A 900,928-nucleotide genomic window follows, 5' to 3' on the forward strand; every position below is an offset into this window, starting at 1 on the left:
AGGGGCAGGGCGCCGGCAATGCCGTCCTGCACCAGCACGCCATCCACGGCTTTGGCCAAGCCTGCCTGCAGCACCGCATGCGCCGTGCCGACGCTGGGGTGCCCGGCGAACGGCACTTCCTTCTGCGGGCTGAACATGCGCAGCCGGTAGCTGGCACCGGCGGCCTGCGGCGGGAAAACGAAGGTGGTTTCGGGCAGGCGCGTCCAGCGCGCGATGGCCTGCATGCTGGCGTCGTCCAGGCCCTCGGCATCGAGTACCACGGCCAGCGGGTTGCCGGCACCGGCGCGCGGGGAGAACACATCCAGCTGCAGGAAACGGCGGGTGGTCATCGGGGAGGAACTCCAGTAAACAGGTGGCATAGCGTAGCGCGGGGCACCAAATAGGGGACGGAGGGAATTAAGTCGCTTTTGCCCCATCTGCCATAAGCGACTTAATTCCCTCCGTCCCCTTTTTTTCGTGCGCTACCAGCGGACGCGGCCGTCGATGACCGGCTGCACCTGGCCGCCGATCCAGACCGTGCCCTGCGCATCCACCTCGACGTGTACGCGGCCATCGCGGCCGACTTCGCGGCCCTGGCTGGCAATGTAGCGGCCCTCGACGCCGGGCAGGGCATTGCGCTGCCGCAGCCAGGCGCCTATCAGCGCGTTGGCGCTGCCGGTGACCGGATCTTCCGGCACGCTGGCGGCATCGGCCGGGCAGAATGCGCGCACCACGCGGGCGTGGCCGCTGCCGGCCTCGTCGGCGAACACCGCCACGCCGGTGGCGTCGGTGGCCAGGCTCCAGTCGCGCAGGGCAGCCATGTCCGGTGCCAGCCCGCGCACGGCAGCGGCGTCGCGCAGCGGCAGCAGCCACCAGCGTGCGCCGTTGTCCCAGAGTTCGGGGACGTGCCCGCGGGCGGCCAGTGCCAGCAGTGCCTCAGGTGCCCCCTCTGCGGCCGTCGGCAGCTGCCGCGCCGGCGGGCTGGCCAGCTGGATCTCCAGTGCCCTGGCCGGGCCGCTCACCCGCACCGGCAACAGTCCCGCCGCGCATTGCTGCAGCAGGGCGCCATCACGCGGCCGGGCCAGCTCGCAGGTCACCGCCGCCCAGGCCGCGCCGACGCTCGGGTGGCCGGCGAACGCCAGCTCGCGGGTCGGGGTGAAGATGCGGATGTGGTAGTCGGCGCCGGGCACGCTGGGGCGCAGGAAGAACACGGTCTCGGACAGGTTCAGCCAAGCGGCCAGGGCCTGCATCTGGCTGCTGGAGAGCGCGTCGGCGTCCAGGATCGCGCCCAGCGGATTGCCGGTGCCGGGGCGGGGGGCGAAGACATCGAGCTGCAGGTAACGAAGGACGGCCATCTACGGAGGTATTGCGCTTAGAATCAAAGGTTCCGCCCCCAAGGGCGGCTTCCCCACATTCTACATAGCCAATCCATGTCAGCTTCCCCCCTTGTCGATCGTTGGATCGTACTGAAGTTCGGCGGCACCTCGGTGTCGCGTCGTCACCGCTGGGACACGATCGGGAAGCTGGCGAAAAAACGCGCGGAAGAGACCGGCTCGCGCGTGCTGGTGGTGGTGTCGGCGCTGTCCGGTGTCACCAACGAACTGACCGCGATTGCCGATGGTGCGCCCGACAGCCGGGACCGGGTGGCAGCGCTGGTCGAACGCCATGAAGGCTTCCTGGCCGAGCTGGGCCTGGGCCGCGAGGTGCTGGCCGAGCGCCTGGCGGCGCTGCAGGGCCTGCTCGACGATGCGCGCGCGGCCACCCGTCCGCTCGCCTGGCAGGCCGAAGTGCTGGGCCAGGGTGAGCTGCTGTCGTCGACCCTGGGCGCGGCCTACCTGCACGCCTCGGGCCTGGACATGGGCTGGATGGACGCGCGCCAGTGGCTGGACGCAATGCCGCCGCAGCCGAACCAGAGCGAGTGGTCGCAGCGCCTGTCGGTGAACTGCCAGTGGCGCGCCGACGCGGAGTGGATGCAGCGCTTCCGCGCGCAGCCGACCCGCCTGCTGATCACCCAGGGCTTCATTTCGCGGCATGCCGACGGCGGTACCGCCATTCTCGGCCGCGGTGGCTCGGATACCTCGGCGGCGTATTTCGGCGCGCTGCTCGGCGCCAGCCGCGTGGAGATCTGGACCGATGTGCCGGGCATGTTCAGTGCGAATCCGCGCGACGTGCCCGACGCGCGCCTGCTGACCCGGCTGGACTATTACGAGGCGCAGGAAATCGCCACGACTGGTGCGAAGGTGCTGCACCCGCGCTCGATCAAGCCGTGCCGCGACGCCGGCGTGCCGATGGCCATCCTCGATACCGAGCGCCCGGAACTGCCGGGTACCAGCATCGATGGCAGCGCCGCACCGGTACCTGGCGTAAAGGCGATCAGCCGCCGCAACGGCATCGTGCTGGTGTCGATGGAAGGCATCGGCATGTGGCAGCAGGTCGGCTTCCTGGCCGATGTGTTCAACCTGTTCAAGAAGCACGGCCTGTCGGTGGACCTGATCGGTTCGGCCGAAACCAACGTCACCGTGTCGCTGGACCCGTCCGAGAACCTGGTCAACACCGATGTGCTGGCCGCCTTGTCGGCCGACCTGTCGCAGATCTGCAAGGTGAAGGTGATCGTGCCGTGCGCGGCGATCACCCTGGTCGGCCGTGGCATGCGTTCGCTGCTGCACAAGCTGTCGGACGTGTGGGCCACGTTCGGCCGCGAACGCGTGCACATGATTTCTCAATCGTCCAACGACCTGAACCTGACCTTCGTCATCGACGAGGCCGATGCCGATGGCCTGCTGCCGATCCTGCATGCCGAGCTGATCGACAGCGGTGCGATGCCGGTGGAAGAAACCGAAGTGTTCGGCCCGCGCTGGCGCGAGATTGCCGGCACCGTGCGCCCGCGCGGCACGCCGTGGTGGCGCGGCCAGCGTGCGCACCTGCTGCAGCTGGCCGATGCCGGTACGCCGCGCTACGTCTACCACCTGCCGACGGTGCGCGCCCGCGCCCGCGCGCTGGCCGCGATCAAGCCGATCGACCAGCGCTACTACGCGATCAAGGCCAACAGCCACCCGGCCATCCTGCAGCTGCTGGAAGCGGAGGGCTTCGGCCTGGAGTGCGTGTCGCACGGCGAGCTCAAGCATGTGTTCCAGCACCTGCCGGAGCTGTCGCCGCGGCGCGTGCTGTTCACTCCCAGCTTCTGCCCGCGCAGCGAGTACGAGGCGGCGTTCGCCCTGGGCGTGACCGTGACCGTCGACAACGTGGAAGCGCTGCAGCGCTGGCCGGACCTGTTCCGCAACCGCGAGCTGTGGCTGCGCGTCGACCTGGGCCGGGGCGAAGGCCACCATGCCAAGGTCCGCACCGGCGGCAAGGATTCCAAGTTCGGCCTGCCGATCGCCCGCGTGGACGAGTTCGTGCGCGCGGCCACCGAGCTGGGCAGCCGCGTGGTCGGCCTGCATGCACACTTGGGCAGCGGCGTGGAAACCGCGCAGCACTGGCGCCTGATGTGCGATGAGCTGGCCGGTTTCGCCCGCCGCATCGGCAGCGTGCAGACCATCGACATCGGTGGCGGCCTGCCGATTCCGTACAGCGACGAAGACGAGCCGTTCGACCTGGACGCCTGGGCCGAGGGCCTGGCCGAGGTCAAGGCGCTGCACCCGGCATTCCGCCTGGCGATCGAGCCGGGTCGCTACCTGGTGGCCGAATCGGGCGTGCTGCTGACCCATGCCACCCAGGTGGTGGAGAAGGACGGCGTGCGCCGCGTGGGCCTGGATGCCGGCATGAACACGTTGATGCGCCCGGCGCTGTACGACGCCTGGCATGACATCGAGAACCTCAGCCGGCAGGGGGGGTATGCCGAAGCGGCGTTCGATGTGGTCGGGCCGATCTGCGAATCCAGCGATGTGTTCGGCAAGCGCCGCAAGCTGCCGGTGTCCACTGCGCCGGACGACGTGATGCTGATCGCCGATGCCGGTGCCTACGGCTATGTGATGGCCAACACCTACAACCAGCGGGCGATGCCGCGCGAAGACGTGATCGAGTGATTGCCTTCCGCACCCTGCACCCGCCCACCGACACGTCCCGCGCGCATGCGCGGGCCTGTGCCTGACCGGATACACCATGACTGCTTTCGACAAACACCAGGTTTCCCGCTTCCGCTTCGTCCGCTGCGACTTCGCTGCGGATACCGGCGTGGCCCGGCTGGTCTACGCCTTCGATGACGGCCCGGAGATGGTGGAGACCATCACCGTGCCCGGCGCCCCGTTCGTGCTGGACCCGGCGCGTGCGGCAGCGGTGCAGCGCGCGCTGCAGCTGCTGCACCTGATCGCCGGCGTCAGCTACTACAAGGCCGGCGTACCGGATACGGTCAGCATCGACAGCTACAGCATCGATGCCGATACCGCCGCGTTGGTGGAGACCATTTACCTCAACGGCCTGGGCGAATTCGCCTACCGCAACGGCCTGAACCTGCGCGGCCGCTTCCGGTTGCCGGTGCAGGGCGAGGCCGTGCACGCGCCGGCGCTGGGCCTGCAGCCGCACGCGCTGGTGGCCATCGGCGGCGGCAAGGATTCGCTGGTCAGCATCGAAGCGCTGCGCCGTGCCGGCGTGGACGAGACGGTGACCTGGATCGGTGGCTCGCAGCTGATCCGTGCGTGCGCCGAGCGCACCGGCCTGCCGACATTGAACCTGGGCCGTACGCTGGCACCGGAGCTGTTCGAGCTGAACCGCCAGGGCGCCTGGAACGGCCATATCCCGGTGACGGTGGTGAACTCGGCGATCATGGTGCTGGCCGCGTTGCTGCACGGCGTGGACCAGGTCGTGTTCTCCAACGAGCGCTCGGCCAGCTACGGCAGCCAGATTCCAGGCACCGGCGAAGTGAATCACCAGTGGTCCAAGGGCTGGGCCTGCGAGCAGGCGTTCGGCAGCCATGTGCAGAAGTACGTGGCGGCCGACCTGCAGTACTACTCGCTGCTGCGCCCGATGTCCGAGCTGGCGGTGGCCCGCCAGTTCGCCAAGAGTGACTTCTACGACGCGCACTTCTCCAGCTGCAACCGCAACTTCCACATCCTCGGCGAGCGCCCGGTGAACCGCTGGTGCGGCGTCTGCCCGAAGTGCCATTTCGTGTTCCTGGCGCTGGCCCCGTTCATGCCCAAGACGCGCCTGGTGCGCATCTTTGGCCGCAACCTGCTGGACGATGCCGAGCAGGCCGGTGGCTTCGATGCGCTGCTGGAATTCCAGGACCACAAGCCGTTCGAGTGCGTGGGCGAAGGCCGCGAATCGCGTGCGGCGATGGCGACGCTGGCGCAGCGCCCGGAGTGGAAGGAAGACGTGCTGGTGAAGCGCTTCTGCAATGAGATCCAGCCGCAGCTGGACGCCGCCGAACTGGAACTGGCACCGCTGCTGCAACTGCAGGGCGAGCACCGCGTTCCGGCCGCGCTGTGGGAACGGGTGCGTGAAGATTTCGAAGCTTGAGGGAAAGCGCGTTGCGCTGTGGGGATGGGGCCGTGAGGGCCGCGCCGCGTTTGCGGTGCTGCGCACGCGCCTGCCCACGCTGGCATTGAGCCTGTTCTGCCCGGCGTCCGAGGTCGAAGCGGCGCGTGCGGAAACGCAGGGTGCGCTGGACGTTCGCGGTGAGCCGTCGGCCGAGGCGCTGGCGGCGTTCGACGTGGTGATCAAATCGCCCGGCATCAGTCCCTACCAGCCGATCGCGCTGCAAGCAGTGGAGCAGGGCACCACCTTCATCGGTGGCACCGCGCTGTGGTTTGCCGAGCATGCAGGTGCTGATGGCATCGTGCGCGACACCGTGTGCGTGACCGGTACCAAGGGCAAGAGCACCACTACCGCGCTGGTCGCGCACCTGCTGCGCGCGGCCGGCCACCGCACCGGCCTGGTCGGCAACATCGGCCTGCCGCTGCTGGAAGTGCTGGATCCACAGCCCGCGCCCGAGTACTGGGCGGTGGAGTTGTCCAGCTACCAGACCGGTGAGGTGGCACGCAGTGGCGCCCATCCGCAGGTGGCGGTGGTGCTGAACCTGTTCCCGGAACACCTGGACTGGCACGGCAGCGAACAGCGTTACATCGAGGACAAGCTGCGGCTGGTGACGGAAGCCGCACCGCGCATCGCCGTGCTCAATGCCGCCGATCCGCACCTGGCTGCGCTGTCGCTGCCCGAGAGTGAGGTGGTCTGGTTCAACCAGCCGCAGGGCTGGCACATGCGCGGCGACGTCGTGCATCGCGGCGAACACGCCGTGTTCGATACCCGCAACACACCGCTGCCGGGCCGCCACAACCGCGGCAACCTGTGCGCGGTGCTGGCCGCGCTGGAGGCACTGGGCCTGGACGCGGTGGCGCTGGCACCGGCGGTGCAGGATTTCCGCCCGCTGCCGAACCGCCTGCAGCGCATCGGCGTGGCGAAGGGCCTGACCTACGTCAACGATTCGATCAGCACCACGCCGCATGCCAGCCTGGCTGCGCTGGAGTGCTTCGCCGGCCAGCGCATCGCGCTGCTGGTGGGCGGGCATGACCGTGGCCTGGACTGGACCGATTTCATGCAGCACATGGCGCACGATGTGCCGCCGGTGGAGATCGTGACCATGGGCAGCAACGGCCCGCGCATCCACGCGATGCTGCAGCCGCTGGCCGATGCCGGTCGCTTCGGCCTGCATGCGGCGGGCGATCTTGCCGAGGCGATGGCGCTGGCGCGTGCCGCGCTGGGCGAGCAGGGCGGGGTCGTGCTGCTGTCACCGGGCGCGCCGAGCTTCGGGGCCTACCGCGACTACGTGGCGCGCGGACGTCATTTCGCCGCGCTGGCTGGATTCGATCCGGACAGCATCAGTGCGATCCCGGGGTTGGGCATCGCCTGATCCGCCGGATCGGGGGCGGATCCCTTTCCGCAGGAAAGGGCTCTGCCCCCCCATCCACGCACGGCGTGGATCTACCATGGGCCCTTCCAGGACGGATCGAGAAGCCCGCATGTGTACCTTCATCACCCTGTTCCTGCCCGCATTGTTCTCGCACGCTGAAGCCGCCGCGATCATGGAGCGCAGCGGACGGCGCCTGTTTGCGCAGGATTCGCCCAGCCTGCTGGCGGCCACCGGTCCCGGCTGGCAGCCCTGGCTGAGCGCGGGCCACTGCGATTGCGGTACGGCGCTGGCCTCGTCGCATGGCGAGCGGGAGTGGAAGGGCGATGCCGAACGCTGGCGGAAGAAGGGCTGGAGCGCGGCGAAGATCGCCCGTGCGCTGGCCGAGCAGCGGGCACGACAGGAACGGGATCAGCAGGAACGTCGCGATGACGCCCTGGCCGACGCCGGCCACTGGCTGCAGCGTATCGACGCGCTGTTGCAGGCTGGGGCCGCGCGCATCGGCCTGCTGGTACGCGACTACGACGGTTCCGTGGGAGCCCGGCAGCCGAAGCCGCCGGAACGCCACTGGCCGCGCGCGCACCTGGCGGCGTCGGATCTGCTGGCATTCGAGCCGGGCGCGTTGCACTGGATCGAACGCGGGTAGTGCCGGCCGCTGGCCGGCAACCTGCGGAGAAATTCATCCGCGCATAGCGTGGCTCCACTGTAGCGCCGAGCCCACGCTCGGCTGCCTTCATTCGTCTTCGTCGATGAACGCGTAATCGCCGTCAATCAGCTGCTGCAGGTAGGCATCGAAGCTGGGCGCGATCACCGCGTAGCTGTCCGGATCGTGCAGGTAGCGCACCACCTGGCCGACCGTACCGCCCGGTGCGGGATCGAAATCCAGGTACAGCATCGAGGTGCCGCCATTGTTCATGCAGTGCGAGAAGCACAGCCGGCGGCTCATCGGCAGATCGGCGTCGATGCCCTTGCCTAGGATCTCCGGCTCGTCATCCAGCCATTCTTCATAGATGGAACGGATGCTGTCGTCCCACTGCCGCTGGTCCTCGAAGATCTGTGCGACCGAGCGCAGGTAGTACGGATAGCCGCCGTCCTCAACGTCCGAGCCGAGCATCAGCACGCAGACCTCGCCGCCGGGGTACTCGCGGAAGTGGGTGCCATCCACGCGCGACAGCAGTTCCACCAGGCTGTCCGGCACCTGCGGCCACTGCACGCGCAGGCGCTGCAGGTCTTCGGCGCTGGCGCCCTGCACATGGGCCCACTGCGGGGCATCGTCGGCAGACAGGCGCGGGATCAGGCCAGACAGAAAGCGGTCAACAACGTTCATGCGGAAAAAAGGGGACGGAGGGGATTAAGTCGTATCCAACCACACCTGCGTCACGTCGCCAATGCAGAATGCGACGCGGGAGGGGCAAATGCGGCTTAATCCCCTCCGTCCCCTTTTTCTTGCGGAGCAGGCGCATGAATCGTTGGCGATGCGGTGTTGCGGTGATGCTGGGGCTGGCGGCGATGCCGGCGTGGGCGGCAATGAAGACCCAGCCGGTGGAGTGGAAACACCAGGGCACGACCTTCAGTGGCGTGCTGGTCTATGACGATGGCGAGCACGGGAAGCGTCCGGGCCTGGTGATGGTGCCGAACTGGAAGGGTGTGAACGAGTCGGCCATCGAGAAGGCCAAGCAGCTGGCCGGCGACGACTACGTGGTGCTGGTGGCCGATGTCTACGGCAAGGGCGTGCGGCCGAAGACCGATGCCGAGGCCGGGCCGGTGGCGACCAAGCTGCGCAACGACCGGCCGCTGCTGCGCGCACGTGCGCTGGAAGCGGTGAACGTGCTCAAGGCCCAGGCCGGCAAGGTGCCGCTGGATGCCAGCCGGATCGGTGCGGTGGGCTTCTGTTTCGGTGGCACCACGGTGCTGGAACTGGCTCGCGCCGGTGCGCCATTGGCCGGTGTGGTCAGCCTGCACGGCGGGCTGGGTTCGCCGCTGCCGGCGCAGGCCGGTGGCAGCCACCCGTCGGTGCTGGTGCTCAACGGCGCCGACGACAAGAGCGTGACCGCCGAGGACATCGCTGGTTTCCAGAAGGAAATGGATGCGGCCAAGGTCGATTGGGAGTTCACCAACTACAGCGGTGCGGTGCACTGCTTCGCCGAGCGCGATGCCAACAGCCCGCCGGGGTGCCAGTACAACGAGCGGGCGGCGAAGCGCGCGTGGAAGGCGCTGGATGAATTCTTCGAGGAACGTTTCGAGAAACGCTGATCGGTGCAGCGGTAGTGCCGGCCGCTGGCCGGCATTCCCGTGGCATCGGCAGCCTCAGGAGGTTGTACCAGCGGCCGGCACTACAATGCGGTCGATGCGAGGGGGCGGCACGGAAACATCAATGCGAGCGCTGCACCGCGTAGCGTGCCAGGCCACGCAGGGCGGCCACGGCATCGTTGTCGCCCAGGCCATCGAGCGCGCGCTCGGCGGCCTCGGCATATTCCTCGGCACGCGCGCGGCTGTACTCCAGGCCGCCGGTAGCACGGATCGCGGCCAGCACTTCCGGCATCGCCGAGGCGTCGCCGTCCTGCACGATGGTGCGCAGGCGTTCGCGGGTAGCGTCGTCGGAGTGGGCCATCGCGTGGATCAGCGGCAGCGTGGCCTTGCCCTCGGCGAGGTCGTCGCCCAGGTTCTTGCCCAGCTCCTCGGCGTTGGCCGAGTAGTCCAGCACGTCGTCGGCAATCTGGAACGCATAGCCCAGGTGCATGCCGTAGTCGAACAGGGCCTGCTGGGTCGCCTCATCCACGCCGCTGGCCAGCGCGCCCAGGCGGGTGCCGGCGGCGAACAGCACCGCGGTCTTGCGCTCGATCACGCGCAGGTAGGCGGCTTCGTCGGTATCCGGGTTGTGCACGTGCAGCAGCTGCAGCACTTCACCCTCGGCGATGCGGTTGGTGGCATCGGCCAGGATCTGCATCACCGGCATGCGCTCCAGCTCGACCATCAACTGGAAGCTGCGCGAGTACAGGAAGTCGCCGACCAGCACGCTGGGCGCGTTGCCCCACAGCGCGTTGGCGGTGCTGCGGCCGCGGCGCAGGCTGGATTCGTCCACCACGTCGTCGTGCAGCAGGGTCGAGGTATGGATGAACTCGATGATCGCCGCCAGCTGGTGGTGTTCCGGGCCGGCCTGGCCGACCGCATGGCCGGCCAGCATCACCAGCATCGGGCGCAGGCGTTTGCCGCCGGCGGAAATGATGTGGTCGGCGATCTGGTTGATCAGCACGACGTCCGAGGACAGCCGGCGCCGGATCAGGGTGTCGACGGCGGCCATGTCGGCCGCGGCAAGCGACTGGATCTGGGGCAGGCCCAGGGCGGGACGGGTGTCTTCGGTGATGGTCATGCGATCAGGCTTTCAGGCTCACCACTGATTATAGGCGCTGGCCGTGAATTCGGGCGCAAACCGGCCCGCGCGGCAATTCCAGCCCGGCCTGCGCGGCCCTCCGCGTGAATACGTATGCAGGTTGCGCCATGCCCGGGAGCCCGCCGCTAAGCTTGCCGGATCAGGATTTCGGCCCGCTGCCGGCGGGTCCCGCATGCCCGGAGGGGGGCTGTCGATGTCGCACTATCCATGGTGGCGCGGAGCCGTCATCTATCAGATCTACCCGCGCAGTTACCTCGATGCCAACGGCGATGGCGTGGGCGATCTGCCCGGCATCATCCAGCGCCTGGACCACATTGCCGCGCTGGGCGTGGATGCAATCTGGATCTCGCCGTTCTTCAGGTCGCCGATGGCCGACTTCGGCTACGACATCGCCGATTACCGCGACGTTGATCCGCTGTTCGGCAGCCTGGACGACTTCGACCGCCTGTTGGCCAAGGCCCACGGCCTGGGCCTGAAGGTGATGATCGACCAGGTGCTGAGCCACACCTCGATCGAGCATGCCTGGTTCCGCGAGAGCCGCCAGGACCGCAGCAACCCGAAGGCCGACTGGTACGTCTGGGCCGACCCGCGCGAGGACGGCACGCCCCCCAACAACTGGCTGTCGCTGTTCGGCGGCTGCGCCTGGCAGTGGGAGCCGCGCCGCGAGCAGTACTACCTGCACAACTTCCTGGTCGACCAGCCGGACCTGAACTTCCATCACCCGGACGTGCAGCAGGCCACCCTGGACAACGTGCGCTTCTGGCTCGACCGCGGTGTGGATGGCTTCCGCCTGGATGCGATCAACTTCTGCTTCCATGACGCGCAGTTGCGCGACAACCCGGCCAAGCCTGCCGACAAGCGGGTGGGCCGCGGCTTCAGCCCGGACAACCCGTACGCCTACCAGTACCACTACTACAACAACACCCAGCCGGAGAACCTGCCGTTCCTGGAGCGCCTGCGCGCGCTGCTCGACCAGTATCCGGGGGCGGTCAGTCTGGGCGAGATCTCCTCGGAGGATTCACTGGCGACCACGGCCGAGTACACCCGCGATGGCCGCCTGCACATGGGCTACAGCTTCGAGCTGCTGGTGGACGACTACAGCGCCGCTTACATCCGCGATACGGTCTCGCGCCTGGAAGCGGCAATGACCGAAGGCTGGCCGTGCTGGGCGGTGTCCAACCACGATGTGGAGCGCGCGGTCAGCCGCTGGGGCGGCCACCCCGCCGACCCGCGCCTGGCGCGGATGCTGGTGGCGATGCTGTGCTCGCTGCGCGGTTCGGTCTGCCTGTACCAGGGCGAGGAGCTGGGCCTGGCCGAGGCCGAGGTGCCGTTCGAGGCCCTGCAGGACCCCTATGGCATCACCTTCTGGCCGAATTTCAAGGGCCGTGACGGCTGCCGTACCCCGCTGCCGTGGACCGATGCACCGCTGGCCGGCTTCACCACCGGCCAGCCCTGGCTGCCGATCCCGGCCGAACACCGGGCCGCGGCGGTCGCCGTGCAGGAGCGCGACCCGCATTCGGTGCTGGCGGCGTTCCGCGCGTTTCTGGCCTGGCGGCATACCCAGCCGGCCCTCCTGCACGGCAGCATCAGATTTCTTGAAAGCGCCGAGCCTGTGCTGCTGTTCGAGCGTATGCTTGCAGATGAAACCCTCCTGCTGGCCTTCAACCTGTCGGCCGAGGCGGTGAGTCATCCGCTGCCGCCGGGTAACTGGCAGCAGGTGGCGGTGCCGGGCCCGGATGCGGGCACGGTGCAGGGCAATGAACTCCAGCTGCCGCCGCGCGCGGTGTATTGCGCCCGACGCAGCTGACCGTTTTCTCCGGTGGCGGTACTTGCGGGGACGGGGCCGAAGTGCCCCGTCCCTTTTTTGTGGGTAGGTTCCGGCGAAAGGCATCCACGGAAAAGAAAACCCGCTGCCTGCGCAGCGGGTTTCCGGTCCTGCTCCCTTTGTGTTGCCGGCCAGCGGCCGGCGCTACCGTGTCCATGTTGCCGGCCAGCGGCCGGCACTACCGGGTCCGGGGTGCCGGGCAGGGCCCGGCGCTACCTCAGAACTTGTAGTTCACGCCCAGCATGTAGGTGCGGCCCCACTCGATGTACTCCAGCGGGCGGTCCTTGCTGCCGGCGTAGGTGCGGTACGGCTCGTTGGTCAGGTTGCTGCCCTGCAGCAGCAGGGTGAGACCGCGCAGGGTGCTGCTGTCGCTGAAGGTGTAGCTGATCTGCGCGTCGGTCACGTTCTCGCCGACCACGTAGCGCAGGCTGCGGTTGCCGTTGAAGTTGCCGATCTCGCCGATGAAGTCCGAACGGCGGCGCTGGCTGACGCGTGCTTCAAAGCCACTGCGCTCGTAGTAGGCGGTGAAGTTGTACACGCGCTTGGACAGCCCCGGCAGGCTGATCGGATCGCTGCCGACGCTGGACGCGCTTTCCGGGTCCAGGATGGTGATGTCGCTCTTGTTGAAGGTCGCGCTGGCCTGCAGGCCGAAGCCACGCAGGTTGTCGGTCAGCATGTCCAGCGGGAACGATGCGGTCAGCTCCAGGCCCTTCAGCGTGCCGCCCTTGCCGTTCTGCGGCGCGGAGAAGGTGCCGGTGGTCAGCACCGGCACGGTCATGCCCGGCGGTGGTACGTAGCTGCCGAGCAGCGCGGTGAAGTCGTAGTTGTCGACCGACTGGGTGTAGACGTAGCTCTTCAGGTCCTTGTAGAAGATCGCGGCGGCGACGTAGGCCTTCTCGCCGAAGTACTTCTCGTAGGACAGGTCCAGCGCGGTGGCGCGCCACGGGTCCAGCAACGGGTTGCCGCCACTGCCGCCGGGGCGGCCGGTGGCGGTATCCACGCCGAACTCCAGGCCGGCACGCATCTGGTCCACGCGCGGCCGCGCAACCTGCTTGGCGGCGGCGAAACGCAGGGTCTGCTGGTGCGGGAACATGAAGGCCAGGTTCAGGCTCGGCAGCCAGTCATTGTAGGTGCGGCCGTTCGAGTACGGCTGCACGTTGTTGCCGGCCGACTGCGAGCTGTCCCAGTAGCGCGAATCCGAGCTCTGGTCGGTGTGCTGCATCTGCACGCCGATGTTGCCGCGCACGCCGACTTCGCCGATGTCGGTGTTGATGTTCAGGCGCGCCCAGGCGGTGGTGATCTTCTCCTGCACCGTCCACGACTTGGGAATCAGGTAGTCCAGGTTGTCGACCGGGTTGAAGGTCATGTAGCGGCCGACCGCGGCCGGCACGTTCCAGGCCGGGATGGTGCCGAGGCCGGCGAAGCCGAGGTTGACCGGGCGGTACTGCAGGTCCGAGGCGATGTTGGCATCGCCCTGCGCACCGAGCAGGATGTTGCCTTCGGACTGGGTCTTCACCTTGCGGCGGTCGGCGTAGTTCACGCCGATGTCGATGTCCGGCGCCCAGGAGGCGATGGCATCGGGCAGGGCGATGGTGGCGGCCAGCTTGCCGCCCTTCAGGCGGTCTTCCACCTGCGGCACCTTGCCATAGCCGGAACCGTAGATGGTGTTGGTCAGGAACAACGCATCGGGATTGGAGTAGTTCAGGCCCGGGCGGATCTGCGAGAAGCCGTCCTGGCGGATCGTCACGCCGATCGTGTCCAGCTGCGGCATCGGGGTCAGCTGCAGGTTGTTTTCCAGGTTCAGCTCATCGCGCGTGGCCTTGGAGTAGTTCAGGTCGGCGACCAGCTTGACGCCACCGAAGTTGAACTCGTTGTTCCAGCCGAACGCATCGATCTTGTCCTTGCGCTTGTTGTACATGCCACGCACCAGCGGATACACGCCGCTGGCGGTGCCGCCGGTGAACGAGCCGTTGGCGTTGATCTGCGGGTTGCTGATCAACAGGCCCGGCGTATAGCCGCCGTTGTAGTTGCTCAGGTTGAGCTCGAACTGGTTGGCGGTGTCGATCTGCTCGGCTTCGGTGTGGAACGCATCGAAGGTGCTGGTCCAGCTGTTGTTCGGGCGGAACTGGATGGTGGCCATCACGCCGTCACGCTTGTTGTTGCCGGTGCGGCGCAGCGCCTTGATGCCATCGGAGAAGTAGGTGCCGGCACCCACGCCCGGGCGGTCGCCCTTGTCGGTGTGCTCGGTGGTCCACGGCTCGTACAGGCCGACCTGGTTCTCCTGGATCGGCATGTCGCTGTGCGCGTAGCCGATGGCGATGCCCAGCGTCTTGTCCAGGAACTGGTCGATGTAGCTGGCGCTGAAGCGGTTGCCGTACGGATCGGTGTTGGCGGCGCGGCCCAGCGAGCTCTTCTGGTAGCGGCCACTGACCGCGATCACGCGCTCGCCGAAGCTGAGCGGGCGCGCCGTCTGCATGTCGATGGTGCCCGACAGGCCTTGGCCGACCAGCGCCGCATCCGGGGTCTTGTACACGGTCACGCCGTTGACCAGTTCGGACGGGTACTGGTCGAACTCGACGCCGCGGTTGTCGCCGGTGCTGACCACTTCGCGGCCATTGAGCAGGGTGGTGGCGAAGTCCGGCGACAGGCCGCGCACGCTGATCACCTGCGCACGTCCGGCGACGCGCTGTGCGGCCAGGCCGGGCAGGCGCGAGATGGACTCGGCGATGCTGACGTCGGGCAGCTTGCCGATGTCTTCGGCGGAGATCGCCTCGACCACCGAGGTGGCGTCCTGCTTGACCGCGATCGCGCTCTCGATGCCGCGGCGGATGCCGGTGACCTGCACCGTATCGAGGTTGGTGGCGGCGGTGCCGGCCGGCGTGGTGGTGTTTTGCGTGGACTGTGCCGACGCCAGTGTCGGCGCCAGGACAACGGCCAGCGCGATGCTCAGCGCGCTGCGCTTGTGGTTCAACATTTTCCCCTCCCAGGCAATGTTGCAGATCGATTTGTGAGCGTTCCGGCGGGGCCGTGAACGTGCGACGCGGTGGCCGCTGTCGTCGCCGCTATGGTAGGCAGCGCATTCTTCGCGGGAATCACCCTGCATACGTATTCAATGGCGTCTGCAGGGATGTAATCGCTTTCAGGTGCTGCTTGCGGTAGTGCCGGCCGCCGGCCGGCAATCGCACTCACCGGGTTGTCAGCCGGCGGCCGGCACTACCCGGGCGTTCAGAGCGGTGTGAAGCGAATGGCCTGCCCGCCACCCGGTGCCAGTACCACCGTCAGCAGGTCGGCGCTGGTCACCTCGCGGGTTTCGCGGGTGAATGCGAATGGGTTGCTGCGGAAATCCGCGCCCTCGCCATCGAGGTATATCTCGGCGCGATAGCGCACGCCCGGCTCCAGGAAGCCCAGCGAGACCGGCAGCACGCGGCCGTGTTCATCCGTGATGCTGCCGAGGAACCAGTCGCGGCTGTTGCGGTCGCGGCGCACGATCGTCACGTAGTCGCCCACTTCGCCATCGAGCACGCGGCTCTGCTCCCAGTCCACCGCCACGTCCTCGATGAAACGGAACGCCTCGCGGTGCTGCAGGTAGTGTTCGGGCAGGTCGGCGGCCATCTGGATCGGGCTGTACAGCACCACGTACAGCGCCAGCTGCCGCGCCAGCGTGCTGGGGATGGCCTGGCCGTGGCGGCCCTTCAGGCTGAGGATGCCGGGGGTGTAGTCCATCGGCCCGGCCAGCATGCGGGTGAACACCAGGTTGACCTCGTGCTCGGGCGGGTTCGGCGGCTGGCCCCAGGCGTTGTACTCCATGCCGCGCGCGCCTTCGCGCGAGATCCAGTTCGGGTAGGTGCGGCGCAGGCCGGTGTCCTTGATCGGTTCATGCGGGTTCACCGACAGGTGCCGGCGCGCCGCCTCCTGCACCACCTTCAGGTGATGGCGGGCCATGAACTGACCGTCGTGCCACTCGCGCCACAGCGGTCCCCCCGCAGGATTGCGACGATCGACCTGGCCGTCGTCGCACACATAGCCGGTCTTGAACTGGTCCACGCCCAGCCGTGCATACAGGTCCAGCGCGGCACCCAGCTGGTCCTCGTAGTGCTCGATGGCGCAGCCGGTTTCATGGTGGCCGATCAGGTGCACGCCCTTCTTCAGGCCATACGCCGACAGCGCTTCAATGTCGAAATCAGGCGTGGCGCGGGTGAAATCGAAGTCGTAGCCATTGCCCACCCACATGCCATCCCAGCCCGGATTCCAGCCTTCCACCAGCACGCCGCGGAAGCGGTGCGCGGCCGCGAAGTCGATCACCTTCTTCGTCTTGGCGGTGGTGGCCGCGTGTTTCGGCCCGGTCGCCCAGCTCTCGTTGTCCAGGTGCATCGACCACCACACGCCCAGGTACTTGGCCGGCTTCACCCAGCTCACATCCCCCAGCGCATTGGGTTCGTTGAGATTGAGGATCAGGTCCGATTCGACCAGGCCACCGGCGCGGTCGGCGATCTGCAGCGTGCGCCAGGGCGTGGCGAAGGGCAGGGTGCGGCGTACCTTCCAGCCTTCGGCCGAGGGCGAAAGCTGCGCGCGCAGGCGTTGTCCCTCGGTCCGGCGCAGCCACATGCCGGCATAGTCCACCAGCGCCGCTTCGTGGATCGCCACGTGCAGGCCGTCGCGGCTGCGCAGGGTCATCGGCGTATGCACCAGCGGCACTTCGCGCAGCGGCGTGCGCTGGTACAGGTATTCGTAGTGGATCGGCTCGCCGGCGGGAATCCACCAGGCGGTTGATTCGGGCGCGATGGCGAACTCGGTCAGTTCGTCATCGATGATGGCCTCGCGCAGGTTCGGTTGTTCGGGGAACACATAGCGGAAGCCAAGGCCATCATCGTAGACGCGGAACACCACATCCAGCCGCCGCTTGCTGCCGGTGGTTTCGGCGAGCTGTACGGTCAGCTCGTTGAAGTGGTTGCGGGTGAGCCGGCGTTCGCCCCATGGCTGTTCCCAGGTGTCATCGACGCTGCGCCGCTGCTGGCCCAGCAGGGCGAAATCGCGGTCCAGGCGGCCGTCGTGCAGGGCAAAGCCGAGCTTCGAATCCTCCACCACGGTGTCGCCCAGGCGCTCGACACGGTAGCGGGCGGTGCCGCCATCCAGCAGCAGACTGACCTTCAGTACCTTGCCCGGCGATTCGACGCTGGCCACCTGTGGCGCGGCCTGTGCCAGCGTGGCCCACCCGATCAGGGCCAGGCCGAGCATGTGCGCGAACACCGCGCGTACAGCAGTGGATGACATCGGCAGTTCCCCTCCCAAGGCGCCGTTGGCAGACCCGGACCATAAGCCAGCGCGGCGGGTGCGCCACCGCGCGATGCCATGAATACGTATGCAACTGGACGCAGCTGACAGCCCCGCGTCTACCATGGGGCCAGGGCACCTTGAGGGAGGGGCCGCGCCCGCCCGCCGGCAACGACGGTGCGGACCTACAACGCGTGCAGAGAGGGAGGGAGGCCGACGGGCGCAAGCCGGTCCGCCGCTTCGATGCTGAAGATCATTTGCCTGACCGCTGCCCTGGGGGCAGCGCTGGGTTCGACCGCGCAGGCGGCCGACCTGCAATTCGACGGCCGCAACGCGCGCGCCGAAGCGGCTGCCAAGGGTGGCTTCGTGCTGCATGCGCCGAAGGGAGAGGTGCGCATCGCGCCCATGCCGATGCGCAGCCACACCGACAGCGTCATGTTCGATGCGTTGTTCGCGCTGGCCCAACAGGAGATGGACCAGGACCGGGTGGACGCGATCCGCGATCCGGCGTTCGACGAGGGCCGGCCGGTCCCGTGCGACTGCTTCCAGACCGGTGCGCGCTGGCCCTATGTGTGGACCCGCGATGTCAGCTTCGCCGCCGATCTGGCGCTGGCGCGGCTGGAACCGCAGCGCACCCGGCAGTCGCTGCAGTTCAAGCTGTCGGCCGCCCGTGACGGGCGTACGCCCGGTCTGTTCGTGGCACAGGACACCGGTTCCGGCGGCAGCTGGCCGATCAGCAGTGATCGCGTGGTGTGGTTCCTGGCCGCGCGCCATCTGCTGGCGGATCGCGCGTTTGCCGACCAGGTCTGGCAGGCGCTGCAGGGCACGCTGGCGCAGGACCGCGCGATGGTGTTCGACGCGCAGATGGGCCTGTACCGTGGCGAGACCTCGTTCCTGGACTGGCGCGAGCAGACCTATCCGGACTGGACCCGTGAGGACGTGCGCTTCATCGGTGATTCCTACGCGCTGTCCACCAACGTGCTGCACTACCAGGCACTGCGCCTGGCCGAACGCTTGGCCGGTCAGCGCGGCGACGCCCGTGCGGCCGACTACAGGGCGTCGGCCGATGCGTTGGCGCAGCAGATCGATACACGCTTCTGGCGCGAGGACATGGGCCAGTACATGAGCTACATCGGCGAAGCCGCGCACCCGGTGCCGTACGCCAAGGTGGATCTGCTCGGCCTGTCGCTGGGCATCCTGGCCGGGGTGCTGCCGCCCGAGCGCGCGCACCGCGCGCTGGCCGCGTACCCGAGGGCACCGGCTGGCAGCCCGGTGGTGTGGCCGCAGGAGGCGCAGCAGCCGATCTACCACAACCGCGCGATCTGGCCGTTTGTCAGCGCCTACGCGCTGCGCGCGGCGCGGCAGCTGGACGATGCGCCGCGCATCGCCGCCGAAATCCGCTCGCTGATGCGCGGCGCCGCCCTGGCCGGTTCGAACATGGAAAACTACGAACTGGTCAGCCAGGCCGTGCATGTCGAGGAAGGCGCGCTGAGCGGCCCGGTGGTCAATTCCGAACGCCAGTTGTGGTCGGTGGCGGGGTACCTGTCGATGGTGGTCGAAGGCGTGTTCGGCGTGCAGGACGATGGCCGCGTGCAGCCCAAGCTGCCGGCCGCGCTGGTGCCCGAACTGTTCGGCAAGCAGCGCCGCATCTCCCTGGAGGCCGATGGCAAGCGTTATGTGCTGGAGCGTCCAAAGCAGGTGAGTGACGGCCTGCTGGTGGCGGGCACGGTGAAGACGCGGGGCACCACGACCACCGTACAGCTGGTGGCCGCGCCGTCGCGTGCGTTGCCCGTCAGCACGGCCGATGCCAATGCGCGCGCGCCGGCGACCCCGGCCGTACCGCAGGTACGACGCAGCGGCAAGGGTTGGTCGGTGCCGGTGGCCGAAGGCCAGGTGCTGTGGCGGGACGGCCGGGCGGTGACTGCAATCACGCAGGGTGTGGCACGCATCGTCGATGATGGCCTGCAGCATTGCCTCAGCCTGACCATGCGCGACGGGGCGTTGGAGTCGCTGCACAGCCCGATGCGCTGCGTCGGTCCGCAGCAGCTGCTGAAGGGCGCAACGCGCTGGCAGTTCACCCCGGCCAAAGCCGGGCAGGTACGCCTGCGCCTGCAGTACAGCAACCCCAGCGGGCCGATCAACACCGGGGTGACGGCTGCAGTGAAACAGCTGGCGCTGCAATGCCCGGGCCAGCCGCTGCAGCGGCGTACGGTCACCCTGCCGCACAGCGTAGCCGTGCAGGATTCGACCTCGGCGACGTTCCCGGTGACCAGGGGCCGCTGCACGATCACGCTTGAAGAGGGGTTCAACATGAGCGCGCTGCAGCACTTCGCGCATTACACCGGCGGCAAGGGCGGGCGCGATGGCGTGGTGAACCAGGCCCAGGTGCGGGCACTGACGGTGGCGCCGGTTGCGGCCGCAGAGGGCGCACCATGAATCGTCCGGCCAAGCCGCAGCTGTCGTTCTGGCAGATCTGGAACATGTGCTTCGGGTTCCTCGGCATCCAGTTCGGCTTCGCCCTGCAGAATGCCAACGCCAGCCGTATTTTCGAGACGCTGGGCGCGGACATGGATGCAGTGCCCGGGCTGTGGATCGCGGCGCCGCTGACCGGCCTGCTGGTCCAGCCGGTGATCGGCTACCTGTCCGATCGCACCTGGACACGATGGGGGCGCCGCCGTCCGTTCTTCATGATCGGGGCGGTGCTCACCACGCTGGCGCTGCTGGTGATGCCGAACTCACCGACGCTGTGGATCGCCGCCGGCACGCTGTGGGTGCTGGACGCGTCGATCAACGTATCGATGGAGCCGTTCCGTGCCTTCGTCGGCGACCAGCTGGCGCCGCGCCAGCGCCCCGCCGGCTACGCGATGCAGAGCTTCTTCATCGGCGTGGGTGCGATCGTCGCCAGCTTCCTGCCCTTCATCTTGGCCCATTTCGGTGTCGCCAACACCGCAGCCGCCGGGGAAGTGCCCGACACCGTGCGCTATGCGTTCTATTTCGGCGCGGTGGTACTGCTGGCGGCGATCACCTGGACAGTAGTCAGCACCCGCGAATACTCGCCGGCAGAGCTGGCCGGTTTCGATGATGCCGAACCTCCGGCACATCACGCAGCAGCGGTGATCAGCGGTCCTGCACCGTGGACGCAGGTGGCGTTGTGGCTCGGGCTGGGTGTGTTGCTGGCCCTGCTGATCACCTGGCGGCAAGGCGACAGGATGCTGTACGTGCTGGCGGGCCTGTGCGCCGGCTATGGCCTGTTGCTGGCGGCCGCGCGCGCGTTGCCGGCCACCCACATGCTGGCCGCCATCGTGGGTGACCTGCGCGCGATGCCGATCACCATGCGTCGCCTGGCGTGGGTGCAGTTCTTCTCGTGGTTCGCTCTGTTCGCGATGTGGATCTACACCACCGCCGCAGTGGCGGGCACCCATTTCGGTTCGACCGATCCACAGTCGGCGGCCTACAACGAGGGCGCCAACTGGGTGGGTGTTCTGTTCGGTGCCTACAACGGTTTTGCCGCGCTGGCCGCAGTGCTGATTCCACCGTTGGTGCGTGCGATCGGCCTGCGCTGGAGCCACCTGGTCAACCTGTGGCTGGGCGGTGCCGGCCTGGTGTCATTGATGTTCATCCGCGATCCGCACTGGCTGCTGCTGTCGATGGTGGGCGTTGGCTTCGCCTGGGCATCCATCCTTTCGCTGCCGTATGCACTGCTGTCCGACAGCGTGCCGGCATCGAAGATGGGCGTGTACATGGGCATCTTCAATTTCTTCATCGTGATCCCGCAGCTGGTCGCTGCCAGTGCGCTTGGCTTTGCCCTGCGTGCCTGGCTGGGCGGCCAGCCGATGCAGGTGCTGGTGCTGGGCGGCTGCAGCCTGTTCGTCGCCGGCCTATGCGTGCTGCGGGTTCCGTCCCGTCCGGAGGTGGTGTGATGCGTGGTGCGCTGTCTGTTGCTGTTTCCCTTGTACTGCTGGCCGGCCAGGCGGCGGCCGCGCCGCGCCCGGACTACGTCGGTACCACCGAGCCGTTCGCCAGCGATGCGGTGTACTTCGTGGTCACCGACCGCTTCGTCAACGGTGATCCGGCCAACGACCATCGCGAGCAGGGCGGCGCGCACCGCACCTTCGATATTCCGGTGCCGTGCCCGGACAAGGTGGACGGCAATATCGGCTACCTCGGCGGTGACTTCCGTGGCGTGCTCGACAATGCGCAGTACATCCGCGACCTCGGCTTCGGCGCGGTGTGGATCACGCCGATCGTCGACAATCCGGACGAGGCGTTTACCGGCAGCAAGCCGATCAGCTGCACCAGTACGCTGACCGACCGCGGCAAGACCGGCTACCACGGCTACTGGGGCATCAACTTCTACAAGCTCGACGAGCACCTGCCCAGCAAGGACCTGGACTTCGCCGGGCTGACCAAAGGGCTGCATGGCGCGGGCCTGAAGGTGGTGCTGGACATTGTCGGCAACCACGGCTCGCCGGCCTGGACCATGCCAACGCGGCAGCCGCAGTTCGGGCAGATCTTCGACAAGGAGGGCAGGCTAATCGCCGACCACCAGAACCTGCCGCCCCAGAAGCTGGATCCGAAGCACAACCCGCTGCACGCGTTCTACAACAACATCGGACCGGTCGACAGCAAGGACGGTTCGATCTTCGACGGCAATCTGGCCGAGCTGTCCGACTTCAACCAGGACAACCCGGCGGTGATGGATTACCTGGTGGGCGCCTACCTGCAATGGACCGCGCAGGGCGTGGATGCACTGCGCATCGACACCATCGGTTGGCTGCCGCACCCGTGGTGGCACGCCTTCGTCAAGCGCATCCGTGCCGAGCATCCGGGCATGTTCATGTTCGGCGAGGCGTTCGACTACGATGCCGCGCGCATTGCCGAGCACACCTGGCCGGCCAACGCCAACGTCAGCGTGCTCGACTTCCCGTTGCGGGGAGCGCTGGAGCAGGCTTTCGGCACCGCCGGCAAGGGTTTTGAAGTCCTGGCCGAGCCGCTGCACCTGAGTGGCGGTCCCTACGCCAACCCGTACGAGCTGATGAGCTTCTACGACAACCATGACATGCCTCGCCTGCAGGCGAGCGACAACGGCTTCATCGATGCGCACAACTGGCTGTTCACCGCGCGCGGCATTCCGGTGGTCTACTACGGCTCGGAAACCGGCTTCATGCGCGGTCGCGCCGAGCACGCCGGCAACCGAGCCTACTTTGGCCAGGAGCGTGTCGACGCCGCGCCGCAGAGCCCGATCTTTGCACCGCTGCAGCGCATCGCCAGGCTGCGTGAGGCCACTCCGGCGCTGCAGCGTGGCCTGCAGGTGAACGAGCGGCTGCAGGGCGACGATGCGGTGTTCTTCCGCGTACTGCAGCACGGCGACGTGGCGCAGACCGCGCTGGTGCTGTTGAACAAGGGCGACCAGGCCCGGACCTTCACCGTGGCGCGTTACCTCCAGGCGGGCCGCTGGCGCGATGCGCTGGGCGGCGGCGAGGTGAAAGTGAAGAGCCGCCTGCAGACTGAAGTGCCCGCGCACGGGGTGAAGGTCTACGTGCTGGATGCGCCGGTACAGCAGCCCGCGCTGCAGGCCGAGCTGGACAAGGCGATGGCCGACCAGAAGGCGCGGGACGTGCGCCTGGGGCGGTAGTGCCGGCCGCTGGCCGGCAACCCATGAATCCATGGTCCCTTCAGATGCCGGCCAGCGGCCGGCACTACCGGGGCGACCCTATGCGGCACAATAGGCCCCCCTCACGCCGTGCCGCACCGCCATGACCGACCTCGCCCCGCAGACCCCGATCGAAACCCTGCTGAAGGCGGCGATGGACGGCGCGGTGCCGATCCGCGCCTTCATGGAGGCCTTCGTCGCCTCCGAGGTGGTGCTGCTGACCGGCAGCCTGGTGACCCCCGACGGCAGCGGCTTCGACCCGCTGCTGTTTGACAAGCAGGGCATCCTGCACGTGGCCGTGTTCACCGATCCGTCGCGCGTGGGCATCTACAGCCAGCAGGCCGAACACCAGATCCGCTGGCGGATGCTGGACGTGCTGCGCCGCGTGCCGGGTGGCTACGGCGTGGTGATCAATCCGGGCACTCCGCTGGGCTTCGAGATCTCGCCCAGCGGCGTCGGCGAGATCCTGAAGGACTTCGCCCAAGGCTGAGTTGCCGTCGCGCCATTTGTAGCGTCGAGCCATGCTCGAATGCCTTTCGCGCATGGCCTGATGTGTCGAGCATGGCTCGACTCTACAGAAGGCTTCCCTTCGGGCGCCGTCCATGATCCCCTTGGGTGACTTGGGGATCGAGGCATTGCCATGGAATTCAGGGGACTACCCGCCGACGCACCGGAACGGCAGCAATTAGCCCAGTGGTACCACGCGGAATGGGGTCAGGACGCCGGCCTGATACTGGAACAGGAACTGCAGCGGCTCAATCCGCCACAGGATGCCGAAGGTTTCCCTCACCTGATCGCCGCATTCGATGACGGTCAAGTGGTTGGCGCAGTCCAGCTCAAGCGGCGGGAAATGCAGGCGTTCCCACAGTACGAACATTGGCTGGGCAGCGTGTTCGTGGCGGACAGCCATCGCGGGCGTGGGCTGGCTGGTGCGCTGGTGGAGCAGGCAGCGGCGCAGGCGGTGCGGATGGGGGTTTCCGATCTCTTCCTGCAGACCGAGGCCCTGGACGGTGGGCTGTATGCGCGGCTGGGCTGGAAGCCGCTGCAGGAAGCCGACAACCGCAGCTATCGCGTGCTAGTGATGGTGCGCAGGTTAGCCGCATGAGCGTGTCCACGGCACGCCATTCCCGCTCGGCCCTGATCTTCCTGATCGCGGCGATCGCTGCCGCGCTGGTGTCCATGCCCGTGCTGCGCGCGGTGGGCATGGTGCTGTGGCCGGTGTTCGTCATTGCCTGGCTGATCAACCTGGGCGCGGCCTGGCATCTGGCCCAGTGGGCGCACCAGCAGGGTCGTTCGGCCTGGGCATTCGGGTTGCCGGCGGCGCTCGGCACCGTCGCCTCGATCGTGGTCTTCGTGCTGCTGGCGTTGCTGGGGCCAAAATCCCCGGTGCGCTGAACCTTCGCGGCTGTCGTGGACAATGTGCCGAGCATGGCTCGGCACTACAGTAGGGCGAGCCAAGTCAAGCCACTCCAAGCCCCGCATGTGTTGCGCGGAGCGCCGGCGCATCGGCCGGCGCCCCGTTCCTCACATCGTCACCTTGCGCCGGTTGTCATCGCTCACCCGGTCGATCAGCTTGTTGTACGGGTCAAAGCCCGCTTCATCCGGCTTTTCATCCACCGTCACCGTGATCTTCGGCGCGGCGCTGGTGATGTGGTGGCGCTGCAGGTACAGCACCTTCTGGTCGCGCTCCTTGCCCGACGGCCCGTTGGCGAACACGCCGACCTCGACCCAGTCATCCATCGTTCCGGCGCTTTCCTTGCCCTTGCCGTCGGCATACTGCTTGGCCGCGTGCAGGTCCAGTGTCACGTCGTAGCGGCCGTCATCGCGCTTGCGGGCGCTGGCGGCCATCACCCGGTTGTCGTAGAAGCTGATCTTCTCGAACAGGTCGGTGACCAGCTGCTGGCGGTCGGCCGGGGTCTCGGCGCGGATGTAGCCCAGCAGCTCGCGTGAGGTGGTGTACGGCGGTTGCTGGTAGCCCTTGTCCTGCAGGAAGCGCTTCAACGCACGGTTCAGCGCCTGCTCGCCGATCTCCTCGCGCAGGCGGTAGAAGGCCAGCGAACCTTTCTGGTAGTGGATGTACTGCTGGTTTTCCACGCGTTCCAGCGGCTGTTCCTCGATGGCTTCGCCACCGCGGCCGGACAGGTAGCCGTCCAGTTCGCGCTTGAGGAACTGGCGCATGTGCTGGCGGCCGTACTCCTGCTCCATCACCATCAAGGCCGAGTACTGCGACAGCGATTCGGACAGCACGGTCGCGCCCTGCACGTTGGCGCCGATCACCTGGTGCGCCCACCACTGGTGCGCGATCTCGTGCGCGGTCACGTAGAACACGTAGTCCACCTTGTCCGGGTCGCGCAGGTCGGCGATGAAACCGATGGCCTCGGAATAGGGGATGGTGTTGGCGAACGACTGCGCGAAGCGGGCATAGCCCGGGAACTCGATGATGCGTACCTGGCGGTGCTGGTACGGGGTGAAGTTCGCCTCGTAATAGGCCAGCGACTTCTGCACCGCCTCGATCATCCGGTCCACGTTGTAGCCGTGCGCCGGATCGAAGTAGACCTCGATCGGGATGTCCTTGTACTTCGCCTTGCGCACCTCCCAGCGTGCCGAGAGATAGGCATAGAAGTTCAGCATCGGCCGGTCCATGGCATAGCTGAAGCAGCGCCGGCCGTTGACCGTGGTCTCGTGCTGCAGGTAGCCCGGGGCCAGCGCCACCTGGTCTGGTGCGGTGCAGACCGTGGTGCGGAAGTCGAGCCAGTCGGCATCGTTGGCAATGTAGGTGTTGGCGCGCGCCGCTTCGTCCTCCAGCCTGGGCATGCGCCGGGGTTCACCCAGGCCGCGCTTGCGCCGCTCGTTGCGATCGGTGATTTCGGCGCCCTCGTTGTAGCCGAACGAGGGCAGCACGCGGCTGTTGAAGAAGGTGCCGTTGTCCACGATGTTGCTCGGCGCCTGACCGGCGGTGATGCCGTTGGGTTTCTGCACCACCCGGAAATGCACGTTGCGGGTTTCGCCCGGCTGCAGCGGCTTCTGCAGGCGGTAGATGCGGTAGCCGAGATCGGCATCGCGCAACGACAGCGTCTGCCCACCCAGGTCGACGTCGACCAGCTGCTTGTCATCGCCCATCGAAACATGCACGTCCTGGATCGGCGTGGCATGGGTATTGCGCACCGTCCAGTTCGCATCGATCACCATCGACTGCGATTCCGGGAACAGGTCCACGCGGTTGTCCACTGCCACGATGCGCGGCTGCGGCAGGGTGCGGTACTTCGACAGCTCGCGCTCGTAGCGGGCCTGGAGGTCCAGCTGCTGGTCGGGCGAGATGAACTCGTTGCGGATATTGGTGCTCCAGTACAGCCAGCCGCCCACGCCGGCGAAGGCCAATGCCGCAAGTCCGGCAAAGACGCCGGTCGGGCCGCGCAGGCGGCGGCCGGCCAGGGCCAGGCGCTGGCGCAGGCCCTGGCTGACACCGCGCACCCAGAATGCCGACGCCAGGCACATCAGGGTCAGCAGGAACAGTGCCCAGTAGCCCTGGAATGCCAGCTGCCCCGGCAGGAAGTGGCCGTAGCCGTTCATGTCCGAATAGGGAGCGTTGGGCCAGCCACCGAAGTTGTACAGGTTCTGCGTGTAGTCCAGCATGCCGAGCACGCCCTGGCCGATCATCACCACGATCAGCAGCGCGTAGCCGAGGAACTTGTTGTTGGTGAGCACCTGCAGCACCAGGGCCAGGCCTCCCATCAGGAGGTAGATCACCGAATCCATCGCCAGGCTGCGCAGGTACAGCAGCGGCTCCAGGTGGGTGTAGCCCTTGACCAGCTGCACGCCCATCGCCGCCAGCGCGCCGGCGGCCTGGAAGCAGATGATCACTGCCAGCAGCGCGGTGAACTTGGCCAGCAGCGGTACCCAGTTCGGCACCGGCATGGCATCGGTCACTTCGTTGATGCGCGCGCTGCGTTCCTTCCACACCAGCTCACCGGCGAAGAACAGCACGATGATCACCAGCAGCCAGCTGAAAGCGCCCTGCAGGCCCATGATCATCTGCGAGGTGACCGGCCAGATCGAGGTGCCGTACAGGGTCTGCCGGAACAGCGCGTTGGGCAGGAAATTGGCCATGCCCAGCACCAGCAGCACGATGAACGGCACGCTGCGCAGTACACCGCGTGTATCGAAGCGCACCTGGCGCAGGAACTGTTGCCACGCGGTGGTCGCGCTGAACGCCGGAACCACGCGCGGCAACGGGGTGCGGGTGGGCCGAAGCGCTGCGGCGTCGGCAACCGGCGGCGTCTGCCGGCGGCCCCAGCGACGACGGCCGCTGCCGCTGCGCTCGGTGCGGAACAGGGCGAACGTGGCGGCGAACAGCAGCGCCGTCACGCCCAGCCACAGCGCGCGGTTGGCCAGCAGGTAGCCTGCCAGGCCGGGAACGCCGCTGTTGTGCTCGGCGGTGGACCAGTAGCGGATGGTGCGCGACAGGGCGCGCATGCCCAAAGGCTCGCTGAGCACCGCCAGCCAGGTGTTGTCGATGTCGCGCAGCACCGCCGCGCTGGCGCCGAACAGCACCAGGTAGGCCACCAGCCCGATGTAGACCCACAGGATCGAACGCGTGACCGCCGCCAGCAGTGACAGCAGCGCGGTGGTGAACAACAGGTTGGGAATGACGATGACCGCAAAACTCCAGACATAGCCCTGCCAGCTGATCGGCCCCATGCGCTCGGCGTCCACCCAGGGCATGAACGGTGCCAGCCAGAGCCCGAAAGCGACCAGCAGGTAGAACAGCAGGCCGGTGGCCAGGGCGGCGGCGATGCGCCCGGCCAGGTAGTCGCGGCGTTTCACCGGGCTGGCGAAGATCAATTCGGCGGTGCCCAGTTCGAAGTCACGCAGCAGCGCATTGCTGACGAACAGCGCAGTCACCAGCATGCCGAGCAGGGTGAAGATCCCCAGCATCTGTGCGATCACGGTCGGCGCGTTGCTGTGCACGTTGCCGCTGCCGCCACCGATCTGTACGGCGTCACTGGACGCGGCGGCGAAGGCGAGCAGGGCGAACAGCCCGGCCAGCAGCCACAGCAGGGGCGAGCGCAGCTGCTCGCGCAGCTCGAAACGGAAGAAATTAAGGATCATGGCGTGCTCCGCTCAGGCTGCCGCGCGGGCACGGGCCTGCAGGCGCAGGCGCTGGAAGTACACGTCCTCGAGGTCGGGGGCCACGGCCGCGAAGCCGTCGCCGGGGTCGTTGGCGCTGTGCACATGGATCACCGGGCGGCCACCGACCAGTCGGGTCGACAGCACCACATGGCGCGCTTCATGCTCGGCCAGCTCCGAAGGATCGACCTGCTTGCGCCAGACTTGGTGCTGCAGGGCGTCGATCGCCTCGCTGGGGCGGCCGCTCAGCAGTACCTGGCCCTTGTTCATGATCGCCATCGTCGGGCACAGGTCAGTCACGTCCTCGACGATATGGGTGGACAGGATCACCGCCACGTTCTCGCCGATCGCGGCCAGCAGGTTGAGGAAGCGGTTGCGTTCCTCCGGGTCGAGGCCGGCAGTGGGCTCGTCGACGATCACCAGCCGTGGGTCACCCAGCAATGCTTGGGCAATGCCGAAGCGCTGGCGCATGCCGCCGGAGTAGGTGCCGAGCTTGCGCTTGCGCGCGTCCCACAGGTTCACCTGCTGCAGCAGCCCATCGACCACTTCGCGGCGCTGCGCGCGCTGGGTCAGTCCCTTGAGCACCGCGAAGTGTTCCAGCAGGTCCAGCGCGCTGACTTTCGGGTACACGCCGAAATCCTGCGGCAGGTAGCCCAGGCGGCGACGCACCGCGTCCTTGTCGCGCAGCACGTCGATCGGTGCCTCGCCCGGAATGCTGAGGACGGCCGTACCGCTGTCGGCTTCCTGCAGGGTGGACAGCGTGCGCATCAGCGAGGACTTGCCAGCGCCGTTGGGCCCAAGCAGGCCGAACATGCCGCGCGGGATGTCCAGGCTGACGTTGTTGAGAGCGTGCACGCCGTTGGCGTAGGTCTTGGACAGCGAATCGATCTTCAGCATGCGACGTACACCTTTCCCTGGACGTTGTCTGCGCGTTATCCGCGCAATCGCCCCGGTCCGCATCCGCCGTTGGTCATGGGGGGGGAATCCCGCCGTCGCGCGTTGGCAGGGACAGCGCTTACCCGCGCAGGGACGATTCGCGTACCACCAGCTTCACCGGAATGCTCTGGCTGTCCACCGGCTGCCGGCCGATCAGCGCCAGCAGGCGTTCCACCAGCAGCTGCCCGGCCTGCTTGGTGTCCTGCTGTACGGTGGTCAGCGCCGGGGACACCGAAGCCGCCAGCGGGATGTCGTCGAAGCCGGTGACCGCCACGTCCTGCGGTACGCGCAGCCCGGCGTCGCGCAGGGCGCGGATCGCGCCGATGGCGATCAGGTCGCTGGCCGCGCAGATCGCATCGACCGGTTCAGCGCGCGCCAGCAGCGCCTGGCAGGCCTGCTGGCCAGAGGCTTCGGTGGTGATGGCGTCGTGCTGCAGCGCCGGTTCGGCGGCCAGGCCATGTTCCTGCAGGGCCGCGACGTGGCCGCGGTAGCGCTCCTGGAATTCGGGGTAATGGCTGGAGGCATGGCCGAGGAAGGCGATGCGGCGGCAGCCCTGCTGCAACAGGTGGGTGGTGATGTCATGCCCGCCCTGGAAGTTGTCGCTGCCGATCGAGACACCGGGCTGGCCGGGCAGGGCGGCGCCCCAGCGCACGAAATGCGTGCCCTGTTCGACCAGCCGCTGCAGGCGGTCGCGCGATTCGTGGTAGTCGCCGTAGCCGAGCAGGATGATGCCGTCGGCCTTGTTGCTGTCCTCGTAATCGGCCTGCCAGTCGGTGGACAGCTGCTGGAACGAGACCAGCAGGTCCTGCCCATGCAGCGCGCAGGCGCGGGTGATCGAGCCCAGCATCGAATGGAAGAACGGGTTGATCAGCGAGTCGTCGTTGGTCGGGTCCTCGAAGAACAGCAGGGCCAGCGTGCCGGCATTGCGCAGGCGCAGGCTGGAGGCATTCTTGTCGACCTTGTAGTTCAGCTCGCGGGCAATGCGCAGGATGCGCTCACGGGTCTCGGCGTTGACCATCGGGCTGCCACGCAGGGCCCGCGACACGGTCGGCTGGGAGACCCCGGCCAGGTGGGCGATGTCCAGGGAGGTGGCTTTGCCTTTGATCGTCATGTGCGGGCGGAGCGGGCAGGTGGAAGGTGCCCGGGCATGATGCCATGCGCAGACGCGAATGCCCCTCTCAATGTCGGCCTGGGCGCAGGTAAGTCATTGCCGGACAAGGAAATCAGCCTGATCCTTCGGTGCGGTCGGGGTGTCCTGACCGGGCGGATGGCGGCGGCAATGGTAAGATGCGTCGTTCTCGCATTCCCCCAAATTTCACCAGGGGCGGCCCAGCGTACTGCACCCCGCCCGGGGCTGTGCTATCACTGGCGGTCTGCCCCTGGACAACGGACGAAGGTACCTATGGCGCGCGGCATCAACAAAGTCATCCTGGTCGGCAATCTCGGCAACGACCCGGACGTGAAGTACACCCAGGGCGGCATGGCGATCACCCGCATCAGCCTGGCCACCACCAGCGTCCGCAAGGACAAGGATGGCAACCAGCAGGAGCGCACCGAATGGCACCGCGTGGTGTTCTTCGGCAAGCTCGGCGAGATCGCCGGCGAGTACCTGCGCAAGGGCAGCTCGGTCTACGTCGAAGGCAGCCTGCGCTACGACAAGTACACCGGCCAGGACGGCGTGGAGAAGTACTCCACGGACATCATCGCCGATGAAATGCAGATGCTGGGCGGCCGCGGTGAAGGCGGCGGTGGCGGCGGTGGCGGCAACTACGGCGGCGATCGCCCGCAGCGCCAGCAGGCGCCGCGCCAGGAGTACGGTGGCGGTGGCCAGCGTGGCGGCCAGGGCGGCGGCTATGGCAACCAGGGCGGCGGTTACGGCAACCAGGGTGGCAACCAGCGCCCGCAGCCGCAGCAGGCGCCGCCGATGGACGACTTCGCTGACGACGATATTCCGTTCTAAGCCATGGCCCGTTCCGGGGCTGCATCCAGCCGATGGCAGGGAACTCCGGTTCCCTGCCTTTTTTGTGCCCGCACCGCGTTGCCGGGTCCCTATTCGGCGCCCGGGCGCAGCACATGACGGCTTTCAGCGGAATGCCTGATTTCGCTTCAACCGCCCCCTCAGCGACGGCGGGATTACGCCCTCCGGCCGACCCTTGACAAGGGAGTTGGCCCCCCCCAATCTCCCGCCCCGGGGATGCGCTCAACGGAAGCAGCGCACGGGAATGTTATGCCACAGGGAGACGCGGTACCGTCGGTGCCGGGGGACGAAGGGGCGCACGAACACCAGGACCTGGCACTGCGGGGGCTGGTGCTGCTTGCTCAATTCCATGGCATCGCCGCTGACGCGGGTCAGCTGGCGCATGATGCTGGAGTGGGCAGTGCGGCAATGGACGAGACGACGCTGGTCCTCGCCGCGCGCAAGCTTGGCCTGAAGGCCAGAGTGAGTTCGACAGCGCTGGCTCGCTTGGCGATGACCAGCCTTCCGGCGCTGGCACTGGGTGACAACGGCGACGCCTTCATCATTGCCCGCATCACCGGCGACCAGGTACTGATCCACGACCTCACCCAGCGGCGTCCCCGCATCATCGACATGCCCGCGCTGCAGCAACGCTATCGTGGGCGACTTCTTCAGGTGTCTTCGCGGGCATCCGTGCTTGGCGAGCTGGCGCGCTTTGATTTCAGCTGGTTCATTCCTGCGGTAATCAAGTATCGGAAGATGCTGCTGGAGGTCTTTGTCGTCTCCTTCTTCATCCAGCTGTTTGCCCTGGTAACGCCCCTGTTCTACCAGGTGGTGATGGACAAAGTGCTGGTGCATCAAGGCCTGACCACGCTGGACGTGATCGCGATCGGCCTGGTGTCGATCGCCGTATTCGAAGTCGTCCTGAGCGGACTGCGTACCTATGTATTCGCCCATACTACCAGCAAGATCGATGTTGAGCTCGGTGCGCGCCTGTTCCGCCATGTCCTGGCATTGCCACTGGCCTACTTCGAGTCCCGCCGCGTGGGCGACACCATCGCCCGCGTGCGCGAGTTGGAGAACATACGGAATTTTCTGACCGGGCAGGCCCTGACGTCGGTGCTAGACCTGTTCTTCACCGCGGTCTTCCTCACCGTGATGTTCTACTACAGTGGCTGGCTGACGCTGATCGTGGTGATCTCGCTGCCGGTCTACGCGCTCATTTCGGCCGGCATCACCCCGGTACTGCGCAAGCGGCTGGATGAGAAGTTCGCGCGCGGTGCCGACAACCAGTCCTTCCTCGTCGAGACGATCAGCGGCATCGGAACGGTCAAGGCCAGCGCGGTCGATCCGCGGGTGACGCGTACCTGGGACAACCAGCTGGCCGGTTATGTGAATGCCGGCTTCGGGGTCACCAAAGTAGCCACCGTCGGCCAACAGAGCGTGCAGCTGGTGCAGAATCTGGTCAGCGTCGCCATACTGTTCTGGGGCGCGAAACTGGTGATCGACGGGGGGCTGTCGCTGGGCCAGCTGATCGCGTTCAACATGCTGTCCGGCCAAGTGGCTGCACCGATCATCAGGCTGGCGCAGCTGTGGCAGGAGTTCCAGCAGGTCGGCATCTCGGTCCAGCGCCTGGGCGACATTCTCAACACGCGTACCGAACTGCCGGGCAGCCGCATGGCACTGCCGCCGATCCGCGGTGACATCACGTTTGAACAGGTCGGATTCCGCTATCGAACGGATACGCCCGAGATCCTGGCCGGCATCGACCTGCACATCCCGGCCGGGCAGGTCATCGGCATCGTCGGGCGTTCCGGCTCAGGCAAGAGCACATTGACCAAGCTGGTCCAGCGCCTGTACACGCCTGAGCGCGGCCGTGTGCTGGTGGATGGGCATGACCTGGCCCTGGTCGACCCTGCCTGGCTGCGGCGGCAGCTGGGCGTGGTGCTGCAGGAGAATTTCCTGTTCAACCGCAGCGTGCGCGACAACATCGCGCTGAGCGATCCCGGCGTGCCGCTGGATCGGGTGATCCAGGCGGCAACCCTGGCCGGCGCGCACGAGTTCATCTCGGCCCTGCCCGAAGGCTATGACACCCGGGTGGGTGAGCACGGCGCCGGCCTGTCGGGCGGACAGCGGCAGCGGGTGGCGATCGCGCGTGCGCTCATCACCGATCCGCGCATCCTGATCCTGGACGAAGCGACCAGCGCGCTCGACTACGAGTCCGAACATGCGGTGATGGCCAACATGCGCGAGATCTGCAAGGCGCGAACCGTCATCATCATCGCTCATCGCCTGTCTACCGTGCGCAGGGCCAACCGCATCGTCGTGGTCGATCGCGGCCGTATCGTGGAGAGTGGAACCCACGATGAGCTTCTGGCCCAGTCCGATGGCCACTATGCCCAGCTGCACCGCCTGCAGCAGGGGGCCGCATGAAGCACATCCGCGAAGGTCTGGGTGATTTCGCTGCACGCTATATCTCCGTGTTCAAGGCGGCCTGGCGCAATCGCCACGCACTGGACTCGCTGCAGCGCGATGCCGACGAGCGTGCTTTTCTGCCTGCGCACCTGGAGCTGGTCGAAACGCCGACCTCGCCGGCTGCGCGCTGGACCCTGCGCATCATCATGGCGATGTTCTGCGCGGCGTTGCTCTGGGCCACCCTCGGCAAGCTCGATATCGTCGCGGTAGCGCCCGGCAGGACCGTCATCGACTCGCGTACCAAGGTGGTGCAGCCGGTGGAAACCGGCGTAGTGCGGCGCATCCTGGTGCGCGACGGGCAGGTGGTGAAGGCAGGGCAGGTGCTGATCGAGCTTGACCCGACCGCAACGGCGGCCGATGTGGTCAAATCCGGCGACGCCTTGCTGAATGCACGGATGACCGCGATGCGCCTGCGGGCACTGGACATCGCCGTGCAGGCGGGTGAAGTGCCAGTGATCCGTGCGGAGCCGGACCTGCCGGCCGACCGCGTCTTGGCCGAGCAGATGCTGGCGCGTAGCCAGTACGAGGCACTGCAGGCCAGGCGGCATAATCTGCATGCTGTGATCTCACAGCGTCGCGCCGAATGGGAAACCACCCAGGCCGCAGTCAAGCCATTGGCGGAGTCGGCACGGATCTCCACGTTGCGGGCGGACGATTATCGCCGCCTGCTGGAAGGCAACTACGTCGGCCGCCATGACTATCTGCTTCGCGAGCAGGAGCGCATCGCGGGGGAGCGTGACCTGATGGCGCAACGCAACCGCCTGCGGGAGATCCGTTCCGCCCAGCAAGCTGCCGAGGAAGAACTGCGCGTACTGATGGCGGATTTCCACCAACAGACCCTGGACGGCCTGCGCGCCGCGCAGGAGCAGGTCGGCCAGATGACACCCGAAGTCGCGCGCACGGTCCAGCGTGACCAGCAGAAGATCCTGCGCGCCCCGGTCGATGGCACCGTGCAACAGTTGGCCGTGCATACCGTAGGCGGCGTTGTCACTCCGGCGCAGCCCCTGTTGGCCGTGGTGCCCAGCGAGGAAGCGCTGGAAGTGGAGGCCAGCATCCTCAACAAGGATGTCGGTTTTGTCCGCAATGGCCAGCCAGTGACTGTGAAAGTCGAGAGCTTCCCGTACACCCGCTATGGATACCTGACGGGCAGGGTGGTGAGCGTGTCGCATGACGCCTTGCAGGACGAAAAGCTGGGCCTGGTGTTTCCGGTGCGGATACGCCTGGACAGCGCAACGCTGGAGATTGATGGCATCCGCGTGCGGATGACCGCTGGCATGAATCTGAATGCCGAGATCAAGACCGGCAGGCGACGGGTGATCGACTACCTGCTGAGCCCGTTGCGCCAGCATGCGGGCGAAGCGATGCGTGAGCGCTAGTCTCGTTCATATAGCTGCACCGATGAGGTAAAGGTCGGCGGCAGGCAACCCTGTACCCGCTCCGATTGGCAGGCCTGGCTCGGTCAGGGCACAAGCGCGAGGGCGGCCGAGGCCGGGCCGAGGCAAGGGCTAAACCTTCCGGCGCTCGCCGGGATACCGGTAGTGGGAGCCCTGACGTTGGAGCAGGGGCCCGGACCCTATGTGCCGCCGGGATGATCCTGGTCGCTCCCCCTTCTGTATGCCCAGCTAGGAATCGCGTCATGAGCGAACCGAACTACATCGTCGGAACCAATGGTTACGACAATATCAACGGAACGGATGGCGATGACATCATCGACGGACGTGACGGAACCGACTATCTGCACGGGAATGGCGGAAACGACATTCTGATCGGTGGCTACGCGGCCGACACACTCTGGGGCGGCGATGGCAATGACCTGCTGATCGGAGGGCCCGGTGATGACGTCCTTTATGGCGGCGCCGGAGATGACGTCTATCGCTTTGACAATGGATTTGGCCACGACGTAATCGAGACGGAATGGAATCTGGAGCTGCCCGGCTTCGATACTGTCGAGTTCACCGGCTTGCTTGTCTCATCCGTCTTCACGTTCGCGTTCAGGAACGGAAGTCTGGTGATGAATGCCTTGGGGAATCAACTGGAAATAAGGAGCTTCCTGGGCGGTACTGACTATCCGGTTCAGCAGTTCCGGTTCGCTGATGGTGTGGTGATGTCGGCGAGCCAGGTGCACGAATGGGCGATGTTGCCGACGGCAGCCGATCAGGAGCTTCAAGGCACTGAAGGTGACGATGTGATACATGGCGGCGGCGGCAATGATTGGTTGGTCGGAGATGGAGGCAATGACATCCTCTGGGGGGATGATGGCAAAGATTCGCTCCAGGGACGCGACGGCAATGACGTCCTTCATGGCGGCTCTGGCGACGACCATCTCTATGGGGACAGCGGAGACGATGTTCTCATCGGTGGTAGTGGCGCCGACTATCTTTCCGGTGGCGAGGGCAGCGATACATATCGCTTCGAAATCGGCTTCGGTGCCGACGAGATCGATGAGCCTGCATCGGGCAACGCGGCCGATCTTGATTTCATCGAGTTCGGCAATGGAATCCTGGCCGCCAGCGTTCTGCTGTTCCGCGAAGCTGACGACCTTCTGCTGAAGCTGGCGGGCAATACAACGGACAGCATCCGCGTCCGGAATTTCTACGTCGCATCCGAGCCGGGCGTGGAAGGCATCGACGGTGTGAAGTTTGCCGATGGCACCTTCTGGAGCGCGGTCGAGCTTCGCCAGCGTGTGCTGACACCCAATGATACGGCCCAGCTGATGATCGGCAGCGATCTCGCCGATGTGCTGGATGGTGGCGGTGGGAATGACACGTTGGAGGGAGGCGGTGGCGATGACGAACTCATTGGCGGGTCCGGCCACGATGTCCTGCGCGGCGGGACAGGCAACGACCTCCTGAAGGGGGGCAGCGGCAACGACGAACTTGACGGTGGTGACGGTGATGACCGGCTGATGGGTGGTACAGGCAATGATCGCCTGTCAGGCGGGGCGGGCACCAATACCTATGTCTTTGCGCGTGGAGACGGGGCAGACACCATCAGCGCTGCCGGCTCGGAGGGGTTGGATGTGCTCGAGCTGGGCGTGGGACTGGGGCGCGCCGAACTTGCCTTCGTGCGGCAGGACGACGGGCTGCGAATCGATGTGATCGGCAGCGCGGACAGCATCTTCGTCGAGAATGCGTTCAATGGCGGGGCCCTGTCGCGTTTGCGCTTCGCTGATGGCAGCGTGCTGGAAGCCGCGCAGATGCGCGAGCTGGCCCTGCTCGAGCATCGCGGCGGTGGCCTTGCGGACACGCTGGCTGGAGGCCTTGCGAATGACTATCTGCTTGGCCTGGATGGCAATGACATCTTGAACGGCGGCGCCGGCGATGACCTCCTGGAAGGCGGCCGTGGCAACGATACCCTTGACGGTGGGACCGGCAACGACACCTACGTGTTCGCGCCCGGATGGGGGCAGGATGTCATCCTCAACCTGGACGTGCATGCCGATGGACTGGATACGGATCGTATCGTGTTCGTTGGCGGTATACGCGCGGAAGACGTGGAGGTATCCAGTTCCGGGCATGACCTGGTGCTCCGGCACAAGGGCACGGCGGACCGGGTGACGGTGAGTGGGTTCTTCGTCGATGCGGTGGGACAGGATCGCCAGATCGATGAAGTGCAGTTCAGTGATGGCAGCATCTGGACACTGGCCGATCTCTACCAGGCTCAGCAGATTGGGACATCTGCAGCCCAGACGATGCATGGCGGAGCGCTCGCCGACCTGCTCGATGCCGGCGGCGGGAACGACTGGCTGTACGGGCACGATGGCGACGATACGCTGGTCGGCGGAGCCGGTCATGATGTGCTGATCGGTGGCCGCGGCAGCGATACCTACCGCTTCGACCTCGGCTGGGGCACCGACATCATCGATAACAGTGCGGCAGGCGATATCGCGTCGGATATCGATCGGGTTGTCTTCGGCACCAGTGTGGCGGTCCAGGATATCCGCGTGTCGAGCCGCCTGGATGATCTGGTGCTCCAGCATGCCAACGGCGACTCGGTAACATTGCAGAACTTCTTCGGCGCAGGCAATCAGGTCCAGGAGGTGGTGTTTGCCGATGGGACGCGCTGGATGCAGTCTGATCTGCTGCAGATGCAGCTGCCCGGCGACGCCAGCGATCAGTATCTGTACGGCACCGCACTCAATGATCTGATCCAGGGACTGGACGGCAACGACCAGTTGTACGGCAATGCCGGTGCAGACACCCTGGAGGGCGGTGCCGGAGATGACGTGCTGGATGGCGGTACCGGCAACGACATCCTGGATGGCGGCGAAGGCAACGACATCTTTGTATTCGCGCGTGGCAGCGGGCATGACCGCATCATCAGCCAGGATCCGGACGGTGCCTTCTGGGATGTCCTGCAGATGGGGACAGGCATTGCCGCAAGCGACGTCACGCTCAGCAGGAGTGGCAGGGATGTGGTGCTCACCCTCGACGGTGGCAACGACAGCGTAACCCTGGTTGACTTCCTGCCTGCCGTGGAAGGTGATTGGCCCACCGCACTGGATGAAATCTGGTTTGCCGACGGCACCGTATGGGATGCTCCTGGCATCGTTTCGGCATTGCCGGTGCAGGCTTCTGCCCAGAGCGCCGAGGTCGGCCAGCTGGTCGCTGCGATGGCAACGTCGGCTGCCGACAGCAGCCGTTTCCTCCAGCCACATGCGGACCGCTCGGAGGCGGGTACGCAGCTGTTCGCCGTGCACACGCTGTTGCGATGAGCTCGCCGCCCGTGTCGGCGATTCCGGAGTCGGTGGTATTCCCGTTGGGAGGACTGCACCTCGGTGACCTGCTGATGGCGCTGCCGGCGATTGCCGCAGCGCGGCGTTTCGCCACGCCGGTTGTATCGGGGCTGCAGCCGCGGCACTTTGCCGCGGTGTCGGCGCTACCCCTGCTATTCCGGCAGAACGGTCCGCCGGCGGCACGGACGCTGTTGCCGGTGTGGCGGACCGGCCAGCACCGAACCGATGGCTGGCTGGCCACGCTCGGTGCCGGCGTGGAGCCTGAGCGGATGGCGATCCCGGTGCGTGGCCTGGCGCAGGCACACGGCGCCTTGCCGGGACCGGGCTGGGCATTGCTCAGCCCTTGGGCGGACCATCCGCCCAAGCGCTGGCACGCGCAGGGCTGGCGGCAGGTGGCTGGGCATCTGCGCGGGCGTGGATACCGCATCGCCCTGATTGGCCCCAGGCCCTCGGCGGCGCTCGTCTCACAGATTTGCGCAGCCGAAGATCGCGTGCTGGTCGGCATGGATTCGCCGACAACCTGGCCGGCATTGCTGACCCGTGCCGACATCGTGGTCAGTCCGGATACGGGCTGCGTGCATATGGCCGATGCCCTGGGCGTGCCGGTGGTGGGGTTGTATGGCCCGACCTCTGCTGCCGAGTATGGTCCGTACTGGCAACGCGATTTCTGTGCGAGTGCACCGGACATGGCGTCGCTGCGGGCAGATACGGTCTGCGAGAGGATTGATGGCCTGCTGTCCGGGCTTGGGCGGCAGAGGCAGAATCGCGCCGCGCCCTAAACTGTTCTGCGCACCCTTGGATAACTGGAGAAGGAGCCGACGGAGAGCCGCGGCTGTTCACCAATTCGAGGGCGAGTGATGGCCGCAGTGATTTCAGGGAATGGTCTGGGTCTGTTCAACAGTTCTTTGCAGGCCGGCCTGGGGCTGGGCAGCGACGCACGCCTCGGCGCGCAGGGCAGCACTCGCCAGTATGTGAACATCGCCAACGGCAATCTCGTGCTGCAGGGCCAGGATGAACAGCTCCTGTTCCGCGGCATGTCGATCGGGCAGCTGCGTACCTACAACAGCCAGGGACTGCCCAGCCAGGTGGGCGCGGACGGATGGCTGACCGGCTTCGAGCGCCGGGTCGAGCTCCTTGCCGGAACGGTGAACAGCGCAGGCAGCATCATGCGCCTGCACACAGGGGACGGCGCCTTCCAGGACTTTGCCTACGCCGGGAATGGCAGCTACCAGTCCACCTCCGGCGATGGCGCGCATGATTCGCTGACATACGCCTCCGCAACACGTTCGTGGACGTATGTGGAAGGCAGTACGCGGCGCGAGGAAACCTACGCGGACCACGCCAACGCGACCTTGAAGGGGCGGTTGACACGCCTGCGCGATCTGCGCGGTGACGCAGCCAATCCGACCACCTGGGACGTTCTCTACGATGGCGCAGGGCGCATAACGCAGATCCGCAGCAAGGACATCGCGGCTGGCGCAACGCCGGACGGAATGGTGTTCAGCTATGACGCCGCGGGACGGCTCTCGGGCATATCGACCCGCGAGAACGGCGTGCTGCTCGGCCAGGTCGGCTACGGGTATGACAGCGTTGGCCGCCTCACGTCCGTACTGGTGGACCTGACGCCGCGCGACGGGGTGAACGACCGCGACAGCTGGGATGCGGGAAGCGCTGCCGCGAATGATGGCTACCTGTTCCGTACCACCTACAGCTATGTCGATGCGACCAGCCTGCAGATCAGCCAGGTGCGCCGGAGTGATGGCTTGCTGGTCAGCTATACCTACGATACTGCCGGCCGGATTCGCTCGGTAACCAGTGGCGATGCCAACGCCGACGACAGCGACGGCGTGGGGCAGACCCTGTTCTACAGCTATGACACCAACAACCGCCGCACCGACATCAGCGATGCCGGCGGCCGGACCTGGACCTACGGCTACGACGCGGCCGGCCAGCTGATCGAAGTGCAGGGGCCGGCCAGCGACGGCCTGCGCGACGTCAGCCAGTACGCCTACGACGCCGATGGTAACCTGGTGCAGAGCGTGACCCGTCGTGCGGGACAGGTACTGGCCCAGGCCGACTTCGAGTACGACGCGCAGGGCAACCTCACCTGGCAGTGGAACCGGGTCGAGGGCGGTGCATCCGCCGCCTCGGCGATCCACCGAACCTACACGGCAGGCAATCAGCTGGCATCGGAAACCGTGTTTGCCGGGCTGGATGCGGATGGCGCAGGCAGTGCCGCGGCTCCCAGCGGCGGTGCCACCATCCACTATCTGTATGATGCGCAGAATCGCCTGCGCTTCACCATCAACCCCGCTGGCGAGGTAAGCGAGTCCCGCTATGCCGGTGCAGGCAATGGGATCGGGCAGCTGGCGTCCACGCGTCGCTACCTCGGCGCTACCTTCAGCGGTACGTTCACCACCACGGATCTGGAGACCTGGGCGGCCGGGCAGCTCGCGCAGAGTGGTCTCACCGAATACGCCTATGACCTCCGGGGTCGCTTGAGCCAGACCCGCGCGTATGCACAGGTGGATGGCGCCGGCAATGGCGTGCAGGACGATGGCCTCGAGATCATCGACTACGTGCACGACGCGCAGGGCCTGCTGCGTGAGAAGGCGGTGACCCGCTATGCCGGTGGCAGGAATGGCGGCGTTGCCAGCCAGCGTGAGGTGGCAAGCTACACCTACGATGGCATGGGCCGGCTGTTAAGCGAGATCGTCCAGCAGCACGCACTGGACGGGGCATCGGATGTACTGATCCTGCGCACCAGTACCTGGATCTACCAGGACTCCGGAAGCACCGTGCGCACGGTGCTGCAAGGCGGCGGCGATGCCGGCGATCTGCTGCGCACCGAAGTGCGTGATGCGGCCGGACGCCTGCTGTTGGTGACCGATTCGGCAGTGGCCGGGAACGGCGGCGTGCGCAGCACGCAGAACATCTACGATGCACTGGGTCAGCTGCGTGCAGTCCAGGACGCCAACGGCGGACGGACCTATTTCTTCTACGATGCCGAAGGACTGCTGGTAGGCCAGGTCGACGCGACCGGTGCGGTCGTGGAGTACGTGCGCGACCCGCTGGGGCGCGCCATCAGTACCATCGCCTACGCCACCCGCGTGGATACCGGCAACTGGTTGGCCGGCGGTGCCGTGGTCCCGGGTGAACTGGCCAATGTACGGCCGCCCACAGGCAGTGATGATCGCCGCACGTATGTCACGTACGACGCGCTCGGGCACAAGCTCAGCGAGACCGATGCCGAAGGCGGCATCGTCACTTACCTGTACGACGGCGCTGGACGCCTGCTGCGGACCACAGCAACCGATGCCGCTGGCACTGCCGAAACGGCGCGGGTGCAGCGCTATTTCTACGACGCGACGGGCCGTGAACGCGCCAGGCTCGACGCCAATGGCTACCTGACCGAGTTCCAGCGTGACGCGGGTGGCCGCCTGGTTCGAACCTCCGCCTATGCCACGATGGTTCCGGTGGCACTGCGTGGCGCTGGCGATCTGGACGCGATGCGACCGGGACCGGCTGCGGCTGATGCGGTCACCCGGTACTTCCACGATGGGCGCGGCAATCTGGTTGGCCAGCTCGATGCGGAGGGCTACCTAACCGAGTATGTCTACGACGAAGCGCGCAACCAGCGCGCGGTGAAGGTCTACGCCCTGCGCCTTGATGCGGCCGACCCGGCCCTGGGGTTCAATGGCTTGCGCACGTTGGCGCAGGCCGGCGCCGCGCGGACCACCCAGCGCAGCTACGACGCGGCTGGGCGACTGGTGGTGGAGGTCACCCCGGAAGGCAGGGTGACCCGTTTCAGCTACGACGCACAGGGCCGGTTGCTGGGTACCACCTCGGCCGCCGGGACCGATGAGCAGCGGCAGAGCCTGCGCCGCTACGATGCGTTCGGCAACCTGATCGGTGAACTGAACGCGGAAGGTTCGGCGCTGTACACCTCGTCGATGAGCGCCTCCGAGCTGGACGCGCTGTACGCGCAGTATGGAGTACGGCACAGCTATGACCTGCTGGGCCGGCGGATCCAGAGCACCGATGCGGCGGGATATCAGACCTGGTACTTCCATGATGCTGCTGGTCGGGTCACCCACACCGTGTACGGCACGCAGGATGCCAGCGGGCGGCTCAATGCGGAAGGTGAAGTCGAGGAAACCCGGTACGACGCCTTCGGCCAGGCCCGGGAGACAATCCGCTATACCGGGCGCCTCCAGATCGACGTGCCATTCGGTTGGGAGCAGGCCTCGGCAGCGGTAAGGGTGCTGCAGTACGTTGCCGCCATCGACAGCAGGCAACAGTATCGCTATGACCGCCGGGGGCTTCTTGCAGAACTGACCCGTGCGGAGGGATACAGGACGCTGTACACGCACAACGCCTTTGGTGACCTGGTCGAGCAACGGGACCAGATTGACGGCAGCCAGTGGCGGGTCACGCGCAGCAGCTACGACAGGCTAGGCCAGCGCACCGAATTGCTGGAAGACGCCGATGGGCTACAGCGTGCAACCTCAAGCGCGTTCGATGCCTTCGGTCGCATCATCCGAAGCAGCGACGGCCGTGGCAACACCACCGGCTACGAGTATGACCGGCTGGGGCGGCAGGTCGCCGTCACCCGGATGGTCGGCGGTCAGCTGGAGAGCATGCAGACGACCTACGACGCCTACGGTCGTACACTCAGCCAGACCGATGCCATCGGACGTACCACGCAGTTCCTGCACGATGACGCCGACAGGACGCTGACGATGATCACGCCGGAGGGCGTGCAGGTGATCACGCGGTACAACCTGCACGGGCAGACCGTAGAGATCCTGCGTGGCGATGGCTCATCACAGGTCTTCGCCTATGACGCCGACGGGCGCCTTGTCGAGGAGTCCATTGGCGCAGGCTACGCGGTCTCACAGACCACTTACCGCTATGACATCCGTGGCAAGCTAGCCGGGCAGTCGGACGGTACAGGACGCGAAGTAACCTTCCAGTACGACGCAAGGGGCCGGATCCTGGAGCGTCGCCAGGAACTGCAGTACGCCCTGCAGGATGCGGTGGTCACCCGCTACACCTACGACGGACAGGGACGGCAGCTCAGCATCACTGACGCCAGTGGACGCCGTACGGTCATGGAATACGACCGCGAGGGGCGCCTGCTTGCGTCCATCGTGGATCCCGATGGACTGTCGTTGCGCACGACCTTCAGCTGGGATGCGCTGGGTCGACGGCTTTCGGTAACGGAGGGCGCAGGCACCGCTGATGCGCGGAGCACCACATACAGCTACGACGGATTGGGGCGTCGTACGGCCCAGGTCGTGGCGGCGGGTGCGCTCAATCTGCTGACCCGCTTCAGCTACGACGCCAACGACAACCTGGTGGCCAGCCAGGACCCCGAAAACCGCATCACCCGCTACGTGTACGACGACTCCAATCGCCTTCGCTTCACCGTCAACCCGCAAGGCGGCGTGACCGAGCAGCGTTACGATCCGGCTGGCCAGCGTGTATCCGTGCGGCAGTATGCCGGCCAGATCAACCTGGCAGGGTTGCCGGAGCAGGCCACCCTCGTCGAGGTGCAGCAGCGCCTGCAAGCCGACGACGGCAAGGACCTGCAGACCTATCTGCTGTATGACCGCGATGGACGGCAGACGCTCAGCATTGATGCCGCAGGTGCGGTGACCCAGCAATTGTTTGATCGGGCTGGCAATGTCGTGCAGACGCGTCGGTATGCGACCGCCTATCCGCTGGATGCGGGCCGGCGCGGTCTTCTGGCCGCGGGGCAGGGCCAGCAGGACGTCGTGCTCGCAGAGCTTGTGGTCAGCGATGCCGACCGTGTCGACTCCTATGTACATGACGCCGCAGGACGCGTGCGCTTCCATCTGAACAGTGACCGCGCCGTGGTCGAGACGAACTACGACCTTGCCGGCAGGGTGGTCAATCGGTACGAATACGCCGACTTCCTCCCGACGATCACGCATGCGGCCATTGCTGCCGGGACGGTGAGCGCGGACGACATCACGTCAGACCTGAGCGAGACATACTGGGAGCTCATGCGTGGCGTGAGCTTTATCTACGATGGTGCTGGCAGGCTTTCGTTCACGCTTACCCGAGTGCATGACGCAACACGGTGGGGGTACGGGGATGAGGTGAACTCCATCCTGGTCCAGCGCAATATCTACGATGGCTCTGGCAACATCGTATCCGACGTTACCTACACATATGCATTGGATCCGACCCGGGAGACGGGTGCCTACGACAGCGAGGCTGCTGTCATTGCCGCGCTGTTTGGTGAGTACGGCGAACCGCAGGGCCTGCAGACGGCTCCGGAGCGGACCAACCAGCACGTCTACGATCAGGCAGGGCGTGAGCGCTTCTCCGTTGGACCGGACGGGGCGGTGACCGAGTATCGCTATGACGCTATGGGTCAGCGCATCGAAACGCGGCACTATGGCGAGGCGGTCGAGCCCCGTCGTTGGGGCGAGGCGGAACTGGCCGCGGCGGTAGCCGGAATCGGCTCCGTGCGGATCAGCCGCCAGGAATACGATGCCGCTGGCCGCGTTATCTCCAGGACCGATCCGTTGACGGCGGTGGAGCGCTACCAGTATGACGGTGCGGGGCAGCTGCTTGCCTATACCGACAAGAACCAGGCGGTCTGGACCTATCAGTACGATGCTGCCGGTCGCAGGACACTGGAGACCAGCCCGGTGGTCATCGTCTCGATCGCCGCCGCCGACGGCACCCTGTCCACGGTGGCCCGCTCGATCTCGACGCTGACCGAGTACGATGCGTTGGGCAACGTGACCCGCCGTATCGAGGACGCGGGCACGCCGACGGCGCGGGCGACCGAGTACGAGTACGACAGCCGCGGACTGCAGATCCGCACGCGCTTCCCAGACGCGGGGCGCATGAACGTCGATGGGCAACTGGTTGCCACCGGCGAGCGCCCAACGGTCGAAGTGACCTACAACGCGCTTGGTCAGGCCGTGATGCAGAAGGACGTGCTGGGCTACTACAGCTACAACACCTACGACGCGGCCGGCAGGCTTCAGTTCGAGGTCGATGCGGAGGGCTACGTCAGCGCGTACGGATACGATGCATTTGGCAAGCAGACCCGGTTTCAGCGCTACGCCAATCCCATCGCGCTGCCTTCGGGCCAAGTGGCAAAGGGCTCCGACGTTGCTGCACTGTTAGTGCCTGCCACATTCCAGGACCGTATCCAGCGCAAAGAGTACGACGTAGCCGGCAGGCTGCTGAGAACCTACGAAACCCGATTCGTGAAGAACGAGTGGGATGCTGAACCGCATGAAGAGCTGGGTGGCGGGACCAAGGCGGAGTACGACCTGCTTGGCAACATGATCAGCGAGGGCCGGATGGTCAGCGCGAACGAGTGGGTTCCCGCCGGCTCGGAGTACGTCAAGTGGAGTGAGGTCAACTATCGGTACGACATCGCCGGGCGTCGAATCGCCAGTGTTGATGATCTGGGCTTCTTCACTGCCTGGACTTACAACGCCAATGGTGAAGTGATGCAGGAATGGCAGGTGGCGCGCCCGGTGTGGGAGCCGGTGCAACCGACGTTGATGAGATCAATCTGGAATGACGGGATTCCTTTCCCAGAAGTGTCGCTTGATGGTGGCACGGCAGAGCTGGGCTTCGATCGTGTCACCGAGTGGCAGTACGATGCCCTGGGACGGAAGATCTCCGAGCGCGTCAGTCGCGGCAATCCCTACGATGGGAACTTCGTCGAGTCACTGACGGCCTATGATGCATCTGGACGCGTGATCCAGACCACCGTCGATGGCCAGGCCAGCAAGACCTTCTACGATGCTCTCGGCAGGGTCACGGCGATTCGCGAGAGCGAGCGCGATGTGGTCAATGGCAACGCGGACATCCAGCTGGCCTCGACCGGGGTTGGCCTGGGTTCGGGGTCACTGTATCGGCGTGCATCGCCCTACAGCAGCATGGCCTACGACGCTTTCGGGAACGTCGTGCAGGTGCGGCGCTATGCCGAAGGGGCCGAGCCGGGCCAGGCGCCGTCGGCGTCTTCGCAGGACCAGGTACAGAGCACTGTCTACGACTGGCAGGGCCGTGGCGTACTCGAGCGCGATGCGCTGGGTTCCGTCACTGCCCGCACCTACGATGCTGCCGACCGGTTGCTTGCCACGCGGTCGCGTCTTGACGGCAACGCAGGGCGATGGTCCCTGGTGGTCAACCAGGCCACCTACGACAAGGTGGGGCGCCAACTGACCAGCGTGGTGTCCCGCGAGCTGTACCAGACCGGCAGCTCCGCGGCCTTGCGTACCGAGGTAGATAGCACCTCCCAGGTCCGCTACAACGCATTCGGGGAGATCATCGCCAAGGACAGCCGGCTCGATGCGTCGCTGGTCACCGACAGCTTCGCGGTGCGCTACGTCTACGACCAGAACGGGCGGGTGAGTTCCACCAATGCCGAAGGTGGTGTCTGGCGCAACTTCGCCTATGACCTGTCCGGGCATGTGATTGCCGAATGGCATTCGGTTCGTGACTCCGCCGGCAACTTGATCAATGTCGAAACCCGGATGGAGCTGGACACCCGGGGCAACGTTCTGGAGCAGCACCTGCCAACCAGTAACGACGATCCGTTTGATCAGGCAAGGATCATCCGGACCTATGACCGCTGGGGCAATGTCCTGTCGATGACAGACCCGCGAGGCGGCACCACCACCTACGAGTACAACCAGCGCAATCAGCTGGTGCGCGAGATCAAGCCCGAAGTCCGGGTTCTGGATGCCAATGGCACGGCGCGGTCGGTTCGCCCGGAAACGCTGTGGGAATACGACGTGATGGGGCGCAACACCGGGGTGCGCGACGCCAATGGCAACTGGCAGCGCACCGGCTACGACGGAGCCGGCCGGCAGATCTACACCGAGACCGCCACCGGCAACCGCACGTTCATCGCCTACGACGCGTTCGGCCAGAAGCGCTACACCCAGGATCCACTGGGTTACGTGACCTTCCTGGAGTATGACCGGGGCGGACGCGTGGTTGCGCAGGGTGACTTCCTTCGCGAAGCCGATGGGGCGACCCGGCAGCGTGCCACCCGCGAGCGCTACACCCTCAACCAGAATGGCAACCGTATCCGGGTCAATGACGCGCTCGGCTACGCCAGCACCTACGACTATGACAGTCGTGGGCTGGTCATACGCAGCCACACTGCGGCCGGAGTTGGCATGTCCTATGCCTATGACGCGCAGGGCAACAAGATTCGCGAGACCAATGCACTGTCCGATCCCAGCCTCGCGGCGGATGGCCAGCCGGTCTTCAATGGTGGCCTGGTCGAGAGCCAGTATGGTGTGGTGGGCCAGGCCTTCAGCCACACCCTCGGCGCCGGCGCCTTCAGCATCGTGGGTGGCGAAATTCCCAGCCTGTCGGTGCGGGTGGAGTACTGGGATGCCACCTTGAACGTGTACCGGGACGCCCCGGGCTTCAGCTATGACCCGCAGACCCGCGTACTGAGCGGCACGCCGGCACAGACCGGGCCGTATCGCATTACCTACACCGCTACCAGCAGCAACGGAAAATCCGCCAGCATCACCGCCAGCCTGTACTCGGTCACCCAGGCGGCGTATGACAGCTACTACGCAGGAGCGCCGAAGGCCAATACGGGACTGTTCAATCGCTCGGTCGGGGTGAACCAGGCCTTCAGCTACCAGGTTCCACCCGGTACGTTCACTGCCGCGGCGGGGCAGGGTATCTCCTATTCGGCGCAGGTCTACGCGCTGGTCGAAACCTTCGACTACGAAACACGCCAGCACGTGCGTGAGTACCAGTGGGTGACCCTGGGATCGGCCGAGGATGATTCCGGATTCAGCTTCGACGCTGCCACCGCAACCCTGTCGGGAACACCGGCAACGCGTGGGACGTGGCAGGTGCAGATCGTAGCCACCGGGGCCAATGGCCGCAGTTCCGCGCTTGGATTGACCGTCGAGGCGCGGCAGGCAGACGGCCGTCGTACCGTGACCGATGCCGAGGGCGATGTCCTGTATCTGGACGAGAACACCTGGAAATATGACTACTTTGGTCGATTGATCGACCACAACGACCTCAGTGGCGCCGACTACAACTACAGCTACGATGCCGTGACCGGTCAGCTGCTCGGCGAGAACAGCAAGTGGACCGAGCAGGGTCGCCAGTACTCGACGCCGGCCACCGATTACTGGTACGACCGGGACTGGCGGCAGTACGGCCTGGATTCGGAGCTGGTCGGCCTGGACCTGCCTGATCCGGTTCTGCTGAACGACCCCGCGCGCAGCTACAGCTACTACAAGTCCGGCGCGCTCAAGGAACTGCGCGAGGGTAACAACTGGTTCCGCTACCAGTACGATGCAGCCGGAAACCGCACCTCCGAGGAGGCGTATACCTACGATGCAGACGGTCAGCTGCTGCACGTGCTGACCAAGGTCACCTACGATGCACATGGCCGGATCACCAAGGTCATCCAGCAGGACGTGAGCGCGGGTCGCCGCCTGCTCGAGCTCAACTACGACTATGACGCGGTGGGCAACCGCCGTCGCGTGCTGGCCCGCTCTGCGTACGATGCGGACTCGCCGGGCATCGATATCAACGGCATCACCAATCCCGATTTCGAAGATGGTGACTTTGGCTGGAAGCGGGGGGATGGCTGGACCATCGTGCCAGGCGGAGAGAATGGCAGCACGCAGCGCGCCCAGTTCCACATGGACGGCACGTCGAAGCTGATGAACATCCAGCGCGTGCAGGTAACTCCTGGCGAGAGAATCACCGCGGCGGTCCGGGTCGATCAAGGTGCATCGAGTGCGGGCAAGGCAGGTGCGGCGGTCATCATCGAGTGGTACGACGCCTCCGGTGCGCTGATCTCGACCTCCGAGGGCAACATGGTCGATTCGGCCTCCGGTGGCGCCATCTACGAATCACGTGTGATCGCTGACGCGCCCTGGGAGGCAGTGTTCATGTCCATCGGCGCACGTGCCTTCCGCGACGGCGACAATGACGAGCTGTTCGTCGACAACTTCAGCTGGGGGGCCATGCCGTACAACGGTGGCCTTGACAACAACTATTCCTGGAATTTCGGGGATTACTGGTCGCCAACAGGCTGGTCATGGAGCAGCGAGTACGGCGGATCGGCACAGTTCAACCGGACCGGCGAAGGGCGCATGGTCAGCCACGGCCGCCTGGATGTGCGCCCTGGCAGCCAGGTCAGCGCTCGCGTCAATGTGCAGCAGGGTGCGTCCAGTGCGGGGGAGGCGTGGGGCGCGGTGTTCCTGCGCTTCTTTGATGCCAATGGCAGCATCATCGCGGATGTCGAGGGAAATCGCGTTGACAGCGGGTCAGGCGGCGAATGGCATGAGTCGGTGCTCAGCACGAAGGTGCCGCCGGGCGCGGTGAGCATGAGCATCGGTGCTGTCGCCGGGCGCAATGGAGGAACGGATCCGCTTTGGGTGGACGACTTCAGCTGGAACTACGAGCGCGATGGCGAACTCGATTCGACCGGGAACTATGTCGATCCCGATCCCAGCGATCCGTACAACATGGCCGAGCCTTTCAAGGTCTACTGGTACGACTACGACGCGCAGAATCGGGTCAAGGTGGCCAATGGCCGCCTGGTCAACAACCAGATCGTGCTGGGCAACGCCGACGTCAGCTATGCGCTGGACTACGACGAGGCCGGCCGTGCCGTACGCCGCCGTTACCTGTCCGGGCTTACCGAGGTTTCCGAAACCACCCAGTACGATGACCGCGGCCAGCGCCTGAAGGTGTTCCAGGCCGTTGGCCTGGACAGCACCGCACCGGTATCGCTGAAGGACAGCTACAGCTACGACGCGATGGGCCGGGTGATCGAACAGCGTACCTACTTCGATGCCGGCAGCACCCGCAATGGCATCGACATCGGTGGTTGGCTCAAGCATGCCGAGACCTTCAGCTACGATGCCGACGGCCGCATTCTGCGGCAGAGCATCCAGGGGCGGGAGCTGGGCTGGACCGCGACTGCCCAGAACGATGGCGGCGCCGCACAGGTAACCCAGCTGGGTGTACTGCAGAACCTGGCGTGGATCGATTATTCCGCCTATGGCTATGACGCCGCGGGGCGCCTGCGTGGTTATACGTACCAGTACTCCCTGCATGAAGAGAGCAGTGGTGCGCTGCCAGGCGATCCCAAGGGCTATACCCACCGTTACACCTATTCCTACGAGGCGCGTGACAGCTACCTGGAGTCGCGCATCTACGGACAGAGCAGCAACCAGAACTTCCGCGCCTCCACCAGCTACAGCAGCTACGATGCCTGGGGGCGTCGTGTCGCAGTACGCGAACAGACGCCGCTGAGCAGCGACCTGGGCAAGCTGGACGACCGTATCCGCTATTTCAGCTATGACGGTACCGGCAGCATCCTGCGTCGCCGCGAGGGGTCGTTGGCCGGCGGTGTGTTCACCCAGAGCGCCGCGCAGAAGACCCAGACCCAGCTGTACGCCTATGTTGGTGGCCAACTTGTGGCCTCGGGCAAACGCAACGGCGAGGTCGATGTGGTTGGCCGGCTGACGGCTTACCAAAGCAACAACGCTGCCGGCAGTTCGCGGACCACGGTGCAGGCGGGCGAGACCCTGCGGGGTATCGCGCAGCGCGTCTACGGCAATGCCAATCTCTGGTACGTGTTGGCAGAGGCCAACGCCATCGCCGATGACAGTGGCCTGACCGCCGGCACCACCCTGGTGGTGCCGGAAGTGAAGGTCACCGCCAACGACGCGAGCACGTTCAAGCCGTTCAACCCGCAGGAAGCGATCGGCAATACATCGCCGTCGCTGCCCTACATCGAACCGCCGCCGAAGGAGCATTGCAACGGCATCGCCATGGTGCTGATGGTCATTGTGGCCGTCGTCGCAACCGTGTTCACCGCGGGTGCCGCCGCGTTGGCATTCGGCGCGGTTGCGGCGGGTACCGGCGCCTTCGCAGCGGGTACCGCGGTATTGACCGGAACGGCCATGGCCGCGGCAACCGGCTTTGCCGCGACCGCTGCGGTCGCCGGCGCGGCCTTCGTCGGAGGAATGGCGGGCAGTATTGCCAGCCAGGCGGTCGGCAAGGCGATGGGCGTGGTCGACAGCTTCAGCCTGAGAAGTGCGGTGGGCAGCGGCCTGGGCGCTGCGGCCGGCGCCGGTATCGCCGGTGCCATCGGTGGTGGTGCGCAGGTGAGTGAGCTGATCCAGGCCGGAAGCTACGGCCGGGTTGCCGCGATAGGCGCAGCAAATGCAGCTGCCGGCTATGCAGCGGGCAAGATCGCCGGCGTTGCAGACACCCACTTCAGCTGGCGCGCCATCGCAGCGAATGCGGTGAGTTCGGTGGTGGGCGGAAAGATCAACCAGAAGCTTGGCACCTCGGTCTCGCCGTACGTGGGCAATGGCATCGTCAATGACACCATCGGCGGCATGGTGGGTGGTGTGGTGAGCCTGCACGCACGCCGGACCTTTGGCGTGGCTGATGACATCAACTATGGTGCGATTGCGGCTGATGCGTTTGGGAATGCGCTTGGCTCCTCGATGGCCAGTGCCTTCAGCGTGGCAGCCATGCGGAACAAACAAGCAGTGCCTAACGCATCCGGCAATGCAACATACGATCCAACATTGATGAACCGGTGGCATGAAGAAGACATGTCGAACCTTCGTCGAGGCCTCGCCTCGGAGCGCCTGCCTGTTCGCGCGATCGGTTCATTCTACAGTCCGGAGAATACGATCCTTCTGGGTGAAACTCAGATGGCTGGATCTGGCGACGGATTGAGTGCAGATGAGAGGTCGCGGTGGGTATCGACTGAAAAGTACCGGACCAGGAACGTTGATCCGTACGTACTGGGCCGGAACGGAAACCAGCGTTGGAGCACCAATGAGGTAATGGCGTTCCGCGCCAGCAGTGCGCCGGCTGTATCCGTCGAGCTTTTGAGCACCCCCCCCGCAGTGACTGACTGGGTCTGGACCAACGATGGAGGTCGGAGGGTCATGCCGGCTGTCGTTTCGTGGACCGAGATCCGTACGGCCTCCTTGGAGAGAGATAAGGCCGAATCCTTGCAGTACTGGAAGGGCGCAATGCCGATGAGGGCCGCATCTACCGCAGGCTACAGTCTGCTGCAGACCAGCAACAAGTTGTTTGGTGTCATGACCGACGCGGAGTACGGCAGGACGATCGAAAGGACGATCGGGATTGTTGCCCAGAATCCTGGGGCGGTAGCGAGAGGCCTGGGCAAGGAGCTCGGTGATTGGTGGCATTCTCCTGTTAGCCAGAAAGCAGAAGGTGTAATGGCATTTGGCTTCGAAACTGCTGCCACCATGGGCTTCAGCACCCTGAGCAAAGCATCTTATGGCGGGCGTGCGGCTGCAGACGTGGCTGAGCTGGCAACACGAAGTGCGGTGCGATCTGGTGATGTTGCTGGGGCCGAATTGCTGGGTGGCCTCCGGAATGCCGATGTTGTCTTGAATGACACAGTGTCATCTATTGGAGAATTCTCGGGAAGTGAGGCGCTCGCGATCCGAGTGTACAGAGGTACGGATAACTACAATGAAATCTGGATCAATGACGAGACTGGGCACCTCCTCAGCGATGCGGCTCGAAGAGAATACTTGGAGACCGGTTCAATGGATGTTGCCTACGAGTCAACGCGTCTTACCCATCAGAAGTGGATAGACATTTGGGGGTCAGAGGCTCGGTTTATTGAGGAGCATTCACTGAGAGGCACGGAGTTCCCTCGAGAATTTGGGATGGATCGGACATTCATGTCGGTTACGACTGACCTAAGTGTTGCTCAGCATTACGCGGGCAGCGGCAGGGTCTACTCTGCCCTGGTTCCTGCATCCCAGCTCCTGAAGCAAACATTGGCAACATCCACAGAGAGTGAGTATCTTATTAGGATAGGTAGTGATCTGTTCAGGCCGCTGCCTCAGGGATTGTAGAGAGGTCACCGTGCCGCGCGAATTGATGGTCGATGGTCAGCAGATGCATGTTCTGAATGACCTTGAGTGGGAGAGTGTCGTTGCGACCGGCACTTGGGAGGGCAGGAGCCTTGGCGGGCCGGAAACGATGCGCTTGCGTGCTGCGTCTTTTCGATTCACGAAGGAACATGGCAATCTGTTTGCATTCGCACTCTGCAAAGTCGGGCCGAAATTTGTGAACTCTGTGACCCTGATGGCAATGTCGGATGGTTGGACAAGGGTGAAGATCGAGAAGATTGGTTGTAGTTTCTGCGGTACAAAGCAGCTAATTGCTAACCCACTCTTTGCCGATCTCTACTTTGGGGTTGAAGATAGTGTCTCGAAGAAGGTGCTTGGTCGATTTTCTGATGCAGGGCGCCTGGGTTGCATTAAGTGCGAGTCGGCTTTACCTCGATTTGCGATCTGGTCAGAGGCTTGTCATGACTAATGGGGTGTCTTTGTGAGTAGAGCTATTGCGCGTCCGTCATGGCGGCCCGACATTGTGTCGACGGCTGAGTGGATCGTCGAGCACATGCGTAAGTATCTGGCCGGCAGCGCATTTACCCTGTACTCCCATGGCAGTTGCGTGGTTTGGATGGGAGCGGAGTTGAGTGTCGCTGAGGCAAACGATCGACTGAGGGCTGTTACGCTCCAAGACCCCGATTTCAAGGTCCGTCGCCACATTGATGGAAACTTTCTTGTTACATTCAAAGGTGGGGTTGGGGGGCTTTTGTCGGGGAAATTGCTGGCAGACAATTATGAGTCCCTGAGGCGTGATGCGTTGAGGTTTGGTATGCTTCCCTCGGAAGAACTGGTTTCTAGTCGTCATGGCGACTCGGAGGAGTCCGATATGATTGCGGGCTTGTATGTTCGCGCTCAGCTGTACCGGGATGTTGATGACCTGGGGGTTGTGGCGGTTTCCAGGTAGAGATTCTTGGTTTCTCGTCGTCATTGTTGTTTGGAAGTAATGGCAGGGTTGGCGGGATTTAGAGCGGAAGGGTTTTCGTTCGTGCGATTCGTCGTTGCTTCGATTGCCAAAGCCTCCCCGGGCGCGGGTTCATGTTGGATTTGCCGCCGCCGACGCTCCAGTGCGCATCGGTGACCTGTTTGTTTTAATGTATGAAGTGCCAAGAGCACTGGACGATGCCCGGCTTGAACGTACCCGCGTCGCGCCAGTCAACGTCCGCATCATTCGTGTTCATGTGGATGCAATTGACGTAGGGGCGAGTGGAGAAGCTCCCGGATGGCGTAGCAGGTGCGTTGATTACTCTGTACCCGGAGGCAATGTGTGAGGTCGTATAACATTGCTGTTTCTGCAGTCGTGTCCTTCTATTCCATTGAGACCGGTGATTGGCCAGGGATGGTTGAGCTGTTCCAGGAGCGCCTCGAGCAGATTCCGGTATACAGGGAAGGGGTGAGGCGGGAACTTTACGAGAGCCTTCATGATCCCGAATTTTCCTGGAAATTGGCTCTCTGGAATGAGGACTTTCATGTCGAAGAGTTTGAGACAGAGGGAGATGCGCGCGCCTTTATTGAGAATGTTGTGTTGCCGTTGGTAGAGCGCGTCTTCGCAAAGGTGCAGTCTTAGTCGGCTGATTCCAGGGGCGAGCCGCAGGTCAAAGGTGTATTGACGACTCACGGGCGATGCGCATGTCCGTGAGCCATGATCACGTTCAGGGGGTACGCGATGGAATACACGAGGCTGGACATGGAAGAGCTACTCCGCCTGTCGATCGATGCGATCGCGGGCAACTGCCTGGCCGACGCGCTGGTGCTGCTCAAGACCGCGCTTGAGCGCGAACCGGAGCACGTCCACGCGACCTACCTGCTGGCGGCCCAGCACGCCCAGCTGGGCCTGGTGGACCGGGCCGAGGTGGGTTTCCGCAAGGTGGTCGCGGCCGCCCCTAACCTGGCCATCGCGCGCTTCCAGTACGCGCAGTTGCTGATGGGGCAGGGCAGGGCCGAAGAGGCGCGACAGATGCTGGCGCCGGTGCTGGCCCAGTTCGACGCGCTGGGGGCGTATGCCCGGGCCCTCGATGCCGCGGCTGACCAGCGCATGGACGACGCCCTGCGTGAACTGGATGAGGGCCTGGCCCAGCCACAGGCACTGCCGGCGCTGGCCATCGACATGCGCCGTCTGCGTGACCAGCTGGCGGGTTCGGCGCCTGCGTCGTTGACCGAGGTGGCAACGCGCATCGACACGCCTGCACCGATCTTCCTGACCGGGTATGGTCGCACCAACTAGCTGCTGGCCGCGGGTGCTGCATGCCGATTGATCGGACCTCCCTACCAACGCCGTTGATCGCCGTGATGCGCGCCGAGCTCAGCCGGCGCGGCGAGCGGGCGCGTGCGGGGAACGCCGGTGCCCCTGCTTCGGCTCCGCCGCCGTCGTCGCCCCGCTCGCTGCGTGCCGAAGTGGCCGGCCTGGTGCGCGGCGTGGATACCCAGGACCCGGTGGCGATGCGCGCCGCACGCCGCCGGGTGATACGTGCGGTCCTGCTCGCCGAACTGGGTTCGGAGCTGCGTGAGTACAGCCAATGGCAGCCGATGCTGGACACCCTGGTGGACAGCCTTGAGGCGAACGAGGAACACCGCGAAGCGTTCCAGGCGCTCATCCGTTCTGTGACCTGATCTCAGGATTTCAACAATCCCTTGACGCCCTATTGACACCCGCGATTGCAGAGCTGTAGTTTCACCCAGCGCTCACGGCTCGGGGGAAACGACCGGGGTGCAGAAGGGAATATCGAGCATAGGGGCTGGCGTACGTTCGTGCGCTGGAGATGCAATCAGTCACGTCAGGAATCGTGCCACTCATGGAAGGCAACGGTGTGCGTGTGGCGCGCCTGCGAGGGTATCTCGCAGCGGATTCAGGTAACTCGGAACTTGCGTGTGAACTGCTGGATCTGCTGCTGGCCGAAGGCGCGGTCGGCGAAGCTGATCGCGTGCTTTCAGAGCTGCCCGCCAGCACGCTCGGGCACCCCGCGGTAGCTTTCCGGCAGGCACGCTGCGCACTGGCCAGTGGCCGTTACGCACAGGCTGCGCAGCAGTTGCAGGGCCTGATCGAAGCCGGGACGGATGCGCCGGGTATCGCCCACGATCTCGCCTTCTGCCAGCTGTGCCTGCGCCAACCTGAGCGCGCCCAGGCGACCGTGTCGCAGGCGATCACCACGCATGGCGCGTCGGCATCGTTGCTGATTCTTGCGGCCCGGATCGCCTTGATGCAGGCCGACCATGACCAGGCATTGGCTCACGCTGACGGCGCCTTGATCCTTGATCCCGAGGACGCGCAGGCGTTGGGGGTGCGGGCACTGGCACTGTTCGATGGCAACCATCTGGAGCAGGCCGCAGTGGCTGCCGATGCAGGCCTTCGCCGCGATCCGGACCAGCATGAGTCGCTGCTGGTGGCGGCCACGCTTGCGCTGTGGCGCCGCGATGCGGCTGCTGCCGAGCGGATGTATGAGCGCGCACTGCAGCGCCACCCAAACTCCGGGCGTGCCCTGTCCGGTCAAGGCCAGTGCGCGATGATGGCCAACGACCTGCCGCGTGCCCGTAGCATCCTGGAGCATGCTGTGCAGGCCATGCCGGGGCATATCGGTACGTGGCACGCATTGGCCTGGACCCAGTTGCTGCAGGGCCAGCGCGAGGCCGCGCGGGGCAGCTACCAGCAAGCCTATGCGATCGACCGCAATTTCGGCGATACCCACGGTGGGCTGGCACTGGTCGCGGTGCTAGCGGGCGAGCACGACGAGGCGGAGCAGTCGATCCAGAAGGCATTGCGGCTTGCGCCTGGCTCGATCACCGCGCGCTACGCGCGCAGCCTCTTGCTGGAGGCGCAGGGCGATGCCCAGGGCGCGCAGGCATTGCTGTCTGAGCTGCTCGAAGGCTCAGGCGTGACAACGCTGCCCGTCGCCGAGTTCTCCCGGCGCCTGCACCGCACACTCGTTCCCCACTGACCAGGGCGAAGCATTCAGATGGATTCTGATTTCGCCATGCGCCTGCTGATCGACACCCTTATCGCCGCACTGAAAATGTCGGCGCCCGTGCTGCTGTCCACGCTGGTCATCGGCTTGTTGATCTCGATCGTGCAGGTGGTCACCCAGGTGCAGGAAATGACCCTCACCTTCGTCCCCAAGATCATCGTCGTCGGCGTGGTCTGCGTGGCCATGGGCGGCTGGATGCTGTCGATCGCGGTCGAACTTGCCAAGCGCATGTTCGAAGCGGCGGCGGGAATGTAGCCCATGGATGCCCTGCACCAGTTTGCCGGCAGCTTCCTGCTGGCAATGATCCGCTACCTGCCTGCCACAGCGATGACATCGTTGACGCCGCTGCGCTGGGCGCCGCCGATGGTGCGCATCGTGCTGGCGATGGTGCTGGCGTGGCTGACCGTGCAGGCGCAGCCGTTGCAGGCAACCCTGCCGCAGGGCGGAGCGTTCGGCTGGGTGGTGGCGGCGGTGGGTGAGCTGATGCTGGGCCTGGCGTTCGGCCTGGCGGTGATGTTGCCGCAGGCCGCGTTGCACATGGGCGGCTGGTTGATCGACATCCAGGCCGGTGCCAGCGCAGCGGTGCTGTTCAATCCGGCCGCACAGGGCGAGACCCAGTCACTGCTGGGCACGTTGCTGATGCTGGTCGGTACGGTGCTGTTCTTCACTTTGGATCTGCACCTGGACCTGTACCGCATGCTGGTATCCAGTGCGCAGGTACTTCCGCTCGGGCAGGGCGGCCGCCTGCATGCCGACGGGCTGTTCGGCATGCTGGGCAGCAGCTTCCTGCTGGGCCTGGTGATGGTGGCGCCGGTGGTGCTGGCATTGCTTGCCGTGGACATCGGTGCTGCATATGCCACGCGCTCGATGCCGCAGGCCAACGTGTACTTTCTGGTGCTGCCGGTGAAGATGATCGTGGCGCTGCTGATGCTGATGGCAACGCTGCCGTTCGTGCCGGCGTTGTTCGAGCGCCTGTATCGCGATGCCTTCCAGCGCATCCCTTCGTTGCTGGGGGGCGCATGAGCCAGCCCGATCAGGACAAGACCGAGCAGCCGACCCCGCACCACCTTGAGCAGGCGCGACAGCGCGGCGAGGTCGCCAAGAGCGCGGACGTGTCGGGCAGCCTGGTGCTGGTCGTGTTCGCGGCGGCGCTGGCCATGACCGTGGCAGGCATCGCGATTGCGTTGGCCGACGCGACCCGGCGCCTGCTGGCCCTGGCAGGCAACGCGCCGGAGCTCAATGCGGCGTTTGTGCACTGGACTGTGCGTGCCTATGGCCCGGTCGGGCAGGCCGTGCTGCCGCTGGTGCTGGCGCTGCTGGTCACCGGCTTGCTTGGCAACCTGCTGCAGACCGGCCCGATGTTCACTGCCCAGCCGTTGAAGCCCGACTTCAAGCGGATGAACCCAGCCAATGCGCTGCGCCGCATCTTTTCGATGCGGACCCTGTGGGAGCTCGGCAAGATGACCGCCAAGTTCCTGTTGCTGGGCGCCGTGTGCGCGGTATTCGCCTGGAAGGCGCGGGGCCTGGCGGAAGCCGTGATCCAGGTGCTGCCGCAGCGCGTGGGCGCGTTGTTCCGCGACATGTTCGTGCAGACATCGCTGTACGTGCTGCTGGTGCTGGGCCTGGTGGCGGTTGCCGACTTGCTGTTCACCCGGCGCGAGTACATGCGCAAGATGCGCATGAGCCGGCGCGAGGTGCGCGACGAAGTGCGCCGCCGCGACGGCGATCCCGCCATCAAGTCCAAGCGCCGCCAGCAATCGCGCGAGCTGCTGCGCAAGACCCGTGCACTGGCGCGCGTGCACGAGGCCGACGTGGTACTGACCAACCCGACCCATGTGGCGGTGGCACTCCGCTATCGCCCGGGCAAGATGCTGGGGCCGGTGGTCATTGCCAAGGGCGCTGGTTCGCTGGCGGCCATCATCCGCCGCTTGGCCGGCCGCCATCAGGTCCCGGTGATGCGCCTGCCCGTGTTGGCACGCGCACTCTACAAGGAGTGCGAGATCGACCACACCGTGCCCGAGGCACTGTACGGCGAGCTGGCGCCGGTGTACCGAACGCTGTGGAAGCGAAAGGGAGCGTCGGCATGAAGCTGCTGCTCAGCCAGATGTGGGGCGGGCGACGTGACCTGGCGCTGGTGGCGCTGGTGATCGGTGTGCTGGTGGTGCTGTTCGTGCCGATTCCGCCGGTGCTGCTGGACTTCCTGCTGGTGGTGAACATCAGCATGGCCATGCTGATCCTGCTGGTGACATTCTTCACCGACACGCCGCTGAAATTTTCCACGTTCCCGACCATCCTGCTGTTGTCCACGCTGTTCCGGTTGTCGCTGAACGTCTCGGCCACGCGCCTGATCCTGGAAGGTGGCGATGCGGGCCGGGTGATCAACGCGATCGGCGAGTTCGTGATCGGCGGCAATTACATCGTCGGCATCGTGGTGTTCCTGATCCTGGTGGTCGTGCAGTACGTGGTGGTCACCTCCGGTGCGCAGCGGGTGGCGGAAGTCGCCGCCCGTTTTACCCTAGATTCGATGCCCGGCAAGCAGATGAGCATCGATGCCGACATGAACATGGGGCTGATCGATGAGCACGAGGCACGTCAGCGCCGCGCACAGATCGAGAAGGAAGCCAACTTCTACGGCGCGATGGACGGCGCCACCAAGTTCGTCAAGGGCGATGCGATCGCCGGCATCATCATCATCCTGACCAACATCATCGGCGGCCTCGCCATCGGCATCGCGCAGCTGGGCCTGCCCTGGGGCGAGGCGGTGCAGCACTTCACGTTGATGACCATCGGCGACGGTATCGTCACCCAGATTCCGTCGCTGGTCATCGCGGTGGCCACCGGCATCATCATCACCCGCGCTGCCGCCGACGCGCAGCTGGGCACCGAGATTCCCAGGCAGGTGATGGCCAACCCGAAGGCGTTGGCGATCGTGGCCATGGTCCTTCTGCTGGTGCTGTTGTTGCCGGGTTTCCCGAAACTACCGGTAATCGCGGTCCTGCTGGTACTCGGTGGCCTGGGCTGGGCGGCGATGCGTGCCCGTGCTGATGATGTGGCCGAGCTGGCGCAGGACATCGCCGTAGCCAAGGCAGATGCCAAGGCTGGGGAAGGTGCCAGTGACTGGATGCGCATCGAGCCGATCGAGATCCAGTTGGGCGCCGAGCTCGCCGATGCCTTCCTTGGCGCCGATGGCGACCTGGCCGATCGCATCGCGCATGTGCGCCGGCAGTTTGCGCAGGACATGGGCTTCCTGGTGCCGCGCGTACACACCAGCCGGCGATCGGAGCTGCGCGGCAACGCCTATGAGATCCACTTCCAGGGCACGCGGGCGGGGCAGGGTGAGCTGACGATCGACCGCGTGCTGGCCATCAACCCGGGCGGCAGCCGTGCGCGCTTGGAGGGACCGGAGACCCGGGATCCGGCGTATGGGCTGCCCGCGCAGTGGATCAGCAAGGAGCAGCGCCAGCACGCGCGCAGCGCCGGCTATACCCTGGTGGATGCCGATACGGTGGTGATCACCCATCTGAGTGAGCTGATCAAGCGCCATTGCGCAGATCTGTTGACCCGCGCTGAGGCCGAACGCATGGTCAACCGCTTGCGCGAGCAGCAGGGCTCGCTGGTCGAGGAGTTGGTGCCCGGCGTCCTGACCTATTCGGAGATCCAGAAGGTACTGCAGCACCTGCTGCGCGAGCAGGTCAGCATCCGCCATCTGGAAGCTATCCTGGAAGTGCTGGTTGATGCCGGCCGCACCACCAAGCAACCCGATGAGCTGGCCGAGCGGGTGCGAGAGCGGCTGGGTGCGGCGATCTGCCAGAGCCTGCGCGACGCGCAGGGCGATCTGCATGTGATGACCCTGTCGCCGGAACTCGAGCGAACCCTGCTGGCCAACCTGCGCCCGGTTGACGGTCGCGCCGGCTCGCTGTTCGGTGACATGGCCCAGCTGGACGGCTTCATGAAGAACCTGGCCAGCCAGGCCGAATCGATGATGGGCCGCAGCCTGGTGCCGGTGCTGTTGTGCCCCTCGCCGGCGCGACGCTCGCTACGGGCGTTGCTGGTGCGTTCGATGCCGTATCTGGCGGTGCTGGGCCTGAACGAAGTGCCGGCCACGCTGCCGGTCCGCTCCTTCGCCGCGATCCAGTCCCACTGAGGCCTGCATGACCGACACCCTCGAAGCGATCAGCCGCAGCCTTGCTGCCGAAGTCAGGACCCTGGCCACCATCAGCCAGAACGTGGCCAACGCGCATACACCCGGCTACCGCGCCTTGCGCACCGCTCCGGATTTCGCCGCCCAGGCCGGGCTGCGCACCGTGGCCGACCAGCGTGATGGTGGGCTTGCACAGACCGGCCGGGCGCTTGACTTTGCCTTGCGCGGCGAGGGCTTTTTCGTAGTGGAGCGCGAGGGGCGGGCCATGCTGGCGCGCTCGGGCGCCCTGCGCATCGGCGAGGCCGGGCAGCTGATGACAACGAACGGGGAAGCTGTGGTCGGCAGCGCGGGACCGATCGTGATTCCGGGGGGCCAGACCGCCAGCGTTCGCGTGGACGGTGACGGGCGCCTGTGGGTGGAAGAGCAGGAAGTGGACCAGCTGCGCCTGGTGGCAACAGCCGATCCGGCCGCGGTGTCGCCGCTGGGCGCAGGAACCTATGACTACAGCGGCGAACTGCATCCGTGGGAAGGCAAGGTGGTGCAGGGGGCTCTTGAGCGCGCCAATGTCGAGGCGGCCGACGAAATGCTGCGCTTGATGGAAACCACCCGCCACATCGATTCGGTTCGCCGCGCCATCAGCACCTACGACCAGATGCTGGATCGGGGCATCAACAACCTTGGCAACAACTGAGTACGGAGCGACCCAGATGATCGATGCCCTCTACATCGCCGCCAGCGGCTTGCGCAGCGAGCAGAAACAGATCGACGTGATCTCCAACAACGTCGCCAACATGCAGACTCCTGGCTTCAAGCGCAGCCGGGTCAACTTCGCCGACGTGGCCGGTGCCGCGATGCCACCGGCCCTCGATGCCACGTTGCCGGCAGCACCCGCGCAGGCGATGCCGGGTGGCACCCGGATCAGTGCCACCCTGGCCGAGTTCGAGACCGGTGATATCCGCGCGACCGGTAATCCGCTGGATCTGGCGATCAACGGCTCCGGGCTGTTCGAGCTGGAGCTTGACGACGGCAGCGTTGCCTACACCCGCGACGGCCAGTTCAGGCTTGACGCCGAAGGCAGCCTGCGCACCCTGCAGGGCGCCCGCCTGGCAAACGCCCCGCAGATCCCGCTCGATGCGACCAAGCTGGAGGTATCCAGCGCTGGCGAGGTTTCGGTGCTGATGCCGGGCGAGACCCAGCGCACCGTGCTGGGCGCGATCGAGCTGGCAGTGTTCGGTGCCACCTATGCCCTGCAGTCGGTGGGCGACAACCGCTTTACCGCCACCGTTGCCGCCGGCTCGCCCAGCTACGCGGTACCCGGTGAAGCCGGCAGCGGCAAGCTGCAGCAGGGCTACGTGGAAATGGCCAACGTCCAGATGATCGAAGAGATGTCCAGCCTGGTGATGGCACAGCGCGCCTATCAGCTCAATGCGCGTGTGCTGCAGGCTGCAGACCAGGTCCTGGAAACCATCAACAACCTGCGCCGCTGATCATGCACTCCTTGATCCTGATGCTTGCCCTGGCGTCGCCGACCGCCGCCCACTCCACGCCTGCGCCATTGTCAGGCCAGTACCTGGCTGCCCGCGTGGTGGAGACAGTGCAGGCACGCCTGCAGGCACAGGGCAGTAGCGCGATCGTGTCGGTGCTGGGCCGCGTGGCGGACGTTGCCGGTGTTGGTGCCGATCCCGAGGTCGAGGTCGGTACGGTTGCCGGGCGCTGGCCACGTGCGCGCGCCTCGGTCCCGGTGCGCCTTACCGATTCGAGGGGCACGCGCCGCCTTGTCACGGTATGGCTTGCAGCGAGCGACCTGCGCGAAGTGCTGGCCTACAGCAACGACTATCCGGCGATGGTTCCGGCGGAGAAGCTGCAGGCAACGCCCGTCCGCATCGATATGGCCTGTTGCGAAGGGCCCGCGATTGCCACGCTGGCCGACGTGCGGGGCAAGCGACTGCGGCGCGCGGTGCATGCCGGTCGTCCGGTGCTGGCCGAGGATCTTGCGGCTGCACCCGAGGTTGCGGCACAGCAGCAGGTGACCTTGGCAGTGGAGCGGGGTGCCGTCCGCATCGTAATGGCGGGAACGGCACTGGCCAGTGGACGGCTGGGTGAGCGCATCCAGGTGCGTCCGCAGGGATCGCAGCGGGCAGTGCAGGCACGGGTCAGCGCTCCGGCAGAGGTGGTGATCGATGAATAGACAGGCTGTTGCCGCCCTGTTGGGCGCTTTGCTGGTGACCCAGGCCGCACAGGCACAGAGTCTGGTTGAACCCGAACGGTACCGCGCGCTGGCGGCAGACCATCGGGCCTATCGCCTGGGTGATGTCATTACCGTGTACGTCGCCGAAGCGACCCGGGCCAAATCGCAAGCGGCCACCGACGCGTCCAGCAGGCTTGAGCTCAGTGCGGGATTGCGTTCGCCCAGCACCGACTTCAACGCCGATGCCGGCGTGGGCGGAAGCAATTCCGGTGGCGCACAAACCACGCGGGTGGGGGAGCTGCGGACCCAGGTTTCGGTGCAGGTGGTTGCGTTGGAGCCCGATGGCAGCCTGCGCATCGAGGGTATGCAGACATTGACCGTCAACGGCGAGAACCAGCGCATCCGGCTGAAAGGCCTGGTGCGCCCGCAGGACGTGTCAGCGCAGAACACGGTGTGGTCCAACCGCATCGCCAATGCCGAACTGGAACTGGATGGCGTGGGCATCGTCAGCGAATCCCAGCGCCAGAGCGCGATCTACCGACTCTTCAAGTGGCTGAGGTTGATGTGAGGATCACAATCGCAGCAGTACTGGTGGCCGCCTTGTGCCAGGCCGGCTGGGCCCACGCCGGCGCAGTGAAGGTGAAGGATATCGCCCGCGTGGCCGGCGTTCGCGAGAACCAGCTGACCGGCTACGGCCTGGTGTTTGGCCTGTCGGGATCCGGTGACTCCCAGCGCAACCGCGCCACCGTGCAGTCGGTGGCCAATACTCTGCGCAACTTCGGCGTCAACGTGACCGAGGACGATATCGCCAGCCGCAATGTGGCTGCGGTGATCGTCACCGCCAAACTGCCGCCGTTTGCCGAACCTGGTCAGATGGTGGATGTGCAGGTCGCCTCGTCCGGCGATGCGCGCAGCTTGACCGGCGGCACGCTGATGCTGACGCCGTTGATGGCCGCCGATGGCCGACTGTATGCAATGGCGCAGGGAGCGATTTCGGTGGGCGGCTACCAGTTCCAGGGGGTTACCGCATCGCTGCAGAAGAACCACCCGACTGTAGGCTGGATTCCATCCGGAGCCAGCATCGAACGGGCATCGCCATTGCCGGTGGCCGGAGAAGGACGTGAGCTGAGCATTCTGCTCAATGAACCCGACTTCACCAACGCCAGCCGCATCGCCAGTGTGATCCGCAGTGCCGAACCGTCATCGACGGTACGTGCGGCGCATGCGGGCAAGGTCACGGTGTCATTCGCCTCGCCGCCGGCCGATCTGGTGGAGCGCATCGCGCATCTGGAGAACCTCTCCGTGGTCCAGGACAGGCCGGCGCGGGTGGTGGTCAACGAGCGCACCGGCACCGTTGTCGCCGGTGGCGACGTGCGCCTGGGCCAGGTCGGCATCTCGCATGCCGGCCTGCGCGTGGAGATCCGTACCGAGTACCAGGTGTCCCAGCCGGACGGCATCTACTACCGCCCTGGGCACAGCATTGCCACGGCGGTGGTGCCCAGCACCACGATCAAGGCCGAGGATCCTGAGGCACCGCTGGTAGGCATCCCTGAAGGTGCCACCGTCGCCGACCTGATCTCGGCGCTGCGCGCGGTGCATCTGAGCACGCGCGACGTCATTGCCGTACTTCAATCGATCAAGGCCGCCGGTTCGCTCGACGGCGAGCTTGTCATCCAGTAAGTGCACACAGGAGCGCTGATGATGTCCAGCAGTGAGACCACCATCGACGCGATCCGGCTGGCGCTGGGCATGTACCAGAGCCGGGCCGAGATCGCCAATTCCAACATCGCCAATGCTTCGATGCCTGGTGCATTGGCGCTGCGTGCGGACTTCTCGCAGTACCAGGTGATGCTTGATGCAGCCGTGGAGGGCCGAAGTGATGGCCTGCGGCAGGCGATTGCGCAGGTGCGTGAGCCGGACATCCGTCCGTTGGAAACACCGCTGAACCTGGATGCGCAGGTTGGCGAGCTGGTAGGGGTAGGGGTGGGCTTCCAGTCGCTGACTGAAGCGCTGAACCGACAGTTCGGCTTGATGCGCCTGGCTGTGGTCGGGAGGAACTGAGCATGCCGATCGATTCAGTACTGGATGTGGCCCGCGACGGCCTGAACTACGAGCGGCTGCGCCTCGATGCGGCCAGCCGCAATATCGCGGCCGCCAACGTTGCAGTACCTGCTGGACAGGAGGTGACGCTATGGCAGGTCGGGAACAGCGGCTCGTTCGGCCAATGGTTGGGGCAGGGCGGCACGCTGCAGCAGGCGCCGGCGGCCACCCGGGTGGTCCATGACCCCGGTAATCCGTTGGCCGACAGCAACGGCCAGGTACGTTTTCCGCAGGTCGACCTGGTACAGGAAATGACCACCCTGATGACTGCCAGCCGTGGCTATGAGGCCAACGTACGTTCGTTCAACCTGCTGCGCAGCATGATGCTGCGCTCGCTTGAAATCGGGGCCAAGTGATGAGCATCGAGGCAATCGGCCCAATCGGGCTGGAACAGGGACAGAGTCTGGCCATATCGGCGCCGGCCACACCTGCGGCGGACTTCTCCGGATGGCTTGCCAGTGGCGTTGGGCATGTCGAGCACAGCCTGGATGTTGCCGAGACCGGGGTCCGCGCACTCGCCGCCGGACGTGACGTGCCGGTGCACGAAGTGATGATCGCACTGGAACAGGCACGCCTGGATCTCAGCCTGGCCACCGAAGTGCGCAACCGTCTGGTAGAGGCCTACCAGGAACTGGCGCGGATCCAGCTGTAAGCCACTGCTCACTCTCATCTATCAAGCCGAGTCCATGGATCCCAGGAATTTCTATCTTTCGTTGCAGCGCCCGGCGCGGATTGGCCTGATCATCGGCATGGTCGCGCTGCTGGCGCTGACCATTGCGACCCTGTGGTGGGTGATGACGCCCCGGCAGCAGCTGCTGTTCGGCAACATGAATGAACGCGATGCTGCCGAGGTGGTGGCGTCGCTCAACGAATGGAAGGTGCCACACACCATCACGGACGGCGGCGCCGGCATCACCGTAGCGGCCGATCAGGTGTATGACACCCGCATGCGGTTGGTTTCGGCCGGGGTGCCGCGTGGGGGGCATGTCGGCTTCGAGCTGTTCGACGATTCGGACTTCGGTGTCACCGAGTTCGCGCAGCGGGTCAATTACCAACGCGCCCTGCAGGGCGAGATCGAACGTACCATCGCCGCGCTTCCCGGTGTCACCAGTGCGCGCGTGCACCTCACCATCCGCCGTCCTGGCCTGTTCGCCAATCAGCATGATGACTCGAAGGCATCTGTCGCACTGGCACTGGAGCCGGGCCAGCGCCTGACCCGCAAGCAGATCAATGGTGTACGCAGCCTGGTGGCCGCATCGGTGGAGGGCCTGGCGCCGACCCAGGTCTCGGTGCTGGATTCCGATGGTGGTCTGCTTGCAGCCGCAAGCGCGGATGGCGCCAACGATGCCGATCTGCAGGGGCATGCCGAAGAAGACCAGCGGCTGGAGAACCGCCTGCAGGCGCGCATCGTGGATCTGCTGGGGCAGGTCCTGCATGACGAAGAATTCCGTGTGTCGGTGGAGGCCACCCTCAACTTCGACGCGGTTCGTGAAGTGAGCGAACGGCCGCTGGCGCAGGGGGGCGATGGCAACGGCCTGCTTGCCAACAAGCGGGTCAGCCACTCGGGCGGCAGCGAGGGCGGGCAGAACCAGAACGAGGAGGAGTCCACCTTCGTGCACGGTACCGCGCGCCAGGAGATCGCCCGCGCGCCGGGCCGGATCGAGACGCTGTCCGTGGCGGTCATCCTGCCGCCGAACCTGGACGACAGCGAGGTCGAGCGGATCCGTGCGCTGGTCGCCGCCGCAGCCGGCATCAACGAGGTGCGGGGAGATCGCCTGGCGGTATCGCGGCTTGGCCGCGGCCAGCGCTGGGATGCCTCACCCGGCGCGGCCCGTGCCGTCACTGCGCTGGGTGCAACGCAGACCCCACCACCCTCCCAGCCGGCATCGCCGGTGAAGAAGACGGTGGCATCGCCCCCCTGGATCCGTTGGGCCCTGATCGCCGTTGCCGGTGCCTTGCTGGGCGGGATTGTGATCCTGGCTACGCAACGACGCCCAAAGCGATTGAGCCGCACCGAACGGGACGCCGTTCTGGCCAGGATGCGTGGCTGGTTGGCCGAGGGGGGCGCGCCATGAACAGTTCGCGCGGCGAACGCAAGTGCGCCCTGATGCTGGCCACGCTGGCGGCGTCTGACCGGCGCCAGCTGCTTGCCCAGTTGCCACCGGCCGCAGCATCCCGAATCAAGCGACTGGTGGGTGAGCTGCAGGCGTTGCGCCTGCCCATCGCCGAGCTTGCCCAGGCGCTGCTGGCCGACGAAGTGGTTGGACTCACCAGCGAAACGTCGCTGGATGTAGAGCAGTTGATGGGACTGGCGGCGCACCTGCCGGATGCCTGGTACGCACGCGTACTGGCGGCCTGGGGGGAGCTGGATCGATCGTTCTGCGTGTCGCTGCTGGAGCCGTCGCGTGGTGCGGCGGTGGCGCGCGAGCTGGGCAGGGTGCCCGCGCTGCCGCCGCGCCTGGCCCATGCACTCAAGGCAGAGGCGATGCAGTTGGCCGCGGTGGGGCGCGCCGCATGATCCAGCGACTGCCTGCTGATGAGCCGAGGGTGGTAGGGCTGGGGACGTTGTTCGCGCCCGCCGAAGCGATGGCGTCGCCTGTGATCGGTATCGATCCGGAGCAGGAGCGCCTGCAGCGGTTGCAGGAAGCACGCGAAGCCGGCCATGCCGAAGGCATGCGCCAGGCCGATGCGCAGATCCGTGATGCGGTGGCTGCTGCGGAACTGGCTTGCCAGCAGCGTCACGCCCAGGCCCTGGCGGAACTGCAGGATGAGCGTGCACGACTGGCGCAGTGGTCGCTGCAGCTGCCCACGCAGCTCGCTGAACTGGAACGCGCCACTCTGGCAACGGCGGCACAACTGGCTTATGTCGCCATGCTTCGCGTGCTGGATACGCTGCCTGCCGAAGAGCGTATTGCGCAGGCCTGCCGGCAGGCGCTGGCCGAGCAGAAGCAGCGCCCGTTGCGGCTGCGACTGCCTCCGCTGGACGTGCCGTTCGCGCAGGCCCTGGCAAGCGCGGAGATCCTCATCGAAGCAGACGCGCGCCTGCAGCCGGGCCAGTGCCGGATCGAAAGTCCACTGGGGATCGACGATGCGGGGCTGGATGTGCGTCTGGATGCGTTGCGTACCGCCTTCCTGCAGGGACTGGCCAGCGCAGGGGCTGCGCAATGACGGCTGCCTGCGCCCCCCTGCTTGAAGCCATTGCCGCGGCGCCGATGGTGCGTCGCCTCGGCCAGGTGGCGTCCTATAACGGCTTGGTGATCGAGGCGCTTGGCCCCGAGGTCGGTGTAGGCGAGTTGTGCCGTATCGACCGCGACGGGCGTGCACCAATCCTGGCCGAGGTGGTCGGGTTTCGCCAGGGGCGCACCCAGCTGATGCCGTTCGGCGAGATCGACGGCCTGGCTCCGGGGCAGGAGATCCGTGCCTGCGAGCGTACCTTGGAAGTGCCGGTCGGCGACGCCCTGCTTGGCCGCGTGGTGAATGCACTCTGCGAGCCGATCGACGGTCGTCCACTACAGTGCACGCAACGCTACGCGCTGCGCCGGGCGCCGATCAATCCCCTGCACCGAGCGCCGATCGATACGCCGTTGGCCACGGGCATCCGTGCGGTCGACACCCTGTTGACCCTGGGTGAAGGCCAGCGGATCGGCGTCTTCGCCGGCAGCGGTGTTGGCAAAAGCACATTGCTGGGGGCACTTGCACGGGAGGTACAAGCTGACGTGACCGTGCTTGCCCTGATCGGCGAGCGCGGGCGCGAGGTGGGCGACTTCCTGCGCCACTCCCTGGGCGATACCGGACTGCGCCGGTCGGTGGTGATGGTGGCGACCGCCGATGAGACGGCCGTGACCCGCGTGCATGCGGCGCACGCTGCCCACGCCGTCGCCGAGTACTTCCGCGACAGCGGCCGTTCGGTGCTGCTGGTGGTCGATTCGATGACCCGCTTTGCGATGGCGCAGCGTGAGATCGGCCTGGCGGTCGGCGAGCCCCCCACGTTCCGTGGCTACACGCCATCGGTGTTCGCGCAGCTGCCACGGATGCTCGAGCGCTGCGGAAAACTGCAGGCGGGTGGCTCGATCACAGGCATCTACAGCGTGCTGGTGGAAGGCGATGACATGAATGAGCCAGTGACCGACCATATGCGCGCCATCCTCGACGGCCACGTCGTGCTGTCGCGGGACCTGGCCGCGCGAGGACACCATCCGGCCATCGATGTGCTGCACAGTGCCAGCCGGGTGATGGATGCGGTGGCCAGCAGCGATGAGCTGGCACTGGCACGTGAAGCGCGACGCCATCTGGCGCTGTATGAAGCGTCGCGCGACCTGATCGAGCTGGGGGCACACCAGAAGGGCGCCAATCCGGCACTGGACCGGGTCATCGAGCAGCGGCCGCATCTTGAAGCCGTGCTGCAACAGCCGCCCAGCGAGGCGACCCCGCGCGAAGCGGCCTATCGCCGCCTGGCAGCCGCATTGCAGGGGACGGCATGAGCATTCCGCGCAGCAAGGGCCTGCATGCGTTGCAGCGCTGGCGCAGTTTCGCTGAAGACCGCGCTGCGCTGGCCCGCCAGCTGGCATTGCGCGCGGTTGCGGAGGCGACCGCTGAGGTCGCGGTCGTGCAGGATCGTGCGCAGGCGGCCAGCGAGCAGCGCCTGAGGCTGCTGCAGAGTCCGCTGCTGGATCTGGCGCGCTTGACCGCGAGTGCGGGCATGGGGGAAGCCGCATGGCGGGATGTGCAGGTGTGTCAACAGCGCTTGCAGCACGCCGAGGATGATGCCCTGCTCGCGCGCGAGCGGCACGAAACAGCGCACCGCATGGCCCGCGCGGTGGCGCACCGTGCAACGCGTGTGGCTGCGATCGAACGCGATGCGGCCGAGAAGCATGTCTTTGATTCGTTGGTGGAACTGCGTGGCCGCTTGCCCGGAGGTTCGCATGATTGAACGCATGCCAGCGAGCATGGGGGCGCACGAGCCCGATGCGGGGCCGCGCCCCGTCCGCCCATCCGCGGCCGGCCCTGCGCGTGATTTTCGCGAGTCCGTGGACGGCAGTCCATTGCGTCCAGATCCTGAATCCACTGGGGACGCTAGGCCCATTGCTAGCGATATCGCGGCTTCCGCTGAGCATGGCGCTGGCCAGGCCATGCTGCTGGCATGGCAGTTGCTGCCCAACAACGGCTTGTCGCAGATGCTCGCTGGCACACGAGCGGCTGCAGAAGCGATGCAGCCTTCGCGTATTCCTCTCGCGGGATACCACGGTTCCTCTGTAGGCTGCCCGGGCATGGCGGCTGCCAACTCCGTGCCGGCGGTGGCTGCCATGTCCGGCAGGAGCGCGGCCACTGCCGTCGCCCTCGCCGCTCCGAACGCGCGAGTCACCGCAGCCTCTACCGCTGCCGATGCAGTGGGCGCCAGCGCTGCACTGTCTGAACTGGGCGAGCGATGGCAGGCGCGCCTGCTGCGCTGGGGCAGGACCGCAGGCGAGGGGCTGAGCATTCGCATCCGCGATTACCGCCTGGATGCGCAGGATGCGCAGGCGCTTGCAGAGCGGTTGCTGGCGTTCGCCGGACGACACGGTCTGCAGCTGCAGCGGATCGTCATCAATGCGCGCGAGCTTTGGCGTGCAACCCACACCTATCCTCAACCGACCGGAGATATGCATGGCCGTTGATGCAATCGGAAGCTCACTGGGCACCCAGCAGAACTCCGCACTGGCACAGAGCAGTACGATCGACCAGGAAGATTTCATCCGCCTGTTCCTTGCTCAGCTGCAGTTCCAGGACCCGCTGGAGCCGGTCGACAACCGCGAGTTCCTGGCCCAGCTGGCGCAGTTCTCCGCACTGGAACAATCCCGTCAACTCAGCGAGAACACCGCGTCGATGCTGGCGATGAGTGCCTCCGACCAGGCCGTGGGCCTGCTCAATCGCCAGGTGGACCTGACCAATCTGGGCGTGACCCGCTCGGGCACGGTGGTGGCGGTGCAGTTTGGCAGCGCCGGTCCGGAGCTGAGCGTGCGCGACGCCACCGGATCAGTCAGCACAGGCATCCGCCTGTCGCAGATCTCCCTCGTCAAACCCTGACCCAGGCGGACCTCCATGTTCCAAGCCCTGTTCAACAGTCTTTCCGGCATGTTCAGCTTCTCGCGAAGCCTGGATACGGTGTCCAACAACGTATCCAACATGAATACACCTGGGTTTCGTGGCAGTGATGCGTTCTTCACCAACGTGGAAGGTGGCTATGGCTCGCGCATCACCGGTGACGACATGCGAACCAACCCCGGCGACATCCGCCAGACGGAGAACGCCACCGACCTGGCGGTGAACGGCAACGGCTACTTCGTGCTGCGCGACCCCGCTGGCGACCTGCATTACACCCGCGCCGGCCAGTTCCGCTTCGACGAGCACAGCCTTCTGGTGGACAGCGTCAATGGCTACCAGGTGATGGGCCTGGATGGCAGCGGCAACATGGTCGCGATCGACCTGGACAGCTATCGCAACATTCCAGCTGTGGGGACCAGCCAGGTGCGCGTCACCGGCAACATCGCGCCGTCCTCGACCACCACCAACATCAATGCGGTGACTGTGTTCGACGCCTCCGGTGCATCACGCGTGCTTTCGGTCAAGTTCACCAACAACACCGCCAACACGCCGGGCAGCTTCCTGGTGACCGTGACCGATTCCTCAGGAAAGGCCCTGGGCAGCGGCGAAGTGCGCTTCCGTACCGACGGCACGCCATTGACCGGGTACGCAGGGATGGACGTGGTACTGCAGGGGCCGGGCGGCGCGCAGGCGATCCGGCTGGATTTCGGTACCCCCGGAACATTGACCGGCATGACCTCGCTGAGCGGAACCACCAGCAGCCTGTCGGCCAAGGTGACCGATGGCCACGGCATTCTGGCCGTCAACGGCATCACCTTCGATGACAAGGGCGTGATGCAGTTGACCTACTCCGAAACGGAAAAGCGCAGTGGTCCGCAGGTCGCACTGGCCTTGTTCCCGAATGAAAGCGCATTGCACCTGGAGGGCGGGCGCCTGATCGCAGGCGCCAGCGTGCAGGAACGCGATATCGGCCGCCCGGGCGATACTGGCTTTGGTCGCATCCGCGGCTTCAGCCTGGAGATGTCCAATGTGGACCTGACCCGGGAGTTCGCCGACATGATCGTGATCCAACGCGGCTACCAGGCCAGCTCACGCGTGATGACGGTCAGCAACGAAATGATTGAGCAGCTGTACAACAGCACGCGGGGCGGGTGATGACGGTCCTTCCGTTCCGGCGGCATGGCGTGAGGCGCGTTGCGCAGATCGAAGCAGCATTGCAGCAGCGGCTGGACCATTGGCGCACCCAGTGGGCCGCCGAGCCCGGCCATTGCGAAGTGGAGGTGGCGGACGTTGCGTTGCCATCATCACCGGGCCAGTGGTGGCACTGCACGGGAACCGGCGCCTTCGCGCACCTTGGCAACAATGGCCTGGAGCGGATTGCAGCCGCTCTGGCCGCAGTTCCTGGCGGGAAGTCCAGCCCCATTGCGGCAGGAATAGGCCGCCGCGCCTTTGCCGATCTGTTGCGTGAACTGGTGCCATCGGCTGCAGAGGTAATCGCCGGCGCTGCGCCGATGGCGGCCTTGTGCGACGCGCGTCATGGCGTGCTGTGCTTCAGCGTGTCGCTGCCAGGTGCCGAGGCCCTGCTGTATCTGCCACTGGCTGCCTGCGACGCACTCGTGCCGATCCCGGTCGGTGCCTCCGGGCCCGTGCTGACGTCGCGTCGCAGCGCGTTGCTGGCATCCACCGTGAGCCTGTACGCCACCCTGGAGCTGGGCAGTGCTGACCTGGATGCTGCCAGCACCCTCAGGCCCGGCGAAACCCTGCGCACCTCGCGTATCGCCGATGCCGTGGTCAAGCTGCAGTCGGCCGACGGCCACACCGTGTTCAGCGCGAGCCTGCATTCGTCCGAGGGCCGCAAGGCACTTCGCTGTATCAATGACACAACCCAGCCAGGAATGAAGTAATGGAACGTACATCGGTGTTGGAAGCGGTGCGCGCCGAGCCGGCGCAGGCGGAACAGGGCGATGCGGCCGAGCGCAGCATCGCGCTGGTCCGGCATGTGCAGGTAGCGCTGAGCGCGCAGATCGGCACGGTTGATATGAGCGTGGACCGGCTGTTCGGCCTGAAGGCAGGGGACGAGGTGGTGTTGAACGAGCAGCTGGAAGCACCGGTGACGCTGCTGCTCAATGGCAAGGCGGTGGCACGCGCGGAGCTGGTGGCGATTGATGACCACTTCGGCGTGCGGATCCTGGAGATCGCATGACCGCTGCGTCGTTCGTTCTGGCCGCGGCACCCATCCGCTTCAAGAGTGAAGCGGGCAGCGTTGGCACGACGCTGGTGGGGCCGCTGATCATCGCAAGCCTGCTGCTTGCGCTTGCCGTCGCTGCTCTTTACGTCGCGCGCCGGAAAGGCTGGTTGCGGCGTTGGAGCGTGGCGCCGGCCGCAGCGGCGGACATGCCACTGGGCCTGAGGGTGGAGCAGGTGCTGCGGCTCAGTCAGCGCACGCGGCTTTACCGGGTCAGCGACGGTGTAGCGGTCTTCACGGTGGTGGAGTCCACCGCGCATGCACAGATTGTGCCCGGCACCGGACGCGGGGAGCCGGAGGCCACCGATGCAGGCTGACCGCCGCTGGCGCGTACTACCGCTGGTCGCTGCCCTGATGCTGGTGGCCGGGCAGGCGTGGGCGGGCCCGACCGAGGACGCGGTGGCCGAGGCGCTGAAGCAGGACTACTCACCCGCGCTGCGTAACTTCGTGATCCTCACGATGTTGTCGCTGATTCCGGTGCTGATGATCGGCATGACTGCCTTCACCAGGATCATCATCGTGCTGTCCCTGCTGCGGCATGCGCTGGGCATTCCACAGACGCCGCCCAACAGCGTGGTGATCACCTTGGCGATCTGTATGACCTACTTCACCATGTCGCCGGTCCTCGATCGCATGAACCATGATGCGATCGCACCCTACATGAGTGAGCAGATCACCGCCCAGCAGGCCATCGAACTGGGCAGCCGGCCGCTGCGTGAGTTCATGGTCTCCCAGACACGCGAATCGGACCTGCGCACGGTGATCGAGATGGCCAAGGCGCCGGCGCCCAAGACTATGGACGACATCCGCTTTGGCCATCTGGTCACTGCGTTCTTGCTGAGCGAGCTGAAGACCGCCTTCCAGATCGGCTTCGTGATCTTCCTGCCTTTCGTGCTCATCGACCTGGTGGTCGCTGCGGCACTGATGGCGCTGGGCATGATCATGCTGCCACCGACCACCATCAGCCTGCCCTTGAAGATACTGCTGTTTGTACTGATCGATGGCTGGGTGTTGCTGTCCAAGGCGTTGCTGGGCAGCTACTGGAACTGACATGGACACGCATGCCACGGATGGCGAGGCGGTACTGTGGTCCCAGCTCAGGGAGCAACGCTGCTCGCAGGCGCGTGATGCCCTCTACCTGCGCTACAGGCCGTGGGCGACAGCGATCGCGCGGCGGGTACACCGCCGCTTCCCACGGCTGGGTGCGGACCGGGACGACTTCATCCAGAACGCCAGCATTGGACTGCTGGAGGCGATTGATCGTTTTGATCCGGCACGCGGCATTGCGTTCCAGGCCTATGCAATGAACCGGGTACGCGGCTCTGTTTTCAATGGCCTTCGCGTGATCCTTGGGGGCGCATCGAACGAGCGCAATCAGGAGCGGCTGGGCACCCTGCAGGGTGGGTCCGATGACCCCTTCAATGAGCTGGTCGCTTCGATCGTCGGGTTGGGCCTGGGCTACATGCTGGACGATGCGGCCAATCCGCTGGTCATCGACAGTCACGATGCGCTTCGCTTCGCCGAGGATCAGCAGGTCATCGGACAGTTGCTTGCCGGAGTGGAGCAACTACCGCCAAGGTTGAAGGCGATCATCGTCCGCCACTACTTCGAGTTCACGCCCTTCATTGAGCTTGCCCAGGAGTGGGGGCTGAGTAAGGGGCGCATTTCGCAGCTACACCGTGCGGCGCTCGACGCACTGCGACTCAGCGTGCAGGCAACTGATTGAGTCCCGCTTGCTGTAGGGAACGCAGCCGGGCCTTGGTGACATGACTCCGAGCTGCCCGCGGCCTCCCCGCACCGAAAACAGAAAGCCCCGTCCGTGCGGGGCTTTCGTTCTTGTCCCATGGCCCCCGGGTTGTGCTGCGCAGCATGGTCTTTCGTGCACCGCGACTTGCAAACAGACAAATTCCTCCCCTATGGTGCAATCGATTGCATTGCTGTGAATCGTTGCGTTTGATACCGGTTGGGAGGCCGGCAGGTGGATGTCCATCCATTCGATCAGACCGGCTCCGGCGACGGGCCTCACGCGGCGCGATGCGTTGCGCATGGCGGTTGCTGGAGGCGTAGCGCTGGGTACTGCGGGAGCGTTGCCTGCATTCGCCGCCACCGCAGCGCTCAAGGGCAACCTGAAGCACTCCGTGGCGCGCTGGACCTTCCCGCAGCTGTCGGTCGCCCAGCTCTGCGCGACGGTGAAGGACATCGGCTTCGCCGCCATCGACCTGGTTGGCCCGGAAGACTGGCCCACGCTGAAGGCCCATGGCGTGTACAGCTCGATGTGCAACGGCGCGGAGCTGGGTCTTACCAAGGGCTTTGCCGGCCGTGAGTTCCACGACCCGCTGGTAGAGCGCTACACGCGGCACATCGATCTGGTGGCCGATGCCGGTTACCGGAATCTCATCTGCTTCTCCGGCAACCGCAACGGCATGGACCCGCATGACGGCATGGCCAATGCCGAGGCCGGCCTCAAGCGCATCCTCGGGCATGCCGAGAAGCGTGGCGTCGTGCTGGTGATGGAGCTGCTCAACTCCAAGGTCGATCACCGCGACTACCTGTGCGACCACTCGGCCTGGGGCGTGGAGCTGTGCCAGCGGCTCGGCTCGGACAACTTCGGCCTGCTGTACGACATCTACCACATGCAGATCATGGAGGGCGACATCATCGCCACCATCGGCAAGCATCACGCCTGCTTCAAGCACTACCACACCGCTGGCGTGCCTGGCCGGCATGAGATCGGAGATCAGCAGGAGCTGAACTATGCAGCGATCTGCCGCGCGATCCGCGACACCGGTTTCGAGGGGTATGTGGCGCAGGAGTTCATGCCTGCCGCGCCCGATCCTGTTGGTTCATTGCGCGAGGCGATCCGCCTCTGCGACGTCTGAAACGATATCCACCCAGGTGAGAGACCCATGGCAGATAATCACTACGACGCCATTGTTGTTGGCTCGGGAATCAGTGGCGGCTGGGCAGCGAAGGAGCTGACCGAGAAGGGCCTGAAGGTCCTGATGCTGGAACGCGGGCGCAACATCGAGCACGTCAAGGACTACGTCAACGCGATGAAGGAAGCGTGGGATTTCCCGCATCGCAATCGGCCGACGCAGGCGATGAAGGCCGCGTTCCCGGTGCTGATGCGCGACTACGGCCTGGCCGAGAACCTGGAAGGAATGTGGGCCAACGAGCAGGACTCGCCCTACATCGAGACCAAGCGCTTCGACTGGTTCCGTGGCTACCACGTGGGTGGGCGCTCGCTGATGTGGGGCCGGCAGAGCTATCGGTTTTCCGACCTGGACTTCGAAGCCAACCTCAAGGATGGCATTGCCACCGACTGGCCGATCCGCTATGCCGACATCGCGCCGTGGTACGACCATGTGGAGAAGTTCGCCGGCATCGCCGGCACGCGCGAAGGACTGGACGTGCTCCCGGACGGCGAGTTCCTGCCGCCGATCCCGTTGAACATCGTCGAGAAGGACGTGGCCGCTCGGATCAAGAAGGCCTTTGGCGGAACGCGGCACATGATCCACTCGCGCACGGCCAACATCACCCAGCCGATGCCCGAGCAGGGGCGCGTGAACTGCCAGTACCGCAACAAGTGCATCCTGGGCTGCCCCTTCGGTGCCTACTTCTCGACCCAGTCGGCGACGCTGCCGGCGGCGATGAAGACCGGCAACCTGACGCTGCGGCCGTTCTCGATCGTCAAGGAAGTGCTCTACGACAAGGACCGCAAGCGTGCGCGTGGCGTGGAGGTGATCGACGCCGAAACCGGGCAGACCTACCAGTACACCGCCAAGGTCATCTTCCTCAACGCGTCGTCGTTCAACTCCACCTGGCTGCTGATGAATTCGGCGACCGACGTCTGGGACGGGGGACTGGGTTCTTCGTCGGGCGAGCTGGGGCACAACGTGATGGACCATCATTTCGGTGCGGGCGCCTCGGGCCGGGTCGAGGGCTACGAAGACAAGTACTACTTCGGCCGCCGTCCCTGCGGCTTCTACATTCCGCGCTTCCGCAACGTCGCGTCCGACAAGCGGGGTTACCTGCGCGGGTTCGGCTACCAGGGCGGTGCCAGCCGCACCGGCTGGTCGCGCGAGATCGCCGAGCTGAACATCGGTGCCGATCTGAAGGAGGCGCTGACCGTACCGGGCGACTGGCGCATCGGCATGACCGGGTTCGGTGAAATGCTGCCGCACCACGACAATGCGATCCGCCTGGACCGCGACCGCAAGGACAAGTGGGGGCTGCCGGTGCTGGCGATGGATGTGTCCATGCGTGCCAACGAACTGGCGATGCGCAAGGACATGGCCGCCGATGCCGCCGAGATGCTGGAGGCGGCCGGGGTCAAGGACGTGAAGATGCACGACAACGACTACGCCCCGGGCAAGGGCATCCATGAGATGGGGACCGCGCGCATGGGACGTGATCGGAAGAGTTCGGTATTGAACGCGCACAACCAGGTCTGGGATGCGCCCAACGTCTACGTCACCGACGGTGCCTGCATGACCTCCAGCGCCTGCGTGAATCCCTCGTTGACCTACATGGCGCTGACCGCGCGCGCGGCCGACCATGCGGTGCGCGAACTGAAAGCGGGGAACCTGTGATGGACCGCCGCGAACTGCTGAAGATGATCGTTGCCGCCACCGGTACGGCCATGGTCGGCCTGCCGGCCCTGGTGCATGGCAAGGTTCCGGCAGCCGGGGCGATGCCCGCGTTCTCCGACGCCGATATCGGCATGCTCGACGAGATCGCCGAGACCATCCTGCCACGGACCCGGACACCGGGTGCAAAGGATGCCGGCGCCGGCCTGTTCATGGCGACGTTCGTCAGCGACTGCTACACCGCCCGCCAGCAGGCAGCGTTCCGCACCGGCCTGGCCGACATCAACACGCGCGCAGGCGGTCGTTTCATGTCGCTCACGCCGGACGCCCGCACCGAACTGCTGCGCCGCCTGGACGCGGAAGCCAGGGCACGCCCTGCCGAGGTGACCGAAACCGGGACGCCCGAACAGGGCGAGGCCATGCCGCATTACTTCACGATGATCAAGCAGCTGGCCATTTTCGGCTTCTTCACCTCCAAGGTCGGCGCGACCGGAGTGCTGCAGTACGTCGCCGTGCCGGGACGCTACGATGGCGACCTCGCCTATGTCCCCGGTACGCCGGCGTGGGGGACCAGCTGATGGACAACACCAGGATGATCCGCACAGTGCTGGCCACCGCCGGCCTGCTGGCCACGGCATCGGCATCGGCAGCGGCGCAGGACAGTGCCGACGCTGCACGTGACCCGAAGAAGACCGAAGTGTGGACCCCCGTACCCGCTCTCGTGGCCACGCCGCCAGGCAAGGCCCCCTCCGATGCGATCGTGCTGTTCGATGGCAAGGATGTGTCCGCGTGGGAATCGGAGCAGGGCGGACGCGTGCCCTGGAAGGTTGCCGGGGGCGCCATGACGGTCGTTCCGGGCAGCAAGGGCATCCGTACCCGGCAACGCTTCTGCGATGTCCAGCTGCATGTCGAATGGCGCACGCCCACTGACACGAAGGGCTTCGACGGCCAGAACCGCGGCAACAGCGGGATCTTCCTGCAGGAACGGTATGAACTGCAGGTGCTCGACAGCTACAACAACCCGACCTATGCCAATGGCCAGGCCGGCTCCATCTACAAGCAGGCCATGCCGCGGGTGAATGCCTCGCGCGCGCCGGGCCAGTGGCAGGCCTACGACATCCTCTGGAAGGCACCGCGCTTCTCGGCGGGAGGCGGGCTGATTTCGCCTGCGCGCATCACGGTGCTGCACAACGGCGTGCTGGTGCAGGATGACACCGTGCTGGCAGGCAAGACCGAGTACATCGGGGCGCCCTCGTATTCGCCCCATGCCTGTGCGCCGCTCTATCTGCAGGAGCATGACTCCAGGGTCAGCTACCGCAACATCTGGGTGCGCGAGCTGTAGCCCGGTCCGTTACTTCGCCAGGTAGCTGGCGATGTCATCGATCTCCTGCTGCGACAGCTGGGGGAAGGGCGGCATCAGGCCGCCGCCCTTCCTGATCTTGTCCTTGATCTGCGCGGCATCCAGGCGCTTGCTGACATCGGTGAGCGCCGGGAACGCACCCGGCATGCCAGCGCGGTCCGCGCCATGGCAGGCGGTGCAGTTGGCGGAGTAGAGCTTCGCCCCGGCGGCAGGGTCGTCCTTGCACCACGCGGCGGTTGCCAGTGTCGTGCCGCACAGGAGCACGGCCAGGGTCAGGATCGGTTTCAGGCGGATATCCAAGCAAGGCTCCTTTGCGGGTCAGCGCCGCGCACGAGCGGGCTGGCTGAGGGTCAGGTGTTTACGCAGGTAATCCGCGCCGGTCTGGATGACCTTGCCCGGATCGCGTGGCTGGTCGTGCTCGACGATGTACCACTTCACGTTGGCCGCCGCTGCGGCAGGCAGGATCGCGTTCCAGTCCAGCACGCCCTGGCCCACCGCGGCGAATCCGCCTTCGTCTTCGGCCTGGCCCTTGGGCGCATTGTCCTTGGCATGCACGGCGAACAGGCGGCCGCTGAACTTGCCCAGCATCGCCGCCGGGTCCAGACCCGCACGCGCGACCCAGGCCAGGTCCAGCTCGGTCTGCAGCTCGGGCCCGGCCGCTGCGAACAGCAGCTCCAGTCCGGTCCTGCCTTCGAAGTCGGCCAGCTCGAAGTCGTGGTTGTGATAGGCCAGCTGCATGCCCTTGCCGCGCAGTTGCCTGGCGATCCGGCCCAGGTCCTGGCCCAGCGCGGTCCAGCCTGCGGCATCGGCCGGCCGGTCCTTCTGATCCAGGTAGGGCACCACCAGCGTGGTGTTGCCGATCGCGCGGTTGAACGCCACCACGCCATCAAGGTTGTTGCGCAGTTCGGTCAACGGGACATGCGACGAAACCGCCTTGATCGCGTAGCGGTCCAGCAACTGCTTCAACGCCTGCGCGCTGACGTTCTGGGTACCGACCGTTTCCACCGCGCGCACGCCCGCGTCGTGGACGATCTTCAGCTGCTGGTCCAGTGAGCCGGCGTTGCGCAGCGTGTACATCTGCACGGCGATGGGTTGCTGCGGGGCTGCTGCGTTCCGCGCGAAGGCGGGCAGGGCAGCGAGCAACAGCACGACAAGGCTTGCAGTTCTACGCACACGGATGTTCATCATGGGGTCCTCCCGGGATTCAACCGATGGCGGTCCAGGTGCGTGACCTGGCCGATGCAATGACACGATCGACGATCTGCGCCGAGCGCAGGCCGTCTTCGAAGGTGGGCAGGCCCTGCGGCCGCTCACCTTCAATGGCGCGGTAGGTGTCGGCGACGAACGCCTCGAAGCACTGGGCGTAGCCCTGCGCGTGCCCGGCCGGCAGCACCGACAGCCGGCGCTGTTCGGCAGTGCCCGCGCCGGGCCCGCGCACGAAGATCTCCTCGCGCTGGTCGGGCAGGCCGATCCACAGCCGCTCGGCATCCTCCTGGTCGAAGGCGACGCTGGCGTTGGCGCCGTCGATCTCGAACCAGAGGCGGTTGCGGCGTCCGGCCGACACCTGGCTGACGGTCAACGACGCCAGCGTACCGGCCCGGGTCCTGAACATCGCGGCCGCCACGTCCTCGCTTGCGACCGCCTGCATTGCGCCTCCCGCGGCCGGTGTGCTGAAACTCTGCGCGCTGACCGCGCCGCGTTCGGCGATCACGGTGGCGAACGCCGCGCTGACCTCGGCGAAGCGTTCGCCGCTGACCCATTCGACCAGATCGCACCAGTGTGAACCGATGTCGGCGAACACGCGCGACGTGCCTCCCAGCGCAGGGTCCACGCGCCAGTTGTTGCTGGCCGGGTCCAGCAGCCAATCCTGCAGGTAGCTGCCATGGATCAGGTGCAACGGCCCCAGCTCACCCTGCGCGATGCGCGCGCGGGCCTCACGCACCACCGGGTGGTAGCGGTAGACGAACGGCACCGTGGCAACCAATCCGGTCGAGGCCGCCAACGCGGCCAGCTCCCGCGCATCCTCCAGCGTGGTCGCCAGCGGCTTCTCGCAGATCACGTGCTTGCCGGCCTCCAGTGCGGCCTGGGCCATGGCACGGTGCAGGTGGTTCGGCGTGCAGACGTGCACGACCTGCACCTGCGGGTCGGCCACCACCTGTTCGATGTCCCGATAGGCGAGCGGAACATTCCACGCCTCCGCCGTGTCGCGTGCACGCTGCAGGGAGGACGCGGCCACGCCACGGATCTGCGCGCCGGCCAGCAGCGCCGCGCGACGATGCACAGCGCCGATCATGCCGGTGCCGATGATGGCGATTCCAAGCTGGGGCATCGGCCGGTCTCCTCAGTGTGTGGATGGTGCGGCCGCAGCCACCGGCCGGTCGCGGAACAGCAGCAGGAAGGCGACCAACACCACCAGCGCGACGCCGGCCGGGAACAACCAGATCTGTTGCCAGTCCGGGCCTGCGGCGGTGGTGAAGTGCTCGACCACGGCACCGGACAGGAAGGTGCCGATCAACATGCCAACCCCGTAGGTGGCCAGGGTGATGAAGCCCTGCGCGCTGCTGCGCGCGGCAGCGCCGGCGTGCGCATCGGTGTAGATCTGGCCGGTAACGAAGAAGAAGTCGTAGCAGATGCCGTGCAGCACGATGCCGATCACCAGCAGCGAGAAACCGCCCCCGGCATCGCCAAAGGCGAACAGGACGTAGCGCACCACCCAGGCCGCCATGCCCACCGCCAGCATGGTCTTCACCCCCAGCCGCACGAACAGGAAGGGCATGGCCAGCATCAGCAGCACCTCGGAGACCTGGCCCAGCGACTGCAGGCCGGCGGCACCGCGCACGCCCAGGTCGTTGAGATAGGGGTTGGTGAAGTTGTAATAGAACGACAGCGGGATGCAGATGGCGATGGAGGCCAGGAAGAACACCAGGTAGGCGCGCGACTTCAGCAGCCGCAGCGAGTCCAGCCCCAGGATCTGCCCCAGCCCGGCGTCGCGCTGCTGTGCCAGTGGCGGTGTGTGTGGCAGGGTGAACGCATACAGCCCGAGCAAAAGCGACGCCAATGCGGCCATGCGGAACGTCAGCTCAAGCCGATGCGCCTGCTCCCACCCCAGCCAGCCGATCAGCACGCCTGCGATGATCCAGCCGATGCTGCCGGCCACGCGTACCAGCGGGAACTGCTTCTCGGGCGACTGCATGTGCCGCATGGCCACGCTGTTGGCCAGTGCCAGGGTCGGCATGAACAGCAGCATGTAGCCCATCACGCAGGCCGAGAACACACTGAAGCTGGTGGCGGTGGACGCCAGCCACATCAGCACCGCGCCGGCCAGGTGCAGCACCGCGAGGATGCGCTGCGCCGCGAAGTAGCGATCCGCGATCAGGCCGACCAGGAACGGCGCCACGATGGCGCCGATGGACTGGCTGAGGAAGGCGGTCGCCACCTGGCTCGCGCTGGCCTGCAGCGGGCCCTGCACCAGGTAGGTGCCGAGGGTGACGAACCACGCCCCCCAGATGAAGAACTGTAGAAACATCATCGCGCCCAGGCGCGACATGGCGTGCGTCATGGCTTGCCCTCCCGGGGCGGTCTTGGCTCAGATTCCCAGCATGCGGTGCAGTGACGCGGCGTCGGTGCCGCTGTCGGCAAAGTCGTCGAAGGCGCGTTCGGTCACGCGGATGAGGTGGTCGCGGATGAAGGCGGCGCCCTCGCGCGCGCCGTCTTCGGGGTGCTTCAGGCAGCACTCCCATTCCAGTACCGCCCAGCCGGGGAAATCGTACTGGGCGAACTTCGAGAAGATCGCCCTGAAGTCGATCTGGCCGTCGCCCAGTGAACGGAAACGGCCCGGACGATCGATCCAGTCCTGGTAGCCGCCATACACGCCGCTGCTCGCGCTGGGACGATACTCCGCGTCCTTGACGTGGAAGATGCCGATGCGCGCGTGGTAGCGGTCGATGAAGCCCAGGTAGTCCATCTGCTGCAGCAGCAGGTGGCTGGGGTCGTACAGGATCTTCGCGCGCGGGTGGTGGTCCACCACGTCGAGGAAGCGTTCAAAGGTCGCGCCGTCGTGCAGGTCCTCGCCGGGGTGGATCTCGAAGCACAGGTCCACGCCGCAGGCGTCGAAGGCATCCAGGATCGGGCGCCAACGGCGGCCGAGTTCGGCGAAGGCTTCATCCACCAGCCCGGGGGGGCGCTGCGGCCAGGGGTAGAAGTAGGGCCAGGCCAGTGCGCCGGAGAACGTGGCGTGTGCGGTCAGTCCCAGCCGCTGGCTGGCTTTGGCGGCCAACAGCAGCTGCTCCACCGCCCAGGCCTGGCGGGCGGCCGGATCGCCGCGCTTTTCCGGCGGCGCGAACCCGTCGAACAGCGCGTCATAGGCGGGATGGACGGCCACCAGCTGCCCCTGCAGGTGGGTCGACAGCTCGGTGATCTGTACGCCATGCCCGGCCAGCATGCCGGCAATGTCGTCGCAGTACGCCTGGCTGCGGGCGGCCTCGGCCAGGTCGAACAGGTGGGGCGCGGAGGTGGGGACTTGTACGCCAGAATAGCCCAGACCCGCGGCCCATCCGGCCAGCGTGTCCAGCCGATCAAAAGGAGCTGTGTCGCCGATGAACTGCGCCAGGAACAGCGCTGGACCCTTGAGCGTCTTCAACGTGATTCGCCCTCGATGCAATCGATTGCATTATCCTAGCAGGGGCTTACGCAGGACCTGTTGTGCAGTGCACAGCGGGCAGGAGAACTAACGCCATGGCCACCATCTACGACATCGCAAGACACGTCGGCGTGTCCGCCGGTACGGTGTCGCGCGCGCTTTCGCGGCCGGACAAAGTGCTGCCGGCCACCCGCGCGCGGATCGAACAGGCGGCCGCCTCGTTGGGCTATGTGCCCAACACGGTGGCGCGCACGCTCAAGACCCAGCGCAGTGGCAAGATCCTGGTCACCGTCCCGGACATCGCCAATCCGTTCTTCGCGCAGATCCTGCAGGGGGCGGAGGAGGCCGCGCAGGCGGTCGGCTATGCGGTCCTGCTGGGCGATACCCAGCATCAACCCGACCGCGAGGAGCGCTACGCGCAGATGCTCAGGCGCAACGAGGCCGACGGCATGATCGTGCTCGGTCATCGCCTGCCGCCCACCGCGCGCGAGATCGTCGAGCAGCGTGGCGCCGCCGCGCCGGTGGTCAACGGGTGCGAGTTCGACCCCGCACTGGGCATCCCCAGCGTCCACATCGACAATGCGGCCGCCGCACGCACCGTGATGGAGCATCTGTACGCGCTGGGACATGAGCGGATCGCCGTGGTCGGCGGGCCGCCCGACAACCCCCTGCACCAGCAACGGCTGGAAGGGGTCCGCGCGGCCGGTAGGGCGCGTGGCCGCCTGCGCCAGCTCAGCATCGTGCCGGGTGACTTTTCCGTGGAGTCCGGGCATGCGGCGGCAATGGCGCTGCTGCACGCCACGCCTGTTCCGACCGCGGTGTTCTGCTTCAGCGACCAGATGGCGCTGGGCACCCTCGCGGCCTGCCGGGACCTGGGCATCCGCGTGCCGGAGGACCTGTCCGTCGTCGGCTTCGACGATCTGGCGTCGTCGCGTTACCTCACGCCGCCGTTGACGACCGTCCGCCAGCCCATGCGCGAGATCGGCGAGCGCGCGGTCAACCTGCTGCTCGCGATCATCGATCAGGCCGATGTGCCGCTTCAGCAGACGCTGGAGTTCAGTTTCATGCTGCGCGGTTCGACGGCGGTGCCCAGGCCCGGGTGAGCGCGGATCGGGGCGGCTGGCAGCTATCCGGCGGTCGCGGCAGCGTGCAACCTTGATCCCGAATTGACGCCGGGCTGTCAGACTCATCGCAGGCAGCCCGGCAAGGGCCGTAGCAGCAGGTGCGATCGTCCAAGGGGGGCGGCAATGCCGTTCTTCACCGATTCGACGGAAGGCGCGGTCGAAGGTATTGGCGCGGCACGGCGCATTGGCTGGATGCGCTTCGTTGGCAATGGACTGGGGGCGATCCCCATCGCCTCGATCATGCTCGAACGCGGGGACGGCGGACCGGCATGGAGCCTGCTGCTGCTCAACGCACTGGCGTGGCCAGCACTGGCCTTGTTGCTGACCCGGCGCTCCCGCCAGCCGGCAGTCGTCCAGTTCCGCTGCATGGTGGCCGATTCCTTCTTCGGCGGTGGCTGGATCGCGTTCATGGCGCTGAGCGCCGTGCCCAGCGCGCTGTTCGCTGCACTGCTGGTGGCCGACAAGATCGCCGCCGGTGGCGTGCGCCTGGCGATGCGCGCCACGCTGGCGCTGCTGCTGGGCTTCGCGCTCGCCTGGTGGGCGCTCGGGTTTCCGTACCAGCCGGTGACGTCGCAGCGCACGATCGTGCTCAGTGTGCCGTTCCTGTTCGTCTATGGCATCGGCCTCAGCATCCTCAGCTGGCAGCTGGCGCGCCGGGTCAAATCGCAGAACCGCCAGCTGCAGCGGCTCAGCCGGATGGATCCGCTGGTCGAGCTGGCCAACCGTGGTTTCCTGATCCTGCGCGCGCAGCAGGCACTGGACCGGGCGCAGGGCCAGGGCGGCTTTGCCTGCCTGCTGATGCTCGATGTGGACGACTTCAAGCGCATCAACGATTCGCATGGCCACCGCGCCGGCGACGAGGTGCTGCGCCATGTCGCGGCGACGTTGCGCACGTTCGCGCGACCGGGGGATACCCCGGCGCGGCTCGGCGGCGACGAGTTCGTGGTGCTGCTGCACGACTGCGCGCCCGCCGATGCGATGCACGTGGCCGAGCGCGTGCGCCTGCACCTGCTCGAAGCCGCGCGCCAGGCCACGCCGGGCGTGGAATTCAGCGTGAGCATCGGCATTGCCGCCACGCCGCGCGGGGGCAGTGTCGAGGACTGGCTGGCACTGGCCGACCGCGCGCTCTACCACGCCAAGCGGCAGGGCAAGAACACGGCCAGCTACGGCGAATGAGTGCAGCGGGCGGCGGCAGGGCGGCCACCGGATGAACGCGCAATACCCGTTCAGCCTGCACGCCGAATCGGTGGGTCAATCCTCTACCATGGGCCACCCCGCCCGGACGCGCTCCCATGCAAGATGCTCTTGTTGCCCCGCCCAAGCCCCCGATTGCCAGGATCGCGGCCTGGTTGATGATGCTGCTGGGCATGTGGCTGGCGCTGAAACTGGGCCTGGTGGTGACCCTGCTGTCCGGCCTGCTGGTGTTCCAGCTGACCCACGTTCTGGCGTCCACCGTGGAAGGCAGGCTGCCGCCGGGACGGGCACGGGCGATCGCGGTGATCGTGCTGTCGGCGATCATCATCAGCGCGCTGGTGCTGGCCGGGATCGGCGTGGCCTCGTTCTTCCGCAACGAGACCGGCGGCCCGGACGCACTGCTGGCGCGGCTGATGGAGATCCTCAACACCTCGCGGCACCAGGTGCCGGCGCTGCTGCAACCCTACATTCCCGAAGACATGCCAGCGCTGCGCGCGGCGCTGAACGACTGGGCCGCCGAGCATCAGCGCCAGCTGGGCGTGGCCGGTACCTCGGTGGTCCAGGTGGGTGTGCGCGTACTGATCGGCATGGTGCTCGGCGCCATGATCGCGCTGTATGACGAACTGCCGCTGCCGAAGATGGGCCCGCTGGCGCAGGAGCTGATCGGGCGCACCAGCCGCCTGGCCACCGCCTTCCGCCAGGTGGTGTTCGCGCAGGTGAAGATCTCGCTGCTCAACACCGTGTTCACCGCCATCTTCCTGCTGGGCGTGCTGCCGTTGTTCGGCATGCACCTGCCGCTGTCCAAGACCCTGGTGCTGATCACTTTCCTGGCCGGCCTGCTGCCGGTGGTGGGCAACATCATCTCCAATACCATCATCACCATCGTCGCGCTGTCGGTCTCGTTCTACGTGGCGGTGGCGGCGCTGCTGTACCTGATCGTGATCCACAAGCTGGAGTACTTCCTCAACGCGCGCATCGTCGGTGGCGAGATCCAGGCCCGCGCGTGGGAACTGCTGCTGGCCATGCTGGTGATGGAAGCGGCCTTCGGCCTGCCGGGCCTGGTCGCCGCGCCGGTGTTCTATGCCTACGTGAAGCGCGAACTGGTCGACCAGCGCTGGATCTGACGCGGCTGGGCAGGACGCCATTGCCACGATCCGAGTGCCGGCGAGGCCTTGCCGTTGGGTTCGCGGCGGGTGCGCCATACCCACGGGCACGGTTGGCCCGGTAGCGGCTTGGCGCCCGCGTGGCCGGCCGCTACAGTGAGCGCACTTCAGGGGAATATTGCATGGCCCGCAAGGCGTCGCCCATTGGATTGCGGACCTGGGTCTGGATCCTGGCCGGGCTGTTCGTGGTCTGTACGCTGCCCTTGATGGCCATCGCGCTGGTGCAGGGCACGCTGCGCTTCACTGCCGCCGAGGACAATCTGGTCAGCCTGCGCCAGCTGCGGCAGACCTTTGACCTGGCCAACCAGGTGTCGGCCGAACGCGGCCCGGCCAACAGCCTGCTGGGGGCAGACCCGGCCGATGCGGACGAACAGGCACGGCTGGCAGCACAGCTGGCGGTCGCGCGCCGGCGGGTCGACGCCGCCCTGCTGCAGCTGGACACCGCGTCGAGGGCCGATCCGGACGTGGTCGGCGCGCACGGGCTGCTGGCCGACGCGCGACGTCGCCTGCACTCGGCGCGGGCCGCGGTGGACCGGGTGGCGGCACAGCCGCAGGGTGCACGCCGGGTGGAGGACGTGGAGCGCGCGATCAGCAGCATGTTCGCCGTGGTGGACCGCCTGCACGTGCTGACCTCGGCGCAGATCAACGCACTGGTCAGTGCCGACCGCGAAGCAGCGATTCCCGCGATGCAGGGCCAGGTGCTGATCGACCTGCGCGAACATGGGGGCCGCTTGGCTTCGAACGTGATGGCGCCGGTGGCGGTCCCGGGGGCATGGCGTGATGAACAGGTCCGTGCCGCATTGCAGACCGAAGGCCGCCTGCTGGAGCTGTGGCGGCTGGCCGGCAGCCATGAAGCGGTGTACCGCAGTGATCCGGGGCTGTCCTGGCATTGGGACATGGCGCGCCGGCAGTTCTTCGGCGAATCGCTGCCGATGATCGAACGGCTGATCGACGATGGCCGGCGCGGCGTGCGCCCGCCGTGGACCGCCGCCGAGTTCACCGCACGCTACGTGCCGACCCTGCAGTCGCTGGAAGCGCTGCGCGACGGTTACTTGACCGTCGCCATCGCCCGTTTCGAGCACGCCCGCAACCGTGAAGCCATGCGCCTGGTGGTGCTGGTGGCAACGGCACTCGGTACGCTGGTGGTGCTCGGCGTGGCCCTGCGCATTGCCCACCTGCAGATCCTGCGGCCACTGCTGCAGGCGCAGAAGCAGGTGGTCCAGATCGCCTCGGACGCGCCCGGTCCGGCGCAGCACGTGACCCACCCGCTGGCCGAGATGCAGCGCCTGTTTGATGCCATCGAAGTGCTGCGCGAAAAGTCGCGGGAGCGCTCGGCCCTGACCAGCGAGCTGCGCCAGCTGGCCGGCACCGATGAACTGACCGGGTTGTTGAACCGGCGCGCGCTGGACGAGAGGGTGCAGCAGCGCCACGCTGATGGCGGCAACAGCGCGGTGGTGATCCTGCTCGACGTGGACCGTTTCAAGGCGATCAACGACGGCCATGGCCATGATGCGGGCGACCAGGTGCTGGTGCAGGTGGCGCGCCTGCTGCAACGGCACCTGCGGCGCAGCGACAGCGTTGCCCGCTACGGTGGCGAGGAGTTCCTGGTGCTGCTGGCCGATGGCGATCTGGCCGGCGGGCGCCAGCTGGCCGAATCGCTGCGCGTGGCACTACAGCAACTGGACATCGCACTGGCCGGTGGCAACGTACTGCGCGTTACCGCCAGCTTCGGTGTGGCCGAGGGCGGGACCGATGCACTGGGCTGGCGCACGCTGCTGCGCGCTGCGGACGCGGCCATGTACCAGGCCAAGGCACAGGGGCGCGACCGCGTGCGCGTGGCTGGCGGTGGCCGCAACCTGCGCTGAGCAGTGCATCAGCCGATGCGTGCATGCACGCGCCGAAGCGTCCGCGCGATCATGCGGCGCGCAATGGGCCGTGGCACCGACAGCCCGCGCCAGCGCAACGCGCCCACCCGGAAGGTAGCGCTGGCGGTGGCCAGCACCTTGCCGGTCGGATCGGTCAGCCAGCCGCGGGTGAAGGCGATGCTGCCCTTGCTGTGCTCGACTTCGCCCCAGCCGATGATCCGCCCGGGCCGCGCCGGGCTGACGAAGCTGGTCTTGGACTCCACCGTGACCGCGATGCGATTGGCCGGCAGTGTGGCGTAGATTGCCGGCCCCATGCAGTCATCGAGCATCGCAGACAGGAATCCCCCCTGCACGTTGCCCATCGGGTTGGTCAGCAGCGGGCGGGCCTCGAATTCGACCTGGATGCGGCGCCGTGCATCGTCGTAGTCGACGAAGCGCCAGCCAAGCAGGGTGCCGGCCTGGGAACGCGGCAGATCACCGTTGACCACGCGGTAGAAGATCGATTCGGGATTCATCGTGGAGCCTCGTGGGGAGGGGGGAGGGGAACTCACCGGGACAGTGACAGCACGGCCAGCACGAAGCCGAGGAGCGACAGCAGCACCACGGCCGCGCCAGTGGATACCGGGGTACGCGCACCGGTGCGTCGCCGCACGCCGGAGGCGACCAGCACCGGCGGGACGGTGGCGACCAGGCAGAACAACTGGAACGCCAGCAGCTGTGGCAGCGCGAAGTGACCGCCGAAGAAAATCAGCCAGGCCAGCATCACGCCGGCGCCGGCCAGCGCGATCCAGCCTGCCCCCACCACGCGGATGAGGGCCATCACCAGCACCTGCATGCGGGGTTCAACCGCAGCCCACGGCAGGCCGACCGCCTGGCCGTGGTAGGGCATGAAATCGGAACGCCTCAGGTAGGCCGCGGCGAACAGCGCGACAATGACGAACGCCAGCAGGTAGCAGCCGAACGCGAGCCAAGCGAACAAGTCCATGTGGAGGCCATGCGGTTGCGGAGGAGTCGCCGCCCGCACGCCGGCGGCCATGCCGGTCGTGCGACGGGGTAGCGCGATTCTGGGGCAGCACGCCGTTAGGGACGCGTCGCGGCTTGCAGGGCCGTTCCTCCATCTGCCGTTAACGCCAGTGTGGTGTTGAGGCATGCGTCACGCACGCGCCATGGGCTCTATCTCGTTTCCTGTGAAGAGGCCGCAACTGGCCATCCACGCTTCGGTCACCGCGCTGCGCAGAGGCTGGAATTCCATCCGATGAAGGACGACGCCATGACCCAGCTCACCCTGCCCGAACTGGCCAAGAAAATGGCCGGCATTGATTTCACCCTGCTTCAGACCCACGCCGGTGGAGAGATTGCCGGCCGTCCGATGAGCAACAACGGCGACGTGGACTATGACGGTGACAGCTGGTTCTTCACTACCGAAGACACCGACATGGTGAAAGAGATTGAAGCTGACCCGGCCGTTGCCCTGGGGTTTTCCGGCAGCAAATCGTTGCTGGGCAAGCCGCCGCTGTTCGTGCACGTGCAGGGCAGGGCTGCGCTGGTGCGCGACCGGGCCACGATGAGCCAGCACTGGGTGAAGGACCTGGAGCGCTGGTTCGAACAGGGCGTGGATACACCGGGGCTGGTACTGATCCATGTGCGCGCCAGCCGCATCCACTACTGGGATGGCGAGGACGAGGGCGAGCTCACAGTCTGACCCGGCGGTGGTAGGGCAACGCAGCCGTTGCGCGCCGCGCCCGGGCTTTGCCATCCTCCCCGCTGCGTTCCGCACCGTGGAGTTCCAATGCGCCCTGCCATCTGGCTGATCCTGGCCCTGCTGCCTGCCCTGGCGGCAGCGCCGCCTGCACGCGCAGCCAAGGCCAACGCACAGCCGCAGGACTCCTTCAGCGAGTTGTTCGATACCGCCTGCATGCAGCACATCGGCGCGCCGGCGCGGTTGCAGTCGTTGATGGAATCCAACGGGCTGTCGCCGCTGCCGCCGGCCGAGGCCGCGACCCTGCTGCAGGGGCAGCCGGGCGTGGCCTGGATGGTGCCGCTGGCCAGCGGCCGTTATGCGGTCAGCTGGGCCGATGATGGCACCTGCTCGGTGTATGCGGAAAAGGCCGATGCGGCTGTGGTGCAGAAGGGTTTTGCACGACTGGTGCAGGCCGCACCGAAGCCCTTGCAGGCACGCTCGCTGCCGGGCCGTGGGCCGTTGTCGGCCGACCAGGTCGCGATCCAGTACGGCTGGGCTGCGCCGGGACAGGCCAAGCTGCATGCGCGCTTCCGGCTGGTGACGCGGCAGGCGCCGGAGGTAGGCGTGCAGGCGATGGCCTCGGTGACGCCCGGTGAGGCGATGCGGGAGCAGAGCACGCCGGGGCCCTGATCGGAACCCCCGAGCACGGTTCAGCCTTTCACGCTGGTTGTGGTATATCGTTTATCGATAAATCCACCCGGGGCGGCGAGGCCGCTCCAATGCCGGAGGCCGCTTGACCGCTCGTCCCGCCCGCGTCAGACCGGCGCGAGGCCTGTTTACCCTGGCCCAGGCCGCCGTCCAGGCGGTGCGCGCGATGTGCTGGCTGGGCATCCTGGCCGCACTGCTGGCCGTGCCGCTGGTCGCCCACGACCGCCGCTGGCTGCTCGACAGCGTCCATGACGCCGGTGCCGCCGCCGCGCACGGCAATGACCTGTTCCTGCATTTCTGCCTGGGCCTGGGCGCAATCGTCGCGCTGCTGGTGCTGTGCCTGCTGTTCCTGCGCCATCTGCTGCGGCTGCTGAAATCGGCGGCGCGCGAGCGGCCGTTCACCCACGCCAACGCACAGCGCCTGCAGCGCATGGCCTGGCTGATGCTGGCGATGGAGCTGCTGTCGATCCTGATCGGCGCCTACGCGGCCTGGATGGGCCCCGACTTCACCTGGATGGAGGTGGGCGGCGGCATGTCGATCACCGGCCTGGTGGCGGTGCTGATGCTGTTCGTGCTGGCACGCGTATTCGCTGTGGGCGCGGCGATGCGCGATGACCTCGATGGTGTCATCTGATGGCGATTGTCATCACCCTGGACCGCATGCTGCAGGAACGGGGCATGACCTTGTCCGAGCTGGCCGGGCGCATCGACATCACCCTGGCCAACCTGTCGATCCTGAAGACCGGCAAGGCGCGCGCCATCCGCTTTTCAACCCTTGATGCGATCTGCCGCGAGCTGCAGTGCACGCCCGGCGACCTGCTCGGGCATGACCCGGCGCAGGCGCAGGACGCGGACTGAGTGGACACCCTTTTCCCCTACCTACTGAAGAAACGGACCTGAAATGGAATGGTTGGCTGACCCCTCGATCTGGATGGGCCTTGCAACCCTGGTCGTGCTGGAGATCGTTCTCGGCATCGACAACCTGGTGTTCATCGCGATCCTGGCCGACAAGCTCCCACCGCACCAGCGCGACCGCGCGCGGGTGATCGGCCTGGCGCTGGCGCTGCTGATGCGGCTGGTGCTGCTGGCTGCACTGGCCTGGATCATGAAGCTGACCGCGCCGCTGCTCACGCTGTTCGACCACAGTTTTTCCGGGCGTGACCTGATCCTGCTGGGCGGTGGCCTGTTCCTGCTGTTCAAGGGCACCATGGAGCTGCACGAACGGCTGGAAGGCCGCGAACACCACGAGGATGGCAAGAAGGTCTACGCCAGCTTCGCAATGGTGGTGGCGCAGATCGTGGTGCTCGATGCGGTGTTCTCGCTGGACTCGGTGATCACTGCCGTCGGCATGGTCGACAACCTGGGCGTGATGTATGCGGCCGTGACCATCGCCATGGCGCTGATGCTGCTGGCCAGCAAGCCGCTGACCCGATTCGTCAACAAGCATCCCACGGTGGTGGTGCTGTGCCTGGGCTTCCTGCTGATGATCGGCTTCAGCCTGGTGGCCGAAGGGCTGGGCTACAAGATCCCGAAGGGCTACCTGTACGCAGCGATCGCCTTCTCGATCCTGGTCGAGGCGTTCAACCAGTGGGTGCGTTTCAACCGCGAGCGCAACGAGCGCCGCCTGCCGTTCCGCCAGCGCACCGCCGATGCCGTGCTGCGCATGCTCGGCGCGCGCCCGGCCAATGGCCAGGACGATGAAGGCGTGGACGCGCAGGTGGACGCTGAAGAGCGCCTGCAGCCGGCCGAACACGAGATGATCCGCAGCGTGCTGGGCCTGGCCGATCGCCCGGTGTCGAGCGTGATGACCGTGCGCGCCGACGTGCAGTGGATCGACCTGGCGCGTGGGCAGGAGGACGTCGTGGCGCGCCTGGTGGCGTCGCCGCATACCCGCCTGCTGGTGGGTGAGGGTGACCTGGACAGCCTGCGTGGCGTGGTGCAGAGCCGCGATCTGCTGGCCGACCTGCTGCAGGGCAGGCGCCTGCACCTGGAAGGCAACCTGCGCGAGCCGCAGTACGTGCTGTCCAGCGCCAGCGCGCTGCAGGCGCTGGAACTGATCCGTCAGCACCCGGTGCCGTTGGCGGTTGCGGTGGACGAGTACGGCAGCGTGGAAGGACTGGTGACCGCCAACGACCTGCTGGCGGCGATTGCCGGTGACCTGGTCGATACCCAGGACGAGCGCTATGGCGTGGTCGCGCAGGGCGAGGGCCAGTGGGAGGCCGACGGTGCACTGACCCTGGACGACCTGCAGCGCCTGGCCGGCGTGTCGCTGCCGCGCAGTGCCGACTACATGACCATCTCCGGGCTGGTGCTGGAGCAGCTGGGCCGGCTGCCGGACATCGGCGATGCGGTGGAGGTGGCGGGCGTGCGCATCACCGTGCTGGCGATGGAGAAGCGCCGTATCGCCCGCCTGCGGGTGGAACGCCTCGACGGAATGGCCTGACCCACCTGTTGTTGTAGAGCCGAGCCCAGGCTCGGCTGCATGCTGAGACGCTGAGCCTGGGCGCGGCTCTACACAACACGACCCGCAGCCGTCACCATGGCGGCCCGCTTTCTTTCCAGGATGGTTGCAGTGCTGAGTACGATCGGTTTGTTGATGGGCCTGTATGTGGCCTGGCGCCTGTTCTGGCCACTGCGCATGCCCACTTGGCTGAAGGTCGTGCTGTCGCTGCTGCTGGTGGGCGTAGCCGTGCAGCTGCGTATCGTCGCCACCTTCTGGGGCACGATGGCGTCGCCGGAAATCCCGAAGCTGGCCATCGCCACGCTGGCCACCGGCTCCACGGCGGTGCTGCTGCTGGCGTTGCTGATGCTGGCGATGGATGTGGGCCTGCTCGCGTCCCGCCTGCTGCGCTGGCCTCGTGCGGTCGCCGCATTGCGCACGCGGCGCTTGCGGCCGGCGGCTGGCGTGCTGGCCCTGCTGGTCAGTGGTTATGGTGTCAGCCAGGGCATGGCAGTGCCCCAGCCCCGGCAGATCGAGGTGAGCATTGCCGGGCTGCCCGCTGCGTTCGACGGCTATCGCGTGCTGCAGCTGACCGACATCCATGCCAGCCGTCTGCTGACCGGCGACTGGGTGCGCAGGGTGGTGGATGAGAGCAACGCATTGACGCCGGACCTGATCGTGATCACCGGCGATCTGATCGACGGCAGTGTCGAGGCCCGCCGTGACGACGCGCGCCCACTGGCGGATCTGCGGGCGCCGGACGGTGTTGTCGCCATCACCGGCAACCACGAGTATTACGCGCAGTACCAGGCATGGATGCAGGCGTTCCGCGCGCTGCACATGCAGGTGCTGGAGAACAGCCACCTGCAGGTGCGCCGTGGTGACGCGGCGCTGACCATTGCCGGGGTCACCGATCCGGTGGCCGCACGCTACGGCCTGCCGCTGCCGGATCTGGACGCCGCCTTGGCCGGTGCCGATCCCGCCGCGCCGGTGATCCTGCTCGATCACCGCCCGCGCAATGCGGGCGAGGCAGCGGCGCGCGGCGTCAAACTGCAGCTGTCCGGCCATACCCACGGCGGGCAGATCATCGGCATGGACCAACTGGTGAAGCGGGCCAATGGTGGCTTCGTCTCCGGCCGCTACGACGTGGATGGGATGACGCTGTACGTGAGCAATGGTGCGGGCCTCTGGGCCGGTTTCCCGGCACGCATCGGCGTGCCGTCGGAGATCACCCTGGTGACACTGCGCCGCGCACCGAGACCTGAAGTGGGTCAGATCCCTTTTCCTGGGGAAAGGGATCTGGCCCCGGGTCGTCAGGCCGTCCGCAGCGGTGGCCGCGCATGCGCGCTTCGGCGCAGCGCCTGCGCCCGCTTGGCGATCCAGCGCACCACGAAGGCGGTGAACAGCAGTGCCGACGGCACCGCATACCAGACGTTGCCCGGCACGCGCTTGAAGTACGAGTAGGTGAACACCGCCGCGATGATCCACATGCCGGTGACGTGCAGGCGACGCCAGGCGGTGGGCCCCATGCGCCGGGCGAGCCCCCGGTGCGAGGTGATGGCCAGCGCCAGGATGGCGAGGTAGCCCACCGTGCCCGGAAGGTTGGCCAGCGCGGATCGTGCAGGCCAGAACGCCGGATTGAGGATGCCGAAACTGGTGATGGCGACTGCGTGCAGCAGGTGCGAGAACGCGAAGGACAGGCCGACAGTGCGCCGTTCGCGCAGCAGGAACCGGGTGAATGGGCCCGGTAGCAGGCTGGCGAATGACGATGCCGTGAACGCCGCCAGGAACAGCAGGAACGACGTGCGTGCAGTGACCCGGATCGCCGCACGGCTGCCTTCGGCTGCATCGGGATGCAGGGCGAAGGCCACCAGCGCGAACGCGATCAGGACCACGGCGATGGCCACGAACAGGCGCCAGCCGTGCAGGAAGGGAGTATTGGATGCAGCCATGGTGAGACCTCGAAGTAGGGGGCGGGTCGTGCCGGCCGCCGGCCGGTCAAGGAACGGGTAGTGCCGGCCGCTGGCCGGCAACCTCAGGAAGAAGGCAATGCAACCAGCACGCCTGCCGCGCACAGTTCGTCCAGAACGGGCGCGCAGGCCACGCGCAATGCATCCGTTGCCACGCCATGTGCCTGGGACAGCGCCCGCAGTGCCGCTTCCACAGCGGCGCCGTCGTCACCAAAGACCGATAGCAGCGCGTAGGCCAGCGGCGACAGTTGCTCGACCTGCAGGCTGAAATCGGCGAGGCGCCGGATCAGCAGCAGCATGGGCGCAGTGCTCAGCACCGACCCCGGCCCCTCGTCCTCGTGCACCGGCCACTGGTAGCCAAGCACTCTTGCCAACGGCGACACCGCCAGCACATCACTGTCCTCGGGTACGCGCTGCAGCAAACGCCCGGCGTCACGCGCTTCGATGTACAGCGACTGCCGTGTGCTCTCGTAGTGCGCCAGTTCCGCCGCCCAGCCCGGCAGTGCCAGCGTGTCCTGCACCGCCAGCCAGGCCGCGAACTCGTCGGCGATCCGTGGGAACAACGCGGTCTGGCAGGTGTGGCGGGCGTAGTAGTGCTCCACCGTGTCGCGCCAGCGCGGCGTGCCCAACTGCTGTCGCAGGTGCGGCAGGCTGCCGGCCAGCAGACTGTCCAGGCTGTCGATGCACAGGCGGCGGTATACCGCCAGCCTGCGTGCTTCGATGCCATCGGGTGCGGCCACTGATGGGTCGCGCACATGGTCGGCCCAACGCCGTTGCAGGGTGGCCAACGACTCAGCCATGGACCACCTCCGGCCAACGTGCCTCAACCTGCACCTGGCGGATCTGCGCAACCTCGGCCAGCAGCTCGGCCAGTGGCGGGAAGTTGAAGTCGCGTTCGAGCAGTGTGGGACGCACGCCCACCCGCATGTAGGCCTCGCGCAACAGCGCCCAGACCACGCCTTTCACCGGCGCACCATGGGTATCGATCTTGAAGCCATCGTCTTCATCGAAGTGGCCCGCCACGTGCAGCGAGGCGACACGCTGGGCCGGCACGCGGGCCAGGAATTCGAAGGCGTCGTAACCGTTGTTGCAGGCGTTGACGAAGACGTTGTTGACGTCCAGCAGCAGGTCGCAGTCGGCCTCGGTGAGCACGGCGTTGATGAAGTCGATCTCGCTCATGTCCGCGCCGGGAACGGCGTAGTAGGAGATGTTCTCCACGGCGATGCGCCGCGCCAGCACGTCCTGCACCTGGGCGATGCGGCCGGCGACATGGTGAACGGCCTCGGCAGTGAATGGCAGTGGCAGCAGATCGTAGACGTGGCCACCGGCGGCGCAGTAGCTCAGGTGTTCGCTGTACAGCTGTACCTGGTGCAGGTCGAGGAAGGCACGGGTCTGCGCCAGCAGGGTACGGTCCAGCGGATCAGGACCGCCCAGCGACAGCGACAGGCCGTGGCAGGTCAAGGGGTGCCGCTCGCTCAGCTGGCGCAGCGCGGCGCCATGAGCACCGCCGACGCCGATCCAGTTGTCGGGGGAGACCTCGAGGAAGTCGATGCTGCCGGCCGGTGTTGCCAGCAGTTCGTCGATCAGTCCGCGGCGCAGGCCAAGGCCGGCAGCAGTGGGGGGCAGGGGCAGGGACATGGCGGATGCTCCAGCGAGAGGGCGCCGCCCTGATGGCGGCGCCGGTTGGACGTCGATCAGTCGGCAACGCGGGCGAACAGGCCCTTGGGCATCGGCTTGCCGTTGGCGGTGTAGACGCTGCGCAGGTAGTCGTGCGCCTCCTGTTCGCTGATGTAACCGTCGTGGTCGGTGTCGATGCGGTCGAATTCGGCGGCACGCGTGGCAGCCACAGCGTTGAACTCGGCACGCGAGACCCGGCCGTCGTGGTCGCGGTCGGTGCGGGCAAACGAGGCGTCGCCGCACTTGCCTTCGCCACACTGGCCCTCGGCCACCTTGGCCTTGCCAGCGGGCTTGCCGGTGGTGGCCTTGTTGGCCCCACACTTGCCTTCACCGCACTTGCCTTCGGCGGCGGCGCTCATGGCCACCGCGCTGATCGCCAGCGGTTGGATCGCGGCGGCCTGGCCGGCCAGCAGCAGGCCACCGGCCAGGGCGATGCCGATGGCACCGATGCGCGGCAGGCGGGAGGAAGAAGTGTTCTTGGTCGAGACGGACATGGTGGTGACTCCTTGGGAAAGCACGCGGGGCGTGCGGGATGGACGCCGCCGAAGAGGCGACGGAAAGCGAAGCGCGCGGGAACAGGGGAGTCGGCTCAGGCGGCGCGGCGACGGCGCAGCAGATGGTCCAGCAGCAGCACACCGCCGAGCAGGGCACCGCCGAAGCCGATGCCGGGCAGCAGCGCGGCAACCGGCAGCAGCAGGGCGATCAGGCTGACGCCCCAACCCAGGCCGTCATTGCCTGCCGTGGCGCGGCCGGGGCCGGCCAGCAGCCGGTCCACGCTGAGTGCGCCACCGCCGTTGAGGATCAACGGCAGCAGCATGGCCAGGAACAGCAGCGGCAGCTTGAAGTTGCCATAGCCCTGGTCGGTGATCGCATAGCCCTGCCAGAGTTCACCCAGGCCGTTCCATTGGTCGGGCCAGTGCACGGCGGCGATGGCAACGATGGTGAGTACCCAGAAGACGTAGGCCACCGAGCGCGTGGCTAGGCCGAGCAGCAGCATCACTGCACCCACCAGTTCCAGCCACGTGGCCAACTGCCAGTTCAGCGACGCGGGCAGGGTGGAGAACGGGAACGGGAAGCGGCCTTCCAGGTCGGCGAACCAGTTCTGGCCGCCCAGCTTCTCGCGGCCGGATTCAAAGAACTCCCAGGCCAGCAGCGTGCGCAGCGCCAGCGGTGACAGCCAGCGGCCGACGGCGTCCAGTCGGGGGGTATATACGGAAGAGGCGGTGCTGATCATGGTGGTGTCCTGCGGGCCAGTGGTCGATGGAGGCCATTTCAGGCGGCGCAGGTATCGGCAACGTGTGCCGTTGCCCGGGGTTTTGTCAGCGACTGTGGCCGCGCCCGGGTTTCGTACAGTCAGTTACAAAGACGATGCGTTGAGCCACATCGGGACGTTGCGCGCCCGCGTGCGGGGGGCGATATCCACCCGGCAGTGCCCGGCCAGGACCGGCGCCGGAATGTATCCCACTGTAGAAACCCGCCTGCGCCCTACAGTCCGGTACAACTCCGCGCCACGGAGAAACAGCGCCGATACACCGGCAGGCGGAAATGGCCACTCCCAACACCGGAGTGCTTCCCCATGATCCGTACCTCTTTGCTCGCCGCCGCTCTCGCCCTTGCTGGCACCGCCGCCCCCGCCTTCGCTGGCCAGGCCGATACCGCTGCACCGCCCACCGTCATCCTGGTGCACGGCGCGTTCGCCGATGGCTCCAGCTGGAGCAAGGTCATCAGCACGCTGCAGGACTGGAAGCTGCCAGTGGTGGCCGTGCAGAATCCGCTCACCTCGTTGGCCGACGACGTCGCCGCCACCCGCCGCGCGATTGCCGCCGCGCCCGGCAAGGTGGTGCTGGTCGGCCACAGCTGGGGTGGCACGGTCATCACCGAAGCGGGCAATGACCCGAAGGTGCAGTCGCTGGTGTACGTGGCGGCCTTCGCACCGGATGCAGGGCAATCTTCGGCGCAACAGGGCGAAGGTTTTCCGGTCGGTCCGGGCCTTGCCCGACTGCAGGAAAGGGACGGCTACCTGACGTTGCCGGCCGATGCCATCGCCCAGGACTTCGCGCCGGATGTGATGAAGAAGTCCGCCACGCTGCTGTACAGCACGCAGGTCCCGTTGAAGGCCAGCGCGCTGGGCGAAGTGGTGAGCGTTGCGGCATGGCGCAGCAAGCCGAGCTGGTACGTGCTCAGCCGCGATGACCGCATGCTGTCGCCGCAGCTGCAGGCCGCGACCGCACGTCGCATCGGTGCACAGCTGCAATCGATCGGCAGCAGCCATGTGTCGCTGCTTTCGCATCCGGCGCAGGTGGCTGACAGCATCCTGGAAGCGGCGGGAGTGAAGCCGGCAGAGCTGCCGCTGGCCGAGCAGGGGGGCTGAGCGATGACCGCGCTGCGTGCGTACGCGCTGCCGTTGCTGATGGGACTGCTGGGTGGGGCTGCGCTGTTGATGGCCTGGCCCAGCCCGGAGGCCGATGCGCAGCCGGCCCAGGCCGTTCCCGCTGCCGGGTTCGATGGTGGCGGGCCCTGGCACAACAGCCCACCGCTCACACTGGAGCAGTTGCGGGGGCAGGTGGTGCTGGTCGAGTTCTGGACCTACACCTGCAGCAACTGCCTCAACGTGGCGCCGTATGTACACCAGTGGCATGCACGCTACGCGCCGCAGGGGCTGCGGGTGATCGGCGTGCATACCCCGGAGTTCGCCTATGAAGGGCTGCCTGGTAACGTGCGCAAGGCCATCACGCGGCTGGATATCACCTGGCCGGTGGTGCAGGACAACCAGTACCGGATCTGGAACACCTGGGGCAACCGCTTCTGGCCCGCGCTGTACCTGCTCGACCGGCAGGGGCGGGTGGTCTACCGCCATTACGGCGAGGGCGACTACGCACGCACCGAAACCGAGATCCAGCGCCTGCTGGCCAGCCCCTGAGCCGCGCTACCATGGCCGCGCAGCGCGGCCCTGACCTCCGTCTTCATCGAGAACGCAATGAACCACGTACCGCATATCCTGGTCGTCGACGATGACAGCGAGATCCGCCAGATGCTGGCCGATTACCTGCAACGCAACGGCCTGCGCGTGAGCCAGGCCGACGGTGGCCGGGCCATGCGCGCGCTGATGGATACCCATGCCGTGGATCTGGTGGTGCTGGACGTGATGATGCCGGGCGAGGACGGCCTGAGCCTGTGCCGCAACCTGCGCGCCGGCAAGCATCGCGCCGTGCCGGTGGTGCTGCTGACCGCCCGCGACGACGAAACCGACCGCATCGTCGGGCTGGAAATGGGCGCTGACGACTACGTGACCAAACCGTTCTCTTCGCGCGAACTGCTGGCACGCATCACTGCGGTGATCCGCCGCACCCGGATGTTGCCGCCGAATCTGCAGGTGAGCGAAGCCGGCCGCCAGCTGGCCTTCGGCGAGTGGCGCCTGGATACCACCGCACGCCATCTGCTGGATGCGCAGGACACCGCATACCCACTCAGTGGCGCCGAGTTCCGCCTGTTGCGCGTGTTCCTCGATCACGCCAATCGGGTGCTCAGCCGCGACCAGCTGCTCAGCCTCACCCAGGGCCGCGATGCCGAACTGTTCGATCGCTCGATCGACCTGCTGGTCAGCCGCGTGCGCCAGCGCCTGGGGGATGACGCGCGCGAGCCGACCTACATCAAGACCGTGCGCAGCGAAGGCTATGTGTTCAGCGTGCCGGTGCAGTTGCTGGGGCCGGACGAATGAACACCGCCGCACGCCGTCCACGCTGGCCGCGCACGCTGTCGGCGCGGCTGCTGCTGGTGCTGCTGGGCGGACTGGCGCTGGCCCACGCACTGTCGTTCGGCCTGCTGTTCTTCGAACGCGACCAGTCCACCCGCAGCATGATGCTGCGCAACCTCGACGAGGATGTGGCCGTGAGCGTCGCGTTGCTGGAACACCTGCCCGCAGACCAGCGCGCGGCCTGGGTGCCGCGGCTGGAGCGGCGCACCTACCGTTACCTGCTGCGCCCGGCTGCGGCCGGACCCGGGCTGCAGACCGATCGCGCACGCCAGGTCACCGCGGTCATCGATGACAGCCTGCAGCACCGTTATCCGTTGCAGGCGCGCCAGGTGGCTCGCCTGCCGGAGCGGTTCGAGGTGGAACTGCGCCTGCACGACGGCACCCCCGTGACCATTGAAGTCACGCCGTCGGGGCTGCCGCTGGCGCGTTGGTTGCCCGCCGTGCTGCTGGTGCAGCTGGCGCTGCTGCTGGTGTGCGCGTGGCTGGCGGTGCGCCTGGCCATGCGGCCGCTGCAGCAGCTTTCGCATGCGGTGGAGCATCTGCAGCCGGGCAAGGACGGGCCGGCACTGCCTGAAGATGGCCCTGCGGAAGTGGGCGGCGCGGCGGCCGCGCTCAACGCACTGCAGGCACGCATTCGTGGCCATGTCAGTGAGCGCCTGCAGATCCTGGCCGCGATCTCGCATGACCTGCAGACCCCCATCACGCGCATGAAGCTGCGGGTGGAGGCCCTGCCTGAAGACAGCACCCAGCAGCGGCTGCTGGCCGACCTCGACCACCTGGGGCAACTGGTGCGTGAGGGCGTGGCCTATGCGCGCAGCAGCCACGTCGCCAGTGGCGCGCCAGTGGCGATGGACCTGGGCGCATTCCTGGCCAGTGTGGTCGGCGACTACGAGGACATGGGCAAGCCGGTCAGTGGTGGTGCGCCCGCTGGACTGGTCGTGCAGACCTGGCCGCAGCCGCTGCGCCGGGTGGTCGGCAATCTGGTCGACAACGCGTTGCGTTACGCCGGTGCCGTCGAGATCGAGGCGGGCCGTGATGACGCCGGCAGAGTGTGGATCAGCATTTCCGACCGTGGCCCTGGCATTCCCGAGGACCAGCTGCAGGCAGTGCTGGCGCCGTTCCATCGGCTGGAAAGCTCGCGCAACCGCGATACCGGTGGCACTGGCCTGGGACTGGCCATCGCGGTGCAGCTGGCGCAGTCGCTGGGTGGCTCGCTGCAGCTGTACAACCGGGAGGGCGGCGGGCTGCGGGCGGAATTGCAGTTGCCGGGCTGAGTTGCTCGGTCCTTGGGTTCGCGGGCAGGCGCACGCCTGCTTCCGCTTCGACGACGGGGGCGTCACCGGCCATGAAATCCAGTACATGCCGGCAATGGATGGCCGATGACCGGTATTTCACCCCGTTCGTGCCACGCTGCATGCAACGTGCCCAACCAGGATCGAAGCTGTTGAAGGCGAAGAGGCAATGACCGCGGCGCGGCAGCGCTCGATGTGGGTGGCGGGCCTGTCCACGGTGGTGGAGTGGTACGACTTCACCCTGTACCTGTATTTCGCCACGGTGTTGTCGCGGGTGTTCTTCGGTGGCGGCGAACAGGCCCTGCTGGTCACCCTGGCCGGCTTTGCCGTGTCCTACCTGATGCGCCCCTTGGGCGCGCTGTGTTTTGGCCACCTGGGTGACCGGCTTGGCCGGCGCTGGATGCTGCTGGCCTCGATGGCGTTGATGGCTGCGGCGATGCTGGCCACCGCGCTGCTGCCGACCGCGGCCACCGCAGGCACCCTGGCGGGCGTGCTGCTGCTGGTACTGCGCTGCGTAATGGCGTTCTCAGTGGGCGGTGAATACACCGGTGTCGTGGCGTACCTGCTGGAAAGCGCACCGGCGCGACGGCGGGGCCTGGTGACCTCGCTGGCCTCGGCGGCCAGTGAGGTGGGCGCGCTGCTGGCGGTAGCGATCTCCGCGCTGACCGTGGCGCTGCTGCCCACCGCGCAGCTGGACAGCTGGGGCTGGCGCATTCCGTTCTTCGTCGGCGCGGCGCTGGCCCTGGTGATCCTGGTTGCGCGCTCGGGCATGCACGAATCGCCCGAGTTCGAACGCCAGCGGCGCGAGGGCAGCATCCCGGCCACGCCGCTTCGGCACGTGCTGCGCAACCACCCGCTGGCGGTGGCGCGCACCTTTGCGATCTCCGCCTTGGGATCGATCACCTACTACGTGGGCATCACCTACGTACCGGCCTTCCTGCATGCGCGCGGCCACGATGAGGGCGATGCCCTGTGGCTGTCGACGATCGCGGCGGTCGCGGTCATCGCCATCACACCGTTGTGTGGCGCGTTGTCCGACCGGGTCGGACGACGGCCGATGTTGTTGGGCCTGACCGTGCTGGCGGCGCTGCTGCCGCTGTCCCTGTTCGCGTGGATGGCACAGGCGCCGCCGCTGGGCATCGCGTTGGCTGCGGTGCTGCTGGCCTGCGTGGCCGGCGGCGTAAGCGCGGTGGCGGCACCGGCCACGGCCGAGCAGTTTCCCGGCGAAGGCCGGGTCAGCGGTCTGGCGCTGGGCGTAACCATGGCCACGGCGGTGTTCGGCGGTGCGACGCCGTGGCTGGCGCAATGGTGGGTGGAACGCAGCGGCTGGGCAGCAGCGCCAGGCGCGATGATCGCGCTGGTGGCGGTGCTGGTGCTGCCGGTGCTGTGGACCCTGCCCGAGACGGTCCCGGGCAGGGCCAAGCGCTAGCGGGTCAGACCTTGAGGGTCTGCTCGATGTCGGCCAGTACCGCGGCCGCATCCACGCCGATGGCGATCGACTGCACCACGTGGCCGTCCCACACGCTGGGACCGAATGCCAGGCCTTCCGGCTTGGGAATGGTCATGCCGCGGGCAACGCCGTCGGTGGCCACGCGCACGCTGGCGCGTTCGAACTGGAACAGCTCCGGTCGGGTCAGCGCGATGCAGGCGCAGCAGTCGTGCACGACCATGCCCTTGTGGCCGGCCTGCAGGTAGAAGTCCACGTAGTCCTGCGACAGCGCGCGCACCAGTTCGGCATCGGCACCGCCGATCGCAGCCAGCGTGTCCAGGCCGTCACGGTCCATTTCCACGCGGGTGGTCACGTCCAGGCCGATCGCGGTGACCGGCCAGCTGGCGGTGAACACCACGTCGGCCGCTTCGGCGTCACCCCAGATGTTGGCCTCGGCGGCCGGGGTGATGTTGCCGTTGACATGGAAGGCGCCGCCCATGATCACCACCCCGCGCACCAGGCCGGCGATGTCCGGGGCCTGCTGCAGCGCCAGCGCCAGGTTGGTCATGCGGCCGACCGCGACCAGGGTCACTTCGCCCGGATGGGCGCGGACCAGATCGATGATCAGCTGATGGGCCGGGCGCGCATCGGCGGCCACGTCCAGATGGGCCGGCACCGGATGGTTGCCCAGGCCATTGTGGCCATGGATGTGCACCGGCCAGGCTTCCGGGGTGGCCTCCGGCTGCAGCGGGCCTTCGGCGCCACGTGCGACCGGAGCGGCAAAGCCCCAGGCCTGCTTCAGGTACAGCGCATTGTGCGTGGTCGACTCCACCGAGGCATTGCCGAAGGTGGTGGTGACGCCGATCAGGTCAATCTGGGCGTGCTTGTGCAGGTACAGCAGGGCCAGGGCGTCGTCGACGCCCGGGTCGGTATCGAAAATGACTTTCAGCATGTTGTTGTTCTTCTTCTTCCGTGTGGTGCGGGGGGCGCCGGCGGCCCGCAGGCAGGCCGGCGCGCCCTGCATTGTCCCATCTTCATGACGGGCAGGGCCATTGCCGGGGGGCAGGCCATAATGCACGCAGTCCAGGCACGGAGTCGCCGAATGCTGATCGTTGTCCTTCTGCTGGTGCTGCTGGTGCTGGGCCTGAACGTGGTGGCCACCGTGGTGATCGCCAGGCGCGATGGCCTGTCGGCGGGTGGCCGGACCGTGCAGCTGCTGCTGGTCTGGCTGCTGCCGGCAGTCGGCGCGATCCTGTGCATGGCGGTGGCCACGGCCGACGGCTCCGGGATCCGGGGCGACACCAGTCTCGGCGGTGGCTACGATCACGCGGGCGGCTACTCCGGCGACGGCGCCAGCCAGCACAGCCCCGGCAGCCCGGATTGCGGCAGCGACGGCGGCGGCGACGGCGGCAGCTGCGGTGGTGGCGATTGACGAGACGTTACGGGATGCCGGCCAGCGGCCGGCACTACCCAACCAAGGCCCCGTCCCGGTAGTGCCGGCCGCTGGCCGGCAACCACATCCCCTCAGCCGCCACCTTCGGCGGGCAAGCGCCCACGGCACGTTCGACAGCCCAACCAAGCTCACGTCCGGTAGTGCCGGCCGCTGGCCGGCAACCACATCCCCTCAGCCGCCACCTCCGGCGGGCAAGCGCCCCCGGCACGTTCAACAGCCCAACCAAAGGCCCCGTCCCGGTAGTACCGGCCGCTGGCCGGCAACCACATCCGCTCAGCCGCCACCTTCGGCGGGCAAGCGCCCACGGCACGTTCAACAGCCCAACCAAGCTCACGTCCGGTAGTGCCGGCCGCTGGCCGGCAACCTCTTCCGCTCAGCCGCCACCTTCGGCGGGCAAGCGCCCCCGGCACGTTCAACAGCCCAACCAAGCTCACGTCCGGTAGTGCCGGCCGCTGGTCGGCAACCACATCCCCTCAGCCGCCACCTTCGGCGGGCAAGCGCCCCCGGCACGCTCGACAGCCCAACCAAGCTCACGTCCCGGTAGTGCCGGCCGCTGGCCGGCAACCACATCCCCTCAGCCGCCGCCTTCGGTGGGCAAGCGCCCCCGGCACGTTCAACAGCCCAACCAAGGTCACGTCCGGTAGTGCCGGCCGCTGGCCGGCAACCACATCCGCTCAGCCGCCGCCTTCGGTGGGCAAGGGCGCCGGTACGTTCAGCAGCCCGCCTGCCGCCACATAGGCGGCCAAGGCCTGGCCCTGGCTGAGCAGGTGGCGTTCCATGGTGCGTTCGGCGGCCTGCGCGTCGCGGCGACGGAAGCAGTCCATCAGCTCGCGGTGCTCGGCGAGCGATTGCGCGGTGCGCCCCGGGGTCAGCAGCTGGCGGCCGCGATGCATCTTCAGGATGCGGTGCAGGTCGTGGGTGATGCGGATCAGCCACGGGTTGCCGGCGTAATGCTGCACGGTTTCGTGGATCAGGTAGTTGTTGCGGTAGTACTCGGCGATGTTGCCCTCGGCCGCCGCCGCTTCCATCGCCGCATGCAGGGCCTCCAGCTGTTGCACGCCGGCATCGTCGATGTGCCTGACCGCCTCGTGGGCGCAACGGCCTTCCAGCATGGCCATCACCGGGAACAGCTGGTTGAGGTCTTCCAGCGTCAGCCGGGTGACCCGGCTGCCGCGACCGGCATCGATCTGCACCAGGCCTTCGGCTGCCAGCAGCTTCAACGCCTCGCGCAGGGGCGTACGGCTGATGCCCAGTTCTTCGCACAGCGCGGGCTCGTCGATCCACTCGCCCGGCGGCAACCGGTAGTCATAGATGCGCTCGCGCACGTGTTCGGCCACTTCTTCGTACAGAGGCGCGCGCTTCTTCGGTGACCGCGGGGCAGGGGCAATGGCCATGCGCAGAGTGTAACGCCAGGCCGCACCGGCCAGCGGCCGGCACGACCCGATGGCGGTTACATCCAGCCCGGCACCACGAACACCAGCCAGGCCAGCAACGGCCCCAGGGCCACCACCAGGCCGCTGTACACCAGGAAGCGACGGAACAGGCTCTCGCGCTCTTCCTTGGCTGCCGAAGCCACCACCAGTGCGCCATTGGTGGAGAACGGGCTGACATCGACGATGGTGGACGACACCGCCAGCGCGCAGATCACGCCAGCGGCGCTGAGGTGACCCTGCATCAGGAACGGCACGGCCAAAGGAATCGTTGCGCCGAGCACCGCGGCCGACGAGGCGAATGCGGAGACGATGCCGCCGACGTAGCAGACCAGAAGTGCACCGAGCAGCGGGATGCCGATGTCGGACACACCGTTGCCGATGAAGTCCACCGCGCCGGCATGTTCCAGCACGCCGATGTAGGTCACCACGCCGCAGATCAGCAGCACGGTGGACCAGCTGATGCCGTCGACCGCGCCCTTCTGGCTCTGCGGCGACAGCAGCGCCAGCGCCACCGCCACGGTGATCGAGACCAGGCCGACGTTGAGGTTGTAGATCAGCGCGGCCACGCCCAGGCCGAGCAGGCCGATCAGGGTGAACAACCGCTCGCGGGTCAGGCTGACTGCATCCAGTGCCGCCGGATCGTTGGACAGGGTGCCGCCGCCCGCCGCGACCAGCGCGCCATGGCCTTCGATCGCGAACTGGCGCGATGACGCCTGCGGGCCACCGGCCATCGCCAGTTCCGCACTGCCGATCGTTCCTGCTGCGGTGATCGAGCCACGACGCAGCAGGGCGATGCCACCGAAAGCGAAGAAGCAGATCGTCGCCATCATGAAGTTGAAGCCCAGGCTGGTCAGGAACACCGCCATTTCGGTCACTTCCAGCCCGGCTTTCTGCACCACGCCATTGGTGATGCTGCCGTACACGCTGATGGGCGAGAAGCCGCCGGCCTGCGCACCATGGATGACCAGCAGGCCCATCATCAGTGGATTGATGTTGTACTGCTTGGCAAAGCGCAGGGCGACCGGGCCGATGATCGCGACCGCCGCCGGGCCCAGCGCGCCGAACGCGGTGAGGACCGCGGTGATCACGAACATCACCCACGGAATGGCCACGATATGGCCACGCACCGCTTTCACTGCCCAGTGCACCAGCAGGTCGATGGTGCCGTTCTTCTGCGCGATGGCGAACAGGTAGGTGATGCCGACCAGGGTCAGGAACAGATCGCCGGGAAAGCCGGCCAGGACCTCCTTGCCGCCCATGTCGACCCACAGCCCGCCGATGATGAAAGCCAGTGCGAAGGCGACGGCCCCCATGTTGATCGGCATCGCCGTGGCGACGATGAACATGATCACCAGACCGATGATCGTTGCGATTTGTGGACTCATGCGCCCTCCCAGACACGTGACTCACGTACAGCGCGGATGGAGACCCGCCATCCCCGGGGTAAGGCGACGTACAGCGTGTTGCGTGATACGTACTGCTCGAACCCGTTACTGCCGCCGTTGCAGCGCACTGCGCACCCAGGCCGCAGCGCCTTCAAGGCTCTGGAACTCTTCCACCGCGCGTACCTCGCAGCACGGATAGGCCGGCGCGACCATGCGCGCCAATGCGTTGCCCGGGCCCAGCTGCAGGAACACCCGCGCGCCACGCTCGAAGGCCTGGCGCATCACCTGCGCCCATTCGATGGTCTGCGCCAGCTGCGCCGACAGCGTGTGGACCGCCGTTGTGCGATCCCGCACCGGTCGCGCGTCGATGCCGGCCAGCAGGGGCAGGCGTGGTGCCTGCATCTGCGCTGCTTCGAGCACGGCGGCAAACGATGCCACTGCGCCGGCCAGCAGTGGCGTGTGCGCGGGCACATGGACCGGCAACGGACGGATTTCGGCGCCGAAGGCCTGCGCGTCTGCCGCCAACGCGAGTAGCGACGGCCGTGCACCCCCCAGGATGAAGTGGTCATCACCATTGGCAATCGCGATGAACGCGCCGTGCGCATCGCACAGGCGCTGTGTGGCAATGCGGCCCAGCCCCAGGACTGCCAGGAGCCCGGCACCATCCGGACTGGCGGCATCCATCAGCCGCGCGCGCTGCGCGGCCAGGGCAAGGCAGGTCGGGGTGTCGAAGCTGCCGGCGATGGCATGTGCGGCCAACTCCCCGATGCTGTAGCCCGCGATCACAGTCGGCGTTGGCAACGCCTCGCGCAGGCCCTGCCAGTGCGCCAGGCTGGCCGCGCACAGCAGCGGCTGCGCCTTCGCATTGTCAAAGCGGTCGGCGGCCGCCGCGGCGGCGAATGCATCGCGGCCCAGCAGTTCATCCGTGGCATCGAGCACCGGCTGCGCGGCAGCAACGTCGCGCACGCGATCGAACATCGCCGCATGTTGCGCACCCTGTCCAGGGCAGAGCAGGGCAAGGCTCATGTGCGCTCCTGCTGCAGCAGGAAGAGGCTGCAGGCAAGCAGGTCGGCGCTGCCACCGGGGCTGAGGTGGCGTGCAACGAAGGCGTCGGCGATGACGTGCAGGCGCGGCCGCCAATCGTGTGCGAAGGCACCACCTTCGGCCAGGAAACGACGGGCCTGCTGCTGCGCCCAGCGCAGGCCTTCAGTACCACCGCGATGCAGCAGGTTGAGGTCGTCGGTGTGTGCGACCAGCTGCATCAGCGTGTGGCACATCGCGGCCTCGCGCGCCAGCCCATTGGCCAGTGCATCGCGCAGGACCGGCAGCGCCACCTCGCGCAACAGCGGGTAGCCGGCGGCGGCCTGTTCGCGCACGCCTGGCACCTTGTGCAGGGCGCGCGCACGTTGGCCCGGGCTGCCTGCATCCAGCGGTGCCCGTGCGAAGTCCGCAGCCCAGCGACGGACCTCCAGGCAGACCTGCTCACCGGTGGCCGCATGGCCCAAGCGGGAGCGGCAGGCCGCGGCGGCGGCCACCAACAGGCCGAGACTGAAGACCGCGCCACGATGGGTGTTGATGCCGCCGGTCGCGCGCAGCATCGCGGCTTCGGCGGCAATGCCACACCGGCGCATCGCCTCGAAGTCCGCCCCGGCTGCACCGAGGCGGGCCACCGCGGTGAAATAGTGGCGCAGCGCGAACAGGCTGCGCAGGAAGGTGCGCGCATCCATGTCGTGATGGCTGCCGCGGTCGAACGGCGTGACCAATCCCGGTTTTGGTGCCAGGGCCAGTTCTGCATGCAGGCTGGCAACGGCGAGGCGCCCCAGGCGCGCGCAGTCCACGGCGGCGGCCGGCCTGGCAGTCGGCTGCGCGACGGCGTTCATGCGTTCACCCCGGCGGGGGCGAATACGGACTCTCGCAGTTCCAGCGCGGCGCCGGCCGGGCGCTTGACCAGGACCTCGCGACTGCGCCCCGCGTATTCCCGCCAGTTCACGGCGGCGCCGTCGGCCAGGCACAGTTCGCCATCGACCCGTCGGCCGTATCGCGTTTCCCATGCCTGCAGCCTTGCAGCCAGGGCATCGGCCTGCGCGGTGGTGTCGATCCGCCACAGCAGATCGATGTCCGAGCGCGCGTGCACATAGTGCAGTCCAGTGAGGTGCTGCCAGGCGAACGCTCCGAATACGCGCGCCGCGGCGATGTCCTGCAGTGCCTGCAGGGGGCGCTGCCAGTCCTGCACCAGGTCGCCTTCCAGCACCGCCTGAAGCGCCGGTGGTGGCGCGGTGCGCAGCACATCGTGTGCCGGCACGCGCAGGGCCAGGCGCAGTTTGCCCTCGGCGGGGGGCAGCGGTACGCCCAGGCGCAGGCGGGGATCGGCATCGTCGGCGGCACGCCGGGCGACGATGGCCGGCAGGCCCTGCGCAAACCAGGCGGCCAAGCGCGGTTCATGCGCGGCGATGTCTGCCTGCCAGCCGGCGTACGCTGACAGCCAGACCAGCGTATGGCGGGGCAGCCGCTCAGGCATCGCCCTGGCTCACGGCTGTGGCCACGCGTGCGGCCAGCATGCGACCGCCGCGCTGAGCGCCGCGTGCGGCACGCAGGTCGCCTTCGAACGGCGCGCGCAGGGCCCGCAGCAGGTGCTGGGCAAGGTCGCCTTCCCACACCGATTCCACCGCGCCCATCGCCACGTAGTTGGCCACGCCCGGGGCGAACACCGGCGAGCTCTGGCTGAGCGCCTGCAGTTTCTCCAGCGGCTGCTTGGTCACCCGTGCCATCGCGCGCAGGTCCATTACCCGCACCTGCGCATCGGGCAGGGCGTGGATGTGGTCGGCCATCAGGCCGAAGGACAGGAAGCCACCGCTGACCGATTCGCCGTAGACCAGCGTGACCAGGCGCGCGCCACGCCGGCGCGCCAGGTCGAGCGTCTGCGCCAGATGTGCAAAGTAGCCATTGATGCCCAGCAGCTCATCGCGCCGCGCCAGGCGCTGGCCGGCGGTATCGGCCAGCATCACGATCGGCCGCTGCGGGTGCGCGGCGGTGCTGGCCAGCACGGCTTCGGCCAGGATGAGCGCATGGTCGACGCCGACCTCGATGCGGTCGGTGGTGCCGATCACGGTCACCTCGCCATCGTCGGTGGCTGCGCTGCCGGTCAGTACCGAATCGTCCACCGCAATGGCGTGCCCACGAGGGAACAGCGCATCGAACAGGGTCTGCAGCGGTGCAGTCATGGCAGGCTCCGGCCATCGGTGGCGGCGAGGAAGGCATCGGTGTCCAGCACTGGCAGCCGCTCGGGTTCGGCGATGCCCTGGCGGGCCCAGATCTCCAGACCGTCGCGGCAATCGCCCCAGGCCTGCACGCGTGCCTTCAACGCGGCGTGGCGGGCCTGCAGGGCGCTCAGCGCCGTGTCGGTATCGTTGCTGCTGGTGTCGGGCTGCAGCGCATTGGCTGCGGCCTGCGCGAACGCTGCGATGGTGTCGGGCACCAGCACCTGCGCCTGGTCGATCAGGTACCGGTGCTTGCCACCGGTCACGCGCCAGACCAGCGCGCGATCGCGTGAGTCGAACTCTTCCACGCCACGTACGGTCTCGATCACTTCCGGGCCGGACAGCGACAGGCGCCCCTCTTCGGACATGATGACCGTGGTGCAGCAGCGGGCGACGATGCCCATGCCGCCGAAGGCGCCGTTGCCGCTGCCGATCAGTGCGACCACCGGCACGCCGGCAGCGCGTGCACCCAGGGTGGCGCGCATGATTTCGGAAATGGCGATCAGCCCGGCGTTGGCTTCGTGCAGGCGCACGCCGCCGGTATCCAGCAGCAGCAGCACGCCGTCAGGCCGGGTGTCGGCGGCGCGGCGCAGCAGCCCGGTCAGCTTGGCGCCGTGCACCTCGCCCACGCCGCCGCCCATGAATGCACCCTGCTGTGCGGCCAGCAGCACGCGCTTGCCCTGCAGCGTGGCTTCGCCGACCACGATGCCGTCGTCGAACGCCGCGGGCTGGTCGAGCTGGGCCAGGTGCGGACTCGTCATCCGCCGCGCCGGGCCGAGGAACTCGCGGAACGAACCCGCGTCGACCAGCCCGGCAATGCGTTCGCGTGCATCGGCTTCGTAATAGCTGTGGCGTTGTACGTGGCTCATGGCTTGCCTCCGGCCAGCAGGGTTTCCACGGCCTGGTCCAGGCGCAGGCTGACCACCGCCGGGGTGGCACCGGCGTCATTGATCGACACGCGCACGTCGCGCAGCGGATGGCGTTGCGCAAAGTCGGCGATCACCGCCTGCCAGATGCTGCCGAAGCCCTGCGCAGCGGTGATGATGCGCACGGTCATCGCACCCTCCTGTGCCACAGGCTCCAGCAGGATCTCCAGGTTGCCCGAAGCCAGCACGCCCACCAGCACCGCATCGTGCGGGAACTGCACGCGGGTGCGGCCGTCGAATCGATAGTCGAGGGTTTCCATGCTCAGCCCCTTACCAGTTGCGGAAGCGCTTGGGCGGGTCGTACAGGCCGCCGGACCAGCGCACCAGGTCCTTCACCGACCGCGCCGCCAGCAGGTCACGGCTGGCATCGCGCACCGAGATACCGAGGTCGTCGGGACGACGGATCACGCCGCGGTCGCGCAGGTTCTCCACCATCGCGCGGTCGCGGCCCATGCCCACTGCGGTGTAGCTGGCCACGCCCCGGATCGCCTGTTCGCGTTCTTCCGGGGTGCGGCACAGCAGCAGGTTGGCGATGCCTTCCTCGGTCAGCACATGGCTGACGTCGTCGCCATAGATCATCACGGGCGGCAGCGGCATCTGCGCGCGCTCGGCCAGTTCCCAGGCATCGAGCCGTTCGACGAAGGCCGGTGCCATGTGCTCGCGGAAGGTCTCCACCATCTGCACCACCAGCTTGCGCCCGCGCGGCATCTCGCCCGGGCGCGCGGCCTGCTGGCCGGCCTTGATCCAGGCGTCGCTGGCATGGCGGCGACCACGTGCATCCGAGCCCATGTTCGGCGCGCCGCCAAACCCGGCGATGCGGTCGCGGGTGGCGGTGGAGCTGTTGCCCTGCAGGTCGACCTGCAACGTCGAGCCGATGAACATGTCACAGGCATACAGGCCGGCGGTCTGCGAGAACGCGCGGTTGGAGCGCATCGAGCCATCGGCACCGGTGAAGAACACATCGCTGCGTGCGGCGATGTACTTCTCCATGCCCAGTTCGGAACCAAAGGAATGCACCGACTTCACGAAGCCCGATTCGATCGCCGGAATCAGCGCCGGATGTGGATTGAGCGCCCAGTGCTGACAGATCTTTCCCTTCAGCCCGAGTGATTCGGCGTAGGTGGGCAGCAGTAGTTCGATGGCGGCCGTGTCGAAGCCGATGCCATGGTTGAGGCGGTTGACGCCGTACTCGGCGTAGATGCCTTTGATCGCCATCATTGCCATCAACACCTGGATCTCGGAGATCTGCGCCGGGTCGCGGGTGAACAGCGGTTCGATGTGGTTGGGACGCGGCGCCTGCACCACGAAGTTGACCCAGTCGGCGGGGATATCGACGCGGGGGAGGGTGTCGACGATCTCGTTGACCTGGGCAATGACGATGCCGCCACCAAACGCCGTGGCCTCGACGATCACCGGGGTGTCTTCGGTATTCGGCCCGGTGTACAGGTTGCCGTGGCGATCCGCGGCCTGTGCTGCGACCAGCGCTACGCGCGGGGTCAGGTCGATGAAGTAGCGGCCGAACAGCTCCAGGTAGGTGTGGATGGCGCCGATCTGGATGCGCCCCTCGGCCACCAGGTTGGCCAGCCGCACGGACTGCGGGCCGGAGAACGAGAAGTCCAGTTTCGAGGCGATGCCACGCTCGAATACATCCAGGTGCGAGGCCAGGGACAACACCGACTGCACCATGTGCAGGTCATGGACCCGCGCCGGGTCGAGGTCGGCCAGCGCCTGGGCGAGGAAATCGGCCTGCTTCTGGTTGTTGCCTTCCAGGCAGACCTTGTCGCCGGGTTCCAGCAGCGCATGCAGCAGGTCGCCGATGTCGCTGGCGGCAACGCTGCGTCCCCGGGCCCATGGCGCGGCCCGTTCCAGGCGCGTCTGGCGACTGCGTTCCAACGTATCCCAGCTCGGGTTCATCGACCGGCTTCCGATGGGTGGTGAAATAATTACGCCATAATTATGATGGCGGGCGCAACCTGCAGTGCAGCAAAAAGGAAGGGCCCGCGCGAGGCGGGCCCATTCAGGGATCCGGGTAGTGCCGGCCGCTGGCCGGCTCCACGCGATGCGGGAGGACGGGGAGCCGGCCAGCGGCCGGCACGGCCCTTTCCAGTCGCTCAGAACTTCCAGCGCAGGCTGGCCGACACGAAGCGCGGCTCGCCGTAGTTGTTGTAGTCCAGGTTGGCCCAGTAGGTCTTGTCCAGCGCGTTGCGCACGCTCAGCGTCGCGGTCCAGTTGTCGCTGATGCGGTAGTTGGCGTTGAACTGCACCAGGGTGTACGCCGGCTGGTTCACCGTCACCGTGCCGCCGAGCGGGTAGGCGATGTTGTAGCCCTGCACTCTGCTCTGCCACTGCAGGCCACCGCCGATGCTCAGGCGCTCGAGCGCGCCGCGCAGCTGCAACTGGGTGTTGAGCTGCAGCAGGTCCTTGGGCGGATTGGCGTACAGCAGGTCGGTGGCCGCGCGGGTCACCTTGACGTGGGTGTAGCCGGCATTGACCGTCCAGCCCGGCAGGATCTCGCCGTTGACGTCCATCTCCCAGCCGCGCGCCTTGGTGCCGTTGACGCCGATGTAGGCCGAGCTGCCGTCGCTCAGCGTGCCTTCCGGCACCCCCATGTCACGCACCGCGTAGTTGTCCTGCTTGGCTTCGAACACCGCCGCATTGGCGGTCAGGCGGCCCTCGAACCACTGCGTCTTGATGCCCGCTTCCAAGTTCGAACCCTGCACCGGCGCCAGCAGGTTCTCGTTGCGGTCCTTGTAGTTCTGCGGATTGAAGATCTCGGTGTAGCTGGCATAGGCCGACACGTTCGGGGTGATCTCATAGACCAGGCCCACGTACGGGGTGACCTCATCGCTCACCTTGTAGGCACCACTGGTGCCGGTGTAGGCGCCCGCCGCGTTGTAGGACCGGCTGAGGGTTTCCCATCGGCTCAGGCGCGCACCGGCAATCAGCGACAGCGGATCGGCCAGGTGCAGGCGGGTGGCCAGATAGACGCCGCTCTGCGTGGTCTTGGCCACGCGGCGTGCGCCGGTACGGGTGTAGGTCACCTCGGAGATGTCGCCGTTCCAGCTGTGCACGTTGGGAATGTAGTAGCAGCGTTCGCTGCCGCAGCGGGCCCAGTCGGTCGGGAAGTTCAGCGCCACGGTGTTCGTGGTGCCTTCCAGGTCCGACCATTGCGCGCCGACCGTGAGGTCGTGGTCGCGGCCGAACAGCGGGAAGCTGCCGGTCAGGTAGGCATCGACATTGCGGCGGGTGTCCTTGGAATCACCGGCGGCCGCGCGCAGGTAGATGCCTGCGCCGGTCACCGGGTCCGGGTTGCCGGTGCCGTACAGGCGCACGTTCTGCACGTTGCCGCGGGTGTAGGCGGTGTTGACCTTCAACAGCCAGTTGTCGCCGAAGCGCTGTTCCAGGTTGGCGAAGGCGGTGTTGCTCTCGCGCTTCCAGTAGCTCCACTTCGGCGACAGGTTGGTCGAGCGCGGCAGGTGCGCGAAGTTGCCCTGGTTGTCGAAGAACGGCACCGTGCCCCAGGTCGAGCCGGTCGGGTTGTTGTCCTGGGTCTGGTAGCCAAGGGTGACCGTGGTGCTGTCGGTGACATCGCCTTCCAGCACCGCCATGCCGGCCATCTTGTTCTCGTCGTAGCGGTCGTAGTACAGCCCGCGATCGGTATAGGCGGCGACCACGCGGCTGCGGAAGCGGCCGTCATCGGTCAGTGGTGCGGTCACGTCGGCTTCCATGCGGCGGTAGTCCCAACTGCCGGCACTGACCGAGAATGACGCGTCGAATTCCTTGCCGGGGCGCTTGCGCAGCAGGTTGACCGTGGCCGATGGCACGCCGGCGCCGCTGAGCAGGCCGTTGGCACCGCGGATCACTTCGATGCGGTCGTAGAAGGCGGTGTCGTATTCCTGATTGGTCGAGCCGCTGTAGGTGGGAATGCCGTCGACCTGGAAGTCGGTGATGGCAAAGCCGCGTGCGTAGTACAGCGGGCGCTGGGTGTCATAGAAGGACACGCTGACGCCGGTCACGTTGCGCATCACGTCGTTGATGCTGAACAGCGATTCGTCCTGCAGGCGCTGCAGGCTGATCGCGGTGGCCGACTGCGGGGTTTCCTGCAGGGTGATCGGCAGGCGCGTGGTGCTGGCCGGCGGAGCGGACTGCTCGGCACGCACGCTGACCCGGTCCAGGGTCTTGGCGTCGGCCGTGCCGTCGGCGGCGGCGAACGCGCTGGGCGTGGCCAGCAGGGCCATCGACGCAAGCAAAGCGGCCGGCAGCAGCGCACGGCGGGGCAGGCGGTTACGGAAGGTCAGGGACATGATGGGCTCGAAGCATTGAGGCGGGGAAGGGCGGCAACAGTCGTCCAGCACCCGGGGCGGCGGCTTCGGGCACGGTCAGGTTCATCCGGGAGACGCGCGGTTACCGCGCAGGATGCAAATGTAAATAATTCCCAACAACATTACAATTCGCTTCATTGCGGGGCGCTGCCACGCTCAGCGCCGCTGGCAGGGTCGGACTCCGTTGCCGCACAAACGCAAACGGCCACCCGAAGGTGGCCGCCTGCCTGCATCACGGGGAACGCGCCGGCTTACAGCGCCTGCAGTTCCTCGTTGGCGTTGCGCTTTTCCTTGGCCGGCGCCGGGGCCACTGGCGGTGCCGCGGCGGCCGGGCTGGGCGATGCTGCGTTCGCATCCACCGGCACCTCCAGGTACGGCAGGTGCAGGGTCTGGCTGGTCAGGGTACGGATCTCGTTCACCAGCGCGGCGCTGTCGTTGAGCTTGCGCCCGTACGACGGCACGATCTCGCGCAGGCGGGCTTCCCAGCCGGCCTTCATCTGCTCCGGGAAGGCCTTGGCCATCAGGTCCAGCATGATCGGCGGCGAGGTCGACGCACCCGGCGAGGCACCGAGCAGGGCCGCAAGGGTGTGGTCCTTGTCGGTCACGATCTCGGTACCGAACTGCAGCACCGGGCCCTTCAGCGGATCACGCTTGATGATCTGCACGCGCTGGCCGGCGGTGACCAGCTTCCAGTCGCCCGGCTTGGCATTGGGGAAGTACTTGACCAGCTCGGCCTGGCGGTCGGCATCGTTCAACCGCGCCTGGCCCATCAGGTACTGCACCAGGTCCAGGTTGTCCTTGCCCACTTCCAGCATCGGGCCGACGTTGTTGTGGTTCACCGACGAGTACAGGTCCCACCACGAGCCATGCTTGAGGAACTTGGTGCTGTACAGCGCGAACGGCCCGAACAGGACCACCGGCTTGCCGTCCAGCTTGCGTGCATCCAGGTGCGGCACCGACATCGGCGGTGAACCGGTTTCGGCCATGCCGTAGGCCTTCACGCCATGGCGCGAGGTCACGTCCTGGCCCTGGAAGGCAAGGAACTGGCCACCGACCGGGAAGCCGGCGTAGTCCTTCGACTCCGGAATGCCGGACATCTGCAGCAGCTTCAGCGCGGCGCCACCGGCACCGATGAACACGAAGCGGGCGTGGGTGGTGGACTCGGTGCCGGCCTTGAGGTCCTTCACCGTCACGTTCCAGCTCTTGTCGGCGTTCTGCCGCAGCGCGGTCACTTCATGGTTCAGGTGCAGGCTGAAGTTCGGGCTGCGCTGCAGGCCGCTGGTCAGCTGGCGGGTGATCACGCCGAAGTTGACGTCGGTGCCCAGCGGCATCCAGGTTGCGGCAACCTTCTGCTTCGGATCGCGGCCTTCCATCAGCAGCGGGGCCCACTGCCTGATCTGCGCCGGATCCTCGGAGTACTGCATGCCGTAGAACAGCGGGTTCTTCACCAGCGCCTGCTGGCGCTTGTGCAGGTAGGCGATGTTGTCATCACCCCAGACGAAGCTCATGTGCGGGGTCGGGTTGATGAAGTCGCTGGGCTGGCTCAGCCGCCCCTGCTTGACCTGGTGCGACCAGAACTGGCGCGAGACCTCGAACGATTCGGCGATGCCGACCGCGCGCTTGGTCTCGATGCTGCCGTCGGGCAGTTCCGGGGTGTAGTTCAGTTCGGCGAACGCCGAGTGGCCGGTGCCGGCGTTGTTCCAGCCATCGGAGCTTTCACCGGCGACGCCGTCGAGGCGTTCGTAGACCTGGATGTTCCAGTCCGGCTGCAGTTCCTGCAGGTAGGTGGCCAGAGTGATGCTCATGATGCCGGCGCCGACCAGCACAACATCGACGGGCTTGTCGTTGCTGGCGGCGGGCACCGAACGCTGGGTCAGCGGCCAGTACAGGAACAGCGCGGCGGCCAGCAACAGCAGCACGAGCAGGGCGAGAAGAGCCTTGCCAAATTTCTTCATGGGGGCGGGATCGTTGGCGGAGGGGAAGGGGTCAGGATGCGCGTGGGGCAGGGAAAGGGCGTGAAGAAACAACGCCTTGCAGCATCCAGCGGTGATTCTAACCGGAACCGGTCTGTTTTTGATGCAACGCAGCATCCGACCTTTCGCGGCCCGTCGCCGACAGTGTCGGGCAAGGCCAGGCAGCGCCCGAGTCAGACCCGTTCGAGGATCGGCCGATCAGTATCCGCATGACCCATGGACCCGGTGTGGAAAAAGGGGACGGAGGGGATTAAGTCGCATTTGCCTTGGATGTCGTATCGGCCTAAAGCGACTTAATCCCCTCCGTCCCCTTTTTGCGCTGTGCGTCAGCGCTTGCGCCGGATCAGTGCCGAGGAGGCATCCAGCACGGCGCGGGTCAGCAGCGCCATGGTCTGCACGTCGCCCTTCCAGTGCTGCCAGTACAGCGGCACGTCTTCCCACGCGCGCTGGCGCACGTAGACCAGTCGCCCGGCGTCCAGGTGCCGCTTGACCAGCGGCAATGGATTCATCGTCCAGCCCATGCCGCCCAGGTTGGCCTGCACGAAGGCGCGCGTGGACGGAATCCACCAGGTCGGTGCGGTGCTGGGCAGGTCGTCGCCGGCCATGCGCCGGGCGAAGCGCGACTGCATTTCGTCCTTGCGGTTGAACACCAGTACCGGCGCCTGTGCCAGCGCCTGCGCGGTCACGCCCTTGGCGAAGTGGCGTTCGCGGAATTCGGGGGTGCAGGTCGCTGCATAGCGGATGCTGCCCAGCGCATGGATCTGGCAGCCCTGCACCGGCTCGTCCAGCGTGGTCACCGCGCCCAGCACCGTGCCCTGGCGTAGCAGCTCCACCGTGTGGTCCTGGTCTTCCACCCGCAGGTCCAGGGTGGTGCCGGTGGTCTGTGCGAACTGGTAGGCGGCCTGCGGAAACCAGGTTTCCAGGCTGTCGTGGTTCACCGCCACCGGGATGCTGGCCTGGGGCAGGTCCTCATCGGCCAGGCCCATGCGGTGCAGCGCATCGTGTTCCAGCAGGGCGGTCTGCTCGGCCAGCTGCACCAGCAACTGGCCCTCGGCGGTCGCGGTGGCCGGGGTGCCACGCTTGACCAGCAGGCGGCCGATCCGGTCCTCCAGCGCCTTGACCCGCTGCGAGATGGCCGAAGGCGTGACATTCAGTGACTGCGCGGCGCGGTCGAAGCTGCCTTCGCGGATGACCGCGGCCAGGGCGCGCAGCTGGGCATGATCGATGCGCATCGAATTAAGCTCCGCTAATGTTGGTTTAGGAAGTTTAGCTCGTCTTTTTCATGTTGCGGCGCGACAATGGCGCCCGTTCCGGTGCTGTCCGCCTTCGCGAGGCACTGTCCCCCCAAGCAATACAAGGCAGTGAATCCCATGTTCTCGGTCATCTCCGCCAGCACCGGCCTCGGTGCCTGGTTCTCTGGTGCAGCTACCGGCATCGGCCTGTTCGCCGTGGTCGGCGCCCAGAGCGCCTTCATTCTGCGCCAGGGCATCCTGCGCAAGCACATCGTGCCGGTGGTCGCCACCTGCGCGGCCATCGATGCCATCTTCATCTTCGCCAGCGTGGCCGGCCTGCGCACGCTCACCTCGGCGCTGCCGTGGCTGACCAGCGCCGTGCTGTGGACCGGCGTGGCCTTCCTGGCCTGGTATGCGATGAAGTCGGCACGCCGTGCGATCGCCGGTGGCGGTGGCATGGGCGACGCCGACAGCGACGACGGCAGCCGCCGCGCGGTGCTGATCGCCGCGGTCGGCTTCTCGCTGATCAATCCGCACTTCTGGCTGGACATGATGGTGATCGGCTCGATCGCCGAGAACTTCGGCAACGCCCGCATGGCCTTCGCCGCCGGCGTGGTCACCGCCAGCTGCCTGTGGCTGACCGCGCAGGGACTCGGCGCGCGCCTGCTGGCGCCGCTGTTCACCAAGCCCAGCACCTGGCGCGTGCTCGACGGCACCATCGCGGTGATCCTCAGCATCCTGGCCCTCATGTTGGCGGTGCGCGGGGTCCACTGACCCGGCGCACGTCCCCCCGAACCCACGTCCTGACTCTCTCTCCAAGGTAGTGGCAACGACGGCACCGGCAACGGTGCCGTCGTCTTTTCCGGCTCTGGCGGGAAACCCATGGCCCTGCCTAGAATCGGCCACCAGGACAAGGTGTCCACAGGAGCAGGGGAAGGATGCACAAGACGATTCTGGCGGCCGCACTGGCCGTCATCGGGGGCGTTGCCGCAGGCAGCGTGGGGGCGGTGGACCTGACGCAGTACCTGCGTCGGGAGAGCTTCACCGATATCAAGATTTCGCCGGGGGGCGAGTATGTGGCGGCGACGGTGCCGATGGAGGACGCCACCGCGATCGCCGTGCTGCGGTTGAAGGACAAGCAGATGGTCGGCAGTTTCCGGCCACCCAGCCGCAACCACGCGCAGGAATTCGACTGGGTCAGCAACGAGCGCCTGCTGATCGGCCTGGCCCAGAAGTGGGGCTCGCTCGACCAGCCCAATCCCACCGGCGAACTCTACGCCATCGATGCCAACGGCAATCGCGGCGAACTGCTGGTCGGCTACCGCGTGGAGAGCAACGGCCCGGGAACCCGCATCCAGCCGAAGAAGGTCGAAGCGGTGGCCGCCTTCCTGGCCGACGACCTGCCGGGCGATGAGCGCAACGTGCTGGTGACCGTATGGCCGCTGGCCGAGGATCCGTTCACCCGCGTCGACCGCATGGATGTGACCACGGGGCGTCGCTCGCGGGTGGCGTCTTCGCCGGTACGGCGCGGCGAATTCACCACCGATGGCGCCGGCGAAGTGCGCTTCGTGCACGGCTCGGGCAGCGACAACGTCAACAAGCTGTATTTCCGCGAACGCAGCGGCGACACCTGGAAGCTGATCAACGACGAGGCCGTCAGCAAGCGCATCGAAACCGCCCTCGGCTTCTCGGCCGATGACAGCGTGGCCTACCTCAACGTCGAGCAGACCCAGGGCCCGGATGCGATCGTCAGCTGGAACCCGCAGACCGGCGAGCGCGCCACGCTGCTGCGCGACGAGGTGGTCAATCCGTACCGCATCATCCATCGCCCTGGCACCCATGTGCCGGTCGGCGCGCTCTACCTGGGCGATACGCCACGTACCCGGTTCTTCGACGAGAAGTCGCCGGAGGCACGCCTGTATCGCAGCCTGGAAGCCGCCCTCGGGGGCGCCGTCTACATCACCTCCAGCACCCGCGACGGCCGCGTCGTGCTGGTGGAAACGTGGTCGGGCTCGAACCCGGGCGATTTCTACGTGTACGACACCGTCGCGCGCAAGGCCGACCATCTGATCAGCCGCAGCGACTGGATCGACGTCGAGAGCAGCGCCAGCGTGAAGCCGATTGCATTGAAGGCCCGCGACGGTCTGCCGCTGCACGGCTTCCTGACCCTGCCGGCCGGCAGCAACGGCCGCAACCTGCCGATGGTGGTTATGCCGCATGGTGGCCCGTTCGACGTCTTCGATTCCGGCCAGTACGACCGCGAAACCCAGATGCTGGCCGCCGCCGGTTATGCCGTGCTGCAGGTCAATTTCCGCGGGTCGGGCAACTACGGCCGGGCCCACACCCAGGCCGGTGCACAGCAGTGGGGCGCGGCGATGCAGGATGATGTCACCGATGCCACCCGCTGGGCGATCAGCGAAGGCATCGCCGACGGCCGTCGCATCTGTATCTACGGCGCCAGCTACGGGGCCTACTCGGCGATGATGGGGGCCGCGCGCGAGCCCGGGTTGTACCAGTGCGCGGCCGGCTATGTGGGTGTCTACGATCTGCCGATGATGTACACCCGCGGCGACATCCAGGACCGCGGCTCAGGCGTGACCTACCTGCGCGAATGGCTGGGTGACCCGGCCAAGCTGGGCGCGGTGTCTCCGGTGAACCTGGCCGAACGGATCAAGGTGCCGGTGTTCCTGGCCGCCGGTGGCGAAGACAAGCGCGCGCCGATCCAGCATACCGAGCGCATGGAAGCGGCGCTCAAGCGCGCCGGCACGCCGGTGGAAAGCCTGTACTACAAGACCGAAGGCCACGGCTTCTACACCGAGGCGCATCGCAGCGAGTACTACGACAAGCTGCTGGCGTTCCTGGCGCGCAGCCTGGGGGGCAAGACCGCGACGACCGCGCCCGCGGCCGGCAAGGACAAGGCGCCCTGAGCTGACAGGGCGGCGGATGATCGTTCCGCCGCCCTGGTTTTCCACATGTGCGCGGTTTACTTCACCCCGTGCATCATCTTCTTCAGCAGCGGCGCGGCGAGGAAGGCGGCCAGCGCGCAGCCCAGGCCGATCCACATCAGCAGCCAGAACAGGTGCGCATAGGCGCCTGCGGCAGCCACCATGTCCAGCGATTCGCCTTCCGGCACCTCGATCGCGGCCAGCTTGCCGAACAGGGCCGCCAGCGTTTCCGAGAACGCGGTAGCCAGGAACCAGGTGCCCATCATCAGGCTCATCACCCGCGGCACGGCCAGCTGGGTCACTGCCGACAGGCCGACCGGCGACAGGCACATCTCGCCGCTGGCCAGCAGGAAGTAGGCCAGCACCAGCCACCACACGCTGGCCATCTCGCCGGTCGCGCCGACCTGCTGAGCAGCCAGCGCCAGCGGCACGAACGACAGCGCGGCGATCACCAGGCCCCAGGCGGACTTGACCGGCTTGCCCGGTTCCCAGCCGCGGCGGTCCATCCAGGTCCACAGCGCGGCGAAGGCCGGTGCCAGCAGCACCAGGAACAGGCCACCGAGATAGGTGAGCGAACCGGCGGTCTGCGGAATCACCAGGCAGTCGCGCACCAGCAGCACCAGCATCAGCACGACAATGGCGGCAAAGAACGCGCGCGGTGCGGCCGAACCCGGGCGCCGTTCCGACAGGCGCGCGCTGACCACGAAGCCCAGCGGTGCCAGCAGCAGCGAGAGGATCGACCACGGCAGCGGCGTGCCGCCGGTGATCACCAGCGCGGGCACGATGTCCTTGGTCAGCAGGCGGTCGGTGAAGGTCACCCACGAGCCGTAGGACTGCTCGTACATCGTGAAGAACACCAGCGCCAGGAAGATCAGCACCATCAGCGCGATCATCTGCTGGCGCTGCACCGGCGTGCATTTCGTGCCGGTGAACCAGGCGAACCAGACCAGCACGCCGCCCAGCACCACCAGCATCAGCATCAGCGCCAGGCTGATTTCACCGCCCAGCGCGAACGCGCCGTTGCCCGCGGCCCACATCAGCCACGCCACCGGCAGCACAGCGAGCACCGCGCACAGATAGATGAGCCATTCGCGCGGCAGGCCCAGCACCTTCTGCTTCAGCGCCGCCGGTTGCGGTGGTTCGGCATGGCCCTGCAGGTACTTCTGGCCCCACAGGAACATCGCCAGGCCGGCCAGCATGCCGATACCGGCCGCACCAAAACCGTACTTCCAGCCGTAAGCCTCACCGAGGAAGCCACACACCAGCGAAGAGAACAGCGCGCCCAGGTTGATGCCGGCGTAGAACAGGGAGAAGCCCGAATCACGACGCGGGTCGTCCTTGGCGTACAGCTTGCCGACGATGGTGGAGATGTTCGGCTTCAGGAAGCCGACGCCCATGATGATCAGCGCCAGCGACAGGTAGGTCACCGCCAGCGCCGAGGTGTCGCGCACCACTTCGCCGTTCACCCGGTACGCCGCATGGCCTTCGAAGGCCATGCCGAGGTGGCCGAGCACCAGCAGGATGCCGCCGAACAGCACCGCCCGGCGCATGCCCAGCCAGCGGTCGGCCAGCATGCCGCCGAACACCGGGATGCAGTACACCAGGCCACCGTAGGCACCGAGCAGGTCCAGGCCGGCCTTGTCGCCGAACAGGTGGTACTTGGTCAGGTACAGCAGCAGCAGCGCCTTCATGCCGTAGAAGGAGAAGCGCTCCCACATCTCGGTGAAGAAACAGACGTAGACGCCCTTGGGATGACCCAGGAAGTCGTCGGAAGCGGAGGCGGCAACGGTCATCGACGGTGGGGACAGCGGAAAGGGCGCGATTATAGGCCTCTGCGCCTGGGCAGGCAGCCGCCGGTGGATCCACGCCATGCAGGGATCGCGCTTCCCCGGCGGCCGCCGCTCACAGGTATCGCAACCATGGCAGATCGCGCCTTCGCGCTTTGAACCGCGCAAACGCCCGCGTCGGCGGGTACAGCCCCACGGCCAGCGCACAGGCCACCAGCAGCAGGCCGCTGATCGAATCCAGCGCATACAGCGTGTCCTGGGTCGGGCCCCACGCAGCCAACGCGGCCAGGTACAGCCCCTTCAACACGTACAGGTGCAGCAGGTAGAAGAACATCGGCGCGGCGCCGATATCGGCCAGCGGCTGCAGTGCCCGCGCCAGCGGCGGCCATTCGTACAGCCGCAGCAGCAACAGTCCCACCCCCAGGGTCAGCAGCAGGAACTGCAAGGACGGCGGGTACTTGGTGACGTTGAAGATGCTCAGCCAGGTACGCAGCGTGGTGGCCTGGTACTGCCAGGGCGCATCGCCGTAGTCGTTGGCGAAGCGCAGCAGCACGAACAGGGCCAGCGCGCCGACGCCCGCCCACAGCAGCCAGCGCTGGCGCTGCTCCGGCGCGTGCTCGCGGCCGAACCACGGCCCCATCAGGTAGCCCAGCGCAATCACCCCGATCCAGGGCAGCAGCGGATAGGACGTGCGCAGGCGCAGCGTGCCGGCCTCGATCCAGTCACGCTGATGCAGCACCTTCCATACCACGGCGAGCAGGCCGTTGCCCTGCACCCGCACACCATCCAGCAGGTTGTGCCCGGCCACCACCGCGACCGCAACCGCCAGCAGGACGGGGCGGGGCAGCCACAGCAGGCCGGCCAGCGCGATCATGCTCAGCCCGATGGCCCAGATCACCTGCAGGTACAGCGTTTGCGGCGGCAGCTGGAAGGTCCAGGCGAAATTCACCAGGGTCAGCTCCAGCACCACCAGGAACAGCCCGCGCTTGAGCAGGAACGCGGCGGTGGCCCCGCGCGGATCCGCCTGGCGCTGGCCGTACAGCCAGGCCGACAGCCCCGTCAGCAGCACGAACACGGGGGCGCACAGGTGGGCCAGCAGGCGGCAGGCGAACAGCGCAGGAGAGACCGTGGCTGCGTCCATCGGGTCGCTCACCTGGTGCTGCAGGAAGAAGGTCTCGCGCACATGGTCGAGCAGCATCAACAACATGACGGTGCCGCGCAGCTGGTCGATGGAGGCCAGGCGGGAAGGGGAGGAAGGGGGCATGCGATGCGGCAACGACAGGGCAGCATTAAGATATAACATATCAATTGCGGCGATCCCAGCCGGACTTTGCCGGGTCTGCCGATTCCGGGGCCACGCACCGCGCTGTTGCGCTGCGGCGGCCGCCCCATCCTTTGGCACGCTGGACTTGATCTGCCCTGAACGCTAGCGTGGCAGGGATTTTTTGCCAGCAGGGGCTTCCATGAACCACGACGCTGCGCCCAAGCAGCTCACCTTCCGCGCAGTGGCCCTGGCCATCGTGCTGGCGGTGGTGCTGTCGGCCGCAAACGCCTACCTCGGTCTGTTCGCAGGCCTGACCATCGCCACCGCCATTCCCGCCGCGGTGATTTCCATGGGCGTGCTGCGCCTGCTGGGCGGTGGCTCCATCCTCGAGAACAACATCGTGCAGACCGGCGCCTCGGCCGGTTCGTCGATCGCCGCCGGTGTGATCTTCACCATCCCGGCGCTGGTGATCATGGGCTACTGGCCGGACTTCAAGTACTGGTGGGTGCTGGGCATCGCCGGCCTCGGCGGCCTGCTGGGCGTGCTGTTCTCGGTGCCGCTGCGCCGTTCGATGATCGTCGAAGACCCGCTGCCGTTCCCGGAAGGCAAGGCGGCAGCCGAAGTGCTCAAGGCCGGTGAGAACCCGGGGCCGGGCCTGAAGATCCTCGGCCTGTCGGCGGTGATCGGTGCCTTCGTCAAGCTGGCCGCGGAAAGCGGCATGCGCCTGATTCCCGATGCCTGGGCCACCTCGGCCTACGTCGGCAGCTCCAAGGTCACCGCCTTCATCGGCACCAACCTGTCGCCGGCACTGCTGGGCGTGGGCTACATCGTCGGCCTCAACGTCGGCATCGTGGTGGTGTCCGGCTCGATCCTGACCTGGCACATCGCCATTCCGATCTACCAGGCGTTCTTCATGAACACCGATCCGGCACTGGCCGCGTCGGTCGCCGCCGCCTCGTCCACCGAGGCCGCGTTCGCCATCTGGGGCGCGAAGATGCGCTACCTGGGTGTCGGCGCGATGCTGATCGGTGGCATCTGGACGTTGATCTCGCTGCGCAAGTCGCTGCTCAACGGCGTCAAGAGCGGCTTTGCCGCCGCCCGCAAGAGCGGTGGCCCGGTGCTGGCGCACACCGAGCGCGACCTGCCGATGAAGTGGATGCTGGTCGCCCTGGTGGTCTTCGTGCTGCCGCTGCTGGCCCTGTACCAGGCCATCGTCGGTCAGTGGCACGTGTCCATCCCGATGACCCTCATCATGATCGTTGCCGGCTTCCTGTTCGTTTCGGTCTCGGCCTACCTGGCTGGCCTGATCGGCTCGTCCAACAACCCGGTTTCGGGCATCACCATCTCCACCATCCTGTTCGCTTCGGCCGTGCTGGTGGTGCTGCTGGGCGCCGATGGCCTCAAGCCGGTCGGTGCCGGCGGGGCGCCGCTGGGTGCGGTGGCCGCGATCATGATCGGCGCGGTGGTGTGCTGTGCCGCCGCCGTCGGTGGTGACAACCTGCAGGACCTCAAGGCCGGCTACATCGTTGGCGCCACCCCGTGGAAGCAGCAGCTGATGCTGGGCATCGGCGCGTTCTCGTGCGCGCTGATCATGGCCCCGGTGCTGAACCTGCTGGCCACCGCCTACGGCATCGGCGTGAAGTCCGAGCTGCACCCCAACGCGCTGGCTGCGCCGCAGGCCAACCTGATGGCCTCGGTGGCCAAGGGCCTGTTCGGTGGTGAACTGCCGTGGACGTTCATCGGCATCGGTGCCGTGGTCGGTGCCGTCATCATCGCCTTCGACAGCTGGCTGAAGGCGCGCAACGCCCGCTTCCGCGTGCCGGTGCTGGCCGCCGCCATCGGCATCTACCTGCCGCTGGAGCTGATGGTGCCGATCTTCCTCGGCGGCCTGATCGCCCACCTGGTCGAGCGCTTCCACAAGGTGCGTGCCGATGACGAAGAAGGCCGCGACCGCGTGCACAAGCCGGGCGTGCTGTTCGCCGCTGGCCTGATCACCGGCGAAGCGCTGATGGGCATCGCCATCGCGATTCCGATCGTGGTCAGCAGCCGCGCCGACGTGCTGGCCGTGCCGTTCCACCTGCCGGGCGCACAGTGGATCGGCCTGGCCGTGCTGTTCCTGGTCGGCTGGCTGATCTACCGCACCGGCAAGTACGCCAAGGCGTAAGGGAAGGGTAGTGCCGGCCGCTGGCCGGCAACGCCAACGCAATGCCGGCCAGCGGCCGGCACTACCGCAGACCCCGCTTCGGCGGGGTTTGCCTTTTCTGGCGGCTGCTCGATCACGGCCATGACCGATGGCCTTGGCAGCCCCGGCCGCACGGGCCTACCATCGGTTTTTTGCCGTCCTGCGGAGACCCCGATGAAACTGCGTCATGCCCTGCTGCCACTGAGCCTGCTGGCCGCCCTGCCCAGCGTCGCCGCTGCCCGCGGCCTGGACGTCCGCGACATGGTGGCCATGGACCGCGTCTCGGCGCCGGTGCTGACCGCTGACGGCGGCACCGTAGTGTTCGCCAAGCGCAGCGTGGACGCCAACCTGAAGGCCTCCACCGCACTGTTCGCACGCAACCTGCGCACCCGCGACGCAGCGCCGCCGAAGCAGATCACCCCGGCCGGCTGGAACGTCAATTCCGCTTCGCTGTCGGCCGATGGCCAGACCGTCTATTTCCTCAGCGCCAAGAACGGCAGCCAGCAGTTGTATGCACAGCCGATCGGCGGCGGCACCCCGCGCCAGCTGACCGACTTCCCGGTCGACGTGGACAGCTATCACGTGTCGCCGCAGGACGACCGCGTGCTGTTCAGCGCCGGCGTGTTCCAGGCCTGTGCCTCGGACCTGGCCTGCACCGAAAAGAAGCTGAAGGACGTGGCCGGCGCCAAGGCCAGTGGCAAGGTCTTCGATTCGCTGTTCGTGCGCCACTGGGACACCTGGAACGACGGCCGCCGCAACACCCTGTTCGTCGCGCCGCTGCCGACGGCCAAGGCCGGCGCGGTCAAGGGCGCTTCGGCGCTGAGCGCGACCATCGACGGCGACGCCCCGTCCAAGCCGTTCGGTGGCAATGATGACTTCGCGTGGTCGCCGGATGGCGCCAGCGTGGTGGCCAGCATCCGCGTGGCCGGCAAGCAGGAGCCGTGGTCGACCAACTTCGACCTGTACCGCTTCGACGCCGCCGGCAAGCAGGCGCCGGTCAACCTGACGGCTTCCAACCCGGCCTGGGATGCCGGTCCGGTGTTCAGCGCCGACGGCAAGACCCTGTTCTACCGTGCGATGAAGCGCCCGGGGTTCGAGGCCGACCGCTTCGGCCTGATGGCGATGGACCTGGCCAGCGGCAAGACCCGCGAGATCGCGCCGCAGTGGGATCGTTCGGCCGGTGGCATCACCCTGTCCGCTGACGGCGCCAGCATCTACACCACCGCCGATGACCTCGGCGAACACCCGCTGTTCCAGATCGACGTGGCCAGCGGCAAGGCCACCAAGCTGATCGGCGATGGCCGCGTGACCGCGGTCGACGTGGCCGGCAACAGCGTGGCGATCACCCGCAACAGCCTGAAGAGCAACGACCAGGTGCTGGTCGGCCTGCTGCCGGCCGCGGGCGAAGCCATCGGCGAACTGCGCGCGCTGACTCCGGCCGCCGGTGAGGTGCTCAAGGACGTCAGCTTCGGCGACTACGAACAGTTCGAGTTCAAGGGCTGGAACAACGACACCGTGCATGGCTACGTGGTCAAGCCGCACAACTACCAGGAAGGCAAGTCGTACCCGGTCGCGTTCCTGATCCATGGCGGCCCGCAGGGCAGCTTCGGCAATGGCTGGAGCTACCGCTGGAACCCGCAGACCTATGCGGGCCAGGGCTACGCGGTGGTGATGATCGACTTCCACGGCTCCACCGGCTACGGCCAGGCGTTCACCGATGCGATCAGCCAGCACTGGGGCGACCGCCCGCTGGAAGACCTGCAGAAGGGCTGGGATGCGGCGCTGAAGAAGTACTCCTTCCTCAACGGTGACAAGGCCTGTGCGCTGGGCGCCAGCTACGGCGGCTTCATGGTCAACTGGATCGCCGGCAACTGGAACAGCCCGTTCAAGTGCCTGGTCAACCACGACGGCGTGTTCGACCAGCGCATGATGGGCTACGCCACCGAAGAACTGTGGTTCACCGAGTGGGAGCAGGGCGGCACGCCGTACCAGAAGGCCGCGAACTACGAGAAGTTCAACCCGGTCAACCACGTGGCGGACTGGAAGAAGCCGATCCTGGTCATCCACGGCCAGCAGGACTTCCGCATCCCGGTCGAGCAGGGCCTGGCCGCGTTCACCGCCGCCCAGCGCCAGGGCATCGAATCGAAGTTCCTGTACTTCCCGGATGAAAACCACTGGGTGCTGAAGCCGAACAACAGCATCCTGTGGCATGACACCGTCAATGCCTGGCTGAAGCAGCACATCGGCAACTGAGGGTTGCGGCGCCGCCCTCCGGGGCGGCGCTTCTGTTTTCTGGTAGTGCCGGCCGCCGCTGGTACAACCGCTTGCCGCTTCCCACCTGTACGAGATTGCCTACCAGCGGCCGGCACTACCCAGAGCGCCTGCATGCCCTCGAACGCCCTGATCCAGAATGACATCGTCGTCTTCGGTTTGATCGCCGCCACGCTCGGTGCCGTGTTCTGGACCGCCTCGCGCGAGCAGGGCCTGTGGAAGCGCTTCTACACCTTCGTGCCGGCACTGCTGCTGTGCTACCTGATTCCCGGCATCTACAACACCGTGGGCCTGATCGACGGCCAGAACACCCGGCTCTACAACCCGATCGCGCGCGACATCCTGTTGCCGGCGGCGCTGATCCTGCTGACCCTGGCAGTGGACATCAAGGGCATCCTGCGGCTCGGCCCGAAGCTGGTGCTGATGTACCTGGGCGCCTCGGCCAGCATCATGCTGGGCGCAGTGGTGGCGTTCCTGGTGATGCGCGCGATCCATCCCGACACCGTCGCCGGCGACACCTGGGCCGGCATGGCCGCGCTGGCCGGCAGCTGGATCGGTGGCGGCGCCAACATGCTGGCGATGCGCGAAGTGTTCGACGTCAATGCGACCACCTTCGGCCAGTTCGCGGTGGTCGATGTCGGTGTCGGCTACGTGTGGATGGCGGCGCTGATCTTCCTGGCCGGGCGCGCGGCGAAGATCGACGCACGCAGTGGTGCCGATACCTCGGCCATCGATGAACTGAAGGAGCGCATCGCGCGCTTCCAGGCCGAGCACGAACGCATTCCCAGCCTGACCGACCTGATGCTCATCGTGGCCGTGGCCTTCGGTGGCGTCGGACTGTCACATGCGATCGGTGCGCCGCTGGCGGCCTGGTTCAAGGCCAACGTCAGCTGGGCCTCGCAGTTCAGCCTGGACGCGCCGTTCGTGTGGGTGGTGGTGCTGTCGACCACGCTGGGCCTGAGCCTGAGTTTCACCCGCGCACGCAACCTGGAAGGGGCGGGGGCATCGCGCCTGGGTTCGTTGCTGCTGTATTTCCTGATCGCCTGCATCGGCATGCAGATGGATCTGCTGGCGCTGCTGGATCGCCCGTGGCTGTTCCTGCTTGGCCTGATCTGGATCGCCGTGCACATCGTGCTGCTGTGGTGCCTGGGCAAGCTGCTGAAGGTGCCGTTCTTCTATTTCGCCATCGGTTCGCAGTCGAACATCGGTGGCCCGGCCTCGGCGCCGGTGGTGGCGGCCGCGTTCCATCCGGCGCTGGCACCGGTGGGCGTGCTGCTGGGTACGATGGGCTATGCCACCGGCACCTACCTGGCCTACATCGTCGGCATCACTCTGCGCGCACTGGCCGGGCAGGGCTGATGGGGTAGTGCCGGCCGCTGGCCGGCAACCCGGTGATGCCTCACGGGTTCATGAGGTTGCCGGCCAGCGGCCGGCACTACCGATGCGCTATGCCACCGGCAAGCCGCGTTCGACCAGCCACGCCTTCGCGTCTTCGGCGTCCTGCTCGAACCGCGCCGAGTGAAAAGAGGGGCGCCGCAAGGTCCGGCGCGTCGCCACGCGCCCGTGGCCAACCGCGCCCGCGGCTTTACGCCACCGGCAACCCGCGTTCGACCAGCCACGCCTTCGCGTCTTCGGCGTCCGTTTCGAACCATGCCTGGGTAGACCCCAGCCGATACGTATACCCCCAGGCATCCATGTCGGCCATCAGCCGCTGGCTGCCGACGCCGGGCAGCTGCCCGGCCAGTACGATCTGCAGGTAGCAGGTGGCGTCTTCCTCGGCCACCGAGTCGGTGGCATCGGTATGCACCTGCGCCCGCCGCTCCGGCGGCAGCACGATCAGGTGGCAGGCCTCGTGCAGCATCGAGTGCACGGGCGTGTCGTCGCGCACGTACACGTTGCTGGCGATGATGCCGGCCTCGGGTTCGCCCCAGTAGCTGCCGGGAATCGGCTCGCCGTCGGCCACGTGGTGCAGCCGCAGGCCATGCGCGGCGAGCAGGCACTGCGCATCGGCGAAGGCGATGTCGCCCACGCAGGTGATGTCCACGGCGGTTGTCGTATCGGTCATGCGGGTCGGGCAGCCCCGCCCATGCAGGCACGGGCGGGGCAGGGGATCAGGGTTTGTCCGGGCCTTCCGGCAGCGCCACGGAGATGTCCAGCACATCGTGCTGGCCATCCTTCACCAGGTCGACCTTCACCGCATCGACGTCGATGTTCACGTACTTCTTGATCACTTCCAGCAGCTCGCGCTGCAGCAGCGGCAGGTAGTCCGGGCCACCACGGTGGCTGCGTTCCTGCGCGATGATGATCTGCAGGCGGTTCTTGGCGGTTTCGGCGGTGGTCTTCTTCGCTTTGAGGAAATCAAACAGGCCCATGCTTACCCTCCGAACAGCTTGCTGAAGAAGCCCTTCTTCTCGACGTTGGTGAAGCGCATCGGGCGTTCTTCGCCGAGGATGCGCGCGACGGCGTCTTCATAGGCCTGGCCGGCAGCGGATTCGACATCCAGGATGACCGGCTCGCCCTTGTTGGAGGCGTTGAGCACATCGCCCGATTCGGGGATCACGCCGATCGCCTTCAGGCCGAGCACTTCCTCGACGTCGGCGATGCTCAGCATCTCGCCGCTTTCCACGCGCACCGGGGTGTAGCGGGTCAGCAGCAGGAAGGCCGGCACGTCCTGGCCGGATTCGGCCTTGTGGGTCTTCGAATCGAGCAAGCCGATGATGCGGTCGGAGTCGCGCACCGACGACACTTCCGGGTTCACCACCACCACCGCGCGGTCGGCGAAGTACATCGCCAGGAAGGCGCCCTTCTCGATGCCGGCCGGCGAGTCGCAGATGATGTAGTCGAAGCCATCGGCGGCCAGGTCCTTCAGCACCTTGCCCACGCCTTCCTGGGTCAGTGCGTCCTTGTCGCGGGTCTGCGAGGCAGCCAGCACGTACAGGTTGTCGAAGCGCTTGTCCTTGATCAGGGCCTGCTTGAGGGTCGCTTCGCCGTGCACGACGTTGACGAAGTCGTACACCACGCGGCGTTCGCAGCCCATGATCAGGTCGAGGTTGCGCAGGCCGACGTCGAAGTCGATCACGGCCACCTTCTTGCCGCGCCGCGCCAGGCCGCAGGCCAGGCTCGCGCTGGAAGTGGTCTTGCCGACGCCGCCCTTGCCGGAGGTGACTACGATGATTTCAGCCAAAGGACTTCTCCTGATGATTCTGTTTGGGTGCTGCGTCAGTCCAGCGCAGCGATCTTGATCTGGTCCTGTTCCAGCCACACCTGCACGGCCTTGCCGCGCAGGTTGTCCGGGACATCGTCCAGTACCTTGTAATGGCCTGCAATGGCGACCAGTTCCGCATGGAAATCACGGCAGAAAATACGTGCCGCGGTGTTGCCCTGGGCCCCTGCCAGCGCGCGGCCGCGCAGGGTCCCGTAGATATGGATGCTGCCATCGGCGATGACCTCGGCGCCGGCGCCGACGGTGGCCATCACGGTCAGGTCGCAGTTTTCCGCGTACAGCTGCTGGCCCGAACGCACGTTGCCCAGCTGCATGCGGCCCGGTTGCGGCGCGGCGGCGTCGGCCACCTTGGCCACCGGCGCTGCCGGGGCCGGCTTCGGCTCGGCACGGGCTGCCCGGCGCGGTTCCGGTGCGGGCGGCGGCGGGGCCTGCTCGGCGTCGGCACGCTCGTATTGCGCGCGGAACTTGGCGAGCAACGGCAGGCCGAGCTGCTGCGAGAGCAGGTCGATCGCGCTGGTGCCATAGGCCAGCGCCACCGGCAGCACGCCGGCGCTGCGCAGGCCGTCGACCAGCGCCTGCGCGGTGGCCACGTCCGGCACCTGGCTCAGGCCGCCGAAGTCGAGGATCACTGCGGCGCGGCCGAACAGCTTCGGGGCGCGGGTCACGCGCTCGCGCATTTCCTGCACGAGGCGCTCGACGTCAAGGGTACGGATGCGCAGGTTGGCGATGCCCACCTGGCCGATCTTCAGTTCACCGGCCTGTTCGTAATCGAAATTCACCGCCACGCTCAGGTCCCCGTCGGCCGCTGTGCCTGCGCCGGCAGTTGCCGGGCGCGTGTCCATGCCACATCCGGCAGCTTGCCGCCGTAGGTCTCCTTGACCCAGGGGTAGCTGCACAGTTCCTTGGCCAGCATGCTGGCGCGCACATCGACCTGCGGCATGGTGTTCTGGCCCAGCTCGCGGAAGCCGAAGCTGCCGTGGAAGAGCAGGGCGGCATCGGCGCCATGGTCGAGGAAGACTTCGCAGGTCATCTGCGGGTAGCGCAGCTCGGCGAAGCTCTGCGCGTCGGCGTAGAACGCACGGCCGACACCACCGCCACGGCGGCGGCTGGCGACCACGATGCGGTCGATGTAGAAGAACGGGGTGTCCAGCTGCTGCTTGAACCAGGCGAAATTGCTGCTGTCGTGCTGGCTGTCGCTGCCGAAGCCGATCAGGAAACCGGCCAGGTTGCCGTCGCGCTCGGCGACGCGGAAATACTCAGCGGTCTCATAGAACAGGCGCAGGCGTGCCGCATCCAGGGGAAGGATGGCCAGGCCAGCGTTGTTGTTCAAAGCCAGGACGGAATCGAGCTCGTGCTCGCGCACGTCGCGGATGACAATCGACATTGTGACTCCGTGGGGTAACGCGGTTGGTCCATCAAGGGACCCTGCGCACGATTATTGCATGCCCGGGGTGGGCTGCGGCATGAACAGGCGACCGGGCAGGCATGACTTCCGTGGGAGTGCGCGAGGCAGCCCGGGCCCGTAGAGTGCTGGCATGTTGGGAGTCCTCAGCCATACCCGCGTCCTCCGTCTGGCCGGCCTGTTCACCTGGGTCATGGTCGGCCTGCCGCTGGCCTACTCGCAGTTCGAGAACCTGCACAGCCGCAGCGACATGGGCGGCTGGGCGATCCTGCTGTTCGTCGCCTACCTGTCTTTCGGCACCGCCTATTACTGGCTCACCCGCATCCTGCGCAGCGACAGCCATACCAGCTGGCTGGACCGTGGCCTGCTGCTGCTGCTGACGATCTCGGCGCTGGGGGTCAGCTTCCTCAGCGGCTCGGGCCTGGGCAGCATCCTGATGATGGTGGCCGCCGGGGTCATCCCGTGGATGCTGTCGGTGCGGTTGGGAGTGCTGTGGCTGCTGGTCAGCCAGCTGGCGGTCGCGCCGGTCTACTACATGCTGCTGCGCTTCCCGCTGTTCGAAGCAGTGATGCAGTCGCTGCTGTATGGCGGCTTTTCCATGTTCATCTTCGTGACCAGCCTGGTCGCGCGACAGCAGACCGAGGCCCGCGACGAGCAGCGCCGGCTCAATTCGGAGCTGCGCGCCACCCGGGCCCTGCTGGCCGAGAGTGCGCGGGTCAACGAGCGCACCCGCATTTCGCGCGAGCTGCATGACCTGCTCGGCCACCAGCTGACCGCGCTGACCCTGAACCTGGAAGTGGCCGGCCACCTGGCCGAGGGCCAGGCGCTGGACCACGTCAAGCGCTCGCATGCACTGGCCAAGCTGCTGCTGGGCAACGTGCGCGAAGTGGTCAGCCAGCTGCGCGAGACCGGCGCCATCGACCTGGCGGCGGCGCTGCGCCCGCTGACCGAGAACGTGCCCTCGCTGGACATCCAGCTGGACATCGAGGATCCGCTGAACGTGGAGGACCCGCAGCGGGCCCACGTGCTGCTGCGCTGCACCCAGGAGATCATCACCAACGCGGTGCGCCATGCCAGTGCCCGCCATCTGTGGATCAAGGTGTACCGTGAAGCCCCCGACCGGGTGGTGGTGGAGGCCCGCGACGACGGCGTCGGCGCGGATATGGTCAACGTGGGCAATGGCTTGCGCGGCATGCGCGAGCGCCTGCAACAATGTGGCGGCCAGCTGCAGATCGAGACCCGCCCCGGTGAAGGCTTCCGGCTGCGGGCAACGGTGCCGGCAACGGTGCTGGTGGCCGCCCTTACCAAGGTTCCTGAAGGAGTGCGTTGATGATTCGCGTCTGCCTGGTCGACGACCAAACCCTGGTGCGGCAGGGAATCCGCTCCCTGCTGGCGCTCGACGACGGCATCGAGGTGGTGGCCGAGGCCGGCGACGGCCGGCAGGCGGTCGAGCTGATACCGCAGGTGCGCCCCGACGTGGTGCTGATGGACATGCGCATGCCGGTGATGTCGGGCCTGGAGGCCCTGCAGGTGCTGTCGCGGCAGGAACAGCTGCCGCCGACCATCATCCTCACCACGTTCGACGATGACCAGCTGGTGCTGGCCGGGCTCAAGGCCGGTGCCAAGGGCTACCTGCTCAAGGATGTCACCCTGGCGCAGCTGGTCGGTGCCATCCGCACCGTGGCCGATGGCGGTTCGCTGGTGCAGCCGGCGGTGACCCAGCGGCTGCTCTCCGGCCTGGAGCACATGCGCAACGAGTTCGTCAGCCTGGACCGCCCGGACCCGCTGACCGACCGTGAGACCGAGATCCTGCGGCTGATGGCCAGTGGCTTCTCCAACAAGGAGATCGCCAACTCGCTGGGCGTGGCCGAGGGCACCATCAAGAACCACGTCTCCAACATCCTCTCCAAGCTGGGCGTGCGCGACCGTACGCGGGCCGTGCTGAAGGCGTTTGAACTCCAGCTGGTCTGAGAAAAATCCTTTTAGTACAAGGGCTTGGGTCGCGCCCGGGGGTTCCCGCCAAGGTTGCCCCCTACTTGCCGGGCAGCGGTATGCGTTACCCTTCGAATTCTTTGTCCATACAAATACGCAGCCGGCACGGAAACCGGTGCGCCAATCCCGATAAACAATGCCCGCGAAGCCTGCTAGGATTGGCGCTTCGCTTCAATCAACCCGGCCGTGGGATCGGCCCCGGAGACTCTCTGAATGACCCGTATTATCGAGTTCCTGATCGCCTTGGGGATCGTGGCTGGCCTGTTCGTCATCATTGGCGTATGTCTGCCGGGCGAGCGTCACATCACCGAAAGCATCGAGACCAACCGCAAGATGACGATCGTGTACGACACGGTCAGCAGCCTGCGCCGCTTCAAGGACTGGAACCCGCTGGTACTGCGCGATCCCGCCGTTGAACTGAAGCTGTCCGGCCCGGCGTCCGGTACCGGTGCCACCCTCGACTTCAACTCCAAGGACCTGGGTACCGGTTCCTGGAAGATCACCGAAGCCGAAGAGAACAAGCGTGTTGTGATCGCCATCGAAGACGCCACCAAGGGTCACGACAAGGTCACCACCTTCAACCTGGAGCCGACCGGCAAGGGTGGTCGCAACGTCAAGATCACCCAGGACTACTCGGTGAAGTACGGCTTCGACCTGTTCGGCCGTTACGCCGGCCTGTATGTCAGCCGCCAGATCGGCGATGACATCAAGCTGGGCCTGTCGCGCATCGCCAACATGCTCGCCAGCGTTCCGAACGTCGACTACCGCACTCCGGAAGCCCCGCTGACCGACCTGGCCATCGTGGAAGTGCCGGCCGAGAACCTGCTGGTGGTCAACGCTGGTAACGTGGACCGCGGCCAGGATTCCATCACCAAGTCGATCAAGGACAACCAGGAGTGGATCAAGCGCGTGATGGAGGCCAATGGCCTTGAAGCCGCCGGTCCGTTCCGCATCATCACCACCGACTTCGGCCAGGAGAAGTACGCCTTCGACATCGCCCAGCCGGTGAAGAAGAAGGGTGCTGAAGGTGCTGCAGCCGACGAGCTGACCGTCAAGATCGACGGCGGCGCACCGGTCAAGTACGTGCACGTTGCTCCGCACCGTTCGGCGCATGCGGCCTACACCGGCCACATGGCAGGCCTGGACGTTGCCCGCAACGGCCTGCGTGCCTGGGCCGTGACTTCGGGCAACGAAGTCATCGACCGCCCGTACGAAACCTGGAAGGACGGCATCGACAAGTCGTTCACCCCGGAAGGTACCTACGACATCTACTGGGCCGTCAAGTAAGCCTCGGCTGTCCCATGTAGTGTTGGACACGAAAACGCGCCGCTGACTGCGGCGCGTTTTTTTTATTCCGCACCCGGTGATGGGTGCTGCGCAAGGAGCCTTCATGTTCAACCTTGAACGTCGCGCGCGTAAGCCGTCCCTGCTGGCCTGCGTGGGTGCACTGCTGGCCGCTGCCTCGATCGGCCTGTCTGCCTACGCATCGCACGGCGTAGCCGACCCGCTGGCGCAGCAGCACCTGAACCTGGCAGCGCTGTATGCGTTCGCGCATGGCGCGGTGCTGGTGGCGCTGGGGCCGCGCGCGCAGGGAGCGATCGCGCACCTGGCGCTGTACGTGCTGCTGCTGGGCGTGCTGCTGTTTTCCGGCAGTCTGGTGGGCGGGGCGTTGTGGCAGTGGCCGACGCGGATGGCGCCGATCGGCGGCACCAGCATGATGGCCGGCTGGGTGGTGCTGGCGATCAATGCGTTGAGGCGGTGAGGGCAATCCGGGGTACAGCCGAGCATGGCCCGGCATTACATGGGGGCGTTGCGCGGCAGCGGCTGTAGAGCCGAGCCATGCTCGGCTTCGAGCGAAGCGGTCCGCTTTTGTCTCTGCTCTCTCGTTCCATTCCGCGTGCGGGCGCCACGCGGGGCTCAGCCGTTGGCCCGTCTCCAGCACCAGTGCCAGGGTTCGTAGACGATGCCGTGCGGGTTGTCACGCGGGTAGCTCAGATGGAAGCCATGCCTGCCGGCATGGGCCTGCAGCCAGGCGAACGCGTCGGTGGCTTCAAATGATTCTTCGGCCGGTGCATCGCCCGGTGTGCCGATGTCCAGCGCGTGGCCGCTGTGGTGTTCGCTGAACCCCGGTGCGGCATTGACCTTCAGGATCTCCGCCACGCTCAGCCCGCGTGCCAGCTTCCGCTCGAAGATGCCCAACTGGTAGGCATGGCTGCGGAAGCCGGAGATTGCGTCGAGCGCGATGCCCTCCCGTGCCGCGTGCAGGCGCATCCGCCGCCATCCCTGCGCGGCGCCGCGGCGCAGCCACAGCGGGCGGCCGAACCGGTCACGGCCGGCGAAGTGCAGCAGGCACGGTTCGGGCTCCAATGGCAGGCCGCTGTCGTCGGCATAGCGCTGGGCATCCAGGCCCAGCTGCTGCAGGCGCTGCTGCAGGCCCGCCAGTGGCAACCACTGATCCTGCAGCGCAGCGCCGAACGGCCGCGCCGTCGCTGCATCGAGCAGCGCCAGAGCCTCCTCGACCCCGGGTTCGCGCGGCAGGCGCGGCACCAGCGAATGCACGCCATGCGTCGTCACCGCCGCCAGGTAGCGGCCATCGCGCTTGCGCCGCAGCACCCACTGTGCCTGCGACAGCAGGCGGGCATCCAGGGTGCTGCGTGCGCGCAGCAGGTGGGCGGGCCACAGCTCGATGGCCTCGGTATTGATCAGCAGGGGCGCGCGTCGTTGCATCACCGCAGCTTACTGCCGCGGCGCCGGTGCGGCCACCTTGCGCAGTGCGTCCAGCAGTACCTGCGGCCGATCCAGGCTGAGCAGCAGCGCGCTGCCGTCGCGTACCGGCAGCACCAGAACGCGGCTGCGGTCGGTGACCAGGGCAAAGCCCTTGCCGCCGCCCTGCAGGCGGAAGTGCCCGGAGTAGAAGCCCGGCATCGCATAGCCGTTGGTCTTGAAACGGATGCCATAGCGGCGGTCGCGGGCAAGATCGACCACCTCGGCCTGGTCCAGCCGCAGCTGCGTCACCGGGATACGGCGGCGGTACATCGTCGAGCGCACGTCCAGCACGTCATCGGCCAGTTCCACCCGGCGGCGGAAGAACGCTGCGCCCAGCCCGACGCCGAGCGCTGCAATGACCAGCAGGCTCCAGGCGGCGCTGCCGCCCATCCGGAACCAGGGCGGCGACAGCGTCACTTCAATCCAGGGTGCCGTCGCCGGTGCCTTGTACAGCTGCGCATACAGGCAGGCCACGAAGGCGGCGAGCAGGGGCAGCACGATCCACAGCACGCGCAACGGCGAGCTTTCGGCCACCTCGTACTGCTTCGGATCGCTGGCGCCCATGGTTCAGGCCTGCTTCTTGAACACCAGCATCGCCGGGCGCATCGGTGCCGGGATGATGATGTTGACCAGTTCCCAGCCCAGCTGGCCCTGGCGGGTCAGCTCGGCCTGGACGTCCTCGGCCTTGAGGACGCCCATCATGGATGTCTTGACCTCGATGGTCTGGTAGCTCCAGCGCGTGCTCATTCCTTGTCCTCCGGCGATGGCGTGGGTTTTGGCAGGCGTCCTGCCTTGCGCAGGGCGTCGCGCAGCACGTATTCGATCTGCGCGTTGAGGCTGCGCAGCTCGTCGTCAGCCCAGCGCTGCGCGGCGGCCAGGACCTCGGCGTTGATGCGCAGCGGATAGGCTTTCTTCTCACTCATGAAAACTCCTGGCGGGGCGGTGGGGCGCCCCGTTGCGAGGGTGGTTCAGTACAGCGAACCGGCGTTGACGATCGGTTGGGTGCCGCGGTCCGAGCACAGCACGGTCAGCAGGTTGCTGACCATGTGCGCCTTGCGTTCCTCGTCCAGCTCAACCACGCCGTTCTTCTGCAGTTCGGCCAGGGCCATTTCGACCATGCCCACCGCACCGGCCACGATGCGCGTGCGCGCGGCGATCACCGCGTTGGCCTGTTGCCGCTGCAGCATCGCCTGGGCGATTTCGGCGGCGTAGGCCAGGTGGCTGATGCGCGCATCGATCACCTGCACGCCCGCATCGGCCAGACGCTCGGCCAGTTCGTTCTTCAGGTGCTGGGAGATCTCGCTGGCGTGGCTGCGCAGCGCCAGCTGGCCGTCCTCGTGCTGGTCGTAGGGGTAACTGGTGGCCATCGCGCGCAACGCCGATTCGGACTGGATATGCACGAAGCTCTCGTAGTCGTCCACGTTGTAGACGGCCTCGGAGGCGTCGACCACCTGCCAGACGATCACCGCGGCGATCTCGATCGGGCTGCCATCGAGCTCGTTGACCTTCAGCTTGCCGCTCTCGAAGTTGCGCACGCGCTGGCTGACCCGGCGCTTGGCATAGAAGGGGTTGTTCCAGCGCAGGCCGTTGTCCTTCACGGTGCCCACGTACTTGCCGAACAGGCTCAGCACCGCGGCCTGGTTGGGCTGGACGGTGTACAGGCCGGCCAGGATGAATACGCCCAGGACCCCCAGCAGCGCACCCAGCAGCATCAGCAGCAGGTTGGGCGAGCCGGTGCTGGCCTTGGCGGCCACGCCCAGTACGAACAGGGCAGCGCCGGCGAGGGCGACGAGCAGGGCACCGGCCAGCGTGCCGAGGCCGTTGAGGGAGGCAAGCGACTTCTCTTTCATGGCGGTACGTCCTTGAGGATTCGATTCAAGATATCAAAGTGATATCACATTTGGGCAACCGTTCGTCGGACGCCCTGCCCGGGGTGCCCGGCCAGCTAGAATGCCCCTCCGCCTTCACACCGTTGCTGGAACCGCCATGGCCAAGCTTGGAACTCCGTTGTCCCCCTCCGCCACCCGCGTGCTGCTGCTGGGCTCGGGCGAACTCGGCAAGGAGGTGGCCATCGAGCTGCAGCGGCTGGGCGTGGAGGTGATCGCCGCCGATCGCTATGCCGATGCCCCGGCCATGCAGGTCGCGCACCGTTCGCACGTGATCGACATGCTCGATGCCATGGCGCTGCGTGCGCTGATCGCCCAGGAGCAGCCGCACCTGGTGGTGCCGGAGATCGAGGCCATCCATACCGAGACCCTGGTCCAGCTGGAGCAGGAGCAGGGCCTGCGGGTGATCCCGACTGCGCGCGCCGCACGCCTGACCATGGATCGCGAAGGCATCCGCCGCCTGGCCGCCGAAACCCTGGGCCTGCCGACCTCGCCGTACCGCTTCGTCGATACCGAGGCCGAGTACCGTGCTGCCGTGGCCGCCATCGGCCTGCCGTGCGTGGTCAAGCCGGTCATGTCGTCCTCGGGCAAGGGCCAGAGCACCCTGCGCAGCGAAGCGGACATCGCCCCGGCGTGGGAGTACGCACAGACCGGTGGCCGCGCCGGCGCCGGCCGCTGCATCGTCGAGGGTTTCATCGACTTCGATTACGAGATCACCCTGCTGACCGTGCGCCATGCCGGTGGCACCTCGTTCTGCGCGCCGATCGGCCATCTGCAGAAGGACGGCGACTACCGCGAAAGCTGGCAGCCGCAGCCGATGTCGAGCGCGGCACTGGCGCGTGCCGAAGAGATTTCGCGCGCGATCACCGACGACCTCGGCGGCTGGGGCCTGTTCGGTGTCGAGCTGTTCGTGAAGGGTGATGAGGTGTGGTTCAGTGAAGTGTCGCCGCGCCCGCACGACACCGGCCTGGTGACGCTGGTATCGCAGGAGCTGAGCGAGTTCGCGCTGCACGCGCGCGCCATCCTTGGCCTGCCGATTCCGGTGATCCGCCAGAGCGGCCCGTCGGCCTCGTGCGCGCTGTTGGCACACGGCGAGGGCGTGCCGTACTTCAACAACGTCGCCGCCGCACTGCAGGTGCCGGACACCGCCGTGCGGCTGTTCGGCAAGCCGAGCGTGCATGGCCACCGCCGCGTCGGCGTGACCCTGGCGCGCGCGGCAACCATCGACGAAGCACGCGCCATCGCGCGTGACGCCGCCGACGCCATCGGCGTCGAACTTCACCCGTAAACAAAAAAAGGGGACGGAGGGGATTAAGTCGTTTGTGCCACAAACGACTTAATCCCCTCCGTCCCCTTTTTCCACCGTGCAGTCGACCAACAGTCGACTCTACCCAGTCGACGCTACCGCACGTCCACCCACACTAGGTGGTGGTCGCTGCCGTCGGCGATCTTCGCTTCCGGGCTCTCATTGGCCGGCCAGAAGATGCCGCTGCCCACGTACTCGAAACCGGTCGAGGGCAGCACGTAGTCCAGGCGCATCGTGCCGGACTTCGGACCGAAATCGCCGGTGGCGTGGAACGGCGCGCCCTTGCGCTCGATGCCCTTGGCCGCATAGGCCAGGCTGGTCTGCTCGCCGCCGACGCTGCGCGGGGTGGGGTAGCGCAGCACGCGGGCGTTCTCGATCAGCTCGACGATCGCCTCATGGCGGCCATCGCCATCGGCCGGGTCATTGTTGAGGTCGCCGAGGATCACAAAGCGCGCATCCTGCGCCAGGCCGCCGCACTGGCCCTTGTCGTCGCACAGCCAGGGCTTGTCACCCTTGGACAGGTATTCCTGCCACAGGCGCAGTTCGTCATGGTTGCGCGCCGCGTTGCGCTTTTCCGGGCCATCGAACACCGGCGGGGTCGGGTGCGAAACCAGCGCGTGCACCACGCCGGCCGGGGTCTTCACCGGCACGTCCCAATGCGACTTCGACGACAGCCGCAGCTGCGACCACACATGATCGTTGTAGAAGCTCTGGCCGGTACGCGGGTCAACCGGGCGGATCGCACCGGGCATCGCGCTCCACTTCAGCAGCTGGAAGCTGCGCACCTTGGCTTCATCAATCGGATAGCGCGACAGTACCAGCATGCCGTACTGGCCCGGGTGCAGGCCGTAGCCCCACGCGTCATTGCCACGGCTGCGGCCTTCGCCGCCGACCACGCCGTTGTTGTCCAGGTCCAGGCCGCTGGGCACGCCGGTGTTGACCGGGGCCAGGTAGCGGTAGGCGAAATGCAGCGGCTTGCCGCCACCGGGCTGGGCCACTTCCAGGTAGCGCTTCTGGAACAGGTCGGCGGCGCGATGGGCATCGTCGAAGTCGAACTCGTTCAGCAGCACCAGGTCCGGGCGCACCTGCTGCAGCACCGCGGCGATCTTGCGCGCGTGCTCGCTCTCGCCTTCCAGCTCCTTGATCAGGCCGCCGGCGTCATCGGAGTACAGCGAGGTGTTGTAGGTGGCCAGGCGCAGCGCAGCGGACGGCTTTTCGGTCATCGCAGGGGACGTGGCGAAGGCAGGGGCCGTGGCGCCGCAGAGCAGGGCCAGGGCGAGGATCAGGGGATGGCGGCGGGTCATGTTCATGGGCCGTATTGTGCACCCGGCCCGGTGTCAGCGGTTTGTCAGCGCCCGTCCAGATCATTGTCGAAATCGTGCCAGCGGCGGCCGTCATACGCCTCCAGCGGATGAAAGCGGCGCTTGTAGTCCATCTTCTGGTGGCCGCGGATCCAGTAGCCCAGATACACGTGCGGCAGCCCCTCGCGGCGTGCCCATTCGATCTGCTGCAGGATCGCGAAGGTGCCCAGCCCGCGCGCGGCGTGGTCCGGGTCGAAGAAGGTGTAGACCGCCGACAGCCCGTGCTCGGTGACGTCGGTCACCGCCACCCCCAGCAGCTGGCTGGGCTGGCCGTCGTGGCCGGGCAGGCGCATCTCCATGAAGCGGGTGTGCGACCAGCTGCCGATCAGGAACTGCTCGAACTCGTGCGGGCCGTGGTCGTCCATGCCGCCGTTGGCGTGGCGGTGGGTGAGGTAGCGGTGATACAGCGCGAACAGGTCGTCGCGGGCGGTGGCGGCGGTGATCCGCACCTCCAGGTCGGCATTGCGGGTGGCGCAGCGGCGCTGGCTGCGGTCCGGAGCGAAGCGTGCCACCGGGATCCGCACTGCGACACAGGCCTGGCAGTGCGCGCAGTGCGGCCGGTACACCAGGTCGCCACTGCGGCGGAAGCCCCAGCTCAGTGCCAGTGGATAGAGCGCGCCGAGGCGGCGGTCGTTCGGGTCCAGCACCAGGTCGCGTGCCACCCGGTCCGACCAGTACCCGCAAGGGTGCTCGCCGGTCTGGAAAAGTCGCAGTTCGTCGTCTCTGTCGCCATGGATCGCCATGGACACAGCATAGCCCCAGCCCGTCGCAGTGGCGGCGACTGTCCGCCGGATGAACGGAACCGGCAGCGGCGTCAACCGATGTCGCGTCCGGGCGTTGTTGTCCCTCGAGGGTGAAGTGATCACCCCGACGCTGTTCCCATCCCCAGGAGTGACCTCATGATCCGTACCCCCCTGCTGCTGGCCCTGCTGCTGGGCACCTCTGCTTCCGGAATCGCGCTGGCCGCCGACACCCCGGCCACGCCGGCACTGCGCCCGGCCAAGCTGGACACCAACGGTGACGGCGTCATCGACCGCAGCGAGGCGGCCGCCAACCCGCGCCTGGCTGCGAAATTCGACGAGCTGGACAAGAACAAGGACGGCAAGCTCTCGCGCGACGAACTGCCGCGCTGGCAGCATGGCCGCCGCGGCCATGGCGGTGAGCGCTGGGCCACGCTGGACGTCAACAAGGACGGCCGCATCAGCCGCGAGGAAGCCAAGGCCGATCCGCGCCTGGCCGCGCGTTTTGACCAGCTTGATCTGAACAAGGATGGCTACCTGGACAAGGCCGACCGCGAGCTGCGCATGAAGCAGCATCGTGATGCCTGGTTCGCTGCCGCCGACACCAACAAGGACGGCCAGCTGAGCAAGGCCGAGTTCGATGCGGCCAAGGGCCCGATGCATGGCGGCCCCCGCCATGGTGGTCCGCGTGACGGTGGCGCACCGGCGCCGCAGCGCTGAGGCTCAACGCAGTGAATGACGACAACGCCGGCAGAGTGCCGGCGTTGTCCGTCATACGTTTCCGCTGCGCATCAGCGCATACACCACCAGACCGATCACGAAGACGTTCGCCCCGATGATGCCGGTGCGCCCATAGACGGATTCGTATTGCCAGTTGGTTCCGCTGCGGCCGCGCCGCGCCGAATCGCGCGCGATCATGGGGGCCATCAGGCGCTGCAGCGGCACCAGGCACTGGTAGTTCACCGTACCCAGGCCGATGACGAGAATGGCAAGTTGCAGCCACAGCGGCACCTGCAGCATCAGCGAGACCAGCAGGCTGGTGCAGACGACCATCGCAGTGAACGTATTGAGGTGCACGAACCGTCGCACGGCCGCCCGCTCCTGCGGGGTGTCTGCGAAGCGCAGCAGGAAGCGGCCCCCCAGATAGCTGCCGATGATGCCACCGAGGACGCCCCCGGCAACGGCGGCCCAGTTGCTGGCGGGTATCAGGTGCAGCTGGCTGGCGGCGGCCGTCAGTGAACCCATGGCTGCGCCGCCTGCGGCACTGACGCCGCCCAGGCCCAGCTTGCTGCCGCCCACGCCGACGCCGGTGCCGAGCAGGATCGCGGCGCTGGCGGTGCCGGGCGCGGCCACCAGGACCATCGACACCACCGCGGTGGCGAATGCAGCGCTCGGCGCGCTGCTGCGTGCGAACTCACCGAAGCGCTGCAGCAGGCCGTCGCGGACCAGGGCGCGGGCGCGCGACAGGCGCTTGCGCACGGCTGCGTCGCTGAGCCCGAGCAGGTCGGCCACCTGCTGCGAACGCTGGCCTTCGCGGTAATACAGGAGCAGCACTTCGCGGCTGTCGGCGGGCAGCGCCGAGATGATGTCCTCGGCGGCGATCTCTTCCTCCACCCGCTGCAGGCGGTCGGCGGCACCCGGGGCCGGGTCGGCAGCCATGCCCATCGCCAGCTCGGCCGCCTCGCCGGTCAGCGGTCGGCCACGCTGGGCACGCAGCCAGTCGCGGGCCAGGTTGCGGGTGATCTGCCGCAGCCAGGGCAGGAAGCTGGTCGAGCTGCGCAGCTGGTGCAGCTGCTGCCAGCCCTTGACGAAGGCTTCCTGTGCGATGTCTTCGCTGGCCTGGCGGTCGCGGGTGATGGCCAGCGCGATGGCGGTGACCGTGTTCTGGCAGGCCAGCACGATGCGGCCGTAGGCATGCTGGCAACCGCTGGCGGCGGCGGGCAGTTCGCGTTCCAGGGTCTGGTCGATCGATGCGGCGAACGTCGTCATGGCGGCGGCTCTCCTGCTGGCATTGTGTCCCATGACGGAGCCGCGCGCGAAGTGTGACCGGCTTTCTGCACGGTCGTGCCGGCCCCCGGCCGGCAACCTCATGACAAAAAAAGGGGACGGAGGGGATTAAGTCGTTTGTGCCATAAACGACTTAATCCCCTCCGTCCCCTTTTTGCAGTTGCCGGCCAGCGACGGGTACGACCCATGGGTTACTTCGAGGGCTGGATGCGGACCCGGACTTCTTCCTCTTCCGGCGCTGCCTGCGGGGCCGGCTGGGCCGGCTGCGTCTGGGGAGCGGGCGCCGGCGCCACCGGGGCCGGGGCGCTGCGGTGGCGCAGGCCGATCACCAGCGCCACACCGGCGATCACCACCAGCAGGGCGATGCGGATGCGCCAGGCCCAGCTGCGGCCGCCGCCGCCCTGTTCCGGGGCATCGCGGAAGGCGAACTCGGCGGTCGGGTGGTCGCGGCGGGTGGTGTCGAGCAGGCGTGCCTCGCGCAGGATCTCGCGCGCGCGCGGCTGGTCGTCGGCGCGCACGATCCACACCGCCGGGTAGGCGTTGGCGTTGCCCAGGTCGGTATAGCTGAACTGCCCACGGCGGCGGGTCTTGTAAGAGCGCCCGTTGGTCACCTTGACGTCGATGCCATGCCCGCGCAGGAGCTCGGCCACGCCTTCGACGGTTTCCACACGCTGGCTGCTGAAGATCTGGCGCATCGGATCACTCCTTGGCCGGCACGGCGGCCGCCGCTGCCTGGTCGGGTACGACGCGGATCAGGCCTTCCTGCGCGGTGCTGGCCACCAGCACGCCGTTGCGGGTGAAGAACTGGCCGCGGGCCAGGCCCCGCGAATCCTGTGCGCTGGGGCTGTCCAGCGAGTACAGCAGCCAGTCGTCGGCGCGGAACGGGCGGTGGAACCAGATCGCGTGGTCGAGTGAGGCCATCTGCACGTGCGGGTGGTAGTAGCTGATGCCGTGCGGGAAGGTCGCCGTGCCCAGCAGGTGGAAGTCCGAGGCGTAGGCCAGCAGGGCCTGATGCAGCTCCGGGGCATCGCCGACCGGCTCGCTCAGGCGCAGCCACACCTGGTGGTAGGGCGGACGCTTGGGCGGGTTCAGTTCGTCGCGCGGATAGACATGGCGGAACTCGAACGGACCTCCACGCGACAGCCAGCGCTGCACCTTGATCGGCAGGCGTTCCAGCACCTCGGCCGGCAGCGGCCGGTTCGGTTCGATGTCCTCCGGCTGCGGCACTTCGGGCATCTTGTGCTGGTGCTCGGCGCCGGTCTCGGCCTGCTGGAACGAGGCCGCGCAGAAGAAGATCACCTTGCCGTGCTGGATCGCGGTGACCCGGCGTACCGAGAAGCTGCCGCCGTCGCGGGTACGGTCCACGTCGTAGACGATCGGGTGGTCGATGTTGCCGGCGCGCAGGAAGTAGGCGTGCAGCGAGTGCACGTGACGGCCGTTGTCGACCGTGGCCTGCGCGGCGGCCAGCGCCTGTCCCAGCACCTGCCCGCCGAACACGTACTTGGTGCCGATGTCGCGGCTCTGCCCGCGGAACAGGTTGTCCTCCAGCCGCTCCAGCGTGAGCAGGTCGATCAGCTCGGAGACGACGGGTTCGGGCATGTCGTTCAAGGGGGCGGCCACAGCAGTGAAAGAGGGCCTGATTATACCGGTCAGGGCGGCTGCCCCATCTTCGGTAGTGCCGGCCGCTGGCCCGCAACCTCATGATCCTCTTGGGGGGGGCTGCGGATGCCGGCCAGCGGCCGGCATTACCGTTTACTTGCCCAGCCGGGCGACCAGCGCCTGCAGGGCGTTCTGCGCATCCGGGGCGAACCAGGCTTCGACGAAGCGGTCGAGCTGGATCAGGTCCGGGTGCAGCGCTTCGTGCAGGTCAGCGCGGGCAATCGCGCGCGTCAGCAGCATCGGCTGGCGCGGCTGCCTGAGCAGGTTCTGCAGCCAGGCCACGGCACGTGCCACCACCAGGTCACCTTCGGCCAGCTCATCGACCAGGCCGATCTGCAGCGCCTGTTCGGCCGGCACCAACGCGCCGGTGGTCAGCAGCGCGCCGGCGCGGTGCACGCCCACCGCACGGCGCAGCAGGCGCTGGATGCCTTCCGGTGCAATCAGGCCGACCTGCACTTCGTTCAGGCCGATGGCATACGGGCGCGACGGATCGGCGCTGCGCGCCATCACCCGGTAGTCGCAGCACAACGCCAGCACGCAGCCACCCGCCGGGGCGTGGCCGGTGATCGCCGCGACCACCGGAATACGGCTCTCGGCCAGCGTGCGCACGGCGCCAAAGAAGGCGTTCCAGGTGTCCAGCAGCTTGTGCTTGTCATCGCCATGCGAGAGCAGGTGCGGCACGTCCATGCCACCGGTGAAGATGCGCTCGCTGCCCGACAGCACGATGCCGTGCGCGTCTTCGGCCATGGCCAGCTCGATGGCATGGATCAACTGCCGGCACAGGTCGGTGTCCAGTGCATTGACCGGCGGCCGCGCCAGGCGCAGTTCGCGGATGGGGCCATGGTTGATCACCTCGATGAGCGTCGTCATGCTGCGGTCTCGTTGCGAAGAAGGAACCTGGGCGATGATAACCAAACCATTCGTTGGCGTACTGTTGGTCCTGTGTGCGGCCGCAGCATCGGCTTCCGCTGCAGAGCCGGCCTGCGTCACGATGGAGGGGGGCTGGGCGCGGCTGCCACCGAATCCAGCGATGCCGATGACCGCCGGCTATGGCGTGATCCACAACGGCTGCAGCAGCGCGGTGGCAATCACCGGCGCGACCAGCAGTGGATTCGGAGATGTGTCTCTGCACGAGACCACGATCGTCGACGGGGTCAGCCGGATGCGGGCCGTTGAGCGCCTGCCCTTGGCGCCGGGCGCGCGTGCCGAGCTCAAGCCCGGTGGCCTGCACCTGATGTTGATGCAGGGCAAGGGCGCGCTGAAGGAAGGCCAGGCGCTGCCGCTGCAGCTGCAGCTGGAGGGCGGTGGTGAAGCGAACGCGACGTTGACCGTACGCAAGGTCGCGCCGTAGCCGCTGGCCGGCAGCACGGGCAATGCCGGCCAGCGGCCGGCACTACCAAGGGGCTTACGATCAGTCGCACGAGAACAGCACGATGCGGCTTTCCGGCTCGTACAACATCACGATCGCATCGGCGAAGGTCGCGTCGTAGCGGGATGGTAGTGCCGGCCGCTGGCCGGCAGCACGGGAAATGCCGGCCAGCGGCCGGCACTGCCAAAGAGGCTTACGACCAGTCGTACGAGAACAGCACGGTGCGGCTTTCCGGCTCGTACAACATCACGATCGCATCGGCGCCGGTGGCGCACCAGTTGTACCCGGCCACGCCGGCCACGGCGAAGAACGCGTTGCCGTTGCGGGTGATGACCACCGTTTCGGCATCGTCCGCAGCGTTGGGGTCATCGGCCGCGTCGGTAAAGCCCAGCTCGAATGCCGCGGGAATCTCTGCGGTCTCGGTCCAGTTGCCGAAACCGATCGGTCCCCCCAGCGTATCCAGGTAATCGCGCTCGCTGGGCTCGCCCTTGCCGAAGCGCGAGTAGCAGGCGAGGCGACCGTGGGCGGCATGGTAGTCACGCGCCTTGGCATAGCTCTCGCGCATCTGCGCGATGTGTTCCTGCGCGTGCCTGTCCTGCACCTGGTCGCCGATGAAATAGCCCTCGTTGCCAAGGAAGCGCATCTCGTTGCCGGCGGTCAGTTCGAAGGCAATCCAGTTGGTGCCGGTGAACTCGTTGTGGTGTTCTTCGGTGGTCTCGCCGATGCAGCCGTCATACGGCTCGATCGGGCACAGCATCGTTGCCACCTGGCCGGCCAGTTCCGGCCGCAGCACGCCCAGGTCGATCTTCAGCAGCGGCAGCAGGTGCTGGCCAAGCCAGGCCTGGTCGGCGGGGAACACGTCGGTGGGAAAGGGGACCATGCCGGGCAGCAGGTCGCGCAGTTCGGTCTGGTGGATCATGTCAGTCCTTTGATCAGTGTCGGTAGTGCCGGCCGCTGGCCGGCAACCTCATTGCCGCCGAAGCGTGCCGACCAAGGTCGGCACCTACCAGGGTGTGTCAGGTAGAGGCGCTGCGGATCGCCTCGGGCAGCGGCGCGCTCTTGCCGGTCTGGGTATCCATCCAGACCACCACCACGTTGCCGTCGGAATACAGCTTCGACGCGTCCTGCTGGTCGACGATGCGGTGGCCGATGGTCACGCTGCTGTTGCCCAGGCGCTCGACGAACAGCTCGACCAGGATGTCGTTGGGCCACACGATCGGCAGCCGGTAATTGACGTTGGTCGCGGCCACCACCGGTGCGATGCGGTCGGTCATCGACACGCCGTCCACGCCGAGCATCCAGCGCACGCGCGCCTCCTCCAGGTAGGAAATGTACTTGGCGTTGTTGACGTGGCCCATGCTGTCCATGTCGCGCCAGCGCACGCTGATCGGGATGCGGGCCAGGATCTTGTGTTCGCTGCTCATCAGGCGTCCTTCTTCTTGCTGGCAGTTGCGGTCTTGCTGGTCTTGCCGGTGCTCTTGGCGGCCACCGCCTTCTTCGCCACCTTGGCGGGCTTTTCAGGCTTCACCTTGCGCGGCGGGCGGGCGTCGGGCTTGTTGGCCACGGCGGCCGGCTGTTCCGGGCGCGCGCTGGTGGAAGGCAGCATGCGGGCCAGGAACTGGCCGGTGTAGGACTGCGGGCAGGCCGCCACGTCTTCCGGCGTGCCGGTGACCAGGATGGTGCCACCGCGATGGCCGCCTTCCGGGCCCAGGTCGACGATCCAGTCGGCGGTCTTGATCACGTCCAGGTTGTGCTCGATCACCACCACCGTGTTGCCCTCGTCGCGCAGCTTGTGCAGCACGCCCAGCAGCGCTTCGATGTCGTGGAAGTGCAGGCCGGTGGTCGGCTCGTCGAGGATGTACAGGGTGCGGCCGGTATCGCGGCGCGACAGCTCCTTGGACAGCTTCACGCGCTGTGCTTCACCACCGGACAGCGTGGTCGCGCTCTGGCCCAGCTTGATGTAGCTCAGGCCGACGTCGACCAGCGTTTCCAGCTTGCGTGCGATCGACGGCACCGGTTCGAACAGCTTCAGCGCATCCTCGACGGTCATTTCCAGCACGTCGTTGATGTTGAAGCCCTTGTACAGGATCTCCAGTGTCTCGCGGTTGTAGCGCTTGCCATGGCAGACGTCGCAGGGCACGTACACGTCCGGCAGGAAGTGCATCTCCACCTTGATCAGGCCGTCGCCCTGGCAGGCCTCGCAGCGGCCACCGCGCACGTTGAAGCTGAAGCGGCCCGGCGAGTAGCCACGTGCACGGGCTTCGGGCACCTGTGCGAACAGTTCGCGCAGGGGCGTGAACAGGCCGGTGTAGGTGGCCGGGTTCGAACGCGGGGTGCGTCCGATCGGCGACTGGTCGATGTCCACCACCTTGTCGAACAGGTCCAGGCCATCGATCTCCTTGTACGGGGCGACCGGGTGCGAGGAGCCATTGATCTCGTTGGCGGCCAACGAGAACAGGGTGTCGTTGATCAGGGTCGACTTGCCGGAGCCGGACACGCCGGTCACGCAGGTCAGCAGGCCCGACGGAATCGCCAGGTCCACGCCCTTGAGGTTGTTGCCGCTGGCCCCGCGCAGGTGCAGGGTCATCTTCGGGTTCGGCTTGTGCCGGCGCGCCGGGATCTCGATCGCGCGCTTGCCCGACAGGTACTGGCCGGTCAGCGAGCGCGGTGCCTCCAGGATGTCCTGCAGCGTGCCCTGGCCGACGATCTCGCCGCCATGCACGCCCGCGCCCGGGCCGATGTCCAGCACGTAGTCGGCCAGGCGGATCGCGTCCTCGTCATGCTCGACCACGATCACCGTGTTGCCCAGGTCGCGCAGGCGGGTGAGGGTGCCGAGCAGGCGTTCGTTGTCGCGCTGGTGCAGGCCGATCGATGGTTCGTCGAGCACGTACATCACGCCGACCAGGCCGGCGCCGATCTGGCTGGCCAGGCGGATGCGCTGCGCCTCGCCACCGGACAGGGTGTCGGCCTTGCGCTCCAGGGTCAGGTAATCCAGGCCGACATCGACCAGGAAGCCGAGGCGTTCGCCGATTTCCTTGACGATCTTCGCGGCGATCTCGCCACGCCAGCCGGGCAGGCTCAGTTCGCTGAAGAATTTCAGCGCCTCGTCGATCGGCAGCACCACCAGCTCCGGCAGCGGGCGGTCGGCCACGAACACGTTGCGTGCCGCCTTGTTCAGGCGCGCGCCATGGCATTCCGGGCACGGCTGTTCGCTGATGTACTTGGACAGCTCTTCGCGCACCGCCGGCGATTCGGTTTCCTTGTAGCGGCGCTCGAGGTTGGGAATGATGCCCTCGAAGCGGTGCTTGCGTTGGGTGCGGCCACCGGCTTCGGTGAAGTAGGTGAAAGTGATCGCCTCATCGCCGCTGCCGTACAGCACGGCCTGCTGCACGTTCTGCGGCAGCGAGTTCCATGCCGCGTCGACGTCGAACCGGTAGTGCTTGGCCAGCGAGGCGATCAGCTGGAAGTAATAGGCGTTGCGACGATCCCAGCCGCGCACCGCACCGGCGGCCAGCGACAATTCGGGATGCACCACGACGCGCGAAGGATCGAAGAACTCGGCCATGCCCAGGCCGTCGCAGCCGGGGCAGGCGCCCATCGGTGCGTTGAACGAGAACAGGCGCGGTTCCAGCTCCGGCAGCGAGTAATCGCAGACCGGGCAGGAGTACTTGGAGGAGAACAGCGTCGGCGAAGCGTCGGCACTGTCCAGGCTCTGCACCGAAGCCATGCCATCGCCCAGCTTCAGCGCGGTCTCGAAGCTCTCGGCCAGGCGCTGCTTGATGTCCTCGCGCGGGCGGAAGCGGTCGATCACCGCCTCGATGGTGTGCTTCTGGCGCAGCGCCAGCGGCGGTACCGCGTCGATTTCATGCAGTTCGCCATCCACGCGTACACGCACGAAACCCTGCGCGCGCAGCTGGTCGAACACCTGGGCATGCTCGCCCTTGCGGTCGCGGATGACCGGCGCCAGCAGCATGTAGCGCTGTTCCGGGTCCAGGGTCAGCACCTGGTCGACCATCTGGCTGACCGTCTGCGCCTCCAGCGGATAGCCGTGGTCCGGGCAGCGCGGGGTGCCGACGCGGGCGTACAGCAGGCGCAGGTAGTCGTAGATCTCGGTGATCGTGCCGACCGTGGAACGCGGGTTGTGCGAGGTCGACTTCTGCTCGATCGAGATCGCCGGGGACAGGCCCTCGATGTGGTCCAGGTCCGGTTTTTCCATCACGCTCAGGAACTGGCGCGCATAGGCCGACAGCGACTCGACGTAGCGGCGCTGGCCTTCTGCATAGATGGTGTCGAACGCCAGCGAGGACTTGCCCGAGCCGGACAGGCCGGTGATCACGATCAGCTTGTCGCGGGGCAGGTCGAGGTCGAGGTTCTTCAGATTGTGCGTCCGCGCGCCGCGGATGCGGATGAAATCCATCGCCATGGGGGATCCGGTTGTGGGGGCGTTGGCTGGGTGCCGGGCCAGCAGGGAACGGCAATCGGTCAGCCTACCGAGGTGACCAGATGGGGGCAATGGGCCACAATGCCAGCCCGGTGTCTCATCGGGTGAGACAGGCCGTCAGGCAGGGGTCAGATCCCTTTTCACGGCGTGACAGGGGTTCCGGCGCCGTTCCGGTGCCGTCTCCTTCGGCGTTCAGGGGTTGACTTGACCCGCGCCCGCTGATCTGCGTACAATCCCGCTCCTGTCCGCCCTCGATGGCGGCAGCTCAGACCACAATAACTACAGAGGAAGGCCTGGTCATGTACGCAGTACTGGTCACCGGCGGTAAGCAATACCGCGTGGCGCAGGGCGAAAAGCTCCGCATTGAAAAGCTCGAAGTCGAAGTCGGCAGCGAGATCAAGTTTGACAACATCCTGATGCTGGGTGACAGCGACGGCGTGAAGCTGGGCGATGCGCTGAAGGGCGCTGCCGTCACCGCCAAGGTCCTGTCCCAGGGTCGTGCTGACAAGGTCCGGATCATCAAGTTCCGTCGCCGCAAGCACCACATGAAGCGTCAGGGTCACCGTCAGTACTACACCGAAATCGAGATCACCGGCATCGCCGGCTAAGCATCAGGAGAAGCAGTCATGGCACATAAAAAGGGCGTAGGCTCCTCGCGCAACGGTCGCGACTCCAACCCGAAGTACCTGGGCGTCAAGATCTTCGGCGGCCAGGCCATCGAAGCCGGCAACATCATCGTGCGTCAGCGCGGCACCCAGTTCCACCCGGGCACCGGCGTTGGCCTGGGCCGTGACCACACCCTGTTCGCCCTCGTGGACGGCAAGGTGGAGTTCTCGGTCAAGGGCGCCAAGAAGCGTCGCACCGTCAGCATCGTCTCGGCCGACGCCTGATCCAGGCATCGCCGGCACCCGTGCCCCGGCATGGGAGTGCTGCATGAAGAGCCCCGCTTCGGCGGGGCTTTTCGTTAGAGTTGAAGCAAGACCGGCTGGGCCGGGTTGCCGGCCCGCGGCCGGCATGACATTCAAGGCGGCGGCCAGCAGGCCGCGCCCATCGCAGGCATCGAAACAATGAAACTGGTAGACGAAGCAGAAATCGAAGTGTTCGCCGGCAACGGCGGCAACGGCTGCATTGGCTTCCGTCGCGAGAAGTTCATTCCGCTCGGCGGCCCGGACGGCGGCGACGGCGGTGCAGGCGGCAGCGTGTACATCCGCGCCGACGAAAACCTGAACACCCTGGTCGACTTCCGCCATGACCGCATCTTCAAGGCGCAGCGCGGCGAGAACGGCATGGGCCGCCAGGCCTATGGCAAGGGGGGCGAAGACCTGACCATCACCGTGCCGGTCGGCACCGTGATCATCAACGTTGCCACCGATGAGGTCATCGGCGACCTGACCCGGCACGGCGACCGCCTGCTGGTGGCCAAGGGCGGGCGTGGTGGCCTGGGCAACATGCACTTCAAGAGCTCGACCAACCGCTCGCCGCGCCAGGCGCTGCCGGGCGAGCCGGGCGAAGAGCGTACGCTGAAGCTGGAGCTGAAACTGCTGGCCGATGTCGGCCTGCTGGGCTTCCCCAATGCCGGCAAGAGCACCCTGATCCGTGCCGTTTCGGCAGCGACGCCGAAGGTGGCCGATTACCCGTTCACCACGCTGTATCCGAACCTGGGCGTGGTGAAGGTGGAGAACCATCGCAGCTTCGTGATTGCCGACATTCCCGGCCTGATCGAAGGCGCGGCCGATGGCGCCGGCCTGGGTGCGCAGTTCCTGCGCCACCTGCAGCGCACCCGCCTGCTGCTGCACCTGGTCGACATCTCACCGATGGAAGGCGGCGTGGAAGGCATTTCGCCGGTGGAGCAGGTGCGTGCGATCGAGCGCGAGCTGGAAAAGCACGACCCGGAGCTGCTCAACAAGCCGCGCTGGCTGGTGCTGAACAAGGCCGACCTGATGTTCGAAGACGAGGCGCAGGCCGCGGCCGAGCAGATCGTCGCCGAGCTGGGCTGGAAGGAGCCGTGGTTCCTGGTTTCCGCGCTGGGGCGCGAAGGCACCTTCCCGATCATGAGCCGGATCATGGCCTTCTTCGATCGCCAGAAGGAAGAAGAACAGGAAGCCCGCGACGCGCAGTAACGTCGACGGCTGGCCGACTGGCGTTGGCAGAAACCCGGCTCCGGCCGGGTTTTTTGTTGGGTAGTGCCGGCCGCTGGTAAGCAATCCCGGTCGCGCGGGCCCCGTAAGATCGCCCGGATCGCAGGCAACAAAAAACCCGGCCGAGGCCGGGTTCTTGTCTGCTGCCGCGCCCCGAAGGGCAGGGCGGCAACGCCGGATCAGGCGGCCTTGAGGGCCTTGATGCGGTCGTTCAGGCGGCTCTTGTGGCGAGCAGCCTTGTTCTTGTGGATCAGGCCACGCGCGCTGAAGCGATCCAGGATCGGCTGGGCAACGGCGAAGGCGGCTTCAGCGCCGGCGGCATCGTTGGCGTCCAGCGCCTTGATCACTTTCTTGACAGCGGTGCGCAGCATCGAGCGCTGAGCCACGTTGCGCGCGTTGCGCACGACGGTCTGCTTGGCGCGCTTCTTGGCGGACTTGATATTGGCCACGGTGGTGGTTTCCTGAAAAAATCGGTGTTATGGGAACAGCAAGCTGGCTAGTATGATGGCCCGAGAAATGCACGTCAAGTCGATTGTCAAGAGGGACGCTGAGTGAGTTCACCGAAGATGTTGCGGGGCCTGCTGTCGTTCAGCAGCATGACCATGGTCTCGCGGGTGCTCGGACTTGTCCGTGACCAGGTGATCACCACCACGTTCGGCACCAATGCGGTTACCGATGCGTTCTGGGTTGCCTTCAGGATACCCAATTTCCTGCGCCGGCTGTTCGCCGAGGGGTCCTTCTCCACCGCCTTCGTGCCGGTGTTCACCGAAGTGAAGGAAACCCGCAGCCACGCCGAACTGCGCGAACTGATGGCACGTACCGCCGGCACTCTGGGTGGGGTGCTGATGCTGGTGACCGCCCTGGCGCTGATCTTCGCACCGCAGCTGGCGGTGGCATTCTCAAGTGGCGCTGATACCGACCCGGTCAAGCAGACCCTGCTGGTCGACCTGTTCCGGCTGACCTTCCCGTTCCTGCTGTTCGTGTCGCTGACCGCGCTGGCCGGTGGTGCGCTGAACAGTTTCCAGCGCTTTGCGATGCCGGCGCTGACCCCGGTCATCCTCAACCTGTGCATGATCGCCGGCGCGCTGTGGCTGGCGCCACGCCTGGGCGGCACGCCGGAAAAGCAGATCCTGGCGCTGGGCTGGGCGGTACTGGCCGCCGGCATCCTGCAGCTGCTGTTCCAGCTGCCCTCGCTGAAGGGCATCAACCTGCTGACCCTGCCGCGCTGGGGCTGGAACCATCCGGGGGTGCGCAAGGTGCTGACGCTGATGGTGCCGACGCTGTTCGGTTCGTCGGTGGCGCAGATCAATCTGCTGCTGGATACCCTCATTGCCGCCAAGCTGACCGACGGCTCGCAGTCCTGGCTGTCGCTGGCTGACCGCTTCCTGGAGCTGCCGCTGGGCGTGTTCGGCGTGGCCCTGGGCACGGTGATCCTGCCGGCGCTGGCCCGCCACCACGTCAGCACCGACCGCGAGGGCTTCTCGCGCTCGCTGGACTGGGGCCTGCGCATGACCCTGCTGATTTCCGTGCCGGCCATGCTGGGCCTGGTGCTGCTGGCCGAGCCCCTGATCGCCACGCTGTTCCAGTATCGCCAGTTCACCGCCTTCGATACCCGCATGACCGCCCTGTCGGTATACGGCCTGAGCTTCGGCCTGCCGGCGTTCGCGCTGCTGAAAGTGGTGCTGCCGGCGTTCTATGCGCGGCAGGACACCAAGACCCCGGTGCGTGCCGGCGTGGCCGCGCTGGTGGCCAACATGGTGTTCAACTTCGCGCTGCTGGCGGTGCTGTACCAGGTGATGGTGCCGGACGCGCTGAAGGCGCAGGGCGTGATGACGGCGATCGGCAAGCAGCCGGGCCTGCACCTGGCGCTGGGCATTGCCAGTGCGCTGTCCAGTTACCTGAACCTGGGCCTGCTCTGGTACTGGCTGGGCAAGACCGATGTCTACCAGCGCCGGCCGGGCTGGGGCAGCTATCTGGTGCGGCTGCTGGTGGCCTGCCTGGCCATGGTCGGCGTGCTGCTGGCCCTGCTGTACTGGGTCCCCGACTTCACCGGCATGGACAAATGGCACCGGATCGGCGGCCTGATGCTGCTGGTCGGCGGCGGCGGCCTGACCTACCTGCTGGCCATGCTGGCGATGGGCTTCCGCCCGCGCGACCTGCGCGGTCATTGATCGCGGCGTGTGGCGGCTATACTTCAGGGTTACACCATTGAAGCGGCGGCCCCGACCGGGCCGGAACGAGAGTTGATGAGCAGGCTGTTCAGAAGCGTCGAGGGCGGGGAGCTGTTCCCCAACGGAAGCGTGGTCTGTATCGGTGCATTCGACGGCCTCCACCTGGGCCATCGCGCACTGGTCCGCCACGCCGTTGCCCGCGCGCGCGCCTTGGGCGTGGCCGCAGTGGCCGTGGCATTCGAGCCGCTGCCGCGTGAGTTCTTTGCGCAGGGCACGCCACCGCCGCGGCTGACCCTGGCCCGCAGCAAGGTCGAGATCCTGCACGAGCTTGGCGTCGATGCGGTCGGCCTGCTGCGTTTCGACGCGGCGATGGCGGCGATGCCGGCCGAGGCCTTTGTGCGCCAGCTGCTGGTGCACCGGCTGGGGGCCCGTGAAGTGTGGATCGGGCCGGAGTTCTGCTTCGGCAACCGTCGGCGCGGCGACCTCGCCCTGCTGCAGCGGCTCGGCGCAGAGCTGGGTTTCAGTGCCGGCGAGATCGAAGCGGTCGACCTGCACGGCGAGCGCATTTCCAGTACGCGCATCCGCCAGCTGCTGAAGGACGGCGATTTCGCCCGCGCCAACGACCTGCTCGGCCGTCCGTACACGATCAGTGGGCGGGTGGTGCGCGGGCGCCAGCTCGGCCGTACGCTGGGTTTCCCCACCGCCAACCTGCGCTTCCCGAAGACCCCAGCGCTGTCGGGCATCTACGCGACCTGGGTGCACGGCGTGTTCGACCAGCCGTGGCCCTCGGTGTCCAGCTTCGGCACCCGGCCGACCGTGGACGGCGTGGAGCCGCTGCTGGAAGCCCACCTGTTCGATTTCCAGGGCGACCTGTACGGGCGTCACATCGACGTGGAGTTTGTCGCCAAGCTGCGCGACGAAGAGAAATTCAATGATCTGGCGGCACTGACCGACCAGATGCACCGCGACGCCGAACAGGCGCGCGCCCTCCTTTCCGAACATAGATTGCGAGCCACTGCGTGAGCCAGGACTACAAGACCACCCTGAACCTGCCAGCCACCGAATTCCCGATGCGCGGCGACCTGCCCAAGCGCGAGCCGGGCATTCTGGCGCGGTGGGAAGCGCAGGGGCTCTACCAGCAGCTGCGTGACAACGCCGCCGGCCGCCCGCTGTTCGTGCTGCACGACGGCCCGCCGTACGCCAACGGCCGCATCCACCTGGGCCATGCGGTCAACAAGATCCTGAAGGACATCATCGTCAAGTCGCGCTACCTGGCCGGCTTCGATGCGCCCTATGTGCCGGGCTGGGACTGCCATGGCCTGCCGATCGAGATCGCGGTCGAAAAGAAGTGGGGCAAGGTCGGCACCAAGCTCGACGCGGTTGAATTCCGGCAGAAGTGCCGTGAGTTCGCCGAAGAGCAGATCAACATCCAGCGCGTCGACTTCAAGCGCCTGGGCGTGACCGGCGATTGGGACAACCCGTACAAGACCCTGAGCTTCGACTTCGAAGCCAATGAGATCCGTGCGCTGGCCAAGGTCGTCGCCAACGGTCACCTGGTGCGCGGCGCCAAGCCGGTCTACTGGTGCTTCGACTGCGGTTCGGCACTGGCCGAGGCGGAAATCGAGTACCAGGAAAAGGAATCGCCGGCGATCGACGTGGCCTACGCCGCGCGCGATGCGCAGGCCATCGGCCAGGCGTTCGGCGTGAGCGTGCCGGCCGACGTCGAAGTGGCCGTGCCGATCTGGACCACCACCCCGTGGACGCTGCCGGCCTCGCTGGCGGTGTCGCTGGGCGCGGAGATCAACTATGTGCTGGCCGAAGGCCCGGCGCACAACGGCAAGCGCCGTTGGCTGGTGCTGGCCGCCGCGCTGGCCGAGCGTGCGCTGCAGCGCTACGGCGTCGAGAGCGTGGTGCTGCACGGTGAAACCACCGGTGCGGCGCTGGAGAACCAGCTGCTGGCGCACCCGTTCTATCCGGAGCGCGACATCCCGCTGCTCAATGGCGACCACGTCTCCGACGAGGACGGTACCGGTGCGGTGCACACCGCCCCCGGCCATGGCCAGGAAGACTTCGTGGTCAGCCAGAAGTACGGCCTGCTGGACAAGTACAACGCCGGCCAGGTGACCCCGATCGACGGCCGTGGCGTGTACCTGGAATCGACCCCGCCGGCCGGTGACCTGGTGCTGGCTGGGCAGCACCTGTGGAAGGCGCAGGAAGCCATCGTCGGCGTGCTGCGCGACAACGGTTCGCTGCTGGCCTTCCACCCGATCCGCCACAGCTATCCGCACTGCTGGCGCCACAAGACGCCGGTGGTGTTCCGCGCCACCCCGCAGTGGTTCATCTCGATGGACAAGGCCAACCTGCGCAGCGATGCGCTGGCCGCGATCGACACCGTCGGCTGGTTCCCGACCTGGGGCAAGGCGCGCATCCAGAGCATGGTCGACGGTCGCCCGGACTGGACCATCTCGCGCCAGCGTACCTGGGGCGTGCCGATCGCACTGTTCACCCATCGCCAGACCGGCGAGATCCATCCGCGCTCGGTGGAGCTGATGCAGCAGGTTGCCGACCGCGTCGAAGCCGAGGGCATCGACGTGTGGTACTCGCTGGACGCCGCCGAACTGCTCGGCACCGACGCGGCCGACTACGAGAAGGTCACCGACATCCTCGACGTCTGGTTCGATTCGGGCGTGACCCATGAAGGCGTGCTCGCCGCGCGTGGCTTCGGCAAGCCGGCCGACCTGTACCTGGAAGGGTCCGACCAGCACCGTGGCTGGTTCCAGTCCTCGCTGCTGACCGGCGTGGCGATCGACAAGCGCGCCCCGTACAAGCAGTGCCTGACGCACGGCTTCACCGTGGACGAGCACGGCCGCAAGATGTCCAAGTCGCTGGGCAACGGCATCGAGCCGCAGGACATCATGAACAAGCTGGGCGCAGACATCCTGCGCCTGTGGATCGCCTCGGCCGACTACAGCAACGAGATGTCGCTGTCGCAGGAGATCCTCAAGCGCAACGCCGACGCCTACCGTCGCCTGCGCAATACCGCACGCTTCCTGCTCGGCAACCTGGACGGTTTCGATCCGGCCCAGCACCTGCAACCGCTCGAGCAGATGGTCGCGCTGGACCGCTGGATCGTGCATCGCGCGTGGGAGCTGCAGGAGAAGATCAAGGCGGCCTACGACGGCTACAACATGGCCGAGATCGTGCAGCTGCTGCTGAACTTCTGCAGCGTGGACCTGGGCTCGCTGTACCTGGACGTGACCAAGGACCGCCTGTACACGATGCCGACCGATTCGCACGGTCGCCGTTCGGCCCAGAGCGCGATGTACCACATCGCCGAAGCGTTCACCCGCTGGGTGGCGCCGATCCTGACCTTCACCGCCGACGAGCTGTGGGGCTACCTGCCGGGTGAACGCGCCGGCCACGTGCTGTTCACCACCTGGTACGACGGCCTGGCGCCGCTGCCGGCCGATGCCCAGCTCAATGCCGCCGACTTCGACCAGCTGCTGGCCGTGCGCGAGCAGGTGGCCAAGGTGCTCGAGCCGATGCGCGCCAACGGTGCGATCGGTGCGGCGCTGGAAGCGGAGATCACCATCGCCGCCAGCGAAGAGCAGGCCGCGCGCTGGCAGCCGCTGGCCGATGAACTGCGTTTCCTGTTCATCAGTGGCGACGTGCAGGTGCGCCCGGCGACCACCGACGAGGTGTTCGTCAGCGCCCAGCCGACCACCAAGGCCAAGTGCGTGCGCTGCTGGCACCACCGCGCCGACGTCGGCAGCAACGCCGACCATCCCGAGCTGTGCGGCCGTTGCGTGAGCAACGTGACCGGCGCCGGCGAAGTGCGGAGCTGGTTCTGATGGCCGCGCCCCGTCCGCATCCGAACGCCCTGATCTGGCTGCTGCTGTCGGTGGCCATCATCGGCCTGGACCAGTGGTCCAAGGCCTGGGTGCTGTCCAGCCTGCCGGAGTTCCAGCCGGTGGTGGTCATCGACGGCTTCTGGAACTGGTACCGCACCTACAACACCGGCGCGGCATTCAGTTTCCTGAGCGACGCCGGTGGTTGGCAGAAGTACTTCTTCACCGCGCTGGCCATCGCCATCAGCGGGCTGATGGCCTGGTGGCTGCGCGGCACCGCCCGCGGCAACTGGAAGGCCGCGGTGCCGTATGCGCTGATCATCGGCGGCGCCATCGGCAACGTGATCGACCGCCAGGTGCACGGCCACGTGGTCGACTTCATCCAGTGGTACGTGGGCAGCTACACCTGGCCCTCGTTCAACATCGCCGACTCGGCCATCGTGGTGGGTGCCATCGGCATCGCCCTGTTTGGCCTGTTCGACGGCAAGTCCGCCAAAAAGGCGGATAATGCCAACCCGAAACCGTAAGCCGGCTGCCGCCGGGAGACTGAACTGATGGATGTGCTGCTCGCCAACCCGCGTGGTTTCTGTGCCGGTGTCGATCGTGCGATCGAGATCGTCAAGCGCGCGATCGAAACGCTGGGCGCGCCCATCTACGTCCGCCATGAAGTGGTGCACAACCGCTTCGTGGTCGACGACCTGAAGCAGCGCGGCGCGATCTTCGTCGAAGAGCTCGACGAGGTTCCGGACAACAACACGGTGATCTTCAGCGCGCATGGCGTGTCCCAGGCCGTGCGCCAGGAAGCCGAACGCCGTGGCCTGAAGGTGTTCGACGCCACCTGCCCGCTGGTGACCAAGGTCCACTTCGAGGTTGCCCGCCACTGCCGTGCCGGCCGTGACGTGGTGCTGATCGGCCACGCCGGTCATCCGGAAGTGGAGGGCACCATGGGCCAATGGAACCGCGAGGCCGGGACCGGCCAGATCTACCTGGTCGAGGATGTCGAGCAGGTCGCCACGCTGCAGATCAACCAGCCGGACAACTTCGCCTACACCACCCAGACCACGTTGTCGGTGGATGACACGCGCGGCATCATCGACGCGCTGCGCGAGCGCTTCCCGGCGATGCAGGGCCCGAAGAACGACGACATCTGCTACGCCACGCAGAACCGCCAGGACGCCGTGCGCGACCTGGCCAAGCGCTGCGACCTGGTGCTGGTGGTCGGTTCGCCGAACAGCTCCAACTCCAACCGTCTGAGCGAGCTGGCCCGCCGTGAGGGCGTGGAGTCGTACCTGATCGACGGCGCGCACGAGATCGACCCGCGCTGGGTGGAAGGCAAGCAGCACATCGGCGTCACTGCCGGCGCCTCGGCGCCGCAGGTGCTGGTCGACGGCGTGCTGGCGCGCCTGGCCGAGCTGGGGGCCAGTGGCGTGTCCGAGCTGGATGGCGAACCGGAATCGATGGTGTTCGCGCTGCCGAAGGAACTGCGGCTGCGGTTGGTCGACTGACCGCGGAAGCGCCTCATCCACGCATGGCGTGGATCTACTGAAACTGCTCTGGTGGGTGCGAACCTGGGTTCGCACGCTTTTTCGCAGGCAAGGATGGGCGGCCTGCCCATGACCTTTGGCCATGGGGCAGGGCACGCTACAGGCCTAGCATCGGAGGATTCCCCGCTGTTGGAAGCTGCCTGATGAAGACCCGAGCCCTGGCACTGTCGTTGCTGTTTGCGCTGGCGGCCACGCCCGCGCTGGCGCAGGCCTCGCCGCCGGGGAATGCCGCAGCCGCCGGCCTGCTGCGCATCGATGTCGACGCGCGTGACCTGGCCCGGCGCATCTTCAAGGTGACCGCCACCGTACCGGCCAAGCCCGGGCCGATGACCCTGCTGTACCCGCAGTGGATTCCCGGCAACCATTCGCCCACCGGCCCGATCGACAAGCTGGCCGGCCTGCGCGTGACCGCCAACGGCAAGCCGCTGGCCTGGCAGCGCGACCAGTACAACGTCTATGCCTTCAAGGTGAACGTACCGGAGGGCGTCAGCGAGATCGTCGCCCACTTCGATTTCCTGTCCTCGCAGGGCGGCAGCCAGGGCCGGGTGGTGATGACCCCGGAAATGCTCAACCTGCAGTGGAACGCCAACTCGCTGTATCCGGCCGGCGTCGATGCGCGCCAGCTGCAGGCGCAGGCCAGCGTGACCCTGCCCAAGGGCTGGTCGTTCGCCACCGCTCTGGAGACCGCACGCCGCGACGGCGACACCGTGGTGTTCAAGCCGATCTCCTATGACCACCTGGTCGATTCGCCGCTGTTTGCCGGCGAGCACTATCAGCGCATTGATCTCGATCCGGACGCGAAGGTACCAGTGCACCTCAACGTGTTCGCCGACGACGCCAAGTCGCTGAAGCCGAGCGAGGCGCAGATCACGATGCACCGCGCGCTGGTGCAGCAGGCCGACAAGCTCTATGGCGCGCGCCACTACAACCACTATGAGTTCCTGCTGGCATTGACCGACCGCCTCGGTGGCATCGGCCTGGAGCATCACCGCTCCAGCGAGAACAGCGCCGACCCGGGTTACTTCACCGAGTGGGACAGCAACGCCTGGATGCGCGACCTGCTGCCGCACGAGTACACCCATTCCTGGAACGGCAAGTACCGTCGCGGCGCCGACCTGGCCACTGCCAACTTCAACGTGCCCATGGGCGACAGCCTGCTGTGGGTGTACGAAGGGCAGACCCAGTTCTGGGGGCAGGTGCTGGCGGCACGCTCGGGGTTGTGGTCGGCTGCGCAGGCGCGCGACATGCTGGCCAATGTGGCCGCGACCTATGACCGTGGCCGCCCGGGCCTGGCCTGGCGTCCGCTGCAGGACACCACCAACGACCCGACCATCGCCCAGCGCCGCACGCTGCCGTATCGCAACTACCAGATGAGCGAAGACTACTACTCCGGCGGCCAGATGCTGTGGCTGGAAGTGGAAGGCAAGCTGCGCGAACTGAGTGGCAACCGCCGCAGCCTGGATGACTTCGCGCGCGCCTTCTTCGGCGTCGGCAATGGCGACTGGGACGTCAACCCGTACACCTTCGACGACGTGGTCGCGACCTTGAACGGCATCGCGCCGTACGACTGGGCGACGTTCCTGCGCGGGCGCCTGGACGGCCACGGCGCGTTGACCGGCGGCCTGGAGCTGGCGGGCTGGAAGCTGGTCTACCGCGATACGCCGAACGATGCCTACAAGGCGCAGGAGAAGCGCGCCAAGGCCGCATTGCTGGCGTACTCGCTGGGTGCGACGGTGCTCGACAACGGTACGGTCGGCGACGTGATCTGGGACAGCCCGGCCTTCAACGCCGGCCTGGCGCCTGGCATGAAGGTGATTGCCGTTGGCGGACGCGAGTACAGCAGCCAGCGCTTGAAGGATGCGGTAGCTGCGGCGGCGAAGGACAAGGCGCCGATCGTGCTGTTGGTGAAGCAGTTCGACCGCATCGACGCGATGAACATCGACTACCACGGTGGCCTGCAGTACCCGGTGCTGGAGCGTATCGCCGGCAGGCCTGACCGCCTTGCGGAGCTGTGGAAGGCGCGATGACGCCGCGCGCCCGCGATGGCGTGATCCTGCTGATGGCGATCCTCGCCATCCTCGGCGCGTTCCTGGACGGTGACGGGCGCTGGCTGCACTGGCTGGCCAAGCCCGCGACCACGCTGCTGATCGCGGCCATCGCCTGGCGGGTGCGTGATCCCGCGCAGCCGTTCTACCGGCGCGCGGTCCTGGCTGGCATGCTGCTGTCGTGCGTGGGGGATATCGCGCTGATGTTGCCGATGGATGCGTTCGCGCCCGGACTGATTGCCTTCCTGCTGGCGCACCTCTGCTACATCGCCGCCTTCCGCGGTGGCCTGGGGGCGGGGCGTGGGCTGCTCGCCGCCACCCTGTTGCTGGGTGCATCCGCGGCGCTCAACGTAATGGGCCTGTGGCCGTACCTGCCCGCACCGATGCGCATTCCGGTGCTGGCATACGTGGTGGTGCTGGCCTCGATGGCGGTCCTGGCGCTCGCACGCCAGTGGCGGCGACCGCACACCGATGCAATGGAAGCCAGCAGCGCCCGCTGGGCGGCCTCCGGTGCGCTGCTGTTCGTCGCCAGCGATTCACTACTGGCCTGGGACCGCTTCGCCGGCGGCCTGCCACTGGCCAGCCTGCTGGTGCTCTCCACCTACTACGGCGCGCAGTACGCCATCGCCCGCTCGGTGAAATAGAAAAAGGGGACGGAGGGGATTAAGTCGTTTACAGCACCGTGGCGTAAACGACTTAATCCCCTCCGTCCCCTTTTTTTTGGGGGGGCTATCGGTGGCTTACGTTGCCGGGCCGGCCTTGCGCATCGAACGACAGTCGTGCGGACTGGCGATCACCGGCGACCTCGTCCGGCAGCCAGGCCAGGGTGCCGCCCTTGCGCACGATCACATAGACGTGGCCGACGTCACCCGGTGTGCCCATCAATGCGTTGCGCTGTGCCTGCAGCGCCTGCGCCACGCGGGGTACGGCCTCGAAATCGATGTTGGCCAGCGCCGTGCTGCTGCGGCGCAGGGTGATGGTGGGCGCGAAGCGTTGCGGATCGACCGGGTCGCCCTTGCGCCATTGACCACGCTCGAAGTGGTAGCTGTCGACGCGGGTCGGCTGCTGCGGATCGACCAGGTCCAGGTTGATGCGGCCGTCGTCGTAGAAGTGGATGCTGTGGAACACCGTCAGCCGGTGCCCAGCCAGCGCAGGCATCTGTTCCAGTGCCTGGCGGGCGGCCAGCAGGTAGTCCGCATCGAACAACCGGTTGTTGCGTTCGGGCACCAGCGGCGGCCGCGGCTCGGTCATCGGCGCGAGCGACGCGGGCCTCTCACGCGCGGGCGGCATGGCGATCGGCGCGCTCGCGCTGTCGGCCTGCACCGAATGGCCCAGTGTTTCGCCGATCGTCTGCAGCGCACCACTGGCAACGGCGGCGCCGGCCAGTACCAGCACAACGATGGAAAACACCACGGGTGCGGAAGGCGGCTGCTTCATACACCCTCCAGGCGCACGTTGCTGCGGTCATCCGGGTCGTACAGCAGCGTGACCCGCTCGCGCGGGAGGCTGGCCAGCTCGATCAGCGGGATGAAGCGGCGCACGCGGGCCTGCTGTACCTCGCCTTGGCGGTCGATGTACTCCAGCTGGAACTCCACCTGCGGCTGCTCGTTGAGATAGGTGCCGGTCTGGCGCAGCTTCAGCACCCGGGCCTCCACGCCGATGCCGCGATACTTCAGCGCGTCACCGCGGGCATCGGCCTGTAGCAGCCGGCCGAGCAGGCGCAGGCCCAGCGCGTAGCCGCACAACACCAGTGGGCACACCAGCAGGGGATGGCCGAAAGACAGGAAGGTCCAGCCCAGGCCCTCGCTCTGCAGCCGATAGGCGACCACGTAGGCACTGGCCACCGCCACGATGCCGATCACCGCACCGACACCACGGCGCCAGAGGCTGCCGACATCCAGCTCCGGTTGCGCCCCCTCCAGCACCACATTGGGAAACGCGCCCGGCGCGCGGCTCAGGCGGGCCTCGATGCGCTTGCCGGCCACGAAACGCTGCAACTGCGGCTTGCTGTCCACCACCAGCAGTTGTTCGCTGATCGGGGTGCCGGACAGGTTCTCGAAGGCCAGCTGCAGTTTCCATTGCGCCAGGCCACGCACATGCACGCCGGTCTGCTCGGCCTGTTCGATCAATGCGTCGCGCGCTTCACCGTCGGCCAGGATCGAGCGCACGCGATGCAGGGCACGCGGTGGGCCCAGCAGCAGGTAGTGCAGGAAGGCGAGCAGCAGGGCCAGCCACAGGATCACCGACAGCGCGAGCAGCAGCAGGGCCAGCCAGGGCGCGCTGCGGTCGGCCAGTTGCACCGGCCACGACGTGCCGACGTAGAGGATGCAGGGGAAGGGCAACGCGAAGAACAGCAGGAACGCGCCCCAGAACCAGAGATAGGCCTTCATGGGGTGGTGGGACCGATGGAACAGGTCGCGTAGGGTACTACGCTCAGCGGATCTGCAGCGTCAGCAGGAAATAGCGGCCGAGTGGATCATCCAGCCCCGGCATCTGGCCACCATTGCCGACCAGATAGTTCACCGGTTGCGTGTCGAGCACGTTGTGCACGTCCAGCGCGGCGACCACGCGCGGCCCCAGCCGTCGTGCGAGATGCAGGTTCCAGCGCAGCTGCCGGGGGTTCATGCAGTGGTTCTGCCCGCGCTGTTCCTCCGGGCATTCCGCACCGGGCAGCCAGGCGCGCGTGCGCCCGACCTGGTTGCCGCGCAGGGCAATGTCCCAGCTGCTGTTCTGCCACTGCACATTGAGCACCGCGGCCATCGTCGGCGTGACATGGCCGCGCAGGTCCACCGTAGCGTCCTGGCCACGCTCTCGGCGCAGCGCCTGCTGCTTCAGTGCATCGAGCGAGAACAGCCACTGGCCGGTGCTGCCGGTGTCGATGTGGTATTCCCCACGCAGTACGAAGTTGCGCGACGTGGTGCGGCCGATGTTGTCGAAGGACAGGCGCAGGTTGTACAGGCGTCCCTCCTCGTCCAGCTCCCAGGTGCTGCGGTTCCACACCGCATCGGCCGGTTGCAGGGCCAGGATTTCATTGCGCAGCTCGACGATGTTGTGGGTCAGCGACAGCGAGAACGTGTCGGTCGGCGTCCAGGTCGCGCCGAGCGAATGGCTGCGCGACCGCTCGGCCTTCAACGCATCGTTCTCCACCACGTCCACGGTGACGCTGCAGCGCCCGTTGCCGCTGCTCTGCGCGCAGTCGGGCAGTGCGCTGGAGGCCGGCAGCTCGATCGCACCGAAGTAGCCCGGGGGCCGCCGTTGTTCGAACAGGCTGGGGGCCCGGTAGCCGCGCCCGCTGGCAAGCAGGAAGGACCACCGGGGCGTGGGGCTCCAGCGCACCCCCACGCGGGGGGAGAAGGCCTGGTAGTCGCCGTCGCGGTCCCAGCGTGCGGCCAGGTCCATGCGCAGCGTGTGCGCCAGGGGCAGGCCGAGCTCGGCATAGGCACCGCCGCTGCGACGCGACAGGTGGCGCTGTTCCTGCGGCAGGCCCAGCGCCAGGTCGCCCTGGCTCAGCAGGGCGTCGGGATGCGAGGTCCAGCGCTCCTGGCGCAGGTCGATGCCGGTGGCCAGTTGTGCAGCACCGCCGGCCAACGGCACCAACTCGCGCTGCATGCCCCACCAGCCCTGCCACTGCTCGGTACGCCCGCGATTGCGGATCGAGGGGAACAACTGCGCGGCGGTCTCCGCCGGCAGCGAGGTGAAGCCGGGCAGGAAATCCAGCGTCTCCGCCGCGCGCAGCAGCGGTTCGGCACGCACCGTACCCGACGTGGTAAGGGTGACATCGCTGCGCTGTGCGCTGATCCCGGCCTCCCAGCTGCGCCGGCCCTGGTCGCGGCCGATGCCGACGGTGACGTCGGCGTCGGTGGCGCGTACATGCGGGCGCACGTTGCCGGCTTCGCGCAGCACGCTGTTGAAGGTGAAGCCATACAGGCCGATGGCAACGGCGGTCGGGCCCAGGTCGAAGCGTTGCCGGTTGTGGCTGGCCCGCGCCTCGGCGTAGGCATAGCGACCTTCACCACGCTCATGGCGATAGCGCAGGTAGGCCGCGGCGGTATCCGAAGCCGGTTGCAGCGAGCGCGGGCGCGCGCTGTCGAACCAGCAGGCACCGTCGCGTCGCTTCAATGGTCCTTCGCAGCGCTTTGCCGGCCAATAGCGTCCATCGCGGAACGCGCCGATCAGGTACTGCGAGGTTTCCGCATGCCACTCGCGACGATCACCGGCCACGTGCTCGATGCGGTGCAGGTCAATGCCGGCGAACCAGCGGTCCCCCCCTTCGCGCACGCCACCGGTCGCCGCCTGCACGCGATACTGGCCGGCGTCGCCGCGTCCGCTCAGGCCGGTCTGCAGCATGGCCTCAGGGCCGTCGGCCTGGTCGCGCAGGATGATGTTGACCACGCCGGACATCGCGTCGGCGCCATAGATGGCCGAGGCGCCGCCGCGCACCAGTTCGATGCGTTCGACGAAGCTGAGCGGGATGCCGCCCAGGTCGGTGAGGCCGCCCTGTTCCAGCGACACCATGGGATAGCGTGGCAGGCGACGGCCATTGACCAGGAACAGGGTCGCACGCGGGCCCATGCCGTCCAGGCTGGTGGTGGTGGCCGCACCGACCGGCAGGTACTGCGAATCGCCACCCCGCGAGGTGCTCATCGCCGGGTGCCCGTTCATGCCCGGCAAGTGCCGCAGCAGGTCGAACAGGCTGCCGTAGCCGCTGCGCAGGATGTCATCGCGGTCGATGATGGTCACCGGCAGCGTGGTCTGCACGGAGGTGCGTGGCAGCCGGCTGCCGGTGACATGGATCGGCGCCAGTTCCACCTGTGGTGGCGCCTCGGCCGCCCTGCGCGGTGCAGGGACGGCGGGCACGGCGCGCACTGCGGCCGGCGGTGGCGACGGTGGCGCGGAGTGGATGCGGCGTATGACGAATCCGCCTGAGGGTGTGCGCAGGATGTTCACCGGCATGCCCGCGACCAGTTGCTTCAGGGCTGCGGCCGCATCGCTGTGGCCGCGGGTGCCGGAGGTGCGCAGGCCGTCCAGCTCGCGGGCGTCGAACAGCAGCGCGATGCCGCTCTGCCGTGCCCATTGCTGCAACGCCGGCGCCAATGGCCCGGCACCCACGTGCAGCTCCAGCGTGCCGGCCTGTTCGGCCGCATCGGCAGGCGGCAGGGCGGCCAGGCTCAGCGAGATGCAGAACAGGCTGCGGAGCAGCCCCGCCTGCAGCGCGCCCGGTACTGCCATCACTGCAAGTCTCCTCAGTACGTGCGGCGCAGTTCCAGCGCGCCATCCGGTCGCGTCTGGCCAGCCACCGACCAACCCAGTTGCAGTGCCGACAGCAGTTCCTGCGCGTCGCCGGCACGGAAGGTGCCACTCACCGCCAGGTTGGCGATCTCGGGATCGGCGATCACCAGCGGCGCGTGGCCGTAGCGGTTCATGCGCTCGACCACGATCGACAGGGGCGTGGCATCGAACACCAGCTGTCCCTGCAGCCAGGCTTCGGCAGCCGCATTGGACGACAATGCCGGGCCGGGCTGGATGCGGCCCGATGGCAGCACCTGCAGCTGCTGGCCGGGTGACAGGGTGTGCTGGGCGCTTCCCGTGCTGACTTCCACCGCGCCTTCCAGCAGCGCGACTTCGACCAGGCCGCTGCGCAGGCGTTCCACCTGGAAGGTGGTGCCGATGTCGCGGATGGTGCTGTCGCCGACGCGCAGCTCCAGCGCCTTGCGCGACGGCGCGACCTGCAGCTGCATCCGGCCCTGTTCCAGCACCAGCTTGCGATGGCGCCAACCGAATCGCGCGTGCAGGGTGGTGCCGGCATCGAGGGTGACGGTGCTGCCATCGGCCAGCGTCTGCTGCCGGGGCTGGTGCGAATCATTGGCGTAGCGCAGCGGCGTGGGGTTGCCGTCGACGGCGACCATCCAGCCGATCCCGATGGCCAGGCAGATGCCTGCGGCAGCGGCCAGCGCTGGCAGCCAGCGACGTCGCGCCGGCCGCGCCGCTCGTGCCGCGGCGGTGCGCAGCCACGGATCGGCGGCCAGTCCTTCGCCCTGCTGGAACAGGGTCTCGGCCTGGATCCAGGCGCTGACATGGGCCGGGTCTTCGGCCAACCAGTCCTCGAACGACTCGCGCTCGCCCGGCGTACAGTCCGGCGCTTCCAGCCGCGCCACCCAGGCGCTGGCGCGTTCAAACAACAGGGTGTCTTCCCTTGGCCTGGCGTGGCTCATCCGTTGTCCCTGTCGTTGTGCAGCGGATCCGATCCGAGTTCCTGGCGCAGCCCCTGCAGGGCACGGGCGATATGCTTTTCCACGGTCTTGGCAGTAATTCCACAGTGCCTCGCGATCTGCGTGTAGCTCATGCCGGTGATCCGGTTGAGCAGGTACACCTCGCGTGCGCGCTCGGGCAGCTTGAACAGGGCCTGCCGAAGCAGGGACAACATCTGCCCGGACTCGGCCTGGCGCAGTGGATCAGGCGACGTGCTGGAAGGCTCGTTGCCGCCATCGTGCTCGGTGAGGGACAGATGCGGCCGCGACTGCGACGAACGGCCGCGATCTGCCAGGCGGTTGCGGGCGATACGATACAGCAGCAACCGTAGCTCGTCGGCGCTGTGCGCGCGATAGCGGATCAGCCGCTCCATGCAGTCCTGCGCGATGTCCTCGGCATCCTCCGGCCCGACACCGCGCGTGCGCAGGAACGCGCACAACGGCGCGCGCTCTTCCCGTACGAACGCAATGAACGCGTCCGCAGGCACGGACAGGTCCGGCGCGCGATGGATCAGAGGAGAGGGGGCGGACAGGGCTGGCCTCGGACGTCGGTGGCGGGTGCGTCTTCGAGTTTTACGCGACGATGACCGGATGGGGAAGAGTGTGCGTGGCCCCTGATTCCATTGTGAATGCATTCATGTTTCGACGTCCGCGCCGCTGGGGGAGATCGCACGGTCCGGACGTTGAACTCCTGACCCGTGTGTTGCGGGTGGAGAGAGACCACATGAAGCACTCGAAGTTGAGCCTGGCCCTTGCGGGCCTGATCGGCATCACCGCCATCACGGCGGTTGATGACGTCATGGCAATGAATTATCACGTGCAGGACGACCGCGTCTTCCTCAGCGGCGGGGTCACCGTCGCCGACGTGGTGGCGCTGCCCGCGCTGCTGGCCAAGGCGCAGGCCGAAGGGCGCCCGATCCGCGAGGTCGTGCTGCGCACATCCAATGGCGGCGCGCTGATCGCCGGCGAGTGGCTGCAGGCGGTGATCCGCACCCAGGGGCTGGACACCATCGTGTCCGGCCACTGCATTTCGTCCTGCTCGATCATGCAGTCCGGCGGCGTCAACCGTTACCTCGGCGGCGATCTGCCGCTGGTCGACTCGGTGCAGATCCATGCCGCCAGCAGCGGCGGCAGGATCACCTACGCACCGTCTGCGCGCATGACCCAGATCTACACCGGCAACTACGGTGGCGGCATGGATGCGGGCCTGCTGCACAAGGCCATGTATGAGGTGGTGCAGCCCAATGGCCTGCTGGTGTTCCGCGACCCGGCGCGCACCACGGGTACCTCGGTCACCTTCGATCCGGATGGCAGCGGCAGCAAGCTGCAGTCGTTCCCGGGCCAGGACATCCGCAGCAACACCATCATCAACACGGCGGGCTACCGCGATCCGGGCGACACCCTGCGTGTCACCAGCAACGTCAGTGGTGACATCAACCCGGGCTACCTGCGCACCGCGCGCCAGCTGCAGGCCTTCGTCGACGACGATTTCGCGCGCTGGAACACCGATTGGGCCAGTACCTACATCAACTATGCGGTGAGCCTGTACAACGTCTCCACGCGGGGGCCGAACGGCATCGGTACGCAGTCGCTGCAGCAGCTGCTTGCCGATCCCGACCTCCAGGACGCGTTGCGCGGACAGCTGCGGCTGGCTGATCTGGATGCCTCGACCCTGGCCGGTTCCGCCGGCGTGATCCGTGTCAGCAATGGCGCCACCTGGCGCACTGCGGAAACCACCGGCGCTGATTTCATGCTGGTCGACAACGGCACCCTCGCACTGGGGGCGGCGCACTGCGCACTCCCGAGCTGCGGGTGATGCCGGGCAGCATCGTGGTCGGCCATGGTGACATTGCGTCGGTGGGCGTGGACACCGACGCGCTGCTGGACGGCACCGGCCCGTCCTACCGCGAAGACGGCTTCAACCGCCTGCGCGTGTTCGGCACACTGATGCCGCGCGGTGGCGATCTGGTGACCCACGGCTACGTCAACATCATGCCCGGCGGCCAGGTGCTGTTCGACGTCACCGACGCCGGTGGCGCCGGCAGTGGCCGGTTGCGCGTCGGCAGCTTCCACGATGGCGGTGCCGAAGCGGGGGCGCTGGTGATCGCACAGGGCGCACACTTGGCCTTGAACGTCGCCCAGGGCTTCTATCCCGGTGCCTACCGCCGCGACCTGGTGGAGGGGCCGATCTACCAGGGTGGTTTCCAGGATGTCGTGCGGCTCGGCGATGCCGGCTACAGCGCCAGCATCACTGCGGGCGACGTGTTCCGCCCGCGCCACAATTCGCTGCTCAGCTTCAACGTCAACCAGACGGCCGACGGCCTGTGGCTGACCGCCAACCCGGGCTTCGATCAGCTGGGCCTGTTCGCCAATGGCACTTCCGGCGACGGCCTGGGGCACGCGCTGGCAGCCGCATCGGACCGCCAGGACAGCGGCCTGAAGTCGCTGCTCGGCGCGCTTCAGTTCACCGACCGCGATGTGATCGCACAGCAGGCTGGCGCCGTGCGCGGTGATGCACATGCCAGCCTGCGCCTGGCCGACAACGCACTGCTGGGCAGCATCGGCAACGTGGTGCAGCAGCACCAGGCGGCGATGCGCAGTGGCGGCGACGCCGATGGCCTGGCCTCGCAGGCGGCGCAGTCGGTCTCGGCGCAGCCGGGCATGCGCCATGGCAGCCTGTTCAACCAGTTGGCCATGCATCTGGTCGAGCCAGCGGGCGAGGCTGCTGGCGACAGCGGCGTAGCGGGTCGCAGCCGTGGCCTGTGGGCGCGCGGTTTCGCCAGCCATGGCCGCATCGACGCCGAGGGTGGCGTGGCCGGCCTGAGCCATACCGTCGGCGGCATCGTGGTCGGTGCCGACACCCGCGTGGCCGATGACCGCGTGACCCTGGGTGTCAGCGTGGCCGCGGCCGACATGTCAACCAAGGCCAGCGATGGCTCCGGTTTCAGTGGCGACGTGCGCGCGCTGGATGTGGGCGGCTACCTGGATGCGACCTATTCGCGTGGCTACCTGTCGGCGGCCGTGCGCTACACCGACCTGCGCCACGACACCCGCCGCAGCCTGTCGGCCATCGAGGGCCTGCAGCAGCCGTTGCGCGCCCGATACAGCAGCGATGCGATCTCGGCGGGGGTGGAGCATGCGTTCTCCTTCACCACCGGCAAGGGACTGGTGATCCAGCCGCTGCTGCCGGTGGTGGACTACGCGCGGACCTCGGCCACCCGCTTCAACGAAGGGCAGGGCACCGGTGCGCTGGTGGGGCGCAGCGGCAGCCTGGAGAGCATCCGCGTGGGCGCCGGCCTGCAGGTGTTCAGGACCTTCGAGGGCAACAACGGCGAGCGCATCACCCCGCGTGCCCGCGTGGCCTGGCAGAAGGAACTGGGCGATTCGCAGGCGCGCTACAGCACCGGCTTTGCTGCGGCCCCGGACCTGGTGTTTGGTGCCAGCAGCCAGGCCGTGGGCGAGCAGGTGCTGGCCTGGAACCTGGGCGTGACCAGTCGTGCCAGCGAGCGCCTGTCGATCATGGCCGACTACGTGGGTGAGCGCCGCGACGGGCAGATCCAGAACGGCGTGATGCTGGGCCTGGGCTACAGGTTCTAAGGGGGACTCGGCCCCGGCGACATCCGTATCGCCGGGGCCACCCCATCAGGGCAGGTGCTGCGGTATGGTCGGCAGGGAACTCCCGCCAGGCCCCTCCATGCAGATCGCCGTTTTCAGTGCCCGCCCCTACGATCGTCGTTTCCTCGACGAGGCCAACCAGCGCGATGCGGCCGGGCAGGGCTTTGCCTTCGTGTACTTCGATGCCGCGCTGGACGTGCATACCGCAGCGCTGGCGCAGGATTGCGTTGCCGTCTGCGTGTTCGTCAACGACCGCCTGGACGCGCCGGTTCTGCACGCGCTGCATGCCTTGGGCGTGCGCGCCGTGCTGCTGCGCTGCGCCGGCTTCAACAATGTGGACCTGGCCGCCGCGAAAGCGCTGGACCTGTTCGTCGCGCGGGTACCGGCCTATTCCCCCGAAGCCGTGGCCGAGCACGCGCTGGCGCTGGTGATGACGCTCAACCGGCAGACCCATCGCGCCTACAACCGCGTGCGCGAGGGCAACTTCATGCTGGATGGCCTGCTCGGGCGCACCCTGCACGGGCGCACGGTCGGCATCGTCGGCACCGGCAAGATCGGCCTGGCTACCGCGCGCATCTTCCACGGCATGGGCTGCACCGTGCTGGGGTACGACCCGTATCCATCGCCGGCCTTTGCTGCCGTGGGCGAAGGGGTTGGACTGGAGGAGCTGCTGGCGCGCGCCGATATCGTGTCGCTGCATTGCCCGCTGACACCCGATACCCAGCATCTGATCAACGACGCCTCGCTGGCGCGGATGAAGACCGGCGCGATGCTGGTCAACACCTCGCGCGGCGGGCTGGTGGATACCCATGCGGTGATCCGCGCGCTGAAGTCACGGCGGCTGGGCCACCTGGCCATCGACGTCTACGAGCAGGAAAGCGCGCTGTTCTTCCAGGACCTGTCCGGCGAGATCATCGACGACGAGGCCTTCCAGCGCCTGATGACCTTCCCCAACGTGCTGGTGACCGGCCACCAGGGCTTCTTCACCGTGGAGGCACTGCAGGAGATCTCGGCGATCACGCTGGGGAACCTGCGAGATTTTGCCGGGGGGCGGGCGTGTGCGAACCGGGTGGAGGCGAGCTGAGCGGGGTGGATTGACCGCCGGGGCGCGCAGCCCGTAAAATCGCGGGCTACGCCGGAATAGCTCAGTTGGTAGAGCGGCGCATTCGTAATGCGTAGGTCGCAGGTTCGACTCCTGTTTCCGGCACCAGTTGCATGAAAAGCCCCGGCTCAGGTCGGGGCTTTTTGTTTGGGCGGATGTTGGAACTATTTGATGCGAAAGGGATTCGCTGCAAGCCGATCATTGGTCGACGCTCATGGTCTCTATCGAGGATCGTTCACGTCCACGCGAATAGAGCGGGTTGGTCCTGATCACTTGGCTTCATTCCAACTTACATGGAAGCGCCTAACTGCCTCACTGATCGAGCGTCCCCCCGGTAGCTCGGCGAATTCGCATGATAGTAGCAAGGTAGTCCTTGATGAGGTACGTTCCGCTTTGGCAGTGAAGCCAGCACAGGGGGGATAGGATGCGCGTATCTCAGCAGTACAAGTTAAAACGAAAGCAGGCAGAGCTCGATTTCGTTGACGTTCCTTTGGATACAGATCTTCCAGTTTTTGTGGAGCCCACGGCAATTCGGGCAATGGACACTCCGTGGTCTAGTGAGTGCGTGGCACTCCTTCAGAACTTCTTTAGCAATGTTCTTACTGCGGTGCAAAAGGGCGACAAGACTAGGGCTGTCTCGCTACTTGGGTCGTTGAACGAAAGAAATGATTTTCATCTTGGGTATTCATCTGGTAAGTCGCGTGGCCACGCATTCGGCAAGGGATCTGCAGGGTCAGTGTGGGAGTCACTTCTGACAAGCAAAGCCGCGAAGTCTGGGGTGCTATCTGACTTGGAAGATACTGCCCTTCTCATCGAAGGCGTGGGTGCTGACATGATCTCTGATGCGGTCTGCAACATAATCCGAGCGCCGCTAATTGAGTACACTCAAGACATGTGCCGATACTACGGCATTCCTATGGTCGCAAATGTTTCATCAGGCCCATGCTGGGACATGCAAGCGCAAAACTGGGTGGCTAGGCATGTAGAGCTTCCCATGCCGAAGGGCGAGAGTCTCGTGTTGGTCCCCAAGTCGATTGTTCGACTCGCGGGTGCTTACGACGCTGGGACCTACTATCGGCACTACTTGTTGCCGGAACTACAGAAACAACACTTGGCCAGTGGATCTGGCCTGGTAGAAGTGCTGAAGAGTAAGAAGCGAAGGGTTACGAAGACCGCTTTGATGAAACACTATGGTAAAGACAAAAATGCTGTAGCAAAATTGACGGAGGACAATCCTGATGTCCTCGCCAAGTATAAAAAGGCGAAATCGGCAGATCCTTCGCCTCCGATCAGTAATAGTACGTTTGCAGAGATTGAGAACGTCGCGAACGTTCAATTGTACGATCTCTATAAGAAGGTGGTAGCTGTCCCTCCTGGAAGAGCCCACGCCCACGATTATGAGCGAGCTGTCGAAGGCCTCCTTTCGGCCTTGCTTTACCCGTCTCTCATACACCCCGTGCGTCAAGCCCCAATCAATCAGGGGCGGAAGATTGTCGATCTCCGGTTTTCTAACTCAGCCACGGCTGGCTTCTTCAGTTGGCTTTCAAAGCACTATACCGCGCCTTACGTCTTCGTTGAATTCAAAAATTATACGGAGGATGTTAAGAATCCGGAGCTCGACCAATTGTCCGGACGCTTTTCAAAGTCTGGTGGCCAAGTTGGAATTTTAATATGCCGGGGAGTTAGTGACCGTAAGAAGATTGATGCAATGTGCAGAGACACCGCAAAGGATGGGCGCGGCTACATGATCGTGCTGGATGACGTGGATTTGGAAATGTTGGTTAAGTCAACTTCCGCGATTCACTACGATGCCTCTAGAACCATACTGAATGATCGGTTTGATCAACTGGTTCTCTGACGTATGCGGTGCTGATTGACTTAGTTGCAGCTTCGGGTATCATATTGAGCCGTCAGATGCCGGGTTTTGGGTCTGGCGGAAGTATTCCCTTGGGGATGCGGGGCGGTAGCTGTTCGCTTCTTCCTGTGCAACGCGTTCGATAGTCTATTTCCTGGGCTCAGTTTTGTTCTGCAGTTCATTGCAAGTGAAATTATCGCGCGAGTAGTAACAGGAGGTTTTATGAAGAGAATTGTTAGCCATTCAGTACGTGTAATTCGCAAGGCTGCTGGTCTTGCAAGTGGTGCCATCAAGTCTTTCTTGAGGTATGGAAAGAGTTTGACTAGTGCAGTTTTTGGCGCGGTCACGGGTGGATTGCGAACTGAACTCCGTAACGCCTGAGAACGGGTGGCTATTGCAGCCGCCCGTTTTTTTTGGGGGGAGCTGAATGATAGTCGGAAGGTTGCGGACGATCCTCATCCAAGCACCGCCTCGCATCCTGTCCTAAGTTGGCCTTATCGCCACTTACGGACGCTCCGCCCAATGTCATCACCCCTCACCAAGCGCATCGTTCTCACAGCTGAGCCCCGAGAGCGCCCCTATGAGCTCAGGGACGCTCAGGTTCGCGGCCTGATCTTGCGAGTGCAGCCCTCAGGGCACAAAGCTTGGATCGTGACCTGGGCGCATGGTAAGCGTCGTACCTTAGGCTCGGTCGAACATCTGTCGCTTGATCAGGCCCGCGACCAAGCTCGGCAGGCTGTCGCTGAGTACGTTCAGTCCGGGTTGCCCGCGCTTGCGAAGACCAAGCCCACCAGTTGCACGCTCGAGACGCTACTCAATGATCACTTCGAGCCTTGGGCTGTGGCTGAGCTCAAGGGTGGTCGTCAGTATCCGGATCGCATCCGATCCGTGTTCCCGTGGCTGTTGTGCCGTCAGATCGTAGAGATTGACGTGCCGACCATGGAGCGCTGGTGGCGCGGACGTGTCACTGGTCCTGATGCCGTCACCAAGGCTACCGCAGCGCGCGACTTTGCTTGCCTGCGTTCTGCCTTGTCGCGGGCTGTGGAGTGGAAGCTGATCGAGACTAACCCCCTCATGGGCATGCGTCAGCGATCAGCAGCTAGCCGCAAGGTCGTGCGTTTCTTGTCCCTTGATGAAGAGGCAATGCTCCGGGCCGCGCTGGCAGCGCGCGATCTTGCTGGTGTAGAGGGCAGGGCGAACGCCAATGCGACCCGACGTAAGTACCGGCAGGCGGTTCTGCCTGATTTGCCGATGGATGGGTATGTCGATCACCTAACGCCCGTGGTTCTTACAGCCATGAACACCGGTATGAGACGGGGTGAGCTACTGTCGATGACATGGGCCGATATCAACTGGGAAGCAAAGATGCTCACCATCCAGGCGGAGAACGCCAAGTCCGGCAGGCAGCGTCACATCCCTCTGAACGTCGAAGCCTCGAAAGTCCTGCAGCGTTGGGCTGGGCAAGCGGGCGAGCGCCTTGCGGGCAAGGTCTTCGACGTGACCGACATCAAGAAGGGGTGGGGCAAACTCATAGCCGATGCCCGCATTGAAGAGTTCCGCTTCCATGATCTGCGCCATCATTTCGCATCACGCTTGGTGCGGGCAGGGGTGGACCTGAACACTGTGCGAGAGCTCTTGGGTCATGCTGACATCACCATGACTCTTCGTTACGCCCACTTGGCCCCGGACACACTGGCGGCCGCTGTCGCCAAGTTGGCGGCGTGAGAGGGCTAGTCCCGCTGCTCCCCAGCCAAACGCTCGAGCTCTTCCCGCATCCTTTGGCGCTCCGCAGTGGGAAGCTTGGCGAACGCCAAGATCGCTGCAGCTAGGTCATCGTCCTCAGCGAACAGGTAGGCGACCGGTACATCCAATGCCTTGGCCAACTCCGCAGCCTTGGTCATGTCGGCTTGGTTTCGTTCGCGCTCGTACCTGTTGATCAGCACGGCACCCCGGTTCTTGTCCTGGTCCTTATCCACCAGCGCCCCCAGCGCGCGCTGGGAGAGCCCGCGCAGTGCTCGAGCTTCGGAGAGCCGCTTGGAAAACGTTGCAGTAATGACAGTGGGCGAGGGCACGCGGAGGTAACGGTCTGTGAACCTGCAGCAGCATGGGCCATATACCTGATCAGTAGAAGTCATTACCATATCAGTATATGGCGCTGTGCGAGGTGTGACTGGCTGCAAGGGGTGGCCGGGCCCGTCAGCGCTCAGTCGGGGACGTTGGGATGAAGAACCGGATTACGCATGTTGCCGTCATGTCGTTGGTGCTGACGGCTGTTGTTCCCGGGGAGGTAGTGGCTCAACAACAGCGGTCATACGACCGTTTCAAGGATCGAACCTCCTACGAGGGCAAAGTGGAGCTATCGGAGCTGTCGAAGACCAGCAGGGGCATTTCTCTGAGCCTGTACAGCGTAGAAGACGGAGACCGCGCTGTAACGAAGTCGGACTCTTTCACCGTCTCGGCCATCCTCACCTTCAACATGTCCTATGACGTTCGCTGCGCCGGTACAGGCTTTGACATGCTTGTGGACGGAAGGGCTGTTTCGCTTCCCAGCGACATGCCCGCCTTCAATCGATACGAGTACGCAATCCTTTCGTTCGGCAAGAAGATGACCTTGGCAGAAGCAGGGGCCTTCACCGGTGCCAACAGGATCGAGGTCCGGGTCTGCGATACCGAATACAGCCTGGACGATGAGCAACGCGCTGCATTGCGTGATCTGGTCAAGGACGCTCAGGTGGGTAGTCCAGCGGGTGGCTGACGTCGGAAACCCCAGTGCATCCAATCATGGAGGAGAGAACATGCAAACCAGCGATCCAGCAACTAACCTTTATCAATGCCCGGCTTGCCGTGCTGCCATCCCCTCGGGTAGATCATCCGCGAAGTGTCCTAAGTGCTATGCGGACCTGCCCAAGGAAATTGTTGAATCGAATCGCGCTACCGCGAGCGCAGGGCAGGAGCTTGGGTCTGCGACGTTGTGCGTGGTGTTGGGTCTAGCTGGGCTTGGGATCGGGCTCTACTTCCTGATCAACCCATCAGCAAGCGGCTACAGCAACATAGCGAACATGCACGCGCTTGCTGTAGGGCAAGCGTTGACCGTCGCTGGAACCGTGCTACTTGGCTTTGGCATTCGTCCTCGCTGAGCAACCAGATACGTCGCAACCTGGCCCACTGATGGCAACGTCAGTGGGCCTTTTTATGCTAGCTGATGTGTCACCTGGTTGCTGTCACAGCCACCGGGCTAGCTGCGCAGAATAGACGCTCTAGAATCGCGCTACCGATCAATGTGGGGCTGTCCGAGGACTGTCGATGCAGGGGTGTAGCTGCTTCACCAGGCGAGCCTTGTGCAGCGATTGGTGCGTATTGGCAGACATTGGGCTTTTACTGCGGGTGCGGACGAGTTGCGTCCAAAACACGAAGTCCTAGGTGGTGCGCAAAAGTCGCAGTGCATAAGCGGCGAAGTGGCGTCGTCGGCAGAATCACTCCATACATAGCATGACGCACCGTGCTGACTGTCGTGCGATCGCCTGCTACGTGTATGCCTGTGACATCAGGGAGCCCGCATGTACTTTGCCCTCTCCTCAATCCGCCTTTTCTCCCGTGCAGTGTTGAGCTTTTTGATCGTCTCGAACAATTGTTGCCACTCTAGCGGCGACAGATCGCATTTGGCCCTCTCGAAGCAATCCTCCCAGTCAACGGATGCCTTGGCAAGCAGGGTTCGGCCCTTCAGCTTTATCTGAAGTGCCCAAGACCGGTCATCAAGTGGCTTCTCTTCAAGCAAATCTGCTTTGATCAGTCGGGCGACAAGAGAGGACATTGATGAGGGGCTTACCTTCACGAGTCGGGCTAAGCTGGCGCGGGTCGGTGGCCTGGCCATAGAGGAGCACGTCCGAGCGACCGCATCCAGCACCATCAATGCGGAAGCGGAGAGCTTGATGGGCTTGTAGATCAATAACTTGGCGTCTAACTCGCCGGTTAGGTCATTGGCAGGGATGAAAAGATCCTTGAACTCAGCGTGCGTTAGGGGAGTGTAGGGCGCCGTTGTCATGCCACATCTTAGGTTGGCGGACTATTCGACTTCAATGAGTCCCCCAAATTATTCGCCCTCAATATTGCTTTCGACGGATGCCCCCGGCAACCGCGACAAAAGAAGGGAAAATTCAATGAAGAAGAATAGCTGCATCGAGCGCTCGACTCGCCTGTTTGCTGCGCGGCGCGAAGGTAACGAGGCATCTCGCGTCGCCCAGTACAGCATTGCCGAGGAAATCATGGGCCCGGAATCGCTTTCTGCGGAAGATTGCTGCAAGGCGCGACGGGATTCTGCGTGTCGCGACATGACTGCTTTTGAGGCAACGATGGAGTTCGCCAAGGTGATCCAGCTCAACACGGGTGCCGCTGACCGTCGCTACGACCTGCGTGTCTGCGACGAACCGATGTTTCGCGCAATCTGGAGGGCCCGTCAGCTGGTTGACATGACGGGCATCAACTACCGCGCCTACGTTCAGCGTGCTGTGACCTACCTGCGCCACTGCGGCAAGAAGCGCATCACTCCCGCAATGCTTGTCTCTGCTGAAGTACAGCTGCACGTGATGGAGCTCGACGCCGTCAGTCGCTGAGGTCAGAGCCGGTAGCGGCCCTTGGCGACCATGTTGGGTGCGGAGGGGCCCCTCTGCGCCTAACGTCACTAAGGAGCATGATGGCTAGGAATGGCCTGGGACCAGGTGAAGTTCAGGCTGTCACATTTGGCGATAGCGCGATCCAACCGCTTGGGGGCCGTTCCTTCATCTGACTCGCGTCATCCATTGCGCGCCCGCAGTGGAAGCGTCCGGGCGCGCCGCGCTAGTGAACATAAGAAGACCGGCGATTTCATCGGCCCGGTCGGTATAACACTGTCTTTATCGAGGAGGGCAGGAGAATGGCTAGGAACAAGAAGTCAGGCGCGACGGGCGGGAAGGCAAAGGCAAAACGGCCTAACCCGGCCCGAAAGAAGGCGTCTGCGAAGAACATGGTGGGGGCGCAGAGCAGGGATGCCTCGTATCAACGCGCGCTTAAGTCGGCTGATCCCGTGAAGCGACAGGTGGGAGAGCTGGTCTTCCAGCGCACGTACATCGATAAATGCTTGCTTGCCAAAGAAGCATTGTTGCTGCGTACCCGTTGGATCGGGAACCGCTACATGTCCCCGGTGCAGGCCACGCAGGCGTTCACGGAGGCGTACATCGCTGCGTACCGTGCTGCTTGGGCGCGTCACTTTGACCATTCCGAAGCGCCGCGCAAGCAGCCCTGTGCGCCAAGTCTCGCATTGAACGACAGGTCGGTTATTACCAGCTTGTGGCGGGCCCGTCAGAAGGCTGACGAACTGGGAATGCCGTACGATCTGTTCTGCGAGATCATCATGGAACGATGGATCGTGGGCCGAAAGGCGAAGCGTCCACCATTGCCAAACCAGCTGATTTCCGGGAAGTTGTTCGGCGCATGGATGCGAGGACACCCCACCTGGGCTGAGACTGGTGAACGGTTGTTCTTGCCCGCTTGGGATCGGCGCTTCTTTATGGAGCCGTCTGGAGAAGATCCCGTGCATGCTGCGGCAATGCGGGCATTGAATGCCGATGTGCTGCATGCAAGGGACCGCCCCGCCCGATTGGCGCGGTATCTTGGGGCTGGTGGACCGCTGACAGAGGCGCGTGCCAAGGCGATGTTTGAAGAAGACATGGTCCGGGATGCGCTGGCGATGGTCGCCGAGCCTGCTGAGGTCAACGAAGCGCCTGAAGGATACGCTCCGGCGTGCATCGGCAATCGTAGCGACGTGCGGGATATGCCGTGTCACAACTGCCCATTCGCTGTGCAGTGCTCGAGCGTAAAGCGGAAGGTGACACGCGCGCTGAACGCGGCAGGCGTCTCAGGCGATCCCCGTGCGGACAGGAGGCGTGAGCAGAACCGGAACAGCCAGCGCAAGCATCGCGAGGAGCAACGGCGAAAACTGGCTGCATAGCGAGCGCCAATAGGATCATACGCGCTCAAACGAGCTTGCTTGTCAGCAGCCCCATAAGAGCTATAAATCAAGAGCAACTACCTTCTCTTTGAGAAGGTAGATCTTTACTGGGATGGCAACGTTGATGTCCCGTGACTGGTCCCACAGGTGCTCGGGCCTTCGGCCCTCCCACCTTGGGCCCAGATGCGCGCCCCTTCGGGGACGCGCAGAAAACTATAGCCGGGATTGTGTGGAGAGCGTGCACCGGAGCTACCTAGGATGACCTGTAAGCCGCTGTGTTCAATCCTACCGGTGTTTGTGTAGGGGTGTTGCTGGCCGGTCCTGCGGCGCGCTCAGTGAGCTTCTGGTGAACCCTGGCGATCATCCTGCAGGCCGCTTATGAGCGCAACCTCCCGGCAATCGCTGTGATGTATAGATTGCTCGCCATGTATGCAGTGTTTATGGCGATCCACATGACACATGGTCGATTCAATGGCTACTCGGATGGTCATGTGGCTTGCTGTAAACCGCAGTCCTCATTGATCGACGGCGTAATTGGCCGCGAGGTTGCATGGGGGCTTGGCCGTGTAAGCGCGTTTTGGAAATCTTGGAGGTTGGTGTATAGCCCATACAAAGCGCTATCAAAGCGCATGTGCCCTGAGCTTGACGTGCAACATGCGGGCGGCGGTGCACGAGCCTGTGCCTGCAATCGTAAGGCATGGCTTCTTTGTATGAAGCGCACGATGGTGTTCGGCCTTATGCGGGCGGCAAAGAAAGTTCGCCATTCAAGTCTCATCCCGTGCGACCGATATGCTCAAGGATGCATAAAACAATCACCGGGACGGCTACATGGATCGTTGGACGTGGATGATGGTAAGGATGTATGCGCCCTCACTTGGGGCTTTGGCGCTGGGGTTGCTGCTGATGCTGCCGTTGGGAATGCTCCGGCAGAGTCCGATGCTTGCAGGGGTCTATGCGATGGCGCGATGGCTCCCGACGTTGGCTATCGCGGTATCAGTCACCCTTGCACTTGTCGCTACTCTAAGGCTTTGGCGCTGGGATCAAGGGCGCAGCGCTTTGGTTTGTGAATGCGGTGGCCTGCTGGGACGGGAGCGTCCTGGGCGTTTTGGCGCATATCGAAAGTGTCTTGCCTGCAACCGCAACGTCAATGAGAGGTACTACACGTAGGTTCGGTTCCGGGGCGCATACACCGCAAGCCGCTGTCCGCCTTGAAAGCAGGCGTGGGCACCACCTGGCTTTCCCTGGCGCTTCACGGATCCGAATCGGCTCAATGTGGCGGCTCCCTGGCTTACAAGGCACTTATCGGCACCCTGGCTGCCAGTTGGGGTTGGCTAAGTTGTTGTTCCAAGAGGAGTCCGGTCATCTGTGGTGCCTTGGGTAACTGCATCAGTACTGCGAAGCCGCCTGGCGTTAGGCACCTCCGTGCTGGTCAGTACTTAGGTTGCACAGTCTCCAGCGGGAGAGGCAGAGTCAGCACGAGAGCTAGTCGCTCCTCATAGACGATGGGGAAGAGAGGGCCCTGTTGGCGTTACTGGGCATGGAGGTTGTCCTATGACTTTTAATGCGACCTTCGACCGATACATTGAAGTGAAGTACCGCAGTGTGATAATTTTCCTGTGCGTTCCCCGACCCAGTTGCCCTTGAAGAGTAATGGCGTATCACCTTCTTGCGTGATTTTTCGCTCGGTCTTTTCCGGTAGCTGACGTCGGGGAGCGTACCTCCATTTTTTTAGACGTTCTCTCGGCCTCGTCGCGTTTCGTATATGGAGTAAAACCAAATTTTCTGCCGTTCTGAATTTTCGTTGTTTGGGCGGATAAGGCGTGTTCTCTTTAGCACGACTTGGCAGATGGATTGATGTCTGTAGGTGAATGTTACCTTTGCGCGTAGCCCTAGGTAATCCGTCACTAGAATGTTTCCATCTTCATACTGTTCTTCAGATGCGTGACCAAGTGTATAAACTTGTGTGCAACGCATAATCATAGCTTTCGCTGCGCCAAGCAGCATCCAAGATTGAACAATCCGTTCTGGTAATCTTCCACGGCGGGTGATGTGCTTCCACCCAACACGATTAACAAGAATGGGGCCAAGGATAGGATTTATCTGACTGGCCTTATCTTGCTGCCAATGCCTGTAGAAATACCTGGCATCTCTGCGGATGGACTCATTTCTTCCTAGGGTTGGTATGAGTGACTCACGTCGCTCCAGGTTGATTCGATCCAAGAGGCGGTCTACCGTTCCAGATCCGCACAGCCTGTGGAAATCTCCCTTGCTGTGCTCGCCGAATCGCTGGGCTCTGGGAATTAATACAATTCCTTTGTTCGTCGGTGAAATGCAGTCCTGTCTCAAGTCGACCCACCATGACTCCGGCGACCTTCGGCCAGTTGTGTCGTCAACAAAGATCAGAACGCATGGTCCCGGCGCTCTGATCCATCGAGGCATGTGGGTGGCGATGTAATCTGGTCCTAGCGCGACGCCGATGTGCGCTGGATATTGGGCCTGGTCTTTGCGATAGCCGTTCCCGCCGCACTTGACTTGGGTAAAAACGATGCCGCCGGTGTCGGAGGGGCGCTTCGTACCCCTTCTCATAATTATGACCCCGTCAATTGCATCGTCATTCTGTGCGCCATACTCCTGCCAGCCGCATTCCCAAAGATTTTCTACAGTGCTGCGAACCTCATTGATGCCAATCCTTTCCTTGACTCGATTGCTAATCACGCGCCCTCCTTGCGATTACGTATCATTCTATTCTTCGATGATTGCATGGTTTCTGGTGTGTGCGAATGCCGCTTTGATGTCGGGGAGCAGCAGGAGGCCAATTCTCTGACGGCTTTCCATCTTTTCACTGTGTTCCGCTAACGGGCGTGCGCGAGGATATCTCTTGCAGAGACGAGCACATAACCCGGCCTGGTCTTCGCTTCGAATGAATGTCTGTTATCCATGGAGTGCAATAAACCGAGTGTTCCCAGTAGCCCGCCGAGTGCAGAAATGGGGCCGTCGCCGATAAGGCACGCTGCGCTTACTGCTAAGCCCAGGACTCCCGCAGAGTTTCGACTAAGAGAGGGGGATCGGGTCGTTGCAGCCTCTAATTCTGAACGAACTTCCGCCGCTTGTTCCCTTAGCTCTTCCACGATTTCCCGCCACTGTCGATTCGGTTCGTCCGATTCACCTAAGCCGGACAGCCTGCGTGCCATGAATTCGCGGAGTTGGGGAAGGGCGAGGCTGGCGGCGTCACGCAGTGCAAGCGTTTGTTCAATCGTGAGGCTTGCAACCCAAGGGAGCTCAGCAGTCCTATCCGCTGCGAAGGCCTGTAGCTCAGGTGATGTGAAATGCGCTCCGTCCGAGGATAGAAGAGCAGATATTCCAACTGAAGAGTTCGAGAAGACGCTTCCAGAAGTCCATGCAGCAGTGCGTGCGTCCCAAACTGTAGACCGTACCGCCTCATGCAAAAATATCGATCGGATCTCTTCATCGCTAGCTGAGTTAGCGAATTTAGTTGAAAAGTGCATGAATATCGGCGGATCATAGACGGCTTTCAGATCAACGTACCCACCGCGGTCAGTGCGCCCTATGACCATATCAGCGCCTATCCGCGCAACAGCCTCTTCAGTGAGGGTCTCAATTCTTCGCTCAAATTCGACTATGCAAGAATTGCAGGTTGGCATGAAGGGAGATGTGAAGCGTAGGATTCCCGCTTCAATCAGAGGCTGTACACGCTTGAGCACAAGGGTATCTATTGCCAAGCCATATAACTCGGCGTTCGTCGGGCGAGATCTAAGGGCCGAAATGCGTTCGTAGAAGAAGTCGTGAGCGGTGACCCGATCAGACATGAGGGCTACGGTTCGAGCAATTTGGTCCGCGTATCTGATTCTGCACGGTACCTCTTGGCAGGCGCCCGTCTTGCCGAATAGGTCCAATCCTCCGCTCAATACTGCTCTGAATTCTGGATTGCCAATGGGTACCTTAGGTAAGGGCTCGATCTCACTGATGTTCGCTTGGTTCTTAAGGTCGCGAAGCATTGATCGCAGCCTACGGACAACCAGCGTGGGGTCCGTGAAATCGAAGTCCTCATTCAGTAGGAGCGCTACATGAGGTGGCAGACCAGGGCCCGGATCGATCACGCAAGCAACTCCGCCTTGGGAAGTATCTCGATTCTAGTGTATTAATTTGGTCCTGCACAGTCGCGATGCCTTCTCATCGCTTGTAAGCGTCGGATCTCATACTAACCTCTTTGTAGCCAAGTAGAGCGGATGGCCAAGAAGCGACTGCCAATGTTCCGGCAGCCGCAAGGTGGCAGTTAGATTAATGGTTTGATCTTCTTGGAATAGTCTTTTAGGAGTGATGGAATAGACAGGCCGTGCGCGTCCAAGTTCTTCTGGATGTGGTTGACGGACAAGTCAGCGAAGTCAAGTGGCTGCAGTGACTTGAAGAATGCTCTTATGTTCTTGAGCAGCTTTTTGAGCTCAGTCACCCGCATCACTTCTACCTCATGTAGGAATGATGCCGCGCTAGCTTCTTTGCTCGCTGGATGTACGATAATTCGCTTGGCACTCAGTCCGGGGTAGTGCTTTAGAAACCAGGCGGAGGATCTGTTCATCTGTTCGGCCTCGCGCTTATTGATATCGGCACGATCTACGTCTACCTCATTCTTGCATTCCCAGATAATGTACTGCTTTGAGTCTAATGCCCATAGATTATCGGGACCTTCCTTCCATTCCTTGTCTGGGCGCTCCCCTGCAAAGCCAAGTGCCCTGCTAAGTTCGTCCAGAGCATGCTCAAAGCGGTCCGCTTTTGCGCCAAAAGTCAGTCGGCTCAATATTTCGCTGAGCGCTATTTCCATATCCGAATAATTGCCATAATTCTGCAGCCATTCGATAATTCGCTCCGAGCGGCCCTGGCTGATAATCGACAGCTTGGTGACTGTCACGCCTTGATCGGGCTTCAATACAAGGCGATTTGATTTGTGAGCTGTCACCTGAAGCGCCTGAGACCGCAGCCGATCACTGTTGAATAGGAAGCGTGCCATGGATTGAAGATGCCACCCTCTCTCGGAGTCGGGCAATTTGCCGGAATCAAGCAGTGCTTGTATTGCTGCAGCAGCTTTCTCGTTCTCGCCGTTCGAGTGGAGAAGCTCAGCTTCTAGTTCCTTCGTATAGAGAAGAAGTGCTTCTGCGTTGGCGCCTTTAGGTCGAACTTCTTCCATTCTTTCTGAGTAGAAAGTCTTCCAGCCTGCATCTCGTCCAAGGCACTGGCGAATCAGTTGGCTCAGCGCGTCTATAGGTTTCGTGCCTTGCTCGATCTCGTCTCGCGCAAACCCTGATATCTCGAGGCCTATTTCAACTTGGGTTGACATCTGAGATGAAAGGAAGGTTCTGGACTCTCTGTCTCTTATTAGGCGCGTGATGTCCGATCCCGTGATAATTATTACTGAGTAGTCCTTCTCTCCGCGCACACTACGTCCCATGCCCTGTTCGACAGTCCGGACCGTTCGCATGAGTGTGGTGACACTCTTCGGTCTGCATGACTCTTCGTACAGGTCGATCAAGTTCTCAGAGTAGGGTTTGCTGTCGAATACAAGAATTCGACAGGAGTCGTCAGGCAGATCGATGCCGTTATATCGATTTGCGAGGACTACGGCATTGCCATAGTTGCCGGCCTTGAGGTTTTCTATTGTCTTCGAAACCGTGTCGGGTGAGGCAACAATTCCGCCGTATCGCGCCCAATCTTTCGTCCATGCAAACCCTGGTGTCAAGCCGACCAATCCAGATGTCCGCTTCTGGCTCGCGCCGAATGTGCTCACTATAAGTTCGCGATCAAGATCTTCGTCGATTAATGAAGGGATTATGATCATCTTCTCGCCAGACCACTTCTCGCCTGAGTAGGTGAGTGGTCTGGTGATTGTTTCAGGCTTTAGCCGTAGTCCCTTAACCAAGAATGCATCGTCGGTGACGGTCGCGGACATGAAAATTCGGTGGGAAGCTGAAGCATAGCTGCCGAACGCCTCAATAGAGGGAAGGTAAGGCTCGATCTCTATCGCAGCTCCGGATATCACGCATTGGCAGTGATGCAAGGAATTCTTGATTAGCGGCCAAGCGAACTTAATTGGCTTCCGATCTGTCCCGGCCGATAGAATGTTGGCGACGTTCTCCACATGTCGCTGCCAAGACCAGTAGGGTACTGGAAGTAATGCATCGCGCTTCTCGTTTGTAATATCTGCAAAAGTTCCGATCCCTTGCTGTTCAAGATCGGATGCAAAGAGAGTCAGTAGCGCTTTATAAGCAGGGTCTTCATGCGGCACTCGAATCCTGCAAGCGTCTCTGATCGTGTCCGCGCATGCATGGGCGTCGTCCATTAGGAACGTGCCGATTGTGATTGACTTATGATTCAGTCCGAACTTGGTAAGTCCGTTGAATACCTTCTGTACGGACGTAACCAGAATCTTGTCTCCGCTAAGAAAGTCGTCTGGGAGTTCCGGGTCCGCTCCGCACGTAGCAATGCCAAATTGTCTCGCTTGCTCTCTAGTTTGGTCGATTAAAAAGTTGTCGGGACACAGATAGAGGGCGGGCCCCTTCTTGTCATTCAATTGGCTCTGAAGAGCAAGCAGTCCAATTAGGGTCTTCCCCTGTCCGGTGTGTAGCTTTATCAGCACGTCACGGTCATGCTTTCGCTTCGAATGCCATTCCTCTAAGACCGAAAGCTGGGCAGGCCGTAATGGGCCTTTGTCGTGAAGTCTGTCCAGCGTTTCGTACAAGTCAATTGGATTCGTGGGGCGCTGGGTTCTTGTGCTTGAGACGCGCTTTGTAAAGTCGACCATGTTCTCACTCCTTCCTTGTGATTGCTCCGCCGATATTGCCGGTACTCTTGGCTCGTTGTCCATTCGTCTGCTTGTGCCATGACTGGACGAAAAAGTGTCCCTCGCGCGGGTCCGCGCCTTTTCTTGTTGAGTGGCTTCGTTGGCATTTATAGGTGAGGCCATTCGCTAACCTCATGTCTCTTATATGAAATTCTTGAGCAGGTGGCGCATTGGCCTTGCCGCGCTCGTCCGTCTGGCCTTCAGCGATGGGTTGCAGCCATAGATGCCATAGATAGGGAGTGTCCCCGTCCACAGGGGATCGGTTGGAAGGAGTTGTTCGTACCCCCGAGGCTTAGTTGGCGCTTACCGTCATTCGGGTCACTTCCTGGTAGAGGAAGCGGCAGCCGCCCTGAGCACTTGCCAGCAGAGTTATGTTCAGCGTACAGGTGGCAACGGTCCACCCCGGTCCGCTCGGCCAGAGTGGGCCTTACCCGATCAGTTGCTAGGCGCTCGGTTGCTAGTAGGGTCCGCGCGGCGCATTCGTAATGCGTAGGTCGCAGGTTCGACTCCTGTTTCCGGCACCAGCTGTAGAAAAGCCCCGGCCTTTGGTCGGGGCTTTTTGTTTGGCCGGTTAGCGGCGCGACGCCATCAACGCCGCGCCATCCCCGCATCCTTCGCCAGCCACCACGCGAGCTGCCGGAGATAACCACCTGCAGCTCCCGCCAATGCGCCAATCAGCAGGCGTGCAAGCGCCTTGGTCCCACGCGAGGCCCGCTCACGCACCCCTGGCAGTGCCGCCACCAGCTGCGCACCCAGCAACAGCACCAGCACGTCCAGCCCCAGCGCGTCCACCACCGACAGCAACGGCAGCAGATCCGGATTGCAGGCGAGCACGATGACCAGCGCGGCACCCAGCACGGCCATCATGCGGCGCCCGGCGGGCAGGGTGGTCCAGTGCAGCAGTCGGTTGATCAGGTGCATGGCATTCCTTGTGTCATGTGCCGGAATCCTCATCAGGCTCAATCGGCCGCACCGGCTGCCGCAGCACGGTTTTCAAACGTGCCGCCTCGGTCCTGCGCGGGTCGCTCAGGTAGATCTCGTGATGGGGGCCGGCAAAGGTGTAACCCAGTGCGGGCATTACTTCGTCATGCAGGTGCGCCAGGACGGCCCCTTCGTCGTCGTAGGCGCCCACGTGCAAGGTCTGGAGGCTGGGGCCTTCGGCAAGGCGTTCATGGCGGAGGCTTGGCGGGGCATCTCCCAGCTTCGCGCGCGCCTTGCTGATCGCCGCTTGCCACTGCGCAGGCCGGATGTCCTCAGGCGTGCGGATCATCACGGTCCAGGCCCACTCATCCTTGCGCCGCGCGACGAAGCTGGCCGGGTCCTCGGCGCTCCACAGCGCCTCCAGCGGTGGCACCACGTAGTCGCGCCCTTCGGCCTTCAGCGCGAACTTCAATGCATAGCTCACCGAATACAGCCACTGCACGGCCTGTGCGTAGGCGGGAGCGATGTTCGGGTCGCCGCGACCATCGATCATCACGTAGGGCAGGGGGGGTACATCGACCGGTACGAACCTGCCGGCGGGCGGTTGATAGAGCGACCGGTCGCGCTTCCTGAAGTCGATCTTGTCCATTGGGGGCTTCCTCCTGTGCCGAGCATCCCATGCCGGTCACCCGGCAGCACGCTGAACCGGTTCAGGTGACTTTGCCGAACGAGGGCGAACGGCCCCGCGAACGCCCGGGGCCGGGATGCCGCCCTGGGTCATGCGCCCGTCACACCTGCGCGGTGCGACAACGTGTCGCAGCCAGAATCGGGCCTTTCCTGCGCTCGATCAATGTCAATGCCTTTCTTAAATGGTGGGTGACGGCCTAAAATTGAAAGGCTGACTCGACCCCACCTCCCTGCCTGTCTTCCGGACCGGTGGGACCGGCTTTGGCCGGAACAGGCAGGGACGGGGAACGGCATTCCCTCGCAATTGGATCGACCGATGATTCCGTTGAAAACCCTTGGGCGCTGGTTGCGCCCGGGCCTGCTGCTTTCGTTGCTGGTGATGCTCACCGGCTGCGATGCCGTGGCCATCCTCAGTCCGAAGGGCCAGATCGGCCAGGATGAGAAGACCCTGCTGATCACGGCCACCGTGCTCATGCTGCTGGTCGTCATCCCGGTCATCATCATGACCCTGACGTTCGCGTGGAAGTATCGCGCCTCCAACACCAAGGCCCGCTACGAGCCGAAGTGGTCCCACTCGACGGCGATCGAGGTGGTGGTGTGGTCGATCCCGTGCATGATCGTGCTGGTCCTGGCGGTCCTGACCTGGCGCTCGTCGCACGCACTGGACCCGTACCGTCCGCTGGATTCGGACGTCAAGCCGGTCACCATCGAGGCGATCTCGCTGGACTGGAAGTGGCTGTTCATCTATCCGGAAGAGAAGGTGGCGGTCGTCAACGAAATCAAGTTCCCGGTCAACACGCCGCTGAACTTCAAGATCACGTCCGATTCGGTGATGAATGCGTTCTTCATCCCGCACCTGGGCAGCATGATCTACTCGATGGCTGCGATGGAGACCAAGCTCCACCTGATCGCCAACGAGACCGGTGAATTCCCGGGCATGTCCTCGCACTACAGCGGCGCGGGCTTCGCCAAGATGCACTTCACCGCCTACTCGGTCACCGATGCCGAATACCGCCAGTGGCTGGACCAGGTCCGCGCCGGCGAGCAGACCCTGGACAAGGCCTCGTTCAAGGCGCTGGGTGAAGCACGCAACGCCGAGTGGTATCCGGTCACCTACTTCGGCAAGACCGAAGAAGGCCTGTTCGACTGGGTCATCGCCAAGCACATGGGCGACAACAAGCATTACGGCATGAAGCACTCGCATGCCGGCGCCGCCGCTGCCGATGCCGCCACCCATGAAGCGCACGAGGGCCATGCCCCCAGTGACGCGCATGATTCCAAGGAATCGGGTGAAAACCTGGATGCCAACGAACACGAACACGCAGGCCATGCCGGCCACGCGGGTTCGGGAGAATGAACATGTTGGGAAAACTCTCTCTTGAGTCGATCCCCCACGATCCGATCGTGCTGACCACCCTGGTCGGCGCGATTCTTGGTGGCCTGGGCGTCGTCGCCCTGATCACCAAGTTCAAGCTGTGGGGCTATCTGTGGAAGGAGTGGTTCACTTCGGTGGATCACAAGAAGATCGGCGTGATGTACCTCATCGTCGCCTTCGTCATGCTGCTGCGCGGTTTCTCCGACGCCATCATGATGCGTACCCAGCAGGCCATCGCCGTCGGTGGCTCGGAGGGTTACCTGCCGCCGCACCACTACGACCAGATCTTCACCGCCCACGGCGTGATCATGATCTTCTTCGTGGCGATGCCGCTGATCACCGGCCTGATGAACCTGGCCGTGCCGCTGCAGATCGGTGCGCGCGACGTCGCGTTCCCGTTCGTCAACTCGCTCAGCTTCTGGCTGTTCGTGTCCGGTGCGGTGCTGATCATGCTGTCGCTGTGGATCGGTGAGTTCGCTGCCACCGGCTGGCTGGCGTTCCCGCCGTTGTCGGGCATCGAATACAGTCCAAGCGTCGGCATGGACTACTACATCTGGGGTCTACAGGTCGCTGGCCTGGGTACCACGCTGAGCGGTATCAACTTCTTCATCACCATCCTGAAGATGCGTACCCCCAGCATGAAGCTGATGCAGATGCCGGTGTTCACCTGGACTGCGCTGGTGACCAACGTGCTGATCGTCGCCGCGTTCCCGGTGCTGACCATCACCCTGGTGCTGCTGACCCTGGACCGTTACCTGGGTACGCACTTCTTCACCAATGACGGCGGCGGCAACGCCATGCTGTACATCAACCTGATCTGGATCTGGGGTCACCCGGAGGTGTACATCCTGGTCCTGCCGGCGTTCGGTGTGTTCTCCGAAGTCATCGCGACCTTCTCGCGCAAGGCGCTGTTCGGTTACAAGGGCATGGTCTACGCCACCGCCTGCATCGGCGTGCTGTCGTTCATCGTGTGGCTGCACCACTTCTTCACCATGGGCTCGGGTGCCAACGTCAATGCCTTCTTCGGCATCACGACGATGATCATCTCGATCCCGACCGGCGTGAAGATCTTCAACTGGCTGTTCACCATGTTCCGCGGTCGCGTGCACTTCACCACCCCGGTGCTGTGGACGATCGGCTTCATGGTCACCTTCGTCATCGGCGGCATGACCGGCGTGATGCTGGCGATCCCGGCCATCGACTTCGTGCTGCACAACAGCCTGTTCCTGATCGCCCACTTCCATAACGTCATCATCGGCGGCGTGGTGTTCGGCATGTTCGCCGGCATCACCTACTGGTGGCCGAAGATGTTCGGCTTCCGCCTCAACGAGTTCTGGGGCAAGTGCGCGTTCTGGTGCTGGTTCATCGGCTTCTACGTGACCTTCATGCCGATGTACGTGCTGGGCTTCATGGGCATGACCCGTCGCCTGCAGAGCACCGTCAACCCGGCCTACGAGCCGCTGCTGCTGGTTGCCGCCTGCGGTGCGTTCATCGTCGGCGCCGGCATCCTGTGCCAGATCATCCAGGTGGCCGTGTCGATCCGCGACCGCAAGAAGACCGTCGACCTGACCGGCGACCCGTGGGATGCCCGTACGCTGGAGTGGGAAACCTCTTCGCCGCCGGCCTTCTACAACTTCGCGACCCTGCCGGACGTCACCGAGCTGGACGATTTTTGGGAGCGCAAGCAGCGTGGTGAAGCCTGGCCGAAGCCGGCCAAGTACACCGACATCCACATGCCGCGCAACACCGGCACGGGCGTTGTCATCGGTGCCTTCAGCCTGGTGTTCGGCTTCGCGATGATCTGGCACATCTGGTGGCTGGCCATCGTCGGCTTCGTCGGCATGATCGCCACGTTCATCTACCGCACCTTCGACCAGGACGTGGACTACTGGGTCCCGGCCGCCGAGGTGGAACGCATCGAGAACGCACACCGCAAGCACCTGGAAGCCCAGGGCCTGGTGAAGTCGGAGCTGAAGGCATGAGCACCAATACCTCGACCCTGAGCCACGGGCACGCCGCGCAAGCGGCGGCCCATGGCCATGACGACCACGAGCACCACGACACCGGCGGCAACACCGTCTTCGGTTTCTGGGTGTACCTGATGAGCGACTGCCTCATCTTCGCCTCGCTGTTCGCCACCTACGTGGTGCTGTCCGGCGGTACCGACGGCGGCCCCGGCGCGAAGGACCTGTTCGAGCTGCCGTTCGTGGCGTGGGAAACCGCGCTGCTGCTGACCTCGTCGCTGACCTTCGGCCTGGGCATGATCGCCATGCACCGCAAGCAGGTCGGCCAGATGTTCCTGTGGCTGGCGGTCACCTGGCTGCTGGGCTTCGGCTTCATGTGCATGGAAGTCTATGAGTTCCAGCACCTGATCCATCAGGGCTACGGTCCGGACCGCAGTGCCTTCCTGTCGGCGTTCTTCGCCCTGGTCGGTACCCACGGCCTGCACGTCAGCGCCGGCCTGCTGTGGCTGCTGGTGATGTTCGTGCAGCTGAAGAAGTACGGCCTGACCCCGACCAACAAGACCCGCATGGCGTGCCTGAGCCTGTTCTGGCACTTCCTGGACCTGATCTGGATCGGCGTGTTCTCCGTCGTCTACCTCAATGGAGCGCTGTAATGGCACATGACAACCACGCACACGACCACGGCACCGGCGGCGAAAGCCACGGCAGCGTGAAGTCGTACCTGATCGGCTTCGTGCTGGCGGTGGTGCTGACCGTCATCCCGTTCTGGATGGTGATGTCGGGCGACTTCTCCCGCACCGTCAACGGTGTGGTGATCGCGGTTACCGCGGTGCTGCAGATGCTGGTCCACCTGGTGTTCTTCCTGCACCTGGACCGCTCGTCGGAAAGCCGCTGGAACGTCAACGCTGCGGCCTTCACCATCGTGGTGATCGGCATCATCGTGGTCGGCACCCTGTGGGTCATGCACAACATGAACGTGCACATGATGCACTGACGTCCTGGCGACGTTGCCACGCAGAAAGGCCGCCCTCGGGCGGCCTTTTTGTTGGCAGGTGGAGGGCAGCACGTGCAACGCATGCCAGGGGGTAACGCCCGCAGCAAGGGATCCGACCCGGCAGTGCTTAAGCACAGGGGGGTAGTGCCGGCCGCTGGTAGTGCAGGACGGCCAGCGGTGGGGGATCCACCATGCGGGCATAGGGTCAGGGCCCTTGCCCGCGGCAAGGGATCCGACCCGGCAGTGCCGGCGCAGGGGGGGGTAGTGCTACCGCCGCTGGTAAATTACGCGAAGCCGGCCAGCGGCCGGCTCCACCGAGGGATCCACCCCATACGGGCATGGGGTCAGGGCCCTTGCCTGCGGCAAGGGATCCGACCCGGCAGTGCCGGCACAGGGTGGTAGTGCCGGCCGCTGGCCGGCAATTGCGGGACGCCGGCCAGCGGCCGGCTCTACCAGGGGGTCCTTGCCCGCGGCAAGGGATCCGACCCGGCAGTGCCGGCGCTACCAGAAGATCCACAGCACAGGTGCATGGGTCTCACCCCACCCGGCGCAGGAACTCGTCGGCGTCCATCGGCCGGCCCAGGTGGTAGCCCTGCAGCTGGTCGCAACCCAGCTCGCTCAGGTACTCGCGCTGCGCCTGCGTCTCCACGCCCTCGGCCACCACCTGCAGCTGCAGGGTGCGACCGAGCGCGATGATCGACGAGACGATGGCGGCATCTTCGGCGTTGCATTCCAGATCGTGCACAAAGGCGCGGTCGATCTTCAGTTCAGTGGCGGGCATGCGCTTGAGGTACAGCAGGCTGGAATAGCCGGTGCCGAAGTCGTCGATGGCGATATGCACGCCCATCGCGGTCAGGTCGTTGAGGATCGCCAGGCTGGCATCAACGTCCTTCATCGCCGTGGTCTCGGTGATCTCCAGGGTCAGCCGCGCCGGTTCGATCCGATGCCGCTGCAGCACCTCGCGCACGCTGTCCAGCAGTGCCGGCGAGGCGAACTGCAACGGCGAGAGATTCACTGCCATGGTCCATTCCGCATGCCCCGACTCGTGCCATGCCCGCAGCTGCGCGCAGGCGCGGTCCAGCACCCAGTCACCGATCGGCAGGATCAGGCCGCTGCGCTCGGCAATGGGAATGAACACATCCGGTGCCAGCAGGCCCAGCTCCGGATGCTGCCAGCGCAGCAGCGCCTCGGCGCCGGTGGCCGGTGCGCCGGCGGCAGGGAACTTGGGCTGGTAATGCAGGATCAGTTCGTCGCGTGCGATGGCCTTGCGCAGGTCCTGCAGCAGGCGCAGCTGGCGGTTGGCGCTGAGCTGCATCGACGGGGTGAAGAAGGTGTAGCCGTTCCGCCCGGTTTCCTTGGTGTGGTACATCGCCGCATCGGCGTGGGCCATCAGCTCGCGCTCGTTGCTGGCGTCGTCCGGATACAGGGCGATGCCCAGGCTGGCACTGACCTGCAGTTCAGCCGCATCCAGCGTGAACGGTTCGCCGGCGGCGGCGATGATGCGCTCGGCCACCACCACCGCATCGTCGGGAGTATCGATGGCCAGCACGATCACGAACTCGTCGCCGCCGAGGCGGGCGAAGGTATCCTGCGGCCGCAGCTGGCCGCCGATGCGCTGTGCCACCGCCACCAGCAGGCGGTCGCCGAGCTGGTGGCCGTAGGCATCGTTGACCGCCTTGAAGCCGTCCAGGTCGCAGAACATCACCGCCACTGCATGGTTGCGCCGCCGCGCCTTCTCGATGGCCTGCTCGATGCGGTCCTGCAGCAGCATGCGGTTGGGCAGCTGGGTCAAGGGATCGTGCAGCGCGGCCTGGATCAGCTTGTCGTTGGCGTGCGCGAGCGAATCGGCCAGCAGCCCGGTGCGCACGCGCATCTGCCGGTCGAACAGCGAGGCGACCAGGGCGATGCCCAGCGTTGCCACCGTAGTGACGATCACCAGCACGGCCAGCCAGCGTGTATCGATGCCACCGCTGCCGACCGCGCCACAGACGCTGCCTTCGGGGAAGCGCGCCGCCGCCATGCCGGTGTAATGCATGCCGACGATGGCCAGCCCCATCACCAGCGAAGCGAGCGCGCGCAGCAACAGGGTGTTGCGCTGCTCGGCGCGCAGGCGGAAGGCGATCCACAGCGCCGCGCCGGCCGCGCCGATGGCCACCGCGATCGAGGCAGCGAACCAGCCGGGGTGATAGTCGATGCCGGGCTGCATGCGCATCGCGGCCATGCCCAGGTAGTGCATGGCCGCGATGCCCAGGCCCATCAGCACGGCACCGGCCAGCAGGCGGCGCCACGGCAGGCTGGGGCGCGACACCAGCCACAGGGCATAGGCCGAAGCGCCGATCGAGACCGCCAGCGAGTACAGGGTGATGCCGAGGTCATAGCCCACCGGGATCGGCAGGTCGAAGGCCAGCATGCCGATGAAGTGCATCGACCAGATGCCCAGCCCCATGGCCGCCGCGCCGCCGGCCAGCCACCAGCGCGCCACGCGCCCCTCGGCCGTGGCCAGGCGCCCGGCCATGTCCAGCGCCGTGTACGAAGCAAGAATGGCCACCAGCAGGGAGATGGTGACCAGGCTCTGACTGTAACTGCCAGTCATGTTGAATCCAGTGGGGGAGGGAGGGGGCGCCCGCAAGGCGCACGCCCGCGACCCCTATCGGCGCGGGTGGGCAGGACTTGAGCGGTCGCAGCAGCTGCGACCCGGCTCGGCTATCCTGCCACGCCCGTTCCCGTTGCAGGAAATCACCCCGATGGCAAAAGGCCGTACCGCCTACGTCTGCAATGAATGCGGCGCCGAATTCAGCAAGTGGCAGGGCCAGTGCACCGAGTGCAATGCCTGGAACTCGCTGTCGGAAATCGTGCTGGAAAGTGCGGCGGCAACCAAGGCGCCGGCGTCGCGCCGGGCGGGCTGGGCCGGCAAGGTCGATCCACCGAAGATCACCGCCCTGAAGGACGTGGAGCAGACCGAGCATCGCCGGGTCACGACCGGCATCGGCGAGTTCGACCGCGTGCTGGGCGGCGGTCTGGTCGAAGGCGCGGTGGTGCTGGTGGGCGGTGACCCGGGCATCGGCAAGTCGACCCTGCTGCTGCAGGCGGTGGCGAAGATGGCGGCCGAACTGCCGGTGCTGTACGTGACCGGCGAGGAATCGCTGGCCCAGGTGGCCGGCCGTGCGCATCGGCTGGAGCTGCCGCTGGACGGGGTCAACGCACTGGCCGAGACCGGGGTCGAATCGATCCTGCAGCATGCCTCCCGGGCCGGCCCGCGACTGATCGTGGCCGACTCCGTGCAGACCCTGTGGACCGAGAGCCTGACCGCCGCGCCCGGTTCGGTCAGCCAGGTGCGCGAGAGCGCGGCGCGGCTGGTCCGGTTTGCCAAGGAAACCGGCACGGCCGTGTTCCTGGTCGGCCATGTGACCAAGGAAGGCGGCATCGCCGGCCCGCGCGTGCTCGAGCACATGGTCGATGCAGTGCTGTATTTCGAGGGCGAGAGCGGCAGCCGCTTCCGCCTGCTGCGCGCGTTCAAGAACCGCTTCGGTGCGGTCAACGAACTGGGCGTGTTCGCGATGGGCGACAAGGGCCTGAAGGAGGTCTCCAACCCATCGGCGATCTTCCTGTCCGGCGGCAGCACCCATCAGCCGGGCAGCAGCGTGATGGTCACCCGCGAGGGCACCCGGCCACTGCTGGTGGAGGTGCAGGCGCTGGTCGATGCGTCGCCGCTGTCGAATCCGCGCCGTGTCGCGGTCGGCCTGGAGCAGAACCGCCTGGCCATGCTGCTGGCGGTACTGCATCGCCACGGCGGCGTGCTGGTCGGCGACCAGGACGTGTTCGTCAACGTGGTCGGTGGCATCCGCGTGCAGGAGACCGCCGCCGACCTGCCGGTGCTGCTGGCCGTGCTGTCCTCGCTGCAGGACCGGCCGCTGGCGGAAAAGACGATTGCGTTCGGCGAGGTGGGGCTGTCCGGCGAGATCCGCCCGGTGCCCAATGGTGAAGACCGGCTGCGCGAGGCCGCCACCCATGGCTTCAAGCGCGCCATCGTGCCCAAGGCCAATGCGCCCAAGGGCGGTTCGGTGAAGGGGATGGAAGTGATCGCGGTGGAGCGCCTGTCCGAGGCCATCGACGCGGCGTGATGCACGCGGGCCTGCCTGCGGGGCCTGCCTCTACAAACGACATATACGGCAACGGTCAGGCTGGCTGTGCTAGTTTTTCCCGCTCGACGAAGGCGCCCTCTGGCGCCTTTCCGTGCCCAGGAGTAAACGATTACATGCAGGACACCGCGCTCACCGCCCCCGACGCCGAGATCCGTCGTGCCGGGGTCGATCTCAATGGACTGATGACGGTGCTGGGCAAGCACCTGTATTCCACCCCGGTGGTGGCGCTGCGCGAACTGGTGCAGAACGCGCACGACTCGATCATCCGCCGCCGCATCGAACAGCCCGGCATCGAAGTGCCGTCGCGCATCTCGGTGCAGGTCGATGCCGGTGCCGGCGTGCTGCGCATCATCGATACCGGTGCCGGCCTGACCCGCCAGGAGATCCACGATTACCTGGCCACCGTCGGCGTCGGCTATACCCGTGGCCTGCGCCAGGGCGGTGAGGATGACGAAGGCCTGATCGGCATGTTCGGCCTGGGTTTCCTGTCGGCCTTCGTGCTGGCGCGCCGGGTCAGCGTGCGTACCACCTCGTACCAGACGCCGGATTTGGGGCACCTGTACGTGTCCAGCAATGCCGAGCAGTACACCGTCAGCGAAGTGCCGGCACGCGCGGTCGGCACCGAAGTGGAACTGGAACTGCATCCGGATTTCCTGCCGCTGGCCAACGAGGCGCGCCTGCACGAGGTGCTGGGCCGCTACTGCGCGCTGCTGTCCGAACCGATCTTCATCGGTGCTGCGACCGAAGCGCTCAACCCCGAGCCGCCGCCGTGGCGGGGGCAGGGCGACGTGGCCGTGCACCCGGTGCAGGCACGCCGCCAGGCACTGCAGTTCGCTGCGCGCTTCGAGCACGATTTCGAGCCGATCGTCACCGTGCCGCTGCGTGCCGACGGCAGCAGCGATGCCACCGGCCTGCTGTGGGTGCAGGACGGCGCGACCTATGGCACCAGTGACAACCGCAACCTGTCGGTGTTCGTGCGCGGCATGCTGCTGGATGACGATGCCCGCGACCTGCTGCCGCCGTGGGCCGGCTTCATCGGCGGGGTGATCGAATCCTCGCGGCTGACGCCGACCGCCAGCCGCGAAGACCTGCAGCGCGATGACCACTACCGTGCCGTGCAGCATGCCTTGCTGGAGGCGCTGGTCGACGGCCTGGCCGACGTCGCGCGGCAGCAACCGGAAGCCTGGCGGCGGGTCCTGGCCCGCCACAACGAGGCCCTGCTGGGCGCAGCGCTGTGCGATGACCGCCTGTTCGAACTGCTGATGGAGCATGTGCGCGTGCCGACCTCGCAGGGCGACCTGCCGGCCAGTGCCCTGCCGGCGCGCGGTGCCGTGCATGTCATCCTCGACAACGGCGGTGGCTTCGAAGAGATGCTGTTCCGCGCGATGGGGGTGCCGGTCGCGCATGGCCACCGCTACGCAGTGGTGCCGTTCCTGCGGCGCTGGGCCCAGGCCAAGGGCCTGCGCCTGGTTGAACTCGGCACCGAGCAGGGCAACCGCGCACTGTTCCGCAGCGATCACAGCCTCGACGAGGCGCAGCTGGCCTGGCTGCGCGAACAGCTGGGCGATGGCGAGCAGCTGCTGCCGGCGCGCTTCAGCCCGGAGGCACTGCCGGTGGTGGTGGTGCCCGACCGCGAGGCCGAACTGAAGCAGCGCCTGGAGGACGACGAGAACGACAAGCGCGTCTCGATGGCCGCGCTGCGCCTGGCGCGCCAGTTCACCGCGCGCATCGAATCACGCGCGCCGTCGCGGTTGTACCTCAATCTCGACAACCCGGCCGTGCAGGCGCTGTTGCGTGCCCAGCGCGAGGGCCATCCCCAGGCCGACGCCGCCGCACGCCTGCTGCGCTCGCTGAAGATCATCGTCGCCGCGCAGGGGCGCCCACTGGCGCGCGCGGCGACCACCGCAGGCCCTGACCTCAATGGCGCCTTTACAGATATCGCCGGTGCCCTGCAGCAGATGCTGCGCTGAGCACCGCACCTTCTCATCCAGCCTTCGCTAGACAGGAGCATTCATCCCCATGGACATCTGGAACTGGGTCGAAAAACTGCAGGGTGACCTGCGCCAGGCCGGCCAGGCGCAGAACGCGCACCTGCTGAACCGTCTCGCCGACGAGGTCAGTGAACTGCAGATCGACCGCGTCGATGCGCTGCTGCCCGAGGCGCGTGCGCTGGGCAAGGCGCTGGACAACCCGTGGGTCGACGTCTATGTCGGCCACTGGGCCCTGCGCAACCGCGTCGGCAACCGCGTGGAAGGCGAGAGCGCACTCGGCGAAGCCGTAGCGCTGTTTGAACGGGCACATCGCGAGGACACGCTGGAGTGCCCGCAGTCGATCTGCGTGACCCAGGACCTGGCGGCCTGCTACGGCAACATCGATGGCCCGGGCTGGGTGCCCGAGCGCATCGAGGTGTGCGACGAAACGCTGGGCCGCATCGATCCGAGCTGGGCCTGTTTCCAGTGCCTGAGCTGCGAGAAGGCCGATGCACTGCTCGATGATGGCCGTGGCCAGGAGGCGCTGGATTACCTGCAGGTGCAGGCCGATGCCGTGGAAGCCTGTGGCAAGGAAGTGTTCGACAGCTTCCCGGAGATGCAGATCAAGATCCTGCTCGCTGTCGGCCGCGCTGACGAGGCACTGGCGCTGATCGAGAAGCGCGAGGCTGAAGTGGCAGCCTCCGGGGAGTACGAGCCGGCCAACTGCACGGTGCCGCGTCGCCTGTCCAAGGCCTGGACGCTGGCCCAGCTGGGCCGCGACGAAGAGGCGCTGCAGCAGCTGGTGCCGTGGAGCGAGCTGACCCCGAACTACTGGCGGTTGTGGGCGAACACCGCCGCCGCGCTGTGCCAGCGTGACCCGGCACGCAATACCTGGGATCTCGGTACGCGCTTCAATACGATCATCGAGCACTTCGCGCGCGTCGGATCGCATCGCCTGCTGATCGAAGTGGCAGCGTTGAGCCTGGAGCTGGCGCTGCAGCGCGGTGCGCGCTGGGTCGCGCTGCGCCAGCTGGAACTGGCCCGCACCCATCTGGCGCAGCTGCGCCAGGACCGTGGTGCCGCGGCCCTGGTGGCCGGCCTGGCCGCGCGCATCGAGGCATTGCCGGACGTCGCGCCGCTGCCGGTGCCGGCCGGCGAGCTGCTGGCATGGCTGGACGCGCAGGGCGAACAGAACCAGGCGCGCGACCCCGAGCGCGAGGCGCAGTGGTTGCTGCAGGCGCATGCCGAGCTGCCCGATGACGAGGCGCTGGCCGAGATGGCGGCCTCGGCGCTGAACGCCTGCGGCGCGCAGGTCGAGGCGCGAGCGCTGCTGTGGCGGTTCGTACGCAGCCATGCGCACAACGATGGTCCCGCGGCCTACACGCTGATGCGCTGGCTGGCCGAGCAGGGGGACGACGACGGCCTGCGCCAGCTGGCCGAGGTCTACCGCAGCAGCGTGCCCGTGTTCGCGCACTGGTGCGAGGTGCAGCGCGCACGCCGCGTGTCCGACTGGCCGGCGCTGGAGCAGGCGGCCCGATCGCTGCTGGAACTGTCTCCGGGCTCGCACGGCGCGCGCGGCACGCTGGCGCGCATGTACATGGAAACCGGTCGCTTCAGCGAAGCGCAGGCGTGCTATGCACAGCTGGTCGAGATGCTGGACGAGCCCAATGCCGCGCACTGGGACCACATGAGTGCGGCAAGCGCGGCACGCGACTGGGATGCGGTGCGCCGCTCGGCTGCGGCGCTTGGCATGGAGCTGTCCAGCCACGAGGGCGTGGTCGAGGAACCGTGGGGCTGGGTGATCATCCGCAGCGAAGAGAACGGCGAACCGATGGAGTACTACGCCCGCCGCAGCGGACCGGTGACCGCGCGCATCGTCGAGAATGCGCCGTCCAACCGCGCCCAGCAGGTGGGCGACTGGGTGGTGTTCGATGCCGCGCTGGTGCATCCGGCCCCCGAGGAGGAGGAAGCGCGCGAGCAGTTCATCCCGACCTATGCGCAGGTGCACGTGCTGGAGCGCGGCGGCTTCGCCCGCAGCTGGATGATCGATGGCGCGCACCCGGGCGAAGAGGCCTGGAATGCCTTCGTCGAGGCGGCCGAAGCACAGGGTTGGAAGGTGTGGTCGCACAGCCGCCCGGACTACACCGTCACCGACCCCGATGTGGAAGAGGGCACGCTGCCCGGCCTGCTGTTCACCGTCGCCCAGCCGCAGGACCATGCGCCGCTGGCGCTGCACCGCTTCCTGCAGCAGCACACCGCGACGTGGCCGCATCCGCATTGCTGGCTGCGCCTGGCTGAAGCCTGTGACCAGGATCGCCAGCCGCATCTGGACGTGATCGAGCGTTACGGCCTGTAAGCCGGGTATCGGGTAGTGCCGGCCGCCGCTGGTAGCGCAGCACCGGGATATCCTGTGTAGCCGGCCAGCGGCCGGCACTACCTCAAGGAGGAATACATGCGGAAGACAGGGATGTTCGTGCTTGCCGGGCTGTTGCTGGCCCCCACCGTGCAGGCCGCGCTGGCCTGCCAGGAACCCGTGGCCGTTGCCCGTGCCTTCTTCGAGGCGACGACCGGCGATGGCGACCTGCTGGAACCGCCACCGGCGCTGGTCAGCCCGGCGTTCGGCAAGGCACTGCGCGGCGAGCGCGCCTGCCAGCAGCGCGAAGAAGGCATCTGCACGATCGATTCCGATCCGTGGCTGGATGCGCAGGACGGCGACATTGAAACCCCGGTGCGTTACCGCTGGAAAGAGGCGTCGGCCACCGCGGGCGAGGTCGAATTGCGCTATGCGGTATGGAAGAAGGCCTACCTGACCCGCCTGCCGATGGTGCGCCAGGGCCAGGGCTGCTGGCAGGTCGATGACATTCTCACCAACAGTGGACGCTCGGTACGGAAGATCCTGGCGCAGCCGCTGCCTTGATCGTCTGCGGCATCCACGCAGGGCGTGGTTCAGTTGCCGGCCCGGCCCGCGGCCGGTATTACCGGGCCATTACGCCTTAACGCGTATGCCCGAACACCAGTTCGATCACGAACTGGCTGCCGAAGAACGCCAGCAGCAGCAACAGCATCGCCGCCAGCGTCCAGTGCACGGCCTTCATGCCGCGCCAGCCGTAACGACGGCGTCCGACCAGCAGCACGCCGAACACGATCCACGACAGCACGCTCAGCACGGTCTTGTGCACCAGCTTCTGCGCCAGCAGGTCATCGACGAACAGCACGCCGGTGACCAGGGTCAGGGTCAGCAGCGCGAAGCCGACCGTGATCACCCGGAACAGCAGCGATTCCAGGTCGGCCAGCGGTGGCAGCGCGCGCAGCCACGGCCGGAACTCACGGCGGCGCAGCGCGCGTTCCTGCAGCCACAGCATGATCGCCAGCAGCGCGGCGATGCTCAGCGTGGCGTAGGCCAGCAGCGCCAGCCATGCGTGGCTGGCCAGGCGCCAGCCCAGCACCTTGCTCGGCTCGTGGCCATAGCCGTGATAGGCCAGCAGCAGTACCGCGGCCAGTGGGAACACCACCACGCCCAGCGCCGACATGCGGCCGCGCGCGCCCACCAGCGAGGTCAGCCAGGCCATGCCCAGGCCGACCAGCGACAGCGCGGCGAAGAAGTGCATGTCCGGCCCGCCCGTGGTACGCATCGCCACCATCACGTGGTAACCGCCATGCAGCAGCATCGCCGGCAGGGCCGGCCACAGCCAGGTGGGCGAGCCGGAGGTTTCATCGCGGCCGAGCGCGCGCACCAGCAGGGCACTGGCAGCCAGGTAGAGCAGGACGGCGATGAGAACGATTGTCATCGTTGCAGTTTCGCATACCCCTGCGGTGGTGGCGACGGCCCCGTCGTCGCAGCCCGGGCAGACAGCCGGACCCGTTATACTGTCGGCCTTATTGTCCCCCGCTTTCAGACAGGTTGCGCCGCATGTTCGAGTCCCTGACCCAGCGCCTTTCCGGCACCATCGAGCGCCTGCGTGGCCGCGGCCGCCTGACCGAGGAGAACATCCGCGAGGCGACCCGCGAAGTACGCATCGCGCTGCTCGAGGCCGACGTTGCGTTGCCGGTGGTGCAGGCCCTGATCGAGCGCATCAAGGTGCGTGCGGTCGGCCAGGAAGTGCTGAAGTCGCTGACCCCGGGCCAGGCCCTGATCAAGGTGGTGCGCGACGAACTGACCGCGGTCATGGGCGCCGAAGCCAGCGACCTGAACCTCAACGTGCCCGCCCCGGCCATCATCCTGATGGCGGGCCTGCAGGGCGCCGGCAAGACCACCACGGTCGGCAAGCTGGCCAAGCACCTGAAGGAAAAGCGCAAGAAGAAGGTGATGGTGGTCTCGGCCGACGTCTACCGTCCGGCCGCGATCGAGCAGCTGAAGACCCTGGCCGAGCAGGTGGGCGTGCTGTTCTTCCCGTCCAGCGCCGACCAGAAGCCGGAAGCCATCGTCCGCGCCGCCATCGACGATGCCCGCAAGTCGTTCGTCGACGTACTGCTGGTCGATACCGCCGGCCGCCTGGCCATCGACGAAGCGATGATGGCCGAGATCAAGGCCCTGCACGCGGCGGTGAATCCGGCCGAAACCCTGTTCGTGGTCGACGCCATGACCGGCCAGGACGCGGCCAACACCGCCAAGGCCTTCGGCGACGCGCTGCCGCTGACCGGCGTGGTGCTGACCAAGACCGACGGTGACGCCCGTGGCGGCGCCGCACTGAGCGTCCGCTACATCACCGGCAAGCCGATCAAGTTCGTCGGTGTCAGCGAAAAGCCGGAAGGCCTGGACGTGTTCCATCCGGACCGTATCGCCAGCCGCATCCTCGACATGGGCGACGTGCTGTCGCTGGTCGAGCAGGTGGAGCAGCAGGTCGACAAGGACAAGGCGGCCAAGCTGGCTGAGAAGGTCGCCAAAGGCAAGAAGTTCGACCTGAACGACATGCGCGACCAGCTTGAGCAGATGCAGAACATGGGCGGCATCGGCGGCCTGATGGACAAGCTGCCAGGCCTGGGCAACATCCCCGACCATCTGAAGCAGCAGGTCAGCCAGGGCAAGGAAGTGCCGCGCATGATCGCCATCATCAGCTCGATGACCAAGAAGGAACGGCGCAACCCGAACCTGCTCAATGGCTCGCGCCGCGCGCGCATCGCCAAGGGCTCGGGCGTGACCCCGGCCGACGTCAACAAGCTGATGAAGCAGTACATGCAGATGGAAAAGATGATGAGCAAGATGGCCGGCGGCGGCATGAAGGGCATGCTGCGCAGCATGAAGGGCATGATGGGTGCCATGGGCGGCCGTGGCATGCCGTTCCGTTGATGACGGCCCCGGTCGCAGTGTGATGTAGCGCCCGAGCCCACGCTCGGGCGGCGGCGCAAGCGCCGCAGCAGGCGGTCGGGCAACGGGCTCGACGCCACCCCTGTCCCGCGCGCACCATGGTGGCCTGTCCGAAACGATGGGCCGTCATGCAGAGTTCCGCTGTAACTTCCCGCGTCGAGGCGTTCTGCCGGCGCTTTGGCGTATCCGTTCCGATCCTGCTGGCACCGATGGCCGGTGCCTGTCCGGTGCCGTTGTCGGCCGCGCTGGCCAACGCCGGCAGCATGGGCGCGATGGGCGCGGTGTTGTCCTCTTCGGCCGATATCGGTCGCTGGATGGACGAATTCCGCGCCGCTTCGACCGGCCCGGCCCAGGTGAACCTGTGGGTGCCCGATCCCGCACCGACCCGTGATGTGGCCGCCGAGGCCGCCAGCCGCGCTTTCCTCGCGCAGTGGGGCCCGGACGTCCCAGCCAGCGCCGCCGACGCCACGCCTGCCGATTTCGAAGAACAGTTCGCCGCGCTGCTGGCGGCGCGTCCAGCGGTGGCCTCGACCATCATGGGCGTGCTGCTGCCGCGCCACGTGCAGCAGCTGAAGGATGCCGGCATTGCCTGGATCGCCTGCGCGACCACCTTGTCCGAAGCGCGTGCGGCACAGGACGCCGGTGCCGATGCGGTGGTGGCACAGGGCGCCGAGGCCGGTGGCCACCGCGGCGCGTTCGATCCGGCGCTGGCCGAGCGCCAGCTGGTCGGGTTGTTCGCACTGCTGCCGCGCTTGGCCGATCACCTGCAGATCCCGGTCATTGCCGCGGGCGGTATTGCCGACGGCCGTGGCATCGCTGCCGCACTCACCCTGGGCGCCAGCGCCGTGCAGATCGGCACCGCCTTCCTGCGCACGCCGGAAGCAGCGATTGCGTCGGCGTGGGCCGATGGGCTGGCCGCCAGCGAACCGGAAGATACCTGGCCGACGCGTGCGTTCAGTGGCCGCCTCGGCCGCGGCCTGGCGACCCCGTATGTGCGCGCTGCTGCTGCCGAAGGCGCCCCCGCGCCGCGCCCCTACCCGGTGCAGCGTGGCCTGACCGCGCCGATGCGCAGGCAGGCCGTGCAGGAAAATCGCCTGGCGGCGATGCAGGCCTGGGCCGGGCAGTCAGCATGGATGGCGCCGGCACAGCCGGCCGCCGGCGTGCTGCGCGGCATGTGGGAACAGGCGCAGGCGCTGCTGCGATGAGGGCCACCTGCAATGGCCAGCCGGCGCAGGTGGAGGACCTGCTGCCGGCGCTGGTGAACTACGGCCACTTCACCTCGCTGCAGGTGCGCGGCCATGCGGTGCAGGGACTGGACCTGCATCTGGCGCGGCTGTCACAGGCCACGCGTGCACTGTTCGGCAGCGAGCTGGATACGGGGCAGGTACGGGGCTGGATGGCACAGGCGCTGCAGCAGGCCGGCCTGGCCGATGCCTCGCTGCGGGTGACGGTGTACTCGCGCCGGTTCGATTTCCGCAGCCCGCTGGCGGCGGTGCCGGTGGACGTGCTGGTCGCGGTGTCCTCACCGGTGGCCCTGGTCGCGCCCAAGCGCGTGCGCAGCGTGGCCTGGCAGCGCGAAATGCCGCAGATCAAGCATGTGGGCACGTTTGGCCTGTTCGCTGAGCGGCGCGCGGCGATGGCGGACGGATTCGACGACGTGCTGTTCGTGACCGCCGATGGCGAAGTGAGTGAAGGCAGTACCTGGAACCTGGCCGTGCACGATGGTGAACGGCTGCTCTGGCCGCAGGCGCCGGCCCTGCGCGGTACCGCCGAGGCGCTGTTGAAGCAGCATTGGCCGGGGGCACAGGCGACGCAGCCGTTGCAGCTGGCGGCCCTGGCCGGTGTGAAGGGCGCTTTTGCCTGCAACGCCAGCGGCCTGTGGCCGCTGGACGCCATCGACGGGCATGCCCTGCCCGGCTCGCAGGCGCTGGCTGAACAGGGCAGGGCGGTGCTGGCGGCGGTGCCTTGGGACAGGCTGGGGTCAGATCCCTTTTGCGGCGCAAAAGGGATCTGACCCCGGGCGAGCTCCCGGGGTTGGCTCGGCCGGGCTCTGCCGCTATAATCGCCCGCTTACCTCGCCATCCTGGCGACTGGGCAATAGGAAAAACACCATGGTCAAGATTCGACTGACCCGCGGCGGCGCCAAGAAGCGTCCGTTCTACCACATCATCGTCACCGACGTGCGCAGCGCGCGCGACGGCCGCAACATCGAGCGCGTTGGCTTCTACAACCCGGTCGCCCAGGGCGCCGAGAAGCGCATCGAGCTGGACCTGGCCCGCGTTGACCATTGGGTCAAGAACGGCGCCCAGCCGACCGACAAGGTCCGCAACCTGATCAAGGAAGCGACCAAGTCCCAGGCCGCTGCGGCCTGATCCTGACGGGCCACGCTTCGGCGTGGCCCTCTTGGTTGAAGCAGATGAAAGATATCGAGCGCCGCATCCTGCTGGGCAGGGTAGTCGGCGCTTTTGGTGTGCGCGGCGAGATCAAGCTCGAGTCCTGGACCGAGCCACGTTCCGCCATTTTCCGTTACCAGCCGTGGATCGTGCGCAGCCCGTCCGGCGTGGAAACCACGCTGGAAGGCGTGCGTGGCCGTGACAGCGGCAAGCACCTGGTCGCCCGTTTCCCCGGCGTCGAGGACCGCGATACCGTCGAAGCGATGCGCGGCACCGAGATCTACGTGGCCCGCAGCGCGTTGCCGCCGCCGAAGCCCGATGAGTACTACTGGGTCGACCTGGAAGGCCTGGACGTGAAGACCACCGAGGGCGTTGCCCTGGGCCAGGTCTCGCACCTGTTCAGCACCGGTGCCAACGACGTGGTGGTGGTCCGTGGCGACCGCGAGCGGATGATTCCGTTCGTGCAGCCGGATTTCGTCAAATCGGTCGATTTCGAGGCCAACCTGGTCGTGGTCGACTGGGATCCCGAGTTCTGAGCCTGAGCATGCGTTTCGACGTCATCACCCTGTTCCCCGAATTCCTCGCCCAGTCCGCTGGGTTGGGCGTGGTCGGGCGTGCGCAGGAGAAGGGGCTGTTCAGCCTGCATGGCTGGAATCCCCGTGATTACGCCGGAGGCAACTACCGCCGCGTGGACGACCGTCCGTTCGGCGGCGGTCCGGGCATGGTGATGCTGATCGAGCCGTTGCAGGCCTGCCTGCAGGCGATCCGTGAGGCTGATCCGACACCGGCTCCGGTGATCTACCTCAGCCCGCAGGGTGCGCCGTTGACCCAGGCCAAGGTGCGGGAACTGGCGGCGCTGCCGCGCATGGTCCTGCTCTGCGGCCGTTACGAGGGCATCGACGAGCGTTTCCTGGAGGCCAATGTCGACCAGGAGATCTCCCTCGGCGACTACGTGCTGTCCGGCGGCGAGCTGGGCGCGGCGGTGATCATCGACGCCGTGGCCCGCCTGCAGGACGGTGCCCTGAACGATGCGGAATCGGCGGCGCAGGACAGCTTCGAGGGCGACCTCGGCCTGCTCGACTGCCCGCATTACAGCCAGCCGGCCCAGCACCCGCTGGGGGACGTGCCGGAGGTGCTGCGCTCGGGCAACCACGCGGCCATCGCCGCCTGGCGCCGCCAGCAGTCGCTGCTCCGGACCGCCCAGCGGCGCCCGGACCTGCTGGATGAACAGGCACTGGGCAAGGCCGACCGCAAACTGCTGGAGCAGGGCCGCCAGGCCCGGAACCAGAAGGCCAGCCCCTAGCGCAGGGCTGGCTTTATCGGCTATCATGGCCAATTCCCGCCAGCCCCGGTTGGCGCGCGCAGTACCCAAAACAAACGTGCAGCACAGTCCGGTGACTGCATGAGCCTACGTTGTCGATACGACACGCCCACCCGAACAAGAATCGGTGTAACCCATGAGCAAGCTGAACAAGTCCATCGTCGCGGAATTCGAATCCGCCCAGATCACCCGTGAACTGCCGAAGTTCAGCCAGGGCGACACCGTTGTCGTCAACGTGAAGGTGAAGGAAGGCAGCCGCGAGCGCGTGCAGGCCTACGAAGGCGTCGTCATCGCCACCAAGAACGCCGGCCTGAACTCCTCGTTCACCGTCCGCAAGATCTCGCACGGCTACGGCGTCGAGCGCGTTTTCCAGACCCACAGCGCCATCATCGACTCGGTCGAAGTGAAGCGTCGTGGTAAGGTCCGCGCCGGCAAGCTGTACTACCTGCGTGGCCTGGAAGGCAAGGCTGCCCGCATCAAGGAAGACCTGGCTGCCGCTGCTGCCGCCAAGGCTGCCCGTCTGGCCGACAAGGCCTGATAAACAACTTCGGTTGTTGCCGCGACGGCCACCTTCGGGTGGCCGTTTGCGTTTCCGGCATCGCATCGGCCACGATAAATTGATGAATGACATCAACCGGCATTACCCCGCCGTGATCCAGTCGGCGCTGCGCTTCCTGGACGGCAAGGGGCTGGCACGCGGGCAATCGGCGCCGCTGTTGCATCGGCTGCTGTGGCGCGCCGGCATCGCACTGCCGCCGCCGATCCTGGCTGGCTTCGGTACCAACGCGCTGGTGCAGGGCCTGCTGTTCGGGCTGTTCTGGACCGCGCTGATGTGGCTGATGCTGTGGCAGGGCAGCGAACGTCCGCTGGTGCTGTTGCTGGTGGCCGGCCTGTTGGCCGGAGCGCTGTTCGGCATGGTGATGGCGGCGCTGATGCGCTCGCTGCGCCGCCACCGCAAGCTGCCGGACTGGCGCCAGTTCCGGGCGCGGCAGGCCGACTGAGCCGATGGCGCACTGCGCCGTGACCGACGGCTACGGGCCGCGCTAGGCTGCCGCATCATCCCGATGCCCGTACCGTGCGATGCCTGCCAAGCGAACCGCACCCACCGCTGCGCCCACCCTGCTGTCCGGTGGCAACCCGCAGATCGCCAAGGGCGAGGGCGATGCCCCGGTGCAGGCGTATATCGCCGCCATGCCGGACTGGAAACGCCCGATTGGCGCGCGACTGGATGCCCTGATCGAACGGGCCGTACCCGGCGTGCACAAGGCGGTGAAGTGGAACTCGCCGATGTATGCGGTGGCCGCCGGCGCGGGCTGGTTTCTCAGCTTCCATTGCTTCACCCGCTACATCAAGGTGGCCTTTTTCCGCGGCGCTGCACTGACGCCGCCGCCACCGGAGCCGTCCAGGAGCGGCGACACGCGCTACCTGCACATCCACGAATCCGGCCTGTTGGATGAAGCGCAGTTCCTGGACTGGGTGCGCCAGGCCGCCGCGTTGCCCGGCGAGCGCATGTAAGCCCGGCATTCCGATTCCCTTCCCGACGAGAGCCCCTGATGGCCACGCATGTTCCGAACCCTGCCGATGCTGGAACCCCGGCGACCGAACTGATCGATGCACGCATCGCCGAGCTGGGTGACTGGCGCGGCGAAACGCTGGCACGCGTGCGTGCATTGATCCATGAAGCACTGCCGGACGTGCAGGAAACCTGGAAATGGCGCGGTACGCCGGTGTGGGAGCACGACGGCATCCTGTGCACCGGTGAGGCCTACAGGAAGGCGGTGAAGCTGACCTTCGCCCACGGGGCGGCGCTGGCGGACCCGAAAGGTCTATTCAACGCCAGCCTGGAAGGCAACACGCGGCGTGCGATCGACATTCATGAAGGCGTGATGCCCGATGCCGCGGCGTTCAAGGCGCTGCTGCGCGCGGCGGCGGCGTTCAACGCGGCGAAGAAGAAGCGGTAGAGCCGGCCGCTGGCCGGCTGTTCCGCGATGCTGCTGGAGAGGTGTGAGGTTGCCGGCCAGCGGCCGGCACTACCGTGTCATTCAACAGATGCGTGCGGCGGCGGCGTTCAACGCGGCGAAGAAGAAACGGTAGAGCCGGCCGCTGGCCGGCTGTTCCGAGATGCTGCTGGAGAGGTGTGAGGTTGCCGGCCGGCGACTACCGTGTCATTCAACAGATGCGCGCGGCGGCGGCGTTCAACGCGGCGAAGAAGAAGCGGTAGAGCCGGCCGCTGGCCGGCTGTTGCGCGATGCTTCCGGAGAGGTTTGAAGTTGCCGGCCAGCGGCCGGCACTACCGTGTCATTGGTTGGTCCATGAAGTTGCCGGCCAGCGGCCGGCACTACCGTGGCGGCGCGGCATCCGGGTCGGCCACCGGCGATGGCGGGCAGGCCGGAATTTCCGACGGCGTGGCCAGCGCTTCGGCGTGTGACGGCTTGCCCAGCATCCTTGCCTTGCGCCAGCCGCCCCAGCGGTAATACGCCAGCGACAGCAGCATCGAGACCAGCGAGCTGACCGGGAAGCTCCACCAGATCGCATCGGCGCCCCAGTACGGCTGCAGCAGCTCGGCGAACGGCACGCGCACGCCCCACAGCGAGCCGGCCAGGATCAGCAGCGGCGGAATCACCGCGCCGGTGGAGCGCACCACGCCGGAGATCACGAAGCTGACGCCGAAGAACAGGAACGAGCCGATCACCACATGGTTGAGGTGACGGGCGATGTCCAGCGCCTGGCTGGCCGGCGGCAGGAACAGGGCCAGCAGCTGGCGATCGAACAGCACCAGCGGCAGGATCAGCGCACCGGTCAACAGGAAATTGAACAGCACGCCCTGGCGTGCAGTGCCGCGCACGCGGTCCCAGCGCTGCGCACCGACGTTCTGTGCGGCCATCGAAGAGCACGCCGCACCGATCGCCATCGCCGGCATCTGCAGGTAGTTCCACAGTTGCAGGGAAGCGCCGTAGCCGGCGGCGGTGTCGGTGCCGTACTGGTTGACCATGGTCATCAGCAGGATCACCGACAGCGAGATCAGCACCATCTGCAGGCCCATCGGCACGCCCTTGACCACCAGCGCCTTGAGGATGGCCATGTCGAGCTTGAACAGGCGCATGTCGGCGCGGCCCAGCCACAGGGTGTGGCGCTTGTGCCGCATGTACAGCAGCAGGCCGGCCAGCGACAGCGTCTGCGCGACCAGCGTGGCCCAGGCCGAGCCGGCGATGCCCAGCGCGGGGAGCGGCCCCATGCCGAAGATCAGCACCGGGTTCAGCACGATGTCCAGCGCCACCGACACCAGCAGGAAACGGAACGGCGTGCGCGAATCACCGGCACCGCGCAGCGCAGCGGTGAGGAAGGCGAACGCGTACAGCGTCGGCATCGCCAGGAAGATGATCTGCAGGTAGGCCTCGGCCAGCGGCAGCGAGGCGGCCGGCGTGCCCATCGCCGCCAGCAGCGGGTGGGCCATGAACCAGCCAGCGATGGCGATGATCACCGACAGGCCGATGAAGAACGTGGCGCTGGTGCCGACCACGCGGCGTGCCTGCGCGATGTCGCGCGCGCCGATCGCCTGGCCGATCAGGATCGTCGAGGCCATGCCGAAGCCGAACACCGAGCCGATCAGGAAGAACATGATGTTGTTGGCGTTCGCGGTGGCCGTCAGCGCCGCCTCGCCGAGGAAGCGCCCGACCCAGACCGCGTTCACCGAACCGTTCAGCGACTGCGCGATGTTGCCCGCCAGGATCGGCAGGGAAAACAACAGGAGATTGCGGCCGATCGGGCCGGAGGTCAGGTCAAGCGGCGCTTTGGCCATGGAGTGGTGATCGAATCCCGGGAGGCGCACACTAGCACCAAGCCGGTTTGCGGGATGTGGCAATGCATCAACGACTGCAGGTGAAGCGGAGGCTGGCGCTGGCCTTGATCGGCGCCACGCTGGCCGCGTGTTCGACAGGTGACCGGCTGGGCGATGCCCAGGTGCGGCCGACCGACCGTCCCGAGTGCCTGGTCGGCAGCCAGCGCCAGGATCTGTCTGCTGGCGTACCCACGTTGATCGGGGGCAGCGGCTGCCGCACCGACCCTGACAACCCGCGTCCCCTGAACAAGCGAACGGAGTAGTCCCTGCCGATGACCGAGCTTTCCCCGTTGTCGCCCAGCGTCCGCCTGGACATCTGGCTGTGGGCGGCCCGTTTCTTCAAGACCCGCAGCCTGGCCAAGCAGGCGATCGAGACCGGCAAGGTCAGCGTCGCCGGGCAGCGCCCGAAATCCTCACGCGCGGTGCGCGTGGGCGAGCAGCTGCAGGTCGACCGCGGTGAGGAGCATTTCGAGATCCAGGTGCTCGGCCTGAGCGACCAGCGCGGTCCCGCCCCCGCGGCGCAGCAGCTGTATGCCGAGAGTGAGGCCTCCAAGGCACGCCGTGCCGAACAGCGCGCGCTGCGCATCGCGGCGCGCGATGGTTTCCAGCCGCCGGAGCACAAGCCGGACAAGCGCGCGCGGCGGTTGATCCGCGCACTCGGCGATATCGACGCTTTGTAAGCTGCAGGGCGCCAGACCGGGTCCGGCGCCCCCCTTGGCTCAGCGCTTGCCGCCCAGCAGGCTGCCGCCGATCTTCAGCAGATCGCCCACCCCGAACTGGCCGTCACCGTCCTGGTCCAGCACGCTGCCAAGCAGGCCGCCGGCGATGCCGCCCTGCTGCTGCACCTGCTGCTTTTCCTGGCCAAGCGCCTGGCTGAGCGAGCCGGCATCGGCCTGGCCGCCACCGAGGCGCTGGGCAAGGAAGGCCATCACGATCGGGGCGAGGATCTGCAGCAGCTGGCTGGTGCGGCCGCTGTCGAGCTGGGTGGCCTGGGCCAGGCCGGTTTCCACCTTCTGCTGGCTGCCACCGAAGATGTGGCCGAGGATGCCGGCGCCGTCGCTGGCGGCACCACCGCCACCGCCGCCCAGCACCGAACCGAGCACGCTGCCCAGGTCGAGCCCACTGTGGTTGTTCTGCAGGGCGCCGAGCAGCGCCTGCGCGCCCTGCGGCTGCGAGGCGTTGTTGCCCAGCGCGCCCATCAGCACCGGCAGTGCGGCACTGATCGCGCCGGAGGCCTGGGTATCGCTGATGCCAAGCTGCTGCGACACCTGCTGCAGCGGGGCGCCCTGCAGTTTGGCGAGAAGTTCATCGGTCAGGCTCATCTGCGGAATCCTTGGTTGGGGTGGGGCGTGCCGAAGGTACGATGCGGACCGTTAAAACGGCGACGCCGCCCCACGGGGGGGCGGCGTGCCGTACGCGGGGTGGGCGATCAGAGCTCGATGTCTTCCGCGCCCGGGGTGGCGGCGGGGAACTCCGCTTCCGGCTGCGCCGGCTTGAACGGATCCGACGGCTGGCTGGCCAGTGCCTTCAGGGCCGCAGCGACGCCGGCACCGTAGGCCGGGTCGGCCTTGCTGCAGTTGTCGATGTGGCGCTGCTTGATGAAGTCCGGCGCATCGCCCAGGGCGCGGGCGGTGTTGGCGAACAGGCGGTCCTTCTGTGCCTGGTTGTAGCTGCGGAACAGGGCGCCGGGCTGGCTGAAGTAGTCGGCGTCGTCCTCACGGAAGTTCCAGAAGTCGGCGTCGCCGCGGATCTTCATCGGCGGTTCGCGGTACTGCGGCTGTTCCTGCCACTGGCCGTAGCTGTTCGGTTCGTAATGCGGCAGGCCGCCGTAGTTGCCATCCACGCGCATCGCACCGTCGCGGTGGTTGCTGTGCACCGGGCAGCGCGCGGCGTTCACCGGAATCTGGTGGTGGTTCACGCCCAGCCGGTAGCGCTGCGCATCGGAATAGGCGAACAGGCGTGCCTGCAGCATCTTGTCCGGCGACGGGCCGATGCCCGGCACCAGGTTGCTCGGGGCGAACGCCGACTGCTCCACGTCCTGGTACCAGTTGACCGGGTTGCGGTTCAGTTCGAACTGGCCGACTTCGATCAGCGGGTAGTCGCTCTTCGGCCACACCTTGGTCAGGTCGAACGGATGGATGCGGTAGGTTTCCGCCTCCAGTTCCGGCATGACCTGGATGAACAGTTTCCATTTCGGGAAGTCGCCCTTCTCGATCGCGGCGAACAGGTCGCGGCCATGGCTTTCGCGGTCATGGCCGACCAGGATCTGCGCCTGCGCGTCGGTCAGCGATTCGATGCCCTGCTGGCTGACGAAGTGGAACTTCACCCAGAAGCGTTCGCTGTCGGCGTTGGTGAAGCTGTAGGTGTGTGAGCCGAAACCATGCATGTGGCGGAAGCTGCGCGGAATGCCGCGGTCGCTCATCACCACGGTCACCTGCAGCAGGGCTTCGGGCAGCAGCGTCCAGAAATCCCAGTTGTTGCGCGCGCTGCGCAGGTTGGTGTGCGGGTCGCGCTTGACCGCCTTGTTGAGGTCGGCGAACTTGCGCGGATCGCGCAGGAAGAACACCGGCGTGTTGTTGCCGACCAGGTCCCAGTTGCCTTCCTCGGTGTAGAACTTCAGTGCGAAGCCACGGATGTCACGCTCGGCGTCGGCGGCGCCACGCTCGCCGGCCACCGTGGTGAAGCGGGCGAACATCTCGGTCTGCTTGCCGACCTTCTCGAACAGCTTGGCGCGCGTGTACCGGGTGATGTCGTGGGTGACGGTGAAGGTGCCGAACGCGCCCGAGCCCTTGGCGTGCATGCGGCGCTCGGGAATGATCTCGCGGTTGAGGTTGGCCAGCTTTTCCAGCAGCCAGACGTCTTCCATCAGCAGCGGCCCGCGCGGGCCGGCGGTCCTGCTGTTCTGGTTGTCCACCACCGGCGCGCCGAAGGCCGTGGTCATCGGCGTGACCGGATCGTCGCCCTGCTTCTGTTTCGGCGTGGTGCTGAGCTCACGCTGCTGCTGGGCGGCGTCTGCAGGCAACGGCGCGGTGTGATACGGGCACTTGGGACTGTTGTTATCGGACTGGCTCATGGCTGGCTCCTGCGGGTGAAGACGTAGGGGAAACATCTTCACTCGACTTTAGCTAGCGCCAGATGAAATGAATAATCGAATGATCCGTTCAGTCTGATAGTTTCTGTCAATTGAAACGAAGAATCGGATTTGCAGAGTATTTCGGACGGCCGCCCGCGCCGTGGCGGGAGGCCGAGGCCATGCGCGGCAGGGCTAGAGCAGTGCCTTCAGTCGGTACAGCGCTTCCAGTGCCTGCTTCGGGGTCAGCTCGTCCGGGTCGATGGCGGCCAGCGCTTCCTGGGCCTTGTTCGACGGCGCGGCGAACAGGCCGAACTGCTGCGGCGCATCCAGTGCCTGTGGCGCCACTTCGGCGGCATGGCTTTCACCACCGCGCTGCTCCAGCTCGGCCAGGCGACGCCGTGCCTGTGCCACGGTGGCACGCGGCAGGCCGGCCAGTGCCGCCACCTGCAGGCCGAAGCTGCGGTTGGCCGGGCCATCTTTCACCGCGTGCATGAACACCAGCGCCTCGCCGTGCTCGACGGCATCCAGGTGCACGTTGGCGATGCCGCTGCGGCCGCCTTCGTGCTGCTCGTCGGCCAGCGCGGTCAGTTCGAAGTAGTGGGTGGCGAACAGTGTGTAGCAGCGGTTCTGGTAGGCGAGGTGGCGAGCCACCGCGTCGGCCAGCGCCAGGCCATCGTAGGTGGAGGTGCCGCGGCCGATCTCGTCCATCAGCACCAGCGAATGGGCAGTGGCGTGGTGCAGGATGTAGCTGGTCTCGGCCATCTCGACCATGAAGGTCGACTGCCCGCGGGCCAGGTCATCACCCGCGCCGATGCGGGTCAGGATGCGGTCGATCGGACCGATCACCGCACGGCTGGCCGGCACGAAGCTGCCGATGTGGGCCAGCAGCACGATCAGCGCGTTCTGCCGCATGTAGGTCGATTTACCGCCCATGTTCGGGCCGGTGATGACCAGCATGCGACGGTCCGGATGCAGGTCCAGGTCGTTCGGTTCGAACGGCTGCTCGCGCACCGCCTCGACCACCGGATGGCGGCCACGCTCGATCTTCAGGCACGGTGCCGTTTCCAGTTCCGGCCGCGACCAGTCCAGTGCCTGCGCGCGCTCGGCGAAGGCGGCCAGCACGTCCAGCTCGCTCAGCGCAGCGGCGCACTGCTTCAACGGTTCCAGCTGTTCGCCGAGGGTATCCAGCAGCTGCTCGTACAGGTACTTCTCGCGCGACAGCGAACGGTCGCGCGCCGACAGCACCTTGTCTTCGAACGCCTTCAGTTCTTCGGTGATGTAGCGCTCGGCATTGGTCAGCGTCTGCCGGCGGGTGTAGTGCACCGGCGCACGATCGGACTGGCCCTTGCTGATCTCGATGTAGTAGCCGTGCACACGGTTGTAGCCCACCTTCAGGGTGGGAATGCCGCTGCTCTCGCGCTCGCGCAGTTCCAGATCGACCAGGAACTGGTCGGCATGGGTGGACAGGCGGCGCAGCTCGTCCAGCTCTTCATCGAAGCCATCGGCCAGCACGCCGCCGTCGCTCAGTTTCAGCGGTGGCATCTCGGCGATGGCACTGGCCAGCAGCTGTGCGCATCCGTCATGTTCACCCAGCGCGGCATGCAGGGCCTGCAGACGCGGCGAGTCCAGCGGCGCCAGCACTTCGCGCACCGCCGGCAACAGGCCCAGGCCATCGCGCAGGGTGGAGAAATCGCGCGGGCGCGCCGAACGCAGCGCGACGCGGGTCAGGATGCGCTCAAGATCGCCTAGGCGGCGGAACTGCTCGCGGATGTCGGCGTCCGCACCGCGATCGATCAGGATATCCACCGCGTGGTGGCGCTGCACCAGCACCTCGCGCAGGCGCAGCGGGCGGTGCAGCCACCGGCGCAGCAGGCGCCCGCCCATCGGTGTCACCGTGCTGTCGAGCACGCCCAGCAGGGTATTGCGGGTATCGCCGTCGACGCGCGTATCCAGTTCCAGGTGGCGGCGGGTGGCGGCGTTCATCGCAATCGCCTCGCCGGCGGTTTCCATCGCGATCGAGGTCAGGTGCGGCAGGCGCTGCTTCTGGGTTTCCTCGACATAGCCGAGCAGGGCGCCTGCGGCGGCGGTCGCGCGCGGCTTGTCGTCGATGCCGAAGCCGCTCAGGTCATGCAGCTTGAAGAAGGCCAGCAGCTGGCGGCGGCCACTGTCGGCGTCGAACAGCCAGGGCGCACGGCGACGCACGCCGGTGCGCTGGCGCAGGAACTCCGGCCAGTTTTCTTCATCGGGCACCAGCAGCTCGGCCGGCTCCAGTCGGGCCAGTTCGGCTTCCAGGGCGTCGTCGGTCTCCACTTCGTTGACCAGGAAGCGGCCACCAGCGAGGTCGGCCCAGGCCAGGCCGTAGCCCTGCTTGGTGCGCGACAGCGCCATCAGCAGGGTGTCACGGCGCTCGTCCAGCAGCGCCTCGTCGGTCACGGTGCCGGGGGTGACGATGCGCACCACCTTGCGTTCGACCAGGCCCTTGGCCAGCGCCGGGTCGCCGATCTGCTCGCAGATCGCCACCGACTCGCCCAGCGCCACCAGCCTTGCCAGGTAGCCTTCGTAGGCATGCACCGGCACGCCGGCCATCGGGATCGGCGCGCCGCCGGAGCTGCCACGCTGGGTCAGGGTGATGTCGAGCAGCCGTGCGGCCTTGCGCGCGTCGTCGTAGAACAGCTCGTAGAAGTCGCCCATGCGGAAGAACAGCAGCAGGTCCGGATACTCGGACTTGGCTGCGAAGAACTGCTTCATGAGGGGCGTGTGCTCTGCACTGGCCTTCGATGCAGACGGTTTCGCTTTTGAATCAGTGGTTTGCAAGAGAACTTCCTACAGGTTGTAGCGATCAATCCAGGCCACTTGCGGCAAGTAACGGGGTTCTTCGTTGCGCCGCGGTTGCGCTAGTCACTCAAAGAGGATCAAATCGATGTTGCGACGGACAGACGGCGGATCGACCATGGATACGGTTGTTGCGGCGCAGGCAGAGGCCCCGCGCCGCCGAGGCACCAAGTTTAAGCTGACCTACCGGCAAATCTGCGAGTTGAGCGTGGCCAAGGGCCCGGTCGAAGGCAAGCAGGGCAGGGTGGTCATTGCCCCACGCCCGTCGGCAGACGCCGGCAAGCCTTACCGCGTCTTGGACGGCAACCAAGGTGCTCCGACGGGGTTCGGGTTTTACGTGGGCACCACCCGCACCACATATGAAGTCGTGGTCCGCGGCCCAGCCGGGGTTCGTCGGTTCTCCCTGGGCAGCGTCACCGACATCGGACCGGAGCAAGCCTACGAGCTGGCGCGGCGGAAGTTGGCCGTGGTTCGAGAAACGGGCGAGCATCCTTCGAAGGAAGAGGCCCGAGCCGAGCAGCTGGTGGAGCTGAAGGGGCTCACGCTGGCGGATTGCTTTGCGGCCTACGTTGAGGACCTGCAGAAGCGCGTGCGCAACAAGAAGGCCAAGCCCGCAAGCATCCGAGCGATCCAAGACAGCTTGGCGCGGTTCGCTCGCCCGGAAGTCGGGCTGGCGGACAAGCCGATCCTTCAGCTTTTGGACAAGGACATCCACCGCGCGTTCGACGGCCTGCGGCGATCGTCCATGGTGCGCTCCAACCGGATCCCCACCCCGATGCGCCAAGCACTGGCCGACCAGTCGGATTGGGCCGCGCTCTCCACGCAACAGCTCGAAGCGTTGGGCGTGACCGGGAAGTACATCCAGCGAGTCAAAGCGGCCGGTTTGGCGTCGACCGAGCACGCGTTCACAGACGCGAAGAGGGCGGTCGACCTGGTGCTGAAGCGGGAACGCAAAGCGGCGGCTCAGCAGCAGCGGGAACCGGTGCTGCGCTACAACCCGTTCCAGGTCATCCACGACGACGACATGTTGCGGGACTCGCAAGCGCTGCGCCGGCACTACGAGCGTGCCGAGGTGCGCAACCCGTTGGGGGACGAGACGCTTCCCACGGTCCTCAAGGTGATCTTGGCCAGGCGGGACGAGCAGGGCGGCTTGAACGCCACCGGCGCGGACTACTTGCTGCTGACCCTGCTCTGGGGCACCCGCCGCGGCGAGGCCGCTCCCCTGCGCTGGTTTGACCGGTGCTCCCCGGGCGAGCTGCGCCAGTCGGAAGTGTCCTGGGTCTGGTTGGCCGGGCCGAATGAGGTCAACCCTTACACGAGGCGAGCGGGCTCTCAGGTTTACTTGTTTGACACCAAGAACGGCGAGGAGCGCTACCTGCCGGTGGCTTACTTTGCTGAAAAGATCCTGCAGCGGCGGTTCGACGAGCGCGCGGACGAAACCAAGCTCAAGCAAGACTTGGCGGACGCGCAAGAAGTGTTGGACGCCGCTCGAGCCAGGCGTGCACGCCGGGATCTGCTGGACCGGCTGGAAAAAGAGGTGGAGAGGGCGCGCCGCGCGCTGGCCAAAACCATGTTCGTGTTCCCCGCCCGATCGGACCGAAGCACCACGGGGCACTACTCGGACAGCAAGAGCATCGTGGCAAACGTGCGCCGGGACGCGGGGTTGCTCGATCTGCGGGCAGAGGTGGACATTGGTCTGACCCTCCACGATCTGCGCCGGACGCTCGGCCGTTACGCCGCCCTCCTATTCGGCGAAAGTCGAATCGTGTCCCAACTGCTCCACCACAGAACGTTGGGCCGCGGCGAAGATCGCATGGCCGCTGTCTCCGAACGCTACACCGAGCAGGAGTGGTCCAAGCTCCGCGAGGCCATGGGCCGCGTAGAAGAGCACATGGTTGCGACCAGTCCTCGGGTCTGGAATCGCTTGAAGGGGACAGACAAGCCTCGGCTGGACGAGTCCGGCGATGCCCCAGTCCCCATTTTCTCAGCAAGAAACCGACGCGACGCCCAGTAAGGAGCGACCCAATGGAATGCCAGCGTAAAGAAGAGGACTACCTGGAGCAGCGCTCTGCGGCACTGGATGCTGAACTAAATAAGGCAGCGGCAGGCCTGCCGCCCCCCACGATCAGCACCAAGGCGGCAGCCCGCTACCTCGGGGTCCACTTCGACACGCTTGGAGAATGGCGCCGCCGAACCCCGCCCGCTGGGCCGCCCTTCGTCAAAGGGGCCAGCGGCGCTGCTGGAAGGGCCAACGAGCACGTCCGTTACCCTTACGCCGAACTCGTTGCTTGGCAGGCCTCGCGCGTGGGGCGAAGTGTCAAAGAGCGTCGCCTGATCGATGAGTTGGACGCAGCCCAGCAACGGGTCCGTGAGCTGGAAATCGAATTGGCCTTGCGGCAGGCGCGCGACGATGCAAGCCGACTTCAGAAGAAGTTGGGGCGTATCGCAACGCTGACCACGCTCGATGACATTGCCGTGGTTCCCCATGAGTGGGCATTGGTGGATGGCCTGGTGGCGGGGCATGTCCTGGTGGTGAACGACCAAGTGCTGAGCGGTGCGCTTGAACGGGGTGACGTTTGGGATGCCACAGTCGAGGTGGCCTTGCAGGCGCCTTGGGGCGACGGGGAGACGCGTGAGCCCTACCACGCCGCTTACGAAAAGGTGTTGCAGAAGGCGATGCATGAACTCAGCGAAGCCCAAGCCGCTCAGCGAGCCAATGATCTGGAGGCGCGTTGGGCGCCAGGGGAGGCGATGGGTGTGCCACTGCGGCCTTTTGCCCGAGACAAGGAAGTGTCGTGACGCGGCAGACGAGCCCAGGGGAGGCGGCTACGGGCATGTTTTACACACAGCGCGCAATTGGCCAAGGCCGATGCCGTAGCGCGTGGCACCCACTTGTATAGGTGATGGTCCCTCAACTTCAGAGAGGAAAAGATATGAACGCAAGCATTGCAGCCGCCATGGGCTTCGACGACCTCTACGGGGGCAGTGAGGCTTTCCGCGAACGCTTCGATGAGATGCTGGACGCAGTGAAGGCGCTGCCAGAGGCTTTCCAAGAGCGCGGGGGGTCACTGATGTATCCCCAGCTTCACAGCGCTTGCGTGAAGGGGGATGTGGAGCTTGTGAGGGCGCTTTTGGCTACCGGGCTGGACCCCGATGCGTATACCTACACAGAGGACGATGAGGATCAGCCGCCATTGGTTTGGCTGGCCCGTGACGTGGAGCTCGATTTCGAGGTTAAGTGTCAGGTCGCCGAGACACTGCTCGCGGCGGGGGCGAGCGTGGAAGAGGGAGAGCCCGAGGAGGAAGCCAGGAGCACTGGGAACCACGACTTCGCCAGTTTCATGCATGCCAAGAGTATGTCTGACGTGGGCTAACACGTCGCGGTCAGCCCTTCCGCCCGCCGTCATCGCTCAGACTCACTCAGCCATGCCGGCGGCTGAAGGTGGCGGATCGGATCGACCCGGATCCAAGCCCTTGAATCCACAGCAGATCGCAAACCGCATACTTATCCTGTGTTGTGTCCAGATACAGTAGTCGAAGACGCGGCTGGATGGCTGGCTTGTGAAGAATGGACAATCGTTGTTAACGCAGTTCCAAGATTATCCGAAGCGCATCTTCAGTTAGTGAGTTGGCATCGCAACCTAAGTAAGATTCCGCACTATCAAGGCTAATCAGGCCGAGTTGCTGAGCTTTGGCGACATTCCATGCGAATTTCCCCCTCCTTGAAGATGGAACTGACTTAACGGGGAAATAATCTAGCGTAAGATTCTCCATTGCAATCAAATGGGGCTCAGGTGTTGGGAGATCGGAATTTCGAACGCTCGCCGTATTAAGCCCCGTCACATTGCGGACGTGGTGCTTAGCGGCGGTGGCGCTGATGCCGAATTTGCTCATTACAGCTGAGACCACACTGGTTGGGTCGTTGCATCTCTCATAAATGCGTTCAACGGCTAGTGCCGGCGCAAGAAAGGCGACTGCAAATGCATTTGCGCGGATCTCTGCAATATCTCTGTCCTGCTCTCTATCGCTCTGCTCCAAGTCCGCATAAGTATCCACAGTGACTTTCTTAAGCTTGTCATCGGGATCCCAGAGTAAGTGACCAAGTTCATGGCAAAGGGTCATTCGGCGGACCCACACATTCGTGTTGGAGCCTGCCTCATTAACCATTATTCCCCGAATTGCACCATTTGCAAGCGTTGCTCCGGCCAGCTTCCGGGTCATAGACTCTTGAACTAACGGCAGCCCGAATTGATCTTCAATAACTTTGCGGACACTTTCGACGGGCTCTTCGTCATCGAGGTCTAACAGCTGACGGGTTTTGCGCGCAAGCCTATAGCCTTGCTTATAGGTTGGGTAAGAATAGTCCGGGTCTGGGTAAGGCAGGCTTGTCAAGCAACTTGGAGCAATTTCTGACAGCCTTTTTTGAATAGACACCTGTCGATCTACTATCCATGCGGCCTCTGCAAACTGAAGGACGGTATGTGCCGTAAATCCTTGGTTTGAGTTGCTATCTCCCATTTCCCTCAATCTAACACCAAGACTCGCGTCGCGACCCGCGTCGGGGACCATTCCCAAGACTTGTTCGTCTAAGGCCATCGCTTGCGCAAGCTTCTCTAGTATGCGTATTGGAGTGCGAGCCCCTGGGGTCTCAGCAGCCTTAATCGTATTTACTGGAACCTTGGTTTTGCGCTTAAGGTTTTCATAAGAAAGGCCAAGCTCCTCCCTTCGCCTCTTTAACGTGTGGGCGGGTTCTTGCGCAGAGGAAATCAATGGCATCGAGCCATCTTCTCCAACCTTCAGGAGCGCAGACCAGCCAAAGAGTTCAAGCGCTTCTGTCGCTTCGAGCACCCGGCCAGTAGCATTGCCGCTGTAACGCGCTAACTGCAACTGGCCCCGAACGAAGCGAAGTTTTGATGTTTTGGCGCGTTCTTCTGGGCTGTCGCCAGATGATTCCGGCCCGAAAGCTAAAGAAAGATTTCTTTCCTCTATCCTGTCATTCATGCCGGAATCCATTCTGGATACGAGCCAATAAAAGGTGCCGGCAAGTCGGCTTCATGATCAAATCCCATCGACCAAACTTTGTATCCAGATTTTGCAAATGCTTGGGCTACGAGGCGCATCTCGTCTGAACCCCTGGGTCCATATCTACCTGAATTTCCATTCACAACAATAGTAGATTCGTCGATGAAAATTAACTCGCCGCCGCAGAACGCAGGAAGGCCGCCTGTAAGATTGGTGTGTTTTATTACTCCGCTCTCTAGGCTCTTTCCGAAGGCACATCGTTCTTCTGCATATGCGACGTCTTCAGTGCGAACCGCCCACAGTTGTGCCGTGTCTGCCTGGTCTTTAGTGACCAGCGGCGCGACGGGAGGCTTTTGCTTAGTCGTAACAGGGCCATCCCGCCAAAGGAGTAGCCCATCACTCGGGTTCATCTGTTTCACTTGATCTCGGTTGGCTATCAGTGCTGCTGTTGGCATTCTGGGATTGCTCAAGTAAGACCGGAAGTCATCAAAGGCCTCCTTCGTACGGCCTGTTGCTTCTGGGTTGCTTTCCATTCTTAAAGAAGATCCTTTGTTTACCAGAAATCTAGCCAGCGGCAAGCACCATTTCCAATCCAAATTGCGGTTGGGTGGCTAAGCCATGGCTCAGGCGCCCGTCTTTGGTGATGCACCCGGCGATAGCTTAGTACAGCCTCGCAGTGAGCGCCATCGTAGGCACCTAGCCAAGACAACTTGGTGGATATCCCGGCAGGGCGCGTCAACCTGCTCCCATCAACCTTAAGCAGCGTGGCGAGCGTGGCCGCCGTTGTTTGACGGGCCTCTCGGTGGAAGTTCACAAAGATAACAAAGACGAGCATCGGCACCCGACTCAGGAGTGCGAACGCTTCGAACGCAACCATTAAGATGAGCCTGGTTTCTCACGACTGCTACCAAGCGAAGCCCTCGTCTCGCGCTTGGGCGACAGGGGCTTCGGCCGGATTGAACTGAGCTGCTTTCGGGTTTCCGCGTTGGGTCCTCAATGGGCCAACGACGAACCTGAACGGTCCGAGGAAGAACTGGAGCAGGTTGAGAGGAGCTGCCTCAATACCGTTCAGCGGACCAGGCTGCAGGCCCTGCCCCTCAAGATAGGTATCGCCACGTGCGCCGGCACAAGCGCCACGACGAGCAGGCTGAAGATTGCTCGGCTTTGCTCAGGACGGGGCAGCAGGTTAGCAAAGCCCATCCCGAGGAAAGCGGTCAGGTGGGCAGCCGCCACGATCGCCCAGGTCACGAGGAAGCCTTTTCCAGAACCCGCCGCGGTTGGGCGTGGGGGGCGTACGGTTGCCCTTGGCCCTCCTCTTGGCATCAGTGGGCCCGTGCGTTGATTGTTTAGGGAAACCCCGACACGGTCCAGGTGGTCAAGCCTCCCGCGATCACGCGCCAGCCCAGCGGGGCGCGCTGCTGCAGGTCGTCGAGGCCGTCGGCTAAGAACAACAGGCCGGGTGACCGAAATTTCAAGTAGATCGCTGGCAGCCGGGCGACGAGCTGTATCCAATTCGCCACAGCCGCGGTGCCCCCTGCACCCGGGAGAACTATTGCGAATGCCTATTCGGGACTCGCCAACAGGCGCTCAATGGCTTGCTTCCGCTTCAGCGGGGGGAGAGCGATCAGCCGTTCGAGGGCTTGAGAAACCTTGGCTTGCTGGGCCTCGCTTTGAACACCCAACGCCAAGATGGCGTCTGCCATCGCCGGCGTTGTCGCCAGCAGATAGGCCGGCGGCACGTCCAATGCCTGCGCCAGTTCAAACAATGCCTCCAGGCTCACCGTCATCGATTCGCTCTCGTAGCGACTGATGCGAGCCGATGCGGTGTCTTTGTCCAGGCCCATCCTGACCCCCACTTCGCGCTGGCTGAAGCCTCGAAGGATCCTGGCTTGGCGCAGTCGCGCCGCCACGATCGCTCGCGGAGTTGTCGGCGTAGTCACAGGCTGAACGGATGCAGTGCAGGCATGCACCGATGATGACCCAAGGCCTACGTCACGGGTAGACTCTACGCACCACGTAAGTTCGTGGCAAGTCCATCCAACGGAACGAGGGGCTGTATGAAGAACGGTGCAGTTCTGGCCGGCGCGCTCGCGCTGGTCGTATCGACGGGCGCCAGCGCCCAATCCATGACCCCATCGGGCCTGCTTCGTCAGATTGGAGGGGCCCTTTCAGGAAAGTCCGGATCACAGGCCAAGGTGTCCCACCCCCTGTACGCCGAGCCGGCCGGCATGTACTGGGACCTGGACGGGGACACCCTTGAGGGTGCTCAGCACCTGCGCGAAGGGCTGTCCTCCACCGGTGCGCAAGGGATCGACATGTGCGACATGGGCCTGTTGGCCATGGCACATTCCGCCTACCAGTTGAGGCCTGACAAACGGCAGTGGTGCTTGCGGCAGGCGTGGGTGGCCGCAAAGAGGACGACGGGCAGCCAAGAGGCGGAGCCGTCAGCGGCGGTGATCGAGCAGCGCTTCGGGCCGGCCTTCGACGCGAGGCTCGAGCGGTTCAAAAGCGTTCGGCGGTATGCCGTTCGCCCGAACTTCAAAGCGCTGGGCGGAGTCAGCTACAACGCAGATCGGGGCGTGATGGAAGTGTTCGTGCCGATGCCGCAGATCTCGCTTGCTGGGTTGAGTGTCACGGGAAAGAACTTCGTCCCCTGGATTCGCAAGACGCCCACGGGCGTGTCCAGCCCGCCGAACGCGGGGCGCTACCGGTTGCTGATCCGGATGGACCCGGCCGAAGCGGCTAACCTCGCGCGTCAAGGCCGCTCGTTTCAAGACGACCGCGTGGTCTTCTCGGTCAATCGGGTTTGGATCGACGGCACGGAGCCCAAGATGGACGTGACCGTCGAGAAGGTGAGCCTGGGCTATCGGAACGAAACGATCGAAGTGGACGTCACTAAGAACCTAGGAGAAGGTGCATGAAGCGTGGAATGGTGGCCGCTGCAGTAGCCATTGTCGGCTTGGCCGCATGCAGCAAGGCGGACCAAGGGCCGTCGATGGAGCAGGTGGCGAAGGGTTATGAGCAGTATTTGAACGAAAACCTGGTGGCCGAGCTAGGGCAGCGCGTGGAAGTGCGTGGCTGGGAGGACTTGAACGCCGACTGCCATCCGAGCGGGCCCGAACGAACGACGTGCGTCACGGGCGGCACCCTCGATGTGATCGGTTTCCAGGGCGGTCGCCAGCTCAAGGAGAGTCCTGCACCCGTGCCGGCGCGAGCGGATCTGGTGTTTGAAAAGCGGGCAGGGCAGTGGCTGCTTGTTGATGCGCAGAAGAAGCCCTGATCGGCCCCTGTAACCCGCCCTCGGTTTCGCTCATTTGGAGGTTCCATGAATGTCCACGTTCGCTCTCACTCGACCGCGTCCAATATGCAGTGGGCCCTGCTCGCACCCGCAACGGTCCTTCTTGGAGGCGCTGGCCTGCTCGCCTTCGTAGGCGGTGCAGAAATTTCTGGAGAGCTTGGGCTTGCCTGGCAGGCTGTGGCGGCGTTCTCGGCTGGAGTCGGCGTGTTGGCGCTCCTCCTGCTGCTTTACGTGCTGAACTGGCGGGCGGCGCGCGTTCGGGCAGCCAGGGCGGTCAATCCCTTCTTGGAACCGAGGCGCGGGGGCTTTTGGAAGGGGGCACTGATGGGCACGCTGGTCGTGGTGGTCGTCCAGCTGGCGAGCATCGGTGTAGGGATCTTCTACCCTGGCCTGATCGAGTCGGAACGCAACTTCTTCGTGTCTGTCCCGCCGCTGGCGTTGGCTGCCCTCTACACCGTCTTCCCGATTGCGCCACTCATGGGCGGGCTGATCGGGCGCGTGTGGCGGGCCACCAGTCTGTAAGGCGTGCCGGCAGCTTCTGACAACCATCAAAGGGGGCAAATGCCCCTTTTCAGCGGTTCGCGAAAGATGCCGGCGGCGATGGCCACCTACTCCCTTCGATGCTCGATCAAAGCCGTCCGGCAGTTCTCGCAGGCGTCCCTGAGCCCCGATTGGGCCGCCGCGATCAATGCATCGGTGCCCATGACGGAAGCTTCGTTCCGTTCGACGATCAAGATTGGTATGGCCTCGGTGGCCTGCCGCCAATCGCTAGCTAAGCGTGGTTCTTTCTTGTTACCGCGAACGTTGCCCATCGTTGCTGCCTCCGTTGAAGATGGAAGCATCTAACCATGCGTCTGAAGCTTGGCAAGGTATACGGAGTAGCGGATCTGAAAATGTGTCAAGCCATTTGCGATCTGAGGCTTAACTGCTATCGAGCTCTCACTATCCCGTAAACTGATTCATCTCCCACTGCTAGTTTCCTTCTTCAAGCCGGTCTGTCATCCACGTTGAGTGTCGCAATGATCTCCCCGGCAACCTCAGCAGTTGCGCAGAGGAAGAAGACAGCATCCTTCTCCGCCGCCTGGGACAGGAAATGGTGGACGGTGATCAATGCGGCAGTCGTGTTCCTGACGAACACCTCGTGGCACTGCGAGAGCCGAACATGCGCAAGCTGGGCTGCGAGCGCCTGCCTGGTTGCGTGGACTTCGGCACGGTGATCGCTGTCACTTCGCCCGGGAAGACCCACTCCGCATCCGGTATAGACACATTTGTCCTTGAACCTGGTTTTCCAGACGAATTGAGGTGAGTTTAGTTCGAAGGGCGGAGCGTGGAGGGGATTGCTCTTGATCATGCAGTGGCGATGACTCTGGGCTGATCGCTTCCTGCGAGTTGCGCAAGAAGAGTCCGATGCCGTTCTTGACCGCTCAGCATTGAGCGGCGTCGGCGAGAATAGTTGCGCGAGCGTGAAGGTCCCGCGACTGAGTGACCTCTCGCTTTCGCCTTTGCTTCCTGCACACCCAGAGCACAAAGCGCGGCGTAGGCTGACGCCTTAACTCGAGGTTGTTAGGCATGCTCAATTGCTCGGTTGTCTTTGTAAGCTCAGCAGTAGAGGAGCTGACTGAAGTGCGGATTGCCGAGCTGATGGCAGCCGGCGCTGAGTTCAATGAGGCATGTGGTTCGCGCGCAGTTGTGTGCTTCGATGGAAGCCGCTTTTTCACCTACCTTGAGGGGACCGCCAGCGCGGTAGGTGCGACGATGGTCTATGTGGAGTCGCTGGACATCCACTCAGAGCTTGTGCAGCTCGCTAGAGGTGCTGTCCAAAAGCTTCGCTTCTCCGATCAGCCTCTGCTGTTCATGCGGGTGTCCACTCCCTGTTTGAAGACCTTGGTTCGAGCGGACTGGACCAACTTCTCACAGCGTTTGAAGGGCAGGTTTGAGCCCGTGACGGGCATGGAGCAGCTCGCCGAGCTCGTTGCCCGACACCGAGAGCCAGCCGAGGCCTAGTGCGCGCCGTGGGCACGTAGGAGGGCGCAACTGGGGTTCGTTTCAGGATGAGGGTTTGCTTTCAATGCGGGAGCGCTTGATGGCACCTGCGGCGAAGATCCCCGCGATAACGAGGGTGCGGTGCGGGATCTTGAGACGCGAGCAAGGACGACAACGCCGCGATTGGGCGCATAACAGGGGGCGGCTTGTCGAGCCGGGTGGCCCTAGAGCCGGTTGGTGCAGGTTATTCTGCACAACCCAGCTTCGAGCATAGAAATGCACGCCTTCCAGGATTGGACGTTCAGCGCCAATGGCAGAATCATAACCGCCAGAGTGGAGGTGGATGGAAACGGGGGTGGAACCATCACTCGGTTTGAGACTCGTCCTGGTCCCGCTCAAAGCGGCCTTTCGATCAAGGTCAGCTCTCAGCGGGAGGCGGCCATCAAGCTGGAGCAGATCCTTACTGATCTATTGGGCGCTGGCTGGTAGGGCCTGGGTCCATCAGGGATATCTGTTCGGTGAGCATCCGAAGAGACTGCTGAAAGGCAGCGGTGAAGATCGGGCCATCGAGGCCGGCATGAGTGTCCGCCGCTTCCACCAACATCAGGTCCCAGATCCGGCGCAATGATGGCGGATCACTGTGGGTGGCGATGGTCGCGCCGAGTGCGTACTCCATCGCTTTGAGGTATCCCCGATGCGCTTCTAAGTCGACCTCGCATGCGTGCAGGCGTTCAGCAAGTTGCTCCAGGGTGTATGTCATAGCGGACTCGACTTGAGGATGAATACGAGAGATAGTCCATCTAGGTCATTAGGCAGACACAATGAGCATTCTCAACGTCTTGCTGAGCCCTAGCCAGCTCCTCGTTGCTGTTGACACCCTGGCAGAGGATGCCCGTACCGGCGCCCACTCCTCGGGCGCCAAAATGCTCCTGATTCCGCAGCACAATCTCGTGATGGCCGCACGCGGGTCTACGCAGTTTTTTCTTCGTGTCTACGAGCTGGCGCTTCAGGCGAGCTTCCGCGCAGATTTCACGATGGAACAGCTTTCTGCGGAGATGGGCTTGGTGCTGGACCAACTGTGGCCGAACTACGTAAGGGCAGCTGCCGAAGCGCGCCTACCGATTGACCATCTCGGGACTGAGCTGGTTCTTGGGGGCTGGTCGCCCAGGAATGGTCGGATGATGGCAACTGCGTACGCCAAGAACGACAGCACCAGACCTACCATTGTTCAGTGCCTTGATGGCGGCTTGGCCTCGCCGGGAGAACCCTTGGCCGGCAGGCCTGAGAGCTTTGCCCCAGCCGATGTCCTCGCAGCCGGCAAAATCCAGGCCACTTGGCTTAACGCGCGGGTAGGGCGGCAGGTGGCTGGTGGTCGGCTTCTGGCGACGTTGCTGCGCGATGGGCAGGCGGTGATGCAAGATCTAGGTGCGATCTAGATCTTCGGGCACCAGCCCCGCTAGCGCCAGGATCCTGTCCTTTCTCATCTGCTCTCCCCAGAGAACCCACGCTTGGTCTACGGTCAAAATCCCCGTCACCGCGCATGCGGGACAGGTGAGCTCCACCCCCCCCACAGCATCGGTAAGGCCTTGGCCACGCGACATACGCGATTCGTCCCCACACGAGCCACACTTGGCCTGTAGGGATTCCACTCGCTCGATCGTTCCATTCAGGCGCAGCAAAGGGCGAATCCGAAGGATCCGGAAAGCGGTCGAGGGTGTCATGTGTCATACCTGAGAGGGGCTAGACACAGGGGCGAAGGATTTCGCGCCAGAGAGGAGCCAGTTGGGTCAACCTTACACCATGAACCGTTAAGAGTTTCATTCCGGCCGAAGCTCTGCGCCCCAGAGGAAGGCTCTAGAGCCTGCTCACCGGATCGATGCGCGCGGATGCCATGAGAGTGTGCCCCCAAGCGAAGCGCTCCACCGTGTGCCTTTACGCCATGGCCTGGGTAATGCGCAATCCAATCCTGGTCTCGACCTCACGGGGTGTCAGGCAAGGCTCCCTGGGGAAGGGGGGGGGGCTTCACGAACGCTGGTGTGTGGTCAGCTTTTGGCATTAGGCGGAAGCCACGGCATGGTGCCGGCGTGCTGATTAGAGCCGCACCCCGAGTGCGTCGAGCGTCGGAGTTGTCATCGTTCCTGTCGCTCGAATGCCGTGGGCCAATTGGAACATGCGCAGCGCCGATTGGGTTTCAGGGGTAAGCGCACCGTCGATGGCGCCCGGATCGTAGCCCTTGGAATAGAGCGCTGCTTGGACGCGCATGATGAGCAGCTTGAGCGCATCGGCGTCCCGTCCCTCCGTGACTGGCTTTTCGTAAGTGCCAGGTTCCAAGGTCAGGTTGTTCGTAGACCTCGAGTTTGCTCGGGTGGCTGGATCCAGATTCTGGGTCGGGTAGCTGTTCAAATGGCCGCCGCCACTCCCCGTGGTTCGGGAAGTTGCGGGCGCCGCCGGTTTCGCTGGCGTGGTGTAGCGGGTGGGCGGTGGGGTATAGGTCGCCGGTGGCGGGGTGTAGGAGCGATACGAGCTTCCCGACCCAGACGAATGGGAGCGATGGGAACTGTGTGATCGATGGGAGCTGTGGCTGCGGTGCCCTGCATACAGGTTGTGCCGGCCTGCATTCAACGAGGTGCTCAGGACGGTCGCGTATTTCCCGTCCAACTCGGAGAGCCTGGAAAGTTCGGACTGGCCCTTGGGCGGCTCCGTGCCCAGGGTTCCCAAGGTGGCGGCGCCGACGATCATCAGTGCGTTGGACATGATCAGGTTTCCAGGACAGGAGAGATGGACCGGCTGGTCCAAGCCGGTGTGACCCACGAGAAGAAGCCGCCGCACCGCTGTCGAACCGAGCAGGTTTCGCAGGCGGGTAGGTAGTCGTTCTTCCAAGGCGAAATGCTCTGCACGGCGTAGGGCCAAAGCGATCGGTCCAACGCGCACAAGGGCAGGTTGTAGAGCGAGACCGGGATTCCGCCCTCGGCCAGCAGCCCTACCGCTTCGGACAGGACGTCACCGTAGTCCGCTGGATCGGCCCAAAGCTCACGCTGATGGGCTTTGGCAAAGCCGATGGGCTCGATGCCCATCAGTGCGACGTGTTCGACGAAGGGCAGGTTGCGCCAGATGTAGCGGGCCAGCTGTATCAGCCGCTCGACCGTGGGTTTAACCAACACGACCCGTATCTCCACCCGCTGCTGGGCAGCTTCCAATGCGTAAAGCCCACGAAGGGTCTGAGCGAACGCCCCCTCGCTTTGCACGACGTAGTCGTGCAAGGCATAGCGGTCTCCGTAGAGCGGAATGCCCCAGCTCAGGTTGGGATGGAGGCCCGCAAATTTCGCGTGCAGGCCGGGCTCACGCATTCGGCCGTTGGACAGGATGTGCAGGTGGGTGTTGGGCAGCACGTGCGCGCATTTGGCCACTACGTCGACCAGCCCGTCACCTAGCAGGGTCGGTTCCCCGCCGCTGATCGCCAGCGAAGGTTCCTCCGGATCGATGAGGTCGATCAGGTCCAGGAGGTGCCTCACCCGCCAATCGTCTTGAACGTCTCGGGGCGGCTGAGAGCACATCAGGCAGTAGCTGTTGCAGCGCTCGGTGGCGAACAACACATTGCCGGTGTCTCCGCGCCGATATCGGATCGCCACCTTCTTCTGCAGGGGATTGAGCTCCACCACGTCCCCAGGCTTGCAAACACCCGGCGGACCTTCCAAGTGAACGAGAGGGGCCTTACCGGGTGAGCGCAACCCGCTCGAGGGCAAGACTGCACCCCAAGGCAGGTTTAGCAGCTCATTGCTGGCGTGGTCCGCTGGGACGTCCCGCAGGTCCAGAGCCAAGCGCTCGAAGGGAAGTGCTGATTGGGCAAACTCTGCCAGCGACACGACCTTGAGCAGGCTGGCCTTCGCCGACGGCGCCAGCTCGGCTCTGGTTTCAAGCGGCAGCATGGACGGCGTCCTCTACCGATGGCTTCGGATTGGCCCAAGAGCGCATCAACGCTTGGATGTTCCGGTCAGCCTTCTCGTATCGTTCCAGCAGAAAATCAAAGAGCCCCATGTTCCGTTGGCAGAAGTCGCTGCTGGGCCGATGGCCGATGGGATCCCCCTGGCGGGCGTAGTGCTCGATCGGATCGGCGCCGCACATCGGCACAAACGCGCAGTCGGAGCACGTGGGTAGGGCCTCGGCGACCCCGGCGTCCAGCAAGCGGGCCATGGCGGGCGAGAACAGCCATTGGCTGACCGGTTGGCTGACGTGGCCCAAGGCAAAGGCATCGTCCCCCATTGCGGCCAGCATGCGTGCCTCGTCCGACGGATAGACCCGCCCGTCGTGGTCGTAGATGACGGCGCCCAACCCGGCTCCGGAGGGCGATCGGAGATCGACGTAGCCGTGCCCGAAGGACGTGAAGAGCTGGGAGAGGAGGAGAGACGCGTAGGACTCTTCCATGGCGTAGCCGGCCAGGTTCACCGACAGCAAGTGGTCGAATGCGCGTCGGTAGAAGGCCAGGAAGTCTTCCGTGGGGTAGCCGGTGCGGCGGGCCGTCTTGGTGGCGAACCCGTAGGGGCTTAATGGACGCAAGGAGATGCTGTGGAAACCCAGCTTCCGGTATTCGTCGATGATGGCCTCAGGAACCTCGAGGCTCTGGCGGGTCAGCGTCGTCAGCGCCGAGACGCCATCGTCTCCGAGCCAACGGCGTGCGCGTTCAATCCCCTCCACAGTCCGCCGATAGCTGTCGCGGCCGGGCCGGGGGCGGTTGGCGTTGTGGAGCCATTCGGGACCGTCCAGCGAGGTGGAGAGCTTGAAGCGATGTTCGGTCAGAAACGCCAGCTGGTCGTCGGTGAGGTCATGCAGGGTGGATGCCAGCACGAAGCGCAGGGTGCGTCGGGCGCTCTGATTTCGCTCGACGATCCGCCGGGTGATGGCCTTCACTTGCTCAAAATTGAGCAGGGGCTCACCTCCTTGGAATTCGATCGTCAGTTCTTGGCTCGGCCATTCGAACAACCGTTCCACCGCCTGTTCGGCGTGCGTACCTTCCATGTCGAACGCAGTGGCGCTCGTCTCCTGCCGGGACACCTGGCAGTAATTGCATGTGTGGTGGCAGCGCAGCGACACCACGAAGATGTGGAGAGCGGGTCCACCCATCAGGTAGGACTTTCGGCTGCGAATTTGACTGAGCAGGGGCGCCAAGCTGCTTCGGTCGATCCCGGCGACGGCCAGGTGCCGGGCTTCCAAATCTGCAAAGAGGGCTGAGTTGGTCGGCAACTGGTGGGTCACCAGGCACTGAACGTCCTCCATCTTCATCAGGAGCCAGTCGCCTGCCATGGACGAGACAAAAGCACGGTGTTCGTCCCAGGGAAGGCGTCTGAACCGTAGAGGCAACAGTTCGTAGGCCGATGGGCCGGCGAAAGCCTCAGCGAGCCTAAACCTCGACATGGGGCACCGCCGGCTGTGCCTGGTTCAGTGCTGCACGAAGCAGCTCCTGCTGAAGTCCGCTCGTCTCCGCTCGCACGGCCGCTCGCAGGCGCTCGTCCAGCAAGTCTCGGGAAAACCGGGCCCAGAGGTCCTCTGGCAAATTAGAGCCGTCCAGAGACCACAAGAAAACGGTGAGGTTGGCGCCTTGCCCGCGTATCTCCACCCCAAACTTGTCGGTATAGCGATGCGCCGCGCGAGCGGTCACCTCGTCCGAATACAGTGTGCGATCAATAGTGAATTGCGAGCGTTCCATTGCCCATCCCCCTTTGATGCACGAACTGTGCTCCTGACCGGGCGCTGTTGCAAGTTCGGCAGTCGGAAGTCCCACTTGCTGCAGATTCCCTGTCTCCACAAAGAGCAGCGGTAGCTTGGGGCCTTCTTTCAAGCGCTGGACGCCCGCAGCCTATGCTCCGGAATGAAGCCAAACAAGCTTCTTTGCAGAGGATGGGCGGCCATGAGAGACATTGTCTTTCGGTCTTAATGGCGCCGATCGTGGAAGCGCGATATGCGGGCTTGACCGAGCCGATAGTGCTTACTCGCAACTACTTGGGGCAGCGACCTGCTCCTTGATGCGCAGGCAGTGATCTTTCAACGTTGGATTGAGCGCAAGTGCCGGCATTGCCGTCGCATCAGCGTGGAGTGCGAGCAGCTGGCTTTATCGGGCGAATCTGACACCCAAGTGCGGAGCCTGGTCGATATTAATCAACAATCTCCATGCCAGCCCAGCTGAGCGAATAGCCCGGGGCAGGAATGCCGCAGCGGCACAAAAGAAGGCGCCGCGCTCGTGACAGATAATCAAGAGCTCTCCAGCAATCGTGCTGAAGCGATAACTGAGCTTAGTTAGGTCGTTCTGTTCAGGCCTCGTCGCGTGGCAGCTTTCTATCGAACCTTTCTCGTGCGGATCGAAAGCTGCTGACGTTCTCTACAATCCAAGTCCAAAGAGGGACCATTCGAACCAGGAGCTCATATCCAGAGTCGGAGAGTGCATATTCGACATGGGGCACCACTTCATCGAACTCGCGACGCACTACCAGCCCATCGCGCTCCAAATGGCGAAGCGTACGGGTCAGCATGCGTTGCGTGATTCCGTGCATCCGACGGCCGATCTCTGCATGTCGAAGCTGACCATAAACGCCTAGTGTATGAATGACACCTAGCGACCAACGGCTGCCTGCATGGGCAAGGACCTCTCGACGAAGCCCATCGTCATCATCTCGAAGTCCATCGCAGACCGTCTGGGAGTACTGAAGGATGTCTTCTCTACGGAGATTGTCTGACGGCAGTATCACGCGTGTGCCCATCTTTCGCGCCAGTTCACGGGCTGGCAGTATACCGGAAAGACAAGCTGAAGTGAGTGCAGTGATGAATAATGTGAATTATGACGTTAAGTCGAGAAATATTCTTGTATTGGGAGCGGGTGAGCTCGGTATGCCGGTGCTGCGCAGTCTGGCGCGTCGTGCGAAGGAAGTTGATGGAGCAAAAATAAGTGTCCTGCTTCGCGAAAGTGCCGTCAAATCGGGCGATCCGTCCAAGCAGAAGGATATTTCAGATATTCGTAATGCGGGTATCGAAATTGTGCTGGGGGATTTGGTGGATGACTCGATCGATGAGTTGGCTTCTCTCTTCTCCCGCTACGATACTGTGATCGGCTGTGCTGGCTACGCTGCGGGCATCAACACGCCTATGAAGCTTGCCAAGGCCGCGCTCCAGTCTGGCATTCCGCGCTACTTCCCATGGCAGTTCGGGGTGGACTTCGAGGCGATCGGTCGTGGTGGTCCGCAGGATATCTTCGATGCGCAGCTGGACGTTCGCGAGTTGCTGCGGTCGCAAGACAGGACCGATTGGGTCATCATCTCGACAGGTATGTTCATGAGCTACTTGTTTGAGCCCGAGTTTGGCGTGGTTGATCTCGAGAACAGTGAGGTCCACGCGCTGGGTAGTCTTGATAATGCTGTTACGCTAACAACACCCGATGATATTGGCCGCCTAACTGCGGAGATCGTGTTCTTTGATCCAACGATTCGTAATGAGATTGTCTTCTTGGCTGGCGACACCGTCACCTATGGTGAAGTTGCGGATAAATTGGAGGCTGGTCTTGGTCGATCCTTCAAGCGTTCCGTCTGGACGGTGCCTTTCCTCTTGGAAGAGCTGAAGAACGATCCCAAGAACATGATGCGCAAATACCGGGCTGCATTCGCCATCGGCCGCGGCATGTCTTGGTCGAAGGCCGGGACATTTAATGAGCGCGAAGGCATTCCGGTCACGGACGTGTCAGCGCTGATCGCCGCTGAGCTGGGAGGTGTTAAATAGCTTGCCTGGGCTAGTCGTCGTCCTCGCTGGGCAACTGGCGGTAGAGAGGTAGTCCTTGCTAGATCTGCGGCGAGTTACTTGAGGTGCTGATCGCAGCGTCTGTTTAGTAATGCCAAGTGGTTCCACAGATTAGGTGGGAGTCATGTGTGTCCCTGAGGTCCGCTACTTGCGCTGATTCAGGAGCCGCTCAGCGCCGGATAGCCCACCTGCGATGAGCGAGCGATGCCGCTTGGCGGTTGATTTTGATAGGCGGTCGGCCTGAAGTTCACTTCATGTTGCCTCCAACACCGAGGTATCACGCCAACGCGGCCGCCCTCCGGGGCGGACCGCGGCTTTGATGACACCAGGAGAGAGCTTGTGCGTACCGAGCTCCAGTTGTAGACGGAGCTAGATTCTCCGCCACGGGCATCGAGGAGGCCGTCAAGTAGCTGGGAGTGCCGAAGGGCTCGTTCTGCTACTACTTCGACAGCAAGGAAGCCTACGACCTTGTCCATCTGAGCGATCAGCCCAAGGGGGCTAGACTGCCCCAGCGGCACTCAAAGGCGCTCTGGTCGAGCCAGGCATCCATGAACTCTCCAGCAAGCACGCTCAGTCAATAGTTGAGCCCAGAGAGATCGCTCTGTTCAAACCTCTTCGCGTGACAGCTTGCTGGCGAACGGCTCTCGTACGAATCGAAGGCTGTTGAGGATTCTCTCCAATCCAAGTCCAAAGAGGAAATAATTGAGCCAAGATTTCGTCTCTCGGGTCAGCAAGTGCATATTCGACTCGGGGTGCCAGCTCATCTAAGTAGTGACGCACTTACCAGCCCATCGCGCTCCAAATGGCGAAACCTACGGGTCAGCATGCGTTGTGTAATCCCGTGCATCCGACGTCCGATCTCTGCAGGACGAAGCCAACCATTGAAGCCGAGTTGGTTATGCGTGTGTATCCCTGCCTCCGTCCGGGAATATCCATTCAATGGGAGATGGTCAGGGGCAATGTGGACCTCTCCCCTGACAGGAGGCGCCGCCTGCCTCGAGGGGGGCATGTCCTTGCCTTCGCTGGCAACTATGGACAAGTCATGGACAAACGAAAGATACATGTTCCTGCTGATTTCGATGGCGCGCAGCTGTAAACGGGCAGGACCGACTCTTTGGATACGCAGCGCCTGTCAAGAAAGGTGGTGAACGTCGCGCAATGTCGCTTATATGGTGGTCATTGCGAAAAGTCCAGGTGGGGTGCTACTCCGCTGTGGGAGGGCTAAGGTTGTGCCGGATGGGGCCGATCACTGGCCCGCTGACGTTGTCGGCCAGGAGCCAACTCCTCCCCCATGAAAGGTGTGAATGTGAAGAATTTCTTGATGCGGTTCAGGGTCGGTACCCGCTTGAGTGCCGCCTTCGCTATCTTGATCGCGGTTGCGATGTCCATCGTTGCGTCCGGTCTTTGGACGCTGTCCCGTGCTGAGCGAAGCATGGACTCGATAGTCAAAGAGAGCATGGAGCGCATTCGACTCTCCAAATCCATGGCAAGCGCGAACATGCAGATCAGTATCTCGTTGCGTGAACTGATCATGCTGCAGGACAAGGATGTCCAGGCATCCTTGATGCGAAAGATCGCCGAGCAGCGGAAGGTGTACGACGAGGCTCGTGATGCCCTCTACGCAACCCCTGCCGACGAGGAAGGGAAGAGGATTCGTGCCGTCATCACCGAAAAGCGACTCGCAGCGCGTCGGGTCAATGACTCAGTTGTCGAGGCGGCCTCGCAGGGTGACGTAGTTCAGGCTACTAAGCTTCTCGCAGAAGGAGATGTGCTCCTCAATGAGTGGCAAGCTGCCATCTTTGCCAACGCGGAGCTTCAGGAGCGCTTGGCGGACGCAAGCTATCGTGAGGCACAAGCCGCGAGCGCCAGCGGTCGCACGATGCTTATCACAGCCGGGCTTCTCGCGATCGTGCTCAGCATCGCGTTGGCAATTGCGATCACGCGCAGTTTGACCGTTCCTTTGGAGCAAGCCACAAGAACTGCCAATGCCATTGCATTGGGGGGCATCGAGAACTTAATCAAGGTGGAGGGACGAGACGAGACAGCAGCACTGTTGAGAAGCATGAGCGCGATGCAGGATCGCATCAAGGCTCTCATCGCTGATCAGGAGGAAATGGCCTCTGCTCAGGCCGAAGGGCGGACGTCCCATCGTATTGATAGCTCCCGTCATCCGGGTGCCTTTGGCCAGCTCGCAATTGACACCAACGCCATGGTTGAGCGCTCCAACATGCTGATCGAACAGATCGTCGACATCGCTCAGCATTACGCGATAGGGGACATGAGCGTACGGATGGAGGCTCTGCCCGGAGATCAGACCGCTATCACAGAAGCTATGGAGACCACACGAAGCAATTTGTTGGCGATCAACGAGGAGATTCGTCGTCTTGTTCAAGCCGCGGCATTGGGGGACTTTTCACAACGCGGAACTTCAGATGGCTTTAGTCACAGCTTCCGAGAGATGATTGATAACCTTAACCAGATGTTCGACGTCAGCGACCGAAGCCTTTCGAGTATCGCGAGTCTGCTGGGGGCGGTGGCTCAAGGCGATCTGACCTACCGTGTAGCCGGCCAGTTCAGTGGCGTTTTCGCCAAAATGCGTGATGCCGCGAACTCCTCCTCGGAGCAGCTTGGCAGCATCGTACGAGGCATCCAGGACGGAGCCGGAGTCATTCGGGTGTCCGCCGCGGAAGTGAGCAAGGGAAGCTCGGACCTGTCACGTCGCACGGAGCAGCAGGCGGCGAACCTGGAGGAGACGGCTGCGTCGATGGAGGAGTTGACTTCCACGGTGCGCCAGAACGCGGATCATGCCTTGCAGGCTAGCAAACTCGCTTCGGACGCTGGTGAACTTGCCCTTCAGGGGGGCCGCGCCGTTGATCGGGCAATGGAAAGGATGGAAAAGGTTGAGGGGTCGTCTCAGCGCATCGCAGACATCACCACGGTGATCGATGGGATTGCCTTCCAAACCAACATACTAGCGCTGAACGCGGCCGTGGAGGCTGCTAGGGCAGGGGACCAAGGTCGGGGGTTTGCAGTGGTTGCAAGCGAGGTCCGGACGCTGGCCCAGCGCAGCGCTGAGGCAGCGAAGGAGATCAAGCAACTCATTGATCGCTCGGTCCAGGATGTGGTCGACAGCTCGAACGAGGTCCGGCAGACGGGGGCCACCATCCATCAGGTCGTTGAGAGCGTCCAGCGCGTACGCGACATGATCACGGAGATATCCGCAGCCTCCCAAGAACAGACTGCGGGCATTGAACAGGTTAACCAGGCGGTGATGCAGATGGACGAGGTGACACAGCAGAATGCTGCATTGGTGGAAGAGGCCTCAGCAGCAGCCGGTGCCGTCGAAGACCAGGCCGATGGGCTTGCTCAGGCAGTCGCATTCTTTAAGGTAAATACTGAGTTCCGCCTCCGTTTGGTTCACGCCAGTTGAGTCCGATCCCGCCGGATAGCAATCTGTCCGGCGGGTCCTAACCCCGGAGTCAGGAATGCGCAAGTCATCCGCTAAGCGGCGATCTTTGCGATGGGCACTTCTCCGTTCAGCGCCTTTTCTTCTGGGGATAGCCGTGGTCGCGAGCACTCTGGCGGCGGCCCAGTTGGCAGTCACGCAGCGGGCTAAAGTTGAACTTGCCGACTATACGGTCGTTCTCTTGGAACACGCTCAAGATGTTGCCCGTGCCGGCGTTGATGGGTTGAACAAGGCGCTGTTGATAGATGCCGCGCCCTGTGGAGATGAGGACTTAGCCGAGCTGCGTCTCATAGCGTTTCACTCCCGCTACATTAAGGATGTTGGGAGATTGAGCAACGGGCGATTGATATGTACAGCAATATGGGGGCGCCTTCCTACGCCTGTAAAGCTTGTCGCTCCGAATCGCCTCGTTCGAGGCTATTCGCTCTGGCGGAGCGTGGCCGCCCCTGGCGATGGGCGCATCAAAGTGGACCTCGCGTCGTACGGAAACGCCATTGTGACCACGGCTCCAACGGCGTTTGAGCGAGTGGCAGTGCCCATGGAGGGGGGCGGAGCGTTGGTGGTCACGCGAGACGGCAGACACCGGTTTCAATCCTTTGGCGCAGTGCAGGAAATGTCGCTGGGCACGAACGGGGCGTTGACTCCATCTGCCGGGCACGTCGCCACACGCGCCTGCAGCAGTGAGTTCGATATCTGCGTCGTTGCCCAAGCCGCATCCGGCAGCCTATGGAACGAACCTTCTTGGACAGTTACGTCCATCCTTGCGCTGGCTCTGGCTGGAGGAGCAGGGTCAGGGGCTCTACTGAAGGTCTTCCAAGGGCGGCGGGAAGCTCTGGACCTAATGCTGACTCGCGCAATCAGGCACGGAGACATCGACTTGGTCTACCAACCACTGCGACGCTTGTCTGACCGTCAGATGATCGGTGTCGAGGTCTTGGCTCGTTGGCGGACACTGACTGGATCCGATGTTTCGCCCGACACCTTCGTACCCATGGCGGAACACCTGAAACTCGGCACTGAGCTGGCGAAGGTGGTGGTCGCGAAAAGCCTAGATGAGATTGGATGGCGCCTACGATGTGGGGACGGCTTCTACGCAAGCATCAACCTGTCTGCCCAGGACATTCTGAGCATCGGACTAAGACAGTTTCTGCTTGCGCAGACAAAGATTTATGGAGTTTCGGCATCCGCCATAGTCCTAGAGCTGACAGAGCGATCCACTGCCTCTCAGCAGCTGCTGATAGAGGCGCTGCGCGAGCTGGAGCAGGCGGGCTTCAGGGTGTACCTGGACGATTTTGGAACTGGCTACTCGAACTTCGCCTATCTGGCTGACCTTCCTCTCGCAGGGCTGAAGATGGACCGCCGGCTCACCAGAGCTGCAGGCACTCATTCTCCGGCGAGCCATGCCGTTGAAGCCATCTGCGCAATGGCTAAGGCGCTGAAGCTGCCGCTTGTAGCCGAAGGCGTTGAAACCGAGCAGCAGGCGATTGCAATGTGCCGGCTCGTTCCCGACGCCGTTGGTCAAGGCTGGCTCTTAGGAAAGCCATGCAAGGCCGGCGCATTGCCCGCAGGTGAGAAGTTTGAAGGGCGACATCTGTGAAAGTTGGGCCCAGGACAACACAGAGCGGCGCTCCTCAGAAGGCCAGCGCGCAATGGAAAGGAAAGAGTAACGAAGTGACAATGTCCGATCGACGCCAGCCCTACAAAGGCCAACCGAAGCCTCTCTATCATGCGCTCGCGCAGTCAATCACCATTGACATTGAGCGCGGGGCTCATCCAGTGGGGAGTACTTTGCCGTCCGAGAAGAATCTCATGTCAGTTCACGGCGTGAGCCGCCAAACCGTGCGCCGGGCGTTGGCATTGCTCAGGTTCCAAGGCTTGATCGCGTCTCGCCCAGGGGTTGGCTCGATGGTGCTTCCGGCGCCACAGGAGGTGGAGGCATTTCCCCCGATCATTTCTGTAGATGGCCTTCGCGAGCTTCTCCGAAGGACAGAGCTTCACCACGTATCTTTGGGCTTGATCACCGTCAATGAGCGCCTCTCGGACGTTCTGGAGTGCCGGCGTGGTATCCAGTTGTCTGAGGCTTGTTTTCTAAGAAGGCGGTCAGCTGCTTCACTGCCGGCGGGCGTTGTGCGAGTTTACCTCCATCCGGAGTATGCGGCGGCCCAGATCACCTCGCGGATAGCACGTGGGCCGATCTATCAGAATCTGGAGCGGATGTACGGCATAGCCGTGACGGAAGTTCGGCAGGACATGACGGCTACGGTTCTCGACAAGGAGACCGCCGATCTGCTTCAAGTGGCGCCAGGTGATCCCGCACTTCAAGTTGTTCGCTTCTACTACTCCACAGCCGGCAACCCTGTCGAAGTGGCTGTCAGTCACTACCCAAGCTCACGCTTTCGACAGAGTATTAGGTATCCGCTGCCCCCGGCAAGTTGGCAGGCAGGGTGAATCAAGTGTGGCGTTACGCTGCGGCCGCGGGGCGCGAGAGCGGCTCGGCCTGGAGGTCCATCCTAAGCCGCTGTCGCGATCCATGACTACTTCGTCTGATGTCGATGAGCCGGCTCAAATCCTTCTCTCGCTGGCATCTGTCCGCGGATCCTCACGAGGGCGCGGTGGTGCCTGCAAGTACTGCTCTTTTCGGTCTGACGGCAGGGCAATTTGCGGCTTCATCCATAAGTGGATGGCGCTGCTTCGAGCAACCCGCAAAGGTGGGGGAAAATTCTCCATGCGACGTCTGGAGCACTCCCTGCATGTGCGGACATGCGGCGCAGGCTGACCGTCGTCATCGGCCAGTTGGCGACGCCCCGGCGTGGTGATAAGAAGGGCTCGCCGCCTCGACGGCTCCTGGACAAACATCAATAGTTGATCAATGACTCTTTCGAACTCTGTGTACTCGGTGTCGTCTCCTTACAGCGTGAGAAGAGTGCTGTTGGTTGAGGGTGACATTGAAAGCGCCGGCATACTTGAGGCTCAACTTCGAAAGGAGGGGTTCCTCGTAGCGGTTGCTGATGACGGAGAGCATGCCTTGGAGTTGTTCGCCCATTGGCACCCTCACATAGTGCTTCTAGAGACGATGTCTTCCAGGATGGCTGGTACCGATGTGCTCGCTATGATCCGCGGAAGGGCGAGCACACCTGTGATCATGATTTCTGCGATCGACGATGAGCGGGATAGGCTCGGTGCGCTGCATTGCGGCGCAGATGATTACATCGTCAAGCCATACAGTCCGCGGGAACTCGTCGCTCGTGTTCATGTGGTGTTGCGTCGCGTTTCGCTTGGATGGGGAATGGATAGCATCCTCCGGCAGGGAAGGCTGATTGCAGATGGAGTGGCGATGAGGGCACTGGTTGAATCAGAGGCGTCTGGACCGCCGGCTGTCGTCGACTTGACCCTGACCGAGTTCAACATCGTTTATGCGCTACTGCGGTCCCCTTCCAGAGCATTCACGCGTGGAGAGCTGCTCCAAGGCGTCGCTGCCGATGATTCGTCCAGTCGGGTTGTCGACACGCATGTCCACAATATCAGGAGGAAGCTCAAGCATCATGGCATCACCGGAGTGCTGGTGACGGTTAGAGGTGTGGGATACCGCTTCAAATGACGGCCGAACAGTCGCATGGCTAGTAGAGACTCTTGTAGATATGAGTTCGCCTCTGACCGAGTGGGCCGGTCGTTGGCCTAAGCAATGCATGATGCTCAGCATGTTGCGCCAATGTCGCTCGGCCAGGCGGTGGGTTAGCCTGAGTGAAGAAGGTCCAGCGAAGACTTTGAAGCTGCTGTGCTAGAGGTGGATTCGCAATGACGCGAATCCACGGAATTTCGATTTCTGGCGAGGGCCACAAGATGGTGGTTGGTAAGCGTTACAGCGTGAAGTCACGTGGAATCATGACGTGCGGACTCATTTGATCAAGAAGTCGCTCGGCGACTTCCCGTTCTGAACCAAAGCAGCGAGCCACTTCGGTTGGCGCCCACGGCCGGACCAAGTCTCACCAGGGTTGGCCGGATTGCGGTACTTAGGGGCGACCTTGCTGCCGGCCGTCTTCTTCGGATTCCGGACTACTCGCTTGCCGGCCTTTTCCGTGGATGGACTTGAAAGCGCCCCATAGAGCTCCTCAATCGTGTAACCGTGGTCTTTAACATACTTGTTGATCTTGGCTCGCATGGCGGCAGCCTTGGGGCGAGTCAGTACTCTGGTTTGCTGTTTCTCTGCTTGAGCGATCAGCGTCTTGAGTTCTTTTGCCGAGAGGTGGCTGACATCGATTGTCATCTGTTCTATCCGAGGTGCAGAAGGGATAGCGTAGTTCGAAATCCGCCTCGATGCGAATGACGACAGCCTATGGCAACGGCACCGCGTCATTCCGCAGCGGCTTGGCCATTGGCAATAGCTTACGGGTAGAACTTTCCCGGGTCGCTCAGCTGTTTCGCGAACTGCCCCCTCTGGTAGGGCGGCAGCTCCACCGGCGGCGCGTAGCGGCTCAGAAGGTCGATTTGCTTCCTTCGGGCGAGTTCCGGCTTCTTATGGAAGTAGGCCTCATGCAGCACCGGCACTCTCTTGCTGATGCTGTGGCCCGTCAGCAAGGCAATGTCCTCGTCGGGAATTCCCTTGTGATGGAGCTCCGTGGCGATGGTGTGCCGAAAGGCGTGCAGCCCAATCCCCTTCCCGAAACCCAAGCTCTTCAGGTAGGTGCTGAACTGGTTGAGCGCCGCTTGGCTGTAGCGCTGGTTCGACTCACCCGTTTTGCGGTTCACGCCGGCGGTCAGGTGGGGGAACAATCGAGGATGGCCACACGCGCGGATATCCTCCACGAAGTCCAGAAAGCCCGCATCAAGCACTTGGGGAGGGATGGGGAGGGTTCGAATGGCAGACTTTCCTTTCAGGCGCTGACGGCTTCGGTTGCGGGTCTTGTGCGCCAAGTCGGGATCGACGGTCTTCTGGATCCGTATGCACCAGACGCCAGCCTCTTGCACTACGTCCGCTAGTTTCAGCTGAGCGATTTCGTTGATGCGCGCCCCTGTGCACAGGCCAAGGATTGGAAGCCACCAGCGGTGGGGGTACTTGCTAGCCCATGGGACATATGTCTCCAGGTCGAAGATGCGCTTGAGTTCTGCATCGTCAAAAAGGCGCTCGGGCTTGTTCGGATCCACGACCAAGTCTTTCTTGATTTCGTCGAAGGCGACCATCGGCGAGGCACCAATGGCCTTGGATTTCTCTAGCTTTTTGAAGAAGGTCGATAGGAAGCGCCGGTGTTTCTCGAGCGTGGCGGGGGCGGGCGGAGCAACGTTGAGTTGCTTTCCACGCGCGACCGCCTGGTCGTAGGTAAACCTTCGGTACTCGGGGTCGGACAGCAGACGGTCTGGGGCCCAGCGAATGAGGTCCCACAGCTTGTAGATGTGAGCGTGGTCGATGCGGGTGACTGGTATGTCCCCGCAGGTCATTAGAAGCAGCCGTAGGGTGCGAGAGGTCGCCTCGACGGTCTCTCTGGCCAGGCAGCTGTAGTCGCCGCGATTGCGGATGTAGTCGTCAATTTCTACGGAGAGCGAGCGCCCGGGTGTGCCCGCCGGCAGCGGCTCGGGATACCGGGTGCCGTTCTTCGTTGAGCGTGCGCGGCGGGTGCGCTCATAGGCGGCATTGAGAATCTCTTGGGCCTGGATCGCGGCCTCTCGGCTGGTGACGACCAGCTTTCCGATCCGAAACCTGCCGATGCGGATGTCGGACATCTCCAGCGAGCCGTTGGGGTCGTCCAGGTAGATTTGGAGGGGGCTTGGTGGGGGAGTCAACGGCATTGCGGGCTTCCATCGTTTCGATGGAGGTACAGATAAACCAGCTTCAGCAATCGTCAATGGAAATGGGTCGTTCGCGTACCGACCGTAGGCATCTATTGTGAGCGCCCATTACTGCTTCTTCAGGAAAAGAAAATTACGCAGGAACTGGATGAATTTAATGTATTAAAATCAAAGACTTGACTGGATAAAAATTATGTCGAATCGCAGTCATTACGGTACTGTTTAATTTCTACAAGCTAACAACTCCCTCTGAGATGCTAGTTTAGTTCTGTACGGCTGCTAAACGGTGCGGCCAGTTGATGGCTGAGAGATCACTTGGGAGGTGGAGCTGTGGCGCAACGACTCGGTCCATTGTTAGTGATCGCGATCCTCTTCGCGCCGCTGGGAGTCAGCGGTGGGACGCCCACTGACCCCGAGCTGCGCGGTGAGCTCCTGCGGATGAAGAATGCCGATCAGGCGGTGCGGGACCTCCCGCTGACCACCGAGGGCGAGGAGAGGGTGCTCAGTGCCGTCGATGCGGTGCACACCGCTCGGCTGAAGGCGATCGTTGCGGCCCATGGCTGGCCGACCGTGGCGCAGGTGGGCCAGGACGGGGCGGACGCGGCTTGGTTGCTTGCCCAGCATGCCGACAAGGACCCGGCGTTCCAGCGCTCTGTTGCGGAAGCCATGGAGCCCTTGGTAGCCACGGGGCGGGTCAGAGCGTTCAGTTACGTCTATCTGTGATGCATACACGATCCTGGGCGGCACCATTGGATGTTGGCTCCACGATGCGCGAGTGGCATACCTGACAATGCTGCCAGTTCCATCGCCCGCATGATCTCTTATCGGTTCCGATAGCGGCCAGATAGAACTAATGGGCAAGTTGACCCGTGTTTGTGGTCTGATAGCCTAGAGTCGCAATGCGTGCTTGAACAAGGAACTCATTTTTGGAGGGCGTGATATGAAAGAAAGTGATCAGGATTGGCTGGCGCGGGTTGCTGAAGTGCGGGAACGACTACGTGATGGAACGGAGCCTGTGATCCTATTGGAAGAGTATGAAGAGCTCCGGGCTGCGAGGAAGAAGAAGCGAGAGCTGGGAAGGCAGATTGGTGCCCCCCCGAAGCCCCTCTATTAGGTGGCCTAAATCCTTCTGGCTTTAACTGAATGATTCATGATTTCGCCTATGGAGTGGGTGTGAAAATTTATCAGGTCAGGATTACTGCGAGTGCCCAGGGGCAGCTGGATGCATGGGAGTTTGAGCATTCCCAAAAATTTGATTGGTCCGCAGCTGACGCTTACATCGATGATTTCGTCGAGGATGCTCGCACGCTATCGGACAACCCCCTGCGTGGGACGCTTGTGACGGTTGGGGGAAATGTTTTTCGACAAATTACTGGTTCGAGGACTCTGTGCCGCATCTCATATGATGTGGATGAAGATTGTGCGTATGTGGATGTTCTTGATTTTCGCCGTGCCAGTAAGTAGAAAGTATCAGTCAGTTTGAGGGTCTATTGCTGGAGTGATCTTAAGGCTGGCATTTGTCTCGTACGGATCGCCGTAGTTCCAGTCCCGGCATGTACGGATTGGTCTGATTCCTGCTTGCCCACCATTCGGTGCGAATCCATCCTTCCAGTGTTCCCTGACAGAAGCAGCGACCCCCTTAATGACCTCGAGGCAGAATGCCGCGTCAAATTGGGTCTGAGATTCAATAGCATGCACAATTCTCCAGCGCTATGGAACGCAGGGGCGTTGTGCAGACCCGGGGCGTTGGGAACCGCGCGCGGTTGAAGCCCCTGGGACGCTTGACGAGCGTCGCGCTCGAATGGGCCTGGCGCCCATGGCGGAGTATCAAGCGATGGTCTCCAGGCATTGCGAGCAGTTTGGGCGTTAAGATCGGATCAGCAGCTGCGGCGCTGCACGGGAACAGGCTGGGGTGAGGCCGGTTCTCCGGCATGGGGAGTTGAGAGCCCCGAGCAGTTCCGGTGCCCCGTCGCGGTGTTGCAGGGCGTGCGGGTCGGCAACTACGTAGCGAGGGAGATGCATGGGGGCTTTCGTGGGTCGCGCGAAGAGGTGGCTTGGGACGGCGCTCGCACTTGGCGCTTTCAGCCTGCCCGTGGGGGCGAGCAACCCGGAAGCGGCGTCGCACGCCTCGGCTGCAGCTCCGCAAGCGGTGGACATCCCCTTCGAGCGCTTCACGCTGCCCAATGGGCTGCGTGTCATTGTGCACACCGACCGGAAGGCGCCCATCGTGGCGGTCCACCTGTGGTATCAGGTGGGCTCCGGAGATGAGCCTGCCGGCCGCACCGGTTTTGCGCACCTCTTCGAGCATTTGATGTTCCGCGGCACCGAGCATTACCGCGACGCCTACTACGGGCCGCTGCAACGCGTCGGCGCCACCGACGTCAATGCCACGGTTACGCCGGAGCGCACCAACTACATGCAGGTGGTTCCATCCACGGCGCTGGACCTGGCGCTCTGGATGGAGTCCGATCGCATGGGTCATCTGCTGGGTGCCATCGATCAGAAGGCGCTGGATACCGAACGGGGCATTGTCGAGAACGAGAAGCTGCAGCGGCGTGGCGTGCCTTACGGACTCGTATGGGAGCAGCTCTCCCGGTCAAGCTACCCGCCGGGGCACCCGTACCATCATTCGACCTTCGGATCCGCACGCGATCTGCAGGCGGCCACGCTTGCCGACGTCCAGGATTGGTTCCGGACCTGGTACGGCCCAAACAACGCGGTGCTGGTGCTGTCAGGCGATGTTGGCGTTGAAGAGGCCAGGAAGAAGGTTGAGTCCTACTTCGGGCACATCCCATCTGCGCCCGACGTAGCCAGGTCTTCCGTGGACGTCGCCAACCGGGCTTCCACCACCCGGGAAACCTTGTCCGATCAGGTCCCTCAAGCGCGTGTTCACCGGACATGGAACATCGCAGCTCGTGGGACGCCGGACTTTGATCAGCTGCGGGTGTTGGCTTACATCCTGGGAGGAGGCAATGCCTCCCGGCTGGGCAAGCGCCTGGTGCACTCCGATCAACTTGCCACTGACGTGACGGCAGAGGCAGGGGGGCAGCTCGGATCTCGACTCATGATCGTCGCCAACGTGCGCGATGGTGTCGACCCGTCGGCCGTGGAAACCGCCATCGAGGTGGAGCTTCAGCGTCTGCTGAACGATGGTCCCACCCTCGATGAGGTGCAACGTGCGCGGGCCGCGATGCGGGCCGAGTTCGTGAAGAGCATCGAGCGTAACGGTGGGATGGACGGCAAGGCAGAAGTGCTCGCCGCCTGTGAGGCATTTGAAGGCGATGCAGGCTGTTACCGGAGGTCCGCCGACGTGGTGGCATCGGCCACGCCCGACCAGCTGGTCCGCGTCGCTCGCCGCTGGCTGGGGCAGGGGGATCACATCCTGACGGTCATTCCGGGCGCCCGCGCTGCGTTCGCTGAGGAGGCCGAGCCGGCTGACGCGGTGTCCCACGCGCAAAGCCCAGGCAAAACCCATCGCGCTGCGGCACCGGGCGTGGATCGCAGCGCAGGGCCACCGTTTCCTGAAAGCTATCCGGAGTTGAGATTCCCTGCGATCGAGCGGGCGGCGCTGTCGAACGGCACCCACGTGATCCTGGCTCGACGGGAGGACGTCCCGCTTGTTCGCATGTCGTATCAATTCCCGGTGGATCCCGCGGCAACTGCGGGTCTGGCAGACATGGCGTTCAGCATGCTGGCGGAGGGGGCAGGGGATTACGATGCCTTGACGTTCGCGGCGCGCGCTGAATCGCTGGGGGCGGAGCTGGGTTCAAGTGTCGACGTGGGCAGCGGCGCGGTGACCCTGGTCGGTCTCAGAGACACGCTTGACGATTCGGTTGCGCTGTACGCGGACATGCTGCGCCGACCGCGCTTTGAGCCGGCAGCGATGGATCGCATGCGTGCCGCCAAGGTGGGGGCGCTTCGGGAGGAGGCGGCTAACCCACAGCGCTTGGCCACGAGCCTGTTTCCTGCGCTGCTGTACGGGCTCGATCATCCGTACGCCCAGGCCTTCAATGCACCGGGCACAGTGGCCTCCGTTGAGGCTTTGCGCCGCGATGACCTGGTGGAGTTCCACCGTGCCTGGATCCGGCCGGAGCGGGGCACGCTTGTCGTGGTCGGGGATACGACGCTCCACGAACTGATCCCGGTCCTTGAGAGGCATCTGGGCGACTGGCGCGGGTCGGGTGGGATCCCTGAGGTGCGCATCGACGACCGCCTGCCCGCGCAGGCGAGGCCACGGGTGTATCTGGTCGACAGCCCTGGCGCCCTGCAGGCTACCCTGGTGGCCGGGCAACTGGTCGCGCCGAGTTCAGACCCCCGGACGTTGGCCTTCGAGGTCGCCAATTCCGTCCTGGGAGGATCGCCAAGCGCGCGCCTCAACATGAATCTGCGAGAGGCCAAGGGCTGGTCCTACGGCGTGATCTCCAGTGCTGCCAATGCCCCGATAGCGCGACCCTGGCGAGTGGTGGCGCCGGTGCAGTCCGACCGCGTGGCGGAGGCCATGGCGGAGATTCACCGCGAGATTGCGGAGTACGCGTCCGGACCGGCGCCTGCCAGGCAGGACGAGGTTGCACGCTTCCGGGACAGCCAGGTGCGGCGTCTGGCGGGTGGTTTCGAGACGCGGGAGGCCGTCGCGTCGGAGATCGCAGACATCGTGCGGTTCGACCGGCCAGAGGATTGGACCACACAGCGCAGCAGCGCCCTCCGACAACTCGATCTCAACGAGGTCCGGGCCGCTGCCGCCGCGCTGGACGCCAGCAAGTTGACTTGGGTCGTGGTGGGTGACTTGTCCCGTGTCGAGGCACCCGTGCGTGCCATGGGGCTGGGCGAGGTGATCGTGATTGATTCGCAAGGCGCGCCGCTGCAACCCGGGAAAGCCCGGTCGGGCGGGAGTGGAGTGAACTAGGCTCGGCAATCGGGTCTAGATTGCTTTCAAGGACCTCAGGTAAGAAGATTTGTGTGCAATGCGTCTTAGGCGTTCCGGCAGGCGAATGGGCAGCTCTGAGGAATCAGTGGCATAGGACGCCCGGCCGGGGTGGTAGCACCACAGTTGAATTGTTTGTCCAAGGGAGGGGTATGAACAATTACTCGGTCTACTTGCTGCGTGAGGACATCAAGACGGACTACGACGCGATCGCCGTCCAAGTTGCTGGCATTCCCGTAGTCGATGGTGCGTCGCATTACGGGACACTGTTCGTGAAGCCGACGGCACCACGGGAGCCGAAGTGGTCTCCCTTGTTTACGCCCTTTGTGGATAAGAAAAAGCTTGGAAATGTCCAGTCCTCCGCAGCCGTCCTCATCGTTCCTGTGGACAAGCGCCTTTTCGCCGTTACGTTTGGCCAAGGAAGGCATCTACTAAAGCCCGAGGCTTTTGAGGAGCGGTTTGGGCTGCTCGTAACACTGAACTCCGTGCGGCAGGATGCTCTACGTAGTGTGGATAAGCGCGCCTTCGTGGATGACCAGAACAGCCGTGTGCAAACCAGTCAGGCATCTGCTGCCTTGGAATTCGGCATCGATATCGAGCGCGACCTTATTCGGGGCATCGTTGGCTATCCCGATGCGCCTGAGATGGGGCGCCGGTTGTCCGGATCGGATGCCCTCAACTTCACCAGCAAAGCGGATATACCGGAGCTGAGAAGGCAGCTGCGCCGCTATCTTCGGGCCTACTCTTCCACCGATTACAAGGAGAAGTTTCCTTGGGTTGATCAGGTTCGCCAGCTAAGGCCCAAGGGTCAACGTGCAGTCGAGCTAGATGCCCTGATGGTGGAGAAGCTAAAGATCGCCTGGAAGCAAGGTGGGCGGGTAGAGGGTTGTTGGCTTGCTATTCCGGATGTGGTGGACTGGGCCCGCATCGCAGGCTTCAAGTTCACCCGCAAGAAGAACGAAGGCATGTCTTCGGATCTCCACCTGCCTGGCCTCGTACAAGCATATCCGGATGCAGAGCCGAACATTGAGTTCTTGCGATCCCGGCAGGCATTCGCAGTGGATGAGGAGCAGTGGACCGTAGAGGACTGGCAAGTCTACCGCTGCATCCACTGTGAGCTGGAGGATGGTGGGAAATCTTACGTGCTCTCCGCAGGGAACTGGTTTGAGGTCCATGATGATTTTGCCGCAAGCATCGAAGAATTCTATGCGAACATCGCCAAGTTCCCTTTAGAGCTACCGATCTACAACCACGACGATGAGGCGGCTTACAACCAGGCCCTTGTGGACGAGAGCAATGGGGCGTGGTGTTTGATGGATCGCAAGCTTCTCAACGTGGGCGGTGTGCACGACAAAGTTGAGTTCTGCGATGTCTATGGGGCTAAGACTCTCTTGCACATAAAGCACTACGGCAGTTCCAGCGTGCTCGGTCACCTGTTCAATCAGGGATTGGTGTCAGCCGAGCTGCTTAAGTCAGACAAGAGCTTCGTGCAACTCGCCAACGAGAAGATCGATCCGGCTCATGCGCTTGATCTTCCCGTTGACGTCCCGCGTGATGTCAAGGATTACAAGGTGGTGTTCGGTGTGATAAGCCAGTCTGAAGCGCCAGGACTACATCTGCCATTTTTCGCCAAGGTTGTGCTCAAGTCTGTATGCGCGCGCATCCTCGAGCGTGGCTTTGGAGAGGTCATGCTTGCCAAGATCTCTGTCGATCAAGACAAAGTTAAGGTGAAGAAACTGCCGCCAGGTAAGAAGCCAGCGAAGCGCGGGCAAAGGATGGCACGGGGCGGCCACTGAGTCGTTTCAGCTGACAGTGTTGTCCTGTTCGGGTCTATTCGGAGTGCATTGTTGGAGGAGTGAGTATGACCAAGGGAAATCAAGCTGTGCGGAAGTCTGCCATCCCACCTGAAACGGATCTGGAGGGCCATCAATGGCCCAATGAAGTTCGTTTCACCCCGTATTGGGGTGACCTCTACTGGGGCGGGACGGAGGGGCGGCGGGTGCTCTTGCTTGGCGAGTCGCACTATCGGAGGGAGGGGACGAGCGATTCGCTAGAAGTGACCCGTCCTTTCACTCAAGACCATTTCCGAGAGATGGCCTTGCCGGTCCGGAACGGCCGTGACGGACCCTTCTTCAAGGCGCTCGATCTGATCCTCACCGGGCGGCAGGACTACCAACTCCAAGACGCCGCCGCGGCTTGGAGACGCGTGGCATTCCTGAACCTATCGCAGGCGTTCGCAGGTTCCCAAGCAAATCACCGGCCGCGAAATCAGGCGCTGCGCGACGGCGGGGACGTATTGGTTCGAGACATTCTGCCGGTGCTTCGGCCGGATGTGGTGCTGGTGCTCGGTCGCACAGCTTGGCGGTTCTTTAGTCATGGTGAACCGCGACCGGGCTTGGAGCCCTTCATCGCCCAGCAGGTGAATCGAGGGGCTGGCAAGCGACGCTACATTGAATCTCGGGAAGTCTGGTCGCTGGACTACACGGGAGGGTCCGCCCTGATGACGTGGGTCTACCATCCATCGTGGAACGTAGACACATGGCAGGATCGGGCGGGAGCGCTCCGGCACCTCATCTCATTTGCGAAACAGTGCTGATACTGTCAAGCCTCCCTGGGCAGAATGGAGGGAGGGCGGGCAACGGCAATGTCGAACGAATTAGTTTATATCGTTAGGGTATATTGACAGTCGTGGCGCGATGTTGCAGCTTTGTATGGCCGTTCCCTCTCAATGAAGGAGTCAAGTTATGTCGATTAAGCCTGGCCCGAAGCCGATAGCTCCCTCCACCGGGCAGCCGGATAAGCGTCGGCGGGATAACAAGGATACCCCCGGGAATACCCCTGGCTTGAAGCCTCACAAGCATAAGCCCGGCAAGTGACTTAAAGCGGATTGGTTGTCGGCGGCAGGGATCAAAAGAGCAGAAGTGCGACACTGGCCGACACCACTATGGCGCCGGCCTTCGTAGCTGTTGCCTGTTGTTGAAGTAATCGGTTTGGATATGCGCGGAAGCAATTGGCACTCTTGTCGTGTGGCGGCAAGCGGAGGGGCGATGTCTTCACCTGCCCTGAGAGTGCACAGCCGAGTGTTATGGTGAGGATGAAATCGCCGAAGTCCTGACAAAAGACTGCTGGTTTCTAGTTGGAATGCTCGGCGTATTGGATAGCCAAGACGATCCTGGAGTTCCAGACACCAGGGCGGCGTGCCCTGGAGTGTGGGGCATTCTGTTGGAAAGTGAAGAGCGGCATACTGCGCGCTCAGCTAACGCTCAACCCCATTGGCGGAAAAGAGGTCTTGCCGACGGGGTTGAGCAGCCTGCGTAAACGACTACTTACATCCTGCGCAGACCAGATGGCGCCATAGGCTTGAGTCCTTCAACCCACCTGTCGAAAATGAGCGCAGCAAGAACTTTATGGTTAAGCCTCTCGGATTCGCTGGGGGCGCGAACCTTGACGCTGATGTCTAGGTTGGCGCTGAGTTGCTGTTCCAGCTCAGGCAGCCGTGACGCATGCTTGCTGAGCTGCTTTTGATGAGTAGCGAGCAACACTGCTATATCAAGGTATAGCTGTTGCAGATAGATCAATCGGTCTTGCGTCGCTGCTGCCTTAATGGCGGACTTCGGCGTGGTCGCCTCGCCCCAGAAGAGGCCGCCGCCATTGATGACTTTGCTGATGTGGTCAATGAGCCATCCGCCTCCAGCGACTGCGCCCGTCGCCAGAAGGCCTCCGACAACGTCGATTATAGCTTTCTCCAGAACTTTCTTTGCCCAGGCTTTCCGTGTCTGAGCTGCATTGGCCGGGGACCCGCTGCCGGTTGCTTCGGTTGGCTTCTTAGTCTGCTTCTTCGCGGAGGTCTTGTTACTCGAAGATCTATTTTGGCCTTCTTCCGTCATTTTGCTCGTCCTTTTAATGGAAACTCTATATCGGTGGGTGGGGTTCAATAAATAATATACGAAGCAAGGCGCGATAGCCGATGCCGGCCATCTTCAGTAATCCGGTTAATTTGAATGAGACAACGAGGCTATAGCCTCATTCTGAGATGGCATCAGCCCTGGACTGGTCACAACGTGGTGGACTACCCGAACGCGCGCGCGAGCCAATCGGTAGCCCCTTCCAAGTCTAGCTTCATTGACGCGTAGGAGCGTCTCAAAAGGCGTGGAGGGAGGAGGCCGTCCCACTTCTGCGTGACCAGGTTGTTCGCAGAGTGAAGAAGCGCCTCTGGCGATGGCAATGGCATCTTTGCAACCCGCCCGAGCACCTTGATCACATCATCGAGACTCCTTGCTCCCATGGAAATTTCCACGCCCAGCCTACCTGCCTGAGAAGTGAATCCCTGAGCGTTCAAAAGGCAGGCGATGGCTTCATTTGCGGAGTCTCCCAGCCACGTCAGCAGCAAGGCGTCGCTGCCCTGGTCGAGAAGAATCTTCCCGTCGAGCCCCAATTGACGGTAGGCGTTCTGCGCCTCCTGCAGGAAGCGAGCGGCAGTTGGGTCCAGGAAGTCTGGTTTGATCTCTTGCTGATACAGCCCGCGCATCTTCTGGCGAACCTGCGTGTGGACCTGACCGCCCGTTCCATTGAAAAGAGGCGGGGTCCCGCCCTTCGCAGCGGTCACGTAGATCGTCTTTTGGGCTTCGTCGATCTGCTCTACTAGCCAAGTGCGACCGCCAAATAGAATTCGTTGGCCGACGGTCACCAGTTGGGATACGGGGAGCGTGCCCAGTGCCTTGCCGGCGGCCACGATCCGGAACTCTTCGTCGACGCTGAAAGCGGCGTAGAAGGTGTAGTGGTTGACCAACTTGTCGCCGACCGGGCCGTGGAGCAGCAAGCCGGAGCCGTCTTGAATCAGGACCTGTTCTTGGCCAAGGTGGCGAAGCAACTCTGCGAACGCGTCTTGGGACAGCCCGTGGAACGGTCCCTGATCTGCGCAGAGCAGCTGATAGGCTTGGGCTGCCTTGAGTCCGCCGTACTGGGCAATGGAGGAGAGCAACTGCTGAACCAGCGTCGATAGGTGTAGCCCGTTGACCGAAGGCGGTTCAAACCACCTCTCCAGCAGTAGCAGTACGCAAGCAGTGGACTGAACTGTGTCCAGTCGAAGCCTTGTTTTCAACGTCGACTCAGCATCGATTGCATCCTCGATAACGTAGCCTCGCAACACCGCTGGCTCTCCAGGGCGGCGTCCGGAGCGACCAAGGCGCTGGCGAAGGCTGGCCACGGAAGGTGGTGGGCCAATTTGCGCGATGCTTTTCACCGCTCCGATATCGATGCCTAGTTCCAGGGTGTTCGTGCAAATTGCGCTTGCTGGACGACCCCTTTGCTTCAGAGCCGCTTCCGTGTCCGTGCGTATCTCTTTGGACAGACTCCCATGGTGTGGCCAGAACTCTCTCGGCCGGCCGTCCCGTTCGCTCAGCAGGTTGAGGAGGTGGGTGTAGCGTTCAACCTCCCTTCGGCTATTGGGGAAGATCAGGTTGTTCGTCCCTGAAAGGACCCGGTAGAGGTGCTCGGCCAGTGCAGCGGGAGCCGCCGGATTCTCGTCGGACCCGGCGTCAGGTGCGGGTTGTTCGTAGCCCTTGATGATCAGTTGGAGATCATTTCCGGTTGATGAGGCGTTGACCAGCGCGGGGGCAGCCCCAACACCCGGGCGTAGGAAAGCCCCAGCGCTCGAAAAGTCACCCAAGGTTGCCGACAGGCCCAGGCGGGGAGTCTGCCGCCGTAACAGCACGTCGATCCGGTGCATCAACGATTGGAGCTGCTTCCCGCGCTCGCTTCCAATGAACGCATGGAGTTCGTCCACGACAACGTAGAGGAGCTTGGAGAACGCGGCGCCTACGGAGGTTCCGCGGTTGCAGAGCATCGCCTCCAAGGACTCCGGCGTGATCAGGAGCACGCCACGGGGGTGCTTAAAGAACCGCTGCTTGGTGGAGCCCGATACGTCCCCGTGCCAAGGCCACACGGGGACTTCAAGGTCCTCGCAAAGCCGCTGCAGCCGTTCAAACTGGTCGTTGATGAGCGCCTTTAGAGGGCTGATGTAGACAATCAGGCCCTCCTCGTCGGTGTTCAGAAGGTGCGTGAGCGCAGGAAGAAAAGCGGCCTCGGTTTTTCCCGAGGCGGTGCTGGCGGCGATGATCACGTCCCGGTCGGCGCTCAGGACGAGAGGAATCGCCAATTCCTGGACCTCACGCAGCGCCTCCCATTGTTCGGTCCAGAGGTAGCGCTGGATTCGAGGGTGCAGCGATTGGAAGGCGCTGGAGGCAGTCATCGTTAGAGCCTGAACGACGCCAGCTCGTCGTCCTCTTGCACGACCAATTCGCCGTCGCCCCCGTGGTCAGCTGCCACCTCGACCGATCCGATCAGGTCCTGCCAGTCCACGCCCGGGTTCTGCTCCAAGACGGCCAAGAGGTTGATAAAGGCGGTGATCGTTGTGCGCGGGGTGCGGAAGAAGTTATCGCCGATTCGATTGGCGCAATGGGTCATGAACTGGTGAATGGCTTCATCGGGCAAGAGATACTTGCCCGCGTCGCCGGCAGCGTAGACATGGCGAATCTTGGTGAGCAGGACGTAGAAGTCTTCGGCTGTCAGGCTCGACAGTCGAACGACAGGGCCGCTGAAATCCACCAACCCGTTGGTGGCAAAGGTATTCTGGGCCAGGCGGCTCTGAAGAGCTTCATAGCTGTAGACGCCGCGGCGGGTATCCATCAGGAAATCCGGGGTGCCGCCCAGAACAAAACCAAGGCCAACCGCAGTGCCCTGCAGGGAGTCGTTGAGCATGCGCAGGAGCTGTTCGTAGTTTGCATTCCGAGCCTGGGCGTTGGCCAACTTGTAGAGGTTGACCAGTTCGTCCAGGCACACCAGCAGGCCGCTATAGCCCGCCAGCCGAACAAAGCGGCCCATGAGCTTGAGCTGGTCGTAGACCGATGCGTCGTCCACGATGGTTCGGACGCCCAGCGCTGCACGCGCGTCCGTCCGGGTGGCAAATTCGCCACGCAACCAACGAATGGCATCGGACTTGAGCTGCTCGTTGCCTTGTTCGAAACCTCTCCAATAAGCGGCGATCACGTCGGCAAAGTCATAGCCGTTCACCAGTTCGCTCAGCTGCTCGAGCTTCGCGCGAATGACCTGCTCGGTGGATACGCCTTGCGACTTGGATTCGGCCACTGCGGTCGAAATGAACTTCTCTACCACCCCGGGCAGGGCGCCTCCGTCGGGCTTGGTCCGAGTGGCCAAGTTCCGCATGAGCTCCGCGTAGAGCGACCGGGCCTGCCCCCCTGAAGCATGCAACCGCCTGTCGGGATTCAGATCCGCGCTGGCCACGACGAGCTTCCGCTCCATTGCAATGGCGCGAACGAGGTTCAAGAAAAAGGTCTTGCCTGCGCCGTACTCACCCACCACCAGGCGGAAGGACGAGCCGCCATCGGCGAGCCGATCGATGTCACTGACCAGGGTTTGCACTTCACGGGCGCGCCCGACCTGGATCAAATGCTGACCGGCGCGTGGAACGACGCCGGCGCGCAGCGACTGGATCACCGCGTCGCGGTCCCTGGAACGGATTGGGCTGCTCATTGCTCGATCTTCTCAATGAATTCGGGGTTGATCTCCAACGGGTCGTCGCCGTCGGAAAATGGAATGTCGTAAGCGTCGAACGACGCATCGTTGATTTGTTCAAGCGCGCCGTCGAGCATCAGCTCCATGTCTGCCGCGCCATCTTCCAGTTCTGCACGGGTCCAGACGGGGCGCGACAGCATTAGCCTCAGCAATGCGCTGTGTGCCTGATCAAGCCCGAGCAACTGACCAGCACTCTCCACCTCGGCACTCACCGCTTCCGCCGGCGCAAGATCAGGGGGAGTCGCTTCCTCGTCGGTGAAAATGTTGGCGAGCAATGCGGAGACTTGGGCTGTGTCCCGCTGAAGAGCAGCGATCCGGTCGGGATCGAGTTGGAATGCGCCAGACGCAGCCTTGGGCAATGCGCTGGGGGCTTTGGGCGGGCGTGGGGCATGGACGTCGCTGAACACACGAGCGGGATCCACGCCCAACGCTTTGTAGACGCGCTCCAAGAACCGGACCTCCTCTGGGGAGACCATCCCGTCGACTTGGGCGAGCGTGGCCATGGACCCGGCGATGGCGTCCTTTATGTCCCCGCTGAGCGGATCCAGCTTCTTGCGCAGCGTAGGCAAGGAAAGCGGTGCCATCGCCAAGAGATCAAGGTGCGCGCGCAGACGCCGTCGGTCACCCTCGCTCAGATGCGTCCAGCTTTCGATTTCGCGTGAAAGGTGCTCAAGTTCGTGGGTGCTGAACGTGCCATCAGACTGAGCGACCGTCGAGGCGAGTTGCAGGGTCAACTGGGCCGTTTGATAGGCCTGAGCGTCGGTTCGATGGGTTTGGTCGGGAAGCAGGGGGAAGAGAACGATAGGGTCGTTCTCGCCAGGCACCCGCGCGCCTTCGAGCACATTGGGTTCCATGCCGACCTTGGACTGCTCTAGTGCTCGTGCGAGTTCCCGAATTTTGTCCTTGCCCAGGGTGGTTCCGACTGCCCCAAGCCTTTCCAATAGGTCGGTCAGCTTGATCGACAAATTGGCGGTTTGAACATCCGAAGCGACTTCGGCCAATGCGGTCCGCGTGGCCAGCGGCCAGATCTCTGACGGAAGCAGCAAGGTGCCCTCAATGGATTGGCGGGCCTCGGGGTTCTTGCCCACGAGCCGGCTGAAGGCTCCGAGGTCCTCCGTGCACTGAGAAACAAGTTCCTGCAGCGCCTTTAGGGGCGCTCGCAATGCGGTGACATCGGGAATGTCACCGAAAGTCTTGGTGCCGGCATCAGTCCGGTCCAAGGCCGGGTTAAAGGGGCGGCGTGTGAACTTCAGCTTGGTGCGGTTTTTTGGCAGCACCATTCCAGGGCCGAACGTCTCTTGATACCGCAGAGCGAAAAGGCGATCGAACTCTTCCGCACAACGCGTTGCGGCGGTTCGCAGCGGAATCTCTGGATTGAGCCGCACCCAGGCCGTGGCCAGCGCGGCGGGCACGGGGACTCGATCCAAGGAGCATTGCCCCAGGGCCAAGCGGATGTAGAAAGGCAGTTCGTAAGTTCGTTCGAACGCGGGAAGCGGCGCGTTGTAAAGCTGTTCGCCTGCTTCGGTCAGAGCCATCCAGTCGAGCAGGCTGTTGACATGACCGTGGACATTCGGAAGCACGGCGGCATAAGCAGACGACAAACGGCGGAGCATCGCCTTGATAGCGGGCCAGTCTTGCTTGGAATCCGGATCGTTCCCCGAATCCAGCAAGATGCGACGCTCCAATCCAAACAGGAACAATCGAACATACTGGATTGCGCAGCCGGGATCGGTACGGTCCGAAGCGAGCCACTTCAGATAGGCGTGGCGTTCAGCGGGTTCAAAATCTGCGTAGCCTCCCCAGTAGCGCGTCGTGGACCGGTAATCCCCGTATCGCCCAACGGCAAGAACGCCATTGACCAAGCTGGGCTCGTTCTCACGCGTGCCAGGGGTGGTCAGCCGCGGACCTGTGTAGAACAGGCCGCCCCGGATAACAATGCCCGCGATCTCGATCTCGTCCTGGGCGCCGAGCCAGCGGGTCTTGTCCCAGCCCTCGGGGGGGCGGGGTACCGTGAATTGCTTTGCCGGCGTTCCGGCGTCGATGGCCACCCGCCGGAGCTCATCGGGCAGGGAGGGAGGCGAAGCCCGCGATGGAAGCGGGGGCGGCGGCGTCATTGCACCTGCGTCGCGGGTTCCGTTCGTGTGGGGAGGGTTAGTCTGCTCCGCGGCTCTTGAGTCCGAGTGCGCTCGCCCATCTATGGTGCCCGTCAAGGTTTCTCCCGAGGCTGTGTCCGCGTTTGTGGCGAACTGGATCAGCGGCTCGACCAGCTCATCTTGCGAAGTCGCGGCCAAGCGCTGGGTCACGGCAAGTTTCGCCGCAGCGAGGTTGCCCGGGCGCGCGCGCTCAATGCGTTCCTCGTCAGGTTGGTAGGGGTAGGGGGTAGAAGGGTTTGCGGAGCCCACGGCCGTCAGCACCCGTGCGGCGGACTCGATGGCAAGGCGCATGCTCACCGCGGCTTTGGCCTCTTCCAAATTGCCAGGACGGGGCGGCGAAAGAGTCTCCGGGGGCGCTTTGCTCGGGGCCTGCGCCGCAGGCAGCGCCGAGCGCCCCTCAGAGCCGAGCGGGCGCGCATCTTCTGGCACCGCAGCGCCGACCGATCCCGAGGACGTGCCCGATTCAATATTCGCGGGTCTCGCCGGTTGGGCAGCTTCTGCGCGGGGCTGTCTCTGTGCCGCCTGCCCAGATGGAAGAGCGGATGCCTTGATCAACTCCGCCAAGGTCGGCTCTGGAGCGGGGACCGGCTTGGCGGGAGAGGGTGTCTTTTTCGGGCGCATCGCCTGCCACTTGGCCCAGAGCCAAACGGCGGCGGCCACCGCAAGGACGATCCCCAAACCGATCCAGACTTCCTTTGGCACCAATGCTATGACGACCAGGATTGCGACGATCCAGCCGCCTGCGGTTTGCTTCCTTCTCGCCATGTGGCCCCCTGCCTTTGGCGCTTCCTTTTGGGGCATTGTAGCTCGCCAACCCCACGTGAGACGCGCATAGCCAGGACGGGGCGAGGCTCTGGGATGGCCAGGATTCGCCCATTCAGTATTGGCGTCCAGGGCACTGGCGTGCCTGCCCCAAGCCTTGACGTTGATGGCCGTACGAGTGAGCTGGGATGATCAGTGGGGTGGTGAGAGCCGTGTTTCGTTCACCGCAAGCATGTGCCGCTGCAGGGCTGCGACGATCTCGTTGTCTGGCAGGTTCTGGGCCCCGGCCAGGAAAACGAGTTCGGCCACTTGTCGTCTGCGCTTGGCGTCGTCGCGGCGCTTGATGGCCTTCTCCCGGGCATCCTGCCGCTGATGCGCCAGAAGCTCCCTGGCTTGAAGCTGGGCCAGCCGATGGGTGGCCCGTTGGATCTGATCGCGGTAGTGATTGGTGGATGACATGATCTTCTCCTAGTGAAGTCTCCCTCAGTGAAGCAATGATTTCTCATCCGTCAACCTATTTATGGCGCATCGCTTTCGCACTTGATGCAATTCAGAAAATCAGAAAAGAAAGATGCAAATGCAAAGAGCGAAAAGCGCACTTAGGCATCACAAGTGATGCGTGCGCAATGGGCTTCGCCCCTTGAACCCCAAGCCGCTTTGCGACTTGCCAACTGCAAATTCAAAGGCATAAAGAGCTCAAAGAACTGGAGCTCTCTGCATGGCGATATACCACACCCGTGTCAAAACCTTCTCCCGTGCCAAAGGCCATTCGGCCGTTGCCGCCGCCGCCTACCGCGCGGGCTTATCGCTCGTAGATGAGCGCACGGGAGCGCGGCACGACTACTCTCGCAGAGGCGGAGTGGTCGAGAGCCGCTGGGTGGTGCCTTTGAAGGCGCCAGACTGGTCGCTCGACGCCGCAAAGCTATGGCAAGCGGCCGAGGCGGCCGAGAGGCGAAAGGACGCAACCGTGGCCCGCGAGTTTGAGATCGCACTTCCGCACGAGCTCAACGGGCCGCAGCGCTCGGCCCTGACGGCGGACATAGCCCGCGCATTGGTTGATCGCTACGGCTTTGCAGTTCAAGCCAGCATCCACTCGCCGGGCAGTAACGACGGACTTAATTGGCACGTACACATCCTCGCCACGACGCGCCGCTTGGACGCCGAAGGGCTTGCGGACAAAACGCGCGAGCTCGACGGTGGACCCTCTGGGCGCAGCGAAGTGGAGTGGCTCCGAGCGATGGTGGCCCAGCTGACAAACCAGCACCTGGCCGCGGCCGAGATCGAAGTGTCGGTAGACCATCGAAGCTTGGAAGCGCAGGCGGAGGACGCGCTTGACCGGGGAGACATCGTCGCAGCAGCAATTCTGGGACGGCGCCCAACCTTCCACCTAGGCCAGCAGGCCTCAGCGTTGGAACGACGAGGCGTGGAGACCGATGTCGGAAAAGTCTTGGGCAACATCGTTGCGGACAATCAGAGATCCGCGCATCAGGCAGCAATACGGTTTGAGAAAGCAGCCACGGATACGGACCCAGCTCACGGACATGCAACGCCGCCATCGAACCGTATTGCGCTGGGGCCGAAATCGGGTACAAGCTACATCGAGGACGTAAAGGGATTCAGTCGGCGAGGAGTTTTGGCCATCCGCACTCTTCCCAATGCACCTGAACCCTCGCTGCAGTCACTGATGGAAAGGGCATGGGGACTTTGGCGTGACGTGGTGGCTGCGGGCCTTGAGGGGGCGCTTCGCTCCACACTCGTGCTTCTACGTCGCTTGGACTCGGCCATTGGCAACGGGAGCGTGGGAACAAGGGTGCGCAAGGATGTCCAGCGAGCGCTGAGAGGCTTGGCCGCGGTGAGACGACGAGCTACAGAGTGGGTGCGGCGGGTAGAGGCTGAACGACGGGCGGCATCGCTTCTGACGCGCGCCGAGAGGTCGTTGGAGGACTTCGTCGAGCAGCAGCCCCGACCAACAGGCGCTGGACTGGTGGCCTGGGCCCGGCGTCGCGGACGTCGTTTGGCAGCAATCGAGCAGCGTTTGGATGCCCTGAGAAAAGCTCGTGCCAAGATCGAGGACGGTCAGGAGGAGGCCTGTGCGAATCAGCTGTCAGCCGCCGTGGCAGAGTTGGAAACCGGCAGCAGGGTAGCCTTGGATCAGTTGGAGGATCCGGTTCACGAAACGGGAGACCCCGCAAAGCTGACTGTATCCATGCCGCAGGCCACGCCTCGGCCAGGGCTTCACTGACAGCAATGAAGAGCCCCCGCTGTGGCGGGGGCTCTGGACGTTCAATGAAGCGTTGGCCGCTTGGTCGTTGGCCGCTTGGCCGGGGGCCTGATTCCCCGCCGATCAGCGAGCAGTTGGTCCAACGGAGCCAGATCCTCTTTTACCTCGACGCGTTCCTTGGTTGTAGGAGCGGGCCGTGGCTGAAGGTGAGGCCTGTCATGAATGAGGTCGACTGGGTTTCCGCCTGCGCGCTGGCGCAAAACCTCGGCGGCGATCTCCAAGGCCACTCGAACATCTTCTGAGCGCTCTTGCTGTGTACGGCGGGCCGCTCGTTCGATGGTGCCGCTTAAAACCAGCGCGGCGATTCTGGTTTGTGGATCAGTCATGGTTCCTCCGTCGTTGGTGTGTGCCCGTCGTCGGTCAACTGAGCATCGATGGGTTGGATCGGACTTTTTCCTGAAGAGCTGCCCAGGACGCGCTCCGCGAGCTCCAGAGCGGCTTGAATGTCTCCCAAGCGCTCTTCGCGAGGGCGATGGACGGTGGGATTGAAGCTGCCGCTCAGAAGTAGCGCGGCGATTTGGGTTCGTGGATCTAGCAATGTGCGTCCTCGGTTGGTGTGTGCTCGTAGCCAACCAGTTAAGTGAAAATTAGCAAGGGCACTCAGCAGGGAATTGCGCACACAATTGCTACTTAGTCGAAGAGAACTTGCTGGTTCGGGACCGCCCCTTGAAAGCCCGGCCGCCGTCGCACAGTCGGTCCCTCAGCACGGGCTGACTTGGCCGGCGCTAGGTGACGGTAGGCCCAACATGGCTCGCTAAAGAACTCCGCATCCGACGAGCTTTGACGGCAAGATCAGCCGCTACAGTTGCGAAGCCGATCTGACCGTCCCCTTTAACAATCCCAGACAGGACGTCTACAAGCTGCGGCTTGAATACACCTCCCAGGCAGTCAATGGACAGCACTTGGTCGAGGTCCAGGTACTTCCTGGAGATCTCATCGGCATTGGAGCGGCAATCAGCTCCAATGTTCGGACCCGAACACAAGCCATGGCTCCCGCAGCTGCGGCTCCAGTCGAAGAGTCACAGGCAATGGACGTTGATCCTGCTTATGATTCAGCGATCTCGACGAAGGTGGACGATTACCAACAGTCCAACTCGGACGAGCCGCTGGCCTATGCGGCGTCGACTGGGCCCAGCTTTGACTGTGGGAATCGCACGGCAACCCCCAGCAGCTAACGAGCGTGTATGGCCGTTGTCGGAACCTGATCGCAGCGCGTCCTACGGGGTGATCGGCATCAAGGGCGACACCGACTATCCGGTTTACGAGGAAACGCTGAGCGGCTAAGCAGTCGGCTGACCCTGCCACTGAGTCAACGATCTCTTCTAAGGGGGCTTCTAGCGATCGTTTACGGCGGAAAACGCACTCCACCAAGCCATCGCACGGTGCTTATTAGCGGAGTCTGGAAGGGTCTCTAGGAGCCTTTCGACCTCCGACAGTCTGGGATGCCCAATGGCAGCCATGCCTTTGACAAAATCGATGTCCTTGTCGCGGCCAGCACAGAGCTTGGAGATCAGCAGGTCCTCATACGAAAGCGCCATAAAGGTATCCCGTGCGACATCGCCTGATTGGTATGGGATGAGCCTATCGCGCCAACCAGGAGCTAGGATCGCTGTGGCGACTTCCACGCCATCTGCATGGTAGCCATAAGTCCGGTCAAAAATTGAGGCATCGCCGAAGTTCTTGTCGATGATGTCCGCAACGGCTTCTGACTCTCGTTGCGGTTCATTCAACAGGGCGATGTCGATTTCCCTGGAGAAGAACAAAACATCGGACGAAAAATATCTAGGATCGAGATGAGCCAAAATGGCTTGGCTGCCGATCAGTAGGAATCGGTGCTCATGCCCGGTTGCCTCATCGACTGCGCGCAGGACGTGGTCAAGCTGCTCTGGCTTCATTGTGCCTCAGCGCTCGAACTTCCCACTTGACCAAGTCAAACAATCGATTCCGCTCTTGCTCGGAAATCAAGGACAGGAAGGGGGCAGGGGAGCACGAGCGCAACACCTGGCCCTCATTGTCGTCTACAGAGGTGAGCACCTCCACGACTGCTGCTATACCTTGCTCAATGAGTTCTCGCCAGCGATGCAGGTATTGGGGCGAGCAGGCATGTTCGCCTGTTTCAAGAGCAATCTCCAAATACGTCCTGGCCGTGGCCAAAACTTCCGGGTGGTGAGGCAAGCGGCGGCCCACCTCGCGCCAAAGCACGCGAGATTGGTACCAAGACACTGGCGGGAGCCAGGTGCCCGTGGAACAATCGGCAGGGGTCAGTAGGGGGCGCATATTCATACGATAAGCCAACTGTCTTGGAGGTCAAGCTAGGTCGGAGGGTGTCTCATTTAGTGCTGAGACTGAAGGCCCTAAAACGTTGCAGCCAAAAGGTATCAGGAACACAACGGTCTGTAGGTCCTGCTTCGAAGGCGCGCCCACACTGTGTTTGAGGACGAGACGTGGATGTCCCTCTCAGTGACGCTGGATGGGCGACTAAGTCGGTTGAGCAGACGCGAAGCCGGACAGTGCTTGTCAGCTGTGAAGGCTGCGATAGAAACGCATCTTAGGTCCGTCGACGATCTCGCTCTCGGATATTCTTCACATACTTGGCATCCTTGGCGGACTCCGCGGGAAGGTTCAACAGCACGTTCGCCAAGGTTGCGATCGATTCATCGGACAAGCGGAACGACGCAGGAAGCCCACCCAAGCCTGCGTGTTGATTCTCCGCGATCCCTTCTTCAATGGCTCGAACAAAGTCAGCCACGGACGGGCGTGAGGTCTGGGACATGGCCGCCGAGCGGGGGTCATGGGAGTGCACATTGGCATTCTCTGCGTCAGTCCCAATGGCCCGAATCATTTCCGAGAGGCTTGGCCAATACTTCAGGTCGAACTGACAGAGGTTTTCCAGCCTTTCCTTCAGGAAAGACTTGTAATGCCCATTACATTCGCTGGCCCGGTCGATGACTTCGACAGGGTGATACAAGGTGTCACTGCTGAACGGTCCGCGGTTGTTTATCTGTTCCCTTTCTTCCAGTAGTTCCGCCATGTGATCCGCCAGGCCAGCAATGGCCTCATTGACTTTGTCCAAGCGCTTGCGGGCTGAACGATCGGCGATGTTCTTCTCGGGCGTCCAATGCGCTCCAGTGGCGAGCACGCAGAACTCAAGAAATACCTTCCACTCAATGCCGTCAAAACCCAGGGACCGCTCAAGTTCCTGGTAGACCGAGCGAAGTTCCAGTCCTCGGCTGAGCATATTCCGAGCCACCTCACTTTCCGAAGGAACGATGTCTTCGGCCTCGTTTCGGCGGATCTGCTCCTGTAGAAAATCTTCACATTTGAGTTGGGCGTTGTTCAAAGACACTGCGGTGCTTCCTGGCTTCAAGTGGCTCCAACGATAGGGGGCATGTCGAAACCCGTCGACATCTGAAACGCGATTTCCGATCTGGCTTTGGGATCCTGACTCTGACTGCTGCCCGCGCGGGAGGGATGAACAGGTAGTCCAGCAGCCCCGCGAGCCACCAATGTAGGGTTCGCCTTGCCCCGCCGCTGGGGGTTCCGCCCGTTCTCATGGACAGTTAAAAGAAGGCCGACTCCGGCCATGAGGAGTGTTCATGTCAATACGTAGGAAGTTCAGTGCCGAGCTCAAGCGCGGTGCGGTGGAGGAGATGAGCCAACCGGGCATCAGCTACGCCTAGGTGGCCCGGGAGTTGGAACCCGCGACAGTCTGCTGACCCGCTGGAAGCGCGAGGCGTAGAACTCGGAATCGGCCGCCTTCGATGGCAGCGGAACGCCACGTGACGAAGAGTTGACTCGAATCAAGCGCGAGTTGGCGTGGGTAAAGCAGGAACGGGGTCTTTTGCGAGAAGCGGCGGCGTTCTTTGCAAAGGGATCATCCTGAGGTATCAGGTGATCGAACGTTGCCTCAACGAGTTCCCAGTCTGACTGATGGGCCGCTGCCTTAAGGTAACGACCAGCGGCTACTACGAGTGGAGTATGCGTACCTCGAGTGCCCGGAAGGTCATAAGTGAACGGATCTAATGAGTTGGCGCCGCTCGCTGTGGTTGTTCGCAGGAAGTCCGATGCTGTTCTCGTTTGCGACGGCTTCAAGTAGCCTGTCTACTTCACAAGAAAGGGTCAACAAGGAGCTCCACTTGGCTGGACTGTCAAAGATGACTCGCGTCCCATCCGGTACGAGTAAAAGCTTTGCGTAATCGGGACGATGATACAGGTCGTCAAGATGGCGCTGAGTCTCCGCTAAGACGGCGAGCTCATACGAATGTCCGGTCCGCAGAGCTGCCATGTCGGCGTGGAACATGATGGCAGCAAGGTCGAAGCTCGTGAGCATGATGTCCTGATCCGCGTCTGCCTTGATATTCTTGATGAGTCGAATGGCTTTCTTCAAAGAACCCATGGCAACAAGGTCTCGATCTGAAACTTCCTTGATGTGCTTAAATGGGTAGTTAGTCATCGTGGCATTGTTCTTCTTGTCCAAGATGATGACCCCCCGATCATGGAATGCTCCACTACGTTGGTAATCGGCAGAGTCATACCAATGGGAAGGCACAACATCAATTGAGCGGGGAAGAGAGCCGCCTGAGATCTTGATCGCTTTGCTCCCGCGCTTATCTACTGTCGCGGCTGGAAAGGCGCTTTCGAGCTCGGATTCTTCTTGTGCGCGCAGGTCTTTAAGTTGCTGCAATGAAGTTAGGGTTGTGGGGTAGTAGGCGCCTGATGTTCCTCGCGGACCGCTGGGGTCGTAGCTCAAAAATTGCGATGAGATAAGAGTAAGAAGATCTACATCGCTGACGCCACGAATGTGCACATTGAGTGGTACGGAGCCTTGTAGGTGAAACTCAAGCGTGAACCGTTCGATGCGGTTTCCTAGCTGCTTCGCTACACGCAGGGCGGTCTCTATGCTGATGCGCGTGTAGTCTGCGTCGACTTCCTGCATCGCACCCAAAACATAGCGAGTGTTGGGCTTGCTGGTTGCTTTTGTCTCCCAGGCCTCCTGCTTCCAAATCTTCTCTATGTACTTGGCCAGCGCAGCGCTATCCTGCGCCATGAGGTTAACTCGATCTTCGCCACTGCGTCGCGCTTTCAGTGCGGCAATACGCTGATCAACGGTTCTTGCCATTACTGCCTCCGAAGTTTGAGGGTGCCCGACGAGTGGCGGCCGTCACCGTTGAAATAGTCGCCCTTGCCAGTTTTAAGATCTTTAGCAAAGACCAGTTTTGCAAACCCCCGATGCGCATTGAGCTCTGTTCGGCCGGGCTTGGGGTCGTTGCGATAGCTGTAAAGCAGAACAAATCCTTCGATGGGGTCGGAAACGAGTCCGGCAACGTCACTGTTGGACTTGGACAACCCAGCGTCGAGGTGGATGCGCACCTTGTCCCAATCTTGGGTGATCGTCATGGTTCCCTGCCAATCAACGGCCAGTGAGTCAGGACGTGGAAATGGATGGCCCTCACAGATCCAAGTTCCCGAGAGATCCGCAACCTTCAGCCACCCTGCGACGAGCGGCACACGCCACATCCAGCGGCGGAAGATCAGGTATAGAACGGTATAAACCGTGCCCGCACCAGCTAGAGAGAGGATAACGGGCGGCAGGTTTGCGCCAAGCCCAAGCCCCTTTGCGAGGTCTACGGCTTCGAGGAGCGCCCAGACCAAGATCCCTGAAACCACTGACGCGGTCCTGGCGAGATATTTTCCGATCTGCGCCCGATTGACACCGCCAAGCACCACATACTCGTGATCCATTTTGAGTCCCCTGTGTTCCATATGCGCACGATATCGGGAAATCGTCGCAAAAGGCGCGACTGGGTGCGTTTTAATTGAGGCCGATAAGAGGGGTGAGGGCGTGACCTGCGAATGAGCGGAGGTCACTTCCTTCCAGCTGTCACTGCACCTTAGCCGCTTTCCTCTGCAGTAGTAGGCGGAGGGCGAAGCTCCCCGCCTGGGATCGCCTCATCCAGGGTAATGCGGCGACAACCGATTCCAGTTGTCCACCACCCATGTGGTAACGGTTTGGCGTCCGGGTGCAGTGGACTTGAAGTGCTCTTTCAGCATCCACTCAACAATGAGACGGGTCTTGACAGGGAGGTCGACGCCATCTTTGCCGGTCAGGCTGTTGAGATAGAGCAGCATCTCATAGCCCTCATTGCGGCTGAGGTGATGGGCGTCGTCCGCTATCAGCTTAGGATTGTCGCCCTCAGAGACTCTCCAGCTGTATTCATAACGAAGTTCGGAACGCTTGATTGCAGGCATAGCATCGAGCTCCAAAAGATCCGGTTTGGATCAGGGGGGACTTGAGGCCGCCTGCAGCGGCAATCAAGGGGATGCGTCTGATGGTGTTGTCCTGGACGGCAAGCCGTCCAAGCCATCAGTGGAGAGGGAGCCTGGCCTGGATTCATTTGCCTGTTGCGGAATTGTTGCGACAGCCCTTCCTGCAACTCAACAACATTCGATTCCGTTGCTGCACAAAGGAATTTTCCCATAAGATCTCTCTGCACCCGTTCTGCTTCATCAGCGGGGTATGTTCGGCGGACTTGTCTTTGGACATGGGACTCGTGGATCAGGGCATCCGGCCGCGCCGGGCGGCAGCAGCAGCGGAGCGGGTACAGGGCCGTCCATGGTAACTGCTGGGGCCGGCGGGCGCCGCTGCGGTTGGCGGCCATTGGCCGTGAGGAGGCACGCAGTCAGGCCGGAACCAGGGTGATCTGCCGATGGCTGGCGATGATCTGCACGACGATCTCGAAACAGGTGGGGCCTTCGCCCCTGTTGCAGGGCCTGCAGCTGGTGGGCAATGGCCTGGGTATTGAAGCTGCCCGGTGTGTCCAGCTTTGCCTGCAGCCATTGGCGGGTGGTCTCCATGCCCAGCGCCGTGCGGCTGTGGGCGATATCGGCGGCCGGACGTCACACCGCCATCGCGATACACGTCCGTGGATGCCCGGCTTCGCCGTAAATCATCTGCATCAGCCCTATGGATATCAGAGGAACACTCCCGAGTAACACCGATTCGGAATTGCAGTGCAAGGGGCTACCGTCCGTAGTGGCGAAAAATCCATTTTTCATACATGAGGCGGAAGATGGGGCGGCGCGTGCCTCTGGTGGCTTTTTCGTTGCGGAAGTTTCTGCTGGATACCCGGTTGCCGTGCGCCGTCTCCGACCCGCAAAAATAAATCTCAGGGTGGCGTGAACCTCTGCTGGAAAAGGGGTGTCATAAAGGGCTGGGCTGTAGGGTCTATTTGTGCGCTACCTTCACAACGGTCTGCACAGTTTCATATTATTGGATCGAAATAAAAATATCGACCCATAAAGTTTCCCCTGGCTGCGCCGCCATCGATCGTACGGCCATGATCAAGGGAATTGAGATGCTCGCCTTACGCAACCTCCGAGTAGGATCCCGGCTGGGTGCCGGGTTTGGATTGCTGCTGCTGTTCATCGTGGCCATCGTTGGCCTGGCGCTGTACGGAAATCATCTGAAGTCCGCCCAGTTCGAGAAAGTGGTGGACGTCAACATGGTGAAGATGCGGCTGTTGAACGACATGCTGGATACCAACAACGCGGTGTTGATGCACCGCCGGCTGATGGTGATCAAGCGCGGCGAGGATTTCGACAGGGATTATCAAAAGGCGCAGGAGCTGTCGCAGACCTACGACGGTATCTGGGCCCGGTACATCAAGATCCCGCGCGATGCCACCGGCGATACCCTGGTGGCGAAAATCGACGCGGCACGCAAGGCCACCGATGCTTCGACCCAGCATCTGCATGAGCGCATGAAGGCCGGTGATTTCGACGGTGCGGCCAAGGAACTGCTGGCCGAGCAAGGGCTGGCAACAGCGTGGAACGAGGCCATCTCGTCCCTGCTGCGGCATCAGGAGGCACTCACCGAGCGCAGCCGCGAGGAATACCGTTCAACCGAATCCTGGACCGGCACGTTGTCGATCGTGTTCGGTGTGCTGAGCCTGATACTGGGTTCGCTGGCCGCATGGGCCATCACCCGCAGCCTGACCCGCCCGTTGGAAGGTGCGGTGAAGCTGGCCGACGGCATCGCCAACGGGCGGCTCGACAACAGCATCGACGCGTCCGGCAACGATGAGGTGACGCAGCTGCTCAGGTCCATGCAGCGCATGCAGGCGCAGTTGCAGTCGGTGATGGCGGCGCAGGGCGAGCTGGCCCGCCAGCACGATGCAGGAAGCCTCAGCTATCGCATGGACGAGAGTGCCTTCCCCGGCGACTACGGGCGCATGGTGCATGAGACCAATGCGCTGGTTGGTTCGCACGTGCAGGTGCAGAACCGGCTGATCGAGGTGATGAAGCACTACGCCCGTGGCGACCTGTCGGTGGACATGGATGTGCTGCCGGGCGAGAAGGCGGCGATCACCCAGGCCATGGACGAGACAAAGACCAGCCTGTCGGCGATCAACGGTGAGATCCGCCGGCTGGCGACGGCAGCGGCGGCGGGTGACTTCAGCCTGCGCGGCGATGAAGATCGCTTCGCCCATGACTTCCGCGACATGGTGGCCGGGCTCAATCGCCTGATGAAGACCACCGACGAGAACCTGGTGCAGGTGTCGACCCTGCTGCAGGCGATCTCGCGCGGTGACCTGACCGTGCGCATGCAAGGCGACTTCCACGGTGTGTTCGCCCGCATGCGCGATGACTGCAACGCCACCGTCGATCAGCTCACGCAGATTGTAGGCCGCATCCAGGCCAGCGCATCCAGCATCAACCTGGCAGCAGGCGAGATTGCCTCGGGCAACACCGATCTGTCGCGGCGCACCGAGCAGCAGGCGGCGAACCTGGAAGAGACAGCCGCGTCGATGGAGGAACTGACCTCCACCGTGAAGCAGAACGCCGAGCACGCACGCCAGGCCAACCAGCTCGCGATCGGCGCGCACGGTGTCGCCTCGCAGGGCGGCGAAGTGGTCGGGCAGGTGGTCACCACGATGTCGGCCATCGAAGCCTCGTCGAAGAAGATCGCTGAGATCATCTCGGTCATCGATGGCATTGCATTCCAGACCAACATCCTGGCCTTGAATGCGGCGGTGGAGGCTGCGCGTGCTGGCGAGCAGGGCAGGGGCTTTGCGGTGGTGGCCAGTGAGGTGCGCACGCTGGCACAGCGCTCGGCCGGCGCGGCCAAGGAAATCAAGGGCCTGATCGAGGAGTCGGTCGGCAAGGTCGCCGATGGATCGGCGCTGGTCCGCCAGGCCGGCATCACCATGGGCGAGATCGTGGCCTCGGTGCAGCGCGTGACCGACATCATGGCCGAGATCTCTGCCGCATCGCAGGAGCAGAGCTCGGGCATCGAACAGGTCAACCAGGCGGTGGTGCAGATGGACGAGACCACGCAGCAGAACGCGGCGCTGGTGGAAGAAGCCAGCGCGGCGGCACGTTCCATGGAGGAGCAGGCCAACCTGCTGGCCGAGGCGGTTTCGGTGTTCCGCACCGGTGCGGCGACGGCGGCCGCTGCGGCGCGCCCGGTTCTGGCCGCGGTCACCGCGAAGGTGACGCCGGTACGTAGGCCGGCGGTGCTGGCGCCACGCATCGAGCCGACGCTGGCGGCCAACGCAGGGGGTTGGGAAGAGTTCTAGCAGGGGAGCATGCCATCAGGGAGACGGCGCCCATCACGATGGCTGATCGTGATGGGCGCGGATTTTTTCCTGAACGCGCGATGGCCGGTGAGCTGCCCGGCACGCGCATTTCACCTCCGGTTGCCAGGCCCGGGAGGACACTTGCGCCATACCGGAACTCAGGAGATGGCGATGAAGACCTCGACCCGATTGCTTGTGCTGGGCACCCTGCTGGCGGCATCGTCGGTGGCCGGCGCACAGACCTATGGGCCGCGCGACGAAGGACGCCGCTTCAACGACGGCAGCCGCGTGGTCTGCAAGAACGTGGAAGTGCAGCGCAACTCACGCGATCCCAACCGTATCGCCGGTACGGCCACCGGCGCGGTGATCGGCGGCCTGCTGGGCAACCAGGTGGGCGGCGGCAATGGCAAGAAGCTCGCCACCGTGGCAGGCGCCGTGGCCGGTGGTGCGGCGGGCCGGCAGATCCAGGGCAACCAGCAGCAGAAGAACGGCGATCGCGTGGTCGAACGCCGCTGCGAACGCGTCTATCGCTGATCGGTTGCTGTCACACCATTTAGCCCTTCCACATCGCAGTATTCGAACGCCGGCCCTGCGCCGGCGTTCGTCGTTTCGGACCGGTATCGCTGGCTCCAGTGTCGTGCCTATACTGCGCCGACTCAACGGATGAACGCCCAGTGAACGAATCGGCTCCAGCTCCCCAACCGGCACCGATAGCCGGGCATGACCCGATACCGGAAGCGACTGCCCATCCCCATCGCGTGCGTGATCGCACTGATGAACTGGAGCTCTTCATTTCGGGCCTGCTGGCGTTCGCGCTGCTGGCCGTGCCCGGTTATCTGTTCGACGCCTGGGCGCGCAGCAGCCTGCACACCGAAGGCATGTACTTCCAGATGCTCTGGTTCGGTTTCAGCATCAGTGTTGGCATGTGCTATGTGCTGGCAGTGGCGTTGATCATCCACCTGACGGTGCGCGGCTACTGGATCGGGCTGATCGGCCTCAGGTCGCACTTCCCCGATGGCATTGACTGGGCGCGCCTGCCAAGAATGGGGGCGGTCACGCGCGCCTTCCTGCAGGCCCGGGACGGAGGCCTCGATGGCAGCATCGAACGTGCCGATCGGCTGGCGACGATGCTGTTCTCGACCACTCTGCTTGCGGTGCAGACATTGGCGGGCACGCTGGTGGTGGCCGTTCTGACGCTCGGTGTGTCGATGGTGATCGGCGCGCTGTCCGGTGGCGCCGATCATGTCGCCATGCTTGCCCTGTGCAGCGTGCTGGCCGCAATGCTGGCACTGGCCGTGGCCCCCGGTATCCTGGAAAAGATCGTGGCGCGGCGGCGCGCGCGCGGGCAGCCCCATGAACGACCGCAGCGACTGCTGGAGGGCATGCTGGCGGCACTGCAACGGGTTCCGCTGTTGCGCTTGATGCAGGCAATGCAGCTGACCATGCAGAGCAACCTGCGCTCGCGTTCGTTCATGGCCGCCTACCTGTTCGCGGTGCTGGTAGCGATGCTTCTGGCGGCCGTGCAGGTGATGGCGTCGTTGAAGTTCTCGCTGTTCAACCGCTATCAGATCGTCACGGAAGCGGCGGTTGAGCACGGCATGCTGAGTGCGCATTACGAATCGATGCGTTCGGCGCATGACCAGCTGCTGCCGTATCCGATGATCCCGTCGGACACGATCAGCGGCGCGCAGCTTCGCGTGTTCATTCCGCATCGCCCGCAACGCGACAATCCGCTGGCGCGCCAGCATTGCACCGCACTTCCGGACGCGCGCAATGAGGCGGCGGGGCAACAGGCCGCCAATGCCGCAGTGGAGTGCCTTTCCCGGCTCTGGCAGGTCAAGCTGGACGGCACCCCGGTCGACCTGCAGGGCTTCGTGCCCATGGAGCGGCGAGACCTCGATATGCGGGGCCTGGTGGGGTACCTGCCTACCCGGGGGCTCGCGCCCGGGCGCCATGACCTGGAACTGGTGTGGAATGCCACAGGCGGCGAGCGCGGGGGCGGACGGCGTCGCACGTTCCGCATCCCGTTCTGGTACGCCCCGGACCCCTGAACGTTGGCTCGAAGCGGCCATGCCGCGCCGCTTGAACAGGCCGCTTACGACTTAATCCCCTCCGTCCCTTTTTTTGCGAGGAGGCGCCAGGTGGCGAGGCTGCCGTAGAGCAGCAGCAGGACGGTGAGGGTGATCAGTTCGTGGCTGACGTCGGCCAGGCGGGCGTCCATCTGGTTCAGGCGCACCATCAGGTTGATGCCCGAGGTGGTCGGCAGCAGCTGTGCCAGCCAGACCAGCGGTTGCGGCGTCATCACCGCCGGCCATGACAGGTTGGCCAGGAAGAACAGCGGGATCGAGGTGGCGATGATGTACTGGAAGGCGCGCTCGCGGGTGCGGAAGAAGCTGCCCACGAACAGGCCGAAGGCCACGGTGGCAGCGATGAACAGCGTGCCCCCCAGCAGCTGGCCCGGCGGGTTGCCACCGCGTGGATAGTCCTGCACCCAGGCAGTGAAACCGGCATACCAGAACAGGCCGAACAGGCCGATCAGGCCGAAGCCCAGTGCCATGCCGGCCAGCGTCGGCAGGTCGAAGCGCAGGCGCCGGCCGAGTGCAAGGCGGCGGCCGCCGAGCAGGACGCCGATGCCCATCAGCAGCGTCTGGTGCACGATCAGTTCGGCCACGCCGGGTACGATGGCGCTGCCATAGCCTTCCTGCGTGTTGTACAGCGGGCGCTGCACAAGCGTGACCGGCGGTGCCTGCGGTGCACCCATGAAGGCGGCCTGGCCGACCACGGCATCACGCCCGAACGCACCCAGCGCATCAGCCACGCTGCCCAGCACCCAGCTGGCGCGGCCCAGGTAGGCACCGTTGCCAAGCAATACCAGCTTGGCCGGATGGCCGCGCAGGATGTCGCGTTCCAGATTGGCCGGGATCACGACGATCCCCTCGGCATGGCCGGCTTCGAGCTGCCGGCGTGCGCTGTCGACGTCCGCCGGTTGCCCGACCACGCGCGCGACGCGCAGTGCGTCCAGCTTGCGCAGCAGCTCGCGGCTGGTCGCGCTGTGGTCTTCGTCCACCACCAGCACCGGCAGGTTGCCGGCCACCTGATGCCGGTAGGCGGCTGGATAGAAGAACGAGTACAGGATCACCGCACCGACCATCACCACGATCGCGTAGCGGTCGCAGAGCACCGCCATCAAGGTCTGCCGCAGGCTGCGCCAGAGTGCGCTCATGCGTCGGCCCCTGCGGGTCGTGCGGCGGCAGGTGTGCGCGCAAAGGCGATCAGGCGCAGGCCGCCAATGCCACCTGCGACCCCCGCCATCAGCAGCAATGTGGCCAACGGCCCCAGCGAAACCTGCAGCGGCGAACCGATGAACTGCTGCTGGGTCTGCAGCTTGATGTAGGCGCTGAGGGGCAGCAGCTGATGCCAGACGCGGGTGAACAAGGGACCGTCGAGCACCGGGAAGGTGGCGCTGGAGAATGCCAGCGCGGTGCCGATGCTGAGGCCGACCGCCGACAGCGCGGTACCCATGTCGCGGGTCACGCCGACGAAGAACAATGCGTAGGCGGCCGTGGCCAGGTAGAACAGCGGCTGTGCGAGCAGCAGCAGGAATACGCTGCCCGCCACGCCATCGCCACGCAGCCAGGCCAGGTAGCCGATGCCGAGCGCGCCATACACCGAGAACAGCAGGATGTACGGCGCGACCTTGCCGGCAATCGCCGCCCACGGCGCGCGGCCCAGCCAGGCGGGCAGGGTGCCGTCGCGGATCTCGCGTCCAAGGCTGCCGGCCACCGCAAGTGCCAGTACCAGCGACAATACCGCCGGGAAGATCAATGGCAGCAGGAACAGCTCGTAGCTGCGCGCCGGGTTGTACAGAATGTCCGACTGCACCGCGATGGGTGCCGCGCGCAGCTTGCCCGGGCCGACCTGCAGGCCGATGCGCTCGCGCAGCAGGCGTGCGTTCCATGCGGAAACCGCGTCGCCGATGTCGCGCGACGCCGACTGGCCGGTGGTCATGTAGGTGGCGTTGTAATAGGCAAACACCGTGCCCTGGCGCCCACGCAGCGCCTGCCGGGTGACATCGCGCGGCACCAGCACGATCGCGAACACGTCCAGCCTGCGCAGCTGCGAACGTGCTTCTTCCAGATCGATCGGCTGGCTGGCGACGCGCACGCCGGGACTGGCGTCGAGCATGCGCAGCAGCAGGCGGCTGTCACTGCTGTGGTCGAGGTCGACCACGGCGATCGGGATATCGCGCATCACCGAGGGCGTGAACATCCAGGCCATCACCGCCAGCATCAGCAGCGGCAGCAGGGTGACCAGCATCAGGTCGGCGCGGTTGCCGCGCAGCGACCGCAGCTCGCGCCGCCAGGAAGCGGAGAAGCCAGCCTGGCCGGGGCTCAGTGCTGGGGCCATGCGAACAGCACGCTCATGCCAGGGCGGAAGCCCTCGATGCGGCGTACCGGGCGCACCCGCACCTCGAAGCTGCGGACATCGTAGCCGGACGACTGGCGGGTGGTACGCCAGGTCGCATAGTCGCCCGCCGGGTTGATGAAATAGACCTCGAACTCGCCGTCCTCGCCGAGCGCGGGCACGCTGCCTTTCAGCTTGCTGCCGACCTTCAGGCCCTGCATCTGCGATTCGCGCAGGTTCATCGCCACCCACATGCGGTCGATGTCGACCAGGGTGAACACCGGGTAGCCGGCCGGCACCAGTTCGCCCGGGTCGGCCATGCGCTTGTTGATCTCGCCCGCCACCGGCGCGCGTCCTTCCACCTCGACACGCGCGGCGTTGACTTCGGCCACCGCGCCCTCGGCCTGCTGCACCTGGCCCTGCGCGGCGCGCTTGTCCTGCTCACGCGCGCCGGCCAGGGCCATGTCGTACTGCGCGCGTGCGGCACGGGCCAGCTCACGCGAACTGGTGGCCTGGGCCTGCGCTTCATCACGCTTCTGCCGGGTCATCACCCCTTCGTTGAACAGGTTCTGCACGCGCTGGTAGGTCGCTTCGGCCAGCGTCGCGCCTGCTTCGGCGCGCCTCCAGTTCGCTTCGGCGGCGCGGATGTCTTCGCTGCGCGCGCCTTCGTCGGCCTTGTCGGCCACTGCCTGCGCAGCGGCCAATGCGCCATGCGCCTGCTGTTCCTTGGCGGCCACTTCGGGGCTGTCGAGCAGGAACAGCACCTGCCCGGCCTGCACGCGGTCGCCCTCGCGCACCTTCAGTTCGGCCACGCGCGCGGTGATCTTGGCGGCCACGTTGATCGTGTCCGCATCGGCCATGCCCTGGATCTGGTCGCCAGGGCTGCGCCAGGCCAGCCACAGGCCGAGCACCACCACGACCAGCAGCACCACCACCAGGATTGGTCCCAACCGGCGCTTGCCCGGGGGCGTCGTCGCATCGTCGTGCAGCACATCACTCATGGTCGATCACCTCGTCCGCACGCCGCCGGAACTCTTCGAAACGGTCCATCTGTCCACTGACCTCCAGCAACTGTGCCAGCGCAATATCGTATTGGTAGGCGGCCTGTGCGCGCTCGACACGGGCGCCGCCCAGGCCGAGCCGCGCGTCGATCACATCCAGCGAGGTGGCCTGGCCTTCGCGGAACGCCAGCTCCTGCAGGCGCAGGTTTTCCTGCGCCTGGGCGATGCTGCTGTCGAGCAGCACGTACTGCTGGCGTGCGGTTTCCAGCTCGTTCCAGGCCTTGCGCACGCCCAGTGCGACCTGGTTCTCGGCCTCGCGCAGGCCTGCTTCGGCCTGGTCCTGCTGCGCACGCGCGGCGCTGATCTGCGCCGGCCGCGAGTTCGGCGACAGGAAGGTGTACTTCAGGCCGATGCCGAATGCCCAGTCCGGATCGGTCAGCATCTCGTCGCGGCGGCGGAAGTCGTACTGGCCGAAGGCGAAGATCTGTGGCTTCAGCTTGGCCTGCTGCACGCGCACGCCCTGTTCGGCCTGCGCCACCATCGCCCGCAGGCGCGCGATCTGTGGCTGCCGTGCCTGCGCGGTGCGCTCGAAGCTGGCAACCGGTTCCAGCGGCGCACGCTGCACGAACAGCGGCGACACCGGCTGCACCTCGCCGCCACTGCGCAGCAGCGTGGCCAGTGCGGCCTTGAGCGTGGCCAGGTCGTTCACTGTCTTCTGGTACTCACGCTCGGCCTTGTCGCGGGCCACGGTGGCCTGCAGGCGCTGGGCGCGGGTGGCGAAACCCTCGCGTTCCAGCTTCTCTGCGTCGGACAGGTGGCGGTTGAGGCCATCGCGCACATCGCGGCGCACGTCCACCGCCTGCTCCGCCAGGCGCTGCCCGAAGTAGGCCTGGGCCAGCTGCACGGTCAGCGATTGGCGTTGTGCTTCGCGCTCGGCGCTGGCCTGCTCGTGGGCGGCACTGGCCGCACGCTGCGCGGCCGGGATCACGCCGCCGGTGTACAGCGGCAACACTGCGGTGACCACTGGACGGGTGCGCCAGTCGCGCTCGGTGAACGACAGCGGCGAATCGATGCCGAAGGCTTCAGCCACCGGCGCCAGTGAGCCCAGCGGCAGGGTGAGCGTCTTCTGGAACTGCAGGCGGCGCACTTCGCCGGTGATCTCCGGCAGGCGCAGCAGCCGGGTGGCGTCCTGCAGGTCCTGCTTGTTGCGCACGGCGGCATCGGCAGCGGCCAACGCATCGGAGACCTGCTCCAGGCGTTGCCGTGCCTGTTCCCAGTCCAATGCCGGTGCGTCGCTGGTGGTCTGCGCGGGTGCGGCGAATGGCAGGCAGGCTGCCAGCGCCAGCACGGCCTTCGCGCGGTGCGTCCCTGTACGTCGGCCGATCACGCCCATGCCGTCCCAGTGGTAAAGAAGTGCGCAAAAGGTAGTGCGCCTGGTGTGAAGCCGGGGTCTGCGGTCATCGTCTCGTCCTCAACGAAGGGTGCCGCTGGCCGCTGGCCGCAGTGCGCAGCGCCTGGGTGATGTGCTGCAGCGTGCTTGAGCGCACGGCGGCATGCTGCCAGTACAGTAGCACATCGAGCCAGCGGCGGGGTTCCAGTACCACCACGCGGCCGGCGCGCACGGCGGGCGCGGCCAGAGTTTCCGGGGCCATGCCCCAGCCGAGTCCGCACGCAGCGGCTTCGACGAAGCCGGTGGAGGAGGGCAGGTAGTGTAGCGGCGGCTGCAGGCGGGCGCGGGTCAGCCGTCGCACGAAGCGCCATTGCAGTTCATCTTTGCGGTTGAACACCAGCATCGGTGCGTGCGCCAGGGTTGCGGCCTGCATGCCATCGCTGAAGTACCGGCGGGCGAAGGCGGGCGAAGCAATTGCCTGGTAGCGCATGGCGCCCAGCGGGTGCACGTTGCAGCCCTTCACCGGCCGGCCTTCGGCAGTGACCGCACCCAGCACGCTGCCATCGCGCAGCAGTTGCAGGGTGTGGTCCTGGTCGTCCATGCGCAGGTCGAACAGGTAGCCATGGCGCTGGTGGAGGTCGGCGACGGCCGGCACGAACCATGTATCGAGCGAGTCATCGTTGACCGCCAGCGGGATCGGCGTGCGCGCAGCGTCGCTGCCGCGTTCGGGCAGCAGCTCGGCCAGGGCCTCGGCTTCCAGCGCCTGCATCGGCCGCACGCGGCGCAGCAGCGCCTCACCGGCGGCGGTGGGCCGGCACGGGGCCTGGCGAACCAGCAGCACTTGGCCGAGCCGGTCTTCCAGTGCCCTGATCCGTTGCGACAGTGCCGACGGGCTGATCGACAGGCGGCGTGCCGCAGCCTCGAAGCTGCCTTCTTCCAGCACGGCAGCGAATGCGGACAGTTGCGGATGTACCAGGTCCACGCCGGCGCCTCTTCAGTTTTTCTGTACAGGATAAAGAAAAACAAGATTGCCTGAAGGTGGCCATCGGCCGCACCCTGCGCGTCCTCCTGCTGCCTGGCCCGTTCCTGATGTGGATCACCGCTTTCGCTGCCGGCCTGTTCGCAGGCGCCGGCCTCATCATCGCCATCGGTGCGCAGAACGCCTTCGTGCTGCGCCAGGGCCTGCAGCAGCGGCATGTGGGCAGGGTGGTGCTGGCCTGCGCCGGCGCGGATATCGCGTTGATCCTGGCCGGCGTGGGCGGCCTGGGCGCACTGGTGCTGCAGTGGCCGCTGCTGCTGCAGGTGCTGCGCTTCGGTGGCGCGGCGTTCCTGCTCTGGTATGGCGTGCAGGCCGGGCTGCGCGCGTGGCGCGGTGGCAGCGTACTGGCCGCGGCCGAGGCGCAGGCCGGCAGTGCGCGCCAGGTGCTGCTGACCTGCCTGGCCTTCACCCTGCTCAATCCGCACGTCTACCTGGATACCGTGGTGCTGCTGGGCAGCCTGTCCACGCGCTATCCGGGTGACCTGCGCTGGGCCTTCGGCGCCGGGGCGTGCCTGGCCAGCGTGGCCTGGTTCTGCACGCTGGGCTATGGCGCGCGACTGTTGCAGCCGGTGTTCCGCAGGCCAGGTGCCTGGCGGGTGCTGGATGCCGCCGTGGCGGTCTTCATGTTCTGCCTGGCGACACTGTTGCTGGTGCGCCCGCTCTAGGCCGCGTCCACCGCGCACAGTGGCGCTTCGCCGGGGCGCAGGGTCAGCACGCGCACGCCGTTGCGGGTTACCGCCACCGTGTGTTCGAACTGCGCCGACAGCTTGCCGTCGCGGGTGTAGACCGGCCATTGGTCCGGCTGCTGGCGGATGGCCGGCTTGCCCTGGTTGAGCATCGGCTCGATGGTGAACACCATGCCTTCTTCCAGCACCAGGCCGGTGTTTGGATGGCCGTAGTGCAGGACCTGCGGTTCCTCGTGCATCTCCTGGCCAATGCCATGGCCGCAGTACTCTTTCACCACGCTGTAGCCGTGGCTGCGCGCGTGGCGGGCAATGGCGTGGCCGATATCGCCCAGGCGCGCTCCCGGGCGCACTGCGGCGATGCCTTTCCACATCGCCTGGTAGGTAGCCTGCACCAGCCTGCGCGCGGCGTAGTCGACCTCACCGACCAGGTAGGTGGTGCTGGAGTCGGCGATGTAGCCGTTCTTCTTCAGGGTGATGTCGAGGTTGACGATCTGGCCGTTGCGCAGCACGTCGGTGGTGCTGGGAACGCCGTGGCAGACCACGTTGTCGATCGAGGTGTTGAGCACATACGGGAAGCCGTACTGGCCCTTGCTGGCCGGCCGCGCCTGCAGCTCGTCAACGATCATGCGCTCGACGAAGTCGTTGATCTCCATCGTGCTGCGTCCTTGCAGCGGCAACCGGTCGAGCGCGGCGAACACCTGCGCCAGCAGGCGCCCGGATTCGGCCATCAGCTCAACTTCTTCCGGCCGTTTGATGATGCCCATGGACTCAGGCCTGACCTGGCGCCGGCAGCGGCGGCTGCACCCCGGCCGCGCGCAGTTCACTGGCGACGATGTCCTGGAAACTCAGCGTCGGGTTCATTTCGCACAGCATGCCGACCCGGATCCAGAAGTTGGCCTGGGCGTTGATCGAGCGGCTGGAAACGGTGCAGGCACGGCGCAGCTGGTCGTGCAGGGTGTCATCGATGTTGACGATGCCCATGGGCGGTCCTGGAGGGGTGGATATACGAAGCGTATATGTTTCGTATATCCAGCTCAAGGCCGCATCGTTCAGTCCACGTCGGTGGCAAAGCGCAGGCGGTTGCCGTCGGGGTCGCGCAGCCGCATCTCGCGGCTGCCCCATTCGGTGTCATGCGGTGGCTGTTCGATCGGCACGTTGGCAGCGCTGAAGGCGCGGTGCAGGGCGTCTACGTCCTCGACGATGAAGTACACCGCGCCGCCGACCTCGCAGTCGCCGCTGTGCTCGGTGAGGAAGATCGTCTGGCCGTCGCGGGTGAGCTGGGCGAACAGTGGGAAGCCTGGTTCGAAGCGGTGTTCCCAGTCGACCACGAAACCCAGTCCCTGCACGTAGAACGGCAGGGTGGTATCGGCGTGGCGCATGCGCAGTTGCGGGGTGACGGTCTGGGGCATCGCGGCGGCTCCGGGGCGGGAGTCCAGTGTAGTGCCGGCCGCTGGCCGGCATCCGCATGCGCCCGGGAACAACGAGGTTGCCGGCCAGCGGCCGGCACTACCGGAGCTACGCCGGCCAGCGGCCGGTACGACCGGACGCGGTCAGCAGGCGGTTGGCACCGAGGCCATCGCCGCCAGCAGCTCGCGGTTTACCTGCTGGTGCCGCGCCTGCCACGCGGGCAGGTCATCGGCACGGATGTCGGGCTGGCCATCCAGCGAGGACAGCCTGCGCTTGAAGCGGCTGCGGTAGTGGGCAAGCGACACTTCGCCGGTGATGTCACTGCCGACCAGGCCACCGGCGCGCAGTGCTTCGATCACCACCAGCGCGTGTTCCAGCTGGAAGCGGCCCTGGTCCCAGTTGCTGCGGGCAACGTCCTCGGCGAACACATCCTTGTCGATCGACAGGTAGGTCGGCTGCGGTGACTTGGCCTGCTCGGCGGCGAACGCGGCGACCAGGGCCTCGGGATGCTCGAAACGACGGAAGGCGTGGCCCATGCCGAGGCGATGGCCCCAGCCCACGTCCACATCCATGCACCAGTAGGTCAGGCGCCCGCCCATCAGCGGGCGCCAGTGGTTCTCCCAGGCGTGGCCGAGGCCGATGTCACCGGAGGTGATGCCCAGCACATGGACGTGCGAGATCTGCGGCAGCTTGCTGGCCGCGTTCACCCAGGAACCGCAGTGCATGCCGAACGGGAAACGCATGTTGTCCGGATGGTTGTCCAGCACCACCAGCTGGAACGGCGCCTGCGCGCGCATGCGGCGCAGCAGCGGCAGGCTGAGATGATGGAAATCACCACTGCCAAGCATCACCGTGCCGAGCTGGGCCGGCAGCGGTGCCAGCACTTCAGCGGCGAAACGATCGAGGGTGGCGTTGCTGCACGCGAAGCGCAGTGGATCGTGCCATTGCGGCAGCGCCAGGGTCTGCGCTTGGGGCAGCGGCAGCACGCCACCGTCCAGGTCCAGGATCAGCGGGGAACGCAACGGCATCGTTCAGCCGCCTCCATCCGGTTCGCCCTGCAGATAGGGCGCCAGCCTGCGCAGCGCAACGCGCAGCAGCGGGGAGCGTGCGTGGATCGCGTGCCGGGTAGAAGTGAAGCGGGCGCCCAGCTCGGCCTTGATCCGCGAGTCGGTCCAGCCGGCCACGTAGTGGCTCAGGCCGTGCTGCAGCGCGTACTCCAGGTTGTGCATCCAGCTGACCGCGTACAGGTTGTGCTCGCGCGACTGCGGATAGGCCAGGCCGATGTACTTGTCCACCAGTTTGCCGGCATGCACGTAGCACAGGTTCCAGCCGATCAGCCGGCCCTGGTGGCGGTACAGGAACATCCGTCCCTGGCCCTGGCTGTCGGCCAGCAGGTACTGGAAATAGGGCAGGTCGAGCTGGTCGAAATGCACCGCGCTCTGCGCGTATACGCCCAGGTACAGCGCGTACAGCTCGGCCTGCAGCTTCGGGTCGGCCAGCGCCGGATCACCGGTGGCGATGCAGTCGACCTGCAGGTCGTCACGCGAACGCAGCTTGCGGCGGATGTTCTTGCGGCGCGAGGACGACAGGCGGCCAAGATAGCCATCGAGCGAATCGAAATCGATCGCCACCCAGGCCAGTGGCATGCCTTCCAGCTCGACGAAGCCGCGTGCCAGCAGCGCCTGCAGGAAGGCGCTGCTGTGGGCGTTGGCGGCGTCGTCCAGCAGCGGCGAATCGACCGCCAGGTCCTTGACCACCAGCAGGCGCGCATCGCCGATCGCGTGACGCGTCACGTCTTCGGCCAATGCCTCCGGCGCCACGTGCGCCGGCAACGGGGTGTACTCGGTGCTGGTGGCACCGACGAAACGGGTCTTCCAGGTGATCCATGGCCGCCACAGGCGCGACAGCGGCAGGCCGAGCAGCCTGCCGCGCAGCCCGTCGTCCATCGTGGTGGTCAGGTCCAGCGGCGCACGGAAGGTCGGCAGGCCGCTGGGAAGGCGGCCTGCCTCGAATCCGAGCGGCGGATGGGCCAGGAAGCCCTCCAGCAGCGCGGCCGGTTCCAGCGCGGTGCTGGATGCGCGTGACGTCATCTCCATCGGCACGGGAACCGGCGGCGCACCGGCCTCAGCCCTTGGCCTTGGTCAGCGCCTGGTCGAGCAGGGTGATGGCCAGGTCGATCTCTTCGTAGCTGATGTCCAGCGACGGCGCGAAGGTGATCACGTTCTTGTACCAGCCACCCACGTCGAGCACGAGGCCCATGCGCTTGCCGTCGTGCAGCAGGTCACCGGCCAGGCCGATGTCGACCATGCGGTCCAGCAGCTCCTTGTTCGGGGTGTAGCCGTCGGCCTGGCAGATCTCGGCGCGCAGCGCCAGGCCCAGGCCGTCGACATCGCCGATTTCCGGGTGGCGCTTCTGCAGGCCACGCAGGCCGTCGAGGAAGTAGGCGCCCTTTTCCGGCACGGTGCGCTCGTAATCCATTTCCTTGCCCAGCTTCAGCACTTCCAGGCCCAGGCGGGTGCCCAGCGGGTTGGAGTTGAAGGTGGAGTGGGTGGAGCCCGGCGGGAACACGGTCGGGTTGATCAGCTCCTCGCGCGCCCACAGGCCCGACAGCGGGTTCAGGCCGTTGGTCAGCGCCTTGCCGAACACCAGCACGTCCGGGGTCACGCCGAAATGCTCGATCGACCACAGCTTGCCGGTGCGCCAGAAGCCCATCTGGATCTCATCGACCACCATCAGGATGCCGTACTTGTCCAGCACGCGCTTGAGGCCGGTGAAGAAGTTGCGCGGCGGGATGACGTAGCCGCCGGTGCCCTGGATCGGCTCGACGTAGAACGCGGCGTACTCGGCCTGGCCGACCTTGGGATCCCACACGCCGTTGTACTCGCTTTCGAACAGGCGCTCGAACTGCCACACGCAGTGGTCGGAGTACTCGTCCGGGGTCATGCCCTTCGGGCGACGGAAGGGGTACGGGAACGGGATGAACATCGCACGCTCGCCGAAGTGGCCGTAGCGGCGGCGGTAGCGGTAGCTGGAGGTGATCGACGAGGCACCCAGGGTACGCCCGTGGTAGCCGCCCTCGAAGGCGAACATCAGGCTCTTGCCGCCGCGCGCGTTGCGCACGATCTTCAGCGAGTCCTCAATGGCCTGCGCGCCGCCGACGTTGAAGTGCACGCGGCCGTCGAGGCCGAACTTCTCGTGCATGTCCACGGCAATGGTCTTGGCCAGCTGCACGCGGGTCGGGTGCAGGTACTGGCTGGCGACCTGCGGCAGGGTGTCGATCTGGTCCTTCAGGGCGTCGTTCAGTCGCTTGTTGCTGTAGCCGAAGTTGCAGGCCGAGTACCACATCTGCAGGTCGAGGTAGGGCACGCCCGCGCCGTCGAACATGTAGCTGCCTTCGCCGCGCTGGAAGATCTTCGGCGGGTCGACGTAGTGGACGGTATCGCCGAAGGAGCTGTAGCGGGCTTCGTCGGCCAGCAGCTGCGCATCGGAGGCAGCCGCGTCGGCGTTCTTGTCAAAAATGTTCATGCAGTTCAGTTCCGTGGAGGACGTTCGGAAGGGCGCAACAGGGGAGCGTGCGTGGAGGAGAGGGCTCAGGCGGTGGCCAGCAGCAGGGGCAGTGCGGCGGGCTGCGGGCTGGCGTCGAGGCGACGTGGCTGCAGCAGGCTGCCATCGAGCAGGCGCGGCAACAGCGCGATGGCATCGTGGAAGGTATCGATGGCGGCATGCGCGATGCCGGCATTCGTGCAATGGGTGATCAGGCGGCGCTTGGCGAACACGAAGTCGGCGTCTTCAGAGACGCAGAAGTCCGAGCTGCCGTCGCCGATCATCAGCACGCGGGGGGCTTCGTTGGCGCGCGCCTGCGCAGCGCAGGTGCACTTGCAGGTCCCGCTGCGGCACCCTTCGGCCTGGTAGGGCGACTCCAGTTCCCAATGGTCTTCGCACCAGCGCAGGTGATTGGCCACCACCGGCAGCGGTGGCAGGCCATGGTTGGCAAGGATGCGATGGATCGCGTAGTCCAGGCCGTCGCTGACGATGCGCAGCGGCAGGCCCAGCTGTTCGGCGCGGCTGACGAAGGCGGCGAAGCCCGGATCGATCTGCACCTGGTCCAGGTGTGCGTCGAGCGTGGCCGGGTCCAGCTTCAGCAGCCGCACCTGGCCTTGCATGCATTCACGCGAGCCGATCTTTCCCGCCTTCCACTGGTCTTCCAGTTGCTGCCAGCCCGGCTGGCCGTACTTCTCCAGCAGCGAGTCGATGACATCTTCGAGGCTGATGGTGCCATCGAAGTCACACAGGATGCTCCAGTGCATGGGCAGGTCCGTCGATGAAAGAAACGTCCGGCACGATGCCGGGGCAGGCTCAATGTAGGCAGGCCGCCTTTCGTGTTCCTTTCCTGTTGAAAGCCTGCACCGCAGGCTGGGGAAAGTGTTCAGGAATCGCGCTTGCTGAACGGGCGTAATGCCCTGGAAACCGCGGTTTCAGGGCTGCGCAGCGGCCAGCGCCCGCAGGATCTCCGCGGTTTCCTAAGGGGTCTGCCAGGCACTGTTGCCGACGGTCAGCATGCGTGCGGCGAAGTCACGTGCGTTGGGCATGTCGTCCTGCGGCACCACGCCGCGCAGGTAGGCGTAGTCGGGCAGGGCATGGATGAACATGCGGCTGGCGCCAAGGCCGCGCGGCCACAATGCGTCCAGTGCGGCATCACGGGCGCGTTGGCTGGGCATCAACAGCATCAGCATCGGCCAGGTGCCGCCGGTACCGGCCAGGCCGTCGACCACCTCCACCGCCGGCAGCTGTGCCAACTGCACGCGCAGCTGCAATGCGCGCAGTCGTCCAGCCTGCAGGAACGCAGGCAGCCGCCGCGCCGCGTTGGCACCGATGTTCTGCCGCCAGTGGCTGACCCGGTGCTGCGGGATGTCCAGCGGGAAAATGTCACCGACCGCTTCTTCCAGGTCGCCGCGCTGCAGCGCGTTGCGCAGGGGATTGCCGTACACCAGCGACAGCAGCGAGGGCCGGTAGCAGGCGGCAAGGCCGAGCAGCTGCACGCTGCGAAGCAGCTCCCAGCGCAGGCTGGAACGCACCTGTTCTGCGGCATGCTCGGCCAGCGCGGCGCGCAGCTCGTCATCGCGGCTGACCAGCAGGCCGCCTTCGTGCAGGCTCAGCCCCTTGCCGGCGGCCAGGCTGAAGAATCCGATGTCGCCACGCAGGCCGACGCTGCTGTTGCCGATCCGGGCGCCCAGCGCCTGTGCGGCATCTTCGATGACCCAGGCCCCGGCGCGGCGGGCGATGTCGCAGGCCCGTTCGACATCGGCGATGCGACCGCCGAGGTGGGTCGGCAGGATGGCCAAGGTGCGCGCATCGGCCAGGCGCGAGAGCTGTGCCGGATCAAAGTCGAAATGGCCGCGGCGGGTATCGCACAGCTGCACGCGCAGGCCGAGGCTGTGCACGGCGATCGGCACCAGCGGGCAGGTGTAGGCCGGCAGGATCACGGTATCGCGCTTGGGCGCACGCTTGCGCAGGGTGCGCAGCGCGATCAGCAGGGCATGGGTGCCGGAGCAGGTCAGCTGCAGGGGAGGCGTGCCGAGCTGGCGGGCCAGGATCTCGCGCAGGTCGCCGCCACCGGGCAGGAAGTCACTGGCCTGCATCGGCAGGCCGGCCGTCGGCGGCAGTTCGCGCGCGAACAGGCTCATCGCCGCGCGCTCATGGCGTGCTTGCGGCGGGGCTGTGTGGATCGTCTGCTTCGGCGCGACCGAGGCAGACGATGCCGGCCACGATCAGGACCGCACCGACCAGGTGGTGCAGGGTCAGTGGCTCGTTCAACAGCCACGCCGACAGCAGCAGCACACTGATCACTTCCAGGTGCGAGGCCGCGAACGCCGGGCCGATCGGCGCATGGCGCAGCAGGCTCATCCAGGTGAAGAACGCGCCGACGTAGCCGAGGATGGCGCCGTACACCCACGGCTGCGACAGCACGCGCAGCAGCCAGGCGGTGTTGGCCTCGACCGGCAGGGCCGCCTCGCCGGCGTACTTGAAGCACAGCTGGGCCAGCGTGTCGAAGGCCATCAGCAGCGGGAAGCCGATCACATACAGGCGCCTCATGAGCCGGCCCCCACCACCGCCACGCCTGCCGTGACCAGCAGCATGCCGGTCACCCGCAATGGCGTGAGCTTCTCGCGGAACAGGATGCGGCCAGCGATCATCAGCGCAACGATGTTGATCGAGCCCAGCAGCACGCCCTTGGACAGCGGCACAAGTGACAGGAACGCGATCCAGGCGACGAACTCAAGCACGTAGCAGGCGATACCGATCCACAGCCAGGGTCGGCTGAGCATGTGTTTCCAGCGTTGCAGTCCTTCGCCATCCTGCGGGTCGCTGGCGGCGGCCTTGAAGGCGAGCTGGCCACCGGTATCGAGCACGACATTGGCCAGCCACAGCAGCGTGGCGAGTGCCCCCATCTCAGGCCACCGCCTTGAGGACGCCGCTGCGCTCACCGATTTCGGTGAAGAAGCGCGCGCTGCGGCGGATCACGTCGCGGCGTTCGCGGTCGATGGTGATCATGTGGTAGCTGTCTTCCAGTACCACCAGTTCCTTCGGGCCGCTGACCCGCGACATCACCAGTTCGGCATTGCCCATGCTGGCCACGTCGTCTTCGCGGGCGTGCATCACCAGGCAGGGGGCGGTGACCTGGTGCAGGTGGCGGCGGGTCCAGATGCTCAGGGCGCGCATCTCGGCCAGTGCATGCCAGGGGTTGCCCGGGAGGCCGGCGGCCGCGCTGTCGCCGGACAGCATGGCGGCACTGACCTGCGCACGCAGGCGCTCGTCACGCAGGCCGTAGGGCGGTTCTTCCATGAACATTCGGTCGCGGCCGATGTTGAAGCGCTTGAACCACGGCAGCAGGAACGACAGGCGGGCCACGGCGGGAATGTTCCAGCCGTCGTAGCGGAACGTGGCGCCATACACACCGACCCCGGACACCCACTCGGGGCGGCGCGCGGCCAGCGCCAGCGACAGCACCGCACCCATCGACAGGCCCCCGACGAACAACTGGTCGACCTTGCCACGCAGGCTTGCCGCCGCGTCTTCCACGCCCTGGTACCACTGTTCCCAGGTGGTCGCCAGCAGGTCGTCCACGCTGCCGCAATGACCGGGCAGCTGCACGCCGTGTACGGTGAAGCCCGCGTTGTTCAGGCCCTTGCCCAGCATGCGCATTTCCGCCGGGGTGCCGGTCAGGCCGTGGACCAGCAGCACGCCCTGCGGGCCACCAGGGAGGAAGAAGTCATGCGATTGGGTCACCTGGCGGCTCCGGGGGCGGCAGTGGGGAAGGTCAGGATCGCAAGCGCGATTTTCACCAGCCTTTCAGCCCCCGGTCCGGGTCAGGGGGCCTTCAGCAGCGGCAGCGTGATGGCAACTTTCAGGCCACCACCGGCACGGTTGAGGAAGGTCAGGCGGCCGCCGAGGTGCTCCACCGCTTCATGGGCGATGGCCAGGCCCAGGCCGGTGCCGCTGGCGGTGGTGCCGGGGGCGCGGAAGAAGCGCTCACCCAGCCGCGGCATCACATCCTCGGGCACCCCCGGCCCATCGTCCTCCACGTACAGTTCGACGTCATTGTCGTCCAGCGCGTGCACGCCGACGGTGACGGTCGCATCGCGGCCGGCATAGCGCAGTGCGTTGTCGATCAGGTTGTCCAGTGCCTCCTGCAGCTGGGCACCGTTGCCCAGGATGCGCAGCGGCTGGGGACTGCCGCGGTACCCCAGATCAATGCCATCGCGGATGGCTTCGGGCACGCGCATCCCGACCCAGTGCGGCACCCGTTCGCTCAGGTCCAGCGCTTCCACGGTTTCCGGAACGGTCTGCGCCCGGCTCAGCGCCAGCAGCTGGGTGCTGACCCGCGCGGTACGCTGGTTGAGGCGGCGGATGTGCTGCAGGGCCTCGCGTACCGTGTCCGGGTCACCATGGGCCAGCGCCTGGTCCACGTGCAGGGCCATGCCGGCCAGCGGCGAGCGCAGCTGGTGCGCGGCGTCGGCGATGAAGCGGTTCTGCAGCGTGATCATTTCCGCCTGGCGGGCAAACAGGTCGTCGATGGTGCTGATCAGCGGCTGGATCTCCTCGGGTACATCGGCGTCGGAGATCGGTGCCAATTCGCCGCGGCGCTGCGCCAGGCGGGTCCTCAACGGGGTCAGGATGCGCAGGCCGTAGGTCACGCCGAACCAGACCAGCGCGGCGGTGCCCAGCGCCAGCATGGTCATCAGCGGGATGATGATCATCAGGATCTCGCGCGCACGCTGCCGGCGGTCGGCCATGCTTTCGGCCACCGTCACCGCCAGCTCGTCCTGCGGGTCGTTCATCGCCCGCGTGCAGACAGTGGCCATGCGTACCTGCTGGCCGTTGAGCGTGCCGTCGTACAGCGCCGGATGCACCCCGGTGCAGTCCTGCGAAGGCGCATACGGGCTGAAGTCCGCATTGCCGCTGAGCGTGCCCTTGCGGCTGCTGTCGACGTTGAAATAGCGGTGGCCGTCGGGGTCGTATTCGATCAGGAAGCGCGCCTGCGGTGACAGATCGCTGGTCACCGGCATGGTGCTCAGCATCTGCGCGAACGAGTGCGTGTCGTCGATCAGGTTGCGGTCGTGGATGCGGTTGGAATAGTCCAGCGCAACGTAATAGGCCAGGATCGTGTTGAAGATGAGCAGGCCCAGCATCGGCAACGCCAGGAAGGCGAGCAGGCGCCGGCGCAGGCTCGGGGGGCCGCTGATCACGGGGCGCTGTCGTCCTGTGCGTCTTCCAGCATGTAGCCCAGCCCACGCACGGTGCGGATGCCCATGCCGCCCGGCTGCAGCTTGCGGCGCAGGCGGTGCAGGGCGATGTCCAGGCCGTTGTCGGTCAGGTCCTGTCCCCAGTCGCACAGGGCTTCCACCAGCTGCGCGCGCGACACAATGCGCTCGGCGCGTACCGCCAGCGCCGACAGCAGCCCGAACTCGCGTGCGGTCAGTTCCAGTGACTGGTCGTCGATCCACACCCGGTGCCCGGCCAGGTCCAGGCGCAGGCGGCCGATGCGCAGGTCCGGGGTGCCGTTGCTGGTGACCCGGCGCAGCTGTGCGCGCACGCGTGCTTCGAATTCGTCCAGTGCAAACGGCTTGACCAGGTAGTCGTCGGCGCCGAGGTCGAGCACGCGCACGCGCTCGGCCAGGCCGTCGCGGGCGGTCACCACCAGCACTGCCAGGCCATCGCCGCGCTGGCGCAGGCGTTGCAGCACGTCGCGGCCATCCAGTTGCGGCAGGCCCAGGTCCAGCACCAGCAGTGCGTACTGGGTCGAGCCCAGCGCGGCGTCGGCGTGCGCGCCATTGTCGACGTGGTCGACCACGTGCCCCTGCCGGCGCAGCGAGGCGCACAGGCCGGAGGCGATGTCCGGGTCGTCTTCAGCAATCAGTACGCGCATGCGCGGAGGCTCCTGTAACGGTCAGGCCCACCGGCTGGACGGGGCAGGCCTCTCGGCTGCCGAGGGTAGCCGCAAACCGGGGGAAGGTGGAGCGGGCCGGCACCTGCCGGCGCCGTCACGCTGTCCTGCCATTCAGTCCTGCAGGCCCGGTTGACCGAGCGCCAGCGGCACCCGCGAGCCATCCAGCAGCCCACGACTGAGCACACCGTTGTCGATGAACAGCAGCTCGCCGTTCTCGCCGTTCTTGATGCTGCTGTCGATGGCGATCACGCGGTCACCGTGGAAGCTGCTGACGTGTGGCATCGAGGTATGGCCGACCACGATCCGCTTGAGCTGCAGCCGGTCGAGCACGGCCTGCACCCCCGCGGTGTCGAGGCGGCCGTCGAAGTAACCGCGGTACCAGATCGGGCTGGTCTTGCCGTCGTACAGCGGTGCGGTGGCCGGGTCGGCCTTCACTTCGGCCTTGGGCAGCCCCAGCGAGGCCTGGTAGGCCGCGTTGGTGCGCGCCGGGTCCAGCGCCAGCTGCACCGCTTCGGGCGAGATGCCGCCGTGCAGGAACAGGGTGTCGCCGATCTTCAGCAGCACCGGGCGGGTGCGCAGCCACTGGCCGATCACCGAGTCCTTGCCGTACAGCTGCGGGTAGCTGCGGCCCAGCAGCTGGGCGCTGCGCAGGTACTTCGGGTTGACGTAGCGCAGGTCGTCGTACAGCACCATGGTCTCGTGGTTGCCGAGCACGAAGTGCACCGCACCGCCGGCGGCAGCGGCCTGCTGCTGCAGGCCATACAGCAGCCAGAAGGCTTCGGTGACCTGCGGGCCGCGGTCGAACACATCGCCGGCGACGACCAGCGTGTCCTTGCCCAGTGCCCAGCGGTCCTGGGCGTCGATGACCTGGTGGGCACGCAGCAGGCGCACCAGCAGCCCGTACTGGCCATGGATGTCGGACAGCGCGACGATGCGCGGCGCGGCCGGCAGTACGGAAATCGAAGGCGCATTCGGCGCGGCCACATGCACGGTGTGCTCGTAGCCGCAGCGTGGGGCGATGTCGGTGCCTGCGGTCTGCGTGGCCAGCGTGCGCGATTCGACCCTGTCGGCGCAGATCCATTGGGCCTGCAGCTGGTCGCCCTGGCGGAACACATACGGGCCATCGGCCTGCACGTGGTCGGCGGGCGCGGCGACCTCGCGCGCCTGCGTGGCTGTCGCGCAGGCCAGCAGCGGCAGCAGCAGGGCGGTCAGCAGGGAAGGGCGAAAGCGCGGCATCGGCGGCATCCAGCGGCGGAAAGACCCGATGCTAACCGGCGCCGCCGCATCGCGGTGTGCGCGAATGGGCGGGTCAGGCGCCGCGCCCGTCGCCCTTGAGTTTGCGCACACGCGTGGCGGCGGCCTGCAGGGCCTGACCGTCGCGCCCGCGCGGCTGCATGTACGGCAGCGGCCGCCGCGTCGCCGATTCGATCAGCTGCGAGTGGGCTTCGCCCGCCCCGAAGCGATGGCGCTCGCCCCATTGGCGCAGCGCCACCAGCAGCGGGAACAGTTCCTGGCCGGCGTGGGTGAGCACGTATTCCTGGTAGGCCGAGCCATCGGAGGCCGGTTGCAGTTGCAGGATGCCGGCCTCGACCAGTTTGCGCAGGCGATCACTGAGGATGTTGCGTGCCGCGCCGAGGCTCCGCTGGAAATCGCCGAAGCGGGTGATGCCGTCGAACGCGTCGCGGATCACCAGCAATGCCCAGCGGTCACCGAGCAGGTCGGCGCTACGGGCGACGGGGCAGGGGCTGTCGGCGTGCATGGCGGTCTCCGTTCTATGTGGTTGCAGTTTAAAACCAATGGAGCTAGCCTGCATATGGTTTCAATATGCAACCAGTCCATGAATGCCATGCCGATTCCACGCTCCCTGCTGGTCTTGCTCGCGGTGGCCGCCGGTGCCAGCGTCGCCAATGTCTATTACGCGCAGCCACTGCTGGATCGGCTGGCACAGGCGTTCGCGCTGGAGCGGGCGGCAGCCGGTACCGTGCTGGCGGCCACCCAGGCCGGCAGTGTGCTGGCACTGCTGGGCGTGTTGCCGCTGGCTGATCGAGGGGACCGGCGGCGCCTGTTGCGCGTGCAGCTGGCGGCACTGGTGGCCGCGCTGCTGTGGCTGGCGGCGGCACGCACGGCCAGTTGGCTGTTGTCGGGCATGCTGCTGGTCGGGTTGTTGGGGACCGCGCTGACCCAGGGCTTGATCGCCTGCACGGCGGCGATGGCAGCGCCCGCGCAGCGCGGGCGCGTGGTGGGCACGGTGCAGGGTGGGGTGTTCATCGGGCTGCTGCTGGCGCGGGTGCTGTCCGGCAGCGTGGCGGCCATTGCCGGCTGGCAAGCGGTCTATCTGCTGTCGGCTGCGGTGATGGCGGCGCTGGCCGTGCTGCTGTGGCGGCGCCTGCCGGCCGTGCCGGCACCGGCGGTGCCGCCGCGTTGGGGCGAGCTGCTGGGCTCGATGCTGGGCATGCTGCGCGAGGACCGGACGCTGCGCGAGCGCGGTCCACTGGCCCTGCTGCTGTTTGCCGGCCTCAATGTGTTCTGGGCGGCGGCACCCTTGCCGCTGTCGGCACCGCCGCTGCACTGGTCGACGGCGGCCATCGGTGCGCTCGGTTTGGCCGGGGTGGCCGGTGCGTTGATGGCGGCGAGGGTCGGGCACTGGATGGACCGCGGCTTCGTGCATCGGGTCAGCGTTGGCGCGTTGCTGTTGATGCTGGTCGCGTGGTGGCCGCTGCTGGAGTTGCCGCAGTCGCTGCCGTGGCTGCTGCTGGGCGTGATCGTGCTCGACCTCGGCGGCCAGGCGTTGCATGTATCGAACCAGGCGCTGCTGCTGCGTGCACCGGGTGAGCAGCACGGACGCCTGGTGGCGCTGTACATGCTGTTCTACGCAGTGGGCAGCGGCGCAGGCGCGGCGGCCGGGCCCTGGATGCAGGCCCGGCATGGCTGGCCTGCGGTGTGCCTGCTGGGTGCCGGCATCGCGGCGCTCGCCCTGCTGTGGTGGGCCGCGTGGCAAGTGGGGGCGGTGAAAGCAGCGGCTGGCGCGCGAACCGGTAGAGTCGACTGTTAGTCGACTGCTCTTCGTTCCGACGGCGAAAAGCTCCGCGCTGCGCGCGATAGTCGACTGGCAGTCGACTCTACACCTGGGTTGCCGTCCGCGTCGGGCTACCGCTGCAATGCCCGCCGTCCCGGTGCTTCCTGTAGTGCCTCGCTGGCTACCACCACGCGGTTGCGGCCGCTGCGCTTGGCCTCGTACATCGCTGCGTCGGCCCGTGCCATCAGCCGCTCGTAGTCCGGATGGCCGTCATGGCCAGCCACGCCGATGCTGGCGGTCAGTGCCAGCACCTGGCCATTGGCCAGCGCAACAGGCGATTGTGCGATCTGCCGGCGCAGGCTCTCGGCGATCACGGTCGCCTGCGATTCGCTGGCCGCCACCAGCACCACCACGAACTCCTCGCCGCCATAGCGGAACAGGTAGTCGCTGCCGCGTGTCAGCTGGCCGAGCAGGCCGGCCACGTGCTGCAATGCGCGGTCGCCGGCATCGTGGCCGTGGCCATCGTTGATCGCCTTGAAATGATCCAGGTCGAGCAGCAGCAGCGAGAACGGCGTGCGATTGCGCGTGGCCAGCTCGATCTCCCTGCGCAGGACCGTGGGCAGGAAGCGGCGGTTGAGCAGGTTGGTCAGTGCGTCGCTGCCGGCGTCCAGTTCGCCGATGCGCTCGAACAGCAGCGTCATCAGGGTGCGGATGGCCGCCAGGTCCTCGCGGATGGCAGGCAGCACCGCCAGGCGCTGCGCCGGCTCATCGCTGCGTGCGCGCTGGAGATGGCTGTCGATGCGGGACATCAACTGGCCGACCTGCTGGGTCTCGCTGCTCTCACCGAAACTGGGAATCCCCTTGTGGGTGAACCACAGGCCGAATTCCGAGGTGGCGAGGCGGGCGCTGTCACTGGCCTGCACATGGCCGGCCAGCGCGTAGAGCAGGGCGTTCTCCCAGTCCAGCAGCAATGCACGCTGGCGCTCGCGTTCGGCGCCGACGTTCTGCACCAGAGAGAACAGGCGGTATGCCGCATCGGCACGGGTCGAGCGCTCGCGTGCATGGGTGTAGGCCAGGGTCATGCCTTCCATGGCGATGTCCATGATCGCGCTGAGGCAGTCGATGGCGGCGAACGCGGTGGCACTGTCGGGCGCGTCGTCGCGCAGGCGCACGAACAGGTCGTGCTTGAGCACGCGCGCGCCGCGGGTGACCAGGTCGACCGGAATGCCGACCCGGGCATGCACATCGCCGATCACCCGTTGCGAGGCAACCGCGCTGGCAATGCCGTCGGCACCCGTGGTCAGCAGCTGCACCAGCCAGCGCTGCATGGCCGGCTGCAGGCGCTGCTTGACCTGGTCGTGGGACAGGAAGCGGCGCGCGCGCGGGTCCTGCAACAGGACGTCATAGAAGCGCTGGGCCAGCGCAGGTGGCGCATCGGCAGCGGCGGCGTGCAGCAGCGCGGTGGCGGTGGGGCCGGCCTGCAGCAGGCACTGCTGCCAGGCGTCGGCCAGCGGCTGGCTGGCGTCGTCCAGTTGGGGTGTTTCCACGTCGTTCTCTGACTGCGTACGGCAAACCACCGATATCGGCCGGGCTGGCGTGCGGTTGATGGCGGGTTGGCCCGCCAGTTTAAGCGTGATGCAGGCGCGTGCCGTGCGCGCAGCACATCGGCATCACCGCTGCAATGAGTGAACGCATTTGAGAATCACTCGCATTGGTGGGAGAATGCGCGCACGGATCGGGCCGCAGGCGACTGCAGCGACGCTCCGCCTCCCTCCTCGTCGTTGCCTCAAGCCCTTTGCCAGAGGCCCCGTTGCCCTGCCAGAAGGTCCAGATCATGTCCCCTGCCGTTGCCCTTTCGCCGCGCCCGCTGGCGCTTGCCGTTGCCGCCCTGCTGGCGGGCAGCGCCCTGACCGCCCAGGCTGAAACCGACGCTACCGATATCGATACCGTGCATGTCACCGCTTCGCAGATTGCCCGCCAGGCGTTGGGCACCTCGACCATTACCGCCGAGGACATCGCCCGGCGCCCGCCGGCCAACGACATCGCCGAACTGCTGCGGACCATGCCGGGCGTCAACCTCACCGGCAACAGCGCCTCGGGCCAGTACGGCAACAACCGCCAGATCGACCTGCGCGGCATGGGTCCGGAAAACACCCTGATCCTAGTCGATGGCAAGCGCATCGGCGCGCGCGATGCTGTGCGCATGGGCCGCAGTGGCGAACGCAATACGCGCGGCGATACCAACTGGGTGCCGGCGGAAATGATCGAGCGCATCGAGGTGCTGCGCGGCCCGGCGGCGGCACGCTATGGTTCCGGCGCGTCCGGCGGCGTGGTCAACATCATCACCAAGCGCCCGACCGGCGACCTGACCGGCGCGGTCGACCTGTATGGCCTGGTGCCCGAGCACAGCACCGAAGGCGGCAGCGAGCGCGTCGGCCTGCAGCTGAGCGGGCCGATGACCGACACCCTGTCGTTCCGCCTGTACGGCAACCTCAACAGGACCGACGCCGACTCACTGGACCTCAACCGCCAGTACGCGACCAACCCGAACGCGGTGCCGCCGGCTGGCCGCGAGGGCGTCAAGAACCGCGACGTCAACGCGTTGCTGCGCTGGGACGTGACCGCCGACCAGGTGGTGGAGTTCGAAGCCGGCACCAGCCGCCAGGGCAACATCTATGCCGGTGACCGCGCGGTCAGCACCACCGGTACCTCGACCGGCGTTGACCTGGCGGCGCTGGCCGAAGGCGAAGCGGAGACCAACCGCATGTACCGCACCACCGGCGCGATCACCCATCGTGGGCGCTGGGGCGATGTGACCTCGCGAGTGACGGCTGCGGTGGAGGCGGTCAACAACTCGCGCATCAACGAAGGCCTGGCCGGTGGCCCGGAGGGCAGCTTCAACGGCACCGACTGGTCGACCTCGCGCCTGCGCAACTACCAGCTGGATGGCGAAGTGAGTTTCCCGACCACGCTGGGCGGCGCCGAGAACGTCTGGACGCTCGGCTTCGAGTACCTGGACAGCCGCTTGACCGATCCCTATTCGATGAGCCAGTCCAGCAGCAGCGGCGGCGGCATCCCGGGGCTGTCGGCCGATCGTGCGCGTGGCAAGGCCGACGCGCAGACCACTGCGGTATTCGTGGAAGACAACATCTACCTGGGCGAGCGCTGGATCGTCACCCCGGGCCTGCGCTTCGACCACCACAGCCAGTTCGGCAACAACACCAGCCCCAGCCTCAATGCGCAGTTTCGCATCAGCGGCGACTGGGTGGTGAAGGGCGGTATCGCCCGGGCATTCAAGGCGCCGAACCTGTACCAGTCCAATCCGGACTATCTGTACTACACCCGTGGCAATGGCTGCCCGAATGCACTGCCGAGCCTGGGCGCCGGCTGCTACATGCGCGGCAATGCGGACCTGAAGGCGGAAACCAGCCTGAACAAGGAACTGGGCGTCGAGTGGGCACCGCAGAGCGGCTGGCAGGCGTCGTTGACCTACTTCCACAACGACTACAAGGACAAGATCCAGGCCGGTTACACCCAGATTGGCCTGACCGCCGACACCAAGGGCCGCATCTTCCGCTGGGAGAACGCCCCGAAGGCGATCGTGCAGGGGCTGGAAGGCAACCTGGTGATCCCGTTGCTGGGCGAGCAGGGCAGCCGCCTGAAGTGGAGCAACAACTTCACCTACATGGTGGAGAACGAGAACAAGACCACGCGCCAGCCGCTGTCGGTGATTCCGAAGTACACGATCAACACCATGCTGGACTGGCAGGCCACCGACAGGCTGTCGCTGCTGCTGACCGGCACGTTCTACGGCAAGCAGGAACCGGCCACCGCCAACATCAACAATGATCCGCGCTGCACCGGCAGCTGCGATCCCTCGATCGCGCTGCAGGACCGGGGTGCCTACAACATCTGGGGCGTGAGCGCCCGCTACAGGGTGACCGAGACCGTCAGCTTCGGCTTCGGCGTCAACAACCTGGCCGACAAGCGCCTGTTCCGCGAGGCCAACAGCAGCGATGCCGGCGCGGCGACCTACAACGAGCCCGGCCGCGCCTACTGGGCCAGCCTGCGCTTCGGGTTCTGAGCATACGCAAGTGCAGATCCGCCGTGGCCGCCGGGTCCTGCCCGGCGGCACCGGTGCTGCACGCCTGCAATGTTATAAACACCGTAATAGTCTCCCCCGCCAGCACGGCGTAGCCTGCACCGCATCGCAAAGGAGCTGTTGCCATGGGCCACGACCACGATCACCTGCCGTCCCAGATCCGCCATGAGAAACCCTTGTGGTGGGCGCTCGGCCTGACCTCCACCTTCCTCGTCGTCGAGGTGGTGGGCGCGTTCTGGACCAACAGCCTGGCGCTGCTGTCCGACGCGGCACACATGGCCACCGACGCGCTGGCGCTGATGATCGCGCTGGTCGCGGTGCGGCTGAGCCGGCGCCCACCCGATGCGCGCCGCACCTACGGCTATGCACGGCTGGAGGCGCTGGGCGCGATGATCAACGGTGCCATGCTGTTCGTGGTCGCCGCCTACATCCTGTGGGAGGCGGTCGGCCGTTTCCGCCAGCCACAGGAGATCGCGTCCTCCGGCATGCTGGTGATCGCGGCCGTCGGTCTGGTCATCAACCTGATCTCGATGCGCCTGCTGCAGGCCGGCAGTGGCGAGAGCCTCAACGTGAAGGGCGCCTACCTGGAAGTGTGGGCGGACATGCTCGGTTCGGTGGCGGTGATTGCCGGCGCATTGTTGATCAAGTGGACGGGCTGGAAGCCGATCGATCCGATCCTGGCGGTACTGATCGGGCTATGGGTACTGCCGCGCACCTACGTGCTGATGCGCGAGGCGATCAACGTGCTGCTGGAAGGCGTGCCCAAGGGCATGGACGTGGCCAAGGTGCGCGACAGCCTGTCCGGTCATGCCGCGGTGATGGACGTGCATGACCTCCATGTGTGGGCGCTGGCCTCGAGCACGCCGGCGCTGACCGCACACATCGTGATGCGCGACGGCACCGATGCCGATGTGCTGCGCCGCGAGCTGGGCGGGCGCCTGCACGATGACTTCGGCATCGAACACGTGACGCTGCAGATCGAAGCGGACCACTGTGGTGAAGCCTGCGCTGGACCGGCGTCGGCCAACGGCGGCGCGCAGCAGGGCCATGAAGGCCACGACCACGGTGAGGATGCGCAGGGCCATCGCGGCCACGTGCATCGTTGAATGAAAATGAAGGCCGCACCGGGCAATGCCCGGTGCGGTCATGCGTCGCGTCGCGAGGCCAGCCGATCCGCCAGCCGGGTCGGTTCCGGCAGCCGGTAACCGCGCAGCGTGCGCTGCACCCAGTCCAGCGCGGTATCCGCACTGATCCGATGGCCGCCGGCCACGAACAGCGGCTTGCAGCGCACCTTGCTGCGCAGCACCCAGCCCAGTTGTTCGTCGCCATCCTGCAGCGGCGCATGTGCACCGGCCTCGGCGCCCGGTTCGACGAACCGCCCCACCAGCTTCGACTTCGCTACCCCGATGCTCGGCAGGTCGGTGACCACGCCCAGATGCGCAGCCACGCCCAGCCTGCGCGGATGGCTGATGCCGTGGCCATCGACGAACACCAGGTCCGGCACGCGTGGCAGCAGCGCCAGTGCGGCCAGCAGTGCCGGCAGCTCGCGGAAGCTGAGCAGGCCGGGGATGTAGGGCATCACCGTGGGGATGCGCGCGATCTCCTGTGCCACGGGCTTCAGCGTCTCCGCGTCCAGCAGTACCGCCGCGGCGCGGGTGATGGCGCCGTTGTCCTCGAAGCCGACATCCATCCCTGCCAGCCAGCGCACGTTGCGTGGCAGGCGGTCCTGGCGCTCCACGCGGCCCGCCAGTTGCAGCTGCTGCGCACGGGCGGCAGCGACGCTGCCTTCCCAGCGTCCGGGGTCGATCACCGTATTCATGGGTCACAGCATCGCACGGGCGGCGCCACGGCCCGGTGAGCGGCGGCCGGGCTACAATGGCGGCCTGCCTTTCCTCGCGTTGGAGACCCTGCAGTGACCCGTAGACTCGTACTGTTGCGCCATGGCCAGAGCCAGTGGAACCTGGACAACCGCTTCACCGGCTGGGTCGATGTCGACCTGACCGAGCAGGGGCGGCGCGAAGCGGCCGCCGCCGGCCGCCTGATGCGCGAGGAAGGCCTGCAGTTCGACGTTGCCCACACCTCCGTGCTCAAGCGCGCCATCCACACCCTGCAGGGTGCGCTGGCCGAGCTGGAGCAGGACTGGCTGCCGGTGAACAAGTCCTGGCGCCTCAACGAGCGGCACTACGGCGGCCTGCAGGGGCTGGACAAGGCCGAGACCGCGGCCAAGCACGGCGAAGAGCAGGTCAAGGTCTGGCGTCGTTCGTACGACATCCCGCCGCCGCCGATGGACCTGGAAGATCCGGGCCACCCGATCCATGACCGCCGCTACGCCGGCCTGGACCGCAACGCGCTGCCGGGCACCGAGTCGCTGGCCACCACCCTGGACCGCGTGCTGCCGTACTGGCATGACGCCATCGCACCGCACCTGAAGGACGGCAAGACCGTACTGGTCACCGCGCACGGCAACTCGCTGCGCGCGCTGTACAAGTACCTCAACAATGTCTCGCGCGAGGAGATCCTCGAGCTGAACATCCCGACCGGCATCCCGCTGCTGTTCGAACTGAACGACGACCTGACCGTGCAGTCGTTCCGCTACCTGGGCGCCCCGGAAGCAGCACGCAAGGCTGCCGAAGCCGTGGCCAACCAGGGCAAGGCGAAGTAAGAAGCAGAAGGCCGGCGCAAGCCGGCCTTTCTTTTTGTAGAGCCGAGCCCACGCTCGGCCGCTTTGGGCTTTTGCCGCAGGAAGCATGAACCCGGAACGGAGAGCAGTCGAGCATGGCGCGACTCTACAGAAGCCGCGTGCTGTGACCTTTGGCCGGTCCCCGGCGTCGCTCCCCCGGCTACCCTGTGAAATTACCCGCAGGAGAGCCTCATGAACGTCCGCAACCTGGTCCCGCTGGGCCTGACCATCGCCATCGCTGCCTCACTGGCGGCCTGTGGCAAGAACGAAACCGCCCCGGCGGCCAGTGCCGACGCCAAGCCGGCCTTCGACCTGTCGCAGATCAAGACGCCGCTGATCTCGCTCAACAGCGCCGACCTCGATCCGGCCATTTCGGCCTGTACCGACCTCAATGGCTTCGTCAACAGCAAGTGGCTGAAGGCCAACCCGGTGCCGGGCGACCAGACCACCTGGGGCAGCTTCGAGATCCTGCGCGAGCGCTCGCTGGAAGTGCAGCACGCGCTGGTGCAGCAGGCCGCCGCCAGCCAGGCCAAGGCCGGCTCGGTGGAAGCCAAGATCGGTGACATCTGGAAGACCGGCAACGACGAAGCGAAGATCGAAGCTGCCGGCCTGGCGCCGCTGCAGCCGCAGCTGGACAAGATCGCCGCGCTGAACGACACCGCCGCCATCACCCGGTACCTGCGCGACAGCCAGGCCGAGGGCAAGGGCGTGCTGTTCTCGCTGTTCGCCAATGCCGACTACAAGGATTCGGCCAACGTCATCGCCTACGTCGGCCAGGGTGGCCTGGGCCTGCCGGAGAAGGGCTACTACTTCGACGATGCGCAGGCCAAGATCCGCGATGCCTACGTGGCCTACATCGCACAGGTGCTGACCCTGTCCGGCGTGGACGCGGCGCAGGCCGCCGAGCAGGCCAAGGCCGTGATGGCCTTCGAAACCCGCCTGGCGAAGGCCTCGATGTCGCGCATCGAAATGCGTGATCCGGCCAAGCGCTACAACCCGCTCAGCGCCGCCGACGCCGACAGGCTGACCCCGAACTTCAGCTGGACCGCGCTGTTCGACACCCTGAAGGTGCCGGCCGCGCAGAAGTTCTCGCTGGCCCAGCCCGGCTTCTTCAGTGAAATGGACAAGATGCTCGCCGACGTGCCGGCCAGCACCTGGCAGGCCTATCTGCGCTTCCACACCATCGACGACGCCTCGCCGTACCTGAGCAGCCAGTTCGAGAAGGCCAACTTCGATTTCTACGGCACCACCCTGCGCGGCCAGAAGGAAATGCAGCCGCGCTGGAAGCGCGTGCTGGAGTCGGTCAACGGTGGCATGGGTGAAGCGCTGGGCCAGCTGTACGTCGACGCCGTGTTTCCGGCCGAGTCGAAGGTCGCCATGCAGCACCTGGTGGAGAACCTGTCGCAGGCGCTGAAGGCGCGCCTGGAGCAGCTGCCGTGGATGGGCGAAGAAACCAAGAAGAAGGCGCTGGAAAAGTGGGCCAGCTTCACCCCGAAGATCGGTTACCCGGACAAGTGGCGTGACTGGGCGGGCCTGCAGACCAACGGCGACAGCTACCTGGGCAACATGCAGGCGGCGCGGGCGTTCAACTACCGCTACATGCTGGACAAGATCGGCAAGCCGGTGGACAAGACCGAGTGGGGCATGACCCCGCAGACCGTCAACGCGTACTACAACGCCACCAAGAACGAGATCGTGTTCCCGGCGGCGATCCTGCAGGCGCCGTTCTTCGACGCCAAGGCCGATCCGGCGCTGAACTACGGCGGCATCGGTGCGGTCATCGGCCACGAGATGATGCATGGCTACGACGACTCGGGCAGCCAGTTCGCCGCCAACGGCAACTTCGACAACTGGTGGACCGACGCCGACCGCAAGGCCTTCACCGAGCGTACCGACCAGCTGGTCGCGCAGTTCGACGGCTATGAAGCGGTGCCGGGGGTGAACGTGAAGGGCAAGCTGACCCTGGGCGAGAACATCGGCGACCTGGGCGGCCTGACCGTGGCCTATGACGCGCTGCAGATGGCGCTGAAGGAAGACCCGAAGGCGAATGTCGAGGTCGATGGCCACAGCCAGGACCAGCGCTTCTTCATGAACTGGGCCACGGTGTGGCGCCGCAATTTCACCGATGGTGAGCTGCGCGTCCGCCTCAACACCGATCCGCATGCGCCGGCCAACTTCCGTGCCAACGGTGCACCGTCGAACATGCCTTCGTTCGCGGCCGCCTTCCAGTGCAAGGCCGGCGATGCAATGGTGCGTGCCGACGACAAGCGCGTGGTGATCTGGTAATCGATCATCCGTGAACGCGTGATGCGAAAGGCCCGGCGAATGCCGGGCCTTTTGTCTTCCAGGCCGGCAGCACAGCGCCGACTGGTAGAGTCGACTGTTAGTCGACTATCGCGCGCAGCGCGGGATTTTCGCGATCTGGACGAAGAGCAGTCGACTAACAGTCGACTCTACCGGCGGGTCGTTTCACCGTCGGGAAGATCTCAGGCCAGCGCCGGCGCGCGCGCCAGCATGCGATGGAAGCGCTGCAGCACGTAGGGGTCCACCAGCCCGCCGGACTGCGCTTCGATGATCCGCAACGCGGTTTCGTGCTCCATCGCGTCGCGATACGGGCGTACGCTGGTCAGCGCATCGTAGGCATCGACGATGGTGACGATGCGCGCGCCCAGCGGGATGGCCTCGCCGCGCAATCCGTCGGGGTAGCCGCTGCCATCGAAGGCTTCGTGATGGGCGCGGATCAGCCGTGCCACCGGTGCGGCATCGCTGCGGCCGGTGGCCAGGAAGATATGCTCGCCGCGCACCGGATGCTCGCGCATGATCGCGCGTTCTTCTTCGGTATGCTGGCGCGGCGCCAGCAGAACATCGTCGGGTATGCCGATCTTGCCGATGTCGTGGAAGCGTGCGGCCAGGCCGATCTGCGCACAGGCCGGGGGGGCGAGATCGCAGTGCGTGGCCAGGCAGCGGGCCAGCAGGCCCACGCGGTCGCAGTGGTGACGGGTGTAGGCGTCGCGCATCTGCAGCGACATCGAGAGGGCATCGATCAGGCAGGCCTGCGCGTGCAGCAGGTCGGGGGCGGGTACGGCGTCAGGAAACATGGTCATCCGCCCGCACCGGCTGCGCGCCGATGCGGGTGTGCGGGGGGGCGATCAACCCGGGGCGAGGGTGGTCAGAAGGGCGCGGGCCGCGTTGAAGCGGTCTTCCGGCAACGGCAGCGGATGCTTGATGCGCAGCTTGTCAGGCCCTTCCATGGCGTAGAGGTTCGGTTGCTTCTGGATCAGCTGGATCACCGCCATCGGGTCGATGTTGGGCTTGGACTCGAACACGATGCGGCCACCGTTCTCGCCCAGGTCCAGCTTGCGGATGCCCAGCGTGTTGGCCTTCAACTTCAGCTCGGCGATGGCGAACAGGTGCTTGGCCGCATCCGGCAGCAGGCCGAAGCGGTCGATCATCTCCACCTGCAGCTCACGCAGCGCGTCGCTGTCGCGTGCGCTGGAAATGCGCTTGTACAGCGTCAGGCGGGTGTGCACGTCGGGCAGGTAGTCTTCCGGGATCAGCGCCGGCACATGCAGCTCGACCTCGGCGCCGCGTACTTCCTCGCCGGCATCCAGGTCGGGCAGCTTGCCCAGCCTGATGCTGCGCACCGCGCGCTCCAGCAGCTCGGTGTACAGGCTGAAGCCGACTTCGGCCATCTGCCCGCTCTGGTCCTCGCCGAGCAGTTCACCGGCGCCACGGATCTCCAGATCGTGCGTGGCCAGGGTGAAACCGGCACCCAGTTCGTCCATCGATGCGATCGCTTCCAGGCGCTTTTCGGCATCGGGCGTGATCGCGCGGCGGTCAGGGGTGATCAGGTAGGCGTAGGCGCGGTGGTGTGAACGCCCGACGCGGCCGCGCAGCTGATGCAGCTGGGCCAGGCCGAAGCGGTCGGCGCGGTTGATGATGATGGTGTTGGCGTTGGGGATGTCGATGCCGGACTCGATGATCGTGGTCGACAGCAGCACGTTGAAGCGCTGCTTCTGGAAATCCAGCATCACCTTTTCCAGCTCGCGCTCGGGCATCTGCCCGTGCGCGATGCCGATACGGGCTTCGGGCACCAGCTCGGACAGCTCGCGCTGCATGCGGCCGATGCTCTCCACGTCGTTGTGCAGGAAGTACAGCTGGCCACCACGCGCCAGCTCGCGCTGGAACGCCTCGCGCAGCAGCGCGTTGTCCCACTGGGTGATGAAGGTCTGCACCGCCAGCCGGTTCGGCGGCGGCGTGGCGATGATCGACAGGTCGCGCAGGCCGGCCATGGCCATGTTCAACGTGCGCGGGATCGGCGTGGCGGTCAGGGTCAGCAGGTGCACGTTGGCGCGCAGCGCCTTCAGCGCTTCCTTCTGGCGCACGCCGAAACGCTGCTCTTCGTCGACGATGACCATGCCCAGGTCCTTGAACTTCACGTCCGGCTGCAGCAGGCGGTGGGTGCCGACGATCACGTCGATGGTGCCGGCGGCGACCTTCTCCAGTTCGGCCTTGATTTCCTTGCTGGTCTTGAAGCGCGACAGCACCTCGACCTTCAGCGGGTAATCGGCGAAACGGTCGCGGAAATTGCGGTAGTGCTGCTCGGCCAGCAGCGTGGTTGGCACCAGCACCGCCACCTGCTTGCCGGCGCTGGCCGCGGCGAAGGCAGCCCGCACCGCAACCTCGGTCTTGCCGAAGCCCACGTCGCCGCAGACCACGCGGTCCATCGGCTGGCTGCTGGCCAGGTCACGCAGCGTGGCATCGATCGCCGCCAGCTGGTCCGGGGTTTCCTCGAACGGGAAACCGGCCGCGAACGGCTCGTACATCGCGCGGTCCACCTGCAATGCCAGGCCGGCACGCGCCTGGCGGCGGGCCTGGATCTCCAGCAGTTCGGCGGCAACGTCGCGCACCTTCTCGGCGGCCTTGCGCTTGGCCTTGCTCCACTGCTCGCCACCGAGCGAGTGCAGCGGCGCGGTTTCCGGCGACGCACCGGAGTAGCGGCTGATCAGGTGCAGCTGCGCGACCGGCACATACAGCCGGTCGCCCTTGGCGTACTCGATTTCCAGGAACTCGCCGGGCATGCCGCCGACATCCATTGCGATCAGGCCACGGTAGCGGCCGACGCCATGGTCCTCGTGCACGATCGGCGCGCCTTCGGTCAGTTCGCCGAGGTCGCGGATGATCGCTTCCGGCTCGCGCCCGGCACGGCGCGTGCGGCGGGTGCTGCCGGCGCGCTCGGGGAACAGCTGGCGCTCGGTCAGTACCGCGATGCGCGGGTCGTCCAGCGCGAAGCCATCTTCCAGCGGCGCCACCGCGATCGCGAAGCGCGCATCGTCGGCGAGGAAGCCGGGCAGGTCGGCCACCACCGGCGGCTTCAGTTCAGCGGCCTGCAACACTTCCAGCAGGGCCTCGCGGCGGCCGGGCGAATCGGCCGCGATCAGCACCCGGCCCGGGTAATGGCCGAGGAAGGATTTCAGCGCCTCGCCGGCCGGCGCATCGCGCGCCGCCACCGGCAGCGGTGGCAGCGGCTGGTCGCCCAGCGCGTGCGCGTCGGCGATGCGTGCGTGGTCCGCCGACCACACCTCGATGCGCGGGGCATCATTGAGGCGCTCGCGCAGCAGCTCCGGTGACAGGTACAGCGCAGACGGCGGCAGCAGCGGGCGCTCCACATCATGGCGGCGCTGCTCATAGCGGTCAGCGGTCTGCGCCCAGAACGCGACGGACGCTTCATACGCACCGGTGCAGACCACCGGCAGGCTGCCGTCGGGCAGATAGTCGAACAGCGTCGCGGTGCGCTCGAAGAACAGCGGCAGGTAGTACTCGACGCCGGCCGGGGCCAGCCCGGACTTCAGATCCTGGTACAGCGAACTGCGCCGGGTGTCCACGTCGAAGCGCTCGCGCAGGGTGGCCAGCACGCGGGCGATGCTGGCCTCGTCCATCGGCACTTCGCGGCCGGGCAGCATGTGCACGGCGTCGACCTTGTCCAGCGAGCGCTGGCTTTCCGGGTCGAAGGCGCGGATCGAGTCGATGTCCTCGTCCAGCAGCTCGATCCGCAGCGGCTCGTCGGCACCCATCGGGAACACGTCGAGCAGGCCACCGCGCACGGCGAAGTCACCCGGGTCCATCACCTGCGGCACGTTGCGGTAGCCGGCGCTTTCCAGGCGCCGCCTCTCGGCGTCCAGGTCCAGGCGCTGGCCGACCTTCAGGTCGAAGCTGCCACCGATCACGTAGCTGCGCGGGGCCAGCTGCTGCAGCAGGGTCTGCACCGGCACGATCACCAGGCCGCGCTTCAGCGCGGGCAGGCGGTGCAGGGCGGCCAGGCGCTGCGAGATGATGTCCGGGTGCGGGCTGAAGCGGTCGTAGGGCAGGGTTTCCCAGTCCGGGAAGGCGACCACCGGCACGGCCGGGTCGCCGCCGAGCAGGGTCTGCAGGTCGGCTTCGAGCTGGTTGGCCCCGTGGTTGTCACGGGCGATCACCAACAGCGGGGCATCGTGCGCGCGCGCGGCCTGGGCCAGGTACCAGGCCAGGGCGGTCGGCGATGCGGGGGCGCGCCACCAGGCGCGGAGCTGGCCGGCGCGCGGCAGCGGCGGGGCGGGGTATGAGGTACGCGACATGGACCGCCGATTTTAGCAGAAGCCCGGTCAACGCCCGTCCGGTCGTGCCGGCCGCTGGCTGGCCGCCTCATGTACCGTTGGGGTTTGGCAATGCCGGCCAGCGGCCGGCATTACCGGAATGCGTCGGCGGGCAAGGCCCGGCGCCTCCGTCAGTTGTCCAGCTCCAGCACCATGCGCACCAGCCCCTCGGCACCGGCCGGGTGCGGCACCGGCTTGAAGCCCAGCGAGGCGGCCAGCTGCTTCATCGGCTCGTTTTCGGCGGCAACATCGCCGTACAGGCGGTCCAGGTACTTGCCCCGGCCCCACTTCACCAGCTTGCGCATCAACTGCCGGCCCAGGCCCTGGCCGATCAGGAAGCGGCTGATCAGGATCGCGTACTCGGCCTCGCGGGTACCGGGGATGATCGAGGCCCGGGCAACCGCGCCGACCACTGCTTCGCCCGCGGGCAGCGATTCGGCTGCGACCAGGGTGATCTCGGTCTTGGGATTGGGATGGGTCAGGCGCTGGGTGGTTTCCGGCGACAGCTCGGTCACCGCCTGCAGGAAACGATCGCGGATTTCTTCCGGCCCGAACAGGCTGAACGCCGCTTGCAGCGGTGCGCCATCTTCCGGGCGGATGGGGCGGATCAGCAGCTCGTGGCCGCTGGGAGCCTTGAAGATCTCATGCCAGGGCGGCATGCGGTTGCGAGTGGCCATACCGGGTGATTCCTTGGTGGTCCATCGATTGTGGCATCACCGGGGATGCATTCCGTGAACGAAAGGCTCACGGCGGTACAGCCTCGTGAAGGCCGCTATTCGGGGGCTTTGAGCCAGTCCAGGCGGGTGCTGGCGCCGGGTTCGCCGAGGTGCTGGCGCAACGCCGGCAGGGCCGGGCCGACCACCCGGTCGAACTGCCATGGCGGGTTTAGCAGCAGCATGCCACTGCCATTGAGGCGCAGCGGCGAGTCGTCCGGACGCACCAGGAACTCGATCGTCATCGCCGATTTCACCGGCAGGGCGGAGGCCTTGCGCAGGAAATGCAGGATGGTGCGGCGCTGCTTGATCGGGAACCAGACCGCACAGGTGGCCTGCGGCCAGCGCGCCAGGGTCTCGGCCAGGGCGGCCAGGATGTTCTGGTATTCGGCGTCCTGCGCCTCGTACGGCGGGTCGATCAGCACCAGGCCCCGACCGATCTTGCTGCCGTTGAATTTCGGCGGCAGCAGCGAACGCAGCAGGGCGTAGCCGTCGCCGGCGCGCACGTCGACGCGGCTGTCGTGGGCGAACAGTGCCTTCAGCGTGGCCGTTTCAGCTTCCTGCAGTTCGCACACCGCCATCCGGTCCTGCGCACGCATCGCCTGGGCGCTCAGCAGCGGCGAACCGGGGTAATTGGTCAGTGCCCCCACCGGATTGTCGGCCTGCACGGCCTTCAGATAGCGCTCGACCACTTCCGGCAGCCTGGGCTGTGCCATCAGCCGCATGATCCCCGATTCGGCCTCCAGGGTCTTGCGGCTCTCTTCGCTGGCCAGCAGGTAGCGGCCGGCACCGCCGTGGGTGTCCAGCACGAAGAACGGGCTGTCCTTGCGCTTGAAGCTGTCGATCAGGGCCAGCTGCACGATGTGTTTGAGCACGTCGGCGTGGTTGCCGGCATGGAAGGCGTGGCGATAGTTCATGGGCGGCAGTGTACGGGGCGGCGGCCGCAGCGGCTATGCTGCGCGCCATGACAGCTCCCGTTGCCCATGTCCTGGTGGTCGAGGACGAAGCCGCCATCGCCGAAACCGTGCTGTACGCGCTGCGCAGCGAAGGCTATGCCGCCAGCCACTGCCTGCTGGGCGGGGAGGCCCTGCAGCGGCTGCAGGCCGGTGATATCGACGTGGTGGTGCTGGACGTGGGCCTGCCCGACCTCGGCGGTTTCGAGGTCTGCCGGCGGCTGCGCGCGCAGCCCGGGCCGGCGGCGCAGCTGCCGGTGATCTTCCTGACCGCCCGCAATGATGAAGTGGACCGCGTGCTCGGCCTGGAGCTGGGCGCCGACGACTACATGACCAAGCCGTTCTCGCCGCGCGAACTGGTGGCGCGGGTGCGCGCGCGGCTGCGTCGTGCGGCACCGGCGGTGGCAGCAACCAGCGCCGAGGCGGGCTGGCAGGAACATGGCGCCTTCGCCATCGACCGCGAAGGCCGGCGCATCCGCTTCCGTGGCCACGCGCTGGACCTGACCCGTTACGAGTACGCGCTGCTGGAGGCCCTGCTGCAGCGGCCGGGGGCGATCCTCAGCCGTGCCCAGCTGATGGATCGCGGATGGGACAGCAGTGCCGACAGCGCCGACCGAACGGTCGACACCCACGTAAAGACCCTGCGCGCCAAGCTGCGCGCGGCCGGTGCCAGCGACGACCCGATCCGCACCCACCGTGGCCTTGGCTACGCGCTGGAGGTCTAGCCGATGCGCCTGGTATTGAAGCTGTTCCTCGGCTTCTTCCTGATCACCGGTATCGCCGCGTTCTTCGTGATGCGCGTGTTCGTCAACGAGGTGAAGCCCGGCGTGCGCCAGGCGATGGAGTCGACCTTGGTCGATGCTGCCAACGTGCTGGCCGAGATGGCGGCCGCCGACGTCAAGGCGGGCACGCTCCGCAGCGGCAGTTTCACCCGCAACCTGGCCAAGGCGCGGCAGCGCGACCTGAAGGCGATGGTCTGGCGCTTCCCGAAGCGCTCGCTGGACTATCGGGTGACCATCACCGACGCCAAGGGTATCGTCATCTATGACTCGCTGGGCCGCGACCTGGGGCGCGACAACTCGCGCTGGAACGACGTGTACCGCACCCTGCGAGGCGAGTACGGTGCCCGTTCCAGCCCCGAGATCCCGGGTCAGGAAGGCGATACGGTCATGCATGTGGCCGCGCCGGTATACGACCCGGCCGATGGGCGGACCCTGATCGGCGTGCTCAGCCTGGCCCAGCCCAATCGGAGCATCGATCCGTTCATCGCCGCCAGCCAGCGCGCCATCATCGAGCGCGGTGCCTGGCTGATCGGATTGTCGGCACTGGTCGGCGTGCTGGTGACGATGTGGCTCACCACCGGCCTGGGCCAGCTGAGCCGCTATGCGCGCGCGGTCACTGCCGGCGAACCGGTGCCGCCGCCGCGGCGGCGCCGCGACGAGATCGGCGACCTGGGCCAGGCACTGGAAACGATGCGCCGCAAGCTGGAAGGCAAGGCCTACGTCGAGCAGTACGTGCAGTCACTGACGCATGAAATGAAGAGCCCGCTGGCGGCGATCCGCGGTGCTGCCGAGCTGCTGCAGGAACCGTTGCCGGAGGCTGACCGCGTGCATTTCGCGCGCAGCATCGTCGACCAGCAGGAGCGGCTGACCGAGACCATCGACAAGCTGCTGGCCCTGGCCGAGGTGGAACAGCATGGCTGGTTGCAGACCCGCGACCCCATCGCGCTGCCGTCGCTGCTGGCCGATGCGGCAGCGTCCGCGCAGGTGCGCGCGCAGGCGGCCGGCGTGCAGGTCAGCATCGGCAGCGCGCCCGACCTGCGCGTGCAGGGTGACGCCTATCTGCTGCGGCAGGCGCTGCACAACCTGATCGACAACGCGATCGCCTTCTCGCCGGCCGGCGCGGACATCGCGCTGCAGGCCGAGGTGGATGGGCAGGGCGTGCGCCTGCAGGTGGCCGACCGCGGTACCGGCATTCCCGACTATGCGCGCGAACGCGTGTTCGAGCGCTTCTATTCGCTGGCGCGACCGGGCAGCGGCCGGCGCAGTTCCGGCCTGGGCCTGCCGTTCGTGCAGGAGGTCGCGCGCCTGCATGACGGCCGCGCCAGCGTCGACACCCGCGACGGCGGTGGCACCGTGGCCAGCCTGTGGCTGCCGTTGGCGAACCCGGGCCAGCGCCCGCGCCGCTGACTTCACACTCGCTTCAAATTCGCCACAAACCCTGCTCACCGCGGCAGTCCATCCTGCAGCCCTCTCCAACGAGGATGGACCATGAAATCCCTGAAAATGCTGCTGCGCTTCGCCATTGTCGGCGGGCTGATCCTGTTGCTGCTGGTGCCGCTGATGATGATCCGCGGCGTCATCAACGAGCGCAGCCAGTACCGTGACGAAGCCTTTACCCGGGTGGCCGACAGCCGCGCCGGGGCGCAGCAGCTGGTGGGGCCGGTACGGGTGGTGCCGTGGGTGGAACGCAAGCAGGTTGAACTGGTTGACCCGCTGGGCGTCAAGAAGACCGAGATCCAGGTGACCGAGGGCCACTGGCTGCAAATGCCGGCGTCGCTGGAGGTGGGAGGCGAGATGCTGCCGAGCCAGCGCGAGGTCGGCCTGTTCAAGGTGCCGGTGTACAGCTGGAACGGCCAGCTGAAGGCGAGCTTCGCCGCCGACGACTATCCAGTGAAGGCGGGACGCACGTATGGGCAGCCGTACGTTGCGCTCGGGGTTTCCGATGTGCGTGGCCTGGTGGGAACGCCGAACCTGCGGGTGGACGGCAAGCCGCTGCGACTGTTGCCGGGCGTCGGCGCGGCCAGCGAGATCGGGCGTGGCCTGCATGCGCCGGTAAGTGGCTTCGCGGTGGATCAGGGCGGCACCCTCGCGGCCAGTACCGTTGAGCTGGACCTGCGCCTGGATGGCAGCCGCATGCTGTCGGTGGTGCCGGTGGGTGACGACACCCGCATCGCGCTGCGGTCGAGCTGGCCGCATCCGTCGTTCAGCGGTGCGTTCCTGCCCAACGAGCGCCGCGTCGATGCCGGCGGCTTCGATGCACAGTGGGCGGTGTCTTCGCTGGCCTCCGACGCACAGCGCCAGCTGCGTAGCGACGGCGCCATCGATTCGCAGGCAGTGACGGTGTCGCTGGTCGATCCGGTCGATGCCTACACGCAGGCCGACCGGGCCTCCAAGTACGGCGTGCTGTTCGTGGTGCTGACCTTCGTCGGCTTCATCCTGTTCGAGCTGATCAAGTCGCTGCGCATCCATCCGCTGCAGTACCTGATGGTCGGACTGGCGCTGGCGATCTTCTTCCTGCTGCTGATCAGCCTGTCCGAGCACATCGCGTTCTGGAAGGCCTACCTGGTTTCGGCGGTGGCCTGTATCGGCCTGCAGGCGGTGTACCTGGCCAACGTGCTGGGCCACTGGAAGCGCGGCCTGGGCTTCGCTGCGCTGCTGACCGTGCTGTACGGCGCGCTGTATGGCCTGCTGGTGTCGGAGAACAACGCTCTGCTGATGGGGTCGCTGCTGTTGTTCGTGATCCTGGCGCTGGCGATGTGGGTGACCCGCCGGGTCGACTGGTACGCGCTCGGCGCGGACCTGAAGTAAGGAGCGCGCCATGGGCTGGCGCCAGAGTTTCCGGCAACGCGCGCGGCAGGGCATTCCGGCCCTGCTGGAAGTGGATGCACTGCTGCAGGCACATGGCGTGCTGGCGGCCCTGCCGGGGGCACGGATCGCCCCCGGCCTGGTCCGCTTCCAGCTGGCGGCGGTGACCTGCGAGGGACTGCGGGGCCAGGGACTGGCCTGGTTGCAGGGCGCGCGGCAGGGACGCGGCGCGCTGGCGGGGAAGGTGCCGCGCTACCGGCCATGGAAGGCCGGGGCGGACGCGCTGGCCGAGATCGGCATCGGCGGCCTGCCCGATGCAGCGGTGTACGGTTGCAGCAGCTTCGACCGGCGGCACTGGTTGCTGCTGCTCCCGGAGCGGGCGCAGCTGTGGCTGGGCTGGAGTGGGTGAAGCGGCTTGGCAGGTGCGAACCAAGCACTCTTCTGTGGGTGCGAACCGTGGTTCGCACGCTTCTACCGCTGTCCATGACCGATGGGACGGTATCCGCCCGTCCGCGCTGGCTAGACTCGGTGGGTTGATGATCGAGCCGAAGGGCAGGGGTGCGATGTGTTGAAGTGGGGTGTGCTGGCCGTAGCGCTGGCGATCGGGGGCAATGCCGTGGCGCAGCAGCGCGAGGCGGTGGACCTGGACATGGTCAGCCGCATCCGGCAGGAGGCGTTCCACCGTTCGCAGGTGATGGACACCTTCAGCTATCTCACCGAGCGCATCGGCCCACGCCTGACCAACTCGCCGGCGATGGGCCGCGCCAACGCATGGACCCGCGGCAAGTTCACCGAATGGAAGCTGGACAACGTCCACGATGAAGCCTTTGATGACTTCGGCCGTGGCTGGGAGTTCACCTCGGCCAGCGTGGAGATGCTGGGTGACCGCATCCAGCCGCTGCATGCGCTGCCGAAGGCCTGGACGCCGGGCACGAACGGGCCGGTCGAAGGCGAACTGGTGCAGGTCGACATCAAGAAGCCCGAAGACATCGAGAAGTACCGCGGCAAGCTGCGCGGCAAAATCCTGCTGCTGGGCGAGGCGCGCGAGTACAAGCGCGGCACCGAACCGGATTCGCACCGGCACGACGCGACCTCGCTGGAAGGCCTGCAGGCGTTCACCGTGCCCAAGGACCAGGACGCCACCGCCGAGCGCGCCAAGCGGGTCAAGGAATACCAGGAGCGCCAGCTGCTGGCGGGCAAGGTCAACGCCTTCTTCGTCGAAGAGGGCGCGCTGGCCTCGATCAGCGTCAGCAGCTGGGACAACGGCATCATCCGCGTCGCCGGTGGCGGTTCGCGCAAGGCCGGCGAGGCGGTCGGCATTCCCGAGCTGGCGATGATCAGCGAGCACTTCAACCCGCTGGTGCGCGCGCTGAAGGCCAAGCAGCCCGTGCGCCTGCGCGTGGACGTGGCCGCGCGCTTCACTGACGAGGCCGACCAGCCCGGCTACAACACGCTGGCCGAGATCCGTGGCAGCAGCCGGCCCGATGAAGTGGTGATGATCGGTGCGCACCTGGATTCCTGGCACAGCGGCACGGGCGCAGCCGACAACGCCGCCGGCGTGGCGGTGATGATGGAGGCGATGCGCATCCTCAAGGCCACTGGCGCCAAGCCCAAGCGCACGATCCGCGTGGCGCTGTGGAGCGGCGAAGAGCAGGGGCTGATCGGCTCGCAGGCATATGTGGCCAAGCATTTCGGCCGGTTCCCGGAGCCCACCGACCCGGCCCAGAAGGCGCTGCCGGCGTCGCTGCGCGAGCCAACCGGTGCGCTGCAGAAGACCCGCGATTACAGCAGGTTCCAGGTCTACTTCAACATGGACAACGGCTCGGGCCGGTTCCGTGGCATCTACGCGCAGGAAAACCTGGCGGCGATGCCGATCTTCGAAGCCTGGCTGGCCCCGTTCCATGACGTGGGCGCCACCACCGTGGCCACCCGCAACACCGGCAGCACCGACCACATCAGCTTCGACCGCATCGGCCTGCCGGGCTTCCAGTTCATCCAGGACCGGCTGGACTACTTCACCAATGTCCACCACAGCCACCTGGACACCTGGGACCACGCCGAGCCGGAAGACCTGAAGCAGGCCGCAGCCATCGTCGCTTCGTTCGCCTACAACGCCGCGATGCGCGAGCAGCCGTTCCCGCGCAAGGCCGAACCGTAAAAGGGGACGGAGGGGATTAAGTCGTATCTCCCCCCCTCCGTTGCCGTAGACCCTGTCAGTCGGGTATCGAGACGATCTGGTTGATGGCCGGATCGATCGCGAACACTGCCCGCAGCGATGGCCTGACGTCGAGGGTCTTCACCTGATCTGACACACTCGCCGCCTGAAAGTAGGTCGCTCCGTCATGCTGCATCAGGGGCCGGAGATCCAACGGCGCGCTCGCAGGGTCTGACAGCTGTGCCAGACACAGCCGTCGCCCGCAGCTGAAGTCCAGCACTGTCCGGGCGTGGCCTTCCGCCGAAAGGCCACTCTGGAGGTGGCTGGCAAACAGAGCGGTCGATTCCGACAGTTCCCTGTCTGTCGAAGCTGCCGCGTGCATGGCGTTGGTCATGGCAGCGAAGGCGCCGGCGCTTGCAAGCAGCCGGTCGATTCGGTTTTCATCCAGTGCATTGTCGTAGATCAGATCGGCCTCCTTGGGCGCGTCACCCGGGAGACGAGTCGCTGGGCGGCGATTTGCACCCGAACGACCCGCTACGCTGGCGGGCTCTCGCTCAGTGGCGGTGGGCGCGTTTGTGGAAGAGCGGTGTGAGTTCTGCGCAGCAGAACGATGTGCAGGGTCGTTTATCGAAAAGTGCCATGCCAGTGCACCGGCCAATGCCGAGGTCACCAGGAGCCAGAGAGCTGTTGCTTTCGCCTTCATATGGAGCGCTCAGGTTACTGGCCCAGTTTCCACAAGCGCTTCGCCCTTCTCGGCCGTCTTGGTTACCCAGCCACCCCTGCTGTCCCAGACGGAAAAGCCTCCTCCTGGCCGCGTGGAAACGACGCACGAATTCTGGCACGTGTAGTAATGGCTGTTGATTTTGACTGTTGTTGAAGCCTTCGATTCAGCCAGTCCAAAGAGGCCAACTGCAGACAGGCTCGCCATCACGCAGACCGCTTTCACCGCGCTGGATTTCAGACATCCTCGATCGATGAGGCCCTGCTTGCGCTGGGCTGCGGTACCGCCCGATCCGGGGGCGTTATCTGATCCGATGGTTGGAGGGGTCATTGAAACGTCCTTGCCTCATTCCAGAATGTTCAGGTTCCGTTGGGGCACGAATGGCGGCTATGGGGAAAGTTGCAATTGCAGGGGCAGTGAATCCGGTAAAATCGAGGGGATTCCCGTTCCTCGAGCCCTCCATGACCTGCCGCACCCGCTTCGCCCCCAGTCCCACCGGTTACCTGCATATCGGTGGTGCCCGCACCGCGCTGTACTGCTGGCTGGAGGCCCGCCACCGCGGCGGCGAGTTCGTGCTGCGCATCGAGGACACTGACCGTGAACGCAGCACCCAGGGCGCGATCGACGCCATCCTGGAGGCGATGGACTGGCTGGGCCTGGATTACGATGAAGGCCCGATCTACCAGACCGACCGCGTTGCCCGCTACCGGGAAGTGGCCGAGCAGCTGATCGCTGAAGGCAAGGCGTACTACGCCTATGAAACCCGTGAGGAACTGGACGCCATGCGCGAGGCCGCCATGGCCAGGCAGGAGAAGCCGCGCTACAACGGCGCCGCGCGCGAACTCGGCCTGCCGTACCGGGACGACCCGAACCGTGTCATCCGCTTCAAGAACCCGCTGGAAGGCACGGTGGTGTTCGATGACCTGATCAAGGGCCGCATCGAGATCGCCAACAGCGAGCTGGATGACATGGTGATCTTCCGCCCGGATGGCTACCCGACCTACAACTTCGCGGTGGTGGTGGACGACTGGGACATGGGCATCACCGAGGTCATCCGCGGCGACGACCACATCAACAACACCCCGCGCCAGATCAACCTGTACGAAGGCATCGGGGCCCCGGTGCCGAAGTTCGGCCACATGCCGATGATCCTGGACGAGCAGGGCGCCAAGCTGTCCAAGCGCACCGGTGCGGCCGACGTGATGCAGTACAAGGACGCCGGCTACCTGCCCGACGCGCTGCTGAGCTATTTGGCCCGCCTGGGCTGGTCGCACGGTGACCAGGAGCTGTTCAGCCGCCAGGAGCTGATCGACCTGTTCGACGTGAAAGACTGCAATTCCAAGGCCTCGCGCCTGGACATGGCCAAGCTGGGCTGGGTCAACCAGCACTTCCTGAAGACCGAGGACGTGGCCAGCATCGTGCCGCACCTGGTCTACCAGCTGCAGAAGCTGGGCCTGGACGTGGCCGCCGGCCCGGCCCCGGAGGACGTGGTGATCGCCCTGCGTGAACGCGTGCAGACCCTGAAGGAAATGGCCGAGAAGGCCGTGGTCTGGTACCAGCCGTTGACCGAGTACGACGAAGCGGCGGTGGCCAAGCACCTCAAGGCCGGTGCCGAGGTGGCGCTGGGCAAGGCCCGCGAGCTGCTGGCGGCGTTGCCGGAGTGGACCGCCGAGGCGGTGGGCGTGGCCCTGCATGACGCGGCGGCGGCGCTGGAAATCGGCATGGGCAAGGTCGCCCAGCCGCTGCGCGTGGCCATCACCGGCACCCAGGTCAGTCCTGACATTTCCCACACCGTGTACCTGGCCGGCCGCGAGCAGGCCTTGAAACGCATCGATGTGGCCATCACCAAGGTAGCAACGGCCTGACGCATCCCCGCCAGGCCCGAACCGGAGAACACGCATGCCCGCCAAGACCGCCACTGCCTGTACCGCCCCGCACCACCACGTCCACGACGCATCGGATTTCGTGGCGGTGGTCGAGCGTGTCTCGCGCGAACGCGGGCTGCGCCTGACCCCGATCCGCGCCAATGTGCTGAAGCTGATCGCCGAGGCCGGCAAGCCGGTCAAGGCCTACGAGCTGCTGGAATGGGTGCGCAACGGCAAGGGCGTGGGCGCGGATGCCCCGCCCACCGTGTACCGCGCGCTGGACTTTCTGATGGCCAACGGGTTCGTGCACAAGCTGGAATCGGTGAATGCCTTCGTGGCCTGCCACCATCCCAGCAGTGCCGCGCATTCGGTGCCGTTCCTGATCTGCAACAGCTGCCACAGCGCAGTGGAGCTGGAAGACCGCGAGATCGTCACCCAGCTGGAGAAGCGCGCCAAGGAGCTGGGCTTCCAGCCACAGGCGCAGACGCTGGAAGTGCACGGCCTCTGCGCGCGCTGCGCCGGGTAACGGATCGGTAGTGCCGGCTGCTGGCCGGCATTTTGGAAACGGGGTCAGATCCCTTTGCCAGTGGCAAAGGGATCTGACCCCGTTTCATATCGGTGCGACAGGGCCTGCGTCCTAGTCCATCGGCTTGGACCGGGTATCCACCCGCACGATCACCGACATGCCCGGGCGCAGCCGTGCCGCCAGTTCCTGGCCCGGCTCGATCGATATCCGCACCGGCAGCCGCTGCACCACCTTGGTGAAGTTGCCGCTGGCATTGTCCGGGCGCAGCACGCTGAATTCCGACCCGGTGGCCGGCGCGATCTCCTGCACGCGGCCCCGCAGCACCTGGCCCTGGAACGCATCCACTGAGAACGTGGCCGGCTGGCCGATCGCCATTCCCCAGGTCTGGCCCTCCTTGTAGTTGGCCACCACCCACAGCGTATCGGGCACCAGGAACAGCAGCTGCGAACCGGCCGCGACGTACTGGCCCACGCGTACGCTGGCCTCACTGATCTGGCCGTCGCGCGGCGCGTGGATCACCGTGTTGGCCAGGTCGATGCGTGCCAGCTCCAGCTGCGCCTGCGCGCTCTCCACCTGGGCTTCCAGGCTCTTGCGCGCCACCTGGGTCGATACCAGGGTCTCCTCGGCGATGCGGATCTGCGCCTGCGCCTGTTGCACGCTGGCCTGTGCCGACGCCTGGGTGGTTCGGAACTTGTCGCGGTCGTTGATGGACACCAGCTGCTGCGCCGCCAGTTCCTCGTAGCGTTTCAGCTCATTGCGCGAGCGCTGCAGTTCCGCCTGGCCGGCCGAGAGCGTGGCGCGGGCGGACGCAATCTGTGCGCGGTTCTGCGCCTGTGACTGGTCCGAATTGGCCAGCGCCGCGCGCGCGCTGTCCAGCGTCGCCTGCGCCTGGGCCACGCGCTGCGCATAGATGCGGTCATCGATGCGCAGCAGCGGCTCGCCCTGCCGCACATGCTGGAAATCCTTCACCAGCACTTCGGTGACATAGCCGTTCACCTGGGGTGCCATCACCGTGATCTGCCCGCGCACGTAGGCGTTGTCGGTCACCATCACGCTGCTGGTGAACGGCCACAGGTGCCACGCACGCAGGATCAGCGCGATGCCCAGCAGGGCCACCACCACCATCACTACCACGCTGCGCGCGCTGGGCTTGAGGTATTTCGGCGCGACCGCCGGTTCAACCGGCGTGGGCGCAGGCGCCGCGTCGGTCGGCGGCGGTGGGGTCACGTTGTCGGCGTCGTCGGGTCGGGGCGGGACGGGGGGCATGGTCGAGAACTCAGCGGGGCGCGGCTGGCGTGGCCGCAATGGGAGGAGTGGGGTGGCGCTTGCGCCATTGCTTGCGTACGGCAGTGCGCAGCGAGAGCAGCAGCAGCCAGCACAGGAAGCCGATCGCCAGCCAGCCGCTCAGCGTGAACACGTCATTGAAGCCACGCACGTTGGCTTCGCGGCGCGTGGTCTGTGCCAGCTGCGCGCTGCCCTGCGCACTGCGCAGCACCGGGTCGGTGATCTGCGCAGCGTACAGCTGCTGCTGGATGCGCAGGCGTTGCGCGACCACCGGATCGGCCGGGTCGAGCTGGCTGGTCAACGCGCTGGAGTAGAGTTGCTCCCGATGCAGCTGGAAGGTGCCCAGCACTGCCGAGCCGGCCAGGCCGCCGAGCGTCTGCGTGATCGACAGCGTCACCAGGAAGGTGATCATGTGGTCCACGCCCTGCTTCAATGCGGCGGAAATGCCGAGCATGATCAGCGGGCCCATGAACATGCCGGCGCCCACCGACGCCAGGAACTGGCTGACATAGAAGTCGTGCGGCCGATCGAGGCTGGTGCGGTGCTGGTCGAAGAACGCGGCGGCTCCCAGCAGCAGGATCGCCATCAGCAACTGGGCGATCAACCGCTTGGGCCCGAAGGTCAACGCGGCGCCGGCGATGCCGGTGACCACGCCGGCCAGGATCACCACGAACAGCGGGCGCATCTGGTCCGGCCCCATGCCCAGCGTACGCATCAGGTTGACCACCCCGTAGGACTGCTCGGTGGTCAGGAAGCGGATCAGGAAGGCGCCGACGATGAAATGCAGGACCGGCAGCGTCGACAGCCAGCGGATCTGCAGCAGCGGATTGCGCCGGTAGTGCTCGATGATCAGGGCGGTGGTGGACAGCACGATCGAGGCGATCAGCGCCCAGCCCAGCCACGCTGTATTGAGCCACCAGCGCGTGTAGCCCTGCGCCAGTACGATCACCAGCAGGGCAACGGCCGGGGCAAGCAGGGCGAAGGTGAGGAAATCCAGCGGTTCGAAGGCCTTGACCTGGATGCCCGGCGGCAGCTTCAGCAGCACCACCGCCGCGAACGCACACAGGGCCAGGCCGGCCTCGAACGAGTACAGCTGGTGCCACTGGCCGGTATCGACCAGGCCCGGCGAGACGATCCAGGCAATCGGCACCGCCAGCTGCGAAAGGCCGACACCGATCACCAGCAGGTTGCCGGTGAACCGTCGCGGCAGTGCCTGCAGCATGTACAGCGTGCCCAGCGTTGAACACGCCGCGCCGGCGAAGCCGCTGGCGGCACGGGTCAGCATCGTGGTCTCGAAGCTGCCGACGAACAGGTGCAGCACCGCCAGCGCCGCATACAGGCCCAGCCCGATCTCGGCGAACAGGCGGATGCCGTACTGCTGGCGGAACTTGAAGGGAAGCAGGTTGGCGGTGACGTTGACCATGGCATAGGCCGCTACCAGCCAGCTGCCCTGGGTCGGTGTCAGTGCCAGCTGGCCCTGCAGGAACGGCAGGTTGGCGGTGACCAGCGCATTGCCGAGGCCGCCGGTGATCGCCACCAGCAGCGATACCAGCGCATAGGCCGCGCGCCGGTACGGCGGGTGCCAGGGCATCGACGCCGAGCCGGGCATGGTCGGCTTCTCATGCTCCTCCCAATCCGGAACCGGCTTCAGATACGGCTGGACCATCAACGGGCCTCGCTGGCAGCTCCCTGGAGACCCCCACGCAGCAGCTGCAGGGCGCGCCCGGCCAACTGGGCGCGCTCGTCGCGGGTCTTGCCGCGCAGGGCCGCACCCAGCATGCCCGAGATCAGTGAAATATCCGTCTTTTCCAGGTCGGCACGGCACAGCCCGGCGGCCTTGGCGCGGGCGATCGGTTCCTCCAGCAGGTCGCGCACGGTCTCGCGCGCGGCGCGCATGGACGGCACGTCCGAATCAACCGCACGCCAGTAGTCGGCCAGTGCCGGCGAATCGATGATGCGCTGGGCCATGCCTTCGAACACCTCGAACAGGGCGTCGTCGCGGTCGCCGAGCTGTTCGACCTGGCGCCGGATGCGGTCGACCGTGCGCTGCAGCAGCGCCTGGATCAGTGCTGTGCGGTCGGGGAAGTTGCGGTACAGGGTGGCGCGGCCCACCTGGGCACGTTCGACCACCAGGTCCAGCGGGGCGGTGACGCCATGTTGGCCGAAGACATGATCGGCGGCGTCGAGGATGAGGGCACGGCGGGCGGCAGCATCGGCACGTTGAGCGGTCATGGATTGATTTTCGGACAAAATTGTCCGTTTGGCGAGACAGTGAGTGACGGGATTGTCCGGTTGTTGTCGTACGCACATCTTTGTGACGGATGCGTGATGGCACGGGGTGAAAAGAAAACGGGGGCCCGAAGGCCCCCGTGGAATGGCGCGGAGGTCAGAGCCCTTTCCTTCGGAAAGGGATCCGGCCCCGCCGTGCGCGGTCAGAAGAACGCGCGGATGCCGAATGCGACACCACGGCCCGGCAGCGGCGAGTAGTCGCGCAGCAGCGAGGTATGCGGACGCACTTCGCGGTTGGTCAGGTTGCTGCCATCCAGGAACACCTCGTAGCTGTTGCTCGCGTTGCGATCCCAGCGGTAGGCCAGGTGTGCATCGACCAGGGTGTAGCCGTCGCTCGGTGCTTCGTTCTGGGCGACATCCTTCTGGCGGCTGTAGCGCACTGCACCGACCGAGGCACGCCAGCCATCCTTCGACCAGCGCAGGTCGGCGCCGACGCGGGCCGGGGCGATGCGCGGCAGGTAGCCGGTGTTGGCCAGCTCCACCGTGTAGTTGTGGTTGTGGTCGCCGTGTGGCACGGCGATGTCGAGGTTGCGGCTGCCGCTGCCATCCAGCTCGGCCTTGACGTAGTCGCCGAACAGGCGCAGGTCCCAGTCACCGGCGCCGCCCTCGAACAGGTGCACCAGCGCTTCGGCCTCGGCGCCGCGGAACACCGCGTCCTGCTGGGTCCAGGCGCGCACCGGCAGCCCTTCGGTAACGCCGGTGTCGGCCAGGTAGATGAAGTCCTTGAACTTCGTCTGGTAAACCGACGCGGAGAAGTCCAGGCGATCGCTGTGGGTGTGGATGCCCAGTTCCACGCGCTGGCCGCGCTCGGTCTTCAGGTTGGCGTCGCCGATCTCCAGCGAGCGGGTGGCAATGTGCGCGCCGGCGGCATACAGCTCTTCGTTGGTCGGTGCACGCTCGGAGCTGTCCACGCCGATGCGCAGGTCAACCGCATCGTTGAGCTTCCAGATGCCAGCGGCAGACAGGTTGGTGGCGCCGAACGTGCGGCGGCGGTAGTCACCGCTCGGGTCCAGCTTGACCTGGTCGTGGCGGCCGCCCAGTTCCAGCTTGAACGGGCCGAACTGCTTTTCCTGCAGCACGAACAGGCCGATGTTCTTCGTGCCGGTATCCGGTACGAACGCTTCTTCACCCTTGGCGCCGAAATCACTGTTGCCGAACTGCAGGCCGAAGGCACCGTCCCAGCCGCCGATCTGCTGCTGCACGGCTTCCAGGCGTGCCTCGATGCCGCGGTTGGTGAAGCGGGTCGACGGCGTGCCGGCCTCCAGCTCCACGTGCTCGTAGTCGGTGTAGGCCACGCGCGCGTTGATGTTCTTCAGGAACGAGACCGGGTCGTAGATGCCGGCCTTGGTCTCGAAGCGGTTCTGCACCATGTCGATGCGCACGTCGTGCTCGTCACCGCCTTCCTCTTCATCGCCATGATCGTGGCCGTGGTCGTGGTCATCGCCGTCGGCATGCACGTGCGCGCCATTGGGAATGCCGTAGTTGGTGCGGTAGGTGCTGGCCGATACGCCGAAATAGCCGCCGTCGCCCAGCCAGGTCGCACCGACGCCACCGGCGCGGGTACGGATGGAGCTGTTGTCGAGGCGGCCGCGACGCGGTTCTTCGCCTTCGGCCGCTTCATGGTCGTGATCGTGGTCATGGTGGTCTTCCAGGCTGTCGATCACTGCGTAGCCGGGAATACGGTAGTCATCGCCGTTGCGGACCAGGCCATCCACGTGCAGCACGACGTTGCCGCTGACGCCATCGAGGCGGAACATGCCACTGCGCTCGTTGTTCACCGAGTTGCCGCGCAGTTCGGCGCGGCCGCTCAGCGGGCGCTCCGGCAGTTCGCGCGCGATGCGGCCATCGACCACGTTGACCGCGCCGCCGATCGCACCGCTGCCGAACAGCAGGGTGGCCGGGCCTTTCAGGACCTCGATCTGGTCGGCCAGGAACGGCTCGATGCTGGTGGCATGGTCGGCGCTGACGGTGGAGGCATCCATGTTGCCCATGCCATTGGAGAGCACCGCCACGCGCGGGCCCTCCTGGCCGCGGATGATGGGGCGACCGACACCCGGCCCGAAGAAGGTGCTCTGCACGCCGGGCAGCTTGGCCACGGTATCACCGAGGGTGCCGGCCTTCTGCTCGTCCAGGCGTTCACCGGCCAGAACCTCCACCGGGCGTGCCAGCGATTCGGCGTCGCCCTGCAGCGGCGAAGCGGTGACCTGCACCGACGACAGTTCAGTCAGGTGGCGGTCACGGTGGGAATCGTCTTCGCCGGCGGCGAAGGCAACGGTCGGGAGCAGGGCGGTCAGGGCCAGGGCGAGGGAATGCGGCTTCAACCGCGGGGTACGGGCGGGCATGGGCAGGTCCTTTGTTACACTATATCAATCACGGGGCGCACGAATCCCGTCGATGGGACAGGGGGGAGGGAACGCCGTGCGGGTCGGGAAGGGATGTTATATTATTCCATAACGATTCGCCGACCCTGCTGGAAGTCATGTCCCTGTCCTCACGAATGCGCCATCTGCTTGACCGTTTCGGTGCCACGGGTTCGATGCTGTGCGCGGTGCACTGCGCGGTGATCCCGGTGCTGCTGGCGGCGGCGCCCTCGCTGGGCCTGTCGTTCTGGCTGAGCGATGGGGTGGAGCAGGGCCTGGTGGTGTTTGTGACCCTGCTCGGGCTGTTCAGCCTGGTCTGGGGCTACCGCCGCCACGGTGCGCTGCGTGCGCTCGGCTTCCTGATCCCCGGCCTGGTCGCGCTGTGGGCCGGCGTGCTGTACGACCCGCTGCACCACAACGCGGTACCGCATGCGGTGGTGATGACCATCGGCGGCCTGCTGGTGGGGGTGGCCCACCTGGTCAACCTGCGCCTCAACCACGGCCACGTGCACGACGCCAGCTGCGCGCACTAGGCGCTCCGTGATAGGATTTTCGATCGTGCGCGGGGGCGCCCAGCAAGGCGGCCCCGCCGAACCCGTGTCAGTACGGGGTAACCAGATTTCACACTTGAGGAGTTGAAGACATGGGTAAGGGTGACCGCAAGACCGCCAAGGGCAAGCGCTACAACGCCAGCTACGGCAACGCCCGTTCGCACACTGCGAGCAAGGTCGCCGTAGGCGCCGCCGCCCCGGTTGCCAAGAAGACCGTGGCCAAGGCTCCGGCGAAGAAGGCCGTTGCGAAGAAGGCCGTCGCCAAGGCCTGATCCGGCCGACCGACCGGTCCACGAAGAACGCGGCGCCTGGCGCCGCGTTTTTTTTTGCACGTTCTTGTAGCGCCGAGCCCATGCCCGGCTGGCCGGAAATGCAGCCGAGCGCGGGCTCGGCGCTACAACCGCATCAGCGCAGGGTCTGCTTCAGCGTGCCCGGGTTGCCATCGTTCGGTGCGGCCGGCACCTGCAGCAGATGGGCCAGCAGCGGATAGACGTCCACGTTGTCGAAGCCGTCGATCACCAGGCCCTGGCGGAACGAGGGACCCTTGGCCACGAACACCGCGCGCATGGAAGGCAGGGCATTGTCGTATCCGTGCGAGCCCCGATCCCGTCTTGCGCGCTTGGCGATCTTCTCCAGGTGCAGCGCGTCCCAGCCCTCATCCATCGCACAGACGATGGCCGGCACACGCGGATGCGTGCCGTAGTGCCAGCGTGCCGGCAGGTTTTCCTTCTTCCAGCACGCGTAGTGTGCGTGGCGGCCGAGCAGTGCGCGTTCGGCCTCCTTCTCGCGACCGGCCACCGGTACGAAGCTGACCGACTGGCCCTGGCTGACGTTGCGCGCAATCGACGGGTCGGCCATCGATTCGGTGGAAATCACCTGGTCCTCAGGCACGGATGCCATGCCATGGTCGGAGACCACGATCACGTTGGTGGTCGCCGCCAGCCCGCGCTGCTGCAGTCCATCGAGGACCTGGCCGACGATCAGATCGGCGCGTGCGATCGCATCGGCGTACTGCGTCGACTCAGGGCCGTAGTTGTGGCCGGCCTTGTCCACATGCTCCATGTACAGCGTGGTCAGTCGCGGCGCGTCGGCGTCGGTCTGTGCCAGCCAGTCCAGCACGATGCCGGCGCGCTGTTCCAGGGGCTCCGTGGCGTCGTAGACGCGCCACTGGCTCGGGCGCACGCCACGGATCGCCGATTCACTGCCCGGCCACGAGGTCGTTGCAGTGCGCACGCCGACATTCTCGGCACCGACCCAGATCGGTTCGCCGCCCCACCACGCACTGGTGGTGACTGCCTCGCGGTTGCTCAGCTCGAACCGGCCCAGCGCCTCATCGTCCATGCTGTTGTTGACGATGCCGTGGTGGTCAGGGCGCAGGCCGGTGACGATCGTGTAGTGATTGGGGAAGGTCAGTGAAGGGTAGGACGGCGTCATCCAGCGGGCGCGCACGCCGCCGTCGATCATCCGCTGCAGGTTCGGGGTCAGCCCGCGGTCCAGCGCGTCGGCGCGCAGGCCATCGATGGAGATCAGCAGCAGCTTCGGCGGGGTGGCCGCAGCAACGGACGCAGGGGGAACGGCGGCGGAAGGGGCGGGCGCGGTGCTGCAGGCGGCCAATGGCAGCAGCAGTGCCAGCGAAAAGGTCAGGCGTACGGAAGTCATCCGTGCATGATAAATCGGTGCAATTACCGGCCCAAGACACGGCGCGCCAGGACCGTCCGGGGTCAGATCCCTTTTCCACCGGAAAAGGGATCTGACCCCGATGCTCAAGCGAACAGCGGGGCCTGGCGTTGTTCCAGTCGCAGCAGCGCGGCCTTGGTTTCCAGGCCGCCGCCGAAGCCGGTCAGCGCACCGTTGCTGCCGATCACGCGATGGCAGGGCAGGATGATCGGCAGTGGATTGCGGCCGTTGGCCGCGCCCACCGCGCGGGTCGCGCTGGGCTGGCCCAGGTGCTGTGCCAGCTGCAGGTAGCTCCAGGTCTGGCCGAACGGAATCAACGCCAGTGCCTGCCAGACACGCAGCTGGAACGGAGTGCCGCGCGGTGCCAGTCGCAGGTCGAACCGGCGGCGTTCACCGTGCAGGAACTGCAGCAGCTGTTCGCGCGCTTCGGGCAACGCGTCCGGTGCGTAGTGCCAATCATCGCGCCCGCGTGCGGGGTGGCGGTTCTCCGGGAACAGCACATGCGAAAGACCGCGCTCGTCGCCGGCAATGGTCAACACGCCGATCGGGCTGTCGAAACGATCGAACAACAGGGTCATGTCGGTTCTCCAACAAAGGTGCCGGACAGGTGCCACAGGTGCAGCACGGCGTAGGCGCGCCAAGGGCGCCACGGTTGCGAGCGCGCTTCGGTCGCACGTTCGCTCAGGCGCTGGCCCTGCGCGTGGCCGAGGACCTGCTGCAGTACAAGATCGCCGGCCGGGAACGCATCGGGCTGGCCGAGCCCGCGCAGGGCGATGTAATGCGCGGTCCACGGGCCGATGCCGGGCAGTGCAACGCAGCGCGCAACGAACTCCTCCACGGCCTGGCCAGGCCCGAAGTCGAGCTGGCCGCTGGCGCAGGCCGCGGCCAGTGCGCGCACGGTGGCCGCGCGGCTGCGGGGCAGGCCGATCGATTCCAGCGGCGCTTCGGCCAGCATCGCAGGTGCCGGGAACTGGCGATCGAATGCAGGGGGCATGCCCGGCAGGTGCGCGCCGTAGGCATCGACCAGGCGCCGCGCGAAGGTGGTGGCCGCGGCCACGCTGACCTGCTGGCCGAGCACGGCACGCACACCCACCTCGAAGCCATCCCAGCCGCCGGGCACGCGCAGCCCGGGGCGTTTGGCGATGCCACGCGCCAGCAGCGGTTCTTCGGCCAGCGCGGCATGGACCTGCTGCAGGTCGGCATCCAGATCGAATACGCGACGCACGCGGCGCACGATGTCCGGGATCAGGCGTGGATCGACTGCTCCAAGCTGCAGGCGCAGCTCCGGGCGCTTCGGGTCGGCAGTGACGCGCAGCAGGGTGGGGCGCTCGGGCGTGCCGAGCACGCGCTGGTAGCTGTCCTCGCCGATCAGCTCGATGCCGGGCAGGCTGCGCTTCCGCAGGAAGGCCAGCATGCGCGCAAAATCCAGGGGGGGGCGATAGGCCAGACGCAGAACCAGGCCGTCATCTTCTGCGGCCAACGGCGGGTGCTGGCGACGCAGTGCGCTCGGCGCCATCCCGCAGCCCTGCAGGAAGGCGGTATTGAAACGGCGCAGGCTGTTGTAGCCGGCGGCCAGTGCGACGTCGGTCACCGGCAGCGTGGTTTCGGTCAGCAGCTGCTTGGCCAGCAGCAAGCGGTGGGTGGCATGAAGCTGTCCGGGCGTCGCGCCCAGGTGCTCGACAAACAGGCGCTGCAGCTGGCGCGCGCTGAGTCCGATTTTCCGCGCGAGGTCAGCGACGGCGTGTTCCTGCAGGAATCCACCGTGGATCAGCGCCAGGGCGCGCTGCACGGCCTGCCCGGCCAACGCCTGCTGCGCCTGTGGTGCCAGTTCGGGGCGACAGCGCAGGCACGGCCGGTAGCCGGCGGCGGCGGCCGCAGCGGCGGTCGGAAAATAGCTGATGTTGCGCGGCTTCGGTGGCGGGGCCGGGCACACCGGGCGGCAGTAGATGCCGGTGCTGCGCACTGCGGTGAAGAACACGCCGTCGAAGCGTGCGTCGCGGGCCAGGCGGGCCCGCTCACAGGCGGCAGTGTCGAGGGCGAGAGCGGTGTCCATGGCGCCAGTCTAGGCGGGTGCGGGCGGTGATACTCGCCACATTCGGACATGGATGCTGACGCGAGTCAGGCCGGGTTGCACCCGGTATCCGCGGTAGTGCCGGCCGCTGGCCGTGGTGGTGCTGGACGTTGGCCGTGGTAGTGCCGGCCGCTGGCGGTGGTAGTGCCGGCCGCTGGCCGGCAGCAATAACACGGCGTCCCGCCCGGCCGCGCGTGCGTGTCGGCCTCGGTCCACACGCTTTCCCAAGGGTCAGAGGGGGTTCAGTGCCACGCGCTGAATGCGCGCCCCGGGCGGGTAGACTGTGGCTCTTGCCCACGTGAAGACCGGTTGCCCGATGTCCGCCAAACTCCGCTGGTTGCCCCTGTTGTGCCTGGCCCTGGCGGGCTGCAGTCAGCTGGAGAATCCGGGCAACGTAACCGCAGCCGACAAGGCGGCGCGGGCACCGGCCAGCGATGGCGAGAACATGGTGTCGATCAATGCCGCCGACGCACCGCCGCCGCCGGCACCACCGCGCAGCCAGGGTGATCGGCCGTGGCCGCAGGCGCAGCTGGAGAACGGCCGCGCGTGGGTCAGTTGCAGCACCGAGTACGCCGGCGAGGCTGGCGATGGTGCCGAGCTGGAAGGCCTGCAGCGCGAGCAGATCACCCAGGCCCTGGCACCCTGCGCCGCGCGTGGCCTGGTGCGGGTGCGCTACGCCGGCAAGATCAATCCTGGCTTCGCCGAGATGATGTGGCGGCTGGCGGTGGTCGCCGACCAGCAGAAGATCCACAAGCGCATCCTCGACCTGGACTCCAGTGGCGGCCAGGTGGAATCGGCGATCGTCGCCGGCGACAGCATTGGTGAATCGGGCTGGACCATCTGGGTGCGCGAAGGCTCGATCTGCCACAGCGCCTGCGTGTTCGTGCTGGCCGCAGGTGACAACCGCCTGCTGTCCGGCAAGGTCGGCATCCACCGCATGATGCGCATCAGTTCCAAGGCTACCTCGCGCGCGGAACTCAACCGCGAGCTGCACGAGGTCTACGACAACGTGAAGGATTACCTGCAGCGCAATGGCGTGGCCGTGGGCGTGGCCGACCTGATGATGACCGTGCCCAACCGCAGCCTGCGCCTGCTGACGCCGGAGGAGCTGCGCCAGTTCGGCCTGGACGGCACCAATGCGGTGCAGGACGATCTGGAAAGGATCAAGCAGATGCGTGCCTGCGGCGATGACTTCGTGCAGCGCAAGGATGCCTTCCTGATCGCCTTCGACCAGCAGTGCAAGCGCGACGGCGCCGACATGGAGTCGATCAACAGCTGCGGCCAGGCCCTGAAGGAGCGCTTCGGCTTCCCGGACGCGGTGTGCCCGGAAGAAAGCCCGCTGTCGGAGATCGACGTGGCGACGCTGCCGCCGGCACCGCCGGAGCCGCCGCCGGTGGCCGAACAGGCGCCAGTGAACACCGCCGCGCCCGCCGCGCAGGCTGATGCGGCAGCGGTGGAGGGCAACGCCCCAGCACGCTGACAGCATAGTCACCACGCTGGCGTAGACTGCGGTTCTCTCCCGAAAACCGGCGGTGTCCATGAAGCGCGCGTTCCTGCTGCTGTCCCTGCTGCCCTTGACTGCCTTGGCGCAGGCACCTGCGCCGGCCACGCCCGCCCCGGCTCCGGCACGCCCGGCCCCGGCCTCGCCAGCGGCCGCGAAACCGGCCACCGCCGGCGCACCGGCGCTGACCGCCGCGCAGCAGGCACAGGTGCAGAAACAGGACGCGGAAATGGGCGCGGCTGCATTGAGGGCGGCGCAGCTGGTCGATGCCAATCGCGCCGGCGAATTGTGGGATGGCGCCTCCGCCGTCGCGCGTCGTGCAGTGCCCAAGGCGGCCTTCGTCAGCCAGCTGAGCGCTGAGCGCACGCGCCTGGGGGCGCTGGCCGGTCGTGGCCAGCCGACCATTACCCGGGTCAAGTACAGCGCCGGCGCTGCGGTGCCCGAAGGCCTCTACATCAACGTCAGCTTCCCGACCCGTTTCGCCAACAGCGCGCAGCCGGTGCGCGAGCTGGTTTCGTTCCGCTTCGACGAAGACCAGGTGTGGCGCCTGGCCGGTTACAGCCTGCGTGCGTCGGCGCCCTGAGGATCGGTAGCAGGTAATTCATTGGTGGAGCCATTTGCAGAGATGCTTGGAAAGACAACGACGCAATATCATATGACCCAAGGGCAGCTCAATGGCCCGGCTGCAGCTTCGGCGGTCGACGGTCTGTCAAGGCGCGTGGGATTTGCGCTCCCTGAAAGTTACATTGAATTCTTCAAGGCCCACGATGGCGGTGAGGGATTCATTGGTGACAACTACATTATTTTCTGGAAAGTCGAAGAGGTGGTCGATTTCAATCGTGAGTATGAGGTCGAGACATATGCTCCGGGAATATTCCTGTTCGCTTCCAATGGCGGAGGTGAGGGGTATGGGTTTGACACATTGGATGTGGCAATGCCGGTGGTTCGGGTTCCCTTCATAGGTATGGATCGTCAGTATGCGATCTCGGTAGCGCGGGACATTCCCGATCTGTTTGCTCAACTGGCAGAACAGGATGGTTGACTTGAACAAGCTTTCGCGCCCCAGGGGCATGGAATTGTTTGAGATCAAGCCCGTTATCGTTGGCGGTGATCCGGTCTGTCCTGAGAATAAAACGTGGTTGACTAGACAGCAGCATTTTGAGGCTGTGCGGTACTGGAATCGAATTATCAGCAGTCTGCGCAATGAATCGAAGTAATTGAGGATCCTCCGATCAACCTGACGCCCTGTGGATGAGCAAATGGCAACTGAACTGACAATGCTGGCCTGGTCGACCGTGCTCGGCTTCGTCTACATCTTCGCCACCTCCACCGTGGTCACCCGCGAACGGGGAATGAAGTGGAATGCCTCGGCACGGGATGGCGACGCAAGGCCGCTCAGTCCGCTGGCCGGTCGCCTGCAGCGGGCCCAGGCCAACTTCCTGGAGACGTTCCCGTTCTTCGCCGCCGCGGCGATCGCGGTCGTGCTGGCCGGGCGCGGCAACGACACCACCGCGCTGGCCGCGCAGGCCTACTTCTGGGCGCGCGTGGTCTACCTGCCGCTGTACGCCGCAGGCGTGCCCTACGTGCGCAGCCTGGTGTGGCTGGTGTCGCTGCTGTCGATCCTGGCGCTGGTGTTCGCACTGCTGTGATCCGGGCCTGATCCAGATCAAGGCCGCTTAGCTGTGCGGCGCTATGCTGGCGCGGACGGGATCAACGGCAGGAGGCGCGCATGCGCAGGATGGACGTGGTGGTGGTCGGCGCCGGACCGGCGGGCCTGTGTTTCGCGCGTGCGCTGGCGGGCAATGGCCTGCAGGTCGGGCTGGTCGAAGTGCAACCGCGCCAGGCGCTGGCCGAAGCCGCCTTCGATGGCCGCGAGATCGCGTTGACCCATGCCTCGCGGCAGAGCATGGAGCAGCTGGGGCTGTGGCAGCGCCTGCCGCAGGCCGAAGTCGCTGAACTGCGCGATGCCAAGGTGATGAACGGCAGCTCGCCGTTCGCGCTGACCTTCGCCAGCAGCCAGGTCGACGGCCAGCCGCTGGGCTGGCTGGTACCCAACCATCTGATCCGCCGTGCTGCCTGGGACGCCGTGCAGGGCCAGGATGGCCTGCACCTGTTCGACGGGCGCAGGGTGCTGGGCGCGCAGGCCGATGCGCAGGGCCACGTGGTCACGCTGGACGACGGCAGTACGCTGCACGCGCGGCTGCTGGTCGCGGCCGACAGCCGCTTCTCCGCCACGCGTCGCATGCTCGGCATCGGTGCGCAGATGCGCGACTTCGGCAAGTCCATGCTGGTATGCCGAATGCAGGTCGAGCGCGACCATCACCACACTGCCTGGGAATGGTTCGGCTACGGCCGCACGATGGCGCTGCTGCCGCTCAACGCGGGCCAGGCATCGGCGGTGATCACGCTGCCGCCGCGGCAGATCGAAGAACTGCTGGCGATGGACGAGGTGGCTTTCGGTGAGGCCATCAGCGCCTGCTTCGAACACCGCCTGGGCCGGATGCAGCCGGTGGCCACGGCGCAGGCGTATCCGCTCGTGGGGATGTACGCGCACCGCTTCGTCGGCGAGCGTTCGGCGCTGATCGGCGATGCCGCCGTGGGCATGCACCCGGTCACCGCGCATGGCTTCAACCTGGGCCTGGCCAGCGCACAACGACTGGCGCAGGGCATCGTCGAACAGCAGCGCCGCGGTGCCGACATTGCCGCCGCCGGCATGCTGGCCCGCTACCAGCGCGGTCATCGGCTGGCATCGCGTCCGTTGTACGAAGCCACCAATGCGATCGCCAGCCTGTACACCGACGATCGCCGGCCGGCACGGCTGCTGCGGGCGGCCGGCCTGCGCGTGGCGCAGGGCGTGGCACCGTTCAGGCAGTTGATCGCCACGCACCTGACCCAGCGCGTGGCCTGAACCGCTTCAGCTCAGCCGGCGGCCAGCACGCGGATCTGGCTGTCGGCGAATTCGACCACCTGGCCCGCGCGGATCTTGCAGGCCTTGCGCAGTTCGACTTCGCCGTCGACCCGTACCTGGCCTTCGCTGATGACCATCTTGGCCTCGCCGCCACTGGTGACCAGGTCGGCCAGCTTGAGCAGCTGCTTGAGTTCGACGTAGTCGCCGTCGAGGTCGAATTCGAGAATCTGCATGGAGCGCGTTCCTGGGAGGAGGGCACAGGCCAGCGGCCGGGCCGGGAAGAGGGCGCGTATTGTGCGCCAGCACGGTCCCGACGGCACGTGTGAGGAAAGCTGTATGCCTCGTTCAGCATCAATGCGGTATCATTCCGCTCTGAGCGAGTGAAATCTCCTCCGACCGAGCAGCGCCAGGGCACGCGATAAGAAGGGCGCCCAAAGCGCGGACCATCACCTTTTTTATCGCACTGCCAGGAAGACGGCAGTGCCTTCGGAGTTCCCCATGTCCCAAGATTCCCAAGCGCCGCTGCAGTTCGCGCAGCTCGGCCTGTCCGAGCCCGTGATGCAGGCGGTCACCGCCATCGGCTATGAAACCCCGTCGCCGATCCAGGCCGCTACCATCCCGGCGATGCTGGAAGGCCGCGACGTGCTGGGCCAGGCCCAGACCGGTACCGGCAAGACCGCCGCCTTTGCACTGCCGGTACTGTCCAACATCGACCTGCAGCAGATCAAGCCCCAGGCCCTGATCCTGGCGCCGACCCGCGAACTGGCCATCCAGGTTGCCGAGGCGTTCCAGTCCTATTCGTCGAAGATTCCCGGCTTCCGCGTGCTGCCGGTGTACGGCGGCCAGCCCTACGGCCAGCAGCTGTCGGCCCTGCGCCGCGGCGTGCACATCGTGGTCGGTACCCCGGGCCGCGTGATCGATCACCTGGACCGCAGCACCCTGGACCTGTCCGAGCTGAAGACGCTGGTGCTGGACGAAGCCGATGAAATGCTGCGCATGGGCTTCATCGACGACGTCGAAGCCGTGCTGAAGAAGCTGCCGGAGCAGCGCCAGGTGGCCCTGTTCTCGGCCACCATGCCGCCGCAGATCCGTCGCATCGCGCAGACCTACCTGCAGGACCCGGTGGAAGTGACCATCGCGGCCAAGACCACCACCTCGGCCAACATCCGCCAGCGTTACTGGTGGGTGAGTGGCATGCACAAGCTGGACGCGCTGACCCGCATCCTGGAAGTCGAGCCGTTCGACGCGATGATCATCTTCGCGCGGACCAAGGCCGGCACCGAAGAACTGGCCAGCAAGCTGCAGGCCCGTGGCCTGGCCGCTGCCGCCATCAACGGTGACATGCAGCAGGCCCAGCGTGAGCGCACCATCGCCATGCTGAAGGAAGGCAAGCTGGACATCCTGGTCGCCACCGACGTGGCCGCCCGCGGCCTGGACGTGGAGCGCATCAGCCACGTGCTGAATTACGACATCCCGTACGACACCGAAAGCTACGTGCACCGCATCGGCCGTACCGGCCGTGCCGGCCGCAGCGGCGAGGCGATCCTGTTCGCGACCCCGCGCGAGAAGGGCATGCTGCGCCAGATCGAGCGCGCCACCCGCCAGCCGATCGAAGAGATGCAGCTGCCGAGCGTGGAAGCGGTCAACGACACCCGCATCAACAAGTTCACCTCGCGCATCAGCGAAACCCTGGGTGCCGGCGGCCTGGACTTCTACCGCCAGCTGCTGGAGCGCTTCGAGAACGAGCAGAACGTGCCGGCCATCGAGATCGCCGCCGCGCTGGCCAAGCTGCTGCAGGGTGACACCCCGTTCCTGCTGCAGCCGCCGGTGCGTGCCCCGCGCGAAGAGCGCGCACCGCGCGAGCGCTTCGACCGTGGCGACCGTCCGGAACGTGGCGATCGCTTCGAGCGCAACGATCGGGGTCCGCGCTTCGAGCGCGGCCCGCGTCGCGACGACGCCGAAGGTGGTTTCGAGCCGCGTCCGCGCCGCGAGGTTCCGCCGCGTGGCGCACCGGAGCAGGGCATGGAGACCTACCGCATTTCGGTCGGCCACCAGCATGGCGTGAAGCCGGCCAACATCGTCGGCGCCATCGCCAACGAAGCCGGCCTGGAAAGCCGCTTCATCGGCCGCATCGACATCCACGACGACTTCTCGCTGCTGGACCTGCCGGCACAGATGCCGCCGGACGTGCTGTCGCACCTGCAGAAGGTCTGGGTGTCCGGCCAGCAGCTGCAGATGCGTGCGCTGGCCCCGGGTGAAGACACCAACCCGGCACCGCGTCCGTTCAAGCCGCGCTTCGACAAGCGTGGCCCGGGCGGCCCGGGCGGCCCGGGTGGCCCCCGTCGCAGCGGGCCGGGTGGCCCGGGTGGCCATGGTGGCGACCGCGGCGGTGACCGCGACAGCCGCCCGCCGCGTCGTGACGGCTTCAAGCCGCGCGGCCCGCGCAGCTTCTAAGCCGCAGCCGTCCACACCACCGCCAGCCCCCGGGCTGGCGGACAGAAAAAGGGGACGGAGGGGATTAAGTCGTTCTTGGCACAGGCGCATGGCCAGCCAGATACGACTTAATCCCCTCCGTCCCCTTTTTCGCATGGCCCACACATTGCCGGTCCTAGGCTGAGCCGGTTCCTAAGGAGGTTGTGACCGCAGCACATTCAGGGGGATCCGGGATGGGTAGGAGTGGCACGGACCAACACAGCCGGCGGGTGCCGATGACCCGGGGGCTGGGACTGCGATTTGCGTTGTTGACGGGCATGGCGATCGGACTGGTCGCTCTGTCCGCCCTGATCCAGGAACTGCAGGCGGCCTCCACTGCCTGGATCGCCGGCCAGGGCTACTGGTCGCGTGGCCAGCAGGATGCCACTGCCGCACTCAGTCGCTACCTGGCGCGCGGTGATGCCCAGGACCTGGACGACGCACGCCAGGCCCTGCAGGTGCCGTTGGGCGACCTGCAGGCGCGACTGGCGCTGGAACAGGCCGAACCGGACGAGGAAAAAGCCAGGCAGGGCTTCCTGCAGGGCGGCAACGCGCGTGCCGACATCCCACGCCTGGTGTTCTCGTTCCGCTACGCGCGCGACATCGGTGCCTTCCGCGAAGCGAGCGCGTTGTGGCGGCAGACCGATGGCGACCTGATGGCGCTGCAGCGACTGATCGATGAACTGCAGTTGCGGCACGACGGCAGCCTGGTGCCCGTTGCCGCACGCGACCACTACCTGCAGCAGCTGCGTGACCTGGACCAGCGGATGAAGGTGCAGAGCCAGGCGTTCTCGCAGGCACTGCTGCGGATGGCCACGCTGGTGCGGCTGGCGACCCTGATGGTCGCGGGCCTGTCGGTGCTGGCGATCAGCTTGATGGCGGTCGCCCTGGCGCGCCGCGTCGGCAAGGACCTGACCGAGCACGAGAGCCGTTTCCGCGCAGCGTTCTACCAGGCCAACGTCGGCATGCTCAAGCTCGACACCGAAGGCAAGGTGATCGAGGCCAACCAGGCGATGGCCGATATCCTCGACCATCGCCGCGACGTGCTGCTGCAGCTGTCGCTGGGTGACCTGCTGATGGACGGTGAGCTGGTCATCGACGGAGTGGGGCGCATCGACTGGGACCGCCAGCTGCGGCCGAGCGAACTGCGCTTCCGCCGTCGCGACGGCAGCCTGGTCTGGGGCCGCTGGAGCGGCACCGGGGTGCGCAGCGCCGGGGGCGGCTTGTCGGTGTTTGCCATCATCGAAGACGTCAGCCAGAACCACGCCCTGGCGCGCGAGATCGAACACCACGCCAGCCATGATCCGCTGACCGGCCTGATCAACCGCCGCGAGATCGAGCGGCTGCTGGAACGCGCGCTGCTGCAGGTGCGCAGCGAGGGCGGCACGCATGCGCTGTGCTACATCAACCTGGACCACTTCAAGTTGGTCAACGACAGCTTCGGCCACGCCGCCGGCGACCAGATGCTGCGCAGCTTCGCCGACTACCTGGTGGCGGCGGTGCGCGATGGCGACTGGGTGGGCCGGCTGGGTGCGGACGAATTCGCGGTGTTCCTTGCCCATGCCGGGCAGGACGAGGCCAAGCGCGTGCTGCAGCGGGTGATCCGCAATCTGGGGCAGGCGACGTTCCCGATCAGCGAGGGCAGCCCGCAGCTGAGCTGCAGCATCGGCGTGGTCGAGGTCAGCGCCGAGGCACCGGATGTGAACTGGTTGATGAGCGCCGCCGACAGCGCCTGCTACGCGGCCAAGCAGGTCGGCCGCAACCGCGTGCACTGCTTCAACGAAGACCGCATGGCACTGGAGGAGCGGCGCCAGGAAGCCGAGCGCCTGCAGGGCGTCAGCCTGGCCATGGCCGAGAACCGCATGGTGCTGTACGCGCAGCGCATCGCCCGCGTCGGCGATCCCAGCTACCTGCACTATGAGGTCCTGGTGCGCATGCGCGGCAGCGATGGCAGCCTGCACCTGCCAGGCCAGTTCATGCCGGCGGTGGAGCGCTACGGAATGGCCGTGGCGCTGGACCGGCACGTGCTCGGCCTGCTGTTCCGGCATCTGCAGGTATGCCCGGCGCACGTGCGGCAGCTGGGGCTGTGCAACGTCAACGTGTCGGCGCAGTCGATCGCCGAGCCCGGCTTCCTTGCCTTTGTCTGCGACCTGCTGGAGCGCAACCGCGCGCTGGCCGCCAAGCTGTGCTTCGAGATCACCGAAACGGCGGCGATCAGCAACCTCAGCCAGGCGCGCGCCTTCATCGACGCGGTGAAGGCACGGGGGTGCCGGATGGCCCTGGATGATTTCGGCTCCGGCCTGTCCTCGTTCGGTTACCTGCGCCAGTTGCCGGCCGATATCCTGAAGATCGACGGGGCATTCGTGCGCGACATGGATACTGATCCGGTCAGCCATGCCACGGTGCGCGCGATCAGTGAGCTGGGGCGCGAGCTGCAGATGGAGGTGGTGGCCGAATGGGTGGAGACCGCCGAAGTGGCCGCCGCACTGACCCGGCTCGGGGTGCAGGGCCTGCAGGGCTATGCGATCGAACGGCCGCAGCCGCTGGAGCGGATGACCCTGGCCGACCTGCGGCCGGTGCGCCTGGTGGCGGTGAAGGGGCCGCCCGCCGCTGGCTGAACCTGACAGCGACCTTGGTCTACACGTGGGCGGTGGCCGTGGCTGCGATAATGCCCGCCAGGGGCGACGTGCAGTGGGCGCGGGCGTAAGCAGGAAACGGGACTGGCGTGGGCGGCAGGCAGTGGCAGTACGGAACAGGAGCGGTGCTGGTCGTGCTGCTGGTATGGTTGGCAACGCCGTGGCCGTTGTGGGCCGCCACAGCCGAAGCCGGGCGCGACTATCTGCTGGTCGGTGCAGGCACCGATGAGCCGACCCCGCATCGCGCATGCACGGCGGCCATGCTGGCCGGTTCGCGGCAGCAGGTGCTGGTGCCCGCGCCGCCGGAAGGCTGGTCCGGCCAGCCGCAGGCACTGGACGTGTTCAATGTGTTCGCCGGCGAAGTCCGCGTGCAGCACGGTGATCGCGAAATCTGCGGCAACATGCACGATGCCCGTACCCGAGACTCACGCTTCCGCGCCGGCATCGGGCTGGTGGCGGTGCCGCCGGCGGGCAGCCACGAACCGTTCCGGGTTTCGTGGCAGACACCGCTGAAGGCGCGCTGGGTACCGACCCTGCGGTTGGGGGCGCCCAGCCCGGTGCAGCAGAACGATACCGCCCGCCTGCTGGTGCGCGCGGCCTGCATCGCCGTGGCAATCGCGCTGGCATTGTCGGCACTGATGGCGTTCCTCACCACCCGCGACCGCAGTTTCCTGGTCTACATCGCCGGTACCACCGTGCTGGTGCTGTGGCAGGCCATCCTCGGAGGGCTGAGCGGCTACCCCGAGCCCTGGCTGCCGGTAGGTGAGCGCAGCGCGTGGTGGCTGCTGGCATTGACCGCGGCGTCCCAGGCGCTGGTGCTGCCGGCGTTGTGGCGCCTGAACGGCGGTGACCGCCTGCTGCCGGCTTCGCGTCCATTGCAGCGGCTGGCGCTGTGGGGACTGCTGCTGCTGGCCGTACTGGTGCCCTGGCTGCCGTGGCGCAGCCTGGCCTGGGTGGCGCAGGGCCTGCAGCTGTCCTACCTGCTCGGCTGTGGCCTGGCGCTGGCAGTCGGAGTGTGGGCGCGGCTGCGCGGCGATCGCTGGGCGCAGGCAGGGCTGGCCGCGCTGGCACCGATGCTGGTACTGATCCTGGCCGATGCCTGCCGCGCCGGGTGGTTGCTGGAATACCGCGTGGAAGCCCTGCAGCTGGCGGTGACCTGGCTGCTGATGATGGCCGCCTATGCGCTGAACCAGCGGCTGGGGCGCTTGCGCCAGCAGCGCGATGAACTGCGCCAGCTGGCCGAAACCGATGGCCTGACCGGCCTGCCCAACCGCCGCGCCGGGCTGCAGCAGCTGGCCCAGCACCTGGAGCGGGTGGATCGCGAGCGCGGCCCGCTGGTGATCGGTTTTCTCGATATCGACCTGTTCAAGGACATCAATGACCGCCACGGCCACGCCGTGGGCGACCAGGTGCTGGTGGCGGTGGCGCGTGCGTTGCGGTCCGCGGTCCGCAGCCAGGACCAGGTGGTGCGGATGGGCGGCGAGGAATTCCTGCTGCTGATGCCGGGGATGCCCCGCGAGGCCGCGTCGGCCCGCCTGGATCGCCTGCGCCAGCACATCACCGAGGCTGGTCGGGCGTTGCAGGTGCCCGGGCTGGAGGTGACCGCCAGCATCGGCCTGGCGCAATGGCGGCCGGGCGAGGACGACCTGGCCGCGCTGCTGCGCCGCGCCGACCACGCCATGTACGTGGCCAAGCGCGCCGGCCGCAACCGCGTATTCGACGGCGAAGCGCTCGATCCGCCCGGGCTCGCATGAAGCGCCGCGCGCGGCAATGCCGGATAATGGCCCGATGACCACCCGACTCAACAAACATATCGCCGACACCGGCTTCTGCTCCCGCCGCGAGGCCGATCGCCTGATCGCCGCCCGCCGGGTCACCGTCAACGGCCATCCGGCCGGTACCGGCGCGGTGGTGGGCGAGGACGACCAGGTGCTGGTCGACGGCCAGCCGCTGCGCGCGCGCGTGGCCCGCAAGCCCGGCGCCCGCCGCCACGTCTACATCGCGCTGAACAAGCCGGTCGGCGTCACCTGCACCACCGAAACGTCGGTCAAGGGCAACATCGTCGACTTCGTCGGCCATGAACAGCGCATCTTCCCGATCGGCCGCCTCGACAAGGACTCCGAAGGCCTGATCCTGATGACCAGCAACGGCGACATCGTCAACCAGATCCTGCGTGCCGAGAACGGCCACCAGAAGGAGTACCTGGTGGCGGTGAACAAGCCGGTCACCGATGAGTTCCTGCGCGGCATGGCCCGTGGCGTTCGCATCCACGACCAGATGACGCTGCCGTGCAAGACCTCGCGCATCGCCAAGTTCGGTTTCCGCATCACCCTGCAGCAGGGCCTGAACCGGCAGATCCGCCTGATGGCCGCCGAGTTCGGCTATCGGGTGACCCAGCTGCGCCGCGTCCGCATCGACAACATCAAGATCGGTGCCCTGAAGCCGGGCCAGTGGCGCAACCTGACCGAGCAGGAGCTGCAGGGCCTGCTGCCGAAGCAGCTGGACTGGTAACGCGCGGGAGTGCCGGCCGCTGGCCGGCTGCATCCGGCATCGAATGAGCGCGGGATGCCGGCCAACGGCCGGCACCACCCAGGGTGCAGATTGGGGACCGGCATCCGCTAGACTTTGCGGTGACCTGCCGGAACGTGACGCTGCATGATCAAGCCCGACAAGCCTGCCAACGAAGCTCTGAGGCTCGAGGCGCTGTACCGCTACCGCATCCTTGATTCGGAACGTGAAAAATCCTTCGACGACCTGGTGGTGATCGCCAAGGCGGTCTGTGGCACCTCGATGGCGGCGGTGACCCTGATCGATGTCGAGCGGCAATGGTTCAAGTCGATCCAGGGCATCGATGCGGCAGAAAACCTGCGCAGCGAATCGATGTGCGGCCACGCCATCCTGCAGCCGCAGCAGATCATGGTGGTCGAGGATGCACTGCAGGACATCCGCTTCCACGACAACCCGGTGGTGGTGGGTGATCCGCACATCCGTTTCTATGCCGGTGCGCCGCTGATCAGTTCCGATGGCCTGCCGCTGGGCACGCTGTGCGTGTTCGATGCGCAGCCGCAGCACCTGGCCAGCGACAAGGCCGAGGCGCTGGCTGCGCTGTCGCGGCAGGTGATGCTGGTGATGGAGCTGCGCCGCTTCGCGCTCGACATCCAGAAGCACATGCTGGAACGCGATGACTACGAGCGCCTGCTGTCGGAGTACCAGGACGTGCTGTTGGCGCAGAATGCCGACCTGGCCGCGCAGAGCCGCACCGATGCGTTGACCGGCCTGCCGAACCGCCGCGCGATGGCGGCGGCGCTGGAAGAGGCCGTTGCGCCAAGCGGAGACCTGCCCGGTGTGGCGTGCGTGGCGCTGCTGGACGTCGACCATTTCAAGCACATCAATGACTTCCAGGGCCACGCCACCGGCGACCGCGTGCTGGCCGAGCTGGGCGTGCTGCTGCGCTCGCACTTCGCCGGTCGTGGCATGGCCGCGCGCTACGGCGGCGAGGAGTTCGTGGTGGTGATGCCGACGACCGACCTGCGCACCGCCGAACTGCAATGCGAATTCCTGCGCCTGGCGGTGGCCGACCTGCCACTTGGCTTCCCGGTCACGATCAGCATCGGCGTTGCCCAGCACCAGCCAGGGGAGACCGTGGATGAAATGCTGGCACGCGCCGACAAGGCGCTGTACCGGGCCAAGGGCAATGGCCGCAACCGGGTGGAACGGGCGGACTGAATCAGCACCGGCCCACTACCAGCGCCTGCGTGGCTGCGCTCAATCGGCGATGTTGCGCGCCTCGGCCGTGCCAAGGATTTCAGGGTGCTGCACCGGCTTGCGGCGGTTCAGCAGTGGATGCAGGAACACTGCGCCGACGATGATCGCCACGCCCAGGTAGAACCACGGGGTCACCTCGTGCTGTTCGCGCAGCAGCACCACCGCCAGCACCACCGCATAGACCGGCTCCAGGTTGGTCACCAGCTGCACCGTGTAGGCGCTCAGGTGGCGCAGCGCGACCAGGGCCAGGGCAAACGGCAGCAGCGTGCAGAACCCGGCCAGCACCAGCAGCAGGATGCCGTCGTGCAGATTCGGGACCACCCATAGCGGGCTGGCCAGCGCGGGCAGCAGGAACGGCATCAGCGGTGCCAGCAGGGTCAGGGTCAGGGTGCCGGCACCCAGTTCCAGCGCGGTGACCGTAAGTGGATCGGCGTGGCTGACCATGCGCTTGTTGAGCGAGCCGAACACGGCCACCAGCAGCGCCGACAGCGCACCGATCAACACGCCCAGGCGCATGCCATCGGGCACGCCGCCGACCACCAGCGCAACGCCCGGCAGCACCGCCAGGCCGAACGCCAGTTCACGCAGCTGGAACGGCCGCTTGGCGACCCAGGGTTCGATGATGGAGGTGAACACCGGCGCCAGCGCGATGCAGGTGGCCGCCACCGAGGCATTGGCCAGCTTCACCGCGCCGTAGAACGTCAGCCAGTGCAGGGCCACCAGCGCACCGATGCCGGCGTAGCCGGCCACCAGCCGCAGTGGCAGCGTGCGCAATCCTCGCCAGACCCGCGGCAGCAACGCCAGCATCGCCGTCACCAGCAGCATGCGCCACCACACCAGCGGCAGTGCGGGCAGGGTGATCAGCTTGCCGAGGATGGCGGTGACGCCCCACAGCAGGACACAGAAGTGGATCTGCCACAGCGCTTTGCGGGTGTCGGGTGTGCTCATCCGCCTATTGTGAGGCAATCGCGCGGCAGCCGGCGATGCCTGTGGCATGCTCGCGGAAACCTGCCCAGGGACCCCGCCATGGCTGCCGACCGCTCCGTCCTGCGCACCTGGGCCGCGCTGACCGCACTGATCGCCGCCGCGTCGTTGCTGCTGCAGTACCTGCTGCTGGTGCGCGGGGCAGGCGCAGGGGCCGGGATCGGCACGGTGACGCTGCGCTTCTTCGGTTACTTCACCATCCTCAGCAACCTGGCGGTGTGCGTGGGATGCGTCAGGCTGGTGCGTGCGGGCGTGCTGGGCACGACGGTCGCCGCAGTGCTCGCGTTGTGCATCGGGGTGACGGCCTGCGTCTACGTGCTGGCGCTGCAGGGCCTGTGGCAGCCCAGCGGATTGCAGTGGTGGGTCGATGCCGGCCTGCACTACGCGGTACCGGCGCTGTACCTGCTGGGGTGGTGCTGGCTGCTGCCGCATGGGGCGCTGCGCTGGCGCGCGCTGGGCACGGTGCTGTGGGTGCCGCTGATCTACCTGGGGTGGGCGATGTGCGTGGCCGCGGTGACAGGGCAGGCGCCGTATCCGTTCCTGGAACTGCAACGGCTGGGGCTGGCCGCGTTCCTGCTCAACGTGCTGCGCGTGGCGGGCGTGTTCGTGACGGGGTGGACGCTGCTGTGGGGGCTGGATCGCTGGCGTCGTCGATGAGGCGCTGAAGGGCCATCGCCGCGGCCGGATTGCGTGCCTTGCCCGCACCGATGCACAGCAGGTAGACCTCGCGTGGTGCGAGCGCGGCTGGCTTGGCCAGGCAGGGCAGGTCGTCCACCGGCTCGCCGCGTGACCAGCGCTGCGCACGCTCGGCCCAGCGCCGCTGCACCGGGGCGGGCAGCCCCTCCTTCAAGCGGGCCTGGCTGCGCTTGATCCGTGCGTAGACGAAGCCGGCACTGACATCGCCGTGCAACGGCGCCTCGTCGCTGTCTTCGATCACCAGCGCCACGCCGTGGCGGCGCGCGGCGGCGACCAGTGCCGGACCATGTGCCGCGGCGTTGCGCACCTCCAGCGCGTGCTGCAGCGGCACACCCTGCAGCTGCTTGGGAAGCTCAGCCATCAGCCGATCCAGCGCTTCGGCATCGGCCGGATGGCGTGGATCGAACTGCCACAGCAACGGGCCGAGCCGGTCACCCAGCGCCAGCGCCGCCTCCAGGAAGGGCGCGGCCGCGTCCACGGTGCTGGACAGGTCGCGACGCTGGACCAGGTAGCGTGGCGCCTTCATCGAGAAACGGAAGCCCTGCGGCGTCTGTGCTGCCCACTGCGCGCACTGGCCAGGGGTGGGCGTGCGGTAGAAGGTGCCATTGATCTCGATGCAGCGCAGGGCGCGACTGGCGTGGGCCAGTTCCTCGCGCTGTGGCAGCCCTGCCGGATAGAACACGCCGCCGCGCCACGCGGGAAACACCCAGCCACCGATGCCACAGCGGATCTCCGCCGGGTGCGACGACGCGATCACTGGCCGTGGTCCTCGCGCCACGGGTCGTAGCTGCCAAACCACCACAGGTAGCCTTCCGGATCGGCGCAGGCGTAGCCACGACCGCCGTAGTCCTGGTCGGCGATGTCGATGACGATGCGCGCGCCGGCAGCCTTGGCCCGGGCATAGTGCGCGTCGGCATCGCTGACGATCACGCAGGCGCTCTGGGTCTGGCGCCCGCCGACTTCGCCGGGCAGTACCGCGTGTTCGCTCCATGCGCTCTGGTTACCTGCCGAGCCCAGCATGATCATGCCGGTGCGGAAGGTCATCTGGGCGTGGAACACGGTATCGCCGTCGGCGTATACGGCCTGGGCATGGAAACCGAAGGCGCGCTGCAGCCAGTCGATGGCGGCCAGCGCATCGCGGTAGCGCAGGCATGGAATGATGGTGGAGCCCTTGCCGGACTGCCCGTTCTGTCCCATGACACCCCTCCTATGGCACAGGGCAGGGTGCATCGGCGACCGTTACCATCCCGCGAAACCCCGGTGACGGCCTGCACACTGCCGCCACCCCTGTTCGGAGATCGTGCTGCATGAACACCTGGATTGGAGGAGCCGTGCTGCTGGCGTGCACGACCATGGCGAGCGCGGCGACCCCCCCGCCGCTGCAGGATCTGGATGCGACCGTCGAGCGCGTGCGCGCGCAGTTCGACGTGCCCGGCATCGCGGTGGCCGTGGTCAAGGACGGCGAGGTGGTGCTGGAGCGCGGCTGGGGCGTGCGCGAGCAGGGCAAGCCGGAGCCGGTGCAGGCCGACACGCTGTTCGCCATCGCCTCCAATACCAAGGCGTTCACCGCCACTTCGCTGAACCTGCTGGCTGAGGACGGCAAGCTGAAGATGGACGACAAGGTGATCGAGCACCTGCCATCGTTCCGCATGTCCGATCCGTTCGTGACCGGGCAGATGACGATCCGCGACCTGCTCTCGCACCGCAGCGGACTGAGCCTGGGCGCCGGCGACCTGCTGTTCTGGCCGACCACCTCCTACAGCAACGCCGAAGTGGTGGAGCGGCTGGGCAGGGTGCCGCTGAAGGGCGGTTTCCGCGAAAACTACGCCTACGACAACATCCTGTACGCGGTGGCCCAGCAGGTGATCGAACATGTCTCCGACATGAGCTACCAGCAGTTCCTGCAGACCCGCATCTTCGACAAGGTGGGCATGGCCGGCACGCGCTACAACGCCGACCACCTGAAGCCGGGCGACAAGGCCGCGGTCGGCCACGCCAAGTACGATTTCAAGGACCTGCGCACCGTCGCGCCGCTGACCTGGTCGAACAACGCCGGTGCCGGTGGCATCTATTCCAGCGCGCACGACATGGCGCGCTGGATGCAGGTGCAGCTGGCCGAGGGCAAGCTTGCCGATGGCACGGTGCTGTTCAGTGAAAAAAGCCAGCAGCAGATGTGGCGGATGATCACCCCGCAGTCGATCCCGGCGCCGAGCGTGCCGGAGCTGGCACCGGCACGGGCCAATTTTGCCGGCTATGGCGAGGGCTGGAGCCTGAGCGATTACCGTGGACGCAAGCTGGTCTGGCACACCGGCGGCTGGCCGGGCATGGTCTCGCGGCTGACCCTGGTGCCGGGCGAAAAGCTGGGCGTGGTGGTGCTGACCAACCAGGAAGTGGGCGCGGCGTTCAACGCGATCACCCTGAGCGTGCTTGATGCCTATCTGGGCGGCGACAAGCACGACTGGGTGGACGCCTATGCCAAGGCCGTGGCCAAGGGCCAGGACAAGGCCGACGAGGCCTGGGCCAAGCACCAGCGTGCGCGCGACGCCGGCAGCAAGCCGTCGCTGGCGCTGGCCGGCTACACCGGCACGTTCCGCGACCGCTGGTACGGCGACATGCAGATCAGTGCCGAAGGCAAGGGCCTGCGCCTGCGCTTCATGAAGACCGCGCAGCTGAGCGGCCGCCTGGAGCACTGGCAGCACGACACCTTCATCGTGCGCTGGGACGACCGTTCGCTCAACGCCGACGCGTTCGTGAACTTCAGCCTGGATCCGGATGGCAAGGTGCGCGAGGTACGGATGCAGTCGATTTCCGACCTGACCGACTTCAGCTTCGATTTCCAGGACCTGCTGTTCACCCCGGTCAGGGAGTGAGGCTGGTGCCGGCCGCTGGTAAGCAACCCGATGATCCGCGGATGTCGCGAGGCTGCGCCCAGCGGCCGGCACTACCGGAGCCGCGGGCGACCGTCGGCTGGCGTACACATCCGTCGTGGGATACTCCGCCGCTTGCAAGAGGCGAGGGAATGCGATGTTCCGTTGGTTTGAATCCCTGATTCCAGTGTTCCCGCCCGTGGATGGGCGCATGCCACCGCGCAAGGTGCTGCCGTTCTACCTGCATTACCTGCGCCCGGTGTGGCCGGTGCTGCTGGCGACGCTGATCGCCGGCCTGCTGCTGGCGCTGGTGGAAGTGGCGATGTTCGATTACCTGGGCCGCATCGTCGACATGGTCGCCGAGCAGCCCGGTGCCGATTTCTTCAGGCGCCACGCCAATGAACTGGGCTGGATGCTGTTCATCACGGTCATCGCGCGGCCGATCCTGGTCGGCCTGCACAACCTGCTGGTCAACCAGGCCATCGTGCCCGGCCTGAGCAACCGCTCGCGCTGGCTGATGCACAACTACGTGGTGCGGCAGAGCCTGAGCTTCTTCCAGAACGACTTTGCCGGCAGCGTTGCCAACCGGGTGATGCAGACCGGTACCTCGCTGCGCGAGTCGGCGGTGCAGATGGTCGACTCGCTCTGGTACATCGTGGTCTATACCGGCACCGCGCTGTACCTGTTCGCGCAGGCCGACTGGCGGCTGATGGTGCCACTGATCGTGTGGCTGCTGGCCTACGCGGTGATCCTGGTCTACTTTGTCCCGCGTGCGAAGGAACGGGCCTGGATTGCGTCCGAAGCGCGTTCCAAGGCGATGGGCCGCATCGTCGATGGCTACACCAACATCCCCACACTCAAGCTGTTCGCCCACGGCGGACGCGAGCAGGCCTACGTGGCCGAGTCGATCCAGGAGCTGGCAGTCAAGCACCGCGCGCAGACCCGGGTGACCACCGGCATGGACCTGACCATCGCCATCGTCAACGGTTTCCTGATTGCCGGTACCTGTGGCCTGGCCCTGTGGCTGTGGAATGGCGGCCACATCACCGTCGGCGCGATCACGCTCGCGACCGGCCTGGTGATCCGCATCCACAACATGTCCGGCTGGATCATGTGGACCATCAACGGCATCTTCGAGGACATCGGCACGGTACAGGATGGCATCACCACCATCGCCCAGCCGCTGACCGTGCAGGACCGCGAGGATGCGGTACCGTTGCAGGTGACCCGCGGTGGCGTGCACTTCCAGGACATCCACTTCCACTATGGCAAGAAGGGCGGCGTGATCGCCGGCCTCGACCTGGTGGTGAAGCCGGGTGAGAAGATCGGCCTGGTCGGTCCCTCCGGCGCCGGCAAGTCGACCCTGGTCAACGTGCTGCTGCGCCTGTACGACCTGGAAAGCGGCCGCATCCTGATCGATGGTCAGGACATTGCCCACGTTACCCAGGAAAGCCTGCGGCAGCAGATCGGCGTGGTCACCCAGGACACCTCGCTGCTGCATCGCTCGATCCGCGACAACCTGTTGTATGGCCGTCCAGACGCAACCGAAGAGCAGTTGCGCGCTGCCGTGGCCAAGGCGCGTGCCGAAGCCTTCATCGACACGCTGGTGGACGGGCAGGGGCGTCGCGGCTACGACGCGCATGTCGGCGAGCGTGGCGTGAAGCTCTCCGGAGGCCAGCGCCAGCGCATCGCCATTGCCCGCGTGCTGCTGAAGGACGCCCCGATCCTGGTGCTGGACGAAGCCACCTCGGCGCTGGACTCGGAAGTGGAAGCGGCGATCCAGGACAGCCTGGATGAGCTGATGGGCGGCAAGACGGTGATCGCGATCGCGCACCGGCTGTCGACCATCGCGCGCATGGACCGGCTGGTGGTGATGGACCAGGGCCGCATCGTCGAGACCGGCAGCCATGCCGAGCTGATTGCCGCCGGTGGCCTGTACGCACGGTTGTGGGCGCGGCAGACCGGTGGTTTCGTGGCGGCCGATCAGTAACGGTTTCGGGGTCGGATCCCTTTCAGGAGGAAAGGGCTCTGACCCCGGCGTGTCTCAGGAGACCTGCATGATCCGATGCCTGCGCCCACTGCTGCTGGCACTTGGTTTGGCCACAACGGCCGCAGCCGCGGCGACGGCACCCGTGCAAGGCGAACAGCTCGAGCAGGTCGTCCTGCTCAGCCGCCACAACCTGCGCGCGCCGGTGGTCGCGTCGGGCGCCCTGGCCCATGCCACGCCAGAGCACTGGACACGCTGGGACGTAAGCCCCGGCGAGCTGACCACCAAGGGCGGCGTGCTGGAGGTCTACATGGGCCGCTACATCGGCCAGTGGCTGCGCCAGGCGCAGCTGCTGCCGGGGTCGGGTTGCCCGCAGCGGGCTGACTTCCACGCCCATGCCAACAGCCTGCAGCGCACCCAGGCCACCGCGCAGTTCTTCGTTGCCGGCGCATTCCCGGGTTGTCATGTGGAGGTCGAGCAGCGCATGGCGCTGGGCACGATGGATCCGTTGTTCAATCCGGTGATCCACCGTGACGACGCGGCCTTCCGCAAGCGCGCGCTGGCGGCAATGCAGCAGGCGCTGGCCGCAGCAGATCTGGCACCGGCACTGTCCGTGGTGGAGGCGATCACCCTCTACCCGCAGTCGGCGGCCTGTGCAGGGCGCAGCGACTGCCATCTGACGCTGGCCGACACGACCTTCAGTGCGGAGCCGGGCAAGGAGCCACGCGCTTCGGGTTCACTGGCACTGGCCAGCGGTCTGGTCGATGCCCTGCTGATGGAGCATTACCAGGGAAGTGGCGTTCCGCGCGAAGGTTGGGGCCGCTTGAACGCGGAACGCCAATGGCAGGCGTTGGCGCAGATCCGTAACGGTTACCAGGACATCCTGTTTGGCACCCCTGACGTGGCACGGGACGTGGCCGCGCCGCTGCTGGCGGAGCTCGATGCCTTGTTCGACGATCCGGCGTCGCCCAGGGTGAGCCTGCTGGTCGGCCACGATTCGAACATCGGTTCGGTGCTGGCGGCAATGGGAATCGGCGACTACCGGCTGCCAGGGCAGTACGAGAAGACGCCCATTGGTGGCCTGCTGCAGTTCGAGCGTTGGCGTGACCGCCGGAGCGGTGGCGAGCGGTTCCGCTTGGCCTACGTCTATCCGACCTCCGCGCAGCTACGCGATGCCGTGCCGCTGACCGAGGCGCAGCCGCCGGGGCGCGTCGTGCTGTCCTTGCCAGGCTGCAATCGGCAGGGCTGCAGCCCTGCGCAGTTCAAGCACCTGCTGCAGCGGGGCCGTCGCTGGAACTGAAACAGAGGGCTATCGCAGCGGTGTGCGCACGATGCCATGCGTGGCCATCAGCGTGAGGTCGCCGCCCAGCCGTGGCGAGTGGAACGGTCCGCGCGCATGCGCGGCGTCGAACACGCCGCCATCCGGTGAGCGCAGGCGGTAGAACTCGACCCAGCCGCTGGCCTGCAGGGGCAACTGGGCAACGCCGGTGTGCTGGTTGAACCATGCAGGGTCCCTGCTGCCTTCGATGACCCGTCGCGCCAGGCGGTCGATCGCGTGATCCCTGCTCGCATACCAGTCCTGGCCGCGCAGACGCGCCAGCTCGGCCATCATCACCAGTGGCGCCAATGCGTAGTCGTGGTAGTGCAGGGCCCGTTGCCCGCGGGCCATCTCCAGCGGCAGGCTGCCATCGTCCTGGATGTCATCGATGCCCTTCTGGAACGCGGCGTGGCCGGCCTGCCACAGCGCATCGTCGTCGGTGGCCAGTCCGGTGGCCAGCACGCCCAGGCCACCCCAGTAGTAGTGGTTGTTGCGGCGCCGTTTCGGGTTGTCCCAGTACGCCAGGTTGGCCCGTGCCAGCTTCTGCAGCCAGGGATCGATGCGCGCACGCTGGTGGCCATCGGCCTGGTCGTGCACTTTCAGGTAGGCCATCGCCACTGCATCGAGCATCCATTGCCGCATGTAGAACGACTGATCGTTGTTGACCCGGATCATCTGCCCGAGCATGGCGCCATCGTCGGCCCACGCCCCCAGCCAGTTCAGCGTGCACTGTGCGGCTGCCGGGTCACCGTCGCGCAGGTAGTCATCGCTCATGCGCGCCACGTCGGCGGCATAGCGGTCCAGCGGTGCAGTGGCGTCCTTGTTCTGCTGCTGCAGTGCCGGGTCGATCACCGAGCCGACCTTGTCGGTGTAGTAGCCAAGCGCGCGGATGTCCGGCTGGCCGGGCGGCGGCGCGGGGCAGGCGGCGAAGGCACCCGCACTGGCCAGCAGCGTGGGCAGCAGGGCGAGGCGAAGCAAGGGGAGAGACATTGGAAACCGGCGGAAGGAGGAATCCGGCGAACGATGCGCCTGGCCATGTTGCCGGCACGTGATGCGGAGATGGCCTGGCGATCCCCCACAAACAGATCGGCCCGGGTTTCCCCGGGCCGCTCCGCTTCATCTCACACCGTCCCGATCACTCGATCGGCTGGTCCAGCATCAGCTGGCGTGCGAAACGCACCGGCGGTGCGCCGTAGGACAGCATCTGGTCGTGGTAGGCCTTGAGGTTGAACTTGTCGCCCAGCTTCTCCTGCACCGCCTTGCGGGTGTCGAAGTGTTCCTGCGCGCCGACGAAGTAGGTCGGCAGCTGCGCCGAGGTCAGCTGCGCACGCACCCACTTGCCGGCCGCTTCGCTTTCCTGCTGGAACGCGTCGTGGGTCATCAGGTGCATCGCCTTCTCGCGATCCCAGTTGTCCACGTGCACGCCCTGGTCGAGGATCGCGTTGGAGATCGTGCGCAGGTAGAACTTCAGCTGCACCAGGTGGAACAGCGGGTCGTTGTTGAGGTAGCCCTGCTCCTGCATCATGCGCTCGGTGTAGACCGCCCAGCCCTCGGCGAACAGGCCCGAACGCAGCACCGCACGCAGGGTGGAGGGGAACTTGGCCGAGTGCCAGCCTTCCAGGTAGTGGCCCGGAGTGCCTTCGTGGATGCTCAGCAGGTGGATCATGCGCGAGTTGTACTCACGCAGGAACGAGTCGACCTGCTTCTCGTTCCAGTCGTCCGGAATCGGCGACACGGCGTAGAAGGTCTTCAGGTTCTTGTCCAGCGGGCCCGGCGAATCGCAGTAGGCCACGGCCACGCCGCGCTGGAATTCCGGCATCAGGATGATGTCCACCGGCGCGTCGGGCAGGGTCATCAGGTCGTGTTCGCGCACGAATGCAGTGGACTGCGCCAGCGCAGCCTTGGCGTCGTCGACCACCTTGTCGCGTGCCGGCTTGTCGGCGTAGGCCAGTTCCAGCGCGGCCTCGATCGCCTTCTGCTGCTGCTCGTCGGTCGGCTGGGCCGGCATCTCCGGCGCCCCCGGCTTGTCCTTCAGCACGGTCTGCGCGATGCCGTACATGTCCTGGCGAACGCGCGTCAGTTCGGCGCGCGCACGCTCACCGATCTGCTGGCGCGACAGCGAGGAGTTCAGCGCGAACTTCAGCTTCTGGTCGTACTTTTCCGCACCGATGCGGAAGTCGCCCTTCGCATTGGGTACCAGCGTCTTGTCCAGCCAGGTCTGCTGCTCGTCCACCGCCTTCTTCAGGCCCTCGATGGCCGCCTGCAGACGCTGCTGGTCGGCCTGCGGCAGTTCGCCGATGTGCGGGGTGATGAAGGTATCGACGATGCTGAGGATGCCCTTGTTCTGCTTGGCCACGGTCTCGGCGTGGATCTTCGGCACGCGGGCCGGATCCAGGTTCTCGCGCGCCTGGGCGAAGATCGCCGGCAGCTTTTCCATGCGCGCGGTGGCCGACTTCAGGCGTTCCGGTAGCGGCGCGAACTCACGCGCCATCAGGCCATAGATCGCACTGCCGGCGATGCCGTTGTACAGCTGCGGGTCCCACTTGCCGGACTGCAGCACTTCGGCGTTCCAGATTTCCGACTGCAGCTGGTTGCGCAGGATCGCCGCGTCCACCTGGTTCTCGCGGCCCAGCTTGGCCACATCGATCTTGTCCAGCTCGCCCAGCAACGCCTTGTAGGCGTCCACGGTCTTCTGCTGGCCGGCGGCGCTCAGGTCGTCCAGTTCGCTGTCGTAGCGGTGGTCACCGATCTGGGTGGCGCTGACCGGCGACAGCTGCATCCAGGTGTCCAGCGCGCGCTTGGACAGATCGGCGAAGGCGGCGTCGACCGCCGCGTCAGCGGCCTGCTGGCCGGCGGCCGGGGCGGCAGCGGTGGTCGGGGCGTCGGCTGGCTGGCAACCGGCCAGCGCAGCGACCAGGGCGAGGGCAAGAAGATGCGGGCGCATCGGCGTTCCTGTACAGGGGCAAACCCCGAGCATAGGGCCCTCGGGCTGCTTTGTCCCCGTGCCATAGGATTACCATGGACACAGACAAGGACCCTCCAGCGGAGCGCAGGACATGCAATACCAGGGAAGCTGCCATTGCGGCAGGATCGCATTCACCGTACAGGCCGAGGCGCCGATCAGCGACGTCCTCGACTGCAACTGCTCGCTGTGCCGCCGCCGCGGCGGCCTGCTGTGGTTTGCCCCGCGTGAGGCGTTCGAGCTGGTCACCGATCCGGCGGACGTAGCCACCTACCATTTCAACAAGGCCCACATCGACCATCACCACTGCCGCACGTGCGGCATCGCACCCTACAGCGAGGCGGTCGACCCGCGTACCGGCACGCCGATGGTGGCGGTGAACGTGCGCTGTGTACCGCAGGTGGATCTGGCCGGTCTTTCGGTCACCTCTTACAACGGAGCCGCACTGTGACGGGCGCGCGCGCCTGGACGCGCAGCCTGACGATGCCGGTAGTGCTGCTGGCATTGGCGGGCTGCGCCAAGCAGGGCGACATGGCCGCCGATGCGGGCGCCCCGGCCGCCGAGGCGGCGGTCGCGTCGCCGGAAGGTGCGTTCCTCGCCTATGAACATGACGTGCAGGTGCAGCTGGAGGCGGCGAAGATCGCACCGCGCATCCAGCAGATCGCCCAGGCCTGCCAGAGCGCGAAGTTCGGCGACTGCGCGGTATTGCAGGTCGACCAGCGCAGTGGCGAACAACCCAGCGGGGAGGTCAAGGTGCGCATTGCGCCGAAGGGCGCCGAGCCGCTGATTGCGATGGCCGGTGAGGGCGGCACGCTGCAGTCGCGCACCACCCGCGCCGAGGATCTGGCACAGGCCGTGGCGGACACGGCGCTGACCAAGGCGCGGCTGGAGAAGGAACACGCCCGTCTGCTGTCCTACCAGGACCGCAAGGACCTGAAGATCGAAGACCTGATGGCGATCACCACGCGCCTGTCGGAAATCGAGGCCGGCGTCGAGCAGGCCAACAAGGACGCCGCGCAGCAGCGTCGTCGCATCGATACCCAGCTGGTGACGCTGCACTTCGAGACCACCTCTGGCCAGCGCAGCCGCAGCGAGATCGGCGAGGCGCTGAGCGAATCGGGCGGCATCCTCGGCAGCAGCATCGCGTTCCTGATCCGCGCGGTGGCGGCCCTGCTGCCGGTGGGCGTGCTGGCCCTGGTCGTGGCCTGGGGGGCCCGCGCGTGGTGGCGTCGCCGCCGCCGCACGCTGCCGCCCAACGTCTGAGGTCAAGGCTGATGCCGGCCGCCGGCCGGCATCAGCCCTCGTCGGTCTCGTACTCGACGAACACATCCAGCTCCAGCGCCAGCTCCTGCACGGCGTCGCGTACCTTCTGCGCGGTGCTTTCATTGCCGACTTCCACTTCCAGCTCATGGATGCCGGGGCCGATGTCGTCGGACAGCCCGGCCGAACTGGAATCGTCGTCGTCCATGTGTGGCATCAGGTCGTCGGTTTCCTCGACATGTTCGATGCCGTCCAGGCCGAGCAGCAGGTCGCTGATGGCACGGGCGTCGTCTTCGGTTCCGGTGATGCGCAGTCGCAGCATGGCCATGGCGTAGGTACGTTGTGGAGGTGCACGCAGCCTAGCCAGCATCGGGCAAAGAACGGGTGAGGGCGAAGTCAGGCAAGCGTGGCCGGGCGGCCGAGCAGGCTTTCCGGCAACGCCGGAACCGGCGTGCGCTCGTCCTGCGCCTGTTCCAGCAACCAGTCGATGAACAGGCGTGCGGCGGGGCTGGGAGGCTGTCCCTCGGCGTGCACCACGTGATACGCGTAGCGCGCCTTCAGTGCGGGGCCGGGCAGGCGCACCACCTCGTAACGCTGCAGGTAGGGCTGGGCGATATGGGTGCGCGCCAGCACCGCGCCCATGCCATACACCGCCGCACGCATCGCATCGGTGCTGTCGGCGAAGGTGTGCATCGGTGGCAGCGGCGACGGGGGGCGCACGCCGGCGTGGCGGAACCAGTCGCGCCAGCCCTGCGGTGACAGGTCGGTGAGCAGCGGCAGGTCGGCGATGCGCGCCGGATCGAGCAGCGTTTCGACCCCGGCCAGCGCCGGTGAGGCCACCGGGAACAGGTAGTCATCCATCAGGTGCTGCGCACGCAGGCCCGGCCATTGGCCCAGCCCGTAGCGGATGCCGACTTCCGGTCCGTTGTCGTCGTAGCGATCCAGGCCGCTGCTGGTGTGCAGCTCGATGCGGATATGCGGATAGGCCTGCGTGAAGCGCGGCAGCCGGGGCAGCAACCAGCAGTAGGAGAGCGAGCGCAGCGTGGTGATCCGCAGCGGCACGCTGTCGGCATCCGGATGCAGGTGGTGGGCCACCGCCGCAACGTCGGTGAAGGCCGCGCTGGCGGCATCGGCCAGCTGCCGGCCCTCGGCGGTCAGGCGCACGCCGCGGGCGTGGCGCAGGAACAACCGGGTCTCCAGCACCTCCTCCAGGCGGCGCACGTGATGGCTGACCGCGCTGGCGGTCAGGTGCAGCTCCTGCGCGGCCTGGGCGAAGTTCTGGTGGCGCGCGGCGACCGCGAACACGGCCAGTGCGGGGAGCAGGGAAGGGCGTAGCTGCATGTCCAGCCTCAAACCATACTTGTGGCTGGCAGCGATACTACGCGCTTGTGCGGCGGGCGTCTGCGCCTGATCCTGTACGCCTTGACCAGGAACAGACGATGGACGGAGGCAGGGCATGAATGCGGTCCCACAGGCGGCCGAGCGCGACTGGCGCACGCCGCTGGAATTGACCCTGCTGGGCGCCATCTGGGGTTGCTCGTTCCTGTTCATGCGGGTGGCGGTGCCCTCGTTCGGCCCGTTCGCGCTGGTCGAGCTTCGGCTGGTGCTGGGTGCGCTGGTGCTGCTGCCGTTCCTGTGGCGCGCCCGCGCACAGTTCCCGCCACGGCGCTGGCTGTGGCTGGCACCGATCGGCCTGATCAACTCGGCGCTGCCGTTCGTGCTGTTCGCCTACGCGGCCGAGCAGGCACCGGCCGCGATCGGTGCGATCTGCAATGCGATGACCGTGCTGTTCGCCGCGCTGATCGCGTTCCTGTTCTTCGGTGAAAAGATCGGCATGCGCCGTGCGGGCGCGCTGCTGGTCGGCTTCGCCGGCGTGGTGGTACTGGCCACGGCCAAGGTCTCGGGCCTGAGCATCGGCACTGCAGTGCTGGCCGGTGCGGCGGCCTCGCTGCTGTACGGCCTCGGCGTGAACCTGGTGAAGCGGCACATGACCGGCCTGCCCTCGGCCGCGGCCGCTGCGGCAACGCTGTCGTGTGCCTCGCTGTGGATGCTGCCGATGGCGGTGACCCACTGGCCGCAGGCGGCGATTCCACTGAAGGCCTGGGGCGCAGCGATCGCGCTGGGCGTCGCCTGTACCGGCCTGGCGTTCCTGATGTTCTACCGTCTGATCGGCCGCATCGGCCCGTCGCGTGCGTCGACGGTGACCTACCTGATTCCGCTGTTCGGCGCGGCGTTTGCGTGGTTGTTCCTGGGTGAGCCGGTGACGCTGCAGATGCTGATTGCGGGCGCGTTGATTCTGGGTAGCGTGGCGGTGAGTCAGAAGGGCTGAGGTGTTGGCGTTTTGCGCGTTGCGCGTGCTGAAGGTGCTTCACTGTTCATGGGCGTCACTTTTCTTTTCGCGCGAAAAGAAAAGTAACCAAAAGAAACGCGCCGCCAGGTCGCGAGCCGCCGTGCTTCGCACGTCGGTCCCCTGCGCTTCTCGGTGAATCCGGGGACGGTGCCGAACTCGCTGCGCTCAGACATCGGCACCTCTTCGCCCCTGATTCCCCTGCGATGCTCGGCTCACTCAAGGCGGACCCAAGGTCAAGAGCCACAGCTGCACGACGATGCTTGGTAGTGCCGGGCTGGGCCCGGCGAGCGAAGCGACCGCTTCTGCCTTTGATCTTGGATCCGCCTTGAGCGAGCCGAGCACCGCAGGTCCGGCGAGGGCGAAGAGGCGCGGGTGTCTGAGCGCAGCGAGTTCCCGCGCCGTCCCTCGACGGGCCGAGGAGCACAGGGCACCGATGCGCAGCATCGGCTCGCGGCTGGCGGAACGTTTCTTTTGGTTACTTTTCTTTTCGCGCGAAAAGAAAAGTGACGCCCATGAACAGGGAAGCACCTTCAGCACGCGTCACGCGCAGGAAACCATCACCGCACCGGCACCGGAATATTGCACAGATCGATATGCCCGGCCGGACGCTTGTAGAAATCATCCACGCGATTGCGCCGCGCCTCCACCGTATCGGCGAAGGTCTTCGAGTCGGTACGCAGTACCTGGATCGGCGTGCGCTCGGCCGCCGGCACGTCGCTGGCGCGGCGGATCGATACGATCGGGGTACGCAGTTTCGGGTCGGTGTAGAAGCCCATCGGCGCCGGCCCACGCGGCGTCGCGCTGAGCAGCTCCATGCCCTTCAGCACGCGACCGACCAGGGTGATGTTGCGGTCCAGCTGGCGCGGCGACTGCCCGGTCACCACGTACAGTTCGGCGCCGATGCTGCTGTCCTCTTCGTTGCTGCGGCCCGCGCCTAGCATGCCGTAGCAGTGCGCCAGCCAGGCCTTGCCGGCCTGCGGGTCCTGGCCGACCGGGAAGCCGTCGACGAAACCGGTCTGCGCGGCCCAGCCATCACGGTCCGGCAGCACGCTGACCTTCAGGCCGGCGCTGGCCCGCTCGAACTCGGCCGGCAGCGTGCGTGCGGCACTGCCGAACGGCTTGGCCTTGGCTGCGTCATCGGCGTCGGCATCGCCGAACTGCACCACGAAGTTGTCCTGCGAGCGGTAGATGCTGGTGCCGTCCCAGAAATGCTCGTGGGCGAAGGTCTGGATGTTGGCGACATGGCGCGGTGCGAACTGCGGTGCCAGCTCGATGATGACCCGACCGGCCGGCAGGTCCATGTACAGCAGGTTGGCCGGTTCCGGGGTGCGCCAGTCGCTGGCCGCCGAGGCGTCGAGGATCTGCTGCGGGCTGCGGTAGGGCGTGGCCGCGCTGGCGAGGGCGGGCAGCAGGCAGGACAGGGCGAGGGCGGTCAGGGCAAGGCAACGGCGGTGCGGCATGGGAACCCCGGAACATGAACGAGGCTTCGATTCTGCGCGAGCCGCGCAGTCGCGCCAACCGGCAGAGTGACTAACGACACATTCGCTATACCGAACTTCGCACTACTGTGGACTTCAACGTAGTGGAGGGCCGGTCATGTCCGAGGACGATGTCCACCTGAAGAAGTTCCAGAAGGAGCTCAGCGCCGGAACGGTATCGCTGGCCCTGCTGGCGGTGCTGGCCCGGGCCGGGGAGCCGCTGTACGGCTACCTCATTGCCAAGGAGCTGGAGCGGGTGGGCGAGGGCGTGCTGAGCGGCAAGCAGAGTGCGCTGTACCCGGTGCTGCGCAACCTGGAGGGCGCCGGCCTGCTGGAAAGCCACGTGGAGCCGTCCAGCAGCGGTCCGCCGCGCCGCTACTACCGCATCAATGAACGCGGCCGCGAAGTGCTGGCGCAGTGGCGCCAGGCCTGGCAGGCCACCCGCGATTCCGTCGATTCCGTGTTGGAGGGGGTACCGCAATGAACGACCCGAGCCTGGCAGGCCGCGCCCTGCCCACGACCATCCCGCAGTACCTGGCGCAGCTGCGGGCGGCGCTGGAAGGCGCCGACCCGGCGATGGTGCAGGACGCGCTGTATGACGCCGAGGAATACCTGCGCTCGGAGCTGGCGGCGCAGCCCGGCCGCAGCGAAGCCGAGGTCATCGCCGACGTGGCCGGCAGCTATGGCGCCCCGGATGAAGTGGCCGAGATCTACCGCGAGACCGAAGTGACGGTGAATCGCGCGCTGCGCACGCCGCGTGCGGACACCGCGCCGGTGCTGCGTGCGGCGGCCGAAGCCAGTGGCGTCGAGCCGGCCGCACCGCCGCCGGCACCGGTGCCGCGTTCGCTGCTGGCGCGCTTCTTCGGCGTGGTGGCCGATCCGCACACCTACGGCGCGCTGTTCTACATGCTGCTGTCGCTGGCCACGGGCATCTTCTTCTTCACCTGGGTGGTGACCGGCCTGTCGCTGTCGCTCGGCCTGCTGATCCTGATCGTCGGCATTCCGCTGACCGTGCTGTTCTTCGGCTCGGTGCGCGGGCTGGCGCTGCTGGAAGGTCGGCTGGTGGAAGCGTTGCTGGGCGAGCGCATGCCGCGCCGCCCGCGCTACACCGACCGCAGCCGCACCTGGCTGCAGCGCATCGGCGACATGTTCACCGACGGGCGCACCTGGCTGACCCTGCTGTACTTCGTGCTGATGCTGCCGCTGGGCATCATCTACTTCACCATCGCGGTGACGTTGCTCTCGCTGTCGCTGAGCCTGATCTGGGCGCCGGTCGCGGCGATCTTCAGTGGTGACATCCCGGGCGTGTACATCAACGACGTGAATGTACTGCCGATGGCGGCCTCGCCGCTGGTGGCGATCACGTTGGCCGCGGCCGGCGCGCTGCTGCTGGTGCTGACCCTGCACATGGCCCGTGGCATCGGCAAGCTGCACGGGCTGATCGCCAAGAACCTGCTGGTGCGGTTGTAACAGGCCAAGGGTCGGATCCCTTTCCGTTGGAAAGGGCTCCGACCCCTGCCGGGAATCAACCCGCTTTCCGGCGCAACGGGGTGACGTTGCTCTTCTTCTTCGTAGCCTTCGCCGCCGGTGCTTCGGCATGCGCGGCGAAGAAATCACGCACCTTCGGGTACACCACTTCGCGCCAGCGACGGCCACTGAAGATGCCGTAGTGCCCCGCACCTTCGACGATGAAATGCTCGCGGCGATCGGCCGCGATGCCGGTGCACAGCGCCTGCGCCGCCTCGGTCTGGCCAAGGCCGGCGATGTCGTCCAGCTCGCCTTCGATGCTCAGCAGCGCGGTATCGCGGATCGCCGACGGATCGACCTTCTCGCCGTTCACCACCCACTCGCCACGCGGCAGCAGGAAGTCCTGGAACACCACGCGGATGGTGTCCAGGTAGTACTTGGCCGGCATGTCCAGCACCGCGTTGTACTCGTCGTAGAAACGACGGTGCGCGTCGGCGTCTTCCAGGTCGCCCTTGACCAGGTCGGTGTAGAAATCCCAGTGCGAGCTGAAGTGGCGGCTCGGGTTCATCGACAGGAAGCCGGCGTGCTGCAGGAAGCCCGGGTACACGCGACGACCGACACCCGGATAGCTGGCCGGCACGGTGTGGATGACGTTGTTCTCGAACCACGACAGCGGGTTCTGCGTGGCCAGGTTGTTCACTGCGGTCGGGCTGCAGCGCGCATCGATCGGGCCACCCATCATCACCAGCGTGCGCGGCGTCGGTTCGCCACGGCTGGCCATCAGTGAAACCGCGGCCAGCACCGGTACGGTCGGCTGGCACACGCTCACCACGTGCAGGCGTTCGACGCCGAGGTGGCGGATGAACTCCTGGATGTAGGCGATGTAGTCATCCAACCCGAACTCGCCTTCGCTGGACGGCACCATGCGCGCGTCGACCCAGTCGGTGACGTACACGCGGTGGTCGCGCAGCAGCGTACGCACGGTGTCGCGCAGCAGCGTGGCGTGGTGGCCCGACAGCGGCGCCACCACCAGCACGAACGGCTGGTTGAGCATGGTGTGCAGCTGGTCGGCTTCATTGCTGTGGCGCTTGAAGCGCAGCAGCTTGCAGAACGGCTTGCTCACTTCCTCGTGCACGACGATCGGCACGCGCTCGCCTTCGACCTCGATTTCGTTGATGCCCCACTCGGGCTTCTCGTAATCCTTGCCGATGCGATGGAAGAGTTCATTGACCGCCGCCAGGCGATCGGCACCGGGCATCTGCGACCACCAGTGGCCCGGGTTGGCGAAGAACTTGGCGTTGGCCTGGGCCTGGTGCACCCACGGGGCGAGCAGGTTGCGGGTCAGTTCGTGCAGTTGATAGAGCATGACGACCGAATATGTATGGTCATATGTTGCCGCGCAGCATATCCCATCCGGGTGTCCCGCAGGTTAAGTCGGCTGAAAATAATGAATCCGGATTCACATCCGTTCCAGCGCGGCGGCATCGCCTGCCAGGGCGGGGCCGAGCCAGCAGTGCGACCCTACCGGCTGCAGGCCCTGGCGGGTCAGTTCACGCCGGTACCAGCGCGCCGGGCGCGCCTGGAAGCCGTCGTGGTCGCCCTCGAACGCGTCCTCGGCGGCGAAGGTCTCCAGGAAGGCCACCCCGCCGGTCAGCTCGGCCAGGCCGGCCAGGCCGGCGCGCAGTTCACGGTTGGGCACGTAATGCATCACGTCCGAGCAGACCAGCAGGTCGACCGGGGCGCAGGGCCGCAGCCAGGCGAAATCGCCGAAGCGCGCCAGGTGCAGGTTGCGGGTCCTGCCGTAGCGGCGCACAGCGTACTCGCTGCTGTCGAAGCCAAGGTATTCGACCTTCGGACGCAGCTTCAGCAGCGGCGCGCGCCAGGCGCCTTCACCGCAGCCGATGTCCAGCACGCTGCGGATCGGCCGCTCCAGGTAGTACTCGGCGCTGGCCACGGCCAATGCGACCTTCCGCGCCAGGCGGGCGCTGCCGCCGATGTCGGCACGGCGGTACCAGCGTTGGAAGTAGGCGGCATCGTAGGTCTTGTCCATGGGGCGGTGCGCGATCGGGGGAAAACGGCGCCTATCGTACGGTGTTGCGACGCGCCATGCGTCGATGTGTCGCGGCATGCGTGGCTGCGGCGGCTTCGCCACGGCATGCGAGAATGGCCGCCAACCTACGCCAGCCGCCGGAGCGAGCGCATGCAGAGCTACTACTGGGTCAAGACCTTCCACATCGTGTTCGTGGTGGCGTGGATGGCCACGGTGTTCTACCTGCCGCGCATCCTGGTCAACCTGGCTGAAACCGCGGGCCAGCCAGCGGTGACCGAGCGCCTGCAGCTGATGGGCCTGCGTCTGTACCGCTTCGGCCACTCGATGTTCGGGCTGGCGTTCCTGCTCGGCCTGGTGCTGTGGCTGGGCTACAAGGTCATCCCCGATTTCCCGACCATGGTCGCTCCGGGCGGCGCCGGTTGGCTGCACGCCAAGCTGGGCCTGGTGGTGCTGCTGCTGGTGTATTTCGGCTGGACCGGTCGCCTGCTCAAGGGCGTGGCCAAGGGCCGGGCGCTGCCGTCGTCGCGCGCGCTGCGCTGGATCAACGAGATCCCGCTGCTGGCGTTCATTCCCATCGTGTGGCTGGTGCTGGCCAAGCCGTTCTGAGGCGGGGTCACCTGCGCCCGGTAGATCCACGCCATGCGTGGATGCTGTCAGGGCGCAAACGAAGGAGCCGGGCAAATGCCCGGCTCTTTCATTTCTGCAATCACCTCGTGTTGCCGGCCAGCGCCCGGCACTACCGGGCTTAGGCTGCTTCGTACGTGCCGTAGCTGCGCAGGCGCGTGTAGCGCTGTTCCAGCAGCTGTTCGGTGGACAGCGTGTCCAGCGCATCCAGTTCGTTCAGCAGCACCGCCTTCAGGCGCTTGGCCATCTGGGTCGGATTGCGGTGGGCGCCACCGGTCGGCTCGCGCACGACCTTGTCGACCAGGCCCAGGCTCTTCAGGCGCGGCGCGGTCAGGCCCAGCTGCTCGGCCGCCTCCTTGGCCTTGCCGGCGTCCTTCCACAGGATCGAGGCGCAGCCTTCCGGGGTGATGGTCGAGTACACCGCATATTCCAGCATGACGGTGCGGTCGCCCACGCCCAACGCCAGTGCGCCGCCGGAGCCGCCTTCACCGATCACGGTGCAGATGATCGGCACCTTCAGCTCGGCCATCTCGATCAGGTTGCGCGCGATTGCTTCGGACTGGCCGCGCGATTCGGCGTCGATGCCCGGCCAGGCGCCCGCGGTGTCGATCAGGGTCAGCACCGGCAGGCCGAAGCGCTCGGCCATCTTCATCAGGCGCAGCGCCTTGCGGTAACCCTCCGGCTTGGGCATGCCGAAGTTGCGCTTGATCTTTTCCTTGGTGTCGCGGCCCTTCTGGTGGCCGATCACCATCACTGCGCGGCCATTGATGCGGGCCAGGCCGCCCATGATGGCCTTGTCGTCGGCGAAGGCGCGGTCACCGGCCAGCTCCTGGAACTCATCGCAGATGATGCGGATGTAGTCGGCGGTGTATGGCCGCGACGGGTGGCGGGCCAGCTGCAGCACCTGCCACGAGGTCAGGTTGCGGAAGATCTGCGCGGTGCGCACGCGCAGCTTGTCCTGCAGCGCATGCACTTCCGCCTCGACATTGACCGCCGGCCCGGCGCTGGCGTTGCGCAGCTCCTGGATCTTGGCTTCCAGGTCGGCGATGGGTTGCTCGAAGTCGAGGTAGTTCGGATTCATCGGAAGCCGTCGTGTAAAGAAGGGGGCAATTCTAGCCGAATGCGTGCAAACCACCCGTACGCCTTCGTCTGGAAGGCGACGGTAGCGCAGGCGGGCAGGGCGCGCCAGTCAGTTCAGGGCACCACCAGGGCGCTGCGGCCCATCAGCTGCCCGCGCTGGGAGACGAAGTCGTTGTAGGCCTCGTTGGCCTCGCGGCCGAGGTTGGCGCCGAGGGTAGCGGTGGCCGAGGTGAAGGCCATCTGCGCGTCGAAGTCCTGCTTGCGCAGGGCCTTCTGTTCATCGGCGGTGGTGGCCTTCAGCCAGCGCGCATAGACCTCGCGCAGCGGCGCGGCATGCGCCTCGAAGGCGGGGTCAAGGGCCGGCAGGCTGGCCGGGGCCGGCTCCAGGCTGAATGCCGGCGCGACGTAGCCGGCCGGCTGTTCGCGCTTGAACGCGCCGGGCTGGCCCATGCCTTCCTCGACGTAGGTGATGAAGTCCGGGGCGGTGAACACCTTTGCCACGATCTGGCCGCCGCTGGAATCGACATGGGCCACCACCTTTTCCTTCGGGAACGGCTCGCGCACGCCGTAGGTCCAGGTCTTGTCGATGAACAGGTCGTGGCGCTTCTCGAAGGGACCTTCGAAGTCGACGCCGCCCAGTTCGATGCCGGCCTTGCCGGTGCCGAAGTTCTTCAGCTTGCTCTCGTCGGTGACATAGACCTCGCGGGCGATCACGTACTCGCTCAGGGTCGGGTTGATCAGGCCGCCACGGCCGTCGACGTAGACGATGAAGCGCACATCACCGAGCTTTTCGGTATGCAGGCGATGCTCGCCGACAGCGAGCGAGACCGGGCGCGAACCGTGTGCGGCCACCGGCAGGTCCTGGCCGTCGATGCTCAGCGCCAGCGGCGTGTCGGTCGGGTTGTCGATCTGGAACTCGATCTTCGACGGGGAGCAGGCGGCCAGGGCCAGTGCGGCGGCGAACGGGAACAGCAGGGTCTTCATCGGCAATCGTCCTTGATACATGGAACGCGGAAACGGGAAAGCCACGGAGCCAGCCTCAGCTGGCCCAGGGGGGGCTGTAACGCACCTTCAGCGTGCGCACGGCAGGATCGGCGCGCAGCGCCTCCATCAGCTTGGAATCGATGCGCACCGCGCTCTGCCCGGACACATCAAGCATGCCGGCGACGCCGCCGTGCGGCCCCTTCAGCAGCAGGTCCAGTCGCAGTGGCGTCCGCCCCGGGCGATGGCGGTCGAGCAGCGCATCGATGCGCTCCCAGACCGGGCGCTGCTGGCGCAGGTCCAGCCGCAGCGACAACCGTGTGGCGTAGTTGGCGCAGACTTCGTCGAAGTCCCAGCACTGGCGGATGCGCAGCGCGAAGCCGCCGTTGAACTCGTCCTCGCGCAGGCCGCCCTTGACCACCAGGATGCGGTCCTTGGTCATCAGGTGGCCGAACTCGGCCATCGCGTCGGAGAACGCGCTGCACTCGACGCGGCCGCGGCCATCTTCCAGCTGGATGAAGATCTGGCTCTCGCCCTTGCGGCGCACGCCGACCACCTGGCCGGCCAGCACGGTCTGCACTTCCGGCCGCCAGCGCTTTTCGCCGCCGCCGCCGCCGCTGTTGGCGCTCCAGATCTTCTCCACCGAACCCAGGTCGTTGCCGACCAGGTCGCGCACATCGTCGCGCCAGGGATCGAACGGGTGGCCGCTCAGGTAGAAGCCCAGCGTGTCGCGCTCGCCGTTCAGGCGCTGCAGCAGCGGCCATTCTTCGGCCTCGGGCAGGTCCAGCTGGATCGACACGGCGCTCGGGTCGGGACCGCCGAACAGCGAGTTCTGCCCGGAGGCACGTTCGCGCGCCATCTGGTCGGTGGCCTTGATCACTTCCGGCAGCTGCAGCATCAGCGAGGCCCGGTTGCGGCCGAGCTCGTCCAGCGCACCGCAGTTGATCATCGCTTCCAGGGTACGGCGATTGAGCTTGGCCGAACCAACGCGCGTGCAGAAGTCGAGCAGGTCCTTGAACGGGCCGCCCTTGAGTCGTTCCTCGACCACCGCTTCGCAGGCGCCCTGGCCGACGCCCTTGATCGCACCGAGGCCGTACTGGATGGTGTCCGGCGTCACCGCTTCGAACATGAAGGCCGACTGGTTCACCTTGGGCGGCAGTACGGTCAGGCCGAGGTTGCGCACTTCGTCGAGGAAGCCGACCACCTTGTCGGTGTTGTCCAGATCGGACGACAGCGTGGCCGCCATGAACTCGGCCGGGTAGTGGCGCTTCAGCCATGCGGTCTGGTAGCTGACCAGCGCGTAGGCGGCGGCGTGCGACTTGTTGAAGCCGTAGCCGGCGAACTTCTCCATCAGGTCGAAGATTTCGTCGGCCTTGGGGCCATCGACGCCGCCCTTGGCTGCACCTTCGCGGAAGATCTCGCGGTGCTTGGCCATTTCCGCCGGCACCTTCTTGCCCATCGCGCGGCGCAGCAGGTCGGCGCCGCCCAGCGAGTAGCCGCCGACGATCTGCGCCATCTGCATCACCTGCTCCTGGTACACCATGATGCCGTAGGTGTCCTTCAGGATGGCTTCGGTGCGCGGATCGGGATAGATGATCTCTTCCTGCCCGTGCTTGCGCGCGTTGAACGAAGGAATCAGGTCCATCGGGCCGGGGCGGTACAGCGACACCAGCGCGATCAGGTCTTCGAAGCGGTCGGGGCGCGCATCCTTCAGCAGGCGGCGCATGCCGGAGGATTCGAACTGGAACACCGCGCCGGTGTTGCCGTTGGCGAAGATGTCCTTGTAGGTAGGCGCATCGTCGAGCGGGATCGCGGCGATGTCGACCGGCGGGATGCCCGCGCGTTCGTGGCGCTTGTTGATCGCCTTCACTGCCCAGTCGATGATGGTCAGCGTGCGCAGGCCGAGGAAGTCGAACTTCACCAGGCCCACTTCTTCCACGTCGTTCTTGTCGAACTGGGTGACCGGGTTCTTGCCGAGCCCGTTCTCGTCATGTTCGGCGTACAGCGGGCAGAACTCGCTCAGTGGCTCGGGCCCGATCACCACGCCACCGGCATGCTTGCCGGCGTTGCGGGTCAGGTCCTCCAGCTGCAGCGCCAGGTCGATCAGGTCGCGGACATCGTCCTCGGTCTCGTAACGCTGGATCAGTTCGGCCGAGGCCATTTCCGAGCTGGGGCCTTCCTTGCCCTTGCCCAGCGCATCCTTGAGGTGGATGCCCAGGATGTTCGGAATCAGCTTGGAGACGCCGTCCACCAGGCCGTACGGGAAACCGAGCACGCGGCCGGAGTCGCGCACCACCGCCTTGGCGGCCATGGTGCCGTAGGTGATGATCTGGCTGACGCGTTCGCGCCCGTACTTGCGCGCAACGTAGTCGATCACCTCGTCGCGGCGGTCCATGCAGAAGTCGATGTCGAAGTCGGGCATCGACACGCGTTCGGGGTTCAGGAAGCGCTCGAACAGCAGGTTGTACGGCAGCGGATCCAGGTCGGTGATCTTCAGCGCCCATGCCACCAGCGAGCCGGCACCCGAACCACGGCCGGGGCCGATCGGAATGCCCTGGTTCTTGCCCCACTGGATGAAGTCGGCCACGATCAGGAAGTAGCCGGGGAAGCCCATCTTGATGATGGTGTCGAGCTCGAACTCCAGGCGCTCGAAGTAGTCTTCGCGGGTCTTGCCCGGCGCCAGCGGATTCTTCTCCAGGCGCTCTTCCAGGCCATCACGCGACATCTTCTGGATCCAGGTGTCCAGGGTCTCGTCGTCGGGCACCGGGTAGTTGGGCAGGAAGTAGGTACCCAGCCGCATCTCGATGTTGCAGCGCTCGGCCAGCGCCAGCGTGTTGTCGATGGCATCGGGAATGTCGGCGAACAGCGCGCACATTTCTTCGGCCGACTTCAGGTACTGCTGGTCGCTGTACTCGCGCGGGCGCTTGGGATCGTCCAGCACGCGGCCGGTGGAAATGCACACGCGCGCTTCGTGCGCGCTGAAGTCGGACGGCGACAGGAAGCGCACGTCATTGCTGGCCACCACCGGCAGGCCACGCTGGCCGGCGGCCATCAGCGCGAACTGGTTGAAGGTCTCCTCGCCCTCGCGGCCGGTGCGGGTCAGCTCCAGGTGCAGGCCATCGCCGAACACGCGCTGCCAGTCGGCCAGCTGCTGCTCGGCCAGCTCATGCTTGCCGTCCAGCGCCAGGCGCCCGGCCAGGCTCTGGCGCCCGGCCAGCGCGAACAGGTTGGCGTTGCCGGCCTTCAGCCAGTCCGGGTGGATGGCCACGCCGCCTTCGGGGCGATGACCTTCCATCCAGGCGCGGGTCAGCAGCCGCGACAGGCTCAGGTAACCCTCGCGATCCCGGCACAGCAGGGTCATCCGCCATGGGTCCTGGCCTTCCTCGGCGATCAGCACGTCGGCACCGGCGATCGGCTTGATGCCGACGCCTTCGGCGGCCTTGTAGAACTTGACCAGGGCGAACAGGTTGTTGAGGTCGGTCACCGCCAGCGCAGGCAGGCCGAGTTCGACCGAGCGCGACAGCAGGTTGGCCTGCTTGGCCTTCTTCGGGTCCGCCTGGTCCGGCTTGGCCGGCACGCGGATGGTCGAGTCCGCCAGCGAGAACTCGGTGTGGACGTGGAGATGTACGAAGCGGGAGTTGGACATGCCGGACCAGGTTGGAGCGCGCGGGCCCCGGGTGCTGACGGAGGTTCGTCGCCGGGGTCGGAAGCGCTGGAGTGCCCGGTCAGGGTAGCGAGGGCAGGGGGCGGCGACAAGCTCTTGACGGCACGCGATATCGCATTCGCGCTATCGCTTGCCACGGTTCGCAGGCGAGCCGCGGGCCCTGTCCTGCCGTGCTTCCACACCCCCGGGTCGCTGGCGCGTCCCCCCGGCTCGGGGGCACTCCTCACCGCACGGCTTGTCGCTGTCGGCGGCCGTTCAGGCGATCGCGGGGGCGCGGGTGGTGTCCAGGCACTCACGTACCGGGGCGAAGCTGCGTCGATGCTCCGTGCAGGGGCCGTGTTCACGCAGGGCGGCCAGGTGGGCCGGCGTGCCATAGCCCTTGTGCTGCTCGAAGCCGTACTGCGGGTGGCGGGCGTGGACGTCCTGCATGTAACGGTCGCGCGAGACCTTGGCCAGGATCGACGCCGCCATGATCGCGCGGTCGATGCCATCGCCACCGATCAGCGCCTGGGCCGGCAGCACCAGGCCCTTGGGCACCACGTTGCCGTCGATGCGGGCGAAGCCGGCCACGTGGGCGACCGCTGCCACCACCTCGCGCATGCCCTGCAGGGTGGCCTGGTAGATGTTCAGGCGGTCGATGGTGTCCACGTCCACCAGCACCACGTGCCAGGCCAGCGCACGCTCGATGATGCGGTCATGCAGCTGTTCACGGCGTGCCGCCGTCAGCTGCTTGGAGTCGTCGAGGCCGTTGATGCGTGGCCGCGACGGGTCGAACACCACCGCCGCCACTGCCACCGGCCCGGCCAGCGGGCCACGGCCGGCCTCGTCGACGCCGGCCACCAGACGCTCCGGCTCGACCACGGCCACACCGTCGAACAGGGTCAGGCTGCCTGCGGCGGCATGACGGCGGCTCATGGCTGTGCCTGGTCGCGCATCAGCAGTTCGCCGACGGCGTCGGCGGCACGCGCCGAGGCGTTGCGGCGCAGGCGTTCGTGCAGGCGCACGTAGGTATCCTGCAGATCGGTCACCCGCTGCGGGTGGTCAAACCACTGCTGGATGGCCGCGGCCAGCCGGTCCGGCGTGCAGTCGTGCTGCATCAGTTCCGGCGCCAGGTCCTGGCCGGCCAGGATGTTGGGCAGGGCAAAGCGGTCGACCTTGATCAGCCCAAGCGCCTTCACCAGGCGATAGGTCAGCTCGTTGACGCGGTACCCGACCACCATCGGCCGCTTCACCAGCATCGCTTCCAGGGTCGCGGTGCCCGACGCCAGCACCACCACGTCAGCGGCGATCATCGCGTTGCGTGCCTGGCCATCCAGTACATGCGAGTAGGCCACCGGCAACGCCGAGCGCGACAGCTGTTCTTCAATCAGTTGCCTGCAGGCCGGATTGGCGGCAGGCACCACCACGTGCAGGCCGGGAATGCGCTCGGAAACCTGCCAGGCCGCTTCGAAGAACGGCTCGCCCAGGCGCGAGATCTCGCCCAGGCGGCTGCCCGGCAGCACGGCGAGCACCTTGGCCGAGGTCGGCAAGCCGAGCGCGGCACGCGCTTCCTCGCGGTTGCCCTGCAGCGGAATGTCATCGGCCATCGGGTGGCCGACGAAGCGCGCGTCGATGCCGTGCCTGGCATAGATCGGCGGCTCCATCGGGAACAGGCACAGCACCAGGTCGGCGCTGCTGCCGATCTTCTCGGCGCGCTTCTCGCGCCAGGCCCAGACCGAGGGGCTGACGTAATGCACGGTGCGCACGCCGCGCTGCTTCAGCCAGCGCTCGATGCCCAGGTTGAAGTCGGGTGCGTCGATGCCGATGAACACGTCCGGCTGCCAGTCCAGCGCACGCTGGCGGAACGCCGAGCGCAGCTTCAGCAGGCGCGGCAGGTGGCGCAGCACTTCGGTCAGCCCCATCACCGCCAGCTCGCTGGCATCGTGCCAGGTCTGGCAGCCAGCGCTGCGCATGGCGTCGCCGCCGATGCCGGCGAACTCGGCATTCGGGAAGCGCGCCTTCAATTCGCGCACCAGGCCTGCACCGAGCAGGTCGCCGGAGGCTTCACCGGCAACCAGCGCGATCCGCAACGGGCGCTCGCTGAGCACCCGCTGCGCAGGAACGCTGCCGGCCATCGAGGCCAGCGGGATCACCGCGGCGCCGGCCGGCGCCTGGCCGGTCGCGCTGCTCATCGCAGCAGGGGCCTCTCGGCGTGCTCGATGAAGTCCAGCATCGCCTTCACGTCGTCGCTGTCACGCGCCTGTTCGGTCAGCTGCACCTTGGCCTCGGCCAGCGGCAGGCCTGCCACGTACAGCGTGCGGTAGGCACGCTTGATGGCCGAAATGCGCTCGGCGTCGAAGCCGCGGCGCTTCAGGCCTTCGCTGTTGATGCCGCGCGGGCGGCCCAGCGAATCGGTGCCGACCATGGTGAACGGCGGAACGTCGCCATTGGTCAGTGCGCCCATGCCCAGGAAAGCGTGCGCGCCGATGCGGCAGAACTGGTGAGCACCGGCGAAGCCGCTGATGATCACGTAGTCGCCCACGGTCACGTGGCCGGCCAGGGTGGTGTTGTTGGAGAATACGCAGAAATTGCCGACATGGCAGTCGTGTGCCACGTGCGTGTAGGCCAGCATCCAGTTGTCGTTGCCGATGGTGGTGATGCCACCGCCGCCGCCGGTGCCGCGGTTGAGCGTGACGAACTCGCGGAACACGTTGCGGTCGCCGATCACCAGTTCGGTGCGCTCGCCGCCGAACTTCTTGTCCTGCGGCTCGCCACCGATCGCGGCGTGGCCGACGAAGCGGTTGTCGCGGCCGATCCGGGTCGGGCCGTGGATGCTGCAATGGGGGCCCACCACCGTGCCGGCACCGATTTCAACGTCGGGGCCGATCAGGGTGAAGGCGCCCACCTGGACATCGTCGGCCAGGCGTGCGGCCGGGTCGATGACGGCGGTGGGGTGGATCCGCGGTGCGTTGTCAGTCATTGCTGCCTCCAGTGGATCAGCCCTTGGCGCCGGCGCACATGACCTCGGCCGAGGCAACGACTTCACCGTTGACCTTGGCTTCGCCGTAGTACCAGCCCATGTTGCGGATCAGGCGCTTCATCTGCACGTCCAGCATCAGCACGTCGCCGGGCACGACCTGCTTGTTGAAGCGGGCGTTTTCCACCTTGACCATGTAGAACAGCTTGGACTGCGCATCGCGGCCGAGCGTGAGCTGGGTCATGACGCCGCCGGCCTGCGCCAGCGCTTCGATGATCAGCACGCCGGGCATGATCGGGCGGCCCGGGAAGTGCCCCTGGAAGAACGGCTCGTTGATGCTGACGTTCTTCTGCGCCAGGATCCGCTTGGCCTCGACGTCGAGTTCAAGCACCCGGTCCACCAGCAGGAACGGATAGCGGTGCGGAAGCAGTTCCTGGATCTGGCAGACGTCGATCGGAAGCTGCAGCGAATCGTTCATTCTTTCTCCTTGCCAGCAGCCAGGACGCGGCGAGCCAGTGCGTCGAGCTGCTTGAAGCGCGCGGCGTTCTTGCGCCACGTGCGGTTGTCGGTCAGTGGGGTGCCGGACGAGTACTCGCCCGGCTCGGTGATGGAGTTGCGGACCACCGACTTGCCGGTGATCACGACCTTGTCGCAGATCTCGAGGTGGCCGACCACGCCCACGGCGCCACCGAGGAGGCAGTAGCGGCCGATCTTGGCGCTGCCGGCGATGCCGGTGCAGCCGGCGATGGCCGAGTGCGCACCGATCTGCACGTTGTGGGCGATCTGCACCAGATTGTCCAGGCGCACATCCTCGGCGAGCACGGTGTCTTCCAGCGCGCCGCGGTCAACGCAGGTATTGGCGCCGATCTCGCAATCATCGCCGATGCGCACGCCGCCCAGCTGCGGCACCTTGATCCATTTGCCGGCATCCATGGCCAGGCCGAAGCCATCGGCGCCGAGCACGGCGCCGGGATGGATGCGCACGCGCTTGCCCAGCCTGACCCGGGTGACAAGGGTGACGCGGGCGATCAGTTCGCAGCCGGTATCGAGGCTGCAGTCCTCGCCGATCACGCTGCCGGCACCGATGATGCAGTTCTCGCCGATGACGCTGCGCGCGCCGATGGTCACGAACGGGCCGATGTGGGCACTGGCAGCCACCCGTGCGTCCGGATCGATGACCGCACTGGGGTGGATGCCCGGCGGGCGGGTCGGCGCGATGTCGAACAGCGCGGCGATCTTGGCGAATGCGGTGTAGGGGTCCTTGGCCACGAGCGCGGCGCCGGGGGCGGCCTCGACATCGTCGGCACGCAGCACCACCAGCGAAGCCTGGCTGTCGGCCAGCTGGGCGCGGTAGCGCGGATTGGCGAGGAAGGTCAGCTGGCCAGGACCGGCGTGGGCGAGGGTGGCCACGCCATGGATGGCAGTGGCGGGGTCGCCATGGACCTGCAGGCCGAACTGCTCGGCGAGTTGCTGGGCGGTGTAGGTGGGAGTATTCACGGCGGGAGTTTAACGTGTGGCGCCATTTCGGTCATGCGGGGGGGGGGCTTCGAGATGGTCTTTGTGCTGCCAGGGACTTGGGGGCTACCGGGCTACAACGGCCGCGGCTCCCTGATAACCTGCCGGGAAGCGCCGGTCGCGAAGACAGGCGCTCTGACAACCATGTCCCATGGTTCTGCGCCTGTACTGCCCACGCTTCCTCCCATCGGCCCGCTACGGGTTGCCGGAGTGATCTCCCACGCCGAAGCGGGCCCCAACAGCCACTTCATTGACGACCGTACGGTGCCTTCGGCGACTCAACGAAGGTCCGGCAGTTCAAGATGGCTAGCCCAGAGTGCATCGTTGTCGGGCGACGCAAGCCGAAGTTTCGGGTTGGCGACGTACGCAAGCAACGAGCAGTTGCGTGCAGGACGCAACGCGCGCGGTGTTACAAGCTGAGCGCGGTCTCTCTGCCCCGGCTTTCCTCTTCAGGCGAAGCTGGATGCACTGATGGCCGGATCATTGAGTCCGCTACGCTTTGCACTGTTGAAAATGCACTGAGAACAGGAAAGGTCAATAGGGTAATCCAATTCCGGAATATCCATTGGCCTTCGGGATCCTGTGCAATTCACTTGAGGGGGAGTCGCCGTTGGCCACAATTGCCCGGCTGGGTTGATTATTGAGTTAAATGCGTCATTGGTATTTCTGATAGTACAAACGCTGTCATGTTTTTCTGCGTATTTGCTTAAATAGCATGGATTGGGCGGGCGATGGGCTCGCAGAATGCATGAGGTGAAAGATGAGGCGTTTCGTAGCAGGTATTTTTTCCATGATTGTTGCGGGTTCAGTGACGGCCCTGGATGCGAATGTGCCATTGAAGGTGAGTAACCCGATTGCAACGGAGCAGTCCAGTCAGATGCCACCGGGCTTCAATCCGCGACTCATATTTAGAATGAAGCGTGATAAGACGGCGACTCATGTTACGCATCACTACTGGCCAGAAAACTGGGAGGATATTGGCTGGGAGCTTGAGGATGCGTTTGGGTATGTTTCTTCTACGCCGTTCGAAGGCGGTGTTCTCATTCGGAGTTGCGTTGGCCCGCATCCATGGAATTATTTCACGTCCGCCGATCCCGGGTGCGAGCCGGGGATTGGAGGTGTGATAATTCCCGGCGACTGGAACATCGGATATATCTCGGGAATTCAATATCCCGGCAGTGTTCCACTCTATCGTTGCTCGTTTTGGTGGGGCAAGAAAATGCGCCACTTCGATACCCTGAGGGCTGATTGTGAAGGAACCGGCGCTTTCCTGGATGGAACTCTAGGCTACGTGTTCAAGTGAAAGGGCGGCGCTCAGCTTTCTGGGCGCGGATTACGGGCTGGAACATCAGGCCCGGATTCTGAGTCATAGGGTGTTGGGCGCGTGGCAGCGGGAGGCGCCGCGAAATGGGAATGCCTGAGTACCAAAGCGGCGTGATAAGCAGCTGATGACGATCGCCAACAGCGATGTTGTTGCATGCTGTGGCCTCGATGACCAGTCGTGCCCTCAACAACGTGGCTTCGGGTGGCCCCCGTCGAGAAGTTGAGCACGGGCCAAGCATGGGCTCGGTTCTGCTGACGCGAAAACGCCGGGCAGAGCCCGGCGCTTCGCACCCCGTCTGGTGGAGAGCCCCCCTTTGTTAAGGGGGGACGCGCCAACGGCGCGGGGGATAGGTGAAATGCGCGGGCAATTCACCGGAGGTGGATCAGTTCTGAGGAACGACGTTCCTCAGAACTGGCCACCAAACGTGAATTGCAGCCGCTCGATCTTGTCATCGTCTTCCTTCTTCAGCGGGAAGGCGTAGCTGATCGAGATCGGGCCGACCGGGGCGCGCCACAGTAGCGCCACACCGGTGGATACGCGCAGTTCGTTGGCCTTGAAGTTGTCCACGCCGGTATACACGTTGCCGAAGTCGACGAAGGCCGACACGCGTGCCGACGGGCTGTCGAACAGGCGCGGGAAGTAGGCTTCCACCGAACCCACGGTCTTCAGCGAACCACCCAGTGGCTGGCCTTCGGGGTAGCCGCGGGTAACTTCGCGCGGGCCCAGGGTGTTGTCCTCGAAGCCGCGCACCGAGTTGGTGCCACCGGCGTAGAAGTTCTCGAAGAACGGCAGGCCGCTGGCGGTGACGGTACGGGTGGTGCCATCGGCATTGGTCAGCGTACGGGTGTAGTCCTTGCCGTAGGCATCGCCGTAGCCGATTTCGGCCCGGGTGTTGATCACCAGCGACGGCATGATCGGCCAGTACTTGCTGATCTGGTAGTTCAGCTTGTAGTACTCGATGGTCGAGCCCGGCAGCGTGGTTTCCAGGCCCACACGCTGGTAGGTGCCGCGGGTCGGCATGAAGTAGTCGTTGCGGGAGTCCCGCGCCCAGCCCAGTTCGGTGCGCCAGGCATGGAAGGTACGCTTACCGACCGCATTGATGTAGTCGATGATCGACTGCGGAGTCGAGCCTTCGTACGTGGTGATCTGGTTGCTGTCGATGCCGAACATCAGCGAGACGGTGTCGGTCTCGGTCAGCGGCACGCCGAACACCACCTGCGCGGCACCGTTGGTGCTGTTGTACTGCGCGGTGTTGAAGTCGGAGTAGTCCAGTTCGCGCCAGGACAGGTTGTAGCCCAGCGACACGCCGTCATCGGTGAAGTACGGGTTGGTGTAGCTGAAACCGTAGCGCTGCAGGTAGCTGCTGCGCGAGGCTTCGACCGACACGCGGTTGCCGCCGCCGAGGAAGTTGTTCTGCGACAGCTGCACCGAGGTGGTCATGCCGTAGGACTGCGAGTAGCCCAGGCCGAACACGAAGCTGCCCGAGGTGGTTTCCTTGACGTTGTAGACGACGTCGACCTGGTCGTTGCTGCCGCTGACGGCCGGGGTTTCCACTTCCACCGATTCGAAGTAGCCCAGGCGCTGCAGGCGGATCTTGGAGCGGTCGATCGCGGCCTGCGAGTACCAGCTGTTCTCGAACTGGCGCATTTCGCGGCGCATCACCTCATCGGAGGTGCGGGTATTGCCACGGAACAGGATGCGGCGCACCGACACGCGCGGGCCGGGCACGACCTGCATGTTGATGGCGACGGTCTGCTCGGCGCGGTTGGTGGTCGGGATCGGGTTCACCTTGGCGAACGCGTAGCCGATGTTGGACAGCGAGTTGGTGATGGTGTCCGAACTGAATTCCAGCAGCGCACGCGAGAACGTGTCACCGGACTTCTGGACCACCATGCGCTCGACATCCTCCTGGGGAAGGATGGTGTCGCCGCTGACCTTGATCTCGGAGATCTTGTACTGCGCGCCCTCGGTAACGCCCGCAGTCAGGAACATGTCGCGCTTGTCGGGGCTGATCGAAACCTGGGTGGAATCGATGCTGAAGTCGACGTAGCCGCGGTCGAGGTACCAGGAGTTGAGCTTTTCCAGATCGCCGGACAGCTTCTCCTTCGAGTACTGGTCGTCACGGCGGTACCACGACGCCCAGTTGTGCTCCTTCGACTCCCAGGTGTCGAGGATGTCCTTGCTGTCGTACTTCTCGGTGCCGACCAGGTTGACGTGGCGGATCTTGGCCGCCTTGCCTTCCTTGATGGCAATGGCGATGTCCACGCGGTTGCGGTCCAGCGGGCTCACCGTCGGGGTGATGTCGACGTTGTACTTGCCGCGGTCGTTGTACTGCCGGCGAAGTTCCTGGGTCACGCGGTCCAGGCTCAGGCGATCGAAGGTGCCACCCTCGGTCAGGCCGATGTCGGACAGGCCCTTGAGCAGCTGGTCGGACTTGATGTCCTTGTTGCCGGTCACGGTCAGCTTGTTGATCGCCGGGCGTTCCTTGACGGTCACCACCAGGATCGTGCCCTGGCGGTCCAGCTGCACGTCTTCGAAGAAGCCGGTCTTGTACAGGGCGCGGATCGTCTCGCCGACCTTGTTGTCGGTGACCGTCTCGCCACGCTCCACCGGCAGGTAGGTGAATACCGTGCCCGAGCTGATGCGCTGCAGGCCGTCGACGCGGATGTCGCTGACAGTGAAGGGCTCGGCTGCCTGGGCCAGGGCGGGAGCGCCGGTGACGGCGGCGAGGGCGAGGGCCAGCAGGCGGCGATTGGGGAGTCGCGTCATGTCACGTCCGGTAGGAAGGTCGATTTCATTGGTGCGGGATGCCGACGCTGTAGACGGCAACAACGTGGAAAAGTTCATCGCGGGACCAGGCCGAGGATGTCGTTGTAGAACGCCAACCCCATCAGCCCGGCCAGCAACGCCAGGCCGATGTACTGGCCGGCGGCGATGGCACGCTCGCTCAGCGGGCTGCCCTTGACCAACTCGATAAGGTAATACAGCAGGTGCCCGCCGTCCAAGATCGGAATCGGCAGCAGGTTGATGATGCACAGGCTCAGCGACAGCAGGGCCAGGAACTGCAGGAACCAGTCGAGGCCGCGCTGGGCCGAGACATTGGCCACGCGGGCGATGGTGACCGGCCCGGAAACGTTCTGCAGCGAGGCCTTGCCGGTCACGATGCGGGCCATCATGCCCAGTGAGTCGGCGGCCAGGCGGCCGGTCTCGCGCACCGCCACGGTCACCGCATCGAGCGGGCCATAGCGCAGCAGGGTGTCATAGGCCGGGCTGTAGCGGGTGGGGAAGCCGACGCCGATCTGCCAGACCGGGTTGCCCTTGCCATCCTTGCCCTGGCGCGGGGTGACTTCCAGCGCCAGGCGCTCGCCGCCGCGCAGGACCTCGATCATGCCCGGGCCGCCGGCGCGGCCCAGGGCCTGGATCTCGCCGATCACCTGGTCGACGCTGTCGATGCGCTGGCCGTCGATGGCCACGATCAGGTCGCCCGGCTGCAGTTGCCCGGCCACCACGGAATCGGCGGTGAGCGAATCGACCAGGGCCGGTTGCAGCCAGGACTGCCAGTACAGGCCGGCCAGGATCGGGACCCGCCGTTCATCGAAACCGGCTGGCAGCTGCGACAGCGGCAGCGTGCGCACGCGCACCTGGTCGGCCGGGTCCAGCACTTCCAGCTTCACGTCGCGCCGGTCCATCGCCGCGGCAGTCAGCGCCATGCTGGCCTCGCCGAGAGTGGCCACCGGGCGCTCGTCCACGCGCAGCACGCGGTCGCCACTGGCCAGGCCGGCGCTGGCGGCGATGCCGCTGACACGCCCGATGGTGGGCGAGTAGTCCTGCTTGCCGATCACGAACATCGCCCACAGCAGCAGGATGCACAGCAGCAGGTTGGCGATCGGGCCGGCAGCGACAATGGCGATGCGCTGCCAGACGGTCTTGTGGTTGAAGGCCTGGCCGCGCTCGTGCGGGTGGACCTCGACCTCGCGTTCGTCGAGGAACTTCACATAACCGCCGAGCGGAATGGCGGCGATCGCGAACTCGGTACCGTGCCGGTCGCGGCGCGACCACAGCGGCCGGCCGAAGCCCACCGAGAAGCGCAGGATCTTGACCCCGCACAGGCGCCCGACCCAGTAATGCCCGAACTCGTGGAACGTGACCAGCAGCCCGAGGCTGACAATCATCCACCAGACCGATCCGATGAAGTCAGTCATGCAGGCTCACAGTGGCGGGCAGGGGCGGCGGCGTCATGCGGGGCGAGGCGGTCGTTCAGGCGGCGTCGATGGCGTTCAGGGTGAGCTGGCGTGCCCGCTGGTCGGCGGACAACAGGACCTCCAGTGTATCGGCTGGCTCGGTCGGCAGTGTTGAAAGCGCGTTAGCAACCAGCGCCGGGATGGTCAGGAAACCGATCCGGCCCTGAAGAAACGCTGAAACCGCCTCTTCATTGGCGGCGTTCAGCACCGCCGGCGCGGTGCCGCCGGCCTGCATCGCCTGCCAGGCCAGCGCCAGGCAGGGGAAGGCGTCGGTATCCGGAGCCTCGAAATCGAGCCGGCCCTGGGCCAGCAGGTCCAGCCCGGCCACGCCCGATTCGATGCGCTGCGGCCAGCCCAGGCCAACGGCGAGGGTGGTGCGCATGTCCGGCAGGCCCATCTGGGCCAGAGTCGAGCCGTCGACGAATTCGACCAGCGAATGGACCAGGCTCTGCGGGTGCACCAGTACCTCGATGCGCTCGCCGGGCACGCCGAACAGGTGATGGGCCTCGATGACTTCCAGGCCCTTGTTCATCAACGTCGCCGAATCGACCGAGATCTTCGGCCCCATCGACCACTTGGGGTGGGCAACGGCCTGTGCCGGGGTGACCTGGGCCAGTTCGGCGCGGCTGCGGCCGCGGAACGGGCCGCCGGAGGCGGTCAGCAGGATCCGGCGCACGCCGGCGCCGTCGACGCTGGCATCGCGCGAGCGCAGGCACTGGAAGATCGCGCTGTGTTCGCTGTCGATCGGGATGATTTCGGCGCCGGCACGCTCGGCAGTGCGGGTCAGCAGTTCGCCGGCCAGCACCAGTGATTCCTTGTTGGCCAGCAGGATGCGCTTGCCGGCGGCCGCCGCGGCCAGGGTCGAGGACAGGCCGGCCGCACCGACGATGGCCGCAACCACGGTATCGCAGGCGTCGCTGGCGGCCAGCTGGTCCAGCGCGGCCTGGCCGGCATGGGCCTCGGTGGCCAGGCCGGCGTCGCGCAGGCCGTCGCGCAGCTCGGCATACAGCGATTCATCGGCGATGACCGCATGGGCCGGCGCATGCTGGCGGCACAACGCCAGCAGCGCCTGCACCTGGCGCCCGGCAGCCAGCACGGTGGCCCGGTAGCGCTGCGGGTGGCGGGCGATCACGTCCAGCGTGGAGGCACCGATCGAACCGGTGGCGCCGAACACGGCGACCCGGCGCAGGTCTGCAGCTGCATTCATGGTCAGAACCCGAAGATTTCCTTGCCCAGCGCGAACACCGGGACCGCGGCCAGGACGCCGTCGACACGGTCGAGCACGCCGCCATGGCCCGGGATCAGGTGGCCCGAGTCCTTGGCCCCGGCGTGTCGCTTGATCAGGCTCTCGAACAGGTCGCCCAGCACCGAGGCGAACACGGCCACCACCGAGGTGATCAGCAGGCCCGGCAGGTGCGCGGCATCGATGCCGGCCAGCCAGCCCAGGCCGACGGCCACGGCGACACCGGCCAGCAGGCCGCCGAACAGGCCTTCCCAGGTCTTGTTGGGGCTGATCCGCGGCGCCAGCTTGTGCCTGCCGAAATGGCGGCCGGCGAAATAGGCGCCCGAGTCGGCCGCCCACACCAGCGCCAGCGCGGCCAGCAGCCACAGGTGGCCCTGTTTGCCCGGCGGGTCGCCGCCGGCATGGATCAGCACCAGGGCGGCCCAGGCCGGGACGATGGCCAGGGTGCCGGCCGCCATCTTCAGGATCCGCGAGGGCGCCGACGGCTGTGCGCCGAAGTTGAAGAAGCGCAGCCAGACCAGCGCGGCCAGCCACCAGCCAACACCGGCCAGGGTGGTTATCTGGAACAGCACCAGCGTGCTGCCGTCGGCCCAGACCAGCAGCACCATCAGCAGCAGGTTCAGCACTAGCAGCACGGTCCGCGCCAGGGTGTCTTCGATGCCGGCCAGCTTCAGCCATTCCCACAGGCCGATCAGCAGCACGGCGGCGGCAGCGGCAGCCAGCCACTGCGTGGGCAGCAGCAGGATCGCCGCGATGGCAACCGGTGCCATGATCAGCGCGGCAAGGACTCGGGTCTTGGTCATGGGCTGGAAGTCTCGGTGGCCAGTGCGGCGATCTGGGCGCTGGTCAGGCCGAAACGACGCTCGCGGCCGGCGTAGGCGTCCAGCGCCTGCTGCAGCTGATCGGCATCGAAGTCCGGCCACAGGGCCTCGGTGAACCACAGCTCGGTATACGCCAGCTGCCACAGCAGGAAGTTGCTGATGCGGGTGTCGCCACCGGTGCGGATGAACAGGTCCGGCGGCGGCAGGTCGGCCAGGGCCACCTGGCTGCCCAGCAGCGCTTCGTCGATCTGCTCGGGCAGCAGGCGACCGGCCGCCACTTCGACGGCCAGGGCGCGCGCGGCGCGGGCGATGTCCTGGCGGCCGCCATAGCTGGCGGCGATCGACAGGGTCAGGGTGGTGTTGTCGGCGGTGCGCTGCTCGGCCAGCTGCATGCGGCTGACCAGCCCGGCACCGAAGCGCTCGCGTTCGCCGATGAAGCGCACGCGCACGCCACGCCGGTGCAGCTCGTCCACTTCGCGGTCGAGCGCGCCGAGGAACAGCTTCATCAGCGCATCCACTTCCTCCTGCGGCCGGCCCCAGTTCTCGCTGGAGAAGGCAAACAGGGTCAGCGCGGGAATGCCCAGTTCAAGGCAGCGCTCGATGGTGCGGTTGACCGCGCGCGCGCCGGCACGGTGGCCGATCACGCGCGGGCGACGGCGCTGCTGCGCCCAGCGCCCATTGCCATCCATGATGATGGCAAGGTGACGGGGCAGGGCGGACGGCAACGGAGGCGGGACTGAAGGCATCGACTTCAGACCGACAGCAGTTCTTTTTCCTTGTCGGCAACGACCTTGTCGACGTCCTTGATGTTGGCGTCGGTCAGCTTCTGGATGTCGTCTTCGCCGCGCTTCTTCTCGTCTTCGCTGATCGCCTTGTCCTTGACCAGCTTGGCGATTTCCTTGTTCGCGTCCTGACGGATGTTGCGGATCGCGATCTTGGCGCCTTCGCCTTCCTTCTGCACCTGCTTGACCAGCTCCTTGCGGCGCTCTTCGGTCGGCGGCGGCATGTTGATGCGGATCGCGGTGCCCAGCGTGTTCGGAGTGAACTCGGCGTTGTAGAGACCCTTTTCGATCTCCTTGATCATGCCTTTGTCGAACGGGGTGACCAGCAGCGAGTGCGCGTCGGCGTTGGAGATCGACGCGACCTGGTTCAGCGGGGTGCTGGCGTTGCCATAGGCGCTGACCGTCACGCGGTCCAGCAGGGCCGGGGTGGCGCGGCCGGTCCGGATGGAGGTGAGGGTGTGCTTCAGAGCGTCAATGCTCTTGGCCATGCGCGTCTGCGCGTTGTTCTTGATGTCGTTGAGCATCGCCCGGTCCTGGGTGTCACTGGAATCGGGCGATTATAGGCGAATACGGGACGCTGCCGGGCCTGAATCGGCCCGGTTCTCGCTTTGCGCTCAGGCTCAGGCCGGGTCGCGGCCCTGGACCAGGGTGCCGATGTTCGCGCCGCTGAGGATCTTCAGCAGCTCGCCCGGCTGGCCCATGTCGAACACGCGCATCGGCAGGTCGCTGTCGCGGGCCAGTGCAAAGGCGGCGGTGTCCATCACTTCCAGGCCGCGGCGGATCACTTCGTCGTAGCTCAGGCTGTCGAAGCGGACCGCGTCGCTGTGCTTGTTCGGATCCTTGTCGTACACGCCATCGACCTTGGTGGCCTTCAGCAGCAGGTCCGCACCGATTTCGATGGCACGCAGGGCGGCGCCGGAATCGGTGGTGAAGAACGGGCTGCCGACGCCGGCGGCGAAGATGACCAGGCGGCCCTTCTCGAGGTGGCGGATGGCGCGGCGGCGGATGTAGTCCTCGCACACGTCGTTGATCTTGATCGCGCTCATCACCCGGGCCTTGGCGCCCAGCTTCTCCAGCGCGTCCTGCATGGCCAGGGCGTTGATGACCGTGGCCAGCATGCCCATCTGGTCGCCGGTGACCCGGTCCATGCCGCCGGCGGCCAGGCCGGCGCCGCGGAAGATGTTGCCGCCGCCGATCACCAGCGCCACTTCGGCGCCGGCCTGCTGGGCTTCGATGACCTCGCGGGCCAGCCGGTTGATGACCTTCGGGTCGATGCCGTAGTCCTCGTCTCCCATCAGCGCCTCCCCGGACAGTTTCAGAAGGATGCGGCGATAGGCGAGCTTGGACATGGGGACCTCGGGTGCGTGGAAATCGCGGGCGATTCTACGCGCATGCGGCGTCGGGCCAAAGTGTTTTGTGCACTGCGGCGCAGAACCCGGGGGGTGGCCCCGGTCCGTGGGGCGTCCCGTTCAGCCGAGTTCGGCGCTGGCCGTGGCCGACAGCTCGTCGTGGCCAAGGGCCCCCGGCGAGCGCGCGATCACCCGGTTGCGGCCCAGGTTCTTGGAGCGGTACAGCACGTCATCGGCGGCGCGCAGCAGGTCCTGCACGTCAGCGAAGCGCTCGTAACCGCCCTGGGTTGCCACGCCGGCGGAGAAGGTGACGAACAGCGGCCCGCCCTCCAGCTCGGCCATCGGCGTGGCGACGATGTTGGCCAGCACCCGGCGGATCACGTCCAGGGCCACGCTTTCGCTGGTATTGGGCAGCAGTGCGACGAACTCCTCGCCGCCGAAGCGCGCCACGGTGTCGCTGTTGCGCAGCTGGCCCTGCAGCTTGCCGGCGAAGGCGCGCAGCACCTCGTCGCCGGTGAGGTGGCCGTGGGCGTCGTTGATCTTCTTGAAATCATCCAGGTCGATGAAGGCGACCGACAGCGGCCAGCCCTGGCGCCCGGCGCGCAGGAATTCCTGCTCCAGCACCGCTTCCAGCTGGCGGCGGTTGAGCACGCCGGTCAATGCATCACGATGGGCCTGGTCGGCCAGGCGCTTGGCCCGCGCTTCGAATTCGTCGGCGCGACGGCGTGCCTGGTCGGCATCCTGCAGTTCGCGCAGGTTGCGCAGGGTGGCCAGCTCCTGCGCGTGATCGATCAGCTCGCGCACCCGCAGCGGTGAATTGAGGCCGGCATCGAACAGGCTGGCGATGTCGGGCAGGGCCTCGCTGATGCGGGTCAGCACCTGGTCGAAGCGCGCGCTGTCCAGTTCCAGGCGGTCGTGCACCTGGTGCAGGGCGCGCTCGCGCGCCGCATCGGCGTCGGCGTCCAGCCAGATGTCGGCTACCGCGCCGGACAGCTGCACGCACGCCTGGAACGGCGATCCGGCGGCGTCCTCGTCCTCGCTGAGGCGGATGCTCTCCACCAGGTAGCGCGGCAGGCCCCATTGCTCGGCCACCCAGGCGCCGACGTCGGCATGGCTGCAGCCCAGTTCGTCGCGCTCGCGGGCGACCAGGTCGGTGTTGTCGCGCGCTTCGCGCAGCAGGGGCAGGTAGCGCTCCGACTCGGCCTGGGCCAGGCACAGCACGCCCAGGTCCTGCAGCAGGCCGGCCAGCATCAGCTCTTCCAGCCTGCGCAGACCGCGCGCCTGGCCCAGCTGGCTGGCGGCCAGCGCGCTGAGGATGCTGCGCTTCCACGCGCGCTGGCGCAGGTCGTGGTCGGCGCCGCTGCCGCCGGTCAGGCCCTGGGTGACAGTGAAGCCCAGGGCGAGGCTGATCGTGGCGTTCAGGCCCAGCATGGTCAGCGCCTGGCCGAGGTTCTCGATGCGGCGGCGGCTGGCATACAGCGGCGAATTGGCGATGCGCAGCATGCGAGCACTCAGCGCCATGTCGATGGCGATGATGTCGGCGGCGGTGGCGATGTCCGCTTCCGGGTCCTGCGCCAGTTCGATGATGCGCAGGGCAATACCGGGGGGCGAAGGCAGGTTGCGGCAGAGCGCCAGGGCAGCTGTCAGCTCGGGAGGCATGTCGGGTCGTTCAATTCCATTGGGACAAGAATACCTAGGAACGCATCACAGTCCGCGATTTTCCTTCCTGCTATGTGACTGCGGTTTCCCTGCGCCGAGTATCGGCTTGATTCGCGCGCAACGCAAAGATCCCTGGTGCCGGGCTGTGCCCGGCGCCGGTGTGCGCTCCCACGGTGCGCAGCCACCGGTGCAGTGGGCACAAAAAAAGAGCCGCGGTTTCCCGCGGCTCCTTCTGGTCGCATCACAGCCGGAAGGCTGGAATCAGACCTGCATCGCCTTGGCAACTTCGGCGGCGTAGTCTTCCACCACCTTCTCGATGCCTTCGCCGACGATCAGCAGCTTGAAGCCTGCCACGTCCGCGCCAGCGGCCTTGACCACCTGCTCGACGGTGGTGTCGCCCAGCACGTAGGTCTGGCCGTACAGGGTCACGTCGCTGACGATCTTGTTGATCTTGCCGCTGATGATCTTTTCCAGGATGTCGGCCGGCTTGGCCTTGTCCTTCTCGGTCATCTTGGCCAGCTCGATTTCCTTTTCCTTCTCGACGAACTCGGCCGGGACGTCCGCAGCCTTGTTGTGCGGCGGCTTCAGCGCGGCCACGTGCATGGCCAGGCCACGGGCCAGCTCGACGTCGCCGCCGATCAGGTCGACCAGCACGCCGACCTTGCCGTTGGTGTGGACGTAGGCACCGATGTTGCCGGTGGTGTCGACCTTGACCATGCGGCGGATCTGGATGTTCTCACCCAGGGTCTGCACGGCGGTGGCGCGGGCTTCCTCGACGGTGCGGCCGTCGGCCAGCGTGGCGGCCTTCACGGCTTCGACGTCGTTGGCGCCCGATGCCAGGGCAGCAGCGGCGACGGCGTTGACGAAGGACTTGAAGTTGTCATCGTTGGCGACGAAGTCGGTTTCCGAGTTGACTTCGACCAGCACGGCCTTGCCGCCGTCCTGGGCCAGGCCCAGGCGGCCTTCGGCGGCCACGCGGTCAGCCTTCTTGTCGGCCTTGGCAGCGCCGGACTTGCGCATGGCTTCAGCAGCGGCGTTGATGTCGCCGTTGGCTTCGGTAAGCGCCTTCTTGCATTCCATCATGCCGGCGCCGGTGCGCTCGCGCAGTTCCTTGACCAGGGAAGCAGTGATTTCCACGGGATTACCTCACGAAAGAAAGGGGTTGGGCCGGCATGGTGGCCGGCCCGTGTGACACGGTCCTGTCACGCGCCGATGGCTGCGTGCAGGGAGGGTGGACGCCGGGCGTCCACCCGGGGCCTGGATCAGGCCTGGGCGTCGTCGCCCTTCTTGGCAGCCTTCTTGGCCGGAGCGCGGCGGGCCGGCTTCTCTTCGCCTTCAGCAGCGGCTTCAGCGAACTCTTCCTCGCGCACCGAAGCGGCGTGCGGGGCAGCCGCCTTGCCTTCCAGCACGGCGTCGGCCGCAGCGCGGGCGTACAGCTGCACAGCGCGGATGGCGTCGTCGTTGCCCGGGATGGCGTAATCAACCAGTTCCGGGTTGTAGTTGGTGTCGACCACGGCGATGACCGGGATGCCCAGCTTCTTGGCTTCCTTGATCGCGATGTCTTCGTGGCCGATGTCGATCACGAAGATGGCGTCCGGCAGGCGGTTCATGTCCTTGATGCCGCCCAGCGAAGCTTCCAGCTTGTCGCGCTCGCGGCGCAGGCCCAGCACTTCGTGCTTGACCAGCTTCTCGAAGGTGCCGTCGGTTTCACCGGCTTCCAGTTCCTTCAGGCGGGCAACCGACTGCTTGACGGTACGGAAGTTGGTCAGGGTGCCGCCCAGCCAACGCTGGTTCATGAACGGCATGCCGCAACGCTCGGCTTCTTCCTTGATGGTTTCGCGGGCGCTGCGCTTGGTGCCCAGGAACAGGACGGTGCCACGCTTCTGGGCAACCGACGAGATGAAGTTCATCGCATCGTTGAACAGCGGGACGGTCTTTTCCAGGTTGATGATGTGGATCTTGCCGCGGGCGCCGAAGATGTACGGAGCCATCTTCGGGTTCCAGTAGCGGGTCTGGTGGCCGAAGTGGACGCCGGCTTCCAGCATCTGACGCATGGTGACCTGGGGCATTGCAATACTCCTGATATGGAACCAGCGATTCCGCCCGCGGGGATAGGTATGCGGGACGCGTGGAAGCGCGATCGGTTCCGGGGTTGGGCTTCCCTGTTGCCTCCGTGGCCGAACTCCTTGCGGAGCACCCCGGCACGGATGGGGGCAGCAGGTGTGGATTCACCGGTGACGTCCGGTGTGGACGGGTTCCCGCGCACGCAGGCGGCAGGAATCCGGTCGATTATAGCCCGTCGCGGGCACGTGCTGCAATCGCAGGGGCGGGCGTGACCAGATCAATGTCGCGGCCGTCCTGCAGGCGGGCCTGGAAGCGGCCACCTGCGTAGCCATCGGCGCGGGCGGGCAGGGGCCATCGGCGGTCATGCCCGGCCAGGATGTAGCCGGCCAGCCCGGGCAGCAACAGCGATGATCGGCCGTCCGCGGTGACGAAGCGCAGATCATGCAGGCGAGCGTGCAGATTACCGGAATTGCCGAGTCGCAGAGTGGTTTGCGACGCGTACGCCTCAAGGCGGCCCTGTACCAGGGCCTGCCGGGGCGGCGTCGCCGGGCCGCGGAACAGCGGCAGGGAATAGCGCGGCAGGCCTGCCAGCGCGGGCGCCAGGACGATCCGATAGGCCTGTTCGGCGGTTGCCGGCACGGGGTCGCCGGGCAGCAGCCAGACGCGCTGGGTGCCGCCAGGTGCCAGGTCCAGCTGCGCAGGGCTGACCCGGATCTGGTCGCTCGGGTGCAGTCGTTCGGCGTCCAGCTGCTGATCCCAGGTCAGCACCTGCACCCGGCCTTGCCAGCGGCCGGGGCCGGGATTGTGCAGCCACAGTTCGGCACGGCCGCCTTCGGCTGGCAGCTGCAGGGTGGTTGGCAGCAGTTCCAGCGCTGCGGCGGGCAGGGCCAGCAGCAGGGCCAGCAGGAGCAGCAGCGCGCGCATCAGTAAATGAGCGTCACGGCCGGCCTTTCATCGTCGTCTGCCGCAGGCGGCGCGAGGTCGCGGACCTGGGGCGGCAGCTGCGGTGCGTCGCTGCGCTGGTGCGGCGCCGGGCAGCCGGTGCCACCGGCGTCATCACTGCAGGCGTCGACCACGGTCAGCCGGATCTGCAGGGGGCTGCTGGGTTCGGCCCATGCCGGCGTGCTGGCGACCAGCATCGCCCCGATCAGAAATGCGCGAACCACCTGCCAACCACCGTGCTGAAAGATATCGCTGCGCGGTATCGGCCGGAGGCGCCGGAACTGTAGCGCCGAGCCCGTGCCCGGCGTGCCGGGTGCCAGAAAATGCAGCCGAGCATGGGCGTGGCGCTAGCGGGGGCTCAATAGGTGATCGTTACCTGCACCAGATCGTTGTAGGTGCCCGCGGGCGGCTGGCCGCTGACCGGCGGCACCCGGCCATAAATGGTCAGCTGCTGTGCGCTGCCCGTGCCGGTGCCGCTGGCCGTGTCGACGGTCAAGGTATTGCCCCAGCGCAGGCTCCGCGCCGAGTCCCGGTACAGTTCGTAGGGAAGGTAATAGGTGCTGCCGCCGACGGTGGTGGCCATGCGCCGGATCGGAGTGGCGGCAGGATTGTTCTGGCCATTGTTGAGGCCGACCTGGAAGGCGGTGTTCTTCAGGCAGGTCAGGGTGAGGGTGGCGGTCCGGTCGATGTTGGCCGGAATGCCGCCGGTGACGTTGCCGAAGTTCATGGTGGTGGTGACGTAGCTGCCACATTGCGGCAGCACATTGGCGGTGGCGGTGAAGCTGAAGGCTGCACTCGCGCTGTTGGTGCCGGTGGCGCCGCCATTGCAGGTGGCGGGCACGGTAGCGGTACCGAGCAGGACTTCGTTCCAGGCCCAGGTCAGGACCACGTTGGCCCCGCTGAAGGTACTGCTGTACGCGCCGGAGGCCAGGATCTGGTTGGCCGGGATCTGCCCGAACAGCTGCACCGACTGCGCACCGCTGCCGCCCGTCACCAGCGGCACGTTGTAGGTCATGGTCAGTTCCTGCGCCGGTGGCGTGCCGCGCGGCACCAGTCCGGTGACCTGGCCGAAGCTGGCGTTGTTGTACAGCTGGAAATTCAGGGTGTCACTGCTGGTGGTGGTCATCGTGCGGAAGGTGGAACTGCTGCCGCCACCACTGCCGGCGCCCACGCCCACGCAGACGCGCACGCCGGTCGTGGCCAGCAGGCTCAGCGCGGCGGTGGTACAGGTCACCGTGATGTTGAGGTTTGCCGTGCTGGGGCCGGGCGCATTGCTGTTGATGTTGCCGAACGGCAGGGTCGGGTCGGCGACTGCCGTGCAGACCGCGGTGGCACGCGCGGGCGCCGGCGCCAGCAGGCTGCCCAGCAGGATGACGGCCAGCAGCAGGGCCCACCGGGCGTGCCTCATGGCGCCACCTCCGGGATGCACTGCTGCGGCGCCGGCTTCGGCCGCGCGCCGGACGCCACCACCTTGGGCAGGTCCGGCACTTTCACCCGGCAGGGGCCGCGGCTGGTGGTGACGTACAGCACGCTGCCGGCGGCAACGTCTTCCAGATAGAGCAGGCCGTCGTAGCCGACCGTGGCCTGGCGGCCATCGGGCAACCGCACCTCGCTGCCGACCTCCAGCGGCTGACCGTCCATTGCCAGCAGGGTCAGGCTCAGTGACGGCCGCGAGCGCAGCTGGAAGGTGACGCGGGTGCCGGCGCGCTGGCGCGGGGTCACCCATTCCTCGATGCGATCGGCGCGCATGTCCTCGGGCAGGTCCAGGGTATCGATCGAGACACGATTACGCTGCCAGGACAGCAACGGGCTGACCAGCAGCAGGCCGCGATCATCGGTGACGCCGATCAGGCGGTTCTCCAACCGCACCGGCACGCCGCCGACGCCATTGGTGCTGATCACCGCGAACGCGTCCGACACCTCGCGCGTGGCGAAGGTGTGGCCGCCCATCCACACCACGCTGCCACTGGCGCTGGCGTAGGCATAGTTCAGCCCGCCCTGGCGCGAGGCGCCGAACGAATAGCGGCCGACATCGTTGAGGATGCCGACCTCGGCCAGGCCGCCGTTGCCGTCCTCGCCGTGGCGCAGCTGCGCGCGCCAGCCGACGCCGCCCGCGCTGCCGTCGCCCGGGACCGGCTGAGTCACGTCCGCCACCCAGCTCTGGCTATCGCCGTTGCGTTGGCTCGAGAGGCTGGCCTGGCGGTTGTTGCCCAGGCTGGCGGTCACCGACAGGTAGATGCTGCGGTCGTCGCTGCGGTCCAGGTTCTGGTTCAGCGACAGGTAGGCCGACCAGCGCTGGCTCCAGCTGCGTGACCAGAACAGGCTGGCGTAGCGGTTGTCGTCGCCGTCGGGGTAGCGCAGGCGCAGGTAGCTTGCGCTGAGCGTGCCCAGCCGCAGCAGGTCTAGGCCCAGCGTGGCCTGTTCACTGATGCTCGGCGGCAGGTTGCCCTGCAGCGCACCCAGGTCGCGGTAGTCGCCGTGGCTGCGCACGCTGCGCAGGTTGACGTTGAAGCGGCGGTTGTTCCAGCTGTAGCCCAGCGCCCATTGCCCGCCCTGCAGGCCGTGGTAATCACTGCGTGCATAGGCCGCATTGAACACGCCGGCCGCGCCGAGCAGCCACCAGCCGCCGACGCCGGCCTGGGCCAGGCCGCCGCCGCCTTCGGCATGCGCCTCGCCAGTGAAGGTATCGCTGATGCCTCCGCGCCAGCTGGCACTGGCCACGGTGCGATCGTCGTAGGCGAAGGAGCGCTGTCCAAAGTCCTCGCGCAGGTGGCCGACGCCGGCCGACCAGTCCGAAAGGCCCCTGGCCAGGAGCTGCTGGGTGCCATAGAAACTGAAATCCAGCGTCTGCATGCGGCCGAAGGCATCGGTTACCACCACCTGCGCATTACCGGTGCCGCTGATCCCGGGCTGTGCCGCCAGCTGGAACGGGCCGACCGGTACCTGCCCGCTGTACTGGCGCAGGCCGTCCACGTACAGCTCGACCGTGGAGGGCACCACGGCCTGGCCGAGGAAGCTCGGCGTGGGCGTCAGTACGCGGTAGGGCTGCAGCCCGTAGTTGCGGCCGATCTGCAGCCCGCCCAGGCGCACCGGGCGGGTCCAGTCGACGAAACCACTGTAGAAGTCACCGACCTCCAGGGTCGTTGCGCTGTCGGGGAAGTCCAGGCTCCAGCGGGTGTCCAGCCGCACGCTTTCGCCGCGCCAATGGCGATCACCGGGTTGCTGGTAGCGACGGCTGATGGCGGTGTTCTCAAAAGTCCCGTTGCCGATGCCGAACACGCGCAGCTCCGAGCTCAGGCTGAGATTGCCCAGTGTGTCCACCCGGCTGCCGTAGACGTCGTAGTTGAGCAGCACGCCGGGCGAGGCAGTGCCGGCCGGCGCACGCGCCTGCGGCCGGCTGAGCACCGTGGTCGGCAGGGTCAGCTGGTCCAGTGGTACATCCAGCGCCAGGGTCTGCATGTGCGCGTCGTAGCGCACCACCGCGCCGCTGATCTGATCCAGGTAGACCGGTGCATCGCCGCTGGCATTGAAGCCGAGCTGGCGCAACACCTCGGGGCTGGCCTGCAGCCGGCCGCGGTTCTCGATGAACGGCAGCAGGCCGCGTGGCGTGCTGTTGAGCGACACATCCAGGTACAGCGTCTGGCTGGCGGTCAGCGGGGTCGGGGGCGGCAGCACGGCGTCGGCCGACACGCCGGAGACATCGGCGGCGACGCCGGACACATCGGCGGCTGCGGTCGCCGCGGGAGCCAGGGCCGCCAGCACTGCGCCCATCAACGCCTCAGCGAGCCGGTGGGGGCGACAGTGGCGTCTGTTCCGACTCGCCATTGAGCTTGGCCGTGATCTGGTCGTTGTCGCGGTCGATCGCCGTGCGTTCGATCGGCCAGCGCATCACCTGGCCCGGCAGCACGTAGCCCAGCAGTCCGGGGTGGACAATGCGCGGGCGCGCGGCGCTGCCCAGCGCAAGATCGGCGATCTGCGCGTAGCTGTCGCCCGTATTGGCGACCTCCACGCCATTGCGGCCGTCCGCCAGTGTCATCAGGCGGGCCTGCAGCCGTGGGGCCAGGCGGCCGGTGGAAGGCTGCACGAACACCGGTATCGAATAGCGCAGTACGAACTGCATGCCCTCGGCACGGGTGGCCAGGTCGGGCACCTCGTCCACGATCAGCCGGTAGTGCCGCTGTGCAGGCGGGGGCTCGTTGTCCGGACGCATCACCCGCACCAGCTGCTGCTGTCCAGCGGCCAGCTCCTGCATCGGGGGCGTGGCGATCAGCTCGTCGGTCGGCAGCAGCTGTTCCTGGCCGTCCTGTTGCACCCAGCGGAACAGGCGCACCTGCAGCGTCACCGGCGAGGTGCCGCTGTTGGTCAGCCACAGCTCACCGGCACGCTGGCGCGCCTCCAGCTGCAGGCTGGTGGGCGCGACCTGCAGGCTGGTGGCGCCGGCAGGGGCGGCGCCCAGCAGGCACAGGGCGAGCAGCGCCACGCCGGTGGCGCGCCACGGGCGGGGTCCGGCCATGCGGGCGTGCTCCATCAATAGGTGATCGTGGCGGTAACCGTATCCAGGTAGTTACCCGTGGCCGGATTGTTGGTGCTCAGGTTCAGGATCTGGCCGTAGACGATGTACGGCACGGCCAGGCCGGTGCCGATGCCGGCCTGGGTATTGGTGCCGGTTGTGGCGCCCCAGACCAGGGTATGCGCGGCATCCTGGTAGAGCTGGTAGCCGACATAGTTGTTGGCGGTCACCGCGGCATTGGTGTTCTTCATGCGCCGGGTGGTGACGTCGTTGGCGGTACCGGCGTTGGCGCCCGCATTCAGCGCAATCGTGTAGGGCGTCAGTGCCGAGCACTGCGCGGTCACCGTGCCCTGGCCCAGGGTAGGCGTGGCGGTGGTCGAGGCGGCGGTGCCGAAGTCGACGTTGGTGGCCGCCGCCGCCGTGATGGTGCAGGCCTTGGTGACCACCAGGGTGACATTGAAAGTGGTGGTGTCGGCGGCCAGCGCCTGGCCGGAAAGCAGCAGCCCGGCCAGGGCCCAGCCCAGCGGGGATCGAACTGGGAATCGCATGGACAACCTCCCTGACCCGAAGGTCCGTTGAACAAGGCGAAGACGGCACGTTCGGCGCCGCGGTGACGACTGCGAGGCCAGCTTAGGAAGCGTAAGTGTCTGTAATACGTGATAAATAAGAGAGTGAAAGAGCGGACGCCATCACGCTTTCACTTTCTTTGCCGGAACTGTGCATGGCTTGGAACGCCAGTTGGGTGGCGTTCGTTCAGATTGCGGCCGGATCGGCGATAATGGGTGCCATGAGCGTGAATCTGAAAACCCCGCAGGAAATCGAGATGATGCGCATCGCCGGCCGCCTGGCCAGCGAAGTGCTCGACATCGTCGCCCCCCACGTCAAGCCCGGTGTCACCACCGAGGAACTGGACCGCATCTGCCACGATCACATCGTGAACGTGCAGGGCGCCATTCCGGCCAACGTCGGCTACCGCGGCTTCCCCAAGACCGTGTGCACCTCGGTCAACAACGTCATCTGCCACGGCATCCCCAGCGAAGGGAAGGTGCTCAAGGATGGCGACATCATCAACATCGACGTCACCGTCATCAAGGACGGCTGGCACGGCGACACCAGCCGCATGTATTTCGTCGGCACCCCGTCGGTGATGGCCCGCCGCCTGGTGGAGACCACTTACGAAGCCATGTGGCGCGGCATCCGCGCAGTGCGTCCGGGCGCCACCCTGGGCGACATCGGCCATGCCATCCAGAGCTATGCCGAAGGCGAGCGGTTCAGTGTGGTGCGCGAGTACTGCGGCCACGGCATCGGCAAGGTCTACCACGACGAGCCGCAGGTGGTGCATTACGGCCGTCCGGGCCAGGGCCTGGTGCTGCAGCCGGGCATGACCTTCACCATCGAGCCGATGATCAACGAGGGCACCCGCTACAACAAGGTGCTGCCGGATGGCTGGACCGTGGTGACCAAGGACCGCAAGCTGTCGGCGCAGTGGGAGCACATGGTCGCGGTCACCGAGACCGGCGTCGACGTGCTGACCCTGTCGCCGGGCGAGTCGCAGGTCTCCTGACGATGTTGCCGGCGAGTTCGCTGCTGGACACGCCGGCCGCGTCGCTCAACGACCCGGACTGGGCGGCTGCCGCGCGCCAGGCGCTGCAGCAGGCCGACGCGCGCCTGTACCGCCGCTTCGACCAGGGCGACAACATCGAGCGCCTGCTGGCGCTGCGCGCACGTGCCGCCGACCACCTGATCCGCCTGGCCTGGCAGCGTTGCCTGCCGGCCGGCAGCGGCCTGTCGCTGTTCGCGGTGGGCGGTTATGGCCGCGGCGAACTGTTCCCGCGTTCGGACATCGACCTGCTGGTGTTCGGTGATCCGCCGGCGCAACTGGCGCACGAAGCGGCCCTGGCGCGGCTGTTCGCGCTGCTGTGGGACTGCGGGTTGGCGGTCAGCCATGCGGTGCGCTCTGCATTGCAGTGCCGCGAGGCGGCGGCTGACCAGACCGTGCTGACCGCGCTGATCGAGGCGCGTCCGATCCTGGCCGATGACGCCGCCCGCCGCGCGCTGCGCGAGGCCATCGACGACCGCGAGCTGTGGCCGGCGCGTGCCTTCTTCCTGGCCAAGCTGGACGAGCTGCGCATCCGCCACCAGCGCTTCGGCGATACCGCCGACAACCTGGAGCCGGACCTGAAGGACGGTCCCGGTGGCCTGCGTGATCTCAATACGCTGGGCTGGATGGCGCTGCGCGCCTTCGGCGTGCGCGACCTGGAGGCCTTGGTCGGACTCGGCCATCTGGGCGCCGACGAAGCTGCGGCGTTGAAGCGCGAGCGTGCAGTGCTGGCGCGGTTGCGCTTCGGCCTGCATCTGGTGGCGCGCCGCCCGGAAGAGCGCCTGCGTTTCGATTACCAGAAGACCCTGGCCGCGCGCCTGGGCTTCGAAGACGATGCCGAGAACCTCGGCGTCGAGAAGATGATGCAGGGCTTCTACCGCGCCGCGCTGGTGGTGCGCCGGATCAGCGACCGCCTGCTGCAGCGCTTCGAGGAACAGTTCGACGGCGAGGCGCAGCCGGAGCCGCTGACCGTGGGCTTTTCCCTGCGTCGTGGCTACCTGGCCGCCAATGAGGCCGACTGGCCGCAGGGCGACATCGGCCAGGTGTTCGCGCTGTTTTCCAGCTGGGCCAACAACCCGCAGGTGCGCGGCCTGCATTCGCTGACCGCGCGTGCTCTGGCCGAGTCGCTGCCGCTGCTGCCGGCCTATGACCAGGCCGACGCCGACGCACGCGAGCACTTCCTTGCCCTGCTGCGGGGCCAGCGCCCGGTCGACACGCTTTCGCGCATGGCGCGGCTGGGCGTGCTTGGCCAGTGGATTCCCGCGTTCGCCCAGGTCAGCGGGCGCATGCAGTTCGACCTGTTCCATGTCTATACGGTCGACCAGCACACGCTGATGGTCCTGCGCAACATCGGCCAGTTCGCCAGCAGCCGTGCCGACGAACGCTTCTCGATCGCGCACGAAGTGTGGCCACGCCTGCGCAAGCCGGAACTGCTGCTGCTGGCCGGCCTGTTCCATGACATCGCCAAGGGCCGCGGCGGCGACCACTCCGAGCTGGGTGCGGTGGACGCGCGTGCGTTCTGCCAGGCACATGCACTGAGTGGCACCGATACCGAGCTGGTCGCCTGGCTGGTCGAACAGCACCTGCGCATGTCGGTGACCGCGCAGAAGCAGGACATCGCCGATCCGGTGGTGATCCATCGCTTCGCCACCCTGGTCGGCAGCCGCGACCGCCTGGACTACCTGTACCTGCTGACCTGTGCCGATATCGCCGGCACCAGCCCGAAACTGTGGAACGCCTGGAAGGATCGCCTGCTGGCCGACCTGTACTTCGCCACCCGGCGCGCGCTGCGCGAAGGACTGGAGCATCCGGTGCCGGCTGCCGAGCGCGTGGCCGAGGCGCGTGACAGCGTGCGCGCACTGGTGCGCGAGCAGGGCTATGACGACGCCACCATCGACCGCCAGTTCGCGGTGATGCCCGATGAGGGCTTCATCCGCCTGCGGCCCGAGCAGCTGGCCTGGCAGGCCGCCGCACTGGTGCCAGTGAAGCAGGGCCAGACCCTGGTCAAGGTGCGCCGGATCAGTGTCGACGACCCCGCGCTGGAAGTGTTCGTGCACTCGCCCGACCGCGATGGCCTGTTCGCCGCGATCGTAATGACCCTGGACCGCAAGGGCTACGGGATCCACCGTGCACGCGTGCTGGACGGCCCGGCCGACACCATCTTCGACACCTTCGAAGTCAACCCGGCCGACACCTTTGCCGATGGCAGCAGTGCCAACCTGGAGGCGGCGCTGCGTGAGGCCCTGAGCGGCGACCTGACGCGGCTGCGGCCGTCACGCCGGGTGGTGCCGCGACAGCTGCGTCATTTCCGTTTTGCGCCGCGCATCGAATTCCGCGATGAACCGGGCGCAACCCGTTTTGCCCTGGTCGCCCCCGACCGTCCCGGCCTGCTGGCCGATGTGGCGTTCGTGCTGCGCAACCAGGGCCTGCGCGTGCATGATGCGCGCATTGCCACGTTCGGCGAACGCGCCGAAGACACCTTCGTGATCAGTGACGAACACGACCTCCCCCTGACTGAACCTGCCCGGCAGCAGCTGCATGACGCGATGCTGGCCTGCCTGGACCCTGATCGAAACGCCGGAGACCCCGCCTGATGGCCACCAAGCCCGCCAAGAAGACCGCCGCGACCCCCAAGAGCGCAGCGGCCCGGAAACCTGCTGCCGCCGCACCGGCCGCGAAGAAGACCCCTGCGCCGAAGAAGGCCGCTGCGGTGAAGGCCCCGGCGAAGAAAACGACGGCGGTGAAGCGTGCTGTGAAGAAGCCGGCGCCGGCCAAGAGCGCCGAAGCCGTCCGCGCCGAAACCATTGCCCGCAAGTCGCTGCGCAAGCCGTCGGCACCGGGCGTTGAAGAGCTGAAGTTCGGCATCGAGAGCGCCTTCGAGCGCCGCGCGACGCTGACCCTGCACGAGCTGGAAGGCTCGACCAGGCCGCTGGTCAACCGCGTGATCGACGGCCTGGAGAGCGGTGAATTCCGCGTCGCCGAGCCGGACGGCCAGGGTGGCTGGAAGGTCAACGAATGGCTGAAGAAGGCGGTGCTGCTGTATTTCCGCGTCAACGACATGGCGGTGGTCGATGCACGCCCGGCACCGTTCTGGGACAAGGTCGAATCGCGCTTCGCCGGCTATGACGAAGCGAAGTTCCGCCGTGGCGGCGTGCGCGTGGTGCCGGGTGCGATTGCCCGCCGCGGCACGTACTTCGGCAAGGACGTGGTGCTGATGCCGAGCTTCACCAACATCGGTGCCTACGTCGGCGAAGGCACCATGGTCGACACCTGGGCCACCGTCGGTTCCTGCGCGCAGATCGGCCAGCACTGCCACCTGTCCGGCGGCGCCGGCATCGGCGGCGTGCTGGAGCCGCTGCAGGCCAGCCCGACCATCATTGAGGACCACTGCTTCATCGGTGCCCGCTCGGAAGTGGTGGAAGGCGTGGTGGTCGGCCACCACAGCGTGATCGGCATGGGCGTGTTCCTCAGCCAGAGCACCCGCATCTACAACCGCGCCACCGGTGAGATCAGCTACGGCTACATTCCGCCGTACAGCGTGGTGGTGTCCGGCTCGCTGCCGAGCAAGGACGGTACCCATTCGCTGTACTGCGCGGTGATCGTCAAGCAGGTTGATGCCAGGACCCGCAGCAAGACCAGCGTCAACGACCTGCTGCGCGGCCTGGCCGACTGAAGATGACTGCGCCGGAGGATCTGGCGCCGTCCGCGATCTACCGGCATCCGTCCGGCACCCTGTTCGGGCGGATGCTGCCGCGCCTGCTGCACGCCCCGCGCTGGACCCGGCTGCGCCGCGCGCTGTCGCGGCGCTGGCCGATGCCGGCGCTGGCCAGCGATGTGCGCGACGTGGTCTACGTCAGCTGGTGGGTCGACGTGCGCCACGCGCCGATGCCACCACCCGGCCATCACTACGTGGTCCATGCCGGACGCACGCCCTACACCATCCTCAGCTACCGGCACGGCCATTTCGGGCCGGCGCTGGCCGGGCCGCTGCGCTCGCTGATGCCGTCGCCCAGGCAGAGCAACTGGCGCTGGTACCTGCGCCGTGACGATGATCCGGACGGGACGCCGGTGGTGTTGTTCGATCGCAACGTGATGGACCAGCTGGCCTTCGTCGCCGGCGCGCGCGCCTTCAGCGATGCCATGCAGCCGCATCTGTCCACGCGCTTCGCGCATGTGGTGCGCACCGATGGTGGTGGGCACACCGTGGTCGAAGGCGGGCAGGGCAGCGCGCCAGCGCTGCACCTGCAGTGGCAGGCGGCTGCGGGCTGGGACGATGCCGGGTGGGCGGCGGCCTTCGGCGGCCATCAGGCCCTGCTGCGCTTCCTGACCTGCCAGGACCAGGCCATCGCCCGGACCTGTGATCACCGCTGGGCCAGCACCCGCATCGCGCTGCCGGTGGAAATCGCCCACCTGCAACCGTTGCGGCTGGACGGCGAGCCGCAGTGCCCGCGGCTGCAGGCCATGGGCGTGGCGTTGCAGGAGGGGCTGGCCTTCCGGTTGCCGCAGGTGCCGTTCCGGGTCGTGTCCGAGCGCCTGTTGTGAGATTCTGGCCCTCTGTTTTCCAGCATCACAGATGGCCATGAGCACCACTGTCTACGGTTTGAAGAACTGCGATACCTGCAAGAAGGCGACCAAGTGGCTGGACCGCTTCGGCGTGCCGTACACCTTCATCGACTACCGCGACAACAAACCCAGCCCGGAAATGCTGCTGGCGTGGGCCGCGCAGCTGGGTGGGCTGGCCGCGATGGTCAACAGGTCCTCCACTACCTGGCGGCAGCTGCCGGACAACCGCAAGGCCGCGGACTCCGAGGCCGAATGGAAGCTGCTGCTGCGCGAGTACCCGCAGTTGATCAAGCGCCCGCTGGTGGTCACTACCGACGGCGCGGTCAGCCAGGGCTTCAGTGACAACGGCTTCAAGGCCCGCTTCGGCGTCGGTGACGCATGAGCGCGGTCCTCGACCTGACCTGCGAGCTGATCGCACGGCCCTCGGTGACGCCGGACGATGCTGGCTGCCAGGCACTGCTGGCGGCGCGCCTGGAGCAGGCCGGGTTCCAGTGCGACCACCTGCGGCTGGGCGAGGTCGACAACCTGTGGGCGACCCATGGCCAGGGCGCGCCGGTACTGGTGCTGCTGGGCCATACCGACGTGGTGCCGACGGGCCCGCGCGAGGCCTGGACCAGCGACCCGTTCACGCCGCAGGTCCGTGACGGCGTGCTGTATGGCCGTGGTACCGCCGACATGAAGGGCAGCGTGGCGGCATTCGTGGTGGCCGCCGAGCAGTTCGTCGCCGCGCACCCCGATCACCCCGGCACGCTGGCGGTGCTGCTGACCAGTGACGAGGAGGGCGATGCCATTGATGGCGTGCGCCACGTCGCGCGGCTGTTCGCCGAACGCGGCCAACGCATCGACTGGTGCATCACCGGCGAGCCGTCGTCGACCGCGACGCTCGGTGACCTGCTGCGCGTGGGGCGTCGTGGCAGCCTCTCGGCCAAGCTGCGCGTGCAGGGCGTGCAAGGCCATGTGGCGTATCCGGAAAAGGCGCGCAACCCGATTCACCAGGCGGCGCCGGCTCTGGCCGAATTGAGTGCGCGGCGCTGGGATGACGGCTACGAGAGTTTCCCGCCGACCAGCCTGCAGATCTCCAACATCCACGCCGGTACCGGTGCCAACAACGTGATTCCCGGCGAGCTCGAAGTGGATTTCAACATCCGCTACAACCCGCACTGGGATGCGTCGAAGCTGGAAGCGGAGATCACCGCACTGCTGGACCGGCACGGCCTGCAGTACGCGCTGAAGTGGCATCGCAGCGGCGAGCCGTTCTACACCCCGGAGGGCACGCTGCGCGCCACCGCGCGGGCGGTGCTGGCCGAGCACATCGGCCGTGCGCCGGAAGAAAGTACCGGCGGCGGCACGTCCGATGCACGCTTCATTGCGCCGCTGGGTGCGCAGTGCATCGAAGTGGGGCCGGTCAACGCCAGCATCCACCAGGTGGACGAGAACGTGCGCGTGGACGATCTGGAAGCACTGCCGGGGCTGTACCAGCGGCTGGTGGAACGGCTGCTGGCGTGAGGCATGGCGCCGGGCACGGCCCGGCGCTACCCCTGTGGGCGCCGACTGCTGGGTACCGACCGTTGGTCGGCACACCTTCACCTGGTTGCCAATGCAACGGTTGCGCTGCGCCGGAAACCGGGGTAGGGTCGATGCCATGTCGATCCGCCTGGCCACCGCCGTCAACAACAACCGCAATAATCTGCGCGCGAATAATCGTGCGCGGCCGATGCGGGACTGCGCCCTGGGTAGATAGACAGCAACACACGCCCGGACACCAGAAAACCCGCATCGGTCGATGCGGGTTTTTTTGTGCCCGGGCGCAGCCTGCCCGGGCCTGGATGGCCGGTCGAACACCTCCCACCCGTGAAATTCCCCCAACAGGAGCTCCCCCATGTGTTCGATCTTCGGAATCTTCGGCCTGCAGGCCGGTGACGATCTTCCGGCCCTGCGCCGCCATGCGCTGGAACTGTCGCAGCGCCAGCGCCACCGCGGCCCGGACTGGAGCGGCGTGTATCTCGACGAAGGCGCGCTGCTGGTCCACGAACGGCTGGCCATTGTCGACCCGGCCGGTGGTTCGCAGCCGCTGCTGTCGGCCGACGGCCAGCTGGCACTGGCGGTGAACGGTGAGATCTACAACCACCAGGCATTGAAGGCGGCGCTGACCGCCGCCTACGACTTCCAGACCGGGTCGGATTGCGAGGTGATCAACGCGCTGTATCGCCAGGGCGCTTCGCCGGCGCAGTGGCTGGAACAGCTCAATGGCATCTTCGCGTTCGCGCTGTGGGACCGCGACAGTGGGCGTGTACTGGTGGCGCGCGACCCGGTCGGCGTGGTGCCGTTGTACTGGGGCCATGATGCCCAGGGCCGCCTGCGCGTGGCCTCGGAAATGAAGGCGCTGGTCGATACCTGTGCCGATGTCGCGCAGTTCCCGCCGGGCCACTACTTCGACAGTGCCAGTGGAGAGCTGGTGCGCTACTACCAGCAACCGTGGCGCGACTATGCCGACGTGCAGGGCCGCCAGGCCGACCTGGCCGAACTGCGCCAGGCGTTCGAGCATGCGGTGGAACGCCAGCTGATGAGCGATGTGCCGTACGGCGTGCTGCTGTCCGGTGGCCTGGACTCGTCGCTGGTGGCGGCGGTGGCTGCACGCTATGCGCGTCGCCGCATCGAGGATGGCGGGCAGACCGAAGCCTGGTGGCCGCGGCTGCACTCGTTCGCGATCGGATTGAAGGGCTCGCCCGACCTGGCTGCCGCCGCGATCGCCGCCGAAGCACTGGGCACCGTGCATCACGGCTTCGAGTACACATTCGAGGAAGGCCTCGATGCGCTGCCGGAAGTGATCCGCCACATCGAGACCTACGACGTCACCACCATCCGTGCATCGACGCCGATGTTCCTGCTGGCGCGACGGATCAAGGCGATGGGAGTGAAGATGGTGCTGTCCGGCGAGGGCAGCGACGAGATCTTCGGTGGCTACCTGTACTTCCACAAGGCGCCGGACGCGCGTGAGTTCCACGATGAGCTGGTACGCAAGCTCGACGCCCTGCACAACTACGATTGCCTGCGTGCCAACAAGTCGATGATGGCCTGGGGCGTGGAACCGCGCGTGCCGTTCCTCGACCGCGAGTTCCTTGACGTGGCGATGCGCTTCGATGCCGCGCACAAGATGGTCGGTGCCGGTTTTGGCGGCCGTCGCATCGAGAAGGCCGTGCTGCGCGAGGCGTTCGATGGCTACCTGCCGGACAGCATCCTGTGGCGGCAGAAGGAACAGTTCAGCGATGGCGTGGGCTATGGCTGGATCGATGGGCTGAAGGCCTATGCCGAGGCGCAGGTGAGCGACCGTGTACTGGCGGCCGCCGACAAGCGCTTCCCGCACAACCCGCCGCAGACCAAGGAGGCGTACTACTACCGCCACCTGTTCGAGCAGTTCTTCCCGAGCCGGGCAGCGGCCGAGACCGTGCCGGGGGGCAAGTCGATCGCCTGTTCGTCGCCCGCGGCCATCGCCTGGGACGCCAGTTTTGCCGCGGCGGCGGATCCGTCGGGCCGGGCGATCGCCGGAGTGCACGAGCAGGCGCTGGCCTAGGCGCGAGAAAGGGGAGGGAGGAGGGCACGTTGTATGTGCCACAAACGTCTTAATCCCCTCCGTCCCCTTTTTTGTATGATCGCCCCCCGTACATTGGGGAATGTTCATGGACGTACAGAACGGGGGCCAGGTGCCGCAGATGAAGTGGGGATGGCGCTACCTGGGCTGGGCCGTGGTACCTCTGCTGGCCGGCGTGCTGTTGGCCCGCTATGCCGGGCCGGCTGCGCCCGAAGCGGTTGCGCGTGCCACGGCCGCCACCGAAGGCAGCTGGGCGCAGCACCTGGCGTCACCGCTGGGCCTGTTCCTGCTGCAGCTGCTGGTGCTGCTGCTGGTGGCCAAGGGCGCGGGGGCGCTGCTCAAGCGTCTGGGGCAGCCGGCGGTGATCGGCGAGATGGCGGCCGGCCTGATGATGGGGCCGCTGGTGCTCGGCAGCCTGCTGCCGCAGCTGCAGGGTGCGCTGTTCCCGGCCAGTTCGCTGGGCCCGCTGGGCATGCTCAGCCAGCTGGGCGTGCTGATGTTCCTGCTGGTGGCCGGTGCCGAGCTGGACCTGGCAGCACTGCGTGGACGCCGGCGTTTTGCCTTTACCGTCAGCCATGCCGGCATCGCGGTGCCGTTCGTGCTCGGCGTCGCCCTGGCCATCTGGCTGTATCCGCAGCATGGCCCACAGGGGGTGGGCTTCACGGCATTCGCACTGTTCGTCGGCATTTCGATGAGCATCACCGCCTTCCCCGTGCTGCTGCGCATCCTTGCCGATCGCGGCATCACGCAGACGCCGCTGGGTCAGACCGCCATCGCCTGCGCAGCATTGGGCGATGCCACCGCGTGGTGCCTGCTGGCATTGATCGTGGCCGCTGCCCAGGCCGGCGGCTGGTTGCCGGCCAGCCTCAACCTGCTGTGCGTGGTCGCGTTCGTGGCACTGATGCTGGGGCTGGTGAAGCCGTGGTTCGCCCGCCAGCAGGTCGCGCTGGGGCGCGAGGGACGCTGGCTGCTCGGCATCCTGCTGCTGTCGCTGGGCAGTGCGCTGGTCACCGAGATGCTGGGCATCCACGCGCTGTTCGGTGCGTTTGCCGCAGGCGTGGCGGTGTCGTCCAACGCGCAGCTGCGTGACCTGTTGATGGCCCGCGTCGAACCGTTCGCGGTGACGCTGCTGCTGCCGTTATTCTTCGCCATGACCGGGTTGCGCATGCGCGCCGATGCGCTGCAGGCCAGCGACATCGTGCTGTGCGTAGTGGTGATCGCCGTGGCCACGACCGGCAAGCTGCTGGGCACCTTCAGTGCCGCGCGCAGTGCCGGCATGCCCACGCGCGAGGCGTGGCGGTTGGGCGCGCTGATGAACACCCGCGGCCTGATGGAGCTGATCGTGCTCAACCTGGGTTACGAACTGGGCCTGCTCGGCGACCGCCTGTTCGCGGTGCTGGTGATCATGGCGCTGGTGACCACGGCGATGACCGGACCACTGCTGAACCTGATCGAGCGGCGCAGGGGCTGACCGTTGAACGGTAGTGCCGGCCGCTGGTAAGGCAACCTGACGATGCTGGATACACCTGCATGGATGCCGGCCAGCGGCCTACACTACCGCGTTGGCACCAGCGTCATGGTGTGCTGCGCCTTGCCGGGCAAGAACGGTGTCGGGCGCCCGTGCACCCAGTCCTCGTGGCCGGCGCCCCAGTACGGTGACAGCGGGTGGCCGCTCTGGCCACCGGGCATGTGCACGATGCCGTCGGCCTCGTGGCCCGGCGAGACCACCATGCGTTCGGAGGCGCCGAAGTTCGGCGTCTGCACGCGCGGCATGTCGCGGTCGCCGGGCAGGCGGTCGGCCGGCATGCACAGCCAGCGCTTGGCGATGTCCGGCAGCGCCCGTGCGATGGGGTGGCAGATCGCCGCCGTGTTGCGTTCGCCCCAGCTGCGCTTGGCCAGCGGTCCCTGCTTGGCCAGCTCACTTTCGGTACGGCGTGCCGCGTCGATCAGCAGCGCATCCCAGCTGTCGAAGGCAGGGGGCAGCAGGTTGGCCGGACGCTGTTGCAGCATCGGCCAGGCCACGCCTTCCAGCTGTGCCAGGCGCGGCTCCAGGTAGGCATCGCCCAGCTGCGCGTTGGCGGGTGCCAACAGTGCATCGGACAACGTCTGCATCACCTGCGTACGGAACTCCCGCACCACCCGGTAGCTGACCGAGCTGGCCGAGGCACGGCCACCCCATTGATGGCTGGCCTCCTTCAAACGCTTCAGGGCAGGGTCGTCACTGCGTTCGATGACGTCGTGCAGCAGGGCCCACCAGCGCTGCAGGAACACGGCGCGGTCGTCGAGCTGGATCGCCAGCAGGTCGTGCTCGTCGAAGCGGTCCTGGATGTCGAGCAGATCGCGGATCTGCCGCGCGCGGGCGCCCAGGTCATAACCACCGTTGCCGACATTGGCCAGTGCCTCGCCGTCGAGGACGCGGCCGTTGGCGGTCCACAGGCGATGGTTGGGTGGGTCGATCAATGCCGGCGAGGCGTCGCTGCGGATCGGCCAGGGGGCGCAGTCCTGGTTGCTGGCGGCGGTGAAGCCCGCAGGCGCACAGCCGGGACCGCGATCCGGGCGGGCGCCGATCAGGCGCCAGGCGATGCGTCCGCTGCGGTCGCCGACCACCAGGTTCTGTGCGGGAATGCCGGCGTGGTCGGCGAAGCGCAGGGCAGCGTCCAGGTCACCGGCGCGGGCCAGGTCACCGAAGTCCAGCCGCACCGCGCCGGGCAGGTGGGCGACCCAGCGCAGCGCATCGCCACTGCCATCGGCGTGGGTATGCAGGATCGGCCCCCAGGCGGTTTCGCGTACCGGGAACCGCACATCGGCCTGGCCGGCCACGGCGATGCGTTCTTCATGCACGGTCACCGCGGCGTTGGCCGGTTCAGTGCGGTAGTCCGCGGTGTCGATGTAGCTGTTGGTGAAACCCCAGGCGACGTGCCCGTTGCTGCCGACGATCACCGCCGGCAGGCCAGGCAGCGAGAAACCGGTGACGTCGACCTGGCCGCCAGCGGCCTGTGGGTCGGGGTAGCGCAGGCGCACGCGGAACCACAGGCCGGGGGCACGCAGGCCCAGGTGCATGTCGTCGGCGACGATCGCGCGGCCGTCGGCGGTAAGCGCCCCGGCCACCGCGAAGTTGTTGCTGCCGACGGCGTCCACCTCTTCCTGCGCGGTGCCGGATTTTCCCTTCAATGTGCGCAGGTCGAGCTGGCTGGCATCGGGCAGGGCGGCGTTGCCGGTGGGGTCGCCGAACAACGGCGCGTCCCATTCGGTGCCGTCGTGGGCGATCAGCGCGTACAGTGCCGGCGGCACCACCGTGCGGATGCGGCTGAGCGCAAGTTCGGTCTGGTTGCCGGGATCCTGCAGGTCGGCGTACATGGCCAGCCCGGTCAACACGCTGTCGCTGGCCTGCCACGGTTGCGGCGGCTGCCGCAGCAGCAGATAGGCCCACGGGCGCACGGAGAGACCGGCCAGGCCCTCGTTGACGCCATCCACGTAGGCGCGCACGGCCGCGCCGTTGTCGCCCAGTGCGGCCTGCAGATTCGCCTCGGTGCGTGCACGCAGCCGGTGCACGCGCATGCGCTTGTCGGCGTCGATGGCCTTCGGCCCGAACAGCGCCGACAGCTCGCCAGCGGCACTGCGGCGCATCAGGTCCATCTCGAAATAGCGCTCCTGCGCATGCACGCGGCCCAGCGCGCGCATCGCATCGGTCTGGCTGCCGGCCGTGATGGTGACCACGCCCAGCCCATCGCGCTCGATGGTGACCGGCTTGGCCAGGCCCGGCAGTGGATGCTCGCCGTCCAGGTCGGCCAGGCTGCCGCCCAGCAGCAGCCACAGGACCAGTGCGGTGACCAGCACGATGGCGATCACTACGCCCAGCATCCAACGCCATGCACGTCGCATCGCACGTCCTTTCCGAACTCGTGGGCCGATTGTAGCCGCAGGCGCAACTGCGACTGATTCCGATTAGATCACCGTCGCCGGAAATGCGTCACCCTATGCCGCATCGATTCACAGGAGCCCCCCCATGAAAGGCAACCCGGACGTCATCGCCTGCCTGAAGGAACTGCTGCGCGGCGAGCTTGCTGCGCGCGACCAGTACTTCATCCATTCCCGCCGCTATGAGGACCAGGGCCTGTTCGCGCTGTACGAGCGCCTGAACCACGAGATGGAAGAGGAAACCCAGCATGCCGATGCGCTGCTGCGCCGGATCCTGTTCCTGGGCGGCGACCCGGACATGCGCCCGCATGCCACCGAGCCCGGCAAGACCGTGGAGGAGATGCTGCAGAAGGATCTCGATACTGAATACGCCGTTCGGAACAATCTCGCCGCCGGCATGAAGCTGTGCGAGGAGAAGGGTGACTACGTGAGCCGCGACATCCTGCTGGCGCAGCTGAAGGACACCGAAGAAGACCACGCCTGGTGGCTGGAACAGCAGCTGGGCCTGATCAAGCGCATCGGCCTGGAGCTGTACCAGCTGAGCAAGATCGACGGCAGCGGCGCCCCGGCGCACTGAGCCGGCACCGCTCTTTTCGGTAGAGCGGAACCAATGCCGGGCTGCCTTCCGGTAGAGCCGACCGCTGGTCGGCTGGTTTGCAGAAAGCAGCCGACCAGCGGTCGGCTCTACCAGAAGCGGGAAACAGCCGACCAGCGGTCGGCTCTACCAGGAGCCAAAGGCAGCCGACCAGCGGTCGGCTCTACCAGAAGCACAGCGTTCTGTCGCCCGCCAGCACCGGAGCACCGCGAGCCCGCTTTCGCCCGCCAGCCGCTCCACCGCCCGCCAGTCGACAACGAAAAAGCCGGGGAATGCCCCGGCTTTTTCGTGCCTGACGTCCGTCACAGCGTGCCAACCAAGGCTGACACCTGCCAGGAGCGATAGTCCGGGGTCAGAGCCCGTTCCGTTGGAACGGGATCCGACCCCAAGCCCTCACTCCACCGACAGCCCTTCCACCTTCTGCCAGCCGCGCGGCAGCAGGTGGCCGCGGGTGGCGCGGGCGCCGAGATAGGCGTCGAGCTCGTTGAACTTCAGGCCCATCGTGCGCTGGCCGCTGCGCACCTGCAGGGTCTGCCCCGGGCTGATCGCCACGATGGCGACCACGCGTTCAGTGGCGAGCTTGGCCTTCGGGATCTCGATGATCTTGTTGCCCTTGCCCTTGTCCAGTTCCGGCAGGTCGTTGGCGGCGATCGCCAGCAGGTTGCCCGAACTGGTCACCGCCACGATGCGGTCGGTGGCGACGTTGGCGACCACCGACGGGGTCAGCACCGACGAGCCCGCCGACAGGTTCAGCATCGCCTTGCCGGCCTTGTTGCGGCCGATCAGGTTCTCGAAGCGGGTGACGAAACCGTAACCATGGCTGGAGGCCAGCACGAAGCGGGTGTCCGGCTCGGCGCTGGCCAGGGTCACGAAGCTGGTGCCCGGCGCCGGCGAGAAGCGGCCGGTCAGCGGTTCGCCATTGCCTCGTGCGGAGGGCAGGGTGTGCACCGGCGTCGAGTAGGCGCGGCCCTCGCTGTCGAGGAACGCGACCTGCTGGGTGCTGCGCGCGCGCACCGCGCCCTGCAGTCCGTCGCCTTCGCGGTAGGACAGGGCCGATGCATCGACGTCGTGGCCCTTGGCGGCGCGGATCCAGCCCTTCTCCGACAGCACCACGGTCATCGGCTCGCTCGGCACCAGCTCGGTCTCGTCGATCGCCTGCGCGGCCTGGCGCTGCACCAGCGGCGAACGGCGTGCGTCGCCGAACTTCTTGGCGTCGGCGGTCAGTTCGTCGCGGATCAGTTTCTTCAGCTTGGCCTTGCTGTCCAGGATGCCGAGGATCTTCTCGCGCTCCTTGGCGAGTTCGTCCTGCTCGCCGCGGATCTTCATCTCCTCCAGGCGGGCCAGCTGCTTCAGCTTGGTTTCCAGGATGTACTCGGCCTGTTCCTCGGACAGGCCGAAGCGCGCGATCAGTGCGGCCTTCGGTTCGTCCTCGGTACGGATGATGTGGATCACCTCGTCCAGGTTGAGGAAGGCGACCAGCAGGCCTTCCAGCAGGTGCAGGCGGCGCTCGACCTTCTGCAGGCGGTGCTGCAGGCGGCGGGTCACGGTGTTGCTGCGGAAGACCAGCCATTCGCTGAGCAGCATCTTCAGGTTCTTCACCTGCGGACGCCCATCCAGCCCGATCACGTTGAGGTTGACGCGGTAGCTGCGCTCCAGGTCCGTGGTCGCGAACAGGTGGCCCATCAGCTGGTCGGCGTCGACGCGGTTGGAACGCGGCACCAGCACCACGCGCACCGGGTTGGCGTGGTCGGACTCATCGCGGATGTCCTCCAGCCACGGCAGCTTCTTGGCGCGCATCTGTGCCGCGATCTGCTCGATCACCTTGGACGGCGACACCTGGAACGGCAGGGCGGTGACCACGATGTTGCTGGCTTCCTTGGTGAAGGTCGCACGCGCACGCACGCTGCCGTTGCCGGTCTCGTAGATGGTCCGCAGGTCGTTGGCCGAGGTGATGATCTCGGCGCTGGACGGGTAGTCCGGGCCCTGCACGTGTTCGCACAGGTCGCGCACGCTGGCATCGGGGTTGTCCAGCAGGTGCAGCAGTGCGCTGACGATCTCGTTGAGATTGTGCGGCGGCACGTCGGTGGCCATGCCCACGGCGATGCCGGTGGTGCCGTTGAGCAGCAGGTGCGGCAGCCGTGCCGGCATCCAGGTCGGCTCCTGCAGGGTACCGTCGAAATTCGGTGCCCAGTCGGTGGTGCCCTGGCCCAGCTCGCCCAGCAGCACTTCGGCGATCGGGGTCAGCTTGGATTCGGTGTAACGCATCGCCGCGAACGACTTCGGGTCGTCGCTGGAGCCGAAGTTGCCCTGGCCTTCGATCAGCGGGTAGCGGTACGAGAACGGCTGCGCCATCAGCACCAGCGCCTCGTAGCACGCGCTGTCGCCGTGCGGGTGGTATTTACCGATGACGTCACCGACGGTGCGCGCGGACTTCTTCGGCTTGGACGCGGCATTCAGGCCCAGCTCGCTCATCGAATAGATGATGCGGCGCTGCACCGGCTTCAGGCCGTCGCCGATGAACGGCAGGGCGCGGTCCAGGACCACATACATCGAGTAGTCGAGGTAGGCGCGCTCGGCGTACTCGCGCAGCGGCAGTTGTTCGAATCCGTGGAACACGGGGCGGGCAAGTTCGGTCATGCGGCGTTGTTACCTGTTGTCGGGAGGCGGCGACGGCGGTCGCCGCTCGCAATCCTGTGATTATCCGGATGCGGCGGGGGATGCCAAGCCGCGTGCAGGGTCCAGCCCGGTTTCCAGGCCGTGCCCGGCCCGCGCCAGGTAGCGCCCGGGGGGCAGCCCGAAGTGGCGGCGGAACACGGTGACGAAGGCGCTGGCGCTGCTGAAGCCCAGCGCGTGGGCGATGTCGGCCACGCTGCGGCCGTCGGTCAGCTGGCGCAGGGCCTCGGCCAGGCGTGCCTGCTGCCGCCATTGGGCGAAGCTGAGCGTGGTCTCATCGCGGAAGTGGCGGGTCAGGCTGCGCGGCGACAGGCCGGCCCAATGCGCCCATTCGGCCAGGCTGCGTTCGTCGGACGGATCGGCCAGCAGCTGCGAGGCGATCTTCAGCAGGCGCCGGTCGTGCGGCATCGGCAGGTGCATGCGCTGGCGCGGCGCGGCGCGGATCTCGTCCAGCAGCACGTCGATGATGTGCTGGCGCTCGGGCGTGGTGGCATCGCCCAGCGGCCATTCGCAGATGCGGTCGGCCAGCGCCTGCGCCAGTTTGGACAGTCCCAGCACGCACGGATCGGCAGGCAGGGTGGCGCAGGCGGGCGCGGCCAATGCCATGCCCCAGCCGCGCAGCGGGCCGTCGAGCGTGACCGTATGGGGCTCCAGCGGCGGCATCCAGCCAGCCGAGCCCGGCGCCAGCGACCAGGTGCCATGCGAGGTGCGGGTGGTCAGCAGGCCGCGTTCGACGCAGATCAGCTGGGCGCGCTCGTGGTGGTGCCAGTCGACCTCACGGGCCAGGCCCTGCTGGCTGTCGAAGCGGAAGGCGATGACCGGCGGGCCGTCGTTGCGCTCGAACCAGTCCAGTGCCTCATCCCTGAGCAGGCGCTTGGGAACCTGAATTTCTGCCTTGTTCATCATGTCCGCTGGCTGAAATGTGACATCCATTGGCTGGATTGTACTACCGGGCCACCTGAGCAGATCATTAAGGTAGGCGCCTTCACTGATCGAGCCCGCTGCTGCAACACAGCATTCGATGCCAGATCGAATATTTCCATTGAGAAATATTTTTTTTGGAAGAGAATGCTCCCCCATGATCTGTCCTGCAACCACTCCCCCCAGCTTCGGCCTGCTGCTGCGCCAGGTGCGCGACGGCCTGGTGCGCCAGCTCGACGCGTCCATGGCGGAAGAAGACCTGGGAATCGGCTTCACCCATTACATCGGGTTGAAGGTGCTTTCCCACATGGCGCCCTGCACCGCCAACGAACTGGCCCAGGCCATCGACCAGGTGCCCAGCGCGGTGACCCGCCTGCTGGACAAGCTGGAGGCGCTGGGCTGCGTCCGCCGCGAGGCGCATGCGCAGGACCGGCGGGCGCTGCAGATCGTACTGACCGACGAAGGCCGTGCGTTGTGGGCGCGGCTGAAGCTGCGCGGCGACGCGGTGATGGATTACGCGCTGCGTGATCTTTCCGCCGACGAGCGCACGCTGCTGCTGTCCCTCCTTACCCGAATCCGCGATTCACTGACGACCCCATGAACCCGATCCCGCATTCCACTTTCCGCCGGTCCGGGCGCGCGCTGCTGGTGTCAGCGCTGGCGCTGGCCCTGGCCGCCTGCGCAAGCAGTCGCGGCCTCAACCCGCAGGGCCACGTGCTTGACGTGGACAGCCTGCACAGCGAACGCACCCTGGCCGACACCGACCTGAGCGCCACCGGCTTCCCGGCGCAGGACTGGTGGAAGGCACTGGGCGATGCGCAGCTGGACGCACTGGTCGCCGAAGGCCTGGCCGGTCATCCGAGCCTGGACGCCGCCGACGCGCGCCTGCGCCAGGCCCAGGCCCAGGTCGGTACCGCGCGCGCCGACGAGCTGCCCAGCCTGTCGGTATCCGGCGGCTACACCGGCCTGCGCCTGCCCGAGTCGATGGTCGGCAGCGAGATGGGCGGCCGCTATGGCGGCAGCAGCCAGGTCGCCTTCGACTTCAGCTACGGCGTGGACCTGTGGGGCGGCAAGCGTGCCGCCTGGGAAGCAGCGGTGGACGGCGCGCACGCCGCCACCGTTGAAGCGCAGGCCGCGCGCCTTAACCTGTCCACCGGCATCACCCAGGCCTATGCCGACCTGGCCTACGCGTGGCAGCTCAACGACGTGGCCGAGGAAGAGCTGAGCCGCTCGCAGAAGTCACTGGAACTGACCCGCCAGCGCCGCCGCGCCGGCATCGACAGTGACCTGCAGGTGCGCCAGGCCGAGGCCCGCGTGCCGGCCGCCCAGCAGCAGGTGCAGGCGGCGCAGCAGCGCATCGATGCGGCGCGCACCGCGCTGGCCGCGCTGGTCGGCAAGGGGCCGGACCGCGGCCTGTCGATCCAGCGCCCGCAGCCGCTGAACCCGCTGGCGCTGCAGCTGCCGGGCGTGCTGCCCAGCGAACTGCTGGGCCGTCGACCCGACATCGTGGCCGCACGCTGGCGCGTTGAAGCGGCCGACAAGCAGATCAAGGTCGCCAAGACCAAGTTCTACCCAAGCTTCAACCTGACCGCGCTGGCTGGCGTGGTCGCCCCGAACGTGGGCGACCTGCTGAAGAGCAGCTCCACCTTCGCCTACATCGGCCCGGCGCTGAGCCTGCCGATCTTCGAAGGTGGCAAGCTGCGCGCCAACCTGGCCAACACCGACGCGCAGTACGACCTGGCGGTGGCCAACTACAACCAGACCGTGCTCGATGCGCTGCGCGATGTGGCCGACCAGGTCAACGCGGTGCGCTCGCTGGCACAGCAGGCGCAGTCGCAGCAGCAGGCGGTGGACACCGCACGCGCTGCCTTCGACCTGGCCCAGCAGCGCTACCGTGCCGGCATCGGCAGCTACCTGGACGTTCTGAGCGCGCAGTCCACCCTGCTGCAGTCGCAACAGCAGCTGGCCGGCCTGCAGTCGCAGCAGGTACAGACGTCGGTGCGCCTGAGCAAGGCGCTGGGCGGTGGTTTCGTGCCCACTGACGCCGACCGCGCCCCGATCGCCTCCCGTTCCGAATCCTCGCATTCCTGAAGACTTCCGCCATGAGCCAGACCCAAGACACTGCGGCCCCGGCCGCCCCCAACCGCCGCGGCAACCTGCTGCGCGGCCTGTTCGTGATCGTCGTGCTGCTGCTTGCCGCACTGGCGCTGTGGTACTTCATGTTCGGCCGTTGGTTCGAAGAAACCGACGATGCCTACGTGCAGGGCAACCTGGTGCAGATCACCCCGCTGGTGGCCGGTACCGTGGTCGCCATCAACGCCGATGACGGCATGCGCGTGGAGCGCGGCCAGCTGCTGGTGCAGCTGGACCCGTCCGACACCTCGGTGGCGCTGCAGCAGGCCGAGGCCAACCTGGCCAAGACCGTGCGCCAGACCCGTGGCCTGTACCGCAGCGTGGAAGGCGCGCAGGCGGACTTGAATGCCCGCCAGGTGACCCTGAAGCGCGTGCGCGAAGACTTCGCCCGCCGCAAGGATCTGGCCGCCACCGGCGCCATCTCCAACGAAGAACTGGCCCACGCCCGCGATGAGCTGGCCGCTGCCGAAGCGGCCGTGGCCGGTTCGCGCGAGACCGTCGAGCGCAACCGCGCGCTGGTCGACGACACCGTGATCGCCACCCAGCCGGATGTGCAGGCGGCCGCCGCGCAGCTGCGCCAGGCCTTCCTCAACAACGCCCGCGCCGGCATCGTCGCGCCGGTCACCGGCTACGTTGCCCGTCGTTCGGTGCAGGTCGGCCAGCGCGTGCAGCCGGGCAATGCGCTGATGGCGGTGGTGCCGACCGAGCAGATGTGGGTCGAGGCCAACTTCAAGGAAACCCAGCTGCGCCACATGCGCCTGGGCCAGGAAGTGGAGCTGAAGTCGGACCTGTACGCGGGTGACGTGAAGTACAAGGGCCGCATCCAGAGCCTGGGCCTGGGTACCGGCTCGGCGTTCTCGCTGCTGCCGGCGCAGAACGCCAGCGGCAACTGGATCAAGATCGTGCAGCGCGTGCCGGTGCGCATCGCCATCGATGCCAAGCAGCTGGCCGAGCACCCGCTGCGCATCGGCCTGTCGATGAAGGCCGAAGTGAGCCTGCGCGACCAGAAGGGCGAAGTGCTGCCCAGCGCCCCGGCCAAGGGCACCGTGTTCGATACCGACGTGTACGCCAAGCAGCTGCATGATGCCGACGAGGTGATCCACACGATCATCCAGGGCAACCTGCCGCAGCAACAGGCAAAGGTGGGCTGAGGTCGCCATGTCCGCACAAGCTCCAGCCGCACCCGGCGCTCCGGGTGCACCGGCGGCGCCGGGTGCGGCCTCCGGGTTCCTGCCGCCCAGCGTGGCCCTGTGCACCGTGGGCCTGGCGATGGCGTCGTTCATGCAGGTGCTCGACACCACCATCGCCAACGTTTCGCTGCCGACCATCGCCGGCAACCTGGGGGCCAGCTCGCAGCAGGCGACCTGGGTGATCACCTCGTTCGCGGTCAGCACGGCCATCGCGCTGCCGCTGACCGGCTGGCTCAGCCGCCGCTTCGGCGAACGCAAGCTGTTCGTCTGGGCCACGCTGGCCTTCGTCATCACCTCGCTGCTGTGCGGCCTGGCGCAGAGCATGGGCATGCTGGTGCTGTCGCGTGCGCTGCAGGGTTTCGTCGCTGGCCCGATGTACCCGATCACGCAGTCGCTGCTGGTCTCGATCTATCCCCGCGAGAAGCGAGGGCAGGCGCTGGCGCTGTTGGCGATGATCACGGTGGTGGCGCCGATCTGCGGCCCGATCCTCGGTGGCTGGATCACCGATAACTACAGTTGGGAATGGATCTTCCTGATCAACGTGCCATTGGGCATCTTCGCTGCGCTGGTGGTGGGCAACCAGCTGAAGGGGCGCCCGGAGCAGATCGAGAAGCCGAAGATGGACTACGTCGGCCTGGTCACCCTGGTGATCGGTGTCGGTGCCTTGCAGCTGGTGCTCGACCTGGGCAACGACGAGGACTGGTTCTCGTCGATGAAGATCGTGGTGCTGGCCTGCGTGGCCGTGGTGACGCTGACGGTGTTCCTGATCTGGGAGCTGACCGACAAGGATCCGATTGTCGACCTGAAGCTGTTCCGGCACCGCAACTTCCGCGCCGGCACGCTGGCGATGGTGGTGGCCTACGCGGCGTTCTTCAGCGTGGCGCTGCTGATCCCGCAGTGGCTGCAGCGTGACATGGGCTACACCGCGATCTGGGCGGGCCTGGCAACGGCGCCGATCGGCATCCTGCCGGTGATCATGACCCCGTTCGTAGGCAAGTATGCGTCGCGCTTCGACATGCGCATGCTGGCCACGATCGCCTTCATCGTGCTGTCGATGACCAGTTTCCTGCGCTCGAACTTCAACCTGCAGGTGGACTACATGCACGTGGCCGGCGTGCAGCTGATCATGGGCATCGGCGTGGCACTGTTCTTCATGCCGGTGCTGCAGATCCTGCTGTCGGACCTGGATGGGCGCGAGATCGCCGCGGGCTCGGGCCTGGCCACGTTCCTGCGTACGCTGGGCGGCAGCTTCGCGGCCTCGCTGACGACGTGGCTGTGGGCGCGGCGTACCCAGGTGCACCATGCCGACCTGACCGAACACATCTCGGCCTATCAGCCCGGTATGCAGGACCAGGTCACCGCGATGGGGCAGGGCGACCTGCAGCACGGTGCGGCGGTACTGAACAACATGATCAACCACCAGGCGTCGCAGATGGGCTTCAACGACATCTTCTTCCTGCTCGGCTGGATCTTCCTGGCGATCATCACCTTCCTGTGGCTGGCCAAGCCGCCGTTTGGTGCGGGTGCCGGTGCCGCTTCGGCCGGTGGGCATTGATCGATCCGTGCCGTTGAAACGCAGAAACCCCGCCGCAAGGCGGGGTTTTTCTTTTGGGGGATGCACGCCATGCGTGGATCGATCTCGGGGCGTGTGGATTCCCTGGCCCCGGAAACGAAAAAACCCGCTTTCGCGGGTTTGATCATCTTGAGTCGTGGTGCCCAGGAGAGGACTCGAACCTCCACGGTTTTACCCGCTAGTACCTGAAACTAGTGCGTCTACCAATTCCGCCACCTGGGCGACTCAGGAGGTGAATTGTGCGGGACCACAGCAGATGTGTCAACAACATTTCACGCTTTTTTCTGCGGCTGCACGCCCAGGTGCAGCAGCAGGCTGCGCATCGCCGGTGACAGCTGCGCCCACTCGGCAAAACAGGCGCACAGGCGGCGTTGTGCCCATGCATCGGAGAGCGCTACGCCGACGGCGCGCGTGCTGCGCCGATGCTGTCGGGCGATGGTCCGCGGCACGATACCGACACCGATGCCGTGGCCGACCATGATGCACACGCCTTCGAAGGTCTTCATGCCGATGCGCACGTCCAGCCGGCGCCCGATGTCGAGCGCCCGGTCTTCGATGTAGGTCTGCAGTGCATTGCCATCGGCCAGGGCAACGAAGGTCTCTCCGGCAACCTCGGCAAAAGCCAGGCTGCGCCGGGTCGCGAAGCGGTGGTCGGCAGGCAGCAGCATCACCAGGGGATCATCGGCGACCACGTGTTGCTGCAGGCCGGCAGCGTCGACCGCATCGCTGATGATGCCGGCCTCGGCCTGGCCCGCGTTGATCGCACGCACGACCTCGGGGCTGGTGCGCTCCAGCAGTTCCACGTGCAGGCGTGGGCGCTCGGCCAGCCACGGCGCGAGCCGCGAGGGCAGGTAGTTGGTCAGCGCAGCGGTGTTGGCGTACAGATGCAGGGTGCCGCGCGCACCCTGCGCGAACGCCTGCAGTTCACCGCGCAGCTGTGCCTGCTGCTGCAGGATCAGGCGTGCATGGTGGGCGAGGGCGGCACCGGCTTCGGTGAGGCTGACGCCGCGCGGATGCCGGTTCAACAGCGCGGTGCCGGCATCGGCTTCGATCGTGCGCAGGCGCTCGCTGGCCGAAGCCAGTGCCAGGTTCGCCTGCGCTGCGCCGGCCGTGATGCTGCCGGCCTCGGCGATCGCAAGGAACAGGCGCAGGTCGGCGATATCCATCCGCATGGGGTGCCCTCATCGCAACGGCTGAGCCTTCGGATCAGCCGAAGGCGAGGCCGGGAAGACCGCATTGTGCGCCTGGCGACGGCCCGATCCAATGACGGCATGAATGAATCGACGTACTTCTATCTGTTGCTGGTGGTGGTGTTCGTGCTGGCCGGCGTGGTCAAGGGCGTGACAGGCATGGGGTTGCCGACGGTGGCGATGGGCCTGCTGGGCAGCACCCTGTCACCGGTGGCGGCGGCGTCGATGCTGTTCATTCCGACCTTCGTCACCAATGCATGGCAGCTGTTGTCCGGACCGTCGCTGGGTCGCATCGTGCGCCGACTGTGGCCGATGATGCTGGCGGTGGTGGGGGTGACGCTGGGTTCAGCGGCGCTGCTGGTGCGGGTCGATCGCACCGCATCGCGCATTGCACTCGGCGTGGCGCTGGTGGTCTATGCCGCCTATGCGCTGCTTGCGCCGGTGTTCCGCGTGCCGCAGCGTCGCGAGCGCTGGCTGGGGCCGCTGGTGGGGGCACTGTCGGGCGTGGTGACCGGGGCCACCGGCGTGTTCGTGATGCCGGCAGTGCCGTACCTGCAGTCGCTCGGGCTGCAGCGCGACGAACTGGTGCAGGCGCTGGGGCTGGCGTTCACCGTGTCGACGATATCGCTGACCGCCGGACTGGTGCTGCACGGTGCATTCGGTATCCAGCAACTGGGCCTGAGTGCACTGGCCGTGCTGCCGGCGTTGCTGGGCATGTGGCTGGGGCAACTGATCCGGCAGAGGATCAGCGCACGGGTATTCCGCGCCTGCTTCCTGGGGTTCCTGCTGCTGCTCGGGCTGGAGCTGGTGCTGCGGCCGTTGTTCTGATGCCGGATTCCGGGCATGAAAAAACCCGCTTTCGCGGGTTTTTCTCATTCTCGACGTGGTGCCCAGGAGAGGACTCGAACCTCCACGGTTTTACCCGCTAGTACCTGAAACTAGTGCGTCTACCAATTCCGCCACCTGGGCGCCGAGGAGCGAGATTATGGGGTGCCGTGACGGGGGTGTCAACACTTTTCGTGGGCCTGGGGGTGGACCCCGTTTCGCCTGCGGGATGGGCTATGACCCCATCCCACTCGCTTGGGGTCAGAGCCCTTTCCTTCGGAAAGGGATCCGACCCCGCTGCCGGATCACAGGCAAAAAAAATCCCCGCCGAAGCGAGGAGTTTTTTCGTTGGTGCCCAGGAGAGGACTCGAACCTCCACGGTTTTACCCGCTAGTACCTGAAACTAGTGCGTCTACCAATTCCGCCACCTGGGCGTTCCAGAGGCGCAATTGTGAAGATGAATCCGCAGGCTGTCAACGACTTCCTGAATATTTTTGACGCGATCGCCTGAAGGCGACCGCTGACCCGTTCTGCACGCCACCAGCGGCTACCATGTAGGGCGATGACTACCAAAAAACCAAGCAAGGGCGGGAAGCCATCCCGCGGCCAGGCCCCGAACAAAGGCGCCAAGGCGGGCGCAGCCCGCACCACCAAGCCGGGCAAGCCATTGCCGGGCTGGTTTCCCGAATTGAATGAAGGCAGCGCACCGCCGCGCGGCCGCAAGGCCCGAGGCGCCGACGCCGCAGCACCCGGCCCGGCCCCGGGCCGCAAGCTGCCGCCGGCCGGCAAGGTGATCGACGATCCCTATGCCGCACGCGAAGCCGAGAAGTACGAACAGCCCATCGCCAGCCGCGAGGCCATCCTGGCCCTGCTGGAGCGTTGCGAGGGGCCGCAGACGGCAGAGGAACTCGGCGCACGCCTGGGCCTGACCGCCCCGGACCGTGCCGAAGCACTGTCGCGCCGGCTCGGCGCCATGGTCCGCGATGGCCAGCTGGTGCAGAACCGCCGGGGCGGCTTCGCCCCGATCCAGACCCTGAACCTGGTCACCGGCGTGGTGATCGCCAACCCGGAAGGATTCGGTTTCCTGCGTCCGGTCGAGGGCGGCGACGACCTGTTCCTGCCGCCGTATGAAATGCGCAAGGTCATGCACGGTGACAAGGTGCTGGCCCGCGTGACCGGCATCGACCACCGTGGCCGCCGCGAAGGCAGCATCGCCCGCGTGCTGGAGCGCGGCATGACCCGCCTGATCGGCCGTTTCAGTGTCGAGATGGGCATCAATTACGTGGTGCCTGACGACAAGCGCGTGCAGCGCAACGTGCAGGTGCCGCCGGACCAGACCGGCGGTGCGCGCGATGGCCAGCTGGTGGTCTGCGAACTGACCCAGGCACCGGACAGCCGCCGTCCGCCGATCGGCCGCATCATTGCCGTGCTCGGCGACAAGCTGACCGCTTCGCTGGTAGTGGAAACCGCCATCCACGGCCATGAGCTGCCGTTCGAGTTCCCGCAGGAGGTGCTGGACGAAGCCGCCTCGGTGCCGCTGGTGGTCGAGCCGGCGATGATCGGCGACCGCGTCGACCTGCGCAGCACGCCGCTGGTCACCATCGACGGTGAAGATGCCAAGGACTTCGACGACGCGGTGTACTGCGAGCCGAATGCCGATGGCTTCCGCCTGGTGGTGGCGATTGCCGATGTCTCCAATTACGTCCGCCCCGGCACGCCGCTGGACGAAGAGGCGCAGAAGCGTGCCACCTCGGTGTACTTCCCGGGCTTCGTGGTGCCGATGCTGCCGGAGACGCTGTCCAACGGCATCTGCTCGCTGATGCCGAAGGTGGACCGCATGTGTTTCGTCTGTGACATGCAGATCGACCGCGATGGCCTGGTCACGCATTCGCGCTTCTACGAAGCCGTGATGAACTCGCACGCGCGCCTGACCTACACCCAGGTGTGGAAGGCGGTGGGCGAGGACGATGCCGAGACCCAGGCCTGGATGGGGGATCTGTTGCCGCACGTGCAGCGCCTGCACCAGCTGTACAAGGTGCTGTCGAAGGCGCGCGCCAAGCGCGGCGCCATCGAGTTCGAAAGCAGCGAAGTGCGCTTCGTGCTGGACAATCGCGGTGAAGTCACCCAGGCAGGCATGCTGGTGCGCAACGACGCGCACAAGCTGATCGAGGAATGCATGATCGCGGCCAACGTCGAGGCGGCGAAATACCTGCTGTCGCGCCACGTGCCGGCGCCGTACCGCATCCACGAGAAACCACCGGAAACCAAGTACGCCGACCTGCTCGAATTCCTCAAGGAGTTCAAGCTGAGCCTGCCGCCGTGGTCGAAGGTGCGCCCGGGCGATTACACCAAGCTGCTGAAGAAGATCCGTGACCGCCCCGATGCCACGCTGCTGGAGTCGGTGCTGCTGCGCAGCCAGAGCCTGGCCATCTACAGCCCGGAGAACCACGGCCACTTCGGCCTGGCGCTGGAGGCGTACGCGCACTTCACTTCGCCGATCCGCCGCTACCCCGACCTGCTGGTGCACCGCGCGATCAAGCATGCGCTGTCCGGCAAGCCACTGGACAAGTTCACCTACAACGCCCGCGAGATGGCCGCGCTGGCGCTGCAGTGCTCCGAGCGCGAGCGCCGTGCCGACGAAGCCGAGCGCGAGGTCGACGAGCGTTACCGCGCGGCGTGGATGGAAAAGCACGTCGGCGGCCAGTTCGACGGCGTGATCAGCGGCGTGACCAGCTTCGGCCTGTTCGTGGAGCTGGACGAGTCGAAGGTGCAGGGCCTGGTGCATGTCACCCAGCTGCCGCAGGACTATTACAAGTTCGACGCGACCCGCAAGACGCTGACCGGCGAGCGCCGCGGCAGCAGCTACCGGCTGGGCGACCGCGTACGCATCCTGGTGCTGAAGGCCAGCATGGAAGAGCGCAAGATCGACTTCCGCCTGGTCGAACACAAGGGTGAGGACGAGGGCGAAAGCCTGCCGCCGCTGCCCGAGCGTGGCAAGCCGGCCAAGCGGAAGAAAGAGAAGTATTGATGGCCGTGGTAGTGCCGGCCGCTGGCTACATCCATGGCACCCTCGGCACCGACGGGTTGTAGGCCAGCGGCCGGCACCACCAGGAGACATCGCATGCAGGGCCAACCCGAATACAGCGGTGGCTGCCAGTGCGGCGCGATCCGCTTCCACGTGCGTGGCGCGCTGACCGACAGCTCGATCTGCCACTGCCGCATGTGCCAGAAGGCCTTCGGCGCCTACTACGCGCCGCTGGTGTCGGTGCGCGGCGTGCAGTTCAGCTGGACCCGCGGCCAGCCGCGCCATTTCCAGTCATCCAACGTGGTCCGCCGTGGCTTCTGCGGCGACTGCGGCACGCCGTTGACCTACGAGGCGCCTGATGGCGTGGCCGTGGCTGCCGGCGCATTTGACGAACCCGAGCGCCTGCCGCCGAGGATCCAGTACGGGATCGAGCGCAAGCTGCCGTTCCTCGACAGCCTGGCCAGCCTGCCGGCACGGCGTACCGAGGAGGACCTCGCTGCGCTGGATTTCCTGGCCACCCTCGAGTCCCACCAGCATCCCGACCACGACACCCCGCACTGGCCGCCGCGCAGCCGATGATCCACCTGCAGGCCGAGCCCACGCTCGGCTGCTCTGGGTCCAGGCTTCGTCGGCCCCCGCCAGCCGAGCAGGGGCTCGGCGCTACAGCGGGGCGGCCGGTCGCAGCGCCCGGCCTGCCGATGCTCTACCATAGCCACCCCCTTTCCGGTCCCCGCCCGCATGAGCAAGAACAGCCAGTGGATCGTCGGCGTCAACGCCGTCGCCTCCTCCATCGAGAACGACGCCGAGAACGTCCGCGAAGTGCTGGTCGAGGCCGGTGCGAAGAATCCGCGCCTGACCGAGATCGAGGAGAACGCCCGCCGCAAGGGCATCGACGTGCGCAAGGTGAACGCCCAGGCACTGGACGGTGTCGGCGGTTCGGTGCGGCATCAGGGCGTGGCCGCGCGCTATGCCGCCGCCCGCACCTACAGTGAGAACGAGCTGGAAGGCCTGGTCAGCGCGGCCGAGGGCAAGGCCCTGCTGCTGGTGCTGGACGAGGTGCAGGACCCGCACAACCTCGGCGCCTGCCTGCGCTCGGCCGCGGCCGCCGGTGCCACCGCGGTGATCATCCCGAAGGACAAGTCGGCCACGGTCAATGCCACTGTGCGCAAGACTTCGGCCGGCGCCGCCGACCTCATCCCGGTGGTGGCAGTGACCAACCTGTCGCGCTGCCTGAAGGACCTGCAGAAGCAGGGCGTGTGGATCTACGGCCTGGCCGGTGAGGCCACCGCCTCGCTGTACCAGCTGGACCTGAAGGGCAACATCGCCCTGGTGCTGGGCGGCGAAGCCGACGGCCTGCGCCGGCTGACCCGCGAGAACTGCGATGGCCTGGTCAAGATCCCGATGCCGGGCGAAATCGAGAGCCTGAACGTTTCGGTCGCCGCCGGCGTCAGCCTGTTCGAGGCCGTGCGCCAGCGCGGTTGACCGGCCAGCGCGATGTGATCGGGGTCAGATTGCTTTTCCAATGGGAAAAGGAATCTGACCCCTTTTTCATGTCCCGCGTCGACCCGCGCTGCCGCCCAGTGCCTTGAACAGGGTCACGTCGTTGTTCAGCTGGCCCTGGCGCGCACGCGCCAGCGACAGCTCTGCGTCGCGCCGGGTCTGCTGCGCTTCCAGCCAGGTGCGCAGGTCGGTGGCGCCCACGCGGTAACGCACTTCCTGCGCGCGCTCCACTTCCACCGCTTCGTCGTACGAAGCCTGCGAGGCCGCCACCTGGCGCGCCAGCTGCTCGCGGGCCGACAGTGCGTTGTCCACTTCCGAGAGCGCGGTGTACAGCGTCTTGCGGAAATTGGTCGCGGCGATCTGGTAGGCGGTGCCGGCGATATCGGTATCCAGCTGCGCACGCTGCAGGTTGAGGAAGGGAAGCGACAGTCCGGCCCCGAGCGTGGCGACCGGGTTGCGCAGCACATCACCCAGCGACGTCGCGCTGGAGCCCAGGCTGCCGGTCAGGCTCAGCGCCGGATAGTACTGGGTGGCAGTGACCTTGATCGTCTTCAGGCTGTTGCGCAGGCGCAGTTCTGCCGCACGCAGGTCGGGCCGGCGGCCGAGCAGGTCGGTCGGCAGGCCTTCGGCGATGGGCGGACTGCGTGCGCCCAGCAGGTCCTGCGGCTCGTCCTGCTGCGGCCACGGCGTGCCGTCCAGCAGCACGGTCAGCGCATTGCGTACCTCCACCCGCTGCTGTTCCAGCGCACTCTGCGCCGAGCGCTGCGACTGCAGGTTCTGCAGCGCCTGGCGCACTTCCAGGCGCGATACCGCGCCGGCGTCGAAGCGGGCCTGCACCAGTTCCCGGGTGCGTTCCAGGCGCTCCAGGTTGGCCTGGCCGGTGGCGATCGACTGGTTGAGGTAAGCCAGGTTCCAGTACTGGGTGATGGTGTCGCCGATCACCAGCAGGGCGGTGTTCTGCCGGTCTTCCTCGCTGGCTTCGGCCTCCCAGCGGGCGATGTCGCGCTGGGTCCGCAGGCGCCCCCACAGGTCCACTTCCCAGCCCAGCGAGACGCCGGTGGAATAGCTGCGGCGCCAGTCATCGGGCTGGTCGGTGGCGCGGCTGGCGCTGCCGCTCACGCCGGAGGACGAAGGCTGCGGCCACAACGCGTTGCTGGCCAGGCCGGCCTGCAGGCGCGAGCGCTGCACGGCCAGGCCGGCGGCGGCCAGATCGCTGTTGGCGGCCAGCGCCTGCGCCACCAGGCGGTCCAGGCGTTCATCGCCGAAGCCGGTCCACCAGGTGTCCTGGCGGATGTCGCGGCCCGGTGTATCCAGGCTGCTGCGCGGGTCGTCGGCCGGCGCGTTGAGGGTGGCATCGCCACGCCCATACTGCGCCGCCACGGCCGGGTCATGCACCGGGTAGCGGCCGACCGACGCGCAGCCGGACAGGGCAAGTACAACGGCACCGGCCAGCAGCAGGTGCCGGGGAGCGGGGAAGGGCAGTCGGATCATCTTCTTCATTCGCGGGCCAGGGCCTCCACCGGATCGAGTTGCGCAGCGTTGCGTGCGGGCAGGAAGCCGAACGCCACGCCGATCAGGGTCGAGCAGGCGAACGCCGCAACGATCGAGGCCGTGGAGAACAGCACCTGGAAATCGCTGGCGAAGCGGCCGATCATCGAGCCCAGCAGCAGCGCCAGGCCGATGCCGAGCACGCCGCCGAGCAGGCACACCAGCACCGCCTCGATCAGGAACTGCTGGCGGATATCACTCTGACGCGCACCCACCGCCATGCGCACCCCGATCTCGCGGGTGCGCTCGGTGACTGACACCAGCATGATGTTCATCACGCCGATGCCACCGACCAGCAGTGCGATGGCGGCGATGGCACCGATCAGCAGGGTCATCGTGCGCGTGGTCTGCTCGATGGTTTCGCGGATTTCGGCGCTGTTGCTGAGGAAGAAGTCCTCGGTGCCATGGCGCAGGGTCAGCAGGCGGGTAATTGCCTCCTGCGCCGCATCCATCGGCGTGTCGTCGTCCACGCGCACGGTGATGCTGGACACGTGGCTCTGGCCGAGCATGCGCGACATCACCGTGGTGTACGGCACCCACACACTGAGGCTGGTGCTGCCACCGAAACCGAAGCTCTGCCGCTTGGCCACGCCCACCACGCGCGCCGGCACGTTGCCGAGCAGGATCACCTGGCCGACCGGATCGACATCCGGGAAGAACTGGGCCTGGGTGTTCTCGTCGATCACCGCCACCTGGCCCAGGCCCTTCACCGCGTCGGCATCGAAGAAGCTGCCGCTGAGCAGGGTCACGCCCTTGACCCGGAAGAACTGCTCGCCCACGCCGCTGACCTGCGCGGTGGACGACTGGTTGCGGTAGCGCGCGGTGACCGAGGTCGACACGCTGGGCGTGGCGCTGTCCACGTAGCTCTGCCTTGCCAGCGCATCGGCATCGCTGGCCTTCAGTGTCTGCACCCGTGCCGAACGCATGTCGCCGAAACCACGACCGGGGTAGACGTCGATGGTGTTGGTGCCGAGCGCGCTGATGTTCTGCAGGATCTGCTGCTGCGAGCCGTTGCCCAGCGCCACCACCGACACCACCGAGGCGATGCCGATGATGATGCCGAGCATGGTCAGGAAGGTGCGCAGCCGATGTGCGTTCATCGCCAGCAGGGCCATGCGGAACGCTTCGGTGAAGCGGTCGCGTGCCGCCCGCCAGCTGTTGCCGTGGGCGACGCCGGTGCTGGCCTCGCGCTGTGCGCGGTAGCTCGGTGCGTTCGGATTGGCGCGGTCGGCGATGATCTCGCCGTCGCGGATCTCGATGATGCGCTGCGCGTGTTCGGCCACGTTCATGTCGTGGGTGACGATGATGATGGTGTGGCCTTCGGCATGCAGCTCGCCGAGGATGGCCATCACTTCCTCGCCGGATTTCGTGTCGAGCGCGCCGGTCGGCTCGTCGGCCAGGATCACCTCGCCACCGTTCATCAGGGCACGCGCGATCGACACGCGCTGCTGCTGGCCACCGGACAGCTGGCCCGGCTTGTGATGCATGCGATCACCCAGGCCCAGGCGCTGCAGCAGTTGCTCGGCACGCGCGTTGCGCACGGCACCGGGGCTGCCGGCATACACCGCCGGCACTTCCACGTTGCCGCGCGCATCCAGGTCGCCGAGCAGGTGGTAGCGCTGGAAGATGAAGCCGAAATGCTCGCGGCGCAGTTCGGCCAGTTCGTCCGGCTGCATCCGTCCGGTTTCGCGGCCGGCCACCTGGTAGCTGCCGCGGGTGGGGCGGTCGAGGCAGCCGAGGATGTTCATCAGCGTCGACTTGCCCGAGCCGGACTGGCCGACGATGGCCACCATCTCACCGGCGTGGATGTCCAGATTGACGTCGCGCAGTACGGCGATCACCTCGTCGCCGGCCGGGAATTCACGTCGCAGGTCGCGCAGGCGCAGCAGCGGCGCCGTCGTGCTCATCGGCGCCCCATGCCCGGGCCACCGACCCGCATCGGCATGCCGCCGCGGTTGCCGCCGCTGGCACCGGCACCGGCGGCGCTGGCTTCGCCGACCACCACGCGCTCGCCTTCCTTCAACCCCGACAGGATCTCGGCGGAGGCGCCATTGTTGATGCCCACCGTAACCTTGCGCGGCTGCGGCTGGCCCTTGTCGTCCAGCACCCGCACCATGCGCTCGTTTCCACGGCGCTTCGGCCCCAGCGCCACCGCCGGCACCGTCAGCACGCCCTTGGCCTGCTTGAGCAGTACCGAGACCTGCGCGGTCATGTCGATGCGCAGCGTGCCGTCGGGATTCTCCACGTCGAACAGCGCGTTGTAGTAGACCGCGCTGCTGGAACTGGAACTGGACGAACTGCTGGAGCTGGAGGAGCTTTCGTTGGCGATCGAGGCCGGCGCCGGATTGATCTGGCGCAGCGTGGCGTGATACTTGCGATCCGGATCGCCCAGGGTGGTGAAGTACACCGGCATGCCGGGCTTGATCTTGACCACGTCGGCTTCGGAGATCTCGGCATTGACGGTCACCACGTCCAGCCGCGCCAGCATCACGATGGTCGGTGCGGTCTGGTTGGCGTTCACGGTGCGGCCTTCTTCGGCCACCACCGCCACCACGGTGCCATCCATCGGCGCGGTGATGCGGGTGTAGGCCAGGTTGGCGCGGGCGGTGCCCAGCTCGGTTTCGCGGCCCTTGATCTGTGCCTCATAGGACTGCAGCTGGGCCCGGGCGGTCTTCAGCTGCGCCTCGGCGGCATCGTACTCCTGGCGCGAGGTGGCCTCGGCGGCCAGCATCTGCTGCTGCCGCGCGAATTCCAGTTCGGCCTGGCGCAGGGTGGCCTGCTGCACGGCGCGCTGCGCGGTGACCTGGTCCAGCGAGGCCTGCGCGTTGAGCACCTGATTCTGCTGGGTGGTGGCGTCGATCTCGGCGATCAGGTCGCCTTCCTTCACCGTATCGCCCAGCTGCACCTTCAGCGACTTGATCTGGCCCGAGGCCTGCGCGCCGACGCTGACCAGCTTGTAGGCATCGATCACGCCGGTCGCGTCCACGGTCTGCTCGATGTCACCGCGGCTGACCGGCGAGGTGGCCACGGCCGGGGCGGTGGGCTTGCGCAGCAGCCACCAGGCGGTGGCGGCGACGATCAGGGCAAGCAGGGCGATCAGCATCAGGCGACCCCGGCGGGTCGCGGGCAACAGGCGGAACGTCACGTGGTGGCTTCACTCTCTGGACCGCGCGGGCGGCGTTGGCAGGCATTGTGAAGACCGGACGATGGACCGCTCAATCCTCGGGGTATGTCTGTGTGTAACACTGTCGGTGAATACGCGTAACCACAGGTATCCCGTCCCCGGGTGGATACACTGGTACGCATTGCCCCGGATGCGGTTCAGCTGCCGACACGGGATGATCGCGACATGGAGACTGAAAACACGATGCATCGACTGCTGATCGTCGACGACGACAACGACATCCGCACGCTGCTGGCCGAGCAGCTCGGCCGCGCCGGCTACCAGGTGAGCACTGCCGCCGATGGCACCGCCATGCGCCAGCTGCTGGACCGCGAGCACGTGGACCTGATCGTGCTCGACCTCAACCTGCCGCGCGAGGATGGCCTGACCCTGTGCCGCGACCTGCGTGCGCGCTCGAACACGCCGGTGATCATGCTCACCGCCCGCGCCGAGCCGATCGACCGCGTGCTGGGCCTGGAAATGGGCGCCGACGACTACCTCGCCAAGCCGTTCGAGCCGCGTGAACTGCTGGCGCGCATCCGCAACGTGCTGCGCCGGACCGAGGCGCTGCCGGCCAACCTGGAACCGCTGGCGGTGCGCCGCGCGCGTTTCTCGCGCTGGGTGTTCGACCTGGAGCATCGCCACCTGGTCGACCCGGATGACCGCGTGGTGGTCCTGTCCGGTGCCGAGTTCCGCCTGCTGCGGGTGTTCATCGCCCACGCCAACAAGGTGCTGTCGCGCGAGCAGCTGGTCGCGCTCAGCAGTGGCCGCAACTATGAGGCACAGGATCGTGCGATCGACCTGCAGGTCAGCCGCCTGCGCAACAAGCTGGGCGATGACGGCGGCCCGGACGGGCTGATCAAGACCGTACGCAACGAAGGCTACGTGCTGGCCTCGTCGGTCAACCTGGAATAAGCGGCGATGAAACGCCTGCGCCATTTCCTGTCCTCGATGGTCGGGCGGTTGTTCGTGATCCTGCTGCTGGGCATGGCGGTGGCGGCGATCGGCGCGACCATGCTGGCCACGTCAAAGCGCCAGCAGGAATTCGAGCGGCAGAACCTGAACCGGATCGCCGACCGCCTGCAGGGCTACGTCAACCTGCTGGACGGCAATCCGGAGCTGCGTGAGCGCCTGCTGGCGATCGGCGGGCCAAGCGTGCGCGCGCTGCAGCCGGGCGCCCGGCTGGGACGCGCTGACACGGCGCTGATGGAAGTGCTGGAAGACCGGCCGGGGCCGGTGTCGCGCGCACATGTGCACTTCACTTCATTCCGCTCCTGCATTCCCAAGCTGCAGGACCTGCTGCCGCCACCGCCGCCGGGCCATCGGCGGCCACCGCGCGAACGCGATCCGGCCTTCATCCCGCCCAAGTGCCGCGCGGTGGACGTGACCCTCAACGACGGCACGCTGCTGAAGCTGGCGCTGGACTCGCCGGCAGTGGCGCACAACGGCATCCTGGCCGTGGACCCGTGGTTCCTGACCCTGCTGGTGCTGGCGATCGCGGTGCTGGCCTACATCGTTGCGCGCATGGCCAGCGCGCCACTGCAGGAACTGGCCGCCGCCGCCGAAGACCTCGGCGATGACCTGCAGCGCGACCCGTTGCCCCTGCGCGGGCCGCGCGAAGTGCAGCGCGCCGCCGAAGCCTTCAACGCCATGCAGCACCGCCTGCAGCGGCACCTGGCCGAACGCACGCAGATGCTGGCGGCGATCACCCATGACCTGCAGACGCCGTTGACGCGGCTGCGCCTGCGCCTGGAGAACGTCAGCGACGAGACCCTGCGCGAGCGCCTGATCGGTGACCTGGCCGCGATGCAGGCGCTGGTGCGCGAGGGCCTGGAACTGGCCCGCAGTGCCGAGAGTGCCGAGCAGCGCGCCGCACTGGACCTGGATTCGCTGCTGGAGAGCATTGTCGAGGACACCGCCGAAGGCGGCGCCGATGTGGTCTTCGAAGGCGGCAGCGGTGCGGTGCTGATGCTGCGGCCGCTGGCCATGCACCGCCTGTTCTCCAACCTGGTGGACAACGCGGTGATGTATGCGCAGCGGACACGGGTGCGGGTCGAGCGCAGCGGCGGTGCGATCACCGTGGTGGTGGCCGACGATGGCCCCGGCCTGGCCGAGGAGCAGTTGGAGGCGGTGTTCGATCCGTTCGTGCGGGTGGAAACCTCGCGTTCGCGCGAGACCGGCGGTGCCGGCCTGGGCCTGACCATTGCCCGCGCCCTGGCCGAAAAGGACGGGGCCCGGCTGTGGCTGCGCAACCGGGCCGAAGGGGGCCTGGAGGCGGTGGTGCAGTGGCCGGCCAGTGCCCAGGTGGTGGCGCCCGGCCGCGCCGGCTGAGCCGGGGCGCCGCACGCGGTGACGCCCGGGCCGGGGTTTGGCCTATCATCTGCGCATCTCCCCAGCCTCTCCCCGATGAGCCAGCCCGTTCCTGCCGGCATGCCAGTGCGCGCTGCCCGGTTGTTCCTGCACGCTGCCGCGTCCTGCAGCCGCACCTGGCCGCCGCCGCCGCGCTGATGGGCGGGCAGGGGGATCAGGGGCGCTGGGTGGAGCGCCGCGCATCAGCCATCCAGCGGGCACTGCGACAGGGCCTGCTATGGCTGCTGCTGGCCCTGGCGCTGCCACTGGCTGCGCAGGAGGGCGCACCGCCGCTGCGCGACTACGCCATCGACGTATGGACCTCGCGCAATGGCCTGCCGCACAACTCGCTGCGCGACATCGCACAGACGCCGGAGGGCCATCTGTGGTTCGCCACCTGGGAAGGGCTGGTGCGCTACAACGGCCTGGATTTCACCGTGTTCGACCGCAGCACGCGCCCGGGCCTGCGCGACAACGGCATCGGCGCGCTGTTCGTCGACCGCCAGGGCGGGCTGTGGATCAGCGACTCGCGCGGCAATGTCAGCCACCGCGGCAGTGATGGCCAGTGGCGGGTCTGGGAGCACCAGGCGGATACGCCGCAGGTGCTGATCCAGTCCATGCAGATGGACAGCCAGGGCCGGCTGTGGCTGTTGTACGAAGGCAAGGGCATCGGCTATCTGACGCCGGACTCGGGCATCGTCTACCGGGCGCCGGCGGCCGACCTGCCGATGGCGATGAGCTTCACCAGGCTGGTGGTTGATGCGCAGGACCGGGTCTGGGTCGGCACGCTCGACGGGCTGGTGCTGCGCGACAACGACGGTGTACTCAAGCGGGCGCCTGCGGCGTGGGGGCTGGGCGCCGGCACTGGCCTGTCGTGGCCGTACCGCGCGCCGGACGGCGCGTTGTGGATCGTCGCCGGTGAGCGCCTGTACCGGGTGGAGGACGATCGGCTGGTGCTGGTGCACCGCCTGCCCGGCCAGCTGCACATGACCTCGATGCTGCAGGACCGGCACGGCGACCTGTGGCTGGGCACCGAGAACCAGGGGCTGCTGCGCATCTCCGGGCACGGCCTGGAGCGGCTGCCGGCCGGCCTGAACCTGCCGGGCGGACGCGTGGTCAGCCTGCGCGAGGATGCCGAAGGCAGCATCTGGGTGGGTGCCAATGGCGGCCTGTACCGCCTGCGCGAGACACTGTTCAGCAGCTACACCGAGCGCGACGGGCTCAGTGGCGACTACGTGCGCACGGTGTTGGAGGACCGCGACCGCCAGCTGTGGGTCGGCAGTGCCAGCGGGCTTGACCTGCAGACCGCCGATGGCCGTTTCCGGGCGATGCCGCTGCACAACCGCGGCGGCAAGGCACCGTCGGTGCTGAGCCTGGCGCAGGGGCCCGATGGTGACCTGTGGGTGGGAACATTCGGCGATGGTGTCTACCGGCTCGGCCGCGACGGCCAGCTGCGCCACAACTACGCGGCCGCCGATGGCATGCCGGGCGGCAACATCCGCGCGATCAGCGTTGATCCGCAGGGCGTGGTCTGGGCCGGCACGCAGAAGGGCGTGGTACGCATCGACGGCGACCGCGTGCAGGTCTCGGACGTGCCCGGCATGCCCGGCGGCCTGATCACCGCGCTCGAGCATGACCATCAGGGCAACCTGTGGATCGGCACCATCGAAGGCATCCGCGTGCTGCGCGGCGACCACGTGCAGTCGATCGACCTGGCGCCGCTGGGCGGCGGCCGCAGCGTGTTCGGCTTCCACCAGCTGGGCGACGCGATGTGGATCAGCAGTGATCGCGGCCTGTACCGCTGGCGCAATGGCAGGCTGGCACGGGTTGGCCTGGAGCAGGGCATGCCAGTGGATGCGGTGTTCCAGCTGGTGCCCGATCGCCTTGGCAATGTGTGGATCAGCAGCAATCGCGGTGTGCTGCGCACCGACATGGCTACCCTCAACGCGGTCGCCGACGGCCGTACGCCGCGGGTGGTGGTGGAGCGCTACAACGAGATCGACGGCATGGCCAATGCACAGGCCAACGGCAGTTCCGGTCCATCGGCGATCCTGCGCCAGGATGGCACGTTCTGGGTGGTCACCGCCGGCGGCCTGAGCACGGTCGACCCGCAGCGCCTGCAGCGCTTCCGCGAGCGTCCGTCACCGCCTGCGGCGATCGAAAGCGTGCAGGTGGATGGCGCGCCGGTGCATTGGGAAGGACCGGAGCGCAACGCCATTCCCGGCGGTCGCCGGCTGGCGGTGAGCTACGTCGGCCTGAGCTACCTGATGTCCGACCGGATCCGCTACCGCACGCGGCTGGACGGGCTCGATGCCGGCTGGGTCGAGCGCGGCCCGCAGCGCAGCGTCGAGTTCGTCGGCCTGCCGCCGGGCGACTACACCCTGCACGTGGCGGCGGCGCACCCGGGAGGCACCTGGGGCCAGCAGGAGGCAGTGTGGAGCTTCAGTGTCGAGCCGTTCTGGTGGCAGCGCCGCAGCGTGCAGGTACTGGCGGGGCTGTTGCTGCTGGGCGGCCTGGTGGCGCTGTACCGGCTGCTGCTGCAGCAGCTGCAGGCCAGCAACCTGCGCCTGGCGCGGCGAGTGGACGAAGCGACCTTCGACCTGCAGGCCAAGACCGTGCACCTGCAGGCGCTGAACCAGGAAAAGACCGAACTGGCCGAGCGCCTGGCGCGGCAGGCCGAGGCGTTCGAGCGGCAGGCCCGCGAAGACGCCCTGACCGGCCTGGCCAACCGCCGTGGCTTCGACGAGACGCTGGCGCGTGATTTCGCCCGCTCGCAGCGCAGTGGCCATCCACTGTGCCTGGTGGTGCTGGACATCGACCACTTCAAGGCCGTCAACGATCGCCACAGCCACAGCATCGGCGATGCCGTGCTGGTGCAGGTGGCGACGTTGATCGCTGCGGCCTGCCGCGACTCCGACCTGCCGGCGCGCACCGGCGGCGAAGAGTTCGCGCTGCTGCTCAACGACACCCGCCTGGAAGAGGCCGCACAGCTGTGTGCACGGCTGCGTGGCCTGTTCCATGACCACCCGGACTGGGCCGGGGTGGCAGGACTGCGCGTGACCTTCAGCGCCGGCCTGGTGGAGCTGGACGCCGACGACCGCACCCCGGCGCTGCTGTACCAGCGCGCCGACCGCGCGCTGTACCGCGCCAAGAGTGACGGCCGGGATCGGACGAGCATTGGGTGAGTTCATCCACGCATGGCTTGGCGCTACGGGTGTTGCCGTACCAACGGTCGGCATCCACCAGAGACGTGACCCACCACAGCAGTGATCGTCAGTCCCCGACGAGCGCCGCGACACGCTGCTGCTCCCGCTTTTTCTGATCTTTCCTTGGCGGCCAGCAACCTGTCGAAGGCTGGGCAGGGTGGGTTCGCGGGGGCATCCGCGCCATGGATGGCGCGGCTAGGCCCGCAGGGACGGGTTCACGGCATCCCACGCGAGCCCACCCTGCTCGGCCCAACCGATGATTCGCTTCACGCCACGAGCGGCTCCGCCGCTGGCCGCTTCACCGCGGCCAGGCGTTGGCGATGGTGCAGAACAGCCGCGCGGTCTGTTCGGTGTCATACACCGCGCTGTGGGCCTCGTTGGCATCCCAGCCCAGCCCGGCCGCGGTGGCCGCGCGTGCCAGCACCGTCTGCCCGTAGGCGATCCCGGCCAGGGTCACCGTGTCGAAGACGCTGAACGGATGGAACGGATTGCGCTTGTGGCCGGTCCGCGCTACGGCCGCGTTGACGAAGCCAAGGTCGAAATGCGCGTTGTGGCCGACCAGGATCGCGCGCTGGCAGCCGTACTTCTTCATCGCCGCACGCACCGGAGTGAAGATGTGGTCCAGCGCCGCTTTTTCTTCCTTGGCCAGCCGGAACGGGTGGTCAAGGATGATGCCGGTCACTTCCAGCGACTTGGGGTCGATTTCCAGGCCTTCGGCCGGTACCACATGGGCGCTGGCAGTCTGGCCGGGGTACAGCAGGCCGTTCTCGTCCATCTCGATCGGCACGGCTGCGATTTCCAGCAGCGCATTGCGCTGGCTGTCGAAGCCGCCGGTTTCCACATCCACGACCACCGGCAGGAAGCCGCGGAAGCGTTGGGACATCGCGCGCTGCGCCTGGGGTACTGCGGAATCGGGAGCGGCGGCAGGTGCGGGGGTGGGGTCAGTCATGCGTGAATTCTAGCAGAGCGCCCCTGAGCGCCCGGCTGGCCCGTGGAGCCCGGGTTTCCTGCGTGGGCGTGTGTTGACCAAGGTCGACAGCTGCCGGTGCAGCGCACGCCCAGGATCCCGGGAGGTGCCAACCTGGGTTGGCATTTACCGGACCGCAGGCCGTGTCGTGGTACCTGATGGCTGCCACCGAGCCAACCATGCATCCACGCTCAGCCTGCCGGCGCCGGTGAAGACCAGCGGCAGCAGCATGGCCATGAACAGCACCGGCAGCTTGTAGTTGCCAAAGCCCTGGTCACTGATCACATAGCCCATGGCGAGGTCGCCCAGTGACTGCCAGTCCATCGGCCAATGCACTGCGTAGGTGGCCACGATGGTCAGCACCAGCAGGCTGGCGGCGGCAAAGCGGGTGCCGAAGCCCATCAGCAGGCAGGCCGCACCGATCAGTTCGAACCACGTGGCAAGCTGCCAGTTCAGCGCGGCGGGCAGCTGGTTGAACGGGAACGGGAAGGCGTCCTGCAGATCGGCAAACCAGTTCTGCCCATGCAGTTTCTCGCGGCCGGATTCGAAGTACTCCCAGGCCAGCAGCAGGCGCAGGCCGAGCGGGGCCAACCAGGGGGCGAGACGGTCCAGCTGGCCGCGTGCGGCGGCCAGGAGCGGTAGCTTCATCGGTGGATCTCCGTGGACGGGGTGTCAGGGTGGGGAGGCGAGCGGACCGATCACGCCGGCCTGCACGAACTGCTGCAGCAGCGCAGCACCTGGTTCGGCCAGGGCGTCCTCGGCCAGCCCGTGCGCGCGGGCCAGCTGCCGCAGGTGGGCCTGGCCTTCCAGCCCGGGCTGTTCGCCAATGCTGGACAGCAGGTACACCGCCAACGGGCTGAGTTCGGCGAATCGCACTTCGCCGCCGGCGTCGCGGCGGACCAGCAGGCCGGTCGGTTCGGTTGGAGGCCGGGTCGGTGCATCGTCGGCACCCAGGCGGTGCACCGGCCACTGGTACAGCAGCGGCCAGGCCAGCGGCGAGCGCTGCAGCGGCACGCGCAGCGGATCGACAGCGCCGGGTGCGGGAAGGGGATCGGCCTGCAGCTGGTACAGCGCGGTTTCCACCCACTCGTAATGGGCCAGTTCGGCCAGTGCCGGGTGCGGCAGCTGCGGCTGCACCTGCAGCCACTGCACGAATTCGGCGGCCAGTTCGGTGAACAGCGGCGTCTGGCAGCGATGGCTGGCGAAGTAGTGGCGCACCAGTGCGCTCCAGGCCGGTTCGCCGAGCAGGCGCACGCAGACCGGGAAGCCATTGCTCAGCAGGCCCAGCAGGTTGTTGAACAGCAGGTGCTGGTAGACCGCCACGCGGCGGGGATCCAGTCCGGCCGGCGCGGGGACTGCCTGCGGGTCGCGCAGGTGCGCGGTGAACGCGTGCTGCTGCGCGCGCAGGGTGTCGGTGGCGTCAGCCATGTGCAGCCCCGGCGTGGGTGGCCTGCAGACGGCGGATGGTCTGCAGTTCGCCCCGCAGTTCCGCATAGGGCGGGAAATTGAAATCGCGTTCGAGCAGGGTGGGGCGCGGGCCGATGCGTGCATAGGTACGCGCCAGCAGCTCCCAGACCGGATCGATCACCGCGCTGCCATGGGTGTCGATCTTCAGGTCCGGTGCCTCGTCCAGGTGCCCGGCCACGTGCAGGCAGACGATGCGCTGCGCGGGCAGGCCGGCGATGAAGGCATCGGCATCGTAGCCGTGGTTGCAGGCGTTGACGTAGACATTGTTGACGTCCAGCAGCAGGTCGCAGTCGGCTTCGGCGAGCACCGCATTGGTGAACGCCAGTTCGTCCATCGCCGGTTCCGGCGCCAGGTAGTAGGACACGTTCTCCACCGCGATACGGCGGCCGAGCAGCTCCTGCACCCTGCGGATGCGCGCGGCGGTGTGGCGTACGGCTTCATCGGTGAACGGAATCGGCAGCAGGTCGTACAGGTGGCCGTCGTCGCTGCAGTAGCTCAGGTGCTCGCTGTACAGCGGTACCTGGTGTGTTTCCAGGAACTGCCCGACCTGTTCCAGCAGTTGGGTGTCCAGCGGCGCACTGCCGCCCAGCGACAGCGACAGGCCGTGGCAGCTCAGTGGATGGCGCTGCGCCAGTTCGGCCAGCGCATCACCGGCAGGTCCGCCGACATGGATCCAGTTCTCAGGCGCGCATTCGAGGAAGTCGAAGTCGCCTGCCGGGGCATCACGCAGATCCTGCAGCAGCGCCCGGCGCAGGCCCAGCCCCGCAGCCGCCGCACGAAGCGGCGACTGCGGGTGGACGAGGCGGGCGCCGACGTCAGTGCTTGCCACCGCACTTGCCTTCGCCACACTTGCCTTCGGCCGACTTCGTGTCGCCGGTCTTGGCCTTGGCACCGGCTGCACCTGCGGCCTTGCCCTTGTCGGCACCACACTTGCCTTCGCCGCTCTTGCCGTCGGCGCCACACTTGCCTTCGGCATGCTTGGTTGCGTCGGCGGCCATCTTGGTATCGGCGGCCTTGGCGTCGGTGCTGGCCTTGGCTGCCTGGCCGGCCACCAGGTAACCCTGGGCGAGGTCGCTCATGCTCAGGGCCGAGGCACTGGCGGTCATGCCCAGGCCGGCGGCCAGGGCGGTCGCGGTCAGCAGGGACAGGGTCTTGTTCGAACTGCTCATCGGTATTACTCCTGGGTGGTGGGCGGGTGCCCGGGGTGATTCGATGCTGCAGCGATCCTACTCAACGAATCCTCGCCGAGACCTCAAATTTTCGTGAGATCTGTTACAGAAGCCTCCGGCAGGTCCGCACCGGGCAAGCCCGGCGCCCACAATCCTGGGGAACACCGCAAAGAAAAAGGCCGCTGTCACCAGGACAGCGGCCACCTTGGAGTCGACTCCGGTGTTGCAGTGCAGCGTCAGGGCTGGCCGGTGCTGGAGGTCTCGTCGCGCTTCTCGCGCGGCGGCAGCGGCTGCTCACCGTGCACCAGGAACCACACGTTCTCGGCGATGTTGGTGGCGTGGTCGCCCACGCGCTCCAGGTTCTTGGCCATGAACAACAGGTGCGTGCACGGGGTGATGTTGCGCGGGTCTTCCATCATGTAGGTCAGCAGCTCGCGGAACAGCGCGGTGTACTGCGCGTCCAGGCGGGCGTCGTCCTCGCGCAGTTCCAGCGCGGCGTCGGCGTCATTGTCGCGGTAGGCGGCGATGGCGCGGCGCACCTGCTGCGCGGCCAGGCGGCCCAGCGCACGCAGGCCCTGGATCTGCGGCAGCGGCGGCACCTTGCCCAGCGCGATCGAACGCTTGGCAACATTGGCCGCGTAGTCGCCGATGCGCTCGATGTCGGCCGGAATGCGCAGGCCGGCGAGGATCTCGCGCAGGTCGCGCGCCATCGGGCCGCGCAGGGCCAGGCGCATCACGTCATGGCTGATCTGCTGCTCCAGCGCATCGATGGCTTCGTCGTTGGCGATGATGCGATGGGCGGCGTTCTCGTCGCGCTTCTCGATCACGTCCATCGACGCTTCGAGCTGGGCGACCGCCATCTCGCCCATGCGCACGATTTCGGCCACCAGCCGCTGCTGCTCTTCGTCGTAGCTCTTGACGATGTGGTCGTTGGGAAGGTTCATGGTCTGCAATCCGGGTAGAGCCAGGCCGTGCCTGGCTGGGACATGTGGCGAAGGATCAGCGTCGATCAGCCGAAGCGACCGGTGATGTAGTCCTCGGTCTGCCGCTGCGACGGCTGCGAGAAGATCACTTCGGTGCGGTCGTGCTCGATCAGGTCGCCCAGGTACATGAAGGCGGTGTAGTCGGACACGCGCGCGGCCTGCTGCATGTTGTGGGTGACGATCACGATCGTGTACTCGTGCTTGAGCTCTTCCACCAGCTGCTCGATGCGGCTGGTCGAGATCGGGTCCAGCGCCGAGGTCGGCTCGTCCAGCAGCAGCACCGACGGGCGCAGCGCCACGGCACGGGCGATGCACAGGCGCTGCTGCTGGCCGCCGGACAGGCCCAGTGCGCTCTGCCCCAGCTTGTCCTTCACCTCGTCCCAAAGCGCGCCCTGGCGCAGCGCCTGCTCGACGCGGTCGGCCATGTCGGCCTTGCTCAGCTTCTCGTGGTGGCGGATGCCGTAGGCCACGTTCTCGAAGATGGTCATCGGGAACGGCACCGGCTTCTGGAAGACCATGCCGACCTTGCTGCGCAGGCGGTTCATCGGGTACTTCGGCGACAGGATGTTCTCGCCGTCCAGCAGCACTTCGCCGCGCGCCTCCAGCTTCGGGTACAGCGCGTAGATGCGGTTGAAGATGCGCAGCAGCGTCGACTTGCCGCAACCAGAGGGACCGATCAGCGCGGTGACGCGCTTTTCCGGGATCTCCAGGTTGATGCCCTTCAGGGCGTGGAACTTGTCGTAGTAGAAGTCCAGTCCACGCGCAGCCAGCTTCACCGGCGACGGCGTGTGCAGGCTCTCGTGCGAGGACGGCACGGCGATGCGCTGCATCGGCACGGCGTTGGAAAGGTCGTTCATGGCGTTATCCACGGAAAGGTCAGTCATGGGAGATACGGTTGCGCAGCAGGATGCCGCGGGCGGCAAGGCTGACCAGCAACACGAAGACAGTCAGCACCAGGGCACCGGCCCAGGCCAGCACCTGCCAGGATTCATACGGGCTGCCGGCGAACTGGTTCATCACCACCGGCACCGAGGCCATCGGCTGGAAGATGTTGTTGTTCCAGTACTGGTTGCCGAAGGCGGTGAACAGCAGCGGTGCGGTTTCGCCGGAGATGCGGGCCAGCGCCAGCAGGATGCCGGTGATGATGCCGGCCGAGGCACTGCGGTACAGCACCTGCACGATCACCTTCCACTGCGGGATGCCCAGCGACAGGGCCGCTTCGCGCATCTGCGAGGGCACCAGCCGCAGCATCTCGTCGGTGGTGCGCACCACCACCGGCAGCACGATGAAGGCCAGCGACAGGGCACCGGCGAACGCCGAGAAGTTGCCACCGGTCTGCATCACGTACAGGGTATAGACGAACAGGCCGAGCACGATCGACGGCGCCGACAACAGGATGTCGTTGACGAAGCGGACCACGGTGCCGGCCTTGCGGGCGTTGCCGTACTCGGCCAGCCAGGTGCCGGCCAGCACGCCCAGCGGGGTACCGATGCCGATCGCCAGCGCACACATCACCGCGCTGCCGAAGAAGGCGTTGGCGAGGCCGCCTTCCTGCATCGGCGGCGGCGTCATCTTGGTGAACAGATCAAGATTGATGCCGGCCAAGCCCTTGGAGGCCAGGGTGAACAGGATCCAGCCCAGGAAGAACAGGCCGAACAGGGCGGTGGCGCAGGAGGCGGTGATGGCGATGACATTGCCGATGCGGCGGCGCAGGTACAGCGAATCAGCGGTGGTGGACATCAGTTGCCCTCCTTGCGGGACAGGCGCATCAGCATCAGGCGGGCGATGGCCAGCACCACGAAGGTGACGATGAAGAGGACGAAGCCGAGCAGCAGCAGGGCCGAGCGGTAGGTTTCGGTGGCCTCGCCGAAATCATTGGCGATCAGCGCGGCGATGGTGGTGCCCGGTTCCAGCAGCGACGGCGACAGGCGCACGCTGTTGCCGATCACGAAGGCCACCGCCATCGTCTCGCCCAGGGCACGGCCGAGGCCGAGGAAGATGCCGCCGATCACCGCCGAGCGGGTGTAGGGCAGCACGATGTCCCAGCTCACTTCCCACTTGGTGGAACCCAGCGCATAGGCCGATTCCTTCAGGCGGGTCGGCACGGTCAGGAACACTTCGCGCATCACCGAGGAAATGAACGGAATGACCATGATGGCCAGCACGAAACCGGCGGTGAGCATGCCGATGCCCAGCGGCGGGCCCTGGAACAGCGGACCGATGACCGGCCATTCGCCCAGGGTTTCGTTGAGGAACGGGGTGACGTACTCGGTCATCACCGGCACCAGCACGAACAGGCCCCACATGCCGTAGATGATGGAGGGAATGCCCGCCAGCAGCTCGATGGCGGTACCGACCGGGCCACGCAGCCAGCGCGGCGCGACTTCGGTGAGGAAGAACGCGATGCCGAAGCTGACCGGCACGGCAATGACCATCGCGATGACGGCGGTGACCAGGGTGCCGTAGATCGGCGCGAGCGCGCCGAACTTGTTTTCGACCGGGTTCCAGTCGGCCGAGAAGAAGAAGCTCAGGCCCTGCATCTGCAGGGCGTGGCGACCGCCCCACAGCATCGACAGCGCGGCGCAGGCCAGGGCGATCAGGACGAAGATGACGGTGCCGACCAGCACCCATCGGAACAGTTTGTCGTTGCGGGCATCACGCGCATCGCGCGTGGACGGGGCGGCTACAGGCTGGGCGATGGCATTCATGGGGACGGCAGGGCCAGGAAGGGGCGGGGCGGCATGGCGTGGAAGAAGCGGTGCCCGCGCGGGGCGGGCACCGTCGGGTCCATCACTTCAGGTCGGTCGCCCAGTAGGCCTCGATCTGCTTGACCAGTTCGGCCGGCAGCGGCACGTAGTGCAGCTCGTTGGCCTGGGCCTGGCCGTTCTCGAAGGCCCACTTGAAGAAGGCCAGGGTGTCCTGGTTGCGCTTGGCGTCCTTCGGCTTCTTCTGCATCAGCATGAAGTTGGTGGCGGTGATCGGCCACGCCTGCTCGCCCGGTGCGTTGGTGATGACCAGGTTGAAGTCCTTGGCGCTGGCCCAGTCGGCGCTGGCGGCCGCTGCGGCAAAGGTTTCCGCGCTCGGCTCGACCCAGTTGCCGGCGGCGTTCTGCAAGGCGGTGTACGGCATGCCGTTCTGCAGTGCGTAGGCCAGCTCGACATAGCCGATCGAGCCCTTGATCTGCTTCACGTAGGACGCGACGCCTTCATTGCCCTTGCCACCGACGCCGTCCGGCCACTGCACCGAGGTGCCTTCGCCGACCTTGCTCTTCCACTCCGGGCTGATCTTGGACAGGTAGTTGGAGAAGTTGAAGGTGGTGCCCGAACCGTCCGAACGGTGGACCAGGGTGATCTTGCCATCCGGCAGCTTCACGCCCGGGTTGGCAGCGACGATGGCCGGGTCGTTCCAGGTCTTGACCTTGCCCAGGAAGATGTCGGCCAGCAGGGCGCCGCTCAGGCGCAGCTTGCCGCCTTCCAGGCCGTCGATGTTGACCACCGGCACCACGCCGCCGATGGCCGACGGGAACTGCGCCAGGCCGGCCTGGGCCAGCTCTTCGCTGCTCAGCGGCTTGTCGGAGGAACCGAAGTCGACGGTGCCGGCCTTGATCTGGGCGATGCCGCCGCCGGAGCCGATCGACTGGTAGTTGATCTTGGCGCCGGTGCTGGCGTTGTAGTCGGCCGACCACTTGGAGACCAGCGGGAAGATGAAGGAGGCGCCCGCACCGGACACTTCGGCGGTCACCTTGGCACCGGCGGTGGCCGGGGCAGCGGCACCGTCGGCCGCCGGCTGCTGCGCGGCCTGCTTGTCGCCACCGCAGGCCGACAGGCCCAGGGCGATGGCCAGGGAAAGGGCGGCAAGGCCGGCCGAGTGCAGTTTCATGGTCACTCCATAGCGGGGTAGAGCCGACGGCGTCGGCGGATGCGGCTATGAAATGATGTTTTTGTTACAGCCGTATTACGCGCATGACAGAGGTGTCCTGGATCACGTTCCGACAAGGGTTTCACAGGGTGGGCGCCGATCCGGCAGGGGCCCGGTGACCCCGGATCTGCGCACCGATAGCACCGGCCGGTGCAAGGTAGCGCCGAGCGTGGGTTCGGCGCTACAGAGGCAGACACCCCCGGAAACAAGAAGAGCGCGAGATCTCGAGGATCTCGCGCCCGGTTGGGGCCGGCGGGGGAGAGAGGACCCGCCGGCCCCGTTCCTGCGGGGGGAACGCGCTTACTTCAGGTTCTGCGACCAGTAGGTCTCGATCTGGCGGACCAGGCTGTCCGGCAGCGGCACGTAGTCCAGCTGGCGGGCCTGGGCGTCGCCGCTCTTGTAGACCCAGCGGAAGAACTCCTGGGTGGCCTTGCCGTTGGCAGCATTCTTCGGCTTCTTGTGCACCAGGATGAAGTTGGTGGCGGTGATCGGCCAGGACTCGGCGCCCGGGGCGTTGGTCATCACCAGGTAGAAGTCCTTGGCGTTGGCCCAGTCGGCGCTGGCGGCGGCGGCAGCGAACGACGCGTCGCTCGGCTGCACGAACCTGCCAGCGGCGTTCTTCATCGCGGTGTACGACAGCTTGTTCTGCAGCGCGTAGGACAGTTCGACGTAGCCGATGCCGCCCTTGATCTGCTTCACGTAGGCAGCAACGCCTTCGTTGCCCTTGCCACCGATGCCGGCCGGCCACTGGACCGAGGTGCCTTCACCGACCGAGGTCTTCCATTCCGGGCTGACCTTGGACAGGTAGTTGACGAAGTTGAAGGTGGTGCCCGAACCATCCGAGCGGTGCACGACGGTGATCTTCGCGCTCGGCAGGGTCACGCCCGGGTTCAGCGCGGCGATGGCCGGGTCGTTCCAGGTCTTGATCTTGCCCAGGAAGATGTTGGCCAGCACGGTGCCGTCCAGCTTCAGTGCGCCCGGGGCGATGCCGGCCACGTTGACCACCGGCACCACGCCGCCGATCACCGACGGGAACTGTGCCAGGCCCGAAGCGGCCAGCTCTTCCGGCTTCAGCGGCGCGTCGGAGGAGCCGAAATCAACGGTCTTGGCCTTGATCTGCGCAATGCCGCCGCCGGAACCGATCGACTGGTAGTTGACCTTGTTGCTGGTGGCGGCGTTGTAGTCGGCCGACCACTTCGACATCACCGGGTAGATGAACGAGGCGCCCGCGCCGGTGATTTCAGCGGCGTTGGCGGCGAACACGGACGACGCTGCGAAGACGGCAACGGCAACGCGCGACTTGAAGGCGTGGATCACGGGGTGGCTCCTGGGTTGATTGGGATGCGGGGTTACCCGCCCGGCGCACATTCCATAACGGTTCGATGACAGCGCCGGGACCGTTGTATGACGCATCCGTTACAGCGCGTCCCGGCAGCCCTGCACCGCCCGGCGAGCGCGTGGGCGGACGGTGCCGCTGCGCAGCGTGCAGCGGTTCAACCTCGTTCCCTGGCTCCAGGGAACACGTGCCGGGGGGCCTGGCCGGGCCGGCGCGTGCACTGCCATGGAATCATCACGCCCGCGGCCGCAACCGATCGGCCCGCAGGGGAAGGCAAATGAGTCGTACGCATGACCGCAGGAAGAAATCTGTGGTTGGTGCGCACTCTGTCATTCGGTTGTCATGGTTTTAACGGAACGTTCGCAAAACGCTTGACCGGCCTGCCGGCGTGGCGTTCTGCCCAAGCCATTCCAACCCTCTGGAGAAATCCAAAATGCGTTCCCATTTGCTCGCCGCCGCGGTCGTTGCAAGCCTCGGTCTGGTTTCCGCCGACGCCTTCGCAGCCCCTGCCAGCACGGGCGTATCCCAGGCACAGCTGCAGCAGCTGCAGGCACAGATCGCCGCGCTGCAGGCCCAGGTCCAGCAGTTGCAGAACGATTCGCAGGCGCTGCAGGCGCAGTCCGACGCGCAGTCTGAAGTGAACATCACCCAGGCACAGGCCCTGGAAGGTGCGCAGAAGACCCAGACCAGCGTCGACAAGCTGGCCAAGCTGGTCAATGACAACAAGATCGGCGGTCGCATGTTCTTCGACCTGACCAACATCGACAAGACCAGCAACGGCAAGGACACCGCCGCCAGCGGCACCGGCCTGGACGTCAAGCGCTTCTACCTGACCGTCGACCACAAGTTCAACGACATCTGGTCGGCCAACCTGACCACCGACTTCCAGTACAGCTCGGCCATCGGCAACACCGAACTGTTCGTCAAGAAGGCCTACGTGCAGGGCAGCTTCGACCCGGCCTTCAACCTGCGCGTCGGTGCCGCCGACATGCCGTGGATCCCGTACGTCGAGAAGTTCTACGGCATGCGTTATGTCGAGAACACGCTGACCGACCGCCTGAAGTACGGCAACTCGTCCGACTGGGGCCTGCATGGCTTCGGCAACCTGGGCAACAACTTCAACTACGCCGTGTCGGTCGTGTCCGGCGCCGGCTACAAGAACCCGACCCGCAGCAAGGGCATGGACGTGGAAGGCCGCGTGGCCTACACCCCGAACGAGAACTTCGTGGTGGCCGTGGGTGGCTACAGCGGCAAGCTGGGCAAGGAAACCGACATCCAGAGCGCCGAGAACACCTACACCCGCGCCAACGCGATGGTGGCCTACGCCGACAGCGACTTCCGCGTCGGCGGCGAGTACTTCCAGGCCAAGAACCTCAACAACGTGATGACCGTTGCCACCGACAAGTCCAGCGGCTGGTCGGTGTGGGGCAGCGTGCGCGTCACCGACGGCGGTATCAACGTGTTCGGTCGTTACGATGACACCGACGTCAGCAAGACCCTGGACCCGACCCTGAGCGACAAATACTGGAACGTGGGCGTCGAGTTCCCGGTTATGAAGAACCTGAAGCTGTCGACCGTGTACAAGTACACGCACCTGGCCAACGCCGGCGACAAGAAGAACGACAAGACCAAGGAATTCGGCGTGTGGGGCGATCTGTCGTTCTGATCTCCTGAAGCACCCTTGTCCATGTATGCGGACGGCGGGCCTTGTGCCCGCCGTCTTCGTTTCGTCACAACACAATCCGGGTCACGCTTCGGCCGGCGTCTTTTCCTTGAACCGGCACAGGTCGGCGATCACGCAGCCCGGGCAATCCGGCTTGCGCGCCTTGCACACGTAGCGGCCGTGCAGGATCAGCCAGTGATGCGCGTCGAGCAGGAACTCGGCCGGAATCACCTTCACCAGCGTATCTTCCACCTCGCGCACGTTCTTGCCGGGGGCCAGGCCGGTACGGTTGGAGACGCGGAAGATATGCGTATCCACTGCCATCACCGGCTCGCCGAACGCGGTGTTGAGGACCACGTTGGCGGTCTTGCGGCCCACACCGGGCAGCGCTTCCAGCGCTTCGCGGTCGCGCGGCACTTCGCCGCCGTACTTCTGCAGCAGGATCGCGCAGGTGGCGATCACGTTCTTCGCCTTGGCGTTGAACAAGCCGATGGTGGAGATGTACGGCTTCAGGCCATCCTCGCCGAGCGCCAGGATCGTCGCCGGGGTGTTGGCGACCGGGAACAGGCGACGCGTGGCCTTGTTGACGCCGACGTCGGTCGCCTGCGCCGACAGCGCCACCGCCACCAGCAGCTCGAACGGCGAGCTGTACTCCAGTTCGGTTTTGGGGTGCGGGTTGAGCTCGCGCAGGCGGGTGAACATTTCCACCACGTCGGCGCGCGGCATGCGGCCGCCGCGCCGCGCCGGTGCGCGGGCCGTCTTCTTCACGGTGGCCATTACGGCTCCTTGCCGGTGGCGCGGGCCTTGGCCCGGGCGAGGATCGCGGCGGCCGCAGCGGGCAGGGCGGGCTTCACGTCCGGCGCCGGGGCCGGGGTGCGACGCGCATCGCGCTCGGCCTCGCGCCGGGCCAGGCGCACCGCGCGGGCGCGGTAGCGTTCGCGTGCGGCCCAGGCCGCCTGCAGCTGCTGCTGGGCCTGGCACAGGCGCTGCGGAAGGTCCGGATGACCGGGGAGCAGTTGCTCGTCGCCGGCACGGGCGACATAGTCCATCAGCCCGGCCTGCAGGGCGCCGTCGAGATCGTCTGCCTGGACCCGGGCGAACAGCTGCGCGGGGTTGGGTCGGGATGCCATGGCGTCAGCGGTTCTGGAACGCCGGCGGACGGCGCTGCAGGAACGCGCTGGTGCCTTCGCGCATGTCCTCGGTGGCAAACAGCAGGCCGAACTGCGCGCTTTCATACTCCAACCCGGCTTCCAGGCTGCATTCGCCGCCCACGTGCACCGCATCGAGCAGCCCACGCAGGGCCAGCGGCGCCGAGCGTGCCAGCTGTCGGGCAATGTCCTGCACGCGGTTGTCCAGCGCGTCGGCGGGCACGACTTCGTTGACGATGCCCAGTTCCAGCGCACGCGCGGCGTCGATCGGCGCCCCCAGCAGGCACAGCTCCAGGGTGGCGGCGCGGCCGCACAGGCGCAGCAGGCGCTGGCTGCCGCCGAAGCCGGGGATCAGGCCGAGGTTGATTTCCGGCTGGCCGACCTTGGCGGTATCGGCGGCGATGCGCAGGTGGCAGGCCATCGCCAGTTCCAGGCCGCCGCCCAGCGCAAACCCGTTCACGCGCGCGATGACCGGCTTGGGCATCCGCTCGATCTGGCGCATCAGGGCCTGGCCCAGCAGTGAGAAATCACGTCCCTGAACGGCGCTGAGGGTGTTCATCTCGGCGATGTCCGCCCCGGCCACGAAGGCCTTCGGGCCGGCTCCGGTCAACACCACCACGCGCACCTGTGGATCGGCAGCGGCCTCGCCGAAGGCGTCGGCCAGGGCCTGCAGGGTGGCGGCGTTGAGGGCGTTGAGCTTGTCCGGGCGCTGGACGGTCACGGTGCGGATGGCGCCGTCGTCGGTGACAGCGATCAGGGCATCGGCCACGGGGAAACTCCTGGAACGTTAAAAAAAAGTGATATTGAACTCTGCAAACGCAGACGGGTCATAGCCTGCATCGTGAGTGGCGGTTACACGTTGCGCCCGTTATCCTAACCCGTCGCCTCAGGGCGGCGCAGAACGTCCCTGAGTTACCACCCCTGGAGAACTGTTTGATGAAGTTGCGTTCTATCGCGGTCGCCGTCGCGGCCCTGGCCCTGACGGGCAATGCCTTCGCCCAGGACGTCTCGTCCGAAAAGGGCAAGCTGAGCTACTACTTCGGTTACGACTACGGCAACAACCTGGCGGAGCTGACCGGTCGTGGTGAGCAGCTGGACATCAACTCGGTGGTGAAGGGCCTGCAGGATGCCTACGCCAAGAAGCAGCCGGCGATCACCGCCGAGCAGCTGAAGCCGGCCGTTGAAGCGTTCCAGAAGCGCGAGCAGGGCCGTGCCCAGGCTGCCAAGGCCGAGTACGAAAAGGCGGCTGCCGAAAACAAGACCAAGAGCGATCAGTTCATCGCGGCGAACAAGGCCAAGGCCGGCGTGCAGTCCCTGCCGAGCGGCGTCCAGTACCGCGTGATCGAAGCCGGCAAGGGTGCCAAGCCGACCCAGGCCAGCACCGTGCAGCTGGAAGTGGCCGGTCCGTTCCCGTACGGCCAGCGCCCGACCGAAGCCCGCCCGGCCCAGCAGATCCCGTCGATCAAGGTCAGCGAAGTCGAAATGAAGGCCATGCGCGAGACCCTGCTGCAGATGCCGGCCGGCTCGAAGTGGGAAGTCACCCTGCCGCCGGACCAGGCCTACGGTGCCGACCCGCGCACCCCGTTCCCGCCGAACGTGGCTGTGCAGTTCGAGATCAAGCTGGTCAGCGTCAAGTAAATCAAAGCAGCAGACGAAACGCGCCGGTGGTTCCACCGGCGCGTTTCTGTTTGCGCAGTGCGCTGCGTGCCGCATCATCGCGCGCAAATTCAGCCCGATCGCGCTACTGTTGCCGGGTGCAAACAATGGAAGAATCGGCGCGTGTTGTCGCAAGTCCCTGCATCGGAGTGTGCACGCTGGATCCGCACCGGCAATGCACCGGCTGCGCGCGGCATATCGATGAGATCGCGCGGTGGTCGTCGATGAGCAACGAGGAACGCAGTCGCATCCTGCATCGCGTGCAGCCCCTGCGCCAGCAACTGCAGCAGTCGCTGCGCGGTTCGCTGGCCGACCACGAACGGCTGATGCGCGCGCTGCACCCGCTGGCCGAACCGCCGGTCGGCGACGGCTGGAACCGCAGCGAGCTGATCGACCTGCTGCCGCCCGGGCCGCCAGTGGAAGCGGCAGTGCTGGCCGGCATCGTGCCGCGTGCCAACGGCGCGCAGGTGATCCTCACCCGTCGCACCGAAACCCTGCGCACGCACGGGGGCCAGGTCGGATTCCCCGGCGGCCGCACCGAGCCTGACGACCGCGACGCGCTGGCGGCCGCACTGCGCGAGAGCCAGGAAGAAATCGCATTGGCGCCCGGCCAGGTGCAGGCGCTGGGGTATCTCGATCCTTTCGTGACGATCACCGGCTACCGGGTCACGCCGGTGGTGGCGGTGGTCGATCCGGATTTCGTGCCGGTGCCGCAGCCCAGTGAGGTGGCCGAGGTGTTCGAGGTGCCACTGGATTATCTGATGGCGGCCGACAGCCTGCGCCAGGTCGAAATCACGCATCGCGGCCGGGTTCGACACGTCCTGGAGTATGGCTGGCCGGGCCAGCGCATCTGGGGCGCGACCGCCGCCATTCTCTACAACCTGCGTCGCCGCCTGGAGCAAGTGCAATGAAGCCGATCGATCCGCCGTGGACCACCCTGGTCGATGTCGCCACCCTGGCCGCCACGCTGGGTGACGGCGTGCGCGTGGTCGATGCGCGCGCCACCGCCAGCACTGCCGTGCGCGTGGTGGATGCGCGTGCTTCGCTGGCCGACCCGCAGGCGGGAAGCAGCCAGTATCTGGCCGGCCATATCCCGGGTGCGGTGCATGCCGATCTCAATCGTGACCTGTCCGATCTGTCGCGCGTCGGCCACGGTCGCCATCCGCTGCCGGACAGCGATGCCTTCGCCGCGAAGCTCGGCCAGTGGGGTATCGGTCCTGACACCCAGGTGGTGGTCTACGACGGCAGCGATGGCAGCATGGCCGCCGCGCGCCTGTGGTGGCTGCTGCGCCTGATCGGGCACACCCGGGTGGCCGTGCTCGATGGCGGCATCGCCGCCTGGCAGGCCGCCGGTCACGCGCTGGCGAGCGGGCCGGCTGAAGTGACGGCGTTACCTGCCTACCCGGGCCGTTTCGACACCACGCAGATCGCCAACGCCGATGAAATCAGTGCACGGCTGAAGCACGCGCCGGGCTGGCTGGTCGACGCCCGCGCGGGCGAACGCTTCTGCGGCGAAGTCGAGCCGCTGGACCCGGTGGCAGGGCATGTGCCGGGCGCAGTCAATCGCCCGTTTGCGCTGAACGTGCTCGACGGCCGCCTGCGCGACCCACAGGCGCTGCGCGCCGAGCTGCAGGGCGTGATCGGCAATCGCGATCCGCAGCAGGTGGTGCTGATGTGCGGCTCGGGCGTGACCGCCTGCCACCTGCTACTGGCGATGGAAACGGCCGGCCTGTCCGGCGCACGCATCTATGCCGATTCCTGGAGCGGCTGGGTGAGCGACAGCAGCCGCCCGGTGGCGACCGGCGCCTGAGCCGCGCGGGGTCGGATCCGTTTTCCAACGGAGAACGGTTCTGACCCCATCAACCGAAAATCGGGTCAGAGCCCGTTGCGTAGCGACGGGATCCGACCCCGTGTCGATTCGAAGGGATCGCGGAGCCACCCCGCCATCCCTCGGAATGCCAGCTCTTGACGTTGACGTTGCTTCTGCGGGTGCAGGGCGCAGCCCTGCCACTTACCCAACCGGCTGCAGCGGCACCTTCGCCAGCACCCGCGCCCACGGGAACAGCGGCCCCGGGTCGCGCTTGCGCGCCACCGTCAGTGCCGCATCATCGCTGGCCGGCACCTGCTCCAGGTCCAGCTGGTCATGCCCGGCAATCCGCTGCAGCGACGGATAGCGCACCACCAGCGCCTGCAGCAGCCGCTCCAGCGCTTCCAGCTGCGCCTCGGTGTAGGCCTCGTCCATCGCCTGGTGACGGCTGTCGAACCAGTGCGGGTAGCGCCCGGTATTGACCAGCTCGATGCCCAGCGTATGCGCGTTCATGCCGCGCACGTGGTGGGCCACGCGTTCGGGCGCAACGTACTGCACCACGCTGCCATCGCGGTCGATGTAGAAGTGCCCGCTGTTGCCGGCACCGCTGTCGTACAGCACGCGCTCGCCGTACTCGCGGGCCGTCGCCAGATCGGGCAGCTCGGTGCAGTGGATCACCACCATCTCCAGCGTGGCCGGATCGCGCAGCGGCAGTCGGTCGTGGTAGGGCAGGGGCTGCAGCTGCAGGCCGGGCAGGAGCGGGTTGGGCATCCGGCGATGCTAGCATTGCGGCATGAACCTGCCTTCTCTTTCCTGGTTGGCCCGCGCCCACGGAGCGCGCGCATGAGCCGCGGTCACTGCATCCTGTCCCATGGCTTCGAGAGCGGTCCGGAGGCAACCAAGGTCACCGCGCTGGCTGAGGTGGCGCAACGCCTGGGCTGGACCCACGAGCGCCCCGACTACACCGACCTGGACGCGATGAGCGAGGTCAGCCGGGTGGGCGACGTGCCGACCCGCCTGCGCCGCCTGGTTGAACGCGCCGCCATCGCTGCCCGGCAGGGGCCGGTGGTGCTGGCCGGCTCCAGCCTGGGCGCCTACATCTCCGCCATCGCCTCGTTGCAGGTACCGGTCGCCGGCCTGTTCCTGATGGTGCCGCCGACCACGATGGGCCCGATGCCGGCGCTGGACGCTGCCGCCGTGCCGACCACCGTGGTCCAGGCCTGGCATGACGATGTGGTCCCGGCCGCCGGAGTGATCGCCTGGGCGCAGGCGCGTTCGGCGCAGCTGCTGCTGGTCGACGATGGGCACCGCCTCGAGCGCCACGTGGAGGCTTCCGCGCAGGCCTTCGAGCGCCTGCTGCGGCAACTGTGAAACCCGGGCGCACGGCGCGCCCGCCCGCTTTGACTACAATGGCAGCCCCGCCGCCCCCGGCGCGGGCCTGCCGGCCGTGCCTACGGCCCTCCTTTCCGACCGGCCCGGCCCCTGTGCCGCGCCCGACCACCTGCGAACCGATCCCGTGAAATTCTTCGTCTCCTGCGCCAAGGGCCTGGAATACCTGCTTGCCGATGAACTGTCGGCCCTGGGCCTTGGCAAGGCCACCGCCACCATTGCCGGCGTCAACGCCGAGGGCGAACTGGCGCAGGCGCTGCGGATCGTGATGTGGTCGCGCCTGGCCAGCCGCGTGCTGTGGCCGATCGACGAGTTCGAGTGCCCGGACGAGCAGGCCCTGTATGACGGGGTGCGCGCGCTGCCGTGGCACGAGCACATCACGCCGGAGATGACCCTGGCGGTGGACGCGCATGTGTCCGGCGACAAGATCACCCACGCGCGCTTTGCCGCGCAGCGGATCAAGGATGCCATCGTCGACCGCATGCGCGATGAAGGCCTGGAACGGCCCTCGGTCAACACCGACCTGCCCGACGTGCGCGTCAACCTCTCGCTGCGCAAGGGCCGCGCCTCGCTGTCGATCGACCTCGGTGGCGGCCCGCTGCATCGCCGGGGCTGGCGCGGTGCCGCCCACGAGGCGCCGCTGAAGGAAAACCTGGCCGCTGCGCTGCTGCTGCGCGCGCAATGGCCGCGCCTGCATGCCGCCGGTGGTGGCCTGCTGGACCCGATGTGTGGCAGCGGCACGCTGCTGATCGAAGGCGCACTGATGGCCGCCGATGTTGCCCCTGGCCTGATGCGCCATGGCAGCTTGCCGCCCAGCCGCTGGCTGGGCTTCGACAAGGCGGCCTGGAAGTCCATCCAGAGCGAAGCACGTGAGCGTGAAGCGGCCGGCCTGGCCGCGCTGAAGCCGGTCATCCACGGCAGCGACATCGACCCGGCCGCGATCCAGGCGGCCCGTGAGAATGCAGAGGTCGCCGGCGTCGCCCACGCGATCCGCTTCACCCGCGCCGATGTCGCCGACCTGGCCGCGCCGGAACAGGAGATCGGTGCGGTGGTCTGCAACCCACCGTACGACGAGCGCCTGGCCGCCGATCCGGCGTTGTACCGCGCACTGGGCAATGCCTTGCAGAAGGCGGTGCCGCAGTGGCGCGCCAGCCTGCTGTGTGGCAACGACGAACTGGCCTTTGCGACCGGCCTGCGCGCCAGCAAGAAGTACCAGATGTTCAACGGTGCGCTGGAATGCGCGCTGATCGTCTGCGATCCGATTGCCGTGCCGGGCCGTGATCCGGCCCAGCCGCGCGAGCTGAGCGAAGGCGCGCAGATGGTGGCCAACCGGCTGCGCAAGAACCTGAAGAAGTTCAAGAGCTGGCGTGCCCGCGAGGACATCACCTGCTTCCGCGCCTACGACGCCGACCTGCCGGAGTACGCGGCGGCCATCGATGTCTACGAGGAAGACGGGGGCAGGCGGCGCACCTTCCTGCATGTGCAGGAATACGCGGCACCGGCAGCGATTCCCGAGAACGACGTGCGCCGCCGCCGCAACGAGTTGCTGGCCGCCGCGCGCGAAGTATTCGGCGTGCCACCGGAACAGGTGTCGATGAAGTCGCGCGAGCGCGGCAAGGGCGGCAGCAAGTACGGCCGCTTCGAGCAGCGTGACGAGTTCATCGTGGTGCGCGAGAACCATGCACTGCTGCAGGTGAACCTGTTCGACTACCTGGACACCGGCCTGTTCCTCGACCACCGTCCGCTGCGCCGGATGATGGCCGAGCAGGTGCGCGGCAAGCGTTTCCTCAACCTGTTCTGCTATACCGGCGTGGCCAGCGTGCAGGCCGCCGTGGCCGGTGCCGCCAGCACCACCAGCGTCGACCTGTCGGCGACCTACCTGCAGTGGTGCTACGACAACCTGGCGTTGAACGGGCAGGGCGGCAACCAGCACCTGCTGGTGCAGGCCGATGCGATGGCCTGGCTGGAGGGCGACCGTGGCCAGTACGACGTGATCTTCTGTGATCCGCCGACCTTCTCCAACTCCGCCCGCGCCGACGATTTCGACGTGCAGCGCGAACAGGTGAAGCTGCTGCGGGCGGCCGTGGCGCGGCTGGCACCGGGTGGCGTGCTGTACTTCTCCAACAACTTCCGCCGCTTCAAGCTGGAAGAAAATGCGATCGCCGAATTCGCCCAGTGCCGCGAGATCACCGCACGCACCCTTGGCCCGGATTTCGAACGCAACGCGCGCATCCACCGCGCGTGGGAACTGAAGCGGTTGGGGTGAGGCGACGCCCGGGGCCCGAGCCCTTGCGCTGCACGCAAGGGCTCCGACCCCGGTGGCTCTGTTACAGCACCGCCACCAGCAGCCCGGCCACCGGCAGCACGATCGCCAGCGGCGCGATCCAGTTCGGCCGGTACGGGTACAGCCCGAACGACAGCGCCACGCCGCTCAGTGTCATCGTGCCCAGCCACAGCACCGGCCCCATCGCCCAGCCGTGGTCGGCCACGCACACCGCGAACGCCGCCGTCAGCAGCGTCCAGCCCAGCAGCCGCCATTGCGTGCGCCGTGCCAGCGTGGCCGCGGCCTTGCCGTGCAGGTCGTGCTGGTGTCTTTCCATCGCCAGCGACAGGGCGGTGAACGCAGAGAACGACAGGGCCAGCGCCAGCAGCATCATGCGCGGGCTCCCGCTTCCGTCGCGTCCACGGGTGCCTTCGACACAGCGGCGGTGGCCGCGCGCTTCTTCTTCTCGGCCGCACTCAACGGTGGCGTCCAGCGCTGCATGCGCCAGCCACACAGGGCCAGCATCGCGCCGAACGCGAGCATCGACAGATCAACGCCGGCCAGTGCCCAGTCGCCGTTGCGCAGGGTCACGCCGAGGTGGGCGTGCGTGGTCATTGCATTGATGACCGGCACCAGCGCGAATGCGGCCGCACCCAGATACAGCTGCCAGGCCCACATCATCCGCTTCGGCCAGAGGAAGGCGGCCAGCAGCGCGCCGCCCCAGGCGCAGAAGAACACGTTGGCCTCCGCGCTGGAGCGTTCGGCAATGTCCAGCGGCAGCAGGCGATTGCCCCAGAAATAGGCCGCGAACGCGATCGGCAGGCCCGCCACGGTGCCGATGTTCAGCGCATCGACCAGGCGCAGGCCAAAGCCGGTGCGTCCACTCTTGGCGTGCTTCGGCCGTTCCTTCACCGCCCACAGCACCACGCCACTGGCCACCATCAGGCAGCCGACCAGGCCGGACAGGAAGAACAGGGCACGCAGGCCCCAATCGGCGAAGCGCGCCAGGTGCAGGCCGTACAGCACGCCGCGGGTCGCCGTGGCACCGCCGGAAGGCGGCGTTTCCGCCAGCAGCGTGCCGTTGACCATGTCGTAGCGCACGGCCGGGGTATCGGTGGACAGGCGCTTGCCGTCGCGTTGGCGGATGTCGATCACCGCATTGGCCGCCCCCGGGTTGGACACGGTGAAGCCGGCCACTTCCACGCCGCGCCAGTGCGCACGTGCGCTGTCCAGCAACTGTGCGATCGGCAGCGGCGCGGCGCGTCCTTCGGCCGGTGCAGTCACCTCCGGCATGCCACCGAAGGCCTCGCTGAAGAACGCGTCCTCGTCCTGCGGGTAGGCCACCTTCACCCCCCACGGCAGGTACATGACCATCAGGGTGACGATGCCGGTATAGGTGATCATGGCGTGGTAAGGCAGCGCCATCACCGCACTGACGTTGTGGAAATCCAGCCAGGAACGCAGGCCCTTGTCCTTGCGGAAGGTGAAGAAATCCTTGAAGATTTTCTTGTGGGTGATGACGCCGGTGATGATCGCCACCAGCATGAACATCGCGCAGAAGCCGACCAGGTAGCGCGCCCACAGCACGGGGATGTAGTGCAGGTCGAAGTGCAGGCGGTAGAAGAAGTCACCGCCGCGGGTTTCGCGGGCTTTCAGCGCCTGGCCACTGTTCGGGTCCAGCGTGGCTTCGCCGAAACCACCGCGACGGCCACGACTGGGGTCGGCCTGCTCCGGCGGCAGCCGCCAGAACATCTGCATGGCCGGGTTGCGCGGCTGCGGCAGGGTAACGAACCAGTTCCCGGCCTGGGCCGCGTTGACCTGCAGGTAGTCGACGGCGCGCTGCGCGGCGACGTCGATGCTGACGTTGCTGGAGGGCAGCTCCGGGCGCATCCAGCGGCTGATTTCCTCGCGGTAGTAACTGGCGGTGCCGGCCATGAAGATCAGCAGCAGCAACCAGCCGACCAGCAGGCCGGTCCAGGTGTGCAGCCAGGCCATCGATTGGCGGAATCCGTTCTTCATGCCCAGGCCCCCAGCAGCCGGGCGACGGCCGCCATCAGCAACGCCGGCGCCAGGATGCCGGCCCAGGCGCGCAGCGCGCTGCGGGTGGCAAACGCCCACAACGCCGCGCAGGCGGCCACCAGGATGGCCAGCAGCATGCCGGTCAGCACGGCCTGGCCGCGGGGGCCGGGCAGTGCCACCGCGCAGAACACGCTGGTGGCCGAAGCCAGTGCGTAGCCGCCGAAGATCGCGGCCAGCGAGCGTGACAGCACGCCCCAGCGGGGATTGGAGAACAAGGGGCGGGCGGTTGCGGGCGAGCGGTCCACGGCGTTCCTGAAGATGGAAGGGAGGAGGGAACGCGCCGCGGCCTCCTTGCGCCCTGCGCATGTGGCCGAGCGAGGTCCCGTCAACGGAGCACTGCCCGCGCCGGCGCGCAGTCCTGGGTGGGAGGCAGGCGGGCAAGGGATGCGTCTTCCGCACCCGTCCGCCCAAGTGCACGACCCATCAGCAAATGATAGGCATTCGCATTTCTTGAATCAAGCATGACGCCGCCAGCGGGCGGTGGTGGCTAGAACCTGAAGACGACGGTTGCCGCATGCAGCAGCAGGCCGATCAGACCGCCGACCAGCGTGCCATTGAAGCGGATGAACTGCAGGTCGCGACCCACGCTCAGTTCCAGCTGCTCGACCAGATGGCGCTCGTCCCAGCCCTTCACGGTCTGCGCGATATGCGTGGTCACTCCTTCGCGTAGGCGGCCGGTCAAGCGCTGCGCCCCTTCCAGCAGGTGCTGGTTCAGCGCCTCGCGCAGCGCCGGGTCGGCCTGCAGGCTGCTGCCCAGCGACGCCAGGCTGCGCTGCAGGTGACCGACCAGCGCCGAGTCTTCGCGCTGCAGGTCGGCGCGCAGGCTGGCGTGGATCCGTGCCCACAACCCCTGCACGTAGTCCTGCAGGGCGGGGTGGTCGATCATGTCCTGCTTGAGCTGTTCGATGCGTTCGGCCAGCGCCGGGTCCGCGCGCAGGCGCTGTACGTAATTCTGCAGCCAGGCCTCGTAGTCCTGGCGCAGCGGATGCTGCGGCTCGGCCAGCACCTGCTGCAGTTCCTCCAGCACCGCGCGTGCCAGGCGCTCGGCCAGGCTGTCGCCGATCTCGTCGATCGGCTTGACCCAGTTCACCGTGCTCGACAGGGTCGGCCATTCGCGCTGGATGTAGCCCACGATCAGCTGCGAAGCGCGCTCTTTCACCTGCGGCTGTTCCAGCCAACGGCCGAGCCGCTGCAGGCCCTCGTCCAGCACCCGCTGGTGGCGTCCGTCGGCGGTCAGCAGCGCCAGCAGTTCACCGGCGGTGGCGGCGGCATTCCACTGCCGCAGCTGCTGCACCACGAAGGCGTGCAGCTGCCGGCGCACCGCGGTTTCGTCGAAGAAATCCAGCGCCTGCAACGCCCAGCCGCGGGCCATGTCGGCCAGCATCCGTGAGCGCGCCGGATCGGCCAGCCAACTGCCGAGGCGGCTGGCCGGGTCGAACACCTGCAGCTTGGCCAGCAGCACGCCCGGCTCCAGGAACTGGTCGCGCACGAACAGCGCCAGGCTGTCGCCGATGCGCTCCTTGCTGCGCGGGATGATCGCGGTGTGCGGAATCGGCAGGCCCATCGGCCGCCGGAACAGCGCGACGACCGCGAACCAGTCGGCCAATGCGCCCACGGCTGCCGCTTCGCAGAAGGCCGAGACCCAGGCCCAGATGCCGCGCTCGCCCTGCCAGTGGCTGACCGCGAAACCCGCCAGCATCAACAGCAGCAGGCCCAGTGCGAGGGCTTTCAGGCGCCGCAGCTGGGCGCGGCGCGGATCGTGGACAGGCGTCATGCCGGAAGTCTAACCGGCACGGCATGAGCATCTGGTAGTGCCGGCCGCTGGCCGGCATCTTCAGTTCACCCGATACCTTCATGGGGTTGCCGGCCAGCGGCCGGCACTACCTGCTTGCGCAGCGCGGCCAGCTGCGCGCGCAGGGTATCGTTCTCGCGGGTCAGCGCGACCACGCGACGGCGCAGTGCCGCTGCATCCTCGCCCAGCAGCTCCAGCGCCGACAGGACCTCGGCGTCGCGGCTGGCGATCTCGTCCTCGCTGGGCTCTTCGACATCCATCTCGGCCGCGTCCGGCTTCGGTGCGCGCGGCTTGCGCTTGGATTCACGCACGCGCTTGGCAGCCTGCTTCAACTCGTCCTTGCCACCGGCCGCGGCCGCGCGCTGCTCATCCTCCGGCAGGTCGGCCACGGCGGCGGCAGCGCTGATCGAGATCACGCCGGCCTTCACCGCTTCGACCACTTCGGGCGCGGCCTGGGCGTGGATGCGCTCGATCATGCCGACCTGGCTGGTGCTCAGCTTGGCCTCGCGGGCCAGCTCGGCGCGGCTGATCTTCGGTGCCGGCTCCCACGGCGGGCTGTCTTCGCCCTCGTCGGCAACGTCAGCGGTGCCATCGCTCTCGCGCTGCAGCTGCGCCTGCTCGACCTGCTTGCGGGCGGCCAGGATGTCGCGCTTGCGCAGCGCCAGCACGCCGCGCTGGAAGTCGGACACGCTGCGCCGGCCCAGGTGCTGCTCGATCATCCACAGATGCACGTCTTCCATGCTCTGGAAGCGGGTGTTCTGCACGGTGTTGAAGGGTAGGCCATGCTTCTGGCAGATGCCGAAACGGTTGTGGCCGTCGACCAGTACGTTGCCCCACAGCACCAGTGCGTCACGGCAGCCTTCGGCCAGGATGCTGCGCTCCAGCGCGTCATGTTCGTCCGCGGTCAGCGGGTCGATGTAGGCCTTGAGTTCTTCTTTGACGACGATATCCATGGGCACGGCAGCGAGCAGGAGCGGAACCGCCCATTGTACCTGCTCGCCACCGCCGGCCCGGCTCAGGCGGTGGCCCGGATCATCTCGCCCAGGGTGCCGGTGATCTGGTCGATCTGCGCCTTGTCCACGATCAGCGGCGGCGACAGCGCGATGATGTCGCCGGTGCAGCGCACCAGCAGCCGGCCGTCGTGGAAGCAACGCCGGTAGACCTCGTAGCCCCGGCTGCCGGGCGCATCGCGGCGCGGCGCCAGCTCGACCGCGCCGACCAGGCCGAAGTTGCGGATGTCGATCACGTTGGGCAGGCCCTGCAGCGCATGCAGCCGTTGCTGCCAGTACTCGCCCAGCTCGATGGCGCGCTCGAACAGGCGTTCCTCGGCGTAGACGTCCAGTGTCGCCAGCGCCGCGGCGCAGGCCAGCGGGTGCCCGGACCAGGTGTAGCCGTGGAACAGCTCGATGGCTTGCGGCGGCGCCTGCATCAGCCCGGCATGCACCGCATCGGCCACCAGTACGCCGCCCAGTGGCACCGCGCCATTGCTGACCGCCTTGGCGAACGTCAGCAGGTCCGGGGTGACCCCGAAACGCTGCGCGGCGAAGGGCATGCCGACACGGCCGAAACCGGTGATGACCTCGTCGAACACCAGCAGGATGCGGTGCTGGTCGCACAGCTCGCGCAGGCGTTGCAGGTAGCCGGGCGCGGGCAGGATCACCCCGGCCGAACCGGCAATGGGTTCGACGAACACTGCGGCGATGGTGGAGGCGTCATGCAGTGCGATCAGTCGTTCCAGGTCGTCGGCCAGCTCCGCGCCCTGGCGTGGCAGGCCCTTGCTGAAGGCATTGCGCTGCAGATCCAGGGTGTGCCGCAGGTAGTCCACACCGCCCAGTTGCAGGGCGAACGACTTGCGGTTGTTGGGCAGCCCGCCCAGCGCCATGCCGCCGAAGCCGACGCCGTGGTAGGCCTTCTCGCGGCTGATGAAACGGGTGCGCTGGCCTTCGCCACGCTGGCGGTGGTAAGCCAGCACGATCTTCATCGCGGTATCCACCGCCTCGGAGCCGGAGCTGGTGAAGAACACATGGTTGAGCGGCCCCGGTGCCAGCGCGGCCAACCGCTGCGCCAGTGCGAACGCCGGCGGCGAGCCCATCTGGAAGGCGGGTGAGTAGTCCAGCGTGCGCGCCTGCTCGACGATGGCCTCGACGATGCGCGGGCGGGCATGGCCGGCATTGCAGCACCACAGGCCGGCGGTGCCGTCGAGGATCTGGCGGCCGTCGACATCCTCGTAGTGCATGCCCTCGGCACGTACCAGCACACGCGGGGCGGCCTTGTACTGGCGGTTGGCGGTGAACGGCATCCAGTACGCCTCCAGTGATTCCGGGCGCTGGGTAGCCAGGTCGTGCAGGTCGCTCGCGGGATGCTTCATGCCGGCTCCGTCGGGTCCGATGGGGTGAATGTAGCGCAGCCACGTCACGGTGGAGTCGCGGCCACGCCGGTATAACCGGGGCGACTGTTCCGAGGAGCCCGACATGGCCGACTTTCCCGACCGCAGCCACTGGCAGGTGCTGTCGCAGCAGCTTTCGATGCCTGGACAGGCCTTCATCGATGGCCGCTACACCGACGCCGCCAGCGGCGCCCGCTTCGACTGCATCAGCCCGATCGATGGCCGCGTACTGGGAGCGGTTGCCGACTGCGATGCGCAGGACGTGGAGCGTGCGGTGCTGGCGGCGCGGCGTGCCTTCGAGGCCGGCCACTGGTCGCAGGCCAGCCCGGCCCACCGCAAGCGGGTGCTGCTGGCCTTGGCGGCCCTGGTGGAGAAACACGCGGACGCGCTGGCGCTGCTGGAAACCCTGGACATGGGCAAGCCGGTGCGCGACGCGCGCCGCATCGATCTGCCCGCTGTGGTGCGCTGCCTGGGCTGGACCGCCGAAGCGGTGGACAAGCTGTACGGCGAAATCGCACCCACCGGCCTGCATGTGCTGGGGCTGGTCACGCGCGAGCCTGCCGGCGTGGTGGCGGCGATCGTGCCGTGGAATTTCCCGCTGCTGATGGCCTGCTGGAAGATCGCACCGGCGCTGGCCATGGGCAATTCGGTGGTGCTCAAGCCTTCGGAGCGGTCGCCCCTGACAGCGCTGCGGTTGGCTGCGCTGGCCGCCGAGGCGGGCCTGCCGGACGGGGTGCTGAACGTGCTGCCCGGCCAGGGCGCGCGGGTCGGCGAGCCGCTGGCCCTGCACATGGACGTGGACGTGCTGGCCTTCACCGGTTCCACGGCCACGGGCGCGAAGCTGCTGCAGTATTCAGGGCGATCCAACCTCAAGCGGGTCTGGCTGGAGTGCGGTGGCAAGAGCCCGCACGTGGTGTTCGCCGACGCTCCCGATCTGGACGCCGCCGCCAGGTCGGTGGCCCAGGGCATCTTCTTCAACCAGGGCGAAGTCTGCACCGCCGGCTCGCGGCTGCTGGTACAGCGCTCGATCCGCGAGGATTTCGTGCACCAGGTGGTTGCCTACGGCCAGCGCATGCAGCCCCGCCATCCACTGGACGCCGATGCACCGATGGGTGCGCTGGTCGACGCCGCGCACGTGGACAAGGTGCTGGCCGATATCACGCGCGCCGAAGGCGAGGGCGCTCGCCTGCTGCTGGGCGGCCGTCGGGCCGACGTGGAAGCCGGAGGCTGCTATGTGCAGCCCACGGTGTTCGACCAGGTGCGTCCAGACCACGCGTTGGCGCGCGAGGAGGTGTTCGGGCCGGTGCTGGCCGTACTGGGCTTCGAGGATGAGGCTGAAGCCGTGCGCGTGGCCAACGACAGCCGCTACGGCCTGGCGGCGGGCCTGTGGACGCGGGACCTGGGCCGTGCCCACCGCGTCGCGCGCCAGCTGCGTGCAGGCAGCGTGTGGGTGAACGGCTGGGATGGCGGTGACATGACCGCCCCGTTCGGTGGCTACAAACAGTCCGGCAATGGACGCGACAAATCACTGCATGCGTTCGACAAGTACAGCGAGATCAAGGCCACCTGGATCCAGTTGTAACGACGTGGCTGCTTGACCGCTGTTCGCCCTTTGTAGAGTCGAGCCTTGCTCGACTGCCGTTCGTTCTTTTGTGGAGCCGAGCCATGCTCGGCTGCATCCCGCGAAGCGCAGTCGAGCATGGCTCGACTCTACAAAGGCGTGCCGCTACCGGCAGCGGGCACTCACCTGCAGCACTGCCGCACGCAGCACGTCGCGGTCGGCTTCTTCGACGGCGTTCTGGAAATAGTCCATGTCCTGCTTGCCCAGCTCGCACGGGTCGACGGTGTAGCCGGGTGGCCACAAGCCCAGCAGCTGCGCCACGCCATGCACGATCTGCTCGGGGCTCATCTGCCGACGGATCCGGAAGTAATTGCGGCGCGGCCCGAACGCGGGATGGACCTCGCGCCGACCGATCAGGCGCGGCGCCACGCCCGCTGCGCTGATGCCGTCACCGCCATCGATGCTGCCCGCAGGCAGGCCCAGCAACAGTGGCGCCGTTGCAGGCGGTTCCTCGGACGCGGGCGCGATGGCATCCGTGGGTGCGGCCGGGGCCGGACGGGACGCTGTCGATGCGGCGGGTCGCGCCGCCGATGCGGAGGGCAGCGCCGGGTGTGGTTGTACCGCCGCGGGTTGCTCCGGCGGTAACCAGCGCAATGAAATCCTGGCAGCTTCGTCGCTGGGCAGCGTCATCCTGCCACTGCCCAGCAGCCACACTGCCATCAACCCATGCACCAGCAGCACCATCAGCCATGCCACCATGCGCGGCAGCTTCGGCGAATCGGACCACGACAGCGCGACTGCAGTCATCGGCAAAGCATCCATGCAGGGACCGGTGGCGCAGCCTAGCGGGCGGCCCGAAAAATTTCGTTGGCATCGGTGTCGGCTGAAACCATCGTCCCGTGCGGCCGCCAGCCCGTGGCAGAATCGGGCGATCCGCCGTTACCCGTGTTGCCGATGTCGACGATCACCGCTGCCGCACCGCCCGTGAATTCTCCCAGTCGTGTCCTGCTGGCCAGCCTGATCGGCACCACCATCGAGTTCTTCGATTTCTACATCTACGCCACGGCGGCCGTGCTGGTGTTCCCGCACCTGTTCTTCCCGGACAGCAGCGAGCAGGCGGCCCTGCTGCAGTCACTGGCGACCTTCGCCGTGGCGCTCATCGCGCGCCCGGTCGGCTCTGCGGTGTTCGGCCATTTCGGTGACCGCATCGGCCGCAAGGCGACGCTGGTCGCGGCGTTGCTGACCATGGGCCTGTCCACGGTGCTGATCGGCCTGCTGCCGACGCACGCACAGATCGGCCTGGGGGCGCCGGCGCTGCTGGCGCTGTGCCGCTTCGGCCAGGGCCTGGGGCTGGGCGGCGAGTGGGGTGGGGCGGTGCTGCTGGCCACCGAGAACGCGCCGCCGGGCAAGCGTGCCTGGTACGGCATGTTCCCGCAGCTGGGCGCGCCGATCGGCTTCCTGTTGTCGGCGGGCATTTTCCTGGTGCTTGGCCGCTGCCTGAGCCAGGATGATTTCCTGCAGTGGGGCTGGCGTATCCCGTTCGTGGCCAGCGCGCTGCTGGTCGGCCTGGGCCTGTGGGTGCGCCTGAACATCCATGAGACGCCCGACTTCAAGCAGGCACTGGAGCGCAAGGCGCCAGTGCGGCTGCCGATGTGGACCGTGCTGCGTGACCATCCGGTGCCGATGCTGCTGGGCACGCTGGGGGCGTTCGCCACCTTCGTGCTGTTCTACCTGATGACGGTGTTCAGCCTTGGCCACGGCACTGCGGTGCTGGGCTACAGCCGCGAGCAGTTCCTGCTGATGCAGATGGCCGGCATGGTGTTCTTCGCACTGGGCATCCCATTGTCGGCACGCTATGGCGACCGCTGGGGCACGCGTCGCACCATGATCGTCGCCAGCGTGCTGATCATCGGCTTCGGCGTACTGTTCGCGCCGTTGTTCCAGCCGCACAGCCCGTGGCTGGTCACCGCGTTCCTGTGCCTGGGCCTGTTCCTGATGGGGCTGACCTACGGCCCCTGCGGCACCTTCCTGGCCGAGATCTACCCGGTGGAAGTGCGTTACACCGGCGCGTCGCTGTCATTCAACCTGGCCGGCATCCTCGGCGCGGCGCCGGCGCCGTACCTGGCCACCTGGCTGGCCGAGCGTTTCGGCCTGGTCGCGGTCGGCTACTACCTGTGCCTCACCGCGGTGGCCACGCTGTGCGCGCTGGTGGCCCTGCACCGGCGCGCGCTGCGGCTCAGCCAAAGAAGCGCTTGAGCGTGCGCCCCAGCCAGCCACCGCCCTGGTGTTCGCGGGCGAACTGGTTCAGGTGTGCCTTGACCTGTTCGGCATACGCCTGGTCGTCGCCACGGATGTGGTTGAACAGCCAGCGCGAGAGCATGGTGCGCAGCTCGTCGCTGATGTCCTCGCCGGCCTGGAAGCGCATGCGGTACTCCGATACCCGCTTGATGAAGACCTCGTGCACGCGCTTGTGCGCGGCACAGAACGGATAGCCCGCTTCCTCCATCAGTTCTTCCTCGAACGCGAAGTGCGACATGGTGTAGTCCACCACTTCGTCGATCACTTCGCCCACTGCCGCACGCTGCATGCTGGCCTGGGCCACGTGCAGGTGGTTGAGCATCTCGATGATGCGGCGGTGTTGTTGGTCGATCACATCGATGCCGATGTTCAGATCGTCCTGCCAGACCAGTAGTGCCATCCCCGGCTCCCCTTCATGCGTATGTCGGGGCTGACTGTAGAGCTGCCGCGGCGGCGCGGCGTTGATCTGGATCAAGGCTGCCCGGTCAGGTCAGCGCGGGCTCGCGCGGGCGCAGCGGGCTGGCCACCGTGGTGCAGCTGACCCGGTTGCGGCCGCCGGCCTTGGCCAGGTACAGCTGGCGGTCGGCTTCGGAGATCAGCCGGTGCAGTGCATCGCGCTGCGGGCGCAGGCAGCACAGGCCGATGCTCACCGTCATGCGCAGGCTGGCGGTGCCGATGTCCACTTCCAGCGCGGCGATGCGCTGGCGCAGTTCCTCGAAGTACAGCAGGGCCTCGTCCTGCTCCATGTCCGGCACCAGCAGGCAGAACTCCTCGCCGCCGAACCGGGCGGTCAGGTCGTGGCTGCGGGCATGCGCGGCCACCGCTCCGGCCACCGCACGCAGCGCGTCATCGCCGGCTTCGTGACCGTAAGTGTCGTTGATGTGCTTGAAGTGGTCGATGTCGATCATTGCCACCGCCACGCACTGGCCATGCAGCTGCAGCTGCGGCAGCTGGCGCTGGCTCTGTTCCAGGAAGCAGCGGCGGTTCGGCAGGCCGGTGAGGAAGTCGCGGGTGGCCAGGTCCTGCAGGGTGCCGATCAGCTCCAGCTGATCCACGTTCTGCGAGACCCGGCAGAAGAATTCCTCGCGCGAGAACGGCTTGCGCAGGAAGTCGTTGGCGCCGTTCTTCAGGAAGCGCGGAATCAGCGAGGCATCGGTATTGCCGGAAATGCCGATCACTGCCACCTTGTCGCGCGAGCGCAGGGTGCGCAGGCGGCGGGTGAACTCCACGCCTTGCATGCCAGGCATTTCCTGGTCGACCACGGCGAGGCGGATCGCAGGATGCGCTTCGATCGCAGCCAGCCCCTCATTGCCATCGGCTGCTTCGTGCACCTCATGGCCATACATGCGCAGCAGGGCGGCGGCATAGCCGCGGGCCGAAGGCGAATCGTCCACCACCAGCGCCGCAATGCGCCGGTTGCGCTCCAGGCGCTGCACCAGCCACACCAGATAGTCGATGCTGCCCGGCGTGTTCTTCAGCACGTAGTCGATGATCTGCTGCTGCAGTACGCGCTTGCGCAGGTCCTCGTCGTAGACGCTGCTGACCACCACGGTGGGCAGGCCGCGCCTGAGGAAGAACTCGACCACCGCGTCGCGGTCGCCGTCGGCCAGCACCAGCCCGGTCAGTACCAGGAACCAGCCGCCCTCTTCACTGAGCAGGCGGTCGGCCTCGGCCAGGGTGGAAGCGATCACCACCGGCAGCTCCAGGCGCTGCTCGATCGCCTCGCGCAGCATGCCGGTGAAGGCACGGGAGTTTTCGACCAGCAGGATCCGCTGCGGCAGCGGATCGGCCAGGTCGCCATCGACGGCGGCCTGCGGCAGGACGGGCATGATGCGGTGGCTCACGAGGGAGGGACTCGGCACGGATAGCGGCAGTTTCGGGTGCAACTTTAGCGGGAGCCATCGCTTGCGGACAGATCTGCCCTGCACGGTTCTGGTGCGGGCACAGGGCATCCCTGGCAGAACAGGGACAGGTTTGGAGGCATTCCCTTCATGGCGCTTGCAGTGCGGCGTGGTTATGCTGGGTCGCGCCATCCTTACTGGTGTCTTGGGCACGACGGCGTCGAACGAAGAGTCCCTTCAAGCGAGGTCGAGATCCATCCAGTCGCGGTGTGGCGAAACGGAATTGCCTGGAGTTGTCTTTCCAACCATCCATGGGGGTGAGCGTGAGATTTTCTGAATTGCGAGTGTTGCTACCGGCCGCTGTCCTGCTTTCCATGTCGGCTTTCAGTGCATCGGCGTGTTGCCCAAGTGGTGACAACGGAATCCATATGGCTCAGACCGGTCTGGGGGAGGCTCTGCCGGTAGCCACGAATCTGAGTTCGAACCCCAACTGGCTTGTTTATGGATTTGAACGTGATGGGATCAGTTACTACCAGGTGAACGATCTCTCGGGACAGGTCGTCCTGATCGTGGGAAATGTCGATGCGACGTTCTGGACGCTTCCAGCGGGCAATAGCGCTGCAAAGGTATCTCTGCCTTCGCATCGACTGCGTCTGCCCGAAAAGAGCGTCCGACGCGTGGTGTTCCAGAACGCCGAGTTCTCGTTGGTAGTCTATGGGGAAGGCGCGAGCGCTGTATGGGTCGTCGAATCCGTGGATGCTGCAGGCTGAGGACACTCTGCGTGGCCGCCACGACGGGGCACACCGACGAAGCAGGAGCCGGGAGCCGGCTCCTGCGATGATCTGATCGTCCGGGCCTTGCGTTCAAGTGACTGGGGACCGTCAGGCGATGTCCACTCGGCTTGTCCAGGCAGCTTGCATGCTGCTTTGCGCGCTGCTGGTCGCAGTTTCCAGCAGCAGCACACGCACGCGGTTCCTTTCGCAGTGCACTTTTCCCCCATAGGCTTGTGCACGCGAACTCAGGCGTTCAATAGCCAACCTTGTGGTGTCGACGAGCAGCTCACGATCACGGTCCAGTAGAGCAATTCTGAGCAGAATTCCTTGTTGCCCTTTCAGTCGTCCACAACGAGCATGTATCTGGATCTGTCCTTGTTCCTGTTTGAGCAGCAATGAAACGGCCTCGGTGAGCGTGCGGTAGGCCGCCAGCTGCAATGCAATGCTCAATCTGCAGGGATCCCCGGTCAGGATGGGAGATGTGACCCTGTGTGTCTGATCCCAGCTTTCGCGAATGCCGCTGACCTGCAGGGCCAGGTAGAGCCCGACGTGCTCGACTTCGGTCGGATATACCATGCTGGTCAATTCGCGGAACTGGCGGGAATGCGCGGTGGACGTGAGAAGAAGATCCAGCGCCGGCGAGTGATGGCCGTGTGTCTTCAACAAGTCGACTGTCTTGTTCAAGGAAACTTCAATGCCATCCGCAATTCTCCTGAGATCCAGGGCGCGCTCCCGCAGATCCATCTCGCTCGCCATATGAGCCGACCTTGATAGCCGAGCGGTCTGGTGTCCGTCTGCGTCACTACGCCCCCGTTGATGATAGTGCCGGGTGATCCGGGAGCCGAGTGCCAGCAACCCCGTTCCTGCAATGGCAATCAGCTGCTGCGTCGTGAACGTTCGATCATCGTATGAGCCAAGGAGGCCGGATGTAGGGGTGACCACCGCAATGAGAATATTCAACAGGGGAACACCAATGGCTGCTCCCTGCCAGCCATGAATGCATGTCAACACGATCACGGGCAGTGCCATGGTCAACTGCAGACTCGTTTTGCTCGCATCCGACAGGCCGGGGGCCAGTGCGGTAACCAGGCCGAGCCCCAGCATCACTGCGAGAGCAGCGATTGTGGGAGGGGAGCGCCAGAGCCTCCATTCGTACATTGCATGGCGTCTGCTCCAGAGAACTGCGAGCGGTGCGACGGTCAGAATGGCAATGTAGTCACCGAGGACAAAGCGCACGGCCCTTGTCGCAATCGGCACGCTTGAAGGGTTCTCTGAAAGCAGGTGAGACAGCCCAAGCTTTAAGGCAGTAGCAATCACGGCGGCTGAAACTGCGACTGAAAGCAGCCACGCATCTGCCTTTGCGGTCATGAATTTTCGATGCGCATGTACAACCAGAGCCACGGCTGGCAGCAGGAACGCCGAACCCAGGATGACCCACGCGAGTCCATAGTCATCTATCAGCGGGTAGCGCAGTTGTGCGAAGAACGCATATTCGCCAATAAGCAGGTAGGACCAGAGGCGAGGCGGACACACAAGCAAAGCCGCTACACGAATGCCGGCAGGCAGGTAAAACTGGTCCAAAGAGACCCGCCAGGCGGCCCAACACGTGATCGCGTACATCGCGGCAATCGCGAGCCCCAAGGGCCGTACGCGGAACGTCAGCTCAATTCCCCTTTTCCACCAATTCAACCCAAGCCTCCCTTGCTCGTGACATGGCGGCGGCCCCAGTGCTGTTTGAACCCGCCATTGGGTGACAGTATCGATAGAAGCACGGGGGCGCAATCACGCGGTGGTGCGCGGTCCTGGCGGGGTAAGGGGGCGTGCGCCGAACAAAGATCACTTTTGAGTAGTGATCTGCATCTCGTTTCCGCAGGGAGTCAGGTCGCGGCCCGTGGGGCGCCTGGATCGATGAAGCGCGTACTTCCACGCATGGATTCGTTGGCGTCCGTCTGGCGGGAATCTCCCTGTGCTTCCGTCAACACGATCCTGAGCCTGTTGCCCGTGATGTCCATGTGGCCACCATGCACCAGGATTCGGCCCAGCAAATGCTCATTTGCTTGTTCCGAGGTCCGGGTTCCCAATGATTCGTTTCGGCCCACGAGGGCTATGCAGATGAATACGCCGGGCTTCTGGATGAAGTTCCCGCAGCGGATACTGACAGAAATCTGTCCGGATTCGCATTTCAGGAGCAGTGACACCGCGTCAACCACGAGTCGGTAGGCCGCAAGCTGCAGGCCGACCCCGAGCGAGCAGGGATCACCCATCAACCTGGGCCGCCCGATCCGATGTGTGGCGTCCCAAGCCTCGCGCACTCCACCGGCCTGCAGTGCCACATACAGGCCCAGTCGTTCCAGGGCGGCGGGATAGATCATGCTGGCCTGGGCCCTGAACAGGCGCGAGTGCACCTCCGAGGTATGCCGCAGGCTGTCGGCCACGGCGTGATGACCCTGGGCATGCAGCCAGTTCACCATCTCATTCAGGGACAGGTCCATGCCATCACCGAGCTGGCGCAGGTGCGCCGCCCGTTCGCGCAATTCCATCTCGCTGGCCAAGTGCGAGTTGCGGGCAAGCTGCAGGGCTGCCCGGCCATCTTCCTCGCGTAACCGGTGTTGGTTCTGGAAGTGGGTGATGCGCGCACCCAGCAGCAACAGGGCGACGCTGGCGATGGCCATGGCCTGCTGGGTGGCGAAGGTTGCGGCATCGAACGCGTCTGGGCGATCGGCCGGTGTACTCATGCCCAGGATCATGTTCACGGCTGCAACACCAATGGCTGCTCCACGCCACCCCAGCAGGCAGGTCAGGGCGATTGCTGGAATCGGCAGGATAAGCAGCAGCTGCAGCGAGCCCGGGCTGGTGATCGATGCAGGTACTGGCGTCGCCTGCAGGCCGATGACCAGCATGGCCCCGAGTGCACCTGCCACGGCCGCAACGGACCGGGCCGTCCATTGTTCCTCGGCGCGACGGATCCACAGCAGTGCCAGCGGTGCCAGGATAAGGATGCCGGTGAAGTCGCCCAGCGCGTAGCGCAACACGTGGGTGAGAAATGGCGTTTCCCGCAACGGTGGCCAAAGCAGGGAGGAGATGCCCAGGTTGAGCAGGCTGATCGCCGCAGCCGCGCAGACCGCGATGGAAATTACACCCACGACGGTGGTGCGTGCGAGCAGTTTCCGGTGCAGCTGCACGATCAGCATAACGGTAGGCATCAGGAAGACTGATGCGCAGATCACCCAGGTGAGGCCGTACTTGCCCAGCAGGGGGACGCGCAGATGCGCGAAGTAGGCGTACTCGCCGATCAGCAGATAGGGCCAGAGACGGGGCGGGCACAGTAGGAGGGCGGCCACCCGCACACCGGCGGGCAGGAAAAACTGGTCCAGGGACAGCTTGCGCGCCGCCCAGCAGGCGAGCGCATAGACGAACGCCAGCGCCAGCCCCTCGGGGCTGACCCGGATCCTCACCAGCAGGCCGTCCTTCCACCACTGCATCCACGTGCTCCCCCAGCTCCTGCGTCGATTATGCAAACAAAGGGCGGCAGTGGATCAAGTCATGTGGCAGGCAAGGGATCCACTACCACAGCGCATCCCGCAGCTTGTACCAGGACATCGCCGCCACCAGCAGCGGCGTGCGCAGCAGCCGGCCGCCGGGGAAGGGCGCATGCCGCAGGCGCTGGAACACGTCCAGGCGCTCGCTCTGGCCGGCAATGGCGGCCGCGATGACCTCGCCGGCCAGCCCGGCGGCGGCCACCCCATGGCCGGAGAAGCCCTGCGCAAAATACAGGTTGCCGTCCAGCCGGCCCCAGTGCGGGGCGCGGTTGCGGGTAATGTCCACATAACCGCCCCAGACCTGGTCCAGGGCCACGTCGGCCAGCTGCGGGAACACCTGGTGCATGCGCCGCTGCATCACCCTGCGCAGACCGGGCGGTGGCAGCGCCGAATAACTGGCACGGCCACCGAACAGCAGCCGGTGGTCGTGGCTGAGGCGGAAGTAGTCCAGTGCCCAGGCGGTGTCGGCTACCGCCATGTTGTTGCCGATCAGCGCCCGGGCACGCTCGGCTCCGATCGGCTCACTGGCGCCGATGTAGGTGCCGACCGGCATGATCCGGCGCTCCAGCTCGGGCAGCAGGCCCTGCAGCCACGCATTGCCGGCAATCACCAGGTGTGCAGCGTGCACGCTGCCCAGTGCGGTGTGCAGGACAGGCTGCGGCCCACGCTGCACGCGGGTTACCGCTGAATGCTCGTGGATCACCACGCCGGCCGCGCGCGCGGCGTCGGCCAGGCCACGCGCATAGGCCAGCGGATGCAGGTGCGCGCTGAGCGGATCGAACATCGCGGCACGGTAGCGCGGGCTGTCCAGCTGCGCGCGCAGGGCGTTGCGGTCCCACCACTGCATCGGGTAGTCGTAGTGGCGCTGAAGATGCTCGCAGTTGGCGTGCAGGTCGCGCTCATGGCGTTCGCGTATGGCAACGCTGGCGTGGCCTTCGACCCAGTGGCAGTCGATGCCGTGGCGATCGATGCGCGTGCGCATGGCCTGCACTGCATCGCGTGACCAGTCGAACAGGTGGCGCGCATCGTCACGACCGAGCTGCCGCTCCAGTTCGTCCACCTCGCAGCCGTAGCCGACCAGCGCCTGGCCGCCGTTGCGGCCGGACGCGCCCCAGCCGATCCGCTGCGCTTCCAGCACCACCACGCGCTGGCCACGCGCGGCCAGTTCCAGTGCGGCGGTCAGGCCGGTATAGCCGGCGCCCAGCACCGCAACGTCGGCCTGCACCCGCCCCTGCAACGAGGGCAGTGCGGGCGGTTCGGGCAGGCTGGCGGCATACCAGCTGGGCGGAAAGGCGGCGCTCACTGCAGGCCTCGCGGCTGCAGTGGGACAGGGAAGAGCGGGGAAGGACGATCAGCATTCACCCGCCTAGTTTCGCCGATGCATGACGGCGTGGCGTGATGGCACCGGCTTGCCGCGTGCGGTGAGCGACGGGTAACGTGTCGGCACGCCAAGGAGTGTCCCCATGCGCCGCCTGCCCTGGGTGGGCCTGCCCACCGACAGCACCGTGCTCGGCCATCACCGTTTCGCGGTGGCTGGCGAGAAGTACGTGCGCGCGCTGGCCGAGGCGGCCGAGGTGACCCCGGTGGTGTTGCCCAGCCTGCAGCCACCGTTGCCGGCCAGCGACTGGCTGCTGGGGCTCGATGGCCTGCTGTTGACCGGCGCGGTCAGCAATATCGAACCGCAGCACTACGAGGGCGGCCGCAGCTGGCCGGGCAATCCGCATGATCCGGCCCGGGATGCCAATGCCTTCGCGCTGCTGCGCGAGGCGCTGTCGTTGGACCTGCCTGTCCTGGCGATCTGCCGCGGCTTCCAGGAACTGAACGTCGCACTGGGCGGCAGCCTGCATCCGCAGGTGCACGCGGTGCCTGGGCTGGCCGACCATCGCGAAGACCCACAGGCACCGGTGGAGGTGCAGTATGGAGCGGCGCATGCGGTCACCCTGGCGGCCGATGGCTGGCTGGCGCAGTGGCACGGCAGCGACCGGGTGCAGGTCAATTCGGTGCACGGGCAGGGCATCGCCCGCCTGGCGCGGGGCCTGCAGGTCGAGGCCCGTGCCGATGACGGACTGGTCGAAGCGGCGCGCAGCCTGCACCATGGATTCGTGCTCGGCGTACAGTGGCACCCGGAGTGGCGCGTCATGCAGGCGCCGTTCTATCACGCTATTTTCCGTGCATTCGGCCAAGCTTGCCGGCAGCACCAACAGAACCGACTGGATTCCCGATGAGTTCCCGAACGCGCCCGCGCAAGACGGCCACGCCGCCCGCACCGCAGGAAAGCACCCTGCTGCGCTGGCTGAAGGAGCGGCGCATCACCGAAGTTGAATGCCTGGTGCCGGACATCACCGGCAACGCCCGCGGCAAGATCATTCCCGCCGACAAGTTTTCGCACGACTACGGCACGCGCCTGCCCGAGGGCATCTTCGCCACCACCGTCACCGGCGAGTTCCCCGACGACTACTACGAGCTGACCTCGCCGTCGGACTCGGACATGATGCTGCGGCCCGATCCGGACACCGTCCGCATGGTGCCATGGGCGGCCGATGCCACTGCGCAGGTCATCCACGATTGCTACACCAAGAACGGCGAGCCGCATGAGCTGGCGCCGCGCAACGTGCTGCGCCGCGTGCTGGCGGCCTACGCCGAACTGGGCCTGCGCCCGGTGGTGGCACCGGAGCTGGAGTTCTTCCTGGTGCAGAAGAACACCGACCCGGACTTCCCGCTGCTGCCCCCGGCCGGCCGTTCCGGGCGCCCGGAAACCGCGCGGCAGTCTTACTCGATCGATGCGGTCAACGAGTTCGACCCGATCCTCGACCTGATGTACGACTACGCCGATGCGATGAAGCTGGACGTGGACACGCTGATCCACGAATCGGGCGCGGCGCAGCTGGAAGTCAACTTCACCCACGCCGATGCGATGGACCTGGCCGACCAGGTGTTCCTGTTCAAGCGCACCATGCGCGAGGCGGCGATGCGCCACGGCGTCTATGCCACGTTCCTGGCCAAGCCGATGGAAAACGAGCCGGGCAGTGCCATGCACATCCACCAGAGCCTGGTGCGGGTGAGCGATGGCAGCAACGTGTTCGCCGGCGATACCGACGCCGAGGGCGAGTTCAGCCCGGTGTTCGGCCACTACCTGGGCGGCCTGCAGAAGTACGCGCCGCAGGCGATGGCGTTCTTCGCGCCGAACGTGAACTCCTACCGCCGGCTGGTGTTTGGCGAAGTCTCGCCCAGCAACGTGCACTGGGGTTTCGACAACCGCACCTGCGGCCTGCGCGTGCCGCTGGATACGCCGGAAAACATGCGGGTGGAGAGCCGGTTCGCCGGGTCCGATGCCAACCCCTACCTGGCGATGGCCGCGACCCTGGCCTGCGGCCTGCTCGGCATCCGCGAGCGGCTGGCACCGGATGCACCGGTGACCGGCAGCGCCAAGGAACTGGGCTACAACCTGCCGCGTTCACTCGGCGAGGCGCTGGACGGGCTGGAGCGGTGCAGCGAGCTGCAGGCGCTGCTGGGCGAGCGCTTCTGCCGGGCCTACATCTCGGTCAAACGCAAGGAATACGAGACCTTTTTCCGCGTCATCAGCTCGTGGGAGCGCGAGTTCCTGCTGCTGAACGTCTGAGCCTGCGGAATAGAAAAATCCGCCGCCGGGGGGTAGGCTGGCAGCCGTCGCCGGCCCCGCCGGCCCCCCTTCCCGCATTCTGGAGCACCCGATGAAGCTGCGTATCCTCACGCTCGGCCTGGCCTCCGCCATGCTCGCCGCCTGTGGCGGTGGCAACGGCGGCGCGCAGGACAGCCAGGTCCTGAACGTCTACAACTACAGCGATTACATCGCCGAGGACACCATTCCGACCTTCGAGAAGGAGAGCGGCATCAAGGTGACCTACGATGTGTTTGACAGTGACGAGATGGTCGAGACCAAGCTGCTGGCCGGCAACAGCGGCTACGACGTGGTGGTGCCGACCCTGAACTTCTTCGGTCGCCAGATCCAGGCCGGCGTGTTCCTGCCGCTGGACAAGAGCAAGATTCCGAACCTGGCCAATCTCGATCCGGCGGTGATGAAGCGCATCGCCACCCAGGATCCGGACAACCAGTACGGCGTGCCGTACATGATCGGCACCACCGGCATCGGCTACAACGTGGACATGCTGAAGCATCGCTTCGGTGGCAGCACCGACATCGCCAACAGCTGGGACCTGGTGTTCAAGCCGGAGAACATCAGCAAGATGAAGGACTGCGGCGTGACCATCCTGGACACGCCGGCCGACATGATCCCGATCGCGCTGCATTACCTCGGCCTGGACCCCCACAGCGGCGACCCGGCCGAGCTGCAGAAGGCGGCCGACCTGCTGAAGTCGATCCGCCCGTACGTGCAGAATTTCCACTCCTCGCAGTACGTCGGCTCGCTGGCCAACGGCGGCACCTGCCTGGTGGTCGGCTGGTCCGGTGACATCATCCAGGCACGCGACCGCGCCGAGGAAGCCAGCAATGGCGTGCACGTGGCCTATTCGATCCCGAAGGAAGGTGCGCCGCAGTGGTTCGACATGCTGGCGATCCCGAAGGACGCCAAGCACCCGGAAGCGGCGTACCGGTTCATCAACTACCTGCTGGAACCGAAGGTCGCCGCGGCCAACACCAACTTCATTCACTACGCCAACCCGGTGCCGACCGCCACCCCGCTGGTGGACGAGGCGATCCGTACCGACCCGACCATCTATCCGCCGGCCGACGTGGCCGCGAAGATGTTCACCTACTCGATCAACACGCCGGAGACCGACAAGCTCTACACCCGGCTGTGGACCGAGGTGAAGACCGGGCGTTGAATCCGCCTGCGCGGCGCCGGGCATGACCGGCGCCCACCGCCAGGCGCATGTCGAAGGAGGCCGCAGGGCCTCCTTCGGCATATGTGCAGTCCGCGTCGCGGCGGCTTTCACTTTCCCTCGGCGCTGCATCCCCTACCGTCCCGTATGGCACTGACCACCGCCACGAGACGATGACCGAACAGCCCGCGCGCAACGACAGCGCCCACGACGACGACCGGCAGCAGAAGGAACAGGACACGCCCTCTCCGCTGAAGAATCCCAGGGTGCGCTGGACGCTGGCGATCATCGGGCTGCTGGTCGCGGTGGCCCTGGTTGCCTGGCTGGTCTATCACCTCCTGGTCGGGCGCTACCTGCAGGAGACCAACAACGCCTACCTGCAGGCCGACGCTGTTGCCGTGGCGCCGCGCATAAACGGCTACGTCACCGAGGTGCTGGTCAAGGACAACCAATGGGTAAAGGTGGGCGAGCCGCTGCTGCGCATCGACCCGCGCACCTACCGTGCCACCCTGGACCAGGCCGAAGCAGTGATCGCCGTCCGCGAAGCAGATATCGCGGCGGCAACCGCCGGCGTGCAGGGCCAGCAGTCCAGCCTGCTGCAGGCGCGCACCCAACTCACGGCCGCGACCGCCTCACTGCGCTTCGCAAGATCCGAGCTGGCCCGTTTCACCCCCCTGGCCGCCAGCGGCGCAGACACCCACGAGCATGTGGAGAGCCTGCGCCACGACGTAGAGCGGGCGCAGGCCCAGTACGACGCCGCCAGGGCGCAGATCCAGGGCGTGCAGAGCCAGATCGACGCCAGCCAGGCGCAGCTGGAACAGGCACAGGCCGGCCTCAAGCAGGCACAGGCCGATGCCGCGCAGGCCCGGGTCGCATTCGAGGACACTGAACTGCGCGCGCGCATCGATGGCCGCATCGGCAACAAGACCGTGCAGGTCGGCCAGTTCGTCGCCGCGGGTACCCGCACGATGACCGTTGTCCCGGTCGCCTCGCTGTACCTGAGCGCCAACTTCAAGGAAACCCAGGTAGGCCTGATGCGGGCCGGGCAGCCGGCGGAGATCAAGGTCGATGCCCTGCCGGGTACCACCCTGCACGGTACGGTCGAGAGCATTTCGCCAGGCACCGGATCGCAGTTCGCGCTGCTGCCGCCGCAGAATGCCACCGGCAACTTCACCAAGGTGGTGCAGCGGGTGCCGGTGCGCATCCGGGTCGATGCCGGTGCCGAAGCGCGCAAGGTGCTGGTGCCGGGCATGTCGGTGGAAGTGACCGTGGACACCCGCAGCGCCAAGGACGCGCGCAGGCGCACCCGCGATGAGGCCGAGGCCACGGCCGCACCCGTGCGATGAACGCCGCCGCCGCCCCTGCCGCCGCCGCCGAAGGCAAGGCCGACGCTGGCGCGTGGTTGGCCGTTGCCGCGGGCACGATCGGTTCGTTCATGGCCACGCTGGACATCTCCATCGTCAACGCGGCCCTGCCCACCATCCAGGGCGAGGTCGGCGCCAGCGGCACCGAAGGCACCTGGATTTCCACCGCCTTCCTGGTGTCGGAGATCGTGATGATCCCGCTCACCGGCTGGTTCGTGCGCACCCTGGGCCTGCGCACCTTCCTGCTGATCTGCGCGACGCTGTTCACCGCCTTCTCGGTGATGTGCGGGTTGGCCGACTCGCTGCCGATGATGATTGCCGGGCGGGTGGGGCAGGGATTCGCCGGTGGGGCCCTGATCCCCACGGCGTTGACCATCGTCGGCACGCGCCTGCCACCGAAGCAGCAGCCGCTGGGCACCGCGCTGTTCGGCATGACCGTCATCCTCGGGCCGGTGATCGGCCCGCTGCTGGGCGGCTGGCTGACCGAGAACGTGAGCTGGCATTACGCCTTCTTCATCAACGTGCCGATCTGCGCCGGGCTGGTGGCGCTGCTGCTGCTGGGACTCCCGCATGAAAGATCGGACTGGGGAGGCCTGCTGCGCGCTGACTGGCTGGGCATCCTCGGCATGACCGCCGGCCTGTCCGCGCTTACCGTGGTGCTGGAAGACGGGCAGCGCGAGCGCTGGTTCGAATCCACGCTGATCGTGGTGCTCACCGTGGTCTCGGTGGTGGGGTTCGCCCTGCTGGCGCTTTCGCAGTTCACCAGCAAGACCCCGGTGATCCGTCTCAACATCCTGTTCCAGCGCAGTTTCGGCGCGGTGTTCGTGATGGTGATGGCGGTGGGCATGATCCTGTTCGGGGTCATGTACATGATCCCGCAGTTCCTGGCGATCATCGCTGGCTACAACACCGAGCAGGCCGGCTACGTGCTGCTGCTGGCCGGCCTTCCAACCATCCTGCTGATGCCGTTGATGCCAAAGATGCTGGAAACGGTGGACGTACGCATCATGGTGTTCGGCGGCATGCTGTGCTTTGCAGCGGCCTGCTTCGTCAACCTCGGTCTCACGCCGGACAGTGTCGGCCCGCATTTCATCGTCGGCCAGCTGCTGCAGGGCTGCGGGTTGGCGCTGGCAATGATGGCGCTGAACCAGGCGGCCATCACGTCGGTACCGCGCGAGTACACCAGTGATGCCTCGGGCCTGTTCAATGCCGCGCGCAACCTCGGCGGCTCGATCGGCCTGGCGATCATCTCGACCTTCCAGGAACGTCGCACGATCCTGCATGTCGATGCGATCGGCAGCAGTGTCACCGCGAATTCGCCGCTGGCCCAGGATGCGCTGCACGCCTATGGCCAGCAGCTGGGTGACGCGACCCAGGCGGCGGCGGTGCTGGCGCAGACGGTCCAGATGCAGGCGATGGTGATGGCCTACAACGACCTGTTCTGGATCTTCGGCCTGATCGTGGTACTGACCTTCCCGCTGGTTTTCCTGCTCAAGCCCCTGCCCAAGGGCGTTCCATTGGCGATGCACTGATGACTTCGACGACTCCGCCCCCGTTCGTTCGCGCGTGCCGGATGTGGCCGGCCGTGGTACCGCTGCTGCTGGCCGGCTGCACGCTCGGGCCGGATTACGTGCGGCCCGACCTTGCCGGCGGCGCTACCGCGCAGGCGGCGTTGCCACGTGCAGCGCAGGCCGGCGTGCAGCCTGCGGCGCCACCGAGCCAATGGTGGCGCGCGCTGAACGATCCGTTGCTGGACCAGCTGGTGGACGAGGCCCTGCGCAACAGCCCCAACCTGCGCGCCGCCCAGGCCAAGCTGCTGGCCTCGCGCTCACTGCAGCGCCAGCGCCGTGCCGAACAGCTGCCCAGCGTGGGCGCTGCGGCCGGCTACGCCAACATCAAGGCGCCGGATTCGATCGGGAACCGTGTGCGCAGCATCGGCGAGAACGTCGCCGGCGTTGCCGAGGCCAACGGTCGCCCGCAGGAAGCGGCGCAGCTGCGCCAGCAGTTCGCCGATACCGATCTGGATACCGAGTTGTACGTGGCCGGCTTCGATGCCAGCTGGGAGCTGGACCTGTTCGGCCGACGCCGCCGCGCAGTGGAGCAGGCCAGTGCCGAGGCCGAGGCCAACGCTGCGGCGCTGGCCGACGCACAGGTGCAGCTGGCCGCCGAGCTGGCCCAGGTCTACCTGGGGTATCGCAGCAGCCGTGAGCGCATCGCGCTGGCCGAGGACAACCTGCGGACGGCCCAGGAGAGCCTGCAGCTGACGCGCCAGCGCCGCCAGCGTGGCGCCGACTCGGACCTGCAGGTGGAACGCGCGCAGGCCGAGCTTGAGCAGCAGCAGGCGGCGCTGCCCACGCTGCAGGCCCAGGCCGACGAGGCGCGCGACCTGCTGGCGCTGATGGTGGGGCGCGAGCCGGGTGCGCTGGACGCGCGGCTGGCGGCGGATCAGCCGCTGCCGCAGCTGCCGGCCAGGGTGCCGGTGGATGATGCGCGCGCCCTGATCCAGCGCAGGCCCGATGTGCGCAAGGCCGAGCGCGAACTGGCCGCGTCGTCGGCACAGATCGGGCAGGCCCTCTCCGCCTACTTTCCGCAGGTGACGCTGCTGGGCAGCATCGGCGCCGGCGCCACCTCGGTATCCGATCTGGGACGGGATTCGGCGGCTACCGTCATCGCTCCGTTCCTGCGCTGGTCGCTGTTCGACTTCGGCGTGAACAAGGCACGGGTGGCGCAGGCCCGGGCGGGCAACCAGGCGCGCCTGGCCGCCTACGAGGGCACGGTACTGGCAGCGCTGCAGGATGCCAATACCGCGCTGGCGCGGTTTGGCGCCGCGCGGCAGCAGCTGCAGGCCAGCGGCCGTGCCGAGGCCTCTGCAGAGCGCGCGCTGGCCCTGATGCGGCAGCGACGCCAGGCCGGGGCCACCTCGCAGATCGACCTGCTGGACGTGCAGCGCCAGCGCCTGCAGGCCCAGGATGCCGCCGCCCAGGCCCGCCTGCAGGTGCTGGTGCGCTACGTGGCGCTGCAGAAGAGCCTGGGCCTGGGCTGGCAGGACGCGCCACCGGTGGCCGTGCGCTGAGACCCTTCGCCGGGGTCACCCTGGCAGCGGCGGGCCCGACCCGGTGGGCGCCGCGGCACGGTGCGCGCCGCCACAGCCCGTCATATCCCCTTCGGCCCCCGGCCGTTAGAATGACCGCCGCTGTCCACCGCCCGCTCCCGGAGCCCCCATGCCCGTTGAAGCCCAGCCGGTAGCCACCGTCGTCGACACGACCGGTGCGCCCGGCTATCTCTCCATTCGCGACCTGCGCAAGGAATTCGACGGTTTCGTCGCCGTCGACGACGTCAATCTGGACGTGCGCAAGGGCGAGATCTTCGCCCTGCTCGGTGGCTCCGGCAGTGGCAAGTCGACCCTGCTGCGCTGCCTGGGCGGCTTCGAGACGCCCACCAAGGGCAGCATCACCCTCGATGGCCAGCGTCTGGACGCACTACCGCCGTACCAGCGGCCGGTCAACATGATGTTCCAGTCCTATGCCCTGTTCCCGCACATGACGGTGGAGCAGAACATTGCCTTTGGCCTGAAGCAGGACGGCCTGGGCAAGGACGCGATCAGCAAGCGCGTGGGCGAGATGCTGGACCTGGTGCAGATGGGCCACCTGGGCAAGCGCAAGCCGCACCAGCTGTCCGGCGGCCAGCAGCAGCGCGTGGCGCTGGCGCGGTCGCTGGCCAAGGGGCCGAAGCTGCTGCTGCTGGACGAGCCGATGGGCGCACTGGACAAGAAGCTGCGCTCGCAGATGCAGCTGGAACTGGTCAGCATCATCGAATCGTCGGGCGTGACCTGCGTGATGGTCACCCACGACCAGGAAGAAGCGATGACCATGGCCACCCGCATCGCGGTGATGGATGCCGGCTGGATCCAGCAGGTCGGCAAGCCGGACGAGGTCTACGAGCAGCCGGCAAACCGCTTCGTTGCCGAGTTCATCGGTTCGGTCAATCTGTTCGATGGAGTGATCGACGAGGACCTGCCCGAGTATGTGACCGTGCGCTCGCCGCTGTTCCCGGCGCCGATCTACATCGCCCATGGCATCACCTGTTACGAAGGGCAGCCGGTCGCATTCGCGCTGCGCCCGGAAAAGGTGATGATCGGCAAGGACGAGCCGGAAGGGCATACCAACAAGGCCCAGGGCGTGATCGAGGACATCGCCTATTTCGGCAGCCATTCGGTCTACCACGTGCGCCTGCCCAGCGGTGCCAAGGTGCTGGCCAATTTCGCCAACTCGCAGCGCTGGGCCAGCGATGGCCTGACCTGGGGGGACAGCGTGTGGGTGCACTGGCGCGACAACGACGGCGTGGTGCTGACCTCATGAGCGTCGCCGGCCTGAAGCGCTGGCTGCCGGGGCTGCGTGCCACGGTGATCGGCATTCCGTACCTGTGGCTGCTGCTGTTCTTCGCAGTGCCGTTCCTGATCGTGCTGATGATCAGCTTCTCGCTCAGCCGGGTCGGCTCGCCGCCGTACACCTGGCTGCTCCAGTACGCGGACGGCGGCTTCTCGCTGAAGCTGAACCTGGAAAACTACCTGGCGCTGTTCCGCGATTCGATCTATGCGCAGGCCTTCCTCAGCTCGATCAGGATCGCGGCGATCTCCACCTTCCTGACCCTGCTGATCGGCTACCCGATGGCCTATGCCATCGCGCGCCTGTCGCCGGCCGCGCGCAACGTGGCGATGATGCTGGTGGTGCTGCCGTCGTGGACCTCGTTCCTGATCCGCGTGTACGCGTGGAAGGCGATCCTGGACCGCAATGGCCTGCTCGACCAGTTCCTGCAGTTCACTGGCCTGCAGACGCTGATGACGTCGATGGGGCTGCCGAAACTGCAGCTGATCGATACGCCGACGGCCGCCTACATCGGCATCGTCTACTGCTACCTGCCGTTCATGGTACTGCCGCTGTACGCCAACCTGGTCAAGCATGACCACCGCCTGCTGGAAGCGGCCTACGACCTCGGCGCCAAGCCGTGGCAGGCGTTCCTGCGCATCACCTTGCCGCTGTCCAGGGCCGGCATCATCGCCGGCTGCATGCTGGTGATGATCCCGGCGGTGGGTGAGTTCGTGATCCCGGAAATGCTCGGTGGTTCGGAGACGCTGATGGTCGGCCGCCAGCTGTGGAACGAGTTCTTCAACAACCGCAACTGGCCAGGCGCCTCGGCGATGGCGGTGGCGATGATCCTGTTGCTGCTGGTGCCGATCCTGCTGTTCAACCGTTCCCAGCAGCGCCTGCTGGAAGGGAAGCAGGCATGAGCCCGCGTACCGCCAAGGGCCTGGGCCTGGGCGTGCTGCTGCTCGGCTTCGCCTTCCTGTACCTGCCGATCCTGCTGTTGATGTTCTATTCGTTCAACAGTTCGCGGCTGGCGATGGTCTGGGCCGGGTTCTCCACCCGTGCCTACAGCGACCTGTTCGCCGACCGTGCGCTGATGGATGCGATGTGGACCAGCCTGGTGGTGGCGTTCTGGACCGCCTGCACCGCCACCGTGCTGGGCACGCTGGCGGCGATGGTGATGACCCGTTTCAAGCGTTTCCGGGGCAAGCCGCTGTTCGGTGCGCTGGTCACCGCGCCGCTGGTGATGCCGGATGTGATCCTGGGCTTCTCGCTGATGGCGCTGCTGGCCTCGATGGGCGCGATTCCCGGCTTCCCCGCGCGTGGCCTGGCCACCATCTGGATCGCACACGTGACCTTCACCCTATGCTTCGTCACCGTGGTGGTGTCCTCGCGCCTGCAGGAAATGGACCTGTCGCTGGAAGAAGCGGCGATGGACCTCGGTGCCAGCCGGTTGACCGTATTCACCCGCATCACCCTGCCGATCATCGCGCCGGCTCTGGTGGCGGGTTGGCTGCTGGCCTTCACGCTGTCGCTGGATGACGTGGTGGTGGCCAGTTTCGTGGCCACGCCGGGCTCGACCACGCTGCCGATGAAAGTGTTCGCCTCGGTGCGCATGGGCATCAGCCCGAAGATCAACGCGTTGGCCACGCTGCTGGTGTCGGCCGTGTCGATCGCTGCAGTGATCGGCTGGTACATCAACGCCCGCGCCGAGAAGCGGCGCCAGCGTGACCTGCAGCTGGCACGGCAGGACAACGGCTGAGCACACGGTCTGTCGACAGCGCCCGCAACATCCGGCTCACGGCCGGCGGCGCACAATGGGGGTCACTTTGATGGAGACCCCCCATGACCGTCGAGATCATCGACCCGGCCACCGGCCAGGTGACCTACCGCCATGAACTGATGGGCGCTGCTGACATCGAGCAGCGCCTGCAGGCCGCCGCCGATGCGTTCCCCGGTTGGGCCGAGCGTTCGCTGCAGGAACGCGGCGCGATCCTGCGCCAGATCGCGGCGCAGTTGCGCACGCGCCGCGACGACCTGCAGCAGGCGATGACCCATGAGATGGGCAAGCTCAAGGCCGAAGCGCTGGCCGAAGTCGACAAATGTGCGGCCGCCTGCGAGTACTACGCGGACCACGCGGCCGACTATCTGAAGCCGCAGCTGATCGACACCGAAGCCCAGCGCAGCTACGTGCGCTACGAGCCGATCGGCTGCGTGTTCGCGGTGATGCCATGGAATTTCCCGATCTGGCAGGTATTCCGATTCCTTGCACCGGCCTTGATGGCCGGCAACGTGGCGCTGCTCAAGCACGCCAGCAATGTGCCGCAGTGCGCTGATCTGATCCTGGCCGTGTGCCGTGATGGAGGATTGCCGGAGGGCGTATTCGACGTGCTGCACATCGACAACGACCAGGCGGCCGAGGTGCTGCGCGACGCGCGGGTGAAGGCGGTGACGCTGACCGGCAGCGAGCGGGCAGGGCGCTCGATCGCGGCCAATGCCGGTGGCCAGCTGAAGAAGTCGGTGATGGAGCTGGGCGGCAGCGATGCCTTCGTGGTGCTCGATGACGCCGACCTGGACAGGACCGTGGCCGCGGCGGTGAAGTCGCGCTTCGACAACAGCGGGCAGACCTGCATTGCCGCCAAGCGTTTCATCGTGGTCGAAGCGGTCGCCGATGAGTTCACCCGGCGCTTTGTCGAAGCGGCCGGCCAGCGCCAGTACGGCGACCCGGACGAGCGTGGTACCACGCTGGCGCCGATGGCCCGTGCCGACCTGCGCGATGAACTGCACAAGCAGGTGCAGGCCAGCGTGGCCAAGGGCGCGCGGGTGCGGGTCGGTGGCGAGCCGATCGCCGGCACGCATGCAGGCTATCCGGCCACCGTGCTCGACCAGGTCGGCCCGGGCATGCCGGCCTACGACGAGGAACTGTTCGGGCCGGTGGCTGCGGTGATCCGGGTTGCCGACGAGGCCGAGGCACTGCGCGTGGCCAACGACACCCGCTTCGGCCTGGGCGGCAGCGTGTGGACGCGCGACCCGGTGCGCGGCGAAGCGTTCGCGCAGCGCATGGAGTGCGGCGCCGCGTTCGTCAACGCCATCGTCAAGAGCGACGCCCGGCTGCCGTTCGGCGGCAGCAAACAGTCCGGCTTCGGTCGGGAACTGGCCGACCACGGCATCCACGAGTTCATGAACATCAAGACCGTCTACGTGGCTTGATGCCGAAGGGTAGTGCCGGCCGCTGGCCGGCATTGCCCCGATTGCCGCCCAGCGGCCGGCGCTACCAGCAGCGGGTCACAGCCACTTCGCGCGCTTGAACAACCGGTACAGGCCCACGCACACGCCGCCCACGCCGACAATCATCAGCGGATAGGACCACGGCTGGCTCAGCTCCGGCATGTGGCTGAAGTTCATGCCATACCAGCTGGTGATCAGCGTCGGCGCCGCCAGCAGCGCGGCCCAGGCGCCGAGGCGCTTGACCGTCTCGCCCTGCGCCAGCGTCACCAGCGACAGGTTGACGCTGAGCGCGGTGCCGAGCATCTCGCGCAGGGTGTCGATCACATCGCTGATGCGCACCGCGTGGTCGTGCACGTCACGGATGTACAGCTTCACTTCGTCGGGGATCAGTTCGCCCTGGTAGCGGCGCAGCTGCGCCAGTACGTCCTGCAGCGGTGCCACCGCCATCCGCATCTTGTTCAGTTCGCGCTTGAGCTCGTACAGCCGCACCACGGTGCTGCGCTTGTAGTTCTCGGCGAAGATGTCCTTTTCCAGCAGGTCCAGGGTGTCGCGGAAGCGGTGCACGATCGGCAGGTAGTTGTCGACCACGAAGTCGGTCACTGCGTAGAGGCAGTACGACGGGCCCATCTTCAGCAGCTGCGGCTCACGCTCGACCCGCGCCCGCACCGGCGCGTACGACAGTGAGGCGCCGTGGCGCACCGTCACCAGGAAGCGCGGGCCGAGGAAGGCATGGGTTTCGCCATACTGGATGCGCTCGTCGACCATCTGCGCGGTGGTCACCACCACGAACATCGAATTGCCGTAGGTCTCGACCTTGGGCCGCTGGTGCGCGTTGCGCGCGTCCTCGATGGCCAGGTCGTGCAGGCAGAATTCTTCCTGCAGCTTCAGCAGTACATCGTCGTTGGGATCGTACAGGCCGACCCAGACAAAGCCGTTGCCACTGGCAATGACGTCGCTGATGGCATCCAGGCCGATGTCGTGGCGCTTGCCCTCGTCATCGTAGTGGACGCAGTTGATGACGCAGGCGGGGTTGGCCGAAGCCGGGGCGGAAGCGGAGGCGGGCAATGACATGCCCGCCATCGTGCGTCAGCGCCGTGTTTCGGACAAGTGAGGACGGCGCCCCAGCACCCAGGCCAGCGCCGCGTGCACCGGCAGCAGCAGGACGATCCACTGTACGTTGTACTGCGCCTGCAGGCTCAGCCAGTGCAGTACCAGCGCCGCCACGGCCTGCACCGCCAGCAGCCACAGCACGACCCTGAACATGCGGCCCGGCACGCGCCGGCGCAGCAGTGCGATCGCGCCCGGAAGCAGCAGCACGGCCAGCGGCGAAAGCAGCAGCAGGTTGCGGTTGGCCCAGGCGGCGTAGTGGGTGCTGAAGCCCCACAGGAACACCAGCAGGCTGCCAGCGATGGCACACAGCAGCCAGAACGGCAGGGCCAGCCCGGCCAGCAGGCGCGGGCGGTTGCGCAGCGCCAGCACGCCGCCGGCCACGACCAGCCCCAGCAGCAGCCACGGCCACCAGCGGCGCGCGAATTCCTTCGGCTCCGGATCGATGCGGTGCGGCAGCAGTTCCTGTTCGGACTGTACCAACGGCCGGCCGTCGCTGTTGCGTGCCTGGCGCAGCGCGTCGGCCAGGCGCATCGGCACGAAGGCTTCCTGCCAGCGCGACAGCGGCTGGTCTGCGAACGGCCCAAGGCCGACATCGAAGCCCAGCCACATCCACGGTGCCGGCGACGCCAGGCGCACCGATTCACTGCGGTAGGTATTGCCGCGCGAGCGCCCCGACAGCTGCGACTGCAGGCCGCCGCCCAGCGCCTTGTCCACCGTGTCGCGCACCATCGTGGCGCAGTTGGCGGTGTAGTAGTCGTAGTGGTAGCGCGCGTTTTCCGGCTTGGCCCGTTCGGCCAGGTCGGCGGCCAACGCACGCGCCTGGTCCGGGCGCAGGTCCAGCCACTGCACGCTGGCACCGCGGCCGGTCTCGTCGTAGTACGAGAGGTCCTGCTGCAGCGGCAGCGCCACCAGGTAATACATCATGTCGCCGCGCACGAAGCGGCTGATGAAATCGTCCTCGGACGGATCGAAGTAGCCGAAGTTGTATGAGGTCGCTTGGCCGCTGAGCGGATCGATCACCACGATGGCATCGTGGCCGAAGCGCTCGAAGAACACCGTGCCCGGCTGCATGGTCACCACGCCGATGCGCGGGGCCGCAGCCTCGGCGCCGGCGGCGGCAGGCGCGGGCGTGCTCGCCGCCGGCTGCGCGAAGGCAGCCAGCGGCAGGACCATGGCCAGCACGCACAGTGCCAGCCACATCGTCAGGCGCAGTGCCAGGACGGGGCCGCCGCGCTTCAAGCGTCGTCCTGCGCGTCCGGCGGCAGCACGGTCACGTGGAAGGCCTGCACCCGGCGCGCATCGGCGCGGGCCACGCGGAACATGAAGCGGTCCAGGGCCAGCTCATCGCCGACTTCCGGCAGATGGCCCACGGCCTCGGTGACCAGGCCGCCGATGGTGTCGTAGTCCTCGTCGGAGAACGTGGCGCCGAAACGCTCGTTGAAGTCGCCGATCGGGGTCAGTGCGTCGACCACGTACTGGCCGTCGGACTGGATGGCGATCTGCGCCGACGGATCCTCGGCCTCGTCATGCTCGTCGTCGATCTCGCCGACGATCTGTTCCAGCACGTCCTCGATGGTGACCAGGCCGGCGACACCGCCGTACTCGTCGACCACGATGGCCATGTGGTTGCGTGACAGGCGGAACTCCTTCAGCAGCACGTTGAGCTTCTTCGCCTCCGGGATCAGCACCGCCGGGCGCAGCAGCTCGCGCACGTTGGCCGGGCCGTTGTCGGCGACCACGCCGCGCAGCAGGTCCTTGGCCAGCAGGATGCCAAGGATGTCGTCCTTGTTCTCGCCATGCACCGGGAAGCGCGAATGGCCGGATTCGACCACCTGCTTCATCAGTTCCAGGAACGGCGCTTCGACCGGCAGCGAAACCATCTGCGAGCGCGAGATCATCACGTCGCCCACGGTCAGCTCGGCCACCGCAATGGCGCCTTCCATCATCTTCAGGGTATCGGCGGCGATCAGACCCTCTTCCTGCGCGGTGTGCAGGACAGCGACCAGCTCGTCGCGGGTATGGGGTTCGCCGGAGAAAGCGGAGGTCAGGCGTTCAAGCCAGCCGCGCTTCTTTTCACTGGGCTCCTGTGCGGAGCTACTACTGTCGTCTTCTGACATCTCTGGAAAAAGGGCACCCGGCAAGCCGGGCGATGGCCCAAGTCTAGCAGGATGTGGCGCCCTGTCAGCGACCGTCGCTGCCCGGCCCGGTGATCGGTGGCGGGGCCAGTTCAGGCCGGGCGGGGGCCTCTTCCTCGGGCAGGTCCAGGCTGTAGGTACAGCCAGCCAGGGTCTTGCCCGGATGGGAGGCCACGGTAGAGACGCTGAGGATGATCGATTCGATCTGGGCCTCGCCGGTCTTCGGGTCGGTCACGTCCCGGCTGACCAGCTCGCGGCCGGCCATGAACTTGCCGTCCTGGTCGTAGCCGGTCTCCAGCCCCAGCTGCCTGGCCAGTGGCCGCGGATCGGCCTGGTCGAGGATGGCCATGACGCTGGACCCGGCCACGGCGACCCGTTCGGTGCGGGCGCCGAACACGCTGATCGGCTGGGCCAGGCGGTACTCGCTCATGAACTGGTTGCCCTGCGGCAGCGGCTGCAGGCCCTGGGCCACGGCCTTCAGCGGATCAGCCAGCAGGGGCGCCAGCGCGGCCTGCTCGGCCACGCCCTGGCGGCACTCGATCAGGGCGGGCAGGTCCAGGCTGGAGGCGAAAGCGGATGGGGCCGCAAGGACATACAGCAGAGGCAGGCAGCAGCGCAGCGACACGGGCGGATTCCGTAGACGGAGGTCTGCCATCATAGCCCCGGCGAGCGCCTGAACGGCCCGGTGAGAAGGCGCAGGAAACCGGTCACCGCCCGCCGCACGACCATCAGTGAGAGGGTCAGCACGACCGCAAGCATGGTGATCTGCATCGATTGCCCCGCGATGCGCGCCACCGCCGGCCACAGGCCCGGGCTGGTCAGCCAGGGCATCAGTTCCGACGCTGTTGTCCTCGCTACTTTCATGTAGATCACGGCCAGCGCGAACAGCACCAGCAGCGAGGTGCGGCTCGCATGGAAGAACGGAAGCGTGTTGACCGGACGGCCAAGCCGCTGCTGCAGCACCGTCCGCCACAGCACCGGCAGGGTCGCAGCGCCGACCAGTATCAGCATCATCGACGTTTCCCAGAGCCCGGGCGGGTGGGCGGGTTTCGGTCTATCCGTGAGGTGGGGGCCGATCAAGCCGACCGCCAGCCCGACCAGCAGACACGAGGGCGAGAGCAGGGCCAGGCTGCGCAGCAGCCAGTGCCTACCGCCGGGGGCCCGAGCAATGATGCGGCGCACGGCATAAGTGCCAAGCAGCAGCAAAACGGCGAATAGGCCCAGGCCGATCGTAAACGCCATCAAGTCATTTTCCGAGGTCATCCATGGTTCCCTGCGCCCCATGCCGGGGGCAAACAATAGCGCGCCGCGCGGACCGGCGCCTACGGGCCGGCTGGATCAGGGCGACCGCTGCTGCGATGTCGCAGGGTACCAGCGCAGCCTGACCGGGTAGCCCAGTCGCATCTGCAGGCGGTCGCGCACGGCGATTGTCGTCGCGCGGTTCGCTGGTTCCCGCAGCTCCACCTCCAGCTCCCCGGTCATGACATCCAGGCGGTAGCCGAACAGGTCCGGCAGCTGGGCCCGCAGCCAGTCCTGCTGTGCGTGCAGGCGGCGCCTCATCTCCACTTCGGTCATCGCGGCGCCAGTGACGTAGTGCACGTGTTGCGGGCCAGCCGCCCCTGGATGTGTCTCATCGGCCGCGGGTACGGCGCCGGTCAGTCGCACCACGACGTTCCAGCCCGTTGCGTTGTCCACCCGGATACCGGCCAGGCGTGCCGCGTGTCGCGCTTCCAGGCGCTCGATCAGCGCCCGTTGTTGGGCAGTGGCGACGATATTGCGAGTGTCGCGCTCGCTGCTGCCGAAGAACGCCCTTAGTTCGGCGATCTTTGCGGCGATGTCAGCCTCGCTGTCGCTGGCGGGGAACGGTGAGGGACGGTCAGGATCGGGCATCAGGCCTGCCCCGGACTGCAGCAGCGCGGCAAGCACAAGTGCGGGCAGGGTCATGCTGCGCTCCTCTTCCGTGAGTGCGTGGGCTCGGAACAGAGCCCGACGTCAGCGCTCGCCGGCGTAGGGATCGGCGATGCCGAGCTCGGCCAGGATCTCACGCTCCAGCTGCTCCATCGCGTCGGCTTCCTTGTCGTCCTCGTGGTCCCAGCCGAGCAGGTGCAGTACGCCGTGTACGGTCAGGTGCGCGTAGTGGGCGTTGAGCGCCTTGCCCTGTTCTTCGGCCTCGCGGGCGACCACCGGTGCGCAGATCACCAGGTCACCCAGCAGCGGAAACTTGACACCCTTGGGCAGGCCTTCGGGCACTTCGGCCGGGAAGCTGAGCACGTTGGTCGCGTAGTCCTTGCCGCGGTAATGGCGGTTCAGTGACTGCCCTTCCTTGGCATCGACCACGCGGATGGCCAGGTCGGCTTCGCGGATGCGGCCTTTCAGCGCAGCGGCCACCCACTTGCGGAAGCTGACTGCCGCCGGCAGGCCGGTACGCGGCAGGGCATAACTGACGGCGACGTCCAGTCGCACGGGACCACGGGTCATGGAGTTGCTCCAGGTTGGATCTGATGCAGGTCGCGGCGGTCATAGGCGCTGACGATACGCGCCACCAGCGGGTGGCGGACCACGTCGCGCGATTCGAAGAAGGTGAAGCTGACACCTTCGACGTCGCGCAGCACATCGATGGCGTCGCGCAGGCCGGACTTCACGTGCTTGGGCAGGTCGGTCTGGGTCAGGTCGCCGGTGGCCACGGCGGTGGAGCCGTAGCCCAGGCGGGTCAGGAACATCTTCATCTGCTCGATGGTGGTGTTCTGCGCTTCGTCCAGGATCACGAAGGCATCGTTGAGCGTGCGGCCGCGCATGTAGGCCAGCGGCGCGATCTCGATGACGTTCTTTTCCAGCAGCTTGACCACCTTCTCCACGCCCATCATCTCGTACAGGGCGTCGTACAGCGGTCGCAGGTAGGGGTCGACCTTCTGGCTCAGGTCGCCGGGCAGGAAGCCCAGCTTCTCGCCGGCTTCCACCGCCGGGCGCACCAGGATCAAGCGCTGTACCCGTGATTCGTTCAGCGCTTCGACCGCGCTGGCCACGGCCAGGAAGGTCTTGCCGGTGCCGGCCGGGCCGATGCCGAAGTTGATGTCATGGGTGGCGATCTGGTGCAGGTAGCGGGCCTGGTTGGCGCCACGGCCACGCACGGTACCGCGCTTGACCTTGATCGCCACCTCCTGTGCCTCGTACGAGCGTTCGGCGATCTGTTCGACATTGGCCTGCGCCAGGCGCAGGTGGATGGCATGGTTGTCGAAGACAGTCTCGCCGGCTTCGGCGTACAGCGCCTCGACCAGCTTCTGCGCCTCGACGATTGCCTCGCCGGGCCCGCTGATACGGAACACGAAGCCACGATTGGCGATCTCCACACCGAGCTTCAGCTCGATCTGGCGCAGATGGCCATCGAAGGGGCCGCACAGGTTGGCCAGCCGCTCGTTGTCTTCCGGCGACAGGCTGAAGTCTCGATGCTCGATGCTTTTCATTGCTTGGGGTGGGGCGGGTTCGCCGTCCACCGCGATGGACTCGGGATGACAAGGTTACGCGCGTGCAGGGCAAGCGGCCAGCGTGCGCATCGGAACAGTGTGGCACCACGCGGTTTTCCACACCCGGTGTGGACCGCGGCTGCGGAAAGCTGTGGATAGTCCTTCGCAGCGCTTGTGCCACAAGGGAGATGATGTCGTGGTGAAAATATGGCCAGGCGCCAGCGGGTTTTCCACATGCGATGTGGACGGCGGTGCAACGAACCTGTGGATAGATGGGGCCGAGCCTTGTGGCACGAGGCCTGGCGCTGCGTGGTGAAAAAACCGTCAGGGCTGATCGGGATCATTGCGGGTGCACGGGCGGCATGGCACCGTGGCGCTGTCGCGGGAGGGGATGGCATGGGCATCGGCAAGCGGATGCGTGGCGCCGGACTGGCGGGCCTCGGCCTGCTGGCCGGGTGCGGCCAGGCGCCGCCGGTTGCACTGGGTACGCTGGAATGGGACCGGATCACGGTGCCTGCGCCGGCGGCCGAGGTGATCTCCTCGGTGGAGGTGCGCGAGGGCCAGCAGGTCAAGGCCGGGGCCGTGCTGATGCAGCTCGATTCCGCCCGCGGCGATGCGCAGTTCGCCGCAGCACAGGCCGACACGGCGCGCGCGCAGGCGCAGCTGGAAGAACTGAGGATCGGCCCGCGCCAGGAACAGATCGCGCAGGCCCAGGCGCAGCTGGCCGCGCTGCGAGCGCAGTCCGCCGAGGCCAGCGCGTACTACCGTCGGGTGAAGCCGCTGGCACGCCAGCGCCTGATCGCCGCTGCCGAACTGGACCGCGCACGCGCCGCCGCCGGCAATGCCGAGGCCAGCGTACGGGCTGCCGAGCAGGCATGGCTGGAGCGGGTGCACGGCAGCCGCGCGCAGGACATCGCCCAGGGCCAGGCGACCGCCGATGCTGCGCAGGCGCAGCAGGTGCTGCAGGGGGTCAACCTGCAGAAGCTGCAGCTGCGCGCGCCGCGTGATGGCGTGGTCGATGCCTTGCCCTACCGGCAGGGGGACCAGGCGCCGGTCGGTGCCCCGCTGGTGGTGATGCTGGTGGGCGAACGCCCCCATGCGCGCGTCTACCTGCCGCAGCCGCTGCGGCTGCAGGTCAAGGTCGGGCAGGCCGCGCAGATACAGCTGGAGGGGGGCAGTACCGTACTGCAGGGGCACGTGCGCGCGATCCGCAGCGAGCCTTCATTCACCCCCTACTACGCATTGACTGGCGATGACGTCGAGCGCCTGAGCTACCTCGCCGAGATCGAGGTGGATGCAGCCGCCGACATGCAGGCGCTTCCGGCCGGGGTGCCGGTCCAGGTGCGCTTCTGAACACCGGCGGCGACATCGCGGTGCACGCGCGGGGCCTGACCCGCCGCTTCGGTGACCTGCTGGCCGTGGACAACGTCGACCTGAGCGTGCCGCGCGGGCAGGTGTACGGCTTCCTGGGGCCGAACGGATCCGGAAAGTCGACCACCATCCGCATGCTGTGCGGGCTGCTGGAGCCGAGTGCTGGGCGGATCGAGGTGCTGGGCCTGTCCGTGCCGGAGCAGGCGGAAGCACTGCGCCGCCGGATCGGCTACATGACCCAGCGCTTCTCGTTGTACGAAGACCTGTCGGTGCGCGAAAACCTGGAGTTCCTCGCTGCGATCCAGGACCTGCCGCGCGTGCAGGCCCGGCAGCGGGTGGAGGCGCTGCTGCAGCAGTACCGGTTGCACGACCGTCAGCCCCAGCTGGCCGGTACCCTCAGCGGTGGCCAGAAGCAGCGCCTGGCCTTGGCCGGTGCGGTGGTGCATTCGCCCGAGCTGCTGTTCCTGGACGAGCCGACCAGCGCGGTCGACCCGGAATCGCGCCGCGATTTCTGGGAGGCCCTGTTCGAACTGGCCGACGCCGGCACCACGGTGCTGGTGTCGACCCATTACATGGACGAAGCCGAGCGCTGCCACCGGCTGGCGATCCTGGATCGCGGCGCGCTGGTGGCCGATGGCACGCCGGCTGAGCTGTGCGCGCGGTTGCAAGGGCGCACGCTGCAGGTCACCGCGTCGCAGCCGCGCCTGGCCAGCCGCGCACTGGCCGATCTGCCCGGTGTGCTCAGCGTGGCGCAGATCGGTACCCATCTGCGCGTGCTGTGCAATGAGGGAGCGGCGGACATCGCGGTGCTGGGCCGTGCGCTGGCCAACGCTGACCCGCAGGCCCGCATCGAGACGGTGGCGCCGAACCTGGAAGACGTGTTCGTGGCCGCCACCCGTGGCCGCGGTCGGGAGCCGGCGGCATGAACCTGCGCCGGCTGTGGGCGATCATGCTCAAGGAGCTGCGGCAACTGCGCCGCGACCGCATCACGCTGGCGATGATCGTCGGCATCCCGGTGATGCAGCTGCTGCTGTTCGGGTATGCGATCAACCTCAACCTGCGCCACCTGGATGCGGGTGTCGCCGACCAGGCCAACAGCGCCGCTTCGCGCGCGCTGGTGCAGGACATGGTGGCTACCGGCGTAATCACGCCGCGCAGCGAGGCCTACACACCGGACCAGCTGATGCAGGCGCTGCGCCGCGGCGAGATCAGTGTCGGCATCGTGGTGCCGGCCGACTTCGAGCGTCGCCGCTTCGACGGTCGCGAAGCACTGCAGGTGCTGGTCGATGGCAGCGACACCGTGGTGCAGAGTGCGGCGATCCAGCTGGCGCAGGTGCCGCTGGACACGCGCCCGACCAGCAACACGCGGCCACTGCGCGAAGGCAGCATCGCCAGTGGTCCAATCAGCGTGACCAGCTTCTACAACCCGCAGCGGCGTTCGGCGGTGAACATCGTGCCGGGCCTGATCGGGGTGATCCTGACCATGACCCTGGTGATGTTCACCGCGGTGGCGGTGGTGCGTGAACGCGAGCGCGGCAACATGGAACTGCTGATCGCCACGCCGGTGTCACGCAGCGAACTGATGGTCGGCAAGGTGCTGCCCTATGCAGCCATCGGCCTGCTGCAGACCACGCTGGTGCTGGTGCTGGGCACCTGGCTGTTCCAGGTGCCCATTCGCGGCAGCCTGCTGGACATCTATCTGGCCGCGGTACTGCTGGTGCTGGCCAACCTGGCGCTGGGGCTGTTGATCTCCACGCGCGCGCGCTCGCAGTTCCAGGCCATGCAGATGACCTTGTTCCTGTTCCTGCCGTCGATCCTGCTGTCGGGCTTCATGTTCCCGTTCGCGGGCATGCCGCGGCCGGTGCAGTGGCTGGCCGAAGTGCTGCCGCTGACCCACTTCCTGCGCCTGGTGCGCGGCATCATGCTGCGCGGCGCCCCGTTGTGGGAGCTGTGGCCGGATGCACTGGCGCTGCTGGCCTTCATCGGGGTGATGATGATCCTGGCGATCCTGCGTTTCCGCAAGCGCCTGGATTGAAGGCAGGGGGTCGGATCCCCGCAGGGGCTCCGACCCCCTTCACCGGGGCCTTATTCGGCCACCACGCGCCCGCGCAGCGAGTTGGTCAGCGCCTCGGTGATCAGCACATCCACGAACTGGCCGATCAACCGCGCAGGCGCCGGGAAATTCACCGACCGCATGTTCTCGGTCTTGCCGGTCAGCTCGTTCGGATTCTTGCGCGACGGCCCCTCCACCAGCACGGCCTGCACGGTGCCGACCATCTTCTCGGAGATGCCGGCGGCATGGGCGTTGATGCGCTCCTGCAGGCGCGACAGGCGCGCGTGCTTTTCGGCATCGCTGATCGTGTCCTCCAGGTCCGCGGCCGGCGTGCCCGGGCGCCGTGAATAGATGAACGAGAAGCTGTGGTCGAAGCCGATGTCCTCGATCAGCTTCATGGTCTTCTCGAAATCGGCGTCGGTCTCGCCGGGGAAGCCGACGATGAAGTCCGAGCTGATCGAGATGTCCGGGCGCACCGCGCGCAGCTTGCGGATCTTCGACTTGAATTCCAGTGCGGTGTACCCGCGCTTCATCGCCGACAGCACGCGGTCGCTGCCGGCCTGCACCGGCAGGTGCAGGAAGTTGGCCAGCTGCGGGACGTCGCGGAACGCGTCGATCAGCGAGTCGCTGAACTCCAGCGGGTGCGAGGTGGTGAAGCGGATGCGGCCGACCCCATCGATCTCGGCGATGGTACGGATCAGCAGGCCGAGGTCGGCGAACTCACCGTCACCATAGGGCCCGCGATATGCGTTGACGTTCTGGCCGAGCAGGTTGATCTCGCGCACGCCCTGTGCGGCCAGCTGCGCCACTTCCACCACCACGTCCTCGAACGGGCGGCTGACTTCGGTGCCGCGGGTGTAGGGCACCACGCAGAACGAACAGTACTTGGAACAGCCTTCCATGATCGACACGAATGCCGAGGGACCTTCGGCGCGCGGCTCGGGCAGGCGATCGAACTTCTCGATCTCGGGGAAACTGATGTCGACCTGCGGGCGCTTCTGCTCGCGACGTGCACGGATCAGCTCCGGCAGGCGATGCAGGGTCTGCGGGCCGAACACCAGGTCCACGAACGGCGCGCGCTTGATGATCGCTTCGCCTTCCTGCGAGGCGACGCAGCCGCCGACGCCGATGATGACTTCGCGGCCCTTGTTCTTCAGGCCCTTCCACACGCCCAGCTGGCTGAACACCTTCTCCTGCGCCTTCTCGCGGATGGAGCAGGTGTTGACCAGGATGACGTCGGCGTCGTCCGGGCTGTCGGTCAGTTCCAGGCCATCGCTGGCGGCAAGCACATCGGCCATCTTGGCCGAGTCGTACTCGTTCATCTGGCAACCGTGGGTCTTGATGTACAGCTTGCCCTTGACCTGGTCGGGCTTGCGCGGACCAGCGGGCAGGGCAACGAGCGGGGTACCGCCCGGCGTGGCGGGCGGAAAGACGTCTGGCGTCCCGGTCATGGCGCTTAATCCATTCGGGTGGCGGGAAAGCGGGCCATTCTACCCGCATCCCGGCGCGTGCGCCGGCCCGGTAGAGCCAGGCCATGCCTGGCTGCATTCCGTACCGCAGGCGCCGCGAACGGGTTCATCCACGCATGGCGCGGATCTACTGCAACCGCGCTTACGCCGCCGCCAGCTCCGCATCGATCTGCCGCGAACGGTCGAAGGCGGTCATCGCGCTCATCCGTGCAATGTAATCGGCCGTGGCCGGCGCCGGCTGTACCAGGCCGAAGGCCGTGGTCCAGGCCAGCGCATTGCCCCACAGCACGTCGGCGGCGCTCATCGTCTCGCCGAGCAGGTACGGGCCCTGCGCCAGCTGGGCCTCGACCACCTGCAGCACGGTCTCCGCATCGTTGTACGGCGACATCAGGCGCGGAGGCGGCTCACGGTGCATCGCCTTGTCGATCATCGCCGGTTCGAAGCAGGCGCCGTAGAAGGCCATCCAGCGCAGGTAGGGCCCGCGCCGGGCGTCGCCGATCGGCGGCGCCAGCCCGGCTTCCGGATACAGGTCGGCCAGGTACAGATAAATGGCCACCTGTTCGGTCACCAGCGCGCCGTTGTGGACGATGGCCGGCACCTTGCCCATCGGGTTGATGGCCAGATAGGCCGGGGCCAGGTTGGCGCCAGCCTTCAGGTCCAGCACCTGCATGCGGTAGTCGGCACCCAGCGCTTCGAGCAGGGCCACGGCGCCGCTCGAGCGGGAACGGGCGGCGTGGTACAGGGTGATCTGGCGTGAGGACATGGCATTGCTCCTTGCGGTGGGTGGTGAACTGGAGGCCATCCTGGGGCACTATTGCGGACGAATTCTGTCCTCGATCCTTCATGCGCCATACCGCCCATCGACTGCTGCGCCTGATCGCCCTGCTGCAGGCCCGCCGCCAGTGGTCAGGGGCCGAGCTGGCCGAGCGCATGGGCGTGGACCGGCGCAGCATCCGGCGTGACATCGAGCGGCTGCGCGAACTGGGCTATCCGGTCCGGGCCTCGTCGGGGGTCGGTGGCGGCTACCAGCTGGGGGCAGGGGCACCGGTACTGCCGATGCTGCTGGACGAGGAGGAGGCGACCACCCTGGCGATCGCGCTGCGGGCCGCGTCCGCGACCGTCGCCGGCATCGACGACACCGCCCGTGGCCTATTGTCCAAGCTCGACCCGCTGGTGCCGACCCGTCGCCGCCAGCAGGCCGGCGAGGTGCATGCCGCCACCGCCACCCTGTCCGATCTTCCGTCCACCGATGCACGCCTGCTCGGGCGGCTGGCCCAGCACTGCCGGCAGGCGTCACGGCTGGCCTTCGAATACCGCAGCGCGCAGGAGGCGGTGACCCAGCGCGAGGTCGAGGCGCAGCACCTGGTCAACTACGGGCGGCGCTGGTACCTGCTGGCCTGGGACCTGGGCCGGCAGGACTGGCGCACCCTGCGCGTGGACCGGATGGGCGCGGTGCGCGAATGCTCCGCGCCGGGCATGCATCGCCGCACGCCCGCACCGCCGGATGTGATGGTGCGGCAGGCGGTCAGCCAGGCGCCCTTCGCGCTGCAGGCCATCGTGCGCCTGGCCGGCAGCCACGCCGAGCTGGAAGGCCGCATCCCGCCCTGGTGTGGCGTGCTGGAGGCCGACGGTCCCGACCATTGCCTGCTGCGCATGGGCGCCGAGAGCCGCGGCATGATGCTGGCGCAGATCCTCAGCCTGGACCGGGTGCCGGTAGCGTTGTGGACCACGCCGCCGGGCCTGCGCGATGAACTGGCGCAGCGCCTGGCCGGATTGGGGCAGGTGCTGGCTGTGCCGCCGGTCACAGGCTGAGCGGCGTCGCTTGGCAAGCCCCGGCGAAGCTGGGACACTCGCCGCCATGAAGGGGATACTGGGGACAACGGCGATCATCATCGCTGCGCTGACCGCTGCGCCGGCCAGTGCGGGCACCCTGTTCAAGTGCCAGGGCGCCGATGGGGTCACCAGCTATGTCAGCAAGCGTGTGGCCGGTGCCCGCTGCAGCACCATCAGCTACAGCCGCGACACCCGACCGGCACCGCGCCCGGTGGTGGCCGCGCCGAAACCGGCGCCGACCACCGTGGCCAGCATCGAGCGCAATCCGGTGGCCGTGGCCGCCAGTGCGGTGGCCCCGGTCGTGGCGCCCGCGGCCTCGCCTGCACCGGCGCCTGCGGCCGTGCCAGCGCCCCCGGTCGCCTCGCGCAGCGGGCGCATGGTCAGCGGCCAGGTCTATTCCTTCATGAAGGATGGCGTGCGCCACTACACCAGCGCACGGCCTACCCAGGTGGCCAACCTCGGTCCGGTGCGCACCATCCGCTACAGTTTCATCGAGCGCTGCTACGCCTGCGGCGTCAACCCGCGCGTGGACTTCGGTTCGGTGCGCCTGAACACCACCGCGTTCCAGACCGAGATCACCTCGGCCGCACGCGAGTTCGGCGTCGAGGAGGCGGTGGTGCGCGCCATCATCCACGCCGAATCGGCCTACAACCCGACCGCGCTCAGCCGCGCCGGCGCGCAGGGGCTGATGCAGCTGATGCCGCCGACCGCCGCGCGCTTCGGGGTCCGCGATGCCTACGACGCCGGACAGAACATCCGCGGCGGCGTGCAGTATCTTGCGTGGTTGCTGAAGCGCTTCAATGGCGACCTGACCCTGGCCGCAGCCGGCTACAACGCTGGCGAAGGCGCGGTCGATCGCCACGGCGGCGTGCCGCCCTACAGCGAAACCCAGTACTACGTACGCCGGGTCGGGCAACTGGCCGAGCGTTACCGCACCGCATTGACGCACCAGTAGTGCCGGCCGCTGGCCGGCAACCCCTGGGCAATGGCCGGTACCGACCGGCCGCTGGCCGGCAACCCCCGCAATCAATGTTGTTGCAATGCGTTGTGTGGCGCGCGACGGTTCCGCTACACTCGACCGCGATTCAATGCGGCTCTGGCCCCCACCGGATCCGCTGGCAGCCTTAAAGCTACCTAATCAATATCGGAGTGCCGGATGGCCAACGATGGGGTACACGATCCAGTCAACACCGGACGTCGGCGTTTTCTTTCTGCCACCACAGCCGTGGTGGGCGCCGTCGGCGTCGGCTTCACCGCCGTTCCTTTCATCAAATCCTGGAACCCCAGTGCCCGCGCCAAGCTTGCCGGCGCACCGGTGGTAGCCGACATCAGCGCCCTGCAGGAAGGCCAACGCCTGATCGTGGAATGGCGTGGACAGCCGATCTGGATCGTCAAGCGGTCCAAGGCGATCCTGGATGCGCTGCACGGGCTGGACGGCCGCCTCAAGGACCCCGAGTCCGGCGAAAAGGACCAGCAGCCGGACTACGTGCTGAAGCAGAACCCCGAGCTGCGCTCGATCAAGCCGGACATCTCCGTGCTGGTCGGCCTGTGCACGCACCTGGGCTGCTCGCCGGAAATGGTCGCCGAGATCCGGCCCGAGCCCTATGACCCGCAGTGGAAGGGCGGCTACTTCTGCCCTTGCCACAAGTCGCGCTTCGACATGTCCGGCCGCGTCTTCAAGGACGTGCCGGCGCCGATCAACCTGAACGTGCCCGCGCACCACTACCAGGACGACAACACCATCATCATCGGTGTCGATCCGCAGGGGGCTGCCTGATGGCCAATATCCTCAGCCGTACCGCCAGCGGCGTGGCCGACTGGGTCAATGCACGCGCGCCGGGCCTGATGCCGGTCTACCGCAAGCACGTCAGCGAGTACTACGCGCCGAAGAACTTCAACCTCTGGTATTACTTCGGTTCGCTGGCGCTGCTGGTGCTGGTCAACCAGATCGTCACCGGTATCTTCCTGACGATGCACTACAAGACCAACGCCGCCGAGGCGTTCGGCTCCATCGAATACATCATGCGTGATGTGGAGTGGGGCTGGCTGATCCGCTACATGCATTCCACCGGTGCCTCGCTGTTCTTCATCGTGGTCTACCTGCACATGTTCCGCGGCCTGCTGTACGGCAGTTACCAGAAGCCGCGCGAGCTGGTGTGGATCCTCGGCATGCTGATCTACCTGGTGCTGATGGCCGAAGCCTTCATGGGCTACGTGCTGCCGTGGGGACAGATGTCGTTCTGGGGCGCCAAGGTGATCATCTCGCTGTTCGGCGCGATACCGGTGATCGGCAACGGCCTGACCGAATGGATCATGGGCGACTACCTGCCCAGTGACGCTACGCTCAACCGCTTCTTCGCGCTGCACGTCATCGCGTTGCCGCTGGTGCTGCTGTTGCTGGTGGTGCTGCACCTGGGCGCGCTGCACGAAGTGGGGTCGAACAACCCCGATGGCGTTGAGATCAAGAAGGGGCCCAAGGGCAACCGCTGGTCGCCGAATGCACCGGCCGATGGCATCCCGTTCCATCCCTACTACACGCTCAAGGATGGCGTCGGCGCCGGCTTCCTGCTGATCATCGCTGCCTTCATCATCTTCTTCGCCCCCGGTTTCGGCGGCCTGTTCCTGGAGCACGACAACTTCACCGAGGCCAACCGCCTGGTGACCCCGGAACACATCAAGCCGGTCTGGTACTACACGCCGTACTACGCGATGTTGCGCGTGGTGCCGAACAAGCTGGGCGGCGTGCTGGTGATGTTCTCGGCCATCGCGATCCTGTTCCTGGTGCCGTGGCTGGACAAGGCGAAGGTGAAATCGGTGCGCTACCGCGGCTGGATCTCGAAGGTGATGCTGGGCGTGCTGGCGGTGTGCTTCGTGTGGCTGGGCGTGATTGGTTCCGGCCCGGGTACCGACGTGCACGAGACCTACATCGGGCGGGTGCTGACCTTCCTGTACTTCGCGTTCTTCATCACCATGCCGCTATGGACAAGGCTGGACAAGACCAAGCCGGTACCGGAGAGGGTGACCACGCATGACTGAGCGCTGGATGGTCCGGCTGGCCCTGGCGGCCACCCTGATGCTGGGCAGTTTCCTGGCCTCCGCCGCCGAGGGCGGCACCCCGCTGCTGCAGGCCGGCAACGACCTGGGTGACCGCGCCTCGCTGCAGCGCGGCGCGCAGCTGTACATGAACTACTGCTCCGGCTGCCACGCGCTGAAGTACCTGCGCTATTCGCGGATGGCGCAGGACCTGGGCCTGACCGAGGAAGAGGTGATGAACAACCTCAACTTCACCGGCTCGGCGATCGGCGACCCGATCCCGGTGGCGATGCCGAAGGAGAACGCGGAGAAGTGGTTCGGCAAGATGCCGCCCGATCTCAGCCTGATCTCGCGCGTGCGGGGCAGTGACTGGGTCTACACCTATCTCAAGTCGTTCTACCTGGACAGCAGCCGCCCGCTGGGCTGGAACAACGCGCTGTTCGCCAATGCCTCCATGCCCAACCCGCTGTGGGAGATGCAGGGCCTGCAGCATGCGGTGCACGGCAAGGCGGAAGCGCCCGGCATGGACCCGCCGGTGACCGGCCTGAAAATCGAAACGCCCGGGTCGGTCGATGCCGGCCAGTACGATCAGGCCGTGCGGGACATCACTAACTTCCTCGAATACGCCGGTGAACCGGCCGCGCTCAAGCGCCAGCAGCTGGGCGTGTGGGTGATCCTGTTCCTGGCCCTGCTGACTTTCCTGCTGTACCTGCTGAAGAAGGAATACTGGAAGGACGTCCACTGATTCTGCCGCCGGCCATCGCACGGGCCTATTGGCTTTTGTGATGGTCGGTTGCACACTCGGGGAGGAGTCGACCGTCGGCACGGTGCCGGCGGCGCCGATGCGGCAGGCGGTCTCCTGTCGTGGGAGAGCCTTTGATGGCGGCGAGCGTACGCATGCGCAATACACTGACGCTGTTTTCCTCGAACGACGACGTACTGTGCCACCGTGTACGCCTGGTTCTGGCGGCGAAGGGGGTCACCTTCGACTTTGTCCCGGTCGATCCGCAGAACCCGCCTGAAGACCTGATCGATCTCAATCCGTACCATTCGGTGCCGACCCTGGTCGAGCGCGAACTGGTGCTGTACGCCGCCTCGGTGGTCAGCGAATACCTGGACGAGCGCTATCCGCATCCGCCGCTGATGCCTGTCGATCCGCTGTCCCGTGCGCGCATCCGCCTGGCGATGCTGCGCATCGAGCACGACTGGGTGCCGCAGGTGCAGGCCATCCAGCTGGGCAACAAGACCCAGGCCGAGGCCGGGCGCAAGCGCCTGAAGGAACTGCTGACGGCCTCGCTGCCGCTGTTCAAGGCCAGCAAGTTCTTCCTCAACCCGGAAATGAGCCTGGCCGACTGCGCCATGGCCCCGATCATCTGGCGCCTGCAGTCGCTGGATGTTCCGCTGCCGAAGGATGGCAAGGCGATCGAGGACTACGGCAACCGCATCTTCCGCCACCCCGGTTTCGTCCGCAGCCTGACCGAGCAGGAAAAGAAACTGCGCGACCTGCCGGCCTGACCGGCCCATGCAGTACCCGTCTGCACGCCGACCGGCGTGCAGGCGATCCGCCCCGGCAGGCCGCCGGGCGCGTACACTTCACGCATGACCGAAGACTTCTTCCACATGACCAGCCACCGCCCGTACCTGCTGCGGGCGCTGGTGGAATGGATCAACGACAACCAGCTGACCCCGCACATCCTGGTCGACGCCGGCGTTCCCGGCGTGCAGGTCCCGCCTTCGGCGGTCAAGGATGGCCGGGTCGTGCTCAACATCGCCGAACGTGCTGTCATGCGGCTGATGATCGACAACGAGATGGTCAGCTTCTCGGCGCGCTTCTCCGGTACCAGCTACCCGGTGCAGGTGCCGATCAGCGCCGTACTGGCCGTCTACGCCCGCGAGACCGGGCAGGGCATGGCGCTGCCGGATGACATCCCGGGCAGCGAAACCGCGCCGACCAGCGACGAGCTGCTGCATGAGGACGGCACGCCACCGGACGATACGCCGCCGGCCAGCCCGCCGCCGAAGGGCCGCCCGAACCTGCGCGTGGTCAAGTAACCCTTCCGACGCCGCCCCGATGGGCGGCGTTTTTCTTTGCCCGTTTGCGGTGGGTGCCTGCCGTTGGTCGGCACACCTTCAAACCCTAGACATCCTCGGCATCCTCCACATCCGGCCGGATCTGGCTGATCCGCGCGGCACCGGGGCCAGTGAACGAGATCAACTGGTCGCCACGCAGCACCATGCGGCCCACGTGGCGGTCGATGCCATCGTAGGAATACTCGAACTTGAAGGTGCGCTCGAAGCCGAGCCGGCCATCCTCGCCGCGCGACAGACGCAATCCGGTGGCGTGCACCGCCTGGTCCAGCCACTGCACGTCGGCGGCGCGGCAGGCATTGCGTCCCAGTTCCACCGCGCGCTCGGCGGCCGAGCGCGCGGCGTTCCAGAAGAAGTAGATGATTCCGCCGGCAATCAGCAACAGCAGCAGGGTGGGCATGGCGTCAGCCGTCAGAGGTGGATCCGGCAAAGATGGCGGCGAATGCGTGCTGGATCAAGCGCCTGTGTCACCGCCTTGGCGGCTGCGGGTCGGTCATCGGTGATGGGGGTGCGGTGGCCGGCACCGTGGCCGGCACTGCCTGCATCGGTGCTGTGCTGGGCGAAGGCATCGCCAAGGGCGTGGTCGCGGTCAGCTGCAGCAGGGCCGCCCAGTCCTGGCGGTTGAAACTGCATTCGTCCTCACGCCCCGGGGTGCAGCTGGGGTCAATGCCGGTGCTGTTGCGTTCGCGCGCCGGCGGCAGCTTGATCAGCCCGGTACGATCCAGCGGCAGCAGCCGCATCGCCACGGTGTTCATCACGTTGCCACCGACCAGGTACAGGGTCTGGTCGCCGCCCAGGTTGGCGGCCACCACCACTTCGCAATGTGATTTCCAGTGGCCCACCGAACCGTTGCCCAGCGCCTGCACCAATCCGCTGTAACTGAGCGTGCTGCTGCGGTCGCGCAGGAAGCACAGCAGGTCACCGGGCGCGGGTTTGGCCGTGGCCGGGTCGACCAGCCTGTACGGCACGCCCGAGGGGCCGCCCTGGTACGCGGCGCGGATGTAGTCGATATGGCGTGGCGAGGTATTGAAGCCGGGCACACCGGCACGCACCATCACCCACGAAATGAAGGCAGCCGACCACGGGTTGTCGACCAGGAACGCGCGGCAGTCACTGTCGGTATAGCGCGCGCCCAGCGGTGCCAGGCAGCTGCTGGCGCCGGCGATGCTGCCCATGGCGTTGAGCGTGCCGCTGTTGCGCCAGTAGCCGGCCACGCGCTGCCAGGCGATCAGTCCGTTGTCGGCCAGGTGTTCGTTCTCGGCCTCGGTGACACTGAGACTCGCCGCACGGCCATCACGATCGATGAAAGGCCGGAACCAGAGCCGGTGTTCATTGCAGGCAGTATTGCGGATGGCCACCGCCAACGGACTCAGGCCGAAGCGGGGCGGCACATCGCAGGCTTCGGCGGCCGCTGCGGACAGGGGCGCCGCAGCCAGCAGCAGACAGGCAGGCAAGAGCATCCGGCGCATGCGCGGCTCCTGTGGGGGATGCCCGCAGCGTCGCAGTGCTGTCGTGAACGCCGGGTGTGAGAACGGGGTCCGATCCCTTTTCCCATGTAAAAGGGATCGGACCCCACGCCGGGCCTCAGCCCGGTGGCGGGCCCAGCTTCAACGACAGGTCGATCGCCTGCACGTGCTTGGTCAGGCCGCCGATGGAGATGCAGTCGACGCCATCCTCGGCGATCGAGCGCAGGCCGCCCAGGCCGACGCTGCCGGAGACTTCCAGTGGAATGCGGCCGGCAGTGATGCGTACGGCTTCGCGGCGCAGGTCGGGGCTGAAGTCGTCCAGCAGGATGCGTTCGCACCCGGCTTCAAGCGCCTGGCGCAGCTGCGCCAGGTCTTCGACCTCGACCACCAGCGGCAGCGCAGGCCACTCACGGCGTGCGGCGGCCACCGCCGCGGCCAGCGAACCGGCGGCACGGATGTGGTTCTCCTTCAGCATCACCGTGTCGTACAGGCCGAAGCGATGATTCTCGCCACCGCCGCAGCGCACCGCGTACTTCTGCGCCAGGCGCAGGCCGGGCAGGGTCTTGCGGGTGTCGAGGATGCGCGTGCCGGTACCGGCCACCGCCGCCACGTAACGGGCGGTGGTCGTGGCGGTGCCGGACAACGTCTGCAGGAAATTGAGCGAGGTGCGCTCAGCGCTGACCAGGCTGCGGCTGCGCCCGTGCAGCAGCGCCAGCACGGTCCCGGCGGTGACGGCATCGCCTTCGGCGATGTGCCATTCAATGCGCACCTCGGGGTCGAGCGCGCGATGGGTGGCATCGAACCAGGGTCGCCCGGCGATCACCGCGTCCTGCTTGCACAGCAGGTAGGCGCTGTCAGCCTGGTCGGGCAGCAGGGCAGCGGTGACGTCGCCGCTGCCCAGGTCCTCGGCCAGTGCACGCGCGACATCGGCGGCGACCAGGGCCGCATCCGGCGTCGGCAGCGTGCTCATGCGGCCGGGAAGTCGGCGATCTGGGCCGTCGGGATGGCTTCCTCGGGCAGCAGCACCGGGATGCCGTCGTCGACGCGGAACACCTGCTTGCGGTCACGGGTGACCAGCGCTTCGCGCAGCGGCTGCGCCAGCGGGTTGCCATCGGCCTTGTTCACCGCGCCGGCGGAGATGGCCTTGTTGAGGGCTTCCAGGCCCTTGCCATCCAGCAGGGACAGGGGCTGGCGGGTGTCCGGCGACACCAGCAGGTCGAGCAGCTTGCGATCCATGGTTCTTCGTCTTGCGTGGAAGATGGCTAGAATACGTCTTTAAGGCAGGTGACGGCCAATGACCCCCAACCCGATCGCGCCGCTTGTCGGCATCGTCATGGGTTCCCGTTCCGACTGGGAAACCATGCAGCACGCCGCCCAGAAGCTTGAAGCCCTGGGTGTTCCGTTCGAAGTGAAGGTGGTGTCCGCGCATCGGACCCCGGATGTGTTGTTCAGTTACGCCGAGCAGGCGGGCCCGCGTGGCCTGCGCGCGATCATCGCCGGTGCCGGCGGGGCCGCGCACCTGCCGGGCATGATCGCGGCCAAGACCGCCGTGCCGGTGCTGGGCGTGCCGGTGCAGTCCAAGGCCCTCAACGGCATGGACTCGCTGCTGTCGATCGTGCAGATGCCGGCCGGCATTCCGGTCGCCACCTTCGCCATCGGCAATGCCGGCGCCTCCAACGCGGCGCTGTTCGCGGCGGCGATGCTGGCCAGCGACCAGCCGGCGATCGGTCAGGCGCTGGACGCCTTCCGTGCACGCCAGACCGAAGACGTGATGGCCCACGACGATCCGCGCCAATGAGCCTGACCGTCGGCATCCTGGGCGGCGGCCAGCTCGCCCGCATGATGGTCCTGGCCGGTGCGCCGCTGGGGCTGCGTTTTGAACTGTACGACCCGGCAGCCGACGCCTGCAGCGGCCCGCTGGCGCCGCTCACCGTCGGTGCCTTCGATGACCGCCAGGCGCTGGCGGACTTCGCCGCCAAGGTCGACGTGGTCACCTTCGATTTCGAGAACGTGCCCGCCGACAGTGCGCAGTTCCTGGCCGGCCGCGTGCCGGTCTACCCGCCGCCGGCTGCGCTGGCGGTGGCCCAGGACCGGTTGAGCGAGAAGACCCTGTTCCAGCAGCTAGGCATTCCGCTGCCGGCCTTCGCCGACATCCGCAGCCGCGACGAGCTGGCGGCGAAGGCCGCTGAATTTGGCCTGCCGTGCATCCTCAAGACCCGCCGTCTGGGTTACGACGGCAAGGGCCAGTTCCGCCTGCGCAGCGAGGCCGACGTCGACGCCGCCTGGGAGGCGCTGGGCGCGCAGGTCGAGCGCACCGGGCTGATCCTGGAGGGCTTCGTCGCCTTCCAGCGCGAGGTCAGCGTGGTGGCCGTGCGTGGCCGCGATGGCGGCTTCGAGGCCTGGCCGATCACCGGCAACTGGCATGTCGATGGCGTGCTGTCGGCCAGCGTGGCGCCGGCGGTGCTGTCCGACGCCGAGCAGCAGGCGGCCATCGGCTACGCGCGCCGTGTCGCCGAGCACCTGCAGTACGTCGGCGTGTTCGCGCTCGAGCTGTTCTGCCGCGATGGCGAGCTGTTGGCCAACGAGATGGCGCCGCGCGTGCACAACTCCGGCCACTGGACCATCGAAGGTAGCGAGACCTCGCAGTTCGAGAACCACCTGCGTGCCGTGCTGGGCCTGCCGCTGGGCAGCACCCGCATGCTCGGCCACGCCTGCATGCTGAACTGGCTGGGCGAGATGCCCGACCCGGCACCGGTGCTGGCCCAGGCCAGCGGCCATTGGCACGATTACGGCAAGCAGCCGCGTGAGGGCCGCAAGGTCGGCCACGCCACCCTGCGCGACGATGATGCGGTGGCCTTGGCCGATGCGCTGGACCAGATTGGCCTGGAGCTGGACCGTCAGGCCCAGGTCGCACCTGCGGTGCACGCGCTGCGCAACCGCTGAGCCGGTAGTGCCGGCCGCTGGCCGGCAATGCAACGATGTGGCGCGCCGGTGCAGGCATTGGCGCAACATTTCCGGTGGTAGCGTGGAGCTCCTTTACAGGAGTCACGACCATGCTCGACTGGAATGCCTACCGCAAGGAACTGAAGGGTCGTATCGGCGAGATCGGCAAGCTCTCGCCCGACACGATCAAGGGCTACGCCACCCTGGCCAACGCCGGCGCCCAGACCAATCACCTTGATGCCAAGACCCGCGAGCTGATCGCGCTGGCGGTGGCGGTGACCACCCGCTGCGACGGCTGCATCACCGTGCATGTGGACGCAGCGCTGAAGCAGGGCGCCAGCCGCGAGGAAATCGCCGAAGCACTGGGCGTGGCGGTGTCGCTCAACGCCGGCGCCGCGCTGGTGTACTCGGCGCGGGTGATGGATGCGGTGGCCGCGCACGAGAGCGCGTGACGCTCCGCTCTGCATTTCGGTAGTGCTTACGCTGGTAAGCGCGCAACTCCGGCATCCTTGTACGTCCAGTGGGTTGTAGGCCAGCGGCCGGCACTACCCGGTGACCGAGCCGCTGCCTCAGCGCAGCCGGCTTTCGGCGAATTCCCAGTTGACCAGCTGCCAGAAGGCGTCCAGGTAGCGCGCGCGATCATTCTGGTAATCGGTGTAGTAGGCGTGTTCCCAGACGTCGCAGCACAGCAGCGGGGTGCTTTCGCCGGTCAGTGGCGTGCCGGCATTGCGCGTGGCCTGGATGCCCAGCTGGCCACCGGGGTGCTGTACCAGCCACACCCAGCCCGAGCCGAACAGGCCCAGCGCCGTGCGGTTGAACTCCTCGCGCAGGCGCTGTGCGTCGCCGAACTGGCGCTTGACCAGCTCGCCCAGCCGGCCCTGCGGCTCGCCGCCGCCGCGCGGGCGCAGGCACTGCCAGTAGAAGCCATGGTTCCAGGCCTGGGCGGCCGCATCGAACAGAGCGCCCTGGGCATGGCGCACGATCTCTTCCAGTGACGCCTCCTCCCACTCGGTGCCGAGGGTGCCGGCATTGACCGCGTCGACATAGGCGCGGTGGTGGCGGCCGTGATGCAGCTCCACGGTCTGCGCGGACAGGTGCGGCTGCAGGGAGCCGGAGAGGTAGGGCAGGGCAGGCAATTCGACGGGCATGGACAGGTTCGTGGCCAGGGGGACGGCGGCAGCCTGTTCCATCCGCTTACAATGGCGGCTACCGTGGGCAGTCTAGCCGACCATCACGGTCGGGTTGTCCGGCGAAGCAAGGAGTGTGGTTGTGGCGGTGATGCAGCAAATCCAGGCCGAGGTCGATCGTTACCCGCTCGTGCTGTTCATGAAAGGCACCCCGCAGTACCCGATGTGCGGCTTTTCCAGTCGCGCCGTGCAGGCGCTGATGGCGGCCGGCGCTGTCGCCCTGCGCACCGTCAACGTGCTCGAGGAACCGGAGATCCGTGCCAACCTGCCGCGCTTCTCCAACCTGCCGACCTTCCCGCAGCTGTTCATCAACGGTGAGCTGATCGGCGGCTGCGACATCGTCATGGAACTGTTTGAATCCGGCGAGCTCAAGCGCATCGTCGAAGAGGCGACCCAGGGATGAGTGCCTGGCCGTCGACGTCACCGACTGACGGGGCGTTCGATGGCCGCCCGTTGCAGGACCGCGTGGTGCTGGTCGCCGGGGCCGGCGGCGGGCTGGGCAGTGCCGCGGCGGTTGCTGCCGCAGCCGCCGGGGCCACCGTGGTCCTGCTGGGGCGCAAGCCGCGCCGGTTGGACCGGGTCTATGCCCAGGTCCAGGCGGTCGGCCCGGAACCCCTGCTGTACCCGCTGGACCTGGAAGGTGCCGGCCCCGACGACTACGCCGAACTGGCCCAGGCCCTGCAGCGCGAGCTGGGGCGGCTGGACGGCCTGCTGGTCTGCGCCGCGCATTTCCCGGGGCTGACCCCGTTCGAGCTGGCCGACCCGGCCAGCTTCGCCCGCGCGGTCCATGTCACCCTGACGGCCCCGGCCTGGCTGGCCCAGGCCTGCCTGCCGCTGCTGCGACAGCGCGAGGATGCCGCCCTGGTGTTCGCGGTCGATGCCCCTGAAAGGGTGGGGCAGGCCTACTGGGGAGGGTACGGCGTGGCCCAGCACGGCCTGCGTGGCCTGATCGCCAGCCTGCACGATGAACTGGGCCGCAGTCCCGTCCGGGTCAGCGGCCTGTACCCCGGCCCCCTGCGCACGGCGCTGCGCGCACGTGCCTATTCCGTTGACCAGGACCCGGCTGCGCAAGGCCCGGAAGCCGCAGCGGCAGCGGCGGTGACCCTGTTGTCCGGGGCCGGGAGCGCCTGGCGCGGGCAGATTCTTGATGCCAGTGGGATGCCCCGGGAAAAGTGAGTCCCGTGGAAAGGCGGAGTGAAGAACCCGTCACGATTGCGTTGCGAACCGGTGCCGTTTGTCGCACAACCGTCACATTGATGGCGTAGCGTGTTAATCTAGTGTTAACCGTTAGGGCTGCCTTCAGCCGAGCGGTAGGGAACCCCAGATAACTCTCCGATCAGCCACCCGCAGGGCTGCTTGGATGCGCTTTTTTTCCGCCATCGCCAACTCGCATCGAGGCTACCGAAAAATGACCCACCCACTCCGGATGTCCAAGCTCACCCTTGGTCTCGTGGCTGCACTTGCCGCCGCCCCCGCCTTCGCCCAGACCACCACTGCCGGTGTCGGCGGCCAGGTCGTGACCAGCGGCGGCCAGCCCGTCGCCGGTGCTGAAGTCACCATCACCCACACCGAGTCGGGCACGGTTTCGCGCGCTACCACCGACGCGGCGGGTCGCTACAACGCGCGCGGCCTGCGCGTGGGTGGTCCCTATACCATCACCATCACCAAGCCGGGTGAAGGCACCAAGACCGAAGATGGTGTCTACCTGGGCGTGAACCAGACCGGCACCATCAATGCCATCCTGACCGGTGACGTGGCCAAGGCCACCAACCTGGACACCGTGCAGGTCACCGCTGTCGGCGGTGGTTCGGAAGTGTTCAGCGCCACCAAGATGGGCTCGGGCACCAACATCAGCCAGGAGCAGATCGAAATTGCGCCGTCCATCGGCGGCAACATCCAGGATCTGATGCGCCTGGATCCGCGCGTGACCTTCATCGACCGCGCCTCCGGCTCGATCTCGGCCGGTGGCCAGAACCCGCGCTACAACTCGATCAACATCGACGGCGTCTCGGCCAGCGACACCTTCGGCCTGGAAGGCAACAACATGCCGACCCGCCGCCAGCCGGTCGCGATGGAGGCCATCGAAGCGCTGGACATCAACCTGTCCAACTACGACGTCAGCATCGCTGGCGCTGCCGGTGCCACCGTCAATGCGGTGACCAAGTCCGGTACCAATGAATTCCACGGTTCGGTGTACGGCACCTACCGTGACGGTGACTGGTTCGGCAAGAACCCGGAAGGCAAGAAGTTCAATGGCTTCAACGACGAAAAGACCTACGGCATGACCCTGGGCGGCCCGATCGTCAAGGACAAGCTGTTCTTCTTCGCCAACTACGAGAAGTTCAAGCAGTCCGCGCCGGGCGCCGACCTGTCCAGCACCGCGCTGGGCAAGGCCAATGCCGACTACAGCATGGCTGACGTGACCCGTGCGCAGGAAATCGCCAAGGGTTATGGCTTCGATGCCGGCGGTATCGAAAGCAACGGCAACACGGATCTGGAAGAGTACGCGCTGAAGCTCGACTGGAACATCAACGAGAACCACCGCGCCAACATCCGTTACAGCAAACTCGAGCAGAGCAAGCTGCGCATCAACGGCATGGGCTCGACCTCGCAGGCTTCGCTGAGCTCGTACTGGTACCAGCACGTCAAGACCAACGAGAGCTACGTCGCCCAGGTCTTCAGCGACTGGACCGACACCTTCTCGACCGAGTTGAAGGCTTCGTACCGCGAGTACTCGGCCGTCCGCGAGGTGCCGACCAATGCCCCGAGCATCCGCATCTACTTCCCGCGCGGTGGCGATGTGACCACGCCGGAAGGCGACTCGCTGTTCCTGGGTACCGAGACCAACTCGCAGAACAACGTGCTGGAAACCAAGGCGTGGAACTACTACGCCGCCGGTACGCTGACCTTGGGTGACCACGACCTGAAGTTCGGTGGTTCGTACGACACCAACGATGTCTACAACTACTATGGCGCTGGTTCGTGGGGTGCTTACACCTTCTACGGCCTGGACAATTTCGCGAAGGGCCAGTGGCAGACCTACCAGCTGAACAAGGAAAAGAGCGCGAACTCGATCGCGGCTGACTACAAGTACAGCAACCTGGCCCTGTTCGTGCAGGACACCTGGTATGTCAACAGCAACCTGACCCTGACCATGGGTCTGCGTGGCGACCGTCCGAAGGTGAGCCCGGCGCCGGCGTACAACCAGAAGGCGCAGACTGTCTTCGGTTATGACAACAGTTCGGTGTTCCCGAGCAAGTTCCTGATCCAGCCGCGCTTCGGCTTCAACTACACCTTCGACACCGAGCGCCCGACCCAGCTGCGCGGCGGCATCGGCCTGTTCCAGGGTGATGCACCGCAGGTGTGGATCAGCAACAGCTACTCCACCACCGGCTTCAACTACGACTCGTACAACATCAGCCGCTACAACGGCCAGAAGTTCAATCCGGACAAGGACAATCAGCCGGTCCCGACCACCCCGGGCAGCGCGCTGCAGAACGTCAACTTTGTCGGCCGCGACTTCAAGCTGCCGTCGCTGTACAAGGCCAACCTGGCCTTCGATCACGAGCTGCCGTGGTACGGCATGGTCGCCTCGGCCGAGCTGCTGGTCACCAAGGTCAAGGATGGCCTGTACTACCAGCACCTGAACCTGGGCAAGGGCCGTCAGGTCGGTGCCGATGGTCGCGTGAACTACTACGTGCCTTCGGCTGACGGCAGGGCGTGGGGCACCAACGATGCGCGCAATGGTTATGCCGCACAGGGCTTCAACAACGTCTACCTGATCGACAACACCGATCAGGGCCGCACCTCGCAGTTCACCGTCTCGCTGAGCAAGCCGTGGAGTGCGAGCAGCGACTGGTCCTGGAACCTGGGCTATACCTACACCGATGCCAAGGAAGTGGGCAGCCTGACCAGCTCCACCGCCAGCTCGGGCTGGGGCTACCAGTACGCCTTCAATGCCAACGAGGAAATGCTGAACACCTCGCGCTACCAGATCCGCGACCGCCTGTCGGGCTCGCTGAACTGGAAGCACAAGTTCTTCGGCGACTACGAGACCAAGGTGGGTCTCGTGTACGAAGGCCGCAGCGGCCGCCCGTACAGCTACATCTATGTGAACGACGCCAACGGCGACGGCCGTTCGGGCAACGACCTGTTCTACGTGCCGCGTCGCGGCGAGGTCCTGTTCGGTACCCTGTCCAGCACCGGCAAGTTCACCGCCGATGCGGCGATGGAGAAGTCGTTCTTCGACTGGCTGGCGGCCAACCCGCAGCTCGCCAAGTACGAAGGCCAGGTGGCTCCGGCCAACCAGTTCCGTACCGGCTGGATCAACACCTTCGACATCCGTATCAGCCAGCAGCTGCCGGGCTTCATGAAGGGCCACAAGTCGGAGGTCTGGCTGGACATCCAGAACGTCGGCAACATGCTCAACAAGAAGTGGGGCAACATCTACGACTACGGCTTCTACGCCAACGCTCGTGTGGCCAGCCTGCAGGGCCTGTACAACGGTAAGTACGTCTACAACTACCGTGGCGCGGACCTGCCGAGCGTCGCCAACTCCGATGCTGACGGCTTCGACGTCGGTGTCTCTCAGTGGTCGATGCAGCTGGGCTTCCGCTACCAGTTCTGATGCACTGACGTAGCGCAGCTGAAAACGGAAACGGCCGGGGAAACCCGGCCGTTTTCCGTTCAGGCGAAAGTCCTTGCAGGGTGTCGGGCAACGGCGTAGCATGTGGAAATGTGCGCGGCGTCAACGCCGCCCAGGCGGTCCCGGACAGGCGAACGCGGGCAGCACACATCCAACGGTCGGGCTTCCCGGCCGTTTTGCTTTTTAAGGGGGCGGCAGTACAGTCGGAAACCTTGAAGGAAGCGAAAAATTGGATATGACCACGAACGAAAAATCAGCCCGTGCGCTGCCGGTGCAGGATGCGCGGATCTATCCGCGCGGTGGGCTGGACGTGCTGTCGCGGGCCGAAGTGGCACGCCTGCGCGATGCCTCCGCCGGCGGCATGCATGAGCTGCTGCGCCGCTGCGCGCTGGCCGTGCTGACCAGCGGCAGCGCCTCGGACGATCCGCGCGCGGCGCGCGACCTCTACCCTGATTTCGACATCCAGGTGGCGCAGCAGGATCGCGGCGTGCGCATCGACCTGGTCAACGCACCGGCGATGGCCTTCGTCGACGGTGAGATCATCCGCGGTGTCGCCGAACTGCTGTTCGCCGTCGTGCGCGACCTGGCCTACATGGCCATCGAGATGGGCCCGGCCTACGCGGCCGAGCTGGAGTCGTCCGAGGGCATCACCAACGCGGTGTTCGGCCTGCTGCGCAACGCGCGCATCCTCAACCCGGGCGATCCGAACCTGGTGGTGTGCTGGGGCGGCCACTCGATCTCGCGCGACGAGTACCTGTACACCAAGCAGGTGGGTTACGAGCTGGGCCTGCGCGGCCTGGACATCTGCACCGGCTGCGGCCCGGGCGCGATGAAGGGGCCGATGAAGGGCGCGACCATCGCACACGCCAAGCAGCGCCGCACCGTCACGCGCTACATCGGCCTGACCGAGCCGGGCATCATCGCGGCCGAGTCGCCGAACCCGATCGTCAACCATCTGGTGATCATGCCGGACATCGAGAAGCGCCTGGAGGCCTTCGTCCGCATCGGCCACGGCATCATCGTGTTCGCCGGTGGCGTCGGCACGGCCGAAGAGATCCTGTACCTGCTCGGCATCCTGCTGCGCGAGGAGAACAAGGACCTGCCGTTCCCGCTGATCCTGACCGGCCCGACCGTGGCAGCGCCATACTTCGAGCAGATCGACCGCTTCATCCGCCTGACCCTGGGCGACGAGGCTGCCGAGCGCTACGAGATCATCATCGGCGACCCGGTGGCCGTGGCCAGGAAGATGGCCAGTGGCATCAAGCGCGTGCGCGAACACCGCCTGGCGCAGAAGGACTCGTTCTTCTTCAACTGGTCGATCGAGATTCCGTGGGAGTACCAGCAGCCGTTCGTGCCGACCCACGAGGCGATGGCGGCGCTGGACCTGCATCACGGGCGTGCGCCGCACGCGCTGGCGGCCGACCTGCGCCGGGCGTTCTCGGGAATCGTGGCCGGCAACGTGAAGGAGGACGGCATGCGCCGCATCGAGCAGTTCGGGCCGTTCCAGATCCACGGTGACCCGGACATGATGCAGGCGCTGGACGCGCTGCTGCGCGCCTTCGTCGAGCAGCGCCGGATGAAGATCTCCGGCGAATACCAGCCCTGCTACCAGGTGCTGGCCTGAACCCGGGCCGGCGCGACGGGGATCGCGCCGGCACCGGTCGGGGAGGGTGGACGTCAAGCCTTTGACGCCCGTCGCCCCGGATTGACCGTTCATCCTGCCGCCGCTTGCCGGTGGCGGGGCGATGGCCCATCGTGGCCACCAACACGCTGGGGAGCGTCCAATGTCTTTGCGCCGGGAAATCGGCTTCACCTTGATCGAGCTGATGGTCACCATCGCCGTGGTGGCGGTCCTGGCTGCGATCGCCTTTCCAAGTTTCCAGAGCACGATCCGTTCGAGTCGGGTGAGCTCGACCAACAACGAGGTCCTGGGCCTGCTCAGTCTTGCCCGCAGCGAGGCGATCCGCAGCAACCGCGGTGGCGGCGTCTGTGGAAGCAGCGACGGTGCCAGCTGTGATGGTGGCTGGTCGGGCGGCATGCTGGCCTTTGCCGATGCCAATGGCGACGGTGCGCTGTCGGCAGGTGAAACCGTCCTGCGCTTCGTCAGTGGCAATCCCAAGCTGAAGATCACTGGGCCGGCCACGGAGATCGCCTTCGACGGGCGCGGCCGTCGCCGCGCCAGCGCCGAGCAGGATGTACGGCTGGAGCCGGATGTCTGCAGCAAGGGCGCAGTGCACAAGCGCACACTGACGGTGAACGCCTCCGGGCAGATCCGCAGCACCAAGGAAGCCTGTCCATGACCATCCGTACCTTCCGCGCGCGCCAAGCCGGGGGCTTCACCCTGCTGGAAGTACTGATCGCCATCATCGTGTTGGCGTTCGGCCTGCTGGGTTTTGCTCTCTTGCAGACCATGAACGTCCGCTTCGTGCAGAGCGCCAATTATCGAACTCAGGCCACCAACCTTGCGTACGACCTGACCGAGCAGATGCGCAGCAACCGCTTTCAGGCGGCCTGGTACACCGGCGCGTCGTTCGCAGCAGGCAGCAAGACCGCCGCCACCGCGTGCACCAGCGATACCGGCGACGTCTCCATTGAAAAGAAGATCGCGCGCTGGCAATGCCAGGTGGTGAAGGCGCTGGGCGACGACGCAGGCGCCGATGTCACCTTCAATGGCGGCGTGGTCAATGTGGCCATCACCTGGGGCGATCAGCGCTGGGATCCGGATGACCCGGACAAGGCCACCACCTTTGCATTGGCTACGGAGCTGTGAGCATGCGCCTGAACCGACGTGCCACCATGGCCGGCCTGTCGCTGGTGGAACTGATGATCGCCCTGGTAATCAGCCTGGTGCTGATGCTGGGAGTGGTGCAGGTCTTCATGGCCTCGCAGGCTGCCTCACGCCTGTCCGAAGGGGCCTCGCGCGTGCAGGAGAACGCCCGTTTCGCGCTGGATTTCCTTGAGCGCGACATCCGCATGGCCGGGCACATGGGCTGCGTGAACGACCAGGCCCACGTGGTGAAGAACCAGGGCGATCCGGTATCGCATCTGGGTGCATCCTCGGGCGATGGCAGCCCGCTTGATTTCAGCGTTTCCATCCAGGGCTTCGATGCACCGGGAACCGCGCCGGGCGGGAGGCTCGCACTCGGAGCGACATGGTCCGCACCGTCAGCGCTGCCGGCAGCGATCACCCGGCTCAGCCCTGCGCCGGCAGGCGGAAGCGATGTGCTGGTGCTGCGCTACCTGGCCCCTGAAGGGGTGCCGGTGACCGGCATTTCGTCCAGCGGCGGCAATGCGCTGCTGGACATGGACAGCACCCGGGTGGCCCGGCTCACCTCGGGGGGCGTGGCGGCACCGACCTTGTTCGGCATCGCCGACTGTGCCCATGCGGACATCTTCGCCGGTACGTTGAGTGCGGCCCGTGTGACCGCGCCCTCGCTGGACCTGTCGCGCTATGCCGCGCAGCCGACCGGGCAGACGATGCTCTATCGCGCCGAGTCGATGGTCTATTACGTCGGCATCAATCCGGAGACCGGTCAGCCGGGCCTGCGCCGTGCGCGCGCCAACAGTGCTGGCGCCTATGCGGTCAATGAAGAACTCGTGGAAGGCATCGAAAGCCTGCAGCTGCTGTATGGTCTGGACAGTACCGCCAACATCAGCCTGGGCACGCCACCGGCCGGCAACATCACCAACCTGGCCGCCGCAACTGGCGTCAGCAGTAACGCTAACGCGGCCGGTGCCGCGCAGTGGCTGCGGGTGGGGCAGGTGCAGGTGGGGCTGCTGGCACGCAGCCCGACGCCGTCGTCTTCGAGCACGCCGGCCAACCCGCTGTCGGTACTCGGCGTGGGCTTTGCCAGCAGTGACAGGCCTGACGGCCGCTACCGCTCCAGCTATGAAGTCTCGATTGCACTGCGCAATCGCCTGTTCGGGAACTGATCATGACGACCTTCTCACGTTCGTTCAGGCCCGCTTCCGCTCGCACCCAGCGCGGCGCCGTGCTCTATGTCGCGTTGATCATGCTCATCCTGCTGGCGCTGCTCGGCATTGCGGGCATGCAGGTGGCCGGCATGCAGGAGAAGATGGCAGCGAACTACCGCGCCGCCAACCGGGCCTTCCAGAACTCGGAGGGCGTGGTGCGTGCGGCTGAACGCTCGGTGGAGAAAATCGCCAACCGTCAGGATGTGGGGAGCGACAGCCTGGTGCAGTCCAGCACTCTGTCGCGGGTCTGCGATGACGGCTTCGATCCGACCATCTGGGCGGAAAGCCACCGCAACCAGGCGCGTCCTGCGGTCAATGTCCGCCAGATTGACAGCTGTGTGATGGGCGAATCGTCGCTCGACATGGGCCGTCCGCTGGAAGACGTCACGCCGATCTACCAGATCACCGGCTTCGCGACCGACGATGCCGATGCGAGCTCGTCGTCGGTGGTCATCGATACCGTATTCAAACTCTGAGGACGCAGGCCATGGCTTCGCGCAAATTCCGTTTCATGGTCGCAGGCGGCGCCGCACTGGTGCTCGGGGGAGGCTATGTCATCTACAGCCTGATGGCGGCCCAGGCCCAGGGCACGCTGGCGCAGGCACCGCTGAACATCCAGGTGCAGACGCCACCGGCCTTCCTGATGGCGCTGGATGATTCCGGCTCGATGCTGTGGGAAACATTGAACAACACGCGCGATGGCGTGTACCGCTGGGATGGCAGTGGCTTCTACAACCAGGGTACCGTCAACGGCTACGATGGGTCTGGGCAGCGCTACCTGTACGTCTTCCCCAGCTATGGACGCGACGACCAAGTAGCCATCCCGCCGCTCGACAGCTTCGGTTTCGCCCGATCGCCGGACGTCAACCCGTCCTACTACGATCCGCGTGAGATCTATCCTGGCTGGAAGACCGGCTTGTCCGATACAGCCCTTGCCAACTATCTGGACATCAGGGCGTCCAGCGCGCCGCTGGACCCGCGTCCGGGCAATGCACCGAACAAGATCGCCGGCGCGCTGGACCTGACTGTGGACTCGCTGTTGACCAGCATCGACACCGGCGGCCGGACCGGCGCGAACTGGCGCTTCCGCTTTCGTTCCGGCATGACGCTGCCGGTCGGAACCCGTATTGAGCGTGGGCGATGCAACCTGAGCGGGGGGGCTGTCCGGCAGGAAGGCTCATTCGACAACGTGACGCGCCAGACTACCATCAGCAGCTCAAGCTGCGATGCTGCAGTCGCCTTCTATCCGGCTACGTTCTTCCTGGCAGATCCGTCTACACTGCCGGCGGAATATGGGTACACCGCGGCACCTGTTGCCGTTGCAAATCCTCCGGGCGGCCGTCCGGGTACGTTGTACAAGTACGAAATCAAGATTGCGAACTTCGGCAACAATCAAGCGAAGTACAACGCTGCCATGCAGAGCTTCGCCAACTGGTTCAGCCTGTACCGAACGCGACGCGAAGCGCTGATCGGTGCGGCCACGAATGCGCTGTACGACACTACCAATCTGCGCGTGGGCTGGTTCCGTATCAATGGCCGTCGCGCGGTGACCATGTTCAACATGACCAACGAGCCGGAGAAGCAGCAGCTGCTCAGCCAGATCATCGGCGAAATGCGGGCCAGCAGCAGTACGCCCAATCGTTCCGCCGCACAGTACCTTGGCGAACAATTCCAGCGCACGGATCAGAACGCGCCGGTACTCCTGTCATGCCAGAAGAACGCGGGCATGCTGTTCACCGATGGCTATATCAATGAGTCCGGCAACACGACGCTGATGAAGGATCTCGTAGCGCCGTACTACAACAGTTCTCTCGTGCCGGACAAGGAGACCAATTCCGTGCCGGTGCCGGCCGAGTGCAAGGGGCCGAATCCAAATCCGTCGCTGGATTGCAAGACCCACCTGCACATGAATTTCTACGGCGTGACGCTGGGCACGCAGGGCAAGGAGTTCGGCGTCCGGTACCTGCCGGATCCGCTGCGCCCGTGGGTGCTCAGCCCCGACCCGTATGTCGTCAAGCCCAACTTCCCGACGACGACGCAGGACCTCAAGCCCGAAGCCGTTGATGAGCTGTGGAACGCGGTCTATGACACCCGCGGTGAAATGGTCAACGCTACGCGCCCGGCCGAAATCACTGCAGCCATGCGCCGCATCATCAGCAACGTCGCCCAGGGCGCCACGCCGTCCGGCTCGCGTTCGCTGACCGGCGCACGCATCGGCGTCGGCTCGTTGTCGGTGGAGCCGTTCTACGAGGCCACCAACAACGGCACCGACTGGTACAGCAAGTTGCGCGCCTTCAAGCTGAGCGTCGAGCCGTCCACCCGCAAGATCGTTTCGGAAGAGGCCTGGGAAGCATCTGCGAAGATGCCGGCGCCTGCATCACGCCGCATCCGGTTCTGGCGCAACGGCGCGCTGGAAGACTTCACCGGCAGCAATGTCAGCCTGGCCAATCTGTGCACCAAGTCGTCGACGCTGTATCCGGGCATCCTGATCTGCAGCGCGTCCGAGCTGGCCGGCCTGACAACGGATTCCACCACGGCCGTGGCCTACCTGCGTGGTGAAACCTCCGGCGAGAAGCGCAACGGCGGCAAGCTGCGTGATCGCAGCACGGTACTAGGCGACATCATCACCTCCACCCCGGTGCTGAGTTCGCCTCTGGATGACTATGGGTTTGGCCGCCTCCCGGGCACGATGGGCAGCAGTTACGCCGCCTACATGACCACCAAGCGCAATGGTCGCCGCTACATGGTCTACGCCGGCGCCAACGACGGCATGTTGCATGCCTTCGATGGTGGCATGGGCGCCGACGGCCAGATGGACGCCGACGGTGGCAAGGAGCGGTTCGCCTACATTCCCTCGACCGCGTTGGGCCACATGGGCAACCTGTTGCTGCCCAACGACCCGACCAACCAGAACGCCCAGCGTTTCCAGCACCGTTACTACGTCGATGGCCCGGTGACGATCAGCGACACCTACGGCAGCAACGGGTGGACCACGTCACTGGTAGGCACGGCCGGTGCCGGCGGCCGCAGTGTGTTCGCGCTGGATGTGTCCAATCCGGGCAACTTCGGCGCCAGCGGCTCCCTGTTGTGGGAGATCAGTGACCTCGATGCTTCGCTTGACGATGCTGTGCGCGCCAACATCGGCCATGTGCTGGGCAAGCCGGTGATCGTGCCGGTGAAGAACGCCGACGGTTCGGTGGGCTTCAAGGCGATCTTCGGCAACGGCTACGAGAGCAGGAGTGGCAAGGCGGTACTGTTTGTGGTTGACATGGTGGCAGGCCGCACGCCGACCCTTCGCATGATCGAGGCGATCGAGTCGGGTACCAACCTGCCGTCGGGCAGCAACGGGCTGGGCAACATCGTGGTGGTTGATCGCTGGGGCGGAACCGGGCAGAACGCGCGGGTGCGCGATGGCCTGGCCGATACGGTCTATGGCGCCGACAAGCGTGGCGTTATCTGGAAGTTCGACCTGCGCGGGACCACCGCGCCAACCGTACCGTTGTTCACCACCGATACCCATGTCGATCCCGCCGACCGCCGGACCTACCGCCAGCCGATCACCGGTGGCATGACGGTGACCACCGGACCGTCCGGTGGCGTGATGCTGATCTTCGGCACCGGCAGCTTCTCCTACTACGGTGACGAGAGCGATACGGCGGTGCAGGCGTTGTACGGTATCAACGACACCGCAGCGGGCCAGCCGACGACGACGCTGACCTCGGCAAACCTGAGCTCGTATACGGCCGAGATCGGTTCCGGCGTGCGGACGTTGCGTGCCGGGACCGTGCCTACGGTCAGCCGCGGCTGGACCGTGGTGCTGGCCAACAAGGAGCGTGCCGTCGGTAATCCGAGGATCGTGTCCGGCGTGGTCTTCTTCCCGACCTATGTTCCGTCCGACGCTCAGGGTTGCTCGGTGGACGGTGCGAACTGGTTGCTTGGCCTGCAGGCCAGCACCGGGCAGGCAGCGATGTCGCAGGTGCGCTTCGGTGCCCCCGACGGCCGGTCGCCGGGAGCGGGTACTGCCGGCGTTGCTCTCAACACGGGCGGCAACGCGCCGGTGAGGGATGTGACGACGTCGGTGGTGCCGCGCCTGGCGCCGCCGGACAGTACTCCGGGCAACCCGCCGCCGCAGCCGCCAGGTGAGGCGTGCCTGATGCAGATCTCGGTGGCTGGTGCTGATCCGATGTACCTGCCGTACCCCTGTGGCCGCCAATCCTGGAGGCAGATCCAATGACCGGCGTCGATCCTTCTCCGGCAGCAGGAGCCCGTGCAATGCGCCAATCTTTCGCGACGGGTCGCCTGGCCCGCGGTTTCACCCTGATCGAGCTGATGATTGTGGTGGCGGTCGTGGCAATCCTCGCCGCGATCGCCTACCCGAGCTACAGCGAACATGTGCGCAAGTCGCGCCGGGCCCAAGCCAAGGCCGACCTGGTGGAATACGCACAGTTGGCCGAGCGCTTCCACACGGTCAACAACACCTACGTCGGTTTCAAGTTCCCGGGCAATGCCGACTCGATCAATTCCCCGCGCGAGGGCGGCACGGCGGCCTACACTTTTTCCATGCAGACCGCGCAGTCGACATTCACCTTTACCGCCACCGCGGTCAACGCGCAGGCGAAGGACAAGTGTGGAAACTTGACGCTCAACCAGGCCAACGTGAAGACCGCCAAGACCACGCTGTCCGAGTGCTGGTGACACTGCCGCAAACGGAGGACGCAAGCATGTGAACGGGAGTGTTGCACTCACTGTTCGACGTGATTACAATGCGCGTCCCCGCCCGAATAGCTCAGCCGGTTAGAGCACTTGACTGTTAATCAGGGGGTCGTTGGTTCGAGTCCAACTTCGGGCGCCAGACGTTACACATCAAAGACTTGCGGACTTCCGCAGGTCTTTTTTGTTGTCTGCCTGAGAGCGGAAGGGCATCGTTTCAACAGGCTTGTCCAGTCCGCGTGGTGGACGAACGCATCCGCCCACTGTTGCTGACGATGATCCGCGCGTGCTCGCGCCCCCTCACGCAGACGCGCAGCGTCAGGTTGCTGCCGGGGCTGCGGCCATCCGGCTGGAAATAGAGTTGCGGTCGCCCGCTGCTGCTGGCGGCATTGATCGTGACGTCCGGACGGCCGCCCTGATGCAGGACAATGGCATCGGGCGTGGATGGGGGCTGCCACGCGCCTGCGGCCCGGTAGGCAATCCAGCCCTGGCTCCAGTCGTCCCCGCAGCGCTGGCCGTCCGCGCTGGCGCAGAGGCCGATCAGTTCGCGACGCATGATGGCCTGGGTGCGTGCCGTTGCCAGGGCGGCCTGCAGGCTGAACCGGCTGGCTTCCGCGCGTTGGTGCAGCAGCAGCGCCTGCAGCGAGGGCCAGCCGGCGGCCAGCAGCACGGCCAGTACCGCCGTGACGACCAGGATTTCGATCAGGTGCATGCCGCGCGACGCGGCGCGGCTGGAAGTGTGGGCAGGGCACATGCATTCAGCCTCCGCGCCTGGCCGGGCGGCTGCCATCGGGAAGCTCCGCGGCGGGCTGCCCGGAGACCCCTCAGCCAGCCGTCACCCCACGCCTCGTATACTCATCTTCCCCGGGAACTGGCAACACCATGAGCGACAGTTTTGAACTTGTCTCGCCGTACTCGCCGGCGGGCGATCAGCCCGATGCCATCGCCAAGCTGACCAGCAACTTCGAGGCCGGCATCGCCAAGCAGACCCTGCTCGGCGTCACCGGCTCGGGCAAGACCTACACGATCGCCAACGTCATCCAGAACGTGCAGAAGCCGACGCTGATCATGGCGCCGAACAAGACGCTGGCGGCGCAGCTGTATGGCGAGTTCAAGGCCTTCTTCCCGCACAACGCGGTGGAGTACTTCGTCAGCTACTACGACTACTACCAGCCGGAGGCCTACGTGCCCTCGTCGGACACCTTCATCGAGAAGGACAGTTCGATCAACGAGCACATCGAGCAGATGCGCCTGGCCGCGACCAAGACCCTGCTGTCGCGCCCGGATGCGATCGTGGTGGCCACGGTGTCGGCGATCTACGGCCTGGGTGCACCGGAAGACTACCTGTCGCTGCGCCTGATCCTGTCCAAGGGCGAACGCATCGACCAGCGCGACCTGATCAACCACCTGACCCAGCTGCAGTACACGCGCAACGAATACGAGCTGCAGCGCGGTACCTTCCGCGTACGCGGCGAAGTGATCGACGTGTTCCCGGCCGAGTCGGACAGCGAGGCGCTGCGCATCGAGCTGTTCGACGGCGAGGTCGAGAAGATCACGATGTTCGATCCGTTGACCGGCGAGACGTTGCGCAACATGCAGCGCTTCACCGTCTATCCCAAGACCCATTACGCGACCACCCGCGAGCGTGTGCTGGCCGCGGTGGAAACCATCAAGGTCGAGCTGAAGGAACGGCTCGAGCAGTTGTACGCCGAGAACAAGCTGGTCGAGGCGCAGCGCCTGGCGCAGCGCACCCAGTTCGACATCGAGATGATGGCCGAGGTCGGGTTCTGCAACGGCATCGAGAACTACTCCCGGCACCTGACCGGCAAGAAGGCCGGCGAGCCGCCACCGACCCTGTTCGACTACCTGCCGCCGGATGCGCTGCTGGTGATCGACGAGTCGCACGTGACCATTCCGCAGATCGGCGCCATGTTCAAGGGCGATCGCTCGCGCAAGGAAACCCTGGTCGAATTCGGGTTCCGCCTGCCGTCGGCGCTGGACAACCGTCCGTTGCGCTTCGAGGAGTGGGAGGAGCGCTGCCCGCGCAGCATCTACGTGTCGGCCACGCCCGGTCCTTACGAGCTGCGCGAGGCGGGTGACGAGATCACCGAACTGGTGGTGCGCCCGACCGGCCTGATCGATCCGGTGGTGGAGATCCGCCCGGTCGGGACCCAGGTCGATGACCTGATGAGCGAGGCCAACGCGCGCATCAAGGCCGGTGATCGCGTGCTGGTCACCACGCTGACCAAGCGCATGGCCGAGAACCTCACCGAGTACCTCACCGAGCATGGCATCCGCGTGCGCTACCTGCACTCGGACGTGGACACGGTCGAGCGCGTGGAGATCATCCGCGACCTGCGCCTGGGCAAGTTCGATGTGCTGGTCGGCATCAACCTGCTGCGCGAAGGCCTGGACATGCCCGAAGTGTCACTCGTGGCGATCCTGGATGCCGACAAGGAAGGCTTCCTGCGCTCCACCGGCTCGCTGATCCAGACCATCGGCCGTGCGGCCCGCAACGTGCGGGGCAAGGCGATCCTGTACGCCGACAAGATCACCCGTTCGATGCAGGCGGCGATCGATGAAACCGACCGCCGCCGCGCCAAGCAGGTCGAGTACAACGAAGAGCACGGCATCGTGCCGCGTTCGGTGGCGCGCCCGATCGTCGACGTGCTGGAAGGCGCACGTTCGGATGCGGCCGAAAAGGAAGCAAAGAAAGGCCGGGGCAAGGGCCGGCCGGGCGTGGCCGAAGAGGCGGCCGACTACCGTTCGCTGTCGCCGGCACAGCTGGGGGTGCGTCTGAAGGCACTGGAACAGCAGATGTACCAGCACGCCAAGGACCTGGAGTTCGAGGATGCCGCGCGCGTGCGCGACCAGATCCGGCAGCTGAAGGAAGCCAGCCTCGGCTGAACGTGGCAGTGCAGCGTCATCTTCACAAAAGTGTTGCGCTTCCCTGCCGGCATCCGTAATATACGCGGCCTGCACCGACGCAATCGCGGAAATGCAGAAGCAAAAACGGGCGGTTAGCTCAGCGGTAGAGCACTACCTTGACATGGTAGGGGTCACAGGTTCGAACCCTGTACCGCCCACCACGAAGCCCTCGCAAGGGGACTGTCGTGAACTGCAAAGCCCGGCCCTGGCGCCGGGTTTTTACGTAACAAGGCCAGCCCGCGGGCGGCAAGAACATGATGGGCGGTTAGCTCAGCGGTAGAGCACTACCTTGACATGGTAGGGGTCACAGGTTCGAACCCTGTACCGCCCACCACCTGCTCCCGGTCCGCCGGTGAAGCGGTGGAAACGATGAAAGCCGGCCCCTGGGCCGGCTTTTTTCGTTCCGATGAGGTGGCCTGTCCTCCTGTGAAGCGGGCCTCCCGCCGGTTCAGTGGCGTGAATTCAGCGGTGGATGCTGATCGAACGCCGGATCTGCCATCGCCCATCCACGCGCTCCCACAGCTGCGCCACGCGGACCTGGACCGGCCCGGCATCGGGCGCCGCGCTGTGCGGGTCAGGCAGCCGCTGGCAGCCCAGGCGCAGGATACGGTCCGGACGCAGGTGATAGAGCTGCAGCGGCTCGGCCCCGTGCGCATCCTGCGCGGCCTCAACGCGCAGGATCTGGCTGCGCAGGGCGTTCTCGGTGGGACCGCCGCCATCGCCGTCGCCGAACAGGCTGGAGAACAGCAGGATCAGGGCAAGCATCGGCATGGCACGGTGCTCCAGCGGGAAAGTGCGTGCAGGCTGGCATGGCGCGCCGGGTATCGCAGCCGGCCTGCGACGAAGGCCCGGAATGCGTCGCCAAAGGCAGGCAGGCGACGATGAATCCGGGGTGCACAGGCGTAGACTCCGGGCTACCGCGCAACGGCGCTACCACGGAAAGGAACTGCTACATGAGCGATCACGTCCCGGTGTCCAGGCCCAATCCACTGCTGGAGGGCCTGTTTGGCGGCAACATGCTGGAAGGCACGTTCAAGGCCGTGGCCTGGGTCGCGATCCTGTGCGTGCTGCTGGCGTGGAGCACGCTGCGCTGACGTGACGCGGTCGTGCAGTGCTTGCGCGCCGCGCTGATGCGGCGGATGCCGGTGGCACCGCGAAGATGCCGCGTCGCTCTCCAGGCGCGCGCGCCCTCAGGCGCTGAAGGCCTGGCGCAGGCTGTGCAGGGTCGCCTGGCGATGTTGCCTGGCCGTTGTCTCGCCCATCTCCAGCTCCTGCAGGCGCAGTCCGACCAGGGTCATCGACAACGCATAGCCGCGTGCCGCGTCGGCCACGCGTGACAGGCCCACGGCACGACGGGCCAGCGCGTTCACGTGTTCGAGGTCGGGCATCAGCCCCAGATAGGCGCGCTCGGCGCTGTCCAGGTCAGGCGCTCGCAGGATGGCGTGGGCGTCGGCAGTGTGGGAGACGGAGGCCATGGGGGTCCTTGTCAGGGGCAGCGACAGCATCGTTCGGCCACGTTGCGGGGGATGGCTGCGCATGCTGAAGGGGCAACATTGTCAGAACATTGCGCCTGCAGCCGCTGGCATCCATGGGCGCCAAAGCAGGGCGCCAGGCACTATGATCGGCAGCGTTTCCGATAGACGAGTGACTGATGCGCATCCTCCTGGTCGAAGACGATCCCGATCTGTCCCGCGCCCTGCAATCGGGCCTGGAGCGGCAGGGCGTGGTCGCCGATGTGGTCGGCAGCCTGGCCGAGGCCGCGCTCGCGTTGCGCGAACCGGTGCACCAGCTGCTGCTGCTCGACCGCCAGCTGCCCGATGGCGATGGTGCCGGATTTGTCGCAACTGCGCGCGCGCTGCGGCCGAATCTGGCGGTGATCATGCTGACCGCCAAGGGCACGCTGTCCGACAAGGTCGAAGGCCTTGATGTCGGCGCTGATGATTATCTGGTCAAGCCGGTCGCGATCGAGGAGCTGATGGCGCGGATCCGCGCCGTGTCGCGGAGGCCGTCAGCGATGGTGACGCCGAGCCTGCGGTTGGGGCGGCTTGAATTCGATTTCGAATCGCTGCAGGCGCAGGTGGAGGGCCAGCCGTTGGCACTGCCACGGCGTCAGGTGCTGGTACTGCAGGCCCTGGCGATGCGGCAGGGGCGCACGGTCACCCGCAGCGCGCTGGAGGCCGCGGTGTACGGGTTCGACGATGAGATCCAGTCCAATGCGCTCGACGCGCATATCTCCAAGCTGCGCAAGGCACTGCAGCAGGCCGGTGCTGGCGTGGAGATCCATGTGATCCGGGGTGTCGGTTACCTGCTGGCGGAGGCCTGAGGTGGCCCGTCCGATCCGTTCGATCACCCTGGGCCTGGCCTGGCGGCTGTTCCTGGCGCAGGCCTTCACCGTGCTGTTCGCGGTGGTCGCCCTGATCCTGACCTGGGGCGACAAGGACTCCTGGGGCATGGACATGTTCGTTGCCGAGGCGGTGGCCAAGGCGGTGCACAGCGAAGGCGGCCGCCTGGTGCTGGACCAGGCGCGCTGGGACGCGCTCGATACCGACGCCGGTGGCAATCTCTGGTTCGCTGCGGTCGACGACAAGGGCGTCTGGCTTGAGCGCGGCACCATCCCAGCGGTCCACGCGCCGCTGCTTGCGCGGCTGCCGACCGTGGGTGCCAGCGAGCTCGGGTCGCTGGTGCCGCCCTATCTGGACGTGGCGCGGGTGATGATCCGCAACGAGGATGGGCGCCGCATCACCGTGATGGTGGGAGGCGCACCCAAGGGCGGGCTGCTGGACGGCGCACTGATGGTGCTGCGGCTGATCGGCCTGTGGTTCTTCCTGCCGTTGATCGTGGTCACCCTGCTGGTGATGCCGACCGTGATCCACCGTGCGATGCGTGGCGTGCGCCGTTCCGCGCAGCAGGCCAAGGAGCTGGACATCGGCCAGCCGGGTGCCCGGCTGGACGCGCGCCTGGTGTCGACGGAAGTGGCGCCGCTGGTGGAAGCATTCAACGACGCCATCGACAAGGTGCAGCAGGGCTATGCCGCGCGCGACAAGTTCCTCGCCGACGCGGCGCACGAACTGCGCGTGCCGATCGCCGTGGTGCAGGCGCGCCTGTCGCAGCTGCCGCAGGGTGAGTTGAAGTCACAGTTGCTGACCGACGTGGCGCGGCTGGGCAATGTTGCCGAGCACCTGCTTGACCTGCAGCGCCTGGACCGCAACGTGGGCGCATTGCAGCGGCTGGACCTGGCCCAGCTGGTGCGTGAGGCCGCAGCGGACCTGGCGCCGCTGGTGGTGGGAGCCGGCTATGGATTCGAAGTGGACGCGCCGGAGGCACCGGTGTGGATCCATGGCGACAGCCTGGCGCTGGGGCGGGTGATCGCCAACCTGGTGCACAACGCGATCGTGCATGGTGGTGGCCGTGGCACCATCTGCGTGCGGTTGGACACGCGCGGCGTGCTGGAGGTCAGCGACCAGGGCGCGGGCATTCCAGTAGGCGACCGCGAGGCGATCTTCGAGCCGTTCCATCGCCTGCGCGCGGCGGGCAGCGGCAGTGGCCTGGGCCTGCACCTGGTCAAGGAAATCGTGCAGCACCATGGTGGCTCGGTCAGCGTCGGCGAGGCGCTGGGGGGCGGTGCGAGTTTCCGGGTCAATTTCCATCGCGGAAGCGTTCGGCGCTGATGCGACTGCGGGGCAAGTCCCGATAGGCAGCCTGCTGCCGTCGGCGGCACGCTGGCGTCATGGCCGCCGAGCGTTTCCCGTCTCCCTTGCTGGGCAGTGGCTGCGCTGCCGCGCTGACGCTGGGGGCGTTGGCCTGCGTGCAGCTGCCGCAACTGCCGCCGCTGTGGGTCTGCACGGTGATGGTCGTGCTTGGCATGGCGGGGTGGGGCCTGCGCTGGCGCGGGCGCCTGCCGGCGGTCGTGCTGTTCGGTGCCGGCTGGGCAGCGCTGCACGGGCACTGGGCATTGCAGGACCAGCTGCCACCGGGCCAGCCGGCTCGGGACGTGGTGGTCAGTGGCCGGGTCATCGATCTGCCGGATCATGCCGAGGCGCGCACCCGCTTCCTGCTGCAGGTCAGTGAGAGCAGCGAACTGCCATCGCTGCGCGGCAAGCGCCTGCAGGTCACCTGGAACGACGGCTGGCAGGGCAGGTCCAGCGCCGCTGCCGAGGGACGGCGCAGGCAGGTCCTGGCCGGTGCGCAGTGGCGGTTGGCGGTGCGTGTGCGGGCCCCTCGCTCGCGGATCAATCCCGGGGCTTTTGACAGCGAGCGCCATGCGCTGCTGCGTGGCGTGGCTGGCACTGGAACGGTGAGGGCGCCGGCCAGTGCCCACGCGCTGCAGTCTGCGCGCGGCCTGCCGGCATGGCGTGAGCGCACCAGCGCCGCCATCGCCCTGCAGGTGGCCCATCCGGCCGCGCGCTTCGTGCAGGCGCTCGCCCTGGGCGATACGCGCGGCCTGTCCGACACCGATTGGGATCAGTTGCGGGCGCTGGGGCTGACCCACCTGATCGCCATTTCCGGGTTCCATGTCGGGGTGGTGGCGGGGCTGGGGGCGTTGCTGTGCCGAGGGCTGTGGTGGCTGTGCCCCCTGCTGGCCCGGCATTGGCCGCGTCCACAGGCGGCGGCCTGCGCCGCAGCGCTGTCCGCGGCGGGCTATGCAGTGCTGGCCGGCGGTGAATTGCCGACCGTGCGCACGGCGCTGATGATCGGGTTGGTGGCCCTGGCGCGTAGCGGGCGGCGCCCGCTCGGTCTCGTGCAAGGACTCGCGCTGGCGGCGCTGGCGCTGCTGCTGCCGGCGCCCCTGTCGGTGCTGTCAGCGGGCTTCTGGCTCAGCTTCGGCGGCGTGCTGTGGCTGGCGTGGTGCCTGCCACAGGGACGTCCGCGCGGGATGGCCGCCAACCTGCGTGGGTTCCTGGCCGCGCAGGGCGTGGCCAGCGTCGGCCTGTTGCCGTTGGGCATCGCCCTGTTCGGTGGCACCGCCTGGCTGGGGCCGCTGGTGAACCTGCCGGTCATTCCCTGGTGGACCTTGCTGGTAGTGCCGCTGTCGCTGCTGGGTACCGCCCTGCAGGTGCTGCATGACGGGGCCGGGCGCTGGGCCTGGCGTGCGGCGGCGTGGCTGTTCGAGGTCAGCTGGCAGGCCCTGCAGCCCCTGTCGGCGCATCCGCAGGCGATGTGGTGGTTGGCCGAGGCACCGGCCTGGGCAGTTCCGGCGGCGCTGCTGGGGGTGTTCTGGTGGCTGTTGCCACGGGGTGCCGGCGGCGGGCTCGCTGGACTGCTGTTGTGCCTGCCGCTGTTGTGGCCGTTGCGCGAGCGGCCGGCCGAGGGGGAGCTGGAGCTGCTGCTGCACGATGTCGGCCAGGGCACGGCGGTGTTGCTGCGCACCGCGCGGCATGCGCTCTGGTATGACGTCGGGCCGCCGAGCGGCAGCGAAGGGAGCGAGCGGACTCTGGTTCCGGCACTGCGGGCACTCGGCCAGGCGCCGCCTGACCGCGTATTGCTCAGCCACGATGACCTGGATCACGTGGGCAACCTGCCGGGTCTGCGGCTACAGCTGCCGGCACTGCCACTGCTGGCGCCGCCGGGCAGCTCGATCACCGGAGCGGGGCGTTGCCAGCGGGGCCTGAGCTGGCGCTGGGACGGGGTCGATTTCCAGGTGCTGCATCCGGATCCCGGCAGCCGGCGGGCCGAAAACGAGGACAGCTGCGTGCTGCGCGTGGCCAGCGCCCATGGCGTGGTCCTGTTGCCTGGCGACATCGGCCGTCCGGCCGAACAGGCGCTGTTGCGGGCGTCTCCGGCGGCGCTGAAGGCCGACGTGGTGCTGGTGCCGCACCATGGCAGCGGGGGCAGTTCCAGTGCCCCGTGGGTGGCCGCGGTGGCACCACGGTTGGCGCTGGTCTCGGCCGGGCACCAGAACCGCTTCGGCCACCCGCGTCGGGACGTGGTCCGGCGCTGGCAGGCGCAGGGCGCCGAGGTGGTGTCCACCGCGGAGTCCGGGGCGATCCGCGTATGGCTTGGCGCACAAGGGCTGCAGCTGCGTGAACAGCGCATCCATGCATCCCGGTGGTGGGATGCCGCTGGGCGGGCGCGGTCGGCTGCTATCCTATCGTCGATCGAACAAGCGGCCGTTGGGCCGGAGGGTTGAAACGTGTGGGAACTGGTCAAGGCCGGTGGCTGGCCGATGGTGCCGCTGCTGCTGTTGGGCGTACTGGCTTTGGCGATCATCCTGGAGCGTTTCTGGTCCCTGCGGCGAACGGAAGTGCTGCCGCCCGGGCTTGGCCAGGAAGTGCGCAACTGGGCCGCACGCGGCAAGCTGGACCCGGCGCACCTGCAGACCCTGCGCGCCAACTCGCCGCTGGGCGCGCTGCTGGCCGCTGCGCTGGAAGCCCGCAACCGCCCGCGCGACCAGATCCGTGAGCGGATCGAGGACACCGGGCGCCACCTGGTGCACCGCATGGAGCGCTTCCTCAACGCGCTGGGCACCATCGCCTCGGCCGGCCCGCTGCTGGGCCTGCTGGGCACCGTGATCGGCATGATCCAGATGTTCCTGGGCATCCTCGACCATGGCGTGGGCGATGTGAACCAGCTGGCCGGCGGCATCGGCAAGGCGCTGGTGTGCACGGCCACCGGCATGATCGTGGCCATCCCGGCGTTGATGTTCCATCGCTATTTCAAGGGCCGGATCCACGGCTATGTGGTGGAAATGGAACAGGAAGCCAGTGCCCTGCTGGACACGCTCGACGGTCGCCCCGGGGTGATGAACCCGGCCGCGCCGGCGCGACCGGCCCACGCTGCCACGGCGAAGGCCTGATCGATGCGCATCGGCAATGACCGATCCCAGGATGAGCCGCATATCGATCTGGTCCCGCTGATCGACGTCATCCTGGTGCTGATCATCTTCTTCGTGGTCACCACCACCTTCGATGCGCGCTCGACGCTGCAGGTGCAGCTGCCGACCGCCAGCCAGCAGCCCAGCAACGAGCCGCCGCGCTCGCTCAGCGTGCTGATCAACGCCGAAGGCCGCTATTTCATCAATGACCAGGAAGTGCTGCGCAGCGATGTCGAGTCGGTCAAGCAGACCATCGCATCGGTCGCCGGCAGCGACCGCAGCCAGCCGGTGCTGCTGCGCGCCGACGCACGCACCCCCTACCAGGCCGTGGTGACTGCGCAGGACGCGCTCGGTCAGCTCGGTTTCCGTCGTATCGCCATTGCAACTGCGCCAGAGGTGCGTCCATGAGTTCCCATCACGCGCCGGTGTGGCCGATCTACAAACGTCTGCTGGGCTACACCCGCACCTACTGGGTGTTCATGGTGGGCGCGGTCATCGCCATGGTGGTCGAAGCCCTGGCCGGCTATCACTTCACCAAGCTGATGGAGCCGCTGGTCAACGAGGGTTTCGTCGATCCGCAGCCGCGCGCGGCCGTGGTGCTGCCGCTGACCATCCTCGGCCTGTTCCTGATGCGCAGCCTGGCCACCTGGGTCAGCGACTACACGCTGGCCAAGACCGGCCGCAGCGTGGTCCGCGACCTGCGTGAGCAGGTGCTGCAGAAGTACCTGCACCTGCCGTCGTCGCACTTCGACACCGAAGCGACGCCGGTGATGGTCAGCCGCCTCAACTTCGATACCGAACAGGTCACCCAGGCCAGCGCCGACGCGCTGAAGACCGTGGTGGCCGACACCCTCACCATCATCGCGATGCTGGCGGTGATGCTGCAGATGAGCGTCAAGGTAACCCTGGCGATGCTGCTGGTGGTGCCGCTGATCGGTGGCATCGTGTCCTACGTGGGCAAGCGCTACCGTCGCATCAGCCGCGGCATCCAGGACGGCATGGGCACGATGGCACAGACTGCCGAGCAGTCGCTGGCCGCGCAGCAGGAAGTGAAGGTGCACGGCACCCAGCAGCATGAGATCTCGCGCTACTCGCGCCTGGCCAACCGCATGCTGGCGCTGAACATGAAGGTCGAGGTCACCCGCGCCGCCGCGTCCAGCGTGGTGCAGTTCCTGGCCGCACTGGCGCTGGCGGTGATCGTCTGGGTGTCGACTCGCGAAGCCCTGGCCGGCCGCCTCAATGCCGGCCAGTTCATGGGCCTGATGACCTCGATGATGGCCATCATTCCCTCGCTGCGCCGACTGACCAGCGTACAGACCTCGATTTCGCGCGGCGTCTCCGCCGCCGAGCGCCTGTTCGGCATCCTCGACATGCCGGTGGAGCGCGACGACGGCCAGCACCGCGTGCAGCGCGTACGGGGCGAGCTGGCGTTCGACCACGTCATGCTGCGCTACCGCGAAGACAGTGGCATCGCCCTGGACGACATCAGTTTCGTCGCCAGGCCGGGCACGGTGACGGCCATTGTCGGCCGTTCCGGCAGTGGCAAGACCAGCCTGATCCGGCTGGTTCCGCGCTTCTACGAGCCCACTGGCGGCGTCATCACCCTCGATGGCGTGGCCCTGGATGACTATCCGCTGGCCGACCTGCGCCGGCAGGTGGCGATCGTCGGGCAGAAGGTGATGCTGTTCGATGACACCATCGCCGCCAACATTGCCTATGGCATGGAGGCGACCGATGAGCAGATCCGTGCGGCGGCCGAAGCAGCCAATGCCTGGGAGTTCATCGCACGCATGCCGCAGCAGCTGCAGACCCCGGTCGGCGAGAACGGCGCGCTGCTGTCCGGTGGCCAGCGCCAGCGCCTGGCGATTGCCCGCGCGATCCTGCGCGACGCCCCGATCCTGATCCTCGACGAAGCCACTGCGGCACTGGACAACGAGTCCGAGCGCCTGGTGCAGGATGCGCTGCAGCGCCTGATGCCGGAGCGCACCACGCTGGTCATCGCGCACCGCCTGTCGACCATCGAGCACGCCGACCAGGTGCTGGTGATGGACCATGGCCGCATCGTCGAGCGTGGCACCCACAAGGAGCTGCTCGAGCTGGGCGGCCTGTACCAGCACCTGCACAGCATGCAGTTCCGCGAAAGGCAGGACTGATGGCCGGCAAGGGCACCCAGACCCCGCCGTACTGGTATGACGGCACCCCGGTTCCGTGGGCCATGCGCCTGCTGGCGCCCCTGTACGCGGGTGTCACCGCGCTGCGGCGGCGCGCCTATCGGCGTGGCTGGCGCAAGCGTCACGCGCTGCCGGTGCCGGTCATCGTGGTCGGCAACATCACCGCCGGCGGTACCGGCAAGACGCCGCTGACCATTGCCCTGGTCGAACGCCTGCGCGCGGCCGGCTGGAAGCCCGGCGTGGCCAGCCGCGGCTACGGTCGCGAAGACGCCGACAAACCGCTGTGGGTGCAGGCCGATACGCCGACCGCCAAGGGCGGTGACGAGCCGGTGCTGATCGCCTGGAAGACCGGCGTGCCGGTGCGCGTGGACCGTGATCGGGTTGCGGCCGGCAAGGCGCTGGTCGAGGCCGGCTGCGATGTGATCGTCTGCGACGACGGCCTGCAGCACTATCGCCTGGCGCGCGACATCGAGATCGAAGTGGTCGATGCGCAGCGTCGCTACGGCAATGGCCGGATGATTCCGGCCGGGCCGCTGCGCGAGCCGGTCAGCCGCGCCAGCGAGTGCGATTTCCGCGTGGTCAACCTCGGCCAGACCGATGAGGAGACGGCGGCACAGGCCTGTGGCTTCGGCCAGTGGCCGATGGCGCTGCACATCGACAGTGCGCAGCCACTGGCCGGTGGCCGCGCGCGCCCGCTGGCATATTTCAAGGGCCAGCGCGTGCATGCGGTGGCCGGCATCGCGCATCCGCAACGCTTCTTCGACATGCTGCGCGCGCGCGGTATCGGCGTGGTGCCGCATGCGTTCGCCGACCACCAGGCCTATCAGCCGCAGGACCTGTCCTTCGGCAGCCAGCTGCCGGTCCTGATGACCGAGAAGGACGCGGTGAAATGCCGTGCGTTCGGCAACGACTGGCACTACGCGGTTCCGCTGCGCGCCGAGTTGCCCGCCGCGTTCTGGGTAGCGCTGACCGATCGCCTGGACAAGCTGCGACCGAACTGAGCGGCGCAGTGGCGCTTGCATTCACGCGCCGCTGGCCGCATTCCCGTTGTAACGAGCCTGCCGAGTATCGCCCACATGACCGAATTCGTCGTCGCCATCCCGGCCCGCTACGCTGCCTCGCGGCTGCCCGGCAAGCCGTTGCGCCTGCTGGGCGGTGAGCCGCTGGTGCTGCATGTGGCGCGCCGCGCGCTGCAGGCTGGCGCCCGCGAAGTCTGGGTGGCGACCGACGACCCGCGCATCGCCGATGCGCTGTCCGGGCTGGCCGAAGTGAAGGTGGCGATGACCGCGGCCACGCACGCTTCCGGCACCGATCGGCTGGCCGAGTGCGCGCGCATCGCCGGCTGGGCCGATGACACGGTGGTGGTCAACCTGCAGGGCGACGAACCGTTCGCACCGGCGGCCGGCATCCGCGCGGTGGCCGATGCGCTGGTTGCCGGCAATGCGCCGATGTCGACTCTCGCCGCGACCGTCGAGGACGCGCACACCCTGTTCGACCCGAACGTGGTGAAGCTGGTACGCAACGTGCGCAACGAGGCGATGTACTTCAGCCGTGCACCGATCGCCTGGCACCGTGATGGTTTCGCGCGCAGCCGCGACACGCTGCCGGAAGGCCATGCCTGGCTGCGCCACATCGGCATCTACGGTTACCGTGCCGGTTTCCTGCAGCAGTTTGCGGCGATGCCGCCGGGCCAGCTGGAGCAGGTCGAATCGCTGGAGCAGCTGCGCGTGCTTGAAGCGGGCTACCCGATCAGCGTGGCGATCTCGCCCGAGCCGTTCCCGCCGGGCATCGACACGCCCGAGGACCTGGAACGGGCCGAGGCGTTGCTGCAGGCGACGACCGCGCGATGAGGCTGCTGCTCGTCTGCCTGGGCAACATCTGCCGTTCGCCGATGGCCGAAGGGGCGCTGCGCGCACGCCTGGACGCCTCGCCGCTGGCCGGGCGGGTGCAGGTCGATTCGGCTGGCACCGGCGACTGGCACGTGGGCGAGCCGCCGGACCGCCGCGCGATCGCCTGCGCGGCCGGACACGGCGTGGACATCGGCGGCCTGCGCGCACGCCAGCTGCAGGCCGTGGATTTCGACCGTTTCGACTGGGTCCTGTGTGCCGACGAGGCCAACCTGCGTGATGCCGGGCGCCTGGCCTCGGCGGCCCAGCGTGAACGGCTGGCGTTGTACCTGCCTTGGTCCGGCGGGCAGGGGCGGGCAGCGATCCCCGATCCCTATACCGGCGGCAGCGATCATTTCGAACAGGTCTGGTCGCTGGTCGACGATGCTGCAAAACGTGCAGTGGCACGACTGTTGCATGACGCCGACTCCGGCATAATCGGGTCATGAACGTCCAGCCCGTCCCGGACCTGCCCGAGTTCGCCACCTGGCTCAATGCCACCCCCTGCACCCTGACCGAACTGCGCGGTCGGCCGGTCGCGCTGTTGTTCGTCAACGCGGCCTCGGCCTGGAGTGCGCAACGCCTGGCCGAGTTCGGCCAGTGGTTGTCGCGCCACCCCGGCAAGCTGCAGCCGCTGGTGCTGCAGGTGCCGCGCTTCGACTTCGAGCGCGACGCCAGCGCGGCGCTGAAGCTGCTGCGCCGCCAGGGCCTGGCCATGCCGGTGCTGCTCGACGCGGACTGGGATGGCTGGCGCCGCTTCGGCGTGACCGCCTGGCCGACCATGGTGCTGCTGGATGCGCAGGGTCGCGAACAGCAACGGCTGGTCGGGCAGGGCGCACCCGGTGAACTCGAACGCGCCTTGAACGCGCTGTGCCAGGGCGCTCCGTCGGCGCCGCCGCGTGGCGGCAGCGAACTGCACCCGGAACCGCGCCAGGCCCTGCGTTTTCCGCTGGGGCTGGCGGTCAGCACCGAGCGTCTGTACATCGCCGACAGCGGCCATCACCGCATTCTCGAATGCAGCCACGGCGGCCGCATCCTGCGCCAGTTCGGCCTCGGCACCGCCGATTTCATGGACGGCAACCTGGCCGAAGCGGCCTTCCACCGCCCGCAGGCGCTGATGCTGGAGCGCGATTCGCTGTACGTGGCCGATACCGGCAACCATGCCGTGCGCCGCATCAACCTGCTGACCGGCATCGTCGACACGCTGTGTGGCAACGGGCGTCCCGGCGCGCCGTTGGAAGGCCCGGTGGCGCAGGCGCGGCAGGTCTCGCTGGACCATCCGGTCGGCCTGGCCATCGCCGACAACCAGCTGCACATTGCGATGGCTGGCGACAACCGCATCTGGAGCTACCACCTCGGCCAGCGCAGCCTGCAGTGGCGCGCCGGCAGCGGCGCCATCGACGAGCGCGACGGCAGCGGCCATCTGGCGGCCTTCGCCCAGCCGACCGCGCTGGCCGTGGTGCAGCAGGTGCTGTACGTCGCCGATGCGCTGGGATCCTCTATCCGTGCGCTGCAACTGCGCGGCGATCTGGTGCAGACCCTGGTCGGGCAGGGGCCTTGGCGCTTCGGCAGTGAAGACGGGCCGCGCGCGCAGGCCAGCCTGCAGTTCCCGCAGGCCATTGCGCTGAGCCCGGAGGCGCCGCTGCTGTGGATTGCCGATAGCGGCAATGGACGCCTGCGCACGCTGCGCCTGGGCGGCGGTGAGTTGACCACCCAGCCGCTGCCGCGTCGCCTGCATGGCCCGGCCGGGCTGGCGGTGGGCGCCGGGGCGGTGTGGATCGCAGAGACCGACGCCCACGCAGTGCTGCGATTCGACCCCGACAGCGGCGTGCTCAGCGAAGTCCCGATCAGCGAATGACCGACGTTCCCGCCCCGGCCTTCGACGGCAAGGCCTTCGCGTCCCAGCTCAGCACTGCACCCGGCGTGTACCGCATGTACGCCGCCGACGACACGCTGCTGTACGTCGGCAAGGCGCGCGCGCTGCGCAACCGTGTCGGCAGCTATTTCAACGGCAGCCCGAAGAATGCGCGGATCATGTCGATGATCTCGCAGATCACGCGCATGGACGTGACCGTGACGCGCTCGGAAGCCGAGGCGCTGCTGCTGGAAAACCAGCTGATCAAATCGCTGTCGCCGCGCTACAACGTCTCCCTGCGCGACGACAAGACCTATCCGCATGTGCTGCTGACCCGTGAGGACTGGCCGCGCATCGCGCTGCATCGCGGCCCGCGTGCCATTCCGGGCCGCTATTTCGGTCCGTACCCGGGCGTCACTGCGGTGCGCGAAACGCTGAACCTGATGCACAAGCTGTTCAAGCTGCGCAGCTGCGAGGACAGCGTGTTCCGCAACCGTTCGCGGCCGTGCCTGCAGTACCAGATCGGGCGTTGCAGCGCGCCGTGCGTGGAGCTGGTGCCGGCAGCGGAGTACGCCGAGTCGGTGCGCCGTGCCGCCCTGTTCCTTGAAGGCAAGAGCGACGAGCTCACCCGCGAGCTGGGCGAGCAGATGCAGGCCGCCAGCGAAGCGCTGGAGTTCGAGCAGGCCGCGCGGCTGCGCGATCTGATTTCCTCGCTGCGCAGCATGCAGACCCGGCAGTACGTGGACGGTCGCGCCGCGGACCTGGACGTGCTGGCGGTGGCCATGCAGGGGTCGCAGGCCTGCGTGCTGCTGCTGGCGTTCCGCGATGGCCGCAACCTCGGTACCCGCCCGTTCTTCCCCCGCACCAATGGCGAGGAGAGCCCGGAAGAAGTGCTGGCCGCGTTCGTTTCGCAGTACTACATCGAGTTCGAGCCGCCGCGCGAGATCCTGCTGGACCGCGAAATTCCCGACGCCGACCTGCTGGTCGCCGCGCTCTCGGCCTCGGCCGAGCGCAAGGTGCAGCTGAGGTGGAACGTGCGCGGCGAGCGCGCCGGCTACGTGGAGCTGGCCAGCCGTAATGCGCAGCTGACCCTGGCCACCGAGCTCAACAGCCGCAACGCACAGCACGCACGCAGTGATGCACTGCGCGAGATGCTCGGCCTGGCCGAGCCGGTGAAGCGGGTCGAGTGCTTCGATATCAGCCACACGCTGGGCGAGGCCACCGTGGCCTCGTGCGTGGTGTTCGACGCGGCAGGTCCGGTGCGCGCGCAGTACCGCCGTTTCAACATCAGCGGCATCGAGCCGGGCGACGACTATGCGGCCATGCGCCAGGCCATCGATCGCCGTTTCCGCCGCGCCGTGGAAGAGCAGGGCGTGCTGCCGGACGTCCTGCTGATCGACGGTGGCGCCGGCCAGCTGGCGCAGGCCGAGGCCGCACTGGCCGACCTGGGCGTGGAAGGGGTGCTGCTGGTGGGCGTGGCCAAGGGCGTGGAGCGCCGCGCAGGCCATGAAGCGCTGGTGATGCCGGATGGACGCGAGCTGCGCCCGGGCGCGGCCAACCCGGCGCTGCAGTTCATCCAGCAGGTTCGCGATGAAGCCCACCGCTTCGCCATCACCGGTCATCGCGGCCGCCGCCAGAAGGCGCGGATGACCAGCAAGCTGGAGGACATCCCCGGCATCGGGCCGCGCCGCCGGGCCAGCCTGCTCAAGCATTTCGGCGGCCTGGTGGGCCTGAAAGCGGCCGGCGAAGCCGAAATCGCCAAGGTGGAAGGCATCAATGACGCCCTCGCGGCACGCATCTACGCTAACCTGCACGGGTTGGCCACGCCCGATGCGGCCGAGTAGAGAGAGAAGCACGCAAGCATGAAGTTGACCCTGCCCACCTGGCTGACGTTGTTGCGGATCGTGATGATCCCGGTGCTGGTGCTGGTGTTCTACCTGCCCTATACCTGGACCAACTTCGCTTCGGCGGCGATCTTCGGCCTGGCCGCGATCACCGACTGGCTCGACGGTTGGATCGCACGCCGTTACCAGCTGGAGTCGGCCTTCGGCGCCTTCCTCGACCCGGTCGCGGACAAGCTGATGGTGGCAGTGGCGCTGTTCCTGATCGTGCAGGGCCATCCGACGCCGTGGATGGCGTTCTGGGCGGCGGTGATCGTCGGCCGCGAGATCGCGGTGTCGGCGCTGCGCGAATGGATGGCCGAGCTGGGCCAGCGCGCCAAGGTGCGCGTGGCGATGATCGGCAAGATCAAGACCACCGCGCAGATGGTCGCGCTGCTGTGCCTGCTGTACTCGGTGGCGCCGAACGTGCCGGTGCAGGACATCTGGATGGGCTGGCCGGTGTTCCACATCGGCGACTGGACCCTGGCCATCGCCGCGGTGCTGACGCTGTGGTCGGGCCTGCAGTACCTGCACGCCGCCTGGCCGAGCCTGCGCGAGGATGAGCGTGCCGCGCGCGAGCGCTCGCGGCAGAAGAAGCTGGGCAACTGAGCCTGGGGTCGGATCCCTTTCCGCAGGAAAGGGCTCTGACACCACGGTTGCTGCCATCCACGCATGGCGTGGATCCACTGGAAATGCCGCATCCACGAAGGATGCGGATCCATCGGTGTGCGGGGATGCTGTAGTAGCAACTGTCTTGTCAGGGGCAGCCGAGGGCCACCTCGGCGTCCCGCTTACGGGCGTTGAGGATCACCAGCATTTTGCGCATGACCGCCACGAGCGCCACCTTGCTCGCTTTGCCCTTGGCCTTCAGGCCAGCGTAAAACGCGCGCAGTCTTGGCTCGTACCGGATGGCCGTCAGGGCCGCCATGTAAAGGGCTTCGCGTACCACCGCGCGCCCACCACTGATCCGCCGTTGGCCCTGCCAGGTGCCACTTTCGCGGTTCATCGGGGCCAGCCCCACCAGCGACGCTATGGCTTTGCTTCCCAAGCTGCCCAGTTCGGGCAACTCGCAGGCCAGTGTGCTGATCAGGATGGGGCCGACGCCTTTGAGCGCGCCGATGTTCTTCCAGCCAGGCTGTCCCTCAAGCTGCTCGGCAATAGCTTTGTCCAGTTGCTTCAGGTCGTCAGATAGCTGAGCTATATAGCGTTGCTTCATCGCAATCAGATCCGGATCGACCAATCGCCGCAAGCGCTGCATCTCACTGACCCGCATCTGCACCAGATGCCTGCGGCATTGCGCAAATTCAGCCAGACGCTGCTGCCAAGGGGCAGGCGGTACGTAGCGGGTCAGCGGTAACAAATGGGCCATCTGCGCCAGCACTGTCGCATCGAGCCGATCGGTCTTTGCGGCACGGCCCGTGCCTTGGGCAAATCGCCGTGCACGCGCCGGATTGATTCGCACCATCGGCAGGCCGGCGGCGTGCAATGCATCCAGAGCAGCACGCTCGTAACCCCCGCTTGCCTCAAGAACGACCTGCTTGATCGGCCACGTCTTCAGCCACCGAATCAAGCGTACAAAGCCGCGCTTGTCGTTGCTGAATTGGCGAAACTGCTCTCCATGGACGGCCACATCCAGCGTGGCTTTGCTCACATCAATCCCGATCCCAAACATGGCAGAACTCCGCTAGGCTGACAGGGTCGAGAGCTCTCCCCGCTTGCCCAGTCTTATCAGTTCGAGCGCCAACTCAACCAACTGTTCGGGCGGTTCAGGGAGAATCCGGCGTGGGGACCCAAGCTACTTCTCGGTCGCAAGACCTGGATCCACACGGTCGCCCACGCCGGGCTCTCGGCACCCAAGGTGCCAGATCGGCAAGAGATAAGATCCACGCCATGCGTGGATACGCGGTGCAAGGCGCCTCGCAGGCCCCGAAAAAACCGCTTGACGCCATTCCCAGAATAGGTAGAATTTCGCCTCCCAAGCGGGAATAGCTCAGTTGGTAGAGCGCAACCTTGCCAAGGTTGAGGTCGCGAGTTCGAGTCTCGTTTCCCGCTCCAGATTCAAGAAAAACGCTCCCGCAAGGGGGCGTTTTTCGTTTGCGTATTCCGCGCTTCATCCCCACTTCACCGCCACTCCTTCGGCTCGCCACGCGGCAGTTCGAAGCTGCATCTCCGATTCTCCAGGGCGATGCCGCAATGCCTCACACTCCCTCCGCCTACGACCACGACGTCATCATCGTCGGCGCCAGTTTCGCCGGTGCCGCCTGCGCACTGGCTGCCGCCCAGTACGGTCTGCGCGTCTGCGTGCTGGAACGCAAGGCCGACCCCGGCGAGCGCCTGCACACCACCGGCATCGTGGTGAAAGAGGCGATGGAGCAGACCTGGCTGGGGCGCATGCCCGAGCACCTCGTGCAGCGCGTTGCCAACGTGCGCCTGTATGCGCCGAACCTGCGCAGCGTGTTGCTGGCCGCGTCGGGCTATTACTTCCTCACTACTGATACGCCGAACGTGATGCGCTGGCTGGCCAGCGAACTGCGCGCGAACGGTGTCGACCTGCGCCTGCAGCAGTCCTTCACCGACGCTCGTCGCTGTGGTGACGGCTGGCAGGTGGAAGGGGCAGGGCGCTGCGCCTATCTGGTCGGTGCTGATGGCGCACGCTCACGCGTGGCCCAGCGCACCGGCCTTGGCCAGGTGCGCGACACCCTCTACGGCGTCGAGCGCGAGTTCGCCGGCCTGCAGGTGGCGCAGGGCAATGCGCTGCATTGCTTTGTCAGCAAGCGCTACGCGCCGGGTTATATCGGTTGGGTCGCGCAGAATCCAACCGGCCTGCAGGTCGGATTGGCGCTGCGTCATGACCCGCAACAGGTACGGCCGCCGGATATCGATGGCTTCCTCGACCACGTGCGCGATGGGGTCGGCATTCCGTCTTCGGCGCGTCCCTCGGGCACCCGCGCAGGGCTGGTGCCCTGCGGCCGGCCGGATGGGCCGATCACCGGCCAGCGCGTGGTCCTGACCGGCGACGCGGCGGGCGTCGTCTCGCCGCTCTCGGCCGGGGGCATCCATTCCTCATGGCGGCATGGCTGGGCAGTCGGTGAGGCGATTGCCCGGCATCTGCGTGGCCAGGGGCCGGACGCCGAACGGGTGGCGCGGCAGGTGGCGCCGGCCTTCCATGGCAAGCGCCTGCTGCGCTGGGCGATGGACCATCTGCAGGCCGACTGGCCGCTCAACGCGCTGCTGCACACGGCGGCCACGCGTCGCATTGCCGAGCAGGTCTACTTCCACCGCCGTGGCCTGCGTGCCTGAAGCCAAGGCCAAGCGCCTGAACGCTACCCCGTCGCACAGGTGAAAATTCCGGTTGACGCCGTGCAGCAATCCCGACAAAATAGCGCTCCTTCGACGCAGGTCGAACGAAATCTGCGGGAATAGCTCAGTTGGTAGAGCGCAACCTTGCCAAGGTTGAGGTCGCGAGTTCGAGTCTCGTTTCCCGCTCCAGATTCAGAAAAACGCTCCCGCAAGGGGGCGTTTTTCGTTTGTCATGGCGCTGGCCACGCGGGTCGCTACAGTCAGGCCACGACATTTTCATGGGGGGCGTGGTAAGTGTGCCTCTGGGGGCGATTCCGACATTTGCGTCGCAATCGGCATGACGGGGGCGCAGCGATCGTGGGGACGATCGGAAGCCCTGGCGCGAGGTGGGCTGCTGCAAGAGGCAATGACCTGGAATCTGCATCAGTGTTCCGCCTGCTGCAGGCAGTGAAAGGCTGGCGAAAGGCCTGCGCCATCGTTGCCTGAACCGCACGCGTGTTGTGACCGTTTTCGGACCATTTCTCCATGTTCGCTCCACAATCGCACGGTAGCCTTCATGCTCCTTCTACACGTTGGCGGGCTGGTGGTCAGGCGTATCACTCCAGTGGCGGTGCCCAGGACCGGGCGAGCATTCTCCCTGCAGGCGCTGCTGCGGCCCGGCGCATTGTTGGCAAGCCTGGCGCTGGCCGGCTGCATGTCGGTACCGGTTCCGGACCTGCCTGACCGCACACCCACCGCCTGGACCCAGGTGCCGCAGGGGCAGGGCGTGGCGGTGGACGCCAGGCAGTGGTGGAAAGTGTTGTCCGACCCGGCGCTGGACGGCCTGGTCGATCAGGCCATCGCCGACAATCTGGACCTGCAGCGGGCGACGTTGCGGCTGCAGGCCGTACGGATCGTCGCCGGTACCTCCGATTCGCGCTTCCTGCCGGAAATCACCGCCAGCGCCAAGCAGGTGCAGGACGCTGCCGCTGTCGACACCTACTTCCATGCCGGCATCGAAGCGATCTGGGACCTGGGCCTGTTCGGTGCCGCCGAGAGCGCGCAGTTGAGCGCTCAGGCCTCGGCCGGCAACGCCGTGGCCCTGCGCAATGCCGCACAGGTGGCGGTGATCGCCGATGTGGTACGCAGCTATCTCGACCTGACCGTAGCGCAGGCCCAGCAGGATCTGCTGGCCCGACAGCAGGCCGTGGACGACCGCGGCGAACAGCTGGCGCTGGTGCGTCAGCGGCTGCGTCTGGATGAGCCGGGCGAGCTGGAACGGCTGCGCGCGCGGCAGGCGGCCACCCGTGCGGCCATCGCGCAGGCGCGGGAAAACGCCGACAACGCCGCCCGTGCGCTGGCATTGCTGCTGGGCCGCGAGCGTCCGGATCCGGCCTGGCACGCCTACCGCACCCCGCCGACGCTGGGTGCGTTCACGCTGCAGCAGGTCCCGGCTGACCTGCTGCGACATCGACCGCAGATCCTGCTGGCCGAATCGGAAGTGATGCAGGCCGCCGCCAGCAAGGGCGCCGCGCGCGCTGCAATGTATCCGCGGATCAGCCTGGGTGGCTCGATCCTGTATGCCTACAACCTCACCCAGAACGCCCGTTCCAATTCCGACTCCAGCCCGTCGATCGGCCCGTACATCGATATTCCGCTGTGGGACTGGGGGCAGCGCCGAGCGCGCTTCCATGCCGATGAGAAGCAACTGGATGCCGCCTTGCTGGGCTACCGCAAGGCGGTGCTGGAAGGCGTGAGCGAGGTGGAGGGCGCGTTGGGCAGCCTGGCGCGCCAGGACAGCAGCATCCAGTCGCTGCGTGCGGCCAATGATGTTGCCAGCCAGCAGGTCAAGCGCCAGGCGCGGCAGGTGCAGCTGGGCCTGTCCAGCGAGTTCGAGGGTCTGGACACGCAGCGTGCCGCACTGGCCTCGCAGGCCGATCTCATCGGTGCACAGGGCGCACGCGTGCTGGCGTTCGCCTCGCTGTACCGCGCCCTCGGGGGCGCGCCGCTGCCGGCCGGAGCTGGGGAGCCATCACAATGATCGCGCTGGCCCGCAAGACCCTGGCCTATGAGTGGCGCCGGTTCCTGCCGGTGGTGCTGGCGATGTGTTTTGCCGGCGTGCTGCTGATCGTGCAGGCGGCGCTGGTGCTGGGCATCTTTGGTACCGCCGCGATCTACGTGAAGGCATCCTCGGCCGATATCTGGGCAGGTTTCCCGGGTACGCAGAGCGTCAACTACGGCCATGCGATCAGCGCCGACGTGGAAAGCCACCTGCGCATGGACCCGGATGTCACCCGCGTCGAGCCCTACGAGTGGGTCGACGGCGAATGGCGTTCCGGCGCGCAGGGCACCGGCAACGTGTCGGTGTACCTGTCCGGCATCTCCACCCGCGACGACGCAATGATGTTCGCGCGCATCCTGCCTGCCGACCTGCGCGCACAGCTGCGCGAGCCCGGTGCGGTGATCGTCGACAGCGCCGACCTGGATACGCTGGGCGTGGACCTGCAGAACAACCGCGCGTGGATCAACGGCAAGGCCGTGCGCGTGGTCGCCGCGCAACCGGGGCTGCGGGGCCTTGGCGGCGTCAATGTGCTGGCCTCGCTGGATACCGCGCGCGCCATTGCCGGCACGGATCCGCACGAGGGCAGTACCTATTTCGTGGCGGGCCTGCGTTCGCCGGACCTCGCCGGTCACGTGCGCGATCGCCTGTCTGCATCGATGGGCCAGGCGACGCCGGTCGAGTTCTGGACCGCGCCGGAGTTCGCCAGCCGCTCGCAGCAATATTGGCTGTTCGATACCGGCGCCGGCATCGCGGTGCTGTTCATGGCGGTCATCGTCTGCTTCGTTGGTGCGGTGATCACCAACCAGTCATTCGCCTCGGTGGTGGCCGGTTCGGTGCGCGAGTACGCCACGCTCAATGCGCTCGGTGCCGGTCGCTACGCGCTGGCACGGGTGGTGTTCGAGCAGGCCTTGCTGATCGGCGGCGTAGGCATGTTGCTGGCAGCGGCCTTCAGCACCGTGGTGCTGCTGATCGCGCAGACCCAGCGCGTACCGGTGCAGCTGACGCCGATGGTGATCCTGGGCTGCGTGGCGCTGGTCGCGGTGATGGCCATGCTGTCGAGCATCATGGCGGTGCGCAGTGTGGTCCGCTCCGATCCATCGTTGCTGCTGCGTTGAGGACCGGCCGATGACCTCCAAACATGCCATCGCCCCCACGTTGCAGGCCGACGCACTGGAAAAGGGCTTCATGTCGGGCGATGTACAGGTGCCGGTGCTGCGTGGCCTGTCGCTGGACATCTACCCCGGCGAGCTGACCCTGGTGTCGGGGCCTTCGGGGTGCGGCAAGAGCACGCTGTTGTCGCTGCTGTCCGGCCTGTCCGCGCCCGATGGCGGGCGGGTGCACGCGCTGGGCCAGGATGTGGGGCACATGACCCGCAGCGAGGTGGAGCGTTTCCGCCTGCACCATGTCGGTTTCGTGTTCCAGGGCTTCAACCTGTTCCCGGCGCTGACCGCGCTGGAGCAGGTGCAGCTGCCGCTGGGCTACCGCGGCATGCGCGATCGCGAAAGCGAACCACTGGCCCGCAGGGCGCTGGAAGAGGTTGGCCTCAGCCACCGCAGCCACATGCGCCCGGCGCAGCTGTCCGGCGGTGAGAAGCAGCGCGTGGCGGTGGCCCGTGCCTTCGCCAAGTCGCCAACGCTGATCTTCGCCGACGAACCCACCAGCGCGCTGGACGCCGAGAACGGTCAGCGCGTGATCGACATCCTGCATCGCTATGCGCGGGCGCACGGCGCCACCGTGCTGTGCGTGAGCCACGATCCGCGCCTGATCCGGCATGCGGATCGGGTGATCGCCATGGAAGACGGCATGGTCCGTGATGACCGCCGCCAGAACGAAACCGTAGAGTCCGCCCCATGACCAAGACGCCGCACCTGCTTCCCCTCAGCCTGGCCCTCTCCGCGGCACTGCTGCTCGGCGCCTGTTCCAGGGACGCGCCCGCGCCTGTACAGCCGCCTTCGGGCAAGGCCGATGCAGCCGCCGCCGGCAAGGTCGCGGTCGCGCGCGGCATCATCGATGTCGAGGGCGGCCTGATCGCGCTTGCACCGCCGGTGGATGGCTCGATCACCGCCGCGCCGGTGAAGGAGGGCGCCACGGTCAAGAAGGGGCAGCTGCTGCTGTCGCTGGATGGCGCGCTGCTGCAGCAGGAAGTGGCGATGGCCACCGCCGATCTGGCCCTGGCCAGTGATCGCCTGAAGGGCAGCCAGGCGCAGCTGCGCGAACTGGAGCGCAACGCCACCCGCCTGTCCACCGGCGCCAGCGAAGGGGTGTCATCCAACCAGCAGGCCGATGCGGCCAGGCAGCAGCTGGCGGTTGTTCGCGCCGACGTCGACGTGGCGGGTGCGCAGGTCGACATGGCCCAGCACAAGCTGGAGCACGCCAGGTTGAAACTGCAGCAGATGTCGTTGAGTGCACCGGAAGCCGGCACCGTGGTCGGCCAGGTGCCGGGCCTGGGCGCCTTCGTGCAGGGCGGCAAGCCGGCGATCTCGCTGCTGCCGGCACGCCCGCTGCAGGTGCGTGCCGAACTCAGTGCCGCCTATGCCGATGCGGTGCAGGTAGGCATGAAAGCGACGGTGGTACCGGACAGCGATGGTGCCGAGAACACCGGCACGCTGCCGACCGCACGCGTGGTACGCATCAGCCCGGTGTTCGCGCAGGCCCGCCTGCCTGAAGACGCGGGGCGTGGCGTGGCCAAGGTGGTGGAGTGCGTGCTGGAGTTCGACGGCGAGGCCAAGGCACGCTTCGGCCAGCATGTGCGGGTGGAGTTCCGGAAGTAGGCCTAGCGTTGTGGCGGCCGCCTGAACGCCCGCCATGCGCTCACCGCCGACACCCCGCACAGCGCCAGCAGCAGGCCCACGTCCAACAGCAGCAGCCACAGCAGGTGCATGCCTTGTACCGGCGGCTGGTGCATCGCCGACAGCATCCACGGCACCGACCACAGCAGCAGCAGGGCGAAGGCGATCAGCAGGCGCAGCCACAGGCGTTTCAGTCTCCACGGCCGCACGATCAAGGCGGCCACCACCAGTTCGACCGTGCCCAGCAACGCGAACACGATGACAGTGCTGGTCGGGTAGGGCGAATCGGTACCTTCCAGGTGGTGCAGCAGCCAGTAGTCCGGGGTGAAACCGGCGTTGACCAAGGCCGCGATCAGCGCCAGCCAGGTCAATGAAACCAGCAGCCAGAACAGGCGGACGTAGCGTCTAGGCATTGGTGGTGTCCGTGGTGGCAAGCAGGCGGTTGTGTGATGCATACCACGCGGAAATGGCGATCGCGGCCAGTGCCAGCAGGCCGGGCCCGAGGGTGAAGTACAGCAGGCGCAGCGGATGGTTGTGCATCAGTGTCCAGCTCGCGAACGCCAGGGGAATCGCCAGCACCAGCAGCTTGGCAAACAGCGGCCGCAGCACCGCGATCAGCGGCTGGGCGCCAATGAACATCCAGAACAGATGGAACTGGGCGATGCCCAAGCCGATGTCACGATGTGAAGCAAAGCCGAAATGGTCGCGATACCAGTTCATTCCCATCGGCATCAGTGCCCAGTACAGCAGGGCCACCAGCAGATGCAGCAGCAGGGCGATCAACAGGGGCGTGCCGCGAAGGAGCATGGGTGAACGGGGCCGGGCGGGGCAGCGTACCCCACTGCGGACGCCCGTGACCGCATGATGTGAAGACTGTTGACGGCGTGAAGGAATTTGGACACAATGGCGCTCCTTCGACGCAGGTCGAAGAATCTGCGGGAATAGCTCAGTTGGTAGAGCGCAACCTTGCCAAGGTTGAGGTCGCGAGTTCGAGTCTCGTTTCCCGCTCCAGATTCTACAGGGCCCCGACAGGGGCCTTGTTTTTCTCCCGCCACGGCAAGGCGGGGCACGTTGGGCCACAAGGCTCTGCGCGCAGTCAGAAAGGTGAAATCGCTGGTGTGTGTCCCGGATTTCCGGTACCATGTCGGCTTACGCGGGAATAGCTCAGTTGGTAGAGCGCAACCTTGCCAAGGTTGAGGTCGCGAGTTCGAGTCTCGTTTCCCGCTCCATGTTCCGACAGGCCCCATCTTGGGGTTTTGTCTTGTCAGGGCAGTGTTCCTGGCGTGCAGTACGTTGGCCTCATGGCAGAGTGGCTATGCACCGGATTGCAAATCCGTTTACAGCGGTTCGATTCCGCTTGAGGCCTCCAATTGAAAAGCCCTGACTCCGGTCAGGGCTTTTTATTTGCCTGGCGTTCGGCAGCGCAGCCAGAATTCCTTGATTCGCGCCTGGATACATTGGCCTTCCACCCGTTTTCAGGTGGCAAGCTCGCGCTGACACGTGCCAAGTGCGTTTACGTGAGTTTGAGAGGGGATGGCAACCAAGCGACGCCGGGGTGACTACGGGTAGTACACGATCAAGCTGGCGCGGCTGCTGCCCCGCCCGGTCTGGCGCTTGGTTCTATGACGGTAGCGCGCCGTCGGATGCTATCGGTGCGCTGGCCGAGGTAAGCGGCGACGACTGCTCCGGCTGCGGCGCGGCCGGCAGTGCCGTAAAGACAGGCCTTCTTCCTTGTAGACGCGATGCACACGCTTGTGGTTATCCCGCCAATCCTCCCGGCGCAGTATCACGTGCACGCGCTCACAGCCCTAGTGAATCCGCGTCTGAGTAATCTCATGCACCCGTCGACCGATAGCACTACCGTCACGCGCCTTGGGCGTGTAGGAAAATGCCGAGCGCGACATCGACACGATCTGCAGCGCACGCCGCTCACTGCTGCCAAATCGCTCCTGCAGCAGCTCCACTCAGGCACGCTTCTGGGCAGGCCTCAGAGCTTTTTTGTGACCACATCCTGCAGCATGCTTTGTTTAGGCTGAGGCTGGCCACCAACTGCTTGAGCTTGCTGTTTTCCTCCTCCAGCAACCGCAGCCACTTGAGTTCGGGCGGACCCAACCCGCCGCACTTCCTGCGCCACACGTAGAACGTCGCCTCCGCAATGCCCAGCTTGCGGCACACCTAACCGACCGCCACCCCGAGCTCGACCTGCATGAGCGCGTAGGCAATCTGCTCCTCGGTAAAACAGGATTTCTTCATCGCCTGATTCCCCGTGATCCAAGGGGCCCGTGCGGGGCGAAGTCTCTACTTCACGCTGGCCCGGTTTTTCGGGGTGGGTCACGCCGCAACACGGTTGATCTCAGCCCCCGGAATTGGCTGTGGCCATGTCGCCCTCGCGATAGCGGCGGGATTAGCGGCCATTTATTCTTTCGGCGCGATTCGGATAGTATCGATTGGGCTTTCGAGGGACCGAAGCCTCGATAGCTGATTGGTCTAACATGGAGAGAGACAATGCTGTTGAAGTACGCTCTTGCTGGGATGCTTGGATTCGCTGGGTTTGGCGTCCTTGTCGCCGATGTGAATGCTGCCGCTGTACGATGCGAAACCTGTCGAATTGATGGTGACTATCGCGCTGAGGCCGTTCGCCTGGGGCCCGGGACTCACCTGATTTTCAATGTCACTGACAATCAGATTCAGCAGTACTACGTTGGTACAAGCTCTGGTGGCGGTGGCGGTGGCGGTATTGAGCCGAGATCCGCCGGACCTGTGGTTATGCGGCAGACGCCACCGGCGGGCGCAGTTGAAGAGGTGAATCGCGCTCATCGCGTGCAGGTCGTTGGTGGTGGCACACTGCGCCCCACGTTCATCGTGCCTATAGCGACCCTTGGCCTCAATCCGAGCGCGAGTGGCATGACGGCCTACGAGTACGTATCGGACTACAACCTCCGTGCAATGGTCGAAACTGCGACGGGGAGCACGGATGTTATTTCCAAAGTGGTCGGAACCGACGTTTTCACGGCAATGGCCGACCTGCTCCAGCACGTTACGAACTACACAGGTCTGCGCGACCAGGCGCGCATCATTATGAAGGTCGTGTTTAAGGACGGCTCCTCGGTTGTTGTTATCGTGAACCTCGAACATCAGAACGGACAGTCTGAAGTCGGTAGCGAGCGAACCGCTGCAGGGCAGCTGATTCCGACCGATATTCAACAGGTCAATGGTACTTGGACCGATTACGGTGGCGAGAATCTCGCGCGTATGGTCACCCATCTCCAAGGCCTCGGTGCAACCATGTCAGCGTCTGGTCCGTCTTCAACGGGGACTGTCAAAGCGATTACCTGTAGCGGCGCCGGCGTCGCTAAGGTTTGCGCTGTTGAATACATGATCCGTTGATGGAGTGGTAGATCACCATCTACAGAAGGAGGGGCCGCAGTCGCGGCCCCTCCTTATTTGTGCTCGTGAATGACGCCTCACTTCTTGCGGCGACGCAGGATGCTGAGCACTACCGCAATGATGCCTACTGGAATCAGGATGACCGCCAGTAGGATGATCCAATGCCAGATGCTGAAACCACCCATGCTTTACATCCCTATGAAGTGACGTCTGGATGGTAGCATTTCGAAGTCCGCGCTTCTAAAGCGCGATTCGCATCGTATAAGGTAGATCAACTTCGAAGCGGTAGTAGGCAGCTCAAACGCAGCGCTTGAGCCGCCCTGCGAAAGAGTTGAGTCGGGCTACGCCCTGTGTCACTCGAGTTGCACCAGCAGGTCCTTGCGGTTGTTCTGCGGGATGTTCAGCGCGCGGCTGGCCCGGTAAGCCTCCCTCGCCGGCGGCTCGCGGGCCAGCAGCATCGCCAAGGCGTCAGCGGGGCTGGCTGCCATCCACTCATCGATCTTGGCTGGCCTGCAGCTCGACGGGCATGCGGTCGTGGATGCCGGCTGAGACGTTGCTGCTGTCACCGGTGATGATGGTGAAGGTGCCCAGCTTGCCGTCGGGCAGCAGCGGAGGCAAGGCCTTGGATGGAAGCGATCAACAGCTGGCAAGTTGGTTTCGAATCCCTAATTTTCGTTATCTACTATCGTTGGATTCGATTGATACGCGATGAAATCGGGTGGCAGATTGGGTATCGCTCAATGTCAAGTAATTGAAAATTTAGAACTGTTCGCGGATTGCAAATCCGTTTACAGCGGTTCGATTCCGCTTGAGGCCTCCAATTGAAAAGCCCTGACTCCGGTCAGGGCTTTTTTGTTGGCTGCGATCGCTTTCCCGCTCGCGCGATCGTTGCGCGGCCTGGCGGCCAGTCATGGCGGAGGCGGCGGCGCTACACTTGCCTGATGAACCAGATTGATCACTTCCGGGGTGCGTTGCTCGGCCTCGCGTGCGGCGATGCCGTCGGTACCACGCTGGAGTTCAAGCCTCGTGGCAGCTTCACCCCGATCACCGACATGGTGGGTGGCGGGCCGTTCCACCTGCAGCCGGGGCAGTGGACCGACGATACCTCCATGGCGATGTGCCTGGCCGAGAGCCTGGTGCGTTGCGAAACTTTCGACGCGCGCGATCAGATGAACCGCTACGCCAACTGGTACCGGCATGGTTACTGGAGTGCGACCGGGGAGTGTTTCGATATCGGCATGGCGACACGGGCTGCCATCGACCGGTTCCTGCAGGATGGCCATCCGCTGGCGGGAAGTGACGACCCGCGCAGCGCTGGCAATGGCTCGATCATGCGTTTGGCGCCGGTCGCGTTGCGCTACGCCGGGACCCCCGATCTGCAGGCCATGGCCGCGTTGAGTTCGCGAACCACGCACGCTGCGCAGGAGTGCCTGGAGGCGTGCCGCCTGCTGGCCGTCGCGCTGGAGCGGGCGCTGGCGGGGAGCGCCCGCGACGGAGTGCTGGATCTCAGCGATGTTCCCGTCGAGAGCGCGCGGCTGCAGCAGATCGCAGCGGGCGGCTATCGTGATGCGACGCGTGAGCAGATCCGTGGCAATGGCTATGTTGTCGACAGTCTGGAAGCTGCGCTCTGGTGCTTTGATCGCCACGATACCTTTGAAGCCGTCGTACTCGAGGCGGCCAATCTTGGCGAGGATGCCGACACCACGGCCGCCATCGCCGGGCAGCTGGCGGGCGCATTCCATGGCGCGCGCGGCATCCCTGAGAGATGGCTGCAGCGGCTGGCCTTGCGCACCGAAATCCAGGCGCTGGCCGATGCACTGCACGCCCTCAACCAAGGCATCGCCCGCACCGCATAAGGCCCATCCAGTGCCTGCGAACTGCGCGGGCACGGCGCTCTTGGCTGCCACCCTTTCCGACGCGACGGGGGTCCCCTGCGGCAGTTGGCCGCGCCGTGGCGGCCAGTCTCAGCCGCCCACGACATGGGAAGGCGCTATGGTCGGGCTCCACGTCTCAGGGAGCTGCAATGGCGAGCAAGGGCACCAGGTATCGCTCCAGCCAGGGAGCGATACGGAAATGAGCAAAGTCACGGCAGATGTGCGCTGGTTGACCTTCCGCTTGAAGAACGGGCAATCCATTGGCCCGGATCGGCTGAAGGACGGATGGGTCATCGCCTCGGAAACCGCCCGCTGCGGGGTGCGCCGCGAGCATATCGAAGGGTCGGGCCTGGTGTATGCCCTGTATGCGCCGGCCAACCTGGCCTCACCGCGGCGCGCGGAAATGCGCATGCGCGAATTCCTGATGAGCTCGGGCTACACCTTCACGATGGGCACGCTGGGCGGCTGATTAGGGCCGTCATCGTTGCGCTCACGCGGTCAGCGCCTGGCCCTGGATGCCGATCGGGCCGCGTGCATCGTGCAGCACCCTGCGGGTCAGGCCGAGGCCCCGGCGGTTGAACGCCCCCTGCCACCAGAGCAGCCCCTTCCGGCAGGTACTTGATGCGATGCGTTGCGGCACGCGCTGGACTCAGCGTTGCACTGCCTTCAAGGCGTCGACCACCTGCGCTCCAGAAAAACCGCAGTGACTTTCGCCCACCGGCGGCAGCACGCGTGGCAGCGGGCGTGCGCCAGCCCGTGCGGCCAATTGCGGATACACCGTCTGCATGTGCGGCACGATGGTCGGGTCGTTGTGGTTGAACTGGATCACCAGCGGTCGCTTCAGTGCGCCGGTCATTGCCAGCGTGCTGCGCACTTGCGCCTGCGCCGCAGGCACGGGATCGATGCGCTGCACGCCGGCATTGAACGCGGCGTCATCACCGAATCCGCTGTAGATCATGCCGATGTTGCCGATCGGCATGCCGCCGCTCCGTGTAGCCAGTTGGTGCAGGACCAGCGCGTGCAGGCTGATCGTGCCGGCCAGTGCATCAGGCGAGACCTGCAGCCGCCGCGCCAGTACTGCGGCGTGCGGCGGATCGCGCTGCAGCGCATTGGCGATGCCCTGGTACAACTCGCCCTGTGGCAGCGCGGCGGCTTCGCGCGATACCAGGCCGGCGGGCGGTAGCCCATCGGCCTTGGGGAAGAAGTAGTCGAATGCGACCAGCGTGGTCAGCAGATCGGACGCGATCTGTTCGCCACTGAGATTGGCGCCGCACAGCGACACACCGCCTGCGTAGTGTTGTGGGAAGCGCTCGAGGCTGCCGATGGTCACGGCACCGCCCATCGAGAATCCCAGCATCCAGGTGTGGCGGACATGCTTGAGTTCACCCACTGCCTGCTGGCGCAGGCGTTCCGTATCGGTGATCGCATCGACCACTGCCCAGCCCTGGCTGGCATAGGCGCTCTGCGCGACGGCGTAACCTGCTGCCAGCAGTGGCGCGGTGCTGTCATTGGCCGCCATGGGTGCGGTGCGCGGCACGCCGACCGGTTCGTAGCCATGGGCCAGCATCACCAGGTCGCCGTTCCAATTGGCCGGTACATCCAGCCGCCACGGTGCGCCCTGCAGCTCGCCGCTGAGCGTGCGTGTTGCTGGCGGTGGTGCAGCCAGCGATGTCATCCAAGGCAGCAGGCAGAGGGCAAGAACACATCGAAGCAAGGCGGGCATCGGGGCCATTCCATGCGGGAATGGCGCCGAGCATAGATCCCCGCACTACCTTGCGCGCGCTGCACTGCCGCAGGGCATTGCCGGTCGGGCGTACTGCGCTCCATGCTGGCGGCATGGCCCTGCACAGCACCGCATCGATTATCCGCATTCCTTTCGGGAAGGCGGGGTAGCGCGCGGTCATCACGGCCAAGCAACCCACCCGGGAAGGCGGGTTGCATACGGCGCTCTCCCGGGTAGTGGAATCCACCAAGGAGGGCATCCATCGCGCCCCGGATGGCGTTGACGTCGGTGGTGTTCTGGCCAGAGGACAGGGCGGTCAGCACCAGGCGGCCGTCGTCATGCTGGCGCAGCTGCATCAATTCGAGACGGATCACTCAGCCGCTGCCGCCCACTCAATCGCCGATTTCGATACGATCTGTCGCATTGAGTTCGCCTCGCTTGACCCGGAGTCCCGTCATGGTCGACCGCCTTGCCATTCTGCTGGAACGTTTCGCGGTCACCGCCTCGGTGTTCCATGCCGGCGCGCTGTGCGGCATCAACACGCTGGACGGCGAGGATGAGGCCTGCCAACTGCATTTGGTAAGGCGAGGCCCGCTCCAGGTCACGCATGGGCCGCATACCGTGCAGGTCGAGGTGCCGAGCCTGCTGCTGTATCCGCGGCCGCTGCCGCACCGCTTCGTTACCGATCCGCAGCACGGCGCCGACATGGCCTGCGCAAGCCTGCATTTCGAGGGCGGCCGGCTCAGCCCGATCAGCGCGGCGTTGCCCGATTTCATCTGCATGCCACTGACGGATCTGCATGGCGGCAATGCCGCGCTGGAGCTGCTGTTCGAAGAAGCCTTCGAGCAGCGCTGCGGGCGTGCGGCGATGGTCAACCGATTGTTCGAGGTGGTGATGATCCAGGTGCTGCGCCAGCTGATGGAAGGGGGCGAGATGCGGGGTGGCCTGTTCGCCGGGCTGGGTCATCCGCGGCTGCGGCTGGCATTGGTGGCAATGCATGAGGCGCCGGCGCAGTCGTGGACCCTGGAAGACCTGGCCGAGGTCGCCGGCATGTCACGCAGCGTGTTCGCCTCCAGCTTCCGCGAAGCCATGGGCACCACGCCGGGCCAGTACCTGCAGGGCTGGCGGGTGGGCCTGGCGCAGCAGGCACTGCGTCAGGGGCGTCCGTTGAAGCGGATTGCCGACGAGGTGGGGTATGGCAGCGAGGCGGCACTGTCGCGCGCGTTCAAGGCGCACACCGGGCAGTCGCCGCGGGAGTGGCGGGGGCAGGCGCGCGCGGGCGCGGCCTGAGCCTCAGCCCAGCACCAGCCGGGCCAGCTTCATGCCAGCGAACAGGCCGACCAGGCCCAGTGCCACCGAGCCGCCGGCATACAGCGCGGCCAGGCCGTGCTGCCCGCGCTGCAGCAGCACGCCGATTTCCAGCGCGTAGGTGGAGAACGTGGTGTAGCCGCCGAGGATGCCGGTGGCCAACAGCAGGCGCAGCTGCGGTGACGCGCCGTTGCGCAGGGCGAAGGCCTCGACCAGCGCGCCCATCAGCAGCGCACCGCTGATGTTGATCAGGAAGGTCGACCAGGGCCACGGACTGCCAGCGGCCACCCGCGCACCCATCAGGTTGCAGGCGTGGCGAACGCAGGCGCCGAGCCCGCCGCCGATGAAAACCAGGAGGTAGTTGTTCAGTGCGTGCATCACGTGCCTCGGGTGCGGGTTCGCTGATTCGATGGCGAACGCCGAGGGCAGGCACCGCCTGCCATCGACGAACGCCGGTTCGTCCTGGCAGGAGCCATCAGCCGTTCAGGCGGTTATCGGGGGAGCCCCATCCCCATCGCCGACCATGCTACCAGCGGCGGTGCATTCACGTCATGGAGGTCGTCAGCACCCGGATGACCTTGCTGCGGCTGAAGCCGTCCATCAGCAGCTCGAAGGCCAGCAGGTCCAGGGCCGCGTGGCGGCGATGGTCGATCTCCAGCCCTTTCTCCTCCACCAGGTGGCTGACCAGTTCGTAGGCGTCCTGCCAGACATCCAGGTGGGCCTGGCTGGGGATATAGGTGTTGCCCCGCTCACCGACGCCAAGCCCGCCCACGCCGTACAGCAGTTCGCGCGCGTCCAGCTTGGCCGCATCGGCGATGCGGAACAGCTGTTCGGCCTTCACGTGGGCGGGGCTGACATGGTCGTTGAGCCAGTTGCTGATGGTTGCCGTCGTCGAAGCGGCGGCGCGGGCCAGATCGGCCGGGCGCGGGTGGCCGGCTTTCTTCATGGCAATGGCGAGTCGTTGGCCGAGAGTATTCATCTATGCAAGCCAGCTTAACGCGTGGATCGCAAAGAACCCTTGTTCCAAGAATAAGTCTGGTTAACAGAAGGACCGACCGTGACCGATTTCTGGAGCAAGCGGCAGGTGCGCACCCGGCTGGGTTTCCGGACCGACGCCGAACTGGCGCGCTTCTTTGGCATAAGCCGATCCGCAGTGTCGCAATGGCCTCGGGATTTCCCGATTCCTGCGCTACGTCAATACATCCTGCATCAGCGATACCCCAACCTGTTCCCTGCAACTCAGGCAACACAGCCCGAACAGGCGTGAGTTACGCCGCCTTTTGTCGCATGCAACACCCCATGGGCCATTTGCAAAGTATGCTTAGCAACATAGGAAAGTTCGATGGGCACGGGATTGACCATCGACGATGCCTAACGGAGCGGCGGATGGAGGATGGAAGGCTGTGTCGGGTCCAGCCCATCCGGGGAACCCGCCTCCCCGTATGTACTTTCGTGAACGATTAATAATTTCAATCACGAAAGTCGCCGTATGTAATTGACCTGTCGTGAAATCTGTGACTAATTGGGATCAACCGGACGTGAAGCCCGGGAGTCTTTCAGTAGCTCGCAAGTGAGTCGGTAGACCGTCAACGATGCAGAACAAGTCCAACGGAGGTCGTATGGAATACGGCATGCATGGCTTGGCTGAACGGGTACGCCGCGAACTGGAAGCCAGTTATCACAAACACGGATGCGGTCCGGCGTTCTGGGATACCTACCAGCAGGTGCTTGACCGCCTGGTTCCGCAGGGGACCGAGCGCACCGAATTCACCAATGAAATGGCGCTCATCATCGAGCAGCTCGGCATCGTACGGCGTGCGCAGCTGGTTCCGCCGCACGCCAGCGGGCCGCGTTGACCGGTTGATTCACAGCAGGCGCCAGGCGCCGCAGGCCAGCAGCGCCAGCAGCATCGACAGCAGTGCCAGGGTCCGCGGTCGCCACCACTGCCGCGGTTGCCCGGCCATTGCCTGCGGACTGCAGTAGCGCACCAGGCCCGGCCCGAAACCGGCCTGGTGCTGTTCCTGCGCACAGGCGTCCAGACAGGCGCCACAGGCCAGGCAGTCGGCCTGCGGTCCCTGGCGGATGTCCAGCTGCATCGGGCAGGCGCGGACACAGGCGGCACAATCGCTGCAATCACCCAGGCGGTCTGCGCTGAAGGTCGGCATGGGTCCGGCCAGCAGCGGATGTGCCGCGCGGAACACGTAGTCCTGGGCGGTCACCGGGTCGAGCAGGCCGCGGCCGCGGCCCAGCACGCCGCCGAGGCCGGACGGGCGTGCGCCGCGCGGTTCGCCCCGGCGTGCGTCGTACAGCATCCGCGGAGTATGCGGATCGGTGAGCAACGGCTGCATGCGTGCAAACGGGCACAGCGACCGGCAGACCTGTTCGCGCAGCACGCCGGCATTGCCCCAGGTGGCTGCGGCATAGAACAGCACCCAGAACGTTTCCCAGCCGCTCCAGCCGACGCGCGGTGCCGCTGCCACCAGCTCGCTGATCGGGCTGAACAGGCCGACGAAGGTGATGCCGGTCCACAGCGAGAGCACCGCCCAGGCGACCTGGGTGGCGGGGCCTACGGCCGGCACCGGCAGCACCCGGGCCATGCAGCGTGCGATCCCGTCGAAGGCACGGCGCCACAGCGTCTGCGGGCAGGCATGGCCACACCAGACGCGTCCGGCCAGGTGGGTCAGCAGTGCAAGCCCCACCGCCATCACGGCCAGCATCCCGATCAGCACGCCGACGTCGCCTGGCCACAGCGTCCAGCCAAACAGGTCGAAGCGCCGTGCGTTGATGTCCAGCAGCACGGCCTGGTGGCCCTCCCATCGCAGCCACGGCAGGGCATAGAACAGGGCCAGCACGAGCACGCTGAGCGTGCCGCGCCAACGCCAGGGGCGGGTGGGCTTCGTGGTCATCCCAGTGGCAGCTCGTCGTCGTCGTCGCCGGGCATGGGCCGTTGCAGGTACCAGGTGACCGCGCTGGACAGTGCCGTCACCGTCCAGAACATGAAGAAGCCTGCCGTGTAGCCCAGTTCGCGGCTGATCGGCGTAGCCGGAAAGCTGATCGCCTGCAGCCGGAGCGGGTCGACGAAGGCGAAGAACACCACGCTGGCCACGCCGGCCGCGATGAAGCTTGGCCAGAGAATGGCACCCCAGTGCTGGATCAGCTGCTGGCGACGGCTGGGAGAGGGTCTGTTCATGCTTTCCCGGATCGGAATGAGGGCGGCGCGTATACTCCGCCGAGGCCGGCGCAGCATCCGCAGGGCATGTTTCCTGCAGGCGTGCCAGCCTAGGTGCAGTGGACCGCGCCGACATTGATCTGGATCAACGGTGGTGCCGGCCTGTCGCGGCACACTGCCGGCAAGCCCTGGGTGCCCCGATGAACGCAACACCGCCGCCTGTCCTTCCCGTCGCTTCGGCCGAGCTTTGCAGCGAGCAGGAAGTGACCCGCCTGGTCCACGATTTCTATGCGCGCGTGCGCGGGGAAGAACGGTTGGGGCCGGTGTTCGACGCGCATGTGCGCGACTGGCCGGAACACCTGGCGCAGCTGGTCGATTTCTGGTCTGCGATGCTGCGCGGTACGCGCCGTTTCAAGGGCTCGCCGATGTCCAAGCACATGGCCATCGAGCTGGACAAGGACCTGTTTGATCGCTGGCTGGCGCTGTTCCGCATCACCACTGCCGAGTGCGGCAATGCGCCGATGCAGGAACTGGCCAACGACGTGGCCGCGCGCATCGGTGACACCTTCTGGAAGCGCTACCAGATGCTGCGCTGGCCACAGGTCGGCCTGCCGGTGCTGGGGATCCCCGCCCGCGATTGATCTGGGTCAAGGCGGTTGCGGCCAGGCCGCGCGATGCTGGTCGCATGGACACGTTCTCTCCCGCCGCCGGTGGCCTGGCCTGGACCTTCGACCCCGACCTGCTGCGCCGGCACGACCGGCCAGGGCCGCGCTACACCTCGTATCCGACCGCACCGCACTTCCACGATGGCTTCGACGCACCGGCGCTGCGCCAGGCAATCGCCGACAGCAACCGGCTGGCCCGCGCGTTGTCGCTGTACGTGCACGTGCCGTTCTGTTCCAGTCCCTGCTTCTACTGCGGCTGCAACCGGGTGATCACCCGCGACCGCGGTCGTGGCCACAGCTATGTATCGCGCGTGCTGGCCGAGGCCGATCTGCTGGCACCGCAGTTCGAGGATGGCCGTGAGGTCATCCAGCTGCATCTGGGCGGCGGTACGCCGAACTTCCTCGATGCCGAGGCGATGACCACGCTGGTGGAAGGCCTGCGCCGGCGCTTCGACTTCAGCGATTCGCCGCAGCGCGATTTTTCGATCGAACTCGATCCGCGCTTCATCGATACCCATGACGTGGCGATGCTGGCACGGCTGGGCTTCAACCGGGCCAGCCTGGGCGTGCAGGATTTCGATCCGCAGGTACAGGAATCGATTAACCGCGTGCAGGGCGTGCAGCAGACGCTGGACATCCTGCGTGCGTGCCGTGACAGCGGCATGCGTTCGGTCAACGTCGACCTGATCTATGGGTTGCCGGGGCAGAGCCTGCAGGGATTCGGCCGCACCCTCGAACAGGTGCTGGCGCTGCGCCCGGATCGCCTGGCGGTGTATGGCTACGCGCATCTGCCGCATCTGTTCCGCGCGCAGAAGCAGATCGATGAACGCCGGTTGCCTTCACCGGAAGACAAGCTGGCGCTGCTGGGCCTGGCGGTGGAGAAGCTCTCGGCCGCAGGCTACCAGTACATCGGCATGGATCATTTTGCGCTGCCGGAAGAAGATCTCTCGCGCGCGCAGCGTGCCGGCCAGCTGCATCGCAACTTCATGGGCTATACCACCCATGCCGACACCGATCTGCTGGGCCTGGGCGTGAGTGCGATCAGCCACATCGGTGCCACCTACAGCCAGAACCCGCGCGACCTGCCGTCGTGGGAGGACGCGGTGGACCAGGGCCAGTTGCCGGTCTGGCGTGGCGTAGCGTTGAGTGCCGACGACCAGCTGCGCGCCGAACTGATCCAGCAGCTGATGTGCCAGGGCGAGGTGGACGGCGCCATGCTGGGGCAGCGCCATGGCATCGCATTCGAGCAGTACTTCGCCGAAGACCTGCGCTCGGTGCAGCGGCTGCAGGAAGACGGGCTGGCCGAATACCGCGACGGTGTGGTGCGCGCCAGCGAGCCGGGGCGGCCGCTGCTGCGGCTGCTGGCGATGTGCTTCGATCCGTACCTGCGTGCGGCGCATGAGCAGCCGCGCTACTCGCGTGCGATCTGACGCTGCGGGGTGCCAAAGGCGTGGTGCCCGGAGCCGGAATCGAACCGGCATGGGGTTGCCCCCGGCGGATTTTAAGTCCGATGCGTCTACCAGTTTCGCCATCCGGGCCTGCAGCGCGGCGCCGATTGTAGCCCAGCTGCGCATTTCCGGCCGGATTGCGGAACGGCGGCGGCATGCTTAACTGTCGCTCCCGTTCATGTCATAGTCCAAGCCATTGTTCCCAGGGGGGGAGCTGCCCGATGTCGCTGCACGCGATTGCCTATGCCAGTGAGGCCCGCGCCGATCTGCGGACAACCGATCTTGACCGCGTGCTGGCCGACGCCACGGCATTCAACCGGGTAGCCGGTGTCACCGGTGTGCTGATGTTCGATGGCAGCCGTTTCCTGCAGTACCTGGAAGGGCCGGAGGATGGCATCGATTCGGTGTACCAGCGCATCGTCAACGCGCGCAGCCATGGCCAGCTGAAGGTGCTGTGCCGGGCACCGGTGGCGCAGCGGGCGTTTCCGCGCTGGTCGATGGGCACCCGCCGCATCGAGGCGGAGCTGCTGGCACAGATCGTCGACGCCGCGTGGCCGGGCTTCCTGCTCGGCAGCGGTGGTTTCGAACGGCTGCTGCAGGCCTGGACCGGCGCCGACGGTGAACTGGAGCCGGCGGCGGTCGCGCTGGGTTCCTGACCCGCCTTGGCGGCGAGGCCCGCGGACCGTTACGCTGGGGCCTTTCTGGTGTGGATCATCCCGGGGTGGTACAGCGAATGAGCAGGTCGGCCGAAGCCATGCCAGCGCGCATGCGATTTCATCGGTTGCGCGGGATGCGCCAGTGAGCGCGCCGCTGTCGGCGGCGGAGTCGCCGCGTTTCGCGGTGATCGGGCTGGGCTACGTCGGGTTGCCGCTGGCCGTGGCCTTCGGCCGGCACTGGCCGACCCTCGGCTTTGACATCGATGCCGATCGCATCGCCGAGCTGCGCGATGGCCGGGACCATACGCTGGAAATGGAGGCCGACGAGCTGGCCAGTGCGCAACTGCTGCAGTACGGCAGCGAGCCGGACCTGCTGGATGCCTGCAACGTCTACATCGTCACCGTGCCGACGCCGATCGATGCGTACGAGCAGCCCGACCTGGAGCCGCTGCGTTCGGCCACGCGCCTGATCGCCAGCCATCTTCGCGCGGGCGACCTGGTGATCTACGAATCCACGGTGTATCCCGGCACCACCGAAGAAGTCTGCGTGCCGCTGCTGGAGCAGGTCTCCGGGCTGCGCTTCAACGTGGACTTCTACTGCGGTTACAGCCCGGAACGGGTCAGTCCCGGCGACCGCCATCGGCGTCTGGCCGACATCCGCAAGATCACTTCCGGTTCGACGCCGGAAGTGGCGGCGGTGATCGATGGCCTGTACCAGCGCATCATCGCCGCCGGGACCTTCCCGGCGCCATCGATGCGCGTGGCCGAAGCGGCCAAGGTGGTCGAGAACATCCAGCGTGACGTCAACATCGCGCTGGTCAATGAGCTGGCGCTGATCTTTGACCGGCTCGGCATCGATACCCAGGATGTACTCGATGCCGCCGGCAGCAAATGGAACTTCCTGCCTTTCCGGCCGGGGCTTGTCGGCGGCCACTGCATCGGCGTGGACCCGTACTACCTGCTGCACAAGTCCGAGAGCGTGGGCTACCACCCCGACCTGATCCACACTGCGCGGCAGGTCAACAACCGCGTCGGTGAACATGTGGCGTCGCGGGTGCTGGCGATGCTGGCCGAACGCGGCCGCGCACCCGCACAGTCGCGCATCCTGGTGCTGGGCGTGACCTTCAAGGAGGATTGCCCGGACCTGCGCAACAGCCGCGCGCTCGAGCTGGCGCAGCGCCTGCGTGATGCCGGCGCCGAGGTCGAGGTCAGCGACCCGTGGGTCGGCCCGGCGGCACTGGCCGATGCAGGCCTGGACTGGCGGCCCGAGCCGCAGGCGGGGCGTTACGACGCGGTGGTGCTGGCGGTGGCCCACGCCCGTTTCAAGGCGATGGGCGAGGCGCAGATCCAGGCGCTGCTGGCACCTGATGGCCTGGTCTACGACGTGAAATCGGCCTGGCCGCGCAATGTGGTTGACGCTCGCCTGTAAACGCCGGTGCTGGCCGGCGCGGTAGACTCGCAGGCAGTTGCAACCAAGGAACGCCATGCACCGGTATATCGTCTACCTGCTCGCCATCCTGATGTTTCCCATCTGCCTGTGGCTGGCCACGATCTGGCCGGCCTGGTACTGGGGCGTCGGCCTGACTGCCGCGATGGTGGCGCTGGGGACCTGGGACCTGCTGCAGAAGCGCAGCACGCTGCGCCGCAACTATCCGGTGATGGCGCATTTCCGCTACGGCCTGGAATCGATCGGCCCGGAGATCCGCCAGTACTTCGTGCAGAGCGACCTGGAGGACGTGCCGTTCTCGCGCCAGCAGCGTGCGCTGATCTACCAGCGCGCCAAGAACGAGATGGACACGGTGCCGTTCGGCACCCTGCGCAGCACCTATGCGGTGGATTATGAGTGGATCAACCACTCGCTGGCGCCGACCGCCATCGCCAAGCACGATTTCCGCGTGCTGATCGGTGCCAACTGTGCAAAGCCGTATTCGGCGAGCGTGTTCAATATTTCAGCGATGAGCTTTGGCTCCCTGTCGGCCAATGCGATCCGCGCATTGAACGAAGGCGCGCGGCGCGGTGGTTTCTACCACGACACCGGCGAAGGTTCGATTTCGCCGTACCACCGCGAGATGGGCGGCGATCTGGTGTGGGAGATCGGCTCGGGCTATTTCGGTTGCCGTGACGAGAAGGGCGGCTTCAGCGAAGAGCGCTTCATCGCCAATGCCACCCACGACCAGGTCAGGATGATCGAGATCAAGCTGTCGCAGGGCGCCAAGCCCGGCCACGGCGGCGTGCTGCCGGCACCGAAGGTGACCGCCGAGATCTCGGCCACCCGTGGCGTGCCAATGGGCGTGGACTGCGTCTCGCCGTCGCGTCACTCGGCCTTCTCCACGCCGGTCGAGCTGCTGCAGTTCGTGGCCCGGCTGCGCGCGCTGTCCGGTGGCAAGCCGGTTGGTTTCAAGCTGGCCATCGGCCACCCGTGGGAATGGTTCGGCATCGCCAAGGCGATGCAGGAAACCGGGCTGCTGCCGGACTTCATCGTGGTCGATGGTGCCGAGGGCGGCACCGGCGCGGCACCGGCCGAATTTGTCGACCATGTCGGCGTACCGATGCACGAAGCACTGCTGCTGGTGCACAACACCCTGGTCGGCCTGGACCTGCGCGAGCGCATCCGCATCGGCGCGGCCGGCAAGATCACCAGTGCATTCGACATCGCGCGCACCATCGCCCTCGGTGCCGACTGGTGCAACGCCGGTCGTGGCTTCATGTTCGCACTGGGGTGCATCCAGTCGCTGAGCTGCCACACCGACAAGTGCCCGACCGGCATCGCCACCCAGGACCCGGCGCGCTGGAAGCACCTGGACGCGCCGGACAAGGCCACCCGTGTGTACAGCTATCACGAGCACACGCTGCATGCGTTGAAGGAGCTGTTGTGTGCCGCGGGCCTGAACGATCCGGCCGAACTGGGGCCCGAGCACATCCTGCGTCGTGTCTCGCCTGTCGAGATCCGCTCGCTGGCCTCGCTCTACCGTTACCTGGAACCGGGCGAGCTGCTGCACAAGGTGCCCGACCATGCGGTGTTCCATGCGTTCTGGGCCGATGCGCGCAGCGACTCGTTCCAACCGCCGCCGAAGATCCAGGCGCTGCGCGCCAGCAAGTCGCGCTAATGTCCCTGTAGCGTCGAGCCATGCTCGACTGCTTGTCTGGAACGAAGAACAGTCGAGCAGGGCTCGACGCTACAAGGAGACGGCATGCAGTTCAGGACCGGCACCATCGATGATGTCGCCACGCTGTGGGCGCTGCGCACGCGTTGTGTGCGTGAAACCTGCAGCAGTCACTACCCTCCCGAGGTCATTGCACCGTGGTCGGCATCGCCGCCACCTTCACAGTACGCGCGGTTGCTGGGGCAGGGCGGTTGCGTGGTGGCCGAGGACGGGCAGGGCGGCCTGCTCGGTTTCGGCGTGTTTGATGCCGAGGCCAATGAGGTCGACGCGTTGTTTGTCGATCCGGATCGTGGCGGAAAAGGGATCGGCCAGGCGCTGATGCAGCGCCTATTGGCGATGGCCGATCGTGAGCGTGAGGTAGTGCTGTCGGCCTCGCTCAACGCGGTACCGTTCTATCAACGTCAGGGCTTTGTCAGCGTGCGCGAAGAGGCTTACCCGCATCCCAGCGGCGTGGCGCTGGCCTCGGTGAGCATGCGCCGGCCGTGGTGATGTAGCGTCGAGCTTGCTCGACGCTACAACGCAGGCATCACCGCCCGGCCAGCCACCCGATCACGCCCTCGGCCGCGCGCAGGCCACTGGCGTAACACGCGGTCAGCAGGTAGCCACCCGTCGGCGCTTCCCAGTCCAGCATCTCGCCGGCGCAGAACACGCCGGGCACTGCCCGCAGCATCAGGCCGTCGTCCATCGCATCCAGGCGCACGCCGCCGGCAGTGCTGATCACTTCGGCCATGGGTCGCGGCCGCAGCAGCCGCAGCGGCAGGCGCTTGAGCGTGGCAGCGACCGACGCTAGGTCGTTGCCCGCGTCCTTGCCGAGCAACTCGAACACCAGCGCGGCCTTCACCGCATCCAGCCCGGCCTGGCGGCGCAGGTGCTCACCGAAGCTGCGGCCCTTGCGCGGGCGCGACAGTTCGGCCACCAGGCGCGCCTCGTCGCGGCCCGGCACCAGGTCCAACCACAGCATGGCGTGGCCATCACGGTTGACGGTCTCGCGCAGATCCGCCGCCAGTGCGTAGACCAGGCTGCCTTCGATGCCGTATCCGCTGACCACGCATTCGCCCTGCAGCGACTGTGGTTGTCCGTCCAGGTCGATCCAGTGCGCGACCACCGGCTTCAACGGCGCGCCGGCGTTGCGCTGGGCGAAGAACGGCGTCCAGTCCACATCGAAACCGCAATTGGCCGACTGCAGCGGCGCGACATCCACGCCACGCGCCTGCAGGGCAGCGACCCAGGCGCCATCACTGCCCAGCTGTGGCCAGCTGCCGCCCCCCATGGCCAGCACGGTGGCATCGGCGTGAACCTCGATTTCGCCCGCTTCAGTGGAGAAGCGAAGCGCGCCGTCGTCACTCCAGCCGATCCAGCGATGGTTGGCATGCAGGCGCACGCCCTGTTCCTTCAGGCGGCGCACCCAGCCGCGCAGCAGCGGCGCGGCCTTGCGGTCGACCGGGAACACGCGGCCCGAGCTGCCCACATAGGTCTCCACGCCCAGGCCGGCGGCCCAGTCGCGCAGTGCCTGCGCGTCGAAGCCGTCCAGCCAGCGGCCCACGGCAGCGGCCTGTTCGCGGTAACGGCGGTCGAACAGCGGACGCGGATCGGAGTGGGTGAGGTTGAGCCCGCCCTTGCCGGCGATCAGGAACTTGCGGCCAGGCGACCCCTTCGCCTCGTACAGGTCGACGTCCAGCCCGGCGGCGCGCAGGCGCTCGGCAGCGAACAGGCCGGCCGGGCCACCGCCGATCACGGCAACCCGACGCGCATCGGCGGAATTACGGTTTGACATCAAGCAGCTCGACGTCGAACACCAGCGACGAACCGGCCGGAATCGGGCCGACCCCGCGGTCGCCGTAACCGTAGTCCGGCGGGATCATCAGCGTGCGCTTGCCGCCGACCTTCATGCCGGCCACGCCCTCATCCCAGCCGCGGATGACCTGGCCGGCACCGAGCGCGAAGGTGAACGGCTGGCCGTGCTTGAAGGAGCTGTCGAAGGTCTTGCCGTGCTTGGTCTCGGTGCGGTTGTCGTAGATCCAGCCGGTGTAGTGCACGGTGACCTTGGTGCCGGGAACGGCTTCGGTGCCGGTGCCGGCGACGGTATCGATGCGCTCGAAGGTGGTCAGGGTGCCCCCCGGCGGCGGGCCGGACGGTTCAGTCGAGCAGCCAGCGGCGGCGAGGGACAGCAGCAGGGGAAGCAGCAGGCGGCGCATCGGGCGTCTCCGGTAGGCGCAGGTCGAGGGCGGCAAGGGTAGCGCATCGGCGCCGGGTATCATGGCGGCATGGCAAAACTCCTGCTCAATCTGCGCAATGTCGGCGACGACGAATATGCCGATGTCTGCACGCTGCTCGACCAGCACGGCATCGCCTGGTATCGCACCGAACCCAGCCCCTGGGGCATTTCCAACGGTGGCCTGTGGCTGCGCGAGGACGCCGATCATCCGCGCGCGAAGGCGCTGATGGCCGAGTACCAGGCGGCGCGCGGCGTGCGCGTGCGGGCCGAGCGCGAGCAGGCGTTGCGGGATGGCACGGCGGAGACCTTCGGCAGCCTGTTCCGGCGGCGGCCGGTCTACGTGGTGCTGGTACTACTGGGGATGGTGGCTGCGGCGGCGCTGGTGCTGCTGCCGTTCGTGCTGTTGCGGGGGTAGAGCGTTCGGCCGGGTTGCACCCGGCACCCGCCGATGCAACGGCAACAGCAACAGCAGGCAATCCCTGGCGGGCAGGGCGGTGTGGACAGGCTGGACACGCCGTAAACCCCGCTCCGCGGTCCGGCCCAGCCGCTGGCGACTGTGCGTTCGGGCGCTTGCGACGCAGTGCTTCGCAAGCAAAGCGCCCTCACCCTTGGGGGCTCGATGGCGCCATCCATGGCGCCAACGGTCCCGCCTGCCCACACCGCCCTGCCTCTGACAGGTTTCGGGTGCCTGCCGGGGCCGGATCCCTCTGCCGTGCAGAGGGCGCTGACCCCCGAATCTGTCTGTGCGAGCGGGAGGCGCTAAAATGGCGGGATGATCGCCAACACCGCTGCCTACCATTTCGCCGTCATCGACCACCCCCAGGCCCTGTGCGACCAGCTGCTGGCGCGTGCCCAGGCGGCCGGGTTGCGGGGCACGATCCTGGTGGCGGGCGAGGGACTGAACCTGTTCCTGGCCGGTGCACCGGACGCGGTCGAGGACTTCTACGCGGCGCTGCGCGCCGATGTGCGTTTCGCCGATATGCGGGTCAAGACCAGCCTGAGTGAGCACCAGCCGTTCGCAAGGCTGAAGGCCAAGGTGAAGGACGAGATCATCAGCTTCCGTCGCGATGACGGCCAACCGCTGGACTATCCGCGCGCACCGGCGGTCGACCCGGCCACCGTGCAGCGCTGGCTGCGGCAGGGGCATGACGACGCCGGCAAGCCGGTGGTGATGCTCGATACCCGCAACCTGCAGGAAGTGGAGTACGGCACGTTCAAGGATGCGCTGGTGCTGCCCATCCACAAGTTCACCGAGCTGCCCGAGGCGCTGGCGCCGCACCGCGAAGCGTTGAAGGACAGCACGGTGGTCAGCTTCTGCACCGGTGGCATCCGCTGCGAGAAAGCGGCGCTGTGGATGGTCAACGACGGCATGGACAACGTCCTGCAGCTCGACGGCGGCATCCTGGGGTACTTCGAGGAGGTGGGCGGCGAGGGTTACGAAGGCCGCTGCTTCGTATTCGACGAGCGCATTGCGCTGGATGCGGAACTGAAGCCGATGGTCGACCAGCCGTTGCCGGAGCCGCGCCCGAGCGCGTTCTGACCGCGCTCCGGTAGAGCCGGCCGCTGGCCGAGCGCGAAGCCCTCTACCTGAATGCCGGCCAGCGGCCGGCACTACCAATCGCGCTTGTCGCGGATCAGGGCACCCGGATCGGCCCGGTCAGCGCCGAACCCGCGCCGCGGGAATCAGCATCCTGCCACCGGCACTGGCCGCTGCGCCCGGCCGACCCCATGCAGGGGGATCCTGTGACGGAAAACCGCTGATGATCCCGTTGTCGATCCTTGACCTGGCCCCGGTCTGCGAGGGCAGTGACACCACCGCCGCCTTCGCCAACATGCTGGAACTGGCCCAGCATGCCGATGCGCTGGGCTACCGCCGCTATTGGCTGGCCGAACACCACAACATGCCGGGCATCGCCAGCGCGGCCACGGCCGTGCTGATCGGCCACGTCGCGGGCGGCACGCGGCGCATCCGCGTCGGTGCCGGCGGCATCATGCTGCCCAACCATGCGCCGCTGCAGGTGGCCGAGCAGTTCGGCACGCTGGCGTCGCTGTATCCGGACCGCATCGATCTCGGCCTCGGCCGTGCGCCGGGCACCGATCAGCCGACTGCGCGTGCACTGCGCCGCTACTTTGACAGCGCCGACCAGTTCCCGCAGGACGTGCGCGAACTGCTGCACTACTTCGAGCCGGTACAGCCCGGGCAGGCGGTGCAGGCGGTTCCGGGCGGTGGCCTGCGGGTGCCGACCTGGATCCTGGGGTCCAGCCTGTTCGGCGCGCGCATGGCCGCCGCGATGGGCCTGCCCTATGCGTTCGCTTCGCACTTCGCGCCCGACGCCATGGACGAGGCGCTGGCGGTGTACCGCCGCGAGTTCCGCCCCTCGGCCACGTTGAAGCAGCCGCACGCGATGCTGGCCCTGAATGTCGTCGCCAGTGACAGCGAGGCCGAATCGCGCCGCCTGTTCACCAGCCAGCAGCAGAGTTTCGTCAACCTGCGCCGCGGCCGGCCGGGCAAGATTCCGGCGCCGATCGACGACATCGAAGCGTTCTGGGAGCCGCACGAAAAGCTCGGCGTGGAGCGGGCCCTGGCCTGCACCGTGCTCGGCGATCCGCAGCAGGTGGCCGATGGCATCGCCGCGTTCGTTGAGCGGCACTCGCCGGACGAGCTGATGCTCACCGCCAACCTGTACGACCACCGCGCGCGCCTGCGTTCGTTCGAACTGGCGATGCAGGCCTGGCACGCCCGCCACGCGGGCTGAACAATGGCGTCACGGCCCGTTGCAGCCGCGACGGGTCTGATGGGGGCTCTACCCATTGGAGCCTCCCATGGCGGATACCCGCGCCGAACACATCGCCCAGCTGGCCGAACTGATCAAGGACGTGGAGGTGGCGATGTTCACCACCACCGGCGTCGACGGGCGGCTCTACAGCCGACCGCTGGCCACCCAGCAGGTCACCTTCGACGGTGACCTGTGGTTCGTCATCACCGCCGACAGCCCGAAGGTTGCCGAGATCGCGCTTGATCCGCACGTCAACGTGGCCTATGCCTCGCCTTCGAAGAACACCTACGTCTCGGTGGCAGGGCGCGCGCGCATCGTTGACGACCGCGCGAAGATCGAGGAACTGTGGTCGCCATCGATGAAGCTGTTCTTCCCCGGCGGCAAGGATGACCCCAACCTGCGCCTGATCCACGTGCGGGCCGATTCGGCCGAGTATTGGGATGGTCCGGGCACGCTGCTGGGCAAGGCGTTGAATTTCGTGCTGTCGGCGGTGCAGGACGAGCCGGCGCACCTGGCCGACAACGGCTTCATCGATCTTCGGTGATGACCGATGTTCGGTACGGGTAGTGCCGGCCGCTGGTAGGCAGACCTGGAAACGTGGCAGCTACCAGCGGTAGCTCTACCGGGTTCCGGCTCAGAACCAGCGCTGGAACAGGTCCACCGTCGCGGCGATCCAGTTGAACAGCCTCAGTCGGTGATGCCCGTCGTCCCGTATTGGTAGTGTGGCCGCTGGTAGCAGACCTGGAAACGTGGCAGTACCAGCGGTCGGCTCTACCGGGTTCCGGCTCGGAACCAACGCGGGAACAGGTCCACCGTCGCGGCGATCCAGTTGAACAGCCTCAGTCGGTGATGCCCGGTGTCCGGGTATTGGTAGTGCCGGCTCAGAACCAGCGCTGGAACAGGTCCACCGTCGCGGCGATCCAGTTGAACAGCCTCAGTCGGTGATGACCGGTGTCCGGGTATTGGTAGTGCCGGCCGCTGGCCGGCAGACCTGGAAACGTGGCAGCCGGCCAGCGGCCGGCTCTACCGGGTTCCGGCTCAGAACCAGCGCTGGAACAGGTCCACCGTCGCGGCGATCCAGTTGAACAGCACCAGTCGGTGATGACCGATGCCCGGGTATTGGTAGTGCCGGCCGCTGGCCGGCAGACCTGGAAAGGTGGCAGCCGGCCAGCGGCCGGCTCTACCGCGTTCCGGTTCAGAACCAACGCAAGAACAGGTCCGCCGTCGCGGCGATCCAGTTGAACAGCCTCAGTAGGTGATGACCGGTGCCCGGTATTGGTAGTGCCGGCCGCTGGCCGGCAAACCTGGAAACGTGGCGGCCGGCCAGCGGCCGGTTCTACCGGGTTCCGGCTCAGAACCAGCGCTGGAACAGGTCCACCGTGTAACCCACCAGCTGCCCCGAACTGAAACCGAAGAAGGCGATCGCCGCCAACGCCGCGATCCAGTTGAACAGCATCAGCGCGCCATCGCGTTCCAGCAGCGCCAGCGAAAACAGCAGCAGCTGGAAGCCGAACAAGAAATTGGTGAAGGGAATCGGCAACGACAGCAGCAGGCCCAGCAGCACCAGCAGCAGGCCGCTGAAGGCGTGGGCGGGGAGGGGCGTCAGCAGCTGCGGCAGGCGTGGCCTCAGCATCCTGTCCAGGCGCCGCAGCGGCCGGTCGATGCGGTCCAGGAAACGGTGCATGGTGCCGCGCTTGGGCCCGCGGCGGGCGATGAAACCGGGCAGCCAGGGCCGTCGCAGGCAGAACAGCATCTGCAGGCCGATCAGGATCACCAGCGGGCCACTGACCGCGCCGCCCATGCCCGGGATCGGGATGAACGACGGCAGGATCGCCACGAACAGGAACACGCCGAACGCGCTCTGCTGCAGGTTGCCGAGAATCTGGCCCAGCGGCATGTGCTCGGCCGGGTCGCCGGAGGCAAACATCTCCAGCAGGGTGCGGATGCCCTCGTTGCGGTAGGCCGGGCGCTCGCCGCCTTGACCCTGGCCGGCCTCAGGCGGTGAGCTCATCGGCCTGCTCGTCGGACAGCGTGCGCAGCAACAGCTTGTCCACCCGCGCACCGTCCAGGTCGACCACTTCGAAGCGCCAGCCAGCCCAGTCGAAGTACTCGCCTGCGTGCGGGATGCGGCCGAAGTAGTGGATGCACATGCCGGCCAGGGTGTAGTAATCGCCGTCCTCGGCATCGGGCAGCTCGTTGCTGCCGATCAGCTCGCGCAGGTCTTCGATCGGCAGCGAGCCATCCACCAGCAGCGAACCGTCCTCGCGGGTCACCACCAGCGCGTCTTCATCGGCATTCTCCACCGCCTGCAGGCGGCCGACGACGGCGCCCATCAGGTCGCTGATGGTCACCAGGCCCTGGATCTCGCCGTACTCGTCCACCACCAGCGCCATCGACTGCTGTTCCTCGCGGAAGATCTCCAGCAGCTTCATCGCGTGGGTCGATTCGGAGACGTACAGCGGTTCGCGCAGGGTCTGGAACAGCGCGTTGTCGCCGCGCGCCATGCGCGTGGCCAGCGACTTCAGTTCAAGCACGCCGACCACGTCCATGTCGTTGTCGCGGTACACCGGGTACCGCGAGAACTCGTGCTCGGCCATGATTTCCAGGTTGCGCTCCAGCCCGGCCTGAGTGTCCAGCCAGGCAATGCGGTTGCGCGGGGTCATCAGGCTGTCGGCGGTGCGGTCACCCAGGCGCATGACACGGTTCATCATGTCGCGCTCGTGGGCGTCGATCACGCCGGCTTCATGGCTCTCGGCCACGAGCATGCGGATCTCTTCTTCAGTCACCGAGGCGACTTCATCCTTGCCCAGGCCGAACAGGCGCAGCACCAGCTGGGTGGTCTTGGACAGCAGCCAGACGAAGGGCAGGGCCAGCTTGGCCAACCAGCTCATCGGCATCGCGACCAGGCCGGCAATCGCCTCTGAGCGGGTCAGCGCCAGGCGCTTGGGCACCAGTTCGCCGAAGATCAGCGTGATGAAGGTGATCAGGCTGACGGCCAGTGCGGTACCGATGTTGCCCGCGTACGCAAACCCCGGCATCAGCCCCTGGATCCAGCCGGCGAAGGCCTCGCCCAGCGCCTCACCGCCGAGGTAGCCGGTCAGCACGCCGATCACGGTGATGCCGATCTGCACGGTGGACAGGAAGCTCTCCGGCTTCTCCGACAGCTCCAGCGCCTTGGCCGCGCGCTTGGAGGTGGCAGCCATCTGCTTCAGGCGGCTCTTGCGCGAGGTCATGACCGACATCTCGGACATGGCGAAGAAGCCGTTCAGCAGAACAAGCGCGAAGACAATCAGGATCATTTCAAACACGGGCGTCGTCCCCGGTTGGTGGCAGGGAGGGCGGGTGCTTGCGATGGCGGCAGGCGCTCAGGAACGGGGTCCGGCGCGGCGCAGGGGGATAAGGGTCGTCGTCCATAAGGTGCGCCCGAAGGCGCGCTGGCATCTTAGCAAAGGGGCGTGGCAGGGTGGCAACCGCCTGTTCAGGTTGGGGGTTCCGGCGCCCCGAAAGGGGGCGGGGATACCCGTGATGGTCATCTAGCCGTCATAATTCCGTCTGGTGCCGTCCTTCCCGCGACGGCTGACAGGTTTCTCAATGTTCTCTCTGCAGACCATTTTCGGTTCCGGCAAACAGTTCTACACCCTGCTCGATGAGGCTGCCGTCGCGGCGTCCGACGCCGCCAAGGCACTGCATTCCATGCTGCGCGAGGCCGATCGCCAGCCCGCGCTGGACGCCTTCAAGCTGGCCCGCCTGCGCGAACGCGCCGCCTCGGACAAGATCAGCCAGGCGCTGGTGGACAGCTTCATGACCCCGATCGAGCGCGAAGACATCGAAGCGCTGGGCTCGGCGCTGTACAAGATTCCGAAGCAGATCGAGAAGTTCGCCGATCGCTATTCGCTGGCCACGACGCACCTGGAGCACATCGACTTCGCGCCGCGCGCGGCGATGCTGGAACAGGCCGCCGGCGTGGTGGTGGAGATGGTGGCCGACCTGCGCCACATGAACCTGGACCGGATGACCGCGCTCAACGAGAAGCTGCGCTCGCTGGAGAACGAGGCCGACCGCCTCATGCTCGAGCTGTACCGCGACATCTATTCGGGCCGCCTGGACAACCTGCAGATGTTCCTGCTGAAGGAATTCTTCGAGATCCTGGAAAAGGCCATCGACCGTTGCCGCGAGGCCGGCGTGGTGGCGTACCAGATCGTGTTGAAGAACAGCTGACGGACGCCGCCGCATGTTGACCCTTGTCCTGGTGGTGATCCTGGCCGCGCTCGTCTTCGAGTTCATCAACGGCTTCCACGACACTGCCAACTCCATTGCCACGGTGGTGGCGACCAAGGTGCTCTCGCCCGGCTGGGCGGTGATGCTGGCCGCCTTCATGAACCTCATCGGTGCGCTGACCGGCACCGCGGTGGCGTTGACCATCGCCTCGGGCCTGCTCAACACCAACGTGGTCGAGGTCACCCCGCAGGTGATCCTGTGCGCCCTGCTGGGCGGCATCATCTGGAACCTGATCACCTGGTGGAAGGGCCTGCCGTCCTCGTCCTCGCACGCGCTGATCGGTGGCCTCTGCGGTGCCGGCCTGGCCGCGGCCCACAACAACTGGGACGCGCTGATCTGGTCCGAGCGCCTGGGCAGCTGGGCGCAGAACAAGGGCCTGCTGTGGAAGGTGTTCGTGCCGATGATCACCTCGCCGATCGCCGGCTTCCTGCTCGGCATCGTGGTGATGGTGCTGCTGTGGGCGCTGATCGCCGGCCTGGCCAAGATCGGTGGTGCCATCGGCCGCCTGGCCCGTCCGCGCATCGTCAACGCGTTCTTCGGCAAGGCGCAGATCGCGTCGGCGGCCTACATGGGCTTTGCCCACGGCCACAATGACGCCCAGAAGACGATGGGCATCATCGCCATGACCCTGATCGGTGCCGAAGCCACCGGCGCACTGGATGACCTGCCGTCCTGGCTGGCCTTCATGCACCCGGATGCGCATGCCGGCGACGGCATCGCGATGTGGATCGTGCTGACCTGTGCGGTGGTGATGGCGGCCGGTACCGCTTCGGGCGGCTGGAAGATCATCAAGACCCTGGGCCACAAGATGGTCAAGCTGCACCCGATCCACGGTTTCGCCGCGGAGACCAGCTCGGCCACCATCCTGACCCTGGCGGCCCACTTCGGCATGCCGGTCTCGACCACGCACAGCATCTCCACCGCGATCATGGGCGTCGGTTTCGCCAAGAACCCGCGTTCGCTCAAGTTCGGCGTGATCGAGCGCATCGTCTGGGCCTGGATCCTGACCATCCCGGCGGCCGGCGGCTGCGCCTACCTGATCCTGAAGCTGTTCGAGCTGTTCGGCTGGACCTGATGCCCGCAGCCCTGGGGTCAGAGCCCTTCCCCTGAGGAAAGGGATCTGACCCCGACAATCGAAAAAAGCCCGCCGGATTCCGGCGGGCTTTTTTCATGGCAGATCATTCTTCGGTATCCAGTGTGTCGACCAAGGTCGACACCCACCAACAGCAGCAGGAACCTCGCCAGCCCTCAGGAAGCCCGCTTTTGCCGTTGATCTTGCCGTTGCAGTCAGCGGGTGCCGGGCCGCAGGCCCGGCCGAACCCCTCAATTCCGTTGGAACAGGGCCTGCACATCCTTGCGGAACGCCGCCTGGCTGTCGGCCCGGCTGTAGAACATGTGCCCGCCCGGATAGCTGCGTACCTGCACCCGGTCCGGATTGCTGCCCATCGTCGGCATCTGGTCCACGGTCAGGATCGATCCCATGAACGGGCACGACAGGTCGTTCCAGCCATGCACGATCAGCACCTGCAGGTGCGGGTCGATCGCCACTGCCTGGCGCAGCTGGGTCACCGCACCCTGGCGCAGCTCGCCATTGCGGTCCCACAACCGGTTCACGTCGTAGTTCAGCGCCTGGTAGCGCGCATCTACTTTCCAGCCGACCACGCGTGTCACGAAGTCGACCATCGCCGTGGTGGTCGGCGCGATGATGCTGTCCAGCAGCGGATCGTTGGCGCGCTGTTCCGGATCATTCGGGAATGGGTCGAACGCGGTCACGTTGGAGTCGTAGCGGCTGCCCAGCGTGCCCTTGTCGCGGAACACTTCGCGCAGGTAGGCCTGGGTTTCCAGGCGGCCACCGGCACGGCGCACGAACTGCGGGTCCAGCCCGGTCAGCTCGGTCACCCGGCGCAGCATCGCCTCGGTCGCCTGCGGATCGCTGCGGCCCTTCATCAATGCGGTGGCGTAGTCGCCACGGGTGTACTCCACCACCTCACGCATCGCCGCATCGGTCAACCTGCCCTGGCGCTCCAGGTGCGCGGCAGCAATCGACGGCAGCGTCTGCATCCACGCCATCGGCGAGACGTCGGCGTTGTCTTCCAGGGTCGGGCTCAGGTAGGGCGAAACCAGCACCAGGCCGTTCATCGCCACGCCCAGCCGGGTCTGCAGGAAGTGGGTGATGCGCGGGCCACGGTAGCCACCGTAGCTCTCGCCGGTCAGGTACTTGCGCGATGCCATGCGCTGGTTGCGCAGCAGCCAGTCGTAGATCGAGCGCGACAGGTATTCGATGTCGGCGGCAGGGTTGTACAGCTGCTTCTTCGCTTCCTCGTCGCCAATGCGCGCGCGGCTGAAGCCGGTGCCGACCGGATCGATGAACACCAGGTCGGTGAAGTCCAGCCAAGTACCCGGGTTGTCGTGCAGGGTCGCCGGCGCCGACGCGCTGTCACCCTCGGAGCCGAAGGTCACCACCTTGGGTCCGATCGCGCCCATGTTGAGGTACACCGACGACGCGCCGGGACCGCCGTTGAGCGCGAAGGTCACCGGCCGGTCCTTGCCCGGCATCGTATAGGCGGTGAACACCACATCGGCGATCACCTTGCCCTTGGCATCGCGCACCGGCAGGGTGCCGACGGTGGCGGTGTAGTCGAGCGTGCGACCTGCCAGGCGCATGCTCTGGCGCGCCGAGGCATCGGCGGGCAGCGCAGGCGCTTCGGTCTTGTCGTCTTTCGGGTCGGGCTTGGGGTCGGCGTCGGGCGCCGCCAGCACGCTGGCAGGGGCGACGAGCAGGCCGACGCAGAGCGCGGCAGTGTGCAGCAGGGACTTCATGGCACCGGATCGGCAGCGGAAGGGGATTCCGATGCTAGGCCGGTGGCAGCCCATGCCGTATGTGTCCAAAGGCATGGCGTGGCGTTGTGGCCACGACTGGCCAGATTGGGTCAAGCCGGCAGGGTGGCGGCCGCTTCGTCATCGGCCAGCAGGCCATAGACGGCCGAGTCGGCCAGTTCCCCCTGGATCCGCCAGCGCTGGCGCAGCACGCCTTCGCGATGAAAGCCGAGGCGTTCGAGCACGTGCGCGGACGGCGCATTGCGCGGATCGATCTCGGCTTCCACCCGATGCAGGTGCAGGGTGCGGAACAGGTAGGCCAGCACCTGTTGCAGGGCCTCGTGCATGTAGCCCTGTCCCTGCCGATCAGGCGACAGCAGGTAGCCGATCTCGGCGCGCGCTGCATCGCGGTCCACCGCGAACACCACGCAGATGCCCAGCAGCGGGCCCTCCAGAGATTCACGCACCGCCAGCTTCAGCTGGCTGCCGATGGCTTGGGCGGCCAGATCATCGTCGATCTGCGCGCGTGCTTCGGCCTGGCGTGTCCAGGCCGGATGGTTCCACCAGCGCATCACATCGGGGTTGGACTGCAGCGTGAACAGCGCGGCGGCGTCGTCACGGCGGATCGGGCTCAGGACCAGCCGTGCACTGTGCAGCGGCAGGCCGGGGAACAGCAGCGAGTGGCTGGCCAATACGATGGTCCACACGGGTGGACGCGCATTATGGCGCTGCCGGGTTTGCCGATGGGGGCGTAATGCCAAGGGCGCATGAACCGGTAGTGCCGGCCGCTGGCCGGCCGTCGAGGTTGCCGGCCAGCGGCCGGCACTACCGGGCAACCGGGTCAGAGCCGTTTCCTGTCAGGAAACGGATCCGACCCCGCGCCGGTATCAGACTTCCAGCGAGGCGAGGTCGCCCTTCGACTCCAGCCAGCCCTTGCGGTCGGAGGCGCGCTTCTTGGCCAGCAGCATGTCCATCAGCGAGCGGGTCTGTTCGCCATCGTCCACGGTCAGCTGCACCAGGCGGCGCGTATCCGGGTGGATGGTCGACTCGCGCAGCTGGTTCGGGTTCATCTCGCCCAGGCCCTTGAAGCGGGTGACGTTGACCGCGCCCTTGATCTTCTCGCGCTCGATCTTGTCCAGCATCGAACGCTTTTCTTCCTCGTCCAGGGCGTAGAACACCTGCTTGCCCACATCGATGCGGAACAGCGGCGGCATCGCCACGAACACGTGGCCGGCATCGACCAGCGCCGGGAAGTGCTTCAGGAACAGCGCGGTCAGCAGGGTTGCGATGTGCAGGCCGTCGGAGTCTGCGTCGGCCAGGATCACCACCTTGCCGTAGCGCAGGCCGGTGATGTCGTCCTTGCCCGGGTCGCAGCCGATGGCCACGGCCAGGTTGTGCACTTCCTCCGAGGCCAGCACGCTGTTGGACGAGACTTCCCAGGTATTGAGGATCTTGCCGCGCAGCGGCAGGATCGCCTGGAAGTCCTTGTCGCGCGCCTGCTTGGCACTGCCACCTGCCGAGTCACCCTCGACCAGGAACAGCTCGGTGCGGGACAGGTCCTGGCTGATGCAGTCAGCCAGCTTGCCGGGCAGGGCCGGGCCCTGTGTGACCTTCTTGCGGACGACCAGCTTCTCGGTCTTCAGGCGTGCACTGGCGCGCTCGATGGCGATCTGCGCGATCTTCTCGCCCAGTTCCACGTTCTGGTTCAGCAGCAGGCTGAAGGCGTCGTGGGCGGCGCCCTCGACAAAGCCGGCCGCCTGGCGCGAGGACAGGCGTTCCTTGGTCTGGCCGCTGAACTGCGGGTCGGTCATCTTCAGCGACAGCACGAACGACACGCGGTCCCACACGTCCTCCGGGGCCAGCTTGACGCCGCGCGGCAGGAGGTTGCGGAAGTCGCAGAACTCGCGCAGCGCCTCGGTCAGGCCGGTACGCAGGCCGTTGACATGGGTGCCGTGCTGGGCGGTGGGGATCAGGTTGACGTAGCTTTCCTGCACCAGCTCGCCTTCCGGCAGCCACGCCACGGCCCAGTCCACCACCTCGGTGTCCTTCTTGAGGTTGCCGACAAACAGGTCGGCCGGCAGCGATTCGCGCTCGCCCAGTTCCAGCTTCAGGTAATCGCGCAGGCCGTCCTCGTAGTACCAGGTATCGACTTCACCGGTGGCTTCGTCGGTCAGCTTCACGGTCAGGCCCGGGCACAGCACGGCCTTGGCGCGCAGCAGGTGCTTCAACGCGCGCACCGCGAACTTCGGCGTATCGAAGTACTTCGGGTCCGGCCAGAAGCGCACGCGGGTACCGGTGTTCTTCTTGCCGACGCTGCCGACCACTTCCAGCGGCGTGGCGCGGTCGCCGTTGCGGAAGGTGATGCGATGCTCGGCACCTTCGCGCTTGATGTGCACCTCCACCAGGGTCGACAGCGCGTTGACCACGCTGACGCCGACGCCGTGCAGGCCGCCGGAGAAGGTGTAGTTGTTGTTGCTGAACTTGCCGCCGGCATGCAGGCGGGTGAGGATCAGTTCGACGCCGGGGATCTTCTCTTCCGGATGGATGTCCACCGGCATGCCGCGGCCGTCATCGCTGACCTCCACGCTGCCGTCCTTGTACAGGGTGATCTCGATCGAGCGGGCGTGGCCGGCGAGGGCCTCGTCCACCGAGTTGTCGATCACTTCCTGCGCCAGGTGGTTCGGGCGCGCGGTGTCGGTGTACATGCCGGGACGGCGCTTGACCGGGTCAAGGCCGGACAGGACTTCAATATCGGCGGCGTTATAGCGGGCGTTCATCTATGTTCTAAAGCGCGGAGCGACGCGCAAGTGTGCGGTCTGGACGGCGATTTTGCACGCCTGCGGTTCAGCCTCGATGGCGGGGAGGGGGTAAAATGACAGCCGCTGGATTCTGAACGCCGGCGCCGCACATCCCAGCCATACCGCGAGGAGGACTCCATGAAGAAGTTGCTGACCATTGCGATCCTGGCCGCTGCCGCCGTTGCAGTGCCGCTGGTGGTGGCGCAGAACGCCGGCCAGCCGGCCCAGCAGCAGGGTGACCAGGCCGACAAGGCGCAGGCCGAGGCCGACGCCAAGGCCAAGCGCCGTGCCCAGGCCAATGCCGAAATGAAGGCGCAGGGCCAGCCGGCCCCGCAGCAGGAAGAGGAAGAGGAAGCGCGCAAGAAGCGCTGATCCCACGGCCTGCCAGACGCCCTTGCGACAAGGGCTGCGCTCCGGAACGCCCCGCCCAGCGGGGCGTTTCTTTTGAGGAACGTGGCGTCTGCCCCTTGGGTTGGCGGCCATCAATCTGTAAACTATGGCTTTCCGGGAGTAAGTGCGTGTCCACCCTTTGCGAATGGGCTGGCACGGCCAAGCGTGGCCGCCAGCAATGCGGGTCGCAGGTGACGGTCGATGTGGCCGGCACGGCCGCCCCGACCTCGCACGGTGGTCCCGGTCCGGCGCCTGCCGCGCGGATCCGCACCTCCCTCGCTGTTGCAGCGAACCGGAAAACCCCCTCTGAGCACCATGCCCGCCCTCCGGGTGCGCGTGGCGCTGCCGTTTTCCATTTCCAGACAGGATGCTTGCAGCCATGACTCCCTTGATTTTCGTAACCGGCGGCGTGGTGTCCTCGCTCGGCAAAGGCATTGCCGCCGCGTCGCTGGCCGCCATTCTCGAAGCCCGTGGCCTGAAGGTCACGATGATGAAGCTCGACCCGTACATCAACGTGGACCCGGGCACGATGAGTCCGTTCCAGCATGGCGAGGTCTATGTCACCGACGACGGTGCCGAGACCGACCTTGACCTGGGCCACTACGAGCGCTTCGTGCGTACCCGCCTGAGCCGCAAGAACTCGGTCACCACCGGTCGCATCTACGAGAACGTGATCCGCAAGGAGCGTCGTGGTGATTACCTCGGCGCGACCGTGCAGGTCATTCCGCACATCACCGACGAGATCCGCCGCTGCATCGATGAGGCCACCGAGGGCTACGACGTCGCGCTGGTCGAGATCGGCGGTACCGTCGGCGACATCGAGTCGCTGCCGTTCCTGGAAGCGATCCGCCAGGTGCGCACCGAGCGCGGCCCGGAGAAGGCGCTGTTCATGCACCTCACCCTGGTGCCGTACATCGGCGCTGCGGGTGAGCTGAAGACCAAGCCGACCCAGCATTCGGTGAAGGAACTGCGCTCGATCGGCATCCAGCCGGACGTGCTGCTGTGCCGCTCCGAACAGACCGTGCCGGATTCGGAGCGCCGCAAGATCGCCCAGTTCACCAACGTCTCCGAGCGCGCGGTGATCAGCGTGCCGGACGTCGACGTGCTGTACCGCATTCCGTCGGGCCTGCACGCGCAGGGCCTGGACGAGATCGTGGTCAACCAGCTGAAGCTGGCTGACAAGGCCGGTCCGGTCGATCTGTCGATGTGGGAGGATGCGGTTGACGCAACCCTGCATCCGCTGGATGAAGTCACGATCGCGGTGGTCGGCAAGTACGTCGATCACCAGGATGCCTACAAGTCGGTGGGCGAGGCGCTGAAGCACGGTGGCCTGCGCCAGCGCACCAAGGTCAACCTGAAGTGGCTGGAAGCGCAGGACCTGGAGGGCACCGACATGGCCGCACTGGCCGATGTCGACGGCATCCTGGTGCCGGGCGGCTTCGGTGACCGTGGTTTCGAAGGCAAGGTGCTGACCTCCAAGTTCGCCCGCGAGCAGCACGTGCCGTACTTCGGCATCTGCTACGGCATGCAGGCGGCCGTGGTCGACTACGCCCGCAACGTGGTTGGCCTGGAAGGCGCCAACAGCACCGAGAACGACCGCCAGTCGCCGAACCCGGTGATCGGCCTGATCACCGAATGGCGCACCGCCAGCGGCGATGTCGAGAAGCGTGACGACAAGAGCGATCTTGGCGGCACCATGCGCCTTGGCCTGCAGGAGCAGCGCCTGAAGCCGGGCACGCTGGCCCGTGAGCTGTACGGCAAGGACGTGGTCGCCGAGCGCCATCGCCACCGCTACGAGTTCAACAACCGCTACCGCACCCAGCTGGAAGATGCGGGGCTGGTGATCGCTGGCAAGTCGATGGATGACACGCTGGTGGAAGTGGTCGAATTGCCGCGCGATACCCATCCGTGGTTCCTGGCCTGCCAGGCGCACCCGGAATTCCTGTCCACGCCGCGTGACGGCCATCCGCTGTTCATCGGTTTCATCCGTGCCGCGCGCGAGCGCAAGGCGGGCGGCAAGCTGCTTTCCGAAGCGCGCGCCTGACTTGTGAATGGGGGCTTCGGCCCCCATCCTGCATGCTTAAACCCCCAGCGCACCGGCCCGGCCGGTGCCGCGGACAACAAGGAAACGCCATGAAACTGTGTGGATTCGAGGTCGGGCTGGACCAGCCCCTGTTCCTGATCGCCGGACCCTGCGTGATCGAGTCGATGCAGCTGCAGCTCGATACCGCCGGCAAGCTGAAGGAAATCACCGACAAGCTCGGCGTCAACTTCATCTTCAAGTCCAGCTTCGACAAGGCCAACCGCACTTCGGGCACCGCGTTCCGCGGCCCGGGCATGGAAGAGGGCCTGAAGGTCCTGGGCGAGGTCAGGAAGCAGATCGGCGTGCCGGTGCTGACCGACGTCCACGAATACACCCCGATGGACGAAGTGGCCTCGGTGGTGGATGTGCTGCAGACCCCGGCGTTCCTGGTCCGCCAGACCGACTTCATCCGCAAGGTGTGCTCGGCCGGCAAGCCGGTCAACATCAAGAAGGGCCAGTTCCTGGCGCCGTGGGACATGAAGCCGGTCGTGGAGAAGGCCAAGGCCACCGGCAACGAGCAGATCATGGTCTGCGAGCGCGGTGCCAGCTTCGGCTACAACAACCTGGTCAGCGACATGCGCTCGCTGGCGGTGATGCGCGATACCGGTTGCCCGGTGGTGTTCGATGCCACCCACTCGGTGCAGCTGCCGGGCGGGCAGGGCACCAGTTCCGGTGGCCAGCGCGAGCACGTGCCGGTGCTGGCGCGCGCTGCAGTGGCAGTGGGCATCTCCGGCCTGTTCGCCGAGACCCATCCGGATCCGTCCAAGGCCCTGTCCGACGGCCCCAATGCGTGGCCGCTGGACCAGATGGAAGCACTGCTCGAGACCCTGATGGAGCTCGACGCGGTGACCAAGAAGCACGGCTTCTCGCGCTTTGCGTGAGCCGTGACCCGTGGCTGGCGCTGGAAAGCCAGCGTCAGCGCCGGCATTGGAGGCAGTGGCCATGGGGCCTGATCGCGCTGGGCCTGGCCGTGCTGTTCACCGCGGGCATGTTCGGGCTGGCGCTGATCGGCGCCGCGTCCGTGCGCCCGCCGGGTGATGGTGGCAGCGGCTTCAACCTGCGCGCCTGCTTCATCGCGCTGCTGATCGGGGAGTTGGTGGCGGCCGTGGGCTGCATCGCTGCCGCCGGACTGGCGTGGCGCCTGAACCGTGGCAAGGTGGCGGCCGGCCTGGCGATCATCCTGCTCTCGCTGTGGCTCGGCGCCCTGTTCTACGGGCTGCTCTGATGAATGCGACCCTGGCAAGGCGTGATCGGCCCGGGGTCTGATCGCGCTGGCGCTGGCGGCGCGTTGCTGGGCCAGTCTGGCTGACGGCGCCCGCGCCATTTGGCAAGTGGCGGGCAGCCGGGGATAATCACGCGGCATTCGTTTTGTCGCCCCCTCTCCAGACAGGTAACCGGCCCGACCATGAGTACGATCCGCAGCATCCACGCCCGTGAAATCCTCGACAGCCGTGGCAACCCCACGCTGGAAGCCGAAGTCATCCTGGAGGACGGTTCGTTCGGTCGCGCCGCGGTTCCCTCCGGCGCCTCGACCGGCACCAAGGAAGCGGTCGAGCTGCGTGACGGCGACAAGACCCGTTACCTGGGCAAGGGCGTGCGCAAGGCCGTCGACAACGTCAACACCACGATTGCCGCCGCGCTCAAGGGCTTCGAAGCCACCGACCAGGCCGGCCTCGACCGTCGCCTGATCGATCTGGACGGCACCGAGAACAAGGGTCGGCTGGGCGCCAACGCACTGCTGGGTGTTTCGATGGCCGCCGCGCACGCCGCTGCCGCGTCGAACAAGCAGGCGCTGTGGCAGTACCTGGCGGCCAAGACCGGGGTGACCCCGTCGCTGCCGGTGCCGATGATGAACATCATCAACGGCGGCGCGCATGCCGACAACAACGTCGACTTCCAGGAGTTCATGGTGCTGCCGGTCGGCTTCACCTCGTTCTCCGAAGCGCTGCGTGCCGGTACCGAAATCTTCCATTCGCTGAAGTCGGTGCTGAAGGGCCACGGCCTGAGCACGGCGGTGGGCGACGAGGGCGGTTTCGCGCCGGACTTCCGCAGCAACGTCGAAGCACTCGACACCATCCTCGAAGCGATCGGCAAGGCCGGCTACACCGCCGGTGAAGACGTGCTGTTGGGCCTGGACGTGGCCTCCAGCGAGTTCTTCGAGAACGGCAAGTACAACCTGGTCGGCGAGAACAAGCGCCTGACCTCCGAGCAGTTCGTCGACTTCCTCGCCGACTGGGCCGCGCAGTACCCGATCATCACGATTGAAGACGGCCTGGCCGAGAACGACTGGGCCGGCTGGAAGCTGCTGACCGAGCGCATCGGCAAGAAGGTGCAGCTGGTCGGTGACGACCTGTTCGTGACCAACCCGAAGATCTTCCAGGAAGGCATCGATTCGGGCACCGCCAACGCGATCCTGATCAAGGTCAACCAGATCGGCACGCTCAGCGAAACCCTGGAAGCGATCGCCATGGCCGACCGCGCCGGCTATGCCGCCGTGGTCTCGCACCGCTCGGGCGAAACCGAAGACACCACCATCGCCGACATCGCCGTGGCCACCACCGCCACCCAGATCAAGACCGGTTCGCTGTGCCGCAGCGATCGCGTGGCCAAGTACAACCAGCTGCTGCGCATCGAGGAAGCCCTCGGCGCCGGCGCGCGTTACGCCGGTCGTGACGCGTTCGTTTCGCTGAAGCGCTGAGCCGATGCGCGACTGGCGCTGGATGCTGCTGGTGCTGGCCCTGTTGCTGGGCTGGCTGCAGTACCGCTTCTGGTTCGGTCCGGGCAATTCGGGCGAAGTGATGATGCTCGAAGCCCAGGTCGCCAACCAGGAGCGGGACAACGAGGGCCTGCAGCAGCGCAACGACGCGCTGGCTGCTGAAGTGAAGGACCTCAAGGAAGGCCAGTCCGCCATCGAGGAGCGCGCGCGCAGCGAGCTGGGCATGATCAAGCCCGGCGAGAAGTTCTACCGCGTGGTCGAGGATGCGCCGGTCGCTCCGGTGCAGCCTGCTGCAGGGGCCAACGCGCCGGCGGGCGAACACCCGGCGGATGTGCCATGAGCGCGGCGATCTGGGTGGTGGTTCCGGCCGCAGGCCGCGGCACCCGCTTCGGCGCGCCGCTGCCCAAGCAGTACCTGCAGGCGGGCGGGCAGATCCTGCTTGCCCATACCCTGGACGCCCTGCTGGCGCACCCGGCCGTCGCCGGGGCGATGGTGGTGATCGGCCAGGACGATGCGGACTGGCCCGGCTGGAATGACTGGGCCGGCAAGCCGGTACGGACCTGCATCGGTGGCGCAACCCGTGCCGCCTCGGTGCTGGCCGGGCTGCAGGCGCTGCCGGATTCGGTGCGCGCCGATGAGTTCGTGCTGGTCCACGATGCGGCCCGGCCCAACCTGTCGCTGGCCGACCTTGGCCGCCTGCTTGAAGTCGGTCGTGCCGACCCGGTCGGGGCGATCCTGGCCGCACCGGTGCGCGACACCCTCAAGCGCGCCGGCGACGACGGTGGCATCGATGGCACCGAGCCGCGCGAGCGCCTGTGGCGTGCATTGACGCCGCAGCTGTTCCGCCGCCACCAGCTCAGCCGCGCGCTGTCCGAAGCCGCTGCCGCCGGTGTCGAAGTCACCGACGAGGCCATGGCCATGGAGCGCCAGGGCCAGCGCCCGCTGCTGGTGGAAGGCAGCGAGGACAACTTCAAGGTCACCACTCCGGCCGATCTCGACCGGTTCGAATTCGTACTTTCCCGCCGCGCCGGCTGACCGCCCGCGCGGCCCTGCTGCAAGGGTTGCATCCATGAGCACCGCACCGTTCCCGCCCGTCCGCATCGGCCAGGGCTACGACGTCCATGCCTTCGGTGAGGGCGATCACATCATGCTCGGTGGGGTGAACGTGCCGCACAGCTGCGGCGTGCTCGCGCACAGCGACGGCGACGTGATCCTGCATGCCCTGTGCGACGCGATGCTCGGTGCGCTGGCGCTGGGTGACATCGGCCAGCACTTCCCGCCGAGTGACGACCGCTGGAAGGGTGCCGACAGCAGTGACTTCGTGCGCCACTGCGACGGCCTGCTGCGCGAGCGGGGCTGGCGCGTCGGCAACACCGACATCACGGTGATCTGCGAGCGTCCGAAGGTCGGCCCGCATGCGCTGGCCATGCGCGAGCGCATCGGCGGCCTGCTGCAGCTGCCGCTGGATGCGGTCAGCGTCAAGGCCACCACGTCGGAGAAGCTCGGTTTCACCGGCCGTGGCGAAGGCATCGCCGCACAGGCGGTCGTGTTGCTGGTGGCGGCATGATCCCGCTGCCGTTGGCATTTGGTGCGCCGTTGCTGTCGGCTCGCATCCGCACCACGCCGGAGGATTTCCAGGTGGACGAGTTGCCGGCGTTCGAAGCGACCGGCGAAGGCGAGCACCTGCTGCTGCACATCCGCAAGCGTGGTGCCAACACCGTGCATGTGGCCAAGCGGCTGGCCACGTGGGGGGGCCTGTCGGAGATGGCAGTGAGCTATGCCGGCATGAAGGATCGCAACGCGGTCACCACTCAGCGTTTCAGCGTGCACCTGCCCAAGCGCATCGCACCGGACCTGGCCGGTTTGGCCAGCGACGAGATCGAGGTGCTCGACGCGACCTGGCACAACCGCAAGCTGCAGCGCGGCGCACTGGCCGGCAACCGCTTCAGGCTGGTGCTGCGCGAAGTGCGGGGTGATGCCGCCGCAATCAGCGAACGCCTGCAGCAGATTGCCGAACGCGGTCTGCCGAACTGGTTCGGCGAACAGCGCTTCGGGCGCGATGGCGGCAACGTGCCAGCGGCACTGGCGATGTTCGGTGGTCGCCGCATGCGCAAGGACCAGCGTTCGCTGTTGCTGTCGGCTGCCCGTTCGGCGCTGTTCAACCGCGTGCTCGCCGCGCGCGTGGAGCAGGGCAACTGGGATCAGCCGCTGCAGGGTGAAGTGTGGATGCTCGACGGCAGCCGCAGCGTGTTCGGTCCCGAGCCGTACACCGACGTGCTGGCCGAGCGCCTGGCGCGTTTCGACATCCATCCCAGCGCGCCGTTGTGGGGCGAAGGCGAGCTGCGCAGCGCCGATGCCGCACGCGCGCTGGAGCTGGCCGCGCTGGACGACGACGAATCGAAGGCGCTGCGGGCCGGCCTGGAAGAGGCGCGATTGAAGCAGGAACGGCGCGCGCTGCGCCTGCGCCCGGCATTGCTGCAGCATCAGTGGCTGGCCAGTGATGTACTGGAACTCTCGTTCGCGCTGCCGCCGGGCTGCTACGCCACCGCCGTGCTGCACGAACTCGGCCCCGTCGAAGACGCCTCGCAGGCCTGAGCAGGGCGCGCGGTAGAGTCGACTGTCAGTCGACTTGCGCGCGCAGCGCGGGGTATTCGCTTGCCGCTGGAAGAGCAGTCGACTGACAGTCGACTCTACCTGGACACACGGCGACCCCTTTTTTCAGCGCCGTGCCAGCAGCACCAGTACCGCGCCGGTCCCGCCTTGGCCGGTCGGCGCCGAATGGAACGCCAGCACGTCATTGCGCAGCCGCAGCAGGCGGTCAACCAGGTTCTTCAGCACCGGCGCGCCGCCGTCGGACTGCAGTCCCTTCCCATGGATGATGCGCACGCACCCATACTCATGGGCATGCGCTTCCAGCAAGAACTGGCGCAGCAGGGCTTCGGCCTGCGCGGCGGTGGCACCGTGCAGGTCCAGCTCGTCCTGCACCGAGTACTGGCCGCGCTTGAGGCGCTGGAACAGGCGCGGCGGCAGGTTGTCGCGGCGATAGCTGGCCACGTCGCCAGCTTCCAGCGGAGTACTGTCGCGCAGCAGCCGGGCGAACTCGCCGGCTGCCTCGGCCTCGTCACGTTCGGCCATCCGCGCGCGTGGTTTCGGCCGGGGCGCGGCAGGCGCCGGCTCGGCATCCTTGCGCAGCGGCGTCACTGCGCCGATGGCCGCACGGAACAGCGCGGCGGGATCTTCGTCTTCAGGGTGCGACATGCGCACAGGGTAAACCGCCGGCGCAGGTCTGCCTATGACGGTTCGATGTCGGTCGTGACCGCCGGCAGGGTAGGACCGGCGGCCCGCATGCGGCACAATAGACGATGCCCTTGCAGGGTCGACGGCTTCCGCAGGGGAGCGCGACGGTCCCGCCCACACTGCACGGTGACGGAATCGAATTCTTGGAAAATCAAGCGGTTAAATCGAAGATGCGAATCCTGGTCAGCAATGACGATGGCGTCGACGCCGCAGGCATCCGGATGCTTGCCTCGGTGCTGCGCGAGGCTGGACACGAAGTCACGGTGGTCGCGCCCGACCGCGACCGCTCCGGTGCCAGCAATTCGCTGACCCTGGACCTGCCGATCCGGCTCAAGCGCATCGACCATTACACCGTTTCGGTGGCAGGTACACCCACCGACTGCGTGCATCTGGCGTTGACCGGCCTGCTTGAGTTCGAGCCCGACATTGTCGTGTCCGGCATCAACAATGTCGCCAATCTCGGCGACGACGTGATCTATTCCGGCACCGTCTCGGCAGCGATGGAAGGTCGCTTCCTTGGACTGCCCGCCGTGGCGGTGTCGCTGGTCAGCCGCAACCACGATCCGAAGCACTACGAAACCGCGGCGCGCGCGGCGGTGGAGATCGTCACCCGGCTCAAGGCCGATCCGCTGCCGGCCGACACCATCCTCAATGTCAACGTGCCGGACCTGCCGTGGAGCGAGGTCAAGGGCTTCGAGGTCACCCGTCTCGGCAACCGGCACCGCGCCGAGGGCTGCATCGCGCAGAAGGATCCGCGCGGCAACGAGGTGTACTGGATCGGCCCGGCCGGCCGCGAGCAGGACTCCGGCCCCGGTACCGACTTCCACGCCGTGCGTACCGGCCATATCTCGATCACGCCGATCCAGGTGGACCTGACCCGCTACCAGGCCCTGGAAAAGGTGGCCAGCTGGGTCGGCGGCCTCAGCGCCGCGCTGGACCAGCCGGCATGAGTCCGCGCCTGCGACTGCAGCCGGAGGCCGTGGGTATCGGCATGACCTCGCAGCGCGTGCGTGACCGCCTGGTCGACCGCCTGCGCGAGGCCGGCATCGCCGACGAGTCCACCTTGAATGCGATCCGCGTGGTGCCGCGCCATCTGTTCATTGATGAAGCGCTGGCGTCGCGTGCCTATGAGGACACCGCGCTGCCGATCGGCCACGGGCAGACGATCTCGCAGCCCTGGGTGGTTGCGCGGATGACCGAGGCGGTCCTCCAGGTCGCGCCGAAGCGGGTGCTGGAAGTCGGCACCGGTTCCGGCTACCAGGCCGCCATCCTCGGCGCGCTGGGCCTGGAGGTCTACACCGTGGAACGGATCGGCGACCTGCTGCGCCAGGCGCGCAAGCGCTTCCGTGCGTTGGGCATGAACATCCGCACCAAGCATGACGACGGCCGCGCTGGCTGGGCCGAGCACGGTCCGTTCGATGCCATCGTGGTCACTGCCGCGGCGCCGGCGCTGGTCGACGAACTGGTCGGGCAGCTGGCCGAAGGCGGGCGTCTGGTCGCACCGGTCGGTGGCCCGGGTGGGCAGTCGCTGGTGCAGCTGGACCGCAGACCCGATGGCAGCATCGAACAACGCGTGCTGGCGCCGGTCACGTTCGTGCCGCTGCTGTCTGGCATGCTCGACTAATCCACGGAGCAGGGTTGCATGAAGATTTTCGGGCCGCTGTACGAGCGGGCGATGAAGTGGGCGGCGCACGAACGCGCGCCGACCTACCTGACGGTGTTGAGTTTCTTCGAAGCCATCATCTTCCCGGTGATGCCGGAGGTGATGCTGGCGCCGATGTGCGTGGCCCAGCCCAAGCGGGGCTGGTGGTTCGCCACCCTCAGCCTGGCGGGCTCGATGGTCGGCGCACTGGTCGGCTACGCGCTGGGGCATTACGCCTTCGAGGCGATCAAGCCACTGTTCGAAGCGCTGGGCATGTTGCCTGCGATCGAACAGGGCATTACCACCGTGCAGGCGAAGATGGCCGAATCGCCGTGGGCGGTGTTCACCTTCCTGGTGCTGGGCGGCTTCATGCCGATCCCGATGAAGGTCTTCACGTGGGCATCGGGTATCGTCGGCGTACCGATGCCGCAGTATCTGTTGAGCATGCTGATCGGTCGCGGCAAGCGCGTGTTCGTGCTGGCTGCGGTGATCCGTATCGGTGGTGCGCGTGCCGAAGCGGCATTGCGTCGCTGGATTGAACCGCTGGGCTGGATCGCCACCGCGCTGGTGGTGGTGCTGATCGCCTGGCTTGTATGGAGGTCGAAGTTCGCATGAGTCCTGATCGTCTGAGCAAGGGAGTGCGCATCGGCGCGCTGGCGTTGCTGGTTTCCACCCTGGCCGCCTGCGGCACCGCCACCGTGGTCCGCCCGGGCGGCGGCAGTGCCGGTGGTGCGGTGACCACGCCGAAGACCTCGGTGCCCAAGCCCGGGCAGACCGTGGTGGTGCGCAAGGGCGACACCATCTATGCGCTGGCCCGCATCCATGACATCACGCCGGCCGACCTGATCGCGTGGAACAGCCTGGACAATCCTTCGACCATCTACCCGGGCCAGGTGATCCGCCTGTATCCGCCGGGTGCGGGTGGTGGTCGTGCGCCGACTACGGTGGTCACTGCGCCGCGCCCGGGTGGCAGCAGCGCTGGCAGTACTGCGCCGACCCCGGCACCGGCCGGTCCGGTGAAGAGCAATATCGCCTGGCGCTGGCCGGCCGATGGCGCCATCGTCGGCCGCTACGTTGCCGGCGATGCGACCAAGCAGGGCGTGGACATCGCCGGTACCAGCGGCCAGCCGGTCAAGGCCACCGCCAACGGTGTGGTGGTGTACTCCGGCGCCGGCCTGGTCGGCTACGGCGAGCTGATCATCATCAAGCACAGCGACCAGTGGCTGTCGGCCTATGGCCACAACCGCAAGCGCCTGGTGAACGAAGGGCAGAGCGTGAAGGCAGGCGAGCAGATCGCCGAGATGGGCCGCACCGGCGCGAACCGCGACATGGTCCACTTCGAGATCCGCTACAACGGCAAGCCGGTCGACCCGCAGCAATACCTCCCGGCGCGTTGATCGCCGGATGCGCAAGCGCCGGGCCGCGCCCGGCGTCCTCGCCTGGTGGCGTCGGGCCGGGCGAGGCGCGCGTTTGAGAGACGTATCTCAACCTTCCCGACGGGCGCGGAACGCGGCATGCTGCTGCGCACCCAGCCAACCCGGTGCCGTATGAGCCGCTTCGCCGTCTTCCTGCCGCTGTTCATCGTCGCGCCGCTGTCCGCCGCCAGCACCGATCCGCGCGAGGTGGTTACCCGCCTGTACGCTGTCGTCCAGGCGCCAGCGTCGGACGACGCGGCCATTGCGCCGCTGCTGGGCGATGCCCTGCGCTCAGCGGTCGAGGCGCAGCGCGCTTACGAGCAGGCGTGTACCGCACTGGCTGCGCCTGACGAGAAGCCGCACATGCTCGACCAGAGTTCCTACCTGATGGCGCCGGATCGACCACAGACGGTGAGCGTGGGAATGCCCGGGTCCACCGGCAACGCCACGTGGGTCCCGGTCGATCTGGCGGTGGGTGACTATCGCTGGACCGACCGGGTCCTGCTGCAGCGGCAGGGCCAGGACTGGCAGGTCATGGAGATCCGCTGGGGGCAGGGCGGCAACCTGATCGGTCGGCTGCAGGCGTTCTCCGCGTTCCGCTGCACGCCTTCGCGCAGCTAGCGCCGGGCGGCACCCGGCGCCTCGAATTCAGCCTTCCAGGATGAAGGCGGCGGCGACCTTGCGGCCTTCGCCGGCCAGGATGTTGAAGGTGCGCGCGGCGGCCGGATTGTTCATCACCTCCAGGCCGATGCCACGCGACAGGCAGGCGGCCATCACCACCGCGGGCGGGAATACCTGACGGTCACCCGTGCCCAGCACGATCAGCGCCGGGTTCAGCGCCAGGATCGGCTCCAGGTCCGCCAGCTGCAGCGCGGCGGCACTTGCCACCGGCCAGTGCGTGACCAGTTGGTCCGGGGTGAGGAAGAAACTGCCGCCCAGCACCTGGTCATTCACCTTGGCCGAGCGGCCATCGGCGGCGCGCAGGCTGTAGGCGTAATCCGGCGGTTCGTGGTTCAGCTGCATGACGGTGGGACGATCAGCCGCGCGGCAGCACGATCTGACGCTGTTCCTTGCTCGGGCGGTACAGCACCGCGACGTGGCCGATGCGCTGCACCAGTGCGCTCCCGGTGGCTTCGACGATCTCGCTGATCATCGCGTCACGGGCGTCGCGATCCTCTGCGGCGACCTTCACCTTGACCAGTTCGTGGCGCTCCAGCACTTCGTTCAGCTCCGCGATGAAGGCCGGGGTCACACCCTTGCCGCCGGTCTGCAGCAGGGCCTTCAGGTCGTGGGCTTGGCCGCGCAGGAAACGGGTCTGGGAGGCGGTCAGGGCGATGGACATGCAGGAAAACACGGTTGAATGGGGCGATCAGGGTATCATGAGGACCCCATCAGCCCCTATTTTCAATGGCTACCCGCAGCAAAAGCAGCCAGCGCTGGCTCAAGGAACACTTCTCCGACCCCTTCGTGAAGAAGGCGCAGGCCGAGGGCATGCGCTCGCGCGCCGCCTACAAGCTCGAGGAGCTGCTCGAACGTGACCGCCTGCTGAAGCCGCACATGGTGGTGGTCGACCTTGGCGCGGCCCCCGGCGGCTGGTCTCAGCAGGTTCGGAGACAGATCGGCGACACCGGTAGAGTGCTGGCGCTGGACATCCTGGACATGCCGCCGCTGGCCGGCGTGGAGTTCCTTCATGGTGACTTCAGGGAAGACGCCGTCCTATCACAGTTTGAAGCCATGCTCGGGGACCAGCCGGTAGACCTTGTGCTGTCGGACATGGCCCCCAATAAGAGTGGTGTGGGCGCGGTCGACCAGCCGCGGATGATGCACCTGGCGGAGCTGGCCCTGGATTTTGCCGACAACCACCTCAAGACCGGTGGGGCATTCCTGATCAAGCTGTTCCAGGGTGAGGGCTTTGACGACTACGTGCGCGACATGCGCCGCCGGTACGACAAGGTCTCCATCCGCAAGCCGGAAGCCTCGCGCAAGCGCTCCCCCGAGGTGTATGCCTTGGGTCAGGGAAAACGCGCCCACATGAAGTAAGCTCGCACTGTACGCAAGTTCGACCCCCACGCAACGCCAGCACTGAGAGGAACACCGGAGCCAATGAGGATGAACGACTTGACCAAGAACCTCCTGCTATGGGTGGTCGTCGCCGTCGTGCTGATGGTGGTCTTCCAGAGCTTCTCGCCCAAGACCTCGGGGGCGGGCGCGCAGGGTGCGTCCTACTCGCAGTTTCTGGACCAGGTGGACAGTGGCAACGTGCAGAAGGTCGCCTTCGGCGGCGACATGCGCGGCGGCACCAGCCAGCTGACCTACACCACCCGTGGTGGGCAGTCGTCCACCATCACCGCGCCGTTCGATCGGGACCTGATCAACGTGCTGCGTACCAAGAACGTGGAAATCGTGCAGGAGGAGCCGTCCAGCGGCATTTCCCTCGGCGCGATCCTGATGAATTTCCTGCCGGTCATCCTGATCATCGGCTTCTGGTTGTTCATCATGCGCCAGATGCAGGGCGGCGGTGGCGGTGCCAAGGGCGCGATGTCCTTCGGCAAGTCGCGCGCCAAGCTGCAGGGCGAGGACCAGATCAAGGTCACCTTCGCCGACGTCGCCGGCTGCGACGAGGCCAAGGAAGAAGTGGGCGAGCTGGTTGACTTCCTGCGCGACCCGTCGAAGTTCACCAAGCTGGGCGGCAAGATTCCGCGCGGCGTGCTGATGGTCGGGCCGCCGGGTACCGGCAAGACGCTGCTGGCCAAGGCCATTGCCGGCGAAGCCAAGGTGCCGTTCTTCTCGATCTCCGGTTCGGACTTCGTGGAAATGTTCGTCGGCGTCGGCGCCAGCCGCGTGCGCGACATGTTCGAGCAGGCCAAGAAGCATGCCCCGTGCATCATCTTCATCGACGAAATCGACGCCGTCGGTCGCCATCGTGGCGCCGGCCTGGGCGGTGGCCATGACGAGCGCGAGCAGACCCTGAACCAGCTGCTGGTCGAAATGGACGGTTTCGAGGGCGGTGAAGGCGTGATCGTGATCGCCGCCACCAACCGTCCGGACGTGCTGGACCCGGCGCTGCTGCGCCCGGGCCGTTTCGACCGCCAGGTCGTGGTCGGCCTGCCGGACGTGAAGGGCCGCGAGCACATCCTGAAGGTCCACATGCGCAAGCTGCCGCTGGCCGACGACGTCGAGCCGATGGTGATCGCGCGGGGTACTCCGGGCTTCTCCGGCGCCGACCTGGCCAACCTCTGCAACGAGGCGGCCCTGTTCGCCGCGCGCGGCAACGAGAAGGAAGTCCGCATGGACCACTTCGACCGTGCCCGCGACAAGATCCTGATGGGTGCCGAGCGCCGCTCGATGGCCATGAGCGAGGACGAGAAGACCCTGACCGCGTACCACGAAGCGGGTCACGCCATCGTCGGCCGCCTGGTGCCCGAGCACGATCCGGTCTACAAGGTCACCATCATTCCGCGCGGCCGTGCGCTGGGCGTGACGATGTACCTGCCGGAAGGCGACAAGTACTCGATGAACCGCGTGGCGATCCAGTCGCAGCTGTGCTCCCTGTACGGCGGCCGTGTCGCCGAAGAGCTGATCTTCGGCGAGGACAAGGTCACCACCGGTGCCTCCAACGACATCGAGCGCGCCACCAAGATGGCCCGCAACATGGTCACCAAGTGGGGCCTGTCGGAGCAGCTCGGCCCGATCGCCTATGGCGAAGAGGACGACGAGGTGTTCCTCGGCCGTTCGGTCACCCAGCACAAGAGCGTGTCCAACGACACGGCGCGCCGGATCGACGAGGAAGTGCGCAACATCCTCGACAAGGCCTATGCCCGCACCACCCAGCTGCTGACCGAGAACATCGACAAGCTGCATGCGATGTCGCAGCTGCTGCTGCAGTACGAGACCATCGACGCACCGCAGATCGACGCCATCATGGAAGGCCGCGATCCGCCGCCGCCGGCGGGCTGGAGCAAGTCGAACAAGGACGGTGGCAACGACAAGGGCGGCGACGCCCGCCCGCTGCCGCCGATCGCAGGCCCGGCCGAATCGCATTGACGGCCCGCTGCACGTAACACCAGACGAGGCCGGGGCAACCCGGCCTTGTCGTTTCCGGGCCTTCGGCCCCTCCCGAACCGAACTGATGCTGGAGCCTGCATGTCCGCCCCGAAGCCCGAACCGATTTCCCACACCGCCGAAATGATCATCGCCACCGTGGTCGGCGTGGGCGTAGGGCTGGGCGCCGACAACCTGCTGCTGGGCTGCGTGGTGGGCATCGCCGTCGGCGTCGTGCTGAGCATCGCCAGGACCCTGTACGTGGATCGTAGGCGCCGGCGGCGTTGACGGCGCCGCGGCAGGGCACGTTCCCATCAGTAGCGTTGCGCGGTGGGCGGTGACTCCCGCCGCGTGCGCATGATCTCCACCGCGCAGCACGACCGCCCCCTGCACGTGTTGGGCCTTGCATGACAGCCCGTTCGCGCGTCACGATGCGCGGCCACGGCCGCCATAGGGGGAGGCCGGGATTACAGGGGAACACCATGAAACTGCTGCTTCCGCTGGCCCTCGCAGGGCTGGCAACCATCGCCGTACCCGCCGCTGCCGCAGATATCCGCACCGCACAGCCGGTTCCTTTCGCGGACTCGGCGATCATCGCCGACGCCATCAGGAACGAGTGCAGCATCGGCACCACGCTGGCGCAGTCGCTGTCCACCCATGCCACTCGTCACGGCAATACCGTCGTGCCCGGCCCGGTGGGTGCCGAGAGCGGCAACGGACGTTCACTGAAGCTTGAGCTGGTTGAAGCGCAGAGCGCAGGCAACGCCTTCGTCGGGCATTTCAAGTCCGCCGCCGTGCGTGGCGTGCTGTTCGAGGATGGCCACCAGGTCGCGACCGTCACCGCACGCCGTGTGTCCCGCGGCGGGGCGTTCGGCGGTTTCAAGGGGTCCTGTGCCGTGCTTGATCGCACCGTCAGCGCCATTGGCGAAGACCTTGCCGGCTGGTTGGCGGCGCCGACGGACAACGCGCGCCTCGGCGATTTCTGAGGGCGCTGTCGTTACCCTCGGATGTCCGTGCCCGCTTCGGTGGCGCGGACATCCCCACCGTATGTCACTGCCCGGACGGGCGCGCCGCAGCGCCTGCGGCCAAGCGGCGATGGGGGGCGGGAACAACGGCGCGCATGCGAGGGTCCGGGCCGCGGCTTAAACTACGCCTCGTTGCCCCAGCAGGATTGCCCATGTTCGATACCTCGCCCCAGCTCGATTGCGCCGGCCGCATCCTGCGCCTGGACCGTGCCCGGGTCATGGGCATCGTCAACGTCACCCCCGATTCGTTCTCCGATGGTGGCGCGCACGACACCACCGAGGCTGCGGTCGCGCATGGACTGAAGCTGGTCGAGGAGGGGGCGGACCTGCTTGATATCGGCGGCGAATCCACCCGCCCGGGCGCCGCGCCGGTCTCGATCGAGGAAGAGCTGCGTCGGGTGATTCCGGTGATCGAGCAGTTGGCTGCGCGCACGCGGGTGCCGATCAGCATCGACACCTTCAAGCCGGAGGTGATGCGCGCGGCCGTGGCCGCTGGCGCCGGCATGATCAACGACATCTTCGCCCTGCGCCAGGACGGCGCGCTGGAGGCGGCCGCCGAAGCCGGTGTGCCGGTGGTGCTGATGCACATGCAGGGCGAGCCGGGCCACATGCAGGCCGATCCGCACTACCACGACGTGGTTGCCGAGGTGCACGGTTTCCTGGTGCAGCGCCTGTTCGCCGCGGAAATGGCTGGCATCGCGAAGAAGAACCTGCTGATCGACCTCGGTTTCGGCTTCGGCAAGACCACCGCCCACAACATGACCCTGCTGGCGCGCTCGGAGCGCTTCCTGGAACTGGGCGTGCCGGTGCTGGCCGGCCTGTCGCGCAAGCGTAGCCTGGGCGAACTCACTGGCCGCGACACGCCCTCCGAGCGGGTGGCGGCGTCGGTGGCCGCGCACCTGATCGCGGTCCAGCGCGGCGCGCGCATCGTGCGCGTGCATGACGTGGCGGCCACCGTGGACGCGCTGAAGATCTGGCAGGCGGTCGAGGCCGTGCCGACGCCGCGTGCCGATGCCGCGCCGACGATCCGCTGGCCGGACGAAGACTGATGGCCATCGACCGGCGTCCGTTGGCGATCGCCGTCATGGGCCCCACCGCCAGCGGCAAGACCGCCACGGCGATCGCCCTGGCGCAGCAGCTGGATGGCGAGATCGTGAGCGTCGATTCGGCGCTCGTGTACCGCCACCTGGACATCGGCTCGGCCAAGCCCGATGCGGCCGAGCGCGCGCAGGCGCCGCACCATCTGCTGGACGTGCGCGACCCCTGGCAGGCGTATTCGGCGGCCGAATTCGCCGCCGATGCCGGCCGGGCCGTGGCCGACATCGTGGCGCGCGGCAAGCTGCCGATCCTGGCCGGTGGCACCGGGCTGTACTTCCGTGCACTGCTGCAGGGCCTGTCACCGATGCCGGAGGCCGATCCTGGGGTGCGAGCGGTGCTGGCCGCCGAAGCCGCCGAGCGCGGCTGGGCGGCACTGCATGCAGAGCTGGCCAGGGTCGATCCCGCCGCGGCCGCGCGCATCCATGCCACCGACCCGCAACGCATCCAGCGCGCGCTGGAGGTCTTTCGCCTGACCGGCGTCCCCATCACTGAATGGCAGCGCCGGCCTGGCGTGGCGCCGCTGCCGGTGCGCACCCTCAAGCTGATCCTGGCCCCGCGTGACCGCGCGGTGCTGCACCAGCGCATCGAGGCGCGCTTCGACGCCATGCTGGCGCAGGGCTTTCTCGACGAGGTGCGGGCGTTGCGCGCCATGCCGGATATGGCCGGAGTGGAGGCGCCGCTGGACCTGCCGGCCGTGCGCGCGGTCGGCTATCGCCAGGCGTGGGAGTACCTGGACGGGGAGGGCGATGCCGCCCGCTTCCGTGACAAGGCGATCTTCGCCACCCGCCAGCTGGCCAAGCGCCAGCTGACCTGGCTGCGCGGGGAGCTTGATGCGCGCTGGTTCGACCCCCATATCGACCACGAGCGCCTGGCTGGCGCGGTGTCGACCTTCGTCGCACGCTGAACCGACGCCAGCCGTGTAACATCGTCGGTCGGCGGGCGGCTCGGGGGCCGTGGCAACCGTCGGCAACCCAATAAGAACAATAATCAGGAGTGTGCAATGTCCAAGGGGCAATCGCTGCAGGATCCTTTCTTGAACGCACTGCGGCGCGAACGCGTGCCGGTTTCGGTGTACCTGGTGAACGGCATCAAGCTGCAGGGCACGATCGAGTCGTTCGACCAGTTCGTGGTCCTGCTGCGCAACACGGTCAGTCAGATGGTCTACAAGCACGCCATTTCCACGGTGGTCCCGGCACGCAATGTGAAGGTCGGCCCGGGTGGTGGTTACGTGCAGTCCGGTGAAGGTGGTCAGGCAGGTGATGAAGCAGACGAGTAATACCGGAGCGGTGAATGTTTGACCGCTCGAAAAAGGGCGAGCACGCCCTGTTGATCCAGCCCCATTTCGGCAAGCTGGAAGACGATGTGCTGGAAGAATTCGGTGATCTGGCCCGCTCCGCTGGGGCCAGCATCGCCGCGACGATCACTGCGCGCCTGGACCGTCCGAATCCGTCAACCCTGATCGGCAGCGGCAAGCTGGACGAGATCAAGGCCGCGGCCGATGCCAGCGGTGCCGACCTGATCCTGGTCAACCACGCGTTGAGCCCGGGCCAGGAGCGCAACCTTGAGCGCTTCCTCGAGCGCCGGGTGATCGACCGTACCGGCCTGATCCTGGACATTTTCGCCCAGCGTGCGCACAGCCACGAAGGCAAGCTGCAGGTCGAGCTGGCGCAGCTGCGCCACCTGGCCACGCGGCTGGTGCGCGGCTGGACGCACCTGGAGCGCCAGCGCGGCGGTTCGATCGGCCTGCGCGGCCCGGGTGAAACCCAGCTGGAAACCGACCGCCGCCTGCTGCAGAAGCGGGTCGAGCAGCTGCAGAAGCGCCTGGAAAAGGTCGAAGTGCAGCGCACCCAGATGCGCCGTGCGCGTGTGCGCAGCGAGCTGCCGCGCGTGGCCCTGGTGGGCTACACCAACGCCGGCAAGTCGACCCTGTTCAACGCCATGACCGGCGCCGAGGCCTATGCGGCCGACCAGCTGTTCGCCACGCTGGATCCGACCGTGCGCCGCATCGCGGTGCCGGGCGGCAACGTAGTGCTGGCCGATACCGTCGGCTTCGTCCGCGACCTGCCGCATGATCTGGTCGCCGCGTTCCGCTCGACGCTGTCCGAGGCACGCGAGGCCGATTTCCTGCTGCACGTGGTCGACGCCGCCGATCCGCACCGCGAGGAGCGCATCGCCCAGGTGGACGAGGTGCTGACCGCGGTCGGTGCCGGCGATCTGCCGCAGCTGCTGGTGTTCAACAAGATCGACCGCATCGAGGGCGCCGATGTCCGCCACGATGGCCAGGACGGAATTCCGGACGAGTCGCGCCGTGAACGGGTGTGGATCTCCGCGCGTGACGGGCAGGGCCTGGAGCTGCTGCAGGCGGTGCTGGGCAAGCGGCTGGGCCTGCAGCATGTCACCGGCGAACTACGCCTGCCGCCGGATGCCGGCCGCCTGCGTGCGCGCCTGCATCAGCTGGAAGTGATCCGCAGCGAGCAGGCCGACGAGGACGGCTGGCTGCTGCAGGTCGACCTGCCGGTCGCCGAAGCCGAAAAGCTGGCCGCCAGTGCCGGTGGCGGCCCGATTCGGGCGCTGCTGCCGGAAAAACTGCCGGAGTGGTGAGGTAGCGGCCGATGCCGGGGAGTGCCGGCCGCTGGCCGGCAACGCGACCGTGCCGGAGGGGCGCGACATCCGCCTGTCATCTGCGGTACAACGGGGTTCTTCACCCCACCGTCATGCCGATGTCCATCCCCACCGACGCCGATCTCAATGCCCAGTCCGCCGCGCTCGGGCAGCGCCTCCAGCAGGCTTCGCTGCAGCTGGTGACCGCCGAGAGCTGCAGTGGCGGCTGGATCGCCAAGTGCATGACCGACATCGCCGGTTCTTCGGCGTTCTTCGACTGCGGCATGGTGGTCTACAGCTACGAGGCCAAGCAGCGCCTGCTGGGCGTCCGCGCGCAGACACTGGAGCAGTTCGGCGCGGTCAGTCGCGAAGCCGTGCTGGAGATGGTGTCCGGCGCACTGGTCAACTCCGGCGCCGGCATCGCCGTCGCGGTGACCGGCATCGCCGGCCCTGGCGGTGGCAGCCCGGACAAGCCGGTCGGCAGCGTCTGGATCGGCTGGAAGCGCCGGGGCGGCTACGCCCGCGCCGAGTTGTTCCAGTTCGACGGCGACCGCGAAGCCGTCCGCCGGCAAACCGTGGCGGCGGCATTGCGCGGTATCGACGCCCAGCTGTGACATGCTGCCCCGGTAACCGTCCGGAGCACGCATGATGTGGGAAACGCTGGGCACGGTCCGTGACCTGGGCCGACTGCAGGAAATCGCCGTTGTCCTGATCCGCTACGGCTTCGGCGACGTGGTGCGGCGCATCGGCCTGGCCACCACGCTGGAGCGGGCAGGGCGCCTGCTGCACTGGAACGAGGACCGCCAGGAACTGCTGCGGATGACCGCACCGGTGCGCGTGCGCAGCGCGATGCAGGATCTTGGCCCGACCTTCGTCAAGCTTGGCCAGGTGCTGGCAACGCGCGTCGACCTGTTGCCGCCGGAGTGGATTGCCGAGCTGTCCGAACTGCAGAACGCGGTGCCGGCCCTGCCGTACGCCGAGATCCGCGGGCAGCTCGAAGCCGACCTGGGCGCGTCGCCGGCGGAGGTATTCGCCTTCCTTGATGAAACCCCGATGGCCGCCGCGTCGCTGGCGCAGGCCCATCGCGCCCGGCTGCATGATGGTCGTGAGGTGGTGCTGAAGGTGCGGCGTCCCGGCATCCGCGACGTGGTCGAGGCCGATCTGCGGCTGCTGGCGCGGCTGGCCGAGATCGTCGAGGCCCGGTTGCCGGACCTGCGTCGCTATCGCCCGGCCGAGGTCGTGCAGCAGTTCACCGTATCGCTGCGCCGCGAGCTGGATTTCGCTGCTGAATGCCGCAATGCCGAACGCATCGCGCGCAACTTCAGCGGCCGTGACGACATACTGATTCCGAAGGTGCACTGGCAGTGGACCTGCGAGAGCCTGAACGTGCAGGACTTCGTCGCGGGCATTCCCGGCCGCGATCTGGCCGGCGTCGATGCGGCGGGCCTGGACCGGCGCGAACTGGCCCGGCGTGGCGCCGGCATCGTGCTGAAGATGGTGCTGGAGGACGGCAGCTTCCACGCCGATCCGCACCCCGGCAACATCATCTACCTGCGCGACGGCCGCATCGGCGTGATCGACTTCGGCATGGTCGGCGCACTGTCCGAAGTGCGCCGCTTCCAGGTCGCGCAACTGCTGCACGGTCTGGTCGAGCAGGACCCGCAGGGCGTGGCGGACGTACTGCTGGACTGGGCCGGCGGCGTGGAAGTGGACGAGAACCGCCTGCAGCATGACATCAGCCAGTTCGTCGACCAGTACCGGGGCGTGCCGCTGAAGGACCTGCGCATCGGCCTGATGCTGGGCGACATCACCCAGTTGCTGCGCAGCTACAGCCTGACCCTGCCGGCGGACCTGGCCCTGATGATCAAGGCCTTCCTGACCCTGGAAGGCATGGGCCGGCAGCTGGATCCGGATTTCGACATGGCCAGCGCCGCGCGTCCGTTCCTGGAGCGGGTCGTGCTGCAGCGTTATGCCCCCAGGGCGCTGCTCAAGCGCGGCCGCCGCAGCCTGTTGGGACTGGTCGACTTCGCCGGTGAACTGCCGCGTGACCTGCGCAAGCTGGTCCAGGCGGCGCGCCGTGGTCGCCTCCAGCTGAAGGTGGAGACCACCGCGCTGCAGGGCTTCGGCGAGCAGGTGAACCGAGCCGCGAACCGACTGGTGGTGGGCGTGATCACGGCCGCCCTGATCATCGGCTCGTCGATCGTGATGCACAGCGTCGGCGGGGTTTCCAGCCGCTGGCTGCTGGCGCTGGGCGTATGCGGATTCATCGGCGCCGGCTTCTGCGGCGTATGGATCCTGTTCTCGATCTGGAGAAGCGGCAAGCACGCCTAGCGTGCTTGCCGCGGAATCGCGCAGCGATTCCGGTAGAGCCGACCGCTGGTCGGCTGCCTTTGCTTTTGCCTTTGCCGCCCGGCCGGGTGTTCGCGCGCTCGCCGAGCATGCTCCGGCACTTGCAGACCCGAGCGTTAGTAGTAATACTACTAACCATGGACCTGACCGACACCCAGCAGGCGATCCTGCAGTTGATCGCCGAGCGTATCGAGAGCGATGGCGCACCGCCGTCGCAGACTGAAATCGCACGTGCATTCGGCTTCAAGGGCGTGCGCGCGGCCCAGTACCACCTGGAAGCCCTGGAGCAGGCCGGTGCGATCCGTCGCATCCCCGGCCAGGCCCGCGGCATCCGCCTGGTGCAGGCACCGCCGGTGGAGACGCTGGCCGAGCCGGGCCTGCCTGACAGTGTGCTGCGCCTGCCGGTGCTGGGCCGGGTCGCGGCCGGCCTGCCGATCGGCGCGGACATCGGTTCGGACGATTTCGTGGTGCTGGACCGGGTGTTCTTCTCGCCGGCGCCGGACTACCTGCTGAAGGTGCAGGGCGATTCGATGATCGACGAGGGCATCTTCGACGGCGACCTGATCGGCGTGCACCGCACCCGCGACGCCCATTCCGGGCAGATCGTGGTGGCCCGCATCGATGACGAGATCACCGTCAAGCTGCTGAAGATCGCCAAGGACCGCATCCGCCTGCTGCCGCGCAACCCCGACTACAAGCCGATCGAGGTGCTCCCCGACCAGGACTTCGCAATCGAGGGCCTCTATTGCGGCCTGCTTCGGCCCAACCGTTGACCTGTTCCATAGCGCATTACCCGCGGTCTTTTGTGGCGATTCTCTGGTTCCACTGAGGTTGGTACGGATGTCCGATAATTCTTTTCAGAGCGCCGGGCAGAATCTCAGCCTGTGCGATACGTCCGACTTAAAGTGAACCCATGGCAAAGAAGACCCCCAAAGACAGCACCCCCAACGACATGACCTCTGCAAGGACCAATACGATGGACGAGAACAAGAAGCGCGCCTTGGCTGCTGCTCTGGGCCAGATCGAGAAGCAGTTCGGCAAAGGCTCGGTGATGCGCATGGGCGACCGCGTGGTCGAGCCCGTCGAGGCCATCCCGACCGGTTCGCTGATGCTCGACATCGCACTGGGCATTGGCGGTCTGCCGAAGGGCCGTGTCGTCGAAATCTACGGGCCGGAATCCTCGGGCAAGACCACCCTGACCCTGCAGGCCATCGCCGAATGCCAGAAGATGGGCGGCACTGCGGCCTTCATCGATGCCGAGCACGCGCTGGACCCGATCTACGCCGCCAAGCTGGGCGTGAACGTGGACGACCTGCTGCTGTCGCAGCCGGATACCGGTGAGCAGGCGCTGGAAATCGCTGACATGCTGGTGCGTTCGGGTTCGGTCGACATCCTGGTGATCGACTCGGTTGCCGCGCTGACGCCGAAGGCCGAAATCGAAGGCGAGATGGGCGACCAGCTGCCGGGCCTTCAGGCCCGTCTGATGAGCCAGGCGCTGCGCAAGCTGACCGGCAACATCAAGCGCTCCAACACGCTGGTGATCTTCATCAACCAGTTGCGCATGAAGATCGGTGTGATGATGCCGGGCCAGAGCCCGGAAACCACCACCGGCGGCAACGCGCTGAAGTTCTACGCCTCGGTCCGCCTGGACATCCGCCGCATCGGCGCGATCAAGAAGGGTGACGAGATCATCGGCAACCAGACCAAGATCAAGGTCGTCAAGAACAAGCTGGCGCCCCCGTTCAAGCAGGTCATCACCGAGATCCTGTATGGCGAAGGCATCAGCCGCGAAGGCGAGCTGATCGACATGGGCGTGGATGCCAAGCTGGTCGAGAAGGCCGGTGCCTGGTACAGCTACGGTGAAGAGCGCATCGGCCAGGGCAAGGATAATGCCCGTGGCTACCTGCGCGACAACCCGACCGTTGCTGCAAAGCTCGAGGCCGAGCTTCGCGAGAAGTTCCAGCCGGCCGAAGCGGCCCGCGAGGAAGGCGACGACGAAGGCGACGACGAGTAAGGCTTGCTGTGGGGCAGGGCGGCGCCGTCAGTGACGTCGCCCTGTCCCGCAGGTTCGAATCGCCCAGGGACGGGCAGGGCGCCACGGACGGCGCCACCCTTGGAGTACCGATGTCCGACGCCGATGACATTCCCACCGGCCGCAAGCGCCGGCCGCGCGAGCAGACGCCCGTGCAACGCGCGCTGGGCCTGCTGGTCCGCCGCGAGCATTCGCGCAAGGAACTCACCCGCAAGCTGACCGCCCGCGGCATTGAAGACGAAGCCGCGCAGGCCGCTGTCGCCAAACTGACCGAAGCCGGTTGGCAGGACGACACCCGTTTCGCCGAGAACCTGGTGAGGATGCGCGCCAACACCGGTTATGGGCCGATCCATATCCGTGCCGAGCTGGGCACCCACGGCCTGGACAGTGGCGCGATTGCCGCAGCGATGGACAGCTATGAGGGCGACTGGCAGGAAAACGCCCGCGACCTGGTGCGTCGGCGCTTCGGCGAGGCGGGTCCGCAGGACCTGGCGCAGCGGCGCAAGGCCGCTGATCTGCTGGCCCGGCGGGGCTTCGACGGCGACAGCATCCGCCGTGCGACCCGCTATGACCCGGATGACTGAGACTGGCGGCGCCGGGCCTGATACCCTTTAGGTTTTCGGCGGTCCCTCGCGACCCTGGCCAACGCGGCCGGTGGTCCGGGCCCGCCGGCCCGCAGACTGCCAGCCCCCAATGAACGCATCCGCCAAATTCACGACCTCCCAGATCCGCAGCGACTTCCTTGAATTCTTCAAGGGCAAAGGCCACACCATCGTGCCGTCGGCGCCGCTGGTGCCGGGCAACGATCCGACCCTGCTGTTCACCAACTCCGGCATGGTGCAGTTCAAGGACGTGTTCCTGGGCGCGGAAAAGCGCAGCTACGTGCGTGCGGCCGACGTCCAGCGCTGCCTGCGCGCGGGCGGCAAGCACAACGACCTCGACCAGGTCGGCTACACCGCCCGCCACCACACCTTCTTCGAGATGCTGGGCAACTGGTCGTTCGGCGACTACTTCAAGAAGGACGCGATCGCCTGGGCCTGGGAGCTGCTGACCCAGGTCTGGAAGCTGCCGGCCGAGCGCCTGCTGGTCACCGTGTACCAGACCGACGACGAAGCCTACGTGCTGTGGCGCGACATGGTCGGTGTGCCGGAAGAGCGCATCGTGCGCATCGGCGACAACAAGGGCGCCCCGTTCGCCTCGGACAACTTCTGGCAGATGGCCGACACCGGCCCGTGCGGCCCGTGCACCGAGATCTTCTACGACCACGGCGACCACATCGCCGGCGGCCCTCCGGGCTCCCCGGATGAAGACGGCGATCGCTTCATCGAGATCTGGAACCTGGTGTTCATGCAGTTCGACCGCCAGCCGGACGGCTCCCTGGTGCCGCTGCCGGCGCCGTGCGTGGACACCGGCATGGGCCTGGAGCGCCTGGCGGCGATCCTGCAGCACGTGCACACCAACTACGAGATCGACCTGTTCCAGGCGCTGATCCGCAAGGCCGCCGAGCTGACCGGCACCGCCGACCTGGAGAACAAGTCGCTGCGCGTGATCGCCGATCACATCCGCGCCTGCTCGTTCCTGATCGTCGACGGCGTGCTGCCGTCCAACGAAGGCCGTGGCTACGTGCTGCGCCGTATCATCCGCCGCGCCCTGCGCCACGGCTGGATGCTGGGCGTGCGCCAGCCGTTCTTCAGCAAGCTGGTGCCGACCCTGGTCGAGCAGATGGGCGAGGCCTATCCGGAACTGCCGGCGGCGGTGGACACCGTCACCCGTGCGCTGCAGGCCGAGGAAGAACGTTTTGCCGAAACCCTCGATGCCGGCATGAAGATCTTCGAGGACGTGGCCGGCAAGGCCAGCAACGGCGTGATCCCGGGCGTTGACGCCTTCCGCCTGTACGACACCTACGGTTTCCCGCTCGACCTGACCCAGGACATCGCCCGCGAGCGCGACCTGACCGTCGACATCGCCGGCTTCGATGCCGCAATGGAGCAGCAGCGCGAAACCGCCCGTGCGGCCGGCAAGTTCGGCGGCGGCGTGACCCTGCCTGCCGAGCTGGTGGCGACGCTCAGCCCGACCCGCTTCCTCGGCTATGACCGCCTGCAGGCCGACGGCCTGACCGTACTGGCCCTGCTCAAGGACGGCCGTCCGGTGCAGTCGGCCGCGGCCGGGGACGCGGTCGTCGTCATCACCGACCAGACGCCTTTCTATGCCGAGTCCGGCGGCCAGGTCGGCGACACGGGCGTGCTTGCCGGCAACGGCGTGCGCCTGGCAGTGGAAGACACCCAGAAGTTCGCCGGCCAGTTCCATGGCCATGTCGGCACCCTGTCCGAAGGCGGCCTGAAGGTCGGCGACGTGCTCGCCGGCCAGGTCGATGGCGAGCGCCGCGGCGCCACCATCCTCAACCACTCGGCAACGCACCTGCTGCATGCCGCCCTGCGCGAAGTGCTGGGCACGCACGTGCAGCAGAAGGGCTCGCTGGTGGCTCCGGACCGCCTGCGTTTCGACTTCTCGCACTTCCAGCCGATCAGCGCGGAAGAACTGGCGCTGATCGAGCGCAAGGTCAACCAGCAGGTGCGCGCCAACAACGCGGCCGAAGTCCACACCATGGGCATGCAGGAAGCGCTGGACTTCGGCGCGATGGCCCTGTTCGGCGAGAAGTATGGCGAGCACGTGCGCGTGCTGAAGATGGGTGACTACTCCACCGAGCTGTGCGGTGGTACCCACGTCAACCGTACCGGCGACATCGGCCTGTTCAAGATCACCTCCGAGGGCGGTGTCTCGGCCGGCGTGCGCCGTATCGAGGCGGTCACCGGCCAGGGCGCCCTGGATTACGTGGACGCCGAGGAGGCCCGCCTGGCCGAAGCCGCCGAACTGCTCGGTGGCAGCGCCGCCGATGTGGTCGAGAAGATCCGTGCCCTCGGCCAGCGCCAGAAGCAGTTGGAGCGGGAACTGGAGGCGGTGAAGGCCAAGGTCGCCGCCGGCGCCACGGCCGACCTGTCCGGCCAGGCGGTCGAGGTTGCCGGTGTGAAGGTGCTGGCCGCCCGCCTGGAAGGCTTTGACGCCAAGGCCCTGCGCGATGCCATGGACCGCCTGAAGCAGCAGCTGGGCGACGCGGTGATCGTGCTGGCCGGCGCCCAGGACGGCAAGGCGGCCCTGGTGGCCGGCGTGAACGGCAGCGCAATGGGCAAGGTCAAGGCCGGGGAACTGTTGTCCCACATTGCCAGTCAGATCGGGGGCAAGGGCGGCGGACGCCCGGACCTCGCCCAGGGTGGTGGTGAGGACGGGCCCGCCCTTGCCACTGCGCTGGCTGCAGTCGTCGAATGGGTCAGCCCCCGCCTGTGATGAACCCGGCCGTCCCCCTCCTTGTAGGAGCGGGACGGCTGACGGTACCATTGCGAATCTTTTCCCTTTGTCGTGGTAGCGCTTCTTGACGGAGCGTCAAGCCGGTGGGGGATACCCTTCCACACGGTTCCATGGAGACTTACAAAAATGTTGATCCTGACTCGCCGCGTCGGCGAAACCCTGATGATCGGTGACTCGGTGAGCGTCACCGTGCTTGGCGTCAAGGGTAACCAGGTGCGTATCGGCATCACTGCACCGAAGGACGTCGCTGTGCACCGCGAAGAGATCTATCAGCGCATCCAGCGCGGTGACGAAGCCGGTGGCACCGGCAGCGAAAATTCTGCCGAATAACGCTTTACCTTCGCACTCGATTAACGTTATGATTCACGCCCCGCTGAGGTGCACCGCACCAGACGCGGAGAAAACCCCGGAGTGATGCCCGAGTGGCCGAAGGGGCTCCCCTGCTAAGGGAGTATAGGGTCAAAAGCTCTATCGAGGGTTCGAATCCCTCTCACTCCGCCAGATACAAAGAAGCGCCTGCAGATCCTCGATCTGCAGGCGTTTTTCTTTATGGCCGGTCTTCAGAGCCGTACCGTCACACCGACCTGGAAACCACGCCCCGGCAACGGCGCGATGTATTTCAGCGGCGAGTTGTGTGGACGCGCTTCCTCATTGAGCAGGTTGCTGCCGTTGACGAACACTTCCATGCCGGCGATGTACCTGTTGCGCACCGGAAGTTCACGGCTGACCTGCAGGTCGACCAGGTTGAATGCATCCAGCGGCACTTCTTCGCTGACGTTGCGGCCGAGGTATTTCTGCGTGCCGTAGTACGTGCTGGACAGCTGCGCCTTCCAGCCCTGGCGCTGCCACTGCAGGCTGGCACCGTAGCGGTTGGTCGGCATGTTCGGCAGGTACTCGCCATCGTTGTGGGCGCGCAGTGAATCAGGGTGGTCGGCCTTGTTCTTCACCAGGTCGGCGAAGGCAGCGATGTTCAACGAGCCATGCCGCCCCAGGTCCAGTGCCTGCGATACGTCGATCTCGAAACCCTTCACCGTGGTGTCGGTCTGCTTCCAGTACTTCAACGGAAGGCGGTTGGCGGTCTGCAGGCCGGAGTAGCCGAGGTAGAGATAGTTCTGGTACTTCATCCGGTACGCGGTGGCCGACAGCTCGAAACCACCGAGGTGGAATAGGCCGGTCAGCTCCAGGTTCTTCGCGCGTTCCGGCTCCAGGTTCTGGTTGCCTTCTTCCTGGGTCATCACCGAATAGTGCGCGTTGCTGGCATACAGTTCGTTGATCTCCGGTGCGCGCTGCGAGGACGCGTAGCGCAGCTTGGCGGCGAACAAGGGGCCCAGCTCCACATAGGAACCCAGGCTGTAGCTGTTGAGCCGGTAGGCGCGATCCTGCAGTTTCGTGTTGGCGGCATTGCGCGCGGTCTTGAAGCGGCTGGGTTGAAGCGTGTGATCGGTCCGCTCCTGGCGTACGCCGGCATCGAACGCGACCCAGCCGAAGTCCAGCGTTTCCTTCATGAACACCGCATTGCTGCGGGTGTCGACGTCGGGCAGGTAGCGTTGCGAGCCGCTGCCGGTGACGTCACGCGACTGGTGGCTGAAGCCGAGCAGGCCGCTGAGCGGGCCGATGCGTTGATGGCTGAGCAGCATTTCGGCCTGGGTGCTCTCGAAATCGTAGTCGTTGGCCCTGGTGGCGCCCAGCCGCTCGCCCGAGGTGTTGTCCAGCCTGGAAACCCGGAGTTCCGCACGCTCGAACCACGGCAGCGGATCGCGCAGCAGGGCTTCCAGCGCGTAGCGCTCCTGCCTGATCACCACGCCCACCGGCAGGCCGTCGGCGTAGTTCGAACCGAATGACAGGTTCTGCATCGAAAAGCCCGGCACGCCGTACTCGCTGTCCTTGGCATCGATGCTGACACCGACGTAGCCGCGATCGAAGAACAGGGTCGAGCCGGCGGCCACCTGCGAACTGCGCGCATAGCTGTTGCCCAGCCGGTGATGGTAATCGGGCGTTACATCGTTGTTGATCTGCTTCTGCACGTACGACGGCGTGCCGGCGACATAGGCCGGGTTGACCGGGTTGATATAGGTGCGGCGCTGCCAGACCGAGGTCGGGCTGTTGGTGTAGAACGAGAAATCGCCATCGGCCCAGTCAGGATTCTCGGTCATGAACTGGTCGATGTAGGGCTGCGAGGCCTTGTTGTAGATCTGCTGGACGCGTGCCTCCTTCTGGCAGCTGTCGGCCAGCGCCGAGTTGACGCCGCCGGTCGGCGGGAACAGGCGGGTGTTGCAGACGGCGGCCTTGCTGTTGCCGGGGATGTCGTAGTGCGAGATGCGCTGGCGCGAGACCTGCAGGTTGGTCGAAAAGTTGCGCTGGTTGTTGAAGTTCATGCGGAAGCCCTGCGCGTCGGCGGCATTGAAGCCCTTGCGCAGGACCAGTTCCATCGACTGGTCCTTGTCTTCCATGCTGCGCGAGATCAGGCCCGAATCGATGTCCACGCTGCCGCCGATCGCATTGCCGCCATAGCGCACGGTGTCCGAGGATTTGTTGACGGTGACGCTGCGCACGAACAGGGGATCGAACGGAATGTTGATGTCGCCGCTGATCGCGTTCATGCCGAGGATGGACTGGCCGTCCTGCAGGATCTGCACGCGATTGCCGCTGAGGCTGCGGATGACCGGGGCACCCGCGTTCGGCCCGAAGGCACTGTTCTGCACGCCGGAGACGTGTTCGAGCAGGCCGCCGAGCGTGCGGTTCTGGCCCTGCGGATGGTCGACCGTGACCCGGCTGTCGATGCGCGAGGGCGGGGCGGCCTGGACCTGGAGGGTGGGGAGGGTGGGCGCGTCCGCAGCGTGGGCGGTGTGGACGGCGAACAGAATGGCTGAGGCAAGCAGGTGGCGATGCATGATGCGATCCGTGAAGGTGAAGTGAAATGTTATAACGTAACTCTTTGGGTGGACAAGAAGGGGGGGGCGTCGCGTGTCGCCCGCGCCTTGCGCGGCCCGCCGATGCCGTGCACGATCCCAGGCGGTGCCCCCGCCACCCGTCAATGCAGTGCCTTCTCCACTGGAACGGAGCAACGTATGAAGCTGTTGTCCGCGGTGTTGTTGTGTGCGTGCTCGCTGCCGATCGCATCGGCACTGGCCGGGGAGGCATCCCCCTCGCCACTGCTGGGGCGCTGGTCGCTGGATACAGCGACCTCGGCATTACCCGAAGCGCAGCGCCCGAAGCGGGTGGTGCTGGAGTTCAGGGATGCCGGGGGTGGCCGCTGGAGCTCGCACGTGGACATCGTCCTGCACGACGGCAAGACCATGAAGTCCGACGGCACGTTGGCGCTGGATGGCACGCCGGGTGCCTTGTCCGGCACCTACGGCGCGGACAGGGCCAACCTGAAACTGCCGGCCCCGAATACGCTGGTGATGCAGCTGGTGGACCACGGCACCCCGGCCTCCACCCGCATCTACACGGTGGCCGATGACCACGCGACGATGACCGAGACCAAGGCGTTCTACGCCCACGACGGTACACCGATCCTGCAGACCAACCTGTTCAAGCGCATGCCGTAGCGTTGCGGTGTTCACCACGCCCGCGACGGGCGTGGTGAACACGGCTGTCTTACACTGCGGCCGGGTCGCGCTTGCCGGTGTCGATGCGGTACCTGTCGATGGCGTCCTGCATCCGCGAGCGCTCGATGCGGCCTTCGTCGGCCAGGGCCTTCAGGGCGGCCAGCACGATGAAGTGGCGATCCACTTCGAAGAACGTGCGCAGCGCTTCCCGTGTATCCGAGCGGCCGAAGCCATCGGTGCCCAGCGCGATGAAGCGCCGGTCGTTGATGAAGGGGCGGATCTGGTCGCCGACGATCTTCATGTAGTCGGTGGCCACCACCACCGGGCCTTCATGGCCCTGCAGGCACTGCTGCACGTAGGGTACGCGCGGTTCTTCGGCCGGATGCAGCAGGTTCCAGCGCTCAGCGGCCAGCCCGTCGCGGCGCAGTTCGGTCAGGCTGGTCGCGCTCCACACATCGCTGGCGATGCCGAAGTCCTGCTGCAGCAGGTCGGCCGCGGCTTCCACCTCGCGCAGGATCGCGCCGCTGCCCATCAGCTGCACGCGCGGCTGCGAGGCGTTGTCGGTGGCTGCTGGATGCAGCAGGTACAGGCCCTTCAGGATGCCGGCCTCGGCGCCTTCGGGCAGTGCCGGCTGCGGGTAGTTCTCGTTGAGTACGGTGATGTAGTAGTAGATGTCTTCCTGCTCGACATACATGCGGCGCAGGCCGTCGTGGATGATCACCGCCAGCTCGTAGGTGTAGGTCGGGTCGTAGGACACGCAGCTCGGAATCACCGACGACAGCACGTGGCTGTGGCCGTCGTCGTGCTGCAGGCCTTCGCCCATCAGCGTGGTACGGCCCGAGGTGGCGCCGAGCAGGAAACCACGCGTACGCGCGTCGGCAGCAGCCCAGGCCAGGTCGCCGACGCGCTGCAGGCCGAACATCGAATAGAAGATGTAGAACGGGATCGTGGCCAGGCCATGGTTGCTGTAGGCGGTGCCGGCGGCAATCCACGAGCAGATCGCGCCGGATTCGTTGATGCCTTCCTGCAGGATCTGGCCGTCCTTGGCTTCCTTGTAATAGCTCAGCTGGCCGGCATCCTGCGGCGTGTACAGCTGGCCCAGATAGGAGTGGATGCCGATCTGGCGGAACAGGCCTTCCATGCCGAAGGTGCGCGACTCATCGGGCACGATCGGAATCACCCGCTTGCCCAGTTCCGGGTCCTTCAGCAGGCTGCTAAGGATGCGCACGAAGCCCATGGTGGTGGACTGGCCGCGATCGCCGCTGCCCTGCAGCTGGGTGTTGAAGATCGACAGCGGCGGCAGCGACAGCGGATCGACCCTGGCCAGGCGCGCCGGCAGCTGGCCGCCCTGGATGCGGCGGCGCCCGGCGAAGTAGGCGGCCTCGGCGCTGCCCGGCTCCGGACGCAGGTACGGCATTTCCTCGAGCTGGTCGTCGCTGACCGGCAGGTTGAAGCGGTCGCGGAAGGCGCGCACCGCGTCGGCGCTCATCTTCTTCAGCTGGTGGTTGATGTTCTGGCCTTCGCCGGCTTCGCCCATGCCGAAACCCTTGACCGTCTTGGCCAGGATCACGGTCGGGCGGCTGCGGGTCTGCACTGCCTGCTGGTAGGCGGCGAACACCTTCTGCGGATCGTGGCCGCCACGTGCCAGCGCCCAGATGTCGTCGTCGCTCATGTGTGCGACCCGCTCCAGCAGCTCAGGATAGCGGCCGAAGAAATGCTCGCGCACGTAGGCGCCATTCTGCGACTTGAAGGTCTGGTAGTCGCCGTCCACGCATTCCATCATGCGCCGGCGCAGCAGGCCGTCGTGGTCACGGGCCAGCAGGTCGTCCCAGCCACTGCCCCAGATCAGTTTGATCACGTTCCAGCCGGCCGCGCGGAAGGTGCCTTCCAGCTCCTGGATGACCTTGGCATTGCCGCGCACCGGCCCGTCCAGCCGCTGCAGGTTGCAGTTGACCACGAACACGATGTTGTCCAGCCGCTCGCGGCCGGCCAGCGAGATCGCCGCAAGCGACTCGGGCTGGTCCATCTCGCCGTCGCCAAGGAAGGCCCAGACCTTGCGCCCCTGGTGTTCTTTCAGGCCGCGGTACTCCAGGTAGCGCATGTAGCGCGCCTGGTAGGCGGCGGTGAGTGGGCCCAGTCCCATCGATACGGTGGGGAACTGCCAGAACTCCGGCATCAGGCGCGGATGTGGGTATGAAGACAGGCCCTCGCGATCGGCTTCGCGGCGGAAATTGTCCATCGTTGCCGCGTCGATACGGCCTTCCACGTAAGCGCGGCCATAGATGCCGGGTGCCGAATGGCCCTGGATGTAGATCAGGTCGCCGTCGAAGGTATCGGTGCGGCCACGGAAGAAGTGGTCGAAGCCCACGTCGTACAGCACCGCTGCCGACTGGTAGGTGGCGATGTGGCCGCCGACGTTCGAGTGCTTGCCGGCACGCAGCACCATCACCATCGCGTTCCAGCGGATCATCGCGTTCAGGCGGCGCTCGATGGCCAGGTCACCGGGGTAGGCCGGCTGGCGCTCGGGCGGGATGGTGTTGACGTAGGCGGTCCAGGCACGGGCATGCAGATCGCCGTGCTGCTGGGTGTCCAGCTCGCTCAGCTGGTCGATGAGGTAGTGCGCGCGCGGCCGTCCGCCGGCCTGCATCACCGCCTCCAGCGATTCACGCCACTCGCGTGTTTCCAGCGGGTCGGTATCGAAGGGGATCGGGGTTGGGTTCATGGCTGTCTCCAGAGGGCGCCGGTCGGACATCCACCGGGGCGACAACACCGGCAGGGCGCACAGCACTGGAGCGGGGTCGCAACGGCGGGGCCGTGACGCGAAGGGCGACCGTGGCGGTCACCGAGAGCGCCAGCCTAGGCCCGCGCAGCCGGCGTCGATAGGCGGCGCGGGCTTGGGTCTCTGCAAAGCCGGGGTTGGCGCCGCGCGCCGTATCATCGGCAGTGCGCCGGTCGTGCCAACCGATCAGCCCGGGAGCAGGCCGGGAAAGAACACCGGAATGATCGCCACGCCGATGGCCAGCAGGCACCAGGCAACGATGGGCAGCCCGCGCGCCAGCCGCTGGGTGGTCTCCGGCGCACGCGGGCCGGCGATCCACAGCAGCAGCGTCAGCAGCCCAAGCGCGTAGGCGAGGGCGACGACGACCGGATGCACGTGGACGACCCGGCTGGGCGGCCACATCTGCTGCTGGTAGGCCGTGGTGTGCGCAACCAGCAGCAGGAACAGCAGGCTGCTGAGGGTATTGATGGCGGTGCGTGCGTTCATTGGAGCACTCCTTGTGCGGGCCGCCGCGGTGGCGGGGGCGGCAGTCTAGCGGTTGCCCGCCGCTCGCTGAAACGCCCCTGTCATCGACGACCGTCACCCTGCGGGGCTTTCCAGCCTGCGGAGGGTTGGCCGGCCGTGAACAGCGTGAGGATCTGGGAGCAGCGCTACGAACTGCGGCGCCGGCTGCTGCGTGGGTTCTTCCTGCGCCGCGGCTCGGCCCGCGAGGATGCCGAAGACCTGGCACAGGAGGTCTACCTGCGCCTGCTGCGCAGCACCGGCGAGCACGCCGATGCGGTCGAGAATCCGGAAGCCTACCTGTTCACCGTGGCCGCCAACCTGGCGCGCGAGCATGCACGCGCACGCTCGTCGCTGCCGCCACTGGAAGACGTCGATCTGCTGGCCGAAGTATTGAAGAGCGAAGAAGACATCGAAGGCGAGTTCGAACGCGCACAGCGCTGGAACGACATCCGCAGCACCATCGAGCAGCTGCCGGCGACCACCCGGCGGGTGATGGAACTGCACTACCGCGACGGGCTGGACTGCCCCGGAATCAGCCAGCAGCTGCAGGTGTCGGTGCACATGGTGCGCAAGCACATCGGCAAGGGGCTGGAAGCCTGCAGGAAGGCGCTGCGCGCCAGGGAGCGCGCATGAACCGGGATCCATCGCGGTGGCTGGACGACGAGGTCGCCCGTGAGGCGGCGCACTGGTTCCTGTGCAATCGCGAGGGAACGCTGGATGCAGCGGGACGCGCTGCGTTGCTGGAATGGATGAAGCGCTCGCCCGAGCATGTGCGCGCCTACCTGCGTGCTCTCGCGTTGCACCGGCAGGTGGGCGAGGCGCTGCAGTCGCGGGTGCCCGGAGCGTTGCCGGTGGCATCGCCGGTGTCGGCGAAGGTCGTGCCCTTGTTCGGCACTGCACCAGCGCCGACGGGCGCCACGCCACGCTACGGCCGCGCGCGCTGGAGGATGGCGGCGGCCTGCATCGGCGTTCTGGCCGCAGGCCTGCTGCCCTGGATGATGCCGAGCGAGCAGATCCATGGCACCGGTCACGCCGAACTGCGCGACCTGGTGCTGCCTGACCAGACCCAGGTGCGACTGAACGCGGACAGCCGCCTGCGGGTGCGCATGGGCTGGTTCGGTCGCCAGGTGGAGCTGCTGCAGGGTGAGGCCACGTTCGACATCGCCCGCGATCGCCGTCCGTTCGAGGTGGAAGTGAACGGCCTGGAGATCCGAGACATCGGCACCGTCTTCGACGTGTCGCGACGGCTGCAGAGCACGCGCATCGGTGTGGTTTCCGGCGAGGTCGAGGTCTGGAGCCAGGGCGCGGGCGCCCGCCGCCTGGCGCAGTTGGGGCAGGGCCGGGTGGTGCAGGTCGATGCGCGCAGCCATGCGGTGGAGTCATTGGACATGCCACTGTCGATGCTGCTGGACTGGCAGCAGCGCAAAGTGTCCTTCCTTGACGAGCGCCTGGACGAAGTGGCTGCTGCCTTCAATCGGCACAACCAGGTGCAGGTGCGCGTGCTGGACGAAGGCGCGGCATCGGCACGGTTGTCCGGCAGTCTCGATGCGCATCGCATCGGTGCGCTGCAGGCCTTCCTCGAGCGCGACCCGCGTTTCGTGGTGCGGCGCGAGGGCGATACGGTGCGGGTCGGCAGCCGCTGAGCCCGGTGTGAGCGCGCGCTGTCAGAAAAAATTCATCGAATCCGCGTTCTCCACTTCGGCGGATGCGGGCTCTTACATGGGAGAAGCCGCTGCCGAGTCACGCAGCGGCGCCTGCTGTCTTCTCTCCTGCAAGGACCCGTGATGCGCAACACGCTCTACCTGTCGATCATCCTCGCCCTGTCTCCCTGTAGCGTGGCACCGGCCGTCGCTGCCGCGCCCGATGGCCTGCAGGCGCGCGTGTCCACGCCGATCGCGGCACAGCCGCTGGCGCGCGCGCTGGAGCAGCTGTCGCGCAGTTCCGGCGTCCAGTTCCTGTACTCGGCCGATGGCGATGCCCGCATGGCCGGTGCGGTGCCGCGCGGTGCCACCGTCAGGCAGGCGCTGGATGCACTGCTGGCGGGGAGCGGACTGGGCTACACCGTGGTGGATGGCAATGTCATCGCCATCGACCCGACCCCCGTGCACGACGCGCCGAAGCCAGCCGTACCGAAGCCGCGCGAAGCCGAGGCGATCGTCGCGCCGACGCTGGGCACGGTGAAGGTGATTGCCGCGCATGAGGTGATCGACCAGAAGAAGACCTCGCCGGTGATCAAGGATTCGGTGGTCTACGATGAGATGGACAGCTACGGCGACGAAACCCTGGCCGAAAGCCTGATGGCCGCGCCCGGCCTGAGTGCGGTGGAAGATGCCGGCGAGCCACGCTACGTGACCGTGCGCGGCGTGCAGGCCAATCTCAACTACACCACCATCGATGGCATCGCCATTGCGAGCGTGGGGGGCAGCGGGTCGGGTGAGCGCATGAACAACCTGCAGCTGATTCCCAGCGACATCGGTACCCGCACCGACATCTACAAGAGCTTCAGTGCGGAGCAGGCACCGGACGCGATCGGCGGTGTGATCGACATCATCAGCCGCAGTGCCTTCGACCGGTCCGGCAAGTACGTGTTTGCCGATGTGGCAGGCATCTATTCCACCGCCGAGACCAACGTCGAGCGCAGCGCTGGCGGCAACCACGAGACGCTCGGTCACTTCGGCAAGAGCGCCAAGATGGTGTTCTCCAGCCCGTTCGGCGCCGACCAGGAATTCGGCATCGTCGCGGTGGCCCGCTACGAGCAACGCTCGCGCAACAGCGTCAAGCGCTGGGTGGAGTCGAACTACTACTACAACGACGCCGGCAAGTACCTCACCGACGGCACCACCGGGCCGGACGAAGCCAAGGGCTGGAACGGGCTGCGCGCGCCTGGCAACTTCAGCACCGGCACCTATACCAACTTCATCACCAACTTCGGTGGCTCCGCCAAGCTTGAGTGGAAGCCCTCGGATGACTCGTTCTACGCATCGCTGCTGCTGTACTCGTACCGGTTCTACGAGAACTCGACGATGAACAAGACCGATCTGTATGGCAATGCCAAGTTCCCGATCCGCAACCAGACCGAGGACAGCGGCACCACCCAGATCAACAGCATCTACATCAAGAACCGCCACGACCGTTGGGACCGCAGCAACCGGGGCGCGATCGCCAGCTTCAACTGGGACATCGGCGAGCGTTCGCGGCTGACCCTGCGTGGCGGCCATACCGAAGAGACCTTCCACAACAACCAGGTCTACTGGGGCGTGCGCGCCTACCCCAGCAATCTGTTCGTCGACTACGAGAACGACAGCCACGGGTTCCCCAACGCGGTGGCGGTATCCGATTCCAGCCTGCTGACCAGCTCCGCGTTCAAGCTCAATCCTGCGCAGGCCTACGTCTCCCCCCGCAACGCCAGGGAGAGCATCGACAACCTGCGCGCCGACGTCAGCTACAACATCGACGCCGATGCGCGGGGCTTCGGCCTGGCCGCCGGCGCCGAATACCGCCACCTGAAGATCTGGCAGGACATCGACTTCGACTACTTCAAGAGCAGTGCCACGCTCAACGATTACCTGTATCCGGGTTCGACGCTGCTGGGCAGCGTGCCGGGCTTCCCGCTGATCGACAACCGCAAGTGGAACGAGCAACTGCTGCCGAAACTGGGCAACAACAATGCGGCGTATCCCAATGCCAACTTCACCAGCGACTACAAGTACGTGGAGGACATCACCAACGCCTATGTGTCCGCGCACTACGCGTGGGACCGGCTGCTGCTGATCGGCGGCCTGCGCTACGACCACACCCGCTTCGATGCGTACAGCCCGTTCAGCGATGACGGTGGCACCACCTACAGTCCGGCGTTCCGCACGACCAGTGGCGGCTACAACAACCTGCTTCCTTCGTTGAACGCGACCTTCAAGCTGAGCGAGGACCAGCGCCTGCGCTTCTCTGCAAGCCGCACGCTGGGCCGGCCGACGCCGAGCAACATCGCCCAGGCCACCAGCACCAGTTGTGGCGACGACGAGGAAGGCAGGGGCTTCTGCACCATCAAGCAGGGCAATGCGGACCTGCAGCCGCGCCGTTCCACCAACCTCGACCTGGCCTGGGATCTGTACTTCAACGGCAACAACGGCCTGGTTTCTGTGGCGCTGTTCGACAAGGTGATCAAGGACGACATCTACACCCTGACCACCTTCGAGAACGTGGGCGACACCCGTTACCGGGTGACCCAGCCGATGAACACCGATGAGTCCACGCTGCATGGCGTCGAGTTCGCGGTGGCCAATCGCAACCTGCGGTGGGGCCGCCAGCGCTTCGACATGTATTTCAACGCCACGCGGCTGGAAGGCCGCACCAACTACCGCATCACCGATGGCACCGAGCGGCGCCTGGACCGCCTGCTGTACCAGCCGGACTGGTCGCTCAATGGCTCGGTGATCTGGCGCATGCCGTGGAAGAGCTCGCAACTGCGCCTGTCCGGAACCTATCGCAGCCGGATGCTGGTCGATTTCGGCGATACCCAGTGGCTGGACTCGTACTACGACCCGTACATGACCTTCAACATGGCCTTCAGCCACAAGGTCAGCAGGCACGTGACGCTGAAGTACGAAGCCAAGAACCTGTTCAACACCCAGCCGACCTACAGCACCGGTCCAAACGGGCGCTTCCGCACCGAGATCGACGACTACGGCCGCTTCTTCTACTTCCACATCATCTACAACTGAGGGCGCAGCCGTGGACACGATCAATCGCAGGCGATTCCTGGCCCTGGCCGGTCTGTCCGCCGCCGGCGCCTGGATGGGCACGGCACGCGCGCTGGCCGCGCAGGTTGATGCCACCGCGCTGAACCCGCGCAACCTGCTGGCTTCGCCACGCTTTGCCAGCACACCGTTCACGCTGGGCGTGGCCTCGGGTGATCCGTCCGCCGATGGCATGGTGCTATGGACGCGGCTGGCGACCGAGCCGCTGGTGTTCGGCGGTGGCATGCCGGCCCGGCCGATGGTGGTCGAATGGCAACTGGCAGCGGATGAAGGCATGCGCAAGGTGGTACGCCAGGGTTCGGCGCTCGCGCATCCCGAACTCGGCCACGCGGTGCACGTGGAACTGGACGGATTGGCGCCCGGACGGCCCTACTGGTACCGCTTCACCGTTGGAGGTCACGCCAGTGCAGTCGGTTGTACCCGCACGCTGCCTGCGGCCACGGCGGCGGTGGATCGCGTGCGCTTTGTGGTGGCCGGCTGCCAGCACTACGAAGAGGGCCACTACACCGCGTGGCGGCGCATCGCCGAGGAACCGCTGGACTTCGTCTTCCACTACGGTGATTACATCTACGAGGGCGAAAGCCAGTCAGGACTGCGGAAGATGAACGGCCAGCCGTTCACCAACCTGCGCAATCATGTCGGGCCGCAGACCTACACGCTCGACGATTACCGTCGACGCTACGCCCAGTACAAGAGCGACGCCGACCTGCAGGCCGCGCACGCGTCGGCCCCCTGGTTCGTCACCTTCGATGACCATGAAGTGGACAACAACTGGGCCGGCGCCGAGGACCAGGACGATACGCCCAGCGAGGTGTTCCTGCTGCGCCGCGCGCAGGCGTTCCAGGCGTATTACGAGAACATGCCGCTGCGCCGTTCGGCCTTCCCGCGCGACGGCCACATGCAGCTGTACCGGCGCGCACGCTACGGCACGCTGATGGACCTGCACCTGCTCGACACCCGCCAGTACCGCAGCAAGCAGGTGAACATGGCGCTGCGTGAGGATGTGGAATCGCCGGGGCGCAGCATCGTCGGTGCGAAGCAGGAGCGCTGGCTGCTCGATGGGCTGGCCGATGCCGCGCCGCGCTGGCACACCATCGCCCACCAGGTGGCGCTGGGCAACTACATGCGCGAGAAGGACGGGGTGGTGCAGTCGTCCGATGACCAGTGGTCGGGCTACCTGGACAGCCGCCGGCGCCTGCTCGACCACATCCAGAAGGTCGGCTTCGGCAACGTGGTGACCGCCTGTGGCGACGCGCACCGGCATTACGCCAGCGACCTGGTGCAGGACCATCGTGATTCGGGCGTGGTCTCCAGCGAGTTCCTTGCCACTTCGATCACGTCCGGTGCCGATGGCCAGGGCGTGGACGCTTACGCCCGCAACCAGCTTGCGCACAGCCCTAATCTGAAGGCGACCACCGACAAGCGTGGCTTTGTGCTGTGCGATGTTACCCGTGATGCGTGGATCGGCGACATGAAGACGCTGGATACGGTGATGCGGCCGAACGGTACCGTGCAGAGCTGGAAGCGCTACGCGGTGGCGCACGGCCGGCCGGGGCTGCAGGAGGCCTGAATCTACCGGTCTGCGCTGTCGAGCCGAGCCCACGCTCGGCTGCTTTCGCCCCGGTCGCATTGCCCCGAAAAAGCAGCCGAGCGTGGGCTCGGCTCTACAGGGGATTCCTCAATCGTGCTCGAACCGCAGCGGTTCGGTGCCCATCGCCGGGTCACTGGTGCCGGGGCGACCATCCTCGGCGCGGCCCGCCAAACGCAGCACACTCTCCCCCGCGCTGACGCGCAGGTCGTACCAGCCTGCCGTGGGTGCCGCGTCCCAGGCCACCGTCGTTTCCGCGCGCGCCGGCAGTGCCAGCATCTGCTCCGGCATGTGCCCGGCATAGGCGCCAGCCTGCATGCGCAGCGGCTGTGCGCTGTCCTCCAGGTTGCGCAGGTGCAGCCGCAGTTGGCCATCCGCGCGATCAATCGAAGCCTGCACGGCAGGCGTCCTTGCCCCACCCTGGAAGTGACGATGGAAGCCGTTCGGCCCAAGCAGCCACAGGTCATAGCGACCCTGGGCGTCCAGCGGCCAGCGCTCGCGCAGCGGCACGCCCGGGACCAGCGTGTAGCGGCGGGGCACCGCCTCCAGCCGCAGCCGGTCGTAGACGTGCAGTACGACCGCCGCACCATCGCAGGACAGCGTCAGATCCACGCCCGAGGCGTCGACCGCCGCCAACGACGCCTGTGGGCGATAGGGCAGAGCACGCGCCGGGCGTACACCACTTTCCTGTTTCGCCGCCACCAACCCCTCCGGCAGTGAGGGCACGGTACGCCCCGGCAAAGCAGCGGCACGCGCGGCCACTGCGCTGACGTCCGGCAGGCCGCGGACGAACGGGCGGGTATCGCGCTGGGCAAAGTCGAAGGCGTTGCTGAGGTCGCCGCAGACAGCGCGGCGCCACGGCGAGATATCCGGTGCCGCCACACCGAAGCGGCGTTCGATCAGTCGAATGACCGAGGTGTGGTCGTAGACCTGCGAATCGACCCAGCCGCCGCGGCTCCAGGGCGAGATCACGTACAGCGGCACGCGCGGACCCAGCCCATACGGGCGGCCGCGCAGCTCGGCGGCATCGTACTTCTCGTCTCCCGGTGCCGGATGGCGGTGGTACTCGCCCTCGGTGCTGACCGAAGACGTACCGGCCCAGCCAGTGCCCACTGGTGAAGGAGGAGCCGGCGGCGGCATGTGGTCGAAGAAGCCGTCGTTCTCGTCGAACATCAGCAGCAGGGCGGTGCGGCTCCACACCTGCGGATCGGCGGTCAGCGCATCCAGCACCCGCGCGGTATAGGCCGCGCCCTGGGCCGGGCTGGAGGGTCCCGGGTGCTCGCTGCCGGCCGCGTCGGCAATGATGAAGCTGACCTGCGGCAGGCGCCCGTCGATGACGTCCTGGCGCAGCTGCGCCAGGCCACGCGTGCTGACCCCGCGTGCGCGCAGCTGCGGGGCATGCCCTGGCGCTGCGCGGTGGGCCCGGCGGAACGCCTCGAAGCCTGCCAGCGGGTTGTCGGTGAAGTTGTCGGCCATGTCCTGGTAGATCTGCCAGGACACGCCGGCGTTCTGCAGACGCTCGACATAGCTGGTCCAGCGGTATGACGCCGGGTGCCCGCCCTGTTCGGGGAAGTTGTCGTGCGAGTTGGCGATCACCGGGCCACCGGCACGCGCGTGCGCGTCGTTGTGGCCGGTCCACAGGAACACCCGGTTCGGGTTGGTCCCGGCCTGCATCGCGCAGTGGTAGGCGTCGCAGATCGTGAAGGCATCGGCCAGCGCGAACTGGAACGGCAGATCGCTGCGCTGGAAGTAGCCCATCGCGTGGTTCTGCTTGGCCTTCGGCCATTGCCCCATGCGCCCGTGGTCCCAGGCACGCTGTGCATCCGGCCAGGTGTGCGGCGTGCCGTCCACCCGCATGTAGCCGAAGTGCGCGGCGGTATCGAGCGGGAACGGTGCGATCGCGCGCGTGCCGCTCGCATCGGGTTGCAGCCACAGGCTGCGGGTGCGGCCGCCGGCCTGCAGTGCCGGCGCCGGGGCCACGAAGCGATCGCCGAAACCACGTACCCCCGGCAGCGTGCCGAAGTAGTGGTCGAACGAACGGTTCTCCTGCATGAACACCACGATGTGCTGCAGGTCTTCCAGACTGCGGGTCTGCGCCGCAGGCGCGATCGCTGCGGCCCGGGCGATGCTGGGCAGCAGCGGGGAAAGGCCAGCGGCAACGCCGGCCTGCAACAACCGGCGTCGGCCGATATCGGTCACGGGCTCACTCACAGGTCCACACGGAAGGAGATGCCGACGGTGCGCGGGGCGCCGATGAAGGCGTTGTCGCGGCCGTCCACCCCAGCAAGATACCGCTTGTCGGTCAGATTGCTCACCACCAGGTTGGCACCCATGCCCTTCAGCCGCGGCGACAGGCCCTGCAGGTCGAAGCCGATGTTGGCGTTGAACACGGTGGCCGAGGGCAGCGTGTTGACGTTGGCGGCGTCGAGATAGCGCGTGCCCAGGTAACGGCCGGACAGGCCGAAGTTCCAGTTCTCGCCCTGCCAGTCCGCCGACAGGACGAGGGTCTGTTCGGGCTGGCCGATCACCTTGGCGCCGTCGACGATGCCCAACTGGGTATCACGCGCGGCATCGCCACTGCCCAGGTACTTGGAGCGGTTGTAGGTATAGGCGGCGTTGAGGCGCCAACCGTTGTCCCAGCCATAGCCGAACGCCGCTTCCAGGCCGTTGCTTTCCACGCCGCCGAAGTTCTCGTAGACGCCGTCGGTCTCGCCCAGGTAGTCGATGCCGCTGACGAAGCCGGCCGGCAGGTAGACGATGCGGTTGTCGAACTTGATGTTGTACAGCGTGACCGAGGCCGTCAGCGGCCAGCGGCTGATGCGCATGCCCACTTCGATGTTGTCGGCGGTTTCCGGCTCGACGTTGCGGAAGCGCTGCGGGTCGGTCTCGCCGAGCACGCCGGAGGGAATGGCGGCGAAGTTCTGCGAGAAGCCCGCGAACAGCTCCATGCCTTCCACGCCCGGCGCCCAGGTGAAGCCGGTGGAGAGCAGCGGATCGGACCTGGAATCGGACGTCACGTGTTCGCTGGCGCCGATCACCCGGCGCCGCGACTGGTCGACGAAGAACTGCTTCACGCCCAGGCGCGCGCTGAACGGCCCGAAGCGGGCGACGTCCTCGACGTAGTACATCTGCTCGTCGACCTTGTACTTGTCTTCGAACTGCACCCAGTACGGCTGGTGGTCGAAGGCGATGTCCTGGCCGACGTTGAGCAGGCGGTGCCAGTCACGGCGTGCCGATCGGTCCAGCTTCTCGACCCACAGGCCACCCCGGACGGTGTTGTCGATCGCACCGAAAGTCTGCCGCCATTCGACGTCGGCGGTCACGCCCATGCGGTCGTTGTCGTAGTGGGTGTGGCGGTAGGACTGCGCGCCCAGCACGTTGCCGGCATAGCAGTCCGGATCGTATTCGGCGGTGAAGCCCAGCCGCGGCGTGCAGTTGGCCAGGCGCTGCGCGGCGCTGCCGTCGGGATTGACGAAGAAGATCTGGCCACGGTTGCTGCCGCCGTACACGGTCTTGCCACCGAGGTACTCCGACTCGGGACGGCCCGCACCGTCATCGCTGACCTGCGCCAGGTACGGTGGCAGCCAGTCGCCACGACCTTGCATGCGGTGTCCGTAAGCCGCCACCGAAGCCTTGAAGCCGTTGCCCGCATCGAAGGCCGCGCGCAGGTAGCCGAAGGTGTTCTCGCGCAGGGCGCGCGAGCCGGAGCGGTAGTTCTGGTCCAGGTAGGGAATGCCGGTGAGGGTGCCGACCAGGTTGTCGCGATCCGGATTGGTGGCGAAGCCGTTCGGCGACACACTGGTGTATTCCGGCTCGTCGGCATCGTTGTAGGACAGGTAGCCGGTCAGCGTCCAACGGTCGAGTTCGGTGATGAACTTGCCGGCAATGTGGTCGTTGCTGGCCTTGCCGCTGCCGTCGATCCAGTCCTGCACGCGCGCCGACGAGGCGCTGACCCAGGCGCGGGTGTGGCCACCGAGCAGGCCGGTGTCGTAGCGCACGTAGTACTTGCGCGCCTCGTTGTCACCGGCACCGACCACGAAGCGCAGGCGGCTGTCCTGCAGCGGGTCGCTGGTGAGGAAGTTGAGCGTGCCGCCGAGGGCCTCGTTCGAGCGCGAGGAGATATCGGCGGTGCCCTGGCTGACCTCCACCGTTTCCAGGTCGAGGGTGTCGATGTAGCGGTTGGCCAGCGAGCCGCCGCCATAGCCCGAGCCGCCGTTGGGCAGGCCGTCGATGGTGGTGCCGATCTGCTGGGTGTCGCGGTTGGTGACGAAGCCACGCATGCTGATCTGCGTGCCCCACACCGACGAGCCGGTGGCGTCGGCTTCGCTGACCACCACGCCAGGCACCTCGTTGAGCGCGTCGTTGACGCTGCTCATCACGGTCTGCCGGTTCAGCGTTTCCGCACGTACCGAAGTCTTTGCGTAGCTGGTGGCCTGGCCGATCACCTGCACCTGGTCGAGGGTGCGGGCCTCACTGCTGCGCGCGTCAGCGGCATCGCCCTGCGGTGCTTCGGCCAGGGCGTCCAGTGCGGGGGCGATCAGCAGGGCAAGCAGCGAGACACGGGGAAAGCGCGCAGACGTTCGCATCGAGACCGGACCTTCAGGGGAGGGAAGCCCCGGAGTGTCGGCAGCGCCAATGACATCGGCATGACGTGACGATGCAGGAATCGTGTTGTGCGACGGCCGGCACCTGTGGCCTGCTTCAGTACCGCGCATCCTTGGGTTTCGGGTCGCGTGGCCAATCCTTGCCCTTGTTGGCGAAGTCCGGCCGCGGCTGGTTGATGAAATAGCCGGCGATGTCCACCGCATCCTGGTCGGGCATCACCTGCTGGCCCAGTGGCGGCTCGCGGGTCACCGCCGGTGGCATGTTGTGCTTGATGAAGCCGGCGGCCTTGTACAGGCGCGCCATGCCGGCGCCGATGTTGAAGCTGTGGTCGCCCCATAGTGGCGGGAAGGCGATGTCACCGCTGGCGTCGCGCCGTCCTTCGCCGTTGTCGCCATGGCAGGCGGCGCACTGCACGGCGTACAGCGCCTGGCCACGGATCGGGTCCTGGGTCAGCGTGCTGTCGATGGGGCCCTCGCTGGGCGCGGCCACCGTTGCACCCTCTGGCACCGTGCTGCTCAGCCACGCCATGTAGTCGAGCATCGCGCGCATCTGCGGCGCGTCCTTCGGCAGCGGCTTGCCGTTCATCGAACGCTGCAGGCAGCCGTTGATGCGCTCGGCCAGCCCGATCACCTTGCCCGGGCGCGGCATGTAGCGCGGATAGGCGCCGCCGCCGGTATTGAAGTAGTGATTACCGAAAGGCCGCTTGCCCTCGGCCATGTGGCACGAGTTGCAGTTCAGATCGTTGCCGACGTTGTCCGGCAGCAGCCGCGCGGTCTCGTTGAGGATGCGCCGGCCGAGCATCACCGATCCGGCATTGTCCAGGCCGGCAATCTCGTCGGCGCTGGGCGCGGCGTAGTGGCCGACCCGCCTGCCTTGCGCATCGAGGATATCGATCGTGGCGGCCACGGCAGCATCCAGGTCCGGATACAGATGACGGTAGGCGAGGGTACCGGCGCCGGCCAGCATCACCAGGGTGATCGCAGTGCCGGCCAGCAGGCGGGAACGCGTGCGCGAACGCTTCATTGTGCGGCCTCCTGCGGAACGTAGTGCACCGGCTTGTCGCGCACCACCCGGCGCATGCGCGCCACGTCGACCTCGCTCACAGCGCTGGCGTGGTTGCCCCAGCTGCTGCGGATGAAGGTCAGGATCTGCGCCAACTGCGCGTTCGGCAGGTGCTCGAAGCCCGGCATGCTGAAGGCCATGCGATCGTGCGGGGTGCGCGGCGTGCGTCCGCCGGTCAGGGTCACCTGCACCAGCGAGCTGGGATCATCGGCGAACACGATCGAGTTGCCAGCCAGCGCCGGATAGACGCGGGGCATGCCGCGACCATCGGCGCGGTGGCAGGCCTGGCAGTGCTCGGCGTAGGCCAGCGAACCGGCAGCACGGTAGTCGCCACTGCGCAGCGCGGCGGTGGTGGTGTCGGTACCGGGCGACCACTGCGCACTGCGTCCCTCACGCGCCGGCAGCTGCTTGAGGTAGCGTGCCATCGCCAGCAGGTCGGCATCGGACAGATACTGCGTGCTGTGCTCGACTACGTCGGCCATGCCACCGAAAGCCGCAGCGCGATCAGTGCGGCCGGTGCGCAGGAACTCGACGATCTCGCCCTCGCTCCAGCTGGCCAGGCCGGTCGATTCGTTACGCAGGTTCTTCGCGTACCAGCCTTCCAGCACCGAACCGGACAGGAACTGGCGGCTGCCATCATCGGCCATTGCCTTTTCCTGGAAGGCCAGGCCGCGTGGCGTGTGGCAGGCGCCGCAATGGGCCAGGCCTTCCACCAGTTCGGCACCACGCTGCTGGCCGGCATCCAGCGCCGGATCCGGGCTGAAGCTGCGCGGGCGTGCGAAGAACAGCTGCCACCAGGCCAGCGGCCAGCGCATGTTGGCCGGCCACGGAATCGTGCTGGCGGCGTTGTCCTGGCTCACGGGCTGCACCTCGGCCATGAAATAGGCATAGAGCGCCTCGATTTCGGTATCGCGGGCGATCACGTATGAGGCGTACGGCATCGCCGGATACAGCGGCTGGCCGTCGTGGCGGACGCCGCGGCGAACCGCACGCTCGAAGTCGGCGTAGTCGTAGGCACCGATGCCGGTATCCGGATCGGGGGTGATGTTGGTCGAGTAGATCGTGCCCATCGGCGTCTGCATGCCGAGGCCACCGGCGAACGGCCTGCCCCCCGGCGCGGTGTGGCACGCCGCGCAGTCGGCGGCGCGCGACAGATACCGCCCCTGCGCGATCAGCGCCGGATCGTGGATGTCGACCTGCGCGGTCTGCCGCGGTGCGAACCAGTGCGGCATGCTGCGGGCGATGCCATAGGCGGCGGCCAATGTCGCGGCCAGAGCGAGGGCAAGCTTGATCGAGGTGCGCATGGGTGCACTCTGGGCAAGCACGTGCGCGCGCTCATTGATTCCGATCAATGACTGAACGTGTACAGCTTGCGCGCGAAGCTGAATCATTGCTGCGCTGTCATCAAGCCGTCATCCGCGTGCGATAGATCGGGGGCGTATTGGGGCGTTACTGTCCGAGTCTGTCGGATTCCCCCCTATGACGTGCCATGAAGCGCCTGCTGCTGCTGTTGCTGGCGTGCGCCGGCCTGTGGCTGGCTGCATGCTCCTCCTCGATCAATGCCTCGTCCACCTCGCTCGCCGATCGGCTGATTGCGCCAGGTGGTGTCTCGACCCTGCTTGATCGCCCGCGCATCGCTGCGGCCATCGCCGCATTGCCCAACCGCCACGGATTCGCAGCGGGCCGCGATGGCGTGCCGATCTTCTGGCGCGTGTTCGATCCCGGCGATTACGGCGCGCGCTACCACTACCTGCCGCAGCGCCACGAGAACGGCCTGCCATTGGATACCGGGCTGAGCCTGGCCGTGCCGAAGCCCTTCCGCGCGCAGGCGCCGCGTGGCACCGTAGTGCTGCTGCACGGGTGGATGATGAACGGCGATTCGATGCTCCCATGGTCGCTGCAGCTGGCGGAATCCGGCTATCGCGTGGTCACCCTCGACCTGCGCAACCACGGCCAGTCCGGTGCGGGACCGTCCGGCTATGGCACCTACGAATCGGATGACGTCGTCGATGTGATCGGCGCGCTGCGTAGGCGCGGCGAAGTGATCGGGCCGCTGTACCTGTTCGGCGTGTCCTACGGCGCCGCCACGGCCGTGTTCACCGCCGACAAGCTCGGCGACCAGGTGGCCGGCGTGGTGGCGATGGAGTCATTCGCCAATGCCGGCGTGGCGATCCGCACGATGATCCCGCACCTGATGGGGTTGCAGCCGGACGGACTGAAAGCGCAGGCGATGGCGTCGTACGCGCGCTGGCGCTATGGCGGTCAGGACATCAACCAGGTGATTGCTGCGGCCAGCCGCCGCATCGACGTCGATCTGGACCGCGTGGACGTCGCGCGTGCGCTGGCCGATACCCGCGCCTGCGTGCTGCTGCTGCATGGACAGGGCGACCAGCACATTCCGGTCAGCCAGGGCCGCGCGCTCGCCCAGGCCAACCCGCGCGCGCACTACATCGAGATGCGCGGCGAGGACCACATCACCCTGCCGCTGCGGCTGGACCTGCTGGCCGGAGTGGTCGATGACTGGATGGCGCGCGACGCGCACCCTCCGCACAGTGCCTGCCCGGCCCCACAGCTGCCGGCCCAGGCCGAGTGGCTGACGCGAAGCTGAAAAAAGGGGACGGAGGGGATTAAGTCGCATCTGCCACAGGTGTGCTGCAAACGACTTAATCCCCTCCGTCCCCTTTTTCTGTCAGGGCAGTCGGTGTGCCAGGGAACGCGCGGAGGCGGCTACGCCGAGCAGGAGTGCTGCTACGCACAGGAAGGCGAAGCCCAGGCTGGTCGCATGTGCCAGGGCACCGATTGCCGCCGGGCCGGCGAGGATGCCGGCGTAACCCAGTGTGGTGACTGCGGTGATGGCAATGCTCTCCGGCATCACCCGCTGCTGGCCCGCCATCGAGAACAGGGCCGGCACGATGTTGGCACAGCCCAGGCCGACCAGCACGTAGCCCCCCAGCGCCACCGCGTACGACGGGACCAGCGTCGCCAGCGTGAACCCCGCCGCCGCCGTGATGCCGCCGAAGACCATCGTGCGGGTCCGGCCAAGGCGTTCGACGATGCCGTCGCCGAACAGGCGCATCGCCGTCATCGCCAGGGTGAACAGTGCGAAGCCAGCGCCGGCCTGATCGCGCGGCACCTGGCGTACCTCGGCCAGGAACACCGCGCTCCAGTCCAGCATCGAGCCCTCGGCAAGGAACACCACGAAGGCCAGCACGCCGATGAACAGCACCACGCCGTGCGGCAGCGCCAGCAGGGGGCCTTCGTGCAGGATGCGTTGCGGACGCCAGTGCGGCGCCGACAGCACCGCGACCAGCAACAGCGCCGCCACCGAAAGCAGCGCGGCCAGCCACAGCGGCGTGCCCAGGATCAGCAGGCCGGTCATGCACCCGGCGCCGACGAATCCGCCGATGCTGTAGAAGGCGTGGAAACCGGACATCATCGCGCGCCCTGCATCGCGCTCGACCGCCACGGCCTGCATGTTCACCGTGCAGTCCATCGCGCCCACACCGGCGCCGAACAGGAACAGTGCGGCGCCCAGCGCAAGCGGCGAGGGCGCCAGTGCCAGCAATGGCAGTGCCAGCAGCACCGCTGCGCAGCTGGCCACCAGCAGGCGCCGGCAGCCCAGTCGCCCGGTCAGCGCACCGGCCAGCGGCATTGCCAGCAACGAGCCCAGGCCGAGGCAGAGCAGCACCGCGCCCAGGCTGGCATCGCTCAGCCCGGCCTTGGCCTTGGCATAGGGCACCATCGGCGCCCAGGCAGCGGTGGCGAATCCGGGAATGAAGAAGGCGGCGCGGGTGGCGTGCTGCTGGGCACGTGGGGATGAAGGCGTCATGCGCGGTGCGAAGCTCCAGGGAGTCTCAATGAAAACGTTTTCATATGGCCTCGGCAAGTGCCATGGGTGACATCCGGCGACGCATACGATTGCAGTGGGCCGGCAGCGTCACTGGTGATTAACCTCGCGCACGCACAGTTGCCGCACGGCCGGCATCCCGCCGGCCGCTGCCGGAGACCTGTACATGAGCACGACACCGACCATCCTCCTCGTCCATGGATTCTGGGGCGGGGCGGCACACTGGGCCAAAGTGATCCTGGAACTGCATCGCAACGGCCACGACCGCGTGCAGGCGGTGGAACTGCCGCTTACCTCGCTGGCCGACGACGCGGGGCGCACGCAGAAGATGATCCGGCAGGTCGATGGACCGGTGCTGCTGGTCGGCCACTCCTATGGTGGCGCGGTGATCAGCCAGGCCGGCAACGAGGACAACGTCAAGGGATTGGTCTACATCGCGGCCTTCGCGCCTGATGCCGGCGAGAGCCCGGGTGGCATCACCCAGCAACACCTGCCGGAGGCGGCACAGAACCTGGCGCCGGACAGCGATGGCTATCTGTGGCTGCGTGCAGACAGGTTCCACGAGAGCTTCTGCCAGGACCTGAATGACGACGAAGGCCGGGTGATGGCGGTGACTCAGAAGGCGCCGCTGGCCAGCACGTTCGGCGATGCGGTCAGCAATCCGGCCTGGAAGCACAAGCCCAGCTGGTACCAGCTGTCCCGCCAGGACCGCATGATCGCACCGCAGAACCAGAAGGCGATGGCCACGCGGATGCAGCCCAGGCGCCTGCTCGAGCTGGATGCCAGCCATGCCTCGCTGGCCTCGCAGCCGAAGGAAGTGACCGCGCTGATCCTGGAAGCCAGCGCTGCCATCGCTGGCTGAGGCTGCTTCTGCACAGCGCCAAGCGAGCGCCGGCGCAGCACGAAAGCGCCCGCGATGCTCGGGGGCACCGCGGGCGTTGTGGTTACAGTGGCAGGTCGAACACCAGCACTTCGGCGTCGTTGCCGTTTTCCAGGGTCAGCTGGGCTTCGTCGCTGACCTGCAGCGCATCACCGGCTTCCAGGGTGATGCCGTTGACCTGCAGCTGGCCACGCGCCACCTGCACATAGGCGCCACGCCCGTTGCCGAGCGCATGGTGCAGCTTCTGGCCGCCATCGAGGATGGTGGCGAAGATGCGGGCATCCTGGTGGATGCGCAGCGAACCGTCGGCACCGTCCGGCGAAGCGATCAGTCGCAGTTGTCCACGCTTGCTATCCGGCGGGAAGTGGGTCTCCTCGTACGACGGGGTGATGTTCTCGCTGTCCGGGAAGATCCAGATCTGCAGGAAGTGCACCGTCTCGTCGGCCGAGTGGTTGAACTCGCTGTGGGTGACACCGCTGCCGGCGCTCATGCGCTGCACGTCGCCGTAGCGCAGCACCGAGCCGGTGCCCATCGAGTCCTTGTGTTCCAGCGCACCGCCCAGCACGTAGGAAATGATCTCCATGTTGCTGTGACCGTGGGTACCGAAGCCCTGGCCGCCGATCACCTTGTCTTCGTTGATGACACGCAGCGGGCCGAAGCTGACGTAGCGGGGGTCGTAGTAGTTCGCGAAGGAGAAGGTATGGCGCGACGACAGCCAGCCATGCTCGGCCAGGCCACGGGTAGCGCTCTTGCGGATCTGCAGCATGATGGAATCTCCTTGTTCGATGGTTTCGATGGGGCGGGGTGGGCCGAAAGCCTGCGTGTTTCCCCGTTGGAGAGAAGTATCCGCTTGCGCCCCGGGTTTGAAAAACGGATAGTTTTGACAGCCATCATCGAAAAATTCGAATGCTCAAGCTCAGCCTCGATGCCCTGCAGATACTGGATGCCATCGACCGCCGCGGATCGTTTGCCGGTGCCGGCAAGGCGTTGCACAAGGTGCCTTCGACCATCTCCTATACCGTGGCCAAGCTGGAGGAAGACCTGGGTGTCCAGCTGTTCGACCGCGTTGGCCCGCGCGCCGAGCCGACCGAGGCCGGCCGCGCGCTGCTGGACGAAGGCCGGCACCTGCTGCGTGCGGCCCGCGAGCTGGAGCTGCGGGTGCGCCGGGTGGCGTCGGGCTGGGAGACCGAGCTTACCCTGGCGGTGGATTCGGTGTTCCCGACCTGGCTGCTCGGCCCGGATATCGCCGCATTTCGACAGGCCGAGGCGCCGACCCGGTTGCGACTGATCGGCGAGGCGCTGTCCGGCACCTGGGAGGCCCTGCTGGACCGGCGTGCCGACCTGCTGGTCGGCGCGCCGGGCGAGGGACCCAGTGGCGGCGGTTACGTGGTGGAACCCCTGGGCACGGTGGCGTTCGTGTTCGCCGTCGCACCCGAGCATCCCTTGGCCGCGGTGCCCGGCGTGCTCGGTCGCGAACAGCTGGCCGAGCACTGTGCGATCGCCGTTTCCGATTCCGCGCGCAGGTTGCTGCCGCGCACCGTTGGACTGTTGATGGGGCAGGAGATGCTGACGGTGCCGGACATGGCCAGCAAGCTGAAGCTGCAGTGCGAAGGCGTGGGCTTCGGTTTCCTGCCCGAGCCCTGTGCACGCGCCGCAGTGGCGCGCGGCCAGTTGGTGATCCGTGAAGTGGAGGAACACAAGCCGGAGGAGACGTTCTGGCTGGCCTGGCGCACCGGTGAGGAGGGCGCTGCCCTGCGCTGGTGGCGGGAGCGCCTGCGCAGGCCGGCGCTGCTGTCGGAGTGGTGGCAGGCGATGGCCAGGGGGTAGGGGGTTGGCAGGGGCTGCGCCCTGCACCCGCCGTAGTGCCGGCCGCTGGCCGGCAACATTCGAAGCAACAGCAACAGCAGAAGCTGGTTTCCTGAGGGATGGCGGGGTGGGGCCGGGTGCGGGAGACGCCGTAAACCCCCAGACCGGCCCAGCCGCTGGCGGCTGTGCGTTCGGGCGCTTGCGAAGCAGTGCTTCGCAAGCAAAGCGCCCTCACCCCTGGGGGCTTGGCCGCGGCTTGCTCGTGTGCGCTTTCCTGCGCACACGGCAAGACCGGGGTTGGGCGTCCTGCCCAACCCGCCCGAGGCATGCCTCGGGCCCATGCCGCGGACACTCCCGCAACCGGACCCACCCCGCCTTCGACAGTTTTCCGCGATCTGTCGGAACGGCGTACTGCTCGGGTAGGTGTCGACCTTGGTCGGCACGGTAGATCCACGCCATGCGTGGATGCTTTTCGATCTCGATTCGAAATATTCGATTCCGATGGAGATTCATCCACGCATGGCGTGGATCCATCAGATCGCGGAAATCTGTCAGAGGTGGGGCGGCATGGACAGGCAGGACCGTTGGCGGCATGGATGCCGCCATCGAGCCCCCATGGATGGGTTTACGGCGTGTCCTGCCTGTCCATGCCGCCCTGCCAACCCACGGAATGCCAGCTTTTGCTGTTGAGGTTGCCGGCCAGCGGCCGGCACTACCAGGGGTGCAGGGCGCAGCCCTGCCGAAGAACACACATAAAAAAACAGCAGGCCGAGGCCTGCTGTTTCGGTGTAATGGTGCGCCCGGAGAGATTCGAACTCCCGACCGCCTGGTTCGTAGCCAGGTACTCTATCCAACTGAGCTACGGGCGCCAATTACATAAACTTGTTGTGTTGACTGTGTATGGTGCGCCCGGAGAGATTCGAACTCCCGACCGCCTGGTTCGTAGCCAGGTACTCTATCCAACTGAGCTACGGGCGCGCGGTACACAATCAAATTTTAAAGCATTTCCAGCGGCGGATGCTGAAAACCTGTCGAGTGGTGCGCCCGGAGAGATTCGAACTCCCGACCGCCTGGTTCGTAGCCAGGTACTCTATCCAACTGAGCTACGGGCGCCCTGCGACAGGAGCGGAATTATGCGGATGTCGGCGCGGACCGTCAACAGTTTTGTGAAAATTTTCATCCAACTGAATGAAAAAGCGGTCAGCCACAGCGTCCGGGGCTTTCAGCCACGCGAAATGATCGGCGCGCGTGCCCAGCTCCTGCGCCGACAGCACGCACAGTTGTGCGTCCACGTTCGGCAGCTTCGCCAGCAACGCCTGCATCGATCCGGTCGGCGCCAGCCAGTCGTGTTCCATCAACACCGCCTGCGCGCTGCCGTGCACGCGCGCCATCTGCGCATCGAGATCCTCATCCATGCCGACCGCGGCGTAATGGTTGTTCAGGCCCACGCGCGCCCAGTCGGCGATCAGTCCGCGTGCTTCGGTGCCACCAAAGCCAAGTCGGCGCCCGTGCAGCACGCCCTGGCGCTGTGCGATCCACGGCAGGAAGCGGTAGACCAGCGGCAGCAGCCAGCCGCGTGGTGGCGGAAAACCGCGCCAGAACGGCGAGCCGCTGGCCGCCAGCCACAGCCGGTGGAAGTGCTTCGGATTGCGCCCGGCGTGCACGCAGGCCAGCTGACCGCCGAGGCTGTGGCCGCCGATGATCCAGGGCAGGGCGCCGCCCTCGTGATCGGCGGCGGCCAGGATCGCCTGGCTGCCCGGCAGATCCTGTTCAAGTACTTCGCGGTATCCCCAGTCCTGCGTGCGCGATGGGCGCAGCGAACTGCTGCCATTGCCGCGCCACTCATGCAGGTATACCGCCACGCCCCTGGCTGCCAGCGCCAATGCCAGCGGCAGGTAATGGCGTGCAGCCACGCCTAGCGCCGGCAGCCACAGCAGGCGCGCGAGCGGCTGCGCAGGCACGCAGGCAATCACCTCGTAGCGGTGGCCGTCGTCGCACTGCACGGCGAGGTTGCGCGGCGCCAGGTTCATGCGTGCGGCGCCGCGCCGAAGTGATCGAGGACCAGGACCTCGCTGCGGCCGGGGGCATGGCCCTGCTGCAGGCCGCGCGCAACATAGTCGATGCCGGCTTCGCAGGCGTTGGTCAGGCTCAGGCCGTTGCACAGCTGCGCGGCGATGGCCGAGGCCAGTGTGCAGCCGGTGCCATGTGCATCCAGCGGCAGGCGGGCGTGGATGAATTCTTCGCTGCTGACGCCGTCGAAGTAACGGTCGATCACACGATGGCCTTCCAGCAGGTGTCCGCCCTTGAGCAGTACGGCACCGGCACCGAGGTCGAGCAGGTCGGAGGCCGCCCGTTCGGCATCATCGCCATTGCTGATCTTCCGGCCCACCAGCAGTTCCGCCTCCGGTATGTTCGGGGTCACCAGCGTGGCCAAGGGAATCAGGCGTTCGCGCATCGCCTGCAGGGCATTGTCTTCCAGCAGGCGTGCGCCGCTGGTGGCGACCATCACCGGGTCCAGCACCACGTGCGGCGGTCGATGCTGCTCCAGTGCATCGGCGACGGTGTGGATCACTTCGGCGTTGGCCAGCATGCCCAGCTTCACCGCGTGGATGTCGAAGTCGTCGAAGCAGGCCTCCAGCTGCGCGCGCAGGAAACCGACCGGTGGCACATGCACGGCGATGACGCCGCGGGTGTTCTGCGCGGTCAGCGCGGCGATCGCGGAAAGACCGTGCACGCGATGGGCAGCGAAGGTCTTCAGGTCGGCCTGGATGCCCGCGCCGCCGCCGGAGTCGGAACCGGCGATGGTCAGGGCGGAAACGGGCGTGGTCGGGCTCATCCAGCGATTGTGCCGTGGTCCAGCTGGGGAAAGTAGATCCGCGCCATGCGTGGATGCCTTGGTAGAAGGGGTCAGAGCCCTTTTTCGCAGGAAAAGGGACCTGACCCCCAGAGCGCGGCCCTCAGTGCCGCCAACGCGCCCACTGCTGGTACAGCACATAACCCAGCCCGGTCAGGCCGGTCAGCAGGGCGGGGGCGAGCAGGGCGTGGTACTGCCAGCGCATGAACAGCCAGGCGCCGAGGATGCCGCCGCCGAGGAAACCGCTGATGATCAGGCCGCTGAGGGTCAGTCGCCGCACCTGCAGCGGCAGGCCACGCAGCAGGTGGCCCAGGCCGATGCCGAGGTCGGTGAACATGCCGCTGAGATGGGTGGTGCGCACCACCGCGCCGCTGAAGGTCGTGGCCATCGCGTTCTGCAGTCCGCAGGCCATCGCGGCGGCCAGTGCAACCCAGATCTGGTGGCGTTCGAACAGCGGAATGGCCACCAGCAGCAGCGCTGACTCCAGCGCCAGCGCCACGCCGTAGCGTCGGCCCAGTTGCAGGGTACTGTCCTGGATCAGCAGGCCGCTGAGCATCGCGCCCAGCGAGAACGCGATCAGCAGCCCCCACAGATGGCCGACCGCGCGCCAGTCGCCCTGCGCCAGCGCCATGCCGAGCTGGCTGGTGCTGCCGGTCATGTGGCTGACCGCCTGGTGCTCGAAGCCGAGGAAGCCGACCACGTTGACCATGCCGGCCACGCACGAGAGCGCGACCGCGCCGATCCAGACCCAGGTGGGCAGGCGGATTCCCATCGGCGGGGCCCCTCAGGGCCCGCCGAGGCCGCCGTTGAACTGCAGCTCGCTGAAGGTGTTGCTGGCCGGGTCGAACACCGCGCCCCAGAACTGCGCGCCGCCGTCGCAGACGCGGATCGCTTCCCGCGCCGGGTTGATGCCGCTGTCGTCGGGCAGATGGAAGGCGTTGATGTAGATCAACCGCTTGCCAGCGCTTTCGATGCCGACGTACTGGCGGTCGAAGTCCAGCACCTTCGGCACCTGGGCCTCCAGCGACGACAGCTTCGCTTCCAGCTGGTCGACCTGCTGGCGGCTGGGTGCCCAGTAGCCGCTGACCCGCCCGGGCTCGCGGCCCGGGCTGGGCCGCGAGCAGGTATCGAGCACCTGCGCGGCGATGATCGGGCGAGTGACCACCCAGGACTGGCCGGTGCGCGCGGCAGTCGGCACGCTGGCCGGGCCGCGCGTGGTGGTGCAGGCACCCAGGACGGCGGCGAGGGCGATCGCCGCCGTGGGCAGCAGCAGGCGGGTGCAGCGGTTCACAACACCTCCGAAGCGTAATCGGCCAGGCGCGAACGCTCGCCACGGCGCAGCGTGATGTGCGCGCTGTGCGGCCAGTTCTTGAAGCGATCCACCGCGTAGGTCAGGCCCGAGGTGGTTTCGGTCAGGTACGGCGTGTCGATCTGCTCGACGTTGCCCAGGCAGACGATCTTGGTACCGGGGCCGGCACGGGTGATCAGCGTCTTCATCTGCTTCGGGGTGAGGTTCTGCGCCTCGTCCAGGATCAGGTAGCGTGACAGGAAGGTGCGGCCGCGCATGAAGTTCATCGAGCGGATCTTGATGCGGCTGGCCAGCAGGTCGTTGGTGGCCTGGCGGCCCCAGGTGCCGCCTTCCTGGTTGTGCGTGAGCACTTCCAGGTTGTCGGTCAACGCGCCCATCCACGGCGTCATCTTCTCTTCCTCGGTACCGGGCAGGAAGCCGATGTCTTCGCCGACGCTGACCGTGGCGCGGGTCATGATGATCTCGCGATAGCGCTGCTGGTCCATCGTCTGCGCCAGGCCGGCGGCCAGCGCCAGCAGGGTCTTGCCGGTGCCGGCGGTACCCAGCAGCGTGACGAAGTCGATCTCCGGGTCCATCAGTGCGTTGAGGGCGAAGTTCTGCTCGCGGTTGCGTGCGCTGATGCCCCACACGGCGTGGCTGCCGTGGCGGAAATCATCGACCAGCGACAGCACCACCTTGCCGTCGCCGACCACGCGGCTGACGCGCAGCTCGACTTCATCCTCGCCCGGCAGGTAGACATACTGGTTCGGATACCACTCCTCGCCGTCCTGCGCCTGGATTTCGTAATGGGTACGGCCCTTGTCGCTCCAGCTGCGCAGGTCGTCGCCGTGGCGCTTCCAGAAGTCTTCCGGCAGTTCGGTGGCGCCGGTGTAGAGCAGGCTGAAATCGTCCAGCGCACGGTCGTTCTCGTAGTCCTCGGACACGATGCCGGCGATGGCGGCCTTGATCCGCAGGTTGATGTCCTTGGAGACGAACACCACCGGCAGGTCCGGGGTTTCTTCCTTCAGGGCCAGGATCGCGCCGAGGATGGCGTTGTCCGGAATGACCTGGCCGAAGCTCTTGCCTGCATCGAAATGGCTGGTCTGGAAGCGCAGCTTGCCGGCGCTCTGCTTGCCGCGCAGCTGCAGCCCATTGGGGCGCTGCAGCGGAATGCCGTCGGCCAGGTTGTCCAGGCCCGATTCCTGCACCAGCTCGTTGAGGAAGCGGCTCACCTGGCGGGCGTTGCGGCTCGCCTCGGAGGTGCCCTTCTTGCCGTTGTCCAGCTCTTCGATCACCTGCATGGGCAGGTAGACGTCGTGCTCCTCGAATTTGAACAGCGCGGTGGGATCGTGCATCAGCACGTTGGTATCCAGCACGTAGATGCGCTTGCCTCGGGTCATCGTCGATTCCTGGTTACGGACAGGGAAAAACCACCACGGCCTGCTGCGGGGCAGGGTGATGGCAGACACAGTAGGCAGTGGGACTCACTTGGACTGGGAGGCCTTCAGTTCGGCGAGAACCGCATCGGCATGGCCGGCAACCTTGACCTTGCGCCAGGACTGCACGATGCGGCTGTCGGGGGAAATCAGGAAGGTGCTGCGTTCGATGCCACGTACCTGCTTGCCGTACATGTTCTTCATCTTGATCACGTCGAAGGCGTTGCACAGCGCTTCGTCGCCATCGCTGACCAGCGGGAAGCCGAAGCCCTGCCTGGTGCAGAAATTGTCGTGGGACTTCACCGAATCACGCGAGACGCCCAGCACGACCGCACCGGCCTTCTTGAATTCCGGCAGCAGCGCGTTGAAGTCGAGGCCTTCGGTGGTACAGCCCGGGGTGCTGTCCTTGGGATAGAAGTACAGCACCAGCCAGTGGCCGGCGTAGTCGCCGAGGGTGGCCTGGGTGCCACCGGACAGCGCCAGTGGCAGGGAGAGGGTGGTGCGGTCCAGGGTGTCGCCGTTGTTCATGAGGTCCTTCTGTCGAGCCTGGGTTCTTTCTACGACAATTGCATGAAACGCCACGCGCCCGTGAGGGATGCGCGAAAAATCAGGAATTCAATCAGAACTTCATCGGGTCCATGATCGCGTCCAGGTTCAGGTGGTCGCAGAACTCGAGGAAATCGTCGCGCAGCGCGGCGATGTGCATGTTGGCCGGCACGCCGATGGTGACCTGCGCGCTGAACATCTCCGCACCGGTCTGCATGGCGCGGTAGCGCGTGCTCTGCAGGTTCTCGATGGTGATGCCCTGGCGGTCGAAGAAGTCGGCCAGCTGGAACAGGATGCCCGGCTTGTCGGCGGCGATCACTTCGACGATGTAAGGCAGCAGGTTGGACTGCGCCTGCTTGGCGGCGGTGCGGTACCAGACCAGCTTCAGGCCTTCCTCGCGCTCGAGCCGGGTCAGCATCGCCTCGAGCTTGGCCACCGAGTCCCAGGAGCCGGTGGCCAGGGCGGTGACCGAGACATCGCGGCCGACCGTGGCCAGGCGTGCGTCCACCAGATTGCAGCCGCTGTCGGCGATGCGGCGGGTGACGGACAGCAGGGGGGACTCCGGATGCGTCGTATAGGCGTTGATCAGGAGGTGGTTTTCGCTCGGCGCGGGGCGCGGGGTGGTGTCGGTCAAGGCGATTCCGGGTAATGCATGCGTGAGTCTGAATGCCCGCCAGAGGCGGGGATCCACCGGTGTCCAGCATACTTGCCCGTGCTTTCGCGCCGCAAGTAACATTCAGGTCGCCCCCGGCCTGTCGTGGCGGGCGTTTTCCCTTCCCAGCCAAGAGCAGCACGTCCTTGTCCCTTTCCGGCCTCATCACCGCGCTGGCGACCCCGTTCCGGGCCGACGGTGCCCTCGATCCCGATGGTTGGCAGCGCCTGCTGCACCTGCAACTGGAGGGTGGCGTCCATGGCGTTGTCGTGGCCGGCTCGACCGGCGAGGCGGCCACCCTGACCGACGCCGAGTACGACCAGCTGCTGGCCAGTGCGGTGGAACGCATCGGCGGCCGCATTCCCGTCATGGCCGGCACCGGCTTGTCCGGCACCGCCAAGACCATCGAACAGACCCGTCGTGCCGCCGCACTGGGCGCCAGCCATGCGCTGGTGGTCACCCCGCCCTACGTGCGGCCGACCCAGGCCGGCCTGATCGCGCACTACCGCGCGGTTGCCGACCAGGGCGGGCTGCCCGTCGTCCTGTACAACGTGCCTGGCCGCACCGGCTGCGACATGCAGCCGGAGACCGTCGCCGAGCTGGCCAGCCATCCCAACATCGTCGGCATCAAGGAAGCGGTCGGTGACACTGGCCGGGTCCACGCGCTGCTGGCACTGCGCAGCCCGCAGTTCGCGGTGCTTAGTGGTGACGATGGCACCGCGGCCCGTTCCATCCGCGCCGGTATCGATGGCCTGATCTCGGTGGGTTCCAACGTGCTTCCCGGCGCCTACCGCCGGATGTGCGAGCTGGCCGCCGCGCACGACCATGAAGCCACCGAGTCGTGGGATGCGCGCCTGCAGCCGTTCCATGATTTCTGTGGTGTCGAACCGAACCCGATCCCGGTCAAGGCGCTGCTGCGCCGCATCGGCATCGGCCACGACCTGCGCCTGCCACTGCTGCCGCTGTCGGCAGCGCATCACCCGGCCGCCGATCATCTTGCGGGCGACATCGCCGCCCTCGAAGCCCTTTCCAGCCACTGACCTTCCGTCTTGGTCTGACCCAGGAGATTCACATGCGTCAATCCGTTTCCACCGTCCGCGTGCTGTCCTATGCCCTGCTTGCTGTGGCGGTCGCTGCCGGCACCACCGGCTGCTTCAAGCGCGGCGTCAAGGGCGACTACGCCCTGGCCCCGGAAATGCGTCCGCTGGAAGTGCCGCCGGACCTGAACCTGCCGGCCACCACCGGTGACAACAAGGTGCCGACGCTGGCCTCGGCGACCAAGCCGGCGGCACCTGCCGCGGCTGCCCCGGCCGTGGGCACCACGGGCTTCACCATTGCCGGCGGCAAGGAAGAAGCCTTCGCCAAGGTCGGCACGGCGCTGGAAGGCGTGGAGGGCGTGACCATCGCCAGCCGCGCGCAGCTGCTGGGTTCGTACGACGTGGCCTATGAAGGCAGCAACTTCCTGGTCCGCGTGGTCGCCGTCGATGCTGGCGCCTACATCTCCGCGGTCGATCCGCGTGGCCTGCCGGCCACGGCCGCAGCACCGGTGAAGCTGATCGCTGCGCTGAAGGCGAAGCTGGCGCCGTAAGGGCCGGTCGAGCGGGTGCGGGCCCAGGTCCGCAGCTGCCCGGGTAGAGGCCGACCCGAGTCGGCGCTTCTGTGCCAACCAAGGTTGGCACCTACCGGATCCTGCGGTTGGCGTATGCCGGAAAACGCAAAAGGGCGCCTTGGGGCGCCCTTTTCGTTGCTGCAACGGGCGCTTCTCAGCGCTCCAGCAGTTTCAGCTTGTCCGGCTTGCCATCCCACTCGCCGGCGTCGGCAGGCGGATCCTTGCGCACGGTCAGCACCGGCCACGCCTTCGCCAGCTCGGCATTGAGGGCGACAAAGCCCTCCTGGCCGGCGGGGACATCGTCCTCCGGGAAGATCGCGTTGACCGGGCACTCCGGCTCGCAGAGGGTGCAGTCGATGCACTCATCCGGGTCGATCACCAGGAAGTTCGGGCCTTCGTGGAAGCAATCCACGGGGCACACTTCCACGCAATCGGTGTGTTTGCACTTGATGCAGTTTTCGGTGACGACAAAGGGCATGGGCTGGGGGTGGATCGATTCCTGAACCCGCCAATTCTAGAACAGGTTGGCCCCCGGTGTCGGCGCGGAGCCGAAAACGGGCGTCTGGCAGGCGCGGCCGTGGCCGCCGTTGGCGGCATGGCAGGGCCTGTGCGACGCTGCGCGGCAACCGGCCGTGGTGGCCGGGCTCCCTTTCCAACAGGATCTTCCATGTCTCACGCCCAGCCCGGCGTCGCCTCCCGCGGCGGTGAAAACACGGCCTTCATCGTCCTGATCAGCTGCGTGGCCACCCTCGGTGGGTTCCTGTTCGGCTTCGACAGTGGTGTCATCAATGGCACGGTCGATGGCCTGCGGCAGGCCTTCAATTCCAGCGAGGCCGCGCTGGGCTTCGAGGTCGCCTCGATGTTGCTGGGCTGCGCGATCGGGGCCTTCCTGGCCGGCTGGCTGGGCGATCGGCTGGGGCGCCGCGGCGTCCTGATCGTGTCGGCGCTGATGTTCCTGGTTTCGGCGCTGGGCGCCGGCGCGGCCCATGCGTCCTGGCTGTTTGTCGCGGCCCGCGTGCTGGGCGGTTTCGCGGTGGGCGCGGCCAGCGTGATGTCGCCGGCCTACATCGCCGAGGTCGCTTCGGCGCGGTATCGCGGCCGACTGGCCACGGTGCAGCAGATGGCCATCATCTGCGGATTGTTTGCGGCGTTCCTCAGCAATTATCTGCTGGCCCGCGCTGCCGGCGCCTCGACCGAGCCGCTGTGGCTGGGCCATGAGGCGTGGCGCTGGATGTTCTGGATGCAGGCGCTGCCCTCCGCGCTGTTCCTGGTGCTGCTGCTGGTGATTCCGGAAAGCCCGCGCTTCCTGGCGCTGAAGGGCCGCCAGGGGCAGGCGAGGGCGGTGTTGTCGCGACTGTACGGCGAGGCCGCTGCCCGGGCCAAGCAGGCCGAGATCGAGGCCAGCCTGGCACAGGACCAGCACAAGCCGCGCTTCGGCGACCTGCGCAGCAGGGCTACCGGCAGGCTGCGCCCGATCCTCTGGGTGGGCATCGGCCTGGCCATGTTCCAGCAGCTGGTCGGCATCAACGTGGTGTTCTACTACGGCGCGGTGCTGTGGCAGGCGGTGGGCTTCTCTGAAAGCGACGCACTGCTGATCAATGTGCTGTCCGGCGCGCTGAGCATCGGCGCCTGCCTGCTCACCGTGCTGCTGATCGACCGCATCGGGCGCAAGCCGCTGCTGTGGGTCGGCTCGGTCGGCATGTCGGTGGCACTGGTGCTGATGGTGGTGGCCTTTGCCAGCGGCAGCCTGGCCGGCGGGCGCCTGCAGCTGTCCGATGGCATGGGCCGGCTGGCGCTGGTCGCAGCCAATGTCTACGTGGTGTTCTTCAACATGTCCTGGGGCCCGGTGATGTGGGTGATGCTGGGCGAAATGTTCCCCAACCAGATCCGTGGCCCGGCGCTGGCGGTGGCGGGGGCCGCGCAATGGACCTCGAACTTCGCGATCACCGTGACCTTCCCGATGCTGCTGGCCGGCATCGGCCTGGCCGGCGCCTATGGTATCTACGCGGTCGCGGCGATCCTTTCGATCTTCTTTGTGGTCCGCTACGTGCGCGAGACCAAGGGCAAGGAGCTGGAGCAGATGGAAGGCTGACGGCCGGCCTGTGTTTCAGCGCCTCCCTGTTCTGCGGGGAGACGGCAGGTCCGCCGATCCAGGACACGCCGTAAACCCATCCATGGGGGCTCGATGGCGCCATCCATGGCGCCAACGGTCCTGGATCGGCGGGCCTGCCGCCTCTCGACACATTGCGGGTGGCGGACGCAGGTCTGCACGTCGGGATTGAATTGGCTGCGGATGAGCGAGGCTGTTCGTACCGCCGTCGCGGGAGATTGTCTGGAGGGGGCGGGCCACCCTTTTCTGGACCGTTGGCGCCATGGATGGCGCCATCGAGCACCATGGATGGGCTTTTGCGTGTCCAGAAAAGGGTGGCCCGCCCCCTCCCGCGCAGGAACAGGGAGGCGCACAAGCGGCCAATCCGACCGCAATCATTGCAACCCCGGAAAACAGAAAAGCCCGCACAAGGCGGGCTTTTTCGGTTCCTGCTGCGGCGACTGGCGCTCCCTAGGGGACTCGAACCCCTGTTTTAGCCTTGAGAGGGCCACGTCCTAACCACTAGACGAAGGGAGCGTAACTGTGTCGCTGCCGAGGCAGGAGCGCTAGTATATGCACCTCGATGCCATTGGGCAATCCCGAAACTTCAACCGGAAGCGCCAACATCATTTCCCCTGCTACATCACCGTTCAGCCTGCGCGTCATCCCGCGCGACCAGCACACGATCTCCCGCAAGGACATCAGCCCGAACGCCCTGCGCGTGCTTTATCGCCTGCGCGATGCCGGCTTCGGCGCCTACCTTGTCGGCGGCGCGGTGCGCGATCTGCTGGTCAATGGCCAACCCAAGGATTTCGACGTGGCCACCGACGCCACGCCCGAACAGGTCAAGCAGCTGTTCCGCAACTGCCGCCTGATCGGCCGCCGGTTCCGCCTCGCCCACGTAGTGTTCGGCCGCGAGATCATCGAAGTCGCCACCTTCCGTGCCAACAGCGATGACGGCAGCGGCGACCGCGAGATGGAAAACGGCATGCTCGTGCGCGACAACGTGTACGGCACCATCGAAGACGACGCCGTCCGCCGCGACTTCACCTGCAACGCGCTGTACTACGCCATCGAGGACTTCTCGGTGCGTGACTACACCGGTGGTTTCGAGGACGTGCAGGCACGTCTGATGAAGCTGATCGGCGATCCGGTGCAGCGCTACCAGGAAGACCCGGTGCGCATGCTGCGTGCGGTGCGCCTGGCGGCCAAGCTCGGCTTCCAGATCGAAGAGGGCACCGCCGCTCCGATCCCGCAGCTGGCCGGCCTGCTCAACGAAGCCGCACCGGCGCGCCTGTTCGAGGAAGTGCTCAAGCTGTTCCTGTCCGGGCACGGCGTGGCCAGCTTCGAAGGCCTGGAGCGTTACGGCCTGCTCGACGTGCTGTTCCCGGAAAGCGCCAAGGCGTTGAAGTCCAACCGCACCGGCGCGCTGCGCCGCATGCTGGTCGAGGGCCTGGCCAACACCGATGCGCGCGTGGCCAACGACGAGCCGGTCTCGCCGGCGTTCCTGTTCGCACTGCTGCTGTGGCCGGCGTTCTGCCGCGCGCAGGCGACCCTGCTCAAGCAGGGCGTGGCACCGGAAGAGGCACAGCGCCGTGCCGCCGACCGCGTCACCGTGCAGCAGCTGAGCACCATTGCGCTGCCGCGGCGTTTTTCGCTGCCGATGCAGGAGATCTGGCTGCTGCAGTCGCGCTTCGGTTCGCGCCAGCGCAAGCGCGTGTTCCGCACCCTGACCCACCCGCGTTTCCGTGCGGCGTTCGACTTCCTCAGCCTGCGCCAGGTGGCATCGTCCGAGCATGCTGCAGATGTCGAGTTCTGGCGCGACGCGCAGGCGCAGTCCGGACGCGAGCTGGAATCGTCGCTGGATGCGATACACAGCGAAGAGACCGAGGACGAGAGTGGGGCGCCGCGCAAGCGCCGCCGTCGTCGGCGTCGTCCGGGCGCCACGGCCGGTGCAGCGGGCGAGTAAGCAATGACCCTTGCCTGGATCGGTCTCGGCGCCAACCTTGGCGACGCGGCCGCCACCGTGGGCGCGGCGATTGCCGCGCTGGACGGCCTGCCCGGGACCCGCCTGCGCCAGGCCTCGCGGCTTTACGCGACGCCGGCCTGGGGCAAGGAAGACCAGCCGCCGTTCGTCAATGCGGCGGCCTCGGTCGAAACCACGTTGCCGGCCGATGAGTTGTTGCAGGCGATGCTGGCGCTGGAGCAGCGCTTCGGCCGCGTGCGCGATCCGGCGGTGCACTGGGGGCCGCGTGCGCTGGACCTGGACCTGCTGCTGTATGGCGCGCAGGTGCTCGATCAGCCGGGCCTGCAGGTGCCACACCCTTACCTGCACGCGCGTGCCTTCGTGCTGGTGCCACTGGCCGAAATCGCACCGGATCTGGCCATTCCCGGCCATGGCCGCGTGCGGGATGCAGTGATGCGGGTAGATGCCTGCGGGATCGCGCCGATAGGGTGATAATGCCCGGGTTATCTCCCCCGGTTATCAGCACATGAGCACCCACGCAGACAGCAAGCCCTGGACCGTTCCCGCCCTGGCCGAGGCCAAGCGCAATGGCCAGAAGCTGGTCATGTTGACCGCCTACGACGCCGGCTTCGCCCGCACCTTCGACGCAAATGGCGTTGACCTGATCCTGATCGGCGATTCGCTGGGCATGGTCGTGCAGGGCCATGATTCGACCCTGCCGGTGACCGTGGCCGACATGGTCTACCACACCCGCGCCGTGGCCCGCGTGCTGCAGCGTGCGCTGCTGGTGGCCGACCTGCCGTTCGGCGCCGATGCCACCCCGGAGCGCGCGCTGGATGCTTCGCTGCAGCTGCTGCAGGCCGGTGCCGAGATGGTCAAGATCGAAGGGGCCGGCTTCAAGGTCGACATCATCCGCTACCTGGTCGAGCGCGAGATTCCGGTCTGCGCGCACCTGGGCCTGACCCCGCAATCGGTGCTGCGCCTGGGCGGCTTCAAGATCCAGGGCCGCGGCGATGCCGCCCGCCAGCTGGTCGAGGATGCCAAGGCCGTGGCCGCGGCCGGTGCCAGCATCATGGTGCTCGAATGCGTGCCGACCCCGGTCGCCGCAGAAGTGACCGCCGCGGTGGATGTGCCGACCATCGGCATCGGTGCCGGCCCGCAGTGCGACGGCCAGGTGCTGGTGCTGCACGACTTCCTGGGCCTGGACAGCGGCCATCGCCGTCCCAAGTTCGTCAAGGACTTCCTTGCCGAAGGCGGTTCGGTGGCCGGTGCCACCCGCGCCTACGCCGACGCCGTGCGCGACGGCAGCTTCCCCGACGAACAGCACGCCTACGCCCAATGATCCAGACCTTCAACGAACTCGGCGCACTGCGCGCGCAGATCGCCCAGTGGAAGCAGGACGGCCTGCGCGTGGCGCTGGTGCCGACCATGGGCAACCTGCATGGCGGCCACCATTCGCTGGTGGCACTGGCCCGCCAGTACGCCGACAAGGTGGTGGCGAGCATTTTCGTCAATCCGACCCAGTTCGGCCCGAACGAGGATTTCAACCGCTACCCGCGCACGCCCGAGGCCGACGTGGCCGGACTGGAGCAGGCCGGCTGCGACGCGGTGTGGCTGCCCAGCGTCGAGGTGATGTACCCGCTGGGCGTGGACAAGACCACGCAGATGCATGCGCCGGGTGTCAGTGAAGTGCTGGAAGGCGCCAGCCGGCCGGGCCACTTCGATGGCGTCTGCACCGTGGTGGCGCGCCTGTTCCTGCAGGTCCAGCCGGATGTGGCCGTGTTCGGCCGCAAGGATTACCAGCAGTTGGCGGTCATCAGGCAGATGGTGACCGAGCTGTCGTTCCCGATCCAGATCGTCGGTGCTGAGATCGTGCGCGACGAGGATGGTCTGGCCAAGAGTTCGCGCAACCAGTACCTGAGCGCGGAACAACGCCCGGTTGCGACCACCCTCCACCGCACCCTGCTGGGCATGCGCGAGGGCTATGTGGCCGGTCACCCGCGCGAACGCATCGAGGCGGATGCCACCGCCGCGCTGCAGGCGGCCGGGTTCCAGGTCGACTACGCGGTGCTGCGCACCCCGGAACTGGCCGAGCCGACCTTCGACGGCGGTGGCCGCGTGGCGCTGATTGCCGCGCGCCTGGGCACCACCCGGTTGATCGACAACCTGGAATTCTGAGCCGCATGCGACCGTGGGGCGCCCGCACCGGGCGCCTCTCGCCTTCCCACGGACGGGAGACCGGAGCCATGAAGACCCCTGCCATTGACGCCGGCCGCCTTGCCCGGGCGACGTTCCTCGCCGTGCTGGCGGCCGGCATGCTGCCGGCGCAGCTGTTTGGCGGCCTCTTGTTCGCGCTCGAATTCAGGCGCACGCCGATGCCCGCGCTCACCGGCGGTGGGCTGATGTTCGGGCTGGGCGTCTGCAGCGCCATCGCGGTGTTCCTGCCGATGGCGCTGATCCTGCAGTCCCGGCGGCCCTTGCGCCGGATCAGCTTCGCGCTTGTGGGGGCTGCGCTGGGCGCGCTGGCCATGGCGGTCCATGAATGGCCGGGTGCGGTCCAGGGGCCGCTGCTGCAGCGCCTGCGCTATGTGGATACCTTCGATGTGATCCGCTATGGGCTGACGGTGTCGTTGGCCGGGGGGCTGGGCCTGGCCGCCGGGCTGGCCTTCCATGCGGTATTCCGGCTGTCACTGCAGGGCGGTGCCGTCCCTGCCGCGCCAGCGCCGCGGGGCGAGGGCGCCTGAACGGCCTTCAGCGTCCTGCGGCAGCCCCCTGACGACGGCCAAGCGGGTGCTAGAATCCGCTCTTTCCTTTGCCGTTGCAGCGCCCCCATGCACCTGTCCCTGCTCAAGACCAAGATCCACCGCGCCACCGTCACCCATTCCGAGCTGAACTACGAAGGCTCGATCGCCATCGACGACAACCTGCTGGCGGCCACCGGCATCCGCGAGTTCGAGCAGGTGCACATCTGGGACGTGACCAACGGTGCGCGTTTCTCGACCTATGCCATCCGCGCCGAAGCCGGCAGCGGCGTTGTCTCGCTCAACGGTGGCGCCGCGCGCCACGTGCAGGTCGGTGACATCATCATCATTGCCGCGTTCGCCAGCATGACCGAGCAGGAAGCCGACAGCTTCAAGCCGAAGCTGGTGTACGTTGATGGCAAGAACCAGATCACCCACACCAACGACACGATCCCGACCCAGGCCGCATGACAACGAACAACGGATTCGACTCGCTGCATTCCCACGCCCAGCGCCTGAAGGGCGCAAGCATTCCCGGCCTGCTCGCCGCCGAACCCGGCCGCGTACAGGACCTGGCACTGCGGGTCGGTCCGTTGTACGTCAACTTTGCGCGGCAGAAATACGATGCCGCGGCGCTGCAGGCGTTGCTGGCGCTGGCGGCCGACCGTAACGTCGGCGGTGCCATCACCCGCCTGTTCCGCGGCGAGCAGGTCAACCTGACCGAAGGTCGCGCGGCGCTGCACACCGCGCTGCGCGGCGACGTGGTCGATGCGCCGGTGGCGGCCGAGGCCTATGCCATCGCGCGCGCGATCCGCCAGCGCATGGGCGTGCTGGTGCGCGCGCTGGAAGACAGTGGCGTGACCGATGTGGTCAGTGTCGGCATCGGTGGTTCCGACCTTGGCCCGCGCCTGGTTGCCGACGCGCTGCGCCCGGTCACCGGCGCGCGCCTGCGCGTGCATTTCGTGTCGAACGTGGACGGCGCCGCCATGCAGCGCACGCTGGCCACGCTGGATCCGGCCAAGACCGCCGGCATCCTGATTTCCAAGACCTTCGGTACGCAGGAAACCCTGCTCAACGGCCAGATCCTGCACGACTGGCTGGGCGGCAGCGAGCGCCTGTACGCAGTCAGCGCCAATCCCGAACGTGCCGCCAAGGCCTTCGCGATCGCCGCCGATCGCGTGCTGCCGATGTGGGACTGGGTGGGGGGCCGTTATTCGCTGTGGTCGGCGGTCGGTTTCCCGATCGCGCTGGCGATCGGTTTCGAGCGCTTTGAACAGCTGCTGGAAGGCGCGGCGCAGATGGATGCGCACGCGCTGGATGCGCCGCTGGAGCGCAACCTGCCGGTGTTGCACGGTCTGACCGACATCTGGAACCGCAACCTGCTGGGCCATGCCACGCATGCGGTGATGACCTACGACCAGCGCCTGGCGCTGCTGCCGGCCTACCTGCAGCAGCTGGTGATGGAAAGCCTGGGCAAGCGCGTGCAGCGTGACGGCCAGCCGGTCACCACCGACACCGTGCCGGTGTGGTGGGGCGGGGCGGGCACCGATGTGCAGCACAGCTTCTTCCAGGCGCTGCACCAGGGCACCAGCATCGTGCCGGCCGATTTCATCGGCTGCGTGCACAACGATGATCCGTACACGGTCAATCACCAGGCCCTGCTGGCCAACCTGCTGGCGCAGACCGAGGCGCTGGCCAATGGCCAGGGCAGCGAAGATCCGCACCGGGATTACCCGGGCGGCCGCCCGAGCACGTTGATCCTGCTCGACGCGCTGACCCCGCAGGCGCTGGGCGCGCTGATCGCCATGTACGAACACGCCGTGTACGTGCAGTCGGTGATCTGGAACATCAACGCCTTCGACCAGTTCGGTGTCGAGCTGGGCAAGCAGCTGGCCAGTGGCCTGCTGCCGGCGCTGCAGGGCGAGGAGGTGGCAATTGCCGATCCGATGACCCGCGAGATCCTGGCGCAGCTGAAGCGCTGATGCCCTGGTAGTGCCGGCCGTTGGCCGGCATCCAGGTGATGCTTCAATCGTTCATGAGGTTGCCGGCCAGCGGCCGGCACTACCGCGTCACTCGACGCGCTGCCGCGCAGGCGCTGGGTACGCTGACCCGCGAGATCCTGGCGCAGCTGAAGCGCTGATGCCCTGGTAGTGCCGGCCGCTGGCCGGCATCCAGGTGATGCTTCAATCGTTCATGAGGCTGCCGGCCAGCGGCCGGCACTACCGCCTCACCTGCTCGGGTCGCGTTCCGGACTGGGCCGCTTGGCCAGCTTGCGCTGCAGCGAACGCCGGTGCATGCCGAGCAGGCGCGCGGCGGCCGAGACATTGCCGCCGGTTTCGTGCATCGCCTGCTGGATGTGTTCCCACTGCAGGCGGCTGATCGGCGTCATCGCGTCCGGCACTTCCATTTCGCCATCGTCGGCCGGGCCGTCGTCCTCTTCGCCCAGCGCGCGCAGGATCATCGGCACCGTGGCCGGTTTCGGCAGGTAATCATCCGCACCCAGCTTGATCGCCTCCACCGCGGTGGCGATGCTGGCGTAACCGGTCACCAGCAGGATGCGCATGTCGGCTCGCAGGGCGCGCAGCGGCTGGATCAGCGCCAGGCCCGAGTCGCTGCCCAGTTTCAGGTCGATCAGCGCGAACGCCGGCGGATGCTGGCGCGCGAGCGCCAGCGCGCTGGCCGCATCCTGTGCGGTCTGCGTTTCAAGCCCCTTGCGGGCCAGGCTGCGTTGCAGGGTGCGCAGGTACAGCTCGTCGTCGTCGACCAGCAGGCCCTGGGGGGAGGGATGAAGGCTCATGGGGTGTCCTCGCGTGGGGCCAGCGGCAGGCGGAAGCCGACGCGGCTGCCGGCCCCCTGGGCCGGGCGCATCCACATCTCGCCGTCGAGGCGTTCGATGGTGGCATGGGACAGGGCCAGGCCGACGCCCATGCCCTCACTCTTGCTACTGCCGAACAGCCTGCCCGGCAGCACGGCGGCACGGGCGTCGAAGCCATGGCCGTAATCGCGCACTTCGCCGATCAGGTCGTCGCCTTCGATGCGCAGGTCCAGGTCCACGCGCGGCCGGCCGGCCTGTTCGCCGGCATCGGCGGCATTGTTGAGCAGGACCATCAGCAGGTGGCCCACGCCCGGGTCGAGTGGCAGCCGCAGCGGCGCATCGTCATTGCGATGCAGGTCGATGGTGGGCCGCACCAGGCGCCATTGCTCCAGCACTTGCTGGGCGCTGGAGTGGCTGCGACCCGGTGCATCGGCCGACGCCGGCGCAGCCAGTGCCAGCACGCGCTCGCGGCACTGCACCAGCAGCTCGCGCAGGGTTTCCATGTCCTCGCGCACTTCCGGCTCTTCGCTGCGCTCGGCGACGTCATCGGCGAGCAGGGTCATGGTCGCCAGTGGCGTGTTCAGTTCATGTGCCACCGAGGCGGCATGGGTGGCCAGGGCGACGATGCCTTCGTTGCGGGCGAAGCGCTCGCGCAGCGCCGACAGTTCCAGTTCGCGCTGGCGCAGCGCCAGCGCCAGCCGGGTGGAGAAGGTCAGCACCACCGCAGCGGAGATCAGGAAGTTGGCGACCACGCCCCAGCGGTTGAGGTCCTGCGCGCGGAAATAGCCGTCCGGCAGCGGCTGGCCGAAGATGCCGCTGGCGGCGTAACCGAGCAGGCAGGCCAGGGCGACCGCCAGTGCCCAGCGCAGGGGCAGGGCGAACGCCGCCAGCGCGATCAGGATCAGGAACAGCGAACTGAACGGGTTCGCCATGCCGCCACTCCAGCCCACCATCCAGGTCAGGATGATCACGTCCACCAGGATGTGGCCGAATGCGGTCAGCGGCGCGGTGTCGGCCGCTTCCGGGCGCAGCTGGGTGTAGATGTTGAACAGGGCAAGCACGGCCACACCCGCCCACAACGGCTGCTGCGGCAACGGCAGGCCCAGCACCCAGGTGGCGACCAGGATGGTGGCGGCCTGGCCACCTACGGCAAGCCAGCGCAGGCTGCACAGGGTGCGGAGAAACGGGGCGTCGGGACCGGTCATGCATGCCCATCGTATGCGTTCAGGCGTGCACGTGCCTGCGACAATCGGCCGCAGCCGTGCCGCCGGCTGAATGCGAGTCACCCGGAATGCAGGGCCGGGCGCTAGAATGCCCGCATGCACGACGCCGTCACCCGCCCGACTCCCCCTTCCGATGCCACCGCCTGGCCCCGTCGCCAGACCCATGCCGTCCAGATCGGCGGGGTCACTGTAGGCGGAGGCAAGCCGGTGGTGGTGCAGTCGATGACCAACACCGATACCTCCGACGTGGCCTCCAGCGTGAAGCAGGTGGCCGAGTTGTGGCGTGCCGGCTCGGAGATGGTGCGGCTGACCGTTAATACCGTGGAAGCGGCTGCGGCGATCCCGCGCATCGTCGACAAGCTGGCGATGATGGGCATCGATGTGCCGCTGATCGGTGACTTCCATTACAACGGCCACCAGCTGCTGACCGCCGAACCGGCGTGTGCCGAAGCGCTGGCCAAGTACCGCATCAACCCGGGCAACGTCGGCTTCGGCAAGAAGAAGGACCTGCAGTTCGCCCAGTTGATCGAGTTCGCGATCCGCTACAACAAGCCGGTACGCATCGGCGCCAACTGGGGGTCGCTGGACCAGGCCCTGGCAGCGAAGCTGATGGACGAGAACAACCTGCGCGCGCAGCCCTGGGATGCCGGTCGCGTGCTGCGCGAGGCGCTGATCCGTTCGGCGCTGGATTCGGCCGAGCAGGCGGTGGAGCTGGGCCTGCCGCGCGACCGCATCGTGCTGTCGGCCAAGGTCAGCGGCGTGCAGGAACTGATCGCGGTGTACCGCGACCTGGCCCAGCGCTCCGACTTCGCCCTGCACCTGGGCCTGACCGAAGCCGGTATCGGCAGCAAGGGCATCGTCGCCTCGTCGGCGGCGCTGGGCGTGCTGCTGCAGGAAGGCATCGGCGACACCATCCGCATCTCGCTGACCCCGGAGCCGGGCCAGTCGCGCACGCAGGAGGTGATCGTCGCCCAGGAACTGCTGCAGACCACGGGCCAGCGCGCCTTCACGCCGTTGGTCACCGCCTGCCCCGGTTGCGGCCGCACCACTTCCGAGTTCTTCCAGGAACTGGCCAAGGTGGTGCAGAACCACGTGCGCGAGAAGATGCCGCTGTGGAAGGTCCATCATCCGGGGGCGGAGAACATGACCCTGGCGGTGATGGGCTGCATCGTCAACGGGCCGGGCGAGTCGCGCCATGCCAACATCGGCATCTCGCTGCCGGGCACGGGTGAAACGCCGGCGGCGCCGGTGTTCGTCGATGGCGAGAAGAAGGTGACCCTGCGCGGCGACAACATCGCCCAGGAGTTCGTCGCCCTGATCGACGATTACGTCGAACGCACGTATGTCCGAAGCGCCGGATAAGCCTGCGATCCTTGCCGCGCCGGAGTCCGCCTCCGGCTTCCGCCACTGGATGGCGCGCAATGCGTGGCGCCTGGTGCTGCTGTTCGGTGGCGTGCTGCTGCCGCTGGCCGGCTTCGTCGCCCTGGCCGACGAAGTCCACGAGTTTGAATCGTTCCATTTCGATGCGCCGCTGCTGTGGCAGATGCATGGCCTGCATTCGCCGCTGCTGGACCGCTTTTTCGTGCTCATTTCCAGGCTGGGCTACGAATGGTTCCTGATTCCGGCCGACGTGCTGATCATCGGCGTGCTGCTGGCCTGCCGGCGGTGGCGGGAGGCCACGTTCGTGGCGGTCAGCTTCGTGGGCTCGGCGCTGCTGAACATGGGCAGCAAGCAGTTCTTCCAGCGCGAACGGCCCAGCCTGTGGGAATCGATCGCGCCCGAATCGACGTTCAGCTTCCCCAGCGGCCACGCGATGGGCTCGATGACCCTGGCTGCGACCCTGGTGCTGCTGGCCTGGAACACCCGCTGGCGCTGGCCGGTGCTGCTGCTGGCGCCCGCGTTCAGCCTGCTGGTCAGCGTCTCCCGGGTCTATCTGGGGGTGCATTACCCCTCGGACATCCTGGCCGGATGGTGTGCGGCGCTGGTTTGGGTGGTAGGGTGCTATCTGGTCATGTTCAGTCGCCGGCATCCTTGGCGACGTCACGATTCGCCGCCAGCGACGGCCAGCGAAGCATCACCACAGGGGGATTGACGTGGATGACCCCTCCGGGGCGTCTACGTAATAGATCAGTTGTTTCGTTACTGCAGGTTCTGTAAGACAGGGGACAAGCACAACGCGCGGTACTGTGATGCGCAAGGCAGAATGCCCGGTTCGCTTCCCGAACGCGCTTGCAGGGGTATCGGCGCCCTGCCTAGCTTGACCTGCAATGGCCGCATTCGAAGAGGTACGTGGATGACGATTCGAGTCTACCTGGTGGATGACCACGCGCTGGTCCGGACCGGGATGAAGATGATCCTGTCGGGGGAGACCGACATCGAGGTGGTGGGCGAAGCCGAGACCGGCGAAGACGCGCTGCGTGACGTCCGCCAGCTGCTGCCTGACGTGGTGCTGTGCGACCTGCACCTGCCCGGCGTGAGTGGCATGGAGGTGACCGAGCGTATCGTCCGCAGCCATCGCAACACCCGCGTGGTGATCGTGTCGGTGCTGGAAGACGGTCCGCTGCCGAAGCGTCTGCTGGAAGCGGGCGCTGCGGGCTACATCGGCAAGGGCTGCGATGCACAGGAGCTGCTGCGCGCGGTGCGCGATGTGGCCATGGGCCGGCGCTACCTGGGCACCAGCATCGCGCAGAACCTGGCCCTGTCGACCGTGGAGGGCAACGGTTCGCCGTTCGACAACCTGTCGCCGCGCGAACTGGAGGTTGCATTGCTGCTGACCCAGGGCCTGCGCCAGGAAGACATCGCGCGGCGCCTGAGCCTGAGTGCGAAGACGGTGAACACGCACAAGGCGCGACTGTTCGAGAAGATGGGGATCCACGACAACATCGCACTGGCGCGCATGGCCAGCCAGTACGGCCTGGTGGATCCGGCACGGCCGTTGTAAGGGTTTCGGCCAACGGCTGAGCCCCTCGCGGTGGTGGTGCGGTTGGATTTGTGGGGTTGGCCCTGCGGAGGGACCGCGCAGGGGACGCCGTGAATCCATCCCTGGAGGCTCGGGCGCGCCATCCATGGCGCTTACGCCCCTGCGCAATCCCTCCGCAGGGCCACGGACAGGTTCCGTGCGCCGCCACCGCGGAACGAAGAAGGAAGAGCAGGAGCGGGTCGCGCGCTGCGCGCGCTCGCAGCCTGGGGTCGGATCCCTTTCCCGGCGGGAAAGGGCTCAGACCCCGATCTTCATGTCAGTGTCCGCGTACGCGCTTGATGATCTTCGCCGCGTCGGCAGCGCTGGCGCGCACCTTGTCCCACTGGCCGTCGGCGATCCAGTTGCCCGGTACCATCCACGAACCACCGATGCAGACGACGTTCTTCTGCTCGAGGTACTCGGCGGCGGTGTTCTCGGTGATGCCGCCGGTCGGGCACAGCTTGAGGTCCGCCACCGGGCCGGCCAGTCCCTTGATCATCGCCAGCCCGCCCACGGCGGTGGCCGGGAACAGCTTGCACACGCGGAAGCCGCGCGCATACAGCGACAGCAGTTCGGTCGGCGTGGCCGCACCCGGCACCACCGGCAGCGGTGCAGCCGCCAGCGCATCGGCCAAGACCGGCGGCGTACCCGGGGTCACCAGGAAGTCTGCACCTGCATCGATCGACTGCTGCATCTGCTCTACGGTCAGCACCGTACCGGCACCCACCACCACGTCCGGCAGCTCGCGCTTGAGCATCGCCAGCGCGTCCATTGCCACTGGCGTACGCAGCGTCAACTCGATCGCCGGCAGGCCACCTTCCAGCAACGCCGCACTGACCGCACGCGCCTGGTCCAGCGTATGAACCGTCACCACCGGCAGGATGCCCGCCGCATGCAACAGCTCCGCCGCCTTCACCTGATGTTGTTCGATACCCATAGCTCTGCTTCTGCCTTTGCTTCCGAATTTGATTTTCAGTGATCACTTCGCGGCGCGAGGGCGCCATGAAACCGTCCGGAGGCGGCGGCTAGCCCCCGCCAGGACCGTTCGCGCCATGGATGGCGCGACCGAGCCCCCATGGATGGGTTCACGGCGTGTCCTGGTGGGGGCCAGCCGCCGCCTCAACCAGGACACTTGCCGCCCACGCACGCCCGCAACGCTCTCCAACCCTCAGGCGTCTTTTGCCTCATGCGGCGCCGCCGCCGCTGCGGCATCGTGCCCCAGCTCGTACTCCGCGTCGTATTCCCACGGCCCGCCATCGGCCGCCGCCGGACCGCACGAAATCGAAATCGCGCCCTGGTCGGCCGGCCCCACCACGCGCCGGTTGACCGCGAACAGATTGCGGCCCAGGTCATGTGCCGCCGGTGCGGTGTTCGGCGCCAGTGGCCGTGCCGCCCACTCCGCCGCATCCACCAGCACCTCCAGGGTGCCGGCTTCGCCATCGAGGCGGATCATGTCGCCCTCGCGGACCTTGGCCAGCGGACCGCCGCGCGCGGCTTCCGGCGTCACGTGGATGGCCGCCGGGATCTTGCCCGAGGCGCCAGACAGGCGGCCGTCGGTGACCAGCGCCACGCGCCGGCCCTGGTTCTGCAGCAGCCCCAGCAGCGGCGCCAGCGAATGCAGCTCCGGCATGCCGTTGGCGCGCGGCCCCTGGTAGCGCACCACCGCCACGAAGTCCTGCGGCAGCAGGCCACCGGCATGCAGCTTGTTCAGCACCTGCGGCGCATCGACCACCACCGCCGGTGCCTCAATCGTGCGGTACTGCGGCTTCACCGCCGACAGCTTGATCAGCGACTTGCCCAGGTTGCCGCGCAGCAGGCGCAGGCCACCCTGGTGCTCGAACGGGTTGTCGACGCCGCGCACCACCTCGTCATCGGCGCTGCGTTCCAGGCCCGGCAGATAGACCAGCTGGCCGTCGCGCAGCTGCGGCTCGCGCGCATAGTCGGCCATGCCGCCACGCGCGACGCTGACCAGGTCACCGTGCATCAGGCCCGCCTTGATCAGCTCGCCGAACACGAACGCCGGGCCGCCGGCGGCCGCGAAACGGTTCACGTCGGCCTCGCCGTTCGGATAGACGCGGGCCAGCAGCGGGATCAGCTGCGACAGTTCGTCGAAGTCATCCCAGGTCAGTACGATGCCGGCCGCTCGCGCCACCGCGATCCAGTGGATGGTGTGGTTGGTCGAACCACCGGTGGCCATCAGCGCGATGACCGCATTGATGATCGCGCGCTCGTCGATGATCCGGCCCAGCGGGCGGAAGTCGTCGCCCAGCGCGGTGATCTCCAGCGCGCGCTCGGTGGCTTCGCGGGTCAGCGCATCGCGCAGCGGCGTGCCCGGATTGACGAACGACGCCCCCGGCAGCTGCACGCCCATCGCCTCCAGCAGCACCTGGTTCGAGTTGGCCGTGCCATAGAAGGTGCAGGTGCCGGCGCCGTGGTACGACGCGGATTCCGCTTCCAGCAGCTCTTCGCGGGTGGCTTCACCTGCGGCGTAGCGCTCGCGTACCTCGGCCTTCTGCTTGTTGGGGATGCCCGGGGTCATCGGGCCGGCCGGTACGAACACCGCCGGCAGGTGGCCGAAGGCCAGCGCACCGATCAGCAGGCCCGGCACGATCTTGTCGCAGACACCGAGGTAGACGGTGCTGTCGAACATGTCGTGGCTGAGCCCGATCGCGGTGGCCTGCGCGATCACATCGCGCGAGAACAGCGACAGTTCCATGCCGCCGCGGCCCTGGGTAACGCCGTCGCACATCGCCGGCACGCCGCCGGCCACCTGCGCGGTGGCGCCCAGCTCGCGGGCGATCTCACGGATCTGTTCGGGATAGGTCTCGAACGGCTGGTGCGCCGACAGCATGTCGTTGTAGGCGGTGATGATGCCGAGGTTCGGTGTCACCCCGCCGCGCAGGCGGCTCTTGTCGGTGCCGCCACAGGCGGCGAACCCGTGGGCGAGGTTGCCGCAGCTCAGGCGGCTGCGGAACGGGCCGTCACGCAGCGAGGCGTCGATCGCGGCCAGGTAGGCGGCGCGCGAGGCGGCGCTGCGGCGGATGACGCGCTCAGTGATGGCTTGCAGTTGCGGATGGAGGCTCATTGGCTACCGGCGTTCGAGGTGGCGAGAGGCAAGCGGCGGCAGGACACCGCCGCCGACGTCAATCAGCCCAGTGGACGCGCAGGCGCGCGCCGTCCAGGTTGATCGCATTGAGGATCGGGTACTGCTGGGCGTCGTTGCTGTCCAGCGCCTGGCGCAGCACCTGCAGCTTCTGCTTGCCGCGCAGCAGCAGCAGGCGCTGGCGGCACTGGCGCAGGCCATGCGGGGTCAGGGTGATGCGCAGCGGCCACTGGTTCGCCCCGGGGCAGCCGGTGGCGTCCAGCGCGGCATAGGGCAGGGTGCTTTCCAGTGCGCGGGCCAGGTCCTTCGAGCCCGGGAACAGCGAGGCGGTGTGGCCGTCGTTGCCCATGCCCAGTGCCACCAGGCTCGGCGGCTGGCTGTGCTGGGCCTGCAGGTTGGCGGTGTATACGCATTCGGGCAGCGGCTTGCCGATCCGCACCAGCGGATCGAAGTGGGCGCCCTCGGCACGCTTGAGCAGGTTTTCGCGCACCAGCCAGGCGTTGCTGTCGCGATCCTGTGGCGACAGCCAGCGCTCGTCGGCCAGGCTCACTTCCACCCGGTCCCAGTGCACGTCCAGCTCGGCCAGCGCCTGGTAGACCGGCGCCGGCGTGGTGCCGCCGGACAGCAGGATGCGGGCGCGCCCCACCTCGTTGATGTCGTGGTTGAGCGTCTGCGCCATCTCGGCGGCCACCGCCTCGATCCAGCCATCGGCATCGCCGTGCGGGATGAACTCGATGCGGTCGTCGTGGAGGGTAGGGGTCATGCGGCAACTCCTGGTGCGTCACGTTCGGCGTCGGCGGCATAGGCAGCGGCGCCCAGCAACCCGGCATGCGGATGCATCACGGCCAGCGAAGGAACCCGCGCCATGATGGAAGAGAACCGACCCTTGTGCTCGAAGCGCTGGCGGAAGCCGGAGTGCTGCAGCGAATCGAGCATCTTCGGGGTCAGGCCGCCGGTCAGGAACACGCCATCCCACGCACCCTGGGTCAACACCAGGTCGCCGGCGATGGCACCGAACACGGCACAGAACACATCCACGGTGCGCATGGCCTGGGGATCACCGTGCAGGGCGCGGGCGGTTACGTCCACCGGCTGCAGCTGGCCGGGGTCGATGCCGGCCATCTCGCACACCGCGCGATGGATGTTGACCAGGCCGGGGCCACAGATCAGGCGCTCGTTGGAGACGCGGCCGAACTGCTCGGACAGGATCTCCAGGATGCGGATCTCTTCCGGGGTTCCCGGCGGGAAGCTGACATGGCCGCCTTCGGTTTCCAGCGGATAGCAACGGCCGTGGCGCATGATCAGGCCGCCGACGCCGAGCCCGGTACCGGGCCCGATCACCGCGTAGTTGCGTGGCTGGCCGGGCTTGCCCGGTACCCAGGCAGCCCCGCCGACCTGGACCACGTCGTCGGGCTGAAGCAGCGAAATCGCCATCGCCTGCGCGGCGAAATCGTTGATCAGGTGCAGCTCGTCGAAACCGAGCATCGCGGCGGTACGGCTGCGCGAGATCACCCACGGATGGTTGGTGATGCGCGCTTCGTCACCATCGACGCGCCCGGCCACGGCGAACACGCCGCGGCTTGCGCTGGCGCCGATCTGTTCCAGGTGGTGGCGCGCCGCGTCACCGAGCGATGGGAACTCCGCCACCGCGTATTCGCGGATGCTGTCCTTCCGCAGCGGCGCGTCCTGCGAGGTGTCGGCCAGGGCGAAGCGGGCGTTGGTGCCGCCGATGTCGGCAACCAGCACCGGCTGCGAGGTGGCACTCATGCCGACGCTCCACTGTCCGGCGCGTCCACGCCCTGCGGCAGGAACTCGCCCGCATTGCTCGGGCCCCACTGGCCGGCGGGATAGGGTTCCAGCGGCAGCTTGGCCTCCTTCCAGGCGTCGGCGACGCTGTCGATCCACGCCCACGCCGCCCGAACTTCGTCGTCGCGCACGAACAGCGTGTGGTTGCCGTTGAAGGCATCCAGGAACAGGCGTTCGTAGGCGATGCGGCGGTGCAGGCCGGTCGGCACCGACAGTTCCAGTTCCAGCGGATGCAGTTCCAGCGCGCCCCATTCCGGGCCGGCCAGGCTGCTCATCAGGCCCAGTTCGATGTTCTCCTGCGGCTGCAGCTGGAACACCAGGCGGTTCGGTGCGGCCTGCGCGCGCTGCGGGCGCTCGAACAGCCAGTGGGTGACCGGCTTCAGCGTGACCACCACGCGGGTGGTGCGCTCGGGCAGGCGCTTGCCGGTGACCAGGTGGAACGGCACGCCGCTCCAGCGCCAGTTGTCGATGTGCGCGGTGACGCCGGCGAAGGTTTCCACGTCGCTGCCTTCCGGCGGCTGGTAGGCCTGCGCCGGCTGGCCGTTGATGGTGCCGGCGGTGTAGCGGCCGCGGATGCTGTCACGCGCGGCGTGCCTGGCATCGAGCGGGCGCAGGGCGCGCAGCACCTTGACCTTCTCGTCGCGGATGCGGTCGGCTTCCAGCGAGGCGGGTGGTTCCATCGCGACCATGCACAGCAGCTGCAGGATGTGGCTCTGCACCATGTCGCGCAGCGCGCCGGAGCGCGCGTAGTACGCGTCACGGCCGTCCACGCCCTCGCTCTCGGCCACCAGGATGTGCACCGATTCGATGTAGTTGCGGTTCCACACCGCTTCCAGCAGCGTGTTGCCGAAGCGCAGTGCGATCAGGTTCTGCACCGCGGCCTTGCCCAGGTAGTGGTCGAGGCGGAACACGCGGTCCTCGTCGATCCACTGGCCGATGGTGCTGATGATCTCCTCGGCGCTCTCGCTGTCGCTGCCGATCGGCTTCTCCAGCATCAGCCGTGCCGGCGCGGCGAGCGCGCCGCCCTTGGCCAGGCCTTCGCAGGTGGAGATGTACAGGCCCGGCGGAATGGCCAGGTAGCTGACGCACTTGCGGTGCACCAGGTCGGCGACCGCGGCGGCGACCGAGTCGACGTCGCGCAGGTCCACCGAGCGGTAGTCGATGCGGCGCAGCAGGGCGCCGATGTCGTCCTGCGTGGCCATCGGCATGGCCTGCTGCAGTCGCGGCCGCAGGATGTCATGGAAGGCTTCGGTGTCATGCCCGGACAGGGCCAGCGCACGGATGCGGAAGTCCTCCGGCAGCAGGCCGTCGCCAAGCAGGCGAAGCAGCGAAGGGAACAGGTAGCGCTGGGCCAGATCACCTGTGGCACCGAACAGGAAGAGGGTGTCGTGCATCGCTCGAGTTTCAGATCCGGGTGACATCGTTGTCAATCGCTTCATGGCTGGGTTCGGGGGACATCCGCGCAACTGCCTGTCCGAGGTTCGTCGGGCGCGTTCTCCGGTGCACTGGAAGACCGTTCCATTCGAAACCACCACCTCGGCGGAACCTTCGTTCAACCGCCGACGCAGATCGGTGCGCACCGATCATCGGATAGTGCCACGTGAAAACGTTTACATGGCAGAATGGGCAACTGTATTCGATTGCAGTGCTCGCCGTCATGCGGCAAGCGCGCAATCATCACTGCCATCGGGAGGGCCGAGGCAGTCCCAAAAGACAGCCCGGCTTCGGGCGGACCGGATAGGTGATATGGCAAAAGTGCAGTTGCAGGGTGTGCGCAAGGTCTATGACAACGGCCAGGTCGCGGTGAAGGACGCCACCTTCGAGGTCGCCGATGGCGAACTGATGGTGCTGGTCGGTCCGTCCGGCTGTGGCAAGTCGACGCTGCTGCGGATGGTGGCCGGCCTGGAAGAGATCAGCGGTGGCACGCTGACCATCGGCGATCGCGTGGTCAACGACGTGGCGCCGAAGGATCGCGACATCGCCATGGTGTTCCAGAGCTACGCGCTGTACCCGCACATGACCGTGGCCGAGAACCTGGCCTTCGGCCTGAAGCTGCGCGGACATGACAAGGCGACCATCGACAGGCGCATTGCCGAGGCGGCGCAGACGCTGGGCCTGACCGAGATGATGGACAAGCTGCCCAAGGCGATGTCCGGTGGCCAGCGCCAGCGTGTGGCGCTGGGTCGTGCGCTGGTGCGCGAGCCGGCGGTGTTCCTGCTCGACGAGCCGCTGTCCAACCTCGATGCCAAGCTGCGCCACAGCGTGCGCACCGAAATCGCGCAGCTGCACCGCAAGCTGGGCACCACCATGATCTACGTGACCCACGACCAGGTCGAGGCGATGACCCTGGGCCAGCGCATCGTGGTGCTGAAGGACGGCATCATCCAGCAGATCGATACGCCGATGGCGCTGTACGACCGCCCGGCCAACCTGTTCGTGGCCGGTTTCCTTGGCAGCCCGGCGATGAACGTGCTGCGCGGCACGCTGCAGGGCGATGCCGGCGGCGTGACCGTGGTCGACGGCGAATGGCGCGCGCCGCTGGGACAGGCCACGATCGATCCAGCGTGGCTGCAGAAGCCGATCGCGGTGGGTGTGCGCCCGGAGCACCTGCAGCCTGCTGCTGCCGATGACGCGCACGCGTTCATCGCGCGCATTGAAGGCATCGAACCGGTCGGCAACGAGATCTTCGTCAACATGAGCAGTGGCCAGCACGCGCTGACCATGCGCGTGGCGCCGCAGTCGCTGCCGGGCGTGGGCGAAGACATCCGGGTGGCCATCCACCCGCAGGGCCTGCATTTCTTCAACGCGGAAACCGGCGAGCGCCTGTAAGGGGTAGTGCCGGCCGCTGGCCGGCAACCTCAACCCCCATGGTTGCCGGCCAGCGGCCGGCACTACCATTCCTGCACTCACCCGTGCAGGTCCCTGACGACTGCTTCAGCGGGCCAGGCCATCCAGCAACGGTACGCGCTGCGCAATGGCATCACCCACCTGCAGCTCGGCGTCGCCAGCCTCCAGTGGCAGCACCGCCAGGGCCAGTTCGCCGGCTACGCTGGCAATCGTGCCGAGGGCCGCGCCGTCCTGCTGCACGCCATCGCCCGCCTGTGCCGGGGCCGCGGTATGCAGCAGCTGCACTGCACGCTTGGCCTTGCCGAGGAAATGGGTGCGGGCGACGATTTCCTGCCCCGGGTAGCAGCCCTTCTTCACGCTGTAGCCGTTCAGCCGGTCCAGCCCGAGCTGCTGCGGGGTCCACACTTCGCGCTGGCTGTGTTCCAGCCGCGGCAGGCCGTAGCGCAGGTCGGCCTGGCGCCAGGCCAGGGCAAAGGCGGCCTCGTCGGCGTCGCCGCCGGTGGAGAAGGCATCAGCGGCGGCAATGCGCAGCGTGCGCGGCAGGGCGTCGCTGCCCAGGTCCAGTTCCCAGCCATCACCGGCGTGCGCGATCGCAGCGCCGCTGGCGGCCTCGGGCGCGGTGAACGCACCGGCCACTGCCAGGTCGCCGCGCGGCAGCACCTTCAGCTTGCGCCGGAACACGAAGCGCTGCAGTTGCGACGCAATCGCATCGGCATCGCCGTCGGCCAGCACCAGCATCACGTGATCGTCGGCCAGCCGGAGCAGCTGGAACACCGCCAGGGTGCGGCCCTTGGCACTCAGCCAGGCGCTCCACTGCCAGTGCAGCAGGGGCAGGGCAGTCACATCGCTGCTGAACTGGGCGTGGGCGAAGACGGCCGCATCCGGGCCCTGCAGGCTCAGCAGCTGGTGGCCGGGCAGGCGCGGATATCCGACGAAAGCAGGGGGCAGGTTGTCAGGCACGTGAACGAGGTCTAAAATTTGTGCGTTGCGAGACCGAACATGATAGGCCAAACAACCCCCACTCCCGACGACGAATCTGAAGCCCCGCTGGTCCCTGCGGCACCCGTGCCCGTGGAACAGGAAAAGGCGGAGGAATTCGGCGGCCGCGGCGGACTTGATCCGGTGCGGTATGGCGATTGGGAGAAAAACGGACGCTGCATCGATTTCTGATCAGCATTGAGCCAACGCGGCCGAGTGCCGCCCAGCCGAGACAACGAGCCCAGCGAATGGCGACCAGACAACGCCCACTTTCCCCGCACCTTCAGGTGTATCGCTGGCAGATTCAGATGGCCACCTCGATCCTGCATCGAGCCACTGGCATCTTTCTGTCTGTTGGTGCCCTCATCATCGCTGCCGGCCTGCTGGCCCTGATGATGGGGCCCGAGTCCTGGAACTGCTTCACCGGCCATGCCGGGGCCTGGTATGGCCGCGTGTTCCTGTTCGCGTGGACATGGTCGTTCGCCTATCACCTGTGCAATGGCATCCGCCACGTCGTGCAGGACTTCGCCATTGGTTTCAGCATCCCCGCCTTCATCCGCAGCAGCTGGCTGTCGGTCATCGGCAGCCTGGTGATTACCCTGCTGGTGTGGGCCTATGTGATGTTCGGAGGTGCCGCGTGAGCAAGTTCCGTACCCCGTTGAAGAACGTGCGCGGCCTGGGCTCGGCCAAGACCGGCACCGAGCACTTCGTGCACCAGCGCCTGACCGCCGCCGCACTGGTGGTGCTGGGCATCTGGTTCCTGGTCTTCGTGCTGGGCCTGCTCGGCTCGGACTACGCGACCGCCGCCGCCGCCGTGGCCAAGCCGTGGAACGCGGTGCCGCTGATCGGCCTGCTGATCGCCATGTTCTGGCACGCGCAGCTCGGCATGCAGGTCGTGCTGGAAGACTACATCCACGAATCGCTGCTGGCCCTGGTGCTGCAGACCGCAGTGAAGTTCGTCGCCGTGCTCGGCATGATCGTCAGTGTGTTTGCGGTGGGCCGCATCGCCCTCGGCGTTGCCTGAGCCCAGGCACCTACACAGGAATCCAGATTAGATGTCCGCTTACAAGATCACCGAACACAAGTACGACATGGTCGTGGTCGGCGCCGGCGGTGCCGGCCTGCGCGCCACGTTCGGCCTGGCCGCCAAGGGCCTGCAGACCGTGTGCCTGACCAAGGTCTTCCCGACCCGTTCGCACACCGTTGCCGCCCAGGGCGGTATTTCGGCCGCACTCGGCAACATGGGCGAGGACGACTGGCGCTACCACTTCTTCGACACCATCAAGGGGTCGGACTGGCTGGGCGACCAGGACGCCATCGAGTACATGTGCCGTGAGGCCATCCCGGCCATCATCGAACTCGAACACTACGGCGTGCCGTTCTCGCGCACTGCCGAAGGCAAGATCTACCAGCGCCCGTTCGGTGGCATGACCACCAAGTACGGCGAAGGCCCGGCGGCGCAGCGTACCTGCGCGGCGGCCGACCGTACCGGCCACGCGATGCTGCACACGCTGTACCAGCAGTCGCTGAAGCACGACGCGCGCTTCATGATCGAGTACTTCGCGCTCGACCTGATCTTCGACGAGGAAGGCGCCTGCCGCGGCGTGCTGGCCCTGGACATGTCCGACGGCACCCTGCACCTGTTCCGCGCCCAGGGCGTGGTGCTGGCCACCGGTGGTTACGGCCGTGCGTACTTCAGCGCCACCTCCGCGCACACCTGCACCGGCGACGGTGGCGGCCTGGCCATGCGTGCCGGCATCGCCATGCAGGACATGGAGTTCGTGCAGTTCCACCCGACCGGCATCTACGGCGCCGGCTGCCTGATCACCGAGGGTGTCCGCGGTGAAGGCGGCATCCTGCGCAACAGCAGCGGCGAGCGCTTCATGGAGCGCTACGCACCGCATTACAAGGACCTGGCGTCGCGCGACGTGGTCAGCCGTTCGATGACCATCGAGATCCGCGAAGGCCGCGGCGTCGGCGAGCACAAGGACCACATCCTGCTCGACCTGACCCACCTGGGCCCGGGCGTGATCGACGAGAAGCTGCCGGGCATTGCCGAAAGCGCCCGCATCTTCGCCGGCGTCGACGTGCACAAGCAGCCGATCCCGGTCATCCCGACCGTGCACTACAACATGGGCGGCATCCCGACCAACTACCACGGTGAAGTGGTGCAGAAGGTCGGTGACAACGACAACGCGGTCGTGCCGGGCCTGTACGCCATCGGCGAAGCGGCCTGCGTGTCCGTGCACGGTGCCAACCGCCTGGGCTCGAACTCGCTGCTGGACCTGGTGGTGTTCGGTCGTGCGGTGGCCAACCGCTGCGCCGAGACCATCAAGCCGGGCGCATCGCACAAGCCGCTGCCGGCCGATGCCTGCGACAAGGCGCTGGGCCTGCTGGACAAGCTGCGCCACGCCAACGGCGATACCCCGACCTCGGTCATCCGCGATCGCATGCAGCGCACCATGCAGGCCGACGCGGCGGTCTTCCGCACCAGCCAGACGCTGAAGGAAGGCTGCGAGAAGATGGACAAGATCTTCGACTCGTTCCAGGACGTGAAGGTCTCCGACCGTTCGCTGGTGTGGAATTCGGACCTGATCGAGACCTACGAGCTGAACAACCTGCTGCTCAACGCGGTGGCGACGATCAACTCGGCCGAACAGCGCAAGGAAAGCCGTGGTGCGCATGCGCACGAGGACTATCCGGACCGCGACGACGTCAACTGGCAGAAGCACACCCTGGTCAGCGTCGACGAGAAGGGCAAGTGCAGCTTCGACTACCGTCCGGTGCACATGTACACGTTGACCGACGACGTGTCCGTGGTGCCGCCGAAGCCGCGCGTGTACTGATCCGACCCCGCCTACCATGCAATCCGCGCCCACGGGCGCGGGCCGCCTGAGCCAACGAGAGCAGCCATGGCCGAGTTTTCACTTCCCAAGAATTCCAAGATCACGAAGGGCAAGCACTTCCCCGTCAAGAACGGCGGCAAGAACGTGCGCACCTTCAAGATCTACCGCTGGAGTCCGGACGACGACAGCAACCCGCGCACCGATACCTATGAAGTCGATCTGGATGCCTGTGGCCCGATGGTCCTGGACGCCCTGATCAAGATCAAGAACGAGATCGACCCGACCCTGACCTTCCGCCGCTCGTGCCGCGAGGGTATCTGTGGTTCGTGCGCGATGAACATCGACGGCACCAACACCCTGGCCTGCACCCGAGCCATCTCGGACTGTGGCAAGAAGGAAGTGCCGATCTACCCGCTGCCGCACATGAACGTGGTCAAGGACCTGGTTCCGGACCTGACCCATTTCTACGCGCAGTACGCGTCGATCAAGCCGTGGATCCGTACCCAGACCCCGGCACCGCCGGACCGCGAGCGCCTGCAGTCGCCGGAAGACCGCAAGAAGCTGGACGGCCTGTACGAGTGCATCCTGTGCGCCTGCTGCTCGACCAGCTGCCCGAGCTACTGGTGGAACGGCGAGCGTTACCTGGGCCCGGCGATCCTGCTGCAGGCCTACCGCTGGATCATCGACTCGCGTGATGAGGACACCGGTGCGCGCCTGGACGATCTGGAAGACCCGTTCAAGCTGTACCGCTGCCACACCATCATGAACTGCGCCCGGACCTGCCCGAAGGGCCTGAACCCGGCGCTGGCGATCGCCGAGATCAAGAAGCTGATGATGGAACGCCGCGCCTGATCAGGCCCGGCGGTATCTGGTAGAGCCACGCGACGCGTGGCTGTGCCACCCCAGTAGAGCCACGCCATGCGTGGCTTTGCTGTATCTGGAGAAACACGATGGAAGAAGATGTTCTGCTGAAGAAGCTGCGCTGGCGCTGCCGACGCGGCATGCGCGAACTGGACCAGCTGTTCGGCCGCTACCTGGACCGGGAGTGGAGCACTGCGCCCACCGAAGAACGCGAAGTTTTCCTGTTCCTGCTCGACTGCGAGGACGATAAGTTGTGGCGCTGGTTCATGGGCTACGAGGCCTGCCCGCATGCGCACGCGATCCCCCTCATGCAGAAGATCCTCGCCCTCAAGCCTTGAGTGGCGCCCCTCGCGGCTGCAGGCCGCCGCCCAGCTGGCGGTGTTGCTGGCCGCGCCCTGGCTGCTGCGCGCATCGGACCTGCCGCCGCGGCTGCTGATCCCCGCCGTTTTGCTGGCGTGGGGCGTGGGCCTGGCCGAACTGGCCTGGCGCCAGCGCAGGCCGCGCGTGCAGGTGCTTCTTCCGCCGCTTCCCGAGCCACTGCAGGTGGCCGGGCAGGGCATCGATGCGCCGCGGCTGATCGTGCGCGGCCCCTGGCTGTTGTTGCTCTGGCGTGAGGGCGGCAGGCGCCAGCGGCTGTTGTTCTGGCCCGATGTGCTCGATTCCGGGCAGCGACGTGAACTGCGACTGGCCGTGGCCGCACGCAGCGTTTCCCGTCGGGCCCGGTCAATGGCACCATAAGCTGAATTGACCGGCGTGCCTGCATGTTCAAACCCATTCCCGTGGCCATCGGCCTGCGCTACCTGCGCGCCAAGCGCCGCAACGGCTTCATCTCCTTCATCTCGATGGCATCGATCCTGGGCATCGCGCTCGGCGTGACGGTGCTGATCACCACGCTGGCGGTGATGAGCGGATTCCAGAAGGAAATCCGCAGCCGCCTGCTGCAGATGACCGCGCACACCACCATCAGCCGCGACGGCGAGCCGATGCCGGACTGGATGCGCGTGGTCGACGTGGCCCGCAAGGATCCGCGCGTGGCCGGTGCCGCGCCTTACATCGAGATCCAGTCGATGATCAGCGGCCCGCGCGTGCAGGGTGCGATCATCCAGGGCATCGATCCGGCGTTGGAGCCGAAGGTATCGGTGATCGACAAGAAGGTCACCAAGGGCAGCTATGCCAGCCTGACGCCGGGCAGCTTCAACCTGCTGCTGGGCAAGGAACTGGCGATCTGGCTCGGCGTCGATGTCGGTGACCAGGTGCTGGTGACATTTGCCGAAGTGCAGGGCACGCCTGCCGGTGCGGTGCCACGGATGAAACGCTTCACCGTCAGTGGCATCTTCGAGGCCGGCTACAACGAGGTCGACCGGGGCGTCGGCTTCGCCAACATGCAGGACCTGGAGCGCGTGCTGCGCAGCGACGGTGCCACCGGCGTGCGGTTGAAACTGCACGACATGGACCGTTCGCTGGAAGTGGGCGTGGACCTGGCGCAGAGCCTGGGGGGGGCCTACCGCGTGAGTGACTGGACCCAGCAGAACGCCAACCTCTACCACTCGCTGCGCATGGAGAAGGTGGTGATGGGCATCCTGCTGTCGCTGATCATCGCCATGGGGGCCTTCAACCTGGTGTCCTCGCAGGTGATGCTGGTGACCGACAAGCAGGCCGACATCGCCATCCTGCGCACCCTCGGCCTGACCCCGGGCGGGGTGATGCAGGTGTTCATGGTGCAGGGTTCGCTGATCGGCATCTTCGGCACGCTGGCCGGGCTGATCGGCGGCATCACGCTGACTCTCAACCTGGAGCGCATCCTGGGCGCCATCGAGCGCGTGTTCAACGTCAAGCTGTTGCCGGAGGATGTGTACTACATCACCGGCCTGCCGACCGACATGCAGACCGGCGACGTGGTGGCGATCACCGTGGTCGCGCTGCTGATGAGCTTCCTGGCCACCCTGTATCCCGCCTGGCGGGCAGCACGCACCCAGCCGGCGGAGGCCCTGCGTTATGAATAAGGTCTTCAACCGTGGCGATGAAGTGATCCGCGCCGAAGCACTGGGCAAGACCTACGCCGAAGGGCGCATGCAGACCCCGGTGTTCGATGGCCTGGACCTGACCGTGACCGCCGGCGAGACGGTGGCGATCATCGGTGCCTCCGGTGCCGGCAAAAGCACGCTGCTGCACCTGCTGGGCGGGCTGGATGTTCCGACCGCAGGCGAGGTCTACGTGACCGGCCAGCGCATGTCGGCGCTGTCGGATACCGCGCGCGGCCTGCTGCGCAACCAGGCGCTGGGCTTCGTCTACCAGTTCCACCACCTGTTGCCGGAATTCACTGCGCTGGAAAACGTGATGATGCCGGTGCTGCTGGCCGGCACCGCCGTGGCCGAAGCGAGCAGCCGGGCCACCACGCTGCTGGAAGCGGTCGGCCTCGGCCATCGCCTGGACCACAAGCCCGGCGAGCTGTCCGGCGGCGAACGCCAGCGTGCCGCAGTGGCCCGTGCGCTGGTCAATCATCCGGCCTGCGTGCTCGGCGACGAGCCGACCGGCAATCTGGATGACCGCACCGCGGGCACCGTGTTCGAGCTGATGCTGGAACTCAACCGTGCCCGTCACACCAGCCTGGTGCTGGTCACCCACGACCGCAGCCTTGCGCGGCGGCTGGACCGGGTGCTGGAGCTGCGCGAAGGCCGCCTGCACGCGCTCGCCCACGCCGACGTCTGAGCGCCCGGCAACGGCCGCCTCCCGGTGCCTGAACGGGTGTACCTGCCATCGCGCCGGCCGCACGTCGGCCGGCGCATGATCGCGGCAGGTTCCCCGAGGAGATCGCCATGAAGACCCCGCTCCTGATTGCCGGACTCTGTCTGGCGCTGGCCGCCTGTGCGACCACCGGCCGGCTCAGCAGCACCGAAAAGCTCGGCCTGTACCGCGCCCATGCTGGCGCGCCACAGAATGACATGCCGTTCTTCGGCAGCCTCAATGGCTGGACCGAACTGGGTGACAGCGCGCTGGCGGTGTGGACCCGGCCGAGCGAGGCCTACCTGCTGGAACTGAGCGGCCCGTGCCCGGACCTGCCCTACGCCACGGCCATCGGGCTCACCAGCAGCATGGGCCGCGTATCGTCGCGCTTCGACAAGGTCCTGGTGCGTGACCCGACCGGTGGCCCGCGCATGCCGTGCTTCATCCACAGCATCCGCAAGCTGGATGTGAAGGCGCTGCGTGCCTCCGAGCAGGAGCTGCGCCAGGCGCAGGTGCAGGAGCGCGAGGAAAATACGAACTAGCGCGGTAGTGCCGGCCGCTGGCCGGCAACTTGGCATCTGCGCGATGCCGGCCAGCGGCCGGCACTACCTGTGGGTCAGGCTTCCGGAACGAAGCCGGCCGGCTTTTCCGCGTCCTTCTCGAACAGGAACTTGACCAGTTCGCGTTCAAGGAACGCACGATGTTCCGGCGTCCGCGGCGACAGCCGGTTTTCGTTGATCAGCATGGTCTGGTGCGCAAGCCACGCGGCCCACGCCTGCTTGCCGATGTTGTTGAAGATGCGCTGGCCCAGTTCGCCGGGGTAGGGCACGAAGTCCAGGCCCTCGGCATCGCGTTGTTCGTACTGGCAGAAGACGGTTCGGGGCATGGCACTCACTCGTGGTTGCGGGGTTTCTTGGAATTTCGTTTCGGCGTCCTGATCGTGGCACCGTCGAGCAGCTTGCGGATCGGTGCTGGCAGGCCCAGCGAAGGCAGTTCGTCGGCGGCGACCCAGCGCAGCGTGGGTTCTTCCACGCGCAGGCCGTCTACCTGCCGTGACAGTACCTGCAGGTGCAGCCGGTAGTGGCTGAAGGTGTGCTGCAGCACCGGCAGCGCCTCGGCGTCTTCCAGCGAACCTTCCACGTGCGCATCGAACCAGTCCTGCAGCACGCTGCCGGCCTCGGCCTGCGGCAGCGTCCACAGCTGCGCCCAGATGCCGGTGTCCGGTCGCTTCTGCAGCAGTACGCGCTGCTGGGCGTCGCGCAGCAGCAGGGCCACCGCTTCGCGCTCGGGCAGCGTTTTGCCCGGCTTGGGCGTGGGCAGTTCAGCGGTGCGGCCCTCGCGCCGCGCCACGCACGCGTCCTGCAGTGGGCAGATCACGCAGGCCGGCTTGGCGCGGCTGCACACCGTCGCGCCCAGATCCATCTGCGCCTGGGTGTAATCGGCCATGCGCCCGGCCGGCACCTGTGCCACGTGCGCCTCGGCGATTGCCCATAGCTGCTTCTCGATGGCCGGCAGGCCCGGGAAGCCGTCGATGCCGTGGTAGCGGCTGAGCACGCGCTTGACGTTGCCGTCGAGGATCGCGAACGGGTCGTTCCAGGCCTGGCTGAGGATGGCGCCGGCAGTGCTGCGACCGATGCCGGGCAGCGCGTGCAGCGCGTCGAAATCGCGCGGCAGGTCGCCGTCGTGCAGTTCCACGCAGCGCTTGGCGGCGGCATGCAGGTTGCGTGCGCGGGCGTAGTAGCCAAGCCCTGCCCACTGCGCCATCACCGCGTCATTGCTGGCGGCGGCGAGGTCGGGCAAGGCCGGGAAGTGCTGCAGGAACCGCAGGAAGTACGGGATGACCGTGGCCACCTGGGTCTGCTGCAGCATGATCTCCGACAGCCAGACCCGGTAGGGACTGCGCGGATGCTGCCAGGGCAGGTCGTGGCGGCCGTGGTCGTCGAACCAGTGCAGCAGGCGGGCGACGAAGTCGTCGGTGTGCGGGGATCCGGCGCTGGCGTGCGGCTGGCGGGGCATGCGTGTTCCAGAGAGGCAGCCACCCATGGGGTGGCGCTACCAGATATCAGTAGCGCCACGTCATGCGTGGCGGCGCGGTGTATCAGGCGCCCAGCGCTTCGGGCAGCAGGGCATCGACGAACGCTTCCGGGTCGAACACGCGCAGGTCTTCCGGGCGCTCGCCGATGCCGGCAAAGCGGATCGGAATGCCGAACTCGCGGGCCAGCGCGAACACCACGCCGCCCTTGGCGGTGCCGTCCAGCTTGGTCACCACCAGGCCGGTCACGTTCACTGCGGCATTGAACTGGCGCAGCTGCGACAGCGCGTTCTGGCCGGTGGTGCCGTCGATCACCATCAGCACTTCGTGCGGTGCGGTGGGGTCGATCTTGCCGAGCACGCGGCGGATCTTGCCCAGCTCATTCATCAGGCCGGACTGGGTGTGCAGGCGGCCGGCGGTGTCGGCGATCAGCACCGAGGTGCCGCGCGCCTTGCCGGCCTGCAGCGCGTCGAACGCCACCGACGCGGCATCGGCGTTCTGCCCCTGCGCGACCACGGCCACGCCATTGCGCTCGCCCCAGGCCTGCAGCTGGGCCACGGCAGCGGCACGGAAGGTATCGCCGGCGGCCAGCATCAGGCTGTGGCCGTCGTCCTTGAAGCGCTTGGCCAGCTTGCCGATGGTGGTGGTCTTGCCGACGCCATTGACGCCGACGGTCAGCACCACGAAGGGTTTGGCAGCACGGTCGATCACCAGCGGCTTGGCCACCGGCTGCAGGATCGCGATCAGCTCGGCGCGCAGCGCAGCCAGCAGCGCATTGGCGTCGGCGAACTCGCGCGACTTCATGCGCTTGCGCAGCCCTTCCACCAGGTCGGTGGTGGCACCTACGCCGACGTCGGCGGTGATCAGTGCGGTCTCCAGCTCGTCCAGCAGGTCGTCGTCGAGCTTGGGATTGCGCGAGAACAGGCCGCCGAAGCTGCGCGCGATGACGCTGTTGCGCAGGCGTTCGCGCCAGCCGGGCTTGCCGGCTGGGGCGGGCGGGGCATCGACCAGCGCCGGCAGATCGGCGGCCGGGGCGGCCGGCTCCGCGGCCGGAACGACCGGAGCCAGCGGGGCCAGCACGGCGGCGGCGGCCAGCGCTTCGGCCTGGACATCCTCGGCCGCGAGGACCGGTTGCGCAGCCGGCACGGCGGGCACTTCGGTGACCGACGCCTGTACCGCGACGGGGGCCGGTTCCGGCACGGGTACCGGTGCTACGGCTTCGGCCACCGCAGTGGTGGGCGCGTCTTCGGCCGGGGCGGCTGACGGGAACGCCGCCGCCAGCTCTTCAGCCGAGTAGTGCTGGGTCTTGGGCGCGTCCGGTGCGGCGGCGTCCTGGGGCTTCTTGCGGCGGAAAAAACTGAGCATTGGCAAAAGGCGCTGAAATCAGGGGGATATGCTACCACTCGGGCCTGTCGGGCCGATGTGGACTCAAGGTCGCGGCGTGCCGGCCGTTAACCGGTCAGGAGGGCTGCGGCGTGCGGCCCGGAGACCGACATGGACAACGTGATGGGAACCGCTCTGGGTGGCATGCGCGCGGCCCAGCAGGGCATGCAGGTGGCCACGCACAACGTGGCCAACCTGGCCACCCCCGATGCGCAGCGCCTGCAGTTGCAGCGCAATGCGGTGGCGCAGGGCGGGGTGGCGACGGCGGTGACCACCACCGCCCCCGATCCGGGCGCCCCCCTGGGCGATCTGCTGGCGGCCAAGGCCGAAGTAGTGGCCTTCGCCGCCAATGCCGCGGTCATCCGCCGCCAGGACCAGATGCTGGGTTCGCTGCTGGATCGCAAGGTTTGATCAGCCCGTCTCGGTAGGCGCCAACTGCCGCGCCTGGTGGGTGCCAACCTTGGTTGGCACGCTCGACCCACCTCGGTAGGTGCCAACCATGGTTGGCACGCCTTTTGGGCGCCAACCAAGGTTGGCCGCTACCAGAGCATCGCCGGGTAGGCCGGGCCATGCCCGGCGCCACCCTGTCGGTCAGGCCGACAGTTCCAGCAGCAGCTTGTTCAGGCGGGCCACATAGGCACCCGGGTCCTTCAGGCTGTCACCGGCGGCCAGCGCGGCCTGGTCGAACAGCACCCGGCCGAGGTCGTCGAAGCGCGCGCCATCGGCTTCGGCGTCGAGCTTGGCGATCAGCGGGTGGCCCGGGTTGATCTCCAGCACCGGCCTGCTTTCCGGCACCTTCTGCCCGCTGGCTTCGAGGATCTGGCGCATCTGCAGGCCCAGGTCCTGTTCGCCGATGGCCAGCACCGCGGGCGAATCGGTCAGGCGGTGCGAAACCCGCACTTCGGCCACCTCATCGCCGAGCACCGTCTTCAGGCGCTCGACCAGGCCCTGCTTTTCCTTCGCCGCTGCTTCCTGCTGCTGCTTGTCGGCTTCGCTTTCGAGTGCGCCCAGGTCGAGGTCGCCACGTGCGATGTCGACGAAGCCCTTGCCTTCGAAATCGGTCAGGTAGCCCATCAACCATTCGTCGATGCGGTCGGTCAGCAGCAGCACTTCCACGCCCTTCTTGCGGAAGACTTCCAGGTGCGGGCTGTTGCGCACCTGGCTGTAGCTCTCGCCGGTGAGGTAGTAGATCTTGTCCTGGCCTTCGGTCATGCGGCCGAGGTAATCGGCCAGCGACACCGTCTGCGCATCGCCGTCGCCTCGGGTGGAGGCGAAGCGCAGCAGCCCGGCCACCTTCTCGCGGTTGTTGTAGTCCTCGGCCGGGCCTTCCTTCAGCACCTGGCCGAATTCCTTCCAGAACGTGGCGTACTGCTCGGGCTTGTCGGTGGCCAGCTTCTCCAGCATGTCCAGCGAACGCTTGGTCAGCGCCGATTTCATCGAATCGATGACCGGGCCGGACTGCAGGATTTCGCGCGAGACGTTCAGCGACAGGTCGTTGGAATCGACAACGCCCTTGATGAAGCGCAGGTACAGCGGCAGGAACTGTTCGGCCTGGTCCATCACGAACACGCGCTGCACGTACAGTTTCAGGCCCTTGGGGGCATCGCGGTGATAGAGGTCGAACGGCGCACGCCCGGGCACGTACAGCAGCGAGGTGTACTCCAGCTTGCCTTCGACCTTGTTGTGGCTCCACGCCAACGGGTCGCTGTGGTCGTGCGCCACGTGCTTGTAGAACTCGGTGTATTCGGCGTCGCTGATCTCCGTGCGCGGACGGGTCCAGAGTGCGCTGGCGCGGTTGACGGTCTCCCACTCGACGGCGGCGCCCTCTTCGCTTTCCTTCGGCATCTGGATCGGCAGGCCGATGTGGTCCGAGTACTTCTTGAGGATGCTGCGCAGGCGCCAGCCGTCGGCGAAGTCGTGCTCGCCGTCTTTCAGGTGCAGCACGATGCGGGTGCCGCGCTCGGGCTTGTCGACGGTGGCCACCTCGAAATCGCCTTCGCCGCGCGAGGTCCAGCGCACGCCTTCGCCGGCAGGCAGCCCGGCGCGGCGCGAGGTCACTTCCACTTCGTCGGCAACGATGAAGGCGCTGTAGAAGCCGACGCCGAACTGGCCGATCAGCTGCGAATCCTTCTTCTGGTCGCCGGACAGCTGGCGCAGGAAGTCGCCGGTGCCGGACTTGGCGATCGTGCCCAGGTGGGTAATGGCCTCGGCGCGGCTCATGCCGATGCCGTTGTCTTCGATGGTGATGGTGTGGGCGGTGGGATCGAAGCTGACGCGCACGCGCAGCTCGCTGTCGCCTTCCAGCAGGGCCGGCTGGGTCAGGGCCTCGAAGCGCAGCTTGTCGGCGGCGTCGGCGGCATTGGAGACCAGCTCGCGCAGGAAGATCTCCTTGTTGGAGTACAGCGAGTGGATCATCAGCTGCAGCAGCTGCTTGACTTCGGTCTGGAAGCCAAGGGTTTCGGTCTGGGTCGTCTCGGTCATCGATAAGGCTCCGTTTGCAATGCCGCGCCAGCGCGTGCGGCCTCGCCAAGGGGTAGGGGTGATTGTCCCGAAATCAAGGGGTTGGTCGGCAGGGCTTGCAGCCCTGCACCTGCAGAGGCCGATGCAACAGCAACAGCAACAGCGGGCTATCCGTGGGATGGCGGGGCGGTGTGGGTTGGCAGAACACGCCGTGAACCCATCCATGGGGGCTCGATGGCGCCATCCATGGCGCCAACGGTCCTGCCAACCCACACCGCCCCGCCTCTGACAGGTTCACTCGGCTGTTGGTAGGTGTCGACCTTGGTCGACACATCTGTCAGATATCGAAATAAATCTGGGGTCAGATCCGTTTTCCGCAGGAAAACGGATCTGACCCCAAGAGTTGTTCCGACAGATCGCAGGAAACTGTCGAAGGCGGGGTGGGTCAGGTTGTGGGGGTGTCCGCGGCATGGATGCCGCGGCCAAGCCCCCATGGACGGGTTTACGGCGTCCCCCACAACCTGGCCCACCCCGCCTACCCACAGGAAACCAGCTTTTGCCGTTGCTCTGGCTGTTGCTTCGGCCTCTGCGGGTGCCGGGCAAAGCCCGGCCGAACTACAATCCCGCTCATGCTGAATTTCTCGAATACCTCCCGCCGGGGGCGCCGATGAGCGGCCGTGGGGGCAACGACGGCCAGGTCCGCATCATCGGCGGGCGCTGGCGCAACACCCGCCTACCGGTGCCGACCCTGCCAGGCCTTCGGCCCAGCAGCGACCGCGTGCGCGAGACCCTGTTCAACTGGTTGATGCCCAAGCTGGGTGGTGCGCGGGTGCTGGACCTGTTCGCCGGCAGCGGTGCGCTCGGCCTGGAGGCGGTCTCGCGTGGCGCCGCCCACGCCACCCTGGTCGAGCGCGATGCGCAGCTGGGACGCAACCTGGCCGCCGCCGTGGCCAAGCTGCAGGCCGTGGACCAGATCACTGTCGTGCAGGCCGACGCCCTGCGCTGGCTGCAGGGCGCGCCGGCGCAGCAGGCCGACCTGGTGTTCATCGACCCGCCGTTTGCCGATGGCCTGTGGCAGGACGTACTGGCCCAGCTGCCGCGGCACCTGGCCGCCGATGCCTGGCTGTACCTGGAATCGCCGGCCGGCCACGTGCCGGTGCTGCCGCCGGACTGGCTGCTGCACCGGGAGGGCGGCACCCGCGAGGTGCGCTTTGCCCTGTACCGCCGCGCCACTGCTACACTTTGACCTCATCTGAACATCTGCTACCGCCCATGACCGTGGCCAACCGCCGCATCGCCGTCTACCCCGGCACGTTCGACCCGATCACCAACGGCCATATCGACCTGGTGAGCCGGGCTGCGCCGCTGTTTGAAAAGGTCGTGGTCGGCGTGGCGCAAAGCCCGTCGAAGGGCCCGGCGCTGCCGCTGGAACAGCGCGTGCAGCTGGCACGTGGCGCCCTGGCCCATCACGGCAATGTCGAGGTCATCGGCTTCGACACGCTGCTGGCCCATTTCGTACGTTCGGTCCAGGGCGGGGTGCTGCTGCGCGGCCTGCGCGCGGTGTCCGACTTCGAGTACGAGTTCCAGATGGCCAGCATGAACCGCCACCTGATCCCCGAGGTCGAGACCCTGTTCCTGACCCCGGCCGAGCAGCACAGCTTCATTTCGTCCTCGCTGGTCCGCGAGATCGCGCGCCTGGGCGGCGACGTGTCCGGTTTCGTGCCGGCCGCGGTGCTCGAAGCCCTGCGCAAGGTCCGCGAAGCGAAGGCGGCACAGTCGTAAGCCCCGCTGTATCCGCACCCCATTACGTACACCACCACGCACCACTCCGGGAGGAAACCCATGAACACCACCATGCGCGCGATGCTGATCGCTTCGTTGGCCCTGGCCTTCACCGCCTGCAAGAAGGAAGAGGCCGCTCCGGTCGACGAAGCCAAGCAGGCCCTGGTCGCTCCGGCCAAGGATGACGATGCAGGCTGGAAGAAGTACCTGCAGGAAGTGGCGATCCAGAACATGGGCAACATCACCAACAGCCCGTTCCTGTACTACCTGTCGCCGGAATCGGACCCGGACTTCCAGGCCAAGTACGAGCGCCAGACCGAGAGCGCGACCCAGGCCGTGGCCCGTGGCGTGCAGCCGGGCAACATGCTGGCCTTCGGTTCGTCGGCCTCGGGCAAGATGGCTGACATGATCCAGGCCGTGTTCAAGGACGTGTCGCCGGATTCGATGAAGGGCGTGCGCGTCGTCTTCATCGGCCAGTCGGCCGACAACGCCCGCGTGCAGGCGGCGATCCAGCCGACCGGCGCCGAGTACATTTTCGTCGAAGCCAAGTAATACCGAGCCATGGCGGCCATGCCCCGGCATGGCCCGGGCGGCGTCCCGCAAGGGTGCCGCTGATGACCTGACCGGCCCGCGCGCCCGCGCTGGCCGGTCCTTTGTCCCAAGGCGCGGGCGAGGAGTATCGCCATGTCGCTGAAAATCAACGAGCTCTGCGTCAACTGCGACGTCTGCGAGCCGGCCTGCCCGAACCAGGCCATTTCGATGGGTGAAACCATCTACGTGATCGACCCTGCCCGCTGCACCGAGTGCGTGGGCCATTTCGACGAGCCACAGTGCGTGGTCGTCTGCCCGGTCGAGTGCATCGACCCGGATCCGGAGATCGTGGAAACGGAAGACCAGCTGCTGGCCAAGCTGCGCCAACTGCAGCACGATCACCCCGAACTCTACGCGGAGCCCCCATCCGAATGAAGACGCTGATCGTCCGCCGCTTGTTGCTGCTCGGCCTGCTGCTGAGCCCGGTTGCCTGGGCCGACGGCCCGGCCCGTGCCGAACGCCCCGATGGCGCGGCCATTGCCAGCGGCCACGCGCTGGCCACCCAGGCCGGCATCGACATCCTCGCGCAGGGCGGCAACGCCTTCGACGCGGCGGTGGCGGTATCGTCCACGCTGGCGGTGGTCGAGCCGATCAGCTCCGGGCTGGGCGGTGGCGGCTTCTTCCTGCTGCACGACGCGGCCACCGGCAAGGACGTGATGCTGGATGCGCGCGAGACGGCCCCGGCCGCCGCGACCCCGCAGGCCTTCCTCGACAAGCAGGGCAACCTGGACCGGGATCGTTCGGTCAACGGCGCCTGGTCGGCCGGCATCCCGGGCCTGCCCGCAGCGCTGGTCGAACTGTCGGCCAAGCACGGCAAGCTGCCGCTGTCGGCCTCGCTGCAACCGGCCATCCGGATCGCGCGCGAAGGCTTCCCGGTGTACGAGCGCATGGCCAAGGGCTACGCGTCGCGGCGTGAAGTGATGGAGCGCTATCCCGGCACGCGGGAGGTCTACCTGCGCAACGGCAAGCCGATCGCCACCGGTGACCTGTTCAAGCAGCCGGAGCTGGCGCAGACGCTGGAGCGCCTGGCTGCGGGTGGCTTTGATGGCTTCTACAAGGGCCAGACCGGAAAGCTGCTGCTGGCCGGCGTGAAGCAGGCCGGCGGCAAGTGGACCGCTGAAGAGCTGGCCGGCTATCGCGTGAAGCAGCGCGAACCGATCGTGTTCAACTACAACGGCTGGAAGATCACCACCGCGCCGCCGCCGTCGTCCGGTGGCATCGCGCTGGCCAGCATGCTGCAGATCCTGGAAGGCTGGGACATCAGGAAGATGGACCCGGCGCACCGCACCCACCTGGTGGTGGAGTCGATGCGCCGCGCCTACCGTGACCGCACCTTCTTCCTCGGCGATCCGGACTTCGTGCAGATCCCGCAGAAGGTGCTGACCAGCAAGGACTACGCGCAGGGCCTGCGTGCCACCATCCACCCGGAGAAGGCCACGCCCAGCGACCTGCTGTCCGGCAACCCCACGCCGCTGGAAGACGACGAGACCACGCATTTCTCGATCATCGACCGCGATGGCAACCGCGTCGGCGCCACCCAGACCGTCAACCTGCTGTACGGCTCGGGCCTGATTCCCAAGGGCACCGGCGTGCTGCTGAACAACGAGATGGACGACTTCGCGCTGAAGCCGGGCACGCCCAATGCGTTCGGCGTGATGGGTTACGAGGCCAACGCACCGAAGGCGGGCAAGCGCATGCTCAGCTCGATGACCCCGACCTTCATGGAGAACGCCGACAAGGTGGTGGTGCTGGGCACGCCGGGCGGCAGCCGCATCATCACCATGGTGCTGCTGGGCATCCTGGGCTACGACGCCGGGCTGGACGCGCAGCAGGTTGCCGCGCTGCCGCGCTACCACCACCAGTGGCTGCCGGACCTGATCGAAGCCGAGGACGATGCGTTCGACCCGGCAACGGTCAGGCAGCTGCAGGCAATGGGCCACAAGATCGACCTGCCCGGCGACGTTGCCGCAGGCGGTCGTGGGTCCAGCCATGTGTGGGGGAACCTGCAGACCGTGGAATGGGACCGCAAGGCGAACAAGCTGTTCGGCGGCAGCGACCCCCGCAACCCGGTGGGCAGCGCCCAGGTTGTGCCGGCGCGCTGATCCCGCCGTGCCGGCCACTGGCCGGCAATCCGGTTGATACCGAAACCCCGCCTTTGCCGGCGGGGTTTTCTGTTGCCGTCTAGCGATTATTTAACGAGCCGGCGCCGATAATCGACGCATGAAACTCTGGTCTATTCGTGGAAACTCGCAGCGCCTCGATGGCGGCGCGATGTTCGGCAACGCGCCGCGCGCGTTGTGGGAAAAATGGGCGGCACCGGACGAGCTCAATCGTATCGAGCTGGCCTGCCGTGCACTGCTTGCCAGCCCGCTGGAAGGCAAGACGGTGCTGTTTGAAACCGGTATCGGCGCGTTCTTCGACCCGCGCATGCGTGAGCGCTACGGGGTGCAGGAAAGCCAGCACGTACTGATCGATTCCCTGCGCGAAGCCGGTTTCGAGCATGAGGATATCGACGTGGTGGTGCTCAGCCACCTCCACTTCGACCATGCCGGCGGCCTGCTGGCGGCGTGGAGCGAAGGCCGTGATCCCGAGCTGCTGTTCCCGAACGCGACCTATGTGGTCGGCGCGCAGCACTGGCAGCGCGCCGTGCAGCCACACCCGCGCGATCGCGCAAGCTTCATTCCGGAACTGCCGGGCCTGCTGCAGGCCAGTGGCCGCCTGGAAGTGGTCGACGGCGAATACTCGAAGGCGCTCGGCCGCAGCGTACGCTTCAGCTACAGCGACGGGCATACCCCGGGTCTGATGCTGGCCGAGATCGTCGGGCACGCGCATGCTGGCGAAAGCGCGCATGGTGGCGTGGTGTTCTGTGCCGACCTGATCCCGGGGCGCTCATGGGTACACGTGCCGATCACCATGGGCTACGACCGCAACGCCGAGCTGCTGATCGACGAGAAGCGGCAGTTCCTTGAAGACAAGCTGGCGCGCAACGTGCGGTTGTTCTTCACCCACGACCCGCAGGTGGCGCTGGCGCAGCTGGGCCGGGATGACAAGGGACGTTTTGTGACCCTGCACGAGCAGGGCGAGCTGAAGGCGCGCGCCCTGGGGTAATGGAATGGCCGGGCAGTGCCCGGCCATCCGTGGGTGTGTCGATCCACGCCTTGCGGCGTTCCGATCGGACGCGATCGCTACGACGACTTCAGGCAGCTGCTCATGAAGGTCTTGCGCGCATCACCGGCCAGCTTCTTCGCACCCGCGTCGGCATTGCACTTGCGCATGCGTTCCTGCTGCGGATTGACCGCCTTGGTTTCGGCGGCGTGGCCGCTGAGGCAGGAACTCTGCGCGGTCTTGTAGGCATCACCCTTCAGCCCCTTGTTCTTGGCCGAACATTCGGCCATGCGCTGCTGCTGCGGGGTGGTGGCATTGGCAGCCAGGGGCAGGCCAACCAGCAGGACGGCGGCCAGCAGGAAAGAGGCTTTCATCGGAATGCTCCAAGCGGTGGCGGGTGCGCGGAGCATTCGCTTCCGACCGGTAAGGCCACGTGAAGAATCACGCGTCGGCCACGCCCGCGTCCACGGGCGTTCACGTGCCGCGGCGAAGCGCGCCCGCGAGCGGATGGCGGGTCAGAGCCCTCTCCTGCGGAGAGGGATCCGACCCGTTCACCGGGATTATCCGACGCGGGTTCCGAAGATGCGGTCGCCGGCGTCGCCCAGGCCCGGCAGGATGTAGCCCTTGTCGTTGAGCTGGGCATCGATGGCCGCAGTGTAGATCTCCACGTCCGGGTGCACGGCCTTGACCGCCTCGATGCCTTCCGGCGCGGCCACCAAGAAGATGCCCTTGATGCGGCGGGCGCCGGCGCGCTTGAGCATGTCGATGGTGGCGATCAGGGTGCCGCCGGTGGCCAGCATCGGATCCAGGATCAGCGCGTCGCGCTCTTCCAGGCGCCCGGTCAGGCGCTCGAAGTAGGGCACCGGCTGCAGGGTTTCCTCATCGCGCTGCAGGCCCACCACGCTGACACGGGCAGCCGGGATCAGCGACAGCACGCCACTGAGCATGCCCAGGCCGGCGCGCAGGATCGGCACCACGGTGATCTTGGCGCCGGCAATGCGCTGCACCGTGACCGGCCCGGCCCAGCCGGGCAGGGTGTGCGGCTCGGTGTCCAGGTCGGCGGTGGCCTCGTAGGCCAGCAGCGTACCCAGCTCGTTGGCCAGTTCGCGGAAATCCTTGGTGCTGAGCGCGGCGTTGCGCATCAGGCCGATCTTGTGCTGCACCAGCGGGTGGCGCACTTCGACGATCTTCATGGTCGGGAAGGGGGAAATGAGAGAGAGGACGCCATTTTGCCGGATCGGCGTGTCGAATCCCAAACCGGCCCCGCAGCGGCGTGACCCGAAATGTGCAGGCGCATGTCATGGCCATGCAACCTTGCGGACATACCGTGCAGACCCATTCTTAACAGGAATGGGGATTCCCAGTGCATATCAAGACTCCGTTGGCCGTTGCCATCACCCTGACCCTGGCGATGGGGGCCGCGGCACCGCTGCAGGCGGCCGGGCAGCAGGCGGTAGCCGCTACCGGCGCCGTGGCCGCCGACGCGGTCGACCTGGACCGCATCGAAGTACGCGCCCAGCTCGAGTCGCAGATCCGCGCGGTCGACCTCAAGCGCAGCAGCGATGCCATCGAGGATGCCGTTTCCTCGGACGCCCTGGGCCAGTACCCGGACAAGAACGTGGCCGAATCACTGCAGCGCCTGCCGGGTGTCAGCGTGACCCGCGACCAGGGCGAGGGCCGCTTCGTGGTCATCCGCGGCCTGGACGCCAATCTCAACAGCGTCAGCGTGGATGGCATTGCCGTCGGCACCCCGGAAGATTCCAGTCGCGCCGCACCTCTGGACGTGATCCCGTCCGACTCCACCGAGCGCCTGCGCGTGGTCAAATCGCCCACCCCGGACATGCCCGGCGATGCCATCGGTGGCGCCGTGCTGGTGGAATCGGCGTCGGCCTTCGACCGCGATGGTCGCAGCCTGCGTGGCAAGATCGAGGGCAGCCACCAGCCGTTGTCCGGCGAGACCAGCCCCAAGGCGGCGCTCAACTACAGCGAAGTGTTCAACGATACCTTCGGCGTGGCGCTGGGCGTGAACTACCAGAAGCGGAAGTTCGAGTCGGACAACACCGAAGTGGAATATGACGGCGAGGACGATGCCGCCCCCGGTGACGTGACCGCGATCAACCTGCAGCACCGCAAGTATGAGATCGAACGCAAGCGCATCGGCGCCAACCTCAATCTCGACTGGCACCCGAACGAAGACAGCAAGTACTACCTGCGCACGCTTTACAGCCAGTTCGATGATGCGGAGACCCGCCAGCGCGTGATCTTCAACTTCGACGACGCGAAGATGGTCAAGACCGGCACCGACCAGTACCGCCTGGACGGCATGCCGAAGGATTCGATCGACAAGCGCATGCGCTACCGCACCAAGAAGGAAAACACGTTCGCGGCCAGCCTCGGTGGCGAGAACCGGCTGACCCACGCCGTGGTCGATTACCGGATCGGCTATACCCGTACAGAAGAGCGCGTGAACGACGAGATGGAGGCGCGCTTCAAGCTCAACGGCAAGGTCTTCAACGGCACCCTGGACCAGCGCAGCCGCCTGCCCAGCTACAGCTTCGACAACCCGCAGTGGCTGGACAACAGCAACTACGCGTTCGACCGCTTCGTGCTCTCGCCCAAGCAGGTGAACGACAAGGAGCACAGCGCACAGGTCAACGTGCGCTTCGACGGCGACAGCAGCAGCATCAAGTTCGGTCTGCTGGGCCGCTGGCGCGACCGCGACGTCAATGTGGATGAGCGCGAACTGCGTGTCGGCCCGAAGGTGGCGCTGTCGAGCTGGACCACTTCCTCGCCGGAGCACCGCCACGGCAACATGGGGGACGGCATGGACTCGGCCGCGATGCGCGCGTTCTGGGCGGCCAGCGGCAGTCAGTACAGCGCCCGTCCGCAGGATGTCGGCGGCAATGCGATGACGTCGCTGGAAGAGGATTACGTGGCCAGCGAAGACATCTTCGCCAGTTATGCCATGGGTACCTGGGACGTGGGCGCGCTGCGCATCATCGGCGGCGTGCGCGTGGAGAACACCCGCTTCAAGGCGATCGGCAACCAGGTGGACGTGGCCGCCAACGGCCGCAGCTTCACCGTCACCCCGCGCGTGGCCAACAGCAGCTACACCAACGTGCTGCCGGGCCTGCACCTGCGCTATGACGCGGCCGATGACTGGGTGCTGCGCGCCTCGGCCAACAAGACCGTATCGCGCCCGTCCTTCGGCGACGTCTCGCCGCGCGTGGGCTACAGCCGCGGTGACGAGGAAGTGCGCCTGGGCAATCCGGAACTGGACCCGTACGAGTCGAAGAACATCGACCTGTCGGTGGAGAAGTACATCGGCAGCAGCGGCATCGTGTCGCTCGGCCTGTTCCACAAGTCGATCGATGGCTACATCGTGGAAACCGTGCGGACCAATGATCCGGCCTACGGCGGATTCGACGTGACCCAGCCGATCAATGGTCGCAACGCCACCGTGCGGGGTGCGGAATTCAACTGGCAGCAGCAGCTGGCCTTCCTGCCGGACGGCCTGGATGGCCTGCTGGTGGGTGCCAGTGGCACCTGGCTGGACACCACGTTCGATGCCGGTATCAAGGACCGTGCGGGCGAGGACTTCACCCTGCCGCGCGCCTCCAAGCATGTCTACAGCGCACACATCGGCTATGAGAAGTACGGCGTGAGCACGCGCCTGGCGGCGGTATACCGCAGCGAGTACCTGGACAGCATCGGCAAGGGCCGCGCGTTCGACATCTACGTGGCACCCAACACCCAGCTCGATTTCTCGCTGGATTACAAGTTCACCCCGCGGGTGAGCATGTACTTCGAGGCGCAGAACCTGCTGGACAAGCCGCTGGAGCTGTACCAGGGCACGCGGTCGCGCACCCTGCAGATGGAAGAGTATGGGCGCACCTATGCGCTGGGCCTGAAGGTGGCGCTGTGATGGGGCGCAGCCGTGCCGTCCTGGCCGCGGCGCTGGCCGCCACGCTGATCGTCGGCTGCACGCCGGCCAGCGGCAACGATCCGGTTGCGGGAGCGGCCGCGCCGGCCGCAAGTGGCGCGCGCGGGGTGACCACCCTCGCCGAAGCCTTCCTCACGCCGATGACCCCGGCCGACAACATCGACTCGCCGGCGGCCTGGCGCGCCCCGGACGGCACGCTGTGGCTGATCGCCACCGCCAAGGCCACCGACAAGCTGGTGGTCTACGACGGCAGCACCGGCCGGCACCTGCGTGACGTCGGTAGCAGCGGCACCGGACCGGGACAGTTCGACCGCCCAAACGGCATTGCGGTGACCGACGACCTGCTGTGGATCGTGGAGCGCGACAACCACCGCGTGCAGGTGCTGAGCCTGCCGGACCTCGCGCCGCTGGCGACGTTCGCTGCCGGCGATCTGCGCAAGCCGTACGGGCTGTGGGTCGACCGCCGTGCCGATGGCTACAGCGTCTACGTCACCGACTCCTGGGACAACGGCGAGGATGCGCAGGGGCGTGACATCCTGCCGCCGCTGGCCGAGCTGGACAAGCGCGTGCGCCAGTACCACGTGACCCGCAACGGCGCGAAGGTCGAAGCGAAGCTTGTCGCCAGCATCGGTGACACCACCGAGGCCGGTGCGCTGCGCGTGGTCGAGTCGATCTGGGGCGACCCCGAGAACGATCGCCTGCTGATTGCCGAGGAGGACGAGCGCTACGCCAGCGAGTTCAAGGTCTACACCCTGGCGGGCCGCTTCACCGGCACCACCTTCGGCCGCGACGTGTTCAAGGCACAGGCCGAAGGCGTGACCCTGCGCGCCTGTGGCAAGGACGGCTGGTGGATCACCACCGAACAGGGCAAGCAGCGCAGCGTGTTCCACCTGTTCGACCGGCACACGCTGAAACCGGTCGGCGCGTTCCAGGGCAATACCGTGGCCAACACCGATGGCATCTGGATGATGCAGCAGCCCAGCGCGCGCTTCCCGCATGGTGCGCTGTACGCCGTGCACGACGATCAGGGCGTGGTGGCCTTCGACTGGGAGAGCATCGCCAAGCAGTTGGCATTGCCGCTGGAGTGTGGCGCATGAGCGGGCAGTGCGTGATGCGCAGGCTGGCGCTGGGGCTGCTGCTGGCGTTGCCGTCGCTGTCGTGGGCCGCGGCCGAACCGAACACCCAGGTGCCGACCGGCAGCCACCACTACGCAGCGACGCCGGTGCCGGACCGCATCGTCGCCTCGCCGGCGGCCGATCCCAGCCACGGGTTCGCCGTGGCCTGGCGTACCGATGGCAGCGTGCAGGCGCCCCTGCTGGAGATCGCCCTGGCCGGTGATTCGCCCGCCATCGATGGCATCCGACAGGTACGCGCGACGACCCGCGCGCTGCAGACCGAGAACGGTCTGTCGCATCATCACCGCGCCGACGTCAGCGGTCTGCAGCCGGGCACCCTGTATGTCTACCGCGTGCAGGGGCATGGCAGCTGGAGTGCGTGGAACCAGCTGCGCACGCTGGCCGCGGCCGACCAGCCGCTGACCCTGCTGTACTTCGGTGATACCCAGAACAAGAACGTCAGCCATGTCAGCCGGGTGGTGCGTGCCGCGCAGAAGGCTGCACCGCAGGCGCGCATGAGCCTGTTCGCCGGTGATCTGGTCAGCGGCGGCGACAACATGGACGACAGCGAATGGGGCGAGTGGTTTGCCGCCACCGGCTGGCTGGCGCAGGAAACGCTGGTAGCCCCGGCGATCGGCAACCATGAGTACTTCGAGGAATTCGAGGACACCCCGCAGGAGCGCCGCGTGCTGGGCCGGCACTGGCCGGTCACGTTCGCGCTGCCGGGCAATGGCGCCCCCGCCGCGCAGCAGACCAGCTACTGGTTCGATGCGCAGGGCGTGCGTGTGGCCGTGGTCGATGGCACCTCGGCACTCGATCTGGGCACCGCCAGGGCACAGGCACAGTGGCTGGACAAGGTGCTGACCGGCAATTCGCAGCCATGGACCATCGTGTTGCTGCACCAGCCGTTCTACTCGCCGCGCGAAGGGCGCGAGAACGCCGCGCTGCGTGACGTGCTGCTGCCGGTGGTACGCCGCCACAACGTCGATTTGGTGCTGCAGGGCCACGATCACACCTATGGCCGCCGTGGCGAGGGTCAGGCCGCGACGCCACAGTACGTGGTGACCGTGGCCGGGCCGAAGCAGTATCGCCTTTCCGACGAGGCACGGAAGACGATGGATCCGGTAGCCGAGGACACCCAGCTGTTCCAGGTGCTGACTATCGATCCGCAGCACCTGCGCTACGAGGCGCGCACCGTGACCGGGCGTCTCTACGATGCCTTCGAACTGCGCCGCGACGCCAAGGGCGGCAAGCAGCGCACGGAGCTGAGCGAAGGCCGTATCGCACCGCGCGACTGTCCGCGTGCGCAGACTGCCAAGGGTCGTGCCGACCGCTGCTGGGAATGAGGAAACACTGATGACCACACCCCGTCGCATCATTCCATTGGCTGCCATCGGCGCGTCCCTGCTGTTGCTGGCCAGTGCGGTAGCCGCCGCCGATACCGTGCTGCATCCCTTCCTGGTCGCCCAGCCGAAGCAGGCCCCGCAGGAAGTGAATCTGGCGGTGGAGATTCCGGCCGGCAGCTTCACCAAGTACGAGATCAAGGACGATGGCCTGGTGCATGTGGATCGCTTCCAGTCCATGCCGGTCGCCTATCCGGCCAACTACGGCTCGATGCCGCGTACCCTGGCCGGTGACAACGATCCGCTGGACGCGCTGGTGCTGACCCGCGAACCGCTGCATCCGGGCGTAATCGTGCGCTTCCGGCCGATCGGTTACCTGAAGATGATCGACGGCGGCGAGCATGATGAGAAGATCATCGGCGTGCCGACCGACAAGGTCGACCCGAGCTACGCCGGCATCCGCGACCTGGCGGATCTGCCGGAGGTCGAACGGCAGCGCATCGAGGCCTTCTTCCGCGTCTACAAGGACCTGCCGGCCGGGCGCAACCCGGTGCAGCTCAATGGCTGGGGCAATGCTGCTGAAGCGCGTGCGCTGATCAGCGAGGCGATGCAGCGCTTCGGCAAGTAGATCCATGCCATGCGGGGATGGCCTGGCGCGCGCATCTCCTTCACTGCCCCTGGCTATCATGTCCGCCTTCAACAACGGGGGCGGTGTCTGTGTCGGTAGCGTTGGTATGGTTCCGTCGCGATCTGCGGCTGCAGGACAATCCGGCCCTGCAGGCCGCATTGGAGGCGGGGCACGATGTGGTGCCGGTCTACATCCATGCGCCCCACGAAGAAGGTGAATGGGCGCCGGGTGCGGCCTCCGATGCGTGGCGGCACCGTTCCCTGGCTGCATTGGATACCGACCTGCGCGCCCGCGGTTCCGCGCTGGTGCTGCGCAGCGGTGACAGCCTGCCGACCCTGCAGGCCCTGATCGAGCAGGCCGGCGCTGAAGCCGTGTACTGGAACCGCAAGTACGAGCCGGCCACGCAGCCACGCGACGCCACCATCAAGCGCACGCTGCGCGAGCAGGGCATCGACGCGCAGAGCTGCAACGGCAGCCTGCTGTTCGAACCCTGGGACATTGCCACCCAGCAGGGCCAGCCCTACAAGGTATTTACGCCGTATTGGCGCAACGTGCTCAGTCACTGGCGCCTGCCGGCGCTGCAGGCCGCACCGAAGGCAATGGCGGCGCACACGGTGGACAGCCTCGCGCTGGAGGATCTCCAGCTGGCACCGACCCTGGACTGGGATGCCGGCTTCTGGGAGCACTGGCAGCCGGGCGAGGCCGGTGCGCTGGACGCGCTGTCGGTGTTCGAGGACGGCGCCTTGCGTGGCTATCGCGAGCAGCGCGATCTGCCTGATCGCGTGGGCACCTCGCGGCTGTCGCCCCATCTGCACTTTGGCGAGATCGCGCCGTGGCGCATCGCCCATGCGCTGGAGGGGCTGCGCACTGCCGGCACCGATGCCGACATCGATGGTTACCTGCGGCAACTGGGCTGGCGCGACTTCGCATATCACCTCCTGCATCACTTCCCGAAGACACCAACCGACAACCTCAACCCACGGTTTGACCGCTTCCCCTGGGCCACGCCCAGTGCAGCGCAACTGCACCACTGGCAGCGCGGCAACACCGGCGTGCCGATCGTCGACGCCGGCCTGCGCGAGCTGTGGCACACCGGCTACATGCATAACCGGGTGCGGATGATCGTGGCCAGTTACCTGTGCAAGCACCTGCGCGCCTACTGGCTGCATGGTGCGCGCTGGTTCTGGGACACCCTGGTTGATGCCGACCTGGCCAACAACACGATGGGCTGGCAGTGGGTGGCAGGTACCGGCGCCGACGCGGCCCCGTACTTCCGGGTGTTCAACCCGGTCACCCAGGCCGAGAAGTTCGATCCGCAGGCCCGCTACATCAGCCGCTGGGTGCCCGAACTGGCGGCGTTGCCGGTGAAGGCGCGCTTCGCGCCATGGCAGCACCCGCAGCTGCTGGCCACGCACGCGGCGGGCTATCCGCGCACCCCGCTGGTGGATCTGGCCGCTGGCCGCGATGCCGCCCTGGCCGCCTACCGCCAGTCGGGAGCAGGGTAAAGGGCCGCGTGGTTGATCCAGTCAGTTAGCTGAACGCGGCCCTGTCGCCGTGACCGATCATCATCCCGACATCGCATCGGGCTGTTTATTCTCTCTGCGCCCGCAAGCCGCCGGCCCGACCGGAAAACAAGGAGAACTCCATGATCCGCAACACCACCCGCAACGTCGCACTGGCCCTGATGAGTGCGGCCGTCCTGTCGGCCTGCGCCACCGGCGGCTCCTACGTGCAGAGTGACCAGTACGGCAACCCGACCGAGCAGCAGAACCGGACCGGCCGCAACGCGCTGATCGGTACCGCCATCGGCGTGGCTGCCGGCCTGCTGACCGGCGACAGCGCGACCGAACGTCGTCAGCATGCGCTGATCGGCGCCGGTATCGGCGCGCTCAGCGGCGCCGCCGTTGGCCAGTACCAGGATCGCCAGGAACGCGCCCTGCGCGAGCGCACCGCCAATACCGGCATCGATGTCCAGCGCCAGGGCGACAACATCATGCTGAACCTGCCGGACGGCATCACCTTCGACTTCGGCAAGGCCACCCTGAAGCCGCAGTTCTACGGCTCGCTCAACGGTGTGGCCGGTACGCTGCGCGAGTACAACCAGACCATGATCGAAGTAGTGGGCCACACCGACAGCATCGGCAGCGACGCGGTCAACAACCGCCTGTCGAAGGAACGCGCCGACTCGGTGGCGCAATACCTGATCGGCCAGGGCGTGCAGAGCGTGCGTATCGAAACGCTGGGCGCCGGCAAGGCGTACCCGATCGCCGACAACAGCACCGATGCTGGCCGTGCCAAGAACCGCCGCGTCGAGATCCGCGTGATTCCGCTCAAGCAGTAACGCGCAGCGTTACAGTCCCGGCGCAGCCGGAACGAAAATGCCGCCCTTGCAGGCGGCATTTTCTGTAGGTGCCGAGCGCTGCTCGGCACACACTGGAACACTCGGCCGCAGCGTCACATGCTTCTGGCGCCTGCAGAGTCGACCACGGCTCGACTCTGCAAGGGCTACCCGGCCACGCTTCTTTTACACCGTCGCCGTCGGCCGCACCACGATCTCATTCACATCCACATCGTCCGGCTGCTCGATCGCAAACCTCACCGCACGCCCGATCGCATCCGGCTGCAACGCAATGGCGCGGTAGCCGACCATCATCTCGGCGGCAGCCGGATCGGTGATGCTGTCGGCCAGTTCGCTTTCCACCACGCCAGGATGGATGCAGGTCACCCGCAGTTCGCGGTGCTCTTGGCGCAGGCCGTCGGAAATCGCGCGCACCGCATACTTGGTCGCGCAGTAGACCGCTGCGGTCGGCACCACCGACAGTGCGCCGACAGAGGCGATGTTGATGATCTGGCCGCTGCGCTGGGCGATCATGCCGGGCAGCACGGCAGCGATGCCGTACAGCACGCCACGGATGTTCACGTCGATCATCCGGTCCCATTCCTCCACCTTCAGCGAGCCCATCAGGGACAGTGGCATCACGCCGGCGTTGTTGACGATCACGTCGATCGAGCCGAAATGCAGCAACGCGGCTTCGACGAAGGCATCGACCTGCGCGCGCTGGGTCACGTCGAGGGCGTGGACCCGCACCTCGGCGCCCTGTTGGCGCAGTTCGTCGGCAAGCGCCTGCAGGCGATCCACGCGGCGGGCACCGAGGACCAGGCGCGCGCCCGGCTGTGCGAGGGCGCGGGCGATGCCGGCACCGATGCCGCTGGAGGCGCCGGTGATCAGGATGGTTCGGGAAAGGCTCATGGCGGTGTCTCTGAAGGGGATAGGGAGTGCCCGGGCGTGCCCGGTGCAGCCACGGTAGATGGCACACCCTGCCGCGATAAGATGGCGATTCCTGATTACCTTGTTCAGAATTGCTAACCAATGTCCGTCGATCTCAACGCTTTGGCCGTGTTCCAGCGGGTGGCCGACTGTCGCAGCTTCACCGCCGCGGCCCAGCAACTCGGCGTGACTCGATCTGCGGTCAGCCAGACCCTCACCAAGCTGGAGCAGTCGCTGGGCGTTGCCCTGCTGCTGCGCACGACGCGCAGCGTCAGCCTCACCGATGCCGGGCAGGCGCTGTTGGTCTCGGTCAGCCCTGCGCTGGCGGAACTGGGCAATGCGCTGGAGGCCAGCGTGCGCCGCCAGGCCGCCGTGTCCGGGCAGCTGCGGCTTGCCGTGTCCTCCATCGCCGAAGCGTTCCTGGCGGGCCCGCTGTTGGCCACGTTCGCAGCACGCTACCCGGCGCTGCAGCTGGACATCACCGTGACCGACGAGGCGTTCGACATCGTCGGCGCGGGCTTCGACGCCGGCGTGCGTCTAGGGGAGGTCATTGCGCAGGACATGGTCGCGGTCCCGGTGTCGGCGCGGCAGCGCCAGCTGGTGGTGTGCTCGCCGGACTATCGCGATGCGCACGTGCTGCCGACCCACCCGCGTGAACTGGGCGCGCATCGCTGCATCGGCTGGCGCAGCGCGCCCGGCAGAGCGCCTTATCGCTGGGAATTCGAGGAGCGCGGCCGGGAATTCAGTGTTGATGTGCAGCCTGAAATCACCAGCAACGACATGGGCGTGATGCTCAGGCTGGCGCTGGCCGGCGCGGGCCTGGCCATCGGCATGGAAGAGACCTGGCGGCCTTGGCTGCAGCGCGGCGAACTGGTGCCGGTGCTGGAAGCATACTGTCCGCGGTTTGCGGGCTTTTTCCTGTATTACCCCAGCCGCCGGCAGGCCGAGCCGAAGCTGCGCGCGCTGGTGGAGCACGTGCTGTCCGAACGGTAGAGTCGAGTCCTGCTCGACTCTACAAGATCCGGTTACGCCGCCGAAGCGGCCACCTTTTCCAGGATCCGCTTGCCGCTGCTTTCCAGCGCGGCGTCTTCCTGCGCCTTCTGCTGCTGCGCCAGCTTCGCACCCGGGCACTGCGCCAGCATGTAGTTGGCGTCGAAGTTGAGCTTTTCCACCAGGAAGTCGACGAACGCACGCACCTTCGGCGAGACCAGGCGGCCGCCGGCGAACACCGCGTTGAAGTCCACTTCCGGGCCGGTCCAGCCGGCCAGTACACGACGCACCATGCCCGATTCAACGAACGGCTTGGCCATCACGTCGCCGGTCAGCAGCAGGCCCTCGCCGCATACCAATGCGCCGTTCAGTGCGGACATGTCGTTGGCGGTCATCAGCGGGGTGACCGGGAAGTCGCGCAGCTCGCCGCCGTTCTCGCCCAGCTGCCAGGTAAAGCGCGGCGAGTTGCCGGTGTGGTACGGCTTGCGCATTGCCAGGATGCGATGGAACTGCAGTTCTTCCGGATGCAGCGGCTCGCCATAGCGTTCGATGTAGGCCGGGCTGGCGAACACCTGCGTGCGCAGGCTGCCAAGCTTGCGCGCGACCAGGTTGGAATCGGGCAGGGCACCCACGCGCAACGCGAGATCTGCTTCGCCGGCAATCAGGTCCAGCTTCTCGTTGCCCATGTGCATGTCCAGGCGGATCTCCGGATACTGCGCGTGGAACTGGCCCAGCAGCGGCGCGATCCAGGTGATGCCGATCGAATAGGGCACGGTGAAGCGCAGCCAGCCGCGTGGGCCGGACTGCAGCTGGCTCACCGCGCTCTCGGCTTCTTCAAGCTCGCGCGCGATGCGCTGGCAATGCTCGTGGTAGATCGAGCCGGCTTCGGTCAGGCCGAGGCGCCGGGTCGTCCGGTGCAGCAGGCGCGCGCCCAGGCGCGTTTCCAGTTCCTGCACTTTGCGGCTGACCGTGGTCTTGGGCAGGCCGAGCGATTTGGCAGCGGCAATGAAGCTGCCTTGCTCGACCACCTTGACGAAGATCAGTGTCTCGTTGAGATCGTGGGACATGGTCGGGGATCCTGGACGTCGGGGATGGGACAATCGTGACAGAACGATTGGACCGGGTGCGGGATGATTATTCCCCTTAATCAGGACTAATCAAGTAAAGGTTTGACGTCTATCGTGGCGCCATTCGTGAAATGGAGCCCCCTCGCCATGAGCCTGCGCAACATTCTTGCCCGCTTCCGGCACGTCGGCCAGAACGCCCTGGACCTGGCGATGACCGTCGAAGCACGTCCCAGTTCCTTGGTGCACAAGGACTTCCGTGAGTTTACCGCGCCCATGCGTCAGCAGCGTGGCGGTGCCCTCCGCCTGGTCCCGCACAAGGGCGACCGGCTGCGCCGGATTGGGACTATCCCGGATTTGGGAGGAAATGTCCCGTGAATGGGATACTGACGCCCGAAGTCCTGGTCCTCGGCGGCACCGGTGCCGTCGGCCAGGGCGTGGTCGGCGCATTGCTGGAAGCCGGCAGCCCGGTGCTGGTCGTCGGTCGCGATCCGGGCCGGCTGGCCGCACTGCATGAGCAGTTCGCCGATGAGCCGGGCCTGGAGACGATGCTGGGCTCGCTCAGCGACGACGGCTCGGCCCGCGCGCTGGCCGGGCGCATCGTGCAGCGCCCGCGTCACCTGGCTGCCGTGATCGCGGCAATGGGCGGGCCCTACCGCCGCGGCCGGGTGATCGACCGCAACGGCGATGAACTGCTGGGCGCGATGCAGGCCGATCTGATGCCGCACGTGCACGCCGTACGCCACCTGCTGCCGCTGTTGCAGGACAACGTGCATGCGCGGCGCTACGTGATGATCGGCAGCCCGGCCAGCGCCAAGCCATGGGCCGGCTACGGCGAGACCTCGATCACCACTGCGGCGCTGCGCATGTACGCGCAGGTGGTCCACCAGGAAGCACAGGCACTGGGCGTGCGCGCGCAGATGCTGGAAGTCTGCAGCCCGGTGTGTACCCCGGCCAATGCCGCCAACGCCTGCATCGAGTGGCCGAGCTCGCTGCTGGTTGGCCGTCGCGTGGTTTCGCTGCTCGACGGTTGCCGCGACAACCGCGCCATCGTCCGCTGTGACAGCAGCGACGCCGAACTGCCACGCGGGCTGCTGCACCTGGACGTTCCCCCTTCGTGGCGCGATACCGCAGGTGTTGCTTGACCTCGACCATGGTTGAGGTCGCAGGATGCGCCGCTGATTTTTGCAACACGTTCTCATATTGCTGTACCACCCCTCCGTACGGATGCATGCCATGACTTCCCCCAATACCACCCCACATCGTTTCGGCCATCGCATCGCGATGGTCGGCGTGTCGATCCTCGCCGCGGCCGTGCTTGCGGCCTGCAGCGGCGGCCATGCCGAAGAAGCCGGTGCGCCGCCGCCGCCGCAGGTCAGCGCGGCGCCGGTGCTGGTCAAGCAGGTCAGCCAATGGGACGAGTTCAGCGGTCGCGTCGAAGCGGTGCAGAGCGTTGAACTGCGCCCGCGCGTGTCCGGTTACATCGACAAGGTCAACTATGTCGAAGGCCAGGAAGTGAAGAAGGGCGAGGTGCTCTTCACCATCGACGCGCGCAGCTACCAGGCCGAGTACGATCGCGCCGCCGCCGAGCTGGCCCGCGCCCGCACCCAGGCCACGCTGGCGCGCAGCGAGTCCGAGCGCGCCAAGCGGTTGTCTGAGCAGCAGGCGATCTCCACCGAGACCGCTGAGCAGCGTCGTGCCGCGGCCGACCAGTCCGGGGCCGCCGTGCAGGCCGCGCAGGCGGCGCTGGATGCCGCCCGCCTCAACCTGGAGTTCACCAAGGTGCGTGCACCGATCGACGGCCGCGCCGGCCGCGCGATGGTCACCGCCGGCAACCTGGTCACTGCCGGCGACAGCGCCAGCGTGCTGACCACGCTGGTCTCGCTGGATACCGTGTTCGTCTACTTCGATGCCGACGAAAGCACCTTCCTGCGCTATGCACAGATGGCACGCAAGGGCGAGCGCCCGAGTGAGCGTGACAGCGCGCTGCCGGTGAAGGTCGGCCTGTCCGGGGAAGAGGGCTACCCGCATGCGGGCAAGGTCGACTTCCTCGACAACCAGGTGGCCCGCAGCACCGGCACCATCCGCGTCCGTGCGCTGCTGGACAACGCCGACCGCCAGTTCACGCCGGGCCTGTTCGCCCGCGTGCAGCTGCTCGGCAGCGGCCAGTTCCAGGCCATGCTGATCGATGACAAGGCCGTGCTGACCGACCAGGACCGCAAGTACGTCTACGTGGTCGACAAGGATGGCAAGGCCCAGCGCCGCGACATCCAGCTCGGCCGCACCGCCGATGGCCTGCGTATCGTCGAGCACGGCCTTGCCGCCGGTGACAAGGTGATCATCGACGGCGTGCAGAAGGTCTTCATGCCGGGCATGCCGGTGCAGGCCAAGACCGTGGCGATGCAGCCACAGTCGGCGGCGGCACCGGGCCGCGATGCAACCGCTGCGCTGAACCACTGATCCGCCGGCTCCTGATCCGCGTCTCCGCTTAGCTGCCGGCGCCAGCGGCAGCCTTTCCTGCCTTCGTCATCCCGGCGAGGGGCAGGGTGGCTGTTGCCCGCCGGACGCCTTTCCCAGGAATTCCTCCATGGACTTTTCCCGTTTCTTCATCGACAGGCCGATCTTCGCGGCGGTGCTGTCGATCGTGATCTTCGCCGCAGGCCTGATCACGATTCCGATCCTGCCGATCAGCGAGTACCCCGAAGTGGTGCCGCCGTCGGTGGTCGTGCGCACGGTCTATCCGGGCGCCAATCCCAAGGTCATTGCCGAGACCGTCGCCACGCCGCTTGAAGAGGCGATCAACGGCGTCGAAGGCATGATGTACCTGAAGTCGGTTGCCGGCTCGGACGGCGTGCTGCAGATGACCGTCACCTTCCGCCCGGGCACCGACCCGGACGCGGCGGCGGTGAAGGTGCAGAACCGCGTGGCCCAGGCCCAGGCACGCCTGCCCGAGGACGTGCGCCGGCAGGGCGTGACCACGCAGAAGCAGTCGCCCACCTTCCTGATGGTGGTGCACCTGACCTCGCCGCAAGGCAAGTACGACACCCTGTACCTGCGCAACTACGCCCGCCTGCACGTCAAGGATGCGCTGGCGCGCATTCCGGGCGTCGGTGACGCGCAGATCTTCGGTGGCGGCGACTACGCCATGCGTGCCTGGCTGGACCCGGACAAGGTGGCCTCGCGCGGCCTGACCGCCAGCGACGTGGTGCGCGCCATGCGCGAGCAGAACGTGCAGGTCTCGGCCGGCCAGCTTGGCGCCGAACCGCTGCCGGACAGCAAGTTCCTGACCCTGATCAACGCCCAGGGCCGGTTGAAGACCGAAAAGGAGTTCGGCGACATCGTGCTCAAGAGCGGCACCGATGGCGAGATCGTGCGCCTGGCCGACGTGGCCCGCCTTGAACTGGGTGCCGGTGACTACACCCTGCGCTCGCAGCTGGATGGCAAGAACGCGGTCGGTATCGGTATCTTCCAGTCGCCGGGCGCCAACGCGCTGGAAATCCGCGACAAGGTCATCTCGACGATGGACGAGATGCAGAAGACGATGCCGGCCGACGTGAAGTACGAAGCGGTGTATGACACCACCATCTTCGTGCGTGACTCGATCAAGGCCGTGGTCTCCACGCTGCTGGAAGCGATCGCGCTGGTGGTGCTGGTGGTGATCCTGTTCCTGCAGACCTGGCGCGCGTCGATCATCCCGTTGATCGCGGTGCCGGTGTCGGTGGTGGGTACCTTCGCCGCGCTGTACCTGCTGGGCTTCTCGATCAACACGCTGAGCCTGTTCGGCCTGGTGCTGGCGATCGGCATCGTGGTCGACGACGCGATCGTGGTGGTGGAGAACGTCGAGCGCAACATCGAAGAGGGCCTGTCGCCCACCGCTGCGGCCCACCAGGCCATGCGTGAAGTGTCCGGCCCGATCGTGGCGATCGCGCTGGTGCTGTGTGCCGTGTTCGTGCCGATGGCGTTCCTGTCCGGGGTCACCGGCCAGTTCTACAAGCAGTTCGCCGTCACCATCGCCATCTCCACGGTGATCTCGGCGATCAACTCGCTGACCCTGTCGCCGGCCCTGGCCGCACGCCTGCTGAAGGCCCACGGCGCACCGAAGGACGGCCCGAGCCGCCTGATCGACCGCCTGTTCGGCTGGGTGTTCCGTCCGTTCAACCGCTTCTTCAAGTCCAGCTCGGAGAAGTACGAGCGTGGCGTGGCCCGCATCCTCGGCCGTCGTGGCGCGGTATTCGTGGTCTACGCGATCCTGCTGATCGGTACGGGCGTGATCTTCAAGCTGGTGCCGCCGGGCTTCATCCCGACCCAGGACAAGCTGTACCTGATTGCGGGTGTGAAGCTGCCGGAAGGTTCGTCGATCGCGCGCACCGATGAAATGCTGCGCAAGGTCGCCAAGATCGCCCAGGAAACCGATGGCGTCGCCCACACCATCTCGTTCCCCGGTCTGAACGCGCTGCAGTTCACCAACACGCCGAACACCGGTGTGGCGTTCATCCCGCTCAAGCCGTTCGCCGAGCGCCATGGCCGCACCGCCGCGCAGATCAACGCCGAGATCAACCAGAAGATCGCCGGCCTGCAGGAAGGCTTCGCGTTCGCGATGATGCCGCCGCCGATCCTCGGCCTTGGCAACGGCAACGGCTACCAGATGTTCATCGAGGACCGTGGCAACCTGGGTTACGGCGCGCTGCAGAACGCCGTGCAGGCGATGCAGGGCACCGTGGCGCAGACGCCGGGCATGGCCTTCCCGATTTCCAGCTACCAGGCCAACGTGCCGCAGCTGGATGCCGAGGTCGACCGCGTCAAGGCCAAGGCACAGGGCGTGCAGCTCACCGAGCTGTTCGACACCCTGCAGACCTACCTGGGTTCGGCGTACGTCAACGACTTCAACCAGTTCGGCCGTACCTGGCAGGTGATCGCCCAGGCTGACGGTCCGTTCCGCGAGACGGTCGAGGACATCGGCAAGCTGCGTACCCGCAACGACCGCGGCGAGATGGTGCCGATCGGTTCGATGGTCACCATCAAGCAGACCTTCGGCCCGGACCCGGTGCTGCGCTTCAATGGCTATCCGGCCGCTGACCTGGCCGGTGAAGCCGATCCGCGCCTGCTGTCGTCGGCCGAGGCGATGAACAAGCTGACCGAGATCGCCGGCAAGGTACTGCCGGTGGGCATGGCCACCGAATGGACCGACCTGAGCTACCAGCAGGCCACGCAGGGCAAGGCCGCGTTCATCGTGTTCCCGGTGGCGATCATGCTGGCCTTCCTGGTGCTGGCCGCGCTGTACGAAAGCTGGTCGCTGCCGCTGGCGGTGATCCTGATCGTGCCGATGACCCTGCTGTCCGCGCTGTTCGGCGTGTGGTTGACCGGCGGTGACAACAACGTGTTCGTGCAGGTCGGCCTGGTGGTGCTGATGGGCCTGGCGTGCAAGAACGCGATCCTGATCGTCGAATTCGCCAGAGAGCTGGAGATGGGCGGCAAGGGCATCGTTGAAGCCGCGCTGGAAGCCTGCCGCCTGCGCCTGCGCCCGATCGTGATGACCTCCATCGCATTCATCGCCGGCACCGTACCGCTGGTGCTGTCGCACGGTGCAGGCGCCGAGGTGCGCTCGGTGACCGGCATTACCGTGTTCGCCGGCATGCTGGGCGTGACCCTGTTCGGCCTGTTCCTCACCCCGGTGTTCTACGTGGCGCTGCGCAAGCTGGTTACCCGCAACGGTGGCGGCCAGCTGGTGCAGCACGGCGAACCGACCATCCACCACTGATACGGAACTCCGCCGCCGGTCGTTGGCCGGCGGCCACTCTCCCCACAGACAAGGCATGCATCCATGAACACCCATCAGAACAAGATCGCGCTGGTGACCGGCGCCACCCGTGGCATCGGCCTGGAAACCGTGCGCCAGCTGGCAGAGGCCGGCGTGCACACGCTGCTGGCCGGTCGCAAGCGCGATACCGCGGTGGAGCTGGCACTGAAGCTGCAGGCTGAAGGCCTGCCGGTCGAAGCCCTGCAGCTGGACGTGACCGACGCGGCCAGCATCGCCGAAGCGGTCGAGCAGGTGCGCCAGCGCCACGGTCGCCTCGACATCCTGGTCAACAATGCCGGCATCATGATCGAGAACCCGGCGCAGGCGCCGTCGGAGCAGTCGCTGGACACCTGGAAGCGCACCTTCGACACCAACGTCTATGCGCTGGTCGCGGTAACCCAGGCATTCCTGCCGCTGGTCAAGCAGTCCAAGTCCGGACGCATCGTCAATGTGTCCAGCATGCTCGGCTCGCAGACCCTGCACGCGGATCCTTCGTCGGGCATCTACGACTTCAAGATTCCGGCCTACAACGCGTCCAAGGCCGCAGTGAACAGCTGGACCCTGAGCCTGGCCTATGAGCTGCGCAACACGCCGATCAAAGTCAACACCGTGCATCCGGGTTACGTAAAGACCGACATGAACGGCGGCAACGGCGAGATCGAAATCAGCGAAGGCGCGCGTTCCAGCGTGGAAATGGCGCTGATCGGTGAATCCGGTGCCAGCGGCAGCTTCACCTACCTGGGCGAGGTGCTGCCATGGTGATCCGCACGTTGGCGATGGCCGTCTCCAGCCTGGTGCTGGCGGGCTGTGTCAGCGTCGGCCCGAACTACAAGGCCCCGGTGCAGGAACCGGTGGTCCTGCAGGGTGCACAGCAGCCGGTCTTCAGCACGGCCTCGCCGGTCGCCAGCTGGTGGGCGCAGTTCGATGATCCGGTGCTGGAGCAGCTGGTCCATGGTGCCCTGTCGGACAACCTGGACCTGCGCGTGGCCGTGGCCCGCGTCAGCCAGGCCCGCGCGGTGTTCGTCGAAAGCCGCCTTGACCAGGCCCCGCACATCACCGCAGGCGGCAGCTACGACCGCCGCAAGCAGCCCGATCCGCAGCTGGGTGGGCAGCGGGTGTTCAGTGAAAGCTACCAGCTCGGCTTCGATGCCGGCTGGGAGCTGGATCTGTTCGGCCGCAAGCGCCGTGCCGCCGAAGCCGCGCGTGCAGACCTCGGTGCCGAGCAGGCCAACCTGGCCGACGCGCAGGTACTGGTCGCCGCCGAAGTGGCACGCAACTACTTCGAGCTGCGTGGGACGCAGAAGCGCATCGCCGTGGCCCAGCACACGCTGGAGAACCTGCGCGATACGCAGAAGCTGACCGAGGCGCGTTGGGAACTGGGCGCCGGCAGCGAGCTGGACGTGCAGAGCAGCCGCGCGCGCCTGAAGGCGATCGAGGCCGACATCCCGCTGCTGGAAGTGGCCGAGACACAGTCGCGCAACCGGCTGGCCGTGCTGCTGGGACAGCGTCCGGAAGTACTGACCGACATGCTTGCGCCGCACGACGTGCCGGCCTTCGCCAAGGCATTGCCGCTGGGTGATACCCGCGAACTGCTGCGCCAGCGCGCGGACGTGCGCGTGGCCGAGCGGCGCCTGGCGGCCGCCACCGCGCGCGTGGGCGTCGCCACCGCCGATCTGTTCCCGCGGCTGTCGCTGTCCGGTTTCGTCGGCTTCCTGGGGGGCGATGCCAGCGGCCTGGTCAACGGCAACAACAAGGCCTGGTCGCTGACCCCGTCGCTGAGCTGGGCAGCGTTCGACTTCGGTACCGTGCGTGCGCGCCTGCGTGCCAGCAAGGCTGAAGCCGAAGGCGTGGCCGCGCAGTACGAACAGGCGGTACTGCTCGCCCTGGAGGACACCGAGAACGCGCTGACCCGCTATTCCAAGCAGCAGGCACGGTTGGCGATCGTGGTCGAGCAGGCGCAGGCGGCACGGCGTGCCGAATCGCTGGCACAGATCCGCTACCGCGAGGGCTCGGAGGACTTCCTGACCCTGCTCGACGCGCAGCGCACGCAGCTGGCCGCCGACGATGCCCTGGCGGCGGCCGAGGCCGAAGTCAACGTCAGCGTGGTGGGCGTCTACAAGGCACTGGGGGGCTGGGGGCAATCACCGCAGCCGCCCAGCGTGGCGCAACTGCAGTAGACCCGGGGGACGGAAGCGCTGGCTTCCGTCCCTTTCTTCTTTCAGGGCCACTGGTTGGCCGGCACCGCGCGGTCGCGCATGCGCACGACGCAGAATCGATGGCCGCTGGGCGCTTCCATCACCCACCAGCGTTTGACGAAGCCGATGCGACGGGCGCCGAGTCTTTCCAAGCGGTCGGCCTCGGCATCGATGTCGTCGCTCTCGATGTCCAGGTGCACCCGTGACGGGTGATCGACGCGTTGCACCTCCACGTCCAAGCCTGCCGGCGCGCCCAGCAGGTCGGCGTACTCGGCGCCGCCTTCGGCACGTGCCGCCTGCGCCTGCAGGCCCAGCGCGCCGGCCCAGAAGCGGGCAGCCTCGTCGGCGGGCATGTCCTGGCAGTCGATGATGAATCCGGCCAGCCGGCTCTGGTGTGCCATGTCCTGCTCCGCGGTCCAGGGGGATGCGGCAGGGTAGCGCGGTGCCCGGCGTGGACATCTTCACGTCCGTGACGTTTCTGACTCTGCCGAAACGGCGTCCCGCCGTGTAACTAGTGGGTCAGGCACCTGGGAGGACAAGCAATGGCGGACGGATGGCGGGATACCCAACGGATGTTGTTCGGCGATCCGGGCCCACCCGGTGCCGGGTTGTCGGTGGCGGTCGTGGTGCTGCTGGTGCTGGCGACGATGGCCGCTGCGGTCGGTTTCCTGCGCCTGCAGGATTCGATGCTCGGGCTGGGCCTGATCGGTGTGGCCGTGTTCCTGGCGATCGGCGCCCGCATCTGCCAGGCGCGCGACCAGCATCAGGCGCTGTATCGCCTGCTGTCGCGGCAGCCACCGCTGTAACGGCGGCTGCCGTGGCTGCTCAGTGCTTGGGCCAGTCCAGCTCGACCACCAGCGGGAAGTGGTCCGACGGCAGCACGCCATCGACGCGTCGGTCGTCGGTCAGGAAGCTGCGCGCATGGAAGCCGCGCACCAGCACCCAGTCCAGCTGCACGGTGGCCTTGCCGGTGAAATCATGGAAGGTCAGCCGCGGGCCCTGCGGGGCCTTCACCTGGGTACGGGTGTCCTGCAGCACGCGGGTGAACGCCTTGTAGGTGTCGCCGCCGGGTTCGCTGTTGAAGTCACCGGTCAGCACGACGGGCAGATCGGCCGGCAGCTTGGCCACGCGCGTGCCGATCAGTTCGGCACCCTTGACCCGCCGCGGTTCGTCTTCGTCGCGGTAGGGCAGGTGGGTGTTCATGAAGTAGAAGCGGCGGCCGTCGTCGATGCGACGGAACAGCGCCCAGGTCACCATGCGCGGATACAGGTTGCCCCAGGTGATGCTGCCCGGCACGTCCGGTGTGTCGGACAGCCAGAAGTTGCCTGATTGCTCGATTGCCAGCACATTGCTGTCGTAGAACACACCCATGTGCTCGTCACCGCTGCCCCCGCGGCGGCCCTCGCCGAACCAGCGATAGCCGGGCAGGTGCCCGGCCAGGTAGTCGGCCTGCTCCTGCACCAGTTCCTGGGTGCCGATCACTGCGGGGTGTGCATCGAGGATGACCTTCACCATCGCGTCGCGGCGGTCAGGCCAGCGCTTGCCGGGTTCGGTATCGGCCGGGGTGCGCACATTGAACGACATCACCTTCAACGGCGCGGGGGCAGCCGCCCAGGCGCTGGTGAGAGGCAGGGCAAGCGCCAGCAGCGCAGAGAGCGCGGGGCGACGGAAACGCGACAACATCGTGGAATCCCTCCATTCCATGAAAACGGTTTCACGGAGCATCGCACGGATTGCCGGTGGATGGCTGTGCACGCGCTGGCGGCATCCGTCGGGAGTGAGGCGTATTCAGCCTGGCGTTGACGGCGCATTGACCCGTCAGACCGGGCCTGCGTGCTAGAACGGCCGTGCCGGCCATTGAACCCGGCATCGCAGCAGCAAACCCACAACGGAACCACAAGGAGCTGTGCCATGACACGATTGATTCGCGCCCTGCAGGTGTCGCTGAACCTGCGTTCGGACAATTCCACCCAGTGCATCCGTTCCAAGTATCGCTACTGGAACATCTTCTGACCGGAAGGACGCCACATATTCGATGACATCGCCAGGGAAGGTCGATGATCTTCCCTGGCATCGGGGGGCAGGGCATGGATGAGCGTGCAGCGGATGCGGAAGTGGTTTCCATCGACGATCTGCTCGATCGCGTGCGCCGCGAAGGGCCGGTCCTGCGCTTCAACAATGATGTTGTCGGCATCTTTGATCCGGCCCTGGCGGTCAGGGTCGACAAGGCCAACACCGACCGGCACACGGTACCGGATTCGCTGATTGACTATCTTGGCCTGCGCCGTGCCCGCGACCCGGTCGCATGGCGTGAGGTGCGTGGACTGCTGAGCGAACAGGCCGGACGCCTGGCCAGCCCCGGGCACATGCGCGATCTCTACGCGCGCATGCACGGCTTTCTCGCCCAGCGTGCTGATCGTGCGCATGACCTCAGCGAACTGAGCTGGTGGACGATCTCGCAGTCGCTGTTGCCGCTGCTGATCGATGGCCTCAGCCGCGCCGACGTCGAAGCCCTCATCGGCGAACAGAAGACCCGCTACAACGCCATCGTGCTGCAGAACTTCTCGTTCTGGCGGCGGATCATCGACTTCCACCTTTCCCGCCGCGCGGCGCGCACCGTGTCACGGCACATCCGGCGTCGTGCGCGGGAGAGCGCGCCGCGCGAGGACTTCCTGCAATCGCTGCTGCCGCTGGTAGAACGGGTCGGGGTGGACCGGGTGGCCTATCTGGTGTCGATGGTGCTGGCCGGCATGTCGGGCCTGCCCGGTATCACTGCCGCCAGCCTGCTCTACGCGATGCACCGTTTTCCGCACTGGCATGCGCGCATTCGCGAGGAAACCTCGGCGCTGAGCCTGGAGCAGCTGTATGCACTGCCGATCAAGTCCCTGCCGTGCACGTCGCGTTTCGTCAAGGAAACTCTGCGGCTGTGGCCGGGACTGTTCGCCCTGCATCGTCCCGCCTCGCACGATATCGACATCGAGGGTGTCTGCATCCGCAAGGGTGGGGCATACGAGCTGTCGTCCTACTTCCAGCATCATTCGCCGAAGTACTGGCAGAACCCGGACAGCTTCGATCCGGATCGCTGGTTGCCCGAGCGCCGCCAGGCCAACAAGGGCGCCTATGTCCCGTTCGGATTCTCATCGCGTGCCTGCATCGGCAGCGCGGTCGGCCATGCCCAGCTGCTGCTGTTCTGCGCGCTGGTGACCCGCGATTTCGAGTTGTCGGTGCAGGAGGTGCCAGCACCCTGGATGCAGCTGGAGGGCTTTGCCATCCCGGTCGACTTCATCGGTACGTTGACGCCGCGGCGCGCATGACGGTGGCCGCCGCGCGGGGCTCAGTCGTCGATCTCGCCTCGGCGGGCGGCCGCGCGCACCGCCTGCGCAGTGGTGGCCACGCCCAGCCGTTGCCGCGCTCGACGCAGGTGGTTCTCCACCGTGCGCGCAGACAGCCCCAGTGTGGCCGCGATGTCCGCCTGGCGCCGCCCAGCCGCGACCCAGCGCAGCACTTCACGTTCGCGCGCGCTCAAGGTGCCCGCGGGAACCTGCGCAGGCGCTTCGGCCAGACGCCGCGCCGCACGGAAGGCGGAGGTGCCGACCATGTCCAGCAGCACGCGCGCGCTGGCGGACGCATCAATCGAGGTGCCGGCGAAGCTGACCGCGCCTTCCAGACCGGTCGGGCCGAACACCGGAACCTGCAGCCCATGCAGGCCATCGCCGCGCGGCTGCTTCACCACCAGATAGCGTTCGCCGCGCACGCCCTGGCGCTTGCTCCAGAAGAACGGCGCCGTGCTGTCCAGTACATGGCGGTTGACCGGGCAGGCGTGGAGGTAGCGGGCGAGCCCGGTAGCGCTGCCGTCGTCGAACCAGTCACCTTCGATCCAGTACACGCGCTGTGCGCCGCGTTCCAGGCCGGTTCCGGTGGCGAACACCAGCAGGGGGTCGTAGCCCAGGGGTGAGGCGGCGCGGCGCAGCACGCCGCCCACCGCGGCCAGTGAGCGCGCCTGTTCCAGTTCCAGCAACGCGGACACCAGCGTGGGCACTGGCTCAGCGCCCGGCCAACGCGTCCAGCAGCGTACGCGCGGCCAGCTTGCCCAGCGCGTTGCCCGCCAGCGGACTGTCGCCGGTCAGCAGCAGCCGATCCTGCAGCACGCTGCCATCGATGCCCTCATTGACGATCTGCACGCCCTGCTGCGCCAGCCGCTCACCGAAGAACCAACGCAGCTGCCCCGGCATGTAGCCGATCTCCGGCGTCTGCCGGTCCATCGCGTCGGGGAACGCGCAGATGCGGTAGCCACGGAACAGCGAGCCGCCTTCAGCTTCGTTGACGCCCGCCGCCAGCAGCGCCGCCGGTCCATGGCAAAGGGTGATGATGTGGCGCTGCGCGGCCATGGCCCAGTGCAGCGCGGCCTTCACCGCTGCGCTCTCCGGAAGGCCGATCAGTGCGCCATGGCCACCGGGAATGAACACGGCGGCATAGTCCGAATCGGCTCCCAGGCCGGCCACCACCGCGTCCAGCTGCAACGGCTGGCGGAAGCGCGCCTCGTAGCGTTCGTACAGTGCGCCGATCTCGCGGTCCTCGCGCGGGAAGGCCCACCATTCGAACTTGACGGGGTTGCCGGACAGCGTTGCCACGTCGATCCCGAAGCCGGCCTTGTCCAGGTGGTACATCGGCAGCAAGGTTTCCACGGGGCGGTTGCCGGTGGAGAACAGGTGGCCATTGGCGGTCGGCAGATAACGCTCATCGGCAGCGATCATCAGCACCTTCCAGCGGCCGTCGCGGCGTGCATCCGGATACTCGGCCCCGGACAGGTTGCTCTGGGGCGATGTGAACTGCGACAGCGAGTACGGCGACGGGAAGAAGGCATCGCGCTCGGCCGGATCGGGGCTGGGCTGGCGGCTGGGCTCTTGCGTGTGCATGCAGACCTCCGTGGGGGAAAGTGGACCCAGCATAAAAGGCCGCGCGCGCAGCGACGATGAGGGATTCCCCTCAATCGGACCCTGCTACTTCAGCGGCGTCCGGTGCTGCTGCATGTCCTCATGCAGGATCCTGCGCAGTTCAACGATGGCCGGCGTGGCTTCCTGCACGCTGTGCCCGGACACGATCACCTTCTCCGAATCCGCATGCGGCAGGTGCGAGCTCCAGTAGGGCACCAGCCCGTCATCGGTCTTTTCCAGCGGGCCGTCGGCCTTGGCGCGGGCGATGATGGAGTGGTAGTGCACCCTGGGAGACATCGGCAGGTCGGCTACGGCCCGGACGAACGGGTCATCCTTGTCCAGGTTCTGGATGCTGTTCATCTGGTAGCCGTGCTTGCCATCGTTGCGGTCGATCTGGCCGTCGTTGGCCAGTGTCGCGACGTCTTCCAGCACGGTCAGCGGCAGCCGCACCAGGCGGCCGATCCAACGGCCGAGGCGGGTGCCGGCCACGTCGGTGCCGCGATGCGGCGTGGCGATGAACACCACCCGCGAGACCTCCGGTTCCGGCAGGAAGGTCAGCACCGGCGCGCCCTTGGTGCGCAGCAGCTCGCGCTGGGCGGGCGTCATCTGCGCGGTGGCCAGCAGGGTATCGACCAGGTGGTCACCCGAGGACGAGACCATCAACCGTGCGATCACTCCCCCCATGCTGTGCCCGACCAGGACCATGTCATGCGAGGCCTGCGCCTTGCCGCTGGGGTCGAAGTGCCTGAACACCTCGGCCAGCGTGTGGCGCATCGCATCGTGGCTCATCGCGATGGGCATGTTGGTGGGGTAATAGAACTGCCAGACCTGGAACGCCTGGCGGATCTCGTCGTCGCGCAGCAGTTCGTTGGCCACGTTGACCCACGCTTCCGGACTGCTGGCCAGGCCATGGATCATCAGCAGCACGCGACGGTTCGGGTCGTAGGGCTGCATCATGTACAGATGCGGCGTGTCGATGCCGCCCTTGCCACCGAACAGCGTGCGCAACGACTGGCGGCTGAAGTTGGAGCGGGCCAGCCACAGCGCGTAGCCGGCGGTGAAATTGGCTGCCAGCGGCACCTGCTGGCCGTGCAGGGTCACTTCCGAGACCTGGTAGGGATCGTGGATCTCCAGTTCCGGCTCGTCGTCATGCAGCACTTCCCACAGGTTCTTTCCCGAGAAGCGCAGCAGCACCGTCATCGATGGCGAAGGCATCTCGCTCCAGCTCTGCGTGGCAGAACGTCCTGCCTGCGCCGCCTGCGCCGCCTGCGCCGCCGCCGGAGGCGGGGTGGTCGTGCTGCCGGCCGGGTCGTCCATCACCGCCACCAGCTCGGCACCGAAGCCATCACGGCGGTGCACGCTGCGCAGCGTGCCGGTGAACGACAGCGAGGCGGCGGGTACCAGCTCGCTGGGGGTGCGCTGGTCCAGCGCCGATGCTTCGTCTGAAGGGGCCAGCACGAAGGTCCAGCGGCCCAGCCGGAGGTGGTTGGCCGTGTTGTGGACGCGCCCGGTGGCATAGGCATCGTACAGCTGCACCGAAGCCTCCTGCACCGCCAGGTTGTAGTAGTCGCGCACCTGGGTCTGGCGGTCCTCGAACCCCCGCTGGTTGGCGGTGCGCTCGGTGAAGAACAGATAGGCATAGGCCTGCCGCGCGACCTGCATCCACGCGTCCAGGCGCGGCTGGAAGTCGGCATCCAGCTCGGTGATCGCAGTCTTGGCCCGGCCTGACGCGGAGTATTCGCGCTTCGGCGCCGGCAGGGTCATCGCATACTGCAGCCACAGCTCGGCCAGGCTGGAGCGCTTGTCTTCCTCGCGCACCACGATGCTGCCTTCCATCGCCTCGATGCAGGGCAGGCCGGGCTTGGCACAGGCCCCCTCATCGAGCCCGGCCACGCGCAGGGTCTCGGTGGTCGCCGCGCTGAGCTTGCCGGAGGTGAGGATGTCACCGCGCTTGAGCGCGATGTACTGGCCGGGCGTGACCGAAGCGACCTGCACCGACGGCCCGAACTGGCGCAGCGTCGCGCAGCCGCCCAGGGTGAGCAGCACGGTGATGATGAGGGTCGTGCGGCCGATCAAGCCCAAGCCCGTGGTAGCCATGCGATCCTCCTGCGCGGTGGCGCCACTCTAGCGGGCGGTCTGTCAACGTGGAATCTACCGGCTGGGTCGGGGTGGTGCTGGGCTCATTCGCCCTGCGTGCCATCCAGGTATCGCCGTGTGACACTGCGGAGTATCAAGAGACGCAGTGATCGCGATGACCTGGCTGGAAAACCGTATTCCCCCGCCCGTGGTGATGCTGCTGTGGGCTGCTGTCGGATATGCAGCATGCGGCCTGTGGCCGGGTTTTGACTTCCGGGCGCCGGTGCCGGTGCTACTGGCGGGTCTGACGATGACGCTCGGTGTGGTGCTGAACCTGCTGCCCAAGGTGTCCTTCCGGCGAGCAGGCACCACCGTCAATCCGCTGCGACCTTCAGCCTCGAGCATGCTGGTTACCAGCGGCATCTACCGCCGCACACGAAATCCGATGTATCTGGGCCAGGCGCTGGTTCTGCTGGGGGCCATGATGTACCTGCAGAACCTGATCGCGCTGCTGGTGGTACCGCTGTTCCTGGCGTACATCACCCGGTTGCAGATCCTGCCGGAGGAGCGTGCACTGATGGCCCGCTTTCCCGAGGCGTACGTGCAGTACTGTCGCCGGGTGCCGCGCTGGCTGTAGCGTTGGCTACACCATCAGCCGCTGATCTGGCACTTCACCGCGGCCGAATAGCCTTCGTAGTCGTCGCCGGCGGCTACGTGCAGCGTGTGGTGCTTGTCGACGCGCTTCACGTACGACGGTTCTTCGGTATTGGCGTGCTCGTTGACCCCGGTCACCGACCAGGTCCTGGCCAGGCGCTTGGCATCGACGCCGTTCAAGTACACGAAGAGGCTCTTCTCGCCTTCGGCCACGTTCACATCGGCACCGGTGACCGTGCCGCCAAACAGCGCGACCGGCTTGTCCTCCGGCTCGAACGTGCCAGCTGGCTTCTTGGCCAGGCCGGCCGCCTGCAGCGCATCGATGGCGTCGGCCGCACTGAAATTCGAGCCGGGCTTGCAGGCCAGGAGGGCCTCCAGCGTGGCGGTGCCGGGCGGCGCGATGGCCGGGGCAGTGGCGTGCGCGGCTGGGGTGGCGGCGAGGGCGGCGAAGAGCAGGGAAACCGTGAGGGCAGCTTTCATGGCAGATCCTTCTGGCGGTCGCGGGGTGGGGGCTGTTGTGTGTGGGGGCGTCACCCCGATTGTGCGCCACGCCTCCCGCGCGACGCGCAGGCACAAAAAAGCCGGAACCCCAGTTGACGGGAGATCCGGCTTCTTGCGGCCTCGACAGGCCATACAGATGGTGGAGGTGGGCCCTACCGCAATGTGAACGTAAGTTGTTGATGGAGCTAGTGGTTAGTGGCGGTGCGCGATAGCGATACCCCCAGCCATACCCCCATTCTATGCGGCCTTGGCGGGTTCAATTCCATTCCGCTCCGCCACCCGCGCAGCCTGCCAGGCGTCCACCTCAGCCTCGATCCAGCCTACCGCGTTGCCACCGAGCGGCACAGGCGCAGGGAAGGTGCCAGCGCTGATCCGGTCGTAGATCGTGGTCTTGCCCAAACCCGTGCGGCGCTTTACCTCGGGCATCTTGATGAAAACGAGCGGCTCGGTAGCCATGGTTTCCTCCTTCAGATCGACGCCAGCGCCGCGCGCTGAGTCTTGGGTTTGCGCTCGGCCAGGCCGAGCTGGAACTGCAGGACGTTGTCGGCCGCCGCAGCCGCCGCGGCCGGGCGCGCGCTGCGCTCGGGGCGGTTGAGCCGGCGCCACGCCGCGATAGCCTTGTCGGGGTCGGCATGCTTGCTGGTCGACCTGCAGGCGCACTCGACCAGGTGGCCACCGCCGGCGGAGGCGCAGCGCTTGTCGTGGATGTGGCGCGCACGGTGGCCGGCGGCGCAGTTCGGCAACCCTTCCGGGTGGCTGATATGTTCCTGGGTCATGGCTTGTTGCACTCCTCGATGTGGCCCTGGAGCTTTTCCAGGAGGAAGGCGGCTTGCGCTGCACGGTGGCGGCGGTCGTAGGCGTTGAGGTTGGGCGGCGCATCCCTGAGCCACTGCAGTGGCTCGACCAGCCATTTCGGATCGAACGGGAGCAGGGTTCGCGGATCGACCTTCTTGACCAGTGGGGAGCAATCGGGGCCGGCCCAGACCTCGGGATCGCCGCACCTGATGCACACGCCTGCCTTGAACGCGTGGTCGCGCTCCGGCTGGATGACGCGCGGGGTTTCCCACAGGGCGCGCACGACCCAGCCGCGCTTCGCGGCGTGATAGAAGTGCTCAGAGGTGGCAGTTACCCAGCACCCGGGCCCCACGTCGTTCTTGTTGCGGTACTCCCAGCGCACGGGCGGTTGCGAGTACAACTCATGCAGGAGGGTGTCGCCCCACTCGCGAACCTGGTCGGCGGAGATTGGCGCGCCGGCGGCCCCCAGGCGGCGCATGATGGTGACGACCGCGGCGACAGGCGACGATGCCTTGGTGGCCTCGACAACGGTGGCCGGGGAAACGGGCAGTGGTGCGGTCATGCGAACAGGTCCAGTTGGGCCGGCAGTGCCGGTGCGCGCGGCGGTTCCGGCAGTAGGGCGGGAGCGGTCGCGCGCATGCGCGCGCGCTGTGCAGCGTTGAAGGCGAACCAGAAGCCGAGGCCGTGCCGGCGCGCCCGGCATTCGGTCATCAGCACGCGCGCTGTGTGCTTGGCCTGTGCAGCGGCAGGCAGCGAGCCAGCCGCCAGACTGGATGCTGTCGCCTTGCCGTATTCAGCTGTACAGTGCTGCAAGTCCCCTACCGCGCTCGGCCCATGACTATCCGTGGCTTTCATCGAACCCTGCGCGGTTTCCACGATGGCTACCATTTCGTGCTGACCATCACCAGCAGCGTGGATGACGTTTTCGCGTACACAGCCGAAGTCGACGGCATCGCTGTCGACTTGCGATCCGAGGGCGTGATCAGGAGCAAGGGCGACGCTATGCAGCTCGGCATGGCTGCGGTTGAGCGCCACGTGGCGGGCCTTACCCCTAAGCGCTGAAGGCGCGCTGGTAGAAGCCGTGGTGAGCAGCTGGTCAGCCATGGGCGTCTTCCTCGTCGTCCTCTTCCTCCTCCAGCTGGTCGTCGCTGTCCATGCAGGTCGAGCAGCAATGCTGGCCACGGTGCCATTCGCCGCAGTCGTTCCAGCAAAAGCCGTTGCCGCAGGTCTTGCAGACACCGGCATCGGCGAGGTCGAGCGGCTCATCGCAGACGCAGCACAGTCCGATGGGCATGCCGCTCATTTGCCCACCGCCTGGCTGTCGAGCCAGCCCTGAAGGTCCTCGACGCACGCATCCAGCGCTCGCTGTGCGCATTGTCCGTCGTAGGAGAACGGGTAGTCGCTGTTCTTCCAGCTTTCCAGCATCTCGCGGAGCCCGTCCAGGCCCACGACCTGTGCGGTCGGGGTCGCCCACGACGGAGTGGTGGGCTTGAAGGTGTGCGAGTAGAAACACTCGACCTCCCAGCCGTATTCCTGCGCCTGCCGGATTACGCCGATGGACGGAGCGCCCTGAACGACCATCCACTTGCGCTTCGGGTCGCCCGTGACAAGTCGGTGGGCCACCGGTTCCTGTTCCGCCGACTGCCGGGCAACAACGGTGCAGGTACGGTCCTGCCCATCGCGGAACCCTTGCTGATAGGCGTCGGTTTCATGTACCGGCTGGCGGGCGGCGAGTGCTTCGATTGCAGCTCGAACGGTTGCAAGATGGATCGGGTTTGGGTCTACGTCTTCGAAGTAGTCCTCAACGTCACGTAGCTCTGCCAACAGATCGCTGTCATCCTCCTGACCACCCGGCGAGGGCTGGGCGGGAATGATCGCATCGTGCAGCTCCATGGCCTGCTGGCTGTAGCCGATGCCGTGAGTCCCGGCGTTGTATGCGTCATTCATCAGGTCGCGTGCCCGGTCGTACGGCACAGTTGCCAGCCTCACCCTCCCACCGGGCTGCACGTCCGCCAGGGTCTTGTTGTCGTTGCTCATGCCTGCATGTCCTTGCTGTTGGTGGAGCGCGCGCCGCGCGCCCTGGCTTCAAGTTGTTCGGCCACGCCGAGGTAGTAGGCATGCCGTTCCAGACGGATCGATTCGGGGAACTGGAAGTGCTTCAGCGACTCTTCCGCCTGTACGCGCCAAGCGGCTGCCTCGCGCGCTGGGTCGTCGTCGAAAATGTCCATCTGGACCGGCTTGGCCATGGGTCAGTGCTTGTCGACGGCGCGGTGGCGGCTGTAGCCGACGCCTTCGATCGGGATGCCACACCAGGTGAGCGTGGCGCCCGGGATTGGCTCGGGCTTCGCTTCGCGCCATGGCTGCTTCGACCCAGCCTTGCGCGCCCGCATCCATGCTGCCTTGGCTTCATCACGATGAGGCTTCTGCATGCGCGCGAGGATCCGGCGCACACAGTGCTTCAGGTCTGAAGCCTGCACGACGATGCGCGGTGGCCGCTGGCCCTTGGCGGTGGTATAGCCCTCAACGAACCCGGCAACCTGCTCGCGGATCAGTTCAACTCGGGGGAGTTCGCCGTTCTCCTTCTTGGCGAACTCTGGCTCGTGCTGGAAATCGACAACGACTGAATCGGTCATGGCGGATCTCGATGTGGAATGGGTTGCCAGCTGCTGGAACCCGGCCGGCGCGGGCTCCCTGCGCTACAGGGGGAGAGCGCAGGGCAGGGGGTCAGTGGGTGTCGTCGGCGGGCAGCGGTGTGGGCGCTCTCTCTGCCGCGCGCTGCCGCATCTCGCCGCGGAACGCGGGCCAGTTGCGCCGCAGGTCGCGCACGCCGCACCAGGTGAAGAAGACAACGCCAGCACCAAAGGGCGGGAGGAGGGAGCCGGCGCCGGTGTAGATGGCGCGCGCGAGCAGCGCCAGCAGCAGGCCGACGACGATGGCGCAGTAGAAGGGCAGGGCCAGGTGGCGCATTACTCGGCCTCCTGCCGCAGGCCGTAGTCGGCGAAGCGGTGGAACGAGCTGTTGACGATCTTCCAGTAGTTGCTTCCGGCGTCGGCGCGGCCGATCCAGTCGGCCAGGAAGTTGATCAGTTCCTGCTTTTGCTCGGCGGTGATCGAGCCCAGGAAGTCCTCTGACGCCTCGCCCAGTTCGTCGTATATCTGCGTCTGCGCCCAGTCGATGAACGCGTCGGCGTCCAGGTGGCTAGCCGGATAGAACGGCTCGCATTCGCCGATGTGCACGCCCGGCCTCAGTTCGCCGGCGTCGGCGATGCGCAATTCTCGATCAAAGGCGGCTTTCATGGCCTCCTCGATCGATCCGAAGTGGCCGTGGTAGGTCTCTTCATCGAAGGACCAGCTGTAGGTGGGCTTATCCATTGCTCTGTTCCTTCGGGAGGGTGGTCATTGGGGTGATCGTTCCGTCGGCCGCGACCTCGGCCACGACGGTTGTGTCGGTGCCGGCGGCCAGGTCGAGGCCGATACGGGTTGGCGGGGTGATGGGCGGGATGCCGACGGCCATGGCGTCGAAGAAGTCGGGGTCGTTCACGCGGTGCCCTCTTTGGCGCGAGGCGCCGGCTTGCGCTGCACTTCGCTCAGGCTGCGGTGGCAGAACTCGCACTGGCCCTTGCCCCAGCTTCCGCCGTTCCACCGGTGGCGCTCACCGACAGGCTTGCCCGTCTTGGGACTTCTGCCACCGAACACCCGGCAGCTATCGACGACTGGGCGGCTCATGCGACACCGCCTTTGACTCGGAAGAGGGCAACGGCGCGCCGCGCCCAGGCTTCGCGCGCCGCCTGGAACGATTCGTGATCGCTTGGCGAGTTGAGCCACCGGTCACGCGCTTGGTCGTAGCCGTCATCGGCTGCAACCAGCGCATCAATGGCCTCGGCCGCTTCCTGCAGCGCGTCGGCGTAGCGGCGGGTGTCAGCGCCGTCGTCAGCCGCTCCATGGAGCGCGCTCACCGCGTGGCGGATGGCCGGGATCCTGGAGGGGGCGCTCATGCAGCACCTGCCTGTGCGCGCGCTGCGCGGCGAGCTGCGGCGACGGCGCCGGCTGCGCTCTTGCCCTGCCGCAGGACGGCATTGGCGGCGATGCTGGAGGCGATGACGACCTGGTAGGGGAGGAGGCCCCAGCGGCGCCCGGCTCGGGCGACGACGCCGGCGGCGGCAGCCGCGCGCTGAGCGTTGGAGTGGTGGGCGAGGACGGCGCTCATGCGGCCACCGCCTGCTGGAGCGCCAGCGGCTTGGAGCGGGCGATGGTGGCGACTTCGGTCGCGCCTTCGTCGATGGCGTCGGCGCAGACGGCAAGGTGTTCGGCTAGCTCGCGGGCCTCGGCCGAGGTCAGGCTGAGCAGTGCGGAGCCTCCGACCTGGACGACAACGGTGCCGGCGTGGGGCCGGGATTCGACGCGGGCTGCGCCGCGGCTGGTGCTGGTGAAGGCGGCCATTGCTCAGGCCTTCCTGCTGCTCACGCAGCTGCTGAAGGCCTCGCCGAACGCGGCCGCGAAGGCGGCGGCGATGGGGCGGAGGTTGGCCCAAAGGGGCCGGGTTGCGGTGCGCATGCTGGTCTCCAGCGCCCTGCCTCTGCTGGGAGGCTTCATGGGCGACTGGCGACCAAATTAGCGGAAAGCTATTCTTTGAGCAATAGCGTAAGGCTAATTTCCGTTCGAGAATTATGAACAATGTGTATTTTGTTCATAATCAAGTTCGCGTGAACCCGCTGGCGGATACCGTCGGGGCTTGCCAGAATCGACCTTCACGCGCACGTGCGCGTCTGGCCTAACCACTTACACAACCAGGGGACAGGGATGAAGAGGAACATTGCTGCGGCACTGCTGGCCGCAACGCTCGTTGGATGCGCGACCACCGGCCAGAGTTCGGCTGCTCTAAAGCAGGAGTTCCAGAGCGGGATCCAGTCCTGCGAGGGGCAGGCGCAGTGCGACGCAGCCTGGGAAGCGGCTCAAGTGTGGGTAGCTCAGAACAGCCGCCTTAAGATTCAGACTGCCACCAACGTTCTCATCGAAACTTATGGCAGTGGGCAGTACGATCCCACACTTGCAATGCGTGTCCTCAAAGAACCGCAAGGCGCTGGCAAGTATCGAATTGTCTTCAGTGGCGGCTGCAACAACATGTTCGGCTGTCAGCCCAACGTGTTCGACGCAGGGGTCAGGTTCAACGAAGCGATCAAAGCTGCAGTGCAGTCATCGCAGTAAGGAACCAGGCCACGCTTTGCTGATCTGGCGGCATCGGCCAAAGGATCCCCGGCATCGGGGATCCTTCATCCGCTACAGCCCGCCTAGGCGTAGGTATATCCCTGCAAGCTAGAACTTGCGCAGGCCGGCATGGATGAGGGCCTTGCCCAGCACGGACAGGTCGCCAGGGTCAAGCCTGTACGCGGGGAAGTCAGGGTTGATGCTTACCACGTAGAGGCCGTCGCCGCGTTTCTGCAGCATCTTTATCTGCGTTTCTCCACCGATGTTGATCAAATAGTAGTCATCGCCGTCGAAGTAGTCGCAGCTGGTGTCGATCCAGACAATGTCGCCATCTTCGAGCTTGGGCCGCATCGACGGGCCGCGGCCAGTAATGATCTGGATGCGCCCCGGCCGGGGTAGGTATCCCAGCTTCCGCCGAACCTCCCACTCAGCCACTTCGATGGTCTGCACTACTTCTGGGTAGTCCTGATTTACAAGCCCAATGCCCATCCCAGCACCCCCTTCGAACAGTTCGAAGCGAACGTAGCCGGGAGGAGTCTCAGTAGTTGGGACGGCAATTGAGGGATCGGCACTTACTTCATGATCGGTGTCGATCCAGCCATTTGGCAGGCGCAGGGCCGCCTCGATCGCGCGAGCGGTAGCGCCCGACATCACTCTGGGCTTCCCGGTCTTGGAGTTCTTCGATCCGTTCACCCACTGGCTGATCTGGGCAGGATTCTTGACGTTTGCAGCCTCAGCGAACTGGCGTTGGCCGCCATGGCGGGCAATAAGCGTGCGCAGGTTGTCCCTGCGAATTTCATCAACTGGTCGCATAGGTCTATTGGAAAGCCGAAGGCTAATTTCTCCAACTAGCCAAAGGCTATTGCGCTTCGGATAGCTTTAGGCTAATTTGACGCTCATGGACATGAGCGCTCTCGATAAAGCGGTATCTGCGGCTGGCAGCCAGCTCGCCTTGGCCAACCTTTTGGGCATCAAGGCTCCCTCAGTCTCCGGATGGTACGAGCGGAAAAGAGTCCCGGCAGAGCGCTGCATTGCTATAGAGCAAGCCACCGGTGTCTCCCGGCATGAGCTTCGGCCCGACGTGTTCGGCCTTGGCAGCGGAAGTGAGCCTGCCGCCGTAGTGCCACCGACAGTCGCGGAGCAAATCCGCAGCGAAGTCGACAGCCGCATGAGCAAGCGCGCGCTGCGCGCCCGGCTTGGCCTGTCGACGGACAGGCAGCTGGCGAAGGTGCTGCAGCTGCCGACCGAGCAGGTCGAGTCCTGGGCGGAAGAGGGCGCCTTGCCTGCGCTGCCGCAGATCCAGCGCCTGCTGGGCGTGCAGGAACAACCGCAGGCGCAGCCCGCGCCGCACGACCCCGATGAGAACCGTTACGCCCCCCTGGAGGTTGCCTGACATGCGCGCGCTGAAGCGACGACTGGCGATCCATCGCCGGCTGCGGGCCTTCCAGCAATGGGAGGTGTTGGCAATGCGGCTGATTTCCGGCAGCGGGGGGAACGCGCTCCGGGCGCCGTAGGCGCCTGCCATCCATGAGTAGTTGATGTCCATGGCGCACATGTTGCGCCGCACGAATGCCTGAAACCACGTTCACGAGAGCCCCGAATGAACATCATCGACGCAGCCCACAAGACCGTGCATGCCTATCCAGGCGGTAGCGAGTCTCTGGCACCGCGCATTGCCATGTCAGCGGCGGTGCTCCGGAACAAGGTCAATCCGAACAACTCCACGCACCACCTGACGCTGGTCGAAGCCAGCGAGGTGATGGGCGTGACCGGCGACTACCGAATCCTGCACGCCTTGGCCGGCGAGCACGGCTACACGCTGAGCAAGATGGAAGGCAGGACCAGCGGCAGCCTGATCGGCGCGCTGCTTGCTGCCGCCGGCGCCAAGGGCGACCTGGCCGAGGCCATCGCCGAAGCGATGGCTGATCAGCGGATCACGCCGAACGAGTCCAGCACCATCGCGCAGCACTGCTCGCGCTTGCAGGAGATCTTTGCCGAGCTTGCTCGGCATGCGGCGAACGCTGCTGCGAGGGATGCGCAATGAACCATCCGGCACGTTCCAGCGACCTGAGCACCAGCCACGACGCAGCGCACTACGTGGTCGCCAGCGGCCTGCAGGCGCACCAGCACGACCAGAGCGCCAAGGCGGTTACCGACTATCCGGGCATGACCAGCAACGAGCTGGCCCAGGCCACCGGCTTGGACCGATACATGCTGGCCCGCCGTCTGCCTGAGCTGATCAAGGCCGGCCGCGTTTGGCGCGGCCCCAACAAGCCGTGCGCGGTCAGCGGCCGCACCGCATGCACCTGGTGGCCGGTCGCCCCGGGGCAGAACCTGGCGCTGGGGATCTGACGTGAGCGCACGAGTTACAGGCATGGTCTTCGACCGCTACCCGAACGGCGGCGGCGAGATGCTGCTGGCGCTGGCGCTGGCCGACCACGCGCACGACGATGGCACGCACATCTTCCCGTCGATCGCGCGGCTGGCCGAGAAGACCCGGCAGTCGGAGCGCTCGGTGCAGTACCAGCTGCGCCGCATGGAGCAGTCCGGCTGGCTGGTGCTGGTCAACGCCGGCATCGGTGGCCGTCGCAGCGGGTTCGGCGAAGGCGGTCGTACCCGCCAGTACCGGATCAACCCTGAATGGATGAAGGGTGCAGAAATTGCACCCTTTGCAAAGGGTGCAAAACAGGCCTCCGAAGGGTGCAAAACGACGCACGAAAGGGTGCAAAACAGCGTCGAAAAGGGTGCAACAGCTATTGCACCCGAACCAAGAGCAACCAAAAGCAACCAAGAGCAACCCTCACACCGCGAGTGTGAGCGCGAGGCGGATCCGCTGGCGCTGACCACCGAGCAGGTCGACCGCGAGCTGGCCGTGTTCGGCAGCACGCCGACCGGCGTCGACCGCGAGCAGCTGGCCCGGTTCGTCCGCCACCGCGCCGCGATCCGCCGCCCGCTGTCGGTCCAGGGCTGGCTGCAGGTGCGCCAGCAGTTGCTGGACCTGATCACCGCCGGTCACGACCCCAACGAATCCCTGAAGCAGACCATGGCCGCCGGCCTGTCGCTGCCCGTGATCCCTGTCGCCCAGCCATCCGCAGGAGCAACCCATGCAAGCCCTCAACACGGTTCTGCCGACCGCACCGAGCAGCTCGAACAGCAGTTCTACGCCCAACGCCGAGGCGGTGGCCACGGTGGCGGCGCTGGGTTCGAGCCAGGCGATGTCGTCGACGCCGAGTTTGCCGTCGTCGGCTGAGCCGCTGAGCGAGTCGCAGTCGGCCTACCTCTGGGAGTTCTGGAAGCAGATGACGGCCATGTTCCCGGGCAAGTGGGAGCGCGAGAACGGCGCGGCGCCGTTCAAGAAGGACGGCAGCCTGACCATCGCCGCCGGCACGTGGTTCCAGGTGCTGAAGGGCCGCAGCCGGGCCCAGCACGCTCGCGGCATGGCCTGCTGCCTGACCGAGGGCCGCGAATGGCCGCCGAACCCGCCGCGGTTCCTGACGATGTGCCTGGACATTCCGGTCATGGCGGCGGTGGAGCGAGAGATGGCGCCGGGCCGGCCGCAGAGCGGCTTCACGGTGCTGGTGCGGTCGCTGTTGGACCTGCACGTCTATGCCTCGGCCGACCACGGATCACAGCAGCGCCGGATGCTGGAAGAAGCCTACACGCGCGCTGTCCAGCACGTGGTCGACGGCAAGCCGCTGCCGCAGCCGGTGCTGGCGATAGAGCAGGAAAAGCACGGCGTCCGGCCGGTGCGTGACCGGGAGTCGGCGCGCGCTGCGATGGAGCGGGCAGCGGCCGAGCTGAACTTCGATGGTGACTGAAGCGGAGCTTGCCCAGGCCGAGCAGGCCGGGCGCTGGGCGCGGGATGCCTGCCGCAGCCGGGAATCGGCACCGCGGTACGAGATGGGGCAGGAAGGTGTGACGCGGCGACGCCGCTGGCAGGCCGGATGGGACAAGCGGGACCAGGAACTGAGCGCCGCACGGCGCAGCACGACGAGGAACAGACGCTGATGGACTTCACCAACTACAGCACGCGCAGCAGGTTCGCCAAGGAGATCAACGCCGGCTACTCGGCGCGGCTCAACGGCCTGCGCCTGAGCGACAACCCGCACCTGGTCTGGACCGAATGCGAGACCGAAGACGGCGCCAACCGCAGGGCGGGGCCGCTGAGCGAGAAGGCGGAAGCCTGGCAGCACGGCTGGTGGCTGGCCGACCAGGGCGCGCGTTGATGAAAGGGAAAGCGCTCCTGCAGCAGTTCACGACCGATGAGCTTCTTGAGGAGCTTGTGCGCCGACGGACTCAGAAGACCAAGGACCTGGAGGGCGTGCCCAGCTGCGAGGACTGCAAGCACTTCAGGTTCTGGACCAACACGGGGGATGCACCGCGGTCCTACAACCCCTGCGCCAAGAAGATGCGGATGAGCTTCGATATGCCGGAAGAGTGGGAGGGCCCACATGCTGGCATCGGCTACTACCGCCGGGTGTGCCCCCATCGGTCGGCGGTTGAGGCCGCGCGCTGATGTGGTCGAAGGCACCGCCGCCGACCAGGGAGGAAGTCGCCCGGATCGAGCTGGCCAAGACGGGCCCGTGCATGGCCTGCCTGGCGCTGCAAATGCAGGAGCTGCTGGAGCCGGAGCTGGTGGTCTACGGCTGCGACTACAACCACTCCAAGAGCGGGAACGTGCGGCGCGGTCACATGTTCGGCTACGCCCTCTGCAAGTGGCACCACATGCGGCATCCGCTGGAGGGGAACACCTTCGCGACGATGCGCCAGATCTACGGCCCGAGCCTGCTGGATGGCTCGCGGACCTTCCACGAGACGTACGGCTCCGACGACGAGCTGATTGCAAACCAGACCTACATCAACGAACTGAGGGCGGCAGCATGAAGAAGACGAAGGCCATGGCGCCGAAGATCAACCCCCAGGGTGCGCCTCGCGAGCGGCGGATGGACCACAACACGGTGTCCCGGCCCAAGCGAGCCAAGGTGCGTTTGCTCGCCGATGGCCCGGCCGAGACGGTGGAGCAGTTCGAGGCGCGCGGCGGGCAGGTGCAGCGCCTGACGGCCAGCTGGGAGCGTGCAGCGTGACCGCCATCGACCTGAAGCCGTGCCCGTTCTGCGGCTGCCACGACATTGATCCCGAAGGCTGGGCCAGTACCGACAGCTCAGGCCCCGCGTGCGACAACTGCGGCGCTGGCGCGGGAGGTGTCAGCAGCACGCTGCAGGAGAACATCGAGCACTGGAACCGTCGTGCCGCGTCGGGGGCCGACTGGAAGCCCATCGCTGATGCTCCGCAGGACGGCACGCGGCTGATGCTGTGGGACTCGGCGAGTAAGCGGGCGGTGTTCGGCAGCTGGCGCGGTGGCAACCCGGCGATCACGCACTATGCGGCCGAGCCGGCCGGCCCGGAGGTGGCCTGATGGCAACCAAGCCTTTTGTGGCGGGATGGGCGCTGATCCTGATCGGAGCCTGCGGGAATGGACCGTGGTGGGCGAACGCCGCGGTTGGCCTGATCGGTGTGCTTGTTGTCAGGTCGTGTAGCCAGAAGGAGCGCAGTTGATGGACGCCATCGAGAAGCGGGCGCGGGAGCTGCTGGCTCAGGCTTTCGGCTGTGAGCCGGGGGAGCTTTTGCCAGTCGAGGTCAGGGCAGTTCGTGCGGTCCTTGCCTACCATGCCGCCCTCACGCCGCCGGAGGGCTACGTGCTGGTGCCGGCGGAGCTGCCCGACATGGGCGAAGCCCCGGGGTTCGTAGAAGGTCACTACAGCCGCAGCAACTGGCGAGCCGCAATCGCTGATTTGCAATGGCTCGGCGCTCGCCCGGAGGTGCCGTGATGGACGGGCAGGTCCTCACCCATGCCGACCTGGTGAAGATCGCCGGCCGTTGGCTGCGGAACACCGCCGGTTGCTCGGTGGTGTTGGAGGAGCTGTGCGCCGCCACAGGCAACTGCGAGGACCCGGACGCTATCGGCTGGTACACGGGCCGCACGATGCTGGTCGAATGCAAGGCGAGCCGATCCGACTTCGTGGCGGACCGAAAGAAGCCGTTCCGCGCGGATCCGTCGCGCGGGTTGGGGATGTACCGCTACTTCCTGGCGCCCAAGGGGCTGCTGCGACCCGAGGAGATGCCGGATCGCTGGGGGCTGCTGGAGGTGTCCGGCCGGCGCGTGTTCCGGACCAAGGGCCATGAGCCGGGGCAAGGCTACTGGCGCAATGAGGACCCCTGGTGCTTCACCCCGAGGTTTAACGACGGCGAGGTGCAGATGCTCCTGTCGGCCATGTCCCGGATCAAGGTCAGGGTCGGGGCCAGCGATTTCCATTCGATGCTGCACGAGCGGCTGATGCGCCCCGTGATCGACCCGCGGTCAAACGCATCATCCATGGCCGCATGGGCCGAGGTGAAACCATGAGCCAGCAACCCGCCGATCACCACCGCAGCCGCGAGCCCGGGTGGCCGAACTGGGGCCGGCAGAACCTGACGTTGACGACCGCGCTGCGGATTGTCCGCATGTACGGCGACCGTCTCCCATCGGTTGCGCAGCTGCGGGCTGACTTCGGCGTCAGCCGGGCAACGGCATTCCGTTGGCGCGCGGCCTTTCGCGATGCGGTCGAGCAGCACGAGGCCGCCCATGCAGGCTGACCGCGCGCTGGAGCTTGTTCTGCCCTGGCCGAGCAAGGACCTCTCTCCAAACGCCCGTGTGCACTACCGGGTAAAGGCCGCGGCCACGAAGATCGCCCGGCAGACTGCGGTGGTGCTGGCGCACGAGGCGGGTTGGCGCGCGCTGCAGCTGCCGGCGGGGAAACTGCACCTGTGGGTGAGCTTCCACCAGGCGCCGGGGAAGGCGCTGCCGGACGACGACAACATGCTGGGGCGGTTCAAGGCGTACCGGGACGGCATCGCCCAGGTGCTGGGCATCGACGACAAGCGGTTCATCAGCCACCCGGTTGTGAGCAGCGAGCGCCGGCCGGGCGGCCAGGTGGTGGTGCGGATTACGGGCGGGCCGCCGTCGGCCGGCCACTCAACGACAGGGGATCGGGCATGAATCCACGAGAGACTATGGCGCGGCTGGGGCCGAGCACGGTGAAGTTCGACATCGGCCGGGGAGGCGGGAAGCCCGACCTGACGAACCAGGACATTGCCGCGGCGCTGGGCATGGTGCCGGCTGGGTTGGGCCGGGAGCTGCTGGAGGCCTGCTGGTGGCCGGACGGTGCGGCACTGCGCCGACACAAGCTACGGGACGCGGTGATCGCGCTGGTCACGCCGGAGCTGCAGCGCCAGCAGCGCCGGCTGGCTGAGGCCCGGACGGATCTCGGCTTGGCCGAGGTGTGCATCGGCTGGGGCGGCGCGGCGACGGCGGAGCAGCGGGCGAACCGTGACGCAGCCCAGCAGCGGCTGGGCCGGATCAAGGCTCAGTGCTGGCCGATCAGCACCCTGGAGTCGCTGCCGACCCTGGCGGCGGCAGTGATCAGCGAGATCGCCAAGCGGCCGCACTGCGCGGCCTGCGAGGGCAGGGGCCAGGCTATGGTTGGGGAGCTGCTGGTGCCGTGCAAACTGTGCGGCGGGTCGGGGTTGGGCCCGGTCAGCGACCGGCGTCGGGCTGCCGCTATCGGACGGGACCAGTCGACCTACCGGGCGAAGTGGCGCGGGGTCTATGAGTGGCTGCTGCAGAAGATGACCGAGGCGGAGCAGGAGGCCGCCTGGGCGCTTATGATCGCGCTTGGGAAAGGAGAATCAACGGCGGCGTAACCATGGATAGCAAGAAGCGTAGAAGGGTCTGGGCGGCAGTCCTTGTTGTTGGTGCTGTATGGGCATTTCTCCGGCGACCTACAGTAACGTTAGCCATGGTCTATGCGCTGTACTGCTATTCCGAACGAATCTTCGGTGTGGCGCCGCTCAAAATGTATGAGCTGGGCGAGATCGTCGCGTCGAAACCAGAGGCGGCCTTGGCGGCCGCCGGCACTGTCGTGGCGGTGGCCTCGATGCTCGCATTCAAGCGGGTAAAGCGATTGGATCTGGAGCTTGCCGCTGCGGCAGACATATCGCTGGTCTTGAAAGACGGTATGGACATGATGACGAGGTTGCGGGGATTCGCAACCGGCGTGTATGAAGTTCGCCAGTTGCTTCTTCCCTTTGACCCGGAATGCCAAATGGAGCCGGAAGAGGCGCGCCGACGGATGGACGAAATCACGGCGAGGTGGACTGTTCTGCACGCAAAGGTCCCACAGCTGCGAACGGACCAGTCTGAAATGTGGCAGCTCAGCAGTCGGATACTGGATATTGAGCGGCAGCATGGCGTAGTCATCAAGGCAAGGATGTTGGCTCCTTACGCCCTGAGCAAAGCTCAGCCACTGGCCCTCCAAATGGCAGAGAAGGCTGGCTTTCACCTTCCAGCCGAACAGGATAGCGTCGGATTTTACTTGGACTGCCTCGAAGTGTACGGCGGCATTTCAATCCCTGAGTTCTTGGAGGCAGACGAAAAGGTATGGACAAGGTTTCTGGAATGGATGGGCGCGGCATCCGCCATCGGGTCATCGTCGATTGCGTTACCTTCCGCGGTAACTGCCGCGAGGACTGCATGGACGATCGCGACGCTGCGGGATTGATGCTCCCGCACATCTAGGGGTAAATTCACTAGCATCGCGCACGACCCGACCCCGGCCACCCAGCCGGGGTTTTCATTTTCGGACCCGCCATGATCCTGACCGCCTCGACAATCCAGCAGGCGGTCGGCTGCAGTGCCGCCGTCGCCGCCCAGTGGGCCCAGCCCCTGACCGACGCCTGCACTGCGTACGGCATCAGCACCCCGAAGCGGGTGGCAGCGTTCCTGGCGCAGGTTGGCCACGAGTCGGCAAGCCTGACCAGGACCGTGGAGAACCTGAACTACGGTGCGCAGGGCATGGCCGACACATGGCCCAGCCGCTACGCCGTTGACCCCAAGGCCAAGCCGAGGAAGCCGAACGACCTGGCGCGCGCGCTGGAGCGGAGACCGGTTGCGATCGGCAACAACGCGTATGCCAACCGGCTGGGCAATGGCTCGGAGGCGAGTGGCGATGGCTACCGCTATCGCGGCCGTGGTCCTATCCAGAACACCGGTCGGGCCAACTATGCGGCCATCCGCGACGCTCTGCGGGCGAAGGGTATCAAGGGCGTGCCTGACTTCGAGGCTAAGCCCGAGGAACTGGAGCAGCCGAAGTGGGGCGCCCTTGCCGCCGGAGCATTCTGGGATGCCCGATCCCTGAACAAGCTGGCGGATGCCAGCCGTTTCGATGAGATCACCGAGCGAGTCAACGGTGGGCAGACCGGCGCTGCTGACCGAAGGGCGCGCTACGCCCGCGCGCTGAAGGCACTGTCCGCATGACGCCGAAGAAGAAGGGCGCCCGGCTATCGCCGGTAAGTCAGCTGCAGGGCGTGCTGGTGGTGTTGGAGAGTCAGAAGGCCAAGAGCCCCACAGCCGAGCTGCTGCTGGCCATTCGTGAGATGGTCAGCGACGCGCTTGCGGTGTTGCAGGAGCCTGATCCGACCAAGCAGCGCATCGCATTCGTGCTGCTGGCTGTTCAGCAGTCCACCCAGGTGGCCATCAAGGAAGTGCGAGGAAAGCGCCTCACGCGCGTGACCATCATCGACCAGCAGCTCTACCACTGGGCGCTGGAGGAAATTCATTCACTGGCAGGTGCCGCATGACCTTCGCGACCCGCAACATCGGCGCCGCTCGCGTCGGCATCGCCGTGCTGGTGCTGTTCCTGCTTGGGATGGCCATGGCCGCCCTGATCGCAGTGGCCATTCCGCCGGAGAACAAGGACTCGTTCGGCATGCTGATCGGCGGCTTGAACAACGCGACCGGCATGGTCATCGGCTACTTCTTCGGCATGACCCGCAAGGGGCCGGGAGCCTGAAATGAACCGGATCGCCATCTACCTTTCGGTGTTCGTCGCCTGGTCTGCTGGCATGTTCGGTGCAGGCTGGGCCTGGCGCGGTGAACGGGCCGAGACCGTGGACGCCCGGCAGCTTGCCAGCGCCAGCGCCGCGCAGGTCGAGCAGATCACCCAGACCCGTGCCGTAGATCACAGCCAGGCCGAGGCGCTGGCCACCATCGGAGCCAAGCATGAAGAAGACCGCACCGCGGCCACGGCCGTCCCTGCTGCTGTTGCTGCTGGTCTGCGCGATGGCAGCCTCCAGCTGCGCGACGACCTCGCCACCTGCAACACCGCTCGCCTGTCCCAAGCCGTCGCCGGCGCCGTCGAACGTGACCAGGCAGCCCAACTACGAACAGAGGTCGCGGGCGCTCTTGTTCAAATCGGACGCGACGCAGACGACCACGTCCGCGCCTGCCAAGCCGTCATTGCAGCAGACCGTGCCGAGGTGATGCGATGAGCCTGCACGACCGGCTGCGTCGGATAGAACTGCAGCAGGAAGAGCAGCGCCAGGCCACCGCCCGGCTCGAAGAGAAGGTCGACGCCCTCTTGGCGGCACTGGCAGCTGAGGGAGAGGAAGGGCAGGAGGAGCCAGCCCGCAGCCTGGACGGTGAGGCGGTGCCCGGCGAGCGCGACCAGTCGCAGAGTCTCGGCTGATGCCAGGGTTCCCGAATCGCCATCGGCCGATGCCTCAGCTTGCGCCCGTGCACGTTGCTCAGTCGGCCCCTGAGAACTACGGCAAAGGGCGAGGCGGCCGACCCTGGCGCCGCAAGCGCGATGCGGTGATGGCTCGTGACCTGTACCTCTGCCAGCCATGCCGCGCTGCTGGTCGCATCCGCCAGGCAGAAGAGGTTGACCACGTTGTGCCGCAGGCGGAAGGCGGCACGGATGCCCTGGACAACCTGCAGGCGATCTGCTGCGAGTGCCACGGCGCGAAGACCAAGGCAGAGGCAGCGCGAGGCGCGAATCGTTCTCATCCGTACCTCTCGAAACGATGAATGCGATCGATTTGCATCACATGCCACGGGGGGAGGGGAAAAAGTTCGAAGCGTTCCCCTCGGACACCGGCCGCTCAGTCGTTTTTTTGCACCGTCAATTCAGAAAATTCAGTTTTTGAGGCCCGTCTATGCCCCGCCCCCGCAAGCCGACAGCGCTGAAGGTGGTGGCCGGCACTGACCGGCCTGACCGAGAAGCGGCTGTCGCAGCCGAGCTACCCCTGGTGTCCGATGTGCCACCCGCACCGGACTGGATGCCCAACGCACACGCACGTAAGGAATGGGAGCGGTTAGCCCCAATCCTCCACGCAAACAAGCTCCTGACCGAGGCCGGCCTGTCGGCGCTCGGCCAGCTCTGCGCTCTTCATGGAAAGACCGTCCAGCTATACGCCGCAGGCGAGGCGCCGGTTGCATCGATGGTTGCCCAGTTGCGTGGACTGATGAACGACTTCGGCCTGACGCCAGTGGCGCAGGGAAAGGTGAAACCGAATGGCGACACGGAAAAGCCGAGCAACGCGTTCGCCGCGCTCGGAAAGCCCCGCGCCGCTGGAAAATGACTACGTCGATGTCGCGATCGGGTATGCGAAGGCGGCTGCGGCAGATAGGGGAGGCAGGTTCGGCCGGCTGATCAAGCTGGCGGCAAAACGGTTCCTGGACGATCTGAAGCGCGCAAAGAAGAAGGGAGCGCCGTTCTCCTTCTCGCGCGATCACGCCAATCACGCCTGCAGCTGGATCGAACTGCTCCCGCACGTAGAAGGCAAGTGGGAGACGCCGGAGATCCGGCTTCACCCGTCGCACGTCTGGTTCGTGGTTCAGCTGTTCGGGTTCCGCAAGCCCGATGGAACCCGTCGCTTCACGTCCGCACTGTTCGCGGTCGCGCGCAAGAACGCGAAGTCGACGCTGTCGGCCGCGATCTTGCTGTACTGCGAATGCTGTGAAGAGGAAGAGGGTGCGCAGGTCATTTCCGCGGCTACCACTGGCAGCCAGGCGCGCATCATCTTCAACGTGGCCAAGCGGATGGCCGAGAAGAAAGCCGATCTTCGGGAGGCCTACGGGCTGGAGTGCTGGGCCAATGCGATCAGCCGGGTCGAGACCGGCGCGACGTTCAAGCCGATCAACGCGAAGGCATCGACGCAGGACGGTCTGAACCCATCCCACGTCGGTCTCGACGAGATCCATGCGCACAAGACCCCCGATCTGCTGAACGTGTTGCAGTCGGCGGCCGGTGCGCGCCGGAATCCTCTGTGGTTGTTCACGACCACAGAGGGGTACGCGAACCCCGGCCCTTGGTCGGAAATTCGGCAGTTCGCCACGCAGCTGCTGGAAGGGGTGTTCGGCGACGCCGCCGACCACTTCTTGGCGATCTTCTTCGCAGTGGACAAGGACGACGGGGATTTCGACGAGAAGGCTTGGCACAAGGCCAACCCGTTGATGGACGTAAATCCCCACCTGCTGGCGGCAATCAGGAAGGAATCGATCGAGGCGAGGGCGATGCCTTCGAAGCTCGCTGAATTCCAGATCAAGCGGCTGAACCGGCCTGCTGCAGCGGCAAACGGCTTCATCCTGCTGCCAAAGTGGAATGCCTGCCATGGCGTAGTCGATCTGGAGGCGCTGAGGGACGTCCCATGCTGGGGTGGCCTTGACCTGGCCAGTACGCGAGACCTTGCATCGCTGCGGCTGGTCTGGCGCCTAGACGACAAGATCATCACCTGGGGCCGCCGCTGGGTGCCCGAGTTCGCAGTGGCACAGCGCACAGAGCGCGGCACGGTTCCGTATGCAGGTTGGGTGGCAGCCGGCTTGCTGGAGCAAACCGAGGGCGAGGTCACCGACTACGCGGTGATTGAGCAGGCCATTCTGGATGTCCACGCGCGATTCAACCTGCAGTCCCTGGCCTTCGACCGCTGGAACGCGACCGAGATGGTCAGCCGGCTCGTGGCGTCAGAGGTTCCGCTGGTGGAGTTCATCCAAGGCACGAAGTCCTACCACCCTGCGATGGTCGAGCTGGAGCGCGCCTACATCGGCAAGCGGCTTGTGCACGACGGCGACCCTGTTCTGGCCTGGTGCGCGGCCAACCTGGTCGCTCGCAAAGACGTGAACTTGAACATGGCGCCGGACAAGCGCCGGTCCGCCGACAAGATCGACGACATCACCGCGCTGCTGATGGCCATAGGCGTATCTCTCACGAGCGAGGTGACAGGCGGGATGGACGACTGGTTGAGCAACCCAATTTTGGCGGGATCCGCATGAAGATGAAGCATCAGACCGGGTTTCTGGGACGGGTCCGAGCAGCGGTTGATGGGTGGGTTCGTTCGTTCACGACCCGCGACGCAGAACTCTATATCGACCGCGAGATGGCTAATGAGGCCGGCGTAGCCGTCACAGCAAAGGCGGTTCTCCAAGTCGACGCAGCCTGGGCGTGTGTCCGCTTGATCTCTGAGACGATCGCCACATTGCCCCTGTCGATGTATGAGAGGACGAAGACCGGAAAGCGCGTCGCGAGCCAGCACCCGCTGCATTTCGTTGTCCACGACCAGCCGAACATCGACTCGACTGCGGCGGTGTTCTGGGAGGCCATGGTTGTCGCGATGCTGCTTCGTGGCAACGCCTTCGCTGAGAAGCTCTATGCCGGCGAACGCCTGATCGGCCTGCAGTTCCTTGATCCGGCCAGGCTCACCATCAATCGTGACCTGAACGGCAACAAGGTGTATCGCTACCTGCGCGCCAATGGTGCTCCCAGGATCATCGCGCCGGCGAGGATCTGGCGCATTCCCGGGTTCACGCTGGATGGCGAGAACGGCGTGTCCGTGATCGCCTACGGTGCCAAGGTGTTCGGCAACGCCATCGCTGCAGACCGAGCAGCGGCTCGCACATTCCGAAACGGGCTGCTCCAGACGATCTACTACAAGGTCCAGGCGTTCCTGAAGCCTGAGCAGCGGACGGAGTTCAAGAAGAACCTGATGGGTTCCATTGAGCGCGGTGAAACCCCGCTGCTCGAAGGTGGAACGGAGGCCGGTACGCTGGGCATCAAGCCATCCGACGCGCAGCTGTTGGAGTCGCGGGCGTTCTCCGTGGAGTCGATCTGCCGCTGGTTCCGCGTGCCGCCGTGGATGGTTGGCCATACGGAGAAGTCGACGAGCTGGGGAACCGGTATCGAGCAGCAGATGATCGGCTTCCTGACCTTCACGCTGGGGCCGTGGCTGCGGCGCATAGAGCAGGCCATCAGCAAGGACCTGCTGACGCCGGGCGAGCGCCTGCGCTACTACCCTAAGTTCACCGTGGAAGGCCTTCTGCGCGCGGACAGCGCCGGACGCGCTGCGTTCTACGGGGTGATGGTGGACAAGGGCATTCTGACCCGTGATGAAGTGCGCGAGTTGGAAGACAGGGAGCCGATGGGCGGTAATGCCGCCGTGCTCACCGTGCAAACCGCGATGACCACGCTGGATTCCATCGGCGCTGGTTCAGATGCTGACCAGGCCCGGGCCGCTATCCGCGCGTTCCTGGGCTTCTCCGAAGACAAGAAGGACTGACCACATGACGATCAAGACGCTGCCGGGTGTACCGGAGGGACGCCCCTGCGCCGCTGTCAGCAGCCAGATCCAGCCGCGCGCCCTTGACCGCTGGGAGGCTGGCGTCAGGGCGGCTTCCGACACCGATGCGGAGCGGTCCATCAGCATCTATGACGTGATCGGCTACGACTACTGGACGGGCGAAGGCGTGACCGCCAAGCGCATCGCGGCATCCCTGCGTGGGATGGGGAAAGGACCGGTCACGGTCAACATCAACAGCCCCGGCGGCGACATGTTCGAGGGCCTGGCCATCTACAACCTGCTGCGCGAGCACGACGGCGAGGTCACTGTGAAGGTGTTGGGCTTGGCTGCATCGGCTGCGTCCGTCATCGCCATGGCCGGTGACACGGTCCAGATCGCGCGCGCCGGATTCTTGATGATCCACAACGCTTGGGTCGTTGCCGTGGGAAATCGCCACGACCTGGCCGACGTTGCTGCGACGCTCAAGCCATTCGACGACGCGATGGCCAGCATCTACGCCGCGCGCACCGGTGCCGAGCAGAAGGCCATGTCAAAGCTGATGGATGCCGAGACTTGGATCGGCGGTGCCTCCGCAGTTGAGGACGGCTTTGCAGATGAGCTACTGGCCTCCGATCAGGTGGAGAAGGGCGCAAGCAAGGAGAACGCCTCAGCGGTGCGCCGCGTGGAGGCCGGCTTGCGTGCTACAGGCATGCCGAAGTCAGAAGCGATGCGCTTGATCAGCGAAATCAAGTCCAGTCGGGGCGATCCCACTGGCAGCGGTGAGGGCGATCCCACCGATAGCGGCCGAAAGGCCATCCGGGTGCAGGCAGATCCGCTGCCGCGTCTTTCTTTCAATCTCCCGCAATAGGAGCTTTGCACATGAAGTCCATGAAACTCTCCGCGACGTTCTACCTGGTCGTCCTCGCTATCGCAGCGGCGATTCCCCTGGCGGTTGGCGCATTCGCAAAGGTCGGCCCGTCCGTCCTTGCCATGAGCCTGCTCGGCAGTGCAGGCGTAGTCGCCCTGGCGGCGATGTTGATCAAGCCCAGCGACACCCCCCAGTTCCGCCGCCATGCCCAGTTCGGCGACGTGGGCGAGGACGTCGAGAAGCAGTACAAGCAGGTCAGTGCCGACCTGAAGACCGTAGGCGACCAGCTGAAGTCCTACGCCGAGGTGGCCGCAAAGAACACTGAGCTGTCTGCTGAAACCCGGGCAAAAGTCGATGAAGCCCTCATGAAGCAGGGCGAGCTGCAGGCCAACCTCCAGGCTGCCGAGCAGCGGCTGGCCAAGATCGAGGCCAACGGCGCGGGCGGCGACGTGCAGCACCAGTCGTTCGGCCAGCAATTCGTCAACAGCGACGAGTTCCAGGCATTTGCCAGCAAGACCACCCCGCGTGGTCGCGTCGACATGACGTTCAGTGCTGCGATCACCTCGGTCACGACCGACACCGACGGCGCGGCCGGCGACCTGGTCACCCCCACCCGTCTGCCGGGTGTCATCGCGCCGCCGGACCGCCGCCTGACTGTCCGCGACCTGATCACGCCGGGCCGAATGGACGGCAACACGCTGGAGTACGTGAAGGAAACTGGCTTCACCAACAATGCCGCACCGGTGGCCGAGGGTGCGAAGAAGCCCGAGTCCAGCCTGAAGTTCGACCTGGTGAGCACCACTGCCAAGGTGGTCGCGCACTACATGAAGGCATCGCGCCAGATCCTCAGCGATGCCTCGCAGCTCGCCAGCTACATCGATGGCCGCCTGCGCTACGGTCTGGCGTTCAAGGAAGAGCAGCAGCTTCTCAATGGTGACGGCACCGGCCAGAACCTGCTGGGCATCATCCCGCAGGCGACGGCTTACGCTGCACCGTTCGAGCCGGCCGATGCCACGGTAATCGACAAGATCCGCCTGGCCATGCTGCAGGCGCAGCTGGCTGAGTTCCCGGCCAGCGGCATCGTGCTCAACCCGATCGACTGGGCACGTGTCGAGCTCCTGAAGGACACCACGGGCCGCTACATCATCGGCAATCCGCAGGGTGTCATCGGCGCCACGCTGTGGAACCTGCCGGTCGTTGCAACCCAGGCGATCGCCGAGGACAAGTTCCTCACTGGCGCATTCAAGCTGGGGGCGCAGCTGTTCGATCGCTGGCAGGCACGTGTCGAGGTGGCCACCGAGAACGAAGACGACTTCGTCAAGAACCTGGTGACCATCCTGGCCGAAGAGCGCCTGGCGCTGGCGGTCTACCGGCCGCAGGCCTTCATCTACGGCGACCTGGGCAACGTCGCCTAATCCACCGTTCCAGGCTATCCCGGCCTGCCACAGTGCAGGCCGGGTTCGGAGAGGATCATGCTGATCAAGTTCAAAGAGCCGGATCCGCGCGCCGGCACCACCGTTCGAATGGACAGCAGCCGCGGGCAGTACTTCATCGACACCGGAGCCGCCGACGCCGTGAGCGAACAGCCCCCGGCAGAGCTGCCGGAGCCGGTGACGGAAGAAACAACTGTCACTGAAGCCGCTGCGGAGGCCGCCGACGCCGTGAGCGAACAGCCAGCTGGCAAGAAGGCACGGCAAGGCAAGGCCAGGGCCTGACCATGGAGCTGATCACCCTGGAACAGGCCCGAGCACATTGCCGTGTCGATACGGACGATGACGCGCTGTTGGAGCTTTACGGGACCGCGTCAGAAGGGGCTGCTCAGCAGTTTCTCAATCGCCGTGTGTTCAAAGACACTGAATCCATGGCCGCCGCAGTCCTGGATGGTACGGCGGGCGTCGATCCTATGCTGGCCAACGACTCAATCAGGGCGGCAATCCTCCTGATGTTGGGGCACCTGTACCGCACGCGTGAGGACGTGCAGGGCAGCGACGGCGCGACGGTCCAAGTCCCGATGGGCGCCCATAGCCTGCTATGGCCTTATCGAATCGGCCTCGGGGTCTGACATGAGCCTGCCGGCAGGTAAGCTCCGCCACCGCGTGCTGATCCAGCGGCAGGTGACGACCAAGGACGAGGACGGCGTGCAGACCACGACGTGGGTAGACGTGGCCACGGTATGGGCTTCGGTTGAGCCGCTCTCGGCCCGCGAGTTCATCCAATCCGGGCAGACCCAATCGGCGGTCACCGCACGCATCACCATGCGCCACCGCGATGGACTGCTGCCGTCGATGCGCCTGATACACCGCGGCGAGATCTTCAACGTTGCAGGTCTGCTGCCTGACAAGACGTCTGGGCTGGAGTACATCACGATCCCGGTTTCGGCCGGCGTCAACGACGGGCAGTAGTCGACATGAAGGTCGAGTTCAACATCACCGGAATACCCGGGATCATCCGGACGCTGAGCAGCCTACCGGCCGAGGTCGTGAGCAAGAAGGGTGGGCCGGTGAAGCTGGCGCTGGCCAAGGGGACGCGCTTCCTGCGCGACAAGGAGCGCCAGAACCTGCAGGCGGTGCTCGAACCGGGCGATGAGTCCACCGGCCTGTTGGCGCAGAACATCATCGCGACGCGCGGAAAGGCGCCCAGCGACGGCAGCGGCGAGCGCTACCTGGTCCGGATCAAGCGCAGGATGTACCCGGGCCGCAAGGGGGAGCAGGTCAGCACCCTGAAGTCGGCGCAGCTGAAGGAGTACGGGTCTGTGCACCAGCCCGCTCGCTCTTTCATCCGTCGAACGGTGAACGAGCGTGGCGAGGAAACGATCAACCTTGTGGTCGGAGACCTGACCGTGCGGATTGATCGCCTGGTGACCAAGCTGGCCCAGCAGAACCGGGGAGGCCGCTGATGTTCCCGAAGGTGTTCCGGACCATACACACGCCGGCTGTCGAGGCGATCGTCGGTGACCGAATCGGCCGGCACGGGTTCGTCAAACAGACGGAGAAGAGGCCCTACATCACTTGGCAGATCATTTCTGGTCAGCCCTTCGACAATCTCAGCAGCGCGCCAACCGGTGATTTCACAACGGTGCAGATCGACTGCTACTGCGGTGGCGATAACGCCGACGGTCAAGTGGAGGCGTTGGCAACCGCCGTGAGGGCTGCACTGGACGCGGTCCTGATCTGCAATCGACTGGTGGTCAACAACCGCGACCCTGAAACCGGGCTTTTCCGGGTCGGCATGGAGGCCGACTTCATCGACCAGCGCTGAGCCGCTGGCATCACCCCAACGACCGCCGCGAGGCGGTTTTTCTTTGACCAGAGGACTTTGCAATGACCGAGGGCGTCATCAAAACCCAGGGGTCCGAGCTCTTCACCGTGGACAAGCTGAGTTCCAGCGTCGCCTCGGTCCTGAAGTTCGAGTGCCCGACTGGCATCACCGGCCTGGGCGGCGCTGCCGACCAGATCGAATCCACCTGCCTGAGCACTGTCGGTGACAAGGAGTTCGAGGGCGGCCTGGGCAATCCGGGGCAGGTCAGCATCCCGTTCAACTTCATCCCCCGCAGCCAGTCGCACCAGATCCTGTTCGAACTGAAGGAGTCGCGGGAGGTCGTGGATTGGTTGATCGGCCTGAGCGACGGCGTGGCGGTTCCTTCGCTCGACTCCAACGACGACCTGGTCGCGCCGGCGTCGCCCCTCCGGACCTCGATCGGCTTCCGCGGCTACGTCGCTGATCTGAACATCGACATCGCCACCAACGAGATCGTGCGCGGCACGCTGACGATCCAGCGCAGCGGCAGCGTCGTCCCCCACTGGAACGGGCCGTACTCGGCCTGACGGCTCACGCATAGACCTTCGGGGTGTCCGGCTCTGCGCGCCCAGCCGTCGCGTACCCGGCCCCCACCTACTGAGAACGGCTGATGGACAAGAGCAAGATCCTGACGAGCAATGCCCCCGTCGCGCGCGAGGTGAAGTTCAGCGACGGCACGACCGAAACCGTGCACTTCCGCCAGGTCAGCGCCGGCCAGATGCGCCGTTGGCGCGCGGCGGAAGCCTCCGGCAACGAAGACGAAACCTGCTTTGCAATGCAGCGCCTGGTGGCGGCCAGCCTGTGCGACGCCGATGGGAAGCTGGTGCTGAGCGAGGCCGAGTCGCAGAACCTGACCGCAAACGGCCTCACCGACCTGTTCCCGCACGTCATGGCTGTGGCCGGGATCGGTGAAGACGCAAAAAAGTCATCGCCGAGCGTGGACGCGAGTACTTCAGCTGCATCCTAGGCCTCGCGCTCGGCAAAACACTCAGGGAGATCGATGATCTTCCTGAGTGGGAGTTTCAACTATGGCTGGCGTTCTACCAGCTGTATCCCTTCGACGATCTGCATCGCTACCACCGCCCAGCAGCGCTTATCGGCGCCAGTTTCGGCGGGTCGATCCAGAAGAACCTCGACTTCCTGCAGCCGACTCCGGTTGCCCATGAGTTCCCCGATGCCGACCTGCGAACCCTCGCGGCGTTCGGCCTGAAACCCCCGAGAGGCTGATCGCATGGCAACTGCCGGCTCCATCGTCATCGACTTGTTGATGAAAACCGGGTCGTTCGTGACGGACACCCAGCGGGCCGAGAAGTCCATGAAGTCGATGGAGCGGACCGCGGCCGGTGTAAGCAAGGGAATCGTGGCCGGATTCACTGCCATCGGCAGCGTGATCGGTGGAGCCATCGCTGCATTCGCGAGCGTGGACGCAGCGATCACCGGCCTGAGCAATGCGATCAATGCTGCCGATCGCATCGACGAACTGTCGGCCAGGTTCAGCATCTCGACGGAGACGCTGTCGGGGTGGGGCTACGCCGCCAAGATGACTGGATCGGACCTGGAAGGTCTGGTCGGCATCATTCCTAAGTTCAGCAAGAACATCGCGGATGCCTCGAAGGCTGGCAGCGACGCGGACAAGACGTTCAAGGCGCTTGGGATCTCGGTCAAGGACCAGGCCGGTAACCTTCGGAGCTTCGAGGACCTTCTGCCCGAGGTGCAGAATCGGTTCGCTGGCATCAGCAACGAAACCACGAAGACCGCGCTGGCGATGCAGCTTTTCGGCAAGTCGGGCGCGGAATTCCTGGAGTTCCTCAGTCTCGGTGCCGACGGCATGCGGACCATGGAGGAACGTGCGCGTTCGCTCGGCATCGTCATCGACTCGGACACTGCGGGGGCTGCGGCCGAGTTCAACGATCGCCTGGACGACCTGCGCGCCGCAACGCAGGGTTGGTTCACCCAGCTGGCCAGCGAGCTGTTGCCCACGCTGACTGACTTGACCACGCAGCTGGTGGACGTTGCCAAGGAGGGCGGCGGTGTCCGGGATGTCGCTCACGGGATCGCCTCGGCGTTCCGCGAGATCGGCAAGGCGGCTGAGATCTTCGGGGTGGTCGAGGACTGGCTGGATCGCCTGCGGGGCGGTCTGGTGGCGGTGGAGAAGCAGGGCAACGCGGTCATCAAGCTGGCCACCGGCCAGTACAGCGGCCTGTTCGGATCGCAGGGAGGCGGATGGGACGCCTTCGCCAAGGACTACATGGCCGGCACCGCCTATGCCGACAAGGGGTGGGCTGCCATGCAGGGTGGCGGAGCCGGCATCCCCGAGGGGGCAAGGAGCGGCCCCCGGGGGCGACGCACCCAAGCCACGGCGGAAGAGATCCAGGCCACCAAGGACCAGACCGAGCAACTGCGCCGGGCAGCAGAGTGGGAAGCAAAGCTCCAGGCCACTTGGGCGGAGGGTGAGAAGAAGAAGTCGGCGGCTGCGACGCAGCAGGACAAGCAGGCCAAGAAGCTGCAGGACTCCTATCGGTCCACCAACGAACAGTTGGAGCGGCAGATCGCCCTGTTCGGCGACAGCTCGGAGCTGAGCCGGGTCAACTACGAGATCCAGTCCGGCGGCCTGAAGGGTATCGACGCGGCAGCGCAGTCTGCACTCCGTTCCAGTGCCTCGCTGCTGGACATGCTCGGCAACATCGACGAGGCCGAATCGATCATGGGCGAGAGCGCCCAGAAGTTCGCCGACGCCTTCGACGGAATGTTCGGTATCGACGACGACACCAGCTCGTCGGTGGAGCAGACCTTCGGGCAGTGGAGCACCTACGCCGACCAGGCCGCGCGGAATATGCAGGATGCCTTCGCGGACTTCCTGTTCGACCCGTTCTCCGAAGGCTTGGGCGGGATGGTTCAAAGCTTCGCCAAGACGCTGCAGAAGATGGCTGCCCAGGCGGCAGCTTCGCAGATCTTCCAGATGATCGGCAGCTGGGCCAGCAGCTACAGCGGGACGGGGTCGAGCTGGATCAACGCGGTCGGTAGCGCGATCGGTGGGATGGCCGGCGGCCGTGCCGGCGGAGGGCCTGTTGCCGCCGGCAGCATGTACCGCGTGGGCGAGGGCGGCCGGCCTGAACTGTTCGATCAGGGCGGGAAGACCTACCTGATCCCCGGTGACGCCGGTTCGGTTCGTCCGATTACCGCAGGCATGCCCGCATCCGCCATTGGAGGCGGTGGCGGGATCACCAACAACTTCAACACCACGATGAACATCTCGTCCGATGGCACCAGCACCACCCAACAGGGCGATGGCAGCGAGGACGCTCGCCGGCTCAATCAGTTCTTCGCTTCCAAGATGAACGAGTGGGCCACCCAACAGTCGCGGCCAGGCGGCCTCTTCCATCAGATGAGGGTGAGCAATGGCTGAGGTCTTCACCTGGTGCGTGCGCACCGAGATCACCGGCACCGGCGATTTCCTGACCCGTGAGGCGAGGTTCGGCGACGGCTACCGCCAGACCGCTGCCGATGGCCTGAACAACGAGACCCAGCAGTGGCCGATTTCCATCGTAGGTAAGGAATCGAAGGTCGGGCCGGCGCTGGCATTCCTGCGCGCCCGCAAGGGTGCTGTGTCCTTCCTGTGGACACCACCGCTCGGGGTGCAGGGACTGTACCTGTGCAAGACGTACAGCCTCATTCCCCATGGCAACGGCGTGTACACGCTGAATGCCACGTTCGAACAGACGTTCCAGCCGTAAGGAGTGCTCATGGCAAAGCAGATTATCGACACCACAACGGATCACGGGACATACAAGGGCGACCCTGCGGTAACGGCGTTCAATAAGGCGAACGACAACTTCAACGAGCTGTATACACTCATGGGCGGAGCGGTGGTTGGAAACTACAGCCAAAGGCCGGCTGCCGGCGACTCTCACGGCCGTCTGTATTTTTCGTTGGACACGCAGGAGCTCTTCACTCCCGTAGGCGATGTGTGGCTGCTTTTGCCTTGCGGCGGGGTAGAGTTGGGCTATGCACAACGGACAACTCCTTCCCAGTACACGACAAACGTGTATGCGGATATAACTGGCGTGTCGTTCACCTACGTCGCCGGGGAGCGGTCCGGAGAGGCAAAGGTTCGGTTCACCGGCAAAGTGAGTTCCGGCACTGCGGTAGTGGCGCTCTTCTTGGATGATGTGATTTACCAGCAGATTCTGGTTTCCAACACTGGTTATCAGACTATCTACAGCTCCCATCGACTGCCGCCGAGGGAGCCCGGCACATCTGTCAACGTAAAGCTCCGGGCGATGCACTCCGACCCGGGGCAGACGTTCGACATATTCGGTGCTGACGTTGATCCTGTCGCACTCACCGTGGTGAATCGCTGATGACGTGCACCGACTACTCAAAGAACCGAGTCGCCACTGGCGAAAACGATATCTTGCTCAGGCCGAATCAACACCAACCGAACCGCTATGGCACCGTTTATTGCCACGGAGCGGAGGCCGGAACAGGCGGCGCAACGGCTTGGATGAGCATAAAAACGCGATGGCCGGCCATGGCGGCGGCGAGCTACGGCGCCCCAATGATCAGCGGCGACATGGCAGGCAACGCCACGTGGGGCAATGATGCGGTGATTCTGCGGGTGCATGCGGCTGCTGGTTTCATCATGGGATTGCCGGACACGACTGATGGCAAGGTGAATCTCATGGCTCAGAGTATGGGAGCGCTCGGTGCCCTCGCTTGGGCGGCTCAGAACATGGGATTGGTAGCGAAAGTCGTTCTGATCATCCCAGTGATCAACCTGACTGACGTGCGCAACAACAGCGGATATCAGGGTCAAATCGACAGCGCGTATGGCGGTACATATAGCGAGGCGGCGAACGGCGCCGCGCACAACCCGTTGACGATTGCGGCAACAGGTGCCTTCGCCAGTATTCCAATGCAGATCTGGTACGGCACTTCGGACACTCTTTGCAAGCCTGAGTTCGCGGTGCAGTTCGCATCCTTCTGCCCGCTGGCGGAGATGCGGCCGCTCGACGGCGGACATACCGAAGAGATCCAAACGCAGATCGACCCAGCCGAAATTCGTCGCTTCCTTGGGTATCCGGTATGACCATCACTGCAGACGCGCAACAGCTTGAACCTGGCGGCCGGATCACGCTGTACGAGCTGGACGCAAGCAGCTTCGGCGCTGATCAGCTGTTCTTCCACGCACACTTACAATCGGGCGTGATCTGGTGGCAGGGCCAGGAGTACGGACCCTGGCCAATCGAGGCGACTGGCTTTTCCCGGACCAGTGATCAGCCACCGAACCCCCGACTGAAGGTCAGCAACATCGACGGTCGGATTACGGCCTTGTGCCTGCTGTTCGACGACCTGGTCGGCGCGCGCGTAATCCGCCGGCAGACGCTGGCCAAGTACCTCGACGCAGCGAACTTCCCCGATGGGAACCCTACTGCCGACCCGAGTGAGCACTTCCAAGACGAGATCTGGTTCATTGAGCGCAAGGTGTCCGAGACGAAGGAAACGGTCGAGTTCGAGCTGACCACGGCGATCGACCTCAACGGCGAGCAGCTTCCCGGCCGTCAGGTCATCGCCGGCGTCTGCGGCTGGCTGATCCGGGGCGGCTACCGCGGCCCCTACTGCGGCTACAACGGGCCGGCCGTGGCCGACGCCAACGACGTGCCCACCACCGACCCCGCGCGTGACCAGTGCGGCGGCAGGGTAAACAGCTGCAAGCTGCGCTTCGGTGCCGACAAGCCGCTGCCCTACGGCGGATTCCCCGCTGCCGGCCTCCTGCGTACCTGACCTCTCGGCAATGGCCGTGTCCCATAGCCCGCCAGACGCGGGCTTTTCTATGAGCGAACCATGGAATTGAGCACCCTTCAGGCCATCCAGGCGCACGCCGTGGCCGAGTACCCGCGCGAGTGCTGCGGCCTGATCGTGGCCGGCCACGATGGCGAGACCTACATCCCCTGCCGGAACGTGGCCACCACACCCAGCGAGCACTTTCGGCTGCCCGCAGAGGACTTCGCCGACGCCGAGGACATGGGCGAGGTGCTGGCCGTCGTGCACAGTCACCCGAACGCCCCCGCCACAGCTTCGGACGCGGACCGCGTCATGTGCGAGGCCAGCGGCCTTCCGTGGCACATCGTCAGCGTTGGCCAGGTCACCGGTGCCGATCCCGAGTGCGGTGACCTGCAGACGATCGAGCCTTGCGGCTACGAGGCGCCGCTGGTGGGCCGGCAGTTCGCCCACGGCACCCTGGACTGCTACACCCTGGTGCGCGACTTCTACGAGCGCGAGCTTGGCATCCAGCTCAGCCAGTACGAGCGGGACGACGACTGGTGGGACAAGGGACAGGACCTCTACAGTCTGGATCGGCTACGCGCCGAGGGCTTTGACCTGATCGAGGGTGAGCCGCAGCGCGGTGACATGGTGCTGATGCAGATCCGTTCGCCCGTCCCGAACCACGCCGGAGTCTACCTCGGCGACGGCCGGCTGCTCCATCACATGCACGGCCGTCTGTCCGAAGTCATCACCTATGGCGGCATGTGGGCCGAGCGTACCCGCTACATCGTCCGCCACAAGGAGGCAGCCCATGTCTGAGCGCCTGCGCACCATCCGCCTGTACGGTCAGTTGGGCAGCCGCTTCGGCCGTTCCTTCCGGCTGGCCGTGAACAGCCCCGCCGAGGCCGTGCGCGCGCTGTGTGCGGTCCTGCCGGGCTTCGAGCGCTATCTCCATGGCGCCCAGCGGAATGGCACGGCCTTTGCTGTCTTCATCGGCAAGCAGAACCTCTCCAAGGAGCAGCTACAGGACCCACCGGGAAATGAAGACATCCGCATAGCGCCGGTGCTGCTTGGTAGCAAGCGAGGCGGTGTGCTGCAGACCATCCTCGGGGTTGTCCTGATCGTCGTCGGCATCTACGGGAACATTGCTGGTGGCTGGGGACAGCCGTTCATCAATGCCGGCGTGGGCATGGTCATTGGCGGCGTTGCCCAGATGCTGGGGCCTCAGCCTAAAGGCCTTGGCTCCCAAGACAGTGCCGAGAACCGACCGAACTACAGCATGAACGGCACCGTCAATACCCAAGCGCAGTGCAATCCTGTGCCGGTCGCCTACGGCGGCCACGACCAGAAGGGCATGCTGGTGGGCTCGGCAGTGATTAGCGGCGGCATCATGGCGGAGGACCAGCTTTGAACCTGCCAGTCGCAACTCCAATCGCACGCGGGCTGCAGCTGGCCGGCGCCGGCGGCAAAAGCGGCAGCAACGGCCGCACGCCGGTGGAGACCCCGGACAGCCTGCACTCGATGGCCGTGGCCAGGATCATCGACCTTGTCAGCGAGGGCGAGATCCGGGGCTTGGTGGCCGGCAATCAGTCGATCTACCTGAACCAGGTTCCCATCCAGAACCCGGACGGCGGGCTGAACTTCGCTGGTGTTACCGTCGACACCCGATCAGGTACGCAGGACCAGGAATACATCCCCGGGTTCCCCTCGGTCGAAAACGAGATCTCTGTGAACGTGGAGCTGCGCAGCGACCAGCCGGTCGTTCGCACCGTAAGCGGGTCTGATCTCTCGGCCGTGCGCATCCGGCTGGCCGTCCCCGCCCTGCAGAAGGTGGATGAGGAAAACGGCGACCGGAACGGCTACTCGATCAGCTACGCAGTGGATGTGTCGGTCGACGGTGGCGCCTACACCACCGTGCTCAACGATGCGATCACGGGCAAGACCACCACGCAATATGAGCGCAGCCGTCGGATTGACCTGCCGGCCGGCTCGCAGTGGCAGGTGCGCATTCGCAGGCTGACCCCGAACCAGAACAACTCGCTGATCTCGGACGTGGTCAACGTGCTCTCGATGACCGAGATCATCGACGTGAAGCTTCGCTATCCCAACAGCGCGCTGTGTGCGGTGCAGGTCGACGCAAGCCAGTTCCAGAACATCCCGTCGCGGTCCTATCGGGTGTGGGGACGCATCATCCGCGTCCCCAGCAACTACGATCCTATCGGCCGCACCTACAGCGGTGTGTGGGACGGCACCTTTAAGTCCGCTTGGACGAACAACCCGGCCTGGGTGTTCTTTGACATCGTCACCAATGACCGGTTCGGCCTCGGCAACCGCATCCCGCTGGACTGGGTGGACAAGTGGCGGCTATACCAGATCGCCCGGTATTGCGATCAGCTGGTTAGCGACGGCATGGGCGGCCAGGAGCCGCGGTTCACCTGCAGCCTGTACCTGCAGAGCAGGGCAGACGCCTATAAGGTGCTGCAGGACATGGCCGGCATGTTCCGAGGCATCAGCTTCTACGCAGCTGGCCAGGTCATGGCCTCGGCCGACATGCCCAAGGACCCGGGCCCGACATACAGCCAGGCCAACGTGATCGAGGGCCGCTTCCATTACGAAGGTAGCGGCCGGAAGGCACGCCACACCGTTGCGCTGGTGTCGTGGACTGATCCGGACGACTTCGGCCGGCAGAAGGTGGAGGTAGTTCAGCACCTCGACGCCATCGCGCGCTACGGCGTCAACCAGACCGAGGTGACGGCGATCGGCTGCCATTCGCGTGCGCAGGCGCAGCGGGTGGGCAACCACATCCTGTACACGGAGAGCCTGGAGACCGAGACCGTCAGCTTCGCGGTTGGCTTGGATGCCCTCAACTGCATGCCGGGTGACGTCATCCAGGTGGCTGACCCGAACCGGGCAGGGCGCCGCAACGCCGGCCGCATCCGTGCCGCAGGCGCCAGCAGTCTCACCCTGGACCTGGTGCCCGAGACGATGGCGGTGGGCGACACCTTGCGAGCCACGCTGCCCAGTGGGCGCACGGAAGGCCGGACTATCAACGGGATCGATGCCGCCACGGGAGTGGTCACAGTCTCGGCGCCGTGGTCGGCGGTCCCGGTGCCGCAGTCTGTCTGGGCCACCGAATCCAGCGACCTGGTGCTGCAGCTGTTCCGCGTGATCGCCGTCACTGAAGGCGAGGAACTGACCTACAACATCACCGCGCTGAAACACGTCCCGGGCAAGTATGCGGCGATCGACGATGGCACCCGCCTCGAACTGCCGCCGATCAGCATCATCCCGCCCAGCGTCCAGCCGCCGCCGACCAACGTGGCCCTGTCCTCGCACGTGGTGATCGAGCAGGGCATCGCCACCCCGACGCTGACCATCCAGTGGGACCCCGCCGACAAGGCCATCGCGTATGACGTGGAGTGGCGCCGCGACGACCTGAACTGGGTACGCGCTGGGCGCGTGGCCACCAGCAGCATCGAGGTGCCCGGTATCTACGCCGGCCAGTACCTCGCGCGCGTGAGGGCGGTGAACGCGCTCAATGCCGTCTCGCTTCCGGCGATGAGCCCGCTCACGACGATTGCCGGCAAGACCGAGCCGCCGCCGGCGGTGACCTCGCTGACGACAACGTCCATCGTGTTCGGCATCCGCCTGGCTTGGGAGTTTCCGCCGGGGGCGACGGACACGCAGCGCACTGAGATCTGGCGCAGCACAGGTCCCGACCGTCAGACGGCCACTAAGCTCGGTGATTATGCCTATCCACAGAACCGCCTTGAACTTGACGGGCTGGCCGCTGGCGCGAGGTTCTACTTCTGGGCGCGGCTTGTTGACCGCAGCGGCAACATCGGTCCATGGTATCCAGCAGGCACGGGCGTCGTGGGCGAGGCAAGCACGAACCAATCCGAATACGACGCCTATTTCTCAGGACGTATCAGCGAGAGTGCCCTGGGGCAGGAGCTGCTGACCAAGATCGAGGCCATCGACAGCCTCGAGCCGCTGTTGCCGCTCGTGTACGACGCCGACGCGATCTATGAGGTCGGACAGACCGTTGTTTATGGCGGGCGGACCTACGTGTGGCGCGCCACCGAGCCTGGCAACAGCCAGCCGCCAAGCGCGTCCTGGCAGGACGTTGGTGAAGGCATGGCGGGCTACGGTGCGTTGGTGAGCCAGGTGGAGCAGAACACCCAGAACATCAGCGAAGTAGACGGCAAGGTGGTTGCACAGGCTCAGAAGCTCAGCGGCATTGCCGCACAGCTGGACGTGCAGGCCGCCGGCGACACGGACTGGGGCGCTGGTGACACCACAGTATTCGCTGGCACCATCACCCTGCAGAGCGTTATCGCCAGTCAAGACCTGGTGCAGGCGAAGCGTACTGACCAGGTGGAGGTGAAACTGGGCCAGACCAATGCGGCTGTCCGGAGCGAGGCCACTGCACGCAGCACCGGTGACCAGGCGCTGGGGGCGCGGGTGGACACCACCAATGCCAACTTGGCCAACACCAACGCAACTGTGCAGCAGGTTAGTCAGTCCGTGGTGAACTTGGATGGGAAGATTGCGGCTACCTATACTGTGCGTGCGCAGGTCACCAGCGACGGCAATATCTACATGGCCGGCATGGGATTGGGTGTAGAGCAGCAGCCAGATGGCAGCTATCAGAGCCAGATCCTGATGCAGGCTGACCGGTTCGGTGTGATCAACGTGGTGAACGGAAACGTCACCGCGCCCTTCGTGATCCAGGGCGGCCAGACGTTCATCAGCCAGGCGTTGATCGGCACCTCGTGGATCAATACTGCCAACATCGCCGACGCGGCAATCACCAACACGAAGATCAGCGGCACCATCCAGTCCGACGACTACGTGCCAGGTCAGACAGGCTGGCGAATCAACAAGGCCGCTGGCGGTGGGTTCGAGTTCAATGGATCTGTTGCAGGGGGGTATCGCCTCAACATCACCAACCAGGGCATCTATATCCGATATCCAAACGGCAATCTCGCCATTGAACTTGGAGTGCTGCAGTAATGGTCGACATTGGGCTGAGGGTTCGGAGCGAGAGCGGGTACGTGGAGACCTCGGTCACCACAAAGCTGTCGAAGATGATCGGGTCGTACACGTTCCCGCTCTACAACCCGGTCAACTCCAACAACAAGTGGATCGCGCCGCCCGAGGCAAACGGGGGGCTCATCGTCAATGACTTTTCCGGCGGTGAGCCCTTCTACTACTTCACCTGCGAGCGCCAACGATCGGTGTACGGGATGCTAGTCCCATCGGTGACCATCTCGGGGAACAGCATCAACTGGAACTGGGACCCTGACGTGGTGAACTTCCACGTCAGGATGGAAATGTTCCCGAGCAAGCCCACGACGGACACCGTCGGCGGCATCACCCTCCACTACGGGATCTACAGTTGATGGCCGTCGGACTGCGCGTGCGGAACCAGGGAACCGGGCAGATCCAGATCGGCCTCGGCTATCGAAACTTGCAGCTGGCCAAGTCCGGGACGTTGGACACAGGGAGCTTCTCAGGTGGCGCGACAGCTGGTTCACCGCCATTCGCAAGCTGGTCTCCGCGTGGGTTGCTGGCGTCAACTGCAGGAACAACGAACCTGCATGTTATCCGCTACATCAATGACAGTGTCGCGTACATCACCGGGTTCTCTATCGTCCAGTCTGGTGTGACTTGTTCCGTGTTTGCAGCCAGCAATGCTCCGAACAAGACCTTGGAGTTTTACACGTTCGACGCTACCGAGCGCGCCGCGTCAGGGCCGGTTGGGCTCCGCATGTGGGGGGAGGACGGATCGGTGTTCTATGACTCGCGGCGGAAGGGGTTGCGCGTGCTGCAGGTTGTGCCGCTTCCGCCGCCGCCGGTCAACACTCCATTCGTTGAGGTTGGCCAGTTCTTCCCTGGGACCAGGATTGGTATCGCTATTCCCTCCCCAAGATTCTATTACTCGTCGGTGTCCCAAGACCGGTGCACGGCCTCGGCTGACGCTTTCCACATGACGAGCGACAACAGAATCTTCATGTCAAAGCATGAGACGTTTTCGCAGATTCTCATCACGAACACCTTTCCGGTCGGCGGCGTAACGATGGGGCCGCAGAACGCCACGATCTTCATCGTGGACCTGACCGAAGTGCCTTTGGGCTTCGGCTGAGCTTGGTTCCCTCGGCAGAGACTTGGATAGCCCGTTGGGGTATCGTTGCATCATGAAGATCCTGAAATCAGTTGTTGTCATCGTCATGGCTGCAGTCTCTATTGTCAGCTGCAGCGGCGAATCGCCTGCGCGGACGGCGGTCGGTTCCACCGCTTCATATGACTGCATGGCTGAGGTGGTTCGTGATCTGAAAATTACTTGGCCGAAGAACCAGACCATCAATATCGTCGCCTTCGGTCACAGCGTTCCGGCTGGTTATGCAGTGACTCCCGAGGTGCGCAAGAAGGACGCCTACCCTAGGCTGCTCGAAGATGCCCTAGCCGATCGATATCCGCATGCGGTGTTGAATGTCATCACCTCCGGGGTAGGAGGGGAGAATTCAACGCAGGGCCTGGCTCGATTTCAGCGGGATGTACTAGATCACCACCCGCGCGTGGTGCTCATCGATTTCGCGCTGAATGACCGGCCGCTGGGTGTTGAGGTGGCCAAAGGCAATCTGACCAAGATCGTCGATGGCGCGCGCTCTGCTGGGGCATGCCCAGTACTGCTGACGCCGACATGGGATGAGAAGGCATCTCCGAATCGGCCCGGTGACGCGCTGGGCGAGCAGGCCGCCATGATTCGTGGGTTGGCGAACGAGCTGGACGTGCCGTTGGTAGACAGCCTTGCCGCTTTCGATGCCTACAAAGGGGATCGGCACATTTTGATGGCGCAGTTCAACCATCCGAACAGGGAGGGGCACAAGATCGTGCTTTCGCAGATCATGCCCCTGTTTGAGAAGTAATGGCTAAGCGACCTGCTGCAGCAGATCCTCGCGGTTATTCCGAGGCGTGTTCACCGCGCGGCTGACCCGGTAGGCCTCCATCGCCGGCGGCTCGCTGGCCAGCAGCATAGCCATGGCGTCGTCGGGGCTGGCTGCCATCCACTCATCGATCTGGCCGGCCTGCAGCCACACCGGCATGCGGTCGTGAATGTCGGCCGAGACGCCGCTGCTGTCGCCGGTGATGATGGTGAAGGTGCCCAGGTTGCCGTCGGGCAGCAGCGGGCTAGTGTCCTCCCACAGGCCGGCGGCCAGCAGCGGCCCGGTGGCGTGGATGAACCAAGGGTCCTTCTTGCCGTCCTCGGGGCTCACCGACCACTCGTAGTAGCCGGCCATCGGGATGACGCAGCGGCGCTTCTTGAAGGACGACCGGAACGCCGGCTTGGTGGCCACCGTCTCGATCCGGGCGTTGATGGTCGAGCCCTGCAGGCCCTTGGCCTTGGCCCAGAACGGAAGCAGGCCCCACGCCAGCCGAGTTACCTGCCGGCCTTCGCCCCGGTCCAGGATCACCGATGCGCGCTGTGTCGGCGCGAGGTTGTAGCTGGGCTGGATCTCGGCCAGGCCGGGGGCAAGGTCAGCCAGCCCCGGCTGGCCGAAGTCGATCACGGGGAGCTGGACGAATCGGCCGCACATGGCCGGACTCTACTCCACTGTTGCGGCTGAACTCTTCGCGCCGCTTACACCAGGGATGTGCCGTCAGGTGACCTTATACTGCCCGCATGGACGCACAGAACCGCTATCGTGGCGCGCTACTAGGCTTGGCTGCCGGTGACGCCGTTGGCACCACACTGGAGTTCAAGCCGCGCGGTCGATTCGAGCCGCTTACCGACATGGTGGGCGGCGGTCCATTTAACCTCGAGGCAGGGCAGTGGACGGATGACACCTCCATGGCTCTATGCCTAGCTGAGAGCCTAGTCCGCTGCGAGGACTTCGACGCTCGGGACCAGATGAACCGATACGCGAACTGGTATCAGCATGGCTATTGGAGCTCGACGGGCTCCTGCTTCGATATTGGCGTGGCCACGCGCCGGGCTATTGAAAGCTACCTGGTGACAGGGGACCCGCTTTCCGGCAGCCGACACCCGAAAAGCGCCGGCAATGGCTCGATAATGCGCTTGGCGCCCGTGGTGCTTAGGTATGCCGGCATGCCCAAGCTGCAGGCCATGGCGGCACTCAGCTCTCGTACCACACACGCAGCGGTGGAGTGTCTGGACGCCTGTCGCATCCTCGCCGTCGCGATAGAGCGTGCTCTTACAGGGCGCAGCAAATCCGAGATATTGGATCTTGCCTCTATCGACGTCGCCACTGCTCGGCTGCGCGATGTCGCCTGCGGCGGTTATCTGGATGCCACACGGGACCAGATCCACGGCACCGGCTACGTCGTAGAGAGTCTGGAAGCTGCTCTGTGGTGCTTCAACCGGCATGACACCTTCGACGGTGCGGTTCTCGAGGCTGCCAACCTTGGTGACGACGCGGATACTACCGCCGCTATCGTCGGGCAGTTGGCCGGTGCCTTCTACGGGGAAACTGGCATTCCCACCTCATGGCTCGACCGCCTTCACCGTGGCGACGAGATCTCCGCATTGGCCGATAGCCTGATGCAGCGCAACCTCGCCCAGGCATAGATCGCCCCGGACCCCGAACGGTTCAGCCGGTGAACGATCCCTTGTCGCAGCCTTTGCGACCGCCAGCCTTATCCTTCCGGCCATGCGTTCTTCCCACGGCTTCCGCACCGCCCCGATCCCCTCTGGCTGGGTCCAGACCGGCGAGCGCTGGGCGCTTTGGTACAACGGCCGGGAGACGGCCGGCGTCGAACCCGATGGCGAGCCTGGGGTGCGCCTATGGCTGGAAGGCCACAAGTTTTGGGAAGTGAAGGAAGTGCGCGCGGCCAACGTCCGGCAGGCGAAGCGGTACGCCGAGCGCTGGTGTGCGGCTAGGCTCTATCCCGATCTGCCCCTGCGCCAGGCAGTCGCCCGGCTGACCGACAGCACCCCGACCCAACCGCCACCGCCACTGCCCGGCCTGCCGCCAACCCGCGAGCAGCAGCAACAGGCCCGGCGCCTGGCCGAGGCTGGGGCGAAGGAGATCGAGCGCATCAAGGCAGCACTTGAACCGCGCAAGCCGCCGGCAGAGACGAAACCCCGCGCGAGGGACGCCCGCACCAAGGCGTGGGTGAGGGCGGGGCTACAGCAGCTACGGCGCGGGGTGTAGGCGTCAGGCAACCCGCAGCTGTACCACATTCCCATCGCGCAGCCGGTCCAGGTAGTCCGCCCACTCTTGCATCATCCGGATGCGTTCATCCAGGTGCGTCGTGCGGTTGTAGGCGCGTCCGTTCAGATCCTTCACTTCATGGGCCAGCTGGTGCTCGATGATGTCGGGACGAAACTTCAGGACTTCGTCCAGGATTGTGCGCGCAGTCGCGCGGAAGCCGTGCCCAGTCACCGTTCCGGCTTCAAATCCCATCCTTCGCAGAGCTGCAGTCACGGCGTTTTCCGACATCGGGCGTGCTTTGGAGCGGGCCGAAGGGAACACATATTTCCCACGTCCGGTGAGCGGCTTGATTTCTTCCAGGACCGCGAGAGCCTGATCCGATAGCGGAACAATGTGTGGCCGGCGCATCTTCATGCGTCCCTTGGGGATCGTCCATGTGCGCTCGTCGAGATCGAATTCCGCCCACTCGGCCTGCCGCAGCTCACCAGGGCGCAGAAACAGCATGGGAGCGAGGCGGAGGGCCATGCGAACCGTCAGCGTGCCGGAGTAGCCATACATGGCTCGAAGCAGTGGTGCCAGCTCGACGGGCTCGGTGACGGCCGCGTAGTGATTCTCCGGTGCTGGGGTCAATGCGCCGCGCAGGTCGGCAACAGGGTCGCGTTTGGCCCTGCCCGTGGCGATGGAATACCGCATCACCTGGCTGCAATTCTGCATGATCCTATGCGCCGATTCGATCGCGCCGCGCGCCTCGACTCGCCGGGCGACGGACAGAAAGTCGGTTGCCTCCAGCTCGGCAGCCGCCCGGCTCCCGAGCCACGGGAACACGTCATTGTTGAACCATGCTTCGACCTTGATGCGGTACTTCGGCACCCAATCGCGCTTGGCCAGCCATTCCCGTGCGATGACCTCGAACGTGTTGGCGCCCAGCTCCGCCTTAGCCACGGCCGCCGCTTTCTTGTGCTCGGACGGGTCTACCCCGCGCGCCAGCAGCTGCCGCGCGTCGTCTCGCCGCTGCCGGGCGAGAGCCAGGGGCACGTCCGGATAGACGCCCAGGGCGAGCCGCTTTTCCTTTCCGTCGAAGCGGTACTTCAGCCGCCACCAGCGGCTGTCCTTGGGGGAGATCTCCAGGTATAGACCGCCGCCATCGAAGATCTTCTGGGTGCGGTCCGTTGCTTTGGCCTTGCGAATGGCCAGATCGGTCAGTGGGGGCATGTGTCTTTCAGGTCCGGGCGGATGCCCCAAAATATGCCCCCACCGTCTCACGGCCTGCAACGAACTGGCGCGAACTAGGCCGGAAAGTAAAAAAGCCCGGGAACCCTTGTTATGCGGGGGTTCCCGGGCTTCTCCGGTCCTTGACGAACCGTTCGTTGGTGGAGGTGGGCGGAATTGAACCGCCGTCCGAAGGCACTCCATCCCCAGCACTACATGCTTAGCTCACCGTTGGATCTCGTCCCCGAACAGCACGGTGCGCAAAGCGCATCCGGGAACCAGCCTGTTGTGTTCTAGTGCCGGACTGACAGGCAGCCGTCCAGCGCGATTCCATGATAGTGACTCTACACCGCGAGCATGGACACAAGCGGTTTCGAGGCTTAGGCCTTAAGCGGCCAGAGCGTAGTTGTCGTCGTTGGCAACTAGAGTTTTGCAGCTGGATTTACGAGGAAAGCTACCCCCTCGGCATGCGCCAGGCGACTTCACAACCCCCGTCGAAACCAATGCACCCCCGGCTTCTTCAAGTTCTGCAAGGTACAAGGCCTGTTTCGTGTCGCCACGGCCAGTGCCTGCCCAACGCTGCCAATGCTACGCCAAAACAGCTGAACAGTCACCGTGGCAATCCACAACATGTTGTAGAGCCAGCGGCATAGCGGATTGGTAACGTCATTGGCACGAATTTGCGACACACTGGCGGCGACCATCCGGGCCAGGACAGACACGGAGACTGTGGGTGACCGATGCAAGCCAACAACGCAGCCTGCGGCAACTGATCGGGCCGGTCGGTGCCGACTACCAGCGGCGCGCGCTGCCGCCCGGCTGGGTCTGGGCGGTGCTGGCGGTGTTGCTTGCGGCCACCGGGCTGACCGAACTGCCGGCCACCGCGGCCGCGGCACTGGTCGCCAGTGCGGTGGTGGTGCACTGGTCGCAGCGCGGTCGCATCCATTGGCTGGGCTGGCGCCTGCCGGGCCTGGCGGTGTTGGCGGTCCTGCTGTGGGGGCCGGAAGTGCTGTCGCAGTGGTTCGAGCACGGGCTGGCCGTGGTCCTGATGTCGCTGGCCAGCCTCAGCATCGGCGTGCATGTATGGCAGTCGCGGCAGATGGCGCGGCAACTCCAGGGCGCGGCCGATTCGCTGGATGACGCCCAGTTGCTGGCCCTGCTGCCGGCCGACGCGGCCCAGCTGGCGCAGCGGTGGCGCGCCGGCGACGACCGGCATGCGCCGGAACTGGCGGTGGTGATGCATCTGGCCGTGATGCACGCCGCGCTGGCACCGCGCATGCGCGGGCAGGGTGTGCTGGCGGGGTGACCGGCAGGCAACTCCAGCGCCGACACGACTACGACCCCGACAACGTCTTGCGCAGGTAGATCCGCTCGTGACCGGGTGGGCAATCGGGCAGCCGCCCATAGACGGTGTAGCCCTGCCGCAGGTAGAAGGCTTCGGCCTGCCAGTCGAAGGTATCCAGCATCACGTTGCGGGCGCCAAGCTGGCGCGCGGCGGCTTCCGCTTCCGCCAGCAGGCGCTGGCCGATGCCTTGCCCGCGCAGTTCCGGATCCACCCACAGCACATGTACCTGCAGCCAGCCGGCACAGACGTCGGCCAGCACACCACCGCGCAGCGCGCCGTACTCGTCATGCCAGGCCAGGCGGACTGGAGTCTCATCGAGTGAATCGCCGCCGTGGGCCTGGTTGAAGGCCAGCAGGCGCGCGCACAACGTGCGCGTTTCATCGGCGCTGGCAGTCACCAGGGCGCCGATGCGGGCGGTCATGCGTCGCGGTTGCCGCGACGCATCACGCGCTGCTTCTCGATCGCCCAGTCGCGGTCCTTGGCGGCATCGCGCTTGTCGTGGGTCTGCTTGCCCTTGGCCAGCGCGATCTCGAGCTTGATCTTGTTCTTGCTCCAGTACATCGCGGTGGGCACGATCGTGTAGCCATCGCGCTCGACCTTGCCGACCAGCTTGTCGATCTCGCTACGGTGCAGCAGCAGCTTGCGCTCGCGGCGATCTTCGGCCACCACGTGGGTCGAGGCCTGGATCAACGGGGTGATCTGTGCACCGATCAGGTAGATCTCGCCGCGCTTCACGTAGGCGTAGGCGTCGATGATGTTGCCGCGGCCAGCGCGGATCGACTTCACCTCCCAGCCCTGCAGGGCCAGGCCGGCCTCGAACCGTTCTTCGATGTGGTATTCGTGGCGGGCACGCTTGTTCAACGCGATGGTTTTGTTGGCCGTCGCGCTCTTTGCTTTATCCTTGCCGCTGTTCTTGCTCATTTCCGTATTGTCTCCGATTCGGGCCCGCCCGGTCGATTGCCGAAACGTCCTGTATTCATGCCAACTATCCGCCGCAGCGCCCTGGTCGAGCATTCGGCCGCGCGCATGTTCGACCTGGTCAACGATGTCCAGGCCTATCCGAGCCGTTTCCGCTGGTGCTCGGCTGCCCAGATCCTGGAGCAGGGCGAGGACCGCCTGGTGGCGCGCCTTGACCTGGGCCTGGGTTCGTTCAGCACCTGGTTCCAGACGGAAAACACGCTGCGGCGCCCGTACAGCATCGATATGCAGCTGCGCGATGGCCCGTTCAAGCAGCTGCACGGCCGGTGGGAGTTCCATGCGCTGGCCGAGGACGCCTGCAAGGTCACTCTCACCCTGGAGTTCGAACCCAGCTCGCGCCTGCTTGGTCCTGCGTTGGCGCTGGGCTTCCAGAGCCTGGCCGACCGCATGGTCAACGACTTCATCCGCGTCGCCGACGAGGCCTGAGCGATGATCGAGGTCGAGGTGGTACTGGCCTGGCCACAGCGGGTGCTGTCGCGCCGACTGAAACTGGAGGAGGGTGCCACCGTGGCCGACGCCATTGCCGCTGCGGCGCTGGAAGGCAGTGCCGATTGTCCGGCCACTGCCGTGCACGGCGTCCTGGCGCGTCCGCAGCAGCTGCTGCTGGATGGCGACCGCATCGAACTGCTGCGTCCGCTGCTGGCCGATCCAAAGGACAACCGCCGGCGTCGCGCGCTCGGCGGTTGATCCAGGCAACCCGTCGTTGCGGACGGGCAGGGGGCTCAGCGGCCCTTCTTCTTCTTGTCCTTCGGCAGGTTGCGGCCGAACTGGCGCACGGTCTGCTGGGCCAGGGCCTTGTCGTTGCCCGGGAAGTAGTCGCCTTCCCAGCGGGTCACGGTGTCATTCTCGAAGAAGACCACGAAGTTCTTCACTTCGGTGCGGCCCAGGCGGTTCACGCGCTGGCTGGACGTGTAGTCCCAGCGTTGGGCGTGGAACGGGTCGGGAATGGACGGGGTGCCCAGCAGCGCGCTGACCTGCTGCTTGCTCTGCCCGACCTGCAGCTTGGCCACGGCATCTTCCCGGATCAGGTTGCCCTGATAGATGGGTTGCTTGTAGATGATGCCGCACCCGGTGGTGGACAGGGCGACGGCGGCGACCAACAGGAGATTGCGCATCGGGACTGGCGGTTGGGGAAATCAAACCGATGATACACTCCCGGCGTGCCACCGCGACCCAATCCGAGGCAGCTGGCGCTAAATCGCCAATGAACGGAGACCTATGGAAACCCACGACCTGCGTAAAGTCGGCCTGAAGGTGACCCATCCGCGGATGCGGATCCTGGCGCTGCTCGAACAGCGCAATGCCCAGCACCACCAGCACCACATGACCGCCGAGGACATCTACCGCCAGCTGCTCGAGCATGGCGACGAGATCGGCCTGGCGACGGTCTACCGGGTGCTGACCCAGTTCGAGGCCGCCGGCCTCGTGCTCAAGCACAATTTCGAGGGCGGCCAGGCCGTTTACGAGCTGGACCGTGGTGGCCACCACGACCATATGGTCGACGTGGACAGCGGCAAGATCATCGAATTCGAAAGCCATGAGATCGAGGAGCTGCAGCGCAAGATCGCGGCCGATCACGGCTATGAGCTGGAAGAACACTCGCTGGTGCTGTACGTGCGCAAGAAGCGCAAGTAAGCCGTTCCGGCCAGCCGCTAGCGACGAAACCCCGGGCCTGCCCGGGGTTTTTCGTTGATGGGGTCAGAGCCCTTTCCCTTCAGGAGAGGGGGCCGACCCCGGGCGCTCCGCGGGGGCGGACCCCTTGCAACCCAGCAGGATCTCCAGGTCCACCGCCTCGGCCATCGCCCGGTTGCCGGCATCCCCCGGGTGGAGGTGGTCGCCGGAGTCGTAGGGGGCGGCCATCCGCGACGGGTCGGCCGGGTCGCGCAGCGCCGCGTCCAGGTCGATCACCGCGTCGAACGGGCTGTCCGAGCGCAGCCAGGCGTTGAGCTGCTGGCGCAGGGCATCCTTGTCCGGATGGTAGTAATCGTCCAGTGGCGTGCCGGGCAGGGCGCCGGCAAACGGCGGCAACGTGGCGCCGACGATACGCACGCCCCGGTGGCGCGCACGTTCGGCCAGGGTGCGATAGCCCGCCTGCAGTTCGGCCAGCGTCGGTCGGGCCTGGCCCCGGGCGAACGCGGTGCCGGGCCAGCTGATGTCGTTGATGCCGATCAGCACGATGACGCTGGCTACCCCGGGTTGATCCAGTGCATCGCGCTGGAAGCGGGCCAGGGCGGACTCACCCATGCCGTCGCTCAGCAGCCGATTGCCGGAAATGCCCGCATTGACCACCGCCACCCCGCGCGGGGCCAGCCGCGCGGCCAGGTGGTCGGTCCAGCGCTGGTCCTGGTCGAGGCTGGCCGTGGCGCCATCGGTGATCGAGTCGCCGATCACCACCACGCTGCGCGCGCTGGCGTTGGCCTCGACCTCGATACCGGCCAGGAGCAGGCGCGCGGTGGTGCTGCTGGCAGCGCGCAGCGACTGGGCCCGGCTCTGGTCGCCAGCGGCGATCCAGCTCGTCTGGCGACCGTCCCAATGGAACGTCTGGACCGCTGCCGGCCCCGGCACGAAGACACTGACCTGCAGTGCCTGGCGGTCGTCGGTGGCAAGCGCCAGCGGGTCGCTCAGCCGCTCCTGGCCGGGGCCGATCAGCACGCCGGGTTGGCCATCGAAGCTGAGTGGCCGAGGGGCGCCGTCCATGCGTGCGGAGACGCTGGCGGCGCCGATCCGCAGCGGCTGCGTACCGTAGGCATTGCTCAGGCGCACCCGCAGCCGTGCACCGCCCAGGCTGATGCGCGCGGTCTGGCGGAAGGTCTGGTCGTGCAGCGTGGTCGGAACCAGCGTCGGGAACAGGAAATCCGCGCGCCAGACCGGTTGCGGGCTGGCCTGCCAGCTGGCGACCCAGTGCGCAGTGGGCGAGGCGCCGGCCGCGCCGGACAGGGCGAGCAGGACGGTGGCAGTGAGCTGGCGCAAACGGGTCATCGGTCGGTCCGGAGGAAAGGGACGGCCATGGTGATTCCGGGTTCACCTGTGAACTAGACTGCGCATGGACAATCATCTGTGAACTGGATTCATCGCCATGGCGCGACCCGACATCAACCGATCCGGCGAACTGGAAGTGTTCGTGCGGGTGATCGAGACCGGTGGCTTTTCTGCCGCCGCCCGCAGCCTGGACATGACGCCCTCGGCGGTAAGCAAGCTGGTGGCACGGCTGGAGCAGCGGCTCGGCACGCGCCTGCTGCAGCGCTCCACCCGCCAGCTGCAGCTGACCCCGGAAGGCTGCGCGTTCTACGAGCGTGGCCTGCGCGTGCTGGCTGACCTCGAGGAAGCCGAGCGCTGCGCCAGCGCCCATGCCGAGCCGCGCGGGCGGCTGCGGGTCAACTCCAACGTGCCGTTCGGCCAGCATTTCCTGTTGCCGCTGCTGCCGGCGTTCCTGGCGCGCAACCCGCAGGTGGGGGTGGACCTGACTCTCAATGATGAAGTGATCGACCTGCTGGAGCAGCGCACCGACGTGGCGGTAAGGGCCGGTCCGCTGAAAAGCTCCAGCCTGGTCGCGCGTCGGCTGGGCGCGACGCGGATGATGATCGTGGCCGCGCCGGCGTACCTGCAGCGGCATGGGATGCCGCGCAACGCCGAGGAACTGCAGTCCCACAACCGGCTGGACATCGGTCATGCGCGCGCGATGCAGGGCTGGCCGCTGCTGCAGGACGGGCGCGAGCGGATGGTGCTGCCCAGTGGCAATGCCCGTGCCAGCAACGGCGACGCGCTGCGCCAGCTGGTGCTGGGCGGGCTGGGCATGGCCCGCCTGGCCGCGTTCCAGGTGCAGGACGACATCGCCGCCGGGCGCCTGCTGCCGGTGCTGGAAGAGGCCAATCCGGGTGACCTGGAAGAGGTGCACGCGGTGTTCCTGGGGCAGGGGGGCTACCTGCCGCTGCGGGTGCGCGCCTTCCTCGATTTTCTGGTGGAAAACGTCGACCTGACACAGCCACGGGGGTAATGCCGGCCGCTGGCCGGCAACCTCCCGATCTTCGTCACCGTGTGTTGGGTTGCCGGCCAGCGGCCGGCACTACCGCGCGGAAGCCTGGCCTATGCCCGGCTCGGGCGGCGTTACACCTGCAGCAGCTTGCGTGCGGCGGCGCGCGCTTCCTTGCTCACTTCCACGCCACCCAGCATGCGCGCCAGTTCTTCCTCGCGGGCCTTGCTGTCCAGTTTTTCCACTGCGCTCTGGGTCATGCCTTCCACCGGCGCCTTGCTGACCCGGTAGTGGGCGTGGCCCTTGGAGGCGACCTGCGGCAGGTGGGTCACGCACAGGACCTGGCGCTTCTCGCCAAGGGCGCGCAGCTTCTGGCCGACGATGTCCGCCACCGCGCCACCGATGCCGGAGTCCACTTCGTCGAACACCATCGTCGGCACCGCGTCCAGGTCGAGCGCGGCCACTTCGATGGCCAGCGAGATGCGCGACAGTTCGCCACCGGAGGCCACCTTGCGCAGGGCTCGGGGTGGCTGCCCGGCGTTGGCCGCCACCAGGAATTCCACGCGCTCGGCGCCCTGCGGATCGGGTTTGCCGGCATCCTGCGGCTCCAGTTCGATCAGGAACTGGCCGCCGCCCATGCCCAGCTCGGCGATGATGCCGGTGGTGGTGGCCGACAGCTCGGCGGCGGCACTGCGGCGGCTGGCCGTCAGCCGTTCGGCCTGCGCGCGCCAGGCAGCGGCGGCCTTGTCGATCTCGCCGGCCAGGCGCTGCAGGCGCTCGTCGGCGCCGCGCAGCTGCTCCACTTCGGCATGCATGCGCTCGCGCTGCGCGCCCAGCTCGTCCATCGGCACGCGGTGCTTGCGGGCCAGGTCGTGCAGGCGGCCAAGGCGGCGCTCGTTCTCCTCGAACTGCTCCGGGTCGGCGTCGAGATCGTCATGCACGCGGTCCAGCAGCGACAGGGCCTCGTGCAACTGGATCGAGGCGTTCTCGATCAGGCCGTCCACCTCGCCCAGCCGCGGGTCGTGTTCGATCAGGCGCGACAGCTCGTGGCGCACCTGCTGCAGCAGGTCCAGCGCGGAACTGCCGTCATCGCCGTTGAGCTGGTTGCTGGCGGCCTGGCAGGCGCTCAGCAGGGCGCTGGCATGCGCCTGGCGGCGGTGGCTGGCGCCCAGCGCGGCAATCGATTCCGGTTCCAGGTCCTCGCGGTCGAGTTCGCGCAGCTGGTGCTCGAGGAAGCCGATCCGGTCACTGACGTCGCCCTGTTGTGACAGCGCCAGCGATTCATCGACCAGTGCCTGCCAGGCGGCGGCGGCGCGGCGCACCTGGCGGCGTTCTTCCTCGTTGCCGGCGTAGGCGTCGAGCAGGGCCAGCTGCGACGGGCGTGCCAGCAGGGCCTGCTGTTCATGCTGGCCGTGGATCTCCACCAGCCGCGAGGCCAGGTCGGCCAGCTGTGCCAGGGTCACCGGGCGGCCGTTGATCCAGGCCCGCGAGCCACCGTCTGCGCGGATCACGCGGCGCAGCTGGCATTGGTCCTCGTCGTCCAGCTCGTTGTCGGCCAGCCACTGGCGCGCGGCCTGCAGCTGGTCCAGCACGAACTCGGCCGACAGCTCGGCGCGTGCGGCGCCGTGGCGGACCACGCCGCTGTCGGCGCGCAGGCCGGACAGGAAGCCCAGCGCGTCGACCATCAGCGACTTGCCGGCGCCGGTCTCGCCTGAAACCACGGTCATGCCTGGCCCGAACTCCAGTTCGGTGGCGCGGACGACGGCGAAATCCTTGATCGAAAGATGTCTGAGCATGGGTAAGGGGGTATCAGCAGCCGCGCAACGCTAGCACGCGGGCGCGGGAGGTCCAATGACTTGCCAAGGTGATGCGCCGCCATTATCTAGTGTCCGTGTCTCACAGGTTGATTCCATGCACGGTTCTCCCGACCAGCTTGCCCCGCGTGCGCGCCATCTGCTGCGCACGCTGATCGCGCGTTACATCCAGGACGGTGAGCCGGTCGGCTCGCAGACGCTGGCGCGCGTGGCCGGCCTGGAGGTCAGCCCGGCGACCATCCGCAACATCCTCGGCGACCTGGAGGACCTGGGCCTGCTGGCTTCGCCGCACACGTCGGCCGGGCGCGTCCCGACCGCGCATGGCTACCGGGTGTTCGTCGACAGCCTGCTGCAGATGCAGCCGCCGGGCGAGGGCGAACTGGCCCGCCTGCGCCAGGAACTGGCCGGTGGCGGCAGTACCCAGGCCCTGCTCGGCAGCGCTTCGGAACTGTTGTCGGCGATGAGCCACTTCGTCGGCGTGGTCAGCGCGCCGCGGCGGGAGCAGTTCGCCTTCCGCCAGATCGATTTCGTGCCGCTGGACGGACGACGGGTGCTGGCGATCCTGGTGTTCGCCGACAACGAGGTGCAGAACCGGGTCATCGAGACCCGCCAGGAGTTTGCGCCGGGCCAGCTGGAACAGGTCGCCAACTACCTCAATGCGCATTTCGCCGGCCTGCCGATGGCCGAGATCCGCACCCGCCTGCTGCTGGAGCTGCACGACGCCCGTTCCGAACTGGAGCAGCTGCTGGCGCACAGCATCGAACTGGCCGAGCAGGCCCTGCAGCCGGCGGCTGACGACATGCTGGTGGCCGGGCAGACCCGGCTGATGGGGGTGCAGGACCTGTCCGACCTGGAGCGCCTGCGTGAACTGTTCGAGCTGTTCTCCAGCAAGCGCGAGATCCTGCAGTTGCTGGAACGGACCATCCAGGCCCCGGGCGTGCGCATCTTCATCGGCGAGGAGACCGGGATGATGCCGCTCCAAGGCGTCTCGCTGGTGACCGCCCCGTATACCGCCAACGGGCAGGTGCTGGGCGTGCTGGGGGTGATCGGTCCCAAGCGGATGGCCTACGACCGCGTGATCCCGCTGGTCCAGGCCACGGCCGATGTGCTCGGCGCGGCCTTTTCACCGGCCGGGCGCACGCCGGGAACATCCGACGCTTGAAACGCAGCATCCCGCCCACACTAGGGTGGTTGGAGGCGGAGATTGACCGCCAGGGACCCAGACATGAACCACGAACAGCCAGATATCGAATCCCAGCAGAGTGCCGCCGATGCGGCCGCCACCGCCGGCGTCAACGACGAAGTCGAGCGCCTGCGCGCCGAAATCGAACAGGTCAAGGCCGATGCCCTGCGTGAGCGCGCCGACCTGGAGAACCAGCGCAAGCGCGTTGCCCGTGACATCGAACAGGCCCGCAAGTTCGCCAACGAGAAGCTGCTGGGCGATCTGCTCCCCGTGTTCGACAGCCTGGATGCCGGCCTGAAGGCCGCCGGCGACGACCCGCACCCGCTGCGCGAAGGCCTGGAGCTGACCTACAAGCAGCTGCTCAAGGTCGCTGCCGACAACGGCCTGGTCCTGCTGGACCCGATCGGCCAGCCGTTCAACCCGGAACACCACCAGGCGATCAGCCAGGCCCCGACCCCGGGTGCCGCCCCGGGCAGCGTGGTGACCGTGTTCCAGAAGGGCTACCTGCTCAACGAGCGCCTGCTGCGGCCGGCGCTGGTGGTGGTGGCCGCCGAGTGATCCGCGGGGCCGGGCGGCGGACAGACACCGCCACCCGACCCGACGCTGAACGCGCCGGATGACCGGAAACACAGCGTTCGGAGGATGGCTTGAATGTTCCACGAGCCTCCCCCACATCGTATTCATCCACCGGCCGAACGGCCGGACTGACCCCAACTAGCATCCTCAGGAGTCTCCCCCATGGGCAAGATCATTGGTATCGACCTCGGCACCACCAACTCGTGCGTGGCGATCATGGACGGCGGCAAGGCCCGCGTCATCGAGAATTCGGAAGGCGATCGCACCACCCCGTCGATCGTCGCCTACACCAAGGACGGCGAAGTCCTGGTCGGTGCCTCGGCCAAGCGCCAGGCCGTGACCAACCCGAAGAACACCTTCTACGCGGTGAAGCGCCTGATCGGCCGCAAGTTCACCGACGGCGAGGTGCAGAAGGACATCGCCCACGTCCCGTACAGCATCCTGGCCCATGACAACGGCGATGCCTGGGTGGCCACCAGCGACGGCAAGAAGATGGCGCCGCAGGAAATCTCGGCCAAGGTGCTGGAAAAGATGAAGAAGACCGCCGAGGACTTCCTCGGTGAGAAGGTCACCGAAGCGGTCATCACCGTGCCGGCCTACTTCAACGACAGCCAGCGCCAGGCCACCAAGGACGCCGGCCGCATCGCCGGCCTGGACGTCAAGCGCATCATCAACGAGCCGACCGCGGCCGCGCTGGCCTATGGCCTGGACAAGGGCGACAACAAGGATCGCAAGATCGTGGTGTACGACCTGGGCGGCGGCACCTTCGACGTGTCGGTGATCGAGATCGCCAACGTCGACGGCGAGAAGCAGTTCGAAGTGCTGGCCACCAACGGCGACACCTTCCTGGGTGGCGAAGACTTCGACAACCGCGTCATCGAGTACCTGGTTGAAGAGTTCAACAAGGACCAGGGCATCGACCTGCGCAAGGATCCGCTGGCCCTGCAGCGCCTGAAGGACGCTGCCGAGCGCGCCAAGATCGAGCTGTCCAGCGCCCAGCAGACCGAAGTGAACCTGCCGTACGTCACCGCTGACGCCTCGGGTCCGAAGCACCTGAACATCAAGCTGACCCGCGCCAAGCTGGAAGCACTGGTGGACGACCTGATCAAGAAGTCGATCGAGCCGTGCCGCGTCGCCCTGAACGATGCCGGCCTGCGTTCGAGCGACATCAGCGAGGTGATCCTGGTCGGCGGCCAGACCCGCATGCCGAAGGTGCAGCAGGCGGTGACCGAGTTCTTCGGCAAGGAACCGCGCAAGGACGTCAACCCGGACGAAGCCGTGGCACTGGGTGCGGCGATCCAGGGCGGCGTGCTGGGCGGCGACGTCAAGGACGTGCTGCTGCTGGACGTGACCCCGCTGTCGCTGGGCATCGAGACCATGGGCGGCGTGTTCACCAAGATCATCGAGAAGAACACCACCATCCCGACCAAGGCCTCGCAGGTGTTCTCCACCGCCGAGGACAACCAGTCGGCCGTGACCGTGCACGTGCTGCAGGGTGAGCGCGAACAGGCCCGCTACAACAAGTCGCTGGCCAAGTTCGACCTGTCCGGCATCGAGCCGGCCCCGCGCGGCCTGCCGCAGGTGGAAGTGTCCTTCGACATCGACGCCAACGGCATCCTGCACGTGTCGGCCAAGGACAAGAAGACCAACAAGGAACAGAAGGTCGAGATCAAGGCCGGTTCGGGCCTGTCCGAGGAAGAGATCGCGCGCATGGTCGCCGACGCGGAAGCCAACCGCGAGGAAGACAAGAAGTTCCAGGAACTGGTGCAGGCCCGCAACCAGGCCGACGCCCTGATCCACGGCACCCGCAGCGCCATCACCGAGCACGGCAGCAAGGTCGGCGGCGATGTAATCGGCAAGGTCGAGGCGGCCCTGGCCGACCTGGAGACCGCGATGAAGGGTGACGACAAGGCGCAGATCGAAGCCAAGTCGAAGGCGCTGGAAGAAGCCGGCCAGTCGCTGTTCGCTGCGGCTTCGGCCGACCAGGGCGGTGCCCCGGGTGCCGATGCCGGCAATGCCGGCAAGGGCAACGATGACGTGGTCGACGCCGAGTTCACCGAAGTCAAGGACGACAAGAAGTCCTGATCCGGACCGACGCGGGACGCTGCCAGCCAGCGTCCCGTTGTCGCATCAGGGTCCTGACCGCCCACCGGCGTGTCGGGGCGCCCGACGCAAGAGCGGACCTGGTTCCGCTCTTCCGCTTTGACGAATCCCGACGTTCCGGAACCCGATTCACGATATGAGCAAGCGCGATTACTACGAAGTGCTGGGCGTTGCCCGCACCGCCACCGACGAAGAGCTGAAGAAGGCCTACCGTCGCTGCGCGATGAAGTTCCATCCGGACCGCAACCCGGGTGATGCGGCGGCCGAGGCCTCCTTCAAGGAGTGCAAGGAAGCCTACGAAGTGCTGTCCGACGGCAACAAGCGCCGCATGTACGACAGCCACGGCCACGCCGCGTTCGAGCACGGCATGGGCGGCGGCGGTCCGGGTGGCCCGGACATGAACGATATCTTCGGCGATATCTTCGGCAACATCTTTGGCGGTGGCGGCGGTGGTCCACGCCAGGCCCGTCGCGGTGCCGACATCGGCTACGTGATGGAACTGGACCTGGAAGAAGCCGTGCGCGGCGTCGAGCGCCGGATCGAGATTCCGACCCTGGCCGAGTGCGGCGACTGCGATGGCAGTGGCTCCGAGGACGGCAAGGTCGAGACCTGCAACGTGTGCCATGGCCGCGGCCAGGTGCGCATCCAGCGCGGCATCTTCGCCATGCAGCAGGCCTGCCACAACTGCGGCGGCCGTGGCCAGATCATCGCCAAGCCCTGCAAGACCTGCCATGGCAACGGCCGCGTCGAGGAAGACAAGGTGCTGTCGGTGAAGGTGCCGGCCGGCGTCGATACCGGCGACCGCATCCGCCTGCAGGGCGAAGGCGAAGCCGGCCCGGCAGGAACGCCGCCGGGTGACCTGTACGTGGAAGTGCGGGTGCGCGAGCATGCGATCTTCCAGCGCGATGGCGACGACCTGCACTGCGAAGTGCCGATCCGCATCTCGCAGGCGGCACTGGGCGACACCGTGCGCGTGGCTACCCTCGGCGGCGAAGCAGAGATCCGCATCCCGGCCGAGACCCAGACCGGCAAGCTGTTCCGCCTGCGCGGCAAGGGCGTGCGTTCGGTGCGCAGCCGCAGCGAGGGCGACCTGTACTGCCGCGTGGTGGTGGAGACCCCGGTCAACCTCACCAACGAACAGCGCAAGCTGCTGGAGCAGTTCGAAGCCACCTTCGTCGGCGAGGAAGCACGCAAGCATTCGCCGAAGTCGGCGACGTTCATGGATGGTGTGAAGGGCTTCTGGGACCGGATGACGTCCTGAGTTTTTCAACGGAAGCGTTGGGCGGTAGCGCCGGGCCATGCCCGGCGTTTTCGTTTGCGATCATCGGAAAAATGCCGCAGGCGTCTGCCCCAGCTGGCGCTTGAACATGCTGCTGAACGCGCTGGGGCTGTCGTAACCCATCGCCAGCGCCACATCGATGACCTTGTCGCCCACCGCCAATCGTTCCAGGGCAGCCAGCAGCCGCGCCTGCTGCCGCCACTGCCCGAAGGTCATGCCCAGCTCGCTGGCGAAGTGGCGCTGGATGGTTTTCACGTCCACCTCCAGCGCCTGCGCCCAGTCCTGCAGCGTGGCCTCATCGCCGGGGTGCTTCTGCAGGTGTTGGCAGATCCGCAGCAGGCGCGGGTCGCTCGGCGCAGGCAGGTGCAGCGGCAGCACGTCCATGCGGTGCAGTTCGTCCAGCAGCAGGCGCACCACGCGGCCATCGCGGCTGTCCTCGATGTGCTCGCCCTTGACCAGCGTGGCGGCCTGCAGCAGCTCGCGCAGCAGGGGCGACACCTGCACCGCGAACGGCTCGGTCGGCAGGTGCGGGGCGAACGACGGGTCGATGTACAGGCTGCGCATGTGCACGGCGGCGATGCAGTCCACCGCGTGCACCATCCCGGCCGGCATCCAGATCGCGCGGTTCGAGGGCACCACCCAGCGGCCGACTTCCGATCGCACCACCATCAGGCCGGAGATGGCGTAGACCAGCTGGTGGCGCTGGTGCTTGTGCCCGGGAATGTGGGTGCCCACTGGGTACTGGGTGACCCGATAGGTGACCGGACGGTGCAGGGGAACCTCCCGCCAGGGCGCGGCCGGATCGACGTCGCCGGCGATGTCCTTTTTGCGATAGGGCATGACCTGAACGCGGCAGAAGGGAGGGGAGGGCAACCGTAGCATGCGGGGCTCGCCCCCAACCTGACTGCGTCCATGTCGACCCTGGCTTCTCCCGCAACGACCTCGCGCCCGGTAGCTCCCGGCGTGCTGGCCGCCATCTCCACCTCGCATGTCGTCAACGACATGATGCAGTCGCTGATCCTGGCCATCTATCCGGTGATCAAGGGCGGCTTCAACCTCAGCTTCACCCAGATCGGCCTGATCACGCTGACCTATCAGCTCACCGCTTCGATCTTCCAGCCGTTGATCGGCATGGCCACTGATCGCCGCCCGGCACCGTACTCGCTGCCGATCGGTATGGCCTCGACCCTGTGCGGCATGCTGCTGCTTGGTTTCGCACCGAACTACGCGGTGGTGCTGATGGCCGCAGCCATGGTCGGCATCGGCTCGGCGATCTTCCATCCGGAGGCCTCGCGCATCGCCCGGCTGGCCTCGGGTGGCCGGCACGGTTTCGCGCAGTCGGTGTTCCAGGTGGGTGGCAACTTCGGTACCGCACTGGGCCCGCTGATTGCGGCCGCAGTGATCGTGCCGTATGGCCAGCATGCCGCATCGTGGTTTGCCGGCGCCGCGCTGATCGGCATCGCGCTGCTGACCTATGTCGGCCGCTGGTACGCGCTGCACCTGGGCACCCCGCGACCGGCCAGCACCGCCTCGATGGCCCCGCGCCATCCGCCGCGCACCGTGGCCAAGGTGCTGGCGATCCTGCTGGTGCTGATCTTCAGCAAGTACTTCTACATGGCCAGCATCGGCAGCTACTTCACCTTCTACCTGATCCACCATTTCGGCGTTCCGGTGGCGCAGGCGCAGCTGCACCTGTTCGCGTTCCTGGTGGCGTCTGCGGCCGGCGGCTTCCTGGGTGGCCCGCTGGGTGACCGCATCGGACGCAAGCCGATCATCTGGACCTCGATCCTCGGCGTGGCGCCGTTTGCGCTGATGCTGCCGCATGCCGATCTGCTGTGGACCACGGTGCTGGCGGTACTGATCGGCTTCGTGTTGTCCTCGGCATTCTCGGCCATCGTGGTGTACGCGCAGGAAATGATGCCGCACCGCATCGGCATGGTGTCCGGCCTGTTCTTCGGCTTCGCCTTCGGCATGGGCGGGCTGGGCGCGGCCGTGCTCGGCCTGCTGGCGGACAAGACCAGCATCGAGTACGTCTATCAGCTGACCGCGTTCCTGCCGCTGCTGGGCATCGTCGCGGCGTGGCTGCCGCCGTCGCGGCCTGCTGCTCACTGAGGAGTTTGGGTTTTGCAGGGCTTGCAGCCCTGTACCTGCCGAAGCAACGTCAACGTCAACAGCAGAAGCTGGCTATCCGTGGGTTGGCGGGGTGGGTCCGGTTCCGGGGGACGCCGTAAATACGTCCATGTAGGCTCGGTCGCCGCATCCATGCGGCTCACGCCCCCGCAACCGGACCCACCCCGCCTTCGACAGTTTTCCGCGATCTGTCGGAACAGCTCGTGGGGTCAGATCCGTTTTCCGAAGAAAAACGGATCTGACCCCGATTTATTTCGGTATCCCACAGATGTGCCGACCAACGGTCGGCACCCACCAACAGTCGCGGGAATCTGTCAGAGGCGGGGCGGTGTGGGTGGGCAGGACCGTTGGCGCCATGGATGGCGCCATCGAGCCCCCATGGATGGGTTTACGGCGTGTCCTGACCACCCACACCGCCCCGCCACCCCACGGATAGCTCGCTTTTGCCGTTGCCGTTGCTTGCAGCTTCGGCAGGTGCAGGGCTGCAAGCCCTGCCGAAAACCCCCTTGGGCGTAGAATGCGGTCATGAGCGAATCCCTTGATAACCATCTGGTCCACGGCCGCCGCCAGCGGCCGGATGGGCCGTCGCCGATCGATGTCATCTCGGTCCAGTCGCAACTTGTCTACGGGCATGCCGGCAACAGCGCGGCTGTACCGCCGATGCGCGCACTCGGCGTGCGCGTGGCGGAAATCCCGACCGTGCTGCTGAGCAATGCCCCGTTCTACGACACTACGCGGGGCCGCGTGCTGCCGGTCGACTGGTTCGCCGACCTGCTGATCGGGACCCACGAGCGTGGCCTGCCACAGCGCGCCAAGATGCTGGTGTCCGGCTATTTCGGCAGTACCGCCAACGGCGCCGCCTTCGCCGACTGGCTGGACGGGATCCTGCCGGCCTGCCCCCAGTTGCGCTACTGCCTGGATCCGGTGATCGGCGACACCCACACCGGGCCCTATGTGGAACCCGGCCTGGAAGCGGTCTTCGCCGAACGCCTGTTGCCGCACGCCTGGCTGGTGACGCCCAATGCCTTCGAACTGAATCGCCTGACCGGCATGCCGGCGCTGGCCGAAACCGATGCCATCGCCGCCGCGCGCACGCTGCTGGATCGTGGCCCGCACTGGGTGATCGCGCACAGCGTGGGCGGCAACCCGGGTGAACTGGTGACCCTGGCCGTTGGCCGCGAGGAGACCTGGCGCTGGACCTCGCCACTGCTGCCGGTGGACGTGGCCGGTACGGGGGATGTGCTGATGTCGCTGGTGGTGTCCTTCCTGCTGCGCGGCGAATCGATGCAGCTGGCGATCTCGCGGGCGATCGCCGGCACCCACGCGGCGCTGGAGGCGACCCTGGACAACGGCTTCGAGGAATTCGACGTGGTCGCCGCCGCGCCGGCGGCGCTGGCCGAAGGGACGCGCTTCCGCGCCGAACGCGTGGCATGAGCGGCCTGGATCCCCGCACGCCGCGCACGGTCGGCATCATCGGCAGCGCTGGCGCCTACGGGCGCTGGCTGACCCGCTTCTTCCAGCAGCACATGCAGCTGCAGGTGATTGGCCATGATCCCGCGGACCCGGCCTCGCACACGCCGGAACACCTGCTGGCGCAGGCCGATGTGCTGGTGTTCTCGGCACCGATCCGGCACACGCCGGCATTGATCGCCGAGTACGTGCGGCAGTCGGCCGGCCGCGAGCAGGGCAGGCTGTGGCTGGACGTGACCTCGGTGAAGCAAGCACCGGTGCAGGCCATGCTGGACTCGCAGGCCGAAGTGGTCGGCCTGCATCCGATGACCGCGCCGCCGAAAGCACCGACGCTGAAGGGCCGGGTGATGGTGGTCTGCGAAGCCCGGCTTCAGCATTGGCAGCCCTGGGTCGACACGCTGTGCGCGGCGCTGCAGGCCGAGTGCGTGCGGGCCACGCCGCAGCACCACGACCAGATGATGGCGCTGGTGCAGGCGATGGTGCATGCCACCCATCTGGCCCAGGCCGGCGTGCTGCGGCAGTACCAGCCGCAGCTGGGCGACCTGGCCGCGATGATGCCGTACCGGTCGGCGTCGTTCGAACTGGATACCGCGATCATCGCGCGCATCCTGTCGCTCAATCCGGCGATCTACGAAGACATCCAGTTCGGCAACCCCTACGTGGCGCCGATGCTGGAACGGCTGGTCGGCCAGCTGCAGGCGCTGCGGGCGCAGGTTGCGCAGGGCGATGACAGCGCGCGGGCCGGATTCCGCGAGCAGCTGCTGTCGGCCAATCGCAGTGCCTTCGGCGAGCAGGCGCTGGCTGAAGGCAACTACACCTTCGAACGCGTGGGGTATCTGCTGGCTGACCTGACCGAGCGCAACGCGCTGTCGGTGCACCTGCCGGAAGACCGGCCCGGCTCGCTGCGTGCGCTGCTGAACGTGTTCGAGCAGCATGGCGTCAGCCTGGCGTCGATCCATTCCTCGCGCACGCCCGGTGGCGAGGTGCACTTCCGCCTCGGGTTCGTGGCCGGCAGCGATCCGGTGGCGATCACCCGGGCGGCCGCCGAGGTGGATGCCAGCGGCATCGGCCGCGTGTTGGGCTGACCACATTCATCCACAGGCGGTGTGGATGGATGCTGAGCAAACATGTGGATAACCGCGTGCGGCCCTTGGCAGGCAAGGCTGTCAAGATAGTTGGTCAAAAATTGATCACGCTTTTTGCAGGGTCGAGTCATGCTCGACTGCCCTTGGCAAAAAGCGAGTCGACCAGGGGCGACGCCTACCCAGAGCGGGGCAATAAAGCCAGTGCGCACCAAGGTGGGCACCCACCAGGCGGGGTGGCAGTGCTAGATCGTCAACCTCAGCTCACCACCGCTGGTGGTGAACTCGCGGCCGTTTCGCACCAGATGACGGCCATCATCCAGTTCATAGCGCGGCGTGGCTTCGGAATGGTGCCCGCTGCCATTCGCCTCGGGCTTGAACTCGATGATGATGTGGCTTTCGCCATTGCTGTCGACGGCAGGGAACTGACGGAACGACATCGTGGACCTCCTTCAGCGGATGCTGCTGATGCGAGGCCAGCTTGGTCCGGCCGATGTTAGCCGGCCGTCATCAATCGATGAACTGCAGGCGTGCCAGTTCAGCGTACAGTCCGCCTTGGGCGAGCAGCTGCGAATGGGTGCCTTCGGCCACGATGCGGCCCTGGTCCATCACCACGATGCGGTCGGCCTTCAGCACGGTGGCCAGGCGATGGGCGATGACCAGCGTGGTGCGGCCAGCCATCAGGCGCTCCAGTGCCTGTTGCACGCCATGCTCGCTCTGCGCATCCAGTGCACTGGTGGCCTCGTCCAGCAACAGGATCGGCGCATCCTTCAGCAGCGCGCGGGCAATTGCCACGCGTTGCTGCTGGCCGCCGGACAGGCGGGCACCGCGCTCACCCAGCTCACTGTCGTAGCCCTGCGGCAACGCGCGCAGGAAACCATCGGCCTCGGCCGCACGTGCGGCCGCCTCGACCTCGGCGTCGCTGGCCTGCAGGCGGCCATAGCGGATGTTGTCGCGTGCGCTGGCCGCGAACAGCGTCGGCTGCTGCGGCACCAGCGCCAGCTGCGCGCGCAGTTCGGCCGGGTCGACCTGGCGCACGTCGATGCCATCCACGCAGATGCGGCCGCTGGCCGGGTCGTGGAAGCGCAGCAGCATCGACAGCACCGTGCTCTTGCCGGCGCCCGACGGGCCGACCAGGGCCACGGTCTCACCCGGGCGGACATGCAGGTTGAAGTGGTCCAGCGCGGCCTGGTCCGGGCGCTGCGGATAGTGGAACACCACCTCGTCGAAGCGGATTTCACCCCGGAGCGGTTGCGGCAGCGCAAGCGGCTGCGCCGGCGCACGGATCTCGATGTCTTCCTGCAGCAGTTCGCCGATGCGGCCCATGCCACCGGCCGCACGCTGCAGCTCGTTCCACACTTCAGCCAGGGCGCCGACCGAGCCGCCGCCGATCAGCGCGTACAGTACGAACTGGCCCAGCGTACCGGCGCTGAGGCGCCCGTCGATGACATCGTGCGCGCCCAGCCACAGCACGCCGACGATGGCGCCAAACACCAGCAGGATGGCGCTGGCGGTGACCAGCGACTGCGCACCGATGCGGCGGCGCGCGGCACCGATGGCATCGCCCAGCGCCTTGTCGAAGCGGCCGCGCTCGTAGGGCTCGCGTGCGTGCGCCTGCACCGTGCGGACCGCGCCCAGCGTCTCGCTGGCCAGGCTGTTGGCATCGGCGATGCGGTCCTGGCTGCTGCGCGCAACCGCGCGGAGCTTGCGCGCGCCGATGATGATCGGCAGCACCGCCAGCGGGATGCCGAGCAGTGACCACGCGGCCAGCCGCGGGCTGGTGACGAACAGCATCGCCAGGCTGCCGACCACGGTCACGCTGCTGCGCAGGGCCACCGACATGGTCGAGCCGACCACGCTGCGCAGCAGCTCGCTGTCGGCGGTCAGGCGCGAGACCAGCTCGCCGCTGCGGCTGCGGTCATGGAAGCCGGCGCCGAGCTGGATCAGGTGTGCGTACAGGCGGCTGCGCAGGTCGGCGACGACCTTTTCGCCCAGCAGCGATACGAAGTAGAACCGCGCGGCCGTTGCCAGTGCCAGCACGACCGCCACCAGCATCAGCAGGGCGAAGGCACGGTTGATCTGGCCCCCACTGCTGAAGCCATGGTCGATCATCTGCTTCACGGCGGGGGGCAGGCTCAGCGTGGCCGCCGACGATACCGCCAGGGCCAGCAGCCAGGCGGTGAACAGTCCACTGTGGCGGCGCACGAACGGCCACAGCGTGCGCAGGCTGCCGAGGCGGCGCAGCGGCGGGGGCGAGGCGGCGGCGTCGTCCTTGTCAGTCATCCTGGTGGTCGTCCTGTATGCGGATACGGTCACGGGTGGCGTCGCGCAGTCGGATTTTCAATGCGTCGACCTGATCTGCCGGCAATTCAATCCGCAGGCACACGCCATTGGCATCGAACCGTTCATCGCGCTTTTCGGCGCCGAAGGCGGGCAGGGTGGCATGCAGGGTCCCCAGCTCCTCGAACCCGGCCAGCAGCTGCAGCCGGGCCATCGCCACCAGCGGCAGGCGCGGCGCGATGCGCAGGCACTCCGCAGCGGCGCCGCCGTAGGCGCGCACCAGTCCGCCGGCGCCGAGCTTGATACCGCCGAACCAGCGCGTCACCACCACCATCACCCGGTCAAAGCCCTGGCCGTCAATCGCGGCCAGGATCGGACGCCCGGCCGTACCGGCGGGCTCACCATCATCACTGGAGCGGTAGTCCTGGCCGTGGCGGTAGGCCCAGCAGTTGTGGGTCGCATCGGCGACCGCCACCTGCTGCAGGAACGCCAGTGCCGCCGCAGCACCGTCGATCGGCGCGGCGTGTGCAATGAAACGGCTGTGTTTGACTTCCAGCGTGTGGCTGACCGGCTGGGCAAGGGTATCGAGCATTCCCGCCATTCTACGGGGTTGCCACAGGTGCTCGCCCGTTTCAGTCGTCCAGCAGTGGACGCAGGTCGCGCGGCAGGCGGGCCTCCGGATACTGCTGCACATAGCGCTCCAGGCTGGCGCGGGCCAGGTCGCGCTGGCCGTCGTCGCGGCGCGCGCGGATCTTCTGCAGCCACTGCCGCCGGGGCAGCCTGGCATCGGCGTCCACTTCGGCCTGCACGGCATCGGCAGTGAGTCCGGCGTCGCTGCCGCGGCGCATGATGCCCGGTGCGGAGCGGCTCGGGGCCGGCCGCTTCATCGAGGTAACCTCGACCCGATCCAGTGACTGGGCCCGTTCGGCATCGGCAGCGCTGGCCGCAGCCGCTTCGGCGCTGCGAGCTTTCAGCGCGCCCTCCGGCGCTGGGGCCAACACCGGCGCAGGCACCAGGTAAGCCGCCGGTGCGGCAGGTGCGGGCGGTGCCGCTGCCGGCGCAGGCGCGGGAGCCGGTGCGTGAGGCAGCGCGGCAAACGAGGTATCGGCGGCGACGTCCGCCGCCTTGGCTCGCGCTGCTGGTTGCGCGGGCGGTGCTGGAGCGTCGGCGGCCTGGGCCGGTGCAGGTTCTGGCGCGTGCGCGACGGCCGGCGTTGCGGGTGCCGGTGCAGCAGCCGGCGCGGCCATGGGGGCTGCCTGCGCCGGTGCGGGTTCCACAGCGGCAGCGGTGGATTGATCGGCGGCACGGCTGTCCGCGCGCTGCGTCGCGGCCGCGTCATCGGCTGCCACAGGGGGTGCTGCGATCCCGGCTTCAGCCGCAGGAACCGGCGGGGGCTCCGGGCGTAGCTGCCAGGCGATGCCGATGGCAAAGACCATCGAGGCGGCGATGCCGAATACGGCTGGCCAGCGCGGACGCGGGCGCGGCGCGCGTGGCGCCTCCGGTGAGGCAACAGCATCGGCGGGCGGCGCGTCCACGGCAGCGCGTGCGGCGGCCAGGATCGCCGCGTCCAGCGCGGCCGGTGGGCCCTGTTCGGCGCGGCGGCCGAGCAGGCGCGCCAGCTCGCGTTCTTCCGGCGTCAGCGGTTCGTCTCGGTTCATGCGTTCAATCCCGCACGCAGCTTGTCCATCGCATAGCGCAGCCGCGATTTCACGGTTTCCCGGCCCACGCCGGTGATCTGGCCGATCTCCTCCAGGCTCAGTTCCTGATCCAGCCGCAGTTGCAGCACTTCGCGCTGCTCGGGCGGCAATTGCTCCATCGCCCGCTGGATGCGGCGACGTTGTTCGAATTCGGAAAGCTCTGCTTCCGGCGTCTGTCCATCCTCGATCGCGGCCAGGCGCAGGTCGGCGTCGGCCGGTGCGGCAGGGCGATGGCGCGCCGCGCGCCAATGGTCGTTCAGCCGGTTGTGCGCGATGCGGAACAGCCAGGTGCTGAATGCGGCTTCAGGCTGCCAGCCGGCGCGCGCGCTGATCACCCGCTGCCAGACGTCCTGGAAGATCTCCTCGGCCAGCGCGGTGTCGCGCAGCTGCCGCAGCAGGAAGCCGAACAGGCGCTTGCGATGGCGGGCGTACAGGCTTTCGAACGCGCGCAGGTCGCCACCGGCCCAGGCCAGCATCAAGGCTTCATCGGTTGGCAGTGCGCTGGCTTCCACGGCGTACAGGGTAAGGCCTGCGGGCGGTGGCGCATAGCCGGTGACGGGGGCGGGCAGGGCGAGGTTCATGGCGTGGAAGCGGCTGCGGACAGCATGAAAAACGTACGGGCGCACGATTCGGGGTTTACGGGCTTCCATTGCCCCCCGGGTGGCGCGCTATGCTCGGCGGCTCAGGGGAGGCGACGCACAGACGGCGCCAAGAGATTGTCATTTGTCCACGCACGTTGAACCGGCGGAAGAGCCACCACACGAGGCCGTGCTGAGCACGGCGCTGGTGCGCGCATTGCATGCGCTGCTGCCGGATTCGGCCGTGGTCCGCGTTGGCTGGGACGACCCGCAGCTGGGGCGCGGCCAGGGGGGCTGGCCGGCGGTCGTGGCGGCCGGCGCGTTCGCTTCGCCCGGCGTCGGTGACGGCTGCCATGGCTGGGACTATGACGGCGCCCGCCTGCAGTTGTCGGTGGAAGGTGCCGTGCCATCGGCGGCCTGGTGGGGGCTGGCCCGGCAGGCCATTGAACTGGCCCTGCAGCGTGGCCGCCAGGCCGGGCAGATCAAGGCGCTGGAAGAGGCCGAACGTTTGCAGCAGGCGCTGTTCCAGATTGCCGATCTGGCCGGCGCCGACCTGGAAATGTCGGAGATGCTGCGCCACGTGCACGGCGTGCTTGGCACGCTGATGTACGCAGAAAACTGCTACATCGTCGAATACGACGATGTCCGCGACCAGATCCGCTTCCTGTACTTCGCCGACCAGGTCGACGACTTCGTCGCCGATCCGGCGCAGAGCCATGCTGCCGAAGAAATGCCGCGCAGCCTGACCGTGGCCCTGCTGCGTCACGGCAAGCCGCTCAGCGGCCCCTCGCGCGAGCTGCTGGCGCGCGTGGTCGAGCAGGAGCACGATCCGCAGCGCGGCCCGGAGAGCCTGGACTGGCTGGGCGTGCCGATGCTGCGCGATGGCCGGGTATGCGGCGCCATCGTCGTGCAGAGCTATGAGCTTGCGGCCCGCTATGGCGAGGCCGAGCGGGCACTGCTGGGCTTTGTTGCCCAGCACGTGCAGACCGCGATGGATCGGCGCCAGGCGCAGGTCCGGCTGGAACAGCAGGTGGAGCGGCGCACGCTGGAGCTGCAGCGCGCCAACCACAGCCTGCAGGAGGAAGTGGCCGAGCGCCGTCGCGCCGAGCAGCTGCAGACTGCGCTGTACAACATCGCCGAGATGGCGATGTCGGCCGACAGCCTGGCCCAGTTCTACGGGCAGGTACACGGTGTGGTCGGGCGCCTGCTGGATGCGCGCAACTTCTACATCGCGCTGGTGAACGAAGCCGGCAACGGCCTGGACTTCGTCTATTCGGTGGATGAGCACAACGCCAGCCGTGCGCCGCGGTCCTTCAGCCGCGGCCTGACCGAGTACGTCGTGCGCAACCGGCGGCCCCTGCTGGCTTCGCGCGCGCAGATCGATGCGCTGCTGGCCAGCGGCGAGGTGCGCGAGTCCGGTGCACGTTCGCACTGCTGGCTGGGCGTGCCGCTGCTGCGCGATGACGAGGTGGTCGGCGCGATCGTCGTGCAGAGCTACAGCGAGAACAGTGTCTTCAGCGTGCACGACCAGCGCCTGCTGACCTTTGTCGCGCAGAACATCGGAACCGGCCTGGCGCGCCAGCGCGACCAGCAGCGGCTGCGATCGGCGCATGCCGAGCTGGAAAAGCGCGTGGAGGAACGTACCCGCGAGCTGGCCGAGGTCAACGAAAAGCTGCTCGGGCAGATCGGCGAGCGCCTGCGAGCCGAGCAGCGCCTGACCCATCAGGCCATGCACGATGCGCTGACCGGCCTGCCCAACCGCCTGCACCTGCTTGATCGCCTGCAGGATGCGCTGGCGCTGGCCAAGCGTGAGGGAGGGCCGGTGTTCGCCGTGCTGTTCCTCGACCTGGACCGCTTCAAGCTGGTCAACGACAGCATTGGCCACGCTGCGGGTGATCGCATGCTGGTGGAAGTGGCCAAGCGCATCGTATCGATGGCCGGCCCGGAGGACGTGGTCGCGCGGCTGGGGGGTGACGAGTTCGCGGTGCTGCTGCACTGTCCGCAAGGGTTGGCGCAGGCGCTGGATTTCGGCCAGCGCTTGTTGCTGGCATTGCAGGAATCGATATGGATCGCCGGGCGCGAGCTGTTCCCGTCCGGCAGCCTGGGCATCGCGCTGTGGAATCCGCGTTACCGCACCGGCGAGGAACTGCTGCGCGACGCCGATGCGGCGATGTACCGGGCCAAGGCGCAGGGCCATGACCGCTGCGCGATCTTCGACGAGGACATGCGTGAGCAGGCCATGCGCAGCCTCGACCTGGAAGCCGACCTGCGCCGTGCGATCAACAACCGCGATTTCGTGCCGTTCTATCAGCCGATCGTGCGCCTGTCCGATGGCGAAGTGGTGGGCCATGAGGCACTGCTGCGCTGGCAGCATGAGCGCCGCGGCCTGCTGCTGCCGGGCGCATTCCTTGAGCTGGGCGAGGAAAGCGGCCTGATCGAACAGGTTGACTGGCTGATCTACGAGCAGGTCATCGCCGGCCTGGCCGAAGGCGGGCAGAGCTATGTCTCGGTGAACGTGTCGCCCCGCCACTTCCGCTCGGCCGAGTTCAGCGGCCGCTTGTTCGGCCTGCTCGACGCATGTGGTGCCGATCCGCGTCGCCTGCGCCTGGAGATCACCGAGGTGGCGCTGCTGGACGATGGTCCGCACACGCTGCGCATCCTGCAGGGCCTTCGCGAGCGCGGCATCCAGGTGCAGCTGGACGACTTCGGCACCGGCTTCTCGGCGCTGTCCTACCTGCACCGTTTCCCGATCAGCACGCTGAAGATCGACCAGAGTTTCATTGCCGGCCTGCATGGGCCGGAAGTGCAGAGCACGCGTGCGCTGGTCGAAGGCGTGCTGTCGCTGGCACGCACGCTGGGCATTGAAACCATCGGCGAAGGCATCGAAACCGAGGCGCAGCGGCAGACGCTGCGCGAGCTCGGCTGCGACTATGGCCAGGGCTACCTGTTGGGCCGCCCGGCACCGAAGGCGCGCGCGGTGGCCTGAGCCGCCGCGCGAGGTTGCTTCAACCCAGGGCGGAGCGACGCTTCTCGTCGATCCACTTCGAGGCCTGGGCCGGCTGGTAGTTCTGCATCCACGCCAGCATGTCCTCGATGTCCGAGCCGTACCACAGGTCCTGGCGCTGGTCCGGATGCAAGAAGCGCTCTTCCACCATGCGATCGATCATGCCGATCAGCGGGGCGTAGAAGCCCTCCACATCGAGGAATGCGCATGGCTTGTTGCCGATGCCCAGCTGTCGCCAGGTCAGCATCTCGAAGATTTCTTCCATGGTGCCGAAGCCGCCGGGCAGGGCGACGAAACCGTCGGCAAGATCGAACATGCGCGACTTGCGCTCATGCATCGAACCGACAATCTCCAGTTCGGTCAGGCCGCGATGGGCCACTTCCCAATCGGCCAGCTGGCGCGGAATGACGCCGGTCACCTCGCCGCCGGCGGCGAGCACGGCATTGGCCACGGTGCCCATCAGGCCGACGTTGCCCCCGCCATACACCAGGCGCATGCCGTCGCGGGCAATGCGATCGCCCAGGGCAATGGCGCGTTCGGTGTAGGCCGGCTTGCTGCCAGCGTTGGAACCACAGTAGACGCAGATCGACTTCATGGGGGTTCTTGTCTCTTGGTGCGGAAACGAAAACGCCCCGTCGCCGACCGCAGAGCGGCCAGGGACGGGGTGTCCTTGGATTATGAGCCCTTCTGTAGCGCCGAGCCATGCTCGGCTGCGCTTCGTTCAGATCGCGGCAAAGGCTGAGTCGAGCATGGCTATGCCGGTCGTCCTGACCGGCACCCTTCGGGCCGTCGCCAGCGACGTTGGCAGCGGCTCCTGCCGCTGCCTTCGGCTCCACGCAAGTGGGCGCTTACGCCGCCGCAGCCTGCTCGCGGCGCGGGCCTTCACGCAGGGCGCGGCCGACCATGCCCACCAGCAGGTCCAGCTCCTCGCTGTCCATGCCGAAGTGCGGGGTGAAGCGCAGCGAATTCTCGCCACCGTGGATCACGTTGATGCCGTGCTGGCGCAGCCATTCCTCGGTGGAGTTGGCGCCGTAGCACTTGAACTGCGGCGCCAGCTCGCAGGAGAACAGCAGGCCGGTGCCCTGCACCTTGGTGATCAGCCCGCCCAGTTCGGCCTTCAGCTGCTCCAGCTTGCGCACGGCCTCGGCGCCACGTTCGGCGATGTTGGCGCGCACCTGCGGGGTCAGCTGCGCCAGGGTGGCGCAGGCCACGTCCAGCGCACGCGGGTTGCTGGTCATGGTGTTGCCATAGATGCCCTTGCGGTAGAGCTGCGCGGCATGTTCGGTCACCGCCAGTACCGACAGCGGGTACTGCGCGGCGTTGAGCGCCTTGGAGTAGGTCTCCATGTCCGGCGGGTCCAGGCCTTCGAAGCCTGGGTAATCGACCACCGAGAGCACGCCATGCGCACGCAGGCCGGCCTGGATCGAGTCCAGCAGCAGCAGGCTGCCATGCGCACGGGTCAGTTCGCGGGCCACGGCATAGAACGCCGGCGGCACCGAACGGCCCGGGTCGCCTTCGCCCATCACCGGCTCCAGGAACACTGCCTCGATGAACCACTGGTTGCGTGCAGCGTCCTCGAACACCTTGCGCAGGCCGGCCTCATCGTACGGCGCCACGGTGATCACCGAGTCCTCGCCGCGGTAGCTGGCCAGGTGCTGCATGTAGCTCTTGCGGCTGGAATCGGAGTACAGCGCCGGGCGGTCGGTGCGGCCATGGAAGCTGCCCTTGACCACCACGCGCTTGATGGTCGCGCCGGCATGCCGGGCGCCCGGGTCGGTCTGCAGCTTGGCATTGACGTCGGCGATGCGCGCGGCCAGGCCAACTGCTTCGGAACCGGAGTTCAGGCACATGAAGCGGGCGAACGGGCAGCCGCCTCGGCGGTGGCCGATCTCGGCGCGCAGCGCGGTGATGAAGCGCTGCTGCGACAGGCTGGGGGTCATGATGTTGGCCATCACCTGCGGGCGTGCCATCGCCTCCAGCACGGCGTCCGGGGTATGCCCGAAGCCGAGCATGCCGTAGCCGCCGGCGTCGTACAGCACGGCACCCTTCAGGGTGACCACCCACGGGCCGCGCGCGGCCAGCGCCACGTACGGGGTCACCGCATCGTCGGCATAGAAGTTGACGAAGCCGTCCTGCATCGCATCGACCTGCGCCTGTTCGTCCTGTGCCAGCAGCGGCCCCAGGTCGGCCTGCACGCGCGCGAATTCCTCGGCGGCGGCGTCCACTGCGGCGACCAGCTGCGGGTGGCGGGCGGACAAGGCAGTCAGGGTCGCGTCGTCCAGGCCGGTGGTAAGGCGGGTGCCGGGCTGGTCGCGCAGGGGGGCGAGGCGTTCGATGAAGCTCATTGCAGATCTCCTGAAACGATGGGTCGCACGGGTCTTCAAAAGCAAAACGCGCGTCATCACGCGCGCTTGGGGGCAGGCTCGTGCAGCGGACTTCCAACTCGATGCTAGCACTTGTTTTTTTGCGCGATAACCCCGCAGAAACCTGCTGCATAGCAGCATTTTGCGCGACGTTCGCCGTGAAGCACGCCGGCTCGCGGACGCTGCACGTACAATGCGCGCCATTGTCGACCTGTTGCCGCCCACTGCCTTGAAGAAGTCCGATTTCCACTACGACCTGCCGGCCGAGCTGATCGCGCAGGCTCCCCTGGCCGAACGTTCCGCCAGCCGCCTGCTGCTGGTGCCGCCGGCCCCTGCGGCCTTCACCGATCTGCAGGTGCGTGACCTGCCGTCGCTGCTGCAGCCGGGCGACCTGCTGGTGTTCAACGACACCCGGGTGATCCCGGCGCGCCTGTTCGGGCAGAAGGCCAGCGGTGGCCGCGTGGAAATCCTGATCGAACGCCTGCTCGGTGGCCAGCAGGCGCGTGCACAGGTCGGTGCCAGCAAGTCGCCCAAGGCCGGCAGCCGCATCGCGCTCGATGCCGGTGGCGAAGCCGAAGTACTGGGCCGCGACGGCGAGTTCTATGTGCTGCAGTTCCATGTGCCCGAATCCCTGGAGCAGTGGCTGCTGCACGCCGGCCGACTGCCGCTGCCGCCGTACATCCAGCGCGAGCCGGGCGTGGACGACCGCGAGCGCTACCAGACCGTGTTCGCGCGCGAAGTCGGCGCTGTGGCGGCACCGACCGCCGGCCTGCACTTCGATGAACCGCTGTTGGCCGCACTGAAGGACAAGGGCGTGGAGTTCGGGCACGTCACCCTGCACGTCGGCGCGGGCACCTTCCAGCCGGTGCGCGCCGATGACCTGAAAGACCACGTGATGCACCGCGAGTGGCTGAACGTCGGCGCCGAACTGGTCCAGCAGGTGCGGCGCACGCGCGCCGCCGGCGGCCGCGTGATCGGCGTCGGCACCACCGTGGTGCGCGCGCTGGAAAGCGCGATGCGCGATGGCGAGCTGCTGCCGTTCGCGGGTGAAACGCAGATCTTCATCACCCCGGGTTACCGCATCCGCAGCGTCGACGCGATGGTGACCAACTTCCACCTGCCGGAAAGCACGCTGCTGATGATGATTTCCGCGTTCGCCGGCAAGGATCGCGTGTTCGAGGCTTACCGGCACGCGATCGAGCAGCGCTACCGCTTCTTCAGCTACGGCGACGCCATGCTGCTGTTCCCGCAGGCGGGGTAGGGCGCCTGCGGCATCTGCCTGTGGTGGGTGCGCACGGTGGGTGCGGACCTGCCGGAACCCGAGAGGAAAGCCACGTACGGCGTGGCTCCACAGCCGGTCCGTTCAGGCCTGAATGGGCGGCCGCCCCGGTTTTGGGAGACAATGGGCGACTATTTGCCTGAATGACCGCTCCATGTCCCGACTGCAGTTCCAGCTCAAGACCCGCGACGGCCGTGCCCGCCGTGGCCGCCTGACCTTCCCGCGTGGCACGGTGGAAACGCCGGCGTTCATGCCGGTGGGGACCTATGGCTCGGTCAAGGGCATCCTGCCGGACCAGGTGCGCGCGCTGGGCGCCGAGATCATCCTCGGCAACACCTTCCACCTGTACCTGCGCCCGGGCCTGGACATCATCGCCGACCACGGCGGGCTGCACGGCTTCTGCCGCTGGGATGGCCCCATCCTGACCGATTCCGGCGGCTTCCAGGTGTTCTCGCTGGCCCACCGCCGCAAGATCACCGAGCAGGGCGTGACCTTCGCCTCGCCGACCGACGGCGCCCGCGTGTTCCTGGGGCCGGAAGAGAGCATGAAGATCCAGAAGGTGCTCGATTCGGACATCGTGATGATCTTCGACGAGTGCACCCCGTACCCGGCCACCGAGGACGTCGCCCGCCGCTCGATGGAGCTGAGCCTGCGCTGGGCCCAGCGCAGCCGCAACGCGCATGACGAGCTGGGCAACGACGCAGCCCTGTTCGGCATCGTCCAGGGCGGCGTGCACACCGACCTGCGCAGCCGCTCGGCCGATGCCCTGCAGGCGATCGGCTTCGACGGCTACGCCATCGGCGGCCTGGCCGTGGGCGAGCCGGAACACGAGCGCAACGCCATGCTCGACCACCTGGACCCGGAGCTGCCGGGCGACCGCCCGCGCTACCTGATGGGCGTGGGCCGGCCGGAGGACCTGGTGGAAGGCGTGGCCCGCGGCGTGGACATGTTCGACTGCGTGATGCCGACCCGCAACGCCCGCAACGGCCACTATTTCACCTCGTTCGGTACCGTCCGCATCCGCAACTCGCAGTACGCGCGCGACATGGACCCGATCGAGCCGGGCTGCGGCTGCGTGGCCTGCACCGGCGGCTACACCCGGTCCTACCTGCGCCACCTGGACCGTTGCAACGAGATGCTGGCGCCGATGCTGGGCACCCTGCACAACCTGTTCTATTACGAAAAGCTCATGGCCGACATCCGGGCCGCGATCGAGGCGGGAACCTTCCTGGCCTTCCGCGAGTCCTTCTACGCGGCACGCGGGGCAGTGGCCCCGCCGCTGTAACCCGGACGCCCCCTGCCAAACGGCCCAAGGACGAACGCCCGGGGCCGTGGCATACTTCAAGGCTGACCCAGATCCGCGGTCGCGACCGTGGCACCTGATGGTGCCGGGGCGCCGCCCAACCAAAGGACCAACGATGAACCTGCTTGCTTTCCTGATTCCCGCCGCCCACGCCCAGGCCGCCGGCGGCCAACCGCAGGGCATGGGCCTGACCACGCTGCTGTTCCCGATCATCCTGATCGCCATCATGTACTTCCTGATGATCCGCCCGCAGATGAAGCGGCAGAAGGAGCACAAGGCGATGCTGGAAAAGATCAAGCGCGGCGACGAAGTGCTGACCAACGGCGGCATCGCCGGCAAGGTCACCGACATCGGCGACCACTTCATCACCGTCGAAGTGGCCGACAACGTGCGCATCCGCGTGCAGAAGGGCGCTGTCGGCAGCGTGCTGCCGACCGGCACCCTGGATTCGGCCAAGTAAGCCACTCCCTTTCCGAAGCACAACCGCGGCGCCGGGGATGGCGCCGCGCGGGACCCAAGCAATGCTCGAATTTCCACGCTGGAAGTACGTCGTCATCCTGATCGTACTGGCGCTCAGTGCGCTGTACGCGCTGCCCAACATCTACCAGAAGGACCCGGCCATCCAGATCACCGCCAACCGTGGCGGGCAGATCGACGATGCGCTGCGCGACCGTGTGCTGGCCGACCTGAAGAAGGCCGGGGTCACTGCCATCGGTGCCGAGAAGGAAGGGGAAAGCCTGATCGTTCGCCTGCCGGACCTGAAGTCGCAGTCCGCGGCCAGCGATGCCCTGCGCGACACCGTCGGCGAGAAGTACACGGTGGCCCTGAACCTGGCCTCGACCGTGCCGGACTGGCTGGCCCGGCTGGGCGGTCGCCCGATGGTGCTCGGCCTGGACCTTCAGGGTGGCGTGCACTTCGTGCTGCAGGTCGACCAGAAGGCCGCCCTCGACAAGCGCCTGGATGCCTACACCGAAGACGTGCGCAGCACCCTGCGTGACGCCCGCATCGCCTACCAGTCGGTGGAGCGCCGTGCGGACAACAGCATCGTGGCCAACCTGAGCCCGTCCGCCGGTGACGACGCCGCGCAGCGTGCCCGTGCCGCCCTGGTCAAGGCACAGCCGACGCTCGGCTATGACGTCAGCGGCAACCGCATCACGGTCACCGTGCCGGAGACCGAGATCACGCAGATCGCCAACGGCGCCATCGAGCAGAACATCAACACCCTGCGCAACCGCGTGAACCAGCTCGGCGTGGCCGAGCCGATCATCCAGCGCCAGGGTGCCGACCGTGTGGTCGTGCAGCTGCCGGGCGTGCAGGACACCGCCGAAGCCAAGCGCATGATCGGCGCCACCGCCACCCTGGAGTACCGCGCGGTGGTCGAGGGCAATGCGCAGGACGCCATCAATTCCGGCCGCATCCCGCCGGAAGCGAAGGTCTACCAGCAGCGTGACGGCCGCGGCCCGATCCTGCTGAACAAGCGCGTGATCGTCACCGGTGACCAGATGGTCGGCGCGCAGGCGGTGACCGATTCGAACAGTGGCTCCCCGGCCGTCAGCGTGACGCTGAACAATGTCGGTGGCCAGCGCATGTTCGACTTCACCAGCGCCAACGTGAACAAGCCGATGGCGGTGGTCTACACCGAACGCGTGCCGACCGTGACCGTCGTCGACGGCCAGGAAGTGCGTGGCTTCAAGGTCAACGAGGAAGTGATCTCGGTGGCCAACATCAACGGCGTGTTCGGCAAGAATTTCCAGACCACCGGCCTGCAGAAGAAGGAAGCCGAGGACCTGGCCAAGCTGCTGAAGTCCGGCTCGCTGGCCGCGCCGATGGACTTCGTCGAAGAGCGCGTGGTCGGCCCGAGCCTGGGCGCCGAGAACGTCAAGAACGGCATGCGCGCGGTGGTGTTCGCGTTCCTGTTCACCCTGGTGTTCTTCAGCATCTACTACCGCATGTTCGGTGTGATCACCTCGGCGGCGATGCTGTTCAACCTGCTGATCGTGGTGGCGGTGATGTCGCTGTTCGGCGCGACCATGACCCTGCCGGGCTTCGCCGGCCTGGCGTTGTCGGTGGGCCTGTCGGTGGACGCCAACGTGCTGATCAACGAGCGCATCCGTGAAGAACTGCGCGCCGGCGTGCCGGGCAAGACCGCGATCGTGACCGGTTACGAGCGTGCCTCGGGCACCATCCTCGACGCCAACCTGACCGGCCTGATCGTCGGTGTGGCGCTGTTCGCATTCGGTACCGGTCCTCTGAAGGGCTTCGCGCTGACCATGATCATCGGTATTTTCGCCTCCATGTTCACTGCGATCACCGTGTCGCGTGCGCTGGCGACGCTGATCTACGGCCGTCGCAAGAAGCTCCAGAACGTGGCCATCTGACGGGACGACACGCACAATGAAACTGTTTCCGCTGCACATCCTCCCGAACGACACCAAGATCGACTTCATGCGCTGGCGCCATGTCGCCATGGCAGTCACCATCGTGGTGTTCCTGGCCTCGGTCGCCATCATCGGCGTCAAGGGCTTCAACTACGCACTGGACTTCACCGGCGGCACCCTGATCGAAACGCGTTTCGAGAAGGCCGTGGACGTCGAGCAGGTCCGCGCCAAGCTGGAGCAGAACGGCTTCGACGGTGCCCAGGTGCAGAGCGTCGGTGGCAACACCGACCTGCTGATCCGCCTGGCGCCGCACGGCGAGCATGCGCCGGGCACCGGTGATGCCGCTGCCGAGGACAAGGCCACCGCCGCGGCCGTGGTGAAGGTGCTGTCCAGCGCCGACAACCAGGCCACGGTGATGAGTACCGCATTCGTCGGCCCGCAGATCGGCAAGGACCTGGCGAAGAATGGCCTGTACGCCACCATCTTCATGCTGGCCGGCTTCCTGATCTACATCGCGGTGCGCTTCGAATGGAAGTTCGCGGTCACCGCCAGCATCGTGGCGATGTTCGACCTGATCGTGACGGTCGCCTACGTGTCCCTGCTGGGCCGTGAGTTCGACCTGACCGTGCTGGCCGGCCTGCTGTCGGTGATGGGCTTTGCGATCAACGACATCATCGTGGTGTTCGACCGCGTCCGCGAGAACTTCCGCAGCCTGCGCGTGGACTCGATGGAGGTGCTGAACCGTTCGATCAACCAGACGCTGTCGCGTACGGTGATCACTGCGGTGATGTTCTTCCTGTCGGCGCTTGCCCTGTACCTGTACGGCGGTGCGTCGATGGAAGGCCTGGCCGAGACGCACATGATCGGCGCGGTGATCGTGGTGCTGTCCTCGATCCTGGTCGCGGTGCCGATGCTGACGATCGGCTTCCTGCGCGTCAGCAAGCAGGACCTGCTGCCGAAGGCGAAGGACGTCGAGGCCCTGGCCCGTCGCCCGTAAGCATCTGCTGCATGCGGCACACAGAGAACCCCGCGCACGCGGGGTTTTTTGTGTGCAGGGCTTGCAGCCCTGCAAAGCAAACCCCACCCTACGCCAGCGTCGGTTGTGCAATCGTCCCCCGCGCACTACGATCCTGCGGTTCGCGCGCGCAGGCGCGCCCATATTCCTGCTGAGCGCCCCGTGCGCCGCATCTGCCAACCCGAGGTATCCATGGTCATCAAACCGCGCGTCCGCGGCTTCATCTGCGTCACCACCCACCCGACCGGCTGCGAGGCCGCGGTCAAGCAGCAGATCGACTACATCCGCGCGCGTCCGCCGATCCAGAACGGCCCGAAGCGGGTGCTGGTGATCGGTGCCTCCACCGGCTATGGCCTGGCCGCACGGATCACTGCCGCGTTCGGCAGCGGCGCCGCCACGCTGGGTATCTTCTTCGAACGCCCGGGCACCGAAACCAAGCCGGGCACTGCGGGCTGGTACAACTCGGCCGCGTTCCACAAGTACGCTGACGAAGCCGGCCTGTACGCCAAGAGCATCAACGGCGACGCCTTCTCCGATGAGGTCAAGGCCAAGGCCATCGAGATGATCAAGGCCGACCTGGGCCAGGTCGACCAGGTCGTTTACAGCCTCGCCGCACCTCGCCGCAAGCACCCCAAGACCGGCGACATCATCAGTTCCACGCTGAAGCCGATCGGCGAACCGATCACCCTGCGTGGCCTGGATACCGACAAGGAAGTGATCACCGAAACCACCCTGCAGCCGGCGACTCCGGAAGAAATCGCCGGCACCGTCGCAGTGATGGGCGGCGAGGACTGGCAGATGTGGATCGACGCACTCGCCGATGCGGGCGTGCTGGCCAATGGCTGCACCACCACGGCCTTCACCTACGTGGGCGAAGAGATCACCCAGGCGATCTACTGGAACGGCTCGATCGGCGCCGCCAAGAAGGACCTGGATACGAAGGTGCTGGGCCTGCGCGAGAAGCTGGCGAAAATCGGCGGCGATGCGCGCGTGTCGGTCCTGAAGGCCGTGGTGACCCAGGCCAGCTCGGCGATTCCGACGATGCCGCTGTACCTGTCGCTGCTGTTCAAGGTGATGAAGGAGAAGGGCACCCACGAAGGCTGCATCGAGCAGCTCGACGTGCTGTACGACATCCTTTACGGCGGCAAGGCCGATGGCACGGCGGTCGAACGCCTGCGCCACGACCTGGTCGATGGCGACGGCCACACCGTTGCGCTGGTCGATGACGAGGGCCGCCTGCGCGCCGATTACAAGGAAATGGCCGCGGACGTGCAGGGCAAGGTGGTTGCGCTGTGGCCGCAGGTGACCAACGAGAACCTGTACGAGATCAGCGACCTGGCCGGCTACAAGGCCGACTTCCTGCGCCTGTTCGGCTTTGGCGTGGACGGCGTCGACTACGAGGCCGACGTCAATCCGGACGTGAAGATCGACAACCTGGTCGACATGACCTGATCAGCGAAAAGGCCGAACGCCGCACCTTTCTTGGGTAGTGTCGGCCGCTGGTAGCAACCCTGGGTACCAAAGGCTGCTACCAGCGGCTGGCGCTACCTCGGTCACCCGAACTCGAAGCCCATCTCCGGCAGTGCCGGGCCGACGAAGTCGCCCTGCACGTAATCCACGCCGGTACTGAACAATAGGGTCATCGAGTTGGCATCGCTGACGAACTCGGCAATGGTGCGGATGCCCGCTTCCTGTGCGCGCGCGGTGATCTGGCTGACGCGGTCGATGTTCTCGCGGGTCGCGGCCAGATCGCTGGTGAAGCCGCGGTCCAGCTTGAGGAACTGCGGCTGGAAGTGGGCCAGCAGCTGGAACGAGTCCAGGCCCGAACCGAACTGCTCCAGGCCGATGCGGCAGCCCAGTGGCGCCACTTCAGCGAGGAACTGCTGCGCACTGCGCAGGTGGGTGAATACCTTGGCTTCCGGCGCATGCAGCCACAGCCGTTCGCCCGGCACGCCCTGCGCCTGCAGCTCACGGCGCAGGGTGGCGATCATCTGCGGGTCATCGAACGATTCCGGCGTGACCTTCACCAGCACCTGGGTGGCATGGCCCGCGCGTGCGCGCTCACCCAGCACTGCGATCGCCTGCGAGACCACCCAGCGGTTGATGTCGGCCAGCAGCCCGTGTTCCTCGGCGATGCCCAGGAACGCGGTCGGGCTCAGCAGTTCGCCGTTGTTTTCCAGGCGCAGGTAGGCCTCGTACAGCTCCAGCGGCTCGCCCTGCAGATTCAGCACCGGCTGGTAGTGCAGCTGGAAGCCGTCGCCGGCCAGTGCCTCGCGGATGCGGGCGACCCAGCGCAGCACGCGCTCTTCCTCGACCCGGTCGGCAGCGGCCGGATCGAAGATGCGGCAGGTGTTGCCCAGCTCGGCGGCGGCCTGCGTGCATTCGCTGGCGCGCGCCAGCACCTGGCCGATGCTGGCGATCTTCTCGCCGACCTGCACGCCACCGATGCTGACCGTTACCGTGGCCGAACGTGCGCCGATGCTGAAGACATGCGCGGCGTAGGCCTCGCGGATGCGCTCGGCCAGCGCCACGGTCTGCGCGTAGGGCCCGGCCTGCAGCACGGCAAAATTGTGTTCACCGAAGCGGGCCAGCTGCGCGTCCTCGCCGACCACGTCGGCCAGCAGCCCGGCAAGGGCGCCGATCAGGGTGTCGGCCGAGGCCAGGCCGATGTCCGGCAGCAGGCGTGCGTAGTGGTCCGGCTCGATCAGCAGCAGGCCGAACTGGCCTTCGCTGCGCCCGGCCTGGGCCACTGCGCTTTCCAGCTGCAGCATGAAGGTCGGGCGATTGAGCAGGCCGGTGACCTGGTCGCGCTGGCGCAGGTCCTCGACCTCGCGCGCCAGCTCGGGGTCGAACTCCATGCGGCGGCGGAGCACCACCTGCAGGCAGGACTCGCCCTCGTAGGTGGCCGCGGCAAATTCCATCGTCGCCGGGAACGCACTGCCATCCTGGTGGCGCGCGTCGAGCTGGTACTGCGGCGGCGGCGCCTCGCCACGGCTGAGGCCCTTCAGCAGCTGCTTGAAGCCCTCCACGTGCTGGGCCGCGACCATGTCCAGCAGCGAGATGCCCTCGATGTCGTCGAAGTGCTCGTAACCGAACATCTCCAGGTAAGCGTCGTTGGCACGGATGTGCATGCCTTCATGCACGTAGGCGATCGGGTCGCGCGAGGAGGCGATCAGTGCGTCGCAGCGGCGCTCGGTCTCGCGCATCTGCGCCTCGATCCGGCGCAGGCCGCGACGCGCCTGAAGATCGACCCATTGGTCGCGGACCACGGCGAGCAGGTGCTCGGGGCGCTGGCGCAGGGCCAGGGCGCGGATGCCGTGGCTGCTGGCCTGCACCAGCTCGTCCTCGTCGATGCGCTCGGCCAGCAGCACCAGTGGAATGTCCTTGCCGCTGGCGGCGATGTGCTGGGCGGCCAGCTGCAGCGGGATGCCCTGGGAGGGCGAGGCCAGCACCAGGTCGATGGCCTGGCTGGCCAGCACCTGGGCCAGCTCTGCCGCATCCTGCGGGCGCCACGGGCGTACCGCGATGCCGCTGTTGCGCAGGGTGCTGACGATGGCTTCGGCGTTTTCGCCGCTGTCATCGACAATCAGCAGGCGGATGGTGATGTCGTTCGCGTTCTGCATGCACTGCTCCCCAATCTGCAAATCTAGATACACGATGCGCGGCGAACCGTCCATGCGCGCGCCCCAGGCACGCATCGAACGGCGATGTGGTTCACACCACGCTGCCGGCAGCGTGGCCGCTGGCCCAGGCCCACTGGAAGTTGTAGCCGCCCAGCCAGCCGGTCACGTCCAGCACCTCGCCGACGAAGTGCAGGCCGGGCACGCGCTTGGACTCCAGGGTCGAGGATGACACTTCGGCCGTGTCCACGCCGCCCAGGGTGACCTCGGCAGTGCGGTAGCCTTCGGTGCCGCTGGCCACCAGCGGGAACGCGCCCAGCAGCTGCGCGGCCTGGCGCAGCACCGGCTCGTCCAGCTGACGCACCGGGCGGTCCGGCAGCCAGTGCTCGCACAGGCGCTGCGCCAGCCGCTTGGGCATCACGTCGCCCAGCACGGTGCGCAGCTCGGCGGCGGGCCGCTCGCGCTTCATCTGGCGCAGCCACTCGCCCGCATCCTGGCCCGGCAACAGGTCCAGCTCCAGCGCATCGCCGGGCTGCCAGAACGACGAAATCTGCAGGATGGCCGGGCCGCTCACGCCGCGGTGGGTCAGCAGCATGAAGTTCTGGAAACTCTTTCCGTTGCAGCGCGCCTCGACCGGCAGTGCGACGCCGCTGAGGTCGGCCAGCCGCTCCTGGTGCTTGCCGCTCAGCGTCAGCGGGACCAGCCCGGCGCGGGTCGGCAGCACCTGGTGGCCGAACTGGCGGGCCACCTCATAACCAAAGCCGGTGGCGCCCATGCTGGGAATCGACAGGCCGCCGGTGGCAACCACCAGCGAGGCGCAATGGAACAGGCCCTGCGTGGTGTGCACGCGGAAACCATCGCTGCCGTGCTCGATGCGCTGCACGCTGCAGTCGGTCCGGATCTGTACGCCGGCCGCCTGGCATTCGTCGACCAGCATCTTCACGATCTGCTTGGACGAGACATCGCAGAACAGCTGCCCCAGTTCCTTTTCGTGATAGGCAATGCCGTGCTTGTGCACCAGCTCGATGAAGTGCCAGGGCGTGTAGCGTGCCAGCGCCGACTTGCAGAAGTGCGGGTTGGCCGACAGGAAATTGGCCGGTGTGGTGCCGGTGTTGGTGAAGTTGCAGCGACCACCGCCGGACATCAGGATCTTCTTGCCGACCTTGTTGGCATGGTCGATCACCTGCACCTGGCGGCCGCGCTGGCCGGCGGTGATCGCGGTCATCAGCCCGGCGGCGCCGGCACCGATGACCACCACGTCGCAACGGATCGTACTCATGCCTGGGCGCGCTTGCGCCAGTTGGGGATCACGTCGAACTGGTTCTGATCGTTCAGCAGCTGCACCTCGCCGTCCTGGATCAGCACGCTCCAGCGCATGGCGCGCTGGATCTGCTGGCCCCAGCGCTCGACGAAATCACCGTCCAGATCGACCACCGAGAGATTGTCGAAACGTGCCAGGCCCTTGCCCTGCTTGTTCCACCAGATCTCCGAAGCATTGCCGCCGTAGTTGACCACCTGCACCTGGCGGCTGCGGTTGCTGGCCTTGCGGATGCGCGATTCGTCCGGATGGCCCAGGTCGATCCACTGCAGGATGTCGCCGGTGTAGTCGTGTTCCCACAGATCCGGCTCATCGTCGGTGCTCAGGCCGCGACCGAATTCCAGGCGGTCGCCGGCGTTCAGCGCGAAGGCGAGCAGGCGCACCATCAGGCGCTCGTCGGTTTCGGACGGATGCTGGGCCAGGGTCAGGTTGTGGGTCGCGTAATAGCCGCGATCCATGTCGCTGATCTGCAGTTCGGCCTTGCGGATGGTGGCGGTAAGAGCCATGGGGGATCCGTGGACTAAAGACGACAATGATAGAGGTTTGCCGCAGGGGTGTCCGTGGCTGGGCTGTCTGCAGGCCGTCAACGGTGGCACTCTGGTGCTCTTTCCCCGTGGCCGGAGTGGATGCGATGTGCTTGCCCAGCCGGTTGCAGCTGCCGCCTGGCCCCTGGGCCACCCTGCTGGAGGGCCTGTGCGCGCGTTTCCCGCGCATCACGCGCGCGCAATGGCAGGATCGCTTCGCGCGCGGCCGCGTGCTGGACGCGCAGGGCAGGGTGCTTGCGCCGGATACGCCGTGGAAGGTAGGCCTTGAGATCCAGTACTTCCGCGAGGTGGCCGACGAGCCGTCGATTCCCTTCGCCGAGACCATCGTGCATCTGGACGCGCACCTGCTGGTGGCCGACAAGACGCACTTCCTGCCGGTGACGCCGGCCGGCGCGCATGTGCGCGAGACCCTGCTGGCGCGACTGGTGGCCCGCACCGGCAACACCGATCTGGTGCCGCTGCATCGGCTGGATCGGCTGACGGCCGGGCTGGTGCTGTTCTCGACCCAGCGGGCGTCGCGCGATGCCTACCAGCGGCTGTTCCGCGAGCGACGCATCGAAAAGGCCTATGAGGCCCTGGCGCCGGCGCTGCCAGGGGTCGCGTTTCCGTTGCAGCGCGACAGCCGGCTGGTACCGGGCGAGCCCTTCTTCCGCATGGCCGAAGGGCCCGGCGAGCCCAACGCACGCAGCCGGATCGAGCTGATCGAGGCCGACGGCCCGATCTGGCGGTACCGCCTGCTGCCGCAAACCGGCCGCAAGCATCAGTTGCGCGTGCACATGGCGATGCTGGGCGCCCCGATCGTGGGCGACGACCTATACCCTCAGCTTCGTCAACGCCCTGCGGACGCGGCCGAGGCGCCGCTGCAACTGCTGGCGCAGGGCCTGGCCTTCGATGACCCGTTGGACGGGGCGCGGCGGGTCTTCAGCAGCGAGCGCCGCCTGCGCTTGCCGCCCGAGGGCGGCTAGCCGCTCAGCGACCAGGGCGACGCGCCAGCCAGCGGTCCAGTTCGGCGGCGAACAGCTGCCGGTCACGCGGCCCCAACGGCGGCGGCCCGCCGGTCTGTACCCCGGCGCCGCGCAGTTCCTCCATGAAATTGCGCATCGAGAGCCGCTCGGCCATGTTGTTCGGCGTGTAGAGCTGGCCGCGCGGGTTGAGCGCCACGGCCTTCTTTTCCAGCACCAGTGCGGCCAGCGGGATGTCCTGGGTGACCACCAGGTCACCGGCGCCGACCCGCTCGACGATGGCGCTGTCGGCCACATCCAGCCCCTGCGGTACCTGGATCGAGCGCAGCCAGCGCGACGGCGGGGTGCGGATCCACTGGTTGGCGACCAGGGTCAGCTCGATCCCGACCCGTTCGGCGGCCCGGAACAGGATGTCGCGAATGACGGTGGGGCAGGCGTCTGCGTCCACCCAGATGCGGGGAGACGCGTGTTCAGCGGGGATTTCAGCTTCAGTCATTTACCCAGTGTAGGGTAGGAAAAACCTGAATGGGGACTCGGGGTTAGCCGCGAAAGGCTGCCAGCCCTTGCCACGCCTAGCGGGCGAGGTGTTCCGATGAACGCCGGGGCTATCGCTTTTTGCAGAAAACACGCGTATCGTGCGACCCACTGTGTTTGCTAGGGTCACCGTGAATCGTGGCCTGGTGCAGTTGATCTCACGATCCGCTCATCGATCCGCTTTACCAACGCCTGCAACTCAGTCTCGGCCCCGATACCCGGTGGCTGCGATTTTTTTCAACATGTGTTTCAGGAGTTAGTAAAAATGTCTGAACGTCAGACCGGTACCGTCAAGTGGTTCAACGACGCCAAGGGCTTTGGCTTCATCACCCCGGAAAGCGGCCCGGACCTGTTCGTGCACTTCCGCGCGATCCAGGGCACCGGCTTCAAGACCCTGCAGGAAGGCCAGAAGGTTACCTTCATCGCCGTCCAGGGTCAGAAGGGCATGCAGGCTGACCAGGTGCAGGCGGTCTAATCCGTCTGCTACCGTTGGGTAGCCAGAACGCCGGAAGCGAAAGCTTCCGGCGTTTTTTATTGCCCGCTGTCCTTGCGGCGTCGAGCCGCGCCTGAGTGTTCTCAACGCCAGTCGAGCATGGCTCGACTCTACAAAGGGCATGCACTGCGCGCGGTACGATGTGGCCCTTCCCAAGGATCATCCCCATGCGCATCGTCCACCATCTTGAAAACTCCCGCTCACTGCGCGTGCTGTGGATGCTGGAGGAGCTGGGGCTGGACTACGAGCTGCGCCGCTATCCACGCGATCCCAAGACACTGCTGGCACCGCCGGAGCTGCGCAGGGTGCATCCGCTCGGCAAGTCGCCGGTCCTGCAGGATGGCGACCTGGTGCTGGCCGAGTCCGGCGCGATCCTGGACTACCTTGCGGACCGTTACGACACCCAGCGCCAGCTGTCGCCATCGCCGATGCCGGCCGACGGGGCCGAGCGCTTGGCCTATCGCTACTGGCTGCACTACGCCGAAGGCTCGGCAATGCCACCGCTGTTGCTGACCCTGGTGATGGGGCGCATCCGCAACGCGCCGATGCCGTTCTTCGCCCGCCCGATCGCGCGCAGCATCGCCGACAAGGCCGAGCGCGGCTTCATGGGTCCGCAGCGGCGCCTGCACCTGGACTGGATGGAGCGCCGCCTCGCCGAAAGCCCCTGGTTCGCGGGCGAGCGCTTCAGTGCGGCCGACATCCAGATGAGCTTCCCGATCCAGGCCGCTGCCGCGCGAGGCGGTGGCCTCGACGACAAGCCGGGGCTGCGCGGCTTCCTCAAGCGCATCGGTGAGCGCCCGGCCTACCAGCGGGCCGAGGCCCACGGCGGCCACCTGCAGGCGCTCAGCGGCAATTGAGGCGGGCGGCCGTCGCCCCCATCTTCAACGCCATGGATACCGACAGCCTTCGTTTCGACAACCGCCTGCTGCGCACCCTGCCGGGCGACGCCGAATCCGGCCCACGCCGCCGCGAGGTGCTGGGCGCGGCGTGGTCGCCGGTGATGCCGACGCCGGTGGCGGCGCCCACGCTGTTGGCCTGGTCGGCTGACGTGGCCGCGATGCTTGGCCTGCCCGCCGCCGAAGTCCAGAGCGAAGGCTTTGCGCGTGTGTTCGGTGGCAATGCCCTGTACGCCGGCATGCAACCGTGGGCTGCCAACTACGGTGGCCACCAGTTCGGTCACTGGGCCGGCCAGCTGGGCGATGGCCGCGCGATTTCGCTGGGCGAACTGGTTGCACCGGACGGGCGCCACTGGGAGCTGCAGCTGAAGGGGGCAGGCCCCACGCCCTATTCGCGTGGCGCCGACGGGCGGGCCGTGCTGCGCTCATCGATCCGCGAATTCCTGTGCAGCGAGGCGATGCACCACCTGGGCGTGCCGACCACGCGCGCATTGTCACTGGTCGGCACCGGCGAGGACGTGGTGCGCGACATGTTCTATGACGGCCACCCGCGTGCGGAGCCCGGTGCCATCGTTTGCCGGGTGTCGCCGTCGTTCCTGCGCTTCGGTTCGTTCGAACTGCCGGCGTCGCGTGGTGAAACCACGCTGCTGCAGCAGCTGGTCGATGCCTGCATCGCGCGCGACTTCCCCGAGATTGAAGGGCAGGGCGAGGCGCGTTACGGCGCGTGGTTCGCGCAGATCGCAGTGCGGACCGCCGAGATGATCGCGCACTGGATGCGCGTCGGCTTCGTCCATGGCGTGATGAACACCGACAACCTGTCCGTGCTCGGCCTGACGTTGGACTACGGCCCCTACGGCTGGGTCGAGGACTTCGATCCGGACTGGACGCCCAATACCACCGACGCGCAGGGCCGGCGCTACCGCTTCGGCACGCAGCCGCAGGTGGCGTACTGGAACCTGAGCCGACTGGCGCAGGCGCTGTCGCCGCTGTTTGCCGATGTGGCGCCGTTGCAGGCGGGCCTGGCGGCCTATGCGTCCACCTTCTTGGCCTGCACGCGCCGCGATGCCGCAGCGAAGCTGGGGCTGGCCGCCGCCGACGATGACGACCTGCAGCTCTACCAGCGCTGGCAGCAGCTGATGCAGGAGGGCGCCATGGACATGACCCTGGCCTGGCGCGCATTGATGCGGCTCGATCCGGTGGCACCGGAGGCAGCATTGCTCGACGCCGTCTACTACGACCAGGCGCGCCAGCAGGCGGTGCAGGCGCCGTTGCAGCAGTGGCTGCAGGACTACGCGGCGCGCCTGCGCAGCGATCCGCTGTCGGCCAGGGAACGCCTGGCGAAGATGACAGCGGCCAACCCGCTGTACGTGCTGCGCAACTGGCTGGCCCAGGAGGCCATCGATCGCGCCGAGCAGGGCGACCTCGGCGGTGTCCACGCACTGCAGGACGTGCTGCGCGATCCATACACCGAGCGCGCCGGCCTGGAGCACTTTGCCGGCAAGCGGCCGGGGTGGGCCGACCACCGCGCCGGCTGCTCGATGCTGTCCTGCAGTTCCTGAGCGTTCGCCCGGGCGCCGGCCGGCGCCCGCAGAAACAACAACAGGCCTTCGACGGGCGTTCGTGATCTGTTGCGATCGCAGGCAGATTTCATCCGCGCAAGGCGCGCATCTGCTGGCCGGCACCGCAGTCGACGGCGTCGCTGCGCGGCCCGCCTACAACGATGGTCGTATCCGTTAAGTTCGATATTCGCACGCATAGTCGATTATCGCACTTGAATGGTGCAGTGCGATAAACCTAATTTCACTCCACAGTTTCGTAGCAGTCCAAGCGATCCACCCCTGGCGGGGCGAGGGCAGCAGCCGGTCCGGTGCTGAAGCCAGGTGCAGGGGAAGGCCGCCGGATGTCCCTTCACCTGTGCGGAGTGTTCGCATGTCCCGTTGTCTGTCCGTTGTTGCCCTGTCCCTGCTTGCCGTGTTGCCGACGCTGGCGCTGGCCTACCAGGCCGAGCCACCGCGCGCGCCGCTGCAGGTGCTCCGCGTGGATCGCTACGCCGACGACGCCAACGCCGGCTCGCTGCGTTGGGCGATCACCACCGCCAATGCCGATCCGGGCCGCTACCGCATCGAGATCGACGCCGTCGGCGTTGCGCCCTACGTCATCAGGCCGGCCTCGCCGCTGCCGGAGGTCAAGGGTCCGGTGCAGATCATCGGTACGTCCTGGGCGCGCGACGGCCAGTACATCGCCATCGATGGCTCGGCCTACGTCACCGGCAGCGGTACCGATGCCTGCCCCGGCGCCGAGCCAGGGCAGTCCGGCACCAATGTGCGCACAACCACGCTGCCGGGCCTGGTCCTGCGGGATACCCAAGGCGTGGAGCTGGCAGGCCTGGAAATCCGCAATTTCTGCATCGGCGTGCTGGTCAACCGCTCCAGCCTGAACGAGATCCATGACAACCGCATCGTCGCCAACAAGGGCGGTGCCGGCATCATGCTCACCGGCGATGACGGCAAGGGCCAGTCCACCGCGACCACCACGGTGCACAACCGCATCGTGCGCAATGTGTTCCTCGACAATGGCGATGGCCTGGAGCTGACCCGTGGCGCGGCCTGGAACCTGGTGGCCGACAACCTGTTCCAGTCCACCCCGGCCAACCCGGAGCCCTCGCAGGGCATCGAGATCCTGTGGGGCAACGACAACACCGTGGTTCACAACCGCTTCGTGGACTACTCCGACGGCCTGCAGATCAACTGGGGCAACCGCAACTACATCGCGGCCAATACCTTCACCGGGAACTCGCTGGGCCTGAGCATCACCGGCAGCGGCAACGTGGTTGACGGCAACACCATCACCGGCAACGGCATTGGAATCGGCGTGCGCCCACAACCGGTCAGTGCGCCGAACCGCTTCACCGCCAACCGCATCTACGGCAACGGCCTGCCGATCGAGCGCTGCGAAGCGGGCGGTGCCTGCATGAAGGGCCAGCCGCGGGGGGCCATCGTGTTCGGCGTGCCGGGTCTGGAACATGCCAGCTTCGTCGGTTCACGCGGTCGCGGCGTCGACAGCGATCCCGCCCGGCGCGCGCGCATCTGCACGGCTGCCGGCCAGGCCGACTGCCAGCCCTTGCCGAACCTGGGACAGGCCGCGCCGACGTGGGTCGACGTGCGCGGCGAGGGCGCGCAGCGCCAGTTGAGCGGTCGTTTCCACGGCGTGCCCGACACCCGCTACCAGGTGGAAGTGTTCGGCAACCGCGCCGCCGGCGGCAGCGAGGCCGAATGGATGCTGGGCAGCGTGGAAGCGCGTACCGACGCGCAGGGGCAGGGCCGCTTCACCTTCCCGCTCGCTGCAGCCGTGGATGCTGCCCTGGCCGGCAGCGTGACCGCCACGGTCACCTCGGCGCAGGGCGCCACCTCCCCCCTGAGCGCGCCGCTGTCGCTGCGCTGATCCCCTCTACGAGACTGCGATCATGACACGTCCCACATCCGTTGCCCTGGGTATCCTGGCCACTGCGCTGCTGCCGGCGCTGGCCTGCGCGCAATCGAGCAACCGTTACGAAGGCAGCACCCTGACCGGCGATTGGGGCGGCACCCGCACCGACCTGTTCGAGCGTGGCGTCGCCTTCCGCGGCGACTACGTAGGCGAAGCCATGGGCGTGGTCGAAGGCGGCTATGGCGAAACCGGCGCGCGCTACGCGCAGCAGGTGCGCGTGGGCATGGACCTGGACATGGGCAGGTTGGCCGGCTGGAGCGGTGGGGCGTTCCACTTCACCCTCAACGACCGTCGCGGCCGCAGTACGTCGGCCGACCTCGTCGGCAACCGCTTCCCGATCCAGGAAGCCTACGGTGGCCAGTACACCCGGCTGACCGAACTGAGCTACGACCAGACCTTCAACGCCGGCCAGTCGTACTACAAGCTCGGCTACTACGCGATGGGCAACCAGTTCGGCCTGCACAGCCTGCTGACCCATTTCGTCAACGCCGCGTTCTGTGCGCACCCGTTGGCGATGTCCGGCAACAGTGGCTGGTACAACTACCCGGTGGCGCGCTGGGGCGGAGAGTTTGCCCAGCAGATCAGCCCGGCAGTGAACGTTCGCGCCGGCTGGTTCCAGGTCAATCCGAACCTGGGCGGCAACATCGAACGCAATGCCTTCCGTCCGTTCGCCTCGGGCACCACCGGTTCGCTGTTCCCGGTCGAAGTGACCTGGACGCCTGCCAAGGGCAGCCGCTACGCCGGCGTCTACAAGTTCGGCGGATACTACGACACCTCGCGCGTGGCCCAGCGTGGGCTGGACACCTCGCCGACCACCGGTCGCCATGGTGCGTACCTCCTGGCCGAGCAGCGCCTTACGCAGGAGTCGGCCGACCCTTCCCGTGGCCTGACCGCGTTCGCGCAGTACATGGTGTCGGACCGGCAGACGGCGCAGATCAAGCGCTGGTATGCGCTGGGCGGCGTCTACCAGGGCATCGGTCGGCGCGCGCAGGACAGCATCGCCCTGGGCTACGTGGGCGCCGACATCAACAACCGGCTGGTCGATGCGCGACGGGCCGCGTTGGCCGACGGTGGCGTGCCCATCGATTCGCCGCTGTACCACCTCAGCCAGGCCGAGGAGCTGTTCGAACTGTCCTACAGCATCCAGGTGAATCCGTGGCTGATGATCCGCCCGGACGTGCAGTACATCGTCAACCCGGGCACGTTCAACTACAGCGGTACCGACAACGCCTGGGCCGTGGGCGTCCAGGCCAAGGTGACCTTCTGATGGTCGCGCGCTCCATTCCTGCTTGGGTATCTGCCATGAAGATTCCGTTTGCCTCGGTCGTCCTCGCCGGTGCGCTGTGCGCCGGGTCCGTACCGGCCCTGGCCGCGCCCCCGCCGGCGGTACTGCAGGTGGGTTCGCTGCGCATCGGCGAAGGCAGCCCCCGCACCATCGTGCCGATCACCGGTGCCACCGCAGACCTCGCCCTGCAGCAGGCGGCCGCCATCGCCGCCAGCAAGGCCACCGACATCGCCGAATGGCGCATCGACTACCTGGACATCGCCACCGATGGCCAGGCGCTGGTGGCACTGGGCAAGCGGATCCAGCAGACGCTGGCGGGCAAGCCGGTCATCGTGACCTTCCGTACCAAGGCCGAAGGCGGCGCAAGGCCGATCAGCGATGCCGACTACGGCGCGCTGTACGCCACGCTGCTGCGTGCAGGCGTGGCCCAGCTGATCGACGTGGAGATGTTCCGCGACCCGACGGTGGTAAAGGCGCTGGTAGCGCAGGCGCACAAGGCAGGGGTGAAGGTGGTGATGTCCAGCCATGACTTCCACGCCACGCCGCCGCGCGAGGAGATCGTCGCGCGGCTGCAGAAGCAGCAGGCACTGGGTGCGGACGTGCTGAAGATCGCGGTGATGCCGCGCGATGCCGGCGACGTGCTGGCCCTGCTCGACGCCACCTGGCAGGTGCGCCAGCAGAGCGACAGGCCGTTGCTGACCATGTCGATGGGCGGCACCGGGGTGGTCTCGCGGCTGGCCGGCGAGACCTTCGGGCAGGCGCTGACCTTCGGCATGATCGGCACCGCCTCGGCGCCTGGCCAGGTCGAGGTTGATCGCCTGCAGGACGTTCTGCAGGTCATCCACGCCTCCAGCCAGGCCGGTCACTGAGACCTTCCCCGCCAGACGTTCCATCGCACCATGCTGTTGCAGGAAACCCCGCCATGAGCCATGCCCCCACCGCTGCACCCTCGCTCATCCTGGAACGGATGAGTCCTTTCCAGTGGACCGCCATCGCCATCTGCGTGCTGTTGAACATGCTCGATGGCTTCGATGTGATGGTCATGGCCTTCACCGCGCCACATGTGTCGGCGGGCTGGGCGCTGTCGGGCAAGGTGTTGGGGCTGATGCTCAGTGCCGGACTGGTCGGCATGGCGCTGGGATCGTTCCTGTTGGCGCCGCTGGCCGACCGCTGGGGCCGGCGGCCGATGATCATCTGCTGCCTGCTGATCCTGACCAGCGGCATGGTGCTGTCGGCGCTGGCGGCCAATGCGTGGCAGCTGGGCGCGCTGCGCGTGTACACCGGCATCGGCATCGGCGGCATGCTGGCCGGCGTTGGCGTGATCACCGCCGAATATGCCAACGCCAAGTGGCGCAGCACGGCGGTCGCATTGCAGGCCACCGGCTATCCGATCGGGGCCACCGCCGGTGGCCTGCTGGCGGCGTGGATGCTGGAGCACTGGTCCTGGCACAGCGTGTTCCTGATCGGTGCTGCGGCATCGCTGCTGTGCATTCCGCTGGTGCTCACGTGCCTGCCCGAATCGCTGGACTTCCTGGTTGCGCGTCGCCCGCCCAACGCGCTGCCGCGGCTGAATGCACTGCGCGCGCGCATGCGCATGCCGGAACTGCCGGCCCTGCCGCCTGCCGCCGTGCGTACGGGGCAGCGGCAGGGCTATGCGGCGCTGTTCGTGGGTGATCTGCGCCGGGTCGCGCTGCTGATCGCACTGGCCTTCTTCCTGCACATGTTCGCATTCTATTTCGTGCTGAGCTGGACCCCGAAACTGCTGGTCTCGGCCGGGGTGTCGGCACAGCAGGGCATCACCGGTGGCGTGCTGCTGAACCTGGGCGGCATCGTCGGCGGCAGCCTGTTCGGCTGGCTCGCTTCGCGCTGGTCGCTGTCGAAGTTGACCGCAGGCGCGCTGCTGCTGGCCATGGTGTCGATGCTGGGCTTCGCTGCCTTCAACACGCGGCTGGGCGTGGCCTTCCCGTTGGCCTTTGTGATCGGCGCGGCGCTGTTCGCGGCGATGGCTGGCCTGTATGCGGCCGCGCCGGTGGTGTTCGCCGCCGACGTGCGGACGACCGGCCTGGGCTGGGCGATCGGCATCGGCCGCGTCGGCGCGATTCTCTCGCCGCTGACCGTAGGCGTGCTGGTCGACCGCCACTGGCAGCCTGCGGCGCTGTATGTGCTGTGCGCGCTGCCACTGCTGCTCGCGGCCTGGGCGTGCCTGGGCCTGCGCGTAGGCGTGGGACAGAAAAGGCGCTGAACCCCATGCGCCTCGCATGTCATGCAATGTGCGATTATCGAATCACATGGCCGAATATCGCATTGACCGGGCGAGGTGACATGGCGACCATGGCCGGGTTGTGTTTTCCCTTCGCAGTGTCCCCGCAGCACGCCGGTGATGGTCGCCGGCCGCGTGGGCAAGGAGCAATGCAGTGATCGACAAGACCCTGGCCAGCGTGGAAGCAGCGGTGGCCGATATCCATGATGGCGCCACGGTGATGATCGGTGGCTTCGGTACCGCCGGCATGCCCGACGCGCTGATCGATGCGTTGATCACGCAGGGCGCGCGCGAACTGACGATCATCAACAACAACGCTGGCAATGGCGATACCGGGCTGGCGGCGTTGATCAAGCACAAGCGCGTGCGCCGCATCGTCTGCTCGTTCCCGCGCCAGGCGGACTCGCAGCACTTCGACGCCGCTTACCGCGCCGGCGAGATCGAACTGGAACTGGTGCCGCAGGGCAACCTGGCCGCGCGCATCCACGCCGCCGGTTCCGGCCTGGGCGCGATCTTCACCCCCACCGGCTATGGCACCGAGCTGGCCCAGGGCAAGGAGACGCGCGAGATCGATGGCCGCCAGTACGTGCTGGAATACCCGCTGCACGCGGACTTCGCGCTGATCAAGGCCGACCGCGGTGACCGTTGGGGCAACCTGGTGTATCGCAAGACGGCGCGCAACTTCGGCCCGCTGATGGCGATGGCCGCACGCTGCGCCATCGCGCAGGTGCGTGATGTGGTGGCGCTGGGCGAACTGGACCCGGAGGCGGTGGTGACCCCCGGCATCTTCGTGCAGCGCGTGGTGCAGGTTGCAGCCGAAGGAGTGCAGGCATGAACAGGCTCAGCCGCGAACAGATGGCCGCGCGCGTGGCGCGTGACATTCCCGAAGGTGCCTACGTCAACCTGGGCATCGGCCTGCCGACCACGGTGGCCAACTTCCTGCCGGCCGACAAGGAGATCTTCCTGCAGTCGGAGAATGGCCTGCTGGGCATGGGGCCGGCGCCGGCCCCGGGCCACGAAGATCCGGACCTGATCAACGCCGGCAAGCAGCCGGTCACCCTGCTGACCGGGGGCTGCTATTTCCACCATGCCGACTCGTTCGCGATGATGCGCGGTGGTCACCTGGACATCTGCGTCCTCGGTGCCTTCCAGGTGTCGGCACACGGCGATCTGGCCAACTGGAGTACCGGTGCTGCCGACGCGATCCCCGCCGTGGGCGGTGCCATGGACCTGGCCATCGGTGCCAAGCAGGTCTTCGTGATGATGGATCTGTTCACCAAGCACGGTGAAAGCAAGCTGGTGTCCGAATGCAGTTACCCGCTGACCGGGCTGCGCTGCGTGTCGCGGGTGTATACCGATGTGGCGGTGTTCGACATCGGTACCGATGGCGCGACCGTGCTGGAAATGGTGGACGGCATGGACATCGAACAGTTGCGTGAACTGACTGGCCTGCCGCTGGCACTGGCCGAGGGAGCCTGAGATGAGCCTGCACGAAACCTACATCGTTGATGGCATCCGCACCCCGATCGGTCGTTACGGCGGCGCGCTGTCCGGCGTGCGTGCCGACGACCTCGCGGCGATGGCGCTGAAGGCACTGCTGGCACGCCATCCGCAGCTGGACCCGGCGCTGGTCGAGGATGTCTATCTGGGCTGCGCCAACCAGGCCGGTGAAGACAATCGCAACGTCGCCCGCATGAGCCTGCTGCTGGCCGGCCTGCCGGTGACGGTACCGGGCAGCACGGTCAACCGGCTGTGCGGTTCGGGGCTGGATGCGATCGGCACCGTGGCCCGTGGCATCGCCGCAGGCGAACTCGGCCTGGCCATCGCTGGCGGTGTCGAATCAATGTCGCGCGCGCCGTTCGTGATGGGCAAGGCGACCTCCCCATTCGCCCGTGACCAGCAGATGGAAGACACCACCATGGGCTGGCGTTTCATCAATCCGCGCCTGCGCGAACTGCATGGCGTGGAGACTATGGGCCAGACCGCCGAGAACGTGGCCGAGCGGCAGGGCATCAGCCGCGAGGACCAGGATGCGTTCGCCCTGCGGAGCCAGCAGCGGACAGCGGCCGCGCAGGCGCGAGGCTTCTTCGACGGCGAGATCGTGGCGGTGGACGTGCCGGGGCGCAAGCGCGGCGAAACCGTGACCGTCGACCGCGATGAGCACCCGCGCGGCGATACCACGATGGAAGCGCTGGCCAGGCTTAAACCGCTGTTCCGTCAGCCGGGCACGGTCACCGCCGGCAACGCTTCGGGCATCAACGACGGCGCCGCCGCACTGCTGCTGGCGTCCGGTGCGCAGGTGAAGGCGCTGGGCCTGTCCCCGCGCGCACGCGTCCTCGGCTTTGCCAGCGCCGGCGTGGAGCCGGCCATCATGGGCATGGGCCCGGTGCCGGCCAGCCGCAAGCTGATGGCCCGCCTGGGCCTGTCCATCACCGATTTCGATGCCATCGAACTGAACGAAGCATTTGCCTCGCAGGGCCTTGCCTGCATGCGCGAGCTGGGCCTGGCCGATGATGCCGCGCACGTGAACCCCAATGGCGGTGCCATCGCCCTGGGTCATCCGCTGGGCATGAGCGGTGCGCGCCTGGCGCTGACCCTGCTGCGCCAGCTGGAATCCAGCGGTGGACGGCGCGGCCTGGCCACGATGTGCATTGGCGTGGGGCAGGGCGTGGCCCTGGCCCTTGAACGCGTGTGAGTCACCCCGCGACCCCGTAATCTGCACGACAGCTGCGGCCTGCGGGCCGCTCGCCAACAGGAGCACGCCATGAGCGATCCCACCGAACTGCGCGGCTACCGCAAGCCGTATCCCGGCAGCCAGCCGCCGCGCATCCATCTGCCCTATGCCTCTACTGCGCTGCGCGGGCCGGGCACCGACCCGATCGCCATCCCGGTGACGCTCTCGGAAGTGACCGGCCCGCGCCTGGACCGGATCACCCTCGGGGCGCATGCCGCCGACCTGACCGCAGGCTTCGCCGGCCAGCCCCAGGGCGAACGCATCATCGTCAGTGGCCGCGTGCTGGACGAGAACGGCCGTCCAGTGCGCAATACCGTGGTCGAGGTGTGGCAGTGCAACGCCGCCGGCCGCTACCTGCACAAGGGCGACCAGCATGACGCGCCGCTGGACCCGAACTTCAAGGGTACCGGCCAGGTCCTGACCGACAGCGAAGGCCGCTACCGGTTCACCACCATCAAGCCGGGTGCGTACCCGTGGCGCAACCACTACAACGCCTGGCGGCCGGCGCACATCCATTTCTCCCTGCATGGCGATGGCATCGGCCAGCGCCTGGTCACGCAGATGTATTTCCCCAACGACCCGTTGCTGGCGTTCGATCCGATCTACAACTGCGTGGACGATGCCAATGCGCGCGAGCGCATGGTGTCCTCGTTCGATTGGGAAAACACCGCCAACGAATTCGCGCTGGGCTACCGCTTCGACATCGTGTTGCGCGGTCGCAAGATGACCGTCTGGGAGTAAGACCATGAGTTTCCAATCCACTCCGTGGCAGACCGTGGGCCCGTACTACCGCCTGGGCCTGGAGCCGCTGTACCGCACCGACATCGCCCCGGCTGCCGCGCGCGGTGAGCGCGTGGAAGTGCAGGGCCAGGTGTTCGATGGCAATGGCGTGCCCGTGTCCGATGCAGTACTGGAAATCTGGCAGGCGGATGCGCAGGGCATCTATGCCCATCCCGAGGACCCGCGTAGTGACGACCACGACCCGGCGTTCGATGGCTGGGGCCGGGTGCCCACCGACGAGCAGGGCCGCTTCGCCTTCAGTACCGTCAAGCCGGGGCGCGTGCCGGGCCTGCACGGCGCGCCGCAGGCGCCGCATCTGATCGTGCTGGTGTTCATGCGCGGCCTGCTGCAGGCCGCCCGTGGCCGTATCTACTTCAGTGACGAGGCCAGCAACGGCGAGGACGGCATCCTGGCGCTGGTGCCTGCAGAGCGCCGCCACACCCTGGTCGCGCAGGCGCAGGGCGGCGGCCTGTACCGCTGGGACGTGCACATGCAGGGCCCGCACGAGACGGTGTTCTTTTCCTATTGATCACGGCGCCCTCGACGCGCCTTCCGGCCCACTCCACGCCCGCGTTCGGCGGGCGCGGGTAAGCTGTGGCCACCCATGATGGACTGCACCGATGAGTCACTCCCCAACGCTGCTGGGCGGTCTGTTCGGCGACCCCGCCGTCGACGCTGCGTTCACCGACGAGGCGCGCCTGCAGGCGATGCTGGATGTTGAACGCGCGCTGGCCCGTGCGCAGGTGCGATGCGGGGTGATTCCCGCTGCGGCGCTCGCCCCGATCGAAGCAGCCTGCAGCGCGGACCTGTACCCGCTGCCGGCGCTGTCGGCAGCGACAGCCCTGGCCGGCAACCCGGCCATTCCCCTGGTGAAGGCGCTCACCGCGCAGGTCGCGGCGCGCGACGCCGAAGCCGCGCGCTGGGTGCACTGGGGCGCCACCAGCCAGGACATCATCGATACCGGCGCGATGCTGCAGCTGCGCGCGGCCGTCGGCCACGTGCGGGCGCGCCTGCAGGTCCTGTGCACCGCGCTGGCGCGGCTGGCCCAGGCCGAGCGCGGTACCGGGCTGCCCGGGCGTACGCTGCTGCAGCAGGCGGTGCCGGTGACGTTCGGGCTGAAGGCGGCGGGTTGGCTGGATGCCCTGCAACGCAGCCAGCGTCGCCTGGAGGGACTTGCCGACGATACCCTGGTGCTGCAGTTCGGCGGTGCAGCCGGCACGCTGGCCTCGCTGCAATCACGAGGACTGGACGTGGCCGAAGCGCTGGCCGATAAGCTGCAGTTGCCGCTGCCGGCGCTGCCCTGGCACACCTCGCGCGATCGCATGGCCGAGCTCGGCAGCGTGTTCGCGCTGCTGGCCGGCAGCCTCGGCAAGATCGCCACCGACATCGTGCTGCTGATGCAGTCCGAGGTGGCTGAAGCGTTTGAGCCGGCGGGCGAGGGCAAGGGCGGATCGTCGGCGATGCCGCACAAGCGCAATCCTGTCAGCTGCGTGGCGGCCATCGCCGCCGCCACGCGTGTGCCGGGCCTGCTGTCCACGCTGTTCAGCGCGATGCCACAGCCGCATGAGCGCGCGGCGGGGCAATGGCACGCGGAGTGGGACACCGTGCCGGAAATCGTGCGGCTGTGTGCCGGCAGCCTGGCCCAGGTGTCTGTGGTGGTACAGGGCCTGCAGCTGGACCGCGTGCGCATGCGCCAGCACTTGGACAGCCATGGCGGACTGCTCTATGCCGAGGCGGTGGCGGTCACCCTGGGCGAGCGCATCGGCAAGCAGGCCGCGCACGCCCTGGTGGAACGCGCGGCCAAGCAGGCGCTGGCACAATCGCAGCATCTGCGCGAGGTGCTGGGGCAGATGCCGGACGTGTCCGCGCAGCTGTCTGCTGCGCAACTGGATGCCCTGTTCGCTGCCGACAGCTGGCGTGGCATGGCCGATACCTGGATCGACCGCGTGCTCGCGCGCGGCTGATTGTCACGTTGACCGCTGGAGCACGCATGCCCTTCCTCGATCTCCCCCAGCATCGCCTGCACTACCGGACCGAAGGCCGAGCCGACGGGCCATGGCTGACGTTCTGCAATTCGCTGGGCACCGACCTGGGCATGTGGCAGCCGCAGGTCGAGGCATTGGCCGCCCACTACCGCATCCTGCGCTACGACCGCCGCGGCCACGGCCAGTCCAGTGCACCGCCGGGCCTGTACACGGTGGCCGAACTGGGCGCGGACGTGCTGGCCCTGTGGGATCACCTGGGCATCGAGCGCAGCCACTTCTGCGGGCTGTCGATCGGTGGCCTGACCGGGCAGTGGCTGGGCGTGCACGCCGGCAACCGGCTGCGCACGCTCACCGTGGCGGCCACCGCGGCGAAGATCGGCACGCTGGACGGCTGGCAGGCCCGTATCGTCCAGGTCCAGCACGATGGACTGCTGCCGCTGGTCGATGGCACCCGCGAGCGTTGGTTCACGGCTGCCTTTGCACAGACCCACGCCAGCCAGGTTGAAGACATTCTGCAGCGCTTCCTCGCTACCCGCGTTGCCGGCTATGTGGGCTGCTGCAACGCGGTCGGCACGGCCGACTTCCGGGAGGCGCTGGGGCGCATCAGCGTGCCGCTGCTGGCCATTGCCGGCGACGAGGATCCGGTGTGCGTCCCCGCCGAGCTGCAGGCGATCGCCCACGGCGTGGCCCATGGCCACTATGCGCAGGTGCCTGGCCGCCACCTCTGCAACGTGGAATCGCCGCGGGCCTTCACCGATGCACTGGCCGCGCATCTTTCCGTGCAGCACTGACCTTCGCACAACAGGTAGACCCCGATGGACGAACAGGAACGTTACGAAGCTGGCCTTGCGGTACGCCGCCAGGTGCTGGGCGAGGCCCATGTGGAGCGCTCGCTGGAAGCCCGCACCGACTTCACCGCCGAATTCCAGGAATTCATCACCCGCACCGCATGGGGCACGGTATGGACGCGCGAGGGCCTGCCGCGGCACACGCGCTCGTTGCTGACCATCGTGATGATGGTGGCGCTGGGCCATGACGAGGAGTTCAAGCTGCACATCCGCGCGGCCCGCAACAACGGCGTGACGCCGGAGCAGATCAAGGAAGCGCTGCTGCAGGCTGCGATCTACTGCGGTGTGCCTGCGGCCAACCACGCCTTCGCGCTGGCCAGGCCGATCCTGGAAGAGCAGGCTTCGGAACGGTAGTGCCGGCCGCTGGCCGGCAACCTCCTGCACATCGGCAAGGCCGGCCGACGGCCGGCACTACCAGATTCAGTGCAGTTCAATTCAACAGCGTGCCGAGGCGTTGCGCGGCTTCGCGCAGGCGGGGCAGCAGCTGGGTCTGCATCACGCCCAGGCCAATGCGGCCGGCCTGGGTGCCGATGTTCAGCGCGGCGACCACTTCGCCGCTGCGCGAACGCACCGGTACCGCGATCGAGCGCAGGCCGATCTCCAGTTCCTGGTCGACCAGCGAAACGCCTTCGCGTCGCACCTTCTCCAGCAGGTCGAGGAAGTCCTCCGTGCGCGTGACCGTGCGTTCGGTGCGCGGCCGCAAGGGAGTGCGCTCCAGGTAGCCCTCGAGCGTGTCGCGCGGCAGTGCGGCCAGCAGCACCCGGCCCATCGAAGTGCAATACGCGGGCAGGCGGCTGCCCGCACGCAGGCCGATGGACATGATGCGCACTGTCTCCGCGCGGGCGACATACAGGATGTCATCGCCATCGAGCACGCCCAGCGAGCACGATTCGTGCACGTCATCGCGCAGCGCATCGAGTACCGGCTGCGCCGCAGCGGTCATCGAGGACGACGCAACGTAGGCGCCCCCCATGCCCAGCACACGCGGCAGCAGCACGTAGCCACGTCCCTGCTCACCCACATAGCCGAGCTTTTCCAGCGTGTACAGGACGCGTCGCACCGCTGCGCGCGAGATGCCGGTGTCACTGCTGATCTGCGACATGGTGACTTCGCGCGGATGCTGCGAGAAAACGCTCAGCACGGCCAGGCCGCGGCCGAGCGAGGTCATGAAATCCGGGTCCCCCTGGTTTTCCTGGATCTGCTGCATCAGCTCATGGGCCAGGCCGCGATCCCGCGGTGGCGCAGGGGGGCGCTTGGTGCTACGGCTGGGAGGAACGGCAGGCATGGCAGCAGCTTTCATCAGGTTCGACCTTGAATGGTAAGCGCTGGAACCCGCAACCGGTACCCACGGGGCGCGGCCAGGCAGGCCGCGCCCCATGGCACGGGCTACGTGCGCTTCGGCAGCGCGTAGGCGATCACGTAGTCGCCACGGTCTGGCGACTGGCGCGCGCCGCCGGCGGAAATCACCACGTACTGGCGGCCCGTCTTCGGCGAGACGTAGGTCATCGGTGTGCCCTGGCTGCCCACAGGCATGCGCGCCTTCCACACTTCTTCGCCGGTTCGGCTGTCGAAGGCGCGCAGGTAGTAGTCCTGGGTGCCGGCGAAGAACAGCAGGCCCGACTGCGTAGCCAGCGACCCGCCCAGCGTCGGCATGCCGATCGGGATCGGCAGGCGCATCTTGATGCCCATCGGCCCGGTGTCCTTCACCGTGCCCACCGGCACCTGCCAGACCAGCTGCCGGGTAGCCAGGTTGATCGCCGACATCGTGCCGAACGGCGGCTTCTGGCAGGGAATGCCCAGCTTGGACAGGAAGCGGTCGCGCAGCGAGCCGTACGGCGTACCGGTCTGCGAGGCCGCGCCCATTTCCACGCCGCCGGCACCGCTGGTCATCTGCGCGCGGGGGATCAGCCGGGTCCACAGGCCCAGGCGCATGTCGTTGACGAACAGGTAGCCCGTGGTCGGGTCGACCGAAGCGCTGCCCCAGTTCATGCCTCCCAGCGAGCCCGGCCACTGCAGCGCCAGATCCTCGCCCGGCGGCGTGTACATGCCGTCGTAGCGGAACTGCTTGAACTGGATGCGGCACAGCATCTGGTCGATCGGGGTAGCCCCCCACATGTCCGACTCGGTCAGCGTTTCGGCGCCGATCTGCGGCAGGCCAACCGACAGCGGCTGGGTGGCGGCGTAGCGCTCGCCTTCGGCGTTGCCCTGCGGCGCCGGAATGTCGCGTACTTCGCTGATCGGTACGCCCGTCTGCCGGTTGAGCATGAAGATCTGGCCCGCCTTGGTGACCTGCAGCAGTGCCGGCAACGTGCCGCCCTTGCCGTCGGGCACGTCGACTAGGGTCGGCTGTGCGGGCAGATCGTAGTCCCACAGGTCGTGGTGGACGGTCTGATAGACCCAGCGCTCCTTGCCGGTGGCCACGTCCAGCGCGACCACGGCCGAGCTGTACTTGTCATCCTGCGGCGTGCGCTCGCCCGCCCACTGGTCCGGGGTGGTATTGCCGGTGGGCAGGTAGACCAGGCCCAGTTGCGGGTCGTAGGCCATCGAGGTCCATACGTTGGGCGTGGCGCGCGTGTAGTGGATGGACGGATCCAGCGGCACGTCCGGGGTTTCCCGCGACAGATCCCAGACCCAGGCCAGCGCGCCGCTGCGCACGTTGTAGGCACGCACCACACCGGACGGCTCGCCCACTTCAATGTTGTCAGCCACCCGGCCGCCGACCACGATCAGCTCGCCGGCGACCAGCGGCGCAGCGGTCAATGTGTAGAAGCCCGGCTTGATCTCGCCCATGCCGGTCTTCAGGTCAACCACGCCGTTGCTGCCGAAGTCCGGGCACAGCGCACCGGTCTTCGCATCCAGCGCGAACAGGCGCGCATCGATGGAGGTCATCAGGATGCGCTGTTCGCACAGCGCCGCGCCGGTGCCGGTCGTGGCAGGAGCCGGCAGCGATGCCGGGGTCGCGGCAACGGCTGGCGCGGTGGTCGCATCGAAATAGCCCAGGCCGCGGCAGCGCTGCCAGTTCGGTGCAGTGGCCTTGGGGTCGAAGGCCCAGCGCTGCTTGCCGGAGTCGGCATCGATGGCGATCACCTGGTTGTGCGGGGTGCACAGGTACAGGGTGTCGCCGATCTGCAGCGGCGTGTTCTGGTCTTCGGCGCCGAAGCCGTTGCTTTCCGGCACGTCACCGGTGCGCGCGGTCCAGGCGACCTGCAGCTCCTTCACATTGGCCGGGGTGATCTGGTCCAGCGCGGCAAAGCGGGTACCTGCCGTGGTGTTGCCCCAGTGCATCCAGTCGCGCTGCTCGGCACCCTTGGCCACCGGTACCACCGGCGGCGTCGCACCCTGCGCAGTCTGCAGCGGTCGGGGTTGGAACGCCGACAGCGCCGTGCCCAGCAGGCCGACGAGCAGCACGGCGGCAACGCCATAGGCGCCGCGGCCGGCCACCTGGCCGCGGCTGCGACGCAGCACCGGCCACGCCAGCGCGACCAGAAGGGCCAGCACCGCCGGCATCACCAGCCGCGATACCAGCGGCCAGAAATTCCAGCCCGCATCGACCAGTGCCCACGGCAGCGTGGCCAGGAAGGCCAGGCCATACAGCAGCACACCGCTCGGCCGGCGTAGCACCAGCAGCAGGCCGGCCACCGCCGACACCGCGCCCATCAGCAGGAAATACCAACTGCCCCCCAGCTGTACCAGGCGAACCCCGCCGACCAGCAGAGCCAGGCCGAACAGCGTCACCAGGATGCCGAGCAGGACCACCAGCACACGGCACAGGGCCGGAACCTTCGTCGTCTCGTCCACGTTGCATGAACCTCATTGCAGTAACCCGCGCGCAGGCGGGGAAAGGCCCGCGCGCGCAGAGCGTGGCGGGGACCATCGGCATCCCGGGCGGCTGCGGGCCGATGAAGGCGGGCAGGCGTCGGCCCGCTTATGGCGCAGGCTGGGTGAATGACCGGTTAGGGCGATTATCGCACGCGTGTGCGATTTTGGCGTGACGGCGCGTGGCCATTGATGGAACGCATTGGCGCGCAGGTACCGGGAACGGGCAGCGCGCGAGCGAACCGGTTACCCTATGCCGCCATACACGCTGGTAGCTGCAATGACCGACGCCACCATGGCCGTCTCCGCCTGGTCCTCCCGCCTGCGCGACATCGCCGACTTCCCCAAGCCCGGCATCCTGTTCAAGGACATCATGCCGCTGCTCGCCCACGGCGAGGATTTCCGCGGCGCGATCACTGCGATGGCCGATCGCTGGCGCGATCAGAAGCTGGATGCCGTGGTGGGCATCGAATCGCGCGGTTTCATCCTCGGCGCCGCGATGGCGCTGGAACTGGGGGTGGGCTTCGTGCCGGTGCGCAAGCCGGGCAAGCTGCCCGGCCAGGTGCTGCGCGAGGAATACACGCTCGAATACCGCAGCGACTGCATCGAGGTGCATGCCGATGCGCTGCCGGCCGGCGCGCGCGTGGCGATCATCGACGATGTGCTGGCCACCGGCGGTACGCTGGTCGCCGCACTGTCGCTGGTGCGCCGCCTGGGTGTGGATGTGGTCGGTGCCGGCGTGCTGGTCGAGCTGGACGGCCTGGGTGGCCGCGCGCGCTGGGAAGCGGGCCTGCCGCTGCACACCGAACTGGTGTTCTGATCAGGGGCTGGGTGCCAACCGGGGTTGGCATCCACCCTGGCGAATGGCCGGGAGCCGGTCGTTGCCAACCGTGGTTGGCAACGCGGCTTCAATCACATCATCCGCACGCGGAAGCGACGGCCCTTGATCTTGCCGGCCTCCAGCCTGGCCACGGCCTTGTTGGCCTGCTCGCGCGCGATCGCCACATAGGAGCGGGTCGGGAAGATCGCGATCTTGCCGATGAACTTGGCTGACAGGCCGGCGTCGCCGGTCAGCGCGCCGAGGATGTCACCCGGGCGCAGCTTGTCGGTCTTGCCGCCGTCGATCCGCAGGGTGCGCATCGCGGCCTGCGGCAGTTCGGCCGGGCGCGAGGTCGCCAGCGGCGTCTTCTGCCAGTCCAGCGGCTGCCCCATCTGCGCTTCAATCGCTTCGGCGCGGGTCTTCTCGCGTCCGGCCACCAGGCTGATCGCCAGGCCGCTGGCACCGGCACGGCCGGTACGGCCCACGCGGTGCTGGTAGCTCTCCACGTCGGTCGGCAGTTCGTAGTTGATCACTGCGGCCAGCGCTTCCACGTCCAGGCCGCGTGCGGCCACGTCGCTGGCCACCAGCACGTTGCAGCTGCGGTTGGCCAGCAGCAGCAGCACCTCCTCGCGGTCGCGCTGTTCCATGTCACCGTGCAGGGCCAGTGCGGAGAAGCCGAACTGCTGCAGCGAGTTGGCCACTTCGTCCACGTCCTTGCGGGTGTTGCAGAACACCACCGCCGATTCCGGCGCGTACTTCAGCAGCAGGCCGGCCAGCGCCTTCTGGCGGTGCGCCGGCTCAACCTCGCAGAACAGATGGCGGATGGCGGGGGCCTGGTCGGCGCCTTCCACAGTCACTTCCACCGCCTCGCGCAGCAGGTCACGGGCCATGGCGCGGATGCTGTCGGGGAAGGTGGCGGAGAACAGCAGGCTCTGGCGATCCCTGTGGGTGCGGCCGGCGATCTCGCGGATGGGCTCCTCGAAGCCCATGTCGAGCATGCGATCGGCCTCGTCCAGCACCAGCGTGCGCACCGCGCCCAGATTCAGCGCGCGCTTGCGCGCCAGTTCCTGCACCCGGCCGGGCGTGCCGACCACCACGTGCGGGTCATGGCCTTCCAGCGAGGCCAGCTGCGGGCCCAGCGGCACGCCACCGACCAGCAGCAACAGCTTCAGATTCGGAATGCCGGTGGCCAGCTTGCGGATCTGCTTGCCGACCTGGTCGGCCAGCTCGCGGGTGGGGCACAGGACCAGTGCCTGCACGCGGATCACGCTGGGGTCGATGGCCTGCAGCAGGCCCAGGCCGAAGGCGGCAGTCTTGCCGCTGCCGGTCGGCGCCTGCGCGATCACATCGCGGCCGTCCAGGATGGCCGGCAGGCTCTGCGCCTGCACGGGGGTGAGAGTGGTGTAGCCGAGGGCGTCCAGGCCGGGCTGCAGGGCCGGGCTCAGCGGCAGGGTCGAAAAGTCAGTCATGGCGCATTGTACCTGCCTGCGTGGCCGGTCCCGCCTGATGGGGTGGGGGGCGGCATCCACGCATGGCGTGGATCTCCGGCGGTATGCCGGCCCGGGTCGGCACGCGCCCGCTCAGCCCAGCACCGCCAGCACACCCTGGTGGATCGCCAGGCCACCGAACAGCAGCCAGGCGAACAGGATCAGCGCCAGCAGCAGCGGCTTCAGGCCCGCCTGGCGCAGCGCCGAGACGTGGGTGGTCAGGCCCAGCGCGGCCATCGCCATCGCCAGCAGCACGGTATCCAGCTGCACCAGCCCGGCCTGCAGGCCGGCCGGCAGCAGATGCAGCGAGTTGAGACCGGCCACCGCCACGAAACCGAACGCGAACCACGGCACCACGATGGGCGCTTTGCTGCCGTCGGCGCTGGCCTTGCCGCCACGCGCCAGCCACAGCGACAGCGCGACCAGGAACGGCGCCAGCAGCATCACCCGCACCATCTTGGTGATCACCGCCGTGTCGGCCGCTGCTTCGTTGACCGCGCGGCCCGCCGCCACCACCTGTGCCACTTCATGCACCGTCGCGCCGGTGAACAGGCCGTACTGCTGCGCGTCCATCGCCAGCCAGCCGTGCGACTGCACCAGTGCATACAACGCCGGGTACAGGAACATTGCCAGCGTGCCGAACACCACCACCGTCGACACCGCCACCGTGACCTGCGCCGCGCGGCCGCGCACTACCGGCTCGGCGGCCATCACCGCCGCCGCGCCGCAGATCGCGCTGCCGGCGCCGATCAGCATGGCGGCCTCGCGCTCCATCCTGAACACACGCATCCCGAGCCAGCAGGCCAGCCCGAAGGTGCTGGCGACCACCAGCACGTCCATCAGCACACCGCCAAAGCCAACGTGGCCGATGTCCTGGAAGGTCAGGCGTAGGCCGTACAGCACGATGCCGGCGCGCAACAGCCAGTGCTTGGAGAAGCCGACACCGGCCGCGCTGCCCGGTGCCAACCGCGGGTAGACGGTGTTGCCGACCACGATGCCTGCGACGATGGCCACGGTCAGCGCGCTCAGGCCATGCGCCTGGAGCCAGGGAAGCTCGGCCAGGTACAGCGACGCCGCCGCGACCAGGCCCACCAGCAGCAGGCCGGGCAGGCGAGGCTGCCAGCGTTGGCGCAGGGCGGGCAGGGACCAGGAGGAGAGAGCGGGGGCGTTCATGGCAGGGCAAGGCTGGAGTGATGGGGCAAGCGTGCGCCCCAGCCGTTGACCTGTAAAACGAATAATATGAGTGAAATCTACCTGTCCAGAAGGTAACGGCCATGCGCCTGACGTTGCGCCAGCTCCAAGTCTTCGTGGCCATCGCCGATCACGGCAGTACCACGGCTGCGGGCCAGGCCATCGCGCTCTCGCAATCGGCCAGCAGTGCCGCCCTGCAGGAACTGGAGGCGCATTTCGGTACTCCGCTGTTTGACCGCATCGGTCGTCGCCTGGCCCTGAACGGCCATGGCCGCGCACTGCTGGAGCCGGCGCGCAGCCTGCTGGTCAATGCCGCCGATCTGGAGCGGCAGCTGGCCGCCGGTGGCGACCCGTCGCAGGGGGCACCGCTGCGGCTGGTACTGGCCGCCAGCACCACCATCGGCAATTACCTGCTGCCGCCGCGCATCGCCGAGCTGCTGCGGCACGCCCCGCAGGCAGAGGTCGACCTGCGCATCGACAACAGTGCCGGGGTGGTCGCCGCCGTGCAGCGCCTGGATGTGGACGCGGGCCTGATCGAAGGCCCCTGCCACGAGCGTGGCCTGCAGGTGACCGCCTGGCAGCAGGACCCGCTGGTGATCGTGGCCGCCGCCGATGCCCGCGCACGCTGGTCGCTGGATGAACTGCGGCGCGCACGCTGGCTGCTGCGCGAACCGGGCTCCGGCACCCGCGAAGCGGTCGAACAGGCGTTGCTGCCGCACCTGCGCGGCTTCGCGCAGACCCTGCAGCTGGGCAACACCGAAGCGATCAAGCAGGCCGCCATCGCCGGCCTCGGCCTGGCCTGTCTCTCGCGCCATGCGCTGGAAGAGCCGCTGGCCCTCGGCCGCTTGCGCGTACTCGAGACTCCGCTGCCGCCCCTGCAGCGCACGCTCTGGCTGGTACGCCACCCGGGCAAGCACTGGCTGCCGGGGTTGCAGGCGTTGCTGGGGGAGGTGGGGTAGCCGGGATCGGTCTTACACTGCGCGCATTCCACGACGGGGTCAGAGCCCGTTGCGCAGCAACGGGAACCGGCCCCGCCGTCCAGCAGGAAACCAGCGTTGGCGTTGCCGTCGAGGTTGCCGGCCAGCGGCCGGCACCACCGCGGGTGCCGGGTGTGCAACCCGGCCGGGGCCCCAACCCGTACAATGTCCGGATGCCTCTGATTACCCTACAGAACGTCGACTTCAGCGTCGGCGGCCCGTTGTTGCTGGAAAAGGCCGAACTGTCGATCGAGCCGGGCGAACGCATCGCCCTGATCGGCCGCAACGGCGCCGGCAAATCCACCCTGCTCAAGCTGCTCTCCGGCGACCACAAGCCCGATGACGGCGAAGTGCGCGTGCAGCAGGGCGTGCGCGTCACTCGCCTCGAGCAGGAAGTGCCACACGGCGCGGCCGGCTCGGTGTTCGACGTCGTTGCCGATGGCCTGGGCGAACTGGGCCAGTGGCTGGCCGAGTTCCACCACCTCAGCCATGCCGAGGTGTTCGATGGCGAAGCCCTGGGCAACGTGCAGGCCAAGATCGACGCCGCCAACGGCTGGGGCCTGGACCAGCGCGTCAGCGAAACGCTGACCAAGCTCGACCTGGACGGCGAGGCCGAGTTCGGCCGCCTGTCCGGCGGCATGAAGCGCCGCGTGCTGCTGGCCCGTGCGCTGGTCTCCAGCCCGGACGTGCTGCTGCTGGACGAACCGACCAACCACCTGGACATCGAAGCCATCGACTGGCTCGAAGCGTTCCTGAAGGGCTGGAGTGGCAGTGTAGTGTTCGTCACCCACGACCGCCGCTTCCTGCGTGCACTGGCCACCCGCATCGTCGAGATCGATCGCGGGCAGGTCACCAGCTGGCCCGGCGACTGGGCCAACTACGAGCGCCGCCGCGAGGAACGGCTCAATGCGCAGGCGCAGGAAAACGCGCGCTTCGACAAGCTGCTGGCGCAGGAAGAAGTCTGGATCCGGCAGGGCATCAAGGCGCGCCGCACCCGCGACGAGGGCCGCGTGCGCCGCCTGAAGGCGATGCGCGTGGAGCGTTCGCAGCGCCGCGATCTCAGCGGCAACGTCAAGATGGAAGCCGCGCAGGGCATCAGCTCCGGCAAGAAGGTCATCGACGTCAAGGACATTTCGTTCGCCTTCGGCGAGCGCACCATGGTCCGCGACTTCACCACCACCATCATGCGCGGCGACCGCATCGGCCTGATCGGCCCCAATGGCAGCGGCAAGACCACGCTGCTGAAACTCCTGCTGGGCGAACTGCAGCCGGCCAAGGGCGAAGTCAACGCCGGCACCAACCTGCAGATCGCCTATTTCGACCAGTACCGCGCGGTGCTGCGCGAAGACTGGAGCGCGATCGAGAACGTGGCCGAAGGCCGCGATTTCCTCGAGTTCAACGGCAAGCGCAAGCACGTGCATGCCTACCTGCAGGACTTCATGTTCACCCCCGAGCGCGCGCGTGCGCCGATCACCCGCCTGTCCGGTGGCGAGCGCAACCGCCTGCTGCTGGCCAAGCTGTTCGCGCAGCCGTCCAACCTGCTGGTGATGGACGAACCGACCAACGACCTCGACGTGGAAACCCTGGAGCTGCTGGAAGAGCTGCTGGGCGAGTACACCGGTACGCTGCTGCTGGTCAGCCACGACCGTGACTTCATCGACAACGTGGTGACCTCCACGCTGGTGATGGAAGGCGACGGCGTGATCGGCGAGTACGTCGGTGGCTACAGCGACTGGCAGCGCTATGCGGCCAGCGTGGCGACGCCTGCGGCGGCTACGGCCGCCAAGCCGGCGGCCGCTGCACCGGCTGCTGCTGCGGCTGCGACTCCCGCCGCGCCCAAGCGCAAGCTGGCCTACAAGGAAGCGCGCGAACTGGAACAGTTGCCGAAGACCATCGAGAAGCTGGAAAGCGACGTCGAAGGGCTGACCTCGGCGATGAACGATCCGGCGTTCTATACCCGCAGCAGCGCCGAAGTGACGGCGCACACCCAGCAGCTGGCCAAGGTGCAGGCCGAGCTGGATGCCGCCTACGCGCGCTGGGAAGAGCTGGAAGGCTGAGTATCGGTCGGCGCCAGCAGTGCGCCGATTGATCGGATGGAGAATCAGTAGATCCACGCCATGCGTGGATATCCGGATCTGTGCGGAGCAACGGTCCGCACCCACCAATCAACGGTCCGTGCGGACCAAGGTCCGCCCCCACTGGGGGGCCGGCCGTCATTTGACCCCGTGCAGATCCCGCAGCTGGCTCGGCCGGCTGCCGAAGTACGCCGCCAGATCGGCGATGTCCTGATCACTCAGGTCCTTCGCCTGCGGCGTCATCAGCGCATGCTGGCGATCACCGGCGCGGTAGGCCTGCAGCGCGTGTGCCAGGTAGTCACCGTACTGCCCACCCAGCTTGGGGTAGGTCGGGTCGATCGGTGCGTTGCCGTCGGCGCCATGGCAGTCGATGCAGCTCTGGTTGGTGGCCTTGCCCTTCACCTTGGCGCGGGCTTCGCCGGCGGCCTCGCGGCCGGTCGGCAGGCCGGCCGAGGACGAAGAACCGTGCTCGCCGCTGGCATGACCCGGGTCGGCGGCGGAGGTCTCGCTGTTTTCCACCTGCGACTGTGAACAGGCCGCCAGCAGCAGGGCAACGGACAGGGCGATGGCGTGACGCATCGGATGCGCGGCTTTCGACATGGGCGGGCCTTACTTGACGGTGGACAGGTAAACAGAGAGATCGGCGATCTCCTGTTCGCTGAAACTCATCGACTGCGCCTGCATCGTCGGATGCCGGCGCTTGCCCTGGCGGTACTCGGTCAGGGCCTGGGCCAGGTACTGCTGGGTCTGGCCGCCGATCTTCGGCACCCGGTAACTGGGATAGGCGTTCTTGTAGCCGGTAATGCCATGGCAGCCCTGGCACGTGTAGGCCAGGACGCGCCCATTGTCGAAGTTGCCGGTGGGCGCGGCAGGCGCAGGCGCCGCAGCGGGAGCCGGGGCCGGGGCAGGCGTGGAGGGAGCAGGAGCGGGCTGTGCGGCGGCCCCAAGGGGCAGGAGGACGGCCAGAGCGAGACAAGCGGCGAGCGGCTGCGGGCGCATGGTGTCGTTTCCGGGGATTCGGGTCTGGTCGTTCCGGCGTGGGGTACGGAACGACCCGAGTATAGCCTCAGGTTTCATCTAGCTGAAATGGGGTCGGGCCGACCGGCGGCGTGAAGGCACCATGACCTTTGGGATATGGTGTTGCCGTGAAGTGGTGCATTACTTTGCTACCACACCTGTCCACGCATCCTCCAGGGACCTGACGATGTCGCACCCAACCCTCCTGTCCGGCCGTCGCAGCGGAATCTGCGCTGCCGCACTGCTGATCTCCACCTCCCTGCTGCTGGGCGGTTGCGCCGCAGGGCCCAATTCCGAAGCCAAGGCCGCCGAGACCAAGGAGGAAAAGAAGGTCGATGCGGTCCCGGTCGAGGTGGCGGTGGCCAGCCATCGCGCGGTCGCGGCCAGTTACACCGGTACCGCCGCACTGGAGCCACGCGCCGAATCGCAGGTGGTCGCCAAGACCTCCGGCGTGGCACTGGCGGTGCTGGTCGAGGAAGGTCAGCGGGTCACCGCCGGCCAGCCGCTGGTGCGGCTGGACCCGGACCGCGCGCGCCTGGCGGTGGCACAGAGCGAAGCGCAGATGCGCAAGCTGGAAAACAACTACCAGCGCGCACAGAAGCTGGTCGGCCAGCAGATGGTCAGCGCCGCCGATGTCGACCAGCTGCGTTTCGATCTGGAAAACGTCCGCGCGCAGTACCGCCTGGCGACGCTGGAACTGTCCTACACCACCGTGGTCGCACCGATTTCCGGCGTGATCGCCTCGCGCTCGATCAAGACCGGCAACTTCGTGCAGATCAATACGCCGATCTTCCGCATCGTCGACAACTCGCGACTGGAGGCGACGCTCAACGTGCCCGAACGCGAGCTGGCCACCCTGCGCGCCGGCCAGCCGGTGACCCTGGCGGCCGACGCGCTGCCGGGGCAGAGCTTCACCGGCACCGTTGACCGCATTGCGCCGGTGGTGGACTCGGGCAGTGGCACGTTTCGCGTGGTCAGCGCCTTCGACGGCGCAGCACACGCACTGCAGCCCGGCATGTTCGGGCGCATCCGCATCGACTACGACCAGCGTGCCGATGCGCTGGTGGTGCCGCGCCTGGCGTTGCTCGACGACGGTGAGCCGGCGGTGTTCCGCGTGCGCGAAGGCAAGGTCGCACGCGTTCCGGTCAAACTGGGTTACGCCGAGGGCCCGTGGGTGGAGATCCGTGATGGCCTGGCGGCCGGTGATCAGGTGGTCACCGCCGGCAAGGTCGCCCTGCGCGACGGCACCGCGGTGCAGGTGATTGCCGACCCGAAGGCGAAGACGGTCGCAACGGCCGCCAAGCCGGCAGCCAAGGCCGGGAGCACGCAATGACCGCCCCGGGCCACGACCACGGTGCCTCGCCGGCGAGCGACGGCGCCGCCGCCGGCATGCGCGGCGGCCTGGTGGAGTTTGCCACCCGCCGCCGCGTGACCATCGCCATGTGCACGGTCACCCTGCTGCTGTTCGGCCTGATCGCGCTGGGCAACCTCAAGGTCAACCTGCTGCCGGACCTGAGCTACCCGACGCTGACCGTGCGCACCGAATACACCGGTGCGGCGCCGACTGAAATCGAAACCCTGATCACCCAGCCGGTCGAGGAAGCGGTCGGCGTGGTCAAGAACCTGCGCAAGCTGAAGTCGGTCTCGCGCACCGGCCAGAGCGACGTGGTGCTGGAATTCGCCTGGGGCACCAACATGGACCAGGCCAGCCTGGAGGTGCGCGACAAGATGGAAGCGCTGAACCTGCCACTGGAGGCCAAGGCCCCGGTGCTGCTGCGCTTCAATCCGTCCACCGAGCCGATCATGCGCCTGGTGCTGTCCAACAAGGTCGCGCCGGCCAGCGATGCCGACGCGGTCCGCGAGCTGACCGGCCTGCGCCGCTATGCCGATGAAGACCTGAAGAAGAAGCTGGAGCCGGTCACCGGCGTGGCGGCAGTGAAGGTCGGCGGTGGACTGGAGGACGAGATCCAGGTCGACATCGACCAGCAGAAGCTGGCGCAGCTGAACCTGCCGATCGACACCGTCATCAAGCGCCTGAAAGACGAGAACATCAACATCTCCGGCGGCCGCCTGGAGGAGGGCTCGCAGCGCTTCCTGGTGCGTACCGTCAACCAGTTCGCCGACCTGGAGGAGATCCGCAACCTGCTGGTGACCACCCAGGGCTCGAACGGCAGCGCGGCCGACTCGGCATTGCAGCAGATGTTCAACATTGCTGCCTCGACCGGTTCGGCAGCGGCCATCGCGGCGGCTTCGGCGGCGCAGAGCGCATCGTCAGGTGCGGGCTCCAGCGTCGTCGCCAACGGCGTGCCGGTGCGCCTGAAGGACGTCGCCACCGTGCGCCAGGGCTACAAGGAGCGCGAAGCGATCATCCGCCTGGGCGGCAAGGAGGCGGTCGAGCTGGCCATCTACAAGGAAGGTGACGCCAACACCGTGTCCACCGCCGAAGCGCTGCGCAAGCGGCTGGAGCAGATCAAGGGCACGTTCCCGTCGGACGTCGAGCTGACCACCATCGAGGACCAGTCGCGCTTCATCGAGCACGCCATCGCCGACGTCAAGAAGGATGCCGTGATCGGTGGCCTGCTGGCGATCCTGATCATCTTCCTGTTCCTGCGCGATGGCTGGAGCACGTTCGTGATCAGCCTGTCCTTGCCGGTCTCGATCATCGCCACCTTCTTCTTCATGGGCCAGCTCGGCCTGAGCCTGAACGTGATGTCGCTGGGCGGCCTGGCATTGGCCACCGGCCTGGTGGTGGATGACTCGATCGTGGTGCTGGAGAGCATCGCCAAGGCCCGTGAGCGTGGCCTGGGCATCCTGCAAGCGGCGATCGCCGGCACCCGTGAAGTGAGCATGGCGGTGGTCGCCTCGACCCTGACCACCATCGCGGTGTTCCTGCCGCTGGTGTTCGTCGATGGCATCGCCGGGCAGCTGTTCCGCGACCAGGCGCTGACCGTGGCGATCGCCATCGCGATCTCGCTGCTGGTGTCGATGACCCTGATCCCGATGCTGAGCTCGCTGAAGGGACGGCCGCCGCTGGCGTTCCCGGAAGAGGCACCGAACGCAGCGTGGCAGCCGCAGAAACGCTGGCAGAAGCCGGTCGCGCTGGGTCGCCGTGGCGTGGTCGCCAGCGTGCGCTGGGGCTTCTATGCGCTGGCCTGGCTGGTGGTGCGCCTGTGGCGTGGCGTGGTGGCGGTGGTCGGGCCGGTGATGCGCAAGGCCAGTGATCTGGCGATGAAGCCCTACGCCGGTGCCGAGCGCGGCTATCTGCGCCTGCTGCCGAGCGCATTGGCACATCCGGGCAAGGTGCTGGGCGTGGCCACGATCATCTTCGTGGCGACCATGGCGCTGGTACCGATGCTCGGCGCCGACCTGATCCCGCAGCTGGCGCAGGACCGGTTCGAGATGACCGTGAAGCTGCCGGCCGGCACGCCGCTGAAGCAGACCGACGCGCTGGTGCGTGAGCTGCAACTGGCGCATGGCAAGGGGGAGGGCGTGGCTTCGCTGTACGGTGTCAGCGGCAGCGGCACCCGCCTGGACGCCAGCCCCACCGAGAGCGGCGAGAACATAGGCAAGCTGACCGTGGTGATGGCCGGTGGTGGCAATGCCCAGACCGAGGCGGCAATCACCGAGCGCCTGCGCGGCACCATGAGCCAGCATCCGGGCGCGCAGGTTGACTTCGCGCGGCCGGCGTTGTTCAGCTTCTCCACGCCGCTGGAAATCGAGCTGCGCGGGCAGGACATGGCGACCCTGGAAGTGGCCGGCCAGCGCCTGGCGGCGATGCTGCGCGGCAACGCCCACTACGCCGACGTGAAGTCGACGGTGGAGGAGGGCTTCCCGGAAATCCAGATCCGCTTCGACCAGGAGCGCGCCGGTGCGCTGGGCCTGACCACCCGCCAGATCGCCGACGTGGTGGTGAAGAAGGTGCGTGGCGACGTCGCCACCCGCTACAGCTTCCGTGACCGCAAGATCGACGTGCTGGTGCGTGCCCAGGAAGGTGACCGCGCCAGCGTGGAGAGCATCCGCCGGCTGATCGTCAATCCCGGCAGCACCCGCCCGGTGACCCTGGACGCGGTAGCCGACGTGGTCGCCACCACCGGCCCCAGCGAGATCCATCGTGCCGACCAGACGCGGGTCGCGGTGGTGTCGGCCAACCTGCGCGACATCGACCTCGGCGCGGCCATGCGCGAAGTGCAGCAGATGGTGTCCGAGCAGCCGCTGGGCGCGGGCGTGGGCCTGCACATCGGTGGCCAGGGCGAGGAGCTGGCGCAGGCGGCGAAGTCGCTGATCTTCGCCTTCGGCCTGGCGATCTTCCTGGTCTACCTGGTGATGGCCTCGCAGTTCGAGTCGCTGCTGCATCCGTTCGTGATCCTGTTCACCATCCCGTTGGCGCTGGTCGGTGCGATCCTGGCGCTGATGCTGACCGGAAAGCCCATCTCGGTGGTGGTGTTCATCGGCCTGATCCTGCTGGTCGGCCTGGTCACCAAGAACGCGATCATCCTGATCGACAAGGTCAACCAGCTGCGCGAGGCCGGTGTGGCCAAGCAAGAGGCGCTGGTGGAAGGTGCGCGCTCGCGCCTGCGGCCGATCATCATGACCACGCTGTGCACGCTGTTCGGCTTCCTGCCGCTGGCGGTGGCGATGGGCGAGGGTGCTGAGGTGCGCGCGCCGATGGCGATCACCGTGATCGGCGGCCTGCTGGTGTCGACCCTGTTGACCCTGCTGGTGATCCCGGTGGTGTACGACCTGATGGATCGTCGTGGCGATGCCTACTATCGCGAGCGCGGCCGCAAGCATGCCGGCGCAGGGCTGCACGGCGACGAAGGCGGCGCGGCAGGCGTGGAGGAACCGGCATGAGTATTGCCGAGTTCTCCATCCGCCGCCCGGTCACCACCATCATGTGCTTCGTGTCGCTGGTGGTGATCGGCCTGATCGCTTCGTTCCGGCTGCCGCTGGAGGCGCTGCCGGACATCTCCGCGCCCTTCCTGTTCGTGCAGATTCCGTATACCGGCTCGACCCCGGAGGAAGTGGAACGGACCATCATCCGTCCGGTCGAGGAGTCACTGGCGACGATGACCGGCATCAAGCGGATGCGTTCGTCGGCGACGTCCGAGGCGGCATTGATCTACATCGAGTTCAGCGACTGGGACCGCGACATCGCCATTGCCGCGTCCGACGCGCGCGAGCGTATCGACGCGATCCGCAGTGACCTGCCCGACGACCTGCAGCGCTACAACGTGTTCAAGTGGTCCAGCAGCGACCAGCCCGTGCTGAAGGTGCGGCTGGCCAGCACCACCGATCTCACCACTGCCTATGACATGCTCGACCGTGAGTTCAAGCGGCGCATAGAGCGCATCCCGGGCGTGGCCCGCGTCGATATCACCGGTGCGCCGCCGAACGAGGTGGAGATCGCCATCGACCCGAACCGGCTCAACGCGCATGGGTTGAGCATCAACGAGCTGAGCGAGCGCCTGCGCACGCTGAACTTCTCGATCTCGGCCGGGCAGATCGACGACAACGGCCAGCGCGTGCGCGTGCAGCCGGTGGGCGAGATTACCGACCTGCAGGAAATGCGCGACCTGGTGATCAACGCCAAGGGCCTGCGCCTGGGTGATATCGCCGACGTCCGCCTGAAGCCGGCGCGGATGAACTACGGGCGCCGCCTGGACGGCAACCCGGCCGTCGGCCTGGACATCTTCAAGGAGCGCAGCGCCAACCTGGTGGACGTCTCGCGTGCGGCGCTGGCCGAGGTCGAGGCGATCCGCGCGCAGCCGTCGATGCGCGACGTGCAGATCAAGGTGATCGACAACCAGGGCAAGGCGGTAACCTCCTCGCTGCTGGAACTGGCCGAAGCCGGTGCGGTCGGCCTGATCCTGTCGGTCACCGTGCTGTTCTTCTTCCTGCGCCACTGGCCATCGACGCTGATGGTGACCCTGGCCATTCCGATCTGCTTCACCATCACCCTGGGCTTCATGTACTTCGTCGGGGTGACACTCAACATCCTGACCATGATGGGCCTGCTGCTGGCCGTGGGCATGCTGGTCGACAATGCGGTGGTGGTGGTCGAGAGCATCTACCAGGAGCGCGAGCGCATGCCGGGGCAGCCGCGGCTGGCCTCGATCATCGGCACCCGCAACGTGGCCATCGCGCTCAGCGCCGGCACGCTGTGCCACTGCATCGTGTTCGTGCCGAACCTGTTCGGCGAGACCAACAACATCAGCATCTTCATGGCACAGATCGCGATCACCATCTCGGTCTCGCTTCTGGCCTCGTGGCTGGTCGCGGTCAGCCTGATCCCGATGCTGTCCGCGCGCATGGCCACGCCCAAGCTGGTGCACTCGCAGACCGGCCTGATCGCGCGCCTGCAGCGCCGCTACGCCCGGCTGCTGGACTGGTCGCTGCACCACCGCGGCTGGAGCCTGCTCGGCATCCTGCTGGTGGTACTGGTCAGCCTGGTGCCGATGAAGCTGACCAAGGTCGACATGTTCGGGGGCGAGGGCGGCAAGGACATCTTCATTGGCTACATGTGGAAGGGCCCCTACACCTACCGGCAGATGTCCGAGGAAGTGGCGCGGGTGGAGAACTGGATCGACCAGAACCGTGAGCGCCTGCACGTGAAGCAGGTGTACTCCTGGTACAGCGAGCAGGAGGGCAGCTCCACGGTGGTCACCCTGGACGAGAAGTACGCCAAGGACATCAAGGCGCTGCAGGAAGAGTTGCGCAAGGGCCTGCCGAAGTCCGCCCGCACCGACTATTTCGTCGGCAACCAGGGGGGCGATGGCGGTGGTGGCGGCAACCAGGGCGTGCAGGTGCAGCTGGTGGGCGACTCCAGTTCGATGCTGCAGGAGATCGGCCAGGAAGTGGTGCCGTTGCTGGCGCAGCGTGCCGAGCTGCGTGACGTGCGCATCGACAACGGCGAGAAGGGCGGCGAGCTGAAGGTGCGCGTCGACCGTGAGCGTGCAGCAGCGTTCGGCTTCAACGCCGAACAGGTGGCCAGCTTCGTCGGCCTGGCGCTGCGCGGTGCCCCAATGCGCGAGTTCCGCCGCGGTGACAATGAAGTGCCGGTGTGGGTGCGCTTTGCCGGCGCCGAGCAGAGCAGCCCGGAAGACCTGGCCGGTTTCAGCGTGCGCACCGGCGATGGCCGCAGCGTGCCGCTGCTGAGCCTGGTCACCGTGGACGTCGGTTCATCGGCCACCCAGATCGGCCGTACCAACCGTCAGACGACGTTGACCATCAAGGCCAACCTGGCCGAGAAGGTCACCGCGCCGGACGGGCGCAAGGCGATCGAAGCCGTGCTCAAGCCGATGAACTTCCCGGCCGGCTATGGCTTCACCTTCGACGGCGGCGACTACGGCAACGACGACGAAGCCATGCAGCAGATGGTGTTCAACCTGCTGATCGCACTGGTGATGATCTACGTGGTGATGGCGGCGGTGTTCGAGTCGCTGCTGTTCCCGGCGGCGATCATGAGTGGCGTGCTGTTCTCGATCTTCGGCGTGTTCTGGCTGTTCTGGATCACCGGCACCTCGTTCGGGATCATGTCCTTCATCGGCATCCTGGTGCTGATGGGTGTGGTAGTGAACAACGGCATCGTGATGATCGAGCACATCAACAACCTGCGGCGCAGCGGCATGGGCCGCACCCAGGCACTGGTGGAAGGCTCACGCGAACGCCTGCGCCCGATCATGATGACGATGGGCACGGCGATCCTGGCGATGATCCCGATCTCGCTGACCGATACGCAGATGTTTGGCAACGGCCCGGAGTATTCGCCGATGGCGCGCGCGATTGCCGGCGGCCTGGCGTTCTCGACGGTGGTCAGCCTGCTGTTCCTGCCGACGATCTACGCGGTGCTCGATGACCTGCGCACTGCCGTGACGCGGCTGATCCGCCGTGCGCGTGGCCTGGAGAGGGTAGAGCCGGGCGCTGCCCGGCTGTAGTGCGCGACAACGCGTTGTGGTGTGGGGGAGGCCGGTCGTAGTGGGGCGGCCTCCCCCATTTTTTTGGCTTGAGTCAGGCTTTGCGCAGGAACCAGGTCCGGCGCGTGTACTCGTGACCGAAATCCACCTGCCCGAATCGCGCGATCTCACGCTGGCCACGCCGGTAATAGCGCCAGGGCGCTTTGGCCAGCGGAGGGGTTTGCCCGTAGAAAACATCCATGTGACCCACAGGCATCGACTTCGGGGTCACGTGCATGACCACGCTGCGGCGGGTTCCGGCAGAGGGATGCGGGGCGCCGCCATGGAACAGCTGCGGGTGCCAGACGATCACATCGCCTGGCTGCACGTGCACCGACTGCGGCTTCAGGCCAGCGTCTTCGCACTGGCGCGCCACCGCATCCTGATAGGCGGCCCAGCCCTCCGGCGACATGGCGCTGATCGGGCCGTCGCCGAAGACTTCGCGTCGCAGTGCCTGCACATCGATGGGCGGCAACAGGTGGCTGCCCGGAACCACGCGCAGGGGGCCATTGCTTTCGTCAACCGCATCCAGCGCGGTCCATACCCCCATGTAGCGCTCGCCCGGGGACGTGCAGAACACTGGCGTATCGCGATGCAATGACTGCTCCGATCCGCGCTCGTAGTAGAGGCTGGTGTAGAGCGTGGTTGGTTCGCCGAGGAAGCGATCGCAGACGTCGATGGCCGGGTTGTCAGTGAGCAGGCGGGTCATCGCATCCACCGCCAGGTGCAGGTTGACGACCCGATACATGCGCTTGTGACCGTCCAGGTTTCGCGACACCGCCTTTGGATTGCGCTGCTTGAAGCGCGCGATGCGCTCGTTGATGTCCTGGACCAGTGCGGGTGCAATCGCCTGGCGCACCACCACGAAACCATCGCGCATCAGCGCATCGTATGCATCCATTGGAGTGTTCCTTCCTTAAACGCCGAGTATAGCCACGAGTGTTGGGGGTTATCCCGCCACCTTGCCCCACACCTTGAACGTGGTCAGCCACAGGCCGAGCATGCTGCCGATGTTGGTCAGCATGAAGGTCAGCACCACGCGGGTGACGCGGTTGCGGTACCAGCCCTTCAGGCTCTGCGCATCGTCGCGCAGCTTCAGGAAGTCCTCGTAGGCCGGCTTGCGCAGCCGTGCTTCCACCAGCGCCGAGAAGGCGCCGGTCGGGATGCTCAGGCGGAACGGCTTGAACGGGGCCACCGCGATCGCGGTGAGGATGCTCAGCGGGTGGCCGCCGGCCAGCAGGCAGCCCAGGCCCGCCAGGCCGCCCGTGTACATCGCCCAGGTCGCCAGCAGTTCGGTGCCCACGCCCAGACCGCCGCGGTAGAAGCCCACGCCGATGCCGGTGGCCACGATGGCCAGGATGCCGAGCGTGAACCACGGAATGTTGCGCTTCTTCGGCACCGCCTCCAGCTCGGCGCGCAGCGGTGCCGGGGCCTCGGTGTCGGTTTCCAGGTAGCGCGCGAGACCCGCAAGATGGCCGGCACCGACCACCGCCAGCACTTCACGCTGCTGCGGGGTGTGTTCCTCGCGCAGGCGCGTGGCCATGTAGCGGTCGCGCTCGCCGATGATGGTTTCGTACAGCGCCGGGCTCTCGCTGGCGAACTCACCAAAGCTCGACTCCAGCATGTCGCCCTGCTTGAGCTTCTCGATCTCGTTCTCGCCCACTTCTTCCGACGAGAACAGGCCGGCGCCCAGCCCGGCAACCAGCTTCAGCTTGCCGAAGAAGCCCAGCCGTTGCGACGCACGACGGAAGGTCAGGCCGACCTCGCGGTCGATCAGGTGCACCGGCAGGTTGCGCTCGCGGGCCAGCTCCACCGCACGCTTCAGCTCGGCACCGGGTTCGATGTCGAGCTGTTCGGCCAGGCGGCGCTGGTAGGCGGACAGCGCCAGGTTGGCCGCAAACAGGGCCACGCGGCCCTTGCGGATCACTTCTACCAGATCGAGCTTGGCCAGCGTGTCCGGGTCGCTCAGCGCCTGCAGGCGCTGCGGGTCCAGCTCGACAGCCACTGCATCGAAGCGGCCGCTGTCGATGGCTTTTTCCACGGCCTCGACGCTGGCGCGTGAAACGTGGGCGGTGCCCAGCAGGGTGTAACGCACGCCGTCGCGTTCGACAACGCGCACCGGCTGGCCGGCGAACAGGTCGTCGCCGGTCTCGGGAAGGGTTTCGGTCATGGGTTCATTCATTGGAAGGTGCAGTGTCGGCGCCGTCGCCGAGCGCGCGCTGCATCTGCACGGTATCCAGCCAGCGGCCATGCTTGCGGCCGAGGCCACGGAACACGCCCACCAGCTCGAAGCCGAAGCGTTCGTGCAGCTTGATTGAAGCGGTGTTGGTTGGTTCGCCGATCACCGCCACCATCTGCCGGTAGCCACGCGCCACGCAGGCATCGATCAGCGCCTGCAGCAGGCCGGTGCCGACGCCCTTGCCCTGGAAGCGGGCATCGACGTAGACCGAGTTCTCCACGGTCCACTGGTAGGCCACGCGGGTGCGGTAGGTGTTGGCGTAGGCATAGCCGGCCACCTGGCCATCGATCTCGGCGACCAGGTAGGGGAAGCCGCGATCGACGATGTCGCGCATGCGGCGCAGCATCTCGGTCGCGTCCGGGATCTCGTACTCGTAGGTGTTGACGAAGTCGGTCACTTCCACCGCGTAGATCGCGGTGATCGCATTGATGTCGGCAGGGCCGGCATCACGGATGAGGACGGCCATGCGCGGGCTCCGGCTCAGTCGATGTAGCGCTTGAGCAGGTCGCCGTAGGCATCGATGCGGCGATCACGCAGGAACGGCCAGATGCGGCGCACGTGCTCGCTGCGCTGCAGGTCGATGTCGCACAGCAGTACGGTGGCCTCGGTACCGGCCTCGGCCAGGAATTCGCCCTGCGGGCCCAGCACGTGGCTGTTGCCCCAGAACTGGATGCCCGAAGCACCCAGCGGCGAAGCCTCATGGCCGACGCGGTTGCAGCTCAGCACCGGCAGGCCATTGGCCACGGCATGGCCGCGGTGGCTCAGTACCCAGGCGTCGCGCTGGCGGGTCTTCTCGTCCTGCACATCGTCCGGGTCCCAGCCGATCGCGGTCGGGTACAGCAGCAGCTCGGCGCCGGCCAGCGCCATCAGCCGCGCCGCTTCCGGGTACCACTGGTCCCAGCACACCAGCACGCCCAGGCGGCCCACCGAGGTGTCGATCGGCGTGAAACCGATGTCGCCCGGAGTGAAGTAGAACTTCTCGTAGAAGCCCGGGTCGTCCGGGATATGCATCTTTCGGTACTTGCCGAGCAGCGTGCCGTCCTTCTCGAACACCACGGCGGTGTTGTGGTACAGGCCGGCAGCGCGGCGCTCGAACAGCGAGCCGACCAGCACCACGCCATGCTTCTTCGCCAGCGCGCCCAGGCGCTCGGTGCTCGGGCCCGGAATCGGCTCGGCCAGGTCGAACTCATCCACCGACTCGTGCTGGCAGAAGTACGGACCGTTGTGCAGTTCCTGCAGCAGCACCAGCTTGGCACCCTGCGCAGCCGCCTCGGCCACGCGTGCTTCGATCACCGCCAGGTTGGCGGCGGCGTCACCGTGGTTGCGCTCCTGGATCAGGGCGACGGTAAGGGGGCTGCGCGAGTTCATGCGGGGCGTTCCTGCGGGGGAAAACCTGCATGTTAGCGCGGATGGACGGCGGCGGCGTGTCGCGCGCTGAATGGGTGATGGTCGTGCCGGCCGCTGGCCGGCATCCCCGTCAATCCATCAGGCATTGCCTGGTTGCCGGCCAGCGGCCGGCACGACCTTTTCTCAGGCCTTCAACAGCCCTTCCGGCAGCTGCATGGTGATGCAGTGCAGGCTGCCGTTCTGCCAGATCAGCGAGCGGCAGGGCACCTGCACGATCTCGCGGCCCGGGTAGGCCTGCGCCAGCACGTCGCGGGCCAGGTCGTCGGCCGGGTCGCCATAGGCCGGCATCAGTACCGCGCCGTTGACGATCAGGTAGTTGGCGTACGACGCGGCCAGGCGACGGCCTTCGTCGATCACCGGCCGGGCCCACGGCAGCGGGAACAGGCGGTACGGCTGGCCATCCTTGGTACGCAGTGCAGCCAGCTCGTTGCCCATCGCCTGCAGTTCGGCGTAGTGCGAGTCGCTCTCGTCGTCGCAGGCCTGGTAGACGATGCTGTCGGTCGAGGCGAAGCGGGCGAGGGTGTCGATGTGCGCGTCGGTGTCGTCGCCTTCCAGGTAGCCGTGGTCCAGCCACAGCACGCGGTCCTGCTGCAGCCAGTCGGCGAGGTCGGCGCTCAGGCTGGCGCGGTCACGGTCCGGGTGGCGTTCGTGCAGGCACTTCCAGGTGGTCAGCAAGGTGCCTTCGCCGTCGGTCTCGATGCCGCCGCCTTCCAGCGCGAACGGAATGCTGCGCACCGGCGCATCGTTGAACACGCCGGCCTGGTCGAGTACGCCCACCAGCTGGTCATCCAGGGTGGCGTCGAACTTGCCGCCCCAGCCGGTGAAGCGGAAGTCCAGCAGCTGGAAACCGCCGTCGGCGCGGCGCAGGGTGATCGGGCCGGAGTCGCGCAGCCAGGTATCGTCGTAGGCGGCCGTGGTGAAGTGGACCTTGTCCATGTCGATGCGGTTGGAACGCAGCCGCATCTCGGCATAGGTCTCCACATCGTCGTCGGCCACGCAGATCAGCACCGGCTGGAAGCGGGTGATGGCCGCGACCAGGGCGATGTAGGTCTCTTCCACCTGGCCCAGGCGGTCGGCCCAGTCGGTGTCGGCGGTGGGCCAGGCAATGAGGACGCCGCTCTGGGCTTCCCACTCGGCAGGAAAACGAAGGGTCTGGTTCATGGTCTCGCTACACAGGCCCGCCCACGGCGGGTAAGGGGATCAACGGATCGGCGGTTTCGGGCCGATTTCGTTCGGGTCCGCCTGGTTGGCCACCACGTCGATCACCTTCTGCTTCTCGAAGTAGACGGTGAACTGCGGGTACACCCAGCGGTTGATGGTCGGCCATTGCCGCTTCTGCCCGCCGCGCGGCTGCAGCTGCTCGCTGGGCGCGCCGAACTGCGCCTGCACCTGCTGCATGCTCTGGCCGCGCACGGGCAGGGCGCCGGCCGGCTTCTCGCGGGCACGGTCGACAAGCAGGGTATCGGCCAGTGCCGGTGTGGCGGCGGCCAGGGTGGCCATCACGGCCAGGGCGGACAGGTAACGCTTCATCTCGATCTACTCCCCAGTGGTCAAGAAAGGCGATTACAGCAAAAACGGCAGGAAAAAGCCGCATAAACAAAAAACCGCCCGAAGGCGGTTTCTTGCATCGGGTCGGCCCCGCGTAGGGCCCGCCGCAGCTAGGAGGCTGTGAGGCTTAGCGCTGACGCGCCTTGAAACGCGGGTTCGACTTGCAGATGACGAAGATCTTGCCACGACGACGCACGACCTTGCAGTCACGGTGACGGGCCTTCGCCGACTTCAGGGAGGACAGGACTTTCATGGCATACCTCGGCGTAAACAGTAGTTGTTCGGGTGGAGCGTGGCCGCGATATGCGAAAGACAATCGGCAGTTGACGCTCGTTCAAGCCCGCCATTCTACCGGGCTTTTCCTCATGGTTTCAAGTGGTTGCACAAAAGATCCCGCTCGGGGCGTCTGGCAGGGGCTAGAATGGCCTCTTCACACGCTCTGGGACCCCCATGAATCCACTCGCTCCCGTCCTGACCATCGACGGCCCATCCGGGGCCGGCAAGGGTACCATCAGCCGCATCATCGCGCGCAGGATGGGCTGGCATTACCTGGATTCGGGCGCGCTGTACCGGGCGGTGGGCGTGGCCGCGAGCTGGGCCGACATCGATACTTCCGACGCCTCGGCGCTGGTGCGCTGCACCTTCGACACCCACGTCCAGTTTGTCGAGCAGGGCGATGCCATGCGGGTCATGGTCAATGGCACCGACGCCACCGACGAGCTGCGCCTGGAGACCACCGGCGCGCTGGCCTCGGCGATTGCGGCCATTCCGGAGGTCCGGGCCGCCCTGAAGGAGCGCCAGCGCGCATTCAGGGAGCTGCCCGGCCTGGTCGCCGACGGCCGTGACATGGGCACGGTGATCTTCCCGGACGCCTCCTACAAGGTCTTCCTGACCGCCAGTGCCGAGGAGCGCGCCGAGCGCCGGCATAAGCAGTTGAAAGACAAGGGGGTTTCTGTTAACTTTGATGACCTCCTGCGCGAGATCATGGCCCGCGACGCCCGTGATGCCCAGCGTACCGTGGCGCCCCTGAAGCCGGCAGACGATGCTGTCCTCATCGACACCACAGGCATCGGCATCGATGATGTCGTTGCCCGAGTGATGGATCTGCTTCCGGTTCCGGCTGCCTGATCCGTTCGCGCGGGAGCACTGCCAGCAGCATCGGCGGTGGTCGCGCATAGCAGTGCTGTACCCGCTCCGTCGCGCAATGATGCGTGGCGGTTTTCCTACTACACACGACCTGCGTTTCCGGGGTCGACCAACAGGCGGGCGGTCGCCATTCCCCTGAAGGGGACGCCACCGACCCATGTGTCCAACAGAGTAAATCTAATGACCGAATCATTTGCCGAACTGTTTGAAGCCAGCCAGGCCAACCTGGCCAAGCTGAAGCCGGGCGCCATCGTCAGCGGTACCGTTGTTGAAGTCCGCGGCGACGTCGTGGTGATCAACGCTGGCCTGAAGTCCGAAGGCATCGTGCCGATCGAACAGTTCCGTAACGACGCTGGCGAAATCGACGTCGCCGAAGGCGACATCGTCAAGGTCGCCCTCGACTCGATCGAGAACGGCTTCGGCGAAACCGTCCTGTCGCGCGAGAAGGCCAAGCGCGCGATGGTGTGGGACGAGCTGGAAGAAGCGTTGGAAAAGAACGAAACCATCACCGGCCGCATCAGCGGCAAGGTCAAGGGTGGTTTCACCGTGGACATCAAGGATGTCCGCGCCTTCCTGCCGGGTTCCCTGGTCGATGTGCGCCCGGTGCGCGATCCGGCCTACCTGGAAGGCAAGGAACTCGAGTTCAAGCTCATCAAGCTGGACCGCAAGCGTAACAACGTCGTGGTCTCGCGCCGCGCTGTCGTCGAAAGCGAGCACTCGGAAGAGCGCGAGCAGCTGATGGACAAGCTGCAGGAAGGCGCGATCCTGAAGGGTGTCGTCAAGAACCTGACCGATTACGGCGCGTTCGTGGACCTGGGCGGTATCGACGGCCTGCTGCACATCACCGACATGGCGTGGAAGCGCGTGCGTCACCCGTCGGAAGTCGTGAACGTCGGCGACGAGCTGGACGTCCGCGTGCTGAAGTTCGACCGCGAGCGCAACCGCGTTTCGCTGGGCCTGAAGCAGCTGGGCGAGGATCCGTGGGACAACATCGGCCGTCGTTACCCGGCCAACAGCCGCGTCTTCGGCAAGGTCTCCAACGTCACCGATTACGGTGCGTTCGTTGAGATCGAGCCGGGCGTCGAAGGCCTGGTGCACGTCTCCGAGATGGACTGGACCAACAAGAACGTCAACCCGTCCAAGGTTGTGCAGGTGGGTGACGAAGTCGAAGTGATGGTGCTGGACGTCGATGAAGAGCGTCGCCGTATCTCGCTGGGCATGAAGCAGGTTGCCGCCAATCCGTGGGAAACCTTCGCTGCCACCCACAAGAAGGGTGACAAGGTGTCGGGCCAGATCAAGTCGATCACCGACTTCGGCATCTTCATCGGCCTGGACGGCGGCATCGATGGCCTGGTCCACCTGTCCGACATCAGCTGGAACACCACCGGCGAAGACGTCGTTCGCAACTTCAAGAAGGGCGATACCCTGGACGCCGTCGTCCTGGCTGTCGATCCGGAGCGCGAGCGCATCTCCCTGGGCGTGAAGCAGCTGGAGCAGGATCCGTTCGGCCAGTACATGGCGGCCAATCCGAAGGGTTCCAAGGTCGAAGGCGTGGTGAAGGAAGTCGACGCCAAGGGCGCGATCATCGAGCTGGCTGACGGCATCGAAGGTTACGTCTCGGCCCGCGACATCGCCAACGAGCGCGTTGACGACGCCACCCAGCACCTGAAGGTCGGCGACAAGATCGAAGCCAAGTTCGTGGGCATGGACCGCAAGGGCCGTACCCTGCAGCTGTCGATCAAGGCCAAGGACGACGCGGAAATGCGCGAAGTGCTGGAGGAATACCAGTCCTCTTCGGCTTCCAGCGGCACCACCCAGCTGGGCGCGCTGCTGCGTGCGCAGCTGAACGGCAACAAGTCCGAGTAATCGGCCTTAGGCTGTTTGTTGTTTCCTGGACGGCCCGGGCTTCTGCCCGGGCCGTTTCAGGCTGAGATGCCCCTGATGTGAGCCGGTGATGACCAAATCCGAACTGATCGAAATCCTTGCGCGCCGGCAGGCGCACCTGAAGGCCGATGATGTCGATCTGGCGGTGAAGTCGTTGCTGGAAATGATGGGCGGATCGCTGTCCGCCGGGGATCGCATCGAAATCCGTGGTTTTGGCAGCTTCTCGCTGCACTATCGTCCGCCGCGCCTGGGCCGCAACCCGAAGACCGGCGAATCGGTTGCCCTGCCGGGCAAGCATGTCCCCCATTTCAAGCCGGGCAAGGAACTGCGCGAGCGCGTCAGCAGCGTGCTGCCGCTGGATGCCGATCCGGCCTGAGCCTGCCGTCGCGCCACCGCGTGCGAATCCAGCCGCGAGTCGGATAAGCTACGGACTCCTGCCACTGGAGCTGTCGCATGAAGGTTTTTCGTCTGCTGGTCCTGCTGGCGGTGCTGATCCTTGGGTTGATCATTGGTGCGGTCAACATGACCGCGATGTCGATCAACCTGCTGTTTACCCAACTGCACACCTCGGTGGGCGTGGCCCTGATCGCCGCGCTGCTGGTCGGTGTGGTGGTCGGTGCCGGGCTGGTGCTGGTGAGCGTGGTCATTCCGCTCTACGGCCAGCTGCGCCGCGCCAACAAGTCCGCTGTCGCTTCGCCGGCACCGGTCGCTTCCAACCAATCTTTTGATGGACGTTGATCGAAGATGGATTTCGTCACCGAGTGGTTCTGGTTTTTCCTGTTCGTTCCGCTGGCCGCACTGGCCGGGTGGGTGATCGGACGTCGCGGCGGCCAACGCCACGGTGACAGCCAGGTCAGCCGCCTGTCGAGCACCTATTTCCGGGGCCTGAACTACCTGCTCAACGAGCAGCCGGACAAGGCCATCGAGCTGTTCCTGCACATTGCCGAGCTGGACAAGGAAACCTTCGAGACCCAGGTCGCGCTGGGCCACCTGTTCCGCCGCCGCGGCGAAGTCGACCGTGCCATCCGCCTGCACCAGGGCCTGGTCAACCGTCACGACCTCAGTGATGCACAGCGCGTGCAGGCTCTGCTGGCGCTGGGCGAGGACTACATGAAGTCCGGCCTGCTGGATCGCGCAGAGACCGTGTTCACCGAGCTGGCGCAGCTGGACCAGCGCGCCCCGCAGGCGCTCAAGCACCTGATCGGCATCTACCAGGCCGAGCGCGACTGGGAAAAGGCGATCGACAACGCCACCCGTTTCGAGGATGTCACCGGCGAGCCGATGGGCAAGCTGATCGGGCAGTTCGAATGCGAACTGGCCGAGCGGTTCCGTGGCGCCGGCAAGCTGGAAGAGGCGAGGGCAGCGATTGCGCGGGCCTACCAGGCCGACGCGATGTCGGTGCGCGCCGGCATCATCGAGGGCCGCCTGGAGACCGACGCGGGTAACCCGGAGGCGGCCGTACGCGCCTTCGAGCGCGCCGCGCGCAACGATCCCGAATACCTGCCGGAACTGCTGCCGGCCTTGATGCAGAACTACCGCAAGGTTGGCGACCTGGCAGGCGCACGCGCGTTCCTGTCGGAGATGACCGAGCATTACCGCGGCATCGCCCCGGTACTGGCGCTGACCCGCCTGATGGAAGAGCAGGAGGGCGTGGCGCCGGCGCGTGCCTACCTGGGCCGCCAGCTCAAGGATCGTCCGTCGGTGCGTGGCGAGTCCGCGCTGATCGACCTGACCCTGGCCGAGGGCGCCGATTCCACGGCCACCCTGCACGACCTCAAGCACATCACCGACCAGCTGCTGGTGCGCAACCCGGCCTATCGCTGCACCCGCTGCGGCTTCGGCGCGCGTACCCACCACTGGCAGTGCCCGAGCTGCAAGGAGTGGGGGACGGTCAAGCCGCTGCTGAATTACGCGGTGCTCTGATCCATGCCCTGGCTTGTGATGGGCGCGCTGCTGGCGCTCGCCCTGCTGAGCGCGCTGCTGACGTGGGCGGCACGCGGCTATGCATTGCGCCGGCAGTTGATGGACCAGCCCGGCGAACGCCGCAGCCATAGCGTTGCCACCCCGCGCGGTGGCGGCATCGCCATTGTCATCAGCCTGCTGGTGACTGCTGGCGTGGCCATGTGGGCCTGGCCCGAAGCGACTCCCAGTTTGCTGGTGGCCAGCCTTGGGCTGGTGCTGGTGGCCGGCATCGGCTGGTGGGACGACCACAAGCCCCTGCCGGCGATGCGTCGCCTGCTGGTGCACTTCGTCGCTGCGGCGCTGCTGGCCGGCCTGGTCAAGGTGAACGGCGGAAGCTGGCTGTTGGCCACGCTGGTGCTGCTGTTCACTGCCTCGCTGATCAACATCTGGAATTTCATGGACGGCATCAACGGCATTGCCGCCAGCCAGGCCGTCGTAGCGATGCTGGGGCTGGCGCCGGTGCTGCCGTGGCCGTACTCGCTGGCTGCCGTGGCGCTGGGCCTGGCCTGCCTGGGATTCCTGCCGTTCAACTTCCCGCGGGCCAGGATCTTCATGGGCGATGTCGGAAGTGGAGCGCTGGGATACGCGGTCGCGGCCGTGCTGGCGCTCGCCAGCGTGCGTACCGATATCAACTGGATCCTGCTGCTGGTACCGGTTTCGCCGTTCCTCGTGGACGCGGGCTTCACACTGCTGGCGCGCATCATTTCAGGACAACGCTGGATGGAACCCCATACCCAGCACGTCTACCAGCGCGCGGTGCAGGCAGGAGCCAGTCACCCCCAGGTGACAGGGATGTACTTTGCTTTAGGCCTGTTCAGCATTACAGTGTTCAATGTCTGCTCCAATCTGCAGCCGAGGTGGGAGGCTGCCGTGGCGATCGCGTGGTTCACCGCGCTGAGCGTTCTCTGGCTCCTCCTGCGCAATGGAATGCGCTACCGACAAGGAAATACCTGACTTATGGCTTCGCCCTGGCGGGACAGAATCCTCGGCCTGATGCCGCGTTCGGCCATCGTCTGCCACGACCTTTTCATGGTCTGGGCATGCTGGCAGCTGCTCCACGCGGGGCGCTACTCGATCCTCCCCAACGCCCCGGCGCTGCCCCTGTGGAACGTCGATACCACGCTGGTGCTGCTGCTGCAGGGCCTGGTGTTCTGGCGCGTGGGCCTGTATCGCGGCCTGTGGCGGTTCGCCAGCGTCAGCGACCTGCTGAACATCTTCAAGGCCAGCTTCATCGGCATGGTGGCCATCGTGCTGGTGCTGATGTGGAAGCGCTTCGACGGCGTGCCGATGTCGGTGCTGGTGATCTATCCGTTCGCGCTGTCGGCCCTGCTGGGCGCGCCGCGCCTGCTGTACCGGGCCTGGAAGGACTACCAGGCGCTGCAGTCCGATTCCAGCGCCCGCCGCGTGCTGATCCTGGGTGCCGGCCAGGCGGCCGAGACCCTGGTGCGCGACCTGCGCCGTTCCGGCAACTTCGAGCCGGTCGGCCTGCTCGACGATGCACCGCACCTGCGTGGCGCCAAGCTGCAGGGCCTGCCGATCCTCGGCACCCTGGACGACGCACCAACGGTGGTCCGCGAGACTGCCGCCAAGCTGCTGGTCATCGCCATGCCCTCGTTGGACGCTGCGGGCATGCAGCGCGTGGTGGCGATCTGCGAAAGCACCGGCGTGCCGTTCCGTACCGTGCCCAAGCTGAGTGACATCCTGCAGGGCCAGTCGCTGCCGGGCCAGCTGAAGGAAGTGGCGATCGAGGACCTGCTGGGGCGCAAGCCGATCATGCCGGACTGGAACCTGATCCGCGGCTGGTTGGGCGGGCGCACCGTGATGGTGACCGGCGCCGGTGGTTCGATCGGCTCGGAGCTGTGCCGCCAGTGCGCGCGGCATGGTGCCGGTCGCATCATCCTGCTGGAGATCAGCGAGCTGCTGCTGCTGACCATCGAGGGCGAGCTGCGTCGCAGCTTCCCCGATGTCGAGATCGAGGCGGTGCTGGGCGACTGCGGTGACCCGGCGGTGATCCGCCACGCGCTGTCGCTGCACCCGGTCGATACCGCCTTCCATGCCGCCGCCTACAAGCACGTCCCGGTGCTGGAGCGCCAGCTGCGCGAAGCGGTGCGCAACAACATCCTGGCGACCGAGAACGTGGCCCGCGCCTGCCTGGAAGCCCGCGTGGAGCATTTCGTGTTCATCTCCACCGACAAGGCGGTCGACCCGGTCAATGCGCTGGGCGCGAGCAAGCGCTACGCCGAGATGATCTGCCAGAGCCTGGACCAGAAGTCCACGCATACCCGTTTTGTCACGGTGCGCTTCGGCAACGTGCTGGCGTCGGCCGGCAGCGTGGTGCCGCTGTTCCGCGAGCAGATCCTGCGCGGTGGCCCGGTCACGGTCACCGATCCGGAAGTCAGCCGTTACTTCATGACCATTCCCGAGGCCTGCCAGCTGATCCTGCAGGCGGCCGCCTCCGCGTCGCATGGCGCGATCTACACGCTCGACATGGGCGAGCCGGTGCCGATCCGCGTGCTGGCCGAACAGATGATCCGCCTGACCGGCAAGCAGCCGTACAAGGACATCCCGATCATCTATACCGGCCTGCGTCCGGGCGAGAAACTGCACGAGACGCTGTTCTATTCGGACGAGGACTACCGCTCGACCGCGCATCCCAAGATTCTCGAGGCTGGCGTGCGTGCGTTCTCGCGCGACCTGGTGCTGGGCAACGTGCCGCGCCTGCGTGAGGCGATTGCCAGCTACGACACGGCCAGCATCCAGGAAATCCTGTTTGCGACGATGCCGGAATTCTCGCCAATCGAACAGGATGCTTACATTTCATCCGCTAAAGTCGTGCCCTTTCCGGCACGTGAGGCGAACAGGCACCAATGAGCAAGCGAATTCGCAAGGCAGTATTCCCGGTGGCAGGGCTGGGGACGCGTTTTCTGCCAGCAACTAAGACTGTGCCGAAGGAGATGCTGCCGATCATTGATCGGCCGCTGATCCAGTACGCCGTGGATGAAGCCATCGAGGCCGGCTGCGACACCCTGGTGTTCATCACCAACCGCTACAAGCATGCGGTGGCCGACTATTTCGACAAGGCCTACGAACTGGAGCAGAAGCTCGAGCGCGCCGGCAAGCAGGAGCAGCTGGAGCTGATCCGGCACGTGCTGCCCAATGGCGTGCGCGCGATTTTCGTGACCCAGGCCGAGGCGCTGGGCCTGGGGCATGCGGTGTTGTGTGCCAAGGCCGTGATCGGCGACGAGCCGTTCGCGGTGCTGCTGCCCGACGATCTGATCTGGAACCGCGGTGCCGGTGCACTGAAGCAGATGGCCGACCTCAATGAGGCCAGCGGTGCCAGCGTGATTGCGGTGGAAGACGTGCCGCACGAGAAGACCGCCAGCTACGGCATCGTCGCCACCGAGGCGTTCGATGGCCGCAAGGGCCGCATTTCGCAGATCGTCGAGAAGCCGAAACCGGAGGACGCGCCGAGCGACCTGGCGGTGGTCGGCCGTTATGTACTGAGCCCGAAGATCTTCGAGCTGCTTGAACAGACCCAGACCGGTGCCGGCGGCGAGATCCAGCTGACCGATGCGATTGCCGAGCTGTTGAAGACCGAAGAGGTCGACGCCTATCGTTTCGAGGGCACCCGTTTCGACTGCGGCACGCATCTGGGCCTGGTGGAGGCGACGATCCGCTTCGCGCTGGACAACCCGAAGCTGGCCGGCCCGGCGCGGGAGAAGCTGGCGGCGATGCTGGCGGAATAAGGGGTTTATCAAGCGCTCCGTCAGCGCTTTGATTGATACGTGATGGGCGGGACGGGTGGGCCGTTGCAGGACACGCCGTAAACCCGTCCATGGGGGCTCGATGGCGCCATCCATGGCGCCAACGGTCCTGCAACGGCCCACCCGTCCCGCCTGTCAGGTTTCCTGCGGGCGCGGACGCGAAGGGCGGAATCAAAGGCAAAGGCAAAAGCAAAAAGGCAGCCACTGGCTGCCTTTTTTCGTGGGTTGGGGTCAGATCCCTTTGCGCAACAAAGGGATCTGACCCCGGCCTTTGACCCTGCCTTTGCTCATCCCTCCGCCGCGGGGAGGCTGGAAGGGCCGGGTTGGCAGGGCTGCCCGGGACCGTTGGCGCCATGGATGGCGCCATCGAGCCCCCATGGAAGGGTTCACGGCGTGTCCCGGGCAGCCCTGCCAACCCGGCCCACGCCATGAAGCCCAACGAGGCAACGCCTTGAACCTTACAGCGCCTCGAAAATACCCGCCGCGCCCATGCCGGTGCCGATGCACATCGTCACCATGCCGTACTTCTGCTGGCGACGACGCAGGCCATGCAGCAGGGTCGCGGTGCGGATCGCGCCGGTCGCGCCCAGCGGGTGGCCCAGGGCGATCGCGCCGCCCAGCGGGTTGACCTTGGCCGGGTCCAGGCCGCAGTCGCGGATCACCGCCAGCGACTGTGCGGCGAAGGCTTCGTTGAGCTCGATCCAGTCCAGCTGGTCCTGGGTCAGGCCGGCCTGCTTCAGTGCCTTCGGGATCGCGGCGATCGGGCCGATGCCCATCACTTCCGGGCGCACGCCGGCCACCGAGAAGCTGACGAAACGCGCCAGCGGGGTCAGGCCGTAATCCTTGATCGCCTGCTCCGAGGCCAGCAGCACGGCGCCGGCGCCGTCGCTCATCTGCGACGAGTTGCCAGCGGTGACGGTGCCGCCGAACTGGCCGTTGCGGAACACCGGGCGCAGCTTGGCCAGGCCTTCGGCCGAGGAATCCGGGCGCGGGCCTTCGTCGGTGTCGGCGATCTTGTTGCGGGTGATGATGCGCTGTCCATCGGCCAGGTCCGGCAGGTGCGAGACGATCTCGTACGGGCTGATCTCGTCCTTGAATTCGCCGTTCTGGATCGCGGCCATGGCCTTCTGGTGCGAGGCCAGGGCGAAGGCGTCCTGGTCTTCGCGCGAGACCTTCCACTCTTCGGCCACCTTTTCGGCGGTGATGCCCATGCCGTAGGCAATGGCCACGTGGTCGTTGTCGAACACGCTCGGTGCCATCGCGATCTTGTTGCCCATCATCGGCACCATCGACATCGACTCGGTGCCGCCGGCCAGCATCAGGTCGGCGTTGCCCAGGCGGATCGCGTCGGCGGCCTGCGCCACGGCCTGCAGGCCGGAGGAGCAGAAGCGGTTCACGGTCTGCGCGGCGATGGTGTTGGGCAGGCCGGCCAGCAGCACGCCGATGCGCGCCACGTTCATGCCCTGCTCGGCTTCGGGCATGGCGCAGCCGATGATCGCGTCATCGATGCGGTTGACGTCCACGCCCGGGGCCTGGGCGACGACGCTGCGCAGCACGTGCGCAAGCATGTCGTCGGGGCGGGTGTTGCGGAACATGCCCTTGGGCGCCTTGCCAACCGGGGTGCGGGTGGCGGCGACGATGTAGGCGTCCTGGATTTGCTTGGTCATTGCAATGATCTCTTGAATAGGGGTTGGAAGAGGTTGCCGGCCAGCGGCCGGCACTACCGATGTCTTCCGTCAGTTCCGCAGCGGCTTGCCGGTCTTCAGCATGTGCGCGATGCGGGCCTGGGTCTTTTCCTGCTGGGCCAGTTCGACGAAGTGCTTGCGCTCCAGGGTCAGCAGCCATTCTTCGTCGACCAGGGTGCCGCGATCGACCTTGCCGCCGCACAGCACGGTGGCGATGCGCTCGGCGATCTCGTAGTCGTACGGGCTGATGAAGCGGCCTTCCAGCATGTTGACCAGCATCATCTTGAAGGTGGCGATGCCGACGTCACCGGCCACCTGGATGCGGCGTGCCGGCAGCGGCGGGCGGTAGCCCGCTTCGGCCAGGGCGCGTGCTTCGGCCTTCGCGATGTGCAGGGCCTCGTAGCTGTTGAACACCACCTTGTCGGTGCTGCGCAGCAGGCCCAGTTCCTTGGCGTTGACCGCCGAGTTGGACACCTTGGCCATCGCCACGGTCTCGAAGGTCTTCTTCAGTTCGGCGAACACGTCGCCACCCGGGCCGGCGGCCTGCGAGGCGCGCACGGCCAGTTCCTTCAGGCCGCCACCGGCCGGCAGCAGGCCGACGCCGGCCTCGACCAGGCCGATGTAGCTTTCCAGGAAGGCCACGGTCTTGGCGCTGTGCATCTGGAACTCGCAGCCGCCACCCAGGGCCAGGCCACGCACGGCGGCCACCACCGGCACCAGCGAGTACTTGATGCGCTGGCTGGTGCGCTGGAAATTGGCGACCATTTCTTCGAACTGGTCGACCTTGCCGGCCTGCAGCAGGCCAAGCGCACCGGCCAGGTCGGCACCCGCGGAGAAGGGCTCCTTCTGCTGCCAGATCACCAGGCCCTGGAAGTCCTTCTCGGCGCGGCTCACGCATTCCTGCAGGCCGTCCAGCACCTGGTCGGATACGGTGTTCATCTTGGTCTTGAAGCTGACCACCGCAATGCCATCGCCGTCATGCCACATGCGCAGGCCGTCGTTCTCGAACACGGTCTCGCCCGGCGCGAAGGTCTCGCCCAGCAGCGGGTCCGGGAAGCGCTGGCGCTGGTACACCGGCAGCGACGAGCGCGGCAGCTTGGCGTTGCGCGACGGGCTGTAGCTGCCTTCGGCGGCATGCACGCCGTCGCGGCCATCGAACACCCAGTCCGGCAGCGGCGCATTGCTCATGCTCTTGCCGGCGACGATGTCATCGGCGATCCACTGTGCCACCTGCTTCCAGCCGGCGGCCTGCCAGGTTTCGAACGGGCCCAGCGACCAGCCGTAGCCCCAGCGGATGGCCAGGTCGACGTCGCGCGCGGTCTCGGCGATGTCGGCCAGGTGGTAGGCGCTGTAGTGGAACAGGTCGCGGAAGGTCGCCCACAGGAACTGCGCCTGCGGGTGCTGGCTTTCGCGCAGCTTGGCGAACTTCTCGGCCGGATTCTTGATCTTCAGGATCTCGACCACTTCCGGGGCGGCGGTGCGATCGGCCGGGCGGTAGTCCTGCTTCTCCAGGTCCAGCACGACGATGTCCTTGCCGACCTTGCGGAAGATGCCGGCACCGGTCTTCTGGCCCAGCGCGCCCTTGGCGATCAGCGCGTCCAGCCACTTCGGCGACTTGAAGAATGCATGCCACGGGTCGTTCGGCAGGGTGTCGCCCATGGTCTTGATGACGTGGGCCATGGTGTCCAGGCCGACCACGTCGGAGGTGCGGTAGGTGGCCGACTTCGGGCGGCCGACCAGCGGGCCGGTCAGGCCGTCCACTTCATCGAAGCCCAGGCCGAACTGCTGGGTGTGGTGGATGGTCGACAGGATCGAGAACACGCCGATGCGGTTGCCGATGAAGTTCGGGGTGTCCTTGGCGTACACCACGCCCTTGCCCAGGGTGGTGACCAGAAATTCTTCCAGGCCTTCCAGCACGGCGGCATCGGTGGTGGTGGCCGGGATCAGCTCGGCCAGGTGCATGTAGCGCGGCGGGTTGAAGAAGTGCACGCCGCAGAAGCGGTGGCGCAGCTGTTCGGGCAGCACGTCGGCCAGCTTGTTGATGCCCAGGCCGGAGGTGTTGGAGGCCAGCACCGCGTGGTCGGCCACGAACGGCGCGATCTTCTTGTACAGGTCCTGCTTCCAGTCCATGCGCTCGGCGATGGCCTCGATGATCAGGTCGCAGTCCTTCAGCTGCTCCAGGCCGGAGTCGTAGTTGGCCGGGGTGATGGCTTCGGCCAGCGACTTGCTGGCCAGCGGCGCCGGGCTCAGCTTGCCCAGGTTGGCGATCGCCTTCAGCACGATGCCGTCGGCCGGGCCTTCCTTCGCAGGCAGGTCGAACAGCACGGTGTCGACGCCCGCGTTGGTGAGGTGGGCGGCGATCTGGGCACCCATGACGCCGGCACCCAGCACGGCGGCGCGGCGGACTAGCAGGGAATTGGACATGGTGTAAGGCCTTTGTTGGTCAGCAGTTACTGGGTGGAATCAAGGGAAGCGGGCAGGGCGCTGGCGCGTGCGGCGGCGCGGAACCCGGCTTCGGCGAAATGGATCAGTTCGTGGGCGGCATGGGCACGATGCGCCGCTTCGGTGACACCGGCGGGACGCTTGATCAGCCCGAAGTCGGCCATCGCATAGGTGAGCGAACCGGCCAGGAAGTCCAGGCGCCAGTACAGCTCTTCCTTGCTCAGGCCGGGCACGCACTCGCCGATGGCCTTGCCGAACGCACGCAGCACGTGGCCGTAGTGGTCGGACAGGAACTTGCGCAGGTTGTCGTTCTTCTCGGCGTAGGCGCGGGCGATCACGCGCACGAAAGCGCCGCCGTTCTGGCGGTCCTGGGCCAGTGCCAGTGCCGGTTCGACGAAGGCGGCCAGCACCGGGCGCAGCTGCCCGGGGTGTTCGCTGCGGGCGCGCTCGAGCTGCGCCAGACGGGCGCCGGTCATCTCGTCCATGCGGCGGCGGAATACCTCGTTGACCAGGTTTTCCTTGGAGCCGAAGTGGTAGTTGACCGCTGCGATGTTGACGTCGGCCTGGCTGGTCACCTGGCGCAGCGAGGTACCGGCGAAGCCGTGCTGTGCGAACAGCTCCTCGGCCGCGCCGAGGATCCGGTCCTTGGTCGAGAAGTGGGCGGGTTTGGCCATCGGCGGGCAGACCTTAATCAAACGATTGTTTGATACTAGGACCAGACGGTAGCGTATGGCATTTTGCAGTGCAGCAAAATCGGCCGGTCCGGTCAGATTTCACTCAGGTGGGTGAATGGGGTAGGGCCGGCCGCTGGCCGGCAGCCCCGAGGTTGAATGGCGCTCAATGCCAGCCAGCGGCCAGCACTACCACGCCAGCGCTTTATCTCTTACAATTCGCCTACGTTTATCAGGCTAAGCCCGCGTCCCGACGCGGGTTTTTTTCATGTTACCCTTCGGGCCATCCGCGGCCCGATTCCATTGGAGACATCCCATGGCGCTGGAGCGCACCCTTTCGATCATCAAGCCGGACGCCGTTGCCAAGAACGTCATCGGCGAAATCTACGCCCGCTTCGAGAAGGCCGGCCTGAAGGTCGTGGCCGCCAAGTACAAGCAGCTGTCGCGCCGTGAAGCCGAAGGCTTCTACGCCGTGCACCGCGAGCGTCCGTTCTTCAACGCGCTGGTCGAGTTCATGATCTCCGGCCCGGTGATGATCCAGGCCCTGGAAGGCGAGAACGCCGTCCTGGCCCACCGCGACCTGCTGGGCGCCACCAACCCGAAGGAAGCCGCGCCGGGCACCATCCGCGCCGACTTCGCCGAATCCATCGATGCCAACGCCGCCCACGGCTCGGACTCGGTCGAGAATGCCGCGATTGAAATCGCCTACTTCTTCGCCGCCACCGAAGTCGTCTCGCGCTGAGAGTAATGCCGTGAACGAGGTCGTACAGTCCCCCGCCATCCAGCCGCTGCCGAAGTCGGCACCCACGGCTGGCAAGCAGAACCTGCTCGACCTCGATCGCGCGGGCCTGGAGAAGTTTTTCGTCGAGGTTCTCGGCGAAAAGAAGTTCCGTGCCCACCAGGTGATGAAGTGGATCCACCATCGCTACGTCACCGACTTCGATGAAATGACCGATCTCGGCAAGGTCCTGCGCGCCAAGCTGCAGGCCCATGCCGAGGTCGTTGTCCCCAACATCGTGTTCGACAAGCCCTCCGCCGATGGCACCCACAAGTGGCTGCTGGCGATGGGCGTGGATGGCAAGAACGCCATCGAGACCGTGTACATCCCGGACAAGACCCGCGGCACGCTGTGCGTGTCCTCGCAGGTCGGCTGCGGCCTGAACTGCACGTTCTGCTCCACCGCCACCCAGGGTTTCAACCGCAACCTGACCACCGCCGAGATCATCGGCCAGGTGTGGGTCGCCGCGCGCCACCTGGGCAACGTGCCGCACCAGATGCGCCGCCTCACCAACGTGGTGATGATGGGCATGGGCGAGCCGCTGATGAATTTCGACAACGTCGTGCGCGCCATGAGCGTGATGCGCGACGACCTGGGCTACGGCCTGGCCAACAAGCGCGTGACCCTGTCGACCTCCGGCCTGGTGCCGCAGATCGACCGCCTGTCCGCCGAGAGCGACGTGTCGCTGGCGGTGTCGCTGCATGCGCCGAACGACGCGCTGCGCGAGACCTTGGTGCCGCTCAACAAGAAGTACCCGATCGCCGAGCTGATGGCCTCCTGCGCCCGCTACCTGCGCGCCAACAAGCGCCGCGAATCGGTCACCTTCGAATACACGCTGATGAAGGGCATCAACGACAAGCCCGAGCATGCCCGCGAGCTGGCGCGCCTGATGCGCCAGTTCGACAACGCGGTGCAGGCCAAGGATTCGGGCAAGGTCAACCTGATCCCGTTCAATCCGTTCCCGGGCACCCGCTACGAGCGTTCCGAGGAGGCCAACATCCGCGCCTTCCAGAAGATCCTGCTCGACAGCAACGTGCTGACCATGGTCCGCCGCACCCGTGGCGACGACATCGACGCCGCCTGTGGCCAGCTCAAGGGCCAGGTGATGGACCGCACCCGCCGCCAGGCGGAGTTCAACAAGACGCTGCAGGCGGGGAAGGGGAGCGATGCCGCAGCCTGACCGCCTCTGGCTGGTGCTGTGCGCAGGCGTGCTGGCCGTCGCGGTCGGTGGCTGCAAATCCCATCCCAAGGCCAAGCTCGGCCCGAGCCAGGCCCCGGTCTATTCGGTCGGTGACCCGGAAAGCGTCCGGCGCGAAGTGCGCTGGCGCGACCTGCTGACGCTGGCGACCCGCGACATGCAGGTCGGCAACCTCGATGCCGCCGAGCGCAAGGTGCGCGACGCGCTGAAACTGGCGCCCGAGGCCCCTGACGCGCTGGTGCTGCAGGCCGGTATCGACGACCGTCGTGGCCGCACCCGCCAGGCCGGCGAGAACTTCCGCAAGGCCGCCGAACTGGCGCCGCAGCGCGGCGACGTGCTCAACAACTACGGTGCCTGGCTGTGCCAGCAGGGCCGGCCGGCCGAATCGCTGGTCTGGTTCGACCGCGCGCTGCAGGCGCCGGGCTATCCCACCCCGGGCGAAGCGCAGGCCAATGCCGGCAGTTGCGCACTGGATGCGGGCCAGCTTGAGCGTGCCGAACGCGACCTGCGTGCGGCGCTCGTGGCGGCCCCGGCCAACCCGGTCGCGCTGGAGTCGATGGCCCAGCTGAGCTACCGCCAGGGCCGCTACATGGAGGCCCGGGCCTTCGCCGAACGTAGGATTGCGGCTGCACCCGCAACGCGTTCCGTGTTACAACTTGCGTCTCAAATCGAAGTGAAGCTGGGCGATCGGGCGGCATCTGATCGTTATCTGCAGCGGATTCGACAGGAATTTCCGCAGGAAGCGGGCTCCTAACTCCAGGGTTGATGCATTGTGATTGATGACCAGACTGTGAGCGCTCTCGAGACTGCGGCCGGCTGCGGCACCCGCCTGCGCCAGGCCCGTGAAGCGGCCGGACTGACCCTCGAAGATGTCGGCTCGCGCCTGCGCATGCCGGTCCAGGTGGTCAAGTCGCTGGAAGAGGAACAATGGCAGAAGCTGGGGGCGCCGGTGTTCGTGCGTGGCCAGCTGCGCAGCTATGCGCGCCTGCTCGACGTGGACGTGGGCCAGCTGCTGGAACAGGCCCAGGTCGGCCCGGTGGTTCCGCCCACCCTGGTCAGTCATACCCATACCCCGCGTGCGCGCCGCATCGCCGAGAACCTCGGCCGGCGCGTGCTGTATGTCGGCATCACCGCAGTCCTGGCAGTGCCGGTGTGGTTCGCCACCCGTGGCCATTTCGACGACAGCGCCACTCCGTCGCCGAACACCGCCTCGCTGGATGCGATCCCGGCCGCCGTGCCGGTGACCCCGGCCGCCGCCGGTACCGACGCCGCGGCCCCGGCTGACACGGCCACCGCCCCGGCCAGCAAGCCGGCCGCCACCCCGTACGTGGCCTCGCTGGCGCCGGTGCCGCGTCCGGCCCCGGCCCCGGCAGCGGCTGGCAACACGCTCGAAATGCAGTTCAGCGGCGACAGCTGGGTCGACATCGGCGGCCCGGACGGCAGCACCGTCGAGAAGGCGCTGATCAGGTCCGGCGAAACCCGCAGCTTCACGCCGGGCCAGGTGACCCGGGTGACCCTGGGCAACGCCTCGGCGGTCCAGGTTCAGCAGAACGGCGCTATCGTCGATCTGACCCCCTACCAGCGAGCCAACGTGGCACGCTTTCAGGTATCCTCTGAAGGCTCCGTGGTCCCGGTTTCGCACTGAGGCGCGGTTTCACCACCTTCGATAATCCCAATGGTCCCTCCCGATGGGCGGGGCGAGAGTACGCATGGCGATCGACGATCTGCTCGACGAGCACGAACAAAGTGAACGCGTCCGCAGCTGGCTGCGGAAGAATGGCGCCAGCATCCTCGGTGGCGTAGTCATCGCCATCGGTGCCATTGCCGGCTGGCAGTGGTACCAGAAGGATCAGGGCGGCAAGCTGGCCTCGGCCAATGTCGAGTACCAGAAGGCCCTGCAGGGCCTGCAGCAGAACAAGCTTGACGACGCCGCCAAGGCGGTCAAGGCGCTCGAAGCCGGCCCGTCCAGCATCTACGGCGACCTCGCGGCGCTGCAGCTGGCCAAGGCCCAGGTCGACGCTGGCAAGAACGAAGAAGCGCTGGCGACCCTGCGCAATGTGAAGGTCGAAGGCGACCTGCAGCGCGTGGTTGACCAGCGCGTGGCCCGCCTGCTGGTGGCCACCGGCAAGAGCGACGAGGCCATCAAGCTGCTGGGCAGCGCCACCGACAGCAGCAGCCTGGAAATCCATGGCGATGCGCTGATGGCGCAGGGCAAGCGTGATGAGGCCCGTGCACAGTACGAGAAGGCGCTGAAGACGCTGGACGTGGCAGCGCCGCAGCGGCGCCTGCTGGAAACCAAGGTTATGGACGCCGGCGGCACCGTCGCCGCCCCTGCGGAGTCGGTTTGATGAGTCAGAAGGTCATGATCACCCGCGTCGCCACCGTGCTCCTGATGGGCATGGCCCTGACCGGCTGCAGCACCATGAAGGGCTGGTTCGCCGGCAAGGACGCGGCCGCGAAGAAGGCACAGGAACCGGCTGAGCTGGTCAAGTTCGAGCCGACCGTGAAGGTCAGCAAGGTCTGGTCGGTCAACCTCGGCAAGGGCGAGCGCCGCATCGGCGTGCGCCAGGGCCCGGCGGTCGCCAACGGCCACGTGTTCGCTGCGGCGATCACCGGTGGCGTGCACGCCATCGACCTGCAGACCGGCAAGAAGGTCTGGACCTGGGAGCCGAAGAAGGAAAAGAAGAAGGCCAAGCTGCGCCTGTCCGGCGGCCCGGGTGTCGGTGAGAACCTGGTCGTGATCGGCACGCTGGATGGCCAGGTCATCGCGCTGGACATCAACGACGGCAGCGAGAAGTGGCGCGCCCGTGTCCCGGGTGAAGTCATTGCCGCGCCGGCCGTGGCCCAGGGCCTGGTCTACGTGCGCAGCAACGATGGCCGCGTCACCGCCTTCGATGCCGGCAACGGCACCCAGAAGTGGTTCAACCCGAGCGAGCTGCCGGCGCTGACCGTGCGCGGCAACGCGCCGGTGGTGACCGGTCCGGGCGTGCTGTTCATCGGCAAGGACGAGGGCGCGGTTGCCGCCCTGGCCCAGCAGGATGGCCGCACCCTGTGGGAGCAGAACCTGGGCAACGGCGAAGGCCGTACCGAGCTGGAGCGCATGGCCGACGTCGACGGCGCGCCGGTGCTGGAGGGCAACACCCTCTACGTGAGCAGCTTCAAGAACCAGACCATGGCCATCGAAGGCCCCACCGGTCGCCCCCTGTGGGCGCGCGACCATGGCGGTGCGGGTGGCGTGGCGGTGTCGTCGGGCAATGTGTTCGTCACCGACAACAAGGGCGGCGTGTTCGGCCTGGACAAGGCCAGCGGCGCAGCGATGTGGTCGCAGACCGCCTTGGCCCGTCGTTCGCTGACCGGCCCGGCGCTGCAGGGCGACTACGTCGTGGTCGGCGACTACAAGGGATACGTGCACTGGTTGCAGACCTCCGATGGTGCGATGGCGGCACGGGCAAAGAGCGGTGGTGATGCCCTGCTGGCCCAGCCGGTCGTCGCAGACGGGGTGCTGCTGGTGCAGAACGTGGATGGCAAGCTGACCGCCTTCCGGTTGGCAAATTAATACGGAGTAATCGCGATGCTGCCTTTGGTCGCCCTGGTTGGACGGCCGAATGTCGGCAAGTCGACCATTTTCAATGCGTTGACCCGCACGCGTGACGCCCTGGTCCATGACCAGCCCGGCGTCACCCGCGATCGCAACTACGGCGTCTGCCGCCTCGACGAGGACAACCATTTCCTGGTCGTGGATACCGGCGGTATCGCCGGTGAGGACGAAGGCCTGGCCGGTGCCACCACCCGCCAGGCGCGTGCGGCGGCTGCCGAAGCGGACCTGATCCTGTTCGTCGTCGATGCCCGCGAGGGCACCTCGGCGCTGGACGACGAGATCCTGTCCTGGCTGCGCAAGCTGTCGCGCCCGACGCTGCTGCTGATCAACAAGATCGACGGTACCGACGAGGACAGCGTCCGCTCCGAGTTCGCCCGTTACGGTTTCGGCGAGATGCTGACCGTGTCGGCCGCGCATCGCCAGGGCCTGGATGACCTGCTGGACGAAGTGATCCAGCGCCTGCCGGAAGAAGGCAGCGGCGAAGAGCTGGACAACGATCCGAACCGCATCCGCATCGCCTTCGTCGGCCGCCCGAACGTGGGCAAGTCGACCCTGGTCAACCGCATCCTCGGCGAGGAGCGCATGATCGCCTCCGACGTGCCGGGTACCACCCGTGACTCGATCGCGGTGGACCTGGAGCGTGATGGCCGCGAATACCGCCTGATCGATACCGCCGGCCTGCGCCGTCGCTCGCGCGTGGACGAGGTCGTCGAGAAGTTCTCGGTGGTCAAGACCATGCAGTCGATCGAGCAGTGCCAGGTGGCCGTGCTGATGCTCGACGCCACCGAAGGCGTGACCGACCAGGACGCCACCGTGCTCGGTGCCGTGCTCGATGCCGGCCGCGCGCTGGTGATCGCCATCAACAAGTGGGATGGCCTGACCGAGTACCAGCGCGAGCAGGCCGAAACCATGCTGTCGCTGAAGCTGGGCTTCGTGCCGTGGGCCGAGTCGGTGCGCATCTCGGCCAAGCATGGCTCGGGCCTGCGCGAGCTGTTCCGTGCGGTGCACCGCGCGCACGAATCGGCGAACAAGACCTTCACCACCAGCGAAGTGAACAAGGCGCTGGAAGTGGCCTACGAGACCAACCCGCCGCCGACCATCCGCGGCCATGTGTCCAAGCTGCGCTACGTGCACCCGGCCGGTTCCAACCCGCCGACCTTCATCGTGCACGGCACCCGCCTGAAGGAACTGCAGGAGTCGTACAAGCGCTACCTGGAGAACTTCTTCCGCAAGCGCTTCAAGCTGATCGGCACGCCGGTGAGCTTCATCTTCCGCGAGGGTACCAACCCGTACGAGGGCAAGAAGAACGTCCTCACCGAGCGGCAGATCAAGGCCAAGCGGCGCTTGATGAAGCACGTCAAGGGCAAGTGATTCACGAGAAGGCGGCCGCAGGGCCGCCTTTCTTTTTGTGGTAGTGCCGGCCGCTGGCCGGCAACCCTGCGTCATCCCGTGCGTTCATGGCCAAGCCGGCCGGCGGCCGGCACTCCCCCATGCTTGCAGGTATCGGCCAAGGCGGCCTGCCGCCACGTGCGTGATAATGCGTCCATGAGCATCCCAGAGCTTTCCCCCGCACAGGCGCGCGAGCGTCTGGCCCATGGCGCCGTGCTGATCGATGTGCGCGAGGCGCACGAACGGGCCGGCGGCATGGCAGAGGGCGCGCGCGGCGTGTCCAAGGGCGAACTGCAGGCCGACCCGGCCGCGCATCTGCCGCGGCACGACCAGGAGATCCTGCTGATCTGCCAGAGCGGCAAGCGCTCAGCCGATGCCGCGCAGCGCCTGCTGGAGGCTGGATACACCCGTGTGGCTTCCGTGACCGGCGGCACCGTGGCCTGGCGCGAGCAGTCGCTGCCGCTGGTGCAGCCGCTGGCCAGCGCCGCCGAGCGTGATTTCTTTGATCGCTATTCGCGCCACCTGCTGCTGCCGCAGGTGGGCGAGGCCGGCCAGCGCCGGCTGCAGCAATCGCGCGTGCTGGTGCTGGGCGCGGGCGGTTTGGGCGCGCCGGCCGGTTTTTACCTGGCGGCAGCCGGGGTGGGGCACCTGCGTTTTGCCGACCACGACCGCGTGGAGCGCAGCAACCTGCACCGCCAGATCGTGCATACCGAGGCCAGCGTCGGCCAGCTCAAGGTCGATTCGGCGCGCGAGCGGCTGCTGGCGTTGAATCCGTCGATCGAGGTCGAGGCGGTGCCCGAGCGGGTCACCTCCGAAAACGTGGATGCGTTGCTGGACGGCGTGGGCGTGGTGCTGGATGGGTCGGACAATTTCCCGCTGCGCTACCTGCTCAACGACGCCTGCATCAAGCACGCCAAGCCGCTGGTCTACGCCGCCATCGAGCGCTTTGACGGCCAGGTAAGCGTGTTTGACGCTGGCCGCCAGCGTGGCGTGGCGCCGTGCTACCGCTGCCTGTTCCCCGAGCCGCCGCCGCCGGAGTTCGCGCCGAACTGTTCCGAGGCCGGCGTGCTGGGCGTGCTGCCTGGCTTGGCCGGCGTGCTGCAGGCGACCGAGGTGCTGAAGCTGCTGCTGGGCATCGGTGAGCCACTCGTCGGTCGGCTGCTGCGCTTCGATGCGCTGGGCATGCGATTTCGTGAGACAGGCATCCGGCCCGACCCGAAGTGCCCGGTGTGTGCGGCGGGTGTGCCGTTCCCGGGGTATATCGATTACGCCGCGTTCTGCCGGGGTGGGTGAATCCGGCCGGGCGTCATCCACGCAGGGCGTGGATCTACAGCGACGTGCAATGGTTTCGGGATGATGCTGGGGCGGTTACCCACCATCGTTCCACCTCCAAGACAATCCGGCGCAACATGCGTGCTATTGCCGTCATCGGCATTGCTCTATTGTTGAACCCGATTCTGGATCTTGGGGAACACACCGCATGGCGGTAGAAGCAGCGACCAGCGAGCTGGTCAAGGTCGTCGCCCTGCTGGGCGCGGCGGTGGTGATGGTGCCCTTGTTCCGCCGGGCCGGCCTGGGCTCGGTGCTGGGCTACTTCGCTGCCGGCCTGGCGATCGGACCGTTCGGCCTGGGCTGGTTCTCCGACCCGCAGGCGATCCTGCATACCGCCGAACTCGGCGTGGTGATGTTCCTGTTCGTGATCGGCCTGGAAATGCGGCCCTCGCACTTGTGGAGCCTGCGCAAGGAAATCTTCGGGCTGGGCACGCTGCAGATCGTCACCTGTGCGCTGGTGCTGACCAGCATCGCCAAGCTGTTCGGCTTCCCCTGGCAGGTCGCCTTCATCGGCGCCACCGGCTTCGTGCTCACTTCCACCGCGGTGGTGATGCAGCTGCTGGCCGAGCGCGGCGACATCGCGCTGCCGTCGGGGCAGAAGATCGTTTCGATCCTGCTGTTCGAAGACTTGCTGATCGTACCGTTGCTGGCGCTGGTGGCGTGGATGGCGCCGAGCGCGGGCAGTGCCGATGGCGAGGGTTCACGCTGGTTGTCGGTGGCCATCGGCGTGGGCGCCATCGTCGGCCTGGTGCTGGTCGGCCGCTTCCTGCTCAATCCGCTGTTCCGCGTGCTGGCCGAATCGAAGGCGCGCGAGGTGATGACCGCCGCCGCGCTGCTGGTGGTGCTGGGTGCGGCACTGCTGATGCAGCTGTCCGGCCTGTCGATGGCGATGGGCGCGTTCCTGGCCGGCGTGCTGCTGAGCGAGTCGACCTTCCGCCACCAGATCGAAGCGGACATCGAGCCGTTCCGCGGCATCCTGCTGGGCCTGTTCTTCCTCAGCGTGGGCATGGCGCTGGACTTGGGCGTGGTGGCCGGCAACTGGCCGCTGATCCTCGGCCTGGTGCTGGCGCTGATGGCAGCCAAGGCACTGTGCATCTACGTGGTCGCGCGCATCATGGGCAGCGACCACGCGCAGGCGCTGGACCGCGGCGTGCTGATGGCGCAGGGCGGCGAGTTCGCCTTCGTGCTGTTCTCGGCCGCCGCATCGGCCGGCGTGATCAACCTGGAGATCAATGCCAACTTCACCGCGGTGGTGGTGCTGTCGATGGCGCTGACCCCGCTGGTGGTGCTGGTCTACAAGCGCATCGCGCCGAAGCCGACGGTGAACATGGACGGCGTGGACGAGGCCGAGGGCCTGTCCGGCAGCGTGCTGCTGATCGGCTTCGGCCGCTTCGGCCAGGTGGCCAGCCAGTCGCTGCTGGCGCGCGACGTGGACGTGACCATCATCGACAACGATGTGGAGATGATCCAGAGCGCCGCGCGCTTCGGTTTCAAGATCTATTACGGCGACGGTACGCGACTGGACGTGCTGCATGCCTCGGGCGCGGCCACCGCACGTGCGATTGCGGTGTGCGTGGACAAGGCCGAGGCCGCCGACCGCATCGTCGAACTGGTGTCGCACGAGTTCCCGCAGGCCAAGCTGATGGTGCGCTCGTTCGACCGCGAACATTCGCTGCGGCTGATCCATGCCGGCGTCGATTTCCAGATCCGCGAGACGTTTGAATCGGCGGTTTTGTTCGGCCAGGCCGCGCTGGTGGAACTGGGTGCGGATGAAGACGACGCGGTGGAGATTGCCGAGCAGATCCGTCGCCGCGATGCCGAGCGATTTGAGTTGGAAATTGCGGGTGGTGGTTTGAATGCGGGCGCCAAGATGGTGTTCGGCAACTCCGGCCAGGGCGTGCCGACGCCGACGCCGTTCACCGCGCCGAAGCGGGCAAGCAAGACGTTGAACCCGCAGGACGTGCCGGAAGAGGAAGAATAAAGCCCGCGCGCTGATCGCTTGGTAGTGCCGGCCGCTGGCCGGCGGATGCGGAAACGTTCCGACGTCATGGGGGTTACCAGCGGCGGTACACGACCGTGTGGGGAATTGCCGAAGTCGGTGGTTGGTAGTGCCGGCCGCTGGTACAGATACGCGAACGTTTCGACGTCATGGGGGTTACCAGCGGCGGCACACTACCGTGTGGGGAATTGCCGAAGCCGCGGTTGGTCGTGCTTAAACCGCTGGTAGGCAGATGCGCGAACGTTCCGGCGTCATGGGGTTGTACCAGCGGTACACTACCGTGTGAGGAATTGCCGAAGCCGGCGGTTGGTCGTGTACCGCTGGTAACAGATGCGCGAACGTTCCGATGTCATGAGGTTGTACCAGCGGCGGCCTACACTACCGGCGGGGAATTGCCGAAGCCGCGGTTGGTCGTGCTTAAGCCGCTGGTAGGCGCAGATGCGGAAACGTTCCGACGTCATGGGGTGTTAGCCCAGCGGCGGTGGCACGACCGTCTTGGGAATTGCTGAAGCCGCGGTTGGTCGTGCCGGCCGCTGGTACAGATGCGCAAACGTTCCGACGTCATGAGGTTGTACCAGCGGCGGCCGGCACTACCGGTGCGCGGAGTCGGCGCACGGCGGTGGGCGAGGGGGCCTGAATCAGGGACAATAGTGTCCCCGCCGCTCCACGCCTGCCCCCCGATGACTGATTCCGCCGCCCCGCATCCTGCCCGCATCCTTGATGGCCGCCGTATCGCCGAGGACCTGCTCGACAGCCTGAAGGTGCGCGTCGACGCCCGCGTGGCCGCGGGTGGCAGCCGCCCGGGCCTGGCCGTGGTGCTGGTCGGCGGCGACCCGGCCTCGACGGTGTACGTGCGCAACAAGCGCCGTGCCGCCGAGAAGGTCGGCATCGAGGCGCATGACTACGACCTGCCGGCCGGTACCACCGAAGCCGAACTGCTCGACCTGATCGACCAGCTCAACGCCGATCCGAAGATCAACGGCATCCTGATCCAGCTGCCGCTGCCGGGCATCCCGGACGCGCGCCGGCTGATCCAGCGCATCGACCCGCGCAAGGACGTGGACGGCTTCCACCCGGAAAACGTCGGCCACCTGGCCCTGCGCGAGTTCGGCCTGCGCCCGTGCACCCCGCGCGGCATCACCACGCTGCTGGGCCACACCGACCAGCCGGTGCGCGGCCGCAACGCCACCATCGTGGGCGTGAGCAACCACGTCGGCCGCCCGATGGGCCTGGAACTGCTGATTGCCGGCTGCACCGTGACCAGCTGCCACAAGTTCACCCCCAAGGACGTGCTGGAACAGGCCGTGCGCAACGCCGACATCCTGGTGGTGGCGGTGGGCCGCCCCGGCATCGTGCCGGGTGAGTGGGTGAAGCCGGGCGCGGTGGTGATCGACGTCGGTATCAATCGCCTGGACGACGGCCGCCTGGTGGGCGACGTCGGGTTTGAAGCGGCCGCCCAGCGGGCGAGCTGGATCACCCCGGTGCCGGGTGGCGTGGGCCCGATGACCGTGGCCACGCTGATGCAGAACACCCTGGAAGCGGCGGAAGCGCTGAGCTGACCTTTTGGGGTGGGGGCGACCGTTGGCCTGCTCCTGGTAGGTGCCAACCTGGGTTGGCACACAGCCATCAGGGCCATCGGCCCATCTGGGGTACCGGTGCCGGACGGGTCGTGCCAACCCAAGTTGGCACCCACCAAAGCGGTAGCCGGGCCCCTGAACCAATCGCCGCCGGCGCGACACTGCGTCGCATCTACCCCCTGCCACGCGGCGCGAAAACAGGGTAAAATGTCGCGCTTCCCCACATCTCGGGTATGCCGATGCTGCGCATCCAGGCTGAAGCACTCACTTACGACGACGTCTCGCTCGTCCCCGCCCACTCGACCATCCTGCCCAAGGACGTCAACCTCGAAACGCGGTTGACCCGAGACCTGAAGCTCAAGCTTCCGATCCTGTCCGCAGCCATGGACACCGTCACCGAAGCCCGCCTGGCCATCGCCATGGCCCAGCTCGGCGGCATGGGCATCATCCACAAGAATCTCAGCCTGGAACAGCAGGCCGCGGAAGTGGCCAAGGTCAAGAAGTTCGAGGCCGGTGTCATCCGCGACCCGATCACCGTTGGTCCGGAAACCACCATCCGCGACGTGCTGGCCCTGACCCAGGCGCACAACATCTCCGGCGTGCCGGTGGTGGGCAGCGACGGCCAGCTGGCCGGCATCGTGACCCACCGCGACATGCGCTTCGAGACCGAGCTGGACGACCCGGTCCGCCACATCATGACCAAGAAGGATCGCCTGATCACGGTCAAGGAAGGCGCCGCGTCCGACGAAGTGCTGCAGCTGCTGCACCGCAACCGCATCGAAAAGGTGCTGGTGGTCAATGATTCGTTCGAACTGCGTGGCCTGATCACCGTCAAGGACATCCAGAAGAACACCGACTTCCCCAACGCTGCCAAGGACCTGTCGACCCGCCTGCTGGTCGGCGCTGCCGTCGGCGTGGGTGGCGATACCGATCGCCGCGTGGAAGCGCTGGTCGCCGCCGGCGTGGACGTGATCGTGGTCGATACCGCGCACGGCCACTCGCAGGGCGTGCTGGACCGCGTCAGCTGGGTCAAGAAGAACTTCCCGAACGTGCAGGTCATCGGTGGCAACATCTGCACCGGCGAAGCCGCACTGGCGCTGCTGGACAGCGGCGCTGACGCCGTGAAGGTCGGCATCGGCCCGGGCTCGATCTGCACCACCCGCGTCGTCGCCGGCGTCGGCGTGCCGCAGGTCACCGCCATTGATCTGGTGGCCGAAGCCCTGCAGGACCGCATCCCGCTGATCGCCGACGGTGGCATCCGCTACTCGGGCGACATCGGCAAGGCGCTGGCCGCCGGTGCCTCGACCATCATGGTCGGCGGCCTGCTGGCCGGTACCGAGGAATCGCCGGGCGAGACCGAGCTGTACCAGGGCCGTTCGTACAAGAGCTACCGCGGCATGGGTTCGCTGGCTGCCATGGAGAAGGGGTCGAAGGACCGCTACTTCCAGGACGCCGCCACCGCCGACAAGCTGGTGCCGGAAGGCATCGAAGGCCGCGTGCCGTACCGCGGCCCGGTGGGCGGCATCATCCACCAGCTGATGGGCGGCCTGCGCGCCACCATGGGCTACGTGGGCTGCGCCACCATCGACGAGATGCGCAGCAAGCCCAAGTTCGTGAAGATCAGCGGCGCCGGCCAGCGTGAGAGCCACGTCCACGACGTGACGATCACCAAAGAGCCGCCGAACTACCGCGCCTGACGCGGGCCGAGCAAAGAGGAACGGGGAAGCACTTCCCGTTCCTCTTTCTCCATCTGCCGCAGTAAATCTGATTTCGTTTTCCCTACTGCATTGCCGGGGCGCCATGACCAACATCCATAACGACAAGATCCTCATCCTCGATTTCGGCGCGCAGTACACGCAGCTGATCGCCCGCCGCATCCGCGAGCTGGGCGTCTACTGCGAAATCTGGGCGTGGGACCATAACCCGGCCGAGATCGCCGCGTTCGGCGCCAAGGGCATCATCCTGTCCGGTGGCCCGGAATCGACCACGCTGCCGGGCGCTCCGGCTGCGCCGCAGGAAGTGTTCGACAGCGGCCTGCCGATCTTCGGCATCTGCTATGGCATGCAGACCCTGGCTGCGCAGCTGGGCGGTGCCACCGAAGCCGCTGACCAGCGCGAGTTCGGCCACGCCGAAGTGAACGTGATCAACCCGGATGCACTGTTCAAGGGCCTGAGCGACCACGGCGGCGAGCCGAAGCTGAATGTCTGGATGAGCCACGGCGACCACGTCTCCGTTGCACCGCCAGGCTTCACCGTCACCGCCACCACCGACCGCATTCCGGTGGCCGCCATGGCCAACGAAGAAAAGCGCTGGTACGGCGTGCAGTTCCACCCGGAAGTGACCCACACCCTGCAGGGCCAGGCGCTGCTGCGCCGCTTCGTGGTGGACGTGTGCGGCTGCCAGACCCTGTGGACCGCCGCCAACATCATCGACGACCAGATCGCCCGCGTGCGCGAACAGGTGGGTGATGACGAAGTGATCCTGGGCCTGTCCGGCGGCGTCGATTCGTCCGTGGTGGCCGCGCTGCTGCACAAGGCCATCGGCGAAAAGCTGACCTGCGTGTTCGTGGATACCGGCCTGCTGCGCTGGCAGGAAGGCGACCAGGTGATGGCGATGTTCGCCGAGCACATGGGCGTGAAGGTGGTGCGCGTGAACGCTGCCGATCGATACTTCGCCGCGCTGGAAGGCGTGAGCGACCCGGAAGCCAAGCGCAAGATCATCGGCAACCTGTTCGTTGAGATCTTCGACGAAGAGTCGAACAAGCTGAAGAATGCCAAGTGGCTGGCGCAGGGCACCATCTACCCGGACGTGATCGAGTCGGCCGGCAGCAAGACCGGCAAGGCGCACGTGATCAAGAGCCACCACAACGTGGGCGGGCTGCCGGAGCACATGAAGCTGGGCCTGGTGGAGCCGCTGCGCGAGCTGTTCAAGGACGAAGTGCGCCGCCTGGGTGTTGAGCTGGGCCTGCCGCGCACCATGGTCTACCGCCATCCGTTCCCGGGCCCGGGCCTGGGCGTGCGTATCCTGGGCGAAGTGAAGCGCGAGTACGCCGAGCTGCTGGCCAAGGCCGATGCCATCTTCATTGATGAGCTGCGCAAGGCGGATCTGTACGACAAGACCAGCCAGGCGTTTGCCGTGTTCCTGCCGGTGAAGTCGGTGGGCGTGGTGGGCGATGCGCGGGCTTATGAGTGGGTGATTGCGCTGCGGGCCGTGGAGACGATCGACTTCATGACCGCGCACTGGGCGCATCTGCCGTATGAGTTCCTGGGGACGGTGAGCAACCGGATCATCAATGAGTTGCGGGGGGTGTCGAGGGTGGTTTATGACATCTCGGGGAAGCCGCCGGCTACTATTGAGTGGGAGTGAGTTGGGAGAATGAGGGCGCCGAGAGGCGCCCTTGCTCTTTTAGATTGATGATGTGGAGGGTTGGCGAAATTCTCTTTACCAACACCGGATTTCTCATGAATGATTGAGTTACGATGTGTTAAGCCTTGGGGTCTGGCGTATCAGAAGATCCTCGAGTGTTCTTGATAGATCCTTCATTGTTGGATTAATTCTTGTTGCATGGATGTGACTGCTGATGCCTATCGAAAAAAGTATTTCCTTCAGATCTAGTCTTAATTCGAACATTTCGGATTTGACGGAGCGTGTTGGCTGGAACTGCGCGAGAACATCATCACTGATGGCGGGTCTTGTATCACAGTTGGCAGCCTATACCGAGGAGGGGGTTGTAATGACTCCTTCTGTTTTTGTCTGCAACTCGATTTCAGTGCTGATCAAGCTGGCTGGCGTGGGAGAGTCAATTCCGCTGTCTGGTACGATTCCAATTGAATCAGCTGGTCCCAAGATACTGAAGGCCGCAGCCCCTCTTTGCTCCGGTAATTGGAGGATATATATCGAGAGGTGTGATGATGGTAGGAATTGTCGCTTTGGTGTGTTTTGCGGATTAAGCGATCCATCATCTTTAACGGTCGATGAGATTGTTTTGGATGAATATGATGAAAATTTTCCTGTCGTTAGGATTGTTCAAAGTTCAACCAATAAGGTTCAGGTCAGGACGAGCGCTGGAGATGTAATTGAGTTTAGATTCAATAATGACCAGGACATTGATGAGCTGAAGGCTAACGAGCATTTGAAGTCGCTATCCTCGGCCATTGCAGAGAAGTGTGAATGGGCTGATGGGGCGTTTGTTGGGTTTGTTGAGAGGATCTTGACGTCGGCAGTTAGGGATAGCCACGGAACACTTATTGCAGTTGTGGCGGCCGAAGCGAATCCTTTGCCGTTGAGTCTTTCCGATGTTGTGGCTATCACGCCGGCGTTTCAGTTGTTTGATAGATTCAAGCAGCATCTGGAAGGTGGGAAGAGCGCATCGACTGTAAGTACGCTTCAAGCAGCGTCGGAGCTTGTGTCCGGATTTATTTCAAGCGATGGGATCACGGTTTTCGATGATGCGGGAGCCATTCGGGGCTATCGCGCTTTCGTTCGGAGTGATGCGGGAACAACGCCGGCTGCGGGTGGCGCAAGGACCCGCGCATATGAAGCGATGAAAGCGGCGGTGGGTAAGGATCTGCGTGCAGCATTCTTCCGCTCGCAGGATGGCAGAACGGACTTTGTTAAATCGGTGGGGCCAGTGCAATGAACGCAATCGTAGTTTGGAAGGAACCCCAGACAAATCTGGTTCCCAAATCGGCTGATAGTGTAAATGCTATAGCTCAGGTTGCGACGAATTTGAGTTCTCGCGATCAGAAGCAAATCGTCAGTGCATTTCAGTCTGAATCGTTTGAGATGATGGCCGGATTTGTATTGAACAAGGCGCTGTCCCAGCTCAAGCGCTCGCTTGCCTCATTGGGAATGACCTTTGTTGGTGAAATGCTGGGGCGTGCTGATATTTCTGAAGAATCAGTACCGACTGTTTCAATCTCGGATTATGAGGCCATCACGCTTGCCAGAGAGCTGGGTGTTGTTAACTCAACAGATGCAATGCGGCTAACGCAGCACCTCGAACTACTGGCCCATTTTGATGGTCTCAATAGTGATGATGCTGAGACTGAGGAAATGTCTCGAGATGAGGCATTGTCATTTCTTCGGACCTGCATAAATGCTGTGCTGGGCCGGGGGGATAATGTTGCTCCCGTGGAATTTGTTGCTTTTAGGTCTGCGCTTGAAGAGAGGACCTTTAAGGACTCTGATCCTGAACTACAAGCGCTCGCTGTGTCCCCATATTTCTTCAAGAAGACGACGCTCAGTATTCTAATCGCTGCGGCGAAGACTAAGGCGGGAGCGCAATTTGAGCACACTCTTGGGAATATTGTTGTAATTGTTCCAATTCTCTGGAAGGGTTTTAGGGATGCGGAGAGGTACTCGCTCGGCCAAGCGTACGCAGAAGCGGTGAGTTCTGGATCAAGCGCGGTCGTTCTAGCTTTGAAGAAGGCTCTTTCGGCGGTCCAGGGGTTCGACTTCGTTCCGGAATCCCTACGTTCGCAAAGCTTTGCAGCGGCTGCGGCCAACGTGATCTCTGTTCATACGGCTATGAACAATTTCTACAATGAACCCTCTGCAATTCAGGTGCTCGCCAGGTTGGGTACTACAATTCCGTGGCCTGCGTTCCCCATTTGTATGTCAGCTATCTTGGCCGTTAAGTTGGGGAACAGCTATGGTGTATCTCACGCCGCAATTTCAACGGCAGACCAGTTGCTGGCGCGATTGACCAAGAATCAGTGGGAGTACTATGTTAATGAATGTCTGCCCGCAGATAATTTGGTACTGCAGAAGTTGGCTTGGTATGATCGGCCTCGTTCAAATTGGATTGGTCTCTTTAGTGAGTACGAACTACCCACTGAGGCTTCGAAGGAGAAGAATGTTTCCAAATTGCTGCAAGCTTCCAGAAAGGGAAACGAGAGCGGGGTTGCTGCTGCAGCAAGAGTGGCGCTGAATGCCATCGGTGAGTAAATGTGAATGTTAATTGAGAGGTGAGGAGGGCCCATTCGGGACCTTCCTCACCCGCTTGGCCTCCAGTTTCGTGTTTTTCAATGTGGCGATCGTTGAAGCGCGTCTCGCCGTTCTGCATCACTGCGGCTGGCGAGCGACAGATCGACCGAACTCCGCCGGAAATCGCGAGCTAGCTTGACGGTGATAGGCGTGATGTGGAAAACGCCCTGCGGGCCCAATCTATGGACGTAATCGCGCAGTCCGAGCGAGAACTCAAGGGCGTGAAGTATGCCTGTGGTGAGACAGCCTGGGAGGTCCGCTCGCGGTAAGGGCCGGACCTCCTGCTGGGAATGGGGACTGTTTCCCTAGGTCCTGCGGGGCATATTAGGTAATGACGAAAGCGATTCCAGGCGTCATCTGTGCTCCGGTATTAACCAAATGTCCTAGGTATAAATTGATAGGAATTTACACTTCTGTCTAATGGTGAAACAAGGGCGCGAGGGCGTCGAGAGGCGCCCTTCTTTGTGCTGTTTGGAATGTTTTTTTGTACGCCTTTGTGCAGCCCTATTTCGTCTTTAGATGGATTTTGGCCCTTAGCTTTGCCGAGAATTGACAAGCTAAAGTTCAATATCGATTTCAATATCCGTCACTGCGCTCTCCACATAGTTCCCTAGACTGGTGGCCACAGAGTCGTAAATTGACCCGGATCCGGTGGATGAGGTTGTGAGTGTCGGTGCAAATGCGACATCGCTTGGTAGCTCCTCTGCGAGGCCAGCGTGATCAAATTGATAGAGATCTCTTTCAAAAACGCGAGCGCAGACGCGTAGGGTGCTTCCAGAGAAAGTGATTCCGCGCTTTATCTCCTTCGAATGGTGCCGTACTGGGTTCCATTTGGCGTAATCCCTCCTGGCTTCATTCTCTGGTGCAGTGGCTTCCCGCATCGTTCCAGCAAGATTGCCCGCTTTTCCATCTGCCTTGGTGTACTGAAGCGCCACCTGAAGCCGATTTGCAAAATAGTTTGCAGAGCCAAGCTCTGAAGTTCGCGGCGAAAGAATCGCAGTGAGCGCGACCTTCCCTTTAAGCTTGCCGTCCACAATCAACTGCGGTGGAATTGGTATGTCTTCCCAGTAATACCACTGCCTCGCAAGGAGCTTTGCTGTCCAGAGAAGAGTCACGCTACCTTCCGGGCACTTCCAAGGCACTTCATTTATCACGCAAGGTGAGCCCCAGCCTAGTCGTTCGTCATACCCTTCCAGATCGGAGGTATTCAAAAGCAAGGCGCGTACCAAGTCTGGGGTTGCATTCCGCAAATTGTGAAATGTATGTGCGGCGACACTGGATACAAGGGCTGCAGCAAAACTGCTTCCTGTCTGCGTGCTACCACCCAATGCACGAAGCGTGGAGAACCAAGAAATCTCCGGCTTCTTAAGTCCTTCGGGTCCGGGGCCGCCCAGGCATGTCGGACAGTGTTCCCCTGGCGTGTCTCCTGCTGCGATCCTTCCCCCCACGGTCAATGCTGCTTCACAATCGGCTGGTGGGCATGTTCGCATTGTGGAACAATGGTCGGTATTCCCAACCGAAACGATCGGGAGAATTCCAAACCTACGTGAAATCTTGTGCAGCTCATGCCCCAGTGAGCTCATTTCATGTGGTGCATCGGGCTCAATAGGTTGGTTAAACGAGAGGTTCCAAACTTTTGTGCTGCCGCTATGCCGCTCCACTGTTGCTTTCAGATAGCTTTCAAACTCCGCACAAGTCGCACTTCCTTGATTGACATTGGCGATGGCTTGGGCGATCCCCACTCTGCAGACAAGCTCTGGAAGTTTGAGGTGTGTGTTCCACGAGCTTCCATGCACTACCAGCGACGTCACCGTATTTCCATGGGCTCTGTTTGCGGCAACATCAGATACCAATGACGGCGCTCTCCACGCAACCATTTGTTCGTAGCTCCGTGCGAACAGCCCCCCGTCCACGATTCCAACGATCGGATGCCATTGTTCATCTGGGACGGGGCGCTCTGGATCTGGAGCTGCCCTCGTCTGGGTCGAAGTTATTGGCCTCACTGGGTCTATTCGAAAAACCGCTCCGGAGGAGAGTAGGGCGGAAAGGCCGGACTGATCCCGTACCGCGATATGAATTCTGACGAACGGGTTCTGACGGTATTCGCGGGTGCCGCGCGCGATACTGCGAGAGCTGGGAGCATCTTGGAGTTGAAGCTGATCGGCATCCGAACCGGCTTCTCGAGTAATCGAGACTAGATCAATAACAGAGCTGACATGCTCCGCATTTGCCAGTTTTTCGATGCTTGCTGAGACACTTGCTCTTGCCTCTGAGCTAGCAAAGGGGGCTAGCCAGATATCGAATAACCTGCCTTCGCTCACCTCGGTGGCAAGCTGCCAGGTCCGCTCAATCCCCCTGCCTCCTAAAATATCTTCATCGGTGATAGGAAGAAGGGAGCTTATTCTTGAAACGGAGATTCTGACCTCGCGGCGCGAACTTGACGATATTTTATCTCGCAAGCTGGATATCGCAGAGGTGCCAAGCTCGGCAACGTAGCCGCCCCGGAAAGGTGCAACCAGTGGCGCGCCGAAGTTTGTGTGGAAAAGCGCCTCAGGCTCCCAAGAAGGAGCAAAAGAGTCATCGAACATTCGAATGGCGACAAGGCGGCGCCCTGCATGAACGTCTGAAGATCGGGAATCAAGCTCTCCCAGCTGTTCGGACAATATCCTCCTCTGACTTTCCAAGCGCGCCACAACAACGGCTTCTTCGGGCGCTTCGCGGCCAGTGACACTCGCTCGCCTCGGATCACGCTTTAGGTTGAGCACAGGGTTGAGCACGGGGCGAGCATCTTGTGGCACTTGATTATCCCTTCAGGTAGGCCGATACAGATTGTCTGGAAACCTTCAAGAATCGGGCAACTTCCGATTGGGCAGCGCCAAAATCTTGCACTAGAATTCGAGCAATGCTTCGCCTCAGATCCACTTCTTTTGTGGTCGTTGGGCGATTCGAACTTCCTTGCCGAGTAACCTGGATTGCAAGGTCTAAGAAGTCTACACTTTCCTTCCTGATTGTGGCTCTTCTTCTTGCGGCCAATGCTAGGCGTTGAATATCTGCCCCGGTGGCGCCTTCCGAAAGTGCTGCCAAAATTTTGGCGTCTTCCGATAGTTCTGAGCTGTCACCCAGGAAGTAGATCCAAAGTGCTTGGCGCAAGTCACTTTCAGGCATCCCAAGGTGGATGTGATATGAAAAACGGCGCCATATGGCGGGGTCAAGCATTTGCGGGTGATTTGTGGCGGCGAGAAGGACAGTCCTGTCCTCCAAAGAGTCAATTCCTTGGATCACGGTATTGACAACTCGCTTCAATTCGCCGAGCTCATTTCTGTCGTCGCGCACTTTTGCAATAGCGTCCAGTTCATCCAAGAAGAGGACGGCATCTTTCCCTGCGACAAAGTCAAAGATGGCGCGAACATTCTTTGCTGTATCTCCAAGCATGGACGATATCAGTGAGTCCAGCCGAGCAACATAGAGCTTCTTTCCCATTCGGGCCGCAATATGGCCTGCGAGAAGGGTTTTTCCTGTGCCTGGCGGGCCGCTGAGCATCAGCGAAAGCTTGGAAGCAATGCCATTCTTCTCCAGTAAATCGTGGTGAGTCGCGTCATCTATGAACGACTGAAATATGTCCCTCGCATCTTCGGGAAGCATGCAGGGGGCTGCTGGGCAGGGAAGTTCCTCAACTAACGGAAGCCGTGACTTCCCATCGACAGGCAGCGCTTCAGTGAAGCCTGCTGCTTGAAGTGGTACTCCCTTTCTTCCGATGGCTAGACGAACTCGCCTAGCAGCTTCAGCGTGTTCATCGGCCATCGCTGCGGCTAAGCGCTGACCAATTCGCCGTAGCTTGGTGTAGTCGGCGCCCATTGCTGCTTCGGCAAATTGAGCCACATCGTCAGCAAAGTTCGTGGTCATGGTGGCGTCTGGTAGTTGATGCATATGTACTGCTATATCTCGCTGTTGTCAATGACAAATTGGCCAATGTCAACCGAATGGCCTGTCTTGTCAGTCTAGCTTTTGTTGTTGTCAATGTGTTGGGCTCTGCGCCATATTTGACCCTGCTATGAGCGCGGCCCTAGAAGTGAGATAGCTAGTGCATCGCATTGATTGGCCTCGCGACGCGCAGCTCGTCGTTTTGTTAAAATTACGTAAAACGCAGGCCCGGCGGAGCTGAGCTCGATCAGCTCCTTAGATAGCCCAAGACCTAACAGTGGCGACTTGCGCGCTCACGGACTGAGACTCAGTAGTCGTGCAGTCGACATGCGCGGGCAGCGGATTCACTTCTTAGCCGTTCTGCCTGGGCCGGCGCGTGGTAAAAAATCACTCCGGCCTGACCTCCCGACAAGCCCACTCAGCCAGTCCCCGGCAAGCCAGAAACAACCCATCGACAACTCCCTCATCCAAATGCCGCTCCGGCTCCGCTGCCACCCGGCAGCGGTCCGCTGCGTGCAGCACCTCCAGCACCGTCAGCAACCCCACCAAAGCGCGCTCGGTTCTCGCCAGGCTCACGCGGCGGCCGGGTGACACATCGGTTTCCGGCCAAGGGTGCCCATCAGCGCCCTCGCAGCCGCGCATGCGCTTGAGGATGCCGAGCAGGGAGTTCAGGTCGGGCAGGGGAGTGTCGTCGTTGATGGGCTCAACAACGGTATACGAAGAGAAGGTGTCGGATTCGTTCATGGCGTCGGCTTCCGTGGCTGTGCTTAACAGCGCCACCGTGAAGAGGTGGCGGACGATGCGTGGCTGCAAACCGGGACGAAGCAACGAATGACCGGTGGGTCCGAAGACCCCCACGCACCGCCCGCCAGATAGGCCGACGGATTGCCCGCCGGCACCGGTTAAGGACGGTGCCGACGGGCAAGCGTAAACAACAGTCGTTGCTCATCGCGGGTTTGCAGACCCGGAGCCACCCGTTGTCGGTGGCACGTCATGGTGTTTACGCAGCCGCTTCGAATGCCAATAGAAATTCGCGAAGGAATCGCTGAATCCGAGAGCGAAGAACTATTGTTGCATGCACCATTCGTGCAGCACGCGACGCCAGCAGACGCATTCGTGCCGCTGCTCTGCTGATGGCGAATAAAAGTGGCGTAATCGCCCATGCCACAAGCGAATAGCGCGACAGCCTGCTTTGCAACAGTTCTTAGTCCGCCTCTCCAAGCAACGGCGCGCGATCAGCCGCATAGCCCGAAAAGCGGTTCAAATCCGACATCGCTAACAAGCCCCCCGGCTTCAACCAACGCCAGCTTCAGCCGCATTCCCCACCAGCAACTCGATCATCGCCCGCGCCGCCGCCGACTGCCGCCGATGCGGCGCATAGATCACCGAGAACGGCCGCGATCTCCCCCGCAGCTGCGGCAGCACTTCCACCAGCTGCCCACGCTGCAACCGCTCGCGCACGATGAACTCATAGCTCTGGCAGATGCCGATGCCCTGTTCGGCCAGCGACACCACGCCCAGCACATCGTCGGAGGTCTCGATGGACGAACGCGGCAGCCAGTCCACGTCGCGCCCGTCGTCGCGGAAGATCCACGGCGCCAACCGCCCGGTACGCGGCATCACGAAGGGCAGGCACAGGTGCTGCTGCAGGTCGTCCAGCGTCTGCGGCGTGCCGCGGCGTTGCAGGTACTCCGGCGCGGCCACCAGCAGCAGTGCGGCGTCTTCCAGCTTTCGCCCCACCAGTCCGCTGTCCGGCAGCTGGCCCAGGCGGATGGCCAGGTCGAAGCCTTCGGCCACTAGATCCACATTGCGGTTGGTGATGTTCAGTTCCACCTGCACCTGCGGGTACTGCTGCGCAAAGCGCGCCAGCACGGGCGGCAGCCGGTAGTGGCCATAGGTGGTGGGCACGCTCAGGCGCACGCGGCCGGCCAGTGCACCGTCCTGGGCCAGCACGTCGCGCTCGGCGTCGTCCAGCAGGCCGAAGGCGGTGCGCACCTGTTCCAGATAGAGCCGCCCGGCGTCGGTCAGTCCCACGCGGCGGGTGGTCCGCTGCAGCAGCTGCCGGCACAGCCGCGCTTCCAGCCGGGTGACCGCGCGGCTGAGCACCGAGGGCGTGGTGGACAGCGCCACCGCGCCAGCCGTGAATGAGCCGTGCTCGACCACCGCAAGGAACACCTCCACATCGCCCAGGTAGTCGAACTTGCGGCTCATTTGGCTCTCCGGGGAACAGATGTTTTGCGATAGGGCCAATTTATCGCCGCTGCGGCGATGAATAAAGTGGCCGCCATTCCCCGATAGGAGTTCCCCATGAACCTGATGACCCGGCTGGCCGCTGCGCTGGCTCTGACCCTGGCCGCCACCGGCGCGCATGCGGCCAACGTGCTGGTGGTGCTGTCCGACGAAAACCACCTGGACCTGAAGGACGGCAAGGTGCTGTCCACCGGCTTCTATCTCAACGAGCTGATGCAGCCGGTCAAGCTGCTGCTGGACGCGGGCCACGAGGTGACCTTCGCCACGCCGCACGGGCGGGCGCCAACGGTGGACGCGTCCTCGGTGACGCCGGCGTACTTCGGCAACGATGCCGCGCAGCTGACGCTGCACAAGGACCTGCTCGAGAAACTGGCGCTGACCTCGCCGACCGCCTCGCCGGTGGTCAGCCTGGCGCGTGTCGAGCAGCAGGGCTACGCGCGCTTCGATGCGGTCTACATTCCCGGCGGCCACGCGCCGATGCAGGACCTACTGAAGAGCCCGGCGCTGGGTCGGTTGCTGGCCGACTTCCACCAGCGCAACAAGACCACGGCGCTGGTCTGCCATGGGCCGATCGCGCTGCTGTCCACGTTGCCGGATGCGGGTGGTTTTGTGGCGAAGCTGGAAGCGGGTGCGATGCCGGCCGTGCCGAAGTGGATCTACAGCGGCTACCAGATGACGGTGATCAGCAACCAGGAAGAAGAGCAGGCCAAACCGCTACTGGGTGGCGGTGAGATGAAGTTCTACCCGCAAAGCGCGTTGCAGCGGGCGGGTGCGAGGTTCAGCAGCAACACCACGCCGTGGACCGGGCATGTGGTGGTGGATCGCGAGCTGATTACCGGGCAGAACCCGGCTTCTGCGCTGGAGGTGGGGCAGCGGTTGGTGGAGCGTTTGAAGTAGAGCAGGGCCTGCACCGCAGGCTGCCAGCCTCGTGGGCCGAGGGGCCAGCGCCTCGGCCTGTCTGTGGGCGGCAGAGAGGGAATCAGCCCTTCGCGAGCGCTATTCCTGACAGATCTTCAATCTGGGAAAGGGCGTGACGCGTCGCGGCCCAATCGCCGGCGTGCCTGATCGCCACGCCTCCCGCCGCTGTCCAGGCATCGCAGTTCGCTTCGAAATCGTCGATCAGAACATCGCCCGGCTGGTGCATGAAGAGGGGCTTGTGCCTCCCGCCGAGTACCGGCAACACCAGGCAGGTTGCTGACAGGTGTTCGCGAACCCACTGTCGCTTCTGCATCGCAGCGAGTGGATAGTTTGATTTCGGGCAGGCCGTGAGAATCACCGGGTTCAAGTGGTGGATGCTGTGGAAGAACTCTACTGCGCCGTGCATCGGCGGAAGGTCGCGGAAAAACGACGGGTGGTTGTTGATGTGCGTCCACATTTCATCGTCGGCAAGCACGCGATGGTCCAGGCCAAACAGGGCGGGGAATGCCGCGTCGAAGTCGGCCATTACGCCATCAAGATCTACGTAGATTGTGCGTCGGGATGCACTCGATCCACCTATGTGCTGGTTGGCGAGCGGGTCCATCACTGGCATGGTCTTCACATCATCAGCGTTCATTAACGCGTTCTCCTCTCAAGAGTGGGCTTTCATCTTCATCCGTTCCCCAGGAGCGGGGCAAAGTGTTTGGCGATTGCGACAAACATGGCAGCAATTGCGATGCCGCCGGCGTCGGTCCGGGGCGAAAGGGTGATGGCCTGCAACCCCCGCCAATGCGGAACGCCAGAGCGCCTTCTGAGTCCATCAGGCGCAGCTGCAGCGGGGCGGTGTACCGCGCCGTAACAACACAATATGGGCACCACCAACCAGAATTGAAACTGAGATGGGCATCGCCTCACGGCAGATGCCGTAATCGGCACGCTTGAAATGCGGTATACATCGCGGCGATTCTTCAAAGGCATGCCGAGTGGCTGCTCTGGCCGTTGGCCAAGAGGCATGCCCCCAGCAACTGGCTCATTTCGCCAACCAACAAGTAATCTGGCGCGCTGGTGATTGGATAATCCCAAAGCGCTACGGAAAGGCCGAACGGGGATATGCCTGTGGCGCTCGTTCCAGGCTGATCCAGGAACGTCACTGAACATGGATGTCCAGGCGCACTCAATATATCACGCTGACCAGCGCCAGCGGCTTGAACCCGCTCGATCTCCAGCCGTTTGATTGGGCAGGGCAAGGCCGGCATGGCACCATGATGGGCTGGCCTCGTCCTTCCGGGCGGGGCCGTTTTTCCAGGGAAGCCCACCAACACGACATGCGAACGTCCATCCTCTTCACCTTCTCCGCCCTGTGCCTTGGCCTGCTGTCTGGCTGTGCCAGTGGCCCGGAGGAGCACGCTTCTACCCGCGAGATCACTAGCGCGTTCGTCGCCGACGACGACCAGCTGTACCTGCTGCCGCGCTATGACGAGCCGATGCGCTTCAATGCCGCGCCGTTTCGCGATTACCGGGCGCTGATGGACAGCCCGCTGCGCGAGGCGGTGGCCTGCGCGCAGATGTACTTCCATGAGGATTGGCGCGACCCGGCCAACAAGGCCAAGGTGCACGGCAGCTATGCGCTGCTGCTGCGGCCGGAGCAGGTGACGGCGGAGCAGGCCGCGCAGTTCAAGCTGGAGCGGATTGAGGTCCCCTCGCGTGAGGCCAAGGCCGTGGAGGAGCGAGCGCGCTACTACCTGCCGATGGACCGGACCCGTTACGCGCTGGCGTTTGACCGGGCCTGCAATCTTTCCAAGAAGGGCGGCAGCTATTACAGCGCGCTGTTCGAGGGCGACGGTGAGCGGGTGCAGTTGCCGGATGCTGCGGCGCTGGCAGAGAAGGGGAAGCTGGTACAGCCGATCAATGCGCGGGCGCAGCGGATCTTGCAGGAGAGGGAGGACAAGCCGGGTGTCAGTTCGGCGGCCGGCAAAGTGCTGGGCGCCGCCTTGGTGCCGGTAGCGGTTCCGGTGTTTGTGTTGAGCCTGCCGTTCCTGGGGCCGGATCACTGGAAGTGACGGGGTGCTGAAGCCAGGGCATCCACGCGCGGCGTGGATCCACCGCTGGCCAGCTATCAGGTGGAGGCGCTCAGGCCTCCATCTCTACAGCCTGTTCACCCGCTGCCACGCGCTGCAGTCGGGCCTTGAAGTAGGCGGCAACCTGCGGGTCGGTCGCGTATACGTAGCAGCCCTTCATCCCTCGGGTCATCAAGGTGCGGTAGGTGTTCTTGATGATGGTGTCCGCAAGCTCGGCGGCGTGTGCGGGATGAGCCTTTGACAGTTTCACGAATCCCTTCATGGTCTTGTCGTGCCGGTCCCGCGCGCGAGGCACGGTCTTGAGCGCGCCGTCTTCCATGACCAGGTCTGGCCCGATGATCACCCCGATGTAGTCGACTTCCAGCCCCTGGCAGGTATGGATGCAGCCTACCTGGTCAACCGAATCTGGCGAGATGATCCAGAGGCTTCCGTCGTCGTTGAGGTTCCATTGCCGCCGGTAGTTGCCGATGACAATGTCCATCTCCTTGCTGTTCTTCTTGCTGTTCCACGGCCAGCAATAGCCAGCCACTACGCGGGCGCGGTTACCGGTGTTCCTGGCTTCGATGGCGGCATGCAGCGCGGACGGATCATCGAAGATCTGGAAGTCGTAGCTGTTCTCGTCCAGCGTTGTGTTTGCGGTAGGCCTGATCTGCAGCACGTCATCCAGCCATGCGAGATAGCCGTCGGAGCCTGCACACCGGAACTGCGAGGATAGGACGTACTCCTCCACCGTTGCGCCACGGGTGATGGCGAAGTCTCGAATCGCTTCTTTGGTGCCGACATCCTTCAGCGTGACGCGCTGGTCCTCGTCAATGAAGAACACGCTGCACAGTGCGGCGTTGATCAATTCCTGAATCTGGTGCGTACCGAGGTTGCCGTAGAACCCGCTCTTCTCGGTAAGCCGGTGTGCCTCATCCACGACCAACACGTCGTACGCGTTCTGCGCCGATTCGGTGAACGAACCGGAGCCGCCGAAAAGATGCACCAGATGGGCGTTCTCGGGCTTCTGGATGAGCGTGTTGCTGTACACGGCGCGGGGCGCGGCATTCTTGGAGATGTACTTGACGGTCAACCCATCGCGGAGCGCCGCGAGCAGGTTCACCGCGACAATCGACTTGCCCGTGCCTGGGCCACCTTCAACGATGACGACACGGGGCTTTCCGCTGGCGTGCGCTTGGGCACACGCAGCCTTGGCGGCTTCAAATACCTGCTTCTGCTCATCGAGCAGCGCAAAGGCACTATTTCCCCTCAGCAGCCTGTGTACATCGTCGGCGAGCGCTTTGGACGGGCGGATTCGGCCATTCTCCAGCTCGGCAAGCACAGACGCGCCATCGCCCTTGCAGGTGTACTGACTGATGAAGCCACGCAGCCTTTCCAGATCCCCGCTGCTCTTCAGGAAGAGTGGGGCACGTTCGATGTAAGCCCGGTAGTGCGGCGAGTCGATGACACCGTCCGGCACATAGTTATGCAGGTAGGCGCAGGGATGGAGCCGGAGCTTTCCATCATGGACCGCTTCGTTGAAACCTTCGAGAAACGCAGCGTAGGACCACGCCTGATAGCTGGGGTGGACGAGGGGCTGCCCTTCACGAAGCTCTACGATGGCATCGCGCTTGGTCGACTTGATGGCAGACCACTGCTTGAGCTCGACGATGATGACATGGGGCGACCCGTCCTCGGCGCGACCGGTCAAGACGACGTCGATGCGCTTCTTTGACTGGGGAAGAATGAACTCCACTGCCACGCCAACGTCGTCGGGAACGGAGTGGTGGGTGAGCGCGCGCGCGACGTACCGAAGCGACTCGCGCCAGGAACGTATCTCGGACTCGCCTACGTCGCCCTTTGTCGCCGCCTTGAAACTGGCGCGGATGACCTCCTCAATCTCTTCATCGTTGCATTGACGAAGGAAGGACGCCTTGTCAGCCTGATAGACGATCATGGCTGCGACAGCTTGTTGTACTTGGTGCTGACACCTCGCGAGAGGTCCACCGGGTACTTGGCGGCATTCATAACCAGCTTGCTGCTGACGGCTTCATTCAGGTCGATCCCGAGTACGTCCGACAGCCGGATGAGGTACAGCGCTACGTCGGCGATTTCATCGCGTACGGCGTTGGCGGTGGCTTCAGAGGACGCTGCCTTGAAGGAGTCGGCCTCCGTCATCCACTGGAAAATCTCGTTCAGCTCTCCAACTTCACCAGAGAGGGCCATGACAAGATTCTTGGGGGAGTGGAACTGTGCCCAATCACGGGCTTCGGCGAACTCCCTGAGCGCCTGGGCAGCGCCGCGAACCTCGACGAGAGGGTGTTCCATGGCATGGCCTTATACGACAGAATTGGGCCAATTCTACCCATGCCGTTGGGGCGTAAGCGACATTTCGCCCCGTGACATCTGGCGGGTAGTGAGGGCGTAGAAGAGCCCTAGTCGGCGAAGCCTGCATTCGAAGGCCATTAGTCGGGGCCACGACAGCGGCTACACTCACCGCCTACCCCCGATGGAAGCTCACCCATGTTCAGTGGAAAGGTCGCGGTGGTCACCGGCTCCACCAGCGGTATCGGTCTTGGCATTGCCACCGCGCTGGCCCGGCAGGGCGCGGACATCGTGCTGAACGGCTTCGGCGATGCGGCGGAAATCGAACGCATTCGTTCCCGGTTGGAAACCGAGTTCGGCGTGCGCGTGGCGCATGACGGCGCCGATCTTTCCCGTGGCGAGGCAGTGCGCGAGATGATTGAGCATGCCGTCGCGACGATGGGCCGCATCGACATCCTGGTGAACAACGCCGGCATCCAGCACACCGCGTCGATCGAGGAATTTCCCGTCGAAAAGTGGGATGCGATCCTCGCGCTGAATCTCTCGGCCGTATTCCATGCCACGGCGGCGGCCTTGCCGCACATGAAGCAGCAGGGCGCCGGCCGCATCATCAACATCGCGTCGGTGCACGGGCTGGTGGGCTCGGTGAACAAGTCGGCCTACGTGGCGGCCAAGCATGGCGTGGTGGGCTTCACCAAGGTAACCGCGCTGGAGAATGCGGGGACCGGCATTACCGCCAATGCGATCTGCCCGGGCTGGGTGCGGACGGCGCTGGTCGAGCAGCAGATCACGGCGTTGGCCGAGCGCGAGGGCACGGATCAGGAGACCGCCGCGCGTGCGCTGTTGGCTGAAAAGCAGCCGTCGTTGCAGTTCGTGACTCCTGAGCAGCTGGGACAAATGGTGGTGTTCCTGGCCTCGGACGCGGCGGCGCAGATTACCGGCACGGCGCTGCCGGTGGATGGGGGCTGGACGGCGCGCTAGCTGGCTGGCTGTGCTTTACGCTGCAGCATGGGCAATGCCACCAGCGTGGCGAGAATGGTGAACAACACCAGCGACGAGCCGACCGTGCCGAAGCCCAGGCCGCCCTTTTCCAGCGGCTTGGTGAGCAGGTCGCCGAAGGTGGCGCCGAACGGACGGGTGAGCACGAAGGCGATCCAGAACAGGATGACCCGGTTGATGCCCTTGATGCGGCTGGCCAGTGCGGTGAACGCGATGAGGCTGCCGATCAGCAGCGCGCCGCCGGTGAAGCCCAGCCCGGAATCGTCGGCCAGGAAATCACCCAGCGCGGTGCCGAGCGTGTTGGAGAACAGCACGGCGGTCCAGTAGAAGCCTTCGGCGCGGCGCGATGCGATGTTGCTGACCGAGATCGACTTTTCCGATACCCGCCAGGCCAGCAGCACCAGCGCCAGGCAGCCGGCCAGCAGGCTGGCGCCGGTGGCGTAGCCCAGGCCGAGCGTGCGGTCGAGCAGGTCGGACATCGTCGTGCCGGCGGTGCTGGTGGCCAGCACCACCGACCAGAACAGCACCGGGTGGAAGCGCCGCGCCGACAGTTGCATGCCCAGCAGGCCGGCAAAGATCGCCAGCAGGATCGCCGAGCTGGCCACATAGCCCAGGTTGAGCGTCATCGACAGCAGGTCGCCGGCGGTCTCGCCGAGCGTGGTGGCGGCAATCTTCATCACCCAGAAGCCAAGGGTGACCGCCGCCACCTTGCTGTGTAGGGAATCGGTGTCTGAAGCACTCATCGAACGTCGCCTGGGGAGCCTGCCGGTGATGCTGTGGCGGGCGCCGTCGGAGTGCAGTCGGAACCGGGTTCGGTGAGGGTGAGCGTGGGGCTGGCGTTCAGCCCGCGCTGGCGGGGGCCGAAAGGCGAACCAGCAGGCCATCCCAATCGGCCACGAAGCAGCCATCGCGACCACGGTTGCACTCGGTGATCCACGCGTCCAGCGATTCACTCTGTGCGCGGTAGGCGCTGACATCGCCCAGGACGGCGAAGTGCAGGCGGTAGTTCACCAGCATCTGCAGCCACTGCCCGGCCATGCCGGAGCGCAGCTCGAAGAAGTCCGGAGAGAGGCGTTGCACCGGCACGGCGATCCACTCGGCCTGATGCCCGAGGGCATCGCCGACCAGATCGCGCAGGCCGTTGGCATCGAGTGTCGGGCCCTGCGGCTCGATGCGCAGGAGACGGATGGTGCCGATGTTCTCAATGGAATCATTCATGCCGGAGGCTCTGCAGGCGACGCAGCCGGGCGAGGATGTCTTCGCGCAGGCCGGGGATGTAGTGGTAGGCGTCTGCCAGCAGGGTGACGTCCGCCGTCGGGACGAGCCGTTTCATGCGTTCGGCGGCGGCAGGGGTATCGATGAGGGCATCACGCGCGCCCATGACAAGGGCTGCCGGTGGATGCAACGTAGCCAAGCGCTCGTCGCTGATACGGGGAATGCGCAGCGGACGTGGCCGGACCTCGGCACGGATCAATGCCAGCAGGTCGAGCAGCGGCTGCGCACGTGCAGGTGCACGCAGTGGCGCGGGGCCCATGACCGCACGGCGCAGGCGCTCACGCCCCCATCGGCCAAGCAGCAACAGTGGGAGCGCCTTGAGCAGGAATGCACGCTGGCGCCCGATACCCGAGGGCCTGACCAGGACCAGTGCGTTGACCCGGGCAGGCCTTCGCAACGCGTAGTCCATTGCCAGGAAACCGCCGAACGACAGGCCCACGAATGCAGCGCTTTCCACGCCGAGTGCGTCGAGGACATCATCCAGCCATTGCGCATGCGCATCGCTGTCCAGCGCAGGTTGCGTGCCTTCGCTGAGACCCGGTTCGCCAATGATGTCGACGGCATGCACGCGGTAGTACTCGCTCCAACGTGCGGCATCGAACATCCAGCTGGCGGCATTGCTGAGGGTGCCATGCAGCAGCACCAGGGCAGGGCCGTGTTCGGGGCCGCAGCTGACCACAAATGTCGAACCGGCGCGGGTGGCGAGATGGTGCGATTCGTGTGGTACCGGCCAGTCCGAAAGCACCTGGCGGTAGGCGGCAAGTACGCGCTGGGTGGGAATGCCGGGGCGCTGCCGCTTCATGCGCTGCGGTCCTGCAGCAGACGCTGCAGGCTGACCAGCAGTGCCGTGGAACCTGCCAGGCCACCGATCACGATCAGCTTGAGCACATCGTGCTCAGGCGAATAGATCGTCTCCATGCGCAGCGGCTCATCGTCGGCCGCGCGGCCGGTGACGCGCGCATGCAGGGCACGGACCAGGTCGGCGGCACGTGCCGCACCGCATCCGGGAATGTCGACCACCGTGGTCATCTGTGGGCGCGCAGCGGAGGGCTCACGCACGGTGCCGGTGAACATGTCGAGGTCTTCAGCGGTGATGCGATAGGACTTGCCGATGCGGGTCGCGCGCAGTTGGCCGCTACGGATATGCCGCAGGACGGTTTTGGGGTGCAGGCTGAGCTGCTGGGCAGCCTGTTCGACGGTTAGCAACGCGGGGGACATATCGGAACTCGAGAACCATGTGCTCCCTATTGTTCCATGAAATTCAATTTTTGGGAGTGATTGGGTATTGGACGGCGGCGGCGACCGGGGGCCGTCTGCCCGGTGCCGCTCGCGCGGGCCAACCATCCCGACGGCTACGCTGGCTTCGCAAACACATCCAAGCCTTTGCCCGTCTCCAGCAGCGACTTCAGGCTGGACAGCACGATCGGCCAGCCCTGGCGGATGCCGGTATCCATGCCGCTACCCGGTTCCAGCTCCTCATGGGTCACCGTCAGCCGCACCATGTCCTGGTAAGGCACGATGTCGAAGGTGACCCGGCTGTAGGCATCCGGGTTGTCGGCCTGAGAGGCGGCGGCCCAGGTGATGACCAGCCGCGAGGGTGGGGTGCTTTCCACCACCTCGCCGACCAGCTCGACCGAGCGCGCTTCGTTGGCGCGCACGTGCTGCCAGCGCGAGCCGGGCTTCCAGTCCGAGACGTTCTCATGCCCCCAGTAGCGACTGGCGATCTCGGGGCGGGTGATGGCCTCGAACACCTTCTGTGGCGTGGAGGCGATATAGATCACGTGGATGAAGCGGGTAGTCTCTGCGGACATCGTCACTCTCCTTCCAGTTCGCGTTTCAGGTCATGCAGCAGGCTCAGGCGCTGCTGCTCGAACTTGCTTACCCAGCGCTCGTAGACTTCATGCAGCGGCACCGGATTGATGAAGTGCAGCTTTTCGCGGCCACGGCGCACGGTGCTGATCAGGTTGGCGTCTTCCAACAGGCCCAGGTGCTGGGTGACCGATTGCCGGGCCATGTCCAGGTGTTCGCACAGCTGGCCCAGCGTCTGGCCGTTGTCCTCGCAGAGCAGGTCGAGCAGCGTCCTGCGCGTAGGGTCGGCCAAGGCCTTGAACACCTTGTCTGCATTCATGCGGGATGTCTTCAGTTCCAGTTGTCGATCCTGATGTCGTGCGGGTTGGGCTGGCCCTTGCCGGTTTCCAGCAGCGCCTTGAGGCTCATCAGGAACACCGCCCACTTGGTGCTGCAGTGGGAGGTGAACTCCACGCGTTCCTTCCAGCCTTCGTGGGTGAACAGCACGATGCCGTAGTCGCCCTCCTGCTTCAGTGCGAAACGCGCATGCGTGCCGATCCATTCGGCGGGGCCGGCGAGGAACTTCCAGAGCACCAGCTCGCCGGGAATGAGCTGTTCCAGCTGCATTTCCATGGCGCCGATTTCCTGGCCGTTGTTGGTGAAACGGACCTTGACCGTGCCGCCGGTCTCACGGTCGCCGTGGGTGTCTTCAGCCCACCAGGCCGCCACGCCTTCGGGGGTGGCCAGGGCCTGGTACACCTGGCTTGCGGGGGCTTTGATGCCGACCCGGTGTGCGATATCCACCATTGCAGGTTCCTCGCGTGGGCAGGCAGGTGCCGCCCTTGGGATGGACTATATGCAGGTAAATGCCTGCATGTCAAATCCAGCCCATGGAGTTGCGACCGTGGCAGGGCCGGCCGCTGGCCGGCATGCCAGTGGCGTTGGGTGACTGCAGTTGCCGGCCAGCGGCCGGCACTACCGGGGGCGATGCTTCAGTTCTCGCCGTCCTGCAGGGCGGCATGCAGTTTGTCCGTGATGCGCTGCAGGGCGGCCAGATCATCGGCGGCGAGATGGTCGAGAAAATACTGGCGGACGCCGGCGACGTGCACCGGCCGTGCCGCGCGCAGCTGTGCGTGACCTTCTGCGGTCATGCGGATCAGGACGACGTTGTCGCTGTCGGTGTCGCGCTCGATCAGCCCGCGGCCGGCCATGCGGGTCAGCTGGTGCGAGAGGCGCGTCTTGTCCCATTCCAGGTAGTCCAGCAGTTCGCGCTGGCGGCGGCAGCGATCCTTGGCCTGGCTCAACTCCATCAGCACGATGAAGTCCGCTTTGGATAGGCCTGTGCTGCGGGTGATGTCCTGGACGATGCGGCCGGAGGTGATCTCGGCCATGCGCCGGAAGCCGCGCCAGGCGGCCCATTCGTCGGGGGTGATGCGGGGAGAGCTCATGGCCCCACGTTGCCGCGACAGGGTTGACATGTCAACAGCTCAAGTCTACGGTTGACGTGTCAACTAATCTGGATCGCGCCATGCAACCCCCTTCCCGCATCGCCATCATCGGCGCAGGCCCCGCTGGCCTGACCGCTGCGCTGATCCTGCATCGCGGCGGCCACCGCGTGCGCGTGTACGAGGGCGAAGCGTCCGGGCAGCAGCGCACGCAGGGCGGCACACTGGATCTGCACGACGATTCCGGCCAGGTGGCGCTGCAGCGCGCGGGCCTGCTGGAGGCTTTCCGCGCAGTGGCGCGCCACGAGGGGCAGGAGGCGCGAACGGGCGACCCGTGGTCCGGGGTGATCACCACCGGTGGGTTCGGGCCGGAAGGGAGCAAGGACAAGCCAGAGATCGACCGTGGCGATCTGCGCCAACTGCTGATGGATGCGCTGCCGGCGGACGCGGTGCAGTGGGGCCACCGCCTGACCGAGCTCGTCCCTGCACAGGCGGGCGGCCACCGCCTGCGCTTCGCCAACGGCGTGGAGCACGAGGCGGACATCGTGATCGGTGCCGATGGCGCGTGGTCGAAAGTGCGCGCGGCGTTGAGTGCGTGCGAGCCGCTGCCAACCGGCATTACCTTCTTCGAGGGTTGGATCGAGCGGCCAGCAGCCGACATCTCAGCGATGGTCGGGCAGGGCAGCCTGTTCTGCTTTGGCGGCGAGGAGGCCCTGTTCGTGCAACGCAACAGCCGTGATCGGCTCTGCGTGTATGCGGCGCTGAAGCGCTCCTCCGAGTGGCTCGATGCACGGATCGCGCAGCACGGCATGCGGACGCTGGTGACAGGCAGCTATGCCGGGTGGGCCCCGAATCTTCGGCGCGTGCTGGAGGCCTGCACGGACTTCGTGCGGCGGCCGATCTACAGCCTGCCGGCGGATTTCCGCTGGACCCCGCGCGATGGCGTGACCCTGGTCGGCGATGCGGCGCATCTGATGCCGCCGGTGGGCGTGGGCGTGAACCTGGCAATGCTGGACGCGTCGGATGTGGCGATGGCGTTGTGTGCGCAGCCGGATGCGATCAGCGCCCTCCGTGAAGCGTAAGCGCTGGTCTGCGAACGCGCCCGCGCGCTGATGCCCGATGCGATCGAGGGGTTCCAGCGCTGGTTCATTACCGAAGGGGCTGCTGACGGCGGTTGCTGATCGCTTCACTGGCAGTCGGCCGGTTGCCGCAGTGCCCAGGTCGTGCGAATGCGGTGCCGGTCTTTCCGCGCGAACTCCCGGGGGCTTGACAGGCGAGTCTACCAACTAGTAGATTGAATGCATGAAGGAATCGCTCTCGCCCAAGGCCCAGGAAATCCTGGCCCACGCCCGTGCGCTGCTGGAGGCCGGTGGCTACAACGGCTTCAGCTACGCCGACGTGTCGGCGCGGGTGAACATCAGCAAGGCCAGCATCCATCACCACTTCCCCAGCAAGGCGGACTTGGTGCGCACGGTGGTCGAGCTGTACCGGGCCGAGGCGCGCGAGGGCCTGGCGCTGCTGGATCGCCAGCTCGACGACCCGCTGCAGGAACTCAACGCGTATGTGGAGTACTGGTCCAGCTGTATTGCAGGGGGGACGTCCTCGTTCTGCATCTGCGCGATGCTGGCAGCCGAGGCGCCGATGATTCCGCCGGAAATTGCCGAGGAAGTGCGTGGACATTTCGAGGACCTGAGTGGCTGGTTGGCCCTCACCCTGGAAAAGGGTGCGGCGCTTGGGCAACTGCGCCTGCAGGGGGCGGCGGCGGACGAGGCCAAGGCCTTCATGTCATCGGTGCATGGCGCGATGCTGGCCACGCGCGGTTTTGGTGACGCGGCGACCTTCGCTGCGCTGGCACGGCTGGCCATCGCGCGGGTGAGCGCGGCGACCTGAACGATGTGTGGTGGGCCTGCGGCGACGCGGGCCTTCTTTTTGAGTCCAATGTCTACCTACTAGTAGGTTCATACTGTTCCGGAGATATCCCATGTCGCACCCTCTGTCCACGCTCGGCGTGATCCATACCGCTGTCAGCCTGATCCCGGTGTTGAGCGGCCTGTATGCCTTCATCCGCCACCGCGCAATCGATCCCGCCACCCGCGCGGGCAAGCTGTACCTGGTGGGGCTGGTGCTGTCGGTGGCCACCTCGTTCACCGTCTCCAGCACCGGGGGGCTCAATCCGGGCCATGCGTTCGGGGTGGTCGTGCTGCTGGTGGCATTCGGCGGCGTGCTGGCCGCGCGGCTGCGCTGGCTGGGGCGCGCCGCGCGTTACCTGTCGACCTTCGCACTGTCGTTCAGCTTCCTGCTCTCGTTGGTGCCCGGCGTCAACGAAACGCTGACCCGCTTGCCGGCAGCGCATCCGATTGCAGCGGCGCCGATGGCCCCGGTGGTGCTGCACACCCTGCTGGCCTGCCTGGTGGTGTTCGTGATCGGCTTTGCCGCGCAGTGCTGGAGGCTGCGAAACCGTGCCTTGGCAGGACGATCCTGAGACGCCACCGGTCACCCCTGCGTGGCGAGTGCGGCCAGCAGTGCCACCGGTTCGATCAGTGCAGCCGAGCGCGCCGGGTCAAGTTGAATGTGCCCGCTGCAGAAGCCGAACGATTGGCCCGCGGCACGCTCGGGGACGCGTGTGGTCGCGTCGGGTGCCTCAATCTCCAGCACTTCATCCACGGCCAGCGCCAGGGGTGCGGTGCCGGCGTTGATCAACAGCATGGCCGGGCTGCCACCCCCGAATGCCGGTTGGCCGCTCATGCGGCGCAGGTCGACGACGGGTAACGGTTGCCCACGGACCTCCAGGGTCGCCCTGCCATGGAGGTCTGCAGGGCCGAATCTCTCCGGACCGCGAATTTCGACCGCCGCCTGGACGTCGATGGCGAACAGGACGGTGCCTGCACGCACGACGATGACCTCGAACAGGTCGGCAGGCGATGCGCGTGTTTCCGTTGCAGGGTGGGCGGGTACGGGCATGCGATGGGCGTGGCGAAGACGATGGGAAGGGGGATCTGGATGATGACGCCTGAACGCAGCGCGCGGCCGCGGCGGCGTGCGCGTGCAAGGCGACGGTTCAGTGTGTATCAGGCGTTTGCGGGTGGCGCGCCGACGCTGCCGACGCGTGGAAAATGCGGACGGAGCAGGCCGACGAGCTGGTCCATGCCCGGGATGGCGTGGCCGAACTCGTCCCAGCGCGCATTCACCAGGCCGGACACCACGATCTGCCCGGTCTCGATGTGGGTCATCGCCCAGTACGGAACGGCACGCGCGCTGATGGCCATGTCCAGTACCGGGGCGACGGCCGCGTGCGAACGGCTGTCCTGGATGCGGCGCCTGACCGCCGCCAGGCCGTCGGGCGGGCCTTCGATGTACTGGAAAAACCGCTGGCCGTCGACGATCAGCGCACCGGTAACGTCCACCCGGCGATTGAACGCGGCAGATTGCAAGACGATCTGGCGGAGGGCGTGATTGGACAGCCCAGCCGACATGCGGCTGGAGTAAGCAAATGCATGGAGCATGGAAGGGGCTTCTTGTGACGCACGTCACTATACGCACACAAGCCCGCACCGTCGTGAGGCTTTGCTCACGCCACGCCTGGCACCGCGCACTGGGTCAACAGCCCACCAGGCGGTCGGCACCGAGACCGCTGCGGTGCTGGTTGCGGTACTCGGCAGGACTGGCGTCGACCTGGCCGCGGAAGTGCCGGCGGAAGGACTCCTGCGAGCCGAAGCCGGCCTGTTCTGCTATCCACTGCAGCGGCCGGTCGGTGGTTTCCAGCAGCTCGCGCGCGAAGGCCACGCGCTCGCGGATCAGCCAGTCGATGGGTGACAGGCCGGTGGCCTCCAGGAACTGCCGCTGCAGCGTGCGCTGGCTGAGCGCGGCCTGCTCGGCGAGGCTGCCGAGCGAGTGCGGCTCGCGCAGGTTGCGGCGCATCCATTCCATCAGCTTTGCCAAGCGGGTGGGCTCGCCGTGGGGAATGGCGCGGCTGACGCGCTGGCTGCGCCCGGCGTCGCGCCACGGTGCCAGCACCAGCCGTTCGGCCACCAGGTTGGCCACGCGCGCGCCGTAATCCTTGCGCACCATGTGCAGCATCATGTCCATGCCGGTGGCCGAGCCGGCCGAAGTGATGATGCTGCCGGTATCCACGTACAGCACATCCTCGCGCACATCGATGCGCGGGAAGTCGCGTGCGAGTGCTTCGGTGAGGCGCCAGTGCGTGGTGGCCTGGCGGCCATCGAGCAGCCCGGCCCAGGCCAGCACGAAGGCGCCGGAGCAGATCGAGGTGATGCGCGCGCCACGGGCATGCGCACGGATCAGTGCATCGAGCAGCGCCTGTGGCGGACGTTCGCTGGGCTCGCGCCAGCCGGGGATGACGATGATGTCGGCGTCATCGACCGTGCTGAGATCGTAGGGCAGCTGCACCTGCGCATTACCGAGCATGCGCAGCGCGCCGGGCTCGCCCGCGCACAGCTGGGTGCGGTACCAGGCCACGCCGAGTTCCGGCCGCACCGGCGCGAACAGGCCAACCGCGCAGCCGAACTCGAACAGCCCCTGGCCGTGGCAGGCGACGATGGCGACGAGCGGTGCGCTGGGATCGGCGGAGGGGCTGGGCATGGCTAGATGCTACGGGTGGCGGTGCGCGGCGCTGAGTGGCGCGCGGGCATGAGGTGATGCCTGTGGAGCATGTGCACGAGGGGCATTCCTGGCTGGGGGCGCCCGACGGGGGTAGGGTCGACTGTTAGTCGACTATCGCGCGCAGCGCGGGCTTCCAGGCGGTATCGCCAACAGCAGTCGACTAACAGTCGACTCTACCCCGTCGGTTGCCGACCGCCGCCGGTCGCCCACCACCCGCCGCACATCATCCAACGTCGACTGCCCATCGCCGTCCCATGCGCGTGCTGTGCACGCCTGCCTAACGTCATTACCAGCCGTCATGTCGCTGGCCGGATATGACGGTTGGGTGACGCGATCCCGCCTGTTGCCGCGGGTGAACAGGCCCTTGAATGGAAGCGTGTTTCCGGCCCACCCCACGAGCCCCCATGCCTGCCGCCCACGCCCCTGTCCTGAGCCCCCTTGCTGTCCTGATCGCTGCCGTTCTGGCCGCATCGCCTGGCCACGCGGCCGAAGCCGATGCCGATCCCGCTGCCACCGCCACGACAGCCAACGTGGCTGCGTCCACGCTGGATGCGGTGGTGGTGACCGGTTCGCGTACCAGCACGCGCACCGTGAAGAACAGCTCCACGCCGATCGATGTGATCTCTGCCGAAGACCTGGCCGCCACCGGGCAGGCCAACCTGCTGGAAGCGCTGCAACGTGCGCTGCCGTCGCTGAGCCAGATCGGCGGCTACCAGAGCGACCAGGAGAGCCTGATCCGTGGCTACCAGCTGCGCAACCTGTCACCGGGCTACACGCTGGTACTGGTGAACGGCAAGCGCCGCAATGCCAGCGCGTACGTGAGTGGGGCCAACGGCGGCGGCTTTCCGGGCCACGCCTGGGCTGACCTGGCGCTGATCCCGGTGTCGGCCATCGACCATGTGGAGGTGCTGCGCGATGGTGCGTCGGCCATCTATGGCTCGGACGCGATCACCGGCGTGGTCAACGTGATCCTGAAGTCGCAGGCGCATGGCGGTGACCTGTCGGTTGAGAGCGGGCAGAGCATCGATGGAGACGGTTCGCGTACCAGTGTGCGCGCCAACGTCGGCCTGCCATGGGGCCAGGACGGCTTCGTCAATCTGTCCGGTGAAACCGCCCGCCAGCATCATGCGATCCGCAGCCGCCGCTACATCGACGGTTACCTGAGCTACCCGGCGGTGGATGCCACTGGCAATCGGGTGGCATTGCGCCCGAACAACCGGTTGCCCGCGGGTGCGTCGCCGAACCCGGCCGAGGCCGGCCGCGATGCGGAGGCCAACATCATCCTCAGCTCGCCGTCGTACGCGTTGAAGGCCTTCGCAGTGAATGCGGGCCATGGCCTGGGCGAGAACGCGCAGTTCTACGCCAACGCCACGGCCAGCGATCGCACCGCGCAGGCAATCCAGAACTTCCGCCTGCCGGCGACCATCTTCACCACCTACAAGGCGCCCGGGGTGCTGAGCGTGTTTCCCGATGGCTTCCTGCCCGTGCTGGAAACCAAGGAAAAGCAGTACACCGGCACTGCGGGCGTGAAAGGGCAGGTGGCAGGCTGGGACTACGACGCCAGCCTGACCGGCAACCGCAGCACGGTGCGCACCTATACCCGCAACTCGGTGAACTACTCGTTGCCGTACCCCGGATCGCCCACTGACTTCTATGACGGCAAGCTGGACTACCAGCAGGGCATCGCCAACCTGGACCTGCGCCGTGGCTTCGAGGTGGCCGCCTTTGCGTCACCGCTGGAAGTGAGCGCAGGCGCCGAGTACCAGCACGAACAGTACGAACGCGGGGCCGGACAGTGGGAGTCGTACACCGGCTTCGGCGCCGCCGCGTTCGTGGGCTACTCCACCGCCGATGCGGTGAAGGCGACGCGCAACAGCAAGGCGGTCTATGTGGGCGCGGCCAGCAACATCACCTCGCGCTGGTATCTGGATGCGGCTGCACGCTGGGAAGATCATTCCGACTTCGACAGCGTGTCCACGGGCCGCCTGACCACGCGCTTCGACTTCACCGACGCGTTGGGTGTACGCGCGACGGTCAGCAATGGTTTCCATGCGCCCAGCCTCGGCGCGCAGTACTACCAGGCCACCGGCAGCTGCCCGTGCGGTACCACGCTGGTGGCGCAGGTGTCTTCGCCGGCAGCGATTGCGCTGGGTGCCACGCCGCTGAAGCCCGAGAAAGCCACCAACTACAGCCTGGGCGTGACCTGGGACCCGAGCCCTGCGTTCCACCTGGCCGTGGATGCGTACCAGATCGACATCCGCGGCCAGCTCGGCCAGTCCAGCCAGATCGGTTACAACGCGCAGGACCCGGCGCGCATCACCGACAACAGCGGTACGGTGTTGAGTGCGGCGCAGAAGAACACCATCGATGCGCTGCTGGGTTCCGCCGGCATCAGCATCCTGCCGGGTGATGCGTTCTACGCCAGCTACTTCACCAATGTGGGCAATACCCGCACACGCGGTGTCGAGCTGACCCTGGAAGCCAACCAGGACACCGCGTGGGGCAAGCTGCGCTGGAGCTACGCGGCCAACGTCGGGCGTACCACCATCCAGAAGGTGAGCGACATTCCGGCGGCGCTGCAGGGGCTGCCGAACATCAACCTGCTGACCAAGAGCAGCGAATACGCGCTGCGCTTCCGCACGCCCAGCTACACCCAGGTGGCGGGCTTGGGCTGGCAGAACGGGCGCTGGCGCTCGAATGTCGACTTCACCTACTACGGACCGATCAAGCGCCTGAACAACGGCGTTGAGTACAAGCAGCCGCCGGTGCTGGTGACCAATCTCTCCGGCGCCGTGGAGCTGGGCGCAGGCTGGAGTGCGGCGCTGGGCATCAACAACGTGTTCGACAAGCGCACGCGCAAGGTGCCCGCGTATGCACGCAGTGCCACCGATGTGGCGAGCATCGAGACGACCTGGGATTCGGGCGATGTGCTGAGCCGGATCGGGGCGTTCTGGTACGGGCGGATCAACTACCGGTTCTGAGGCGGGAAGCAGCCGGGCATGGCTCGGCTCTACATAACGCGAAAGGCGGCCGGACAGGGGCCGCCATCATCGAGGAGCAGTTCATGTCTTCTGCATTGAGGGTGGTTGCATTGGTGGGCTCACCGGCCAGTTCGGCGACATCGCGCACGCTGCTGCTGGTGCGGCATCTGCTGGCGTCGCTGCAGCAGCGGGTGCACGCCAGCGTGGAGCGGGTGGAGCTGGCGCCGATCGCCCGCTCGCTGGGGCAGTCGTTGTCGCGCGATGAAGCGGAGCCGGCGGTGGAGCAGGCGCTGCAGACCATCGAGGGCGCTGGCCTGCTGGTGGTGGCCGCGCCGGTGTACCGCGGATCGTACCCGGGACTGTTCAAGCACCTGGTCGACTTCATCGGGCTGGAGGCGCTGGTGGATACACCGGTGCTGCTGGCCGCGACCGGGGGCAGCGAGCGCCATGCGCTGGTGATCGACCACCAGTTGCGGCCGTTGTTCAGTTTCCTGCAGGCGCACACGCTGCCGATCGGGGTGTATGCCACGCCGGCTGACTTCGACGGCGAGCACGTCAGCAGCGCGGCCCTGCAGGCGCGTATCGCGCTGGCGACCGAGCGTGCCGCCGCGCATCTGGCCACGCAGGGACTGGCGCCGCCGACGCCGCTGCGGCGCATTGCCTGAGGCCATAACCGGCGGCGCTTTTCTTATGGCGAAGGCGCATCTGCATGGCCGGATCTGACCGCCGATTGTCGCCAGGCATCGCCGCCGCAACCGCTGGCATCTCTAGCATCGATATCGAAGCGGCATCGCATGGCCGCCCAAGATGAGGACCCCCCAGTGACGCTCGACGCAGCAAGCAAACCCATCCTGTTCCTGCTGGACCGCGAGTTCGAGGACGGACAGATTCCCGGCCAGCGTTTCTTCTGCCGGCACAGCCTGCTGCTGGAAGGTGCGCTGTCGAGCATCGAAGGCCTCGACGCGCAGCTGGACGTACGTCGCATCGGCTTCGCACGGCCGCGTCGCGAGGTGATCGCTGAGATTGGCGAGCAGGACCAGTCGCTGCCGAAGCTGGTGCTGCCGCAGGGCGTGCACAGCGCGCTGGCCAGTGGCGCCCACAAGGATCGCCAGTACGTCTCCGGTGCCGAGCCGATCCTGGCGGCGCTGAACGGGTTGCTCGGCATCCCCGTGGCCCATCCCTGAGCGAGGACGCGTCAATGAGCTACCTGATCAGCGTATTGGACAAGAGCCCGGTGGCCGACGGGGCCTCGCCGGAGCAGGCACTGCGCAACAGCCTGCTGTTGGCGCAGCGCGCCGAGCAGCTGGGTTACCACCGCTACTGGTTTGCCGAACACCACGCCGCGCCGACCCTGGCCAGCCCTGCGCCGGAGGTGCTGGCCGCCTGGGTGCTGGCGCAGACCCGGCGCATCCGCATCGGCAGCGGCGGGGTCATGCTGCGCCACTACGCGCCTTACAAGGTGGCCGAGAACTTCAACCTGCTGGCGGCGTTGGCGCCGGGACGCGTGGACCTGGGCGTGGGCAAGGCACCCGGCGGCCTGCCGGCATCGACCGCCGCGCTGGCGGCAGGGCGCCCGGCGTTTGCCGACTTCGACCAGCAACTGCGCGATCTGGAAGGCTATCTTTCCGGCGCCGAAAGCGAGGTGCTGGCGCGGCCGGTTCCGCAACAGGCACCGGAGCGGTTCCTGCTGGGTGCCAGTCCGCAGAGCGCGCGGCAGGCGGCCGCGCTGGGCTGGCGCTTCGTGTACGCCGCGCACTTCGATGGTGACCCGAAGCACATCGAGGCCGCGTTCGATGCCTATCGCAGTGCCGCTACGCAGCCCCCGCTGCTGGCCACGGTGGCCTTTGCTGCCCCGACGGCCGAAGCCGCTGCACGTCACATCGGCGCACTGCGCGTCTACAAGCTGCACCTTGGCCCGGGGCAGACGGTGAACCTGCCCAGCCCCGAGGCGGCTGCCGAGTACGCACGCCAGGTGGGCGTGGCGGACTTCCGCATCGAGGAAACACGGCCCAGCGTGCTGTCCGGCGATGCGCAACAGGTGCGCGACGAACTGGATGCGCTGCACCGACGCTTCGGCGTGGGCGAGTTCATCCTCGATGCGCCGGTGGCCGACCTCGATGCACGCCTGACATCCCTCGAACTGCTGTCGCCTGCGCCACGCGCGGCGGTGGCCTGACCCGCAGGAGCGATTCCCATGAGCACGACCCCGCGCTACATTCCGTTCGGCATCATGCTGCAGGGCCCAGGCAGCCACATGCACGCCTGGAAGCATCCGTCCAACCCGGCCGATGCCAGCGTCAACCTGCAGTTCTACATCGACATCGCGCGCACCGCCGAAGACAACGGCATCGCCTTCGGCTTCGTGGCCGACGGCCTGTACATCAACGAAAAGTCGATCCCGCACTTCCTCAACCGCTTCGAGCCGATCTCGCTGCTGTCGGCGTTGGCTACGGCGACGAAGAAGATCGGCCTGGCCGGTACGCTGTCGACGTCCTACAGCGATCCGTTCACCGTCGCCCGTCAATTCGCCTCACTGGACCTGCTCAGCGGCGGCCGCGCCGGCTGGAACGTGGTGACCTCGCCACTGGAAGGTTCTGGCCGCAACTACGGCCGCCCCCATCCGGAGCATGCGCTGCGCTACCAGATCGCCGATGAATACCTGGAGGTGGTGCAGGGGTTGTGGGATTCGTGGGATGACGACGCGTTCGTGCGCGAGCGCGACAGCGGCACGTTCTTCGCACCGGAGAAATTCCGCCGGCTCGACCACAAGGGCCGCTTCTTCCAGGTGGAAGGCCCGCTCAACATCCAGCGATCGCCGCAGGGCCAACCCGTGATCTTCCAGGCCGGTTCGTCCGATGACGGCATCGCGCTGGCCGGCAAGTACGCCGATGCGGTGTTCACCCATTCGCCGTCGCTGGAAGAAACCCGCGCGTTCACCCAGAAGGTGAAGAACTCGGCGATCGCCCATGGCCGCAGCGGCAACGACGTGAAGATCTTTCCGGGTATCGGCCCCATCGTCGGCCGCACGGCCGAGGAGGCCGAGGCCAAGTACCAGGCAATTGCCGCACTGGCGACGCTGGAGGATGCGCTGGCCTATCTGGGCCGGTTCTTCGATCACCATGATTTCAGCCAGTACGACCCTGACGCATCGTTCCCCGAACTGGGCGATATCGGCAGCAATTCGTTCCGCTCCACCACTGATCGCATCAAGCAGGATGCGCGCGAGAAGGGGCTGAGCCTGCGCCAGGTGGCATTGGAGGCAGTGAGCCCGCGACCCAACTTCATCGGTACGCCGGAGCACGTGGCCGATGAGTTGATCCGCTGGTTCGACGCCGGTGCCAGCGATGGCTTCATCCTGGGCTTTGCCGCGCAGCGCGAGGGCCTGGACGATTTCGTGACCCAGGTATTGCCGATCCTGCAGGCGCGCGGCTACCACCAGCGCGAGCTGGAAGGGCAGACCCTGCGCGAGCATCTGGGCCTGCCGTACAAGGCCAGCCGGTATGCGACCGACGCCGAACCGGCGCGGAAGGTGGGGTAGGGCAATGAGCGGAGAAACTGCGGTAGCACCGGGCCAGGCCCGGCGGAGTTCCCCAGCGATTGGCGTGTTGCCGGAGATCGCGGCGCGCGCCGAGGCTGCCATCGCGATCCGCCAAGACCTGCACCGGCACCCGGAGCTGGCCTTCGAAGAGCATCGCACCAGCGCCCGCGTGGCCGAACTTCTGCAGCAATGGGGTTATGACGTGACCACCGGCCTCGGTGGCACCGGCGTGGTCGGCACGCTGCAACGCGGGCAGGGCAGTCGTCGGCTGGGGCTGCGTGCGGACATCGATGCCTTGCCGATCCACGAAGACTCCGGGCTGGCCTACGCCAGCCAGACCGACGGGCTGATGCATGCCTGCGGTCACGATGGTCACACCGCCATCCTGCTGTCCGCCGCGCATTACCTGGCCCATCACGGCAATATCGACGGCACCTTGCAGCTGGTGTTCCAGCCTGCGGAAGAAACCGGTTCGGGTGCATCGAAGATGATCGCCGACGGCCTGTTCGAGCGCTTCCCGGTGGATGCGATCTATGGGCTGCACAACTGGCCTGGCGTACCGGTCGGCCACTTCGGCTTCGTCGACGGCCCAGCGATGGCGTCGGTTGACTGGGCGCGGCTGAAAGTGATCGGCAAGGGCGGCCACGGGGCCGAGCCGCAGGGCAGCGTGGACCCGATCCTGGTCGCCGCGCACATCATCACGGCATTGCAGAGTGTGGTGTCGCGCAATGTCGACCCGCGGCAGATGGGCGTGGTGACCGTCGGTTCGATCCACGGTGGGCAGGCCGCCAATGTGATTCCGGACGTGGTCGAGCTGAAGCTGACCGTGCGCGCCTACCTGCCCGAGGTGCGCGACACGCTGCGACGCCGGGTCACGGAACTTGCCGAGCACACCGCCGCTGCGTTCGGTGCGCGCGCCGAGATTGAATTCCCGCGCGGCTTCCCCAGCGTGATCAACCACCCGCAGCAGACCGCCTACGTCCGCAAGGTGGCGGTGCAGGGCTTCGGCGCCGGCCAGGTGGTGCCCGACTTCGCGCCGCGCACCGCCAGCGAGGATTTCGCGTTCCTGCTGCAGGCGCGGCCGGGCAGTTTCGTGTTCGTCGGCAACGGTGACAGTGCACCGCTGCACAGCCCGCGCTATGTGTTCAACGACGCGGCCATTGCCCCCGCCGCCAGCCTGTGGGCGCGGCTGGCCGAAGACTACCTGGTGAAGGACGTGACATGAGCCACGACGAACGCTTCCTCTATACCTCGGTCGATGACCCGCTGGCGCGGCCGCTGTTCGATGGCCTGGAGCAGGAATACGACAGTCGCTACGCCGATGTGCGTCGACGCATCGGCGGCAGCGCCCGCGAGGAACTGCAGCGCTACCCGGCGCAGGCATTTGCCGCGCCGGTAGGGGCCTTCGTACTGCTGCTGCGCGACGGTGTGGCGATCTCCGGCGGTGCTTTCATGCCGCACCGCGATCCGGACACCGCCGAGTTCAAGCGGATCTGGACGCTGCCCGGGCTGCGCCGGCAGGGCATCGCCCGGCGCGTGCTGCAGGAACTGGAAGAGCAGGCGGCGCGCCAGGGCTATAGGCGGGTGTTCCTGACCACCGGCTTCCGCCAGCCCGAGGCGGTCGGCCTTTACCTCAGCCACGGCTACACCGCGCTGTTCGACCTGGACGCGGACCCGGAATCCATCGCGCACCTGCCGTTCGAGAAACACCTGCGGGCGCCCGCGCCTGTCGTTGCGCCTGTGCAGGCGGTGCTGCACGGGGTCCACGCATGAGCACGCCCTCGACGGCGCTGGATGGGATCGGCGCACGGCCGGCACCCGCACCTGCCTTGAAGATCGTGCCGGCCCGGCACCCGCTGCAGGTGGTCGGCACGGTATTGGCGCTGGCGCTGATCCTGATCGGGCTGCAATCGGTGCTGGGCAATCCGCGCTGGGGCTGGGGCACCTTTGCCGAGTGGTTCTTCGCACGCCCGGTGCTGGAAGGCCTGGGCCGGACGCTGCTGCTGACCGCACTCGGTACCGGCCTCGGTTTCGCGCTGGGCACCCTGCTTGCACTGGCACGGGTGTCCGGCTCACCCCTGTTGTCGGCGGTGTCGTGGGGCTATGTGTGGTTGTTCCGCTCGATCCCGCTGCTGGTGTTGCTGCTGCTGCTGAACAACCTGGGCTACCTGTACAGCACCATCGAGCTGGGCGTTCCGTTCACCGGCATCAGCCTGTTCTCGTACCCCACCACGCAGCTGATCGGCGTGTTCACCGCCGCGGTACTGGGGCTGACCCTGAACCAGGCCGCGTTCTCGGCCGAAGTGATCCGCGGTGGCATCCTCTCGGTCGATCATGGCCAGTATGAGGCGGCCGCCGCGCTCGGGCTGCCGCGTGCGCGCCAGGTGCGGCGCATCATCCTGCCGCAGGCGATGCGTTCGATCCTGCCGGCCGCGTTCAACGATGTGATCGGCCTGGCCAAGAGCACCTCGGTGGTTTACGTACTGGCGCTGCCGGAGCTGTTCTACACCGTCCAGGTGATCTACCGGCGCAACCTGGAAGTGGTGCCGCTGCTGATGGTGGCCACGGTCTGGTACCTGGTGATCCTGACCGCGCTGTCGCTGCTGCAGCGGCGCGTGGAGCAACGCTTCGCACGCGGGCAGCTGCAACGCGAACGTTCGGTGTCGCGGGTGTCATCGCCGCAGCGCCGGTCCGGTGATGGTGCGCCCCGCGTGATCAACCGCCCGCGCATCGCCACCCAGGTGGAAGCGGGTGACGGGGCGGCGGTGTCGCTGCACGGCGTGGGCAAGGTGTTTGGCGATCAGCCGGTGCTGGAAGACGTGCACCTGGACCTGCGTGCCGGCAGCGTGACCGTGCTGATCGGCCCGTCCGGCGCCGGCAAGTCCACGTTGCTGCGGCTGATCAACCACCTGGAACGCGCCGACAGCGGCTACGTGACCGTCGGTGGCCAGCTGATCGGCTACCGTCGCGATGGCGACACCCTGTACGAGCTGCCCGAACGCGAGATCCGCCGCCGGCGCGCCGAAGTGGGCATGGTGTTCCAGGGCTTCAACCTGTTCCCGCACCTGACCGCGCTGGAGAACATCATCGAAGCGCCGATCGCAGTACGCGGTGTGCCGCGCGCGCAGGCCGAGCAGCAGGCGCGCACGCTGCTGGAACGGGTCGGCCTGGCCGACAAGGCCGATGCCTTCCCGCGCCAGCTGTCCGGTGGCCAGCAGCAGCGCATCGCGATCGCCCGCGCGCTGGCGTTGCAGCCGAAGGTACTGCTGTTCGATGAGCCGACCTCGGCGCTGGACCCGGAGCTGGTGGCCGAAGTGCTGAGCGTGATCGAAGAGCTGGCCCGTTCCGGCACCACGCTGGTGATCGTCACCCATGAACTGGGCTTCGCCCGCCGCGTGGCTGACCACGTGGTGATGATGGACCAGGGACGGGTGATCGAGCAGGGCACGCCCGAGGCCCTGTTCGAGCGCCCGCGCCAGCAACGCACCGCCGATTTCCTGGCCAAGACCCTGTAACCCCGGAAGGAACACCATGAGCCCTGCAGCACCGCGTCGCCCCTCGCGCAGCACCCTGTTGATCGTGGGGGTGCTGGTCATCGGCATCGCCGGCATCGTCTACTCGCGCGTGCGCCAGGCCCCGGAGGCTGCCGCTGTGGCCGCGACCAGCCTGGCCGGTACCAACACCGCCGTGCTGAGGGGCACGCTTGACCCGAAGGCGCAGGCCTTGATTCCCGCGGGCTACCGCTTCGTCACACCGGGCGCATTCACCGTGGCGACCCACCCGGGGCAGCTACCGCTGGCCGACTACGGCGCCGACAGCAAGGACGTGGTCGGCGTCGAACCGGACATCGCGCGGCTGATTGCGGATGCGTTGGGCCTGAAGCTGGTGATCGTGCCGGTGGCCTGGGCCGACTGGCCACTGGGGCTGGAGTCGGGCAAGTACGATGCGGTGCTGTCGAACGTGACGGTCACCGAGGAACGCAAGAAGAAGTTCGATTTCTCCAGCTATCGTTACGACCTGCTGGGCATCTACACGCGCAGCGACGGGCCCATCCAGAAAATCGAAAAGCCCGCCGATGTGGCAGGGCTGAAGGTGGTGGTCGGTGCCAGCACCAACCAGGACCAGATCCTGCGCCAGTGGGACCAGCAGAACATCGCAGCGGGATTGAAGCCCGTGGAATACCAGTACTTCGATGACGCGGTGGTCGGGCGGCTGGCGGTGATCACCGGCCGTGCCGATGTCTCGTTCGAGCCCAATGCTACCGGCGCCTATTCGGCGCGCGACGGCAAGGTGCGGCGCGTGGGCCTGTTCCCTGGCGGCTGGCCGAATGCCGCAGCGATCTCGGTGACCACGCGCAAGGGCAGCGGCCTGGCCGACGCGGTGACGCAGGCGCTGAACACCCAGATCGGCAGCGGCACCTACGCGCAGGCGCTGGCACGCTGGAATGTGGCCGAGGAAGCCGTGCCACAGTCGCAGACCAATCCGCCGGGGTTGCCAACGTTGCAATGACACCGGGCGTGGCGCGGGCGATCCCCGCTTTGTAGAGCCAAGCCATGCTCGGCTGCTTCACCAACGCGCCTCCAGCGTTTTGAACGGCTTCGCCAGGCGCACGCCCTCGGCATCGAAGTCGGAAACGCTGCGCCCATCCACACGCACCGTCTTCGGCATCGTCCGCTGCGGCCACCACACCTTCACCGCCGTCCTGCTGCGCAAGCCCTTGCCCAGCGCCACCGTCAATACGCCGTCGCGCTGCCGCGCCTGCATCTGCAAGGTGCCATACGCCGTCGGCAGGCGTTCCACTGCCAATCCATCGCCCGCCACCCACGCGGGGGGCGTGCCCGGCAGCAGCGACAGTGCGTCATCGTCCTCGCGCATCAGCATGCCGAACAGCGTGCGGCCGTATTCGGCGCCGATCCAGGTATGCGGCATGTCGCCCAGGTAGCGCGGGAAGCGCAGCCGTGAATGCACGACCTCGGCCAGCACCTGCCACTCGAGCGGGCGCCGGTCATGCAGCAGCCCCTGCAGCAGCTCATCGGCCGCCTGCGGCTGGCCCAGATGCACGTAGCTCAGCACGTTGCGGATCTCGTACGGGGTGTAGGCGTACAGCGCACCGGGCTGGCTGCGCTTGCGCACGTCATCCAGATAACGTGCGAAGGTGGTCCGCAGTGCCTCGGCCGGCAGTACGCTCTGCGCGCCGGTCGGGTCCAATGCAATCGAGACGCCGGTGGGGTCACCATCGCCAAGATCGGCCGACGACGGAATGAAGTCGATGCCCTTCCACGCCATCGTTGCCCGGATCGAGGCATGCAGTGCGTCGTACAGCAGCTTGTATTGCTCGCGCGCCCAGGCAGCGGTCTGGTGGTCGCCCAGGGCCTCGGCCAGCCACGCGCCGTCGTGCCAGCCCTTCAGGCCCCAATAGTCATCCCAATAGCTGTGGGTGGGTGATGGATAGCCCTCATGGCTGATCGACGGCGCAAGGATGCCCGCAAACCGTTCCGGCGAAGGCTGGTCAGCCTTGTAACCGGGCACCAGCGTGCGCTCGCGCAGTTCCTGCAGGAAGCGCAGCGCGGCTTTCACCTTGGGCAGGTAGGCGCGCACTGTTTCTGGCCCACCATCCAGGCGTGCAACGTCGGCCACCAGAGCGACGTACTGGCCCTGGCTGTCGTACTCGATGTCTGAGCCGAAGCCGGTGTTGACGCTGCCATCGACGTTGAGGATTGGCGAGACCAGGCCGTTGGCATGCACGCCGTGTTCGCTGTACCAGGCCAGGTAGTCGCGCGCGACACGCGCTTCACCCATGCGCAGCAGCACTGCCGAGGTGGCCATGCCGTCGCGGATGAAGGAGCGGTTGTAGTTGCGCGGCCCCGGCTGCATGGCCGGGCCGGTCTGGTTGATCAGCATGTAGGCGGCCTGTGCGCGCAGCATGTCGACCAGCGAGGGATCGGGCAGGCGCAGGCCGACCTGGCCCAGCCGTGCCTGCCAGTCGGCGGAGGCCTGCGTGGCCAGCACGTCGAACGCGGCATTGGCATCGTCGGGCAGCGCAGCCAGATCAAGCGCAGGTGCTTCGGGCAGCATGCCGTTGGCATCGGCGGCGGCAGTGCCCAGCGGGAACGCGACCACGATGGCGTCGCTGCTGCCCGGTGCCAGCGACACCCGGTAGTTCAACGCAGCCGAGGCAAGGCCCTGGTCATCACGCGCCTGCTGCGTGGAAGGCAGTTGGCCGGCAGCGATGTTCGCGGTGATTTCCGTTGCGCCGTCGTCGCCGAACGGCGCCGCGCCGGATGCGGTCACTGGCGTAAGCGACTGCAGCAGCGTGCGCCCGTTGATGCGCACGGCCTGTCCATCGACGGCGGCCTCGCGGATCGGCGACAGCCCGCCGTTCTGCCACGGCGGGTTCATCTGCATCGGGCGCACGACCAGGCTGAGCGTGCCATCGATCCGGCTGCTGCCGGTGTTGTGCAGGCGATGGCGCACGAAGGTGACCGGTTGCCCGTCGCGCTGGAGCGCGAAGGCCTCGCTGCGCAGCTCCAGCCCGGGTTGCGGCGACCAGGTGGCCGAAGGCATCGGCTTCCAGCCATCGTGCAGGGCGTGGTGCACGGGGCGTTCGGCGGCGCCCGCCGCGCGGCCATCGGCACTGCGCCAGATGGGCTGCACCAGCGGTGCGCCCTTGTAGGCTTCGATGTTGCCGTACTCGTCGAAGATCGATTTCTGTCGCCCGGCGTGCACGCCGACGGCGGTCCAGTAGGTCTGCTGCATCTGCAGTGACGCCGGGAACAGCCCGCGCTGCGCGCCGCTGGCGGCGATCTGGTACTGCTTCATGGGCGTCATCACCGCCTTCGGGCCCAGCAGGCGCAACCGCGCGGCCCGGGGTGCAGCGCCGTCCACGCTCAGCCGGAACGCACGCACCGGTTGCGCCACAGTGGCGGCCAGCCAGCTTTGCCGATGGTTGGCCGCCTGCGCATCATGTGCCCAGTCGTGCCAGCGACCATTGCTGTCCTGCGCCTGCAATCGGGCAGCGCCACGCGCGCCATCGGCCCACTCGACCAGCAGGGCGGCAGAGGGCTGGGCGCGGGGCAAGGTGATCTCGAGCGCATGGGCGCCTGCCTTCCCGACGGGAATCGCGACGGCAGCGCCGCCCTGCCACAGCGCGGCTGCCTGCGTTGCATCCACACCGCTGACGCGTGCGCTGAGCGTGCTGTCCAGTGGCTCCATCTCGAAGAGGGACACGCCCCAGTCGGAGGTCCGCTGCGGGCTGGCCAGCCGCACGTAGCGCGCCTGGCGCGGCGCGAAGTACAGCGTTTCCACGTCGCCCAGTGAATCGGCCATCGTGTATGCGGTCTGCCACTGCGTGCCGTCCAGGGAGGTCTGCAGCGAATAGCCTTCCGGATTGGAGACATCCCAGGTGAGGCGCACGCCGGCCAGCAGGGTGGGCGTGCCCAGGTCGATCTGGAACCAGTGGCCGGGGCTGAAGGCGCCGCCGGTCACGGTCTTCGGGTCGCCGTCGATCAGGTGGCCGATCGCCATTGCCGGCACCTGCTGCGAGGAACTGCTGGCCTGCCATTGGCTGCGCGGCGGGAGCGTCTGGGCCTGTGCGGAGGACGCCAGGGCGAAGAGCAACAGGGCGGCGGCAGGGCGCAACGGGACATGCAGGGTGGAGACCTTGGAGCGTTCGGCGCGCAACGTCATTACGGACTGCCTCGCAGGTTCGGCCGGAATCGGGCGAGCGCTACGCTAGCAAGGGATGTAATCGGTTACATGACGCACTGCAGCGCCGCTGGACGCTGGCGCTGCCATCACGGGAGGGCTGACGGATGTGGCTATGGACGTGTAGCGCGGATTGGTTAGGGTCACATCGAGCGTCTTTTAAGAGAGTTGTCATTTGACAACCAGCGTGAGCCGTGTGGAGACTGCGGAGAAGAAGGAATGTCTCGAGCGCGTCCTCCAGACAAGGACATC

Annotated in this window: 832 protein-coding genes, 18 tRNA genes, 1 other RNA gene, 5 pseudogenes and 1 riboswitch (2 of these 857 only partly in view); of the genes and pseudogenes, 499 read left to right on the forward strand and 357 right to left on the reverse strand. The window is 66.4% G+C overall.

Features of this window, described 5'->3' with window-relative positions:
- Together NSQ78_RS05650 and NSQ78_RS05655 are read right to left on the reverse strand one after the other, a co-directional pair.
- A protein-coding gene (locus NSQ78_RS05650) for a PhzF family phenazine biosynthesis protein (protein ID WP_064237811.1) crosses the window boundary here: on the reverse strand, window positions 1-329 show its 5' end (the start). The gene continues 550 nt to the left of window position 1, outside the view; 329 of the gene's 879 nt are visible here — the first part of the coding sequence; its start codon is at window positions 327-329; its stop codon lies beyond the left edge, outside the window.
- Between the two features lie 132 nt (window positions 330-461).
- Complete coding sequence (locus NSQ78_RS05655) at window positions 462-1,334, reverse strand: PhzF family phenazine biosynthesis protein (protein WP_064237812.1); 873 nt, start codon at window positions 1,332-1,334, stop codon at window positions 462-464.
- A 75-nt stretch (window positions 1,335-1,409) separates the two neighbouring features.
- On the opposite strand from NSQ78_RS05655, the gene NSQ78_RS05660 reads away from it, so the two are divergent.
- From NSQ78_RS05660 to NSQ78_RS05675, 4 genes are all read left to right on the forward strand, one after another.
- Window positions 1,410-4,004, forward strand: a complete 2,595-nt coding sequence (locus tag NSQ78_RS05660) for a bifunctional aspartate kinase/diaminopimelate decarboxylase (RefSeq protein ID WP_049467401.1) — start codon at window positions 1,410-1,412, stop codon at window positions 4,002-4,004.
- 76 nt (window positions 4,005-4,080) lie between these two features.
- Window positions 4,081-5,433 (forward strand): UDP-N-acetyl-alpha-D-muramoyl-L-alanyl-L-glutamate epimerase, encoded by a 1,353-nt coding sequence (gene murL, locus NSQ78_RS05665; RefSeq protein ID WP_064237813.1) that lies wholly within the window; start codon window positions 4,081-4,083, stop codon window positions 5,431-5,433.
- On the forward strand, window positions 5,414-6,823 hold the full coding sequence (gene murD, locus NSQ78_RS05670) for a UDP-N-acetylmuramoyl-L-alanine--D-glutamate ligase (protein WP_064237814.1): 1,410 nt from the start codon (window positions 5,414-5,416) through the stop codon (window positions 6,821-6,823). Before murL ends, murD begins: the two co-directional genes overlap by 20 nt.
- A 109-nt stretch (window positions 6,824-6,932) precedes the next feature.
- Window positions 6,933-7,466: a hypothetical protein gene (locus NSQ78_RS05675; protein ID WP_064237815.1), complete on the forward strand. Its 534-nt coding sequence runs from the start codon at window positions 6,933-6,935 to the stop codon at window positions 7,464-7,466.
- A gap of 87 nt (window positions 7,467-7,553) precedes the next feature.
- Here the strand turns inward: NSQ78_RS05675 and NSQ78_RS05680 are convergent, their stop codons facing one another.
- A complete protein-coding gene (locus NSQ78_RS05680) occupies window positions 7,554-8,147 on the reverse strand; it encodes an SMI1/KNR4 family protein (protein ID WP_064237816.1) in 594 nt (197 codons plus the stop codon).
- Between the two features lie 134 nt (window positions 8,148-8,281).
- On the opposite strand from NSQ78_RS05680, the gene NSQ78_RS05685 reads away from it, so the two are divergent.
- Window positions 8,282-9,073, forward strand: coding sequence for a dienelactone hydrolase family protein (locus tag NSQ78_RS05685; protein WP_064237817.1), 792 nt, complete (start codon window positions 8,282-8,284; stop codon window positions 9,071-9,073).
- Window positions 9,074-9,191: 118 nt separating this feature from the next.
- On the opposite strand, the gene NSQ78_RS05690 is transcribed toward NSQ78_RS05685, so the two are convergent.
- Window positions 9,192-10,190 (reverse strand): polyprenyl synthetase family protein, encoded by a 999-nt coding sequence (locus NSQ78_RS05690; RefSeq protein ID WP_064237818.1) that lies wholly within the window; start codon window positions 10,188-10,190, stop codon window positions 9,192-9,194.
- A 214-nt stretch (window positions 10,191-10,404) separates the two neighbouring features.
- Between NSQ78_RS05690 and NSQ78_RS05695 the strand changes: the two genes are divergently transcribed.
- Window positions 10,405-12,018, forward strand: a complete 1,614-nt coding sequence (locus NSQ78_RS05695; RefSeq protein ID WP_064237819.1) for an alpha-glucosidase family protein — start codon at window positions 10,405-10,407, stop codon at window positions 12,016-12,018.
- Window positions 12,019-12,253: 235 nt separating this feature from the next.
- Here the strand turns inward: NSQ78_RS05695 and NSQ78_RS05700 are convergent, their stop codons facing one another.
- Complete coding sequence (locus NSQ78_RS05700; protein ID WP_057494194.1) at window positions 12,254-15,010, reverse strand: TonB-dependent receptor; 2,757 nt, start codon at window positions 15,008-15,010, stop codon at window positions 12,254-12,256.
- Window positions 15,011-15,261: 251 nt separating this feature from the next.
- Complete coding sequence (locus tag NSQ78_RS05705) at window positions 15,262-17,313, reverse strand: glycoside hydrolase family 97 protein (protein WP_064239617.1); 2,052 nt, start codon at window positions 17,311-17,313, stop codon at window positions 15,262-15,264.
- Window positions 17,314-17,550: 237 nt separating this feature from the next.
- On the opposite strand from NSQ78_RS05705, the gene NSQ78_RS05710 reads away from it, so the two are divergent.
- From NSQ78_RS05710 to NSQ78_RS05735, 6 genes are all read left to right on the forward strand, one after another.
- Window positions 17,551-19,743 (forward strand): Six-hairpin glycosidase-like protein, encoded by a 2,193-nt coding sequence (locus NSQ78_RS05710; protein ID WP_339208092.1) that lies wholly within the window; start codon window positions 17,551-17,553, stop codon window positions 19,741-19,743.
- On the forward strand, window positions 19,740-21,227 hold the full coding sequence (locus NSQ78_RS05715; RefSeq protein WP_064237822.1) for an MFS transporter: 1,488 nt from the start codon (window positions 19,740-19,742) through the stop codon (window positions 21,225-21,227). Before NSQ78_RS05710 ends, NSQ78_RS05715 begins: the two co-directional genes overlap by 4 nt.
- The gene (locus tag NSQ78_RS05720; protein WP_064237823.1) at window positions 21,227-22,942 is read left to right on the forward strand and encodes an alpha-amylase family glycosyl hydrolase; all 1,716 of its coding nucleotides are present in this window, start codon (window positions 21,227-21,229) and stop codon (window positions 22,940-22,942) included. Before NSQ78_RS05715 ends, NSQ78_RS05720 begins: the two co-directional genes overlap by 1 nt.
- Before the next feature lie 121 nt (window positions 22,943-23,063).
- On the forward strand, window positions 23,064-23,450 hold the full coding sequence (locus NSQ78_RS05725) for an SseB family protein (RefSeq protein WP_064237824.1): 387 nt from the start codon (window positions 23,064-23,066) through the stop codon (window positions 23,448-23,450).
- A 150-nt stretch (window positions 23,451-23,600) separates the two neighbouring features.
- Entirely contained in the window at window positions 23,601-24,065 is a 465-nt protein-coding gene (locus tag NSQ78_RS05730) for a GNAT family N-acetyltransferase (RefSeq protein WP_064237825.1), read from the forward strand.
- Window positions 24,062-24,355 (forward strand): hypothetical protein, encoded by a 294-nt coding sequence (locus NSQ78_RS05735; RefSeq protein ID WP_064237826.1) that lies wholly within the window; start codon window positions 24,062-24,064, stop codon window positions 24,353-24,355. The genes NSQ78_RS05730 and NSQ78_RS05735 overlap by 4 nt, the downstream gene beginning before the upstream one ends.
- 129 nt (window positions 24,356-24,484) lie before the next feature.
- Here NSQ78_RS05735 and NSQ78_RS05740 read toward each other — a convergent pair whose 3' ends face one another.
- The 3 genes from NSQ78_RS05740 to NSQ78_RS05750 form a co-directional block, all read right to left on the reverse strand.
- Window positions 24,485-28,069 (reverse strand): ABC transporter permease subunit, encoded by a 3,585-nt coding sequence (locus NSQ78_RS05740; RefSeq protein WP_064237827.1) that lies wholly within the window; start codon window positions 28,067-28,069, stop codon window positions 24,485-24,487.
- A 12-nt stretch (window positions 28,070-28,081) separates the two neighbouring features.
- Window positions 28,082-28,984 (reverse strand): ABC transporter ATP-binding protein, encoded by a 903-nt coding sequence (locus NSQ78_RS05745; protein ID WP_049467373.1) that lies wholly within the window; start codon window positions 28,982-28,984, stop codon window positions 28,082-28,084.
- Between the two features lie 118 nt (window positions 28,985-29,102).
- Window positions 29,103-30,134 (reverse strand): LacI family DNA-binding transcriptional regulator, encoded by a 1,032-nt coding sequence (locus NSQ78_RS05750; RefSeq protein ID WP_049467371.1) that lies wholly within the window; start codon window positions 30,132-30,134, stop codon window positions 29,103-29,105.
- 291 nt (window positions 30,135-30,425) lie between these two features.
- Between NSQ78_RS05750 and NSQ78_RS05755 the strand changes: the two genes are divergently transcribed.
- From NSQ78_RS05755 to NSQ78_RS05955, 41 genes are all read left to right on the forward strand, one after another.
- Window positions 30,426-30,983 (forward strand): single-stranded DNA-binding protein, encoded by a 558-nt coding sequence (locus NSQ78_RS05755; protein WP_064237828.1) that lies wholly within the window; start codon window positions 30,426-30,428, stop codon window positions 30,981-30,983.
- A gap of 267 nt (window positions 30,984-31,250) precedes the next feature.
- The gene (locus NSQ78_RS05760) at window positions 31,251-33,413 is read left to right on the forward strand and encodes a type I secretion system permease/ATPase (protein ID WP_064237829.1); all 2,163 of its coding nucleotides are present in this window, start codon (window positions 31,251-31,253) and stop codon (window positions 33,411-33,413) included.
- Window positions 33,410-34,831 carry an HlyD family type I secretion periplasmic adaptor subunit gene (locus tag NSQ78_RS05765; RefSeq protein ID WP_064237830.1) on the forward strand — a complete coding sequence of 474 codons (1,422 nt, stop codon included), beginning with the start codon at window positions 33,410-33,412 and terminating at the stop codon, window positions 34,829-34,831. The genes NSQ78_RS05760 and NSQ78_RS05765 overlap by 4 nt, the downstream gene beginning before the upstream one ends.
- A gap of 260 nt (window positions 34,832-35,091) precedes the next feature.
- Window positions 35,092-38,169: a calcium-binding protein gene (locus tag NSQ78_RS05770; RefSeq protein WP_064237831.1), complete on the forward strand. Its 3,078-nt coding sequence runs from the start codon at window positions 35,092-35,094 to the stop codon at window positions 38,167-38,169.
- A gap of 74 nt (window positions 38,170-38,243) precedes the next feature.
- On the forward strand, window positions 38,244-38,969 hold the full coding sequence (locus NSQ78_RS05775; RefSeq protein ID WP_162272190.1) for a glycosyltransferase family 9 protein: 726 nt from the start codon (window positions 38,244-38,246) through the stop codon (window positions 38,967-38,969).
- A 78-nt stretch (window positions 38,970-39,047) separates the two neighbouring features.
- Window positions 39,048-53,114 (forward strand): LysM peptidoglycan-binding domain-containing protein, encoded by a 14,067-nt coding sequence (locus tag NSQ78_RS05780; RefSeq protein ID WP_262088873.1) that lies wholly within the window; start codon window positions 39,048-39,050, stop codon window positions 53,112-53,114.
- Window positions 53,115-53,124: 10 nt separating this feature from the next.
- Window positions 53,125-53,580 carry a hypothetical protein gene (locus NSQ78_RS05785; protein ID WP_149901896.1) on the forward strand — a complete coding sequence of 152 codons (456 nt, stop codon included), beginning with the start codon at window positions 53,125-53,127 and terminating at the stop codon, window positions 53,578-53,580.
- Window positions 53,581-53,664: 84 nt separating this feature from the next.
- Window positions 53,665-54,060 (forward strand): hypothetical protein, encoded by a 396-nt coding sequence (locus tag NSQ78_RS05790; protein WP_149901895.1) that lies wholly within the window; start codon window positions 53,665-53,667, stop codon window positions 54,058-54,060.
- A 432-nt stretch (window positions 54,061-54,492) separates the two neighbouring features.
- Complete coding sequence (locus tag NSQ78_RS05795; RefSeq protein WP_064237835.1) at window positions 54,493-54,720, forward strand: hypothetical protein; 228 nt, start codon at window positions 54,493-54,495, stop codon at window positions 54,718-54,720.
- A 120-nt stretch (window positions 54,721-54,840) separates the two neighbouring features.
- A complete protein-coding gene (locus tag NSQ78_RS05800) occupies window positions 54,841-55,377 on the forward strand; it encodes a tetratricopeptide repeat protein (RefSeq protein WP_064237836.1) in 537 nt (178 codons plus the stop codon).
- Window positions 55,378-55,397: 20 nt separating this feature from the next.
- A complete protein-coding gene (locus NSQ78_RS05805) occupies window positions 55,398-55,763 on the forward strand; it encodes a hypothetical protein (RefSeq protein ID WP_149901894.1) in 366 nt (121 codons plus the stop codon).
- A gap of 182 nt (window positions 55,764-55,945) precedes the next feature.
- On the forward strand, window positions 55,946-57,085 hold the full coding sequence (locus tag NSQ78_RS05810) for a tetratricopeptide repeat protein (protein WP_188238288.1): 1,140 nt from the start codon (window positions 55,946-55,948) through the stop codon (window positions 57,083-57,085).
- Window positions 57,086-57,121: 36 nt separating this feature from the next.
- Window positions 57,122-57,367, forward strand: coding sequence for a flagellar biosynthetic protein FliQ (locus NSQ78_RS05815; RefSeq protein ID WP_223224811.1), 246 nt, complete (start codon window positions 57,122-57,124; stop codon window positions 57,365-57,367).
- A gap of 3 nt (window positions 57,368-57,370) precedes the next feature.
- Window positions 57,371-58,135: a flagellar biosynthetic protein FliR gene (locus NSQ78_RS05820; protein WP_064237839.1), complete on the forward strand. Its 765-nt coding sequence runs from the start codon at window positions 57,371-57,373 to the stop codon at window positions 58,133-58,135.
- Window positions 58,132-59,199, forward strand: a complete 1,068-nt coding sequence (locus NSQ78_RS05825; protein WP_064237840.1) for an EscU/YscU/HrcU family type III secretion system export apparatus switch protein — start codon at window positions 58,132-58,134, stop codon at window positions 59,197-59,199. Before NSQ78_RS05820 ends, NSQ78_RS05825 begins: the two co-directional genes overlap by 4 nt.
- Complete coding sequence (gene flhA, locus NSQ78_RS05830) at window positions 59,196-61,256, forward strand: flagellar biosynthesis protein FlhA (RefSeq protein WP_064237841.1); 2,061 nt, start codon at window positions 59,196-59,198, stop codon at window positions 61,254-61,256. The genes NSQ78_RS05825 and flhA overlap by 4 nt, the downstream gene beginning before the upstream one ends.
- A gap of 7 nt (window positions 61,257-61,263) precedes the next feature.
- Window positions 61,264-61,944, forward strand: a complete 681-nt coding sequence (locus tag NSQ78_RS05835; RefSeq protein WP_064237842.1) for a flagellar hook basal-body protein — start codon at window positions 61,264-61,266, stop codon at window positions 61,942-61,944.
- Between the two features lie 16 nt (window positions 61,945-61,960).
- The gene (locus NSQ78_RS05840) at window positions 61,961-62,740 is read left to right on the forward strand and encodes a flagellar hook-basal body complex protein (RefSeq protein WP_064237843.1); all 780 of its coding nucleotides are present in this window, start codon (window positions 61,961-61,963) and stop codon (window positions 62,738-62,740) included.
- Window positions 62,741-62,742: 2 nt separating this feature from the next.
- Window positions 62,743-63,441 carry a flagellar basal body P-ring formation chaperone FlgA gene (gene flgA, locus NSQ78_RS05845; protein ID WP_064237844.1) on the forward strand — a complete coding sequence of 233 codons (699 nt, stop codon included), beginning with the start codon at window positions 62,743-62,745 and terminating at the stop codon, window positions 63,439-63,441.
- Entirely contained in the window at window positions 63,434-64,009 is a 576-nt protein-coding gene (locus NSQ78_RS05850) for a flagellar basal body L-ring protein FlgH (protein WP_064237845.1), read from the forward strand. The genes flgA and NSQ78_RS05850 overlap by 8 nt, the downstream gene beginning before the upstream one ends.
- Window positions 64,010-64,032: 23 nt before the next feature.
- Window positions 64,033-65,121 (forward strand): flagellar basal body P-ring protein FlgI, encoded by a 1,089-nt coding sequence (locus tag NSQ78_RS05855; protein ID WP_339208104.1) that lies wholly within the window; start codon window positions 64,033-64,035, stop codon window positions 65,119-65,121.
- 18 nt (window positions 65,122-65,139) lie between these two features.
- Window positions 65,140-65,502 (forward strand): hypothetical protein, encoded by a 363-nt coding sequence (locus NSQ78_RS05860; protein ID WP_064237846.1) that lies wholly within the window; start codon window positions 65,140-65,142, stop codon window positions 65,500-65,502.
- Window positions 65,503-65,504: 2 nt separating this feature from the next.
- Window positions 65,505-65,897: a flagellar basal body rod C-terminal domain-containing protein gene (locus NSQ78_RS05865; RefSeq protein WP_064237847.1), complete on the forward strand. Its 393-nt coding sequence runs from the start codon at window positions 65,505-65,507 to the stop codon at window positions 65,895-65,897.
- Window positions 65,897-66,193, forward strand: a complete 297-nt coding sequence (gene fliE / locus NSQ78_RS05870; protein WP_064237848.1) for a flagellar hook-basal body complex protein FliE — start codon at window positions 65,897-65,899, stop codon at window positions 66,191-66,193. The genes NSQ78_RS05865 and fliE overlap by 1 nt, the downstream gene beginning before the upstream one ends.
- A gap of 34 nt (window positions 66,194-66,227) precedes the next feature.
- Window positions 66,228-67,616 (forward strand): flagellar basal-body MS-ring/collar protein FliF, encoded by a 1,389-nt coding sequence (gene fliF / locus NSQ78_RS05875; protein ID WP_080473108.1) that lies wholly within the window; start codon window positions 66,228-66,230, stop codon window positions 67,614-67,616.
- A complete protein-coding gene (locus NSQ78_RS05880) occupies window positions 67,613-68,059 on the forward strand; it encodes a hypothetical protein (RefSeq protein ID WP_064237849.1) in 447 nt (148 codons plus the stop codon). Before fliF ends, NSQ78_RS05880 begins: the two co-directional genes overlap by 4 nt.
- Window positions 68,056-68,709, forward strand: coding sequence for a FliH/SctL family protein (locus NSQ78_RS05885; protein ID WP_080473109.1), 654 nt, complete (start codon window positions 68,056-68,058; stop codon window positions 68,707-68,709). Before NSQ78_RS05880 ends, NSQ78_RS05885 begins: the two co-directional genes overlap by 4 nt.
- Entirely contained in the window at window positions 68,706-70,022 is a 1,317-nt protein-coding gene (locus tag NSQ78_RS05890; protein WP_064237851.1) for a FliI/YscN family ATPase, read from the forward strand. Before NSQ78_RS05885 ends, NSQ78_RS05890 begins: the two co-directional genes overlap by 4 nt.
- The gene (locus NSQ78_RS05895; RefSeq protein WP_064237852.1) at window positions 70,019-70,471 is read left to right on the forward strand and encodes a hypothetical protein; all 453 of its coding nucleotides are present in this window, start codon (window positions 70,019-70,021) and stop codon (window positions 70,469-70,471) included. The genes NSQ78_RS05890 and NSQ78_RS05895 overlap by 4 nt, the downstream gene beginning before the upstream one ends.
- A 199-nt stretch (window positions 70,472-70,670) precedes the next feature.
- Window positions 70,671-71,195: a hypothetical protein gene (locus NSQ78_RS05900; RefSeq protein WP_149901890.1), complete on the forward strand. Its 525-nt coding sequence runs from the start codon at window positions 70,671-70,673 to the stop codon at window positions 71,193-71,195.
- Entirely contained in the window at window positions 71,185-71,604 is a 420-nt protein-coding gene (locus NSQ78_RS05905; protein ID WP_057499756.1) for a flagellar hook capping FlgD N-terminal domain-containing protein, read from the forward strand. The genes NSQ78_RS05900 and NSQ78_RS05905 overlap by 11 nt, the downstream gene beginning before the upstream one ends.
- Window positions 71,605-71,619: 15 nt before the next feature.
- A complete protein-coding gene (gene flgF, locus NSQ78_RS05910; RefSeq protein WP_064237854.1) occupies window positions 71,620-72,777 on the forward strand; it encodes a flagellar basal-body rod protein FlgF in 1,158 nt (385 codons plus the stop codon).
- 29 nt (window positions 72,778-72,806) lie between these two features.
- Entirely contained in the window at window positions 72,807-73,526 is a 720-nt protein-coding gene (locus tag NSQ78_RS05915; RefSeq protein ID WP_149901888.1) for a hypothetical protein, read from the forward strand.
- Complete coding sequence (locus NSQ78_RS05920) at window positions 73,526-73,825, forward strand: FliM/FliN family flagellar motor C-terminal domain-containing protein (protein ID WP_080473110.1); 300 nt, start codon at window positions 73,526-73,528, stop codon at window positions 73,823-73,825. The genes NSQ78_RS05915 and NSQ78_RS05920 overlap by 1 nt, the downstream gene beginning before the upstream one ends.
- Window positions 73,822-74,184, forward strand: a complete 363-nt coding sequence (locus NSQ78_RS05925) for a hypothetical protein (RefSeq protein WP_064237856.1) — start codon at window positions 73,822-73,824, stop codon at window positions 74,182-74,184. Before NSQ78_RS05920 ends, NSQ78_RS05925 begins: the two co-directional genes overlap by 4 nt.
- Window positions 74,174-74,917, forward strand: coding sequence for a flagellar type III secretion system pore protein FliP (gene fliP, locus NSQ78_RS05930; RefSeq protein WP_064237857.1), 744 nt, complete (start codon window positions 74,174-74,176; stop codon window positions 74,915-74,917). The genes NSQ78_RS05925 and fliP overlap by 11 nt, the downstream gene beginning before the upstream one ends.
- A 1-nt stretch (window position 74,918) precedes the next feature.
- Window positions 74,919-75,593 (forward strand): sigma-70 family RNA polymerase sigma factor, encoded by a 675-nt coding sequence (locus tag NSQ78_RS05935; RefSeq protein ID WP_162272192.1) that lies wholly within the window; start codon window positions 74,919-74,921, stop codon window positions 75,591-75,593.
- A 256-nt stretch (window positions 75,594-75,849) separates the two neighbouring features.
- Window positions 75,850-76,746 carry a TIM barrel protein gene (locus NSQ78_RS05940; RefSeq protein ID WP_064237858.1) on the forward strand — a complete coding sequence of 299 codons (897 nt, stop codon included), beginning with the start codon at window positions 75,850-75,852 and terminating at the stop codon, window positions 76,744-76,746.
- 27 nt (window positions 76,747-76,773) lie between these two features.
- The gene (locus NSQ78_RS05945) at window positions 76,774-78,459 is read left to right on the forward strand and encodes a GMC family oxidoreductase (protein ID WP_049467361.1); all 1,686 of its coding nucleotides are present in this window, start codon (window positions 76,774-76,776) and stop codon (window positions 78,457-78,459) included.
- Entirely contained in the window at window positions 78,459-79,034 is a 576-nt protein-coding gene (locus NSQ78_RS05950; RefSeq protein WP_064237859.1) for a gluconate 2-dehydrogenase subunit 3 family protein, read from the forward strand. The genes NSQ78_RS05945 and NSQ78_RS05950 overlap by 1 nt, the downstream gene beginning before the upstream one ends.
- Window positions 79,034-79,798, forward strand: coding sequence for a DUF1080 domain-containing protein (locus NSQ78_RS05955; RefSeq protein ID WP_064239622.1), 765 nt, complete (start codon window positions 79,034-79,036; stop codon window positions 79,796-79,798). The genes NSQ78_RS05950 and NSQ78_RS05955 overlap by 1 nt, the downstream gene beginning before the upstream one ends.
- A gap of 9 nt (window positions 79,799-79,807) precedes the next feature.
- On the opposite strand, the gene NSQ78_RS05960 is transcribed toward NSQ78_RS05955, so the two are convergent.
- Genes NSQ78_RS05960 through NSQ78_RS05980 form a run of 5 tightly spaced genes read right to left on the reverse strand, consistent with a single transcriptional unit; the run spans window position 79,808 to window position 84,455 of the window.
- Window positions 79,808-80,104 carry a cytochrome c gene (locus NSQ78_RS05960; RefSeq protein WP_053505887.1) on the reverse strand — a complete coding sequence of 99 codons (297 nt, stop codon included), beginning with the start codon at window positions 80,102-80,104 and terminating at the stop codon, window positions 79,808-79,810.
- A gap of 30 nt (window positions 80,105-80,134) precedes the next feature.
- Window positions 80,135-81,001, reverse strand: a complete 867-nt coding sequence (locus tag NSQ78_RS05965) for a sugar phosphate isomerase/epimerase (RefSeq protein ID WP_064239623.1) — start codon at window positions 80,999-81,001, stop codon at window positions 80,135-80,137.
- Window positions 81,002-81,020: 19 nt separating this feature from the next.
- Window positions 81,021-82,145, reverse strand: coding sequence for a Gfo/Idh/MocA family oxidoreductase (locus NSQ78_RS05970; protein ID WP_064237860.1), 1,125 nt, complete (start codon window positions 82,143-82,145; stop codon window positions 81,021-81,023).
- A 12-nt stretch (window positions 82,146-82,157) separates the two neighbouring features.
- Window positions 82,158-83,375: an MFS transporter gene (locus NSQ78_RS05975; RefSeq protein WP_064237861.1), complete on the reverse strand. Its 1,218-nt coding sequence runs from the start codon at window positions 83,373-83,375 to the stop codon at window positions 82,158-82,160.
- 27 nt (window positions 83,376-83,402) lie between these two features.
- Complete coding sequence (locus NSQ78_RS05980) at window positions 83,403-84,455, reverse strand: sugar phosphate isomerase/epimerase family protein (RefSeq protein ID WP_064237862.1); 1,053 nt, start codon at window positions 84,453-84,455, stop codon at window positions 83,403-83,405.
- A 95-nt stretch (window positions 84,456-84,550) separates the two neighbouring features.
- Here NSQ78_RS05980 and NSQ78_RS05985 point away from each other — a divergent pair, with 95 nt between their 5' ends.
- From NSQ78_RS05985 to NSQ78_RS06000, 4 genes are all read left to right on the forward strand, one after another.
- Window positions 84,551-85,558, forward strand: coding sequence for a LacI family DNA-binding transcriptional regulator (locus NSQ78_RS05985; RefSeq protein WP_064237863.1), 1,008 nt, complete (start codon window positions 84,551-84,553; stop codon window positions 85,556-85,558).
- A 144-nt stretch (window positions 85,559-85,702) separates the two neighbouring features.
- Complete coding sequence (locus NSQ78_RS05990; protein ID WP_053505872.1) at window positions 85,703-86,755, forward strand: sensor domain-containing diguanylate cyclase; 1,053 nt, start codon at window positions 85,703-85,705, stop codon at window positions 86,753-86,755.
- Window positions 86,756-86,871: 116 nt separating this feature from the next.
- Window positions 86,872-87,897, forward strand: coding sequence for an AI-2E family transporter (locus NSQ78_RS05995; RefSeq protein WP_049467349.1), 1,026 nt, complete (start codon window positions 86,872-86,874; stop codon window positions 87,895-87,897).
- A gap of 161 nt (window positions 87,898-88,058) precedes the next feature.
- On the forward strand, window positions 88,059-89,801 hold the full coding sequence (locus tag NSQ78_RS06000) for a GGDEF domain-containing protein (RefSeq protein WP_064237864.1): 1,743 nt from the start codon (window positions 88,059-88,061) through the stop codon (window positions 89,799-89,801).
- Between the two features lie 8 nt (window positions 89,802-89,809).
- Here the strand turns inward: NSQ78_RS06000 and NSQ78_RS06005 are convergent, their stop codons facing one another.
- Together NSQ78_RS06005 and NSQ78_RS06010 are read right to left on the reverse strand one after the other, a co-directional pair.
- A complete protein-coding gene (locus NSQ78_RS06005) occupies window positions 89,810-90,316 on the reverse strand; it encodes a PaaI family thioesterase (protein WP_049467345.1) in 507 nt (168 codons plus the stop codon).
- Between the two features lie 32 nt (window positions 90,317-90,348).
- Entirely contained in the window at window positions 90,349-90,786 is a 438-nt protein-coding gene (locus NSQ78_RS06010; protein WP_049467343.1) for a hypothetical protein, read from the reverse strand.
- Between the two features lie 285 nt (window positions 90,787-91,071).
- Between NSQ78_RS06010 and NSQ78_RS06015 the strand changes: the two genes are divergently transcribed.
- The 6 genes and pseudogenes from NSQ78_RS06015 to NSQ78_RS06040 all read left to right on the forward strand — a co-directional run.
- Window positions 91,072-91,503, forward strand: a complete 432-nt coding sequence (locus NSQ78_RS06015; protein WP_064239624.1) for a pyridoxamine 5'-phosphate oxidase family protein — start codon at window positions 91,072-91,074, stop codon at window positions 91,501-91,503.
- Window positions 91,504-91,590: 87 nt separating this feature from the next.
- A complete protein-coding gene (locus tag NSQ78_RS06020; protein ID WP_064237865.1) occupies window positions 91,591-92,172 on the forward strand; it encodes a hypothetical protein in 582 nt (193 codons plus the stop codon).
- Between the two features lie 184 nt (window positions 92,173-92,356).
- Window positions 92,357-92,824 carry a DUF2975 domain-containing protein gene (locus tag NSQ78_RS06025; RefSeq protein WP_049467337.1) on the forward strand — a complete coding sequence of 156 codons (468 nt, stop codon included), beginning with the start codon at window positions 92,357-92,359 and terminating at the stop codon, window positions 92,822-92,824.
- Window positions 92,824-93,048 (forward strand): helix-turn-helix transcriptional regulator, encoded by a 225-nt coding sequence (locus NSQ78_RS06030; RefSeq protein ID WP_005408494.1) that lies wholly within the window; start codon window positions 92,824-92,826, stop codon window positions 93,046-93,048. The genes NSQ78_RS06025 and NSQ78_RS06030 overlap by 1 nt, the downstream gene beginning before the upstream one ends.
- Before the next feature lie 43 nt (window positions 93,049-93,091).
- Window positions 93,092-94,633 (forward strand): TerC family protein, encoded by a 1,542-nt coding sequence (locus NSQ78_RS06035; RefSeq protein WP_064237866.1) that lies wholly within the window; start codon window positions 93,092-93,094, stop codon window positions 94,631-94,633.
- A 120-nt stretch (window positions 94,634-94,753) separates the two neighbouring features.
- A pseudogene (locus NSQ78_RS06040) lies at window positions 94,754-95,887 on the forward strand (metallophosphoesterase); the annotation flags it as partial.
- Between the two features lie 56 nt (window positions 95,888-95,943).
- Here NSQ78_RS06040 and NSQ78_RS06045 read toward each other — a convergent pair.
- The 5 genes from NSQ78_RS06045 to NSQ78_RS06065 form a co-directional block, all read right to left on the reverse strand.
- Entirely contained in the window at window positions 95,944-96,582 is a 639-nt protein-coding gene (locus NSQ78_RS06045) for a ferric reductase-like transmembrane domain-containing protein (protein ID WP_080473112.1), read from the reverse strand.
- An 83-nt stretch (window positions 96,583-96,665) separates the two neighbouring features.
- Complete coding sequence (locus tag NSQ78_RS06050; protein WP_064237867.1) at window positions 96,666-97,400, reverse strand: putative DNA-binding domain-containing protein; 735 nt, start codon at window positions 97,398-97,400, stop codon at window positions 96,666-96,668.
- Window positions 97,393-98,238, reverse strand: coding sequence for a DUF692 domain-containing protein (locus tag NSQ78_RS06055; protein WP_064237868.1), 846 nt, complete (start codon window positions 98,236-98,238; stop codon window positions 97,393-97,395). Before NSQ78_RS06055 ends, NSQ78_RS06050 begins: the two co-directional genes overlap by 8 nt.
- Window positions 98,239-98,294: 56 nt before the next feature.
- Window positions 98,295-98,771 (reverse strand): EF-hand domain-containing protein, encoded by a 477-nt coding sequence (locus NSQ78_RS06060; protein ID WP_064237869.1) that lies wholly within the window; start codon window positions 98,769-98,771, stop codon window positions 98,295-98,297.
- Window positions 98,772-98,866: 95 nt separating this feature from the next.
- Window positions 98,867-99,511, reverse strand: a complete 645-nt coding sequence (locus NSQ78_RS06065) for a DoxX family protein (RefSeq protein WP_064237870.1) — start codon at window positions 99,509-99,511, stop codon at window positions 98,867-98,869.
- Between the two features lie 342 nt (window positions 99,512-99,853).
- Here NSQ78_RS06065 and NSQ78_RS06070 point away from each other — a divergent pair, with 342 nt between their 5' ends.
- The 5 genes from NSQ78_RS06070 to NSQ78_RS06090 all read left to right on the forward strand — a co-directional run bounded on the left by NSQ78_RS06070 (window position 99,854) and on the right by NSQ78_RS06090 (window position 104,752).
- Entirely contained in the window at window positions 99,854-100,648 is a 795-nt protein-coding gene (locus NSQ78_RS06070) for an alpha/beta hydrolase (RefSeq protein WP_057494167.1), read from the forward strand.
- Window positions 100,649-100,651: 3 nt separating this feature from the next.
- Window positions 100,652-101,197: a redoxin family protein gene (locus tag NSQ78_RS06075; protein ID WP_053462430.1), complete on the forward strand. Its 546-nt coding sequence runs from the start codon at window positions 100,652-100,654 to the stop codon at window positions 101,195-101,197.
- Between the two features lie 57 nt (window positions 101,198-101,254).
- Window positions 101,255-101,995, forward strand: a complete 741-nt coding sequence (locus NSQ78_RS06080) for a response regulator (RefSeq protein ID WP_064237871.1) — start codon at window positions 101,255-101,257, stop codon at window positions 101,993-101,995.
- Window positions 101,992-103,305 carry a HAMP domain-containing sensor histidine kinase gene (locus NSQ78_RS06085; RefSeq protein ID WP_064237872.1) on the forward strand — a complete coding sequence of 438 codons (1,314 nt, stop codon included), beginning with the start codon at window positions 101,992-101,994 and terminating at the stop codon, window positions 103,303-103,305. The genes NSQ78_RS06080 and NSQ78_RS06085 overlap by 4 nt, the downstream gene beginning before the upstream one ends.
- Window positions 103,306-103,492: 187 nt before the next feature.
- The gene (locus NSQ78_RS06090) at window positions 103,493-104,752 is read left to right on the forward strand and encodes an MFS transporter (RefSeq protein ID WP_053462433.1); all 1,260 of its coding nucleotides are present in this window, start codon (window positions 103,493-103,495) and stop codon (window positions 104,750-104,752) included.
- Window positions 104,753-104,756: 4 nt separating this feature from the next.
- Here the strand turns inward: NSQ78_RS06090 and NSQ78_RS06095 are convergent, their stop codons facing one another.
- Window positions 104,757-105,704: a nucleoside hydrolase gene (locus NSQ78_RS06095; RefSeq protein WP_053506836.1), complete on the reverse strand. Its 948-nt coding sequence runs from the start codon at window positions 105,702-105,704 to the stop codon at window positions 104,757-104,759.
- A 150-nt stretch (window positions 105,705-105,854) separates the two neighbouring features.
- On the opposite strand from NSQ78_RS06095, the gene NSQ78_RS06100 reads away from it, so the two are divergent.
- Window positions 105,855-106,184 carry a hypothetical protein gene (locus NSQ78_RS06100; RefSeq protein WP_064237873.1) on the forward strand — a complete coding sequence of 110 codons (330 nt, stop codon included), beginning with the start codon at window positions 105,855-105,857 and terminating at the stop codon, window positions 106,182-106,184.
- 695 nt (window positions 106,185-106,879) lie between these two features.
- Here NSQ78_RS06100 and NSQ78_RS06105 read toward each other — a convergent pair.
- The 12 genes from NSQ78_RS06105 to NSQ78_RS06160 all read right to left on the reverse strand — a co-directional run bounded on the left by NSQ78_RS06105 (window position 106,880) and on the right by NSQ78_RS06160 (window position 120,733).
- Window positions 106,880-107,599, reverse strand: coding sequence for a GntR family transcriptional regulator (locus NSQ78_RS06105; protein WP_064237874.1), 720 nt, complete (start codon window positions 107,597-107,599; stop codon window positions 106,880-106,882).
- A 56-nt stretch (window positions 107,600-107,655) separates the two neighbouring features.
- Window positions 107,656-109,023, reverse strand: a complete 1,368-nt coding sequence (locus NSQ78_RS06110) for an SLC13 family permease (protein WP_049465216.1) — start codon at window positions 109,021-109,023, stop codon at window positions 107,656-107,658.
- 105 nt (window positions 109,024-109,128) lie between these two features.
- Window positions 109,129-110,049 (reverse strand): malonate decarboxylase subunit epsilon, encoded by a 921-nt coding sequence (mdcH, locus tag NSQ78_RS06115; protein WP_064237875.1) that lies wholly within the window; start codon window positions 110,047-110,049, stop codon window positions 109,129-109,131.
- The gene (gene mdcB, locus NSQ78_RS06120; protein ID WP_149901884.1) at window positions 110,046-110,903 is read right to left on the reverse strand and encodes a triphosphoribosyl-dephospho-CoA synthase MdcB; all 858 of its coding nucleotides are present in this window, start codon (window positions 110,901-110,903) and stop codon (window positions 110,046-110,048) included. The genes mdcH and mdcB overlap by 4 nt, the downstream gene beginning before the upstream one ends.
- On the reverse strand, window positions 110,900-111,541 hold the full coding sequence (gene mdcG, locus NSQ78_RS06125; RefSeq protein WP_064237876.1) for a malonate decarboxylase holo-[acyl-carrier-protein] synthase: 642 nt from the start codon (window positions 111,539-111,541) through the stop codon (window positions 110,900-110,902). The genes mdcB and mdcG overlap by 4 nt, the downstream gene beginning before the upstream one ends.
- Entirely contained in the window at window positions 111,534-112,244 is a 711-nt protein-coding gene (mdcE, locus tag NSQ78_RS06130; protein ID WP_064237877.1) for a biotin-independent malonate decarboxylase subunit gamma, read from the reverse strand. The genes mdcG and mdcE overlap by 8 nt, the downstream gene beginning before the upstream one ends.
- On the reverse strand, window positions 112,241-113,149 hold the full coding sequence (locus tag NSQ78_RS06135) for a biotin-independent malonate decarboxylase subunit beta (protein ID WP_064237878.1): 909 nt from the start codon (window positions 113,147-113,149) through the stop codon (window positions 112,241-112,243). The genes mdcE and NSQ78_RS06135 overlap by 4 nt, the downstream gene beginning before the upstream one ends.
- Complete coding sequence (gene mdcC / locus NSQ78_RS06140) at window positions 113,146-113,466, reverse strand: malonate decarboxylase acyl carrier protein (RefSeq protein ID WP_053462440.1); 321 nt, start codon at window positions 113,464-113,466, stop codon at window positions 113,146-113,148. Before mdcC ends, NSQ78_RS06135 begins: the two co-directional genes overlap by 4 nt.
- 10 nt (window positions 113,467-113,476) lie before the next feature.
- Complete coding sequence (gene mdcA / locus NSQ78_RS06145) at window positions 113,477-115,120, reverse strand: malonate decarboxylase subunit alpha (RefSeq protein WP_339208130.1); 1,644 nt, start codon at window positions 115,118-115,120, stop codon at window positions 113,477-113,479.
- A gap of 197 nt (window positions 115,121-115,317) precedes the next feature.
- Window positions 115,318-117,510: a TonB-dependent siderophore receptor gene (locus NSQ78_RS06150; RefSeq protein WP_064237880.1), complete on the reverse strand. Its 2,193-nt coding sequence runs from the start codon at window positions 117,508-117,510 to the stop codon at window positions 115,318-115,320.
- A 269-nt stretch (window positions 117,511-117,779) separates the two neighbouring features.
- A complete protein-coding gene (gene mqo, locus NSQ78_RS06155) occupies window positions 117,780-119,483 on the reverse strand; it encodes a malate dehydrogenase (quinone) (protein ID WP_064237881.1) in 1,704 nt (567 codons plus the stop codon).
- 344 nt (window positions 119,484-119,827) lie between these two features.
- Window positions 119,828-120,733 carry a LysR family transcriptional regulator ArgP gene (locus tag NSQ78_RS06160; RefSeq protein WP_049416399.1) on the reverse strand — a complete coding sequence of 302 codons (906 nt, stop codon included), beginning with the start codon at window positions 120,731-120,733 and terminating at the stop codon, window positions 119,828-119,830.
- Between the two features lie 138 nt (window positions 120,734-120,871).
- Between NSQ78_RS06160 and NSQ78_RS06165 the strand changes: the two genes are divergently transcribed.
- Complete coding sequence (locus tag NSQ78_RS06165) at window positions 120,872-121,507, forward strand: LysE family transporter (RefSeq protein WP_049465197.1); 636 nt, start codon at window positions 120,872-120,874, stop codon at window positions 121,505-121,507.
- Window positions 121,508-121,671: 164 nt separating this feature from the next.
- The gene (locus NSQ78_RS06170) at window positions 121,672-123,660 is read left to right on the forward strand and encodes a S9 family peptidase (protein WP_064237882.1); all 1,989 of its coding nucleotides are present in this window, start codon (window positions 121,672-121,674) and stop codon (window positions 123,658-123,660) included.
- A gap of 56 nt (window positions 123,661-123,716) precedes the next feature.
- Here NSQ78_RS06170 and NSQ78_RS06175 read toward each other — a convergent pair whose 3' ends face one another.
- Together NSQ78_RS06175 and NSQ78_RS06180 are read right to left on the reverse strand one after the other, a co-directional pair.
- Window positions 123,717-125,471 (reverse strand): oligopeptide:H+ symporter, encoded by a 1,755-nt coding sequence (locus NSQ78_RS06175; RefSeq protein WP_064237883.1) that lies wholly within the window; start codon window positions 125,469-125,471, stop codon window positions 123,717-123,719.
- A gap of 109 nt (window positions 125,472-125,580) precedes the next feature.
- The gene (locus NSQ78_RS06180; RefSeq protein ID WP_064239625.1) at window positions 125,581-126,729 is read right to left on the reverse strand and encodes a heparan-alpha-glucosaminide N-acetyltransferase domain-containing protein; all 1,149 of its coding nucleotides are present in this window, start codon (window positions 126,727-126,729) and stop codon (window positions 125,581-125,583) included.
- 199 nt (window positions 126,730-126,928) lie between these two features.
- On the opposite strand from NSQ78_RS06180, the gene NSQ78_RS06185 reads away from it, so the two are divergent.
- The 3 genes from NSQ78_RS06185 to NSQ78_RS06195 all read left to right on the forward strand — a co-directional run bounded on the left by NSQ78_RS06185 (window position 126,929) and on the right by NSQ78_RS06195 (window position 132,541).
- Window positions 126,929-128,893, forward strand: coding sequence for an oligopeptide transporter, OPT family (locus NSQ78_RS06185; protein ID WP_064237884.1), 1,965 nt, complete (start codon window positions 126,929-126,931; stop codon window positions 128,891-128,893).
- Between the two features lie 192 nt (window positions 128,894-129,085).
- On the forward strand, window positions 129,086-131,164 hold the full coding sequence (locus NSQ78_RS06190; protein ID WP_339208134.1) for a S9 family peptidase: 2,079 nt from the start codon (window positions 129,086-129,088) through the stop codon (window positions 131,162-131,164).
- A gap of 132 nt (window positions 131,165-131,296) precedes the next feature.
- On the forward strand, window positions 131,297-132,541 hold the full coding sequence (locus NSQ78_RS06195) for a DUF819 family protein (protein WP_049465185.1): 1,245 nt from the start codon (window positions 131,297-131,299) through the stop codon (window positions 132,539-132,541).
- A gap of 226 nt (window positions 132,542-132,767) precedes the next feature.
- Here NSQ78_RS06195 and NSQ78_RS06200 read toward each other — a convergent pair whose 3' ends face one another.
- Genes NSQ78_RS06200 through NSQ78_RS06220 form a run of 5 tightly spaced genes read right to left on the reverse strand, consistent with a single transcriptional unit; the run spans window position 132,768 to window position 135,789 of the window.
- Window positions 132,768-133,247, reverse strand: coding sequence for a hypothetical protein (locus NSQ78_RS06200; protein ID WP_130768615.1), 480 nt, complete (start codon window positions 133,245-133,247; stop codon window positions 132,768-132,770).
- Between the two features lie 46 nt (window positions 133,248-133,293).
- Window positions 133,294-133,554, reverse strand: coding sequence for a cell division topological specificity factor MinE (gene minE / locus NSQ78_RS06205; RefSeq protein WP_005408532.1), 261 nt, complete (start codon window positions 133,552-133,554; stop codon window positions 133,294-133,296).
- A gap of 2 nt (window positions 133,555-133,556) precedes the next feature.
- Entirely contained in the window at window positions 133,557-134,366 is an 810-nt protein-coding gene (gene minD, locus NSQ78_RS06210) for a septum site-determining protein MinD (protein WP_006424120.1), read from the reverse strand.
- A 35-nt stretch (window positions 134,367-134,401) separates the two neighbouring features.
- Window positions 134,402-135,247: a septum site-determining protein MinC gene (gene minC, locus NSQ78_RS06215; RefSeq protein WP_064237886.1), complete on the reverse strand. Its 846-nt coding sequence runs from the start codon at window positions 135,245-135,247 to the stop codon at window positions 134,402-134,404.
- Entirely contained in the window at window positions 135,193-135,789 is a 597-nt protein-coding gene (locus NSQ78_RS06220) for a GNAT family N-acetyltransferase (RefSeq protein ID WP_005415684.1), read from the reverse strand. The genes minC and NSQ78_RS06220 overlap by 55 nt, the downstream gene beginning before the upstream one ends.
- Window positions 135,790-135,940: 151 nt before the next feature.
- Here NSQ78_RS06220 and NSQ78_RS06225 point away from each other — a divergent pair, with 151 nt between their 5' ends.
- The 4 genes from NSQ78_RS06225 to NSQ78_RS06240 all read left to right on the forward strand — a co-directional run bounded on the left by NSQ78_RS06225 (window position 135,941) and on the right by NSQ78_RS06240 (window position 139,561).
- A complete protein-coding gene (locus NSQ78_RS06225; RefSeq protein WP_049464938.1) occupies window positions 135,941-137,137 on the forward strand; it encodes a sensor histidine kinase in 1,197 nt (398 codons plus the stop codon).
- Window positions 137,137-137,778 carry a response regulator transcription factor gene (locus tag NSQ78_RS06230; protein WP_006424175.1) on the forward strand — a complete coding sequence of 214 codons (642 nt, stop codon included), beginning with the start codon at window positions 137,137-137,139 and terminating at the stop codon, window positions 137,776-137,778. Before NSQ78_RS06225 ends, NSQ78_RS06230 begins: the two co-directional genes overlap by 1 nt.
- 234 nt (window positions 137,779-138,012) lie before the next feature.
- Window positions 138,013-139,086 carry an SRPBCC family protein gene (locus tag NSQ78_RS06235; protein WP_049464936.1) on the forward strand — a complete coding sequence of 358 codons (1,074 nt, stop codon included), beginning with the start codon at window positions 138,013-138,015 and terminating at the stop codon, window positions 139,084-139,086.
- A gap of 103 nt (window positions 139,087-139,189) precedes the next feature.
- A complete protein-coding gene (locus NSQ78_RS06240; RefSeq protein ID WP_064237887.1) occupies window positions 139,190-139,561 on the forward strand; it encodes a DUF423 domain-containing protein in 372 nt (123 codons plus the stop codon).
- Between the two features lie 155 nt (window positions 139,562-139,716).
- Here NSQ78_RS06240 and NSQ78_RS06245 read toward each other — a convergent pair whose 3' ends face one another.
- Genes NSQ78_RS06245 through NSQ78_RS06265 form a run of 5 tightly spaced genes read right to left on the reverse strand, consistent with a single transcriptional unit; the run spans window position 139,717 to window position 142,415 of the window.
- The gene (locus tag NSQ78_RS06245; RefSeq protein ID WP_064237888.1) at window positions 139,717-140,526 is read right to left on the reverse strand and encodes a M15 family metallopeptidase; all 810 of its coding nucleotides are present in this window, start codon (window positions 140,524-140,526) and stop codon (window positions 139,717-139,719) included.
- A 9-nt stretch (window positions 140,527-140,535) separates the two neighbouring features.
- The gene (locus tag NSQ78_RS06250; protein WP_064237889.1) at window positions 140,536-141,129 is read right to left on the reverse strand and encodes a PH domain-containing protein; all 594 of its coding nucleotides are present in this window, start codon (window positions 141,127-141,129) and stop codon (window positions 140,536-140,538) included.
- A gap of 3 nt (window positions 141,130-141,132) precedes the next feature.
- Window positions 141,133-141,312: a DUF4177 domain-containing protein gene (locus NSQ78_RS06255; RefSeq protein ID WP_049464927.1), complete on the reverse strand. Its 180-nt coding sequence runs from the start codon at window positions 141,310-141,312 to the stop codon at window positions 141,133-141,135.
- Window positions 141,309-141,488, reverse strand: coding sequence for a hypothetical protein (locus NSQ78_RS06260; protein ID WP_005408543.1), 180 nt, complete (start codon window positions 141,486-141,488; stop codon window positions 141,309-141,311). Before NSQ78_RS06260 ends, NSQ78_RS06255 begins: the two co-directional genes overlap by 4 nt.
- Window positions 141,489-141,533: 45 nt before the next feature.
- Window positions 141,534-142,415, reverse strand: a complete 882-nt coding sequence (locus NSQ78_RS06265) for an SPFH domain-containing protein (protein WP_064237890.1) — start codon at window positions 142,413-142,415, stop codon at window positions 141,534-141,536.
- A gap of 136 nt (window positions 142,416-142,551) precedes the next feature.
- Between NSQ78_RS06265 and purT the strand changes: the two genes are divergently transcribed.
- On the forward strand, window positions 142,552-143,739 hold the full coding sequence (purT, locus tag NSQ78_RS06270; protein ID WP_064237891.1) for a formate-dependent phosphoribosylglycinamide formyltransferase: 1,188 nt from the start codon (window positions 142,552-142,554) through the stop codon (window positions 143,737-143,739).
- Between the two features lie 113 nt (window positions 143,740-143,852).
- On the opposite strand, the gene NSQ78_RS06275 is transcribed toward purT, so the two are convergent.
- Both NSQ78_RS06275 and NSQ78_RS06280 read right to left on the reverse strand, forming a co-directional pair.
- A complete protein-coding gene (locus tag NSQ78_RS06275; RefSeq protein WP_064237892.1) occupies window positions 143,853-145,067 on the reverse strand; it encodes an endonuclease/exonuclease/phosphatase family protein in 1,215 nt (404 codons plus the stop codon).
- A gap of 38 nt (window positions 145,068-145,105) precedes the next feature.
- Window positions 145,106-145,861, reverse strand: a complete 756-nt coding sequence (locus NSQ78_RS06280; protein WP_057494148.1) for an arginyltransferase — start codon at window positions 145,859-145,861, stop codon at window positions 145,106-145,108.
- 156 nt (window positions 145,862-146,017) lie between these two features.
- On the opposite strand from NSQ78_RS06280, the gene NSQ78_RS06285 reads away from it, so the two are divergent.
- Window positions 146,018-146,578, forward strand: a complete 561-nt coding sequence (locus NSQ78_RS06285; RefSeq protein WP_064237893.1) for an EF-hand domain-containing protein — start codon at window positions 146,018-146,020, stop codon at window positions 146,576-146,578.
- Between the two features lie 51 nt (window positions 146,579-146,629).
- On the opposite strand, the gene NSQ78_RS06290 is transcribed toward NSQ78_RS06285, so the two are convergent.
- The 4 genes from NSQ78_RS06290 to NSQ78_RS06305 all read right to left on the reverse strand — a co-directional run bounded on the left by NSQ78_RS06290 (window position 146,630) and on the right by NSQ78_RS06305 (window position 150,394).
- Window positions 146,630-147,847, reverse strand: a complete 1,218-nt coding sequence (locus NSQ78_RS06290; protein WP_064237894.1) for a sigma-70 family RNA polymerase sigma factor — start codon at window positions 147,845-147,847, stop codon at window positions 146,630-146,632.
- Between the two features lie 209 nt (window positions 147,848-148,056).
- The gene (locus NSQ78_RS06295) at window positions 148,057-148,560 is read right to left on the reverse strand and encodes a pathogenicity-like protein (RefSeq protein WP_049469051.1); all 504 of its coding nucleotides are present in this window, start codon (window positions 148,558-148,560) and stop codon (window positions 148,057-148,059) included.
- Window positions 148,561-148,564: 4 nt separating this feature from the next.
- The gene (tesB, locus tag NSQ78_RS06300) at window positions 148,565-149,464 is read right to left on the reverse strand and encodes an acyl-CoA thioesterase II (RefSeq protein WP_032953622.1); all 900 of its coding nucleotides are present in this window, start codon (window positions 149,462-149,464) and stop codon (window positions 148,565-148,567) included.
- A gap of 153 nt (window positions 149,465-149,617) precedes the next feature.
- Window positions 149,618-150,394, reverse strand: a complete 777-nt coding sequence (locus NSQ78_RS06305) for an enoyl-CoA hydratase/isomerase family protein (protein WP_053462457.1) — start codon at window positions 150,392-150,394, stop codon at window positions 149,618-149,620.
- A 34-nt stretch (window positions 150,395-150,428) separates the two neighbouring features.
- On the opposite strand from NSQ78_RS06305, the gene NSQ78_RS06310 reads away from it, so the two are divergent.
- On the forward strand, window positions 150,429-150,875 hold the full coding sequence (locus NSQ78_RS06310) for a copper chaperone PCu(A)C (RefSeq protein WP_064237895.1): 447 nt from the start codon (window positions 150,429-150,431) through the stop codon (window positions 150,873-150,875).
- Window positions 150,876-151,086: 211 nt separating this feature from the next.
- Here NSQ78_RS06310 and NSQ78_RS06315 read toward each other — a convergent pair whose 3' ends face one another.
- From NSQ78_RS06315 to uvrA, 3 genes are all read right to left on the reverse strand, one after another.
- Entirely contained in the window at window positions 151,087-151,812 is a 726-nt protein-coding gene (locus NSQ78_RS06315) for a hypothetical protein (RefSeq protein WP_049469056.1), read from the reverse strand.
- Window positions 151,813-151,909: 97 nt separating this feature from the next.
- Complete coding sequence (locus NSQ78_RS06320; RefSeq protein WP_032956469.1) at window positions 151,910-152,317, reverse strand: thioesterase family protein; 408 nt, start codon at window positions 152,315-152,317, stop codon at window positions 151,910-151,912.
- Entirely contained in the window at window positions 152,317-155,316 is a 3,000-nt protein-coding gene (gene uvrA / locus NSQ78_RS06325) for an excinuclease ABC subunit UvrA (RefSeq protein ID WP_049469058.1), read from the reverse strand. The genes NSQ78_RS06320 and uvrA overlap by 1 nt, the downstream gene beginning before the upstream one ends.
- A gap of 317 nt (window positions 155,317-155,633) precedes the next feature.
- Here uvrA and rplU point away from each other — a divergent pair, with 317 nt between their 5' ends.
- The 3 genes from rplU to cgtA all read left to right on the forward strand — a co-directional run bounded on the left by rplU (window position 155,634) and on the right by cgtA (window position 157,454).
- Window positions 155,634-155,942 (forward strand): 50S ribosomal protein L21, encoded by a 309-nt coding sequence (rplU, locus tag NSQ78_RS06330; protein WP_005408557.1) that lies wholly within the window; start codon window positions 155,634-155,636, stop codon window positions 155,940-155,942.
- Window positions 155,943-155,960: 18 nt separating this feature from the next.
- Entirely contained in the window at window positions 155,961-156,224 is a 264-nt protein-coding gene (rpmA, locus tag NSQ78_RS06335) for a 50S ribosomal protein L27 (protein WP_005408558.1), read from the forward strand.
- A gap of 177 nt (window positions 156,225-156,401) precedes the next feature.
- Window positions 156,402-157,454 carry an Obg family GTPase CgtA gene (gene cgtA, locus NSQ78_RS06340; RefSeq protein WP_049469069.1) on the forward strand — a complete coding sequence of 351 codons (1,053 nt, stop codon included), beginning with the start codon at window positions 156,402-156,404 and terminating at the stop codon, window positions 157,452-157,454.
- Between the two features lie 197 nt (window positions 157,455-157,651).
- On the opposite strand, the gene rpsT is transcribed toward cgtA, so the two are convergent.
- The gene (gene rpsT / locus NSQ78_RS06345; RefSeq protein WP_005408560.1) at window positions 157,652-157,921 is read right to left on the reverse strand and encodes a 30S ribosomal protein S20; all 270 of its coding nucleotides are present in this window, start codon (window positions 157,919-157,921) and stop codon (window positions 157,652-157,654) included.
- Window positions 157,922-158,038: 117 nt separating this feature from the next.
- Between rpsT and murJ the strand changes: the two genes are divergently transcribed.
- The 7 genes from murJ to NSQ78_RS06380 all read left to right on the forward strand — a co-directional run bounded on the left by murJ (window position 158,039) and on the right by NSQ78_RS06380 (window position 167,724).
- Window positions 158,039-159,643, forward strand: coding sequence for a murein biosynthesis integral membrane protein MurJ (gene murJ, locus NSQ78_RS06350; RefSeq protein ID WP_064237896.1), 1,605 nt, complete (start codon window positions 158,039-158,041; stop codon window positions 159,641-159,643).
- Window positions 159,644-159,718: 75 nt separating this feature from the next.
- Window positions 159,719-160,666: a bifunctional riboflavin kinase/FAD synthetase gene (locus NSQ78_RS06355; protein ID WP_049469065.1), complete on the forward strand. Its 948-nt coding sequence runs from the start codon at window positions 159,719-159,721 to the stop codon at window positions 160,664-160,666.
- Window positions 160,663-163,494 (forward strand): isoleucine--tRNA ligase, encoded by a 2,832-nt coding sequence (ileS, locus tag NSQ78_RS06360; protein ID WP_064237897.1) that lies wholly within the window; start codon window positions 160,663-160,665, stop codon window positions 163,492-163,494. The genes NSQ78_RS06355 and ileS overlap by 4 nt, the downstream gene beginning before the upstream one ends.
- Window positions 163,494-164,018 carry a signal peptidase II gene (lspA, locus tag NSQ78_RS06365; protein ID WP_053506130.1) on the forward strand — a complete coding sequence of 175 codons (525 nt, stop codon included), beginning with the start codon at window positions 163,494-163,496 and terminating at the stop codon, window positions 164,016-164,018. Before ileS ends, lspA begins: the two co-directional genes overlap by 1 nt.
- 27 nt (window positions 164,019-164,045) lie before the next feature.
- Window positions 164,046-164,996, forward strand: coding sequence for a 4-hydroxy-3-methylbut-2-enyl diphosphate reductase (gene ispH / locus NSQ78_RS06370; protein ID WP_049466122.1), 951 nt, complete (start codon window positions 164,046-164,048; stop codon window positions 164,994-164,996).
- 182 nt (window positions 164,997-165,178) lie between these two features.
- The gene (locus NSQ78_RS06375; protein WP_064237898.1) at window positions 165,179-167,062 is read left to right on the forward strand and encodes a M61 family metallopeptidase; all 1,884 of its coding nucleotides are present in this window, start codon (window positions 165,179-165,181) and stop codon (window positions 167,060-167,062) included.
- Window positions 167,059-167,724: a lysoplasmalogenase gene (locus NSQ78_RS06380; protein ID WP_064237899.1), complete on the forward strand. Its 666-nt coding sequence runs from the start codon at window positions 167,059-167,061 to the stop codon at window positions 167,722-167,724. Before NSQ78_RS06375 ends, NSQ78_RS06380 begins: the two co-directional genes overlap by 4 nt.
- Before the next feature lie 85 nt (window positions 167,725-167,809).
- Here NSQ78_RS06380 and NSQ78_RS06385 read toward each other — a convergent pair whose 3' ends face one another.
- Genes NSQ78_RS06385 through NSQ78_RS06405 form a run of 5 tightly spaced genes read right to left on the reverse strand, consistent with a single transcriptional unit; the run spans window position 167,810 to window position 173,816 of the window.
- Window positions 167,810-168,517 (reverse strand): hypothetical protein, encoded by a 708-nt coding sequence (locus NSQ78_RS06385; RefSeq protein ID WP_064237900.1) that lies wholly within the window; start codon window positions 168,515-168,517, stop codon window positions 167,810-167,812.
- Entirely contained in the window at window positions 168,514-169,470 is a 957-nt protein-coding gene (locus tag NSQ78_RS06390) for a hypothetical protein (protein ID WP_064237901.1), read from the reverse strand. The genes NSQ78_RS06385 and NSQ78_RS06390 overlap by 4 nt, the downstream gene beginning before the upstream one ends.
- Window positions 169,471-169,513: 43 nt before the next feature.
- Window positions 169,514-172,309, reverse strand: a complete 2,796-nt coding sequence (locus tag NSQ78_RS06395) for a TonB-dependent receptor (protein WP_064237902.1) — start codon at window positions 172,307-172,309, stop codon at window positions 169,514-169,516.
- 14 nt (window positions 172,310-172,323) lie between these two features.
- Window positions 172,324-173,292 carry a FecR domain-containing protein gene (locus tag NSQ78_RS06400; RefSeq protein ID WP_053506124.1) on the reverse strand — a complete coding sequence of 323 codons (969 nt, stop codon included), beginning with the start codon at window positions 173,290-173,292 and terminating at the stop codon, window positions 172,324-172,326.
- A complete protein-coding gene (locus tag NSQ78_RS06405; protein WP_080473113.1) occupies window positions 173,289-173,816 on the reverse strand; it encodes a sigma-70 family RNA polymerase sigma factor in 528 nt (175 codons plus the stop codon). Before NSQ78_RS06405 ends, NSQ78_RS06400 begins: the two co-directional genes overlap by 4 nt.
- A gap of 236 nt (window positions 173,817-174,052) precedes the next feature.
- On the opposite strand from NSQ78_RS06405, the pseudogene NSQ78_RS06410 reads away from it, so the two are divergent.
- From NSQ78_RS06410 to NSQ78_RS06430, 5 genes and pseudogenes are all read left to right on the forward strand, one after another.
- A pseudogene (locus NSQ78_RS06410) lies at window positions 174,053-176,925 on the forward strand (autotransporter domain-containing protein).
- Window positions 176,926-177,022: 97 nt separating this feature from the next.
- Window positions 177,023-178,027, forward strand: coding sequence for a 2-hydroxyacid dehydrogenase (locus NSQ78_RS06415; protein WP_064237905.1), 1,005 nt, complete (start codon window positions 177,023-177,025; stop codon window positions 178,025-178,027).
- A 50-nt stretch (window positions 178,028-178,077) separates the two neighbouring features.
- Window positions 178,078-178,153, forward strand: a tRNA-Thr gene (locus NSQ78_RS06420).
- Window positions 178,154-178,469: 316 nt separating this feature from the next.
- Window positions 178,470-179,903, forward strand: coding sequence for a hypothetical protein (locus NSQ78_RS06425; protein WP_064237906.1), 1,434 nt, complete (start codon window positions 178,470-178,472; stop codon window positions 179,901-179,903).
- Window positions 179,904-180,422: 519 nt separating this feature from the next.
- A complete protein-coding gene (locus NSQ78_RS06430; RefSeq protein WP_064237907.1) occupies window positions 180,423-181,625 on the forward strand; it encodes a site-specific integrase in 1,203 nt (400 codons plus the stop codon).
- Window positions 181,626-181,630: 5 nt separating this feature from the next.
- Here NSQ78_RS06430 and NSQ78_RS06435 read toward each other — a convergent pair whose 3' ends face one another.
- Entirely contained in the window at window positions 181,631-181,972 is a 342-nt protein-coding gene (locus NSQ78_RS06435) for a helix-turn-helix transcriptional regulator (protein ID WP_064239627.1), read from the reverse strand.
- Between the two features lie 149 nt (window positions 181,973-182,121).
- Here NSQ78_RS06435 and NSQ78_RS06440 point away from each other — a divergent pair, with 149 nt between their 5' ends.
- Window positions 182,122-182,655: a hypothetical protein gene (locus NSQ78_RS06440; RefSeq protein ID WP_064237908.1), complete on the forward strand. Its 534-nt coding sequence runs from the start codon at window positions 182,122-182,124 to the stop codon at window positions 182,653-182,655.
- Between the two features lie 789 nt (window positions 182,656-183,444).
- On the opposite strand, the gene NSQ78_RS06445 is transcribed toward NSQ78_RS06440, so the two are convergent.
- Complete coding sequence (locus NSQ78_RS06445) at window positions 183,445-183,942, reverse strand: MarR family winged helix-turn-helix transcriptional regulator (RefSeq protein WP_064237909.1); 498 nt, start codon at window positions 183,940-183,942, stop codon at window positions 183,445-183,447.
- A gap of 115 nt (window positions 183,943-184,057) precedes the next feature.
- On the opposite strand from NSQ78_RS06445, the gene NSQ78_RS06450 reads away from it, so the two are divergent.
- From NSQ78_RS06450 to NSQ78_RS06460, 3 genes are all read left to right on the forward strand, one after another.
- A complete protein-coding gene (locus tag NSQ78_RS06450) occupies window positions 184,058-184,510 on the forward strand; it encodes a hypothetical protein (protein ID WP_064237910.1) in 453 nt (150 codons plus the stop codon).
- A 299-nt stretch (window positions 184,511-184,809) separates the two neighbouring features.
- Entirely contained in the window at window positions 184,810-185,883 is a 1,074-nt protein-coding gene (locus NSQ78_RS06455) for a bZIP transcription factor (protein ID WP_154803400.1), read from the forward strand.
- A 2,478-nt stretch (window positions 185,884-188,361) separates the two neighbouring features.
- Window positions 188,362-188,739, forward strand: coding sequence for a hypothetical protein (locus NSQ78_RS06460; RefSeq protein ID WP_308306328.1), 378 nt, complete (start codon window positions 188,362-188,364; stop codon window positions 188,737-188,739).
- Between the two features lie 1,438 nt (window positions 188,740-190,177).
- Here the strand turns inward: NSQ78_RS06460 and NSQ78_RS06465 are convergent.
- The 3 genes from NSQ78_RS06465 to NSQ78_RS06475 form a co-directional block, all read right to left on the reverse strand.
- Window positions 190,178-192,694, reverse strand: coding sequence for a DEAD/DEAH box helicase family protein (locus tag NSQ78_RS06465; RefSeq protein WP_064237912.1), 2,517 nt, complete (start codon window positions 192,692-192,694; stop codon window positions 190,178-190,180).
- Window positions 192,695-193,321: 627 nt separating this feature from the next.
- Complete coding sequence (locus tag NSQ78_RS06470) at window positions 193,322-193,654, reverse strand: hypothetical protein (protein ID WP_064237913.1); 333 nt, start codon at window positions 193,652-193,654, stop codon at window positions 193,322-193,324.
- Between the two features lie 13 nt (window positions 193,655-193,667).
- Window positions 193,668-194,303 (reverse strand): GyrI-like domain-containing protein, encoded by a 636-nt coding sequence (locus NSQ78_RS06475; RefSeq protein ID WP_064237914.1) that lies wholly within the window; start codon window positions 194,301-194,303, stop codon window positions 193,668-193,670.
- Window positions 194,304-194,657: 354 nt separating this feature from the next.
- Here NSQ78_RS06475 and cyoA point away from each other — a divergent pair, with 354 nt between their 5' ends.
- The 4 genes from cyoA to cyoD are packed head-to-tail and all read left to right on the forward strand — an operon-like array spanning window position 194,658 to window position 198,674.
- Window positions 194,658-195,698: a ubiquinol oxidase subunit II gene (gene cyoA / locus NSQ78_RS06480; RefSeq protein WP_014646391.1), complete on the forward strand. Its 1,041-nt coding sequence runs from the start codon at window positions 194,658-194,660 to the stop codon at window positions 195,696-195,698.
- A gap of 2 nt (window positions 195,699-195,700) precedes the next feature.
- The gene (gene cyoB, locus NSQ78_RS06485) at window positions 195,701-197,698 is read left to right on the forward strand and encodes a cytochrome o ubiquinol oxidase subunit I (RefSeq protein ID WP_053462474.1); all 1,998 of its coding nucleotides are present in this window, start codon (window positions 195,701-195,703) and stop codon (window positions 197,696-197,698) included.
- The gene (gene cyoC / locus NSQ78_RS06490; RefSeq protein ID WP_049465799.1) at window positions 197,695-198,333 is read left to right on the forward strand and encodes a cytochrome o ubiquinol oxidase subunit III; all 639 of its coding nucleotides are present in this window, start codon (window positions 197,695-197,697) and stop codon (window positions 198,331-198,333) included. The genes cyoB and cyoC overlap by 4 nt, the downstream gene beginning before the upstream one ends.
- Window positions 198,333-198,674: a cytochrome o ubiquinol oxidase subunit IV gene (gene cyoD, locus NSQ78_RS06495; RefSeq protein WP_049465797.1), complete on the forward strand. Its 342-nt coding sequence runs from the start codon at window positions 198,333-198,335 to the stop codon at window positions 198,672-198,674. The genes cyoC and cyoD overlap by 1 nt, the downstream gene beginning before the upstream one ends.
- 535 nt (window positions 198,675-199,209) lie before the next feature.
- Here cyoD and NSQ78_RS06500 read toward each other — a convergent pair.
- Window positions 199,210-201,267, reverse strand: coding sequence for a bifunctional diguanylate cyclase/phosphodiesterase (locus tag NSQ78_RS06500; protein WP_064237915.1), 2,058 nt, complete (start codon window positions 201,265-201,267; stop codon window positions 199,210-199,212).
- Between the two features lie 151 nt (window positions 201,268-201,418).
- Here NSQ78_RS06500 and radA point away from each other — a divergent pair, with 151 nt between their 5' ends.
- The 4 genes from radA (at window position 201,419) to NSQ78_RS06520 (ending at window position 207,703) form a co-directional block, all read left to right on the forward strand.
- Window positions 201,419-202,795, forward strand: coding sequence for a DNA repair protein RadA (gene radA, locus NSQ78_RS06505; RefSeq protein WP_308306330.1), 1,377 nt, complete (start codon window positions 201,419-201,421; stop codon window positions 202,793-202,795).
- Window positions 202,796-202,929: 134 nt separating this feature from the next.
- Window positions 202,930-204,786 carry an ATP-binding protein gene (locus tag NSQ78_RS06510; protein ID WP_064237917.1) on the forward strand — a complete coding sequence of 619 codons (1,857 nt, stop codon included), beginning with the start codon at window positions 202,930-202,932 and terminating at the stop codon, window positions 204,784-204,786.
- Between the two features lie 49 nt (window positions 204,787-204,835).
- Window positions 204,836-207,142 (forward strand): tetratricopeptide repeat protein, encoded by a 2,307-nt coding sequence (locus tag NSQ78_RS06515; RefSeq protein WP_064237918.1) that lies wholly within the window; start codon window positions 204,836-204,838, stop codon window positions 207,140-207,142.
- Window positions 207,143-207,238: 96 nt separating this feature from the next.
- A complete protein-coding gene (locus NSQ78_RS06520; RefSeq protein WP_064237919.1) occupies window positions 207,239-207,703 on the forward strand; it encodes a hypothetical protein in 465 nt (154 codons plus the stop codon).
- Between the two features lie 76 nt (window positions 207,704-207,779).
- Here NSQ78_RS06520 and ccsA read toward each other — a convergent pair whose 3' ends face one another.
- The gene (ccsA, locus tag NSQ78_RS06525) at window positions 207,780-208,574 is read right to left on the reverse strand and encodes a cytochrome c biogenesis protein CcsA (protein ID WP_049465473.1); all 795 of its coding nucleotides are present in this window, start codon (window positions 208,572-208,574) and stop codon (window positions 207,780-207,782) included.
- A 122-nt stretch (window positions 208,575-208,696) separates the two neighbouring features.
- On the opposite strand from ccsA, the gene ffh reads away from it, so the two are divergent.
- From ffh to NSQ78_RS06575, 10 genes are all read left to right on the forward strand, one after another.
- Entirely contained in the window at window positions 208,697-210,073 is a 1,377-nt protein-coding gene (gene ffh, locus NSQ78_RS06530) for a signal recognition particle protein (protein WP_005408591.1), read from the forward strand.
- 146 nt (window positions 210,074-210,219) lie between these two features.
- Window positions 210,220-211,296 carry a nitronate monooxygenase gene (locus NSQ78_RS06535; RefSeq protein ID WP_064237920.1) on the forward strand — a complete coding sequence of 359 codons (1,077 nt, stop codon included), beginning with the start codon at window positions 210,220-210,222 and terminating at the stop codon, window positions 211,294-211,296.
- The gene (locus NSQ78_RS06540) at window positions 211,293-212,105 is read left to right on the forward strand and encodes an aminotransferase class IV family protein (RefSeq protein ID WP_064237921.1); all 813 of its coding nucleotides are present in this window, start codon (window positions 211,293-211,295) and stop codon (window positions 212,103-212,105) included. Before NSQ78_RS06535 ends, NSQ78_RS06540 begins: the two co-directional genes overlap by 4 nt.
- 97 nt (window positions 212,106-212,202) lie before the next feature.
- A complete protein-coding gene (gene rpsP / locus NSQ78_RS06545) occupies window positions 212,203-212,463 on the forward strand; it encodes a 30S ribosomal protein S16 (protein ID WP_005415733.1) in 261 nt (86 codons plus the stop codon).
- A gap of 44 nt (window positions 212,464-212,507) precedes the next feature.
- Window positions 212,508-213,020 (forward strand): ribosome maturation factor RimM, encoded by a 513-nt coding sequence (gene rimM / locus NSQ78_RS06550; RefSeq protein WP_053462482.1) that lies wholly within the window; start codon window positions 212,508-212,510, stop codon window positions 213,018-213,020.
- 8 nt (window positions 213,021-213,028) lie between these two features.
- Complete coding sequence (gene trmD, locus NSQ78_RS06555; protein ID WP_064237922.1) at window positions 213,029-213,787, forward strand: tRNA (guanosine(37)-N1)-methyltransferase TrmD; 759 nt, start codon at window positions 213,029-213,031, stop codon at window positions 213,785-213,787.
- Window positions 213,788-213,941: 154 nt separating this feature from the next.
- Window positions 213,942-214,343, forward strand: a complete 402-nt coding sequence (gene rplS, locus NSQ78_RS06560) for a 50S ribosomal protein L19 (RefSeq protein ID WP_005415736.1) — start codon at window positions 213,942-213,944, stop codon at window positions 214,341-214,343.
- A gap of 82 nt (window positions 214,344-214,425) precedes the next feature.
- On the forward strand, window positions 214,426-214,806 hold the full coding sequence (locus tag NSQ78_RS06565) for a DUF6404 family protein (protein WP_053462484.1): 381 nt from the start codon (window positions 214,426-214,428) through the stop codon (window positions 214,804-214,806).
- Between the two features lie 79 nt (window positions 214,807-214,885).
- Window positions 214,886-215,320, forward strand: a complete 435-nt coding sequence (locus tag NSQ78_RS06570) for a DUF1801 domain-containing protein (protein WP_064237923.1) — start codon at window positions 214,886-214,888, stop codon at window positions 215,318-215,320.
- A gap of 38 nt (window positions 215,321-215,358) precedes the next feature.
- Window positions 215,359-215,766 carry a DUF1801 domain-containing protein gene (locus NSQ78_RS06575; protein WP_064237924.1) on the forward strand — a complete coding sequence of 136 codons (408 nt, stop codon included), beginning with the start codon at window positions 215,359-215,361 and terminating at the stop codon, window positions 215,764-215,766.
- Window positions 215,767-216,143: 377 nt separating this feature from the next.
- Here the strand turns inward: NSQ78_RS06575 and NSQ78_RS06580 are convergent, their stop codons facing one another.
- Window positions 216,144-217,604, reverse strand: a complete 1,461-nt coding sequence (locus NSQ78_RS06580; RefSeq protein ID WP_049464911.1) for an MATE family efflux transporter — start codon at window positions 217,602-217,604, stop codon at window positions 216,144-216,146.
- A gap of 62 nt (window positions 217,605-217,666) precedes the next feature.
- Here NSQ78_RS06580 and NSQ78_RS06585 point away from each other — a divergent pair, with 62 nt between their 5' ends.
- Window positions 217,667-217,906, forward strand: coding sequence for a hypothetical protein (locus NSQ78_RS06585; protein ID WP_049464910.1), 240 nt, complete (start codon window positions 217,667-217,669; stop codon window positions 217,904-217,906).
- A 9-nt stretch (window positions 217,907-217,915) separates the two neighbouring features.
- Window positions 217,916-218,323 carry an RNA-binding S4 domain-containing protein gene (locus NSQ78_RS06590; protein WP_053462488.1) on the forward strand — a complete coding sequence of 136 codons (408 nt, stop codon included), beginning with the start codon at window positions 217,916-217,918 and terminating at the stop codon, window positions 218,321-218,323.
- 39 nt (window positions 218,324-218,362) lie between these two features.
- Here the strand turns inward: NSQ78_RS06590 and NSQ78_RS06595 are convergent, their stop codons facing one another.
- From NSQ78_RS06595 to mutS, 3 genes are all read right to left on the reverse strand, one after another.
- Window positions 218,363-218,965: a DUF937 domain-containing protein gene (locus tag NSQ78_RS06595; RefSeq protein ID WP_049464905.1), complete on the reverse strand. Its 603-nt coding sequence runs from the start codon at window positions 218,963-218,965 to the stop codon at window positions 218,363-218,365.
- Between the two features lie 107 nt (window positions 218,966-219,072).
- Complete coding sequence (locus tag NSQ78_RS06600) at window positions 219,073-220,584, reverse strand: catalase (RefSeq protein ID WP_164688231.1); 1,512 nt, start codon at window positions 220,582-220,584, stop codon at window positions 219,073-219,075.
- Between the two features lie 324 nt (window positions 220,585-220,908).
- On the reverse strand, window positions 220,909-223,464 hold the full coding sequence (gene mutS, locus NSQ78_RS06605; RefSeq protein WP_064237926.1) for a DNA mismatch repair protein MutS: 2,556 nt from the start codon (window positions 223,462-223,464) through the stop codon (window positions 220,909-220,911).
- A 202-nt stretch (window positions 223,465-223,666) separates the two neighbouring features.
- Here mutS and NSQ78_RS06610 point away from each other — a divergent pair, with 202 nt between their 5' ends.
- The 3 genes from NSQ78_RS06610 to NSQ78_RS06620 all read left to right on the forward strand — a co-directional run bounded on the left by NSQ78_RS06610 (window position 223,667) and on the right by NSQ78_RS06620 (window position 226,922).
- On the forward strand, window positions 223,667-225,562 hold the full coding sequence (locus NSQ78_RS06610; protein WP_065183150.1) for an integrase: 1,896 nt from the start codon (window positions 223,667-223,669) through the stop codon (window positions 225,560-225,562).
- Between the two features lie 11 nt (window positions 225,563-225,573).
- On the forward strand, window positions 225,574-226,347 hold the full coding sequence (locus NSQ78_RS06615) for a hypothetical protein (RefSeq protein WP_065183095.1): 774 nt from the start codon (window positions 225,574-225,576) through the stop codon (window positions 226,345-226,347).
- A gap of 134 nt (window positions 226,348-226,481) precedes the next feature.
- The gene (locus NSQ78_RS06620) at window positions 226,482-226,922 is read left to right on the forward strand and encodes an ankyrin repeat domain-containing protein (RefSeq protein WP_339208177.1); all 441 of its coding nucleotides are present in this window, start codon (window positions 226,482-226,484) and stop codon (window positions 226,920-226,922) included.
- Window positions 226,923-227,130: 208 nt separating this feature from the next.
- Here the strand turns inward: NSQ78_RS06620 and NSQ78_RS06625 are convergent, their stop codons facing one another.
- From NSQ78_RS06625 to NSQ78_RS06635, 3 genes are all read right to left on the reverse strand, one after another.
- The gene (locus NSQ78_RS06625; RefSeq protein WP_196769497.1) at window positions 227,131-228,549 is read right to left on the reverse strand and encodes an XRE family transcriptional regulator; all 1,419 of its coding nucleotides are present in this window, start codon (window positions 228,547-228,549) and stop codon (window positions 227,131-227,133) included.
- Complete coding sequence (locus NSQ78_RS06630; protein WP_339208180.1) at window positions 228,546-229,103, reverse strand: hypothetical protein; 558 nt, start codon at window positions 229,101-229,103, stop codon at window positions 228,546-228,548. The genes NSQ78_RS06625 and NSQ78_RS06630 overlap by 4 nt, the downstream gene beginning before the upstream one ends.
- A gap of 1,029 nt (window positions 229,104-230,132) precedes the next feature.
- Window positions 230,133-230,426 (reverse strand): helix-turn-helix transcriptional regulator, encoded by a 294-nt coding sequence (locus NSQ78_RS06635; RefSeq protein WP_231110269.1) that lies wholly within the window; start codon window positions 230,424-230,426, stop codon window positions 230,133-230,135.
- 201 nt (window positions 230,427-230,627) lie between these two features.
- On the opposite strand from NSQ78_RS06635, the gene NSQ78_RS06640 reads away from it, so the two are divergent.
- The 4 genes from NSQ78_RS06640 to NSQ78_RS06655 all read left to right on the forward strand — a co-directional run bounded on the left by NSQ78_RS06640 (window position 230,628) and on the right by NSQ78_RS06655 (window position 232,714).
- Window positions 230,628-231,491, forward strand: a complete 864-nt coding sequence (locus tag NSQ78_RS06640) for a hypothetical protein (protein ID WP_065183091.1) — start codon at window positions 230,628-230,630, stop codon at window positions 231,489-231,491.
- Window positions 231,488-231,850 carry a hypothetical protein gene (locus NSQ78_RS06645; protein WP_026346942.1) on the forward strand — a complete coding sequence of 121 codons (363 nt, stop codon included), beginning with the start codon at window positions 231,488-231,490 and terminating at the stop codon, window positions 231,848-231,850. The genes NSQ78_RS06640 and NSQ78_RS06645 overlap by 4 nt, the downstream gene beginning before the upstream one ends.
- 45 nt (window positions 231,851-231,895) lie before the next feature.
- Window positions 231,896-232,390: an ABC transporter permease gene (locus NSQ78_RS06650; RefSeq protein WP_231110266.1), complete on the forward strand. Its 495-nt coding sequence runs from the start codon at window positions 231,896-231,898 to the stop codon at window positions 232,388-232,390.
- A gap of 78 nt (window positions 232,391-232,468) precedes the next feature.
- Window positions 232,469-232,714 (forward strand): hypothetical protein, encoded by a 246-nt coding sequence (locus NSQ78_RS06655; RefSeq protein ID WP_154081309.1) that lies wholly within the window; start codon window positions 232,469-232,471, stop codon window positions 232,712-232,714.
- A gap of 139 nt (window positions 232,715-232,853) precedes the next feature.
- Here NSQ78_RS06655 and NSQ78_RS06660 read toward each other — a convergent pair whose 3' ends face one another.
- Window positions 232,854-233,219, reverse strand: coding sequence for a hypothetical protein (locus NSQ78_RS06660; protein WP_019659244.1), 366 nt, complete (start codon window positions 233,217-233,219; stop codon window positions 232,854-232,856).
- Between the two features lie 218 nt (window positions 233,220-233,437).
- Here NSQ78_RS06660 and NSQ78_RS06665 point away from each other — a divergent pair, with 218 nt between their 5' ends.
- The gene (locus NSQ78_RS06665) at window positions 233,438-233,872 is read left to right on the forward strand and encodes a BLUF domain-containing protein (protein ID WP_019659243.1); all 435 of its coding nucleotides are present in this window, start codon (window positions 233,438-233,440) and stop codon (window positions 233,870-233,872) included.
- 439 nt (window positions 233,873-234,311) lie between these two features.
- Here NSQ78_RS06665 and NSQ78_RS06670 read toward each other — a convergent pair whose 3' ends face one another.
- Window positions 234,312-234,611, reverse strand: coding sequence for a hypothetical protein (locus NSQ78_RS06670; RefSeq protein WP_065183090.1), 300 nt, complete (start codon window positions 234,609-234,611; stop codon window positions 234,312-234,314).
- Window positions 234,612-234,672: 61 nt separating this feature from the next.
- On the opposite strand from NSQ78_RS06670, the gene NSQ78_RS06675 reads away from it, so the two are divergent.
- The gene (locus NSQ78_RS06675; protein ID WP_065183089.1) at window positions 234,673-235,287 is read left to right on the forward strand and encodes a hypothetical protein; all 615 of its coding nucleotides are present in this window, start codon (window positions 234,673-234,675) and stop codon (window positions 235,285-235,287) included.
- A 655-nt stretch (window positions 235,288-235,942) separates the two neighbouring features.
- Here NSQ78_RS06675 and hxsA read toward each other — a convergent pair.
- From hxsA to NSQ78_RS06700, 5 genes are all read right to left on the reverse strand, one after another.
- A complete protein-coding gene (gene hxsA / locus NSQ78_RS06680) occupies window positions 235,943-236,605 on the reverse strand; it encodes a His-Xaa-Ser repeat protein HxsA (RefSeq protein ID WP_143568717.1) in 663 nt (220 codons plus the stop codon).
- A gap of 2 nt (window positions 236,606-236,607) precedes the next feature.
- The gene (gene hxsC / locus NSQ78_RS06685) at window positions 236,608-237,777 is read right to left on the reverse strand and encodes a His-Xaa-Ser system radical SAM maturase HxsC (RefSeq protein ID WP_019659238.1); all 1,170 of its coding nucleotides are present in this window, start codon (window positions 237,775-237,777) and stop codon (window positions 236,608-236,610) included.
- Window positions 237,764-239,260, reverse strand: a complete 1,497-nt coding sequence (gene hxsB, locus NSQ78_RS06690) for a His-Xaa-Ser system radical SAM maturase HxsB (protein WP_065183088.1) — start codon at window positions 239,258-239,260, stop codon at window positions 237,764-237,766. Before hxsB ends, hxsC begins: the two co-directional genes overlap by 14 nt.
- Complete coding sequence (locus NSQ78_RS06695) at window positions 239,247-239,552, reverse strand: hypothetical protein (protein WP_019659236.1); 306 nt, start codon at window positions 239,550-239,552, stop codon at window positions 239,247-239,249. The genes hxsB and NSQ78_RS06695 overlap by 14 nt, the downstream gene beginning before the upstream one ends.
- 601 nt (window positions 239,553-240,153) lie before the next feature.
- Window positions 240,154-240,600: a helix-turn-helix domain-containing protein gene (locus NSQ78_RS06700; protein ID WP_080112492.1), complete on the reverse strand. Its 447-nt coding sequence runs from the start codon at window positions 240,598-240,600 to the stop codon at window positions 240,154-240,156.
- 61 nt (window positions 240,601-240,661) lie between these two features.
- Here NSQ78_RS06700 and NSQ78_RS06705 point away from each other — a divergent pair, with 61 nt between their 5' ends.
- The 5 genes from NSQ78_RS06705 (at window position 240,662) to NSQ78_RS06725 (ending at window position 248,691) form a co-directional block, all read left to right on the forward strand.
- On the forward strand, window positions 240,662-241,609 hold the full coding sequence (locus tag NSQ78_RS06705; RefSeq protein WP_026346940.1) for an aromatic alcohol reductase: 948 nt from the start codon (window positions 240,662-240,664) through the stop codon (window positions 241,607-241,609).
- Window positions 241,610-242,918: 1,309 nt separating this feature from the next.
- On the forward strand, window positions 242,919-245,057 hold the full coding sequence (locus tag NSQ78_RS06710; RefSeq protein WP_269194964.1) for a methyl-accepting chemotaxis protein: 2,139 nt from the start codon (window positions 242,919-242,921) through the stop codon (window positions 245,055-245,057).
- A 55-nt stretch (window positions 245,058-245,112) separates the two neighbouring features.
- The gene (locus NSQ78_RS06715) at window positions 245,113-246,690 is read left to right on the forward strand and encodes an EAL domain-containing protein (RefSeq protein ID WP_032955122.1); all 1,578 of its coding nucleotides are present in this window, start codon (window positions 245,113-245,115) and stop codon (window positions 246,688-246,690) included.
- An 80-nt stretch (window positions 246,691-246,770) separates the two neighbouring features.
- Entirely contained in the window at window positions 246,771-247,541 is a 771-nt protein-coding gene (locus tag NSQ78_RS06720; protein WP_019659231.1) for a GntR family transcriptional regulator, read from the forward strand.
- Window positions 247,542-247,962: 421 nt separating this feature from the next.
- Entirely contained in the window at window positions 247,963-248,691 is a 729-nt protein-coding gene (locus tag NSQ78_RS06725) for a response regulator transcription factor (RefSeq protein ID WP_019659230.1), read from the forward strand.
- A gap of 297 nt (window positions 248,692-248,988) precedes the next feature.
- Here NSQ78_RS06725 and NSQ78_RS06730 read toward each other — a convergent pair whose 3' ends face one another.
- Window positions 248,989-249,357 carry an H-NS histone family protein gene (locus NSQ78_RS06730; protein WP_019659229.1) on the reverse strand — a complete coding sequence of 123 codons (369 nt, stop codon included), beginning with the start codon at window positions 249,355-249,357 and terminating at the stop codon, window positions 248,989-248,991.
- 119 nt (window positions 249,358-249,476) lie between these two features.
- Window positions 249,477-250,874, reverse strand: a complete 1,398-nt coding sequence (locus NSQ78_RS06735) for a site-specific integrase (RefSeq protein ID WP_019659228.1) — start codon at window positions 250,872-250,874, stop codon at window positions 249,477-249,479.
- A 357-nt stretch (window positions 250,875-251,231) separates the two neighbouring features.
- Between NSQ78_RS06735 and NSQ78_RS06740 the strand changes: the two genes are divergently transcribed.
- From NSQ78_RS06740 to NSQ78_RS06760, 5 genes are all read left to right on the forward strand, one after another.
- Entirely contained in the window at window positions 251,232-251,597 is a 366-nt protein-coding gene (locus NSQ78_RS06740) for a DUF6624 domain-containing protein (protein WP_019659227.1), read from the forward strand.
- Window positions 251,598-252,017: 420 nt separating this feature from the next.
- Window positions 252,018-252,338 (forward strand): type II toxin-antitoxin system RelE/ParE family toxin, encoded by a 321-nt coding sequence (locus NSQ78_RS06745; protein WP_143568718.1) that lies wholly within the window; start codon window positions 252,018-252,020, stop codon window positions 252,336-252,338.
- A 556-nt stretch (window positions 252,339-252,894) separates the two neighbouring features.
- The gene (locus tag NSQ78_RS06750) at window positions 252,895-255,777 is read left to right on the forward strand and encodes a pitrilysin family protein (protein WP_339208195.1); all 2,883 of its coding nucleotides are present in this window, start codon (window positions 252,895-252,897) and stop codon (window positions 255,775-255,777) included.
- A 170-nt stretch (window positions 255,778-255,947) separates the two neighbouring features.
- Entirely contained in the window at window positions 255,948-257,591 is a 1,644-nt protein-coding gene (locus NSQ78_RS06755; RefSeq protein WP_049433922.1) for a DUF6119 family protein, read from the forward strand.
- Window positions 257,592-257,656: 65 nt separating this feature from the next.
- Window positions 257,657-258,391: a uracil-DNA glycosylase family protein gene (locus tag NSQ78_RS06760; RefSeq protein ID WP_019659224.1), complete on the forward strand. Its 735-nt coding sequence runs from the start codon at window positions 257,657-257,659 to the stop codon at window positions 258,389-258,391.
- Window positions 258,392-259,121: 730 nt separating this feature from the next.
- Here NSQ78_RS06760 and NSQ78_RS06765 read toward each other — a convergent pair.
- The 5 genes from NSQ78_RS06765 to NSQ78_RS06785 form a co-directional block, all read right to left on the reverse strand.
- Complete coding sequence (locus NSQ78_RS06765) at window positions 259,122-259,682, reverse strand: hypothetical protein (protein WP_019659223.1); 561 nt, start codon at window positions 259,680-259,682, stop codon at window positions 259,122-259,124.
- 182 nt (window positions 259,683-259,864) lie between these two features.
- Window positions 259,865-262,045 carry a DEAD/DEAH box helicase gene (locus NSQ78_RS06770; RefSeq protein ID WP_019659222.1) on the reverse strand — a complete coding sequence of 727 codons (2,181 nt, stop codon included), beginning with the start codon at window positions 262,043-262,045 and terminating at the stop codon, window positions 259,865-259,867.
- A 2-nt stretch (window positions 262,046-262,047) separates the two neighbouring features.
- Window positions 262,048-263,346 (reverse strand): ATP-binding protein, encoded by a 1,299-nt coding sequence (locus NSQ78_RS06775; protein WP_019659221.1) that lies wholly within the window; start codon window positions 263,344-263,346, stop codon window positions 262,048-262,050.
- Window positions 263,343-266,306, reverse strand: a complete 2,964-nt coding sequence (locus tag NSQ78_RS06780) for a TerB N-terminal domain-containing protein (RefSeq protein WP_019659220.1) — start codon at window positions 266,304-266,306, stop codon at window positions 263,343-263,345. The genes NSQ78_RS06775 and NSQ78_RS06780 overlap by 4 nt, the downstream gene beginning before the upstream one ends.
- A 189-nt stretch (window positions 266,307-266,495) precedes the next feature.
- Complete coding sequence (locus tag NSQ78_RS06785; protein WP_019659219.1) at window positions 266,496-266,762, reverse strand: hypothetical protein; 267 nt, start codon at window positions 266,760-266,762, stop codon at window positions 266,496-266,498.
- Window positions 266,763-267,021: 259 nt separating this feature from the next.
- Between NSQ78_RS06785 and mobQ the strand changes: the two genes are divergently transcribed.
- Together mobQ and NSQ78_RS06795 are read left to right on the forward strand one after the other, a co-directional pair.
- Entirely contained in the window at window positions 267,022-268,545 is a 1,524-nt protein-coding gene (mobQ, locus tag NSQ78_RS06790; protein WP_065183083.1) for a MobQ family relaxase, read from the forward strand.
- A gap of 44 nt (window positions 268,546-268,589) precedes the next feature.
- Window positions 268,590-268,826, forward strand: a complete 237-nt coding sequence (locus tag NSQ78_RS06795; protein WP_065183082.1) for a hypothetical protein — start codon at window positions 268,590-268,592, stop codon at window positions 268,824-268,826.
- 1,092 nt (window positions 268,827-269,918) lie between these two features.
- On the opposite strand, the gene NSQ78_RS06800 is transcribed toward NSQ78_RS06795, so the two are convergent.
- Both NSQ78_RS06800 and NSQ78_RS06805 read right to left on the reverse strand, forming a co-directional pair.
- A complete protein-coding gene (locus NSQ78_RS06800; protein WP_339208203.1) occupies window positions 269,919-270,479 on the reverse strand; it encodes a DUF6036 family nucleotidyltransferase in 561 nt (186 codons plus the stop codon).
- A gap of 653 nt (window positions 270,480-271,132) precedes the next feature.
- Window positions 271,133-271,930 carry a hypothetical protein gene (locus NSQ78_RS06805; protein ID WP_019659214.1) on the reverse strand — a complete coding sequence of 266 codons (798 nt, stop codon included), beginning with the start codon at window positions 271,928-271,930 and terminating at the stop codon, window positions 271,133-271,135.
- A 250-nt stretch (window positions 271,931-272,180) separates the two neighbouring features.
- On the opposite strand from NSQ78_RS06805, the pseudogene NSQ78_RS06810 reads away from it, so the two are divergent.
- A pseudogene (locus NSQ78_RS06810) lies at window positions 272,181-272,604 on the forward strand (transposase); the annotation flags it as partial.
- On the opposite strand, the gene NSQ78_RS06815 reads toward NSQ78_RS06810, so the two are convergent.
- The 4 genes and pseudogenes from NSQ78_RS06815 to NSQ78_RS06830 all read right to left on the reverse strand — a co-directional run.
- Window positions 272,588-273,703 carry a lipoprotein gene (locus tag NSQ78_RS06815; RefSeq protein WP_026346936.1) on the reverse strand — a complete coding sequence of 372 codons (1,116 nt, stop codon included), beginning with the start codon at window positions 273,701-273,703 and terminating at the stop codon, window positions 272,588-272,590. The pseudogene NSQ78_RS06810 and the gene NSQ78_RS06815 sit on opposite strands and share 17 nt — an antisense overlap.
- Window positions 273,703-274,326 (reverse strand): hypothetical protein, encoded by a 624-nt coding sequence (locus NSQ78_RS06820; RefSeq protein ID WP_019659212.1) that lies wholly within the window; start codon window positions 274,324-274,326, stop codon window positions 273,703-273,705. Before NSQ78_RS06820 ends, NSQ78_RS06815 begins: the two co-directional genes overlap by 1 nt.
- 207 nt (window positions 274,327-274,533) lie before the next feature.
- Window positions 274,534-274,833, reverse strand: a complete 300-nt coding sequence (locus NSQ78_RS06825; protein ID WP_080112495.1) for a hypothetical protein — start codon at window positions 274,831-274,833, stop codon at window positions 274,534-274,536.
- A gap of 431 nt (window positions 274,834-275,264) precedes the next feature.
- Window positions 275,265-275,469 (reverse strand): annotated as a pseudogene (locus NSQ78_RS06830) (ribonuclease inhibitor); the annotation flags it as partial.
- Between the two features lie 470 nt (window positions 275,470-275,939).
- Here NSQ78_RS06830 and NSQ78_RS06835 point away from each other — a divergent pair.
- From NSQ78_RS06835 to NSQ78_RS06845, 3 genes are all read left to right on the forward strand, one after another.
- The gene (locus NSQ78_RS06835) at window positions 275,940-278,162 is read left to right on the forward strand and encodes a methyl-accepting chemotaxis protein (RefSeq protein ID WP_064237936.1); all 2,223 of its coding nucleotides are present in this window, start codon (window positions 275,940-275,942) and stop codon (window positions 278,160-278,162) included.
- Between the two features lie 165 nt (window positions 278,163-278,327).
- On the forward strand, window positions 278,328-278,696 hold the full coding sequence (locus NSQ78_RS06840) for a glycine zipper 2TM domain-containing protein (protein WP_049464899.1): 369 nt from the start codon (window positions 278,328-278,330) through the stop codon (window positions 278,694-278,696).
- A gap of 224 nt (window positions 278,697-278,920) precedes the next feature.
- A complete protein-coding gene (locus NSQ78_RS06845; RefSeq protein WP_193405550.1) occupies window positions 278,921-280,213 on the forward strand; it encodes a hypothetical protein in 1,293 nt (430 codons plus the stop codon).
- Window positions 280,214-280,257: 44 nt separating this feature from the next.
- Here NSQ78_RS06845 and NSQ78_RS06850 read toward each other — a convergent pair whose 3' ends face one another.
- The 5 genes from NSQ78_RS06850 to NSQ78_RS06870 form a co-directional block, all read right to left on the reverse strand.
- Window positions 280,258-281,385, reverse strand: coding sequence for an ABC transporter permease (locus tag NSQ78_RS06850; RefSeq protein ID WP_064237938.1), 1,128 nt, complete (start codon window positions 281,383-281,385; stop codon window positions 280,258-280,260).
- Window positions 281,382-282,569, reverse strand: a complete 1,188-nt coding sequence (locus NSQ78_RS06855) for an ABC transporter permease (RefSeq protein WP_064237939.1) — start codon at window positions 282,567-282,569, stop codon at window positions 281,382-281,384. Before NSQ78_RS06855 ends, NSQ78_RS06850 begins: the two co-directional genes overlap by 4 nt.
- Window positions 282,554-283,567, reverse strand: coding sequence for an efflux RND transporter periplasmic adaptor subunit (locus NSQ78_RS06860; RefSeq protein ID WP_064237940.1), 1,014 nt, complete (start codon window positions 283,565-283,567; stop codon window positions 282,554-282,556). Before NSQ78_RS06860 ends, NSQ78_RS06855 begins: the two co-directional genes overlap by 16 nt.
- Complete coding sequence (locus NSQ78_RS06865) at window positions 283,560-284,960, reverse strand: TolC family protein (protein WP_053462495.1); 1,401 nt, start codon at window positions 284,958-284,960, stop codon at window positions 283,560-283,562. The genes NSQ78_RS06860 and NSQ78_RS06865 overlap by 8 nt, the downstream gene beginning before the upstream one ends.
- 64 nt (window positions 284,961-285,024) lie before the next feature.
- Window positions 285,025-285,939 (reverse strand): LysR family transcriptional regulator ArgP, encoded by a 915-nt coding sequence (locus NSQ78_RS06870; protein ID WP_308306332.1) that lies wholly within the window; start codon window positions 285,937-285,939, stop codon window positions 285,025-285,027.
- Between the two features lie 107 nt (window positions 285,940-286,046).
- Here NSQ78_RS06870 and NSQ78_RS06875 point away from each other — a divergent pair, with 107 nt between their 5' ends.
- The gene (locus NSQ78_RS06875; RefSeq protein WP_064239632.1) at window positions 286,047-286,661 is read left to right on the forward strand and encodes a LysE/ArgO family amino acid transporter; all 615 of its coding nucleotides are present in this window, start codon (window positions 286,047-286,049) and stop codon (window positions 286,659-286,661) included.
- Here the strand turns inward: NSQ78_RS06875 and map (NSQ78_RS06880) are convergent.
- From map (NSQ78_RS06880) to NSQ78_RS06950, 15 genes are all read right to left on the reverse strand, one after another.
- Complete coding sequence (map, locus tag NSQ78_RS06880; protein WP_188238298.1) at window positions 286,658-287,440, reverse strand: type I methionyl aminopeptidase; 783 nt, start codon at window positions 287,438-287,440, stop codon at window positions 286,658-286,660. The genes NSQ78_RS06875 and map (NSQ78_RS06880) overlap by 4 nt on opposite strands.
- Before the next feature lie 10 nt (window positions 287,441-287,450).
- On the reverse strand, window positions 287,451-287,663 hold the full coding sequence (locus NSQ78_RS06885) for a ParD-like family protein (RefSeq protein ID WP_064237943.1): 213 nt from the start codon (window positions 287,661-287,663) through the stop codon (window positions 287,451-287,453).
- Window positions 287,664-287,731: 68 nt separating this feature from the next.
- Window positions 287,732-288,091: a VOC family protein gene (locus NSQ78_RS06890; RefSeq protein WP_064237944.1), complete on the reverse strand. Its 360-nt coding sequence runs from the start codon at window positions 288,089-288,091 to the stop codon at window positions 287,732-287,734.
- A gap of 141 nt (window positions 288,092-288,232) precedes the next feature.
- Complete coding sequence (locus NSQ78_RS06895; protein WP_064237945.1) at window positions 288,233-289,117, reverse strand: arginase family protein; 885 nt, start codon at window positions 289,115-289,117, stop codon at window positions 288,233-288,235.
- Window positions 289,118-289,120: 3 nt separating this feature from the next.
- Window positions 289,121-290,185 (reverse strand): GNAT family N-acetyltransferase, encoded by a 1,065-nt coding sequence (locus NSQ78_RS06900; RefSeq protein ID WP_064237946.1) that lies wholly within the window; start codon window positions 290,183-290,185, stop codon window positions 289,121-289,123.
- A gap of 28 nt (window positions 290,186-290,213) precedes the next feature.
- Window positions 290,214-291,614, reverse strand: coding sequence for an aminotransferase class III-fold pyridoxal phosphate-dependent enzyme (locus NSQ78_RS06905; protein ID WP_005408663.1), 1,401 nt, complete (start codon window positions 291,612-291,614; stop codon window positions 290,214-290,216).
- A 65-nt stretch (window positions 291,615-291,679) separates the two neighbouring features.
- Complete coding sequence (locus NSQ78_RS06910; RefSeq protein ID WP_064237947.1) at window positions 291,680-292,396, reverse strand: MtnX-like HAD-IB family phosphatase; 717 nt, start codon at window positions 292,394-292,396, stop codon at window positions 291,680-291,682.
- Window positions 292,397-292,609: 213 nt separating this feature from the next.
- Window positions 292,610-293,773, reverse strand: coding sequence for a DegT/DnrJ/EryC1/StrS family aminotransferase (locus tag NSQ78_RS06915; protein WP_339208215.1), 1,164 nt, complete (start codon window positions 293,771-293,773; stop codon window positions 292,610-292,612).
- 10 nt (window positions 293,774-293,783) lie between these two features.
- The gene (locus tag NSQ78_RS06920; protein WP_064237949.1) at window positions 293,784-294,182 is read right to left on the reverse strand and encodes a DMT family transporter; all 399 of its coding nucleotides are present in this window, start codon (window positions 294,180-294,182) and stop codon (window positions 293,784-293,786) included.
- On the reverse strand, window positions 294,179-294,538 hold the full coding sequence (locus tag NSQ78_RS06925; protein ID WP_014646430.1) for an EamA family transporter: 360 nt from the start codon (window positions 294,536-294,538) through the stop codon (window positions 294,179-294,181). The genes NSQ78_RS06920 and NSQ78_RS06925 overlap by 4 nt, the downstream gene beginning before the upstream one ends.
- A 1-nt stretch (window position 294,539) precedes the next feature.
- Window positions 294,540-295,376, reverse strand: coding sequence for an alpha/beta fold hydrolase (locus tag NSQ78_RS06930; RefSeq protein ID WP_049464873.1), 837 nt, complete (start codon window positions 295,374-295,376; stop codon window positions 294,540-294,542).
- Between the two features lie 80 nt (window positions 295,377-295,456).
- Window positions 295,457-296,836 (reverse strand): sensor histidine kinase, encoded by a 1,380-nt coding sequence (locus tag NSQ78_RS06935; RefSeq protein WP_308306333.1) that lies wholly within the window; start codon window positions 296,834-296,836, stop codon window positions 295,457-295,459.
- Window positions 296,833-297,516, reverse strand: coding sequence for a response regulator (locus NSQ78_RS06940; RefSeq protein WP_049464871.1), 684 nt, complete (start codon window positions 297,514-297,516; stop codon window positions 296,833-296,835). Before NSQ78_RS06940 ends, NSQ78_RS06935 begins: the two co-directional genes overlap by 4 nt.
- Before the next feature lie 132 nt (window positions 297,517-297,648).
- Window positions 297,649-298,773: a metallophosphoesterase gene (locus tag NSQ78_RS06945; RefSeq protein ID WP_339208223.1), complete on the reverse strand. Its 1,125-nt coding sequence runs from the start codon at window positions 298,771-298,773 to the stop codon at window positions 297,649-297,651.
- Window positions 298,774-298,846: 73 nt separating this feature from the next.
- Entirely contained in the window at window positions 298,847-299,296 is a 450-nt protein-coding gene (locus NSQ78_RS06950) for a helix-turn-helix domain-containing protein (RefSeq protein ID WP_064237950.1), read from the reverse strand.
- Between the two features lie 78 nt (window positions 299,297-299,374).
- Between NSQ78_RS06950 and NSQ78_RS06955 the strand changes: the two genes are divergently transcribed.
- Complete coding sequence (locus tag NSQ78_RS06955) at window positions 299,375-300,589, forward strand: MFS transporter (protein WP_064237951.1); 1,215 nt, start codon at window positions 299,375-299,377, stop codon at window positions 300,587-300,589.
- Between the two features lie 95 nt (window positions 300,590-300,684).
- Here NSQ78_RS06955 and NSQ78_RS06960 read toward each other — a convergent pair whose 3' ends face one another.
- On the reverse strand, window positions 300,685-302,100 hold the full coding sequence (locus tag NSQ78_RS06960) for a GGDEF domain-containing protein (protein ID WP_064237952.1): 1,416 nt from the start codon (window positions 302,098-302,100) through the stop codon (window positions 300,685-300,687).
- 287 nt (window positions 302,101-302,387) lie between these two features.
- Here NSQ78_RS06960 and NSQ78_RS06965 point away from each other — a divergent pair, with 287 nt between their 5' ends.
- Together NSQ78_RS06965 and NSQ78_RS06970 are read left to right on the forward strand one after the other, a co-directional pair.
- Window positions 302,388-304,637: a TonB-dependent siderophore receptor gene (locus NSQ78_RS06965; RefSeq protein ID WP_064239633.1), complete on the forward strand. Its 2,250-nt coding sequence runs from the start codon at window positions 302,388-302,390 to the stop codon at window positions 304,635-304,637.
- Between the two features lie 143 nt (window positions 304,638-304,780).
- The gene (locus NSQ78_RS06970; protein ID WP_064237953.1) at window positions 304,781-305,761 is read left to right on the forward strand and encodes a cation diffusion facilitator family transporter; all 981 of its coding nucleotides are present in this window, start codon (window positions 304,781-304,783) and stop codon (window positions 305,759-305,761) included.
- A gap of 38 nt (window positions 305,762-305,799) precedes the next feature.
- Here the strand turns inward: NSQ78_RS06970 and nfi are convergent, their stop codons facing one another.
- Window positions 305,800-306,474 (reverse strand): deoxyribonuclease V, encoded by a 675-nt coding sequence (gene nfi / locus NSQ78_RS06975; protein ID WP_064237954.1) that lies wholly within the window; start codon window positions 306,472-306,474, stop codon window positions 305,800-305,802.
- A gap of 93 nt (window positions 306,475-306,567) precedes the next feature.
- Here nfi and gpmA point away from each other — a divergent pair, with 93 nt between their 5' ends.
- Both gpmA and NSQ78_RS06985 read left to right on the forward strand, forming a co-directional pair.
- Window positions 306,568-307,317 (forward strand): 2,3-diphosphoglycerate-dependent phosphoglycerate mutase, encoded by a 750-nt coding sequence (gene gpmA / locus NSQ78_RS06980; RefSeq protein WP_064237955.1) that lies wholly within the window; start codon window positions 306,568-306,570, stop codon window positions 307,315-307,317.
- A gap of 210 nt (window positions 307,318-307,527) precedes the next feature.
- Complete coding sequence (locus NSQ78_RS06985; protein WP_053505390.1) at window positions 307,528-309,621, forward strand: M13 family metallopeptidase; 2,094 nt, start codon at window positions 307,528-307,530, stop codon at window positions 309,619-309,621.
- Between the two features lie 200 nt (window positions 309,622-309,821).
- Here NSQ78_RS06985 and NSQ78_RS06990 read toward each other — a convergent pair whose 3' ends face one another.
- From NSQ78_RS06990 to rlmJ, 4 genes are all read right to left on the reverse strand, one after another.
- Window positions 309,822-310,439: an HD domain-containing phosphohydrolase gene (locus NSQ78_RS06990; RefSeq protein ID WP_049466880.1), complete on the reverse strand. Its 618-nt coding sequence runs from the start codon at window positions 310,437-310,439 to the stop codon at window positions 309,822-309,824.
- Between the two features lie 45 nt (window positions 310,440-310,484).
- Complete coding sequence (gene mfd / locus NSQ78_RS06995) at window positions 310,485-313,949, reverse strand: transcription-repair coupling factor (RefSeq protein ID WP_049466882.1); 3,465 nt, start codon at window positions 313,947-313,949, stop codon at window positions 310,485-310,487.
- Between the two features lie 149 nt (window positions 313,950-314,098).
- On the reverse strand, window positions 314,099-314,644 hold the full coding sequence (locus NSQ78_RS07000) for a GNAT family N-acetyltransferase (protein ID WP_014646444.1): 546 nt from the start codon (window positions 314,642-314,644) through the stop codon (window positions 314,099-314,101).
- A gap of 95 nt (window positions 314,645-314,739) precedes the next feature.
- Entirely contained in the window at window positions 314,740-315,597 is an 858-nt protein-coding gene (rlmJ, locus tag NSQ78_RS07005) for a 23S rRNA (adenine(2030)-N(6))-methyltransferase RlmJ (protein WP_049466883.1), read from the reverse strand.
- A 35-nt stretch (window positions 315,598-315,632) separates the two neighbouring features.
- Between rlmJ and creB the strand changes: the two genes are divergently transcribed.
- The 5 genes from creB to NSQ78_RS07030 all read left to right on the forward strand — a co-directional run bounded on the left by creB (window position 315,633) and on the right by NSQ78_RS07030 (window position 321,378).
- A complete protein-coding gene (creB, locus tag NSQ78_RS07010; protein WP_005412696.1) occupies window positions 315,633-316,358 on the forward strand; it encodes a two-component system response regulator CreB in 726 nt (241 codons plus the stop codon).
- 3 nt (window positions 316,359-316,361) lie between these two features.
- The gene (gene creC / locus NSQ78_RS07015; protein ID WP_057493898.1) at window positions 316,362-317,822 is read left to right on the forward strand and encodes a two-component system sensor histidine kinase CreC; all 1,461 of its coding nucleotides are present in this window, start codon (window positions 316,362-316,364) and stop codon (window positions 317,820-317,822) included.
- 81 nt (window positions 317,823-317,903) lie between these two features.
- A complete protein-coding gene (gene creD, locus NSQ78_RS07020; RefSeq protein ID WP_057493897.1) occupies window positions 317,904-319,223 on the forward strand; it encodes a cell envelope integrity protein CreD in 1,320 nt (439 codons plus the stop codon).
- A gap of 10 nt (window positions 319,224-319,233) precedes the next feature.
- Window positions 319,234-319,629, forward strand: coding sequence for a hypothetical protein (locus NSQ78_RS07025; RefSeq protein ID WP_064237956.1), 396 nt, complete (start codon window positions 319,234-319,236; stop codon window positions 319,627-319,629).
- A gap of 156 nt (window positions 319,630-319,785) precedes the next feature.
- Window positions 319,786-321,378, forward strand: a complete 1,593-nt coding sequence (locus tag NSQ78_RS07030; RefSeq protein ID WP_064237957.1) for a M20/M25/M40 family metallo-hydrolase — start codon at window positions 319,786-319,788, stop codon at window positions 321,376-321,378.
- A gap of 55 nt (window positions 321,379-321,433) precedes the next feature.
- Here NSQ78_RS07030 and NSQ78_RS07035 read toward each other — a convergent pair whose 3' ends face one another.
- Window positions 321,434-322,078 carry a hypothetical protein gene (locus tag NSQ78_RS07035; RefSeq protein WP_339208236.1) on the reverse strand — a complete coding sequence of 215 codons (645 nt, stop codon included), beginning with the start codon at window positions 322,076-322,078 and terminating at the stop codon, window positions 321,434-321,436.
- Window positions 322,079-322,087: 9 nt separating this feature from the next.
- Window positions 322,088-322,426, reverse strand: a complete 339-nt coding sequence (locus tag NSQ78_RS07040; protein WP_149902021.1) for a hypothetical protein — start codon at window positions 322,424-322,426, stop codon at window positions 322,088-322,090.
- Window positions 322,427-322,557: 131 nt separating this feature from the next.
- Here NSQ78_RS07040 and gltX point away from each other — a divergent pair, with 131 nt between their 5' ends.
- Window positions 322,558-323,961, forward strand: coding sequence for a glutamate--tRNA ligase (gene gltX, locus NSQ78_RS07045; RefSeq protein WP_053462516.1), 1,404 nt, complete (start codon window positions 322,558-322,560; stop codon window positions 323,959-323,961).
- A gap of 34 nt (window positions 323,962-323,995) precedes the next feature.
- On the forward strand, window positions 323,996-324,487 hold the full coding sequence (locus NSQ78_RS07050) for a Fur family transcriptional regulator (protein ID WP_004150412.1): 492 nt from the start codon (window positions 323,996-323,998) through the stop codon (window positions 324,485-324,487).
- A 111-nt stretch (window positions 324,488-324,598) separates the two neighbouring features.
- Here NSQ78_RS07050 and NSQ78_RS07055 read toward each other — a convergent pair whose 3' ends face one another.
- The 4 genes from NSQ78_RS07055 to NSQ78_RS07070 form a co-directional block, all read right to left on the reverse strand.
- The gene (locus NSQ78_RS07055; RefSeq protein WP_064239634.1) at window positions 324,599-325,753 is read right to left on the reverse strand and encodes an HlyD family secretion protein; all 1,155 of its coding nucleotides are present in this window, start codon (window positions 325,751-325,753) and stop codon (window positions 324,599-324,601) included.
- Between the two features lie 10 nt (window positions 325,754-325,763).
- Complete coding sequence (locus NSQ78_RS07060; protein WP_064237959.1) at window positions 325,764-327,437, reverse strand: MFS transporter; 1,674 nt, start codon at window positions 327,435-327,437, stop codon at window positions 325,764-325,766.
- Window positions 327,437-328,003 (reverse strand): TetR/AcrR family transcriptional regulator, encoded by a 567-nt coding sequence (locus tag NSQ78_RS07065; RefSeq protein WP_019659167.1) that lies wholly within the window; start codon window positions 328,001-328,003, stop codon window positions 327,437-327,439. Before NSQ78_RS07065 ends, NSQ78_RS07060 begins: the two co-directional genes overlap by 1 nt.
- 200 nt (window positions 328,004-328,203) lie before the next feature.
- Window positions 328,204-330,402 (reverse strand): TonB-dependent receptor, encoded by a 2,199-nt coding sequence (locus tag NSQ78_RS07070; protein ID WP_064237960.1) that lies wholly within the window; start codon window positions 330,400-330,402, stop codon window positions 328,204-328,206.
- Window positions 330,403-330,539: 137 nt separating this feature from the next.
- On the opposite strand from NSQ78_RS07070, the gene NSQ78_RS07075 reads away from it, so the two are divergent.
- Together NSQ78_RS07075 and NSQ78_RS07080 are read left to right on the forward strand one after the other, a co-directional pair.
- Complete coding sequence (locus tag NSQ78_RS07075) at window positions 330,540-330,953, forward strand: MerC domain-containing protein (RefSeq protein ID WP_049470111.1); 414 nt, start codon at window positions 330,540-330,542, stop codon at window positions 330,951-330,953.
- Between the two features lie 110 nt (window positions 330,954-331,063).
- A complete protein-coding gene (locus tag NSQ78_RS07080; RefSeq protein ID WP_004150462.1) occupies window positions 331,064-331,243 on the forward strand; it encodes a 30S ribosomal protein THX in 180 nt (59 codons plus the stop codon).
- A 133-nt stretch (window positions 331,244-331,376) separates the two neighbouring features.
- On the opposite strand, the gene NSQ78_RS07085 is transcribed toward NSQ78_RS07080, so the two are convergent.
- The 3 genes from NSQ78_RS07085 to NSQ78_RS07095 all read right to left on the reverse strand — a co-directional run bounded on the left by NSQ78_RS07085 (window position 331,377) and on the right by NSQ78_RS07095 (window position 334,701).
- On the reverse strand, window positions 331,377-332,630 hold the full coding sequence (locus tag NSQ78_RS07085) for an ectonucleotide pyrophosphatase/phosphodiesterase (protein ID WP_064237961.1): 1,254 nt from the start codon (window positions 332,628-332,630) through the stop codon (window positions 331,377-331,379).
- A 104-nt stretch (window positions 332,631-332,734) separates the two neighbouring features.
- Window positions 332,735-333,226: a methylated-DNA--[protein]-cysteine S-methyltransferase gene (locus tag NSQ78_RS07090; RefSeq protein WP_049470116.1), complete on the reverse strand. Its 492-nt coding sequence runs from the start codon at window positions 333,224-333,226 to the stop codon at window positions 332,735-332,737.
- The gene (locus NSQ78_RS07095; RefSeq protein ID WP_064237962.1) at window positions 333,223-334,701 is read right to left on the reverse strand and encodes a DNA-3-methyladenine glycosylase 2; all 1,479 of its coding nucleotides are present in this window, start codon (window positions 334,699-334,701) and stop codon (window positions 333,223-333,225) included. Before NSQ78_RS07095 ends, NSQ78_RS07090 begins: the two co-directional genes overlap by 4 nt.
- Window positions 334,702-335,035: 334 nt before the next feature.
- Between NSQ78_RS07095 and NSQ78_RS07100 the strand changes: the two genes are divergently transcribed.
- From NSQ78_RS07100 to ubiM, 5 genes are all read left to right on the forward strand, one after another.
- Window positions 335,036-336,199: a hypothetical protein gene (locus NSQ78_RS07100; protein WP_064237963.1), complete on the forward strand. Its 1,164-nt coding sequence runs from the start codon at window positions 335,036-335,038 to the stop codon at window positions 336,197-336,199.
- Window positions 336,200-336,257: 58 nt separating this feature from the next.
- A complete protein-coding gene (locus NSQ78_RS07105) occupies window positions 336,258-336,803 on the forward strand; it encodes a DUF4019 domain-containing protein (protein WP_064237964.1) in 546 nt (181 codons plus the stop codon).
- 24 nt (window positions 336,804-336,827) lie between these two features.
- The gene (locus NSQ78_RS07110; RefSeq protein ID WP_223224840.1) at window positions 336,828-337,262 is read left to right on the forward strand and encodes an SMI1/KNR4 family protein; all 435 of its coding nucleotides are present in this window, start codon (window positions 336,828-336,830) and stop codon (window positions 337,260-337,262) included.
- 217 nt (window positions 337,263-337,479) lie between these two features.
- Entirely contained in the window at window positions 337,480-337,869 is a 390-nt protein-coding gene (locus tag NSQ78_RS07115; RefSeq protein WP_053462524.1) for an MAPEG family protein, read from the forward strand.
- An 80-nt stretch (window positions 337,870-337,949) separates the two neighbouring features.
- The gene (ubiM, locus tag NSQ78_RS07120) at window positions 337,950-339,128 is read left to right on the forward strand and encodes a 5-demethoxyubiquinol-8 5-hydroxylase UbiM (protein WP_064237966.1); all 1,179 of its coding nucleotides are present in this window, start codon (window positions 337,950-337,952) and stop codon (window positions 339,126-339,128) included.
- Between the two features lie 11 nt (window positions 339,129-339,139).
- Here the strand turns inward: ubiM and NSQ78_RS07125 are convergent, their stop codons facing one another.
- Window positions 339,140-339,361 (reverse strand): RNA-binding S4 domain-containing protein, encoded by a 222-nt coding sequence (locus tag NSQ78_RS07125; protein WP_014036469.1) that lies wholly within the window; start codon window positions 339,359-339,361, stop codon window positions 339,140-339,142.
- A 265-nt stretch (window positions 339,362-339,626) separates the two neighbouring features.
- Between NSQ78_RS07125 and NSQ78_RS07130 the strand changes: the two genes are divergently transcribed.
- From NSQ78_RS07130 to NSQ78_RS07150, 5 genes are all read left to right on the forward strand, one after another.
- Entirely contained in the window at window positions 339,627-341,582 is a 1,956-nt protein-coding gene (locus NSQ78_RS07130; RefSeq protein ID WP_064237967.1) for a DEAD/DEAH box helicase, read from the forward strand.
- Window positions 341,583-341,794: 212 nt separating this feature from the next.
- Window positions 341,795-344,218, forward strand: a complete 2,424-nt coding sequence (locus NSQ78_RS07135; RefSeq protein ID WP_064237968.1) for an EAL domain-containing protein — start codon at window positions 341,795-341,797, stop codon at window positions 344,216-344,218.
- A 107-nt stretch (window positions 344,219-344,325) separates the two neighbouring features.
- On the forward strand, window positions 344,326-345,990 hold the full coding sequence (locus NSQ78_RS07140; protein WP_064237969.1) for a GGDEF domain-containing protein: 1,665 nt from the start codon (window positions 344,326-344,328) through the stop codon (window positions 345,988-345,990).
- A gap of 34 nt (window positions 345,991-346,024) precedes the next feature.
- Window positions 346,025-346,747, forward strand: a complete 723-nt coding sequence (locus NSQ78_RS07145; RefSeq protein WP_053505407.1) for a pseudouridine synthase — start codon at window positions 346,025-346,027, stop codon at window positions 346,745-346,747.
- A 144-nt stretch (window positions 346,748-346,891) separates the two neighbouring features.
- Complete coding sequence (locus NSQ78_RS07150; RefSeq protein WP_064237971.1) at window positions 346,892-347,962, forward strand: sensor domain-containing diguanylate cyclase; 1,071 nt, start codon at window positions 346,892-346,894, stop codon at window positions 347,960-347,962.
- A 39-nt stretch (window positions 347,963-348,001) separates the two neighbouring features.
- Here the strand turns inward: NSQ78_RS07150 and NSQ78_RS07155 are convergent, their stop codons facing one another.
- Complete coding sequence (locus NSQ78_RS07155) at window positions 348,002-348,949, reverse strand: DMT family transporter (protein ID WP_049470145.1); 948 nt, start codon at window positions 348,947-348,949, stop codon at window positions 348,002-348,004.
- A 78-nt stretch (window positions 348,950-349,027) separates the two neighbouring features.
- Between NSQ78_RS07155 and NSQ78_RS07160 the strand changes: the two genes are divergently transcribed.
- Window positions 349,028-349,642 (forward strand): Pr6Pr family membrane protein, encoded by a 615-nt coding sequence (locus NSQ78_RS07160; RefSeq protein WP_064237972.1) that lies wholly within the window; start codon window positions 349,028-349,030, stop codon window positions 349,640-349,642.
- Here the strand turns inward: NSQ78_RS07160 and NSQ78_RS07165 are convergent.
- Window positions 349,563-350,438, reverse strand: a complete 876-nt coding sequence (locus NSQ78_RS07165) for a DUF72 domain-containing protein (RefSeq protein ID WP_064237973.1) — start codon at window positions 350,436-350,438, stop codon at window positions 349,563-349,565. The two genes, NSQ78_RS07160 and NSQ78_RS07165, sit on opposite strands and share 80 nt — an antisense overlap.
- Entirely contained in the window at window positions 350,435-350,878 is a 444-nt protein-coding gene (locus tag NSQ78_RS07170; protein ID WP_339208254.1) for a VOC family protein, read from the reverse strand. Before NSQ78_RS07170 ends, NSQ78_RS07165 begins: the two co-directional genes overlap by 4 nt.
- A 110-nt stretch (window positions 350,879-350,988) precedes the next feature.
- On the opposite strand from NSQ78_RS07170, the gene NSQ78_RS07175 reads away from it, so the two are divergent.
- The 3 genes from NSQ78_RS07175 to agp all read left to right on the forward strand — a co-directional run bounded on the left by NSQ78_RS07175 (window position 350,989) and on the right by agp (window position 355,835).
- Window positions 350,989-352,551, forward strand: a complete 1,563-nt coding sequence (locus NSQ78_RS07175) for a serine hydrolase (protein WP_064237974.1) — start codon at window positions 350,989-350,991, stop codon at window positions 352,549-352,551.
- Between the two features lie 154 nt (window positions 352,552-352,705).
- The gene (gene smrA, locus NSQ78_RS07180; protein WP_064237975.1) at window positions 352,706-354,538 is read left to right on the forward strand and encodes a multidrug efflux ABC transporter SmrA; all 1,833 of its coding nucleotides are present in this window, start codon (window positions 352,706-352,708) and stop codon (window positions 354,536-354,538) included.
- A 67-nt stretch (window positions 354,539-354,605) separates the two neighbouring features.
- Window positions 354,606-355,835, forward strand: coding sequence for a bifunctional glucose-1-phosphatase/inositol phosphatase (gene agp, locus NSQ78_RS07185; protein WP_064237976.1), 1,230 nt, complete (start codon window positions 354,606-354,608; stop codon window positions 355,833-355,835).
- 9 nt (window positions 355,836-355,844) lie between these two features.
- On the opposite strand, the gene NSQ78_RS07190 is transcribed toward agp, so the two are convergent.
- Both NSQ78_RS07190 and NSQ78_RS07195 read right to left on the reverse strand, forming a co-directional pair.
- Window positions 355,845-356,843, reverse strand: a complete 999-nt coding sequence (locus tag NSQ78_RS07190) for a polysaccharide lyase (RefSeq protein ID WP_064237977.1) — start codon at window positions 356,841-356,843, stop codon at window positions 355,845-355,847.
- A 145-nt stretch (window positions 356,844-356,988) separates the two neighbouring features.
- On the reverse strand, window positions 356,989-358,797 hold the full coding sequence (locus tag NSQ78_RS07195; protein WP_064237978.1) for a DUF885 domain-containing protein: 1,809 nt from the start codon (window positions 358,795-358,797) through the stop codon (window positions 356,989-356,991).
- A 112-nt stretch (window positions 358,798-358,909) separates the two neighbouring features.
- Between NSQ78_RS07195 and NSQ78_RS07200 the strand changes: the two genes are divergently transcribed.
- The gene (locus tag NSQ78_RS07200; protein WP_049470176.1) at window positions 358,910-359,266 is read left to right on the forward strand and encodes a GFA family protein; all 357 of its coding nucleotides are present in this window, start codon (window positions 358,910-358,912) and stop codon (window positions 359,264-359,266) included.
- Between the two features lie 32 nt (window positions 359,267-359,298).
- Window positions 359,299-360,078: a DUF4349 domain-containing protein gene (locus tag NSQ78_RS07205; protein WP_049441426.1), complete on the forward strand. Its 780-nt coding sequence runs from the start codon at window positions 359,299-359,301 to the stop codon at window positions 360,076-360,078.
- Between the two features lie 31 nt (window positions 360,079-360,109).
- On the opposite strand, the gene NSQ78_RS07210 is transcribed toward NSQ78_RS07205, so the two are convergent.
- Both NSQ78_RS07210 and NSQ78_RS07215 read right to left on the reverse strand, forming a co-directional pair.
- Window positions 360,110-360,403, reverse strand: a complete 294-nt coding sequence (locus NSQ78_RS07210) for a hypothetical protein (protein WP_005415831.1) — start codon at window positions 360,401-360,403, stop codon at window positions 360,110-360,112.
- A gap of 68 nt (window positions 360,404-360,471) precedes the next feature.
- A complete protein-coding gene (locus NSQ78_RS07215; protein WP_064237979.1) occupies window positions 360,472-361,416 on the reverse strand; it encodes a LysR substrate-binding domain-containing protein in 945 nt (314 codons plus the stop codon).
- A 115-nt stretch (window positions 361,417-361,531) separates the two neighbouring features.
- On the opposite strand from NSQ78_RS07215, the gene NSQ78_RS07220 reads away from it, so the two are divergent.
- Complete coding sequence (locus NSQ78_RS07220; RefSeq protein WP_053506845.1) at window positions 361,532-362,404, forward strand: DMT family transporter; 873 nt, start codon at window positions 361,532-361,534, stop codon at window positions 362,402-362,404.
- 578 nt (window positions 362,405-362,982) lie between these two features.
- On the opposite strand, the gene NSQ78_RS07225 is transcribed toward NSQ78_RS07220, so the two are convergent.
- Window positions 362,983-363,885 carry a peptidylprolyl isomerase gene (locus tag NSQ78_RS07225; protein ID WP_064237980.1) on the reverse strand — a complete coding sequence of 301 codons (903 nt, stop codon included), beginning with the start codon at window positions 363,883-363,885 and terminating at the stop codon, window positions 362,983-362,985.
- 136 nt (window positions 363,886-364,021) lie between these two features.
- On the opposite strand from NSQ78_RS07225, the gene NSQ78_RS07230 reads away from it, so the two are divergent.
- Both NSQ78_RS07230 and NSQ78_RS07235 read left to right on the forward strand, forming a co-directional pair.
- Entirely contained in the window at window positions 364,022-364,387 is a 366-nt protein-coding gene (locus tag NSQ78_RS07230; RefSeq protein ID WP_004150914.1) for a PadR family transcriptional regulator, read from the forward strand.
- Entirely contained in the window at window positions 364,384-365,373 is a 990-nt protein-coding gene (locus tag NSQ78_RS07235) for a sensor domain-containing protein (protein WP_049464376.1), read from the forward strand. Before NSQ78_RS07230 ends, NSQ78_RS07235 begins: the two co-directional genes overlap by 4 nt.
- 55 nt (window positions 365,374-365,428) lie before the next feature.
- Here NSQ78_RS07235 and phaZ read toward each other — a convergent pair whose 3' ends face one another.
- Both phaZ and NSQ78_RS07245 read right to left on the reverse strand, forming a co-directional pair.
- Window positions 365,429-366,736: a polyhydroxyalkanoate depolymerase gene (gene phaZ, locus NSQ78_RS07240; protein WP_064237981.1), complete on the reverse strand. Its 1,308-nt coding sequence runs from the start codon at window positions 366,734-366,736 to the stop codon at window positions 365,429-365,431.
- 93 nt (window positions 366,737-366,829) lie between these two features.
- Window positions 366,830-367,420, reverse strand: coding sequence for a class I SAM-dependent methyltransferase (locus NSQ78_RS07245; RefSeq protein ID WP_057493532.1), 591 nt, complete (start codon window positions 367,418-367,420; stop codon window positions 366,830-366,832).
- Window positions 367,421-367,570: 150 nt separating this feature from the next.
- Between NSQ78_RS07245 and NSQ78_RS07250 the strand changes: the two genes are divergently transcribed.
- Window positions 367,571-368,026: a CopD family protein gene (locus tag NSQ78_RS07250; RefSeq protein ID WP_049464381.1), complete on the forward strand. Its 456-nt coding sequence runs from the start codon at window positions 367,571-367,573 to the stop codon at window positions 368,024-368,026.
- A 139-nt stretch (window positions 368,027-368,165) separates the two neighbouring features.
- Here NSQ78_RS07250 and NSQ78_RS07255 read toward each other — a convergent pair whose 3' ends face one another.
- The 8 genes from NSQ78_RS07255 to lpxD all read right to left on the reverse strand — a co-directional run bounded on the left by NSQ78_RS07255 (window position 368,166) and on the right by lpxD (window position 378,222).
- Window positions 368,166-369,125 carry an acetyl-CoA carboxylase carboxyltransferase subunit alpha gene (locus NSQ78_RS07255; RefSeq protein ID WP_053462545.1) on the reverse strand — a complete coding sequence of 320 codons (960 nt, stop codon included), beginning with the start codon at window positions 369,123-369,125 and terminating at the stop codon, window positions 368,166-368,168.
- 113 nt (window positions 369,126-369,238) lie between these two features.
- Complete coding sequence (locus NSQ78_RS07260) at window positions 369,239-370,108, reverse strand: hypothetical protein (protein ID WP_064237982.1); 870 nt, start codon at window positions 370,106-370,108, stop codon at window positions 369,239-369,241.
- A gap of 55 nt (window positions 370,109-370,163) precedes the next feature.
- Window positions 370,164-373,751: a DNA polymerase III subunit alpha gene (gene dnaE / locus NSQ78_RS07265; protein ID WP_064237983.1), complete on the reverse strand. Its 3,588-nt coding sequence runs from the start codon at window positions 373,749-373,751 to the stop codon at window positions 370,164-370,166.
- Window positions 373,752-374,024: 273 nt separating this feature from the next.
- A complete protein-coding gene (locus NSQ78_RS07270) occupies window positions 374,025-374,684 on the reverse strand; it encodes a ribonuclease HII (RefSeq protein WP_064237984.1) in 660 nt (219 codons plus the stop codon).
- Complete coding sequence (lpxB, locus tag NSQ78_RS07275; RefSeq protein WP_049464408.1) at window positions 374,681-375,883, reverse strand: lipid-A-disaccharide synthase; 1,203 nt, start codon at window positions 375,881-375,883, stop codon at window positions 374,681-374,683. The genes NSQ78_RS07270 and lpxB overlap by 4 nt, the downstream gene beginning before the upstream one ends.
- A gap of 53 nt (window positions 375,884-375,936) precedes the next feature.
- Window positions 375,937-376,728 (reverse strand): acyl-ACP--UDP-N-acetylglucosamine O-acyltransferase, encoded by a 792-nt coding sequence (gene lpxA / locus NSQ78_RS07280; protein ID WP_057493530.1) that lies wholly within the window; start codon window positions 376,726-376,728, stop codon window positions 375,937-375,939.
- A gap of 16 nt (window positions 376,729-376,744) precedes the next feature.
- On the reverse strand, window positions 376,745-377,203 hold the full coding sequence (gene fabZ / locus NSQ78_RS07285) for a 3-hydroxyacyl-ACP dehydratase FabZ (RefSeq protein WP_005415845.1): 459 nt from the start codon (window positions 377,201-377,203) through the stop codon (window positions 376,745-376,747).
- Window positions 377,200-378,222: a UDP-3-O-(3-hydroxymyristoyl)glucosamine N-acyltransferase gene (gene lpxD / locus NSQ78_RS07290; protein ID WP_053506636.1), complete on the reverse strand. Its 1,023-nt coding sequence runs from the start codon at window positions 378,220-378,222 to the stop codon at window positions 377,200-377,202. The genes fabZ and lpxD overlap by 4 nt, the downstream gene beginning before the upstream one ends.
- A gap of 778 nt (window positions 378,223-379,000) precedes the next feature.
- Here lpxD and NSQ78_RS07295 point away from each other — a divergent pair.
- Entirely contained in the window at window positions 379,001-379,543 is a 543-nt protein-coding gene (locus NSQ78_RS07295; protein WP_149902016.1) for a hypothetical protein, read from the forward strand.
- 426 nt (window positions 379,544-379,969) lie between these two features.
- Here the strand turns inward: NSQ78_RS07295 and bamA are convergent, their stop codons facing one another.
- The 16 genes from bamA to NSQ78_RS07375 form a co-directional block, all read right to left on the reverse strand.
- On the reverse strand, window positions 379,970-382,333 hold the full coding sequence (gene bamA / locus NSQ78_RS07300) for an outer membrane protein assembly factor BamA (RefSeq protein ID WP_053463568.1): 2,364 nt from the start codon (window positions 382,331-382,333) through the stop codon (window positions 379,970-379,972).
- Between the two features lie 74 nt (window positions 382,334-382,407).
- Window positions 382,408-383,766, reverse strand: a complete 1,359-nt coding sequence (gene rseP / locus NSQ78_RS07305) for an RIP metalloprotease RseP (protein WP_053505929.1) — start codon at window positions 383,764-383,766, stop codon at window positions 382,408-382,410.
- 55 nt (window positions 383,767-383,821) lie between these two features.
- On the reverse strand, window positions 383,822-385,012 hold the full coding sequence (locus NSQ78_RS07310; protein WP_064237985.1) for a 1-deoxy-D-xylulose-5-phosphate reductoisomerase: 1,191 nt from the start codon (window positions 385,010-385,012) through the stop codon (window positions 383,822-383,824).
- Between the two features lie 2 nt (window positions 385,013-385,014).
- A complete protein-coding gene (locus NSQ78_RS07315; protein WP_049464402.1) occupies window positions 385,015-385,851 on the reverse strand; it encodes a phosphatidate cytidylyltransferase in 837 nt (278 codons plus the stop codon).
- Window positions 385,848-386,615 (reverse strand): polyprenyl diphosphate synthase, encoded by a 768-nt coding sequence (uppS, locus tag NSQ78_RS07320; RefSeq protein WP_049464404.1) that lies wholly within the window; start codon window positions 386,613-386,615, stop codon window positions 385,848-385,850. The genes NSQ78_RS07315 and uppS overlap by 4 nt, the downstream gene beginning before the upstream one ends.
- A gap of 5 nt (window positions 386,616-386,620) precedes the next feature.
- Window positions 386,621-387,175, reverse strand: a complete 555-nt coding sequence (frr, locus tag NSQ78_RS07325; RefSeq protein ID WP_005415853.1) for a ribosome recycling factor — start codon at window positions 387,173-387,175, stop codon at window positions 386,621-386,623.
- A gap of 96 nt (window positions 387,176-387,271) precedes the next feature.
- Complete coding sequence (gene pyrH, locus NSQ78_RS07330) at window positions 387,272-388,000, reverse strand: UMP kinase (protein WP_019659122.1); 729 nt, start codon at window positions 387,998-388,000, stop codon at window positions 387,272-387,274.
- A gap of 120 nt (window positions 388,001-388,120) precedes the next feature.
- Window positions 388,121-389,659: a GGDEF domain-containing protein gene (locus NSQ78_RS07335; RefSeq protein WP_064237986.1), complete on the reverse strand. Its 1,539-nt coding sequence runs from the start codon at window positions 389,657-389,659 to the stop codon at window positions 388,121-388,123.
- Between the two features lie 261 nt (window positions 389,660-389,920).
- Window positions 389,921-390,796, reverse strand: a complete 876-nt coding sequence (gene tsf, locus NSQ78_RS07340; RefSeq protein ID WP_053463562.1) for a translation elongation factor Ts — start codon at window positions 390,794-390,796, stop codon at window positions 389,921-389,923.
- 125 nt (window positions 390,797-390,921) lie between these two features.
- Complete coding sequence (gene rpsB, locus NSQ78_RS07345; protein ID WP_005408748.1) at window positions 390,922-391,728, reverse strand: 30S ribosomal protein S2; 807 nt, start codon at window positions 391,726-391,728, stop codon at window positions 390,922-390,924.
- 220 nt (window positions 391,729-391,948) lie between these two features.
- Entirely contained in the window at window positions 391,949-392,647 is a 699-nt protein-coding gene (locus NSQ78_RS07350) for a molecular chaperone (protein WP_149902015.1), read from the reverse strand.
- On the reverse strand, window positions 392,647-392,862 hold the full coding sequence (locus NSQ78_RS07355; protein ID WP_049464979.1) for a hypothetical protein: 216 nt from the start codon (window positions 392,860-392,862) through the stop codon (window positions 392,647-392,649). Before NSQ78_RS07355 ends, NSQ78_RS07350 begins: the two co-directional genes overlap by 1 nt.
- Before the next feature lie 161 nt (window positions 392,863-393,023).
- Complete coding sequence (locus NSQ78_RS07360; protein ID WP_064237987.1) at window positions 393,024-394,073, reverse strand: spore coat U domain-containing protein; 1,050 nt, start codon at window positions 394,071-394,073, stop codon at window positions 393,024-393,026.
- Window positions 394,070-396,436 (reverse strand): fimbria/pilus outer membrane usher protein, encoded by a 2,367-nt coding sequence (locus NSQ78_RS07365; protein ID WP_064237988.1) that lies wholly within the window; start codon window positions 396,434-396,436, stop codon window positions 394,070-394,072. Before NSQ78_RS07365 ends, NSQ78_RS07360 begins: the two co-directional genes overlap by 4 nt.
- A 7-nt stretch (window positions 396,437-396,443) precedes the next feature.
- Window positions 396,444-397,193: a molecular chaperone gene (locus NSQ78_RS07370; protein ID WP_049464974.1), complete on the reverse strand. Its 750-nt coding sequence runs from the start codon at window positions 397,191-397,193 to the stop codon at window positions 396,444-396,446.
- On the reverse strand, window positions 397,193-397,723 hold the full coding sequence (locus NSQ78_RS07375; protein ID WP_049464971.1) for a spore coat U domain-containing protein: 531 nt from the start codon (window positions 397,721-397,723) through the stop codon (window positions 397,193-397,195). The genes NSQ78_RS07370 and NSQ78_RS07375 overlap by 1 nt, the downstream gene beginning before the upstream one ends.
- Before the next feature lie 230 nt (window positions 397,724-397,953).
- Here NSQ78_RS07375 and map (NSQ78_RS07380) point away from each other — a divergent pair, with 230 nt between their 5' ends.
- The 8 genes from map (NSQ78_RS07380) (at window position 397,954) to NSQ78_RS07415 (ending at window position 408,398) form a co-directional block, all read left to right on the forward strand.
- Window positions 397,954-398,739: a type I methionyl aminopeptidase gene (gene map / locus NSQ78_RS07380; protein WP_049464969.1), complete on the forward strand. Its 786-nt coding sequence runs from the start codon at window positions 397,954-397,956 to the stop codon at window positions 398,737-398,739.
- Between the two features lie 2 nt (window positions 398,740-398,741).
- A complete protein-coding gene (locus NSQ78_RS07385; protein ID WP_064237989.1) occupies window positions 398,742-401,369 on the forward strand; it encodes a [protein-PII] uridylyltransferase in 2,628 nt (875 codons plus the stop codon).
- A complete protein-coding gene (gene dapD / locus NSQ78_RS07390; protein ID WP_049464966.1) occupies window positions 401,369-402,448 on the forward strand; it encodes a 2,3,4,5-tetrahydropyridine-2,6-dicarboxylate N-succinyltransferase in 1,080 nt (359 codons plus the stop codon). Before NSQ78_RS07385 ends, dapD begins: the two co-directional genes overlap by 1 nt.
- Window positions 402,449-402,450: 2 nt before the next feature.
- Window positions 402,451-403,317 (forward strand): hypothetical protein, encoded by an 867-nt coding sequence (locus NSQ78_RS07395; protein WP_049464964.1) that lies wholly within the window; start codon window positions 402,451-402,453, stop codon window positions 403,315-403,317.
- Between the two features lie 31 nt (window positions 403,318-403,348).
- A complete protein-coding gene (locus tag NSQ78_RS07400; protein ID WP_176421996.1) occupies window positions 403,349-403,720 on the forward strand; it encodes an arsenate reductase in 372 nt (123 codons plus the stop codon).
- Window positions 403,717-404,844, forward strand: a complete 1,128-nt coding sequence (gene dapE / locus NSQ78_RS07405; RefSeq protein ID WP_064237990.1) for a succinyl-diaminopimelate desuccinylase — start codon at window positions 403,717-403,719, stop codon at window positions 404,842-404,844. Before NSQ78_RS07400 ends, dapE begins: the two co-directional genes overlap by 4 nt.
- 373 nt (window positions 404,845-405,217) lie before the next feature.
- Window positions 405,218-406,909 (forward strand): asparagine synthase B, encoded by a 1,692-nt coding sequence (gene asnB, locus NSQ78_RS07410; protein WP_064237991.1) that lies wholly within the window; start codon window positions 405,218-405,220, stop codon window positions 406,907-406,909.
- A 100-nt stretch (window positions 406,910-407,009) separates the two neighbouring features.
- Window positions 407,010-408,398: a cation:proton antiporter gene (locus NSQ78_RS07415; RefSeq protein ID WP_064237992.1), complete on the forward strand. Its 1,389-nt coding sequence runs from the start codon at window positions 407,010-407,012 to the stop codon at window positions 408,396-408,398.
- 83 nt (window positions 408,399-408,481) lie between these two features.
- Here NSQ78_RS07415 and NSQ78_RS07420 read toward each other — a convergent pair whose 3' ends face one another.
- Window positions 408,482-410,809, reverse strand: a complete 2,328-nt coding sequence (locus tag NSQ78_RS07420) for a penicillin acylase family protein (RefSeq protein WP_064237993.1) — start codon at window positions 410,807-410,809, stop codon at window positions 408,482-408,484.
- A gap of 124 nt (window positions 410,810-410,933) precedes the next feature.
- Here NSQ78_RS07420 and bfr point away from each other — a divergent pair, with 124 nt between their 5' ends.
- Entirely contained in the window at window positions 410,934-411,422 is a 489-nt protein-coding gene (bfr, locus tag NSQ78_RS07425) for a bacterioferritin (RefSeq protein ID WP_005415872.1), read from the forward strand.
- Window positions 411,423-411,833: 411 nt separating this feature from the next.
- Here bfr and parC read toward each other — a convergent pair whose 3' ends face one another.
- The gene (parC, locus tag NSQ78_RS07430) at window positions 411,834-414,077 is read right to left on the reverse strand and encodes a DNA topoisomerase IV subunit A (RefSeq protein ID WP_049464954.1); all 2,244 of its coding nucleotides are present in this window, start codon (window positions 414,075-414,077) and stop codon (window positions 411,834-411,836) included.
- Between the two features lie 60 nt (window positions 414,078-414,137).
- Window positions 414,138-415,019 (reverse strand): helix-turn-helix transcriptional regulator, encoded by an 882-nt coding sequence (locus NSQ78_RS07435; protein WP_049464952.1) that lies wholly within the window; start codon window positions 415,017-415,019, stop codon window positions 414,138-414,140.
- Window positions 415,020-415,191: 172 nt separating this feature from the next.
- Between NSQ78_RS07435 and emrR the strand changes: the two genes are divergently transcribed.
- Genes emrR through emrB form a run of 4 tightly spaced genes read left to right on the forward strand, consistent with a single transcriptional unit; the run spans window position 415,192 to window position 419,912 of the window.
- Window positions 415,192-415,635: a multidrug efflux system transcriptional regulator EmrR gene (gene emrR, locus NSQ78_RS07440; protein WP_014646521.1), complete on the forward strand. Its 444-nt coding sequence runs from the start codon at window positions 415,192-415,194 to the stop codon at window positions 415,633-415,635.
- The gene (gene emrC / locus NSQ78_RS07445) at window positions 415,632-417,125 is read left to right on the forward strand and encodes a multidrug efflux transporter outer membrane subunit EmrC (protein ID WP_053505916.1); all 1,494 of its coding nucleotides are present in this window, start codon (window positions 415,632-415,634) and stop codon (window positions 417,123-417,125) included. Before emrR ends, emrC begins: the two co-directional genes overlap by 4 nt.
- Window positions 417,126-417,136: 11 nt before the next feature.
- Window positions 417,137-418,318, forward strand: a complete 1,182-nt coding sequence (gene emrA / locus NSQ78_RS07450; protein WP_049464945.1) for a multidrug efflux MFS transporter periplasmic adaptor subunit EmrA — start codon at window positions 417,137-417,139, stop codon at window positions 418,316-418,318.
- Window positions 418,319-418,325: 7 nt separating this feature from the next.
- Window positions 418,326-419,912: a multidrug efflux MFS transporter permease subunit EmrB gene (gene emrB / locus NSQ78_RS07455; RefSeq protein ID WP_049464943.1), complete on the forward strand. Its 1,587-nt coding sequence runs from the start codon at window positions 418,326-418,328 to the stop codon at window positions 419,910-419,912.
- A gap of 155 nt (window positions 419,913-420,067) precedes the next feature.
- Here emrB and NSQ78_RS07460 read toward each other — a convergent pair.
- Window positions 420,068-420,152, reverse strand: a tRNA-Leu gene (locus NSQ78_RS07460).
- Between the two features lie 50 nt (window positions 420,153-420,202).
- The gene (locus NSQ78_RS07465; RefSeq protein ID WP_064237994.1) at window positions 420,203-421,102 is read right to left on the reverse strand and encodes a LysR family transcriptional regulator; all 900 of its coding nucleotides are present in this window, start codon (window positions 421,100-421,102) and stop codon (window positions 420,203-420,205) included.
- Between the two features lie 99 nt (window positions 421,103-421,201).
- Here NSQ78_RS07465 and NSQ78_RS07470 point away from each other — a divergent pair, with 99 nt between their 5' ends.
- Entirely contained in the window at window positions 421,202-421,948 is a 747-nt protein-coding gene (locus NSQ78_RS07470) for a sulfite exporter TauE/SafE family protein (RefSeq protein WP_049470799.1), read from the forward strand.
- A gap of 56 nt (window positions 421,949-422,004) precedes the next feature.
- Here NSQ78_RS07470 and NSQ78_RS07475 read toward each other — a convergent pair.
- Window positions 422,005-422,089: transfer RNA gene (locus NSQ78_RS07475), tRNA-Leu, on the reverse strand.
- A 205-nt stretch (window positions 422,090-422,294) separates the two neighbouring features.
- Window positions 422,295-422,379: transfer RNA gene (locus NSQ78_RS07480), tRNA-Leu, on the reverse strand.
- 128 nt (window positions 422,380-422,507) lie between these two features.
- Here NSQ78_RS07480 and rnr point away from each other — a divergent pair.
- The 3 genes from rnr (at window position 422,508) to rlmB (ending at window position 426,452) form a co-directional block, all read left to right on the forward strand.
- Window positions 422,508-424,973, forward strand: a complete 2,466-nt coding sequence (gene rnr / locus NSQ78_RS07485) for a ribonuclease R (RefSeq protein WP_064237995.1) — start codon at window positions 422,508-422,510, stop codon at window positions 424,971-424,973.
- Between the two features lie 93 nt (window positions 424,974-425,066).
- Entirely contained in the window at window positions 425,067-425,549 is a 483-nt protein-coding gene (locus NSQ78_RS07490; RefSeq protein WP_053463544.1) for a GFA family protein, read from the forward strand.
- A gap of 159 nt (window positions 425,550-425,708) precedes the next feature.
- Window positions 425,709-426,452, forward strand: coding sequence for a 23S rRNA (guanosine(2251)-2'-O)-methyltransferase RlmB (rlmB, locus tag NSQ78_RS07495; RefSeq protein ID WP_049467010.1), 744 nt, complete (start codon window positions 425,709-425,711; stop codon window positions 426,450-426,452).
- Window positions 426,453-426,518: 66 nt separating this feature from the next.
- Here the strand turns inward: rlmB and NSQ78_RS07500 are convergent, their stop codons facing one another.
- The 3 genes from NSQ78_RS07500 to NSQ78_RS07510 are packed head-to-tail and all read right to left on the reverse strand — an operon-like array spanning window position 426,519 to window position 431,163.
- Entirely contained in the window at window positions 426,519-427,970 is a 1,452-nt protein-coding gene (locus tag NSQ78_RS07500) for a TolC family protein (RefSeq protein WP_064237996.1), read from the reverse strand.
- Complete coding sequence (locus NSQ78_RS07505; protein WP_064237997.1) at window positions 427,967-429,925, reverse strand: MacB family efflux pump subunit; 1,959 nt, start codon at window positions 429,923-429,925, stop codon at window positions 427,967-427,969. Before NSQ78_RS07505 ends, NSQ78_RS07500 begins: the two co-directional genes overlap by 4 nt.
- Window positions 429,922-431,163 (reverse strand): efflux RND transporter periplasmic adaptor subunit, encoded by a 1,242-nt coding sequence (locus NSQ78_RS07510; protein WP_064237998.1) that lies wholly within the window; start codon window positions 431,161-431,163, stop codon window positions 429,922-429,924. The genes NSQ78_RS07505 and NSQ78_RS07510 overlap by 4 nt, the downstream gene beginning before the upstream one ends.
- 204 nt (window positions 431,164-431,367) lie before the next feature.
- On the opposite strand from NSQ78_RS07510, the gene NSQ78_RS07515 reads away from it, so the two are divergent.
- The 3 genes from NSQ78_RS07515 (at window position 431,368) to NSQ78_RS07525 (ending at window position 436,715) form a co-directional block, all read left to right on the forward strand.
- The gene (locus NSQ78_RS07515; RefSeq protein ID WP_005408779.1) at window positions 431,368-432,096 is read left to right on the forward strand and encodes a response regulator; all 729 of its coding nucleotides are present in this window, start codon (window positions 431,368-431,370) and stop codon (window positions 432,094-432,096) included.
- A 6-nt stretch (window positions 432,097-432,102) separates the two neighbouring features.
- Window positions 432,103-433,512, forward strand: coding sequence for an ATP-binding protein (locus NSQ78_RS07520; protein WP_064237999.1), 1,410 nt, complete (start codon window positions 432,103-432,105; stop codon window positions 433,510-433,512).
- 176 nt (window positions 433,513-433,688) lie between these two features.
- Complete coding sequence (locus NSQ78_RS07525; RefSeq protein WP_053505187.1) at window positions 433,689-436,715, forward strand: ligand-binding sensor domain-containing diguanylate cyclase; 3,027 nt, start codon at window positions 433,689-433,691, stop codon at window positions 436,713-436,715.
- Between the two features lie 319 nt (window positions 436,716-437,034).
- Here the strand turns inward: NSQ78_RS07525 and rnt are convergent, their stop codons facing one another.
- From rnt to pstS (NSQ78_RS07580), 11 genes are all read right to left on the reverse strand, one after another.
- Entirely contained in the window at window positions 437,035-437,619 is a 585-nt protein-coding gene (rnt, locus tag NSQ78_RS07530) for a ribonuclease T (protein ID WP_005408782.1), read from the reverse strand.
- Window positions 437,620-437,829: 210 nt separating this feature from the next.
- Window positions 437,830-438,351 (reverse strand): DoxX family protein, encoded by a 522-nt coding sequence (locus tag NSQ78_RS07535; protein ID WP_064238000.1) that lies wholly within the window; start codon window positions 438,349-438,351, stop codon window positions 437,830-437,832.
- 24 nt (window positions 438,352-438,375) lie between these two features.
- Complete coding sequence (locus tag NSQ78_RS07540; protein WP_064238001.1) at window positions 438,376-439,131, reverse strand: putative DNA-binding domain-containing protein; 756 nt, start codon at window positions 439,129-439,131, stop codon at window positions 438,376-438,378.
- Window positions 439,124-439,999 (reverse strand): DUF692 domain-containing protein, encoded by an 876-nt coding sequence (locus NSQ78_RS07545; protein ID WP_064238002.1) that lies wholly within the window; start codon window positions 439,997-439,999, stop codon window positions 439,124-439,126. The genes NSQ78_RS07540 and NSQ78_RS07545 overlap by 8 nt, the downstream gene beginning before the upstream one ends.
- Window positions 439,986-440,339 carry a hypothetical protein gene (locus NSQ78_RS07550; protein WP_049466995.1) on the reverse strand — a complete coding sequence of 118 codons (354 nt, stop codon included), beginning with the start codon at window positions 440,337-440,339 and terminating at the stop codon, window positions 439,986-439,988. The genes NSQ78_RS07545 and NSQ78_RS07550 overlap by 14 nt, the downstream gene beginning before the upstream one ends.
- Before the next feature lie 236 nt (window positions 440,340-440,575).
- Window positions 440,576-441,283 (reverse strand): phosphate signaling complex protein PhoU, encoded by a 708-nt coding sequence (gene phoU / locus NSQ78_RS07555; protein WP_005408787.1) that lies wholly within the window; start codon window positions 441,281-441,283, stop codon window positions 440,576-440,578.
- 65 nt (window positions 441,284-441,348) lie between these two features.
- Window positions 441,349-442,179 (reverse strand): phosphate ABC transporter ATP-binding protein PstB, encoded by an 831-nt coding sequence (pstB, locus tag NSQ78_RS07560; protein ID WP_005408788.1) that lies wholly within the window; start codon window positions 442,177-442,179, stop codon window positions 441,349-441,351.
- Window positions 442,180-442,198: 19 nt separating this feature from the next.
- On the reverse strand, window positions 442,199-443,062 hold the full coding sequence (gene pstA / locus NSQ78_RS07565) for a phosphate ABC transporter permease PstA (RefSeq protein WP_049466993.1): 864 nt from the start codon (window positions 443,060-443,062) through the stop codon (window positions 442,199-442,201).
- Window positions 443,062-444,030 (reverse strand): phosphate ABC transporter permease subunit PstC, encoded by a 969-nt coding sequence (gene pstC / locus NSQ78_RS07570; RefSeq protein WP_049466991.1) that lies wholly within the window; start codon window positions 444,028-444,030, stop codon window positions 443,062-443,064. Before pstC ends, pstA begins: the two co-directional genes overlap by 1 nt.
- An 82-nt stretch (window positions 444,031-444,112) precedes the next feature.
- The gene (gene pstS, locus NSQ78_RS07575; protein WP_064238003.1) at window positions 444,113-445,201 is read right to left on the reverse strand and encodes a phosphate ABC transporter substrate-binding protein PstS; all 1,089 of its coding nucleotides are present in this window, start codon (window positions 445,199-445,201) and stop codon (window positions 444,113-444,115) included.
- A 339-nt stretch (window positions 445,202-445,540) separates the two neighbouring features.
- Window positions 445,541-446,557 (reverse strand): phosphate ABC transporter substrate-binding protein PstS, encoded by a 1,017-nt coding sequence (pstS, locus tag NSQ78_RS07580; protein ID WP_053463535.1) that lies wholly within the window; start codon window positions 446,555-446,557, stop codon window positions 445,541-445,543.
- Between the two features lie 452 nt (window positions 446,558-447,009).
- On the opposite strand from pstS (NSQ78_RS07580), the gene NSQ78_RS07585 reads away from it, so the two are divergent.
- Window positions 447,010-448,242 carry a porin gene (locus tag NSQ78_RS07585; protein ID WP_049466984.1) on the forward strand — a complete coding sequence of 411 codons (1,233 nt, stop codon included), beginning with the start codon at window positions 447,010-447,012 and terminating at the stop codon, window positions 448,240-448,242.
- Window positions 448,243-448,323: 81 nt separating this feature from the next.
- Here NSQ78_RS07585 and nth read toward each other — a convergent pair whose 3' ends face one another.
- Genes nth through NSQ78_RS07600 form a run of 3 tightly spaced genes read right to left on the reverse strand, consistent with a single transcriptional unit; the run spans window position 448,324 to window position 450,156 of the window.
- On the reverse strand, window positions 448,324-449,016 hold the full coding sequence (gene nth / locus NSQ78_RS07590; RefSeq protein WP_049466982.1) for an endonuclease III: 693 nt from the start codon (window positions 449,014-449,016) through the stop codon (window positions 448,324-448,326).
- A complete protein-coding gene (locus NSQ78_RS07595; protein WP_064238004.1) occupies window positions 449,016-449,369 on the reverse strand; it encodes a hypothetical protein in 354 nt (117 codons plus the stop codon). The genes nth and NSQ78_RS07595 overlap by 1 nt, the downstream gene beginning before the upstream one ends.
- 4 nt (window positions 449,370-449,373) lie before the next feature.
- A complete protein-coding gene (locus tag NSQ78_RS07600) occupies window positions 449,374-450,156 on the reverse strand; it encodes an enoyl-CoA hydratase-related protein (protein ID WP_053463532.1) in 783 nt (260 codons plus the stop codon).
- A gap of 167 nt (window positions 450,157-450,323) precedes the next feature.
- Here NSQ78_RS07600 and NSQ78_RS07605 point away from each other — a divergent pair, with 167 nt between their 5' ends.
- The 3 genes from NSQ78_RS07605 (at window position 450,324) to NSQ78_RS07615 (ending at window position 452,853) form a co-directional block, all read left to right on the forward strand.
- Window positions 450,324-451,025: an FKBP-type peptidyl-prolyl cis-trans isomerase N-terminal domain-containing protein gene (locus tag NSQ78_RS07605; RefSeq protein ID WP_005408797.1), complete on the forward strand. Its 702-nt coding sequence runs from the start codon at window positions 450,324-450,326 to the stop codon at window positions 451,023-451,025.
- Between the two features lie 125 nt (window positions 451,026-451,150).
- Window positions 451,151-451,954 (forward strand): CoA pyrophosphatase, encoded by an 804-nt coding sequence (locus NSQ78_RS07610; RefSeq protein WP_064238005.1) that lies wholly within the window; start codon window positions 451,151-451,153, stop codon window positions 451,952-451,954.
- Entirely contained in the window at window positions 451,951-452,853 is a 903-nt protein-coding gene (locus tag NSQ78_RS07615) for a sulfurtransferase (protein ID WP_064238006.1), read from the forward strand. Before NSQ78_RS07610 ends, NSQ78_RS07615 begins: the two co-directional genes overlap by 4 nt.
- 201 nt (window positions 452,854-453,054) lie before the next feature.
- On the opposite strand, the gene NSQ78_RS07620 is transcribed toward NSQ78_RS07615, so the two are convergent.
- A complete protein-coding gene (locus tag NSQ78_RS07620) occupies window positions 453,055-453,621 on the reverse strand; it encodes an N-acetylmuramoyl-L-alanine amidase (RefSeq protein ID WP_049469548.1) in 567 nt (188 codons plus the stop codon).
- Between the two features lie 72 nt (window positions 453,622-453,693).
- Between NSQ78_RS07620 and NSQ78_RS07625 the strand changes: the two genes are divergently transcribed.
- Both NSQ78_RS07625 and rlmKL read left to right on the forward strand, forming a co-directional pair.
- Window positions 453,694-454,221, forward strand: coding sequence for an alpha/beta hydrolase (locus tag NSQ78_RS07625; RefSeq protein ID WP_024958728.1), 528 nt, complete (start codon window positions 453,694-453,696; stop codon window positions 454,219-454,221).
- A gap of 145 nt (window positions 454,222-454,366) precedes the next feature.
- Window positions 454,367-456,505 (forward strand): bifunctional 23S rRNA (guanine(2069)-N(7))-methyltransferase RlmK/23S rRNA (guanine(2445)-N(2))-methyltransferase RlmL, encoded by a 2,139-nt coding sequence (gene rlmKL / locus NSQ78_RS07630; protein WP_053505180.1) that lies wholly within the window; start codon window positions 454,367-454,369, stop codon window positions 456,503-456,505.
- Window positions 456,506-456,566: 61 nt separating this feature from the next.
- On the opposite strand, the gene NSQ78_RS07635 is transcribed toward rlmKL, so the two are convergent.
- The 6 genes from NSQ78_RS07635 to NSQ78_RS07660 form a co-directional block, all read right to left on the reverse strand.
- Entirely contained in the window at window positions 456,567-456,896 is a 330-nt protein-coding gene (locus tag NSQ78_RS07635; RefSeq protein WP_064238007.1) for a DUF3325 domain-containing protein, read from the reverse strand.
- Window positions 456,893-458,521 (reverse strand): PepSY-associated TM helix domain-containing protein, encoded by a 1,629-nt coding sequence (locus tag NSQ78_RS07640; RefSeq protein ID WP_064238008.1) that lies wholly within the window; start codon window positions 458,519-458,521, stop codon window positions 456,893-456,895. The genes NSQ78_RS07635 and NSQ78_RS07640 overlap by 4 nt, the downstream gene beginning before the upstream one ends.
- Window positions 458,518-458,826 (reverse strand): DUF3649 domain-containing protein, encoded by a 309-nt coding sequence (locus NSQ78_RS07645; RefSeq protein ID WP_049469538.1) that lies wholly within the window; start codon window positions 458,824-458,826, stop codon window positions 458,518-458,520. The genes NSQ78_RS07640 and NSQ78_RS07645 overlap by 4 nt, the downstream gene beginning before the upstream one ends.
- Window positions 458,827-459,068: 242 nt before the next feature.
- Window positions 459,069-460,355 carry a DUF445 family protein gene (locus NSQ78_RS07650; RefSeq protein WP_049469536.1) on the reverse strand — a complete coding sequence of 429 codons (1,287 nt, stop codon included), beginning with the start codon at window positions 460,353-460,355 and terminating at the stop codon, window positions 459,069-459,071.
- Window positions 460,356-460,420: 65 nt separating this feature from the next.
- Window positions 460,421-461,326: a plasmid replication/partition related protein gene (locus tag NSQ78_RS07655; protein WP_064238010.1), complete on the reverse strand. Its 906-nt coding sequence runs from the start codon at window positions 461,324-461,326 to the stop codon at window positions 460,421-460,423.
- Between the two features lie 62 nt (window positions 461,327-461,388).
- Entirely contained in the window at window positions 461,389-462,741 is a 1,353-nt protein-coding gene (locus tag NSQ78_RS07660) for an aspartate aminotransferase family protein (RefSeq protein WP_064238011.1), read from the reverse strand.
- Window positions 462,742-462,844: 103 nt separating this feature from the next.
- Between NSQ78_RS07660 and NSQ78_RS07665 the strand changes: the two genes are divergently transcribed.
- Window positions 462,845-464,341: an aldehyde dehydrogenase gene (locus NSQ78_RS07665; RefSeq protein ID WP_339208298.1), complete on the forward strand. Its 1,497-nt coding sequence runs from the start codon at window positions 462,845-462,847 to the stop codon at window positions 464,339-464,341.
- A 144-nt stretch (window positions 464,342-464,485) separates the two neighbouring features.
- Here NSQ78_RS07665 and NSQ78_RS07670 read toward each other — a convergent pair whose 3' ends face one another.
- Window positions 464,486-465,127, reverse strand: coding sequence for a hypothetical protein (locus NSQ78_RS07670; protein WP_064238013.1), 642 nt, complete (start codon window positions 465,125-465,127; stop codon window positions 464,486-464,488).
- Window positions 465,128-465,283: 156 nt separating this feature from the next.
- Between NSQ78_RS07670 and NSQ78_RS07675 the strand changes: the two genes are divergently transcribed.
- A complete protein-coding gene (locus NSQ78_RS07675) occupies window positions 465,284-466,576 on the forward strand; it encodes an MFS transporter (protein ID WP_339208653.1) in 1,293 nt (430 codons plus the stop codon).
- On the opposite strand, the gene NSQ78_RS07680 is transcribed toward NSQ78_RS07675, so the two are convergent.
- Entirely contained in the window at window positions 466,557-467,018 is a 462-nt protein-coding gene (locus NSQ78_RS07680; protein ID WP_004151683.1) for a bacteriohemerythrin, read from the reverse strand. The two genes, NSQ78_RS07675 and NSQ78_RS07680, sit on opposite strands and share 20 nt — an antisense overlap.
- A gap of 85 nt (window positions 467,019-467,103) precedes the next feature.
- The gene (locus NSQ78_RS07685) at window positions 467,104-468,447 is read right to left on the reverse strand and encodes a diguanylate cyclase (protein ID WP_057493495.1); all 1,344 of its coding nucleotides are present in this window, start codon (window positions 468,445-468,447) and stop codon (window positions 467,104-467,106) included.
- Between the two features lie 440 nt (window positions 468,448-468,887).
- Between NSQ78_RS07685 and NSQ78_RS07690 the strand changes: the two genes are divergently transcribed.
- Window positions 468,888-469,229: a hypothetical protein gene (locus NSQ78_RS07690; protein WP_223224845.1), complete on the forward strand. Its 342-nt coding sequence runs from the start codon at window positions 468,888-468,890 to the stop codon at window positions 469,227-469,229.
- Between the two features lie 111 nt (window positions 469,230-469,340).
- Here the strand turns inward: NSQ78_RS07690 and NSQ78_RS07695 are convergent, their stop codons facing one another.
- The 3 genes from NSQ78_RS07695 to NSQ78_RS07705 all read right to left on the reverse strand — a co-directional run bounded on the left by NSQ78_RS07695 (window position 469,341) and on the right by NSQ78_RS07705 (window position 474,035).
- The gene (locus tag NSQ78_RS07695; RefSeq protein ID WP_064238015.1) at window positions 469,341-470,921 is read right to left on the reverse strand and encodes an MASE1 domain-containing protein; all 1,581 of its coding nucleotides are present in this window, start codon (window positions 470,919-470,921) and stop codon (window positions 469,341-469,343) included.
- 188 nt (window positions 470,922-471,109) lie between these two features.
- Entirely contained in the window at window positions 471,110-472,714 is a 1,605-nt protein-coding gene (locus tag NSQ78_RS07700) for an MASE1 domain-containing protein (RefSeq protein WP_064238016.1), read from the reverse strand.
- 82 nt (window positions 472,715-472,796) lie between these two features.
- Window positions 472,797-474,035 (reverse strand): FAD-binding oxidoreductase, encoded by a 1,239-nt coding sequence (locus NSQ78_RS07705; RefSeq protein ID WP_194434206.1) that lies wholly within the window; start codon window positions 474,033-474,035, stop codon window positions 472,797-472,799.
- Between the two features lie 199 nt (window positions 474,036-474,234).
- Here NSQ78_RS07705 and NSQ78_RS07710 point away from each other — a divergent pair, with 199 nt between their 5' ends.
- The 10 genes from NSQ78_RS07710 to NSQ78_RS07755 all read left to right on the forward strand — a co-directional run bounded on the left by NSQ78_RS07710 (window position 474,235) and on the right by NSQ78_RS07755 (window position 486,526).
- On the forward strand, window positions 474,235-474,996 hold the full coding sequence (locus NSQ78_RS07710) for a gamma-glutamyl-gamma-aminobutyrate hydrolase family protein (RefSeq protein ID WP_053463517.1): 762 nt from the start codon (window positions 474,235-474,237) through the stop codon (window positions 474,994-474,996).
- Window positions 474,993-476,390, forward strand: coding sequence for a glutamine synthetase family protein (locus NSQ78_RS07715; protein WP_049469509.1), 1,398 nt, complete (start codon window positions 474,993-474,995; stop codon window positions 476,388-476,390). The genes NSQ78_RS07710 and NSQ78_RS07715 overlap by 4 nt, the downstream gene beginning before the upstream one ends.
- A 91-nt stretch (window positions 476,391-476,481) precedes the next feature.
- A complete protein-coding gene (locus NSQ78_RS07720; RefSeq protein WP_064238018.1) occupies window positions 476,482-477,591 on the forward strand; it encodes a polyamine ABC transporter substrate-binding protein in 1,110 nt (369 codons plus the stop codon).
- 170 nt (window positions 477,592-477,761) lie between these two features.
- Window positions 477,762-478,934: an HlyD family secretion protein gene (locus NSQ78_RS07725; protein WP_064238019.1), complete on the forward strand. Its 1,173-nt coding sequence runs from the start codon at window positions 477,762-477,764 to the stop codon at window positions 478,932-478,934.
- Window positions 478,931-480,484, forward strand: a complete 1,554-nt coding sequence (locus tag NSQ78_RS07730; RefSeq protein ID WP_057494142.1) for a DHA2 family efflux MFS transporter permease subunit — start codon at window positions 478,931-478,933, stop codon at window positions 480,482-480,484. Before NSQ78_RS07725 ends, NSQ78_RS07730 begins: the two co-directional genes overlap by 4 nt.
- A 41-nt stretch (window positions 480,485-480,525) precedes the next feature.
- Complete coding sequence (locus NSQ78_RS07735) at window positions 480,526-482,025, forward strand: efflux transporter outer membrane subunit (protein ID WP_149902049.1); 1,500 nt, start codon at window positions 480,526-480,528, stop codon at window positions 482,023-482,025.
- Between the two features lie 148 nt (window positions 482,026-482,173).
- On the forward strand, window positions 482,174-483,310 hold the full coding sequence (potA, locus tag NSQ78_RS07740; protein ID WP_049469496.1) for a polyamine ABC transporter ATP-binding protein: 1,137 nt from the start codon (window positions 482,174-482,176) through the stop codon (window positions 483,308-483,310).
- A complete protein-coding gene (locus NSQ78_RS07745) occupies window positions 483,307-484,239 on the forward strand; it encodes an ABC transporter permease subunit (RefSeq protein ID WP_049469494.1) in 933 nt (310 codons plus the stop codon). The genes potA and NSQ78_RS07745 overlap by 4 nt, the downstream gene beginning before the upstream one ends.
- Complete coding sequence (locus tag NSQ78_RS07750; RefSeq protein ID WP_005415928.1) at window positions 484,236-485,078, forward strand: ABC transporter permease subunit; 843 nt, start codon at window positions 484,236-484,238, stop codon at window positions 485,076-485,078. Before NSQ78_RS07745 ends, NSQ78_RS07750 begins: the two co-directional genes overlap by 4 nt.
- A gap of 83 nt (window positions 485,079-485,161) precedes the next feature.
- On the forward strand, window positions 485,162-486,526 hold the full coding sequence (locus NSQ78_RS07755) for an NAD-dependent succinate-semialdehyde dehydrogenase (protein ID WP_064238021.1): 1,365 nt from the start codon (window positions 485,162-485,164) through the stop codon (window positions 486,524-486,526).
- Between the two features lie 75 nt (window positions 486,527-486,601).
- Here the strand turns inward: NSQ78_RS07755 and NSQ78_RS07760 are convergent, their stop codons facing one another.
- The 8 genes from NSQ78_RS07760 to NSQ78_RS07795 all read right to left on the reverse strand — a co-directional run bounded on the left by NSQ78_RS07760 (window position 486,602) and on the right by NSQ78_RS07795 (window position 493,250).
- Window positions 486,602-487,624 carry a magnesium and cobalt transport protein CorA gene (locus NSQ78_RS07760; RefSeq protein ID WP_049469491.1) on the reverse strand — a complete coding sequence of 341 codons (1,023 nt, stop codon included), beginning with the start codon at window positions 487,622-487,624 and terminating at the stop codon, window positions 486,602-486,604.
- A gap of 6 nt (window positions 487,625-487,630) precedes the next feature.
- Window positions 487,631-488,854 (reverse strand): DUF4105 domain-containing protein, encoded by a 1,224-nt coding sequence (locus tag NSQ78_RS07765; protein ID WP_088476011.1) that lies wholly within the window; start codon window positions 488,852-488,854, stop codon window positions 487,631-487,633.
- Window positions 488,855-488,889: 35 nt separating this feature from the next.
- On the reverse strand, window positions 488,890-489,771 hold the full coding sequence (locus NSQ78_RS07770; protein WP_049469485.1) for a transporter associated domain-containing protein: 882 nt from the start codon (window positions 489,769-489,771) through the stop codon (window positions 488,890-488,892).
- 64 nt (window positions 489,772-489,835) lie between these two features.
- Entirely contained in the window at window positions 489,836-490,444 is a 609-nt protein-coding gene (locus NSQ78_RS07775) for a hypothetical protein (protein WP_080355582.1), read from the reverse strand.
- Window positions 490,444-491,052 carry a hypothetical protein gene (locus tag NSQ78_RS07780; RefSeq protein WP_064238022.1) on the reverse strand — a complete coding sequence of 203 codons (609 nt, stop codon included), beginning with the start codon at window positions 491,050-491,052 and terminating at the stop codon, window positions 490,444-490,446. The genes NSQ78_RS07775 and NSQ78_RS07780 overlap by 1 nt, the downstream gene beginning before the upstream one ends.
- Before the next feature lie 75 nt (window positions 491,053-491,127).
- A complete protein-coding gene (locus NSQ78_RS07785; protein WP_064238023.1) occupies window positions 491,128-491,733 on the reverse strand; it encodes a hypothetical protein in 606 nt (201 codons plus the stop codon).
- Between the two features lie 48 nt (window positions 491,734-491,781).
- Window positions 491,782-492,267, reverse strand: a complete 486-nt coding sequence (gene ybeY, locus NSQ78_RS07790; RefSeq protein ID WP_049469473.1) for an rRNA maturation RNase YbeY — start codon at window positions 492,265-492,267, stop codon at window positions 491,782-491,784.
- Window positions 492,264-493,250 (reverse strand): PhoH family protein, encoded by a 987-nt coding sequence (locus NSQ78_RS07795; protein WP_064238024.1) that lies wholly within the window; start codon window positions 493,248-493,250, stop codon window positions 492,264-492,266. Before NSQ78_RS07795 ends, ybeY begins: the two co-directional genes overlap by 4 nt.
- A gap of 396 nt (window positions 493,251-493,646) precedes the next feature.
- Here NSQ78_RS07795 and NSQ78_RS07800 point away from each other — a divergent pair, with 396 nt between their 5' ends.
- From NSQ78_RS07800 to NSQ78_RS07810, 3 genes are read left to right on the forward strand one after another with little or no spacing between them, the layout of a single operon-like run.
- Window positions 493,647-494,603, forward strand: coding sequence for an HlyD family efflux transporter periplasmic adaptor subunit (locus NSQ78_RS07800; protein ID WP_064238025.1), 957 nt, complete (start codon window positions 493,647-493,649; stop codon window positions 494,601-494,603).
- A gap of 20 nt (window positions 494,604-494,623) precedes the next feature.
- Complete coding sequence (locus NSQ78_RS07805; protein ID WP_049467509.1) at window positions 494,624-495,547, forward strand: ABC transporter ATP-binding protein; 924 nt, start codon at window positions 494,624-494,626, stop codon at window positions 495,545-495,547.
- Window positions 495,544-496,656, forward strand: coding sequence for an ABC transporter permease (locus NSQ78_RS07810; RefSeq protein WP_064238026.1), 1,113 nt, complete (start codon window positions 495,544-495,546; stop codon window positions 496,654-496,656). The genes NSQ78_RS07805 and NSQ78_RS07810 overlap by 4 nt, the downstream gene beginning before the upstream one ends.
- Before the next feature lie 50 nt (window positions 496,657-496,706).
- On the opposite strand, the gene miaB is transcribed toward NSQ78_RS07810, so the two are convergent.
- Window positions 496,707-498,125, reverse strand: coding sequence for a tRNA (N6-isopentenyl adenosine(37)-C2)-methylthiotransferase MiaB (gene miaB, locus NSQ78_RS07815; RefSeq protein ID WP_057495224.1), 1,419 nt, complete (start codon window positions 498,123-498,125; stop codon window positions 496,707-496,709).
- 160 nt (window positions 498,126-498,285) lie between these two features.
- Window positions 498,286-498,906, reverse strand: coding sequence for a glutathione S-transferase family protein (locus tag NSQ78_RS07820; RefSeq protein WP_064238027.1), 621 nt, complete (start codon window positions 498,904-498,906; stop codon window positions 498,286-498,288).
- Between the two features lie 80 nt (window positions 498,907-498,986).
- Between NSQ78_RS07820 and NSQ78_RS07825 the strand changes: the two genes are divergently transcribed.
- The 7 genes from NSQ78_RS07825 (at window position 498,987) to NSQ78_RS07855 (ending at window position 505,061) form a co-directional block, all read left to right on the forward strand.
- Window positions 498,987-499,955, forward strand: coding sequence for a WYL domain-containing protein (locus NSQ78_RS07825; RefSeq protein ID WP_049467516.1), 969 nt, complete (start codon window positions 498,987-498,989; stop codon window positions 499,953-499,955).
- 46 nt (window positions 499,956-500,001) lie between these two features.
- Window positions 500,002-500,931: a lytic transglycosylase domain-containing protein gene (locus NSQ78_RS07830; RefSeq protein ID WP_149902045.1), complete on the forward strand. Its 930-nt coding sequence runs from the start codon at window positions 500,002-500,004 to the stop codon at window positions 500,929-500,931.
- Window positions 500,932-501,132: 201 nt separating this feature from the next.
- Window positions 501,133-501,753, forward strand: a complete 621-nt coding sequence (gene petA / locus NSQ78_RS07835; protein WP_339208312.1) for a ubiquinol-cytochrome c reductase iron-sulfur subunit — start codon at window positions 501,133-501,135, stop codon at window positions 501,751-501,753.
- Window positions 501,753-503,012 (forward strand): cytochrome bc complex cytochrome b subunit, encoded by a 1,260-nt coding sequence (locus NSQ78_RS07840; protein WP_049467520.1) that lies wholly within the window; start codon window positions 501,753-501,755, stop codon window positions 503,010-503,012. Before petA ends, NSQ78_RS07840 begins: the two co-directional genes overlap by 1 nt.
- Window positions 503,005-503,754 carry a cytochrome c1 gene (locus tag NSQ78_RS07845; protein WP_032960911.1) on the forward strand — a complete coding sequence of 250 codons (750 nt, stop codon included), beginning with the start codon at window positions 503,005-503,007 and terminating at the stop codon, window positions 503,752-503,754. Before NSQ78_RS07840 ends, NSQ78_RS07845 begins: the two co-directional genes overlap by 8 nt.
- 134 nt (window positions 503,755-503,888) lie before the next feature.
- Window positions 503,889-504,524 carry a glutathione S-transferase N-terminal domain-containing protein gene (locus tag NSQ78_RS07850; protein WP_021203577.1) on the forward strand — a complete coding sequence of 212 codons (636 nt, stop codon included), beginning with the start codon at window positions 503,889-503,891 and terminating at the stop codon, window positions 504,522-504,524.
- Window positions 504,525-504,608: 84 nt separating this feature from the next.
- Entirely contained in the window at window positions 504,609-505,061 is a 453-nt protein-coding gene (locus tag NSQ78_RS07855) for a ClpXP protease specificity-enhancing factor (RefSeq protein WP_064238029.1), read from the forward strand.
- 85 nt (window positions 505,062-505,146) lie between these two features.
- Here the strand turns inward: NSQ78_RS07855 and NSQ78_RS07860 are convergent, their stop codons facing one another.
- The 4 genes from NSQ78_RS07860 to NSQ78_RS07875 all read right to left on the reverse strand — a co-directional run bounded on the left by NSQ78_RS07860 (window position 505,147) and on the right by NSQ78_RS07875 (window position 507,799).
- A complete protein-coding gene (locus NSQ78_RS07860; protein ID WP_005415950.1) occupies window positions 505,147-505,497 on the reverse strand; it encodes a DUF3301 domain-containing protein in 351 nt (116 codons plus the stop codon).
- 67 nt (window positions 505,498-505,564) lie between these two features.
- Window positions 505,565-506,566, reverse strand: coding sequence for a DUF2272 domain-containing protein (locus NSQ78_RS07865; RefSeq protein WP_064238030.1), 1,002 nt, complete (start codon window positions 506,564-506,566; stop codon window positions 505,565-505,567).
- 115 nt (window positions 506,567-506,681) lie between these two features.
- Entirely contained in the window at window positions 506,682-507,533 is an 852-nt protein-coding gene (gene nadC / locus NSQ78_RS07870) for a carboxylating nicotinate-nucleotide diphosphorylase (protein WP_053463498.1), read from the reverse strand.
- On the reverse strand, window positions 507,530-507,799 hold the full coding sequence (locus NSQ78_RS07875; RefSeq protein ID WP_064238031.1) for a Trm112 family protein: 270 nt from the start codon (window positions 507,797-507,799) through the stop codon (window positions 507,530-507,532). Before NSQ78_RS07875 ends, nadC begins: the two co-directional genes overlap by 4 nt.
- Window positions 507,800-507,857: 58 nt before the next feature.
- Here NSQ78_RS07875 and purE point away from each other — a divergent pair, with 58 nt between their 5' ends.
- The 3 genes from purE to NSQ78_RS07890 all read left to right on the forward strand — a co-directional run bounded on the left by purE (window position 507,858) and on the right by NSQ78_RS07890 (window position 509,958).
- Complete coding sequence (purE, locus tag NSQ78_RS07880; protein WP_005412808.1) at window positions 507,858-508,361, forward strand: 5-(carboxyamino)imidazole ribonucleotide mutase; 504 nt, start codon at window positions 507,858-507,860, stop codon at window positions 508,359-508,361.
- Window positions 508,358-509,506 (forward strand): 5-(carboxyamino)imidazole ribonucleotide synthase, encoded by a 1,149-nt coding sequence (locus tag NSQ78_RS07885; RefSeq protein WP_049467529.1) that lies wholly within the window; start codon window positions 508,358-508,360, stop codon window positions 509,504-509,506. Before purE ends, NSQ78_RS07885 begins: the two co-directional genes overlap by 4 nt.
- A gap of 110 nt (window positions 509,507-509,616) precedes the next feature.
- Window positions 509,617-509,958, forward strand: coding sequence for a carboxymuconolactone decarboxylase family protein (locus NSQ78_RS07890; RefSeq protein ID WP_049467531.1), 342 nt, complete (start codon window positions 509,617-509,619; stop codon window positions 509,956-509,958).
- Window positions 509,959-510,075: 117 nt separating this feature from the next.
- Here NSQ78_RS07890 and NSQ78_RS07895 read toward each other — a convergent pair whose 3' ends face one another.
- Window positions 510,076-510,654: a superoxide dismutase gene (locus NSQ78_RS07895; protein WP_064239635.1), complete on the reverse strand. Its 579-nt coding sequence runs from the start codon at window positions 510,652-510,654 to the stop codon at window positions 510,076-510,078.
- 121 nt (window positions 510,655-510,775) lie between these two features.
- On the opposite strand from NSQ78_RS07895, the gene grxD reads away from it, so the two are divergent.
- The 11 genes from grxD to NSQ78_RS07950 all read left to right on the forward strand — a co-directional run bounded on the left by grxD (window position 510,776) and on the right by NSQ78_RS07950 (window position 524,165).
- Window positions 510,776-511,096, forward strand: coding sequence for a Grx4 family monothiol glutaredoxin (gene grxD / locus NSQ78_RS07900; protein WP_049467533.1), 321 nt, complete (start codon window positions 510,776-510,778; stop codon window positions 511,094-511,096).
- Window positions 511,093-511,869: an SDR family NAD(P)-dependent oxidoreductase gene (locus NSQ78_RS07905; RefSeq protein WP_053463496.1), complete on the forward strand. Its 777-nt coding sequence runs from the start codon at window positions 511,093-511,095 to the stop codon at window positions 511,867-511,869. The genes grxD and NSQ78_RS07905 overlap by 4 nt, the downstream gene beginning before the upstream one ends.
- Window positions 511,870-512,119: 250 nt before the next feature.
- Window positions 512,120-515,320, forward strand: a complete 3,201-nt coding sequence (locus tag NSQ78_RS07910) for a TonB-dependent receptor (protein WP_064238032.1) — start codon at window positions 512,120-512,122, stop codon at window positions 515,318-515,320.
- Between the two features lie 253 nt (window positions 515,321-515,573).
- Entirely contained in the window at window positions 515,574-516,962 is a 1,389-nt protein-coding gene (ppnN, locus tag NSQ78_RS07915) for a nucleotide 5'-monophosphate nucleosidase PpnN (protein WP_049467539.1), read from the forward strand.
- 160 nt (window positions 516,963-517,122) lie between these two features.
- The gene (locus tag NSQ78_RS07920) at window positions 517,123-517,638 is read left to right on the forward strand and encodes a GspH/FimT family pseudopilin (RefSeq protein WP_064238033.1); all 516 of its coding nucleotides are present in this window, start codon (window positions 517,123-517,125) and stop codon (window positions 517,636-517,638) included.
- Window positions 517,635-518,108: a type IV pilus modification protein PilV gene (gene pilV, locus NSQ78_RS07925; protein ID WP_064238034.1), complete on the forward strand. Its 474-nt coding sequence runs from the start codon at window positions 517,635-517,637 to the stop codon at window positions 518,106-518,108. Before NSQ78_RS07920 ends, pilV begins: the two co-directional genes overlap by 4 nt.
- Before the next feature lie 2 nt (window positions 518,109-518,110).
- Window positions 518,111-519,271, forward strand: a complete 1,161-nt coding sequence (locus NSQ78_RS07930; RefSeq protein WP_064238035.1) for a PilW family protein — start codon at window positions 518,111-518,113, stop codon at window positions 519,269-519,271.
- A gap of 2 nt (window positions 519,272-519,273) precedes the next feature.
- Window positions 519,274-519,789 (forward strand): PilX N-terminal domain-containing pilus assembly protein, encoded by a 516-nt coding sequence (locus NSQ78_RS07935; RefSeq protein WP_064238036.1) that lies wholly within the window; start codon window positions 519,274-519,276, stop codon window positions 519,787-519,789.
- An 11-nt stretch (window positions 519,790-519,800) separates the two neighbouring features.
- Entirely contained in the window at window positions 519,801-523,547 is a 3,747-nt protein-coding gene (locus tag NSQ78_RS07940; RefSeq protein ID WP_064238037.1) for a PilC/PilY family type IV pilus protein, read from the forward strand.
- Window positions 523,548-523,585: 38 nt separating this feature from the next.
- Complete coding sequence (locus tag NSQ78_RS07945; RefSeq protein ID WP_064238038.1) at window positions 523,586-524,008, forward strand: type IV pilin protein; 423 nt, start codon at window positions 523,586-523,588, stop codon at window positions 524,006-524,008.
- A gap of 80 nt (window positions 524,009-524,088) precedes the next feature.
- Window positions 524,089-524,165: transfer RNA gene (locus tag NSQ78_RS07950), tRNA-Asn, on the forward strand.
- Window positions 524,166-524,240: 75 nt separating this feature from the next.
- On the opposite strand, the gene NSQ78_RS07955 is transcribed toward NSQ78_RS07950, so the two are convergent.
- Complete coding sequence (locus NSQ78_RS07955; protein ID WP_223224844.1) at window positions 524,241-524,777, reverse strand: GspH/FimT family pseudopilin; 537 nt, start codon at window positions 524,775-524,777, stop codon at window positions 524,241-524,243.
- Window positions 524,778-524,905: 128 nt separating this feature from the next.
- Here NSQ78_RS07955 and uvrB point away from each other — a divergent pair, with 128 nt between their 5' ends.
- From uvrB to NSQ78_RS07970, 3 genes are all read left to right on the forward strand, one after another.
- Complete coding sequence (gene uvrB, locus NSQ78_RS07960) at window positions 524,906-526,930, forward strand: excinuclease ABC subunit UvrB (protein WP_049464761.1); 2,025 nt, start codon at window positions 524,906-524,908, stop codon at window positions 526,928-526,930.
- Between the two features lie 107 nt (window positions 526,931-527,037).
- Window positions 527,038-527,112: transfer RNA gene (locus NSQ78_RS07965), tRNA-Val, on the forward strand.
- Window positions 527,113-527,210: 98 nt separating this feature from the next.
- Window positions 527,211-527,285, forward strand: a tRNA-Val gene (locus NSQ78_RS07970).
- Between the two features lie 128 nt (window positions 527,286-527,413).
- On the opposite strand, the gene NSQ78_RS07975 is transcribed toward NSQ78_RS07970, so the two are convergent.
- Window positions 527,414-527,722, reverse strand: coding sequence for a hypothetical protein (locus tag NSQ78_RS07975; protein WP_064238039.1), 309 nt, complete (start codon window positions 527,720-527,722; stop codon window positions 527,414-527,416).
- Window positions 527,723-527,904: 182 nt separating this feature from the next.
- Here NSQ78_RS07975 and NSQ78_RS07980 point away from each other — a divergent pair, with 182 nt between their 5' ends.
- Window positions 527,905-528,045, forward strand: a complete 141-nt coding sequence (locus NSQ78_RS07980; protein ID WP_164688803.1) for a hypothetical protein — start codon at window positions 527,905-527,907, stop codon at window positions 528,043-528,045.
- A 96-nt stretch (window positions 528,046-528,141) separates the two neighbouring features.
- Here the strand turns inward: NSQ78_RS07980 and NSQ78_RS07985 are convergent, their stop codons facing one another.
- Window positions 528,142-528,426, reverse strand: a complete 285-nt coding sequence (locus tag NSQ78_RS07985; RefSeq protein WP_064238040.1) for a hypothetical protein — start codon at window positions 528,424-528,426, stop codon at window positions 528,142-528,144.
- A 176-nt stretch (window positions 528,427-528,602) separates the two neighbouring features.
- Between NSQ78_RS07985 and NSQ78_RS07990 the strand changes: the two genes are divergently transcribed.
- From NSQ78_RS07990 to pgsA, 12 genes are all read left to right on the forward strand, one after another.
- Window positions 528,603-529,274, forward strand: a complete 672-nt coding sequence (locus tag NSQ78_RS07990; protein WP_005415973.1) for a response regulator transcription factor — start codon at window positions 528,603-528,605, stop codon at window positions 529,272-529,274.
- A gap of 1 nt (window position 529,275) precedes the next feature.
- The gene (locus tag NSQ78_RS07995; protein WP_064238042.1) at window positions 529,276-530,619 is read left to right on the forward strand and encodes a HAMP domain-containing sensor histidine kinase; all 1,344 of its coding nucleotides are present in this window, start codon (window positions 529,276-529,278) and stop codon (window positions 530,617-530,619) included.
- Between the two features lie 59 nt (window positions 530,620-530,678).
- Window positions 530,679-533,078: a DNA internalization-related competence protein ComEC/Rec2 gene (locus NSQ78_RS08000; protein ID WP_064238044.1), complete on the forward strand. Its 2,400-nt coding sequence runs from the start codon at window positions 530,679-530,681 to the stop codon at window positions 533,076-533,078.
- A 3-nt stretch (window positions 533,079-533,081) separates the two neighbouring features.
- The gene (locus tag NSQ78_RS08005) at window positions 533,082-533,744 is read left to right on the forward strand and encodes a MotA/TolQ/ExbB proton channel family protein (protein WP_019658999.1); all 663 of its coding nucleotides are present in this window, start codon (window positions 533,082-533,084) and stop codon (window positions 533,742-533,744) included.
- A 3-nt stretch (window positions 533,745-533,747) separates the two neighbouring features.
- A complete protein-coding gene (locus tag NSQ78_RS08010; protein ID WP_019658998.1) occupies window positions 533,748-534,170 on the forward strand; it encodes a biopolymer transporter ExbD in 423 nt (140 codons plus the stop codon).
- The gene (msbA, locus tag NSQ78_RS08015) at window positions 534,167-535,915 is read left to right on the forward strand and encodes a lipid A export permease/ATP-binding protein MsbA (RefSeq protein WP_053463484.1); all 1,749 of its coding nucleotides are present in this window, start codon (window positions 534,167-534,169) and stop codon (window positions 535,913-535,915) included. The genes NSQ78_RS08010 and msbA overlap by 4 nt, the downstream gene beginning before the upstream one ends.
- Complete coding sequence (gene lpxK / locus NSQ78_RS08020; protein ID WP_064238046.1) at window positions 535,915-536,934, forward strand: tetraacyldisaccharide 4'-kinase; 1,020 nt, start codon at window positions 535,915-535,917, stop codon at window positions 536,932-536,934. The genes msbA and lpxK overlap by 1 nt, the downstream gene beginning before the upstream one ends.
- Window positions 536,935-537,009: 75 nt before the next feature.
- Window positions 537,010-537,783: a 3-deoxy-manno-octulosonate cytidylyltransferase gene (gene kdsB, locus NSQ78_RS08025; RefSeq protein WP_064238048.1), complete on the forward strand. Its 774-nt coding sequence runs from the start codon at window positions 537,010-537,012 to the stop codon at window positions 537,781-537,783.
- Window positions 537,780-538,268 carry a low molecular weight protein-tyrosine-phosphatase gene (locus tag NSQ78_RS08030; protein ID WP_053463481.1) on the forward strand — a complete coding sequence of 163 codons (489 nt, stop codon included), beginning with the start codon at window positions 537,780-537,782 and terminating at the stop codon, window positions 538,266-538,268. Before kdsB ends, NSQ78_RS08030 begins: the two co-directional genes overlap by 4 nt.
- Window positions 538,265-539,677: a hypothetical protein gene (locus tag NSQ78_RS08035; protein ID WP_064238049.1), complete on the forward strand. Its 1,413-nt coding sequence runs from the start codon at window positions 538,265-538,267 to the stop codon at window positions 539,675-539,677. The genes NSQ78_RS08030 and NSQ78_RS08035 overlap by 4 nt, the downstream gene beginning before the upstream one ends.
- Window positions 539,674-541,518 carry an excinuclease ABC subunit UvrC gene (gene uvrC / locus NSQ78_RS08040; RefSeq protein ID WP_049464739.1) on the forward strand — a complete coding sequence of 615 codons (1,845 nt, stop codon included), beginning with the start codon at window positions 539,674-539,676 and terminating at the stop codon, window positions 541,516-541,518. The genes NSQ78_RS08035 and uvrC overlap by 4 nt, the downstream gene beginning before the upstream one ends.
- An 18-nt stretch (window positions 541,519-541,536) precedes the next feature.
- Complete coding sequence (pgsA, locus tag NSQ78_RS08045; protein WP_049464736.1) at window positions 541,537-542,163, forward strand: CDP-diacylglycerol--glycerol-3-phosphate 3-phosphatidyltransferase; 627 nt, start codon at window positions 541,537-541,539, stop codon at window positions 542,161-542,163.
- Window positions 542,164-542,311: 148 nt separating this feature from the next.
- Here the strand turns inward: pgsA and NSQ78_RS08050 are convergent, their stop codons facing one another.
- On the reverse strand, window positions 542,312-543,226 hold the full coding sequence (locus NSQ78_RS08050; protein ID WP_064238051.1) for an IS110-like element ISStma6 family transposase: 915 nt from the start codon (window positions 543,224-543,226) through the stop codon (window positions 542,312-542,314).
- A 307-nt stretch (window positions 543,227-543,533) separates the two neighbouring features.
- Here NSQ78_RS08050 and NSQ78_RS08055 point away from each other — a divergent pair.
- The 7 genes from NSQ78_RS08055 (at window position 543,534) to NSQ78_RS08085 (ending at window position 549,666) form a co-directional block, all read left to right on the forward strand.
- Window positions 543,534-543,609: transfer RNA gene (locus NSQ78_RS08055), tRNA-Gly, on the forward strand.
- Window positions 543,610-543,747: 138 nt separating this feature from the next.
- The gene (locus NSQ78_RS08060; RefSeq protein ID WP_064238054.1) at window positions 543,748-544,854 is read left to right on the forward strand and encodes an NAD(P)/FAD-dependent oxidoreductase; all 1,107 of its coding nucleotides are present in this window, start codon (window positions 543,748-543,750) and stop codon (window positions 544,852-544,854) included.
- Window positions 544,855-544,967: 113 nt separating this feature from the next.
- Window positions 544,968-545,043, forward strand: a tRNA-Gly gene (locus NSQ78_RS08065).
- A 367-nt stretch (window positions 545,044-545,410) separates the two neighbouring features.
- The gene (locus tag NSQ78_RS08070) at window positions 545,411-546,874 is read left to right on the forward strand and encodes an efflux transporter outer membrane subunit (protein ID WP_339208334.1); all 1,464 of its coding nucleotides are present in this window, start codon (window positions 545,411-545,413) and stop codon (window positions 546,872-546,874) included.
- Complete coding sequence (locus tag NSQ78_RS08075) at window positions 546,871-548,010, forward strand: ABC transporter permease (RefSeq protein WP_053463476.1); 1,140 nt, start codon at window positions 546,871-546,873, stop codon at window positions 548,008-548,010. Before NSQ78_RS08070 ends, NSQ78_RS08075 begins: the two co-directional genes overlap by 4 nt.
- Before the next feature lie 10 nt (window positions 548,011-548,020).
- Complete coding sequence (locus tag NSQ78_RS08080) at window positions 548,021-548,749, forward strand: ABC transporter ATP-binding protein (protein ID WP_049470093.1); 729 nt, start codon at window positions 548,021-548,023, stop codon at window positions 548,747-548,749.
- On the forward strand, window positions 548,746-549,666 hold the full coding sequence (locus tag NSQ78_RS08085) for a biotin/lipoyl-binding protein (RefSeq protein WP_064238058.1): 921 nt from the start codon (window positions 548,746-548,748) through the stop codon (window positions 549,664-549,666). Before NSQ78_RS08080 ends, NSQ78_RS08085 begins: the two co-directional genes overlap by 4 nt.
- A 2-nt stretch (window positions 549,667-549,668) precedes the next feature.
- On the opposite strand, the gene NSQ78_RS08090 is transcribed toward NSQ78_RS08085, so the two are convergent.
- Window positions 549,669-550,097 (reverse strand): hypothetical protein, encoded by a 429-nt coding sequence (locus NSQ78_RS08090; protein WP_064238060.1) that lies wholly within the window; start codon window positions 550,095-550,097, stop codon window positions 549,669-549,671.
- Window positions 550,090-550,491 (reverse strand): hypothetical protein, encoded by a 402-nt coding sequence (locus NSQ78_RS08095; RefSeq protein ID WP_064238063.1) that lies wholly within the window; start codon window positions 550,489-550,491, stop codon window positions 550,090-550,092. Before NSQ78_RS08095 ends, NSQ78_RS08090 begins: the two co-directional genes overlap by 8 nt.
- Window positions 550,492-550,619: 128 nt before the next feature.
- On the opposite strand from NSQ78_RS08095, the gene NSQ78_RS08100 reads away from it, so the two are divergent.
- The 4 genes from NSQ78_RS08100 to NSQ78_RS08115 all read left to right on the forward strand — a co-directional run bounded on the left by NSQ78_RS08100 (window position 550,620) and on the right by NSQ78_RS08115 (window position 553,071).
- Window positions 550,620-550,695, forward strand: a tRNA-Gly gene (locus NSQ78_RS08100).
- Between the two features lie 142 nt (window positions 550,696-550,837).
- Window positions 550,838-550,913 (forward strand) — tRNA-Gly (locus NSQ78_RS08105).
- A 66-nt stretch (window positions 550,914-550,979) separates the two neighbouring features.
- Window positions 550,980-551,053 (forward strand) — tRNA-Cys (locus NSQ78_RS08110).
- Between the two features lie 1,136 nt (window positions 551,054-552,189).
- Window positions 552,190-553,071 carry a hypothetical protein gene (locus tag NSQ78_RS08115; RefSeq protein ID WP_223224862.1) on the forward strand — a complete coding sequence of 294 codons (882 nt, stop codon included), beginning with the start codon at window positions 552,190-552,192 and terminating at the stop codon, window positions 553,069-553,071.
- Between the two features lie 353 nt (window positions 553,072-553,424).
- On the opposite strand, the gene NSQ78_RS08120 is transcribed toward NSQ78_RS08115, so the two are convergent.
- Both NSQ78_RS08120 and NSQ78_RS08125 read right to left on the reverse strand, forming a co-directional pair.
- Entirely contained in the window at window positions 553,425-553,559 is a 135-nt protein-coding gene (locus tag NSQ78_RS08120) for a hypothetical protein (protein ID WP_262089139.1), read from the reverse strand.
- A gap of 4 nt (window positions 553,560-553,563) precedes the next feature.
- Window positions 553,564-553,689, reverse strand: coding sequence for an SOS response-associated peptidase (locus tag NSQ78_RS08125; RefSeq protein ID WP_223224861.1), 126 nt, complete (start codon window positions 553,687-553,689; stop codon window positions 553,564-553,566).
- Window positions 553,690-554,012: 323 nt separating this feature from the next.
- Between NSQ78_RS08125 and NSQ78_RS08130 the strand changes: the two genes are divergently transcribed.
- Window positions 554,013-554,927 (forward strand): ADP-ribosylglycohydrolase family protein, encoded by a 915-nt coding sequence (locus NSQ78_RS08130; protein WP_064238067.1) that lies wholly within the window; start codon window positions 554,013-554,015, stop codon window positions 554,925-554,927.
- A gap of 217 nt (window positions 554,928-555,144) precedes the next feature.
- Window positions 555,145-555,414 (forward strand): hypothetical protein, encoded by a 270-nt coding sequence (locus tag NSQ78_RS08135; RefSeq protein WP_005415995.1) that lies wholly within the window; start codon window positions 555,145-555,147, stop codon window positions 555,412-555,414.
- A 21-nt stretch (window positions 555,415-555,435) separates the two neighbouring features.
- Here the strand turns inward: NSQ78_RS08135 and NSQ78_RS08140 are convergent, their stop codons facing one another.
- Genes NSQ78_RS08140 through NSQ78_RS08150 form a run of 3 tightly spaced genes read right to left on the reverse strand, consistent with a single transcriptional unit; the run spans window position 555,436 to window position 557,042 of the window.
- A complete protein-coding gene (locus NSQ78_RS08140) occupies window positions 555,436-555,585 on the reverse strand; it encodes a hypothetical protein (protein WP_193405555.1) in 150 nt (49 codons plus the stop codon).
- A gap of 9 nt (window positions 555,586-555,594) precedes the next feature.
- Complete coding sequence (locus NSQ78_RS08145) at window positions 555,595-556,668, reverse strand: hypothetical protein (protein WP_064238070.1); 1,074 nt, start codon at window positions 556,666-556,668, stop codon at window positions 555,595-555,597.
- A complete protein-coding gene (locus NSQ78_RS08150) occupies window positions 556,617-557,042 on the reverse strand; it encodes a hypothetical protein (RefSeq protein ID WP_223224863.1) in 426 nt (141 codons plus the stop codon). The genes NSQ78_RS08145 and NSQ78_RS08150 overlap by 52 nt, the downstream gene beginning before the upstream one ends.
- Before the next feature lie 82 nt (window positions 557,043-557,124).
- Here NSQ78_RS08150 and NSQ78_RS08155 point away from each other — a divergent pair, with 82 nt between their 5' ends.
- Window positions 557,125-557,958 carry an AraC family transcriptional regulator gene (locus tag NSQ78_RS08155; protein ID WP_339208342.1) on the forward strand — a complete coding sequence of 278 codons (834 nt, stop codon included), beginning with the start codon at window positions 557,125-557,127 and terminating at the stop codon, window positions 557,956-557,958.
- Between the two features lie 3 nt (window positions 557,959-557,961).
- On the opposite strand, the gene crcB is transcribed toward NSQ78_RS08155, so the two are convergent.
- Together crcB and NSQ78_RS08165 are read right to left on the reverse strand one after the other, a co-directional pair.
- Window positions 557,962-558,354 carry a fluoride efflux transporter CrcB gene (gene crcB, locus NSQ78_RS08160; RefSeq protein ID WP_064238075.1) on the reverse strand — a complete coding sequence of 131 codons (393 nt, stop codon included), beginning with the start codon at window positions 558,352-558,354 and terminating at the stop codon, window positions 557,962-557,964.
- 81 nt (window positions 558,355-558,435) lie between these two features.
- A riboswitch (Fluoride riboswitch) is annotated at window positions 558,436-558,498 on the reverse strand.
- Window positions 558,499-558,520: 22 nt separating this feature from the next.
- Window positions 558,521-558,922, reverse strand: a complete 402-nt coding sequence (locus tag NSQ78_RS08165) for a hypothetical protein (protein ID WP_049468541.1) — start codon at window positions 558,920-558,922, stop codon at window positions 558,521-558,523.
- Window positions 558,923-559,033: 111 nt separating this feature from the next.
- On the opposite strand from NSQ78_RS08165, the gene NSQ78_RS08170 reads away from it, so the two are divergent.
- Window positions 559,034-559,243: a hypothetical protein gene (locus NSQ78_RS08170; RefSeq protein WP_080375681.1), complete on the forward strand. Its 210-nt coding sequence runs from the start codon at window positions 559,034-559,036 to the stop codon at window positions 559,241-559,243.
- A 352-nt stretch (window positions 559,244-559,595) separates the two neighbouring features.
- Window positions 559,596-559,832, forward strand: coding sequence for a hypothetical protein (locus NSQ78_RS08175; protein WP_049468543.1), 237 nt, complete (start codon window positions 559,596-559,598; stop codon window positions 559,830-559,832).
- A gap of 9 nt (window positions 559,833-559,841) precedes the next feature.
- Here NSQ78_RS08175 and NSQ78_RS08180 read toward each other — a convergent pair whose 3' ends face one another.
- Both NSQ78_RS08180 and NSQ78_RS08185 read right to left on the reverse strand, forming a co-directional pair.
- Window positions 559,842-560,882, reverse strand: coding sequence for a 4Fe-4S dicluster domain-containing protein (locus NSQ78_RS08180; RefSeq protein ID WP_064238077.1), 1,041 nt, complete (start codon window positions 560,880-560,882; stop codon window positions 559,842-559,844).
- A complete protein-coding gene (locus NSQ78_RS08185; RefSeq protein ID WP_049468548.1) occupies window positions 560,879-561,166 on the reverse strand; it encodes a hypothetical protein in 288 nt (95 codons plus the stop codon). Before NSQ78_RS08185 ends, NSQ78_RS08180 begins: the two co-directional genes overlap by 4 nt.
- 179 nt (window positions 561,167-561,345) lie before the next feature.
- Here NSQ78_RS08185 and NSQ78_RS08190 point away from each other — a divergent pair, with 179 nt between their 5' ends.
- Together NSQ78_RS08190 and hemN are read left to right on the forward strand one after the other, a co-directional pair.
- Entirely contained in the window at window positions 561,346-561,786 is a 441-nt protein-coding gene (locus NSQ78_RS08190) for a group III truncated hemoglobin (protein WP_049468550.1), read from the forward strand.
- Window positions 561,787-561,830: 44 nt separating this feature from the next.
- Window positions 561,831-563,240, forward strand: a complete 1,410-nt coding sequence (gene hemN, locus NSQ78_RS08195) for an oxygen-independent coproporphyrinogen III oxidase (RefSeq protein WP_053463579.1) — start codon at window positions 561,831-561,833, stop codon at window positions 563,238-563,240.
- Between the two features lie 21 nt (window positions 563,241-563,261).
- Here the strand turns inward: hemN and NSQ78_RS08200 are convergent.
- Window positions 563,262-563,348, reverse strand: a tRNA-Leu gene (locus NSQ78_RS08200).
- A gap of 131 nt (window positions 563,349-563,479) precedes the next feature.
- Here NSQ78_RS08200 and NSQ78_RS08205 point away from each other — a divergent pair.
- From NSQ78_RS08205 to NSQ78_RS08220, 4 genes are all read left to right on the forward strand, one after another.
- Entirely contained in the window at window positions 563,480-563,914 is a 435-nt protein-coding gene (locus NSQ78_RS08205) for a BLUF domain-containing protein (RefSeq protein ID WP_049468552.1), read from the forward strand.
- A 142-nt stretch (window positions 563,915-564,056) separates the two neighbouring features.
- Window positions 564,057-565,343: a nucleotide sugar dehydrogenase gene (locus tag NSQ78_RS08210; protein WP_064238079.1), complete on the forward strand. Its 1,287-nt coding sequence runs from the start codon at window positions 564,057-564,059 to the stop codon at window positions 565,341-565,343.
- A gap of 55 nt (window positions 565,344-565,398) precedes the next feature.
- Window positions 565,399-567,021, forward strand: a complete 1,623-nt coding sequence (locus NSQ78_RS08215; RefSeq protein ID WP_064238081.1) for an FMN-binding glutamate synthase family protein — start codon at window positions 565,399-565,401, stop codon at window positions 567,019-567,021.
- A gap of 84 nt (window positions 567,022-567,105) precedes the next feature.
- Window positions 567,106-567,567 (forward strand): GNAT family N-acetyltransferase, encoded by a 462-nt coding sequence (locus NSQ78_RS08220; protein WP_064238083.1) that lies wholly within the window; start codon window positions 567,106-567,108, stop codon window positions 567,565-567,567.
- A 37-nt stretch (window positions 567,568-567,604) separates the two neighbouring features.
- On the opposite strand, the gene NSQ78_RS08225 is transcribed toward NSQ78_RS08220, so the two are convergent.
- Window positions 567,605-568,852 (reverse strand): TIGR03862 family flavoprotein, encoded by a 1,248-nt coding sequence (locus tag NSQ78_RS08225; protein ID WP_064238085.1) that lies wholly within the window; start codon window positions 568,850-568,852, stop codon window positions 567,605-567,607.
- On the reverse strand, window positions 568,839-569,273 hold the full coding sequence (locus NSQ78_RS08230; protein WP_053463440.1) for an FKBP-type peptidyl-prolyl cis-trans isomerase: 435 nt from the start codon (window positions 569,271-569,273) through the stop codon (window positions 568,839-568,841). Before NSQ78_RS08230 ends, NSQ78_RS08225 begins: the two co-directional genes overlap by 14 nt.
- Window positions 569,274-569,342: 69 nt before the next feature.
- On the opposite strand from NSQ78_RS08230, the gene NSQ78_RS08235 reads away from it, so the two are divergent.
- From NSQ78_RS08235 to NSQ78_RS08250, 4 genes are all read left to right on the forward strand, one after another.
- The gene (locus NSQ78_RS08235) at window positions 569,343-569,708 is read left to right on the forward strand and encodes a DUF6164 family protein (RefSeq protein WP_049468563.1); all 366 of its coding nucleotides are present in this window, start codon (window positions 569,343-569,345) and stop codon (window positions 569,706-569,708) included.
- 357 nt (window positions 569,709-570,065) lie between these two features.
- On the forward strand, window positions 570,066-570,833 hold the full coding sequence (locus tag NSQ78_RS08240) for a sulfurtransferase (protein ID WP_064238087.1): 768 nt from the start codon (window positions 570,066-570,068) through the stop codon (window positions 570,831-570,833).
- Window positions 570,834-571,053: 220 nt separating this feature from the next.
- A complete protein-coding gene (locus tag NSQ78_RS08245; protein WP_053463437.1) occupies window positions 571,054-572,049 on the forward strand; it encodes an LLM class flavin-dependent oxidoreductase in 996 nt (331 codons plus the stop codon).
- 67 nt (window positions 572,050-572,116) lie between these two features.
- On the forward strand, window positions 572,117-572,614 hold the full coding sequence (locus tag NSQ78_RS08250; RefSeq protein ID WP_064238088.1) for a pyridoxamine 5'-phosphate oxidase family protein: 498 nt from the start codon (window positions 572,117-572,119) through the stop codon (window positions 572,612-572,614).
- A gap of 807 nt (window positions 572,615-573,421) precedes the next feature.
- Here NSQ78_RS08250 and NSQ78_RS08255 read toward each other — a convergent pair.
- A complete protein-coding gene (locus tag NSQ78_RS08255) occupies window positions 573,422-574,081 on the reverse strand; it encodes an exopolysaccharide biosynthesis protein (protein WP_064238090.1) in 660 nt (219 codons plus the stop codon).
- Complete coding sequence (locus NSQ78_RS08260; RefSeq protein WP_032959200.1) at window positions 574,065-575,369, reverse strand: hemolysin family protein; 1,305 nt, start codon at window positions 575,367-575,369, stop codon at window positions 574,065-574,067. The genes NSQ78_RS08255 and NSQ78_RS08260 overlap by 17 nt, the downstream gene beginning before the upstream one ends.
- Window positions 575,370-575,661: 292 nt before the next feature.
- Between NSQ78_RS08260 and NSQ78_RS08265 the strand changes: the two genes are divergently transcribed.
- Both NSQ78_RS08265 and NSQ78_RS08270 read left to right on the forward strand, forming a co-directional pair.
- Window positions 575,662-576,288 carry a DUF47 family protein gene (locus NSQ78_RS08265; RefSeq protein ID WP_004152833.1) on the forward strand — a complete coding sequence of 209 codons (627 nt, stop codon included), beginning with the start codon at window positions 575,662-575,664 and terminating at the stop codon, window positions 576,286-576,288.
- Between the two features lie 13 nt (window positions 576,289-576,301).
- Window positions 576,302-577,423 carry an inorganic phosphate transporter gene (locus tag NSQ78_RS08270; protein WP_064238092.1) on the forward strand — a complete coding sequence of 374 codons (1,122 nt, stop codon included), beginning with the start codon at window positions 576,302-576,304 and terminating at the stop codon, window positions 577,421-577,423.
- A 248-nt stretch (window positions 577,424-577,671) separates the two neighbouring features.
- Here the strand turns inward: NSQ78_RS08270 and NSQ78_RS08275 are convergent, their stop codons facing one another.
- From NSQ78_RS08275 to parE, 3 genes are all read right to left on the reverse strand, one after another.
- Window positions 577,672-579,168: a S10 family peptidase gene (locus tag NSQ78_RS08275; RefSeq protein ID WP_057493676.1), complete on the reverse strand. Its 1,497-nt coding sequence runs from the start codon at window positions 579,166-579,168 to the stop codon at window positions 577,672-577,674.
- 110 nt (window positions 579,169-579,278) lie between these two features.
- Entirely contained in the window at window positions 579,279-579,857 is a 579-nt protein-coding gene (locus NSQ78_RS08280) for a GNAT family protein (protein WP_049464706.1), read from the reverse strand.
- Between the two features lie 195 nt (window positions 579,858-580,052).
- Complete coding sequence (gene parE / locus NSQ78_RS08285) at window positions 580,053-581,942, reverse strand: DNA topoisomerase IV subunit B (RefSeq protein WP_049464702.1); 1,890 nt, start codon at window positions 581,940-581,942, stop codon at window positions 580,053-580,055.
- Between the two features lie 159 nt (window positions 581,943-582,101).
- Between parE and NSQ78_RS08290 the strand changes: the two genes are divergently transcribed.
- The 9 genes from NSQ78_RS08290 (at window position 582,102) to truD (ending at window position 589,747) form a co-directional block, all read left to right on the forward strand.
- Entirely contained in the window at window positions 582,102-582,335 is a 234-nt protein-coding gene (locus tag NSQ78_RS08290; protein WP_064238094.1) for a hypothetical protein, read from the forward strand.
- Between the two features lie 397 nt (window positions 582,336-582,732).
- Entirely contained in the window at window positions 582,733-584,397 is a 1,665-nt protein-coding gene (locus tag NSQ78_RS08295) for a CTP synthase (protein ID WP_053506902.1), read from the forward strand.
- A gap of 89 nt (window positions 584,398-584,486) precedes the next feature.
- Entirely contained in the window at window positions 584,487-585,317 is an 831-nt protein-coding gene (gene kdsA, locus NSQ78_RS08300) for a 3-deoxy-8-phosphooctulonate synthase (RefSeq protein WP_053463431.1), read from the forward strand.
- Window positions 585,314-585,661 (forward strand): hypothetical protein, encoded by a 348-nt coding sequence (locus NSQ78_RS08305; protein ID WP_064238096.1) that lies wholly within the window; start codon window positions 585,314-585,316, stop codon window positions 585,659-585,661. Before kdsA ends, NSQ78_RS08305 begins: the two co-directional genes overlap by 4 nt.
- 180 nt (window positions 585,662-585,841) lie before the next feature.
- A complete protein-coding gene (gene eno, locus NSQ78_RS08310) occupies window positions 585,842-587,134 on the forward strand; it encodes a phosphopyruvate hydratase (protein ID WP_064238098.1) in 1,293 nt (430 codons plus the stop codon).
- Between the two features lie 4 nt (window positions 587,135-587,138).
- Complete coding sequence (gene ftsB / locus NSQ78_RS08315) at window positions 587,139-587,492, forward strand: cell division protein FtsB (RefSeq protein ID WP_049464692.1); 354 nt, start codon at window positions 587,139-587,141, stop codon at window positions 587,490-587,492.
- Entirely contained in the window at window positions 587,489-588,187 is a 699-nt protein-coding gene (gene ispD / locus NSQ78_RS08320) for a 2-C-methyl-D-erythritol 4-phosphate cytidylyltransferase (RefSeq protein ID WP_049464689.1), read from the forward strand. The genes ftsB and ispD overlap by 4 nt, the downstream gene beginning before the upstream one ends.
- Before the next feature lie 34 nt (window positions 588,188-588,221).
- Window positions 588,222-588,719 carry a 2-C-methyl-D-erythritol 2,4-cyclodiphosphate synthase gene (gene ispF / locus NSQ78_RS08325; RefSeq protein WP_049464687.1) on the forward strand — a complete coding sequence of 166 codons (498 nt, stop codon included), beginning with the start codon at window positions 588,222-588,224 and terminating at the stop codon, window positions 588,717-588,719.
- Window positions 588,716-589,747, forward strand: coding sequence for a tRNA pseudouridine(13) synthase TruD (gene truD, locus NSQ78_RS08330; RefSeq protein ID WP_064238100.1), 1,032 nt, complete (start codon window positions 588,716-588,718; stop codon window positions 589,745-589,747). Before ispF ends, truD begins: the two co-directional genes overlap by 4 nt.
- Window positions 589,748-589,870: 123 nt before the next feature.
- Here the strand turns inward: truD and NSQ78_RS08335 are convergent, their stop codons facing one another.
- A complete protein-coding gene (locus NSQ78_RS08335) occupies window positions 589,871-590,410 on the reverse strand; it encodes a Smr/MutS family protein (protein ID WP_049464684.1) in 540 nt (179 codons plus the stop codon).
- Window positions 590,411-590,619: 209 nt separating this feature from the next.
- Here NSQ78_RS08335 and surE point away from each other — a divergent pair, with 209 nt between their 5' ends.
- The 5 genes from surE (at window position 590,620) to NSQ78_RS08360 (ending at window position 594,127) form a co-directional block, all read left to right on the forward strand.
- Window positions 590,620-591,399, forward strand: a complete 780-nt coding sequence (surE, locus tag NSQ78_RS08340) for a 5'/3'-nucleotidase SurE (RefSeq protein ID WP_049464682.1) — start codon at window positions 590,620-590,622, stop codon at window positions 591,397-591,399.
- The gene (locus NSQ78_RS08345; protein WP_049464681.1) at window positions 591,396-592,073 is read left to right on the forward strand and encodes a protein-L-isoaspartate(D-aspartate) O-methyltransferase; all 678 of its coding nucleotides are present in this window, start codon (window positions 591,396-591,398) and stop codon (window positions 592,071-592,073) included. Before surE ends, NSQ78_RS08345 begins: the two co-directional genes overlap by 4 nt.
- A gap of 18 nt (window positions 592,074-592,091) precedes the next feature.
- Window positions 592,092-592,706: a YqaA family protein gene (locus NSQ78_RS08350; RefSeq protein ID WP_014036746.1), complete on the forward strand. Its 615-nt coding sequence runs from the start codon at window positions 592,092-592,094 to the stop codon at window positions 592,704-592,706.
- Window positions 592,703-593,488, forward strand: coding sequence for a peptidoglycan DD-metalloendopeptidase family protein (locus NSQ78_RS08355; RefSeq protein ID WP_053507016.1), 786 nt, complete (start codon window positions 592,703-592,705; stop codon window positions 593,486-593,488). The genes NSQ78_RS08350 and NSQ78_RS08355 overlap by 4 nt, the downstream gene beginning before the upstream one ends.
- 150 nt (window positions 593,489-593,638) lie before the next feature.
- Window positions 593,639-594,127 carry a hypothetical protein gene (locus tag NSQ78_RS08360; protein WP_064238104.1) on the forward strand — a complete coding sequence of 163 codons (489 nt, stop codon included), beginning with the start codon at window positions 593,639-593,641 and terminating at the stop codon, window positions 594,125-594,127.
- A 27-nt stretch (window positions 594,128-594,154) separates the two neighbouring features.
- Here NSQ78_RS08360 and NSQ78_RS08365 read toward each other — a convergent pair whose 3' ends face one another.
- Window positions 594,155-594,529, reverse strand: coding sequence for an Mth938-like domain-containing protein (locus NSQ78_RS08365; RefSeq protein WP_014646710.1), 375 nt, complete (start codon window positions 594,527-594,529; stop codon window positions 594,155-594,157).
- Window positions 594,530-594,542: 13 nt separating this feature from the next.
- Window positions 594,543-594,848 (reverse strand): ribosome assembly RNA-binding protein YhbY, encoded by a 306-nt coding sequence (gene yhbY, locus NSQ78_RS08370; RefSeq protein ID WP_064238106.1) that lies wholly within the window; start codon window positions 594,846-594,848, stop codon window positions 594,543-594,545.
- 65 nt (window positions 594,849-594,913) lie between these two features.
- Between yhbY and rlmE the strand changes: the two genes are divergently transcribed.
- The 16 genes from rlmE (at window position 594,914) to NSQ78_RS08450 (ending at window position 610,516) form a co-directional block, all read left to right on the forward strand.
- A complete protein-coding gene (rlmE, locus tag NSQ78_RS08375) occupies window positions 594,914-595,546 on the forward strand; it encodes a 23S rRNA (uridine(2552)-2'-O)-methyltransferase RlmE (protein ID WP_064238108.1) in 633 nt (210 codons plus the stop codon).
- A gap of 69 nt (window positions 595,547-595,615) precedes the next feature.
- Window positions 595,616-597,550, forward strand: coding sequence for an ATP-dependent zinc metalloprotease FtsH (gene ftsH / locus NSQ78_RS08380; protein WP_049469014.1), 1,935 nt, complete (start codon window positions 595,616-595,618; stop codon window positions 597,548-597,550).
- A 99-nt stretch (window positions 597,551-597,649) separates the two neighbouring features.
- Window positions 597,650-597,835: a hypothetical protein gene (locus NSQ78_RS08385; protein WP_049469015.1), complete on the forward strand. Its 186-nt coding sequence runs from the start codon at window positions 597,650-597,652 to the stop codon at window positions 597,833-597,835.
- A 194-nt stretch (window positions 597,836-598,029) separates the two neighbouring features.
- The gene (locus NSQ78_RS08390) at window positions 598,030-598,533 is read left to right on the forward strand and encodes a hypothetical protein (protein ID WP_053091676.1); all 504 of its coding nucleotides are present in this window, start codon (window positions 598,030-598,032) and stop codon (window positions 598,531-598,533) included.
- 191 nt (window positions 598,534-598,724) lie between these two features.
- Window positions 598,725-599,621, forward strand: a complete 897-nt coding sequence (folP, locus tag NSQ78_RS08395; RefSeq protein WP_064238111.1) for a dihydropteroate synthase — start codon at window positions 598,725-598,727, stop codon at window positions 599,619-599,621.
- Window positions 599,621-600,574: a tRNA (adenosine(37)-N6)-dimethylallyltransferase MiaA gene (gene miaA / locus NSQ78_RS08400; RefSeq protein ID WP_064238113.1), complete on the forward strand. Its 954-nt coding sequence runs from the start codon at window positions 599,621-599,623 to the stop codon at window positions 600,572-600,574. Before folP ends, miaA begins: the two co-directional genes overlap by 1 nt.
- Window positions 600,575-600,670: 96 nt before the next feature.
- Window positions 600,671-600,946, forward strand: coding sequence for an RNA chaperone Hfq (hfq, locus tag NSQ78_RS08405; RefSeq protein ID WP_004152891.1), 276 nt, complete (start codon window positions 600,671-600,673; stop codon window positions 600,944-600,946).
- A 14-nt stretch (window positions 600,947-600,960) separates the two neighbouring features.
- Window positions 600,961-602,271, forward strand: a complete 1,311-nt coding sequence (hflX, locus tag NSQ78_RS08410; RefSeq protein ID WP_308306435.1) for a ribosome rescue GTPase HflX — start codon at window positions 600,961-600,963, stop codon at window positions 602,269-602,271.
- A gap of 119 nt (window positions 602,272-602,390) precedes the next feature.
- Window positions 602,391-602,885, forward strand: a complete 495-nt coding sequence (locus NSQ78_RS08415; RefSeq protein ID WP_053463576.1) for a nicotinamide-nucleotide amidohydrolase family protein — start codon at window positions 602,391-602,393, stop codon at window positions 602,883-602,885.
- Between the two features lie 34 nt (window positions 602,886-602,919).
- Window positions 602,920-604,602 (forward strand): 2-polyprenylphenol 6-hydroxylase, encoded by a 1,683-nt coding sequence (ubiB, locus tag NSQ78_RS08420; protein ID WP_064239637.1) that lies wholly within the window; start codon window positions 602,920-602,922, stop codon window positions 604,600-604,602.
- A gap of 155 nt (window positions 604,603-604,757) precedes the next feature.
- Window positions 604,758-605,393 (forward strand): transcriptional repressor LexA, encoded by a 636-nt coding sequence (gene lexA, locus NSQ78_RS08425; RefSeq protein WP_046429914.1) that lies wholly within the window; start codon window positions 604,758-604,760, stop codon window positions 605,391-605,393.
- Between the two features lie 203 nt (window positions 605,394-605,596).
- Entirely contained in the window at window positions 605,597-606,634 is a 1,038-nt protein-coding gene (gene recA, locus NSQ78_RS08430) for a recombinase RecA (RefSeq protein WP_049420399.1), read from the forward strand.
- 110 nt (window positions 606,635-606,744) lie between these two features.
- Complete coding sequence (gene recX, locus NSQ78_RS08435; RefSeq protein ID WP_049469023.1) at window positions 606,745-607,236, forward strand: recombination regulator RecX; 492 nt, start codon at window positions 606,745-606,747, stop codon at window positions 607,234-607,236.
- Window positions 607,237-607,345: 109 nt separating this feature from the next.
- Window positions 607,346-609,994 carry an alanine--tRNA ligase gene (gene alaS / locus NSQ78_RS08440; RefSeq protein ID WP_064238116.1) on the forward strand — a complete coding sequence of 883 codons (2,649 nt, stop codon included), beginning with the start codon at window positions 607,346-607,348 and terminating at the stop codon, window positions 609,992-609,994.
- 147 nt (window positions 609,995-610,141) lie between these two features.
- Complete coding sequence (gene csrA, locus NSQ78_RS08445; protein ID WP_004152909.1) at window positions 610,142-610,345, forward strand: carbon storage regulator CsrA; 204 nt, start codon at window positions 610,142-610,144, stop codon at window positions 610,343-610,345.
- Between the two features lie 78 nt (window positions 610,346-610,423).
- A tRNA-Ser gene (locus NSQ78_RS08450) sits at window positions 610,424-610,516 on the forward strand.
- Between the two features lie 59 nt (window positions 610,517-610,575).
- Here NSQ78_RS08450 and NSQ78_RS08455 read toward each other — a convergent pair.
- A complete protein-coding gene (locus tag NSQ78_RS08455) occupies window positions 610,576-612,906 on the reverse strand; it encodes a TonB-dependent receptor (RefSeq protein WP_064238118.1) in 2,331 nt (776 codons plus the stop codon).
- Window positions 612,907-613,083: 177 nt separating this feature from the next.
- Here NSQ78_RS08455 and NSQ78_RS08460 point away from each other — a divergent pair, with 177 nt between their 5' ends.
- Window positions 613,084-613,566 carry a hypothetical protein gene (locus tag NSQ78_RS08460; protein WP_049469030.1) on the forward strand — a complete coding sequence of 161 codons (483 nt, stop codon included), beginning with the start codon at window positions 613,084-613,086 and terminating at the stop codon, window positions 613,564-613,566.
- Window positions 613,567-613,615: 49 nt separating this feature from the next.
- Here the strand turns inward: NSQ78_RS08460 and aceE are convergent, their stop codons facing one another.
- Complete coding sequence (gene aceE / locus NSQ78_RS08465; RefSeq protein ID WP_064238120.1) at window positions 613,616-616,288, reverse strand: pyruvate dehydrogenase (acetyl-transferring), homodimeric type; 2,673 nt, start codon at window positions 616,286-616,288, stop codon at window positions 613,616-613,618.
- A gap of 243 nt (window positions 616,289-616,531) precedes the next feature.
- Window positions 616,532-616,831 carry a hypothetical protein gene (locus NSQ78_RS08470; protein ID WP_057493854.1) on the reverse strand — a complete coding sequence of 100 codons (300 nt, stop codon included), beginning with the start codon at window positions 616,829-616,831 and terminating at the stop codon, window positions 616,532-616,534.
- 135 nt (window positions 616,832-616,966) lie between these two features.
- Between NSQ78_RS08470 and NSQ78_RS08475 the strand changes: the two genes are divergently transcribed.
- The 4 genes from NSQ78_RS08475 to NSQ78_RS08490 all read left to right on the forward strand — a co-directional run bounded on the left by NSQ78_RS08475 (window position 616,967) and on the right by NSQ78_RS08490 (window position 623,173).
- Window positions 616,967-617,482 (forward strand): sigma-70 family RNA polymerase sigma factor, encoded by a 516-nt coding sequence (locus NSQ78_RS08475; RefSeq protein WP_049469036.1) that lies wholly within the window; start codon window positions 616,967-616,969, stop codon window positions 617,480-617,482.
- Window positions 617,479-618,492 (forward strand): FecR domain-containing protein, encoded by a 1,014-nt coding sequence (locus NSQ78_RS08480; RefSeq protein WP_064238123.1) that lies wholly within the window; start codon window positions 617,479-617,481, stop codon window positions 618,490-618,492. Before NSQ78_RS08475 ends, NSQ78_RS08480 begins: the two co-directional genes overlap by 4 nt.
- Window positions 618,493-618,633: 141 nt before the next feature.
- Window positions 618,634-621,567, forward strand: a complete 2,934-nt coding sequence (locus tag NSQ78_RS08485; protein ID WP_064238126.1) for a TonB-dependent receptor — start codon at window positions 618,634-618,636, stop codon at window positions 621,565-621,567.
- A gap of 10 nt (window positions 621,568-621,577) precedes the next feature.
- The gene (locus tag NSQ78_RS08490; RefSeq protein WP_064238128.1) at window positions 621,578-623,173 is read left to right on the forward strand and encodes an alkaline phosphatase D family protein; all 1,596 of its coding nucleotides are present in this window, start codon (window positions 621,578-621,580) and stop codon (window positions 623,171-623,173) included.
- A gap of 108 nt (window positions 623,174-623,281) precedes the next feature.
- Here the strand turns inward: NSQ78_RS08490 and NSQ78_RS08495 are convergent, their stop codons facing one another.
- The 4 genes from NSQ78_RS08495 to NSQ78_RS08510 all read right to left on the reverse strand — a co-directional run bounded on the left by NSQ78_RS08495 (window position 623,282) and on the right by NSQ78_RS08510 (window position 630,162).
- Window positions 623,282-625,390: a phospholipase C, phosphocholine-specific gene (locus NSQ78_RS08495; RefSeq protein WP_064238131.1), complete on the reverse strand. Its 2,109-nt coding sequence runs from the start codon at window positions 625,388-625,390 to the stop codon at window positions 623,282-623,284.
- Window positions 625,391-625,398: 8 nt separating this feature from the next.
- The gene (locus NSQ78_RS08500) at window positions 625,399-627,777 is read right to left on the reverse strand and encodes a TonB-dependent receptor (protein WP_064238134.1); all 2,379 of its coding nucleotides are present in this window, start codon (window positions 627,775-627,777) and stop codon (window positions 625,399-625,401) included.
- A gap of 115 nt (window positions 627,778-627,892) precedes the next feature.
- Window positions 627,893-628,819, reverse strand: a complete 927-nt coding sequence (locus NSQ78_RS08505) for a c-type cytochrome (protein ID WP_064238136.1) — start codon at window positions 628,817-628,819, stop codon at window positions 627,893-627,895.
- Complete coding sequence (locus tag NSQ78_RS08510; RefSeq protein WP_064238138.1) at window positions 628,816-630,162, reverse strand: cytochrome c; 1,347 nt, start codon at window positions 630,160-630,162, stop codon at window positions 628,816-628,818. Before NSQ78_RS08510 ends, NSQ78_RS08505 begins: the two co-directional genes overlap by 4 nt.
- A 185-nt stretch (window positions 630,163-630,347) precedes the next feature.
- Between NSQ78_RS08510 and NSQ78_RS08515 the strand changes: the two genes are divergently transcribed.
- Window positions 630,348-631,466: an alpha/beta fold hydrolase gene (locus tag NSQ78_RS08515; RefSeq protein WP_064238141.1), complete on the forward strand. Its 1,119-nt coding sequence runs from the start codon at window positions 630,348-630,350 to the stop codon at window positions 631,464-631,466.
- Window positions 631,467-631,547: 81 nt separating this feature from the next.
- On the opposite strand, the gene NSQ78_RS08520 is transcribed toward NSQ78_RS08515, so the two are convergent.
- Window positions 631,548-632,687, reverse strand: a complete 1,140-nt coding sequence (locus NSQ78_RS08520) for an MFS transporter (RefSeq protein WP_064238144.1) — start codon at window positions 632,685-632,687, stop codon at window positions 631,548-631,550.
- 184 nt (window positions 632,688-632,871) lie between these two features.
- Between NSQ78_RS08520 and NSQ78_RS08525 the strand changes: the two genes are divergently transcribed.
- Window positions 632,872-633,567, forward strand: a complete 696-nt coding sequence (locus tag NSQ78_RS08525) for an alpha/beta hydrolase (protein WP_064238146.1) — start codon at window positions 632,872-632,874, stop codon at window positions 633,565-633,567.
- Between the two features lie 82 nt (window positions 633,568-633,649).
- Here NSQ78_RS08525 and NSQ78_RS08530 read toward each other — a convergent pair whose 3' ends face one another.
- Window positions 633,650-634,351, reverse strand: a complete 702-nt coding sequence (locus NSQ78_RS08530) for a pirin family protein (RefSeq protein WP_049464791.1) — start codon at window positions 634,349-634,351, stop codon at window positions 633,650-633,652.
- Between the two features lie 140 nt (window positions 634,352-634,491).
- Between NSQ78_RS08530 and NSQ78_RS08535 the strand changes: the two genes are divergently transcribed.
- On the forward strand, window positions 634,492-635,412 hold the full coding sequence (locus NSQ78_RS08535; protein ID WP_064238149.1) for a LysR family transcriptional regulator: 921 nt from the start codon (window positions 634,492-634,494) through the stop codon (window positions 635,410-635,412).
- Window positions 635,413-636,183: 771 nt separating this feature from the next.
- Here the strand turns inward: NSQ78_RS08535 and NSQ78_RS08540 are convergent.
- The 10 genes from NSQ78_RS08540 to NSQ78_RS08585 all read right to left on the reverse strand — a co-directional run bounded on the left by NSQ78_RS08540 (window position 636,184) and on the right by NSQ78_RS08585 (window position 642,149).
- Window positions 636,184-636,260: transfer RNA gene (locus tag NSQ78_RS08540), tRNA-Arg, on the reverse strand.
- A gap of 32 nt (window positions 636,261-636,292) precedes the next feature.
- Window positions 636,293-636,369 (reverse strand) — tRNA-Arg (locus tag NSQ78_RS08545).
- Window positions 636,370-636,427: 58 nt separating this feature from the next.
- Window positions 636,428-636,504: transfer RNA gene (locus NSQ78_RS08550), tRNA-Arg, on the reverse strand.
- Window positions 636,495-637,421 carry an alpha/beta fold hydrolase gene (locus tag NSQ78_RS08555; protein WP_049466355.1) on the reverse strand — a complete coding sequence of 309 codons (927 nt, stop codon included), beginning with the start codon at window positions 637,419-637,421 and terminating at the stop codon, window positions 636,495-636,497. The genes NSQ78_RS08550 and NSQ78_RS08555 overlap by 10 nt, the downstream gene beginning before the upstream one ends.
- Window positions 637,418-638,227, reverse strand: a complete 810-nt coding sequence (gene thiD, locus NSQ78_RS08560; RefSeq protein ID WP_064238150.1) for a bifunctional hydroxymethylpyrimidine kinase/phosphomethylpyrimidine kinase — start codon at window positions 638,225-638,227, stop codon at window positions 637,418-637,420. The genes NSQ78_RS08555 and thiD overlap by 4 nt, the downstream gene beginning before the upstream one ends.
- Window positions 638,228-638,348: 121 nt before the next feature.
- Window positions 638,349-639,017 (reverse strand): YoaK family protein, encoded by a 669-nt coding sequence (locus tag NSQ78_RS08565; protein ID WP_339208376.1) that lies wholly within the window; start codon window positions 639,015-639,017, stop codon window positions 638,349-638,351.
- Between the two features lie 12 nt (window positions 639,018-639,029).
- A complete protein-coding gene (locus NSQ78_RS08570; protein ID WP_049466349.1) occupies window positions 639,030-639,536 on the reverse strand; it encodes a hypothetical protein in 507 nt (168 codons plus the stop codon).
- Window positions 639,533-640,933 (reverse strand): PhoH family protein, encoded by a 1,401-nt coding sequence (locus NSQ78_RS08575; RefSeq protein WP_049466347.1) that lies wholly within the window; start codon window positions 640,931-640,933, stop codon window positions 639,533-639,535. The genes NSQ78_RS08570 and NSQ78_RS08575 overlap by 4 nt, the downstream gene beginning before the upstream one ends.
- 84 nt (window positions 640,934-641,017) lie before the next feature.
- On the reverse strand, window positions 641,018-641,497 hold the full coding sequence (locus NSQ78_RS08580; protein ID WP_064238155.1) for a peroxiredoxin: 480 nt from the start codon (window positions 641,495-641,497) through the stop codon (window positions 641,018-641,020).
- 91 nt (window positions 641,498-641,588) lie between these two features.
- On the reverse strand, window positions 641,589-642,149 hold the full coding sequence (locus NSQ78_RS08585) for a glycine cleavage system protein R (protein WP_005409051.1): 561 nt from the start codon (window positions 642,147-642,149) through the stop codon (window positions 641,589-641,591).
- Between the two features lie 164 nt (window positions 642,150-642,313).
- Here NSQ78_RS08585 and dapA point away from each other — a divergent pair, with 164 nt between their 5' ends.
- Together dapA and NSQ78_RS08595 are read left to right on the forward strand one after the other, a co-directional pair.
- Window positions 642,314-643,207 carry a 4-hydroxy-tetrahydrodipicolinate synthase gene (dapA, locus tag NSQ78_RS08590; protein WP_053463400.1) on the forward strand — a complete coding sequence of 298 codons (894 nt, stop codon included), beginning with the start codon at window positions 642,314-642,316 and terminating at the stop codon, window positions 643,205-643,207.
- Between the two features lie 32 nt (window positions 643,208-643,239).
- Window positions 643,240-643,755, forward strand: coding sequence for a hypothetical protein (locus tag NSQ78_RS08595; RefSeq protein WP_049466341.1), 516 nt, complete (start codon window positions 643,240-643,242; stop codon window positions 643,753-643,755).
- A 175-nt stretch (window positions 643,756-643,930) separates the two neighbouring features.
- Here the strand turns inward: NSQ78_RS08595 and fdxA are convergent, their stop codons facing one another.
- Window positions 643,931-644,254, reverse strand: coding sequence for a ferredoxin FdxA (fdxA, locus tag NSQ78_RS08600; RefSeq protein ID WP_049411316.1), 324 nt, complete (start codon window positions 644,252-644,254; stop codon window positions 643,931-643,933).
- Window positions 644,255-644,443: 189 nt separating this feature from the next.
- Between fdxA and NSQ78_RS08605 the strand changes: the two genes are divergently transcribed.
- Window positions 644,444-645,868, forward strand: a complete 1,425-nt coding sequence (locus tag NSQ78_RS08605; protein WP_064238157.1) for a sugar porter family MFS transporter — start codon at window positions 644,444-644,446, stop codon at window positions 645,866-645,868.
- 459 nt (window positions 645,869-646,327) lie between these two features.
- Here the strand turns inward: NSQ78_RS08605 and NSQ78_RS08610 are convergent.
- Window positions 646,328-646,402 (reverse strand) — tRNA-Glu (locus NSQ78_RS08610).
- A 46-nt stretch (window positions 646,403-646,448) separates the two neighbouring features.
- Here NSQ78_RS08610 and pcnB point away from each other — a divergent pair.
- The 7 genes from pcnB to pgi all read left to right on the forward strand — a co-directional run bounded on the left by pcnB (window position 646,449) and on the right by pgi (window position 652,554).
- Window positions 646,449-647,834: a polynucleotide adenylyltransferase PcnB gene (pcnB, locus tag NSQ78_RS08615; protein ID WP_162272195.1), complete on the forward strand. Its 1,386-nt coding sequence runs from the start codon at window positions 646,449-646,451 to the stop codon at window positions 647,832-647,834.
- A 3-nt stretch (window positions 647,835-647,837) separates the two neighbouring features.
- Window positions 647,838-648,323, forward strand: coding sequence for a 2-amino-4-hydroxy-6-hydroxymethyldihydropteridine diphosphokinase (gene folK / locus NSQ78_RS08620; RefSeq protein ID WP_064238162.1), 486 nt, complete (start codon window positions 647,838-647,840; stop codon window positions 648,321-648,323).
- 34 nt (window positions 648,324-648,357) lie between these two features.
- Complete coding sequence (panB, locus tag NSQ78_RS08625; protein ID WP_005416119.1) at window positions 648,358-649,173, forward strand: 3-methyl-2-oxobutanoate hydroxymethyltransferase; 816 nt, start codon at window positions 648,358-648,360, stop codon at window positions 649,171-649,173.
- Entirely contained in the window at window positions 649,170-650,009 is an 840-nt protein-coding gene (gene panC / locus NSQ78_RS08630; protein WP_064238165.1) for a pantoate--beta-alanine ligase, read from the forward strand. Before panB ends, panC begins: the two co-directional genes overlap by 4 nt.
- Window positions 650,010-650,077: 68 nt before the next feature.
- On the forward strand, window positions 650,078-650,575 hold the full coding sequence (locus tag NSQ78_RS08635; protein ID WP_064238167.1) for a hypothetical protein: 498 nt from the start codon (window positions 650,078-650,080) through the stop codon (window positions 650,573-650,575).
- A gap of 87 nt (window positions 650,576-650,662) precedes the next feature.
- Window positions 650,663-651,043: an aspartate 1-decarboxylase gene (panD, locus tag NSQ78_RS08640; protein ID WP_005409061.1), complete on the forward strand. Its 381-nt coding sequence runs from the start codon at window positions 650,663-650,665 to the stop codon at window positions 651,041-651,043.
- The gene (pgi, locus tag NSQ78_RS08645; RefSeq protein ID WP_064238169.1) at window positions 651,040-652,554 is read left to right on the forward strand and encodes a glucose-6-phosphate isomerase; all 1,515 of its coding nucleotides are present in this window, start codon (window positions 651,040-651,042) and stop codon (window positions 652,552-652,554) included. Before panD ends, pgi begins: the two co-directional genes overlap by 4 nt.
- Window positions 652,555-652,799: 245 nt before the next feature.
- Here pgi and NSQ78_RS08650 read toward each other — a convergent pair whose 3' ends face one another.
- Window positions 652,800-653,369: a response regulator transcription factor gene (locus NSQ78_RS08650; protein WP_049468770.1), complete on the reverse strand. Its 570-nt coding sequence runs from the start codon at window positions 653,367-653,369 to the stop codon at window positions 652,800-652,802.
- Window positions 653,366-654,592, reverse strand: coding sequence for an ATP-binding protein (locus tag NSQ78_RS08655; RefSeq protein ID WP_064238171.1), 1,227 nt, complete (start codon window positions 654,590-654,592; stop codon window positions 653,366-653,368). Before NSQ78_RS08655 ends, NSQ78_RS08650 begins: the two co-directional genes overlap by 4 nt.
- A gap of 114 nt (window positions 654,593-654,706) precedes the next feature.
- Here NSQ78_RS08655 and ispG point away from each other — a divergent pair, with 114 nt between their 5' ends.
- The 3 genes from ispG (at window position 654,707) to NSQ78_RS08670 (ending at window position 657,551) form a co-directional block, all read left to right on the forward strand.
- Entirely contained in the window at window positions 654,707-655,972 is a 1,266-nt protein-coding gene (gene ispG, locus NSQ78_RS08660; protein ID WP_049468766.1) for a flavodoxin-dependent (E)-4-hydroxy-3-methylbut-2-enyl-diphosphate synthase, read from the forward strand.
- A complete protein-coding gene (locus tag NSQ78_RS08665) occupies window positions 655,953-656,702 on the forward strand; it encodes a phosphatase PAP2 family protein (RefSeq protein WP_049468765.1) in 750 nt (249 codons plus the stop codon). Before ispG ends, NSQ78_RS08665 begins: the two co-directional genes overlap by 20 nt.
- Before the next feature lie 201 nt (window positions 656,703-656,903).
- Window positions 656,904-657,551 carry a response regulator gene (locus NSQ78_RS08670; RefSeq protein ID WP_053506275.1) on the forward strand — a complete coding sequence of 216 codons (648 nt, stop codon included), beginning with the start codon at window positions 656,904-656,906 and terminating at the stop codon, window positions 657,549-657,551.
- 295 nt (window positions 657,552-657,846) lie between these two features.
- On the opposite strand, the gene eda is transcribed toward NSQ78_RS08670, so the two are convergent.
- From eda to zwf, 5 genes are all read right to left on the reverse strand, one after another.
- A complete protein-coding gene (gene eda / locus NSQ78_RS08675; protein ID WP_064238173.1) occupies window positions 657,847-658,506 on the reverse strand; it encodes a bifunctional 4-hydroxy-2-oxoglutarate aldolase/2-dehydro-3-deoxy-phosphogluconate aldolase in 660 nt (219 codons plus the stop codon).
- A gap of 231 nt (window positions 658,507-658,737) precedes the next feature.
- Window positions 658,738-660,654, reverse strand: coding sequence for a phosphogluconate dehydratase (gene edd, locus NSQ78_RS08680; protein WP_053463391.1), 1,917 nt, complete (start codon window positions 660,652-660,654; stop codon window positions 658,738-658,740).
- Window positions 660,655-660,712: 58 nt separating this feature from the next.
- A complete protein-coding gene (gene pgl / locus NSQ78_RS08685; protein WP_049468757.1) occupies window positions 660,713-661,435 on the reverse strand; it encodes a 6-phosphogluconolactonase in 723 nt (240 codons plus the stop codon).
- Window positions 661,432-662,439, reverse strand: a complete 1,008-nt coding sequence (gene glk, locus NSQ78_RS08690) for a glucokinase (RefSeq protein WP_049468755.1) — start codon at window positions 662,437-662,439, stop codon at window positions 661,432-661,434. Before glk ends, pgl begins: the two co-directional genes overlap by 4 nt.
- Window positions 662,436-663,872: a glucose-6-phosphate dehydrogenase gene (gene zwf / locus NSQ78_RS08695; protein ID WP_049468754.1), complete on the reverse strand. Its 1,437-nt coding sequence runs from the start codon at window positions 663,870-663,872 to the stop codon at window positions 662,436-662,438. Before zwf ends, glk begins: the two co-directional genes overlap by 4 nt.
- Window positions 663,873-664,224: 352 nt before the next feature.
- Between zwf and ugpC the strand changes: the two genes are divergently transcribed.
- Window positions 664,225-665,307, forward strand: coding sequence for a sn-glycerol-3-phosphate ABC transporter ATP-binding protein UgpC (gene ugpC / locus NSQ78_RS08700; protein WP_049468752.1), 1,083 nt, complete (start codon window positions 664,225-664,227; stop codon window positions 665,305-665,307).
- A gap of 105 nt (window positions 665,308-665,412) precedes the next feature.
- Here ugpC and NSQ78_RS08705 read toward each other — a convergent pair whose 3' ends face one another.
- The gene (locus NSQ78_RS08705; protein ID WP_053463389.1) at window positions 665,413-666,285 is read right to left on the reverse strand and encodes a folate-binding protein YgfZ; all 873 of its coding nucleotides are present in this window, start codon (window positions 666,283-666,285) and stop codon (window positions 665,413-665,415) included.
- Window positions 666,286-666,324: 39 nt separating this feature from the next.
- On the opposite strand from NSQ78_RS08705, the gene NSQ78_RS08710 reads away from it, so the two are divergent.
- From NSQ78_RS08710 to NSQ78_RS08755, 10 genes are all read left to right on the forward strand, one after another.
- Window positions 666,325-666,495, forward strand: a complete 171-nt coding sequence (locus NSQ78_RS08710) for a DUF1674 domain-containing protein (RefSeq protein ID WP_005409075.1) — start codon at window positions 666,325-666,327, stop codon at window positions 666,493-666,495.
- 56 nt (window positions 666,496-666,551) lie between these two features.
- Window positions 666,552-666,944, forward strand: a complete 393-nt coding sequence (gene sdhC, locus NSQ78_RS08715) for a succinate dehydrogenase, cytochrome b556 subunit (protein ID WP_005416132.1) — start codon at window positions 666,552-666,554, stop codon at window positions 666,942-666,944.
- The gene (gene sdhD / locus NSQ78_RS08720; protein ID WP_005409077.1) at window positions 666,941-667,327 is read left to right on the forward strand and encodes a succinate dehydrogenase, hydrophobic membrane anchor protein; all 387 of its coding nucleotides are present in this window, start codon (window positions 666,941-666,943) and stop codon (window positions 667,325-667,327) included. Before sdhC ends, sdhD begins: the two co-directional genes overlap by 4 nt.
- A gap of 31 nt (window positions 667,328-667,358) precedes the next feature.
- Complete coding sequence (sdhA, locus tag NSQ78_RS08725) at window positions 667,359-669,149, forward strand: succinate dehydrogenase flavoprotein subunit (protein WP_053463388.1); 1,791 nt, start codon at window positions 667,359-667,361, stop codon at window positions 669,147-669,149.
- A gap of 66 nt (window positions 669,150-669,215) precedes the next feature.
- Complete coding sequence (locus NSQ78_RS08730; protein WP_005409079.1) at window positions 669,216-670,001, forward strand: succinate dehydrogenase iron-sulfur subunit; 786 nt, start codon at window positions 669,216-669,218, stop codon at window positions 669,999-670,001.
- A gap of 98 nt (window positions 670,002-670,099) precedes the next feature.
- Window positions 670,100-670,348, forward strand: a complete 249-nt coding sequence (locus tag NSQ78_RS08735; RefSeq protein WP_004153155.1) for a succinate dehydrogenase assembly factor 2 — start codon at window positions 670,100-670,102, stop codon at window positions 670,346-670,348.
- Window positions 670,299-670,748 carry a hypothetical protein gene (locus tag NSQ78_RS08740; RefSeq protein ID WP_064238176.1) on the forward strand — a complete coding sequence of 150 codons (450 nt, stop codon included), beginning with the start codon at window positions 670,299-670,301 and terminating at the stop codon, window positions 670,746-670,748. Before NSQ78_RS08735 ends, NSQ78_RS08740 begins: the two co-directional genes overlap by 50 nt.
- Before the next feature lie 23 nt (window positions 670,749-670,771).
- On the forward strand, window positions 670,772-672,013 hold the full coding sequence (locus NSQ78_RS08745) for a lipoprotein-releasing ABC transporter permease subunit (RefSeq protein WP_049468740.1): 1,242 nt from the start codon (window positions 670,772-670,774) through the stop codon (window positions 672,011-672,013).
- Complete coding sequence (gene lolD, locus NSQ78_RS08750) at window positions 672,006-672,719, forward strand: lipoprotein-releasing ABC transporter ATP-binding protein LolD (RefSeq protein WP_049407617.1); 714 nt, start codon at window positions 672,006-672,008, stop codon at window positions 672,717-672,719. The genes NSQ78_RS08745 and lolD overlap by 8 nt, the downstream gene beginning before the upstream one ends.
- A 107-nt stretch (window positions 672,720-672,826) precedes the next feature.
- Complete coding sequence (locus NSQ78_RS08755) at window positions 672,827-673,276, forward strand: DUF6491 family protein (protein ID WP_049468738.1); 450 nt, start codon at window positions 672,827-672,829, stop codon at window positions 673,274-673,276.
- 74 nt (window positions 673,277-673,350) lie between these two features.
- On the opposite strand, the gene NSQ78_RS08760 is transcribed toward NSQ78_RS08755, so the two are convergent.
- From NSQ78_RS08760 to ftsY, 3 genes are all read right to left on the reverse strand, one after another.
- A complete protein-coding gene (locus tag NSQ78_RS08760) occupies window positions 673,351-673,620 on the reverse strand; it encodes an oxidative damage protection protein (RefSeq protein ID WP_053506281.1) in 270 nt (89 codons plus the stop codon).
- Window positions 673,621-673,625: 5 nt separating this feature from the next.
- Complete coding sequence (gene mutY, locus NSQ78_RS08765) at window positions 673,626-674,750, reverse strand: A/G-specific adenine glycosylase (RefSeq protein ID WP_049468736.1); 1,125 nt, start codon at window positions 674,748-674,750, stop codon at window positions 673,626-673,628.
- Window positions 674,751-674,832: 82 nt separating this feature from the next.
- The gene (gene ftsY / locus NSQ78_RS08770) at window positions 674,833-676,131 is read right to left on the reverse strand and encodes a signal recognition particle-docking protein FtsY (protein ID WP_064238178.1); all 1,299 of its coding nucleotides are present in this window, start codon (window positions 676,129-676,131) and stop codon (window positions 674,833-674,835) included.
- Between the two features lie 129 nt (window positions 676,132-676,260).
- Here ftsY and NSQ78_RS08775 point away from each other — a divergent pair, with 129 nt between their 5' ends.
- The gene (locus NSQ78_RS08775; protein ID WP_064238180.1) at window positions 676,261-676,560 is read left to right on the forward strand and encodes a hypothetical protein; all 300 of its coding nucleotides are present in this window, start codon (window positions 676,261-676,263) and stop codon (window positions 676,558-676,560) included.
- Between the two features lie 180 nt (window positions 676,561-676,740).
- On the opposite strand, the gene htpG is transcribed toward NSQ78_RS08775, so the two are convergent.
- Entirely contained in the window at window positions 676,741-678,630 is a 1,890-nt protein-coding gene (gene htpG, locus NSQ78_RS08780; RefSeq protein ID WP_149902119.1) for a molecular chaperone HtpG, read from the reverse strand.
- 646 nt (window positions 678,631-679,276) lie between these two features.
- Here htpG and rsmD point away from each other — a divergent pair.
- The 6 genes from rsmD to NSQ78_RS08810 all read left to right on the forward strand — a co-directional run bounded on the left by rsmD (window position 679,277) and on the right by NSQ78_RS08810 (window position 684,090).
- Window positions 679,277-679,855 carry a 16S rRNA (guanine(966)-N(2))-methyltransferase RsmD gene (gene rsmD / locus NSQ78_RS08785; protein ID WP_064238184.1) on the forward strand — a complete coding sequence of 193 codons (579 nt, stop codon included), beginning with the start codon at window positions 679,277-679,279 and terminating at the stop codon, window positions 679,853-679,855.
- 26 nt (window positions 679,856-679,881) lie between these two features.
- Window positions 679,882-680,391: a pantetheine-phosphate adenylyltransferase gene (coaD, locus tag NSQ78_RS08790; protein WP_005416145.1), complete on the forward strand. Its 510-nt coding sequence runs from the start codon at window positions 679,882-679,884 to the stop codon at window positions 680,389-680,391.
- Between the two features lie 60 nt (window positions 680,392-680,451).
- Complete coding sequence (locus NSQ78_RS08795; protein ID WP_005409092.1) at window positions 680,452-680,943, forward strand: hypothetical protein; 492 nt, start codon at window positions 680,452-680,454, stop codon at window positions 680,941-680,943.
- Window positions 680,944-681,075: 132 nt separating this feature from the next.
- Window positions 681,076-681,357, forward strand: a complete 282-nt coding sequence (locus tag NSQ78_RS08800; RefSeq protein ID WP_010484376.1) for a YfhL family 4Fe-4S dicluster ferredoxin — start codon at window positions 681,076-681,078, stop codon at window positions 681,355-681,357.
- Window positions 681,354-683,084 (forward strand): gamma-glutamyltransferase, encoded by a 1,731-nt coding sequence (gene ggt / locus NSQ78_RS08805; RefSeq protein ID WP_064238186.1) that lies wholly within the window; start codon window positions 681,354-681,356, stop codon window positions 683,082-683,084. The genes NSQ78_RS08800 and ggt overlap by 4 nt, the downstream gene beginning before the upstream one ends.
- 118 nt (window positions 683,085-683,202) lie before the next feature.
- Complete coding sequence (locus tag NSQ78_RS08810) at window positions 683,203-684,090, forward strand: MBL fold metallo-hydrolase (RefSeq protein ID WP_049470373.1); 888 nt, start codon at window positions 683,203-683,205, stop codon at window positions 684,088-684,090.
- 77 nt (window positions 684,091-684,167) lie between these two features.
- Here the strand turns inward: NSQ78_RS08810 and NSQ78_RS08815 are convergent, their stop codons facing one another.
- Window positions 684,168-684,461 carry a PsiF family protein gene (locus tag NSQ78_RS08815; protein ID WP_046430010.1) on the reverse strand — a complete coding sequence of 98 codons (294 nt, stop codon included), beginning with the start codon at window positions 684,459-684,461 and terminating at the stop codon, window positions 684,168-684,170.
- Between the two features lie 186 nt (window positions 684,462-684,647).
- Complete coding sequence (gene upp, locus NSQ78_RS08820) at window positions 684,648-685,280, reverse strand: uracil phosphoribosyltransferase (protein ID WP_005409099.1); 633 nt, start codon at window positions 685,278-685,280, stop codon at window positions 684,648-684,650.
- A gap of 170 nt (window positions 685,281-685,450) precedes the next feature.
- Here upp and NSQ78_RS08825 point away from each other — a divergent pair, with 170 nt between their 5' ends.
- The 6 genes from NSQ78_RS08825 to NSQ78_RS08850 all read left to right on the forward strand — a co-directional run bounded on the left by NSQ78_RS08825 (window position 685,451) and on the right by NSQ78_RS08850 (window position 693,457).
- Window positions 685,451-688,012 carry a TonB-dependent receptor gene (locus NSQ78_RS08825; protein WP_064238189.1) on the forward strand — a complete coding sequence of 854 codons (2,562 nt, stop codon included), beginning with the start codon at window positions 685,451-685,453 and terminating at the stop codon, window positions 688,010-688,012.
- Window positions 688,012-689,127 (forward strand): phytase, encoded by a 1,116-nt coding sequence (locus tag NSQ78_RS08830; protein ID WP_064238191.1) that lies wholly within the window; start codon window positions 688,012-688,014, stop codon window positions 689,125-689,127. Before NSQ78_RS08825 ends, NSQ78_RS08830 begins: the two co-directional genes overlap by 1 nt.
- Before the next feature lie 14 nt (window positions 689,128-689,141).
- Window positions 689,142-690,491, forward strand: coding sequence for a metallophosphoesterase family protein (locus NSQ78_RS08835; RefSeq protein ID WP_223224854.1), 1,350 nt, complete (start codon window positions 689,142-689,144; stop codon window positions 690,489-690,491).
- Between the two features lie 10 nt (window positions 690,492-690,501).
- Entirely contained in the window at window positions 690,502-691,116 is a 615-nt protein-coding gene (locus tag NSQ78_RS08840) for an inorganic diphosphatase (protein WP_049470361.1), read from the forward strand.
- Between the two features lie 89 nt (window positions 691,117-691,205).
- Entirely contained in the window at window positions 691,206-692,621 is a 1,416-nt protein-coding gene (locus tag NSQ78_RS08845; RefSeq protein WP_064238195.1) for a deoxyribodipyrimidine photo-lyase, read from the forward strand.
- A gap of 140 nt (window positions 692,622-692,761) precedes the next feature.
- Window positions 692,762-693,457, forward strand: a complete 696-nt coding sequence (locus NSQ78_RS08850; protein WP_005416156.1) for an OmpA family lipoprotein — start codon at window positions 692,762-692,764, stop codon at window positions 693,455-693,457.
- A gap of 183 nt (window positions 693,458-693,640) precedes the next feature.
- Here the strand turns inward: NSQ78_RS08850 and NSQ78_RS08855 are convergent, their stop codons facing one another.
- The gene (locus NSQ78_RS08855; RefSeq protein ID WP_064238198.1) at window positions 693,641-694,366 is read right to left on the reverse strand and encodes an SDR family oxidoreductase; all 726 of its coding nucleotides are present in this window, start codon (window positions 694,364-694,366) and stop codon (window positions 693,641-693,643) included.
- 120 nt (window positions 694,367-694,486) lie between these two features.
- On the opposite strand from NSQ78_RS08855, the gene NSQ78_RS08860 reads away from it, so the two are divergent.
- Window positions 694,487-695,377, forward strand: a complete 891-nt coding sequence (locus NSQ78_RS08860) for a LysR family transcriptional regulator (protein ID WP_049470353.1) — start codon at window positions 694,487-694,489, stop codon at window positions 695,375-695,377.
- Between the two features lie 32 nt (window positions 695,378-695,409).
- Here NSQ78_RS08860 and NSQ78_RS08865 read toward each other — a convergent pair whose 3' ends face one another.
- Window positions 695,410-696,441 (reverse strand): LysR family transcriptional regulator, encoded by a 1,032-nt coding sequence (locus tag NSQ78_RS08865; RefSeq protein WP_005416157.1) that lies wholly within the window; start codon window positions 696,439-696,441, stop codon window positions 695,410-695,412.
- 147 nt (window positions 696,442-696,588) lie between these two features.
- Between NSQ78_RS08865 and NSQ78_RS08870 the strand changes: the two genes are divergently transcribed.
- From NSQ78_RS08870 to NSQ78_RS08895, 6 genes are all read left to right on the forward strand, one after another.
- Complete coding sequence (locus NSQ78_RS08870; protein ID WP_049470347.1) at window positions 696,589-696,816, forward strand: hypothetical protein; 228 nt, start codon at window positions 696,589-696,591, stop codon at window positions 696,814-696,816.
- On the forward strand, window positions 696,813-697,583 hold the full coding sequence (locus NSQ78_RS08875) for an SDR family oxidoreductase (protein WP_064238201.1): 771 nt from the start codon (window positions 696,813-696,815) through the stop codon (window positions 697,581-697,583). Before NSQ78_RS08870 ends, NSQ78_RS08875 begins: the two co-directional genes overlap by 4 nt.
- Window positions 697,584-697,674: 91 nt before the next feature.
- Window positions 697,675-698,898: an efflux RND transporter periplasmic adaptor subunit gene (locus NSQ78_RS08880; RefSeq protein ID WP_064238203.1), complete on the forward strand. Its 1,224-nt coding sequence runs from the start codon at window positions 697,675-697,677 to the stop codon at window positions 698,896-698,898.
- 127 nt (window positions 698,899-699,025) lie between these two features.
- Window positions 699,026-702,196: a multidrug efflux RND transporter permease subunit gene (locus NSQ78_RS08885; protein ID WP_064238206.1), complete on the forward strand. Its 3,171-nt coding sequence runs from the start codon at window positions 699,026-699,028 to the stop codon at window positions 702,194-702,196.
- A gap of 63 nt (window positions 702,197-702,259) precedes the next feature.
- A complete protein-coding gene (locus tag NSQ78_RS08890; protein WP_049470334.1) occupies window positions 702,260-702,997 on the forward strand; it encodes an SDR family oxidoreductase in 738 nt (245 codons plus the stop codon).
- On the forward strand, window positions 702,991-704,412 hold the full coding sequence (locus NSQ78_RS08895) for an efflux transporter outer membrane subunit (protein ID WP_049470332.1): 1,422 nt from the start codon (window positions 702,991-702,993) through the stop codon (window positions 704,410-704,412). The genes NSQ78_RS08890 and NSQ78_RS08895 overlap by 7 nt, the downstream gene beginning before the upstream one ends.
- A 41-nt stretch (window positions 704,413-704,453) precedes the next feature.
- Here the strand turns inward: NSQ78_RS08895 and NSQ78_RS08900 are convergent, their stop codons facing one another.
- Window positions 704,454-704,831: a VOC family protein gene (locus NSQ78_RS08900; protein ID WP_064238208.1), complete on the reverse strand. Its 378-nt coding sequence runs from the start codon at window positions 704,829-704,831 to the stop codon at window positions 704,454-704,456.
- 141 nt (window positions 704,832-704,972) lie between these two features.
- Here NSQ78_RS08900 and NSQ78_RS08905 point away from each other — a divergent pair, with 141 nt between their 5' ends.
- Window positions 704,973-705,236, forward strand: coding sequence for a hypothetical protein (locus NSQ78_RS08905; protein ID WP_049470327.1), 264 nt, complete (start codon window positions 704,973-704,975; stop codon window positions 705,234-705,236).
- A gap of 19 nt (window positions 705,237-705,255) precedes the next feature.
- Here the strand turns inward: NSQ78_RS08905 and NSQ78_RS08910 are convergent, their stop codons facing one another.
- Window positions 705,256-706,113, reverse strand: a complete 858-nt coding sequence (locus NSQ78_RS08910) for an endonuclease/exonuclease/phosphatase family protein (RefSeq protein WP_049470325.1) — start codon at window positions 706,111-706,113, stop codon at window positions 705,256-705,258.
- Window positions 706,114-706,487: 374 nt separating this feature from the next.
- On the opposite strand from NSQ78_RS08910, the gene NSQ78_RS08915 reads away from it, so the two are divergent.
- Window positions 706,488-707,744 carry a cytochrome P450 gene (locus tag NSQ78_RS08915; protein WP_339208416.1) on the forward strand — a complete coding sequence of 419 codons (1,257 nt, stop codon included), beginning with the start codon at window positions 706,488-706,490 and terminating at the stop codon, window positions 707,742-707,744.
- Window positions 707,745-707,764: 20 nt separating this feature from the next.
- Here NSQ78_RS08915 and NSQ78_RS08920 read toward each other — a convergent pair whose 3' ends face one another.
- From NSQ78_RS08920 to NSQ78_RS08930, 3 genes are all read right to left on the reverse strand, one after another.
- Window positions 707,765-708,469 (reverse strand): PA1136 family autoinducer-binding transcriptional regulator, encoded by a 705-nt coding sequence (locus NSQ78_RS08920; protein WP_064238210.1) that lies wholly within the window; start codon window positions 708,467-708,469, stop codon window positions 707,765-707,767.
- Window positions 708,470-708,473: 4 nt separating this feature from the next.
- Complete coding sequence (hchA, locus tag NSQ78_RS08925; RefSeq protein ID WP_064238212.1) at window positions 708,474-709,346, reverse strand: glyoxalase III HchA; 873 nt, start codon at window positions 709,344-709,346, stop codon at window positions 708,474-708,476.
- Window positions 709,347-709,430: 84 nt separating this feature from the next.
- Window positions 709,431-711,461 carry an alpha/beta fold hydrolase gene (locus NSQ78_RS08930; RefSeq protein ID WP_064238214.1) on the reverse strand — a complete coding sequence of 677 codons (2,031 nt, stop codon included), beginning with the start codon at window positions 711,459-711,461 and terminating at the stop codon, window positions 709,431-709,433.
- A 154-nt stretch (window positions 711,462-711,615) separates the two neighbouring features.
- Between NSQ78_RS08930 and NSQ78_RS08935 the strand changes: the two genes are divergently transcribed.
- Window positions 711,616-712,077, forward strand: coding sequence for an isoprenylcysteine carboxylmethyltransferase family protein (locus NSQ78_RS08935; RefSeq protein ID WP_064238216.1), 462 nt, complete (start codon window positions 711,616-711,618; stop codon window positions 712,075-712,077).
- 14 nt (window positions 712,078-712,091) lie between these two features.
- On the opposite strand, the gene NSQ78_RS08940 is transcribed toward NSQ78_RS08935, so the two are convergent.
- The 16 genes from NSQ78_RS08940 to NSQ78_RS09015 form a co-directional block, all read right to left on the reverse strand.
- Window positions 712,092-712,574, reverse strand: a complete 483-nt coding sequence (locus NSQ78_RS08940; RefSeq protein ID WP_064238219.1) for a hypothetical protein — start codon at window positions 712,572-712,574, stop codon at window positions 712,092-712,094.
- 258 nt (window positions 712,575-712,832) lie between these two features.
- On the reverse strand, window positions 712,833-713,051 hold the full coding sequence (locus NSQ78_RS08945; protein ID WP_049459583.1) for an AlpA family transcriptional regulator: 219 nt from the start codon (window positions 713,049-713,051) through the stop codon (window positions 712,833-712,835).
- 11 nt (window positions 713,052-713,062) lie between these two features.
- The gene (locus NSQ78_RS08950) at window positions 713,063-713,371 is read right to left on the reverse strand and encodes a hypothetical protein (protein WP_111176657.1); all 309 of its coding nucleotides are present in this window, start codon (window positions 713,369-713,371) and stop codon (window positions 713,063-713,065) included.
- Entirely contained in the window at window positions 713,368-713,952 is a 585-nt protein-coding gene (locus NSQ78_RS08955) for a hypothetical protein (protein WP_149902054.1), read from the reverse strand. The genes NSQ78_RS08950 and NSQ78_RS08955 overlap by 4 nt, the downstream gene beginning before the upstream one ends.
- Window positions 713,949-714,494: a hypothetical protein gene (locus tag NSQ78_RS08960; protein WP_188348111.1), complete on the reverse strand. Its 546-nt coding sequence runs from the start codon at window positions 714,492-714,494 to the stop codon at window positions 713,949-713,951. The genes NSQ78_RS08955 and NSQ78_RS08960 overlap by 4 nt, the downstream gene beginning before the upstream one ends.
- Window positions 714,487-714,684 (reverse strand): hypothetical protein, encoded by a 198-nt coding sequence (locus tag NSQ78_RS08965; RefSeq protein WP_308304642.1) that lies wholly within the window; start codon window positions 714,682-714,684, stop codon window positions 714,487-714,489. Before NSQ78_RS08965 ends, NSQ78_RS08960 begins: the two co-directional genes overlap by 8 nt.
- Window positions 714,685-714,689: 5 nt before the next feature.
- Window positions 714,690-715,427, reverse strand: coding sequence for a hypothetical protein (locus NSQ78_RS08970; protein ID WP_188348112.1), 738 nt, complete (start codon window positions 715,425-715,427; stop codon window positions 714,690-714,692).
- Window positions 715,424-715,636: a hypothetical protein gene (locus tag NSQ78_RS08975; RefSeq protein ID WP_046983583.1), complete on the reverse strand. Its 213-nt coding sequence runs from the start codon at window positions 715,634-715,636 to the stop codon at window positions 715,424-715,426. The genes NSQ78_RS08970 and NSQ78_RS08975 overlap by 4 nt, the downstream gene beginning before the upstream one ends.
- 3 nt (window positions 715,637-715,639) lie before the next feature.
- A complete protein-coding gene (locus NSQ78_RS08980; protein ID WP_049469851.1) occupies window positions 715,640-716,023 on the reverse strand; it encodes a hypothetical protein in 384 nt (127 codons plus the stop codon).
- Between the two features lie 91 nt (window positions 716,024-716,114).
- The gene (locus tag NSQ78_RS08985) at window positions 716,115-716,357 is read right to left on the reverse strand and encodes a hypothetical protein (RefSeq protein WP_149902057.1); all 243 of its coding nucleotides are present in this window, start codon (window positions 716,355-716,357) and stop codon (window positions 716,115-716,117) included.
- On the reverse strand, window positions 716,357-716,761 hold the full coding sequence (locus NSQ78_RS08990; RefSeq protein ID WP_149902058.1) for a hypothetical protein: 405 nt from the start codon (window positions 716,759-716,761) through the stop codon (window positions 716,357-716,359). The genes NSQ78_RS08985 and NSQ78_RS08990 overlap by 1 nt, the downstream gene beginning before the upstream one ends.
- Window positions 716,754-716,930 carry a hypothetical protein gene (locus NSQ78_RS08995; protein ID WP_188348113.1) on the reverse strand — a complete coding sequence of 59 codons (177 nt, stop codon included), beginning with the start codon at window positions 716,928-716,930 and terminating at the stop codon, window positions 716,754-716,756. The genes NSQ78_RS08990 and NSQ78_RS08995 overlap by 8 nt, the downstream gene beginning before the upstream one ends.
- Window positions 716,927-717,115: a hypothetical protein gene (locus NSQ78_RS09000; RefSeq protein ID WP_149902059.1), complete on the reverse strand. Its 189-nt coding sequence runs from the start codon at window positions 717,113-717,115 to the stop codon at window positions 716,927-716,929. The genes NSQ78_RS08995 and NSQ78_RS09000 overlap by 4 nt, the downstream gene beginning before the upstream one ends.
- A complete protein-coding gene (locus NSQ78_RS09005; protein ID WP_149902060.1) occupies window positions 717,112-717,384 on the reverse strand; it encodes a hypothetical protein in 273 nt (90 codons plus the stop codon). The genes NSQ78_RS09000 and NSQ78_RS09005 overlap by 4 nt, the downstream gene beginning before the upstream one ends.
- The gene (locus NSQ78_RS09010) at window positions 717,381-717,596 is read right to left on the reverse strand and encodes a hypothetical protein (RefSeq protein WP_149902061.1); all 216 of its coding nucleotides are present in this window, start codon (window positions 717,594-717,596) and stop codon (window positions 717,381-717,383) included. The genes NSQ78_RS09005 and NSQ78_RS09010 overlap by 4 nt, the downstream gene beginning before the upstream one ends.
- On the reverse strand, window positions 717,593-717,829 hold the full coding sequence (locus NSQ78_RS09015) for a hypothetical protein (RefSeq protein WP_149902062.1): 237 nt from the start codon (window positions 717,827-717,829) through the stop codon (window positions 717,593-717,595). The genes NSQ78_RS09010 and NSQ78_RS09015 overlap by 4 nt, the downstream gene beginning before the upstream one ends.
- Before the next feature lie 360 nt (window positions 717,830-718,189).
- Between NSQ78_RS09015 and NSQ78_RS09020 the strand changes: the two genes are divergently transcribed.
- Window positions 718,190-718,594, forward strand: a complete 405-nt coding sequence (locus tag NSQ78_RS09020; RefSeq protein ID WP_149902063.1) for a hypothetical protein — start codon at window positions 718,190-718,192, stop codon at window positions 718,592-718,594.
- Between the two features lie 108 nt (window positions 718,595-718,702).
- On the opposite strand, the gene NSQ78_RS09025 is transcribed toward NSQ78_RS09020, so the two are convergent.
- The gene (locus NSQ78_RS09025; protein WP_223224849.1) at window positions 718,703-719,407 is read right to left on the reverse strand and encodes a S24 family peptidase; all 705 of its coding nucleotides are present in this window, start codon (window positions 719,405-719,407) and stop codon (window positions 718,703-718,705) included.
- A gap of 91 nt (window positions 719,408-719,498) precedes the next feature.
- On the opposite strand from NSQ78_RS09025, the gene NSQ78_RS09030 reads away from it, so the two are divergent.
- The 44 genes from NSQ78_RS09030 (at window position 719,499) to NSQ78_RS09245 (ending at window position 749,884) form a co-directional block, all read left to right on the forward strand.
- Window positions 719,499-719,987 (forward strand): YdaS family helix-turn-helix protein, encoded by a 489-nt coding sequence (locus NSQ78_RS09030; RefSeq protein ID WP_223224850.1) that lies wholly within the window; start codon window positions 719,499-719,501, stop codon window positions 719,985-719,987.
- 207 nt (window positions 719,988-720,194) lie between these two features.
- On the forward strand, window positions 720,195-720,638 hold the full coding sequence (locus tag NSQ78_RS09035) for a phage regulatory CII family protein (protein WP_149902065.1): 444 nt from the start codon (window positions 720,195-720,197) through the stop codon (window positions 720,636-720,638).
- Complete coding sequence (locus NSQ78_RS09040) at window positions 720,635-720,946, forward strand: MarR family winged helix-turn-helix transcriptional regulator (protein ID WP_049441629.1); 312 nt, start codon at window positions 720,635-720,637, stop codon at window positions 720,944-720,946. Before NSQ78_RS09035 ends, NSQ78_RS09040 begins: the two co-directional genes overlap by 4 nt.
- A 22-nt stretch (window positions 720,947-720,968) precedes the next feature.
- Window positions 720,969-721,844 carry a helix-turn-helix domain-containing protein gene (locus tag NSQ78_RS09045; protein WP_223224851.1) on the forward strand — a complete coding sequence of 292 codons (876 nt, stop codon included), beginning with the start codon at window positions 720,969-720,971 and terminating at the stop codon, window positions 721,842-721,844.
- The gene (locus tag NSQ78_RS09050) at window positions 721,783-722,412 is read left to right on the forward strand and encodes a hypothetical protein (RefSeq protein WP_223224852.1); all 630 of its coding nucleotides are present in this window, start codon (window positions 721,783-721,785) and stop codon (window positions 722,410-722,412) included. The genes NSQ78_RS09045 and NSQ78_RS09050 overlap by 62 nt, the downstream gene beginning before the upstream one ends.
- 189 nt (window positions 722,413-722,601) lie before the next feature.
- Entirely contained in the window at window positions 722,602-722,820 is a 219-nt protein-coding gene (locus NSQ78_RS09055) for a hypothetical protein (RefSeq protein ID WP_149902068.1), read from the forward strand.
- Complete coding sequence (locus tag NSQ78_RS09060) at window positions 722,820-723,110, forward strand: hypothetical protein (RefSeq protein WP_149902069.1); 291 nt, start codon at window positions 722,820-722,822, stop codon at window positions 723,108-723,110. The genes NSQ78_RS09055 and NSQ78_RS09060 overlap by 1 nt, the downstream gene beginning before the upstream one ends.
- Window positions 723,110-723,478, forward strand: coding sequence for a Ref family recombination enhancement nuclease (locus NSQ78_RS09065; protein WP_149902070.1), 369 nt, complete (start codon window positions 723,110-723,112; stop codon window positions 723,476-723,478). Before NSQ78_RS09060 ends, NSQ78_RS09065 begins: the two co-directional genes overlap by 1 nt.
- Entirely contained in the window at window positions 723,475-723,678 is a 204-nt protein-coding gene (locus NSQ78_RS09070; protein WP_149902071.1) for a hypothetical protein, read from the forward strand. The genes NSQ78_RS09065 and NSQ78_RS09070 overlap by 4 nt, the downstream gene beginning before the upstream one ends.
- On the forward strand, window positions 723,675-724,010 hold the full coding sequence (locus NSQ78_RS09075; RefSeq protein WP_188348114.1) for a Lar family restriction alleviation protein: 336 nt from the start codon (window positions 723,675-723,677) through the stop codon (window positions 724,008-724,010). Before NSQ78_RS09070 ends, NSQ78_RS09075 begins: the two co-directional genes overlap by 4 nt.
- A 139-nt stretch (window positions 724,011-724,149) precedes the next feature.
- A complete protein-coding gene (locus NSQ78_RS09080) occupies window positions 724,150-724,422 on the forward strand; it encodes a hypothetical protein (protein WP_149902073.1) in 273 nt (90 codons plus the stop codon).
- On the forward strand, window positions 724,422-724,997 hold the full coding sequence (locus NSQ78_RS09085) for a hypothetical protein (protein ID WP_149902074.1): 576 nt from the start codon (window positions 724,422-724,424) through the stop codon (window positions 724,995-724,997). Before NSQ78_RS09080 ends, NSQ78_RS09085 begins: the two co-directional genes overlap by 1 nt.
- Window positions 724,994-725,227: a hypothetical protein gene (locus tag NSQ78_RS09090; RefSeq protein WP_149902075.1), complete on the forward strand. Its 234-nt coding sequence runs from the start codon at window positions 724,994-724,996 to the stop codon at window positions 725,225-725,227. The genes NSQ78_RS09085 and NSQ78_RS09090 overlap by 4 nt, the downstream gene beginning before the upstream one ends.
- Window positions 725,217-725,630 (forward strand): hypothetical protein, encoded by a 414-nt coding sequence (locus NSQ78_RS09095; RefSeq protein ID WP_149902076.1) that lies wholly within the window; start codon window positions 725,217-725,219, stop codon window positions 725,628-725,630. The genes NSQ78_RS09090 and NSQ78_RS09095 overlap by 11 nt, the downstream gene beginning before the upstream one ends.
- The gene (locus NSQ78_RS09100; protein ID WP_149902077.1) at window positions 725,627-726,334 is read left to right on the forward strand and encodes a hypothetical protein; all 708 of its coding nucleotides are present in this window, start codon (window positions 725,627-725,629) and stop codon (window positions 726,332-726,334) included. Before NSQ78_RS09095 ends, NSQ78_RS09100 begins: the two co-directional genes overlap by 4 nt.
- Window positions 726,335-726,336: 2 nt before the next feature.
- On the forward strand, window positions 726,337-727,191 hold the full coding sequence (locus tag NSQ78_RS09105; RefSeq protein ID WP_149902078.1) for a hypothetical protein: 855 nt from the start codon (window positions 726,337-726,339) through the stop codon (window positions 727,189-727,191).
- An 89-nt stretch (window positions 727,192-727,280) separates the two neighbouring features.
- On the forward strand, window positions 727,281-727,946 hold the full coding sequence (locus NSQ78_RS09110; RefSeq protein ID WP_149902079.1) for a glycoside hydrolase family 19 protein: 666 nt from the start codon (window positions 727,281-727,283) through the stop codon (window positions 727,944-727,946).
- Window positions 727,943-728,269, forward strand: a complete 327-nt coding sequence (locus NSQ78_RS09115; protein WP_149902080.1) for a hypothetical protein — start codon at window positions 727,943-727,945, stop codon at window positions 728,267-728,269. The genes NSQ78_RS09110 and NSQ78_RS09115 overlap by 4 nt, the downstream gene beginning before the upstream one ends.
- A complete protein-coding gene (locus tag NSQ78_RS09120; protein ID WP_043034789.1) occupies window positions 728,266-728,481 on the forward strand; it encodes a hypothetical protein in 216 nt (71 codons plus the stop codon). Before NSQ78_RS09115 ends, NSQ78_RS09120 begins: the two co-directional genes overlap by 4 nt.
- Window position 728,482: 1 nt before the next feature.
- Entirely contained in the window at window positions 728,483-728,959 is a 477-nt protein-coding gene (locus tag NSQ78_RS09125; protein ID WP_188348116.1) for a hypothetical protein, read from the forward strand.
- Window positions 728,956-729,156: a hypothetical protein gene (locus NSQ78_RS09130; protein WP_149902081.1), complete on the forward strand. Its 201-nt coding sequence runs from the start codon at window positions 728,956-728,958 to the stop codon at window positions 729,154-729,156. The genes NSQ78_RS09125 and NSQ78_RS09130 overlap by 4 nt, the downstream gene beginning before the upstream one ends.
- A 469-nt stretch (window positions 729,157-729,625) precedes the next feature.
- The gene (locus tag NSQ78_RS09135; protein ID WP_149902083.1) at window positions 729,626-730,051 is read left to right on the forward strand and encodes a hypothetical protein; all 426 of its coding nucleotides are present in this window, start codon (window positions 729,626-729,628) and stop codon (window positions 730,049-730,051) included.
- Window positions 729,984-731,741, forward strand: a complete 1,758-nt coding sequence (locus NSQ78_RS09140) for a terminase TerL endonuclease subunit (RefSeq protein WP_149902084.1) — start codon at window positions 729,984-729,986, stop codon at window positions 731,739-731,741. The genes NSQ78_RS09135 and NSQ78_RS09140 overlap by 68 nt, the downstream gene beginning before the upstream one ends.
- The gene (locus NSQ78_RS09145; RefSeq protein ID WP_223224853.1) at window positions 731,738-733,021 is read left to right on the forward strand and encodes a phage portal protein; all 1,284 of its coding nucleotides are present in this window, start codon (window positions 731,738-731,740) and stop codon (window positions 733,019-733,021) included. Before NSQ78_RS09140 ends, NSQ78_RS09145 begins: the two co-directional genes overlap by 4 nt.
- 4 nt (window positions 733,022-733,025) lie before the next feature.
- On the forward strand, window positions 733,026-733,889 hold the full coding sequence (locus NSQ78_RS09150; RefSeq protein WP_053092058.1) for a head maturation protease, ClpP-related: 864 nt from the start codon (window positions 733,026-733,028) through the stop codon (window positions 733,887-733,889).
- A gap of 11 nt (window positions 733,890-733,900) precedes the next feature.
- Window positions 733,901-735,304: a phage major capsid protein gene (locus NSQ78_RS09155; protein WP_149902085.1), complete on the forward strand. Its 1,404-nt coding sequence runs from the start codon at window positions 733,901-733,903 to the stop codon at window positions 735,302-735,304.
- Window positions 735,305-735,361: 57 nt separating this feature from the next.
- Entirely contained in the window at window positions 735,362-735,604 is a 243-nt protein-coding gene (locus tag NSQ78_RS09160; RefSeq protein WP_065177539.1) for a hypothetical protein, read from the forward strand.
- A 2-nt stretch (window positions 735,605-735,606) separates the two neighbouring features.
- Window positions 735,607-735,951 (forward strand): head-tail connector protein, encoded by a 345-nt coding sequence (locus tag NSQ78_RS09165; protein WP_119007727.1) that lies wholly within the window; start codon window positions 735,607-735,609, stop codon window positions 735,949-735,951.
- 1 nt (window position 735,952) lies between these two features.
- Window positions 735,953-736,291: a phage head closure protein gene (locus NSQ78_RS09170; protein ID WP_196769384.1), complete on the forward strand. Its 339-nt coding sequence runs from the start codon at window positions 735,953-735,955 to the stop codon at window positions 736,289-736,291.
- Between the two features lie 5 nt (window positions 736,292-736,296).
- Window positions 736,297-736,785: a hypothetical protein gene (locus NSQ78_RS09175; RefSeq protein WP_339208449.1), complete on the forward strand. Its 489-nt coding sequence runs from the start codon at window positions 736,297-736,299 to the stop codon at window positions 736,783-736,785.
- A complete protein-coding gene (locus NSQ78_RS09180) occupies window positions 736,785-737,147 on the forward strand; it encodes a DUF3168 domain-containing protein (RefSeq protein ID WP_149902087.1) in 363 nt (120 codons plus the stop codon). The genes NSQ78_RS09175 and NSQ78_RS09180 overlap by 1 nt, the downstream gene beginning before the upstream one ends.
- A gap of 62 nt (window positions 737,148-737,209) precedes the next feature.
- Window positions 737,210-737,713, forward strand: coding sequence for a phage tail tube protein (locus NSQ78_RS09185; RefSeq protein ID WP_149902088.1), 504 nt, complete (start codon window positions 737,210-737,212; stop codon window positions 737,711-737,713).
- An 83-nt stretch (window positions 737,714-737,796) separates the two neighbouring features.
- The gene (locus NSQ78_RS09190; protein ID WP_049441595.1) at window positions 737,797-738,153 is read left to right on the forward strand and encodes a phage tail assembly chaperone family protein, TAC; all 357 of its coding nucleotides are present in this window, start codon (window positions 737,797-737,799) and stop codon (window positions 738,151-738,153) included.
- Window positions 738,154-738,417: 264 nt separating this feature from the next.
- The gene (locus NSQ78_RS09195) at window positions 738,418-740,592 is read left to right on the forward strand and encodes a hypothetical protein (protein ID WP_149902089.1); all 2,175 of its coding nucleotides are present in this window, start codon (window positions 738,418-738,420) and stop codon (window positions 740,590-740,592) included.
- Window positions 740,585-740,920: a phage tail protein gene (locus NSQ78_RS09200; protein ID WP_308304643.1), complete on the forward strand. Its 336-nt coding sequence runs from the start codon at window positions 740,585-740,587 to the stop codon at window positions 740,918-740,920. The genes NSQ78_RS09195 and NSQ78_RS09200 overlap by 8 nt, the downstream gene beginning before the upstream one ends.
- A gap of 9 nt (window positions 740,921-740,929) precedes the next feature.
- Window positions 740,930-741,547: a hypothetical protein gene (locus NSQ78_RS09205; RefSeq protein ID WP_308304644.1), complete on the forward strand. Its 618-nt coding sequence runs from the start codon at window positions 740,930-740,932 to the stop codon at window positions 741,545-741,547.
- Complete coding sequence (locus NSQ78_RS09210; protein ID WP_308304645.1) at window positions 741,547-742,275, forward strand: hypothetical protein; 729 nt, start codon at window positions 741,547-741,549, stop codon at window positions 742,273-742,275. The genes NSQ78_RS09205 and NSQ78_RS09210 overlap by 1 nt, the downstream gene beginning before the upstream one ends.
- Window positions 742,272-742,970 (forward strand): phage minor tail protein L, encoded by a 699-nt coding sequence (locus NSQ78_RS09215; protein ID WP_308304646.1) that lies wholly within the window; start codon window positions 742,272-742,274, stop codon window positions 742,968-742,970. The genes NSQ78_RS09210 and NSQ78_RS09215 overlap by 4 nt, the downstream gene beginning before the upstream one ends.
- 60 nt (window positions 742,971-743,030) lie before the next feature.
- Window positions 743,031-743,771 (forward strand): C40 family peptidase, encoded by a 741-nt coding sequence (locus NSQ78_RS09220; RefSeq protein ID WP_308304647.1) that lies wholly within the window; start codon window positions 743,031-743,033, stop codon window positions 743,769-743,771.
- Window positions 743,764-744,363 carry a tail assembly protein gene (locus tag NSQ78_RS09225; RefSeq protein WP_308304648.1) on the forward strand — a complete coding sequence of 200 codons (600 nt, stop codon included), beginning with the start codon at window positions 743,764-743,766 and terminating at the stop codon, window positions 744,361-744,363. Before NSQ78_RS09220 ends, NSQ78_RS09225 begins: the two co-directional genes overlap by 8 nt.
- Window positions 744,360-747,968: a phage tail protein gene (locus NSQ78_RS09230; protein WP_308304649.1), complete on the forward strand. Its 3,609-nt coding sequence runs from the start codon at window positions 744,360-744,362 to the stop codon at window positions 747,966-747,968. Before NSQ78_RS09225 ends, NSQ78_RS09230 begins: the two co-directional genes overlap by 4 nt.
- Complete coding sequence (locus NSQ78_RS09235; RefSeq protein ID WP_308304650.1) at window positions 747,968-748,357, forward strand: hypothetical protein; 390 nt, start codon at window positions 747,968-747,970, stop codon at window positions 748,355-748,357. Before NSQ78_RS09230 ends, NSQ78_RS09235 begins: the two co-directional genes overlap by 1 nt.
- A complete protein-coding gene (locus NSQ78_RS09240) occupies window positions 748,357-749,100 on the forward strand; it encodes a hypothetical protein (protein ID WP_308304651.1) in 744 nt (247 codons plus the stop codon). Before NSQ78_RS09235 ends, NSQ78_RS09240 begins: the two co-directional genes overlap by 1 nt.
- A gap of 52 nt (window positions 749,101-749,152) precedes the next feature.
- Window positions 749,153-749,884, forward strand: a complete 732-nt coding sequence (locus NSQ78_RS09245; protein WP_308304652.1) for a GDSL-type esterase/lipase family protein — start codon at window positions 749,153-749,155, stop codon at window positions 749,882-749,884.
- Window positions 749,885-749,887: 3 nt separating this feature from the next.
- Here the strand turns inward: NSQ78_RS09245 and NSQ78_RS09250 are convergent, their stop codons facing one another.
- On the reverse strand, window positions 749,888-750,553 hold the full coding sequence (locus tag NSQ78_RS09250; RefSeq protein WP_308304653.1) for an SOS response-associated peptidase: 666 nt from the start codon (window positions 750,551-750,553) through the stop codon (window positions 749,888-749,890).
- 86 nt (window positions 750,554-750,639) lie between these two features.
- Between NSQ78_RS09250 and NSQ78_RS09255 the strand changes: the two genes are divergently transcribed.
- Window positions 750,640-751,545, forward strand: coding sequence for an ADP-ribosylglycohydrolase family protein (locus NSQ78_RS09255; RefSeq protein WP_149902099.1), 906 nt, complete (start codon window positions 750,640-750,642; stop codon window positions 751,543-751,545).
- Between the two features lie 82 nt (window positions 751,546-751,627).
- Window positions 751,628-752,131: a hypothetical protein gene (locus NSQ78_RS09260; RefSeq protein ID WP_308304655.1), complete on the forward strand. Its 504-nt coding sequence runs from the start codon at window positions 751,628-751,630 to the stop codon at window positions 752,129-752,131.
- A gap of 3 nt (window positions 752,132-752,134) precedes the next feature.
- Here NSQ78_RS09260 and NSQ78_RS09265 read toward each other — a convergent pair whose 3' ends face one another.
- Together NSQ78_RS09265 and ssrA are read right to left on the reverse strand one after the other, a co-directional pair.
- On the reverse strand, window positions 752,135-753,343 hold the full coding sequence (locus tag NSQ78_RS09265; protein WP_308306477.1) for an integrase arm-type DNA-binding domain-containing protein: 1,209 nt from the start codon (window positions 753,341-753,343) through the stop codon (window positions 752,135-752,137).
- 156 nt (window positions 753,344-753,499) lie between these two features.
- Window positions 753,500-753,853, reverse strand: a transfer-messenger RNA (tmRNA) gene (gene ssrA / locus NSQ78_RS09270).
- A gap of 220 nt (window positions 753,854-754,073) precedes the next feature.
- Here ssrA and NSQ78_RS09275 point away from each other — a divergent pair.
- Complete coding sequence (locus NSQ78_RS09275; RefSeq protein ID WP_064238221.1) at window positions 754,074-754,646, forward strand: hypothetical protein; 573 nt, start codon at window positions 754,074-754,076, stop codon at window positions 754,644-754,646.
- Window positions 754,647-754,674: 28 nt separating this feature from the next.
- On the opposite strand, the gene NSQ78_RS09280 is transcribed toward NSQ78_RS09275, so the two are convergent.
- Both NSQ78_RS09280 and smpB read right to left on the reverse strand, forming a co-directional pair.
- A complete protein-coding gene (locus NSQ78_RS09280) occupies window positions 754,675-755,106 on the reverse strand; it encodes a GNAT family N-acetyltransferase (protein ID WP_064238223.1) in 432 nt (143 codons plus the stop codon).
- Entirely contained in the window at window positions 755,103-755,606 is a 504-nt protein-coding gene (gene smpB, locus NSQ78_RS09285) for an SsrA-binding protein SmpB (RefSeq protein WP_049470305.1), read from the reverse strand. Before smpB ends, NSQ78_RS09280 begins: the two co-directional genes overlap by 4 nt.
- Before the next feature lie 57 nt (window positions 755,607-755,663).
- Between smpB and NSQ78_RS09290 the strand changes: the two genes are divergently transcribed.
- Complete coding sequence (locus tag NSQ78_RS09290) at window positions 755,664-756,089, forward strand: type II toxin-antitoxin system RatA family toxin (RefSeq protein ID WP_053463290.1); 426 nt, start codon at window positions 755,664-755,666, stop codon at window positions 756,087-756,089.
- 3 nt (window positions 756,090-756,092) lie between these two features.
- Complete coding sequence (locus NSQ78_RS09295; RefSeq protein WP_064238225.1) at window positions 756,093-756,350, forward strand: RnfH family protein; 258 nt, start codon at window positions 756,093-756,095, stop codon at window positions 756,348-756,350.
- Between the two features lie 35 nt (window positions 756,351-756,385).
- On the opposite strand, the gene bamE is transcribed toward NSQ78_RS09295, so the two are convergent.
- Window positions 756,386-756,778, reverse strand: coding sequence for an outer membrane protein assembly factor BamE (gene bamE, locus NSQ78_RS09300; RefSeq protein ID WP_049470299.1), 393 nt, complete (start codon window positions 756,776-756,778; stop codon window positions 756,386-756,388).
- Window positions 756,779-756,881: 103 nt separating this feature from the next.
- On the opposite strand from bamE, the gene fur reads away from it, so the two are divergent.
- The gene (gene fur, locus NSQ78_RS09305) at window positions 756,882-757,298 is read left to right on the forward strand and encodes a ferric iron uptake transcriptional regulator (protein ID WP_014646807.1); all 417 of its coding nucleotides are present in this window, start codon (window positions 756,882-756,884) and stop codon (window positions 757,296-757,298) included.
- Between the two features lie 63 nt (window positions 757,299-757,361).
- Here fur and NSQ78_RS09310 read toward each other — a convergent pair whose 3' ends face one another.
- Entirely contained in the window at window positions 757,362-758,642 is a 1,281-nt protein-coding gene (locus tag NSQ78_RS09310; RefSeq protein ID WP_064238227.1) for an SGNH/GDSL hydrolase family protein, read from the reverse strand.
- 97 nt (window positions 758,643-758,739) lie between these two features.
- Here NSQ78_RS09310 and NSQ78_RS09315 point away from each other — a divergent pair, with 97 nt between their 5' ends.
- The gene (locus NSQ78_RS09315; RefSeq protein WP_064238229.1) at window positions 758,740-759,657 is read left to right on the forward strand and encodes a LysR family transcriptional regulator; all 918 of its coding nucleotides are present in this window, start codon (window positions 758,740-758,742) and stop codon (window positions 759,655-759,657) included.
- 110 nt (window positions 759,658-759,767) lie between these two features.
- Here NSQ78_RS09315 and recN read toward each other — a convergent pair whose 3' ends face one another.
- Window positions 759,768-761,429, reverse strand: a complete 1,662-nt coding sequence (gene recN, locus NSQ78_RS09320) for a DNA repair protein RecN (protein WP_053463286.1) — start codon at window positions 761,427-761,429, stop codon at window positions 759,768-759,770.
- Window positions 761,430-761,544: 115 nt separating this feature from the next.
- Between recN and hrcA the strand changes: the two genes are divergently transcribed.
- The 4 genes from hrcA (at window position 761,545) to dnaJ (ending at window position 766,570) form a co-directional block, all read left to right on the forward strand.
- Window positions 761,545-762,609, forward strand: coding sequence for a heat-inducible transcriptional repressor HrcA (gene hrcA / locus NSQ78_RS09325; RefSeq protein ID WP_053463285.1), 1,065 nt, complete (start codon window positions 761,545-761,547; stop codon window positions 762,607-762,609).
- A gap of 63 nt (window positions 762,610-762,672) precedes the next feature.
- On the forward strand, window positions 762,673-763,188 hold the full coding sequence (gene grpE / locus NSQ78_RS09330) for a nucleotide exchange factor GrpE (protein ID WP_019661244.1): 516 nt from the start codon (window positions 762,673-762,675) through the stop codon (window positions 763,186-763,188).
- A 180-nt stretch (window positions 763,189-763,368) separates the two neighbouring features.
- On the forward strand, window positions 763,369-765,291 hold the full coding sequence (gene dnaK, locus NSQ78_RS09335) for a molecular chaperone DnaK (protein ID WP_053463283.1): 1,923 nt from the start codon (window positions 763,369-763,371) through the stop codon (window positions 765,289-765,291).
- 154 nt (window positions 765,292-765,445) lie between these two features.
- Entirely contained in the window at window positions 765,446-766,570 is a 1,125-nt protein-coding gene (gene dnaJ, locus NSQ78_RS09340) for a molecular chaperone DnaJ (RefSeq protein ID WP_049470284.1), read from the forward strand.
- Between the two features lie 60 nt (window positions 766,571-766,630).
- On the opposite strand, the gene NSQ78_RS09345 is transcribed toward dnaJ, so the two are convergent.
- Window positions 766,631-767,428 carry a helix-turn-helix transcriptional regulator gene (locus tag NSQ78_RS09345; protein WP_049470282.1) on the reverse strand — a complete coding sequence of 266 codons (798 nt, stop codon included), beginning with the start codon at window positions 767,426-767,428 and terminating at the stop codon, window positions 766,631-766,633.
- 72 nt (window positions 767,429-767,500) lie between these two features.
- On the opposite strand from NSQ78_RS09345, the gene NSQ78_RS09350 reads away from it, so the two are divergent.
- From NSQ78_RS09350 to NSQ78_RS09360, 3 genes are all read left to right on the forward strand, one after another.
- Window positions 767,501-768,700: an MFS transporter gene (locus NSQ78_RS09350; protein ID WP_064238231.1), complete on the forward strand. Its 1,200-nt coding sequence runs from the start codon at window positions 767,501-767,503 to the stop codon at window positions 768,698-768,700.
- A gap of 543 nt (window positions 768,701-769,243) precedes the next feature.
- A complete protein-coding gene (pdxY, locus tag NSQ78_RS09355) occupies window positions 769,244-770,152 on the forward strand; it encodes a pyridoxal kinase (protein WP_064238233.1) in 909 nt (302 codons plus the stop codon).
- Complete coding sequence (locus NSQ78_RS09360; RefSeq protein WP_064238235.1) at window positions 770,149-771,273, forward strand: prephenate dehydrogenase; 1,125 nt, start codon at window positions 770,149-770,151, stop codon at window positions 771,271-771,273. The genes pdxY and NSQ78_RS09360 overlap by 4 nt, the downstream gene beginning before the upstream one ends.
- A gap of 242 nt (window positions 771,274-771,515) precedes the next feature.
- Here the strand turns inward: NSQ78_RS09360 and NSQ78_RS09365 are convergent, their stop codons facing one another.
- From NSQ78_RS09365 to NSQ78_RS09385, 5 genes are all read right to left on the reverse strand, one after another.
- Window positions 771,516-771,710 (reverse strand): hypothetical protein, encoded by a 195-nt coding sequence (locus NSQ78_RS09365; RefSeq protein WP_049466425.1) that lies wholly within the window; start codon window positions 771,708-771,710, stop codon window positions 771,516-771,518.
- Window positions 771,711-771,780: 70 nt separating this feature from the next.
- Complete coding sequence (locus tag NSQ78_RS09370; RefSeq protein ID WP_057493793.1) at window positions 771,781-773,553, reverse strand: ABC transporter transmembrane domain-containing protein; 1,773 nt, start codon at window positions 773,551-773,553, stop codon at window positions 771,781-771,783.
- On the reverse strand, window positions 773,546-774,142 hold the full coding sequence (locus NSQ78_RS09375; protein WP_057493792.1) for a YigZ family protein: 597 nt from the start codon (window positions 774,140-774,142) through the stop codon (window positions 773,546-773,548). Before NSQ78_RS09375 ends, NSQ78_RS09370 begins: the two co-directional genes overlap by 8 nt.
- 40 nt (window positions 774,143-774,182) lie before the next feature.
- Window positions 774,183-775,208 (reverse strand): hypothetical protein, encoded by a 1,026-nt coding sequence (locus NSQ78_RS09380; RefSeq protein ID WP_064238238.1) that lies wholly within the window; start codon window positions 775,206-775,208, stop codon window positions 774,183-774,185.
- Complete coding sequence (locus NSQ78_RS09385; protein ID WP_231353173.1) at window positions 775,205-775,723, reverse strand: RNA polymerase sigma factor; 519 nt, start codon at window positions 775,721-775,723, stop codon at window positions 775,205-775,207. The genes NSQ78_RS09380 and NSQ78_RS09385 overlap by 4 nt, the downstream gene beginning before the upstream one ends.
- Window positions 775,724-775,970: 247 nt before the next feature.
- Between NSQ78_RS09385 and NSQ78_RS09390 the strand changes: the two genes are divergently transcribed.
- Complete coding sequence (locus tag NSQ78_RS09390; protein WP_057493790.1) at window positions 775,971-778,811, forward strand: EAL domain-containing protein; 2,841 nt, start codon at window positions 775,971-775,973, stop codon at window positions 778,809-778,811.
- Window positions 778,812-778,830: 19 nt separating this feature from the next.
- Here the strand turns inward: NSQ78_RS09390 and NSQ78_RS09395 are convergent, their stop codons facing one another.
- Window positions 778,831-779,424 carry a TIGR00730 family Rossman fold protein gene (locus NSQ78_RS09395; RefSeq protein WP_339208470.1) on the reverse strand — a complete coding sequence of 198 codons (594 nt, stop codon included), beginning with the start codon at window positions 779,422-779,424 and terminating at the stop codon, window positions 778,831-778,833.
- A gap of 253 nt (window positions 779,425-779,677) precedes the next feature.
- Complete coding sequence (locus NSQ78_RS09400) at window positions 779,678-781,174, reverse strand: aminotransferase class III-fold pyridoxal phosphate-dependent enzyme (protein WP_049464411.1); 1,497 nt, start codon at window positions 781,172-781,174, stop codon at window positions 779,678-779,680.
- 211 nt (window positions 781,175-781,385) lie between these two features.
- Between NSQ78_RS09400 and queA the strand changes: the two genes are divergently transcribed.
- The 6 genes from queA to fabV all read left to right on the forward strand — a co-directional run bounded on the left by queA (window position 781,386) and on the right by fabV (window position 788,619).
- A complete protein-coding gene (gene queA / locus NSQ78_RS09405) occupies window positions 781,386-782,453 on the forward strand; it encodes a tRNA preQ1(34) S-adenosylmethionine ribosyltransferase-isomerase QueA (protein ID WP_064238241.1) in 1,068 nt (355 codons plus the stop codon).
- Between the two features lie 172 nt (window positions 782,454-782,625).
- Window positions 782,626-783,756 (forward strand): tRNA guanosine(34) transglycosylase Tgt, encoded by a 1,131-nt coding sequence (gene tgt / locus NSQ78_RS09410; RefSeq protein ID WP_049464416.1) that lies wholly within the window; start codon window positions 782,626-782,628, stop codon window positions 783,754-783,756.
- 133 nt (window positions 783,757-783,889) lie between these two features.
- Window positions 783,890-784,234: a preprotein translocase subunit YajC gene (gene yajC / locus NSQ78_RS09415; RefSeq protein WP_005416201.1), complete on the forward strand. Its 345-nt coding sequence runs from the start codon at window positions 783,890-783,892 to the stop codon at window positions 784,232-784,234.
- Between the two features lie 61 nt (window positions 784,235-784,295).
- On the forward strand, window positions 784,296-786,152 hold the full coding sequence (gene secD / locus NSQ78_RS09420) for a protein translocase subunit SecD (protein WP_014646827.1): 1,857 nt from the start codon (window positions 784,296-784,298) through the stop codon (window positions 786,150-786,152).
- A 16-nt stretch (window positions 786,153-786,168) separates the two neighbouring features.
- Window positions 786,169-787,149, forward strand: coding sequence for a protein translocase subunit SecF (gene secF, locus NSQ78_RS09425; protein WP_064238243.1), 981 nt, complete (start codon window positions 786,169-786,171; stop codon window positions 787,147-787,149).
- A 210-nt stretch (window positions 787,150-787,359) separates the two neighbouring features.
- Window positions 787,360-788,619 (forward strand): enoyl-ACP reductase FabV, encoded by a 1,260-nt coding sequence (fabV, locus tag NSQ78_RS09430; protein ID WP_057493786.1) that lies wholly within the window; start codon window positions 787,360-787,362, stop codon window positions 788,617-788,619.
- Between the two features lie 101 nt (window positions 788,620-788,720).
- Here the strand turns inward: fabV and NSQ78_RS09435 are convergent, their stop codons facing one another.
- The 3 genes from NSQ78_RS09435 to NSQ78_RS09445 form a co-directional block, all read right to left on the reverse strand.
- Complete coding sequence (locus NSQ78_RS09435; RefSeq protein WP_064239639.1) at window positions 788,721-790,790, reverse strand: EAL domain-containing protein; 2,070 nt, start codon at window positions 790,788-790,790, stop codon at window positions 788,721-788,723.
- 91 nt (window positions 790,791-790,881) lie between these two features.
- On the reverse strand, window positions 790,882-792,066 hold the full coding sequence (locus tag NSQ78_RS09440; RefSeq protein ID WP_049464420.1) for an NAD(P)/FAD-dependent oxidoreductase: 1,185 nt from the start codon (window positions 792,064-792,066) through the stop codon (window positions 790,882-790,884).
- On the reverse strand, window positions 792,063-792,611 hold the full coding sequence (locus NSQ78_RS09445) for a YaeQ family protein (RefSeq protein WP_049464421.1): 549 nt from the start codon (window positions 792,609-792,611) through the stop codon (window positions 792,063-792,065). Before NSQ78_RS09445 ends, NSQ78_RS09440 begins: the two co-directional genes overlap by 4 nt.
- Before the next feature lie 125 nt (window positions 792,612-792,736).
- On the opposite strand from NSQ78_RS09445, the gene NSQ78_RS09450 reads away from it, so the two are divergent.
- The gene (locus tag NSQ78_RS09450; RefSeq protein WP_064238245.1) at window positions 792,737-793,615 is read left to right on the forward strand and encodes a pseudouridine synthase; all 879 of its coding nucleotides are present in this window, start codon (window positions 792,737-792,739) and stop codon (window positions 793,613-793,615) included.
- Between the two features lie 4 nt (window positions 793,616-793,619).
- Here the strand turns inward: NSQ78_RS09450 and NSQ78_RS09455 are convergent, their stop codons facing one another.
- Window positions 793,620-794,108 (reverse strand): YaiI/YqxD family protein, encoded by a 489-nt coding sequence (locus NSQ78_RS09455; RefSeq protein ID WP_057493784.1) that lies wholly within the window; start codon window positions 794,106-794,108, stop codon window positions 793,620-793,622.
- 303 nt (window positions 794,109-794,411) lie between these two features.
- Between NSQ78_RS09455 and NSQ78_RS09460 the strand changes: the two genes are divergently transcribed.
- From NSQ78_RS09460 to pcaC, 15 genes are all read left to right on the forward strand, one after another.
- Complete coding sequence (locus tag NSQ78_RS09460; RefSeq protein ID WP_005416210.1) at window positions 794,412-794,621, forward strand: cold-shock protein; 210 nt, start codon at window positions 794,412-794,414, stop codon at window positions 794,619-794,621.
- Window positions 794,622-794,806: 185 nt separating this feature from the next.
- Window positions 794,807-795,496, forward strand: a complete 690-nt coding sequence (locus tag NSQ78_RS09465; RefSeq protein ID WP_053463268.1) for a glutathione S-transferase — start codon at window positions 794,807-794,809, stop codon at window positions 795,494-795,496.
- Between the two features lie 32 nt (window positions 795,497-795,528).
- A complete protein-coding gene (locus NSQ78_RS09470; RefSeq protein WP_064238248.1) occupies window positions 795,529-797,094 on the forward strand; it encodes a YdiU family protein in 1,566 nt (521 codons plus the stop codon).
- 370 nt (window positions 797,095-797,464) lie between these two features.
- Window positions 797,465-798,976, forward strand: a complete 1,512-nt coding sequence (locus NSQ78_RS09475) for a right-handed parallel beta-helix repeat-containing protein (protein WP_149901915.1) — start codon at window positions 797,465-797,467, stop codon at window positions 798,974-798,976.
- A gap of 22 nt (window positions 798,977-798,998) precedes the next feature.
- Window positions 798,999-800,288: a carbohydrate porin gene (locus tag NSQ78_RS09480; protein WP_064238252.1), complete on the forward strand. Its 1,290-nt coding sequence runs from the start codon at window positions 798,999-799,001 to the stop codon at window positions 800,286-800,288.
- 35 nt (window positions 800,289-800,323) lie between these two features.
- Window positions 800,324-801,175 (forward strand): type I 3-dehydroquinate dehydratase, encoded by an 852-nt coding sequence (aroD, locus tag NSQ78_RS09485; RefSeq protein WP_223224817.1) that lies wholly within the window; start codon window positions 800,324-800,326, stop codon window positions 801,173-801,175.
- A 53-nt stretch (window positions 801,176-801,228) separates the two neighbouring features.
- The gene (locus NSQ78_RS09490) at window positions 801,229-802,548 is read left to right on the forward strand and encodes an MFS transporter (RefSeq protein ID WP_064238256.1); all 1,320 of its coding nucleotides are present in this window, start codon (window positions 801,229-801,231) and stop codon (window positions 802,546-802,548) included.
- A 172-nt stretch (window positions 802,549-802,720) separates the two neighbouring features.
- Entirely contained in the window at window positions 802,721-803,401 is a 681-nt protein-coding gene (locus tag NSQ78_RS09495) for a 3-oxoacid CoA-transferase subunit A (RefSeq protein WP_057493777.1), read from the forward strand.
- Complete coding sequence (locus tag NSQ78_RS09500; RefSeq protein ID WP_064238258.1) at window positions 803,398-804,045, forward strand: 3-oxoacid CoA-transferase subunit B; 648 nt, start codon at window positions 803,398-803,400, stop codon at window positions 804,043-804,045. The genes NSQ78_RS09495 and NSQ78_RS09500 overlap by 4 nt, the downstream gene beginning before the upstream one ends.
- Before the next feature lie 7 nt (window positions 804,046-804,052).
- Complete coding sequence (gene pcaF, locus NSQ78_RS09505; protein ID WP_064239640.1) at window positions 804,053-805,261, forward strand: 3-oxoadipyl-CoA thiolase; 1,209 nt, start codon at window positions 804,053-804,055, stop codon at window positions 805,259-805,261.
- 69 nt (window positions 805,262-805,330) lie between these two features.
- Window positions 805,331-806,041, forward strand: a complete 711-nt coding sequence (pcaH, locus tag NSQ78_RS09510; protein ID WP_049464439.1) for a protocatechuate 3,4-dioxygenase subunit beta — start codon at window positions 805,331-805,333, stop codon at window positions 806,039-806,041.
- Between the two features lie 4 nt (window positions 806,042-806,045).
- Window positions 806,046-806,609, forward strand: coding sequence for a protocatechuate 3,4-dioxygenase subunit alpha (pcaG, locus tag NSQ78_RS09515; protein WP_064238261.1), 564 nt, complete (start codon window positions 806,046-806,048; stop codon window positions 806,607-806,609).
- A 91-nt stretch (window positions 806,610-806,700) separates the two neighbouring features.
- Window positions 806,701-808,044, forward strand: a complete 1,344-nt coding sequence (locus NSQ78_RS09520; protein ID WP_064238263.1) for a 3-carboxy-cis,cis-muconate cycloisomerase — start codon at window positions 806,701-806,703, stop codon at window positions 808,042-808,044.
- Window positions 808,045-808,070: 26 nt separating this feature from the next.
- The gene (pcaD, locus tag NSQ78_RS09525) at window positions 808,071-808,856 is read left to right on the forward strand and encodes a 3-oxoadipate enol-lactonase (RefSeq protein WP_064238265.1); all 786 of its coding nucleotides are present in this window, start codon (window positions 808,071-808,073) and stop codon (window positions 808,854-808,856) included.
- Window positions 808,857-808,880: 24 nt separating this feature from the next.
- On the forward strand, window positions 808,881-809,267 hold the full coding sequence (gene pcaC / locus NSQ78_RS09530) for a 4-carboxymuconolactone decarboxylase (RefSeq protein ID WP_049464447.1): 387 nt from the start codon (window positions 808,881-808,883) through the stop codon (window positions 809,265-809,267).
- Between the two features lie 76 nt (window positions 809,268-809,343).
- Here the strand turns inward: pcaC and NSQ78_RS09535 are convergent, their stop codons facing one another.
- Together NSQ78_RS09535 and NSQ78_RS09540 are read right to left on the reverse strand one after the other, a co-directional pair.
- On the reverse strand, window positions 809,344-810,198 hold the full coding sequence (locus NSQ78_RS09535; RefSeq protein WP_064238267.1) for an IclR family transcriptional regulator C-terminal domain-containing protein: 855 nt from the start codon (window positions 810,196-810,198) through the stop codon (window positions 809,344-809,346).
- Between the two features lie 101 nt (window positions 810,199-810,299).
- Window positions 810,300-812,711 (reverse strand): membrane-bound PQQ-dependent dehydrogenase, glucose/quinate/shikimate family, encoded by a 2,412-nt coding sequence (locus NSQ78_RS09540; protein WP_064238270.1) that lies wholly within the window; start codon window positions 812,709-812,711, stop codon window positions 810,300-810,302.
- Between the two features lie 298 nt (window positions 812,712-813,009).
- On the opposite strand from NSQ78_RS09540, the gene NSQ78_RS09545 reads away from it, so the two are divergent.
- Complete coding sequence (locus NSQ78_RS09545; protein WP_049464452.1) at window positions 813,010-813,549, forward strand: adenine phosphoribosyltransferase; 540 nt, start codon at window positions 813,010-813,012, stop codon at window positions 813,547-813,549.
- A gap of 92 nt (window positions 813,550-813,641) precedes the next feature.
- On the opposite strand, the gene dbpA is transcribed toward NSQ78_RS09545, so the two are convergent.
- Together dbpA and NSQ78_RS09555 are read right to left on the reverse strand one after the other, a co-directional pair.
- On the reverse strand, window positions 813,642-815,018 hold the full coding sequence (gene dbpA, locus NSQ78_RS09550) for an ATP-dependent RNA helicase DbpA (protein WP_064238272.1): 1,377 nt from the start codon (window positions 815,016-815,018) through the stop codon (window positions 813,642-813,644).
- A gap of 111 nt (window positions 815,019-815,129) precedes the next feature.
- The gene (locus NSQ78_RS09555; RefSeq protein WP_064238274.1) at window positions 815,130-816,209 is read right to left on the reverse strand and encodes a YeiH family protein; all 1,080 of its coding nucleotides are present in this window, start codon (window positions 816,207-816,209) and stop codon (window positions 815,130-815,132) included.
- A gap of 101 nt (window positions 816,210-816,310) precedes the next feature.
- Here NSQ78_RS09555 and NSQ78_RS09560 point away from each other — a divergent pair, with 101 nt between their 5' ends.
- Window positions 816,311-817,186, forward strand: coding sequence for a LysR family transcriptional regulator (locus tag NSQ78_RS09560; protein ID WP_049464458.1), 876 nt, complete (start codon window positions 816,311-816,313; stop codon window positions 817,184-817,186).
- Window positions 817,187-817,377: 191 nt separating this feature from the next.
- Window positions 817,378-819,261: an ATP-binding cassette domain-containing protein gene (locus NSQ78_RS09565; protein ID WP_064238276.1), complete on the forward strand. Its 1,884-nt coding sequence runs from the start codon at window positions 817,378-817,380 to the stop codon at window positions 819,259-819,261.
- A gap of 156 nt (window positions 819,262-819,417) precedes the next feature.
- Here the strand turns inward: NSQ78_RS09565 and NSQ78_RS09570 are convergent, their stop codons facing one another.
- A complete protein-coding gene (locus NSQ78_RS09570) occupies window positions 819,418-819,879 on the reverse strand; it encodes a cytochrome c (RefSeq protein ID WP_049464462.1) in 462 nt (153 codons plus the stop codon).
- Between the two features lie 9 nt (window positions 819,880-819,888).
- Window positions 819,889-820,278, reverse strand: a complete 390-nt coding sequence (locus NSQ78_RS09575) for a c-type cytochrome (RefSeq protein WP_049464464.1) — start codon at window positions 820,276-820,278, stop codon at window positions 819,889-819,891.
- 205 nt (window positions 820,279-820,483) lie between these two features.
- On the opposite strand from NSQ78_RS09575, the gene NSQ78_RS09580 reads away from it, so the two are divergent.
- Genes NSQ78_RS09580 through NSQ78_RS09590 form a run of 3 tightly spaced genes read left to right on the forward strand, consistent with a single transcriptional unit; the run spans window position 820,484 to window position 828,230 of the window.
- Entirely contained in the window at window positions 820,484-821,629 is a 1,146-nt protein-coding gene (locus NSQ78_RS09580) for an efflux RND transporter periplasmic adaptor subunit (RefSeq protein WP_064238278.1), read from the forward strand.
- Entirely contained in the window at window positions 821,626-825,147 is a 3,522-nt protein-coding gene (locus tag NSQ78_RS09585; RefSeq protein ID WP_064238280.1) for an efflux RND transporter permease subunit, read from the forward strand. Before NSQ78_RS09580 ends, NSQ78_RS09585 begins: the two co-directional genes overlap by 4 nt.
- Complete coding sequence (locus tag NSQ78_RS09590) at window positions 825,144-828,230, forward strand: efflux RND transporter permease subunit (RefSeq protein WP_064238283.1); 3,087 nt, start codon at window positions 825,144-825,146, stop codon at window positions 828,228-828,230. The genes NSQ78_RS09585 and NSQ78_RS09590 overlap by 4 nt, the downstream gene beginning before the upstream one ends.
- Window positions 828,231-828,303: 73 nt before the next feature.
- On the opposite strand, the gene NSQ78_RS09595 is transcribed toward NSQ78_RS09590, so the two are convergent.
- From NSQ78_RS09595 to ykgO, 7 genes are all read right to left on the reverse strand, one after another.
- A complete protein-coding gene (locus NSQ78_RS09595) occupies window positions 828,304-829,149 on the reverse strand; it encodes a phytanoyl-CoA dioxygenase family protein (protein WP_064238285.1) in 846 nt (281 codons plus the stop codon).
- Between the two features lie 48 nt (window positions 829,150-829,197).
- Window positions 829,198-830,430 carry a TraB/GumN family protein gene (locus tag NSQ78_RS09600; protein ID WP_049464471.1) on the reverse strand — a complete coding sequence of 411 codons (1,233 nt, stop codon included), beginning with the start codon at window positions 830,428-830,430 and terminating at the stop codon, window positions 829,198-829,200.
- Complete coding sequence (locus tag NSQ78_RS09605) at window positions 830,423-830,953, reverse strand: GNAT family N-acetyltransferase (protein WP_049464474.1); 531 nt, start codon at window positions 830,951-830,953, stop codon at window positions 830,423-830,425. The genes NSQ78_RS09600 and NSQ78_RS09605 overlap by 8 nt, the downstream gene beginning before the upstream one ends.
- Window positions 830,954-830,967: 14 nt before the next feature.
- Window positions 830,968-831,855: a carbon-nitrogen hydrolase gene (locus tag NSQ78_RS09610; protein ID WP_064238287.1), complete on the reverse strand. Its 888-nt coding sequence runs from the start codon at window positions 831,853-831,855 to the stop codon at window positions 830,968-830,970.
- Window positions 831,856-832,017: 162 nt separating this feature from the next.
- Window positions 832,018-833,055 (reverse strand): agmatine deiminase family protein, encoded by a 1,038-nt coding sequence (locus tag NSQ78_RS09615; RefSeq protein WP_049464476.1) that lies wholly within the window; start codon window positions 833,053-833,055, stop codon window positions 832,018-832,020.
- Window positions 833,056-833,094: 39 nt separating this feature from the next.
- Window positions 833,095-833,424, reverse strand: a complete 330-nt coding sequence (locus NSQ78_RS09620) for a hypothetical protein (RefSeq protein WP_005416228.1) — start codon at window positions 833,422-833,424, stop codon at window positions 833,095-833,097.
- 145 nt (window positions 833,425-833,569) lie between these two features.
- Complete coding sequence (ykgO, locus tag NSQ78_RS09625; RefSeq protein ID WP_005409283.1) at window positions 833,570-833,695, reverse strand: type B 50S ribosomal protein L36; 126 nt, start codon at window positions 833,693-833,695, stop codon at window positions 833,570-833,572.
- 197 nt (window positions 833,696-833,892) lie between these two features.
- Here ykgO and cmk point away from each other — a divergent pair, with 197 nt between their 5' ends.
- The 8 genes from cmk (at window position 833,893) to galU (ending at window position 842,180) form a co-directional block, all read left to right on the forward strand.
- A complete protein-coding gene (gene cmk / locus NSQ78_RS09630) occupies window positions 833,893-834,570 on the forward strand; it encodes a (d)CMP kinase (protein WP_014036894.1) in 678 nt (225 codons plus the stop codon).
- A 198-nt stretch (window positions 834,571-834,768) separates the two neighbouring features.
- The gene (rpsA, locus tag NSQ78_RS09635; protein ID WP_005409285.1) at window positions 834,769-836,454 is read left to right on the forward strand and encodes a 30S ribosomal protein S1; all 1,686 of its coding nucleotides are present in this window, start codon (window positions 834,769-834,771) and stop codon (window positions 836,452-836,454) included.
- An 88-nt stretch (window positions 836,455-836,542) separates the two neighbouring features.
- Window positions 836,543-836,848, forward strand: coding sequence for an integration host factor subunit beta (locus tag NSQ78_RS09640; RefSeq protein WP_005409286.1), 306 nt, complete (start codon window positions 836,543-836,545; stop codon window positions 836,846-836,848).
- Between the two features lie 77 nt (window positions 836,849-836,925).
- Entirely contained in the window at window positions 836,926-837,210 is a 285-nt protein-coding gene (locus NSQ78_RS09645) for a lipopolysaccharide assembly protein LapA domain-containing protein (RefSeq protein ID WP_049464482.1), read from the forward strand.
- Between the two features lie 6 nt (window positions 837,211-837,216).
- Complete coding sequence (gene lapB, locus NSQ78_RS09650) at window positions 837,217-838,395, forward strand: lipopolysaccharide assembly protein LapB (protein WP_005416232.1); 1,179 nt, start codon at window positions 837,217-837,219, stop codon at window positions 838,393-838,395.
- Between the two features lie 3 nt (window positions 838,396-838,398).
- Complete coding sequence (locus tag NSQ78_RS09655; RefSeq protein ID WP_064238290.1) at window positions 838,399-839,388, forward strand: glycosyltransferase family 4 protein; 990 nt, start codon at window positions 838,399-838,401, stop codon at window positions 839,386-839,388.
- A 3-nt stretch (window positions 839,389-839,391) separates the two neighbouring features.
- Complete coding sequence (locus NSQ78_RS09660) at window positions 839,392-841,305, forward strand: nucleoside-diphosphate sugar epimerase/dehydratase (protein ID WP_049464485.1); 1,914 nt, start codon at window positions 839,392-839,394, stop codon at window positions 841,303-841,305.
- Window positions 841,302-842,180: a UTP--glucose-1-phosphate uridylyltransferase GalU gene (gene galU / locus NSQ78_RS09665; RefSeq protein ID WP_032954121.1), complete on the forward strand. Its 879-nt coding sequence runs from the start codon at window positions 841,302-841,304 to the stop codon at window positions 842,178-842,180. Before NSQ78_RS09660 ends, galU begins: the two co-directional genes overlap by 4 nt.
- Before the next feature lie 476 nt (window positions 842,181-842,656).
- On the opposite strand, the gene NSQ78_RS09670 is transcribed toward galU, so the two are convergent.
- From NSQ78_RS09670 to NSQ78_RS09680, 3 genes are all read right to left on the reverse strand, one after another.
- Window positions 842,657-843,865: an acetyl-CoA C-acyltransferase gene (locus NSQ78_RS09670; RefSeq protein ID WP_019661304.1), complete on the reverse strand. Its 1,209-nt coding sequence runs from the start codon at window positions 843,863-843,865 to the stop codon at window positions 842,657-842,659.
- Between the two features lie 69 nt (window positions 843,866-843,934).
- Window positions 843,935-846,307 carry a 3-hydroxyacyl-CoA dehydrogenase/enoyl-CoA hydratase family protein gene (locus tag NSQ78_RS09675; protein WP_049464708.1) on the reverse strand — a complete coding sequence of 791 codons (2,373 nt, stop codon included), beginning with the start codon at window positions 846,305-846,307 and terminating at the stop codon, window positions 843,935-843,937.
- A gap of 26 nt (window positions 846,308-846,333) precedes the next feature.
- The gene (locus NSQ78_RS09680) at window positions 846,334-846,999 is read right to left on the reverse strand and encodes a TetR family transcriptional regulator (protein ID WP_053463242.1); all 666 of its coding nucleotides are present in this window, start codon (window positions 846,997-846,999) and stop codon (window positions 846,334-846,336) included.
- Between the two features lie 313 nt (window positions 847,000-847,312).
- Here NSQ78_RS09680 and ndk point away from each other — a divergent pair, with 313 nt between their 5' ends.
- The 14 genes from ndk (at window position 847,313) to NSQ78_RS09750 (ending at window position 864,816) form a co-directional block, all read left to right on the forward strand.
- Window positions 847,313-847,738, forward strand: a complete 426-nt coding sequence (gene ndk, locus NSQ78_RS09685) for a nucleoside-diphosphate kinase (RefSeq protein ID WP_005409295.1) — start codon at window positions 847,313-847,315, stop codon at window positions 847,736-847,738.
- 10 nt (window positions 847,739-847,748) lie between these two features.
- On the forward strand, window positions 847,749-848,954 hold the full coding sequence (rlmN, locus tag NSQ78_RS09690; RefSeq protein WP_049464712.1) for a 23S rRNA (adenine(2503)-C(2))-methyltransferase RlmN: 1,206 nt from the start codon (window positions 847,749-847,751) through the stop codon (window positions 848,952-848,954).
- Window positions 848,941-849,726: a type IV pilus biogenesis/stability protein PilW gene (gene pilW / locus NSQ78_RS09695; protein ID WP_049464714.1), complete on the forward strand. Its 786-nt coding sequence runs from the start codon at window positions 848,941-848,943 to the stop codon at window positions 849,724-849,726. The genes rlmN and pilW overlap by 14 nt, the downstream gene beginning before the upstream one ends.
- 18 nt (window positions 849,727-849,744) lie before the next feature.
- On the forward strand, window positions 849,745-850,617 hold the full coding sequence (locus tag NSQ78_RS09700) for a helix-turn-helix domain-containing protein (protein WP_049464717.1): 873 nt from the start codon (window positions 849,745-849,747) through the stop codon (window positions 850,615-850,617).
- A 64-nt stretch (window positions 850,618-850,681) separates the two neighbouring features.
- Window positions 850,682-851,320 (forward strand): tetratricopeptide repeat protein, encoded by a 639-nt coding sequence (locus NSQ78_RS09705; protein ID WP_014646859.1) that lies wholly within the window; start codon window positions 850,682-850,684, stop codon window positions 851,318-851,320.
- On the forward strand, window positions 851,320-852,528 hold the full coding sequence (bamB, locus tag NSQ78_RS09710) for an outer membrane protein assembly factor BamB (protein ID WP_049464719.1): 1,209 nt from the start codon (window positions 851,320-851,322) through the stop codon (window positions 852,526-852,528). The genes NSQ78_RS09705 and bamB overlap by 1 nt, the downstream gene beginning before the upstream one ends.
- 15 nt (window positions 852,529-852,543) lie before the next feature.
- Complete coding sequence (gene der, locus NSQ78_RS09715) at window positions 852,544-853,941, forward strand: ribosome biogenesis GTPase Der (protein WP_057494082.1); 1,398 nt, start codon at window positions 852,544-852,546, stop codon at window positions 853,939-853,941.
- A 174-nt stretch (window positions 853,942-854,115) separates the two neighbouring features.
- Complete coding sequence (gene moeB, locus NSQ78_RS09720) at window positions 854,116-855,252, forward strand: molybdopterin-synthase adenylyltransferase MoeB (RefSeq protein ID WP_064238292.1); 1,137 nt, start codon at window positions 854,116-854,118, stop codon at window positions 855,250-855,252.
- 187 nt (window positions 855,253-855,439) lie between these two features.
- Window positions 855,440-857,272, forward strand: coding sequence for a monovalent cation:proton antiporter-2 (CPA2) family protein (locus NSQ78_RS09725; protein WP_064238293.1), 1,833 nt, complete (start codon window positions 855,440-855,442; stop codon window positions 857,270-857,272).
- 698 nt (window positions 857,273-857,970) lie between these two features.
- Window positions 857,971-858,849, forward strand: coding sequence for a bifunctional methylenetetrahydrofolate dehydrogenase/methenyltetrahydrofolate cyclohydrolase FolD (gene folD, locus NSQ78_RS09730; protein WP_005416247.1), 879 nt, complete (start codon window positions 857,971-857,973; stop codon window positions 858,847-858,849).
- Window positions 858,850-859,106: 257 nt separating this feature from the next.
- Window positions 859,107-860,564, forward strand: coding sequence for an IMP dehydrogenase (gene guaB / locus NSQ78_RS09735; RefSeq protein ID WP_032958143.1), 1,458 nt, complete (start codon window positions 859,107-859,109; stop codon window positions 860,562-860,564).
- A gap of 103 nt (window positions 860,565-860,667) precedes the next feature.
- Window positions 860,668-862,233 (forward strand): glutamine-hydrolyzing GMP synthase, encoded by a 1,566-nt coding sequence (gene guaA / locus NSQ78_RS09740; RefSeq protein WP_064238295.1) that lies wholly within the window; start codon window positions 860,668-860,670, stop codon window positions 862,231-862,233.
- A 214-nt stretch (window positions 862,234-862,447) separates the two neighbouring features.
- A complete protein-coding gene (locus NSQ78_RS09745; RefSeq protein WP_149901917.1) occupies window positions 862,448-863,506 on the forward strand; it encodes a hypothetical protein in 1,059 nt (352 codons plus the stop codon).
- Window positions 863,503-864,816, forward strand: coding sequence for a hypothetical protein (locus NSQ78_RS09750; RefSeq protein WP_149901918.1), 1,314 nt, complete (start codon window positions 863,503-863,505; stop codon window positions 864,814-864,816). The genes NSQ78_RS09745 and NSQ78_RS09750 overlap by 4 nt, the downstream gene beginning before the upstream one ends.
- Window positions 864,817-865,412: 596 nt before the next feature.
- Here NSQ78_RS09750 and NSQ78_RS09755 read toward each other — a convergent pair.
- The 4 genes from NSQ78_RS09755 to NSQ78_RS09770 form a co-directional block, all read right to left on the reverse strand.
- Window positions 865,413-867,632, reverse strand: coding sequence for a S8 family serine peptidase (locus NSQ78_RS09755; RefSeq protein WP_223224819.1), 2,220 nt, complete (start codon window positions 867,630-867,632; stop codon window positions 865,413-865,415).
- Window positions 867,633-867,657: 25 nt separating this feature from the next.
- Window positions 867,658-868,758, reverse strand: coding sequence for an AAA family ATPase (locus NSQ78_RS09760; RefSeq protein WP_198422402.1), 1,101 nt, complete (start codon window positions 868,756-868,758; stop codon window positions 867,658-867,660).
- A 405-nt stretch (window positions 868,759-869,163) separates the two neighbouring features.
- Window positions 869,164-869,520, reverse strand: a complete 357-nt coding sequence (locus tag NSQ78_RS09765) for a hypothetical protein (protein ID WP_065185244.1) — start codon at window positions 869,518-869,520, stop codon at window positions 869,164-869,166.
- Between the two features lie 549 nt (window positions 869,521-870,069).
- Window positions 870,070-870,987 (reverse strand): LysR family transcriptional regulator, encoded by a 918-nt coding sequence (locus NSQ78_RS09770; RefSeq protein WP_149901920.1) that lies wholly within the window; start codon window positions 870,985-870,987, stop codon window positions 870,070-870,072.
- A gap of 96 nt (window positions 870,988-871,083) precedes the next feature.
- Between NSQ78_RS09770 and NSQ78_RS09775 the strand changes: the two genes are divergently transcribed.
- Window positions 871,084-871,923, forward strand: a complete 840-nt coding sequence (locus tag NSQ78_RS09775) for a type 1 glutamine amidotransferase domain-containing protein (RefSeq protein ID WP_149901921.1) — start codon at window positions 871,084-871,086, stop codon at window positions 871,921-871,923.
- 82 nt (window positions 871,924-872,005) lie between these two features.
- Here the strand turns inward: NSQ78_RS09775 and NSQ78_RS09780 are convergent, their stop codons facing one another.
- Complete coding sequence (locus NSQ78_RS09780; protein WP_088497279.1) at window positions 872,006-872,581, reverse strand: hypothetical protein; 576 nt, start codon at window positions 872,579-872,581, stop codon at window positions 872,006-872,008.
- A 688-nt stretch (window positions 872,582-873,269) separates the two neighbouring features.
- Between NSQ78_RS09780 and NSQ78_RS09785 the strand changes: the two genes are divergently transcribed.
- Window positions 873,270-874,004, forward strand: coding sequence for a hypothetical protein (locus NSQ78_RS09785; RefSeq protein ID WP_188238392.1), 735 nt, complete (start codon window positions 873,270-873,272; stop codon window positions 874,002-874,004).
- Window positions 874,005-874,074: 70 nt separating this feature from the next.
- On the opposite strand, the gene NSQ78_RS09790 is transcribed toward NSQ78_RS09785, so the two are convergent.
- On the reverse strand, window positions 874,075-875,958 hold the full coding sequence (locus tag NSQ78_RS09790; protein ID WP_149901922.1) for a DUF2075 domain-containing protein: 1,884 nt from the start codon (window positions 875,956-875,958) through the stop codon (window positions 874,075-874,077).
- Window positions 875,955-876,329, reverse strand: coding sequence for a nucleotide pyrophosphohydrolase (locus NSQ78_RS09795; RefSeq protein WP_057494069.1), 375 nt, complete (start codon window positions 876,327-876,329; stop codon window positions 875,955-875,957). The genes NSQ78_RS09790 and NSQ78_RS09795 overlap by 4 nt, the downstream gene beginning before the upstream one ends.
- Before the next feature lie 195 nt (window positions 876,330-876,524).
- On the opposite strand from NSQ78_RS09795, the gene NSQ78_RS09800 reads away from it, so the two are divergent.
- Entirely contained in the window at window positions 876,525-877,307 is a 783-nt protein-coding gene (locus tag NSQ78_RS09800) for a 3-hydroxybutyrate dehydrogenase (protein ID WP_149901923.1), read from the forward strand.
- Here the strand turns inward: NSQ78_RS09800 and NSQ78_RS09805 are convergent.
- The 8 genes from NSQ78_RS09805 to NSQ78_RS09840 form a co-directional block, all read right to left on the reverse strand.
- The gene (locus NSQ78_RS09805; RefSeq protein ID WP_149901924.1) at window positions 877,304-878,068 is read right to left on the reverse strand and encodes a hypothetical protein; all 765 of its coding nucleotides are present in this window, start codon (window positions 878,066-878,068) and stop codon (window positions 877,304-877,306) included. The genes NSQ78_RS09800 and NSQ78_RS09805 overlap by 4 nt on opposite strands.
- 97 nt (window positions 878,069-878,165) lie before the next feature.
- Entirely contained in the window at window positions 878,166-878,543 is a 378-nt protein-coding gene (locus tag NSQ78_RS09810) for a DUF4180 domain-containing protein (RefSeq protein WP_149901925.1), read from the reverse strand.
- The gene (locus NSQ78_RS09815; RefSeq protein WP_339208507.1) at window positions 878,536-879,402 is read right to left on the reverse strand and encodes an alpha/beta fold hydrolase; all 867 of its coding nucleotides are present in this window, start codon (window positions 879,400-879,402) and stop codon (window positions 878,536-878,538) included. Before NSQ78_RS09815 ends, NSQ78_RS09810 begins: the two co-directional genes overlap by 8 nt.
- Window positions 879,399-879,818, reverse strand: coding sequence for a helix-turn-helix domain-containing protein (locus NSQ78_RS09820; RefSeq protein WP_149901926.1), 420 nt, complete (start codon window positions 879,816-879,818; stop codon window positions 879,399-879,401). Before NSQ78_RS09820 ends, NSQ78_RS09815 begins: the two co-directional genes overlap by 4 nt.
- A gap of 134 nt (window positions 879,819-879,952) precedes the next feature.
- Entirely contained in the window at window positions 879,953-880,411 is a 459-nt protein-coding gene (locus tag NSQ78_RS09825) for an SRPBCC family protein (protein ID WP_149901927.1), read from the reverse strand.
- A gap of 2 nt (window positions 880,412-880,413) precedes the next feature.
- On the reverse strand, window positions 880,414-880,728 hold the full coding sequence (locus NSQ78_RS09830; RefSeq protein WP_149901928.1) for a metalloregulator ArsR/SmtB family transcription factor: 315 nt from the start codon (window positions 880,726-880,728) through the stop codon (window positions 880,414-880,416).
- 11 nt (window positions 880,729-880,739) lie between these two features.
- Complete coding sequence (locus NSQ78_RS09835; protein WP_149901929.1) at window positions 880,740-881,195, reverse strand: SRPBCC domain-containing protein; 456 nt, start codon at window positions 881,193-881,195, stop codon at window positions 880,740-880,742.
- Between the two features lie 185 nt (window positions 881,196-881,380).
- Complete coding sequence (locus tag NSQ78_RS09840; RefSeq protein WP_188238389.1) at window positions 881,381-881,836, reverse strand: MarR family winged helix-turn-helix transcriptional regulator; 456 nt, start codon at window positions 881,834-881,836, stop codon at window positions 881,381-881,383.
- Window positions 881,837-881,916: 80 nt separating this feature from the next.
- Between NSQ78_RS09840 and NSQ78_RS09845 the strand changes: the two genes are divergently transcribed.
- The 3 genes from NSQ78_RS09845 to NSQ78_RS09855 all read left to right on the forward strand — a co-directional run bounded on the left by NSQ78_RS09845 (window position 881,917) and on the right by NSQ78_RS09855 (window position 884,315).
- Entirely contained in the window at window positions 881,917-882,915 is a 999-nt protein-coding gene (locus tag NSQ78_RS09845; RefSeq protein ID WP_198422403.1) for an NAD(P)/FAD-dependent oxidoreductase, read from the forward strand.
- Between the two features lie 220 nt (window positions 882,916-883,135).
- Window positions 883,136-883,723, forward strand: a complete 588-nt coding sequence (locus NSQ78_RS09850) for a TetR/AcrR family transcriptional regulator (protein ID WP_149901931.1) — start codon at window positions 883,136-883,138, stop codon at window positions 883,721-883,723.
- A 91-nt stretch (window positions 883,724-883,814) separates the two neighbouring features.
- Window positions 883,815-884,315 (forward strand): hypothetical protein, encoded by a 501-nt coding sequence (locus NSQ78_RS09855; protein ID WP_058982594.1) that lies wholly within the window; start codon window positions 883,815-883,817, stop codon window positions 884,313-884,315.
- A gap of 11 nt (window positions 884,316-884,326) precedes the next feature.
- On the opposite strand, the gene NSQ78_RS09860 is transcribed toward NSQ78_RS09855, so the two are convergent.
- The 3 genes from NSQ78_RS09860 to ftrA form a co-directional block, all read right to left on the reverse strand.
- A complete protein-coding gene (locus NSQ78_RS09860; RefSeq protein ID WP_149901932.1) occupies window positions 884,327-884,794 on the reverse strand; it encodes a chemotaxis protein CheW in 468 nt (155 codons plus the stop codon).
- 107 nt (window positions 884,795-884,901) lie between these two features.
- Window positions 884,902-885,336, reverse strand: coding sequence for a BLUF domain-containing protein (locus NSQ78_RS09865; RefSeq protein WP_049471242.1), 435 nt, complete (start codon window positions 885,334-885,336; stop codon window positions 884,902-884,904).
- 94 nt (window positions 885,337-885,430) lie between these two features.
- Window positions 885,431-886,432 (reverse strand): transcriptional regulator FtrA, encoded by a 1,002-nt coding sequence (gene ftrA, locus NSQ78_RS09870; protein WP_149901933.1) that lies wholly within the window; start codon window positions 886,430-886,432, stop codon window positions 885,431-885,433.
- Window positions 886,433-886,857: 425 nt separating this feature from the next.
- Between ftrA and NSQ78_RS09875 the strand changes: the two genes are divergently transcribed.
- The 9 genes from NSQ78_RS09875 to NSQ78_RS09915 all read left to right on the forward strand — a co-directional run bounded on the left by NSQ78_RS09875 (window position 886,858) and on the right by NSQ78_RS09915 (window position 897,481).
- Entirely contained in the window at window positions 886,858-889,434 is a 2,577-nt protein-coding gene (locus NSQ78_RS09875; RefSeq protein WP_064238300.1) for a TonB-dependent receptor, read from the forward strand.
- Window positions 889,435-889,517: 83 nt separating this feature from the next.
- Window positions 889,518-890,099: an FMN reductase gene (gene msuE, locus NSQ78_RS09880; protein ID WP_049471246.1), complete on the forward strand. Its 582-nt coding sequence runs from the start codon at window positions 889,518-889,520 to the stop codon at window positions 890,097-890,099.
- Window positions 890,100-890,255: 156 nt separating this feature from the next.
- A complete protein-coding gene (locus NSQ78_RS09885; RefSeq protein WP_049471349.1) occupies window positions 890,256-890,618 on the forward strand; it encodes a DUF3088 family protein in 363 nt (120 codons plus the stop codon).
- A 14-nt stretch (window positions 890,619-890,632) separates the two neighbouring features.
- Window positions 890,633-891,610 (forward strand): MsnO8 family LLM class oxidoreductase, encoded by a 978-nt coding sequence (locus NSQ78_RS09890; protein WP_053462766.1) that lies wholly within the window; start codon window positions 890,633-890,635, stop codon window positions 891,608-891,610.
- 18 nt (window positions 891,611-891,628) lie between these two features.
- Window positions 891,629-892,972 carry an LLM class flavin-dependent oxidoreductase gene (locus tag NSQ78_RS09895; protein WP_064238302.1) on the forward strand — a complete coding sequence of 448 codons (1,344 nt, stop codon included), beginning with the start codon at window positions 891,629-891,631 and terminating at the stop codon, window positions 892,970-892,972.
- Window positions 892,973-892,976: 4 nt separating this feature from the next.
- Entirely contained in the window at window positions 892,977-894,197 is a 1,221-nt protein-coding gene (locus NSQ78_RS09900) for a M20 aminoacylase family protein (protein WP_080473121.1), read from the forward strand.
- Window positions 894,194-894,745 carry a GNAT family N-acetyltransferase gene (locus tag NSQ78_RS09905; protein ID WP_064238307.1) on the forward strand — a complete coding sequence of 184 codons (552 nt, stop codon included), beginning with the start codon at window positions 894,194-894,196 and terminating at the stop codon, window positions 894,743-894,745. Before NSQ78_RS09900 ends, NSQ78_RS09905 begins: the two co-directional genes overlap by 4 nt.
- On the forward strand, window positions 894,742-896,487 hold the full coding sequence (locus NSQ78_RS09910; RefSeq protein ID WP_080473122.1) for an amino acid ABC transporter permease/ATP-binding protein: 1,746 nt from the start codon (window positions 894,742-894,744) through the stop codon (window positions 896,485-896,487). The genes NSQ78_RS09905 and NSQ78_RS09910 overlap by 4 nt, the downstream gene beginning before the upstream one ends.
- Window positions 896,488-896,503: 16 nt before the next feature.
- Complete coding sequence (locus NSQ78_RS09915; RefSeq protein ID WP_064238309.1) at window positions 896,504-897,481, forward strand: ABC transporter substrate-binding protein; 978 nt, start codon at window positions 896,504-896,506, stop codon at window positions 897,479-897,481.
- Between the two features lie 57 nt (window positions 897,482-897,538).
- On the opposite strand, the gene NSQ78_RS09920 is transcribed toward NSQ78_RS09915, so the two are convergent.
- Window positions 897,539-900,658 carry a discoidin domain-containing protein gene (locus NSQ78_RS09920; RefSeq protein WP_339208520.1) on the reverse strand — a complete coding sequence of 1,040 codons (3,120 nt, stop codon included), beginning with the start codon at window positions 900,656-900,658 and terminating at the stop codon, window positions 897,539-897,541.
- 237 nt (window positions 900,659-900,895) lie between these two features.
- Here NSQ78_RS09920 and NSQ78_RS09925 point away from each other — a divergent pair.
- Window positions 900,896-900,928: pseudogene (locus NSQ78_RS09925) on the forward strand (hypothetical protein) (it continues 210 nt past the right edge of the window).

The sequence above is a fragment of the Stenotrophomonas sp. FSL W7-1447 genome, from assembly GCF_037966425.1.
GTDB classification, from domain to species: Bacteria; Pseudomonadota; Gammaproteobacteria; order Xanthomonadales; family Xanthomonadaceae; genus Stenotrophomonas; species Stenotrophomonas pavanii.

Excerpts from the sequence above, each read along its gene's own strand:
- NSQ78_RS09080 (WP_149902073.1), top strand. The coding sequence starts at position 724,150 with ATGGACGCCATCGAGAAGCGGGCGCGGGAGCTGCTGGCTCAGGCTTTC.
- NSQ78_RS06260 (WP_005408543.1), bottom strand. The coding sequence starts at position 141,488 with ATGAGTGAGAAGAAAGCCTATCCGCTGCGCATCAACGCCGAGGTCCTG.
- NSQ78_RS06970 (WP_064237953.1), top strand. The coding sequence starts at position 304,781 with ATGGGCCACGACCACGATCACCTGCCGTCCCAGATCCGCCATGAGAAA.
- NSQ78_RS05675 (WP_064237815.1), top strand. The coding sequence starts at position 6,933 with ATGTGTACCTTCATCACCCTGTTCCTGCCCGCATTGTTCTCGCACGCT.
- NSQ78_RS09255 (WP_149902099.1), top strand. The coding sequence starts at position 750,640 with ATGGACGCACAGAACCGCTATCGTGGCGCGCTACTAGGCTTGGCTGCC.
- NSQ78_RS08230 (WP_053463440.1), bottom strand. The coding sequence starts at position 569,273 with ATGCGCCGCCTGCTGCTTCCCCTGCTGCTGTCCCTCGCCGCCGCTGGC.
- NSQ78_RS07225 (WP_064237980.1), bottom strand. The coding sequence starts at position 363,885 with ATGCCGCACCGCCGTTGCCTTGCCCTGACCGCCCTCGCCCTGTCCTGC.
- NSQ78_RS08830 (WP_064238191.1), top strand. The coding sequence starts at position 688,012 with ATGGGGCGCAGCCGTGCCGTCCTGGCCGCGGCGCTGGCCGCCACGCTG.
- NSQ78_RS09465 (WP_053463268.1), top strand. The coding sequence starts at position 794,807 with ATGCGCATCGTCCACCATCTTGAAAACTCCCGCTCACTGCGCGTGCTG.
- NSQ78_RS09100 (WP_149902077.1), top strand. The coding sequence starts at position 725,627 with ATGAATCCACGAGAGACTATGGCGCGGCTGGGGCCGAGCACGGTGAAG.
- rseP (WP_053505929.1), bottom strand. The coding sequence starts at position 383,766 with ATGACTGACTTCATCGGATCGGTCTGGTGGATGATTGTCAGCCTCGGG.
- NSQ78_RS07980 (WP_164688803.1), top strand. The coding sequence starts at position 527,905 with ATGAGCGATCACGTCCCGGTGTCCAGGCCCAATCCACTGCTGGAGGGC.
- NSQ78_RS09225 (WP_308304648.1), top strand. The coding sequence starts at position 743,764 with ATGTCTGAGCGCCTGCGCACCATCCGCCTGTACGGTCAGTTGGGCAGC.
- NSQ78_RS09025 (WP_223224849.1), bottom strand. The coding sequence starts at position 719,407 with ATGCGACCAGTTGATGAAATTCGCAGGGACAACCTGCGCACGCTTATT.
- NSQ78_RS08510 (WP_064238138.1), bottom strand. The coding sequence starts at position 630,162 with ATGCGCACCTCGATCAAGCTTGCCCTCGCTCTGGCCGCGACATTGGCC.
- NSQ78_RS05765 (WP_064237830.1), top strand. The coding sequence starts at position 33,410 with ATGAAGCACATCCGCGAAGGTCTGGGTGATTTCGCTGCACGCTATATC.
- NSQ78_RS06075 (WP_053462430.1), top strand. The coding sequence starts at position 100,652 with ATGACCGCGCTGCGTGCGTACGCGCTGCCGTTGCTGATGGGACTGCTG.
- NSQ78_RS09565 (WP_064238276.1), top strand. The coding sequence starts at position 817,378 with ATGCCTCTGATTACCCTACAGAACGTCGACTTCAGCGTCGGCGGCCCG.
- NSQ78_RS08990 (WP_149902058.1), bottom strand. The coding sequence starts at position 716,761 with ATGGATAAGCCCACCTACAGCTGGTCCTTCGATGAAGAGACCTACCAC.
- yajC (WP_005416201.1), top strand. The coding sequence starts at position 783,890 with ATGAACCTGCTTGCTTTCCTGATTCCCGCCGCCCACGCCCAGGCCGCC.
- pcaH (WP_049464439.1), top strand. The coding sequence starts at position 805,331 with ATGAGCGATCCCACCGAACTGCGCGGCTACCGCAAGCCGTATCCCGGC.
- NSQ78_RS07520 (WP_064237999.1), top strand. The coding sequence starts at position 432,103 with ATGAAACGCCTGCGCCATTTCCTGTCCTCGATGGTCGGGCGGTTGTTC.
- NSQ78_RS09310 (WP_064238227.1), bottom strand. The coding sequence starts at position 758,642 with ATGACCCGTTTGCGCCAGCTCACTGCCACCGTCCTGCTCGCCCTGTCC.
- NSQ78_RS09905 (WP_064238307.1), top strand. The coding sequence starts at position 894,194 with ATGAGCCACGACGAACGCTTCCTCTATACCTCGGTCGATGACCCGCTG.
- pcaC (WP_049464447.1), top strand. The coding sequence starts at position 808,881 with ATGGACGAACAGGAACGTTACGAAGCTGGCCTTGCGGTACGCCGCCAG.
- NSQ78_RS06535 (WP_064237920.1), top strand. The coding sequence starts at position 210,220 with ATGCAGAGTTCCGCTGTAACTTCCCGCGTCGAGGCGTTCTGCCGGCGC.
- NSQ78_RS07865 (WP_064238030.1), bottom strand. The coding sequence starts at position 506,566 with ATGCGCCGGATGCTCTTGCCTGCCTGTCTGCTGCTGGCTGCGGCGCCC.
- NSQ78_RS06095 (WP_053506836.1), bottom strand. The coding sequence starts at position 105,704 with ATGCTGAAAGTCATTTTCGATACCGACCCGGGCGTCGACGACGCCCTG.
- cyoA (WP_014646391.1), top strand. The coding sequence starts at position 194,658 with ATGATTCCGTTGAAAACCCTTGGGCGCTGGTTGCGCCCGGGCCTGCTG.
- NSQ78_RS06100 (WP_064237873.1), top strand. The coding sequence starts at position 105,855 with ATGCTGATCGTTGTCCTTCTGCTGGTGCTGCTGGTGCTGGGCCTGAAC.
- NSQ78_RS05835 (WP_064237842.1), top strand. The coding sequence starts at position 61,264 with ATGACCGACACCCTCGAAGCGATCAGCCGCAGCCTTGCTGCCGAAGTC.
- NSQ78_RS09790 (WP_149901922.1), bottom strand. The coding sequence starts at position 875,958 with ATGATCGTCTATCAGGCTGACAAGGCGTCCTTCCTTCGTCAATGCAAC.
- smpB (WP_049470305.1), bottom strand. The coding sequence starts at position 755,606 with ATGAGCAAGAACAGCGGCAAGGATAAAGCAAAGAGCGCGACGGCCAAC.
- NSQ78_RS08880 (WP_064238203.1), top strand. The coding sequence starts at position 697,675 with ATGACTTCCCCCAATACCACCCCACATCGTTTCGGCCATCGCATCGCG.
- NSQ78_RS06565 (WP_053462484.1), top strand. The coding sequence starts at position 214,426 with ATGAATGACATCAACCGGCATTACCCCGCCGTGATCCAGTCGGCGCTG.
- agp (WP_064237976.1), top strand. The coding sequence starts at position 354,606 with ATGATCCGATGCCTGCGCCCACTGCTGCTGGCACTTGGTTTGGCCACA.
- folP (WP_064238111.1), top strand. The coding sequence starts at position 598,725 with ATGTTCGATACCTCGCCCCAGCTCGATTGCGCCGGCCGCATCCTGCGC.
- alaS (WP_064238116.1), top strand. The coding sequence starts at position 607,346 with ATGAACGCATCCGCCAAATTCACGACCTCCCAGATCCGCAGCGACTTC.
- aroD (WP_223224817.1), top strand. The coding sequence starts at position 800,324 with ATGAAGATTCCGTTTGCCTCGGTCGTCCTCGCCGGTGCGCTGTGCGCC.
- mobQ (WP_065183083.1), top strand. The coding sequence starts at position 267,022 with ATGGCGATATACCACACCCGTGTCAAAACCTTCTCCCGTGCCAAAGGC.
- NSQ78_RS07090 (WP_049470116.1), bottom strand. The coding sequence starts at position 333,226 with ATGACCCTGTTGTTCGATCGTTTCGACAGCCCGATCGGCGTGTTGACC.
- NSQ78_RS06515 (WP_064237918.1), top strand. The coding sequence starts at position 204,836 with ATGGACATCTGGAACTGGGTCGAAAAACTGCAGGGTGACCTGCGCCAG.
- NSQ78_RS09155 (WP_149902085.1), top strand. The coding sequence starts at position 733,901 with ATGAAGTCCATGAAACTCTCCGCGACGTTCTACCTGGTCGTCCTCGCT.
- NSQ78_RS09070 (WP_149902071.1), top strand. The coding sequence starts at position 723,475 with ATGAAGAAGACGAAGGCCATGGCGCCGAAGATCAACCCCCAGGGTGCG.
- NSQ78_RS06625 (WP_196769497.1), bottom strand. The coding sequence starts at position 228,549 with ATGAATGACAGGATAGAGGAAAGAAATCTTTCTTTAGCTTTCGGGCCG.
- NSQ78_RS06455 (WP_154803400.1), top strand. The coding sequence starts at position 184,810 with ATGGCTAGGAACAAGAAGTCAGGCGCGACGGGCGGGAAGGCAAAGGCA.
- NSQ78_RS08225 (WP_064238085.1), bottom strand. The coding sequence starts at position 568,852 with ATGTCAAACCGTAATTCCGCCGATGCGCGTCGGGTTGCCGTGATCGGC.
- ubiB (WP_064239637.1), top strand. The coding sequence starts at position 602,920 with ATGTGGGAAACGCTGGGCACGGTCCGTGACCTGGGCCGACTGCAGGAA.
- parE (WP_049464702.1), bottom strand. The coding sequence starts at position 581,942 with ATGAACGCCCGCTATAACGCCGCCGATATTGAAGTCCTGTCCGGCCTT.
- NSQ78_RS09725 (WP_064238293.1), top strand. The coding sequence starts at position 855,440 with ATGGCGGTAGAAGCAGCGACCAGCGAGCTGGTCAAGGTCGTCGCCCTG.
- NSQ78_RS08890 (WP_049470334.1), top strand. The coding sequence starts at position 702,260 with ATGAACACCCATCAGAACAAGATCGCGCTGGTGACCGGCGCCACCCGT.
- NSQ78_RS06855 (WP_064237939.1), bottom strand. The coding sequence starts at position 282,569 with ATGGCCCCAGCACTGAGCCCCGGCCAGGCTGGCTTCTCCGCTTCCTGG.
- NSQ78_RS05995 (WP_049467349.1), top strand. The coding sequence starts at position 86,872 with ATGCAAGATGCTCTTGTTGCCCCGCCCAAGCCCCCGATTGCCAGGATC.
- folK (WP_064238162.1), top strand. The coding sequence starts at position 647,838 with ATGACCCTTGCCTGGATCGGTCTCGGCGCCAACCTTGGCGACGCGGCC.
- NSQ78_RS06170 (WP_064237882.1), top strand. The coding sequence starts at position 121,672 with ATGCACAAGACGATTCTGGCGGCCGCACTGGCCGTCATCGGGGGCGTT.
- NSQ78_RS09125 (WP_188348116.1), top strand. The coding sequence starts at position 728,483 with ATGAACCGGATCGCCATCTACCTTTCGGTGTTCGTCGCCTGGTCTGCT.
- NSQ78_RS08365 (WP_014646710.1), bottom strand. The coding sequence starts at position 594,529 with ATGCAGCTGAACCACGAACCGCCGGATTACGCCTACAGCCTGCGCGCC.
- NSQ78_RS09750 (WP_149901918.1), top strand. The coding sequence starts at position 863,503 with ATGAACGCAATCGTAGTTTGGAAGGAACCCCAGACAAATCTGGTTCCC.
- NSQ78_RS07945 (WP_064238038.1), top strand. The coding sequence starts at position 523,586 with ATGCGCCAATCTTTCGCGACGGGTCGCCTGGCCCGCGGTTTCACCCTG.
- NSQ78_RS07075 (WP_049470111.1), top strand. The coding sequence starts at position 330,540 with ATGTCCCTGTCCTCACGAATGCGCCATCTGCTTGACCGTTTCGGTGCC.
- NSQ78_RS09765 (WP_065185244.1), bottom strand. The coding sequence starts at position 869,520 with ATGAACGAATCCGACACCTTCTCTTCGTATACCGTTGTTGAGCCCATC.
- NSQ78_RS08970 (WP_188348112.1), bottom strand. The coding sequence starts at position 715,427 with ATGAGCAACGACAACAAGACCCTGGCGGACGTGCAGCCCGGTGGGAGG.
- NSQ78_RS09900 (WP_080473121.1), top strand. The coding sequence starts at position 892,977 with ATGAGCGGAGAAACTGCGGTAGCACCGGGCCAGGCCCGGCGGAGTTCC.
- NSQ78_RS09380 (WP_064238238.1), bottom strand. The coding sequence starts at position 775,208 with ATGAACCGAGACGAACCGCTGACGCCGGAAGAACGCGAGCTGGCGCGC.
- NSQ78_RS06250 (WP_064237889.1), bottom strand. The coding sequence starts at position 141,129 with ATGGGCGCCAGCGATCCGAAGCAGTACGAGGTGGCCGAAAGCTCGCCG.
- NSQ78_RS06585 (WP_049464910.1), top strand. The coding sequence starts at position 217,667 with ATGCATCAACGACTGCAGGTGAAGCGGAGGCTGGCGCTGGCCTTGATC.
- NSQ78_RS09610 (WP_064238287.1), bottom strand. The coding sequence starts at position 831,855 with ATGAACTCGCGCAGCCCCCTTACCGTCGCCCTGATCCAGGAGCGCAAC.
- NSQ78_RS06065 (WP_064237870.1), bottom strand. The coding sequence starts at position 99,511 with ATGATCAGCACCGCCTCTTCCGTATATACCCCCCGACTGGACGCCGTC.
- creB (WP_005412696.1), top strand. The coding sequence starts at position 315,633 with ATGCTGCGCGCCATGACAGCTCCCGTTGCCCATGTCCTGGTGGTCGAG.
- NSQ78_RS08930 (WP_064238214.1), bottom strand. The coding sequence starts at position 711,461 with ATGGCTACCACGGGCTTGGGCTTGATCGGCCGCACGACCCTCATCATC.
- ykgO (WP_005409283.1), bottom strand. The coding sequence starts at position 833,695 with ATGAAAGTCCTGTCCTCCCTGAAGTCGGCGAAGGCCCGTCACCGTGAC.
- NSQ78_RS07250 (WP_049464381.1), top strand. The coding sequence starts at position 367,571 with ATGCAGAGCTACTACTGGGTCAAGACCTTCCACATCGTGTTCGTGGTG.
- NSQ78_RS07760 (WP_049469491.1), bottom strand. The coding sequence starts at position 487,624 with ATGGCGGGCATGTCATTGCCCGCCTCCGCTTCCGCCCCGGCTTCGGCC.
- NSQ78_RS08505 (WP_064238136.1), bottom strand. The coding sequence starts at position 628,819 with ATGAAGCGTTCGCGCACGCGTTCCCGCCTGCTGGCCGGCACTGCGATC.
- rpsP (WP_005415733.1), top strand. The coding sequence starts at position 212,203 with ATGGTCAAGATTCGACTGACCCGCGGCGGCGCCAAGAAGCGTCCGTTC.
- rsmD (WP_064238184.1), top strand. The coding sequence starts at position 679,277 with ATGAGCGGCCGTGGGGGCAACGACGGCCAGGTCCGCATCATCGGCGGG.
- fliP (WP_064237857.1), top strand. The coding sequence starts at position 74,174 with ATGCAGGCTGACCGCCGCTGGCGCGTACTACCGCTGGTCGCTGCCCTG.
- NSQ78_RS05955 (WP_064239622.1), top strand. The coding sequence starts at position 79,034 with ATGGACAACACCAGGATGATCCGCACAGTGCTGGCCACCGCCGGCCTG.
- NSQ78_RS05945 (WP_049467361.1), top strand. The coding sequence starts at position 76,774 with ATGGCAGATAATCACTACGACGCCATTGTTGTTGGCTCGGGAATCAGT.
- hxsA (WP_143568717.1), bottom strand. The coding sequence starts at position 236,605 with ATGTCCAACGCACTGATGATCGTCGGCGCCGCCACCTTGGGAACCCTG.
- nadC (WP_053463498.1), bottom strand. The coding sequence starts at position 507,533 with ATGAGCACGCTGCCGACGCCGGATGCGGCCCTGGTCGCCGCCGATGTC.
- NSQ78_RS06305 (WP_053462457.1), bottom strand. The coding sequence starts at position 150,394 with ATGACGACGCTCATCGAGGTGATCAACCATGGCCCCATCCGCGAACTG.
- NSQ78_RS06600 (WP_164688231.1), bottom strand. The coding sequence starts at position 220,584 with ATGACCACGGCCTTCGGCGCGCCGGTGGTGGACAACCAGAACAGCAGG.
- der (WP_057494082.1), top strand. The coding sequence starts at position 852,544 with ATGCTGCCTTTGGTCGCCCTGGTTGGACGGCCGAATGTCGGCAAGTCG.
- NSQ78_RS07665 (WP_339208298.1), top strand. The coding sequence starts at position 462,845 with ATGGCCGACTTTCCCGACCGCAGCCACTGGCAGGTGCTGTCGCAGCAG.
- fabV (WP_057493786.1), top strand. The coding sequence starts at position 787,360 with ATGGTCATCAAACCGCGCGTCCGCGGCTTCATCTGCGTCACCACCCAC.
- NSQ78_RS07540 (WP_064238001.1), bottom strand. The coding sequence starts at position 439,131 with ATGGCTGACGCCACCGACACCCTGCGCGCGCAGCAGCACGCGTTCACC.
- NSQ78_RS09875 (WP_064238300.1), top strand. The coding sequence starts at position 886,858 with ATGCCTGCCGCCCACGCCCCTGTCCTGAGCCCCCTTGCTGTCCTGATC.
- NSQ78_RS06310 (WP_064237895.1), top strand. The coding sequence starts at position 150,429 with ATGATAACCAAACCATTCGTTGGCGTACTGTTGGTCCTGTGTGCGGCC.
- gltX (WP_053462516.1), top strand. The coding sequence starts at position 322,558 with ATGACCTGCCGCACCCGCTTCGCCCCCAGTCCCACCGGTTACCTGCAT.
- NSQ78_RS06990 (WP_049466880.1), bottom strand. The coding sequence starts at position 310,439 with ATGACCATGTTTCCTGACGCCGTACCCGCCCCCGACCTGCTGCACGCG.
- NSQ78_RS09785 (WP_188238392.1), top strand. The coding sequence starts at position 873,270 with ATGCGAACGTCCATCCTCTTCACCTTCTCCGCCCTGTGCCTTGGCCTG.
- NSQ78_RS07515 (WP_005408779.1), top strand. The coding sequence starts at position 431,368 with ATGGAGACTGAAAACACGATGCATCGACTGCTGATCGTCGACGACGAC.
- pyrH (WP_019659122.1), bottom strand. The coding sequence starts at position 388,000 with ATGTCCAAGCTCGCCTATCGCCGCATCCTTCTGAAACTGTCCGGGGAG.
- NSQ78_RS06945 (WP_339208223.1), bottom strand. The coding sequence starts at position 298,773 with ATGCCGCGCTTTCGCCCTTCCCTGCTGACCGCCCTGCTGCTGCCGCTG.
- NSQ78_RS07670 (WP_064238013.1), bottom strand. The coding sequence starts at position 465,127 with ATGACTGCAGTCGCGCTGTCGTGGTCCGATTCGCCGAAGCTGCCGCGC.
- NSQ78_RS07785 (WP_064238023.1), bottom strand. The coding sequence starts at position 491,733 with ATGACCCTGCCCGCACTTGTGCTTGCCGCGCTGCTGCAGTCCGGGGCA.
- NSQ78_RS06225 (WP_049464938.1), top strand. The coding sequence starts at position 135,941 with ATGTTGGGAGTCCTCAGCCATACCCGCGTCCTCCGTCTGGCCGGCCTG.
- rpsB (WP_005408748.1), bottom strand. The coding sequence starts at position 391,728 with ATGCCCCAGGTCACCATGCGTCAGATGCTGGAAGCCGGCGTCCACTTC.
- lspA (WP_053506130.1), top strand. The coding sequence starts at position 163,494 with ATGGCCGCGCCCCGTCCGCATCCGAACGCCCTGATCTGGCTGCTGCTG.
- NSQ78_RS06285 (WP_064237893.1), top strand. The coding sequence starts at position 146,018 with ATGATCCGTACCCCCCTGCTGCTGGCCCTGCTGCTGGGCACCTCTGCT.
- NSQ78_RS07050 (WP_004150412.1), top strand. The coding sequence starts at position 323,996 with ATGCCCGCCAAGACCGCCACTGCCTGTACCGCCCCGCACCACCACGTC.
- ugpC (WP_049468752.1), top strand. The coding sequence starts at position 664,225 with ATGGCAAAAGTGCAGTTGCAGGGTGTGCGCAAGGTCTATGACAACGGC.
- rimM (WP_053462482.1), top strand. The coding sequence starts at position 212,508 with ATGAAAGATATCGAGCGCCGCATCCTGCTGGGCAGGGTAGTCGGCGCT.
- NSQ78_RS06315 (WP_049469056.1), bottom strand. The coding sequence starts at position 151,812 with ATGATCCACCAGACCGAACTGCGCGACCTGCTGCCCGGCATGGTCCCC.
- NSQ78_RS06465 (WP_064237912.1), bottom strand. The coding sequence starts at position 192,694 with ATGGTCGACTTTACAAAGCGCGTCTCAAGCACAAGAACCCAGCGCCCC.
- ftsB (WP_049464692.1), top strand. The coding sequence starts at position 587,139 with ATGCGCGACTGGCGCTGGATGCTGCTGGTGCTGGCCCTGTTGCTGGGC.
- upp (WP_005409099.1), bottom strand. The coding sequence starts at position 685,280 with ATGAAGATCGTCGAAGTGCGCCACCCGCTGGTGCAGCACAAGATCGGC.
- NSQ78_RS09235 (WP_308304650.1), top strand. The coding sequence starts at position 747,968 with ATGGTCGACATTGGGCTGAGGGTTCGGAGCGAGAGCGGGTACGTGGAG.
- NSQ78_RS08950 (WP_111176657.1), bottom strand. The coding sequence starts at position 713,371 with ATGACCCAGGAACATATCAGCCACCCGGAAGGGTTGCCGAACTGCGCC.
- NSQ78_RS09150 (WP_053092058.1), top strand. The coding sequence starts at position 733,026 with ATGACGATCAAGACGCTGCCGGGTGTACCGGAGGGACGCCCCTGCGCC.
- NSQ78_RS07400 (WP_176421996.1), top strand. The coding sequence starts at position 403,349 with ATGGCCATGAGCACCACTGTCTACGGTTTGAAGAACTGCGATACCTGC.
- NSQ78_RS09815 (WP_339208507.1), bottom strand. The coding sequence starts at position 879,402 with ATGAAGCGGCAGCGCCCCGGCATTCCCACCCAGCGCGTACTTGCCGCC.
- NSQ78_RS09145 (WP_223224853.1), top strand. The coding sequence starts at position 731,738 with ATGAAGATGAAGCATCAGACCGGGTTTCTGGGACGGGTCCGAGCAGCG.
- sdhC (WP_005416132.1), top strand. The coding sequence starts at position 666,552 with ATGGCGACCAGACAACGCCCACTTTCCCCGCACCTTCAGGTGTATCGC.
- murL (WP_064237813.1), top strand. The coding sequence starts at position 4,081 with ATGACTGCTTTCGACAAACACCAGGTTTCCCGCTTCCGCTTCGTCCGC.
- NSQ78_RS09185 (WP_149902088.1), top strand. The coding sequence starts at position 737,210 with ATGACCGAGGGCGTCATCAAAACCCAGGGGTCCGAGCTCTTCACCGTG.
- NSQ78_RS06055 (WP_064237868.1), bottom strand. The coding sequence starts at position 98,238 with ATGTCCCTGCCCCTGCCCCCCACTGCTGCCGGCCTTGGCCTGCGCCGC.
- NSQ78_RS09210 (WP_308304645.1), top strand. The coding sequence starts at position 741,547 with ATGACGTGCACCGACTACTCAAAGAACCGAGTCGCCACTGGCGAAAAC.
- hxsC (WP_019659238.1), bottom strand. The coding sequence starts at position 237,777 with ATGCTGCCGCTTGAAACCAGAGCCGAGCTGGCGCCGTCGGCGAAGGCC.
- NSQ78_RS08480 (WP_064238123.1), top strand. The coding sequence starts at position 617,479 with ATGAACCGGGATCCATCGCGGTGGCTGGACGACGAGGTCGCCCGTGAG.
- NSQ78_RS08250 (WP_064238088.1), top strand. The coding sequence starts at position 572,117 with ATGGCGGATACCCGCGCCGAACACATCGCCCAGCTGGCCGAACTGATC.
- NSQ78_RS06230 (WP_006424175.1), top strand. The coding sequence starts at position 137,137 with ATGATTCGCGTCTGCCTGGTCGACGACCAAACCCTGGTGCGGCAGGGA.
- NSQ78_RS09480 (WP_064238252.1), top strand. The coding sequence starts at position 798,999 with ATGACACGTCCCACATCCGTTGCCCTGGGTATCCTGGCCACTGCGCTG.
- NSQ78_RS08670 (WP_053506275.1), top strand. The coding sequence starts at position 656,904 with ATGACGATTCGAGTCTACCTGGTGGATGACCACGCGCTGGTCCGGACC.
- NSQ78_RS08530 (WP_049464791.1), bottom strand. The coding sequence starts at position 634,351 with ATGCTGCAGATCCGCAAGAGCGCTACCCGTGGCCTGGCCGAGCATGGC.
- NSQ78_RS05755 (WP_064237828.1), top strand. The coding sequence starts at position 30,426 with ATGGCGCGCGGCATCAACAAAGTCATCCTGGTCGGCAATCTCGGCAAC.
- csrA (WP_004152909.1), top strand. The coding sequence starts at position 610,142 with ATGTTGATCCTGACTCGCCGCGTCGGCGAAACCCTGATGATCGGTGAC.
- NSQ78_RS08525 (WP_064238146.1), top strand. The coding sequence starts at position 632,872 with ATGAGCACGACACCGACCATCCTCCTCGTCCATGGATTCTGGGGCGGG.
- eda (WP_064238173.1), bottom strand. The coding sequence starts at position 658,506 with ATGGGTATCGAACAACATCAGGTGAAGGCGGCGGAGCTGTTGCATGCG.
- murJ (WP_064237896.1), top strand. The coding sequence starts at position 158,039 with ATGTTGCGGGGCCTGCTGTCGTTCAGCAGCATGACCATGGTCTCGCGG.
- ftsY (WP_064238178.1), bottom strand. The coding sequence starts at position 676,131 with ATGCTCAGTTTTTTCCGCCGCAAGAAGCCCCAGGACGCCGCCGCACCG.
- NSQ78_RS08500 (WP_064238134.1), bottom strand. The coding sequence starts at position 627,777 with ATGCGAACGTCTGCGCGCTTTCCCCGTGTCTCGCTGCTTGCCCTGCTG.
- pstS (WP_064238003.1), bottom strand. The coding sequence starts at position 445,201 with ATGAAACTGCACTCGGCCGGCCTTGCCGCCCTTTCCCTGGCCATCGCC.
- phaZ (WP_064237981.1), bottom strand. The coding sequence starts at position 366,736 with ATGCTCTATCAACTGCACGAACTGACCCGCAACCTGCTCGCCCCGTGG.
- secF (WP_064238243.1), top strand. The coding sequence starts at position 786,169 with ATGAAACTGTTTCCGCTGCACATCCTCCCGAACGACACCAAGATCGAC.
- NSQ78_RS07885 (WP_049467529.1), top strand. The coding sequence starts at position 508,358 with ATGAGCCTGACCGTCGGCATCCTGGGCGGCGGCCAGCTCGCCCGCATG.
- NSQ78_RS06035 (WP_064237866.1), top strand. The coding sequence starts at position 93,092 with ATGGAATGGTTGGCTGACCCCTCGATCTGGATGGGCCTTGCAACCCTG.
- NSQ78_RS06060 (WP_064237869.1), bottom strand. The coding sequence starts at position 98,771 with ATGTCCGTCTCGACCAAGAACACTTCTTCCTCCCGCCTGCCGCGCATC.
- uvrA (WP_049469058.1), bottom strand. The coding sequence starts at position 155,316 with ATGGCGATGGATTTCATCCGCATCCGCGGCGCGCGGACGCACAATCTG.
- NSQ78_RS07150 (WP_064237971.1), top strand. The coding sequence starts at position 346,892 with ATGATCAAGCCCGACAAGCCTGCCAACGAAGCTCTGAGGCTCGAGGCG.
- NSQ78_RS07840 (WP_049467520.1), top strand. The coding sequence starts at position 501,753 with ATGGCCAATATCCTCAGCCGTACCGCCAGCGGCGTGGCCGACTGGGTC.
- cyoD (WP_049465797.1), top strand. The coding sequence starts at position 198,333 with ATGGCACATGACAACCACGCACACGACCACGGCACCGGCGGCGAAAGC.
- NSQ78_RS07465 (WP_064237994.1), bottom strand. The coding sequence starts at position 421,102 with ATGCGGATGGATATCGCCGACCTGCGCCTGTTCCTTGCGATCGCCGAG.
- NSQ78_RS07105 (WP_064237964.1), top strand. The coding sequence starts at position 336,258 with ATGAAGCGCGCGTTCCTGCTGCTGTCCCTGCTGCCCTTGACTGCCTTG.
- NSQ78_RS09620 (WP_005416228.1), bottom strand. The coding sequence starts at position 833,424 with ATGAAGCGTTACCTGTCCGCCCTGGCCGTGATGGCCACCCTGGCCGCC.
- NSQ78_RS09160 (WP_065177539.1), top strand. The coding sequence starts at position 735,362 with ATGCTGATCAAGTTCAAAGAGCCGGATCCGCGCGCCGGCACCACCGTT.
- NSQ78_RS06150 (WP_064237880.1), bottom strand. The coding sequence starts at position 117,510 with ATGTCCCTGACCTTCCGTAACCGCCTGCCCCGCCGTGCGCTGCTGCCG.
- secD (WP_014646827.1), top strand. The coding sequence starts at position 784,296 with ATGCTCGAATTTCCACGCTGGAAGTACGTCGTCATCCTGATCGTACTG.
- NSQ78_RS07770 (WP_049469485.1), bottom strand. The coding sequence starts at position 489,771 with ATGTCAGAAGACGACAGTAGTAGCTCCGCACAGGAGCCCAGTGAAAAG.
- NSQ78_RS06175 (WP_064237883.1), bottom strand. The coding sequence starts at position 125,471 with ATGACCGTTGCCGCCTCCGCTTCCGACGACTTCCTGGGTCATCCCAAG.
- NSQ78_RS09910 (WP_080473122.1), top strand. The coding sequence starts at position 894,742 with ATGAGCACGCCCTCGACGGCGCTGGATGGGATCGGCGCACGGCCGGCA.
- NSQ78_RS08345 (WP_049464681.1), top strand. The coding sequence starts at position 591,396 with ATGAGTCCGCGCCTGCGACTGCAGCCGGAGGCCGTGGGTATCGGCATG.
- flgA (WP_064237844.1), top strand. The coding sequence starts at position 62,743 with ATGCACTCCTTGATCCTGATGCTTGCCCTGGCGTCGCCGACCGCCGCC.
- recX (WP_049469023.1), top strand. The coding sequence starts at position 606,745 with ATGTCCGACGCCGATGACATTCCCACCGGCCGCAAGCGCCGGCCGCGC.
- NSQ78_RS07990 (WP_005415973.1), top strand. The coding sequence starts at position 528,603 with ATGCGCATCCTCCTGGTCGAAGACGATCCCGATCTGTCCCGCGCCCTG.
- yhbY (WP_064238106.1), bottom strand. The coding sequence starts at position 594,848 with ATGTCCATCGCCCTGACCGCCTCCCAGACCCGTTTCCTGCGCGGCCAA.
- NSQ78_RS09470 (WP_064238248.1), top strand. The coding sequence starts at position 795,529 with ATGGATACCGACAGCCTTCGTTTCGACAACCGCCTGCTGCGCACCCTG.
- NSQ78_RS08535 (WP_064238149.1), top strand. The coding sequence starts at position 634,492 with ATGCTCAAGCTCAGCCTCGATGCCCTGCAGATACTGGATGCCATCGAC.
- NSQ78_RS09350 (WP_064238231.1), top strand. The coding sequence starts at position 767,501 with ATGTCGACCCTGGCTTCTCCCGCAACGACCTCGCGCCCGGTAGCTCCC.
- NSQ78_RS07040 (WP_149902021.1), bottom strand. The coding sequence starts at position 322,426 with ATGACCCCTCCAACCATCGGATCAGATAACGCCCCCGGATCGGGCGGT.
- NSQ78_RS06015 (WP_064239624.1), top strand. The coding sequence starts at position 91,072 with ATGACCCAGCTCACCCTGCCCGAACTGGCCAAGAAAATGGCCGGCATT.
- NSQ78_RS08755 (WP_049468738.1), top strand. The coding sequence starts at position 672,827 with ATGAAGACCCCGCTCCTGATTGCCGGACTCTGTCTGGCGCTGGCCGCC.
- purE (WP_005412808.1), top strand. The coding sequence starts at position 507,858 with ATGACCCCCAACCCGATCGCGCCGCTTGTCGGCATCGTCATGGGTTCC.
- rnr (WP_064237995.1), top strand. The coding sequence starts at position 422,508 with ATGACTACCAAAAAACCAAGCAAGGGCGGGAAGCCATCCCGCGGCCAG.
- NSQ78_RS09675 (WP_049464708.1), bottom strand. The coding sequence starts at position 846,307 with ATGTCCAATTCCCTGCTAGTCCGCCGCGCCGCCGTGCTGGGTGCCGGC.
- NSQ78_RS06655 (WP_154081309.1), top strand. The coding sequence starts at position 232,469 with ATGGCCACCTACTCCCTTCGATGCTCGATCAAAGCCGTCCGGCAGTTC.
- NSQ78_RS07160 (WP_064237972.1), top strand. The coding sequence starts at position 349,028 with ATGGCTGCCGACCGCTCCGTCCTGCGCACCTGGGCCGCGCTGACCGCA.
- NSQ78_RS08855 (WP_064238198.1), bottom strand. The coding sequence starts at position 694,366 with ATGAGCCTTTCCCGAACCATCCTGATCACCGGCGCCTCCAGCGGCATC.
- dapE (WP_064237990.1), top strand. The coding sequence starts at position 403,717 with ATGAGCGCGGTCCTCGACCTGACCTGCGAGCTGATCGCACGGCCCTCG.
- NSQ78_RS07820 (WP_064238027.1), bottom strand. The coding sequence starts at position 498,906 with ATGTCCTCACGCCAGATCACCCTGTACCACGCCGCCCGTTCCCGCTCG.
- pstA (WP_049466993.1), bottom strand. The coding sequence starts at position 443,062 with ATGTCCACCACCGCTGATTCGCTGTACCTGCGCCGCCGCATCGGCAAT.
- NSQ78_RS07830 (WP_149902045.1), top strand. The coding sequence starts at position 500,002 with ATGAAGGGGATACTGGGGACAACGGCGATCATCATCGCTGCGCTGACC.
- NSQ78_RS08650 (WP_049468770.1), bottom strand. The coding sequence starts at position 653,369 with ATGAGCCTTCATCCCTCCCCCCAGGGCCTGCTGGTCGACGACGACGAG.
- NSQ78_RS06245 (WP_064237888.1), bottom strand. The coding sequence starts at position 140,526 with ATGCAACGACGCGCGCCCCTGCTGATCAATACCGAGGCCATCGAGCTG.
- NSQ78_RS06000 (WP_064237864.1), top strand. The coding sequence starts at position 88,059 with ATGGCCCGCAAGGCGTCGCCCATTGGATTGCGGACCTGGGTCTGGATC.
- NSQ78_RS05790 (WP_149901895.1), top strand. The coding sequence starts at position 53,665 with ATGCGTAAGTATCTGGCCGGCAGCGCATTTACCCTGTACTCCCATGGC.
- NSQ78_RS06840 (WP_049464899.1), top strand. The coding sequence starts at position 278,328 with ATGGCGATGAAGACCTCGACCCGATTGCTTGTGCTGGGCACCCTGCTG.
- NSQ78_RS05925 (WP_064237856.1), top strand. The coding sequence starts at position 73,822 with ATGACCGCTGCGTCGTTCGTTCTGGCCGCGGCACCCATCCGCTTCAAG.
- hrcA (WP_053463285.1), top strand. The coding sequence starts at position 761,545 with ATGCACGGTTCTCCCGACCAGCTTGCCCCGCGTGCGCGCCATCTGCTG.
- NSQ78_RS07940 (WP_064238037.1), top strand. The coding sequence starts at position 519,801 with ATGGCTTCGCGCAAATTCCGTTTCATGGTCGCAGGCGGCGCCGCACTG.
- NSQ78_RS08270 (WP_064238092.1), top strand. The coding sequence starts at position 576,302 with ATGTTGACCCTTGTCCTGGTGGTGATCCTGGCCGCGCTCGTCTTCGAG.
- NSQ78_RS07000 (WP_014646444.1), bottom strand. The coding sequence starts at position 314,644 with ATGGCCACTCGCAACCGCATGCCGCCCTGGCATGAGATCTTCAAGGCT.
- NSQ78_RS06825 (WP_080112495.1), bottom strand. The coding sequence starts at position 274,833 with ATGCCTGCAATCAAGCGTTCCGAACTTCGTTATGAATACAGCTGGAGA.
- NSQ78_RS06865 (WP_053462495.1), bottom strand. The coding sequence starts at position 284,960 with ATGGGCGTGATCGGCCGACGTACAGGGACGCACCGCGCGAAGGCCGTG.
- NSQ78_RS06415 (WP_064237905.1), top strand. The coding sequence starts at position 177,023 with ATGCAGATCGCCGTTTTCAGTGCCCGCCCCTACGATCGTCGTTTCCTC.
- pgsA (WP_049464736.1), top strand. The coding sequence starts at position 541,537 with ATGAAGTTGACCCTGCCCACCTGGCTGACGTTGTTGCGGATCGTGATG.
- panB (WP_005416119.1), top strand. The coding sequence starts at position 648,358 with ATGAGCACCCACGCAGACAGCAAGCCCTGGACCGTTCCCGCCCTGGCC.
- NSQ78_RS05970 (WP_064237860.1), bottom strand. The coding sequence starts at position 82,145 with ATGCCCCAGCTTGGAATCGCCATCATCGGCACCGGCATGATCGGCGCT.
- NSQ78_RS06815 (WP_026346936.1), bottom strand. The coding sequence starts at position 273,703 with ATGGCAAGAACCGTTGATCAGCGTATTGCCGCACTGAAAGCGCGACGC.
- NSQ78_RS07195 (WP_064237978.1), bottom strand. The coding sequence starts at position 358,797 with ATGCGCCCGCATCTTCTTGCCCTCGCCCTGGTCGCTGCGCTGGCCGGT.
- lpxK (WP_064238046.1), top strand. The coding sequence starts at position 535,915 with ATGGCCGGCAAGGGCACCCAGACCCCGCCGTACTGGTATGACGGCACC.
- NSQ78_RS06295 (WP_049469051.1), bottom strand. The coding sequence starts at position 148,560 with ATGCGCCAGATCTTCAGCAGCCAGCGTGTGGAAACCGTCGAAGGCGTG.
- NSQ78_RS09760 (WP_198422402.1), bottom strand. The coding sequence starts at position 868,758 with ATGACCACGAACTTTGCTGACGATGTGGCTCAATTTGCCGAAGCAGCA.
- NSQ78_RS08580 (WP_064238155.1), bottom strand. The coding sequence starts at position 641,497 with ATGAACAACGGCGACACCCTGGACCGCACCACCCTCTCCCTGCCACTG.
- phoU (WP_005408787.1), bottom strand. The coding sequence starts at position 441,283 with ATGAACCTTCCCAACGACCACATCGTCAAGAGCTACGACGAAGAGCAG.
- NSQ78_RS06920 (WP_064237949.1), bottom strand. The coding sequence starts at position 294,182 with ATGAGGCGCCTGTATGTGATCGGCTTCCCGCTGCTGATGGCCTTCGAC.
- NSQ78_RS05985 (WP_064237863.1), top strand. The coding sequence starts at position 84,551 with ATGGCCACCATCTACGACATCGCAAGACACGTCGGCGTGTCCGCCGGT.
- NSQ78_RS06135 (WP_064237878.1), bottom strand. The coding sequence starts at position 113,149 with ATGAGCCACGTACAACGCCACAGCTATTACGAAGCCGATGCACGCGAA.
- ispH (WP_049466122.1), top strand. The coding sequence starts at position 164,046 with ATGGATGTGCTGCTCGCCAACCCGCGTGGTTTCTGTGCCGGTGTCGAT.
- NSQ78_RS08815 (WP_046430010.1), bottom strand. The coding sequence starts at position 684,461 with ATGAAAGCCTCTTTCCTGCTGGCCGCCGTCCTGCTGGTTGGCCTGCCC.
- NSQ78_RS08175 (WP_049468543.1), top strand. The coding sequence starts at position 559,596 with ATGGAATACGGCATGCATGGCTTGGCTGAACGGGTACGCCGCGAACTG.
- NSQ78_RS06390 (WP_064237901.1), bottom strand. The coding sequence starts at position 169,470 with ATGAAGGCCTATCTCTGGTTCTGGGGCGCGTTCCTGCTGTTCTTCGCG.
- NSQ78_RS05720 (WP_064237823.1), top strand. The coding sequence starts at position 21,227 with ATGCGTGGTGCGCTGTCTGTTGCTGTTTCCCTTGTACTGCTGGCCGGC.
- NSQ78_RS05745 (WP_049467373.1), bottom strand. The coding sequence starts at position 28,984 with ATGCTGAAGATCGATTCGCTGTCCAAGACCTACGCCAACGGCGTGCAC.
- NSQ78_RS09365 (WP_049466425.1), bottom strand. The coding sequence starts at position 771,710 with ATGTCGTTCCGTCAGTTCCCTGCCGTCGACAGCAATGGCGAAAGCCAC.
- NSQ78_RS08185 (WP_049468548.1), bottom strand. The coding sequence starts at position 561,166 with ATGAACAGACCCTCTCCCAGCCGTCGCCAGCAGCTGATCCAGCACTGG.
- NSQ78_RS07080 (WP_004150462.1), top strand. The coding sequence starts at position 331,064 with ATGGGTAAGGGTGACCGCAAGACCGCCAAGGGCAAGCGCTACAACGCC.
- surE (WP_049464682.1), top strand. The coding sequence starts at position 590,620 with ATGCGAATCCTGGTCAGCAATGACGATGGCGTCGACGCCGCAGGCATC.
- NSQ78_RS07490 (WP_053463544.1), top strand. The coding sequence starts at position 425,067 with ATGCAGGGCCAACCCGAATACAGCGGTGGCTGCCAGTGCGGCGCGATC.
- NSQ78_RS08665 (WP_049468765.1), top strand. The coding sequence starts at position 655,953 with ATGTCCGAAGCGCCGGATAAGCCTGCGATCCTTGCCGCGCCGGAGTCC.
- NSQ78_RS08595 (WP_049466341.1), top strand. The coding sequence starts at position 643,240 with ATGCGTCAATCCGTTTCCACCGTCCGCGTGCTGTCCTATGCCCTGCTT.
- NSQ78_RS06590 (WP_053462488.1), top strand. The coding sequence starts at position 217,916 with ATGACCGAGCTTTCCCCGTTGTCGCCCAGCGTCCGCCTGGACATCTGG.
- NSQ78_RS07170 (WP_339208254.1), bottom strand. The coding sequence starts at position 350,878 with ATGGGACAGAACGGGCAGTCCGGCAAGGGCTCCACCATCATTCCATGC.
- NSQ78_RS06720 (WP_019659231.1), top strand. The coding sequence starts at position 246,771 with ATGTCCGATCGACGCCAGCCCTACAAAGGCCAACCGAAGCCTCTCTAT.
- NSQ78_RS07610 (WP_064238005.1), top strand. The coding sequence starts at position 451,151 with ATGGAAGAATCGGCGCGTGTTGTCGCAAGTCCCTGCATCGGAGTGTGC.
- NSQ78_RS07765 (WP_088476011.1), bottom strand. The coding sequence starts at position 488,854 with ATGTGGCTGGCACTGTGCGTGCTGGCCATGGTCCTGCCGCTGGCTGCC.
- uppS (WP_049464404.1), bottom strand. The coding sequence starts at position 386,615 with ATGCCTTCAGTCCCGCCTCCGTTGCCGTCCGCCCTGCCCCGTCACCTT.
- NSQ78_RS07810 (WP_064238026.1), top strand. The coding sequence starts at position 495,544 with ATGAACCTGCGCCGGCTGTGGGCGATCATGCTCAAGGAGCTGCGGCAA.
- NSQ78_RS08350 (WP_014036746.1), top strand. The coding sequence starts at position 592,092 with ATGAAGATTTTCGGGCCGCTGTACGAGCGGGCGATGAAGTGGGCGGCG.
- guaB (WP_032958143.1), top strand. The coding sequence starts at position 859,107 with ATGCTGCGCATCCAGGCTGAAGCACTCACTTACGACGACGTCTCGCTC.
- NSQ78_RS05760 (WP_064237829.1), top strand. The coding sequence starts at position 31,251 with ATGCCACAGGGAGACGCGGTACCGTCGGTGCCGGGGGACGAAGGGGCG.
- lapB (WP_005416232.1), top strand. The coding sequence starts at position 837,217 with ATGGATTTCGTCACCGAGTGGTTCTGGTTTTTCCTGTTCGTTCCGCTG.
- NSQ78_RS09385 (WP_231353173.1), bottom strand. The coding sequence starts at position 775,723 with ATGCTGGCCTGGGCCGGTGGCGACCTGCGCGCGTTCGAAAGCCTGTAC.
- NSQ78_RS05725 (WP_064237824.1), top strand. The coding sequence starts at position 23,064 with ATGACCGACCTCGCCCCGCAGACCCCGATCGAAACCCTGCTGAAGGCG.
- NSQ78_RS09585 (WP_064238280.1), top strand. The coding sequence starts at position 821,626 with ATGACCGCCCCGGGCCACGACCACGGTGCCTCGCCGGCGAGCGACGGC.
- NSQ78_RS05815 (WP_223224811.1), top strand. The coding sequence starts at position 57,122 with ATGCGCCTGCTGATCGACACCCTTATCGCCGCACTGAAAATGTCGGCG.
- NSQ78_RS05715 (WP_064237822.1), top strand. The coding sequence starts at position 19,740 with ATGAATCGTCCGGCCAAGCCGCAGCTGTCGTTCTGGCAGATCTGGAAC.
- NSQ78_RS08740 (WP_064238176.1), top strand. The coding sequence starts at position 670,299 with ATGCGCACGCGATCCCCCTCATGCAGAAGATCCTCGCCCTCAAGCCTT.
- NSQ78_RS07065 (WP_019659167.1), bottom strand. The coding sequence starts at position 328,003 with ATGACCGCTCAACGTGCCGATGCTGCCGCCCGCCGTGCCCTCATCCTC.
- NSQ78_RS07420 (WP_064237993.1), bottom strand. The coding sequence starts at position 410,809 with ATGCGACGTGCATGGCGTTGGATGCTGGGCGTAGTGATCGCCATCGTG.
- NSQ78_RS09600 (WP_049464471.1), bottom strand. The coding sequence starts at position 830,430 with ATGAATGAACCCATGACCGAAACCCTTCCCGAGACCGGCGACGACCTG.
- NSQ78_RS05965 (WP_064239623.1), bottom strand. The coding sequence starts at position 81,001 with ATGAACATCCGTGTGCGTAGAACTGCAAGCCTTGTCGTGCTGTTGCTC.
- kdsB (WP_064238048.1), top strand. The coding sequence starts at position 537,010 with ATGACCGAATTCGTCGTCGCCATCCCGGCCCGCTACGCTGCCTCGCGG.
- NSQ78_RS09805 (WP_149901924.1), bottom strand. The coding sequence starts at position 878,068 with ATGAGTGCTTCAGACACCGATTCCCTACACAGCAAGGTGGCGGCGGTC.
- NSQ78_RS07360 (WP_064237987.1), bottom strand. The coding sequence starts at position 394,073 with ATGAGGCACGCCCGGTGGGCCCTGCTGCTGGCCGTCATCCTGCTGGGC.
- NSQ78_RS05740 (WP_064237827.1), bottom strand. The coding sequence starts at position 28,069 with ATGATCCTTAATTTCTTCCGTTTCGAGCTGCGCGAGCAGCTGCGCTCG.
- NSQ78_RS09825 (WP_149901927.1), bottom strand. The coding sequence starts at position 880,411 with ATGTCCGCAGAGACTACCCGCTTCATCCACGTGATCTATATCGCCTCC.
- minE (WP_005408532.1), bottom strand. The coding sequence starts at position 133,554 with ATGGGCCTGTTTGATTTCCTCAAAGCGAAGAAGACCACCGCCGAAACC.
- NSQ78_RS08460 (WP_049469030.1), top strand. The coding sequence starts at position 613,084 with ATGAAGCTGTTGTCCGCGGTGTTGTTGTGTGCGTGCTCGCTGCCGATC.
- NSQ78_RS08090 (WP_064238060.1), bottom strand. The coding sequence starts at position 550,097 with ATGCCTAGACGCTACGTCCGCCTGTTCTGGCTGCTGGTTTCATTGACC.
- NSQ78_RS06280 (WP_057494148.1), bottom strand. The coding sequence starts at position 145,861 with ATGGCGATCCATGGCGACAGAGACGACGAACTGCGACTTTTCCAGACC.
- mutY (WP_049468736.1), bottom strand. The coding sequence starts at position 674,750 with ATGCCCCGCCAGCCGCACGCCAGCGCCGGATCCCCGCACACCGACGAC.
- recN (WP_053463286.1), bottom strand. The coding sequence starts at position 761,429 with ATGCTCAGACATCTTTCGATCAAGGATTTCGCCGTCGTCCGCGCCACC.
- NSQ78_RS08835 (WP_223224854.1), top strand. The coding sequence starts at position 689,142 with ATGCGCAGGCTGGCGCTGGGGCTGCTGCTGGCGTTGCCGTCGCTGTCG.
- ffh (WP_005408591.1), top strand. The coding sequence starts at position 208,697 with ATGTTCGAGTCCCTGACCCAGCGCCTTTCCGGCACCATCGAGCGCCTG.
- NSQ78_RS06885 (WP_064237943.1), bottom strand. The coding sequence starts at position 287,663 with ATGGGCATCGTCAACATCGATGACACCCTGCACGACCAGCTGCGCCGT.
- frr (WP_005415853.1), bottom strand. The coding sequence starts at position 387,175 with ATGCTCAACGACATCAAGAACAACGCGCAGACGCGCATGGCCAAGAGC.
- NSQ78_RS07310 (WP_064237985.1), bottom strand. The coding sequence starts at position 385,012 with ATGAATGCAGCTGCAGACCTGCGCCGGGTCGCCGTGTTCGGCGCCACC.
- NSQ78_RS06620 (WP_339208177.1), top strand. The coding sequence starts at position 226,482 with ATGAACGCAAGCATTGCAGCCGCCATGGGCTTCGACGACCTCTACGGG.
- NSQ78_RS08190 (WP_049468550.1), top strand. The coding sequence starts at position 561,346 with ATGAACGCAACACCGCCGCCTGTCCTTCCCGTCGCTTCGGCCGAGCTT.
- NSQ78_RS09590 (WP_064238283.1), top strand. The coding sequence starts at position 825,144 with ATGAGTATTGCCGAGTTCTCCATCCGCCGCCCGGTCACCACCATCATG.
- NSQ78_RS08070 (WP_339208334.1), top strand. The coding sequence starts at position 545,411 with ATGCTCCTTCTACACGTTGGCGGGCTGGTGGTCAGGCGTATCACTCCA.
- NSQ78_RS05660 (WP_049467401.1), top strand. The coding sequence starts at position 1,410 with ATGTCAGCTTCCCCCCTTGTCGATCGTTGGATCGTACTGAAGTTCGGC.
- NSQ78_RS09445 (WP_049464421.1), bottom strand. The coding sequence starts at position 792,611 with ATGGCTCTTACCGCCACCATCCGCAAGGCCGAACTGCAGATCAGCGAC.
- ispD (WP_049464689.1), top strand. The coding sequence starts at position 587,489 with ATGAGCGCGGCGATCTGGGTGGTGGTTCCGGCCGCAGGCCGCGGCACC.
- NSQ78_RS06760 (WP_019659224.1), top strand. The coding sequence starts at position 257,657 with ATGACCAAGGGAAATCAAGCTGTGCGGAAGTCTGCCATCCCACCTGAA.
- NSQ78_RS06910 (WP_064237947.1), bottom strand. The coding sequence starts at position 292,396 with ATGCACTGGAGCATCCTGTGTGACTTCGATGGCACCATCAGCCTCGAA.
- NSQ78_RS07735 (WP_149902049.1), top strand. The coding sequence starts at position 480,526 with ATGTGGCCGGCCGTGGTACCGCTGCTGCTGGCCGGCTGCACGCTCGGG.
- NSQ78_RS06200 (WP_130768615.1), bottom strand. The coding sequence starts at position 133,247 with ATGACCGATACGACAACCGCCGTGGACATCACCTGCGTGGGCGACATC.
- NSQ78_RS07725 (WP_064238019.1), top strand. The coding sequence starts at position 477,762 with ATGACCGAACAGCCCGCGCGCAACGACAGCGCCCACGACGACGACCGG.
- NSQ78_RS09555 (WP_064238274.1), bottom strand. The coding sequence starts at position 816,209 with ATGAACGCCCCCGCTCTCTCCTCCTGGTCCCTGCCCGCCCTGCGCCAA.
- NSQ78_RS09000 (WP_149902059.1), bottom strand. The coding sequence starts at position 717,115 with ATGAGCCGCCCAGTCGTCGATAGCTGCCGGGTGTTCGGTGGCAGAAGT.
- NSQ78_RS06640 (WP_065183091.1), top strand. The coding sequence starts at position 230,628 with ATGAAGAACGGTGCAGTTCTGGCCGGCGCGCTCGCGCTGGTCGTATCG.
- NSQ78_RS07595 (WP_064238004.1), bottom strand. The coding sequence starts at position 449,369 with ATGGCATCCCGACCCAACCCCGCGCAGCTGTTCGCCCGGGTCCAGGCA.
- NSQ78_RS09345 (WP_049470282.1), bottom strand. The coding sequence starts at position 767,428 with ATGCCCTATCGCAAAAAGGACATCGCCGGCGACGTCGATCCGGCCGCG.
- asnB (WP_064237991.1), top strand. The coding sequence starts at position 405,218 with ATGTGTTCGATCTTCGGAATCTTCGGCCTGCAGGCCGGTGACGATCTT.
- thiD (WP_064238150.1), bottom strand. The coding sequence starts at position 638,227 with ATGAGCCCGACCACGCCCGTTTCCGCCCTGACCATCGCCGGTTCCGAC.
- NSQ78_RS08955 (WP_149902054.1), bottom strand. The coding sequence starts at position 713,952 with ATGACCGCACCACTGCCCGTTTCCCCGGCCACCGTTGTCGAGGCCACC.
- NSQ78_RS06665 (WP_019659243.1), top strand. The coding sequence starts at position 233,438 with ATGCTCAATTGCTCGGTTGTCTTTGTAAGCTCAGCAGTAGAGGAGCTG.
- NSQ78_RS08290 (WP_064238094.1), top strand. The coding sequence starts at position 582,102 with ATGAAGAAGTTGCTGACCATTGCGATCCTGGCCGCTGCCGCCGTTGCA.
- NSQ78_RS09035 (WP_149902065.1), top strand. The coding sequence starts at position 720,195 with ATGAACATCATCGACGCAGCCCACAAGACCGTGCATGCCTATCCAGGC.
- NSQ78_RS09920 (WP_339208520.1), bottom strand. The coding sequence starts at position 900,658 with ATGACGTTGCGCGCCGAACGCTCCAAGGTCTCCACCCTGCATGTCCCG.
- cyoB (WP_053462474.1), top strand. The coding sequence starts at position 195,701 with ATGTTGGGAAAACTCTCTCTTGAGTCGATCCCCCACGATCCGATCGTG.
- NSQ78_RS06800 (WP_339208203.1), bottom strand. The coding sequence starts at position 270,479 with ATGAAGCCAGAGCAGCTTGACCACGTCCTGCGCGCAGTCGATGAGGCA.
- NSQ78_RS08975 (WP_046983583.1), bottom strand. The coding sequence starts at position 715,636 with ATGGCCAAGCCGGTCCAGATGGACATTTTCGACGACGACCCAGCGCGC.
- NSQ78_RS07395 (WP_049464964.1), top strand. The coding sequence starts at position 402,451 with ATGACTGCGCCGGAGGATCTGGCGCCGTCCGCGATCTACCGGCATCCG.
- NSQ78_RS09680 (WP_053463242.1), bottom strand. The coding sequence starts at position 846,999 with ATGGCCAAACCCGCCCACTTCTCGACCAAGGACCGGATCCTCGGCGCG.
- NSQ78_RS09260 (WP_308304655.1), top strand. The coding sequence starts at position 751,628 with ATGCGTTCTTCCCACGGCTTCCGCACCGCCCCGATCCCCTCTGGCTGG.
- NSQ78_RS07685 (WP_057493495.1), bottom strand. The coding sequence starts at position 468,447 with ATGCCCGTCCTGCCGCAGGCCGCCGTCGATGGCGACCTGGCCGATCCG.
- NSQ78_RS06705 (WP_026346940.1), top strand. The coding sequence starts at position 240,662 with ATGAATAATGTGAATTATGACGTTAAGTCGAGAAATATTCTTGTATTG.
- NSQ78_RS07910 (WP_064238032.1), top strand. The coding sequence starts at position 512,120 with ATGTCCAAGCTCACCCTTGGTCTCGTGGCTGCACTTGCCGCCGCCCCC.
- NSQ78_RS06770 (WP_019659222.1), bottom strand. The coding sequence starts at position 262,045 with ATGACTGCCTCCAGCGCCTTCCAATCGCTGCACCCTCGAATCCAGCGC.
- NSQ78_RS08485 (WP_064238126.1), top strand. The coding sequence starts at position 618,634 with ATGCGCAACACGCTCTACCTGTCGATCATCCTCGCCCTGTCTCCCTGT.
- petA (WP_339208312.1), top strand. The coding sequence starts at position 501,133 with ATGGCCAACGATGGGGTACACGATCCAGTCAACACCGGACGTCGGCGT.
- emrA (WP_049464945.1), top strand. The coding sequence starts at position 417,137 with ATGAGCCAGACCCAAGACACTGCGGCCCCGGCCGCCCCCAACCGCCGC.
- NSQ78_RS09090 (WP_149902075.1), top strand. The coding sequence starts at position 724,994 with ATGAGCCAGCAACCCGCCGATCACCACCGCAGCCGCGAGCCCGGGTGG.
- recA (WP_049420399.1), top strand. The coding sequence starts at position 605,597 with ATGGACGAGAACAAGAAGCGCGCCTTGGCTGCTGCTCTGGGCCAGATC.
- NSQ78_RS05700 (WP_057494194.1), bottom strand. The coding sequence starts at position 15,010 with ATGTTGAACCACAAGCGCAGCGCGCTGAGCATCGCGCTGGCCGTTGTC.
- NSQ78_RS09245 (WP_308304652.1), top strand. The coding sequence starts at position 749,153 with ATGAAGATCCTGAAATCAGTTGTTGTCATCGTCATGGCTGCAGTCTCT.
- NSQ78_RS08635 (WP_064238167.1), top strand. The coding sequence starts at position 650,078 with ATGAAGACCCCTGCCATTGACGCCGGCCGCCTTGCCCGGGCGACGTTC.
- NSQ78_RS09205 (WP_308304644.1), top strand. The coding sequence starts at position 740,930 with ATGGCAAAGCAGATTATCGACACCACAACGGATCACGGGACATACAAG.
- ubiM (WP_064237966.1), top strand. The coding sequence starts at position 337,950 with ATGCGCAGGATGGACGTGGTGGTGGTCGGCGCCGGACCGGCGGGCCTG.
- NSQ78_RS09705 (WP_014646859.1), top strand. The coding sequence starts at position 850,682 with ATGGCGATCGACGATCTGCTCGACGAGCACGAACAAAGTGAACGCGTC.
- NSQ78_RS09455 (WP_057493784.1), bottom strand. The coding sequence starts at position 794,108 with ATGACTGAAGCTGAAATCCCCGCTGAACACGCGTCTCCCCGCATCTGG.
- NSQ78_RS08215 (WP_064238081.1), top strand. The coding sequence starts at position 565,399 with ATGCACCGGTATATCGTCTACCTGCTCGCCATCCTGATGTTTCCCATC.
- NSQ78_RS09115 (WP_149902080.1), top strand. The coding sequence starts at position 727,943 with ATGACGCCGAAGAAGAAGGGCGCCCGGCTATCGCCGGTAAGTCAGCTG.
- NSQ78_RS05730 (WP_064237825.1), top strand. The coding sequence starts at position 23,601 with ATGGAATTCAGGGGACTACCCGCCGACGCACCGGAACGGCAGCAATTA.
- NSQ78_RS07210 (WP_005415831.1), bottom strand. The coding sequence starts at position 360,403 with ATGGCCATGCTGCGACTGCGCATCACCGGAACCGAAGACGACGCCCGT.
- NSQ78_RS07680 (WP_004151683.1), bottom strand. The coding sequence starts at position 467,018 with ATGGCACTACTGGTCTGGCAGGACGATCTGAACATCGGCATCGATGTG.
- NSQ78_RS07800 (WP_064238025.1), top strand. The coding sequence starts at position 493,647 with ATGGGCATCGGCAAGCGGATGCGTGGCGCCGGACTGGCGGGCCTCGGC.
- NSQ78_RS09770 (WP_149901920.1), bottom strand. The coding sequence starts at position 870,987 with ATGAGCCGCAAGTTCGACTACCTGGGCGATGTGGAGGTGTTCCTTGCG.
- bfr (WP_005415872.1), top strand. The coding sequence starts at position 410,934 with ATGAAAGGCAACCCGGACGTCATCGCCTGCCTGAAGGAACTGCTGCGC.
- NSQ78_RS07415 (WP_064237992.1), top strand. The coding sequence starts at position 407,010 with ATGTTCATGGACGTACAGAACGGGGGCCAGGTGCCGCAGATGAAGTGG.
- NSQ78_RS06955 (WP_064237951.1), top strand. The coding sequence starts at position 299,375 with ATGAATGCCATGCCGATTCCACGCTCCCTGCTGGTCTTGCTCGCGGTG.
- miaA (WP_064238113.1), top strand. The coding sequence starts at position 599,621 with ATGGCCATCGACCGGCGTCCGTTGGCGATCGCCGTCATGGGCCCCACC.
- NSQ78_RS07115 (WP_053462524.1), top strand. The coding sequence starts at position 337,480 with ATGGCAACTGAACTGACAATGCTGGCCTGGTCGACCGTGCTCGGCTTC.
- NSQ78_RS05990 (WP_053505872.1), top strand. The coding sequence starts at position 85,703 with ATGCCGTTCTTCACCGATTCGACGGAAGGCGCGGTCGAAGGTATTGGC.
- NSQ78_RS08385 (WP_049469015.1), top strand. The coding sequence starts at position 597,650 with ATGTCCGCCCCGAAGCCCGAACCGATTTCCCACACCGCCGAAATGATC.
- NSQ78_RS06735 (WP_019659228.1), bottom strand. The coding sequence starts at position 250,874 with ATGCCGTTGACTCCCCCACCAAGCCCCCTCCAAATCTACCTGGACGAC.
- NSQ78_RS08760 (WP_053506281.1), bottom strand. The coding sequence starts at position 673,620 with ATGCCCCGAACCGTCTTCTGCCAGTACGAACAACGCGATGCCGAGGGC.
- NSQ78_RS07635 (WP_064238007.1), bottom strand. The coding sequence starts at position 456,896 with ATGATGCTGCTGGCGCTGGCCCTGTCGTTCTCTGCGTTCACCGCCCTG.
- NSQ78_RS09810 (WP_149901925.1), bottom strand. The coding sequence starts at position 878,543 with ATGAATGATTCCATTGAGAACATCGGCACCATCCGTCTCCTGCGCATC.
- NSQ78_RS07350 (WP_149902015.1), bottom strand. The coding sequence starts at position 392,647 with ATGCGCGCGCTGCTGCTCCTGCTGGCCCTGCTGCTGGCCCTGCCCGCC.
- NSQ78_RS07615 (WP_064238006.1), top strand. The coding sequence starts at position 451,951 with ATGAAGCCGATCGATCCGCCGTGGACCACCCTGGTCGATGTCGCCACC.
- NSQ78_RS06580 (WP_049464911.1), bottom strand. The coding sequence starts at position 217,604 with ATGGCCAAAGCGCCGCTTGACCTGACCTCCGGCCCGATCGGCCGCAAT.
- NSQ78_RS06860 (WP_064237940.1), bottom strand. The coding sequence starts at position 283,567 with ATGAGTGATGTGCTGCACGACGATGCGACGACGCCCCCGGGCAAGCGC.
- NSQ78_RS06195 (WP_049465185.1), top strand. The coding sequence starts at position 131,297 with ATGCCCTCGAACGCCCTGATCCAGAATGACATCGTCGTCTTCGGTTTG.
- NSQ78_RS08775 (WP_064238180.1), top strand. The coding sequence starts at position 676,261 with ATGGACAACGTGATGGGAACCGCTCTGGGTGGCATGCGCGCGGCCCAG.
- galU (WP_032954121.1), top strand. The coding sequence starts at position 841,302 with ATGAGCAAGCGAATTCGCAAGGCAGTATTCCCGGTGGCAGGGCTGGGG.
- NSQ78_RS06540 (WP_064237921.1), top strand. The coding sequence starts at position 211,293 with ATGAGGGCCACCTGCAATGGCCAGCCGGCGCAGGTGGAGGACCTGCTG.
- NSQ78_RS09370 (WP_057493793.1), bottom strand. The coding sequence starts at position 773,553 with ATGACTGACAAGGACGACGCCGCCGCCTCGCCCCCGCCGCTGCGCCGC.
- NSQ78_RS07155 (WP_049470145.1), bottom strand. The coding sequence starts at position 348,949 with ATGAGCACACCCGACACCCGCAAAGCGCTGTGGCAGATCCACTTCTGT.
- NSQ78_RS06425 (WP_064237906.1), top strand. The coding sequence starts at position 178,470 with ATGCGCGTATCTCAGCAGTACAAGTTAAAACGAAAGCAGGCAGAGCTC.
- NSQ78_RS09130 (WP_149902081.1), top strand. The coding sequence starts at position 728,956 with ATGAGCCTGCACGACCGGCTGCGTCGGATAGAACTGCAGCAGGAAGAG.
- NSQ78_RS08335 (WP_049464684.1), bottom strand. The coding sequence starts at position 590,410 with ATGTCGCACCCTGAAGACGAAGATCCCGCCGCGCTGTTCCGTGCGGCC.
- ftrA (WP_149901933.1), bottom strand. The coding sequence starts at position 886,432 with ATGCCCAGCCCCTCCGCCGATCCCAGCGCACCGCTCGTCGCCATCGTC.
- NSQ78_RS07335 (WP_064237986.1), bottom strand. The coding sequence starts at position 389,659 with ATGCCTCCCGAGCTGACAGCTGCCCTGGCGCTCTGCCGCAACCTGCCT.
- ispG (WP_049468766.1), top strand. The coding sequence starts at position 654,707 with ATGCACGACGCCGTCACCCGCCCGACTCCCCCTTCCGATGCCACCGCC.
- parC (WP_049464954.1), bottom strand. The coding sequence starts at position 414,077 with ATGACCGAACTTGCCCGCCCCGTGTTCCACGGATTCGAACAACTGCCG.
- NSQ78_RS06765 (WP_019659223.1), bottom strand. The coding sequence starts at position 259,682 with ATGACGGAAGAAGGCCAAAATAGATCTTCGAGTAACAAGACCTCCGCG.
- NSQ78_RS07750 (WP_005415928.1), top strand. The coding sequence starts at position 484,236 with ATGAGCCCGCGTACCGCCAAGGGCCTGGGCCTGGGCGTGCTGCTGCTC.
- fliE (WP_064237848.1), top strand. The coding sequence starts at position 65,897 with ATGAGCATCGAGGCAATCGGCCCAATCGGGCTGGAACAGGGACAGAGT.
- NSQ78_RS08865 (WP_005416157.1), bottom strand. The coding sequence starts at position 696,441 with ATGTCCCACGATCTCAACGAGACACTGATCTTCGTCAAGGTGGTCGAG.
- NSQ78_RS08260 (WP_032959200.1), bottom strand. The coding sequence starts at position 575,369 with ATGATCCTGATTGTCTTCGCGCTTGTTCTGCTGAACGGCTTCTTCGCC.
- NSQ78_RS09215 (WP_308304646.1), top strand. The coding sequence starts at position 742,272 with ATGACCATCACTGCAGACGCGCAACAGCTTGAACCTGGCGGCCGGATC.
- NSQ78_RS07135 (WP_064237968.1), top strand. The coding sequence starts at position 341,795 with ATGGGTAGGAGTGGCACGGACCAACACAGCCGGCGGGTGCCGATGACC.
- NSQ78_RS09220 (WP_308304647.1), top strand. The coding sequence starts at position 743,031 with ATGGAATTGAGCACCCTTCAGGCCATCCAGGCGCACGCCGTGGCCGAG.
- rpmA (WP_005408558.1), top strand. The coding sequence starts at position 155,961 with ATGGCACATAAAAAGGGCGTAGGCTCCTCGCGCAACGGTCGCGACTCC.
- NSQ78_RS05860 (WP_064237846.1), top strand. The coding sequence starts at position 65,140 with ATGATGTCCAGCAGTGAGACCACCATCGACGCGATCCGGCTGGCGCTG.
- NSQ78_RS05780 (WP_262088873.1), top strand. The coding sequence starts at position 39,048 with ATGGCCGCAGTGATTTCAGGGAATGGTCTGGGTCTGTTCAACAGTTCT.
- NSQ78_RS09855 (WP_058982594.1), top strand. The coding sequence starts at position 883,815 with ATGTCGCACCCTCTGTCCACGCTCGGCGTGATCCATACCGCTGTCAGC.
- NSQ78_RS08960 (WP_188348111.1), bottom strand. The coding sequence starts at position 714,494 with ATGGCTGACCAGCTGCTCACCACGGCTTCTACCAGCGCGCCTTCAGCG.
- NSQ78_RS07930 (WP_064238035.1), top strand. The coding sequence starts at position 518,111 with ATGCGCCTGAACCGACGTGCCACCATGGCCGGCCTGTCGCTGGTGGAA.
- trmD (WP_064237922.1), top strand. The coding sequence starts at position 213,029 with ATGCGTTTCGACGTCATCACCCTGTTCCCCGAATTCCTCGCCCAGTCC.
- NSQ78_RS07985 (WP_064238040.1), bottom strand. The coding sequence starts at position 528,426 with ATGGCCTCCGTCTCCCACACTGCCGACGCCCACGCCATCCTGCGAGCG.
- flhA (WP_064237841.1), top strand. The coding sequence starts at position 59,196 with ATGAAGCTGCTGCTCAGCCAGATGTGGGGCGGGCGACGTGACCTGGCG.
- NSQ78_RS09450 (WP_064238245.1), top strand. The coding sequence starts at position 792,737 with ATGTGCTTGCCCAGCCGGTTGCAGCTGCCGCCTGGCCCCTGGGCCACC.
- NSQ78_RS08035 (WP_064238049.1), top strand. The coding sequence starts at position 538,265 with ATGAACGTCCAGCCCGTCCCGGACCTGCCCGAGTTCGCCACCTGGCTC.
- NSQ78_RS07625 (WP_024958728.1), top strand. The coding sequence starts at position 453,694 with ATGAGCCGCGGTCACTGCATCCTGTCCCATGGCTTCGAGAGCGGTCCG.
- NSQ78_RS09265 (WP_308306477.1), bottom strand. The coding sequence starts at position 753,343 with ATGCCCCCACTGACCGATCTGGCCATTCGCAAGGCCAAAGCAACGGAC.
- NSQ78_RS07130 (WP_064237967.1), top strand. The coding sequence starts at position 339,627 with ATGTCCCAAGATTCCCAAGCGCCGCTGCAGTTCGCGCAGCTCGGCCTG.
- NSQ78_RS05750 (WP_049467371.1), bottom strand. The coding sequence starts at position 30,134 with ATGACGATCAAAGGCAAAGCCACCTCCCTGGACATCGCCCACCTGGCC.
- NSQ78_RS05880 (WP_064237849.1), top strand. The coding sequence starts at position 67,613 with ATGAACAGTTCGCGCGGCGAACGCAAGTGCGCCCTGATGCTGGCCACG.
- NSQ78_RS05905 (WP_057499756.1), top strand. The coding sequence starts at position 71,185 with ATGGCCGTTGATGCAATCGGAAGCTCACTGGGCACCCAGCAGAACTCC.
- NSQ78_RS08000 (WP_064238044.1), top strand. The coding sequence starts at position 530,679 with ATGGCCGCCGAGCGTTTCCCGTCTCCCTTGCTGGGCAGTGGCTGCGCT.
- NSQ78_RS08165 (WP_049468541.1), bottom strand. The coding sequence starts at position 558,922 with ATGAAGAAAGCCGGCCACCCGCGCCCGGCCGATCTGGCCCGCGCCGCC.
- uvrB (WP_049464761.1), top strand. The coding sequence starts at position 524,906 with ATGAGCGACAGTTTTGAACTTGTCTCGCCGTACTCGCCGGCGGGCGAT.
- NSQ78_RS09135 (WP_149902083.1), top strand. The coding sequence starts at position 729,626 with ATGCCCCGCCCCCGCAAGCCGACAGCGCTGAAGGTGGTGGCCGGCACT.
- NSQ78_RS05950 (WP_064237859.1), top strand. The coding sequence starts at position 78,459 with ATGGACCGCCGCGAACTGCTGAAGATGATCGTTGCCGCCACCGGTACG.
- NSQ78_RS08235 (WP_049468563.1), top strand. The coding sequence starts at position 569,343 with ATGGCAAAACTCCTGCTCAATCTGCGCAATGTCGGCGACGACGAATAT.
- NSQ78_RS07470 (WP_049470799.1), top strand. The coding sequence starts at position 421,202 with ATGAATGAATCGACGTACTTCTATCTGTTGCTGGTGGTGGTGTTCGTG.
- NSQ78_RS09190 (WP_049441595.1), top strand. The coding sequence starts at position 737,797 with ATGGACAAGAGCAAGATCCTGACGAGCAATGCCCCCGTCGCGCGCGAG.
- NSQ78_RS06355 (WP_049469065.1), top strand. The coding sequence starts at position 159,719 with ATGAGCAGGCTGTTCAGAAGCGTCGAGGGCGGGGAGCTGTTCCCCAAC.
- lpxB (WP_049464408.1), bottom strand. The coding sequence starts at position 375,883 with ATGGCCGGCAGCGTTCCTGCGCAGCGGGTGCTCAGCGAGCGCCCGTTG.
- NSQ78_RS07895 (WP_064239635.1), bottom strand. The coding sequence starts at position 510,654 with ATGCCCGTCGAATTGCCTGCCCTGCCCTACCTCTCCGGCTCCCTGCAG.
- NSQ78_RS09105 (WP_149902078.1), top strand. The coding sequence starts at position 726,337 with ATGGATAGCAAGAAGCGTAGAAGGGTCTGGGCGGCAGTCCTTGTTGTT.
- NSQ78_RS09165 (WP_119007727.1), top strand. The coding sequence starts at position 735,607 with ATGGAGCTGATCACCCTGGAACAGGCCCGAGCACATTGCCGTGTCGAT.
- NSQ78_RS09745 (WP_149901917.1), top strand. The coding sequence starts at position 862,448 with ATGCCTATCGAAAAAAGTATTTCCTTCAGATCTAGTCTTAATTCGAAC.
- NSQ78_RS08730 (WP_005409079.1), top strand. The coding sequence starts at position 669,216 with ATGGCCGAGTTTTCACTTCCCAAGAATTCCAAGATCACGAAGGGCAAG.
- NSQ78_RS09640 (WP_005409286.1), top strand. The coding sequence starts at position 836,543 with ATGACCAAATCCGAACTGATCGAAATCCTTGCGCGCCGGCAGGCGCAC.
- pstC (WP_049466991.1), bottom strand. The coding sequence starts at position 444,030 with ATGAATGCCATCGCCCAGCCTGTAGCCGCCCCGTCCACGCGCGATGCG.
- NSQ78_RS06895 (WP_064237945.1), bottom strand. The coding sequence starts at position 289,117 with ATGCCGTTGCGTTCCCCGCTGATCCTGGACCTGGACGGTGGCGTGCTG.
- NSQ78_RS06730 (WP_019659229.1), bottom strand. The coding sequence starts at position 249,357 with ATGACAATCGATGTCAGCCACCTCTCGGCAAAAGAACTCAAGACGCTG.
- fdxA (WP_049411316.1), bottom strand. The coding sequence starts at position 644,254 with ATGCCCTTTGTCGTCACCGAAAACTGCATCAAGTGCAAACACACCGAT.
- NSQ78_RS09595 (WP_064238285.1), bottom strand. The coding sequence starts at position 829,149 with ATGGATGCATACGATGCGCTGATGCGCGATGGTTTCGTGGTGGTGCGC.
- NSQ78_RS08010 (WP_019658998.1), top strand. The coding sequence starts at position 533,748 with ATGCGCATCGGCAATGACCGATCCCAGGATGAGCCGCATATCGATCTG.
- truD (WP_064238100.1), top strand. The coding sequence starts at position 588,716 with ATGATCCCGCTGCCGTTGGCATTTGGTGCGCCGTTGCTGTCGGCTCGC.
- emrB (WP_049464943.1), top strand. The coding sequence starts at position 418,326 with ATGTCCGCACAAGCTCCAGCCGCACCCGGCGCTCCGGGTGCACCGGCG.
- NSQ78_RS09005 (WP_149902060.1), bottom strand. The coding sequence starts at position 717,384 with ATGAGCGCCCCCTCCAGGATCCCGGCCATCCGCCACGCGGTGAGCGCG.
- NSQ78_RS07860 (WP_005415950.1), bottom strand. The coding sequence starts at position 505,497 with ATGCCCACCCTGCTGCTGTTGCTGATTGCCGGCGGAATCATCTACTTC.
- pdxY (WP_064238233.1), top strand. The coding sequence starts at position 769,244 with ATGAGCGAATCCCTTGATAACCATCTGGTCCACGGCCGCCGCCAGCGG.
- NSQ78_RS05800 (WP_064237836.1), top strand. The coding sequence starts at position 54,841 with ATGGAAGAGCTACTCCGCCTGTCGATCGATGCGATCGCGGGCAACTGC.
- NSQ78_RS05865 (WP_064237847.1), top strand. The coding sequence starts at position 65,505 with ATGCCGATCGATTCAGTACTGGATGTGGCCCGCGACGGCCTGAACTAC.
- NSQ78_RS06985 (WP_053505390.1), top strand. The coding sequence starts at position 307,528 with ATGAACGTCCGCAACCTGGTCCCGCTGGGCCTGACCATCGCCATCGCT.
- NSQ78_RS06850 (WP_064237938.1), bottom strand. The coding sequence starts at position 281,385 with ATGAGCGCACTCTGGCGCAGCCTGCGGCAGACCTTGATGGCGGTGCTC.
- NSQ78_RS07535 (WP_064238000.1), bottom strand. The coding sequence starts at position 438,351 with ATGAAGCTACCGCTCCTGGCCGCCGCACGCGGCCAGCTGGACCGTCTC.
- NSQ78_RS08840 (WP_049470361.1), top strand. The coding sequence starts at position 690,502 with ATGACCACACCCCGTCGCATCATTCCATTGGCTGCCATCGGCGCGTCC.
- NSQ78_RS09440 (WP_049464420.1), bottom strand. The coding sequence starts at position 792,066 with ATGAGTACGATCCGTTGCGACGTGGTGGTCATCGGTGCCGGCGCCGCC.
- emrR (WP_014646521.1), top strand. The coding sequence starts at position 415,192 with ATGATCTGTCCTGCAACCACTCCCCCCAGCTTCGGCCTGCTGCTGCGC.
- NSQ78_RS06240 (WP_064237887.1), top strand. The coding sequence starts at position 139,190 with ATGTTCAACCTTGAACGTCGCGCGCGTAAGCCGTCCCTGCTGGCCTGC.
- NSQ78_RS06595 (WP_049464905.1), bottom strand. The coding sequence starts at position 218,965 with ATGAGCCTGACCGATGAACTTCTCGCCAAACTGCAGGGCGCCCCGCTG.
- pilW (WP_049464714.1), top strand. The coding sequence starts at position 848,941 with ATGCCGCAGCCTGACCGCCTCTGGCTGGTGCTGTGCGCAGGCGTGCTG.
- hemN (WP_053463579.1), top strand. The coding sequence starts at position 561,831 with ATGGACACGTTCTCTCCCGCCGCCGGTGGCCTGGCCTGGACCTTCGAC.
- NSQ78_RS07775 (WP_080355582.1), bottom strand. The coding sequence starts at position 490,444 with ATGGCAGACCTCCGTCTACGGAATCCGCCCGTGTCGCTGCGCTGCTGC.
- NSQ78_RS09395 (WP_339208470.1), bottom strand. The coding sequence starts at position 779,424 with ATGAAGTCGATCTGCGTCTACTGTGGTTCCAACGCTGGCAGCAAGCCG.
- NSQ78_RS07690 (WP_223224845.1), top strand. The coding sequence starts at position 468,888 with ATGGCTCAGACCGGTCTGGGGGAGGCTCTGCCGGTAGCCACGAATCTG.
- NSQ78_RS06510 (WP_064237917.1), top strand. The coding sequence starts at position 202,930 with ATGCAGGACACCGCGCTCACCGCCCCCGACGCCGAGATCCGTCGTGCC.
- NSQ78_RS08050 (WP_064238051.1), bottom strand. The coding sequence starts at position 543,226 with ATGTTTGGGATCGGGATTGATGTGAGCAAAGCCACGCTGGATGTGGCC.
- hxsB (WP_065183088.1), bottom strand. The coding sequence starts at position 239,260 with ATGTCGAGGTTTAGGCTCGCTGAGGCTTTCGCCGGCCCATCGGCCTAC.
- NSQ78_RS09170 (WP_196769384.1), top strand. The coding sequence starts at position 735,953 with ATGAGCCTGCCGGCAGGTAAGCTCCGCCACCGCGTGCTGATCCAGCGG.
- NSQ78_RS09040 (WP_049441629.1), top strand. The coding sequence starts at position 720,635 with ATGAACCATCCGGCACGTTCCAGCGACCTGAGCACCAGCCACGACGCA.
- NSQ78_RS07730 (WP_057494142.1), top strand. The coding sequence starts at position 478,931 with ATGAACGCCGCCGCCGCCCCTGCCGCCGCCGCCGAAGGCAAGGCCGAC.
- NSQ78_RS09915 (WP_064238309.1), top strand. The coding sequence starts at position 896,504 with ATGAGCCCTGCAGCACCGCGTCGCCCCTCGCGCAGCACCCTGTTGATC.
- NSQ78_RS09580 (WP_064238278.1), top strand. The coding sequence starts at position 820,484 with ATGTCGCACCCAACCCTCCTGTCCGGCCGTCGCAGCGGAATCTGCGCT.
- NSQ78_RS07585 (WP_049466984.1), top strand. The coding sequence starts at position 447,010 with ATGCGTTCCCATTTGCTCGCCGCCGCGGTCGTTGCAAGCCTCGGTCTG.
- NSQ78_RS07215 (WP_064237979.1), bottom strand. The coding sequence starts at position 361,416 with ATGCAGCTACGCCCTTCCCTGCTCCCCGCACTGGCCGTGTTCGCGGTC.
- NSQ78_RS06520 (WP_064237919.1), top strand. The coding sequence starts at position 207,239 with ATGCGGAAGACAGGGATGTTCGTGCTTGCCGGGCTGTTGCTGGCCCCC.
- dbpA (WP_064238272.1), bottom strand. The coding sequence starts at position 815,018 with ATGACTGACTTTTCGACCCTGCCGCTGAGCCCGGCCCTGCAGCCCGGC.
- NSQ78_RS06755 (WP_049433922.1), top strand. The coding sequence starts at position 255,948 with ATGAACAATTACTCGGTCTACTTGCTGCGTGAGGACATCAAGACGGAC.
- NSQ78_RS06045 (WP_080473112.1), bottom strand. The coding sequence starts at position 96,582 with ATGGCTGCATCCAATACTCCCTTCCTGCACGGCTGGCGCCTGTTCGTG.
- NSQ78_RS06835 (WP_064237936.1), top strand. The coding sequence starts at position 275,940 with ATGCTCGCCTTACGCAACCTCCGAGTAGGATCCCGGCTGGGTGCCGGG.
- mdcH (WP_064237875.1), bottom strand. The coding sequence starts at position 110,049 with ATGAGCCTTGCCCTGCTCTGCCCTGGACAGGGTGCGCAACATGCGGCG.
- NSQ78_RS08520 (WP_064238144.1), bottom strand. The coding sequence starts at position 632,687 with ATGACGCCTTCATCCCCACGTGCCCAGCAGCACGCCACCCGCGCCGCC.
- NSQ78_RS06070 (WP_057494167.1), top strand. The coding sequence starts at position 99,854 with ATGATCCGTACCTCTTTGCTCGCCGCCGCTCTCGCCCTTGCTGGCACC.
- NSQ78_RS06575 (WP_064237924.1), top strand. The coding sequence starts at position 215,359 with ATGGCCACGCATGTTCCGAACCCTGCCGATGCTGGAACCCCGGCGACC.
- NSQ78_RS09120 (WP_043034789.1), top strand. The coding sequence starts at position 728,266 with ATGACCTTCGCGACCCGCAACATCGGCGCCGCTCGCGTCGGCATCGCC.
- NSQ78_RS06235 (WP_049464936.1), top strand. The coding sequence starts at position 138,013 with ATGACCCGTATTATCGAGTTCCTGATCGCCTTGGGGATCGTGGCTGGC.
- NSQ78_RS06090 (WP_053462433.1), top strand. The coding sequence starts at position 103,493 with ATGACCGCGGCGCGGCAGCGCTCGATGTGGGTGGCGGGCCTGTCCACG.
- NSQ78_RS05920 (WP_080473110.1), top strand. The coding sequence starts at position 73,526 with ATGGAACGTACATCGGTGTTGGAAGCGGTGCGCGCCGAGCCGGCGCAG.
- NSQ78_RS07795 (WP_064238024.1), bottom strand. The coding sequence starts at position 493,250 with ATGAAAAGCATCGAGCATCGAGACTTCAGCCTGTCGCCGGAAGACAAC.
- NSQ78_RS07270 (WP_064237984.1), bottom strand. The coding sequence starts at position 374,684 with ATGAGCCGCCGTCATGCCGCCGCAGGCAGCCTGACCCTGTTCGACGGT.
- NSQ78_RS07660 (WP_064238011.1), bottom strand. The coding sequence starts at position 462,741 with ATGAAGCATCCCGCGAGCGACCTGCACGACCTGGCTACCCAGCGCCCG.
- NSQ78_RS09670 (WP_019661304.1), bottom strand. The coding sequence starts at position 843,865 with ATGACCAAGCAAATCCAGGACGCCTACATCGTCGCCGCCACCCGCACC.
- NSQ78_RS08795 (WP_005409092.1), top strand. The coding sequence starts at position 680,452 with ATGAACACCACCATGCGCGCGATGCTGATCGCTTCGTTGGCCCTGGCC.
- rnt (WP_005408782.1), bottom strand. The coding sequence starts at position 437,619 with ATGTCCCAACGCTTCCGCGGCTTCCTGCCGGTGGTCGTGGATGTGGAA.
- NSQ78_RS08905 (WP_049470327.1), top strand. The coding sequence starts at position 704,973 with ATGGCGGACGGATGGCGGGATACCCAACGGATGTTGTTCGGCGATCCG.
- NSQ78_RS07745 (WP_049469494.1), top strand. The coding sequence starts at position 483,307 with ATGAGCGTCGCCGGCCTGAAGCGCTGGCTGCCGGGGCTGCGTGCCACG.
- NSQ78_RS06010 (WP_049467343.1), bottom strand. The coding sequence starts at position 90,786 with ATGGACTTGTTCGCTTGGCTCGCGTTCGGCTGCTACCTGCTGGCGTTC.
- NSQ78_RS06785 (WP_019659219.1), bottom strand. The coding sequence starts at position 266,762 with ATGTCATCCACCAATCACTACCGCGATCAGATCCAACGGGCCACCCAT.
- aceE (WP_064238120.1), bottom strand. The coding sequence starts at position 616,288 with ATGAACCCAACCCCGATCCCCTTCGATACCGACCCGCTGGAAACACGC.
- NSQ78_RS06940 (WP_049464871.1), bottom strand. The coding sequence starts at position 297,516 with ATGCGCGTACTGATTGCTGAAGACGACCCGGACATCGCCTCCGGCCTG.
- NSQ78_RS09375 (WP_057493792.1), bottom strand. The coding sequence starts at position 774,142 with ATGCTCGATACCCTTGCCCAGCCGGTCAGCCACACGCTGGAAGTCAAA.
- fliF (WP_080473108.1), top strand. The coding sequence starts at position 66,228 with ATGGATCCCAGGAATTTCTATCTTTCGTTGCAGCGCCCGGCGCGGATT.
- NSQ78_RS08735 (WP_004153155.1), top strand. The coding sequence starts at position 670,100 with ATGGAAGAAGATGTTCTGCTGAAGAAGCTGCGCTGGCGCTGCCGACGC.
- msbA (WP_053463484.1), top strand. The coding sequence starts at position 534,167 with ATGAGTTCCCATCACGCGCCGGTGTGGCCGATCTACAAACGTCTGCTG.
- pstB (WP_005408788.1), bottom strand. The coding sequence starts at position 442,179 with ATGAACGACCTTTCCAACGCCGTGCCGATGCAGCGCATCGCCGTGCCG.
- NSQ78_RS05795 (WP_064237835.1), top strand. The coding sequence starts at position 54,493 with ATGGTTGAGCTGTTCCAGGAGCGCCTCGAGCAGATTCCGGTATACAGG.
- NSQ78_RS09010 (WP_149902061.1), bottom strand. The coding sequence starts at position 717,596 with ATGAGCGCCGTCCTCGCCCACCACTCCAACGCTCAGCGCGCGGCTGCC.
- NSQ78_RS09605 (WP_049464474.1), bottom strand. The coding sequence starts at position 830,953 with ATGGCCGTCCTCATCCGTGATGCCGGCCCTGCCGACATCAATGCGATC.
- NSQ78_RS06965 (WP_064239633.1), top strand. The coding sequence starts at position 302,388 with ATGTCCCCTGCCGTTGCCCTTTCGCCGCGCCCGCTGGCGCTTGCCGTT.
- queA (WP_064238241.1), top strand. The coding sequence starts at position 781,386 with ATGCGCGCCATTGTCGACCTGTTGCCGCCCACTGCCTTGAAGAAGTCC.
- NSQ78_RS09295 (WP_064238225.1), top strand. The coding sequence starts at position 756,093 with ATGATCGAGGTCGAGGTGGTACTGGCCTGGCCACAGCGGGTGCTGTCG.
- NSQ78_RS08945 (WP_049459583.1), bottom strand. The coding sequence starts at position 713,051 with ATGGCTACCGAGCCGCTCGTTTTCATCAAGATGCCCGAGGTAAAGCGC.
- NSQ78_RS06395 (WP_064237902.1), bottom strand. The coding sequence starts at position 172,309 with ATGGCAGTACCGGGCGCGCTGCAGGCGGGGCTGCTCCGCAGCCTGTTC.
- NSQ78_RS09435 (WP_064239639.1), bottom strand. The coding sequence starts at position 790,790 with ATGCAGAACGCGAACGACATCACCATCCGCCTGCTGATTGTCGATGAC.
- NSQ78_RS05695 (WP_064237819.1), top strand. The coding sequence starts at position 10,405 with ATGTCGCACTATCCATGGTGGCGCGGAGCCGTCATCTATCAGATCTAC.
- NSQ78_RS07500 (WP_064237996.1), bottom strand. The coding sequence starts at position 427,970 with ATGAAGAAGATGATCCGACTGCCCTTCCCCGCTCCCCGGCACCTGCTG.
- mdcE (WP_064237877.1), bottom strand. The coding sequence starts at position 112,244 with ATGACTGCACCGCTGCAGACCCTGTTCGATGCGCTGTTCCCTCGTGGG.
- NSQ78_RS07875 (WP_064238031.1), bottom strand. The coding sequence starts at position 507,799 with ATGGATCGCAAGCTGCTCGACCTGCTGGTGTCGCCGGACACCCGCCAG.
- NSQ78_RS06660 (WP_019659244.1), bottom strand. The coding sequence starts at position 233,219 with ATGATCAAGAGCAATCCCCTCCACGCTCCGCCCTTCGAACTAAACTCA.
- NSQ78_RS09520 (WP_064238263.1), top strand. The coding sequence starts at position 806,701 with ATGAGTCACTCCCCAACGCTGCTGGGCGGTCTGTTCGGCGACCCCGCC.
- NSQ78_RS05825 (WP_064237840.1), top strand. The coding sequence starts at position 58,132 with ATGAGCCAGCCCGATCAGGACAAGACCGAGCAGCCGACCCCGCACCAC.
- NSQ78_RS06950 (WP_064237950.1), bottom strand. The coding sequence starts at position 299,296 with ATGCACGCCGACAGCCCCTGCCCCGTCGCCCGTAGCGCCGACCTGCTC.
- zwf (WP_049468754.1), bottom strand. The coding sequence starts at position 663,872 with ATGCACGACACCCTCTTCCTGTTCGGTGCCACAGGTGATCTGGCCCAG.
- NSQ78_RS06650 (WP_231110266.1), top strand. The coding sequence starts at position 231,896 with ATGAATGTCCACGTTCGCTCTCACTCGACCGCGTCCAATATGCAGTGG.
- htpG (WP_149902119.1), bottom strand. The coding sequence starts at position 678,630 with ATGACCGAGACGACCCAGACCGAAACCCTTGGCTTCCAGACCGAAGTC.
- NSQ78_RS08935 (WP_064238216.1), top strand. The coding sequence starts at position 711,616 with ATGACCTGGCTGGAAAACCGTATTCCCCCGCCCGTGGTGATGCTGCTG.
- NSQ78_RS09180 (WP_149902087.1), top strand. The coding sequence starts at position 736,785 with ATGTTCCCGAAGGTGTTCCGGACCATACACACGCCGGCTGTCGAGGCG.
- NSQ78_RS09290 (WP_053463290.1), top strand. The coding sequence starts at position 755,664 with ATGCCAACTATCCGCCGCAGCGCCCTGGTCGAGCATTCGGCCGCGCGC.
- NSQ78_RS06795 (WP_065183082.1), top strand. The coding sequence starts at position 268,590 with ATGAAGCGTTGGCCGCTTGGTCGTTGGCCGCTTGGCCGGGGGCCTGAT.
- NSQ78_RS06025 (WP_049467337.1), top strand. The coding sequence starts at position 92,357 with ATGTGCTGGCTGGGCATCCTGGCCGCACTGCTGGCCGTGCCGCTGGTC.
- NSQ78_RS08220 (WP_064238083.1), top strand. The coding sequence starts at position 567,106 with ATGCAGTTCAGGACCGGCACCATCGATGATGTCGCCACGCTGTGGGCG.
- tesB (WP_032953622.1), bottom strand. The coding sequence starts at position 149,464 with ATGCCCGAACCCGTCGTCTCCGAGCTGATCGACCTGCTCACGCTGGAG.
- NSQ78_RS09645 (WP_049464482.1), top strand. The coding sequence starts at position 836,926 with ATGAAGGTTTTTCGTCTGCTGGTCCTGCTGGCGGTGCTGATCCTTGGG.
- NSQ78_RS06445 (WP_064237909.1), bottom strand. The coding sequence starts at position 183,942 with ATGACAACGGCGCCCTACACTCCCCTAACGCACGCTGAGTTCAAGGAT.
- NSQ78_RS06475 (WP_064237914.1), bottom strand. The coding sequence starts at position 194,303 with ATGGACAAGATCGACTTCAGGAAGCGCGACCGGTCGCTCTATCAACCG.
- lpxA (WP_057493530.1), bottom strand. The coding sequence starts at position 376,728 with ATGACTGACAACGCACCGCGGATCCACCCCACCGCCGTCATCGACCCG.
- NSQ78_RS08810 (WP_049470373.1), top strand. The coding sequence starts at position 683,203 with ATGAAACTCTGGTCTATTCGTGGAAACTCGCAGCGCCTCGATGGCGGC.
- NSQ78_RS05810 (WP_188238288.1), top strand. The coding sequence starts at position 55,946 with ATGGAAGGCAACGGTGTGCGTGTGGCGCGCCTGCGAGGGTATCTCGCA.
- hchA (WP_064238212.1), bottom strand. The coding sequence starts at position 709,346 with ATGCACACGCAAGAGCCCAGCCGCCAGCCCAGCCCCGATCCGGCCGAG.
- NSQ78_RS09280 (WP_064238223.1), bottom strand. The coding sequence starts at position 755,106 with ATGACCGCCCGCATCGGCGCCCTGGTGACTGCCAGCGCCGATGAAACG.
- mdcG (WP_064237876.1), bottom strand. The coding sequence starts at position 111,541 with ATGCCTGAGCGGCTGCCCCGCCATACGCTGGTCTGGCTGTCAGCGTAC.
- NSQ78_RS07100 (WP_064237963.1), top strand. The coding sequence starts at position 335,036 with ATGTCCGCCAAACTCCGCTGGTTGCCCCTGTTGTGCCTGGCCCTGGCG.
- NSQ78_RS08030 (WP_053463481.1), top strand. The coding sequence starts at position 537,780 with ATGAGGCTGCTGCTCGTCTGCCTGGGCAACATCTGCCGTTCGCCGATG.
- NSQ78_RS06020 (WP_064237865.1), top strand. The coding sequence starts at position 91,591 with ATGCGCCCTGCCATCTGGCTGATCCTGGCCCTGCTGCCTGCCCTGGCG.
- NSQ78_RS09360 (WP_064238235.1), top strand. The coding sequence starts at position 770,149 with ATGAGCGGCCTGGATCCCCGCACGCCGCGCACGGTCGGCATCATCGGC.
- rlmE (WP_064238108.1), top strand. The coding sequence starts at position 594,914 with ATGGCTACCCGCAGCAAAAGCAGCCAGCGCTGGCTCAAGGAACACTTC.
- NSQ78_RS08900 (WP_064238208.1), bottom strand. The coding sequence starts at position 704,831 with ATGGCACACCAGAGCCGGCTGGCCGGATTCATCATCGACTGCCAGGAC.
- NSQ78_RS09800 (WP_149901923.1), top strand. The coding sequence starts at position 876,525 with ATGTTCAGTGGAAAGGTCGCGGTGGTCACCGGCTCCACCAGCGGTATC.
- rplS (WP_005415736.1), top strand. The coding sequence starts at position 213,942 with ATGAGCAAGCTGAACAAGTCCATCGTCGCGGAATTCGAATCCGCCCAG.
- tgt (WP_049464416.1), top strand. The coding sequence starts at position 782,626 with ATGTCCCGACTGCAGTTCCAGCTCAAGACCCGCGACGGCCGTGCCCGC.
- NSQ78_RS08895 (WP_049470332.1), top strand. The coding sequence starts at position 702,991 with ATGGTGATCCGCACGTTGGCGATGGCCGTCTCCAGCCTGGTGCTGGCG.
- NSQ78_RS06675 (WP_065183089.1), top strand. The coding sequence starts at position 234,673 with ATGAGCATTCTCAACGTCTTGCTGAGCCCTAGCCAGCTCCTCGTTGCT.
- NSQ78_RS09095 (WP_149902076.1), top strand. The coding sequence starts at position 725,217 with ATGCAGGCTGACCGCGCGCTGGAGCTTGTTCTGCCCTGGCCGAGCAAG.
- NSQ78_RS07825 (WP_049467516.1), top strand. The coding sequence starts at position 498,987 with ATGCGCCATACCGCCCATCGACTGCTGCGCCTGATCGCCCTGCTGCAG.
- hfq (WP_004152891.1), top strand. The coding sequence starts at position 600,671 with ATGTCCAAGGGGCAATCGCTGCAGGATCCTTTCTTGAACGCACTGCGG.
- edd (WP_053463391.1), bottom strand. The coding sequence starts at position 660,654 with ATGAGCCTCCATCCGCAACTGCAAGCCATCACTGAGCGCGTCATCCGC.
- NSQ78_RS07295 (WP_149902016.1), top strand. The coding sequence starts at position 379,001 with ATGAGGCGTTTCGTAGCAGGTATTTTTTCCATGATTGTTGCGGGTTCA.
- NSQ78_RS09845 (WP_198422403.1), top strand. The coding sequence starts at position 881,917 with ATGCAACCCCCTTCCCGCATCGCCATCATCGGCGCAGGCCCCGCTGGC.
- NSQ78_RS06430 (WP_064237907.1), top strand. The coding sequence starts at position 180,423 with ATGTCATCACCCCTCACCAAGCGCATCGTTCTCACAGCTGAGCCCCGA.
- NSQ78_RS06470 (WP_064237913.1), bottom strand. The coding sequence starts at position 193,654 with ATGCACCTGATCAACCGACTGCTGCACTGGACCACCCTGCCCGCCGGG.
- eno (WP_064238098.1), top strand. The coding sequence starts at position 585,842 with ATGAGTACGATCCGCAGCATCCACGCCCGTGAAATCCTCGACAGCCGT.
- NSQ78_RS09840 (WP_188238389.1), bottom strand. The coding sequence starts at position 881,836 with ATGAGCTCTCCCCGCATCACCCCCGACGAATGGGCCGCCTGGCGCGGC.
- NSQ78_RS06700 (WP_080112492.1), bottom strand. The coding sequence starts at position 240,600 with ATGGGCACACGCGTGATACTGCCGTCAGACAATCTCCGTAGAGAAGAC.
- NSQ78_RS09795 (WP_057494069.1), bottom strand. The coding sequence starts at position 876,329 with ATGGAACACCCTCTCGTCGAGGTTCGCGGCGCTGCCCAGGCGCTCAGG.
- NSQ78_RS07550 (WP_049466995.1), bottom strand. The coding sequence starts at position 440,339 with ATGAGCAGTTCGAACAAGACCCTGTCCCTGCTGACCGCGACCGCCCTG.
- NSQ78_RS06875 (WP_064239632.1), top strand. The coding sequence starts at position 286,047 with ATGTGGATCACCGCTTTCGCTGCCGGCCTGTTCGCAGGCGCCGGCCTC.
- dapD (WP_049464966.1), top strand. The coding sequence starts at position 401,369 with ATGGCCACCAAGCCCGCCAAGAAGACCGCCGCGACCCCCAAGAGCGCA.
- fabZ (WP_005415845.1), bottom strand. The coding sequence starts at position 377,203 with ATGAACGATTCGCTGCAGCTTCCGATCGACGTCTGCCAGATCCAGGAA.
- NSQ78_RS05805 (WP_149901894.1), top strand. The coding sequence starts at position 55,398 with ATGCCGATTGATCGGACCTCCCTACCAACGCCGTTGATCGCCGTGATG.
- NSQ78_RS06610 (WP_065183150.1), top strand. The coding sequence starts at position 223,667 with ATGGATACGGTTGTTGCGGCGCAGGCAGAGGCCCCGCGCCGCCGAGGC.
- NSQ78_RS05840 (WP_064237843.1), top strand. The coding sequence starts at position 61,961 with ATGATCGATGCCCTCTACATCGCCGCCAGCGGCTTGCGCAGCGAGCAG.
- dnaK (WP_053463283.1), top strand. The coding sequence starts at position 763,369 with ATGGGCAAGATCATTGGTATCGACCTCGGCACCACCAACTCGTGCGTG.
- pgi (WP_064238169.1), top strand. The coding sequence starts at position 651,040 with ATGACAACGAACAACGGATTCGACTCGCTGCATTCCCACGCCCAGCGC.
- cmk (WP_014036894.1), top strand. The coding sequence starts at position 833,893 with ATGAATCCACTCGCTCCCGTCCTGACCATCGACGGCCCATCCGGGGCC.
- ispF (WP_049464687.1), top strand. The coding sequence starts at position 588,222 with ATGAGCACCGCACCGTTCCCGCCCGTCCGCATCGGCCAGGGCTACGAC.
- NSQ78_RS06900 (WP_064237946.1), bottom strand. The coding sequence starts at position 290,185 with ATGGAGATGACGTCACGCGCATCCAGCACCGCGCTGGAACCGGCCGCG.
- NSQ78_RS06160 (WP_049416399.1), bottom strand. The coding sequence starts at position 120,733 with ATGCGCATCGATCATGCCCAGCTGCGCGCCCTGGCCGCGGTCATCCGC.
- NSQ78_RS07055 (WP_064239634.1), bottom strand. The coding sequence starts at position 325,753 with ATGCCCCCCGTCCCGCCCCGACCCGACGACGCCGACAACGTGACCCCA.
- NSQ78_RS06670 (WP_065183090.1), bottom strand. The coding sequence starts at position 234,611 with ATGACATACACCCTGGAGCAACTTGCTGAACGCCTGCACGCATGCGAG.
- NSQ78_RS06890 (WP_064237944.1), bottom strand. The coding sequence starts at position 288,091 with ATGCCCCAGACCGTCACCCCGCAACTGCGCATGCGCCACGCCGATACC.
- NSQ78_RS06630 (WP_339208180.1), bottom strand. The coding sequence starts at position 229,103 with ATGGAAAGCAACCCAGAAGCAACAGGCCGTACGAAGGAGGCCTTTGAT.
- mdcB (WP_149901884.1), bottom strand. The coding sequence starts at position 110,903 with ATGAACGCCGTCGCGCAGCCGACTGCCAGGCCGGCCGCCGCCGTGGAC.
- NSQ78_RS07205 (WP_049441426.1), top strand. The coding sequence starts at position 359,299 with ATGCCGGTAGTGCTGCTGGCATTGGCGGGCTGCGCCAAGCAGGGCGAC.
- NSQ78_RS09055 (WP_149902068.1), top strand. The coding sequence starts at position 722,602 with ATGGACTTCACCAACTACAGCACGCGCAGCAGGTTCGCCAAGGAGATC.
- NSQ78_RS07260 (WP_064237982.1), bottom strand. The coding sequence starts at position 370,108 with ATGAAGACCCTGCTGTTCCCGTTCGCCGCCGCACTGGCCCTGGCCGCC.
- msuE (WP_049471246.1), top strand. The coding sequence starts at position 889,518 with ATGTCTTCTGCATTGAGGGTGGTTGCATTGGTGGGCTCACCGGCCAGT.
- NSQ78_RS08455 (WP_064238118.1), bottom strand. The coding sequence starts at position 612,906 with ATGCATCGCCACCTGCTTGCCTCAGCCATTCTGTTCGCCGTCCACACC.
- NSQ78_RS09315 (WP_064238229.1), top strand. The coding sequence starts at position 758,740 with ATGGCGCGACCCGACATCAACCGATCCGGCGAACTGGAAGTGTTCGTG.
- NSQ78_RS09500 (WP_064238258.1), top strand. The coding sequence starts at position 803,398 with ATGAACAGGCTCAGCCGCGAACAGATGGCCGCGCGCGTGGCGCGTGAC.
- NSQ78_RS08515 (WP_064238141.1), top strand. The coding sequence starts at position 630,348 with ATGAAGCGCCTGCTGCTGCTGTTGCTGGCGTGCGCCGGCCTGTGGCTG.
- NSQ78_RS08850 (WP_005416156.1), top strand. The coding sequence starts at position 692,762 with ATGATCCGCAACACCACCCGCAACGTCGCACTGGCCCTGATGAGTGCG.
- NSQ78_RS06905 (WP_005408663.1), bottom strand. The coding sequence starts at position 291,614 with ATGAACATTTTTGACAAGAACGCCGACGCGGCTGCCTCCGATGCGCAG.
- NSQ78_RS08470 (WP_057493854.1), bottom strand. The coding sequence starts at position 616,831 with ATGAACGCACGCACCGCCATCAATACCCTCAGCAGCCTGCTGTTCCTG.
- NSQ78_RS06050 (WP_064237867.1), bottom strand. The coding sequence starts at position 97,400 with ATGGCTGAGTCGTTGGCCACCCTGCAACGGCGTTGGGCCGACCATGTG.
- NSQ78_RS06725 (WP_019659230.1), top strand. The coding sequence starts at position 247,963 with ATGACTCTTTCGAACTCTGTGTACTCGGTGTCGTCTCCTTACAGCGTG.
- NSQ78_RS06400 (WP_053506124.1), bottom strand. The coding sequence starts at position 173,292 with ATGAGCCACGCCAGGCCAAGGGAAGACACCCTGTTGTTTGAACGCGCC.
- NSQ78_RS07190 (WP_064237977.1), bottom strand. The coding sequence starts at position 356,843 with ATGTCTCTCCCCTTGCTTCGCCTCGCCCTGCTGCCCACGCTGCTGGCC.
- NSQ78_RS08860 (WP_049470353.1), top strand. The coding sequence starts at position 694,487 with ATGTCCGTCGATCTCAACGCTTTGGCCGTGTTCCAGCGGGTGGCCGAC.
- NSQ78_RS07935 (WP_064238036.1), top strand. The coding sequence starts at position 519,274 with ATGACGACCTTCTCACGTTCGTTCAGGCCCGCTTCCGCTCGCACCCAG.
- NSQ78_RS07920 (WP_064238033.1), top strand. The coding sequence starts at position 517,123 with ATGTCTTTGCGCCGGGAAATCGGCTTCACCTTGATCGAGCTGATGGTC.
- NSQ78_RS08655 (WP_064238171.1), bottom strand. The coding sequence starts at position 654,592 with ATGACCGGTCCCGACGCCCCGTTTCTCCGCACCCTGTGCAGCCTGCGC.
- NSQ78_RS08085 (WP_064238058.1), top strand. The coding sequence starts at position 548,746 with ATGACCAAGACGCCGCACCTGCTTCCCCTCAGCCTGGCCCTCTCCGCG.
- NSQ78_RS05895 (WP_064237852.1), top strand. The coding sequence starts at position 70,019 with ATGAGCATTCCGCGCAGCAAGGGCCTGCATGCGTTGCAGCGCTGGCGC.
- NSQ78_RS09835 (WP_149901929.1), bottom strand. The coding sequence starts at position 881,195 with ATGGTGGATATCGCACACCGGGTCGGCATCAAAGCCCCCGCAAGCCAG.
- NSQ78_RS08745 (WP_049468740.1), top strand. The coding sequence starts at position 670,772 with ATGTTCAAACCCATTCCCGTGGCCATCGGCCTGCGCTACCTGCGCGCC.
- NSQ78_RS07780 (WP_064238022.1), bottom strand. The coding sequence starts at position 491,052 with ATGACCTCGGAAAATGACTTGATGGCGTTTACGATCGGCCTGGGCCTA.
- NSQ78_RS07700 (WP_064238016.1), bottom strand. The coding sequence starts at position 472,714 with ATGCAGTGGTGGAAGGACGGCCTGCTGGTGAGGATCCGGGTCAGCCCC.
- NSQ78_RS08555 (WP_049466355.1), bottom strand. The coding sequence starts at position 637,421 with ATGAACCTGGCGCCGCGCAACCTCGCCGTGCAGTGCGACGACGGCCAC.
- NSQ78_RS09895 (WP_064238302.1), top strand. The coding sequence starts at position 891,629 with ATGAGCACGACCCCGCGCTACATTCCGTTCGGCATCATGCTGCAGGGC.
- NSQ78_RS09615 (WP_049464476.1), bottom strand. The coding sequence starts at position 833,055 with ATGAACCAGACCCTTCGTTTTCCTGCCGAGTGGGAAGCCCAGAGCGGC.
- ppnN (WP_049467539.1), top strand. The coding sequence starts at position 515,574 with ATGACCACGAACGAAAAATCAGCCCGTGCGCTGCCGGTGCAGGATGCG.
- cgtA (WP_049469069.1), top strand. The coding sequence starts at position 156,402 with ATGAAACTGGTAGACGAAGCAGAAATCGAAGTGTTCGCCGGCAACGGC.
- NSQ78_RS06380 (WP_064237899.1), top strand. The coding sequence starts at position 167,059 with ATGACGCCGCGCGCCCGCGATGGCGTGATCCTGCTGATGGCGATCCTC.
- NSQ78_RS08130 (WP_064238067.1), top strand. The coding sequence starts at position 554,013 with ATGAACCAGATTGATCACTTCCGGGGTGCGTTGCTCGGCCTCGCGTGC.
- NSQ78_RS08095 (WP_064238063.1), bottom strand. The coding sequence starts at position 550,491 with ATGCTCCTTCGCGGCACGCCCCTGTTGATCGCCCTGCTGCTGCATCTG.
- NSQ78_RS09830 (WP_149901928.1), bottom strand. The coding sequence starts at position 880,728 with ATGAATGCAGACAAGGTGTTCAAGGCCTTGGCCGACCCTACGCGCAGG.
- NSQ78_RS05770 (WP_064237831.1), top strand. The coding sequence starts at position 35,092 with ATGAGCGAACCGAACTACATCGTCGGAACCAATGGTTACGACAATATC.
- lolD (WP_049407617.1), top strand. The coding sequence starts at position 672,006 with ATGAATAAGGTCTTCAACCGTGGCGATGAAGTGATCCGCGCCGAAGCA.
- NSQ78_RS08180 (WP_064238077.1), bottom strand. The coding sequence starts at position 560,882 with ATGACCACGAAGCCCACCCGCCCCTGGCGTTGGCGCGGCACGCTCAGC.
- folD (WP_005416247.1), top strand. The coding sequence starts at position 857,971 with ATGACTGATTCCGCCGCCCCGCATCCTGCCCGCATCCTTGATGGCCGC.
- NSQ78_RS05690 (WP_064237818.1), bottom strand. The coding sequence starts at position 10,190 with ATGACCATCACCGAAGACACCCGTCCCGCCCTGGGCCTGCCCCAGATC.
- NSQ78_RS09140 (WP_149902084.1), top strand. The coding sequence starts at position 729,984 with ATGGCGACACGGAAAAGCCGAGCAACGCGTTCGCCGCGCTCGGAAAGC.
- NSQ78_RS08360 (WP_064238104.1), top strand. The coding sequence starts at position 593,639 with ATGAGCCGCTTCGCCGTCTTCCTGCCGCTGTTCATCGTCGCGCCGCTG.
- nfi (WP_064237954.1), bottom strand. The coding sequence starts at position 306,474 with ATGAATACGGTGATCGACCCCGGACGCTGGGAAGGCAGCGTCGCTGCC.
- NSQ78_RS07605 (WP_005408797.1), top strand. The coding sequence starts at position 450,324 with ATGAAGTTGCGTTCTATCGCGGTCGCCGTCGCGGCCCTGGCCCTGACG.
- NSQ78_RS06715 (WP_032955122.1), top strand. The coding sequence starts at position 245,113 with ATGCGCAAGTCATCCGCTAAGCGGCGATCTTTGCGATGGGCACTTCTC.
- lexA (WP_046429914.1), top strand. The coding sequence starts at position 604,758 with ATGGACCTGACCGACACCCAGCAGGCGATCCTGCAGTTGATCGCCGAG.
- ndk (WP_005409295.1), top strand. The coding sequence starts at position 847,313 with ATGGCGCTGGAGCGCACCCTTTCGATCATCAAGCCGGACGCCGTTGCC.
- NSQ78_RS07620 (WP_049469548.1), bottom strand. The coding sequence starts at position 453,621 with ATGCCCAACCCGCTCCTGCCCGGCCTGCAGCTGCAGCCCCTGCCCTAC.
- NSQ78_RS05820 (WP_064237839.1), top strand. The coding sequence starts at position 57,371 with ATGGATGCCCTGCACCAGTTTGCCGGCAGCTTCCTGCTGGCAATGATC.
- NSQ78_RS06180 (WP_064239625.1), bottom strand. The coding sequence starts at position 126,729 with ATGCCCCCTTCCTCCCCTTCCCGCCTGGCCTCCATCGACCAGCTGCGC.
- NSQ78_RS09660 (WP_049464485.1), top strand. The coding sequence starts at position 839,392 with ATGGCTTCGCCCTGGCGGGACAGAATCCTCGGCCTGATGCCGCGTTCG.
- NSQ78_RS07230 (WP_004150914.1), top strand. The coding sequence starts at position 364,022 with ATGTCCGAGGACGATGTCCACCTGAAGAAGTTCCAGAAGGAGCTCAGC.
- NSQ78_RS08060 (WP_064238054.1), top strand. The coding sequence starts at position 543,748 with ATGCCTCACACTCCCTCCGCCTACGACCACGACGTCATCATCGTCGGC.
- NSQ78_RS07145 (WP_053505407.1), top strand. The coding sequence starts at position 346,025 with ATGACCACCCGACTCAACAAACATATCGCCGACACCGGCTTCTGCTCC.
- NSQ78_RS07955 (WP_223224844.1), bottom strand. The coding sequence starts at position 524,777 with ATGTGCCCTGCCCACACTTCCAGCCGCGCCGCGTCGCGCGGCATGCAC.
- NSQ78_RS05900 (WP_149901890.1), top strand. The coding sequence starts at position 70,671 with ATGCTGCTGGCATGGCAGTTGCTGCCCAACAACGGCTTGTCGCAGATG.
- sdhA (WP_053463388.1), top strand. The coding sequence starts at position 667,359 with ATGTCCGCTTACAAGATCACCGAACACAAGTACGACATGGTCGTGGTC.
- NSQ78_RS08885 (WP_064238206.1), top strand. The coding sequence starts at position 699,026 with ATGGACTTTTCCCGTTTCTTCATCGACAGGCCGATCTTCGCGGCGGTG.
- NSQ78_RS06915 (WP_339208215.1), bottom strand. The coding sequence starts at position 293,773 with ATGAGCCTGTTCGCGCGCGAACTGCCGCCGACGGCCGGCCTGCCGATG.
- NSQ78_RS07435 (WP_049464952.1), bottom strand. The coding sequence starts at position 415,019 with ATGATGAACAAGGCAGAAATTCAGGTTCCCAAGCGCCTGCTCAGGGAT.
- NSQ78_RS09200 (WP_308304643.1), top strand. The coding sequence starts at position 740,585 with ATGGCTGAGGTCTTCACCTGGTGCGTGCGCACCGAGATCACCGGCACC.
- NSQ78_RS08605 (WP_064238157.1), top strand. The coding sequence starts at position 644,444 with ATGTCTCACGCCCAGCCCGGCGTCGCCTCCCGCGGCGGTGAAAACACG.
- potA (WP_049469496.1), top strand. The coding sequence starts at position 482,174 with ATGCCCGTTGAAGCCCAGCCGGTAGCCACCGTCGTCGACACGACCGGT.
- NSQ78_RS07060 (WP_064237959.1), bottom strand. The coding sequence starts at position 327,437 with ATGGTCCAGCCGTATCTGAAGCCGGTTCCGGATTGGGAGGAGCATGAG.
- NSQ78_RS06570 (WP_064237923.1), top strand. The coding sequence starts at position 214,886 with ATGCCTGCCAAGCGAACCGCACCCACCGCTGCGCCCACCCTGCTGTCC.
- NSQ78_RS07175 (WP_064237974.1), top strand. The coding sequence starts at position 350,989 with ATGAACACCTGGATTGGAGGAGCCGTGCTGCTGGCGTGCACGACCATG.
- NSQ78_RS08240 (WP_064238087.1), top strand. The coding sequence starts at position 570,066 with ATGATCGCCAACACCGCTGCCTACCATTTCGCCGTCATCGACCACCCC.
- NSQ78_RS05975 (WP_064237861.1), bottom strand. The coding sequence starts at position 83,375 with ATGACGCACGCCATGTCGCGCCTGGGCGCGATGATGTTTCTACAGTTC.
- NSQ78_RS06375 (WP_064237898.1), top strand. The coding sequence starts at position 165,179 with ATGAAGACCCGAGCCCTGGCACTGTCGTTGCTGTTTGCGCTGGCGGCC.
- NSQ78_RS06255 (WP_049464927.1), bottom strand. The coding sequence starts at position 141,312 with ATGAGCACGCGCTGGAGCTACCAGACCATCGAGGTCAAGACATCCATG.
- NSQ78_RS09575 (WP_049464464.1), bottom strand. The coding sequence starts at position 820,278 with ATGCGCCCGCAGCCGCTCGCCGCTTGTCTCGCTCTGGCCGTCCTCCTG.
- mdcA (WP_339208130.1), bottom strand. The coding sequence starts at position 115,120 with ATGAACCCGAGCTGGGATACGTTGGAACGCAGTCGCCAGACGCGCCTG.
- NSQ78_RS05850 (WP_064237845.1), top strand. The coding sequence starts at position 63,434 with ATGAATAGACAGGCTGTTGCCGCCCTGTTGGGCGCTTTGCTGGTGACC.
- NSQ78_RS07720 (WP_064238018.1), top strand. The coding sequence starts at position 476,482 with ATGAAGCTGCGTATCCTCACGCTCGGCCTGGCCTCCGCCATGCTCGCC.
- NSQ78_RS06080 (WP_064237871.1), top strand. The coding sequence starts at position 101,255 with ATGAACCACGTACCGCATATCCTGGTCGTCGACGATGACAGCGAGATC.
- NSQ78_RS09475 (WP_149901915.1), top strand. The coding sequence starts at position 797,465 with ATGTCCCGTTGTCTGTCCGTTGTTGCCCTGTCCCTGCTTGCCGTGTTG.
- NSQ78_RS07710 (WP_053463517.1), top strand. The coding sequence starts at position 474,235 with ATGCGCCGCCTGCCCTGGGTGGGCCTGCCCACCGACAGCACCGTGCTC.
- NSQ78_RS06220 (WP_005415684.1), bottom strand. The coding sequence starts at position 135,789 with ATGTCGATTGTCATCCGCGACGTGCGCGAGCACGAGCTCGATTCCGTC.
- NSQ78_RS08980 (WP_049469851.1), bottom strand. The coding sequence starts at position 716,023 with ATGACCGATTCAGTCGTTGTCGATTTCCAGCACGAGCCAGAGTTCGCC.
- glk (WP_049468755.1), bottom strand. The coding sequence starts at position 662,439 with ATGAGTGCCACCTCGCAGCCGGTGCTGGTTGCCGACATCGGCGGCACC.
- creC (WP_057493898.1), top strand. The coding sequence starts at position 316,362 with ATGCGCCTGGTATTGAAGCTGTTCCTCGGCTTCTTCCTGATCACCGGT.
- NSQ78_RS07070 (WP_064237960.1), bottom strand. The coding sequence starts at position 330,402 with ATGCCCGCCCGTACCCCGCGGTTGAAGCCGCATTCCCTCGCCCTGGCC.
- NSQ78_RS07655 (WP_064238010.1), bottom strand. The coding sequence starts at position 461,326 with ATGGATATCGTCGTCAAAGAAGAACTCAAGGCCTACATCGACCCGCTG.
- NSQ78_RS07085 (WP_064237961.1), bottom strand. The coding sequence starts at position 332,630 with ATGACTTCCGTACGCCTGACCTTTTCGCTGGCACTGCTGCTGCCATTG.
- grpE (WP_019661244.1), top strand. The coding sequence starts at position 762,673 with ATGAACCACGAACAGCCAGATATCGAATCCCAGCAGAGTGCCGCCGAT.
- NSQ78_RS09195 (WP_149902089.1), top strand. The coding sequence starts at position 738,418 with ATGGCAACTGCCGGCTCCATCGTCATCGACTTGTTGATGAAAACCGGG.
- pilV (WP_064238034.1), top strand. The coding sequence starts at position 517,635 with ATGACCATCCGTACCTTCCGCGCGCGCCAAGCCGGGGGCTTCACCCTG.
- NSQ78_RS05655 (WP_064237812.1), bottom strand. The coding sequence starts at position 1,334 with ATGGCCGTCCTTCGTTACCTGCAGCTCGATGTCTTCGCCCCCCGCCCC.
- uvrC (WP_049464739.1), top strand. The coding sequence starts at position 539,674 with ATGACCGACGTTCCCGCCCCGGCCTTCGACGGCAAGGCCTTCGCGTCC.
- rlmJ (WP_049466883.1), bottom strand. The coding sequence starts at position 315,597 with ATGAACTATCGCCACGCCTTCCATGCCGGCAACCACGCCGACGTGCTC.
- mqo (WP_064237881.1), bottom strand. The coding sequence starts at position 119,483 with ATGAAGAAATTTGGCAAGGCTCTTCTCGCCCTGCTCGTGCTGCTGTTG.
- radA (WP_308306330.1), top strand. The coding sequence starts at position 201,419 with ATGGCAAAAGGCCGTACCGCCTACGTCTGCAATGAATGCGGCGCCGAA.
- NSQ78_RS05935 (WP_162272192.1), top strand. The coding sequence starts at position 74,919 with ATGGACACGCATGCCACGGATGGCGAGGCGGTACTGTGGTCCCAGCTC.
- NSQ78_RS09460 (WP_005416210.1), top strand. The coding sequence starts at position 794,412 with ATGTCTGAACGTCAGACCGGTACCGTCAAGTGGTTCAACGACGCCAAG.
- NSQ78_RS08390 (WP_053091676.1), top strand. The coding sequence starts at position 598,030 with ATGAAACTGCTGCTTCCGCTGGCCCTCGCAGGGCTGGCAACCATCGCC.
- NSQ78_RS08075 (WP_053463476.1), top strand. The coding sequence starts at position 546,871 with ATGATCGCGCTGGCCCGCAAGACCCTGGCCTATGAGTGGCGCCGGTTC.
- NSQ78_RS09400 (WP_049464411.1), bottom strand. The coding sequence starts at position 781,174 with ATGAGCTTCATCGAACGCCTCGCCCCCCTGCGCGACCAGCCCGGCACC.
- NSQ78_RS08295 (WP_053506902.1), top strand. The coding sequence starts at position 582,733 with ATGACTCCCTTGATTTTCGTAACCGGCGGCGTGGTGTCCTCGCTCGGC.
- NSQ78_RS08565 (WP_339208376.1), bottom strand. The coding sequence starts at position 639,017 with ATGGGAATCCGCCTGCCCACCTGGGTCTGGATCGGCGCGGTCGCGCTC.
- NSQ78_RS08155 (WP_339208342.1), top strand. The coding sequence starts at position 557,125 with ATGGTCGACCGCCTTGCCATTCTGCTGGAACGTTTCGCGGTCACCGCC.
- minC (WP_064237886.1), bottom strand. The coding sequence starts at position 135,247 with ATGGACACGCGCCCGGCAACTGCCGGCGCAGGCACAGCGGCCGACGGG.
- NSQ78_RS09780 (WP_088497279.1), bottom strand. The coding sequence starts at position 872,581 with ATGAACGCTGATGATGTGAAGACCATGCCAGTGATGGACCCGCTCGCC.
- NSQ78_RS09240 (WP_308304651.1), top strand. The coding sequence starts at position 748,357 with ATGGCCGTCGGACTGCGCGTGCGGAACCAGGGAACCGGGCAGATCCAG.
- guaA (WP_064238295.1), top strand. The coding sequence starts at position 860,668 with ATGACCAACATCCATAACGACAAGATCCTCATCCTCGATTTCGGCGCG.
- NSQ78_RS07650 (WP_049469536.1), bottom strand. The coding sequence starts at position 460,355 with ATGACGCCTGTCCACGATCCGCGCCGCGCCCAGCTGCGGCGCCTGAAA.
- NSQ78_RS09020 (WP_149902063.1), top strand. The coding sequence starts at position 718,190 with ATGAAGAGGAACATTGCTGCGGCACTGCTGGCCGCAACGCTCGTTGGA.
- NSQ78_RS09570 (WP_049464462.1), bottom strand. The coding sequence starts at position 819,879 with ATGTCGAAAGCCGCGCATCCGATGCGTCACGCCATCGCCCTGTCCGTT.
- creD (WP_057493897.1), top strand. The coding sequence starts at position 317,904 with ATGAAATCCCTGAAAATGCTGCTGCGCTTCGCCATTGTCGGCGGGCTG.
- NSQ78_RS07200 (WP_049470176.1), top strand. The coding sequence starts at position 358,910 with ATGCAATACCAGGGAAGCTGCCATTGCGGCAGGATCGCATTCACCGTA.
- fur (WP_014646807.1), top strand. The coding sequence starts at position 756,882 with ATGGAAACCCACGACCTGCGTAAAGTCGGCCTGAAGGTGACCCATCCG.
- NSQ78_RS08145 (WP_064238070.1), bottom strand. The coding sequence starts at position 556,668 with ATGCCCGCCTTGCTTCGATGTGTTCTTGCCCTCTGCCTGCTGCCTTGG.
- NSQ78_RS09560 (WP_049464458.1), top strand. The coding sequence starts at position 816,311 with ATGCGCCTGACGTTGCGCCAGCTCCAAGTCTTCGTGGCCATCGCCGAT.
- NSQ78_RS07890 (WP_049467531.1), top strand. The coding sequence starts at position 509,617 with ATGCTCGACTGGAATGCCTACCGCAAGGAACTGAAGGGTCGTATCGGC.
- NSQ78_RS08135 (WP_005415995.1), top strand. The coding sequence starts at position 555,145 with ATGAGCAAAGTCACGGCAGATGTGCGCTGGTTGACCTTCCGCTTGAAG.
- NSQ78_RS07255 (WP_053462545.1), bottom strand. The coding sequence starts at position 369,125 with ATGAATCCGAACTACCTCGACTTCGAGCAACCCATCGCCGACCTGGAA.
- NSQ78_RS09535 (WP_064238267.1), bottom strand. The coding sequence starts at position 810,198 with ATGCCTGCCGTTCCTCCCAGCCGTAGCACCAAGCGCCCCCCTGCGCCA.
- ftsH (WP_049469014.1), top strand. The coding sequence starts at position 595,616 with ATGAACGACTTGACCAAGAACCTCCTGCTATGGGTGGTCGTCGCCGTC.
- miaB (WP_057495224.1), bottom strand. The coding sequence starts at position 498,125 with ATGACCGGGACGCCAGACGTCTTTCCGCCCGCCACGCCGGGCGGTACC.
- NSQ78_RS09545 (WP_049464452.1), top strand. The coding sequence starts at position 813,010 with ATGACCGACGCCACCATGGCCGTCTCCGCCTGGTCCTCCCGCCTGCGC.
- map (WP_049464969.1), top strand. The coding sequence starts at position 397,954 with ATGGGTGCCATGAGCGTGAATCTGAAAACCCCGCAGGAAATCGAGATG.
- NSQ78_RS08120 (WP_262089139.1), bottom strand. The coding sequence starts at position 553,559 with ATGGCAGCCAGCCCCGCTGACGCCTTGGCGATGCTGCTGGCCCGCGAG.
- NSQ78_RS07035 (WP_339208236.1), bottom strand. The coding sequence starts at position 322,078 with ATGAAGGCGAAAGCAACAGCTCTCTGGCTCCTGGTGACCTCGGCATTG.
- NSQ78_RS06820 (WP_019659212.1), bottom strand. The coding sequence starts at position 274,326 with ATGGATCACGAGTATGTGGTGCTTGGCGGTGTCAATCGGGCGCAGATC.
- NSQ78_RS06165 (WP_049465197.1), top strand. The coding sequence starts at position 120,872 with ATGTTCTCGGTCATCTCCGCCAGCACCGGCCTCGGTGCCTGGTTCTCT.
- NSQ78_RS06110 (WP_049465216.1), bottom strand. The coding sequence starts at position 109,023 with ATGAGTCCACAAATCGCAACGATCATCGGTCTGGTGATCATGTTCATC.
- NSQ78_RS06645 (WP_026346942.1), top strand. The coding sequence starts at position 231,488 with ATGAAGCGTGGAATGGTGGCCGCTGCAGTAGCCATTGTCGGCTTGGCC.
- NSQ78_RS09060 (WP_149902069.1), top strand. The coding sequence starts at position 722,820 with ATGAAAGGGAAAGCGCTCCTGCAGCAGTTCACGACCGATGAGCTTCTT.
- NSQ78_RS09030 (WP_223224850.1), top strand. The coding sequence starts at position 719,499 with ATGAGCGCTCTCGATAAAGCGGTATCTGCGGCTGGCAGCCAGCTCGCC.
- NSQ78_RS06710 (WP_269194964.1), top strand. The coding sequence starts at position 242,919 with ATGAAAGGTGTGAATGTGAAGAATTTCTTGATGCGGTTCAGGGTCGGT.
- NSQ78_RS08355 (WP_053507016.1), top strand. The coding sequence starts at position 592,703 with ATGAGTCCTGATCGTCTGAGCAAGGGAGTGCGCATCGGCGCGCTGGCG.
- NSQ78_RS09085 (WP_149902074.1), top strand. The coding sequence starts at position 724,422 with ATGGACGGGCAGGTCCTCACCCATGCCGACCTGGTGAAGATCGCCGGC.
- NSQ78_RS07095 (WP_064237962.1), bottom strand. The coding sequence starts at position 334,701 with ATGGACACCGCTCTCGCCCTCGACACTGCCGCCTGTGAGCGGGCCCGC.
- NSQ78_RS08265 (WP_004152833.1), top strand. The coding sequence starts at position 575,662 with ATGTTCTCTCTGCAGACCATTTTCGGTTCCGGCAAACAGTTCTACACC.
- NSQ78_RS09065 (WP_149902070.1), top strand. The coding sequence starts at position 723,110 with ATGTGGTCGAAGGCACCGCCGCCGACCAGGGAGGAAGTCGCCCGGATC.
- NSQ78_RS06005 (WP_049467345.1), bottom strand. The coding sequence starts at position 90,316 with ATGAATCCCGAATCGATCTTCTACCGCGTGGTCAACGGTGATCTGCCG.
- NSQ78_RS07125 (WP_014036469.1), bottom strand. The coding sequence starts at position 339,361 with ATGCAGATTCTCGAATTCGACCTCGACGGCGACTACGTCGAACTCAAG.
- NSQ78_RS09045 (WP_223224851.1), top strand. The coding sequence starts at position 720,969 with ATGGTCTTCGACCGCTACCCGAACGGCGGCGGCGAGATGCTGCTGGCG.
- NSQ78_RS09015 (WP_149902062.1), bottom strand. The coding sequence starts at position 717,829 with ATGGCCGCCTTCACCAGCACCAGCCGCGGCGCAGCCCGCGTCGAATCC.
- NSQ78_RS06615 (WP_065183095.1), top strand. The coding sequence starts at position 225,574 with ATGGAATGCCAGCGTAAAGAAGAGGACTACCTGGAGCAGCGCTCTGCG.
- NSQ78_RS05885 (WP_080473109.1), top strand. The coding sequence starts at position 68,056 with ATGATCCAGCGACTGCCTGCTGATGAGCCGAGGGTGGTAGGGCTGGGG.
- NSQ78_RS07975 (WP_064238039.1), bottom strand. The coding sequence starts at position 527,722 with ATGCCGATGCTTGCCCTGATCCTGCTGTTCTCCAGCCTGTTCGGCGAC.
- NSQ78_RS07315 (WP_049464402.1), bottom strand. The coding sequence starts at position 385,851 with ATGACCAAGACCCGAGTCCTTGCCGCGCTGATCATGGCACCGGTTGCC.
- NSQ78_RS06085 (WP_064237872.1), top strand. The coding sequence starts at position 101,992 with ATGAACACCGCCGCACGCCGTCCACGCTGGCCGCGCACGCTGTCGGCG.
- NSQ78_RS08080 (WP_049470093.1), top strand. The coding sequence starts at position 548,021 with ATGACCTCCAAACATGCCATCGCCCCCACGTTGCAGGCCGACGCACTG.
- ybeY (WP_049469473.1), bottom strand. The coding sequence starts at position 492,267 with ATGACCCGTGGTCCCGTGCGACTGGACGTCGCCGTCAGTTATGCCCTG.
- NSQ78_RS05735 (WP_064237826.1), top strand. The coding sequence starts at position 24,062 with ATGAGCGTGTCCACGGCACGCCATTCCCGCTCGGCCCTGATCTTCCTG.
- NSQ78_RS07220 (WP_053506845.1), top strand. The coding sequence starts at position 361,532 with ATGAATGCGGTCCCACAGGCGGCCGAGCGCGACTGGCGCACGCCGCTG.
- NSQ78_RS08710 (WP_005409075.1), top strand. The coding sequence starts at position 666,325 with ATGATAGGCCAAACAACCCCCACTCCCGACGACGAATCTGAAGCCCCG.
- NSQ78_RS06780 (WP_019659220.1), bottom strand. The coding sequence starts at position 266,306 with ATGGCGAGAAGGAAGCAAACCGCAGGCGGCTGGATCGTCGCAATCCTG.
- ggt (WP_064238186.1), top strand. The coding sequence starts at position 681,354 with ATGAAGACGCTGATCGTCCGCCGCTTGTTGCTGCTCGGCCTGCTGCTG.
- NSQ78_RS06925 (WP_014646430.1), bottom strand. The coding sequence starts at position 294,538 with ATGGGGGCACTCGCCACGCTGCTGTGGCTGGCCAATGTCGTGCTCGAT.
- NSQ78_RS05685 (WP_064237817.1), top strand. The coding sequence starts at position 8,282 with ATGAATCGTTGGCGATGCGGTGTTGCGGTGATGCTGGGGCTGGCGGCG.
- NSQ78_RS07370 (WP_049464974.1), bottom strand. The coding sequence starts at position 397,193 with ATGGAGCACGCCCGCATGGCCGGACCCCGCCCGTGGCGCGCCACCGGC.
- NSQ78_RS06450 (WP_064237910.1), top strand. The coding sequence starts at position 184,058 with ATGAAGAAGAATAGCTGCATCGAGCGCTCGACTCGCCTGTTTGCTGCG.
- NSQ78_RS09110 (WP_149902079.1), top strand. The coding sequence starts at position 727,281 with ATGATCCTGACCGCCTCGACAATCCAGCAGGCGGTCGGCTGCAGTGCC.
- coaD (WP_005416145.1), top strand. The coding sequence starts at position 679,882 with ATGACCGTGGCCAACCGCCGCATCGCCGTCTACCCCGGCACGTTCGAC.
- NSQ78_RS05775 (WP_162272190.1), top strand. The coding sequence starts at position 38,244 with ATGGCGCTGCCGGCGATTGCCGCAGCGCGGCGTTTCGCCACGCCGGTT.
- NSQ78_RS08940 (WP_064238219.1), bottom strand. The coding sequence starts at position 712,574 with ATGAAAGCTGCCCTCACGGTTTCCCTGCTCTTCGCCGCCCTCGCCGCC.
- mutS (WP_064237926.1), bottom strand. The coding sequence starts at position 223,464 with ATGAAGCAGTTCTTCGCAGCCAAGTCCGAGTATCCGGACCTGCTGCTG.
- NSQ78_RS06320 (WP_032956469.1), bottom strand. The coding sequence starts at position 152,317 with ATGAGCAGCGAACACAAGATCCTGGCCCGCATCCCGATCAGCGTGCGC.
- NSQ78_RS07025 (WP_064237956.1), top strand. The coding sequence starts at position 319,234 with ATGGGCTGGCGCCAGAGTTTCCGGCAACGCGCGCGGCAGGGCATTCCG.
- purT (WP_064237891.1), top strand. The coding sequence starts at position 142,552 with ATGGCCAAGCTTGGAACTCCGTTGTCCCCCTCCGCCACCCGCGTGCTG.
- pgl (WP_049468757.1), bottom strand. The coding sequence starts at position 661,435 with ATGACCCCTACCCTCCACGACGACCGCATCGAGTTCATCCCGCACGGC.
- NSQ78_RS09860 (WP_149901932.1), bottom strand. The coding sequence starts at position 884,794 with ATGCCCGTACCCGCCCACCCTGCAACGGAAACACGCGCATCGCCTGCC.
- NSQ78_RS06750 (WP_339208195.1), top strand. The coding sequence starts at position 252,895 with ATGGGGGCTTTCGTGGGTCGCGCGAAGAGGTGGCTTGGGACGGCGCTC.
- kdsA (WP_053463431.1), top strand. The coding sequence starts at position 584,487 with ATGAAACTGTGTGGATTCGAGGTCGGGCTGGACCAGCCCCTGTTCCTG.
- NSQ78_RS07640 (WP_064238008.1), bottom strand. The coding sequence starts at position 458,521 with ATGAAGAACGGATTCCGCCAATCGATGGCCTGGCTGCACACCTGGACC.
- panC (WP_064238165.1), top strand. The coding sequence starts at position 649,170 with ATGATCCAGACCTTCAACGAACTCGGCGCACTGCGCGCGCAGATCGCC.
- moeB (WP_064238292.1), top strand. The coding sequence starts at position 854,116 with ATGAGCATCCCAGAGCTTTCCCCCGCACAGGCGCGCGAGCGTCTGGCC.
- NSQ78_RS06190 (WP_339208134.1), top strand. The coding sequence starts at position 129,086 with ATGAAACTGCGTCATGCCCTGCTGCCACTGAGCCTGCTGGCCGCCCTG.
- cyoC (WP_049465799.1), top strand. The coding sequence starts at position 197,695 with ATGAGCACCAATACCTCGACCCTGAGCCACGGGCACGCCGCGCAAGCG.
- NSQ78_RS08915 (WP_339208416.1), top strand. The coding sequence starts at position 706,488 with ATGATCTTCCCTGGCATCGGGGGGCAGGGCATGGATGAGCGTGCAGCG.
- NSQ78_RS09175 (WP_339208449.1), top strand. The coding sequence starts at position 736,297 with ATGAAGGTCGAGTTCAACATCACCGGAATACCCGGGATCATCCGGACG.
- NSQ78_RS05710 (WP_339208092.1), top strand. The coding sequence starts at position 17,551 with ATGCTGAAGATCATTTGCCTGACCGCTGCCCTGGGGGCAGCGCTGGGT.
- NSQ78_RS08255 (WP_064238090.1), bottom strand. The coding sequence starts at position 574,081 with ATGAGCTCACCGCCTGAGGCCGGCCAGGGTCAAGGCGGCGAGCGCCCG.
- NSQ78_RS05680 (WP_064237816.1), bottom strand. The coding sequence starts at position 8,147 with ATGAACGTTGTTGACCGCTTTCTGTCTGGCCTGATCCCGCGCCTGTCT.
- pcnB (WP_162272195.1), top strand. The coding sequence starts at position 646,449 with ATGCCATTGGGCAATCCCGAAACTTCAACCGGAAGCGCCAACATCATT.
- NSQ78_RS05940 (WP_064237858.1), top strand. The coding sequence starts at position 75,850 with ATGTCCATCCATTCGATCAGACCGGCTCCGGCGACGGGCCTCACGCGG.
- NSQ78_RS07375 (WP_049464971.1), bottom strand. The coding sequence starts at position 397,723 with ATGCGATTCCCAGTTCGATCCCCGCTGGGCTGGGCCCTGGCCGGGCTG.
- NSQ78_RS07845 (WP_032960911.1), top strand. The coding sequence starts at position 503,005 with ATGACTGAGCGCTGGATGGTCCGGCTGGCCCTGGCGGCCACCCTGATG.
- NSQ78_RS09490 (WP_064238256.1), top strand. The coding sequence starts at position 801,229 with ATGAGCCATGCCCCCACCGCTGCACCCTCGCTCATCCTGGAACGGATG.
- NSQ78_RS07235 (WP_049464376.1), top strand. The coding sequence starts at position 364,384 with ATGAACGACCCGAGCCTGGCAGGCCGCGCCCTGCCCACGACCATCCCG.
- NSQ78_RS07365 (WP_064237988.1), bottom strand. The coding sequence starts at position 396,436 with ATGGGCGCAGTGCTGGCGGCCCTGGCTCCCGCGGCGACCGCAGCCGCC.
- NSQ78_RS07755 (WP_064238021.1), top strand. The coding sequence starts at position 485,162 with ATGACCGTCGAGATCATCGACCCGGCCACCGGCCAGGTGACCTACCGC.
- bamB (WP_049464719.1), top strand. The coding sequence starts at position 851,320 with ATGAGTCAGAAGGTCATGATCACCCGCGTCGCCACCGTGCTCCTGATG.
- emrC (WP_053505916.1), top strand. The coding sequence starts at position 415,632 with ATGAACCCGATCCCGCATTCCACTTTCCGCCGGTCCGGGCGCGCGCTG.
- NSQ78_RS07715 (WP_049469509.1), top strand. The coding sequence starts at position 474,993 with ATGAGTTCCCGAACGCGCCCGCGCAAGACGGCCACGCCGCCCGCACCG.
- NSQ78_RS08245 (WP_053463437.1), top strand. The coding sequence starts at position 571,054 with ATGATCCCGTTGTCGATCCTTGACCTGGCCCCGGTCTGCGAGGGCAGT.
- ccsA (WP_049465473.1), bottom strand. The coding sequence starts at position 208,574 with ATGACAATCGTTCTCATCGCCGTCCTGCTCTACCTGGCTGCCAGTGCC.
- NSQ78_RS09820 (WP_149901926.1), bottom strand. The coding sequence starts at position 879,818 with ATGTCCCCCGCGTTGCTAACCGTCGAACAGGCTGCCCAGCAGCTCAGC.
- NSQ78_RS07245 (WP_057493532.1), bottom strand. The coding sequence starts at position 367,420 with ATGGACAAGACCTACGATGCCGCCTACTTCCAACGCTGGTACCGCCGT.
- NSQ78_RS05890 (WP_064237851.1), top strand. The coding sequence starts at position 68,706 with ATGACGGCTGCCTGCGCCCCCCTGCTTGAAGCCATTGCCGCGGCGCCG.
- NSQ78_RS07850 (WP_021203577.1), top strand. The coding sequence starts at position 503,889 with ATGGCGGCGAGCGTACGCATGCGCAATACACTGACGCTGTTTTCCTCG.
- NSQ78_RS06290 (WP_064237894.1), bottom strand. The coding sequence starts at position 147,847 with ATGACGACGTTCGCCGCATCGATCGACCAGACCCTGGAACGCGAACTG.
- NSQ78_RS08910 (WP_049470325.1), bottom strand. The coding sequence starts at position 706,113 with ATGTTGTCGCGTTTCCGTCGCCCCGCGCTCTCTGCGCTGCTGGCGCTT.
- NSQ78_RS06385 (WP_064237900.1), bottom strand. The coding sequence starts at position 168,517 with ATGAAGCAGCCGCCTTCCGCACCCGTGGTGTTTTCCATCGTTGTGCTG.
- NSQ78_RS08205 (WP_049468552.1), top strand. The coding sequence starts at position 563,480 with ATGTCGCTGCACGCGATTGCCTATGCCAGTGAGGCCCGCGCCGATCTG.
- hflX (WP_308306435.1), top strand. The coding sequence starts at position 600,961 with ATGTTTGACCGCTCGAAAAAGGGCGAGCACGCCCTGTTGATCCAGCCC.
- NSQ78_RS06500 (WP_064237915.1), bottom strand. The coding sequence starts at position 201,267 with ATGACTGGCAGTTACAGTCAGAGCCTGGTCACCATCTCCCTGCTGGTG.
- NSQ78_RS07905 (WP_053463496.1), top strand. The coding sequence starts at position 511,093 with ATGAGTGCCTGGCCGTCGACGTCACCGACTGACGGGGCGTTCGATGGC.
- NSQ78_RS06440 (WP_064237908.1), top strand. The coding sequence starts at position 182,122 with ATGAAGAACCGGATTACGCATGTTGCCGTCATGTCGTTGGTGCTGACG.
- NSQ78_RS07525 (WP_053505187.1), top strand. The coding sequence starts at position 433,689 with ATGGGCGGGCAGGGGGATCAGGGGCGCTGGGTGGAGCGCCGCGCATCA.
- bamE (WP_049470299.1), bottom strand. The coding sequence starts at position 756,778 with ATGCGCAATCTCCTGTTGGTCGCCGCCGTCGCCCTGTCCACCACCGGG.
- NSQ78_RS06030 (WP_005408494.1), top strand. The coding sequence starts at position 92,824 with ATGGCGATTGTCATCACCCTGGACCGCATGCTGCAGGAACGGGGCATG.
- NSQ78_RS06775 (WP_019659221.1), bottom strand. The coding sequence starts at position 263,346 with ATGAGCAGCCCAATCCGTTCCAGGGACCGCGACGCGGTGATCCAGTCG.
- NSQ78_RS08415 (WP_053463576.1), top strand. The coding sequence starts at position 602,391 with ATGTCCATCCCCACCGACGCCGATCTCAATGCCCAGTCCGCCGCGCTC.
- dnaE (WP_064237983.1), bottom strand. The coding sequence starts at position 373,751 with ATGTCCAACTCCCGCTTCGTACATCTCCACGTCCACACCGAGTTCTCG.
- dnaJ (WP_049470284.1), top strand. The coding sequence starts at position 765,446 with ATGAGCAAGCGCGATTACTACGAAGTGCTGGGCGTTGCCCGCACCGCC.
- NSQ78_RS08870 (WP_049470347.1), top strand. The coding sequence starts at position 696,589 with ATGAGCCTGCGCAACATTCTTGCCCGCTTCCGGCACGTCGGCCAGAAC.
- NSQ78_RS07385 (WP_064237989.1), top strand. The coding sequence starts at position 398,742 with ATGTTGCCGGCGAGTTCGCTGCTGGACACGCCGGCCGCGTCGCTCAAC.
- NSQ78_RS06745 (WP_143568718.1), top strand. The coding sequence starts at position 252,018 with ATGATTCATGATTTCGCCTATGGAGTGGGTGTGAAAATTTATCAGGTC.
- NSQ78_RS09655 (WP_064238290.1), top strand. The coding sequence starts at position 838,399 with ATGCCCTGGCTTGTGATGGGCGCGCTGCTGGCGCTCGCCCTGCTGAGC.
- NSQ78_RS08800 (WP_010484376.1), top strand. The coding sequence starts at position 681,076 with ATGTCGCTGAAAATCAACGAGCTCTGCGTCAACTGCGACGTCTGCGAG.
- smrA (WP_064237975.1), top strand. The coding sequence starts at position 352,706 with ATGTTCCGTTGGTTTGAATCCCTGATTCCAGTGTTCCCGCCCGTGGAT.
- flgF (WP_064237854.1), top strand. The coding sequence starts at position 71,620 with ATGTTCCAAGCCCTGTTCAACAGTCTTTCCGGCATGTTCAGCTTCTCG.
- pcaD (WP_064238265.1), top strand. The coding sequence starts at position 808,071 with ATGCCCTTCCTCGATCTCCCCCAGCATCGCCTGCACTACCGGACCGAA.
- NSQ78_RS08575 (WP_049466347.1), bottom strand. The coding sequence starts at position 640,933 with ATGACCCGAGGCAAGCGCATCTACGTGCTGGATACCAACGTGCTGATG.
- mfd (WP_049466882.1), bottom strand. The coding sequence starts at position 313,949 with ATGTCGCGTACCTCATACCCCGCCCCGCCGCTGCCGCGCGCCGGCCAG.
- NSQ78_RS09775 (WP_149901921.1), top strand. The coding sequence starts at position 871,084 with ATGAACCTGATGACCCGGCTGGCCGCTGCGCTGGCTCTGACCCTGGCC.
- crcB (WP_064238075.1), bottom strand. The coding sequence starts at position 558,354 with ATGCACGCACTGAACAACTACCTCCTGGTTTTCATCGGCGGCGGGCTC.
- NSQ78_RS08965 (WP_308304642.1), bottom strand. The coding sequence starts at position 714,684 with ATGCCCATCGGACTGTGCTGCGTCTGCGATGAGCCGCTCGACCTCGCC.
- NSQ78_RS09890 (WP_053462766.1), top strand. The coding sequence starts at position 890,633 with ATGAGCTACCTGATCAGCGTATTGGACAAGAGCCCGGTGGCCGACGGG.
- rplU (WP_005408557.1), top strand. The coding sequence starts at position 155,634 with ATGTACGCAGTACTGGTCACCGGCGGTAAGCAATACCGCGTGGCGCAG.
- panD (WP_005409061.1), top strand. The coding sequence starts at position 650,663 with ATGCACCTGTCCCTGCTCAAGACCAAGATCCACCGCGCCACCGTCACC.
- NSQ78_RS06185 (WP_064237884.1), top strand. The coding sequence starts at position 126,929 with ATGAACCACGACGCTGCGCCCAAGCAGCTCACCTTCCGCGCAGTGGCC.
- mdcC (WP_053462440.1), bottom strand. The coding sequence starts at position 113,466 with ATGGAAACCCTCGACTATCGATTCGACGGCCGCACCCGCGTGCAGTTC.
- rlmB (WP_049467010.1), top strand. The coding sequence starts at position 425,709 with ATGAGCAAGAACAGCCAGTGGATCGTCGGCGTCAACGCCGTCGCCTCC.
- NSQ78_RS07855 (WP_064238029.1), top strand. The coding sequence starts at position 504,609 with ATGACCGAAGACTTCTTCCACATGACCAGCCACCGCCCGTACCTGCTG.
- pcaG (WP_064238261.1), top strand. The coding sequence starts at position 806,046 with ATGAGTTTCCAATCCACTCCGTGGCAGACCGTGGGCCCGTACTACCGC.
- NSQ78_RS08115 (WP_223224862.1), top strand. The coding sequence starts at position 552,190 with ATGCTGTTGAAGTACGCTCTTGCTGGGATGCTTGGATTCGCTGGGTTT.
- NSQ78_RS09865 (WP_049471242.1), bottom strand. The coding sequence starts at position 885,336 with ATGCTCCATGCATTTGCTTACTCCAGCCGCATGTCGGCTGGGCTGTCC.
- NSQ78_RS09250 (WP_308304653.1), bottom strand. The coding sequence starts at position 750,553 with ATGTGCGGCCGATTCGTCCAGCTCCCCGTGATCGACTTCGGCCAGCCG.
- NSQ78_RS06275 (WP_064237892.1), bottom strand. The coding sequence starts at position 145,067 with ATGAACATGACCCGCCGCCATCCCCTGATCCTCGCCCTGGCCCTGCTC.
- NSQ78_RS06695 (WP_019659236.1), bottom strand. The coding sequence starts at position 239,552 with ATGGAACGCTCGCAATTCACTATTGATCGCACACTGTATTCGGACGAG.
- NSQ78_RS08275 (WP_057493676.1), bottom strand. The coding sequence starts at position 579,168 with ATGAAGTCCCTGCTGCACACTGCCGCGCTCTGCGTCGGCCTGCTCGTC.
- NSQ78_RS06105 (WP_064237874.1), bottom strand. The coding sequence starts at position 107,599 with ATGGCCATTGCCCCTGCCCCGCGGTCACCGAAGAAGCGCGCGCCTCTG.
- NSQ78_RS06265 (WP_064237890.1), bottom strand. The coding sequence starts at position 142,415 with ATGAAAGAGAAGTCGCTTGCCTCCCTCAACGGCCTCGGCACGCTGGCC.
- NSQ78_RS08985 (WP_149902057.1), bottom strand. The coding sequence starts at position 716,357 with ATGCGCCACCTGGCCCTGCCCTTCTACTGCGCCATCGTCGTCGGCCTG.
- NSQ78_RS09850 (WP_149901931.1), top strand. The coding sequence starts at position 883,136 with ATGAAGGAATCGCTCTCGCCCAAGGCCCAGGAAATCCTGGCCCACGCC.
- rpsA (WP_005409285.1), top strand. The coding sequence starts at position 834,769 with ATGACCGAATCATTTGCCGAACTGTTTGAAGCCAGCCAGGCCAACCTG.
- NSQ78_RS07505 (WP_064237997.1), bottom strand. The coding sequence starts at position 429,925 with ATGAGCACGACGGCGCCGCTGCTGCGCCTGCGCGACCTGCGACGTGAA.
- nth (WP_049466982.1), bottom strand. The coding sequence starts at position 449,016 with ATGGCCACCGTGAAGAAGACGGCCCGCGCACCGGCGCGGCGCGGCGGC.
- bamA (WP_053463568.1), bottom strand. The coding sequence starts at position 382,333 with ATGACGCGACTCCCCAATCGCCGCCTGCTGGCCCTCGCCCTCGCCGCC.
- NSQ78_RS07355 (WP_049464979.1), bottom strand. The coding sequence starts at position 392,862 with ATGCTGGTCGCCAGCACGCCGGCATGGGCCGAACCCAGCAGCCCCCTG.